Source organism: Pseudomonas sp. R2-37-08W (assembly GCF_003851705.1).
In the GTDB taxonomy this organism is placed as follows: domain Bacteria; phylum Pseudomonadota; class Gammaproteobacteria; order Pseudomonadales; family Pseudomonadaceae; genus Aquipseudomonas.
On sequence record NZ_CP027728.1, the window covers coordinates 2,976,778 to 3,899,523 of the forward strand.

813 protein-coding genes, 18 tRNA genes, 34 pseudogenes and 3 riboswitches (2 of these 868 cut by a window edge) are annotated in these 922,746 nt (G+C 60.5%); of the genes and pseudogenes, 437 read left to right on the plus strand and 428 right to left on the minus strand.

The features are described from left to right. Positions 1 to 621, plus strand: the 3' portion of a protein-coding gene (locus C4J93_RS13615) for a cupin (RefSeq protein WP_124429615.1). It extends 312 nt beyond the left edge of the window; 621 of the gene's 933 nt are visible here — the last part of the coding sequence; the start codon falls outside the window, past its left edge; its stop codon occupies positions 619 to 621. A gap of 29 nt (positions 622 to 650) precedes the next feature. Here the strand turns inward: C4J93_RS13615 and C4J93_RS13620 are convergent, their stop codons facing one another. After that, positions 651 to 911, minus strand: coding sequence for a metallothionein (locus C4J93_RS13620; protein ID WP_177413533.1), 261 nt, complete (start codon positions 909 to 911; stop codon positions 651 to 653). 193 nt (positions 912 to 1,104) lie between these two features. Here C4J93_RS13620 and C4J93_RS13625 point away from each other — a divergent pair, with 193 nt between their 5' ends. From C4J93_RS13625 to C4J93_RS13635, 3 genes are all read left to right on the plus strand, one after another. Further along, positions 1,105 to 1,335 (plus strand): DUF317 domain-containing protein, encoded by a 231-nt coding sequence (locus tag C4J93_RS13625; RefSeq protein WP_124404185.1) that lies wholly within the window; start codon positions 1,105 to 1,107, stop codon positions 1,333 to 1,335. Between the two features lie 206 nt (positions 1,336 to 1,541). Further along, the gene (locus C4J93_RS13630) at positions 1,542 to 2,159 is read left to right on the plus strand and encodes a dTMP kinase (RefSeq protein WP_124429616.1); all 618 of its coding nucleotides are present in this window, start codon (positions 1,542 to 1,544) and stop codon (positions 2,157 to 2,159) included. 145 nt (positions 2,160 to 2,304) lie between these two features. Next, complete coding sequence (locus tag C4J93_RS13635) at positions 2,305 to 3,516, plus strand: cytochrome c biogenesis protein DipZ (RefSeq protein ID WP_124429617.1); 1,212 nt, start codon at positions 2,305 to 2,307, stop codon at positions 3,514 to 3,516. A gap of 3 nt (positions 3,517 to 3,519) precedes the next feature. Here C4J93_RS13635 and C4J93_RS13640 read toward each other — a convergent pair whose 3' ends face one another. Together C4J93_RS13640 and C4J93_RS13645 are read right to left on the minus strand one after the other, a co-directional pair. Further along, entirely contained in the window at positions 3,520 to 4,863 is a 1,344-nt protein-coding gene (locus C4J93_RS13640; protein ID WP_124429618.1) for a HAMP domain-containing sensor histidine kinase, read from the minus strand. Next, positions 4,860 to 5,600 (minus strand): response regulator, encoded by a 741-nt coding sequence (locus C4J93_RS13645; RefSeq protein ID WP_124362883.1) that lies wholly within the window; start codon positions 5,598 to 5,600, stop codon positions 4,860 to 4,862. Before C4J93_RS13645 ends, C4J93_RS13640 begins: the two co-directional genes overlap by 4 nt. Positions 5,601 to 5,868: 268 nt before the next feature. Between C4J93_RS13645 and C4J93_RS13650 the strand changes: the two genes are divergently transcribed. The 4 genes from C4J93_RS13650 (at position 5,869) to C4J93_RS13665 (ending at position 9,641) form a co-directional block, all read left to right on the plus strand. Continuing rightward, positions 5,869 to 7,191 (plus strand): epoxide hydrolase family protein, encoded by a 1,323-nt coding sequence (locus C4J93_RS13650; RefSeq protein WP_256660067.1) that lies wholly within the window; start codon positions 5,869 to 5,871, stop codon positions 7,189 to 7,191. 62 nt (positions 7,192 to 7,253) lie between these two features. Then, entirely contained in the window at positions 7,254 to 8,327 is a 1,074-nt protein-coding gene (locus tag C4J93_RS13655) for an alpha/beta fold hydrolase (RefSeq protein ID WP_124429620.1), read from the plus strand. A gap of 14 nt (positions 8,328 to 8,341) precedes the next feature. Then, a complete protein-coding gene (locus C4J93_RS13660; protein WP_124429621.1) occupies positions 8,342 to 8,842 on the plus strand; it encodes a cytochrome P460 family protein in 501 nt (166 codons plus the stop codon). Positions 8,843 to 8,864: 22 nt separating this feature from the next. Further along, positions 8,865 to 9,641 carry an alpha/beta fold hydrolase gene (locus tag C4J93_RS13665; protein WP_124370722.1) on the plus strand — a complete coding sequence of 259 codons (777 nt, stop codon included), beginning with the start codon at positions 8,865 to 8,867 and terminating at the stop codon, positions 9,639 to 9,641. Positions 9,642 to 9,682: 41 nt separating this feature from the next. Here the strand turns inward: C4J93_RS13665 and C4J93_RS13670 are convergent, their stop codons facing one another. Continuing rightward, complete coding sequence (locus tag C4J93_RS13670) at positions 9,683 to 10,402, minus strand: helix-turn-helix transcriptional regulator (RefSeq protein WP_124370723.1); 720 nt, start codon at positions 10,400 to 10,402, stop codon at positions 9,683 to 9,685. 74 nt (positions 10,403 to 10,476) lie between these two features. Between C4J93_RS13670 and C4J93_RS13675 the strand changes: the two genes are divergently transcribed. After that, positions 10,477 to 11,652, plus strand: coding sequence for a cytochrome P450 (locus C4J93_RS13675; protein WP_164485256.1), 1,176 nt, complete (start codon positions 10,477 to 10,479; stop codon positions 11,650 to 11,652). Between the two features lie 43 nt (positions 11,653 to 11,695). Here C4J93_RS13675 and C4J93_RS13680 read toward each other — a convergent pair whose 3' ends face one another. Continuing rightward, positions 11,696 to 12,607 carry a LysR family transcriptional regulator gene (locus tag C4J93_RS13680; protein WP_124429622.1) on the minus strand — a complete coding sequence of 304 codons (912 nt, stop codon included), beginning with the start codon at positions 12,605 to 12,607 and terminating at the stop codon, positions 11,696 to 11,698. A 121-nt stretch (positions 12,608 to 12,728) separates the two neighbouring features. Here C4J93_RS13680 and C4J93_RS13685 point away from each other — a divergent pair, with 121 nt between their 5' ends. Both C4J93_RS13685 and C4J93_RS13690 read left to right on the plus strand, forming a co-directional pair. Further along, positions 12,729 to 13,469 (plus strand): SDR family NAD(P)-dependent oxidoreductase, encoded by a 741-nt coding sequence (locus C4J93_RS13685; RefSeq protein ID WP_124429623.1) that lies wholly within the window; start codon positions 12,729 to 12,731, stop codon positions 13,467 to 13,469. 19 nt (positions 13,470 to 13,488) lie between these two features. After that, the gene (locus tag C4J93_RS13690) at positions 13,489 to 13,704 is read left to right on the plus strand and encodes a 4-oxalocrotonate tautomerase family protein (RefSeq protein WP_124367070.1); all 216 of its coding nucleotides are present in this window, start codon (positions 13,489 to 13,491) and stop codon (positions 13,702 to 13,704) included. A 46-nt stretch (positions 13,705 to 13,750) separates the two neighbouring features. On the opposite strand, the gene phzG is transcribed toward C4J93_RS13690, so the two are convergent. Genes phzG through C4J93_RS13725 form a run of 7 tightly spaced genes read right to left on the minus strand, consistent with a single transcriptional unit; the run spans position 13,751 to position 20,034 of the window. Continuing rightward, complete coding sequence (gene phzG / locus C4J93_RS13695; RefSeq protein ID WP_124429624.1) at positions 13,751 to 14,419, minus strand: phenazine biosynthesis FMN-dependent oxidase PhzG; 669 nt, start codon at positions 14,417 to 14,419, stop codon at positions 13,751 to 13,753. Further along, positions 14,416 to 15,252: a PhzF family phenazine biosynthesis protein gene (locus C4J93_RS13700; RefSeq protein WP_124429625.1), complete on the minus strand. Its 837-nt coding sequence runs from the start codon at positions 15,250 to 15,252 to the stop codon at positions 14,416 to 14,418. The genes phzG and C4J93_RS13700 overlap by 4 nt, the downstream gene beginning before the upstream one ends. Positions 15,253 to 15,254: 2 nt before the next feature. Next, the gene (locus tag C4J93_RS13705) at positions 15,255 to 17,144 is read right to left on the minus strand and encodes an anthranilate synthase family protein (RefSeq protein WP_372238182.1); all 1,890 of its coding nucleotides are present in this window, start codon (positions 17,142 to 17,144) and stop codon (positions 15,255 to 15,257) included. 20 nt (positions 17,145 to 17,164) lie between these two features. Further along, complete coding sequence (locus C4J93_RS13710; RefSeq protein WP_124429627.1) at positions 17,165 to 17,788, minus strand: isochorismatase family protein; 624 nt, start codon at positions 17,786 to 17,788, stop codon at positions 17,165 to 17,167. Continuing rightward, positions 17,785 to 19,005, minus strand: coding sequence for a 3-deoxy-7-phosphoheptulonate synthase (locus tag C4J93_RS13715; protein ID WP_124429628.1), 1,221 nt, complete (start codon positions 19,003 to 19,005; stop codon positions 17,785 to 17,787). Before C4J93_RS13715 ends, C4J93_RS13710 begins: the two co-directional genes overlap by 4 nt. A gap of 23 nt (positions 19,006 to 19,028) precedes the next feature. After that, positions 19,029 to 19,517 (minus strand): PhzA/PhzB family protein, encoded by a 489-nt coding sequence (locus tag C4J93_RS13720; RefSeq protein ID WP_124370729.1) that lies wholly within the window; start codon positions 19,515 to 19,517, stop codon positions 19,029 to 19,031. Between the two features lie 25 nt (positions 19,518 to 19,542). After that, positions 19,543 to 20,034 (minus strand): PhzA/PhzB family protein, encoded by a 492-nt coding sequence (locus C4J93_RS13725; RefSeq protein ID WP_124429629.1) that lies wholly within the window; start codon positions 20,032 to 20,034, stop codon positions 19,543 to 19,545. A gap of 402 nt (positions 20,035 to 20,436) precedes the next feature. Here C4J93_RS13725 and C4J93_RS13730 point away from each other — a divergent pair, with 402 nt between their 5' ends. Continuing rightward, the gene (locus tag C4J93_RS13730; RefSeq protein ID WP_124430876.1) at positions 20,437 to 21,162 is read left to right on the plus strand and encodes an autoinducer binding domain-containing protein; all 726 of its coding nucleotides are present in this window, start codon (positions 20,437 to 20,439) and stop codon (positions 21,160 to 21,162) included. A 47-nt stretch (positions 21,163 to 21,209) separates the two neighbouring features. Here the strand turns inward: C4J93_RS13730 and C4J93_RS13735 are convergent, their stop codons facing one another. Further along, positions 21,210 to 21,800, minus strand: a complete 591-nt coding sequence (locus tag C4J93_RS13735; protein WP_124429630.1) for an acyl-homoserine-lactone synthase — start codon at positions 21,798 to 21,800, stop codon at positions 21,210 to 21,212. 265 nt (positions 21,801 to 22,065) lie between these two features. On the opposite strand from C4J93_RS13735, the gene C4J93_RS13740 reads away from it, so the two are divergent. The 8 genes and pseudogenes from C4J93_RS13740 to C4J93_RS13765 form a co-directional block, all read left to right on the plus strand. Beyond that, positions 22,066 to 24,249, plus strand: a complete 2,184-nt coding sequence (locus C4J93_RS13740) for a PAS domain S-box protein (RefSeq protein WP_124429631.1) — start codon at positions 22,066 to 22,068, stop codon at positions 24,247 to 24,249. Next, positions 24,246 to 24,611: a response regulator gene (locus C4J93_RS13745; protein ID WP_124429632.1), complete on the plus strand. Its 366-nt coding sequence runs from the start codon at positions 24,246 to 24,248 to the stop codon at positions 24,609 to 24,611. Before C4J93_RS13740 ends, C4J93_RS13745 begins: the two co-directional genes overlap by 4 nt. A gap of 117 nt (positions 24,612 to 24,728) precedes the next feature. Next, the gene (locus C4J93_RS27710; RefSeq protein WP_256660070.1) at positions 24,729 to 24,947 is read left to right on the plus strand and encodes a PAS domain-containing protein; all 219 of its coding nucleotides are present in this window, start codon (positions 24,729 to 24,731) and stop codon (positions 24,945 to 24,947) included. 53 nt (positions 24,948 to 25,000) lie between these two features. Beyond that, positions 25,001 to 25,447: pseudogene (locus C4J93_RS27715) on the plus strand (PAS domain-containing protein); the annotation flags it as partial. 159 nt (positions 25,448 to 25,606) lie between these two features. Beyond that, positions 25,607 to 26,083, plus strand: a pseudogene (locus C4J93_RS27720) (methyl-accepting chemotaxis protein); the annotation flags it as partial. A 78-nt stretch (positions 26,084 to 26,161) separates the two neighbouring features. Continuing rightward, positions 26,162 to 26,230: pseudogene (locus C4J93_RS27725) on the plus strand (methyl-accepting chemotaxis protein); the annotation flags it as partial. A gap of 171 nt (positions 26,231 to 26,401) precedes the next feature. Next, positions 26,402 to 27,568, plus strand: a complete 1,167-nt coding sequence (locus C4J93_RS13760; RefSeq protein ID WP_124368967.1) for a restriction endonuclease — start codon at positions 26,402 to 26,404, stop codon at positions 27,566 to 27,568. Positions 27,569 to 27,814: 246 nt separating this feature from the next. Then, positions 27,815 to 28,146 (plus strand): annotated as a pseudogene (locus tag C4J93_RS13765) (O-methyltransferase); the annotation flags it as partial. 55 nt (positions 28,147 to 28,201) lie between these two features. Here the strand turns inward: C4J93_RS13765 and C4J93_RS13770 are convergent. Continuing rightward, positions 28,202 to 28,582 (minus strand): aminodeoxychorismate/anthranilate synthase component II, encoded by a 381-nt coding sequence (locus tag C4J93_RS13770; protein ID WP_256660190.1) that lies wholly within the window; start codon positions 28,580 to 28,582, stop codon positions 28,202 to 28,204. Here C4J93_RS13770 and C4J93_RS27415 point away from each other — a divergent pair. Next, entirely contained in the window at positions 28,505 to 28,666 is a 162-nt protein-coding gene (locus tag C4J93_RS27415; RefSeq protein ID WP_256660198.1) for a hypothetical protein, read from the plus strand. The two genes, C4J93_RS13770 and C4J93_RS27415, sit on opposite strands and share 78 nt — an antisense overlap. Positions 28,667 to 28,683: 17 nt before the next feature. On the opposite strand, the pseudogene C4J93_RS27730 reads toward C4J93_RS27415, so the two are convergent. Both C4J93_RS27730 and C4J93_RS13780 read right to left on the minus strand, forming a co-directional pair. Further along, a pseudogene (locus C4J93_RS27730) lies at positions 28,684 to 28,830 on the minus strand (FAD-dependent monooxygenase); the annotation flags it as partial. 226 nt (positions 28,831 to 29,056) lie between these two features. After that, positions 29,057 to 29,434: a c-type cytochrome gene (locus tag C4J93_RS13780; protein ID WP_124430877.1), complete on the minus strand. Its 378-nt coding sequence runs from the start codon at positions 29,432 to 29,434 to the stop codon at positions 29,057 to 29,059. 559 nt (positions 29,435 to 29,993) lie between these two features. Here C4J93_RS13780 and C4J93_RS13785 point away from each other — a divergent pair. Beyond that, positions 29,994 to 30,326 (plus strand): hypothetical protein, encoded by a 333-nt coding sequence (locus C4J93_RS13785; protein ID WP_124429635.1) that lies wholly within the window; start codon positions 29,994 to 29,996, stop codon positions 30,324 to 30,326. Between the two features lie 47 nt (positions 30,327 to 30,373). After that, positions 30,374 to 30,730 (plus strand): annotated as a pseudogene (gene tnpB / locus C4J93_RS27420) (IS66 family insertion sequence element accessory protein TnpB). Positions 30,731 to 31,047: 317 nt separating this feature from the next. Here tnpB and deoC read toward each other — a convergent pair. Then, positions 31,048 to 31,731, minus strand: a complete 684-nt coding sequence (deoC, locus tag C4J93_RS13795) for a deoxyribose-phosphate aldolase (RefSeq protein ID WP_124429636.1) — start codon at positions 31,729 to 31,731, stop codon at positions 31,048 to 31,050. A 128-nt stretch (positions 31,732 to 31,859) separates the two neighbouring features. Here deoC and deoR point away from each other — a divergent pair, with 128 nt between their 5' ends. Then, the gene (gene deoR / locus C4J93_RS13800) at positions 31,860 to 32,618 is read left to right on the plus strand and encodes a DNA-binding transcriptional repressor DeoR (RefSeq protein ID WP_124429637.1); all 759 of its coding nucleotides are present in this window, start codon (positions 31,860 to 31,862) and stop codon (positions 32,616 to 32,618) included. Here deoR and C4J93_RS13805 read toward each other — a convergent pair. From C4J93_RS13805 to C4J93_RS27740, 5 genes and pseudogenes are all read right to left on the minus strand, one after another. Continuing rightward, on the minus strand, positions 32,615 to 33,661 hold the full coding sequence (locus tag C4J93_RS13805; RefSeq protein ID WP_124429638.1) for an aldose 1-epimerase family protein: 1,047 nt from the start codon (positions 33,659 to 33,661) through the stop codon (positions 32,615 to 32,617). The two genes, deoR and C4J93_RS13805, sit on opposite strands and share 4 nt — an antisense overlap. After that, positions 33,658 to 34,989 carry an L-fucose:H+ symporter permease gene (fucP, locus tag C4J93_RS13810; protein WP_124370750.1) on the minus strand — a complete coding sequence of 444 codons (1,332 nt, stop codon included), beginning with the start codon at positions 34,987 to 34,989 and terminating at the stop codon, positions 33,658 to 33,660. Before fucP ends, C4J93_RS13805 begins: the two co-directional genes overlap by 4 nt. A gap of 26 nt (positions 34,990 to 35,015) precedes the next feature. Further along, entirely contained in the window at positions 35,016 to 35,936 is a 921-nt protein-coding gene (gene rbsK, locus C4J93_RS13815) for a ribokinase (RefSeq protein WP_124429639.1), read from the minus strand. A gap of 191 nt (positions 35,937 to 36,127) precedes the next feature. After that, on the minus strand, positions 36,128 to 36,991 hold the full coding sequence (locus tag C4J93_RS27735) for a methyl-accepting chemotaxis protein (RefSeq protein ID WP_372238019.1): 864 nt from the start codon (positions 36,989 to 36,991) through the stop codon (positions 36,128 to 36,130). Positions 36,992 to 37,033: 42 nt separating this feature from the next. After that, positions 37,034 to 37,741, minus strand: a pseudogene (locus C4J93_RS27740) (MCP four helix bundle domain-containing protein); the annotation flags it as partial. A gap of 135 nt (positions 37,742 to 37,876) precedes the next feature. Between C4J93_RS27740 and C4J93_RS13825 the strand changes: the two are divergent. After that, the gene (locus tag C4J93_RS13825; protein WP_124409955.1) at positions 37,877 to 39,073 is read left to right on the plus strand and encodes a multidrug effflux MFS transporter; all 1,197 of its coding nucleotides are present in this window, start codon (positions 37,877 to 37,879) and stop codon (positions 39,071 to 39,073) included. A gap of 3 nt (positions 39,074 to 39,076) precedes the next feature. On the opposite strand, the gene xerC is transcribed toward C4J93_RS13825, so the two are convergent. Next, entirely contained in the window at positions 39,077 to 39,991 is a 915-nt protein-coding gene (gene xerC / locus C4J93_RS13830; protein WP_124429640.1) for a tyrosine recombinase XerC, read from the minus strand. Positions 39,992 to 40,099: 108 nt separating this feature from the next. Continuing rightward, on the minus strand, positions 40,100 to 40,912 hold the full coding sequence (locus C4J93_RS13835; RefSeq protein ID WP_124429641.1) for a M949_RS01915 family surface polysaccharide biosynthesis protein: 813 nt from the start codon (positions 40,910 to 40,912) through the stop codon (positions 40,100 to 40,102). A gap of 414 nt (positions 40,913 to 41,326) precedes the next feature. Here C4J93_RS13835 and arnC point away from each other — a divergent pair, with 414 nt between their 5' ends. The 12 genes from arnC (at position 41,327) to C4J93_RS13895 (ending at position 54,367) form a co-directional block, all read left to right on the plus strand. Continuing rightward, positions 41,327 to 42,358: an undecaprenyl-phosphate 4-deoxy-4-formamido-L-arabinose transferase gene (arnC, locus tag C4J93_RS13840; RefSeq protein WP_124429642.1), complete on the plus strand. Its 1,032-nt coding sequence runs from the start codon at positions 41,327 to 41,329 to the stop codon at positions 42,356 to 42,358. Next, positions 42,355 to 44,346 carry a bifunctional UDP-4-amino-4-deoxy-L-arabinose formyltransferase/UDP-glucuronic acid oxidase ArnA gene (gene arnA, locus C4J93_RS13845; RefSeq protein ID WP_124429643.1) on the plus strand — a complete coding sequence of 664 codons (1,992 nt, stop codon included), beginning with the start codon at positions 42,355 to 42,357 and terminating at the stop codon, positions 44,344 to 44,346. The genes arnC and arnA overlap by 4 nt, the downstream gene beginning before the upstream one ends. Beyond that, positions 44,346 to 45,230: a 4-deoxy-4-formamido-L-arabinose-phosphoundecaprenol deformylase gene (arnD, locus tag C4J93_RS13850; RefSeq protein ID WP_124429644.1), complete on the plus strand. Its 885-nt coding sequence runs from the start codon at positions 44,346 to 44,348 to the stop codon at positions 45,228 to 45,230. The genes arnA and arnD overlap by 1 nt, the downstream gene beginning before the upstream one ends. Next, positions 45,227 to 46,882, plus strand: a complete 1,656-nt coding sequence (gene arnT / locus C4J93_RS13855; protein ID WP_124429645.1) for a lipid IV(A) 4-amino-4-deoxy-L-arabinosyltransferase — start codon at positions 45,227 to 45,229, stop codon at positions 46,880 to 46,882. Before arnD ends, arnT (C4J93_RS13855) begins: the two co-directional genes overlap by 4 nt. Beyond that, positions 46,879 to 47,226, plus strand: a complete 348-nt coding sequence (gene arnE / locus C4J93_RS13860) for a 4-amino-4-deoxy-L-arabinose-phosphoundecaprenol flippase subunit ArnE (RefSeq protein WP_124404218.1) — start codon at positions 46,879 to 46,881, stop codon at positions 47,224 to 47,226. The genes arnT (C4J93_RS13855) and arnE overlap by 4 nt, the downstream gene beginning before the upstream one ends. Beyond that, positions 47,223 to 47,636, plus strand: coding sequence for a 4-amino-4-deoxy-L-arabinose-phosphoundecaprenol flippase subunit ArnF (gene arnF, locus C4J93_RS13865; RefSeq protein ID WP_124429646.1), 414 nt, complete (start codon positions 47,223 to 47,225; stop codon positions 47,634 to 47,636). Before arnE ends, arnF begins: the two co-directional genes overlap by 4 nt. After that, positions 47,633 to 49,012, plus strand: a complete 1,380-nt coding sequence (locus tag C4J93_RS13870; protein WP_124429647.1) for a UDP-glucose/GDP-mannose dehydrogenase family protein — start codon at positions 47,633 to 47,635, stop codon at positions 49,010 to 49,012. The genes arnF and C4J93_RS13870 overlap by 4 nt, the downstream gene beginning before the upstream one ends. A gap of 3 nt (positions 49,013 to 49,015) precedes the next feature. Next, positions 49,016 to 50,638: a glycosyltransferase family 39 protein gene (locus tag C4J93_RS13875; protein ID WP_124429648.1), complete on the plus strand. Its 1,623-nt coding sequence runs from the start codon at positions 49,016 to 49,018 to the stop codon at positions 50,636 to 50,638. A gap of 287 nt (positions 50,639 to 50,925) precedes the next feature. Beyond that, on the plus strand, positions 50,926 to 51,105 hold the full coding sequence (locus C4J93_RS13880; RefSeq protein WP_124370763.1) for a hypothetical protein: 180 nt from the start codon (positions 50,926 to 50,928) through the stop codon (positions 51,103 to 51,105). A 164-nt stretch (positions 51,106 to 51,269) separates the two neighbouring features. Next, positions 51,270 to 51,977 carry an HPP family protein gene (locus C4J93_RS13885; RefSeq protein ID WP_124429649.1) on the plus strand — a complete coding sequence of 236 codons (708 nt, stop codon included), beginning with the start codon at positions 51,270 to 51,272 and terminating at the stop codon, positions 51,975 to 51,977. 131 nt (positions 51,978 to 52,108) lie between these two features. Next, positions 52,109 to 53,212, plus strand: coding sequence for an enoyl-CoA hydratase/isomerase family protein (locus C4J93_RS13890; protein WP_124429650.1), 1,104 nt, complete (start codon positions 52,109 to 52,111; stop codon positions 53,210 to 53,212). 3 nt (positions 53,213 to 53,215) lie between these two features. After that, positions 53,216 to 54,367 (plus strand): acyl-CoA dehydrogenase family protein, encoded by a 1,152-nt coding sequence (locus tag C4J93_RS13895; protein WP_124429651.1) that lies wholly within the window; start codon positions 53,216 to 53,218, stop codon positions 54,365 to 54,367. A gap of 137 nt (positions 54,368 to 54,504) precedes the next feature. Here C4J93_RS13895 and C4J93_RS13900 read toward each other — a convergent pair whose 3' ends face one another. From C4J93_RS13900 to C4J93_RS13920, 5 genes are read right to left on the minus strand one after another with little or no spacing between them, the layout of a single operon-like run. Further along, entirely contained in the window at positions 54,505 to 55,278 is a 774-nt protein-coding gene (locus C4J93_RS13900) for an enoyl-CoA hydratase (RefSeq protein ID WP_124429652.1), read from the minus strand. 11 nt (positions 55,279 to 55,289) lie between these two features. Next, entirely contained in the window at positions 55,290 to 56,417 is a 1,128-nt protein-coding gene (locus tag C4J93_RS13905) for an acyl-CoA dehydrogenase (RefSeq protein ID WP_124429653.1), read from the minus strand. A 9-nt stretch (positions 56,418 to 56,426) separates the two neighbouring features. After that, positions 56,427 to 57,611, minus strand: coding sequence for an acetyl-CoA C-acyltransferase (locus C4J93_RS13910; protein WP_124409965.1), 1,185 nt, complete (start codon positions 57,609 to 57,611; stop codon positions 56,427 to 56,429). 12 nt (positions 57,612 to 57,623) lie between these two features. Further along, positions 57,624 to 58,391 carry an SDR family NAD(P)-dependent oxidoreductase gene (locus C4J93_RS13915; protein ID WP_124429654.1) on the minus strand — a complete coding sequence of 256 codons (768 nt, stop codon included), beginning with the start codon at positions 58,389 to 58,391 and terminating at the stop codon, positions 57,624 to 57,626. Between the two features lie 21 nt (positions 58,392 to 58,412). Continuing rightward, complete coding sequence (locus tag C4J93_RS13920; protein WP_124429655.1) at positions 58,413 to 60,062, minus strand: AMP-binding protein; 1,650 nt, start codon at positions 60,060 to 60,062, stop codon at positions 58,413 to 58,415. Between the two features lie 203 nt (positions 60,063 to 60,265). Here C4J93_RS13920 and C4J93_RS13925 point away from each other — a divergent pair, with 203 nt between their 5' ends. From C4J93_RS13925 to C4J93_RS13935, 3 genes are all read left to right on the plus strand, one after another. Beyond that, a complete protein-coding gene (locus C4J93_RS13925; protein ID WP_124429656.1) occupies positions 60,266 to 61,324 on the plus strand; it encodes a tetratricopeptide repeat protein in 1,059 nt (352 codons plus the stop codon). A gap of 144 nt (positions 61,325 to 61,468) precedes the next feature. Then, positions 61,469 to 62,965, plus strand: a complete 1,497-nt coding sequence (locus C4J93_RS13930; RefSeq protein ID WP_124367110.1) for an ATPase domain-containing protein — start codon at positions 61,469 to 61,471, stop codon at positions 62,963 to 62,965. Positions 62,966 to 62,967: 2 nt separating this feature from the next. Further along, a complete protein-coding gene (locus C4J93_RS13935) occupies positions 62,968 to 64,638 on the plus strand; it encodes an ATP-binding protein (RefSeq protein ID WP_124429657.1) in 1,671 nt (556 codons plus the stop codon). Between the two features lie 25 nt (positions 64,639 to 64,663). Here C4J93_RS13935 and C4J93_RS13940 read toward each other — a convergent pair whose 3' ends face one another. The 5 genes from C4J93_RS13940 to C4J93_RS13960 all read right to left on the minus strand — a co-directional run bounded on the left by C4J93_RS13940 (position 64,664) and on the right by C4J93_RS13960 (position 71,231). Continuing rightward, entirely contained in the window at positions 64,664 to 65,041 is a 378-nt protein-coding gene (locus tag C4J93_RS13940; protein ID WP_124367112.1) for a response regulator, read from the minus strand. Between the two features lie 78 nt (positions 65,042 to 65,119). After that, entirely contained in the window at positions 65,120 to 66,313 is a 1,194-nt protein-coding gene (locus C4J93_RS13945) for a hybrid sensor histidine kinase/response regulator (RefSeq protein ID WP_124409969.1), read from the minus strand. Continuing rightward, positions 66,307 to 66,906 (minus strand): chemotaxis protein CheB, encoded by a 600-nt coding sequence (locus C4J93_RS13950; RefSeq protein ID WP_124429658.1) that lies wholly within the window; start codon positions 66,904 to 66,906, stop codon positions 66,307 to 66,309. The genes C4J93_RS13945 and C4J93_RS13950 overlap by 7 nt, the downstream gene beginning before the upstream one ends. Next, the gene (locus C4J93_RS13955) at positions 66,903 to 67,733 is read right to left on the minus strand and encodes a protein-glutamate O-methyltransferase CheR (protein ID WP_372238144.1); all 831 of its coding nucleotides are present in this window, start codon (positions 67,731 to 67,733) and stop codon (positions 66,903 to 66,905) included. The genes C4J93_RS13950 and C4J93_RS13955 overlap by 4 nt, the downstream gene beginning before the upstream one ends. Further along, positions 67,734 to 71,231, minus strand: coding sequence for a response regulator (locus tag C4J93_RS13960; protein ID WP_124429660.1), 3,498 nt, complete (start codon positions 71,229 to 71,231; stop codon positions 67,734 to 67,736). A 236-nt stretch (positions 71,232 to 71,467) separates the two neighbouring features. Between C4J93_RS13960 and C4J93_RS13965 the strand changes: the two genes are divergently transcribed. Both C4J93_RS13965 and C4J93_RS13970 read left to right on the plus strand, forming a co-directional pair. Next, entirely contained in the window at positions 71,468 to 71,824 is a 357-nt protein-coding gene (locus C4J93_RS13965) for a response regulator (protein WP_124414759.1), read from the plus strand. A gap of 107 nt (positions 71,825 to 71,931) precedes the next feature. Beyond that, on the plus strand, positions 71,932 to 73,326 hold the full coding sequence (locus tag C4J93_RS13970; protein WP_124429661.1) for a DUF1254 domain-containing protein: 1,395 nt from the start codon (positions 71,932 to 71,934) through the stop codon (positions 73,324 to 73,326). Between the two features lie 54 nt (positions 73,327 to 73,380). On the opposite strand, the gene C4J93_RS13975 is transcribed toward C4J93_RS13970, so the two are convergent. The 5 genes from C4J93_RS13975 to C4J93_RS13995 form a co-directional block, all read right to left on the minus strand. Beyond that, on the minus strand, positions 73,381 to 74,052 hold the full coding sequence (locus C4J93_RS13975) for a DUF3313 domain-containing protein (RefSeq protein ID WP_124429662.1): 672 nt from the start codon (positions 74,050 to 74,052) through the stop codon (positions 73,381 to 73,383). Positions 74,053 to 74,419: 367 nt separating this feature from the next. Further along, on the minus strand, positions 74,420 to 74,914 hold the full coding sequence (locus C4J93_RS13980; protein ID WP_124429663.1) for a hypothetical protein: 495 nt from the start codon (positions 74,912 to 74,914) through the stop codon (positions 74,420 to 74,422). Positions 74,915 to 75,026: 112 nt separating this feature from the next. Continuing rightward, a complete protein-coding gene (idi, locus tag C4J93_RS13985; protein WP_124429664.1) occupies positions 75,027 to 75,569 on the minus strand; it encodes an isopentenyl-diphosphate Delta-isomerase in 543 nt (180 codons plus the stop codon). 40 nt (positions 75,570 to 75,609) lie between these two features. Further along, complete coding sequence (locus C4J93_RS13990; protein WP_124429665.1) at positions 75,610 to 76,407, minus strand: trans-aconitate 2-methyltransferase; 798 nt, start codon at positions 76,405 to 76,407, stop codon at positions 75,610 to 75,612. Next, positions 76,404 to 78,626: a cytochrome P450 gene (locus C4J93_RS13995; protein ID WP_124429666.1), complete on the minus strand. Its 2,223-nt coding sequence runs from the start codon at positions 78,624 to 78,626 to the stop codon at positions 76,404 to 76,406. The genes C4J93_RS13990 and C4J93_RS13995 overlap by 4 nt, the downstream gene beginning before the upstream one ends. Before the next feature lie 255 nt (positions 78,627 to 78,881). On the opposite strand from C4J93_RS13995, the gene C4J93_RS14000 reads away from it, so the two are divergent. Then, positions 78,882 to 79,574 carry an aspartate/glutamate racemase family protein gene (locus tag C4J93_RS14000; RefSeq protein ID WP_124429667.1) on the plus strand — a complete coding sequence of 231 codons (693 nt, stop codon included), beginning with the start codon at positions 78,882 to 78,884 and terminating at the stop codon, positions 79,572 to 79,574. Here C4J93_RS14000 and C4J93_RS14005 read toward each other — a convergent pair. The 3 genes from C4J93_RS14005 to C4J93_RS14020 form a co-directional block, all read right to left on the minus strand. After that, a complete protein-coding gene (locus C4J93_RS14005) occupies positions 79,571 to 80,083 on the minus strand; it encodes a GNAT family N-acetyltransferase (RefSeq protein WP_124362955.1) in 513 nt (170 codons plus the stop codon). The two genes, C4J93_RS14000 and C4J93_RS14005, sit on opposite strands and share 4 nt — an antisense overlap. Before the next feature lie 199 nt (positions 80,084 to 80,282). Beyond that, a complete protein-coding gene (locus C4J93_RS14015; RefSeq protein ID WP_124429669.1) occupies positions 80,283 to 81,425 on the minus strand; it encodes a glycerate kinase in 1,143 nt (380 codons plus the stop codon). A gap of 97 nt (positions 81,426 to 81,522) precedes the next feature. Next, entirely contained in the window at positions 81,523 to 82,623 is a 1,101-nt protein-coding gene (locus C4J93_RS14020) for a sugar diacid recognition domain-containing protein (protein ID WP_124429670.1), read from the minus strand. Positions 82,624 to 82,784: 161 nt separating this feature from the next. Here C4J93_RS14020 and C4J93_RS14025 point away from each other — a divergent pair, with 161 nt between their 5' ends. Continuing rightward, positions 82,785 to 84,095, plus strand: a complete 1,311-nt coding sequence (locus tag C4J93_RS14025) for an MFS transporter (RefSeq protein ID WP_124429671.1) — start codon at positions 82,785 to 82,787, stop codon at positions 84,093 to 84,095. A gap of 21 nt (positions 84,096 to 84,116) precedes the next feature. On the opposite strand, the pseudogene C4J93_RS14030 reads toward C4J93_RS14025, so the two are convergent. Continuing rightward, positions 84,117 to 84,820 (minus strand): annotated as a pseudogene (locus C4J93_RS14030) (SDR family oxidoreductase). A 99-nt stretch (positions 84,821 to 84,919) separates the two neighbouring features. Here C4J93_RS14030 and C4J93_RS14035 point away from each other — a divergent pair. The 3 genes from C4J93_RS14035 (at position 84,920) to rarD (ending at position 87,935) form a co-directional block, all read left to right on the plus strand. Then, on the plus strand, positions 84,920 to 85,822 hold the full coding sequence (locus C4J93_RS14035) for a LysR family transcriptional regulator (RefSeq protein WP_124429672.1): 903 nt from the start codon (positions 84,920 to 84,922) through the stop codon (positions 85,820 to 85,822). A gap of 81 nt (positions 85,823 to 85,903) precedes the next feature. Further along, positions 85,904 to 86,917, plus strand: a complete 1,014-nt coding sequence (locus tag C4J93_RS14040; RefSeq protein ID WP_124429673.1) for an aldo/keto reductase — start codon at positions 85,904 to 85,906, stop codon at positions 86,915 to 86,917. A gap of 136 nt (positions 86,918 to 87,053) precedes the next feature. Next, positions 87,054 to 87,935, plus strand: a complete 882-nt coding sequence (rarD, locus tag C4J93_RS14045) for an EamA family transporter RarD (protein WP_124429674.1) — start codon at positions 87,054 to 87,056, stop codon at positions 87,933 to 87,935. A 131-nt stretch (positions 87,936 to 88,066) separates the two neighbouring features. Here the strand turns inward: rarD and hppD are convergent, their stop codons facing one another. After that, positions 88,067 to 89,143 (minus strand): 4-hydroxyphenylpyruvate dioxygenase, encoded by a 1,077-nt coding sequence (gene hppD / locus C4J93_RS14050; protein WP_124370790.1) that lies wholly within the window; start codon positions 89,141 to 89,143, stop codon positions 88,067 to 88,069. Between the two features lie 376 nt (positions 89,144 to 89,519). Here hppD and C4J93_RS14055 point away from each other — a divergent pair, with 376 nt between their 5' ends. Together C4J93_RS14055 and C4J93_RS14060 are read left to right on the plus strand one after the other, a co-directional pair. After that, positions 89,520 to 91,061 (plus strand): EAL domain-containing protein, encoded by a 1,542-nt coding sequence (locus C4J93_RS14055; protein WP_124429675.1) that lies wholly within the window; start codon positions 89,520 to 89,522, stop codon positions 91,059 to 91,061. Between the two features lie 192 nt (positions 91,062 to 91,253). Next, a complete protein-coding gene (locus C4J93_RS14060) occupies positions 91,254 to 91,619 on the plus strand; it encodes a histone-like nucleoid-structuring protein, MvaT/MvaU family (RefSeq protein WP_124370792.1) in 366 nt (121 codons plus the stop codon). 100 nt (positions 91,620 to 91,719) lie between these two features. Here C4J93_RS14060 and C4J93_RS14065 read toward each other — a convergent pair whose 3' ends face one another. Then, positions 91,720 to 92,256: a DUF4946 domain-containing protein gene (locus C4J93_RS14065; protein ID WP_124372430.1), complete on the minus strand. Its 537-nt coding sequence runs from the start codon at positions 92,254 to 92,256 to the stop codon at positions 91,720 to 91,722. Between the two features lie 178 nt (positions 92,257 to 92,434). On the opposite strand from C4J93_RS14065, the gene gloA reads away from it, so the two are divergent. Next, the gene (gene gloA / locus C4J93_RS14070; RefSeq protein WP_124362964.1) at positions 92,435 to 92,956 is read left to right on the plus strand and encodes a lactoylglutathione lyase; all 522 of its coding nucleotides are present in this window, start codon (positions 92,435 to 92,437) and stop codon (positions 92,954 to 92,956) included. A gap of 49 nt (positions 92,957 to 93,005) precedes the next feature. Here the strand turns inward: gloA and ahpF are convergent, their stop codons facing one another. The 3 genes from ahpF to C4J93_RS14085 all read right to left on the minus strand — a co-directional run bounded on the left by ahpF (position 93,006) and on the right by C4J93_RS14085 (position 96,324). Continuing rightward, entirely contained in the window at positions 93,006 to 94,571 is a 1,566-nt protein-coding gene (ahpF, locus tag C4J93_RS14075) for an alkyl hydroperoxide reductase subunit F (protein WP_124429676.1), read from the minus strand. 123 nt (positions 94,572 to 94,694) lie between these two features. Further along, positions 94,695 to 95,258, minus strand: a complete 564-nt coding sequence (gene ahpC, locus C4J93_RS14080) for an alkyl hydroperoxide reductase subunit C (RefSeq protein ID WP_003191303.1) — start codon at positions 95,256 to 95,258, stop codon at positions 94,695 to 94,697. Between the two features lie 133 nt (positions 95,259 to 95,391). Further along, positions 95,392 to 96,324: a site-specific integrase gene (locus C4J93_RS14085; protein ID WP_124429677.1), complete on the minus strand. Its 933-nt coding sequence runs from the start codon at positions 96,322 to 96,324 to the stop codon at positions 95,392 to 95,394. A gap of 171 nt (positions 96,325 to 96,495) precedes the next feature. Between C4J93_RS14085 and C4J93_RS14090 the strand changes: the two genes are divergently transcribed. Then, positions 96,496 to 97,503 (plus strand): DNA-binding protein, encoded by a 1,008-nt coding sequence (locus C4J93_RS14090; RefSeq protein WP_124429678.1) that lies wholly within the window; start codon positions 96,496 to 96,498, stop codon positions 97,501 to 97,503. Here the strand turns inward: C4J93_RS14090 and gorA are convergent, their stop codons facing one another. Together gorA and galU are read right to left on the minus strand one after the other, a co-directional pair. Beyond that, positions 97,504 to 98,862, minus strand: a complete 1,359-nt coding sequence (gene gorA, locus C4J93_RS14095) for a glutathione-disulfide reductase (RefSeq protein ID WP_124429679.1) — start codon at positions 98,860 to 98,862, stop codon at positions 97,504 to 97,506. Positions 98,863 to 98,967: 105 nt separating this feature from the next. After that, positions 98,968 to 99,807 carry a UTP--glucose-1-phosphate uridylyltransferase GalU gene (gene galU / locus C4J93_RS14100; protein ID WP_043049885.1) on the minus strand — a complete coding sequence of 280 codons (840 nt, stop codon included), beginning with the start codon at positions 99,805 to 99,807 and terminating at the stop codon, positions 98,968 to 98,970. 299 nt (positions 99,808 to 100,106) lie between these two features. On the opposite strand from galU, the gene C4J93_RS14105 reads away from it, so the two are divergent. Both C4J93_RS14105 and C4J93_RS14110 read left to right on the plus strand, forming a co-directional pair. After that, positions 100,107 to 100,292 (plus strand): hypothetical protein, encoded by a 186-nt coding sequence (locus C4J93_RS14105; RefSeq protein WP_003173828.1) that lies wholly within the window; start codon positions 100,107 to 100,109, stop codon positions 100,290 to 100,292. A gap of 143 nt (positions 100,293 to 100,435) precedes the next feature. Further along, positions 100,436 to 100,717, plus strand: coding sequence for a hypothetical protein (locus C4J93_RS14110; RefSeq protein WP_124362970.1), 282 nt, complete (start codon positions 100,436 to 100,438; stop codon positions 100,715 to 100,717). 9 nt (positions 100,718 to 100,726) lie between these two features. On the opposite strand, the gene C4J93_RS14115 is transcribed toward C4J93_RS14110, so the two are convergent. The 4 genes from C4J93_RS14115 to C4J93_RS14130 all read right to left on the minus strand — a co-directional run bounded on the left by C4J93_RS14115 (position 100,727) and on the right by C4J93_RS14130 (position 103,126). After that, positions 100,727 to 100,957: a hypothetical protein gene (locus tag C4J93_RS14115; protein ID WP_124367139.1), complete on the minus strand. Its 231-nt coding sequence runs from the start codon at positions 100,955 to 100,957 to the stop codon at positions 100,727 to 100,729. A 75-nt stretch (positions 100,958 to 101,032) separates the two neighbouring features. Continuing rightward, complete coding sequence (locus tag C4J93_RS14120; RefSeq protein WP_124429680.1) at positions 101,033 to 101,944, minus strand: c-type cytochrome; 912 nt, start codon at positions 101,942 to 101,944, stop codon at positions 101,033 to 101,035. Then, positions 101,941 to 102,588, minus strand: a complete 648-nt coding sequence (locus C4J93_RS14125) for a c-type cytochrome (RefSeq protein WP_124429681.1) — start codon at positions 102,586 to 102,588, stop codon at positions 101,941 to 101,943. Before C4J93_RS14125 ends, C4J93_RS14120 begins: the two co-directional genes overlap by 4 nt. A gap of 187 nt (positions 102,589 to 102,775) precedes the next feature. Further along, on the minus strand, positions 102,776 to 103,126 hold the full coding sequence (locus C4J93_RS14130) for a hypothetical protein (protein ID WP_034119649.1): 351 nt from the start codon (positions 103,124 to 103,126) through the stop codon (positions 102,776 to 102,778). A 212-nt stretch (positions 103,127 to 103,338) separates the two neighbouring features. On the opposite strand from C4J93_RS14130, the gene C4J93_RS14135 reads away from it, so the two are divergent. The 10 genes and pseudogenes from C4J93_RS14135 to C4J93_RS14175 all read left to right on the plus strand — a co-directional run bounded on the left by C4J93_RS14135 (position 103,339) and on the right by C4J93_RS14175 (position 111,972). After that, the gene (locus C4J93_RS14135; protein ID WP_124362975.1) at positions 103,339 to 103,641 is read left to right on the plus strand and encodes a DUF1883 domain-containing protein; all 303 of its coding nucleotides are present in this window, start codon (positions 103,339 to 103,341) and stop codon (positions 103,639 to 103,641) included. Between the two features lie 25 nt (positions 103,642 to 103,666). Then, positions 103,667 to 103,834, plus strand: coding sequence for a hypothetical protein (locus C4J93_RS27155; protein ID WP_164485259.1), 168 nt, complete (start codon positions 103,667 to 103,669; stop codon positions 103,832 to 103,834). A 3-nt stretch (positions 103,835 to 103,837) separates the two neighbouring features. Beyond that, positions 103,838 to 104,502, plus strand: a pseudogene (gene alkB, locus C4J93_RS14140) (DNA oxidative demethylase AlkB). 133 nt (positions 104,503 to 104,635) lie between these two features. After that, complete coding sequence (locus C4J93_RS14145) at positions 104,636 to 105,694, plus strand: nitronate monooxygenase family protein (RefSeq protein ID WP_124429682.1); 1,059 nt, start codon at positions 104,636 to 104,638, stop codon at positions 105,692 to 105,694. A gap of 105 nt (positions 105,695 to 105,799) precedes the next feature. Next, positions 105,800 to 106,552 (plus strand): molybdate ABC transporter substrate-binding protein, encoded by a 753-nt coding sequence (modA, locus tag C4J93_RS14150; protein WP_124429683.1) that lies wholly within the window; start codon positions 105,800 to 105,802, stop codon positions 106,550 to 106,552. Beyond that, positions 106,553 to 107,233 (plus strand): molybdate ABC transporter permease subunit, encoded by a 681-nt coding sequence (modB, locus tag C4J93_RS14155; protein ID WP_124370801.1) that lies wholly within the window; start codon positions 106,553 to 106,555, stop codon positions 107,231 to 107,233. A gap of 5 nt (positions 107,234 to 107,238) precedes the next feature. After that, positions 107,239 to 108,318, plus strand: a complete 1,080-nt coding sequence (gene modC / locus C4J93_RS14160; protein WP_124429684.1) for a molybdenum ABC transporter ATP-binding protein — start codon at positions 107,239 to 107,241, stop codon at positions 108,316 to 108,318. A gap of 75 nt (positions 108,319 to 108,393) precedes the next feature. Beyond that, the gene (locus tag C4J93_RS14165; protein ID WP_124409996.1) at positions 108,394 to 109,443 is read left to right on the plus strand and encodes a DNA topoisomerase IB; all 1,050 of its coding nucleotides are present in this window, start codon (positions 108,394 to 108,396) and stop codon (positions 109,441 to 109,443) included. A gap of 125 nt (positions 109,444 to 109,568) precedes the next feature. Then, complete coding sequence (locus C4J93_RS14170; RefSeq protein ID WP_124429685.1) at positions 109,569 to 111,203, plus strand: ATP-binding cassette domain-containing protein; 1,635 nt, start codon at positions 109,569 to 109,571, stop codon at positions 111,201 to 111,203. 64 nt (positions 111,204 to 111,267) lie between these two features. Next, positions 111,268 to 111,972 carry a YoaK family protein gene (locus C4J93_RS14175; RefSeq protein ID WP_124429686.1) on the plus strand — a complete coding sequence of 235 codons (705 nt, stop codon included), beginning with the start codon at positions 111,268 to 111,270 and terminating at the stop codon, positions 111,970 to 111,972. Positions 111,973 to 112,093: 121 nt separating this feature from the next. Here the strand turns inward: C4J93_RS14175 and C4J93_RS14180 are convergent, their stop codons facing one another. From C4J93_RS14180 to C4J93_RS14195, 4 genes are all read right to left on the minus strand, one after another. Then, entirely contained in the window at positions 112,094 to 112,447 is a 354-nt protein-coding gene (locus C4J93_RS14180) for a hypothetical protein (protein ID WP_124362984.1), read from the minus strand. A 172-nt stretch (positions 112,448 to 112,619) separates the two neighbouring features. Next, positions 112,620 to 112,931, minus strand: coding sequence for an AzlD domain-containing protein (locus C4J93_RS14185; protein WP_124362985.1), 312 nt, complete (start codon positions 112,929 to 112,931; stop codon positions 112,620 to 112,622). Continuing rightward, a complete protein-coding gene (locus C4J93_RS14190) occupies positions 112,928 to 113,623 on the minus strand; it encodes an AzlC family ABC transporter permease (RefSeq protein ID WP_124429687.1) in 696 nt (231 codons plus the stop codon). The genes C4J93_RS14185 and C4J93_RS14190 overlap by 4 nt, the downstream gene beginning before the upstream one ends. A 71-nt stretch (positions 113,624 to 113,694) precedes the next feature. Next, entirely contained in the window at positions 113,695 to 113,910 is a 216-nt protein-coding gene (locus C4J93_RS14195; RefSeq protein ID WP_046068240.1) for a hypothetical protein, read from the minus strand. 171 nt (positions 113,911 to 114,081) lie between these two features. Between C4J93_RS14195 and C4J93_RS14200 the strand changes: the two genes are divergently transcribed. From C4J93_RS14200 to C4J93_RS14210, 3 genes are all read left to right on the plus strand, one after another. Then, a complete protein-coding gene (locus tag C4J93_RS14200) occupies positions 114,082 to 114,282 on the plus strand; it encodes a helix-turn-helix transcriptional regulator (protein ID WP_124429688.1) in 201 nt (66 codons plus the stop codon). A 19-nt stretch (positions 114,283 to 114,301) separates the two neighbouring features. Beyond that, positions 114,302 to 115,585, plus strand: coding sequence for an arsenic transporter (locus tag C4J93_RS14205; protein ID WP_124429689.1), 1,284 nt, complete (start codon positions 114,302 to 114,304; stop codon positions 115,583 to 115,585). Between the two features lie 66 nt (positions 115,586 to 115,651). Further along, positions 115,652 to 116,263: a LysE family transporter gene (locus C4J93_RS14210; RefSeq protein ID WP_124429690.1), complete on the plus strand. Its 612-nt coding sequence runs from the start codon at positions 115,652 to 115,654 to the stop codon at positions 116,261 to 116,263. 25 nt (positions 116,264 to 116,288) lie between these two features. Here C4J93_RS14210 and C4J93_RS14215 read toward each other — a convergent pair whose 3' ends face one another. After that, positions 116,289 to 116,981, minus strand: coding sequence for a tellurite resistance TerB family protein (locus C4J93_RS14215; protein WP_124429691.1), 693 nt, complete (start codon positions 116,979 to 116,981; stop codon positions 116,289 to 116,291). 125 nt (positions 116,982 to 117,106) lie between these two features. Between C4J93_RS14215 and C4J93_RS14220 the strand changes: the two genes are divergently transcribed. Then, entirely contained in the window at positions 117,107 to 117,634 is a 528-nt protein-coding gene (locus tag C4J93_RS14220) for a DinB family protein (RefSeq protein ID WP_124429692.1), read from the plus strand. 10 nt (positions 117,635 to 117,644) lie between these two features. On the opposite strand, the gene C4J93_RS14225 is transcribed toward C4J93_RS14220, so the two are convergent. After that, a complete protein-coding gene (locus tag C4J93_RS14225) occupies positions 117,645 to 118,121 on the minus strand; it encodes a hypothetical protein (RefSeq protein ID WP_124370811.1) in 477 nt (158 codons plus the stop codon). A 224-nt stretch (positions 118,122 to 118,345) separates the two neighbouring features. Between C4J93_RS14225 and C4J93_RS14230 the strand changes: the two genes are divergently transcribed. Together C4J93_RS14230 and C4J93_RS14240 are read left to right on the plus strand one after the other, a co-directional pair. Beyond that, positions 118,346 to 118,432 (plus strand) — tRNA-Leu (locus C4J93_RS14230). 336 nt (positions 118,433 to 118,768) lie between these two features. Beyond that, positions 118,769 to 119,170 carry a hypothetical protein gene (locus C4J93_RS14240; RefSeq protein WP_124370813.1) on the plus strand — a complete coding sequence of 134 codons (402 nt, stop codon included), beginning with the start codon at positions 118,769 to 118,771 and terminating at the stop codon, positions 119,168 to 119,170. Between the two features lie 26 nt (positions 119,171 to 119,196). On the opposite strand, the pseudogene C4J93_RS14245 reads toward C4J93_RS14240, so the two are convergent. Continuing rightward, positions 119,197 to 119,450 (minus strand): annotated as a pseudogene (locus tag C4J93_RS14245) (hypothetical protein). A 117-nt stretch (positions 119,451 to 119,567) separates the two neighbouring features. Between C4J93_RS14245 and C4J93_RS14250 the strand changes: the two are divergent. After that, the gene (locus tag C4J93_RS14250) at positions 119,568 to 120,014 is read left to right on the plus strand and encodes a lipoprotein (protein ID WP_124367156.1); all 447 of its coding nucleotides are present in this window, start codon (positions 119,568 to 119,570) and stop codon (positions 120,012 to 120,014) included. Between the two features lie 482 nt (positions 120,015 to 120,496). Here C4J93_RS14250 and C4J93_RS14255 read toward each other — a convergent pair whose 3' ends face one another. After that, the gene (locus C4J93_RS14255; protein WP_256660071.1) at positions 120,497 to 120,817 is read right to left on the minus strand and encodes a hypothetical protein; all 321 of its coding nucleotides are present in this window, start codon (positions 120,815 to 120,817) and stop codon (positions 120,497 to 120,499) included. 13 nt (positions 120,818 to 120,830) lie between these two features. Then, positions 120,831 to 121,106 carry a hypothetical protein gene (locus tag C4J93_RS14260; protein ID WP_124362997.1) on the minus strand — a complete coding sequence of 92 codons (276 nt, stop codon included), beginning with the start codon at positions 121,104 to 121,106 and terminating at the stop codon, positions 120,831 to 120,833. 43 nt (positions 121,107 to 121,149) lie between these two features. Here C4J93_RS14260 and C4J93_RS27575 point away from each other — a divergent pair. Beyond that, positions 121,150 to 121,305, plus strand: a pseudogene (locus C4J93_RS27575) (integrase); the annotation flags it as partial. A gap of 357 nt (positions 121,306 to 121,662) precedes the next feature. Further along, a complete protein-coding gene (locus C4J93_RS14270; protein WP_124429693.1) occupies positions 121,663 to 121,839 on the plus strand; it encodes a DUF3606 domain-containing protein in 177 nt (58 codons plus the stop codon). 98 nt (positions 121,840 to 121,937) lie between these two features. On the opposite strand, the gene C4J93_RS14275 is transcribed toward C4J93_RS14270, so the two are convergent. Then, positions 121,938 to 122,990, minus strand: coding sequence for a D-isomer specific 2-hydroxyacid dehydrogenase family protein (locus tag C4J93_RS14275; RefSeq protein WP_124370815.1), 1,053 nt, complete (start codon positions 122,988 to 122,990; stop codon positions 121,938 to 121,940). A gap of 80 nt (positions 122,991 to 123,070) precedes the next feature. Next, positions 123,071 to 123,529, minus strand: coding sequence for a helix-turn-helix domain-containing protein (locus C4J93_RS14280; RefSeq protein ID WP_124370816.1), 459 nt, complete (start codon positions 123,527 to 123,529; stop codon positions 123,071 to 123,073). A gap of 95 nt (positions 123,530 to 123,624) precedes the next feature. On the opposite strand from C4J93_RS14280, the gene C4J93_RS14285 reads away from it, so the two are divergent. After that, the gene (locus C4J93_RS14285) at positions 123,625 to 124,566 is read left to right on the plus strand and encodes an aromatic alcohol reductase (RefSeq protein WP_124370817.1); all 942 of its coding nucleotides are present in this window, start codon (positions 123,625 to 123,627) and stop codon (positions 124,564 to 124,566) included. Positions 124,567 to 124,643: 77 nt separating this feature from the next. Here the strand turns inward: C4J93_RS14285 and C4J93_RS14290 are convergent. Together C4J93_RS14290 and C4J93_RS14295 are read right to left on the minus strand one after the other, a co-directional pair. Continuing rightward, a pseudogene (locus C4J93_RS14290) lies at positions 124,644 to 125,159 on the minus strand (POTRA domain-containing protein); the annotation flags it as partial. Between the two features lie 161 nt (positions 125,160 to 125,320). After that, positions 125,321 to 125,779, minus strand: a complete 459-nt coding sequence (locus tag C4J93_RS14295; RefSeq protein WP_124363001.1) for an Hsp20 family protein — start codon at positions 125,777 to 125,779, stop codon at positions 125,321 to 125,323. A 229-nt stretch (positions 125,780 to 126,008) separates the two neighbouring features. On the opposite strand from C4J93_RS14295, the gene C4J93_RS14300 reads away from it, so the two are divergent. Continuing rightward, positions 126,009 to 126,437 (plus strand): hypothetical protein, encoded by a 429-nt coding sequence (locus C4J93_RS14300; RefSeq protein WP_124370818.1) that lies wholly within the window; start codon positions 126,009 to 126,011, stop codon positions 126,435 to 126,437. Between the two features lie 59 nt (positions 126,438 to 126,496). Here the strand turns inward: C4J93_RS14300 and treS (C4J93_RS14305) are convergent, their stop codons facing one another. Together treS (C4J93_RS14305) and C4J93_RS14310 are read right to left on the minus strand one after the other, a co-directional pair. After that, entirely contained in the window at positions 126,497 to 128,560 is a 2,064-nt protein-coding gene (treS, locus tag C4J93_RS14305; protein ID WP_124370819.1) for a maltose alpha-D-glucosyltransferase, read from the minus strand. Between the two features lie 291 nt (positions 128,561 to 128,851). Next, positions 128,852 to 129,622, minus strand: coding sequence for an AraC family transcriptional regulator (locus tag C4J93_RS14310; protein WP_124430878.1), 771 nt, complete (start codon positions 129,620 to 129,622; stop codon positions 128,852 to 128,854). 187 nt (positions 129,623 to 129,809) lie between these two features. On the opposite strand from C4J93_RS14310, the gene C4J93_RS14315 reads away from it, so the two are divergent. From C4J93_RS14315 to C4J93_RS14375, 12 genes are all read left to right on the plus strand, one after another. Further along, complete coding sequence (locus C4J93_RS14315; RefSeq protein ID WP_124429694.1) at positions 129,810 to 131,435, plus strand: APC family permease; 1,626 nt, start codon at positions 129,810 to 129,812, stop codon at positions 131,433 to 131,435. An 11-nt stretch (positions 131,436 to 131,446) separates the two neighbouring features. Continuing rightward, a complete protein-coding gene (locus tag C4J93_RS14320; RefSeq protein WP_124429695.1) occupies positions 131,447 to 132,373 on the plus strand; it encodes a 4-hydroxyproline epimerase in 927 nt (308 codons plus the stop codon). A gap of 37 nt (positions 132,374 to 132,410) precedes the next feature. Next, positions 132,411 to 133,358, plus strand: a complete 948-nt coding sequence (locus C4J93_RS14325; RefSeq protein ID WP_124410012.1) for a dihydrodipicolinate synthase family protein — start codon at positions 132,411 to 132,413, stop codon at positions 133,356 to 133,358. Between the two features lie 146 nt (positions 133,359 to 133,504). Next, positions 133,505 to 135,076, plus strand: coding sequence for an aldehyde dehydrogenase (NADP(+)) (locus C4J93_RS14335; RefSeq protein ID WP_124429696.1), 1,572 nt, complete (start codon positions 133,505 to 133,507; stop codon positions 135,074 to 135,076). A 3-nt stretch (positions 135,077 to 135,079) separates the two neighbouring features. Continuing rightward, entirely contained in the window at positions 135,080 to 136,339 is a 1,260-nt protein-coding gene (locus C4J93_RS14340; RefSeq protein WP_124429697.1) for an FAD-binding oxidoreductase, read from the plus strand. Between the two features lie 221 nt (positions 136,340 to 136,560). Further along, positions 136,561 to 139,188, plus strand: coding sequence for a LuxR C-terminal-related transcriptional regulator (locus C4J93_RS14345; RefSeq protein WP_256660072.1), 2,628 nt, complete (start codon positions 136,561 to 136,563; stop codon positions 139,186 to 139,188). Between the two features lie 167 nt (positions 139,189 to 139,355). Then, positions 139,356 to 141,434 (plus strand): hydantoinase/oxoprolinase family protein, encoded by a 2,079-nt coding sequence (locus tag C4J93_RS14350; RefSeq protein ID WP_256660073.1) that lies wholly within the window; start codon positions 139,356 to 139,358, stop codon positions 141,432 to 141,434. Positions 141,435 to 141,446: 12 nt separating this feature from the next. Next, a complete protein-coding gene (locus C4J93_RS14355) occupies positions 141,447 to 143,105 on the plus strand; it encodes a hydantoinase B/oxoprolinase family protein (RefSeq protein WP_124429699.1) in 1,659 nt (552 codons plus the stop codon). A gap of 208 nt (positions 143,106 to 143,313) precedes the next feature. Further along, positions 143,314 to 144,060, plus strand: a complete 747-nt coding sequence (locus C4J93_RS14360) for a hypothetical protein (RefSeq protein WP_256660074.1) — start codon at positions 143,314 to 143,316, stop codon at positions 144,058 to 144,060. 31 nt (positions 144,061 to 144,091) lie between these two features. Then, positions 144,092 to 144,913, plus strand: a complete 822-nt coding sequence (locus tag C4J93_RS14365; protein WP_124370828.1) for an aspartate/glutamate racemase family protein — start codon at positions 144,092 to 144,094, stop codon at positions 144,911 to 144,913. A 20-nt stretch (positions 144,914 to 144,933) separates the two neighbouring features. After that, positions 144,934 to 146,256 (plus strand): MFS transporter, encoded by a 1,323-nt coding sequence (locus C4J93_RS14370; protein ID WP_124429701.1) that lies wholly within the window; start codon positions 144,934 to 144,936, stop codon positions 146,254 to 146,256. 127 nt (positions 146,257 to 146,383) lie between these two features. Then, positions 146,384 to 148,318, plus strand: a complete 1,935-nt coding sequence (locus tag C4J93_RS14375) for an avidin/streptavidin family protein (RefSeq protein ID WP_124429702.1) — start codon at positions 146,384 to 146,386, stop codon at positions 148,316 to 148,318. Here the strand turns inward: C4J93_RS14375 and C4J93_RS14380 are convergent. Both C4J93_RS14380 and C4J93_RS14385 read right to left on the minus strand, forming a co-directional pair. Next, entirely contained in the window at positions 148,311 to 149,294 is a 984-nt protein-coding gene (locus tag C4J93_RS14380; RefSeq protein WP_124365160.1) for a GlxA family transcriptional regulator, read from the minus strand. The two genes, C4J93_RS14375 and C4J93_RS14380, sit on opposite strands and share 8 nt — an antisense overlap. A 362-nt stretch (positions 149,295 to 149,656) precedes the next feature. After that, positions 149,657 to 150,265, minus strand: a complete 609-nt coding sequence (locus C4J93_RS14385) for a LysE family translocator (RefSeq protein ID WP_124367178.1) — start codon at positions 150,263 to 150,265, stop codon at positions 149,657 to 149,659. Positions 150,266 to 150,480: 215 nt separating this feature from the next. Here C4J93_RS14385 and C4J93_RS14390 point away from each other — a divergent pair, with 215 nt between their 5' ends. Next, the gene (locus tag C4J93_RS14390) at positions 150,481 to 150,735 is read left to right on the plus strand and encodes a hypothetical protein (RefSeq protein ID WP_124430880.1); all 255 of its coding nucleotides are present in this window, start codon (positions 150,481 to 150,483) and stop codon (positions 150,733 to 150,735) included. A 503-nt stretch (positions 150,736 to 151,238) separates the two neighbouring features. On the opposite strand, the gene C4J93_RS14395 is transcribed toward C4J93_RS14390, so the two are convergent. The 3 genes from C4J93_RS14395 to C4J93_RS14405 all read right to left on the minus strand — a co-directional run bounded on the left by C4J93_RS14395 (position 151,239) and on the right by C4J93_RS14405 (position 152,695). Further along, on the minus strand, positions 151,239 to 151,436 hold the full coding sequence (locus C4J93_RS14395) for a hypothetical protein (protein WP_124363016.1): 198 nt from the start codon (positions 151,434 to 151,436) through the stop codon (positions 151,239 to 151,241). A 130-nt stretch (positions 151,437 to 151,566) separates the two neighbouring features. Then, entirely contained in the window at positions 151,567 to 152,076 is a 510-nt protein-coding gene (gene mug, locus C4J93_RS14400) for a G/U mismatch-specific DNA glycosylase (RefSeq protein WP_124370834.1), read from the minus strand. After that, positions 152,069 to 152,695, minus strand: a complete 627-nt coding sequence (locus C4J93_RS14405; RefSeq protein WP_124370835.1) for a TetR/AcrR family transcriptional regulator — start codon at positions 152,693 to 152,695, stop codon at positions 152,069 to 152,071. Before C4J93_RS14405 ends, mug begins: the two co-directional genes overlap by 8 nt. A 250-nt stretch (positions 152,696 to 152,945) precedes the next feature. Between C4J93_RS14405 and C4J93_RS14410 the strand changes: the two genes are divergently transcribed. Genes C4J93_RS14410 through C4J93_RS14430 form a run of 5 tightly spaced genes read left to right on the plus strand, consistent with a single transcriptional unit; the run spans position 152,946 to position 159,007 of the window. Further along, a complete protein-coding gene (locus C4J93_RS14410; protein ID WP_124367181.1) occupies positions 152,946 to 154,067 on the plus strand; it encodes an HlyD family secretion protein in 1,122 nt (373 codons plus the stop codon). Continuing rightward, positions 154,064 to 155,563: a DHA2 family efflux MFS transporter permease subunit gene (locus C4J93_RS14415; protein ID WP_124370836.1), complete on the plus strand. Its 1,500-nt coding sequence runs from the start codon at positions 154,064 to 154,066 to the stop codon at positions 155,561 to 155,563. The genes C4J93_RS14410 and C4J93_RS14415 overlap by 4 nt, the downstream gene beginning before the upstream one ends. An 18-nt stretch (positions 155,564 to 155,581) precedes the next feature. Continuing rightward, a complete protein-coding gene (locus tag C4J93_RS14420; protein ID WP_124367183.1) occupies positions 155,582 to 157,036 on the plus strand; it encodes an efflux transporter outer membrane subunit in 1,455 nt (484 codons plus the stop codon). Positions 157,037 to 157,066: 30 nt separating this feature from the next. Continuing rightward, positions 157,067 to 158,017 (plus strand): aldo/keto reductase, encoded by a 951-nt coding sequence (locus C4J93_RS14425; RefSeq protein ID WP_124367184.1) that lies wholly within the window; start codon positions 157,067 to 157,069, stop codon positions 158,015 to 158,017. A 51-nt stretch (positions 158,018 to 158,068) separates the two neighbouring features. Continuing rightward, positions 158,069 to 159,007, plus strand: coding sequence for a LysR family transcriptional regulator (locus C4J93_RS14430; protein ID WP_124370837.1), 939 nt, complete (start codon positions 158,069 to 158,071; stop codon positions 159,005 to 159,007). A gap of 38 nt (positions 159,008 to 159,045) precedes the next feature. Here C4J93_RS14430 and C4J93_RS14435 read toward each other — a convergent pair whose 3' ends face one another. Beyond that, positions 159,046 to 160,167: an SMP-30/gluconolactonase/LRE family protein gene (locus C4J93_RS14435; protein ID WP_124429703.1), complete on the minus strand. Its 1,122-nt coding sequence runs from the start codon at positions 160,165 to 160,167 to the stop codon at positions 159,046 to 159,048. Positions 160,168 to 160,891: 724 nt separating this feature from the next. Between C4J93_RS14435 and C4J93_RS14440 the strand changes: the two genes are divergently transcribed. Next, on the plus strand, positions 160,892 to 161,707 hold the full coding sequence (locus C4J93_RS14440) for a hypothetical protein (protein ID WP_124429704.1): 816 nt from the start codon (positions 160,892 to 160,894) through the stop codon (positions 161,705 to 161,707). A gap of 282 nt (positions 161,708 to 161,989) precedes the next feature. Here the strand turns inward: C4J93_RS14440 and C4J93_RS14445 are convergent. Together C4J93_RS14445 and C4J93_RS14450 are read right to left on the minus strand one after the other, a co-directional pair. Further along, positions 161,990 to 162,063: transfer RNA gene (locus tag C4J93_RS14445), tRNA-Cys, on the minus strand. A gap of 213 nt (positions 162,064 to 162,276) precedes the next feature. After that, positions 162,277 to 164,556: an acylase gene (locus C4J93_RS14450; RefSeq protein ID WP_124429705.1), complete on the minus strand. Its 2,280-nt coding sequence runs from the start codon at positions 164,554 to 164,556 to the stop codon at positions 162,277 to 162,279. Between the two features lie 237 nt (positions 164,557 to 164,793). On the opposite strand from C4J93_RS14450, the gene C4J93_RS14455 reads away from it, so the two are divergent. After that, positions 164,794 to 165,174 (plus strand): fe2+ zn2+ uptake regulation protein, encoded by a 381-nt coding sequence (locus tag C4J93_RS14455; protein ID WP_124363022.1) that lies wholly within the window; start codon positions 164,794 to 164,796, stop codon positions 165,172 to 165,174. A 12-nt stretch (positions 165,175 to 165,186) separates the two neighbouring features. On the opposite strand, the gene C4J93_RS14460 is transcribed toward C4J93_RS14455, so the two are convergent. After that, positions 165,187 to 165,381 (minus strand): hypothetical protein, encoded by a 195-nt coding sequence (locus tag C4J93_RS14460; protein WP_124363023.1) that lies wholly within the window; start codon positions 165,379 to 165,381, stop codon positions 165,187 to 165,189. Between the two features lie 173 nt (positions 165,382 to 165,554). On the opposite strand from C4J93_RS14460, the gene C4J93_RS27425 reads away from it, so the two are divergent. Continuing rightward, positions 165,555 to 165,689: a hypothetical protein gene (locus C4J93_RS27425; protein ID WP_256657411.1), complete on the plus strand. Its 135-nt coding sequence runs from the start codon at positions 165,555 to 165,557 to the stop codon at positions 165,687 to 165,689. A gap of 48 nt (positions 165,690 to 165,737) precedes the next feature. On the opposite strand, the gene C4J93_RS14465 is transcribed toward C4J93_RS27425, so the two are convergent. From C4J93_RS14465 to C4J93_RS14485, 5 genes are read right to left on the minus strand one after another with little or no spacing between them, the layout of a single operon-like run. Continuing rightward, positions 165,738 to 166,508: an ABC transporter permease gene (locus C4J93_RS14465; RefSeq protein ID WP_124429706.1), complete on the minus strand. Its 771-nt coding sequence runs from the start codon at positions 166,506 to 166,508 to the stop codon at positions 165,738 to 165,740. Continuing rightward, complete coding sequence (locus C4J93_RS14470; RefSeq protein ID WP_124429707.1) at positions 166,505 to 167,704, minus strand: ABC transporter substrate-binding protein; 1,200 nt, start codon at positions 167,702 to 167,704, stop codon at positions 166,505 to 166,507. Before C4J93_RS14470 ends, C4J93_RS14465 begins: the two co-directional genes overlap by 4 nt. Further along, the gene (locus tag C4J93_RS14475) at positions 167,691 to 168,494 is read right to left on the minus strand and encodes an ABC transporter ATP-binding protein (protein ID WP_124429708.1); all 804 of its coding nucleotides are present in this window, start codon (positions 168,492 to 168,494) and stop codon (positions 167,691 to 167,693) included. Before C4J93_RS14475 ends, C4J93_RS14470 begins: the two co-directional genes overlap by 14 nt. Continuing rightward, the gene (locus C4J93_RS14480) at positions 168,491 to 169,552 is read right to left on the minus strand and encodes an acyl-CoA dehydrogenase family protein (RefSeq protein WP_124429709.1); all 1,062 of its coding nucleotides are present in this window, start codon (positions 169,550 to 169,552) and stop codon (positions 168,491 to 168,493) included. The genes C4J93_RS14475 and C4J93_RS14480 overlap by 4 nt, the downstream gene beginning before the upstream one ends. Before the next feature lie 40 nt (positions 169,553 to 169,592). Continuing rightward, entirely contained in the window at positions 169,593 to 170,153 is a 561-nt protein-coding gene (locus C4J93_RS14485; RefSeq protein WP_124429710.1) for a carboxymuconolactone decarboxylase family protein, read from the minus strand. A 102-nt stretch (positions 170,154 to 170,255) separates the two neighbouring features. Here C4J93_RS14485 and C4J93_RS14490 point away from each other — a divergent pair, with 102 nt between their 5' ends. Next, positions 170,256 to 171,158: an AraC family transcriptional regulator gene (locus tag C4J93_RS14490; protein WP_124429711.1), complete on the plus strand. Its 903-nt coding sequence runs from the start codon at positions 170,256 to 170,258 to the stop codon at positions 171,156 to 171,158. Here the strand turns inward: C4J93_RS14490 and C4J93_RS14495 are convergent. Next, positions 171,155 to 172,066: a LysR family transcriptional regulator gene (locus C4J93_RS14495; RefSeq protein WP_124370848.1), complete on the minus strand. Its 912-nt coding sequence runs from the start codon at positions 172,064 to 172,066 to the stop codon at positions 171,155 to 171,157. The genes C4J93_RS14490 and C4J93_RS14495 overlap by 4 nt on opposite strands. A 112-nt stretch (positions 172,067 to 172,178) precedes the next feature. Between C4J93_RS14495 and C4J93_RS14500 the strand changes: the two genes are divergently transcribed. From C4J93_RS14500 to C4J93_RS14605, 22 genes and pseudogenes are all read left to right on the plus strand, one after another. Beyond that, positions 172,179 to 173,174, plus strand: a complete 996-nt coding sequence (locus tag C4J93_RS14500) for an aldo/keto reductase (protein ID WP_124429712.1) — start codon at positions 172,179 to 172,181, stop codon at positions 173,172 to 173,174. Positions 173,175 to 173,306: 132 nt separating this feature from the next. Then, complete coding sequence (locus C4J93_RS14505) at positions 173,307 to 175,301, plus strand: methyl-accepting chemotaxis protein (protein ID WP_124367195.1); 1,995 nt, start codon at positions 173,307 to 173,309, stop codon at positions 175,299 to 175,301. Positions 175,302 to 175,389: 88 nt separating this feature from the next. Continuing rightward, positions 175,390 to 175,854: an SRPBCC family protein gene (locus C4J93_RS14510; RefSeq protein WP_124429713.1), complete on the plus strand. Its 465-nt coding sequence runs from the start codon at positions 175,390 to 175,392 to the stop codon at positions 175,852 to 175,854. Between the two features lie 78 nt (positions 175,855 to 175,932). Next, positions 175,933 to 176,934 carry an alpha/beta fold hydrolase gene (locus C4J93_RS14515; protein ID WP_124429714.1) on the plus strand — a complete coding sequence of 334 codons (1,002 nt, stop codon included), beginning with the start codon at positions 175,933 to 175,935 and terminating at the stop codon, positions 176,932 to 176,934. A 20-nt stretch (positions 176,935 to 176,954) separates the two neighbouring features. Continuing rightward, on the plus strand, positions 176,955 to 177,908 hold the full coding sequence (locus tag C4J93_RS14520; RefSeq protein ID WP_124429715.1) for a D-2-hydroxyacid dehydrogenase family protein: 954 nt from the start codon (positions 176,955 to 176,957) through the stop codon (positions 177,906 to 177,908). Positions 177,909 to 178,375: 467 nt separating this feature from the next. Further along, positions 178,376 to 179,932 (plus strand): glycogen synthase GlgA, encoded by a 1,557-nt coding sequence (gene glgA / locus C4J93_RS14525; protein ID WP_124367199.1) that lies wholly within the window; start codon positions 178,376 to 178,378, stop codon positions 179,930 to 179,932. Positions 179,933 to 179,951: 19 nt separating this feature from the next. After that, complete coding sequence (treZ, locus tag C4J93_RS14530) at positions 179,952 to 181,697, plus strand: malto-oligosyltrehalose trehalohydrolase (RefSeq protein ID WP_124429716.1); 1,746 nt, start codon at positions 179,952 to 179,954, stop codon at positions 181,695 to 181,697. After that, positions 181,694 to 183,778 (plus strand): 4-alpha-glucanotransferase, encoded by a 2,085-nt coding sequence (gene malQ, locus C4J93_RS14535; protein WP_124429717.1) that lies wholly within the window; start codon positions 181,694 to 181,696, stop codon positions 183,776 to 183,778. Before treZ ends, malQ begins: the two co-directional genes overlap by 4 nt. Further along, positions 183,775 to 186,525, plus strand: a complete 2,751-nt coding sequence (locus C4J93_RS14540; RefSeq protein WP_124429718.1) for a malto-oligosyltrehalose synthase — start codon at positions 183,775 to 183,777, stop codon at positions 186,523 to 186,525. Before malQ ends, C4J93_RS14540 begins: the two co-directional genes overlap by 4 nt. Positions 186,526 to 186,548: 23 nt before the next feature. Further along, positions 186,549 to 186,818, plus strand: coding sequence for a DUF2934 domain-containing protein (locus tag C4J93_RS14545; protein WP_124363040.1), 270 nt, complete (start codon positions 186,549 to 186,551; stop codon positions 186,816 to 186,818). Between the two features lie 122 nt (positions 186,819 to 186,940). Continuing rightward, complete coding sequence (glgX, locus tag C4J93_RS14550; RefSeq protein WP_124363041.1) at positions 186,941 to 189,100, plus strand: glycogen debranching protein GlgX; 2,160 nt, start codon at positions 186,941 to 186,943, stop codon at positions 189,098 to 189,100. A gap of 1 nt (position 189,101) precedes the next feature. Further along, positions 189,102 to 190,100 carry an acyl-CoA dehydrogenase family protein gene (locus C4J93_RS14555; RefSeq protein ID WP_124429719.1) on the plus strand — a complete coding sequence of 333 codons (999 nt, stop codon included), beginning with the start codon at positions 189,102 to 189,104 and terminating at the stop codon, positions 190,098 to 190,100. Then, entirely contained in the window at positions 190,097 to 190,855 is a 759-nt protein-coding gene (locus C4J93_RS14560; RefSeq protein ID WP_124429720.1) for a PIG-L deacetylase family protein, read from the plus strand. Before C4J93_RS14555 ends, C4J93_RS14560 begins: the two co-directional genes overlap by 4 nt. Then, the gene (locus C4J93_RS14565; RefSeq protein WP_124429721.1) at positions 190,852 to 191,451 is read left to right on the plus strand and encodes an SAM-dependent methyltransferase; all 600 of its coding nucleotides are present in this window, start codon (positions 190,852 to 190,854) and stop codon (positions 191,449 to 191,451) included. Before C4J93_RS14560 ends, C4J93_RS14565 begins: the two co-directional genes overlap by 4 nt. Next, complete coding sequence (locus C4J93_RS14570; RefSeq protein WP_124429722.1) at positions 191,448 to 192,107, plus strand: glycosyltransferase family 2 protein; 660 nt, start codon at positions 191,448 to 191,450, stop codon at positions 192,105 to 192,107. The genes C4J93_RS14565 and C4J93_RS14570 overlap by 4 nt, the downstream gene beginning before the upstream one ends. Before the next feature lie 129 nt (positions 192,108 to 192,236). After that, positions 192,237 to 192,998: pseudogene (locus C4J93_RS14575) on the plus strand (PIG-L deacetylase family protein). 158 nt (positions 192,999 to 193,156) lie between these two features. Then, positions 193,157 to 195,313 carry a TonB-dependent siderophore receptor gene (locus C4J93_RS14580; RefSeq protein ID WP_124429723.1) on the plus strand — a complete coding sequence of 719 codons (2,157 nt, stop codon included), beginning with the start codon at positions 193,157 to 193,159 and terminating at the stop codon, positions 195,311 to 195,313. Positions 195,314 to 196,285: 972 nt separating this feature from the next. Further along, positions 196,286 to 196,978 (plus strand): methyl-accepting chemotaxis protein, encoded by a 693-nt coding sequence (locus C4J93_RS27745; RefSeq protein ID WP_256660191.1) that lies wholly within the window; start codon positions 196,286 to 196,288, stop codon positions 196,976 to 196,978. Positions 196,979 to 197,396: 418 nt separating this feature from the next. Then, positions 197,397 to 197,636 (plus strand): hypothetical protein, encoded by a 240-nt coding sequence (locus C4J93_RS14590; RefSeq protein WP_124363049.1) that lies wholly within the window; start codon positions 197,397 to 197,399, stop codon positions 197,634 to 197,636. A gap of 160 nt (positions 197,637 to 197,796) precedes the next feature. Continuing rightward, positions 197,797 to 198,941, plus strand: a pseudogene (locus C4J93_RS14595) (ATP-binding protein). Positions 198,942 to 198,974: 33 nt separating this feature from the next. Next, on the plus strand, positions 198,975 to 199,205 hold the full coding sequence (locus C4J93_RS14600) for a DUF6429 family protein (RefSeq protein WP_124429724.1): 231 nt from the start codon (positions 198,975 to 198,977) through the stop codon (positions 199,203 to 199,205). Positions 199,206 to 199,311: 106 nt separating this feature from the next. Then, entirely contained in the window at positions 199,312 to 199,932 is a 621-nt protein-coding gene (locus C4J93_RS14605) for a LysE family translocator (RefSeq protein ID WP_124429725.1), read from the plus strand. 36 nt (positions 199,933 to 199,968) lie between these two features. On the opposite strand, the gene C4J93_RS14610 is transcribed toward C4J93_RS14605, so the two are convergent. Next, on the minus strand, positions 199,969 to 201,183 hold the full coding sequence (locus C4J93_RS14610) for an aldose 1-epimerase family protein (protein ID WP_124429726.1): 1,215 nt from the start codon (positions 201,181 to 201,183) through the stop codon (positions 199,969 to 199,971). Between the two features lie 357 nt (positions 201,184 to 201,540). Here C4J93_RS14610 and C4J93_RS14615 point away from each other — a divergent pair, with 357 nt between their 5' ends. Continuing rightward, positions 201,541 to 201,843 (plus strand): hypothetical protein, encoded by a 303-nt coding sequence (locus C4J93_RS14615; protein WP_124429727.1) that lies wholly within the window; start codon positions 201,541 to 201,543, stop codon positions 201,841 to 201,843. 52 nt (positions 201,844 to 201,895) lie between these two features. Here the strand turns inward: C4J93_RS14615 and C4J93_RS14620 are convergent. Beyond that, positions 201,896 to 202,082, minus strand: a pseudogene (locus tag C4J93_RS14620) (transposase); the annotation flags it as partial. A 382-nt stretch (positions 202,083 to 202,464) separates the two neighbouring features. Here C4J93_RS14620 and C4J93_RS14625 point away from each other — a divergent pair. Both C4J93_RS14625 and C4J93_RS14630 read left to right on the plus strand, forming a co-directional pair. Further along, positions 202,465 to 203,034, plus strand: a complete 570-nt coding sequence (locus C4J93_RS14625) for a hypothetical protein (RefSeq protein ID WP_124429728.1) — start codon at positions 202,465 to 202,467, stop codon at positions 203,032 to 203,034. A gap of 83 nt (positions 203,035 to 203,117) precedes the next feature. Further along, positions 203,118 to 203,476: pseudogene (locus tag C4J93_RS14630) on the plus strand (helix-turn-helix domain-containing protein); the annotation flags it as partial. A 238-nt stretch (positions 203,477 to 203,714) separates the two neighbouring features. Here C4J93_RS14630 and C4J93_RS14640 read toward each other — a convergent pair. After that, positions 203,715 to 204,608 (minus strand): LysR substrate-binding domain-containing protein, encoded by an 894-nt coding sequence (locus C4J93_RS14640; RefSeq protein WP_124429729.1) that lies wholly within the window; start codon positions 204,606 to 204,608, stop codon positions 203,715 to 203,717. 94 nt (positions 204,609 to 204,702) lie between these two features. Between C4J93_RS14640 and C4J93_RS14645 the strand changes: the two genes are divergently transcribed. The 4 genes from C4J93_RS14645 (at position 204,703) to C4J93_RS14660 (ending at position 209,255) form a co-directional block, all read left to right on the plus strand. After that, positions 204,703 to 205,881, plus strand: coding sequence for an MFS transporter (locus C4J93_RS14645; protein ID WP_124429730.1), 1,179 nt, complete (start codon positions 204,703 to 204,705; stop codon positions 205,879 to 205,881). A gap of 44 nt (positions 205,882 to 205,925) precedes the next feature. Further along, positions 205,926 to 206,408, plus strand: a complete 483-nt coding sequence (locus C4J93_RS14650) for a VOC family protein (protein ID WP_124429731.1) — start codon at positions 205,926 to 205,928, stop codon at positions 206,406 to 206,408. Positions 206,409 to 206,715: 307 nt separating this feature from the next. Next, positions 206,716 to 208,092, plus strand: a complete 1,377-nt coding sequence (locus C4J93_RS14655) for a cystathionine beta-synthase (protein ID WP_124429732.1) — start codon at positions 206,716 to 206,718, stop codon at positions 208,090 to 208,092. Further along, the gene (locus C4J93_RS14660; RefSeq protein ID WP_124429733.1) at positions 208,089 to 209,255 is read left to right on the plus strand and encodes a cystathionine gamma-synthase; all 1,167 of its coding nucleotides are present in this window, start codon (positions 208,089 to 208,091) and stop codon (positions 209,253 to 209,255) included. The genes C4J93_RS14655 and C4J93_RS14660 overlap by 4 nt, the downstream gene beginning before the upstream one ends. A 312-nt stretch (positions 209,256 to 209,567) precedes the next feature. Here the strand turns inward: C4J93_RS14660 and C4J93_RS14670 are convergent, their stop codons facing one another. From C4J93_RS14670 to C4J93_RS14680, 3 genes are all read right to left on the minus strand, one after another. Next, the gene (locus tag C4J93_RS14670; RefSeq protein WP_124429735.1) at positions 209,568 to 211,769 is read right to left on the minus strand and encodes an OsmC domain/YcaO domain-containing protein; all 2,202 of its coding nucleotides are present in this window, start codon (positions 211,767 to 211,769) and stop codon (positions 209,568 to 209,570) included. Between the two features lie 145 nt (positions 211,770 to 211,914). Further along, entirely contained in the window at positions 211,915 to 215,418 is a 3,504-nt protein-coding gene (locus tag C4J93_RS14675; RefSeq protein WP_124429736.1) for an AAA domain-containing protein, read from the minus strand. Positions 215,419 to 215,576: 158 nt separating this feature from the next. Continuing rightward, positions 215,577 to 216,278: a glutathione S-transferase gene (locus C4J93_RS14680; RefSeq protein WP_124370886.1), complete on the minus strand. Its 702-nt coding sequence runs from the start codon at positions 216,276 to 216,278 to the stop codon at positions 215,577 to 215,579. Positions 216,279 to 216,419: 141 nt separating this feature from the next. Here C4J93_RS14680 and C4J93_RS14685 point away from each other — a divergent pair, with 141 nt between their 5' ends. Together C4J93_RS14685 and C4J93_RS14690 are read left to right on the plus strand one after the other, a co-directional pair. Further along, the gene (locus C4J93_RS14685) at positions 216,420 to 216,992 is read left to right on the plus strand and encodes a TetR/AcrR family transcriptional regulator (RefSeq protein ID WP_124429737.1); all 573 of its coding nucleotides are present in this window, start codon (positions 216,420 to 216,422) and stop codon (positions 216,990 to 216,992) included. 85 nt (positions 216,993 to 217,077) lie between these two features. Further along, positions 217,078 to 217,632 (plus strand): cysteine hydrolase family protein, encoded by a 555-nt coding sequence (locus C4J93_RS14690; RefSeq protein WP_124429738.1) that lies wholly within the window; start codon positions 217,078 to 217,080, stop codon positions 217,630 to 217,632. Between the two features lie 168 nt (positions 217,633 to 217,800). Here C4J93_RS14690 and C4J93_RS14695 read toward each other — a convergent pair whose 3' ends face one another. From C4J93_RS14695 to uvsE, 3 genes are read right to left on the minus strand one after another with little or no spacing between them, the layout of a single operon-like run. Next, entirely contained in the window at positions 217,801 to 218,577 is a 777-nt protein-coding gene (locus C4J93_RS14695; protein ID WP_124429739.1) for a nucleotidyltransferase domain-containing protein, read from the minus strand. Further along, positions 218,574 to 219,053, minus strand: coding sequence for an ATP-binding protein (locus C4J93_RS14700; protein ID WP_124429740.1), 480 nt, complete (start codon positions 219,051 to 219,053; stop codon positions 218,574 to 218,576). Before C4J93_RS14700 ends, C4J93_RS14695 begins: the two co-directional genes overlap by 4 nt. 39 nt (positions 219,054 to 219,092) lie before the next feature. After that, positions 219,093 to 220,121 (minus strand): UV DNA damage repair endonuclease UvsE, encoded by a 1,029-nt coding sequence (gene uvsE / locus C4J93_RS14705; protein WP_124429741.1) that lies wholly within the window; start codon positions 220,119 to 220,121, stop codon positions 219,093 to 219,095. Positions 220,122 to 220,325: 204 nt separating this feature from the next. Between uvsE and C4J93_RS14710 the strand changes: the two genes are divergently transcribed. Beyond that, positions 220,326 to 220,748 carry a DUF2231 domain-containing protein gene (locus C4J93_RS14710; RefSeq protein WP_124407424.1) on the plus strand — a complete coding sequence of 141 codons (423 nt, stop codon included), beginning with the start codon at positions 220,326 to 220,328 and terminating at the stop codon, positions 220,746 to 220,748. Continuing rightward, entirely contained in the window at positions 220,745 to 222,037 is a 1,293-nt protein-coding gene (locus C4J93_RS14715; protein WP_124404370.1) for a sorbosone dehydrogenase family protein, read from the plus strand. The genes C4J93_RS14710 and C4J93_RS14715 overlap by 4 nt, the downstream gene beginning before the upstream one ends. 42 nt (positions 222,038 to 222,079) lie before the next feature. On the opposite strand, the gene C4J93_RS14720 is transcribed toward C4J93_RS14715, so the two are convergent. Together C4J93_RS14720 and C4J93_RS14725 are read right to left on the minus strand one after the other, a co-directional pair. Beyond that, positions 222,080 to 223,483, minus strand: coding sequence for an MFS transporter (locus C4J93_RS14720; RefSeq protein WP_124367234.1), 1,404 nt, complete (start codon positions 223,481 to 223,483; stop codon positions 222,080 to 222,082). 142 nt (positions 223,484 to 223,625) lie between these two features. Next, on the minus strand, positions 223,626 to 224,156 hold the full coding sequence (locus tag C4J93_RS14725; protein ID WP_124429742.1) for a GNAT family N-acetyltransferase: 531 nt from the start codon (positions 224,154 to 224,156) through the stop codon (positions 223,626 to 223,628). Positions 224,157 to 224,473: 317 nt separating this feature from the next. On the opposite strand from C4J93_RS14725, the gene proP reads away from it, so the two are divergent. Then, positions 224,474 to 225,976, plus strand: coding sequence for a glycine betaine/L-proline transporter ProP (gene proP, locus C4J93_RS14730; protein ID WP_124429743.1), 1,503 nt, complete (start codon positions 224,474 to 224,476; stop codon positions 225,974 to 225,976). A gap of 51 nt (positions 225,977 to 226,027) precedes the next feature. Then, complete coding sequence (locus C4J93_RS14735) at positions 226,028 to 226,534, plus strand: GAF domain-containing protein (RefSeq protein WP_124410095.1); 507 nt, start codon at positions 226,028 to 226,030, stop codon at positions 226,532 to 226,534. Here C4J93_RS14735 and C4J93_RS14740 read toward each other — a convergent pair. Next, positions 226,509 to 227,432 (minus strand): AraC family transcriptional regulator, encoded by a 924-nt coding sequence (locus C4J93_RS14740; RefSeq protein ID WP_124429744.1) that lies wholly within the window; start codon positions 227,430 to 227,432, stop codon positions 226,509 to 226,511. The two genes, C4J93_RS14735 and C4J93_RS14740, sit on opposite strands and share 26 nt — an antisense overlap. A 174-nt stretch (positions 227,433 to 227,606) precedes the next feature. On the opposite strand from C4J93_RS14740, the gene C4J93_RS14745 reads away from it, so the two are divergent. Continuing rightward, positions 227,607 to 228,629 (plus strand): alpha/beta hydrolase, encoded by a 1,023-nt coding sequence (locus C4J93_RS14745; RefSeq protein ID WP_124370897.1) that lies wholly within the window; start codon positions 227,607 to 227,609, stop codon positions 228,627 to 228,629. Then, the gene (locus C4J93_RS14750; RefSeq protein WP_124429745.1) at positions 228,629 to 229,816 is read left to right on the plus strand and encodes an MFS transporter; all 1,188 of its coding nucleotides are present in this window, start codon (positions 228,629 to 228,631) and stop codon (positions 229,814 to 229,816) included. The genes C4J93_RS14745 and C4J93_RS14750 overlap by 1 nt, the downstream gene beginning before the upstream one ends. Here the strand turns inward: C4J93_RS14750 and C4J93_RS14755 are convergent. Then, the gene (locus tag C4J93_RS14755) at positions 229,809 to 230,630 is read right to left on the minus strand and encodes a helix-turn-helix domain-containing protein (protein WP_124363083.1); all 822 of its coding nucleotides are present in this window, start codon (positions 230,628 to 230,630) and stop codon (positions 229,809 to 229,811) included. The genes C4J93_RS14750 and C4J93_RS14755 overlap by 8 nt on opposite strands. A 97-nt stretch (positions 230,631 to 230,727) precedes the next feature. On the opposite strand from C4J93_RS14755, the gene C4J93_RS14760 reads away from it, so the two are divergent. After that, positions 230,728 to 231,939 carry an MFS transporter gene (locus tag C4J93_RS14760; RefSeq protein WP_124429746.1) on the plus strand — a complete coding sequence of 404 codons (1,212 nt, stop codon included), beginning with the start codon at positions 230,728 to 230,730 and terminating at the stop codon, positions 231,937 to 231,939. A gap of 151 nt (positions 231,940 to 232,090) precedes the next feature. Here C4J93_RS14760 and C4J93_RS14765 read toward each other — a convergent pair whose 3' ends face one another. Next, positions 232,091 to 232,399, minus strand: a complete 309-nt coding sequence (locus C4J93_RS14765; RefSeq protein WP_124429747.1) for a DUF2834 domain-containing protein — start codon at positions 232,397 to 232,399, stop codon at positions 232,091 to 232,093. A 121-nt stretch (positions 232,400 to 232,520) separates the two neighbouring features. On the opposite strand from C4J93_RS14765, the gene C4J93_RS14770 reads away from it, so the two are divergent. Together C4J93_RS14770 and C4J93_RS14775 are read left to right on the plus strand one after the other, a co-directional pair. Next, on the plus strand, positions 232,521 to 234,230 hold the full coding sequence (locus tag C4J93_RS14770) for an amidase (RefSeq protein WP_124429748.1): 1,710 nt from the start codon (positions 232,521 to 232,523) through the stop codon (positions 234,228 to 234,230). A 356-nt stretch (positions 234,231 to 234,586) separates the two neighbouring features. Then, on the plus strand, positions 234,587 to 235,018 hold the full coding sequence (locus tag C4J93_RS14775) for a nuclear transport factor 2 family protein (protein ID WP_124367244.1): 432 nt from the start codon (positions 234,587 to 234,589) through the stop codon (positions 235,016 to 235,018). 29 nt (positions 235,019 to 235,047) lie between these two features. On the opposite strand, the gene C4J93_RS14780 is transcribed toward C4J93_RS14775, so the two are convergent. Next, positions 235,048 to 236,373: a PLP-dependent aminotransferase family protein gene (locus C4J93_RS14780; protein ID WP_124429749.1), complete on the minus strand. Its 1,326-nt coding sequence runs from the start codon at positions 236,371 to 236,373 to the stop codon at positions 235,048 to 235,050. A gap of 90 nt (positions 236,374 to 236,463) precedes the next feature. Here C4J93_RS14780 and C4J93_RS14785 point away from each other — a divergent pair, with 90 nt between their 5' ends. Together C4J93_RS14785 and yghX are read left to right on the plus strand one after the other, a co-directional pair. Then, positions 236,464 to 237,354, plus strand: a complete 891-nt coding sequence (locus tag C4J93_RS14785; RefSeq protein ID WP_124429750.1) for a DMT family transporter — start codon at positions 236,464 to 236,466, stop codon at positions 237,352 to 237,354. 106 nt (positions 237,355 to 237,460) lie between these two features. Continuing rightward, positions 237,461 to 238,348, plus strand: a complete 888-nt coding sequence (gene yghX / locus C4J93_RS14790; protein WP_124429751.1) for a YghX family hydrolase — start codon at positions 237,461 to 237,463, stop codon at positions 238,346 to 238,348. 480 nt (positions 238,349 to 238,828) lie between these two features. Here yghX and C4J93_RS14795 read toward each other — a convergent pair whose 3' ends face one another. Continuing rightward, positions 238,829 to 239,701, minus strand: a complete 873-nt coding sequence (locus C4J93_RS14795) for a LysR family transcriptional regulator (RefSeq protein ID WP_124429752.1) — start codon at positions 239,699 to 239,701, stop codon at positions 238,829 to 238,831. Positions 239,702 to 239,833: 132 nt separating this feature from the next. Here C4J93_RS14795 and ampC point away from each other — a divergent pair, with 132 nt between their 5' ends. Then, a complete protein-coding gene (ampC, locus tag C4J93_RS14800) occupies positions 239,834 to 240,988 on the plus strand; it encodes a class C beta-lactamase (protein WP_124429753.1) in 1,155 nt (384 codons plus the stop codon). A gap of 130 nt (positions 240,989 to 241,118) precedes the next feature. Then, positions 241,119 to 242,942: a serine hydrolase gene (locus C4J93_RS14805; protein ID WP_124429754.1), complete on the plus strand. Its 1,824-nt coding sequence runs from the start codon at positions 241,119 to 241,121 to the stop codon at positions 242,940 to 242,942. A gap of 243 nt (positions 242,943 to 243,185) precedes the next feature. On the opposite strand, the gene C4J93_RS14810 is transcribed toward C4J93_RS14805, so the two are convergent. Beyond that, a complete protein-coding gene (locus tag C4J93_RS14810) occupies positions 243,186 to 244,463 on the minus strand; it encodes an ATP-binding protein (protein WP_124363093.1) in 1,278 nt (425 codons plus the stop codon). Then, positions 244,464 to 245,171 (minus strand): response regulator, encoded by a 708-nt coding sequence (locus C4J93_RS14815; RefSeq protein WP_124370910.1) that lies wholly within the window; start codon positions 245,169 to 245,171, stop codon positions 244,464 to 244,466. It abuts the gene before it with no gap. A 156-nt stretch (positions 245,172 to 245,327) separates the two neighbouring features. On the opposite strand from C4J93_RS14815, the gene C4J93_RS14820 reads away from it, so the two are divergent. Then, the gene (locus C4J93_RS14820; protein WP_124429755.1) at positions 245,328 to 246,530 is read left to right on the plus strand and encodes an MFS transporter; all 1,203 of its coding nucleotides are present in this window, start codon (positions 245,328 to 245,330) and stop codon (positions 246,528 to 246,530) included. On the opposite strand, the gene C4J93_RS14825 is transcribed toward C4J93_RS14820, so the two are convergent. Next, positions 246,486 to 247,088 (minus strand): tRNA-(ms[2]io[6]A)-hydroxylase, encoded by a 603-nt coding sequence (locus C4J93_RS14825; RefSeq protein WP_124429756.1) that lies wholly within the window; start codon positions 247,086 to 247,088, stop codon positions 246,486 to 246,488. The two genes, C4J93_RS14820 and C4J93_RS14825, sit on opposite strands and share 45 nt — an antisense overlap. 146 nt (positions 247,089 to 247,234) lie before the next feature. Between C4J93_RS14825 and C4J93_RS14830 the strand changes: the two genes are divergently transcribed. Beyond that, positions 247,235 to 248,098, plus strand: a complete 864-nt coding sequence (locus tag C4J93_RS14830; RefSeq protein WP_124429757.1) for a universal stress protein — start codon at positions 247,235 to 247,237, stop codon at positions 248,096 to 248,098. Positions 248,099 to 248,219: 121 nt separating this feature from the next. Here C4J93_RS14830 and C4J93_RS14835 read toward each other — a convergent pair whose 3' ends face one another. Next, positions 248,220 to 248,690: a DUF1289 domain-containing protein gene (locus C4J93_RS14835; RefSeq protein WP_124404392.1), complete on the minus strand. Its 471-nt coding sequence runs from the start codon at positions 248,688 to 248,690 to the stop codon at positions 248,220 to 248,222. 396 nt (positions 248,691 to 249,086) lie between these two features. Between C4J93_RS14835 and acnB the strand changes: the two genes are divergently transcribed. Together acnB and C4J93_RS14845 are read left to right on the plus strand one after the other, a co-directional pair. Then, positions 249,087 to 251,696, plus strand: coding sequence for a bifunctional aconitate hydratase 2/2-methylisocitrate dehydratase (gene acnB / locus C4J93_RS14840; protein ID WP_124430881.1), 2,610 nt, complete (start codon positions 249,087 to 249,089; stop codon positions 251,694 to 251,696). Positions 251,697 to 252,081: 385 nt separating this feature from the next. Then, positions 252,082 to 253,230 carry a DDE-type integrase/transposase/recombinase gene (locus C4J93_RS14845; RefSeq protein ID WP_124429758.1) on the plus strand — a complete coding sequence of 383 codons (1,149 nt, stop codon included), beginning with the start codon at positions 252,082 to 252,084 and terminating at the stop codon, positions 253,228 to 253,230. Between the two features lie 154 nt (positions 253,231 to 253,384). Here C4J93_RS14845 and C4J93_RS14850 read toward each other — a convergent pair whose 3' ends face one another. Next, positions 253,385 to 254,662, minus strand: a complete 1,278-nt coding sequence (locus C4J93_RS14850) for a serine/threonine transporter (protein WP_124363099.1) — start codon at positions 254,660 to 254,662, stop codon at positions 253,385 to 253,387. A gap of 407 nt (positions 254,663 to 255,069) precedes the next feature. On the opposite strand from C4J93_RS14850, the gene C4J93_RS14855 reads away from it, so the two are divergent. The 6 genes and pseudogenes from C4J93_RS14855 (at position 255,070) to C4J93_RS14880 (ending at position 260,655) form a co-directional block, all read left to right on the plus strand. After that, positions 255,070 to 255,594 carry a cysteine hydrolase family protein gene (locus tag C4J93_RS14855; RefSeq protein ID WP_124429759.1) on the plus strand — a complete coding sequence of 175 codons (525 nt, stop codon included), beginning with the start codon at positions 255,070 to 255,072 and terminating at the stop codon, positions 255,592 to 255,594. 95 nt (positions 255,595 to 255,689) lie between these two features. After that, positions 255,690 to 256,642: pseudogene (locus tag C4J93_RS14860) on the plus strand (2-hydroxyacid dehydrogenase). 170 nt (positions 256,643 to 256,812) lie between these two features. After that, positions 256,813 to 257,880 carry a phosphotransferase family protein gene (locus tag C4J93_RS14865; RefSeq protein ID WP_124410112.1) on the plus strand — a complete coding sequence of 356 codons (1,068 nt, stop codon included), beginning with the start codon at positions 256,813 to 256,815 and terminating at the stop codon, positions 257,878 to 257,880. A 22-nt stretch (positions 257,881 to 257,902) separates the two neighbouring features. Beyond that, positions 257,903 to 258,670 carry an SDR family oxidoreductase gene (locus C4J93_RS14870; protein WP_124363102.1) on the plus strand — a complete coding sequence of 256 codons (768 nt, stop codon included), beginning with the start codon at positions 257,903 to 257,905 and terminating at the stop codon, positions 258,668 to 258,670. 69 nt (positions 258,671 to 258,739) lie between these two features. After that, positions 258,740 to 260,172: pseudogene (locus C4J93_RS14875) on the plus strand (PLP-dependent aminotransferase family protein). A gap of 82 nt (positions 260,173 to 260,254) precedes the next feature. Beyond that, positions 260,255 to 260,655 (plus strand): annotated as a pseudogene (locus C4J93_RS14880) (cupin domain-containing protein). A 612-nt stretch (positions 260,656 to 261,267) separates the two neighbouring features. On the opposite strand, the gene pepN reads toward C4J93_RS14880, so the two are convergent. From pepN to C4J93_RS14910, 6 genes are read right to left on the minus strand one after another with little or no spacing between them, the layout of a single operon-like run. Next, positions 261,268 to 263,925, minus strand: a complete 2,658-nt coding sequence (gene pepN / locus C4J93_RS14885) for an aminopeptidase N (RefSeq protein WP_124429760.1) — start codon at positions 263,923 to 263,925, stop codon at positions 261,268 to 261,270. A 13-nt stretch (positions 263,926 to 263,938) separates the two neighbouring features. Next, positions 263,939 to 264,769: a DUF2797 domain-containing protein gene (locus C4J93_RS14890; protein ID WP_164485289.1), complete on the minus strand. Its 831-nt coding sequence runs from the start codon at positions 264,767 to 264,769 to the stop codon at positions 263,939 to 263,941. Continuing rightward, entirely contained in the window at positions 264,766 to 265,026 is a 261-nt protein-coding gene (locus C4J93_RS14895; protein WP_124429762.1) for a YeaC family protein, read from the minus strand. The genes C4J93_RS14890 and C4J93_RS14895 overlap by 4 nt, the downstream gene beginning before the upstream one ends. 14 nt (positions 265,027 to 265,040) lie before the next feature. Further along, positions 265,041 to 265,910: a rhomboid family intramembrane serine protease gene (locus tag C4J93_RS14900; RefSeq protein ID WP_124429763.1), complete on the minus strand. Its 870-nt coding sequence runs from the start codon at positions 265,908 to 265,910 to the stop codon at positions 265,041 to 265,043. Continuing rightward, positions 265,907 to 266,881: a metallophosphoesterase gene (locus C4J93_RS14905; RefSeq protein ID WP_372237504.1), complete on the minus strand. Its 975-nt coding sequence runs from the start codon at positions 266,879 to 266,881 to the stop codon at positions 265,907 to 265,909. The genes C4J93_RS14900 and C4J93_RS14905 overlap by 4 nt, the downstream gene beginning before the upstream one ends. Then, positions 266,878 to 267,768, minus strand: coding sequence for an NAD(+) kinase (locus C4J93_RS14910; protein ID WP_057725186.1), 891 nt, complete (start codon positions 267,766 to 267,768; stop codon positions 266,878 to 266,880). Before C4J93_RS14910 ends, C4J93_RS14905 begins: the two co-directional genes overlap by 4 nt. A 154-nt stretch (positions 267,769 to 267,922) precedes the next feature. On the opposite strand from C4J93_RS14910, the gene C4J93_RS14915 reads away from it, so the two are divergent. Further along, complete coding sequence (locus tag C4J93_RS14915; RefSeq protein WP_124429764.1) at positions 267,923 to 268,870, plus strand: DUF1853 family protein; 948 nt, start codon at positions 267,923 to 267,925, stop codon at positions 268,868 to 268,870. A 108-nt stretch (positions 268,871 to 268,978) separates the two neighbouring features. Here C4J93_RS14915 and C4J93_RS14920 read toward each other — a convergent pair whose 3' ends face one another. From C4J93_RS14920 to cobW, 4 genes are read right to left on the minus strand one after another with little or no spacing between them, the layout of a single operon-like run. Next, positions 268,979 to 269,581, minus strand: a complete 603-nt coding sequence (locus C4J93_RS14920) for a VWA domain-containing protein (protein ID WP_124429765.1) — start codon at positions 269,579 to 269,581, stop codon at positions 268,979 to 268,981. A 53-nt stretch (positions 269,582 to 269,634) separates the two neighbouring features. Then, complete coding sequence (locus tag C4J93_RS14925) at positions 269,635 to 270,633, minus strand: ATP-binding protein (protein WP_124429766.1); 999 nt, start codon at positions 270,631 to 270,633, stop codon at positions 269,635 to 269,637. Next, the gene (gene cobN / locus C4J93_RS14930) at positions 270,633 to 274,394 is read right to left on the minus strand and encodes a cobaltochelatase subunit CobN (protein WP_124429767.1); all 3,762 of its coding nucleotides are present in this window, start codon (positions 274,392 to 274,394) and stop codon (positions 270,633 to 270,635) included. Before cobN ends, C4J93_RS14925 begins: the two co-directional genes overlap by 1 nt. A 4-nt stretch (positions 274,395 to 274,398) precedes the next feature. Further along, complete coding sequence (gene cobW, locus C4J93_RS14935; RefSeq protein WP_124429768.1) at positions 274,399 to 275,460, minus strand: cobalamin biosynthesis protein CobW; 1,062 nt, start codon at positions 275,458 to 275,460, stop codon at positions 274,399 to 274,401. Between the two features lie 92 nt (positions 275,461 to 275,552). After that, positions 275,553 to 275,753: riboswitch (cobalamin riboswitch) on the minus strand. A 42-nt stretch (positions 275,754 to 275,795) separates the two neighbouring features. After that, positions 275,796 to 276,011, plus strand: a riboswitch (cobalamin riboswitch). Between the two features lie 96 nt (positions 276,012 to 276,107). Between cobW and C4J93_RS14940 the strand changes: the two genes are divergently transcribed. The 4 genes from C4J93_RS14940 to cobM all read left to right on the plus strand — a co-directional run bounded on the left by C4J93_RS14940 (position 276,108) and on the right by cobM (position 278,221). Then, a complete protein-coding gene (locus C4J93_RS14940) occupies positions 276,108 to 276,296 on the plus strand; it encodes a CbtB domain-containing protein (RefSeq protein WP_124363113.1) in 189 nt (62 codons plus the stop codon). Between the two features lie 11 nt (positions 276,297 to 276,307). Next, complete coding sequence (locus C4J93_RS14945) at positions 276,308 to 277,012, plus strand: CbtA family protein (RefSeq protein ID WP_124429769.1); 705 nt, start codon at positions 276,308 to 276,310, stop codon at positions 277,010 to 277,012. Beyond that, complete coding sequence (locus C4J93_RS14950) at positions 277,009 to 277,401, plus strand: cobalamin biosynthesis protein (RefSeq protein ID WP_124367271.1); 393 nt, start codon at positions 277,009 to 277,011, stop codon at positions 277,399 to 277,401. Before C4J93_RS14945 ends, C4J93_RS14950 begins: the two co-directional genes overlap by 4 nt. A gap of 70 nt (positions 277,402 to 277,471) precedes the next feature. Then, entirely contained in the window at positions 277,472 to 278,221 is a 750-nt protein-coding gene (gene cobM / locus C4J93_RS14955) for a precorrin-4 C(11)-methyltransferase (protein ID WP_124429770.1), read from the plus strand. 203 nt (positions 278,222 to 278,424) lie between these two features. Here the strand turns inward: cobM and nfuA are convergent, their stop codons facing one another. After that, positions 278,425 to 279,009: a Fe-S biogenesis protein NfuA gene (gene nfuA / locus C4J93_RS14960; protein ID WP_017136914.1), complete on the minus strand. Its 585-nt coding sequence runs from the start codon at positions 279,007 to 279,009 to the stop codon at positions 278,425 to 278,427. Positions 279,010 to 279,357: 348 nt separating this feature from the next. On the opposite strand from nfuA, the gene metH reads away from it, so the two are divergent. From metH to poxB, 5 genes are all read left to right on the plus strand, one after another. Then, complete coding sequence (gene metH / locus C4J93_RS14965) at positions 279,358 to 283,068, plus strand: methionine synthase (protein WP_124429771.1); 3,711 nt, start codon at positions 279,358 to 279,360, stop codon at positions 283,066 to 283,068. 131 nt (positions 283,069 to 283,199) lie between these two features. Then, the gene (locus tag C4J93_RS14970; protein WP_124367274.1) at positions 283,200 to 283,415 is read left to right on the plus strand and encodes a DUF2970 domain-containing protein; all 216 of its coding nucleotides are present in this window, start codon (positions 283,200 to 283,202) and stop codon (positions 283,413 to 283,415) included. 388 nt (positions 283,416 to 283,803) lie between these two features. Continuing rightward, the gene (locus C4J93_RS14975) at positions 283,804 to 285,462 is read left to right on the plus strand and encodes a nitrite/sulfite reductase (RefSeq protein WP_124429772.1); all 1,659 of its coding nucleotides are present in this window, start codon (positions 283,804 to 283,806) and stop codon (positions 285,460 to 285,462) included. Then, complete coding sequence (locus C4J93_RS14980) at positions 285,446 to 285,940, plus strand: DUF934 domain-containing protein (RefSeq protein ID WP_124429773.1); 495 nt, start codon at positions 285,446 to 285,448, stop codon at positions 285,938 to 285,940. Before C4J93_RS14975 ends, C4J93_RS14980 begins: the two co-directional genes overlap by 17 nt. Positions 285,941 to 286,819: 879 nt before the next feature. Continuing rightward, on the plus strand, positions 286,820 to 288,544 hold the full coding sequence (gene poxB / locus C4J93_RS14985; protein ID WP_124363125.1) for a ubiquinone-dependent pyruvate dehydrogenase: 1,725 nt from the start codon (positions 286,820 to 286,822) through the stop codon (positions 288,542 to 288,544). Between the two features lie 51 nt (positions 288,545 to 288,595). Here the strand turns inward: poxB and C4J93_RS14990 are convergent, their stop codons facing one another. Further along, positions 288,596 to 289,153 (minus strand): NADPH-dependent FMN reductase, encoded by a 558-nt coding sequence (locus tag C4J93_RS14990; protein WP_124363126.1) that lies wholly within the window; start codon positions 289,151 to 289,153, stop codon positions 288,596 to 288,598. Between the two features lie 226 nt (positions 289,154 to 289,379). Between C4J93_RS14990 and C4J93_RS14995 the strand changes: the two genes are divergently transcribed. Further along, the gene (locus tag C4J93_RS14995; protein WP_124429774.1) at positions 289,380 to 289,616 is read left to right on the plus strand and encodes a hypothetical protein; all 237 of its coding nucleotides are present in this window, start codon (positions 289,380 to 289,382) and stop codon (positions 289,614 to 289,616) included. Between the two features lie 48 nt (positions 289,617 to 289,664). Here C4J93_RS14995 and C4J93_RS15000 read toward each other — a convergent pair whose 3' ends face one another. Then, positions 289,665 to 290,003, minus strand: a complete 339-nt coding sequence (locus C4J93_RS15000) for a hypothetical protein (RefSeq protein ID WP_124429775.1) — start codon at positions 290,001 to 290,003, stop codon at positions 289,665 to 289,667. Positions 290,004 to 290,185: 182 nt separating this feature from the next. On the opposite strand from C4J93_RS15000, the gene C4J93_RS15005 reads away from it, so the two are divergent. Next, the gene (locus tag C4J93_RS15005; RefSeq protein ID WP_124429776.1) at positions 290,186 to 291,094 is read left to right on the plus strand and encodes a LysR substrate-binding domain-containing protein; all 909 of its coding nucleotides are present in this window, start codon (positions 290,186 to 290,188) and stop codon (positions 291,092 to 291,094) included. Between the two features lie 25 nt (positions 291,095 to 291,119). Here the strand turns inward: C4J93_RS15005 and C4J93_RS15010 are convergent, their stop codons facing one another. Together C4J93_RS15010 and C4J93_RS15015 are read right to left on the minus strand one after the other, a co-directional pair. Further along, complete coding sequence (locus tag C4J93_RS15010) at positions 291,120 to 291,701, minus strand: GNAT family N-acetyltransferase (RefSeq protein ID WP_124370938.1); 582 nt, start codon at positions 291,699 to 291,701, stop codon at positions 291,120 to 291,122. Positions 291,702 to 291,709: 8 nt separating this feature from the next. Further along, positions 291,710 to 293,965, minus strand: coding sequence for an Orn/Lys/Arg decarboxylase N-terminal domain-containing protein (locus tag C4J93_RS15015; RefSeq protein WP_124429777.1), 2,256 nt, complete (start codon positions 293,963 to 293,965; stop codon positions 291,710 to 291,712). Positions 293,966 to 294,566: 601 nt separating this feature from the next. Here C4J93_RS15015 and pnuC point away from each other — a divergent pair. Both pnuC and C4J93_RS15030 read left to right on the plus strand, forming a co-directional pair. Beyond that, positions 294,567 to 295,130, plus strand: a complete 564-nt coding sequence (gene pnuC, locus C4J93_RS15025; protein ID WP_124429779.1) for a nicotinamide riboside transporter PnuC — start codon at positions 294,567 to 294,569, stop codon at positions 295,128 to 295,130. Then, positions 295,127 to 295,663: an AAA family ATPase gene (locus C4J93_RS15030; RefSeq protein WP_124430882.1), complete on the plus strand. Its 537-nt coding sequence runs from the start codon at positions 295,127 to 295,129 to the stop codon at positions 295,661 to 295,663. The genes pnuC and C4J93_RS15030 overlap by 4 nt, the downstream gene beginning before the upstream one ends. Here C4J93_RS15030 and xth read toward each other — a convergent pair. Together xth and ggt are read right to left on the minus strand one after the other, a co-directional pair. Continuing rightward, on the minus strand, positions 295,660 to 296,454 hold the full coding sequence (gene xth / locus C4J93_RS15035; protein ID WP_124429780.1) for an exodeoxyribonuclease III: 795 nt from the start codon (positions 296,452 to 296,454) through the stop codon (positions 295,660 to 295,662). The genes C4J93_RS15030 and xth overlap by 4 nt on opposite strands. Before the next feature lie 76 nt (positions 296,455 to 296,530). Continuing rightward, entirely contained in the window at positions 296,531 to 298,255 is a 1,725-nt protein-coding gene (ggt, locus tag C4J93_RS15040) for a gamma-glutamyltransferase (protein ID WP_124429781.1), read from the minus strand. A gap of 191 nt (positions 298,256 to 298,446) precedes the next feature. Between ggt and C4J93_RS15045 the strand changes: the two genes are divergently transcribed. Then, positions 298,447 to 299,592 (plus strand): MalY/PatB family protein, encoded by a 1,146-nt coding sequence (locus C4J93_RS15045; RefSeq protein ID WP_124429782.1) that lies wholly within the window; start codon positions 298,447 to 298,449, stop codon positions 299,590 to 299,592. A gap of 295 nt (positions 299,593 to 299,887) precedes the next feature. Further along, a complete protein-coding gene (locus C4J93_RS15050) occupies positions 299,888 to 300,361 on the plus strand; it encodes a hypothetical protein (protein ID WP_124429783.1) in 474 nt (157 codons plus the stop codon). A gap of 20 nt (positions 300,362 to 300,381) precedes the next feature. Here C4J93_RS15050 and C4J93_RS15055 read toward each other — a convergent pair whose 3' ends face one another. Further along, the gene (locus C4J93_RS15055; RefSeq protein WP_003173733.1) at positions 300,382 to 300,597 is read right to left on the minus strand and encodes a molybdopterin-binding protein; all 216 of its coding nucleotides are present in this window, start codon (positions 300,595 to 300,597) and stop codon (positions 300,382 to 300,384) included. 315 nt (positions 300,598 to 300,912) lie between these two features. Between C4J93_RS15055 and C4J93_RS15060 the strand changes: the two genes are divergently transcribed. The 8 genes from C4J93_RS15060 (at position 300,913) to C4J93_RS15095 (ending at position 308,303) form a co-directional block, all read left to right on the plus strand. Continuing rightward, positions 300,913 to 301,869: an aliphatic sulfonate ABC transporter substrate-binding protein gene (locus C4J93_RS15060; protein ID WP_124429784.1), complete on the plus strand. Its 957-nt coding sequence runs from the start codon at positions 300,913 to 300,915 to the stop codon at positions 301,867 to 301,869. Positions 301,870 to 301,879: 10 nt separating this feature from the next. After that, positions 301,880 to 302,701, plus strand: coding sequence for an ABC transporter permease (locus C4J93_RS15065; protein WP_124429785.1), 822 nt, complete (start codon positions 301,880 to 301,882; stop codon positions 302,699 to 302,701). After that, a complete protein-coding gene (locus C4J93_RS15070; protein ID WP_124429786.1) occupies positions 302,698 to 303,414 on the plus strand; it encodes an ABC transporter ATP-binding protein in 717 nt (238 codons plus the stop codon). Before C4J93_RS15065 ends, C4J93_RS15070 begins: the two co-directional genes overlap by 4 nt. Positions 303,415 to 303,640: 226 nt before the next feature. After that, entirely contained in the window at positions 303,641 to 304,891 is a 1,251-nt protein-coding gene (locus tag C4J93_RS15075; RefSeq protein ID WP_124367292.1) for a ribonucleotide-diphosphate reductase subunit beta, read from the plus strand. 131 nt (positions 304,892 to 305,022) lie between these two features. Beyond that, positions 305,023 to 305,511 (plus strand): DUF1289 domain-containing protein, encoded by a 489-nt coding sequence (locus tag C4J93_RS15080; protein WP_124370948.1) that lies wholly within the window; start codon positions 305,023 to 305,025, stop codon positions 305,509 to 305,511. Positions 305,512 to 305,560: 49 nt separating this feature from the next. Next, positions 305,561 to 306,481, plus strand: a complete 921-nt coding sequence (locus C4J93_RS15085) for a class I SAM-dependent methyltransferase (RefSeq protein WP_124429787.1) — start codon at positions 305,561 to 305,563, stop codon at positions 306,479 to 306,481. A gap of 148 nt (positions 306,482 to 306,629) precedes the next feature. After that, on the plus strand, positions 306,630 to 307,346 hold the full coding sequence (gene pcsA / locus C4J93_RS15090; protein WP_124363153.1) for a phosphatidylcholine synthase: 717 nt from the start codon (positions 306,630 to 306,632) through the stop codon (positions 307,344 to 307,346). 177 nt (positions 307,347 to 307,523) lie between these two features. After that, the gene (locus C4J93_RS15095; protein WP_124429788.1) at positions 307,524 to 308,303 is read left to right on the plus strand and encodes a TSUP family transporter; all 780 of its coding nucleotides are present in this window, start codon (positions 307,524 to 307,526) and stop codon (positions 308,301 to 308,303) included. Here C4J93_RS15095 and nudC read toward each other — a convergent pair. Both nudC and C4J93_RS15105 read right to left on the minus strand, forming a co-directional pair. Further along, the gene (nudC, locus tag C4J93_RS15100) at positions 308,271 to 309,104 is read right to left on the minus strand and encodes an NAD(+) diphosphatase (protein ID WP_124429789.1); all 834 of its coding nucleotides are present in this window, start codon (positions 309,102 to 309,104) and stop codon (positions 308,271 to 308,273) included. The genes C4J93_RS15095 and nudC overlap by 33 nt on opposite strands. Positions 309,105 to 309,109: 5 nt before the next feature. Further along, positions 309,110 to 309,922, minus strand: a complete 813-nt coding sequence (locus C4J93_RS15105; protein WP_124429790.1) for a crotonase/enoyl-CoA hydratase family protein — start codon at positions 309,920 to 309,922, stop codon at positions 309,110 to 309,112. Positions 309,923 to 310,083: 161 nt separating this feature from the next. Between C4J93_RS15105 and C4J93_RS15110 the strand changes: the two genes are divergently transcribed. From C4J93_RS15110 to C4J93_RS15120, 3 genes are all read left to right on the plus strand, one after another. After that, a complete protein-coding gene (locus tag C4J93_RS15110; RefSeq protein ID WP_124429791.1) occupies positions 310,084 to 310,638 on the plus strand; it encodes a UPF0149 family protein in 555 nt (184 codons plus the stop codon). A 91-nt stretch (positions 310,639 to 310,729) separates the two neighbouring features. Further along, positions 310,730 to 311,986, plus strand: a complete 1,257-nt coding sequence (aroA, locus tag C4J93_RS15115) for a 3-phosphoshikimate 1-carboxyvinyltransferase (RefSeq protein ID WP_124429792.1) — start codon at positions 310,730 to 310,732, stop codon at positions 311,984 to 311,986. Between the two features lie 32 nt (positions 311,987 to 312,018). Next, positions 312,019 to 312,408 carry a hypothetical protein gene (locus C4J93_RS15120; RefSeq protein ID WP_124429793.1) on the plus strand — a complete coding sequence of 130 codons (390 nt, stop codon included), beginning with the start codon at positions 312,019 to 312,021 and terminating at the stop codon, positions 312,406 to 312,408. Between the two features lies 1 nt (position 312,409). Here the strand turns inward: C4J93_RS15120 and C4J93_RS15125 are convergent, their stop codons facing one another. Further along, the gene (locus tag C4J93_RS15125) at positions 312,410 to 313,009 is read right to left on the minus strand and encodes an NAD(P)H-dependent oxidoreductase (RefSeq protein WP_124429794.1); all 600 of its coding nucleotides are present in this window, start codon (positions 313,007 to 313,009) and stop codon (positions 312,410 to 312,412) included. A gap of 71 nt (positions 313,010 to 313,080) precedes the next feature. On the opposite strand from C4J93_RS15125, the gene C4J93_RS15130 reads away from it, so the two are divergent. Beyond that, positions 313,081 to 313,683, plus strand: coding sequence for a TetR/AcrR family transcriptional regulator (locus C4J93_RS15130; RefSeq protein WP_124410147.1), 603 nt, complete (start codon positions 313,081 to 313,083; stop codon positions 313,681 to 313,683). Positions 313,684 to 313,818: 135 nt separating this feature from the next. Here C4J93_RS15130 and C4J93_RS15135 read toward each other — a convergent pair whose 3' ends face one another. Continuing rightward, complete coding sequence (locus tag C4J93_RS15135; protein ID WP_124429795.1) at positions 313,819 to 314,490, minus strand: GNAT family N-acetyltransferase; 672 nt, start codon at positions 314,488 to 314,490, stop codon at positions 313,819 to 313,821. Positions 314,491 to 314,666: 176 nt separating this feature from the next. On the opposite strand from C4J93_RS15135, the gene C4J93_RS15140 reads away from it, so the two are divergent. Further along, entirely contained in the window at positions 314,667 to 315,518 is an 852-nt protein-coding gene (locus C4J93_RS15140) for a CAP domain-containing protein (RefSeq protein WP_124363163.1), read from the plus strand. Between the two features lie 172 nt (positions 315,519 to 315,690). Next, positions 315,691 to 317,895, plus strand: a complete 2,205-nt coding sequence (locus C4J93_RS15145) for a GAF domain-containing protein (RefSeq protein WP_124429796.1) — start codon at positions 315,691 to 315,693, stop codon at positions 317,893 to 317,895. On the opposite strand, the pseudogene C4J93_RS15150 reads toward C4J93_RS15145, so the two are convergent. From C4J93_RS15150 to C4J93_RS15165, 4 genes and pseudogenes are all read right to left on the minus strand, one after another. Then, positions 317,874 to 319,000 (minus strand): annotated as a pseudogene (locus C4J93_RS15150) (diguanylate cyclase). The gene C4J93_RS15145 and the pseudogene C4J93_RS15150 sit on opposite strands and share 22 nt — an antisense overlap. Positions 319,001 to 319,090: 90 nt before the next feature. After that, the gene (gene glgB, locus C4J93_RS15155) at positions 319,091 to 321,328 is read right to left on the minus strand and encodes a 1,4-alpha-glucan branching protein GlgB (protein ID WP_124429797.1); all 2,238 of its coding nucleotides are present in this window, start codon (positions 321,326 to 321,328) and stop codon (positions 319,091 to 319,093) included. Continuing rightward, positions 321,325 to 324,672: a maltose alpha-D-glucosyltransferase gene (gene treS / locus C4J93_RS15160; protein ID WP_124429798.1), complete on the minus strand. Its 3,348-nt coding sequence runs from the start codon at positions 324,670 to 324,672 to the stop codon at positions 321,325 to 321,327. Before treS (C4J93_RS15160) ends, glgB begins: the two co-directional genes overlap by 4 nt. Before the next feature lie 153 nt (positions 324,673 to 324,825). Continuing rightward, a complete protein-coding gene (locus tag C4J93_RS15165) occupies positions 324,826 to 326,814 on the minus strand; it encodes an alpha-1,4-glucan--maltose-1-phosphate maltosyltransferase (RefSeq protein WP_124429799.1) in 1,989 nt (662 codons plus the stop codon). 205 nt (positions 326,815 to 327,019) lie between these two features. Between C4J93_RS15165 and C4J93_RS27160 the strand changes: the two genes are divergently transcribed. Then, positions 327,020 to 327,196 carry a hypothetical protein gene (locus C4J93_RS27160; protein WP_164484545.1) on the plus strand — a complete coding sequence of 59 codons (177 nt, stop codon included), beginning with the start codon at positions 327,020 to 327,022 and terminating at the stop codon, positions 327,194 to 327,196. On the opposite strand, the gene C4J93_RS15170 is transcribed toward C4J93_RS27160, so the two are convergent. Then, on the minus strand, positions 327,174 to 327,665 hold the full coding sequence (locus C4J93_RS15170; RefSeq protein WP_124367308.1) for an MgtC/SapB family protein: 492 nt from the start codon (positions 327,663 to 327,665) through the stop codon (positions 327,174 to 327,176). The two genes, C4J93_RS27160 and C4J93_RS15170, sit on opposite strands and share 23 nt — an antisense overlap. A gap of 122 nt (positions 327,666 to 327,787) precedes the next feature. On the opposite strand from C4J93_RS15170, the gene C4J93_RS15175 reads away from it, so the two are divergent. After that, positions 327,788 to 328,027, plus strand: coding sequence for a DUF3203 family protein (locus C4J93_RS15175; protein ID WP_124429800.1), 240 nt, complete (start codon positions 327,788 to 327,790; stop codon positions 328,025 to 328,027). Positions 328,028 to 328,282: 255 nt separating this feature from the next. Beyond that, positions 328,283 to 329,692, plus strand: coding sequence for a GntR family transcriptional regulator MpaR (mapR, locus tag C4J93_RS15180; RefSeq protein ID WP_124370965.1), 1,410 nt, complete (start codon positions 328,283 to 328,285; stop codon positions 329,690 to 329,692). A 165-nt stretch (positions 329,693 to 329,857) separates the two neighbouring features. Here the strand turns inward: mapR and C4J93_RS15190 are convergent, their stop codons facing one another. Together C4J93_RS15190 and glsB are read right to left on the minus strand one after the other, a co-directional pair. Continuing rightward, positions 329,858 to 330,604 carry an SDR family oxidoreductase gene (locus C4J93_RS15190; protein ID WP_124429802.1) on the minus strand — a complete coding sequence of 249 codons (747 nt, stop codon included), beginning with the start codon at positions 330,602 to 330,604 and terminating at the stop codon, positions 329,858 to 329,860. 121 nt (positions 330,605 to 330,725) lie between these two features. Beyond that, the gene (gene glsB / locus C4J93_RS15195; protein WP_124365164.1) at positions 330,726 to 331,634 is read right to left on the minus strand and encodes a glutaminase B; all 909 of its coding nucleotides are present in this window, start codon (positions 331,632 to 331,634) and stop codon (positions 330,726 to 330,728) included. Positions 331,635 to 331,965: 331 nt separating this feature from the next. Between glsB and C4J93_RS15200 the strand changes: the two genes are divergently transcribed. After that, the gene (locus C4J93_RS15200; RefSeq protein ID WP_124365165.1) at positions 331,966 to 333,048 is read left to right on the plus strand and encodes an LLM class flavin-dependent oxidoreductase; all 1,083 of its coding nucleotides are present in this window, start codon (positions 331,966 to 331,968) and stop codon (positions 333,046 to 333,048) included. A gap of 54 nt (positions 333,049 to 333,102) precedes the next feature. Here C4J93_RS15200 and uvrA read toward each other — a convergent pair whose 3' ends face one another. The 7 genes from uvrA to C4J93_RS15240 all read right to left on the minus strand — a co-directional run bounded on the left by uvrA (position 333,103) and on the right by C4J93_RS15240 (position 344,811). After that, entirely contained in the window at positions 333,103 to 335,628 is a 2,526-nt protein-coding gene (gene uvrA / locus C4J93_RS15205; protein WP_124429803.1) for an excinuclease ABC subunit UvrA, read from the minus strand. Beyond that, on the minus strand, positions 335,625 to 337,337 hold the full coding sequence (locus tag C4J93_RS15210; RefSeq protein ID WP_124429804.1) for an ATP-binding protein: 1,713 nt from the start codon (positions 337,335 to 337,337) through the stop codon (positions 335,625 to 335,627). The genes uvrA and C4J93_RS15210 overlap by 4 nt, the downstream gene beginning before the upstream one ends. Positions 337,338 to 337,437: 100 nt before the next feature. Then, positions 337,438 to 340,509, minus strand: a complete 3,072-nt coding sequence (locus tag C4J93_RS15215; protein WP_124429805.1) for an error-prone DNA polymerase — start codon at positions 340,507 to 340,509, stop codon at positions 337,438 to 337,440. A gap of 271 nt (positions 340,510 to 340,780) precedes the next feature. After that, positions 340,781 to 342,196: a DNA polymerase Y family protein gene (locus C4J93_RS15225; protein WP_124429807.1), complete on the minus strand. Its 1,416-nt coding sequence runs from the start codon at positions 342,194 to 342,196 to the stop codon at positions 340,781 to 340,783. A gap of 7 nt (positions 342,197 to 342,203) precedes the next feature. Then, on the minus strand, positions 342,204 to 342,818 hold the full coding sequence (imuA, locus tag C4J93_RS15230) for a translesion DNA synthesis-associated protein ImuA (protein WP_124429808.1): 615 nt from the start codon (positions 342,816 to 342,818) through the stop codon (positions 342,204 to 342,206). Beyond that, on the minus strand, positions 342,818 to 343,435 hold the full coding sequence (gene lexA, locus C4J93_RS15235) for a transcriptional repressor LexA (RefSeq protein WP_124367318.1): 618 nt from the start codon (positions 343,433 to 343,435) through the stop codon (positions 342,818 to 342,820). The genes imuA and lexA overlap by 1 nt, the downstream gene beginning before the upstream one ends. A 788-nt stretch (positions 343,436 to 344,223) precedes the next feature. After that, a complete protein-coding gene (locus C4J93_RS15240) occupies positions 344,224 to 344,811 on the minus strand; it encodes an NUDIX domain-containing protein (RefSeq protein ID WP_124429809.1) in 588 nt (195 codons plus the stop codon). 182 nt (positions 344,812 to 344,993) lie between these two features. Between C4J93_RS15240 and C4J93_RS15245 the strand changes: the two genes are divergently transcribed. Continuing rightward, positions 344,994 to 345,920, plus strand: coding sequence for an alpha/beta hydrolase (locus C4J93_RS15245; protein WP_124363182.1), 927 nt, complete (start codon positions 344,994 to 344,996; stop codon positions 345,918 to 345,920). A gap of 195 nt (positions 345,921 to 346,115) precedes the next feature. Here C4J93_RS15245 and C4J93_RS15250 read toward each other — a convergent pair whose 3' ends face one another. The 4 genes from C4J93_RS15250 to C4J93_RS15265 all read right to left on the minus strand — a co-directional run bounded on the left by C4J93_RS15250 (position 346,116) and on the right by C4J93_RS15265 (position 348,719). Further along, on the minus strand, positions 346,116 to 347,273 hold the full coding sequence (locus C4J93_RS15250) for an alpha-hydroxy acid oxidase (protein WP_124367320.1): 1,158 nt from the start codon (positions 347,271 to 347,273) through the stop codon (positions 346,116 to 346,118). A gap of 68 nt (positions 347,274 to 347,341) precedes the next feature. After that, positions 347,342 to 348,079 carry a DUF72 domain-containing protein gene (locus C4J93_RS15255; protein ID WP_124370977.1) on the minus strand — a complete coding sequence of 246 codons (738 nt, stop codon included), beginning with the start codon at positions 348,077 to 348,079 and terminating at the stop codon, positions 347,342 to 347,344. Further along, complete coding sequence (locus C4J93_RS15260; protein WP_124429810.1) at positions 348,076 to 348,507, minus strand: DNA methylase; 432 nt, start codon at positions 348,505 to 348,507, stop codon at positions 348,076 to 348,078. Before C4J93_RS15260 ends, C4J93_RS15255 begins: the two co-directional genes overlap by 4 nt. Positions 348,508 to 348,509: 2 nt before the next feature. Continuing rightward, entirely contained in the window at positions 348,510 to 348,719 is a 210-nt protein-coding gene (locus tag C4J93_RS15265; protein ID WP_124363186.1) for a hypothetical protein, read from the minus strand. A gap of 197 nt (positions 348,720 to 348,916) precedes the next feature. Here C4J93_RS15265 and C4J93_RS15270 point away from each other — a divergent pair, with 197 nt between their 5' ends. Together C4J93_RS15270 and C4J93_RS15275 are read left to right on the plus strand one after the other, a co-directional pair. Beyond that, positions 348,917 to 349,420: a DUF4142 domain-containing protein gene (locus C4J93_RS15270; RefSeq protein ID WP_124429811.1), complete on the plus strand. Its 504-nt coding sequence runs from the start codon at positions 348,917 to 348,919 to the stop codon at positions 349,418 to 349,420. A 30-nt stretch (positions 349,421 to 349,450) separates the two neighbouring features. Further along, complete coding sequence (locus tag C4J93_RS15275; protein WP_124429812.1) at positions 349,451 to 350,011, plus strand: type 1 glutamine amidotransferase domain-containing protein; 561 nt, start codon at positions 349,451 to 349,453, stop codon at positions 350,009 to 350,011. Between the two features lie 62 nt (positions 350,012 to 350,073). Here the strand turns inward: C4J93_RS15275 and C4J93_RS15280 are convergent, their stop codons facing one another. Then, a complete protein-coding gene (locus tag C4J93_RS15280) occupies positions 350,074 to 350,280 on the minus strand; it encodes a hypothetical protein (RefSeq protein ID WP_124363189.1) in 207 nt (68 codons plus the stop codon). 278 nt (positions 350,281 to 350,558) lie between these two features. Here C4J93_RS15280 and C4J93_RS15285 point away from each other — a divergent pair, with 278 nt between their 5' ends. The 5 genes from C4J93_RS15285 (at position 350,559) to C4J93_RS15305 (ending at position 354,152) form a co-directional block, all read left to right on the plus strand. Beyond that, a complete protein-coding gene (locus C4J93_RS15285; protein WP_124429813.1) occupies positions 350,559 to 351,035 on the plus strand; it encodes a hemerythrin domain-containing protein in 477 nt (158 codons plus the stop codon). A 381-nt stretch (positions 351,036 to 351,416) separates the two neighbouring features. After that, the gene (locus tag C4J93_RS15290) at positions 351,417 to 352,025 is read left to right on the plus strand and encodes an SCO family protein (protein ID WP_124370982.1); all 609 of its coding nucleotides are present in this window, start codon (positions 351,417 to 351,419) and stop codon (positions 352,023 to 352,025) included. Continuing rightward, positions 352,025 to 352,507, plus strand: coding sequence for a copper chaperone PCu(A)C (locus C4J93_RS15295; protein WP_124363192.1), 483 nt, complete (start codon positions 352,025 to 352,027; stop codon positions 352,505 to 352,507). The genes C4J93_RS15290 and C4J93_RS15295 overlap by 1 nt, the downstream gene beginning before the upstream one ends. 242 nt (positions 352,508 to 352,749) lie before the next feature. Next, complete coding sequence (locus tag C4J93_RS15300) at positions 352,750 to 353,238, plus strand: HIT family protein (RefSeq protein ID WP_124370984.1); 489 nt, start codon at positions 352,750 to 352,752, stop codon at positions 353,236 to 353,238. Positions 353,239 to 353,330: 92 nt separating this feature from the next. Further along, positions 353,331 to 354,152 (plus strand): hypothetical protein, encoded by an 822-nt coding sequence (locus tag C4J93_RS15305; RefSeq protein ID WP_124429814.1) that lies wholly within the window; start codon positions 353,331 to 353,333, stop codon positions 354,150 to 354,152. Here the strand turns inward: C4J93_RS15305 and C4J93_RS15310 are convergent. Both C4J93_RS15310 and C4J93_RS15315 read right to left on the minus strand, forming a co-directional pair. Continuing rightward, entirely contained in the window at positions 354,131 to 354,583 is a 453-nt protein-coding gene (locus C4J93_RS15310; RefSeq protein ID WP_124370986.1) for a DUF488 family protein, read from the minus strand. The two genes, C4J93_RS15305 and C4J93_RS15310, sit on opposite strands and share 22 nt — an antisense overlap. A gap of 105 nt (positions 354,584 to 354,688) precedes the next feature. Further along, entirely contained in the window at positions 354,689 to 355,201 is a 513-nt protein-coding gene (locus tag C4J93_RS15315; protein WP_124429815.1) for a GNAT family N-acetyltransferase, read from the minus strand. A gap of 175 nt (positions 355,202 to 355,376) precedes the next feature. On the opposite strand from C4J93_RS15315, the gene C4J93_RS15320 reads away from it, so the two are divergent. After that, positions 355,377 to 355,712 carry a hypothetical protein gene (locus C4J93_RS15320; protein WP_124367328.1) on the plus strand — a complete coding sequence of 112 codons (336 nt, stop codon included), beginning with the start codon at positions 355,377 to 355,379 and terminating at the stop codon, positions 355,710 to 355,712. On the opposite strand, the gene C4J93_RS15325 is transcribed toward C4J93_RS15320, so the two are convergent. Next, positions 355,702 to 357,315, minus strand: a complete 1,614-nt coding sequence (locus C4J93_RS15325) for a hybrid sensor histidine kinase/response regulator (protein WP_124429816.1) — start codon at positions 357,313 to 357,315, stop codon at positions 355,702 to 355,704. The two genes, C4J93_RS15320 and C4J93_RS15325, sit on opposite strands and share 11 nt — an antisense overlap. An 84-nt stretch (positions 357,316 to 357,399) precedes the next feature. Here C4J93_RS15325 and C4J93_RS15330 point away from each other — a divergent pair, with 84 nt between their 5' ends. From C4J93_RS15330 to argE, 5 genes are all read left to right on the plus strand, one after another. Beyond that, positions 357,400 to 358,002, plus strand: coding sequence for a response regulator transcription factor (locus C4J93_RS15330; RefSeq protein WP_124370989.1), 603 nt, complete (start codon positions 357,400 to 357,402; stop codon positions 358,000 to 358,002). Between the two features lie 121 nt (positions 358,003 to 358,123). Continuing rightward, on the plus strand, positions 358,124 to 359,413 hold the full coding sequence (locus C4J93_RS15335; protein ID WP_124429817.1) for an NAD(P)/FAD-dependent oxidoreductase: 1,290 nt from the start codon (positions 358,124 to 358,126) through the stop codon (positions 359,411 to 359,413). 22 nt (positions 359,414 to 359,435) lie between these two features. Continuing rightward, a complete protein-coding gene (locus C4J93_RS15340) occupies positions 359,436 to 359,846 on the plus strand; it encodes a RidA family protein (RefSeq protein WP_124404468.1) in 411 nt (136 codons plus the stop codon). An 11-nt stretch (positions 359,847 to 359,857) separates the two neighbouring features. After that, complete coding sequence (locus C4J93_RS15345) at positions 359,858 to 360,535, plus strand: DUF1028 domain-containing protein (RefSeq protein ID WP_124429818.1); 678 nt, start codon at positions 359,858 to 359,860, stop codon at positions 360,533 to 360,535. Continuing rightward, the gene (gene argE / locus C4J93_RS15350; RefSeq protein WP_124429819.1) at positions 360,532 to 361,677 is read left to right on the plus strand and encodes an acetylornithine deacetylase; all 1,146 of its coding nucleotides are present in this window, start codon (positions 360,532 to 360,534) and stop codon (positions 361,675 to 361,677) included. Before C4J93_RS15345 ends, argE begins: the two co-directional genes overlap by 4 nt. A gap of 118 nt (positions 361,678 to 361,795) precedes the next feature. Here the strand turns inward: argE and C4J93_RS15355 are convergent, their stop codons facing one another. Next, the gene (locus tag C4J93_RS15355) at positions 361,796 to 362,707 is read right to left on the minus strand and encodes a LysR substrate-binding domain-containing protein (protein WP_124363197.1); all 912 of its coding nucleotides are present in this window, start codon (positions 362,705 to 362,707) and stop codon (positions 361,796 to 361,798) included. Between the two features lie 250 nt (positions 362,708 to 362,957). Between C4J93_RS15355 and C4J93_RS15360 the strand changes: the two genes are divergently transcribed. Continuing rightward, positions 362,958 to 364,373, plus strand: a complete 1,416-nt coding sequence (locus tag C4J93_RS15360) for a cytosine permease (RefSeq protein WP_124363198.1) — start codon at positions 362,958 to 362,960, stop codon at positions 364,371 to 364,373. 196 nt (positions 364,374 to 364,569) lie between these two features. On the opposite strand, the gene C4J93_RS15365 is transcribed toward C4J93_RS15360, so the two are convergent. Beyond that, the gene (locus C4J93_RS15365) at positions 364,570 to 365,775 is read right to left on the minus strand and encodes a YgcG family protein (protein ID WP_124429820.1); all 1,206 of its coding nucleotides are present in this window, start codon (positions 365,773 to 365,775) and stop codon (positions 364,570 to 364,572) included. A 131-nt stretch (positions 365,776 to 365,906) separates the two neighbouring features. Between C4J93_RS15365 and C4J93_RS15370 the strand changes: the two genes are divergently transcribed. Together C4J93_RS15370 and C4J93_RS15375 are read left to right on the plus strand one after the other, a co-directional pair. Further along, positions 365,907 to 366,722: an alpha/beta fold hydrolase gene (locus tag C4J93_RS15370; RefSeq protein ID WP_124429821.1), complete on the plus strand. Its 816-nt coding sequence runs from the start codon at positions 365,907 to 365,909 to the stop codon at positions 366,720 to 366,722. After that, the gene (locus tag C4J93_RS15375) at positions 366,682 to 367,872 is read left to right on the plus strand and encodes an ATP-binding protein (protein WP_372238145.1); all 1,191 of its coding nucleotides are present in this window, start codon (positions 366,682 to 366,684) and stop codon (positions 367,870 to 367,872) included. The genes C4J93_RS15370 and C4J93_RS15375 overlap by 41 nt, the downstream gene beginning before the upstream one ends. Here C4J93_RS15375 and dapF read toward each other — a convergent pair. Further along, positions 367,832 to 368,647 (minus strand): diaminopimelate epimerase, encoded by an 816-nt coding sequence (gene dapF / locus C4J93_RS15380; RefSeq protein WP_124429822.1) that lies wholly within the window; start codon positions 368,645 to 368,647, stop codon positions 367,832 to 367,834. The two genes, C4J93_RS15375 and dapF, sit on opposite strands and share 41 nt — an antisense overlap. 66 nt (positions 368,648 to 368,713) lie before the next feature. Here dapF and C4J93_RS15385 point away from each other — a divergent pair. Continuing rightward, positions 368,714 to 369,193: pseudogene (locus tag C4J93_RS15385) on the plus strand (AAA family ATPase); the annotation flags it as partial. A 128-nt stretch (positions 369,194 to 369,321) separates the two neighbouring features. Here the strand turns inward: C4J93_RS15385 and C4J93_RS15390 are convergent. Genes C4J93_RS15390 through C4J93_RS15400 form a run of 3 tightly spaced genes read right to left on the minus strand, consistent with a single transcriptional unit; the run spans position 369,322 to position 371,584 of the window. Then, entirely contained in the window at positions 369,322 to 369,738 is a 417-nt protein-coding gene (locus C4J93_RS15390) for an SRPBCC family protein (protein WP_124429823.1), read from the minus strand. Positions 369,739 to 369,764: 26 nt separating this feature from the next. Continuing rightward, positions 369,765 to 370,562 carry an SDR family NAD(P)-dependent oxidoreductase gene (locus tag C4J93_RS15395; RefSeq protein WP_124429824.1) on the minus strand — a complete coding sequence of 266 codons (798 nt, stop codon included), beginning with the start codon at positions 370,560 to 370,562 and terminating at the stop codon, positions 369,765 to 369,767. Positions 370,563 to 370,579: 17 nt separating this feature from the next. Beyond that, on the minus strand, positions 370,580 to 371,584 hold the full coding sequence (locus C4J93_RS15400) for an aldo/keto reductase (protein WP_124429825.1): 1,005 nt from the start codon (positions 371,582 to 371,584) through the stop codon (positions 370,580 to 370,582). A 112-nt stretch (positions 371,585 to 371,696) separates the two neighbouring features. Between C4J93_RS15400 and C4J93_RS15405 the strand changes: the two genes are divergently transcribed. Together C4J93_RS15405 and C4J93_RS15410 are read left to right on the plus strand one after the other, a co-directional pair. Further along, a complete protein-coding gene (locus C4J93_RS15405; RefSeq protein WP_124429826.1) occupies positions 371,697 to 372,590 on the plus strand; it encodes a LysR substrate-binding domain-containing protein in 894 nt (297 codons plus the stop codon). A gap of 192 nt (positions 372,591 to 372,782) precedes the next feature. After that, positions 372,783 to 374,945: a TonB-dependent siderophore receptor gene (locus C4J93_RS15410; RefSeq protein WP_124429827.1), complete on the plus strand. Its 2,163-nt coding sequence runs from the start codon at positions 372,783 to 372,785 to the stop codon at positions 374,943 to 374,945. Positions 374,946 to 374,948: 3 nt separating this feature from the next. Here C4J93_RS15410 and C4J93_RS15415 read toward each other — a convergent pair whose 3' ends face one another. The 5 genes and pseudogenes from C4J93_RS15415 to C4J93_RS15435 form a co-directional block, all read right to left on the minus strand. Beyond that, on the minus strand, positions 374,949 to 375,386 hold the full coding sequence (locus C4J93_RS15415; protein WP_124371005.1) for a carboxymuconolactone decarboxylase family protein: 438 nt from the start codon (positions 375,384 to 375,386) through the stop codon (positions 374,949 to 374,951). A 93-nt stretch (positions 375,387 to 375,479) separates the two neighbouring features. Further along, entirely contained in the window at positions 375,480 to 376,925 is a 1,446-nt protein-coding gene (locus tag C4J93_RS15420) for a mechanosensitive ion channel family protein (protein ID WP_124429828.1), read from the minus strand. A 119-nt stretch (positions 376,926 to 377,044) separates the two neighbouring features. Then, positions 377,045 to 377,140, minus strand: a pseudogene (locus tag C4J93_RS27750) (N-acetyltransferase); the annotation flags it as partial. Between the two features lie 66 nt (positions 377,141 to 377,206). Next, complete coding sequence (locus C4J93_RS15430) at positions 377,207 to 378,073, minus strand: pirin family protein (protein ID WP_124429829.1); 867 nt, start codon at positions 378,071 to 378,073, stop codon at positions 377,207 to 377,209. 76 nt (positions 378,074 to 378,149) lie between these two features. Further along, complete coding sequence (locus C4J93_RS15435; protein WP_124429830.1) at positions 378,150 to 379,355, minus strand: multidrug effflux MFS transporter; 1,206 nt, start codon at positions 379,353 to 379,355, stop codon at positions 378,150 to 378,152. A 100-nt stretch (positions 379,356 to 379,455) separates the two neighbouring features. On the opposite strand from C4J93_RS15435, the gene C4J93_RS15440 reads away from it, so the two are divergent. The 9 genes and pseudogenes from C4J93_RS15440 to C4J93_RS15490 all read left to right on the plus strand — a co-directional run bounded on the left by C4J93_RS15440 (position 379,456) and on the right by C4J93_RS15490 (position 392,799). After that, entirely contained in the window at positions 379,456 to 380,562 is a 1,107-nt protein-coding gene (locus C4J93_RS15440; protein WP_124429831.1) for an efflux RND transporter periplasmic adaptor subunit, read from the plus strand. Between the two features lie 2 nt (positions 380,563 to 380,564). After that, positions 380,565 to 383,639, plus strand: a complete 3,075-nt coding sequence (locus tag C4J93_RS15445; RefSeq protein ID WP_124429832.1) for an efflux RND transporter permease subunit — start codon at positions 380,565 to 380,567, stop codon at positions 383,637 to 383,639. Between the two features lie 110 nt (positions 383,640 to 383,749). Next, positions 383,750 to 388,456: pseudogene (locus tag C4J93_RS27435) on the plus strand (RHS repeat-associated core domain-containing protein). A 1-nt stretch (position 388,457) separates the two neighbouring features. Beyond that, positions 388,458 to 388,838 carry a hypothetical protein gene (locus C4J93_RS15455; RefSeq protein ID WP_124429833.1) on the plus strand — a complete coding sequence of 127 codons (381 nt, stop codon included), beginning with the start codon at positions 388,458 to 388,460 and terminating at the stop codon, positions 388,836 to 388,838. A 49-nt stretch (positions 388,839 to 388,887) separates the two neighbouring features. Next, positions 388,888 to 389,202 (plus strand): contact-dependent growth inhibition system immunity protein, encoded by a 315-nt coding sequence (locus C4J93_RS15460; RefSeq protein ID WP_124429834.1) that lies wholly within the window; start codon positions 388,888 to 388,890, stop codon positions 389,200 to 389,202. A gap of 171 nt (positions 389,203 to 389,373) precedes the next feature. Further along, positions 389,374 to 389,745 (plus strand): hypothetical protein, encoded by a 372-nt coding sequence (locus tag C4J93_RS15465; protein WP_256660078.1) that lies wholly within the window; start codon positions 389,374 to 389,376, stop codon positions 389,743 to 389,745. A 17-nt stretch (positions 389,746 to 389,762) separates the two neighbouring features. After that, a complete protein-coding gene (locus C4J93_RS15470; RefSeq protein WP_124429835.1) occupies positions 389,763 to 390,131 on the plus strand; it encodes a hypothetical protein in 369 nt (122 codons plus the stop codon). Beyond that, complete coding sequence (locus C4J93_RS15475) at positions 390,128 to 390,571, plus strand: hypothetical protein (protein WP_124429836.1); 444 nt, start codon at positions 390,128 to 390,130, stop codon at positions 390,569 to 390,571. The genes C4J93_RS15470 and C4J93_RS15475 overlap by 4 nt, the downstream gene beginning before the upstream one ends. 1,808 nt (positions 390,572 to 392,379) lie before the next feature. After that, the gene (locus C4J93_RS15490) at positions 392,380 to 392,799 is read left to right on the plus strand and encodes a hypothetical protein (protein WP_124429838.1); all 420 of its coding nucleotides are present in this window, start codon (positions 392,380 to 392,382) and stop codon (positions 392,797 to 392,799) included. Positions 392,800 to 392,865: 66 nt separating this feature from the next. Here C4J93_RS15490 and C4J93_RS15495 read toward each other — a convergent pair whose 3' ends face one another. From C4J93_RS15495 to C4J93_RS15515, 5 genes are all read right to left on the minus strand, one after another. Further along, on the minus strand, positions 392,866 to 394,095 hold the full coding sequence (locus tag C4J93_RS15495; protein ID WP_124429839.1) for a M20/M25/M40 family metallo-hydrolase: 1,230 nt from the start codon (positions 394,093 to 394,095) through the stop codon (positions 392,866 to 392,868). Positions 394,096 to 394,143: 48 nt separating this feature from the next. Further along, entirely contained in the window at positions 394,144 to 395,202 is a 1,059-nt protein-coding gene (locus C4J93_RS15500) for a diguanylate cyclase (protein ID WP_124429840.1), read from the minus strand. A gap of 80 nt (positions 395,203 to 395,282) precedes the next feature. Beyond that, the gene (locus C4J93_RS15505; protein WP_124407513.1) at positions 395,283 to 395,915 is read right to left on the minus strand and encodes a LysE family translocator; all 633 of its coding nucleotides are present in this window, start codon (positions 395,913 to 395,915) and stop codon (positions 395,283 to 395,285) included. Between the two features lie 53 nt (positions 395,916 to 395,968). Continuing rightward, entirely contained in the window at positions 395,969 to 396,838 is an 870-nt protein-coding gene (locus tag C4J93_RS15510; RefSeq protein ID WP_124429841.1) for a sugar phosphate isomerase/epimerase, read from the minus strand. A 27-nt stretch (positions 396,839 to 396,865) separates the two neighbouring features. After that, on the minus strand, positions 396,866 to 397,048 hold the full coding sequence (locus tag C4J93_RS15515; RefSeq protein ID WP_124414940.1) for a rubredoxin: 183 nt from the start codon (positions 397,046 to 397,048) through the stop codon (positions 396,866 to 396,868). 158 nt (positions 397,049 to 397,206) lie between these two features. Between C4J93_RS15515 and C4J93_RS15520 the strand changes: the two genes are divergently transcribed. Continuing rightward, positions 397,207 to 398,619, plus strand: coding sequence for a PLP-dependent aminotransferase family protein (locus tag C4J93_RS15520; protein ID WP_124429842.1), 1,413 nt, complete (start codon positions 397,207 to 397,209; stop codon positions 398,617 to 398,619). A gap of 12 nt (positions 398,620 to 398,631) precedes the next feature. On the opposite strand, the gene C4J93_RS15525 is transcribed toward C4J93_RS15520, so the two are convergent. Then, positions 398,632 to 399,102, minus strand: a complete 471-nt coding sequence (locus C4J93_RS15525; protein ID WP_124367355.1) for an Lrp/AsnC family transcriptional regulator — start codon at positions 399,100 to 399,102, stop codon at positions 398,632 to 398,634. Between the two features lie 123 nt (positions 399,103 to 399,225). On the opposite strand from C4J93_RS15525, the gene C4J93_RS15530 reads away from it, so the two are divergent. Continuing rightward, positions 399,226 to 400,467 carry a methionine gamma-lyase gene (locus tag C4J93_RS15530; protein ID WP_124429843.1) on the plus strand — a complete coding sequence of 414 codons (1,242 nt, stop codon included), beginning with the start codon at positions 399,226 to 399,228 and terminating at the stop codon, positions 400,465 to 400,467. 42 nt (positions 400,468 to 400,509) lie between these two features. Here the strand turns inward: C4J93_RS15530 and aqpZ are convergent, their stop codons facing one another. The 13 genes from aqpZ to C4J93_RS15595 all read right to left on the minus strand — a co-directional run bounded on the left by aqpZ (position 400,510) and on the right by C4J93_RS15595 (position 416,936). Beyond that, complete coding sequence (gene aqpZ, locus C4J93_RS15535; protein ID WP_124429844.1) at positions 400,510 to 401,214, minus strand: aquaporin Z; 705 nt, start codon at positions 401,212 to 401,214, stop codon at positions 400,510 to 400,512. A gap of 307 nt (positions 401,215 to 401,521) precedes the next feature. Next, positions 401,522 to 402,706: a sugar transporter gene (locus tag C4J93_RS15540; protein ID WP_124371024.1), complete on the minus strand. Its 1,185-nt coding sequence runs from the start codon at positions 402,704 to 402,706 to the stop codon at positions 401,522 to 401,524. A 121-nt stretch (positions 402,707 to 402,827) separates the two neighbouring features. Then, positions 402,828 to 403,181, minus strand: coding sequence for a type 1 fimbrial protein (locus tag C4J93_RS15545; RefSeq protein ID WP_124429845.1), 354 nt, complete (start codon positions 403,179 to 403,181; stop codon positions 402,828 to 402,830). A gap of 72 nt (positions 403,182 to 403,253) precedes the next feature. Beyond that, positions 403,254 to 403,655: a response regulator gene (locus C4J93_RS15550; RefSeq protein WP_124429846.1), complete on the minus strand. Its 402-nt coding sequence runs from the start codon at positions 403,653 to 403,655 to the stop codon at positions 403,254 to 403,256. Further along, the gene (locus C4J93_RS15555; protein ID WP_164485260.1) at positions 403,652 to 404,869 is read right to left on the minus strand and encodes an EAL domain-containing protein; all 1,218 of its coding nucleotides are present in this window, start codon (positions 404,867 to 404,869) and stop codon (positions 403,652 to 403,654) included. Before C4J93_RS15555 ends, C4J93_RS15550 begins: the two co-directional genes overlap by 4 nt. Before the next feature lie 9 nt (positions 404,870 to 404,878). After that, positions 404,879 to 405,979 (minus strand): fimbrial protein, encoded by a 1,101-nt coding sequence (locus C4J93_RS15560; protein WP_124404499.1) that lies wholly within the window; start codon positions 405,977 to 405,979, stop codon positions 404,879 to 404,881. Next, entirely contained in the window at positions 405,979 to 408,576 is a 2,598-nt protein-coding gene (locus C4J93_RS15565; protein ID WP_256660079.1) for a fimbria/pilus outer membrane usher protein, read from the minus strand. Before C4J93_RS15565 ends, C4J93_RS15560 begins: the two co-directional genes overlap by 1 nt. Positions 408,577 to 408,610: 34 nt before the next feature. Further along, entirely contained in the window at positions 408,611 to 409,351 is a 741-nt protein-coding gene (locus C4J93_RS15570) for a fimbria/pilus periplasmic chaperone (RefSeq protein ID WP_124404500.1), read from the minus strand. Between the two features lie 61 nt (positions 409,352 to 409,412). Next, positions 409,413 to 409,958 carry a fimbrial protein gene (locus C4J93_RS15575; RefSeq protein WP_124404501.1) on the minus strand — a complete coding sequence of 182 codons (546 nt, stop codon included), beginning with the start codon at positions 409,956 to 409,958 and terminating at the stop codon, positions 409,413 to 409,415. Positions 409,959 to 410,213: 255 nt separating this feature from the next. Further along, positions 410,214 to 413,849: a transporter substrate-binding domain-containing protein gene (locus tag C4J93_RS15580; RefSeq protein WP_124429847.1), complete on the minus strand. Its 3,636-nt coding sequence runs from the start codon at positions 413,847 to 413,849 to the stop codon at positions 410,214 to 410,216. Next, positions 413,849 to 414,475, minus strand: a complete 627-nt coding sequence (locus tag C4J93_RS15585) for a response regulator transcription factor (protein ID WP_124404503.1) — start codon at positions 414,473 to 414,475, stop codon at positions 413,849 to 413,851. Before C4J93_RS15585 ends, C4J93_RS15580 begins: the two co-directional genes overlap by 1 nt. Before the next feature lie 133 nt (positions 414,476 to 414,608). Beyond that, entirely contained in the window at positions 414,609 to 415,817 is a 1,209-nt protein-coding gene (locus C4J93_RS15590) for an EAL domain-containing protein (protein ID WP_256660081.1), read from the minus strand. A gap of 120 nt (positions 415,818 to 415,937) precedes the next feature. After that, entirely contained in the window at positions 415,938 to 416,936 is a 999-nt protein-coding gene (locus tag C4J93_RS15595; RefSeq protein ID WP_124429848.1) for a bile acid:sodium symporter family protein, read from the minus strand. 85 nt (positions 416,937 to 417,021) lie between these two features. On the opposite strand from C4J93_RS15595, the gene C4J93_RS15600 reads away from it, so the two are divergent. After that, entirely contained in the window at positions 417,022 to 417,810 is a 789-nt protein-coding gene (locus tag C4J93_RS15600; RefSeq protein WP_124367360.1) for a helix-turn-helix domain-containing protein, read from the plus strand. A gap of 109 nt (positions 417,811 to 417,919) precedes the next feature. After that, positions 417,920 to 418,351, plus strand: coding sequence for a hypothetical protein (locus C4J93_RS15605; protein ID WP_124429849.1), 432 nt, complete (start codon positions 417,920 to 417,922; stop codon positions 418,349 to 418,351). A 225-nt stretch (positions 418,352 to 418,576) separates the two neighbouring features. Here the strand turns inward: C4J93_RS15605 and C4J93_RS15610 are convergent, their stop codons facing one another. The 5 genes from C4J93_RS15610 to C4J93_RS15630 all read right to left on the minus strand — a co-directional run bounded on the left by C4J93_RS15610 (position 418,577) and on the right by C4J93_RS15630 (position 423,719). Then, entirely contained in the window at positions 418,577 to 419,821 is a 1,245-nt protein-coding gene (locus C4J93_RS15610) for a zinc-dependent alcohol dehydrogenase (protein ID WP_124429850.1), read from the minus strand. Positions 419,822 to 419,881: 60 nt separating this feature from the next. After that, entirely contained in the window at positions 419,882 to 421,021 is a 1,140-nt protein-coding gene (locus tag C4J93_RS15615) for a carboxylate-amine ligase (protein WP_124429851.1), read from the minus strand. Between the two features lie 6 nt (positions 421,022 to 421,027). Next, positions 421,028 to 421,972, minus strand: coding sequence for a class I SAM-dependent methyltransferase (locus tag C4J93_RS15620; RefSeq protein WP_124429852.1), 945 nt, complete (start codon positions 421,970 to 421,972; stop codon positions 421,028 to 421,030). 10 nt (positions 421,973 to 421,982) lie between these two features. Beyond that, entirely contained in the window at positions 421,983 to 423,362 is a 1,380-nt protein-coding gene (locus tag C4J93_RS15625; RefSeq protein WP_124429853.1) for an iron-containing redox enzyme family protein, read from the minus strand. 177 nt (positions 423,363 to 423,539) lie between these two features. After that, entirely contained in the window at positions 423,540 to 423,719 is a 180-nt protein-coding gene (locus tag C4J93_RS15630; protein WP_124430887.1) for a stability determinant, read from the minus strand. A gap of 194 nt (positions 423,720 to 423,913) precedes the next feature. Here C4J93_RS15630 and C4J93_RS27755 point away from each other — a divergent pair. Next, positions 423,914 to 424,009: pseudogene (locus C4J93_RS27755) on the plus strand (N-acetyltransferase); the annotation flags it as partial. A gap of 85 nt (positions 424,010 to 424,094) precedes the next feature. Here the strand turns inward: C4J93_RS27755 and C4J93_RS15635 are convergent. The 6 genes from C4J93_RS15635 to C4J93_RS15660 all read right to left on the minus strand — a co-directional run bounded on the left by C4J93_RS15635 (position 424,095) and on the right by C4J93_RS15660 (position 430,147). Beyond that, positions 424,095 to 425,837 (minus strand): ABC transporter substrate-binding protein, encoded by a 1,743-nt coding sequence (locus tag C4J93_RS15635; RefSeq protein ID WP_124429854.1) that lies wholly within the window; start codon positions 425,835 to 425,837, stop codon positions 424,095 to 424,097. 160 nt (positions 425,838 to 425,997) lie between these two features. Beyond that, positions 425,998 to 426,270 carry a DUF2160 domain-containing protein gene (locus tag C4J93_RS15640; protein WP_124363237.1) on the minus strand — a complete coding sequence of 91 codons (273 nt, stop codon included), beginning with the start codon at positions 426,268 to 426,270 and terminating at the stop codon, positions 425,998 to 426,000. An 11-nt stretch (positions 426,271 to 426,281) separates the two neighbouring features. After that, positions 426,282 to 427,082 carry a carbohydrate ABC transporter permease gene (locus C4J93_RS15645; RefSeq protein WP_003232361.1) on the minus strand — a complete coding sequence of 267 codons (801 nt, stop codon included), beginning with the start codon at positions 427,080 to 427,082 and terminating at the stop codon, positions 426,282 to 426,284. A gap of 10 nt (positions 427,083 to 427,092) precedes the next feature. Further along, complete coding sequence (locus C4J93_RS15650; RefSeq protein WP_124363238.1) at positions 427,093 to 427,959, minus strand: carbohydrate ABC transporter permease; 867 nt, start codon at positions 427,957 to 427,959, stop codon at positions 427,093 to 427,095. Continuing rightward, positions 427,956 to 429,053 (minus strand): ABC transporter ATP-binding protein, encoded by a 1,098-nt coding sequence (locus C4J93_RS15655; protein ID WP_124429855.1) that lies wholly within the window; start codon positions 429,051 to 429,053, stop codon positions 427,956 to 427,958. The genes C4J93_RS15650 and C4J93_RS15655 overlap by 4 nt, the downstream gene beginning before the upstream one ends. Then, entirely contained in the window at positions 429,053 to 430,147 is a 1,095-nt protein-coding gene (locus C4J93_RS15660; RefSeq protein ID WP_124404513.1) for an ABC transporter ATP-binding protein, read from the minus strand. Before C4J93_RS15660 ends, C4J93_RS15655 begins: the two co-directional genes overlap by 1 nt. A 337-nt stretch (positions 430,148 to 430,484) precedes the next feature. Here C4J93_RS15660 and C4J93_RS15665 point away from each other — a divergent pair, with 337 nt between their 5' ends. Continuing rightward, positions 430,485 to 432,302: a sigma-54-dependent Fis family transcriptional regulator gene (locus tag C4J93_RS15665; RefSeq protein WP_124429856.1), complete on the plus strand. Its 1,818-nt coding sequence runs from the start codon at positions 430,485 to 430,487 to the stop codon at positions 432,300 to 432,302. 29 nt (positions 432,303 to 432,331) lie between these two features. On the opposite strand, the gene C4J93_RS15670 is transcribed toward C4J93_RS15665, so the two are convergent. The 3 genes from C4J93_RS15670 to C4J93_RS15680 all read right to left on the minus strand — a co-directional run bounded on the left by C4J93_RS15670 (position 432,332) and on the right by C4J93_RS15680 (position 435,676). Beyond that, positions 432,332 to 434,449 (minus strand): TonB-dependent receptor domain-containing protein, encoded by a 2,118-nt coding sequence (locus C4J93_RS15670; RefSeq protein WP_124430888.1) that lies wholly within the window; start codon positions 434,447 to 434,449, stop codon positions 432,332 to 432,334. Between the two features lie 81 nt (positions 434,450 to 434,530). Beyond that, entirely contained in the window at positions 434,531 to 434,812 is a 282-nt protein-coding gene (locus tag C4J93_RS15675) for a hypothetical protein (RefSeq protein ID WP_124429857.1), read from the minus strand. Between the two features lie 123 nt (positions 434,813 to 434,935). Continuing rightward, the gene (locus C4J93_RS15680; protein ID WP_124371034.1) at positions 434,936 to 435,676 is read right to left on the minus strand and encodes a hypothetical protein; all 741 of its coding nucleotides are present in this window, start codon (positions 435,674 to 435,676) and stop codon (positions 434,936 to 434,938) included. Positions 435,677 to 435,891: 215 nt separating this feature from the next. Here C4J93_RS15680 and C4J93_RS27440 point away from each other — a divergent pair, with 215 nt between their 5' ends. Beyond that, positions 435,892 to 436,026, plus strand: a complete 135-nt coding sequence (locus C4J93_RS27440; RefSeq protein ID WP_256657416.1) for a hypothetical protein — start codon at positions 435,892 to 435,894, stop codon at positions 436,024 to 436,026. A gap of 8 nt (positions 436,027 to 436,034) precedes the next feature. On the opposite strand, the gene C4J93_RS15685 is transcribed toward C4J93_RS27440, so the two are convergent. Then, positions 436,035 to 436,955, minus strand: coding sequence for a LysR family transcriptional regulator (locus C4J93_RS15685; RefSeq protein WP_124429858.1), 921 nt, complete (start codon positions 436,953 to 436,955; stop codon positions 436,035 to 436,037). Positions 436,956 to 437,039: 84 nt separating this feature from the next. On the opposite strand from C4J93_RS15685, the gene C4J93_RS15690 reads away from it, so the two are divergent. From C4J93_RS15690 to C4J93_RS27445, 6 genes and pseudogenes are all read left to right on the plus strand, one after another. After that, positions 437,040 to 437,843 (plus strand): NAD(P)H-dependent oxidoreductase, encoded by an 804-nt coding sequence (locus C4J93_RS15690; protein WP_124429859.1) that lies wholly within the window; start codon positions 437,040 to 437,042, stop codon positions 437,841 to 437,843. Between the two features lie 795 nt (positions 437,844 to 438,638). Next, the gene (locus C4J93_RS15700; protein WP_124429860.1) at positions 438,639 to 440,354 is read left to right on the plus strand and encodes a carbamoyltransferase C-terminal domain-containing protein; all 1,716 of its coding nucleotides are present in this window, start codon (positions 438,639 to 438,641) and stop codon (positions 440,352 to 440,354) included. 75 nt (positions 440,355 to 440,429) lie between these two features. After that, positions 440,430 to 441,605: an MFS transporter gene (locus tag C4J93_RS15705; protein ID WP_124429861.1), complete on the plus strand. Its 1,176-nt coding sequence runs from the start codon at positions 440,430 to 440,432 to the stop codon at positions 441,603 to 441,605. Positions 441,606 to 441,782: 177 nt separating this feature from the next. Further along, positions 441,783 to 442,277 (plus strand): HAD family hydrolase, encoded by a 495-nt coding sequence (locus C4J93_RS15710; RefSeq protein WP_372238183.1) that lies wholly within the window; start codon positions 441,783 to 441,785, stop codon positions 442,275 to 442,277. Further along, entirely contained in the window at positions 442,277 to 442,906 is a 630-nt protein-coding gene (locus tag C4J93_RS15715; protein WP_124429862.1) for a YdcF family protein, read from the plus strand. Before C4J93_RS15710 ends, C4J93_RS15715 begins: the two co-directional genes overlap by 1 nt. 25 nt (positions 442,907 to 442,931) lie before the next feature. Next, positions 442,932 to 443,168, plus strand: a pseudogene (locus C4J93_RS27445) (hypothetical protein); the annotation flags it as partial. A gap of 412 nt (positions 443,169 to 443,580) precedes the next feature. Here the strand turns inward: C4J93_RS27445 and C4J93_RS15725 are convergent. Together C4J93_RS15725 and C4J93_RS15730 are read right to left on the minus strand one after the other, a co-directional pair. Continuing rightward, positions 443,581 to 444,234: a hypothetical protein gene (locus C4J93_RS15725; protein ID WP_124429863.1), complete on the minus strand. Its 654-nt coding sequence runs from the start codon at positions 444,232 to 444,234 to the stop codon at positions 443,581 to 443,583. Beyond that, entirely contained in the window at positions 444,231 to 444,539 is a 309-nt protein-coding gene (locus C4J93_RS15730; RefSeq protein ID WP_124429864.1) for a hypothetical protein, read from the minus strand. The genes C4J93_RS15725 and C4J93_RS15730 overlap by 4 nt, the downstream gene beginning before the upstream one ends. A 224-nt stretch (positions 444,540 to 444,763) precedes the next feature. On the opposite strand from C4J93_RS15730, the gene C4J93_RS15735 reads away from it, so the two are divergent. The 4 genes from C4J93_RS15735 to C4J93_RS15750 all read left to right on the plus strand — a co-directional run bounded on the left by C4J93_RS15735 (position 444,764) and on the right by C4J93_RS15750 (position 448,436). Then, positions 444,764 to 444,988 carry a hypothetical protein gene (locus tag C4J93_RS15735; protein ID WP_124429865.1) on the plus strand — a complete coding sequence of 75 codons (225 nt, stop codon included), beginning with the start codon at positions 444,764 to 444,766 and terminating at the stop codon, positions 444,986 to 444,988. A gap of 754 nt (positions 444,989 to 445,742) precedes the next feature. Beyond that, positions 445,743 to 446,204 (plus strand): toll/interleukin-1 receptor domain-containing protein, encoded by a 462-nt coding sequence (locus C4J93_RS15740; RefSeq protein WP_256660082.1) that lies wholly within the window; start codon positions 445,743 to 445,745, stop codon positions 446,202 to 446,204. Positions 446,205 to 446,524: 320 nt separating this feature from the next. After that, positions 446,525 to 447,634, plus strand: coding sequence for a hypothetical protein (locus C4J93_RS15745; protein WP_124429867.1), 1,110 nt, complete (start codon positions 446,525 to 446,527; stop codon positions 447,632 to 447,634). A 40-nt stretch (positions 447,635 to 447,674) separates the two neighbouring features. Continuing rightward, the gene (locus C4J93_RS15750) at positions 447,675 to 448,436 is read left to right on the plus strand and encodes a hypothetical protein (protein ID WP_124429868.1); all 762 of its coding nucleotides are present in this window, start codon (positions 447,675 to 447,677) and stop codon (positions 448,434 to 448,436) included. Positions 448,437 to 448,448: 12 nt separating this feature from the next. On the opposite strand, the gene umuC is transcribed toward C4J93_RS15750, so the two are convergent. Further along, complete coding sequence (gene umuC, locus C4J93_RS15755) at positions 448,449 to 449,720, minus strand: translesion error-prone DNA polymerase V subunit UmuC (RefSeq protein WP_124429869.1); 1,272 nt, start codon at positions 449,718 to 449,720, stop codon at positions 448,449 to 448,451. After that, positions 449,713 to 450,138, minus strand: a complete 426-nt coding sequence (locus C4J93_RS15760) for a LexA family transcriptional regulator (protein WP_122749465.1) — start codon at positions 450,136 to 450,138, stop codon at positions 449,713 to 449,715. The genes umuC and C4J93_RS15760 overlap by 8 nt, the downstream gene beginning before the upstream one ends. 351 nt (positions 450,139 to 450,489) lie before the next feature. On the opposite strand from C4J93_RS15760, the gene C4J93_RS15765 reads away from it, so the two are divergent. Then, a complete protein-coding gene (locus tag C4J93_RS15765) occupies positions 450,490 to 450,849 on the plus strand; it encodes a hypothetical protein (protein ID WP_177413536.1) in 360 nt (119 codons plus the stop codon). 92 nt (positions 450,850 to 450,941) lie between these two features. Here the strand turns inward: C4J93_RS15765 and C4J93_RS15770 are convergent. Further along, a tRNA-Ser gene (locus C4J93_RS15770) sits at positions 450,942 to 451,032 on the minus strand. 152 nt (positions 451,033 to 451,184) lie between these two features. Between C4J93_RS15770 and C4J93_RS15775 the strand changes: the two genes are divergently transcribed. Further along, the gene (locus tag C4J93_RS15775; protein ID WP_053256786.1) at positions 451,185 to 451,856 is read left to right on the plus strand and encodes a Bax inhibitor-1/YccA family protein; all 672 of its coding nucleotides are present in this window, start codon (positions 451,185 to 451,187) and stop codon (positions 451,854 to 451,856) included. 71 nt (positions 451,857 to 451,927) lie between these two features. Here the strand turns inward: C4J93_RS15775 and murB are convergent, their stop codons facing one another. The 8 genes from murB to C4J93_RS15815 form a co-directional block, all read right to left on the minus strand. Continuing rightward, positions 451,928 to 452,947, minus strand: coding sequence for a UDP-N-acetylmuramate dehydrogenase (gene murB, locus C4J93_RS15780; RefSeq protein WP_124429870.1), 1,020 nt, complete (start codon positions 452,945 to 452,947; stop codon positions 451,928 to 451,930). After that, positions 452,944 to 453,408 carry a low molecular weight protein-tyrosine-phosphatase gene (locus C4J93_RS15785; RefSeq protein ID WP_124429871.1) on the minus strand — a complete coding sequence of 155 codons (465 nt, stop codon included), beginning with the start codon at positions 453,406 to 453,408 and terminating at the stop codon, positions 452,944 to 452,946. The genes murB and C4J93_RS15785 overlap by 4 nt, the downstream gene beginning before the upstream one ends. After that, positions 453,408 to 454,172, minus strand: a complete 765-nt coding sequence (gene kdsB / locus C4J93_RS15790; protein ID WP_124429872.1) for a 3-deoxy-manno-octulosonate cytidylyltransferase — start codon at positions 454,170 to 454,172, stop codon at positions 453,408 to 453,410. Before kdsB ends, C4J93_RS15785 begins: the two co-directional genes overlap by 1 nt. Further along, the gene (locus tag C4J93_RS15795) at positions 454,169 to 454,354 is read right to left on the minus strand and encodes a Trm112 family protein (protein WP_003174668.1); all 186 of its coding nucleotides are present in this window, start codon (positions 454,352 to 454,354) and stop codon (positions 454,169 to 454,171) included. Before C4J93_RS15795 ends, kdsB begins: the two co-directional genes overlap by 4 nt. Before the next feature lie 24 nt (positions 454,355 to 454,378). Continuing rightward, positions 454,379 to 455,389: a tetraacyldisaccharide 4'-kinase gene (lpxK, locus tag C4J93_RS15800; RefSeq protein WP_124429873.1), complete on the minus strand. Its 1,011-nt coding sequence runs from the start codon at positions 455,387 to 455,389 to the stop codon at positions 454,379 to 454,381. Continuing rightward, positions 455,389 to 455,817 carry a biopolymer transporter ExbD gene (locus C4J93_RS15805; protein WP_124429874.1) on the minus strand — a complete coding sequence of 143 codons (429 nt, stop codon included), beginning with the start codon at positions 455,815 to 455,817 and terminating at the stop codon, positions 455,389 to 455,391. The genes lpxK and C4J93_RS15805 overlap by 1 nt, the downstream gene beginning before the upstream one ends. Further along, a complete protein-coding gene (locus C4J93_RS15810) occupies positions 455,814 to 456,449 on the minus strand; it encodes a MotA/TolQ/ExbB proton channel family protein (RefSeq protein WP_122676958.1) in 636 nt (211 codons plus the stop codon). The genes C4J93_RS15805 and C4J93_RS15810 overlap by 4 nt, the downstream gene beginning before the upstream one ends. A gap of 109 nt (positions 456,450 to 456,558) precedes the next feature. Beyond that, on the minus strand, positions 456,559 to 458,784 hold the full coding sequence (locus C4J93_RS15815; RefSeq protein WP_124429875.1) for a DNA internalization-related competence protein ComEC/Rec2: 2,226 nt from the start codon (positions 458,782 to 458,784) through the stop codon (positions 456,559 to 456,561). 135 nt (positions 458,785 to 458,919) lie between these two features. Here C4J93_RS15815 and C4J93_RS15820 point away from each other — a divergent pair, with 135 nt between their 5' ends. Further along, a complete protein-coding gene (locus C4J93_RS15820; protein WP_124363258.1) occupies positions 458,920 to 459,435 on the plus strand; it encodes a DUF2062 domain-containing protein in 516 nt (171 codons plus the stop codon). A gap of 3 nt (positions 459,436 to 459,438) precedes the next feature. Here the strand turns inward: C4J93_RS15820 and C4J93_RS15825 are convergent, their stop codons facing one another. Together C4J93_RS15825 and C4J93_RS15830 are read right to left on the minus strand one after the other, a co-directional pair. Then, a complete protein-coding gene (locus C4J93_RS15825; RefSeq protein ID WP_124429876.1) occupies positions 459,439 to 460,797 on the minus strand; it encodes a sensor histidine kinase in 1,359 nt (452 codons plus the stop codon). Next, a complete protein-coding gene (locus tag C4J93_RS15830) occupies positions 460,784 to 461,512 on the minus strand; it encodes a response regulator transcription factor (protein WP_124371046.1) in 729 nt (242 codons plus the stop codon). The genes C4J93_RS15825 and C4J93_RS15830 overlap by 14 nt, the downstream gene beginning before the upstream one ends. A 205-nt stretch (positions 461,513 to 461,717) precedes the next feature. Here C4J93_RS15830 and C4J93_RS15835 point away from each other — a divergent pair. The 4 genes and pseudogenes from C4J93_RS15835 to C4J93_RS15850 all read left to right on the plus strand — a co-directional run bounded on the left by C4J93_RS15835 (position 461,718) and on the right by C4J93_RS15850 (position 466,535). Next, a pseudogene (locus tag C4J93_RS15835) lies at positions 461,718 to 464,470 on the plus strand (response regulator). 162 nt (positions 464,471 to 464,632) lie between these two features. Then, positions 464,633 to 465,622, plus strand: a complete 990-nt coding sequence (locus C4J93_RS15840) for a 2-hydroxyacid dehydrogenase (protein WP_124429877.1) — start codon at positions 464,633 to 464,635, stop codon at positions 465,620 to 465,622. Positions 465,623 to 465,693: 71 nt separating this feature from the next. Further along, positions 465,694 to 466,134, plus strand: a complete 441-nt coding sequence (locus C4J93_RS15845) for a hypothetical protein (protein WP_124371049.1) — start codon at positions 465,694 to 465,696, stop codon at positions 466,132 to 466,134. Then, positions 466,131 to 466,535, plus strand: a complete 405-nt coding sequence (locus C4J93_RS15850) for an META domain-containing protein (RefSeq protein WP_124363263.1) — start codon at positions 466,131 to 466,133, stop codon at positions 466,533 to 466,535. The genes C4J93_RS15845 and C4J93_RS15850 overlap by 4 nt, the downstream gene beginning before the upstream one ends. Positions 466,536 to 466,674: 139 nt before the next feature. On the opposite strand, the gene C4J93_RS15855 is transcribed toward C4J93_RS15850, so the two are convergent. After that, complete coding sequence (locus tag C4J93_RS15855) at positions 466,675 to 467,136, minus strand: TlpA disulfide reductase family protein (protein WP_124363264.1); 462 nt, start codon at positions 467,134 to 467,136, stop codon at positions 466,675 to 466,677. A 115-nt stretch (positions 467,137 to 467,251) separates the two neighbouring features. On the opposite strand from C4J93_RS15855, the gene arsC reads away from it, so the two are divergent. From arsC to C4J93_RS15870, 3 genes are read left to right on the plus strand one after another with little or no spacing between them, the layout of a single operon-like run. Then, a complete protein-coding gene (arsC, locus tag C4J93_RS15860) occupies positions 467,252 to 467,605 on the plus strand; it encodes an arsenate reductase (glutaredoxin) (RefSeq protein WP_124429878.1) in 354 nt (117 codons plus the stop codon). Continuing rightward, entirely contained in the window at positions 467,602 to 468,216 is a 615-nt protein-coding gene (gene wrbA, locus C4J93_RS15865; protein WP_124429879.1) for an NAD(P)H:quinone oxidoreductase, read from the plus strand. The genes arsC and wrbA overlap by 4 nt, the downstream gene beginning before the upstream one ends. Further along, positions 468,200 to 468,607, plus strand: coding sequence for a DUF2069 domain-containing protein (locus tag C4J93_RS15870; protein WP_124367393.1), 408 nt, complete (start codon positions 468,200 to 468,202; stop codon positions 468,605 to 468,607). Before wrbA ends, C4J93_RS15870 begins: the two co-directional genes overlap by 17 nt. 62 nt (positions 468,608 to 468,669) lie before the next feature. Here C4J93_RS15870 and C4J93_RS15875 read toward each other — a convergent pair whose 3' ends face one another. Beyond that, on the minus strand, positions 468,670 to 469,341 hold the full coding sequence (locus tag C4J93_RS15875; protein WP_124363268.1) for a DNA-3-methyladenine glycosylase I: 672 nt from the start codon (positions 469,339 to 469,341) through the stop codon (positions 468,670 to 468,672). 67 nt (positions 469,342 to 469,408) lie between these two features. Beyond that, positions 469,409 to 470,233, minus strand: a complete 825-nt coding sequence (gene ttcA, locus C4J93_RS15880; protein WP_124363269.1) for a tRNA 2-thiocytidine(32) synthetase TtcA — start codon at positions 470,231 to 470,233, stop codon at positions 469,409 to 469,411. Positions 470,234 to 470,530: 297 nt separating this feature from the next. On the opposite strand from ttcA, the gene C4J93_RS15885 reads away from it, so the two are divergent. From C4J93_RS15885 to C4J93_RS15895, 3 genes are all read left to right on the plus strand, one after another. Next, positions 470,531 to 471,463: a transposase gene (locus C4J93_RS15885; RefSeq protein WP_124369104.1), complete on the plus strand. Its 933-nt coding sequence runs from the start codon at positions 470,531 to 470,533 to the stop codon at positions 471,461 to 471,463. 310 nt (positions 471,464 to 471,773) lie between these two features. After that, a complete protein-coding gene (locus C4J93_RS15890; RefSeq protein ID WP_124429880.1) occupies positions 471,774 to 472,376 on the plus strand; it encodes a Yip1 family protein in 603 nt (200 codons plus the stop codon). A 128-nt stretch (positions 472,377 to 472,504) separates the two neighbouring features. Further along, positions 472,505 to 472,999, plus strand: a complete 495-nt coding sequence (locus C4J93_RS15895; RefSeq protein ID WP_124429881.1) for a SprT family zinc-dependent metalloprotease — start codon at positions 472,505 to 472,507, stop codon at positions 472,997 to 472,999. 40 nt (positions 473,000 to 473,039) lie between these two features. On the opposite strand, the gene C4J93_RS15900 is transcribed toward C4J93_RS15895, so the two are convergent. Continuing rightward, positions 473,040 to 474,215, minus strand: coding sequence for a CaiB/BaiF CoA-transferase family protein (locus C4J93_RS15900; protein ID WP_124429882.1), 1,176 nt, complete (start codon positions 474,213 to 474,215; stop codon positions 473,040 to 473,042). Positions 474,216 to 474,374: 159 nt separating this feature from the next. Here C4J93_RS15900 and tusD point away from each other — a divergent pair, with 159 nt between their 5' ends. The 6 genes from tusD to C4J93_RS15930 all read left to right on the plus strand — a co-directional run bounded on the left by tusD (position 474,375) and on the right by C4J93_RS15930 (position 477,811). Beyond that, positions 474,375 to 474,767 carry a sulfurtransferase complex subunit TusD gene (gene tusD / locus C4J93_RS15905; RefSeq protein ID WP_124429883.1) on the plus strand — a complete coding sequence of 131 codons (393 nt, stop codon included), beginning with the start codon at positions 474,375 to 474,377 and terminating at the stop codon, positions 474,765 to 474,767. A 1-nt stretch (position 474,768) separates the two neighbouring features. Beyond that, positions 474,769 to 475,119 carry a sulfurtransferase complex subunit TusC gene (gene tusC, locus C4J93_RS15910; protein ID WP_124429884.1) on the plus strand — a complete coding sequence of 117 codons (351 nt, stop codon included), beginning with the start codon at positions 474,769 to 474,771 and terminating at the stop codon, positions 475,117 to 475,119. Further along, a complete protein-coding gene (tusB, locus tag C4J93_RS15915) occupies positions 475,119 to 475,397 on the plus strand; it encodes a sulfurtransferase complex subunit TusB (protein ID WP_124407547.1) in 279 nt (92 codons plus the stop codon). The genes tusC and tusB overlap by 1 nt, the downstream gene beginning before the upstream one ends. Continuing rightward, a complete protein-coding gene (locus tag C4J93_RS15920) occupies positions 475,394 to 475,729 on the plus strand; it encodes a TusE/DsrC/DsvC family sulfur relay protein (RefSeq protein ID WP_124429885.1) in 336 nt (111 codons plus the stop codon). The genes tusB and C4J93_RS15920 overlap by 4 nt, the downstream gene beginning before the upstream one ends. After that, the gene (locus C4J93_RS15925; RefSeq protein WP_124429886.1) at positions 475,726 to 476,727 is read left to right on the plus strand and encodes a glycosyl transferase family protein; all 1,002 of its coding nucleotides are present in this window, start codon (positions 475,726 to 475,728) and stop codon (positions 476,725 to 476,727) included. The genes C4J93_RS15920 and C4J93_RS15925 overlap by 4 nt, the downstream gene beginning before the upstream one ends. A gap of 88 nt (positions 476,728 to 476,815) precedes the next feature. After that, positions 476,816 to 477,811, plus strand: coding sequence for a glutathione S-transferase family protein (locus tag C4J93_RS15930; RefSeq protein WP_124429887.1), 996 nt, complete (start codon positions 476,816 to 476,818; stop codon positions 477,809 to 477,811). A 107-nt stretch (positions 477,812 to 477,918) separates the two neighbouring features. Here C4J93_RS15930 and cysG read toward each other — a convergent pair whose 3' ends face one another. Genes cysG through C4J93_RS15960 form a run of 6 tightly spaced genes read right to left on the minus strand, consistent with a single transcriptional unit; the run spans position 477,919 to position 485,421 of the window. Then, positions 477,919 to 479,313, minus strand: a complete 1,395-nt coding sequence (cysG, locus tag C4J93_RS15935; RefSeq protein ID WP_124429888.1) for a siroheme synthase CysG — start codon at positions 479,311 to 479,313, stop codon at positions 477,919 to 477,921. Further along, positions 479,314 to 480,594, minus strand: a complete 1,281-nt coding sequence (serS, locus tag C4J93_RS15940) for a serine--tRNA ligase (protein ID WP_124429889.1) — start codon at positions 480,592 to 480,594, stop codon at positions 479,314 to 479,316. It lies immediately after the preceding gene. A 15-nt stretch (positions 480,595 to 480,609) separates the two neighbouring features. Then, complete coding sequence (crcB, locus tag C4J93_RS15945; RefSeq protein WP_124363281.1) at positions 480,610 to 480,984, minus strand: fluoride efflux transporter CrcB; 375 nt, start codon at positions 480,982 to 480,984, stop codon at positions 480,610 to 480,612. Beyond that, complete coding sequence (locus tag C4J93_RS15950; protein WP_124367404.1) at positions 480,981 to 482,306, minus strand: replication-associated recombination protein A; 1,326 nt, start codon at positions 482,304 to 482,306, stop codon at positions 480,981 to 480,983. Before C4J93_RS15950 ends, crcB begins: the two co-directional genes overlap by 4 nt. Positions 482,307 to 482,334: 28 nt before the next feature. After that, entirely contained in the window at positions 482,335 to 482,958 is a 624-nt protein-coding gene (gene lolA / locus C4J93_RS15955) for an outer membrane lipoprotein chaperone LolA (protein ID WP_124363283.1), read from the minus strand. A gap of 54 nt (positions 482,959 to 483,012) precedes the next feature. Beyond that, positions 483,013 to 485,421: a DNA translocase FtsK gene (locus tag C4J93_RS15960; RefSeq protein ID WP_124363284.1), complete on the minus strand. Its 2,409-nt coding sequence runs from the start codon at positions 485,419 to 485,421 to the stop codon at positions 483,013 to 483,015. Positions 485,422 to 485,921: 500 nt separating this feature from the next. Here C4J93_RS15960 and aat point away from each other — a divergent pair, with 500 nt between their 5' ends. From aat to infA, 3 genes are all read left to right on the plus strand, one after another. After that, a complete protein-coding gene (gene aat, locus C4J93_RS15965; protein ID WP_124429890.1) occupies positions 485,922 to 486,602 on the plus strand; it encodes a leucyl/phenylalanyl-tRNA--protein transferase in 681 nt (226 codons plus the stop codon). A gap of 56 nt (positions 486,603 to 486,658) precedes the next feature. Beyond that, entirely contained in the window at positions 486,659 to 487,366 is a 708-nt protein-coding gene (locus tag C4J93_RS15970) for an arginyltransferase (protein ID WP_124363286.1), read from the plus strand. 100 nt (positions 487,367 to 487,466) lie between these two features. Beyond that, positions 487,467 to 487,685: a translation initiation factor IF-1 gene (gene infA, locus C4J93_RS15975; protein WP_002553999.1), complete on the plus strand. Its 219-nt coding sequence runs from the start codon at positions 487,467 to 487,469 to the stop codon at positions 487,683 to 487,685. Between the two features lie 241 nt (positions 487,686 to 487,926). On the opposite strand, the gene clpA is transcribed toward infA, so the two are convergent. Both clpA and clpS read right to left on the minus strand, forming a co-directional pair. Further along, positions 487,927 to 490,197 (minus strand): ATP-dependent Clp protease ATP-binding subunit ClpA, encoded by a 2,271-nt coding sequence (clpA, locus tag C4J93_RS15980; protein ID WP_124367408.1) that lies wholly within the window; start codon positions 490,195 to 490,197, stop codon positions 487,927 to 487,929. A gap of 29 nt (positions 490,198 to 490,226) precedes the next feature. Next, positions 490,227 to 490,595 carry an ATP-dependent Clp protease adapter ClpS gene (gene clpS, locus C4J93_RS15985; protein ID WP_124363288.1) on the minus strand — a complete coding sequence of 123 codons (369 nt, stop codon included), beginning with the start codon at positions 490,593 to 490,595 and terminating at the stop codon, positions 490,227 to 490,229. Positions 490,596 to 490,820: 225 nt separating this feature from the next. Between clpS and C4J93_RS15990 the strand changes: the two genes are divergently transcribed. Then, a complete protein-coding gene (locus C4J93_RS15990; RefSeq protein ID WP_124429891.1) occupies positions 490,821 to 491,090 on the plus strand; it encodes a cold shock domain-containing protein in 270 nt (89 codons plus the stop codon). Positions 491,091 to 491,153: 63 nt separating this feature from the next. Here C4J93_RS15990 and icd read toward each other — a convergent pair whose 3' ends face one another. Further along, a complete protein-coding gene (gene icd / locus C4J93_RS15995; protein WP_124367410.1) occupies positions 491,154 to 492,410 on the minus strand; it encodes an NADP-dependent isocitrate dehydrogenase in 1,257 nt (418 codons plus the stop codon). A 494-nt stretch (positions 492,411 to 492,904) separates the two neighbouring features. Here icd and C4J93_RS16000 point away from each other — a divergent pair, with 494 nt between their 5' ends. Continuing rightward, positions 492,905 to 495,130: an NADP-dependent isocitrate dehydrogenase gene (locus C4J93_RS16000; protein WP_124429892.1), complete on the plus strand. Its 2,226-nt coding sequence runs from the start codon at positions 492,905 to 492,907 to the stop codon at positions 495,128 to 495,130. A 57-nt stretch (positions 495,131 to 495,187) separates the two neighbouring features. Here C4J93_RS16000 and C4J93_RS16005 read toward each other — a convergent pair whose 3' ends face one another. Both C4J93_RS16005 and C4J93_RS16010 read right to left on the minus strand, forming a co-directional pair. Further along, positions 495,188 to 496,060, minus strand: coding sequence for a LysR family transcriptional regulator (locus C4J93_RS16005; protein WP_124429893.1), 873 nt, complete (start codon positions 496,058 to 496,060; stop codon positions 495,188 to 495,190). Between the two features lie 72 nt (positions 496,061 to 496,132). Continuing rightward, on the minus strand, positions 496,133 to 497,029 hold the full coding sequence (locus tag C4J93_RS16010; protein WP_164485261.1) for a DMT family transporter: 897 nt from the start codon (positions 497,027 to 497,029) through the stop codon (positions 496,133 to 496,135). Between the two features lie 269 nt (positions 497,030 to 497,298). Between C4J93_RS16010 and C4J93_RS16015 the strand changes: the two genes are divergently transcribed. The 23 genes from C4J93_RS16015 (at position 497,299) to C4J93_RS16125 (ending at position 521,658) form a co-directional block, all read left to right on the plus strand. Continuing rightward, on the plus strand, positions 497,299 to 497,745 hold the full coding sequence (locus tag C4J93_RS16015) for an NUDIX hydrolase (RefSeq protein WP_124363292.1): 447 nt from the start codon (positions 497,299 to 497,301) through the stop codon (positions 497,743 to 497,745). A 59-nt stretch (positions 497,746 to 497,804) separates the two neighbouring features. Continuing rightward, on the plus strand, positions 497,805 to 498,929 hold the full coding sequence (mnmA, locus tag C4J93_RS16020; protein WP_124367413.1) for a tRNA 2-thiouridine(34) synthase MnmA: 1,125 nt from the start codon (positions 497,805 to 497,807) through the stop codon (positions 498,927 to 498,929). Then, the gene (gene hflD, locus C4J93_RS16025; protein WP_017137510.1) at positions 498,926 to 499,549 is read left to right on the plus strand and encodes a high frequency lysogenization protein HflD; all 624 of its coding nucleotides are present in this window, start codon (positions 498,926 to 498,928) and stop codon (positions 499,547 to 499,549) included. The genes mnmA and hflD overlap by 4 nt, the downstream gene beginning before the upstream one ends. Positions 499,550 to 499,674: 125 nt before the next feature. Next, positions 499,675 to 501,045 (plus strand): adenylosuccinate lyase, encoded by a 1,371-nt coding sequence (gene purB, locus C4J93_RS16030; RefSeq protein WP_124363294.1) that lies wholly within the window; start codon positions 499,675 to 499,677, stop codon positions 501,043 to 501,045. Positions 501,046 to 501,129: 84 nt separating this feature from the next. Further along, positions 501,130 to 502,296 (plus strand): cupin domain-containing protein, encoded by a 1,167-nt coding sequence (locus C4J93_RS16035; RefSeq protein WP_124407556.1) that lies wholly within the window; start codon positions 501,130 to 501,132, stop codon positions 502,294 to 502,296. Then, positions 502,289 to 502,711, plus strand: coding sequence for a GNAT family N-acetyltransferase (locus tag C4J93_RS16040; protein WP_124410234.1), 423 nt, complete (start codon positions 502,289 to 502,291; stop codon positions 502,709 to 502,711). Before C4J93_RS16035 ends, C4J93_RS16040 begins: the two co-directional genes overlap by 8 nt. 217 nt (positions 502,712 to 502,928) lie before the next feature. After that, positions 502,929 to 503,666 carry a secretin N-terminal domain-containing protein gene (locus C4J93_RS16045; protein WP_124429895.1) on the plus strand — a complete coding sequence of 246 codons (738 nt, stop codon included), beginning with the start codon at positions 502,929 to 502,931 and terminating at the stop codon, positions 503,664 to 503,666. Positions 503,667 to 503,843: 177 nt separating this feature from the next. Beyond that, positions 503,844 to 505,169, plus strand: coding sequence for an isocitrate lyase (gene aceA / locus C4J93_RS16050; RefSeq protein WP_124367417.1), 1,326 nt, complete (start codon positions 503,844 to 503,846; stop codon positions 505,167 to 505,169). Between the two features lie 640 nt (positions 505,170 to 505,809). Further along, positions 505,810 to 506,223, plus strand: a complete 414-nt coding sequence (locus C4J93_RS16055; RefSeq protein WP_003192109.1) for an NADH-quinone oxidoreductase subunit A — start codon at positions 505,810 to 505,812, stop codon at positions 506,221 to 506,223. 10 nt (positions 506,224 to 506,233) lie between these two features. Beyond that, positions 506,234 to 506,908 carry an NADH-quinone oxidoreductase subunit B family protein gene (locus tag C4J93_RS16060; RefSeq protein WP_124367418.1) on the plus strand — a complete coding sequence of 225 codons (675 nt, stop codon included), beginning with the start codon at positions 506,234 to 506,236 and terminating at the stop codon, positions 506,906 to 506,908. A gap of 71 nt (positions 506,909 to 506,979) precedes the next feature. Then, positions 506,980 to 508,764: an NADH-quinone oxidoreductase subunit C/D gene (gene nuoC, locus C4J93_RS16065; protein WP_124367419.1), complete on the plus strand. Its 1,785-nt coding sequence runs from the start codon at positions 506,980 to 506,982 to the stop codon at positions 508,762 to 508,764. Between the two features lie 2 nt (positions 508,765 to 508,766). Continuing rightward, on the plus strand, positions 508,767 to 509,264 hold the full coding sequence (nuoE, locus tag C4J93_RS16070; RefSeq protein ID WP_003232080.1) for an NADH-quinone oxidoreductase subunit NuoE: 498 nt from the start codon (positions 508,767 to 508,769) through the stop codon (positions 509,262 to 509,264). Next, complete coding sequence (nuoF, locus tag C4J93_RS16075) at positions 509,261 to 510,619, plus strand: NADH-quinone oxidoreductase subunit NuoF (protein WP_057024316.1); 1,359 nt, start codon at positions 509,261 to 509,263, stop codon at positions 510,617 to 510,619. Before nuoE ends, nuoF begins: the two co-directional genes overlap by 4 nt. 136 nt (positions 510,620 to 510,755) lie before the next feature. Then, entirely contained in the window at positions 510,756 to 513,470 is a 2,715-nt protein-coding gene (gene nuoG, locus C4J93_RS16080; protein ID WP_124429896.1) for an NADH-quinone oxidoreductase subunit NuoG, read from the plus strand. Beyond that, positions 513,467 to 514,474: an NADH-quinone oxidoreductase subunit NuoH gene (nuoH, locus tag C4J93_RS16085; protein ID WP_003192116.1), complete on the plus strand. Its 1,008-nt coding sequence runs from the start codon at positions 513,467 to 513,469 to the stop codon at positions 514,472 to 514,474. The genes nuoG and nuoH overlap by 4 nt, the downstream gene beginning before the upstream one ends. 11 nt (positions 514,475 to 514,485) lie before the next feature. Further along, positions 514,486 to 515,034 carry an NADH-quinone oxidoreductase subunit NuoI gene (gene nuoI, locus C4J93_RS16090; protein WP_003174725.1) on the plus strand — a complete coding sequence of 183 codons (549 nt, stop codon included), beginning with the start codon at positions 514,486 to 514,488 and terminating at the stop codon, positions 515,032 to 515,034. Positions 515,035 to 515,043: 9 nt separating this feature from the next. Further along, entirely contained in the window at positions 515,044 to 515,547 is a 504-nt protein-coding gene (nuoJ, locus tag C4J93_RS16095) for an NADH-quinone oxidoreductase subunit J (RefSeq protein ID WP_065884950.1), read from the plus strand. Between the two features lie 2 nt (positions 515,548 to 515,549). Next, positions 515,550 to 515,858, plus strand: a complete 309-nt coding sequence (nuoK, locus tag C4J93_RS16100) for an NADH-quinone oxidoreductase subunit NuoK (protein WP_003174727.1) — start codon at positions 515,550 to 515,552, stop codon at positions 515,856 to 515,858. Continuing rightward, on the plus strand, positions 515,855 to 517,708 hold the full coding sequence (gene nuoL, locus C4J93_RS16105; protein ID WP_124404549.1) for an NADH-quinone oxidoreductase subunit L: 1,854 nt from the start codon (positions 515,855 to 515,857) through the stop codon (positions 517,706 to 517,708). The genes nuoK and nuoL overlap by 4 nt, the downstream gene beginning before the upstream one ends. A 55-nt stretch (positions 517,709 to 517,763) precedes the next feature. After that, entirely contained in the window at positions 517,764 to 519,296 is a 1,533-nt protein-coding gene (gene nuoM, locus C4J93_RS16110; protein WP_025858974.1) for an NADH-quinone oxidoreductase subunit M, read from the plus strand. 7 nt (positions 519,297 to 519,303) lie between these two features. Continuing rightward, positions 519,304 to 520,767 carry an NADH-quinone oxidoreductase subunit NuoN gene (gene nuoN, locus C4J93_RS16115; protein WP_124367423.1) on the plus strand — a complete coding sequence of 488 codons (1,464 nt, stop codon included), beginning with the start codon at positions 519,304 to 519,306 and terminating at the stop codon, positions 520,765 to 520,767. Positions 520,768 to 521,003: 236 nt separating this feature from the next. Continuing rightward, positions 521,004 to 521,354, plus strand: coding sequence for a toxin (locus C4J93_RS16120; RefSeq protein ID WP_124429897.1), 351 nt, complete (start codon positions 521,004 to 521,006; stop codon positions 521,352 to 521,354). Then, positions 521,344 to 521,658 carry a DNA-binding transcriptional regulator gene (locus C4J93_RS16125; protein WP_124429898.1) on the plus strand — a complete coding sequence of 105 codons (315 nt, stop codon included), beginning with the start codon at positions 521,344 to 521,346 and terminating at the stop codon, positions 521,656 to 521,658. Before C4J93_RS16120 ends, C4J93_RS16125 begins: the two co-directional genes overlap by 11 nt. Before the next feature lie 64 nt (positions 521,659 to 521,722). Here C4J93_RS16125 and C4J93_RS16130 read toward each other — a convergent pair whose 3' ends face one another. Further along, positions 521,723 to 522,475, minus strand: a complete 753-nt coding sequence (locus C4J93_RS16130; protein WP_124429899.1) for an outer membrane beta-barrel protein — start codon at positions 522,473 to 522,475, stop codon at positions 521,723 to 521,725. A 252-nt stretch (positions 522,476 to 522,727) separates the two neighbouring features. Between C4J93_RS16130 and C4J93_RS16135 the strand changes: the two genes are divergently transcribed. After that, on the plus strand, positions 522,728 to 522,964 hold the full coding sequence (locus tag C4J93_RS16135) for a DUF6555 family protein (RefSeq protein WP_124363304.1): 237 nt from the start codon (positions 522,728 to 522,730) through the stop codon (positions 522,962 to 522,964). A 42-nt stretch (positions 522,965 to 523,006) separates the two neighbouring features. Here C4J93_RS16135 and C4J93_RS16140 read toward each other — a convergent pair whose 3' ends face one another. After that, positions 523,007 to 523,204 carry a DUF6021 family protein gene (locus tag C4J93_RS16140; protein WP_124367427.1) on the minus strand — a complete coding sequence of 66 codons (198 nt, stop codon included), beginning with the start codon at positions 523,202 to 523,204 and terminating at the stop codon, positions 523,007 to 523,009. A gap of 14 nt (positions 523,205 to 523,218) precedes the next feature. Further along, positions 523,219 to 523,398 carry a hypothetical protein gene (locus C4J93_RS16145; protein ID WP_124429900.1) on the minus strand — a complete coding sequence of 60 codons (180 nt, stop codon included), beginning with the start codon at positions 523,396 to 523,398 and terminating at the stop codon, positions 523,219 to 523,221. 114 nt (positions 523,399 to 523,512) lie between these two features. On the opposite strand from C4J93_RS16145, the gene C4J93_RS16150 reads away from it, so the two are divergent. Beyond that, positions 523,513 to 524,022 carry a DUF3087 family protein gene (locus tag C4J93_RS16150; protein WP_124430889.1) on the plus strand — a complete coding sequence of 170 codons (510 nt, stop codon included), beginning with the start codon at positions 523,513 to 523,515 and terminating at the stop codon, positions 524,020 to 524,022. On the opposite strand, the gene C4J93_RS16155 is transcribed toward C4J93_RS16150, so the two are convergent. The 3 genes from C4J93_RS16155 to C4J93_RS16165 all read right to left on the minus strand — a co-directional run bounded on the left by C4J93_RS16155 (position 524,017) and on the right by C4J93_RS16165 (position 526,865). Next, entirely contained in the window at positions 524,017 to 525,390 is a 1,374-nt protein-coding gene (locus C4J93_RS16155; RefSeq protein WP_124429901.1) for an MFS transporter, read from the minus strand. The genes C4J93_RS16150 and C4J93_RS16155 overlap by 6 nt on opposite strands. Positions 525,391 to 525,507: 117 nt before the next feature. Beyond that, positions 525,508 to 525,897, minus strand: a complete 390-nt coding sequence (locus tag C4J93_RS16160; protein ID WP_124407561.1) for a hypothetical protein — start codon at positions 525,895 to 525,897, stop codon at positions 525,508 to 525,510. Between the two features lie 86 nt (positions 525,898 to 525,983). After that, the gene (locus C4J93_RS16165; protein ID WP_124429902.1) at positions 525,984 to 526,865 is read right to left on the minus strand and encodes a Dyp-type peroxidase; all 882 of its coding nucleotides are present in this window, start codon (positions 526,863 to 526,865) and stop codon (positions 525,984 to 525,986) included. A 138-nt stretch (positions 526,866 to 527,003) separates the two neighbouring features. Between C4J93_RS16165 and C4J93_RS16170 the strand changes: the two genes are divergently transcribed. Together C4J93_RS16170 and C4J93_RS16175 are read left to right on the plus strand one after the other, a co-directional pair. Further along, on the plus strand, positions 527,004 to 528,620 hold the full coding sequence (locus C4J93_RS16170; protein WP_124429903.1) for an NADP-dependent glyceraldehyde-3-phosphate dehydrogenase: 1,617 nt from the start codon (positions 527,004 to 527,006) through the stop codon (positions 528,618 to 528,620). A 153-nt stretch (positions 528,621 to 528,773) separates the two neighbouring features. Further along, the gene (locus C4J93_RS16175) at positions 528,774 to 529,835 is read left to right on the plus strand and encodes an FUSC family protein (RefSeq protein ID WP_124430890.1); all 1,062 of its coding nucleotides are present in this window, start codon (positions 528,774 to 528,776) and stop codon (positions 529,833 to 529,835) included. 166 nt (positions 529,836 to 530,001) lie between these two features. Here C4J93_RS16175 and C4J93_RS16180 read toward each other — a convergent pair whose 3' ends face one another. Continuing rightward, entirely contained in the window at positions 530,002 to 530,754 is a 753-nt protein-coding gene (locus tag C4J93_RS16180) for a TetR/AcrR family transcriptional regulator (RefSeq protein WP_124367434.1), read from the minus strand. A gap of 352 nt (positions 530,755 to 531,106) precedes the next feature. Here C4J93_RS16180 and C4J93_RS16185 point away from each other — a divergent pair, with 352 nt between their 5' ends. From C4J93_RS16185 to C4J93_RS16200, 4 genes are read left to right on the plus strand one after another with little or no spacing between them, the layout of a single operon-like run. Then, positions 531,107 to 531,814, plus strand: a complete 708-nt coding sequence (locus C4J93_RS16185) for an ABC transporter ATP-binding protein (RefSeq protein WP_124367435.1) — start codon at positions 531,107 to 531,109, stop codon at positions 531,812 to 531,814. Continuing rightward, positions 531,811 to 533,010, plus strand: coding sequence for an ABC transporter permease (locus C4J93_RS16190; RefSeq protein WP_124429904.1), 1,200 nt, complete (start codon positions 531,811 to 531,813; stop codon positions 533,008 to 533,010). The genes C4J93_RS16185 and C4J93_RS16190 overlap by 4 nt, the downstream gene beginning before the upstream one ends. Continuing rightward, positions 533,003 to 534,481 (plus strand): TolC family protein, encoded by a 1,479-nt coding sequence (locus C4J93_RS16195; protein ID WP_124429905.1) that lies wholly within the window; start codon positions 533,003 to 533,005, stop codon positions 534,479 to 534,481. The genes C4J93_RS16190 and C4J93_RS16195 overlap by 8 nt, the downstream gene beginning before the upstream one ends. Beyond that, complete coding sequence (locus tag C4J93_RS16200) at positions 534,471 to 535,715, plus strand: efflux RND transporter periplasmic adaptor subunit (protein ID WP_124429906.1); 1,245 nt, start codon at positions 534,471 to 534,473, stop codon at positions 535,713 to 535,715. The genes C4J93_RS16195 and C4J93_RS16200 overlap by 11 nt, the downstream gene beginning before the upstream one ends. A 103-nt stretch (positions 535,716 to 535,818) precedes the next feature. Here C4J93_RS16200 and C4J93_RS16205 read toward each other — a convergent pair whose 3' ends face one another. From C4J93_RS16205 to C4J93_RS16260, 12 genes are all read right to left on the minus strand, one after another. Further along, positions 535,819 to 537,213 (minus strand): FAD/NAD(P)-binding protein, encoded by a 1,395-nt coding sequence (locus C4J93_RS16205; protein ID WP_124429907.1) that lies wholly within the window; start codon positions 537,211 to 537,213, stop codon positions 535,819 to 535,821. 12 nt (positions 537,214 to 537,225) lie between these two features. Then, entirely contained in the window at positions 537,226 to 537,993 is a 768-nt protein-coding gene (locus C4J93_RS16210) for an ABC transporter ATP-binding protein (RefSeq protein ID WP_124429908.1), read from the minus strand. 3 nt (positions 537,994 to 537,996) lie between these two features. Next, entirely contained in the window at positions 537,997 to 539,337 is a 1,341-nt protein-coding gene (locus C4J93_RS16215) for an ABC transporter substrate-binding protein (RefSeq protein ID WP_124429909.1), read from the minus strand. Between the two features lie 21 nt (positions 539,338 to 539,358). Then, positions 539,359 to 540,408 (minus strand): branched-chain amino acid ABC transporter permease, encoded by a 1,050-nt coding sequence (locus C4J93_RS16220; protein ID WP_124429910.1) that lies wholly within the window; start codon positions 540,406 to 540,408, stop codon positions 539,359 to 539,361. A gap of 4 nt (positions 540,409 to 540,412) precedes the next feature. Beyond that, positions 540,413 to 541,294: a branched-chain amino acid ABC transporter permease gene (locus C4J93_RS16225; protein WP_124429911.1), complete on the minus strand. Its 882-nt coding sequence runs from the start codon at positions 541,292 to 541,294 to the stop codon at positions 540,413 to 540,415. Beyond that, positions 541,294 to 542,064: an ABC transporter ATP-binding protein gene (locus C4J93_RS16230; protein ID WP_124429912.1), complete on the minus strand. Its 771-nt coding sequence runs from the start codon at positions 542,062 to 542,064 to the stop codon at positions 541,294 to 541,296. Before C4J93_RS16230 ends, C4J93_RS16225 begins: the two co-directional genes overlap by 1 nt. Beyond that, on the minus strand, positions 542,061 to 542,909 hold the full coding sequence (locus tag C4J93_RS16235; RefSeq protein ID WP_124429913.1) for an AMP-binding protein: 849 nt from the start codon (positions 542,907 to 542,909) through the stop codon (positions 542,061 to 542,063). Before C4J93_RS16235 ends, C4J93_RS16230 begins: the two co-directional genes overlap by 4 nt. 112 nt (positions 542,910 to 543,021) lie before the next feature. Next, positions 543,022 to 544,455, minus strand: coding sequence for an LLM class flavin-dependent oxidoreductase (locus C4J93_RS16240; RefSeq protein WP_124429914.1), 1,434 nt, complete (start codon positions 544,453 to 544,455; stop codon positions 543,022 to 543,024). Next, a complete protein-coding gene (locus C4J93_RS16245) occupies positions 544,455 to 544,781 on the minus strand; it encodes an acyl-CoA dehydrogenase (protein ID WP_124367447.1) in 327 nt (108 codons plus the stop codon). The genes C4J93_RS16240 and C4J93_RS16245 overlap by 1 nt, the downstream gene beginning before the upstream one ends. Before the next feature lie 12 nt (positions 544,782 to 544,793). After that, positions 544,794 to 545,990: an SfnB family sulfur acquisition oxidoreductase gene (locus C4J93_RS16250; RefSeq protein ID WP_124429915.1), complete on the minus strand. Its 1,197-nt coding sequence runs from the start codon at positions 545,988 to 545,990 to the stop codon at positions 544,794 to 544,796. Positions 545,991 to 546,289: 299 nt separating this feature from the next. Next, a complete protein-coding gene (locus C4J93_RS16255) occupies positions 546,290 to 546,640 on the minus strand; it encodes a hypothetical protein (RefSeq protein WP_124429916.1) in 351 nt (116 codons plus the stop codon). A 186-nt stretch (positions 546,641 to 546,826) separates the two neighbouring features. Beyond that, positions 546,827 to 547,390: a helix-turn-helix domain-containing protein gene (locus C4J93_RS16260; RefSeq protein ID WP_124429917.1), complete on the minus strand. Its 564-nt coding sequence runs from the start codon at positions 547,388 to 547,390 to the stop codon at positions 546,827 to 546,829. Between the two features lie 92 nt (positions 547,391 to 547,482). Here C4J93_RS16260 and C4J93_RS16265 point away from each other — a divergent pair, with 92 nt between their 5' ends. The 8 genes from C4J93_RS16265 (at position 547,483) to C4J93_RS16300 (ending at position 555,601) form a co-directional block, all read left to right on the plus strand. After that, positions 547,483 to 548,412 (plus strand): DMT family transporter, encoded by a 930-nt coding sequence (locus tag C4J93_RS16265; protein ID WP_124429918.1) that lies wholly within the window; start codon positions 547,483 to 547,485, stop codon positions 548,410 to 548,412. 173 nt (positions 548,413 to 548,585) lie between these two features. Then, positions 548,586 to 551,510 (plus strand): monovalent cation/H+ antiporter subunit A, encoded by a 2,925-nt coding sequence (locus tag C4J93_RS16270; RefSeq protein ID WP_124429919.1) that lies wholly within the window; start codon positions 548,586 to 548,588, stop codon positions 551,508 to 551,510. Further along, positions 551,510 to 551,854: a Na+/H+ antiporter subunit C gene (locus tag C4J93_RS16275; RefSeq protein ID WP_124363330.1), complete on the plus strand. Its 345-nt coding sequence runs from the start codon at positions 551,510 to 551,512 to the stop codon at positions 551,852 to 551,854. Before C4J93_RS16270 ends, C4J93_RS16275 begins: the two co-directional genes overlap by 1 nt. After that, positions 551,851 to 553,533 (plus strand): monovalent cation/H+ antiporter subunit D, encoded by a 1,683-nt coding sequence (locus C4J93_RS16280; protein ID WP_124410251.1) that lies wholly within the window; start codon positions 551,851 to 551,853, stop codon positions 553,531 to 553,533. The genes C4J93_RS16275 and C4J93_RS16280 overlap by 4 nt, the downstream gene beginning before the upstream one ends. Then, complete coding sequence (locus C4J93_RS16285; RefSeq protein ID WP_124429920.1) at positions 553,530 to 554,018, plus strand: Na+/H+ antiporter subunit E; 489 nt, start codon at positions 553,530 to 553,532, stop codon at positions 554,016 to 554,018. Before C4J93_RS16280 ends, C4J93_RS16285 begins: the two co-directional genes overlap by 4 nt. Next, the gene (locus C4J93_RS16290) at positions 554,015 to 554,293 is read left to right on the plus strand and encodes a K+/H+ antiporter subunit F (protein ID WP_005789171.1); all 279 of its coding nucleotides are present in this window, start codon (positions 554,015 to 554,017) and stop codon (positions 554,291 to 554,293) included. The genes C4J93_RS16285 and C4J93_RS16290 overlap by 4 nt, the downstream gene beginning before the upstream one ends. Further along, positions 554,290 to 554,628, plus strand: a complete 339-nt coding sequence (locus tag C4J93_RS16295; protein WP_124367455.1) for a Na+/H+ antiporter subunit G — start codon at positions 554,290 to 554,292, stop codon at positions 554,626 to 554,628. Before C4J93_RS16290 ends, C4J93_RS16295 begins: the two co-directional genes overlap by 4 nt. Before the next feature lie 637 nt (positions 554,629 to 555,265). Next, positions 555,266 to 555,601: a DUF6124 family protein gene (locus C4J93_RS16300; RefSeq protein WP_124371107.1), complete on the plus strand. Its 336-nt coding sequence runs from the start codon at positions 555,266 to 555,268 to the stop codon at positions 555,599 to 555,601. Between the two features lie 241 nt (positions 555,602 to 555,842). Here C4J93_RS16300 and cysS read toward each other — a convergent pair whose 3' ends face one another. Further along, entirely contained in the window at positions 555,843 to 557,231 is a 1,389-nt protein-coding gene (cysS, locus tag C4J93_RS16305) for a cysteine--tRNA ligase (RefSeq protein WP_124429921.1), read from the minus strand. Between the two features lie 18 nt (positions 557,232 to 557,249). Then, positions 557,250 to 558,950 carry a glutamine--tRNA ligase/YqeY domain fusion protein gene (locus tag C4J93_RS16310; protein WP_124429922.1) on the minus strand — a complete coding sequence of 567 codons (1,701 nt, stop codon included), beginning with the start codon at positions 558,948 to 558,950 and terminating at the stop codon, positions 557,250 to 557,252. Between the two features lie 248 nt (positions 558,951 to 559,198). Here C4J93_RS16310 and C4J93_RS16315 point away from each other — a divergent pair, with 248 nt between their 5' ends. Both C4J93_RS16315 and lpxH read left to right on the plus strand, forming a co-directional pair. Beyond that, positions 559,199 to 559,705, plus strand: coding sequence for a peptidylprolyl isomerase (locus C4J93_RS16315; RefSeq protein ID WP_124429923.1), 507 nt, complete (start codon positions 559,199 to 559,201; stop codon positions 559,703 to 559,705). Next, positions 559,702 to 560,451 (plus strand): UDP-2,3-diacylglucosamine diphosphatase, encoded by a 750-nt coding sequence (lpxH, locus tag C4J93_RS16320; protein WP_124429924.1) that lies wholly within the window; start codon positions 559,702 to 559,704, stop codon positions 560,449 to 560,451. The genes C4J93_RS16315 and lpxH overlap by 4 nt, the downstream gene beginning before the upstream one ends. Before the next feature lie 155 nt (positions 560,452 to 560,606). Here lpxH and C4J93_RS16325 read toward each other — a convergent pair whose 3' ends face one another. From C4J93_RS16325 to C4J93_RS16355, 7 genes are all read right to left on the minus strand, one after another. Further along, positions 560,607 to 562,136 carry a DHA2 family efflux MFS transporter permease subunit gene (locus tag C4J93_RS16325; protein WP_124367467.1) on the minus strand — a complete coding sequence of 510 codons (1,530 nt, stop codon included), beginning with the start codon at positions 562,134 to 562,136 and terminating at the stop codon, positions 560,607 to 560,609. Then, a complete protein-coding gene (locus C4J93_RS16330) occupies positions 562,136 to 563,335 on the minus strand; it encodes an efflux RND transporter periplasmic adaptor subunit (protein ID WP_124429925.1) in 1,200 nt (399 codons plus the stop codon). The genes C4J93_RS16325 and C4J93_RS16330 overlap by 1 nt, the downstream gene beginning before the upstream one ends. 15 nt (positions 563,336 to 563,350) lie before the next feature. Further along, positions 563,351 to 564,802, minus strand: coding sequence for an efflux transporter outer membrane subunit (locus C4J93_RS16335; protein WP_124429926.1), 1,452 nt, complete (start codon positions 564,800 to 564,802; stop codon positions 563,351 to 563,353). Continuing rightward, on the minus strand, positions 564,802 to 565,272 hold the full coding sequence (locus C4J93_RS16340) for a MarR family winged helix-turn-helix transcriptional regulator (protein ID WP_124371113.1): 471 nt from the start codon (positions 565,270 to 565,272) through the stop codon (positions 564,802 to 564,804). The genes C4J93_RS16335 and C4J93_RS16340 overlap by 1 nt, the downstream gene beginning before the upstream one ends. Before the next feature lie 236 nt (positions 565,273 to 565,508). Next, positions 565,509 to 569,195, minus strand: a complete 3,687-nt coding sequence (locus tag C4J93_RS16345) for a translocation/assembly module TamB domain-containing protein (RefSeq protein WP_124429927.1) — start codon at positions 569,193 to 569,195, stop codon at positions 565,509 to 565,511. After that, complete coding sequence (locus tag C4J93_RS16350; RefSeq protein WP_124429928.1) at positions 569,195 to 570,922, minus strand: autotransporter assembly complex family protein; 1,728 nt, start codon at positions 570,920 to 570,922, stop codon at positions 569,195 to 569,197. The genes C4J93_RS16345 and C4J93_RS16350 overlap by 1 nt, the downstream gene beginning before the upstream one ends. Positions 570,923 to 570,986: 64 nt before the next feature. After that, the gene (locus C4J93_RS16355) at positions 570,987 to 571,637 is read right to left on the minus strand and encodes an N-acetyltransferase (protein WP_124429929.1); all 651 of its coding nucleotides are present in this window, start codon (positions 571,635 to 571,637) and stop codon (positions 570,987 to 570,989) included. A gap of 169 nt (positions 571,638 to 571,806) precedes the next feature. Between C4J93_RS16355 and xthA the strand changes: the two genes are divergently transcribed. Next, positions 571,807 to 572,619 carry an exodeoxyribonuclease III gene (gene xthA / locus C4J93_RS16360; RefSeq protein WP_124363347.1) on the plus strand — a complete coding sequence of 271 codons (813 nt, stop codon included), beginning with the start codon at positions 571,807 to 571,809 and terminating at the stop codon, positions 572,617 to 572,619. Between the two features lie 198 nt (positions 572,620 to 572,817). Then, complete coding sequence (locus C4J93_RS16365) at positions 572,818 to 574,149, plus strand: substrate-binding domain-containing protein (RefSeq protein WP_124429930.1); 1,332 nt, start codon at positions 572,818 to 572,820, stop codon at positions 574,147 to 574,149. Positions 574,150 to 574,270: 121 nt separating this feature from the next. Here C4J93_RS16365 and C4J93_RS16370 read toward each other — a convergent pair whose 3' ends face one another. Further along, the gene (locus tag C4J93_RS16370) at positions 574,271 to 575,500 is read right to left on the minus strand and encodes an acyl-CoA dehydrogenase (protein ID WP_124429931.1); all 1,230 of its coding nucleotides are present in this window, start codon (positions 575,498 to 575,500) and stop codon (positions 574,271 to 574,273) included. 151 nt (positions 575,501 to 575,651) lie between these two features. On the opposite strand from C4J93_RS16370, the gene C4J93_RS16375 reads away from it, so the two are divergent. The 3 genes from C4J93_RS16375 to C4J93_RS16385 all read left to right on the plus strand — a co-directional run bounded on the left by C4J93_RS16375 (position 575,652) and on the right by C4J93_RS16385 (position 578,009). Beyond that, positions 575,652 to 576,587, plus strand: a complete 936-nt coding sequence (locus tag C4J93_RS16375) for a LysR family transcriptional regulator (RefSeq protein WP_124404584.1) — start codon at positions 575,652 to 575,654, stop codon at positions 576,585 to 576,587. A gap of 113 nt (positions 576,588 to 576,700) precedes the next feature. Then, positions 576,701 to 577,093, plus strand: a complete 393-nt coding sequence (locus C4J93_RS16380) for a MerR family DNA-binding transcriptional regulator (RefSeq protein ID WP_124363351.1) — start codon at positions 576,701 to 576,703, stop codon at positions 577,091 to 577,093. Between the two features lie 16 nt (positions 577,094 to 577,109). Further along, positions 577,110 to 578,009: a hydroxymethylglutaryl-CoA lyase gene (locus C4J93_RS16385; RefSeq protein WP_124429932.1), complete on the plus strand. Its 900-nt coding sequence runs from the start codon at positions 577,110 to 577,112 to the stop codon at positions 578,007 to 578,009. Positions 578,010 to 578,478: 469 nt separating this feature from the next. Here C4J93_RS16385 and C4J93_RS27450 read toward each other — a convergent pair. Together C4J93_RS27450 and C4J93_RS27455 are read right to left on the minus strand one after the other, a co-directional pair. Then, positions 578,479 to 578,892 (minus strand): annotated as a pseudogene (locus tag C4J93_RS27450) (AMP-binding protein); the annotation flags it as partial. Then, complete coding sequence (locus C4J93_RS27455; protein ID WP_256660199.1) at positions 578,852 to 579,082, minus strand: hypothetical protein; 231 nt, start codon at positions 579,080 to 579,082, stop codon at positions 578,852 to 578,854. The gene C4J93_RS27455 and the pseudogene C4J93_RS27450, both read right to left, overlap by 41 nt. A gap of 150 nt (positions 579,083 to 579,232) precedes the next feature. Here C4J93_RS27455 and C4J93_RS16395 point away from each other — a divergent pair, with 150 nt between their 5' ends. Genes C4J93_RS16395 through C4J93_RS16410 form a run of 4 tightly spaced genes read left to right on the plus strand, consistent with a single transcriptional unit; the run spans position 579,233 to position 584,758 of the window. Then, entirely contained in the window at positions 579,233 to 580,396 is a 1,164-nt protein-coding gene (locus tag C4J93_RS16395; protein ID WP_124367478.1) for an isovaleryl-CoA dehydrogenase, read from the plus strand. Positions 580,397 to 580,407: 11 nt separating this feature from the next. Beyond that, the gene (locus C4J93_RS16400) at positions 580,408 to 582,015 is read left to right on the plus strand and encodes a carboxyl transferase domain-containing protein (RefSeq protein WP_124429933.1); all 1,608 of its coding nucleotides are present in this window, start codon (positions 580,408 to 580,410) and stop codon (positions 582,013 to 582,015) included. A gap of 14 nt (positions 582,016 to 582,029) precedes the next feature. Continuing rightward, on the plus strand, positions 582,030 to 582,836 hold the full coding sequence (locus C4J93_RS16405) for a gamma-carboxygeranoyl-CoA hydratase (protein WP_124367480.1): 807 nt from the start codon (positions 582,030 to 582,032) through the stop codon (positions 582,834 to 582,836). Beyond that, positions 582,833 to 584,758, plus strand: coding sequence for an acetyl/propionyl/methylcrotonyl-CoA carboxylase subunit alpha (locus C4J93_RS16410; protein ID WP_124429934.1), 1,926 nt, complete (start codon positions 582,833 to 582,835; stop codon positions 584,756 to 584,758). Before C4J93_RS16405 ends, C4J93_RS16410 begins: the two co-directional genes overlap by 4 nt. Here C4J93_RS16410 and C4J93_RS16415 read toward each other — a convergent pair. Next, positions 584,755 to 585,390 (minus strand): LexA family transcriptional regulator, encoded by a 636-nt coding sequence (locus C4J93_RS16415; protein ID WP_124430891.1) that lies wholly within the window; start codon positions 585,388 to 585,390, stop codon positions 584,755 to 584,757. The two genes, C4J93_RS16410 and C4J93_RS16415, sit on opposite strands and share 4 nt — an antisense overlap. A gap of 130 nt (positions 585,391 to 585,520) precedes the next feature. Here C4J93_RS16415 and C4J93_RS16420 point away from each other — a divergent pair, with 130 nt between their 5' ends. Next, on the plus strand, positions 585,521 to 585,871 hold the full coding sequence (locus tag C4J93_RS16420) for a DUF6124 family protein (RefSeq protein WP_124363358.1): 351 nt from the start codon (positions 585,521 to 585,523) through the stop codon (positions 585,869 to 585,871). Positions 585,872 to 586,335: 464 nt separating this feature from the next. Further along, positions 586,336 to 587,487: a M14-type cytosolic carboxypeptidase gene (locus C4J93_RS16425; protein ID WP_124371125.1), complete on the plus strand. Its 1,152-nt coding sequence runs from the start codon at positions 586,336 to 586,338 to the stop codon at positions 587,485 to 587,487. A 7-nt stretch (positions 587,488 to 587,494) separates the two neighbouring features. Here C4J93_RS16425 and C4J93_RS16430 read toward each other — a convergent pair whose 3' ends face one another. Next, positions 587,495 to 588,034 (minus strand): cytochrome b, encoded by a 540-nt coding sequence (locus tag C4J93_RS16430; protein WP_124404592.1) that lies wholly within the window; start codon positions 588,032 to 588,034, stop codon positions 587,495 to 587,497. Beyond that, positions 588,031 to 589,113 carry a catalase family peroxidase gene (locus C4J93_RS16435; protein WP_124429935.1) on the minus strand — a complete coding sequence of 361 codons (1,083 nt, stop codon included), beginning with the start codon at positions 589,111 to 589,113 and terminating at the stop codon, positions 588,031 to 588,033. Before C4J93_RS16435 ends, C4J93_RS16430 begins: the two co-directional genes overlap by 4 nt. A gap of 169 nt (positions 589,114 to 589,282) precedes the next feature. Here C4J93_RS16435 and C4J93_RS16440 point away from each other — a divergent pair, with 169 nt between their 5' ends. From C4J93_RS16440 to C4J93_RS16455, 4 genes are all read left to right on the plus strand, one after another. After that, a complete protein-coding gene (locus C4J93_RS16440; RefSeq protein ID WP_124367485.1) occupies positions 589,283 to 589,789 on the plus strand; it encodes an RNA polymerase sigma factor in 507 nt (168 codons plus the stop codon). Continuing rightward, the gene (locus C4J93_RS16445) at positions 589,786 to 590,523 is read left to right on the plus strand and encodes an anti-sigma factor (protein ID WP_124429936.1); all 738 of its coding nucleotides are present in this window, start codon (positions 589,786 to 589,788) and stop codon (positions 590,521 to 590,523) included. The genes C4J93_RS16440 and C4J93_RS16445 overlap by 4 nt, the downstream gene beginning before the upstream one ends. A gap of 98 nt (positions 590,524 to 590,621) precedes the next feature. Next, positions 590,622 to 591,716 (plus strand): cell division protein ZapE, encoded by a 1,095-nt coding sequence (zapE, locus tag C4J93_RS16450; RefSeq protein ID WP_124430892.1) that lies wholly within the window; start codon positions 590,622 to 590,624, stop codon positions 591,714 to 591,716. 40 nt (positions 591,717 to 591,756) lie between these two features. Further along, entirely contained in the window at positions 591,757 to 593,058 is a 1,302-nt protein-coding gene (locus C4J93_RS16455) for a protein kinase (protein WP_124430893.1), read from the plus strand. A 107-nt stretch (positions 593,059 to 593,165) separates the two neighbouring features. Here the strand turns inward: C4J93_RS16455 and C4J93_RS16460 are convergent, their stop codons facing one another. Continuing rightward, positions 593,166 to 593,873: a YebC/PmpR family DNA-binding transcriptional regulator gene (locus C4J93_RS16460; RefSeq protein WP_124429937.1), complete on the minus strand. Its 708-nt coding sequence runs from the start codon at positions 593,871 to 593,873 to the stop codon at positions 593,166 to 593,168. A 99-nt stretch (positions 593,874 to 593,972) separates the two neighbouring features. Further along, positions 593,973 to 594,830, minus strand: a complete 858-nt coding sequence (locus C4J93_RS16465; RefSeq protein WP_124429938.1) for a LysR substrate-binding domain-containing protein — start codon at positions 594,828 to 594,830, stop codon at positions 593,973 to 593,975. 111 nt (positions 594,831 to 594,941) lie between these two features. Here C4J93_RS16465 and C4J93_RS16470 point away from each other — a divergent pair, with 111 nt between their 5' ends. The 3 genes from C4J93_RS16470 to C4J93_RS16480 all read left to right on the plus strand — a co-directional run bounded on the left by C4J93_RS16470 (position 594,942) and on the right by C4J93_RS16480 (position 597,573). Next, positions 594,942 to 596,051 carry a 2-aminoethylphosphonate--pyruvate transaminase gene (locus C4J93_RS16470; protein WP_124429939.1) on the plus strand — a complete coding sequence of 370 codons (1,110 nt, stop codon included), beginning with the start codon at positions 594,942 to 594,944 and terminating at the stop codon, positions 596,049 to 596,051. Between the two features lie 28 nt (positions 596,052 to 596,079). Then, entirely contained in the window at positions 596,080 to 596,907 is an 828-nt protein-coding gene (gene phnX / locus C4J93_RS16475) for a phosphonoacetaldehyde hydrolase (RefSeq protein WP_124429940.1), read from the plus strand. A gap of 111 nt (positions 596,908 to 597,018) precedes the next feature. Continuing rightward, entirely contained in the window at positions 597,019 to 597,573 is a 555-nt protein-coding gene (locus C4J93_RS16480) for a cytochrome b (protein WP_124363371.1), read from the plus strand. A 1-nt stretch (position 597,574) separates the two neighbouring features. Here the strand turns inward: C4J93_RS16480 and C4J93_RS16485 are convergent, their stop codons facing one another. Together C4J93_RS16485 and C4J93_RS16490 are read right to left on the minus strand one after the other, a co-directional pair. Next, the gene (locus C4J93_RS16485) at positions 597,575 to 598,465 is read right to left on the minus strand and encodes a 1-aminocyclopropane-1-carboxylate deaminase/D-cysteine desulfhydrase (RefSeq protein ID WP_124429941.1); all 891 of its coding nucleotides are present in this window, start codon (positions 598,463 to 598,465) and stop codon (positions 597,575 to 597,577) included. Positions 598,466 to 598,533: 68 nt separating this feature from the next. Beyond that, entirely contained in the window at positions 598,534 to 600,573 is a 2,040-nt protein-coding gene (locus C4J93_RS16490; RefSeq protein ID WP_124429942.1) for an NADPH-dependent 2,4-dienoyl-CoA reductase, read from the minus strand. Between the two features lie 211 nt (positions 600,574 to 600,784). On the opposite strand from C4J93_RS16490, the gene C4J93_RS16495 reads away from it, so the two are divergent. The 3 genes from C4J93_RS16495 to C4J93_RS16505 all read left to right on the plus strand — a co-directional run bounded on the left by C4J93_RS16495 (position 600,785) and on the right by C4J93_RS16505 (position 604,293). Next, positions 600,785 to 601,915: a carbon-nitrogen hydrolase family protein gene (locus tag C4J93_RS16495; RefSeq protein WP_124429943.1), complete on the plus strand. Its 1,131-nt coding sequence runs from the start codon at positions 600,785 to 600,787 to the stop codon at positions 601,913 to 601,915. A gap of 4 nt (positions 601,916 to 601,919) precedes the next feature. Next, the gene (locus tag C4J93_RS16500; protein ID WP_124429944.1) at positions 601,920 to 602,954 is read left to right on the plus strand and encodes an AraC family transcriptional regulator; all 1,035 of its coding nucleotides are present in this window, start codon (positions 601,920 to 601,922) and stop codon (positions 602,952 to 602,954) included. A gap of 331 nt (positions 602,955 to 603,285) precedes the next feature. Beyond that, positions 603,286 to 604,293, plus strand: coding sequence for a pyruvate dehydrogenase (locus C4J93_RS16505; RefSeq protein ID WP_124429945.1), 1,008 nt, complete (start codon positions 603,286 to 603,288; stop codon positions 604,291 to 604,293). Between the two features lie 27 nt (positions 604,294 to 604,320). On the opposite strand, the gene C4J93_RS16510 is transcribed toward C4J93_RS16505, so the two are convergent. Next, positions 604,321 to 604,791, minus strand: coding sequence for a MarR family winged helix-turn-helix transcriptional regulator (locus C4J93_RS16510; protein WP_124429946.1), 471 nt, complete (start codon positions 604,789 to 604,791; stop codon positions 604,321 to 604,323). 145 nt (positions 604,792 to 604,936) lie between these two features. Between C4J93_RS16510 and aceE the strand changes: the two genes are divergently transcribed. Further along, entirely contained in the window at positions 604,937 to 607,597 is a 2,661-nt protein-coding gene (aceE, locus tag C4J93_RS16515) for a pyruvate dehydrogenase (acetyl-transferring), homodimeric type (RefSeq protein ID WP_124429947.1), read from the plus strand. Position 607,598: 1 nt separating this feature from the next. On the opposite strand, the pseudogene C4J93_RS16520 reads toward aceE, so the two are convergent. After that, positions 607,599 to 608,422 (minus strand): annotated as a pseudogene (locus C4J93_RS16520) (DUF2242 domain-containing protein). A 233-nt stretch (positions 608,423 to 608,655) separates the two neighbouring features. Here C4J93_RS16520 and nhaA point away from each other — a divergent pair. After that, positions 608,656 to 609,999, plus strand: a complete 1,344-nt coding sequence (gene nhaA, locus C4J93_RS16525) for a Na+/H+ antiporter NhaA (RefSeq protein WP_124429948.1) — start codon at positions 608,656 to 608,658, stop codon at positions 609,997 to 609,999. 81 nt (positions 610,000 to 610,080) lie between these two features. Here the strand turns inward: nhaA and C4J93_RS16530 are convergent, their stop codons facing one another. From C4J93_RS16530 to C4J93_RS16575, 10 genes are all read right to left on the minus strand, one after another. Continuing rightward, positions 610,081 to 611,955 carry a SurA N-terminal domain-containing protein gene (locus tag C4J93_RS16530; RefSeq protein ID WP_124429949.1) on the minus strand — a complete coding sequence of 625 codons (1,875 nt, stop codon included), beginning with the start codon at positions 611,953 to 611,955 and terminating at the stop codon, positions 610,081 to 610,083. Positions 611,956 to 612,186: 231 nt separating this feature from the next. Further along, positions 612,187 to 612,459: an HU family DNA-binding protein gene (locus C4J93_RS16535; RefSeq protein WP_003174819.1), complete on the minus strand. Its 273-nt coding sequence runs from the start codon at positions 612,457 to 612,459 to the stop codon at positions 612,187 to 612,189. A gap of 149 nt (positions 612,460 to 612,608) precedes the next feature. Further along, positions 612,609 to 615,005, minus strand: coding sequence for an endopeptidase La (gene lon / locus C4J93_RS16540; protein ID WP_124367501.1), 2,397 nt, complete (start codon positions 615,003 to 615,005; stop codon positions 612,609 to 612,611). A gap of 190 nt (positions 615,006 to 615,195) precedes the next feature. Next, positions 615,196 to 616,479, minus strand: coding sequence for an ATP-dependent Clp protease ATP-binding subunit ClpX (gene clpX, locus C4J93_RS16545; RefSeq protein WP_010209414.1), 1,284 nt, complete (start codon positions 616,477 to 616,479; stop codon positions 615,196 to 615,198). 112 nt (positions 616,480 to 616,591) lie between these two features. Continuing rightward, entirely contained in the window at positions 616,592 to 617,227 is a 636-nt protein-coding gene (clpP, locus tag C4J93_RS16550; RefSeq protein ID WP_003174822.1) for an ATP-dependent Clp endopeptidase proteolytic subunit ClpP, read from the minus strand. Positions 617,228 to 617,318: 91 nt separating this feature from the next. Further along, positions 617,319 to 618,629, minus strand: coding sequence for a trigger factor (tig, locus tag C4J93_RS16555; RefSeq protein ID WP_124363387.1), 1,311 nt, complete (start codon positions 618,627 to 618,629; stop codon positions 617,319 to 617,321). 400 nt (positions 618,630 to 619,029) lie between these two features. Continuing rightward, a tRNA-His gene (locus C4J93_RS16560) sits at positions 619,030 to 619,105 on the minus strand. 77 nt (positions 619,106 to 619,182) lie between these two features. Then, positions 619,183 to 619,267, minus strand: a tRNA-Leu gene (locus tag C4J93_RS16565). A gap of 55 nt (positions 619,268 to 619,322) precedes the next feature. Continuing rightward, positions 619,323 to 619,398 (minus strand) — tRNA-His (locus C4J93_RS16570). Positions 619,399 to 619,430: 32 nt separating this feature from the next. Continuing rightward, positions 619,431 to 619,507 (minus strand) — tRNA-Arg (locus tag C4J93_RS16575). A gap of 274 nt (positions 619,508 to 619,781) precedes the next feature. Between C4J93_RS16575 and folD the strand changes: the two genes are divergently transcribed. From folD to C4J93_RS27765, 4 genes and pseudogenes are all read left to right on the plus strand, one after another. Further along, positions 619,782 to 620,636, plus strand: coding sequence for a bifunctional methylenetetrahydrofolate dehydrogenase/methenyltetrahydrofolate cyclohydrolase FolD (gene folD / locus C4J93_RS16580; protein WP_124371143.1), 855 nt, complete (start codon positions 619,782 to 619,784; stop codon positions 620,634 to 620,636). A 117-nt stretch (positions 620,637 to 620,753) separates the two neighbouring features. Next, positions 620,754 to 622,085 carry an IS4 family transposase gene (locus C4J93_RS16585; protein ID WP_372238146.1) on the plus strand — a complete coding sequence of 444 codons (1,332 nt, stop codon included), beginning with the start codon at positions 620,754 to 620,756 and terminating at the stop codon, positions 622,083 to 622,085. Between the two features lie 638 nt (positions 622,086 to 622,723). Beyond that, the gene (locus C4J93_RS27760) at positions 622,724 to 623,146 is read left to right on the plus strand and encodes an acyltransferase family protein (RefSeq protein ID WP_372238184.1); all 423 of its coding nucleotides are present in this window, start codon (positions 622,724 to 622,726) and stop codon (positions 623,144 to 623,146) included. Further along, a pseudogene (locus tag C4J93_RS27765) lies at positions 623,107 to 624,714 on the plus strand (acyltransferase family protein); the annotation flags it as partial. The gene C4J93_RS27760 and the pseudogene C4J93_RS27765, both read left to right, overlap by 40 nt. 216 nt (positions 624,715 to 624,930) lie before the next feature. Here C4J93_RS27765 and C4J93_RS16605 read toward each other — a convergent pair. After that, complete coding sequence (locus tag C4J93_RS16605) at positions 624,931 to 625,980, minus strand: acyltransferase (RefSeq protein WP_124429952.1); 1,050 nt, start codon at positions 625,978 to 625,980, stop codon at positions 624,931 to 624,933. 596 nt (positions 625,981 to 626,576) lie between these two features. On the opposite strand from C4J93_RS16605, the gene pbpG reads away from it, so the two are divergent. Beyond that, positions 626,577 to 627,500 (plus strand): D-alanyl-D-alanine endopeptidase, encoded by a 924-nt coding sequence (pbpG, locus tag C4J93_RS16615; RefSeq protein WP_124363392.1) that lies wholly within the window; start codon positions 626,577 to 626,579, stop codon positions 627,498 to 627,500. Positions 627,501 to 627,611: 111 nt separating this feature from the next. Here the strand turns inward: pbpG and C4J93_RS16620 are convergent, their stop codons facing one another. Then, positions 627,612 to 628,274: a peptidase C39 family protein gene (locus tag C4J93_RS16620; RefSeq protein WP_124429954.1), complete on the minus strand. Its 663-nt coding sequence runs from the start codon at positions 628,272 to 628,274 to the stop codon at positions 627,612 to 627,614. Between the two features lie 213 nt (positions 628,275 to 628,487). On the opposite strand from C4J93_RS16620, the gene C4J93_RS27165 reads away from it, so the two are divergent. Next, positions 628,488 to 628,649, plus strand: coding sequence for a hypothetical protein (locus tag C4J93_RS27165; RefSeq protein ID WP_164485263.1), 162 nt, complete (start codon positions 628,488 to 628,490; stop codon positions 628,647 to 628,649). Here C4J93_RS27165 and C4J93_RS16625 read toward each other — a convergent pair. Further along, the gene (locus C4J93_RS16625; protein WP_124429955.1) at positions 628,646 to 629,056 is read right to left on the minus strand and encodes a hypothetical protein; all 411 of its coding nucleotides are present in this window, start codon (positions 629,054 to 629,056) and stop codon (positions 628,646 to 628,648) included. The genes C4J93_RS27165 and C4J93_RS16625 overlap by 4 nt on opposite strands. A gap of 204 nt (positions 629,057 to 629,260) precedes the next feature. Here C4J93_RS16625 and C4J93_RS16630 point away from each other — a divergent pair, with 204 nt between their 5' ends. The 4 genes from C4J93_RS16630 (at position 629,261) to C4J93_RS16645 (ending at position 635,720) form a co-directional block, all read left to right on the plus strand. Continuing rightward, positions 629,261 to 632,482 carry an efflux RND transporter permease subunit gene (locus tag C4J93_RS16630; protein WP_124429956.1) on the plus strand — a complete coding sequence of 1,074 codons (3,222 nt, stop codon included), beginning with the start codon at positions 629,261 to 629,263 and terminating at the stop codon, positions 632,480 to 632,482. Then, entirely contained in the window at positions 632,472 to 633,641 is a 1,170-nt protein-coding gene (locus C4J93_RS16635) for an efflux RND transporter periplasmic adaptor subunit (protein WP_124429957.1), read from the plus strand. The genes C4J93_RS16630 and C4J93_RS16635 overlap by 11 nt, the downstream gene beginning before the upstream one ends. Continuing rightward, a complete protein-coding gene (locus C4J93_RS16640) occupies positions 633,625 to 635,043 on the plus strand; it encodes an efflux transporter outer membrane subunit (protein WP_124429958.1) in 1,419 nt (472 codons plus the stop codon). The genes C4J93_RS16635 and C4J93_RS16640 overlap by 17 nt, the downstream gene beginning before the upstream one ends. Positions 635,044 to 635,261: 218 nt before the next feature. Then, positions 635,262 to 635,720, plus strand: a complete 459-nt coding sequence (locus C4J93_RS16645) for a transposase (RefSeq protein WP_124429959.1) — start codon at positions 635,262 to 635,264, stop codon at positions 635,718 to 635,720. A 120-nt stretch (positions 635,721 to 635,840) separates the two neighbouring features. Here C4J93_RS16645 and C4J93_RS16650 read toward each other — a convergent pair whose 3' ends face one another. Together C4J93_RS16650 and C4J93_RS16655 are read right to left on the minus strand one after the other, a co-directional pair. Then, positions 635,841 to 637,124 carry a Zn-dependent hydrolase gene (locus tag C4J93_RS16650; protein ID WP_124429960.1) on the minus strand — a complete coding sequence of 428 codons (1,284 nt, stop codon included), beginning with the start codon at positions 637,122 to 637,124 and terminating at the stop codon, positions 635,841 to 635,843. Between the two features lie 165 nt (positions 637,125 to 637,289). After that, on the minus strand, positions 637,290 to 638,777 hold the full coding sequence (locus tag C4J93_RS16655) for an NCS1 family nucleobase:cation symporter-1 (protein ID WP_124429961.1): 1,488 nt from the start codon (positions 638,775 to 638,777) through the stop codon (positions 637,290 to 637,292). A gap of 602 nt (positions 638,778 to 639,379) precedes the next feature. Between C4J93_RS16655 and hydA the strand changes: the two genes are divergently transcribed. The 3 genes from hydA to preA all read left to right on the plus strand — a co-directional run bounded on the left by hydA (position 639,380) and on the right by preA (position 643,608). Beyond that, positions 639,380 to 640,819: a dihydropyrimidinase gene (hydA, locus tag C4J93_RS16660; protein ID WP_124429962.1), complete on the plus strand. Its 1,440-nt coding sequence runs from the start codon at positions 639,380 to 639,382 to the stop codon at positions 640,817 to 640,819. Positions 640,820 to 640,966: 147 nt separating this feature from the next. Further along, on the plus strand, positions 640,967 to 642,334 hold the full coding sequence (locus C4J93_RS16665; protein ID WP_124429963.1) for an NAD(P)-dependent oxidoreductase: 1,368 nt from the start codon (positions 640,967 to 640,969) through the stop codon (positions 642,332 to 642,334). Continuing rightward, the gene (gene preA, locus C4J93_RS16670) at positions 642,334 to 643,608 is read left to right on the plus strand and encodes an NAD-dependent dihydropyrimidine dehydrogenase subunit PreA (protein WP_124429964.1); all 1,275 of its coding nucleotides are present in this window, start codon (positions 642,334 to 642,336) and stop codon (positions 643,606 to 643,608) included. The genes C4J93_RS16665 and preA overlap by 1 nt, the downstream gene beginning before the upstream one ends. A 105-nt stretch (positions 643,609 to 643,713) precedes the next feature. Here the strand turns inward: preA and C4J93_RS16675 are convergent, their stop codons facing one another. Then, positions 643,714 to 644,334: a TetR/AcrR family transcriptional regulator gene (locus tag C4J93_RS16675; RefSeq protein WP_124367514.1), complete on the minus strand. Its 621-nt coding sequence runs from the start codon at positions 644,332 to 644,334 to the stop codon at positions 643,714 to 643,716. Positions 644,335 to 644,450: 116 nt separating this feature from the next. Here C4J93_RS16675 and copC point away from each other — a divergent pair, with 116 nt between their 5' ends. The 9 genes from copC (at position 644,451) to C4J93_RS16720 (ending at position 653,124) form a co-directional block, all read left to right on the plus strand. After that, positions 644,451 to 644,816: a copper homeostasis periplasmic binding protein CopC gene (gene copC, locus C4J93_RS16680; RefSeq protein WP_124429965.1), complete on the plus strand. Its 366-nt coding sequence runs from the start codon at positions 644,451 to 644,453 to the stop codon at positions 644,814 to 644,816. 3 nt (positions 644,817 to 644,819) lie between these two features. Beyond that, positions 644,820 to 645,677 (plus strand): copper homeostasis membrane protein CopD, encoded by an 858-nt coding sequence (gene copD / locus C4J93_RS16685; RefSeq protein WP_124429966.1) that lies wholly within the window; start codon positions 644,820 to 644,822, stop codon positions 645,675 to 645,677. 272 nt (positions 645,678 to 645,949) lie between these two features. Beyond that, on the plus strand, positions 645,950 to 647,212 hold the full coding sequence (locus C4J93_RS16690) for an OprD family porin (protein WP_124429967.1): 1,263 nt from the start codon (positions 645,950 to 645,952) through the stop codon (positions 647,210 to 647,212). 226 nt (positions 647,213 to 647,438) lie between these two features. Continuing rightward, positions 647,439 to 648,254, plus strand: coding sequence for an NAD(P)-dependent oxidoreductase (locus C4J93_RS16695; RefSeq protein WP_124363408.1), 816 nt, complete (start codon positions 647,439 to 647,441; stop codon positions 648,252 to 648,254). Between the two features lie 30 nt (positions 648,255 to 648,284). Next, on the plus strand, positions 648,285 to 649,160 hold the full coding sequence (locus C4J93_RS16700; RefSeq protein WP_124429968.1) for an SMP-30/gluconolactonase/LRE family protein: 876 nt from the start codon (positions 648,285 to 648,287) through the stop codon (positions 649,158 to 649,160). Between the two features lie 51 nt (positions 649,161 to 649,211). Then, positions 649,212 to 650,174, plus strand: coding sequence for a TRAP transporter substrate-binding protein (locus C4J93_RS16705; RefSeq protein ID WP_124404625.1), 963 nt, complete (start codon positions 649,212 to 649,214; stop codon positions 650,172 to 650,174). Between the two features lie 75 nt (positions 650,175 to 650,249). Continuing rightward, entirely contained in the window at positions 650,250 to 650,777 is a 528-nt protein-coding gene (locus tag C4J93_RS16710) for a TRAP transporter small permease (RefSeq protein ID WP_124367519.1), read from the plus strand. A gap of 1 nt (position 650,778) precedes the next feature. Then, positions 650,779 to 652,059: a TRAP transporter large permease gene (locus C4J93_RS16715; RefSeq protein ID WP_124367520.1), complete on the plus strand. Its 1,281-nt coding sequence runs from the start codon at positions 650,779 to 650,781 to the stop codon at positions 652,057 to 652,059. Between the two features lie 147 nt (positions 652,060 to 652,206). Further along, complete coding sequence (locus tag C4J93_RS16720) at positions 652,207 to 653,124, plus strand: aldose 1-epimerase (protein ID WP_256660083.1); 918 nt, start codon at positions 652,207 to 652,209, stop codon at positions 653,122 to 653,124. Positions 653,125 to 653,175: 51 nt separating this feature from the next. On the opposite strand, the gene C4J93_RS16725 is transcribed toward C4J93_RS16720, so the two are convergent. The 5 genes and pseudogenes from C4J93_RS16725 to C4J93_RS16745 form a co-directional block, all read right to left on the minus strand. Then, a complete protein-coding gene (locus C4J93_RS16725; RefSeq protein WP_124429969.1) occupies positions 653,176 to 654,321 on the minus strand; it encodes an HlyD family secretion protein in 1,146 nt (381 codons plus the stop codon). Then, positions 654,318 to 655,964 carry an MFS transporter gene (locus C4J93_RS16730; protein ID WP_124371165.1) on the minus strand — a complete coding sequence of 549 codons (1,647 nt, stop codon included), beginning with the start codon at positions 655,962 to 655,964 and terminating at the stop codon, positions 654,318 to 654,320. The genes C4J93_RS16725 and C4J93_RS16730 overlap by 4 nt, the downstream gene beginning before the upstream one ends. 109 nt (positions 655,965 to 656,073) lie before the next feature. Next, positions 656,074 to 656,876 (minus strand): annotated as a pseudogene (locus C4J93_RS16735) (sulfite exporter TauE/SafE family protein). Beyond that, positions 656,877 to 658,121 (minus strand): FAD/NAD(P)-binding oxidoreductase, encoded by a 1,245-nt coding sequence (locus C4J93_RS16740; RefSeq protein WP_124429970.1) that lies wholly within the window; start codon positions 658,119 to 658,121, stop codon positions 656,877 to 656,879. A gap of 51 nt (positions 658,122 to 658,172) precedes the next feature. Next, positions 658,173 to 658,508, minus strand: a complete 336-nt coding sequence (locus C4J93_RS16745; RefSeq protein ID WP_005789341.1) for a helix-turn-helix transcriptional regulator — start codon at positions 658,506 to 658,508, stop codon at positions 658,173 to 658,175. Between the two features lie 93 nt (positions 658,509 to 658,601). Between C4J93_RS16745 and C4J93_RS16750 the strand changes: the two genes are divergently transcribed. Next, the gene (locus C4J93_RS16750) at positions 658,602 to 659,465 is read left to right on the plus strand and encodes an MBL fold metallo-hydrolase (RefSeq protein WP_124429971.1); all 864 of its coding nucleotides are present in this window, start codon (positions 658,602 to 658,604) and stop codon (positions 659,463 to 659,465) included. Positions 659,466 to 659,585: 120 nt separating this feature from the next. Here C4J93_RS16750 and bkdR read toward each other — a convergent pair whose 3' ends face one another. Beyond that, positions 659,586 to 660,074 carry a Bkd operon transcriptional regulator BkdR gene (gene bkdR, locus C4J93_RS16755; RefSeq protein WP_122489983.1) on the minus strand — a complete coding sequence of 163 codons (489 nt, stop codon included), beginning with the start codon at positions 660,072 to 660,074 and terminating at the stop codon, positions 659,586 to 659,588. A 194-nt stretch (positions 660,075 to 660,268) separates the two neighbouring features. Here bkdR and C4J93_RS16760 point away from each other — a divergent pair, with 194 nt between their 5' ends. The 5 genes from C4J93_RS16760 (at position 660,269) to C4J93_RS16780 (ending at position 666,430) form a co-directional block, all read left to right on the plus strand. Continuing rightward, the gene (locus C4J93_RS16760; protein WP_124429972.1) at positions 660,269 to 661,504 is read left to right on the plus strand and encodes a 3-methyl-2-oxobutanoate dehydrogenase (2-methylpropanoyl-transferring) subunit alpha; all 1,236 of its coding nucleotides are present in this window, start codon (positions 660,269 to 660,271) and stop codon (positions 661,502 to 661,504) included. Between the two features lies 1 nt (position 661,505). Then, a complete protein-coding gene (locus C4J93_RS16765) occupies positions 661,506 to 662,564 on the plus strand; it encodes an alpha-ketoacid dehydrogenase subunit beta (protein ID WP_124363420.1) in 1,059 nt (352 codons plus the stop codon). After that, complete coding sequence (locus C4J93_RS16770; RefSeq protein ID WP_124429973.1) at positions 662,565 to 663,824, plus strand: dihydrolipoamide acetyltransferase family protein; 1,260 nt, start codon at positions 662,565 to 662,567, stop codon at positions 663,822 to 663,824. 4 nt (positions 663,825 to 663,828) lie between these two features. Further along, complete coding sequence (gene lpdA / locus C4J93_RS16775; protein ID WP_124429974.1) at positions 663,829 to 665,208, plus strand: dihydrolipoyl dehydrogenase; 1,380 nt, start codon at positions 663,829 to 663,831, stop codon at positions 665,206 to 665,208. Between the two features lie 202 nt (positions 665,209 to 665,410). Next, positions 665,411 to 666,430, plus strand: coding sequence for a branched-chain amino acid aminotransferase (locus C4J93_RS16780; protein ID WP_124410306.1), 1,020 nt, complete (start codon positions 665,411 to 665,413; stop codon positions 666,428 to 666,430). Positions 666,431 to 666,559: 129 nt separating this feature from the next. Here C4J93_RS16780 and C4J93_RS16785 read toward each other — a convergent pair whose 3' ends face one another. Further along, entirely contained in the window at positions 666,560 to 667,450 is an 891-nt protein-coding gene (locus tag C4J93_RS16785; protein WP_124429975.1) for a GNAT family acetyltransferase, read from the minus strand. A 635-nt stretch (positions 667,451 to 668,085) separates the two neighbouring features. Here C4J93_RS16785 and C4J93_RS27770 point away from each other — a divergent pair. Further along, a pseudogene (locus tag C4J93_RS27770) lies at positions 668,086 to 668,181 on the plus strand (N-acetyltransferase); the annotation flags it as partial. A 52-nt stretch (positions 668,182 to 668,233) separates the two neighbouring features. Here the strand turns inward: C4J93_RS27770 and C4J93_RS16800 are convergent. The 4 genes from C4J93_RS16800 to C4J93_RS16815 all read right to left on the minus strand — a co-directional run bounded on the left by C4J93_RS16800 (position 668,234) and on the right by C4J93_RS16815 (position 672,332). After that, positions 668,234 to 669,067, minus strand: a complete 834-nt coding sequence (locus tag C4J93_RS16800) for a TIGR03915 family putative DNA repair protein (RefSeq protein ID WP_124429977.1) — start codon at positions 669,065 to 669,067, stop codon at positions 668,234 to 668,236. Beyond that, the gene (locus C4J93_RS16805; RefSeq protein WP_124371175.1) at positions 669,064 to 670,284 is read right to left on the minus strand and encodes a putative DNA modification/repair radical SAM protein; all 1,221 of its coding nucleotides are present in this window, start codon (positions 670,282 to 670,284) and stop codon (positions 669,064 to 669,066) included. Before C4J93_RS16805 ends, C4J93_RS16800 begins: the two co-directional genes overlap by 4 nt. 107 nt (positions 670,285 to 670,391) lie before the next feature. Then, complete coding sequence (locus tag C4J93_RS16810) at positions 670,392 to 671,729, minus strand: lysine N(6)-hydroxylase/L-ornithine N(5)-oxygenase family protein (RefSeq protein ID WP_124404637.1); 1,338 nt, start codon at positions 671,727 to 671,729, stop codon at positions 670,392 to 670,394. A gap of 120 nt (positions 671,730 to 671,849) precedes the next feature. After that, positions 671,850 to 672,332, minus strand: a complete 483-nt coding sequence (locus C4J93_RS16815) for a sigma-70 family RNA polymerase sigma factor (RefSeq protein ID WP_124363428.1) — start codon at positions 672,330 to 672,332, stop codon at positions 671,850 to 671,852. A gap of 256 nt (positions 672,333 to 672,588) precedes the next feature. Here C4J93_RS16815 and C4J93_RS16820 point away from each other — a divergent pair, with 256 nt between their 5' ends. From C4J93_RS16820 to C4J93_RS16885, 14 genes are all read left to right on the plus strand, one after another. Next, entirely contained in the window at positions 672,589 to 673,758 is a 1,170-nt protein-coding gene (locus tag C4J93_RS16820) for an efflux RND transporter periplasmic adaptor subunit (protein ID WP_124429978.1), read from the plus strand. Between the two features lies 1 nt (position 673,759). Further along, positions 673,760 to 675,733, plus strand: a complete 1,974-nt coding sequence (locus C4J93_RS16825; RefSeq protein WP_124429979.1) for a MacB family efflux pump subunit — start codon at positions 673,760 to 673,762, stop codon at positions 675,731 to 675,733. Beyond that, positions 675,726 to 677,138, plus strand: a complete 1,413-nt coding sequence (locus C4J93_RS16830) for an efflux transporter outer membrane subunit (protein WP_124429980.1) — start codon at positions 675,726 to 675,728, stop codon at positions 677,136 to 677,138. The genes C4J93_RS16825 and C4J93_RS16830 overlap by 8 nt, the downstream gene beginning before the upstream one ends. Positions 677,139 to 677,246: 108 nt before the next feature. Next, entirely contained in the window at positions 677,247 to 678,002 is a 756-nt protein-coding gene (locus C4J93_RS16835; protein WP_124429981.1) for an alpha/beta hydrolase, read from the plus strand. Positions 678,003 to 678,110: 108 nt separating this feature from the next. Beyond that, positions 678,111 to 678,878, plus strand: a complete 768-nt coding sequence (locus tag C4J93_RS16840; protein ID WP_124367538.1) for a FadR/GntR family transcriptional regulator — start codon at positions 678,111 to 678,113, stop codon at positions 678,876 to 678,878. Between the two features lie 228 nt (positions 678,879 to 679,106). Beyond that, a complete protein-coding gene (locus C4J93_RS16845) occupies positions 679,107 to 680,309 on the plus strand; it encodes an ABC transporter substrate-binding protein (RefSeq protein ID WP_124429982.1) in 1,203 nt (400 codons plus the stop codon). Positions 680,310 to 680,350: 41 nt separating this feature from the next. After that, complete coding sequence (locus C4J93_RS16850) at positions 680,351 to 681,211, plus strand: branched-chain amino acid ABC transporter permease (RefSeq protein WP_124367540.1); 861 nt, start codon at positions 680,351 to 680,353, stop codon at positions 681,209 to 681,211. Position 681,212: 1 nt separating this feature from the next. Then, complete coding sequence (locus C4J93_RS16855; protein WP_124429983.1) at positions 681,213 to 682,223, plus strand: branched-chain amino acid ABC transporter permease; 1,011 nt, start codon at positions 681,213 to 681,215, stop codon at positions 682,221 to 682,223. Then, entirely contained in the window at positions 682,220 to 682,969 is a 750-nt protein-coding gene (locus C4J93_RS16860) for an ABC transporter ATP-binding protein (protein ID WP_124367542.1), read from the plus strand. The genes C4J93_RS16855 and C4J93_RS16860 overlap by 4 nt, the downstream gene beginning before the upstream one ends. Then, a complete protein-coding gene (locus C4J93_RS16865) occupies positions 682,969 to 683,664 on the plus strand; it encodes an ABC transporter ATP-binding protein (protein ID WP_124367543.1) in 696 nt (231 codons plus the stop codon). Before C4J93_RS16860 ends, C4J93_RS16865 begins: the two co-directional genes overlap by 1 nt. A 13-nt stretch (positions 683,665 to 683,677) precedes the next feature. Beyond that, positions 683,678 to 684,946 carry a Zn-dependent hydrolase gene (locus tag C4J93_RS16870; RefSeq protein WP_124363439.1) on the plus strand — a complete coding sequence of 423 codons (1,269 nt, stop codon included), beginning with the start codon at positions 683,678 to 683,680 and terminating at the stop codon, positions 684,944 to 684,946. Beyond that, on the plus strand, positions 684,943 to 686,349 hold the full coding sequence (locus tag C4J93_RS16875; RefSeq protein ID WP_124429984.1) for an amidase: 1,407 nt from the start codon (positions 684,943 to 684,945) through the stop codon (positions 686,347 to 686,349). The genes C4J93_RS16870 and C4J93_RS16875 overlap by 4 nt, the downstream gene beginning before the upstream one ends. A 146-nt stretch (positions 686,350 to 686,495) precedes the next feature. Next, a complete protein-coding gene (locus tag C4J93_RS16880; protein ID WP_124367546.1) occupies positions 686,496 to 687,359 on the plus strand; it encodes a LysR family transcriptional regulator in 864 nt (287 codons plus the stop codon). A 108-nt stretch (positions 687,360 to 687,467) separates the two neighbouring features. Beyond that, complete coding sequence (locus C4J93_RS16885; RefSeq protein ID WP_124429985.1) at positions 687,468 to 688,421, plus strand: LacI family DNA-binding transcriptional regulator; 954 nt, start codon at positions 687,468 to 687,470, stop codon at positions 688,419 to 688,421. On the opposite strand, the gene C4J93_RS16890 is transcribed toward C4J93_RS16885, so the two are convergent. The 10 genes from C4J93_RS16890 to C4J93_RS16935 all read right to left on the minus strand — a co-directional run bounded on the left by C4J93_RS16890 (position 688,418) and on the right by C4J93_RS16935 (position 701,618). Continuing rightward, entirely contained in the window at positions 688,418 to 689,143 is a 726-nt protein-coding gene (locus C4J93_RS16890) for an SDR family oxidoreductase (RefSeq protein ID WP_124429986.1), read from the minus strand. The two genes, C4J93_RS16885 and C4J93_RS16890, sit on opposite strands and share 4 nt — an antisense overlap. Before the next feature lie 307 nt (positions 689,144 to 689,450). After that, positions 689,451 to 690,983 carry an FGGY-family carbohydrate kinase gene (locus tag C4J93_RS16895; RefSeq protein WP_124429987.1) on the minus strand — a complete coding sequence of 511 codons (1,533 nt, stop codon included), beginning with the start codon at positions 690,981 to 690,983 and terminating at the stop codon, positions 689,451 to 689,453. 2 nt (positions 690,984 to 690,985) lie between these two features. Continuing rightward, positions 690,986 to 692,065 (minus strand): alcohol dehydrogenase catalytic domain-containing protein, encoded by a 1,080-nt coding sequence (locus tag C4J93_RS16900; protein WP_124429988.1) that lies wholly within the window; start codon positions 692,063 to 692,065, stop codon positions 690,986 to 690,988. A gap of 26 nt (positions 692,066 to 692,091) precedes the next feature. Further along, complete coding sequence (locus tag C4J93_RS16905) at positions 692,092 to 693,084, minus strand: ABC transporter permease (protein ID WP_124363446.1); 993 nt, start codon at positions 693,082 to 693,084, stop codon at positions 692,092 to 692,094. Continuing rightward, a complete protein-coding gene (locus C4J93_RS16910; protein ID WP_124429989.1) occupies positions 693,050 to 694,558 on the minus strand; it encodes a sugar ABC transporter ATP-binding protein in 1,509 nt (502 codons plus the stop codon). Before C4J93_RS16910 ends, C4J93_RS16905 begins: the two co-directional genes overlap by 35 nt. Before the next feature lie 63 nt (positions 694,559 to 694,621). Then, positions 694,622 to 695,545 carry a substrate-binding domain-containing protein gene (locus C4J93_RS16915; protein ID WP_124367552.1) on the minus strand — a complete coding sequence of 308 codons (924 nt, stop codon included), beginning with the start codon at positions 695,543 to 695,545 and terminating at the stop codon, positions 694,622 to 694,624. Positions 695,546 to 695,839: 294 nt separating this feature from the next. Further along, positions 695,840 to 697,282, minus strand: a complete 1,443-nt coding sequence (locus tag C4J93_RS16920; RefSeq protein ID WP_124429990.1) for a hypothetical protein — start codon at positions 697,280 to 697,282, stop codon at positions 695,840 to 695,842. Positions 697,283 to 697,431: 149 nt separating this feature from the next. Further along, positions 697,432 to 698,496 (minus strand): lipocalin-like domain-containing protein, encoded by a 1,065-nt coding sequence (locus C4J93_RS16925; RefSeq protein ID WP_124429991.1) that lies wholly within the window; start codon positions 698,494 to 698,496, stop codon positions 697,432 to 697,434. Continuing rightward, positions 698,486 to 700,948, minus strand: coding sequence for an FtsX-like permease family protein (locus tag C4J93_RS16930; protein ID WP_124429992.1), 2,463 nt, complete (start codon positions 700,946 to 700,948; stop codon positions 698,486 to 698,488). The genes C4J93_RS16925 and C4J93_RS16930 overlap by 11 nt, the downstream gene beginning before the upstream one ends. 1 nt (position 700,949) lies before the next feature. Then, a complete protein-coding gene (locus C4J93_RS16935) occupies positions 700,950 to 701,618 on the minus strand; it encodes an ABC transporter ATP-binding protein (protein ID WP_124415084.1) in 669 nt (222 codons plus the stop codon). A 280-nt stretch (positions 701,619 to 701,898) separates the two neighbouring features. On the opposite strand from C4J93_RS16935, the gene C4J93_RS16940 reads away from it, so the two are divergent. The 3 genes from C4J93_RS16940 to C4J93_RS16950 all read left to right on the plus strand — a co-directional run bounded on the left by C4J93_RS16940 (position 701,899) and on the right by C4J93_RS16950 (position 705,959). Next, a complete protein-coding gene (locus tag C4J93_RS16940) occupies positions 701,899 to 702,576 on the plus strand; it encodes a histidine phosphatase family protein (RefSeq protein WP_177413551.1) in 678 nt (225 codons plus the stop codon). Between the two features lie 187 nt (positions 702,577 to 702,763). Further along, positions 702,764 to 704,419: a lipid IV(A) 4-amino-4-deoxy-L-arabinosyltransferase gene (arnT, locus tag C4J93_RS16945; protein ID WP_124429993.1), complete on the plus strand. Its 1,656-nt coding sequence runs from the start codon at positions 702,764 to 702,766 to the stop codon at positions 704,417 to 704,419. 22 nt (positions 704,420 to 704,441) lie between these two features. Continuing rightward, complete coding sequence (locus C4J93_RS16950) at positions 704,442 to 705,959, plus strand: glycosyltransferase family 39 protein (RefSeq protein ID WP_124429994.1); 1,518 nt, start codon at positions 704,442 to 704,444, stop codon at positions 705,957 to 705,959. Positions 705,960 to 706,008: 49 nt separating this feature from the next. Here the strand turns inward: C4J93_RS16950 and C4J93_RS16955 are convergent, their stop codons facing one another. Together C4J93_RS16955 and C4J93_RS16960 are read right to left on the minus strand one after the other, a co-directional pair. Continuing rightward, positions 706,009 to 706,722 (minus strand): AAA family ATPase, encoded by a 714-nt coding sequence (locus C4J93_RS16955; RefSeq protein WP_124429995.1) that lies wholly within the window; start codon positions 706,720 to 706,722, stop codon positions 706,009 to 706,011. Next, the gene (locus C4J93_RS16960) at positions 706,722 to 707,465 is read right to left on the minus strand and encodes an ABC transporter permease (protein WP_124429996.1); all 744 of its coding nucleotides are present in this window, start codon (positions 707,463 to 707,465) and stop codon (positions 706,722 to 706,724) included. Before C4J93_RS16960 ends, C4J93_RS16955 begins: the two co-directional genes overlap by 1 nt. 662 nt (positions 707,466 to 708,127) lie before the next feature. On the opposite strand from C4J93_RS16960, the gene C4J93_RS16965 reads away from it, so the two are divergent. Both C4J93_RS16965 and C4J93_RS16970 read left to right on the plus strand, forming a co-directional pair. After that, complete coding sequence (locus C4J93_RS16965; protein WP_124429997.1) at positions 708,128 to 708,433, plus strand: DUF6124 family protein; 306 nt, start codon at positions 708,128 to 708,130, stop codon at positions 708,431 to 708,433. A 702-nt stretch (positions 708,434 to 709,135) separates the two neighbouring features. Beyond that, positions 709,136 to 709,444: a DUF6124 family protein gene (locus C4J93_RS16970; RefSeq protein ID WP_124429998.1), complete on the plus strand. Its 309-nt coding sequence runs from the start codon at positions 709,136 to 709,138 to the stop codon at positions 709,442 to 709,444. Positions 709,445 to 709,595: 151 nt separating this feature from the next. On the opposite strand, the gene C4J93_RS16975 is transcribed toward C4J93_RS16970, so the two are convergent. Together C4J93_RS16975 and C4J93_RS16980 are read right to left on the minus strand one after the other, a co-directional pair. Continuing rightward, positions 709,596 to 710,465 carry a hypothetical protein gene (locus C4J93_RS16975; RefSeq protein WP_256660084.1) on the minus strand — a complete coding sequence of 290 codons (870 nt, stop codon included), beginning with the start codon at positions 710,463 to 710,465 and terminating at the stop codon, positions 709,596 to 709,598. A 123-nt stretch (positions 710,466 to 710,588) separates the two neighbouring features. Continuing rightward, positions 710,589 to 711,536 carry a type III secretion protein gene (locus tag C4J93_RS16980; RefSeq protein WP_218566842.1) on the minus strand — a complete coding sequence of 316 codons (948 nt, stop codon included), beginning with the start codon at positions 711,534 to 711,536 and terminating at the stop codon, positions 710,589 to 710,591. 299 nt (positions 711,537 to 711,835) lie between these two features. Between C4J93_RS16980 and C4J93_RS16985 the strand changes: the two genes are divergently transcribed. Next, complete coding sequence (locus C4J93_RS16985) at positions 711,836 to 712,063, plus strand: hypothetical protein (RefSeq protein ID WP_124429999.1); 228 nt, start codon at positions 711,836 to 711,838, stop codon at positions 712,061 to 712,063. Positions 712,064 to 712,091: 28 nt separating this feature from the next. Here the strand turns inward: C4J93_RS16985 and C4J93_RS16990 are convergent, their stop codons facing one another. The 8 genes and pseudogenes from C4J93_RS16990 to C4J93_RS27775 form a co-directional block, all read right to left on the minus strand. Next, complete coding sequence (locus C4J93_RS16990; protein ID WP_124430000.1) at positions 712,092 to 713,024, minus strand: pyridoxamine 5'-phosphate oxidase family protein; 933 nt, start codon at positions 713,022 to 713,024, stop codon at positions 712,092 to 712,094. Positions 713,025 to 713,104: 80 nt separating this feature from the next. Further along, a complete protein-coding gene (locus tag C4J93_RS16995; RefSeq protein WP_124430001.1) occupies positions 713,105 to 713,989 on the minus strand; it encodes a LysR substrate-binding domain-containing protein in 885 nt (294 codons plus the stop codon). Further along, positions 713,989 to 714,909 (minus strand): LysR family transcriptional regulator, encoded by a 921-nt coding sequence (locus C4J93_RS17000; RefSeq protein ID WP_124430002.1) that lies wholly within the window; start codon positions 714,907 to 714,909, stop codon positions 713,989 to 713,991. Before C4J93_RS17000 ends, C4J93_RS16995 begins: the two co-directional genes overlap by 1 nt. A 16-nt stretch (positions 714,910 to 714,925) precedes the next feature. After that, entirely contained in the window at positions 714,926 to 715,552 is a 627-nt protein-coding gene (locus C4J93_RS17005) for a glutathione S-transferase family protein (RefSeq protein WP_124430003.1), read from the minus strand. Positions 715,553 to 715,693: 141 nt separating this feature from the next. Continuing rightward, positions 715,694 to 716,941: an ATP-grasp domain-containing protein gene (locus C4J93_RS17010; protein WP_124430004.1), complete on the minus strand. Its 1,248-nt coding sequence runs from the start codon at positions 716,939 to 716,941 to the stop codon at positions 715,694 to 715,696. Then, a complete protein-coding gene (locus tag C4J93_RS17015) occupies positions 716,938 to 717,855 on the minus strand; it encodes a DMT family transporter (RefSeq protein ID WP_164485264.1) in 918 nt (305 codons plus the stop codon). Before C4J93_RS17015 ends, C4J93_RS17010 begins: the two co-directional genes overlap by 4 nt. A gap of 19 nt (positions 717,856 to 717,874) precedes the next feature. Continuing rightward, a complete protein-coding gene (locus C4J93_RS17020; protein WP_124430005.1) occupies positions 717,875 to 718,435 on the minus strand; it encodes a phosphoribosyltransferase family protein in 561 nt (186 codons plus the stop codon). Continuing rightward, a pseudogene (locus tag C4J93_RS27775) lies at positions 718,413 to 719,383 on the minus strand (cysteine synthase family protein). The gene C4J93_RS17020 and the pseudogene C4J93_RS27775 overlap by 23 nt, the downstream one beginning before the upstream one ends. A 490-nt stretch (positions 719,384 to 719,873) precedes the next feature. Here C4J93_RS27775 and C4J93_RS17035 point away from each other — a divergent pair. The 5 genes from C4J93_RS17035 to C4J93_RS17055 all read left to right on the plus strand — a co-directional run bounded on the left by C4J93_RS17035 (position 719,874) and on the right by C4J93_RS17055 (position 723,891). Continuing rightward, complete coding sequence (locus tag C4J93_RS17035) at positions 719,874 to 720,950, plus strand: aldo/keto reductase (RefSeq protein ID WP_124371208.1); 1,077 nt, start codon at positions 719,874 to 719,876, stop codon at positions 720,948 to 720,950. A 73-nt stretch (positions 720,951 to 721,023) separates the two neighbouring features. Next, the gene (locus tag C4J93_RS17040; protein ID WP_124363466.1) at positions 721,024 to 721,260 is read left to right on the plus strand and encodes a hypothetical protein; all 237 of its coding nucleotides are present in this window, start codon (positions 721,024 to 721,026) and stop codon (positions 721,258 to 721,260) included. Positions 721,261 to 721,299: 39 nt separating this feature from the next. After that, entirely contained in the window at positions 721,300 to 722,130 is an 831-nt protein-coding gene (locus C4J93_RS17045; protein WP_124430007.1) for a 5'-nucleotidase, lipoprotein e(P4) family, read from the plus strand. A gap of 544 nt (positions 722,131 to 722,674) precedes the next feature. Further along, positions 722,675 to 723,232, plus strand: a complete 558-nt coding sequence (locus C4J93_RS17050; RefSeq protein ID WP_124371210.1) for a helix-turn-helix transcriptional regulator — start codon at positions 722,675 to 722,677, stop codon at positions 723,230 to 723,232. A gap of 86 nt (positions 723,233 to 723,318) precedes the next feature. Further along, entirely contained in the window at positions 723,319 to 723,891 is a 573-nt protein-coding gene (locus C4J93_RS17055; protein WP_124367567.1) for an HD family hydrolase, read from the plus strand. A gap of 6 nt (positions 723,892 to 723,897) precedes the next feature. On the opposite strand, the gene C4J93_RS17060 is transcribed toward C4J93_RS17055, so the two are convergent. The 17 genes from C4J93_RS17060 to C4J93_RS17140 all read right to left on the minus strand — a co-directional run bounded on the left by C4J93_RS17060 (position 723,898) and on the right by C4J93_RS17140 (position 741,042). Beyond that, on the minus strand, positions 723,898 to 724,320 hold the full coding sequence (locus C4J93_RS17060) for a RidA family protein (protein WP_124430008.1): 423 nt from the start codon (positions 724,318 to 724,320) through the stop codon (positions 723,898 to 723,900). Positions 724,321 to 724,331: 11 nt separating this feature from the next. Further along, positions 724,332 to 725,915 carry an FAD-dependent oxidoreductase gene (locus C4J93_RS17065; protein WP_124430009.1) on the minus strand — a complete coding sequence of 528 codons (1,584 nt, stop codon included), beginning with the start codon at positions 725,913 to 725,915 and terminating at the stop codon, positions 724,332 to 724,334. A gap of 11 nt (positions 725,916 to 725,926) precedes the next feature. Beyond that, the gene (locus tag C4J93_RS17070; RefSeq protein WP_124430010.1) at positions 725,927 to 726,850 is read right to left on the minus strand and encodes an ABC transporter substrate-binding protein; all 924 of its coding nucleotides are present in this window, start codon (positions 726,848 to 726,850) and stop codon (positions 725,927 to 725,929) included. Between the two features lie 18 nt (positions 726,851 to 726,868). After that, positions 726,869 to 727,642 carry an amino acid ABC transporter ATP-binding protein gene (locus tag C4J93_RS17075; RefSeq protein WP_124430011.1) on the minus strand — a complete coding sequence of 258 codons (774 nt, stop codon included), beginning with the start codon at positions 727,640 to 727,642 and terminating at the stop codon, positions 726,869 to 726,871. Further along, positions 727,635 to 728,606: an amino acid ABC transporter permease gene (locus C4J93_RS17080; protein WP_124430012.1), complete on the minus strand. Its 972-nt coding sequence runs from the start codon at positions 728,604 to 728,606 to the stop codon at positions 727,635 to 727,637. Before C4J93_RS17080 ends, C4J93_RS17075 begins: the two co-directional genes overlap by 8 nt. Before the next feature lie 19 nt (positions 728,607 to 728,625). Further along, positions 728,626 to 731,019 carry a TonB-dependent siderophore receptor gene (locus C4J93_RS17085; RefSeq protein ID WP_124430013.1) on the minus strand — a complete coding sequence of 798 codons (2,394 nt, stop codon included), beginning with the start codon at positions 731,017 to 731,019 and terminating at the stop codon, positions 728,626 to 728,628. A 472-nt stretch (positions 731,020 to 731,491) separates the two neighbouring features. After that, entirely contained in the window at positions 731,492 to 733,618 is a 2,127-nt protein-coding gene (gene gspD / locus C4J93_RS17090; protein ID WP_124430899.1) for a type II secretion system secretin GspD, read from the minus strand. Positions 733,619 to 733,623: 5 nt separating this feature from the next. Beyond that, positions 733,624 to 734,124: a general secretion pathway protein GspN gene (locus C4J93_RS17095; RefSeq protein WP_124407661.1), complete on the minus strand. Its 501-nt coding sequence runs from the start codon at positions 734,122 to 734,124 to the stop codon at positions 733,624 to 733,626. Continuing rightward, positions 734,121 to 734,723 (minus strand): type II secretion system protein GspM, encoded by a 603-nt coding sequence (gene gspM, locus C4J93_RS17100; protein WP_124430014.1) that lies wholly within the window; start codon positions 734,721 to 734,723, stop codon positions 734,121 to 734,123. Before gspM ends, C4J93_RS17095 begins: the two co-directional genes overlap by 4 nt. Beyond that, complete coding sequence (locus tag C4J93_RS17105) at positions 734,698 to 735,690, minus strand: type II secretion system protein GspL (RefSeq protein ID WP_124430015.1); 993 nt, start codon at positions 735,688 to 735,690, stop codon at positions 734,698 to 734,700. The genes gspM and C4J93_RS17105 overlap by 26 nt, the downstream gene beginning before the upstream one ends. Beyond that, entirely contained in the window at positions 735,687 to 736,388 is a 702-nt protein-coding gene (locus tag C4J93_RS17110) for a general secretion pathway protein GspK (RefSeq protein ID WP_124367577.1), read from the minus strand. The genes C4J93_RS17105 and C4J93_RS17110 overlap by 4 nt, the downstream gene beginning before the upstream one ends. Further along, positions 736,385 to 736,993, minus strand: coding sequence for a prepilin-type N-terminal cleavage/methylation domain-containing protein (locus C4J93_RS17115; RefSeq protein WP_124367578.1), 609 nt, complete (start codon positions 736,991 to 736,993; stop codon positions 736,385 to 736,387). The genes C4J93_RS17110 and C4J93_RS17115 overlap by 4 nt, the downstream gene beginning before the upstream one ends. Next, a complete protein-coding gene (locus C4J93_RS17120) occupies positions 736,990 to 737,322 on the minus strand; it encodes a type II secretion system protein (protein ID WP_124363481.1) in 333 nt (110 codons plus the stop codon). The genes C4J93_RS17115 and C4J93_RS17120 overlap by 4 nt, the downstream gene beginning before the upstream one ends. Then, complete coding sequence (locus C4J93_RS17125) at positions 737,319 to 737,744, minus strand: GspH/FimT family pseudopilin (protein ID WP_124430016.1); 426 nt, start codon at positions 737,742 to 737,744, stop codon at positions 737,319 to 737,321. Before C4J93_RS17125 ends, C4J93_RS17120 begins: the two co-directional genes overlap by 4 nt. 7 nt (positions 737,745 to 737,751) lie before the next feature. After that, entirely contained in the window at positions 737,752 to 738,162 is a 411-nt protein-coding gene (gene gspG / locus C4J93_RS17130) for a type II secretion system major pseudopilin GspG (protein ID WP_124430017.1), read from the minus strand. Positions 738,163 to 738,181: 19 nt separating this feature from the next. Continuing rightward, positions 738,182 to 739,378 carry a type II secretion system inner membrane protein GspF gene (gene gspF, locus C4J93_RS17135; RefSeq protein ID WP_124430018.1) on the minus strand — a complete coding sequence of 399 codons (1,197 nt, stop codon included), beginning with the start codon at positions 739,376 to 739,378 and terminating at the stop codon, positions 738,182 to 738,184. Next, the gene (locus C4J93_RS17140) at positions 739,375 to 741,042 is read right to left on the minus strand and encodes a GspE/PulE family protein (RefSeq protein ID WP_124430019.1); all 1,668 of its coding nucleotides are present in this window, start codon (positions 741,040 to 741,042) and stop codon (positions 739,375 to 739,377) included. Before C4J93_RS17140 ends, gspF begins: the two co-directional genes overlap by 4 nt. Positions 741,043 to 741,704: 662 nt before the next feature. On the opposite strand from C4J93_RS17140, the gene C4J93_RS17145 reads away from it, so the two are divergent. From C4J93_RS17145 to C4J93_RS17185, 9 genes are all read left to right on the plus strand, one after another. Beyond that, positions 741,705 to 742,040 carry a hypothetical protein gene (locus C4J93_RS17145; RefSeq protein WP_124404685.1) on the plus strand — a complete coding sequence of 112 codons (336 nt, stop codon included), beginning with the start codon at positions 741,705 to 741,707 and terminating at the stop codon, positions 742,038 to 742,040. Positions 742,041 to 742,155: 115 nt separating this feature from the next. Continuing rightward, complete coding sequence (locus C4J93_RS17150; RefSeq protein WP_124430020.1) at positions 742,156 to 743,076, plus strand: hypothetical protein; 921 nt, start codon at positions 742,156 to 742,158, stop codon at positions 743,074 to 743,076. Between the two features lie 2 nt (positions 743,077 to 743,078). Beyond that, positions 743,079 to 746,654: a hypothetical protein gene (locus tag C4J93_RS17155; protein WP_124430021.1), complete on the plus strand. Its 3,576-nt coding sequence runs from the start codon at positions 743,079 to 743,081 to the stop codon at positions 746,652 to 746,654. Further along, a complete protein-coding gene (locus C4J93_RS17160) occupies positions 746,651 to 748,009 on the plus strand; it encodes a hypothetical protein (RefSeq protein ID WP_124430022.1) in 1,359 nt (452 codons plus the stop codon). Before C4J93_RS17155 ends, C4J93_RS17160 begins: the two co-directional genes overlap by 4 nt. A gap of 16 nt (positions 748,010 to 748,025) precedes the next feature. Beyond that, positions 748,026 to 758,432, plus strand: a complete 10,407-nt coding sequence (locus C4J93_RS17165) for a peptidoglycan-binding protein (protein WP_124430023.1) — start codon at positions 748,026 to 748,028, stop codon at positions 758,430 to 758,432. Positions 758,433 to 758,500: 68 nt separating this feature from the next. Then, on the plus strand, positions 758,501 to 758,893 hold the full coding sequence (locus C4J93_RS17170) for a hypothetical protein (RefSeq protein WP_256660085.1): 393 nt from the start codon (positions 758,501 to 758,503) through the stop codon (positions 758,891 to 758,893). Then, positions 758,869 to 759,882 carry a DegT/DnrJ/EryC1/StrS family aminotransferase gene (locus C4J93_RS17175; RefSeq protein ID WP_256660086.1) on the plus strand — a complete coding sequence of 338 codons (1,014 nt, stop codon included), beginning with the start codon at positions 758,869 to 758,871 and terminating at the stop codon, positions 759,880 to 759,882. The genes C4J93_RS17170 and C4J93_RS17175 overlap by 25 nt, the downstream gene beginning before the upstream one ends. Continuing rightward, complete coding sequence (locus tag C4J93_RS17180) at positions 759,879 to 761,102, plus strand: hypothetical protein (RefSeq protein ID WP_124430024.1); 1,224 nt, start codon at positions 759,879 to 759,881, stop codon at positions 761,100 to 761,102. The genes C4J93_RS17175 and C4J93_RS17180 overlap by 4 nt, the downstream gene beginning before the upstream one ends. A 1,070-nt stretch (positions 761,103 to 762,172) precedes the next feature. Next, complete coding sequence (locus C4J93_RS17185) at positions 762,173 to 764,413, plus strand: P-loop NTPase fold protein (protein ID WP_124430025.1); 2,241 nt, start codon at positions 762,173 to 762,175, stop codon at positions 764,411 to 764,413. A gap of 422 nt (positions 764,414 to 764,835) precedes the next feature. Here C4J93_RS17185 and C4J93_RS17190 read toward each other — a convergent pair whose 3' ends face one another. From C4J93_RS17190 to thrS, 11 genes are all read right to left on the minus strand, one after another. Next, positions 764,836 to 765,690 (minus strand): DUF3037 domain-containing protein, encoded by an 855-nt coding sequence (locus C4J93_RS17190; RefSeq protein WP_124430026.1) that lies wholly within the window; start codon positions 765,688 to 765,690, stop codon positions 764,836 to 764,838. Beyond that, entirely contained in the window at positions 765,687 to 766,484 is a 798-nt protein-coding gene (locus C4J93_RS17195) for a HipA family kinase (RefSeq protein WP_124430027.1), read from the minus strand. Before C4J93_RS17195 ends, C4J93_RS17190 begins: the two co-directional genes overlap by 4 nt. A gap of 1,543 nt (positions 766,485 to 768,027) precedes the next feature. Beyond that, positions 768,028 to 768,104 (minus strand) — tRNA-Pro (locus tag C4J93_RS17200). A 90-nt stretch (positions 768,105 to 768,194) separates the two neighbouring features. After that, positions 768,195 to 768,551, minus strand: a complete 357-nt coding sequence (locus tag C4J93_RS17205) for a MerR family transcriptional regulator (RefSeq protein ID WP_003219935.1) — start codon at positions 768,549 to 768,551, stop codon at positions 768,195 to 768,197. After that, positions 768,532 to 768,834 (minus strand): integration host factor subunit alpha, encoded by a 303-nt coding sequence (gene ihfA / locus C4J93_RS17210; protein WP_002553164.1) that lies wholly within the window; start codon positions 768,832 to 768,834, stop codon positions 768,532 to 768,534. The genes C4J93_RS17205 and ihfA overlap by 20 nt, the downstream gene beginning before the upstream one ends. A 3-nt stretch (positions 768,835 to 768,837) precedes the next feature. After that, positions 768,838 to 771,216, minus strand: coding sequence for a phenylalanine--tRNA ligase subunit beta (pheT, locus tag C4J93_RS17215; RefSeq protein WP_124430028.1), 2,379 nt, complete (start codon positions 771,214 to 771,216; stop codon positions 768,838 to 768,840). A gap of 26 nt (positions 771,217 to 771,242) precedes the next feature. Further along, complete coding sequence (pheS, locus tag C4J93_RS17220; protein WP_034099107.1) at positions 771,243 to 772,259, minus strand: phenylalanine--tRNA ligase subunit alpha; 1,017 nt, start codon at positions 772,257 to 772,259, stop codon at positions 771,243 to 771,245. A 109-nt stretch (positions 772,260 to 772,368) separates the two neighbouring features. Then, positions 772,369 to 772,725 carry a 50S ribosomal protein L20 gene (gene rplT / locus C4J93_RS17225; protein WP_005789679.1) on the minus strand — a complete coding sequence of 119 codons (357 nt, stop codon included), beginning with the start codon at positions 772,723 to 772,725 and terminating at the stop codon, positions 772,369 to 772,371. A gap of 29 nt (positions 772,726 to 772,754) precedes the next feature. Then, positions 772,755 to 772,949, minus strand: a complete 195-nt coding sequence (gene rpmI, locus C4J93_RS17230; protein ID WP_002553160.1) for a 50S ribosomal protein L35 — start codon at positions 772,947 to 772,949, stop codon at positions 772,755 to 772,757. A gap of 60 nt (positions 772,950 to 773,009) precedes the next feature. Then, on the minus strand, positions 773,010 to 773,561 hold the full coding sequence (gene infC / locus C4J93_RS17235; RefSeq protein ID WP_015884933.1) for a translation initiation factor IF-3: 552 nt from the start codon (positions 773,559 to 773,561) through the stop codon (positions 773,010 to 773,012). Further along, positions 773,561 to 775,483 carry a threonine--tRNA ligase gene (gene thrS / locus C4J93_RS17240; RefSeq protein ID WP_124371238.1) on the minus strand — a complete coding sequence of 641 codons (1,923 nt, stop codon included), beginning with the start codon at positions 775,481 to 775,483 and terminating at the stop codon, positions 773,561 to 773,563. The genes infC and thrS overlap by 1 nt, the downstream gene beginning before the upstream one ends. Before the next feature lie 365 nt (positions 775,484 to 775,848). On the opposite strand from thrS, the gene C4J93_RS17245 reads away from it, so the two are divergent. Together C4J93_RS17245 and C4J93_RS17250 are read left to right on the plus strand one after the other, a co-directional pair. Beyond that, the gene (locus C4J93_RS17245) at positions 775,849 to 776,163 is read left to right on the plus strand and encodes a hypothetical protein (RefSeq protein ID WP_015884935.1); all 315 of its coding nucleotides are present in this window, start codon (positions 775,849 to 775,851) and stop codon (positions 776,161 to 776,163) included. Between the two features lie 289 nt (positions 776,164 to 776,452). Then, positions 776,453 to 776,665: a cold-shock protein gene (locus tag C4J93_RS17250; RefSeq protein WP_003234260.1), complete on the plus strand. Its 213-nt coding sequence runs from the start codon at positions 776,453 to 776,455 to the stop codon at positions 776,663 to 776,665. A 72-nt stretch (positions 776,666 to 776,737) separates the two neighbouring features. On the opposite strand, the gene C4J93_RS17255 is transcribed toward C4J93_RS17250, so the two are convergent. Both C4J93_RS17255 and C4J93_RS17260 read right to left on the minus strand, forming a co-directional pair. Further along, positions 776,738 to 777,058 carry an I78 family peptidase inhibitor gene (locus tag C4J93_RS17255; protein ID WP_124371239.1) on the minus strand — a complete coding sequence of 107 codons (321 nt, stop codon included), beginning with the start codon at positions 777,056 to 777,058 and terminating at the stop codon, positions 776,738 to 776,740. Between the two features lie 144 nt (positions 777,059 to 777,202). Continuing rightward, positions 777,203 to 777,508 carry a hypothetical protein gene (locus C4J93_RS17260; protein ID WP_124363572.1) on the minus strand — a complete coding sequence of 102 codons (306 nt, stop codon included), beginning with the start codon at positions 777,506 to 777,508 and terminating at the stop codon, positions 777,203 to 777,205. Positions 777,509 to 777,664: 156 nt separating this feature from the next. On the opposite strand from C4J93_RS17260, the gene C4J93_RS17265 reads away from it, so the two are divergent. After that, on the plus strand, positions 777,665 to 777,871 hold the full coding sequence (locus C4J93_RS17265) for a hypothetical protein (RefSeq protein WP_124363573.1): 207 nt from the start codon (positions 777,665 to 777,667) through the stop codon (positions 777,869 to 777,871). Positions 777,872 to 777,904: 33 nt separating this feature from the next. Here C4J93_RS17265 and C4J93_RS17270 read toward each other — a convergent pair whose 3' ends face one another. The 7 genes from C4J93_RS17270 to C4J93_RS17300 are packed head-to-tail and all read right to left on the minus strand — an operon-like array spanning position 777,905 to position 784,874. After that, entirely contained in the window at positions 777,905 to 778,933 is a 1,029-nt protein-coding gene (locus tag C4J93_RS17270; protein WP_124367647.1) for a nucleoside hydrolase, read from the minus strand. A gap of 27 nt (positions 778,934 to 778,960) precedes the next feature. Next, positions 778,961 to 779,365, minus strand: coding sequence for a D-ribose pyranase (gene rbsD, locus C4J93_RS17275; RefSeq protein ID WP_124430029.1), 405 nt, complete (start codon positions 779,363 to 779,365; stop codon positions 778,961 to 778,963). Beyond that, positions 779,362 to 780,279, minus strand: coding sequence for a ribokinase (gene rbsK, locus C4J93_RS17280; protein WP_124367649.1), 918 nt, complete (start codon positions 780,277 to 780,279; stop codon positions 779,362 to 779,364). The genes rbsD and rbsK (C4J93_RS17280) overlap by 4 nt, the downstream gene beginning before the upstream one ends. 24 nt (positions 780,280 to 780,303) lie before the next feature. Beyond that, positions 780,304 to 781,326, minus strand: coding sequence for a LacI family DNA-binding transcriptional regulator (locus C4J93_RS17285; protein WP_124363577.1), 1,023 nt, complete (start codon positions 781,324 to 781,326; stop codon positions 780,304 to 780,306). A gap of 3 nt (positions 781,327 to 781,329) precedes the next feature. Then, positions 781,330 to 782,307 carry an ABC transporter permease gene (locus C4J93_RS17290; protein ID WP_003174987.1) on the minus strand — a complete coding sequence of 326 codons (978 nt, stop codon included), beginning with the start codon at positions 782,305 to 782,307 and terminating at the stop codon, positions 781,330 to 781,332. Beyond that, a complete protein-coding gene (locus tag C4J93_RS17295) occupies positions 782,304 to 783,857 on the minus strand; it encodes a sugar ABC transporter ATP-binding protein (RefSeq protein WP_124430030.1) in 1,554 nt (517 codons plus the stop codon). Before C4J93_RS17295 ends, C4J93_RS17290 begins: the two co-directional genes overlap by 4 nt. 57 nt (positions 783,858 to 783,914) lie before the next feature. After that, positions 783,915 to 784,874 (minus strand): sugar ABC transporter substrate-binding protein, encoded by a 960-nt coding sequence (locus C4J93_RS17300; RefSeq protein WP_124359095.1) that lies wholly within the window; start codon positions 784,872 to 784,874, stop codon positions 783,915 to 783,917. A 450-nt stretch (positions 784,875 to 785,324) separates the two neighbouring features. On the opposite strand from C4J93_RS17300, the gene C4J93_RS17305 reads away from it, so the two are divergent. The 3 genes from C4J93_RS17305 to C4J93_RS17315 all read left to right on the plus strand — a co-directional run bounded on the left by C4J93_RS17305 (position 785,325) and on the right by C4J93_RS17315 (position 787,524). Beyond that, complete coding sequence (locus C4J93_RS17305) at positions 785,325 to 786,413, plus strand: asparaginase (protein WP_124367653.1); 1,089 nt, start codon at positions 785,325 to 785,327, stop codon at positions 786,411 to 786,413. Between the two features lie 165 nt (positions 786,414 to 786,578). Then, complete coding sequence (locus tag C4J93_RS17310; RefSeq protein WP_124404699.1) at positions 786,579 to 786,830, plus strand: DUF1654 domain-containing protein; 252 nt, start codon at positions 786,579 to 786,581, stop codon at positions 786,828 to 786,830. A gap of 4 nt (positions 786,831 to 786,834) precedes the next feature. Further along, positions 786,835 to 787,524 carry an endonuclease gene (locus C4J93_RS17315; protein ID WP_124371242.1) on the plus strand — a complete coding sequence of 230 codons (690 nt, stop codon included), beginning with the start codon at positions 786,835 to 786,837 and terminating at the stop codon, positions 787,522 to 787,524. Positions 787,525 to 787,555: 31 nt separating this feature from the next. Here the strand turns inward: C4J93_RS17315 and C4J93_RS17320 are convergent, their stop codons facing one another. Next, the gene (locus tag C4J93_RS17320) at positions 787,556 to 787,921 is read right to left on the minus strand and encodes an SPOR domain-containing protein (protein ID WP_124430901.1); all 366 of its coding nucleotides are present in this window, start codon (positions 787,919 to 787,921) and stop codon (positions 787,556 to 787,558) included. Positions 787,922 to 788,181: 260 nt separating this feature from the next. Between C4J93_RS17320 and csrA the strand changes: the two genes are divergently transcribed. Both csrA and C4J93_RS17330 read left to right on the plus strand, forming a co-directional pair. After that, positions 788,182 to 788,376: a carbon storage regulator CsrA gene (csrA, locus tag C4J93_RS17325; RefSeq protein ID WP_003192511.1), complete on the plus strand. Its 195-nt coding sequence runs from the start codon at positions 788,182 to 788,184 to the stop codon at positions 788,374 to 788,376. Positions 788,377 to 788,583: 207 nt separating this feature from the next. After that, positions 788,584 to 788,847 carry a hypothetical protein gene (locus tag C4J93_RS17330; protein WP_124430031.1) on the plus strand — a complete coding sequence of 88 codons (264 nt, stop codon included), beginning with the start codon at positions 788,584 to 788,586 and terminating at the stop codon, positions 788,845 to 788,847. Here the strand turns inward: C4J93_RS17330 and C4J93_RS17335 are convergent. Next, positions 788,829 to 789,524 (minus strand): HAD family hydrolase, encoded by a 696-nt coding sequence (locus tag C4J93_RS17335; RefSeq protein ID WP_124430032.1) that lies wholly within the window; start codon positions 789,522 to 789,524, stop codon positions 788,829 to 788,831. The genes C4J93_RS17330 and C4J93_RS17335 overlap by 19 nt on opposite strands. A 202-nt stretch (positions 789,525 to 789,726) precedes the next feature. Between C4J93_RS17335 and C4J93_RS17340 the strand changes: the two genes are divergently transcribed. From C4J93_RS17340 to C4J93_RS17350, 3 genes are read left to right on the plus strand one after another with little or no spacing between them, the layout of a single operon-like run. Continuing rightward, positions 789,727 to 789,987: a DUF2790 domain-containing protein gene (locus C4J93_RS17340; protein ID WP_124430033.1), complete on the plus strand. Its 261-nt coding sequence runs from the start codon at positions 789,727 to 789,729 to the stop codon at positions 789,985 to 789,987. 42 nt (positions 789,988 to 790,029) lie between these two features. Beyond that, on the plus strand, positions 790,030 to 790,701 hold the full coding sequence (locus tag C4J93_RS17345; protein WP_124367657.1) for a heavy metal response regulator transcription factor: 672 nt from the start codon (positions 790,030 to 790,032) through the stop codon (positions 790,699 to 790,701). Then, a complete protein-coding gene (locus C4J93_RS17350) occupies positions 790,698 to 792,098 on the plus strand; it encodes a heavy metal sensor histidine kinase (protein ID WP_124430034.1) in 1,401 nt (466 codons plus the stop codon). Before C4J93_RS17345 ends, C4J93_RS17350 begins: the two co-directional genes overlap by 4 nt. Positions 792,099 to 792,110: 12 nt before the next feature. Here the strand turns inward: C4J93_RS17350 and C4J93_RS17355 are convergent, their stop codons facing one another. The 5 genes and pseudogenes from C4J93_RS17355 to C4J93_RS27170 all read right to left on the minus strand — a co-directional run bounded on the left by C4J93_RS17355 (position 792,111) and on the right by C4J93_RS27170 (position 795,575). Next, entirely contained in the window at positions 792,111 to 792,557 is a 447-nt protein-coding gene (locus C4J93_RS17355; protein WP_124371247.1) for an anti-virulence regulator CigR family protein, read from the minus strand. A 64-nt stretch (positions 792,558 to 792,621) separates the two neighbouring features. Continuing rightward, positions 792,622 to 793,250: pseudogene (gene pcp / locus C4J93_RS17360) on the minus strand (pyroglutamyl-peptidase I). Positions 793,251 to 793,257: 7 nt separating this feature from the next. Next, the gene (locus tag C4J93_RS17365; RefSeq protein WP_124430035.1) at positions 793,258 to 794,208 is read right to left on the minus strand and encodes a DUF979 domain-containing protein; all 951 of its coding nucleotides are present in this window, start codon (positions 794,206 to 794,208) and stop codon (positions 793,258 to 793,260) included. Then, on the minus strand, positions 794,205 to 794,921 hold the full coding sequence (locus tag C4J93_RS17370; protein ID WP_124430036.1) for a DUF969 domain-containing protein: 717 nt from the start codon (positions 794,919 to 794,921) through the stop codon (positions 794,205 to 794,207). The genes C4J93_RS17365 and C4J93_RS17370 overlap by 4 nt, the downstream gene beginning before the upstream one ends. Positions 794,922 to 795,475: 554 nt before the next feature. Continuing rightward, a tRNA-Val gene (locus C4J93_RS27170) sits at positions 795,476 to 795,575 on the minus strand. A 23-nt stretch (positions 795,576 to 795,598) separates the two neighbouring features. On the opposite strand from C4J93_RS27170, the gene C4J93_RS17375 reads away from it, so the two are divergent. The 4 genes from C4J93_RS17375 to C4J93_RS17390 all read left to right on the plus strand — a co-directional run bounded on the left by C4J93_RS17375 (position 795,599) and on the right by C4J93_RS17390 (position 799,468). After that, a complete protein-coding gene (locus tag C4J93_RS17375; protein WP_124430037.1) occupies positions 795,599 to 796,555 on the plus strand; it encodes a site-specific integrase in 957 nt (318 codons plus the stop codon). A gap of 961 nt (positions 796,556 to 797,516) precedes the next feature. Then, positions 797,517 to 797,726, plus strand: a complete 210-nt coding sequence (locus tag C4J93_RS17380) for a hypothetical protein (RefSeq protein ID WP_124430038.1) — start codon at positions 797,517 to 797,519, stop codon at positions 797,724 to 797,726. 217 nt (positions 797,727 to 797,943) lie between these two features. Next, complete coding sequence (locus tag C4J93_RS17385) at positions 797,944 to 798,426, plus strand: hypothetical protein (protein ID WP_124430039.1); 483 nt, start codon at positions 797,944 to 797,946, stop codon at positions 798,424 to 798,426. 445 nt (positions 798,427 to 798,871) lie between these two features. Beyond that, a complete protein-coding gene (locus C4J93_RS17390) occupies positions 798,872 to 799,468 on the plus strand; it encodes a hypothetical protein (protein ID WP_124430040.1) in 597 nt (198 codons plus the stop codon). A 741-nt stretch (positions 799,469 to 800,209) separates the two neighbouring features. Here C4J93_RS17390 and C4J93_RS27240 read toward each other — a convergent pair. Both C4J93_RS27240 and C4J93_RS17400 read right to left on the minus strand, forming a co-directional pair. After that, positions 800,210 to 800,581 (minus strand): hypothetical protein, encoded by a 372-nt coding sequence (locus C4J93_RS27240; protein WP_218566845.1) that lies wholly within the window; start codon positions 800,579 to 800,581, stop codon positions 800,210 to 800,212. Positions 800,582 to 800,976: 395 nt separating this feature from the next. Then, on the minus strand, positions 800,977 to 801,558 hold the full coding sequence (locus tag C4J93_RS17400) for a hypothetical protein (RefSeq protein ID WP_124430041.1): 582 nt from the start codon (positions 801,556 to 801,558) through the stop codon (positions 800,977 to 800,979). Positions 801,559 to 801,725: 167 nt separating this feature from the next. Between C4J93_RS17400 and C4J93_RS17405 the strand changes: the two genes are divergently transcribed. From C4J93_RS17405 to C4J93_RS17415, 3 genes are all read left to right on the plus strand, one after another. Beyond that, positions 801,726 to 801,947: a helix-turn-helix domain-containing protein gene (locus tag C4J93_RS17405; RefSeq protein WP_124430042.1), complete on the plus strand. Its 222-nt coding sequence runs from the start codon at positions 801,726 to 801,728 to the stop codon at positions 801,945 to 801,947. A gap of 32 nt (positions 801,948 to 801,979) precedes the next feature. Next, the gene (locus tag C4J93_RS17410; RefSeq protein WP_124430043.1) at positions 801,980 to 802,180 is read left to right on the plus strand and encodes a hypothetical protein; all 201 of its coding nucleotides are present in this window, start codon (positions 801,980 to 801,982) and stop codon (positions 802,178 to 802,180) included. A 93-nt stretch (positions 802,181 to 802,273) separates the two neighbouring features. Next, on the plus strand, positions 802,274 to 803,026 hold the full coding sequence (locus C4J93_RS17415; protein WP_256660087.1) for a recombinase family protein: 753 nt from the start codon (positions 802,274 to 802,276) through the stop codon (positions 803,024 to 803,026). 327 nt (positions 803,027 to 803,353) lie between these two features. Here the strand turns inward: C4J93_RS17415 and C4J93_RS17420 are convergent, their stop codons facing one another. Beyond that, positions 803,354 to 803,578 (minus strand): hypothetical protein, encoded by a 225-nt coding sequence (locus C4J93_RS17420; RefSeq protein ID WP_124430044.1) that lies wholly within the window; start codon positions 803,576 to 803,578, stop codon positions 803,354 to 803,356. A gap of 269 nt (positions 803,579 to 803,847) precedes the next feature. Here C4J93_RS17420 and C4J93_RS17425 point away from each other — a divergent pair, with 269 nt between their 5' ends. The 3 genes from C4J93_RS17425 to C4J93_RS17435 all read left to right on the plus strand — a co-directional run bounded on the left by C4J93_RS17425 (position 803,848) and on the right by C4J93_RS17435 (position 807,458). Next, positions 803,848 to 805,281 (plus strand): hypothetical protein, encoded by a 1,434-nt coding sequence (locus C4J93_RS17425; RefSeq protein WP_124430045.1) that lies wholly within the window; start codon positions 803,848 to 803,850, stop codon positions 805,279 to 805,281. A gap of 339 nt (positions 805,282 to 805,620) precedes the next feature. Further along, positions 805,621 to 806,535 (plus strand): hypothetical protein, encoded by a 915-nt coding sequence (locus C4J93_RS17430; protein WP_124430046.1) that lies wholly within the window; start codon positions 805,621 to 805,623, stop codon positions 806,533 to 806,535. Next, the gene (locus C4J93_RS17435; RefSeq protein WP_124430047.1) at positions 806,532 to 807,458 is read left to right on the plus strand and encodes a hypothetical protein; all 927 of its coding nucleotides are present in this window, start codon (positions 806,532 to 806,534) and stop codon (positions 807,456 to 807,458) included. The genes C4J93_RS17430 and C4J93_RS17435 overlap by 4 nt, the downstream gene beginning before the upstream one ends. A 655-nt stretch (positions 807,459 to 808,113) precedes the next feature. Here C4J93_RS17435 and C4J93_RS17440 read toward each other — a convergent pair. Beyond that, positions 808,114 to 808,190, minus strand: a tRNA-Val gene (locus tag C4J93_RS17440). Positions 808,191 to 808,355: 165 nt separating this feature from the next. On the opposite strand from C4J93_RS17440, the gene C4J93_RS17445 reads away from it, so the two are divergent. Beyond that, complete coding sequence (locus C4J93_RS17445) at positions 808,356 to 809,657, plus strand: FAD-binding oxidoreductase (protein WP_124430048.1); 1,302 nt, start codon at positions 808,356 to 808,358, stop codon at positions 809,655 to 809,657. A gap of 158 nt (positions 809,658 to 809,815) precedes the next feature. Here the strand turns inward: C4J93_RS17445 and C4J93_RS17450 are convergent. From C4J93_RS17450 to leuC, 19 genes are all read right to left on the minus strand, one after another. Then, positions 809,816 to 809,892, minus strand: a tRNA-Asp gene (locus C4J93_RS17450). A 106-nt stretch (positions 809,893 to 809,998) separates the two neighbouring features. Continuing rightward, positions 809,999 to 810,075 (minus strand) — tRNA-Asp (locus C4J93_RS17455). A 56-nt stretch (positions 810,076 to 810,131) separates the two neighbouring features. Continuing rightward, positions 810,132 to 810,207: transfer RNA gene (locus C4J93_RS17460), tRNA-Val, on the minus strand. 100 nt (positions 810,208 to 810,307) lie between these two features. Beyond that, positions 810,308 to 811,072 carry an SDR family oxidoreductase gene (locus C4J93_RS17465; protein WP_124410364.1) on the minus strand — a complete coding sequence of 255 codons (765 nt, stop codon included), beginning with the start codon at positions 811,070 to 811,072 and terminating at the stop codon, positions 810,308 to 810,310. A gap of 11 nt (positions 811,073 to 811,083) precedes the next feature. After that, the gene (locus C4J93_RS17470) at positions 811,084 to 812,295 is read right to left on the minus strand and encodes an O-succinylhomoserine sulfhydrylase (protein ID WP_124363593.1); all 1,212 of its coding nucleotides are present in this window, start codon (positions 812,293 to 812,295) and stop codon (positions 811,084 to 811,086) included. A 66-nt stretch (positions 812,296 to 812,361) separates the two neighbouring features. Beyond that, entirely contained in the window at positions 812,362 to 813,867 is a 1,506-nt protein-coding gene (purF, locus tag C4J93_RS17475) for an amidophosphoribosyltransferase (RefSeq protein WP_124363594.1), read from the minus strand. Between the two features lie 40 nt (positions 813,868 to 813,907). Continuing rightward, the gene (locus C4J93_RS17480; protein ID WP_003192538.1) at positions 813,908 to 814,465 is read right to left on the minus strand and encodes a CvpA family protein; all 558 of its coding nucleotides are present in this window, start codon (positions 814,463 to 814,465) and stop codon (positions 813,908 to 813,910) included. Between the two features lie 247 nt (positions 814,466 to 814,712). Next, a complete protein-coding gene (locus C4J93_RS17485; RefSeq protein ID WP_124430049.1) occupies positions 814,713 to 815,372 on the minus strand; it encodes an SPOR domain-containing protein in 660 nt (219 codons plus the stop codon). Further along, positions 815,356 to 816,663, minus strand: coding sequence for a bifunctional tetrahydrofolate synthase/dihydrofolate synthase (folC, locus tag C4J93_RS17490; protein ID WP_124430050.1), 1,308 nt, complete (start codon positions 816,661 to 816,663; stop codon positions 815,356 to 815,358). Before folC ends, C4J93_RS17485 begins: the two co-directional genes overlap by 17 nt. Beyond that, positions 816,660 to 817,580, minus strand: coding sequence for an acetyl-CoA carboxylase, carboxyltransferase subunit beta (accD, locus tag C4J93_RS17495; RefSeq protein ID WP_005789754.1), 921 nt, complete (start codon positions 817,578 to 817,580; stop codon positions 816,660 to 816,662). The genes folC and accD overlap by 4 nt, the downstream gene beginning before the upstream one ends. 245 nt (positions 817,581 to 817,825) lie before the next feature. Beyond that, positions 817,826 to 818,458: a phosphoribosylanthranilate isomerase gene (locus tag C4J93_RS17500; RefSeq protein WP_124430051.1), complete on the minus strand. Its 633-nt coding sequence runs from the start codon at positions 818,456 to 818,458 to the stop codon at positions 817,826 to 817,828. 64 nt (positions 818,459 to 818,522) lie between these two features. Further along, positions 818,523 to 819,347, minus strand: coding sequence for a tRNA pseudouridine(38-40) synthase TruA (gene truA, locus C4J93_RS17505; RefSeq protein ID WP_124416044.1), 825 nt, complete (start codon positions 819,345 to 819,347; stop codon positions 818,523 to 818,525). Between the two features lie 168 nt (positions 819,348 to 819,515). Next, positions 819,516 to 822,041: a FimV/HubP family polar landmark protein gene (locus tag C4J93_RS17510; RefSeq protein WP_124430052.1), complete on the minus strand. Its 2,526-nt coding sequence runs from the start codon at positions 822,039 to 822,041 to the stop codon at positions 819,516 to 819,518. A gap of 161 nt (positions 822,042 to 822,202) precedes the next feature. Further along, complete coding sequence (locus tag C4J93_RS17515) at positions 822,203 to 823,213, minus strand: aspartate-semialdehyde dehydrogenase (RefSeq protein ID WP_124407704.1); 1,011 nt, start codon at positions 823,211 to 823,213, stop codon at positions 822,203 to 822,205. A 256-nt stretch (positions 823,214 to 823,469) separates the two neighbouring features. After that, the gene (gene asd, locus C4J93_RS17520) at positions 823,470 to 824,582 is read right to left on the minus strand and encodes an aspartate-semialdehyde dehydrogenase (RefSeq protein ID WP_124363600.1); all 1,113 of its coding nucleotides are present in this window, start codon (positions 824,580 to 824,582) and stop codon (positions 823,470 to 823,472) included. A gap of 64 nt (positions 824,583 to 824,646) precedes the next feature. After that, positions 824,647 to 825,729: a 3-isopropylmalate dehydrogenase gene (gene leuB, locus C4J93_RS17525; protein WP_124430053.1), complete on the minus strand. Its 1,083-nt coding sequence runs from the start codon at positions 825,727 to 825,729 to the stop codon at positions 824,647 to 824,649. 53 nt (positions 825,730 to 825,782) lie between these two features. After that, complete coding sequence (locus C4J93_RS17530) at positions 825,783 to 826,547, minus strand: class I SAM-dependent methyltransferase (protein WP_124430054.1); 765 nt, start codon at positions 826,545 to 826,547, stop codon at positions 825,783 to 825,785. Between the two features lie 122 nt (positions 826,548 to 826,669). Further along, the gene (gene leuD, locus C4J93_RS17535; RefSeq protein WP_124371258.1) at positions 826,670 to 827,311 is read right to left on the minus strand and encodes a 3-isopropylmalate dehydratase small subunit; all 642 of its coding nucleotides are present in this window, start codon (positions 827,309 to 827,311) and stop codon (positions 826,670 to 826,672) included. Between the two features lie 11 nt (positions 827,312 to 827,322). After that, positions 827,323 to 828,741 (minus strand): 3-isopropylmalate dehydratase large subunit, encoded by a 1,419-nt coding sequence (leuC, locus tag C4J93_RS17540; RefSeq protein WP_124430055.1) that lies wholly within the window; start codon positions 828,739 to 828,741, stop codon positions 827,323 to 827,325. Between the two features lie 140 nt (positions 828,742 to 828,881). Between leuC and C4J93_RS17545 the strand changes: the two genes are divergently transcribed. Both C4J93_RS17545 and C4J93_RS17550 read left to right on the plus strand, forming a co-directional pair. Continuing rightward, positions 828,882 to 829,772, plus strand: a complete 891-nt coding sequence (locus tag C4J93_RS17545) for a LysR family transcriptional regulator (protein ID WP_124430056.1) — start codon at positions 828,882 to 828,884, stop codon at positions 829,770 to 829,772. Positions 829,773 to 829,837: 65 nt separating this feature from the next. Continuing rightward, complete coding sequence (locus C4J93_RS17550) at positions 829,838 to 833,116, plus strand: PAS domain S-box protein (RefSeq protein ID WP_124430057.1); 3,279 nt, start codon at positions 829,838 to 829,840, stop codon at positions 833,114 to 833,116. A gap of 65 nt (positions 833,117 to 833,181) precedes the next feature. On the opposite strand, the gene C4J93_RS17555 is transcribed toward C4J93_RS17550, so the two are convergent. From C4J93_RS17555 to uvrB, 12 genes are all read right to left on the minus strand, one after another. Next, entirely contained in the window at positions 833,182 to 834,138 is a 957-nt protein-coding gene (locus C4J93_RS17555) for a hypothetical protein (protein ID WP_164485266.1), read from the minus strand. A gap of 85 nt (positions 834,139 to 834,223) precedes the next feature. After that, positions 834,224 to 835,336 (minus strand): hypothetical protein, encoded by a 1,113-nt coding sequence (locus C4J93_RS17560; RefSeq protein WP_124430058.1) that lies wholly within the window; start codon positions 835,334 to 835,336, stop codon positions 834,224 to 834,226. A 384-nt stretch (positions 835,337 to 835,720) separates the two neighbouring features. Continuing rightward, a complete protein-coding gene (locus tag C4J93_RS17565) occupies positions 835,721 to 836,680 on the minus strand; it encodes a tRNA-dihydrouridine synthase (RefSeq protein WP_124430059.1) in 960 nt (319 codons plus the stop codon). 55 nt (positions 836,681 to 836,735) lie between these two features. Then, positions 836,736 to 837,170 carry a thioesterase family protein gene (locus C4J93_RS17570; RefSeq protein ID WP_124367683.1) on the minus strand — a complete coding sequence of 145 codons (435 nt, stop codon included), beginning with the start codon at positions 837,168 to 837,170 and terminating at the stop codon, positions 836,736 to 836,738. Between the two features lie 39 nt (positions 837,171 to 837,209). Next, positions 837,210 to 838,043: an alpha/beta hydrolase gene (locus C4J93_RS17575; RefSeq protein WP_124430060.1), complete on the minus strand. Its 834-nt coding sequence runs from the start codon at positions 838,041 to 838,043 to the stop codon at positions 837,210 to 837,212. A gap of 14 nt (positions 838,044 to 838,057) precedes the next feature. Further along, positions 838,058 to 838,597: a TetR/AcrR family transcriptional regulator gene (locus tag C4J93_RS17580; protein WP_124404730.1), complete on the minus strand. Its 540-nt coding sequence runs from the start codon at positions 838,595 to 838,597 to the stop codon at positions 838,058 to 838,060. Between the two features lie 181 nt (positions 838,598 to 838,778). Beyond that, positions 838,779 to 838,854: transfer RNA gene (locus tag C4J93_RS17585), tRNA-Glu, on the minus strand. A 78-nt stretch (positions 838,855 to 838,932) separates the two neighbouring features. Continuing rightward, a tRNA-Ala gene (locus C4J93_RS17590) sits at positions 838,933 to 839,008 on the minus strand. 49 nt (positions 839,009 to 839,057) lie between these two features. Further along, positions 839,058 to 839,133, minus strand: a tRNA-Glu gene (locus C4J93_RS17595). A 78-nt stretch (positions 839,134 to 839,211) separates the two neighbouring features. Continuing rightward, a tRNA-Ala gene (locus C4J93_RS17600) sits at positions 839,212 to 839,287 on the minus strand. Positions 839,288 to 839,434: 147 nt separating this feature from the next. Further along, positions 839,435 to 840,916, minus strand: a complete 1,482-nt coding sequence (gltX, locus tag C4J93_RS17605) for a glutamate--tRNA ligase (RefSeq protein WP_124430061.1) — start codon at positions 840,914 to 840,916, stop codon at positions 839,435 to 839,437. 227 nt (positions 840,917 to 841,143) lie between these two features. Then, positions 841,144 to 843,159, minus strand: coding sequence for an excinuclease ABC subunit UvrB (gene uvrB / locus C4J93_RS17610; RefSeq protein WP_124371268.1), 2,016 nt, complete (start codon positions 843,157 to 843,159; stop codon positions 841,144 to 841,146). A 342-nt stretch (positions 843,160 to 843,501) separates the two neighbouring features. Between uvrB and C4J93_RS17615 the strand changes: the two genes are divergently transcribed. Both C4J93_RS17615 and C4J93_RS17620 read left to right on the plus strand, forming a co-directional pair. Then, positions 843,502 to 844,698, plus strand: a complete 1,197-nt coding sequence (locus tag C4J93_RS17615; protein ID WP_124430062.1) for an amino acid aminotransferase — start codon at positions 843,502 to 843,504, stop codon at positions 844,696 to 844,698. Between the two features lie 101 nt (positions 844,699 to 844,799). After that, positions 844,800 to 845,009, plus strand: a complete 210-nt coding sequence (locus C4J93_RS17620) for a hypothetical protein (protein ID WP_124404733.1) — start codon at positions 844,800 to 844,802, stop codon at positions 845,007 to 845,009. A 184-nt stretch (positions 845,010 to 845,193) separates the two neighbouring features. On the opposite strand, the gene C4J93_RS17625 is transcribed toward C4J93_RS17620, so the two are convergent. Further along, on the minus strand, positions 845,194 to 846,066 hold the full coding sequence (locus C4J93_RS17625) for a LysR family transcriptional regulator (protein ID WP_124430063.1): 873 nt from the start codon (positions 846,064 to 846,066) through the stop codon (positions 845,194 to 845,196). A 105-nt stretch (positions 846,067 to 846,171) separates the two neighbouring features. On the opposite strand from C4J93_RS17625, the gene C4J93_RS17630 reads away from it, so the two are divergent. Continuing rightward, a complete protein-coding gene (locus C4J93_RS17630; protein ID WP_124430064.1) occupies positions 846,172 to 847,563 on the plus strand; it encodes an aldehyde dehydrogenase family protein in 1,392 nt (463 codons plus the stop codon). Positions 847,564 to 847,841: 278 nt separating this feature from the next. Here C4J93_RS17630 and C4J93_RS17635 read toward each other — a convergent pair whose 3' ends face one another. Further along, on the minus strand, positions 847,842 to 848,144 hold the full coding sequence (locus C4J93_RS17635; protein ID WP_124371273.1) for a protealysin inhibitor emfourin: 303 nt from the start codon (positions 848,142 to 848,144) through the stop codon (positions 847,842 to 847,844). 28 nt (positions 848,145 to 848,172) lie between these two features. Next, positions 848,173 to 849,234 (minus strand): M4 family metallopeptidase, encoded by a 1,062-nt coding sequence (locus tag C4J93_RS17640; RefSeq protein WP_124430065.1) that lies wholly within the window; start codon positions 849,232 to 849,234, stop codon positions 848,173 to 848,175. A gap of 135 nt (positions 849,235 to 849,369) precedes the next feature. On the opposite strand from C4J93_RS17640, the gene C4J93_RS17645 reads away from it, so the two are divergent. The 4 genes from C4J93_RS17645 to C4J93_RS17660 all read left to right on the plus strand — a co-directional run bounded on the left by C4J93_RS17645 (position 849,370) and on the right by C4J93_RS17660 (position 853,415). Then, entirely contained in the window at positions 849,370 to 850,296 is a 927-nt protein-coding gene (locus C4J93_RS17645) for a DNA/RNA non-specific endonuclease (protein WP_124371275.1), read from the plus strand. A gap of 37 nt (positions 850,297 to 850,333) precedes the next feature. Next, positions 850,334 to 850,528, plus strand: a riboswitch (cobalamin riboswitch). Positions 850,529 to 850,642: 114 nt separating this feature from the next. Then, positions 850,643 to 851,653 (plus strand): ABC transporter substrate-binding protein, encoded by a 1,011-nt coding sequence (locus C4J93_RS17650; protein WP_124430066.1) that lies wholly within the window; start codon positions 850,643 to 850,645, stop codon positions 851,651 to 851,653. Next, complete coding sequence (locus C4J93_RS17655) at positions 851,650 to 852,654, plus strand: iron ABC transporter permease (protein ID WP_124430067.1); 1,005 nt, start codon at positions 851,650 to 851,652, stop codon at positions 852,652 to 852,654. The genes C4J93_RS17650 and C4J93_RS17655 overlap by 4 nt, the downstream gene beginning before the upstream one ends. Continuing rightward, positions 852,651 to 853,415: an ABC transporter ATP-binding protein gene (locus C4J93_RS17660; protein WP_124430068.1), complete on the plus strand. Its 765-nt coding sequence runs from the start codon at positions 852,651 to 852,653 to the stop codon at positions 853,413 to 853,415. Before C4J93_RS17655 ends, C4J93_RS17660 begins: the two co-directional genes overlap by 4 nt. Here C4J93_RS17660 and C4J93_RS17665 read toward each other — a convergent pair. The 3 genes from C4J93_RS17665 to C4J93_RS17675 form a co-directional block, all read right to left on the minus strand. Further along, positions 853,407 to 857,246 carry a response regulator gene (locus C4J93_RS17665; RefSeq protein WP_256660194.1) on the minus strand — a complete coding sequence of 1,280 codons (3,840 nt, stop codon included), beginning with the start codon at positions 857,244 to 857,246 and terminating at the stop codon, positions 853,407 to 853,409. The genes C4J93_RS17660 and C4J93_RS17665 overlap by 9 nt on opposite strands. A gap of 93 nt (positions 857,247 to 857,339) precedes the next feature. After that, positions 857,340 to 858,305: an alpha/beta hydrolase fold domain-containing protein gene (locus tag C4J93_RS17670; RefSeq protein WP_124430070.1), complete on the minus strand. Its 966-nt coding sequence runs from the start codon at positions 858,303 to 858,305 to the stop codon at positions 857,340 to 857,342. Continuing rightward, positions 858,305 to 858,745: a TspO/MBR family protein gene (locus C4J93_RS17675; protein ID WP_124363626.1), complete on the minus strand. Its 441-nt coding sequence runs from the start codon at positions 858,743 to 858,745 to the stop codon at positions 858,305 to 858,307. The genes C4J93_RS17670 and C4J93_RS17675 overlap by 1 nt, the downstream gene beginning before the upstream one ends. 195 nt (positions 858,746 to 858,940) lie before the next feature. Between C4J93_RS17675 and chrA the strand changes: the two genes are divergently transcribed. Further along, complete coding sequence (gene chrA, locus C4J93_RS17680) at positions 858,941 to 860,140, plus strand: chromate efflux transporter (RefSeq protein WP_124430071.1); 1,200 nt, start codon at positions 858,941 to 858,943, stop codon at positions 860,138 to 860,140. Here chrA and C4J93_RS17685 read toward each other — a convergent pair. Then, a complete protein-coding gene (locus C4J93_RS17685) occupies positions 860,129 to 860,701 on the minus strand; it encodes a nucleotidyltransferase family protein (protein WP_124430072.1) in 573 nt (190 codons plus the stop codon). The genes chrA and C4J93_RS17685 overlap by 12 nt on opposite strands. 423 nt (positions 860,702 to 861,124) lie before the next feature. Between C4J93_RS17685 and C4J93_RS17690 the strand changes: the two genes are divergently transcribed. Together C4J93_RS17690 and C4J93_RS17695 are read left to right on the plus strand one after the other, a co-directional pair. Beyond that, the gene (locus C4J93_RS17690) at positions 861,125 to 861,337 is read left to right on the plus strand and encodes a DUF6124 family protein (RefSeq protein WP_256660088.1); all 213 of its coding nucleotides are present in this window, start codon (positions 861,125 to 861,127) and stop codon (positions 861,335 to 861,337) included. A gap of 638 nt (positions 861,338 to 861,975) precedes the next feature. Then, positions 861,976 to 863,289: a PD-(D/E)XK nuclease family protein gene (locus C4J93_RS17695; RefSeq protein WP_124430074.1), complete on the plus strand. Its 1,314-nt coding sequence runs from the start codon at positions 861,976 to 861,978 to the stop codon at positions 863,287 to 863,289. A 731-nt stretch (positions 863,290 to 864,020) separates the two neighbouring features. Here C4J93_RS17695 and C4J93_RS17700 read toward each other — a convergent pair. From C4J93_RS17700 to C4J93_RS17710, 3 genes are all read right to left on the minus strand, one after another. Further along, entirely contained in the window at positions 864,021 to 864,455 is a 435-nt protein-coding gene (locus C4J93_RS17700; RefSeq protein WP_124430075.1) for a hypothetical protein, read from the minus strand. Next, positions 864,448 to 864,849 (minus strand): hypothetical protein, encoded by a 402-nt coding sequence (locus tag C4J93_RS17705; RefSeq protein WP_124430076.1) that lies wholly within the window; start codon positions 864,847 to 864,849, stop codon positions 864,448 to 864,450. Before C4J93_RS17705 ends, C4J93_RS17700 begins: the two co-directional genes overlap by 8 nt. Positions 864,850 to 865,279: 430 nt before the next feature. Next, on the minus strand, positions 865,280 to 866,194 hold the full coding sequence (locus C4J93_RS17710) for a LysR family transcriptional regulator (protein WP_124430077.1): 915 nt from the start codon (positions 866,192 to 866,194) through the stop codon (positions 865,280 to 865,282). 140 nt (positions 866,195 to 866,334) lie between these two features. On the opposite strand from C4J93_RS17710, the gene C4J93_RS17715 reads away from it, so the two are divergent. The 8 genes from C4J93_RS17715 (at position 866,335) to C4J93_RS17750 (ending at position 873,252) form a co-directional block, all read left to right on the plus strand. Next, positions 866,335 to 866,730, plus strand: a complete 396-nt coding sequence (locus C4J93_RS17715; protein WP_124430078.1) for a RidA family protein — start codon at positions 866,335 to 866,337, stop codon at positions 866,728 to 866,730. A gap of 231 nt (positions 866,731 to 866,961) precedes the next feature. Next, the gene (locus C4J93_RS17720; RefSeq protein WP_124430079.1) at positions 866,962 to 867,885 is read left to right on the plus strand and encodes an alpha/beta fold hydrolase; all 924 of its coding nucleotides are present in this window, start codon (positions 866,962 to 866,964) and stop codon (positions 867,883 to 867,885) included. 187 nt (positions 867,886 to 868,072) lie between these two features. Continuing rightward, on the plus strand, positions 868,073 to 868,567 hold the full coding sequence (locus C4J93_RS17725; RefSeq protein ID WP_256660089.1) for a hypothetical protein: 495 nt from the start codon (positions 868,073 to 868,075) through the stop codon (positions 868,565 to 868,567). 284 nt (positions 868,568 to 868,851) lie between these two features. Continuing rightward, positions 868,852 to 869,472 (plus strand): hypothetical protein, encoded by a 621-nt coding sequence (locus C4J93_RS17730; protein WP_124430081.1) that lies wholly within the window; start codon positions 868,852 to 868,854, stop codon positions 869,470 to 869,472. Positions 869,473 to 869,636: 164 nt separating this feature from the next. Beyond that, positions 869,637 to 870,197: a hypothetical protein gene (locus C4J93_RS17735; RefSeq protein WP_124430082.1), complete on the plus strand. Its 561-nt coding sequence runs from the start codon at positions 869,637 to 869,639 to the stop codon at positions 870,195 to 870,197. A 233-nt stretch (positions 870,198 to 870,430) separates the two neighbouring features. Beyond that, positions 870,431 to 871,081: a hypothetical protein gene (locus C4J93_RS17740; protein ID WP_124430083.1), complete on the plus strand. Its 651-nt coding sequence runs from the start codon at positions 870,431 to 870,433 to the stop codon at positions 871,079 to 871,081. A 274-nt stretch (positions 871,082 to 871,355) separates the two neighbouring features. Continuing rightward, positions 871,356 to 872,678, plus strand: coding sequence for a hypothetical protein (locus C4J93_RS17745; protein WP_124430084.1), 1,323 nt, complete (start codon positions 871,356 to 871,358; stop codon positions 872,676 to 872,678). A gap of 274 nt (positions 872,679 to 872,952) precedes the next feature. Beyond that, positions 872,953 to 873,252: a hypothetical protein gene (locus tag C4J93_RS17750; protein ID WP_124371304.1), complete on the plus strand. Its 300-nt coding sequence runs from the start codon at positions 872,953 to 872,955 to the stop codon at positions 873,250 to 873,252. Between the two features lie 90 nt (positions 873,253 to 873,342). Here C4J93_RS17750 and C4J93_RS17755 read toward each other — a convergent pair whose 3' ends face one another. The 3 genes from C4J93_RS17755 to C4J93_RS17765 all read right to left on the minus strand — a co-directional run bounded on the left by C4J93_RS17755 (position 873,343) and on the right by C4J93_RS17765 (position 875,395). Beyond that, complete coding sequence (locus tag C4J93_RS17755; RefSeq protein WP_124430085.1) at positions 873,343 to 873,714, minus strand: hypothetical protein; 372 nt, start codon at positions 873,712 to 873,714, stop codon at positions 873,343 to 873,345. 529 nt (positions 873,715 to 874,243) lie between these two features. Beyond that, a complete protein-coding gene (locus C4J93_RS17760) occupies positions 874,244 to 874,699 on the minus strand; it encodes a thiol-disulfide oxidoreductase DCC family protein (RefSeq protein ID WP_124430086.1) in 456 nt (151 codons plus the stop codon). A gap of 24 nt (positions 874,700 to 874,723) precedes the next feature. Further along, positions 874,724 to 875,395 carry an aspartate/glutamate racemase family protein gene (locus C4J93_RS17765; RefSeq protein WP_124430087.1) on the minus strand — a complete coding sequence of 224 codons (672 nt, stop codon included), beginning with the start codon at positions 875,393 to 875,395 and terminating at the stop codon, positions 874,724 to 874,726. A gap of 388 nt (positions 875,396 to 875,783) precedes the next feature. Between C4J93_RS17765 and C4J93_RS17770 the strand changes: the two genes are divergently transcribed. Next, positions 875,784 to 876,593: a hypothetical protein gene (locus C4J93_RS17770; protein WP_256660090.1), complete on the plus strand. Its 810-nt coding sequence runs from the start codon at positions 875,784 to 875,786 to the stop codon at positions 876,591 to 876,593. 61 nt (positions 876,594 to 876,654) lie between these two features. Here C4J93_RS17770 and C4J93_RS17775 read toward each other — a convergent pair whose 3' ends face one another. The 3 genes from C4J93_RS17775 to C4J93_RS17785 all read right to left on the minus strand — a co-directional run bounded on the left by C4J93_RS17775 (position 876,655) and on the right by C4J93_RS17785 (position 879,343). Continuing rightward, positions 876,655 to 876,888, minus strand: coding sequence for a hypothetical protein (locus C4J93_RS17775; protein ID WP_124410399.1), 234 nt, complete (start codon positions 876,886 to 876,888; stop codon positions 876,655 to 876,657). A gap of 148 nt (positions 876,889 to 877,036) precedes the next feature. Next, a complete protein-coding gene (locus C4J93_RS17780) occupies positions 877,037 to 877,753 on the minus strand; it encodes a hypothetical protein (protein WP_124430088.1) in 717 nt (238 codons plus the stop codon). Between the two features lie 135 nt (positions 877,754 to 877,888). After that, positions 877,889 to 879,343, minus strand: a complete 1,455-nt coding sequence (locus C4J93_RS17785; protein WP_124430089.1) for an MFS transporter — start codon at positions 879,341 to 879,343, stop codon at positions 877,889 to 877,891. Between the two features lie 133 nt (positions 879,344 to 879,476). On the opposite strand from C4J93_RS17785, the gene C4J93_RS17790 reads away from it, so the two are divergent. Further along, positions 879,477 to 881,243, plus strand: a complete 1,767-nt coding sequence (locus tag C4J93_RS17790) for a S8/S53 family peptidase (protein WP_124430090.1) — start codon at positions 879,477 to 879,479, stop codon at positions 881,241 to 881,243. A gap of 79 nt (positions 881,244 to 881,322) precedes the next feature. Here C4J93_RS17790 and gabP read toward each other — a convergent pair whose 3' ends face one another. The 8 genes from gabP to C4J93_RS17830 form a co-directional block, all read right to left on the minus strand. Beyond that, positions 881,323 to 882,729: a GABA permease gene (gene gabP, locus C4J93_RS17795; protein ID WP_124430091.1), complete on the minus strand. Its 1,407-nt coding sequence runs from the start codon at positions 882,727 to 882,729 to the stop codon at positions 881,323 to 881,325. A 180-nt stretch (positions 882,730 to 882,909) separates the two neighbouring features. Continuing rightward, complete coding sequence (locus C4J93_RS17800; protein WP_124430092.1) at positions 882,910 to 885,504, minus strand: hypothetical protein; 2,595 nt, start codon at positions 885,502 to 885,504, stop codon at positions 882,910 to 882,912. A 44-nt stretch (positions 885,505 to 885,548) separates the two neighbouring features. Next, positions 885,549 to 885,899 (minus strand): type III secretion apparatus InvB, encoded by a 351-nt coding sequence (locus C4J93_RS17805; protein WP_177413538.1) that lies wholly within the window; start codon positions 885,897 to 885,899, stop codon positions 885,549 to 885,551. A gap of 211 nt (positions 885,900 to 886,110) precedes the next feature. Then, positions 886,111 to 887,844, minus strand: a complete 1,734-nt coding sequence (locus tag C4J93_RS17810) for an OPT family oligopeptide transporter (RefSeq protein WP_124430094.1) — start codon at positions 887,842 to 887,844, stop codon at positions 886,111 to 886,113. A gap of 84 nt (positions 887,845 to 887,928) precedes the next feature. Beyond that, the gene (locus tag C4J93_RS17815) at positions 887,929 to 888,555 is read right to left on the minus strand and encodes a glutathione S-transferase family protein (RefSeq protein WP_124430095.1); all 627 of its coding nucleotides are present in this window, start codon (positions 888,553 to 888,555) and stop codon (positions 887,929 to 887,931) included. Between the two features lie 68 nt (positions 888,556 to 888,623). After that, entirely contained in the window at positions 888,624 to 890,681 is a 2,058-nt protein-coding gene (locus tag C4J93_RS17820; RefSeq protein WP_124430096.1) for a methyl-accepting chemotaxis protein, read from the minus strand. 240 nt (positions 890,682 to 890,921) lie between these two features. Then, positions 890,922 to 891,617: a tRNA (adenine(22)-N(1))-methyltransferase TrmK gene (locus C4J93_RS17825; RefSeq protein ID WP_124430097.1), complete on the minus strand. Its 696-nt coding sequence runs from the start codon at positions 891,615 to 891,617 to the stop codon at positions 890,922 to 890,924. A gap of 13 nt (positions 891,618 to 891,630) precedes the next feature. Next, positions 891,631 to 892,341, minus strand: a complete 711-nt coding sequence (locus C4J93_RS17830; RefSeq protein ID WP_124367735.1) for a FadR/GntR family transcriptional regulator — start codon at positions 892,339 to 892,341, stop codon at positions 891,631 to 891,633. Between the two features lie 87 nt (positions 892,342 to 892,428). Here C4J93_RS17830 and C4J93_RS27780 point away from each other — a divergent pair, with 87 nt between their 5' ends. The 3 genes from C4J93_RS27780 (at position 892,429) to gudD (ending at position 895,384) form a co-directional block, all read left to right on the plus strand. Beyond that, positions 892,429 to 892,530 (plus strand): hypothetical protein, encoded by a 102-nt coding sequence (locus C4J93_RS27780; protein WP_372238147.1) that lies wholly within the window; start codon positions 892,429 to 892,431, stop codon positions 892,528 to 892,530. A 148-nt stretch (positions 892,531 to 892,678) separates the two neighbouring features. Further along, on the plus strand, positions 892,679 to 894,040 hold the full coding sequence (locus C4J93_RS17835) for an MFS transporter (RefSeq protein ID WP_124407757.1): 1,362 nt from the start codon (positions 892,679 to 892,681) through the stop codon (positions 894,038 to 894,040). Positions 894,041 to 894,058: 18 nt separating this feature from the next. Next, positions 894,059 to 895,384 carry a glucarate dehydratase gene (gene gudD / locus C4J93_RS17840; RefSeq protein WP_124430098.1) on the plus strand — a complete coding sequence of 442 codons (1,326 nt, stop codon included), beginning with the start codon at positions 894,059 to 894,061 and terminating at the stop codon, positions 895,382 to 895,384. 44 nt (positions 895,385 to 895,428) lie between these two features. On the opposite strand, the gene C4J93_RS17845 is transcribed toward gudD, so the two are convergent. Then, entirely contained in the window at positions 895,429 to 895,806 is a 378-nt protein-coding gene (locus C4J93_RS17845) for an addiction module antidote protein (protein ID WP_124430099.1), read from the minus strand. Between the two features lie 360 nt (positions 895,807 to 896,166). Here C4J93_RS17845 and C4J93_RS17850 point away from each other — a divergent pair. Continuing rightward, positions 896,167 to 896,361: pseudogene (locus C4J93_RS17850) on the plus strand (dienelactone hydrolase); the annotation flags it as partial. A gap of 130 nt (positions 896,362 to 896,491) precedes the next feature. After that, a complete protein-coding gene (locus C4J93_RS17855) occupies positions 896,492 to 896,662 on the plus strand; it encodes a DUF2986 domain-containing protein (RefSeq protein WP_124430100.1) in 171 nt (56 codons plus the stop codon). Here C4J93_RS17855 and C4J93_RS17860 read toward each other — a convergent pair. The 5 genes from C4J93_RS17860 to C4J93_RS17880 all read right to left on the minus strand — a co-directional run bounded on the left by C4J93_RS17860 (position 896,634) and on the right by C4J93_RS17880 (position 900,722). Continuing rightward, a complete protein-coding gene (locus tag C4J93_RS17860) occupies positions 896,634 to 897,629 on the minus strand; it encodes a GlxA family transcriptional regulator (RefSeq protein WP_124430101.1) in 996 nt (331 codons plus the stop codon). The two genes, C4J93_RS17855 and C4J93_RS17860, sit on opposite strands and share 29 nt — an antisense overlap. 4 nt (positions 897,630 to 897,633) lie before the next feature. Further along, entirely contained in the window at positions 897,634 to 898,176 is a 543-nt protein-coding gene (locus C4J93_RS17865) for a cysteine hydrolase family protein (RefSeq protein ID WP_124430102.1), read from the minus strand. 163 nt (positions 898,177 to 898,339) lie between these two features. Beyond that, positions 898,340 to 899,551, minus strand: coding sequence for a YeeE/YedE family protein (locus tag C4J93_RS17870; RefSeq protein ID WP_124371325.1), 1,212 nt, complete (start codon positions 899,549 to 899,551; stop codon positions 898,340 to 898,342). Positions 899,552 to 899,689: 138 nt separating this feature from the next. After that, positions 899,690 to 899,765 (minus strand) — tRNA-Asn (locus tag C4J93_RS17875). Between the two features lie 54 nt (positions 899,766 to 899,819). Further along, on the minus strand, positions 899,820 to 900,722 hold the full coding sequence (locus C4J93_RS17880) for a LysR family transcriptional regulator (protein WP_124430103.1): 903 nt from the start codon (positions 900,720 to 900,722) through the stop codon (positions 899,820 to 899,822). 99 nt (positions 900,723 to 900,821) lie between these two features. Here C4J93_RS17880 and lldD point away from each other — a divergent pair, with 99 nt between their 5' ends. Beyond that, positions 900,822 to 901,976: an FMN-dependent L-lactate dehydrogenase LldD gene (gene lldD / locus C4J93_RS17885; protein WP_124363668.1), complete on the plus strand. Its 1,155-nt coding sequence runs from the start codon at positions 900,822 to 900,824 to the stop codon at positions 901,974 to 901,976. Positions 901,977 to 902,262: 286 nt separating this feature from the next. Next, positions 902,263 to 903,189 carry a GGDEF domain-containing protein gene (locus tag C4J93_RS17890; protein ID WP_124363669.1) on the plus strand — a complete coding sequence of 309 codons (927 nt, stop codon included), beginning with the start codon at positions 902,263 to 902,265 and terminating at the stop codon, positions 903,187 to 903,189. 207 nt (positions 903,190 to 903,396) lie between these two features. On the opposite strand, the gene C4J93_RS17895 is transcribed toward C4J93_RS17890, so the two are convergent. The 6 genes from C4J93_RS17895 to C4J93_RS17920 all read right to left on the minus strand — a co-directional run bounded on the left by C4J93_RS17895 (position 903,397) and on the right by C4J93_RS17920 (position 913,233). Then, positions 903,397 to 904,170 carry a TenA family transcriptional regulator gene (locus tag C4J93_RS17895; RefSeq protein WP_372237506.1) on the minus strand — a complete coding sequence of 258 codons (774 nt, stop codon included), beginning with the start codon at positions 904,168 to 904,170 and terminating at the stop codon, positions 903,397 to 903,399. A gap of 76 nt (positions 904,171 to 904,246) precedes the next feature. Then, a complete protein-coding gene (locus C4J93_RS17900) occupies positions 904,247 to 906,709 on the minus strand; it encodes an EAL domain-containing protein (protein ID WP_124430104.1) in 2,463 nt (820 codons plus the stop codon). A 71-nt stretch (positions 906,710 to 906,780) separates the two neighbouring features. Further along, positions 906,781 to 908,598: an ABC transporter ATP-binding protein gene (locus C4J93_RS17905; RefSeq protein WP_124430105.1), complete on the minus strand. Its 1,818-nt coding sequence runs from the start codon at positions 908,596 to 908,598 to the stop codon at positions 906,781 to 906,783. Next, complete coding sequence (locus tag C4J93_RS17910; protein ID WP_177413553.1) at positions 908,591 to 909,193, minus strand: DsbA family protein; 603 nt, start codon at positions 909,191 to 909,193, stop codon at positions 908,591 to 908,593. The genes C4J93_RS17905 and C4J93_RS17910 overlap by 8 nt, the downstream gene beginning before the upstream one ends. Positions 909,194 to 909,229: 36 nt before the next feature. Then, positions 909,230 to 910,171: a rhodanese-related sulfurtransferase gene (locus C4J93_RS17915; protein WP_124367761.1), complete on the minus strand. Its 942-nt coding sequence runs from the start codon at positions 910,169 to 910,171 to the stop codon at positions 909,230 to 909,232. 155 nt (positions 910,172 to 910,326) lie between these two features. After that, positions 910,327 to 913,233 (minus strand): RHS repeat-associated core domain-containing protein, encoded by a 2,907-nt coding sequence (locus tag C4J93_RS17920; protein ID WP_124430107.1) that lies wholly within the window; start codon positions 913,231 to 913,233, stop codon positions 910,327 to 910,329. A gap of 193 nt (positions 913,234 to 913,426) precedes the next feature. On the opposite strand from C4J93_RS17920, the gene C4J93_RS17925 reads away from it, so the two are divergent. The 5 genes from C4J93_RS17925 to C4J93_RS17935 form a co-directional block, all read left to right on the plus strand. Continuing rightward, the gene (locus tag C4J93_RS17925) at positions 913,427 to 916,249 is read left to right on the plus strand and encodes a Tc toxin subunit A (protein WP_124430108.1); all 2,823 of its coding nucleotides are present in this window, start codon (positions 913,427 to 913,429) and stop codon (positions 916,247 to 916,249) included. Between the two features lie 50 nt (positions 916,250 to 916,299). Continuing rightward, positions 916,300 to 919,311 carry a neuraminidase-like domain-containing protein gene (locus tag C4J93_RS27470; RefSeq protein ID WP_256660091.1) on the plus strand — a complete coding sequence of 1,004 codons (3,012 nt, stop codon included), beginning with the start codon at positions 916,300 to 916,302 and terminating at the stop codon, positions 919,309 to 919,311. A gap of 63 nt (positions 919,312 to 919,374) precedes the next feature. Then, complete coding sequence (locus tag C4J93_RS27475) at positions 919,375 to 920,775, plus strand: hypothetical protein (protein WP_256660092.1); 1,401 nt, start codon at positions 919,375 to 919,377, stop codon at positions 920,773 to 920,775. Continuing rightward, positions 920,670 to 921,065 carry a hypothetical protein gene (locus C4J93_RS27480; RefSeq protein WP_256660195.1) on the plus strand — a complete coding sequence of 132 codons (396 nt, stop codon included), beginning with the start codon at positions 920,670 to 920,672 and terminating at the stop codon, positions 921,063 to 921,065. The genes C4J93_RS27475 and C4J93_RS27480 overlap by 106 nt, the downstream gene beginning before the upstream one ends. Beyond that, positions 921,062 to 922,746: the 5' end (the start) of a SpvB/TcaC N-terminal domain-containing protein gene (locus C4J93_RS17935; protein ID WP_124430109.1), read on the plus strand. 2,905 nt of this gene lie beyond the right edge of the window; 1,685 of the gene's 4,590 nt are visible here — the first part of the coding sequence; its start codon is at positions 921,062 to 921,064; its stop codon lies beyond the right edge, outside the window. Before C4J93_RS27480 ends, C4J93_RS17935 begins: the two co-directional genes overlap by 4 nt.

Genomic DNA, 922,746 nt, shown 5'->3' on the forward strand with positions numbered 1-922,746 from the left:
GGCCGCGTGGTGCAGGCCGAGCATGAGATTCAATGGTCCAGAGGCTGCTTTATCGCGCTGCCGGGTTTGCAGGCGGCGCACTTCAGTGCCAGCGCGGATGCACGCCTTTACTACGTGCACGATGAACCGTTGCTGCGCTACCTCGGGGTGGTACCCAGTGCAGATCGCTTCACACCGACGCTGTACCCCGCAGCGCTGGCCAACGCCAAGCTGCGCGAAGCGGCGGATGACCCGCGTGCCCAGGACCGCAGCCGCATCAGTATCCTGCTGGGCAATCGCAACTTTCCCCAAACGCGCACCGTTACCCACGTACTGTGGGCGATGTACGGCATTTTGCCGGCCGGATCGGTGCAAAAGCCCCACCGGCACCAGTCGATTGCCCTGGATTTCATCATTGACTGCCCGCGAGGCTGCTACTCCCTGGTCGGCACCGAGCTGGACACGGATGGGCAAATCCGCAATCCGGCAAGGGTCGACTGGTCGCCCGGCCTGGCGTTCGTGACGCCGCCTGGGTATTGGCATGCGCACTTCAATGAATCCGACACCGAGGCGTTCCTCATCCCGATCCAGGACGCGGGGCTGCAAACCTACCTGCGTGCGTTGGATATTCGGTTCAGTTGATAAAGCAACGCCCCATGCGGATCGCCCGATCAGGGTGAAATGGGATCGCTCGCCGGGAAGGTTTCTTCGATGGCCTCGTCAAGCTGGCTATCGCTGACAGCGCGGTCCTGCACCTTTACATGCGACTCGCAATGGCATTCGGCACTGGGGCATGCCTGGCCGCGTGGGTGCAGGTCGGCGCAGGCCTGGCTGCAAAAGGCTTTACCGTCGCGTTCATAGCGCGCGGCATCGGTTACCTGGCAACTGCAGCCTGGGCAGGCGCATGGCAAATCCGGGGTGGCGTGGTTCATGAGTCCTCCGATTGTCAGTGTGATTGAAGCGTTCACACCTGTTTTGATCAGCGTAAATTCAAGAGTTTAAAAAAACACAGGGCAGGGGTGATGAACGGCGGGTGTGCGTGTGTGAGACAAGAAAACGAACCCTGCGCTGCCTCGTGCGTCTATGGTGATAACAACGATCACACAGACGCGAGGAGGTTTACCCATGATTGATTACGCAGCGGGCGACACCGATTCAGAAGCGCGCAACCGTTCGATCGGTAATGCCATAGGCCTGGCCGCCGATGAAGTCGAGTTGTGGGTGGCTTCGGTGGAAGAAGACGGCAGCGGCATGGGCTATGTGCTGACGTTTTCCGCGGACACGCCCAGCGAAATCCTCGCCAAGGTCGAGGGGCTGGGCGCTGATCGCACGATCAATATCGGTCCGATTGATTGAATCCTGCAAGTTCAGGGGCCATTTACGGCTGCTGGTGACGAGGTAATGCGATTTCAGGTCACTGTAGGAGCGAGCTTGCTCGCGAAAAAATCAGGGCCCCCGCGTTTATCCAGAATGAACGCATTGCCTGGGCGTTTTTCGCGAGCAAGCTCGCTCCTACAAAAAGCTTTGACTGCCAACACGATGTCCACCATGGAGCAGGCCAAATGAGTCGCCCGCTGTTCATTTCGCTGGACGGGCCCAAGGGCACCGGCAAGACCACGCTGCTGGAGGCTGTTACCTCAGCATTGAGGGCAGACGGCAAAAAGGTGATCCGACTGTGCGAAAAAAAGAGCGATCCCCATCGGGGTGAAACCATGGCGCTGGTCAACCAGCTCGTCAGGCATCCCAGCCCGGCACTGGAGTTGGCGGTGTGTGAGCGATTTGCTGATAGCCGTGGCTGGATTTCCCGGCATGTACTGCCCAAACAGCCCTCTGACAGCATCATCCTGATTGACCGCTGGTACCCGTCTGATGCGGCGTTTCGGCGCCTGACTCCGTTCGCGCAGATTCTAAAGTTGAACATCGAGCGAGGCGTGCAAGTGCCAGACCTGCATGTCGGGGTAGTCACTGACGCTGAAACGTCATGGGCGAGGGCGGCAGCACGAACACGTGGGCTGGGCAGTACGGTGCTGCACTCCCTGGAAGAACAGGTGGCCTGCACGCTGGGGTTCGAGCAAGCGGTTGCCGATCACGGTTGGGTGCTATGCCGTAACGAAGGATGGATCGAGGACGCCACGGCGCAGGTGGTTGCTGAGATCTATGGCGTGCTGAGTGGGCGCTAGCAGTTCCGTATCGCAGTGTATCTACAGGCCATGCGGATACTTGCGGATTCAATAGACCGCTTTACCGACACATCCGCGATACCTGCAGGCGGTTCAATTGGCTCCAGCGAGGGACACCCCCTCGGCCAATTGAGCAGGTAGCGCCATGTTCTTGATCGCCTTTCTCGGCGGCATCGTCACGGTACTCAGCCCGTGCATTCTTCCCGTCGTGCCGTTTTTATTCGCCCGTGCTGACCGCTCGCCAGCGTCAGTGTTGTGGACCCTGCTTGGCCTGGCGCTGACCTTTGCCCTCGTGTCCAGCCTCGCCGTGATCAGCAGTGACTGGGTGGTAACAGCCAACGGTATTGGTCGCCAGCTCGCGCTGGTGGTGCTGGTAGTGTTCGCCCTGTCGTTGCTTTCCGCCAAGGTGGGTAATGGATTGATGCGGCCGTTGACGGCACTGGGTAATCGCCTCGATCCCGCCACGCGCAGATTGTCGGGGCCCGGCGCATCGCTGCTGATCGGGGTCGCAACCGGCTTGCTCTGGGCACCGTGCGCGGGGCCCATCCTCGGGATCATCCTGACCGGCGCAATGCTTCAAGGCCCGAGCGCGCACACCAGCCTGCTGCTGTTGGCCTACGGCTTGGGCAGTGCCGTCTCCTTGGGCGTGCTGATCTTCGCGGGCCGAGGCCTGGTGTCTCGGTTGAAGTTGTCGCTGCCCGTGATTGCCTGGCTGCGACGCGGCACAGGGCTGGCCGCGCTGGTGGTTGCGGGGCTGATCGCCAGTGGCTCACAAAGCCAACTGCTTGCCGGCACTTCATCCCAGGGCGCTGCCAGGCTGGAGCAGTCGCTGCTGAGCGGTGTGCCCAAAGTCGCTGATTACCTGGTGGACAACGTCAAGGCCGCGACCACACCTGACCTGAGTGCCAAGGGTGAAATGCCGTCCCTGTCGGGTGCCGTCCAGTGGCTGAATTCACCGGAGCTGAGCAAGGAGGCCTTGCGGGGCAAGGTGGTGCTGGTGGACTTCTGGACGTTCGACTGCATCAATTGCCAGCGCAGCATTCCCTATGTGAACGAATGGGCACGCAAATACGAGAAGGAGGGGCTGGTTGTCATCGGCGTGCACACCCCGGAGTATCCCTTTGAACGGGTGATAGACAACGTGCGCAAAAACGTAGAAAAGCTGGGCCTCAAGTACCCGATCGCGATCGACAACAACTATGCGATCTGGCGTGCATTCGACAATCAATACTGGCCCGCACACTACCTCGTCGACGCCGAAGGCAAGATCCGCTACACCCACTTCGGCGAAGGCAGCTATGACACTCAGGAAAAAGTGATCCAGCAGTTGCTGGCGGAGGCTAAGAACAAGGGTTGATGACTATTGGGGATGATCCATAGGCGTCTTTGCGGAAAGTTTCAGGGTTGGCGGCAGTGTCAACTGCGCACACAGGCCGCCGCCGTCCCGGTTAACCAAGCGCAGAGAGCCTTGCAGGCTAACTGCCAGTTGTTGCGAAATCGCCAGGCCCAGTCCTGTACCACCGGTTTCCCGGTTTCGCGAGTTCTCCACGCGATAAAACGGCTTCAACACGTCGGGCAATTGGTGGTCAGGTATGCCGGGGCCACGGTCCAGCACTTGAATCAGCAGCCCACCGTCCGGCTGGCGCTGCGCGATGATTTGCACCTCTGATCCGAACTTCAAAGCATTGTCCAAGAGGTTGACCAACACCCTGCGCAGCGCATGGGGGCGAGTATCGATGGCTGCGCCGCCGTCAGCCTTTAACGTCACTTGCTTGCCGGTATCGAGGTAGTCAAAGACCAGGCTTTCCAGAAAGGAATCGACATCCACGCGCCGGCTTGGCTCATTGGAACCCGCCATGCTCCGCGCGTAGGCCACACCTTCCTGGACCAGGTGCTGCATTTCCTCCAGGTCGTTGCAGAGCTTGTCCTTTTCCATCGAATCGTCCATGAACTCCGCGCGAAGCTTCATCCGTGTGATCGGGGTTTGCAGGTCGTGGGAAATCGCTGCCAATAGCTGCATGCGTTCCTTGACGTAAGTTGCGATGCGCTCCTGCAGGGTATTGAAGGCGACGGCCGCGTAGGCCACTTCGATTGGCCCTTCCTCCTTGAGCGGTTCGCCCTGGCCATTCGGATCGAGGCTGTCTACCGCTTGGGAAAGCCGCGTCAGTGGCCGTATGACCGTGCGTACGGCGAGCCAGGTACAGAGCAAGAGCAGCAACAGTTGCGCCACCAGCACTGCTGGCAGCCACGGTGATAGCGGCATCACCGCGGGTCGCACATCAATCGTCAGGGGGCTGCCGTCCTTGAGGCGCAAGTGGGCCTGATAATGAGGGCGCGCATCGGCAATATCGCTGAAACTCAGTGGGTAGTCCCGGCCCAGCGTGGCTTGCATGGAACGCACGGAGACAGGCGCCCTGGTCATGTCCATTGGCGTGCCCGGCTGGCCCTCATCCAGTTGGTATCGGTAGTTGGGGTGTTCCAGGCGCGGCAACCAGGCCTCACGCTCATTGGCCGGTAACCGCTCGAGTATCGCCAGTGAGGTGGTCAGGTCTTGTTCGAAATTGTCCAGCATCAACATCTTGGCACTTTGGTAGCGCTCATAGAACTGCAACCCGAATGACAATCCATGGGCCACCGCCAGGCTCACCAGGAAGATCAGTGTCAACCGCGAGGCCAACGTGCGCGGCCAGCGCGTCATGGTCATGGCTGTGCTCCTGACACTTGCACCGCGTAGGTAAAGACATAGCCCTCGCTGCGAACAGTCTTGATGTAGGCGGGATCGCGGGCGTCGTCCTGCAGCCGGTGGCGCAGCCGGCTGACGAGCAAGTCAATCGATCGGTCGAAGAGGTCGGCGTCCCGGCCCTGGGTGAGGTTGAGCAGTTGATCGCGGTTCAGCACGCGCTGGGGGTGATCGAGGAAGACCCGCAGCAAGCGATACTCGCCGCCACTTAACGTCACGATGGTGCCTTCGCTGTCCAGCAGGTGTCGAGCGGTGGTGTCCAGCCGCCATTTGCCGAATGCGAGCAGCCGGCCTGCTTCGGTGACAATCAGGTTGGGCGGCAACATGCGGGTGCGGCGGAGCACGGCATTGATTCGCGCCAGTAACTCCCGGGCGACAAATGGCTTGGCCAGGTAATCGTCGGCGCCCATCTCCAGGCCGATGATTCGATCCGTATCGTCATTGCGCGCGGTCAGCATCAGAATCGGTGTGGCCTTATGCTTGCCTGCGCGCAGTTCCCGACACAGCACCAGCCCATCGTCTCCGGGCATCATGATGTCCATCACAATCAAGTCGACCGGCGTGGACGCCAGAAAGGCCCGCATCTGGCGACCGTCCGCCACTACCGTCGTGCGCAGTCCGTTTTTCTGAAGATAGTTCCCCACCAGCTCTCTGATCTCGCGGTCATCGTCGACGATGAGGATGTGATCTACGTGCTCCACTTGACTCACCTTTATCCCTGTTTAACGGCGTTGAAGAAGGTGGCGTCGAGTATATCCAGGTGGCGGTTTGCAGCTGGTAAAACTTTTGCACCAGACTCGCCTGGGTGGGTTTGTATCGTTGTGTATCTGCGCCCCGGCCCGATACACAGTGATTCGTTCAAGGCGGTTGGTGACACATACGGGATACCTGCGGGGCGTTAAATGAACACATCGAGAAGGCGCAGTCCCTCTTCAATTGATGGCTCATCTAACGCTCGGAGATCTCGTTATGCCTTGGAAAAACCCCGTGAGGATGGGCGTGTTTGGTTTGGCCCTGGTCGCAGGCAGCGGCGGTGCCTGGGCCGCCGAAGCGTCAGTTGCCAGTTCGGCCGCGACCCAACCCGAATCAATTCGGCCTTACCGAATTCATGTCGATGAAGCTCAACTGACCGATCTGAAACAGCGCATCGCCGCGACCCGCTGGCCAGACAAAGAGACGGTCAATGACGTCTCCCAAGGCGTGCAGTTGGCCCAGGTTCAGGCGTTGGTGAAGTATTGGGGCAACGGCTATGACTGGCGCAAGGCCGAAGCGAAGCTCAATGCGCTGCCTGAATTCATCACCACCATCGACGGCGTGGATATTCAGTTCATCCATGTCCGCTCGCGCAACCCCAACGCGATGCCGCTGCTGCTGACACACGGATGGCCGGGCTCGCAGTTCGAGTTCCTGAAGACCATCGGCCCGCTGACCGACCCTGTGGCTTACGGCGGTAAGGTCGAAGATTCGTTCGACGTGATCATCCCCTCGATCCCCGGACACGGCTTTTCCGGCAAGCCCACTGAATTGGGCTGGGGGCCGGATCGCGTCGCGAAGGCGTGGGATGTGCTCATGAAGCGTCTCGGATACTCCCACTATGTTTCCCAGGGTGGTGATCACGGCTCGGTGATATCGGATGCGCTGGGTCGCCTGAATCCGCCGGGTCTGTTGGGCATTCACTTGAACATGCCGGCCACCATTCCGCCCGAGCTGGTCAAGCCGATCAACAGTGGTGACCCGGCACCTGTCGGGCTCAGCGAGCCTGAACGCAAGGCGTTTGAGTCCCTGAGTACCTTCTTCGGCCGCAACGCGGCATACGGCGCGATGATGGTGACCCGCCCGCAGACCATCGGCTACCTGCTGGCCGATTCGCCCACCGGTACGGCGGCGTGGATGTACGAAAAGTTCGCCGCCTGGACCGACAGCAACGGTCAGCCTGAGCGGGTACTTAGCCGCGACGAGATGCTGGACGATATCAGCCTGTACTGGCTGACGAACGTCGGCGCATCGTCATCGCGTTTCTACTGGGAAAACAACAACAACAATTTCAGCGCCGCCGCGCAGAACACCTCAAGCATCAAGGTGCCGGTGGCGATCACGGTCTTCCCCCACGAAATCTATCAAGCCCCCAAAAGCTGGGCGCAACGCGCTTACCCCTCACTGGCCTACTACAACCAGGTTAACAAGGGCGGCCACTTCGCTTCCTGGGAACAACCGCAACTATTCAGCGAAGAATTGCGTGAGGCCTTCCGGCCACTGCGCGCCAAGCTCGGCGTAACGAAGACCGCTCACTAACGCCTACCCAACCCTGTCAATACACCGGGCCGTTATGCGGCGGCTCGCTACGGAGAAACATCATGGAGATGACCTTGCTGAACAACCAGAATAAATCCGGCCGCCTGCAGGGTTTTGCCCCCTCGCTACTGGCAGCAGCGTTGCTGCAATTGGGCGCCGTGGCGGCAGGGTTTGCCCAGGCCAGCGCTGCTGACGTACCGGCCTCGACGGTGGCCGCTATTACGCCGGGCGCTCACACTTCGCTGGGTGACCTCAAGCATGTGAAAGCGGGTCTGCTGGACGTTTCCTACGCGGAACTCGGCCCCGCCGACGGCCCGGTGGTTATTTTGCTGCACGGCTGGCCCTACGATATCAACGCCTTCGCTGATGTCGCGCCTGCTTTGGCGGGCAAGGGCTATCGGGTGTTGATCCCGTCTGCCCGTGGGTATGGCGACACGCATTTTCTCTCGCCCAAGACCGTTCGCAATGGGCAACCCGCTGCACTGGCCACCGACCTGATCGACTTCATGGACGCGCTGAAGATCAACAAAGCCGTGCTGGGTGGATTCGACTGGGGCGCCCGCACTGCCGATATCGTTGCCGCACTGTGGCCGGAACGCGTGAAAGCCCTGGTGGCGGTCAGCGGTTACCTGATCGGCAGCCAGGAAGCGGGCAAAGCACCACTGCCACCCGCCGCCGAGTTGCAGTGGTGGTACCAGTTCTACTTCGCAACCGAGCGCGGGCGTCTGGGCTACGAGAAAAACACCCATGACTTCGCCAAGCTCATCTGGAAGCTGGCGTCGCCAAAGTGGAATTTCGACGACGCCACCTTTGACCGCAGCGCGGCATCCCTGCAAAACCCGGATCACGTGGCCGTGTCGATGTTCAACTACCGCTGGCGCCTGGACTTGATCAAAGGCGAGCCCAGGTACGATGCGATCGAGAAGAAGCTGGCGGCATTCCCTACCATCAGCGTGCCGACCATCACGATGGAAGGCGATGCGAACGGTGCGCCCCATCCACCGGCTGAAGCGTATGCAAAACGGTTCACCGGCAAGTATGAGTATCGCCTTATCAGCGGTGGAATAGGGCACAACCTGCCTCAGGAAGCGCCGCAGGCTTTCGCCCAGGCGGTGATTGACGCCGATCATCTCTGACAGGGAGCGTCACCATGAAACTCATGCATCTGTCCGGGGCTGTTGCAGCGCTTGCGCTCACCGTCGCTGGCGTCGCAGCGGGCGATTCCGCTGGCGATGACGCTTCGCCGATCTACGGCGTGAAGATTCCCGAAGGCTATCGCCAGTGGCCGCTGATTGCGCCAGCCCAGGAAGCCGCGCCCTTGGATGAACTGCGCGCCGTGGTCGGCAATAATCTGGCAATCAAGGCCTACCAGGACTCAGCGCTGCCGTTTCCCGATGGCACGGTGCTGGTGAAACTGGCGTGGAAGCACGTCCAGTCGCCGGAATTCGAGCCCGCCTCGATACCCGGTGCGGCCACCACGGTTCAAGTCATGGTGAAGGATTCGAAGCAGTACGCGGCGACCGGTGGGTGGGGCTTTGGGCGTTTTATCAACGGCAAAGCGGTCGACCAGGCTCAGCACGAGACGTGTTTTGCCTGTCATCAAGCGCGCGTCAAAAACCATGATTTCGTGTTCACCCGGTACGCCCCATAACCCCAAGTTCAAGGAGTTCTCCATGAAGAAAATCATTGCCTCGCTGGCAGTCGCTGCCTCTGTGTTGGTCGGTGCTGACGCGTTCGCGCGGACTGAGAAGCCAACAGTCGTGCTTGTTCACGGCGCCTTCGCCGACGCCTCGAGCTGGAACGGCGTGGTCAAGATCCTCGAAAAGGATGGCTACACCGTTGTCGCCGCGGCCAACCCGCTGCGCAGTGTGAAAAGTGATGCCGCATCCGTTGCGTCACTGATCGCGAGCATCAAGTCGCCCGTTGTGCTGGTGGGGCATTCCTACGGCGGTAACGTCATCAGCGAAGCGGCTAATGACCAGGCCAACGTCAAGGCGCTGGTCTACGTGAGTGCGTTCGCCCCGGACACCGGCGAAACCGTCGCCGGCCTGGCCGGCAAGTTTCCCGGCAGCACCTTGGGGCCAACCCTCGCGGCACCGGTGCCATTGAATGAGGGTGGCAAGGATTTGTACATCCAGCAGGACAAATTCCACGCGCAATTCGCCGCTGACGTGCCCGCGGCTGAGGCGGCAGTGATGGCCGCCACCCAGCGTCCGGTCACCGAAGCCGCGCTGAATGAGCCGTTTACCACGCCGGCGTGGAAGCACATTCCAAGCTGGGCTATCTACGGCGACAAGGACAAGAACATTCCGCCCCAGGCACTGGCCTTCATGGCCCAGCGAGCAGGGGCTAAAGCCGTGGAAGTGGTGAAGGGCGCCTCCCATGTGGTGATGGTTTCAAACCCGGCGCCCGTTGCTCGCTTGATCGAGAGGGCGGCGTCTGCGAAATGATGAGCAGCGCTGCAAGCTACGGTATTGCGGAGCGCCCAGAGTTACTCGCACCCTTTTGCCGAACTCAGCATGATCCCGAATCGGTCAGACAGCTCCTTTCGGCCCTTGGATGTCACGGCCAGCGCTCGACTATCGAGGTCCTGGATAACCCACTTGCGGCTCATGGCCGTCTGTAGAACAGCCGCTCCGAGTGCCCCGGCAAGATGTGGGCGGCGCATGCTCCAGTCCAGGCAAGAGCACGCGAAACGGCGTCGCTGGGCTCTTGCTTTTTCTATCCCGATACCGAGACCGCTCATGGCTTTTTCGCCGCTTGTCGTAAGCTGATACAGGCCTTCACCTGAAACCGGAACGGTTAACCAGCCTGACGCCATGAAATGGTCGTGCAGTTGTACCGCCAGTGTTCCTGCCATGTGGTCATAACAGGTGCGCGCGAACTGCAATCGGGTTGGGGTCGTGGACACATATTGTGTCGCTGTGTTTTGGCTGATCACCATGAGAGCTTCAATAGCCTGGGCCACTTGCGCGTCAGCCAGGCTGTAGTAGCGATGCCTGCCTTGGGTGTGCAGCTTTACCAACCCATCCTCTTTTAGCCTTGCCAAATGCGCGCTCGCCGTGGATGCACTCACGTCGGCGATGACGGCCATTTCGGTACTGGTACGGGCGTGGCCGTCCATCAACGAACACAGCATTTTCGTTCTCGCAGGTTCGGCTATCGCGCCGGCTACCCGAGAAATCGCGGTGTCATTGCTTTGAGCGTCCATATTTCGTTCCTGAGCGAAGCGTCGCCATGAAGGATGTTCGATAGTAGCTGTTCTTTGTGAACAGGATTTGTGGAATGACGCCTTTTGACGCAGCGACCCATGCTGATCCATACGCTTATTACTCGGGCCTCAGGCGACAAAAAGGCCTGTTATTCGATGCAGGTTTGCGTTTATGGATCGCTAGCAGCGCCAACGCTGTAGAAGCCATTCTGGGGCACCCCGACTGTCGGGTTCGCCCGCTGAACGAGCCGATACCGCCTGCCATTGCGCAGGGCGCGGCGGGCATGATTTTCGGTCGGTTGATGCGCATGAATGAGGGCCCGCGGCACCTGTGCCCCAGGATAGCTATCGAACCCGCCCTGGCCTCTGTAGAGGCGCAAAGCATCGCAGCCATCGCGTCACGCTTGATCGAGACGCTCGATAAGCCGCTCGAAGACCCGGATGAGTTGATGTTCACGTTACCGGTTTGCGTCGTTGCGGCCTTGTTAGGCCTCCCATCCAACCGGCTTCAGGAAGTAGCTCGACTGACACGGAGCTTTGTCGCCTGCTTTTCGCCCTTAAGCGATGAAACTCAACTCGGTGAATCCAATTCCGCAGCCGCTGGGCTAAGCCAGTTATTCAGCGCGCTGCTGAGTAAGGACGATCAACGCAGCCGCTTCTTGAGCCATATCTGGAGCGGCTGCGAAGCCACCACCTGGAGAGATGATGAGGCATTGATCGCTAACCTGATCGGCCTGTTGTCACAGACCTGCGAAGCCACTGCGGGCCTGATCGGCAATACCCTTGTAGCGCTCAATCGTAACCCTGGTCTGCTTGAAGACTTGCAAGCTGCGCCGATGCTCGTTGCAGACCTGGTGAAAGAGGTCGCGCGCTACGACTCGCCCGTGCAAAACACCCGGCGATTCGTTGCGAAACGATGCACTATCGAGGGCAGCCTCTTGGAGGCGGGTGATACGGTTCTAGTGTTACTCGCTTCAGCGAACAGGGATTCCTCTGCGAACCCGGACCCCGATAGCTTCTTGCTCAAACGAACTAATCGACGCCAATTCAGCTTCGGCTCTGGTAGACATGAATGCCCAGGCCAGCAACTTGCATTGACGATCGCCTCCGAGGCGATTTCGGCATGGCTACATCGCAAGCCAGCCTCGTCTGATCGTCATCATCAGTGGAGCTATTTACCCTCTCTTAATAGCCGCATTCCCAGGTTTTATCGTGATAGGGAACTCAGTAGTGATCGCAGTTATGTGTGAAGCATGGCTGCACGAAGAGTAACCGCCTTGCCTGACGTAATATTCAACGCGTCAGATGCTCCATCAAGTAGTCGATAAACACCCTGACACGCAGCGGCAGGTGCCTTTTTTGCGGAAATATCAGTAAAAATGGCCTGGTCGTACCGCCGTACTCGGTCAGCACCGCTTGCAGGGCGCCGCTGTCCAACTCGTCCTGAACCGTAAAACGGTACGCCTGCATCAGGCCCGCACCGCTTTTGGCCAGGGTTGCAGTAGCGAGGAAGTCGCTCTGGCAGGTGTAGTTGCCCGAGGTTTCCAATTCCACCTTCTGGCCGTTGATGTTAAATGCCCATAGCGACCTGCGCCCGCTGCTGGGCATTTCGAACTGGATGCATTCATGGCCGTTCAGGTCTGTCGGGGTCTGCGGTATACCGGCGCGTTTCAGGTAATCGGGAGTGGCAACCACCAACAGTTCCGTGTCTTCAAGACGCCTGGCGATCAAGCCGGAGTCGTCCGGTTGCCGTCCTCTGATGGCGAGGTCGAAACCTTCCTCTACGAAATCGATGTTGCGATTGCTCACATGAATGTCGATTTTTACGTGGGGATAACGCTGGCGGAAGCTCGGCAGCAGGGGCAGCAGCCGATAGTGCGCATAGGGAGTAGGGGCGCTGATGCGTATCCGCCCCGACGGTGCATCCTGGGCACCGGTGATCTCCCGTTCAGCCTCTATCAGTTGGGTCAATGCCTGCTGGCATTGCTCATAGTAGGCGCGGCCGCCTTCTGTCAGGCGCATTTGCCGCGTGGTGCGCACAAACAACACCACGCCCAGGCGCGCCTCCAGCCGGGCGATCGAGCGGCTCACTGCCGCCGGGCTCACGCCTGCCTTGGTGGATGCAGCCGTGAAGCTGCCACTTTCGGCGGTCAGGCAGAACAGCTCGATACTGCCCAGGTTGATGTCATCGAAATAGCGGCTCATGGCACTCTTATTCATTACATGGAGTATCAATTGAAATGCTTTCTACACCATTTTTCAACGCCAGGTTGTCATTTAGAGTGCAGCCTCATCCACATTAAATGCCTCAACAGGCGGAGCATCTATGAAAGCAGCACGAACTGTTATCGTCACGGGCGCGTCCAGCGGCCTGGGGTTTGCCATCGCCAAGGCCTACCTTGAGCGCGGTGACAACGTAGTCGGCAACGCCCGCACACACGCTCGGCTGCAGGAAGCCGAGGCTCGTCTGGGCAATCCTTCCAATTTCATCCTCGTGGCAGGCGATATCGCCAAGCCGGAAACCGCACAGACCTTGTTCGATCAGGCCGTGGCTGCTTTCGGCAAGGTCGACATCCTGATCAGCAATGCCGGCATCTTCATCCCCAAGCCGGTAGGTGAATACACCGAGGCCGATGTGGACGCCATGATCAACACTAACCTGAAGGGCTTTTTCTACCCAGCCCAACTGGCAGCCAGGCATATGGCCGCCAACCAAAGCGGTCACATCATTGCGATTACGGCATCCATAGCCATGCAGCCCAATATCAAGGTTCCGGCACTGTTGCCAGTGCTGATCAAGGGCGGCCTGAATCATGCCGTGCAGGGGCTCGCCCTTGAGCTGGCGGCGGCGCAGGTGAAGGTCAATGCGGTGGCGCCGGGCATTATCAACACGCCGATGCATGGCGACAGCGAGCAACTCCATGCTGCGCTCAAGGGCATGAGCCCGAGTGGCCGTATCGGCTCGCCTCAGGATGTGGTCGATGCGGTGCTGTATCTGACCGACTCCTCATTCGTCAGCGGCGCGATCCTGCCCGTGGATGGCGGCGCTACAGCCGGAACCTGGTGAACAATAGGAGAGCAGGCACATGCCGTACGTAAACATCAAAGTGACTCAGGAAGGCGTGACCGCTGAGCATAAGCGTCAACTTATCGAAGGTGTGACTGCGTTGTTGCACAGCGTGCTGAACAAGCCGCCGGCATCGACCTTCGTGGTGATTGACGAGGTGCCCACCGACAACTGGGGTGTTGCCGGCGAGACCATCACGGCGCTGCGAGTGAAGGAAAACGCCCTTAAGCCATAGCCTTCCCAGCAGCGCCTGCGTTCGGAGCGTGAGTTGGCCGCACGCGTCAGGGCTGCAAACGCCGCACCCTCCAGCCTGTATCGCTGCGGTCATAGCGCAACCGCTCATGCAGCCGCTCCTGCCCATTCCCCCAGAACTCCAGCGATTCAAGCCGCAACTCGAACACGCAATACCCCTCGGGACGTGGCAGTGGGCCTTGCGCCTCGGCCAGTTGCCTGGCGGCGTTGCGCATGGCTTGCACGTCCTCTAAATCTTCACTCTGGTGCGATACCGATGACATCGGGTGCGTCGCATACGGGCGCTTGAGCCACGCTTCATCGGCCTTGGCCTCCGGCAGGCGCACGGCCTGGCCGTTGAGGATGATCTGCTGGCTGGTCTCGCGCCAATACAGCACACCCGATGCCCACGGGTTGTCGGTCAGTTCACGGCCTTTCTGGCTGCCAGCATGGGTGCTGAACAACAGTCCGGCGTCGCTGATTTCACTGATGACCACGATCCGGGTGGAGGGCCGGCCCTGGCGGTCGGCGGTGGCCAGCGCCAGGGCCTTGGGTTCGCGGATGCCCACGCGGCGCGCACGTTCCAGCCAGTTGTGCAGCACGCTCATGGGGTCGGCGGGCAGCGTCTGATATTCGGGGAAGGGCGCATCCAGTGTGCCGGTGAGGGATTCCGACATGCCTTTACCCAGCAGCGGCTTGCCTTGCAGTGGAAGGTTCATAACACGATGCTCCCGCGTCCGAACGTGACGCCATGACCGGATACTTCGACTCGCGTCACTTGATCGGCGCGGCCCTCGGCTTTGGCGAACATCAGTGAAGGGCGGCCGATTTCCACGCCCTGCAAAATCTCCACGGGTTGGCCGAACGCTATCTGGCCGTGGCGCGCCAGGTGAATCGCCAACGGCCCGGCAGCGGAACCGGTGGCCGCATCCTCGACCACGCCGTAGGCCGGCGAGAACATCCGGCTGCGCCAATGCCGTCCCGCGCCGGCAAAACAGTTGATGGCCATGTCGTGGAAGCTGGACAGCGCGCGATGGTCGGGGTGCAGGGCCGACAAGGCTGCAATGCTCGGCAGGCCGACGAACACATGGCGCGGGCCGTTGTGATAGATCTCGATGGGAAAGGTCGACTCGCTGATGCCCAGGGCCTTGAGCAATTCAGCGTCGCGGCCCAGGGCCGTCCAGGTCGGGATCGGCTGGCCCATGCTAGCGGCGATCACGCTGCCGTTCTGGCGCTCGAGTTCAAAAGCGATGGTGCCCATTTGGGTTTCCAGGTACAGCCGGTGATTGTCGGTGTGCGCACCCAGGGCAATGGCCGTACCCAGCAACGGGTGGCCGGCGAAGGGCAGTTCGTTGACCGGGGTGAAAATCCGGATCAGCGCATCCCCACCGTTACGTGGCTTGAGCACGAAGGTGGTCTCCGACAGGTTCATTTCTCGGGCGATGCGTTGCATCTGCGGGGCCGGCAAGTCGTCGGCGTCAAAGAACACCGCGACCGGATTGCCTTCCAGCGGCACGCTGGCAAAGGCGTCGATGATGACGTAGTTGTGCATGGTTATCTCCCGGCGGCCGAAACGGTGCTGTCGACAGGTGCGTGGATGAGGGCGTGCCGCAGCAGGTCGGCGATGATGCGGGGGCCTTCCTGGGTCAGCAGCGACTCGGCATGAAACTGCATGGAGGCAAACGACGGCCCGCGCAGGGCATGGACCTCGCCGGTCTCGCTGTCACGACTGATCTCGACCGTGCCGATGCCGTCGATGTCCAGGCGGTCACTGGAACTTTGGGCCGCGAATGTGTTGTAGAAACCCACCCGTTCGGCGTTGCCGAACAGGTCGATCTGTTTTTGCACGCCCTGGTTGGGAATGGCCTTGCGTTGCAACTGCAGGCCCAGGCATAGGCTCAGCACCTGATGACTCAGGCACACCGCCAGGAACGGCCGCTGCTGGCTGAGCAAGGAACGGATGGCCATGTGCAAATGGTCGATTTTCGGCAGTTGGACATCGCTCGGGTTGCCAGGGCCAGGGCCCATGATCACCAGGTCGTAACCGTCGAAACTGTACTCGTCGCTGAAGCTGCACACCGTCACCACCAGGCCCAGCGCCCGCAGCTGTTTGGCGATCATCGAGGTGAAGGTGTCTTCGGCGTCCACGATCAGCACATGCCGCCCGTTGAAGTCGGCCTGAGTCTGTTGGCGCTGCTGGCTGTCCATCAACCAGAAATCCGAGACGTAGGCATTGCGGCTGGCCAATGCTGCGCGCACCTGCAGATGGCCACCGAAGCGCGAAGGTGCCTGGTTTTTCAGTGCGGCAATCAGGCCGGCGGCCTTGGCCCGGCTTTCGGCGGCTTCGGTCAGGGGTTCTGAGTGGCGCACGATGGTCGAACCCACGCTGATGCGTACCTGCCCGCTGTTATCGATGTCGGCGGTGCGAATCAGGATCGCCGAGTCCAGGGAGCGTCCGCCCTTACCATCGCTGCCGATCAGCGCGGCCATGCCGCTGTAGTACGCCCGGCCTTGCGGCTCATAGCGCTGGATCACCCGGCAGGCGCTTTCCAGCGGGCTGCCGGTAACCGTCGGGGCGAACAGGGTTTCGTGCAGGATCTCGCGCACATCGCGGCGGGTCTTGCCTTCGATGAAGTACTCGGTGTGGGCCAGGTGCGTCATTTCCTTGAGGTAAGGCCCGAGCACATGTCCGCCGTCTTCACAGATGCGCGCCATCATTTTCAGCTCTTCGTCGACCACCATGTACAGCTCATCGGCCTCCTTGCGGTCGGCCAGGAAGTCCATGACGTCGGTCAGGCTGGGGCCGGCGGGAGGGTAGCGATAGGTGCCGCTGATGGGGTTCATCACCGCGAGCCCGTCCTTGACGCTGATGTGGCGCTCGGGGGACGCGCCGACAAAGGTACGACTGCCGGTGTGGATGATGAATGTCCAATAGACGCCTTTTTCCCGCTCCAGCAGATGACGAAAGAACGACAGCGCACTGGCCGGGCCGTACTCACTGATCTCGGCCAGAAAGGTGCGCTTGATCACGAAGTTGGCGCCTTCCCCGGAGCCGATTTCGTTGGCGATCACTTGGCTGACGATCTCGGCATAGCTGGCGTCGCTGAGGTCGAAGCGTTCGTTGTTCAATTGAATCGGCACGTTGGGCAGCAACGCCAGCAACTGCTCGATGCCGATGGACTGCTGCTCGGTGATGTTCATCGCCAGCAGCGGTGACCCATCGTCCACCGCCTCGAAGCCGCGTTCGGCAATCTGGCGGTAGGGAATCAGCGTCAGTACATCCAGGCGCGGGGCACCGATCGAGGGCGCAGGCAAGTCGATATCGGCCAGTACCTGCGGCTGCGACATCTCGCCGATCAGCACGTTCAGCAGCCCGGGGCCGCTGGATTCCGGACGGTACAAGAGGGCAAACGGTTCGGGCACCGGTTGCAGGATGCGTTCCATGAGGCGGGCGGCGGCTTGGCTCATAGCACCACCTCGTCGGTGGTGATGACCATGGCGCAACGGCTGGCGGCGTATTCCATGGCCATCCAGTGATGCTCCTTGCTGAAGTCGGCGATCGCGTCGGCAACGAGGAAGGGTTGGATGTCGTTGGAGTAGGCATCCACGCTGGAAATCAGTACCCCGACATGCGCATACACCCCGCACAGGATCAACTGATCGCGCTCGCCAGCGTGCATGCGTTGCAGCAAGTCGGAATTGAAGAAGGCGCTGTAGCGCCACTTGGTCAGCAGCCAGTCACCCGGTTGGGGCGTGAGGGCGTCGACCACCTCGCGGTCGGCCGGGCTGGCCTGCATGCCTGGGCCCCAGAAATCCTTGAGCAGCCCGCGTTGCTCCGCGTTCATGCTGCCCGGTTGGGCGGTGTAGGCCACCGGCACGTCGTTGTCGGCGGCCCACTGGCGAATGCGCGCGGCATTGCTCACGACCTCTTCACGCAGGGCCTGGGGCAAGGGCCGCAGGAAGTAGCGCTGCATGTCATGCACCAACAGCACGGCGCGCTCGGGGTCGATACGCCACTGCGCGAGGTTGGAGGGCAGGTCGCGGGAGGTGGGCAGGGCGTAAGGAACGATCGATGGAATGCCGGTCATGGCGACAAACTCCAGTCAGAGGGAACCAGGGGTGGAGGAGGGCAGGTTTGCCAGGCCATCACCGCAGCAATGGCTTGCCTGGGGTTCAGGCGCGGGTCGCACAGGCTTGTGTAGTGGCTGGCAACCTGGCTCAGGCCGGCGGCATCGGAGGCGCACTCGCTGACGTCATCGGGGGTGGTTTCCAGGTGCAGGCCGGCGGCCACGCCACCAGCGGAGGTCACGGCATGTTTGAAGGCGGTGATTTCCTCGGTGATGGTCTGCACCATGCGGGTCTTGTTGCCGCAGGGCGCGACGATGGTGTTGCCGTGCATCGGGTCGCTGAGCCAGATGATCTGGTGGCCGGCACGGCGCACCGCTTCAACCAGCGGTGGCAGGCGGTCAGCAACCTTGTGGGCGCCCATGCGGGCGATCAGCGTCAGCCGGCCGGGTTCGTGCCTGGGGTCCAGGCGCTCGCACAGGCTCAGCAGCTGGTCCTGGGTGATGTCCGGGCCGACCTTGCAGGCCACCGGGTTGAGCACTTCACTGAGCAAAGCGACGTGAGCGCCGGTCAATTGGCGGGTACGCTCGCCAATCCACGGCCAGTGGGTTGAACCGAGAAATACCCGGCCCTGCTCGTCCTGGCGCACTTGCGGCAGTTCGTAGTCGAGCACCAGCATTTCGTGGCTGGTCCAGGCGGGAGAAGCGCTGAGCGGTTCCTTGCCGGCCGGGTCCTTCCACCCCAGGTGTTGCATGATGTCCTGCGCAGCGCGATAGCCGCGCACCAGGCGTTGCGCATCATGCTGGCGATGGCCGCTGACTGCTTCGCGACCGTTGACCATGTCACCGCGATACACCGGCAACTCGATATCGCCGATGCGTTCGCTGTGGTTGGAACGCGGCTTGGCAAACTGCCCGGCAATCCGCCCCACCCGCACCACCGGTTGCTGGGTTACCAGCCGGAACGCACCGGCCAGGATGTCCAGCACCGCGGCTTTGCGCGTCACATGGCTGGGCGCGCTTTCATCCATGTCCTCGGCGCAGTCGCCGCACTGGATGATCATCGCTTCGCCAGCCGCGACCCTGGCCAGGGTGGCACGCAGGACCAGAATGTCTTCGACGCGAATCAGTGACGCGCTGTCCCTGAGGTAGGCCTGCGCGTCATGTAATTGTGAGGGTTCGCTCCATTGAGGCTGCTGGAACGCTTCACAATTTAGAACCCGTTTCAGTAAGTCTTCCATGATGCGATCACTCTCCCAAAGGATTAAGTAGGGATGCCTTCACGCTTGATGTGCGGTACCGCAATACCCAGGGCGCGAAGTTGTTGAAAGACGTTCATGAATTCACGATTGCGTTTTACTTTGCCGTCCTCCAGTTCGAAGGAGTGCAGGAAGTGATTCTCGTAATAACCTTCCGGGTAACCGGGAAAGAGAATCTTGCCGTGACCATCGCACTCGACCCAAATATGGTTAGGGTCATCGGTTTCAAACACCTTGACGTTGTACCATTCCCAATCCGGGAAGCACTTGAGTGACCAAATAGCGTGTTCGGCCAACTTGGCTTTGCCACTGATTACAATCGGGGCGCCGGTATCCGTGGTCCATAAGCCGCCGGAACCGTCTTCAGTGAATAGTTCATGACGGCGCAGGCGATCCTGGCCTTTGGTGCGCATGTATTGCTCGACCGTGGCGCGGTTCTTGCGACGTAGTTCAGTGTCATTAGTTGTCAGTTGTTGTGCTGCGCTGGTAGACATGCTCAATCTCCAATGGATAAAGGGCTTATGAGGCGGGAATCCCTTCACGCTTGATGCTTGGAATCGGGATGCCCAAGGCGCGAAGTTGTTCGAAGGGGTTCATGAATTCACGGTTTTGCGTGATCTTGCCGTTGTCCAGCTCGAAGGAATGGATGTAATGGTTTTCGCAATACCCCTCCGGGTAACCGGGCACCAGGGACTTGCCACGGCCGTCGCTTTCCACCCAGAAGTGGTTGGGATTGTCGGTTTCAAACACTCGGACGTTGTGCCACTGCCAGTCTGGAAAGCACTTGTCCAGCCACACGCCGAGAGCGGCGAGTTTCGCGTGGCCTTTAAACACAAGGGGCTCACCGGTTTCGGTGTTCCAGGAGCCGCCGCTGCCATCCGGCGTGAACAGCTCATGTCGGCGCAGGCGATCTGTGCCATTAGTGCGCATGTACTGTTCAACCGTGGCGCGATTCTTTTGGCGAAGTTCGAGCTGATCATTAAAACCGCCAGTGGTAAGCGAAGCAGGCATGGGCAGCGTTCTCCTTAGTTGGATTAAGATTTAAAAATCAAGTAAATATTTAGTTAATTGCGCATGGCCGTATCTAACAGTTGTTTTAACTGTCGCACCTTCGCGGCTGTTCCGAGCGGTGTTGTTTATACACCCGCATTTCCTGGGCTTGGAACTACCAGATCTTGTAGTGGCTCAAGCCTGACTGGGGCGGTGCGGGCTGTCGGACAGGTTGTTGCATTATTATGAATGGGCAGGTTCATTCGTCGGCCGAGAAACAGTGGCCTATGGCTAGTTAGTTGGGTTAGTCATAAGAAATCTAGTGCTAGTGCGAAGCAGTCTATGGCGCTGGTATTTTGTGTTTGACATGAGTTCAGGTTGGTTTAGTCTCACATCTCCTTTGGAGCTTTATAGGTGTTCAAAATGGAATTAGGACAGCTGTTGGGATGGGATGCTTATTTTTACAGTATCTTTGCGCAAACCATGAACATGGAGGAATTCACGGCGGTTTCATTGAGGGTCTTGCGTGAACTGCGGTTTGATTTCTTTGCTTATGGCATGTGCAGTGTGACGCCGTTCATGCGGCCCAGAACCCATATGTACAGCAATTATCCCGAAGACTGGATACAGCGCTATCAGGCAGCTAACTACGCAACGATCGACCCTACGGTGAAACACAGCAAAGTCTCGTCGGCCCCCATTTTGTGGAGCAATGAGCTGTTCCGAGGCTGCCCGCAGCTGTGGTCTGAAGCCAACGATTCGAATCTGTGCCATGGCCTGGCACAGCCCTCGTTCAACACCCAGGGGCGTGTCGGGGTGTTGAGCCTGGCACGCAAGGACAATGTCATCAGTCTTCAGGAGTTCGAAGCATTGAAGCCGGTGACCAAAGCGTTTGCCGCGGCGGCCCTGGCGAAGATTTCCGAATTGGAAAGCGATGTTCGTGCGTTCAACACCGATGTGGAGTTCAGCGAGCGGGAATGTGATGTGTTGCGCTGGACCGCAGACGGCAAGACCTCGGAAGAAATTGGCGTGATCATGGGCGTGTGCACCGACACCGTGAATTACCATCACCGCAACATCCAACGCAAACTCGGTGCCAGCAACCGCGTGCAGGCCGTGTCTTACGCGGTCGCGCTGGGCTATATCTGAGGTTCATCGACTGCGCCGAGTCGTCCAGCAGGACGACTCGGCCGGTATCATGCGGTCTCTTCCAGAAACGCCCCGGACGTGAAGGCTGAAGGCATGCGCGCACCACGGTGGTGTGCACGGTGAGCCGAGAGTTTGATCGCGAGGATTTTTTCGTCCTGGTGCAGGGTGACCGGTCCCAGGCGCTCGTAGTTGACCCCATTGATCTTGTAATAGCGTTCCATCGTGCTGTTGACGATTCCGACGATGGCATCGGCGCCTGCCAAGCGAGCGGTCTTGAGGCTTTTCCAGAACAAAGGCATGGCCAATTGCGGTTCGCGGGTGGTGAAGCGGGTCATTTCCCAGATGGCGGTATGCTTGGGCGGTGTACCTGCGCAGGTATGGCTGAAGACACCCTCCAGCAGGTTGGGGAATATTGTGGGTATCAGGCGGGCGCAGCCTATAATGGAATGATGCTCGTTGAACGCCAGGAGGTAGCGGGCGTGCTCCGTGTCGTATTGATCCCACTCACAACCGGCCTGGTGCGGCTGAATGGGCAGTCGCCATCCAAGTTTTTCGACGAATTGTTCGTGCCGAAAGCGACCTAACATGAGTTTGAGCTCGTCACTCATTTCACTCAGCGTGTGCTCTTCCATGTGCATGGCAGGGTGTTCCTAGGGGAGGGGGGAAGTGCGGGTTTTTATAGAGGACTTGTAGAGGCTTGGCACCTACAAGATCTTGTAGTGCGTTCTATGCTCCATTTTTACTGAACTACCGAAACCCATAACGATCTAGCGTCCATTGCAGGCTCAGAAAAGATTTCCGGGTGAAATGAGATTTATCTGAAGTGGAACGCCGTCTCAGGCAGAGTGGGCCCCAAGACGGTGAAAACAGATGCGTTCCAATCAGGTGTTTGAGGAATGAACGATGTTGAATTTTGAAGAGCGCCCCAGGGAAGCGCGCGAGCCCAGCGAGTACGAGAGCCTGGTCGCGATGGGAACCCGCACGCTCGATGCCATTCCTGGGGCTATCTACCTATGTGACCGTGATGGGTGGCTCATCAGGTTCAACAGCGAAGCGGTCGAGCTGTGGGGAAGGACCCCAGCGTTGGGGCAGGGCGGCGACCGTTTTTGCGGTTCTTATCGGCTTTATTCCACAGATGGCACGCCGTTGGCCGTTGACGAATGCCCGATGGCCTCAACCCTCAACGCGGGCCAGTGCGCGCGTAACCAGGAAGTCTTGATCGAGCGCCCTGACGGATCGCGATTCGTGGCACTCATGAGTATCCGCACGCTGAGAGACCGGGAGGGACACATCCAGGGCGCAATCAACTGCTTTCAGGATGTCTCGACGCACCACGCCATCGCCGAGGAGCTGCGACGCAAAAGCTGCGACCTTGAGGACTTTTTCGAAAACAGCGCCGTGGGCCTGCATATTGTCAGCGGCCAAGGCATCATCCTGCGGGCCAACAAAGCCGAGTTGTCGCTGCTGGGCTATTCAGCGGACGAGTACATCGGCCGTCACATCACCGAATTCCATGTGGATGAGCCGGTTATCGGTGACATCCTCACCAAGCTTGGCAGCGGCGATTGCCTGAACAGCTATCCGGCGCGCCTTAAAGCCAAGAACGGCACCATCAAGCATGTCGCGATTACCTCCAATGGGCGCTTTGAAAACGGCAAATTCTTCAATACCCGTTGTTTCACTATCGACGTGACCCGCGTGCACGACGCCGAAACCGAGCGCCAGGAGAGCGATGACCGCTTGGCGGCGACTTACGAGGCGGCGACCATCGGCATTGCGGAAGCAGGGGAGGACGGTCGCCTGCTGCGGGTGAACGATGCCCTGTGCACCATGCTCGGTCGGTCTCGCGAGCAACTGCTGGCGATGACCTTCCTGGACTACACCCATCCAGACAGTGTCGAGCAGGACGCGGCGTTATACGCACGGCAGGTGGCGGGCGAACTGGACAATTACGTGTTACGCAAACGTGCCGTAAAGCTCGATGGCCAGCCGATCTATCTGGATATTCACAGCTCATCGGTAAGGGCTGCCGATGGCAGGTTCCGCTACGGCGTACGGGTCATCCAGGACGTGACGCTGGCCCGAGAGATGGAACACCGCGTGCGCGAAAGCGAGCGACACATGCGCAACCTGCTGGAGGCGCTGCCGGCGGCCGTCTACACCACCGACGCCGAAGGACGTATCAACTTCTATAACGGCGCGGCCGTCGAGTTGTCGGGGCGCACACCGCAACTGGGCGACCTGTGGTGCGTCACCTGGAAACTGTTCAACACCGATGGCACGTATCTGCCTCACGACCAATGCCCCATGGCCGTGGCGCTCAGGGAAAATCGGCCGGTACGGGGCGTCGAGGCCATTGCGGAACGCCCGGACGGCACGCGCGTGTCCTTTGCGCCTTATCCGACCCCTCTGCACGATGCCGACGGAAACCTGATCGGTGCGATCAACATGCTCGTGGACATTACTGAGCGAAAGCAGGCAGAAGACCGACAGAAAAACCTGATCGATGAACTCAATCACAGGGTCAAGAACACCCTGGCCACAGTCCAGTCCCTGGCGGCGCAAACCGCGCGCAGCGCGCAGGATGCCAACGAAGGTTATGTCCGCTTCGAAGCCAGGCTGCTCGCGTTGTCGCGTGCCCACGACCTGCTGACGAAGCGGCATTGGGGCCAAACGCCGCTGAGCGTGCTCGCCCATGAAGTGCTAATGCCGGTATTCGGCGATGAACCTGGGCGCATCATGATCGCCGGTGATGCCATTGATGTGGACACCCGCGTCGCCCTGAGCCTCACCATGACCCTCAATGAGCTGGCAATCAACGCCCTGAAATACGGTTCGATGTCGAACGAGACCGGGACACTTTACGTGAACTGGAGCGTTCAACCCCAGCCGGACGGCGCGCTACTCACCCTGGACTGGCGCGAGGAGGGCGGCCCTGCAGTGATCACGCCAGAACGCAAAGGGTTGGGTTCGCGTTTGATGCAGCGCTGCATCGAGCGTGATCTAGACGGTTCTTTTGAACTCGACTATGCCCATGAGGGCGTTCATTGCCGCTTCTCGTTTATGGTCGTTGAGAACACACCATGACCGTGTTCCCAGGGATCAGGGTGCTGCTGGTTGAAGACGAAGGCGCCATCGCGATGTTGATCGAGGAAATGCTCGAAGACATGGGATGCACGGTAGTCGCCTCCGTGGCCCGACTCGCGAAGGCACTCGAAAAGGCCAGTGTGCTCGACGTAGACCTGGCGATTCTGGACGTGAACCTGGCGGGAGAACGCGTGTTTCCGGTTGCCAGTGTTTTGCGTGCACGCCACATTCCGTTTTTATTCAGCACGGGGTATGGAGCCAGCGGTTTGCCGGAAGAGTTTGCTGACTGCCCGGTTTTGCATAAGCCGTTCGCGGAAAAGGATCTTCGGTTGAAGATCGTGCTGACGTTGAATGAGGCGTGATCAGAGCGCGGTTTATTGACGTCAAATCATAATTGTGTAGGACGCCATTCAGTTGCCCGATTGTCCGCCGATACCTATTCAAGTCGTATCCGTTGGCGGTAAACCGAGGGTCAGTCCATGTTCAATAAAACTATAAAAGATGAACTGGAGGCCAGGAAGGCTGAAGTAGTGGGTTACAAGGGATTGTTCGAAGCACTGGGCCGCTCTATGGCGGTGGTCGAGTTCGATCTGGACGGCAAAGTGCTGCGAGCCAACGATAACTTTCTCGTCACCATGGGCTATAGCGCTGACCAATTGCTTGGTAAGTCGCATCGAGACTTCTGCCCCCTGCGTTAACTCGCAGCGCGGATTACAGCCAGTTTTGGGCGCAACTGCGTGCCGGTACATTCGTGTCGGGGACTTTCCAGCGAATTAACGCGATGGGGCAGAATGTCTGGCTTGAAGCCAGTTACAACCCGGTGCTCGACGAGCGCGGCCAAGTGAACAGGATCGTCAAGTATGCATTGGACGTGACTGAAAAAGTCGCTCAAGAAGCGCTGGCGCAGGGCAAGCTGGCCGCGCTGGATCGCGCCATGGCTGTGATTGAGTTTGACCTCACGGGCAATATCCTCTCGGCCAACGACAACTTTCTACACACCATGGGCTACAGCCTGAACGAGCTCAAGGGTAAGCACCACCGGCTGTTTTGCGAGCCAAGCTTGGTCAATAGCAGCGAATACAGCGACTTCTGGCGTCGATTGAATGCCGGCGAGTTTTTCAGTGGCCAGTTCAAACGTATCGGCAAAAACGGACGGGTAGTCTGGCTGGAAGCGACCTATAACCCGGTGTATGACGCTGACGGCAAATTATCGAAGATCGTCAAGTTCGCCAGTGATATCACCGCGCGCATCGAGCGCTTTGAAGAGGACTCGCGCGGCGCTTCCCGGGCGTACCATATTTCCGCCGAGACCGAGAAAGTCGCCGAACAGGGCGCCCAAGTCATCCAGGAAACAGCCAGAGAGATGCGCCAGATAGCCGAAAACATTGGCGCGTCGGCGCGGCTGGTCGGTCAGCTGGGTGACCGTTCCGAACAGATCACGGCCATCGTCAATACCATTCGCGGTATCGCTGATCAGACCAACCTGCTGGCCCTCAACGCCGCCATTGAAGCAGCCCGAGCGGGCGATCAGGGCCGAGGCTTTGCGGTAGTGGCCGACGAAGTCCGACAGCTGGCGGGACGCACCAGTCGCTCGACTGCGGAAATTGCCGAAATGATCGGCAAGATCCTTTCCGAAACCCGTGATGCCGTCGCCAGCATGAACGCTACTCAAGAGGGCGCGCAACGCGGCGTAGGCCTGGCTGATCAGGCTGGCTCGGTGATATTGCAGATCCGCAGCGGCACCAGCGACGCCGTCGCGGCGGTGAGCATGTTCGCCTCCAAACTCGACGAGTCAGAAGTGATTCCCAAAACTGCTGTGAGTTGGGTTGGGTAAGAGGTTAGAGCAGGTGTGCACTTAAATTGTCAGGGTACGGGTCATGCCCATTCATGCGTGTAGACTCGCGCATGATTGCTTGAAGCCGCGCGAGCCGGGGATGCGGGTCGAGGTTTCGCTGTGGTGGCCGATGAAGTGCGCACCCTCAACGTAATGTGCTCGCAAAGGCACAACTTGGAAGTCATGAATGTCCTTGGAGGAGGGGAGTGCTAGGCGTTAGCCGGACGCAAGCGCGTGGACGTGCTAATGGCAGTCAGATATTGTCGCAAGCATGAGAACGCGCAGGTAGCGTGACGAATCATGAAAGGGATGAGTGCGATGATTTACCAATGCAATGGATGCAACAGAACTACCTTTGAGATCGCATGCCCGTGGTGCATGGGCTCTCAAGTTTCACCGTCATCAGAGATCACGTTGCGACACCTCACGCCACTGGATCCTTCGTTTTATCCCGACTTTCAATACAGATCCAAGGGCTTGATTCAGGACTTTTTCGGGAAGAAGAAGGAGCAAGCCCAGCTCAACGATCTTTTGAACAACGTCTTGAGGAAGTACGCGGAGCTGAAGCAGCCATACTTCACGAACTTCATTCACACGACTCGTGAAAGCGCAGGTAGCAGCGATGACGCGGGCGTACCTGGGCCACGATTGGATGGTGTGTATAGCGAGAGGGAATTGTTCAGGGAAGTCTTGATACGCAAAGGCTTTGACGAGCTTGAAGGGCTACCATCTCTCTTGGACAAGCTTTTGCAGACCACCGCCTTCAACTCTGCCTATCTGGGCTTCTCCAGAGAGTTGACCAGACACATTCGAACTGACCTTGCCGACACCTTACGTTCTTGGATTGAAGAGGCAGGGACGACGTTCAGGTCTGACTTGGCTTTGTTCTATTACTACCTATGGGAAAATGACGTTCCATTCCCCAATGTTCAATTCAACCCCCAATCATCGACCACATCCGGGGTTCCACTCCTGCCGCTGCAAGCCTTTCGAAATGGTCTGAGCCTCTGCGAGGAAATCTATTTCGATATCCTCGTCGAGCGGCTGGGATCGCAGCTCGAGCATTTCAATCCGAACCAGTTCATCACCATGTACTTGGTGGATGCCATGGACGGGTTTCAATTCGAAGCATTCCTGGTTGAGATCTTCCAAACGATCGGCTACGACGTCAAAGAGACCAAGAAGACGGCTGATCAAGGTGCCGATCTTTTTGTCAGTCGCTTCGGTAAAAACATGGTCATCCAGGCCAAGAACTACTCTGGCTCAGTCGGTAACGCGGCTGTGCAGCAAGCCATTTCCGCTAAGGCCTTTTACGGTTGCGACGAGGCCATGGTTGTCACCAATTCCTACTACACGAAGTCCGCCAAGGAGTTGGCCAGCACAGCAGGCGTTCGGCTGATCGATCGAGATGGGCTTCAAAGCTATCTGGATGACTACAATCAAAAGCTCATAGAGGTTTTCCAGGCCGAGGAAGAAAGTGCTTAAAAGTAGATGCCTTTCGGGGCAAAAACTTTAGCCCAGCGACGTCGGTGCGGTTTCGAGATCCGTGACAATAAAGACGATGCAGATCTCGACCATACCGTAATGCTTATTTTACAAGTGGGCGATGTCAGATGTTCATAAGACGCTCCCCAGCGCACTGCACTTGGCTCAATAGCTCAAAACGAATGCGATTGTTCATCGAGTTATGTTCATGGACGAGATTTTCCGCTCGTCTGGTCGATCCGAACTAGCGAATTCGAACCGTGAAGATTGAACTGGCGCGGCATCACTTTGTAGAAGGTGGCGTCAGTGGCCTGATTGAAATTCGCGAAGGCGATGCACTCGACAGCCTTGCCAGCAACCTGCCGCGGACGGTCGATCTGTTGCTGCTCGATGGCGCCAAGGCGTTGTATGGCGACGTATTGAGTCTGGTTGAAAAACACCTGCGCCCCGGTGCACTGGTGATCGCCGACAACACTGACTATTGCCCGGAATACCTGGCTCACGTGCGCTCGCCGCAGAACGGTTATCTCAGCGTGCCGTTCGGCGATGACATCGAAGTATCGATGCGTCTGGGCTGAGTCATCACCTCGCCGGGCCTCGGGCGGCGACCCGGCGTCGCCTCAGCGCGAACGATCAGATCGCTGCCCTGGCGGGGCGGACAGCCTCAACCAGTTGAAGGTAGTTGCCCAGCATCGCCAGGCCTTGCTGGGTCATCACTGACTCGGGATGAAACTGCACGCCATAGATCGGCAATTCCCGGTGCCTCAGCGCCATGATCTCTCCCGGGTTGCCGTCGTCATCCAGCGCATGTGCCGTTGCGATCAACGGGTCGGGCAGGGTGCCTGCCACCAACGAGTGATACCGGGCGACTTGCAATCCGTCGGGCAGGCCGTTGAACAAGTCGCGACTGTCGTGACGGATACGCGACACTTTCCCATGCAGGACCTGGCGGGCCCTGCGCACCTCACCGCCAAAAGCGGCGGTTATACACTGATGACCCAGGCAGATGCCCAGGATCGGCAAGCGGCCCGCAAAGTGCTGGTGACCGTGCGCCCGGTCATTGCCTGGAAGTCCAGCCCGCGTGTCGCACCGTCGTAATGGAATTGCAGTGCCGAATGCACCATTCCTTGAGCGTGAACCCTCGAACCAACACCGCTTTCGGTCAGAATCTTCACCGTGGCAGGGGTGATCTGGCCGGCGCGACTCCGCCCCTCGACGTAATCCCTTGAGCGACTTTCAACAATCACGTTGCTTATGTTCATCAGCGAGAGAAGTTGCCCCCAACATCAATCCCGCCGGGCCCGCTCCAACGATTGCAACCTTTGTCCGCATGGGTTTGTCCCTCTGCTCTGAGTTATAAGGCTTGAATATAATTCAGCAATAGCTATTGATCACGTCTAATACTTCATCAGCGCGTTATCGAGCGATTTGATTTCCAGTCACTGTTTAAGGGTTACCGGATTTATGTATCCGTCACACCTTTGACAATCATCGTTTCTTTGTAATGACATCACTAATGTATTGATGCAAGTCACGCAGATCATTCACGCTCCAGGCATGTGGCGGTATCTTCACGCCATTCTCTCGCAACGTTTTTGGAATCAGGCTTCCACTGGGGCGAAGTATTATTGAGGACACAATCACGCCCGGATAATCATTGAGACGCTTCTTGAACGCAGCCGTTGTAAGGTCTGGCGTTGGTGGATTGCTTTTATTGGCCAGCGGCCCTGTTCCCTTGATGTCGGGGCCGTGACACACGGCGCATCGCTGTACAAAAAGGGCTTTTCCGTTGGCGTTGTCGGCAAAGGAAAGTGATGTCTGAAGCAGCGATAAAAATCCTAGTAAACCGATAAGTGATCTTTTCATTTTTCTGTGGCCTTGTTGATCCATCAAGTCGCAAGCGACACCGCCATGCATCGCGCTATCTCTGTGGCCAGAAGTCGCAAATGTACCGATGTTGATTCATGAGGCCGATAAAATTCGTCGCGCGCTTCAGAAAAAGAAACGAGCGGCGCGTCGTTACGCATATGTTCGAACGTCATTCAAGGATTCGTCATGAACACTATGGACATAGCCCGTTGAGAGAGTAGGCGTCAACAACGAATTCGTCGAATCAGTCACTTAGGCAGCTCATGAACATTTATGACATGGCCTGTCGTTTAACATAATATACATTATGCGTAGTTTCGTTTGCTGGGCTAGGGCTGCGTCTGCGCTACGCGCTCTGTGACAGTCACATTGAACAGCTATATCTTCCTTGGAATCAGCTTAGCCAATTGCCTCTGCCACCATGAGTCACTCGTCTGCACCTGTAATTTCTGACAGTAGACAGGCGTTTCATTACGCATAGACTCATAAGGCACGTTGATGAAACGCGCGCCAGAGCAACGCTCTGGTTTCGATCACCCTTCATGGAGTACTTGATATGTTTCAGCCGCCTAAAGATTTTCTTTTCAAACAATGGGCTCAGCGCGGAGCGACCATCCGGGCTGATGGGTCACTCGTTGATCCTGTGACGCCTCCTCCAGAGGAAGCCGCCAACATCCCGGGATGGATAGTTGAACACTATGCGACCGATCGGGGAGCCTTATCATTCGTAAAACCTTCAAATTGGAATGCTGCTACTGATCCCCTGGAACAATGTGCTATTTTTTCCTTTAAGAGTGACGAAACATTGACACCTAGTCATATCGAAGAAGCTAAGGTGGCGATATATCATGACGGATCCATGATCCCCACATTCAACACAAACAATTGATCGTCGAAGCTGTGCTCCTGATTTTCTTTCAGGAGCCAGCCGTTATGATGCGCCCCGACACCAAAGTTGAAAAAGTGTACCTCTACCCCAAGCCCGTAGACCTCCGAAAATCCATCGACGGCCTGACCGCTCTGGTTGAGTTGGATATCAAAGTCGCGGTGTTCGATCCGGTGCTTTTCGTTTTTCTCAATAAAACCCGTAATCGGGTCAAGGTGTTGTATTGAGAGCGCAACGGCTTCTGTCTTTGGCTCAAGCGCTTGGAAGCTGAGCGCTTCAAAACCTCTCCCGACGCGACCGACGAGATCATTGTGCTGACGGTTCAGGAACTGAACTGGTTACTCGATGGTTTTGATCTGTGGCGCAACTGTCCTCATCAAGTTTTGACGCCGCGATTCGTCGCGTAGCTGGGTATAATCCAGGCATGGTCGACAAATTTGTCATTACAACAGTCCTTTCACTCATTTTTGTTCAGTTCTTAGACACCAAAGCCAGGAGCTTCGCAACGCTGGAGCCTTTGATTTACGTGGCTTGTTACCGATTACACGTGTCTACTGCAGCTTTGCAAGATAACGAACATGCTTGGAAGATAGCGACTAAGGATGAACAACCCCTAGTTCATTTAATGCGCTACCCTCCCCCATTAATAGCCAATTATTATAACTAAACTAAATGACTATTTAGTATAGTTATATCTACCGACCGCTAATCAGCAGAAAAACCTTCAATAACCACCCGCCGCCGTCATCGCTCCGCCCACGATCGCAATTCCTGAACTACTGCCCAAACGTGTCGCCCCGGCTTCAATCATCTTTAAAGCCGTCGGATAATCGCGCACACCGCCGGACGCCTTTACACCAACCCCTGCGCCCACGGTCTGGCGCATCAGTGCCACATCTTCGACTGTCGCGCCGCTTCGGCTGAAGCCGGTGGAGGTCTTGACGAACGCCACACCCAAGTCGCGGCAGATTTCGCAGGCCCGGACCTTCTGCTGGTCGTCGAGCAGACAGGTTTCCAGTATGACCTTCAACGGCACGGCGCCGCAGGCCTCGTGGACCAGGGCGATGTCTTCGCGCACGGCGTCCAGCAGCCCGTCTTTCAACCATCCGATATTGAGCACCATATCGATCTCCCCTGCCCCGGCGGCAATTGCCCGTTGGGCTTCGAAAGCCTTGGTGTCACTCAGACCGGCCCCCAATGGAAAGCCCACAACAGCACAAATCACTACGCTTTTATCGGTCAGGCATGACGCGGCGTAAGGTACTTGACCCGAGTTCAGGCACACGGAGTAAAAGCCGTGTTCGCGGGCCTCTTCGCACAAGGTTCGGATCTGTTCACGGGAGGCGTCGGGAGCCAGCAGGGTGTGATCGATGTACTTGGCCAATGCTGCGGGTGGAAGATTGTTCATTTAACGAGCCCTTGCCTGTATGTTGCCAATGATCGTGGCGCGCGTGTCACGGTGCGCATATAAAATAGTTACAATAATAACATTTAATGTTACTTATTTAACAACAACAATCAACCCCTGGAATACTCGTGGACAGTAGAAAAGCCGAGCGACTGAAGCTCATTCAACAAGCCTTGCAGGACCAGAACGCCATTCACTTGAAGGAAATGGCCGCGCTGCTGGAGGTTTCCGAAATGACCCTGCGCCGCGATCTCAACCACTTCAGCGATCATTTGCGCCTGCTGGGCGGCTACATCACGCGAGTCGGCAACGAGGCCGGCGATTATCGCGTGGCGGAGCAGGACACGCGTCACGTTGAGGAAAAACGCCGCATCGGAAAGCTCGCTGCCCAGTTGATCCAGGCCGGTGACACGGTATTTTTTGACTGCGGCACCACCTCGCCTTTTGTGGTTGATTTCATTCCCGATGCGCTGGAGTTCACGGCGGTGTGCAGTTCGCTGAACGTGCTGCTCAAACTGCAGAACAAGCCCAATTGCCACATCGTGTTGTGCGGTGGCACCTTTCACCGCAAGAACCAGGTTTTTGAAAGCCGCGCCGAAAGCAGCATCCTCGACAGCGTGCGCCTGACATGGGCCTTTGTGACCGCCGCCGGCGTCAGCCAGGAATTCGGCGTGACGTGCTTCAACTTCAACGAAGTCGAGGTCAAGCAAAAGGTCATACGCCAGGCCCAGCAGCGCGTGCTGCTCGCCGATTTCAGCAAGTTCGACACGGTGCGCACCGCTCATTTCGCCACCCTGGAAGACTTTCATTACGTGGTCAGCGACAAGAAAATCCCCCGTGGCTACAAGGAGGTCATCCAGGCCAACGGCGCGCAATTGCTGGTCTAACCCAACAGCTTCCGCCGCTCCTGCGCACTCAAGTAACCGGTGGTGACACTGAACGAAGCGCTGGCTCCAGCCGCCAGCACACGCACGTGACCTTTGGCTTTCTCGGCGTTATAGCCCTCGGGTTCACAGGTGGACGGCAGAACGAACGCCGCCACTTGCTGATCCGGCGTGTACAGGATCCAACGCGCGGCGTGCTCGAACTGTTCGGGACGGTAACGGGTGTAAAACGCCGCGCCATCGGGATGATCGAGTAGAAAATGCGCCTGGCCCGCGGCGTCAGTGGCAACACCATCAAAGAAAAACACGATCTCGGGGTCGTACAGTGACGGCTGTTCAAGGCAGGCCAACTGAGTCGGGTGCTCGGCCAGTCGGGCCATGTAGGCGCTCCAGGCTGGCGTCGGCTTGACGTGGTCCGGCACGCTGGTACGCAGGCGCAGGCGTTGCACGCCCAATGGTTCGACAAACCGCGCACCGGTCACAAACGCGTAGTTCATGTGGGCCATGTACATCAGGTCCATGGGCTTTCTGGCCAGGTTCGTCACGTCCATATCGATATCGAACAAGGCCGAATCGGCGCGCAATGTGACGCTGGGACAAGCCAGGTAACGATCGCCGAACCCCTTGGCGTACTGATACGAGCCGCCCAGGCGCACAAAGCCCTCGCCCACTTCCAGCCAGGCCGTGTCCAGGGGCGCGCAGGGCATTTCGCCGTGCAAGGCGTGCGTGTCGTCCGGTGTCGGGCAACCATTGCGCAGCAGGCCACTGTGAAACATGAAGCAGCCATACGTGTCGATGACCGTCGGGCTGGGCCGAGGTTGCTCGAACAGGTTGTTCATGGTCAGGTTGCAACCGTCGAACTCGGCTGACCAGATCATCTGTCCTTGATAAGGCAATACCACCAGCTTGCCACGGCTGTTCTCCAGACTCAGGGCCAACACACCGGACGCATAGGTCCAGGCACTGACCTTGAATGCAGGGGATTGCAGGAGGATCTTTTCCTGCTCGCCAAACACCGCTCGGTACAGTGGGATACGTGTATTCATGAGGCCACCGCCCCGGTGGCGCCCGCCGGTAAGGTGCCGGGTTGGCGCATGCACTTGAGCGCATACATCACGATCACGATAAAGCACAGTAACGGCACGCTGTAAGCCAGTTGCATGTTGCCGCCGCTGGCGTCGGACAGCAGGCCCTGGAAGATCGGGATCACCCCGCCGCCTACAATGCTCATCACCAGCAAAGAGCCACCGACACCGGTGTCTTCACCCAGGCCATCGATGGTCAGGCCGTAGATGGTCGGCCAGCAGGGGCCGAGGAAAATGCTCACGCCGACTGCTGCATACACCGCCGAAATGTTCGGCACCAGAATGGTATAGGCCAGCAGCACGATACACAGCACGCCGTAGATCGCCAGGACCTTGGCGGGGTGCAGCCGCCGCATCAACAGGTTGGCGATCAGCTTGCCGACAAAATACGCGGCAAAGGTGGTCAGCAAAAACCAGGAGGCGCTGCGCTCGTTCATACCGCCCATTTGCATGGCCAGGCGAATGGTGAAACTCCACACGCCGACCTGGGCGCCCACGTAAAGAAACTGCGCCAATACGCCAAAGGTAAAGCGTGGGTTGCGCCACAGCCGGCCCAGGCTCTGACGCAGACTGCCGGGCTTGCTGCCAGCGGGCTTATTGCCCTTGCAGGCGGGAAATCGCGTAATGGCGATCAGGATAAAGATCAGCACCAGCACGGCAATCATCCACTTGTAGGGCAAGAGCGTGGACTGGATCATTTGCAACTGTGCAACCGCCGCCTCGGAAGCGCTCATCTGCGTCAGTTGTTCCGTGGTGGCGTCCGTGTCCTTGAACATCACAAAGCTGCCTACGTACACCCCGGCCATTGCGCCGAATGGGTGGAAGGTTTGCGAAATGTTCAAGCGTCGGGTCCCGGTTTCCCGTGGCCCCATCAGTGTCGAATAGGTGTTGCACGCGGTTTCAAGGAACGACAGCCCGGCCGCTATCACAAACAGCGCCAACAGGAACATGCCGTACTTGGCCGTGGACGCCGCCGGAAAAAACAACAGGCAGCCGAACATATACAGCAGGAGGCCGATCAGGATCGTGCTCTTGTAGCTGAAGCGACGCACCACCATCGCGGCCGGGATCGCCACGAAAAAGTAGCCCAGGTAAAACGCCGACTGCACAAAGGCGGTCTGGAAATCACTGAGCAGAAACGCTTTCTTGAAATGGGCGATCAGCACGTCGTTCATGCTCGCCGCCGCCGCCCACAGCGCAAAGATGCTGCACAGCAGGATAAAGGCGAACCAGGGCGTGCGGTTCAGGTAGAAGCCATCGGGAGTCGGTTGCAGCGCAGGTTTGTTCATTATTGTTCTCCGGGCTGGGTGAGGTGTTACCGCTGTTGCTGGAAACGCGTGAACGTTTCGTGGTCGGGATAAGACGTTTGCGTACCCAGCGCCATGACCGAGCACGCGGAATACGCTACCGCCTGTTCAATGGCCTGGCGGATATGGCCGTCGCGGTTCCAGTGGTGAATGAAGCATCCGATAAAGGCATCGCCAGCCCCCGTGGTATCACGGGCCACCACCTGTACGCCGGGCACATGGAATTCGCCCTCTTCGCCCACGTACAACGCACCGTGCTCGCCAAGGGTGACGATCACGTGGCGAATACCGCTGGTGACCAGGCTGCGCGCGGCGGCCTGGGCCGAGGCCGGCGAGTTCACGACGTGACCGGTGATCAGCGCCAGTTCCGATTCGTTGGGGATCAGGAAGTCCAGCTGCGCCAAGTGCTCGGTGCTCAACCCGGGCAGCGCCGGTGCCGGGTTGAGCAGTACTGCGATAGCGTGTCGGTGAGCGAATTCGATGGCGTGGTAGACCGTCTCCACGTTGATTTCCAACTGCAGCACGATCAGCGTGCACTCACGCAGGTCCGCTGCAGCGGCATCGATGTCCGCCGGCGACAGATGCGCATTGGCTCCTTTGACGATCAATATGCTGTTGTGCGAGTCAGTTCGCACGAAGATCGGCGCGACGCCGCTGGAAACACCCGGCACGCGCTGCACGTAACGGGTGTCGATGCCAAAGCGTTGGAAGTTGGCCACGGTGTTGTCGGCAAACATATCGTCGCCGACCTTGCTCAGCATCAGGACATCAGCCCCCAACTTGGCGGCCGCGACGGCCTGGTTGGCCCCCTTGCCGCCGCAACCGAGGGCAAAACCCGGCGCTTCGAGGGTCTCGCCCTGGGCCGGCATGCGGTCGATGTAGGTAATCAGATCAACCATATTGCTGCCGATGACTGCGATCTTGCTCATTGCTATTCCACCTTGTTACGGCACGACGAGGCAAAGCGTGCCGCTCTTGTTTTGTTATTTAAATAACATTAGGTGTGAATATTCAATCTTTTTTTGTGGGATCGAATCAATTTTGCCGGATGGTTTTACCCGGTTCCCCTTTCTGCGGACAAAAAAAACCGGCCTCAGAGGCCGGCCGTTGATCAACAGGTCTACACGCTGAACCGATCCACCGACTGCGACAGTTTCCCGGCCAGGCCGGCCAGCTCATCGGTGGTCGCGGCTGTTTCACCAATGACGCGGCTATTGTTTTGCGACATACCGGCGATCATCTCCACCTGGTGGGCGATTTCGTTGCTGGCCAAGCTCTGCTCGCCGATGGTCCGGGAGATGTCGTTGACCAACTCCGTGGTGCTCAAGGTGGCCTGCAGAATCTCGCGAATGGCACGCTCCACATCGGCGGTCACGGCCATGCCTTTGTCCACCTGGGCGACGCCCTCCTCCATGCTGGTCACCGCTTCCCGGGTGCTTTGCTGGATACGCCCGACCATGCTGGCGATTTCCTGGGTGGAGGCGCTGGTGCGGCCGGCCAGGCTGCGTACTTCGTCGGCAACGACGGCAAAACCGCGCCCTTGTTCACCGGCGCGGGCGGCTTCGATGGCGGCGTTGAGGGCCAGCAGGTTGGTTTGGTCGGCGATGCCCTTGATCACTTGGATGATGCTGTAGATGGCCTCGGATTCCTTGTCCAGGGTGCGAATGACCAGAGCCGATTGCTGGGCGGAACGAGCAATGCCGTCCATGTCGCTGACCACTTGGTGAATCACCCGGCCGCCGTCCTTGGCCAGGGCTTCGGCCTGGTTGGCCATGTCCAGCGCGCGCCCGGCGTGGCGGGTGATTTCTTCGATGCTGGCGGTCATTTCGCTGGCGGCGGCGGCCATGGTGCTGGCGGCGGCGCTTTGTTGCTGGCTGCTGCCGGCGACTTCATGGCAGCCCTGGCTCAGTCGTTCGCTCACGCCATTGACGCCGTGGGCATTGCTGCGCACCACGTCGATCATGCCGCGCAGGTCGCGCTGCATGGTGGCCAGGCTGCGAATCAATGAACTGGCTTCGTCCTTGCGGCTGGGCTCGACAATCGGCTCGCTCAAGTTGCCGCTGGCGATACTCGCGGCGATGCGGCTGGCAGCCTGCAGAGGTCCCATGATGCTGAGGATTACCCAGCGTCCCTGGGCCAGCAGTAGCAACAGGCTGGCGATCAGTACCGCGCCCAGGATTAGATTGGCGTTATGGATGGTGCGTTGGGTAGCCTCGCCGGTGCGTTCGGTATGGCTTTCGATCAACTCACTGAAGGCGCCCATTTGATCTTCGAGCTGGCTGAAGGCTTTATTGAAAGTTTCAAGCTCCCCGCGAGCGCCTTCGGGGTTGCCCAAGGCCAGCGCGACGATACGCTCGGCGGCGCTGATGTAGGTGTCCAGGCTGGGCTTGATGTTGTCGAGGTTGGTTTTGAGCGTGGCTTCCAACGGCAACTTGAGGTTGTCCCCCAGTACCTTGCGAAAGTTCTCGGCGTGCTCCTTGAGCGAACTATTGACCTCTGCGGCGGTGGTGGTGCTTTTGCCCAGGCCCACCAGCATGGCGGACAACACATCGGCGCGCAGCGCGTCATGCATCATGTCGGCTTCCATGTGGTTGCGCAAAACGGTCATGCTGACCTCGTTTTCCTGCACGGCAGCGCTCATCTGTCGGTTTCCAAGGTAACCGGCCAGGCTCATGACCAGGGCGGTCAGCAACCCGGTCGCAATCAACAGCGTTAAGCGTAATTTGATCGTCATGCGGATATCCCCTTACCCAAGCGCCGATGCGTCGTTACTAGCGTTATCGGCATCACTGGCTGTTAGTGAAGCTCAAGTTTGCGGATCTGCGCGGATACCTTAAGCTGGGCGTCTTTTGCTTGCCCCGGGACACCCATGCCTCAACGTATTGCCCACCTCGCCTTGCTGCTGGGGTTGATCACCGCCATCGGCCCGTTCGCCATCGACAGCTACCTCCCCGCCCTGCCCACCCTGGGCGCCAGCCTGCAGGCGTCGCCCGCCGCCGTGCAGATGAGCCTCACGGTATTTTTCATGATCATCGGCGTCTGCCAGCTGTTCTACGGGCCGCTCAGCGATGTGTATGGGCGCAAGCCGCCGATCTACGCCGGCCTGGTGATTTTTGCCGTGGCCAGCGTCGGTTGCGCGTTGGCGCCGACCATTGAAGTGCTGATCGGGTTTCGCGCCCTGCAAGCATTTGGCGCGTGCGCCGGCATGGTCATCCCGCGGGCGATCGTGCGCGACCTCTATACCGGCCATCAAGCCGCGCGCTTGATGGCGTTGCTGATGCTGGTGATGAGTGTGTCGCCGATCCTCGCCCCCCTGGCCGGCAGTGTGGTGATTTCACTCTGGAGCTGGCGCGAGGTGTTCGCCGTGCTGGCGGTGGTGGCCGTGCTGTGCCTGGTGATGACCGTTGTACAACTGCCCGAAACCCACCCGGCCGAGCGGCGCCTGGGCAAAACCCTGGGCGGGGCGATCCGCAGCTACGGCGCGCTGCTGCGCGATCCGGTGTTTATCGGCCTGGCAGTGGTCAGTGGCTTTGGCCTGGCCACGTTCTTCGTGTTTATCGGCAGTGCGCCATTTGTGTATATCCAGTATTTCGGCTTGACGCCAACCCAGTTCAGCCTGTGCTTTGCCGTCAACGCCGCCTCGTTTTTCGCCATGAGCCAACTGACAGCCCGCCTGAGCGCGCGCTTTGGCCTGGCACCGCTGATTCGCTGGTCGGTAATTGCCGTGGCGGCCGTGATGGCGCTGCTGGCGGCCACCACGCTGTGGGGCGATAACCTGGCGTTGATGATGACCCTGCTGTTTGTCGGCTTCGGCTTTCTCGGCCTGTTGTTGCCGGCCGCCGGGGTGTTGTCGCTGGAGGATCACGGTGCGGTGGCAGGGTCGGCGTCGGCGTTGCTGGGCGCGATTCAGATGGTTACCGCCGCTGTGTCGATGACGCTGGTGGGGTTGTTCGCCGACCATACGCCCGCGCCAATGCTGGTGGGCATCGCGCTGTGCGCGGCCGCCGCCCTGCTCACGGTGATATGGACGCTGCGCCGCTTGCCGCCGCACCTGGCGAATGCTTGAACCTTACAAATCGAAGCGATCCACCGCGCGCCGCCGCTCATTGTCGTCACGCACGTCATAGCTGGCGGTGGTCTGGATGTTGGTGTGATGGGCCAGCTTCTGCGCGATCGACAGGTCATGCTCCTCGATCACCCGGGTAATGAACGAGCGGCGAAAATCATGGGGCATGATCTTCACGCCCACCTGGTCCCCGCGCTGGCGAGCGATGTAGTAAATCGCGTGCTTGGTGATGCGTTCACGGGTGATATGGCTGCCGCGACGGATTCGGTTGAACAGGAACGGGTCGTCCTGTTCGCCTTCCTTGAGTTGCCCGCGACGAAACTCCAGCCAGGCCTGCAGCTTGGCGAAGGCCCAGTCCGGCGCGTATTTGATCAGCTCTTTATTTCCCTTGCCGATCACGCGCAAGCTGCGCTGCTCAAAGTCGACCTGCGCCAGATCAAGGTTGACCGACTCCGACTTGCGCATGCCCGAGCCGTACAGGATGCCGATCACGGCGGCATCGCGCAGGCCTTGCGGGCGCGGGTCGGCGGCGCAGACCTCCATCATTTCGCGGATCAACGTGCGGCGCAGGTTACGGCCCTGCCCCAGGCGTGTACCGGACGCGGCCTTGACCGAGCGCATCTTCAACAAGTGTTCCTGGCTGATCAGGCTCATCCGCCATGCTTCGTTCATCACCCCGCGCACCGCATTCACATACAGCGATGAGGTGTTCGGCGCATAGCCGTCTTCGCGCAACGCGGCGACCAGGGCGATCACCTGTTCGGGCTGCAGCAGGTGCCAGTCGATGTCTTCAAGGTTGACCTCTTCAAAGCCCAGGCGGTCGGCGGCGTCCTGCAGCACGTAGCGCATGGTCAGCTGGCTGGAGGGCGCCAGGCGGGTGAGGTAGAGGGTCAGCGGGTTGCGGATGGACTCAGTCAAGATAGTTCAGCCTTTGGATTAAATATCACGAGCAATCTATTGATTAATCGCGATATTTATTGAATTGGCGAGGGCCGAGTCTAGCGCAGTCTTGGCACTGCCATCAAATCACGGCGCCACGTCATCCTCTTGCGTGGGCTGCTGGGGTTGGGTCTGGGACTGGCTCCAGTCGGCGTCCTGTTTTTTCATCAGCGCAAACCAGTGCTGACGCATGAACGCCAGGTAGCGGTCCGGTGCCTTGGCAAAATCCTTCTCGTCGCCGTAGCAGCCCGGCAGCGGCAGTTCGGTGCCCTGCTCTTTGTACTGGCTGACCAGCGCCTGCTGCGCGGCAACACTGCAATCGGTCGGCAACGGCATGCCGCGCAGGGCGCCGGCGTCTTCGTCCCACCAGGCTGCGCCGTAACGGTCGACGCCGCGCAGGCGATACTTCTCGGACTTGCCCGCGTGCATGATCAGCTTGAATTCATTGGGGCTCACGTCGCTGGTGCAGGTGCGCGAGTAGCCAACAGTCGCCTGGGTCGTGCCGTCACCCAGAAGGTCGGTGACTCGGGTGGCTGCCGTGTCAAAGTGCAGCCCGGCGTCGAATTCGCACTGGCGAACATCGTCGTAAAGCATCCACACGCGCTTGGGATGCTCGCCGGCCAGCAAGTACTGGGCCGCATAGACAAAGGCCGACTGGGTGCCATCGTCGTCCCGCTCGCTGACCTGCTCGGCCAGCACCAGCAGGTTCTTGCCCTGGCGGTCGTCCCAGGTATAGGCGGCGACCTGCTTGCCGTGTACTTCGACGCCTTCCGGCACCTGATCAACGCTGGCCAGGGCCACGCCCTCATCGGCCCGCACTGTCGTGACCCAGGCAACGCACACCAACAATCCGATCAACACCGGCCGCAACTGGCCGCGTAAAAGCTGCACGCTATTCATCCGAGTACCCTGGCAAGAGATGGCTTACTTTACCGGCACTTGAAGGGCAATGCAGAGAAGATTGTTGAATAGAGGCAGTGGAGCCATCACGTGCGCCGATCACGTGAACCAAATACGTGTCAGCCCGTTCCTATTCGGCTGAACATTCACAGGGTTTAACACCTTGGCCACATAGCTGAACACTGGCTGTCTACCTGTCAAATAAACGAGTTTTTCATCCGCCTTTCATATTCGTTGAACATTTTTGCGCTTAACCTTATAGGCATCACTTCAGAGCAATCCGGGGTTTATCGACTAACCTATTGATTACACTTTATCTTTAGCGCGGCTTTGTCATCTGCGGGCTGTAGTTTTGCCCAACAAACGCTGCAGTTTTCGCGCTCCAAGTTTGCTTCAGCCCGAGGTCATGAATCTTTGAAACCCTACCCTATTCAGTGCGTATCGATCGTTATCCCGGTTTATAACGAACAAGAGAGCCTGCCTGAGTTGCTGCGCCGCACCACCGCCGCTTGCCAACAACTGGCCTACGACTACGAAATCATTCTGGTGGATGACGGTAGCCGCGACAATTCGGCGCAATTGCTTGAAGACGCCGCCGCCGAAGATGGCAGCAAGGTAGTGGCGGTGATTCTCAACCGTAACTATGGCCAGCACGCCGCGATCATGGCGGGTTTCGAACAGTGCTGCGGCGAAGTGGTGATTACCCTCGACGCCGACCTGCAGAACCCACCGGAAGAAATCCCGCGCCTGGTGGAACAAGCCGCCCTGGGCTACGACGTGGTCGCCACGGTGCGCAACAACCGCCAGGATTCGGCCTTCCGCCGCTGGCCTTCGCGCCTGATCAACCTCGCCGTGCAGCGCTCCACCGGCGTGGCCATGACCGATTACGGCTGCATGCTGCGCGCCTACCGCCGCACCATCGTCGACGCGATGCTGGCCTGCCGCGAGCGCAGCACCTTTATCCCGATCCTGGCCAACGGCTTCGCCCGGCACACCACGGAAATCCTGGTGCACCACGCCGAGCGTGAACACGGCGAATCCAAATACAGCGCCATGCGCCTGATCAGCCTGATGTTCGACCTGCTCACCTGCATGACCACCACGCCGCTGCGCCTGCTGTCCATCGTCGGCTTCAGCCTGGCGGCGCTAGGCGTGCTGTTTGCCTTCGCGCTGATCGTCATGCGCCTGGCCTTCGGCGCCACTTGGGCGGGCGACGGCCTGTTCGTGCTGTTTGCGGTGCTGTTCGTGTTCACCGGTGGCCAGTTCATCGGCATGGGCCTGCTGGGTGAATACCTGGGGCGCATGTACAGCGATGTGCGCGCCCGCCCGCGCTTCTTTATTGAAAAAGTGCTGCGCAACCAACCGGCCGCACCGGCTCCCGTGGTCGTCGTCGATGGCCTGGTGTCTTCCCATACTTCTACTTCTTCCGATCAGGTTCAGTCATGAGTTCAAAAGCCGTTGTATTCGCCTACCACGACATTGGTTGTGCAGGTATTGAAGCCCTGCTGGCTGCGGGTTACGACATTGCCGCCGTGTTCACCCATGCCGACGACCCCAAGGAAAACAACTTCTACGGCTCCGTCGCCCAGCTGTGCGCCCGCAACGGTATCCCGGTGCACGCCCCGGAAGACGCCAACCATCCGCTGTGGGTCGAGCGCATCGCCAAGCTGAACCCGGATTTCATCTTCTCGTTCTACTACCGCAACCTGCTCAGCGAACCGCTGCTAGCCCTCGCCCGCCAAGGCGCATTCAACCTGCATGGTTCGCTGCTTCCCAAATACCGTGGCCGCGCGCCGGCCAACTGGGTGCTGGTCAACGGTGAAACCGAAACCGGCGTGACCCTGCACCGCATGGTCAAGCGTGCCGATGCCGGCGCGATCCTGGCCCAACACAAAGTCAGCATCGAGCGCAGCGACACCGGCCTGAGCCTGCACGCCAAGCTGCGAGAGGCCGCCAGCCACCTGCTGCGCGACGCCCTGCCGCAACTGGCCCAGGGCACACTGGCTGAAACCGCCCAGGACGAAAGCCAGGCGACCTGCTTCGGCCGCCGTACCGCCGCCGATGGCAAGATCGACTGGAACAAGCCCGCCGAACAATTGTTCAACCTGGTGCGTGCCGTGACTCAGCCTTACCCTGGCGCCTTCTGCGCCGTGGGCGAGCACAAGCTCATCGTTTGGCAGGCCGACGTGGCCAAAGGCAACGAAGGCCTGGCGCCGGGCCGCGTGATCAGCGTCAATCCGCTGCGCATCGCCTGCGGTGAAGACTCGCTGGTGATCAAGTTCGGCCAGCGCAACGACAACGGCCTGTACCTGGCTGGCCCGTCCCTGGCCGATGAACTGGGCCTGGTGGACGGCTCTGTGCTGCGCGGCGCCGAGTCGGGCCGCAAGCCACGCCGCACCCGCGTGCTGATACTGGGCGTGAACGGCTTTATCGGTAACCACCTGTCCGAGCGCCTGTTGCGTGACGACCGCTATGAAGTCTACGGCCTGGATATCGGCTCCGACGCCATCGAGCGCCTGCGCAGCCACCCCAACTTCCACTATGTGGAAGGCGACATCAGCATTCACACCGAGTGGATCGAGTACCACATCAAGAAGTGCGACGTGGTGCTGCCGCTGGTGGCCATCGCCACGCCGATCGAATACACCCGCAACCCGCTGCGCGTGTTCGAGCTGGACTTCGAAGAAAACCTCAAGCTGGTGCGCTACTGCGTCAAGTACAACAAGCGCGTGATCTTCCCCTCCACGTCCGAAGTCTATGGCATGTGCCAGGACCAGTACTTCGACGAAGACACCTCCAACCTGGTGGTGGGCCCGGTCAACAAGCAACGCTGGATCTACTCGGTCTCCAAGCAACTGCTCGACCGCGTGATCTGGGCCTACGGCGACAAGGGCCTCAAATTCACCCTGTTCCGTCCGTTCAACTGGATGGGCCCGCGCCTGGACCGCCTGGACTCGGCGCGTATCGGCAGTTCCCGCGCCATCACCCAGCTGATCCTGAACCTGGTGGAAGGCACGCCGATCCGCCTGTTCGACGGTGGCGAGCAGAAGCGTTGCTTCACCGACATTGCCGACGGCATCGAAGCCCTGGCGCGCATCATCGATAACGACAAGGGCGTCTGCGACGGCCAGATCATCAACATCGGCAACCCGGAAAACGAAGCCAGCATCCGTCAGTTGGGCGAAGAGCTGCTGCGTCAGTTCGAAGCGCACCCGCTGCGCGGCAACTTCCCGCCGTTCGCCGGTTTTCGCGACGTGGAAAGCAAGGCGTTCTACGGCACCGGTTACCAGGACGTGGCACACCGCAAGCCGAGCATCGAGAACGCCAAGCGCCTGCTGGACTGGGAGCCGACCGTGGCGATGAGCGAAACCATCGGCAACACGCTGGACTTCTTCCTGCGTGAAGCGATGCTTGAAATAGCGGACAAAAAGTAATGAAGGCAGGCCTGCGCATCGACGTCGACACCTACCGTGGCACCCGTGAAGGCGTGCCACGGCTGCTCGAGTCCCTGGACGAAGCCGGGATTAAAGCGACGTTCTTTTTCAGCGTCGGGCCGGACAACATGGGGCGCCACTTGTGGCGCCTGATCCGCCCGCAGTTCCTGTGGAAAATGCTGCGTTCCAATGCCGCCGGCCTGTATGGCTGGGACATCCTGCTGGCCGGCACCGCCTGGCCGGGCAAGCCGATTGGCCGTGACCTGGGGCACTTGATGCGCCAGGCCAAGGCCGCCGGGCATGAAGTCGGCCTGCACGCGTGGGACCACCACGGCTGGCAGGCGAATACCGGGCGTTGGAGCGACGCACAGCTGGTCGAGCAGATCCGGCGCGGTGTGGATACCTTGAGCGATATCTTGGGTGAGCGTATCGACTGTTCAGCGGCCGCCGGTTGGCGCGCCGACGAGCGTGTGGTGCAAGCCAAACAAGCCTTCAACTTTCGCTACAACAGTGATTGCCGGGGCACCAGCCTGTTTCGACCGACCTTGGCCGATGGCAGCGCGGGCGCCCCACAAATTCCGGTAGACCTGCCGACCTTCGACGAAGTCGTCGGGCCGGTAGTGGCTGCCAAGGACTTCAACACGTTCATCCTTGACCGGTTCAACGCGTCGAAGCTGAACGTCTACACCATTCACGCAGAAGTAGAAGGGATTCTGATGGCCCAGGATTTTCGCCAGATGCTCGCCCAGGCAGGGCAGCGCGGCATTGATTTCCAACCCCTGAGCGCGTTATTGCCCGCAGATGTGACCACCCTGCCCCAGCAACAGCTGGTGCGCGGCGCATTGAGCGGCCGCGAAGGTTGGCTCGGAGTGCAGCAGGCATGATCCGCCGCTGGGCATTGCCCTTGCTCCTGTTGGCGTTTGGCGTGTTTTACCTGTTACCACTGGCCACCCACGGCCTGTGGATTCCGGATGAAACCCGCTATGCGCAGATCAGCCAGGAAATGCTGCTGACCGGCAAGTGGGCCGCACCGCACTTCATGGGTATTCGCTACTTCGAGAAACCGGCGGCGGGCTACTGGATGATCGCGCTGGGCCAGGCGATCTTTGGCCAGAACCTGTTCGGCGTGCGCTTTGCGTCGGCCTTGAGCACCGGCTTGAGCATCCTGCTGGTTTACCTGATGTCGCGCCGGTTGTGGAACGACCCGCAGAAAAGCCTGATCAGCAGCGTGCTGTACATGAGTTTCGTCAGCGTGGCGATGCTCGGTGGCTACGCCAACCTGGACCCGCAGTTCACCTTCTGGGTCAACCTCACGGGCGTTGCCTTGTGGTTCTGCTTCGACAGCCGCAAGCAGCGCGCCAGGTTGTGGTCCTGGGCCGTGCTGGGCTTGGCCTGTGGCATGGGTTTCATGACCAAAGGCTTCCTGGCGTGGTTGCTGCCGGTGTTGATCGCCCTGCCCTACGCCCTCTGGCAGAAACGTTCGATGGAACTGTTCAAGTACGGCCCGGTGGCCGTGGCTGCGGCGATCCTGGTCAGCTTGCCATGGGCCCTGGCCGTGCACCTGCAAGAGCCGGATTACTGGCACTTCTTCTTCTGGCATGAGCATATCCAGCGCTTTGCCGGTGAAGACGCGCAGCACGCCGAGCCGTTCTGGTATTACCTGCCGTTGCTGGTGGCGTTCACGCTGCCCTGGGTTGCGCTGTTGCCGTCCAGTCTCAAACAGGCGTGGCTGGACCGGCGCCTGCCGAACACCGCGTTCCTGCTGCTGTGGCTGCTGATGCCCCTGGCCTTTTTCAGCCTGGCCAAAGGCAAACTGCCCGCCTACATCATGCCGTGCCTGCTGCCCCTGGCCTTGCTGATGGGGTCGACCTTGAGTGACAAACTCGCTCAAGGCCGTGGCCGCGTATTGCGCATCAACGGGTGGCTGAATCTGGTCATCGGCGTGCTCGCCCTGTTGGCAATCATCTGGTTCCAGTGGAAGAAACCGGTGTACGAACCCGGTGAAGAAACCCTCAGCCTGGTGCTGCTGTTTACCTGTCTGTTCGGCTGGATCCTGGCCAACCTGTTTCAGGCTGCCCGCCCGTTGACACTGTGGGCCGCGCCGCTGATCGGCAGTGCCTTGCTGGTTGCCCTGGTGCCCGCCGCGCTGCCCCATTCGGTGGTTTATAACAAGACCCCGGACCAGTTCATCATCGATCATGCCGAAGAACTCAAGCCCTCCATTGCGCTGTTGAGCAACGACCTGGGCGCCTCCGCTGCGCTGTCGTGGCGCCTGAAACGGCCCGACATCACACTCTATAACACCTCTGGCGAGGTGAAGTACGGCCTGGCTTATGCGGACACTGCCCAGCGTCTGGTCGACCGCAATCGAATCCAGGCCTGGATGGCCGAAACCCGCCGCAGCGGCGCTGTCGGCGTGGTGATGCGCGTCAACAGCCAGGGCGAAAAGGAAGAACTCGCCCTGCTGCCTGCGGACGGCAAGCGCTATGCGCAGGGCAATATCGTGATCCTGATTTTCCCGCAGGTCGCGCAATGATCACCCTGCTTCTATTACTCAGCGCCTGCCTGCTTACGTGCGCGGGCCAGGTCTCGCAGAAATTTGCCGTGGAAAGCTGGCGTGAATTGCCCGACGGTTGGGCGCTGAAGCTACGCTCACCCTGGTTGTGGTCGGCGCTGGTGTGCCTGGGCCTGGGTTTGCTGGTGTGGCTGCTGGTGTTGCAACGCTTGGAAGTCGGGATTGCCTACCCGATGCTCAGTCTGAATTTTGTAGTGGTCACGCTGATGGCGCGCTTTGTGTTTGCTGAACACATCGATGGCCGCCACTGGCTGGGCGTGGTGCTGATCATTGCAGGCGTTGTGCTGCTGGGGCGCCAGGTATGAGCCGGATGCGCGGTTTCGCCCTGGCCCTGGGCAGTGTCGGCCTGGTCAGCGCGGCCCAATTGGGCATGCGCTGGAGCATGACGCGCCTGCCGTTGCCGGAGGCGTGGCTGAGCGCCTTGAGCAGCGCCAGCCTCGACCTGAACGCCCTGGGCGTGGTGGTCCTGGCCATCATCGCCTATGCACTGTCGATGCTCTGCTGGCTCGGCGCGCTGAAGCACTTGCCCCTCGGGCGCGCTTACTCGCTGCTGAGCATCAGCTACGCGCTGGTGTACCTGCTGGCCGCCTGCCTGCCGGTATTCAACGAACACTTTTCGCTTGTAAAAACCCTGGGGGTGGCCTTGGTCATCCTCGGCGTACTGGTTATCAACTCTCGTCGTGCTAGCACCTCAAGTCCCAGGAATACCCCATGAAAATCAGTGTATTTGGTAGTGGTTACGTCGGCTTGGTACAGGCCACCGTATTAGCCGAAGTCGGTCACGATGTTATTTGCATGGACGTTGACCGGAGCAAGGTCGAGTCGCTGCAGAAGGGCCATGTGACGATCTTCGAGCCGGGCCTGGCGGCCATGGTCAAGGAAAACCTGGAAAGCGGACGCCTGCGTTTTACCTACGACGAAAAACTCGCCGTCGAGCATGGTGAGGTGCTGTTCATCGCGGTGGGCACGCCGTCGGATGAAGACGGTTCGGCCGACCTCAAATACGTGTTGTCAGTGGGTGATGCGGTGGCGCGCCATCGCGTGGCGCCGGTGATCCTGGTGGAAAAGTCCACCGTGCCAGTGGGGACCGGCGACACCCTGCGCGATCATATGCACAAAAAGCTGCACGCAGCGGGCCGTGAGCTGCAGTTCGATATCGTCTCCAACCCGGAGTTTCTCAAGGAAGGCTCTGCCGTGGCCGACTGCCGTCGCCCGGATCGCATCATCATTGGCTGCGAGCGCGAAGAAGTGCGGGAGATCATGCGTGACCTGTACGCGCCGTTCAACCGCAACCATGACCGCATCATCTTCATGGATGTGCGCAGCGCCGAACTGACCAAGTACGCCGCCAACTGCATGCTCGCCACCAAGATCAGCTTCATCAACCAGATCGCCGAGCTGGCCGAACACCTGGGCGCCGACATCGAAGCCGTGCGCCTGGGCATTGGCGCCGACTCGCGCATCGGCTACCACTTCATTTATCCCGGTTGCGGCTACGGCGGCTCCTGCTTCCCCAAAGACATGCGCGCCCTGATCCACAGCGCCAAGCAGGCCAACTGTTCCAGCGACCTGCTGGAAGCCGTGGAAGCGATCAACCAGCGCCAGAAAAGCAAGTTGTTCGAGCGCATCAACGCGTTCTTCAAAGGTGACCTGCGCGGCAAGACCTTCGCCCTGTGGGGCCTGGCCTTCAAGCCCAACACCGACGACATGCGTGACGCGCCGAGCCGCGTGCTGATGGAAGCCTTGTGGGCCGCCGGCGCCAATGTGCGTGCGTTCGACCCCGAAGCCATGCAGGAGACCCAGCGCATCTATGGTGACGACCCACGACTGATGCTGATGGGCACGCCGGAGTCCACCCTGGGCGGCGCCGATGCGCTGATCGTCTGCACCGAGTGGCAGCAATTCAAGGCACCGGATTTCGACCTGATCCACCAGCGCCTGAAAACCCCGGTGATCTTCGACGGCCGCAACCTGTACGACGGCGAGCGCCTGACGCGCAAAGGCTTCAAATACTTCCCGATTGGCCGTGGTGACTCGTGCGAGCTGCCGATCCCCCAGCAAAACTGGGTGCAACAGGCCAAGGCAGGCTGATCAGTGCACAAGGTTCACCCGTCCCTGCTCACGCCTACGCTCCGCCGACAGTCACTGGGTTTGGGGCTGTTGGCACTGCTGCTGTTCATCGCCGGCAGTTGGCACCAGGCGATTATCGGCTTCGACTCGCGCTTCGTGGTGTTTGCCCAGGAGATGCTGCGCCATGGGCCGAGCTTCTTTCCCACCACTTACGGCCAGCCGTATGCCGATTACCTGGCCACCTCGACCCTGCTGACCTGGCTGCTCTCCCTGCCTATCGGCCAGGTCACCAGCTTTACGGCCTGGCTGCCCAGCGCTGTGGCTTCGGCGTCCATCGTGGTGCTGGTCTATCGGCTCACCGCGCCGTACTCCCCGCGCTGGGGTCTGCTGAGCATCGCAATGTTGCTGCTCAGTAGCACCTTTATCAGCCAAACCCGCGCCGTCTCCCTGGACCAGATGCTCGCGGCCGTGACCCTGGCGGTGTTCTACCTTGGGTATGCCCATGAGCATTTTGCTGCGGCCAAACGCCTGCACTGGGTGTTTGCGCTGTTGATGCTGGGGTTTGCGATTCGTGGGCCAATCGGCCTGGTGATTCCTACCGGGGTGCTGTGCAGTTACTACCTGATCAACCGTCAATGGCGTCAGCTGTTCAGCTTCGGGCTGTTGGCGCTGGCCTTGCTGGCGGCGTGTATCGGCCTGCTGTTGCTGCTGGCCAAGCTCAGCGGTGGCGAAGACTTCATGCGTGAGGTGATTCGCATGCAGTTTCTGGGGCGCATGGATGGCAGCGAAGGCTCTGGCGGCGTGCTGTATTACTTCACCAGCTCCATCGGCAACTACGCCCTGGCCTATCCGGTGGCGCTGCTGGTGCTGCTGGCCGTGGTGAGCGGCGGCCGCCGAGCGCCAGACCCGGCGTTGAAGCTGGTGCTGTACTGCGCGGCGGCGGGTGTCTTGGTGATGCTTGGCTTGTCGGTGCCCCAGGCAAAAAAGGCGCGGTATATCCTGCCGATGCTGCCGATGGCGGCGATCATTGCCGCGTATCCGTTTCAGGTCGCCCAAGGCCGTCTGTTCAGCGGGTTGCGCGGCTTGATGCTGGTGCTGTGGACGCTGCTGCCGGCGCTGTTGGCGGTGGGCCTGATCGTTGCGCGACGGCGTTACCCGCAACTGCTGGCCGATCTCGGGCTGATGTTTGGCGTACTGGCGGTGCTGCAGGTATTGGCATTGCTGGCACTGTTCCAGGCTCGACTGCGCCCGGTCGGTCCGGCATTCGCCGCAGTCATGGCACTCTGGACGACTTACATCATGGTGGTCGAACCCTTGGAGCGCAGCCTTTACGACACCCGTACGTTCACCCTGGCGGCCAAGGAGCAGATCCTGCAACAACCGGCGCCATTGGTCTTGCATGCGTTGGGCAAAGACGCAAAAGCCATCAAATTCATGGTCAACTTCAATTGCGACAAGGTTCCGCTGTTTACCCAATTGCCCATCGAGCTCCAGCCTGTTCAGGCGCCCGCCTGGCTGGTGATGAGCCAGGCCGACTTTAACAGCCTGACTGACCCACGCTTGCGCGCGCTCACGCCGACGCTCACCGGGGCGTTCGATATGACCCCCTACGTGTTGTTGCACCTGGAGAAAAAAGCACCTCTCTGAGTGTGTTTGCAGCCGTCAGGTAAGAAAAACGCCCGCTTATAAACCCCCTGGGCGTTTTTCATCATAATCACCGAGAAACCCCCTACAGTGCTTTGCGTAACGGCCGCTGAACTTTGCCTTCCGGTGCCTGGAGCCCGACTGTAGACTCGTTTGCAAGGGCATTAACTATCTACCACCCGTATCAAGGGCTGCCTGTAACAGCCCTGGTCAGGGACCTGCATAACAACAAGGAGGGCAATGCCGTGCGAGAGGATAGGTTATCTGTAGCCGCGCCGAGACTGGATCGGTTGAGGGGTTTACGTGACGCGCTGGTAGCGTTGAAGGGGCCGCTGGCCGACGAACCAGGCCTGCAGGCGAACCTGCAAAAACGCCTGTTCAATGAAGAAGTCGACAGCCTTGTACTGGGCAAGATCTGCACGCCCGCCGCCCATAACACCGATCGGATTTTTTTTGACGAAGCCCCTTAAGTACATAATTTTTGCATTCAACCCTCATTAATATGCATTGGCGCCGCTGCAACCCAGTTGGCACACTGTTCGGGTTCCTTCCCCCAATGTTGGAACTTTCAAGGGCTTTTCCGGGAAACCAGGCAGGCCTTTTTTTTCGCCCTCAGTTTCAGGACCCCTTTTCAATGCTCGCTCGCTGGTTACCTGCTGCCATCAATACCCGTCCTTCCGAATGGAGTCGCGCCGCTATCGGCATGGCCTTGGGCACGCTGCTCAGTGTCTGGGTGTGTGCCCAGGTGTTCGGCATGGACGTCGCCCTGCACCTGCTTGGCCCGCTCGGGGCGTCGGCGGTATTGCTGTTTGCTGTGTCGTCGGGGGCGCTGGCGCAACCCTGGTCGATCATGGGCAGTTATCTGTGTGCTGGCGTGGTGGCATTGCTCGTGGCGCGGGTGTTGGGACGCACCCTGGGCAGCGCTTGCCTGGCGGCGGGCATGACGGTCGTGCTGATCTGCTGGCTGCGCTGCCTGCATCCCCCGGCCGGTGGCCTGGCCATGACGCTGGTACTGGCCGACCCTGCCTCCATCGCCCTCGGCTGGCACGAGCTGGCACCGGTCATGCTCGGCGCCGCTGCCCTGCTGGCGTGTGCGCTGGCCTACAACAATGCCACCCGCACGCGTTATCCCAAGGGACAAGCCGAGCCGGTACCTGTCATGCTCGGCAGCGCGCCGGTGACCGACCCGGCCATCACCGCCGCCGACCTCAAATTGGCATTGGCCGACATGGAGCAGTTCTTCGACGTCGAGCCCGCGGAGCTGGAGCAATTGATTCATGCCGCCGAAGGCCATGCGCGACGGCGCAGTATCGGCGAAGTCCTGGCCAGTCGCGTGGTTTGATGCAGTGTGCATAAATGCAACAACGACCTGCATGATTCCGGGTTGTAGGCGGCAAATTTGCGCTGGTACGATCACGCGATAGTTCGCCCGCGAACATCTTGATAAAGAACAATAAAAGCAGGGAGTTAGTGATGACTGCTCAGGTGTCCTCCGAAGCACGCCACACCGATATTCAGCAGGAAGCAGTACTGAGTGAAGTGCGTAACCATATCGGTTACCTCACCCTCAACCGCCCCGCCGGCTTGAATGCCATCACCCTGGACATGGTGCGTCTGCTGACGACGCAGCTGCAGGCCTGGGCCGATGATCCACTTGTCTACGCCGTGGTGCTGCGCGGTGCCGGCGACAAGGCCTTCTGTGCCGGCGGCGATATCCGTTCCCTGTACGACAGTTTCAAGCGCGGCGACACTCTGCATGAAGACTTCTTCGTCGAGGAATACGCGCTCGACCTGGCCATCCACCATTACCCCAAACCCGTGCTGGCCTTGATGGACGGCTTCGTGCTCGGCGGTGGCATGGGCCTGGTACAGGGCGCCGACCTGCGCGTCGTGACCGAGCGTAGCCGCCTGGCGATGCCGGAAGTGGCCATCGGCTATTTTCCGGATGTGGGTGGCAGCTACTTCCTGCCGCGTATCCCAGGCGAGCTGGGGATTTACCTCGGCGTCACCGGGGTGCAGATCCGCGCGGCGGACGCGCTGTACTGCGGCCTGGCCGATTGGTACCTCGACAGCGCCAAACTGACGGAGCTTGGGCTCGCGCTCGACAGCCTGCAATGGCGCGATTCGCCCCTCAAGGACCTGCAAGGCGTGCTCGCCAGGCTCGCTGTACAACAATTGCCGGATGCGCCGCTGGCGGCCTTGCGTCCGGCCATCGACCATTTCTTCGCCTTGCCGGATCTGCCGAGCATGGTCGAGCAGCTACAGCAAGTTACCGTCGCCGACAGCCACCACTGGGCGCTGACCACCGCCGCCCTGATGCAGACCCGCTCGCCCCTGGCCATGGCCGTCACCCTGCAGATGCTGCGCCGTGGGCGCCACCTGCCGCTGGAACAGTGCTTTGCCCTGGAGCTGCATCTGGACCGCCAGTGGTTCGCACGCGGCGATCTGATCGAAGGGGTTCGCGCCCTGATCATCGATAAAGACAAGAACCCGCAGTGGAACCCGCCCACCCTGCAAGGGCTGGACGCCGATCACGTCGACAGCTTCTTTCGCGACTTCAAGCAGATTGAGAAATAAGCCATGCAAGATCTTGAATATACAGAAGAACAAGTAATGATCCGCGACATGGCGCGTGACTTTGCCCGCGGCGAAATCGCACCCCACGCCCAGGCCTGGGAAAAGGCCGGCTGGATCGACGACGCGCTGGTGGCCAAGATGGGCGAGCTGGGCCTGCTCGGCATGGTGGTGCCGGAAGAATGGGGTGGCACCTACGTGGATTACGTCGCCTATGCCCTGGCCGTGGAGGAAATTTCCGCCGGGGATGGCGCCACGGGCGCACTGATGAGTATCCATAATTCAGTGGGTTGCGGCCCACTCCTCAACTACGGCACAGAGGCGCAGAAACATACCTGGCTGGCCGCGCTCGCCAGCGGCCAGGCCATTGGCTGTTTTTGCCTGACCGAACCCCAGGCCGGCTCCGAAGCCCACAACCTGCGCACCCGTGCCGAACTGCGCGATGGCCAGTGGGTGATCAACGGCGCCAAGCAGTTTGTCAGCAATGGCAAGCGCGCGAAGTTGGCGATTGTGTTCGCCGTGACCGACCCGGAGCTGGGCAAGAAAGGCCTTTCGGCGTTCCTGGTCCCCACGGATACGCCGGGCTTCGTGGTCGAGCGCACCGAACACAAGATGGGCATTCGGGCGTCGGACACCTGCGCCGTCACCTTCAACCAATGCACGGTGCCCGAAGCCAACCTGCTGGGCGAGCGCGGCAAAGGCCTGGCCATCGCCCTGTCCAACCTGGAGGGCGGCCGTATCGGCATCGCCGCCCAGGCCCTGGGCATCGCGCGGGCCGCTTTTGAGGCGGCGCTGGCCTATGCCCGTGACCGGGTGCAGTTCGACAAGGCGATCATCGAACACCAAAGCGTGGCCAACCTGCTGGCCGACATGCAAACCCAACTGAACGCCGCACGCCTGCTGATCCTGCACGCCGCACGCCTGCGCAGCGCCGGTAAGCCCTGCCTGTCGGAAGCGTCCCAGGCCAAGCTGTTCGCCTCGGAAATGGCCGAAAGAGTCTGCTCGAAGGCGATGCAGATTCATGGCGGGTATGGGTATCTGGAAGATTATCCGGTGGAGCGTTACTACCGGGATGCGCGGATCACGCAGATATATGAGGGCACCAGCGAGATTCAGCGGATGGTGATTGCCAGGGAGTTGAAGAACTATCAGCTCTGACTGATACACCATAGTAACTGTGGGAGGGGGCTTGCTCCCGATGGCGGTGGATCAGTCAATATTTTAGTTGACTGTCACACCGCCATCGGGAGCAAGCCCCCTCCCACATTGGATCTCCGGTGTGGCGAAGGTTTGGGCTACTTGTCTTTGAACTCCGGTGCGCGCTTGGCCACAAACGCCGCCATCCCTTCCTTCTGATCCTGGGTCGCGAACGCCGCATGGAACACGCGGCGCTCAAAACGCACGCCCTCGGACAGACTCACTTCAAACGCGCGGTTCACGCTTTCCTTGACCATCATGCTGATCGGCACCGATTTGCCGGCGATCAGCGTGGCCACTTTCAACGCTTCGTCCAGCAGCTCGTCAGCAGGCACGATGCGCGCAACGATGCCGCAACGTTCGGCTTCTACAGCATCGATAAAGCGCCCGGTCAGGCACATTTCCATGGCCTTCGCCTTGCCCACCGCACGGGTAAGCCGCTGAGTACCGCCCATGCCCGGCAGCACGCCCAGGTTGATCTCGGGCTGGCCGAACTTGGCGTTGTCACCGGCCAGGATGAAGTCGCACATCAGCGCCAGCTCGCAGCCACCACCGAGGGCGAAGCCGTTCACGGCGGCTATGATCGGCTTGCGGCGGTTGGCCACGCGGTCGCTGTCGCTGAACAGGTCGTCCAGGTAGATCTGCGGGTAGGTCAGCTCGGCCATTTCCTTGATGTCGGCGCCGGCGGCGAAGGCTTTCTTCGAGCCGGTCAGCACGATGCAGCCGATTTCCGGATTGGCTTCCAGGCCATCCAGCGCCTGGTTCAACTCGCTGACCAGTTGGGCGTTCAAGGCGTTCAGCGCCTGCGGGCGGTTAAGGGTAATCAGCCCGACGCGGCCTTGGACCTCGAGCAAAATGGTTTCATAACTCATGTATCGGCTCCTTAAAGATTGCGTGAGATGACCATGCGCTGGATATCGCTGGTGCCTTCGTAAATCTGGCAGACCCGCACATCGCGGTAGATCCGCTCCAGCGGGAAGTCGCTCAGGTAACCGTAACCGCCCAGGGTTTGCAAGGCAGCCGAACAGACTTTCTCGGCCATTTCCGAGGCGAACAGCTTGGCCATCGACGCCTCGACCAAGGCCGGTTTGCCGCTGTCGCGCAGGGCTGCCGCGTAATGGACCATCTGTCGGGCGACGGCAATTTGCGTAGCCATGTCCGCCAGGCGAAAGGCCACGGCCTGGTGTTCGATCAGCGCCTTGCCGAAGGTTTCACGCTCGCGGGCGTAGTCGCGGGCCGCTTCAAAGGCGGCGCGGGCCATACCTACCGATTGCGCGGCAATGCCCACGCGTCCGCCTTCGAGGTTGGCCAGGGCGATCCTGTAGCCCTCGCCCTCCTCGCCCAGACGGTTGGCGACCGGCACCTTCACGTCTTCAAACAGGATCTGGCAGGTATCCGATGCGTGCTGTCCCAGCTTGTCCTCGACCCGTGCCACGGTATAGCCCGGCGAGTCGGTGGGAACGATAAACGCACTGATGCCGCGCTTGCCCGCCGCCGGGTCAGTGACCGCAAACACAATCACCACGCCGGCGTTTTGCCCGGAAGTGATGAATTGTTTACAACCGTTGAGCACGTAATGATCACCGTCAAGGCGTGCGCGGGTTTTAAGGCTGCTGGCGTCGGAACCGGCCTGGGGTTCGGTCAGCGCAAAGGCGCCGAGCATGGCCCCGCTGGCCAGGGGCTTGAGGAACTGCTCTTTCTGCTGGTCATTGCCAAATTTGAGGATCGGCACGCAACCCACCGAGTTGTGCACGCTCATGATGGTCGAGCAGGCCCCGTCGCCGGCGGCGATTTCTTCCAGGGCCATGGCGTAGGCCAGGTAACCCGTGTCGCAGCCGCCCCATTGTTCCGGTACCAGCATGCCGAAAAAGCCTAGTTCGGCCATTTCACCGACGGCTTCCCTGGGAAAGCGATGCTCGCGGTCCCATTCGGCGGCGAACGGTTTCAGACGCTCCTGGGCAAACTGCCGGGCCGCGTCGCTGATTTGCAGTTGTTCGTCATTAGGCAGCATGGTCAGTCCTTAATACAGGCATTCAACGGCCATGGCCGTGGCTTCACCACCGCCGATGCAGATGGCGGCGACCCCGCGCTTGAGGCCTTTCTGGCGCAGGGCCGAGAGCAAGGTCACCAGGATGCGTGCGCCCGAGGCGCCGATCGGGTGGCCCAGGGCGCAGGCGCCGCCGTGCACGTTGACCTTGCTGTGGGGGATCTCCAGCTTGCTCATGGTGACCAGGCTGACCACTGCGAACGCTTCGTTGATCTCAAACAGGTCGACATCCGCCACGTTCCAGCCGGTTTTGCTCATCAACTTACGGATCGCCCCGACAGGTGCCACCGGAAACAGCCCCGGCTCATCGGCAAACGCCGCATGCCCATGAATCACCGCCAGCGGCTTGAGGCCGCGTTGCCGTGCATCGGACTCACGCATCAACAGCAGCGCCGCCGCGCCATCGGAGATCGAGCTGGAATTGGCTGCAGTCACCGTGCCGCCTTCGCGAAATGCCGGTTTCAGGCTGGCGATCTTGTCCAGCTTGGCCTTGGGCGGCTGTTCGTCATGCAGGATGGTTTTTTGCTCTTTGCCAACGGTGACCTGTACCGGGACTATTTCGGCGGCAAAACTGCCGTGGGTGATGGCTTCCTGCGCACGCGTCAGGGAGGCAATCGCAAAGGCGTCCTGGGCTTGCCGGGTAAAACCGTTGTGCTCGGCGCAATCTTCAGCAAAGGTGCCCATCAGGCGCCCCTTGTCGTAGGCGTCTTCCAGGCCGTCGAGGAACATGTGGTCGAGCACCTTGCCGTGGCCCATGCGATAGCCGCTGCGGGCGCGGTCGAGCAGGTACGGCGCGTTGGACATGCTCTCCATGCCGCCGGCAATCACCACGTCGACGCTGCCGGCGCGCAACGCGTCGTGGGCCAGGATCGTCGCCTGCATGCCGGAACCGCACATCTTGTTGAGCGTGGTGCAGCGGGTGGCTTTGTCCAGCCCGGCGCCCAGTGCTGCCTGGCGTGCCGGCGCCTGGCCGAGGCCGGCGGGCAGCACGCAGCCAAACAACACCTCATCGACGGCGTCGCTGGCGATACCCGCGCGCTCCACGGCCGCACGAATCGCGGCGGCGCCCAGTTGCGGTGCGGTCAGGCCCTTGAGGTCGCCCTGGAACCCGCCCATGGGCGTGCGCACGGCGCTGACAATAACGATAGGATCGTTCATGAAGAGACCTCCTTACTTGGCAGCCATACGCAAGGCACCGTCAAGACGGATCACCTCGCCATTGAGCATGCTGTTTTCAATGATATGCCGCACCAGGGCTGCATATTCGGCGGGTTTGCCCAGGCGCGGCGGGAACGGCACGCCGGAGGCAAGAGAATCGCGGACTTCCGGGGTCATGCCGGCCATCATCGGGGTTTCGAAAATGCCGGGAGCGATGGTCATCACCCGGATACCAAAACGCGCCAATTCCCGTGCGGCCGGCAGGGTGAGGCTGGCAATCGCGCCTTTGGAGGCAGCGTACGCGGCCTGGCCGATCTGCCCGTCGAACGCCGCCACCGAAGCAGTATTGATGATCACACCGCGTTCGCCATCGGCATCCGCTGGTGTTTCAGCGATCGCCGCCGCAGCCAGGCGCAGCAGGTTGAAGCTGCCGATCAGGTTGACGTTGATCACCTGGGCGAAGCTGGCCAGGGCATGCGGGCCGTTTTTGCCGAGGATTTTCTCACCGCGCACCACACCGGCGCAGTTGACCAGGCCATGCAACCCACCAAAGGCGGCAACGGCGGCCTGCACGGCCGCTTCGGCAGCGGCTTCCTGGCTGATATCCGCCACGACGCTGCGGGCGTTGTCGCCAAGCTGCCGGGCCTTGGCGGCGACAGCATCGGCGTTGAGGTCTACCAGCATGACCTTGGCACCCGCTGCGACCAGCATGTCGGCAGTGGCCGCACCGAGCCCCGAAGCGCCGCCGCTGACTACAAATACCTTGTTTTCAATCTGCATCATGGTTTCCTTTTCAACGGATCACGCCACGGCCGCCTGGGCCTTGGCGATTTCCTGATTACGCAAAATAAAACGTTGCAGCTTACCGCTGGGGGTCTTGGGCAAGTCGCTGACGAATTCGATTTCTCGCGGGTACGCATGGGCCGCCAGGCGCTGGCGCACATGCAGGCGCAATTCTTCGGCGAGTTCCGGAGTCGCGCGGTACTGTTCGTTGATCACCACGAAGGCTTTCACCAGTTCGGTGCGCTCCGGGCAGGGCTTGCCGACCACGGCGGCCTCGACCACGGCCGGGTGTTCGACCAGAGCGCTCTCTACGTCGAACGGCCCCACGCGATAGCCGGAGGTGGTAATCACGTCATCACTGCGCCCGACAAAACTGATGCTGCCATCCGGGTTGAGCTCCACGGTGTCGCCACTGAGGTAGTACTTGCCGACAAAGGCTTTGGTGTTGACGCCTTCATACCCGGCGAACCAGCACATCGGCGATTGCTCACGATCGATGGCGAGAATGCCGGGCTGACCGGCGGGCAGTTCCTGGTGATTGTCATCCAGTACCACGATGCGATGCCCGGGCGAGGCGAACCCGGCCGAGCCGACGTGTACCGGGTGCGCCAGGCCATGGTGATTGCACAGCACCATGCCCAGTTCGGTCTGCCCGTAGTGATCGTGGATGGTCACGCCAAGGTTGTCGGCGAACCAGCGGATCACCTCGGGGTTCAGGGGCTCGCCGGCGCTGCTGACGATGCGCAGCTTGCCCTTGATCGAACGGGCGAACGGCTCGCCGCCGGCAATCAACAGTCGATACGCGGTAGGCGAACCGGTGAGGTTGGTGATGCCGTATTTGTTGATGATCCGGCAGGTGCTTTCCACGCTGAAGGGGCCATCGTAGAAGGTGATCGGATGCCCCAGGGACAGCGGCCCGGTCACGCCGAAATAAATGCCGTAGGCCCAGCCCGGATCGGCCACGTTCCAGAACGCGTCTTCTGGGCGCAGGTCCACCGCGTCGCGGGTGTAGCTCTGGAACGCGACAATCGCCTTGAGCGGTACCGACAGGGCTTTGGACGGGCCGGTGGTACCCGAGGTGAACATCAGCAGGAAGGGCTCGTCGCCCCCCAGCAGCACGGGCTCGCAGACGTTCGAGTGGTTGGGCAGTTCGGCCCAGAAGCTGAAATCGCCGCGTACCAGGCCTTCGCCCTTGGCCCCGGTGACCGTCACGATGGTGGGGCAGCCGTCCACGTCGGTGAGCTTGGGCCGGTTCACGGCATCGGTGACGATCAGCGCGGCGCCGGAACTGTTCAGGCGATGCTCGATCGCCTTGGGCCCGAATGCGGTAAACAACGGTTGATAGACCGCGCCGATGCGCCAGGTGGCGAATACCACCACCAGCAGTTCGGCCGTGCGCGGCAACAAGCCGGCGACCTTGTCGCCGCGCTTGACGCCCTGGGCCAGCAGGAAATTGGCGAAGCGTGAGGCCTGGTCCTGCAGCTCGCTGAAGGTGACCGTGGCGCTGCGCCCGTCCTTGCCCTCCCAGAACAGCGCAATCCGCCCCGGCAGCGCGTGACGGTCACAGCATTCCACACAGGCGTTGAGCGCCTGCAGATTGCCGGCCAGGGCGGCGTCGACGGTGTGCTGGTAATCGAACTCGGTGGTGGCGGCCAGGTAATCACGCATCGCTTCAGTTCCTTGTGTGTTGTTGTTTTAAGGACACTTTCCAGGCGGTCAATCGCCCTCAAATAGTCGCTCTGCAGCGGCGCTACGAGCAATGGTCAAAGCCTCCAACATGGCTGACCGGTTTGGCCAATCGGGTTTGACACTCGCCCTGCACTGGCCGAAGCTTGCGGCTCTGTACCCGTACCCTGCCTTCGGACACCTGCATGTCAAAGTCACGCCGTTACGCCATCGTCGGCCTGTGCGCCCTGTTGTCGCTTCTGTTGATCGCCTGGTTCTTCTCCCGCGCAACGCCGGTGGCCGTGCCCCCGGCGATTGCCCATGGTTATGCCAAAGCCTTGAAGCAGGCGCGCAACGGTGAGCCGGGCGCGGCGCGGGTGTTGTATCAACAGCTGGGGCGGCCGGACCTTTCACCTGAGCGTCGCGCCGCGCTGCATGCCGAATTGCCCAACTACCCCAGCCCCCAGGCATTGAAGCTGGCAGATAAAGACTTGGCCAATGAATCGCCACGGGTGCGTGAAGCGGCAATTCACAGCATTGTCGGCCTGGTGCCTTCCGGCCAGCGCACCTTGCTGCTCGGCCCGGTGCTGGATGACCCCGAGCAGCAGGTGCGCTTTGCCGCCGCCAATGCCCTGCTCGGCCTGTCGCCGGACACCCTGGGCCTGTACTTCGGCCCGCTGCAGCAAGTGCTCGACGAATTCGCCAATACCCTCAAGGCCCAGCCCGAGACCGCCGAAGGCTGGATCCAATTGGCGCGCCTGTATATCCACAGCGCCCTGCTGCCGGAGGCGCAAAATGCCCTGCAGCAAGCCATGCGCCTGCAACCGGACAACCTGCAAGCGGTGGTGGCGCAGATCGAGCTGCTGGATAAACAGGGCAAAACCGACGAATCGCGCCAGTTGCTCGCGCAGCAATTGGCGGCGCACCCGGAATCGGCCTACCTGCAACACGCCCTGGGTATGTGGCTGCTGCACCATGGCGCGCGCCCGTATGCCCTGCTCGGCCTGTCCAAGGCGGTGGAGCTTGAGCCGGACAATCAGGACTACCGCTACGACCTGGCCACCACGCTGCACGACCAAGACGAACTCGAGGCCGCCCAGCGCCAGTTGGAAGACATCGTGCAGCGCCACCCGGCCAATCGAAAAGCGCGGGTGTTGCTGGTCAACTATTGGAAAGAGAGCGGCCAACTGCAGAACGTTCAAGTGCTGCTGGCACAGCTGGAGCAACAGAACCCGGATGACCCTGCGCTGCAGCAAGGTCTGTGACCGCGCTCAAAAAAATGCGTAGAAGATGCCGGCGCCGCGTACAAATAATCCAAAACGTTGAACCGCCACAGGTCGACACGGTCAAGTGAATATGGCGCGCCACAGCGGTGCGCACCCAACTTGTACGTGACCTGAGGGCACTTCTTGTCTACATCTAATTCGCTTTTAAGTGAAAAGGCAGCCACTGGTATCGAAGGTCTTGATGACATTCTTTCCGGGGGGCTATCGCGCAGCCACTTGTTCCTGCTGGAAGGCGAGCCGGGCACGGGTAAAACCACCGTCGCGCTGCACTTTCTGCAGGCGGGAGCGAAAGACGGTGAAAAATCGCTGTATATCACCCTGTCCGAAACCGAACATGAGCTGCGCCAAGGCGCCAAGTCCCATGGTTGGGACCTGGATGACAACATCCATATCTTCGAATTGACCCCGCCGGAAAGCCTGCTCAACGCCGAGCATCAGCAGAGCCTGCTGTACTCTTCGGACCTTGAGCTGGGCGAAGCCACGCGGCAGATTTTTGAGGTGGTGGAACGGGTCAAGCCGACCCGCGTAGTGGTCGACAGCCTGTCGGAGATCCGCCTGTTGGCGCAGAGCTCCCTGCGCTATCGCCGGCAGATCCTGGCGATCAAGCACTACTTTGTGCGGTATGACGCCACGGTACTGCTGCTCGATGACCTGACCACCGAATCCCTCGACAAAACCGTTCACAGTGTGGCCCACGGCGTGATTCGCCTGGAAGAACTGACACCCAGCTACGGTGCCGAAAGGCGCCGGGTACGGGTGGTGAAATACCGGGGCCAGAAATACCGTGGCGGTTTTCATGATTTCACCATCATGGGCGACGGTGTACATGTGTTCCCTCGCCTGGTGGCCGCCGAACATCGCGGTGGGTATACACGCCAGACCAAGAGCAGCGGCATCCCCGAACTCGATGCGCTGATGGGCGGCGGCGTCGAAACAGGTTCCAGCAGCCTGATCCTGGGCCCGGCCGGCACCGGCAAATCGCTGATTTCAATGGTCTTCGCCGCCGCCGCCGTACAGCGTGGCGAAAAGGCCGCGCTGTTTATCTTTGACGAAGAGATGGGTTTGCTGTTCGAGCGCATGCATAACATGGGTATCGATCTGGCTGCGATGCAGGCCACCGGTAACCTGTTGATCGAACAGGTTGACGCGGCCGAGCTGTCCCCTGGCGAATTTTCCCACCGTGTACGGCGTTGCGTGGACGAGGGTGGCATCAAGACCGTGGTGATCGACAGTATCAACGGCTACCAGGCGGCCATGCCGGAAGAGAACGCGCTGATCCTGCACATGCACGAACTGCTGCTGTACCTGAACCGACGGGGTGCCGCGACGTTCATGACCGTGGCCCAGCATGGCCTGGTCGGCGATATGCAGACCCCCGTGGATATCACCTACCTGGCCGACACCGTGATCCTGCTGCGTTACTTCGAGGCATTGGGCAAGGTCCGTCGGGCCATTTCGGTGATCAAGAAACGCACCGGTAGCCATGAGTCGACGATTCGTGAGTACCGCATCAGCGGTCGCGGCATGACCGTTGGCGAACCCTTGGATAATTTCCAGGGCGTTCTGCGCGGCATTCCGATCTACATGGGCGCCGGCTCGCCTCTACTCAAGGAAGAGTAAGTGTGACGCCCCTTTCCTCAATCTTTGAACGGGCCATTATTCTTGCGCCTGTGGGCCGCGACAGCTCGTTGGCGCTGATGATGCTCAAAGAGGCCGGCTACCATGGCTTGGTTGCCGGCAGCCTGGCCGACCTGTGCGAAGCACTGCACGAGGGTGCCGGCGTGCTGATCATTGCCGCCGAAGCCTTGCGCGGCGTGGACATGGAGCCGCTGCTGGAGTACCTGCACCAACAGCCGGCCTGGTCGGACCTACCCATTGTGCTGATGACTCATCACGGCGGCAGCGAGCAAAACGGCTCGTCGCACCTGAGCGGACTGTTGGGCAATGTCACCTTCCTCGAGCGCCCATTTCATCCCATCACCCTGATCAGCCTGGTCAGCACCGCGCTGCGTGGGCGGCGCCGGCAATACGAAGCCCGGGACCGCTTGGTCGACCTGAGCGCCAGTGAACTGCGCCTGCAACGCACCTTGGAAACCCTCGAACAGCAAGTGGAAGAACGTACCGCGCAATTGCGCAGCAATGAAGAAGCCCTGCGCCAGTCGCAGAAAATGGAAGCCGTCGGCCAATTGACCGGTGGCATCGCCCATGACTTCAACAACATGCTGACCGGCATCATCGGCAGCCTGGAACTGCTGCGCCGGCGTGTGGCGCGGGGCAAGCTGGACGATCTGGACAGTTTGATCGACCTGGGCGTCACCTCGGCCAACCGCGCCGCTGGCCTCACCCATCGCCTGCTGGCGTTTTCGCGCCGGCAGTCGCTGGACCCGAAACCGGTGGAGATCAATAAGCTGGTGACCTCCATGGGCGAACTGCTGGAACGCAGTATCAATGAAAGTATCTGCCTGCAAATGCGCCTGAGCGATACGTTATGGACGGCCGAAGCCGACCCGAATCAATTGGAAAGCGCCCTGCTCAACCTGGTGATCAACGCGCGTGACGCTATGCCCGGCGGCGGCAGCCTCACCGTGGAAACCACCAACCGTCACCTCGACAGTGTATTCACGGCCGCCTATGGCACCTTGAGCCCTGGTGACTACGTCGAGTTAAGCGTCAGTGACACCGGCTGCGGCATTCCAGAGAGTGTCATGGGCCGAGTGTTCGACCCCTTCTTCACCACCAAGCCGATCGGCCAGGGCACGGGCCTGGGGCTGTCGATGATCTATGGGTTTGCCCGTCAATCCCGGGGGCATGTCACGCTGCACAGCGAAGTGGACAAGGGCACCACCGTCAGTTTGTTCCTGCCGCGCTTTGTCGGGGAAATGGTTGAGGATGCCGCGGTGAATCCGGCCTTGTTGCCGTTCGCCAATGACGGAGAGACCGTCCTGATCGTCGAAGATGACCCGGCGGTGCGGGTGCTGGTGAGCGCGGTGCTCAAAGAGTTGGGATACGCCTTTGTCGAAGCCGGTGACGCCAGCACGGCGGTACCGATTATCGAATCCGATCAGCGTATCGACCTGTTGATCAGCGACGTTGGCCTGCCTGGCATGAACGGCCGGCAATTGGCGGAAATCGGTCGACAAATCCGCCCTGACCTCAAAGTGCTGTTCATCACCGGTTATGCCGAACATGCGGCGGTGCGTGGCGGGTTTCTGGACCCCGGCATGCAGCTGATTACCAAGCCGTTCACGTTCGACCTGCTGACCGAGAAGGTGCGCGAGATGATCAGGGACTAGGGCTGCACGGCAGCCCTGGAGGGCGTCAGGCCAACAGGCGCTGGATATGCTCGTGCAGCGTATCCAGGTCAAACGGCTTGGCCAGGATCGGCGCGTTGCGCGTGATCGGGCTGTCGCAGTCGAGAATTTCCTGCGGATAACCGCTGATAAAGATCACTTTCAACTCCGGGCGCACCTTGAGCGCCGGTTCGGCGATCTGCACGCCGGAAATGCCGCCGGGCAGGCGGTAGTCCGTGACCATCAGGTCCAGGTGCGGTTTGGTCGCGAGGATTTCAAACGCCTCTTTTCCATTGACCGCCTTCAACACCCGATAACCCAGGCCCGCCAGGTATTCACCCAGCACAAACATAATGGATTCGTCGTCTTCGACGATCAGTACGACATCTTGCGCATCTTCACTCATGGGAAGCCTTTGTTCGGTCAGTTGCTGGTGTTACGACCATGGGGTCACGTAGAGGTTGCGTCCAGGTGACGATTGATTTCATGCCGTCGCCTGAAGCGGCAGACACACCCGGAACAGCGCGCCCTCGCCTATCTGGCTTTCGACCTCGATGGTCCCGCCGTGGGCCGCGACAATCTGTTCGGAAATGAACAGCCCCAGGCCCAGGCCGGCCGCCGCATGGTTGACCGAAACCCGCTCGAACTGCTGAAAAATGCGCTTCTGGTTCTCTTCACTGATACCAATGCCGTGGTCACGCACTTCCACGCGCGCTTCGCCGTGTTCGCTGTAAACCCGCACTTCCACCGGGCTCTTGGCGCCGTAGCGCAGGGCGTTGGTCAACAGGTTGGTGACCACCTGCTCGATGCGGAACTCATCCCAATGGCCTTCCACCGGCTCGTCGGCGACCAGCTGCATTGACGATTCGGCGGCAGCAACCTGTGGCTCGAAGTTATGCACCAGGTTGCGCACCAGTTGCGCCAGGTCAAAGCGCGCCGGGCGTATCGACAGCTTGCCGGTGCGGATGCGCGATACGTCGAGCATGTCCTCGATCAGGCGGATCAGGCTTTTGATCTGGCGCTCATCGCGGTCGACCATCGCGTGCATCTTGTCCAGGGTGAACGCCGCAGCGTTGTCGCGCGCCAGGTGCATCTTGCGCAATTGGGTTTCCAGGATCAGCCCGTTGAGAGGCGTACGCACTTCGTGGGCGACGATTGACATGAAGTCATCGCGCATGCGCACGGCCTGCTCCAGCTCGGCCTGGGTGGCCTGCAGGCGCGTCAGCAGCAGTTCCTGCTCGCGGCGGCTGCGCTCCAGGGCTTCGACCTGCAGCTTCATCGCCTTGCTCTGACGGTACAGGTCAACGAATACATTGACCTTGCTCTTTACCGCGTGGATATCCAGCGGTTTGTGCAGGAAGTCCACCGCGCCGCTTTCATAGCCCTTGAAGGCGTAATTGAGTTCGCGGCCGGCGGCGCTGACGAATACGATCGGGATGTTCTTGGTCTTTTCGGTGCCGCGCATCAGTTCGGCCAGTTCGAAACCGTTCATGCCAGGCATCTGCACGTCGAGGATCGCCATGGCGAATTCATGTTCCAGCAACAGGGACAACGCCTCGTCGGCACTCAACGCCTTGAATACCTGGCGGTCTTCGCGCTTGATCAGCGCTTCGAGGGCCAGCAGGTTTTCCGGCAGATCGTCGACGATCAGCAGTTTGGCCTGGACAGTACTTAACATGGGGAAGGTTCCAGGGAAGCCAGCAATGAGCCAATCTGGCTCAAGGAAAGAATATGGTCGGGTGTGTGCAACGCCAGGGCCGCCAGGGGCATCACGGCAATCCGGGCTTCAGCGGGGTCCTGTACAACGGTGATGCCGCCCGATTGCTTGACGTGGGCCAGGCCGCGCGCGCCGTCCTGGTTCGCGCCGGTCAGCAGGATCGCCAGCAGGCCTCGCCCGTAGGTATCGGCGGCAGAGGCGAAGAGAAAATCGATGGCTGGCCGGGAATGGTGCACGCGGTCCTCCTGGCTCAGGGACAGGCTGCGGTCGTGTTCCACCGACAAATGATAGCCGGGGCCGGCGAAATACAAGGTGCCCGCCTCGATCGACTCTTTGTCCCGCGCCTCCTTGACCGGAATGCGCAAGCGCCGCGCAAAGACCTCCGCCAACTGGCTGCGACGCTCATCCGGCAGGTGCAGCACGGCAATGATCGGCAGGCCGAACGTAGCCGGCAACCCGCCAAAAATACTCAGCAACGCCTCCACGCCGCCGGCGGAGGCGCCGACGACGATGGCTTCAAGCCCGATAATCGGGGTGATTGCAGCGTCGCTCATAATTTGCGGTAGATCCGTTCCTGTTTGACCAAGGGTTCGAATTGCTTGCTGTAGGCGGAAAAATCCAGGGTTTCCTTGCTGCCCAGCACCAGAAAACCGCGATGGCACAGCGACTCATGAAACAGCCCAAACGCCCGGTCTTGCAAATTTTTATTGAAATAAATCAACACGTTGCGACATGAAATTAATTGAGTTTCTGAGAATACGCTGTCGGTCGCCAGGCTATGGTCGGCGAACGTGACGTTCTCGCGCAGCGTCTTGTCGAAGATCGCGTTATCGTAAGCTGCGGTGTAGTAGTCGGCAAATGAGCGTTGGCCGCCGGCCTGCTGATAATTAGCCGTGTAGGCGCGCACGTTCTCCAGGGAGAAGATGCCTTGCTTGGCTTTGTCCAGCGATGCCGGGTTGATGTCGGTGGCGTAGATGATGGTGCGCTCGAGCAAGCCTTCTTCGCGCAGCAGGATCGCCATGGAGTAAACCTCCTCGCCCGTGCTGCAGCCGGCGATCCAGATCTTGATCGACGGGTAGGTCTTGAGCAGCGGCACCACTTCCCGGCGAATCGCGAGAAAGTGCGAGGGGTCGCGAAACATCTCGCTCACCGGGATCGTCAGGAACTGCAGCAACTGCATGAACGCGGCCGGGTCGTGCAGCACCCGCTCCTGCAGCGCGGAAATGGTCGCACAGTCGAACTGGCGCAGGGCGTGGGCCACCCGCCGCTTGACCGACGCACCGGAGTAGTCGCGAAAGTCGTAGCTGTACTTGAGGTAAATCGCCTCGATCAACAGGCGCAGCTCAATGTCGCTGCTTTTGTCCAAAAAACTTCGCTCCACTTAAATGCGTTCCATCTTTGGTAGCCATACGCGAATCAACGAGAACAGCCGGTCCAGATCAATCGGTTTGGCCAGGTAGTCGTTGGAGCCTGCCGCCAGGCAACGCTCCTGGTCGTCCTTCATGGCCTTGGCCGTCACGGCGATGATCGGCAGCTTCTTCCAGCGTGGGTCCTGGCGGATCAGGGCGGTGGCTTCGTAACCGTCCATCTCCGGCATCATCACGTCCATCAGTACCAGATCGATATCCTCGACCTCATTGAGCTTGTCGATGGCTTCGCGGCCGTTGCGCCCGATCACCACCACGGCGCCTTTGTGCTCCAGGGCGCTGGTCAGGGCAAAGATATTGCGCACGTCGTCGTCCACCAGCAGGATCTTGCGCCCTTCGAACACCTTGTCGCGGCTGCGCGCGGTCTTGAGCATCTTCTGGCGGTCATGGGACAACTGGGATTCGACTTTGTGCAGAAAGAGTGTGACTTCATCGAGCAGGCGCTCCGGAGAACGGGCGCCCTTGATGATGATCGAGCGCGAATACTTGCGCAGTTCAGCCTCTTCGTCGCGGGTCAAGTTGCGCCCGGTGTAGACGATCACCGGCGGGAACGAGCAGATATCCTCGGTGGCCATGCGCTTGAGCAGCTCGTTGCCGAGCATGTCCGGCAGCTTGAGGTCGATGATCATGCAGTCGTAGACATTGGTGCGCAGCAGGTCCAGTGCCGCCTGGGCGTAGCCGACATCGGTGATTTCAATGTCATCGTCGCCGATCAGTCGGGCAATGCTGTCGCGCTGCAGGTCGTCATCCTCGACCAGCAGCACGCGCTTGACCTTTTGCGTCAGCTTGGCTTCCAGGCGCGCGAACACGTCCTTGAGCTCTTCACGGGTGGTGGGCTTCACCGCGTAACCGATGGCGCCCATGTGCATGGCGGCTTCGACGCGGTCTTCCACGGAAATCACATGCACCGGAATGTGCCGGGTATTGGCGTGCGCCTTGAGACGCTGCAGCACCGTCAGCCCGGAGTGGTCCGGCAGGCGCATGTCGAGCAGGATCGCGTCGGGGATGAACTCCTCGGCCAGGCTGTAGCCTTCGTCAGCACCGTGGGCCACCAGGCAGTTGTAGCCCAGCTCATGGGCCAGATCAAAGAGGATGCGCGCAAAATTCGGCTCATCTTCCACCACCAGGATGCAGCGGGTGGTGAAAGGCCCTTTGTCACGGTCATCGGCAAAGCGCGGGATCGGCTCGGCATCGGCTACCGGCAACGTCGCAACCTTTACGGGCGCGGGGGCCGGTACCGCTACGGCCTGGCGCGGGGCCTCGATCGGCGCGGCGTCTTCGGCGCGTTCAACATACTGTTCCGGCAATACCAGCGTGAAAATGCTGCCCTTGCCCGGCTCGCTGGCCACGCTGATGTAGCCGCCCAGCAAGTTAGCCAGGTCACGGGAAATGGACAGGCCCAGGCCGGTACCGCCGTAACGGCGATTGGTGGTGCCATCGGCCTGGCGGAAGGCTTCGAAGATGCTTTCCTGCTGATCCTGGGCGATACCGATGCCCGAGTCGCGCACGGTAAACGCAATGCCCTCTCCCGGAGCACGGGACACCGTCAGGCTGACATCGCCCTGCTCGGTGAACTTGATGGCGTTGGACAGCAGGTTCTTGAGGATCTGCTCCAGGCGCTGGCGATCGGTGAACAACAAGGACGGTGCGCCTTCCTGCAGGTCGATCTGGAAGCCCAGATTGCGATCCTTGGCCAGCGGCTCGAACATGCCGCGCAGGCCATCCACCAGGCGCTCGACGCTGGAATTTTCCGGGCGTACTTCCAACTTGCCGGCTTCTACCTTGGAAATATCCAGGATGTCGTTGATCAGGTTGAGCAGGTCATTGCCGGCTGAATAGATCGACTCGGCAAACTTGACCTGTTCGGCACTGAGGTTTTCCTGAGGGTTCTCGGCCAGCAACTTGGCCAGGATCAACGAACTGTTCAGCGGCGTGCGCAGCTCGTGGGACATGTTGGCGAGGAACTCGGACTTGTACTTGCTGGAGCGTTGCAGCTCATCGGCGCGGTCTTCGAGTTCCAGCTGCACCCGGTTGAGTTCGATGTTCTTGCGGTCCATGGCATCGCGCTGGTCGGCCAGGGTCTGGGTCTGTTCGGCCAGTTGTTCGTTGGTCTGCTCAAGCTCCGCTTGCTGGGTTTCCAGGTGCGCCTGGGACTCCTTGAGGATGCGTGACTGTTCTTCCAGCTCCTCGTTGGCGGTCTTGAGTTCTTCCTGCTGCACTTGCAACTCTTCGTTGAGCTGCTGGGTTTCAGCGAGTACTTCCTGCAGACGCTGGCGATAACGCGCGGCTTCGATGGACGTACCGATATTGCCCGCGATCAGCTCCAGCAATTCGACATCGCGTTCTTCCAGCGGGCGCAGGAAGCCCAGCTCGATCACGCCGTTGACGCGGTCGTCATCGCTGGTCGGCACCACCAGTACGCTGCGGGCCGCGCCCTCGCCCAGCCCCGAACTGACCTTGAAGTAGTCCACCGGTACGTCGTCCAGGCGGATCAGACGATCGAGCTGGGCGGCCTGCCCCACAATGCCTTCGTCGCTGTAGATCGCTTGTTCCAGCTGCGCCTGTTCGCGGGAGAAGCCGTAGGTGGCCACGCGTTTGAGCCCGCCGTGTTCTTCGCGTACGTACAACGCTCCAACGGCCGAGCCCATGTATTGGGCAAAAAACTGCAGGATATTGCGGCCCAACAGGTTCAGGGTCAGCTGGCCGAGCACCTGTTCGGCCAGTTCAGTTTGGCCGTTGCGCAGCCAGGCTTGCTGCTCCAGGCGCTTGGCGATCTTCTTTTGTGACGCGAGGCTTGCGCTGTAACTGTTTGAAAGTTCGAGCAAGTTTCTTCTGCCGATATACGCCAGGAACCCACTGAGCCCGAGTACGAACATCAGGTACAGGGTGACGCTGAGCACCGTGGTGCGGGTGACCTCTTCATTGCGGGTGATACGGAACTGCTGCTCCATCGCCACCGCGTCGTCGTATTCCTTGCGAATTTCATCGGTCAGGCGCTTGCCCCGGCCCGCCTTCACCGCACCGCGGAAGTCGCCGCTGTCGCGCTGCAATTCAATCATCGACTGCGCGTAGTTGTTCCACTCTGCCTGCAACGCTTCAAGACGCTTGAGGCGGTCGACCTGCTGCGGGTTGTCGGCCACCAATTCCTGCAGATTGCGCAGGTCGGCAATGATTCGCGGCTTGGCCACCTCGTAAGGGTCGAGGAAATGCTCGTCACCGGTAATCAGGAAGCCTCGCATGCCGGTTTCCAGGTCGACCGTCAGTTTGGACGACTCATTGAGGTTGTTGATGACCCGGTCGGTGTGCTCCACCCACTGGATCACCGACAGCAAGTAAGTGATCAGGAAAACGAAAAACACCGCACTGAGCACACCCACGCCCAATGGCAGGGCCACGTTGCGGCTCAGGAGTTTACGGAAGCTATTTTCATCAACTGACGACGCGGGAGTCATGGGCATGCCTTGGCCAAGTGCGGAAAAACCGGAAGTTTGCCCCAAAGTGACGATCAAGACCATTTTTCTGGAGTGATTTGGTAAAGATTCCTACGATAGAACAGGCTATTCTGCCTGGTCTTTTCTATCGTTTTTACCGCCCGACGGAACTTGTCGATAACCTGCGCTTACTCAAGTAACAGGTCGGTCAGAACGGCCGCTGGTAAAAACCTCGTCTTTTTTGGGAACGCCTTACTATGTCTAGCTCCACCATCCTTGTTGTCGAAGATGACGCTATCGTGCGCATGCTGATCGTCGATGTGCTTGAGGAGTTGGAGTTCACGGTACTCGAGGCCGCCGATGCCGAAGAGGCGCTGAAGATTGTCGAAGGCAAAGACACGGTCATCGACCTGATGATGACCGACGTCGGCCTGCCGGATATGGACGGTAAGCAACTGGCGACCAAGGTGCGCGAACTGCGCCCCGCCCTGCCCATCCTGTTCGCCAGCGGCTATGCCGAAAACATCGACGTGCCAGCCGGTATGCAGGTGATTGGCAAGCCATTCTCGATCGATCAACTGCGCGATAAAGTCAAATCGATGTTGCCCACATGATCTCTTGTCCTTTTGCAGGTTTTAACGTGACGTCCGGGAAATAAAACAGGAAACTCATCGCCTTCATTTCCCCGTCAGTCAAACGAACTCTGGAAGGACGCAACAACATGATTGGACAACCCGCGCGCCTGGTGTTGGCGAGCCTCTCGATACTCCTGAGCACCAGCGCCTGGGCCGACTTCACGGCGACGCCGACCGAAGCACGGGCCATTGCCAAGGAAGCCTATTTGTACGGCTATCCTGTGGTGCAGATGTACAAGACGCTCTACACCCAGGCCGTTGATAAAGGCGGTGTCAACTACAAGGCCGCGTTCAATCACATCGGCAATACCGCGCAGGTTTTCACCCCCAAGGACACCGCGTTCGTGACCCCGAACTCGGACACGCCCTACTCCTTCGTCTGGATGGATTTGCGCAAGGAACCCTTGGTGCTGACCCTGCCCAAGGTCGAAGACAACCGCTACTACTCGGTGCAGTTGATCGACCTCTATACCCACAACATCGCCTACCTGGGCACGCGCAGCACCGGCAACAACGGCGGTCACTACATGATCGCGGGGCCCGACTGGAAGGGTCAGCAGCCAGTCGACATCGACCGCGTGGTCTACAGCGAAAGCAATATCGCCTACGCGCTGTATCGCACCCAGCTGTTCGATGAAAAAGACTTGAGCAAGGTCAAGCAAATCCAGAGCGGCTACAAAGTGCAGCCGCTGAGCAGCTACGTGAAACAAGCGGCCCCGGCGAAAGTGGCGAAGATCGAGTGGCCCAAGCCAATGGCGAACATGAGCGACAGCCCGCAGTTGTTCCGCTACTTGAACTTCATGCTGGCCTTTGCGGCGCCGCAGGACAGTGAGAAGGACCTGCTGGCGCGTTTTGCCACCATCGGCATCGCCCCCGGCGCGCCCTTTAAGCTGAACCAGCTGACCGCCGAACAGCGTAAAGCGCTGGAAGATGGGATTGCCGACGGCAAGGCCGAGTTCGCCGCCTTCAAGAAAGACAAGGTCGACACTCACCAAGTCTCCAGCGGCGAGTTGTTCGGCAGCCGTGACCGCCTGAAAAACAATTACCTGTACCGTTACGCCGGCGCCAACCTGGGCATCTTCGGCAACTCTACCGACGAAGCTGTTTACTTCACCTACTTCGATGACAGCGAAGGCAAGCCGGCCAACGGCGCACGCCGCAGCTATACCGTGCACTTTGCCAAGGACCAACTGCCACCCGCCGATGCGTTCTGGTCGCTGACCATGTACGACGCCAAGACCAAGTTGCTGGTGCCCAACCACAAGAAACGTTACCTGATCAACTCACGCATGTTGCCTGAGCTGAAGCGGGACGCCGACGGAGGCCTGACCCTGGCGCTGCAGCATCATGAGCCACCGAAGGCCGAACAGAGCAACTGGCTGCCCGCCCCCACCGGGCCGTTCTTCGCGGTGCTGCGTGTTTACCTGCCCAAGCCTGAAATCAGTCAATGGACGTTGCCGCCGTTGACGCCGCTCAAGTAACACCACGCGCGGCGGGAGTCGACTCACAGTGGCCTCCCGTCGCGCGTTTATGCGTCATTGCTGTTTGAGCTTCAGAAAAGACTGATGCAGGTCGGATGCCCATCCATCGATGACACTTTTCACATCACCGGCCTTCATCACCTGAGTGTCGTTTGCCAAGGGCTCCCCTGTGCCTTTGCGCACCACCTGGGCAATCACTTTTCCGTTGGCGCCATCAAGGAACTGCGCCTCGGTGCCCAAGGTGGTTTCCTGGTCGCGGATCCCCGTGCCGGTACTCACCGCCGCCGCGACAAACGCAACCGGAATGAACTCGTAAGGCTTGAGACCTTCGGTTTTACTGCCGACGGCCGTAATCGCTGCGCGCACGACGATTACCCCGGGGCCTGGGCCATTTGCCAACGGCATTGAACGGGCCAGTTCACGCTTGAGGGCCTGGTTGTAATAGTCGTTGATGCCGCGCAGGGTGCTGTCTGGAATCCGGGGGGTGGCTTGAGGCTTGGGATAGAACTGCGTGGGTTCGATGTACACCGCGCTGTAGCGGTTCAGGTCCAGTGTGGGATCGACCCAGCGCATCACTTCGGCTCCGGAGGGCGACTTGGCTTCCTTGAGTCGGCTGTAGTCCGACAGAAAGCCCGAATATTCGTCCGGTTGCGTGACCTTGCTGGCGCAGCCCGCCATGCCGATCGAGGCGACGCACAGCATGCTGACCATTAGCCTGAGTTTCATCGTTGGAGCTCCCCATCGATAGATTGAGCTCTAGGTATAGCCAATCTTGGGAAAACGGGCTGCTTATTTTGGCCATGGGCCTTGGGGGGCGAAGCCACAGGTTGTCGGTGACGGCTCGGGAGCTGAAGCCTCTCCAACTGACGCCCCCGCGAGCTAAATGTGGGAGGGGGCTTGCCCTCGATGGCGATGGGTCAGTAGCAGATGCATTTACTGACCCACCCTCATCGGGGCATAGGTATCTACGCTCTGATCCAGCATTCTGGTCGGCTGTCAGGCCGCCATCGGGGGCAAGCCCCCTCCCACATTTAGTTCGCGGGGCATCAGTCAGGCAGTCGTGGGCTGCCTCGCCCCTCATGATCAGTATTGCTCAGCCGCGTTCGCGGGGGATCAGGCTCTGCAACTGCGCTGCCAGGAAATTGGCGTCGAAGGCGAAGGTATCCGGGTCTTTCAGGCCATTTGTCTTCTTCCAGAGCCAATCATTTTTATCCGCCGGCAGCACCAGCGACACGCTGCCGTGGCGGGCGGCGGTCAGGCCCATTACCGCAACAGAAATAAACCCGTCCGCGCCCATCACGTCCGGCACGAACTCCACGCTTTTACCCGTGATGAGCACATTCAACTTCTCGGTCTTGAAGGTCGATGCCTCCACTGGCACGCTCGGACTGCTAGCGACATAGGCTTCCCGACGCACCTCCAGCAAACCAGCGCGTTTGACCGGTTCCAGCCACTGTTCGATCTGCTCGAACAACTCGCCAAGCTTCTGCGCCCAACGCGCCGACTGCAGCTCGAATTGCTGTTTTTTCTGCGCTTCGCTCTCGGCGTAATGACGAAGCATCTCGCCCAGTTGCTGTACATCGTCCATTGCGGATTTCCTTGGGTGAGCCAGGTTGCGAAGCCTGATCATCGCAGATGCGCGTGCCAGGCGTACGGGTTAAAGGTGATTGCGCCTGGTTCGGCAATCGGCGGCAAGCAGGTCATGCCTGCGGTAACGGTGTATCGAACGAAGGATGCTCCAGTAGAAGGCGACGCCACTGCATTCGAAACCAGGGCGTAAATGACGCGTGCGGCTCAGCAAGCCGGGCTGATATTTCGGCACGGGTCAGCCAGCTGATTTCGCTGATTTCGTCAGGAACGGGTGAAACCACAGCGTCCGATCGAGCCACCAGCACATGACACAGTTCGTGCTCGGCGCCGATCGAGCCAAAGCGGGCATGGTACTCAAAGCTGTATAGCGCCCCACAGGCAGCCCGGATGCCCAGCTCTTCGCGCAAGCGCCGAGACGCGGCATCCAGAACAGTCTCGCCAGGCGCCGGATGGCTGCAGCAGGCATTCGACCAGAACCCAGACCAGAGCATTTTCCCTGGGGCGCGGCGTTGAAGCAGATGCCGCCCGCGCCGGTCGATCAAATGTACCGAAAACGCACGGTGAAGCTGCCCCGCGCCCAGGTGGGCATCGCGTTTGCCACACACGCCGATCGGTACATCGTGCGCGTCTACCAACACCACATCATTGTTCATGCATAGTTCCTTCGCTGACCGGCTCGGCGCCTTGATCCTGTTAGACAACCTGTCCCCACGCGCTGACCAGGGTCAACGCTGCGGCAGTGAACGCGGGATCGGCCCGTAGCCGGGTCATGCCGTCCAGGTCGCCCTGTTCGAGTAGCCCACGTTTGAGCAACGCTGGCCCGGCCTGTGCCGTGGTTGCGGCCCAAAAGGTGTCGGCGGGGCTGTTATCGCCGATACGGCCTTCAAGGGTGCGGTGCCCTACATTGGCAAGCCCCCGATCACGTAACCGATCCGGGAGCGTAGCGGCCCAAAGCATGTCGGAGCCAACGGTCTGCTCCAGCAGGGTAATCCCGGCCTGGGCCACTTTTCGGAACAACGGGTTCGCGGCGCTCAGGCTCGGCTGCAGGCTCACGTCCTCGATCACCAACCAGCCTCCCGGGCGCAGCCAGGTGATGGCTCGCGTCAATAGGTCCTCACGCTCGCCGAGGTGACACAGCAGCGCCCTGGCATGTACCACGTCAAAGGAGGCAACAGGAAAATCATCGGTCGCGGCATTGTGGGTAAGCACCCGGATACCGGGGATATCGGTAAGGAACCGGGTGTCGATATCCGTGGCGGTGACGCTTGCTTGGGGATATCGCTGGCTCAGCCAGCCGGCGAGCGATCCGGCCCCGGCGCCTAGATCGAGGATGGCAGGCTGGTCGGGAAGCACCAATTGATTAAAAACCTCTTGGCTCAACGGGTCAAAGACACGCTCCAGGGTGCGCAGCCGTGCCAGTTGGCCAGCGTGCTGGTCTGCGAGATAGCTGCTGGTGTAGCCGGGCTCGTCGAGGTTGACGGTAAGGGTCACAGTACGACCTCCAGTCGATCAGGGCAGCGATTGAGGAAACCGCGTTCAATGGGCTTGAACCCCGGAGCCCAGCGCACATTTGGAAAGGTCTGCAGCAGCAAGCGAGCGCCGAGCGTGATTTCCAACCGCGCCAGCATCGACCCCAGGCAGAAGTGGCGGCCTGCGCCGAAGGCGAAATGGCTGGTAGCCTGTTCGCTGCGCGACAGATCAAACGTGTCCGGGTCGCTGAAGTGGTCCGGATCACGGTTGGCCGAACCAATCAGGCAGGCCATTGTTGCGCCAGCCGGAATCGTGCCCGAAGGCAGTTGCAGCGGTTCACGGGCTTCGCGGAGCACGAGCTGCAACGGCGGGTTGCGCCGCAGGGTTTCGGCGAGGGCGTTATCCATCAGCTCTGGATCAGCGATCACCGCGTCTTTGACGCCCGGTTCGCTCAGCAGATTCACAATCAGGTTCGCCAGCGCGCCGTGGCTGGTTTCGCTACCCGCCGTCATCAGGATCGCGCAGTAAGCGCGCACGAACGTCTCGGACAATGGCTGGCCGTCAATCCGTGCCGCCAGGAGCTGCGAGATCAAGTCGTCCGTGGGTTCGGCGCGTCGAGCGTCAATGTGGGGCTGAATAAAGTCGTAGAAGCTGTCTCGGTTGGATAATCCACCGGTCAGCAGCGCCGGGTCCTGTCGATAGTTGCCCATATACGCGAAACCGATGGCGCACCACCGCTTCAGCCGCTCCACCTCTGCGCAGGTTTGCGCCGGCAGCCCCAGTGCATGCGCCATCACCCGTACCGGCAGCGCAGCGGTGAAATCGGCGATCAGGTCAACCTGGGGGCGACCGTGCATGTGCGCCAGCAAGTCTGTGGTCACCGCGATGATGGAAGCTTCAAGCGCCGCGGGGGCCTTGCCACGAAACGCAGGGCTGAGCAACGCGCGGTGCTGGGCGTGTTCACAGCCGTCCATCGTGACGATGGTGTGGCCCAGCAGCGGTCCGATCTGCCAACTGTAGTTATTGTTGCTTGCACCCGGATGAGTCAGGGCGGCTTTGACGTCCACATGTCGGCTGACCAGCCACACATCGGTGGGCTCGTCGTAAGCGATCGGCAGCGTGGTACGCAATTGCTCATACAACGGGTATGGGTCGATTTCGAACTGCCGGGATTTGAGCGTCGGAGGGATAAGTTTCAGGTCCACTTGCTGATTGTTCCGGGCCGCAGAGTCGGCGGCATGCAGCAGATAACGAGAGACGCTGCGGTGCCAGTCGCCTGCCGCCCGCACAACCTGACGCAGCCGGTCCGGGTCGGTCGCCGCGCTCGGCGGGTGGCGCGCCGGCTCGGCAGCGAGCGCCGTGAACTGCGCCACTGCCGTGTTTATCATCTGATGGGCGGATTCGATCGCGGCGGGCCAATCCATGCCAGCGCAGGCTGCGAGTACCGACACCAGGTTGAAGCGCTCACCACACACCACATCCTTGGCAATCGAGTGGATATCGTTGGTCCAGGCGATGATATCGGCAGCGTGCTCACGCATCGTGCTCCACGCTTGAACATCCTCTGGGGACGCATACGGATCGAGGGTTTCGGCCCCATCGATGAGATCAAAGAAGAACAGTGCGCCGAACGAATCCCGGCGCAACGGCAGATAGTCGGCCAATGTGAGCGCTGTGTCGGTTTCCCGCACGTGCACCAGCGTTGCCTGCGCACGCAAATGCTGGATCAGATGTCGCACCAGCCGGGCCCGCCAACGGTCGCCGCCCCAGCTCCGGGTCCGCGGCCAAAGATCATCAACCAGAACGGCGAGCATCGGGTCCTCGAACCGGCTGCTTTGGCCTGAGGAAGCAGCGCCGCTGCTTTCGGTCAGCGTCTGCACCGAGGCGATGAAACCTTCCAATGCTCCGTTTTCCGCCCAGGGCCCATCGTCGATACGGTCATCCAGCGTGAGCGCCCACAGGTACCAGCACACCAGGATCTCGGCCCGGTCCGTGGGCGCCCTTCCGCATAATGCCAGCCCCAGGTCGAGCAGCGCCGTGGTACTCAATCGATGCGCACCACGGCGGCCGATCAAGCCGTATCGCTGCGCCCAGGCGAGGGCATGCGCGCGCAACTGCTCGCTGTCGGAGCGTGGCGGCGGACCGGCGAAAGGAAACTGAATCTCGGGGATGATGAGGGGCGGCGGTGGGTGATCTCTGTGGCTGGGGCCGGGGTCGTCCTCGCAGTGTGGCGGTGCCATGATGAACTCCTCTTGAATGAACTTTCATTAAGAACGACCTTACAGAAAACCAACCCCATCAGGGTGTGAGGGGAGTCTGACTATTCATCTAGTAAAGGCAGCTCTGGAGCGTAGGAAAAGGTCTATCGCCATCGTGAGCAGTGACCGGTCATCAACATTGCATGAACTGCACTGGTGGATTGGCCGGCAACTGCACATGACTAATGCGCGTTCGGTGAGTATGGTGGAATCCACATTCCCTGCCCGGAGCATCGCATGCGCACCATCGGCCTTATCGGCGGCATGAGCTGGGAGTCCAGCGCCGAGTATTACCGCCTCATCAACCAGCAAGTACGCGACCGGCTCGGCCCGCTGCGTTCGGCGCAACTGTTGATGTACAGCGTGGACTTCGGCCCGGTGGAACAGGCCCAGCACGCCGGGCGCTGGGACGATACCGCGCTGATCCTGGAAGACGCCGCGCGCCGTTTGCAGGCCGGGGGCGCCGAGTGTGTGGTGCTGTGTACCAACACCATGCACCGGGTGGCGCCGCGTATCGAGGCGGCGGTGTCGATTCCCTTCCTGCATATCGCCGATGCGGCGGGCGCTGCCGCCGTACAGGCGGGCACCTTGACCGTGGGGTTGCTCGGCACTGCATTCACCATGGAACAGGACTTCCTCAAGTCCCGCCTGGCCGCACAGGGCCTGACCGTACTGGTACCGGATGCGGACGAACGCAAGGCGGTGCACCGGATCATCTATGAAGAGTTGTGTGTGGGGGTGATCAGCGCCGAATCACGCGCCGTCTACCAGCGGGTGATCGAGTCCCTGGCCGCGCGCGGTGCCCAGGCGGTGATTCTTGGCTGTACGGAAATCAGCCTGCTGATCAAGCCCGAGCACTGCGACCTGCCGCTGCTGGACACCACCGAGCTGCATGCGCGGGCTGCGGTGGCGTTTGCACTGGAGGACTAAACCGGCGTGCGCAGGCGCGCCATGCTCAAGGTGTCGACGAACACACCGTCACGCAGGGCGTAATCGCGCAAACAGCCTTCGACCTCGAAGCCGAATTTGCGGTACAGGTTGTGCGCCGCCTCGTTGTCGGCGTACACCGTGAGTTCTACGCGATGCAGGTTCATCCAGTTGTCAGCCACATCCAGCGCGGCCGTCAGCAACTTCGAACCCACGCCCTTACCCTGCCAGGCCGTCGCCACCCCCATGCCGAGCGACCCCACATGCGCCTGGCGCACGCGCAGGTACTGTTCCAACCCCAATTGACCAATCACTTCGCCGCCGTGCACCGCCACCAGTTGCAAACGGCGTTCGTTATCCATTACCAGGCGCTTGCGCCACGCTTCCACTGACTGAAAAGGCATTTGCAGCACCTGACGGCATACCGCCGGTTCGTTATAGAGCGCAGCGACACCCTCAAGATGGGCCTCGGTGAAACGCTGGATCACGATATGGGGCTCGGGGGTGTGCATCGTATTTCATCCTTTGAAAGACAAGTGGCCGTCTAGTGTAGGGCATAGGCATCGAAGCGACGTTGTAGCAGCCTACGGAAAACACGCTGACCTGTAGGAGCGAGCTTGCTCGCGAAAAACCCCGGGCCTCCGCGTTTATTCAGAATGAACGCGTTGCCTGGAGGTTTTTCGCGAGCAAGCTCGCTCCTACAAAAGGCATTTAAGCGACAGGTCGTGCCAAGCGCCACACCCTGGCAATATCCGAGGCCCGCTCACGCAACAAACGCGGCGCCTCGCTGCATGCCTGGGCAAGACTCATCGGCCCCGAGGGCAACGCAAACGCGGCGTCCACGCCGTGGGCGTACATCTGCTCGTAGCCATCGCCCAGGGTTCCGGCGATCACGATCACCGGGACATTGTGTTGCCGGGCAATACGCGCCACGCCAAACGGGGTTTTCCCGCGCAGGGTCTGGGCATCGAAGCGGCCTTCGCCGGTGATGACCAGGTCGGCGCCACGCACCACAGCGTCGAGGCCAACCAGCTCGGCCACCACTTCAACGCCGGCGCGGAACTGCGCGCCGAGGAATGCCTTGGCGGCGAACCCCAAGCCGCCAGCGGCGCCGCTGGCGGGTTCGTCACGCACGTCCTGGGCCAGCACCCTGGCGCAGTGGTCGGCAAAATGACCAAGGGCGGCGTCCAGCTGCTGCACCTGTTCGGGGTTGGCGCCTTTTTGCGGGCCGAAAATCGCCGAGGCGCCGTGGGGACCGCATAGCGGGTTGTTCACGTCCGCCGCGATTTCGAAGCAGACCCGCGCCAGGCGTGGGTCGAGGTTTTCCAGGTTAATACGCGCCAGGCCGCTCAACGCCAAGCCACCGGGTGCCAAGGGCTGGTTCTGGGCGTCGAGCAACTGCACGCCGAGCGCTTGCATCGCACCTGCGCCGCCATCGTTGGTGGCACTGCCACCGATCGCCAGGATAATGCGCCGGGCGCCCTGGTCGAGTGCGGCGCGGATCAGCTCGCCGGTGCCATACGTGCTGCTGGAGCAGGCGTCGCGCTGGCCCGGTGCGACCAACTGCAGGCCACTGGCCTCAGCCATTTCGATGATTGCGGTGTGGCTGTCGGCCAACCAGCCCCAATGCGCCTGCACCGTATCGCCCATTGGCCCGCGCACGGCCTGGCTGCGCAATTGGCCGTTACACGCGGCGAGCACTGCTTCGACCGTCCCCTCACCGCCGTCCGCCATCGGGCATTGCACCAGCTGTGCGTCAGGCCAGACCTGAGCCAACCCTTGCGCAATCGCCTGGGCGACCCCTTCGGCACTCAGGCTGTCCTTGAACGAGTCGGGGGCGATGATGATTTTCATGGGCGTTCTCCGGTTTTTATAACGCCCATGCTGCCAGTTGGCATCGCCAATGACGCCGGTCCGGTGCACAAGTGCAGCTGAGGTTTGTTGTTCATTTTTACAAAGCCTGGGGCAACAGTTGCACGCCCAGGTACAGCGCCAGCATGCCATCCAGGCTCAGCGGGTCGACACCGCTCAGTTCGGCAATCCGCTCCATGCGGTAGCGCAGGCTGTTGCGGTGAATCCCCAGGGCATCGGCACAGGCCTGGCTTTGCCCGTCGTGGTCGCACCATGCGCGTAGCGTGGCCAGCAGTTGACCATTGTTGTCCTTGGCGAGGACTTTGCGCAGCGGGTTGAGCAATTCATCCAGGGCATCGTCGTTACGATGGCGCCAGAGCATGACCGGCAGACGATAGCGGTTGAGGATCAACAGGCGCGAATGCGGCAGGATATCGCGACCGTAGGCCAGCAAATCGCTGACACGGCGATAGCACCTGCGCAACCCGGCCAAACCTTGCGCCTGCCCGCCTACGGCGACCCGCAAGACAGTCCAGCCCAGGCCGTCGAGCTTTTCCAGCAGGCGCGGGTTATCGATCTGCACTGACGCGGGTCGACACCACAACAGCGACAACGGCGCTGAACTGACGCACCAACTGTCCGGATAACGCGACGTCAGCCAGGCACTCAAGGCTTCGGCCGACTGCCCCGCGCCCAGTTCGAACAGGTAAGGCGTACGCGCCAGTTGCGGCTTGAGGCCCAGTTGTTGCGCTTCGTCGACCAGGCGCGGCGAGTCACCGGTATCGGCCAGCAGCAATGCCAGCAGGTCGTCACAGCGCTGGCGCCGCCACTGCTGCTCGGCCTGCTGGTGGCGCTGACTGACCAGCATCTCGGCGGTCATGCGCACCAGTTCGGCGTAGGTGCGCAGGCCTTGGGGTTCACCGGTGATACCCAGCACACCGATCAGGCGCTGATCATGCATCAGCGGCAAGTTGATGCCAGGCAGCACACCCTTGAGGTGCTTGGCGGTCTGCCCATCGATTTCCACCACGCGCCCGTTCGCCAGCACCAGTTGGGCGCCTTCGTGGCGGGTGTTGATGCGCTCCGGTTCGCCGCTGCCGAGGATCAGGCCCTGGTTGTCCATAACGTTGACGTTGTAGGGCAGGATCGCCATGGTGCGATCGACGATATCCTGTGCCAGCTCATGATCCAGCTCGAACATGGGGCTATTTTCCTTCCAAAGCGAATTGGTCACCGGCACAGCGCAAAGCGGGCCTGGCTGTGCGCAAGCACAAAGACAGTTGCCCATCGCGTCGCCGAGACTGTTTGGGCGATCAACGTTACCCTCGCATCGCTAAAAAACATAATAAAGAGAGACTCGCCATGTCACAGAGCGCCGCCGCAGCACTGGCCACCGATGACGATAAAAACGCCATCTACAAGCGCGTTACCCTGCGCCTGATCCCCTTCATCTTTATCTGCTACCTGTTCAACTACCTTGACCGGGTGAACGTTGGCTTTGCCAAGTTGCAGATGCTCGACGCGTTGAAATTCAGTGAAACCGTGTACGGCCTGGGTGCCGGAATCTTCTTTATCGGCTACGTGCTGTGTGGCGTGCCGAGCAACCTGGCGCTGACCCGGTTCGGGCCAAGGCGCTGGATAGCGCTGATGATGATCGTGTGGGGCACCTTGTCCACCTGCCTGTTGTTCGTGACCACGCCAACGCATTTCTACACCTTGCGTCTGTTCACCGGTGCCGCCGAGGCGGGGTTCTTTCCCGGTGTGGTGCTGTACCTCTCGCAGTGGTTCCCGACATTTCGCCGAGGCCGGATCATGGCGCTGTTCATGTCCGCGATTCCGGTCTCCGGCCTGCTCGGCAGCCCGTTCTCCGGCTGGATTCTCAACCACTTTGCGGCCGGTCAAGGCGGCCTCGCCGGTTGGCAGTGGATGTTCCTGTTGCAAGGCATTCCCACCGTGATCCTCGGCGCCCTCGCCTACTTCCTGCTCAGTGACAGCTTCGCCCACGCCAAGTGGCTCAAGCCCCACGAACGCGCGGTACTGGAAGCCGACCAGGCCACCGATCTTGCGAACAAACCGAAAACCACCACCGACTCCCTGGCCGAGGTGTTCAAGAACCCGGCAATCTGGGCGTTCGGCCTGATTTATTTCTGCATCCAGAGCGGCGTCTACGCGATCAACTTCTGGCTGCCGTCGATCATCAAGAACCTGGGGTTCAGCGATAACCTGGTGATCGGCTGGCTCAGTGCGATCCCGTACCTGCTGGCCGCAGTCTTCATGTTGCTGGTGGGCCGTTCCGCAGACTTGCGCAAGGAACGCCGCTGGCACTTGGTGGTACCGATGCTGATGGGCGCGATTGGCCTGGTGATCGCGGTGAATTTCGCTACCACCCCGGCTATCGCCATTCTCGGCCTGACCATCGCCACCATGGGCGCCCTCACCGGCCTGCCGATGTTCTGGCCGGTGCCCACCGCCATGCTCAGCGCGGGCGCGGCGGCGGGTGGGCTGGCATTGATCAACTCCATGGGCCAGATGGCCGGGTTTCTCAGCCCCTACATCGTCGGGTTCGTGAAGGATGCGACGGGGTCCACGGATGTGGCGCTGTACTTGCTGGCGGCGGTCATCGTGGCCGGCAGTGTATTGGCGTTGCGTATGACACGCACCTTGAAGGCATAAAGCGCCCCACACTGGACGCTGTTACAGCAAACCGCCGCCGTCGATATCGATCACGGCGCCGGTCATGAAGCCGTTTTCCATGGCCAGCACATACCCTGCCGCCACTTCCTGCGCCTGCCCGACGCGCCCAACCGGCAAGGCCCCACCGGCCTTGGCGAACATCGCCAGGCGCTGCTCTTCACCAAGCCCGGCGTACGCCGGCGTGTCGATCACGCCGGGCTGATCACGTTGACGCGGCGCGGCGCCAGTTCCTTGGCCAGCTGCTTGCCCAGCGCTTCGGTGGCGGCATTGATGCCGACCTTGATGAACTGTCCCGCAACCAATTTGCGCCCCAACTGGCCGGAGGTCAGGCTGATGCTGCCGTGCTCATGCAGAAACGGCAGTGCCTGTTGAATCGCACGCAACGCGCCCCAGAGTTTCACATTGAAGTTGGCCTGGGCTTCGTCCAGGTCGGTGTCGATCAGGGTTTTGGCGTTGACCGAAGGGCCTGATGTGTAAACCAGATGATCAAAGTGCCCCACTGTTTCGAACAGGCGTTGCAAGGATGCGCTGTCGCTGACATCCACCGGCTCGCTGCGCATGCCGTCGTGCTGCGCCGAGGTCAGGCGGCGCCCCGCCACCACTACCTGCGCACCCCGCTCGGCCGCCGCTTTGGCGACGGCTGCACCGATGCCGCTGCTGCCGCCGATCACGATAATGGTTTTGCCGCGAAGAGACGTTGTCATGGGAAATGTCCGGTTGAGGAAGTGAGCGTTCATCTTCCACGCTTGGTAATCGGAGAAAAATCCCGGTAAAACGACAAGATCTTTAAAGGAATTTTACAAATGAGCTCGATCCTGGACCTCGAAGTGTTCGTGCGCACCGCCGATGCGGGCAGCCTGTCTGCTGCGGCACGCGGGCTTGGCCTGACCCCGGCAGCGGCCAGTATTGCCCTCAAGCGCCTGGAAACCCGCCTGGGCCTGCGCTTGTTCGCCCGCTCCACCCGCAGCATGCGGCTGACCGAGGAAGGCCGGCGTTATCTGGACAGCGTGCGTGTTGCGCTGGCCGCATTGAATGAGGGTGAACAGGCGCTCAAGCAGCAAAGCCAGGGCCTGACCGGTTTACTGCAAGTGGCGGCACCCTCGGATTTGGGGCGCAATGTGGTGCTGGGCTGGCTGGACGCCTTCAAGGCCGAACACCCGAACATCCGCCTGCAACTGATGCTCAACGACAGCAACGCCGACCTGTTTCGCGAAACCGTCGACATCGCCCTGCGTTTTGGCGTGCCGCAGGATTCCAGCCTGGTCGCGTTGCCTATTGTCTGCGACCACCATCGCGTCGCCTGCGCCAGCCCCGCCTACCTGGCGCGCCACGGCACGCCGCAGCACCCCGCGCAGCTGTCACGGCACAGCGCGTTGCGCTACATGCGCCAAGGTCAAGTCAGCAAGACCTGGCGCTTTCGCCAGGGCACGCAAGTGGAAGAGGTCGAGGTCAGCGGCGACTTTCTCAGCGACGACGGCGAGGTCGTGCGCCGTTGGGCCCTGGCCGGGCACGGCATCGCCTATAAGGCCCGGCTCGATGTGGTGGGCGACCTTGCCGCCGGCCGGCTGGTGGCATTGTTTGATGGATGGCAAGGCGAACCTGCGCCCTTCAACCTGATGTGCCCCCATCGTCTGCAGGTATCGGAACGGGTGAAGGTGCTGCAGCGTTTTTTACAGGAGCGCTGCCAGGCGTTGCTGAGCGCATGAAGAAACACACACAGGGCTTGTTCCAGAGCGTTGGTGTCTGGTATTGCATTACCCACGTTTGCCTGCCATGAGGAGCTTTGCATGATTTACCGCACGTTGGGCCAGTCCGGGTTGAAGGTCAGCGCACTGACACTGGGCACCATGATGTTTGGCGAACAGACCAGCACCGAAGACTCGTTGCGCATCATCGACAAGGCCTGGGATCAAGGCATCAACTTTATCGACACCGCCGACGTCTACACTGGCGGGCGCTCCGAGGAGATCGTCGGCGAGGCCATCGCGCGCAACCGCCAGGACTGGGTGGTGGCGTCGAAGGTCGGTTTCGGCCCGGCGGATGGTATGCCCAACCGCAATGGGCTGAGCCGCAAACGCCTGTTCAATGCACTGGAGGCGAGCCTGGCGCGCTTGGACACCGATTACCTGGACATCTACTACCTGCACCGCGAGGATCACGACACGCCGCTGGAAGTCACGGTATCGGCGATCGGCGACCTGATTCGCCAGGGCAAAGTGCGCTACTGGGGGTTATCCAACTACCGCGGCTGGCGTATCGCCGAGGTCATCCGCGTGGCCGAACGCCTGGGCGTTGACAGGCCCATCATCAGCCAGCCGTTGTACAACATCGTCAATCGCCAGGCCGAGGTCGAGCAAATCACCGCCGCGGCTGCCTATGGACTGGGCGTGGTGCCCTACAGCCCGTTGGCGCGTGGCGTGCTCAGCGGCAAATACGCCCCCGACCTGGCGCCTGAACCGGGCAGCCGCGCGGCACGCCAGGACAAACGCATCCTGGAAACCGAATGGCGCGTGGAATCGCTGCGCATCGCCCAGCAAATCCAGCAATACACCCAGGGCCGTGGCGTGGGCATGGTTGAGTTCGCGATCGCCTGGGTGCTGAACAACACGGCTGTGAGTTCAGCGATTGTCGGCCCGCGCACCGAGGCGCAGTGGGATGCATATACCGGGGCATTGGCGGTAGAGATCACGGCGCAGGATGAGGCGTTTGTCGACTCACTGGTGACGCCGGGGCATTCGTCCACGCCGGGGTTCAATGACGTAGGGCATTTCGTGTCGGGCCGAGTGACGCAGTCTCGCTGACCACTGGAACGCGCTCAAACCGCGGGTTACACGAAAGTTCACGCAAGCCCGCTCCAAAACAGCGCAGCGCTTTAACGCTAAAAGCACCATAATCCTCTGCTGGAATTGGATCTGAATCGGCTTTCGCGAGGACAGCGTGTCTAAAGGTGTTGCGTTATCGGTATTGGCCTCGGTGTTGTTCGCCGTGATGTATTACTTCACGTCCCTGCTCACACCGTTGAGTGGCCTGGAAATTTTCGGTTGGCGCATGTTGCTGACCGTGCCCTGCATGACCATATTTATGGTAGTCAGCGGCGAATGGCGGCGGGTGTGGGAGTTACTGCGTCTGCTGGCGGCCAGGCCGCGCTTGATCGGCGGCGTGCTGGTGTCGTCCGCGTTGCTCGGCGTGCAGTTATGGCTGTTCATGTGGGCACCGCTTAATGGCCGCAGCCTGGATGTGTCGGTGGGTTATTTCCTGTTGCCGCTGACCATGGTGTTGACCGGGCGCCTGGTCTACGGCGAACAGTTATCGCGCTTGCAGCAGATCGCCGTGGTATTTGCCGCATTGGGTGTGCTCAACGAGCTGTACCAGGCCGGCGGTTTTTCCTGGGCGACCCTGGTAGTGATCATCGGTTACCCCGTGTATTTCGTGGTGCGTAAATACCTGACCACCGACCATCTGGGCGGCCTGTGGCTGGACATGGCGTTGATGCTACCGGTGGCCTGGTGGTTCGTGCAAAGCGGCGAACAGGGCTTTGCGGTACTGGATGCACAGCCCAAGCTCTACGCGTTGATTCCCATGCTGGGCGTGATCAGTGCTTCGGCGCTGGTGAGCTATATCATCGCCAGCCGTTTGCTGGCCTTTAGCCTGTTCGGCCTGCTCAGTTATGTGGAGCCGGTGTTGTTGCTGGCAGTCGCGCTACTGCTGGGTGAAGGCATCAAGGGCGGGCAATGGCTGACTTATATCCCGATCTGGCTGGCGGTGATGGTGCTGGTGTATGAAGGATTCAAGCACTTGGTGCGTCAGCGCAAGGCTTGACTCGGTCAAAAATGTGGGAGGGGGCTTGCCCCCGATAAGGCAGTGTCAGTCAGCGCATATGTGACTGAGCCACCGCCATCGGGGGCAAGCCCCCTCCCACATTTGATCGCTGTTGTGTCAGGGATTATTGCTTAGTCAGCGGTCAACACACCGCGACGTACCTGATCACGCTCGATGGACTCGAACAACGCCTTGAAGTTGCCCTCGCCGAAGCCATCGTCGCCTTTACGCTGAATGAATTCGAAGAACACCGGGCCCATCAGGGTTTCCGAGAAGATCTGCAGCAGCAGGCGCTTGTCGCCCTCGATCGAGGAGCCATCGAGCAAAATGCCGCGCGCCTGCAGTTGGTCCACCGGTTCGCCGTGGTTCGGCAGGCGGCCTTCGAGCATCTCGTAGTAGGTGTCCGGCGGCGCGGTCATGAAGCGCATGCCGATCTTCTTCAGCGCGTCCCAGGTCTTGACCAGGTCGTCGGTGAGGAACGCCACGTGCTGGATGCCCTCGCCGTTGAACTGCATCAGGAACTCTTCGATCTGGCCGGCGCCCTTGGAGGACTCTTCGTTCAACGGGATGCGGATCATGCCATCCGGCGCGCTCATGGCCTTGGAGGTCAGGCCGGTGTATTCGCCCTTGATATCGAAGTAGCGCGCTTCACGGAAGTTGAACAGCTTCTCGTAGAAGTTGGCCCAGTAAGCCATGCGGCCGCGGTAGACGTTGTGGGTCAGGTGATCAATGACCTTCAGGCCGGCGCCCTGAGGGTTACGGTCTACGCCTTCGAGGTAGACGAAGTCGATGTCATAGATCGAGCTGCCTTCGCCAAAACGGTCGATCAGGTACAGCGGCGCCCCGCCGATGCCTTTGATCGCTGGCAGGTTCAATTCCATCGGGCCGGTGTCGATATGAATCGGCTGGGCCCCGAGTTCCAGGGCGCGCTTGTAGGCTTCCTGCGAGTTCTTAACGCGAAACGCCATGCCGCACACCGACGGCCCATGCTCGGCGGCGAAGTACGAGGCAAGGCTGTTAGGCTCATTATTGAGGATCAGGTTGATCTCGCCCTGACGGAACAGGTGCACGTTCTTGGAACGGTGGGTTGCAACCTTGGTGAAGCCCATGATCTCGAAGATCGGCTCCAGGGTGCCCGGGGTCGGCGAGGCGAATTCAATGAACTCAAAGCCCATCAGGCCCATCGGGTTTTCGTATTGGTCGGTCATGTTCGGTGCCTCATCATGCTTGGGGTAAACAAATAGTTATTTGCGGGCAAGGATGAGGTCAGCGGGTGGCGCACAGGAAAGGCCTCGCACGCTGCGGGCGAGGAAGTCACCAAAGATGAGGGGCGAACCGAGTTGCTTCATGGTGTCATCAGTCTCTGACGGCGAGGCTTGCGTGAGCGCAAGTCCATATTCTTGTATGCGTAAATCGATTCTACACAGCGTAACAGTGTTTGTCCGTACTCTTATCAAATCTCCATTGCCTTGCTGTGCGCAAGGAGTTTATTGCGCAGATAAGGCGTTACGTTTTGCCGAGCACCGCGTGGCAATGCCATCTATCATCGGCATAGTCTCCCCTTTTCTGCATGGCTGCCCCTCTATGCCCCTGACCTCCCAAGGCCCACGAAGCCGAGTCGCCCGCTATTCGTTCAGCGCAGTCTGCGGCCTGCTTCCCGTTCTCCTTGGGGTGGTGATTCTTTATTGGCAGGCCGAGCGCACGCTTGAGCAAAGCACCGCTCAAACGGCGCAGGAAGCCGTGCGCCAGTTCGACTTGATGCTCGACAACACCGCCGCCGCCGCCCAAGTGCTGCTACCACTGGCCGGCTTGCCGTGTGATAAGGCGGCGAAGCTGGCACTGCGTGAGCAGGTCACTCGTCGGCCGTTCGTGCGTGCCACCACCCTGTCCTGGCAGCGAAACATTTATTGCAGTTCATTGTTTGGCAGCGGTTATGAGTCGCCGGTCAACCCGGATGACTACGTTGACGGCAGTTTGTGGTTGATGAACGGCAACCCCGTCACGCCGGATACCGCGCTGCTGGTTTACCGGTTGGTCGACGGAGATCGAGCCGCGTTCGCCTCGATTGACGGCTACCACCTCACCAATGCCCTGCGCCTGATCAGCCGCTACGCCTTCCTGGTGCTGAAGGTCGGCCCTCATTGGCTGGGCGCCGACGGTAAGGTCCATACCAGCACACCGCCTGCGTTTGCCGTAGCCCAGCACTTCTTGGCCTCCAACCGTTATCCCTACAGCGTTGACGTGGGCATGCCCGAGGGTGAGGTGTGGCGTTATATGCAGGCGCGCTACCCGGCAGTGTTCAGTCTGGTGGTGTTTTTTGGCGTGCTGGCCGGCATCCTGGCCCATTGGCTGCAGAAGCGCTCTTCGGCGCCTACCCACGAGTTGCAACGGGCCCTGGGCGCCAACGAGTTCATTCCCTATTTCCAGCCGGTGGTGCGCGGCGACACTCGCCAATGGGCCGGCTGCGAAGTGCTGATGCGCTGGAAGCACCCTAAAGAGGGCCTGGTACGGCCAGACCTGTTTATCCCCCTGGCTGAACACTGCGGACTGATCGTGCCCATGACCCGCGCCCTGCTCCGCCAGACCGCAGCGCAGTTGGCGCCGCATGCCGAGCACTTCAGCCCGGGCTTCCATATCGGCGTGAACATCACCGCACGCCATTGCCTGGACCTGGATCTGGTGGACGATTGCCGGGAATTCCTCGCAGCCTTCCCGCCCGGCCAGGTCACCCTGGTCCTGGAATTGACCGAGCGTGAGCTGATCGAACCCACCGACATCACGCGCCGCTTGTTCGACGCTCTGCACCAGTTGGGTGTGATGATCGCAATCGACGACTTCGGCACCGGGCATTCCAGCCTGGGCTACTTGCGCAACTTCAATGTGGATTACTTGAAGATCGATCAAAGCTTCGTCGCCATGATCGGAGCGGATGCGCTCTCCCGGCATATTCTCGACAGCATCATAGAACTGTCCGCCAAGCTCGACTTGGGTATCGTGGCTGAGGGTGTGGAAACCGCGCAACAGTGTGATTACCTCATTGCAAAAGGCGTGGACCTTTTGCAAGGTTACCTGTTCGGCCGTCCGGTACCCTGCGATGAATTCATTAAGGCGTTGACCCGCCATTGAACAGCCATCGACTTTAGATGAAACAATCTTATTTAGACAAAGACGTGATTTACTCGAAGTGGATTAACCACTACAATTTTTCGTGCCGGCGATACACTCATGCAGGTGTTTTCGTTGAGTTAGCTTAATCCTCTTGGCTTAAGGCTTTCTTCGCAGTAGCTATCAGCTAACTACACTATTGGAGTACAGATTTTGTCCAGACTCGCCGAATTTCGCGCAGCAGAAAAAGCCCTTCAAGAGCAGCTCGCCCAGCTGGAATCGCTGAAGAACGACGCCGGGCTGAAGAAAGAAATCGAATTCGAAGAAAAACTTAAAAAGCTGATGAGCAGTTATGACAAGAGCCTGCGCGATGTGATCGCCATCCTTGATCCAAACCCGGGCAAATCGGCTGCAGCAGCCGTTCGTGCGCCGAAACAGCGCCGCGCACGTGTGGTCAAGGTTTACCAGAACCCGCATACCGGCGAGCTGATCGAGACCAAAGGCGGCAACCACCGCGGCCTTAAAGCCTGGAAAGAAGAGCACGGCGCAGCCACTGTAGACTCTTGGCTTCGCGGTTGATTAACATGCACTAACAGAAAGCCCCGCTTACGCGGGGCTTTTCGTTTATAGGTTCACAAACGAAACTAACTTAAGTTCACATTCGTTCGCCTAGAACCATTCAAAGTTTGAGGCTATCACGCACCGAACTGACCTCATCTTTGCTGGCCTCGTACGCTTGCGCCTGGCCCGCATATGAAAATACGTAGGCTTTATCGGCATCCACTGCCCCCACTAGTGTTTGCGACAGCACATGTCGACCGTTCTCGGTAATCACACAGGTAGTTTCCAGCGCCTCAAGACGACTCAATGTAGCGGGGTGCATTTTGGTGCACACGCTTTGATAACCGCCCTGGGCAAAATCTTTCTGGATAGATTTACGCATTTCCAGCAAAACGCCTTGAAGATTGACATTATGCCCAGCCTCGATCGGCGTACCGGTCAACTCCATCACCATCAAGGTCTTGCCATTTTCATCATTTTTGATCGCGCGCTGTCGCGACACGGCCTGGGTCCTCCCGGCTGCGTTGCCGTCGGGTTCAACTTCCTCGACCTGCCAGCCGCTGGGCCAATGAATTTCCGGCTCGGCCGCCAGTACGAACGGGCTGCCCAACACTAAGCACAACGTAGCCAATAACGGTTTACGAAACTCGATCATTGCCAAAAGCATCCAAGGTTCCAGCACCAAAGTTTGCGGCCCGAGCCCCGCCCCTCGCAAGGGCCGCGTGAGCTTTTTCATTTGGCGCGATCGGCAGGCCTTGCGTATCATGGCTCGGCTGCACGGATGCTTGCCGCAAGCCAAGGGACCGCTTTGCCCCATTTTTTCTGGAGGGCCCATGAGCCTGCACGAACTGAACACCTTTCCCGGCGTCACCGCCCAACCTGATACCGCCACCACGAACTTCGTGTTCAACCACACCATGTTGCGGGTCAAGGACATCACCAAGTCGCTGGATTTCTACACCCGCGTCCTGGGGTTTTCCCTGGTTGAAAAACGCGATTTCCCGGAAGCCGAATTCAGCCTGTATTTCCTGGCCCTGGTGGACAAGGCACAGATCCCGGCTGACGCTGCCGAGCGCACCCAGTGGATGAAGTCGATCCCAGGCATTCTGGAACTGACCCACAACCACGGCACCGAAAACGACGCCGACTTCGCCTACCACAACGGCAACACCGACCCGCGTGGCTTTGGCCATATTTGCATCTCGGTGCCGGATATCGTTGCGGCATGCGAACGCTTCGAGGCCCTGGGCTGCGATTTCCAGAAGCGCCTGAGCGATGGCCGCATGAAAAGCCTGGCCTTCATCAAGGACCCGGACGCTTACTGGGTTGAGATCATTCAGCCAGCACCGCTGTAAAACAAAAACCCCATGATCGCTCATGGGGTTTTTTATTTGCGCGCTGTTTTTACGCCGGCGCGGACGTGCGGATCAGATGGTCGAACGCGCTAAGGGAAGCCTTGGCGCCCTCACCTACCGCGATGACGATCTGCTTATACGGTACAGTCGTCACATCACCGGCGGCGAATACGCCCGGCAATGAGGTCTCGCCACGCGCATCGACGATGATCTCGCCGCGTGGCGTCAGTTCCACGGTGCCTTTGAGCCAGTCGGTGTTAGGCAGCAAACCGATCTGCACGAAAATGCCTTCCAGGTCGATGGTCTTGAACTCGCCGCTGTCGCGGTCCTTGTAGGCAAGACCGGTGACTTTCTGGCCATCGCCTTTGACTTCACTGGTCAACGCGCTAGTGATCACATCAACGTTGGGCAGGCTGTGCAGCTTGCGCTGCAACACAGCGTCAGCGCGCAGCTTGTTGTCGAACTCGAGCAACGTGACGTGGCTGACGATGCCGGCCAGGTCGATGGCCGCTTCGACGCCGGAGTTACCGCCACCGATCACTGCCACGCGCTTGCCCTTGAACAGCGGGCCATCGCAGTGCGGGCAGAAGCACACGCCTTTGGCTTTGTATTCCTGCTCGCCCGGCACACCCATTTCCCGCCAGCGCGCACCGGTGGCCAGGATCACCGTCTTGGACTTGAGCGTCGCGCCGCTTTCGAAGCGAATTTCGTGCAACTCACCGGCATTCTTCGCAGGTACCAGGCTGCTGGCACGCTGCAGGTTCATGATGTCGACGTCGTACTGACGCACGTGGGCTTCCAGGGCGCTGGCCAGCTTCGGGCCTTCGGTTTCCTGGACCGAGATAAAGTTCTCGATGGACATGGTGTCCAGCACCTGGCCACCAAAACGCTCGGCGGCCACGCCGGTACGGATGCCTTTGCGTGCAGCGTAGATCGCGGCCGATGAGCCCGCCGGGCCACCGCCGACGACCAGTACATCAAAAGCATCCTTGGCACTGATTTTCTCAGCCGCTTTTTCGATGCCGCTGGTGTCGAGCTTGGCGAGAATTTCTTCCAGGCCCATGCGGCCCTGGCCGAAGTTCACACCGTTGAGGTAGACACTGGGCACTGCCATGATCTGACGCTCATCCACTTCGGCCTGGAACAGCGCGCCGTCGATGGCCACGTGGCGGATATTGGGATTAAGCACGGCCATCAGGTTCAGCGCCTGGACCACGTCCGGGCAGTTCTGGCACGACAGCGAGAAGTACGTCTCGAAGCTGAACTCGCCTTTCAGCGCGCGGATCTGTTCGATCACTTCGACACTGGCCTTCGACGGGTGGCCACCGACTTGCAGCAGGGCCAACACCAGTGAAGTAAATTCATGGCCCATGGGGATGCCGGCGAAACGCAGGCTGATATCGGCACCCGGGCGGTTGATGGAGAACGACGGCTTGCGCGCATCGTTGCCATCAGTGTTCAGGGTAATCAGCGTAGAGAGGCTGGCTACGTCCTGCAAAAGAGCGAGCATTTCCTGGGATTTCGCACCGTCGTCGAGGGAGGCGACGATCTCGATCGGCTGAGTGACCCGCTCCAGGTAAGATTTCAACTGAGCTTTAAGATTGGCGTCCAACATACGGGCGATTTCCTTTAATTCTGGGTATAAAAAAACGCCCGAGCGAATCTCGCCCGGGCGTTTTTGAGGGCGGTTGCAGCTTACTGGGTAGGTGCGGATACCCGCCCTTGGGACTTCACAGACTTAGATCTTGCCGACCAGGTCCAGGGACGGAGCCAGGGTGGCCTCGCCTTCTTTCCACTTGGCTGGGCACACTTCGCCTGGGTGGGCAGCGACATACTGAGCAGCCTTGATCTTGCGCAGCAGCTCGGAAGCGTCACGGCCAACACCGCCGTCGTTCAGTTCAACGATCTTGATCTGGCCTTCCGGATTGATCACGAAGGTACCGCGGTCTGCCAGGCCAGCTTCTTCGATCAGCACGTCGAAGTTGCGGGAGATGGTCAGGGTTGGGTCGCCGATCATGGTGTACTGGATCTTGCCGATGGCTGGGGAGGTGTTGTGCCAGGCAGCGTGGGCAAAGTGGGTGTCGGTGGACACGCTGTAGATTTCGACGCCCAGTTTCTGGAATTCGGCGTAGTTGTCAGCCAGGTCTTCCAGTTCAGTCGGGCAAACGAAGGTGAAGTCGGCTGGGTAGAAGAACACTACGGACCACTTGCCTTTCAGGTCAGCGTCGGTCACATCGACGAAGCTGCCGTTTTTGAAAGCGGTGGCTTTAAACGGTTTTACTTGGCTGTTGATGATAGGCATCGTTGACTCTCCGTCAGGGGTTAAGAAGTTGATGAGGTGAATCCTACCCACTCCGGCCGACGATGGCTCATTGGCAAACCTGATGCTGACGATTGGTTTTCCCTATCAGGCAGCTGTATTAATAGAAGAAATCTCATAGCAGTGGTTTAGTCGCCAGGGTCATGCCGAGAAAGGGCGTCGCTTCAACATAGCGCATGGCCGATTTCATGTCGCTCCAGCCGACGTAACTCATCAATGACTTCAAATCCCAGCCGCTGCGATGGGCCCAGGTAGCGAAGCCGCGTCGCAGGGAGTGACTGGTGTACTGCTCGGCGGGGATGCCTGCGCGCTCCAGGGCCTGACGCAATAAAGGGATCACGCTATTGGGGTGCAGCCCCTCCTCCCCCAGGTTGCCCCAGCGATCAATCCCGCGAAACACCGGGCCACGCACCAGTGCCGAGGCACTGAGCCATTCGCTATAGGCCTGCACCGGGCATAAGCGCAACAGCGCGGGGGTGTGGTAGGTCTTGCCGAGGTTATCGCGGTCACTTTTGCTGCGCGGCAAGTACAGGCTGATGCCGGCCCCAGGCACTGCCTGGACATGCTCGATGCTCAAGCGACACAACTCATCGCTGCGAAAGCCGCGCCAGAACCCCAACAGGATCAGCGCCGTGTCGCGTTTGGCACGCAGCAAGCCGGGCTGATCCTGGTTTTCAGCGGCTTGTCTGGCCTCTTTTTCAAGCGATGCAACCACCTGCTCCAGATGCGTGAGCTGCAATGGCTGCGCTTGCCGCTCCTGCGCCGGGTGCACGGCGCGGATGCCCTTGAGCACCTTGCGCACCACCGGCGCTTTGGTCGGGTCGGCAAACCCCTGGCTGGTATGCCACTGCGCCAAGGCCGAGAGCCGCAACTTCAAGGTGTTCACAGCCAGCACGCCCGCATGCGCCACCAGATAGCGCGCCACGCTGTCGCTGGTGGCCGGCAGGAACCCACCCCAACTGACTTCGAAATGCTCGATGGCCGCGCGGTAACTACGGCGGGTGTTATCGCGGGTAGCGGCATTGAGGTAACGGTCGAGATCACTCATGGCAGGGCCCATTCGTACTGCGAACGCCTGGATCGACGTTAGAAACGCTAATGACACGGGATAATACGCCAATATCCCATCTGTTAAATAATGAATTTAAAGAATATTTCGGTCGTGATACAGTATGTATATACATATCATGTACCACAGTACGAAATCGACGGAGACCCCATGGCACGCGGCGGCATAAACAAAGCAGTAGTTCAAACGGCACGCCTGGCAATCCTCGCCCGCGGTGAAAACCCCAGCATCGATGCTCTACGCATCGAGATGGGCAATACCGGCTCGAAAACCACGATCCATCGCTATTTAAAGGAGCTGGACGAAAGCGAAACCCGGCAAATCATCACCGAAGCGCCTATCGACGATGAGCTGGGTGAATTGGTGGCACGCCTCGCACAGCGCCTGAAGGAGAAGGCTCAGGAACCCATCGACCTCGCCCTTGCGCAGTTCGAACAGCAGAAAAGCGCCCTCCTCACTCAGCTTGAAGCCCTGCAGGAGTCCCATCACCAGTTGCAACAGCAGTTCGACATCCAGGCCGCCGCCCTCGTCGAGGAAAGCGCCGCCCTGCACACCGCCAGCACCAGCCTGCAAGCCGAGCAAACGCGTAACGCCGGGCTAAGCCAGGCGTGCAGCGATTACGAACTGAGGATCAAGGACAGGGACGAGCAGATTCGCTCCCTGGAAGACAAGCACCTCCACGCCCGCGATGCCCTTGAGCACTACCGCAATGCCGTCAAGGAGCAGCGTGAGCAGGAGCAGCGTCGCCATGAAGGCCAGTTGCAGCAGGTACAGGCCGAACTGCGCCAGGCCCAGCAGAGTGCACTGGCGCGTCAGGATGAAATCACCCAGTTGCATCGAGACAACGAGCGCTTGTTGATCGAGCATCGGGTGACTGCCAAGGAGCTGAGCGCACTGCAGGAGCAGGTGCGCAAAGACCAAGGCTTGCGCATCGAGTTGAACGAGAAGATCAGCCAGGTCGACAGCGAGCGCACGCTGCTTCAGGAGCGCTTGCGGGTTGCGCTGCTGGAAAGCCAGTCACGAAAGGACGCGCTGACTGAACATCAACAGGCCAACAAGGCGCTGGAACTGGACCTGATCAAGGCCCAGGCCAGCATTGAAGCGTTGCGCCTGGCCGCCGTCGTTGCAACGACGCCAGAGGCAACGCCCGAGACCTGATCAGCCCGCCACAGGCGTGCGCATGGTGACGAACTCTTCCGCCGCCGTCGGATGCACGCCAATGGTCTCGTCGAAATGCTGTTTGGTCGCGCCGGCCTTGAGCGCGATCGCCAGGCCCTGGACGATTTCGCCGGCATCGGGCCCGACCATGTGGCAGCCCAGCACTTTGTCGGTGTCGGCATCGACCACCAGCTTCATCAGGGTCTTTTCCTGGCAGTCCGTCAGGGTCAGCTTCATGGGCCGGAAACGGCTTTCGAAGATCTGCACCTTGTGGCCGTTCTTCTTCGCCTCTTCTTCCGTGAGGCCCACCGTACCGATGTTCGGCAGGCTGAACACGGCCGTCGGGATCATTGCGTAATCCACCGCGCGGTATTGCTCGGGCTTGAACAGGCGACGCGCCACCGCCATGCCTTCGGCCAGGGCCACCGGGGTCAACTGCACGCGGCCGATCACATCACCGATGGCCAGGATCGACGGCTCGGCGGTCTGATACAGCTCGTCCACGCTGACAAAGCCACGCTCATCGAGTGTGACACCGGTGTTCTCCAGGCCCAGGTTGTCCAGCATCGGCCGGCGGCCGGTGGCGTAGAACACGCAATCGGCTTCCAGCACGCGACCGTCTTTCAAGGCGGCCTTGAGACTGCCATCGGCTTGCTTGTCGATGCGCTCGATATCGGCATTGAATTGCAGGTCGAGGCCGCGCTTGGTCAGCTCTTCCTGCAAATGCTTGCGCACCGCGCCATCGAACCCGCGCAGGAACAGGTCGCCGCGGTACAGCAACGAGGTCCGTGCGCCCAAGCCATGGAAAATGCCTGCGAACTCAACGGCGATATAACCACCGCCCACCACCAGTACACGCTTTGGCAGTTCTTTCAGGAAGAATGCTTCGTTAGAACCGATGGCGTGCTCACGCCCTGGAATCTCAGGGATCTGCGGCCAGCCGCCGGTGGCGATCAGGATATGTTTGGCGCTGAAGCGCTCGCCGTTTATTTCCACCTGATGGGGATCAACCAGGCGCGCATGCCCTTCGTGCAGGGTTACACCGCTGTTGACCAGCAAATTGCGATAGATGCCGTTGAGACGGTTGATCTCGCGATCTTTGTTGGCGATCAGGGTCGCCCAGTCAAAGTTCGCCTCACCCAACGACCAGCCAAAACCGCTGGCCTGTTCGAAGTCTTCGGCAAAGTGCGCGCCGTACACCAACAACTTCTTTGGCACGCAGCCGACATTCACACAGGTACCGCCCAGGTAGCGGCTTTCCGCCACGGCCACCTTGGCGCCAAAGCCGGCGGCAAAGCGCGCCGCGCGAACACCGCCGGAACCGGCGCCAATTACATACAGGTCAAAATCGTAGGCCATTTCATTCTCCTCGGCAGGCCACCAGCATACCGACTTACATGGGGCTGAAAAACGAAAAAGCCACCCGGAGGTGGCTTTCTCTTGAAACCGGTTGGCTGACGTGAATCAGTAAGCCTTGCCAGTCTTGTAGAAGTGCTCGAAGCAGAAGTTGGTCGCTTCGATGTAGCCTTCAGCACCACCGCAGTCGAAACGCTGGCCTTTGAATTTGTAGGCGATGACGCAACCGTCTTTGGCTTGCTTCATCAGGGCGTCGGTGATTTGAATCTCGCCGCCTTTGCCCGGCTCGGTTTCTTCAATCAACTTGAAGATGTCCGGCGTCAGGATGTAGCGACCGATAATGGCCAGGTTCGATGGGGCATCTTCAGGGGCTGGCTTCTCGACCATGTCACGTACGCGGATCAGGCCATCACCAATGTCGTCACCGGCGATGACGCCGTACTTGTTGGTTTGCGATGGGTCCACTTCCATTACCGCGACGATGGTGCAGCGGTATTTCTGGTAGAGCTTGACCATCTGGGTCAGCACGCCGTCGCCTTCCAGGTTCACGCACAGGTCATCGGCCAGTACCACGGCGAACGGTTCATCACCGATCAGTGGACGACCGGTGAGGATGGCGTGGCCGAGGCCTTTCATCTGGGTCTGACGGGTGTAGGAGAACGAGCATTCGTCGAGCAGCTTGCGGATACCGACCAGGTATTTTTCCTTGTCGGTGCCCTTGATCTGGTTTTCCAGCTCATAGCTGATGTCGAAGTGGTCTTCCAGCGCGCGCTTGCCACGGCCGGTCACGATGGAGATTTCATTCAAGCCGGCATCCAGTGCCTCTTCGACGCCGTACTGAATCAGTGGCTTGTTCACCACCGGCAGCATCTCTTTGGGCATGGCTTTGGTCGCTGGCAGGAAGCGAGTGCCGTAACCGGCTGCTGGGAACAAGCATTTCTTGATCATATGAGTCCTTACAGAGGGCTGTGCGTACGGAATTCGGCGCAGTCTAATCAGGCCGCAGTCACCTTACAATGGGTCCTGCTGGCGCCGCGATGTCATCATAGAGAAAATATGTCGGCGTAAGTTCCGCTGATCTTTCAACAGGCAGACGGACCGGCGCCTGGGTGTTGATGTTTCCAGAGGCTGCACCCTTTGTAGCACGCTTTTCGGCACCGGGCACCGGGCTTGAATTACTTGGGCAAACCCCGCGTATTTGCGGCTATCATTGCACCCTTGAATCAGCTTACGAGATTGCTAATTAGATGTCAGAACCAAAAGGCGTAAACGGCTACCTGATCACCCAACGTGCGGACGGCTGGCACCTGATCAACTTCCATGGCGACAGCGTCGCAGGCGTTTTCGAGACCGAAAGCATGGCGATTGCGGTTGCCGAAGTGTTCGTCGATGAAGCAGGTCATGCGTCGAGCAAGCGGCCAAAAGGCAAATAAGCCGCGCTGCCTTGCATCAAAAGCCCCGCCAAGCGGGGCTTTTTTGTGTTTGGCTGTACCTAGATGGCAGTTCGCTATAATCTTTCGCCAACGCCCCACACTAGTGTCAGCGCTCCCTTCAACACCTTCGAAGACGATTCTCTATGAACAAAATCCTGGCACTCACCGCGGTATTGGCGCTGGCCGGCTGCACCACCACGTCGGACACTTATCTGAAAAATGGTGAACAAGGCTTGACCATCGACTGCTCGGGCGAAGCCAACTCATGGGCCAGTTGCTATGAGAAAGCTGACGCCTCGTGCGCAGGGACTGGCTACCGTATCGTCGGCACAGACGGCACCCCATCACTCAAGGAAAGCGAACAGACCCTGGGCAAGGACGTGGGCAATTTCAAAAGCCGCAGCGTAGTGGTGGTGTGCAAGTAAGCCGTAACGCTACAGGTGAACCTCGGCGAACTTGATCCCCAGGCTGCGCAGGATGTCGATCAAGTCATCCAGGCGCGGAAATGACTCGACCTCATCCTGATCATCCACCAGGAAGTAACTGCGGCCGTCATTCTTCTTGAAAAATACGATCCACTCGCCGAGGTCGGCAGGGTTCTGGATGACGTGGGTCGCCGTGATCTGACCTTCAGCATGGCGGGCTTTGACGTGTTCTCGCTTCATAATGGGCGTTCCAGGTAGGGCATGCCGCTCAGACCCAGGGTTTGAGCGGCATTTTTGTAGGCGGTGACCGACAGTTTACCGGATGCCTTGCCCGATCAACACGCCGTCTACCGTCTGGCCATAGAGATTGACCCCATCATTGGCGTGAAACTTGATGCGAGTCTTCTCTATCGATCCCTCGACCAGCCTCGGATCCTGGGGCCGCTCGTGGCTGTTGATGTACGCCGCGACATCCCATGCCTGCTGATCGCTCAAGCTGCCGATCTTGCCCAGCGGCATATTGTGCTTGATGAAGGACGCTGCCGTGTTGATCCGGTGCATACCGGCGCCCCAATTGTAGGAATCCTTACCCCATAACGGCGGCATGACATAACCCTCGCCCACCTTCTGCCCCTGCCCTTCAACGCCATGGCACACCGCGCATTGCCCGTTGTACACCTGCGCGCCCTGGGCCAGGTCGTAGCCTTTAGCCGGTTGCGCCACTTCGGGATAGCCGCGCCCAGGTAATTCAACCCCCAAGGGCGCTTTGCTGGAGAGCCAGTAGGCATACACCGACAGCGCGGTGATTTCGGGACTGTCCGCCGCCGGAGGGGTACCGCCGTTCATGCTGAACTGGAAGCAGCCCTGCAAGCGTTCGGCAAAGGTATTGACCTTGTCATTCTTCTTGCGATAAGCCGGGTACATCGGGTACGCACCCCACAATGGCGCCGAGTTGGCCATGCGGCCTTGATCGAGGTGGCAATTGCTGCAGTTGAGCCCGTTGCCTACGAATTGTGGTGCCAGGCGCTTGGTGTCGACGAACAAACCATACCCCTGCCTGACCAGCTTGCCGTAGGCATTGTCCGGCAGTTCGCTTTCCTGAGGAGGTTGAAAGGCAGGGGCATTGGGGTGCGTAGCGGCCCGCAATTGGGACTGGTCTTCCATGGCGATCGGCGTGGCATGGGCGGGCACTGCCATCAACATCCCCATCAACATGAGCGCCTTCATGGCTTGGCCTCCAGCTGTAATGAGGCGAAGTACTGGGCCACGTCCTGCACCTCATCCGGGGTCAGGGATTTGGCGATGTGCCCCATCAGGTCATTGGGATCGTCGCGCCGTGTGCCGTTCTGCCAGGCGCTCAATTGCGCGGCCAGGTACGCCGCCGGCTGGCCGGCCAACGGCGGGAATGCGTCCCCCACACCGACACCGGAAGGGCCATGACAACTGACGCACGCGGGAATCTGCCGCTCCCACGCCCCTTGCAGGGCCAGTTTCTGTATCGGGTTGGCAGGCATTTCGCTGCGGGGCATCCTGGCGGTCAAAGGGGCTGGCATCGCGGCCACAGCCTCGCTTAGCGCGGCGATTTCGGCGTCAGTGAGCGCCTTTGCCAACGGCTGCATCACCGGATTACTTCGCGCCCCACTGGCAAAGTCCGACAATTGCCTGCGCACGTATTGTGCGGGCAACCCCGCCAACCTGGGGAAACCTGCCGCCGCAAGCCCCAGCCCATCGGCGCCATGACACGCCACACAGGGCATCGCGCCGGGCTGCGAACCGCCCACGGTATAAGTTGTGTTGCCGTCGAGCGCGTAGGCATTACCCAACAGCAGCCATAACGCGCTTCCCACCATTGCTCGTTCCAGAGACATCATCACAGCTCCATCTTTATAGTTATAAGCTTAGGCATAAACTGCATAACCATACAGATGGTATGGGAATTGATCCGGCGTCACAACACCCTGAAACACGCAAAAAAAGCCCCACCCTGTAGGAGCGAAGATGCTCGTTCCTACAGGGTGGGGCTTTTATCGGGTTCAGTGCGTGGGGATACGCCGTGGCTTAACCGGAAATGCAATCTTCCCCGGCTTTCTTCACATCGCCCGGCCGGATCGGCACGTTGGACATGCTTTCGTAGAGTTTGATGCTGCTGCCGCTGGAGCGGTCTTCGATTTCGAAGATCGCCGACGGATCGGCCGAGAACTTCTGCGGCACGATCACTTGAAAACCATCTTTATGGGGTTCGATCTGCGGTGGACGACGTGTCGCCTCCAATTTGCGCACTACACACGCAGCATATTCCTGCGGCTTTTTCCCGGAAATGACCACCAACGTAGGTGGGGTCTGCTTGATATCTGCAACCGAAGCACAGCCACCTATCGCCAAGGCCAGCACCAACACACTCCACTTCATACTAAAACCTCCGATAAAGACCCTACGACAGCGGGCGCAGGAGATTTCTCCCGCCGATGTAGGATTTATCTCTGAAAACTCGGTAAATAACTGTTTTAAATTGTCGAAGTCGTCGACGACGACCCGATAATAAACGCGCTGGGGCTGATAAACTCCATCTTATCCTACGTATCGTTCTGATTTTTCAGAAAAAGCCCTTCTGGAGACACCCCATGAAATTTATCCATCAGCGTGAGCACCTCAACGAGGGAGACATTGTCGTCATCGAATGCTCGCAGACCTGTAATATTCGTCTCATGAGCGACGCGAATTTTCGCAGCTTCAAGAACGGCGGCCGCCATACCTACCACGGTGGGGCATTCGACACATTCCCGGCAAAAATCACTGCGCCCAGCACCGGTTTCTGGAACATCACCCTTGACGTGGTCACGCGCCGCGCCATCAGCGTTACCCGCAAGCCAGCGCTGTCCCACAAGATTCGCATCGTTCGTCGCACCGGCACCAAGCTGAGCTGACCCGAACACCGCAAGGAAAAAAGCTGTGACCACCACGACCAAATACGTCATCAAGTACAAGCTCAACGGCGAACGTCGCTTCGAATTTGTCCAGCTGACCAGCAACAGCGTCGAGGAAGCCAAGCAAGCCCTGGCGAAAATCCACGAGGCAAGCGACGAAATTACCGACATCAACGTGAGCAAGGCGCTGTAAGCCATGCCGGGCCCTACTGCTGACCTGTTCGCCGATGACGCCTTGCAACAACCCGCAAGGCGCGAACAGATTGGCGAAGCGTCTTACGTTCTGGGGGCTACGCCCTACCCTGGATTGAGCGTTTATTACCCGAGTTGCGGCGTGTCCTGGCCCAATCGCCGTTTCGGCAGATGGTTACGCCCGGCGGCTTTACCATGTCGGCCGCGCTGAGCAGTTGCGGCGAGCTGGGCTGGACCACCGACACGTCCGGCTATCGCTACAGCCCGCTCGATCCGCGTAGCCAGCAGCTTTGGCCGCCAATGCCCGACGCATTGCGCGAACTGGCGATATCGGCGGCAAACGCGGCGGGCTTCGCCGATTTCTCACCGGATGCCTGCCTGATCAACCGTTATGTGCCCGGCGCAAAAATGTCCCTGCACCAGGACAAGAACGAGCGGCGTTACGATGCACCGGTGGTCTCGGTGTCCCTCGGTCTGCCGGCGATTTTTCTGTTCGGTGGTCACCAGCGCAGCGACAAGGCGCAAAAGATTTCGCTGTTCCACGGTGATGTGGTGGTCTGGGGCGGCGTGGATCGCCTGCGCTACCACGGGGTGATGCCGGTCCGAGAAGGCGTGCACCCGATCATGGGGTCGCAACGCATCAACCTGACCTTTCGCACCGCCGGCTGATTTGACCGCAAGCTTCGCCCGTTAACCCGCTGCACAACGCACTACCCCCGTCCAGTGAATAAAACAGACTGGCCGCGCGCCAAGAGCCCTGTTAAAACAGCGAAAAGCCTTACTGAAGCTGGAGACGCATCCCATGAGCACCTGGCCAGACACGCGCATTATCGATCTGCTGGGCATCGAGCTGCCCATCATCCAGGCCCCGATGGCGGGAGCGACCACTACCGCCATGGTAATCGCCGCCTGTCAGGCCGGTGCGCTGGGGTCCATGCCTGCGGCGGCGCTGAGCATCGAGCAACTGCGCGAAGCATTGACCGTCATTCGCCAGGCCGGCACCCGCGCGCTCAATGTCAACTTTTTCTGCCATCAGGCGCCTGAGGCGGACGAAGCGCGCGACCAACGCTGGAAAGCGTTGCTTGCGCCCTACTACCGCGAACTGGGCGCCGATTTTGATGCGCCGACTCCGGTATCCAATCGTGCGCCCTTCAACGAAGCGGCGTGTGAAGTGGTTGAAACCTTCCGCCCTGAAGTCGTCAGTTTTCACTTCGGTCTGCCGGAAAAATCCTTGCTGGCCCGGGTAAAAGCCAGCGGGGCCAAGGTGTTGTCATCGGCTACAACGGTGGAGGAAGCGGTCTGGCTGGAAGAAAACGGTTGTGACGCCGTGATTGCAATGGGCATTGAAGCCGGTGGGCACCGCGGGATGTTTCTCAGTGATGATCTCAACAGCCAGATCGGCTTGATGGCGCTGCTGCCGCAAATCGTCGACGCCGTCAGCGTGCCGGTGATCGCGGCTGGTGGTATCGCCGACTCGCGCGCAATGGTCGCAGCCTTTGCCTTGGGCGCCTCAGCGGTGCAGGTCGGCACCGCGTATCTGTTCACCCCGGAAGCCAGCGTCAGCGCTGCCCATCACCATGCGTTGCGACATGCCCAGGCCAGCGAAACAGCCCTCACCAATCTGTTCACCGGGCGTCCGGCGCGGGGCATTGTCAATCGGGTGATGCGTGAGCTGGGCGCGATCAACCCCGCTGCGCCGGCGTTTCCACGGGCCGGTGGCGCGTTGATGCCGCTCAAGGCCAAGGACGAAGCCGGCTTCAGCAACCTGTGGGCGGGCCAAGCATTGCGTCTGGGTAATGAGCGCTCCACCTATGACCTGACCCGCCAACTGGCAGCGCAGACCTTGGCCAAACTGCAATAGCAACCTTGGCGCCTTAAGCAACGCGGCACTGTACCGGCAGCAGGCAACCGCTATATATTCTCCTACATAGCGGTACCCAGCCGTACATCCTCAAGGAGTTGTTTAATGTTGATCCGCGCCTCACGCCTGGCCCCCCTGCTTGCCGCCTTTGCCTTGGGTTCGGCGCATGCCGATGAGGTGCAAGTCGCCGTGGCCGCCAACTTTACCGCGCCGATCCAGGCCATTGCCGCCGACTTCGAAAAAGACACCGGTCACACGCTGATCGCGGCCTACGGGGCGACCGGGCAGTTCTATACCCAGATCAAGAACGGCGCGCCGTTCGAAGTGTTCCTCAGTGCCGACGACACTACCCCGCAAAAACTCGAGGCCGAAGGCGATACCGTCAAGGGTTCGCGCTTTACCTACGCGGTCGGCACCCTGGCCCTGTGGTCGGCCAAAGAAGGCTACGTGGATGCCAATGGCGACGTGCTCAAACAGAATGCATTCAAGCACCTGTCCATTGCCAACCCGAAAGCCGCGCCCTACGGCCTGGCAGCCACCCAGGTGCTGGCCAGGGAAGGCTTGACCGACAAGGTCAAGGACAAGCTCGTCGAAGGCCAGAACATCACCCAGGCCTATCAATTCGTCTCCACGGGTAACGCCGAGTTGGGCTTTGTGGCGTTGTCGCAGATCTATAAGGACGGCAAGGTGTCCAGCGGCTCGGCGTGGATCGTGCCGTCGTCCCTGCATGACCCGATCAAACAAGACGCCGTAATACTCAATAAAGGCAAGGACAGTGCTGCCGCCAAGGCACTGGTTGACTACCTGAAAGGGCCGAAGGCGGCTGCGGTGATCAAGTCCTACGGTTACGAGCTGTAAATGCCGCTGACGAGCGCCGATTTTTCCGCGATCTGGTTGACGGTCAAACTGGCGTCGCTGACCACTGTGATCCTGTTGGTGATCGGTACGCCGATCGCCCTGTGGCTGTCGCGCACCCGTTCCTGGTGGCGCGGCCCGGTGGGGGCCGTGGTTGCGTTGCCATTGGTGTTGCCGCCGACGGTCATCGGTTTTTACCTGCTGTTGTCCATGGGGCCCCATGGCTACTTCGGCCAGTTCACCCAGTGGCTCGGCCTGGGCACCCTGACTTTCAGCTTTGCCGGGCTGGTGATAGGGTCGGTGATTTACTCCATGCCCTTCGTCGTGCAACCGCTGCAGAACGCCTTCTCAGCCATCGGCACGCGCCCGCTGGAAGTGGCCGCGACCTTGCGCGCCGGTCCTTGGGACACTTTTTTCACAGTCATCCTGCCGCTGGCACGCCCGGGCTTCATTACGGCGTCGATTCTCGGCTTCGCCCACACCGTCGGCGAGTTCGGCGTGGTGCTGATGATCGGCGGCAATATTCCGGACAAGACCCGGGTGGTTTCGGTGCAGATCTACGACCACGTCGAAGCCATGGAATATGCCCAGGCCCATTGGCTGGCCGGCGCGATGGTGGTGTTCGCATTCCTCGTGCTGCTGGCGCTCTACTCCAGCCGTAAAACCAACATGGGCTGGAGTTGAGTGCGATGATTGAAGTACGTCTGCACTTGAAATACTCCGGCTTCGCACTGGACGTGGAGCTGCAACTGCCCGGCCGTGGCGTGACCGCCCTGTACGGCCCGTCGGGCTCCGGCAAAACCACCTGCCTGCGCTGTATCGCTGGCCTGGAGCGCGCCGAAGACGGATTTGTGCAGATCAACGATGAGGTCTGGCAAGACAGCCGTAACGGCCGGTTCGTGGCGCCGCATAAACGCGCCTTGGGTTATGTCTTCCAGGAGGCGAGCCTATTCCCCCATCTGTCGGTGCGGGCCAACCTGGCGTTCGGCCTCAAGCGCATCCCGCGTTTGCAGCGGCGTGTGGAGATGACCCACGCCACTGAGTTGCTGGGCATCGCGCACCTGCTTGAGCGTAATCCGCAGCATCTGTCCGGCGGTGAGCGCCAGCGCGTCGGCATCGCCCGTGCGTTGCTCACCAGCCCCCGATTGCTGCTGATGGATGAGCCCCTGGCGGCCCTCGACAGCCAGCGCAAAAATGAAATCCTGCCCTATCTCGAACGCCTGCACGACGAGCTGGATATCCCGGTGCTGTACGTCAGCCATGCCCAGGACGAAGTGGCGCGGCTGGCCGACCACCTTGTCCTGCTCGGCGACGGCAAGGTGGTGGCCAGCGGGCCCATCGGCGAAACCCTGGCGCGGCTCGATCTGCCCCTGGCACGGGGCGACGATGCCGGTGTGGTGGTCACGGGCAGCGTGATTGCCTACGACGATCACTATCAGTTGCTCACCCTGCAATTGCCCGATTGCCCGCTGCAGATGCGCGTGGCCCACACGCCGATGGCCGTGGGTAAACAGCTGCGGGTAAAAATTCAGGCGCGGGACGTCAGCCTCAGCCACCAGGCGCAGGCACACAGCAGCATCCTCAATCGCCTGCCGGTGACGGTCATCCAGGACGTCGCCGCGGATAACAGCGCTCATGTACTGGTACGCCTGGATGCCGGTGGCACGCCGTTGCTGGCGCGCATCACGCGGTTCTCGCGGGATCAGCTACAAGTGCAGCCGGGCCAGGCGCTGTGGGCGCAAATCAAGGCGGTGGCGGTGCTGGCCTAAACCATTTGGCACGACCGCAGGGCGACGCGGTCAATCAGACATACCGGCCTGATCCATTGCCAAGGAACCTGCACCATGCCCGACTCTTCGCCGCCCGTCGCTCTGCCTCGCGACCTGCATTACGTTGACGACACCCAACCCGGCATCCGCCGCAAAAAACTGCGCGGCAAGTTTCAGTATTTCGGCCCCGACGGCGAGCGCATCACCGATGCCGATGAGATCAAGCGCCTGAATGCCCTGGCGGTACCGCCCGCCTACACCGATGTGTGGATCTGCGCCGACCCGCAGGGGCATCTGCAAGCCACCGGCCGCGACGCCCGTGGCCGCAAGCAGTACCGTTACCACACGCGTTGGCGCGAAGTGCGCGACAGCGACAAGTACGCGCGGCTGCAGGCATTCGGCAACGCCCTGCCCAAGTTGCGCAAACAGCTGGAAGCCCAGATCGCCGAACCGGGTTTCACCCGCGAAAAGGTGCTGGCCACGGTGGTGATGCTGCTCGATGCCACGCTGATCCGTGTCGGCAATACCCAGTACGCCCGTGACAATAAATCCTACGGCCTGACCACCCTGCGCAACCGCCATGTGGACATCAAGGGCAGCGAGATAAAATTCCAGTTTCGCGGCAAAAGCGGCGTGGAGCATCAGATCAGCGTCAAGGACCGGCGCCTGGCCAGCGTGGTCAAGCGATGCATGGAGCTGCCGGGGCAGAACCTGTTCCAGTATCTGGACGAGGACGGTCAACGCCATACCGTCAGCTCCCAGGACGTCAATGCTTACCTGCATAGCCTGACCGGCGAAGATTTCACCGCCAAGGACTACCGCACCTGGGCCGGCACGGCCATGGCGCTGGCGGTGTTGCGCGAGTTGGCGTGGCAACCGGAGTCTGATGCCAAACGGCACGTGGTGACCATGGTCAAGGACGTTGCCCGGCAGTTGGGGAATACGCCGGCGGTGTGTCGCAAGTGCTATATCCACCCGGCGGTGCTGGAGCATTTCAGCCTGGGCGAGTTGTCGAAACTGCCCAAGCCACGGGTGCGCAAGGGGCTGAAAGCCGAAGAAGTCGCCCTGGCCATGTTCCTTGAGCAACTGGCCGCCGACTTGCCCGGCCAAGCCAAGGTGGGTTAGCCTCTGCCTCCCTTCTGAATCGCGGGACGATCGCCGACGTGAACAACTAAGCCTTCCAAAATGTATCTGCAACAAGCCCGCCTGGCGCGCTTGTTGGCCTGTTCGACATTTTCCTGGAGGTGCTGATGACTCACGTCAACCGGCTGCCCGTACTGGTCTCCCTGCAACACCTGTCTTTCCAGTTCGCCAATGGCGAAACCTTGCTGGAAGACCTCACCTTGTCCATCGACCACACGCCGACCGGCATCGTCGGTCGCAACGGGCGTGGCAAAAGTATCCTCGCGCAACTGATCGCCGGCATCCTGCAACCCTCCTCCGGTACGCTGAACGCACCGGCCCAGCTGGCTTACGTGCCCCAGACCGTGGTGGTGCGCCCGGGTGCGACTGTCGCCGATATCACCGGCACCGCTCAGTGCCTGGCCGCCCTTGCACGCATGGCCCAGGGCACAGGCGTGGCCGGTGATCTGGAACGGATCGATGATCGCTGGGACCTCGCCGAACGCCTGCGCGTGGCCCTGGATACGGCGGGGCTGCCCTCGCTCAGCGCGACTTCCCGGGCCGACCGGCTCAGTGGTGGCCAATTGGCCAAGGTGGCGCTGATCGGCGCATTGTTGGCGGCGCCGCCGTTACTGATCCTCGACGAACCCAGCAACCACCTCGACAGCCTCGGGCGCGTTTGGCTGCTGCAGCAATTGTCGCAATGGCGTGGTGGCCTGGTGGTGGTCAGCCATGATCGCCAATTGCTCAACGCCATGGGCCGGATCATCGAACTGTCGCCCCTGGGTGCGCAGATGTACGGCGGCAACTACGATGCCTATCTTCAGCAACGCGATATACAACGCCAGGCGGCTATCGCGGCATGGGAACACGCCCGCGAACAGCGCAGCCGCGAACGCCGACGCTTGCAAAAGGACCATGACAACCTGCAGCGCAACGCGGCGCGTGCACGCCAATATGCAGCGACCGCCAACGTCGACCGGTTTACCAAGGCACGATGGAAAAGCGCGGCCACGCAAATCGTCAGCACTCTGGGCAGCGCCCATCATGATCAAAAAAACACCCTCAATGCGCAGGTGCGCCAAGCTTACGAGCGCGTGGTGGACGAGACGCCGACCTTGTTGGCCTTGCCGGGTGCGGCGGTGCCCAACGGCCGCCAGGTTCTGAGCCTGCAACAGGCACAGTTGCCCTGGCTGGATCCGCAGGCACCTTCCACCTTTCTGACGCTTGACCTGACCGGCCCCATGCGGGTGGCTGTGCGCGGGCCGAACGGTTGCGGCAAATCCACCCTGCTCAAGCTGCTTGCCGGGCAATGGCAAGCGCTCAGTGGGACGTGCACGGTGGCGCTGCCCTGCGCGTATATCGACCAGCACCTGACGCTGCTGGATGACCAGCGCACTGTCGTCGAACAGCTCAACCTGCTCGATACGCCGCTGGTCGAAGCCGAACTGCGCACGCGGCTGGCCTTGCTGCAACTGGATGCCTCGCGGGTGACCCAGCCGGCAGGTCAACTCAGCGGTGGCGAGCGGTTGAAAGCGGCGATGGCGATCGCTTTGTGGCGCGACGTGCCGGCGCAACTGTTGCTGTTGGATGAGCCGACCAACCACCTCGACCTGGAGACGGTGATTGCGTTTGAACAGGCCTTGAAAGGTTTTACCGGGGCAATGCTGGTGGTGTCCCACGATGAGGCGTTCCTGCAGGCGACCGAGCCCAGCCATTACTTGAGCTGGCACAGCACGGGCTGGCGCCTGGAGTCGGTGTGAGGTGATTGCGCGCACACGCAAAGCGCCCTAGGGTAGTGGCCGAATAACTTCACTGGAAAGCCCTATGCTGCCTTCGCCCGCCAAGCCTTACACCAACGCCGCGCTCGCCCATCGACAGCGTTGGCGTGGGCGTGTGGGCTTGATGCTGGTGGCCGGTCTGTCGGTACTGGCGGGCATGACCGATGCCATTGGTTTCATGGCCAGCGGCGATTTTGTCTCGTTCATGAGCGGCAACACCACGCGCCTGGCGGTTGCGATCAGTGCGGGTGACCTTGGCCTTACCGGGCGGTTGCTGTTGCTGGTTGCCACCTTCATCGTCGGCAATGCCTTGGGCGTGGTTGTCAGCCGCGTAAGCAAGCGTCGCGCGCTGCCCTTGTTGCTGAGCATCGGCGCGCTGCTCTGCGGCGCGGCGCTGCTGCCATGGGCCGAGACCCTGCCCGCCCTGTTAGCGGCGATTATCGCCATGGGCATGCTCAACGCGGCCGTCGAGCAAGTGAACGGGGTGCCGGTAGGGCTCACCTATGTCACGGGGGCGCTGTCGCGTTTCGGTCGCGGGCTGGGCCGCTGGTTGTTGGGCGAGCGCCGCAATGGCTGGCGCATGCAGCTGATACCTTGGGCGGGGATGTTTATCGGCGCCGTGATCGGCGCGCTGCTGGAGCAGCAGATCGGCCTGAGCGCCCTGTGGGTCAGCGGTGCGTTGGCGGGATCATTGGGCCTGGCGACCCTGGCGATTCCGCGACGCTGGCAGTTAGGCTTCATGCCACGCTGAACAGTGGCCCCGGAAGGAGGTGCCCGCCCGACGTTTAAGCCTCGACATCCGTGTACCGGTAAAGAGCCATTACGTCGGGCGAGCGGTTGAATAATAGGCCAAATATGACCAAGGCAAGGTATTAAAGACAAGTGGCGAGTGCGGCCAAACGGCGTTTGGCGGGCATCGTGTCTTCTGCGGCGTAATACTTGACGGTAGAACCTGCGCCCGTGCTCAGCACATCCACAAAGTAGTCACCGCCAGTGGTGTACACCGTGAAACCTCCGGCCTCGGTGGCTTCCTTGAAACCGCCGGCATCGACGCCAAATACGCTTTCGTCCTGCCAGCCGTACTGGATGCATTGGGCGACCACCAGGGTAGCCTTGTCCGAGGCCATGGTCTTGTAAGGGCTGCCCGCGCGCGCCTCTTTCATCTTCGAACCCGCGCAACCGGCCAGTGCTGCCAGTACCAATGCGCCTATCACCGCTTTATGCATGCTCGTGCTTCCCTGGAAAAACCGTGACTCTACCATTGCGCCGCCGCCAACTGACGCGCCCATGAATTTTGTTTCACTGTGCAGGCAAAACCGGATGCTTATAGTGGCCAGGCTCATTTTCAAGAAGTCCTCCTTCTGCCCGCCCTCCCGCGGGCTTTTTTTCGCCTGCGGCTCACAACCACCAGCGCAACAGATAGAACAACACCATGCTCGACAACACCGTGATCAGCACGCTGCGCGTCCAAATCATCAGCGCCACGGCGCAGATCCCAGCCAGCAAATAGGGGTTGCTCGGGCTCAGGTTGAGCTGGTGGTCTTTGATGAAAATAATCGGCCCGCAAATCGCGGTGAGCATGCCCGGCACGGCGAACCCGAGGAACTCACGCGCCCCCCGATTGAGCCGCACCGGCAGGCGCGGTTCGATAAACAGGTAGCGATTGAAAAACACCACCAACCCCATCGCCACAATCATCAGATAGATCATCGCTGGCCTACTCCCAGGCGCTTGCAGGCGAACCCGGCGCTCATTCCCAACACCCCCGAGACCACCACCGCCGATTCCCAGTGCAGGTAACTCAGCCACACCGAGCACGACAGCGAGACGGCAACGCAGACCACCGTCGGCACGTCGCGCACTACCGGCGTGATCAGGGCGATAAAGGTTGCGGCAATCGAAAACTCCAGCCCCAACTGGTCCAGCCCGGGAATGCTTTTGCCCAGGACGATGCCGGCCAAAGTGAACAGGTTCCAGATGATATAGAACGTCAGGCCGACACCCAGGGCATACCAGCGATTGAAGGTCTGGCGGTCATAGTGGTTGACCAGGGCAAAGAACTCGTCGGTCAACAGAAAGCCCAGGCTCATGCGCCAGCGGGTGTTGAGCGAGGACAGCGTCGGGCGCATGTGCATGCCGTAGAGCAAGTGCTGGGAGGTCAGCAGCAAGGTGGTCAGCACGATGGAGATCAGGCTCGCGCCGCTTTTGACCATGCCGATCGCCACCAACTGAGCGGCACCGGCGAACACGATGGCGGACAACCCTTGGGCTTGCAGCGGGGTGAACTGCGCATCGATTGCCATTGAGCCGGCGAGCAAGCCCCAGGGGGCACAGGCCAGGGATAACGGAATAACAGCGATTGCGCCACGCGTGAACGCGTCATGAGGGAGGGCAGTAGGCATGGATGAGGCTCATCGACAGACAGTCGGCAAGCATGCCAGCGCGCCCAGGCACTTGTCTTGAACGATCTTGCTCAGGCGAGCTTTACCGACACCAGCTCCACCGAGTCGCGCGCTTCGCGCAGTTCGTAGGCGTCCTGGTTCAACCGGTGAATGGTGTTGAGCAGGCGCTGGCGCAGCACCTCATCGCCGAGTTTTTCGACGGCACGCATCAGGTCGAACGCAGCGGTTTCGTTATTTTCCGCAACGGAATCCAGGGTCTTGCGCAGGTTACGAGTGGCTCGGGTCACGCGATCTCTTCCTTCATCAGCAATGGGCGGCACTTTAGGACATTCGTGTTTCAGTTTAATTTCAATCACTTGTGGCTGATTAGGAGGCAGTTGATCCACGTCAAACGAAATCAGGATTTGGCTTACATTGAGGCTTATCCGCCTGTGCGAAGCCGCAGACAGGCAAACACCATGGATAGGCCGGCCCCTACCCTGTTTAAATGCCTGGCCAACGCCACCCGAGCACAGTTGATGCGATTGATCCTGCGCAAAGGCGAACTTTACGTGGGCGAACTGATCCATGCCTTGGATGACAGCCCGCCAGGGTTGCAAAACGACGCGCGGCGTCTGGATGCAATGGGCGACAGACCACAACAGGCCAGCACTTGCTGAGCCATCGGAGCGTTTATTCATGCTTGTCGCAATTGCTATTTTCATCATCACCATCGTGCTGGTCATCTGGCAGCCCAGGGGCCTGGGCGTCGGCTGGAGCGCCTCCCTGGGCGCGATCCTGGCCCTGGCCTGCGGGGTGATCAGCCTGGCGGATATTCCGGTGGTGTGGCACATCATCTGGAATGCCACCGGCACCTTTGTCGCGTTGATCATCATCAGCCTATTGCTGGATGAAGCCGGGTTCTTTGCCTGGACCGCGCTGCATGTGGCGCGCTGGGGGCGTGGCCGGGGCCGGCGATTGTTTGCCTATATGGTGCTGCTGGGCGCACTGGTGTCGGCGTTGTTCGCCAACGACGGCGCGGCGTTGATCCTCACCCCGATTGTGATGTCGATGCTGTTAGCCCTGCGCTTTTCGCCGGCGGCGACGCTGGCATTCGTCATGGGCGCGGGCTTTATCGCCGACACGGCAAGCCTGCCGCTGGTGGTGTCGAACCTGGTGAATATCGTCTCGGCGGACTATTTCAAGATCGGCTTCAATGAATACGCCGCCGTGATGGTGCCGGTGAACCTGGTCAGCGTCGCCGCGACCCTGGCGGTGCTGCTATGGTTTTTCCGTCGCGATATTCCGCAGTCTTACGACCCCGCCGACCTGGAACAACCCGCCAGTGCCATCCACGACCGTGCGACCTTTCGCGCCGGCTGGTGGGTGCTGGGTATTTTGCTGGTGGGCTGCTTCGCGCTGGAACCGCTGGGCATTCCCATCAGTGTAATTTCCGCGGTATGCGCCGTGCTGTTGCTGGTGATTGCCGCCAAGGGCCACACGATCTCCACGCGCAAGGTGCTGAAAGACGCACCGTGGCAGATCGTGGTCTTTTCCCTGGGGATGTACCTGGTGGTCTATGGCTTGCGTAACGCCGGCCTGACCGACTACCTGGCCACCTGGCTCGACACCTTCGCCAACTACGGCGTGTGGGGCGCGGCCATGGGCACCGGCGTGCTCACCGCGCTGTTGTCCTCGGCGATGAACAACCTGCCAACGGTGTTGATCGGCGCGCTGTCCATCGAGTCGAGCCATGCCGTGGGCGTGGTCAAGGACGCAATGATCTACGCCAACGTGATCGGCAGCGACCTGGGCCCGAAAATCACCCCTATCGGCAGCCTGGCGACCTTGCTGTGGCTACATATTCTGGCGCGCAAAGGCATCACCATCACCTGGGGCTACTACTTCAAGGTCGGGATTGTGCTGACCGTGCCGGTGCTGTTGATCACCCTTGCCGCCCTGGCCTTGCGCCTGAGTGTGTAAAGGACGCAGTGTTCATTCATCTCGACACTGACGTATGCTCTCGCACTTTCTCGAAAGGACGCGGGCATGCTGACGATCTTTTTCTATGCGCTGGTTTTCGGTTTTGTGTTTTGTCTGTCTCCCGGCGCGGTGCTCGCTGAAACCCTGCGCCGTGGCTTGCTCTACGGTTTCACACCGGCCCTGTTGGTGCAGATCGGCTCGTTGGTGGGCGATGCGGTCTGGGCGGTGATCGGGCTGACTGGCATCGCGCTGCTGATCCAGCATGACGCGGTGCGCGTGCCGCTGACGGTGGTCTGCTCGCTCTACCTGGCCTGGCTGGGCATCCGCAGCCTGGTGGATGCGTGGCAGCTACCGCAAGTCGAAAGTGCACCCGCCAGCTCCGGGAAAAACGCCCTGGCAGTGGGCGCAGCGATCTCCCTGGCCAATCCGAAGAACATCGTTTACTGGGGCGCCCTGGGCAGCGCGTTGTCGGGCATCGTCGGCACCACCCCGAGCCATGGGCAAACCCTGATGTTTTTTGCCGGCTTCATGCTGGCGTCGGTGCTGTCATGCTTTCTGACTGCCGCGCTGGTCAACGTGCTGCGCAAGAATGCTTCGCCAACTTGGCAACGCATCAGCTATGGCGCCTGCGGCCTGGTATTGATTTATCTGGCCATTCTCGCGGCGCAGGGTATTTAACAGGCCGGGGCGCGACGGTGAGGTTTCAGGCCTTGGTCTGGCGCTCCAGTTGCACTTGCAACTGCGCATCGATTTGCAACTGGGCGGCTAAATCGTCCAGGTAATTGCGCTCCGCGTCCTGCTGGTCATCCACCAACATGACGCTGGCCAGATACACCTCGGCCGCAAGCGCCGGGTCGCTGGCGAACTCGGCGAAATCCGCCGCATCCAGAGGCTTGGCGGCTTCAGCGTCGAGCCACTCCTGCAATTGCGGGTCGTCGGTATGCTTGCCCAGCTCATCGGAGATCAACTGCTGCTCGTTCGCATCAATCCGGCCATCGGCTTTGGCGGCAGCGATCAGTGCGCGCAACACGGCGTGGCTGTGCGCTTCGATTTGCGCGCCCGACAGCTGATCGGCCGTCCGGAAGGCCTGCTGCGGCTGGCTCGCCTGTTGGCTCTGCCAAGCCTGATACGCCTTGTAGGCCATCATCCCGAGAGAAGCCAACGCGGCATAGTTCATACCACCGGCGCGCCCTTGCGCCGGGCGCGTTGCCGCGCCACCGCCCAACATGCCCCCCAGCCCACCCAATAGTCCACCCAGGCCGCCGCCGGCCGAAGCATTGCCGGCGCTGGTGCCTTTGAGCAGCCCGCCAAGCAGACCGCCCAACCCGCCGCCCGAAGAAGCACCGCCCTGCCCCGCGCCGCGCAACAGTTGTTCCAGTAGATCGCTGGTATTCATGGTGTCGTCCTCCAGGGCGCATAGTGGCGTTAAATCAACCTTAGTCCGCCCCCGATGGAACACCATGACCGCCGGGCGGGCAAGCTTTATGATGGCGCCACTCCGCCATTCGAGAGGACGCATCGGTGAACCGCATTGAGCACATCAGGTTGATGGCCAACTACAACCAATGGATGAATCGCAAGGTCTACGAAGCCGCCGGCAAGCTGACAGACGCGGCATTGGTTGCGAACCGACAAGCGTTTTTCGGCTCGATCCTCGGCACTTTGAATCACCTGGTGCTGGGCGATACGGTCTGGCTCAAGCGCTTTGCCGAGCACCCGGCAGGCTTTTCCGCGTTGCTACCCCTGAGCGCCATCGCCACACCCGTCGACCTGAGGCAGTTGGCCTTTACAGACATACGCGAACTCTCGGCCCAGCGTGCCTGGCTGGATCAATTGATCCTCAATTGGGCCGACAGCCTGCGGGAAACCGACCTGGACCTGCGTTTGCGCTACCACACCATGCGCGGGGCAGCGGCGGAGAAGGTGTTCTTCGGCTTGGTAGCGCATTTTTTCAATCACCAGACACATCATCGTGGCCAAGTGACCACGCTGTTGAGCCAGGCCGGGGTGGATGTGGGCGATACTGATCTACTGGCGTTGTTTGACTGAGAGCGACTGATCATTTCACCTTGCTGCTCAGCGTCTCCACACTGCGCTTCAAATCATCCAGGCTGCGCTTTAAGCCCTCGATCTCGCTTTTCTGCCGATCGATAGTGCTCTTCTGCTCGTCCAATGCACGCTTGAGGCTGGCAAGCTGACTCTCATTGCTACCGGTGCTGGAGCCATCCTTGCGCTTGAATTCGTCGAAGGCGCGGTCCTGATCCTCTACTTTACTTTTGAGGCTTTTCAGTTCGCTGGCGGTAAGTTTTCGCGCCTCTTTAAGCTCCTCAATATCCCCGACTTTGATACTCGACGGATTCAACACTAACGCGGTACCCGGCCCCAATGTAGCAGCGGTCAGCGGGTCTTCCGACCGCGCTCTGCGGTCACCCCACTGCACCGCAGTCGCAGCCTGCGCCGGGGCGATTATCGCAGCGCTCAAAAAACCAACCATGCCTGCAGCCATCATCCAAGAATGCATACGGACCTTGCGCATCAACTGACTCCCTAACGAACTGCCGGGGTGGCATATCGCTATGACTGTCATTTGTAGAGCTTGTTCCTGGGTTGGGCCCATGCCATGGGAATAATCTGGAAGGCTGCGTAGATCACTGATCTGGCAGGTTTTTTCGGATAACTGTTTGTGCAGGAAAGCGTGCATCGAGGTTGCGCCGAAGCCGCTGGATCTATATATTCGCAACCCTGCTGCACCGCGCTACCGCCCGAATGGCGAAACTGGTAGACGCATGGGACTTAAAATCCCCCGCTCGTAAGGGCGTCCCGGTTCGATTCCGGGTTCGGGCACCATAGATATCAAGGGCTTGCCGGGGAAACCTGGGCAGGCCCTTATCTTTTCTGCTGCGCAACTTTAGAGTCCGCTCCGCAATTCCCTTCCTTCGGCGTCCCGCCGACCTATCTCCCTATTCATAATTTGCCTGCTACTTTGTTCACTCCACGGAGGAACACTGATGCCGAGCACCTCAGAGGCTGGTGTCAGGCGGATGCAGAAGTCGGCTTGGTCAGACAGCTCAAGTATTGAGGGCGGAGGGAATGGCCTATCCATGGGGCACCTTGAGCTTGTAATAGTCGCGACTTGCCGGTTATAAGTCGCCCGATAACGCTACAGAGTTCAAGGTGTAGGAAATGGATAACCTGATAAAGCTGCGTATCGGACTGACAATTGCGGCGGTTGTCGGGCTTGTACCAATCACCATCCTCTTCGCGGTCGGCGTAGTGGCGTTCTTTATTCCGCTCATTTTTGTCGCCAAAAGTCCTCCGCTTGGGGCGCTAGCACTTATAGGCGCAGCAATCGTCTCGGCATTCGCGATATGGTCGGCATGGAAGATCTATGCACTTTCAATGGCAGCGGCACCCGTTGTAAGCAACTCACACTTGCGGGCATCGGGAGCGGTGATTGCGATGATTTGGGGTATGGTCCTCGCGTACTGGACGCGCGATCTGCCCGAACTCACATACATATTTCTTATGCCGGGAATAGTCTCGAGCTCCATGCTCGCCCTTACATTGAAAAGAGCGAAGGCTTGAGGCGGGCGACGAGTTGGGTCAGCATTTTACCCTTCTGAATTTTCCAGCAGCACATCATTCAGCTTCTGCTCGCCCAGGCGCATCACGCTGAGACACTGCAGATCGTCGGACTTGGGCCGGGGCCGAACACCGTCACCTCTCCCTTGGCGCCGATCATGGTCAGCGCACCCACGGTGCATTCGGGATGCTCACCCGCATCGAGGTCGTCGGCGATCTTGCGCCGGGTCTTGGCAGCGTCGCGACAGTCTTCCCGCTTGAACTCCAGCAATTTGACGGTCATTCAGGCCACCATGAATTTGTTGATCTACAAGCTGCGCGCCAGCATGATCTAACATTCCGATCCGTAAAAACGTGACCAGACTGCCTGGCACTACACCAGTCAAAGGATACTGACCTAATGAAGTCAATGCTCACCGCTGCAGCGCTAATATCTGCGACGACTCTTATTGCAGCCTGTCAGAGTGGGCCATACACCCCGCCGGAGCCTAAAACTGAAGTACCGACTACCAAAATGAGCGTTGGCAACTTCATTTCACCGAAAGCGTGTACGAGTGGCACAAATACTCTGAATGGCAAATTGATTGGAGCCAGCCTATGTATCCGATCGCAGAAATATGAAGTCTTCGGCGGCCCAGATATCACCCTGAGCTTCAATCGTGAGCTCGTTACGGTGCTTACCCCTGAGGAAGCGGTCAAAGGGTTCAGAGCTACAAAATACGGCGTCACTGCTTCATTCAAGTGCGAAGAAATCCCGAAAAAAGACACCGATGAAGGGCGCTCTTATCATTGCTCCTACGATGCAAGCAATCTTCCTTTGATCAGGGCTGATATCACATTTCCATAGCCGAGCATGACACCCAATCTCGCGCCACGATTTAGCGCATTCGAAAACGTGGCGCGGATGAGCCGGGTCTACTCCGCTGAATTTGATTTTATGAGACTTCAACACCATGCACGGACGCTTGTATCTCATCGCGTTACTTCTCGCTGGCCCCGCACTGGCATCGGAGCCATCCCGCTACAGCTACGACGAAGCCCCCTACTGACGGCTACATGTACGCCGTTAGGTATAAACAGGCCAAGCTGGCTTGTGAATCGCTGCCTGATGGCCTTGAAGCGGACTATGCGAAAGCGATGCGCCTTACCAAAGAAGCTAACCCCGAATTTGAGCGAACTTTCGTCAAAGGCTTAGCGGCAGATCTTAGGTGGCGCAAACCAGCGACGCCCGAAGATCAGCAGTTGGAGTGCGATCAAAGTCAGCATGCACTGCGCGTGACGGTAAGCCTCGCCCGCCAGTGGTTTCCAGGGGCATGGTAGGCGCTTGTATTATTTGGTCCGCCGCTCGACACCATCATGCGCCTTGTCACAATGCAGGCAGTGCTCGCAGCTCAGCGTCCGACATAGCCAGACCTTCACCCGCTGCCAGTACGTGACCATGAAGATGTGCCGGGCACCGGCCAAAGCCAGGGATACGTGTAGCGTCGGACCGGCGGTGGTCGGGCCGAAGAAGATATTCTGGCTACTCACCGACACAACGAAACCGGTGATGGCGATCGTGGTGTAGATCAGCTTCCCAAGATCGCCACCCTCTGGTTCGCCTACGTCTGCATCTGAGGGGCGGAATTTATGGCTGTAGACGACAGCCATCCTGAAGCCTTCGTCATTTCCTTGGAAATAGACATCTTAGAGCAACCGCAAGAGCCGCCGCTAAGAAGGAGGCAGCAATTTTCGAAGAGGAATGAATCACATTGAGAAAATCACCGAAGGTCGCCGTCTCCGGATCAGCTTTCAGGAGAAATAATACGATGAAGCCAAGATAACAGCCTAGAGCACACCCTAAAAACGCCTTCATTTCAGATCGCGCGAAAGCGATGGAGCGTTGAGTTAACAAAGCACCACTGTGGGCGGCACTTCTTAGCGACTCGTTGAAATTCATAGGCTGGTTCCTTCCATTGATTGTTGGCGGACCAATAGTAAATCAGATGCGCGACTCGCGCGCTAAGGCAGGTACCGACAAGGCAGAGTCGAGCGGTGACATTTTGCAAGCTCGTGATCAGCTCGGGCACACCACCGTGGTCATGGCCGAGAACTACATTCGCAAAAGGATCGGCAAAAAGGTCACGCCGACGAGGTGAGTTCTGCACCGCAATCATTTTCTCCCCCTTGAAAACAAAGAACTGCAAGGGGTATTAAGAGAACGCATAGCGGTGCAGAATTGACGCTATGTCATTGTTTTAAACGATTACATTGCGGACTTAAAAACCCCGCTCGTAACGGCGTCCCGGTTCAATTCCGGGTTCGGGCACCATAGATATCAAGGGCTTGCCGGGGAAACCTGGGCAGGCCCTTATCTTTTCTGCTGCGCAATTACCCTTCTCCGGCGTTCTGCCGATCAATTGACTCCTACCAAAAATCAACCGAACTACGCACGCATCCCAAGGCTCTATCAGGCGACGCCTGGACATTTCCAGGCCAACCGCATGGAGCTGAACATGTCTGACGATCTGAAAAACCGTGGCCCGCAAGACCGTGCTCGAGTGAACACCTCCGAAGCTTGGGAGTTGAAACATTGGACGAAAGAATTTGGTGTGACCGAGCAACAGCTCAAGGAGGCAGTGAAAGCTCTTGGTCCAATGGTTGAGGACGTGCGTAAAAAGCTCGGCAAGTGAGAGTGGTGACGCCCATCTGCAGCATCAACTGAAGCCGCACCTGTTGCGGCTCCAGTCGTTGGCCTTTGCATGATGTGGCCTTCCTTGTGGCCTGTCGGTTAACCCGTGTTTGCAGCACTGAATGCGTGGATCTCCTCGACGATCTGGCGTGATGCCATTCTGATTGCCGTGGTGGTATTGCCGGCGATATGCGGCGTCAGTTGCGCGTTGGGAATACCGATCAAGGGCGAGTCGAACCGGTCTTTTTCCAGGGCAAAGGTATCGATGGCGACCGCCTTGATATGCCTGGGAAACTGACTCATGAAGGCCGCCAACTGATGTTCGTCGACGATTCCGCCGCGAGCGGTATTGATGAGGATTGAACCTTGGCGCATCTGCCGGAACTCGGCAGTGCCGAACAAGCCTCGGGTCAACGTGGTGAGCGGTACGTGGATCGAGACGATGTCCGCCTCGGCCAGTAACTGCGCAAGGCCTGCCCGTCGATCAAGCTCAAGACTGCGCGCCACCGCTTCGGTAAAACGCTCGGACCCGGTGGCGATCACCTTGATCCCCAGCGCCGCAGCCTTGCGCGCCACCTGCCGGGCAATGCTGCCGGTGCCCACCAGCCCAAGCGTAAGTTCGGCGTATTCGGGGGTGGGTGCCAAGGTGCCTTTTGCCCAGTGAGCGTTGTGCGTTTCGCCGTTGTAGTAATCCAGCTCGCGAGACAGAAACAGCGTCTGGGCCACGACGTATTCGGCAACGGCGGCCGCGTTGGAGCCCGGCGTGTTGAGTATCGCCACGCCGCACTGCTCGCACTCAAGCCGATCAATGTGATTGACTCCCGTACCGGCCTGGGCGATGGCGCGCAGTGGTGTGGCCAGCTCAGGCGAGGTGGCGGCGCGGATCAGACTGGCGCCGAAAGGGATGTTCAGGCGCGTCTTGAACACGTCGTAACCCCCGGCCCGACTCACGGCAGCAATAAACGCAGGCTCGTCATGGCAGTTGATCTCGGCGTATTGAATGCGCGTGTTGTAGTGCTGCCGGATGCGGTCTTTGTCCGCGAAATAGTGCAGGTTGAGGGTGACGGCCAGGCCCAGCTCAAGAAAGCGATCGACTTCCTCAAACAGTAGCGGCGGGCCGGGGGCATCCAGTATCAGGGTGGTAAATGCCATACAGTTGATCCTCTCGGAGGAGCGTGCCCTCTTCGGTCAAATCGAATGTCAACCTGAACATCTCCAAACTACTCATTCAATTACTCAGGCATGTTTGAATCGGCCGGAATCGGCGTGGGGATTTGCCATGAAGGTTTTTTACCGTCCTGACTGTCGTAAGTGCGCCGCGCCTCGCGGAAGTCGTCGACGTTTTCGACTACCCAGGTCCAAATAGGCGACATCCGGACCAACAGCCCCATGCCCAACGGCGTCAACTCGTACTCGACGCGGGGCGGAATTTCAGCGTATTCCCGTCGAAGCAACAGACCATCGCGCTCAAGGGAACGTAGCGTCTTCGTCAACATCCGCTGAGTCACGCCGACCATCTGCCTTTTTATCTCAGCGTGGCGCAACTTACCGTATACACCCAAGGCATGCAGGATGCCCAATGACCAGCGGCTGCCCGCGTGAGCGAGGACTTCCCGCCTGACGCCATCATCCTCTTCTCGAAGCGTCCGGCAGATAGCCTCGGCCTGCCTCAGCGCCTCCTGATCGGTCATTTCTTTCCCTGGTATCACACGTGTGCCTTCTTATAAGCGCTGCCGAATCGTGCAAGCATTTGCTCATCGTACAGGCAACAGTCTCAGGAGACATCATGACCGAAGTGACCCCGCTAGCCCCCCAATCTATTCTCGTTCTAGGCGCCGGTGAACTTGGCCTTCCAGTGTTGCGCAACCTCGCGCGGATGGCATCGCGCGCGCCTGGTTCCACCGTCAGCGTCCTGCTGAGGGAGTCGACCATCCACACTCAGGCGCCGGAGAAAAAGCGGGAAATCGATGAGCTTCGTCGCCTGGGCGTCCAAATGGTCGCTGCGGACCTGGTGAAGGATTCAATCGAGCAGCTTGCTGAAGTGTTCGCACGCTTCGACACGCTGATAGGCTGCGCAGGCATGGTCGCGGGCCGAGAAACGCCGATGAAATTGGCTAGCGCAGCACTCAAGTCCGGCGTGAAGCGCTACTTCCCCTGGCAGTTTGGCGTCGATTTCGAGGTGATTGGCCGAGGCAGCCCTCAAGACCTGTTCGACGCTCAGCTGGACGTACGCGAGCTGCTTCGCGCCCAAGACAAAACTGAATGGGGCATCATCTCGACGGGTATGTTCACCAGCTTCCTCTTCGAGCCTGTCTTTGAGGTAGTCGACTTCGAAAACGACACCGTAAACGCCCTGGGCAGCCTCGAAAACAGCGTGACGCTCACTACGCCCGATGACATCGGCATACTGACCGCAGAGATTGTTTTCTTCCAACCACGCTTGCGCAATCAAATCGTCTACCTAGCTGGCGACACCGTGACCTATGGGCAGGTTGCAAGCATCCTTGAGCGTGTGCTGGGACGTCCTTTCACACGCAACGTGTGGACTGTTCCGTATCTAATCCAGGAACTGGAGAAAGACCCCACTCACCACATCAAAAAATACCGCGCAGTGTTCGCACAAGGCAGAGGGGTGGCGTGGCCTAAAGCTGGCACGTTCAATGAGCAGCAGTCGATTCAGGTTACCACTGCGGAACAGTGGGCTCGGAAAAGCCTCGCTGGAAAGTGAGTGTGAGAAGCTAAAAACACTCCCACAATCACCAATGGTCCACCCGTTTCTGTACAAACTGGGTGCTACCTGTGGCCTACCGCAGGTTGACGCTCGGTGATGCCGCTGCCCTCGGCGCCCTTCAGGCTCTCAAGCTCGCCTTCGACAACCTGAATCCTGAGAGTGCCCTGGGAAAGGTCCTGCTGCAGCAGGTAGGCGCGACTGGTGACCAGGCCTTTGGCGAGGTACCGGTCGGTGATGACCTTCAACACTTCGTTGAGCTGCGGCACACCGAGGCATTGGCCGATGTAGGGTTTGATCAGACGCGTGCGCTCAGCCTCGGTCAGCGCATCGGCGCCGCCCAGTTCGAGGGTTCTGATCGGGAAGCAGCGGGTGTCGACGGGGGTGGCCGGTGCTGCTGTCGCAACGGACTTGCCCGGCAGGTCTTTGAGTTCGTCGATGCGCCGTTGCTGCTGTTCGAGCAAACGGTCTTGGCGGTCGCGAATCAGGTCGGTGATGCCCGGCGTGTTCTGCGCCGTGGCGGCTTGCACCCACCCGGTGGTGCTCAAGCAAACGATAACGGACAGGCCGCCCAGACGTATCAAACGCCACATGTCTAGATCCTTCTATGTGGCTCAATGCCACCAACGGGCGCGGATCTTAAAGTGGCATTTTGATGGCGTCAATTAAATGTAGAAATTTGTTTCGCTGGGCAGCCCTGCGCGATTCAAACAAAAAAGGCGCTCCGTAGAGCGCCTTCTTACCGCCGATTGCGTTACTGCAAACTCACCTGACGCAACTCAGGCTTTGCCTCGCTACCAATCGTGATGCGTTTGGGTTTGGCCTCTTCAGGCACCTCGCGCAGCAGGTCGATGCTCAGCAAGCCGTTGTTCAGGGATGCGCCACGCACTTCGATGTGGTCCGCCAGGCGGAACGACAGCCGGAACGCACGTTGGGCGATGCCCTGGTGCAGGTAAGCGACCTTCTCGTCGGTTTCGCGTTTTCCGCCGGAAACCGTCAGAACGCCTCGTTCGACCTGGATATCCAGATCCTCCTCGGTCAGGCCAGCCACTGCGATGACAATCCGGTAGGCGTCATCACCGTGCTTTTCCACGTTATGAGGTGGATAGGAATTCGGAGCCTCGCTGCGCAGCGCCGACTCGAACAGGTCATTGAAGCGGTCAAAGCCCACCGATTGACGGAACAGTGGGGCCAACGAAAGGGTAGTAGCCATTTTAAAATCTCCTGAGTTTCTCCAAGTGATTTAGTACGCGACCCGTCTTCGGCATCGCGTGATCAAAAATTTATGGACGCGCAGAAAGAATTCAAGGGGGCTGAAAAAAATTTTTATCTGGTGGATACCTCTATCGCGAGAACTGCGACGTCACCGCTTGTGCTCTAATCTTAAGCCCAGGCGTGCTTTAACCCGTGAGCGCCTGAGACAGCCCTTGAGGTATAAAAAAATGAAAATGACTCTCCCTGCCCTCGCATTGGGCATCCTGATTTCCCAAGGCGCCATGGCCGCCGGGGATGGCACTGCCGCCCTGGGCGGTGGTGTCGGCGGAGTGCTGGGCAATGTGGTGGGCCAGCAGCTCGGTGGTTCGACCGGCGCGGCCATCGGCGCCGGTGTAGGTGGCGCAGCCGGCGGTGCGGTAGGCGCGCAGAAAGGCAATCGCACGGAAGCAGCGCTTGGCGGCGGGGTCGGGGCTGCAGGGGGTTCGGTTATCGGTAACCACCTGGGCGGCAGTACCGGTTCGACCATCGGCGCAGGCCTGGGTGGCGCCGCCGGTGGCGCGGTGGGCAACAACCTGGCGGATGACGAGAGCAGCCATCGCTCCGACGGCCGCAAGCACAACGGCAACAAGCATAAACACAAGAACAAGCACCGTTGATCATCTGACGCTGCCCGGGCTGAACGACGTTAAGCGCCGTTCAGCCCGGCCTGTCAGCCTTACATCGGCGTACTGCTCACCACGCGCAACGCCAGCCCTTCATACGCATCCAGCGTAATCGTGAACGTCCCCTCTTCCGTCAGGTCCCCTTCCACCCGCTCATTGATGATGTCCACCACCGGCCCCGGTGCGATGTTGGGCAGGTGCAGGGATTCGGTGATCGGCGTGGCGCCGAAGTTCAGCGCAGTGATCTGCGTGCCCTTACCCGCCGGCAATTCGTGAACCATGATCAGCAGGCCTGGGTGCTCCACATCCGGGATCAGGATCTGGCGGCTGGCGGCGATGTCGTAGGCGCGGCGCACGCCGAGGATTTTCTGCAGTTGCGAGGCGAATGAGTCCGGGTCCTGCAACTGGCTGTTCAAGCTGCCATACAGGCTTCTGGAACGCGGCATCTGCCCGGCCGACAGCTCGGCGTCGGGGTTGAGGTCGACCAGGTCGTAGGCGCCACGATGAATCCAGCGCGTGTCACCATCGGCCATCAGGTGCGCGACTTCTTCGGCGGCCAACGGCAGCGCGCCCACCAGGTCCCAACCCGATAGCGCAAACACCCCAGGCTGCATGGCGTTGTACATCACCAGCAGCAAATGGATCTGGCGAATCTGCTGAATATCGGCTGCGGTGATGGCCTCCAGGTCACGAATGCCGAGAGCGGCGGTAATGATGCTGGCGGTGGTGCAGGACACGCCGTTGGTGACGAATTTGAGGTTATACGGCGCGTGTTCACCGGTCAGGCGTTCGTACATCTGCTCGCGGATATGCTCGCGCAGGATGTTGCCGGGGAAGGTCTGGCCCTGGAACATAAAGCTGTCATGGGCATGCAACGTCCAGAAGTGCACCAGCTCCAGGGTCAGTTCATCGTGGTTTTGCAGCGCGTGGATCAGCGAGCCAGGGTCGATGCCGAGGCTGTGCATCTGGCGCAGCATCAGGCGCAGGAATTCAGTGTCGCCCATCAGCAACGCGTGCTGGTAGGCCGGCCGGGTGATGAAGTCATAGGACAGGTCGGCGCCGCCATGGGACATGGACGCGATGTCGTCCACGGTGAGGTTGAGCTCCTGGAAACTGAAACCGCCGGCCTTGCGGATCGCCCCGCCGAGTAACTGGTTGCCGGTGATCGACAGCGGATGGCTTTCCGACCAGGCGCTGCCGTCGAGCTTGCGCTCCACGCCGAGGAAGCCGTTGGCGTCCAGGCGCAGGATTTTCGCGCCCATCACGTCGATAGCGTGCAGCGCGTCGCCGATGATCATCTGCTGGGCGGCGAAGGAGGGATCGAGCCAGTTCAGCGACGGCTGCCCTTCCTTGAAGTAATGCAGGTACACCCAGCGGCGCGGCTTGCCGTCGACGCCCACCACCACCGGCGTGGCGCTCCAGTCGGTTTCCTTGACGCCGGGCTCGAAGAAAATCACCCGCTGCAATTGGCCGACGATGTAGTGCTTGTCGCGCAGCGCATCCACCTGCGGTGGGCTCAGGTTCTGCGCGTCGCGGCCCTCGACGACATCCGGCAGCAACGGCCAGTCTTCTTCGCGGATTTCGACCATGTGATACAGGCCGGGGTAGTCTTCATAAGCCATTTCCGCCAGGCGAAAATCCGCGCCTTTGCCGGTATGCGAAGGGATCACGTCGTCGATGATCACCGCGTTGTGCGCGGCGGCCATGCGTGTCAGCGCCTGCAACTGCGCCTCGGTGCCCAGCTGCGGGTCGATTTCGAAGCTGATGCGGTCGAAATTGCCGTCGATGGTCGGCGTATGTTCGGTACCGGACAAGCCGCCGGATTTCTTCAACGGCCCGTTGTGAATGCCCTGGATGCCGATCTTCGACAGCACATGCCACAGGGTTTCGTCGCCCAGCGCTTCCAGCACCGTGCCGTCTTCGCGGGTCACGATCGATGCCGGATACGCCGTGAACCACACCGATGACAGGGCCGACGCGTCACGCGGCCGGGTTTGCGCAAAGGGCTGCTGCCACATCCGCCCCTGCCCCGAATAGAGTTTGGCCCGCTGGCGCGCCGCGTGCAGCATGGAGCCTTGCACCAGCCAATTCACATGATCGTTGTCCGCCGCCGTCATAAGCCTGATACCTGTGGTCGTGAAAGGTTACTCGTACGCATAGGAGCGACGCGCGGGGCGATTCGTTGCATTGAGATGCAGATTCAACTGTGGGAGGGGGCTTGCTGATCGTCCCCACGCTCTGCGTGGGAATGCCTCCTGGGACGCTCCGCGTCCCGCCGACCGCTGCACCTGGGAGCGACTGCGCATAGGTGACGCAGAGCGTCACGGGCTGCATCCCCACGCGGGAGCGTGGGAACGATCGTCAACTGACTGGCATTGGGGCTTGCCCCCTCCCACAGTGGATAGCAGCTATATCAAGTCTTGCGTCGCCTGCCGGTACTGCCTCGGCGTGAACCCCGTCGACGCCTTGAATTGCCGGGTAAACGCGCTGTGGTCGGTGTACCCGCACTGCAACGCCACGTCGGTGATTGGCAGCGTGGTATGCAGCAATCGGTGGGCATGCTCCAGCCGCACCTTCTGGATCATCTGCCGGGGCGTGAGGTGGAACACGCGCTTGCAGTAGCGCTCCAGCTGCGCCACGGAAATACCGGCGATTCGCGTCAGCTCGCCGAGGGTGACACGGCGGTTGAAGTGGGCGCGGATATGCGCGTCCACTGCCGCCAGGCGCTGGTAGGCCGGGTGGGTTTCGCTGGCCGATTGCAGGTCGACCGAGATGCCGGCCAGGCCGATGATCATGCCGCTATCGCTATACAGCGGCCATTTGTGCGTGAGGCACCAGCCGGGTTCGCGGCTGCCGTACAGGTGCAGCTCAAGCTGGTCTTGCAGGACGAAACCCTGTTGCAGCACCCGTCGGTCCTGCTCGGTATAGCCCGGCCCCAGTTGCGCGGGGAACACTTCGGCGCTGGTCTTGCCCAGCAGCGGTTGCAGGTGCCGCAGGCCGCAGCGCTGCACCAGGGTGCGGTTGGCGAGCACGTAGCGGGCGTCGATGTCCTTGATGAAAATCGCCGCGTTGGGGATCACGTCCAGCAACGGCAACAGCTGCGCGGCGCCCGTCAGCAGTTGCTCGATGCTGTGGGGGCGGCTGCCCTGCAAGAGACTCGCAAGCACGTTCTGCACCATGACATTCATCGCTCGTTTCTGACCCCGACGCCGAGCAGAGTGCCCCATGCCCGGGACGCTGTCGAGCGCCGGCGATTGTGCTGAATTCGTCATCCATCCCCACAAAAAACATCAATCGCCGTTGGTTTATCGGGCTCACGATAGGGCCCCTGCATGCCTATCCAATAACTCACAAGAAGGCGCCGCTATGTCAGGCCAAGGCAAGTTCAAGAAACAGCTGTCATTGATGGACCTCACCTTTATCGGGTTGGGTGCCATCTTCGGTTCGGGTTGGTTATTCGCCGCCAGTCATGTGTCTGCAATCGCCGGTCCCGCCGGGATTATCTCCTGGCTTATCGGCGGCTTCGCCGTGCTGCTGCTGGGCATTGTCTACTGCGAACTCGGCGCTGCCCTGCCCCGTGCCGGTGGCGTGGTGCGTTACCCGGTGTATTCCCATGGCCCGCTATTGGGTTACCTGATGGGGTTTATCACGCTGATCGCGTTTTCCAGCCTGGTGGCGATCGAGGTCGTCGCCTCGCGCCAATACGCTGGGGCGTGGTTTCCCGAGCTGACCAAGGCCGGCTCCAGCGACCCCACCACCCTCGGCTGGCTGGTGCAGTTCGCCTTACTGTGCCTGTTCTTCCTCCTCAACTACCGCAGCGTGAAGACCTTCGCCATCGCTAATAACCTGGTGAGCGTGTTCAAGTTCATCGTGCCGCTGCTGGTGATCGGCGTGCTGTTCACCTTTTTCAAGCCGGCGAATTTCCAGGTGCAGGGCTTTGCGCCATTCGGGCTGTCGGGCATCGAGATGGCGGTGTCGGCCGGCGGGGTGATCTTCGCCTACCTGGGGCTGACGCCGATCATTTCGGTGGCCAGCGAAGTGAAGAACCCGCAGCGTACGATTCCGATTGCATTGATCCTTTCGGTACTGCTGTCGACGGCAATCTACGTGTTGCTGCAAACCGCGTTCCTGGGTGGCGTGCCCACCGAGATGCTCGCCAACGGCTGGGCCGGGATCAGCAAGGAATTGGCGCTGCCCTACCGCGATATCGCCCTGGCACTCGGCGTGGGCTGGCTGGCCTACCTGGTGGTGGCCGATGCGGTGATCTCCCCCAGCGGCTGCGGCAATATCTACATGAACGCCACCCCGCGTGTGGTGTATGGCTGGGCGCAGACCGGCACATTTTTCAAGATTTTCACCCGCATCGATGAAAAATCCGGCATCCCGCGCCCGGCCCTGTGGCTGACCTTCGGCCTGTCGGTGTTCTGGACCCTGCCCTTCCCGTCCTGGGAGGCGCTGATCAACGTGGTCTCCGCTGCGCTGATCCTGAGTTACGCCGTAGCCCCGGTCACCGTTGCCGCGCTGCGCCGCAATGCACCGCAGTTGGCGCGGCCGTTCCGGGTCAAGGGCATGGCGGTGCTAGGACCACTGTCGTTCATCATCGCCGCGCTGATTGTGTACTGGTCGGGCTGGAGCACGGTGTCGTGGTTGCTCGGCCTGCAGATCCTGATGTTCGTGGTGTACCTGCTGTGCGCACGCTGGGTGCCCACCGCGCACCTGAACCTCAAGCAACAGGTGCGCTCGTCGGCCTGGCTGATCGGTTTCTATGCGGTGACTATCCTGCTCTCCAAGCTCGGCAGTTTCGGCGGCATCGGCCTTATCAGCCATCCGTTCGACACCGTCGTCGTGGCAGTCTGCGCCCTGGGCATTTACTACTGGGGCGCCGCCACCGGCGTACCGGCCCAACTGGTGCGCCTGGAAAGCGAAGACGATGAAAGCGAAGCCGTCAGTGACGATCGCTACAGCCCACCCCTTTCTGCAGCCACTCACTGATGGAGCTTTGCATGAAACGCCTGCACGTCATCGACTCCCACACCGGCGGCGAACCTACGCGCCTGATCATGAACGGCTTCCCGGCGCTGGCGGGGGCCACCGTCGCCGACCAGCTCGACGACCTGCGCAGCCACCACGACCAATGGCGCCGCGCCTGTCTGCTGGAACCGCGCGGCAACGATGTGTTGGTGGGCGCACTGTATTGCGCGCCGGTCACCCCAGGCGCCACCTGCGGCGTGATCTTTTTCAACAACGCCGGCTACCTCGGCATGTGCGGCCACGGCACCATTGGCCTGGTTGCCTCGCTGCACTACCTGGGGCTGATCGAGCCGGGCGTACACACCCTCGACACCCCGGTTGGCCCGGTGGCGGCTACGCTGCACGACGACGGCACGGTGACCCTGCGCAACGTGCCCGCCTATCGCTATCGCCGGCAGGTCGCGGTGGACGTACCCGGTCATGGCGCGGTGATGGGTGACATTGCCTGGGGCGGCAACTGGTTCTTCCTGGTGTCCGACCACGGCCAGGCGTTGCAGATGAGCAACGTCCACGCCCTCACCGACTACACCTGGGCCATGCTCAAGGCCCTTGAGGCCCAAGGTATCCATGGCGCAGACGGCGCGCTGATCGACCACATCGAACTGTTCGCCGATGACGCCCATGCCGACAGCCGCAACTTTGTGATGTGCCCCGGCAAGGCCTACGACCGCTCGCCTTGCGGCACCGGCACCAGCGCCAAGCTCGCCTGCCTGGCCGCCGACGGCACACTCGGCCCCGGCGCGCCGTGGGTTCAGGCCAGCATCACCGGCAGCCAGTTCCAGGCCCGCTATGAATGGGACGGCGAACGCATACGCCCGTTCATCACCGGCCGCGCCCACATGACCGCCGACAGTACCTTGCTGATCGACGAGCAAGACCCTTTTGCCTGGGGCATCTGAGCCCCTCTTCCTACTCGAGTACCAAGGAGTCAGCACCATGAGCGACAACATCTTCACCGGCTGCATGCCCGCCCTGATGACGCCCTGCACCCCGGCGCGCACACCCGACTTCGATGCCCTGGTGGCCAAGGGTCGCGAGCTGGTCGATATCGGCATGAGCGCCGTGGTGTATTGCGGCTCCATGGGCGACTGGCCGCTGCTCACCGAAGCCGAGCGCCAGGAAGGCGTGGCGCGCCTGGTGGCCGCCGGCGTACCGACGATCGTGGGCACCGGCGCGGTCAACAGCCGTGAGGCCGTGGCCCACGCCGCGCATGCCGCCAAGGTCGGCGCGCATGGCTTGATGGTGATTCCGCGCGTGCTGTCCCGTGGCGCCTCCGCCACCGCACAAAAGGCCCACTTCGCGGCGATCCTCAACGCGGCGCCGAACCTGCCGGCGGTGATCTACAACAGCCCGTATTACGGTTTCGCCACCCGCGCCGAGCTGTTCTTCGAACTGCGCCGCGAGCACCCGAACCTGATCGGCTTCAAGGAATTCGGCGGCGCTGCCGACCTGCGCTATGCAGCGGAAAACATCACCTCCCAGGACGATGACGTGACCCTGATGGTGGGCGTCGATACCCAGGTAGTGCACGGCTTCGTCAATTGCAACGCCACCGGCGCGATCACCGGCATCGGCAACGCATTGCCACGGGAAGTGCTGCAACTGGTGGCATTGAGCAAAAAGGCCGCCAAGGGCGATGCCAAGGCCCGTCGCCAGGCGCGGGAGCTGGAAGCGGCGCTGGCGGTGCTGTCGTCTTTCGATGAAGGCTGCGACCTGGTGCTGTATTACAAGCACTTGATGGTCCTCAACGGTGACCAGGGCTATGCCCTGCACTTCAACGCAACCGACGTACTCAGCGACGCGCAGCGCCGCTATGCCGAGCAGCAGTACGCGCTGTTCCGCCAGTGGTACGCCAACTGGTCGGCTGAGCAGAACGTCGATTGATCCTTGTGGCGCGGGAGCTTGCTCCCGCTGGCTGCATAGCAGCCTCCGGCCTTTATTGGGGGGCGCTGCGCACCCCAGCGCAAGCAAGCTTGCTCGCCACAAATGTCTCGCGCCTACTTACTCTTTGTGTTTTCCAGGATGATCCCATGACTCTGACGGGCAATATGCTGATCGGTCAGCAATCCCTTTCCGGCACGCGCGAAGCGATCCGGGCCGTTAACCCCGCCACCGACACGCCCCTGGAGCCCGCCTATGCCGGCGGCGACAGCCAGCATGTCGAACAGGCTTGCGCGCTGGCGTGGTCCGCTGCTGACGCTTACCGCGAAACTTCCCTGGCCGCCCGTGCCACGTTTCTCGAGACCATCGCCGACAACATCGAAGCCCTTGGCGATGCGCTGATCGACCGCGCCATTGCTGAAACCGGCCTGCCCCGTGCCCGAATTCTGGGCGAACGCGGCCGCACCTGCGGGCAGTTGCGCACCTTTGCCCGCACCGTGCGCCTGGGTGAATGGCTGGACGTGCGGGTGGACCCCGCGCAACCCGAGCGCCAGCCCTTGCCCCGCGCAGACCTGCGCCAACGCCATATTCCCCTGGGCCCGGTGGCGGTGTTTGGCGCCAGCAACTTCCCCCTGGCTTTCTCGGTGGCCGGCGGCGATACCGCATCGGCACTCGCTGCCGGTTGCCCGGTGATCGTCAAGGCCCACCCGGCCCACCCTGGCACCAGTGAGCTGGTGGGCCGCGCCATCGCCCAGGCGGTGCAACACTGCGACTTGCCACACGGGGTGTTTTCACTGCTCTACGACGCCGGGCATGAGGTGGGTACCGCGCTGGTGACCGACCCGCGTATCAAGGCGGTGGGCTTTACCGGTTCGCGCAGCGGCGGCATCGCGTTGTGCCGAGCGGCCCAGGCACGCCCCGAGCCGATCCCGGTGTATGCGGAAATGAGTTCGATCAACCCGGTGTACCTGTTTCCAGCCGCGCTGCAAGCCCGGGGCGCGGCGCTGGCCGAGGCTTTTGTCGCCTCACTGACCCAGGGCGCCGGCCAGTTCTGCACCAACCCAGGCTTGGTGATCGCCGTGCAGGGCGCCGCCCTGGAGCGCTTCATTCACAGCGCCAGCGACGCGCTCCAGCGCTGCCCGGCGCAGACCATGCTCACCCCCGGTATCTTCCACGCCTACGAACGCGGCGTAGCCAGTCTGACCCAGCATGCGCGAACGGCCGCACAGGGCTTAGCGGCGAGCGGACCGAACCAGGGCCAGGCCCAGTTGTTCGTGACCCAGGCCGAGGCATTCCTGAGCAATCCACACTTGCAAGCCGAAGTCTTCGGCGCGGCCTCGCTGGTGGTGGAATGCCGCGATGCCGAGCAGGTGCGCCAGGTGTCTGAACGCCTGGAAGGCCAACTCACCGCCACCCTGCATCTGGATGAACCTGACCTGCCACAGGCACAGGCGTTGTTGCCGGTGCTGGAGCGCAAGGCCGGTCGCCTGCTGGTCAACGGCTGGCCGACAGGCGTGGAAGTGTGCGACGCCATGGTGCATGGCGGGCCGTTTCCGGCCACCTCGGATGCGCGCAGCACCTCGGTGGGTACGGCGGCGATCCTGCGGTTCCTGCGCCCAGTGTGCTACCAGGACTTCCCGGACGCCTTGCTACCCACCGCGCTGCAGCAGGGCAACCCGTTGCGGTTGCGCCGCTTGCTCGACGGCCAGAGAGAGGCGTAGACGATGGCCAAGCCCAACTCAGCGGATATCGTCGTGGTCGGCGCCGGCATCATCGGCCTCGCCTGTGCCGTGCAATTGGCGCGACAAGGGCGCCAGGTGCGGGTGATCGACGCGCAGGCGCCCGGGCTGGGCGCCTCCTATGGCAATGCCGGGCACCTGGCGACCGAGCAGGTGTTTCCCATCGCCGACCTGTCGATCCTCAAGCGCTTGCCGGCCATGCTGCTGGACCCCACGGGCCCGCTGCGCCTGGACTGGACCTACCTGCCCCGCGCCCTGCCCTGGTTTATCCGCTTGCTGCTGAACCTGCGGCCGGCCCCCTACCGGCGCAGCGTGGCCGGTATTCGTGCTTTGAACGAAGCCAGTCTCGGCGCGTGGCAGCGCTTACTGCACACCATCGGGCAACCCCAGCTGTTACGCGAAGACGGTTCGCTGCTGGTGTATGAGCGCGCCGAATCCCGCGCAGCGCTGGATGCCTTGCAGCAACGCATGATCGCGCAAGGCGTGCCGGTGGCGTTCTGGTCGGCTGAAGCAGTGCACGCGGCGGCGCCGCAGTTGAGCGAGGCGATACAGGGCGGTCTGTTTTTCCCCGCTACGGGGCATTTTCTCGACCCGTACACGGTGGTTGGCGCCCTGGTAGACGCGGCCAAGGCCCTGGGCGTGGACTTCCTGCAGCAGCGCGTGCTGGACGCCCGCGTGGACGGCAGCGGCGTGTCACTGCTCACCGACCAAGGCGCAGTCACGGCGCGCCAGGTCCTGATCGCCTGCGGCGCCCACTCGGCGGCGCTGACCGCCGCACTCACCGGCAAACGCGTGCCGCTGGACACCGAGCGCGGCTATCACCTGATGCTGCCCCACGAACACGCGCGCTTGCCCTTCGCCGTCACCTCGCTGGAGCGCAAATTCATCATGACCCCCATGCCCGGCGGCCTGCGCCTGGCCGGCACCGTCGAATTCGCCGGCCTGCAACGCCCGGCGAACATGCAGCGGGCGTGGCAGTTGCATCGCTTGGCCAACGGACTGTTCCGCCAGCCGTTGAATGCTGACGAAGCCACGCCATGGATGGGTTTCCGGCCGTCGCTGCCCGACTCATTGCCGATCATTGATCGGGTGTGCGATGGCAAGGTGTTGCTTGCGTTCGGTCATCAGCATTTGGGGTTGACTCAGGCGGCGGTGACGGCAGAGCTGGTTGGGCGGTTGGCAGCAGCTGATGTGGAACAGCGCGACACATCCTTTATTGCGCCCTATCGCCTCGGGCGATTTTGATACGGCAGCAACTTACGAAAAACCAGGAGAATCCCTACAAAGAGCCGTTGAAGCCTCCGCCGCAGCTTAAAAACAAGGCTTAGCGGGCGGATGAAGGTCACACGCGCTCTGGCGTTGGCCCCATAAACGGCACGTTTAAACATCAAGCAATAATTCAACCCGTGCGCTGGAAACGTTGCTGATAAAACCATAGGCGGGCCCCTCTCCACGAGAACAACGCCGTGAAAACCCCGTCCTCTAACGACTCGATCAGCGCCTGGTGCTGGGTGGGCAAACTGACGCCGCCCCTGACGTTACTGACAACCTTGCCACGCACAGCCTTACTCGACACTTTGCGTATGCGCACCAAAGGCACGTTGGTGTTGGTGGTCGCACCGGCCGGATACGGCAAGACGACACTCTTGATGCAATGGCGACAAGCGTTGCTGGCGAGCACTCCACCGGCATCCGTAGCCTGGTTGTCATTGGACGAAGCCGACGCGGACCCTAATCGTTTCCTGTCTTATCTGATCCTTACCCTGGACCGCGCCGGGTTCGATCTGGGTCACTTACCACGCCTGGCGCACAACCAGTCACTGGATGCACAGCCCAAGCGCACGCTGACCGCCCTGCTTCACGCACTGGCCAGGGCGAACCGCCAGATCACATTGTTTGTCGATGACTATCACGCCGCCGCAAATCGTGACCTTGACCCCCTTGTGCAGGCCCTGCTCGAACAGGCCGCACCTTGGCTGGAATGGGTAGTGTCCGCGCGGATACGTCCGGATTGGCCCTTGGCACAGTGGAAGGCCCATGGCTGGGTGCATGAGGTGTCCGCCCAGGCACTGAAACTGACAATGGCCGAGACCGGCGAAATCCTGGGGGCCGAGGTTGCGCCTCGCGAACTTCAACATGTTCATGAAATAACCGAAGGGTGGCCGGTGGCTGTGCAACTGGCCCGTCTGTGGCGCGCCGAGGGTGATACATCCATGTATGGCCTGGCGGATTTTAACGGGCGCATTACCGACATGACCGACTACCTGACAGGGCAAGTGGTACAACGACTGTCGCCTGAATGTCAGGACCTCCTGCGTGACATGGCACTGCTGGAACGCTTCAATGCCGAACTGGCCAACGCTGTGCGCGGGCGCAGTGACAGCGCACGGTTATTGATGCAGATGGCCCATCTGGACGCCCTCCTCGTGCCACTGGACGCCAAGCGTCAGTGGTTTCGTCACCATCGCCTGCTGCGGGACTTTCTTAAGCAAAGCATCGATGCCGAGGCGGCACGCACTATCCATTACGCGGCGGCGCAATGGTTTGCTGAAGAACGTCACTGGGCAGCGGCAATCGCCCACGCATTGGGCGCATGCGACACGCGGCTGGCGGTCGACTTGCTGGTGCGTGCAGGGGGCTGGGAGGTGGTGCTGTACCACGGCATTCGCTACGCCCAAAGCCTGCTGCACTTGTTCGAAGAACATACCCGCAGGACAGAACCCGATCTGCTCCTGCTCCAGGCCTACTTGCACGCCAAACTCGGCGACTACGCCCTCGCTGCTCAATGGCTTGATGAAGCCCAACGTCGGATCAAGGACGCTCCGCGCCTGGCACGCGACTTTCACGTAATCCAGACACTGGCCAACGCCTACGTGGATCAATTTGAGCGCCATCCCTGCACAGACATCGTAGGCGACGGCTCGCTGGCACAGGCCACGCTCGCGTGTGTGCACGCGCTGCAAGCGTTAGTGGAGGGGCAGTTGCCGCAGGCGTTGGAGACCATCCGCGCGGCGCACCTGAAGATGCGCCTGGTCGCCAGCTTGCGCGGCGAACACTATTGCAGGGTGCATGAAGCACAGGTGCTGGCCATCGCGGGCGATGTGCGTGTGTCAGCCAGGACGGTCGATGAAACGTTGGCAATGGCCGACAGGGAGTTCGGCAGCGAAAGTTCTGTACGAGCGCTAGTGGGCTGCCTCAAGGCACAGCATCTGTACTGGCAGGGCTTATGGACCGAGGCAACGCCCTGGTTTCGCGATGGCTGGGTGTCGCTGGAGCACACGGATGGCTGGCTGGATATCGCAGCCGTCACTGCGGAAGTAGCATGGCGTATAGCGTTGAGAAACCTGGGCTTGCAACCGGCCTTGCTGGAGCTTGAGCACGCCAGTCAACTGGCGGCCTCGCGCAACTGGCAACGCCTGGCCCGGTTGGTGCGTACCTGGCGAGTCGATGCGCTGGTACAGAGTGGTTCATTGACCCAGGCGCGCCAAGAGGCGCTGGCGGCCCAATTGGAAAAGGCGGCAGCGAGCCCGGACGACTGGCGCAACCAGGAGGCCGCCACGCTGGCGTTGGCCAGGCTTAACTTCGCGACAGGCGCATCCGGCGTCGCGCTCAGTGGTTTACGATCCGGGGCCAAGGCTCTGCAGGACAAGGGTTTGCAATTGCCCGCCTGGCGCCTGCAACTACTGACCCTCGCAGGCTATGCAAAGGGCCACGCCGTTAGCCAGGATGCGGTCCTGGCGTCCATTCCAGCGTATGTGTTGCCAGGGCTGCTGTTGGAGGCCGGCCCATGCTTACTCACTGCACTTGAAGCAAGCCCCGCCATCCGTGCCAACCAGCAGGCAGTTATTACACGCATAAGGGGATGGCGCGCGCACCCTATTCGCCCACGCTCCTCATTCAGCGCCAAGGAAACCCAGATTCTAATCCTGCTTGCCGAAGGGCAATCGAACAAGGCAATCGCCCAGGCCATGGCTATTTCTGAAAACACCGTGAAATTCCACCTCAAACACGTATTCACCAAGTTAAATGTAGAGAGCCGCACAGCGGCTGTGGCTGCAGCGTTGCGCCTGGGCCTCGTTGCCGCACTTGATTGACCCACCAACCTACCCGGACGGGTAGGCCACCTGCCCTGTTCATCACGCCCTACCCGCCGCCCGTGTAGTCGCCTCCCCAGCCGCGCCCCTAGTCTTTTATCAACACCAGCGAGAGGCGTTCTCCTGGTTGCGAAAACAATAAAGACAACAGGAGGTTCCCTATGGGTATGAACGGCAAAACAGTGCGTGTGGCCACCGATGTCGGTGGAACATTTACTGACCTTGTGTATTTCGAAAGCGATTCGATCACTGGCGAACAGACAATTCGTACCGCCAAAGTCGATACCACCGCGCCGAACTTCGCCGACGGGGTGCTCAACGTGATTCGCAAAGCCAACGTCGACCTCGACACCGTGGATTTCCTGGCACACGGCACCACGGTTGTCATCAATGCCCTCACCGAGCGCCGGGGTGTCAAGACAGCCCTGATCACGACCCAGGGTTTCCGTGACGTACTGGAGATCGCCCGGGCCAATCGCCCCGACTATTTCAACCTCAAATGGGTCAAGCCGGCGCCTTTCGTGCCGCGCTATTTGCGTCGCGAGGTTGCCGGCCGCCTTGGCACCTCGGGCCGGGAACGCGAGCCGCTCGACCTCTCGCAACTGCCTGAAATCCTTGAAGCGTTTCGTGCCGACAAGGTGCAAGCCATTGCGATCTGCCTGCTGCACGCTTATGCCAACCCGGCGCATGAGCAGGCACTGTTGCGCGAAGTCCGCAGGCTTTGGCCGACCGTATCGGTCGTAGCGTCCCATCAGATCACCCGCGAATGGCGTGAGTATGAGCGCTCAAGTACCACCGCACTCTGTGCTTACATACAACCTATCGCTGCGCGTTATCTCGATGATCTCGCCGACGGATTGCGCGAGGGCGGGTATAAAGCACCCTTGTACATCATGCAGTCCAACTGCGGCGTCGATAGCGTGGAGCATGCACGGGAAACGCCGATCACCATGGTCGAGTCGGGCCCTGCAAGTGGATTTTGGGCTGCGGCCGAACTGGGAAAATTAATCGACGAGCCCAATATATTGGGCCTCGACATTGGCGGCACTACCGCTAAATGTGCGTTGATTCGCAACGGCCAGGTATCGATAAAAACCGACTACTGGATCGAGCGCAATCGAATCAATGCGGGCTATCCCATCATGGTGCCGGTAGTCGACCTGGTCGAGATCGGTAACGGTGGCGGGTCAATTGCCTGGGTCGACGATTTCGACAAGCTGCACGTCGGCCCCCTCTCTGCCGGCGCCGTACCGGGCCCGGCCGCTTATGGCAACGGTGGCACCATGATCACCACCACCGACGCCAACCTGGTGCTCGGGCGCATCAACCCGGATTACTTTTGTGGCGGCAGCATAGTTGCCGACCTGCCGGCTGTAACCCGCGGCCTGAATGACCTTGGGCAACGCTTGCAACTGCCGACCGCTGAAGTGGCCCGGGGCATCGTGCGCCTGGCCAACGATAATATGGTCAACGCCTTGAAGCTCGTGTCCTTGAGCCGTGGACATGACCCACGAGAATTGACGCTGATGGCGTTCGGCGGCGGCGGTGCCATGCACGCTGTCGCGCTTGCGCAAGAACTGGGCGTGGAGAAAGTTATCGTTCCACGCAGCGCGTCGGTCTTCTCCGCCTGGGGCATGACGCTCTCGGACCTGCGGCGGGACCTGTTTATCAACCGCTTCGTGGATACCACACAAGACGGCAGTCTTGCGCAGACACAGCAGTTCCTCGATGAGCTGACAGACCGCGCCCGCGAGCAGTTCGTCACTGAAGCGATCCATCCGCAACAGGTCGAACTCCAGGTTCTGTGCAAGCTGCGCTATCAGAACCAGGAACATTCCGTCGAGGTACCCCTCAACTCGCTTGAGTCCCTGCACACCGATTGGGCGGCGATCGAGCAACGCTTCCATGACCTTTACGAACAACACTACACCTATCGTCTGCAGGCACCTTTGGAAATCATCGGTTTTCACATCGTCGCCGTTGGCCAGATTGACAAGTTGACGCCCCATGCACTGCCGATTACCGGCCGCCGGGTCAGCGAAGCCTGCAAAGGCCAGCGCCTGGTGGATTACGCCCAGGAAGGCATTCATGAGGCCAGCCTTTACGACTACAGCCTGCTCGAACCCCTGATGACATTTTTCGGCCCGGCCATCGTCGAGGACGCGGGCACCACCGTAGTGGTTCACCCCGGCAACCGCGTGCACTTGGACCGCCTCGGCAACCTGCACATCATGATCAACGGCTAAGGGAGCACTGCCATGAGTAGTCTCGATATTTTCACTCGCGACATCATTCAAAACTCACTCCAGGCGATCGCGGACGAAATGTTCACCGTCATGCGCAAGGCCGCAATGAGCCCGGTGATCTACGAAGTGTTGGACATGGGCACCGGGATTACCGACGCCCAAGGCGAAATCGCCAGTTCCGGGGCGGGTATCCCGGCGTTTGTCGGCGTGCTGGACAAAGCAGTCAAGAAAATCCTGCTGCATCACCCTTTGCCTCAAGACATCGAAGACGGTGACGTTTTCATCAGCAACGACCCACATGACGGCGCGGTCACCCACCTCAATGACGTGGTGCTGGCGATGCCTGTGTTCACCGACGGTCAACTGGTCGCCTGGACCGCCAACATCGCGCACTGGAATGATGTCGGCGGCCGAGTCCCCGGATCACTGTCCACGGATGCCACGGATATTTTCCAGGAGGGTTTGCGCCTGGCATCGGTCAAGTTGATCAGCCGAGGGCAACCGATTCGCTCGGTGTTGCAGATCCTGCACGCCAACACGCGGATGCCGGACTTCATGGAAGGCGACCTGTGGGCGGGAGTGGCGGCGGTGCGCGGCGGGGCCACGCGATTGCGAGAGTTGGTGAGCAAGTACGGCAGCGCGCTGTTTCTACTGGCCATGCAAGACTTCATGGACCTTGGCGAAAAAGTTTCGCTCAGAGCCCTTGCCGCGTTGCCCGCCGGGCAATTGAACCTGGAAGAACTGCAAGACGACGGCAGTCTGTTCAAGGTGCGTATCGATATACGCAACACCGAATTGGTGATTGACCTTCGGGATAATCCCGACCAATGCCTGGGCCCGACCAACCTCAGCCGTGACGGTACTGTGGTCGCGGCACAGATGGCCTTCAAGGCGTTGACCGCCCCGCAAGGCATCACCAATGGCGGCACGTTTCGCCCGCTCCGGGTATTGACCCGCCCCGGGTCGCTGTTCGACGCGTTGCCGCCTGCCGCTGAGGGCTTCTATTTCGAAAACCTGATCCGCGTGCATGACTTGATCCTGTGTTGCCTGGCGCAACACTTCCCCGACCGGCTGCCCGCCGGAAACTTTGCCTCGGTGTGCGCCACGATCATTGGCGGCGTGCACCCGGACTCCGGCCGCACGTTCACCCTTGTCGAACCGGAAATCGGCGGGTGGGGCGCCGAACCAGGGCGCGACGGCAATAACGCTGTTTACTCCGGATTACATGGCGAAACTTACAACTGCCCGGTTGAAGTCTGTGAGGCCCGCTACGGGCTGTATGTCGAACGTATGACCCTCAATGATGAACCGGGCGGGCATGGGCAGTTTCGCGGCGGGCGCGGTGTGTGCATTGACTACCGCATTCGTGCCGACGGCAGCTTCCTGACCTGCGGCTATACGCGCTCGGTCATTCCGCCCTGGGGCCTGGAACAGGGGGCCGAAGGCACGCCCAATTACGTCGAAGTCGTCCGCACGAACGGTGACAGCGAACGCTATTGCATGGCCAGTGGCATCGCCCTGAGCGCCGGGGACCTGGTCAGGGTGCGCACTGGAGCCGGTGGTGGATACGGCCCTGCCAGCCAACGTGATCCGGACGCAGTACGCGACGACCTTAAAAACGGCTATGTCGACGCCGCCACGGCGCGGCAGGTGTACGGCCTGGTGACGTGATCCCTGGGAGAGACTGACCTCCCGCGCAGACCTCAAGAACAACAACAAAAAAGAGAGCAGCACTATGAAACCGCAATACTCATCGCGTTTATGGGTAGGGCCCACCCTTGCCTTGGTTTTAGCAATCAGCCCAGCAGCTCGGGGCGATCAGTTCATTGGATTTGCTCAACCAGGCCTACCCGGGACGTGGGCCCTGGAATCGTTTCCAGTGTTCAACCGCACCGCAAAAGGCGACGTTCGCGCCGGCAGCAATACCGTTCTGGCGTACTTTTCGGAAACCGGCGTTACGGGAACGCAGCGTGACCAATTGCAATTCTGGGTGGGCGCCGATACGGGGTATGCCAGCACCAATGGCACCCGCAACGATGATTCATGGAGCGTCGCATCACCGAACCTGGGCCTGGCTTATTACTACAACGTGCTTGAGCCCACCAGCGCTTATGGTTCGGATGACTACACCACCTTCTGGGTCAATCCGACGCTCTCCCTTGAGTTTCCCAACGGCAATGATCAAGGAACGGGTTATGGCGCTTTTGCCAACCGTTACGGCGCCAGCTTCAGCCTTCCCTTCTACGTTCGCATGGGCCGCTTTGCCGCCACGGTCACCCCCGCCGGTATCCACTACGCGGCACGCAATCGACACGCCACCGACCTCGGCGACGGCAACCCGAGCCAACTGCGCGGTGGCGTCAGTTACTGGCTGGCCAATATCGCCGCCGGGTATGCGGTGACGGACGACCTCTGGCTCGGGGTGCATCACGCCTACCACATCAACAACCGCTCGGCATCGGACTTCAAGGAGTCCCGGCAAGGCAAGATCGGTCCGGCGATGACCTACACAGGTTTCAGCAAACAGAAGTTCTACCTGTCCGCCAACCTGAATTTTGACTATTACCACAGCGATAACCTGCCCTATTCCAATAGTTTGACCATGGCTCTGGTGAAGTTTTTCTAGTGCCATCAGCCCACCGAGAGAGGAATACCCTATGGACAGTTCAAGTTCGAACAACCCCGCACAAGACGTACCCGTAACCGTACGCTGGCTCAACCCGATTGGCTGCTCGACGTTCGACACACCCATTGCGCAACTGCTGCATAGCATCAAACAACCCTCCACGCGGATCGAGGTGGTGTCGTTTGACATGAATCCCAGCCCGACACACCTGGAATATCGTGCCTATGAGGCACTCACCTATGAGCGCATCGTGCGCATTGCCCGTGACTGCGAGCCGTCGGGCGTGGATGCGCTGGTACTCGGCTGCTTCTACGATCCGGCACTGGAAGATGCCCGTGAAATATCAGGTGAAACCCTGGTAGTCGGGCCGTGCCAGGCGAGCCTGCAAGTCATGGAGCACCTGGCCAATCGGTTTTCGGTGATTGTCGGCCGGACCAAATGGATCGAACAGATGCGTACGCGAGTGAGCGGCTACGGCGCAGGCAATCGACTGGCGTCAATGCGATCGTTGGACATGGGTGTGGATGAATTCCAGCGTGACCCTGCCCTGACGCGACGCAAGATTATCGAGCAAGCCCATCGCGCGGTACAGGAAGACGGCGCCGAGGCCGTCATCCTCGGTTGCACCATCGAGTTCGGTTTTTTCGAGCAGGTACAACGGGAAGTGGGCGTACCGGTGATAGACCCCGTCGTCGCTGCCTTCAAGGTCGCGGAATCCATGGCAGGAATGAAGCGCCGGTTTGGATGGCGGCCCAGTCGGGTGGGCAGTTGTGAACCGCCGCCTGAAGCCGAAATCGCACGGTTCGGACTCTTTCAGGGCCCTGCCCCCATCGGCAACCGCGTTGAAGCCTGACACTAAAGAGGATCGTCACCATGAGTGAGATACCGTCGACGCTCGCCCCCAACGTGGGTGATGTGTTCAAAGACGTCCCCCTGACACGCACGCATCTGCGATGCTGCCTTGTCCTGTTCCTGGTATTTGCGATCGAAGCCTGGGAGATGATGATCATCGTCTACACCGCGCCGCTGATTGCAGAAGAGTTTTCCCTGGATGCGCTTGCCGTAGGCAACCTGATCGGCGCGATGTTCATCGGCATGCTGCTCGGCGCGCTGGCGTGGGGCAGGCTCGCTGAACGCATTGGCCGTAAACGCGCAATTATCTGGAGCCTGGCCTCGTATGGGGTGGTTTCGCTGGCCAGCGCATTTTCGCCAGACTACACGACGCTATACGCCTTGCGCCTGCTGTCGGGCGTTGCAGCGGTGGGCATGATGGTGGTGACCTTTGCGCATTTCCAGGAGCTGTTGCCGATACGCCATCGAGGTGCACTGACCGTGTATCTCGCGTCCGGCTGGCCCATCGGCATGCTGCTGGCCCTCGGCGCGACGGTCTGGTTGCTGCCCCAAGGATGGCGAGCGATCATCATCTTGAGCTCGCTCGGTGGGCTCTGGGCCATTGCGGTCGCGCGCTGGGTTCCGGAGTCGCCTTACTGGCTGGCCTCAGTGGGCCGACAACAGGATGCCCGGGCATCGATCAATGCCTTGAGCCGGGGCGCAGTGAAGCTCGATGATGAATGTGTATTGCAGGTTGACCGCAGTACCTCGGGCCTGCACCGGGAATTGTTCAAGGGCGGCTTGCTCGGCATCAGCCTGCTGCAGATCACCGTCAACTTCACCTTCTCCTGGGGCTACTGGGGCTTACAGACGTGGCTCCCGACGTTGCTGCAACAACGTGGCCTCAACCTGCCGCAAAGCTACGGTTTCATTGCGCTGTCAGCGCTATGCATGATCCCCGGATACATGGCTGCGTCGTACCTGACAGGACGTTTCGGGCGCAAGAAAATCATCGTGGGTTTTATCAGCGCCTCCGTGCTGGCCGGCTACGGTTTTGCCAATTCCACCAGCCTGGAAATGCTCTACCTGAGCAACTTCGCCTTGGCATTCTTCAGCCTGGGGGCATGGGGCGTATGGGGCACGTGGATCGGTGAGCTGTACCCGACATCGTTGCGTACAGTGGGCTATGGCTGGGCGATTTTTGCGCAACGTGTGGCGAACGTACTGGCGCCCTCGCTGATTGGTGCGCTGATCGCATACGGTTCGTCGTTCAACCAGACGACCACGATCATCAACGCGTTCCTGGTGGTCACGGTGGTTCTCACCGCGTCCATGCCCGAAACCGAGGGCAAGGCATTACGTTGAAGTCACCTGTTCAGCGCAGAATCCGACGCGTCGCAGGACTCTGCGCTGACTGTGCCCCAGTTCAAAACCAGGCTGAATGACAGCCGCCACACCAAACCATCATTTTCCCTATGGAAACGGAGTTCCCATGGACAATCAACACCCCCCAACCCGCCTGGTAGTGCCCATGCAGCGCGGGGTTTATCAGAATAACGGCGCTTCACCCTGGTTCTGCACCCTGAAACTTGGCACCCCGGCTCAACCGCTCAGGTTCGCGATTGACACGGGTACGAATATGAATTGGATTACCTCGACACTGTGCCCTGCCGACCAGTGCGTGCACTTTTCCGGTGGCCGTTTCGATTTCGCAGCGTCCAGCACCTTCGCCTTTACCGACTGCCTGCGACGCCCCTACAGCTTCGGACCCTGGGGCACGATGCAGGTCGAGGCCGCCAGCGACGTATTGGCCGTTCCCAGCGACGACCTCGTGGATATCCAGTTGTTCTTAACGGCCGCCTACGAGGGAGAGCAATTCAAACAGCTGGACTGGGACGGTGGCCTGGGCCTGCCGTGCAGCAGTGCCTACCTGGAAAACCGCAACTCGTTTGTACTTCAATCATTGATGCGTGAAGGTCAACTGGCCCCTACCTGTCCCTACGTGACGTTTGATTGGAACAGCCGGTCGCGCAACGGCACTTGCCAAATGGGCGCCGTCGATCCGTCAAAAACCCAAGGGCCCCATCTGTTTTTACCTTGGTCCGTCTATAACAAGTTGCCCGGAGTGGAATACATCTGGTCAACAGCGCTGGAATCCTATTCGGTCGGCTCGCACTTATTGGCGAGGGACATTCAATTCGCACTCGATTCCGGCTCTTCACAATTCAAGGGCGACGATTCACTTATGCGTCAGACATTGGCGCTTATTGCACAGGGGGAGCACCCAGATATCGTGCTCGGGTTCACCGATGGAGAAATAACCTTAGGCGCAGACCTTTATAACTGCCTGATCGAGGAAGGCCCGCAAAAAGGCCAAAGGCTGCCTCAGTTCGCACCGTTGGGCATGACTGACCTGGTGTTGGTCGGGTCGCTGGTGATGGAGCACTGCTACACCGTGTATGAGTATCAGGTGGTCAAATGTGATCGCGAGGTCTATTCGTTGGCGCCCGTAGGTGTTTGGTTGTTCAATCGGCCCGACGGCCCGCAGATCATTACGCGATCCTCTTCGAAACGCTTCGTACCTGGAGCGCGAGCGGTACTCAACCATAAAGTCACCCTCCCAGGCCCTATGGCTAAAACGACTTCGGTGGCGGGCATCTGGAAAAACGCCTATGGATCAGTCATGAGCCTGGAGGTATCGGGACAAAACATCCACGGGTCGTATCGTTCCTCAACCGGCTCGACGGGCGAGTACCGGATCACCGGATATTCGGCGGGGCCAGGCGCAACCCGTACCAAGAGTCAGCCAGTCGCATTAGCCATTGAATGGCACGATCTAGGTAATGAAAAGCCCGATCCCAGCTGGAACTGGACCTCGGGACTCAGTGGCCAATTGAGTGTCTCGCCCGAGGGTGATGTGCTGACCCTTTCCCACCTGTTGGTTGCCAGTGGCGATTTCCCTGAGCTTGCGAGCTGTGGTACCTATGTCGACAAGCTGATTTATCATCGGGTTGAACCGTCACTGCGTCATGCGCCGGTTGCCCCCTCAGAATGGCTGCCGGTTGAAAACGCCCTGGCAGGCAGATGGAACGCCGCTGATGGCGCATCGTTGGTACTGAGTGTGCGCAGTGATAGCCAGCAGCGCTTTGGAAGCGTTCACGGCCATTTCACCAGCGTCCACTCAAGCATAGCCACTGAAATTTCCGGCTTTACCGACATCCATGCGCTGGCCAGCAAACTCACCTTGCAGTCAGTCAGCATCACCGTCGCCAACACGCAAGACTCAACAGTTTCCAGTCTGAGCGGGATTCTGGATTTAAAGAGCGACGCGTTGCATCTGCAGGTTTTGGCCAGTTCATCAATCGCTCCCAACCATGCGTACCTGGCCACCAAACTCTCAGCCATGCAGTTCACTCGCGCTACTTGACCAACCTTTTTTCTTTCGATGGCCTGTAGCCGAAATACGCGCTGTAACACTTGCTGAAATGACTCGGCGACACGAACCCGCACGCCACCAGCACATCGACTTGCGACAGCTCGGTGTGCTGCAACAGGCGCCGCGCTTCGGTGACGCGCAATTCCATGTAATAGCGTTGCGGCGTGGTGCCCAGTTGTTCCTTGAACAGACGCTCCAGCTGGCGGCGCGAGCGGCCGGCGTAGACGGCGAGCTGGTCGAGTTCCAGGGGTTCTTCGAGGTTGGCGTCCATCAACTTGACCACTTCGCGCAGCGGTGCGCTGACGCAGACGTTTTCGGTCGGTTTGATACGCCGGTAGCGCGACTCTTCGAAGGCGAGAATGTCTTCGATGCCTTCGACCAGCGCCTTGCCGTGCAGGCTCTTGATCCAGTCCAGGGCCATATGGAAGGCGCCCGACGGGCTGGAAGCGGTCAGGCGATCACGGTCGATTACATAGGGCTCGCTGGTCACCTGCGCGGCCTTGGACACCTCCGCCAGCGCCGGGCGATGCTCCGGGTGGATGGCGCAGCGGTAGCCCTGCAACAACCCGGCACGGCCGAGGAACCACGAGCCGTTCCACAAACCGGCAAGCCCGATGCCGTGTTCGGCGGCGGCGCGCAGGATGTGAATGAAGTCTTCACTGGCCTTGAGTTCGGTGCGAAACCCGCCACAGATCACCAGCAGGTCCAACTCCGCCAGCACGGCCAGTTCCAGGCGCGCATCGGGGCGGATGACCAGCCCAAGGTCGCTGATGACTTCACGCTCGTCCCAACCGAACGTGCGCGTCGCGAACAGCTCGGGGCGCAGCAGGTTGGCGGTGACCAGGGTGTCGAGGGTTTGGGTGAAGGCAGGCAGGGAGAAGTGTTCGAGCAACAAAAAGCCGATGCGGGTGACCGCAGCCGGCTGCCGGGGGTTGTCATTGAGGTAGCGCAGGTTCTTGCCCTTCATGCCACCGCTGAACTGGCGTCTTTCCATCGAGGGTTGGCCCACTCTTCTTGTTGATGCAATGGGCGCTATCTTAGGGGCAAATGGGGTACCTGTCTCAATCCATGCCGCTGATCTTTAAAACCGTGGGGCTTTTAAACCCCCCGGTTCAGCCGCTGCGGCGCAATCTGATACGGTTTTTTGCGCGCCATCTGGGTCTGTATCGAAAACCGCCCGAGGCGGACAATGGCGCCACCCCGACATTTCTGTCGCCCCCCTTCCCTTCGGAGGCCTTATGACCAAGATGGCTATTTTCCTGTTCGGTTTTCTGGTGCTGACCATCGGCATCGGCTTGCTGGCGACCATCTCGCCGGTCTAGTGCGCTGTCACCCGACAACGAGCATCGGATACAACGACAGCACCAACAGACCCGCCATCGTCCAGTTGAACACCTTCAACCAGCGCGGTTCGCGCAATACGCTGCGCAAGCCGCTGCCGCAGCCGACCCACACGCACACACTGGGCAAGTTGACCACGGCAAACACCAGCGCAATCACCAGCACATTGGTCACATAACCCTCGGCCGGCGTGTAGGTAGTGATCGCGCCCAGCGCCATGATCCATGCCTTGGGGTTGACCCACTGGAAGGCCGCTGCGCCGAGAAAAGTCATCGGCTTGCCCTGTTCGTCAGTGCTGTCCGCCATGCCGCCAGCGTTGGCGATCTTCCAGGCCAGGTACAGCAGATAAGCAGCACCGACATAGCGCAACAGCGTGTACGCCCAGGGGAACAGCTTGAACACTTCGCCCAGGCCCAACCCCACGCAAATCACCAGCACCATGAAGCCAATACTGATACCCAGTGCATGAGGCATCGAACGCCGAAAGCCGAAATTCACGCCAGAGGCCAGCAACATGGTGTTATTGGGGCCCGGCGTGATCGAGGAGACGAAGGCGAACAGCACAAAGGCTGACAGAAGGCTGGTGGACATGAACATGGCGCGGCATCCAAGCGGAGTTGATGTCCTGCGACAGTAGAGGGTTGCGCAGTTTATCGCCCCATACAGCTGGTGTTGGATCGAGGAATACACTTTGATGACATGGGTTTCACAAAGCTTTCACAGACGCAGGCCTAAGGTTAACCCAGCTCCTACATGAACACCTTTTAGCCCGCTCCCCCATCGCGGGCTTTTCTTTGCCTACGAATAACGCGGTGGACACGGTGATAGAGAATCTGGACGGCCCCAGGACCGCGCAGCAGGAATTGTTCTACGACCTTGAAGATGCCAGCGCTGTCATCGGCTGGTCGGTGGTTGAACTGACGGCCCTGGCGGCCGCCGGCAACGCGTGTGATCAGGCGCCAATGCTTAAGGTATGCGCGTTGTTAGCCGTCCAGCAGCAACGTATTGAAGCCTACGCGCAGGAAGTCAAAGCGCAGCGGATCAGCAGAGCCGAAGCGGCTGGTTGAGGCCAGCCGGCAGGTTATGGGGAGTCAGCGGCTTTGCGCTGAGTGCTGCCCGTCGCCGGCGCGTTGTTTTTTTACACGCTTTCGCGCTCTGAGTTCGTATTGATGATGAAAGAACCAGGCCACCAAGAGTAGGCCTGTCACACCGAAAACCAGGGTTAACAGCTCTAATGCGGTACCTTCGTGTGAAAACATTTTTCGTTCCTCGTCCTGAAGCCGTGTGACTGGAAAACAGTCGCACCGAAATTGTTTGTAACAATACAAACATTTCCAGGGTAGTCGGCCAAGACGCTGATGACAACCCTGACGGGGCTATAACCCTTGATCTAGACGCGTCACCCGTCGAAAAACCATTCAGGAACCCCTGTGGCGAGGGAGCTTGCTCCCGCTGGACTGCGTAGCAGTCCCCTTCCAGGCCCCCGCCCGAGCCGAGCGAGCCCTCCCGTACGCACCACGAGCGCAAAAAAACCCGGCACCAGGCCGGGTTCGGAAAGTTGAATCAACCACTAGTTATCCGGATGCTCACTCGCCACCGAATCGGCCGCATCTACATCGGACATATCCTCCTCCAGAGGCGCCTCGTCGTCCGGCGGCAACGGAATGCCATCTTCGTCGCGCTTGGGATCGTGCCCGGTTTCGTTGTCCGTGCTGCGGGTCACTGCCTGCTGGGAAAGGTTTCCTGGGGCATTTTCATTGATGTGCATGCTGGCTCTCCGTTCAAAAACGCTCGGGATATCCGCGCTTGATATTCAGAGACGGCATGGCAGGCAGAGTGCCGGCTGTTAGACGAATGGTGGTCGGCTCAGCGTTTCCGGAGTCGGCGCAAACACGTCCTTAGTTGCATGCGACCTGCCTGAGCTGCTGGTAGGCCACCACCAGTTGCTCCAGGCTGAACGCCAGGTTTCGCCCACTGGGGTTGGGCAAGACCCACACGGCGGCATTGCCGAAAGTCCTGCTCTGCAGCCCCCACTCCACGTGGCGCTGCCCGGATAACGCCGCATACGCCGCCTTGCCGAGAAACGCCACATAGCGCGGTGCATAACGAGCGATCTTCTGTTCGAAAGCCACGGCCGCTGCGATGAACTCCTGCCTGGACAATTGATCGGCCCGTGCCGTTGGCCGTTCGACCACGGCGGTCAGTCCGCACTGGTACTGAAGCAGGGTGCGATCACTTTGCGCAGGCACTTGCCCAGGCGTAAACCCGGCCAGATGCAGCGTGCGCCAGAAACGATTGCCTCGGCCCGCAAAGTGATGCCCTTGAGCGGCAGCGGTCATGCCGGGGTTGATTCCGCAAAACACCACCGCCAACTGCTCGGCCAGTATGTCTTCTAGGCCTTCATTCACCGCAGATCACGCTTACCGCCTTGCGTACCAACTCGGTCAGCTCATTGCGGGGTTTACCCGCCCGTGCACGGATAGAGATGCTGTGCAGCAACGATGACGCCAGTACCGCCAGCGCTGCGGCGTCAACATCGCCTCTCAACTCTCCGGACTCAATGGCCGCTCGCAGGCGCACTTCCAGGTCGGCATCGAGGCGGCCGAGGCGGTCCGACAGCACCGCGCGAATTTCCGGGTCCTCGACCGCTTCGGTGGTCGCCGTGCCGATCGCGAAGCAGCCACGCGGCTGACCTTCGCCCGAAAAGTAGATCGACAACTGCCCCTCATAGAAACGCAGCAACGCCTCACGCAATGTCAGGCTGCTATCCGTCAGCGCCGCCTGCATCTCGGCGCCGGCAACGTCCCAATATTGCTCCAGCGCCCTGATGTACAGCGAATGCTTGCCACCGAAGGCCGCGTAAAGGCTCGGGCGATTCATGCCTGCCGCTGTGGCGATGCTGTCCAGAGACGCGCCGGAGTAGCCGGTACTCCAGAACACATCGAGCGCTTGTTGCAGCGCTGTCTGCGGGTCATATGCACGGGGTCGGCCGCGGCCTTTACCCTCTGTCGGTTTATTTTGTGCCATATCGTACAAAATCCTTGCAGGAAGGTGCATGTGGGGATATTTTTACACCATCGCACAAAAACAAGGAATCACAAATTCCTTGATCCATGTTTGTTCACGCGAAGCTCAAACCGGGTGTTGCAACGACGAAACAGAGGTGGCGGAGCAACCCTCCCAACCACCTGCGGGTTTGCTTTCCAACAGCAGTTATTCCTGTCGGTGCCAGGCGACGACGCCAGGCCCGGCTTCCCGGTTAAAGGTGCACTCGATCATGACTACGCAAATCGACCTCCCGGCTTCGCAGGCCTTTGAAACCCCATCGCCCATCAACACCTCCTTGAAGGAAAAGGTGCGGCCCTGGCTGATGGTCGGCGTGCCCGCGCTCTTCGCCGTCGTTGGCTACGCGTACTACGTGGCCGGCGTGCCTTTCATCACGACCAATAACGCCTACGCCCGGGTAGCCAAGGCCACGATCAACGCACGTATTTCCGGGCAGGTAGTGGAAATCATGGTTGACGACAATCAAAAGGTGGCCCAAGGCCAAGCGTTGTTTCGCATCGACCCCAAGCCGTTGCAGATCGCGATCGATCGTGCCGAAGCGCAACTGGGTGTCGCACGGCTGCGCATCGATGGCCTCAAGGCCAGCTATCGCCAGCAACAGGCGCAACTGCAGTCGGCGAAAGCGTCGGCGGGCTTCGACCGCAAGGAATTTGCCCGCAAGAAAGCGTTGGTGGCAACCGAGTTCGTGTCCCGTTCCCTTTATGAACGCTCGGAAACCGACCTCAAGGTGGCGCTGCAGCGCATCGCGTCCATCGAACAACAGATCGCCGCCACCGTTTCAGCGTTGAACGGCAACCCGAACATCGAAGCCGACACTCACCCCAGCGTCCGAGAGGCCAGGGCCATTCTGGACGAGGCGCAGCTCTACCTGTCGTATGCCACGGTTTACGCGCCGGCTGACGGTATCGTTGCCAAGGTCGATGACGTTCAGGTGGGCAACCACCTCGACAGCGGCGCGCCGGCCTTTGCGTTGATTGACGACCGCCAAACCTGGGTTGAGGCCAACTTCCGCGAAACCCAGCTGACGCACATGCGCCCCGGCCAGGAAGCGACCATCCGCATCGACACCTACCCGGACCGCGTGTTCAAGGCCCACGTCACCAGCATGAGCCCCGGCGCCGGTTCGGACTTCGCCCTGCTGCCGCCGGAAAATGCCACCGGCAACTGGGTGAAAGTGGTCCAGCGCGTCCCGGTTCGCCTTGAACTGGATGACGCAGACCCTGCCCTGCCGCTGTTTTCAGGCACCAGCGCTACGGTCACGGTGGATACCGGACATCGCACGCCATGGTGGCACCCGCTCAAATCGTTACTGTCGGCAGGTCACTTGCAATGAACGCCCATGCTCAGACAACCCCGCATGCAAGCAGTGCGCGCTCGCTCAGGTTGGCCGTTCTGCTCGCGACCTACATGCAGTCGGCGAACCTGCCGTTGCCGAACGCGGTACTGCGGTTGATTCAAGGCAGCCTGTCGATGACCGACGACCAGGCGGGCTGGATCTTCACCGCGTACCTGGCGGCGAGCGCGATCACCCTGCCGGTCGCGCAATGGCTTACCGCACGTTTTGGCTTGAAGCGGGTGTATCAAGCCGCGCTGGCCTTCTTTGTGCTCGGCTTGCTGCTGGCTACGGTTTCCAGCACTGCGCTGGCGTTCATCGGCGCACGAGTCATCCAGGGCCTGGCCAGTGGCGTGTTGGCGCCCCTGTCGATGGCAATTGCCATGGAGACGTTGGCCCCCGAAAAACGCCTGAAGTTCGGCGCAACCTGGACGGCCATCGTGCTGGTGGGCATCGTCAGCGGCCCGGCCATCGGTGGCTGGATTGCCGAGCATTACGACTGGCGCCCGATTTTCTACGTCAGCCTGCCGTTGTCGGCCTACATCTTCCTGGTCGTGGCATTGCTGCTGGCCGAGAAAAAAGCCACGAAGGCCCCGGCGTTCGACTTCTTTGGTTTTGGTACCTTCACCCTGGCATTGATCAGCCTGCAAATGCTGCTCGACCGTGGCGAGCGCATGGACTGGTTCGACTCGCCGGAAATCTGGGCCGAGGCGCTGGCCAGTGCGCTCGGCCTGTATGGGTTCCTGGCGCATGTATTGACCAGAAAGGCTCATTTCCTCAACAAGCGTCTACTGGGTGATCGCAATTTCGTGCTGTCGACGATCATTTTTTTCGCCGTGGGTTTTGTGCTGCTGTCGACCATGGCCCTGACGTCGCCGATGCTCAATGAGATTCTCGGCTACCCGCCTGACACCACCGGTGCGCTGACCCTGCCACGGGGCATCGCCCTGGTCGGCGGGTTCCTGTTGATGGGGCGTGTGCCTGAGCGCTTCGACCGTCGACTGTTCGTGGCGGCAGGCGCGGGAGCGGTGATTTATGCCAACTGGCTGATGCTCGGCTATTCGCCGTTGATGGACGGCTGGCCCGTTGCGGTAACCGGTGCGATACAGGGAATCGGCATCGGCATCCTGATGCCGGCGCTGACCAAGGTTGCGTTCAGCACCCTCGACCCCGCGTTGCGTGCCGAAGGCACCGGCCTGTTCAATCTGTCGCGGGTATACGGCAGCACTCTCGGCGTGGCGATCGTGCAGATTTTCTTCTTCAACACCACCCAGGCGATGCACTCGGCGCTGGCCAGCAACGTGACGGCCTATCGCGCTGCTGCCCATTTCGGCAGCGCGCCGCTGTCGCTGCAGGCGCTTGAAGGGCTCAACCACCTGATCACCCACCAGGCGGCGTTCATCGCTGTGGTCAACCAATTCAAGATCCTGATGGTGGCCATGCTGGTGGTGTGCCCGCTGATGCTCTTTCTTCGCAAACCTGCTGCGGCCAACTAGCTTCGTGGAGTGTGCCCAATGAAATCCATCCACCTGTTCCAACCGAAACTCGCGGCACTGTCGGCACTGGCTTTTCTCTCGGCCTGCAGCGTTGGCCCTGACTTCAAAGCACCTGAACCGAGCCCTTCGCAGCATTACGACCCGCAGGCCGAACAACGTCTGGGCGCTCAGCAACGCATTGCGCTCGGTCAAAAAGTCAGCGGGCAATGGTGGTCTGCCTTGCGCTCAGCCAAGCTGGACCAGGTAATGCGCCGTGCCATTGATGGCAACCTTGAACTGGTTGCTGCCGACGCAACCCTTCGCCAGGCGTCTCAAGCCGTGGCAGCGGCACAAGGTGCGCTGTACCCGCAAGCCGACTTCGGCGCCACGGCGGGTCGCCAGCGCGTGCACAACGCCCAGGCACCTTCGACCGCCAATATCTACGCGGTCGGGCCTAGGGTCGGTTTTGATCTGGATGTGTTCGGCGGCAATCAACGGCTGGTCGAACAGCGGCAAGCGTTTACCGAGCTGCAACGGCATCGTTTCGAAGCGGCGTACCTGACCCTGACCGGCGAAGTCGCCAGTCAGGCCTTGCGGGTGGCCTCGGCCAATGCGCAAATCCTGGCCGTGGAAAAACTGCTGGCCAATGACAGCAAAAACCTCGAACTGGTGCGCGCGGCCCGTCTCAACGGCAGTGCCACGCGAATCGACGTGTCGTTGGCCGAAACGCGTCTGGCCCAGGACCGCACCCTGCTGCCACCGCTGGCCCAGCAACGGCAGGCGGCCGGCCATGCGCTGTCGATCCTGGCCGGCAAGGGACCGGCTGACTGGATCGCGCCGGACTTCCATCTCGATGAATTCACCTTGCCATCAAACGTGCCGGTGAGCCTGCCCTCGGAAATGGCGCACAACCGCCCGGACGTACGCCAGGCCGAGGCCGGGCTGCACATTGCCAGCGCCGCTGTCGGCGTGGCCACCGCCAATTTGTATCCACGGGTGACGTTGTCCGCCTCGTTCGCCCAGGCGGCGTCAGGCAATGGCGCTGCTGCGCTCTGGGGTTTCGCGGCGGGCGTCGCCGGGCCGATCTTCAATGGCGGCAGCCTCAAGGCCGAGCAGCAGGCAGCGATTGAAGGCTACAACGCGGCGCTGGCCGGCTATCAGCAGACCGTCATCAGCTCGTTCGGCCAGGTCGCGGACACGCTGCAAGCGATCAACCATGACGCCGAAGAGTTGCGCGCCCAAGAAGAGGCCCTGCAAGCGGCGCAAACCAGCCTGGGGCTGAACCAGCAAGCCTACGCCCTGGGTGAAACCAGCATCCTCCAGGTATTGGAAGCCGAGCGCGCCTATCAACAGTCGTTGCTGGGCCATGTCCGCGCGAAGACCGCGCAGTACCTCGACATCGTGCAGCTGTTTGTCGCCCTCGGCGGCAACACCGTCGGCGTCGGTGAGCAACGGATTGCTCGCCACCAAGCCCCACAACGTGCCTATCAGTAGAGGCTGCGGCCTCGATATTGGAGTAATGACATGTCCTACGAAGCGTTTCACGATGAACTGCGCGCTACAACATTTGCGCTGAATCACGGCACGGGCAAAATGCCCGCCGTCGGTTTCGGCACCCTGTTCAAAGACCTCAGCGTCACCACCGAGGCGGTCACCCACGCGCTGGAAACCGGGTTCCGCCATTTTGATTGCGCCGAGCGGTATCGCAACGAAGAACGTGTAGGCGTTGCCTTCAAAGCCTTCATGGACACGGGCAAGGCGCGGCGCGAAGACCTGTTCATCACCACCAAGCTGTGGAACACCAACCACCGTCCCGAGCGCGTATTGCCTGCGTTCGAGGCCAGTTGCCGTCGGCTTCAGGTGGACTACATCGATTGCTATCTGATCCACACGCCCTTCGCATTCAAGGCAGGTGACGATCAGGACCCACGCGATGCGTTCGGTCATGTCCTCTACGACAACGACGTGAAGCTGATCGACACCTGGCGGGCGCTCGAGCAACTGGTGGATGAAGGCCGTTGCGGATCTATCGGCCTGTCCGATATCACGCTCCAAGCGCTGAAGGAGCTTGTCGCCCAGGCGCGGATCAAGCCTGCCGTGGTGCAGGTCGAATCCCACCCTTACCTGCCGGAATGGGAACTGCTGGAATTCTGCAAACAGCATGGAATCGTCGTCCTCGCCTTTGCCCCACTCGGGCATGGCATGGAGCCGAACGTGTTGGAAGACGAGGTGATTACCAGTATCGCCCGGCATTTGCATCGCACGCCGGCCCAAGTATTGCTGGCTTGGGCGGTACAGCGCGGCGCCGCGTTCCTGACCACCTCGGCGACACCGAGCCATATCCGCGAAAACTTCAACATCACCACCCTGCCCCATAGGGCCATGCAGGAAATTCGCGAAGAGATCACCACGCGCATACGCTTCAACTCGGTGGTCGAGACGGGGGTTCCGGGTTTCATCCCGCGCAAACACTAGTACGCGACAGGGACGGCGCTGGCCGTTCCTTTTTCCCTTGAGGTGATAATGATGGATGTTTTCCAGACCATGCGCTGTTTCCTGGCGGTCGCCCAAAGCGGCAGTTTTACTGCGGCGGCCCAGTTGCTGGACACCACCACGAACCACGTTTCCAAAGCGGTCACCCACCTCGAGGCCCGCCTGCAAACCCGCCTGATCAACCGCACGACCCGGCGCCTGGCGCTGACCGAGGCCGGCACACGTTACCTGCAACGCTGCGAGAAGATTCTGGACGAGCTGCGGGAGGCCGACGAGGAAGCCGGCACCGCACAGGTCACGCCCGTGGGCCGCTTGAAAATCCACGCCATGGCGGCCGTCGGCAATCACTACGTGATCGACGCCATCGCAAAATACCGAGAGACCTATCCCTCGGTACTGTTTGATTTGACGCTGAACAATCGGCTGCCGGATCTGCTGGAGGAAGGCTACGACATGTCGATCGTGCTGGCGCGGGACCTGCCGGATTCGGGCTTCGTTGCGCAGCGGCTGGGCACCACCTACAGCATCCTGTGCGCTTCGCCTGACTACCTGAACAAACGCGGAATGCCCGACACCCCGGGTTCGCTGGGTGAGCGTGATTGCTTGAGAATCGTCAACACGGTCATGCCGGCTGAACACTGGATTTTCGAAGGGCCTGAAGGCGTGGAAACCGTGACCACGCCGCTGTCGCCGTTCCACGTCAACACCGCCGATGCCATGACCGTCGCCATCACGCTTGGCATGGGCATTGGCATCCAGCCGATCGCGTCCGCCGTGGCCGGCCTCAAGGCAGGCACCCTGGTGCGGGTGCTGCCGAAATATCGTTTCGAAGAGTTGAACCTGTTTGCGATCTACCCTTCACGAAAATTCGTCGATGCCAAAATCAAAACCTGGGTGGCGTTCCTTCAAGACTACATGCCGGGATTGCTGGCGAACGATGACAAAATTGCGCGCTCGTCAGAACGGGCCTGAAGGCCGCGCATCCTCGGATGCGCGGCGGGATGTCGTCTTCACAACACAAACGTAGCCCCACGCGTATTCACAAACAGCGCGTAGATCGAATGACTACTGGCCATGAACAGCCGATTCCCTTCACGCCCCCCAAAGCACACATTCGGGCAGCGCTCTGGCAGCGAAATGTGCCCGATGGGCTTGCCCTGCGGATTGAACACGCGCACGCCATCGAGTTTTTCCAGGTCAGCCTTGGGATCCCCATTGCCGCCCCAGCCGCACCACAGGTTGCCGGCTTCGTCGCATTTGATGCCGTCGATTGCGGCATAGTCCAGCCCCTCGATGTGCTTGCGGCGTTCGCCCAGCGTGCCGTCGTCCTTCACGGCAATCGCCCAGATCAGGCGATTGGGCTTGGCGCGACCTTCGACGACGTACAGGGTTTTCTCATCGGGAGAAAAGCACAGGCCGTTGGGGCCATTGAGGTCGTCGATTACCCGCGTGACTGCTTGGCTCTCGCCGTCGATGCGGTACACGGCGTGGGGCTGGGTCGGGGTGATTTTGTGCCCTTCGTAGTTGTTGCCGGTCTGGAATGGCGGGTCGGTGAACCAGATCGATCCGTCACTTTTGCAGACAATGTCGTTGGGCGAATTGAAGCGCTTACCGTCGAAGCTGTCGGCCAGCACGGTGATCGTGCCATTGTATTCGGTGCGCGTGATGCGACGGCCTTCGCTGGTGGTGGTCGAGCCTTCGCAGACGATCAGACGCCCCTGGCGATCCCGGCACATGCCGTTGGAGAAATTCGAGTGTTCGCGGTACACGGTGAAGGTGTCGCTGATCTCGTCCCAGCGCATGATGCGATTATTGGGAATGTCGCTGACCAACAAATAGCGGCCATCACCGACCCACACCGGCCCTTCGGCCCAGCGCATACCGGTGGCGAGTTTTTCAACACTGGCGTTGAATACACGTAGCTCGAGAAAACTGTCGTCGAGGATGTGAACCAATGGATCAGGGTAACGCTGGCTCAAGGGTTCGGCGGCCTCGGAGAGCCGGGTCAGTGTGGTGCTGCCGAGGGTGGCGAGCGTGGCGGAAACAGCGAGGGATTTTTTCAGGAAGCTGCGGCGGGTATTGCCCTTTGCTTGGGTAAGGGTTTCAGGCGTGGCGGACAGGGTTGAGTCCATGAGTGGTCTCCGTCGTTTTATTTTTGTTGGAGACTAAGTAATACCTTGTGGTAGGACATCGTACAAGTGGTTGTTGCTTGAGCGCTGGCGTAGGCGGGGTTTACCTTGAGCTTAATGCGCAAGCGTTATATATCCTGCCCTCGCTGCGGATGGAGGGACACGCCTGACGCAATCACCGACCGCTGGCACTGGCCTCTTCTCACTATCAGACATTGGAAAGTGTATTAGGCACGTCAGCTGGTGGGAGACCGAAGGCATAGAAATCATTGGCTGGATCGTGCCAGCAACCTCTGCGCATCGACAGGCGGTCATCTTTCTACCGAAACGAGCAGAGCATAACGGTGCCGACGGGCAATGGCGAAAATTAGTAACTCGACCTATGCACTATGACTATGGTGATACCCGGTAGCGGCAACCAGGACCACTGCGCAAGCTATTGAAATTGAAGAGTTACAGGCTGGATGTGTGTTAGTTCCTGTAGGTTGTGAAATCTTTATTCATCCGATGTATCAAAAACAGCAACCCTTGGCTTAAAGAATTCTGGTTACCTGCCGCTATAGAGGCTGGTTCCGATAACGCTACTTGCAACGCCAATATCACAGCAATTCAATCGGCGCCTCCCTATAACTACACTGTCGAATTTGAAATCAAATAATCCGACATTTGTATAGGCACCCTAGCTGAAGACAGCTCTCGAGCTCTCCTCAGCGCATGGAGTATTACCATGGATATTTCGATCAAATCGTATCAAGCAAGTACACAGGCAAAGGCTCCTACACAAGAGAAGCTTCCTTCGTCCAACCCTGTAAATTTACCTTCAGGGGATGCCACCCTCAAGACGACCGAGACCGTCACAATCTCCGATTCTGCACGGGCACTGTACGCATTAAGTAACGCTGATGACAAACAAGCCTCTATGTCCAATAGGGATTTAAAAGGACAATATGCAAAGGGTCAGAGCGATATGTACAATTTCGGGCAGCGGATTGCTGGTGGGAATCTTAATAATAAGGATCTACTTCCCAAAACAGACGACCCTACCCGTTTGGCGTTAGGTCAACAGTCACTAGATTACGCAGTTGGGCTGTCTAAGCTCCCCCCAGAAAAACTTCCAAACCCATTTGAAGGTATGGCCCGAAACGGGCTAAGCAATATTGTTTATGATGATTCAGGAACCTATACGGATGCAGAACGATATGCCGCTTATGGGGAGCTTAGTAAGCAGGATGAAACATATTTTTCCAAGTTGTACGCCAATATAACGAACGGCGGTGACAACAGTGAAATCTTCAAAGGCATCATGGACTATTTCGATGATCTTCCAGAGGTCGAGAAAGCGGCATACCCTGATGGCTTTAGGGGCAGTATAAAAAGTCTTTACCAAGAGCAGTTAGGACAATCGGGGCCGCTCGCCCTGCTCAGGCAATCGACTGAAAACGACTCTGATAAATTGTCCCCGAGCTTCTTCAACAAGGAACAATCACCGGAGCAGATGTTACAAGCCGTCTTAGAAAAAGCGATTGCTCTTTCGACGGTCTGACCAGTCCAAAGCAACCAATGTGTCGCGGCACGGATCAATGACGGAGCGTTTTTACACACTCTAGGTCGAAGGCCGTCTTTCGTGAATGTCGGCTAATGGCCGCTTTTGGCCGAAAGCTACCTTCGCCACAGACCTCTCGATCACCGCCTCCACTCAGTTCGTGACGATGATCGTCGCAATCGCTAGCCCTTCTCCTGCCCAGCACTATCTTTCAGCGGATAGATAACCAAATCCCACCCAATAAAAAACCCCGCAGACGTTAATCTACGGGGTTTTCAAGAGTGGAGGCCGAGGTCGGAATCGAACCGGCGTAGGCGGATTTGCAATCCGCTGCATAACCATTTTGCTACTCGGCCTCAAACGATCAATGCCTGTGTTGCCGGCACTCATCGCATACAAACTTGAGTGGGCTCTGTGAAGCTCGCCTCTACTCTAACTCATTGAATACATTGAAGTTTTTAATGCTTCATTGCGTTCGATGGGCGCCATTATGTACTCATTTGCTTTTGCCTGCAACCCCTTGATTTCAAAAATATTTCGCATTGGCATCAAGGGGTTGCGTGCCTGCCCTACTCCTGGATGCGTTGCTCCTGGTAGTGCGGGTCGGCTTTGATTTGGGCGTCGGTGAATGGCAGTGGGCGCAGATTTTTCGCGGAGAATGATTGGGTCTGGTCCTTGGAATAGTTTGACTCAGGGTTGCTGGACTCGGAGAACGCCAGTACGCCTACCGCCTGGGGTCCTTTGTCGTCGAAGGTGACGATTTGCAAATAGCTGGTGCCGCTGACGACTTCGCGTTTGCCGTCGGCGCGGGGCACGGTTTGCATGGCGTTGTAGATGCCCAACTCTTGCGGGCCGCCGTGGATCGGGGTTTGGCCGGAGACCTGGATGTCACCCCAACGGCTCAGGCCGAGTTTGTCGACTGCGGTGCTTGAGGCCAGCATGGCTTCGCTCAGGGCTTTGGCCACGGGTGCGCGGTCGATGGCCAGGCCGCTGGGGCTGCTCAGCGGGTGAGCCGGGTCGAAGGCGACGCGCCAGGCATCGGGTATTTGCTGCAGGTGTTCCACCAGGTTGATGAAGTGCACCAGGCCCAGGCCGCTGTCGAGGTTGGCGCGTTGGTCCCAGGTTTTCAGGCTGGTGCACAGCGCCTGCAGCGCGGCAGCATCGGTGCCAAGCTGTTTGGCGCAGAACTGCAGCAGGTCGGGCATGACTTGCCCGGCGAGGTACACCTCGTTGTCCATGACCATGTTTTGCAGGGCGCTGACGGTGATGGGTTGTTTCTCCAGGGATTGCAGGCGTTGCAGGGCGAATCGGGCGCGGGGGCCGAGGCCGATGTTGTCCTGGCTGATCACCGGGGAGAAGCCGGTAAGCGGCGCCTTGGGGTTGGCCATCCACGCGGAGTCGTTGGAATGTTGCACGTAGTCCGTGCGTTGCAGTTGCGGCAACTGGGCAGCCGCGAAAATGCCGGCCTGGGCGGCCCGTGGGTCAATGTCCCAGGCGCAGGCGCTGCGGCTGCCGTCGAGCATGATCATTTGCAGGCCGGCGCGCGGGTCGCTGCATTGCGCCAGTTTGGCAGCGCTGACGTTGGGCACCACCGACAGGTTCATGTACAGGCTCTGGCCCTGATCATCGGCGGCCAGGGTGTTGACCCAGGGGATGCCTTGCAGGGTGTGCACCGAAGTTTGCAACTCCGCGAGGCTGCCGGCGCGGTTCATGGCGTACCACTGCTGCAGCACGCGGTCGTTGCCGAGGTTGGCGTCGCGCAGGCTGAAGGCGTAATGGTTGTCCCAATCCAGCTTGCCGGGCCACTGCACCACCGGGCCGAACTGTGAACTGTAGACCGTATGGGTGACGTCCTTGACGCTGCCATCGGCCTGCTTGATCTGCAGCGTCAGCGTGGTTTTATCCAGGGGCACGGACTTGCCATCGAGCAGGTAGCGCGTGGAGTCCTTGGGGTCGAGCGTCAGGCGATACAGGGTGAAATGCTTGGAGGTGTCCACCGTATGGGTCCAGGCCACGTGCTGGTTGAAGCCGATGTTCACCACCGGCAACCCAGGCAGCGCCGCGCCCATCACATCCAGTTGGCCGGGGATCGTCAGGTGCATCTCGTAAAAACGCATGCCGCCCACCCACGGGAAATGCGGGTTGGCCAGCAACATGCCACGCCCATTGAAGGAACGGTCGCGGCCCACCGCTACGGCATTACTGCCCCGGTCAAGGGTGAAGCGCTGTTGATTGGCAGCGGCCACTTCGAATGCCTTGGCGTCGGGCTGCACGGCGGCGGTGGCCTGGGGTGGCGTCGCGCCCACCAAGGCTTCGGCGAATTGGCCGACACCGCCTTCTACCAGCAGCCTACGGGTCAACTTGATCAGGTCTTCCTTGACCAGCGGCCGCACCCACGCCGCCTGACACTGCGCTGGCGCGCCCTGCTCTTTCAGATAACGGTTGTAGCCGGCCACATAGCCTTCGATGCGCTGGCGGATCTGCGGCGTTTGCGCCTTCCAGAACGCCTCCACCGCGTCCGGTGTGTTGAGCCAGGTAAAGAACACATCGCTGGCCAGGTTGTTGCGTTCTTCCAGGGTTGCCTGCTCGGGGCCGAAGAACCGGGCGCGCTGGCCATTCACCGTAATCACTTCATTGGCCAGCAGGCACAGGTTGTCCTGGGCATACGCATAGCCGATGCCGAAACCCAGGCCGCGCTCATCATTGGCGCGGATATGCGGCACGCCATAGGTGGTACGCCGAATCTCTGTGGACGCCTGCGCCACCGGCTCCCGCGCCGATGCCGCCAGGCTCATTCCCAGCAACAGCCCTGCCACGCATACCCTGGACAACCCGTTGAAAATAATCACGCCGACTCCACAGTCAAATTGAACACCCTCGGTAGGGACAACTCCCCCACCGTAAGGACGCAGCCAACCGAAAATAATTTAATGGCGTGGGCGGTTTATTCCAGGCGCTCGCACTGTGACAAACCCGATACCGACAAAATTTCTACATCCTGCACTTCATGATTTTGCGCGTTCGTTCGTCTTATTGAATAAGAGCACCATCATTTTCCTGATCAGGCTCTGATAAGGAGTTTTTGCATGTACAACCCGCAAGTGCCCACGGATGGACATTCATCGACCGCCGAGGCCAATGTCGGCAACACCCCCCTAGGGTTCGGCAAAACGCCCGAACAGCAGGGCAACCAGCGTATTCGCCATTTGCTCAAGTGTTTCGGTCTGCGCACCAGCCTGATCCGGCTGAAGGTCATCGACGCCCTGCTCACCGCTGCCGGCAACCAGCGCACCCTCGGCGTGCGCGGCGTGCACAGCCATCTGCTGGAGCTGGGCATCCCGTTATCGTTTCTCAGTGTGCGCGAGGTGCTCAAGCGCTTGTGCAGCGAGGGCGTGATCACCCTCAATGCCGACAAAAGCTACAGCCTCCACGAAGAGGCCGCCAAAGTGCTCGAGGGACGCGCCTGAATCACGCGCGCATCAGAAGTGTGGCTTGACCTTGCGACGCATGATGCCGTTGATCACGACCACCACCACGGCAATCGCAATGGCCAGGTACTGGAAGGTTTTCTCGCTGATGGCGCCAATGTTCTGCAGGTAGGACAGGCCGAACATCGAGGCCAGTACGGCCAGGGCAATCAGAATCGAGTATTTCAAGCGTTGTTTCTGGGTCATGACGAGTTCCTGAACCTTAAAGAATGTATCCAGTGTGTATCGCCGCAGATGCCAAGCACATACCCGAAAACGGGGATGGACGCTGGGCGGCAAGGTCTCATGTTACAGGCGATGAAAAGCTTTGGCTCGTTCCGCGCCCGATTGACCTTGTGAGCCCCTGGAGGATTGCCCCAATGCTGCGTCGAATCACCCTGCTGATTCCCTTGCTGATCATGTTGACCCTGAGCGGCTGCTTCTTTTTTCCACGAGGTGGCGGCGGCTGGCATGACCATCGCTACGGCGGTGGCCCAGGCTACGAGCACCGCTGAATGAACGAGCGTCTCGCTGCCGGCGAGACGCTCACCCTGGAAAAACCGCTACCCGCCATGCACCCAGCGCTGATGCAGCCACCGCGCCAACGCGTCCAGCGCAAACCCCAGCAGCCCGATCAGCAACACCATCGCCATCAGTTCCGAATACGCCAGCCGGTCACGGGTATCGAGGATGTAATACCCAAGCCCCGCACTGACCCCAAGCATCTCGCACGGCACCAGCACAATCCACAGAATGCCGATGGCCAGGCGCACGCCCGTCAACACATGCCCCACCACGCCCGGAATGACCACTCGTCGCAACGTTTCCCAGCGCGTCGCGCTCAAGCTCTTGCTCAATTGCAGCCAGCGCGGGTCGAGCTGGCGCACGCCCGCCGCCGTGTTGAGCATGATCGGCCACACGGCGGCGAACGCCAGCAGGAAATAGATCGGCTGGTCCCCTACCCCCATCAGCATCACCACGATCGGCATCCAGGACAGGGGCGAGATCATCCGCAAAAACTGAAAGGCCGGCGTGGTCGCCGCCTCCAGCTTGCGCGAACTGCCTACCAGCAGACCCAGCGGAACTCCAATCAGCAAGGCCAGGAACAGCCCGACGAAGATGCGCTTGAGGCTCACCGCGATGTGCACATACACCTCACCGCGCCCGAGCAATTCCCACAGGCTGCTGAACGTCGCCGCCAGGGAAAAGCGCGCCGACAGGCCGTCCGCCACGCCAAACAGTTTTACCCCCAGCCACCACAACACCAACAACCCGGCCAAACCGCCGAACCCGAGCAACCAGCCCGGCCACGCGCCGGTTTTTCCGTTGTTCAAACGCCAATCTCCTCATTCCGCGCGTAACCCTCAGGCAAGCCGAAGGTCTGCATGCCGCCGACGGCCTCGATGGCGTTGCGCACAAAGCGGTCGTCCACCAGGTCCTTGGCAACGAACGCCGGGTCGAGGTCGGCGAGGAATCGCTTGTCGCCTTCGATCAAGGTGTCTTTGAGGCGGCGCACCAGTTCTTCCGTGTAGCTGGGGAATGGGTAAGGTTGGAAGTCGATGCGGTGCTCGTCCCAGTTGGCGTGCTGGATCGCGCCATCGGCCAGGTACCCGGCGCGATCGGCGGCGGCAGGCGCGAGCACCTTGCTCAACACCGGTTCGGCATGCGGCGTGTAGCGGTTCGGGCCGTCCTTGGACAGCAGCTTCACCGCCTCTTCGCGATGGTCACGGGTCCAGATCTGGGCCTTGACGATGGCGCTCACCACTTTCTGCGACCATTCAGGACGGTTGGTCAGGTCATGTTCGTGCATGAACACCACGCAGCAGGCATGGTTGCGCCATATGTCGCCGGTAAAGCGCTGCACCCGGCCGACCTTGAGGTTCTCGGCCAGGGCGTTGAACGGCTCGGCGACGATGTAACCGTCGATGCGCTTGCTGGCCAATGCCGGCGGCATGTCCGACGGCGGCAGCACGATCAGGTTGACTTCATTGGCGCCAATCGCACCGCCCGCCGCGCGTGCCACCGGCGTCAGCCCGTTATCGCGGAACAACTGCTGTACCACCACGTTATGAATCGAATACCAGAACGGAATCGCCACCGACTTGCCGCCCAGCTGCTTCACGTCGGTGATCCCCGGCGCCACGGTCAGGCCCGAACCACCGACGTGGTTCCATGCCACCACTTTGGCCGGCACCTTGCTGCCGTAGCGCGCCCACACGGTCATCGGCGACAACAGGTGAATCACGTTGACCTGCCCCGAGATGAACGCTTCGATCACCTGGGCCCAGCTGCGCAGCAACACCGGGCGTTCGGCCTGGATGCCCTCGGCTTCGAACAGCCCATTATTGTGCGCGACCAACAGCGGCGTGGCGTCGGTGATCGGCAGGTAGCCGATGCGCACCGGCGCGTCGGGCTCACTGGCGGCGCGCGCCTGCAGGCTGCTCAGCAACGGCAAGGCACCGGCAGCGCTGAGCACCGCCGAGAGTTTGAGAAAGTCGCGACGCGAGTGGGTCAGGTCATCCAGACACATGGCTAAGCTCCAGCAGATCAAGGGGGTTGGGTTGAGGGCGGCTCGCCTGCCGTAGGGTTTTAAGAATGTCGATGCGCAGCGCGCCAATGGCTTCGACCTGGTCCTCACGCGGTTGCGGCAAGTCGATTTGCCACTCGCCCAACGTGCGCGCGGGGCGGTTCCCCAGCAGCAGGATGCGGTCAGACAACAGCAAGGCTTCGTCGATGTCGTGGGTGATCAGCACGGCCGCCGAGCCCTGTTCGCGATTGACCTTGAGCAACAGATGCTGCATGTCCGCGCGGGTCACTTCGTCGAGGGCGCCGAAGGGCTCGTCCAGCAGCAACACCTGTGGCTGGCGGGCCAGGCAGCGGGCCAATGCGGTGCGCTGGGCCATGCCGCCGGACAGCTGCGCGGGAAATTGGTGACGGGCGTGTTCCAGGCCGACAGCGGCGATCGCATGCTCCACACGCTGGCGGCGCTGTTCATTGCCCAGGTGCGGTTGCCGGGCGAAATCCAGGCCGAAGGCGACGTTCTTTTCCAGATTCAGCCACGGCAGCAGGCTCGGGTCCTGAAACGCCACCGCCACCCGAGGATGCGGGCCATTCAAAGGCTCCCCCAGCACGCGTACGCTGCCGCCCTGGGGCGCCTGCAAACCGGCCAGCACACGTAACAGACTGGACTTGCCCACGCCGCTGGGGCCGAGGATCGACACCACTTCGCCGGGCTGCAACTGCAGGTCGAAGCCTTCCAACACCGGGCCACTGGCATACCCCAGGCAAACGCCCTGCGCCGTCAATACCGCGAGGCTCATAGGTTGGCCTGGCGGTGCAGCTCGGTGCGCAGCTGCACCAGGCTGGGCGTGACGATGGGCACAAACGCCGATTCACGCCAGCGCCGGGCAAAGCCGCTGCCGTGGGCGGTAAGGTAGGCCTTGCCGCCGCTGGCCTGCAACTCCAGCTGCACAGCGCTGGCGGCGGTTTCCGCCAGGGCGATGCGCAGCTTGAACAACGGCACCGGTTCAGCGGCGAATCGCCCGGCCAGCAGGCCGTTCTTGAGTTCGTTGACCAGGTGATCGAGGGTCACGCGCAGCGCTTCGAGTTCTTCGCGCAACACGGTGCGCGAAGCGCCCAAATGATGAGCCACCTCCGCCAGGGAGCGGCGCGCCAGCCCGATCGACAGGCCGCATTGCAAACCCAGGAACGCCGGGCGCACGGCGGGCAGGAACTGGCGCGCGTCCTCATGCAATAACCAGTCGCGGCTCAGCTCCACGCCTTCCAGGCCGAGGGCAGCGGTATTGCTCGACTGCAGCCCGAGCAACTCCAGGTCGCGGGAGCGCTGCAAGCCGGCCACTGAATCCGGAATCGCCAGGATAAACGGCGCGCCGCCAGCCGCGTGTTCAACGGCCGCAGCGGCGACGAAGCCGCTCTTGCGCAGGTTGGTCACCCAATGCAGGCGACCGTTGAGGGTCCAGCCGTGGTCGTTGGGTTCGGCGCTGATCTGCAGCGTCTCGATGCCGGACAGGAACTTCATCGCATTCGACAGCCCGGTGGCACCGGCCAGCTTGCCGCTGAGCAAGTCCGGCAGCAGTTGCTCGCGCAGCGGCGCGTTGGGGCTCTGCAACAAGTATTCGATAAACGAGCGTTGGCCCCAGCACACGAACGCCGCCGCCAGGGAATGGCTGGCGATATTGGCGATGGCCTCCACGGCCCCGGCCACGTCGCCGCCCAGGCCACCCAGGGTTTTGGGCACGCCGACGCGCAACACATTGGCCTCTGCCAGCCGTGGCAGCACTTCCTGTGGATCGCAACTGCCCACGTCCAGGGCCTGCGCTTGAACATCGAGCCAACGGCTCAAGATTGGGTCAAGCATGTACGTTTCTCCTTGTTCCTACAGGTGGACCATCGCCGGTTCAGCTTGCCGGTTTTTCCCAACGGTACTGCGCCAGCTCCGGGTTCAGCGGCGTGCGCGCAAACACGTTAGCGAAGTTGCACAGCGTCGCCAGGCTGACGCCCAGGATCACTTCCAGCGCATGCCCGTCGGTGTAGCCGGCGGCGCGGAACGCGTCATAGCCCGCATCGCTGACATCACCACGGGTGGCGATCACTTCGCGGGTGAACGCGGCGAGTGTCTCATAGCGCGCATTGGGCAATTCGCCGCGCTGGCGCAGCGCGTCAATCACATCTTCAGGCAACTTGGCTTTGTTACGCGCGACGGCGGTGTGCCCGGCCACGCAAAAATCGCACCCATGCTGGGTGGCGGCGATCAGTTGCACCACTTCGCGGTCAGCCAGGCTCAGTTCCGACTTGGCATTCAGGCCAGAAACGGTGATGTAGGTTTCCAACGCGGCCGGAGCATTGGCCAGCACGGCGAGCAGATTGGGTATGAACCCTGAGCCTTTCAGCGCGTTTTCCAGAAAGGGCCTGGCGGCTTGCGGCGCGGTTTCAGGGGTGAGCAGCGGGACGCGGGACATGGAGTGGTCTCCTCATGGGTGAATGACTCCAGTCTGTTGGTTATAAAAAAACCGCTCAATAGGCTAAAGTAGCGATTACTTGCTCTAGAGTCTTTTCATTAGATGAATTCGTCCAGCGCACTCGTCGATTGGTTATTAGACAGCCTCGAACTCAACACTAGCCTGTTCCATGTCGGCCGCTATTGTGGCGACTGGCATGCGAGCACCCATGGGCTGGCCAGGGCGAGTTTTCATCTGATTGTGCAAGGCGAATGCTGGCTGCACATCCACGGCCAGCCGGCGCAGTACCTGAACAATGGCGATGCGGTATTCCTGCTGCGTGATCTGGAATATCGGCTGTCCGGTGCAGACACTGCGCAGGGCGCGCAGGAATGCCCGCGCCGCCCGATGCTGGCGCTCGACAACAACGCCACGGACGGTGTGGGTCTTGTCTGCGGCTTCTTTCATTTCCAGTCCGGGCTGTCGGCGATGATCGTCGACAACCTGCCCGCCTGGATTATCCTGCGCGCCGGCGACCCGTCGTTGACTGCCGCGCGCAATCTGTTCGAACTGATCCTGCAAGAGTGCGAGCGCCAGCCGGCCCCCTCCTCGGCCATGCTCGAACGGCTGTGCCATCTGTTGTTTTTGTATGTGCTGCGTCAACAAGTGCTGGATAACCGCGAATTGGGCGGTCTGGCGGCACTCGCTCGGCACCCGGCATTTTCCAATTTGTTGGAACAGCTGATTGCAGGCCCGGCCGAAAACTGGACGCTGGAGAGCATGGCCGCCTGCACCGGGCTGTCACGCTCGGCGTTTTTCAAGCGTTTCAATGAACTGTGCGGACAATCACCCGGCCAGGTGTTGTTGATGATGCGCATGCGCCACGCCTGCCAGTTGTTCAAGGCAGACCAGACCGTGGCCGATGCATCGCTGGCGGTGGGCTATCAATCGGTGGCGGCGTTTACCCGCGCCTTTCATAAAGTCACCGGGCAACAACCGGGCGCCTACCGCCGCGCGCAAAGCTAGCGCCGCAAGCCATTGCCCGGCGCGGCGCACAGCTGCACCAGCCAATCGACAAACACGCGCACCCGCAGGGACAGCTGACGATGCGGCGGGTACAGCGCAGTCAGCGCCATGGTCGGCACCGCCACTTGCGGCAATACCTCCACCAACGTGCCCTCGGCCAGTTGCTCCATGGCGTGATAATGCGGCGCCTGGATCAGCCCGTAGCCGGCTTCACAGGCGGCGAAATACCCATCGGAGCTGTTTACCGCGACCAGCTTCGCCAAGTTGACCGTGCGCAGTTCGGTGCCGAGCTGGAATTCAAGGCCAAAGCGCTTGCCGCTGGCGCTGGAGACGTACTCGATCATCTGATGCCGGGCCAGGTCGTCCAGGCTGGTGGGCACACCCATGCGCTGCAGGTACGCGGGGCTGGCCAGGGTCAACTGGTCCATCATCGCCAGCGGTCGCGCCACCAGCGATTCGTCCAACGCCAGGCCACCGCGCAGCACGCAATCGACCCCTTCGCGGATCAAGTCCACCGGGCGATCATTGAGTCCGATATCCAGCTCGATCTGCGGGTACAGCGCGGTGAACGTCGGCAGCGCCGGAATCACGATCAGACGGCCAATGCCCGACGGCATATCGATGCTCAGCCTGCCTCGCGGGTTTTGCCGGCGCGAGGAAAACACCGCCTCGGTTTCCTCCAGGTCCGTGAGCAACTGCACGCAGCGCTCGTAGTACGCCGCACCGTCGAGGGTCGGGTTGACCTGGCGCGTGGTGCGTTGCAGCAGTTGCACACCGAGGTGTGCCTCCAGTTGCTTGATCAGCACGGTCACCGAGGCGCGCGGCAGTTGCAGGCTGTCCGCCGCCTTGGCGAACCCGCCCAACTCCACAATCCGGGTGAAAACGCGCATGGCATTGAAACGGTCCACGGTGAGCCTCTGAGGATTATTAAGAATTTCCAAATAGTGATAGTGCTTTTAGCCGGTTTATCCAGGTTTTGTCGAGGGCGACAATAGGCGCCTTCATCCAAGGAGCTGAACCATGCGCACTCGTCAACTCGGTAAGAACGGCCCACACGTCTCCGCCATCGGCCTCGGCTGCATGGGCATGAGCGACTTCTATACCCCCGGCCTCGACACCACGCAAGCCATCGCCACCCTGCACCGCGCCCTTGAACTGGGGGTCAACTTCCTCGATACCGCCGACATGTACGGCCCCCACACCAACGAACAGTTGATCGGCAGGGCCATCGCCGGCAAGCGCGATCAGGTGTTCCTGGCCAGCAAGTTCGGCATCCTGCGCGATCCGGCGAACCCGGCGCTGCGCGGTGTGAATGGGCGCCCCGAGTACGTTCGCACGTCCATCGACGGCACGCTGCAACGCCTGGGCATTGAAACCCTGGACCTGTACTACCAGCACCGCATCGATCCCGAGGTGGCCATCGAAGAAACCGTCGGCGCCATGGCCGAGTTGGTGCAACAGGGCAAGGTGCGCTACCTGGGCCTGAGCGAAGCGTCTGCCGCCACGTTGGAACGGGCGCATAAGGTCCACCCCATCAGCGCCTTGCAAAGCGAATACTCACTGTGGAGCCGCGAGCAGGAAAACAACGGCTGCCTCGCCGCCTGCCAACGGCTGGGCATCGCCTTCGTGCCTTACAGCCCGTTGGGCCGGGGCTTTCTGACCGGCGCACTGAAAAGCCCGGAAGATTTCGGCGCTGACGACTACCGGCGATTCAACCCGCGTTTCCAGGGCGAGAATTTTTCGAAAAACCTGCAACTGGTCAAACAGGTGCAGGCGCTGGCGGCGGATAAAGGCATCACGGCGGGCCAACTGGCGCTGGCCTGGGTATTGGCGCAGGGCGACTACATCGTACCGATCCCAGGCACCAAGCAGCGCAAATACCTGGAAGAGAACGTGGCGGCCGTGTCGATCAGCCTGGCGCCGACTGAAGTGTCGGCGCTGGCAGCGATCTTCCCGGCGCACGCAACCGCCGGCATGCGTTACCCCGAGGACGTGATGGCGATGCTCAATATCTGACCTGGCGGCGCCGCTCGACGGCGTCGGCACTTTCTTACACACACCTACCTAAAGCTCCTACCGTCCAAGCCGATAGCCCTACGAAGCTCTAACAAAGCCGCGCCGACAATAACGCTTCGTAAGGACGATCCCATGCCCCCACTGCGCTCCATCCAAGCTCGCTATACCCTGTTCCTGGTGCTGTTCGTCCTGGTGTTATTGGTGTTGACTGTCGTGGGTATCGGCCAGTTGGTCGCACCCAAGCTGCAATACACCGAAGAACAGGTGGTACTCAATCGCATCGGCGAAGTGGCCGAACAGATCCAGGGCGAACTGAACAAGGTTCAGGCCCAGCAACGCACCATCACGCAAACGATTCCGCTGCTCGACAGCGACGCCATCGACAAGGTCCTGCCCGGCCTGGTGGATCAGTACGGCGAGCTGAAAGTATTCGGCGGCGGTATCTGGCCGCTGCCCAACCAGCGCACGCCTGGGCGTAACAAACACAGCACGTTCTGGCACCGTGACGCCTCGGGCAAGTTGGCGGTCAACACCTTCTGGAACAGTGACCCCGCGCCCAACTATTACGACCAGAGCTGGTACAAAGGCGGCCTCGCCTCGCCCCGTGGCCAATGCGCCTGGGCCGCCGCCTACAAGGATGACGCCAGCCAGGAGCCGCGCACCAACTGCGCCATGGCGATCCAGCGTGACGGCGCCGCCTATGGCGTGGCGACCATCGACGTGACCCTGGGCTTCTTCAATGACCTGGTGGCCAGCAAGGAAAAAGACATCGGCGGGCAAATGCTGATCGTCGAAGGCGACGGCAAGATCATCAGCAACAGCTCGCGCATCAGCAGCCCGGTGGTGTTGAAGAACATCAGCGAACTGACCGGCACCTCGGCCTTCGCCGCCCAGGTCAGCAAAGCCCTGGCCCATCGTGACCAGGCCTTGCAACGCAGCGAGTTCGACAACCAGGGCGTGGCCAGCACGTTCTACATGCGTCCGATCGAGGGCACCCCGTGGTTCCTGGCGACCGCCCTGCCCACCTCGCTGATCACCGCCCAGCGCAATGACGTGCTCGGCAGCCTGGCGTTGCTGCAGATCCCGATGGTGATCCTGCTGGTGCTGCTCGCGGCGTATGCCATTCGCCAGTTGGTACAGCGCATGAAAGCGCTCAAGGGCAATATCGACGCGCTGTCCGCCGGCGACGCCGACCTCACGCGACGCATCACCATCCGCGCCGAAGACGAACTGGGCGCCATCGGTCACTCGGTGAACCACTTTATCGTCTACCTGCAAAACATGATCGGCGAAGTGACCCAGGCCACCGGCGCCATGGCCTCGGGCCTTGCGCAGCTGCAGCAGACCTCGGCGCACACCAACCAGATCCTGGTGCGCCACGCTTCAGAAACCGACCAGACGGTGACCGCCATCACCGAAATGAGCTCCACCGCCGACACCGTCGCGCAAAACGCCGCTGAAACCGCAGCGTTCACCCAGCGCGCCAACGAACACGCCGACCGTTCACGGGTGGTGGTGGGCGAAGCGTCCACCAGTGTCAGCGCCTTGATCGGTGAGGTCGCCAGCGCGACCCACACCGTTGAGAACATGCGCCAGGACGCCGCACGTATCACCGAAACCCTCGGCGTGATCGGCGCCATCGCCGGCCAGACCAACCTGCTGGCGCTCAACGCCGCGATTGAAGCGGCGCGGGCCGGTGAACAAGGCCGCGGTTTTGCCGTAGTGGCCGATGAAGTACGCGCACTCGCCGCACGCACCCAGGCCAGCACCTCGCAGATCAACGAGATGCTGGCGCGCTTGACCACCGGCGTAAGCTCATCGGTCACCGCCATGGAAAACACCCAGGCCAGTTGCCAGTCGGCGGCGGATGCCACGGCGCGGGTGAACAGCGGGCTCGATGAAATGGCCGGTTCGGTCAGCCATATCAACAACCTCAGCACCCAGATCGCGACGGCCGCCGAGCAACAGAGCGCCGTGACCGAAGAGATCAACCGCAGCATGGTACAGATCCGACATATGGTAGAAGAGCTGGTCGAAAGCGGCCATGCCACTGAAACCAATACCCACAGCCTGCTGGAAGCGAATGGCCGGGTGATTGCCTTGATGGGGCGCTTCAAAGTGCGTTGATCCACGCCTGAATACTCCCGTGCAAAGCGCGGGAGTCGGACTATTCTCACAGCTCCTGGTTTAAAACCCGCCACACAGGAGGTGTGTCATGCACGCTATCGAGCATCCGCTCCGCGTGGAGCGAATCAGCCAGGAACGGTTCATCCACGCCCCGGTCGAGGCCGTCTACGACTACGTGACCCAACCGGACCGCTGGCACGAATGGCACCCCTCCTCCCTCAGCGCCGACACCGGCACCCACGGCTCCCTGCCGACCGGTGCGCGTTTTACCGAAATCATCGACCTGCTGGGCATCCGCGTGCCGCTGAGCTACCGCGTAAAAATCGCCTGCTGCCCCTTTGAGTTCATGACCATGTTCACCTCAGTGGTGGTCGACGGTTCCCTGCATTATTGCCTACAGACACAGCCTGGCGGCACGCTGTTTACGCGGGTACTGACCTATGAGACCGAACTGCAACTGGTGACCTTGCATGAGCGCATGATCGAGCTCTCGCGTATCGCGCTGGACCGGCTCAAGCATCGACTGGAAAACGCCAGCGGCTCGACGCAGTAACCCTGCAGCGGGTGTGTTAATCCCCCGTTAATCTCTCCCAAACAGCATCCGGAGCATCTTTTCCCGGAGTTGATGCCCATGCCTTCCATCCGTGACTTATGCGTCGCCGGCCTGCTTACCGCCAGCGCCGCGCCTGTGTTCGCCGCCACCTACGGCCCTGAACTCCAGGGCTTCCAGTACCCCTACCCGGTTGAACGCTTCAACTTCGAGTCCCAAGGTAAAAGCCTACAGATGGGCTATATGGACGTCCCGGCCAAAGGTAAAGCCAACGGCCGCAGCGTGGTGCTGATGCACGGCAAGAACTTCTGCGGCGCCACCTGGGAAGACTCGATCAAAGCCTTGAGCGACGCGGGTTACCGGGTGATCGCGCCGGACCAGATTGGCTTTTGCACCTCCAGCAAGCCCGAACATTACCAATACAGCTTCCAGCAACTGGCGCTCAACACCCACCAGTTACTGGAAAAGCTCGGCATTCAAAAAGCCACGCTGCTCGGCCACTCCACCGGCGGTATGCTCGCCACGCGTTATGCCTTGATGTACCCCGAACAAACCGAGCAACTGGCGCTGGTCAACCCGATCGGCCTGGAAGACTGGAAGGCCTTGGGCGTGCCCCACCAAAGCGTTGACCAGTGGTATCAGCGCGAACTGAAACTGAACGCCGACGGCGTGCGCAAGTACGAGCGCGACACCTATTACGTGGGCCGCTGGAAGCCCGAATACGAGCGCTGGGTGGATATGCTCGTCGGCCTGAATCAGGGGCCGGGGCATACCCTGGTGGCCTGGAACTCGGCATTGATTTACGACATGATCTTCACCCAACCGGTGTACTACGAGTTCAAGGACGTGCAAGCACCCACCCTGCTGCTGATCGGCACCAGCGACACCACCGCCATCGGCAAAGACCTGGCGCCACCGGACGTGAAGGCCAAGGTCGGCAACTACCAGGTGCTGGGCAAGCAGGTGGCCAAGCTGATTCCCCATGCGACCTTGGTGGAGTTCGACGGCTTGGGCCATGCGCCGCAGATGGAAGAACCGGCGCGGTTTCATCAAGCGCTGTTGCAGGGTTTGAAGGCCCTTTAACCTGAGTGAGGCACGCGTGCATGTCGCTACAGATCGCAGTCATTGATGATTGGCAGCAAGTGGCCAGCAGCGTGGTGGATTGGCCGGTGCTGGATCCCTTGGGCCAGGTGCATTTTCTTCATGACTACCCCGCCGATACCGCCACGATGGTCGAGCGTTTGCAGGCGTTCGACGTTATTTGCGTGATGCGCGAGCGCTCCCTCTTCGACCAGGCCTTACTGCAAGGGCTGCCCAGGCTCAAATTGCTGGTGACCGGTGGCATGCGCAACGCCGCCCTCGACATCGCCGCCGCCAAGGCATTGGGTATCCAGGTGTGCGGCACCGACAGCTATAAGCAGGCCGCGCCGGAGCTGACCTGGGCGCTGATCATGGCCTCGACACGCAACCTGCTGGCCGAGGCCAATTCCCTGCGCGCAGGCGGTTGGCAAGTCGGCCTGGGCGGCGATCTGTATGGCAAGACCCTGGGCATCCTCGGGCTGGGCAGCATCGGGCAGAAAGTCGCGCAGTTCGCCCAGGTCTTCGGCATGCGCGTGATTGCCTGGAGCGAAAACCTCACGCCGCAACGGGCGGCTGAGTCCGGCGTGACCTGGGTCAGCAAGCGCGAGCTGTTCGAACAGGCTGACATTCTGACCATTCACTTGGTACTCAGCGAACGCAGTCGCGGTCTGGTCGATGCGCAGGCGTTGAGCTGGATGAAACCCAGTGCCCGGCTGGTCAACACGGCACGCGGGCCGATTGTGGATGAACAGGCGCTGGTTGAGGCATTGAGCAGCGGGCGACTGGCCGGCGCGGCGCTGGACGTATATAGCCAAGAGCCACTACCGTTTGAACATCCCTTCCGCTCGCTGCCAAACGTGCTGGCAACGCCCCATGTCGGTTACGTGAGCGAACAGAACTACCATCAGTTCTATCAGCAGATGATCGAAGACATCCAGGCCTGGACGAACGGCGCGCCCATTCGGGTGCTCGGCTGACGCACCGTTTCAGTGCAGGCGCCCACTTGTGGCGAGGGAGCTTGCTCCCGCTGGGGCGCGCAGCGCCCCCAAAATCAGGGAGCGCTACGCACTCCAGCGGGAGCAAGCGCCCTCGCCACACTGTTTAAGCCTGCTTAACCTTATAAGTTTTTGTCCTACAATTTCCCCGAATAAACCCTGCAGGCGCTGGAATCTGTCCTAGACTGATGACCGATGGGTCCGTTCCAAAACAAAAACCCCGCAAAAAATCGAAACTTTCGAACTCTGCCGCAGGTCCAGTTTTAGGTAAGGCGAACATATCCGGTTCAGACCGCATGCCCGCCCATCCAAACTATTTCAGCTAACCGTGCAACTGGCATACGCCTTGCCAGTTTGTATTGCGCTTGTGCGCCTGGCCGCAGGATGCGGTCAATCGGAGCTGATGGCAGCGGGCCATTAGCCGACCAACGAAACAAGGGGAGTGCATTATGATCAGTGCCGCAGTAGTAACTCAGGGAGAGCGTTTTAGTCAGCCGGCAGGGGGGCCTACATCATTGGCCGACCTGCCCAACACTGTGCGGCCGATCGTGAGTAAGAACCCGAATCGAAAGAAAGTGCTGTTTGTCACCTCCGAGTTTGCCGACTTGGTGAAGACCGGTGGCCTGGGCGACGTCTCTGCCGCCCTGCCCCGCGCCATGGCGCACCTGCACGATGTGCGGGTGCTGATTCCCGGTTACCCGCAGGTGATGGAGAGCGACAACCCGATCCATATCGTCGGTGAGCTGGGCGGCCACGCGGCGCTGCCACCGTGCAAGATCGGGCGCATGGACCTCAAGGACGGCCTGGTCATCTATGTACTGATCTGCCCTGAGCTGTACGAGCGCGAAGGCACGCCCTACGGCGCCAACAATGGCCGCGACTGGCCGGACAACCATATCCGCTTCGCCCGCCTGGGCCTGGCCGCCGCCGACATGGCCGCCAACCTGGCGCAGATTCACTGGTGCCCGGACCTGGTGCACGCCCACGACTGGCCCGCTGGCCTGGCCCCGGCGTATATGCACTGGCGTGGTTCACGCACGCCCACCCTGTTCACCATTCATAACCTCGCCTACCAGGGCGTGGTGAGCCTGGGCTGCACCCCCGAACTGGGCATTCCACCGCACGCCCTGCAACAGGAAGGCATGGAGTTCTACGGCAAGATGTCGTTCCTCAAGGCCGGCATGGCTTATTCCAGCCACATCACCACGGTCAGCGCCACCTACGCCGAGGAAATCACCACGCCGGAATTCGGCTGTGGCCTCGATGGCTTCCTGGCCAGCAAGACTCAGCAAGGCCTGCTCAGCGGGATTCCCAACGGCATCGACGAAAGCTGGGAAACGTCGACCGACCCCCATCTGACCCATAACTTCAATATTGGTGACTGGGAAGGCAAGGCCATCAACGCCGCCCAAGTGCGCGAGCTGTTCGGCCTGCATGACTCCACCGGCCCGTTGTTCGCCGTGGTGTCGCGCCTGGTCTACCAGAAAGGCCTGGACCTCACCGAAGCGGTCGCCAGCTTCATCGTTGAAAACGGTGGCCAGATCGCGATCATCGGGCGTGGCGAGCCGGAAGAAGAACAGGCCATGCGTGAGCTGGCGCTGCGCTTCCCAGGCCAGGTTGGCGTACGCATCGGCTTCAACGAAACCGACGCCCGCCGCATGTTCGCCGGCAGCGACTTCCTGCTGATGCCATCGCGCTATGAGCCCTGTGGCCTGAGCCAGATGTATGCCCAGCGTTTCGGCTCGTTGCCGGTAGCGCGCAACACTGGCGGCCTGGCAGACACTATTGAAGACGGCGTCACCGGATTCCTGTTCAACGAATCCACCGTCGACAGCTACAAAGCAGCCCTGGAGCGCGCCTTTAAAGTGTTTTCTTTCCCAGGCCTGCTCAACGCCATGCGCAGCCGCGCCATGACCCAACCCTTTAACTGGTCACAGGCGGTGGAACCCTACGCCGAGCTGTACGAACAACTGGTGGTTAAAGCACTGGGGAAATCGACTAAATAATCAAGAGAGGTCTTCATAGATGCCGTTACGGACTCTGGAAACCTGGCCCCACGGCGCACTGATGCTGGACGCGCAACACACGCGTTTTGCCTTGTGGGCGCCAGACGCGTTTTATGTCAGCGTTGAATTGCAGGACGGGAAATCCATCGCCATGCTGCCCCAGGCAGATGGCTGGTTCGAAGTAGAAGTGGCCTGCCCTGCCGGAACGCTTTACCGCTTCAATATCGACGGCGAACGGGATGTTCCCGACCCTGCCTCCAGGGCCCAGGCGCTGGATGTGCACGGTTGGAGCCGCGTCGTCGACCCGCTCGCGTATGAGTGGCGGCACAGCCACTGGCAAGGCCGCCCCTGGCACGAAGCAGTCATCTACGAACTGCACGTCGGCGCAATGGGCGGTTACGCCGAAGTCGAGAAGCAGCTGCCGCGCCTGGCCGAGCTGGGTGTGACCGCCATCGAACTGATGCCCCTGGCGCAATTTCCCGGTGAACGCAACTGGGGCTACGACGGGGTACTGCCTTACGCACCCCACTCTACCTACGGCACACCCGAACAACTCAAGCACTTGATCGACAGTGCCCACGGGCATGGCCTGGCGGTGATCCTCGACGTGGTCTACAACCACTTCGGCCCGGATGGCAATTACCTGGGCCAGTACGCCAAGGGCTTCTTCCAGGAAGACGTGCACACCCCATGGGGCGCGGGGATTGATTTCGAGCGTCGTGAAGTGCGGGATTTCTTCCTCGATAACGCCTTGATGTGGCTGCTTGAATACCGCTTCGATGGCCTGCGCCTGGATGCCGTACACGCCATCGACAACCCCGAGTTCCTGCGGGAGCTGGCGCAACGGGTGCGCCAGCAGGTCGACACCGGCCGCCACGTGTGGCTGATGCTGGAGAACGAGCTGAACCAGGCCAGCCTGCTCGAACAGGATTTCGATGCGCAATGGAACGATGACTTCCATAACGTGCTGCACGTACTGCTCACCGGCGAAACCGATGCCTACTACAGCGATTTCGCCGAGCAGCCTACCGTCAAACTGGCACGCTGCCTGGGTGAAGGCTTTATCTACCAGGGCGAGCCCACCCGCCACGGCCATACACGCGGCGAACCCAGTGCGGAGCTGCCGCCGACCGCTTTCGTGGCGTTCCTGCAGAACCACGACCAGATTGGCAACCGCGCCCTGGGCGAACGCCTGCATCAACTGTGCTCGCCCCAGGCGTTGAAGGCGGCGACCGCGCTGTTGCTGCTGTCGCCGATGATCCCGCTGATGTTCATGGGCGATGAAGTCAATGCCGCGCAGCCGTTCCTGTTTTTCACCGACCATCACGGTGAACTGGCGCAGGCCGTGCGTGAGGGCCGACGTAACGAGTTCGCCGATTTCGCCGCGTTTCATGACCCCGAGCAGCGCGAACGCATCCCCGATCCCAACGCATTGACGACCTTCCTGCAATCGAAGCCGTCCCTGGTCGAAAACGAGCAGGCCCAGCTCTATCGCCACTTGCTGGGCCTGCGCCATCAATATGTGGTGCCCCATCTGCCCGGCAGCGTGGCCTTGGGTGCGCAGGTGCTGGCGGACAGCGCCGTGACTGCGCGCTGGCGCCTTGGCGATGGCAGCGTGTTGCAAATCGACCTGAACCTGAGCGCCGAGCCTATCGACCAGCCCGCCTCGCCACATGTGATCTTTCAAACGCCTGCCGAGCCCGTGGCGCACCTGCCGCCCCTCAGCGCACGCGTGTCCTTATTCCCCGTCGGAGAAGAGTTTTGAGCGAAGCGAACCTGGAACTACTCGCCAGCCGCGCGGGCCTGGCCGTCGATTGGATCGATGCCAACGGTCGCCCGCAACATGTGCAGCCCGACGCCCTGCGCGCCGTGCTCAAAGGGCTGGGGCACCCGGCCGATACCGAGGCCGAGATTGACGCCAGCCTGCGAGAACTGGAGCAGGCCCAGCAGGACAAGCATCTGCCGCCGCTGCTGACCGTCGACAGCGGTGAAGGCCTGGACCTGGCGCGTTTCTTTGCACCCGACACGCCGTGCCGCGTCCATCTGGAAAACGGTGAAACCCTGGAGCTGCGTCTGGACGGGGATGCCGTGCTGCCTGGCGTCATCGCAGTGGGCTACCATCAAGCGCATATCGACGACCAGACGTTTACCCTCGCGGTTGCACCCGCCCAATGCTATAGCGTGGCCGAAGCGGTCGACACCAACCCCGCCCGCGCCTGGGGCCTGAGCGCGCAGCTCTACTCGTTGCGCCGCCTGGGCGACGGTGGTTTCGGCGACACCCTGGCCCTGGAGCACCTGGTCCGCTCAGCCGCCGAGCGCGGGGCCGACGCCCTGGCGATCAGCCCGATGCATGCCATGTTCAGCGCCGACGCCGAGCGCTACAGCCCCTATTCGCCTTCCAGCCGGCTGTTTCTCAACAGCCTGTATGCCTCGCCGGCCTGCATTTTGGGCGAGCGTGAAGTGCGCAATGCCATCGAAACCGCAGGCCTGGCCGAGGAGCTGCATGAGCTGGAACAGCTCACGCTGATCGACTGGCCCGCCGCCGCCAAGGCCAAGCAACGTCTGCTGCGGGCCCTGTATGAAGATTTCCGCCACGGTCACCATCCGCAACACGCCGATTTCCAGAGCTTTCGCCAGACTGGCGGCGAAGCCCTGGAAAATCACTGCCGCTTCGAAGCCGTGCAAGCGTTGCGCGCCGCCGCCGGCGAAGAACTCGATTGGCGCCACTGGCCGCAAGACTGGCGTACACCGCAGAGCCCGGCGCTGGTGCAGTTCGCCGAGGAGCACCGCGATGAGATTGGCTATTTCGCTTTCACCCAATGGCTGATCGCGCGCAGCCTGCAACGTGCGCAACAGGCAGCGCGTGGCAGCGGCATGGGCATCGGCCTGATCGCCGACCTGGCGGTGGGCGCCGACGGCGCCGGCAGCCAGGCGTGGAGTCGCCAGGATGAATTGCTCGCCGACCTGACCGTCGGCGCGCCACCGGACATTCTCAACCGTGCAGGCCAGGGTTGGGGCATTTCCGCGTTTTCCCCCGAGGGACTTCAACGCAACGGTTTTCGCGCGTTCATTGAAATGCTGCGGGCCAATTTCGCCCATGCAGGCGGCCTGCGCATCGACCATGTGATGGGCCTGCAACGCCTGTGGGTCATCCCGAACGGCGCATCGCCGCGCGAAGGCGCCTACCTGTATTACCCGGTGGACGACATGCTGCGCCTGTTGGCCCTGGAATCCCATCGTCACCAGGCCATTGTGCTCGGTGAAGACTTGGGCACCGTGCCCGACGGCCTGCGCGAAAAACTCAGCAGCCGGGCGATCCTCGGCATGCGCGTGTTGTTGTTCGAGCAAAACCATGAGGGCCAGTTCAGGCCTATCCTCGACTGGCCCGACAACGCCCTGGCCACCACCAGCACCCACGACTTGCCGACCCTCAACGGCTGGTGGCACAGCCGCGACATCGAATGGAATATCCAGCTGGGCCTGATCGACGCGCCAACCGTAGACCAGTGGAGCGAACACCGCCTGCGCGAACGTCAGGCCCTGCGCCAGGCCTTGAGCCAGGACCCGCAGAACTTCGTCGATGAAATCCGCAACGACACCGACCATATGATCGATGCCAGCGTGCGCTACCTCGGCCACACCCGTGCGCCGCTGGTGTTGCTGCCGCTGGAGGATGCGCTGGGCATGGAGGAACAACCCAACCTGCCCGGCACCACCGACACCCACCCCAATTGGCGCCGCCGCCTGCCAGGCGAAGCGTCCAGCCTGCTCGATAATGCCGGCGCCGCGCGCCGCCTCGAGCTGCTGGCCGTAGCGCGCAACCAAGCTTATGAGCGTGACCGATGAAAGCACTGCCCTTGCGCGCTACCCAGCGCCTGCAATTTCATAAAGGCTTCACCCTGGATGACGCGGTGCCATTGGTGCCGTATTTCGCCCGACTGGGCATCAGCCACCTGTATGCCTCGCCCCTGCTCAAAGCACGTGCCGGTTCGATGCACGGCTACGACGTGGTCGACCCCACCCGTGTAAACCCGGAACTGGGCGGCGAGGCGGCGTTGCAGCGGCTGGTGGCCGCGTTGCGCGAACACGATATGGGCCTGATCCTCGACATCGTCTCCAACCATATGGCCGTCGGCGGCGCCGACAACCCCTGGTGGCTGGACCTGCTGGAATGGGGGCGCTTGAGCCCCTACAGCGAATTCTTCGATATTCAATGGCACTCCCCGGACCCGCTGCTCAAGGGCCAGTTGCTGATGCCGTTCCTTGGCAGCGATTATGGCGAAGCGTTGCAGAGCGGCAGCCTGGTGCTGAAGTTTGACGCGGCGCAGGGCGCGTTCTACGTCGAGCACTACGAACACCGTTTCCCGATCTGCCCGCGGGACTACGCCTTGGTGCTTGGCGGCGACGAGGGGCTTAAGCCCTTGGCCGATCGCTTCGCCACCCTGGCTTATCAGGATGACGCCTACGCCGAAGCCGGCCTGCTCAAACAGGCCTTGGCCGAGCGCGCCAGCGAACTGCTGCCCGCCATCGAACAGCGCCTCGCCGCGTTCGACGGGCGTACACCGGAAGGCTTTGCGCGCCTGCATCAACTGCTGGAACAACAAAGCTACCGCCTGGCCAGTTGGCGCACGGCGGCGGACGACATCAACTGGCGCCGTTTCTTCGATGTGAACGAGCTGGGCGGCCTGCGCGTGGAGCGCACGGCGGTGTTCGAGGCCACCCACGGCAAGATTTTCGAGTTGATCAGCGCAGGCTTGATCGATGGCCTGCGCATCGACCACATCGACGGGCTGGCCGACCCGCGCGGTTACTGCCGCAAGCTGCGGCGCCGGGTGGATGCGCTGTCACCGCAGCGGCATTTGCCGATCTTCGTGGAGAAGATCCTCGGTGAAGGCGAGACCCTGCGCGAAGACTGGCAAGTGGACGGCACCACCGGCTACGAATTCATGAACCAACTGTCGTTGCTGCAACACCATCCGGATGGTTTCGCGCCGCTGGCCGAATTGTGGTCACGCCACAGCGAACGGCCTTCGGCATTTATCGAAGAAGCCCGGCTGGCGCGCCAGCAGATTCTCAATGGCTCGTTGGGCGGCGATTTCGAAAGCGTGGCCCAGGCGCTGTTGCAGGTGGCGCGTGACGACGTAATGACCCGCGACCTGACCCTGGGCGCGATCCGTCGCGCCTTGCAGGAACTGATCGTGCACTTCCCGGTGTACCGCACCTATATCAGCGCACGCGGGCGCAGCGCGGCTGACGACAAGGTATTCCAGCAGGCCATGGACGGCGCGCGCAGCACCCTGAGCGAAGGTGACTGGCCGGTGCTCGATCATTTGGAAAAATGGCTGGGTGGGCAACCCTGGCGCAATCGCCCGCTGGGCCGCGAGCGCAAGATGCTCAAGCATGCCTGCGTGCGCTTCCAGCAACTGACCTCGCCCGCCGCCGCCAAGGCTGTGGAAGACACGGCGTTCTACCGTTCGGCGGTGCTGTTGTCGCGTAACGATGTGGGCTTCAGCACCGAGCAGTTCAGCGCGCCGTTGGCCGATTTTCACGCGGTCAACCAGCAGCGGCTGCGGTGCTTCCCGCACAACCTGCTGGCCACCGCCACCCACGACCATAAACGCGGCGAAGATACCCGCGCCCGTCTGGCGGTGCTGAGCGAGTGCGCTTCCTGGTATGCCGAGCAGGTCGAACACTGGCGCAGCCTGGCCGCACCGCTGCGCGACAGCGCCGACAGCCCTTCGGCAGGCGATGAACTGATTCTGTATCAGGTGCTGCTCGGCAGCTGGCCGCTGGAGCCGAACCCCGACCTTGAGGCCTATCAGCAACGCCTGTGGCAATGGCAACAAAAAGCCCTGCGCGAAGCCAAGCTGCAGAGCAGTTGGAGCGCGCCCAACGAGGCCTACGAACAGGGTGTCGAAGCGTTCCTCAAGCGCGTGCTGCTCAGTGAGGCCGGCGCCCCGCTGCGCAGCGCCCTTACTGCTGCAGCCGAGGCGATTGCACCCGCTGGTGCCCTGAACGGGCTGGCGCAGTCTTTGCTTCACCTGAGCGTGCCGGGCGTGCCGGACGTCTATCAAGGCGATGAGTTCTGGGACTTCAGCCTGGTAGACCCGGACAACCGCCGCCCGGTGGACTTCCAGGCGCGGCAACGCGCTTTGGAGGCGCCAGTGGACACCGCTGAACTGTTGGCCAACTGGCGCGACGGGCGTATCAAACAGGCGTTGATCGCGCAGGTACTGACCTTGCGCAAGGCTAACCTCGAGCTGTTCAGCGACGGTGCCTACACTGCCCTGGAGGTGGTTGGGCAACAGGCCGAGCACGTCGTCGCGTTCTGCCGCGAACACCAAGGCAACCATGTGCTGGTGGTGGTGCCACGCTGGTCCCGGCGCTTGCTCGAAAATGCGCTGCAGCCGTTGATTCCTGCGCAGGTTTGGGGCGATACGCGGGTGAAATTACCGTTCGCCGCCGCAACGCAAAACTGGAAGGGACTTTTTCAGACGAGCGTAGTCACACCAGACAAGGAGCTGTTGATCAGCGCTGCCCTGGGGGATTTCCCGGTCAATGTCTTTATCAATTCCGATAGTCAAGAAAGCTGAACATTTTCTCTGAGGAGTGTGTGATGAGTAATGAAGACAAACGCATCCGCGAACTGGCGCATCAGATCTGGGAGTCCGAAGGCAAGCCTCACGGTGAAGATGCCCGTCACTGGGAAATGGCGCGCAAGCTGGCCGAAGCCGAGGCGCTGACGCCAAGCAAGCCCAAGCCGGCCGCCAAGCCGAAGACTGCCCCAAAGGCAGCGGCCAAAGCCAAGCCGGCTGAGCCTGCCGCCGCCAAACCGGCGCCAAAGAAGCCCGCCGCGCCGAAAAAGCCCAAACCTCCCGCTCATTGATCGCCGCGCCCCCTGACTGCCTTGCTGTCGGGGGAGCTTTTATCTCTCTACGTCATACGCTGAATAACTGTCAGTACGGCCGCGTTCGGCCCGAAAAAAAGAACCCCTGCAGGAGCAACACCATGAGCAAGCCCGAAAAAGCCTCAACGACGCCGGACCACGAGCCGTCGCGGATTCGTGAAGGTTTGCCCTTCCCTCTTGGCGCCACCTGGGACGGCCTGGGCGTCAACTTCGCGCTGTTTTCGGCCAACGCCACCAAGGTCGAACTGTGCCTGTTCGATGATGCTGGCGAGGTGGAACTGGAGCGCATCGAACTGCCCGAATACACCGACGAGATCTTCCACGGCTACCTGCCCGACGCCCACCCCGGGCTGATCTACGGCTACCGTGTGTATGGTCCCTACGACCCGGCCAACGGCCATCGTTTCAACCACAACAAATTGCTGATCGACCCCTACGCCAAGCAACTGGTGGGCGAACTCAAATGGTCCGAAGCCCTGTTCGGCTACACCATCGGCCACCCCGACGACGACCTCAGCTTCGACGAGCGCGACAGTGCGCCCTTCGTACCTAAATGCAAAGTCATCGACCCGGCGCACACCTGGGGCAATGACCAGCCGGTGCGCGTGCCGTGGGACCGCACCATTATTTACGAGACCCACCTGCGCGGCATCAGCATGCGCCACCCTTCGGTCGGCGAATCCGTGCGCGGTACCTGCGCCGGGCTGATGGAAGATGACGTGCTCAAGCACATCCGCCAGTTGGGGGTTTCTTCGGTCGAACTGTTGCCGGTACACGCCTTCGTCAACGACCAGCATTTGCTGGAAAAAGGCATGACCAACTACTGGGGCTACAACAGCATCGCGTTTTTTGCGCCCGACCCGCGCTACCTGGCCAGCGGCAAGATCGCCGAGTTCAAGGAGATGGTCGCGCACCTGCATGAGCAGAAGCTCGAAGTGATCCTCGATGTGGTTTACAACCACACTGCCGAAGGCAACGAGCGCGGCCCTACCCTGTCGATGCGCGGCATCGACAATGCCTCGTACTACCGGTTGATGCCCGATGACAAGCGCTTCTACATCAATGATTCCGGCACCGGCAACACCCTGGACCTGAGTCACCCCTGCGTTCTGCAGATGGTCACCGACTCCTTGCGTTACTGGGCCACCGAGATGCACGTCGACGGCTTCCGCTTCGACCTTGCGACGATTCTGGGTCGCTACCGCGACGGCTTTGACGAACGTCACAGCTTCCTCGTGGCGTGCCGCCAGGACCCGATTCTGCGCCAGCTCAAATTGATCGCCGAACCCTGGGACTGCGGGCCCGGCGGCTATCAGGTGGGCAATTTCCCACCTGGCTGGGCAGAGTGGAACGACCGTTTCCGCGATACCGTGCGTGCATTCTGGAAAGGCGACGACGGCCAGCTGGCGGACTTCGCCGGGCGCATGACGGCCTCGGGCGAGATGTTCAACCACCGTGGGCGCCGGCCTTACAGCTCGGTGAATTTCATCACCGCCCACGACGGTTTTACCCTGCACGACCTGGTGTCGTACAACGACAAGCACAACGAAGCCAACGACGAAAACAACCAGGACGGCAGCAACAACAACCTGTCGTGGAACCATGGCGTCGAAGGCCCTACCGACGATCCGGAAATCAACGAACTGCGCCTGCGCCAGATGCGCAACTTCTTCGCCACCCTGCTGCTGGCCCAAGGCACGCCGATGATCGTGGCCGGTGATGAATTCGCCCGCACCCAGCACGGCAACAACAATGCCTACTGCCAGGACAGCGAAATCGGTTGGGTCAACTGGGACCTGGACGACGACGGCAAGGCGCTGCTCAAGTTCGTCAAACGCCTGATCAAGTTGCGCCTGGCGTACCCGATCCTGCGTCGCGGGCGCTTCCTGGTCGGCGACTACAACGAAGACATCGGCGTGAAAGACGTCACCTGGCTGGCGCCGGATGGCAATGAAATGACCACTGAGCAGTGGGAAGACAGCAACGGTCGTTGCCTGGGCATGCTGATGGATGGCCGCGCCCAGGAGACCGGGATTCGGCGTGCCGGGGCCGATGCGACCCTGTTGCTGGTGGTGAATGCCCATCACGATATGGTCAATTTCCGCCTGCCACCGGTACCCCAGGGCGAGTTCTGGAATTGCCTGCTCGATACCAACGACCCTGCGGTGCGTGGCCAGGAGCGCTTTGACTTTGAACACGAGTACGCCGCGACCGGCCGCTCGCTGCTACTGTTTGAGCTGCAACACGACGACGAGGTGTGAGATGGCGTTGCACGGATTCCTTTCCGGCTACCGGGGCTATGCGGACACGCAAGCCCTGGGTAAGGCCTTGAAGGACCTTCAGGAAGAAGGCCTGGACCAACTGCCGTTGCCCGGCAGCGGCCAGACGCTTTCACGCTATAGCGGGCTGGCGCAAGTCGCCGGCCATGACCTGCGCCTGTGCAAGCTGTTCGAAGGCCACACCGATGCGCTGGCGATCATTGCTGAACTCGACAGCCCGCTGCCGCCCTTGGGCAGCACCTGGGGGATGTGGGCCGCCGAGCCGCCGAGCGCCAAGGTGCGCGTGCGGCGCGACGGCCAGCGCTTGATCGTCGACGGGCGTAAAGCCTGGTGTTCCGGTGCGTCCGTGGTCTCCCACGGGTTGTTGACCGCGTGGGACGAGGAGCACCGTCAGCAACTGGTGGCCGTAGAAATGGATCAGCCGGGCGTTACGGTAACGGATGAAGGTTGGGATGCGGTGGGCATGGCCGCCACCGGCAGCGTCGAGATCGTCTTCAGCGAGGCCAGGGGCCTCGCAGTCGGCGGGCCGGGCGACTATCTGGCACGCCCGGGCTTCTGGCATGGCGGCATTGGCATTGCGGCGTGCTGGTATGGCGCGGCGCAGCGCCTGGCCGAAGTGCTGCGCGAGCAGTGCAGCAAGCACCCTGAGCCGCATGCCCTGGCCCACCTCGGCGCGGTGGACAGTGCATTGAACAGCGCAGCCTGCGTGCTGCGCGCCAGTGCCGAGCAGATTGACCGGGCACCGACCGCCGATGCCCGATTGCTGGCCCAGCAAGTGCGTGCGTGCGTCGAGGAAACCGTCGAGCAGGTGATCCAGCATGTCGGCCGTGGCGTAGGCGCGGGGCCTTACTGCAAGGACCCGCACTTCGCCCAATTGATGGCGGACTTGCCGGTGTACGTGCGCCAAAGCCACGCCGAACGCGACTTGGCCGCCCTGGGCATTCAGGTCGCCGGCGAACCTTCAGGGAGGTGGCAGTTATGAAACCCAACCCGATTGTCGGCCAAGGCACCTCCCTACATTACTGGCAAACCTCGTCGCGCCTGGCTGAACTGCCGCACATCAGCGTTGAGCAACTGGTACCCGAGGGGCATCGTGCGGTCATCATCGCCCCGCACCCGGACGATGAAGTGCTTGGCTGCGGCGGTTTGCTGCAAGGCCTGGCCGACCTGGGCCGGCCCATTCAGTTGATCTCGGTCACCGACGGCAGCGCCAGCCATCCAGGCTCGCAACGCTGGCCGGTGCGACGCCTGAGCGTGGTGCGCCCCCAGGAGTCGGCCCAGGCCCTGCATCGCCTGGGCTTGCCGATGCACAGTCTGAAGTGGCTGCGCGCCGGGTTCACCGACAGCAAAGTTGCCGAGCGCGAGGAAGAACTGGCCGTGTTTATCCAGCGCTACCTCAAACCCGGCGACGTGGTGTTCGCCACCTGGCGCGAAGACGGCCATTGCGACCATGAGGCTGTCGGCCGCGCCAGTGCGAAAGCCGCCCAGGCCGTGGGCGCCACCTTGTACGAACTGCCCGTGTGGACATGGCACTGGGCGACCGCCGAAGACGGCATGGTGCCGTGGGACCGTGCGCGCAAGATCCCTTTGACGCCCGAGCGGGTGGCGCGCAAACGCCATGCCATCCACGCCTTCGCCAGTCAGCTGGAGGGCGACCCCCAGATCGGCCTGCCCCCCGTGCTGGCGCCCTATGTGGTGGAGCGCTTGCTGCAACCTTTTGAAGTGGTGTTCGTTTGAGTGTGACAACCCCTTATTTCGACCAGATGTTCGCCGGTAACGACGACCCCTGGGCATTTCGCCAACGTTGGTACGAACGGCGCAAGCGCGCCATGACCCTGGCCATACTGACCCGAGCACGCTACACCTCAATATTCGAACCCGGCTGTGCGAACGGCGAGTTGAGCGCCGAGCTGGCGGCGCGCTGTGATCGCTTGCTGTGCTGTGACACGGCGAGCGCTGCGGTGACGCTGGCCAAGACGCGGCTCGCAGGGTTTTCCAACGTACAGGTGGAGCAATGCCGGTTGCCCGAACAGTGGCCATCGGGGCAATTCGAGCTGATCGTGTTAAGTGAGCTGTGTTACTACCTTGACGCCGCTGATCTTGAGCGCCTGATTGACCGCTGCCTCGACACCTTGACGGATGACGGCCAACTGCTGGCGTGCCATTGGCGTCCGCCCATTGAAGGCTGCCCGCAAACTGCTGAACAGGTCCACGCCTTGCTCCAGCAGCGGCTGGGCCTGCATTCGGTAGTGCGCCACCATGAAGAAGATTTCCTGCTCGACCTGTGGGGCCGCGACGGCGCCTCGGTCGCCAGCCTTGAAGGCCTGGGATGATCGGCATTCTGATTCCAGTGCACAACGAAGAAGCGTTGCTGGGCGAGTGCCTGAGGACTGCACAAGTAGCCGCCCGTCATTCGGATCTGCACGGCGAAGCGGTACAGATCCTGGTGGTGCTCGATAGCTGCAGCGACGGCAGTGAAGCCATTGCCCGCGCGCACGGGGTGCACAGCCTGGCGGTGCAGGCGCGTAATGTCGGGCATGCCCGTGGGGTTGGCGCGCAACACCTGCTGAGCCTGGGCGCGCGCTGGATCGCCTGCACCGACGCCGACAGCCTCGTTGCTCCGGACTGGCTGGTGGCGCAACTGGCCCTGGGCTGCGACGCCGTGTGCGGCACCGTGACCGTGGACGCCTGGAGTGCAGACTTCGACGCAGCGGCGCAGATTCGCTACCACCAGGCTTACCAGGCCCGCGACGGGCATCGGCATATCCACGGCGCCAACCTGGGGGTAAGCGCCAGCGCCTATCTGCAGGCAGGTGGTTTTGAACCCCTGGCGTGCCATGAAGATGTGCAGTTGGTGCGCAACCTGGAACGTTGCGGTGCGTCCATCGCCTGGAGCCACAGCCCGCAGGTGATCACCAGCGCACGCCTGGAGTGTCGCGCCCAAGGTGGTTTCGGTGACTATTTGAAGAGCCTGATGCAGGTTTCGTAAAAAGAACCACATTTCTTGTCTATGCTTATAACCCATCGCACAGCGCTCCAGGATCGGAGCGCCGCGAACTCACCGCAGCGGAGCCTGGGGTGAACACACACGTTTGAACCGACAAGGATGTGACACCCCATGAAAACCGCCTCGTTAAGCGAGGGCCGTCGCGGCCCCGCGCAAATCTGAAACAGCGCGCCGCAGTTGGCGCATATTCCCGCTATCTCGCTGACCAGCCTGGTACCGCCCGGCGCCCGGGTGGTGGTGATTGCCCCCCACCCCGGCGATGAAGTGCTCGCCTGCGGGGGCCTGCTGCAGCTGCTCAGTACCCGCGCGCACCCGTTGAAATTAATTTCCATCACCGATGGCAGCGCCAGCCACCCTGGCTCCCAGGTCTGGTCGGCCAACCGCCTGAGCGCGGTGCGCCCCCAGGAAAGCGCCGAGGCCCTGCGCCGCTTGGGCGTGCCACTGCACAGCCTGAAATGGATTCGTGGCGGCTTTCGCGATAACGCCCTGGCCAGCCATGAACAGCCGATCAGCCAGTTCATCGCCCGCTACCTGCAGCCAGGTGATGTGGTGTTCACCACCTGGCGCCATGATGGCAACGATGACCACGAAGCCGTCGGCCGTGCCAGCGCCAACGCGTGCACGCTGGTGGGCGCGCAACTCTATGAATTGCCGATGTGGGCCTGGCACTGGCCGGCACGCGAAGGCTCGGTGATCCCTTGGCAACGCGCGCGCAAGTTGTGCCTCGACACTTGGAGCGTGGCGCACAAGCTGCACGCCGTGCACGCCTACGCCAGCCAGCTGATGGGCGACCCCGCCATCGGCCTGGCGCCGATGCTTGCCCAGGTGTTGCTGGAGCGCATGCGCGAGCCCTACGAAATAGTGCTCACCTAGGCAAAGGTGGCAAACCGCCGGTGCCCGGCGTATGAAAATTTCGTTAACTGATTCATCTCGTAGGCTTTTTCCCACAAGCTCAATCTGCCACACTGATGCGAATAATTATCAACAGATTTATTATTCGCTAAGGATGGCGTTCCGGGAGAGCTACATTCATGTCTGTGCGACACCATGGCGGCAAAGGGTTTTCACCGAGTTCGATAGCAATGGCTATCTGCCTGACCACCACCCAGGCGACCTTCGCGGCCGAAGCTGACGCCCCGCCCACTACCATTGAGCTCGGCGCTACCGAGGTTTCGGGGCACCAGCTTGGCGAAACCACTGAAGGCAGTGAGTCGTACACCACCGGTTCGATGAAAACCGCAACCAAACTGCCCCTGACCCTGCGTGAAACCCCACAGGCCGTCACCGTGATTACCCGTCAACGCATGGATGACCAGGCGATGACCAGCATCAATGATGTGGTCAACGCCACGCCAGGACTGTTCCTCAACTACTCCAGCGGCCCCGGCCGGCAGGGCTACACCGCGCGTGGTTTCAACGTCGACAACCTCATGTACGACGGCATTCCCAGTGGTTATGACGGCGTTAACGTCGGTGCCCAGCCGAACCTGGCGATGTTCGATCGCGTCGAGGTGGTACGCGGTGCCACCGGCCTGGTGACCGGCGCCGGTAACCCCTCGGCGGCGATCAACCTGATTCGCAAGCGGCCCCTGGCCGAACAGAAAGTCACCTTGACCGGCGCCGCCGGCAGTTGGGACGACTACCGTGGCGAACTCGACGCTTCCAGCCCGCTCAATGACAGCGGCACCTGGCGTGGCCGGGTGGTCACCTCTTACCGCGACGCCAACAGTTTCATCGACAAGGCCGAGCAGGATCACGGTTTGTTCTACGCCGTGACCGAAGCCGACCTGAGCGAAGACACCCGCCTGACCCTTGGCTACTCCAACCAGAAAGACAAGACCAACTACTTCTGGGGCTCGTCGATGATCGGCCTGGATGGCCATCACCTCGACCTGTCGCGTTCGTACAATCCCGGCACCGACTGGGAGAATAAAGACCAGGAAATCGACACCGTCTTCGTCGAACTGCGCCAGCAGTTGGCCAATGATTGGGCACTGCAGGTCAACGCCAACTACGCCGTACAAGACGCATTGTTCTCCGGCTCCTACCAGTCGCGCTGGACCGACAATACCCTGGCCCGCACCGTGTACCAGTCCGCCGCCGATGAAAAGCAGGCCGGGTTCGACGCCTTTGCCAGCGGCCCGTTCCAGGCGTTCGGGCGCACCCATGAGCTGGTCGTGGGCGCCAGCAAGCGCATCTACGACCTGACCACCCGCAACTACAGCCCGTACGATCTGAATTGGCCGATCAACGCCGGCAAACCGAACTTTACCCACACCAACAACCAGCGCGATGTCACCACTCAGGACGGTGTGTACGTCACCACCCGCCTGAGCCTGGCCGACCCGCTCAAGCTGATCCTCGGCGGGCGCCTGGACTGGTACGACTACGACAACCGCGATGGCGACGGCGACTATAAAGTCACCCGTAACCTCACCCGCTACGCGGGCCTGATCTACGACCTGGACGACCAGCACTCGGTGTATGCCAGCTACAGCGACATCTTCACGCCGCAACGTGAAAAAAGCACCGGCGCCACCCCGCTCAAGCCCATCGTCGGCAAAAACTATGAAGTCGGCATCAAGGGCGAATACCTGGGCGGCGCGCTGAATGCCAGCGTGGCGCTGTTCCGGGTCGACCAGGAAAACCGCGCCGTGCAGATCGTCGTGCCGGACTGCCCACAGGCCTCCTGCTACCAGGCCTCGGGCGAGATTCGCAGCCAGGGTATCGACTTCGAACTGCAGGGCGCCTTGACCGAGAACTGGCAGGTCGGCGGTGGCTACACCTATGCGCGCACCCACACCCTCAAGGACGCCGCCAACCCGCAGAAGGTCAACAAGCAGTTCGACACCGATACCCCGGAGCACCTGTTCAAGGTCACCACCCGCTACAACTTCCAGGGCCCGCTGGAAAAACTCCGCGTGGGCGGTAACGTCTCCTGGCAGAGCCGCATGTACAACGACATCCAGCTGGCGGACGGCAGCACCTATCGGCTCAAACAAGGCGGCTACGCTGTCACCGACCTGATGGCCGGCTACCGGGTCAACCAGAATCTGGACCTGCAGCTCAACGCCAACAATATCTTTGATCGGCACTACTACCAGTCCATTTCCGAAGCCGTTACCTACGGCGGTGATTCCTACGGCAGCCCCCGCAACATGATGCTGACGGCCAAGTACAGCTTCTGATCGTCATCCGCGGCTGGCCGCTCGGGCGGCCGTGCTTAAAGTCCCCTCTCGACTGGCCGATAACCGTCTGTCGGATCTTGTCCGGCCCCCATCGCCACACCTGCTTTTCCTGCGGCCAGCGTGGCACGCCGCATGCTTGGTTCCTGGCCAAACCACATGGAGTACTCGTGAATGCTCAACCGCACACGCTTTATGGAGCACTACCGCAAGGCCGACCGCATCATGCTGGCGTTGATCTGGCTGATGTTCCTGTTCTCCTTGGGCCTGGCGTTCTGGCATGACACCTTCACCCAGGCGCTGATCGTCGGGGGCGGCACCGGCGTGGTGCTGACCGCGCTCTACCGCGCCATCGGCGGCACCCGCGTGATGCGGTGTGTGCTGGGTGCCGGCCTGATGGTGATGGCGGCCTTGCACATCAATCAGGCGCAGGGGGTGATCGAGGCGCACTTCGGTATTTTCGCGCTGCTGGCGGTGCTGACGTTCTACCGTGACTGGCTGCCGATCCTGGTGGCGGCGCTGACCATCGCCGTGCATCACCTGGTATTCCATGCCCTGCAACATCAGGGCCTGCCCGTGTTTGTGATGGCGCATCACGGCGGCTGGACGATGATTTTCGTGCACGCGTTCTACGTGGTGATGGAAACGGTCGCCCTGCTCTACCTCGCCGTGCACAGCCACGCCGAGGCGGTCGAAAGCCAGGAAATGCTCGAAAAAATGCTCGCTGTCACCTCGCAATTCGAAGCCGAAACCGCCAAGGGTGAAGACAAGGTGCGTGTGTCCCTCGCCAAGCGCTTCGACCACTTCCTGCAGCAACTCACCCACCTGATCGACGGCGTCGCACGCGACTCCCATGGCCTCGGCCAACTCGGCCAGGAACTGGCCACGGCCAGCGGCACCCTGGAAACGGGCGCGCGGCATCAACTGGCACAGATCAATGAGATGACCGGCTCGATGCAGCGCATGGAAGACTCCATGGGCCACATCACCCTGCACGTCGAACAAGCCGTGGAACACGCCGGCCAAGCCAGCCGGCAGATCGTGCGCGGCCAGGAAAGCGTTGGCCGCGCCCAGCATGAAATCACCCAACTGGCCTCGCGCATCAATGGCACGCAATCCACCGTACAGTCGTTGGCGGTGCAGGCCGAGCAAATCGGTTCGGTGCTGGAGGTGATCAGCAGCATCGCCAACCAGACCAACCTGCTCGCCCTCAATGCCGCCATCGAAGCCGCCCGCGCCGGCGAGCAAGGCCGTGGCTTTGCAGTGGTCGCCGACGAGGTGCGCAGTTTGGCCCAACGCACCGCCCTCTCCACCCAGGAAATCAAGACCATCATCGAAGGCCTGCAGCAAGGCAGCCGCCAGGCCGTCGAGGCCATGCACGACAGTCGCCAGGGTGTGGAGCGGTGCGTGGAAGACAGCCAGGTGGCAGTCGACATGCTGCGCGCCGTGGGCGAAGACATCGCGCATATCGACCAACTCAACGGCCGCATCGTCACCACCACCCGCGAGCAGACCTCGGCGAACCTGGAAATTGTCGAGCGCCTCCAGTCGGTGCAGCACATCGCGCAAAACACCGCCGACGACGTGGAAACCCTGGCCCGCAGCAGCGAACGCCTGCCACCAATTGCCGTGCGCCTGGATGCGCTGGGGCGCAGGTTTCACCCCTGATTCACGCCATCGGCTCAGCAGCCGAAGCTTCTCTAACTGCAGCCCCGCGCTCCAAATGTGGGAGGGGGCTTGCTCTAATGCCCGCCAGTTAAGGCGACACCGAACCTGTGGCGAGGGAGCTTGCTCCCGCTGGACTGCGCAGCAGTCCCATTGTTTGGGGCCGCTTCGCGCCCCAGCGGGAGCAAGCTCCCTCGCCACAAGTTAGTTCTCGCTCCTGCTACTTCTTAACTGACCGGCATTAGGGCAAGCCCCCGATGGCGGCCTGAAACTAGCGAACAACTGTACCTGCGCAACTGCAAGTCATCGCCTCCCGCTCGCGCACTACGAAACTCCTGAACCTTCCGCCGGTCGATGCTTTCAAGAGGCCGACAGTGCCTCGGGTGCTTTGTGTGTGTAGTGAATGCCTGCGGAGACGGCCATGAAAGAAGCCATTAGCGATTTGCCCGGCCCTATAAAACGACAGGCTGACCGAATTTTGCGTGAGATCGAACTGGCAGGGTCGATGATCCTGGCCGTCAAAAGCGGTGCCAAAGCCCAGGGGTTCGTGCTGGGCATTACCTGCTGTGAAGGGCTGACTTCGGAGCGCTGCGAGCAGTTGGCAAGCCATTTCGACAGCGTGGTGGAACAGAGGCTGAGGGCCCTGACATTGGGCCTGTAAGGTCAGGCGCATGACCGCTGTGCGCGCGTAGATTGGATCCACGGCAGCCCCGGCACCGGCCGCCCTTTAAAAGCGGCGAACAACCTCCTACACTGCCGGGAATTTCCCTTCATCTGCGCAGCCTCGCTCTTCTGCCCGACTCGCATCAGGATTTACAGACATGCGCCTGCCCGATTTCATCCTGGAAAACCTCGAGCCGATCCTGCAGGCCTGGGAAGATTTCGCCAGAACCATCGAGACACCGGGCGAGGAGCTCGACAGTGTCGGGCTGCGCGACCATGCCGAGCAGATGTTGCGGGCCATCGTCAGCGACCTGCGAACCAAGCAGACCCGCCAGGAACAAATAGCCAAGGCTCAGGGCCAGGCGCCGACGGACGATCAGGAAACCGCGGCGGAAACCCATGCCATGACGCGGCTGATGGCGGGTTTCACCATCGACCAGATGGTCTCGGAATACCGCGCCTTGCGCACCAGCGTGGTCAGCCAGTGGATGCGCCAGATCAAGGACGGCACCCCGATCAATGTCGACGACATGACCCGCTTCCACGAAGCCATTGATCAGGCCCTGGCCGAGTCCGTCGCCAGCTACTCCCGCGCGGTCGAGGCGTCACGCAATATGTTCCTGGGCATCCTTGGCCACGACTTGCGCACCCCACTCGGCGCGATCCTGCTGGGGTCCGACGTGCTACGCCGTTCACAGGACGCCGGCGCCCGCGCGACCAAAATCGCCAACCAGATCTACACCAGCGTACGCCGCGCGAGCCAGATCGTCGGCGACCTGCTCGACCTGACCCGCTGCCAGATGGGGCCGGGCATCCCGGTCAAAACCGCCGATATCGACCTTTCACCGCTGTGCCAACGCGTCATAGAAGAAATCCGCACCTTTCATCCTGAAGCTATCGTGATGTTCGACGCCAAAACCTCGGTTGCCGGGCAATTCGACGGCCCGCGCATGGAGCAGGTCTTCTCGAACATCGTCAGCAACGCGGTGCAGCATGGGGACACCACCCGGCCGATCCAAGTCGAGCTGGGCATACGCGAGGGCTTCGCGGTCTTCACCGTGCACAACAGCGGTGAAGCGATCCCCGAGGACGTGCTTCCGTTCATCTTCAACCCCATGGGCCGCTTCTCCCAGCGTACCGCGATCAATCACGGCCCCACGGAGGGGTTGGGTTTGGGCCTGTTCATTGCCTCGGAAATCGTGGCGTCTCATGGGGGGCGATTGAGGTGAGTTCTGATACGGAACAGGGAACGGTGTTTAGTGTGCGAGTGCCGATCGATAAACCAGAGAACAGCGTTGCCTGAGAAACGAGCCGATTCACGAGGGGTGTAACCACTATGGAATACGACGAAAAGCTGATAGAGGAAGCCGTGCTGGCCCTGCTGACAGTCTTCAGCACCGATGACGGAAACTCCTGGAAGGGGCACGATTTCCAGATAATGAACCGATTACATGAACAGGGTTTTATCGATAACCCGGTAAACAAGAACAAATCGGTCTGGTTAACGACACAAGGGCTGGAGCGCGGTCGGGAGCTGGCTGATCGGCTGTTTGGGACGAGGGCTTAGGTCAAGGACAACCTGTACCTGAGTCGACATAACGCGGCCGCGATTGCCGCACCGCCCCCACTCCCCTTATCCTCGACGCTCCCGTCCGACCCACTCCGGAGCCGCCATGGACCTCGCCACCCTCGCCCTCTTCCTGCCCGCCTGCTTCGCCCTGAACATGGCGCCCGGCCCCAACAACCTGCTGTCGGTGAGCAACGCCACCCGCTACGGCTACCGCATCTCCTGCCTCGCCGGTCTCGGCCGTTTGCTGGCCTTCGCCGGCATGATCGCCCTCGCCTCCGCCGGGTTGGCGGTGGTGCTGCAAACTTCTGAGTTGTTGTTTTACGGGATCAAGGTGCTTGGTGCGGCGTATCTGTTTTACTTGGCCTATCAGCTGTGGCGCGCAGACCCGCGGGCAGAAGCGGAAATAGTCGCCGGCAAGGTGGGCTTATGGGCCCTGGCACGGCAAGAGTTTCTGGTGGCGGCAGGCAACCCGAAAGCCATCCTGATCTTTACCGCCTTCCTGCCGCAGTTCGTGGTGCCCGGCCAACCTATTACCGCGCAATTCGCTTTGCTGGGCGCAATGTTCCTGGCCCTGGAATGGATAGCCATCAGCGCTTACGCCTATATGGGCCTGCATATGCGCCGCTGGTTTGCCGAGCCTAGGGGTAAGCGGATCTTCAATCGGTGCTGCGCGGGGTTGTTGTCGGCGGCCGCAACAGTGTTGTTGACGGCGCGCCGGGCGTAACTCCCGCGCCGGCCTGTGGAAGCAGCGCAGGCGCCCTTACTCCTTGGTCAAATCAACCAACGGCGTCTGCCGCACCTCAGTCTCGCGCCCGGCCTGAATCTCGCTGACCTGCTGCAAGGCCTTGTCTACAGCCGCCTTATCCGCCAACAAGCTGTAGCTGATGCGGAACTGCTTGTGCTCCTTGGGCCCAATGGTGGGTACCAGGTTCAGTGGCCGCTGATAACGGCGGTTGTAGGAAAAACTTGTCCCCGGCTCCAGCCCCGTGACATAGCCCTGCCCTTGAGTATCGGTGTTCTTCCACAGGGAAAACACCGGCAGCGTCTGCGTATTGAAACCGACCGACACGCCTAGGCTGCCAGCTTTGTTATGCAGCACGGTCAAGGTATCGCCCTTGGCATCGGCATAGGGCACCACGTTGTAGACCGTTTCATCGTAGTCCTTGGTGGGCGCGCGGTAGGTTTGCCAGTCGGCCAATTCGCCCTTGGCCTTGTCGTTGAACGGCGACACCTGCTTCACCGGTGCGGCGAAACGCGCGCCCTGCTCCAGGAACGGGGTGCTGAAGTTACTGTGATACAGCGCCTGGTATTCCTTCGGATAGTCGCCGTTGTTGGTCAGGGTGTCGTTGAGCGCAAACACGACACTGCCAGGCTCGGTGACCAGTTCGGTCGCCACGGAAAAATCGACCTTCTTGAACGCCTGCTCTTTCAGTTCGCCGCGCAGGGTGATGGCGTACGGCGGCTTTTCATCAATGTGCAGGGTGACTGTGTTCGCAGGGATATTCGCGGCCCTGCCATGCAGCGTCAGCAATTCACCGTTGTCGATGCCAGGGTGACCGACCCATTCATAGCCGCAACGGGTGACCAGCTCATTGAAACCTTCCAACCAGCCCAGCCCGCCGCGACCATTGAGCTCAATGAAGGCAGGATTGACCACTTCCTTGACCGGCGAATCCCACCCCATGCGCACATCGCCGACCGAAGCCTGCAACACGTTCATACCGCGAGTCGGCACCACCGAGAGCTTCATCGTGCCGTTATCGATGTCGACAATGCTCACCCCCTCCTGCCGACCGCCGTGCAAAGTGCGCAGGGTAACGCTGAAGGGTTTGTCGGTTTGCACACCGAGTTGCTGGCTGGTGACCTGCCAATTCTGCGCGGCTTTGTCGGTGTCGAGGAGCACATAGTCCCAGGCCATGGCGTGGGAGGCGGCAGAGAGTGCGGTGAGGGCGACAGCGAATTTAAGTGGGGTCATGGCGGTAGCCTTTTTTGGAGTTGTGGACGTTTTATAGACTCGATGAAACGTTTCAGCAAGTAAAAGGCGGTATTACGTGGGCAAGTGCAAAAAAGGGGTTGAGGCAAGTCGGAAAATGGAAACTCGGGGTCAGGCCACCATTTTTTAAATATGCGGGGTTGTTGTCGGCGGCGGCGACGGTGTTGTTGACTGCGCGTAGGGCTTGAACGGTAATTGGACTTGAGCAACCCGTGTTGGTTACAACCTTGACGTTGATCCTCCAATGCAAGGGCGCTTATAGTCCTCCAGTCGCCATGGAGCGACCGGGTTTGGCGACCTGACTATCGGTAAATCACTGTATTTATCGGAGCTTTAAACATGGAAAGATATATCCCCCTTACCGGAATCGATCTGGTTCCTGCGTCCCTTCTCATTGATTCAGAAGCACCGCTCGACGTGCTGCAAGCGATGGCTGACTATCGTATTCGCACCGTCACTCAAGTGTTGGAAAACATCGCCTTTCGGGGTGAGGTGGACGCTGATAGCGTCGTTCTTTCGGATTTTGCGCAGCTGCTGGCGATACCGTTGCGGGATGGGTGTGATTTGATGGAGGTAATTGGGCGGCGGTTGCGGGAGGAAGTTTCGGAGGTGGAAAAGAGTTCCGCTGTGACGTCTGGTTAGCAAGAACCTCTGCGCGCTGGAGCAATTAGGCCAGCGCGTGGCGAAGGCAACCCCGGTAAAGCGCTCGTCTTTCCAGTTGTGCGAACCAACCCTCCACAGCGTTCAGCCAGGATGCACTGGTCGGGGTAAAGTGCAATTTAAAGCGTGGATGCTTTCCAACCACTGCTTGATGGCAGCCGTTTTGTGAGCGGAACGTTGTCCAGAATGACATGCAAATCCAGCCCCGCTGCAGTTTTCCGGTGGCGTCCGTTCCGATGACTGGGCGCCGAGCAGAAGCGGTGACTGGATCTCATAGCCGTTCGGAACAGGAAGGTGTAGCAGTAAGCGTAGAGGGCACGGTGCGAGCTTCGATTTTGTTGATATATAACTTTTAGATAGTGTGATTATTTCTAATTGATATTGTGGACTGTCATTTTTCACAGGTTCCGAGTTTAGTTGTTCATGGGAGAGTAAAGCTCCATCGACTCTTTTGAATGAGTGATGAGAATGGGCAAGAAACTCGGTGTACTTGGGACTGTGTCTGAGTTTGTGGACGATCCTAACGACCAAATGAAATACTAATATGGAGCCTGTAAGGCTACGAACTGACAGTAAATATAAACTTAATAAGGGCTATATGCCATGAACAATAAATTTGCACTGGTGCATAAGTATGAAATCAAACAGATCGTAGCGGATACGGACACTCTAACTCTCCCTATAAGCTTCTTTGAAACGCCTGCCAACGGGAAAATAATTTTCGGCGGGTTTGAGTCCGGCGGGTGGGTTATAGTCGAATGTCCGCCTGAGTGCGAGGTCGGCTGGAAGCTTGAGAGTTATGGTAATGAAAAGACCCCATATGTAGATTTTTCGGGCCCAAATAACGAGCGCATAACTTGGAAGAGACCTGACGCCCATTGCTTCCTTCGACCAATGATCGAAGCCACATTTATGAATATTCCAGTAGGTGAATACCTTCGCATTTATACTGGCGGTAGTATTCATAATCTTGAACAGGGAAGCATGGTCAGCTGTAACGATAACTCAGTCAAGCTCAAGAGTACTTCTGGAAAAAATTCTGATGTTTATTATGACAATATTAATATTCTTGAGCGAGGTGATAAGGGCCCTCGGACTCCCATTGGCCCTGCGCAACAGCCAGATTTAGTGTTTGTTGATAATGCATGGAAAAGACGAACTTACAGAGGTTGATTCTCTAGTGTGCCGTTCTCGAATTAACATTTCTCTTATTTTGGCTAAACTTCCAGTGTCATCCAACGTTCGGAGAGGCGCAGGTGAACGCACTCAAAATTGTTCTCAGTCCAGAAGAGCGCGCCGAGCTGAGCCGGCGCGTACGTTCGGCCACCATCAGCCAGCGCAACGGTCGTCGGCACGAGTCATTTTGTTGGCGGCCCAAGGTTGTACGCGAGTAGAGACTGCCCGGCTGACCGGGTTCTCACTACCCGTTATCACGTGCTGGTGTCAGCGCTTCCAAGCTCAACGGCTGGACGGTTTGCTTGATAAGCCAGATCGGGGTCGTAAACCATTTTTGCCCCTTGAAGCGGTGCGCCGTGTTCTTGAGCAAGTCACTCAACCGCGCATCGGTGAACCTCGATGGAGCTGCCGAAGCATGGCCCGAAAAGCCTGGGTTGCTGTCAACGATGGAACGCTTCATCCCAAGAGATGCCAGCTCTTGGTACGTCAATCCAAACAGCGACTGGAATGGCTCGGGGGAAGGGCCAGTTATACGGAACACCATGATCGAACTCCTATTGGTTTGAAGTCCTATCAGACTGGAATTCGTAAAGTACTGGCTATCCGTTTCTTGCTGCTTTATTCAAGCTGCCACGATCGGCTACTTTGGGTCGAAACATTCCGGTCAAGCTCCCCCCTCACACCCAACCCCACCCCACCAAAAAATCCACAAACGCCCTAACCCTTCCCGGCATCGCCGCCCCACCCACAAACACCGCATGAATCGGCTCCACATCCCCCGGGTTATACGCTTCCAGCAACGGCACCAGCTCCCCCCGCTCCAGATCCTGCGCCACACTAAACGCCCCCACCCGTGCAATCCCCGCGCCCAGCTTCGCCAACTGCGCCAACGCCTCTCCACTGTTCCCCTCAATCGTCCCCGCCACTTTCAACGAAAAATCCCGCCCATCCACCCGAAACGGCCAATCCGGCGCCGCTCTGCGGAAGTTGAAGCGCAGGCAGTTGTGTTCAAGTAAATCCTGCGGCGTCACCGGGGTGCCGTGGCGGGCCAGGTAGTCCGGTGAGGCGACGATGACCTGGCCGGTGGAGCCGATGTGGCGGGCGGTCAGGGGGCTGTCGGTCAGGTGGCCGAAGCGGATGGCGACGTCTGCCTGGCCGGCGAGGATATCCACGAGTTCATCGCCGAGCATCAGGTCGACCACGATGGCGGGATAGCGGGCGCTGAAGGCGGCGATCAGCGGCACGACGGTCAGGCGGCCGTGGGCCAGGGCGGCGCTGACTCTGAGGCGTCCGCGGGGGGCGCCCTGGTCGGTGATGGCGTCTTCGACTTCGGCCATGTCGGCCAGGATGCGTCGGGCGCCGCGCAGGTAGGCTTCGCCTTCGGCGGTGAAGGTGATGGCGCGGGTGGTGCGCAGCAGTAGCCGGGTGCCGATGCGCCGTTCGGTGCGGGTGATGATGCGGCTGATGGACGACGGCGTCAGCCCCAGGGCGCGCGCGGCGCCCGACAGGCTGCCGTGCTCGGCGACCATGACGAACACTTCCATCTCTCCCGAGCGGCCACCGATGTCCATTTGTGCCTCCTGCGCAAAGGTGTAGTTCCCAACCAGGGGCTACTGCTGCAAAAGGCTGGATTGTAGCATTCGGCACACAGATGAGGAGTCACCCATGCGTATCAATCCACCCCTTGTAGCCTTGTCCATCGGTGCCTTTGGCATCGGGGTCACGGAGTTTGCCCCCATGGGCATGTTGCCCGGTATTGCCGCCGACCTTGGCGTATCCATCCCCGCCGCTGGGCTTTTAGTGAGTGCCTATGCCATAGGCGTGCTGATCGGCGCGCCGATCATGACGCTCGCGACGGCCAGGGTGCCGCGTCGGTATCTGTTGATCGGGCTGATGGCGATTTTCACCTTGGGTAATCTGCTGTCGGCGCTGGCGACCAATTACCAGACCTTGATGATCGCCAGGCTGGTGACGTCGCTGAACCACGGGGCGTTTTTCGGTATCGGTTCGATTGTGGCGGCCAGTGTGGTCGCGCCGGAGAAGCGCGCGGGGGCTGTGGCCGCGATGTTTTTGGGGCTGACATTGGCGACCATTGGCGGCGTGCCATTGGCCACCTGGTTTGGCGAGAACTTCGGCTGGCGCACGGCGTTCTGGGGCATCAGCGGGCTGGGCGCGGTGGTGATGGCCGCGCTGTGGTGGGCGCTGCCGAATGCACCCGCGCCGAAAGGCGGCAGCCTGATGGCGGAAATCCGCGTACTCGGTCGCGGGCCGGTGCTGGCAGCGTTGGCGCTGACCGTGGTGGGCTCGAGTGCGATGTTTACGGTGTTCACTTACATCGCGCCGATTTTGCGCGATGTCACCCATGCGTCGACCAACTTTGTCACCGGCATGCTCGTGCTGTTCGGTATCGGGCTGACCCTGGGCAACGTGTGGGGTGGCAAGTCGGCGGACCGTTCGGTAGACCGCACGTTGATTACCTCGCTGGTGGTGTTGATCGTCGTGCTGCTGGCCTTTTCGGTGCTGATGCAATGGCCGCTGCCCGCCGCGCTGTCGATCCTGCTGTGGGGCGCCGCGAGTTTTGCCCTGGTACCGCCGTTGCAGATGCGCGTGATGGAGGCCGCCAAAGATGCGCCTAACCTGGCCTCGGCAATGAACATCGGCGCGTTCAATTTCGGTAATGCCATCGGTGCGGTGCTGGGCGGTGCGGTCATCAATGCCGGGCTGGGCTACCCCGCCATTTCCCTGGCAGGTGCGTTGATGGCTGGCCTGGGTTTGTTGATGGTGCTCGGTTTGGGCTGGCGCTCGCGGCGTGCGGGTGCTTGTGGTAAAGACGCCCTGGCGTAGCGATCGTCTAGACTCCAGGCACCTTTCAACCTGAGGAGCCTGCGATGAACAACAAAAATACGATTTGCCTCTGGTACAACGGCGATGCGCTGGAGGCGGCGACCTTCTACGCCAAGACGTTTCCCGATAGCGAAGTCAACGCCGTGCACTACGCCCCTGGCGATTACCCGTCCGGCAAGCAGGGCGATGAACTGACGGTGGAGTTCACTGTGCTGGGCATCCCCTGCATCGGCCTGAACGGCGGTTCGATGTTCAAGCACAGTGAAGCGTTTTCCTTCCAGGTGGCGACCGATGACCAGGAGGAAACTGACCGGTTGTGGAACGCCATTGTCGGCAATGGCGGGCAGAAAAGCGCCTGTGGCTGGTGCAAGGATAAATGGGGGTTGTCGTGGCAGATCTCGCCACGGGTATTGGTGGATGCGGTGACCAGCAAGGATCACGCCGTCGCCAAGCGCGCGTTTGACGCGATGATGACCATGGGCAAAATTGACATTGCCACTATCGAAGCCGCCATCGCCGGGCGCTGATGGGGTGTGTGGATGTGGGAGCGCACGAGCTTCAGCGAGGCCGCGATAGCGGTGGGTCAGGTGGTTTATAGGCCAGCAGTACCGCCGCCTTCGTAGCCTCGCTGGGGCTCGACAACTCCCACATTTGATCTGTGTTGCCTGCAGGTGCTGTGCCCGCCACCCACCTCCCCCCTCACCCTCCATGCGCCAAAAAAAGTCATGCATCGGACCACCCGGTTGCAGCCCTGGCGAGACCGGCCTATGTTTCAAGCCATGCTGTGATTTGCTGTCCCCCCACCCTACGCCCATCCCGTAACCAGGTGACGACATGCCGAACCTCTCCCGCCCCGCCGTACTTGAACTGATCGGTAACACGCCGCTGGTCAAGGTCAGCCGTTTCGACACCGGCCCTTGCACGCTGTTTCTCAAGCTTGAATCGCAAAACCCCGGCGGTTCCATCAAGGACCGCATCGGCCTGGCGATGATCGATGCCGCCGAGCGCGACGGCCGCCTGCGTCCCGGCGGCACGATTATCGAGGCCACCGCCGGCAACACCGGCCTGGGCCTGGCACTGGTCGGCCGGGCCAAAGGCTACCGGGTGGTGCTGGTGGTGCCCGACAAGATGTCCACGGAAAAAGTGCTGCACCTCAAGGCCATGGGCGCTGAGGTGCATATCACTCGCTCCGATGTGGGCAAGGGCCATCCCGAGTATTACCAGGATGTGGCCGCGCGCCTGGCCAAGGACATTCCGGGTTCGTTCTTCGCCGACCAGTTCAACAACCCGGCCAATCCGCTGGCCCATGAAACCAGCACCGCGCCGGAGATCTGGGCGCAAACCCAGCATGATGTGGATGCGATTGTGGTAGGCGTCGGCTCGGCCGGCACCCTCACCGGCTTGACCCGTTTCTTCAAGCGCGTGCAGCCCGAGCTGGCCATGGTGTTGGCCGATCCTGTGGGTTCGGTGATGGCCGAGTACAGCCGCAGCGGTCGGCTTGAAACCCCTGGTTCCTGGGCCGTGGAAGGCATCGGCGAGGACTTCATCCCGTCGATTGCCGACCTGTCCAGCGTGCGCCAGGCCTACTCCATCAGCGATGCAGAAAGCTTCGACCACGCCCGCCAACTGCTCAAGGCCGAAGGCATTCTTGGCGGCTCGTCCACCGGCACCCTGCTCGCCGCCGCGCTGCGCTATTGCCGCGAGCAGACCGAGCCCAAACGCGTGGTCACCTTCGTGTGCGATACCGGCACGCGCTACCTGTCCAAGGTCTACAACGACCAATGGATGAACGACGCCGGTCTGTTGCAGTACAAGCACTACGGCGACCTGCGCGACCTGATCGCCCGTCGCTTCGAGGATGGCCGGGTAATCAGCGTGAGCCCCGACGATACCCTGCTCACCGCCTTCCAGCGCATGCGCCTGGCGGATGTCTCGCAACTGCCGGTGCTGGTGGACGGCACGCAACTGGCGGGCGTTATCGATGAGTCCGACCTGCTGCTGGGCCTGCATCAGGACGCCACGCATTTTTCCATGAGCGTGGCCAGCGCCATGACCCGCACCCTGCACACCTTGGCCCCCAGCGCCAGCCTGGCCGAACTGCAGGCGGAGCTGGATCGCGGCCTGGTCGCCATCATTGCCGACGCCTCGGGCTTCCATGGCCTGATCACCCGCGTCGACCTGCTCAACCACCTACGGAGATCCCTTGCATGAGCCAGCCCGATAAAGGCGCGTTCGCCACCCGTGTGATCCATGCCGGACAGTCCCCCGACCCGACCACGGGCGCGCTGATGCCGCCGATCTACGCCAACTCCACCTACCTGCAAGACAGCCCTGGCGTGCACAAGGGCTTCGACTACGGCCGCTCCCATAACCCCACGCGCTTTGCCCTGGAACGTTGCGTTGCCGACCTTGAAGGCGGCACTCAGGCCTTCGCGTTTGCCTCGGGGCTGGCGGCGATTTCCACGGTGCTCGAATTGCTCGATGCCGGCGCGCATATCGTTTCCGGCAATGACCTGTACGGCGGCACCTTCCGTCTGTTCGACAAGGTGCGTCAGCGCAGCGCCGGGCATACTTTCAGCTATGTGGACCTGAGTGATGTATCGGCGTTTGAAGCGGCGCTGCGGGACGACACGCGCATGGTCTGGGTCGAAACGCCCAGCAACCCGTTGCTGAGCCTGACCGACCTCAGCGCCATCGCCCGCCTCTGCCGCGCCCGCGGCATTCTCTGCGTGGCCGACAACACCTTCGCCAGCCCGTGGATCCAGCGCCCGCTGGAGCTGGGGTGCGACATCGTGGTGCACTCCACCACCAAGTACCTGAACGGCCACTCGGACGTGATCGGCGGCATCGCCATCGTCGGCGACAACCCTGAACTGGCTGAGCGCCTGGGTTTCCTGCAGAACTCGGTGGGCGCCATCGCCGGGCCCTTTGATGCGTTCCTGACCCTGCGCGGCGTGAAAACCCTGGCCCTGCGCATGGAGCGCCATTGCCGCAACGCGCTGGAACTGGCGACCTGGCTGGAGCAGCAACCGCAGGTGTCGCGGGTGTATTACCCGGGCCTTAAATCCCACCCGCAGCACGAACTGGCCCAACGGCAGATGCGCGGATTTGGCGGGATGATTTCAGTGGACTTGAACACTGACTTGCCGGGCGCCACGCGCTTCCTGGAAAGCGTGAAGATCTTCGCCCTGGCCGAGAGCCTGGGTGGCGTGGAGAGCCTGATCGAACACCCGGCGATCATGACCCACGCCAGCATCCCAGCAGCGACGCGGGCGCAGTTGGGGATTGGGGATGGGTTGGTGCGGTTGTCGGTGGGAGTTGAAGATATAGAGGATTTGCGCGCGGATCTGGCCCAAGCCCTGGCCCGCATCTAAAGTCAGAAATCGATCAAATGTGGGAGGGGGCTTGCTCCCGATAGCAGTCTGTCAGCCACTGGGTCAGGTGACTGAACCACCGCCATCGGGGGCAAGCCCTAATGCCAGTCAGTTAAGGACGAACACTGTACCTGTGGCGAGGGAGCTTGCTCCCGCTGGGCCGCGAAGCGGCCCCAAAAATGGGACTGCTGCGCAGTCCAGCGGGAGCAAGCTCCCTCGCCACAGGTTACTTTTTACCCTTTCTACTTCTTAACTGACTGGCATTAGGGCAAGCCCCCTCCCACATTTTGCCCCTCATGCATCAGATAGCCATCAATGTGCCGAGGTAGCGTTTGCCCTTGCCGCATGCAGTTTCTTGTAGCTGTCGATCAAGCGCAAATGCCGGTCCAGCCCTTCGAGCTTCATGCTGGTCGGCGTCAGCCCATAAAACCGCACACTGCCGTTGACCGAGCCAATCACCGCGTCCATGCGTTCGTTACCGAACATGCGGCGGAAGTTGGCTTCGTAGTCGGCCAGGTCCAAGTCATCGTCCAGTTCCATCTCCAGCACCGCATTCACCGCCTGGTAGAACAGCCCGCGTTCGACGGTGTTGTCGTTGTACTGCAGGAACATTTCCACGCATTCCTTGGCCTCCTCATGCTGCTGCAACGCGAGGAAGATCAGCAGCTTCAGCTCCAGGATGGTCAGTTGGCCCCAGGCGGTGTTGTCGTCGAACTCGATGCCGATCAGCGTGGTGATGTCGGTGTAGTCGTCCAGCTCACTTTCGATTAAACGTTCGACCAGCGCTTGCAACTGCGCTTCGTCCAGGCGGTGCAGATTGAGGATGTCTTCACGGAAAAACAGCGCTTTGTTGGTGTTGTCCCAGATCAGGTCGTCCACCGGGTAGATTTCCGAGTAGTCCGGCACCAGGATGCGGCAGGCGGTGGCGCCCAAGTGCTCATAAACCGCCATGTACGACTCTTTGCCCATGCCTTCCAGAATACCGAACAGCGTCGCGGCTTCCTGGGCGTTGGAGTCTTCGCCGTGGCCGGAGAAGTCCCATTCGACGAATTCATAATCGGACTGGGCGCTGAAGAAGCGCCACGACACCACACCGCTGGAGTCGATAAAGTGCTCGACGAAGTTGTTCGGCTCGGTCACCGCCTGGGCTTCGAAGGTCGGCTGCGGCAAGTCGTTCAAGCCTTCGAAACTGCGGCCTTGCAGCAGTTCGGTGAGGCTGCGCTCCAGCGCCACTTCCATGCTTGGGTGCGCGCCGAACGAGGCGAATACGCCGCCGGTGCGCGGGTTCATCAGGGTCACGCACATCACCGGGAATTCACCGCCCAGGGACGCGTCCTTGACCAGCACCGGGAAGCCCTGGGCCTCCAGGCCTTCGATACCGGCCAGAATGCCGGGGTATTTGGCCAGCACCTCAGCCGGTACATCCGGCAGCGCAAATTCGCCTTCGATGATCTCGCGCTTCACCGCCCGCTCGAAAATTTCCGACAGGCACTGCACCTGGGCTTCGGCCAGGGTGTTGCCGGCGCTCATGCCGTTGCTCAGGTAGAGGTTTTCGATCAGGTTGGAGGGGAAATACACCACCTCGCCATCGGACTGGCGCACGAACGGCAGCGAGACGATGCCCCGCGCTTCGTTGCCCGAGTTGGTGTCGAACAGGTGCGAACCGCGCAGCTCGCCGTCGCGGTTGTAGACCTTCAGGCAGTAGGCGTCGAGGATTTCACGCGGCAACTCATCGTCCGGGCCCGGCTGGAACCAGCGCTCATCCGGATAATGCACGAAGGGCGCGTTGGCCAGTTCCTCACCCCAGAACTGGTCGTTGTAGAAGAAGTTGCAGTTGAGCCGCTCGATGAACTCGCCCAACGCCGAGGCCAGCGCGCCTTCCTTGGTCGCGCCCTTGCCGTTGGTAAAACACATCGGCGAGTGGGCATCGCGGATATGCAGCGACCAGACGTTGGGCACGATATTGCGCCACGAGGCGATTTCGATCTTCATGCCCAGGCCCGCCAGGATCGCGGACATGTTGGCGATGGTCTGCTCCAGCGGCAGGTCTTTGCCGGCGATGTAGGTGCCCGCCTCCGACGTCGAGCTGGGCATCAACAGCGCCTGGGCGTCGGCGTCGAGGTTGTCGACTTCCTCGATCACGAACTCGGGCCCGGCCTGTACCACTTTTTTCACAGTGCACCGGTCGATGGAGCGCAGGATGCCCTGGCGGTCTTTGTCCGAGATGTCCGCCGGCAGCTCGACCTGGATCTTGAAGATCTGGTTGTAGCGGTTTTCCGGGTCGACGATGTTGTTCTGCGACAGGCGAATATTCTCCGTGGGAATATTGCGCGTGGCGCAGTACAACTTCACAAAGTACGCCGCACACAACGCCGACGAAGCCAGGAAGTAATCGAATGGCCCCGGCGCCGAACCGTCGCCTTTGTAGCGAATCGGCTGGTCGGCAATCACCGTGAAATCATCGAACTTGGCTTCAAGCCGAAGGTTGTCGAGAAAGTTGACCTTAATTTCCATGCGGGCACACCAGAATAACGGGCTAAACAAAATGGCCGCCATTATGAAGATTTTCGCCGGGAAGTCTCAGGGTTTTGCGTGTGGGCTGCTGATCGGTATCGCTATGCCAGCAGCGCTTGAGCCGCTGGCATAACGTGATGGCCGGTCAGAGTTCGCGCGAAATCAGGCGTTGCGCCAGGCTGGTTCGATTGATCGCCAACTCGCTGCTGACGTCCGGCCCGCGATAGACCATGGACGTTTCATGGCGCACATAATCGCCCGAGCGCGCCGCGCTCAGCCAATTGAACGAGCCCACGCACAACAGCGCTTCATCGGCCATCACTAGCTTGCTGTGCACCTTGTTGACCACACGCACCTGCACGGCATGGTGCTTCAAAGTGGCCAGCGCATCCTTGAATTCGGCGACTTTGCCGGAGTCACCGTCGGACTTGCTGCGGCCGATGCCAGTGTTGAAGTGCAAATCGGTATACACCGTGACCGGCACCCCGCGCTGCACGGTGCCGCACATGGCCTCAAGGGCGCCGCTTTCGCGCATCCCCCTCAGGCGCACCCAGGGCGTCACGATCTGCACCTGCTGCTGCGCCGTCTCCAGGGTCTGCAACAGGAACTGATCATGTTCGGCAAACTCATGCAGGTGGCTCAACCCGGTGCGCGCCGTCAGCAAATCCGCCCGAGGCTGGAAATCAAACGTGAGCGCATTGTCCGCGCTGTTCAACAAGTACTGCGCCAACCTGCCACGCGGCTTGCTGGCGGGGATCTGGCTGAACAGGTCCATATCGCCGAACACCAGAAAACTGTCTTTGGCGCGGGAAACCGCCACGTTCAACATGCTGTCCCTACGGTCGATAAACGCCCCGTCGGCATGCTTGGAATATACCGCAGAAAAAATCACCACCGGGCGTTCGGCGCCCTGGAAGGAGTGCACGGTGCCAACGGTCATTTCACCGTCGCCTTTGCCGGTACGGATACCCAGGGCGGTGCATGCCTCGGTAATGGCCTGGGTCTGCGCGCCAAAGGGGGTGATCACCCCGAGAATTTCCCAGAGCTCCTTGTTATAGCGCTGGGTCAGCTGCTGTTCATTGGCCTTGATCCATGCAGCGATGGTCTGTGCTTCCAGCAGGTTATGGCGGCTGCCGCCCTGCTTCTGCTGGCACAGCCCGTCGATATGCAGGTAACCCAGGCCCGGCAGGCCACCCTGCGGTTTGGCGCCGCGTCGCGGTTGCAGCTTGCCCTTGTAGCAGAGCGCATTGCAGTAATCGATGATCGAGTCATAGCAACGGCGGTGTTCATACAGATAAAGGCCGCGGGCCAGGTCGCGGTCGTAGTGATAGCGGCTGGTGGACTGCGCAATCGCCATGACGCTGCCACTGGCGGCACTGCGCCCGCTGTCACAGAAAGCCTCGTACTCATCGTCCACACGGCTGCGCGACAGCAGGCCGGCAGCGAGCAGGTTGCCGATATCCACCGACGGCGGCACCGACCATATCGGTTCGATTTGTTGCGTGTCGCCAATCACCAACGCTTGCCGCGCCAGGGCGAACGATGGCGCCGCCACTTCGGGCAGGACCTGGCCCGCCTCGTCTACGATCAGCAGGTCGATGAAATTCAACGCGTAATCGGCGACATAACCATTGCCGTCATGGCGGCTGCACGACAGCTCGGCCGGCAAGCGGTAGAACGTCGCCACCACGCAAGGCGTGAGCTTCATCCAGCGCCGCCAGTTTTTCTCCAGGGTCTTGCGGCCGTTTTTTTTGCGGTTTTTAAGAATCAGTGGCAGCTCATCGGCGACCTCCAACAGCCAGCGGCCCTCCCAATAATGCGTGGTCAGCAGGAACGTCTCGAAGCGCAGCGAGGTGTCCGCCCAACGGTCGCAGTCCTCCAGCGTTACCTCGGCGGCGGGCTTGCCGATGGCATCGGGTAACCGGGCAATCACCGCCTGCCAGTTCGACAGCTCGCGCTGTTCATCGCGCCGCAAGTGCTCCACACGCTCACGCTGGGTTTCAAGGATTTTCAGGCTTTGAGCGGTGTGCGCCACGGCGGCCGTCAGCAGGCGCTCTATCTCATGCACATCGTTGGCGCTCTGCAGCTGTGCATCAGTTTCATCGATGTGCAGTTTGGCCAAGCGCAGGCGTTTGGCGGCAATCGGGCCGAACCAGCCGAACAGCGTGTAGATCAATGACTCATGGGCCAGGTAATGCTTGAAATCTTTCAGGCGTGCCTTGGCGTTTGCCAACTGATCGGACTGCGCCCGACATTGCCCTTCAAGCGCCGCAATTGCCGTGTATGGATTATCGCCGAGCAAGGCCTTCATGGCGTCGCGCGCCGCGTTCAATCTTGCCCAGCCCTTCTCGATATCGCCCAGTTGCTGCTGGCGCAGTTGAATCAGGGCCTGCAGCTTGTCGACGGTGGCCTTGAGCGTGGGCGGCGCCTGCTCGGGAAAGGCGATGGCGGCACGCTCCAGATAAGCCTGCTGCGCTTTATCCAGATAGGCCTGCGTCTCCAGCTCCAGGTAAAAGCTTTTGGTCTGATAGGTGCGGGCCATCTCCGCTTCCGCAGCGGCCTTTGGAAAGTAAGCGCCAAAGCTGTTGATATCCGGAAGCCAGCGCCCAGCAAAGGGGCCGGTGCCTGCCGAGAAGTCTTTGCCAAATGCCTTGATGATGTTGGTGACCGCCTGATTGTTCGTAGAACTGGCGACAATCACCGGCGGCTCGCCGCCCTCGGCAGCGGCCTTGGCCCAAAGCGAGGCGACGACCGACAAGAGCAACGTGGTCTTACCCGTACCCGGCGGCCCGTTGACCGCCAGGATATCCCCGGCGTTACCCGCCAGCAGGTGTGCGAGGCTGTCGCGTTGGGCAGGCGCCAGCGCGTATTCGTCGCCGGCATGCCCTCCTCGCCCGGCGAACAGGCTGTTGGCGGCCAGGCACGGCTCATCGGGCATGCGCTCGCGTTGTGCGAACCGCTCGAACAACGGCGCATCCGGTTTGCCAAGGCGCAAATGATCGTACAGCGCCACGATATTGCGGCTGAAACCTTCGGCCTTCTGTTCCTTGAACACATAGCAATAGTTGACCGGATCAAAACCGTCGTCCACGCCGTTCCAGGCGTTGCAGACCGTCTGGAACATCGTCTTGCAATAGCGCAGGTAGGTGATCCACTGCTCGCGGTAGTGCTCCGGCTGCACCTCTGTGCCGGCGGGTGGCGGCTCGAACTGCGGCGCATCTTGTGCGGTTAGAAACGTATCCAGGTCATGCTGGGCGCCGATGGTGAAGTTGTCGCGATCCAACGGCTCCAGAATATCGCGCGGCACCAGCGTGGGCCCGGTCGGATAGATCAGCCCGTCGCGGGTGACCGACACACGGCAAATGATCGGCGTGATGAACGCCGGCAGCCCGTTGCGCGCCTGGCGGTGCTCCTGGCGTGAGGCGTACACGAACGGGCGTAGCGTGACCTCCACCTGGAGCAGTTGGGCCGGTTCGTCGGCGAATAGGCTGTCCACTTGCTCAACCGGCAAACAACCGGCGGCTAATGCAGCCAGGGGCACGGCAGCGTAGGTTTTGACGTGGTTCGGGGATAACGCACCATTGCCGTTTTCCGCGTCGGCCAGCGAGGTGCGCCAGTAGTTGGCGAGTTTCAGAGAATAATCGTTCATCGTCCTGATTCAGTGCAGACCGTGACTCACTGTTACGGTCGGTGGGTGGGGATGTGGACCGAGGGTAACGGTTCAGGGAGCAGGTGGGCAATCACCTGGGTATTTTAGCTGGACCCATGGCGTTGCCCGAGCTGCCGATCACGTGCACATACGGGCTTTCAGTTGGCTTGATCGCCCTCTTGCACCATCGCCTGCCAGATCTTGACGCTGGCGCGCTCGTTCATCCTGGCATGCCAAGCCAGCAGCGCCTGGCATTCCTCGGGCACGGGCAGCTTGACCAACGACGCGAAAATCAGCCCGCCCAGCAAGGCGATGTCGGCCATCGAAAACGCCTCGCCCGCCACATAGGGCCGGGTTTTGAGGATGGCGTCGAAGTGGCGCATACCTCTTACGGCTTTGTCGCCCATGCGCTGACCCCATTCAGCATTCTGATAGAGCTCGACTTCAGGCCCCAGCCCAGGAGTGGCGTGGTGAAAGTAAACGCTGACCGCATCCATCAATTCGATTTCCGCGCGCCTCGTCATCATATGAATCAGGCCTTGCTCGGTCGGCGTTTTGCCGGTGAGCAGCGGGTTGCCATCCAGCACATCCAGGTACTGGGTGATAGCCGTGCATTCGGCGATCAGGGTGCCGTCCTGCAACTCCAGCACGGGCAGTGTTCCGGAGTAATTCAGGGCCAGGAAAGCAGGTTGCTTGTGCTTGCCCTCCCAGAGGTTGATCGACACGAATTCAGTGCGAGGGAGCAGCTCCTTTTCTGCCAGGGCGATTCGAACACGTGCCGGGTAAGGCCCGTTATACCAGTCGTAGATTTTCATCATTGGGTGAGTGGAAGCATTGGAATGGGTTTGCTGAAAAGTCATGATTCTGTCCGCCTACCTGTCAAGTGGTAGGTGGAGATTGAGGCCTTCATTTGGGACTGTCAACCACTACCTGTCAGTTGGCAGGTAGATTTTTTCAGGTGTAGACTTCGCACTGTCACCCAACCACCGAGGACTCTATACGTGAGCGAAAACGCCCGAGAAGCCATTCTGGAAGCCGCCCGGATCGCGGCGCAGCATTTCGGCTACAGCGGCATCAACTTTCGCAGCATCGGCGAAACGGTGGGGATCAAGAACGCCAGTATCTACTACCACTTCCCCAGCAAGGCCGACCTCGGCGCGGCGGTCGCAAAACGCTATTGGGAAGACACCGCCAACGTGCTCGACGCCCTTCACCGCGAAACGCCTGACCCGCGCGACTGCCTGCGGCGCTACCCGAGCATTTTTCGAACATCACTTGAAAACGGCAATCGCCTGTGCCTGTCCAGCTTCATGGCGGCGGAATACCAGGACTTGCCCGAACCGGTCAAAAAAGAGGTGATTGCATTCGCTGATATCAACGTGGCGTGGCTGGCCGCACGGCTCGCTGAGCTCAAGCTGGGCGATGCAGACAGTTGCCAGCGCCGCGCCCGTGCAATTTACACCGCTGTCGCCGGCGCGCAATTGATTGCTCGCACGCGCGCGGATATCGGTTTGTATGATGAACTGGTGGTGAGTTATCAGGAGGCCGGGTTGCTGCCGGGTGTGACGGGTTGAGGGTCACGCGCATTGCGCTCAGCTCACTGTTCGCCGCCCTGCCCTGACTGCTATGTTTCGCGCCTCACACGCAAAAGGACAGCCCATGGAACCGTTAGCGATAAATGCGGCGCTGGTGATCATCGACATGCAAAAAGGCATGAGCGACCCCACTCTTGGTCGACGCAACAACCCAGACGCCGAACTACGCATGCAGCAGCTTCTTACCGCGTGGCGACAGGCGCAACGTCCAATTATTCATGTGCGACATATCTCTCGTTCCCCTGGCTCGGTGTTCTGGCCTGGTCAACCAGGCTGCGAATTCCAGGACGCGCTGCAGCCCCTCGCCCATGAACAAGTGATGGAAAAAAACGTTCCGGATGCGTTCACCGCTACTGGGCTTGAGCGCTGGCTGCATACGCGCTCGATCAGGCAAGTGGTGATCGTTGGCGTCATTACCAACAACTCCGTCGAGGCAACGGCCCGCTCGGCTGGCAATCTGGGCTTTGACGTGATCGTGGTCGCGGACGCCTGCTTCACCTTCGACCAGACTGATCTGTCGGGCCGGCTATGGCCGGCGGAAGATGTACATGCGTTGTCGTTGAGTAACCTGGCGATGGACTATGCGAGGGTAGTTGAGACCCAAGCGCTGCTGGGCTGAGCGCTTGTTCGGACGCGCATTTGATTGATTCCTTTCCGATCACAACGGTCACTGTGGCGAGGGAGCTTGCTCCCGCTGGACTGCGCAGCAGGCCCATCCTTTTAAAGCGAAGAGCGGGGCCGCTTCGCGCCCCAGCGGGAGCAAGCTCCCTCGCCACAGGTTATGGGTTTATTGCCGCTGCGAGGCCATCCAGTCAAGGAATGCATCAAGACGCAGCAGGAACGCTTCACCCTCAGCGCTTGGGTTTCTGGCCTCAAACAGGAAGTAGGCGATTTGGGTGATCATGGTCGGATAACGCTGCCGGAACAGCGCCACATGTTCCTCCAGTGTCTGCGGCCACATCGTGGCTTCTGCTGACCGCAGCGTATGTGTGGAGCGGATCAACTTGCGCGCGGCTTCGCGCTGCAAACGCAGGCGTTGCGGTGTGTTCGCGGCCTGCACGATGTCTGCGCGATAGCGGCTCAGCACTTCCACAAAATCATCGTTGAGTGCCAGGGCGATATCGCGGCTTGGCCGGAATGGCTCGAACCGCAACCCAAGGTCATCGCCCCACAGGCACCGGCAATGGTGCTTGAGCCAGAACCCCCAGCGATTATGGTTCTGCGGTGCCAATACCTGTGCGCGGTGGCCGATGTCGAAATCTACCTTCGTGACACACGGATGCCGCTGCTCCAGCGCCAGCCGCGCCCGTTCAAGCTGTTCAAGCACGGCTGCCTGAGGGGGATCACTCAATACCAGGGTCAGATCGAGATCAGACGCCTCGGCACTCGCATCACCCCGGGCGACACTGCCGTAAAGGTAGATGCCATCCAGGCCGAACGTTGGCTGTGAAAGCGTCGCCAGCACATCCGCCAGTAGAGGCTCGAATTCAGGCTGCACAGGCGCAGCACCCACGGTGACAACATAGCCGTTGGCGTCAACACCGACAGGCGATTCAGCACTCATAAGCTATGCACCTCGATCACCAGGCCTTCCTCTTCGCTCGGCACACGAAAGTGGCGGGTAATCAGGTCAAATTCGGCATCGGTGGCGGCGAAATCATGCTCGCCGCTGGCGTTGCGTGCGTGCAGTCGAGTCAGGCAGCTGGCGTCATCCAGCTCCAGGTAATGCAGGCAATGCGGTGCCTGGGCGGCCTGCGCCAAGGTGAGCAGCCATTCGCGATTGGCCAGGGTGGTGGCCGGAAAATCCAGCACCACATTGACGCCCGACTTCAGCAGATCGATCACCAGCGGCTCCACGACACCGCGGATCTGCCGGGCACAGGCCAGGTAATCGGCGATGGTCTTGATCTGACCGGGATACAGCGTGGCGAGCCAATGGTCTTCGCTGAGCAAGATGGCAGCGTGTTCGCTGGCAAGACTGCTGGCGAGCGTAGACTTGCCGGACGCAATCTTGCCGCAAAGCAGATGCAGGGTAGCCATGGGACGGTTCCTTTGTGGGGCCGCAAAGCATGCCATGTTTCAGGCGGATCGGTGCTGCCAATACGTATAGAACGCCAGGGCGGCGATGTTCTTGTCCTTGGCTTCGAGCATGATGTCGAAGCGATCCAGAAACTGCAGGGCATAGTCGTTGGTCCAGCGGTTCCACATCTGCGCGCTGTGGGCGTAGAGGTCGCGCTTGGACACCACTTTCAACAAGGCCGCCACTTCCAGTTTGTGCTCGGCATCAAAGCCCAGTGCCTGCAGGCTTTCCGGGGGCTGGGAGTAATGCATCGTGGGCCGCACGCCGCGCCAGCTGTCGATGACTTGGGCGACGCGTGGGGAGTCGGGGTCGATGTAGTGGTCTTCGTTGATCCAGCAATGGTGAATGTCCAGCACCACCGGTGCCAGGTCGGCGACCTGCAGGCAATGGTCCAGGCCGTAGGTTTTCTCGTCATTCTCGAAGGTGATGCAGTTGCGCGCCACTTCGGACAGGCGCGACCACACCGCCCGCGTGCCTTCGACACCCAGGCGCCCGGCGATGTGCACGTTGCACTTGAGGTCCTGGAAGCGCCGGCCGTAACCCATCATGCGGATCATGTCGGCGTGGTACTCGAATTCGGCCAGGCTGTTCTCCACCACGCCGGGGTTTTCCGAGGCCAGCACACAGTACTGGCCGGGATGAAACGACAGGCGGATATCCGACGCCCGCGCCAGCTCGCCGATGGCGGCAAACCCTTCCTGCAGTTGGCGCTGGATCGCCGGGTCCTGATACACAGCGGCAACGTCTGGGTGGCTGTAGAACGGCAACAGGTCACTGCTCAGGCGCAGCATGCGCAGGGTCGGCGGCAACTCGGCGACGTAGGCCAGCAGGCGCAATTGGGCGGCGAGGTTGTGGGTGACTACCTCGACCAGTTTATCCCGCGCCACCTTGGGCTCGACGCTGTTCATCCAGCGCAACGTGGTGGTACGCGGGTTGAACGGGCCTTCGATCAGCTTCAAGGCACTGGCCGAAGGCAGTCGTTCGGGGTGCTTGTACTGGCATGCAAAGCCGATGCGCGGGTGGGTCATGGGAACGCCTGTAATAAGCAATGATGGTTAGAGGCTTAGGTGAATCCGGCGGACAAGGGTTCGAAAAACATCCGGACACGAACCTTCGGTGAACTTTCTCACAAACAGCGCGCTCCTTTCCTATGCAAAGCCTATGTGCAAAGCCTATGCAAAGTCATCGCACGCCTAGCCAGGCGTGCCGAACGATAAGGAGCTGCATCCCCCATGACTACCCTTCCCGCCTATCGCTGCACGCCAGGCCCGCTGCATGCGACCTTGCTCGCCGGCAGCGTGCCGCTGTTCCTCGGCGCTACGCTCAGTGACATTGCCTACGGCCAGACCTACCAGATTCAGTGGGCCAATTTCGCCTCCTGGCTGATTGCCGGTGCGTTGGTGTTCAGTGGGTTCGCCCTGTTATTCGCCCTGGTCAATCTGCTGCGCGCCGAACGCAAGGCCGGGCGCCCTGCCGCCTACTTTCTGGTGTTGTTGGCCGCTTGGGTGTTGGGGCTGATTAACGCCTTCCAGCACGCCAAGGATGCCTACGCCATGATGCCGACCGGCCTGGTGCTGTCAGTGATCGTCACACTGCTGGCGATGGTAGCGACGTGGATCGGCCTGACTAACCTGCGTTCGGGAGCTGACCAATGAAAACCACCCACACCTTGACCCTGTTAAGCGCAGCGTTGCTGCTGGCCGCGTGCGGCGGCGAAGGCGACAAGACTCAGGTCCACGGCCCCGACCCCAAGTTACCGGCCCAACAAAGCAGCCTGCTGCCGAGCATGAAGATCGCCGAGCCCGTCGCCTGGGGCGACCAGAAACCCAAGGTACCCGAGGGCTACAGCATCACGGCGATCGCCACCGACCTCGCCATCCCGCGTCAGACCCTGGTACTGCCCAACGGCGATATCCTCGTCGCCGAAGGCCGTGGCGGCAGCGCGGCCAAGCTCAAGCCCAAGGATGTGATCGCCAGCCTGATCAAGGCCGAGGGCAATACCAAGGTCAAGAGCGGCAACCGCATCACGCTGTTGCGCGATGCCGATGGTGACGGCACTTATGAACTCAAGACCGTGTTCGCCGACAACCTCAACGCGCCCTATGGCCTGGCGTACGCCGATGGCAAAGTCTACGTGGCCAACCAGGACGCGCTGGTGCGCTTCGACTATGCCGACGGCCAGACCAAAGCCAGCGGCGCCCCGACCAAGGTCACCGACCTGCCGGCGCAGATCAATCACCACTGGACCAAATCCCTGGCGGTGAGCGAGGACGGTCGCCAGCTCTATGTCGGGATCGGCTCCAACAGCAACATCACCGAGCGCGGCATGGAAGTGGAAATCGACCGGGCGATGGTCTGGCAGATCGATGCCGCGACCGGTGCGCACAAGCCCTACGCCACCGGCCTGCGCAACCCCACGGCGCTGACTATCCAACCGGGTTCGGGGCAGCTGTGGACGGTGGTCAACGAGCGCGATGAACTGGGCCCGGACCTGGTGCCGGATTACCTCAGCTCGGTGCGTGAAGGCGCCTTCTACGGCTGGCCTTATAGCTACTGGGGCCAGAACGTCGACCCGCGTGCGCAACCGCAGAACCCGGCCAAAGTGGCTGCGGCGATCAAGCCCGATTACAGCCTCGGCTCGCACGTTGCGGCACTCGGTGTGGATTTCTCCATCCCGGCCATGGGCGAAAAATTCGCCGACGGCGTGTTCGTTGGCGAACACGGCAGTTGGAACCGCGATAATCCGGTGGGCTACAAGGTGATCTTCGTACCGTTCAGCAACGGCAAACCGGCTGGCGAGCCTGTGGACTTCGCCACCGGTTTTCGCGGGGAGGATGGCAAGACCCGTGGTCGCCCGGTCGGTGTGACGGTGGACCCGAAAGGTGCGCTGATCATTGCCGATGACTTGGCCAACACAGTGTGGCGGGTAACGCGTAATCGATGAACCGACACTGCCGGAGCGGCTTGCCCGCTCCGGCACTCTCACTCAGAGGTCGGTGATTTCCTTATGGCGCGGCACCAGCGTCTTCATCACGCTCCACGCCACCAAGTACGCCAGGGCACAGATCGCAAACATGATCATGTAGCCAGTGTGAATGTCGTTGATGGACTTGTAGTAGTCGAACACCCAGCCGCCGATCTTGGTCATTACCACCCCGCCCAAGCCTCCCGCCATGCCGCCGATACCGACCACCGAAGCGACGGTTTTCTGCGGGAACATGTCCGATACCGTGGTGAAGATATTGCACGACCACGCCTGGTGTGCCGAGGCGCCCACGCCGATCAGCAGTACCGGGACCCAGAAGCTGATGTAGCCCAACGGCTGCGCGAGCAGCACCACCAGCGGGAACAGCGCGATCACCAGCATGGCTTTCATGCGGCCATCGTAGGGCGCGTCGCCCCGTGCCATGAAATAACTAGGAAACCAGCCACCCCCGATACTGCCAACCATGGTCATGCTGTACAGCACGGCCAGCGGCATCACGATATCGGCGCCCTTCATGCCGTATTGCGCCGACAGGTAAGTCGGCAGCCAGAACAGGAAGAACCACCAGACGCCGTCCGTCATGAACTTGCCGAAAGCGAAGGCCCAGGTCTGGCGATAGGTCAGCAATTTGAACCACGAGACTTTTTTCGGTGTTGCGCCCGCAGCCAATGGTGTGAAGGGTTGTACGGTCTGGTCGCTGCGGATGTAGGCCAGTTCCTCGGCAGACAGGCGTTTTTGCTGCTCAGGTTTTTCGTACACGGCGGCCCACACGGCCACCCACACGAAGCCCAGCATGCCGATGACCATGAAGGCCGCTTCCCAGCCCCACATCCCGGCGATCAATGGCACACAGATGGGCGCCAAAATCGCGCCTACGTTGGCGCCCGAATTGAAGATCCCGGTGGCGAAGGAGCGCTCTTTCTTGGGGAAGTACTCGGCCGTGGCCTTGATCGCGATGGGAAAGTTGCCCGCCTCGCCAATCGCCAGCACCGCCCGTGACAGCATGAAACCGGCAATCGACACCGGAATCACCGCCAGGCCGACGGCAGTGCTGATCGCCGCAAGGCCCTCACCCATCTGCACCGAGAAGGCATGCATGATCGCGCCGGTGGACCAGATGCCAATCGCCACGACGTAGGCGGCCTTGGTGCCGATCTTGTCGACAAACCGCCCGGCAAACAGCATGGAAATCGCATAGACGAACTGGAACACCGCCGCGATGTTGGCGTAATCGGTGTTGCTCCAGCCAAATTGCGTGGACAACTGCGGCGCCAGCAGGCTGAGCACCTGGCGGTCGAGGTAGTTGACGGTAGTGGCGAAAAACAGCATCGCGCAGATCGTCCAGCGATAGCTGCCGACCGCCTGGCCGACACGATGGGCACTGATGGGCTCGTTCAGATTCATGGCATCACTTTTTATTTTTGTTAGGTAGGACATATGTAACGTCATATGTCGTCGTACAACTGTGGCTTTTATATCGGGCTGTCTGGGCAGTGTCAATCTGAAAGATTGCTGTGAACGAGGATTTACAGGGGTGTGAAAACTGTCAGGCTGAAGCAGTTGTAGGATGACAAACACGCATCACCCGGCTTGGTGCCTGGCCGGGCACATCATCGAGCAGGCCGAATGGCTGCATGCCGATCTTCTCCAGCACGCGAATCGACGCCGCGTGCTCCGGTCGTACCAGCCCGAAAACCTCCGGCAAGCCCAGTGTTTCGAATGCCAGCACCAAGGCATCGCGCCCCAACTCAGTGGCATAGCCCTGCCCCCAGGCTTCGACGGCGAAGCGATAGCCGAGGTTGATGCGCGGCACTGTCAGGTAGTTGAGCGGCGCAATGCCGCCGAAGCCGATGATGTGTTCGGGAGCCTCACGCCGTGCAACCGCCCACCAGCCGTAGCCCAAGGCAGACCATTGGTCGAGCCAGCGCTGCAGCAGGCGCTGCGCATCATCAACACTGGCCATGGGGCCGGCAGGGTTGAACAGGTTGGTCTGCGGGTCGCTGTAGATGGCGAATAATCGCCCCACGTCAGCAGGCTGTGGTTGGCGGTAGATGAGGCGTGAAGGGTTGTTTGGCATACAAATGACGTTCCTATTGGCGGCACAAAGCTGCGAGCTCAGTGTAACCAGCAAAGGCACACCTCTGTCATGCACAGCACTGGACAATGTGGGAGGGGGCTTGCTCCCGATTGCGGTGGGTCAGCGGCGAATTTGCTGACTGATACACCGCCATCGGGAGCACCCCCCCTCCCACAGGCCTCACACCAACGATATTTCGCCAATGCGAGAAAAAATCCCGCGATGGGTGAATTATTTAGTGTCCGCTTGTATCTGAAGTGACAGAGCGGTGCCATCGCGGCGATGGCGCCTCCCGTTCAGCTTCTAGAGTGGCCCGCATGAAATTACGTAAGAAACGCGTCAAACCCATCGGTTTGAACGACATCACCATTGTCGACGACAACAAGATGCGCAAGGCAATCACCGCCGCCGCACTGGGCAACGCCATGGAATGGTTCGACTTTGGCGTCTATGGGTTTGTCGCTTATGTGCTGGGCAAGGTGTTCTTCCCCGACGCGTCCCCCAGCGTACAAATGATCGCGGCACTGGCCACCTTCTCGGTGCCCTTCCTGATCCGCCCACTGGGCGGTCTGTTCTTCGGCGCTCTGGGTGACAAGTACGGAAGACAGAAAGTCCTCGCCGCCACCATCGTGATCATGTCCCTGAGCACCTTCGCCATCGGCTTGATTCCGGGGTACGCGTCCATTGGCATCTGGGCACCCATCCTGTTGCTGTTGTGCAAAATGGCCCAGGGTTTCTCGGTGGGCGGTGAGTACACCGGCGCGTCGATTTTCGTCGCTGAATACGCCCCGGACCGCAAGCGCGGGTTCCTCGGCAGTTGGTTGGACTTCGGCTCGATTGCCGGCTTCGTGCTGGGCGCCGGCGTGGTGGTGTTGATTTCCACCGTGCTCGGCGAGGCAGATTTCGAGGCCTGGGGCTGGCGCCTGCCGTTCTTCCTGGCCCTACCTTTGGGCATCATCGGCCTGTACCTGCGCCACGCGCTGGAAGAGACCCCGGCGTTCCAACAACACGTCGACAAACTCGAGCAGGGTGACCGCGAAGGTCTCAGCCACGGCCCCAAGGTCTCCTTCAAGGAGATCGCCACCAAGCATTGGCGCAGCCTGCTGACCTGCATTGGTATCGTCGCGGCCACCAACGTGACCTACTACATGCTGCTCACCTACATGCCCAGCTACCTGTCGCACAACCTGCATTACGCCGAAAACAGCGGTGTGCTGATCATCATCGCGATCATGGTCGGCATGTTGTTCGTGCAGCCGTTCATTGGCTTTGTCAGCGACAAGATCGGCCGCAAGCCCTTCATCATCGCCGGCAGCATCGGCCTGCTGTTCCTGTCGATCCCCGCGTTCATGCTGATTACCAGCGGCAAGACCGGGCTGATCTTCAGCGGCCTGCTGATTCTGGCAATTGTGCTTAACTTCTTTATCGGCGTGATGGCATCGACGCTGCCGGCGATGTTCCCGACTCACCTGCGCTACAGCGCGCTGGCGAGTGCCTTCAACGTCTCGGTATTGATCGCCGGTATCACGCCAACGGCAGTGGCCTGGCTGGTAGAAAGCACCAATGACTTGTACATGCCTGCTTACTACCTGATGGTATTCGCCATGGTTGGTCTGGTCACGGGCCTGACCATGAAGGAAACTGCCAATAAACCACTGCGAGGGGCGGCCCCGGCGGCCTCCGACATGGAAGAAGCCAAGGAATTGTTGCAGGAGCACCATGACAATATCGAGCAGAAGATCGAGGACATCGATGCTGAGATTGCGGCGCTCCAGGCCAAGCGCGAAAACTTGGTGCAGCAGCATCCAAGGATCAATTAAGACTTGGCTATGCGTGGTCGCTGTCTGCGGCCACGCCTTTGGAGCGTTCACATGATTCCAAGCGTAACCTCTGCCCAATCGCTACTGAGCGCCGACGAACGCGCGGCCATTGCAGAAATCGAAGCGACCACCAACATCCTTAAACTGGTCACCCGCCTGACCGGCATGCGCTTCGCCGGCATCGCCAAATTCACTGACCTGGAATGGATAGTCTGCTCGGCCTACGACCCCATGCAGATGGGCATCCACGTCGACGACGTGCTCGACCTGGAAACCACCCTGTGCAGTGAGTTCTGCGTCGATCCCCAAGCCTTGTTCGTCCCGCAGATCAGCCTCGACGGCCGCTTTGCCGCGCGCCCGGTGGTCAAGCAATTCGCCATCGAGAGCTATGCCGGCGCGCCGATCTTCCTGCCCGACGGGCGCCTGTTCGGTGCACTGTGCGCGCTGGATTCGCGCGCCATGCTGTTCGACGACCCCAACCTGCCGGAAACCCTGAGCCTGTTCGCACGACTGATCGGGTGCATCTTCTACGCTAACTTGACTCCGTCAGATCAGTAACACCTGCCCTGCCCCGCAGCGCGGCCATGTCGCGCTTGGGCGGTACGCCGAACAGGCGGCTGTACTCACGGCTGAACTGCGACGGGCTCTCATAACCGACTTTGAACGCGGCACTGGACACGTCCTGGTGCTCGTTCAACATCAAGCGCCTGGCCTCGTTCAAGCGCAGCCATTTCTGATACTGCAACGGACTCATCGAGGTCAGTTGGCGGAAGTGATGGTGAAAGGTTGCCGCGCTCATTTGCACGCGTGCGGCCAGTTCTTCCACGCGCAGCGCGCTGTCGAAATTCAATTTCAGCCAATCGATGGCCTTGGCGATCCGATACCCCTGCCCGTCCACTGAACAGATCTGGCGCAGTCGGCCGGCCTGGTCGCTCTTCAATAACCGGTAGTGGATCTCGCGCTGGATCAACGGCGCCAGCACCGGGATTGCGTCAGGTTCATCCAGCAATGCCACCAGGCGCGCGAATGCTGCCAGCATGCCGTCCGTCACCCGGCCGATGCCAACGCCTTTCATCATCGCGCGCTCACGGGTTGGCGGCAGGCCGCCCTGGGCGATCAGCTCGGCGAGCATGCGCAGGTCCAGCTTGAACATCAGCCCCAGGCACGGTTGCTCGGGGCTGGCGACCAGCACTTCGGAGTTGGCCGGAATATCCAGCGAGGTCACCAGAAATCGCGATGTGTCGTAGGGATAGCCCTCACCGCCGACCCATAACCGTTTCTCGCCCTGTACCACCAGCACGATGCTCGGTTCGACCATGCACACCACCGGCGCGGCCGGCTGTTCACGCCGATAGAACCCCAGGCCAGGGATCGGCACCGGGTAGTCGCCGGGCGCCGGGATGCGCGAGCCGATGGCTCGGATCAGCGCGTCCAGCGGCGATTGATGAATCGTCATAGGGCCCTTCCACTGCTTCACTGAATGTCTTGGCAGGACTTTACCCGCGCCAGCCCCAGGCGTCGCCGCCAAACCGTGAAACTCAGAGGATCAGGCAAGTAATCCACTCAAATGCACTACAGAAGCCGGGCCGCCATCGGGAAAATGCTCGGACACTTCGCAAGGAACATCCCTATGAAACGCCTCTTGCTCGCGCTGGGTTTGCTGGTGACCTCCCTTTCCTCATTAGGAGCCGATATGTCCAACGGTGCTGATAACTTCTACACCAGCGACACGGTGACGGCCGAGAACGTCACCTTCAACAATCAATACGGCATGCAGGTTGCGGGCACGTTGTTCACGCCTAAAAACCTCGCCGCCGGATCCAAAAGCGCCGCCATTGTGGTCGGTCACCCCATGGGCGCCGTCAGGCAACAAAGCGCCAACCTCTATGCCACCAAAATGGCCGAACAGGGCTTCGTCACGCTGTCCCTGGACCTGTCGTTCTGGGGCGAAAGCGCCGGCACGCCGCGCAACGCGGTGCTGCCCGACCTCTACACCGAAGACTTCAGCGCCGCCGTGGACTTCCTCGGCACCCGCCCCCAGGTCGATCGTGAACGCATCGGTGCCATCGGCGTGTGTGGCAGCGGTAGCTTCGTGATCAGCGCGGCGAAGATCGATCCGCGCATCAAGGCGATAGCGACCGTCAGCATGTACGACATGGGCGCCGCCAATCGCAACGGCCTCAAGCACGGCGTGACGCTGCAACAGCGCCAGCAGGTGTTGCGCCAGGCGGCCAACCAGCGCTACGTCGAGTTCCAGGGCGGCGAGACCGTCTACACCGGCGGCACGCCGCAGACCCTCACCGGCGACGCGGTGGGCGATGAGTTCTACGATTTCTACCGCACCCCGCGCGGCGAAGTCACCCCGCCAGGCGCCTCCAAGCTGACCACCACCCGGCCGACGTTGACCAGCAACGTGAAGTTCATGAACTTCTACCCGTTCAACGACATCGAGACGATCTCCCCACGCCCGCTGCTGCTGATTGCCGGGGCCGACGCGCACTCCCGTGAATTCAGCGAAGACGCCTTCCAGCGCGCCGCCGAGCCCAAGCAATTGCTGATCATCCCGAACGCGGGGCACGTCGATCTCTACGACCGGGTCAACCTGATCCCGTTCGCCAAACTCACCACCTTCTTCCAGAGCTATTTGAAGTGATGTCAGCTACATCCCAAACCCAACGCTGGGGCGCCGTGCTGGCGATGTCGCTGGCGGCGTTCGCGCTGGTTGCTTCCGAATTCATGCCGGTGAGCCTGCTGACACCCCTGGCCGCCGACCTGCACATCACCGAAGGCCAGGCCGGCCAGGGCATTTCGGTGTCCGGGGTGTTTGCCCTGCTCACCAGCCTGGTGATCGCCTCGATCGCCGCGCGGGTGGATCGCAAGCGCCTGCTGATGGCGCTGACACTGCTGATGATCGTCTCCGGCAGCGTGGTGGCGTTCGCCCCGAACTACCTGGTGTTCATGCTCGGTCGTGCATTGATCGGCGTGGCGATTGGCGGCTTCTGGTCACTGTCGGCGGCCACGGCGATGCGCCTGGTGCCGCAAGCCCAGGTGCCGCGTGCCCTGGCCATCGTCAACGGTGGCAATGCACTGGCGACGGTGATCGCGGCGCCACTGGGCAGCTTTCTGGGCGGCATCATCGGCTGGCGTGGCGCGTTTTTCTGTGTGGTGCCGGTGGCCGTGATTGCACTGGTGTGGCTGCTGGTGAGCCTGCCTGCGCTGAAGAACAAGGCCGAGGCGAAAGCCAGCAATGTCCTGAGCCTGATGAAAAACCCCACCGTAGCCCTGGGGATGGTGGCCGTCAGCGTGTTCTTCATGGGCCAGTTCATGCTGTTCACCTACCTGCGGCCGTTCCTGGAAAGCGTGACCCGAGTTGACGTCTCCACGCTGTCGTTGATGCTGCTGGTGCTCGGCCTGGCGGGCCTGGCCGGGACGTTCCTGATTGAACGCTTCCTGAAGCACCACCTGTACCCGACGCTGATTGCCATCCCACTGATAATGGCAGGCATCGCCCTTGCACTGGTGGCGTTCGGCAGTTCCACCCTCATGACCAGCGTGTTGCTGGGCAGCTGGGGCTTGGTTGCGACCGCCGCGCCGGTGGGCTGGTGGACGTGGTTATCGAGAACCACGCCTGACAACGCCGAGGCTGGCGGTGGCTTGATGGTCGCCATCATTCAGTTGGCGATTGCCGCAGGCGCCACGGTCGGCGGCGTGGCTTTCGACCTGAGCGGTTACCAGGCGACCTTCGAACTGAGCGCGGCCTTGCTGGTGGTCGCCACCGTGCTGGCCTACCTGGCGTCACGCCGCCTGCGGCCTGCCCGCGTTATCAGCAGCGCTAGCTGAAAAACTGACTCGGCGTCTTGCCGAACTGTTTCTTGAACATGCTGGTAAAGGCGCTGGGGCTTTCGTAGCCCAACTCAAGGGCCACATCGATAATTTTCTCGCCCACCGCGATGCGCTCCAGCGCCAACAGCAAACGGGCCTGTTGGCGCCACTGGCCGAAGGTCATGCCGGTTTCGCGGCGGAACAGGCGTTGAATGGTTTTTTGATCCAAGTCCAGGCGCTGGCTCCAATCGGCGACGGTGGACGCATCGCCCGGGTCTTGCTGCAGCGTCAGGCAGATGTGATTGATGCGCGGGTCGGCGGGCTGAGGAAGCGACAATGGCAGCGCGGGCAGGATAGCCAGCTCATCGAGGATCAGGCGCATGATCCTGGCGTCGCGCGAATCCTCGGCAAAGGGCGGTTTCAAGCTGACCGAGACTTTGATCAATTCACTCAGCAGCGGCGACACCGTCACCGTCTTCGGCTCGGTCGGCAGGTCCGGAAAGCTGTCCGGACGCACGAATACGCTGCGCATTTTCAAGGTGCCCACGCAACGCAGCGCATGCACCTGGCCACAGGGCATCCAGAACCCGCGATTGGGCGGCACCGTCCACTGGTTCAACGCCGAATACACCACCATCACGCCGCCAATGGCGTAGAGCAGTTGATGCTTGTTGTGGCTGTGCTCGGGAATCACCCAGTTTTCCGGGTAGTCAGTGGCCGAGCTGATGACGGCCCAATCGCCTTCATCGATCTCCTGGAGGAATTTGTCGAGGGATTTGATGATTTCGCCCTTTTTGCGATGAATTACGCCCGAATTGCGCGAGACAGGCATTTGCGTCGACTCTAGCATGGCTCCCGAAATAATTAGAAATGGGCCGCCCGCTCAAGTAGTGTCGGCCCCTGTTCGCTGCCTTGTATGGAATGCCTGCATGTCGACCCTCACCGCGACACCCGCCGCTGCCACCGCGACGCCTCAGGTCAGCCCTTTGGTCATGCGCGTGCTCGGCGCCTGCGCCCTGGCGCATCTGATCAACGACCTGATCCAGGCCGTGCTGCCGTCGATCTACCCAATGCTCAAGGCCAACTACGGCCTGACGTTTACCCAGGTCGGCCTGATCACCCTGACTTTCCAACTCACCGCATCGCTGCTGCAGCCCTGGATCGGCTACCACACCGACCGTCATCCCAAGCCATGGCTGCTGCCGGCGGGCATGGTCTGCACCTTGATCGGTATTCTGATGCTGGCGTTTGTCGGCAGCTTCCCGCTGATTTTGCTGGCGGCGGCGCTGGTCGGTGTCGGCTCGTCGACGTTCCACCCGGAAACGTCCCGCGTGGCACGCCTGGCCTCCGGCGGCCGCTATGGCCTGGCGCAATCGACGTTCCAGGTCGGCGGTAACACCGGCAGCGCCTTCGGTCCACTGCTGGCGGCGGCTATCATCATTCCTTACGGCCAGAGCCATATCGCCTGGTTCGGCCTGTTCGCAGTGTTCGCGATCCTGGTGCTGTACGGCTTGAGCCGCTGGTACCGCCACCACCTCAGCCTGTTCAAGCTCAAGCAAGGCAGCAAGCCGACCCACGGCCTGTCCAAAGGCCGGGTGACCTTTGCCCTGGTGGTGCTGGCGCTGCTGGTGTTCTCCAAATATTGGTACATGACCAGCCTGACCAGCTACTTCACGTTCTACCTGATCGAAAAATTCCAGCTGTCGGTCGCCAGCTCCCAGATGTACCTGTTCCTGTTCCTCGGCGCGGTGGCCGTGGGCACCTTCGCCGGCGGGCCAATCGGCGACAAGATCGGGCGCAAGACAGTCATCTGGTTTTCGATTCTTGGCGCCGCACCGTTCACCCTCGCCCTGCCCTATGTCGACCTGTTCTGGACTGCCGTACTCAGCGTGGTCATTGGTTTCATCATCGCCTCGGCGTTCTCGGCCATCGTGGTGTTCGCCCAGGAACTGGTGCCGGGCAATGTCGGCATGATCGCCGGGATCTTTTTCGGCCTGATGTTCGGCTTCAGCGGGATCGGCGCGGCACTGCTGGGCTTGCTCGCCGATAGCCACGGCATCGAATACGTCTACAAGATCTGCTCGTTCCTGCCGTTGGCGGGCATTTTGACGATATTGTTGCCGTCGACCAAAGGGGTGTGAGGCTGCCGCTGTCCAAGTGACCACGCTGAACAATGTGGGAGGGGGCTTGCCCCCGATGGCGGTATGTCAGTTATAGAGGATGTGACTGAACCACCGCCATCGGGGGCAAGTCGAATCGTCGCACCGCCCCTCCCACATTGGTATTTTGTCGTCAGGTGCGTCGCGTGAACCCATTGACGACGATATACAGCAGCGGCCCTACCGACACGAACACCGCCGTCAGCAGGAAATAGGGGATCAACGACGCCACAGAGCGCCCCCGCCCACGCGCATCCCGGTACATCCACACACACGCCAGTATTGCCATCAGGTACAGGTCAATCACCACCTGCGCCGTATCTGGCCGCGACATCAACTCCTGCCCAAACGCAATGAGCGATTGCTCGGCCGTCAACATGGTCGCCACGGTATACAGCGAAAACCCGAGCAAACCGGCCAGGGCGATATAGGGTCTGGCCATGTTCTCCTCCTTGGAGTGCAATGTGGATCATCAAGCCGCTTACCTTAGCAGCAAGCTGGCACTGGGAAATATCTGTACGTAGACTGCCGCCATACCCCCACTTGAAGGCGGCGAAAAAAACCTGATGCAAGTTACCGAAGTCTCCATTGCCCAATTGCGCGCTGCGCTTGAATCCGGCCAGACCAGCGCCGTTGAACTGGTGCAGGCCTACCTGGCGCGGATCGACGCCTATGACGGCCCGCAGACCGCCACCGCACTGAACGCCGTGGTGGTGCGCAACCCCGAGGCCTTGCAGGAAGCCGAGGCGTCCGATGCACGCCGGGCAAAAGGCCAGACGCTGGGGCCGCTGGATGGCATTCCCTATACCGCCAAGGACAGTTACCTGGTCAAAGGCCTCACCGCCGCGTCCGGCAGCCCGGCGTTCGCCAAGCTGGTCGCCCAGCGTGATGCCTTTACCATCGAGCGTTTGCGCGCTGGCGGGGCCATCTGCCTGGGCAAGACCAATATGCCGCCCATGGCCAACGGCGGCATGCAACGCGGCGTCTATGGCCGCGCTGAAAGCCCGTACAACGCCGATTACCTCACCGCACCGTTCGCCTCGGGTTCGTCCAACGGCGCCGGCACGGCCACGGCGGCAAGTTTTGCCGCGTTTGGCCTGGCCGAAGAAACCTGGTCGAGCGGTCGCGGCCCGGCCTCCAATAACGGCTTGTGTGCGTACACGCCTTCTCGTGGGGTGATTTCAGTACGCGGCAACTGGCCGCTGACCCCGACCATGGACGTGGTGGTGCCCTATGCGCGCACCATGGCTGACCTGCTGGAAGTACTCGACGTGGTGGTCGCCGAAGACCCGCACACCCGTGGCGACCTGTGGCGCCTGCAACCCTGGGTGCCGATCCCCAGCGTCAGTTCGGTGCGCCCGGCGTCCTACGCCGAACTGGCGGTGGGCAGCGCGGCCCTGGCCGGCAAACGCTTCGGCGTGCCGCGCATGTACATCAACGCCGACCCTGAGGCCGGCACCAGTGAGAAACCCGGGATCGGCGGACCGACCGGGCAGAAAATCCACACCCGCGCCTCAGTGATCGAGCTGTGGCAAGCCGCACGCCACGCCTTGGAAGCCGCAGGCGCCGAGGTCATCGAAGTGGATTTCCCACTGGTGTCCAATTGCGAAGGCGACCGCCCCGGCGCGCCCACAGTGTTCAACCGTGGCCTGGTGTCCCGGCAATTCCTCCACGATGAACTGTGGGAATTGTCGGCCTGGGCGTTCGATGACTTTTTGCGTGCCAACGGCGACCCGGCGTTGAACCGCCTGGCAGATGTCGATGGACCGAAGATCTTCCCCCACGACCCCGGCACCCTGCCCAACCGCGAAGACGACCTGGCCGCCGGCATGGACGAATACGTGCGCATGGCCCAGCGCGGCATCACGCCGTGGAACGAGATCAGCAGCTTGCCCGACGGCTTGCGCGGCCTCGAGCAAACCCGCCGGCTGGACCTGGAAGACTGGATGGACCACCTGGGGCTCGACGCGGTGCTGTTCCCCACCGTGGCCGACGTGGGCCCGGCCGATGCCGATGTCAACGAAGCCTCCGCCGATATCGCCTGGAGCAATGGCGTGTGGGTGGCCAACGGCAACCTCGCCATTCGCCACCTTGGCGTGCCTACGGTCACCGTGCCGATGGGCGTGATGGCCGATATCGGCATGCCGGTCGGGCTGACATTTGCCGGGCGGGCGTATGACGATTCGGCGCTGTTGCGCTTTGCGTCAGCGTACGAAGCCACCGGCAGCAAACGCATGATTCCACCGCGTACACCGCCGTTGTCAGCCGGCTGATCACCGCCCCATGTGGGTGTGGACTCGCCCTAATGCCGGTCAGTTAAGAAGTAGCAGGAGCGAGAACTAACTTGTGGCGAGGGAGCTTGCTCCCGCTGGGGCGCGAAGCGGCCCCAAACAATGGGACTGCTGCGCAGTCCAGCGGGAGCAAGCTCCCTCGCCACAGGTTCGGTGTCGCCTTAACTCACTGGCATTAGGGCTTGCCCCCTCCCACAGGTTCAGCCGAGTTCCACGTCGGTAGATAAGTAATTTCAGAATATTTCAAGAATCCCCTTTCCTTCCCCTGCCAATTTATTGCATGGTTGTACGACGACAGACCTCATCATGTCGCTCACCAACAATAATAAGGACTCCCCATGCAAAATCTCAAAGTGCTGATCGCTTTCCTGTGCCTGTTTTCCGGCTACGTCGCGGCCGCACCGGCGCCCGCCGAGAAGGAAGTAGCCCAGGCGGTCGACCAACTGACCCAGGCCATGTTGCACCTGGACCTCAAGCAACTGCATGCGCTGACCGCAGACACCCTCACCTACGGCCATTCCAGCGGCAAGGTGCAGAACAAGGCGCAGTTCATCGAAGACCTGGAAACTCACAAGAGCGCGTTCAAGACCCTGGAAATGCAAAACCAGAGCATCACCCTCAATGGCGATACCGCTCTGGTGCGCAACCACTTTCACGCCCTGGCGGTGAACAGTGGCGTCGAAGTGCCGACCGATATCGATAACTTCCAGGTCTGGCAGAAACAGAAAGGCCAATGGCTGCTGATCGGCCGCCAGGCCTACAAATACTGACCCTTGCCGGTGAGCCGCTCAGCCACGGCTCACCATTGCACTACTTTGCGCACCTTGAGCAACGCCTCACGCAGCGCCGTCATCGACACCGACCCCAACGCCAGGCGCAGCGCGTGGGGCACATGGGCCGAGACGGCAAACGGCTCGGCGGTGGAAACGCCAATACCCTCGCGCTGTAAGGTCATGGCCACCTGATCGGCGCGGGCATCTTCAGCCAGCGGCAGCCACAAAAAATACGATGAAGGATGGCTGACATAGCTCAGCCCCGTCAGCACTTGCGCGGCCAAAGCTTGCCGTGCCTGGGCATCTGCGCGTTTTTGCGCCTCCAACTGCGCGACGGTGCCATCTTCGATCCAGGCCACGGCGATCGCACTCATCACCCCCGGCACGTTCCAGGTGGTGGCCATGACGGTGCGCTCCAATACCTTGACCCAAGCCAGGGGCGCCGCGATAAAACCGACGCGCAAGCCGGTGGCGACACTTTTGGAAAACCCGCCCACGTAGACAGTGCATTCAGGCGCCAGGGTCGCCAGCGGCGGCGGTGCGTGTTCGGCCAGGAAGGCGTAGGCGGCGTCCTCGATGATCATCAAGTGGTGCTCTCGTGCAATCGCCACCAGGCGCTCGCGCTGCGCCAGGCTCATCACCCAGCCCAGCGGGTTATGCAGGGTCGGCATGCTGTAGACCGCGCGCACCGGCCGCTTGCGGCACAGGGCCTGCAGGTGATCCAGGTCCGGGCCGGTGGCGCTGGCCGGGATCGCGACGATCTCTAGGTGCAGGGTCTCGGCCAATACTTTGAAGCCCGAATAGGTCAATGCATCGACGGCGATCACATCGCCAGGTTTGAGCAGCGCCATCAGGGTTACCGCCAAGCCGTGCTGGGCACCGCTGACCAGCAATACCTGTTCGGCCTGCACCGCCAGCCCGCGCTGCAACAGGTGCTGCGCGACCGCCGCACGTTCATGCGGGCGGCCGGCATGGGGCTGGTAACGCAACAGCGCTTCCAGGTCGCCGGATAACGCCAACTGGCGCAGTGCGCCACGCAAAAGCTCGGCCTGGCCGGGCAATGACGGGTAGTTGAAATTCAAGTCGAGCATGCCCGCCGCGACGGGCATCTGCCCACTGCCCTGGCCCGGCGGTAACGCCAGTTCGCGTACAAAAGTGCCACGCCCGGTTTCACCACTGACCAGCCCCATCGCCTCCAGCTCGGCGTACACGCGGCTCGCGGTGGCCAGCGCCAGGCCATGCTCGGCGGCGAGTTGGCGGTGCGTGGGCAGGCGCGTGCCGGGCGGCATTTTGCCCGCACGAATGGCCTCGGCGAAGGTATCGACCAGCGACTTGTAGCGGGCGCGCGGCATTGGTGATGTATCCATGACAATTTTTTGATTGCCTCAATCTTCAGCCCTAGGATGCCGGGTACGCAACTTCCCTTTTTCGGACATACCCCCATGGAACGCACCTCGCCTTTCGGCACCCTGGACAGCAGCACCCAAGGCTGGATCAACGGTTTTATTGGCGTGGTGATCTTCAGCGGTTCGCTGCCGGCCACGCGCCTGGCGGTGATGGAATTCGATCCGGTGTTCTTGACCATGATCCGCGCGACGCTTGCGGCCATCCTGGGGCTGTGCCTGTTGTGGTGGTTCCGCGAAAAACGCCCCACCCGCCCGCAATGGGCGCCCTTGGCTATCGTCGCGTTCGGCGTGGTGATCGGTTTTCCGTTGCTCACGGCGCTGGCGCTGCAATACGTGACCTCCGCGCACTCCATTGTGTTTATCGGCCTGCTGCCGCTGGCGACGGCGATCTTCGGCGTGCTGCGCGGCGGCGAGCGGCCGCGACCGGTGTTCTGGTTGTTTTCGGGGCTGGGCAGTGCGCTGGTGATGGGTTACGCCTTCGCCCAGGGGCTGAGCGCCGCACCCGCCGGGGACCTGCTGATGCTATTGGCGGTGCTGGTCTGCGGCCTGGGCTATGCCGAAGGCGCCAAGCTGTCGCGCAGCCTGGGCGGCTGGCAGGTGATTTGCTGGGCCTTGGTAATTTCGCTGCCCGTCGTCGCGCCGTTGAGCTGGCTGCTGGCGCCCGCGTCGTTCACCGGCATCAGCCTGCCGGCCTGGCTGAGCCTGGGTTACGTCGCAGTGTTCAGCATGTTGATCGGCTTTGTGTTCTGGTATCGCGGCCTGGCCCAGGGTGGCATCGCTGCGGTCGGCCAGTTGCAGTTGCTGCAACCGTTCTTTGGTTTGGCGCTGGCGGCGGGCCTGCTGCATGAGCAGGTCAGCCTGGGCATGCTGCTGGTCACGGTGGCGGTGATCGGCTGCGTGGCCGGCGCGAAGCGCTTCGCGCGCTAGCGCAAGGGGCCAGGGGCTGCTAAACAGAAATGGCGTCCGCGCCCGTGGCCGCACGGGTTGATCCTGGTCTACATTTGACGGCAACCGCTAATCGAGGACTGCACCGATGACTCGTCTCACAGCCAAAGACTTCGCTCCCGAACTGCTGGAACTCTACGATGGCTACGCCCACGGCACGCTGAACCGCCGCGAATTTCTCGACCGCGCCGCGCTGTTTACCTTCGGTGGCCTGACCGCCTCGGCCCTGCTCGCCGCCCTGAGCCCCAACTACGCACTCGCCGAACAGGTGAAATTCACCGACCCCGCTATCGTTGCCGACTACGTCACCTACCCGTCACCCAAGGGTAACGGCACGGTGCGCGGCTACCTGGTGCGCCCGGCCAAGGCCGCCGGCAAACTGCCTGCGGTGGTGGTCGTGCATGAGAACCGCGGCCTCAACCCGTATATCGAAGACGTAGCGCGGCGCCTGGCCAAAGCCGGCTTTATCGCCCTGGCGCCCGATGGCCTGACCTCGGTGGGCGGCTACCCCGGCAATGATGAAAAAGGCGCGGCCCTGCAGCAGACCGTCGACCCCACCAAACTGATGAACGACTTTTTCGCGGCCATTGAGTGGCTGATGCACCACGACAGCAGCACCGGCAAAGTCGGCATCACCGGTTTCTGCTATGGCGGTGGCGTGACCAATGCGGCGGCGGTGGCCTACCCGGAACTGGCGGCGGCCGTATCGTTCTACGGGCGTCAACCCGAGGCCAAGGACGTACCGCGCATCAAGGCACCGATCATGCTGCATTACGGGGAGTTGGATACACGTATCAACGAAGGTTGGCCAGCGTACGAGCAGGCGCTGAAAGCCGCCGGCACGACGTATGAGGCATTTATCTACCCGGGAGCCAACCACGGCTTTCACAACGATTCGACGCCGCGTTATGACGAGGCAGCGGCAAACCTGGCGTGGGAGCGCACCCTGGGATGGTTCCGCAAATACCTTGCTTAGACACAATCCAACAACGGTAACCGCGATGCGAAGCGAGTCGCTCTTGATCTTGCTTTTGATCTAGGCGCCCCGTTAAACCACGCTGGCCGGAATCCGATAATGATTTGGGGGGTAAACCGGCAGGGATGCCGGTTTAGCCGCCCCGCGCCATGGATGGCGCGTGGCGGCGGCCCCCCAAATCAATGTCGGATTCCGGGCACACCGAGCCTGGGCGAGGTGCCGAGTGGTGGGGCAAGAGCGTTTTGCTTACTTTTGCGCTTTTCAAAAGTGAGACGCCGTAAGGGCGGAACCCTAAGCTGCCGTTACCGCAGCAACGGATATGTACTCGCCTTGATCCAACATCCTGGTCGGCTGTCAGGCCGCCATCGGGAGCAAGCCCCCTCCCACATTTAGGGCGCGGGGCGTCAGTTAGAGAGGCTTCGGCTTCTGAGCCGTCACAGGTTCAGGGCTACACCAAAGTTGTGTAGATACCTATGCACATCAGGCAGCACTCGCCTGCAACCACCCCTTGAACGCCAGCATCGCTGGCGTCTCGGCCCGCGACTGCAAGCGCGTCAGCCAGTAACTGCCGGTGGTTATCCCCACCGCGAACGGCTGGCGAATCACGTCACTCTCCAATTGCCGCGAAAACATCATCGCCGGCGCCAGTGCCACGCCGAGGCCCTGCAGCGCCGCTTCCATCATCGCCAACGACGAATCGAACACGATGCTGCGCGGTACCAGGGCGTCGGCCGGCAGCCCGGCGGCCTGGAACCACAGGCTCCATTCATCGGCGCGGTAAGAGCGCAGCAAGGTGTGTTTCAACAGGTCGGCCGGCGTGTGCAGCTGTTCGGCCAGGTGCGGCACGCAGAGCACGCTGAGCGGTGCTTCCAGCAGTTGGCAGGCCTCGGTGCCATGCCAGGCGCCGGCGCCAAAACGGATCGCGTAATCCAGACCTTCGGCGGCCACATCGACGCGGTTGTTGTGAGTGGACAGGCGCAGGTCGATAAACGGGTAGCGGCTCTGGAAGTCCGCCAAACGCGGCAGCAGCCAGCCCACGGCAAAGGTACCCACCGCGCCTACCGTCAACACTTCGCGGTAATGCCCGGCCTCGAACTGGCCGAGGGTCTGGGCAATCCGGTCGAACGACTCGCGCAGCACCGGCAGCAGGGTTTCGCCCTCTCGGGTGAGCATCAACCCGCGTGGCAGGCGTTTGAACAGTGTGACATTGAGTTGCGCCTCCAGGCTTTTTACCTGATGGCTGACCGCCGCCTGGGTCACACATAACTCAATGGCCGCGCGGGTGAAGCTCAGGTGCCGGGCGGAAGCCTCGAAGGCGCGCAGGGCATTAAGGGGAAGATGGGAGCGCAGCATGCTTGACCCTAGATTTACTAATGGCTCGTGCAAGATATCATCGTTTGTACCTCCCCTGGTTAAAGCCTAGATTGGCGGCGCCCGCGCAGGCCCTCAGCCTTAGTCAATCCGTTACAGGGAAGCGAAAATAACATGCAAGAAAAATCCTGTTTTAGCCTACGAAGCCTGCTGATTTCAGCGTCTCTGCTGGTTGCTGCTCCGTGCCTGGCTGCGACCGACCTGCGCGAAGTGGTGGACAGTCGCGTCAAACCGCTGATGCAGCAACAGGGCATCGTCGGGCTGTCGGTGGCCGTGGTGAAGAAGGGTCAGGCGCAATACTTTAACTACGGCGTGGCGTCCAGGGAAGGCAAGCAGCCCGTCACGCAAGACACCTTGTTCGAAGTCGGCTCAGTGTCCAAGACCTTCACTTCAACCCTCGGTGGCTATGCCCAGGCCAGCGGCAAGTTGAAGCTGTCGGACCGCGCCAGCCAGCACTGGGCCGAACTGGCCGGCAGCGCGTTCGATCACATCAGCCTGTTGCAACTGGCGACCTACACCGCAGGCGGCCTGCCGCTGCAATTCCCAGGTGCGGCCGACAGCGCCGCGACCATGCTCGATTACTACAGGCACTGGCAACCCACCGAGACCCCCGGTACGCGACGCCTCTACTCCAACCCGAGCATCGGACTGTTCGGCTACCTCGCGGCGAAAAGCCTGGGCCAGCCGTTCAATGTCGCCATGGAACAGACCTTGCTGCCGGCGCTGGGCTTGAAGAACACCTACCTCAACGTGCCCGCCGACAAGCTGGGCCGCTACGCCCAAGGCTACGATAAGCAGGACAAACCCGTGCGCGTGGGCCCAGGCGCACTCGACAGCGAAGCCTACGGCATCAAGACCAGCACCCAGGACCTGGCGCGCTACGTGATGCTCAACCTGCACCCCGAAACCTTGAGCGCGCCGCTGCAACAGGCGATCGCCACCACACACAGCGGTTACTACAGCGTCGACGGCATGACCCAGGGCCTGGGTTGGGAATACTACCCCTACCCCATCACCCAGCAGGCCTTGATAGAGGGCAACTCCACACCGATGGCGCTGGAATCGCATACCGTCAAGTGGCTGCAACCGGCGCAGGCCCGACCGGCCAATGTGCTCTACAACAAAACCGGCTCAACCAATGGTTTCGGCGCCTACGTGGCGTATGTACCGAGCAGGGATATTGGCGTGGTGATCCTGGCCAACAGGAACTACCCGAATGCCGAACGGGTGAAAGTGGCGCATGCGATCTTGAGTGCCCTGGATAACTGACTTGACACATAACCCTATGGTCGAGGCCGGCGTTAACAGTCTTTGACAGTTTCCCGACAAAGCACTCAAAGATTGCGTGCCGCCACGGCCCTAGCATTCGAGCATCCAAACCACCATCCGGGTGCTCTTCATGTTTCGCACGTTACGCGGTATCCCGCTGCTCGGTTGCCTGTTGGGCACGCTCGGTTGCCAGGGGCAACCGCCCGCCCCGCCGTCGATTCAAAAAGGCGATTACGGCGCGATCATCCGCTACCTGCAAAGCCGTATACCCCGTGAGATGGCCCGGGACAATGTGGCGGGCTTGTCGATTGCCCTGGTCAGTGGCCAGGAACTGATCTGGGCCCGTGGCTTCGGCCTGGCAGACAAGGCCCGAGGGGTGCCGGTCACCCCTAACACGGCATTTCGCGCCGGGGGCATCTCCACGTTGCTCACCGCCACGGCGGCCTTGCAACTGGTGGAACAACAGCGCCTGGGGCTGGATGCGCCGCTTCAGCAAACCTTGCGCGAGTTCCACGTACGCTCGCGGTTTCACAGCGATCAGGCCGAGGCGGACCATGCGATTACCTTGCGCCGCTTGCTCAGCCATCAATCCGGCTTGCCCAGCGAGCATTTGCGCGACCTGCGCAGTAACTACGCCATGGGCCAGATGCCGCAACGCGTTTCGGGCGTGTGGCTGAGCAGCCCACCGGGCTCCCAGGTGGCGTATTCCAATCTGGGCTACGCCCTGGTGGGGGCAGCCATCGAGCGCAGCACTGGTAAAAGCTTCGAGGCGCAACTGCAAGGCAGCCTGCTCAAACCCCTGGAGATGAACCAATCAAGTTTCGTCGGCACCGGCACCCAATTGAGCTACCGCGCTTTGGGCTACGAAGAGGGCAAGGCCAGCAACGACGCGCAGGTCCGTGACCTCGCCGCCGCCAGCCTGTGGGCCAGCCCCAAAGACCTCAGCCATTACGTACACATGCTGTTCGCCAACGGGGTCTACAAAGGCAACCGAATACTGCGCAGCGCTTCGATCGACGCGATGTTCACCCAGCAGAACACCGGCAATGCCCTGGACTTCGATTGCCAGATGGGCCTCGGCTGGTTTCTGGCGCCGTGCGGGGATGAACCGGTCGGCCCTGGCATACGGGCCTATCAGCACAGTGGCGGCGGCGATGATTTCGCCGCGCAGTTGAGCATCCTCCCGGATCAGCAACTGGCCGTGATCATCATGGCCAATGACAGCAATGCCGAACAGTTGGTGGTGTCGCTGTCCACCGACACCCTGCGCCTGATGCTCCAGGCGCAGACCGGCAAGGCGGTCTGTGCCGACGACTGCCAGGCCCCAAACCACGGCCTCAAGCTGCGCCAAGTGCCGGCCGCAATCGACCGCAAGCGCCTGGCCGGGTTCTACGCGACCTCATGGGGCGTGTTGCGTATCAAGGATGATCACGGGCGCTTATCCGGCGAACTGGGCGGGTGCGACTTCGAGCTGATGCGCGACGATCAAGGCTGGCTGCGCGCGCAGAAAAAGGTTTTCGGCTTCTGGTTGAAAGACCTTGGCGAACTCGGTCGTGTGCAACTAGACGTAGTCAGGGTACAGGGCCGGCAGATCCTCACCGCCCGCAGCCACGGCCAACGCCTTGCCGTGGGCGAACGCATCGAGCCGCCGCCGCTGCCCCTGGCGTGGGCAGACACCGTCGGCACGTACCAGGTGCTCAATACCCACGAGCCCGATGCGCCGTTGAGCGGCGTCAGCGTGCGCCTGGAGGAAGGCTTCCTGGTGATTCGCGGCCAACTGCATGATGAGCCCCTGACCGACTACATCCTGCTGCCCGTCGATAACGCCCACGCGGTTGTAGCCGGCAGCGGCTATGGCCTGGGCGATACCGTCAGCCGTCAGGTCAATGGCCTGAGCGCTTCGGGCTACGCCTTCAAACGTCTGCACTCGCCCCTCGACACGTTGAATTTTTAAAGGACGCAATCGGGGGCAAGCCCTGATTCCAGTCAGTTAAGAAGTAGCAGGAGCGAGAGCTGACTTGTGGCGAGGGAGCTTGCTCCCGCTGGGCCGCAAAGCGGCCCTAAAAATGGGACTGCTGCGCAGTCCAGCGGGAGCAAGCTCCCTCGCCACAGGTTACTTTTTACCCTTCCTACTTCTTAACTGACTGGCATGAGGGCAAGCCCCCTCCCACATTGGCTTGTCGTTGTTTACGGATACTTACTCGGCATACGCCCACGTCATCCGAAACGACGCGCCACCCCACTCCGAGTCCAGCACCTGCACCTGTCCGCCATGCCATTGGCTGACCCGCTGGACCAGCGCCAGGCCCAGGCCGAAGCCGCCGGTACGGCGGTCGCGGCTTGAGTCCAGGCGCATGAAGGGTTCAAAGATCTTGGCGCGGCCCTCCACCGGAATACCGGGACCATCGTCGCTGACCTGCAGTTCGTAACCGCTGCCGAACTTGATCAACGACACTTCAACCCGCCGGTCGGCATAGCGAATGGCGTTGCGCAGCAGGTTGATCACCGCGCGCGCCATGAATCGTGGCTCGATGCGAATCACATCGACCTCACAGGTACGCAGCGACAACTGCACACCTGCGGCCTCGGCCTCCAGCGCCACGCTGCCGATCACGCTGTCCAGCCAACTGTGGGCCTCGATGCTTTCGCGGGTAACCTGGGTCGCGCCGCGCTCCAGGCTGGCGTAGGTCAACAGCTCGGAGACCATTTCTTCCAGCTCGCCAAGGTCGGCGTACATATCGGCGATCAGTTCGCGGCTTTGGCGCGGATCGGCCTGCTGCTTGAGCTGGTCAAGCTCGAAGGACAAGCGCGCAATCGGCGTGCGCAGCTCGTGGGACACCGCGTTGGTCAGTTCGCGCTGGTTGGCGATCAGGCTTTCGATGCGCTCGGCCATCTGGTTGAAGTGCCCGGCCAGCGCACGCACGGTGGAGCGACGCGGCAACAGGATGCGCGAGCCGAGGTCGTTGTCGCCAAAGCGCTGCGCCGCCAGGCGGATGTGCTCCAGGTCGCGCCAGTGCGGGCGCACCCAGAAGTACAACACAATGGCCAGGCTCACGCCCAGAAGCCCGTAGGCCCACAGGTACAACCATTTCGGCTCTTCCGGCAATTGGATTTCGAGCAATTGCGGACCGTCGTCGATGGGCGCGAGGAACTTCATGAAGTCCTCGCGCACTACCACCTGGCCGGCCGCCAGCAGTGCCTGTTCCCGCGCGCTCAGGTGCTGGCTGTCGCGCTGCACCAGTTGCAGGCGCAGGCCGTAATGCGGTTGCAACTGATCCAGACGCGCCTGGCGCGCCTCGCCCTGCACCGGCCGCAGTTGTTCCACCAGGGCCCACGCCGGACCGCGCAGGGCCTCGCGATTATAGGTTTCATTGGACTCGGGCATGTACGCGTCCAGGCCATAGTTGACCAACCAGATCGCACCGGCCAAGCCAAGCGCGAGGATCAGGTACAAGCGCAGATACAGGCGCAGCATCTACAGCTCCCAGGCGAAAGGATTGAACAGGTAGCCCTTGCCCCAGATGGTCTTGATGCACACCGGCTCGCGCGGGTTGTCATTGAGCTTGCCGCGCAGTTTGCTGATGTACACATCGACGCTGCGGTTCAGGCCATCGAATGCAATTCCGCGCATGCGATTGAGGATGTCGTCGCGCGAAAGGATGGTTCCCGAGCTGCTCGCCAGCAGCCAGAGCAATTCGAACTCCATGGTGGTGAGGTCGATTTTTTCATCGCCCAGGCTGACCACCCGGCAACTGCGGTTGATCGACAACCGGCCGAATTCCAGGTAATCGCGTACCGTCGTCTCGGGCACTTGCCGACGTTGCAGCGCCCGCAGGCGCGCCAGCAATACCGGCGGCTTGATGGGTTTGATCACATAGTCATCGGCACCGGACTCCAGGCCCAGAATATGGTCCAGGTCATCTTCCTTGGCGGTGAGGATCACAATCGGTGTGTCGGACACTGCGCGGATCTCGCGACACACATGCAGGCCGCTCTGGCCCGGCAACATCAAGTCGAGCACGACCATTTTCGGTTTGAACGCCAGGAACGCCGCCAAGGCCAAATCGCCCCGGTGCACCGCCTGCACCTCGAAACCATGTTGCGACAGAAAATGCGCGATCAGCCCTGCCAGCTTCTCATCGTCCTCGACGAGCAGGACTTTGCCCAGACCCAGGTTTTCCATAAGTTCTCAGTGTAGGAACGCCGATTGAAAGGCTGGCAGTATAGGTGGCAAGCTGCCTAACGGGAGCCGCCGCACGCAGGGTGCCAGCAAGCTTCATGCTTTTAAGAGTTTTTAACAAATAGCCTGCACTCTTTTACGCCATTCACAGGGAGTTATATGCGCAAGGATTACCTGGCGTTCTTCGTTTCACTGTTCCTGTCGCGGCTGGCGGACCAGATCCTGCTGTTCATCGTGCCGCTGATCGTGTTCCAAACTACCCAGAGTGTGTCTTGGGCGGGCCTGGCGTTCTTTGTCGAGTCACTGCCGCGCTACCTGGCCTTTCCGGTGTGCGGGGCGTTGTGCGACAGGTTTTCACCCGTGCGCATCCTGCATGTCAGCCAAGTGTATCGGGCGTTGGCCTGTGTAGTGGCGGTGGCGCTGTACGGGCTGTTCGACGGCATTCATTGGCTGGTGATCCTGTCGGCATTGTGCGGGGTATTGACCACCCAGGGCATCATGGCGCGGGAAGTGCTGATGCCGCATATTTTCCAGCATTATACCTACACCAAGACCTTGTCTTATTCGCAGATCGCCGACCAGAGCGGCCTGGTACTCGGGCCGTTGGTGGCGGCGCTGATGCTGGAAATCTGGGCATGGCCTTGGGTGGTGCTGGGCATCGCCGCACTGTTTGTGCTGGCGGACCTGGCGATGCTGGCCTGGCAGCGCAACACCCGCGTGCACCTGCAGCTCCATGAGCCGCAGCCCCCGGGTCTCTGGCTGCAGCCGCTGCGCACCGCTTTGGGCCACATCCGCAACCGGGTGGAGTTGAAGCGCATCATTACCCTGGCCATTGGTGTGAACCTGATCGTCGGCGTGACGCTGGCCACGTCGGCGGCCCTGGTCACCGGGCAATACGCGGCGGACAAGGACGCCTACGCCCTGCTGCAAGCCGCTGGCGCGGTGGTCACCCTGGTAATTCTGTTTTACCTCGCGCGTTCGAGCCTGGCGCTGAAGGTGCTCGGCGGGCTGTCGTATTCTATGATTGCCGTGGGCGCGCTGATCACCGCCCTCAGCCCCGGCGTATGGGTGTACGCCGTGGGCTTCCTGCTGGTAAGCGGTTTCGACAAGATGTTCAACGTGTACATGCGCAGCACCCGTCAGCGGGTGATTCCGGTGCAGGATTTCGGCAAAACGGTGGGAGTGATCACCCTGTTCAACAACCTCGCCCAGCCCTTGGCGGGCTTGCTGATTGCGGTGCTGGCAGCGCCGCTTGGCACGCAAACGGTGATCCTGCTGCTGACCGGGATCAGCGCCTTGATCGGCGTGGCCGTGGCCTCAGGCTGGCACGCCACTGTGAAAGCGGAACTCGACGTCGGCTGACTCGATCAACGCCTGCTCGGCCGCCCTCACCCGCTCGATCACCTGGGCGATGTCCTTGGCGTCACCGTACTGGTAGGCCAGTTTCAAGTAAGCCTGAAAGTGCCGCGCTTCGCTTTTGAGCAAACCGAAGTAGAACTTGCCGAGTTCTTCGTCCAAATGCGGCACCAGCGCCTCGAAACGCTCGCAACTGCGCGCTTCGATAAAGGCCCCCACCACCAGGGTATCCACCAGTTTGACCGGCTCATGGTTGCGCACCACCTTGCGCAAACCCGAGGCGTAGCGGCCGGCGGACAATTGGCGCAGTTCAACCTTGCGCTTTTTCATCAGGCGCATGACCTGCTCGTGGTGCACCAGCTCTTCACGGGCCAGGCGCGACATCATATTGATCAGGTCGAGGTGGCCGTGATACTTGGCGATCAGGCTCAGGGCGGTGCTGGCGGCTTTGAATTCGCAGTTCTTGTGGTCGATCAACAGGGTGTCCTGGTCGGCCAGCGCGGCCTGGACCCAGGCGTCGGGGGTGCGGCAACCGAGGAATTCGTGGATTTCGGGCAGGATCATCGGGCTCACGGGCAAAGGATCACAAAAGGGCGCCGATTATACCGACCACGCCGCAGACCACCAGCCATGGGCCTTGATGTACATCAAGATGACGGCACGCGTGCAGCAACTATAGTTGTTGCAGGCCCACTCCTGGAGAACCGACCATGCAAGCCATCCGCAGCATCCTGGTGGTCATCGAGCCCGAGCATCCCGAAAGCCTGGCCCTCAAGCGCGCGAAGCTGATCGCCGGGGTCACCGACGCGCACCTGCATTTGCTGGTCTGTGACAGAAAGCATGAGTATTCGGCGCTGCTGAGCCTGCTCAAATCCGGCCTGCAGGAGGACGGGTACAGCGTCACGACCGAACAGGCGTGGAACGACAGCCTGCATGCAACCATCGTCGACGTGCAGCAGGCCGAGGGCTGCGGCCTGGTGATCAAGCAGCACTTTGCCGACAGCCCGCTGAAAAAGGCCCTGCTGACCCCGGCAGACTGGAAACTGTTGCGCTATTGCCCGACGCCCGTGCTGCTGGTCAAGACCGCCACGCCCTGGGCCGGCGGCGTGATTCTGGCGGCCGTCGACGTGGGCAATACCGACAGCGAACACCGCTCGCTGCACAATTCCATCATCGACCACGGCTTTGATATCGCCAGCCTGGCCAAGGCGCAGTTGCATGTGATCAGCGCGCATCCCTCGCCGATGCTGTCGGCGGCAGACCCGACGTTTCAACTCAGGGAAACCATCGAGGCGCGTTATCGCGAGCAGTGCCAGGCCTTCCAGGCCGAATTCGATGTGGATGACGCACACCTGCATATCAAGGAAGGCCCGGCGGATGTGCTGATTCCCCATATCGCCCACCAGTTGCAGGCGGCACTGACGATTATCGGCACCGTGGCGCGCACTGGAATTTCCGGGGCGTTGATCGGCAATACGGCAGAGGTGGTGCTGGATGCGGTGGAAAGCGATGTGCTGGTGCTCAAGCCGCAGACGCTGATGGACCATTTGGAAGAACTCGCCACCCAAGCCTGAGCTAATGAAGATCAAATGTGGGAGGGGGCTTGCCCCCGATGACTGAGTGTCAGTCACTGAATAAGCCAACTGATCCACCGCTATCGGGGGCAAGCCCCCTCCCACATTTTGATCTTTACCGTCAGGTAGATAGCGCATCTTTAAGGAATCCCGGTGCGATATAACGCTGGTAATGCGCCTCGGACAAGATAAAGAACTCCCGATCAATCGCATCGCGCAGGTCTGGCAAGGGCCAGTCGCGGAACTCCGGCAGCAGCACCATGCCATAGGCCTCCAGGTTATTGATCACCCGCGCCCCACGCGCAATCAACTGATAGGCCCAGCAATACTCGGACTGGTGCGGCACGAAGCGAATCTTGCGCTGCTCCAGTTGCCCGCGCAGGGTCTTGGGGTCGAAAACCTCGACTTTGCCGGCCATTACCTGCACCAGCAATTGCTCGAGCCTGAGCCAGACCGCACGCTTTTCTTCTTCGTTATAGCCGTTCCACTGGATCACTTCGTGGTGAAAGCGCTTGCAGCCGCGACACACGAGATCGCCGTAGACCGTGGAGCACAGGCCGACGCAGGGGGTCTTGATGGTTTGGTTGGACATGGGCGGAAACACGCAGATCAGCGAAACAATGCGCCATGTTAGCCCTTTGTCTAAGGTTGATCACCCTGCAAACTTGGTGACGCAACTTACCTTTAGATTTTTTTTGCCGTAGAATCACCCGGCCTTGTAAGGCGCCAATAATCCGCTGGAAGCTGTTTTCAAAGCGTCACGAGCACAGTCGTTCCTTCAGAACGGTGTTGGCGCAGGTTTGACCCCGGTAGGTCAACACTTGCGCCGACCCTCATCAGCTCCGTTCTGCAGGCGTAAAACTTTGAAAGCAGCTTCTGTAAGGACGGTCGGCAGCGCTGGCTTTGCGGCCCAAAAAGCCCCCGAGCGCACGCGTGCCGGTCACTCCAGGATGAGCGTCCCGTGGGACCACTGATGAGGGTAATAACTGTGCTTGAAGCCTACCGCAAACATATCGAAGAGCGTGCCGCCCTGGGTATCGTGCCCCAGCCGCTTAACGCCGAACAAACCGCAGGCCTGGTCGAGCTGCTGAAAAATCCTCCGGCTGGCGAAGAAGAATTCCTCGTTGACCTGATCACCAACCGCATTCCACCAGGCGTTGACGAAGCTGCCTACGTCAAGGCCGGCTTCCTGTCCGCCCTGGCCAAGGGCGAAGCCACCTCCCCCCTGATCGACAAGAAGCGCGCTGTTGAACTGCTTGGCACCATGCAAGGCGGCTACAACATCGTGACGTTGGTCGAGCTGCTGGACGACGCCACGCTGGCGCCTGTCGCGGCCGCCCAACTCAAGCACACCCTGCTGATGTTCGATGCATTCCACGACGTGGCGGAAAAAGCCCGCAATGGCAACGAGCACGCCAAAGGCGTGATCCAGTCCTGGGCCGACGGCGAATGGTTCCGCAACCGTCCGACCCTGGCCGACAAGATCAGCCTGCGCGTGTTCAAGGTCACCGGCGAAACCAACACCGACGACCTGTCCCCTGCCCCGGACGCCTGGTCGCGCCCTGACATCCCGCTGCACGCCCTGGCCATGCTGAAAATGGCGCGTGAAGGCATCGTGCCGGACGAGCAAGGCAAGACCGGCCCGATGAAGCAGATCGAAGAAATGCGCGGCCAAGGCTTCCCGATTGCCTACGTCGGTGACGTGGTCGGTACCGGTTCGTCGCGTAAATCGGCGACCAACTCCGTGCTGTGGTTCTTCGGCGACGACGTTCCCTTTGTTCCGAACAAGCGCGCCGGCGGTTTCTGCTTCGGCAGCAAAATCGCTCCGATCTTCTACAACACCATGGAAGATGCGGGCGCCCTGCCGATCGAGTTCGACGTATCCAACATGAACATGGGCGACGTGATCGACCTGTACCCCCATGCTGGCAAAGTCTGCAAACACGGCACCGATGAAGTCATCACCACCTTCGAAATGAAGACCCCGGTGCTGTTGGACGAAGTGCGCGCCGGCGGCCGTATCCCGCTGATCATCGGTCGCGGCCTGACCGACAAGGCCCGGGCCGAACTGGGCTTGGGCCCTACCGACCTGTTCAAGCTGCCTGAAGCGCCTGTCGACACCGGCAAGGGCTTCACCCTGGCGCAGAAAATGGTCGGCAAGGCGTGCGGCCTGCCGGAAGGCAAAGGCGTGCGCCCTGGCACCTACTGCGAACCGAAGATGACCACCGTCGGTTCCCAGGACACCACCGGTCCAATGACCCGTGATGAACTCAAAGACCTGGCGTGCCTGGGCTTCTCGACCGACCTGGTGATGCAGTCGTTCTGCCACACCGCGGCCTATCCAAAGCCGATCGACGTGACCACCCACCACACCCTGCCTGACTTCATCATGACCCGTGGCGGTGTATCGCTGCGTCCAGGCGACGGCATCATCCACAGCTGGCTGAACCGCATGCTGCTGCCGGACACCGTCGGTACCGGTGGTGACTCCCACACCCGCTTCCCGATGGGCATCTCGTTCCCGGCCGGCTCCGGTCTGGTCGCGTTCGCCGCTGCCACCGGCGTGATGCCGCTGGACATGCCGGAATCGATCCTGGTGCGCTTCAAAGGCAAGATGAAGCCTGGCATCACTCTGCGTGACCTGGTGCATGCCATTCCTTACTACGCGATCCAGGCTGGCCTGCTGACCGTAGAGAAGAAAGGCAAGAAAAACGCCTTCTCCGGCCGCATCCTGGAAATCGAAGGCCTGAACGACCTGACGCTGGAACAGGCTTTCGAGCTGTCCGACGCCTCGGCTGAACGTTCGGCTGCCGGTTGCACCATCAAGCTGTCCAAGGACTCCGTCACCGAGTACCTGAACTCCAACATCACCTTGCTGCGCTGGATGATCGGCGAAGGCTACGGCGATCCACGCACCCTGGAACGTCGCGCCCAAGCGATGGAAGCCTGGGTTGCCAACCCGGAGCTGATGGAAGCCGATGCCGACGCCGAATACGCCGAAATCATCGAGATCGACCTGTCGGAAATCAACGAGCCGATCCTCTGCGCACCGAACGACCCGGACGATGCCCGTCTGCTGTCGAGCGTTGCCGGTGAGAAGATCGACGAAGTGTTCATCGGTTCGTGCATGACCAACATCGGTCACTTCCGCGCTGCCGGTAAGCTGCTGGAGCAGGTCAAGGGCCAGTTGCCAACCCGTCTGTGGCTGTCGCCGCCGACCAAGATGGACGCCCACCAGCTGACCGAAGAAGGCTACTACGGCATCTACGGCAAGGCTGGCGCGCGCATGGAAATGCCGGGCTGCTCGCTGTGCATGGGTAACCAGGCGCGTGTAGAGCCGAATTCGACCGTGGTGTCGACCTCGACCCGTAACTTCCCGAACCGTTTGGGCGACGGCGCCAACGTCTACCTGGCCTCGGCCGAGCTGGCGGCAGTCGCCTCTACCCTGGGTCGCCTGCCGACCGTCGAAGAGTACATGGGCTACGCGGCGAAACTGGACACCATGGCCAGTGACGTCTACCGCTACCTGAACTTCGACCAGATCGCCGAGTTCCGCAAGATCGCGGCAAGCGCCAACATCCCGGTGATTCAAGCTTAACGGTGTGTTGATGTGACAGGCGCCGCGTATCGCAAGGTACGCGGCGTTTTTTATGCCTGGAATACAAACAAATGTGGGAGGGGGCTTGCTCCCGATAGCAGTGGTTCAGTCAATTCATAGGTGACTGATACACCGCCATCGGGGGCAAGCCCCCTCCCACATTTGGTTCTCTGGAGTCCTTGCGGGCTGTGTCAGACCTTAAGCCATCAGCGAGTCAACCAGAGCAGAGATACGCGGCATTTTCATGCCTGGAATACAATCCCAGCAACACCACCAAACACATGTGGGAGGGGGCTTGCCCCGGTACAAACCGGGGACATCGTTTACATTTCTAACCGGGGACATGGTTTACAGGTTAATACGCATGATCAGGAGGTAACTGATCATGCCCTGGAACCAAGAGTCTCCGATGAATCAACGAATCAGACTGGTCGCTGACTGGCTTTCTGGTAACTACACCAAAAGCCAGCTGGCGCGCCGCTTTAACGTAAGTCGGCCTACCGTCGACAAATGGATCGGCCGGCACAATGGCGATTTAAAGTCTTTAGCCGAACTGTCCCGACGCCCTCACAACAGCCCCAATAAAACCGACGATGAAATCCTGGCCCGTGTGGTGGCGATGAAGGAGGCGCACGATAAATGGGGTCCGAAGAAGCTTCTCGAGCTATTGCGACTTGAAGATCCCTCCATCGCCTGGCCTTCCCCAAGTACAGCAGGCCAATGGCTTGATCGACTTGGGCTCGTCCAAAAGCGGCGCTTCAAGCGCAGACACGGTACTTCCCCTGTAGCAATGCGCGAGGCCAACGAACCTAACCAGACATGGTGCGCCGACTACAAAGGGCAATTCAAAATGCATAACGCGCAGATGTGCTTCCCTTTGACCATCACAGACCACGCGTCCCGGATGATTTTGGCGTGCAGGGCTCATTCAAAGATCAAGACTGAACCTGTTAAACACGCCTTTGAGAGACTGTTTGAGGAGTACGGCATGCCCGAAGTTATTCGGTCGGACAACGGTGTTCCGTTTGCCTCTCCTGGCCTGGCAAGAATGTCCACGCTGGCAGTTTGGTGGATACGTCTGGGCATCTATCCGGAGCGCACCATGCCAGGAAGACCGGCCCAAAATGGTCGCCATGAGCGGATGCACCGTAGCTTGAAACTGGAGCTGCCCTTAGGAGAAAACTTAATCGAGCAGCAGCTTTTGCTGGAGCACTTCAGGCATGAGTTCAATTACGTGCGCCCTCATGAAGCGCTCGGTATGAAGCGTCCAGGGGACGTGTATGTGCCGTCTACCCGGATTTACCCAGGATGCTTGCCGGATGTGGAGTATCCGTCCGAAATGAAGGTTCGAAGCGTCAGACAGGACGGGTCGATCAAGTGGAACGGCAAGTTGGTATTTATCAGCGAGGCATTGTCTGGGGAACGGATAGGACTCAGAGAAGCTGAAGATGATGTTTGGGATCTGTACCTATGTGATTATCCCTTGGGGAGATTTGGACGCGGTATGACCCGCGTCCAGGCCTCAAATGTGTAAACGATGTCCCCGGTTTCAGATGTAAACGATGTCTACGGTTCTACACCCCGATAGCAGTGGTTCAGTCAATTCATAGGTGACTGATACACCGATATCGGGAGCAAGCCCCCTCCCACATTTGGTTCTGGGACAGCCTTGGAGATTGCGTCAGGCCTTAAGCCATCAGCGAATACACCAACGCAGTAATCGCCACCAACCCCACCGCCGTGACAAACACATTCGACGCTTGCCCTCGGTACTTGGCCATGGCCGGCACTTTGCGGATGGCGTACATCGGCATCAGGAACAGGATCGATGCAATGACCGGCCCACCCAGGGTCTCGATCATGCCGAGGATGCTCGGGTTAAGCGTGGCGACGACCCAGCACACCACCAGCATGAAGGCGGCGGTCATGCGGTCCAGAGACTTGGCTGCCGGACGGCGGCCGGTCTTCAGCACCAGGCCCTTGAGGCCTTCGCTGGCACCGATGTAGTGGCCCAGGAATGACTTGGCAATTGCCACGAATGCAATCAACGGCGCGGCGAAGGCAATGGTCGGGTTGTCAAAGTGGTTGGCCAGGTACGACAGGATCGACAGGTTCTGCGCTTTCGCCTCGGCCAACTGCGCCGGTGACAGGGTCAGTACGCAGCTGAACACGAAGAACAGCACCATCACCACCATCAACAGGTGCGCGCGGGACAGGATCTGCGAGCTGCGCTCGTCGGCGTGTGCCCCATACTGACGTTTCTGGTCTACCGCGAAGGCCGAGATGATCGGCGAGTGGTTGAACGAGAACACCATCACCGGAATCGCCAGCCACAAGGTGTTGAGCAAGGCCGACGGCGCCGGAATCTCACGGGCGGTACTCAGGATGCCGCCCGTCCAATGCGGCACCAGGTATACGGCGAGGAACAGCAAGGCAACGATAAACGGATACACCATCAGGCTCATGGCCTTGACGATCACCTTTTCGCCGCAACGCACCACCGCCAGCAAGCCCAGGATCAGCACAAACGCCAGGACTGCCCGAGGCGGCGGCATGATGTGCAGTTGGTGTTCCATGAAGCTGCTGACGGTGTTGGTCAGGGCCACGCTGTAGATCAGCAGGATCGGGAAGATCGCAAAGAAGTACAGCAAGGTGATCAATGCGCCGGCTTTAATGCCGAAGTGCTCTTCGACCACATCGGTAATGTCGGAGCCTTCCCGGCCGGAGAGTACGAAACGCGTCAGCCCACGGTGGGCAAAGAACGTCATTGGAAAGGCCAGCAGCGCCAGGATCACCAGCGGCCAGAAGCCCCCCAGGCCCGCGTTGATCGGCAAGAACAAAGTACCGGCGCCGATGGCGGTGCCGAACAGCCCAAGCATCCAGGTGGTGTCCTGGCGGCTCCAGCTTGTGAGCGTTGCAGGTGTCGTTGCATAGCGTTCGTCGACGCTATTGGCCTGATCATTCATCCGGTCGGATCTCCGCATTCACACGGCCGGGACGAGTCAGAAAAACCTGACAGGCAGCGCCCCGACCTCAACAGGGGCGCGATTGTCCGGGATTCTCGTGCATAAGCAAAGACTTAGCTGAGGAATGGTTCGGTGGTGCAGCTGTCCCAGCCTGGCATCAGGCGTCGCTGGCCGTGGAAGAAACCGGAAACATCCGTTGACAGTCTTTCACCCACACCAGCATGATCGGTACATGAGCCCTATTCAGTTGTTCCTTACCCGCACCACCACCACGACCGCTTATGGCGGGTCGTGCGGTTGCTGTGGGGGATTCATCTAGCAACACCCTGAAGTTACCCAAGGCCCCGCCAGCGATGGACGGGGCCTTTTTATTGCTCCGCCATCCGGCACTCACCAGGAGCAACACCATGGCAGCCGCCCTTTTGATTATCGACATGCAAACTGGCCTGTACGACGGACCGCACAAACCCTTCGAGCGTGAACGGGTGCTGCACACCATCAACCAGCTGATCCGGCGCGCCCGCACGGCCGGCGCCCCCATCTTCGTCGCACGTCATACCGGGCCCGCCGGCTCGCCCATCGCAGCGGGCAGCCCGCTGTGGCAGCTGTGGAGCGGCCTGGAGGTCGACGAATCCCGCGACTACCTGTTCGACAAAACCCGCCCAAGCTGCTTCCTGGGCACCGATCTGGCACAACAATTGAAGCAAGCGCAGGTCGACGAACTGGTGATTGTGGGCATGAAAACCCAGTTCTGTGTCGACACCACCTGCAGAGTGGCAGTAGAGCTGGGCTTCTCGGTGATGTTGCCGGAGGACGGCCATACGTGTATGGATACCCCGGCGTTGACGGCCAAGGCGATCATTGATCACCACAATGAGACGTTGGCCGGAGCGTTTGTGAAGCGCATGCAAGCCGCCGAGATTGGCTTTTGAAACTACTGTAGGAGCGCCAGCTCCTACAGCAACCTACGTTCCGTCTTACAAATCCCGCATACTCATGCGCTCAAGCACTTCAGGAAGAACCTTGCATGACTACCACTGTTCTGGTCCTGGTTGAGACCATCAACGAATACCTGCAAATCATCGAGAGCAATGATTTCCATGTGATCCTGGCGCCGACGCCTGTCGAACGAGCCCAGGCGATCAAGGCCCATGGCGGGCAGATCAAGGCCGTGCTCACCCGTGGCCCGCTTGGGCTGTATGCCGAGGAAATCGCCGCGCTGCCGCTGCTGGAGATCATCTGCGTGATCGGTGCCGGCTACGAACATGTAGACCTGCAGGCCGCCGCCAACCGTGGGATTGTGGTGACTAACGGCGCCGGGGTGAATGCGCCGTCGGTGGCCGACCATGCCATGGCCTTGCTGCTGTCGCTGGTGCGCGGTATCCCCAGACTGATGCCGCCGTGCGCCGCAGTGAATGGCCGAAGGTGATGCGCCCTTCCCTGGGCGGCAAGCAATTGGGGATTCTCGGGCTGGGCGCCGTGGGCCTGGAGATCGCCAAGCGCGCGTCCCTGGGGTTTGGCATGGAGGTCAGCTACCACAACCGCCAACCCCGCGATGACGTGGATTACACCTACTGCTCAACCGCCGTGGAATTGGCGCGCACCTCGGACTTCCTGATCCTGGCCACGCCCGGTGGCGCCAGCACTCGCCACCTGATCGATCGCCACGCCCTCGACGCCCTGGGGCCGAACGGTTATCTGGTCAATATCGGTCGTGGCAGCGTGGTGGTCACCGCCGACCTGGTGGCTGCGCTGGAACAGCGACGTATCGGCGGCGCCGCGCTGGACGTCTTCGACGACGAACCCAAGGTGCCCGATGCGCTCAAGCGCCTGAACAATACCGTGCTGACTTCCCATGTAGCCGGCCTGTCGCCCGAAGCCACCCACGACACTGTGCAACGGGTCGCCGACAACCTGGTGGAATATTTTGCCGGTCGCCCTGTACTGACCCCCGTGACACTCCCGTCGCGCAACCCGTAGCGAATACCCGCGCCGGGGCCGTGCCGCCCTGGTGATTTGCGTGGATCAGGCCCGCTGATCATTCCCCAACACGCTAACCTATTAAGCCGCCCCGACCTTGTCGCTGGGCGGTGACGCGCATTAGATTAGCCAATAGTCCAAGGCCTTTAAAATAAGCAGAAGGGATAAGCATGGCGCTTAACGACCAATCGACCCAGATTCGCCCAGGCGAAGAACTTGATGCCGGCCTGATCGATCCCTACCTCAAGGCCCATATTCCCGGCCTGCACGGCACGCTCAAGATCAGCCAGTTTCCCGGCGGCGCCTCCAACCTGACCTATCTGCTGGAATACCCGGACCGGGAATTTGTGTTGCGTCGCCCGCCATTCGGCCACAAGGCCAAGTCCGCCCACGACATGGGGCGTGAATACCGCATTCTCAACCAGCTCAAGGATGGCTTTCCGTATTGTCCCAAGGCCTACGTGCATTGCACCGATGAAACGGTGATCGGCGCCGAGTTCTATGTCATGGAACGGGTCAATGGGATTATTTTGCGCTCCGACCTGCCGGCCGAACTGGGCCTGGACGCGAGCCGAACCGAAGCGTTGTGCAAAAGCTTTATCGACAAATTCGTCGAACTGCATCAGGTCGACTACACCGCCTGCGGCCTGGCCGACCTGGGCAAGCCCCAAGGCTACGTGGAACGCCAGATCCGCGGCTGGAGCGAGCGCTACGAAAAAGCCCTGACCCCCGATGCCCCGCGCTGGGAAGCCGTGCGCGCCTGGCTCAACGATAAAATGCCGGCCGACCACCCGACCTCCAGCATCGTGCACAACGACTATCGCTTCGACAATGTGATTCTCGACCCGCGCAACCCGATGCAGATCATCGGCGTGCTCGACTGGGAGCTGACCACCCTCGGCGACCCGTTGATGGACCTGGGCAACACCCTCGCCTACTGGATCGAAGCCGCTGACCCCGCGCCCGTGCAGTTGATGCGTCGCCAGCCAAGCAATGCGCCTGGCATGCTCACCCGCCGCCAGTTCGTCGACTACTACGCCGAACGCTCGGGCATCCAGATCGACAATTTCGACTTCTACTACACCTACGGCCTGTTCCGCCTGGCCGGCATCGTGCAGCAGATCTACTACCGTTTCTTCCATGGCCAGACCCAGGACAAACGCTTTGCCCAGTTCATCCACATGAACAAGCTGCTGGAGCAGATGAGCCTGGCGGTCATCGGCAAATCCGCCCTCTGATAACAATCACAAGGAACCCTTCATGTCCAAGACCCACCTGTTCGACCTCGACGGCAAGATCGCTTTCGTTTCCGGCGCCAGCCGTGGCATCGGCGAGGCCATCGCCAAGCTGCTGGCCCAGCAAGGCGCCCATGTGATTGTCTCCAGCCGCAAACTCGAAGGCTGCCAGCACGTTGCCGACGCGATCATCGCCGACGGCGGCAAGGCCACTGCGGTGGCCTGCCATATCGGTGAAATGGAGCAGATCACCCAGGTGTTCGCCGGTATCCGTGAACAGTTCGGCCGCCTGGACATCCTGGTCAACAACGCCGCGACCAACCCACAGTTCTGCAACGTGCTGGACACGGACCTCGGCGCGTTCCAGAAGACCGTCGACGTGAACATTCGTGGCTACTTCTTCATGTCGGTGGAAGCCGGCAAACTGATGCGCGACAACGGCGGTGGCAGCATCATCAACGTCGCCTCGATCAACGGCATTTCCCCTGGCGTGTTCCAGGGCATTTATTCGGTGACCAAGGCCGCCGTGATCAACATGACCAAAGTGTTCGCCAAGGAATGCGCCGAATTCGGCATTCGTTGCAACGCGCTGCTGCCAGGCTTGACCGACACCAAGTTCGCCTCGGCGCTGGTCAAGAACGACGCGATCCTGAAGATGGCCCTGGCGCAGATCCCGCTCAAGCGCGTGGCCGACCCCAGCGAAATGGCTGGCGCGGTGCTGTTCCTGGCCAGCGATGCGTCGAGCTACACCACCGGCGTGTCGTTGAACGTGGACGGTGGTTTCCTGTCCTGAGGCCGCCGGGTTTCTTCCGATCGATTTGCGCGTAACCTTGGCGCAGATCGATCTGCCCCAGGATGAAACATGGAACTGCACCTCGTCATCAATGGCCGCAAGGACCTGGCGGCCCAGCTTTACCAGCAACTGCGTGAGGCCATCGCCACCGGGCGGCTGGCAGCCGGCGCGCAATTGCCGCCCAGCCGGCTGCTCGCCGAGCAATTGGGCGTATCGCGCAAAACGGTCTCGGATACCTACGCCACCTTGACGTATGAAGGCCTGCTGGTCGGCAGGATTGGCCGAGGCACTTTCGTCAACGCCTGGGCCCGCAGCCCGACCGTGTACAGACCGCCACCGACCTGGCTTGCGCCGCCAACCTGAACAAATGGGCGGCACTGCCCTCGCCTATGCACCACCCCGCCAGCGGCGACATCCTGCGCTACGAATTCATCGGCGGGGCAACCACGCGCAGTCAGTTCCCCCAGGAAGAATGGCGGCGCTGCACCCAGGATGCGTTACGCCGTATCGCCAAGAACAGCGGTTTCTATAGCCAACCGGAGGGCTTGCCGGCACTGCGCGAGGCCATCGCCGGGCATATCGCGTTTTCACGCGGGGTGAAATGCCGCGCCAGTGACATCGTAGTCACCAATGGCGCGCAACAGGCGCTCGACCTGATCGCCCGCGTGGTCCTGGAGCCAGGCAGCATCGTCGCCATGGAAGACCCTGGCTACAGCCCGGCGCGCCAGTTGTTCGTGGCGATGGGGGCGAAGGTCGCCAGCGTTCCGGTCGATGCACAGGGCGTTCAGGTTGACCAGATCCCCGAGGGCACGCGACTCGTCTACGTGACGCCGTCCCACCAGTTTCCCCTCGGCATGCCCATGAGCCTGGCGCGGCGCAAAGCCTTGCTGGACCGCGCGATCGAACTCGGCGCGATCATCATCGAAGACGACTACGACAGTGAGTTCCGCTACCAGGGACGCCCCACCGATTCCCTGCAAAGCCTGGACACGCGAGGCGTGGTGACCTACGTCGGGACCTTTTCGAAAACCCTGCTACCCGAGTTGCGCCTGGGCTACGCGGTGCTGCCGCCGGCGATCCATGGCGCGGTGCTCAAGGCCAAGCAATTGACCGACCAGCACAGCTCCACCCTGCCGCAATGGGCGCTGGCCAAGTTCATCAGCGAAGGCTATCTGCTCAAACATATCCGCCGCTGCCACAGCGTGTATGCGGGGCGGCGCGAACGGATCCTGCAGCGCCTGGCGGGCGACCTGTCGCCCTGGTTCGAGGCGGTGCCGACGGTGGCCGGGTTCCACCTGGCGGCACTGTGCAAGGTGCCGGTGGATATCCCGCTGTTGATGCAACTGGCGCGGGAGGCGGAGGTGGGTTTGTACCCCCTGGATGGTTTTTTCCACGACGTTGCGCCACGGCCGGGGCTGATTCTCGGCTTCGGTGCCATCGAAACCCTCGATATCGACCCGGCGCTGGATAGGGTGCGCGACATCCTGTTGCGGATTGGCTAGGGGGTTTTCCGGCGGATTGGTCATTGGTCGATCCTGCCCCGGGCGTAGGGTGAACAGGTCTCCAACCCCGTGGAACCCCATCATGAAACGACTGCTCGCCACCGCTGCGATACTTGCCTCGCTCACGGCCTATGGCCACGAGCCGGTGTACAACCAGGAAACCCTCAAGGTGCTGCAAGCGCACGCCTTGACCAACGTGCCCGGCAAAAAAACCATCATGCTCACCGTGGACTACGCCCCGGCCAGGCCACCGTGCCCCACAGCCATACCGGCACTGCCGTGGCGTATGTGCTGGAAGGTGCAATCACTTCACGGGTCAACGATGAGAAAGCCGTGACCTACAAGGCCGGCGAGTCGTTCTACGAGCCCGCCGGTTCACGGCACTTCGAATCGAGCAACGCCAGCCAGACCCAGCCTGCCAGGCTGCTGGTGGTGATGGTGCTGGACGACAAGGCCGAGGTGCTGACGCCGCTGGCCCGATAAGCTGCACCGGGATAAAAATGTGGGAGGGGGCTTGCCCCCGATGGCCATAGGTATCTACACAACTTTGGCGCGGTCCTAAACCTGTGACGGCTCAACAGCCGAAGCCTCTCTAACTGATACCCCGCGACCTAAATGTGGGAGGGGGCTTGCCCCCGATGGCGGCCTGACAGCCGACCAGGATGTTGGATCAGAGCGAGTACATATCCGTTGCTGCGGTAACGGCGGCTTAGGATTCCGCCCTTACGGCGGCTCACTTTTGAAAAGCGCAAAAGTAAGCAAAACGCTCTTGCCCCACCACTCGGCACCTCGCCTAGGCTCGGTGTGCCCGTAATCCGACATTGATTTGGGGGGCCGCCGCCACGCGCCATCCATGGCGCGGGGCGGCTAAACCGGCATCCCTGCCGGTTTACCCCCCAAATCACTGTCGAATTGCGGCCAGCGTGGTTTAACGGGGCGCCTAAGATCAAGATCAAGAGCAAGATCAAGAGCGACTCGCTTTGCATCGTGGTTACCGATGGCAGCGTGTCAGTCGCTGAATAAGCCAACTGATGCACCGCTATCGGGGGCAAGCCCCCTCCCACATTTCGAATGGTGAGATTCGGCCTTTGCGTGTCAGGCAAGGCTCTTGCTGACCACCTCGAACACATCGCTGGACAGCTCGCCCGAGCCCAGGATGCGCTCCAGTTCCGCCTTCATCAGCGCTTGCCGTGCGGCGTCGTATTTACGCCAGCGCGTCAGCGGTGCCAACTGGCGCGACGCAATCTGTGGGTTCAGCGTGTTGAGCTGGATCACCAGGTCCGCCAGGAAGCGGTAGCCCGAACCATCCGCCGCATGGAAGTTGATCAGGTTCTGCCCGGCAAAGGCGCCAATCAGGGCGCGCACTTTGTTCGGGTTCTTGATGGTGAACGCCGGGTGTTCCATCAACGCCTTGACCCGCGCCAGCCCGCCCGGCTGGGTGCTGCCGGCCTGTACGCTGAACCATTGGTCCATGACCAGCGGGTTGTCCTTGAAGTTCTCGGCAAACACCGCCAGCGCCTGGGCTTTTTCCGCTTCGAATGGCGAGTTCACCAACACGGCCAGGGCCGTCAGGCGCTCGGTCATGTTGTCGCTGGTGTCGAATTGGTCCAGGGTCGCCGCCAGCACTTCAGGCTTGCCGCTGAGCATCAAATAGGACAACGCGATGTTCTGCAGGGCGCGCCGGGCAAAGTGCTCGGCCTCTGCCACGTAGGGCGTTTTCCGAGACAGGTCACGGTTGGCCTGATAGCGCAGCCACAGCCCTTCGAACAGGTTGTCGGCCAGCTGCTTGCGGGCAAATTCGCGGGCAGCGTGGATCGCATCGACATCCGCCACTTCACTGATTTCGGCCAGGTAGGCTTCGCTCGGCAACGAAAGCATTTCAGCGACCATGGCCTGGTCCAGGCGTTCGTCGCTCAATACCGTGCGCAACGCGTCGATCAGGCGTTGATCGAGCTTCAGCGGCTGCCCCGCCTGATGCTGGCCGATCAGTTCCTGCAACACCTGCACCGACAACTGCTGGCCGGCGTCCCAGCGGTTGAAGCCGTCGCTGTCGTGCTGCATCAGGAACATCAGTTGGTCGCGGTCATACGGGAAGCTCAGTTTCACCGGTGCCGAGAAGCCACGCAGCAGTGAAGGCAAGGGTTTTTCCGCAACATCAACGAAGGTGAAGGTCTGCTCGGCTTCGGTCACCGAGATCACCCGGGAGGTAGCGCCTGCAGTGGCTTCACCTTCCAGGCGCAAGGCGATACCGGCGCCGTTGCCGTCCAGCAGGCCCAGCTCGACGGGGATCACGAACGGCAGTTTTTCCACCTTGTCCGGGGTCGGCGGGCAACTCTGGCGGAAGGTCAGGCTGTAGGTCCTGGCCGCCGCATCAAAGGACTCGCTCACCGCCAGACGTGGCGTGCCGGCCTGGCTGTACCAGCGCTTGAACTGGCTGAGGTCGACGCCGTTGGCATCTTCCATGGCCTTGATGAAGTCGTCACAGGTCACGGCTTGGCCATCGTGGCGCTCGAAATACAGGTCGCTGCCTTTGCGAAAGCCTTCGGCGCCGAGCAAGGTGTGGAGCATACCGACGACTTCCGAACCCTTTTCGTACACGGTCAGGGTGTAGAAATTGGAGATTTCGATAAAGCTGTCCGGGCGCACCGCGTGGGCCATGGGGCCGGCGTCTTCGGCGAACTGGTGGGTACGCAGGTATGCCACATCCTGGATGCGCTTGACCGTAGCCGAGTTCATGTCGGCGGAAAAGCCCGAGTCACGGAACACGGTGAAGCCTTCCTTGAGCGACAGCTGGAACCAGTCGCGGCAGGTCACGCGGTTGCCCGACCAGTTATGGAAGTATTCGTGGGCGACGATGGCTTCGACACGCTGGTGGGCAGCATCGGTGGCGGTTTCGGCGCGGGCCAGCACGGCGCTGGAGTTGAAGATATTGAGGCCCTTGTTCTCCATGGCGCCCATGTTGAAGTCGTTGACCGCCACGATCATGAAGATGTCGAGGTCGTACTCGCGGCCGTAGGTCTGTTCATCCCAGCGCATGGATTTCTTCAGGCTGGTCATGGCGTGCTGGCACTTGTCGATGTTCTCCGGCTCGACATAGATGCGCAGCGCAACTTCGCGCTGGGTCATGGTGGTGAAGCTGTCTTCGACACACCACAGGTCACCGGCCACCAGGGCAAACAGGTAGGCCGGCTTCTTGAACGGGTCTTCCCAGGTCGCCCAGTGCCGCCCGTCTTCGCCGGGGCCGCTGGCAATCGGGTTGCCGTTGGACAGCAGCACCGGGTACCGATGCTGCTCGGCGATCACCGTGGTGGTGAACACGCTCATCACGTCCGGACGGTCGAGGTAGTACGTGATCTTGCGGAAGCCTTCGGCCTCGCACTGGGTGCAGAACATGCTACCGGATTTGTACAGGCCTTCGAGGGCGGTGTTGGTTTCTGGGTGAATCTTGACCGTGGTGTCGAGGGTGAAGGTTTCGCTCTGTGGTTGCAGCGTCAGGTGGCTGTCGGTCAACTGGTAGTCAGCAGCCGTCAGCGCCTGATCGGCGAGGTTCACGCTCAGCAGCTCCAGTTGCTGGCCGTCCAGCACCAACGGCGGCAGTCCGGCGCCGCGCTCGGGGTTGCGGCGCATCACCAGCTGCGCGTGGACCAGGCTGTGGTCCTCGAACAACTCGAAGGTCAGGTGCGTCTCGTCGATCAGGTAGTCCGGCGCCTGATAGTCCTTCAGGTAAATCATCTTCGGTTGTTCGGTGCGCATGGGTGGCATCCTTCTACTGATGCACGGCGAGCTGGTAGGCCGTGTATTTACGAATATTGATCACGCCGGTGTCGAAAATCAGGTATTGGCCCTTGATCCCCAGCAGCGTGCCTTCGGCAATCGGATTCTTGTCCAGGTTGAAGCTGACGATCTTGGCCGGGTACTGCTGCACCGGGTAACGGATCTCGATCGGCTCGATGTCGGCAATGGTTTGGATGGCCTGTAGGCCAAAGCGTTCCTGCAACCCCAGCAAGCCTTCGGCGCAGGAGGCGAACAACTCATCGCGTACCTGCTTGAGGTCCACCGATTGCGCATCGCCCTTGAGCAGCGCGCGCCAGTTGGTTTTGTCGGCCACCTGGCTGCGAAACAGATCCTCGACAAAGCCCGATTGCTGGCGGGTGGCCACGCGCATGATCGGCAGCGCCTGGCTGGCACCCTGGTCGAGCCAGCGGGTCGGCAACTGCGTAGCGCGGGTGATGCCGACCTTGATCCCCGACGAGTTGGCCAGGTAGACCACGTGGTCGGTCATGCAGAAGGTTTCACCCCAACTCGGATCGCGGCAGGTGCCAGCGTCGTAATGGCAGCGCTCGGGACTCATGATGCACAGGTCACACTGGGCCAGCTTGGTCATGCATGGGTAGCAATAACCCTGGCTGAAGCTGTTTTTGGTCTTGCGCCCGCAATGGCTGCAATGAATGGCACCCAGGTATTCCAGGCGAATATGGGTGCCGATCAACGGGTTGACCGCAACCTCGGTGTCGCCAAGACGAAACGCGTATTGAACGGTCGGCTCACCGAGTTTCGCCGACATTTTGCTGACTGCACCGCGACCGATTTCAATCAATGGATCGCATCCGACTTGAACAGGATGTTCGGCACCGGTGCCGATTTCGACGCGCATTCCTGCGGGCCCATATAGCCGGTGCGCTGGTCTTCGGGCAGGTTCTGCAGCTCCCAGGCGATCACCGCTTGCAGCGACAGCTCGCGCTGTTCGGCGGTGAGCTTGCGGCCGTCGGACCACTTGCCGATTTCCACGGCGAGCTTGAGGCTCTCGTAGATTTCCGGGGTGATGTTTTCGATCATTTCAGCAAAAGAGGACATAAGGCTCTTCCTTATCAAATAGACGATTTGCGACGGTTGTACAGCCCGCCCAGCAAACCGGTCAGGCAACCGATAACCAAGCCGCCCACGTGGGCCGCGTTGGCGATTTCGCCGAAGCCGATCATCGAGACCAGCCCCGACAGGCAGAGCACCAGCCACACCAGCATCATCACCAGCACCCCACGGGGCAGGCGATATGCGGGGTTGGGCGAGAGTAGTTGAAAGATCCAGCAATGCCCCAGCAGGCCATACAACACGCCGGACAAACCGCCAAACAGGCCCGGGCCGCCGTATGCATACTGCGCGTAATTGGAGACCAGGCTGAACAACAGGGTCAGGCCCAGCAGGTTGATGCTGCCCTGGCGCGCTTCGATGCGCCGGCCCAGCTCCCAGTACCACATGCCATTCATGGCCAGGTGCAGGATGCCGAAGTGAATCAGCATTGGCGTGACCAGCCGCCACCACTGCCCGGACGCCAGGCTGTCGGCCAGCGGCGTGAACTGGATGTATTCGCCCAGCACCCGGAACGGCAGGAAGGTCAGCCAGGCCATGGTCTGCAGGTTTTCGCCAAGCAGCGTCACCGCACCCACGATGAGGCTGGCCAGCAGCACCAGCGCCGTGACCGGGCTATGGCGGACCTGCTGGACAAACCTTGGCCGCGCCACGGGCGCCTGTTCGGGAATGTCCAGTTGCTGGTCCGGATCACCGGCGGGAAAGCGTTGGTACAACACGCGCACATCGTCGCTGATGCTCTCGGGCACCCACAGCACTTGTTCGCCGGCTTCCTCGCTGACGCGATGAGGCACCTGCATGCGTTGCAGCAACTTGACGAAACCGCCCAGGTCGACGCTCAGGGGCAGGCGCAATACAGCCACGGTACTCATTGACTAACCTCAGGTCGCTCAACGTCGACCCAGACGAATTTATGCGGATCCAGTTGGGTTTCCTGGTCCAGGCGATACGCCACCAGCTTGCCGTACAGCACCGCGCTGTAGTCCAGGCAGGCCAGGTTCGGGCGGATCGGTGCCGGTTTGCCGCTGCGCCAGTAATGGCCGACGAACAACAGCGGCTCGTCGACGCCATAGCGCAGCAGGGAATTTTTTTCAGTGGAGGACAATGGCGTGCGCGCCACCGGCTCGGGCAGGGCATCGGGCTGGAACACGATGTCGCCGTAGGTTTTCGGGTCGTCTTCCCAGAATTTGGTACGAAAGAACGAGCGCGTCAGGCCATCGCCACCGGTCAGGGTGAGCCCGTGGGGCAAGCGCATGTCGGTGCCGCGCAACAGGCGATCGAATGCGTTGCAGGCGAAACTGCCAGGCACGGCGGCGGCCTGCAGGAAATGCTGATCGATGCAGCCGTCCGGGAACGTGGCGCGCAGCGGCTGGATGAACCCCTCATCCCAGCACGCATGCACCACCCGGAAACGCCCGGCGTCGACAAACAGCGGCATGTCGTAGAACCAGCCGAGGAAGTCGTGCCAGTCGGCCGGGTGCTGTTCGAACTGGGTCAGGGTTTCCTGGATCAGCCGCGCATGGCGCGGGGTGTGCTCGCGCACGAATTGCTTGCCGCTGCCCGGCGGTGCCGGCGTGGTCCAACCCAGCGCATTGAACTCATGGTTGCCCATGATGCACAGCGCCTGGCCGGCCTCGGTCATGTCGTGGACGATATGCAGCGCTTCGCGGATGCGCGGGCCACGGTCGATGATATCGCCGAGAAACACCGCCATGCGCGACGGGTGGCGCCAGGTGCCGCCCTGCTTGTGGTAACCCATCTGGTCGAGCAAGTGCTCCAGCGTGTGGGCGCAACCGTGCACGTCACCAATCAGGTCGTAGCTACGCGCGGGATCGAGCATCAGTCGCCTCCACCCCCCAAGCGGCTGCCCCAGCCCAGCTTGGTGCGGCACACTTCGTAGTAGTTGTGGTCCAGCGGGTGGATCAAGCGCAACTTCTGTGCCTTCTTGCTCACGGTGATGGTGTCGCCGGGAGCGCAGGTGAAATGGTTCTGCCCGTCGCAGGACACTTGTGGGTAGATTTGCATATCTTTGGACACCACGATCTTCAGCTCACTGTTGCCATCGACCACAATCGGCCGACTCGACAACATATGGGGGTACATCGGCACGATCACAATGGCATCGAGCTTGGGATGCATGATCGGGCCACCGGCCGACAATGCGTACGCGGTCGAGCCGGTCGGCGTGGCGACGATCAGGCCGTCGGCCTTCTGGCTGCACACGAACTGGCCGTCGATATACAGCTCGAACTCGATCATCCGCGTGGATTTGCCCGGATGCAGCACCACGTCATTGAGGGCATCGCCCTGGCCGATGGCTTCGCCGTGGCGGCGTACTTCGGCCTGCAGCAGGAAGCGGTTTTCCACCAGGTAATGGCCGTCGAGCACCTTGGCCACTTCGACTTCCAGCTCATCCGGACGGATATCGGTGAGAAATCCCAGGCTGCCACGGTTGATCCCCAGCACCGGCACGTTATGCCGCGCCAGCGCCCGGGCTGCGCCGAGCAGGCTGCCGTCGCCGCCGACCACGATGACCATGTCGCACACTTCGCCGAGCATCTTGCGCGAGGAAGTCTGCAGGCCGTGGCCCGGCAGGATTTCGCCGATGGTGTCTTCGAGGATCACATGCAGGTGGCGTTCCAGCAGGAATTTTTTCAGCCGGCGGACGGTGTCCAACACCTGGGTACTGCCCAGGCGACCGATAATGCCGATATTGCGAAATTGCTCCATGGGGCTCCTGCGGGCATAGGGTGCGGCAAAAAGAAAGGATTATGGGCGAAAGGCCGGCTCAGGCAAAATCCTTTGTCGCCGTCCGGCCTTGATGACAATGGTTCTCAGGCGGTTCTCAGCACCTGCACGCAACGTAAGAGGCTATGCTCGCACCATGACTCTGTTCCCCGACTTGCACGCCCTGCCCCGCCAACTGCGACACCCCGAAGTGCGCGACCTGGCGTGGGTGATGCTGGCGCCACCGATGCTCGCACACACGCCGTGGCCGCAACGCCATCCGCTGGCGGGCAGCGACTGGGTACAGGCGCCGCAGTTGCTCGAAGCCTGGTTGCGTGCGCTCGATCAGGACAGCAGCGCGCTACAGCAATGGCTGAGCCTGGCGCGCACCCGGCGCCTGGGGCTTTATTATGAGCGCCTGTGGCAGTTTGCCGTGCAACATGCGCCGGGCGTGGAGCTGCTGGCGGCCAACCTGCCGATCCGCCGCGCCGGGCACACCCTGGGTGAGCTGGACATGCTGCTGCGCGACCGCGATGGCGTGCATCACTTGGAACTGGCGATCAAGCTGTATCTGGGCCCGCAGGCTGGCAACGGCCGCGACACGGCGCAGTGGCTGGGGCCGGGCTGCCATGACCGGCTCGACCGCAAACTGGCGCACCTGGCCCAGCATCAATTACCGATCTCAGCACGCCCGGAGAGCCGCGAAGCCCTGGCGGCGCTGGATATCCAGCAGTTCGATGCGCACCTGTGGCTGGGTGGATATCTGCTGTATCCGTGGCCGGGCCAGGCTGAATCACCCCATGGCGCCCATCCGCAGCATTTGCGTGGGCGTTGGTTGCATCAGCGGGATTGGCCGGACTTTGTCAGCGCGCGCGCGGCAGGCCGCTGGCAACCCTTGCCTCGGCACGCCTGGCTGGCGCCGGCGCATTACCCGGCAAGCGAGGTGTGGAGCGAGGAACAGATGCAGGGCTGGCTGGCAGACCTGGACCCGATGGCGCCCGCGCAGTTGTTGGTGCGGTTGGTGGAGAATGGGGAGGATTGGGAGGAAGCCGAGCGGCTGTTTCTGGTGGCGGATCTTTGGCCGAATGTGCCGGGGGCATTCTGATAAATCTGTGCTGAATTGGAGACCTCTATCGGGAGCAAGCCCCCTCCCACAGGGGAATGCATTCCAAATGTGGGAGGGGGCTTGCTCCCGATTGCCTTGGCTCAGGCGCTATAACTCGTCGATATGCCGATACTCCAGCTGCAGCCCGGCAGCCAACTCCTGTGCCCGCCCCAGCCTGATCGGCCCGCGCTCGATGTCCACCAGTAAACCCGGACACGCCAACTGCGCCAACCCATCGATCGTCTTGAGCCGCCCATCCGTCATCACCAGCACCCGTTGCTGCTCCGCCGGGTAACGCTTACGCCGCGCCACCAACCAATGGGCCGCCTCGCTCAAGGCTGCCAGCAACGGCGTACCGCCACCGGCGCCTAGGTGTTCCAGCCAATCCGCCAAGCCTTTCGAGGCCTTCAAACCCTGCACCTGCCACTGCGGCGACTGCCCGCTGGCGGTCAACAACGCCAGGCGCGCCCGTTGCCGGTAGGCGTCATCAAACAGCTGCGCCAACAGGCCCTTGGCATCGCTCAATGCCCGGTGCCGTCGGGTGGAGGCCGAGGCGTCGACAATCACCAGCCACAGCTCATGGGCCGAACGGTTGCGCACCTGCCAGCGCAAATCTTCACGACGCTGCGGCCTGCCGCCGAGCAAGGTGCCCGGCCAATCGATCTGGCCCTGCCCTGCGCTGCGCGCCTTGCCCTGCTTGCCATTGTCCAATCGCCCCGCCTTGGGCCGGGCATCCGCCCCCGCGTCAGGTCGGGGGCGAATGCCTAGGGCTTTTTTGGCCAGGTGGGCACATCGCGACGGGAACCGGTGGCCAGGGCCGGCGCAGGCATGTCGCCCCATTGGCCTTGGCCCGGCGAGGTATCCGAGGGTTGCGGCGACTGCCCTGGATTTGGCGGGCTGGCCGGTGGCGACTGTTCCTGGCGCCGGTGACGCAAGGCAAATTCCGCAACCGCTTCAATGTCTTCTTCGGCAATCCTGTCAGCGCCCCGCCACGCGGCATGGGCGCGGGCGCCCCGCAGCCAGACCAGGTCGGCGCGCAAACCGTCGACGCCTGCGGCAAAGCAGCGTTCGGTAATCTGCGCCAAGGCGTGATCATCCAGCTCAATACCGTCCAGCCGCGCCCGCGCCTGGGTGCAACGCTCGCGCAGCGCCGCCTGCGGCGCATTCCACTGCTGACAGAACGCAACGGGATCACGGTCGAAATCCAGGCGACGACGAATAATCTGCCCACGCTCGGTGGGCAGCGTTTGCCCGCTCAATGCCACGTTGAAACCAAAGCGGTCGAGGAGCTGTGGACGCAACTCCCCCTCCTCCGGGTTCATCGTGCCGATCAGCACAAACCGCGCCGAGTGCCGATGGGAGATGCCATCACGCTCGATCAGGTTGGTGCCGCTGGCGGCCACGTCCAGCAGCAGATCGACCAAGTGATCGGGCAACAGGTTGACTTCATCGACATACAACACGCCGCCATCGGCCCTGGCCAGCACGCCGGGGGAAAACTGTGCGCGGCCCTCGCCGAGCGCGGCGTCCAGGTCCAGGGTGCCCACCAGGCGCTCCTCGGTAGCGCCCAGGGGCAAGGTGACAAACTGCCCACTGGCGAGCAGGTCCGCCAGGCCACGGGCCAGGGTGGACTTGGCCATGCCGCGCGGGCCTTCGATCAGCACGCCGCCGATTTGAGGATCGATCGCGGTCAGGCACAGCGCCAGTTTCAACGCGTCGGCACCGACCACGGCGGCCAGCGGGAAATGCGGAATATCGGTCATCAGTGGTCTTCTTCTATATCCAGCAACAGGTTTTCCAACGCTTCGCGGTAGGCGCCCGGCGCTTGCCACAGGCCGCGCTGCTGGGCTTCGAGCAGGCGCTCGGCCATGTCGCGCAGGGCGTCGGGGTTGTGTTGTTGCACAAAGGCGCGGGTGTCTGGGTCGAGCAGATAGGCGTCGGCGAGCAACGCGTATTGGTGGTCGTCGATCAGCGCCGTGGTGGCGTCGAAGGCGAACAAGTTGTCCACGGTCGCGGCCATTTCAAACGCGCCTTTGTAGCCGTGACGCTTCACGCCGTCGATCCACTTGGGGTTGGCCGCGCGGGAACGAATGACTCGGTTGAGCTCTTCCTTCAAGGTGCGGATCTTCGGCAGGTCCGGCTGGCTGTGGTCGCCATGGTAGCTGGCGGCCTTGGCGCCGCTCAGGGTTTCCACAGCGGCGAGCATGCCGCCCTGGAATTGATAGTAATCGTTGGAGTCGAGCACATCGTGTTCGCGGTTGTCCTGGTTCTGCAACACCGCCTGCACCTGGCCCAAGCGCTGGGCGAACTGCTCGCGGGCGGCGGTGCCTTCGTCAGCGCCGCCATAGGCGTAGCCGCCCCAGTTCAGGTAGACCTCGGCCAAGTCTTCGCGGCTTTGCCACAGGCGGCCGTCGATCGCGCCCTGCACGCCCGCGCCATAAGCCCCCGGCTTGGCCCCGAAAATGCGCCAACCGGCCTGTTTCGCCGCAGCCTCTTCATCCAGGCCCGATTCGCGCAAGGCCTGGCGCTCACTGCGCACCTTGGCGGCCAGCGGGTTCATGTCGTCCGGCTCGTCCAGGGCGGCGACCGCTTGCACCGCCGCATCGAACAGGCGGATCAGGTTGGCGAACGCGTCGCGGAAGAAGCCGGACACGCGCAACGTCACGTCGACGCGGGGACGATCCAACAGGCTGATCGGCAGGATCTCGAAGTCATCCACACGCTGGCTGCCGGTGGCCCACACCGGCCGCACGCCCATCAGCGCCATGGCCTGGGCGATATCGTCGCCGCCGGTGCGCATCGTGGCAGTGCCCCACACCGACAGGCCCAGCTGACGCAGATGGTCGCCGTGGTCTTGCAGATGCCGTTCGAGCAGCAGGTTGGCCGACTGGAACCCAATGCGCCAGGCCGTGGTGGTCGGCAGATTGCGCACGTCCACCGTGAAGAAATTGCGCCCCGTGGGCAGCACATCCAGGCGGCCGCGGCTCGGCGCGCCGCTGGGGCCGGCCGGCACGAAGCGACCGCTCAAGGCGTCCAGCAGGCCGCGCATTTCTGCCGGGCCGCAGGCATCCAGACGCGGCGCCACGACCGCGCGCAGGCTTTCGACAACGGCCTTTACGTCCTCCCAGCCAGGTTCCTCCAGCTCTTCCAGCGGCCCTTCCAGCGCCTGCTCGATCAAGCGCGCCGCGTACAGCTCCAGACGCTCGCGGGTGTCGCCGGCGGTGCGCCACAGCTGCGCGTCGAGGTCGCGCAACACCTCGGGCCGACGCCCGGTCCACGGCTCGGCGAGCGCGCAGTCCAGGGGGTCGAAGCCCAGCTCGAACGCCTTGGCCAGCACCCGCAACAGGCTCGATTGCGCGCCACGGCCATCGCCCCGGGGGATGCGCAACAAGGCCAGCAAGGTATCGATGCGCAAGCGCCCCGCCGGCGACTCGCCAAAGATATGCAGGCCGTCGCGAATCTGGGATTCCTTCAAGTCACACAGGTAGGTATCCAGGCGCGGCAACCAACTGTCGGCATCGGCATTGCCGTCCAGCTCAAGCTCCTCGTCGATATGGGTTTCGCGCACCAGCTTGAGAATGTCTTTCTGCAGTTCCAGCGCGCGTCGTGGGTCGAGCAACTGCGCTTCATAATATTCGTCGGCCAGCAGCTCCAGGTTGCGCAGCGGGCCGTAGGTTTCGGCGCGGGTCAGGGGCGGCATCAAATGGTCGATGATCACCGCCTGGGTGCGCCGCTTGGCCTGGGCGCCTTCGCCGGGATCGTTGACGATAAACGGGTAGATATTCGGCAGCGGGCCGAGCAGCACGTCCGGCCAGCAGTTCTCCGACAGGCCCACGCCCTTGCCCGGCAGCCATTCGAGGTTGCCGTGCTTGCCCACGTGAATCAGCGCATGGGCGCCGTAGGTATGGCGCAGCCAGAAATAGAACGCCAGGTAGCCGTGGGGCGGCACCAGGTCGGGGTCGTGATACACCGCACTCGGGTCAACCTGGTAACCGCGCGCCGGCTGGATACCGACGAAGGTTTGATCCAGGCGCAGGCCGGCGATCATCAAGCGACCGTCGCGGCACATCGGGTCCTGATGGGGCGCGCCCCAGCGCTCCAGCACCGCCTGGCGATTGGCTTCGGGCAGGCGCTGGAACATCGCCGCGTAGTCGTCCAGCGCAAGGCTCTGATGACACGGGCGCAGGTCGAGGCTGTCGAGGTCGTTGGTGACGCCGCCCAGCAACGCATGGATCAAGGCCGTGCCGCTGTCCGGCAAGGTGGCAGGCACCGGATACCCTTCGGCGTGCAGCGCGCGCAGGATATTCAGCGCCGCCGCCGGCGTATCCAGGCCCACGCCGTTGCCGATACGGCCGTCGCGGGTTGGGTAATTGGCCAGGATCAAGGCCACGCGCTTATGCTCATTCGGCACCCGCGCCAGCTCGACCCAGCGGCGCGCCAGTTCGGCGACAAAGTCCATGCGTTCGGGCGCGGCGCGGTAGCACACCACGTCCGACTGGCTGCGCTCACTGCGCCAGGCCAGGTCCTTGAAGCTGATCGGCCGGCTGATGATGCGCCCGTCCAACTCCGGCAAGGCGATGTGCATCGCCAGGTCGCGAGGGCCCAGGCCTTGTTCGCTGGCCTGCCAGCCGGGCTGGTTGTCCTGGGCGCAGATCGCCTGGATCACCGGGATATTGCGGCGAAACGGGCGCAGATGCGGCGCTTCGGGGCTCGATTGAGCAAAGCCGGTGGTGTTGAGGATCACCGCCGCCTGCACCTCATCCAGCAGGTCTTCGACCACCGCCAGGCAACCGGGCTCTTTCAAACTGGCGACTGCGATCGGTAAGGGGTTAAGGCCCGCCGCCTGCAGGCGCTGGCAGAACACATCGATAAACCCGGTATTGGCGGCCTGCAAGTGCGAGCGGTAGAACAGCACCGCCGCCACCGGAAAATCAGCGTGCCACTGCGCCTGCCAATCGGCCAGGTGGGCGTTGGCGGTATGCGGGTGGTAGATCGAGGTGCGCGGCAAGCTCTGCGGCTCAGCCCAGGCATAGTCGCGCCCCAGATAGCCGGCGGCCAGGCAGCGATAGAAGTCCAGCGCGTTACCCAGGCCACCCTGGCGCAGGAACTGCCACAGCCGGTCACGCTCGGGCGCCTCCACGGTGCTCAAGCCGCTGAGCTCCGGGTCTGGGCGATCATCCCCCGGTACCAGGATCAGCGTGACACCACGCTCGGCCAACGCCACCAGACGCTCGACGCCATAGCGCCAGTAACCGATGCCGCCATGCAGCGAAATCAGGATGACCTTGGCGTGGCGCAGCACGTCATCGACGTACAGGTCGACCGAGGCATGGTTCTGCACCTGCATCGGGTTAGCCAGGCGCAGGCTGGGGTAATCCTCGGGCAACTGCCGGGCCGCCTCGGCAAGCAGCGCCAGGCTGGAATCGCCGCTGCACAGGATCACCAACTCGGCAGGGGTTTGGCCAAGGTCGGCGATGTTGTCGTCCGCGACGAAGCCGCCGGGCTGGGTCCTGAGCAGGTGCATGGGGTCAGGCGCTGAGGGCGGCGCGCAGCTGCGCTTCAAGGCCTGCCGCGTCAAGCGCCTGGCCGATCAGCACCAGGCGCGTGGTACGTGCCTCATCGGCGCCCCAGGCACGGTCGAAATGCTTGTCGAAACGTGTGCCCACGCCCTGGATCAGCAGGCGCATCGGTTTGTTCGGAATGGCGGCGAAGCCCTTGACGCGCAGGATGCCGTGCTGCACCACCAATTGCGTCAGGGCGTCGAGCAGCAGGGCTTCGTCGGCTGGCGGCAGGTCGATGGAGATGGAGTCGAACGCGTCGTGGTCGTGATCGTCCTCACCGTCATGGTGATGGTCGTGATGGCTATGGCGCGCGTCGATATGTTCCTCGGAGCCGGCACCCAGACCGATCAACACGTCCAGTGGTACGCGACCGCTGCTGGCTTCGATGACTTTCACCGCCGGCGGCAACTCCTCGGCCACTTCCAGGCGCACGCGGGCCAGGTCTTCGGCGCTGATCAGGTCGGCCTTGTTGAGGATCACCAGGTCGGCACTGGCCAGTTGGTCGGCGAACAGCTCGTGCAGGGGCGACTCGTGGTCCAGGTTCGGGTCGAGCTTGCGCTGGGCGTCGACCTGGTCCGGGAACGCGGCGAAGGTGCCGGCGGCCACGGCCGGGCTGTCGACCACGGTGATCACCGCGTCCACGGTGCAGGCATTGCGGATTTCCGGCCATTGGAAGGCCTGGACCAGCGGCTTGGGCAGGGCCAGGCCCGAGGTTTCGATGAGGATATGGTCGAGGTCGCCACGCCGGGCCACCAGTTCGCGCATCACCGGGAAGAACTCTTCCTGCACGGTGCAGCACAGGCAGCCATTGGCCAGCTCATAGACGCGGCCGTTGGCTTCTTCTTCGGTGCAACCGATGGAGCACTGCTTGAGGATGTCCCCGTCAATGCCCAGCTCGCCGAATTCATTGACGATCACCGCAATGCGACGGCCCTGGGCATTGTCGAGCATATGGCGCAGCAGCGTGGTTTTGCCCGAGCCGAGGAAACCGGTAACGATGGTGACGGGGAGTTTGGCCAGTGTTTTCATCGGATGCCCTTTGGGGCGGGCATACGGGACGATAGGCCCTGCGACGGCGCGCAGCAGCGGATTTCGTCACCGGATCACCCCGCCCGGTTGAATTGAAAAATCGCGTGCGAGGCAGGTCTCCTGGCTTGGGGCTTGCGGGTCTTGCGACCGGCGCTGACTGCGCCTTCCCGCCGGATCGGCAGTGGCGTGGCAGTCAGTAGAACCCTTCACAGTTGCGGGGGCAGCCGCGGCTTGAACCGCGTTCCCTTCTTAGCTTCGGCCTGGGCCGAAGAACCTCGAAGGTGCAAGGCTACAGGGGCTCGCAGCATTTGACTACCGTCCCCGGCCCATGCTCTCCTACCCATCTTGTTTCGGGTGCCCTTCACAGGGTGAAACGGGAAACCGGTAAATCATGCCTGCATGACCAGTCCGGTGCTGCCCCCGCAACGGTAAGCGAGCGAAGCGTCAAATCCACTGTGCCGACAAGCATGGGAAGGTGATGCTTTCAGACTGACTCTTTCAAGAGCCATCCCTCGCAAGCCCGGAGACCGGCCCGAAAAATTCAGATAACAAACCCGCGGTGGGCGGGCGCTGTTCAGAACCCTGCGTGCCCGGCTCGCGGGGTTTTCATGCGCTCGTTTCACCCTGACACCCAGAAGGGACGCGCCATGTCGATCATCAGCAGCACCTCGCACACCGCCAGCAACTCCGCCACCCTGGGCCAACGCCTGACCGCCGCTATCGGGGCGTCGATCCTCGGCGCGTGCCTGGTGTATTTCGCGGGTTTCTCACACATCGAAGCCGTGCACAACGCTGCTCACGATACCCGCCACAGCGCCGCGTTCCCGTGCCACTGAGACCTGCCGACATGATCAAGCGTATTGCCCAAACCGCAGGTTTCACAGGCCTGCTGGCCGCCCTGCTGCTGACCCTGCTGCAAAGCTTCTGGGTCGCCCCGCTGATTCTGCAGGCGGAAACCTTTGAAAACGCCCCGGCAGCCACCGAACCAGCGCATGAACATGCCGCAGGCGCCGCCGCCCATACCCACGATGCCGAAGCCTGGGAGCCGGAAGACGGCTGGCAGCGCGTGCTGTCCACAACCGGTGGCAACCTGGTAGTTGCCGTCGGGTTCGCCCTGATGCTGGCCGGCCTCTACACGCTGCGCGCACCGACCCGCACGGCCCAAGGCCTGCTATGGGGGTTGGCCGGTTACGCGACCTTCGTGCTGGCGCCGACCCTGGGCCTGCCGCCAGAGCTGCCGGGCACCGCTGCCGCTGACCTGGCCCAACGCCAGATCTGGTGGATCGGTACTGCAGCCTCTACCGCCGCCGGTATTGCGCTGATCGTGTTCGGCCGCAACTGGCTGCTCAAAGTGCTGGGCGTGGCGATCCTGGCCGTGCCGCATGTAGTCGGGGCGCCGCAACCGCAAGTGCATTCGATGCTCGCGCCAGAAGCCCTGGAGGCCCAGTTCAGGATCGCGTCGCAGCTGACCAACGTGGCGTTCTGGCTGGCACTGGGCCTGATCAGCGCCTGGCTGTTCCGCCGCAACCGCGACGATCAATACTCGGCATGACCCTGGTGGTCGGCCTGGGCTGCCAGCGCGGTTGTGATCTTCACACCCTGCTGAGCCTCTTTGACACCGCCCTCACCGAGGGCGGGATTGAACGCCAAGGCATTACCGCACTGGCAAGTATCGACCTCAAGCGCGAGGAACCGGGGCTGCTCGCCCTGTCCCGATTGCTGGGCTTGCCGTTGCAGTGTTTCAGCGCTGAACAACTGGCCGTCTATGAAGATCGGCTGAGCCATAAATCGGCCGTTGCCTTTACGCATACCGGCTGCCATGGGGTCGCCGAAAGCGCTGCCCTGGCCCTCGCCGAACATCTTGCCAACGCCCCCGCACGCCTGCTGATCACCCGCAAAAAAACCGCCCAGGCCACCTTTGCATTGGCCTGCGCCGGTTAAAACCTCGATAATCGTCCCTTCCGATCATGAGCAGTCTTCATGCTCGCCCGTTTTTCGACAGGAATCTCCCATGACCGTCTACTTCATCGGCGCCGGCCCCGGCGATCCGGAACTGATTACCGTCAAAGGCCAGCGGCTGATTCGCAGTTGCCCGGTGATCATCTACGCGGGCTCGTTGGTGCCAACGGCGGTGCTGGAAGGTCATAACGCTGAACACGTGGTCAACAGCGCTGAACTGCACCTGGAGCAGATCATCGATTTGATCAAGGTCGCCCATGCAAATGGCCAGGATGTGGCACGCGTGCACTCCGGCGATCCGAGCCTGTACGGCGCGATTGGCGAGCAGATTCGTTACTTGCGCGAGCTGGGCATACCGTTCCAGATCATTCCTGGCGTCACCGCAGTAGCGGCGTGTGCAGCGCTGCTTGAGACCGAGCTGACCCTGCCGGACATCGCCCAAAGCGTAATCCTGACGCGCTACGCCGATAAAACCAGCATGCCGGCGGGCGAAGACTTCGACAGCATGGCGCGACACGGCACGACCATGGCGATTCACCTGGGGGTCAACCACCTGGAGAAGATCGTCGCCGAACTGTTGCCGCATTACGGCGCGGACTGCCCGATTGCCGTGGTGCATCGGGCGACATGGCCGGATCAGGATTGGGCAGTTGGCACGCTTGAGGATATTGCGGCCAAGGTTGAGGTAAAAGGTTTCCGGCGTACCGCGCTGATCCTGGTGGGCCGCGTGCTAACCAATGACAGCTTCAGCGAGTCATCGCTTTACCGTGCCGGCCATGCCCATCTCTATCGCCCCGGATAAACACCGCAAACACTGTGGGAGGGGGCTTGCTCCCGATAGCGCCGATTCAGTCAATGAGGTGTCAACTGACCCACCGCTATCGGGAGCAAGCCCCCTCCCACAGTTAATGTGCTGCGCCAGCAATGTCGCGCAACTCGTTGAAAAATGAAATAAAAAACGGCGCTCACGGGGCGCCGTTTTTATGTTCGCAGTGAACACCTTACTCAGTAGTAGGCGTTTTCTTTCTGCGTGTGGTCAGTCACGTCGCGTACGCCCTTGAGCTCTGGAATACGCTCCAGCAGGGTGCGCTCGATGCCTTCGCGCAGGGTCACATCCGCTTGGCCACAGCCCTGGCAGCCGCCGCCGAATTTCAATACGGCGATGCCGTCCTCAACCACATCGATCAAGCTGACCTGACCGCCGTGGCTGGCCAGCCCCGGGTTGATCTCGGTCTGCAGGTAATAGTTGATGCGCTCGTTGACCGGGCTGTCGGCGTTGACGTTCGGCACCTTGGCGTTCGGCGCCTTGATGGTCAACTGGCCGCCCATACGGTCGGTGGCGTAGTCGACTACGGCGTCGTCGAGGAAGGCTTCGCTGAAGTTGTCGATATACGCGGTGAAGCTTTTCAGCCCCAGAGCGGTGTCTTCAGGTTTCTCTTCCCCAGGCTTGCAGTAGGCAATGCACGTCTCGGCGTACTGGGTGCCGGGCTGGGTGATAAAGACGCGGATGCCGATGCCTGGGGTGTTCTGCTTGGACAGCAGGTCAGCCAGGTAATCGTGGGCGGCGTCGGTAATGGTTATGGCAGTCATGGAAACTCCTCACAGGCTTGCCGGCAGTTTACGCCAAATCATTACAGAGGTACAAAGTCCTAGTATTTTTGTCGGGAAATAATTACCCGATCCTCCACGCCTAGCCAACGCTTGAGCGAGCGATAGGTTTCCTTTCCTTCTCCAGCACCAGGACGGCGCTGACGATTACACCAAGCGTATAGGTACCCGGTCCGGGTTCAATGTATGCGCTCTATTAAGTGGCGGCGATCCCAACGGCCAGCGCCTTCGCCAACATGAGTGACATTCATGTTAATCCCGACACGCTTAAAATTCGCACAGGTTTGGTATGATCGATACCCTTCGTAATGCCTGACTTAGAGTAGTCCCATGTCCGATCGTAGCGCTCGTCTGCAAGCCCTTCACCACGCCCTCAAGGAACGCATCCTGATCCTTGACGGTGGCATGGGCACGATGATCCAGAGCTATAAGCTTGAGGAGCAGGACTACCGTGGCAAACGCTTCGCCGACTGGCCAAGCGACGTCAAGGGCAATAATGACTTGCTGGTGCTCACCCGCCCTGACGTGATTGGTGGAATTGAAAAGGCCTACCTGGATGCCGGTGCCGACATCCTTGAAACCAACACCTTCAACGCCACGCGCATTTCCATGGCCGACTACGGCATGGAAGAGCTGGCTTACGAGTTAAACGTGGAAGGCGCGCGCCTGGCCCGTAAAGTGGCCGACGCCAAGACCCTCGAGAACCCGGCCAAGCCGCGCTTCGTCGCCGGCGTTCTCGGCCCCACCAGCCGCACCTGCTCGCTGTCGCCGGACGTGAACAACCCCGGCTACCGCAACGTGACTTTCGATCAATTGGTGGAAAACTACACCGAGGCCACCAAGGGCCTGATCGAAGGCGGCGCCGACCTGATCCTGATCGAAACGATCTTCGACACCCTTAACGCCAAAGCGGCGATCTTCGCGGTGCAAGGCGTGTTCGAGGAACTCGGCGTAGAGCTGCCGATCATGATTTCCGGCACCATCACCGATGCCTCCGGGCGCACGTTGTCCGGCCAGACCACCGAAGCGTTCTGGAACTCCGTAGCCCACGCCAAACCCCTCTCGGTCGGTTTGAACTGCGCGCTCGGCGCCAGCGAACTGCGCCCGTACCTGGAAGAATTGTCGAACAAGGCCAATACCCACGTTTCCGCGCACCCCAACGCCGGCCTGCCCAACGAGTTCGGCGAGTACGACGAACTGCCCTCGGAAACGGCCAAGGTCATCGAAGAGTTCGCCCAGAGCGGCTTCCTCAATATCGTCGGTGGCTGCTGCGGCACCACGCCGGGGCATATCGAAGCCATCGCCAAGGCCGTGGCCGGTTATGCGCCGCGCTCGATCCCGGACATTCCCAAGGCCTGCCGCCTGTCCGGCCTGGAGCCGTTCACCATCGATCGCAGCTCGTTGTTCGTCAACGTCGGCGAGCGCACCAACATCACCGGTTCCGCCAAGTTCGCCCGGCTGATCCGTGAAGATAACTACACCGAAGCCCTGGAAGTCGCCCTGCAGCAGGTGGAAGCCGGCGCCCAGGTGATCGACATCAACATGGACGAGGGCATGCTCGATTCGAAGAAGGCCATGGTGACCTTCCTCAATCTGATCGCGGGCGAACCGGACATCTCCCGCGTGCCGATCATGATCGACTCCTCCAAGTGGGAAGTGATCGAAGCCGGCCTCAAGTGCATCCAGGGCAAGGGCATCGTCAACTCCATCAGCATGAAGGAAGGCGTGGAGCAGTTCATTCACCACGCCAAGCTGTGCAAGCGCTATGGCGCAGCCGTGGTGGTGATGGCGTTCGATGAAGCCGGCCAGGCCGACACCGAAGCGCGCAAGAAGGAAATCTGCAAGCGCTCCTATGACATCCTGGTCAATGAAGTGGGCTTCCCGCCGGAAGACATCATCTTCGATCCGAACATCTTCGCGGTCGCCACCGGCATCGAAGAGCACAACAACTACGCCGTCGACTTCATCAATGCCTGCGCCTACATCCGCGACGAGTTGCCCTACGCGCTGACCTCCGGTGGCGTGTCCAACGTGTCGTTTTCGTTCCGTGGCAACAATCCGGTGCGCGAGGCGATCCACTCGGTGTTCCTGCTGTATGCGATCCGCAACGGGCTGACCATGGGTATCGTCAACGCCGGCCAACTGGAGATCTACGACCAGATCCCGGCCGAGCTGCGCGATGCGGTGGAAGACGTGGTGCTCAACCGCACCCCAGACGGCACCGACGCCCTGCTCGCCATCGCCGACAAGTACAAGGGCGACGGCAGCGTCAAGGAAGCCGAGACCGAAGAGTGGCGTGGCTGGCCGGTGAACAAGCGCCTGGAACACGCGCTGGTCAAAGGCATTACCACGCACATTGTCGAAGACACTGAAGAATCGCGACTGTCGTTCGCACGCCCGATCGAAGTGATCGAAGGCCCGCTGATGTCCGGGATGAACATCGTCGGTGACCTGTTCGGCGCCGGCAAAATGTTCCTGCCCCAAGTGGTCAAATCCGCCCGTGTGATGAAGCAGGCCGTGGCCCATCTGATTCCCTTTATCGAGCTGGAAAAGGGCGACAAGCCGGAGGCCAAGGGCAAGATCCTGATGGCCACGGTCAAAGGCGACGTGCACGACATCGGCAAGAACATCGTCGGCGTGGTGCTGGGGTGCAACGGCTATGACATCGTCGACCTCGGCGTGATGGTCCCGGCGGAAAAGATCCTGCAGGTGGCCAAGGAACAGAAGTGCGACATCATCGGCCTGTCCGGCTTGATCACCCCGTCCCTGGACGAGATGGTGCATGTGGCCCGCGAGATGCAGCGCCAGGACTTCCACCTGCCGCTGATGATCGGTGGCGCAACCACCTCCAAGGCGCACACGGCGGTGAAGATCGAGCCCAAGTACAGCAATGACGCGGTGATCTACGTGACCGACGCCTCGCGTGCCGTGGGCGTGGCCACGCAGTTACTGTCCAAGGAATTGAAAGCCGGTTTCGTCGAGAAAACCCGCCTGGAATACATCGACGTACGCGAGCGCACCGCCAACCGCAGCGCCCGCACCGAACGCCTGAGCTACCCGGCGGCGATTGCCAAGAAGCCGCAGTTCGACTGGAGCACGTACGCCCCGGTCAAGCCGACCTTTACCGGCACCAGGGTGCTGGAGAATATCGACCTCAACGTGCTGGCCGAGTACATCGACTGGACGCCGTTCTTCATTTCCTGGGACCTGGCCGGCAAATTCCCACGCATCCTCACCGATGAAGTGGTGGGTGAAGCGGCCACTGCGCTGTATGCCGATGCCCGGGAAATGCTCAGGAAGTTGATCGACGAAAAACTCATCAGCGCCCGTGCGGTGTTCGGCTTCTGGCCGACCAACCAGGTGCAGGACGATGACCTGGAAGTTTATGGCGAAGACGGCCAGCCGATTGCGCGGCTGCACCACCTGCGCCAGCAGATCATCAAGACCGACGGCAAGCCGAATTTCTCCCTGGCCGACTTTGTCGCGCCCAAGGACAGCGGCGTGACCGACTACATCGGTGGCTTCATCACCACCGCCGGCATCGGCGCCGAAGAAGTCGCCAAGGCCTATCAGGACGCCGGCGACGACTACAACTCGATCATGGTCAAGGCCCTCGCCGACCGCCTGGCCGAAGCCTGCGCCGAGTGGCTGCACCAGCAAGTGCGTAAAGAACACTGGGGCTACGCCAAGGACGAACAGCTGGACAACGATGCGCTGATCAAGGAGCAATACAGCGGCATCCGCCCTGCCCCAGGTTACCCGGCGTGCCCGGACCACACCGAGAAGGCCCAGTTGTTCCAACTGCTCGACCCCGAGGCCCGGGAAATGCAGGCCGGCCGCAGCGGTGTGTTCCTTACCGAGCACTATGCGATGTTCCCGGCGGCAGCCGTCAGCGGCTGGTACTTCGCCCACCCGCAGGCGCAGTACTTTGCCGTCGGCAAGGTCGACAAGGACCAGGTGCTGAGCTACACCGCGCGCAAGGGCCAGGACCTGAGCGTGACCGAGCGCTGGCTGGCGCCGAACCTGGGCTACGACAGCTGATAACCGCCCGCCATGCAGGGGTCGCCTGGCCCCTGCATGGTCAGCCCGTTAGCTATTTCAACCGCCGCTGCGCGGGGGCTCGGCTATGCTTTGTCGTACCTCACTCAGTCGCACCTCATTGCGAGGAATCCATGGACGACCCACAGCACAAACCGCCTACGTTCTGGCAGATGCTCCACAGCGTCATGGCCGCCGCCTTTGGCGTGCAAAGCGGCAAGAACCGCGCCCGCGACTTCACTCACGGCAAGCCGAGCCACTTCGTGATAATGGGTATTGTATTCACGGCAGTGTTTGCGCTGACGCTGTTTGGCATTGTCAAGCTGGTGCTGCACCTGGCCGGGGTATGAAGCCGGCCGAGGCGGCAAGGACTGCAAGCTGAAGGGATGACTTACTGGTGGCTGACCCAGAACACAGCGGTGCCCACCACAAGGATAATCAGGAACAGAATCGCCCAGGCATCCACGGTGCTGTCGGGTTTACGTATTTTTGTCGAATTGCTCATCGCATCGCCTCTTGTCGGTTTTATAGGTGATTGCCCTAAGACTCGACACCAGTAAAGACCAGACTTGCCCCTATGACAAATGTGGATATCGCAATAACCCTTCCCATTAGTCATTTTGGTTATGTGCATATACTCAAACATCACTTTTGCGCATAAACGCAAACTGGTATCGTGCGCCGGCTCCGTTGGGAGTGCGCGGCCGTGCGCGCAGATTTGCCGAGAACAGGACCTATATGTACGTATACGACGAATACGATCAGCGCATCATCGAGGACCGCGTCAAGCAGTTCCGTGATCAGACCCGACGCTACTTAGCAGGTGAACTGAGCGAAGAAGAGTTCCGCCCTCTGCGCCTGCAAAATGGCCTTTATGTTCAGCGCTTTGCGCCGATGCTGCGGGTGGCTGTGCCCTATGGCCAGCTGACCTCGCGCCAGACGCGCATGATGGCCAAGATCGCCCGCGACTTCGACAAAGGCTACGCCCACATCAGTACCCGCCAGAACGTGCAGTTCAACTGGCCGGCCCTGGAGGACGTGCCGGACATCCTCGCTGAACTGGCGACCGTGCAGATGCACGCCATTCAGACCAGCGGTAACTGCCTGCGTAACGTGACCACCGACCAATTCGCCGGCGTCGCCTTCGATGAAGTGATCGATCCGCGTCCCTGGTGTGAAATCGTGCGTCAATGGACCACCTTCCATCCCGAATTTGCCTACCTGCCGCGCAAGTTCAAGATCGCCATCAATGGCTCGACGTCGGACCGCGCCGCCATCGAAGTCCACGACATCGGCCTGGAGCCGGTGCACAACGCCGCCGGCGAGCTGGGTTTCCGGGTGTTGGTGGGTGGCGGCCTGGGGCGTACCCCGGTGGTCGGCGCCTTCATCAACGAGTTCCTGCCGTGGCAGGACCTGCTGAGCTACCTCGACGCGATCCTGCGGGTTTACAACCGTTATGGTCGCCGCGACAACAAGTACAAGGCCCGGATCAAGATCCTGGTCAAGGCGCTGACCCCTGAGGTGTTCGCGCAGAAAGTCGACGCCGAAATGGAACACCTGCGCGGCGGCCAGACGACCTTGACCGAAGCCGAAGTGCAGCGCGTGGCCGAGCACTTCGTCGACCCCGAATACAAAACCCTGAGCAATCAGGACGCCGAGCTCGCGGCACTCGACCAGCAGCATCCGGGCTTCGCCCGCTGGCGCACGCGCAATACCCTGGCGCATAAACAACCGGGCTATGTGGCGGTGACCCTGTCGCTCAAACCCACCGGCGTGGCACCGGGCGACATCACCGACAAGCAGCTGGACGCCGTCGCCGACCTGGCCGACCGCTACAGCTTCGGCCAGCTGCGCACCTCCCACGAGCAGAACATCATTCTCGCGGACGTCGAGCAGAGCCAACTGTTCACCCTGTGGGGCGAACTGCGCGAAGGCGGTTTCGCTACGCCGAACATCGGCCTGTTGACCGATATCATCTGCTGCCCGGGCGGCGACTTCTGCTCCCTGGCCAACGCCAAGTCGATCCCGATCGCCGAATCGATCCAGCGCCGTTTCGACGACCTGGACTACCTGTTCGACATCGGCGAGCTGGACCTGAACATCTCCGGGTGCATGAACGCCTGCGGCCACCACCACGTCGGCCACATCGGCATCCTGGGCGTGGACAAGAAAGGAGAAGAATTCTATCAAGTGTCCCTGGGTGGCAGCGCCAGCCGCGAGGCGAGCCTGGGCAAAATCCTCGGCCCGTCCTTCGCCCAGGAAGCCATGCCCGAGGTGATCGGCAAGCTGATCGACGTGTACATCGAACAGCGCACCGAAGATGAGCGTTTCATCGACACCTACCAGCGCATTGGCATTGACCTGTTCAAGGAGCGCGTCTATGCAGCGAATCATTAAGCACAACGAAGTCGTCGACGAAACCTGGCACTTGCTGCCCAAGGACGCGAGCTTCGACGGCATTTCCAACTGCGACGACCTGATCGTCCCATTGGCCCTGTGGCGCGAACACGGCCACGCCCTCAAGGCCCGCGACGGCGGCCTGGGCGTGTGGCTGGACACCGATGAAGAAGCCGAGGAGATCGGTGATGACGTGGAGCATTTCCAGGTCATCGCCCTGAACTTCCCGGCCTTTACCGACGGACGCAACTACTCCAACGCCCGCCTGCTGCGTGAGCGCTATGGCTACAAGGGTGAACTGCGGGCGATTGGCGACGTGCTGCGCGACCAACTGTTCTACCTGCGCCGCTGCGGCTTCGATGCCTTCGCCTTGCGCGCCGACAAAGACCCGTACGAAGCGCTGGAAAGCCTTAAAGACTTTTCGGTGACGTACCAGGCTGCAACGGATGAGCCGCTGCCGCTATTCCGGCGCCGCTGAGTAAAAAAATGTGGGAGGGGGTTTGCTCCTGATTGCGGTGGGTCAGCCAGCTTAGGTGGGACTGACACACCGCCATCGGGAGCAAGCCCCCTCCCACATTTGGATCTGCGTACATCCGGCAGATTTTGCGGCGGGCGCACGACGTCGGAATAGATAGCACCACATATAGCCAGGCGAACACGGTTAAACATGTGGGAGGGGGCTTGCCCCCGATTGCGGTGGGTCAGCCAGCTTAGGTGGGACTGACACACCGTCATCGGGGGCAAGCCCCCTCCCACATTTGGATCTGCGTACATCCGGCAGATTTTGCGGCGGACGCACGACGTCGGAATAGATAGCACCACATATAGCCAGGCGAACACGGTTAAACATGTGGGAGGGGGCTTGCCCCCGATTGCGGTGGGTCAGCCAGCTTAGGTGGGACTGACACACCGTCATCGGGGGCAAGCCCCCTCCCACATTTGGATCTGCGTACATCCGGCAGATTTTGTATCTGGCGCATTACGCTGGAGTCGATGGGAACCCACAAATAGCCAGCCGAACACGGTTAAACATGTGGGAGGGGGCTTGCTCCCGATAGCGATGGATCAGCCAGCCTAGGTGGTACTGACACGCCGTCATCGGGGGCAAGCCCCCTCCCACATTTGGATCTGCGTACATCCGGCAGATTTTGCGGCGGGCGCACGACGTCGGAATAGATAGCAACCCACATATAGCCAGGCGAACACAGTTAAGTGACCAATGGTTTCTCAATCGACGCACCCGCCAATACCGCGCAGCCATGACGCAATCTTCACATTAGAGGCGGAGCATTCGCCGTGATCGAACTGTCCTCTACTGATCAGCAGTTATTCATCTCACTGACGATTGGAGTTCTTCATGGCGAAAATCAACCTGGCCCAGCAGTTGGCAACCACCCTTGAACAGGCGGGTATCAAGCGCATCTGGGGCCTGACCGGCGACAGCCTCAATGGCCTCACCGACGCCCTGCGCAGCATGGACAGCATCGAGTGGATGCATGTGCGCCACGAAGAGGTGGCCGCGTTCGCTGCCGGCGCCGAAGCCGCTGCCACCGGTGAGCTGACGGTGTGCGCCGGCAGTTGCGGGCCGGGCAACCTGCACTTGATCAATGGGTTGTTCGATTGCCATCGCAACCATGTACCGGTGCTGGCGATTGCCGCGCAAATTCCGTCCTCGGAGATCGGCCTGAACTACTTCCAGGAAACCCATCCCCAGGAGCTGTTCAAGGAGTGCAGCCATTTCATCGAACTGGTGAGCAACCCCGAGCAGATGCCCCAGGTGCTGCATCGCGCCATGCGTTCGGCGATCCTCAATCGGGGCGTGGCGGTGGTGGTGATCCCCGGGGATGTCTCGCTGCTGGAAGTGGAGGACAAGCTCAAGCCCTGGCCGGCGCTGCATGCACCGCGCACCTTGCCGGCAGAGGCCGATCTGCAGCGGCTGAGCGAGATCCTCCAGCGCAGTGAGAAAGTCACCCTGCTGTGCGGCAGCGGTTGCGCCGGCGCCCATGACCAAGTGGTCGCGCTGGCCGATGCCCTCGGCGCGCCGGTGGTGCACGCGCTGCGCGGCAAGGAGCATGTGGAGTGGGATAACCCGTTCGACGTCGGCATGACCGGCCTGATCGGGTTCAGCTCCGGTTACCACGCCATGCTTGATTGCGACACCCTGATCATGCTCGGCACCGACTTCCCCTACCGCCAGTTCTACCCGACCGACGCGACGATCGTTCAGGTCGACCGCGACCCTCAGGCCCTGGGACGACGTACGACCCTGGACCTGGGCATCGCCGCCGATGTCAGTGAAACCCTCGATGCGTTGCTGCCACGCCTGACCCGCAAGACGGATCGCAGCTTTCTCGAAACATCCCTGAAGCACTACGAAAAAGCCCGCCAGGGTCTGGATGACCTGGCGCAACCGTCCAAGGCAGATCGGCCGATCCACCCCCAATACGTGGCACGCCTGCTCAGCGAGCTTGCCGATGACGACGCGATCTTCACCGCCGATGTCGGCTCACCGACCGTATGGGCCGCGCGCTATTTGAAAATGAACGGCAAGCGCCGGCTGATCGGCTCGTTCAACCACGGCTCGATGGCCAACGCCATGCCCCAGGCCATCGGCGCACAGGCGGCATTCCCTGGGCGCCAGGTGATCTCGATGTCTGGCGACGGCGGTTTCACCATGTTGATGGGGGATTTCATTTCTCTGGCGCAATTGAACCTGCCAGTGAAACTGATCGTGTTCAATAACGCGTCACTGGGTTTCGTCGCGATGGAGATGAAGGCGGCAGGCTACCTGGACACCGGAACCGAGCTGAAAAACCCGGACTTCGCGGCCATGTCCAACGCCATGGGCATCCTGGGGATCCGTGTGGAGCAATCCGAAGACCTGGAGCCGGCCCTGCGCCGCGCCCTGGCCCACGACGGCCCGGTGCTGGTGGATGTGGTCACCGCGACTCAAGAGCTGGTGATGCCGCCAAGCATCAAGCTGGAACAGGCCAAGGGGTTCAGCCTGTATATGCTCAAGGCCGTGATGAGCGGGCGTGGCGATGAAGTGATCGAGCTGGCACGCACCAACTGGCTGCGATGATGCCCTGTGGGAGGGAGCCTGCTCCCTCCCACACCAGGACGCCTTGTCAATTCAGCCCTTTTGTTTTTCGACCCACTGGCCGAACGCATCGATAAACGCTTGCAGGAACGGCCTGGTCTTCTCCGACAGCTTGCCCGCCTCGTCGAACACACTGCCCGCGCCGCCCAGGTAGGCTTCCGGCGTTTGCATGCACCAAACATCCAGAAACACCAAAGACTGGCGCAGGTGATGGTTGGCACCAAAGCCACCCATGGCGCCCGGCGACACGCTGATGATCGCCCCCGGCTTCGCGCCCCAGACACTCTGCCCATAAGGGCGAGAGCCTACGTCGATGGCATTCTTCAACGGCGCGGGCACGGAACGGTTGTATTCCGGGGTCACGAACAGCACTGCGTCGGATGAACTCACCTGTTTGCGGAAAGTACTGTAGGCTTCGGGCGCTGCCGCACCTTCAATGTCCTCGTTGTAGAGCGGCAGATCGCCGATCTCGACAATATTCAACTTGAGGTTGGCGGGGGCCAGTTCGGCCAATGCCAGGGCGACCTTGCGGTTGATCGACTCTTTTCTCAGGCTGCCAACCAGGACGGCAATCGTGTAGACCTTGCTCATTGAGGTTTCCCGACGTGTGACTAAAGGAGCGAGTAGTTATAAAGGCTTCGCGGCGCGTGCACCAGAGTGTTTTGCGAATGCCCAAGAAGTCGCCACGCACGCGACAGCGTAGGAAACATCTGAAACTTTAAACGAATAGTATTTTTTTCTTATAGGTAAACTACCCCGCTCACTGACGGTCTACAGAACCGCAAATCGAGTGTTTATCTCCAGAGGTTCTAAACAGATGGCAGCAGTATTAGTCGGACAGTTTCATGCCAGAGACGCGGAAGGCCGCGTCTATTCAGTGCATGAGTTCCAGGAATCCAACCCGGCGCAAGGCGACCTGGCTGGCTCGGCGCCTACCACCTCCTACAAGCTGGCCATTGGCGACCGTGTAGAAAAACTGGAAGGTGATGAGTTCAAATTGATCCAGTCGGGCACGATTATCGTCCGCGAATCCAAAACCACCAGCGTGTCATAAGATTTCGTCCTGTCCACCTGCCCAGTCCCGGCGACTGGGCTGGGGTGCTTACGGGCTGCGGATTTCCGTTACTTCAATGCCCTGCTCGCCTTGCTTGAGCGTCACCACCAACTGCCCTCTCTCCCCTTCCACCGCATACATCGAACGCTTGTAGCCCGACCGATCGTAAGCGGGATACGCCTCCACCTGCCTGATCAACGTCATACCGAGCACCGCGCCCACTTGCTCGCCCACCTGTTCCTGGGAACGGATAAACGCTTCGAGTGCGAGGTTTTCCGGCGCGTATTCATCGTGATTATTGAAGAAGTAAGCCGCCAGGCACCCCACGGTCACCAGGACCAGGAATTGCTTGGCCGTTACCCCGAAAAGCGTCGAGGGTAGAGGCATTTGAGACCAGACCTGTTTTTGTTGTAAGTACCGGGTACCCGGCATTGGTCGTTGCTGATCAGACGCCTCATTCTAGTGAGGTCCTGGCTTAACGCCATAGGCAGGGGCGACCCGTGCAGTCTTTTTTGCGCACGGGGACCTGCGCCATTGAATCCCCAACCCACTGCACATAGACTCCGGCCATGCGTTTACGTCATATCGAAGTGATTCAGGCCATCTTGCAGACCGGACACCTCGGCACGGCCGCCGAGTGGTTGCAACTCCCCGTGGGCGAGGTAGACGCCACGCTCAAGGATGCCGAACTGCAATTGGGCTTCATGCTGTTTGCCAGTGTCCGCGGGCGCCTGCAAGCCACCCGTGAAACCCTGGAGCTGCAAGCGCAAATCGCCCCCCTGTACGACGCGCTTGAGCCGATACAGCGCCTGGCCAGCCGCTTGAAACACCATCACGCGCCGACCTTGCGTGTGCTGTGCACCCCGCCGCTGGCCAACCAATTACTGCCCCAGAGCATCGCCCTGCTGCGCCGACGGTTCCAGGATACGCCGTGCAACCTGTCGAGCCAGCCGACCCGGGAGATCGTCAGGCGCCTGTTGCTGCATGAGACCGATGTGGGCCTGAGCCTGCATGACCCGGAACACCCACACATTCAGAGTCGCGTGCTGGCCCAAGGCAAACTTCAATTGCTCGCCCCCCATGGCTGGCTGAAACCCAAGCAGAAGTACATTGCGCTGCAGGATCTGGCGGGACAGTCAATGATTGGCCTGGAAGGCCACGACCCGCTGAGTCGTCTGCTGGACGCCAAGCTGCAGGCCCTGCGCCCGCTGCCGGTGGTGCAGACGCGGGTACAGACGTACCAGATGATGCGCAGCATGGTCGAGGCGGGAGAAGGCCTGGCGGTGGTCGACCCGTTCACCGCCTTCGGTGCGCGGGACGCGGGGCTGGATGTGTGCCCGATATCACCCCCGATCAGCGTCAACCTGTATGCATTGGCCCTGCAGGACGGGGCCGCTTCACCGGCCCTGAATGCACTGATGGAGATCGTCACGCAAAAGGCCGAGAACCTGCTGTCCAACGATACCAAGCCCCTGTAGACGCAAGCTGACGTGCTACACCGTCTCAGATCGATTCGACTTCGCTCTTGAACAGCCGATACCAGAAAATCGCCACCTCGCGGGTTTGCGGGTCGATGCCGCGATAGCGCAGTTGATCGATGCCCCCCATCACGTACCCGCTACGTTCATACAGGCGACAGGCACCGAGGTTGTTGTTCTGGGTTTCGAGCATCATGCCCGGCAGGTTCTTCTTGCGTGCCCAGAACTGCGCCACGTCCAACAGCGCCTTGGCGACACCGTGACGCCGCGCAGGCAGCGCCACCGCCAACTCGTCGACATGGGCAAAGCCGTTCCAGTTGGTACTGATCACAACGTGGCCTACCGCGCGATCATCCAGATACGCCATGAAGACCGCGCTGTCGGCCGCATTGCGAAAGCTGGCGAATTCTTCAGGGTCGATGCCGTAACACTTGCGGTACGGCAGGATGCGCTCCACCGGCCATTGATCGACCCGCTTGCCCATCTGCGGCACACCGTAGGCACTGACCTCAAAACTGAAGTCATTGCCCCATACATAAGCGTCGAAGCCTTCGTCGGCGACTCGCACACTGAGCCCTGGATACTTCGGGTTCATGACAGCTTGCATAACGTTCCTTAACCTTTGATGCAATCGACGGTGTAACAACGACCACTGCCGTCATCTTCGTGTTGCAACCCATGCACATCGGCGACAAAACCGGGAAAACTGCTATCGAACGTCCGGGCAAACGCCAGATAGTCGATGATCGAACGGGTTGACTCGGTAAAGCGCTCGCCCGGCATGATCAGCGGAATACCCGGCGGATACGGCACCAGCATCACGGCTGCGATGCGTCCTGGCAAGGCATCGATGGATACCGCTTCCACTTCGCCCCTGACCAACTGGTCGTAGGCATCGGCCGGCTTCATCGCAATCTCCGGCAACACCGTATACATGCGCTTCAGATGCCTGGCCGTCGCGTTGCTGCGATAACAACTGTGCAACTGGTCGCACAGGTCGCGCAACCCCAAGCCCTGATAACGTATCGGCCCCTGGGCAAACACCGAGGGCAGGCAACTGGCCAGGCTGGTATTGGCATCATAGCTGCGTTTGAATTCCAGCAACTCGGTGAGCAAGGTACTCCATTTGCCTTTGGTGATGCCCATGGAAAACAGCACGAGGAAAGAATACAGCCCGGTTTTTTCCACCACCAGGCCGCGCTCCCAGAGAAACTTGCTGACCACGGCGGCGGGAATCCCGCGATCGCTCAAGGCGCCGCCGGCGGTGAGGCCGGGCATTACCAGGGTGACTTTGATCGGGTCCAGCAGCACATAATCTTCAGCCACGTCGCCAAAACCATGCCAGTCATCCTGAGGGTGCAGCAGCCAGTCCGCAGTGACGACCCGGTCGATACCGGCCACCGACGGCGGCTGCCAGATCGAAAACCACCAGTCATCAGCGGCGATATGCTGACGCAGGTTGGCCAGCGCACGACGGAAACTCAGGGCCTCATCGAACATTTCCTGCAACAGCGAGCGACCCGCCGGGCCTTCCATCATCGCCGACGCCACGTCCAGGGAGGCAATGATGCTGTATTGCGGCGAGGTGGAAATATGCATCATGAACGCTTCGTTGAAGCGGTCACGGTCCAGTTGCCGCGCTCCGCCGTCCTGCACGTGAATCATCGACGCCTGGCTGAAGGCCGCGAGCAGCTTGTGGGTGGAGTGCGTGGTAAACACCAGCGGGCTGTCCGGCGTGCGCGAGGTACCCATGCCGTAGCGCCCGGCGAAAAACTCGTGGAACGCCGCGTAGGCATACCAGGCCTCATCGAAGTGCAGCACCTCGACGCTGTTACCCAGTTGCTGCTTGATCAGCTCGGCGTTGTAGCACAGGCCGTCGTAGGTGGAGTTGGTGACCACCGCCAGCTTTACCTTCGCTGGGCGGCCATGGGTCAGCGGGCTGGCGTCGATCTTGGCGCGGATCGAGTCGGCGCTGAATTCGCTCAAGGGGATGGGGCCGATGATCCCCAGCTCGTTGCGCTCCGGGCACAGGTACAAGGGGATCGCGCCGGTCATGATGATCGAATGCAGTACCGACTTGTGGCAATTGCGGTCGACCAGGACCAGGTCATCGCGACCGACCATGGAGTGCCAGACGATCTTGTTGGCGGTGGAGGTGCCGTTGATCACGAAAAACGTGTGGTCAGCGCCAAAATTGCGCGCCGCGCGGGCTTCGGCTTCCGCCAGCGGCCCGGTGTGATCGAGCAGCGAACCCAGCTCGGGGACCGAGACAGACAAGTCCGAACGCAACGTGTTCTCCCCGAAGAACTGGTGAAACGCCTGCCCCACCGGGCTTTTGCGATACGCCACGCCACCGCCGTGGCCCGGGGTGTGCCAGGAGTAATTGGAGTCGGCGGTGTGTTGCACCAGGGCCTTGAAGAACGGCGGCAACAAACCATCGAGGTAGGCGCGCGCCGCACGCGCGACCTGGCGCGCGAGAAACGGTACGGTGTCTTCGAACAGATACAGGATGCCGCGCAACTGGTTGAGTTCGCTCATGGCATCCGCCGGGGCGTTTTCCAGGGTGACTTGCTCGCCCAGCGCGAAGATCGGCAGGTTGGGCGCCCTCACACGCGCCAGGCGGATCAGCTCGACCATGTTTTGCAGCAAATGGGTATTTTCCCCGGCGCCCTCGGCGGCGATCAGCATGCAGGCAAGGCCGTGGTGGGTGGCCGCCACCAATCGCCCTTCGGCGTAGTCCACGGCGGAAAAGATACTGAAGCCCTCCTGCTCCAACTCCCTGGCGATGCCTCGAACCCGATCACCGGCAACGGTGTCGGCCTTGATGTCGCGGTGCACGATAAGGACGGGAAACTTCAGGTCTTTGTACATGGGCGCTCCTACTCCTGAGGGCTTGCACTCAGGGTAGAAGCTGGAAGCGAAAGTGGCGAATGAAGATTTTCACAGACAATGAAGATCAATTGTCGCAGGTATCTACACAACTTTCGCGCGGCCCTAAACCTGTGACGGCTCAGCAGCAGAAGCCTCTCTAACTGCCGCCCCCCGCTCCAAATGTGGGAGGGGGCTTGCCCCCGATGGCGGCCTGACAGCCGACCAGGATGTTGGATCAGAGCGAGTACATATCCGTTGCTGCGGTAACGGCGGCTTAGGGTTCCGCCCTGACGGCGGATCACTTTGGAACCACTCGGCACCTCGCCCAGGCTCGGTGTGCCCGTAATCCGACAGTGATTTGGGGGGTCGCCTAGATCAAAAGCAAGATCAAGAGCGACTCGCTTCGCATCGTGGTTACCGTAGGCTGCTACAAAGTTGTGTAGATACCTATGCCCCGATGGCAGTGTGTCAGTCACCGCCACCAGCGACTGATCCCCAGCCTTCGGGAACCCGCCCATTGCCACATTTGCCCTCCGCTGTTTGAGGATGGATGACCTGTAGGTACAATCAGCGCCCTCTTCCACTCTCCCAAGGAATCGCCATGTCCGGGCTTGAACTGTTCGCCGCCGCCCTGGGGGTGATCGCTGTGTGGCTGACGGTCAAGCAGAACCCCTGGTGCTGGCCTATCGGCCTGGTGATGGTGTTGCTCTATACCTGGGTGTTCTTTGACGTGAAGCTGTATTCCGACATGTTGCTGCAGGGGGTCTACGCCGTGCTGCAAGTCTACGGCTGGTGGCAATGGACCCGTGCCGGCGCGGTCAAGCAAGGCCGTCAGGTCAGCAGCCTGAGCTGGCCGGCGATCTTGACCGCCCTGGTCGTCGGCGCGGTGTTCAGCCTGTTGCTCGGCGCCGCCATGGCCCACTGGACCGACGCAGCCCAACCCTGGCTCGACGCGGCCCTGACGGGTTTCAGCCTGGTAGCGCAGTTGTGGATGGCGCAAAAACGCGTGCAGTGCTGGCCGCTGTGGATCGTGGTGGATGTGATTTTCGTCGGGCTATTCCTCTACAAAGGCCTCTACCTCACCGCCGCGCTCTACGCGCTGTTCACCATTATCGCCGTGCAGGGCTGGCGTGAATGGCGCGCCGACCCGGCGTTGCACGCATGAAAGTGGTGGTACTGGCGGGCCCTGAATCCAGCGGCAAAAGTTGGCTGGCGGCTGAGCTGCACGCGCACTTCGGCGGGCTGATGGTGGGTGAATACGTGCGCTATTTCATCGACCACCACCAGCGCGATACCTGCCTGGCGGATATCCCGGCGATTGCCCAGGGCCAGTTGGCCTGGGAAGACGCCGCCCGCGCAGCACAGCCTGATTTGCTGATCCTCGACACCCACCTGCTGACCAACACACTCTGGAGCCAGACCCTGTTCGGCGACTGCCCCATCTGGCTCGACAGCGAACTGCTGGCCCGTCACTACGACCTGCATCTGCTGTTGTCGCCCGAAGACGTGGAATGGAGCGCCGACGGCCAGCGCTGCCAACCCGACCTGGCCGACCGCCGAGCGTTCTTCCAGGCCAGCCTGGACTGGCTGCATGCGCACCAACAGCCTGTGGTGGTGATCCGGGGAGACTGGCAAGCGCGCCGGAACGCAGCGTTTGCCGCGGTCGAGCGCTTGCTTGGGGCGACAACGATCGGTTAACGCTTTTTGCGCGTGCCGAGCTGAATCCAGGTCGGCGCGTGGTCGCTGGCATGCGCCTCGTTACGCACCCAGGCATCGACGCCCGCGTCCTTGAGATAGGGCTTGAGCGCCGGGTTGAGCAACAGGTGGTCGATGCGCAGGCCGGAATTTTTCTGCCAGTGCTGGCGGAAATAGTCCCAGAACGTATACACCCGCTCTTCGGGGTACAAATGACGCACTGAGTCGGTCCAGCCCTGGTCAAGCAGGCGTTGATAGCAGGCGCGGCTCCCGGGTTGCAACAGCGCGTCCTTGAGCCAGGAGCGTGGGTTGTAGATGTCCAGGTCGGTGGGCACCACATTGAAATCCCCGGCCAGCACCACCGGGTGATCACTGGTTTGCAACGCCTGGGCATAGTCGATCAGGCGTTCGAACCAGGCCAGCTTGTAGTCGAATTTAGGCCCCGGTTGCGGGTTGCCGTTGGGCAGGTACAAACAGCCGACCAACACGCCGTGCACGGCCGCCTCGATATAGCGGCTTTGCTGGTCGCCCTCGTCACCGGGCAGGCCCCGCCGGCTTTCCAGCGGTTGCGCGTCCTTGGCCAGAATCGCCACACCGTTCCACGAAGCCTGGCCCAGGCAGATCGCGCCGTAGCCGGCCGCTTCGAAATCAGCATAGGGAAACAGGCTTTCCGGCGCCTTGAGTTCTTGCAGGCAGACGATGTCCGGCTGCTCGCGGGCCAGCCATTGCAGCAGGTTGGGCAGACGGGCACGAATACCGTTGATGTTGAAGGTGGCGATTTTCAGCGCTTTCATGGGGTGGGGTCCTTTCGGGGCTCTTGGGATAGAGCCCCGAAATGCCGCAGATGTTCCATGCGCGAGCGAGTCGGCGTCAGTAACCCAACGACAGGCCGGTGTTGCGACGCGGGTCATTCGCGCCATAGAAACGGTTGTTGCCCACCGGCTTGCCACCCAGCGCCGGCGCGCCCACCAGGATCGCGGCCAGGTGGTTGGCGTCCTGGGGACCGGCGAATTTATGCCCCCAGCTCTCGAGGATCTTCTGGGTGTCCGGGCTGACCGCGAAGGTTTCAAGGTTGGTGGTCTGCGGCATCCACTGCTGGTGGAAGCGTGGCGCATCCACGGCCTCCTGGATGTTCATCTTGTAGTCGATGACATTGAGGATGGTCAGCAAGGTCGCGGTAATAATGCGGCTGCCGCCTGGCGTGCCCACCACCATCACCGTCTTGCCATCCTTGGTCACGATAGTCGGGCTCATCGACGACAGCGGCGCCTTGCCCGGCGCAATGGCGTTGGCTTCACCCTGGACCAGGCCGTACATGTTCGGCACGCCGACCTTGACGGTGAAGTCGTCCATTTCATCGTTGAGGATCACTCCGGTCTTGCTCGCCATCACGCCCGCGCCAAACCAGTCATTGAGGGTGTAGGTGACGGAAACGGCGTTGCCCCAAGTGTCGACGATGGAATAGTGGGTGGTGTTGTTGCCTTCATGGGGCGACACGCCCGGCTTGATCGCCTGGGAGTCCCCGGCCTTGTGTGGCTCGATCGCGTCGCGCAGTTTCGCCGCGTAATTTTTATCCAGCAGATGGGCGATCGGGTTCTTCACGAAATCCGGGTCGCCGAGGTAGCTGTTGCGGTCTACATAGGCGTGGCGCATCGCTTCGATCTGGTAGTGCAAGCCCTGGGCCGAGTGGTACCCCAGGTCCGCCATCGGATAGCCTTCGAGGATGTTCATGATCTGGCAGATCACCACGCCGCCGGAGCTTGGCGGCGGCGCCGAGACCACATGGTAGCCACGGTAATCGCACTCGATAGGCGCCAGTTCGCGGGTCTTGTAGGTGTCCAGGTCAGCCTGGGTGATCAGGCCCTTACCGGCCTGGCTGGAATCCACCACTGCCTTGGCGACCCAGCCTTTGTAGAAGCCATCGCTGCCCTTGGCGGAAATTTCCTTGAGGGTCCTGGCCAGGTCCTTCTGCACCAGTTTCTGGCCGACCTGCATCGGTTGGCCGTTATGCAGGAAGATCCCGCGCAGGTCCTGGTCTTTCTCGAATTCGCCGGTGGCGGTGTGCAGCAGGTCGACATCGCCCTGCTCCAGGGCAAAGCCGTTCTCCGCCAGTTTGATCGCCGGCGCGATCACCTGGGCGCGCTTGAGGGTGCCGTACTTGCTCAGCGCCAACTCCATGCCGGAGACAGTGCCAGGTACACCGACGGCCAGGTGGCCCTTGGCGCTCAGGCCTTCGACGACATTGCCGTCTTTGTCCAGGTACATATCGGCAGTGGCCGCCAGCGGGGCTTTTTCGCGAAAGTCGAGAAAGGTCTTGCGCCCGTCCGCCAGCTGCACGGTCATGAAACCGCCGCCGCCCAGGTTGCCCGCCGCCGGGTACACCACCGCCAGCGCATAGCCCACGGCCACCGCCGCATCCACCGCGTTACCGCCGGCCTTGAGCACCTCCACGCCGACCTGAGTGGCCAGATGCTGGGCGGTGACCACCATGCCATTTTCACCGGCCACCGGGGCCTGGGAAGCGGCGTGCACGCCACTGACCGTCAACACCAGGGCAGTGGCAATTAAGGTGCGGCTGAAGGGTTGGTATTTCATCCATGGCTACTCTATTTATTGAGATGCACCAAAATAGCCCTTCCCTTATTCAATCCCCAGCGCGATGGCGTTTTTGTTACAGAAGCTGTCGGTCATGGAACGGCTACCTGAAACAATCAGCACTGGCCTATAAATCTAATGGCGCTAGAATCAGCGCCACTCTTTATTCGCCGCCTCATACGAGCCCCTCCATGAGCTTTGATTTCGACACGATCCACCCACGCCTCGGCACCGGCAGCACCAAGTGGAACCGCTACCCGCAAGACGTCTTGCCAATGTGGATCGCCGACATGGACATCGCCGCCCCTCCTGCCATCCTTCAGGCATTGCATGCGCGCCTCGACCAGCAGGTGCTCGGCTACAGCGTCGCCGGCCCGGATGTGCGCGAGGCGATCATCGCCGACCTGTGGGCCAAGTACGCCTGGCGCGTGCAACCGGATGAACTGCTGTTCCTGCCGGGCGTCGAGCCGGGTTTCAATATGGCCTTGCACGCGTTTGTCCAGCCAGGCCAGCCGGTGGTGCTGCAAACCCCCAACTACCGGCCGATTCGCCTGGCGCCCGGCCACTGGAATCTGCCACGCATCGAAGTAGCGTTCGAGTGCATAGCGGGCGAATACCGCACGCCCCTGCCGGCGCTGCGCCAGGCACTGAGCGGCGCCGGTGCGCTGCTGTTGAGCAACCCGCACAACCCCATCGGCAAAGTCTTCCCCCATGCAGAACTGCTGGCCGTGGCCAACGCCTGCCTGGAAAGCGGTGCGCTGATCATCAGTGACGAGATCCACGCCGAGCTGTGCTTTGACGGCCATCGGCATATCCCGATTGCCAGCCTCAGCGAAGAGATTGCGCAGCGCACCATCACCCTGATGTCGGCGAGCAAGGCCTATAACGTGGCCGGCCTGAAGACCTGTTTCGCCGTGGTGCAGAATGCCGAAATCCGCGAGCGTTTCAACCAGGCCCGTTGCGGCATGGTCGACAGCGTCAGCCCCCTGGGCCTGGAAGCCACCCGCGCCGCCTACAGCGAGTGCGGCGCCTGGCTCGACGCGCTGAAGCACTACCTGCAAGCCAACCGTGATTACCTGCTCGATGCCGTGCACACCCGCCTGCCCGGCGTGGTGATGCATGCACCACAAGGCACCTTCCTCGCCTGGCTCGATTGCAGCGCCCTGGGCCTGGAAGACCCGCAGCAGTTCTTCCTGGAACAGGCCAAGGTCGGGTTGAGCGCCGGCATTGAGTTCGGCGATGACAGCCAGCAGTTCGTGCGCCTGAACTTCGGCTGCCCACGGTCGATGCTGGAAGAGGGTCTGCAACGTATGGAACGCAGCCTGAAAAACCGCTGAATGGGTTGGAACCGTAGAAGGCTTTTTCAGCACTCAAGGGAATCCCCTTGTGCGGCTGAACCTTCTCGGAGCTTTGCGCCCTATGCTGTCGACACGCCCTGCAACCAACGGCCCTGTGCAATTCACAGAATCATTCAAGCCGAACCCGTCACCGTGCGAACCTGCACCAACGGGCTCGGCTCTAAAGGCCGCTGCCTCCACCGCATCGCATCGATTGATGCGCTTTGTGGGGCTGAAACATCCTCTGGCTAACCCGCCCAGCACGCGTTCAGGCCTCAAGATTGTGGAGGTTGAAATGGGCCGGTCAGTCTCTTTGAATGGAGGCCACGACCCGCTCGCTACCCGCGGGTTGTCGGACTGCTCGGCGCTGGCAGTGCTCACCGGCTGGAATGGATCCACCTACCAGAATCGCACCTTGATGCATCTTACCGGCAGCAATCTGGAACTGGGCCTGAATCCGGGAAATAGCGATACTCGAGCATTGATGCACAGATTGCAGGCATCGCTGGACAAGAACAGTCATGTGATCCTGGTAGCCGGGGTGAATTCAAGTTCCCTGCAAGGCATGGCAACGACCATCGGGCAAACCCTGCACGGCGAGCAGCCGCTACGGGACCTGCTCATCGGCCGCTCAGACGCGGCAGTGACTCTGGCCAGTTCCACCGGCATCACAATCAATGCCGATGGCACCTTCAAATTGCTCGACGGACCCGGTAAAGGGGTACTCAGTCGCGAAGACGTCGCCAGCGTGTTTGATCGCGTCGACTGAAAGCGCCCGCCTGAGGCTTTTTAAAGCTTGGCGATGGACACTTCGGTGGATTTCACAAAGGCAATCACTTCACTGCCCACCTTCAACTCCAGGTCACGCACCGAGCGGGTGGTGATCACCGACGTGACGATGCCGGACGCGGTTTGCACGTCGATCTCCGACACCACTTCACCCAGCAGGATTTCCTTGATCACGCCCTTGAACTGGTTGCGCACATTGATCGCTTTAATGGTCATGTCGGCTTTCCTTTTGGCTGTTGAGTCAATCCGCACGAATGCGCAGGCACTCAAAATGCGCTTTCGGAAAGAACAATAAAAGGAATATATAACTATTTATTTATTCGATATTGATATATGCAAACTGTTGCCCAGCCAACAGCACTTCAACAATCTGCCTGCATCCGCCACAGCCTCCACTCGGCACACACGCGCAAACACGCGACAACGCAGATGGCACAGAGACTGCATATTCCTGAAAAGCATGATGGAGCATGCAAACTAATTTTCTGAATATAAGAAAACTCTAAACGCCCACCTGCCCGGAGCTGTTCCATGAAACCCTTCGCCCAACGCTTACTTGGCGCATGCGCCCTCGCCCTGTGCCTGCAACCAATGGCCCAGGCCGCCGACACCGATCCGGCAAAAGTCAATCTCGACTACGCCTACTACTCGCCCGTCAGCCTGGTGCTCAAGCATTTTGGTTGGCTTGAACAAGCCTTGCCGAATTCCAAGGTAGGCTGGGTATTGAGCCAGGGCAGTAACCGTTCGCTGGAATACCTCAACAGCGGCGGCGTGGATTTCGCCTCTTCCGCCAGTTTGTCCGCAGTGCTGAGCCGGGCCAACGGCAGCCCGATCAAATCGGTGTATGTGTACAGCCGCGCCGAGTGGACGGCCCTGGTGGTGCGCAAAGATTCGCCCTTCAACAGCGTCACCGACCTCAAGGGCAAGAAAATCGCCGCTACCAAAGGCACCGACCCCTACCTGTTCACCCTGCGCAGCCTGCAACAGGCCGGGCTGAACAAGGACGATGTGGAACTGGTGCACCTGCAGCATCCGGACGGCCGCACCGCCCTGGAAAAAGGTGACGTTGACGCCTGGGCCGGCCTCGACCCGCATATGGCCGCCAGCCAGATCCAGGCCGGTTCGCGCCTGCTGTATCGCAACAAGGACTTCAACAGCTACGGCGTGGTCAGCGTCACCGAGCAGTTCGCCAAGGCGCATCCGCAGACCATCACCACGGTACTGGGCGCCTATGAAAAGGCCCGGGATTGGGCGGTCAAGCACCCGGATGAGTTCGCCAAGCTGCTCGCCGATGAATCCGGCCTGCCGTTGGAAGTGGCCAAGCTGCAGCTGTCGCGTACCGACCTGAGCACGCCGTTCTTGAGCAGCAAGGATGTGCTCGCCTCCAAGGCCGCGGCGCCGATCCTGGTGTCCGAAGAGCTGGTGCGCAAAGGGGTGAACGTGGACCAGGTGATCGACCAGTTGCTCGACACCTCGCTCGGCCGCTAAGGAGCGCGTGATGACCAGCAAAACCCAAGCCCTGCCACTCGCCCCGCCACGGCAGATCAAGCGCAGCGCCTGGCCGCAACGGCTCAAGGGCCTGGTGTTGCCAGTACTGATTCTGCTGGTGCTGGAGGCGGTGGTGCGCGCGGGCTGGCTGCCCTCGTACCAGATGCCGGCGCCCAGCGAGATCGCCGTGACGCTGGCGGACCTCGCCGAAGGCTCCCTGTGGAAACACATCAGCGCCAGCCTGGTGCGGGTACTGCTGGGTTTTGCCATTGGTGCGAGCCTGGCCTTGGTATCCGCCGCCTGGGTGGGCTTGAGCCGCGAAGCCGAGGCCTATCTGGAGCCGACCTTCGCCGGGTTGCGCTCAATCCCGAGCCTGGCCTGGGTGCCATTGCTGCTGCTGTGGCTGGGCATCGACGAGACCTCCAAGATCGTGCTGATCGCGATTGGCGCGTTCTTCCCGGTGTACCTCAATGGCGTTGCGGCCATCCGCGATATCGATCGCAAGCTGGTGGAAGTCGGGCAAATGTATGGGTTCAATCGGCGCCGCCTGGTACGTCGCGTCCTATTACCGGCGGCCCTGCCCGGCCTGTTTACCGGGTTGCGCAGCGGCCTGAGCCTGGCCTGGATGTTTCTGGTGGCGGCCGAGTTGATCGCGGCCACCAAAGGGCTGGGTTACCTGCTCAGCGATGGGCGGGAAACCTCGCGGCCGGATATCGTGCTGGCGGCGATCATCGTGCTGGCGCTGCTCGGCAAGGTCAGCGATGGCCTGCTCGCAGCACTGGAAAAGCGCTGCCTGGCCTGGCGCGACACCTTCCAGGGAGCCGGACAATGAGTGTGCAACCGCTGCTGGACATTCACGTTGTGCGCAAAAGCTTCGACAGCGCCGCCGTCTTGAACGATGTGCGCCTGGCCCTGCAACCGCGCGAAGCCGTGAGCCTGCTGGGGCCCAGCGGCTGCGGCAAAAGCACCTTGTTGCGCATTGTCGCGGGACTGGACAACGACTATCAGGGCGAACTGCGCAGCCCCAACGGCGAGGTGGCCTTCGTGTTCCAGGAACCACGGTTGATGCCCTGGCTTACGGTGGAGCAAAACATCGGATTCAGCGCGGACAATCACTACGACAAGGCCTGGGTCACGCAGTTGATCGAAGAAGTCGGCCTCACGGGTTTTGCCCAGGCGCTGCCCAAGGCGTTGTCCGGCGGCATGGCGCAACGGGTCGCGATCGCACGGGGCCTGTATTCACGGCCGCAGGTGTTGCTGCTGGATGAACCGTTCAGCGCCGTGGATGCGTTCACGCGCATGAAGCTGCAGGACCTGCTGCTGCAACTGGCCGAACACCATGCCATCGCCTTGCTGCTGGTGACCCATGATGTGGACGAGGCGCTGTACCTCAGCGACCGGGTATTGGTGATGGGCAATCGGCCCAGCAGCATTCGCCAGGTGCTGGCGGTGGATTTGCCGCACCCGCGGGACCGGCGCGATCCGTCGCTGGCTCGGCTCAAGGCGCTGTGCCTGACCGAGCTGCAACACGCCCGCGTCATCTGAGTTTTCCCTTCCAGCGGTCAACGCCCAGGCTCCGACTTGCGCGTTGACCATCGCCGCCACACACCATATAGTGTGCCCACAAACAGAACGGACCACTATATAGTGTGCAGCCTCGGTAATTTCCGACCACACTATGCGCCGTATTTCAATGCCTTGAAGCCTGCAAACCGCATATTTTTTGGACGGTTCCACGCACCGTCAAAACAGATCAGGAAGGAGTATTTCGATGCTGAGTTGGGATGAAGTCGACAGCGAAGACAGCGTTGCCCCCGTGATCAAAGGCGCCAACGCCGGCCACGCCACCGAAGCCAACATGGACCGCCTCGACGGGGCCGGCGCTGCCGCCGCCATCGAAGCCCGCGCCGTCACCGCCAATGACTCCGCCGCCATCGTGCGCGCCAAGGCCGCCCTGGACAAACTCGACGTCGCCGAAGGCCTCGCCGAACTCGAAGGCGCCTCCGCCCGCGTCGCCGTTGACGAAAAACGCATGATCAACTGCCGCGCCGACCTCAACCAACTCGTGCCCTTCAAGTACGACTGGGCCTGGCAGAAATACCTCGACGGCTGCGCCAACCACTGGATGCCGCAAGAGGTCAACATGACCGCCGACATCGCCCTGTGGAAAGACCCCGAAGGCCTGACCGACGACGAGCGCCGCATCGTCATGCGCAACCTGGGCTTCTTCTCCACGGCGGATTCGTTGGTCGCCAACAATCTGGTGCTGGCCGTGTACCGCCTGATCACCAACCCGGAGTGCCGCCAGTACATCCTGCGCCAGGCCTTCGAAGAAGCGATCCATACCCACGCCTACCAGTACTGCATCGAATCGCTGGCCATGGATGAAGGCGAGATCTTCAACATGTACCACGAGATTCCATCGGTCGCCAAGAAAGCGGCCTGGGGCCTGAAGTACACCCGCTCGATCTCCGATCCCAAGTTCGAAACCGGCACCGTCGACACCGACAAGGAACTGCTGCGCAATCTGGTCGCCTACTACTGCGTGCTGGAAGGCATCTTCTTCTATTGCGGCTTCACCCAGATCCTCTCCATGGGCCGCCGCAACAAAATGACCGGCGTCGCCGAGCAGTTCCAGTACATCCTGCGCGATGAGTCGATGCACCTGAACTTCGGGATCGATGTGATCAACCAGATCAAAATCGAAAACCCGCATTTGTGGGATGCCGAGATGAAGGAAGAAGCGACCCAGATGATCCTGCAAGGGACCCAACTGGAGATCGAATATGCGCGCGATACCATGCCGCGCGGTGTGCTCGGCATGAATGCGGCGATGATGGAGGATTACCTCAAGTTCATCGCGAATCGTCGGCTGTCGCAGATTGGGTTGAAGGAAGAGTATCCAGGGACGACTAACCCTTTCCCGTGGATGAGCGAGATCATGGACTTGAAGAAAGAGAAGAATTTCTTTGAGACCCGTGTGATCGAGTATCAGACCGGCGGCGCGTTGAGCTGGGATTGATTTAACAGCACAGATCCAACATGTGGGAGGGGGCTTGCTCCCGATAGCGGTGTATCAGTCACAGCTGCTTTAACTGAACCACTGCTATCGGGAGCAAGCCCCCTCCCACCTTGGAAACGAAATTGCCCTTTATGCCCAACCAAACCATCAAGACGCCCTGTGTAGGCCTGTGTTCCACCGTCTACGGTGACCTGGTCTGCCGGGGCTGCAAGCGTTACCACCACGAAGTGATCCAGTGGAACGGCTATAACGCCGAGGAAAAACACGCGGTGTGGCTGCGCCTCGAGCAGTTGCTGGTGCAGGTCATGGCCAGCAAGCTGGAAGTGGTCGACCCGCAGCGTCTGCGCCAACAACTGGAAGACCGCAAGATTCGCTTCATGCCGCAACAGTCGCCGTATTGCTGGGCATACCAGCTGATTGCGCGGGGTGCGCGGGTGATGTCGAAGCTGGACGCCTATGGGTTGGCGTTGCTGCCGGAGTTTCGTGAACGTAGCCTCACGGACCTGCGCGATGCGATTGACCGGGAGTTTTTCCTGTTGTCCGAGGCGCATTACGAGCGCTATATCGCGCCGGTTTTTCTGCGCGATTCCTTTGGTCCAGCCCTGATCGCCACGCTCTGACGCGCAATTGTGTTTAAAATGCCGCCCGCTCAACGACTGACGCTCAACGATGACCCCAGACGCACTCGCTATCTTGCACGCCCATCTGCTCACCGCCCTGGCCAGCGCTCCGGCTGAAACCCGGCGCCTGTTTCACGGCCGTGGCCGCTGCTGGCCGGGCCTTGAGCAGGTGACGGTGGACTGGCTGCAAGGCGTGGTGCTGGTAGCGCTGTTCAAGGAAACCGAGCATCTGCAGGCCCTGAAGCAGCAGTTGTTGCAGATTGACTGGGCCGGCTTCGGCGCCCATACCGTGGCGCTGCAACACCGCTACCTGCCGCAAAGCACCACCGAGTGGCTGGTGGGCGAGGCCATCGACGAGCTGACCATCACCGAAGGCGGCCTGCGTTACCTGATCGACCTGGGTAAAAAGCAGAACAGCGGCCTGTTCCTCGACATGCGTTACGGGCGCAACTGGGTGCGCGAGCAGGCCAGGGGCCAGCGCGTGCTTAATCTGTTTGCCTACACCTGCGGATTCTCCGTGGCCGCTATCGAAGGCGGCGCCGACCATGTGGTGAACCTGGACATGGCCCGTGGCGCCCTGAGCCGTGGCCGCGACAACCATCGCCTGAATGGTCACGACTTGAGCAAGGTCAGTTTTCTGGGCCATGACCTGTTCAAGTCCTGGGCCAAAGTCACCAACAGCGGCCCCTATGACTTGGTGATCATCGACCCGCCCTCTTTTCAGAAAGGAAGCTTTCTGTTGACCAAGGATTACCAGCGCGTACTGCGCCGCCTGCCGGATTTGCTCACGGCCCAGGGCACGGTGCTGGCGTGCATGAACGATCCGGCCTTTGGCGAGGACTTCCTGATCGACGGCGTCACCCGCGAGGCACCGGGCCTGCGCTTTGTAGAACGCCTGGCAAACCCACCGGAATTCCCGGATATCGACCCGCAAAGCGGGTTGAAGGCCCTGGTGTTTCGCCAAGGCTGATGCCGAAAAGTCCTACGCTTGCTACGCTAGGGCATACGCCGGGCGGTGAACCTTATCCCTGCCTTCCCGGTCGATACCTGCATTCCCCGGCCAGACTCGACAGCGTTACGCTGTCGGCTGCCCCGTTTGACCCTTTGGAGAACCGCCCGTGATATCGACCCTGCATGTAGCCAGAATCAAAGCCTGGGGCGCCCACGGCTTTACCGCCACCGGTGTGGTACTGGCATTCCTGGCCACCCTGGCGCTGCTGGAAAACTCCCCCAAGGCCTGCTTGCTGTGGCTGGGCCTGGCACTGGTGGTGGATGGCGTCGACGGCTCCCTGGCGCGACGGGTCAATGTCAGCACGGTATTGCCCAGCTTTGACGGCTCGGTATTGGACCTGGTGATCGATTACCTCACCTACGTATTCATCCCCGCGCTGTTTATCTACCGCTATATCGACCTGCCGGACTTCACCCACCTGTTTGCGGTGTCGGTGATCCTAGTGTCGTCGCTGTTCTGCTTCTGCAACGTCAACATGAAGAGCAAGGACAACTATTTCGTCGGCTTCCCGGCGGCATGGAACGTGGTGGCCTTGTGTGTATACATCATCCAGCCCGACGCCTGGATCACCTTGCTCACCGTAATCGGCCTGGCGCTGCTGACCGTGACGCCGATGAAGTTCCTGCACCCGTTCCGGGTCAAGCGGTTCATGCCGATCAATATCGCGGTAACCACAATCTGGTTGCTGTGCAGCTTCCTGATGGTGGTGGATTATCCGAACACCAACCCGTGGACCTTCGGGTTATGGTCGCTGATGTCGGCGTACTTCCTGGGTATTTGCATTTGGCGCACCGCGCTGGAGTGGATGGGCACCCATAAATAGCCAGGCGAACACAGTAAAATGTGGGAGGGGGCTTGCTCCCGATGGCGGTGGTTCAGTCAGCTTATTTGTCACTGACAGACCGCCATCGGGAGCAAGCCCCCTCCCACATTTGGTTATGCGTACATCCGGCAGGTAAGATGGCGGGCCTGCGTGCCCACCCAACAATAAGCCCTGCCCATGCCCTTCGAACTCAGCGTTGACCTGACTACCCTCGCCATTCTCGCCGTCGTGGCTTTTATCGCCGGCTTTATCGACGCCATCGCCGGCGGAGGTGGCTTGCTTACCACCCCTGCCCTGTTGACCGCCGGCATGCCGCCGCACCTGGTGCTGGGCACCAATAAACTCAGTTCCACCTTTGGCTCGGCCACCGCCAGCTTCACGTTCTACCGCCGCAAGCTGTTCCACCCGCGCCAGTGGGTGCATGCCATCGTCGGTACCTTGATCGGCGCGCTGACCGGCGCTGTGGTCGCGCACTATTTGCCCGCCGAGACCCTGAACAAGATGCTGCCGGTGATCGTGTTCGCCTGCGGGGTGTACCTGCTGTTCGGCGGCACGCCCAAGGCACCGCTGGACGCCGAGGCGCCGATCAAAAAGAAATGGCAGGCTACCCAGGGCTTCGGCCTGGGCTTCTACGACGGCGTGGCCGGGCCCGGGACCGGTGCGTTCTGGACCGTGAGCACCATGCTGCTGCACCCGATCGACCTGGTGAAGGCCAGCGGCGTGGCGCGCAGCATGAACTTCGTCAGCAATGCGGCGGCGCTGACGGTGTTTATCATCAACGGCTCGGTGGACTGGATCGTCGGCCTGGCAATGGGTATCTCGGTGATGGGCGGCGCGTTCTTTGGCGCGCGCAGCGCAATCAGCGGCGGCGCCAAGTTCATTCGCCCGGTATTCATCACCGTGGTGCTCGGCCTGACGGTGCGCCTAGCCTGGCAGCATTGGTTCAGCGTGGCCTAAGCGACGGGCCACATACAGGTCGATCAGGTAACGCGCAATCGAGCGTGACGCCGGCAACGGCGGCAGGTCGTGGATGTTGAACCACTGCGCATCTTCGATCTCGTCGGCCTGGGGCACGATGTCGCCACCGGCATACTCGGCATGGAAACCCAGCATCATCGAATGCGGGAACGGCCAGCACTGGCTGCCCATGTACTGCAGGTTCTTCACCTCGAGCTGCACTTCCTCGCGCACTTCGCGGATCAGACAGTCTTCGGCCGACTCACCCGGCTCGGCAAAGCCGGCCAGGGTGCTGTAGACCCCAGTGACAAAGCGCGGCGAACGGGCCAGCAGAACCTCATCGCCCCGGGTCACCAGCACGATCATGCTCGGCGAAATCCGCGGATAGCTGCGCAGGTCGCAGGGTTGGCAGTACATCGCGCGCTCCCGTGGCACTTGCACCATGGCCTGGCCGCAACTGCCGCAGAACCGATGTTCGCGCGCCCAGGTGCCGACCTGCGCGGCATAGCCCAGCACTTTGTACAGGGTGTGATCGCCTTGCAGCATAAAGCCGCGCAGGCCTTGCCAGCTGCAACCCGGTACTTCGCCAGCGCTGTCGAGTTCCAGCAGGTACACCGGCTCGCCATCGAGGTGGCCGATGCCGTGTTCGGCAAACACCGACAGGTCCTGGCGCTTGAGCCACTCCCGAGGGAACAGAGGCCCATTGGCATCCTGCAAAAAGCCGTCGCGGCTGCGGGCGACGGCCCAGCCGCCGGCAGCGTCATTGTCCAGCAGCGTTGTGGTAATCCAGCCTGGGGTCATATCGATCAATCCAAGAATTCGGGTGCCTGCTTGCTCATATGGGCCGCGATGGCCACGCGCAGGTCATTGGATTGCAACATAGCCGAGTTCCAGGTGGCAACGTATTCCAGGCCATCATTGACAGTGTGGTCGCGCATATAGCTGATCATCGCCTTGGTACCGGCCACGGCAATCGGCGACTTGGCGGCGATTTCATGGGCAATGGTCATGACGCCGGCCAACAGGCTTTGCTGGTCGGCAAACACGCGATTGACCAGGCCGATGCTGCGCGCCTCCTCGGCACCGAACTGACGACCGGTGTAGGCCAGTTCGCGCAACATACCGTCGCCGACGATGCGGGGCAGGCGTTGCAAGGTGCCGACGTCGGCGGCCATGCCCATGTCGATTTCCTTGATCGAGAACTGCGCGTCCTCGGCGGCGTAGCGCATGTCGCAGGCGCTGATCAGGTCAATGGCACCGCCGATGCAGTAGCCGTGGATCGCGGCCAGTACCGGCTTGCGGCAGTTGTCGACCGCATTGAACGAGGCTTGCAGCCCGAGGATCTTGCGCCGCAGCAGACGCGCATTGCGGCCCACATCCTTGCCCAACTCATTGGCCACCGAGGCCAGCAGCATCAAGTCGATGCCCGAAGAAAAGTGCTTGCCGGCACCGCTGAGCACCACGGCGCGCACGGCATCGGTGTCGTCGACCCATTGGAAGATCTCGATGATTTCGCTCCAGAACGCCGCGTTCATCGCGTTGATCTTTTCCGGGCGATTGATCTGCACATGGGCAACGTTGCCGCTGAGTTCCACAACGAACGCTTGGTATTCGGACATGGCCGTGATCCCTGACTGGCGAGTGATAAGGCCCGAACTATAACAAGGGCAGGCAACGGCGCATCGGCCAAAAGCGGGACTGGCAAAAAACCTTGCCAGGCGCCATCCTTGGCGCTTTAAGCCGCCCCACTGCGGCGTTCGACGTTTGAAGGATATGCCCCATGCACGCCCAGCCGCTCACCCCCGCCGAGTTCGACCAGATCGAAGAAACCCTGCTCAAGTACGGCGACGACCATTCGGTGCTCAACGTCGCCGAACTCGACGGCTACTTCACCGCGCTGGTATCGAGCCCGACGCAGGTGGATATCGCCGAGTGGTTTCCGGCCATCTGGGGCGGGCAGAACCCGGACTGGGAAAGCCCCGAAGAGGCCGGGCAGTTCCTGGACCTGTGTGTACGCCACTTCAATACGCTGGCGGCGCAACTGGCTGGCAATTCCAAGGCGTTCAAGGCGCTGTTCGATGAAAAAGAGCACCACGGCCAGGCCGTGACCCTCGCCGAGGAATGGTGCTTCGGCTATATCCGTGGCGCGGCCATCGGCAACTGGCCGCCGCTGCCCGCCGAACTGGCCACTCAGTTCGAGAAAATCTCCTGGTGCGCCGAGCAGGATAATTTCGAATTGCCGGCGGACCTGGATGTGCAGGCCCATCAGCAGCGGGTCAGCGAAATCGAACCGGCGGCGCGGGCGCTGCACGATTACTGGCTGAGCAAGCGCTAAATCTCGACAAGCACCGCACCTTTGGCCGATTATTCGGGTCCGCCCCGTCGGCCACTCCATGCCACCTCGCCTTGATCAGGAGCCTTGCCCCTTGAGTTCGCAGAAAACCGTGACCGTTACCCCGCCCAACTTTCCTCTCAATGGCAAGGTCGCGCCCCCCGGCTCCAAATCCATTACCAACCGCGCCCTGCTGCTGGCGGCCCTGGCCAAGGGCACCAGCCGCTTGAGCGGCGCCCTGAAGAGCGACGACACCCGTCACATGTCGGTGGCCCTGCGGCAGATGGGCGTGACCATCGACGAGCCGGACGACACCACTTTCGTGGTCACAAGCCAGGGCAAACTACACTTGCCGGCGCAACCGCTGTTCCTCGGCAATGCCGGCACCGCCATGCGCTTTCTCACCGCTGCCGTGGCAACCGTGCACGGCACCGTAGTGCTGGACGGCGACGAGTACATGCAAAAGCGCCCGATCGGGCCGCTGCTGGCCACCCTCGGCCAGAACGGCATCCAGGTCGACAGCCCGACCGGTTGCCCACCGGTGACCGTGCACGGCGTGGGCAAGGTCCAGGCCAAGCGTTTCGAGATCGATGGCGGGCTGTCCAGCCAGTATGTCTCGGCGTTGCTGATGCTCGCGGCATGCGGTGAGTCGCCGATTGAAGTCGCCCTGACCGGCAAGGACATCGGCGCCCGTGGCTATGTGGACCTGACGCTGGACTGCATGCGTGCCTTCGGCGCCCAGGTGGAAGCCGTCGACGACACCACCTGGCGCGTGGCCCCGACCGGCTACACCGCCCATGATTACCTGATCGAACCCGACGCCTCCGCAGCCACCTACCTGTGGGCCGCAGAGGTGTTGACCGGCGGCCGTATCGACATCGGTGTCGCCGCCGAGGCGTTCACCCAGCCGGACGCCAAGGCCCAGGCGGTGATCGCCCAGTTCCCGAACATGCAGGCCACGGTGGTGGGCTCGCAGATGCAGGACGCCATCCCGACCCTGGCGGTGCTTGCCGCGTTCAACAATACCCCGGTGCGTTTCACGGAACTGGCCAACCTGCGCGTCAAGGAATGTGACCGCGTGCAGGCGCTGCACGACGGCCTCAACGCAATCCGGCCTGGCCTGGCGACCATCGAGGGCGACGACCTGCTGGTTGCGGCTGATCCGGCCCTGGCCGGCACGTCCTGCAACGCCTTGATCGATACCCACGCCGACCACCGCATCGCCATGTGCTTTGCCCTGGCCGGGCTGAAAGTCGCAGGCATTCGCATCCAGGACCCGGACTGCGTGGCCAAGACTTACCCTGGGTACTGGAAAGCCCTGGGCAGCCTTGGCGTAACGCTAAGCTACTAAGACAACAGCGCAGGTTCAGGGAGGGCACGCACATGACCATTCGCCAACCCTGCCCGCCCGGCGTCTGTGACTGCGAGCGCGAACGTTTGCTGGAGGCGCCCGAGCCCGACCTGCGCATTCTCAACCTGACACGCCAGGAAGAAAAACGCCTGCTCGAGCGCCTGGAGAATCTCAAGAGCCTGCAGGACCTCGAGCATCTGCAGCAGCGGATGTTCGAACAGTTGGGCATCCGCCTGCATATCGCGCCGGGCCACACTGAGGTCAAGAGCATGCGCGGCATCCAGATCGTCATCGACGAGCTGCCCGGCCTGTGCCGCAAGACTCGCCAGTCGATTCCGGCGGCGATCCGTCGCGGCCTGGAGAAGCAGCCGGAGATTGCCTACCGATTGCTGGATGCCCACGACCTGTTTCGCGACGCTTGAATCACCCCGCTACCGTCTCGCGCACAAACAGCGTCTGCCCTGTCTCCCTGGCCTTGCGCAGATGCGCCTCGGCACTGTCGCTTTCCGACTCCAGCAGCAACTGCGAGGTCAGCACCTGCGCTCCGCAGTAGTCGAAGATCCCGTAGTCGATCTGCGTGCGCATGGCCTGGGCATAACCGTGCCGGTCGAAGGCATCGGCATCGGCAGCCCCCAAGGCCAGCAGGTGCACCTGCAAGTGCCGCAACTTCTTGGTCACCGGTGTATCCGGGCCGTAATCGATCGCCCAGCCGTTGACGAAGACACGGTCGATCCAGCCCTTGAGCAACGCCGGCATGGACCACCAGTAGATCGGGAACACCACGACCAACGCGTCGGCGCGTTCGATGCGAGCCTGTTCGGCGAGGACATCCGCTGGCGGCGTGGCGCGGCTGCGGTGTACCTGGTGGTCGGCGGCCGTGTAGCGCGGATCGAAGCCTTCGGCCGCGAGGTCGGCGATTTCAAAGGTGTGCCCGGAGGCGCTCAAACCGGCACCCACGTGCGCGGCCACGCTGTGGGTCAGGGATTGGCTGTCGTGATGGGCCACAACGATGAGTGCATGCATGACATTGACTCCTTTTAGGCTTAAGCTACTTTTAGTAAGTTACGCCCTTAAGTTACTTTTGGTATATAAGCATGTCAAGCGAACAATCCCCTGCCCCGCGTCGGCGTCTTTCCCGCGAAGAACGCCTGCAACAGTTATTGGAAACCGCCTGGCAACTGGTGCGCGAGGAAGGCACCGACGCCCTGACCCTGGGGCGCCTGGCCGAGTTGGCCGGGGTGACCAAACCGGTTGTGTACGACCATTTCGTCACGCGCTCTGGCCTGTTGGCCGCGCTGTATGAGGATTTCGATGGGCGCCAGAACCAGGTGTTTGTCGACGCCATCGAGGCCAGCAGCGCGACACTTGAAGCGCGTGCGTGGGTGATTGCCTCGTCCTATGTGGATTGCGTGTTGCTGCAGGGTCGCGAGATTCCAGGGGTGACGGCGGCGCTCAGTGGCTCGCCGGAGCTGGAGGCGCTCAAGCGCAAGTACGAGGCCATCTTTCTCGATAAATGCCGCGATGCCCTGGCGCCCTTCGCGCCGGGTGGCACGCTTTCCCAGGCGGGCCTGCGCGCCATGCTGGGCGCGGCCGAAGCCTTGTCCCATGCCGCAGCCAGCGCGGAAATCAGCCGCGAAGAAGCGCAACAGGAACTGCTGGCGACCATCCTGGCGATGGTCAAGCGCGGCGCCGCCTGAGACCGCGACGGTCGTCAACTAAAAGCAGATCAATGTGGGAGGGGGCTTGCTCCCGATAGCGGTGGTTCAGTCGATTGATAGGTGACTGACACACTGCCATCGGGAGCAAGCCCCCTCCCACACTGTCACCGGTTCTCAACCCAAGCGTTCATCCACAAACCGCTGCACCTTGCGCGTCAATTGATCCAGGTGCCGGTCGCGCTGCTTTTCCGCGTCCACCATCGCGCGCTTCCCGTGCTTTTGCAGCAGGTAGGTATGGATCTGCCGCACTTCCAATGAGCTGTAGATAGCCGCCACGTCGAGCACGCCCATCAACCCATCGGTGCCGTAGTCCCGCGTATTCATCAGCACTTGGGTGCCACGCGCGCCACGCACCTGGAAGCCCATCGCTTCGAATGCGGCAACCTTCTCCACCGAGCACGCCAGCTCCCCATGGGGATAGCGCGCCAACACGTCACCCAGCATGGCCCGGGCCACGCCTTGGCGCCTGAACCCCGAGTGCACGGCCATAAAAGCCACGCCACAGGCTTGAGGGTCGTCCTTCACCGGTAGGTACAGGCAAAACCCAATGACAGTCTCCTCCTGCATCGCCACGACCAGCTCAACGCTGATGCCCTTCGATCCATCCAGCGCCTCCAGGTACAGGTGCACCTCGAACCCGATGGCGTACTGGTAAATGTTGTAGAGCAGGTTGCTGGGCGCCAGTGCCACGCTGCTGATGTCGGTGAGGTTGTCGACCACCAGCTGCAGGATCTGGCTGTTGACCGGTTCGGGGCACGGCGTGGTGTAGCGGGTAAGGCTGAACATGCAAATTCCTGGGGTTTCACGTCAAGGCAGTGGCGATTGTACCTGTTGCACGCCGTGAAGCCTCGGCCCTGATCCGCCGGCACTCAAGCATTGAACAAAAAAAGTTCGGACCAACGGGTGCATGCACGCACCTGGATCGCGCATCATGGGCACTTTCAAGCTCAAGGGTAACGTCCATGCGCGTTCTGTCATTGATGATGGGTCTTACGACGCTGGCCGCCAGTACGGTGTTCTGCGCCAGCGCGATGGCGAATGAAGAAAGTCAGTTGGTGCAACAGATCAACCAGTACCGCAGCCAGGTGCAGCGCTGCGGCGACCAGGGTTCCCAGGAATTGCCGCCGCTCAACAGTGACACACGGCTGGTGCTGCCGGCCACCAATGTCGGCGATTTGCAGCAGTCGCTGGCGCGGGCCGCGTACCCCATGGTCAACGTGCAGGCGATCAGCCTGTCCGGGCCCAGGGATGCCGAGGCCGCCATGAAAGCGGTGCGTGAAAGCTTCTGTCGCGTGGTACTCGACCCGCAATTCGTCGACATCGGCGTGAGCAACAGCGGCCAGGACTGGCGCATCGTGCTCGCCCGCCCGCTGCTGACCAGCGGCCTGGGCGACTGGCAGACCGAAGGCCGCAAACTGCTCGACCTGATCAACGCCGCCCGCGCCCAGCCGCGCCAGTGCGGCACCCAGGCGTTCACGGCGACTACGCCGCTGTCGTGGAACGACGATCTGGCCGGTGCCGCCAACAGCCATACCCGCAATATGGCCAACGGCAACTTTTTCGATCACCTCGACCACGACGGCCGTACCCCCGGCGACCGCGCCGAGCTGGCCGGGTATATCGCAAAAAACATCGGCGAAAACATCGCCGCCGGCCTCGATACCCCACGCAAGGTGCTCGACGGTTGGCTCGCCAGTCCCGGCCATTGCGCCAACCTGATGAACCCGCAATTTCGTGAATTGGGCGCGGCCTATGCGATGGACCCGAAAAGCGATGCGGGCATCTACTGGACGGGGCTGTTCGGCGCGCAATAACGTAGATCGGCGGCCCGGACCTGCGATGACTCGCCCCGCCAAATGGGCAATGAAATCAAAGGGCCACCTAGGAGATAATCGCGCTGAACTGATCCAGGTCATTCCGGTCTGTTGCTAGTCGGTCTGACCTCTTCAAAGCCTAACAGCGCGTAGCGAGCAAGGTGTGAACCCAATGATGAATTGGCTGCAAGGCAGCAGCGTAATGGCAGAGCGGGTTCGTCGGCATGATTGGGCCAGTACGCCCCTGGGGCCGGTTGAACACTGGCCGGACGTGTTGAAGACAACCGTTGCGCTGTGCTTCGCCTCCAGCTTTCCCCAAGCCATCGTCTGGGGGCCTCAATTGATCACCCTCCACAACGATGCATTCGTGCCGATCCTGGGCAACAAGCCCGACGCCCTGGGCCGTCCGTTCAACGAGGTGTGGCACGAGGCATGGGATGACATCCGCCCTATCGCCGACACCGCGTTCGCCGGGCAGGCCACCTATATCGAAAACTTTCCGCTGTTGATCCTGCGTGACGACACGCCTGAACAAGCGTATTTCACCTTTTGCTACAGCCCGATCCGTGATGCAAAAGGCGCGGTGGTGGGATTCCTGGATACCGTGACCGAAACCACCGCCACGGTCTTTCTCACCCGGCGCCTGGCCGTGCTGGACGCTATCGGCAACAGCGTCGCCACGGCCACCGCCCCCGAAGCAATCATGATGTCGACCACCCGCCTGCTGGCCGAACACCTGCAAGTGTCGATTTGCGCCTACGCCGACATGGACGACGATCAAGACGGCTTTACCATTCGCGGCGACTGGTCGGCGCAAGGCTCGCCGAGCATCATCGGCCATTACAGCCTGGCCGCGTTCGGCGAGCGCGCAGTGACCTGCCTGCGCGCCGGCGAGCCCCTGGTGATCGGCAATAACCTGCTCGAGTTGCCGGCCCATGAAGCCGCGAACTTCCAGGCACTCGGTGTAACGGCGACCATTTGTATGCCGTTGATCAAAGACGGCCGCCTCACCGCGCTGATGGCCGTGCACGACAAACAGCCCCGCCACTGGTCCTCCTATGACCTGGCGCTGTTGGGCGAAGTCACCGAACGTTCCTGGGCGCATATCGAGCGCGTACGCGCCGATGCTGTGGTGCGTGAGGGCCTGGCGGCCTATACCGAACTCAATGCAACCCTGGAACAGCGCGTCGAAGAACGCACCCGCGCCCTCGCCCAGGCCGAAGCCGCGTTGCGCCAGTCGCAAAAGCTCGAGGCCATCGGCCAACTCACTGGCGGCGTCGCCCATGATTTCAATAACCTGCTGACGATCATTCGCTCATCCGTGGACTTCCTGCGCCAGCCGGGGCTCTCGGAAGAACGCCGGCAACGCTATATGGGCGCGGTGTCCGATACCGTCGAGCGGGCCAGCAAGCTCACCAGCCAACTGCTCGCCTTCGCCCGCCGCCAGCCGTTGAATCCACAGGTGTTCGATGTCAGCCAACGGGTGCGCAACATTGGCGACATGCTTGAGAGCGTCACCGGCGCACGCATTCATGTGCAGGTGCAATTGCCCGACCAGCCCTGCTATGCGCGCATCGATTCCAGCCAGTTCGAAACCGCCCTGATCAACATCGCCCTCAATGCCCGCGACGCCATGGACGGCCAGGGCAGCCTGACCATCAAGGTTGCCGCCCAGCAGCCGCTGCCGCGCATCCGCGGGGATGCCGAGTCGCGCCTGCCCTACATCGCTATTTCCCTGGCCGACACGGGCGTGGGCATTGCCGGCGATACCGTCGAACGCATTTTCGAGCCGTTCTTCACCACCAAGGCCGTCGGCAAGGGCACCGGCCTGGGTTTGTCGCAAGTGTTCGGCTTTGCCAAGCAATCGGGCGGCAATATCGATGTGACCAGCACCCTGGGGCAAGGCACGGTGTTCACCCTGTACCTGCCCGAGGTGGAAGGCGAAGCCGCGCCCCGGCAGCACGCAGAGCAAGACCTTCCACCGCCGCTGGACCTGGCCCAACGGCATGTACTGATCGTGGAGGACAACCTGGAGGTGGGACGCTTCGCCAGCCAGATCCTCAAGGATCTGGGTTACCAGACCACCTGGGCCACCAACGCCGAACAGGCGCTGACGCTGGCCGGCAACGACGCCGGGGCCTTCGACGCGGTGTTCTCGGATGTGGTGATGCCTGGGATGACTGGCGTCGCCATGGCCAGGCTGATGCGCCAGCGCCGGGCGGACCTGCCGGTGGTGCTGGTCTCGGGTTACAGCGAAGAACTGGCGGACAGTGGCTATGAAGGCTTTGAATTCCTCGCCAAACCCTACTCCGCCGAACAGGTTGCGCGCGCGTTGGCCAAGGCCATGGCCAAGGATCAGCCCGCCACGGCCACCTGATTGCGGCCCAGCGCCTTGGCCCGGTATAGCGCCTTGTCAGCGCTGTCCATCAAGCCATACAAGTCCAGCGCCTGGGTATGGGTCGAAGCCAGGCCCAGGCTGGCACTCAAGCCCTGCACCGGGTCGGCCCGCAAATCGCCAATGGCCTGGACCAGTTGCTCGGCGATGCCGCGCGCGGTTTCCAGGGAGGTATTGGGCAGCAATATTGCGAACTCTTCGCCTCCCAGGCGGCCGTACACATCGACCTGGCGGAACGAGGTGCTGATCACGCTGCCAATCTGGCGCAACACTTGGTCGCCGGCTTGGTGCCCGTAGGTGTCATTGATGGTTTTGAAGTGATCCATGTCCAGCATCAGCACACACAGTGGCTGCTGCTCACGACGGCACTGGGCATAGAGCGCCTGGGCCTGTTCGAAAAAGGCCCGACGGTTCATCAACCCGGTCAGCTCATCGGTCTGGGAGGCGTGGGTTGAAATGGTGTGGGCGCGCTCCATTTGCCGGGTCAGGCGAAAGGCTTTTTCCAGGGCGTCGGACAGTTTGTGCGTGGCGGCCGCCACAAAGGACGAGAACACCAATACCGCCAGCGCCACGCCGACCTGCATCGGCGATGGCTGGAACAGCAACCACAGGGTACAAGGCAACAGCACCAGGCCCATGGACCCCAGCGACATGTAGCGATAGGCCGAATAGCAGGACACCGCGCCGACCGACATGCCCACGGCGAACAGCATGACCAGCACCTGGGACACGCGGTCATCCACCGGCATCACCGCCAGCGCCCCGCCCCCCAGATGCCCGCCGACAACATCAGTGTCACCCAGTAACGCCGCTCCCACCGCGCCGGCGTACGCTTGCTGTCGGGACAGCGGAACCATTCAAGGAACAATTGCAGGCGCAGCAGTGAGGAACCGGCCAGCAGCACCAGCCATACCAGGATCAGCTGCTGGTCGAAGCGCTCCCAGCACAGCCAGCACAGCATGAGAGCGGCCAGGTAGCTGCCAAACAGCGCCGGGAAGGACTGGCGAAACAGCTGGTGCAAACGGTCGGTGCGCACCTGCTGTTCGATAACACGGTCCGGGTCTTGCCCAAGCCCATGGCTATTCATGCGATTCGCCTGTCTGAGTGCTACGACAAAGGTGCCATTGTGGCACCCTGCCAGTAGCCCGGACAACCGCATCCGTCGCGCCAGGCGCGTTTAACTCTCCTGTGGTCGCAGAATCAACACACCCAAGGGTGGCAGGTTCAGCGACAGCGACACCGGCTGCCCGTGGCGGGGCTCATCCACGGTCTGTACCGCACCGCCATTACCGAAGTTGGACCCGGCATACATGTCGGCGTCACTGTTGATCACTTCGCTCCAGCGCCCGGCAACGGGTACGCCGACCGCATAGGCCTCACGGGGCACCGGGGTGAAGTTGGCGACGACCAGCACTGGTTTGCTGTCCTTGCTCCAGCGCAGCCAGGCATAGACGCTGTTGATCGCATCGTCGCCAATCAGCCACTGGAAGCCCTGGGGCGCGTCATCCTGCTCGTGCAGCGCCGGTTCCTCGCGGTACAGGCGGTTCAAGTCGCCCACCAGCTTTTGCACCCCACGGTGCTCGGGGTATTGCAACAGGTACCAGTCCAGTTGCTGGTCGTGGTTCCACTCGCGCCACTGGCCGAACTCGCAGCCCATGAACAGCAGCTTCTTGCCGGGGTGCATCCACATGAAACTCAGGTAGGCACGCAGGTTGGCGAACTTCTGCCAGCGGTCGCCGGGCATCTTGTCGATCAGCGAGTGCTTGCCGTGCACCACTTCGTCGTGGGAAATCGGCAGGATAAACCGCTCGGACCAGGCATACACCAGGCCGAAACTCAGCTCGTTGTGGTGATGGGCGCGGTACACCGGGTCTTGCTGGATGTAATGCAGCGAGTCGTGCATCCAGCCCATGTTCCATTTGTAGTTGAAGCCCAGGCCACCTTGCTGGGTGCTTTGGCTCACCCCCGGCCACGCGGTGGACTCCTCGGCGATCACCAGGGCGCCCGGCGCCTCCAGCGCCACCACGTCGTTCAAGTGGCGCAGGAAATCGATGGCTTCCAGGTTCTCGCGGCCACCGTGACGGTTGGGCACCCACTCACCGGCTTTGCGCGAATAGTCGCGATACAGCATCGACGCCACCGCATCCACGCGCAGGCCGTCGACGTGGAAGTGCTTGAGCCAATGCAATGCCGAGGCGAGCATGAAACCGTGCACCTCGGTGCGGCCCAGGTTGTAGATCAGCGTGTCCCAGTCCTGGTGGAAACCTTCCAGCGGGTTGGCGTATTCGTACAGCGCGGTGCCGTCGAACTGCGCCAGGCCGTGGGTGTCCGTCGGGAAATGCGCCGGCACCCAGTCAAGGATCACGCCGATGTCCGCCTGGTGGCAGGCGTTAACGAAATACGCGAAATCTTCCGGCGAGCCAAAGCGTGCGCTCGGCGCGAACTGGGACAAGGCCTGATAGCCCCACGAACCGCCGAAGGGATGCTCCATGATCGGCATCAGCTCGATATGGGTGAAGCCCAGTTGCTGCACATAGGGAATCAGCCGCTCGGACAGTTCGCGCCAACCGTACTGGCGTGACACTTCTCCGGCCTCGTCCAGCTCGCATTGCCAGGAACCTACGTGCAACTCGTAGATCGACAGCGGCGCGGTGGATTTCTGTTTGTCACCTCGGGCCTGCATCCACTCATGGTCCTGCCAGTCCACCTGCAACGGCGCGGCGACCTTCGAGGCGGTGTCCGGCGGCAGCTGGGTGGCCAGGGCCATCGGGTCGGCCTTGAGCGGCAAAATGCCGTGGGCACCGAGAATCTCGTACTTGTAGGCCGCCCCCGGTTGCAGACGCGGGATGAAAATCTCCCACACGCCCGACGGATGGCGCAAGCGCATCGGATGCCGGCGACCGTCCCAGATGTTGAAGTCGCCCACCACCGAGACCCGCCGGGCATTCGGCGCCCACACGGCGAAACGTACGCCCTGCACGCCGTCGACCGTGGTCACTTGAGCGCCCAGGCAACTGCCCAGGTCGCGGTGGTTGCCTTCGGCAAACAGGTACAGGTCCATTTCACCGAGCAGCAATTGGTTGAAGCTGTACGGGTCTTCAGTGATCTGCTCGCCACCGGCCCACTGGATCTTGAGCAGGTAAGCTTGGCGCGTGTTGAAGTGCCCGACGAACAGCCCCGGCACCTGGCTGGCGTCGAGGCTGCCGATAGGCTCGCCACTGTCACGTGCCAGTACCTGGACACTCAAGGCTTCGGGCAGGAACGCGCGGATAAATTGCCCGCCCTGCTCATCATCATGCGGCCCAAGGATCGAGAATGGATCGTGATGCTCGGCGCGTACCAGCGCCTCGACGTCCTTGGACGCCGGCATTGCAGTCAACTTGGGCTGCAGCGGTTCTCTTTGCGTAAAACTCATGACGTCTCCCCACCGCGTGCAGTTTTCGATTCAGGTGTAAGCCCGCTGAGCAAACCGTGCAACCCTTGCAAGGGCACCGGCAACCAGCTCGGGCGATTTTCCGCTTCGTAGGCCACTTCATACGCGGCCTTCTCCAGGCTGAACAACGTCAGCGCGGCGTCCTGGCCGTTGGCATCCTGCCAGTCATGCGCCAGTGTAGCCGTCGCCGTCTGATAAGCCTGGGTAAATGCCTGGCGGGCTTCACTCAGGTAACGCTCGGTCACGCGACGACGCGCGGCGTCGGCTTCCGGCGATTGATCAACCCCTTGCACGTTCAGGGCCATGGCCGCTGCGTAATCGAAGGAGCGCAACACCCCACTCACGTCCTTGTAGGGGCTGTGCTTACCGCGCCGTTCATGCAGCGGGCGCGCCGGTTCGCCTTCAAAGTCGATCAAATAGGCATCGCCCTTGACCACCAGTACCTGGCCCAGGTGCAAGTCACCGTGGACGCGAATCCGCAACCCGCCCAGCGTGGCTTTCGCCAGCGCCTGGACATGGCTGCCGATGGCTTTTTTCTGCGCCAGTAATTCACTGACCAGCGCCTGATCGGCGGGGTTCAACTGGCTTTGATTTACTTTGAGCAACTGCAGGGCCCGCTCGATCTGCGCCCCCACATCCTTGGCCCAGGCCTGGGTGTCCTTGACCGAAGTGACTTCGGGCTTGAAGTCCTTGTTCTGGGTAGGCGCGCCCAACACTACGTGCATCTCGCCCAGACGCTGGCCGAGCAGGCCGGCAAAGTCGGCCAGCTCGCCCAGGGCGTTGTAATGCTGCTCCTGTTCGGAAATCGCCTCGGCCAGTTCGTCGCGAATGGCGCGTTCGAGGTTGTTCTGGGTCCAGCTCCAGGCGTCGCCCTGGTTGCTCAGGTAACCCTGGGCGATCATCAGCAGGTTGTCCTGGCCCTCGGCGTCGCGCCGGCTCATCGAGCCCATCAACGGCGAAATGTTCGGGTATTCGGCTACGGTCAAGTAGGCGCTCATTTCCAGTTCCGGGTGCACCCCGGCACTGACTTTGCGGATCAGCTTGAGCACCAGGCTCTCGCCGACCACCACCGAACTGTTGGACTGCTCGGCAGACAAGTAGCGCACCGCTGATTCATCCGTCAGCTGCAAGGCAGCCAGGTGCGGCGTGGCTTCAAAGCGCAGGTCACCCTCGCTGCTATTGAGCACGGTACCGGCCTGCAGGCTTTGGATCACGCTGCGCACAAAATGCTCGAGGCTGAACGCGTCGGTGACCAGCCCTACCTGGCGGCTGCGCCGTACGCGGGCCATTGCCAATTGCTGCGGCAAGGCGCTGGTGAGCTGGTCTTCGCCAAGGAAGCCGAACGGCAGTTGATACCGGCTGGTCTGGCCCGCGCTGGTGACGTCGATCTCGCTGAGCAGCACCGGGTGCTGGGCGTCGCCGAAGCGCACGCCGTAGGCGATATGCACACCGTCGATGGTGGCGTCCTTACCGGCGAACCAGCGGCGCTTGGGCAGCCAGGCCGGCAGCGAGGTGTGCTCCAGGGTGGTGCGGCAGGGTTCTTCCAGTAACTCTTCCATACGTTTTTTCAACACCAATGTCGTGAAGTCAGGAATGCTCTGGGCTGGTTCCACATGCCAGCTCGGCATCTGGTTTTCCGCCGCCAGCACGAACCAATAAAAGCCATAGGGCGCCAGGGTCAGCAGGAAATTCAGTTGCCCGATGGGCGGGAATGCGTTACCGCCGAGCATTTCCACCGGCACCATCCCGGCAAACGCCGACAGGTCCAGCTCCGCCGCCTGGGCGCTGCGCGAGACGTTGGCCACGCACAGGATGATTTCAGTACGGCCGTCCTCCCCGGTGTATTCACGGGTATAGGCCAGGATGCGGCGATTGCTCGGCGACAGCATTTTCAGGCTGCCACGCCCAAACGCCTTGGATTGCTTGCGCACCGCCAGCATGCGCCGCGTCCAGTTCAGCAGTGAATGCGGGTCCTGGGCCTGGGTTTCGACGTTGACCGACTGATAGCCGTATTGCGCGTCCATGATCGGCGGCAGCACCAGGCTGGCCGGGTCGGCGCGGGAGAAACCGCCATTGCGGTCGATGGACCATTGCATCGGCGTGCGCACGCCATCGCGGTCGCCCAGGTAAATGTTGTCGCCCATGCCGATTTCGTCGCCGTAGTAGAGGGTTGGCGTGCCGGGCATCGACAGCAACAGGCTGTTGAGCAGTTCCACGCGGCGCCGGTCGCGTTCCACCAACGGCGCCAGGCGGCGGCGAATGCCCAAGTTGATGCGCGCGCGACGGTCCGCGGCATAGTAGTTCCACAGGTAGTCGCGCTCTTTGTCGGTGACCATCTCCAGGGTCAGTTCATCGTGGTTGCGCAGGAAGATCGCCCACTGGCAATTGGCCGGAATTTCCGGGGTCTGGCGCAGGATGTCGGTAATCGGAAAGCGATCTTCCTGTGCCAGGGCCATGTACATGCGCGGCATCAACGGGAAGTGGAAGGCCATATGGCATTCATCGCCGTCGTCGCCCTTCCTGTCACCGAAATAGAGTTGGGTGTCTTCGGGCCATTGGTTGGCTTCGGCCAGCAGCATGCGGTCTGGGTAATTCGCGTCGATTTCGGCGCGGATCTGTTTGAGCACACCGTGGGTTTCGGGGAGGTTCTCGTTGTTGGTGCCGTCCCGCTCGATCAGGTAGGGAATCGCATCCAGGCGCAGGCCGTCGATGCCCAGGTCGAGCCAATAGCGCATCACCGACAGCACGGCTTTCATCACCTGGGGGTTGTCGAAGTTAAGGTCGGGCTGGTGCGAATAGAAACGGTGCCAGAAGTACTGGCCGGCCACCGGGTCCCAAGTCCAGTTGGACTTCTCGGTGTCGAGGAAGATGATCCGCGTACCGTCGTATTTCTGGTCGTCATCCGACCACACGTAGAAGTCCCGCGCCGCCGAACCCGGTTTGGCCTTGCGGGCGCGCTGGAACCAGGGGTGCTGGTCGGACGTGTGGTTAATCACCAGTTCAGTGATCACGCGCAGCCCACGCTTGTGGGCCTCGGCTATGAAGCGCTTGGCGTCGGCCATGGTCCCGTAGTCGCTGTGTACGCCACGGTACTCGGCGATGTCGTAGCCGTCATCACGGCGTGGCGAAGGATAGAACGGCAGCAGCCAGATAGTGTTTACGCCGAGGTCGGCAATGTAGTCGAGCTTGGCGATCAGCCCGGGAAAATCGCCGATGCCGTCGTTGTTGGAGTCGAAATAGGATTTGACATGCACCTGGTAAATCACCGCGTCCTTGTACCAGAGCGGGTCCTTGATAAAGGTGGCAGCCTTGGGTTTTTTCGCCATTGGAAACTCCTGGAATACTCAAACTCTTACAGACTGAACGCGTTCAATGTGGGAGGGGGCTTGCTCCCGATGGCAGCGCTTCAGATAGATGTTCAGTGACTGACACACCACCATCGGGAGCAAGCCCCCTCCCACAGTTGATCTGCGCAAGATTCAGGAAGCAGTGATGCGCCAGATCCCGAACGGCATCTGCGGCTCCAGCCGAGTCCATTGGGTCTTGCCATACCAGGTCCAGCGATGGCCGTTCATCAAGTCTTCACCCTGGGTCTGGGCGTCGTCCGGCAAGCCCATCTCCCATAGCGGCAACTCGAAGTGCGCTTCCTGGGCGTTGTGCGGGTCGAGGTTGATGGCCACCAGCACGAAATTGCTGCCGTCCTCGCTGCGCTTGCCGAAGTACAGGATGTTGTCGTTCCAGGCGTTGTACAGCTTGAGCCCCAGGTGCGTCTGCAACGCCGGGTTTTGCCGGCGGATGCGGTTGAGCTGGGCGATCTCGGCAATGATGTTGCCAGGCGCAGTGAAGTCGCGCGGGCGGATCTCGTATTTCTCCGAGTCCAGGTATTCCTCTTTACCCGGCACCGGCGCGGACTCGCACAATTCGAACCCGGAATACATGCCCCACAGGCCCGAGCCCATGGTGGCCAGCGCGGCGCGGATCAGAAAGCCCGCGCGGCCGGACTCGTGCAGGAAGCCAGGGTTGATGTCCGGCGTATTGACGAAGAAATTCGGCCGGTAGCATTCGCGCCACGGCGACTGGTTCAACTGGGTGAAATACTCACTCAGTTCGGCCTTGGTATTGCGCCAGGTGAAATAGGTGTAGCTCTGGGAATAACCGACCTTACCCAGGCGCGCCATCATGGCCGGCGTGGTAAAGGCTTCAGCCAGGAAGATCACTTCCGGGTATTTGGCCCGCACGTCGCTGATCAACCATTGCCAGAACGGCAGCGGCTTGGTGTGCGGGTTGTCCACGCGGAAGGTCTTCACGCCCTCTTCCACCCAGCCCACCACGACGTCGCGCAGTTCGGTCCACAGGCCGGGAATCGCATCCGCCGCGTAAAAGTCGACGTTGACGATATCCTGATACTTTTTCGGCGGGTTTTCCGCGTATTTGATCGTGCCGTCCGGGCGCCAGTTGAACCAGCCCGGATGCTGCTTGAGCCACGGGTGGTCCTGGGAGCACTGGATGGCGAAGTCGAGGGCGATTTCCAGGCCGTGGTCGGCAGCGGCCTTGACCAGGCGACGGAAATCCTCGCGGCTGCCCAGTTGCGGGTGGATCGCCTCGTGCCCGCCCTCTTCGCTGCCGATTGCGTAGGGGCTGCCGGGATCATCGGGGCCGGCGTTCAGAGAGTTGTTCTTGCCCTTGCGATGGCTGCGGCCGATGGGATGGATCGGCGGGAAGTACAGCACGTCAAAGCCCATGTCATGGATCATCGACAAGCGTGAATGCACATCGTTGAAGGTGCCATGCCGGGCCGGATCATCGGTGATCGAGCGGGGAAACAGCTCGTACCAGCTGGCAAACTGGGCGCGCTCGCGCTCCACGTCGATCGGGTACACGCGACTGATGCTCAAATAGGCGCGGTGGTCGGCCTGGGTCATCAAGTGTGCACTGTCTTCGTGCAGGAACTGCGCGACCTGCTCGGTTTCCAGCAGGCCGGAGAGTTCGTGATGCAGCAGCATCAAGCGGTCGCGCAATTCGTTGTCACTGCGTTCGGCGGCCTGCAGCACCAAGCTGCGGCCTTCCTGCAGCTCCAGGCTGACCGGCACCCCGGCTTCGTGCTTTTTGCGCAATTCATAGCAGAAGCTGGCGAAGGTATCGATCCAGGCCTCGATGCAGTATTCATGGGGCCCCTGGGTGGTGACGGTGAATGCACCTTCCCAGCCATTGTTGCCCACATCGCTCATGACCACGCTGTGCCAGTTTTCCTGCCCGCGCGGGCGCCAGCGCACCAGCACCGCCAGCTTGTCATGACCATCGGCGAACACTTTACTGGTCACGTTGACGCGCTGGCCAACGACCGCCTTGACGGCAAACTCGCCACCATCGATCACCGGCATGGTGCTTTCAATCGCAATTCTGGGTAATAGCAGCGCCTGGGACAACGGCAATAAAGACTCTTCTGGAACCAGTGTTTCAGCAGTCATCGAGCATATTCCCCTTACGCCCTGTGGACGCTCTGTGCTTGATCCGAATTCTTGAGATGGCGGCGCGCTCGCTGAGCAGGCCCGTATTAGGTCCGAGCCTGGGCTTCGGGCAAAAGTTCAGGTGAATATGCCGCCACCCGGCGGGGAATCAATTCCTACCGACGGCTGTCCACCCATAGAGCAAAGCACAAAGGAGGCCACACCGATGAATATCCCCATCCCGGCTGAAACCCCGGACCCGAACATCGACAACCCGACGCTGCCCCCCACCGAGCCTGCACCGATTCCGGAAAAAGAACCGCCGGAGAACGAGCCGCCACCGGTGCAGGAACCGCCGACCACGATGCCGCCTGTGATCGTCAGTCCTTCTCGAAACGCTTGACGATTTTCGGCATCACGCTGAACACCGCCAGGGCCAGCAAGGTACTGAGTACCGCTGTCGATTCCCGGCCCAGACCGGCCGAGACCCCAATCGCAGCGGTCATCCACAACCCGGCGGCGGTGGTCAGGCCCTTGACGTGGCCGGCATCGTCATCCTTGCCCTTGATAATGGTGCCGGCGCCCAGGAAGCCAATCCCGGCAATCACGCCCTGCACCACCCGGCTCATGGCATCGGCCTGATTGCCGGACATCTGCGGCACCATCACAAACAGTGCTGCGCCCAACGCCACCAGCATATGGGTGCGCACCCCGGCGGCCTTGCCCTTGCTCTCCCGCTCAAACCCGAGGATGCCACCGAGTAGCGCGGCCATCAGCAGGCGCACGGTCATCTGGGTGAGCTGCCTGGCGTCGCCGATATCGGCAAATTCAGCCTGCAGTGTTTGCCACGCTTCATGCAACCAAGCGTCCATGAATGCCCTCCTGTGTTTTTTATAGGTAAAGGATGGACAGCGGCGACCGCCAGTCAGTTGCGCGGAACCCGCATACACCGCAACACCCTAACCTTCATCGCCCATGAACAAAGGAGACCGGCATGTCCCTACGTATCGAAGATCAGCTGTGCTATTTCACGCTCGGTGACAATGCTCAGGAACACAGCGTGCCTGCGACCCGAGTCAATATCGCGACCGACACCGAAAAATCCATGTCGTACGTAGAATTGGCGGCCGAGCGGATCTACATCACCGAAGCCGAGGCCGACGCCCTGACCGTTGCTGGAGCCCATGATGAGCGTCAGCATGTCAAGGCTGATGCACCTGGCTCGGTGATTTGACTGAGGTGATTTAACTGAGCTGTGCAGTACCTGTGGGAGGGGGCTTGCTCCCGATAGCGGAGGGTCAGTTACCTGATGTATCAACTGACCCAGCGCTATCGGGAGCAAGCCCCCTCCCACATTTTGAGTCGGTTTCGTCAGTGAGCACTCGGCAAGTCGAGCCATCTGATCCGCTTTTTGTCGCACTACTTGATTCTGTTATGCAAACAGAGGTGCGGGTATAGTCCCCGGGGGAAATCAGCACCCAAGGCCCCCATGAAACGCTACGAAAAATTCGCCGAAGACATCGCAGAACTGATCCGCTCCGGCGTGCTCGGCCCCGGCCAGCGCGTGCCTTCGGTGCGCTACGCCAGCCAGACTTACGGCGTCAGCCCGTCCACGGTGTTCCAGGCCTACTACCTGCTTGAGCGCCGAGGCCTGATCCGCGCGCGACCGCGCTCCGGTTACTTCGTCAATACCCATGCGCCCAGCCCGTTTTCCGAGCCGGTGGTGAGCGCGCAGGTGCACGAGAGCACCGAAGTCGATGTGAGTGAGCTGGTGTTTTCGGTGCTGGATTCGATCAAAGACCCGAACACCGTGCCCTTCGGCTCGGCCTTCCCCAGTCCGATGCTGTTCCCGTTGCCGCGCCTGGCCCGCTCCCTGGCCAGTGCCAGCCGTGCGATGGACCCGCGCCTGGTGGTCACCGACATGTCCCCCGGCAACCCGCAACTGCGCCGTCAGATTGCGCTGCGCTACATGGTCGGCGGGCTGATGCTGCCCATGGAAGAACTGCTGATCACCAACGGCGCCCTGGAAGCGCTGAACCTGTGCCTGCAGGCCGTCACCGAGCCGGGCGACCTGGTGGCGATTGAAGCCCCGGCGTTTTATGCCTGCCTGCAAGTGCTCGAGCGCCTGAAGCTCAAGGCTGTGGAAATTCCGGTGCACCCGCGCGACGGTATCGACCTTGACGCCCTGGCGCAGAGCCTTGCGCGTTACCCGATCAAAGCCTGCTGGAGCATGACCAGCTTCCAGAACCCCATGGGCGCCACGGTGCCGGAAGAAAAAAAGCGCGCCTTGGTCGAGCTACTGCGCAGCCACCAGGTGCCACTGATCGAAGATGACGTGTATGCCGAGCTGTATTACGGGCAGCATGCGCCGAAACCGGCCAAGGCTTTCGATACCGAGGGGCTGGTGTTGCACTGCGGCTCCTTTGCCAAGAGCCTGGCGCCGGGTTATCGCGTTGGCTGGGTGGCGGCTGGTCGCTTCGCGCAGAAGGTCGAGCGCTTGAAACTGATGACATCGCTGTGCCCGTCGATGCCGGCCCAGGCCGCGATTGCCGATTACCTGCAACACGGCGGCTACGACCGGCACCTACGCAAACTGCGCTATGCCCTGGAAGAACAGCAAAGCGCGATGCTCGCGGCGATCGGCCGTTACTTCCCGGCGCAGACCCGAGTCAGCCAACCGGCCGGCGGGTATTTCCTGTGGCTGGAACTGCCGGAGCACACCGATTCATTGAAGTTGTTTCAGATGGCCCTGGCACAAGGCATCAGCATCGCACCGGGGCCGATATTCTCGGCAACCCGGCGCTTTCGCAACTGCATCCGGTTGAACTACGGCAGCCCGTGGACCGAAGCGTCGGAGCAGGCGATGGAGACCCTGGGCCGGATCGTACGCTCGTTTTGAGTTGCACAATGGCGCTCCGGCCAGTCAAGGCTCTTTGTAGGAGCGAGCTTGCTCGCGAAGAACGTCTAGGCAACGCATTCATTCTGAATAACCGCGGGGGCCCTGAGTTCTTCGCGAGCAAGCTCGCTCCTACAGTCGGCATGCATCGGTTGGGGAAACGCGCGATCAGCGCCCGCCCCCCAGATCGATAAACGTACCGGTGGCATACGAGGCCTTGTCCGACAGCAACCAGATAATCGCCTCTGCCACTTCATCCGGGCGCCCGCCACGGACCATGGGGATGCCGGACTCCAGCTTGCTGACCCGGTCCGGGTCGCCACTGAGGGCGTGGAAGTCGGTGAAGATATAGCCGGGGCGCACCGCGTTGACACGAATGCCCTCGCCCGCGACTTCCTTGGACAGGCCGAGGGTGAAGGTGTCGAGTGCGCCCTTGGACGCGGCATAGTCGACGTATTCCCCCGGCGAGCCCAGGCGCGCCGCCACCGACGAGACGTTGACGATACTGCCGCCCTGCCCGCCATGCCTGGGCGACATGCGCAGCAGCGCATGCTTGGCGCAGAGGATCGGGCCCAGTACGTTGGTCTTGAGGACTTTCAGGATACGGAACTCAGACATCTCATCGACCCGCGACTTATGGCCGACGGTGCCCGCATTATTCACCAGCGCCGTGACGCGGCCCAGCTCGGTATCGACACGGTTGAACAGGGCGATCACTTCATCTTCGTTACTGACGTCCGCGCGTACCGCAATCGCCTGTGCGCCAAGGCCGCGCACCTGTTCCAGTACACGCTGGGCGGCGTTTTCGTCGGACTGGTAGTTGATGCAGATGCGATAGCCCTGGCGAGCGGCCAGCAAGGCTGTTTCGGCGCCAATCCCGCGACTGCCTCCGGTAATGATGACGACTCTGTCCATGTGCAGTCTCCTGACTCAACCTGATGTTTGGGGTTGGGTTGAAGAATACCCGTCACGCACGGCTTTTGTCAGGCGCGTGCGTGTGTTGGGATCGTTCCCACGAGAAGTGTGAAAAATGATATTAAAACACCGACCACCCAATCCGCTCACTCAACAACTCCAACGCCTTCATCCCCGCCAGTGAATTCCCCGCCGCGTTCAATTCCGGCGACCAGACACACACCGTAAACTGCCCCGGCACCACCGCGACAATCCCGCCGCCTACCCCGCTCTTGCCCGGTAGCCCGACCCGATAGGCAAAATTGCCGGCCTCGTCATACAGCCCACTGGTGGCCATGATCGAGTTCACCTGCTTGGTCTGGCGCGCGGTCAGAATCTGCTCACCACTGTGGGCGCTCACGCCCTCGTTGGCCAGGAAGCTGAACGCCCTGGCCAGGTCCAGGCAGCTCATTTGCAACGCGCAGTAATTGAAGTAGCTGTGCAGCACCGCGTCCACATCGTTGTGGAAGTTACCGAAAGCCTTCATCAGGTAAGCCATGGCCGCGTTGCGCGCACCGTGCTGCGCTTCCGAATCGGCGACAACGCTGTTGACCAGAATCTGCGGGTTACCCGACAGGCGTCGTACGAAATCGCGCATCGACAGAATCGGCACGGCGAAGCGTGATTGGTTGATGTCGCAGATCACCAGCGCGCCGGCGTTGATAAACGGATTGCGCGGGCGGCCGCGTTCGAATTCCAGCTGCACCATGGAGTTGAACGGTTGCCCCGACGGTTCGTGGCCCAGGCGCTCCCAGATGGTTTCGCCGCCGTGGTCGATGGCCTGCACCAGGCTGAACACCTTGGAAATGCTTTGCACCGAGAACAGCGTGTCGGCATCACCGGCGCAGTAGGCCGCGCCGTCGTTGCCGTAGACCGCGATGCCCAACTGGTTGGCGGGCACGTCGGCCAGGGCGGGGATGTAGTCGGCGACTTTGCCGAGGCCGATCAGGGGGCGCACTTCGTCGAGGATCGACTCCAGCAGCGCCTGCATGTCTTGTCCTGTCATCTTCTTTGGATCAGTGGTGAGCGAGGCGCGGAGGATACTTCAATGGGCGCGATAGCCCCACACAATCTCCACGACCCGCTCGGCAATCATCCGGTAAATCAGTATCAGCAACTTGCAGCGCCAAGTGAAAGCGTAAGCAAGACCGCCGAATAAATGCAATCTACTGATAATAATAAAAACTATAATTCCATAATTTAATAATTAGGTTAGAACTAATCGGCCTTTTACAGACGCGCCCGTGCGGCCTACTTTCACGCTACGGACCGACCCCCTGCCCGGTGGAGGCTTGTTTATCGACTTCAACAAGGACCTGACCATGAGCATCGAATTCATCGGCTACATCGGCGGCCACCACGCCTCCGAGATCCACCCGCGCAGCGGCCCGACGCTGCAGCCGGACTACGTTGAGCGTGTGGCACGCGCCCATGAAGAGGCCGGCTTCGACCGCGCCCTGGTGGCGTTCCACTCCACCAGCCCGGACAGCACGCTGATCGCCGCCCATGCCGCCAGCGTGACTCAGCGCTTGAAATTCCTGATCGCTCACCGCCCAGGCTTTGCCCAACCCACCTTGGCCGCGCGCCAGTTCGCCACGCTGGATGTGTTCAACGGCGGGCGTACCGCCGTGCATATCATCACCGGCGGCGACGATCGCGAACTGCGCGCCGATGGCAGCCATATCGGCAAGGACGAGCGCTACGCGCGCACCGACGAATATTTGAGCGTGGTGCGCCAGGAATGGACGAGCGACAAGCCCTTCGACTTCGCCGGCACCTACTATCAGGTCGAAGGCGCGCACTCCACGGTGAAGTCGCCGCAGCAGCCGCATATCCCGTTGTACTTCGGCGGTTCGTCGGCGGCGGCGATTGCGGTGGCGGGCAAGCATGCGGACGTGTATGCGCTGTGGGGCGAAACCTATGAGCAAGTGCGCGAGGTGGTGACCCAGGTGCGTGCCGAAGCGGCCCGGCATGGGCGTACGATTCGCTTCAGCTTGTCATTGCGCCCGATCCTGGCCGAGACCGAGGAACTGGCGTGGCAGCGGGCAGACACTATTTTGCAGCAAGCCACGGCGCTGGCCGAACAGAGCGGCTTTGTGCGGCGCGAACCGCCGAATGAGGGCTCGCGCCGGTTGCTGGCGGCGGCAGCGCAAGGCTCACGCCTGGATAAGCGCCTGTGGACCGGGATTGCCGCCTTGCTCGGCGCACAGGGCAATTCCACGGCGCTGGTGGGCACGGCCGAGCAAGTCGCGCAGGCGTTGCTCGACTACTACGATCTGGGTATCACCACGTTCCTGATTCGTGGGTTCGATCCGCTCAATGATGCGATCGACTATGGCAAGGCGCTGATACCGCTGACCCGCCAGTTGGTCGCTGAACGCGAGCGGGCCAGGCAAGTCGCTTGAGAGCAGCTGGGAGGACGTTCGTGCCTCCCGCATTTCTGGCGACTAACCTGGCGACTAACTCAATCTCAATTCCCGCGCCAGGAACGGCGCCGTGCGGCTGGTTTTGCTGCTGGCAACTTTTTGCGGCGTACCACTGGCAACTACCTTGCCGCCCGCGTCCCCGGCACCCGGGCCGATGTCGATCACCCAGTCACTCTGCGCCACCACGCGCATCTCATGCTCGACCACCACCACCGTATGCCCCGCCTCGACCAATTGGTTGAGCTGGCTGAGCAAGCGGTCGACATCCCTGGGATGCAGGCCAGTGGTGGGCTCGTCCAGCACGTACAGCGTGGCGCCCCGCGCATTGCGTTGCAGCTCGGTCGCCAGCTTGATGCGCTGCGCTTCACCGCCCGACAACTCAGTAGCCGGTTGGCCCAGGCGCAGATAGCCCAGTCCGATATCGCGCAGCACCTGCAGAGCGCGCAGCACACCCGGTTGTTCGGCAAATACGTCGACAGCCTGCTCCACCGTCAAGCCCAGCACTTGGGCGATGTTCAAGCCTTGCCATGTGATCGCCAGGGTCTCGGGGTTGTAGCGCGCACCGTGGCAGGTCGGGCACGGCGCATACACGCTGGGCATGAACAGCAATTCGACGCTGACAAAGCCCTCGCCTTCGCAGTTCGGGCAACGGCCCTTGGCCACGTTGAAGGAGAACTGCCCCGCGTCGTAACCGCGCTTCTTCGCGGCTGGCGTGGCGGCGAACAGTTTGCGCACGTTGTCGAACAGCCCGGTATAGGTCGCCAGGTTGGAGCGCGGTGTACGGCCGATGGGTTTCTGGTCCACCTGCACCAGACGGCGGATATGTTCCAACCCGGCGCTGATGCGGCCCTCGCTGGCGGAAGGCGCAGCGTCTTCCAGGCTGGGCTCTTCGACGTTTTCCAACACGCGCCCGAGGCCGCTGCTGACCAGTTCCAACAGCGCCTGGCTGACCAGGCTGGACTTGCCCGAACCGGAAATCCCGGTCACTGCCGTGAAGCAGCCCAGCGGAAAATCCACCGCAAGATTCTTCAAGTTGTTGCGCGTAACGCCTTGCAGCTTCAGCCAGCCGCTGGGTTGACGCCGCGCCGGGTTCGCAGGGCGCGGCTCGGCAAACAGGTATTCGCGGGTCTGCGACGCGGCAATCTGCGCCAACCCCGCCGGCGGGCCGCTGTACAGCACTTGCCCGCCGTGTTCGCCAGCGGCCGGGCCGACGTCGATCAGCCAGTCGGCGCGGCGCATGGTTTCCAGGTCATGCTCCACCACAAACAGCGAATTGCCGGCCGCTTTCAGCCGCGCCAGTGCGCTGAACAAAGCCTCGCCGTCAGCCGGATGCAAGCCTGCGGACGGTTCGTCGAGCACGTAGATCACGCCGAACAACTGCGAGCCCAGTTGCGTGGCCAGGCGCAAGCGCTGCAATTCTCCGGACGACAGCGTCGGCGTGCTGCGCTCCAGGGCCAGATAGCCCAGCCCCAGCTCGATCAACGTACTCACACGTTCGAGCAGGTCCTCGGCGATCCGTTGGGCGGCCAGGCGTTTTTCCACTGACAACTTCATCTTGTCCTGCCCCGCCGCCACCGGCCGCAGCAACTCGGCCAGGCGGGTCAGGGACAGTTGCGACAACTCACCGATATCCACCCCGGCAAACTTCACCGACAGCGCTGCCTTGGTCAGGCGCTTGCCCTCGCACAACGGGCAGGCGCTGCCTTGCATGAACTGCGACACGCGCTTTTTCATCAGCGCACTTTGGGTGTGGGCGAAGGTGTGCAGGATGTAGCGCCGCGCGCCGCTGAAGGTGCCCTGGTAACTGGGCTCCAGCTTGCGTTTCAAGGCATCGCGGGTCTGCGCCGGGGTGAAGCCGGCGTACACCGGTACGGTGGGGGTTTCTTCGGTGAACAGGATCCAGTCGCGCTGTTTTTTCGGCAGGTCGCGCCACGGAATATCCACGTCGTAGCCCAGGGTCACGAGAATGTCGCGCAGGTTCTGCCCCTGCCAGGCCAGCGGCCAGGCTGCCACCGCGCGCTGGCGAATGGTCAGCGACGGGTCGGGCACCATCAGCGCTTCGGTCACTTCATACACGCGGCCCAGGCCATGGCATTGCGGGCACGCGCCTTGGGGCAGGTTCGGCGAAAAGTCCTCGGCATACAGCATCGCCTGCCCCGGCGGGTAGCTGCCGGCACGGGAATACAGCATGCGGATCAGGCTCGACAAGGTGGTCACGCTGCCCACCGATGAGCGCGCACTCGGCGTGCCACGCTGCTGTTGCAGGGCCACGGCGGGTGGCAAGCCTTCGATGCTGTCGACATCCGGCACGCCGACCTGGTCGATCAAGCGCCGCGCATAGGGCGCCACCGACTCGAAATAGCGGCGCTGGGCCTCGGCGTAGACGGTGGAAAACGCCAGGGACGATTTGCCGGAACCGGACACGCCAGTGAACACCACCAGGGCATCCCGGGGGATATCCACATCGACGTTACGCAAGTTGTGTTCGCGGGCGCCGCGCACCCGCACGAAGCCGGTGTGCTGGGCGGTCGGTGCGGGGGTGTTGCGTTGTGAAGTCATGGACAACCTTGTCTGGCGGTGAGAACGCTGCGCACCCGTTGCGTGAGGGCATCGGGGCTGTAGGGCTTGCTCAGCAGGTGAATATCAGCGCTCAGCAGATGATTGGAGGAAAGAATGTCGCGGGTGTGGCCGGAGGTGAACAGCACCGGGATCGGCGGCACCTGCTCACGCGCCCAGTTGGCCAGGTCGATGCTCTTGATGCGGCCGGGCATCACCACATCGGTAAAAATCAATTCCGGCTGCAGGCCGGCCTGCAGCTTAGCCATGGCTTGGTCGCCGTCTTCGGCCGTCAGCACCGTGTAGCCCGATTGCTGGAGCAGCTCCACCACGGCCAGGCGCACGCCTTCATTGTCTTCCACCACCAGGATGGTTTCCTGGCCGGTGCAAGGGCTCTGCTGGCCAATGTCCGGCTCCAAATGCTCCGGTTCCAGGCTGCGCGGGAAATACATCTGCACCACCGAACCTTTGTTTTCCTCGCTGCTGATGTCGACATGCCCGCCGCTTTGCCGGACAAAGCCAAACACCATGCTCAGCCCCAGGCCAGTGCCCTGCCCTTCGCGCTTGGTGGTAAAAAACGGCTCGAACGCGCGCTTGAGCACGGTCGGCGGCATTCCAGTGCCAGTGTCGGTGACAGCCAGGCGCACATACTCGCCGGGCTTGATGCTTTTGCCCGCGCATTCGGCCGGGTTGAGAATGATGTTTTCGCCGGTGATACGAATCACGCCCTCGCCGTGCATGGCATCGCGGGCATTGATCGCCAGGTTGAGCAGCGCGTTTTCCAGCTGGTTGCGGTCGACGTTGATGCACCAGGAATCCTGCGGCAATTGCACGTCGATATGAATGGTTTCGCCCAGCGCGCGTTGCAGCAGTTCACCGAGACCGGCGTAGATACGTTGCGGGTTGTACACCGCCGGCGACAAGGGCTGACGCCGGGCAAACGCCAGCAGTTGCGAGGACAGGGTGGCGCCGCGTTCCACCGCGGCAATCGCGGCAGAAACACGCCGCTGCACCTGCGCGTTGTCCGGCTCATGCCGGGCCAGCAGGTGCAGGTTGCCGGCGATCACTTGCAGCAGGTTGTTGAAGTCGTGGGCCACGCCGCCGGTCAGGCCGCCAATCGCTTCCAGCTTCTGCGACTGGCGCAACTGCTCTTCGGCGGCGGAACGCGCCTGCACTTCGGCCGCTACGCGCTGCTCCAGATTGTGGGTCAGCTCCTGGCGCACGCGTTCGGACTGCACCAGTTCAGTGGTCTCAACCACAATCGCCAGCACCCCGGCCGGCTGATGGTCATCCCCGGCCACGGGGCTGTAATAGAGGTCCATCCACAAGGTTTCCGGCTTGCCGTTGCGCGACAACACCAGTTCCTTGTTGTTGAACGACAAGGTGCCGCCCGCCAGGCATGTATCCACTACATGCCGGTTGAACTCGGCCACTTCCGGCCACCCCAGTTCCACCGGCGTGCCCAGCAAGTACGGATGGCGTCCACCGGCGAACTTCGAGTAGCTGTCGTTGTAGATCATGTAACCCGCCCGGCCCCACAGCATCACCATGGGTACAGGTGAAGCGAGCATCATCTGCACGGTGCAGGCCAGGCTGGTGGACCAGCGGTCGATCGGGCCAAGGTCGGTCGTTGACCAGTCAAACGTTCGAATCCGCTGGGCCATTTCGCCGGCCCAGCCTTCACAGCCGTGGGGGTTGGATAAGAATTGCATGGTCGGGCTCTGGGCAGTGAGAGGACAGTCGCAAGTTTTGGAGCGCAGCGGCGATAGATGGTTTCATCTTGGCTAACTTAAGCCGAAGAAACCACTGGCCTCAGTGAAAATCCCGGCTGCGCACCACTATGCCTTCCAGCAGCGGCGTCAGGTCGGTCAGGCGCCCAGCGATCAAATGCCGCACCTCGCCCACCGCCTCCCAGCGCCCGTCCACCTTGAGCAGGCGCGACCCGACCAGGGCCTGGCGTTGACGTTCGGCCAGGTCGCGCCAGACCACCACATTGAGGTTGCCGAATTCATCTTCCAGGGTGACAAAGGTCACGCCGCTGGCGGTGCCCGGACGTTGGCGCCCGGTGACCAAGCCGGCGACGCTGACATTGCGCCCATGCTCCACGGTCAAAAGCTCCTGGGAACTGCGACAGCGGCGCCTGCGCAGTTCCGCGCGCAGCAGCGTCAGGGGATGCGGCCCAAGCGTGGTGCCGAGCGTGGCGTAATCGGCGTGCAAGTCCTCGCCGACCGTGGGCTGGGGCAACGCCACCGGCGCTTCATCGGGGCTCGGCAGGCCGGCAAACAGGCCCAGTTGCGTGTGCACGCCGGCCACTTCCCAGCGCGCCTGGTGGCGGTTACCGGCTAACGCGCGCAAGGCGCCGGCATCCGCCAGCAGCGCTTGGGCGCGCGCATCCAGGCCGGCGCGGGCGTCAAGGTCGGCGATGTCGCTGAAGGCGCGGCGCTGGCGCACGGCCTCGATGCGCCGGCCATCTTCTTCGCGAAACCCGCAGATCATGCGCAGGCCCATGCGGATCGCCGGCTGCTGGCCGTCGATGGGTTCCAGGCTGCAATCCCAGTCACTGGCCTGCACGTCCACCGGGCGGATCTGCAGGCGATGCCGGCGCGCGTCCTGCAGGATCTGGTCCGGGCTGTAGAAGCCCATCGGCCAGCTGTTGATCAGTGCGCAGGCAAAGGCCGCCGGCTCATGGCATTTGAGCCAGCTACTGGCGTAGGTCAGCAAGGCAAAACTGGCCGCGTGGGACTCGGGAAAACCATAGCTGCCAAAGCCTTTGATCTGCTCGAAAATCTGCGCGGCAAAGGCTTCGGTGTAGCCGTTTTTCAGCATGCCTTCGCGCAGGCGCTTTTGATGCGGTTCCAGGCCGCCGTGACGTTTCCAGGCGGCCATGGAGCGGCGCAACTGGTCGGCCTCGCCAGGGCTGTAGTCGGCGGCGACCATGGCGATCTGCATCACCTGCTCCTGGAACAAGGGGATGCCCAGGGTGCGCTTCAACACCACTTCCAATGCCGGCGACGGATAGGTTTCTTCCTCCTCTTTATTCCTGCGACGCAAATACGGGTGCACCATGCCGCCCTGGATGGGCCCCGGCCGCACGATGGCGACTTCGATCACCAGGTCATAGAAGGTTTGCGGCTTGAGCCTGGGCAGCATCGACATCTGCGCCCGCGATTCGATCTGGAATACGCCGATGGTGTCGGCCTTGCTGATCATCGCGTAGGTGGCCGCATCCTCCTTGGGCATGCCTGCCAGGCTCATGTCCAGGTTGCGATGGCGGCGCAGCAGATCGAAACAGCGGCGGATCGCGCTGAGCATGCCCAGGGCGAGGATATCGACCTTGAGCAGGCCGACGGCGTCGAGGTCGTCCTTGTCCCACTGAATGATGGTGCGCTCGGCCATGGCGGCGTTCTCCACCGGCACCAGGGTGTCCAGCGGGTGTTCGGAAATCACGAAGCCGCCGGGGTGCTGGGACAAATGCCGAGGAAAGCCGATCAACTGCTGGGTGAGGGTCAAGACGCGGCGCAGCAGTGGGCTGTCCGGGTCGAAGCCGCTTTCACGCAGGCGCTCCAACGGCGGCGCGTCGTCACTCCAACGTCCGCAGCATTCGGCCAATGCGTTGACCTGGTCCGCTGGCAGGCCGAGGGCCTTGGCCACATCCCGCACCGCGCCGGTCGCGTGGTAACTGCTGACCACCGCCGTCAACGCCGCACGCGTGCGGCCATAGCGCTGGAACACGTATTGCAGCACTTCTTCGCGGCGCTCGTGTTCAAAATCCACATCGATATCCGGCGGCTCGTTGCGTTCCCTGGACAGGAAACGTTCGAACAGCACGTTGCTCAGGCTCGGATTGATTTCGGTGATGCCCAGGGCAAAACACACCGCCGAGTTGGCCGCCGAGCCACGGCCCTGGCACAGGATCGAACGGCTGCGGGCAAAGCGCACAATGTCGTGCACCGTGAGGAAATAGCTTTCGTAGCCCAACTCGCTGATCAGCTCCAGCTCGGTGTTGATCTGCTTCAGGGTCTTGGCATCGATGCCGTCAGGCCAGCGCTGGGCGATGCCTTCTTTGGTGAGGGTGCGCAGCCAGGATTCGGCGTCATGGCCTGCGGGCACCAGCTCGCGTGGATAGTGGTAACGCAACTGGCCGAGGTCGAAGCTGCAGCGCCGTGCGATGACGAGGGTTTCATCGAGCAAGGCTTGCGGGTACAGCGCAGCCAGGGCGTCGAGGCTGCGCAGGTGCCGCTCGCCATTGGGATGCAAATGCAGGCCGGCTTCGGCCACCGGTACGTGATGGCGGATGGCGGTCATGGTGTCTTGCAGGGCGCGGCGCCCACGCGCATGCATGTGCACATCACCGCAGGCGACGGCCGGGATTTTCAGGCTGGCCGCCAGCTGCAGGCGTTGCTCCAGATGCCGTGCATCGTCCTGCCCGCAGTGCAAGTGCACCGCCAGCCACAAGCGCTCGGCGAAGGTACGGCGCAGCCACTGGATGCTGGCCTGGGTGTCGCTGTCCTGCGCCACCCACAACGCCAGCAGGCCGGGCAGCGGTTGCTCGAAGTCTTCCTGCAGCAGGCGATAGCTGCCCTTTTCGGCGCGGCGGCGGGCCAGGGTGATCAACCGGCACAGGTGCTGGTAACCGCTCAGGTTTTCCACCAGCAGCACCAGTTTCGGCCCGTTCTCGATGCGCACTTCGCTGCCGATAATCAGCGGCAACTCCAGCGCTTTCGCCGCCTGCCAGGCGCGCACGATACCCGACAGAGTGCATTCGTCGGTGATCGCCAGGGCGCTGTAGCCTTGGCGCTTAGCCCGCTCGAAGAGTTCCAGCGCGCTGGAGGCACCGCGCTGGAAGCTGAAGTTGGACAGGCAATGCAGCTCGGCGTAATTCATGCCTGCCCCGCCCCTGTAGGAGCGAGCTTGCTCGCGAAAAACCCAAGGGCACCGCATTCATTCTGGTGCCCCGCGTTATCGTTAACCACCTTCGCGAGCAAGCTTGCTCCTACAGGGGGTGGCGACCTATGGGCTTTTGCATCCGCTCCTGTAGGAGCGAGCTTGCTCGCGAAAAGCCCAAGGGCGCCGCATTCATTCTGGTGCCCCGCGTTATCGTTAACCGCCTTCGCGAGCAAGCTCGCTCCTACAGGGGGTGGCGACTTATAGGTTTTCATGCAAACCAGCCTTGCAGCCACAGGCCATCCTGTTGCCCCACCGTGCGGTAGGCCCAGCCTTGCTGACCGGCGCGGGTCTGGATGAGGTAATAGTCGCGGCGGATATCGGCGCCATCCCACCAGCCGGATTCGATGCGTTCCGGGCCCATCAGAATCTGTACGCCCTGCTCGGCCAGCAAGGTCGGTTGGTTCAACAACCAGCCAGGGCGCCGGACCTTGTTCAAGCTCGGGCATGGGTGGTTGTCGACGGCGGCTTGCCAGGCGCATTCAGGGCGATGGTCGGCGTGAAAACGTAGGCCCTGCACCGCCTCATCGCCCAGGCGCGCGCGCAGGCGTTCGCGCAACTGCTCCCAGGGCAGGGACTGTTGCGGGCGGTCGTCGAACAGGTCCTGGCGCTGCGGCACGAATACCGGCAAGTCCTGGGCCACCAGGCGAAACCCGCGCACCGGTGCAGTGACTTGCACCTGCTCCAATCGCCCCCGGGCCAGTTCGAACAGCATCGAAGGCTCGCGCTCGGCGCTCAGCAGGCCGACCTTGATCACACTGTCCGCTGCCTGGGCATGTTCCAGGTGCAGGTCGAAACGCTGCACGCCACTGTCACGCCCGCACAGGAAGGCGGACAGGTCGGCGGTCAGACGGCGCAAGGGAAACAGCAGTGCCTGGTGGGATTGCACATCGAAATTCAACTCGATGCGTACATCGAACTGGTCCGGCGGCTGATAGAAACCCAGGGCCAACGGCCGCTGCCCGCTCAGGGCGTCGAGGTGCTTGAGCAGGCTGGCGTCAAAGCGCCGCGCCAGGGTATGCCGGGGCAGCGCTTGCACTTGGGCCAACGTGCGCAGGCCCATGCGCGACAACGCGGTGGCGGCCTGCGGTTCAATCCCGGCGCGGTCGACCGGCAGCGGCGCCAGAGCCTGCATCAAGGCGCTGTCGTCGGCCACCGCCAGGCCATCGTAACGGTTGGCCAGCACCCGGGCCGCCGCCGGGTTGGGCGCGGCGACGATGCGGTGACGAAAGCCCAGCTCGGTCAACTCTTTGCGCAAGCGCGCCTCGAACTGCGGCCAGGGCCCGAACAGGCCCAGGCTCGACTCGATCTCGAACAGCAAGGCGCGTGGGTAATACACGCTGACCTGGGAACTGAAGCGGTAGGCCCAGGCGGCGAGAAACTGCTGCCAGCGCTCGATTTCCAGCGGGTCGTACTCGGCACAGGCGAAGGTCTTGGTCAGCGCATGCGCCGCCGTCAGCGACTGGCCGGGGCGCAACCCCAGGGCGCGGGCGGCGGCATTGACGGTTTGCAGCACGCGCCGCTGCGGCGTACCGGCCAGCAGTGCCAGCGGTTGGTCGGGCTCGGGATGGGCACGCAGCACCCCGTCCAGCGCCAATTGCGGGAAGACAATACAGACCCAGCGCATGGCAACCTCAATGCCCCGCCAGGGCAATCGGCGCCGGGTGGGCCAGGCCGCCCCGGCATTTGAGCACACGCACTTGCGCAGGCCTTGCCTCGACCGCCAGGCGCAAAGCGGCCGGCGATGGGTTGATCGCTTCACTCAAGGCGCGCCAGGCAAACGCCAGGGTTTGCCCGGTTTCCGCGGCCACCTGCAAACGGCGCAAGGCACGGTCATCGGCCTTGCACGGCCAGCACAACACCGCGCCACAACTGCCGGAGCGCAGGCATTGCTCCACCGCCCACAGCGCGTCACGCTCCTGGGCCTGGATCACCGCGAGCTGGCGCACATCCACCCCGGCGTTCTGCCAGGCATGGGGATACGGCGTGTAGGGCGGTGCCACCAGCACAATACGTTCGCCCATCGCCGACAAGCGCGCCAGGGTTGGCAGCACCAGTTGCAGTTCGCCCACACCGTCCTTGGCCATCAGGATTTCACTCAAGGCCGCCTCCGGCCAGCCGCCGCTGGGCAGCACCGCATCCAGCGCCGCAAGCCCGGTGGGATGCACACTGGCCGGTGGCGCGGCGGGCCGACCCTTCCAGACTCGCCCGCCATTGAACAGCGAGTCCAGGGCAACCACGGCGCCCATCAGCCTTGCCTCACCAGGCCGCAGAACACCCCTTCGATGGCCAGGTCCTGATCGACCCCGACCACGATGGGTTGATACGCCGGGTTGCGCGGCAGCAGGCGCACCTTGTCGCCATGGCGCTCGAAACGCTTGATGGTGACTTCACCGTCCAGGCGCGCCACCACAATTTGCCCGTTCAAGGCCTCGGCACTGCGCCGCACGCCCACCAGGTCACCATCGAGAATGCCGTCTTCGATCATCGAATCGCCCTGCACGCGCAGCAGGTAGTCCGGGGTCTTGGCGAAGGTGGCGGGGTCGAGCTGCAGGCGATTGTGCACTTCGGCATCCGCGCCGATGGGCAGGCCTGCGGCCACACGGCCGAGCACCGGGATGTCCAGCCATTCCGGGCGCGGCGGTTGGTTGAGCAGGCGAATCCCCCGGGCCTGGTTGGGGTTGACCTCGATAAAGCCGGCTTCGGTCAGGGCCACCACATGCTTGCGGGCGACGCTGCGCGAGGCAAAGCCGAACGCCTCGGCGATCTCGGCGAGGCTCGGGGGCTGACCTTGCTGCGCGATGCGCTCGCGGATGAAGGTCAGGATGGCGGTACGGCGGGGGGTCAGGGTCGTCATGGAGTACATTTGTACTCTTGTGGGAAATTTCTGACAATAGCCGTCAGTCGGCGGTGACCCACTGATACACCTCGGTCCAAATGTGGGAGGGGCGGTGCGACGATTCGACTTGCCCTCGATGACCATGGGTATCTACACAACTGTGTAACAGCTTACGGTAACCACGATGCGAAGCGAGTCGCTCTTGATCTGGCTCTTGATCTTAAGCGCCCCGTTAAACCACGCTGGCCGTAATCCGATAGTGATTTGGGGGTAAACCGGCAGGGATGCCGGTTTAGCCGCCCCGCGCCATGGATGGCGCGTGGCGGCGGCCCCCCAAATCACTGTCGGATTACGGGCACACCGAGCCTAGGCGAGGTGCCGAGTGGTGGGGCAAGAGCGTTTTGCTTACTTTTGCGCTTTTCAAAAGTGAGACGCCGTAAGGGCGGAACCCTAAGCCGCCGCTACCGCAGCAACGGATATGTACTCGCCTTGATCCAACATCCTGGTCGGCTGTCAGGCCGCCATCGGGGGCAAGCCCTAATGCCAGTCAGTTAAGGCTTTTTGTAGGAACGAGGCGGGCGGCTAGCCCTTGCTCGCGAAAAACTCACAGGCACCGCGTTCATTCAGAAAGCACGCGTTATCGTTGACGTTTTTCGCGAGCAAGCTCGCTCCTACAGACGGCGGTGTACGCTTAACTGACTGGCATTAGGGCAAGCCCCCTCCCACATTTGGATCGCGCGGCATCAGTCAGATAGCTATAGGCCGCCACGGGAGCAAGCCCCCTCCCCACCTTTTGATCTTCATGCTCGATCGAGCTACCACCGTTCTTTCAACATGCGCAGTTCCAAATGCTGCAGCAGCATGATGGTCTTGCCATCCACGATTTCCCCATTGGCCACCATCTCCAGCGCCTGCTCGAACCCCAGCTCCAGCACTTCGATATCCTCGCCCTCCTCCGCCAGGCCGCCGCCAGCCCCAACCCGGTCGCCCGGCTGGTATTCACCAATAAAAAAGTGAATCCGCTCGGTCACCGACCCCGGACTCATGAACGCCGCATAGATTTTCTCGACATGCCCCACGCGGTAGCCGGTCTCTTCCTCGGCCTCCAGGCGGATGCGCTCTTCGGGGCTGGCGTTGTCGAGCAACCCGGCCGCCGCTTCGATCAGGTAGCCGGCGTAATCGTTGACAAACGTGGGCATGCGGAACTGGCGGATCAGCAGCACCGTGCGCTGCTCGCGGTTGTACAACAGGATGGTCGCACCGTTGCCCCGGTCGTACACCTCGCGGGTCTGGGCTTGCCAACTGCCGTCACGGCGGCGCAGCTCGAAGCTGTATTTCTTCAGGAGGTACCAGTTGTCCGAAAGGGTTTCTTCGGCGGTGATGCGCACGGGGCTGTTGTCCATGGTCGGGCCTTTGCTCAAAGAAACGGAGCATCGCGTGCAGGTCATGCAGCGTCAAGTCGGTCGCCCCGCTGCATCGCTGCAACACTTTGCAAGCAATCCTGGGTCACGGCCGTCGCATTAATTTCTCCCCCTCCCGGCTCATCTGGTACAACCCGTGCTTCGCCCTTTGTAATGGAACCTTCATGTCATCTCGTTCTATGCCCCGCCGGGGCCTGCGCTGGCTGGCGCTGCTGTGCATGGCCGTGTTGATCGTCGGCCTGCCGGTGGGCTGCGCAGTGCTGCAACACAAGGAGCGCGAGCTGGTGTTTCGCATCGAGCCGGGCACCGCAGGCTGGTACACCGGGCTGCCCAATGCCGTACAGGAGTTCGATATCAAGCCCGCCGCTTTCAAAGCCGGCCAGAATATTCATGGCTGGTGGTACCCGGCCGCGCAGAAAGATGCGCCCGCCATTCTCTACCTGCACGGCGTACGCTGGAACCTCACCGGCCAGCTGTTTCGCATCGAACAATTGCATGCCATGGGCTTTTCGGTGTTGGCCATCGACTATCGCGGTTTTGGCAAAAGCCAGGGCGACCTGCCTTCGGAAACCACGGTATATGAAGACGCACGCATCGCCTGGGAGCGCTTCCAGACCTTGCAACCCGACCCCGGAAAACGCCTGCTCTACGGGCATTCCCTGGGTGGCGCAGTGGCCATCGACCTCGCCGCAGAGCTGAGTAAGCAGGTACCGCTGCCGGTGCGCGGGCTGGTGATCGAATCCACGTTCACTTCCCTGGGAGATGTTGCCACGGCGGTTGCCAATACCTCGTTGCCGGTACGCTGGTTGCTCTCGCAGAAATTCGATTCCATCGACAAGATGGCCGATATCCATATGCCCTTGCTGGTGGTGCATGGCCTCGATGACCGCTACGTGCCACCGCGTTTCAGCCAGCAATTATTTGAAGCCGCCCAGGAGCCCAAGCGGCTGTTACTGGTGCCGGGTGCCAGCCATAACAACAGCATGAGCCTGGCCGGGCGCGATTATGGCCAGGCACTGCACAAGCTGATGCAAACGAGCATGCCCTCACCGCTGGTCACGCACTCCACAGGCCGCGTGGGTGACTCATAAATGCGCTTTTCGGCACTGGGTTCGCTCAGGCCTGTCAAGCGCAAACCCTGGCCATATTGGCCCACATTGAAAGTTGATCAAATATTGACCGCAGGTTAAATCGCCAACGCTGCCGGGCCCTTGCAAAGTTATCCACAGAGATACCCACGGTTTTCGTGGACAACTCTTTTTACTTTTTCAGGTTTTTTTTGCGCATCACGCGCCGTCAGGAAACGTGCCAGGCAGCAAGATCTCGCGATTCACCTCGCGTATATCGTTATAGCCACACAGTGCCATCGTCACATCCAACTCACGGGCGATGATCTCGAGCGCTTTTGTCACACCCGCTTCGCCCATCGCCCCCAAGCCATACAGGTGCGGGCGCCCGATCATGGTGCCCTTGGCGCCCAGTGCCATAGCCTTGAGTACATCCTGGCCAGAGCGGATACCCCCGTCGAGCCACACTTCAATCCGCTTGCCCACCGCCTCGACAATCGCCGGCAGCTGGCTGATGCTCGACGGCGCGCCATCCAGCTGGCGGCCACCGTGGTTGCTGACCACCAACGCATCGGCACCGGTATTGGCCGCCAGGCGCGCGTCCTCCACATCGAGGATGCCCTTGATGATCAGCTTGCCGCCCCAGCACTTCTTGATCCACTCCACATCGTCCCAGCTCAGGCGCGGGTCGAACTGCTGGGCGGTCCACGCCGACAGCGAACTCATATCGGCCACCCCCGTCACATGCCCGACGATATTGCCGAAGCCCCGTCGCTGGGTGCCCAGCATGCCCATCACCCAGCGCGGCTTGGTCATCATGTTGAGGATGTTCGGCAGGGTCAGCCTGGGCGGCGCGGACAGGCCGTTGATCAGGTCCTTGTGGCGCTGCCCGAGGATCTGCAGGTCCAGCGTCAACACCAACGCATCAACGCCAGCCGCCTTGGCCCGCTCGATCAAACGCTCGATAAACCCACGGTCGCGCATCACATACAACTGGAACCAGAAGGGCTGGCCGACGTGCTCGGCGATGTCTTCCAGCGAACAGATGCTCATGGTCGACAAGGTATAGCGCAGGCCAAACGCCGCAGCGGCGCGGGCGGTGAGAATCTCACCATCGGCGTGCTGCATGCCCGCCAGGCCGGTGGGTGCCAGGGCTACCGGCATGGCCATGTCCTGGCCAATCATGCTGGCGCGAATCGAACGCTCATCGATATTGCGTGCCACGCGCTGACGGAACTTGATCCGGGCAAAGTCGCTTTCATTGGCTCGGTAGGTGCTCTCAGTCCAGGAGCCGGAATCGGCGTAGTCGTAGAACATCCGGGGGACACGTTTTTGCGCAAGCTTGCGTAAGTCTTCGATGGTTGTGATCAACGACATCGGGTCACCTCTCCCTGAACTGAGAACAAAGAGTACTCGGCCCTCGCCCAGCTAACCAGCCGCTGCGTTTATAAGCCTTGCCGAGTGTCGAGGTGCGGGTAGACGTCGAGCAGGTCGAGGGCATCGGCGACCGCATGGCCGCTGGCGGTATTGTCGAAAATGCACCAGGTGGGAATGCCCTCTTCAATCGACTGGCGCAGCAACCGCGCATACGCCTGCACCCGCTCGTGCCCATAGGCGCTGTGATAAATCCGCGGCGAGCCATGCAGACGCCAATAACCCACGCCGTGCCAGGCATCACCGGCAGCGATCACCGCAGGGTCGGCGCTGACCCAACCGATTTCGAGCGACTGCAACAAAGTTCCGGCCGCGAGCCAACTGGCATGGCGCGGTTCCAGCACCACGGTACCGGCAAACCGTTGGCGCAGCGCCTCGAAAAAAGCGCCGGCAACCAACGGCTCATACCTCAGGGACGGCGGCAGCTGCACCAACAGGCACCCCAGCTTCTCGTCCAGTTGCAGGCATTGCGCGAGAAACTCGTCCAAGGCGGTGCCACACTGCTGCAAGCGCAGTTCGTGGGTGATCCGCTTGGGCACCTTGACGGAAAAACGGAAACCCGCAGGCACCGACTCACGCCAACGCTCATAGGTTTTTGCCAGGTGGGGCCGATAAAACGAACTGTTGATTTCCACCGCGTTGAAACGCGAGGCATAGCGCTGTAAATGCGTGCCCTGCTCAGCGAACGCCGGCCAATGCTCGCGGGGCAAGCTCCAGCCGGCGCAGCCCACATACAGAGGTGCTGTCAAAACAACACCGTGGCGGCATCGCGCATGAAAATCTCGATGGTCTTGGGGCCGACACCCTCGAACTCACTCAGGCGTTTTTCGAACGCCTGGCGGTTATCGCTGGCCTCGAGCATGCGGGTGATCTTGCCGCTGTACTCGGCGTTGAGCTTCGCACTCAGGTCCAACAGGCGTTGCGCCGTGGTTTCGTCGTAGCGCACGTAATGCGCTCGCCCCAACATCGCCACCAGCTCCCGCGAGGTGCAGTGTTGCAATTTGCGCGGAGTGTCGCGGCCCTCCTCTTCAACGATCACCTTGTAGGCTTGCGCGGCAATGGGCGCCTGAATGCGCTTGCCCATCAGGAAACTGGCGATAAACCACTTGAACAGGCCGGTGTCTTCGCCGGGCTTGAGCGCGATGCCCAACTCGGCCGCGCTGATGGAACGGGCCATGCTCACTGCCCCTTGCTGAGCTTCTCGTTGATCGCATCCGTCTGGCGCTCGATGTCCTTGATCGAGGTCGGCGTCACGACTTTGTCGATGGTTTCGGTCTTGGGGTTCGGACGTTCCAGGGTTTGCCCCTTGGCGCCGTCGGCATGGCCTTTTTGCGCGTCTTCGGAACTGATGGGTGCAGGGGTTTTATCGGCGGGCGTGTGATCGGTCACAGTGCTATCTCCTGGCAATGGCAGGCCACCCACAGCGGCGGCCCTATGCAGCAGAACCTTGGAAATTTGGATTAGTTCAAGGAAATTGCCCGCTTGGCCGCTGGGTCAATTCACGCAAAAAAAATTTAAACCTTTTGCACAGGGCGCGGCTCAACACTGATGTAACGGCATCACGCCATTTCCCAAGGAGAGACACCATGACGACTCGACTGATGAAACAAATGGGCCTGACATTCGCGCTGGTTGCGGGCTCGATTTCCACCGCGATGGCCGCCACGTCCAACGACTTTGTCGACAATGCCGCCGAGGGTGGTATCACCGAAGTGGAAGCCGGCAAGCTGGCCCTGGAAAAAAGCAGCTCGGCAGACGTGAAAACTTTTGCCCAACACATGATTACTGACCACACCAAGGCCAATCAGGAACTGATGGCCCTGGCGAAAAAACTCGATATCGAAGTGCCGGATGACGCCGCCCTGACCGACAAGGCGAAGAAAGCCATCCTGGAAATGCGCGATGAATCGTTTGACAAGGCGTACGCCAACAACCAGGTCGACGCCCATCAAAAAACCGTCGCTCTGTTCAAGAAGGAAGCCGAATCCTCGGACAATGCCGAGTTGAAGGCCTTCGCCACCAAGACGCTGCCAACCCTGGAAGCACACCTGAAAATGGCCAAGGAGCTGCAAGCCAAACACGCCCATTAATCCATCCATGACCCAAGGAGACACTCGACCATGAGTTCGCAACTCAACGGCAAGCACATCCTCGTCATCACCTCCAACACCGGCATCGAGCGCGACGAACTGCTCAAGCCCCTGCAAACCCTGCGTAGCTACGGCGCGACGGTAACGCACGCTTCCAGCAAAGGCGGCACCACCCAGACCTTTGTCGGCGATACGGAAAAGGACCAGACCGTGGAATCCGACGCGCAATTGTCGGACGTGGTCGGCGGCAACTTCGATGCACTGGTCATTCCCGGCGGCACCGTGAATGCCGACACCCTGCGCCAGGACGCCGCCGCGCTGCGCTTGATCAATGAGTTCGCCCAGGCCGGCAAGACCATCGCAGCGATCTGCCACGGCCCGTGGGCGTTGATCGACGCCAGCGTGGTCAAAGGCAAGACCCTCACCGCGTATAAAAGCGTGCGTATCGACCTGGAAAACGCCGGTGCCGCTGGCGTGGTCGATGCCCAGGTGCAGGAATGCAAAGCCAATGGCTGGACCTTGATCACTTCGCGCACGCCGGACGATCTGCTGGCGTTCAATGAAGCGATTGCCAAGGCAGTCGCGGGCTGATCTTTAGGCCGCAACCAAAACAGGCGCCCCATGGGCGCCTGTTTTTTTATCGCTGAATGTTTTTAGTTTTTGCGCTCTTGCGCCATCTCACGCTTGGGCCCGAACATCGCCCAGGCGATCAGCCCCAGCAGCGGTACGAAGACCAGCACCACCACCCACAAGCCCTTGGTTTCCCAACCCCCGGTGCTGCGCAATACGATATTGATCGCCCACAATTCCAAGAGCAGCAGAATCACCGCCAGTACGATCCAGATATAGTTTATTTCCATGTTTCACCTCCTGAGGTCTAAGGCTTAGGTCAAGCAGAAGCGCCAAGGGTTCCATTGGATTTTTTCAACCGGAACCTGGGCTAACGCGGTAAATGTGCGTTGTGCAATCCCGGCAACGACCGATCATGCAAGCTGCACGACAGCGAAACGCTATCTTGACGCTATCTATATGATTTTTAAGACAATTTTTTTGCGTAAAAGTTGGTACGCGTCATGCAATCTTCTGACTCACGAGGCGTGCGTTTCGACATGCCCGACGACTACCCGTGAGGTTCCACATGAATGCCATCGACCTTCTCAAAGCCGACCATGAACGCGTCAAGACCCTGCTGACCCAACTGAGCGAATCCACCGAGCGCGGGGTGAAAAAACGCACCGAGTTGCTGGCCAAGCTGGAGATGGAAATTACCCTGCATACCAAGCTGGAAGAAGAAATCCTCTACCCGGCTTTCAGGGAAGCCGGCGGCAAGGAACAGGAGATCATGTACCACGAAGCCAAGGAGGAGCACCGCACTGTCGATTCACTGGTGCTGCCTGACCTGAAGCAGACCGATCCGTCTTCCACCGAGTTTTCCGGCCGCGTCAAAGTGGTCAAGGAGCTGCTGGAACACCATATCGAAGAAGAAGAAACCGAGATGTTTCCCCAGGCCAAGAAACTGCTGGGCAAGGCGAAGCTGGACGAGCTGGGCGCGCAAATGGAAGCGATGAAAGCAACTTACAAGAAGTCTTTGGCGAGTAAGCCATTGGCCGCGTGATCCCCTGTTTTCAAGCCCTTCCCTGATTTTGCGGTAGCGACAGGCCTGCTCACAGGCCCTGTCGCGTTCCATCGCAAATGAAAAATCATGAATATGAGCGCGACGGTAACGGCGCTGCACTCGAGCAGGCAAAGTAGTTCGGGATGTTACTGGAACACCGGTCAGCCAACCCTTTATCGGAAACCGAGACGCCCCTTTTCATGCGCCGCCGCTACCACCGAACCCGCAAAAGGACGCAGCGCAATGCTGCCCTGTGGCAGAACGTCGCAGATTACGCGGGGTGGCCAAGGTTGGTAGACTCTGCACCCTTCTCGTTACTCCTTTTCAAAGCCGGGTGGGCCGCTGCACAGCCATTCAGGCGCTTCACAGGACGCACAGTTGATGAGTACGTTATTCACCCGCCGCAAAGTGCTGACCGGCATGGGCTTGTTGGGCCTGGGCAGCCTGCTGGGCGGCTGTGACTACAGCCCCAAGCTGAATTTCAAGTACGGCAAGGACCTCAGTGACAAGATCATGGGGCGCACCTTCAAGCTCAAGAATACCGCCGGCGAAACCGTCACCCTCAGCTCGTACCGTGGCCTGATGCCCGTGGTGTTCTTCGGCTTTACCCAATGCCCGGCGGTCTGCCCGACCACCCTGGCACGCGCCGCCCAGGCCAAGAAGCTGATGGGCCGCGACGGTGAAATCATGCAGGTGGTGTTCATCACCCTGGACCCCGAGCGCGACACCCCCGAGATTCTCGACAAATACGTCAAGGCCTTCGATCCGAGTTTCGAAGCCCTCTACGGCACCCCGCAGGAAATCGCCGTGGCCGCCAAGGAATTCGGGATCTTTTATGAAAAGATCCCCGCCGGCGACACCTACACCCTGTCCCACACCGCCACCAGCTTCGTATTCGACACCCGTGGCAACCTGCGCCTTGGCTTGCAGGCGTCCCTTACCGCTAAAGAGTGCGCAGAAGACCTGCTCACCGTCATGGAGGTCTGCTAATGACTGCCGTTCAACACCTCAAGCGTCTCACCCTCGGCCTCACCCTGCTCGGCCTCGCCGCCCACGCCAGCGCCCAGGTGCAAGTGACCGACGCCTGGGTCCGCGCCACCGTGCCGGGCCAGCCCTCCAGCGGCGCGTTCATGACCGTCACCGCCGACAGCGACAGCCAGTTGCTGCGCGTGGCGTCGCCCGTGGCCAAGGACGTGCAGATCCATGAAATGAGCATGAAGGACGACGTAATGCGCATGGGCCCGGTGGACTCGGTGGCCCTGCCCGCCGGCAAGGCCGTAACCCTCGACCCGAATGGCTACCATGTCATGCTGATGGGCCTGACCGGCCAGATCAAGGAAGGCGACCAGGTGCCGCTGACCCTTACGGTAAAAGATGCCAAGGGCGCTGAGCAAAGCATTGAAGTGAAGGCTGCTGCGCGGGGTGTTGACGGGATGGACCATAGCCAGATGGACCACAGCAAGATGCATTGAGGCTCGAACCCGGTCAGAAATGTGGGAGGGGCGGTGCGACGATTCGACTTGCCCTCGATGGCGGTGGGTCAGTCACAGATGCAGTGACTGATACTTGCTCATCGGGGCAAGCCCCCTCCCACATTTGGATTGCGGCGTATCAGTTACATAGCCGTAGATGGTCAGGCTCCCACAGATTCGAAACCACGCCCATTATCGGGATCCTTGTTATCCTGCCGCTCCAGCCACATGGACGCGCGCCCATGCCAATCGACCCCGCCTTCATCCTGCACCAGACCGAACACTGGCTGCTCAACCATCATCAATCTTCAAAACTGCCGGGCTACCTGATGCTGGGCGCCAAGGCACCAATTGCCTCCCTCGCTGACATGCCCGACGCCGCACTGGCCGAACTGGGCGGTCTGCTTGCCCGAACCCAACGGATAATGGAAACGCAGCTGCAGCCCAAGTGGCTCTACATCAGCCGCTACGGGCATATGCCGGGATTTGCGCTGCACTTTCATTTCATCCCCGTCTATGACTGGGTAGAGCAAGCGTTCTGGCAGGACGAACGCTATCGCACGCTGCACAGCTTCGGCTCGCAAGCACAGGCCAAAACCTTGACCGATGGGGCTGAGCTGACGCTGTTTGTATGGCGTGAATTTGGCGAAAGCCTCACACCGCCGCTGACTCAAGGGCCTGGGGTGGAGCAGGTGATTGAGCGATTGCGCACTGATTTCGCGGGCCGATAGGGTTCGGTAAATATCCACGCGAGGTTACAAGTCTTCCTGGCAGCTTTCCAACGGTTGGATACAGTTCAGAAAAGACCTTTGGATATGGCCGCATGAAACGCAAGGTTCGAATTCTGATTCTGTGTAAGACCTACCCTTCACCCAGCGCGAAATACGCCGAAACGTCCTGCGTCGCAGGGATGGACGAGCACGGCAATCTCATCCGACTTTATCCGGTACCTTTTCGCCTGATCACCGGTGAACAACGGTTCGCCAAATGGCAATGGATCGAAGCCTATATTGAGCGAAGCCCGGCAGACCGCAGGCCGGAAAGCCATAAGATCGGCGTAGACAGTATCTGCGTGGGTAATATCTTGCCCGCTGGAGACTGGCACGAACGGCGGCGGCTCCTGGAAAAGCTGACGGTTTATGAAAGCTTCGACGCGCTGGAACGGGCAAGGATCGATCACAACATCACGCTAGGCCTGGTCAAACCTGCACGGATTGTCGCGTTGCGCATCCGAAAGTCAGCCTCCACAGACTGGACACTCGACGAGATAGAAAAGCTGCAGTCAATGCAACGCCAACACAGTCTGTTTGAAGAATGGGAACACACGGGCATAAAGCGCCTGGAAAAAGTGCCTTTTGACTTTCATTACGTCTACGAATGCATGGTTGATGGCGTATTGAAATCTCATACCCACAAAATCGTCGATTGGGAAGCCAGCCAGCTCTATAGAAACGTGCATCGCAAATATGGCGCTTCAGGATGGGAAGCTCCATTGCGTCACAAGCTGGAAACCGATCTACCCGCCAGGGACCTGATGTTTCTAATGGGCACGATCCATCGTTTTCCCGGCCAGTGGCTTATCGTCAGCTTGATCTACCCGCCAAAGCGAGGCAATGCGGGGCATCAGCAGATAGCGTTGTTCTGAGCGAGATGCTGAGTCTGCAGCGAGCCGGCTACTTCCTGGGCTGCTTCGGCGATCAGGCTGCGATGGCAGAAATTTGCGTCGGCTTCATAGCAGACCATGCAAATTCGTTGGACGGCGGCATTGGAAATCAGTGAATTCAATACATCGCCCTGCGTTCGGATGTAAGCCCGAAAATCCCGTGCATAGGTCGACCAATTGCCGTCCTCCTTGTACTGCTTGCGTATGGGTTTCGGGCACCCGAGTGGCCGGCTGTGTTCATAGGTAATTCCATGCACAGCCAGGCACTGGGCAAGAGCATTTTTAGAAAAACCTTTTTTACGCGACAACGGGTATTCACGTACATCAAGCACCTTGTCGATACCGGCGTGTTTGAGCTGTGCGATGAACGCGTCAATGGACAGCCCTTCGTAGCCAGCGGTGTAGAGATTCATGCGGATTCTCCTGGAGCCTCCCGGCGCAATCAAACAGTAAAAAGCGCCGGGACTATAACACCGGCACTGGTTTCAAGGCTCTGTGGCTGACCGGCGGGGAGGCAATTACGTAACAAAGCACTCGCTTTCGCTGCCCGCTACGCCGGAGTCAGCCGCAAGCTTTTTCACCATCGGCACACACGCCAACACCAGTCCCGCTGGAGAGCGATACACCGTCTGCTCATGCCCCACATACCCGCACGCTTTATAAAAGCTCACCGCGTTCAACGTCGAGTCAAGCACCACCTCTGCAACCGCCCGCTGCCGCGCAACGTCTTCCAGGTGGTCAAGCATCGCCTTGCCATAACCGCGCCCGGTGAATGCGGACCTTACGAACAACGCCCCGAGTTCATTGTTGGCCAGGTCAAGCATGCCCGTGACGACGGCTTCACCGTTCACCCACCCCAGGTAGAACAGTTTTCCCATCAGGATGCTGTAACCGTCGCTTGCGCGGCCTCGGGTCCAGAGCGCCATTTGCTCAGCGCTGTAGGCGCCAATGCACTGACTGCGAATGGCCTCGCGACGAATCTCAAACGCCCTGTCAGCGTCTTCTGGTGTGGCTCGTTTTATCTCCAGCACAGCGCTCCCCTTCTTCAGAATTCAAACTGCCATTAGCCCATTTGTGCTAATCGACCCACTCCTCCCCCAGCGCTATATTCCTCGCCACTTCCAACGCCCAACCAACACCACGTATTCAGCGCGTGAGGCGCCGTTGCGCATTGGAAAAACCATAACAACCCAAGGAAGAAGCACCATGAAACTCCATTCCCCCGTTACTCGTCTCGCCCTGCTTGGCGCACTGATCATCGGCGTCGCCGGTTGCAGCAATATCAAACCCACCGAAGACCATCTCAAGACGCTGTCGGAGACCAACTTGGGTGAACCCGTGAAGCGTATTGCCAATGTGCGCAGCGACTCCATGACAACCTATTACATCGCGAGCACCGCGTCCGGTGACTATAACTGCGTGCTCTCAACCGGCGTGGGTGGCGCACTGCATGCAGTCGGCAGCTTTGGCCTGATAAAGCCTGCCGCTTTCTGCCAACCCAAAGGGGCACGTGGCAACGCGCTGACCCCATTTATGCAGTAATTTGTTCCCGACTGAGCTCACGCAGGGTGCCACGCAATTGCGCAGGTCGCACCGGTTTGGACAGGATCGCGATCTGACGATCGTGCAACGCGGCCTGGATTTTCTCCACGTCGTGCCCGGTGAGGATCAGCGCCGGCACCGCCCAACCGCGTTGCCGGCGCAGATGGTCGATGCATTCGATGCCGGTAGCATGATTGCCCAGGTCGTAGTCGGCGACGATGATGTCGCAGTCGCTGACCAGGTCATGCCCTGATGACTCTGCCTGCACCTGGCAGCCCCAGCGCTCCAGCAAGGCCTGGGTAGCGAGCAGTACGTTGTGGTCATCTTCCACCAGACAGACTTTCAAACCCGTCAGCAGCCCGGCCTGGCGCGCCTCATCGCGCGGTGCCGGCTGACGTGGCGCGGAGACTGGCGTCAGGCCGTACAGGCTGACCGAAGTACCATGTCCCACCCGCGAGCGCAGACTTACCTGCAGGTCCATCAAGCGTCCCAGGCGCTTGACGATCGACAGCCCCAGGCCCACGCCTTCGACGTCTTTGTCGCGCACGTGGCGCACCCGATAAAATTCTTCGAAGACCTTTGACAGATGCTCCTCGGCAATTCCCCGCCCACGGTCATGAATCTCCACCGCCAAGCCACCGCCACGCCTGCGCACGCCGATCAACACCGGCCGTTGCGCACCGTATTTGAAGCAATTGGACAGCACGTTTTGCACCATGGTCGCCAACAACGCCGGATCCACCTGCACCCAGTGCGCGCACGGGCGCAACTGCAAGTGCACCCCGGCCCAGCGCGCCGCTTCGGCGTTCTGGCGCACCAAGTCAGCAAGGAACTCCCCCAGATCGATCACCTGGTACTTGGGCAGCAGCCGACCGTTATCGAGGGTGTAGAGGTCAAGGATCGAGCGGAACAGCTGCGACACGTTGAGCAACGAACGGTCGATATTGTCCACCAATCGCCGCTCTTCATCGCCCAGCCGGGCTTCGCGCAGGCAGGCGGTGAACAGGCCGATGGAGTGGATCGGCTGACGCAGGTCATGACTGGCCTGGGCCAGGAAGCGGGACTTTTCCAGGTTGGCGGCGATGGCTTCTTCGGAGGCCTTGCGCGTGCGCTCCAGCAGTATGTGCGCGTAGACCGGGATCACCGTGCTGGTGATCATCAGCATCAGCACCATGAACGGCTGCGCCTGCCACCACGGCGTAAGCCGGTACACCACCAGCAGCGCCAGCAACGCCAGCCCGGTGGCAATCGCCAGGTAACGCGAGCCGTAACGCATGCCATTGCCCAAGTTGACCCACACCATCACCGCATACAGCGGCAACGCCGCTTCACCACCCACTACCAGGCCGAATGAGGTGCCAGTGTAATCATGCAGCATGCCGAAAATCCGCCGCGCCGGGTAATGCCCGGGCCAGCGCGCAATCACCTGGCGCAGAGCGATGGACGCGAGCAGGAACACGAAAATGTACAGAATCACCGGCAGATAGGTGTCCAGCGAATGCCCGGGCAAAAAACCCAGCACGCCGATATACACAATGGCGATCGCGGCCACCATGATGCGCAGGTTGGCCTGGTCGAGTTCGGAGTTGGTCTCAAGACTCATAGTCATATCCTTGACATGCCCTTTGCGGGCGCGGTGGTAAAGTAACATGCCTCAGCACAGCCATGCCCCAGGAAGGAGCCCATCATGACCGGCCGGATCATCATCGCCGACGACCATCCGATGTTTCGCGAAGGCATGGCGCGTACCGTACAGCGCCTGCTACCCGAGGCCGTGGTACAGGAAGCCGGCACCCTGGATGACGTGCATGGATTACTGCTTGACCCCAACGACATCGACACACTGATCCTCGACCTGCGCTTCCCCGGGCTGACTTGCATGAGCCAGCTCGCCGACCTGCGCCGACAACTGCGGCGCACTACGCTGGTGGTCGTGTCGATGGTGGATGACCCGGCGCTGATCGAACAGGTGATGAACCTGGGCGTCGACGGTTTTATCGGCAAGAACATCGCCCCCAACGAGATCGGCCAGGCGCTGTTGGCGATCCGTGAAGGTGAAGTTTTGGTCAAGTTCGCCCCCTCGGGCCTGTTGCCCCTCGACATTCACACGCTTACCGCCCGCCAGCGAGAAGTGCTGCGCCTGATCGCCGAGGGCAAGACCAACAAGGAAATCGCCAAGGCCCTGGCGATCTCGCCGTTTACCGTGCGCATTCATGTGTCGTCGTTGCTGCGCAGTTTGAAGGTGCCGTCGCGGGCCGCGGCGGCGGTAAAGTATTACGGCGAACTCTGACGCTGCATCCGATATTTATGCTCACTCCCAAGCTTAATAATATTTTATTAAAAACCACCCTCCCCCTAGCCTTGAAGCCATGCCCACGTTGAATCCAACTGCATGACGCAAGGACAGACACATGACTCAAGCAATAACAAAAACCGACACCCTGGTGGTCGGCGCCGGCCAGGCCGGCGTGGCCATGAGCGAGCATTTGAGCAAGCACGGCGTGCCGCACCTGGTGCTGGAGCGCAGTCGTATCGCCGAGCGCTGGCGCACCGGGCGCTGGGATTCACTGGTGGCCAACGGGCCGGCCTGGCATGACCGTTTTCCCGGCCTGGAATTCGATGATGTGGCCCCCGATGGCTTTGCGCCGAAGGAGCGCGTGGCGGATTACTTTGAAGCCTATGCGCGCAAGTTCAATGCGCCGATTCGTACGGGCGTGGAGGTGACGTCGGTGGTGCGCAATGAAGGCCGTCCAGGCTTTACCGTACACACCAGCCAAGGCGTGATCGAAGCCAACCGTGTGGTGGCCGCCACCGGGCCGTTTCAGAAGCCGGTGATTCCGGCGATTGCGCCGACAGATACCGCGCTGCATCAGCTGCATTCCGCCGATTATCGCAACCCGGCGCAACTGCCGGCGGGCGCCGTGCTGGTGGTGGGTGCGGGCTCTTCCGGCGTACAAATTGCCGATGAACTGCAACGTTCCGGTCGTCAGGTGTACCTGTCGGTCGGCGCCCATGACCGTCCGCCTCGCGCTTATCGCAACCGGGATTTCTGCTGGTGGCTGGGGGTGCTGGGCGAGTGGGACCAGGCCGCGATGAAACCCGGCCGCGAGCACGTGACCATCGCGGTGAGCGGCGCCCACGGCGGCAAGACCATCGACTTTCGGGAACTGGCCCAGCAAGGCATGACCCTGGTCGGCCTCACTCAAGCGTTTAACGGCAGCGTCGCCACGTTCCAACCGAACCTGGTAGAGAATCTGGCCCGTGGCGATGAGAACTACCTGGCCCTGCTGGATGCGGCCGATGCCTACATCGAGCGCAACGGCCTCGACCTGCCGCTTGAGCCCGACGCCCGCCGCGTATTCCCGGATGCCGACTGCATCAAGCATCCGATCCTGGAACTAGACCTTGCCCAATCCGGCATCACTTCGATCATCTGGGCCACCGGGTTTGCCGTGGACTACAGCTGGCTCAAGGTCGACGCATTCGACGCAGCCGGCAAGCCCCGGCACCAGCGCGGCGTAGCCAGCGAAGCCGGGATTTATTTCCTGGGGTTGCCGTGGCAGTCGCGCCGTGGCTCGTCGTTTATCTGGGGCGTATGGCACGACGCCAAGTACGTGGCCGACCATATCGCCATCCAGCTTCAATACCTTGAGTACCGCGAAGCCGCCCCGGTGGCTCGCCCCTCCCCTGTCAGCGCCTGATCCCTTTGCCGGAGTTTTTTTGATGCCTACTCATACTCGCATCCGCATGTTCAACACCCAGGAAACCTACCCCAACCAAAGCCTGGACAACGACCTGTGCCAAGCCGTACGTGCCGGTAATACCGTGTATGTGCGCGGCCAGGTGGGTACCGATTTCGACGGCAACCTGATCGGCCTGGGCGACCCGCGTGCCCAGGCCGAACAAGCCATGCGCAACGTCAAGCAACTGCTTGAGGAAGCGGGCTCCGATCTGTCGCATATCGTCAAGACCACCACCTACCTGATCGACCCGCGCTACCGCGAACCGGTGTATCAGGAAGTCGGCAAGTGGCTCAAGGGCGTGTTCCCGATCTCCACCGGGCTGGTGGTTTCAGCGCTGGGCCAGCCGCAGTGGCTGATGGAAATCGATGTGATCGCGGTTATTCCAGAGTAAGGAGACTAGCCATGACCTTTTCAATCGTGGGTCGCTGCGCGGAGACCGGCCAGCTGGGCATCGCCATCAGCTCCTCGAGCATCGCCGTGGGCGCGCGTTGCCCATGGCTGCGGCCGGGTGTAGGTGCGGTCGCCACCCAGAACATCACGCTGCCGGCCCTTGGCCCGGAAGTGCTCGACTGCCTGGAGCAAGGCCTCACGCCGGCGGATGCCGTCGACACAGCCCTGACGCGCAACGGCTACAGCCAATACCGCCAGTTGACCGCAATCGATCACTTGGGCCGCAGCGTGCATTTCAGCGGCAGCGAAACCCTCGGCACCCACAATGCCGTGTCGGGAGAGCAATGCGTGGCGGCGGGGAATATGCTCGCTGACCGAGGGGTGATCGAGGCGATGGTCAACGCCTTCGAACACGGCGAAGGCCAGTTGGCGGACCGTTTGCTCGCGGCAATGCATGCCGCCATTGGCGCCGGTGGCGAAGCCGGCCCGGTGCATTCCGCCGCGCTGGTGGTGGTGGGTGAGCTGACCTGGCCGATCATCAACCTGCGCGTGGACTGGGCCGCTGAAGCCCCCATCAGTCAATTGCAAACACTGTGGGACGCCTACCGTCCACAAGTGCAGGACTACATCGACCGCGCCCTCGCCCCGGATCGCTCCCCAGGCTATGGCGTGGCCGGAGACGAGCGATGAGTCGCAGCCGCGAGTTGTTGCAGACGCTGGTGGGGTTCGATACCACCAGCCGCGAGTCCAATCTGCAGGTGATCGAGTTCGTGCGCGACTACCTGGAGGGGTTCGGCATGTCCAGCGATCTGATCTACAACGCGTCGCGCAGCAAGGCTAACCTGTTCGCCAGCATCGGCCCGATGGAATTACCCGGCATCGTGTTGTCGGGGCATACTGATGTGGTGCCGGTGGATGGACAGCCCTGGACGCTGCCGCCGTTTCAACTGACCGAGCGTGACGGCAAGCTGTACGGGCGTGGCACCGCCGACATGAAAGGCTATATCGCCTGCGTGCTCGCGTTGGTGCCGGAGTTGGTCAAGGCGCGGTTGCGCCTGCCGGTACACATCGCCCTGTCGTATGACGAAGAAGTCGGCTGCCTCGGGGTACGCTCGCTGCTCGACGTGTTGGCGCAACGTCCGGTGAAGCCGATGCTGTGCATTATTGGCGAGCCGACTGAGCTCAAACCCGTGCTGGGCCACAAGAGCAAGTTGGCGATGCGCTGCGATGTGCATGGCGAGGCCTGTCATTCGGCGTATGCACCGTCCGGGGTGAATGCGATCGAGCATGCCGCCGAGTTGATCGGCGAACTGGGGCGCATTGGCCAACGCTTGCGTGCGCACCAGGACCCTCGCTTCGATCCGCCGTTCAGCACCGTGCAAACCGGCGTGATCAGCGGCGGCAAGGCCCTGAATATCGTGCCCGCCGACTGCCGGTTTGATTTCGAAGTACGCGCCCTGCCCTCGACGGATCCCGGTGAAGTGGCGCACGAACTGCACACCTACGCCATGCAGCAAGTACTGCCGCGCATGCAGGCCGTGAGCAAGCAGAGTTCGATTCGGTTCACCGAGTTGTCGGCTTACCCGGGTTTGGTCACCGATGAGCACAGCCAGGCCGCGCAATTGATTGCGTCGTTTTGCGGCTCCAGTGCGTTTGGCACCGTGGCGTTTGGCACTGAGGGTGGACTGTTTGATGCGGTGGGCATACCCACCGTGGTGTGCGGGCCTGGCAGCATGGACCAGGGGCACAAGCCGGATGAGTTTGTGAGCGTGGAGCAGCTCAGCGGCTGCGACGCAATGCTGAGGCGGATGCTGGACTCGCTACGCATCTGAATACACCACACATCAAATGTGGGGGGGGCTTGCCCCCGATTGCGGTGTATCAGTCAACTCATCTGTAGCTGACCCACAGTAATCGGGGGCAAGCCCCCTCCCACATTTTGTTCTGTGGTCAGCCGAGCAATCGCGCCAGCTCTTCACGGCAGTAATCGACGAACAACTGCACCGGCTTGGTCAGCGGCGCGCGCTTGAGCCACACCGCCGACAACCCCGAGCCAGTGACGGTTTCCGCCAGCGGGATACACACCACCTTCTGCCCATCATAGGTGTACTCGCTGAACGGCTTGGTCACCAGGATCGAAAACCCGAACCCGCGCCCCACCATGCCTCGCACCATCTCGATCGACGGCGAGCTGAACACGATATTCGGCGTCAACCCACGCTCGTCAAAGATGCTCACGAAGTAGGTCCGGCTCGGCAGCACATCCAGCAGAATCATCGGCTCCAGCACCAGGTCGACCAACGACACCTTGGCCTGGCGTGCAAAACGGTGATCGGCCGGCAGCAACGCGTATGGCTGCTGCGGCGGCATCAAGGGCGTGGTTTCGATGGCGCCGCCCAGGTCGTGCTCGAACAGCATCGCCACATCGATGGTGCCCGCCGTCAGCGCCTGCACCAGCTCCTGCTGCTCGCCGTCACGCAGGCGGATTTCCACCCCCGGCCAGCGTGTCTTGAACCCGGCGATCAGGCGCGGCAGGTACAACGGCGCCACGGTTTCAAAGCAGCCGATATCGATCTGCCCGGCCACCACATCATTGTCGGCCAAGGCGTTCTGTTCGAACTCATGGGCCACCCGCAGCAGCTCCAGCGCCTTGCGATAAAACCGCGCGCCGCTGGGGGTCAGCGACACACCCTGGGCGTGATGGCGGATAAACAACTGCACACCAAAACTGTCTTCCAACTGCTTGATGGCGGTGGACACCGACGGCTGGGCGATATACAGCTTGCGCGACGCCTCGGCGACGCTGCCGCATTCGGCGGTGGTGACGAAATATCTGAGTTGGCGCAGGTTGTAGGCAGCCATCGGGGCCTCCGAAAACGGGGGTTTTCGCCCCAAAAACGTGCAAGAAAAACCGGCTTTTTTCATCGATTCAAGCCCATGCAACATACCGGAGCAAAAACCGCCGCGAGATACTTTTTTTAAGGTCTATAGCAACAAACTTACTAATTTACCTCCCCGTGCCCATTGCAGATGATCACTCCAACAACAAAGCGCCGCCGTTGCTGCGCACAGCGAAGTACGTCCACGTACTCACCTTGCCTTGGAGCTCGTCATGGTTACCACTGCAACATCCTCCGCCCCGCTTATCGAAAAACACACGATTGGATACGTGCCCCCGGAAGACCGCCATGGAAAGGTAAGAGACCTGTTCACCCTGTGGTTCGGCGGCAACATCGCGCCGCTGCCGATCGTCACCGGCGCATTGGGGGTGCAGTTGTTCCACCTCAACCTGGTATGGGGCATCGTCGCCATCCTGGTCGGCCATCTGGTCGGCGGTGTGTTGATGGCACTGCACTCGGCCCAGGGCCCGCAAATGGGCATTCCGCAAATGATCCAGAGCCGTGCCCAGTTCGGCTCCCTCGGCGCGCTGCTGGTGGTGGTGATTGCCGGCGTGATGTATATCGGCTTCTTCGCTTCCAACATCGTGCTGGCCGGCAAATCCCTGCATGGCGTGGTCGATGCGGTACCGGTGCCCGTTGGCATCGTGATCGGCGCCATTGGTTCGGGCATCATCGGCATCATCGGTTATCGCTTCATTCATGTGCTCAACCGCATCGGCACCTGGGTACTCGGCGCCGGCATCGTGCTGGGCTTCGGCTACATCTTCACCCATGTGCAGACCACGGACTTCCTGACCCGCGGCAGCTTCAACATTTCCGGTTGGCTGGCCACCGTTTCCCTCGCCGCGCTGTGGCAGATCGCCTTTGCGCCGTACGTTTCGGATTATTCCCGCTACCTGCCGGCCGATGTGCCCGTCGCGTCCACCTTCTGGACCACCTACCTGGGCTCCGCGCTCGGGTCTAGCCTGGCCTTCATCTTCGGCGCCGTCGCCGTGCTCGCCACCCCCGTGGGCATGGACACCATGGACGCCGTCAAACTCGCCACCGGCGCCATCGGCCCGCTGATGCTGGTGCTGTTCCTGCTCAGCGTGATCAGCCACAACGCCCTCAACCTTTACGGCGCGGTGTTGTCGATCATCACCCTGGTGCAGACCTTCGCCTACCGCTGGATCCCCACGGCGAAAAGCCGCGCGGTGATCTCGGTGGTGGTGCTGGCCGCCTGCGCGATTGCGGCAGTATTCGCCTCCAAGGACTTCATCGGCCACTTCGTCGACATGGTGCTGGTGCTGCTGGTGGTCCTGGTGCCGTGGACGGCGATCAACCTGATCGACTTCTACGCGATCCACAAAGGCCAATATGACATCGCCTCGATCTTTCGCGTGGATGGCGGGATCTACGGCAAGTACAACCCACAGGCGCTGCTGGCGTATGCGGTGGGGATCGCGGTGCAGATTCCGTTCATGAACACGCCGCTGTACGTCGGGCCGATTTCCGAACACATCAACGGCGCGGATCTGTCCTGGGTAGTGGGGTTGGTGGTGACGTCGCCGTTGTACTTCTGGTTGGCGAGTCGGGACAGTGCGTATAAGCGCCGGATGGAGGGGGGCAAGTTGGCGGCTGGGGTCTGATACGAACGCCTGGTTGCGCCCCTGGCTAAGGCCCGTATGTCGAACTCGATCAAAAACTGTGGGAGGGGGCTTGCTCCCGATAGCGGCGGATCAGTCACTGGTGGAGTGAATGACCTACCGCTATCGGGAGCAAGCCCCCTCCCACATTGAATCTTCATACATCAGGCAGACCTGACCGCCATCTCAGCGGCGTAGGCTACCAACTCCCCGACGCCCCACCGCCGCCACTGGAACCACCACCACCGGACGAGCTGCTACTGGAATTGGAACTGGAACTTGAACCGCTGGAACTCGAACCCGACCCACCGCCAGACCCCGATCCCTCGCCGACCTTGCCGAAAATAATCAGCGCCACGAACGAAGCGATAGGAAACGCCAGCAGCCAACCGTCGCGACCGTCATCCAGCATCCACCCGGCCACCCCATAGACCGCGACCGCCGCCAGCAGCCGCACGACAAAGCCTGTGCGGCTGGTCCTCCAGGTGTGCCTCATGATCATCAACAGCAGCAGATACAACCCCAGCACCACCAACACAGCGAGCGGCCACGCCAGCCAATGGATAAAACTGACGTTCACATACCGATCCGCCACCCCCAACGCGGCGCTGTAGACCAGCAGCCCGACCACGCCGTAAAACAGCGGCCGTAGCTGCCACAACGCGCCGAAGGTGGCGCCGCCAATCAACAGGGTCAGCGGTATTACAAACAGAAACATCGGCCATTCCCGACCACCGCCCAGCAGCGCCAGCAATAACGTGGCCGCCACGGCGACGATCAAGGCCTTGCGCCAATGCACCTTGCCGGCGGCGAGCAGCACCCCAATGAGGCCGCCCAGCACAAACGCCGCCAGTACCGCGATGATTTGTGGATTGATCCCAGGCCCGGCCACTTTGGGCAGGTCGCCGCCGTCCACCAGCACGGTCAGGGCGTCCACACCCTGTTGAACGCCGCCGGCAAAGTCGCCCTGGCGAAATGCCGGGGTGATGCGCTCTTCGATGATGCGATGGGCTAGCAGGTCGGTGACCGTACCTTCCAGGCCATAGCCCACTTCAATGCGCACCGTACGGTCCTCCTTGGCCACCACCAGCAGGATGCCGTCATCGACGTCCTTGCGCCCCAGCTTCCAGGCGCGGAACAGTTGGTTGGCGTAGTCTTCGATGCCGGTGTCGCCGGTGCTGGGCACCAGCAATACGGCAACCTGTGCGCCCTTGCGCTGCTCAAGGTCGGCCAGTTGCTGCTTGAGGCGCAGGACGCTGCCCGAGTCGAGGGTATTGGTCAGGTCTATGACCCGTTGATCGAGCGCAACGCCAATGGGCGATGTGTCGGCTTGGGCGGTCATCAACAAACTGGCAAACATCAGGACCAGCACGCTCAAGACGGATTGCCGCAGAATCACCATCATCTACTGTTACCTGAAGTTTCTTCCTGAAGGCGCCGACTGTACCTTATCTACGCGCAAACGCGTGACCCAGGCCCTGCGACTCTCTAAACTGCCGCCACGTTGTATAGCAACAAGCCCTCTACGAGAACGCCATGGACCTACGTCACCGCAACAACGTTAATGTGATGGGCCGCGGCGCGGCGACCCTGGTGTTTTCCCACGGCTTCGGCTGCAACCAGGCGATGTGGAATTACCTGGCACCGCATTTTCTCGAACGCTTTCGTGTTGTGCTGTATGACTTGGTCGGCGCCGGCCTGTCGGACCTTGGCGCCTTCGACAAAGCCAAGTACGGCACCCTGGAAGGTTACGCCCACGACCTCGACGAGTTGATCGACGCCTACGCCGAAGGCCCGGTGATTCTGGTGGGGCACTCGGTCAGCGCCATGATCGGCACCCTCGCTGACCGTCTCGCGCCGGGGCGGGTCGCGGCGCACGTGATGATTGGCCCATCGCCGCGCTATATCGACGCCGACGGCTATGTCGGCGGTTTCAAGCGCGACGACATCGAAGACCTGCTCGACACCCTCGACAGCAACTACCTCGGCTGGTCCAGCAGCATGGCCCCAGTGATCATGGGTGCCCCTGGGCAACCCGAGCTGAGCACCGCACTGACCGAGAGTTTCTGCCGCACCGAACCCGACATCGCCAAGCAATTTGCCCGGGTGACCTTTCTCTCGGACAACCGCGACGATGTGATCGGCCTGACCACGCCGGTATTGATCCTGCAGTCGAGCGACGACTTGATCGCCCCCGTGGCCGTCGGCGAATACCTGCACGCTGTGCTGCCCAACAGCACCTATCACCTGGTAGACAACATCGGCCATTGCCCGCACATGAGTGCGCCCCAGGCATGCGCGGCGGCGATGGATGAGTTCCTGGCGCCGTGGGCCAGCGTCAGTGCCGGCTGAGTCGCTGTTCGACAACGCCGCCTGCGCCCTGGCGGTGACCCAGCAAGACGGCACGATTCTGCACGCCAACCAGCGCTTGGGTGAGTGGCTCGGGCTCAGCGCGGCCCAGCTGCTCGGCCAACGTTTTCAAGACCTGCTGACCATGGGCGGGCGGATTTTCTACCAGACCCACCTGGCGCCGATGCTGCGCATGCATGGCAGCGTCAACGAGGTGAAGCTCGACATTCGCCATCGTGACGGGCACAAGGTCACCGTGCTGCTCAATGCCAGCCAACGCCAGCAGGCCGAGGACGTGGTGTATGACCTGGCGCTGTTCGGCACCACCGACCGCGACAAGTACGAGCGCGAGCTGCTCAACGCACGCAAGCTGGCCGAAGCGCTGCTTCAGGAAAAAACCGCCGCCGAACAGGCACTGCACCAGGCCCAGGCCGAATTGAGCCAAGCCTATGCCATTGCCCAGCAACGTGCGTTGTTCGCCGAGCAGATGGTGGCGATTGTCAGCCACGACTTGAAAAACCCCCTCGCCGCGATCCGCATGGCGTCGGACTTTCTTCGCCGCGGCGAACGCACACCCAAGGAACACCAGTTGCTCGGGCATATCGGCCAATCGTCCGAACGCGCCCAACGTATGATCGCCGACCTGCTGGACTTCACCCAGGCCCGAGTCGGCCAGGGCATCACTATCAGGGCGCAGCCACTGGACTTGCACAGGGTGATTCATCACGCCGTGGACGAACTGCGCGTAGCCTTCCCCAGGGCCACGCTGGTGCATCGGGCCGAGGGCCATGGCGACGCGTGCCTGGATGCCGACCGTGTGCAGCAGATGGTCGGCAACCTCGTCGCCAACAGCGTGGCCTATGGTGACCTGCACCAGCCGATCACCGTCACCTCGCGCCTGGGCGCCAGGGGCGGTGAGGTTGCGGTGCACAACTACGGCGCGGCGATTCCCCAAGCGTTGCTGGCCGGGCTGTTCGAACCCATGACCCGAGGCACCCACCAGGGCAGCGATGTGCGCAGCGTGGGTTTGGGCCTGTACATCGTGCGCGAACTGGCCAGGGTGCATGGCGGCGATGTGGCGGTGAACTCCTGCGCGACGCGCGGCACCACGTTCAGCGTGACGTTCCAGGCAGGTACGCCGCACCCTGCATGATCGGCTCGACGCTGCCCGTCAACACCACCCCACCCTGCCCGTCCCATTGCACCGTCAGGGTTCCGCCATCGCATTCGACCTCCACTTTGTCATCCAGCAGCCCACGTCGAACGCCATTGACCACCGCCGCGCAGCAACATGATCCGGAACCCAGCGGCACGCCGCCGCCACGTTCCCAGATTCGCAGGCGGATACGGTTACGCTCGAGCACCTGCACGAAATGCACATTGGTCCTGGCCGGGAACAGCGGGTGATATTCCAGGACCGGGCCCAGCGCTTCGACATCCACCGCAGCGATGTCTTCCACGAAGAACGTACAGTGCGGATTGCCCATGCCGCAGGCGGCCGGCTCGCCGTCGATGGGCAGCACGCGGGTGTCCATCGCCCGCGCCAGCGGCACCGCCTCCCACGCCAACGAGGGTTCGCCCATGTCCACCGACACCCGCTGCCCGTCCACGCGTACGCAGGTGAGCAATCCACGGTCGGTCCGCAGCACCACGGCATGGGTGCCGGCCTCATGCATCAAGCGGTCGGCCACGCCTCGTGTGGCGCTGCCACAGGTTTGCAGCCGCGTGCCGTCGCAGTTCCAGAACTGAATGCGGGCAGCGGCGTCGTCACAGTCGAGCATGACCGCGAGTTGATTGAAACCGATGCCGGTGTGCCGGTCGCCCAGGCGTCGGGCGATCTGCGCCGTGATAGGGTTATCCTGGCCACGGCGGTCGATGATGATGAAGTCGTCGCCGTGGGCGTGCATCTTGACGAAGGGCAAGGTCATGAACGGTCCTGTAGTCGAACGAAACAGCCCCACTCTAACACCCCCGTAGCAGCGAGGAGATGGACCATGCTTATCGTATTCAGCGGCCTGCCCGGCACCGGCAAGACCACGATTGCCCGGGAGCTGGCCCGGCAGATGGGTGCGGTTTACCTGCGCATCGACGTGATCGAACAAGCACTGCGGGAGGCTGGCGCGCTGGCGGGCGATGTGGGTGCCAGCGGTTATGGCGTGGCGAATGCGTTGGCACTGAGTAATGTGCGCCTGGGGCAACGAGTGATCGCTGACTGTGTGAACCCGGTGAGGGAGAGCCGCGAGGCCTGGCGAGGCGTGGCGCGGGCGGCGGGCGTTGAGCTGGTCGATATTCAGGTGATTTGTTCTGATCAGCAGGAGCATCGGCGCAGGGTCGAGAGCCGTGAAAGCGATATTCCAGGGTTGCTGCCGCCGACTTGGCAGTCGGTGCTGGTACATGAATACGAAGCCTGGGATGAGCCGCCGTTCCTGCTCGATACGGCGCGGCTCACACCCGCACAGGCCATCGCGTCGGCCCACGCACTGCTTGATCGTCCCCACGCTCCGCGTGGGCATGCAGCCCGTGACGCTCTGCGTCACCTGCGCAAGGGGACGCGGAGCGTCCCAGGAGGCATTCCCACGCGGGAGCGTGGGAACGAGCCCTGTCAGTCGGGGAAGTTGGCGCGCAAAGCCTCCAGGCCATCGCTGTACACGCCGGCAAACAGCTCCTCCACCGCTGCATCCGTGGTACCCTCAGCCGGCGTGAACACGCCGGACCAGGTTACTTTGGCAGACGATTCGGTCAGCGCTTCGACCTGCACGGTCGACAAGTAGGCACTCACCGGAAACGGCGACTGCTCAATGGTGTAGCTGTAGGTGCGCGCCACGTTGTCGAAGGTCTGCAACCGCTCGACAATCTGGCCGCCATCGGCAGTATGCAGGTGACGCACGCGGCCACCGTCGCTCGGCTCGCTTTTGGCGATGAAGGGCAGCCAGTCAGGCAGGCTGTTGAAGCCACCGATGAGTTTCCAGACCTGGTCAGCCGACGCAGGGATTTCGATCACAGAAGACGCTGTTGCCACAATAAATACTCCAGACCGTTAAAAAATCAGATCGCCATGCTGTCGACAACCCCACCGTCGACCCGCAACGCGGCGCCGGTAGTGGCAGACGACAGCGGTGAAGCAATGTACGCCACCAGGTTGGCCACTTCATCCACATTCGCCGCGCGCTGGATGATCGAAGTCGGCCGCGCGTTGCGCACGAACACATCGGCCTCTTCCCGCGCGGTGCGCCCGGATTGCTGCGTGGCGTCCTTGAGCATGTGCTCAAGGCCATCGGTGAACGTCGGCCCCGGCAGGATCGCGTTGACCGTCACACCGGTACCTGCCAGGCGCTTGGCCAGGCCATGGGACACCGCCAGATTGGCGCTTTTGGTCACGCCATAATTGATCATGTCTGCCGGGGTCGCCACGCCGGATTCAGACGACACAAAGATCACCCGCCCCCAGCCCTGCTCGACCATGCCCGGTACGTAATGCCGCGCCAGGCGCACGCCGGAGATCACGTTGACTTCATAGAAGCGCGTCCATTCACTGTCCGGCGCTTCGAAGAAATCCACATCATTGAAGATGCCCAGGTTGTTGACCAGGATATCCGCGCGGGGTTCGGCGGCGAACAGTGTCTCGGCGCCTTCGACCGTGCCCAGGTCGGCCACGCACCCGCGCAGTTCGGCGCCTGGCACCGCCTGGCGGATGCTCGCCAGTGCCGCGTCGACTTTGCCGCTGTCACGCCCGATCACCACCACGGTGGCACCGGATTGCGCCAGGGCCTGACTGATGCCCAGGCCGATCCCGGCCGTGCTGCCGCTGACGATGGCTACTTTGCCGCTCACATCGATTTTCATGGTTGGAACTCCTGAAGTTAAAGCGGCAGAGGCGCGCGAAGCGAGATCAACTGCGCATCGCGCAACGCCTGCCAGAAGGCTGCTGGAATCTGCTCTGACAACGCCGCGAAGTCTTCGGCAATACGCCCCGGACGACTGGCACCGGGAATCACCGCGGCCACGGCCGGGTGAGCCAGGGAAAACTGTAGCGCAGCGGCCTTGACGCTGACGCCAAACGCTTGGGCAATCGCCTTGATCTGCTCGACTTTGCCGATGATCGCCGGGCTGGCCTGCTGGTATTCAAAGTGCGCACCGCCGGCAAGGATGCCGGAGCTGTAGGGGCCACCGACCACGATCTCAACGTGCTGTGCGAGGGCCGCGTCCATCAGGCGCTGCAAGGCACGGTCGTGGTCGAGCAGGGTGTAGCGACCGGCCAGCAGAAAGCCGTCGGGTTGGGCTTCGGCCAGGTCCAGCGTCAGCTCGCACGGCTCGACGCGGTTCACACCCAGGCCCCAGGCCTTGATTACGCCTTCTTCGCGCAAGCGCGTCAGCACCTTGAACGCGCCGGTACGCGCCTGGTTGAAGTACTCCAGCCACTGATCGCCGTAGAAATCCTGGGCAATGTCGTGAATCCACACGATGTCCAGGCGGTCGGTGCGCAGGCGCTCAAGGCTGTCTTCAATCGAGCGCAAGGTGGCGTCGGCGCTGTAGTCATTGAGCATTTTGTTCGGACGGCCGTGCTCGAACACACCGCTTTTCTCGCCCAGGTCACGGGCGCTTTCTTCGACCTCGTCGAGAATCACCCGGCCGACCTTGGTGCTGAGCACATAGTCGTCGCGGTTGTAGTGGGACAAGGCCTGGCCCAGGCGAATTTCCGACAACCCCGAACCGTAGAACGGCGCGGTATCGAAATAACGCACGCCGTGATTCCAGGCGGCCTCGACGGTGGCCTGGGCTTCGTCTTCGGGAATCGCGCGGAACATATTGCCCAGCGGTGCGGTGCCAAAGCCCAGTACGCCGGGCAGTTTGTCTTTCAAGCTCATGGTGGTTCCTCAATCGGTTCAGGGTCGCGATGACCGTTGAGCAGATCCTAGATTGCCTGGATCGGACCGTCCAAGACATACTACGACCAACTTGAGTCCCGATAGGTCTTATATGATTGATCTACGCCAACTGCGCTACTTTGAAGTGGTCGCTGAAGAACAACACGTCGGCCGTGCCGCCGAGCGCCTGCACATCTCCCAGTCACCCTTGAGCCGGCAGATCGCCCAGCTTGAAGAGCGCCTGGGCCTGACGCTGTTCGAACGCAGCCAGCAACGTATCCGCCTGACCCGCGACGGCCAGACCTTCCTCGCCGAAACCAAGGCGCTGCTGACCCACGCCAACCGGCTGGAGTCCCTGGGCAAGCGCCTGGGCCGGGGTGAAGAAGGCGGTTTGTGCATCGGCTATATCGAGAACGCCATGCACGCAGGCGTCCTGCCCAATGCCCTGCGCGTGCTGCGCGATGACCGGCCTAACGTGCATATCAAGCTGTATAACCTGCCCTCCCTTGAACAGTTGGAAGGCCTACGCCAGCGCAGCCTGGACATTGCCCTGGTGGGCGAACCACCAGCGGCCGACGATCCGGACCTGACTGCCCGCCAGGTGCTCGATGAACCCATGCTGCTGGCCTTGCCCGAACATCACCCGCTGACGCAGCAACACGAGCTGCTGCCCGAGCACCTGGCCGACCAACAGTGGATCGGCGTGCAGCGCAAACCTGGCGCCAGCCCGGCTGACGACTTTGTCGCCGCGTGCATCCGTGCCGGTTTCACCCCACAGATTCCCATGGAAGCCAGCGAGCCCTTCACCGCACTGGGCCTGGTGGCCTCCGGACTGGGCGTGGCCATGGTCCAAAAAGGCCTGAGCCGCAACGCACCGCCAGGCGTGGTGTTGCGCGAACTGCCCTGGCTGAACTACACCACCCCGCTGTGGGCGGCCTGGCACCGGATCAACCTGCGGCCGTTGGTGGAGACGTTTCGCAAAGTGCTGACCGAACCCCAAGGCTGACGCAATCCAAACTGTGGGAGGGGGCTTGCTCCCGATAGCGGTGGGTCAGTCAGCTCATCTATGGCTGATATACCGCAATCGGGAGCAAGCCCCCTCCCACAGTTTGACCGAGTCCATACTGGCATCTTGTAAAGTCCCGCACTTCCCCCTAGCTTATGCGCCCCCCCGCCCAGCGCTTTAAGGCCTTGCCCCATGGTTTTGCGTTTTCGTCCCGTCGTCACTTCACGTTTCGCCCTTGGCCTGTTGTTCAGTGGAGGCATCGGTCACAGCCTGGCGGCGCAGGTTGAGCTGCCGGCGGTGCAGATCCAGGGCCAGGATGAGTCCGGCTATCGCACGCAAACCGCCGCGGTCGGTGGCTTCGATGAGGCGCCCCTGCTCGATACGCCCGCCTCGATCAGCGTGATCAACGCCGCGCTGATCAAGGACCAGCAGGCCCGCCTGCTCAGTGAGGTGCTGCGCAATGACGCCTCGGTGGGCGACAGCTACGCGCCGATCGGCTACTACGAAAACTTCGTGGTGCGCGGCTTCTCGCTGAATGCGGCGAGCAGTTACAAGATCAATGGGCGCACCATCACCGGCGAGCAGAACGTCGCCCTGGAAAACAAGCAACAGGTGGAAGTGCTCAAGGGCCTGGCCGGGTTGCAAAGCGGAATTTCCGAGCCCAGCGGGGTGATCAACTACGTGACCAAGCGCCCTGAGGACGTGCGTTCGGTGACGGTGTCCAGCGATGATCGCGGCAGCGGTTATGTGGCCACCGATGTCGGCGGCTGGTTCGGCAGTGAGCAGCAGTTCGGCCTGCGCGCCAACGTCGCCCACGAGGATCTGAATTCGTACGTGGAGCATGCCAACGGCCAGCGCGATTTTGTGTCCCTGGCCTTCGACTGGAATATCAGCCCGGATGCCGTGCTGCAACTGGATGCCGAATACCAGAACAAACAGCAGCGCTCGGTACCGGGATATCAATTGTTGGGCGGCACTGAAGTGCCTCACGACGCTTCACCGAAAAAGCTGCTGGGGCATCAGACCGGGGGCAAGCAGGTGGGCATCGACTCACTGAACCTCAACGGCAAATTCGAATATCGTTTCAGTGATCAGTGGAAAGGCAACATCAGCGCGGCGCGCAGCAAGGTGGTGATTGACGATTACAGCTCATTTGCGTGGGGCTGCTACGGCTCGGCCAGCTGCAGCTCGGCAAGCGTGCCGAACTACTTCAGCCCCGAGGGCAATTACGACGTCTACGACTACCGCAGCCCTGACGACACGCGGCGTGACGACGAAGTCCAGGCCGCCATGACCGGCCAGTTCGACACCGCAGGCCTGGCCCATGAGCTGACCTTCGGCACCAGCGCGTTTCGCCGGGTGATCGACAAGCGCAAGTCGGTCAATGAGCTCATTGGCACCGCCAATATCGACGCAGATGCGCCGAGCTTCCCGCCGACTGACAAACCGTTGAACGACAGCCACCGCAACCTCGACAGCCGCCAATACGGCCTGTTCGTCACCGACCGCATTCGCTTCAACGAGCAATGGCAAACCATCCTCGGCGGCCGCGAAGTACGCCTGGACGAAACAGCCTTCGACGGCGTCACCGGCAATAAGGCCCGCCACACCCAACAATATGTGTTCCTGCCGCAGGCTTCGTTGATCTACAAACCGATTGAAAACATCTCGCTGTACACCAGCTATAGCAAAGGGCTGTCCCTGGGCGGCACCGCGCCTTGGTTTGCGGACAACGCCGATGAAACCCTGGCGCCCACCACCTCGCGGCAGATCGAAGCCGGGGTGAAATACGACTGGCGCCGCATCAGCTTCGCCGCCGCTGTGTTCCAGACACGCCAGGCCTATCAGTACGCGAAGCCCGCAGACGTCGGGTTCACCTACGTGCAACAAGGCGAGCAGAAAAACACCGGGATCGAACTGTCGGCCAACGGCTGGGCCACCGAGCGCCTGCAGGTTTCCACCAGCGTCGCGGCGATCCGGGCGCGGGTGAACGGCAGCGGCACGCCGGCATACGAAGAGCACCAGGCGATCAACGTGCCCAAACTGCGCGCCAGTGTATATGCCGACTATGCGCTGCCGTGGGTCAATGGCCTGGCGGTGCTTGGTGGTGTGCAATACAGCGCCAAAAAGTACGCCAACCGCACCGGCACTGTGGAGGTGGGGGATTACGCGGTGGTCAATATCGGCAGCCGCTATACCACCCGGGTCGATGGCTATGAAACGGTGTTTCGCCTGAGCGTCGACAACCTGTTCGACAAACGCTACTGGCGCGACGCGGGCGAATACATGGGCGATGACTACCTGTTCCAGGGCGCGCCGCTGACGGCGCGCCTGAGTGCTTCGGTGAATTTCTAAGGTTTACTTGGGCATCTTGCGAAAGCCCACAGCCAGGCGATTCCAGCTGTTGATGGTGGCGATCGCCACGCTCAGGTCAACCTGTTCCTGCGGGCTGAACTCAGCGGCCAGTGTGTTGAAGTCTGCGTCCGGGGCGTGGGTCTGGCTGAGCAGGGTCAGGCTTTCGGCCCAGGCCAGGGCGGCGCGTTCACGCGGGGTAAAGAATGGGGTTTCACGCCAGGCCGACAGCGTGTACAGGCGGCGCTCGGTTTCGCCGCCCTTGCGTGCATCGGCAGTGTGCATGTCGAGGCAGAATGCGCAGCCGTTGATCTGCGAGACGCGCAGGCGCACCAGTTCCAGCAGCGGCAGTTCGATGGACAGTTTGCCGACCGCCGCCTCGAGGGCAAGCATGGCTTTCATGGCGTCGGGGGAAGCGGTGTAGAAATCGGTACGGGTTTGCATGGTGGAACTCCAGAACGGTGGGATTGGTGAGCAGGTTAGTCACCTGGGCGTTCTGGAGAAATAGCCAATCCGGGCGAAGAACAGGTGACCAATCTACAGGCCACGGTTCTTCAACCACTGCAGGAAACCCTTCTTCACCGGCACCATCGGCGCGTCCTCGGTCAGCGCCTGGGCGGCATGCACGCGGAAATCCAACAGCGCCTTCATGGCTTCGCCGATGTCATGCCGCGCATCCAGGCAAGGCTTGAGGTATTCGTTTTCGATGCGGTACAGGGTGCAATAGGTCTTGGCGGTGAAGTCCGCCAGGGTGGCCTGGTCGGACAGGATGCCGGACTCGCCAATCACCTCCCCCGGCCCCATGCGCCCGGCTTCGAACTTATGGCCACCCTTGAGCAACATCACCGAAACCACGCCGGATTCAATGATGAACAAATGGTCGCTGACCTCCCCCGCCGGCAGGATCATGTCGCCGGCGCGGTAGGTGTGCAGGGTCATGTTCTGGCTGAAGGTGTCTTTTTCCTCCTGGCGCAGCGTGGAAAAGATCGACGAACGCTCAAGCAAGGCCCGCGCACCGGAAACCGTGGCGGGCGTGCTGCCTTCGGTGGCAGACAACAGGCCCACGCCCGCCGCCTGCAAGTGCCGGAACGCCAGGTCGTAAAGCTGGTTGCGCACTTCGCGCTTGAGGCCCATGGCCGGCACAAAGCCGCTGATTTCGTACTCAACGCCGCCACTAGCCGACACCTTGAACGCCACACTGGGCGCCGGCTTGGCCAACAGCGCCCGGCAGCCCTGCATCGCCCGCTCGAGGGCCTCGATCACCGTTTGTGGGCGCGCATGGGGGCTCACTTGCAGGCTGACCGCCAGGCCGAACATGTCTGCCGGGCGCGAGAAGTTGATGATCTTGGCCTTGGCCGCCAAGGAATTGGGGATGACCGCCAGGCTGCCCTGGGACGTCTGCAACCGCGTGGCACGCCAATCGATATCGGTGACGCGGCCTTCGGTGCCGTCGATGGAGATCCAGTCGTCGATCTGGTAAGGCTTGGTGGTGTTGAGGACGATCCCGGAAAACACGTCGCTCAGGGTGCTTTGCAGCGCCAGGCCGACGATGATCGCCACGGCGCCCGAGGTGGCGAGCACGCCCTTGACCGGCAGGTCGAGCACGTAAGCCATGGCGGCGATGATCGCGATCAGGAAAATCACGGCGCCCATCAGGTCCTGCAACAACCGTCCGGTATGGCCGACCCGCTGCATCATCACCGCGCCGAGCAATACCGTGAGGGTACGCGCGGCGAACAGCCACCAGCCGATCTGCAACGCGGTGGCCGCCAGGTGCAAGGTGGTGTCATCGGCGTAGGGCGCCGCTTGCATGGGGTTCATGCCGTCGTTGAACAACACCGCGCTGAACACCGCGAAGATCACCAGCCGCGCCGCGAGTTTCCAGTTGGCGAGCGTGGGCGAGATCAGACGCCACACGGCAATGTCGATAAGGATCAGCGCCACGGCGCACAACATCGGGTGATCAGCGATAAATGAGGGCATCCAGGCGACTCCAGGGCGAATGCCGAGAAGATCGCATGAAATGGCGATGGCGGGTATAGCGCAGAAAAAAATGTGGGAGGGAGCAAGCCCTGATGCCAGTCAGTCAAGGCGACACCGAACCTGTGGCGAGGGAGCTTGCTCCCGCTGGACTGCGCAGCAGTCCCATTGTTTGGGGCCGCTTCGCGCCCCAGCGGGAGCAAGCTCCCTCGCCACAAGTTAGTTCTCGCTCCTGCTACTTCTTAACTGACTTGCATTAGGGCAAGCCCCCCTCCCACGGGCTTTCAGGCCTGCATCCGCCCGAACTTGCCCGACTGGAAGTCGGCAAAGGCCTGGTGGATTTCCTGCTCGGTGTTCATCACGAACGGACCGTGACCGACGATGGGCTCGTCGATCGGCTCACCGCTGAGCAACAGCACCTTGGCGTCGTCATTGGACTCCAGGGTGAGCCGGTCACCGTCGCGCTCGAACAACGCCAGTTGCCCTTGACGCGCGACTTCCTCGCCGTTGATCAACACCGTTCCACTCAAGATCACCAGCGCGGTGTTACGCCCGGCGTGCAGGTCCAGCGTAACGGCCTTGCCGGCCTTCAAGCGCAAGTCCCACAGGTCAATCGGCGTGAAGGTACGCGCAGGCCCCTGAGTGCCGGCGAACTCACCGGCGATCAAGCGCAGTTGCCCCGCGTCGCCCGGCAGCCCCAACACCGGAATGTCGCCATCGACGATGGTCTGGTAACCGGCATCGGCCATTTTGTCCTTGGCGGGCAGGTTGACCCACAGTTGCACCATCTCCAACGCCCCGCCTGCGCGCGCAAAGGCTTCGGAGTGGAACTCTTCATGGAGAATGCCTTTGGCGGCTGTCATCCATTGCACGTCACCCGGGCCGATTTTGCCGCCGGCACCGGTGGAGTCGCGGTGCTCGACTTCGCCGTCATAGACGATGGTCACTGTTTCAAAGCCGCGATGGGGGTGCTGGCCGACGCCGCGACGGGTTTCGGTAGGCGTGAAATCGGCCGGGCCGGCGTGGTCCAGCAGCAGAAATGGGCTGATGTGTTTGCCCAAGGTGTCGTAGGAAAACAGGGTGCGCACCGGAAAGCCGTCGCCGACCCAATGGGCGCGGGGGCTGGTGTAGATACCGATCAGTTTTTTCATGGTGTACCTCCAAAGTGCATACACCATAAGTCTCCCAACCGTTGAACACTAGGCGGCGAACGCGGCTTTGAGCGTTCTATGTATAGGACAATACCTTGGGCGTGCGCTGACGCAACAGGTGGAACGCGACGAAGGCCGCGACGGCAAAAACGGCTTGAATAACGATCATCGGCGTTGCGCTGCCGTCACGCAAATGGCTCAACAACACGCCGCTGCAGGTGGCGCCGAACATCTGCGCAAACCCCATCAACCCAGCGGCCAGCCCTGCGCGATGGGCGTTGGGCATCACCCCGCCCGTGACCGCACCGGGTAGCACCAGCCCACCCCCGAGCGTGGCCAGGGCAATGGGCAGGTCCAGGCCGACCACCGAGAGCCCGAACAGCGCATAAATCACCAGTGCCAACACCCCGCCGGCGGCCACCAGCGTCACGCCCATCGTCACAATCCGCTGCGGCCCCAGGCGCAAAATGTTGCGCCGGGCATAGGTGGAACCGACGATCAGCATCGACACGATCAGGCCAAAATTGATGCCGTACTCCAAGCTGCTCAACCCCAGCAGGTTGATGAATACCGCCGACGAACCGGCAATCACCGCAAACATCGCGCCGTAGGTACAGGCCAGCGCCACGGCATAGGCGCGGTACTGGCGGCCCTTGAGCAAATCCAGGTATTGCCCGCCGAGGGTGCGCCAATGTGCGGCCTTGGGATCGAGGTGAGGGTTACTCTCGCGAAAGAACGCCACCGCCAGCAGCCACACCACGCTGCCGATGATCACAGCGAGCACGATGGGCGCGTGCCAACCGAACAGTTTGATCAGCAAGCCGCCCGCCATCGGCGCCACAACAATGGCATAGAGCATGCCGATCATGGTCAGCGCCAGGGCCGGACCCGCCTCGGTTTTCCACACATCGCGTACCACGGTGCGCGCCAGCACCAACGCGGCGCATGCCCCCAGGCCCTGCAGCACGCGGGCGGCGATAAATTGCTGAATGTCCGTCACCAGCAGCATCGACAGCGTCGCCAGCACGTACAGCGTGAGGCCACCGATCAATACCGGGCGGCGGCCGATACGGTCCGACAGCGGCCCGAACAGCAACTGCCCCAGGCCGAACGCGGCCACAAATGCCGACAGTGCCATCAACGCCGAGCCTGGCGGCGCCGCCAATGCCTGCTCGATGGCGCCCAGGCCCGGGATGATCAATTGCGTTGAGACTTCACCCAGCGCTGTCAGCGCAACCAGTAAGAACAACAAGCGGCGCGAAGGTGCCGGGGCGTTTGCCATGGGGAATGTCCGGGGGCTGGATTAATTTATATTTCGACCATAATATGAGCGAAAAATTATGTCCATAATTTTTTGCCCTGTGGTCATCCTGGAGTCCATCATGCCGCCCCTCCCTCTTCGCCTCTTAACGCCCCTGGCCCTGTTGATGGTCCTCAGTGGCTGCAACAGCAAGGCCGACAGTGCCGCTCAAACCTCCCCGCCGCGTCCGGTACTGGCCGTCAAGGTCGAGGCTGGCGGCACCCAGCAAAGCGCGTACACCGGTGTGGTTGCCGCCCGTACCGAAAGCAACCTGGGCTTTCGGGTCAGCGGCAAGGTGATCGAACGCAAGGTCGATCCCGGCCAGCACGTCGCTCGGGGCGACACCCTGCTGGTGCTGGATATCGGCGATTTCGAACTGGCGTTGCGCTCGGCAAAAAACCGCGTCAACGCCGCCCAGGCGCAACTGCGCCAGCGCCGCGACGACGAAAACCGCTACCAGCGTCTGGCCAGTACCGGCGCGGTGTCGCGGCAGATTTTCGACCAGTCGGCGACCAACCTGCGCGTCGCCGAAGCGGAACTGGCGGCGGCGCAATCGGATGCCAGCCAGATCGAAAACCGGCGTACTTATTCAGTGCTCAAGGCCGATGGCGACGGCATCATCACCGACGTCCTGGCGGATCGCGGCCAGGTGGTGGCCGAAGGGCAGATCGTCGCGCGCCTGGCCCATGACGGTGCCCGCGAAGCCATCGTCAACCTGCCCGAACAGCAGCGCGCCCAGGCCGCGCAAAACGCCCTGGCCTTCCCCTTCGGCGCCGCGGACCAGGCCGTCACCGCCACCCTGCGCGAGCTGTCCGCCAGCGCCGACCCCACCACCCGCACCTACCGCGCGCGCTATGTGCTGCATGGCCCGCTCGAACGTTTCGCCCTCGGTTCCACCATCACCGTGCGCCTGCAAGGCAACGGCCAGGCCCAACAAACCCGCGTGCCTATCGGTGCGTTGCAGGATGCGGGGCAAGGCACCGGCGTATGGCTGATCGGTGAAGACAACCGGATCAGCTTCGCCCCGGTGAAAGTCGCCAGTCTCGGCCAGGAAGAGGCCCTGCTCGACAGCGGCGTCAGGCCCGGCCAAACCATCGTCGCCCTCGGCGCGCACCTGTTGCACAGCGATGACAAAGTACGCCTGCTGCCCGCCCAGGCGCTGGCCCTCAACCGCAAACAGGACCAATGAGCATGCGTGGAATCAACCTTTCGGAACTGGCGGTCAAGCACCGCGCCGTCACGCTGTTCCTGATCATCGCGATTATTGCTGCCGGGATCTTCTCGTTCGGCAAACTGGGGCGCGCCGAAGACCCCTCGTTTACGGTCAAGGTCATGACCATCACCGCCGCCTGGCCCGGCGCCACTGCTGAAGAAATGCAGGAGCAAGTGGCCGACCGCCTGGAAAAGCGCCTGCAGGAACTGGACTACTACGACCGCGTCGAGACCATCGCCCAACCGGGTTTCGTTTCGATGCGCATGACCTTCCTTGAATCCACGCGCCCGAGCGAGATACAGGAGCTGTTCTACCAGACCCGTAAAAAGCTCAGCGACGAAGCCGCAAAACTGCCCAAGGGCGTGATCGGGCCGTTTTTCAACGATGAGTATTCGGATGTCTACTTTGCGCTGTATGCCCTGGAGGCCGAACACCTGCCCCATCGCCAGCAGGTGCAAATGGCCGAAACGCTGCGCCAGGGCCTGCTCAACCTGCCGGGGGTGAAGAAGGTCAATATCCTCGGCGAACAGGCCCAGCGCGTGTTTGTCGAGTTTTCCTACGAGCGCCTGGCGACCCTGGGCATCAAGCCCGAACAGATCTTCGCCGCCCTCGCCGCACAAAACGCCGTGGCGCCCTCGGGCTTCGTCGAAACCGCCGGCGCCCGCGCCTACATCCGTATCGATGGCGCCTTCGACAGCCTGGCGCTGATCGAGAACGTGCCGGTGCAAGCCAATGGCCGCGTGCTGCGCATCGCCGATGTGGCCACCGTCAGGCGTGGCTATGAAGACCCGCCCAGCTACCGCATCCGCCATCAGGGCGACCCGGCGCTGATGCTCGGGGTCATCATGCAGAAGCATTGGAACGGCCTGGAACTGGACAAAAGCCTGCAGGCCGAGGAAGCCCGAATCCAGGCCGACCTGCCCTTGGGCGTAAATTTTGCCAAGGTGTCCGACCAGGCGAAAAACATCAGCCTGGCGGTGAACGAGTTCATGCTCAAGTTCTTCGTCGCCCTGGCGGTGGTGATGCTGATCAGCCTGTTGGCCCTGGGCTTTCGCGTGGGGTTGGTGGTGGCGGCGGCCGTGCCGCTGACGCTGTCGATCGTGTTCGTGATCATGCTCGTCACCGGCCGTGAATTCGACCGCGTCACCCTCGGCGCCCTGATCATTTCCCTGGGCCTGTTGGTGGACGACGCCATCATCGCCATCGAGATGATGGTGGTGAAACTCGAAGAAGGCTTTGACCGCATCCATGCGGCCACGTATGCCTGGAGCTCCACGGCAGCACCTATGCTGACCGGCACGCTGGTAACGATCATCGGCTTCTTACCCGTGGGGTTCGCGCGATCCGGTGCCGGCGAGTACGCCGGGAATATCTTCTGGATCGTAGGCTTTGCCTTGATTTCATCCTGGTTGGTGGCGGTGGTGTTCACGCCGTATCTGGGCGTGAAGCTGTTGCCGCAGATCAAGCCGGTGCCCGGCGGGCATGATGCGATTTACGCCGGGCGCTATTACCAGAAACTGCGCGGCCTGGTGGAGGCCTGTGTGCGAGGGCGCTGGCTGGTGACCGGGCTGGTGGTGACGGCGTTTGTGCTGTGCGGCCTGGGGATGGCGGTGGTGAAGAAACAGTTCTTCCCCGACTCCGACCGTTCCGAGCTGATTCTGGAGGTGTACATGCCGCCCGGCAGTGCGTTCAAAAGCACCGAAGCGGTGGCGGCGCAGGTGGAAAAAGCCCTGTTGCAGGAACCGCAGACGAGCCTGGTCGATACCTATGTAGGCGGCGGCGCACCGCGTTTTTTCCTGTCGTTGAACCCTGAGCTGCCGGACCCGGCGTTCGCCAAGCTGATCGTGCAAACCCCGGATTCCCACGCCCGCGATGCCTTGAAAGTGCGCATGCGCGAGCGCATCGCTGCCGGCGAGTTTCCAGCGGCGCGGGTGCGCGTCACGCAATTGGTGTTCGGCCCGCCGGTGCCATTCCCCGTGGTGTTCCGTGTGTCCGGTCCGGACCTGGACACGCTGCGTGGGCTGTCCGAACAGGTGCGCCAAGTGGTGGCCGGCAACAAACTGACCCGCGACGCCTTCCTCGAATGGGGCGAGCGCGCCAGCGGTTACCGCCTGGTGCTGGACCAGGATCGCCTGCGCCTGCTGGGTTTCACCCCCGACGAGGTCAAGTCGCAGCTCAACGCCCTGCTCAGCGGCAACCCGATCACCGAAGTGCGTGAAGGCAACCGCACCGTGTCCGTGGTGGCCCGCGCCCAGGGCAGCCAACGCGAAGACCTCGGCAACCTCAACAACATGACCCTGGCCAACAGCGCCGGCACGTCGGTGCCGCTGGCCCAGGTCGGGCATTTCCAGGCGGTGATGGAAGAACCGATCCTCAAGCGCCGCAACCGCGCCACCACCGTGGAAGTGCGCGCCGACATCATCGACGGCGTACAACCGCCCGATGTGGAAATGGCCGTGTACAAAGACCTGCAGCCGCTGATCGCCAAGCTGCCCACTGGCTACCGGATCGACATCGGCGGCCCGGTGGAAGAAAGCGCCAAGGCCAACGTCGCCCTGGCGGCGCTGTTCCCGATCATGATCCTGCTGACGCTCACGGTGATCATGTTCCAGGTGCGCTCCTTCGGCGTGATGCTGATGGTCTTCGCCACCGCGCCGCTGGGCCTGATTGGCGCGGTGCCGACCTTGCTGCTGTTCAACCAGCCGTTCGGGTTCAACGCGATCCTCGGGCTGATCGGCATCGGCGGCATTCTGATGCGCAACACGCTGATCTTCACCGACCAGATTCGCCAGAACCAGGACCACGGCATGCCGATCCGCGAGGCCATCGTCGAGGCAACCGTGCGCCGAGCGCGGCCAGTGATCCTCACCGCACTGGCGGCGGCGCTGGCGTTCATTCCGCTGACGCTGTCGGTGTTCTGGTCATCCCTGGCCTACGTGCTGATCGGCGGGGTGCTGGTGGGCACGGTGTTGACGCTGCTGTTCCTGCCGGCGCTGTGCAGCCTGGTGCTGCGCGACAGGGTTGCTGAAACTTCCCACGTAACCGCCGGATAAGCTCTACTCCCCTGCCCTGAAAACCTCTGCAAAGTCCCTCGCCTGATCAAACAGTGCGAGGGAGTGCAGATGGTTTTTCCAGTGAGAGCCCTGATCGATGGGGCTCACCCATGATCGAAGCAACCGGCCGAGCCATTGGCTTTCTGGTGCTGGCCGCGATGGATTCAAAGACGCGGGACGTCGAATCCGTGCTCAGCGATTTCCGCGGCTGCCTCAACCACTACGACACCTGGGCGCAGAACTTCTTCAGCTCTGCGGCACTGGATGTGGAGCAGGTGTTCAAGGTTGGGAACGAGGTGGCGCTGGTCGCCCCGATCAACCGTTCGATCTTCCCCAGCAGCACCGTCGCTACATGCCAGGCCAACGGCACGTTGACACTGGTGCATATGTTCCAGAGCTCGCGGTTCGTGCCGATCGGCAACACGCCGGTGATGTTGCAGCGCATCGACCCAAACGGCGGCCCGCTGGGCGAGCCGATCCATAAAACCATCGGCCCAAGCGGCATCCTCGAAGTCACCGAGTGTGACCGCAACCAGCGGTACCGGATCAGTTTCTACCCCGACGTTTCCTCGGCGCATTTCAAGGCGCTGTATGCCTCTTATCAGTCGGTCATCACGCCACTGGAAAGCTGGCTGCGCAGCGAGTGGGGCACCACCTTTGAACCGCTATGGAAGGGTTATTCCGAAGCGAATTTTCTCCAGCGTTACCTTTCGCTGCACCGCGCTTATGCCCAAGGCTTTGGCGAAGTTCTTTACTCGGTTTGGGACAACATCACGCAGTTACTCCAGTGGTTGTCCGACCCGCTGGCCAACGCTGAAAAGCTGCTGCATTACCTTTCCCAGGACGAGCTTGAAAAACTGTTGGCGTTAAGTGCCGAGACCCTCGCCAAGGGTTTGCTGGTGCTCAGCGATGAGCCTTTGCTGTTCGCTCACCTGGCGGCCCTGGTCAGCTGGATGCGCATGCTGCCACCGCCGTATATGAACGAAATGCTCGGGGCGATTGGCGCCGAGATCGTCATCACCCTGTTATTGGGACTGGCGTCGGCCGGCATGGGTTTTGTGGTGCGCATCAGCACCAAAGTACTGGCCGGCATCAAGTCACGCCGGGTGCGCAGGTGGCTGGAGCAGATAGCCGCGCAGTTCGGCACAGCTCGCTTGGAGGGGCACACCGAAGCGCTTAAGCCGGTGTTGCTGGGCAGTGCCCCAATACCGATCAAGGCGGTGCCGGTGGCGCCTTTGAAGGCTGGCGACACGCTGGTTTCGAACGCGGTGCCGGCGGTGCGCAGCAAGACGCAGCGTACGGCGTTGGTGCGGCAGGAGGCGGTGGATGATGTGCCCGCCCCGTCTAAAAATCCGGCTGGGGAGGCTGCTGACTCTGCGGATAAAACCGTCACCCACGGCTGCCCGGTATCGATGGTTACCGGCGAGGAACTGCTGACGCTCACCGATGGCGCGCTGGATGGGGTCTTGCCGTTCGAGTGGACGCGCTTGTATCGCAGCAGTGCGGTGGAAGTGGATTGTGGGCTGGGATTTGGTTGGAGTCATGCGCTGGCGCAGCGGCTTGTGGTGGCGGGCGATTCGGCGGTGTGGACCGACCATGAGAATCGCTCGACCACCCTGCCCTTGCCGACGGTGGCTCGGCCGGCGATTACCAACAGCCTGGCGGAAGCGGCGATTTATTTGGGCTCGGTTCCTGATGAACTGGTGTTGGCCCAGGGTTCGCGCTTCTACCATTTTCGCGACGGTGTACTGACGACAATCAGCGATGCGTATGACAACCGGTTGTTGGTTGTTCGGGATCGGTTGGGACGGATTGAGCGACTGGATAACGGCGTGGGCCGCTCTTTGCTCTTGCGCTATGAGCTGGATCGCATTGTCGCGGTGGACTACCAGGTTCATCGCGCCACGGGGCATGAACCCTTCGTCTGGGTGACCGAGCAGAACGTCGTTTCCTACGCCTATGACGATAATGGACGACTGGTTTCAGCGACCAACGCTGTCGGTGAAAGCGAGGTTTATCGGTACGACGAGCAGCACGTCATTCTTGAGCGCCAACTGGCCGGTGGGGCGAGTTTCTTCTGAGAATGGGAACGCGCTGGCAAGGCAGCGCGCTGTGTCCGGCATTGGGCCAGTTTTTCGCAGATGGACACGCGGTATGCCTGGGGCGATGACGGTCGCGTCACCGTGCATAACGCCGACGGCAGCCAGGAAGTTTACGTACATGACCAGCGGGCGCGGCTGATACAGCGCATCGATCCCGACGGCGCCCAGCATTTCAAATCCTACGATGACAAGGGCCGCCTGACCGTCGAGCAGGACCCGCTGGGTGCGGTGACGGCCTATCAATACGACGACGCCGGACGCTTGGTCGCGCTGTTTCCGGGGGATGATGAGGCGACGTCCTACGAGCATGACAACGGTTTCGTACGGGTTGTAAGACGTGGTGAGGCGGTCTGGAAATACGAGCGTAATGACCAGGGCGATGTCATTCGCCAGATCGATCCGGATGGCAACGCGACTGACTACAGCTACGACAAACAGGGGCAATTGACCGGGGTTTGGTACCCCGACAACAGCTGCCATCGCTTGGTGTGGAACGAACGCGGGCAGCTCGTTGAAGAGCAGTTACCGAATGGCGGGATCAAGCGCTATCGCTATGACGACCTGGGCCGGCAGGTTGCGCGTGAGGATGAAAATGGCGCGCTGACCCAGTATCAGTGGGACGCCATAGGCCGCCTGCTAAAGCTGACCCAGCCCGGCGGTACTTGCCGGGAATTCAGCTACAACCCCTACGGAAAAATCACCGCCGAACGCGACGAACTCGGCCACGTCACCCGCTACGAATACGCCGACGGCCTGCACCTGATCAGCCGCCGCATCAATGCCGACGGCACCCAGGTCAACTACCGCTACGACAACGCCCGCTTGCTGCTCACCGCCATCGAAAACGAAGTCGGCGAAACCTACCAGCTCGACTACCACCCCAACGGCCTGATCCAACAGGAAACCGGCTTCGACGGCCAACGCACCGCGTACGCCTACGACCTCAACGGCAACCTGCTGGAGAAAACCGAATACGGCGACGACGGCAGTCAGCTGATTACCTGCTACGAGCGCGACCACGCCGGCCGCCTTGTAAGAAAAATCCTGCCCGACGGCAGCGTTGTTGACTATGCCTACGACCGCCAAGGCAACCTCGTCAGCGTCGACGACGGCCACTGGTTCCTTGCCTACGAGTACGACCGCCAAAACCGCCTATCCGCCGAACACCAAGGCTGGGGCACGCTGCGCTACGGCTACGACGCCTGCGGCCAACTTCAGCATTTACGCCTACCGGACAACAACCGCCTCACCTTCAACCACGACAAAGGCGGCCATCTTGCCACCGTCGAACTGAACGGTGCGCTGCTCACTTCCCACCTGTTCAAAGCCGGCCGCGAACACCAACGCCAACAAGGCCAACTGCTCAGCCATTACCACTATGACGAGCAAAACCGGCTACATACCCACGCCGTCACCCAACAGCAAAACCACCTCTACCAACGCCACTACGACTACGACAAAACCGGCAACCTCACCCGCCTGCACGACACCCGCAAAGGCGAACACCTTTACCGCTACGACCCACTCCACCGCCTGACCCGCGCCGATCACTCGCAAGACGTCCAGGAACGCTTCGGCCACAACCCGGCCGGCAACCTGCTCATGCAAGACAGGCCAGGGCCGGACATCGTCGCGGGTAATCGGTTGGTGATCCAAGGCGATCACCACTATGACTATGACGCCTTCGGCAACCTGATACGCGAGCGACGTGGCAAGGGTCACTCACTCGTCACCGAATACCGCTACGACTGCCAGCACCGGCTGATCGGCATCACAAAGCCCAATGGCCAAACTGCCAGTTATCGCTACGATCCGTTTGGGCGGCGCATCAGCAAAACCGTCGATGGAAAAACCACCGAGTTCTTCTGGCAAGGCGACAAGCTGATCGCCGAACACCATGCGGATCGTCATCGCAGCTATCTCTACGAACCCGACAGCTTCCGCCCATTGGCACTGCTGGAAGGCTTCGGCCCAGCAGAGACCAAGCCCTACCACTACCAACTCGACCACCTCGGCACGCCGCAAGAACTCACCAACCCCGACGGCGAAATCGTCTGGTCCGCCCATTACCGCGCCTACGGCGAAATCAGCCGTCTCGACGTAGGCAAAATCGACAATCCGCTGCGCTTTCAAGGCCAATACTTCGATCAGGAAAGCGGCCTGCACTACAACCGCCATCGCTACTACAATCCGGATATTGGTCGTTACCTGACGCCTGATCCGGTGAAACTGGCGGGTGGGATCAACGCGTACCAGTACGTGCTTAATCCTACAAGGTGGGTAGACCCTTTAGGCCTAAACACTTGTCCAGGCGAAAAAAAATGTCAGCAGAGCAGTTATGACGATCCTGAGGCATTGCCAAAGGTCAATGAAAACAGCCCGCTCACACCTACAAGCCCAAGTGCGCCACCTGAGATGGGCTACCACAGGGAGATCTATGCGAGCAAACCCGTAAAGCCGGAAGAAGCCGTTCAGAAATGGGAAGAGTTTTTGGGTCCGCCCCCTCATACGAACATCAACCCACGAACGGGCGGACCTGATCGCGACAGAATTGTTTCCGGCGATGCAAAAAGAAGCATCCGTTACGGCCCTCATGAAATGAACAGCAAGCCGAGCAAGCATCATTACCATGAGGAAACATGGACGCTTGAGTTAAAAACCAACATGATGAATGTAGACAATACTGTTGTACGAGTCCCATTAACGGAGAAGTGAAATGAAAATACGAACTATCGACGTTTTTTCCGAACAAGATACTTTATATGTGGAATTCAGCTCGCCTTTTGGAAATGGTACGGCTTTCTGGCGCGGCGCCAAACCAAGTATCGGTGAAGACTTGGATGTGGAATTCGAATTAGACGAAATATTTTTCTGGAAGAAAAATATTGATCTTTCTTCTGACACGACCCCGAAAATCACCGCAAACGATGGTACATACACCATAACTGGCGAGCTTATTAACGACACAGACAACCATGCAATACTAAAGTTAGGGGATTCAGTAATCCTTATAGAACTGAATCAACCAATCTCGCACAACGTCGGCTTCGTTGATATCAGAACTACTGCCGTTCACTTTTATCCGACTAACATTTAGGCCAACAAACAAATCTGCCCCTTTTCCCGCACGCAGCGTTTCCAAGCCCATGAACCAAGACTATCCTGAATTACAACAATTCCTTGCTGGATATTTCAATCAAGACTGGATTGATGATCACGACAGCGCAAACGACGTAATTAATTTCTTTAGATCCGAATCTTCCGACGAAACACTGACCACAGTACAACTCGAACTGGCTAAATTAATTTCCACCCCCAAAACCGAACAAGAACTTCAACATTATCTGCTTTTCGATATCGGATGCTACTACTATTATCCTAACGAATGGAACGATGGCAGAACTTGGTTAAAGCACGTTGCTTCAGCGTTAAAAAATGCTCAGATTTTAAATAGTAGATAACACAAAATCCGAATCGGATTTTTCTACCAAAACAAATAATTTTCTATTACTGGTTATGAGGTTGCCATGCAGCCCACGCGAGCAAGCTCGCTCACCACAGGTCAAGCAGCATCCGTAAATACCCTAACTGTAGCCATCTTTTTAAAAACACGAACTCCGGAGACTAACCAAATGATCTCGTTAGACTTCCTGCAAGGCACAATCACTTACGATGAGTTGTCTATGGTGCAGAATTGCGCGATTGAGCATCAAGCCCAACACCTGAAGGAGGACATGCTGCAGGTAGAGTACCCAGACGGGTTCCTCATTGACGTAGGCTGGTATCCCTCGTTCGACCCTAAAGGCCAATTTCAAATCAGGGCTGTTAAGAATCATGAATGGGACCTTCCAACTTTAACGCTTACTGCACAATCAATTGACGCGTTAAGAGAAGCGCTGGTGCTCGCACAGGTTTCGATTAATACAGAACCTCAAACAGCAGCAACCTCCATGATGCTTGATAACACTCAATCAATTGCCCTTCCCACTCCACCCATCCAGTAGGATCCGCTGGGATTAACTTGCGTATCCGGGCGGTGCCCAGGACAAAACGACAGAGCGTTAGCAAAAAAAATGAGCAAAAGCCTCCAGAAGCTAGCGACTCCATCCGGTCGTCAACATATGAACAGGCAGCAAATAAAGCATTGGATTGGCTGCTTGAAAATAATTTCCGCGCAGAAAATCCAACTCCGGGAAGATTCGGTCCACACAAAGGGGAACCAATTGGAATGCAGACGGCTGACGGCAAAACTGGCTACCGCGTCGAGCATGACGACAAAAGCGGCGCTGATATAAATGTTTGGTCTGCGAAGAAAAAGGGACCACACTATCTCTTCGAGGCTAGTCCGAAAACCGTATTAAAACTGACTAAAAGGTTTGCAAAAAAATGAGCTATTTTGATGATGAGCTAATTACGGAGCTGAGATCTCACAATATTGCCTTTAATATTCTCCCTGAAAATGATCACGCTTCCATTGTTAGAGAAATCAATGAAACTATACCTTTTTCAGGAAGCAAGATTGCATGGAGCAAATTAAATAAAAGCATTAATTTTGGTGGCGACCTTCCGGACTTTTCAACTTCAAAAATGGCCAAGGAAATCAAAAAATTCGCCGACGATAAAATAATTTTTTTGGGTGATTCGGCTTGTGACGAAGCTTACTGCATAAACCTAGAACAACTAGAAGATGCACTCAGAATTTTCTCAGAAATACCACAACACACATATATACTTCAAAAACAGCTAGACTGGATTGCTTGCATTTCATTTGAAGGCGATATCGACTTTGCACTATTGAAACCCTCCGCACCACAAACTTCCGCGCTTTGAGAAATAGACGTTGAAAGCCATATAGAGAAATTAACGGACTATAACAAAACTTATCTTTTCGGCACAAATTCTACTTTAGACGCAGGTGTCCGCAAACAGAACCATCTAATTAAAGGTGACAGGTTTATTTAATAGTTTACCGACTATCGTCAAACCCAAATAAATCGCCCCCTTTTATCCGAAAATCAGTACAGGGACATCCTCGGCGCCACTCCAGTAAAAACTGATGAAACTTACGTAGCTACTCAATACCTAATCCCCGCAATACTGGATAAAAATGGAAGACCTAAAACAGCTTATACAAAATTATGACTCTGAAAAAGAGCACCCAAGATGTCAATAATTCGCGGCCTGCTATTTACTTATGACATCGAGAACACAGATGACCTGAAAAAAAGAAAAGCTCATAGCGTCAAAAGACGCAAACAACGAAAAATAACTTATTAAACTTTTTAACGAACTGACCAAACCGGAATTTCTGACATATACCAAACCTGAGCAAGAGGCCATATACTTCTAAAGCTGGTCCCCGTTACCCGATTTAAGATTGGTACCCTGTAATGAACTACTTGGAACAAGAAATAGACGAAGCCTGCATAACGTTGGCTATAAACGCCAAAAAGCTTGGGCTGAACGAACTCATAACGTTGGTAAATGGTCTCACGAAACATTTTTTCAGATTTCAAAGCAACGTTCTCGACCCAGTCGAAATGAACGAGAAAGGCACCGAACACAACCCCAACTTTTGGAAGGAAATACAGCATCGCATTGACAAAAAAAATTTGATTCTTTTAGTGCTTGACTCAGAATATAGAGGCTGGGAAATCGACTGTGCGAAAAATATTACATCTATTTTAGGTGAGACCTCGGGATACCCTTTCTGGATAACGAATAGAAAGCTTACGTTCCTAGTACACATGGATGATCATGACTGTGTCATTTGGGTTTGAATGGCGCTCACCAGAATTTTATACATACACCTTGGAAGAACAGGACTGGTATATCGAAACCATCAGATATTACCTATCAACCGAAGAAACTTTCGACTCAGTCTTTTATCTTTTTGACACATATTTTGAAGATGACATTAACGACAATAGAGCATTTGTGAAGACCTTACTCGAATGTCTGACTCGTTATCGAACTGAGGCGACGACCTAGTAGAACCACCACACCCTCTCAAAACCATAATTCCCTGTGGCGAGCAAGCTTCCCCGCATTCCCTTTCGAACAAGGACCATGCTGAAAGACCCGTTTTTAAATGAGCCGTTCGCCCCAAGCCTAATGTGGTTTATCGGGGTATTTGATATTTACGACCGCGAGCAAGAGGTCGGTATAGAGATTAGTAAATATGACCCAAAACAACAAGTCAGACAGAGAAGAACCAATAAAACGTTACGCGTTGAATTTAAGCTACCTATCGTATAGGCACAAATACGCGCTAACTGAAAGCTTAAAAAACAAGCTGAATCAAGAGATCTACAACTTCCATAACTTATTTGAGATGAGCGAAGATAACACTGGATCTTGACCAAGAGCATAATGGTATGAACTTGATAATCCAAAGGATTTTCTAAGAGAGATTTATCTTTTAGCTAAAGATGCGTGGAAAGACGACCTTCAAAAAGCAAGCCGCGAAGACCAGTCAACCTGGTAGAAACACCGCTACTTTTTCGGAAGAATCAACTCCCTCGGGCGGGCGAGGTCGCTCGCCCGCTGCAAAAACCCCATCAGCAAAAGACCTCTGCTTGTAGTAATAAGCGTGCATTAAATAAATCCGCAAACTTATTTCAACTAGGAAATTGAAAATGTTATTTCACCCAGACTCCGACACTATCCCCTTCGACGCCAGCCTTTACTATTTTGTGGGAATTTTTGATATTTATGACAGGGAGGAAACCAAAGGGGAAGAGCTCGCTTGCTTCAACCCTAATGACCGTAAAGATAGAGAAACCCTCATAGCAAAGTACTGCCTAGATCCATACAAAAAACTATCCTATCGACACAGGTATAAATTAATAGAAAACTTATCTATCGCATTAAACACCCAAAATTTCAACTTCCACTCTTATTTTGAGAATGACCCAGATAAGTGTTCTACTATGGCTTGGGACGAAACGGAAATAGCCGATCCACGTGATTTCTTCGCCGACATATATCGCCTAGCCAACGAGGCCTGGAAAGACGACCTCGAAAAAGCCAGCCGCGAAGACCAATCAACCTGGTAGCCCCCTGAAATACCCTCCCCCTTGTGGCGAGCAAGCAAGCTCCCTCGTCACAAGTACACGACCCGCTCAGCGCTTGGAAAGCTCCATAATCATCCGACTTAACAAATACACCCGAGGCACCACGCTCTCCACCTCGGCATATTCCTCCGGCGTGTGAATATTCCCGCCCACTATGCCAAACCCGTCCAGCGTCGGCGTCCCTACCCCGGCCGACAAGCTCGCATCCGCCGCGCCGCCGCTGCCTTCGATGGTCAGGGTCTTGCCCAGTTCGCCGTAGATGCCTTGGGCAATCGCGACCAGTTTGTCTGACTCCGCGGTTTGCGGCATCGGTGGCAAGCCGCGTTGCAGGCTGGTCTTCACTTCGGTTTCGGGGATCAGTTTGTTCGCGGAGACCCGTGCCAGGTCCTTCTCGATGCGGTCGAACTCTTCCGGCAGCGCGGCGCGTACGTCGGCCTTGGCGGTGGCTTGGTCGGGGATGACGTTGGTGCGGTCGCCGGCCTTGAGTACGGTGAAGTTGATGGTGGTTTTTTTCTCGGCGTCGCCCAGCTTGCCCAGTTGCAGGATCTGGTGTGCGGCTTCCATGGCGGCGTTGCGCCCCAGTTCAGGCGCGACGCCGGCGTGGGCGGCTTTGCCTTTGACTTCAACCACGGCGGTGGCGCTGCCTTTGCGCCAGACCACCAGGCCGTCGGCTGGGCGGCCGGGTTCCAGGTTGAGGGTTACGTCGTGGCTCTTGGCGGTGGTGCGGATCAGTTCGGAGGCGGCGTCGGAGCCGGTTTCTTCGCTGGCGTCGAGCAGGAAGGTGATTTGTGCATAGTCCTTGAAGCCTTGGTTTTTCAGGACTTTCAACGCGTAGATGCCGGCGACGATGCCACCTTTGTCGTCCATCACGCCGGGGCCATAGGCGCGGCCGTCCTTGATGTGGAACGGGCGTTCGGCGGCCGAGCCTTCCTTGAACACGGTGTCCATGTGCGCCATCAGCAGAATTTTGGCCTTGCCGGTGCCCTTGAGGGTGGCGATCACATGGCTGTTGTTGGCGGCTTTGTCCGGCACCAGCTCGATGCTGAAACCCAGCTGTTTCAATTCATCCACGGCGATGTCGCGCACTTGGGTCAGGCCGAGCTCGTAGCCGGAGCCGGAGTCGATATTCACCAGGCGCTCCAGCAGTTTCAGGGCCTCGGCCTTGTACTGTTCAGCGTCCGCCTGGATCGGCTTGTGGGGTTCCGCGCTGTAAGCCGGTACGGCGAAGGACAAGGCCAGGGTGGCGGCCAGCAGGGTGCGGGGGAAGGTGAAGAGCATGGACCGATCCTTGTTTTTTGTTGAGGGGTACCGCCACACCCTACCCCACTAAACGGACCGCAACCAAGCCCCCTGCAGCGAGCTGACCCGGTTGCGCCCGCTGCTTTTGGCCTCGTACAAAGCCTGGTCGGCATCGTTGAGCCAACTGGTGGCGTCGGCGTGGCTCGGCAGGTATGGCGCCAGGCCGATACTCAAGCTGGCGCGCAAGGTCGGGTCCTGGGCGTAGGCCAAGGCGTTGAAACGATCACGCAGCGCGTCCATCACTTCAGTGGCACGGTTGAGCGGCATGTCCGGCAGGATCACGCAAAACTCATCGCCGCCGTAGCGTCCGGCAAGGTCGGTGGCGCGCAGGTTCTGGCGCAATACCCGGCTCAACTGGCGCAGGACAATATCGCCGGTGACATGGCCATAGGTGTCGTTGATGATTTTGAAGTGGTCGATATCGATCAGCGCGATGGCCGCACCGGCCGGGCCGCGACGGCAACGTTGGAACTCGATTTCCAGGTGATCCTTCCAGGCGCCGTGGTTGAGCAGGCCCGTCAGGCTGTCGGTGCGGCTCAGGGCCAGCAGCTCGCGCTTGTGCCGCGCCAGGGTCACGGCCTGGCGGTAGCAGATCCAGCCCAGGGCCAGGGGATACAACGTCAGGATCGGCAGGCAGGCATACAGCTGGGCCTGGGTGGTGACGCCGATGAATGCGGGCGCGACTATCAGCAGCGCCGTGGCGATGCCCAGCGCCTGGGCCACCCACCCCGCCAGCAGGAAGCGCGGCCCGCCGATGGCGACGTTGTTCATGCTCATCATCGATAAGGTGGTGACGCTGGGCAGCGGGTTGAAGTGCATCGCGCCGACCCAAAAGCCGCCGCAGAAGGAATCGAATAGCAGGTTGCGGCGTTCACTGCGCAGGGTATGAGCGGCACGCAAAGACGCTTGGAACGCCAGGTGCGGCCAGATAAACGCGTTGATCAGCATCCAGGCCCACACCCATGGGGACGGGTTCAGCGGATACATGCCGAACGCCACACAAACAAAGCCGAGCGCCAGCCCCAGGAGGCGCGATTTGTACAAGCGCGAAGCGAGCGGAAGTCCATTTCCTCCGACGGCTGCCATGATGGGGGTTATTCCTGGGTGAGTCCCTGGAGTCTATCAGGGCGACGGCAAATCGCCACTACTGCTTACAGGCTGATACTTCAGTGGGAAAACCCGCGTGCCAGCATCAATGCCACGCCGAGCAACATCACCGCCGTGATCCGCTGCAACATCACGCGCCGCTTGGGGTTTTCCAGCAGATGTTTGATGCGCTGGCCGAAATAGCAGTACAGGCAACCACTGGCAAATTGCAGCAACAGGAAGGTCAAGCCGAGGATCGCGATATCCGCCGCCGAGCTGTGCTCCCCGGCCCCGGCGAACTGCGGGAAGACGGCGCTGAACATGATGATGGTCTTGGGGTTGGAAAAGCCGGTCAGCAAGCCCTTGCCGAACAGGCTGCGCGAGCCCTCCACGGCGCCGGCCTTGTCGATCGACACGCCGCTGCTGGTCCACTGCTTGTAGGCCAGGTAAAGAATGTAGGCCACGCCGACAAACTGGATGGCCTGGGTAATCGCGAGGTTGCCCTTGATCAGCTCGGAAAAGCCCACGGCAAAGATCAGGATCGAAATCAGGTACGACACACTGGCGCCGATCTGCGCCGGGATCGAACTGCGCAGGCCGTCCTTCAGGCCCAGGCTCAATAACAACAGGGTCATGGGGCCGGGACTGAAGGTCATGGTCGCGCAAAACAGCAGGAAGTAGAGAAACGAAGACAGCGTTAACGCACTTGTCATGGTCAGGGACCTTGAATGGGGCGCACGCCGCACGCGTGCGCCCATGGTTTACATCAGGCGACCGCGATTTCGGTCGTCAGGGATTCGCGGTACATCAAGGCCAGGTCAGCCAGGGCGGCCTTGGCGGTCTGGTTGCGGGTTTCGAATGCCACCAGGCCTTTCCAGTTGGTTTCGACGATGGCCTGCATGACGTCGGCGTAGTCGCAGTTGCCGTCGTGAATGCCGAAGTGCTGGTCTTGCACGCCGTTGTTGTTACTGAAGGAAATGCCCTTGATCAAATGGTGATACTTGCGCACTACCGCCGCCGGCAGGCCGTTCTCGATATTGGCGTGGCCGGCATCGAGGAAGAAGTACACGTTGTCATGGGCTTGCAGGCGCTCGAACACAAAAGCGTATTCCGCCTCATGGGTGAAGATGTAGTGGAACGGGCGATAGTTGACGTAGTTGGACAGGTTTTCCAGGTAGATGTCCGTACCCTGGGTCGCGGCGTAAGCGGCCAGTTCCTGGACTGACTTGAGGTAATGTTCCAGGGCAACTTTCTTGGCCTTGAGCACCATTTTCGGTTCGACGATGCAGCCACCGTGAATGATCAATGGCGCGCCCAGGCGGCTGGCGATATCGATTTCTTGCTTGACGTAGGCCACCGCCGCCACGCGGAACGCCTCGACGTCACTGGCCAGCGGCGCCTTGAAGTTGCCGTGGAAGACCGGCTTGACGCCGCTGGCGGCGATTTGCGCGCGCAGGCTTTCGATGCGCGCCTCGGTCCAGTCATCGACCATTTCGCCGAACAGGCTGCCGTCGACATACCAGTGGGTGCACTGCCCTTCGATGGCGGCTTGCAGGCCCTGTTCAGCGTCCAGGTACTTCTGGTGGGCCACACCGGTACAGAACGGCACGGCAGAGTTGATCAGTTTGCTTTCCATGGAGCGATTCCTTTCGTTGATGGAGGGTCAGGCGTGTGAAGGGTCAGCGAGTTCGATGGCCATGAAATCGGCCTTGGTCACGCCGCAATCCGGGCATGTCCAGTCTTCAGGCACCTCTTCCCAAGGGGTGCCTGCGGGTATTCCATCCTCCGGAATGCCCAAGGCTTCTACGTACATAAAACCGCAGGGTGTACACATATAAGTTTTCATGAGAATGCAAAATCCATTGCTCGGGAGTAGGAAATTCCGCCAATTCCTGGCGAGATGGCGCGCAGTCTAGGGGAATGGCATTGCGCCAGGCAGGTAAAGTGATGCCTAATCCGGCCTAACTTCACCGGTAAAAGTACCGGCAAACAAAAGGACGCTTCATGTTGGTATCCGCCATCGCCTTTGTGGAAGGCACACCCAAGGTCCAGCAGATCGTGGAGGCCTTCAGCCAGGCCATCGAGGCCGGTGAATGGGCGCCCGGCAGCAAGTTGCCGTCGGTGCGGGCGTTGACTGAAATCCTCGGTGTCAGCAAATTCACCCTCAATGAGGCCCTGGACCGCCTGCGCGGGCGCAACCTGCTCACCTCCAGCCAGGGCCGTGGCTATTTCGTGGCGATGGACACTGCGCGCCCGGCGTCGGTGACCTGGGTCGACCTGCTGCCCCAGGACCTGCTCAGCGTGTTGCGCCGCCCGCTGGCCACCGCCACTGGCGAGCTACGCCCCGGCGGCGGGCACTTGCCGGAAGACTGGTTGAACGGCGAAGCGATCCGCCAGGCCATGCGCAGCGTGGTGCGCGCGCCGTCGCTGCGCATCGCCGGGCTCGGCACGCCGGCCGGGCTGTTGCCGTTGCGCCAGGCGCTGCAACAGAAACTGCACGGCGAAGGCCTGTCGGTGCCGGTGGAACAGATCATTACCACGCCCAACACCGTGCAAGGCCTGGACATGCTCATGCGCTTGCTGGTGCGTCCCGGCGACACGGTGCTGCTGGACGCGCCGTGCTACTTCAACTTCCACGCCAACCTGGCCCTGCATGGGGTCAAGGTGGTGACTCTGGAACGTCGCCCCGACGGCTTCGACTTCACCGCCCTGGAACACCTGCTGGCCGAACACCGGCCCAGCCTGTACCTGACCACCAGCGTCTTGCATAACCCCACCGGCCATTCCTTCAGCCCCAGTCAGGCGTTTCGCCTGCTGCAACTGACCCAGCAATACCACTGCCATATCGTCGAGGATGACCTCTACGGCGACCTGCACCCCAACCCGCCACCACGCCTGGCCGCCGTCGCCGGGCTGGATCAGGTCACCTACCTGTCGGGATTCTCCAAGATCCTCAGCGCCAACACGCGCGTCAGCTACGTGGTGGCCGCGCCACAGCTGGCCGCCAACCTGACCAATATGAAGTTGATGAGCGGCGGCGTGACCTCGGAGCTGTTCGAGCAGATCGTGTACCGCATGCTCAGTGAGGGCAGCTATGCCAAGCACCGCAAGCGCATGGTCCAGCGTCTGATGGAAGCCGGTGGGCGCGTCGAACAGTGGCTCAAGCGCTGCGGTTGCGAACTGCCGATGGCGTTTGAAGGCGGCATGTTTATCTGGGCGCGCCTGCCGACCGGCGTCAACGGCGAGCTGCTAGCCCAGGAAGCCCTGAAGCGCAGCATGGTGCTGGCGCCCGGCACACTGTTCGGCTACGACCCGGCGCATCGCGACCTGATGCGGTTCAATGTGGCTCACAGTGATGAGCCGCGGGTGCAGCGGGTATTCGAGGCGTTGTTGGTGCAGGCGGTACGGGCAGCTTGAGTGGCGTTGCCGTCACCCCGGCAACGGCATCACCCGCAACGGCCGCACCGATTTGTAGGAAAAGCTCGAATAGATTTCTTTCACACAGGGCAGGGTCTGCAGAACTTCCCTGGCGAATTCGCCAAACGACTCCAGGTCCTTGGCCACCACTTCCAGCAGGAAGTCATAGCGCCCCGACACGTTATGGCAGGCCACAATCTCCGGAATCGCCAACAGCCGCTGCTCGAACGCCCGGGCGATTTCCTGAGTGTGGCTTTCCATCATGATGCTGACGAAGGCGGTCACCCCATAGCCCAGGGCCTTGGGGGACAGGATCGCCTGGTAACCGCTGATCACCCCGCTCTCTTCCAGGTTGCGCACCCGTCGCCAGCACGGCGATGTGGTCAGGGCAACGCGCTCGGCCAGTTCGGCCACGGTCAGGCGAGCGTTGCCCTGCAACGCGTTTAAAAGGGCTTTATCGGTGCGGTCCAGACTGACAGGCATAACGTGCCTCTATTCATTGTTTTTATCGGGTTTTCATCCAGGAACGCCGGCGTTTCGAGCCATTTTTGCAACGTTCAACTGTGGTTATGAGCATAGCATTGTAGGAAATAAGGAGCGCCCGACATGAAAAATAAACACCTAGGGTTCGGTTTTTCTACCCGCGCCATTCATCACGGTTACGATCCCAAGGACCATCACGGCGCCCTGGTACCGCCGATCTACCTGTCGGCCACTTTCGCTTTTCCGACCGCCGAGTACGGCGCGGCCTGCTTTGCCGGGGAGGCCTCCGGTCACTTCTATACGCGCATTTCCAACCCGACCCTGGCCCTGCTGGAGTCGCGCATGGCCGCCCTGGAAAACGGCGAGGCCGCAGTGGCGTTCAGTTCCGGGATGGGCGCGATTGCCGCGACGTTCTGGACCCTGCTGCGCCCAGGCGACGAGATAATCGTCAGTCAGACGCTGTACGGCTGCACCTTCGCCCTGCTGCATGGCATCGGCGAATTCGGCATCAAGGTGCGCCATGTCGACCTCACCGACCTGGCCGCCCTGCAAACGGCACTCGGCCCCGCGACCCGCATGATCTACTGCGAGACCCCGGCCAATCCCACCCTGCGCCTGGTGGACATCGCCGCCGTGGCCCGGCTCGCCCACCAGCAATCGAATGTCACCGTGGTGGTCGATAACACCTATTGCACGCCCTACCTGCAACGGCCCCTGGAGCTGGGTGCCGATGTGGTGGTGCACTCGGCCACCAAGTACCTCAGCGGGCATGGCGATATCACCGCTGGCATTGCGGTGAGCAGTCACGCGATAGCGCAACGCATCCGCCTGCAAGGGCTCAAGGACTTGACCGGCGCGGTGATGTCCCCGCAGGACGCCGCCTTGCTGATGCGCGGCCTCAAGACCCTCGCGCTGCGCATGGACCGCCATTGCAGCAACGCCCAGGCGGTGGCCGAAGCCCTACAGGCGCATCCCGCCGTGCAGTGGGTGACCTACCCTGGGCTGGCGTCTTTCCCACAATACGAACTGGCTGCGCGGCAAATGAAGCAATCCGGCGGCATGATTGCCTTCGAGCTCAAAGGCGGAATCGACACCGGGCGGCGCTTCATGAACGCGCTCAAGCTGTTTACCCGCGCGGTCAGCCTGGGCGACGCCGAATCACTGGCCCAGCACCCGGCCAGCATGACCCACTCCACCTACACCCCGGAGGAACGCGCGCAACACGGCATCAGCGAAGGCCTGGTGCGCTTGTCGGTGGGGCTTGAGGACGTCGCCGACCTGTTGGCGGATGTGCAACAGGCACTGGGCAAGTGTGCCCGTGCGGTTGCGCGTCCAACGTTGCTGGCCGCGCACGCGGTGAAGTAACCGTCGGGCTGTGGTAACGGGCTATAAGGAGCCCCAGGCACATCAAGCCGGATCGCGTTCATCCAACGCACGCGCCGCCAACGCACCCATCACCCCGCCTGCGATTGGCGCCAGCCAGAACAACCAGAGCTGTGACAGGTATTGCGCCCCGGCAAACAACGCCGGCCCCGTGCTTCGCGCGGGGTTGACCGACGTGTTGGTCACCGGGATCAGCGCCAGGTGAATCAGGGTCAGCGCCAGGCCGATGGCGATGGGTGCAAAGCCGGCAACCGCGCCCGGCGCCGTGACGCGCATGATGATCAACACAAAAAAGAACGTAGCGATCAGCTCGGCCAATGCAGCGGACTTCATGTCGAAGTGGCCGGGACTCAGCGGGCCATAACCGTTGGCGGCAAAACCGCCGAGTTCGAAACCGGGCTGGCCGTTGGCGATCAAGTACAGTGCTGCGGCCGCCAGAATTGCGCCAATCACCTGCGCCGCGATGTAAGGCAACACATCAGCACCACACACCCGACGCCCCGCCCATAAGCCAATGGTCACCGCCGGGTTGAAATGCCCGCCGGAAATACCGCCCACTGCATAGGCCATGGTCAACACGGTAAGACCGAATGCCAGAGACACCCCTGCAAAACCAATACCCAACTCTGGAAACGCCGCCGCCAGGATGGCACTGCCACATCCGCCGAAGGTCAGCCAGAAAGTACCCAGAAGCTCTGCGATCAAACGCTTTTGCACAATTGACTCCATTGCAGTTCATGCCGTCACACGGGGGGTGGGCGGTCCCGCGCGACGGTAGCAATGGACATTGATGAGCCCTATAGGACTTGTCCGGTTTTGTGTGGGAGGGGGCTTACCCTAATGCCAGTCAGTTAAGCGTACACCACCGTCTGTAGGAGCGAGCTTGCTCGCGAAAAACTCACAGGCACCGCGTTTATTCAGGAAGCACGCGTTATCGTTGACGTTTTTCGCGAGCAAGGGCTAGCCGCCCGCCTCGCTCCTACAAAAAGCCTTGACTGACTGGCATTAGCCCAGGGCCGCCCTCTATTTTTCCCGTTCAGCTCTGCACCACACCCGTCCCAAACCGCCGAATCGCCAGGCAATACCCCACCAACCCCAGCGCCGCCAGCAACCCGCCCGCCGCGCCGATCCAGGCGAAGCCGAAGTGGCTGCCGACCCAGCTGCCCATCAGCGCGCCGCCGCCGATGCCGATGTTGTAGATGCCGGAAAACATCGCCATCGCCACGTCCGTGGCGTCCGGCGCGAGCACCAGTACCTTGGACTGCATCGCCAGGCCGAAGCCCATGATCGCCATGCCCCAGAACACGCTCAGCACCACCAGGTAGGATTGGGCGCCGCTCAACGGCAGCATCAGCGCCAGGCAGGCCGCGAGCAGGAACACGCAGCTGATCACGAACACGTGCGGATTGAACCGATGCACCAGGCTGAACAGCAGCGAGCCGATGATACCGGCACCGCCGAACACCAGCAGGATCAGGGTGACCGCACTGCCGCCCAGGCCGGCGACACCTTCGACGAAGGGTTCGATGTAGCTGTAGGCGGTGAATTGTGCGGTGACGGTCATCGCGGTCAGCACGTAGAGCGCCACCAGTGCCGGGCGTTTGAACAGCAACGGCAGGCTGCGCAGGGAGCCGGAGTTCTGGCTCGGCAGCGGCGGCAAGGTGCGCGCCAGCCAGAACACCAGTGCGGCCGCAAACGCGGCGATCACCAGGAAGGTGGTGCGCCAGCCCATGGCCTCGCCGAGCAGGCGGCCAAGGGGAATGCCCAGCACCATCGCCAGGGAGGTGCCGGTGGCGAGCAGGCCAAGGGCTTGCACCTGCTTGCCCACCGGTGCCAGGCGTACCGCCAGGGAGGCGGTGATCGACCAGAACAACGCATGGGCCAGGGCGATACCGATGCGGCTGACCATCAGCAGGCCGAAGCTGGTCGCCACGCTGGACAGGATATGACTGGCGATAAACAAGCCAAACAACACGATCAGCAACTTGCGCCGTTCGACGTTACGCGTGAGCAGCATCACCGGCAACGATGTCAGCGACACAATCCACGCGTAAATAGTGAGCATCAGGCCGACGCTGGCCACGGGCATATCAAAGCTGGCGCCGATAGCGCTGAGCAGGCCGACCGGCACGAATTCGGTGGTATTGAACACAAACGCGGCCAGCGCCAGGGCGATGACCGGTTGCCAATTGGCTTGAGGGGTTGCGGCTGAAAGGCTCATTGACGGGCGAGGTACTCTGACAGTGATCAAACGGCCGCGCAGGACACGCGGGGCCGTTGAGCATTCTATAGGTTTCCTGCGGTGCTGTTGGCGCCGATCCGGCCCGGTTATCGTGCGAAAGTCAGGGCGACGTCAGGGTGACCACATAAGCGCCGGTCTGAATCGGCTTGCCGAACGCGTCGACCAGCAGATACTGCTGCTCGTAATATTGCCCGGTCCGAGCCTGCGACACCCGCCGCGCGCTGGCTCCGTCGACGCCGGCCACCGTGACGACTTTGCGCACGTCGATGTGCGTGCGCTGCCCGGCAGAGGAGCATCCGGTCAACTCCATCGAAGCGCCACTGCGCGCATTTGTCGCGCAGGGTGCCTCGACAATGCTGCCGCTGAATTGGATCACGCCCTGGGGTGCCGCCATGCATGCCCCCGTCCACAGGGCAACGAATCCTGTGACCACTGTTAAACGTTTTACATTCATGCCGACGCTCCTTCTGGGTTATTAAGAAGGTAGTCGTCATTCTTGGCACGGACTTGAGGTGTTTTTGCGCTGTTAAGCAACCACTGACAGACGCGATGGATCAACCTTGCTCAGTAACGCTCTGACTGGCCCACCTTCAGGCCATGGAGCCGGGCTGAAAACGACGTGCCTCAAAGCCTCGGCGCTCAACATCGCCAGGCGACACGCCGGCACGTCGTAGACCAGCACTTGCACCCTTGAGGCAAGGTCGCGCAAAAAGTCGCGCAGGTCGAAGCGCTCCCTGATCACCAACTGGGCATTGACCAACAGCAGATCGAAGCCTCGCTCGCCATACCCGAGTAGATCCAGCATTTGTTCCCGGCTCGATACTGGCGCAATGGCGTAATAGCCTTGGTGATTGATATCCCGCTCCAGACGCAGCCGACGTATGTGCTGAGCGTCGGCGATCATGATGCGCAGCGCTTTATTGATCACAGGTCGCCACCGTTGAACTGACTGGAACGTGCGTTGCGCTGTAACCAGCGCAGCAAGTCATCCCCTTTCATAGGTCGGGCGAACCAATACCCCTGGCCCAAGGTGCAGCCCAATTGGAGCAGCGCCTGGTGTTGTTCAAGCGTTTCGATACCTTCTACCACCACTGACATGCCCAACGTTTTTCCCAAGGCCAGGGTGCTGCCGATGACCGCCCGGCAGCGCGGTTCTTGCAGTAGGCCACGCACAAACTCGGCGTCGAGCTTGATCTCGTTGAAAGGCAACTGGCAAAGACGCTGCAACGAGGAAAATCCGGCACCGAAGTCATCGATGGACAATCGACAACCCATCATGCGCAGGCGCACCAGATTTTCCAGAGAAACCGCAGGCACTTCCAGCAGGCCGCTTTCAGTGAGTTCGAACGTAATGCCAAAACCCAATGCCTGGAAGTCGGCCAGGACATCTTTGATCACAACGATTAAACCCGCATCGGCTAATTGGCCGGCTTGCAGGTTAAACGCCAGGCCCAAATTCACCCCCATCCCCTTGACCTGTCGCTGCAGCGTCAATGCCTGCCGCATCAAGGCCAATAGTAAGGCGTCCATCAGGCCCGCGCGCTCGATCGCCGGCAGAAATACCGCAGGCGATAGAACGCCTTTGAAGGGATGGTTCCACCGCGCAAGCACTTCCACACCTTGAAGCGCGCCGGTCTGCAAGTCGAATTTGGGCTGGTAATAGGCCTCCAGTTGCTGATCGGCCATGGCGTGACGCATCTGTTGTTCATCAGCTGTATCCAGACCCGTCGCGGGTTCGCCTGGAACTGGGCCTTGTCTCAACGCGAGCTCAAGCAACGGTTGCAGCGTCTCCTTCAGCAGCGGCTTACCGACATCGCCCAACATGTTCACGCCCAACAGCGCGCCCATTTGCCGCACCGCAAGGCGCACATCGCCAGGTAAGCCACTGCTGACGATAATCGCGCCCACCTGCCCGGCGGCACTGATGCGCTGGATGAACTCCAACCCATCCATGCCATCCATTTGCAGATCGCACACCACGACGTCCACATAGCCTGCACATTGAAGGACGGCCAGGGCCTCGCTACCGCTGGAGGCTTGCAGCACCTCCTGACACCCCAACTGCTTGAGCAGGCTGACGGCCATGGAACGTTGGAAAAGGTGATCTTCAAGCACCAATACCCGAATAGGCAGAAAGGTCATGGCAAGCGCTCAGTAATAATCGATGGTGAACGTGGCGGTGGCGTTTGCCGGGCCGGCGCTGATGCTGTCTTCGGTCTGGATGTAGCGCGCCTTGAGCGGGATGGAATAACTGGCACCTTCCTCGGCTCGGGGAGTAATGCCACTGGCGCGCAAGGTGGCCAACGGCAAAGGGGTGCCATGACTGTCGGCGATCTGTACGCCCACGCCAGTTGCAGCCGGCGCATCGCCCCCCGCACTGGCGTTAAGTTTGAAGATGCCCAGCACCGGGTTGATGGCTGCCACAGTCGGGTCTATGCGCACGCGCAAAGTGTTGTTCTTGCGCGATTCCAGGTTGTTCGAGGTACCGTCGCTCAGCCAGCGCGGACCAGTGCCCTGGTAATAGCCGTTGAAGGCCGGACAGTTGTTCAGCGCGATGGAAAAATCCTTCCACGGAGTAAAAGTGTTCCTGCCGCTGAACTCGTTGGTCAAATGCGTCCCCATCGGCACACTGACGTCCGGTGTCGAACAAGTGCGCGAGACGATATTGATGTTGCCGGAAAAGTTGACCTGTTGAAACTCGACGGTATTGCTGGTGATGAAGCTTTGCGCCATGGTTGGCAATAATGCGCCTTGGATCGTGCCCGCGCTTACCTCTCCGATCTTGATGAACGACATGTCAAACACCAACGTGGGACCGATATTCCAGTTACATCCGGCGGTCCCATTGCCACAGTTGGTGCCGAACCCGGAAAACGGTAACGTGCTGCCGGAATACCACAATGCAACGCCAATGCCCTTGACCCCGGTCTCATAGACTTTCCCCCCGTGAGGCGTGCCGGTCCAGTTGGCCAGGGGCAGCGGCGTGGAGGCCAACGAACGCCTGGTCTCAATACTGTAATTGCCTGCCGAGCATCCCACCGTCAACCCACTGACAGGGGTGAAGGTTTGCCGATAAATCTCCGCCCCCAGCGGCACATCGCGTCCCACGGTCAGATTCCCGCCCAACAGCGGTTGGGTACGCACCATCTTCATTGAGCCGGCGTTGATATTGCAGTCAGCGAACGCTGCCCCCGCCGCCAGCCACAACCCTGCCACCAGCGCACCTGTTTTCAACCGTTGCATGGCTTTCATCACAATGTCTCCTGTGCGCTGTTCACAGAAGCAACGCGTTTATCGAATTGAACCATCGAGCACACAACGTCCACTTGGCGCAGTTGTTTGCCATCACTTTTCCCTGGCGGCAACGCCAATGCACATTGCTGCCCGGCTTGCGGCCCCCAACTGATCAACAGCCGGCGCGCGTCGTCCTTGACCCGTGCGTAGAGCTGGCCGCCCTGCCCGACCACGCCGACCGATACGCCACGATCATCATCAACCGTGGCGCCAAACGGCAGCGCACCGCCATCGGCCAAGGTCACGTTGAGCAACACGGCCTGGCCGTTACTGGTGCCGTACTTGAGCGCCACCACCGCCCCGGCGCGTGGCGCGACCTGCTGGCTGGTTTCGGTCAGTTCCACATCCAGCGAGGTGCCCAGTGGGTCGATCGCCACCTCGTTCAACTCATAAGGACGCAAATAAGGCACCACGGCATTACCGCGAGCGTCGAGCTTCAAGCCAGGAAATCCGACGACTTTGGCACCCTCGGCCCCCGGCGCACTGACGACCGCCAGGGTTTCGCCGCGATAAGGCGTGAAGGTTACGCCCGCAGGATGGGCGACCACGCTGCCGCTGGCATTCACGGACAGGCTGTCATAGCCTTCGCCGCGACTGACTGTGGCACCGACGATTGCCTTTGGCCCGATGTACTGGCCATTGACCGAGGTGCTATTGGCCCCAGTGGCGCCCTCATGACCACCGGTCAGGCTGTATTGATACTGACGGTCTTCACCGGCGGTACCACTGAGGGTCGCTTGCTGACTGTATTGACCTTGGGTATCGCGCATGACTCGCGCCGATAGCTGTGGCTGGTTGGACGACTTGCCAAACTCCAGCGGCATACTCACCGTAAACAACACGCTGGTGTCCATTTCGCCCAGCCCCACACGGCTGCGATTGGCGCTGACGCCATAACTGACCTGGCGCACCTGTTTGTTGTAGCTGAACTGGTACTGCACGTCCCGCCCGGATTGGTTCCAGTAGTTTTGGGCGAAGCCGCTGAAGGCTACTTGCCCCCAATCGCCAAGGCTCTGGTTGGCAGTCAGCGACAAGCGACTGCGCGGCCGCCCATACGACGCCGTGTCGAGCCCGTTGCGTTCGGCATCGAGCAGTTGCATGGCGTTACTGAAATCCAGATAGTCCTGTGTGGAAAAGCGAGTAGCGGCTACAGCAAAGTTGCTGCCGGTGCTGAGAATGTTTTTGCTGTAGCTCACGCGGGCGCTCTGACCGTTGGCCTGGCCACTCTTGAGCCGGGTCTGTGCCTGGGTCAGGTCAACGGCCACGGCACCCAGCGGGGTGCTGAAAGCCAGGCCGCCCAGCACGGAACGGTAATCGTCACTGCTCTGGACACCGCCATAACCCGTAAAAATATTGGTCAGGCCCAACTGATAGGTGCCTTGCACAAGCTTGGCCTGGCGGTCGAGGTAGTTACTGCGGGTCTCACCCGCCGTCACGCTGAAACGCGATGTGCCCGGACGCAAGAGTTGCGCAGTCGCCGCGTAAGGCACGACAAAGCGCTGCTCGCTGCCGTCCGCTTCGTACACGGTGACCTCAAGGTCACCGCCGTAACCGGTGGAATACAGGTCGTCAATCACGAACGCGCCCGGAGCTACCGTGGTTTCGTATAACAGATTGCCAGCCTGACGCACCGCGACCCTGGCCCCGGTCCGGGCGATGCCGCGGATAACCGGCGCGTAACCGCGTTGGGATTCCGGCAACATACGGTCGTCGGTACCCAGTTGCACACCACGGTAGGCCAACGTGTCAAAGATCTCGCCGCTGGTGTTCGCTTCCCCCACGGTCAATTGGCTTTTCAAGCGGGTCACATCGCGCTGGGCGTAGGTGTTGAGCGTCTGGTAAACCTGGCCCGTATCCTTCTGCCAGTTCATCGAGCCGTTATGGCGCAGGCGCCAGTCACCCAGGTTCAAACCCGCGTTGAGGCCCAGGTAGGCCGAGTCGTAATTGCCGAAATCGGTTTTATTGTGATTGGCATTGAAGGTGTAACTCAGGGTTGCAGCAGTCACGCCGCGATCCCACAGTTCGGGGCTCACATAGCCCCGGGCGTCACGACGCAGGGCGATCTGCGGGAGGCTGATATCCAACTGCTGGTTGGCAGGGGAAAACGTCGCCGTCGCCCCTTCGATCAACTGCCCAAGCGCAAGACACGTAGCGCCGCTTTCCAGTTCGGACGTGGCCTGTACCGATAATTTGTGCATGTCCACACCGATCAGCTCAAGCAAGCCGCGGGTGATGCACACCACAGGCTGGCTGCCGTCCGACTCGGCATTGATGCGAATGTCCTGGCGACTGACCAAGGTGCCGTTGACCGCCACGTCCGCACGATACTGACCCGGCAACACCGGATTACCTTTTTCGTATTGGGTCAGGTCAAGGCTACGCGAGTCTTCCGGCAGGAAGGCATCGTTGAATTGCACCTCTTCGGCCCATGCCAATGGCGCCGTCAAGACACCGGGCAGCAAAGCCAGGGCCTTGAACATCAGCGCTGTTACAGAATTCAAGGCAAAGCGAGGGCAAGCCTGGCAGCCGTGGCCCAGACGTTGGAAAGTCGTCATAAATTACTCGTGCGCAGGCGCGTTCGCGTGAAAGTCAGGGCGTGAGCGGTTGCTTGATCGGCATCAGCGCGCCGTAATCATTGATGGCGTTGAACTCCACCTGAGCAGAGGCGGCCGGCGGCGACTGGAGCGCTGGCAGGGCGAACACTTTAGTTTCACCGGGGCCGACCATGCCGTTTTCACTCTCGTAACGCTGGTTGCCGCTCGCCAATGCCAGCTCAACCTGGGAAACGTGGTAGGCCGTCGGGTTGAACGCTTGCAACGCATACCCCTGGCCTTGCTTGATCACCGTCCACTGCAGCAGGGTCGGGGCATCGACCGGCGCACCGGGCAAGCCGTCGGGACGGTAAAAAATCTTGATGCGCGAGCGAAACGCCATTTGCAGCACATTGAGATCCGATGCACCTGCTGCCTTGGGCGGGATTTCGAGTACGTTGAGCCAGAACACCGACTCCCGGTTACCCGGCAGCGGTGCGCCGGTAAACATCAGGCGCAGGCTTTGCCCTTTGCTCGGATCGATTCGCGATACGGGGGGCGAGAGCACAAACGGTGCCTTCGAACTGGTCGGGCTGGACCGCAGATCACCGGTATCAACCCAGGCTTGTACGAGCGCCGGTTTCATACCGTTGTTATTGAGCTTGACGGTGATTTCCTTCTGGCTCGCCGGGTACACCAAGCGGGTCCCGGTAATCACCACACCGGCCATTGCCTGGGAACAGGCCAATGCCGCCAGCACCAGCGAAACACCACAACGTAGGTTTTTAAAACAGAACATAACTCACCTCATCAGCCGAATATCGGCGCGCCTGAACTCGGCGCGCAGATAGGCGAACGGCTTACTGATAGTCGACGTTGTAGGTCACGGAACTGATCACGGTACCTGGCGTGGTAGCGCCGGTGGCCAGGTATTGCACGGCATATGGCATGTTGGCTGCGCCCGTACCGTCAATAGTGTTGCGCGTAGTCTGGGTGAGCTGGTTGGTGTTGCCGGCCTGAATAACCGCGCCGCCCTGGGCATCGACCAATTGCAGTTGTACGTTGGTTGCAGTGCCGGTCATGTTGTTCAGATTGCCGGTCACCGGGTCCACAGTGGCGCCGGAGTTGAAGAAAGCAGCGGCGGTAGCGGCGGTGCCCACGCAGTTGCTCAGTTGGATATTGAAACCCGTACGACCTTCGGCCTGGCCCGCCGCCGTCAACAGCCCGGTAGAAATGGTCGGCAGTGTCACGGTGGCCACGGCCGGGGTAACCACGCCGTCCACAGCAATGGTGCAGGTCTGGTTGACCAGTTCACCGTTGAAGTTAATGGTGCCGTCAGCAGCGCTGGCGAACTGGGCAGCAGCTGCGCTGAACAGGGCGACGAGGGTAAGTGCTTGAACTTTCATGGTACTGCTCCAAAGGGAAGGTTATGAACACCGTCGCCAAGTCTGGTTGGACTGCCAGGCGCCTTAGCGACTGTGCAACACACTCAACGGCTGTCTTGTGCGACAGGTGCATCTTCCGCGTATCAGCACACCCTACCTGTAGTACCGATCCCTTGGACACGTAGGAAATTTCCCACGCAAAAAAACCACCCCAAGCTGGTTCGTCCATAAAAAAACCGCATCGAGGGATGCGGTCTTTTCGGCCTGGCACGTTCTTCAGCCCAGATAGGCATCCAGGCGTTGCTCCAGCCCTTCCATGGCTTGCTGCAAAGCATCCACTGCCTCGGTCAGCACTGCGGAATTCAGGCCTTTGCAGGCTATTTCCAATACCTCGCAGCAGTCGACCAACCAGTGCGCCTGGATAATCTTCGCACCGCCCTTGACGCGATGTGCCAGATCGCTCAAACCGATCAGGTCATGCTGGGTAAACAACTGGATCAACCGGGTCATATCCTGGGCATTGCTGGTCGCCAGATCCTGCAGCAGGCTGCGCACGCCAGCAGCGTCACCCCGGCTGAGTTGTTCAAGACTGGTCACGTCTATACCCTCGATGGTTGCAGTGGCGCCCTGCTCTGCCAGTACCGCAGCGGCGGGCACCCGTGATGCCAACCGTGCGTTGAGGTCATTGAGGCTGATGGGCTTGAACAGGCAGTCATCCATCCCGGCCTCCAGGCAACGGTCTTTCTCCTCAGGTTGAGCGTTGGCGGTCAACCCGAGAATCATCGCCGGGGCAAGCCCCCTGCTACGCTCTTCATCACGAATGGCGCGGGCCAGTTCATAGCCATTCATGATCGGCATGCTGCAATCGGTAATCACCACATCAAAATGCTGGTGACGCCAGGCCCGCAGCCCATGGGCGCCGTCTTCAGCATCGCTCACGCGATGCCCGAGGTAGCTCAATTGCTGGGATAACAACAACCGATTGGCCGGGTAATCGTCGATCACCAACACGCTCAGCGCCTGGGTCGGCGCCGATGACAATGTGCGAGGAGGCGAAGGTTCATCGACCGGCACCAGCGTTGGCAGACCGACACGCACCTCTACCTGGGTACCCTGCGTCAGCTCACTGCTCAAGGTCAGGCTGCCCCCCATCATCTCGCAGAGCGTACGGCTGATCACCAAACCCAGTCCCGAACCACTGCGAGCTGACTGTCCTTGGTCCGAGGCCTGGCTGAATGGGTGGAACAAGCGCTGCTGGTCTTCGATGGAAATGCCGCTGCCGGTGTCCTCTACACGCAGGCACAGTGCGAGACGCTCGTCGTTGAGGCTTGGCTCGGCGCTGACCTGTAAACGCACATGGCCTTGCGCGGTAAACTTGATCGCGTTGCTCAGCAGGTTCGAAACGATCTGCTTGAACCGCAGCGGGTCTACCAGTACCTGGCGGTTAAGTCTGGCGTCCAGATCAAGAATCAGGCGCAGTTGCTTTTGCCGCGCCAGCCCTTCGAAGATGCGCGCTACCGACTCCACCAACTCCAGCAGGTTGGCTCGCTGCGGGGCCAGGGACAGGCGGCCTGATTCGATGCGGGCGATATCGAGGATATCTCCGATCAGATCCAGTAGACCCCGAGCGGCGCCAGAGGCGACCTCAATGGAGACACGGTCCATATAGCCCTGATCGGCTTTTTTTTGTGCCAGTTCCAACATGCCGATGACGGCGTTCATCGGCGTGCGGATTTCATGGCTCATGGTCGCCAGGAACGTGGTCTTGGCACGATTGGCATCGTCTGCATGCTCCTTCGCTTCCCGCAGGGCTTGCAGCAGGTGCTGGCGCTCGCTGATATCGATCCAGCCACCGATCATGCCGCTGACCTCGCCATTGCTGCCCCGGTACGGCAGCATCCAGTGGTAGATCGTCAGCATTTGATCGGGCCCCATGGTCAGGCTACGGTCCTGTACGCGGGGCATGCCATCTTCCATGGCTTGCAGATATTCTTCATGGTAGGCCGCCGCCTCTTTTGGGTCATTGAGGACGCCGTCCACCACCGTCTTACCAATGACAGCCTCGCGATCCACGCCAAAGACGCTCAGATAACCGCTGTTACACAGCACCAACCGCGCGTGCCGATCACGCACATAAATAGGATGGGGCGTGCCATCGATCAGTACACGCATGAATTCCAACTGGTCATTGAGCGCTATTTCAGCCTGCCTGCGCGTGTGTATCAGCCGCCGCAAGTAAGCAATCCAAACCACGGCCGCGAGCAACAGCAACGCCGCCAGGGCGAACGCCTGAAGAATCACGGTACGGTTGCGCAGCCAATAACTGTCATCTACCGCGATTTCGCTGCGCCAGCGGTTTGTGACCTCATCGAGCTCTTCAGGCGGGATGCTGAGCAGGGCTTTCTCCAGGATCGAATACAATTCCAAGGCGCCGCGCGGGGTGGCGAACGCCGTGCGAGCCAGTTGCGTACCCACGGTGCTGGTAATGCGAAGTCGATCGCGGTATTGGCGGGAAATCATGTATCGAGCAATGATCAGCGAATTAATCGCAGCCTCCGCTTGTCCATTGGCCACCAGCGCCATCGCGTCCTGGGCGTTGCGTGCATCCACTATCTGCACCTTGGGGTATTGCTCGATGAGCAGGTCGCGCACGGGGTTGCCGTGGATCACCGCCAGCCGTTTGCCCGCCATGTCATCCAGGGTGCCCGGGCTGGAAGAATCAATGGCACTGACCAGCACGTAGGGGGTGTTCAAGTACGGCCGGGTAAAACGCAGCAAACCCTCGCGCTCGGTACTCGGCGTCAAGGTGATCAGCAGGTCGGCCTCGTTATCACGAACGCTGTCGAGCATATTTGCCACCGAATACGCGCGCCGTACTTCGAACTTCAAGCCGGTACGCAGCGATACCTTGGCCAGGACGTCCGCGCTGATTCCGCGGAACTCGCCCTGTTCATTGAAAAACGACAGCGGTAGATAACTGTCGTCCACCACGACACGCAATACCGGGTGCGCGCCCATCCAGCGTTGTTCGCCAGCACTGAAATGCAAGACAGCACGCCCGGGCATGCTGGCACCACCGGCACTCCAGCGGCGCAGAATATTCATACGCTCACTGATCGGAATCGCCGCCAATGCGGTATTGAGGATGCGTAGCAGGCGTGTGCCCGTCTGCGGTACGGCAAACGCAAAGTTGCTGGCTTCGATCTGGGAAAAATCCGCCAGTTGCACGTTATTGAGGTAGTTTTTGCTGATCAGGAAATTTGCGCTGATGGCATCGCCCAAATACACGTCGGCGTTCCCGAAGGCCACTGCACCAATTGCGCTCAGGGTCGAAGGAAACAACTGCAAGGTGGCCTTGGGGTAAAACGCTTTGACGGCCTCGGGTGACAGGTAGTGATACAACATCGCGATTTTCTTGCCGGCCAGGTCTGGCATCAGTGCGCTGCTGTCGCCCAGTCGGGTGACCAGGGTCGGCATGTCCTCGGCATAGGCCGTCGACAACAGCAGCCCGGCATCGGCGGCTTCATATCCATTGGCGACCCCTAGGAAGTCTACTTCGCCACGCTTGAGCGCCTCGATCACCTCGGCGCGGGAGGCGAATCGGCGCACCTGCACCCGAACACGCAACAGCTCGCTCAGCAACTGCGCGTAGTCAGCCGTCATGCCTTCATAATCGCGGTCATTGCTGGCCATGCCCAGGGGTGCATAGTCCGGCGCCGAATCCCCCAGGATCAGCACATCCTTGCCACGCAACCAGCTCCAGTCAGCCTCGGCGAGCGCTGCACTGTAGCCATCGACATGGGAACGTCCCAGCACCTGGAAAGTATCTGCCTGCAAGTCCGCCAACACCGTGCCGTTCAGGGTCATGCCCAACGCCGCTGCCGCGATCCATGTACGCAAGTCAGTGCTCATCAAACCAGATTATTGCGTTTGGCAAAATCAGCGAGGTATACCACTGATTTAACGTTGAGCTTTTCGATCAAACGCGTTTTGTAAGTGCTGATGGTCTTGTTACTGAGCAGCATCGAATCGCCGATTTCTTTGTTGCTCAGGCCCTGGGACAAGCGTTGCAGGATCGTCAGCTCACGATCGGAAAGGCTTTGGATCAACTCCAGATCGGTGACCTCGCTATCGCTGCGACGCACTGAGCTGCCTGCCAGGTTCGGGAAGAAGGTATAGCCCCCCATCACTGCTTTGATGGCCTTGTTCAATTCATCCAGATCGTTGGTCTTGGAGAGATAGCCGGCGGCACCCGCCTTCATGCAGCGCATCGAATAGAACAGCGGCGACTGCGAGGTCAGTACCAGGATCTTGCACTTGAGGCCCAGCGCGCAGATACGCGCGATCACCTCCAGCCCATCCAGCTTCGGCATGGCAATATCCAGCACGATCAGATCCGGCTCGAATTCACGCGCCATCTGCACCGCGTCCGCCCCATTGTCCGCTTCGGCCACAACGTCAAAATGCTCCTGCTTCAACAGCATTTTGACCGATGAGCGAATGAACGGATGATCGTCCACAACTAGCGCTTTAAACATAACTACCTCTGGAAGACACACCGGCGAAGCCGATGACACCTATGTCCGTCGCGTAAACTGTGGGACCGCTGTTCGGTGATACGCCGTTCAAACTACACGAGCGTGGTTCAAGTGTAGGAAGTATCTCGGGATATCAGGAGAAATCGCTTTGCGTACGCTGGCTGGCAAAGTGCGCTTCAAGCCACGGCAGCAGTCGATACCCTGCCATCGGCCGCGCCAGGTAAAACCCCTGACCGATCTCGCAGCCCAGGGCCAGCACACCTTCATGACTGCGTTGGGTGCCGATTCCCTCGATCACCAGGCTCATGTCCAGCGAACGAGCGAGTGCCAGGGTGCTGGCAACCATGGCTCGACTGTGAGGTTCGTCGACATGACGAACGAACGCACCGTCGAGCTTGAGTTGATTGAAAGGAAGCTGGCAAAGCAGTTTGAGCGATGAAAAGCCCGTGCCGAAGTCATCGATGGACAGGCTGCAGCCCAACAGGCGCAGGCGCAACAAGTTTTCCTGAAGGCGCGGTGAGAGGTCCAGCAAGCCGTTTTCCGCCAACTCGAACAGCAACGTGGTGCCGGGAAACCCGTGGCGGAGCAAAGCCTGCTGGATATGCAGCAGCAATTGGTCGTCGAGCAATTGCGAGGCATGCAGGTTGAAGGCCAGTTCGAGCTGGATCTGTTGACGGCGCAGCATGCCGAGAAGGTTAAGACCTTGCTCCAGAAGTTGCTTGAACATCGGGTCGATCAGGTCGTAAGCCAGCACAGCCGCCAGAAACTGCGCGGGCAGCAACACACCCCTGGTGGGGTGCTCCCAGCGCACCAACGCTTCCACGCCGGCCAGTTGCCCGGTACCTAGCATGAATTTGGGCTGGTACCAGGCGCGAAACTCCCCCAGCGCCAGGCCCTGATGGATCTCCTGCTCACTGGGCAACGCCCTGGGTACTGGTAGGCGCACCGGCGGCAGGCGCCGTCGCCAAGAACGGTGCAGTAAATGGCGCAGGGCACGCAATTGAAGGGGCTGGCTCAACACGCCAAGCATCTGCAGGCCCGAGAGAGAACGCATTTGGGCGAGTGCGCGTCGCAGCTCCGGGCGCAGCTCGCTGCATAAAGCTACCGCCTGTACCAGCCCTGCCTGCCTGGCGCAACGCAGGAACTCCAGGCAGTCCAGGCTCCTGTCGGCCAGATCACAGAGCACAACATCAACGCCCCCGCACGCGTGCAGCTGCGCCATGGCGTGTTTGGCATTACTGGCCTGGCGTATCTCCTGCAAGCCCAGCCGATCAAGCATCTTGATCAGCACGCTGCGTTGAAATCGTTGGCTTTCCAGAACCAGTACGCGGGGATGGACCATTTTTAATCAACCACCTGGCAGAAGCGAAGGCGGTCATAGTGGCGGGAAGCCATTTGAATCAGTAAGGGAAGCGTCCCACCAGCTTGTAGGAAATTTCCCAGCGCTATACGTAAAGCTGACTCACGGATCCACCTGCCTCATCAACTCAGGAATGCTTTCCGGTCGATTTGCATAGCGCTGGGCCAACGCCGCGCACACCATCAGCTGGATCTGGTGAAACAGCATCAGCGGCAGGATCAGCACGCCCATGGTCGCCCCGGCGAACAGCACCTGGGCCATGGGCACGCCGGTGGCCAGGCTTTTCTTCGAACCGCAGAACAGGATGGTGATGCGGTCTTCCTGGTTAAAGCCGAACGCCTTGCCCAGCAGCGCGGAGGCCACCAGCACCAGGGCCAGCAACACGCAGCACGCCACCACCAGCCCACCCAGTTCCCACAGCGGAATCTGGTGCCAGATGCCTTCGTTGACCGCTTCGCTGAAGGCGCCGTACACCACCAGCAAGATCGAGCCTTGGTCGACGAATTTGAGCCAGGCTTTATTGCGGCCCACCCAGTCGCCGATCCAGCGCCGAGCGATTTGGCCGGCGACGAACGGCAGCAGCAACTGCACGCTGATCTTCAGGATCGCATCGACGGTGGAGCCGCCATCGCCGTGCACATCAAGCAGCAGGGTCACCAACAACGGCGTCAGGAAGATCCCGAACAGGCTCGAGGCCGCCGCGCTGCAGATCGCCGCCGGGATGTTGCCGCGCGCCAGGGAGGTGAAGGCAATCGCCGACTGCACCGTGGCCGGCAGCGCGCAGAGATAAAGCATACCCATGTACAGCTCGTTGCCGATCAGCGGTGACAGCAGCGGCTTGAGCGCCAGGCCGAGCAGCGGAAACAGCACGAAGGTCAGGCTGAACACCAGCAGGTGCAGACGCCAGTGCCCGGCCCCGGCGACGATGGCCTGGCGTGACAGCTTGGCACCGTGCAGGAAAAACAGCAGCGCGATGGCGAAGTTGGTGACCCAGCCAAAGGCCACGGCGGTCTGGCCGCTGGCCGGCAGCAAGGAGGCGAGGATCACCGTGGCGATCAGCGTCAGGGTGAAGTTGTCGGGCAGGAAACGTGGACGGGTCATAAGCAAATCTTCCAGGGGTTGCCAAGAGCATCTTGGCGACTCTAACGTAACGACCTGTTACCGACTAACGCCAATGAGCCAGCAAATGCCGCCTAAAGGACACGAAAAAACCGTCCGCCGCAGCGTACCCGGGCTGTCCAGCCTGCCACGACCGGTGTATGGGCGCACCGAATCCTTGCCCAACCGCGCGCTGACGCGGCGGCACAGCCATCCATGGGTGCAGTTGTCGTATGCGATTTCCGGGGTGCTGGAGATCCAGACCAGCGCCGGCCGCTTCGTTGCGCCACCGCAGCGTGCGGTGTGGATTCCGGCGGGCATGCCCCATCGCGTTTATAGCTCGCCCCATACGGAAATGCGCAGCCTTTACCTCGATTGCCGCGTGACCGCCTGGGCGGCCGAGCGCTGCCAGGTGCTGGCGGTGAGCAATTTGTTGCGCGAATTGATCCGCAGCTTCAGCGAACTGCCCGTGGAATATGCCGAGGATGGCCCCGACGGCCGCCTGGCCCAAGTGGTGTTGGACCAACTCGCTGCAGCGCCTCATGTGGATTTGATGCTGCCCTTGCCCCATGACCCGCGCCTGCGCCAGATTTACCGCAGCCTGAACCTGCATCCGGAACAGCAGACCACCCTGGGTGAGTGGAGCCGCAAGCTGGGGGTGAGCGAAAAGACCCTCAGCCGTTTGTTTGTGCGCGACACAGGGCTGACGTTTCGCGCGTGGCGCCAACGCCTGCGACTGTTGAGCGCCCTGCCCGCCCTGGAGCAAGGTGAGCGGGTGACAGATGTGGCGCTGGGCTGTGGTTATGAATCGACGTCGGCGTTTATCAACGCGTTTCGCCAGCAGTTCGAGGCCACGCCCGGTGAATTTTTTCGCTGAGCGTTGTCCAGTTAACCAAGCGCCGCGTTCAAATAATCCCCAAACACGCGCTCGGCTGGTATTGTGCCGCGCTTTGAAAGACCGCTACCGACTTGCGAGGAAATGGACGTTGAACACTGACGAAAAAATGACCGGGGACCTGTTCGAGGTTGATAAGCGCCTGTCACTCAAGCCCGTGGTGGACTTCAACGCCTACCTGCGCAGCGCTTTCGGCGACGGCCCGTGCACCTGCATCCGCTGCAGCGCCAGCGGCGGCGATGAGACCGGTTATGCGTTCCAGCACACCTTCAATTTCGACGGCAAGCCCACACACCGCCGTTTCGCCTCCACGGCGGGCAGTGATGTGGTGATGGTGCTGAAGAAAGCCTGGTTGTCCTACACCAAGGCGGAGTTGCCGCTCAGCGGCGTGCTGGTGCTGGAGACGGTGAAGGAATTTGTCGAGCCGCAGTTGCACAAGCGCGTGGCGCCACTGCTATTGGCCAGCGGGTTGGTGAAGGATGTCGCAGACCAATTGCACATTCAGCCACAAGCATTGACTTGAACGCACTTCAAATGTGAGAGGGAGTAAGCCCTAATGCCAATCAGTTAAGCGAACGGGGTTCCCTGTAGGAGCGAGCTTGCTCGCGAAAAACGTCAACGATAACGCGTGCTTTCTGAATGAACGCGGTGCCTGTGAGTTTTTCGCGAGCAAGCTCGCTCCTACAAAAAGCCTTAACTGACTGGCATTAGGGCAAGCCCCCTCCCACATTGGTTTTGTATTAGCAAATTAAAAACCGGGAACGCCTTGCATGCGGATCTCGGGAGACAGTTCTTCCAGCGGCTCGGTCAACGGCCGATCACTGATCCCCGGCAGCAGGATCACCTTTCGGCACTCTTCCTCGGCTTTATCAAACAGTTCATAGCCCCGCGCGGCCTGTTCCAGAGACAGTCGATGGGTAACGATTGCCTCGGGATTCAAGTGTCCGAGTTCAATATGCTCCAGCAGCTCCGGCAGGAAGCGCTGCACGTGGGTCTGGCCCATCTTGAAGGTCAGGCCCTTGTCGAACGCGTCGCCAAACATGAAGCCGTGGATAAAGCCGGCATACACCCCGGCCACGCTGACCACACCGCCCCGGCGCACGGCGGCGATGCACTGGCGCAGGGCCTTGCCGCTGCTGCCTTCGATCTTCAAGGTGGTGAGGATCGTTTCGGTGGTGCTGCCCTTGGCTTCGAAACCCACCGCATCCACTACGCCATCGACACCGCGCATGCCGGCGGTCTGGCGGATGATGGTGTCTGCGGGGTCGTCATCCTCTTCGAAGTTGATTGGAATCACGCCGTACATCTTTTGCGCGTAGGCCAATCGATAGGGATGGTCGTCGACCATGAAAATCTGTTCGGCGCCGAGCATCTGCGCGCACGCTGCGCTGAGCAAGCCCACCGGGCCAGCACCATAGATCGCCACGCTGGAGCCTTTGCCGATACCGGCGTTGGTCACCGCCTGCCAGGCGGTGGGCAGGATGTCGGAAAGGAACAACACCTTTTCATCCGCCAGCACACCTGGCACCTTGAACGGCCCGGCGTTGGCCTTGGGTACGCGCACCAGCTCGGCCTGGCCACCGGGAATGCCGCCATACAGGCGGCTATAGCCGAACAGCGCGGCCCCCGGCGGGATCGCCTTTTTATTCAGGATCGCACCGCGTCCGTCGTTGGTGGTTTCGCAGGCTGCGTATTGCTGCAGCTGGCAGAAAAAACAGTCGCCACAGGCAATCACGAAGGGGATCACCACGCGGTCGCCGCGCTGCACCGCCGTCACGGCCGGGCCGGTTTCCTCGACGATGCCCATGAACTCGTGCCCGAAGATATCGCCATGCTCCACGGTGGGGATTTTGCCTCGGTACAGGTGCAAATCCGAACCGCAGATCGCGGTGGCGGTGACGCGCAAAATGATGTCGTCGGGTTGTTCAATAATGGGGTCAGGTACCGTATCGACCTGGACTTTGTGGGCGCCTTGGTAGGTCATCGCGCGCATGCTCTGCACTCCTGTGGTTGGGCTTATTAGTTAAGGGCGCATGCAGTGCCCAGTGTTCCCTCAACCTGCTGCGGCAACCGATAAATGGTCGCCGCGGCTCTGGGCCAGGAGTCCATCCACCACGCGGCACAAGCCGCCCGACGCATCGGCACCCGCGCTGCGCGCCTGCGCGTACCAATGCAACTGCTCGGTTGCACTGTTACCACGCCGCAGCAACCTGTGCAGGCTGTCGAACAGCTGGCCTTCGCCCAGGGCGTCGGCCGTGTCGGCGAACCTCTGGCAAGCGCGTTGCAACCACTGGTGCGCGCTGCAAAGGGCGCCTGAGGCGTCCAGCGCAAAGGTCCCGGCTGCGCCAAAGCGCTTGGCTTGCCAGCGGTTTTCCTTGAGCAGCCAACGGGCTTCGGGGGTGAAGCCCGCACCGGGCTGCCGCATCGCGCAGGCATGGCTGACCATCACCCGAAATAACGTCGCCAGGGCCAGGCCATCTTCCAGCCGTGGGCATGCATCGGTCATGCGCAGTTCAAGGGTGGGATAGCGCGCCGCCGGGCGAATGCCCCACCAGCCGTTGCCATCGGCTTCGATCGCGCCCATGCGCTGCAACATTGCCAGGTAGCGCTGGTACTCGTCCCAGTCGGCAAAATGCTCCGGCACACCCATGCGCGGCCACTCATCGCAAGCGGCCTGGCGGTAGCTCATGAAGCCAGTGGGCGCACCGTTCCAGAAGGGTGAGGAGCAGCTGAACAACAGCAGTAACGGCAACCAGGGCGACACCTCGTTCATCACCGCGATGCGATCGACCCGTGCCGGTACCTCGACGTGCACGTGCAAGCCACACAACACACTGCGTCGCGCCACGTACTGCACGTCCTCGAATAACTGCCGGAAATGCCCGTGCTCGGTGGGCCGTTGCTCACGCCAATCGGCCAAGGGATGGCTGCCGGCGCACACCACGCCCAGGCCGAAGTCAGCCAAGGCCCGCGCCAGGTTGCGGCGTACCGTTGCCAGGTAGTGGGCCGCCTCTTCGCCGGAGTGAAACACCGGTGAGGCGGCCTCTATCTGGCCCTGGAACATTTCATGGGTAAAGCCCTCACCGATGGCTTCTCGGCAGGCCGCGATTACGGTTGCCGGGGGTGCGGCGAGCATCTGGCGCGTGTGCAGGTCAGTGATGAAATACTCCTCTTCGATACCGAAGGTGAGCATGAGCGTTCAGCGCAGGCGTGTGACGGTGAGTGCAACCACAGCGATCCGCTCGACGCGTTCATAACCGGGTTTATCGAGTTCTTCGCCGAAGACGTCGGGGTCCAGTTCACGGTAGGTCCAGCCATACGCATCGCTGGTCAGCAGCGGCTTGACCGCTTCCAGAAACGCATCGCCGCCCGCCACCATCGCCACGCCGGTATACAACACCAGGCTACCGCCAATGGCGAGGCGTGGGAGCGATTCGCTGACGATGCGCACCGACAGCTGTTCGCCCAACGCGCCACCACCGTGGCGATAGGCGCGCTGGCGGTCGTCATTCATGTACGGCGGGTTGGCGACGATCAGGTCGAATTCGCCGTCGACGCTGGTCAGCACATCACTCTGGTACACACTGACATTCGCCAGACCGGCCAGCTCGGCGTTCACTGCGGTCAGGCGCAAGGCACGGGGATTGATATCCACCGCCAGCACCTCGGCGTCGTGCCGCGCATGGGCGATGACCAGCGCACCGACACCCGCCCCGCAACCGATGTCCACCGCACGCTTGAGCGGTTCGAAACGCTGCTGCAGATGGGCCTCGATAACCTGCGCAAATCGATAGCTGTCGGGGCCGAAGAACACCGCATCCGCCTCGACGGTGGGATACGGCGAATGGGCAAATAACAGGTCATCCAGGCTCGACCAGCGCACGCTGCTGCGCCACAGCGCATCATGTTTTTCGATCACCTCGGCCTGCTGCAACTCGTCACGAAACGCCTCGGGCAACAGCTCGTTGTCAAACGGCATCGACCAGCCGAATACGTCACGCAGGTTCATCGCCAGGGGCGTGCCCAGGCGCCGGTACACGCGCTCGTGGGTCAGCGGCGTCGGCGTGATAAAACGGTAACCGCTCTCCTTCAAACCTCGGCCGAGGTTGAGCAGGGCGCGGTCAGCCAGTTGTTGTGCAGACATGGATGTTTCCTTAGCGCAGGCGTGCGCGCAGTTGGATAAAGCGGCGGGTGGCGTACAACCCTGCGGGACTGCAGTGGCGTCGCGCTGACATCCACGGGATCAGCGCGGTGAGCTGCTGGTCATCGGGCAAGTTCCATAACGAATCCACCAGGGCCTGGGTGTCAGGATCCGCAGGGCGATGCTGCTCGCGGGCGAAACGGCTGCCACGGCCCGGACGAACCGGCGGCACGCGCTGGCTGCTGATCCAGTCCCCGGCGATCCAGTCATGCAGCACCTGTTTTTCATACCCGCTGAACACGCCGAACATCGCCGCCCCTGCCCCCTCGATCAACTGCCAGAAACGGCTCTCGGCGGGGTCCTGGTTGCGCTTGATCCAGCCCTTGTCTTCCATCGCCCGGAGAAAGTCTCCGATCTGGCCGGGCTTGGCCAGCCATTGGTTGACGGTCTTGCCTTCGAAGCGGCAGTAGTCCGAATGCATGTGCTGGCCAAAGGTGCGCTTGCGTTCGAGCATGGCAATCACTTCTTCCTGCAGATCGAAATCTTCGATCACAGCCGTGGTGCCTGGGCCGAGATCGTTGAGGCGATACCCGGCCGCTACGCGACGGTAGAACGCCTCCCTGCCCTCGCCCAGCGGCAGCAGGTTCAACACCGATTGCGCGGCTTTGCTGGCGTGGCCGCTGCTGGCGTTGTCGATGGTCACGTGGAGGGTGAAGTAATAGGGGTCGATGCCCAGCTCACTGAGTTCGTATGACGTAATCAGCAGGTGCAGTGGCAACTGTTCGTAACCCAGGTTGTAACCGATGACTTCCGGCAGGAACTCGTCGGCGCACAGGCCCAGGGCCAGTTGCAGGGCGCCTTGCAGGTAGTGGCCATCTTCAAGCCCGGCCTCGCTGTCGGCATCGTGCTCACTGAGCAGCTTGCGATAGATCACCACGTGGTTTTGCGCGGCTTCGCCGTCGCCCAACTCTTCGAGGTAAGTGGTCAGCAGGCCGTCGAAACGCTGGTCCTGCCAATAGCGCAGCAGGCCGTAGAGCCAGGCGCCGTCGACCTGTTTGGTCGGAGCAACGCGCTGCAGCACATACAACGCGTGCGCCTTGTTCTGGAAATAGCGACGCGGCCGGCCCTGCTGGCGTTGCTCCAGGTACTCGGCATACGCCTGGGCCACGACGGCGCAACGCTGTTCGACCCAGGCCAGCAACTGCTCGGGCGCTTCAGGCAGGTCGCAGGCGGTGCTTTCCACGTGCGTCAGCTGATCCTGCAGGTAGTCACGCGCCAATGCCGCCGCGCCTGGAGCTTCGCCATACAGCTGTTGATACACCCGTTGATGCCGGCCAGGGGCCGAGTCGGTGAGAGAGGCCGGTTGGCCCGACAGCGCAGTGAGGAGTGTCATGGTGGCAGTTTCCGCAAAGTCCGTTACAACGGGCCACCCTGCAAGGCGGCCCCGCAAAAGCGCTTCAAAACACACGCTTATGGGATGCAGAGCATCGGAATGTGCGAAAAATTCAAATGAGGTTGTAAAAAGGGGGATAAGCGGTCGCGATTTCCTTCAAGCAGCAGGCGTTGGCAGCTAATCATGCTCAGCTTGTTGAATAATCGCCTCTACCCTTGCCATGACCTCATCATGCGCCACACCGGGGCCAGGATTGGTCAGGCTTTTTTCGACTTTTTTCCGAAACCAGAGATCATGGCTACTCGCCTGCTCTTCGGTTTCAAACTCCGAAACAATTGGGGAAGGTGGAACTGCCATCAGGTCACCTCCTGGATGAATGCTCAGCAGTTTAGCCGCAACCCTGGAAGCTGTCTTGAACCACCAGATGAAATGCAGCCAGCTCACCCGCAAGACGAAAAATGGCACACACGGCTCCGTTCTGCCCCACGTGATGTGGGAGGAGGCAAGCCCTAATGCCGGTCAGTTAAGAAGTAGCAGGAGCGAGAACTAACTTGTGGCGAGGGAGCTTGCTCCCGCTGGGGCGCGAAGCGGCCCCAAACAATGGGACTGCTGCGCAGTCCAGCGGGAGCAAGCTCCCTCGCCACAGGTTCGGTGTCGCCTTAACTGACTGGCATTAGGGCAAGCCCCCTCCCACATTTGGTACTCAGCGCATCCAGGGTTTTCGAAGCCCTGTTACTTACGCGCCGCCTCCCACTGCTTGAGCAGGTCGTTGTAGTTCACGGTCTCGCCTTTAGGCTTCTCGTTCGCCAGTTTCGGCTTCGGCGCGCCAGGCTGGTCGAACCAGTATTGCGCGTCACGCTCGGGGTTCATTTTCGGGCCGCACACCGGTTGCACCTTGGAGCGCTCCAGGCGCGTCATGATCGCGTCCTGTTCCTTGGCCAGGTTGTCCAGGGCCTGTTGCGGGGTTTTCTCGCCGCTGGCGGCGGCGGCGATGTTGCTCCACCACAGTTGCGCCAGGCGTGGGTAGTCCGGCACGTTGGTGCCGGTCGGCGACCACTCGGTGCGGGCCGGGCTGCGGTAGAACTCCACCAGGCCGCCGAGTTTGGGGGCCATGTCGGTCATGGCCTGGGAGTTGATATCGGACTCACGAATCGGCGTCAGGCCGACGATGGTTTTCTTCAGCGACACGGTTTTCGAGGTCACGAACTGCGCGTAGAGCCAGGCCGCGAGTTTCTGCTTCTCCGGCGTGGACTTGAGGAAGGTCCAGGATCCTACGTCCTGATAGCCCTTTTTCATGCCCTTTTCCCAGTAAGGTCCGACCGGTGACGGCGCCATGCGCCATTTAGGCGTACCGTCGGCATTCACCACCGGCAGGCCCGGCTTGACCATGTCGGCGGTAAACGCGGTGTACCAGAAGATCTGCTGGGCGATGTTGCCCTGGGACGGCACCGGGCCGGATTCGGAGAAGGTCATGCCCGCCGCTTCCGGTGGCGCGTAGGCCTTCATCCAGTCCACGTATTTCTGCGTGGCAAATACCGCGGCCGGGCCGTTGGTGTCGCCGCCACGGGTGACGCTGGAGCCCACCGGGTGGCAGTCCTCCACGCGAATGCCCCACTCGTCCACCGGCAAGCCGTTGGGCAAGCCCTTGTCGCCGCCACCGGCCATGGAGAACCAGGCATCGGTGAAGCGCCAGCCCAGGGATGGGTCTTTCTTGCCGTAGTCCATGTGCCCGTAAATGCGCTTGCCGTCGATTTCCTTGACGTCTTCGCTGAAGAATTTGGCGATGTCTTCATAGGCCGACCAGTTCACCGGCACGCCGAGGTCATAGCCGTACTTTTCCTTGAACTTGGCTTTCAGCTCCGGGCGCTCGAACCAGTCGGCGCGGAACCAATAAAGGTTGGCGAACTGCTGGTCGGGCAACTGGTAGATTTTGCCGTCCGGGGCGGTGGTGAAGGACAGGCCGATAAAGTCCTTGAGGTCCAGGGTTGGCGAGGTGAAGTCCTTGCCTTCGTTGGCCATCAGGTCGGTGATGGACTCGGTCTTGCCGTAGCGAAAGTGCGTACCGATCAGGTCCGAGTCGTTGACCCAGCCGTCATAGATATTCTTGTCGGACTGCATCTGGGTTTGCAGCTTTTCCACCACGTCGCCTTCCTGCAGCAAGTCGTGGGTCAGCTTGATCCCGGTGATTTCGCTGAAGGCCTTGGCCAGCACCTTGGATTCATACTCGTGGGTGGTGAGGGTTTCCGACACCACGTTGATCTTCATCCCACGGAACGGCTCCGAGGCCTTGATAAACCACTTCAATTCCTCCAATTGCTGTTCGGCCGTGAGGGTGGACGGTTTGAACTCGCTGCCGATCCATTTTTTCGCGGCATCTTCATACGCATCGGCCCAGGCCGCAGCGCTCAAACCACTGAGGGCCAGTACGGCGGCCAATGAAATGCTATGTCGCAGCTTATTGTTTTTATTCAACATAGAGACCTCCTGGTTAATTTCAGACGGGACTCGCAGACACCCCTCTCTTGTAGGAGCGAGCTTGCTCGCGAAAAACTCAAAGACTCTGCGGGCTACCGGGAACACCGCGTTATCGTTGACGATTTTCGCGAGCAAGCCCGCTCCTACAGGGTGTGCACACCTAGCCCCAGCGCATCACACTCAACAGCCACACCAGGGACAGCGCAGTCGCCACCCAGATGCTCCAGCCGGTGGCGCCGATTACCAGCAAATGCAGGTAGGCGCTGCCGAGAAGACCGATAAACAAGCGATCACCACGGGTGGTGCTGATCGGCAGAAAACCACGCCGAGGGATACTCGGCGCGCGCAACTCCCAGGTGGTCATGCCCGCCAGAATCAGCGCGATACCGCCAAAGAACAGTGCAGTCGGGGTGGTCCAGGCCATCCATTCCATCATCGATTCCTCTAGACCCGGCCCAGGGCAAAGCCCTTGGCCACGTGGTTACGAACAAACCAGATCACCAGCATGCCCGGCAGGATGGTCAACACCCCCGCCGCCGCCAGCACGCCCCAGTCGATACCCGAGGCCGACACCGTGCGGGTCATCACCGCTGCGATGGGCTTGGCATTGACCGAGGTCAAGGTGCGCGCCAGCAACAGTTCGACCCAGGAAAACATGAAGCAGAAAAACGCCGTAACGCCGATACCGGAGCCGATCAACGGGATAAAAATCTTCACGAAGAACTTGGGGAACGAGTAGCCGTCGATGTAGGCGGTTTCGTCGATTTCCTTGGGCACTCCGGACATGAAACCTTCCAGGATCCACACCGCCAGCGGCACGTTGAACAAACAATGCGCGAGTGCCACCGCGATATGCGTGTCAAACAGGCCGATGGACGAATACAGCTGGAAAAACGGCAGCAGAAACACCGCCGGTGGCGCCATGCGGTTGGTCAGCAGCCAGAAGAACAGGTGCTTGTCGCCCAGGAAACGGTAGCGCGAAAACGCGTAGGCCGCCGGCAATGCCACGCTCAGGGAGATCACCGTGTTCAAGCTCACGTAGTACAGCGAGTTGAGGTAGCCGGTGTACCAGCTGGGGTCGGTGAAGATCACCTTGTAGTTGGCCAGGGTGAAATCCTGCGGAAACAGGGTCAGTCCGCCGAGGATTTCGGTGTTGCTCTTGAACGACATGTTCAGCAGCCAGTAGATCGGCACCAGCAGGAACAGGATGTAGATCAAAAGCGGTATAAGCTTGCGCTTGCTCATGTTGGCGGCCTCAGCGGTTGGCGTCGGAGTGGGTCATGGCGGTGTAGAACAGCCAGGACACCAACAGGATGATCAGGAAGTACACCAGCGAAAACGCCGCCGCCGGGCCGAGATCGAATTGGCCTACGGCCATCTGGGTCAAGGTCTGACTCAGAAAGGTGGTGGCATTGCCCGGCCCGCCACCGGTGAGTACGAACGGCTCGGTGTAGATCATGAAACTGTCCATGAAGCGCAGCATCACCGCGATCAACAGCACGCTTTTCATCTTGGGCAACTGGATGTGTCGGAAAACCGCCCAGGCCGACGCCCGATCAATGCGCGCAGCCTGGTAGTACACGTCCGGGATCGCCCGCAGCCCCGAATAGCACAGCAACGCCACCAATGAAGTCCAGTGCCACACGTCCATCACCAGCACGGTGACCCAGGCATCCATGGTGTTCGCCGCATAGTTATAGCTGATACCCATGGCGTTGAGGCTGTAACCGAGCAGGCCGATATCGGCGCGACCGAAAATCTGCCAGATGGTGCCGACCACGTTCCACGGAATCAGCAAGGGAATCGCCAGCACGATCAACACCAGCGACGACCAGCGCCCCTTGGTCGGCATGGTCAGGGCGATGGCGATGCCCAGCGGGATTTCGATCAGCAGCACACAGGCCGAATAGATGAACTGGCGCAGCAGCGAGTCATGCAGGCGCGGGTCGAGCAGCACCTGTTTGTACCAGTCGGCGCCGACGAAATAGCGGCTGGACTGGTCGAAAATATCCTGCACCGAGTAGTTGACCACGGTCATCATCGGGATCACGGCACTGAACGCCACCAGCAGGAACACCGGCAACACCAGCCACCAGGCCTTGTTGTTCTGCACCTTGTTCATGGCAGCTCCTCCAGCAGGTAATCGTCGGCATAGAGCATCAGCCATTGCGCCGGGAAGCTGATGCAGGCGCGGCCTTCGGGCACCGCTTTGTCTTCGGCCAGGCGCACTTTGAGGGTGGCGCCGTCGAGGTTGAGGGTCATGATTTTGTAGGTACCAAGGTCTTCCAGGTGTGTGACTTCGGCCTGCAAGGCGTCAGGGTTATGTTCGTCCCACACATGGATGAATTCCGGGCGAATACCCACTTGGAGCTTTTTGTAGTCGGTGGCAGCGAGGCGCTGCTGCAACGCTTCGGACAACGGCAACGACGTGTTGGCAAACCGCACTCCGCCGGCCTCGGCCTGCACCTTGATCAGATTCATCCCAGGGCTGCCGATGAAATAACCGACAAAGGTGTGGCTTGGCCGCTCGAACAACTCGCGCGGCGTGCCGAACTGCACGATCTGGCCGCCGTACATCACGGCTATCTTATCGGCGAAGGTGGATGCCTCGAGCTGGTCGTGGGTGACGTAGACCATGGTGATGTTGAACTGCTCGTGAATCTGCTTGAGCTTGCGCCGCAGTTTCCACTTCAGGTGCGGGTCGATCACCGTCAGCGGTTCATCGAACAGGATCGCCGACACGTCGTCGCGCACCAGGCCACGGCCCATGGAGACTTTCTGTTTTTCGTCGGCGGTGAGGTTGCGGGCTTTTTTGCTCAGCAGGTTTTGCAGGTCGAGGACCTCGGCAATTTCCTGCACCTTGCTGTGAATTTTCGCCTCGGCCATGCCTTGGTTGCGCAAGGGAAACGCCAGGTTATCGAACACTGTCATGGTGTCGTACACCACCGGGAACTGAAACACCTGGGCGATATTGCGCTTTTCCGGGGTGAGGTCGTTGACCACTTGGGTGTCGAACAACACCTGGCCCTCGGACGGGCTGAGCAGGCCGGAAATGATGTTGAGCAAGGTCGACTTGCCGCAGCCCGACGGCCCGAGCAAGGCGTAGGCTCCGCCCTGCTCCCACACATGGTTCATTTCCCGGATGGCGTAATCCTCAGGGCCGCTCGGGGTCGCGCTATAGCTGTGCGCCAGGTTCTGCAAATGGATCTCGGCCATCAGGCAACCCTCGCGACACGGCGCCCGGGGGCCTGGACCAAACGTCCCTGGCCATCGAACACAAACAGTTTATGGGTGGGGATGTACACGCGGATCGGCGCATCGACGTCGTACTCGTGCACCCCCGGCAGGTGCAACACCAGCAGGAAGTGTTCGCTGCGCACATGCAGGAAGGTTTCCGAACCGCTGATCTCGGCGACTTCCACGGTCACCGCCAGCTCCAGGTCATCGTCGTTGCTCGGCACCAGGCTGATATGGCTGGGGCGCACGCCAAAGCGGAACTCACCTTCGCCGATGGGGCGCAGGTCGACATTGAGCGGGAAATGCACGAAGTTGGCGAAACTCACTTCGTTGCCACTGATGCGCCCCGGCATCAGGTTGATCGGCGGCTCGGAAAACAACTCGGCCGCCAATACGCTTTGTGGCTGGTGATAGACCTCGGCGGCCTTGCCGCTCTGGATCACCCGGCCTTCGTGCAGGATGGTGGTAGTACCGCCCAGCGCCAGCGCTTCGTTCGGCTCAGTGGTGGCGTAGATGGCGATGGTGTGGCGCGCCTTGAACAGTTCGCGCATTTCCTGGCGCAGTTCTTCGCGCAACTTGTAATCCAGGTTGACCAACGGTTCATCGAACAGGATCAGCTCGGCGTCCTTCACCAACGCCCGCGCCATGGCCGTACGCTGCTGCTGGCCACCGGACAGTTCCAGCGGGTGGCGCTGCAGGAATTTCTCGATGCGCAGCATCCGCGCCGTTTCCAGCACCTTGCTCTGGATCAGCTCGTTGGACACACCGGCCTGGCGCAAAGGCGAGGCGATGTTCTCGAACACGGTCATGGTCGGGTAGTTGATGAACTGCTGATACACCATCGACACGTTGCGCAGGCGCACCGGTTTTTGCGTGACATCCACACCGTTCATCAGGATGCGACCGCTGTCGGGCTTATCCAGGCCGGCCATCAGACGCATCAAACTGGTCTTGCCGGACAGGGTGCGACCGAGCAATACGTTGAAGGAGCCCGCCTCGAAGCGCAGGTTGACGTCGTCGATCCAGGTTTGACCTTCGACAACGCGGGAGACATGTTCCAGGGTCAATGACATGACACGACCTTTTTATTATTGGAATGAATCTGGCCAGTTATCAGAGCGAGTTTCGTGCCAGAAATGGCAGGTGGTTGATGCATAAGGAAATGGGTCAATCTGGATGTTCAGGAATGAACACCCTGGCTGAACAAATGAACACTGAGGGGGTTGACAATGAACAGTTCTGAACAACACTGATCAGACTGTGGGAGGGGGCTTGCTCCCGATAGCGGTATATCAGTAAAAGAAATGCTGACTGACACACCGCTATCGGGAGCAAGCCCCCTCCCACATGGGTCTGGTTACATCCGTTAGATTGTGCACACTCAATAACAATAAAAATGAAGGTCAATACATGGCCGAACCACTGACTCACGACACCATCATCCAGGACTCCTGGCGCCGTTGCCGCGCGTTCGGCCTGGATCACCAGAGCGTCCCCAGCTTCGACCAACTGCCCGCCGAGGGCATTCGGCAGTTGTTGGAAAGTCAGCATTCACTGGTGCAGACCACCCATCAGGAAGTGCTGCCCTACTACGAGAACATCCTGAGCAATTCCAACTGCCTGATCATGCTGGCCGACAACCAGGGCCAGGTCCTGACGTCGTGGGGCACCCAGCGCTTTATCGAGCCCGGGCTGGCCCGTGGTTTCAGCGCGGGCGCCAGCTGGATGGAACACGCCAGCGGCACCAACGCCATCGGCACCGCGTTGGCCTGTGCCCAGGCCGTGCATATCGAGCACGACGAACACTTCCTCAAGGCCAACCGCTTCATGACCGGTTCGGCGGCGCCGATTTTCGACGCGCAACGCGAGATCATCGCGGTGCTGGATGTCTCCAGCGACAGCTACCTGCCACCCTCCCACACCCTGGGCATGGTCAAGATGATGAGCCAGACCGTGGAAAACCGACTGATCCTCAACCTGTTTCGCGGCGAGCATTTCCAGCTGACGTTCAACACCGGCCTGAGCAACCTCGACAGCCAGTGGGCGGGCCTGCTGATCTTTGATGAAAGCGGCCAAGTGCTGTCGGCCAACCGGCGCGCGGACAACCTGCTGGGGATCAGCTTGTCGAGGGTGATGATCGACAGCTTGTTCAAGGTGTCGCTGCTGGAGTTGTTGAATCAGCCGGAGGGGCTGGCGTTTTCCCTGCAAGCAGCGGGACGCAATCGCTTCCAATGCCTGCTCAAGCGCCCCAGGCAGACGCCGGTACAGGCGCGGGTGTTCAATGAACCGGCGCCTGCGAAGCCGAGCGCCGTGAGCCTCACCACCCTGCATTTTGGCGACGCACGCGTGGAGAAAGCCGTGCGCCAGGCCGAGCGCCTGCTGGAGAAGGACATTCCGTTGTTGATCCACGGCGAGACCGGCGTGGGCAAAGAGGTATTCGTCAAAGCCTTGCACCAGGCCAGTTCCCGTAGCCGCCAGGCATTGATCGCGGTGAACTGTGCGGCGATTCCGGCTGAGCTGGTGGAATCGGAACTGTTCGGCTATGAAAAAGGCGCGTTCACCGGCGCCAATCAAAAGGGCAGCATCGGCCTGATCCGCAAGGCCGACAAGGGCACGCTGTTTCTCGATGAGATCGGCGATATGCCTCTTCCCACCCAGGCGCGGCTGTTGCGGGTACTGCAGGAGCGTTGCGTGCAACCGGTGGGCAGCAGTGAGGTGTTCCCGGTGGACTTGCGCATCATCTCGGCGACCAACCGCGCGCTACGGGAGCTGGTGCAAGCCGGGCGTTTTCGGGAGGATTTGTATTACCGCATTGGTGGCCTGACCCTGGAACTGCCGCCGTTGCGCGAGCGCAGCGACAAGCAGGCGTTGTTCCAGCAACTGTGGCAGCGACACCGCGACCCCACGCAGTGGGCCGGCCTGAGTGCCGAGGTGCTGAAGCTGTTCGAACAGCATCCATGGCCGGGCAATCTGCGCCAGGTCAGCAGTGTGCTGCAGGTGGCATTGGCGATGGCTGAGGAACAGCCGATCCGCCCGGAGCATCTGCCCGATGACTTTTTTGTGGATTTGCAGGGGCCGATACCGCAGCCCGCCAGCGAGCGACTGGATGACAGCATCGACCTGACGCAACGCTTGAAGGCGGCAGGCGGCAACATATCCCACCTCGCCCGCGAACTCGGAGTGAGCCGCAATACCCTGTACAAGCGCCTGCGCCAGAACGAAGGCTGAGCGGGCGCGTCAGTCAGCCAGATGCCGCTTCAGCGCCAACGCCACGACACGCCGGTGTAGAGGCCCCGGCCATCGGCCGGTGTGGAGCGCGCGACATCCAGGCCTTTGTCGTCATAGCCCGGGGTAACGGTGTTGGCATAACGCCGATTGGTAAGATTGCGCAGATCGACCCAGGCCTGCCAATCCTGCTTGGGCGCGTCAAAGCCAAACGTGGCGCCCAGGGTGGTGTAGGCCGCGGCGTAGTAAGAGTTGGCGTAGTCCACCGCCACCCGCGAGGCATGCTCGGTGTTGAGGCTGGTGTAGAAACCGCTCGGATGGCTGTAGCGCAACTGCGCCTGATAATAATGCTTGGGAATGCCGGGCAAGGTGTTGTCACCGAAACGCTCGTCATCGCGGTAGTGGAAATCGCTGAAGGTGTAGGCTTGGCGCAGCGCAAGCTGGCCGTTGCGATCGCCCTCCCACAGCGGGCTGAGCAGGCTCAGTTCCACGCCCTGATGCACGGTGGGGCTGGCGTTGGCTTCGGCGACGATGGCATTGCTGGTTGCGGTCTGGGCCTGGGTTTCCACGGTCAACAGCTCGTGGCGAACTTCCGAGCGGTAGAGCGCCAGGTCCCACTGACCAAGCCAGGCCTCGCCGCGGCCACCGACTTCCAGTGTCGTCGCCGTCTGGTTGCGCAACTTCACGCCTTCGCGCTGCAAGCCGGTGGCCGCGCCACTGCCGGTACCGAAATACTTGTTGGAACCCCAGATCATCGACCAGGCGTGCGGCGGCTCTACCGAGCGGCTCAGGTTGGTGTACACCTGCAATTGCGGGGTGAAGTCATAGCGCAGGCCAATGCGTGGCGCGTAGTCCCAATCGTGCTGGCTGGTCGGGGCTTGACCGTCTGGATAGGTGACCTGGGTTTCGCGGCGGGTATAGATCGCGGCCAGGCCGCTGGTCAGCCATAGGTCAGGCACCAGCTCCAGTTCGTTGCCGATATGCAGCACGGTGTCGGAACCCAGGTAGGTGTAGTCACGGGTCTTGGTGCCCGGAGCGTAGCCGGCCGTGTTGCCCGCCGGGATACGCACATACTCCGAGGCGCCGTTGTTCGGCATCGCCTGGGTGGTGCGCAGGTCGAGCGTGGTGTGGCTGTCGTGGCCGAACAGGCTGTCCTGGCGAATGTAATTGAGGGTGCCGCTGATGTCGGTGTAGGCGACTTTCAGGCGGTTGGTGCCTTCGCGCAGGTCCATCGGGTAGTCGTGATAAGCCAGCCCGACTTCGACGCGCGAAGAGTCATCCAATTGCAAGGTGGTCTTGTTCGCAATCCAGGTGGAACCCGGTTGCAAGCGCTTGGAATCGCGGGCGGCGTTGAGGCTGTTGGCGGCACGCGGGTCATGGCTGATCTGGTAACGCGTGAGCTTGCCCGGCGTGTCGTTGGTGGTTTCGCGGTAGCGAAAATAGAAGCGCGTTTCCAGGTCCGGGTTGAAGCGATAGCCAAAGTTGGCCGCGACGCCCTTGCCGGTGCCAGCGCTCTGGTGCTGGTAACCGTCGGACTCCGAATCGGTGAGGCTGATGTAGTAATCGGCATCCCCGAGCACCTGGCCGGAACTGATCTCGCGCTGGGCGTAACCACGGCTGCCCGCTTCATAGCGCAGTTGCAGTTTGGGCGCGTCAAGACCGGTGCGGCTGACATAGTTGACCGCGCCGCCCAGGGCCAACGCGCCCCGGTCGAAGCCATTGGCGCCGCGCAGCACTTCTACCCGGCTTTGCCAAAGCGGGTCCTTGAGCTCATAGGGCGTACCGCCGGGGCCGGTGAGCGGCAGGCCGTCGAACATTTCGTACAGCCCGGAAGCATGGGCACCGGGGCTGCGGTTCAGGCCCGAACCGCGAATGGACAGCTTGACCCCTTCATTGTTCGCCGCCTTGGCGTACACCCCGGCCTGGTACTTGAAAACATCCTCATTGGAGCTCACCCGGCCCTGTTGCACGCTGTCCATGTCGATAAAGTTTGTGCCGCCGGGCACGCTTTTGAGCTGTGCCTGGGCGATTTCTCCAGCGCTGGCTTCAGACGCAGTGACTTCGACCGGCGCCAATTGCAGGTCTTCGGCCTGTACCTGCGAACTGAGGGTCAGGGCGGCGAACAGTAGCGCAGGTTGTCGCAACAGCATGGGCAGGTCCTTGGAATACGGGGGCGTGGACGGCAGCGCCGGCACGCGAACAGTCATGGGAAGACGCCCACACCCGTCAGGTCACGGGCGCTCCTGATTGCCCGGCAACTCCAGCGTCTGCATCAAGTCGTCAGCATCCGAGCCGATGGGGAATCTGAAACCATACATTTCATCGGTGGCCAGGATCTCGGCAAGCGTGTCGCGCAGCTGCATCTCCGTAGGCGAGCCGCGCAGCAGTTTGTGCGCGGCTAATAACACCTGCGAAGCGACTCCTTGAGCGCTCGCGGCATCGATCACAGCAAACAGGATAAATCGCAGGCGGATTTCGCGATCAGTAGGCCAAACCGTTTTTCGCTTACCCAAGGTAGGCACTCATGTTTAAGAAAAGTCCGAGGCTAGGGCTGACCGGGGCGTGGTTCAAGCCGTCCAGGGCATGATAGGCAGTTTCCTACAGAGGAAAGGGAAACACCGCACCCAATGGCCCTGTCACTGCACAGGCAGGAAATTCATCAGCAACAGACTTTGCGCATAATTGAGGCCGATGCGTCGGTAGCGCTCATCGAGTATCTGGGTCAGCAGATCCAAGCGCGCGACGATCTTGCCGAATTCGACGGCGAAACTGAGGTTGCTGCCCTCCTCCGATATTTCATTGGAAAACAGCAGCAACACGCCATTGGCGTCCTGGCGCTGGCCGAGCAACCAGGTGGCTTTCTCGATATTCCGTGCGGCGTTGCTGACAAACTGCGGGTTGATCGAGTCGGTCACATAAAATTGCGTGCGCCCACCGTGTGCGGTCACCAGCATGCTGCCGATCGCGTAGATGAACGCCCCCACCCGATCACCCCGAAACTCCGGGCTCAGGGAGTAACTCAAGGCCGCCAGATCACGACGTTCCCCCAGCGCAGGCAATGGCTGACGGTTTTCGATAGCCTGGCGAATAGTGCGCGCAGCAGTTACCGCATCCGGATAACCGGACTGGCGCCACTGGCTGGGGTTGCGCAGGTAAAGCTTGCTCATCAGCAGATAAAGGCTTTGCAGGTTGTCGCGCATGCCCAGGGTGGCCATGCGATCAACGCTGGTTTGAAAAAACTCATCGGGCTTGCCATCGCTGAACTGCCTGGCAATGTCGCGCCCCTGTTGCTGGCTGCAACCGACGGCACACAGCGCCAGTATCGCAACCAGCCACCGCGGCCATCGGGTGATAAAAACAGTTAGCGTTCGATGCATCGGTACCGGATCTGTGGCTGTTGGCCACCCGCAGGATATGGGTGGCTGGGACAGAGGTAGATCAGGAGAATGGAAAAAAGTGCAGCCCTGGGGGCCAGATAAGCATCGGACTACAGCCCCGGCCTTCAACTATTAAACGTGTAGAAAATTTGAATTAGCGAGTTGCCCCCTCAGTCAAGAATTATGAACGCAGTAAATCTGACGAGGTAACAGCAATGACTATCCAGGCAGAGACACTCGTAGAACTGACCGAAGCGCTGAAAAAGCGCGGCCTGAATCTGGTTTCAGATGTGCACTTCACCCGCGCGCCCTATCGGCATAATCACCGCTGGATCTGCACGGTCGAGTAACGACCCCATCAAACCTCTGGGTCGGGAGCCGCTTGCAACGTCGAGGCAATCAGATCGCGCAGCCACCGATGGGCGGGATCGCGGTGCAGCTGCTCGGGCCATAACATGAGCATTTCAAAACCCGGAATGGCCAGTGGAGGTGCTTGCACGTGCAGTGCTGGCTCATCCCGCACCAGCCTTTCCGGCACCACCGCAACCAGGTCGCTGTGCGCCAAGGCTGAGACGAGCGAGTTGAAATTGGACACTGACAATACAACGCGTCGCTCCAGCCCTTTAGCGGCCAGCGCCTGGTCGGTACTCCCAACGAACCCGCCGCCATTGGGTGACATCACGGCATGTTCAAGGCCGCAGAACGCTTTGAGCGATAGCTTCGTCGCCAAAGCGGGATGACCGCGCCGCCCGGCCAGCACATAGCGTTCGTGAACCAGAGACCGCTGACGCAGTTTTGGCGGAGCATCATCGCGCGTGTGCAAGGCCAGATCGAGCTGACCGCTTTCCAGATCGTTAGCGAGGCTGACGGGATGTTTGTTCAGCAATGCCAAGCGGGTATTCGGAGCCAGGCGCCTGAGCAGGGCCAGTGACGGCCAGACCAAAGCCGTCGCGGCGTAATCACTGGCCGCCACCTTCCATGTCTGATCAGACAGTGCGGGCTCAAACGTGCCGCCAGGACTCAGCGCGCCTTCCAACGCGACCAACGCGTCACGCAGCGGCCCGCGCAATTCACGGGCACGCTCGGTAGGCGACATCCCTCGGGGGCCGGGCAGCAACAATGGATCGTCGAGAAGTTCTCGCAGCCGCCCCAGTTGCAGGCTGACGGTCGATTGCGCGAGATTGAGCAAGCGCGCTGCCCGTGTCACGTTTTGCTCAGACAACAGCGCATCCAGCGTGACCAGCAAATTGAGATCCAGACGTCGCAAGGTATTGTGCATGTAAATACCATATGGTTCGGAAATTCATTTCTATCATACCGCGTGGGTCGCTACGGTGAGGTATACATCCACTCGGAGCCCACCATGAAGCTGCTACTGATCTACGCCCATCCTGAACCTCGCTCGCTCAATGGCGCTCTCAGGGATTTCGCGATCGCCCACCTGGAAGCCGCAGGCCATGAGGTCAAGGTCTCCGATCTATACGCCATGCGTTGGAAAGCGCCCATCGATACGGACGACGCCCCCGGCTATGACGACGCAACCCCCTTCAATCCGGCCATGGAATCGCAACGTGTATTTGCCGCCGGCACCCAACCGGCAGACATCGAGCAAGAGCAGGCCAAACTGCGATGGGCGGACGCCGTGATCTTTCAATTTCCACTGTGGTGGTTCTCGATGCCCGCGATCCTCAAGGGCTGGGTCGAACGCGTCTACGCCTACGGATTTGCCTACGGTGTCGGCGAACACAGCGAAAGCCACTGGGGCGACCGCTACGGCGAAGGCAGCATGACTGGAAAGCGCGCGATGCTGGTGGTCAGCATGGGCGGTTGGGAGTCCCACTACAGTGGTCGAGGGGTGAACGGTGCGCTGGATGACCTGCTATTCCCTATCCAGCATGGGGTGCTCTTCTATCCTGGATTCACCGTTGTGCCGCCCTTCCCCATCTATAAAACCAGCAAAATGGACGCCGCCCGGTTCGAACAGCTATGCACAGCCTATGCTGCTCGGTTGGACAACCTGTTCATTGATCAGCCGTTGGCATTTCGTCGCCAGAATGCCGGGGACTATGACATTCCGGCATTGACACTCAAACCCCATCTTGCGCCCGGCCGTCATGATTTGGGCATTCATATCGATATCGATGGGGGCGTCACGTCAGGAAACTAGCGTCTTTCGGGCCTACCCCGGTCCGCCCATACACTGCGCAGTACTGCAGAGTAATGCTCCGGCGTGTTTGACAAGGCTTCGCCACTCATCACTCGAGATGAGGTCGGCTCGCTCCATGGCGTCAGCCCGCCGCAGCAATTCGAAGTATTTAACTTCCGCATCCATTCGATTTCCGCCCAGTGCAGAAAGCTCGCGCCATGCTGTCAGGGTCAGTCTTCGCTGCGCCTCTCTCATGGGAGCCTCTATCTCGATTGCTGGTGAATTCAGCATAGTCGCGGTGGCGAGTCTCAGATCTGGCTTTAGACCAATGGAGCCGCTAAGCAGGCGGTGGAGGTCGTGCCCGACGGCAACTACCTTCGAAGCGGTAGGTAGGTCGACTCATGGCTTTGCACAGCGAAAAGCAAGACTTGAATGAGGTTGGTAATAACGTACGTGGTGCTCTTTTTCCTAATAGGTGAAAACGCTGGGCACATTAAGCAGGGCTTGGCGGGATTGAGTCCGAGCGTTTCGCGTTGGCAAAGCTCATATTCAGCATGTACAGCTACAAGAATTTAACTGCGTTCTCGGACAATCAATACTTATAACCAAAATCCATGCAAAATTTTTCTTTACGAAAAATCATCACATGGGTGTCACAATCCACTGCTACGCTGTTTGTGTCAGAGGGCAGGATCGCCCACTTGGGAGCTATTAAACGGCCCACTGGACGCCAGGGAATATTCTGAGGACAGAATTATGGGCGGTACTGATGCAGTGATCTCTGATAATCACTGAACTGCAAAACATGGAGTTGTTATGATAGTTTTAGGAATTACTAACAATGATTTATCAGGTGCTTGCTTGGTCCGCGACGACCGAATCCTCTCGGCGGTGAGTGAAGAACGTTTTACCCGCATCAAAGATGACAAAGTCTGGCCTGCGCAATCTATTTCATTTGTACTAGGTGAGGCGGGTGTAAGTTTAGAGGACGTAGACTATGTCGCCTATGGCTGGAACGCAGGCTTCACAGCTGAAAAGCACTTACCATTATATTTCGATCGCATTGTAGATGAAGTCAAGAACAACCCTGATGGGCTACCTCTTTTTCGAAAACGTATTACTGACGAAATCACCAACGACAAAGAAAAAAGAGCTGAATTCGATAAGTTTATCGCAGATAACGCGCTGTCCGCATACTACATAGACCACCATGAATGTCACGCTTTGGGTGCTTATGTATGCTCCCCCTTTGATGAAGCTTTAACCTTAACATGTGATGGGCGAGGTGATTTTCAATCACTGACGCTAACGCATTACACACCCGACGAAACTACGGTATTACAGCGTGAAACAAGCGTTGATAGCTTGGGGTACTTCTACGGACGCATCACCCATCTGCTAGGTTACAAACCTAATCGTCATGAAGGCAAGATCACAGGCTTAGCTGCATTCGGCGATCCTGAGAAACTGCTTAGCGTAATGCAACAAATGATTAATGTTGAGGACGGGCGAATTAGAGCCAAATGCGGAGATCTTTTCCTGCCTTCATATAATGGTTATAGCGATACATTACAAAGTTTACTGGCCAAGGAAAAACCGGAAGATATCGCAGCCGCCGTTCAACGCCATGTCGAAGACATGCTAGTTAAAGTCGTAACTTACCATCTAGAAAAGATAGGGAGTAGTAACCTTTGCTTGGCGGGTGGTGTATTTGGCAACGTGAAGCTTAACCAGCGGTTACGAGAAATCCCTAACGTGCGTAACGTTTATGTGCTGCCATGCATGGGAGACGGCGGCCTGGCATTGGCTGCTGCAGTGGGGGCTGCTTACTTAGAAAAGGGTACACGATTCAAAAACCCGGTGATGACGCTGGGCCCAGCGGCACGTAGTGTTTCACAAAACATAAACCTGATAAATCGTGACTACCCTGAATTGGGTTATCACAATCCGACTAATATCATTGAAACGCTCGTAGATGCTTTAATGGAAAACCAAGTTCTAGGAATGTTCAAAGGAAAAATGGAATTTGGTCCGAGGTCGTTATGCAACAGGAGTATCGTTTACCATGCCAAAGATGCTGATGTGAACGACTGGCTCAACAAACGGATGCACCGAACTGAGTTTATGCCGTTTGGCCCAGTGACAGCTGTCGAGCAGGCCGCCGAATGCTATATCGACTGGTCCGAAGAGCATATTGCCGCTGATACCATGACGATGACATATGATTGCCATCCGCAGTTTATCGAGGCCAGCCCTGCTGTCGTGCATATTGACGGTACTGCTAGACCACAGGTAATTCGTCCTGAAGCGGATGGCTTTATGCACAAGCTTCTAAATGCCTGGCACTCCCGAACAGGGCAATCTGCTTTGATAAACACTTCCTTCAATCGTCATGAAGAGCCGATTGTATGCTCTTCACAAGATGCCTTGGCTGCCCTTAAAGACGGCATGGTCGATTTGGTAGTTATGAGCGAGTCGTTAATCATATGGCGTAAAAACAAGAACAGTTTCGCATTACAGCGCTTTGAGTAAAACCGATGCGCTTAGGGGCTTCCTGAAGCCCCTTTTTTTCAAGATTGGTGTTCAACTGTTTTATTTGGTGACCCGATGTACATGATATTTTTTGGTTTTTTTGCAGCCGAGGGCATTATCTATCCATTCTGGCCAACTTGGCTAGATACTTTAGGATTTGGTACCAGTCAGATAGGTTTGCTGATCGCGGCAGCTTATTGGCCTCAAATTGTAACAGGGGTATTAATTACTTACGTCGCGGACTGGCGCGTAGATCAAATTTACTTGGCCGCACTATTAAGTTTTTCAGCAGCCATTAGTACTCTGCTGTTTTATTTTCTACCTCCCTCTCTATTCACTTTTATCGCGCTGAGCATTTCGTTTGGCGGACTATGGATGGTCGTGCTGCCTCTGTCCGAGTCGTATCTGCTCAAACGAGACAAACAGTCCATTCAAAATTACGGTTGGGTAAGAGCGGTTGGCTCTTCAGCCTTTATTTTAACGTCGACACTTGGTGGTGTTTTTTTTACTATTTATGGACTTTCCTGGGTGCCTGTCATCGTTGCCGCAAGCATGATTTTTACAGCGCTAAGTTGCTTATGGTTGAGATATCGAATTCCAAATATAAACTTCTCTGGCAATACTCAGATCGTTAAAAAACCAGATTGGAGACGGCTATTCGAAAACAAAATACTGCTACTTGCAATCGCCTCTGCCAGTATAATTCAATTAAGCCACACACTATATTTTGCCACAGCCTCAATAAATTGGGGAATCAAAGGTTACTCATCAACTACAATCGGATTATTTTGGTCAGTCGCTGTAATTGCTGAAATCACATACTTTGCGTTCTCAAATAAAATTTTAAACTTTTTCTCTCCGCTATCCATTGTAGTTCTGTCCAGTATATGTGCATCCCTTCGCTGGGCGTTTTTCTCTAATAGCGATACCCTATCACTAATCATTATAGGGCAATGCATGCACGCGCTGAGTTTTGCTGCTTATCACACGGCGATTATGCGCTTTATCCGAGATCACGCTCCGCAAGACGTACAGACTTTAACGCAGGGAGTCTATTATTCTTTCGCAGTAGCAATACCGATGGGGGTGGCCACGCCTTTTTCCGGCTACCTTTACGAGATAATACCCAATGGCTCTTTTTATGTAATGGCCATTATAGCCTTAATCGGCGCGCTGCTAGCTTTAATCGCTCATCAAAAAATGCGGAACTCTAAACATGATGACACACACATTTACAGCGGTCTGTTTTGATATGGACGGTGTTCTTATTCAGTCACGGCAAGTTATTGAGCATGCCTGGACGAGCGTGGCACGGGAATACGGAGTTGAAATCAGCCAAGATTTTATCCATGAACACATCCATGGCCGACCAGGGAGTATACGCTTCACGCGCTCTTTCCTAACTTTAATCAGCTCACTCGCAGCATTATCAAAAAACAAGTAGATGCTGCTGAAGAGGTAGCGGTCTGTTTGTTGGTACCTGGGGTGAGAGAGCTAATTTCTCAATTGCGGGAACGCTCAGTTCCGTTGGCATTGGTGACTAGTAGTTGGCCCGCTCGTATCGCCTACGTGCTCGAACAACATGGCTTGGAAACTAGCTTTGACTGTAGAGTCTCACGCGAGGACGTCAGCAATGGAAAGCCAGCTCCTGATTGTTATCAGCTAGCGGCTCGAAAACTAAACACCCCCATAAATGAGTGCTTGGTCTTCGAAGACTCCGTAAGCGGTGTGCAGTCGGCGGTAAGCAGTGGCGCATGGTGTATCGGTATCGGCAATGACGTTTCGCTAAGCAACTACGGCGCTAAGGCTGTGTATACTGACTTTACCACGCTGCCAACAATCGAACGTTTGACACCAACCTCCCTTTTTAATGACAAATTCTTGATTCTCGGCAACCATAGCTCTAGGAGATTACCTTCTTAATGACATCAACACTAAAGTACGCCGCTATTCTTTGGGAGTTCTTATCTGAAGGACGTCAGCATGAGAACTGTGATTTGTTAGTAGTCTGTGGATCGTACGATCTTCGTGTCTGCGATTACGCTTGCGAATTGCTTCGCAAGGGAGTAGCTGGACATTTATTGTTCACAGGCAATACCGGCAACTGGACTAGACATTTATGGGATAAGACTGAAGCCGAAATTTTTGCTCAGCGCGCGCTAGATCTCGGAGTTTTACATGAGCAATTCAGCTTAGAAAAACGAGCCACTAACTTTGCTGAAAATATTGCCTTTACCAAAGAAATGTTTCCACAAATAAAGAGCGCTACTTTTCTTACCAAGCCAAACTCAATCCGCCGAGTAAGGTTGACTTTACCTGTCCAGTGGGCGGGCCTTGACGCTTGGGTTGATGCGCCGAGGTATTGTTTCCCTGAGCAAACTTCCAATCAGGTGGGGGTGCTCGGATTAATCGATGAAATGGTGGGGGATATACAGCGTATTATGCTGTATCCAAAAAAGGGATTTCAGATCGAAGAAGAATTACCGGAAAAAATCCTAGCGGCCTGGAAGTACTTAATTGAGCAGGGATTTAAAAACCACCTTATTGGTTAGTATGGCGGAATAGAAGAGATAGGCCATGGCAGCAGAACCGCAGAAAGATCGCTTGGCCAAGTCTGCCAGGACGCGCGTGGCGAATGCCGAAGAGGAATTGAGGCTCGGGGTTAGCCCAGGCACCCGGCAGGCCCTGGCCGCCCTGATGGAATGGTCAGGCATTACTGAGCAGCTCGAGGCGATGACGCTGATGATTCATCACCTTCATGCACTGGGCTCAGCTAAGTGCCTGCCACTCTTGAATCCGCCGCGCCACGAAATTGCGCCGACCCCAGAAACGCAAAAGCCCCGCAGTGCGGGGCTTTCGTGTGAATCTTGGCGGGAAACCAGGGATTCGAACCCTGGAGACGCTATTAACGTTCGCCGGTTTTCAAGACCGCTATTCAAAAGTAGGCGGTGCGCAGCTTTGCGGACCGTTGGCGTTCCGTTACTCATGGCAACAGATCAAGCTACAGGCCGCATTCTATAGGAGGTGATTGTTGAGTTTGGGAACTGTTATGCACTCCCCCCGGCTTCCTGCCGAATGAACGCAAACCAAAGAAATGTCTAAGGCTTACCAAATACATCGTGACTGGTTTCAGTCCCAGAGTTTGTAAAAGCGTTGGGCCGTTAGTAGCCTCTCATCCGATGTCGAGCGAGATAATTAAGGACATCGACAAGAAAATAAATATCCATCATATACATACGGACATGGCCATCACGCGGACAGCGGGACCAGATAAATTTAGCTGGCATACCTGCTGCGCTAAACCCCTGGCTACATTCATTCCTGCTTGATAATCGTGAATACCATCTGTCGCCGTAACAACTTTTTCAACAATACTCAATATTGAAGACAGTACAGTTCGCTGCACCAAACTTATAGCTTCTCCCTCTCCGATCTGTCTTGACACTCTACCGATAACACGGAACCGTCCATCTGTTAATTTGGCCTTTATAGATAGCGCATCTGCATCGGCCAGGTCTACATCCAAAACACCAATTTGCTTACCCGTAGTAGGACAAGACATTAACATCTCAAGCTGACCAGATTTAAGATAATCCCCCTCGAGTTCGGCGAGAACATTTGCAATCAACTCCTCATATTTTTTAATATCATCCTTAAGCTTTTTATTTCCAAAAACCTTTTGATTTATTTTCTCACCAAAATTTTGGAGCACCTGACAAATTAATGGCGCGGAAATTTTCAACGCCTCAAGTATGGAATAAAAATCAACAGGCTTAAGAACAACGTCGAGCTGAACAAAACTTGAAGAACTTGAAGACTCACTTACCTTAAAATCATGATTTATCAGTTCTCGCTCATTTAACTCATCGATGAGAGTCATATGCAACCCCCCATCGTATAACGCCGGGCTGTCTTTGTAGTTGAAGTGGACTCCTTGGCGAGTTCTCCACCTCCGGAGACAGGAGATATCAACTCATTTAGAAATTTAAACCCAAGACTTATATTCAGTTTGCCTGAGGTCTTTTTCCCTTCCTGCGCCTCCGACTCCATAGCGACACCTTTGAAAAGATAGGCAGCACAATTCAATACCATCTTTTCATTTAAATAAACAGGTTCCATATATGAATTCACGACAACCTCTAATTCTTGAGTTTTTGGCAAAAGACATTTTTCACGCAGCGCCAAGTGAACATTATCAGTTCTACGAACTTACGCCAGCAATATGCCACCTCCTAGACCGAAAGTCGTATGCCGCCTCAGACGCGGTCCAGTTCCATGGCTTCAGCAAGAGCTACTGAAAGGCCCAGGCTGTCAATTTCGGCACCCACTGCATTACGAGCACGCTGTGCACCGGCAGCATTTTTGACTAAGCGCAATCCTTCATGCCGCTGCTATGCTTAGGATTTTAAATGAGGCAGCGACCATGGCACGTGAATTCATTCGCGGATGTGCTTGAAAGAATGTACGAAAATCAGCTTGCGCTTGAAGCAGCACTTATGGAACTCACGCTTCAAAGCGAAACGCGAGGATCACCTGAGGTCGGCGAAAATGTACGTGGCGCGTTGTTCGCTATCGGCGAAAACGCAGGTCATATCAAGCAAGGCATAGCGAAGCTACGAACCCAAGACTTTTGATGATGCATACCCCGATTGTGTAGGGGTATATGGTGGATTTTGGGGAATAGGCCCGTGGTTACGGGCTGCGACGCTCGCCCAAGGCAGGTTGCATAAATGCATAATGGGCATTGGATGGCATAGATTGGCGTATGGTTTGCCCCATTTTTGCCCCATCTTAAATTTAATCATTCACTCTCCACGACAGTCGGGTGATGATTGGTCGTCTTGATTTTTAACCACTTTGGCGGGGACAGATCATGAGGCGCCGAAGCCCTACCTTTGCAGCGGTTTCGAAGCAATCCAATCCCCCCTTCGGCCTGACCAGGCAAGCCTAGTTATAGCCAATATAAATCTCTACGGCAGATCTCCTCTCGGTAAACCGCTCACTCACGCAGAGATTTTGGATCTTTTTTAGAGGGTGTGGTAGCACCTCAAAAAATTGATCTTCTCTTTATGCATGGCACTAGGCTATCGTTTGGTCGGACGTACATTCGTATGTCGCTAAGGGACTGAACAATGAAAGGATTACGACATGTCTAGATGCACAGCACCAGTTCGCGGCCATAGCTCAGCAGCAGCGGCGGCTGCGTGTCCTGCATGCCGCTACCATAATAGCTCCCGCTATAACAGTTATGATTCGTCCTATCCCTCATCGGGCGGCAGTACCCGTAATTACGCCAATGCTGGTGGCGGTGGCACTACGCCTGGTAGCGGTTCTAGGCCGCGCTGGTCGAAAGCGGGTTCATCCGTTTCGTACACTCACGCTCAAGTGATGTCACTCACTCCGATCCGCGAAACTGTTGAGACGAGATCTGTGGCTCAGCCCGATCTTCGTGATGTTTTCCTATGCCACGCCTGGGACGACCGACAGGGTGCGGCTAAAGAACTTCACGAGTTGCTCGTGGCAGCGGGTGTCAAAGTCTGGTTCAGCGAAAAGGACCTTGGCCTCGGCGTTCCAATGATGCGTGCGATTGATAGGGGTTTAGCGAACTCGAGAATTGGACTCGTGCTAGTCACCCCTGCGCTTTTAACCCGTCTCCCCAAAGAGAGCGTCGCAGATAAAGAGCTTTCGACACTTTTGGCCGGTAACCAGCTCGTTCCCATTGTACACAACACTACATATGAAGCTCTTCGGAATGTCAGCCCTATGCTTGCCTCCAGAACCGGTTTAGACACCACTGAAGATTCAATGGCAGTAGTCGCGGCGAAAATCGCAGAATTGGTCTCGCTCTGACTCTATTGCACACTGGGCTTGCGACCATAAAAAGACCATTTGCATGTTGATCACCAATTTCTAGTCAACATACATATTTTATCATCGACTACGTATGATAGAAGCAGCCGGTTTACATTTTATACAACTCTATTAAGGCACAGCCATTAACGATGAATATAAATACAGCCATCTCATGCTCTACGTGTGGCGCAGAGACGCATTGCCGTATAGGCATGTCAAACAGAACTTTTCAACCCTTATCCTTTCTATGTGAAGGATGTGGCACAGCTATAGAAATAGATATTAAAGATATGAGAGGGGGCGGCTTACGGAACGCGGTGGAAATCAAATTTGATCGAGAGACCCTCGAACAACAAGATCGCTACTTCATTGATCTACACCTAGACTTTCCGGTGTGGAGTACTTCTTATGTAATGGGTCAAACACCGTACTTGGTCGCAAGCGGAATGGTGGACAAGGATAAAATAGTTATAAAAGGCGTGCCTGCCGTTGAAATATTTCGCATTCGGCTAGACATCCTCAATCATTTTGGAGAACGCTTCAACGAGGTAAAGCAGCTACTTAAACTTTACCCAAGGAACAACAAAGAACTATTCAGAAAAAAAGCCATTGAATTTTTGAAAGAGGATCGTCCCACATCCACCGCCCCCGAGGACATCAACCTTCTACTTTACACAGTGCTCTCACGGGTTTCGTTAGCTTTTTTAGAGCAGGATACAGTTGAAGAAATAACCAGTACCTTCCCACAAATCATCATGCATCTCTCACAGACTCAGCGCAGTCAACTAGATGAATTCTATAACCACATCAAAGAAACGGGGTTTCTTAATAGCCTCCAACGAGACTGCTTAAGTCTATACGGACGAATTTTTGAGATTGAGCTGTATTTGAGGCCAGCTATATTCCTAGACTTCTGCACTGGGCAAGAAGAAAAAAAAAGCTCTGCCAAAGTATCAAAGCTCGGCTTTGAAAACTGCAAAGACATGTACAAAGACCTATCTGAAATAGTTGGCAGACAACTGGCTTTAGTCGCAGGAATAAACAATTTAATTCATCGTAGCAACCATAACTCTTTCTTACCAAGTAAAGACGGCGCCGCACTATCCAGCCTCGACAAATTTGCAAACAAGACGTTATCAGAAAAATTAAAATACCTTGATGATTGCTGGTACAAAATTGACGACGAGCTATTAAATACCGGCGTGCGCAATTCCATTGCGCACTACACATTTGAATACAATGAGGAAGCGCAAATAATTACTTGCTTTCCAAACAAAGAAGGTCTACGCCAAGAAACGAAACTAGAAATAACGTTCTTAAGCTTCATGCGAATGATACTAGTTCAATTCAGAGAAATGCATTACTTACACCACCTCATAAAATCGCTTTACTACTATGAGTATTTGATTCTTAACAAAAAACCATAGAACCCACTTATTAAGAACACACAAAATCCGCAGGCAAAAAATGGACCTTGTAAACGACATCTTAACCACAATGCATTCATTCGACTTTTCGCCACTTGAATCATTAATTGATCTAAACGACCTCCGAAATATCGCAGCCATACTGGGAGTAGCAATTGGACTAACAACAGCAAGCAAAAAATGGGGAAACAAAGCTGTTTACTTTGCAACAGTAGGCGCTTCCTCAAACAGTCCTATAAGCATCACTTCACTTTCAATAACAAACCTTAAAGACAAGCCATTAATAATATACGAAATCAATGTTTTATTTAAAAAATCAAACAGCTATTTTTGCCTTCAAAAATTTGATCCCCCCTTGGTTATCAAAGGGTTAGAAGCTACATCGTTAGAGCCAACTAAGTATTCAAAACTAGAAATCGCACCGAACCCTTTTCTTGAGCTACACTTAAAAATAGAATTTTTCCTTATAACGGACAGCTCTGCCATAAAATGCAAACCGGCTAAATCACCCGATTCCATCGTCTTTAAAAAGATGAAAAAATACAAACAAATAACAGTGTCGAGAAATAAATTCAACAAAAAAATCTACAGTAAAAACACTGAACTAGCTCTTGTCTACATGTATGACGGCGCACAACGTACAAGCTTCCTCCTAAAGACAGGCTTTATCTGCGACGATTGGCCATTTCGTACAAATATGCTCCCGGAAGGATCAATGCGGGACCGTGAATCCATAGCAGAAGCAATCAAAGTAATAGCAGAGCAAAACAAGGTGGACATCAATATAGCTGAAGTACTTTAGCTTGGGCCTTATTCAACCAATCTTCCATAGCTGATCAAGTTTAGTGGTATAGCTTTGGCTCATCATCTCACGGCGCATCCCCCAATCGGGATCCAACGGAACGTTGGCGGAGCGCAGTGCCCCTCTACCCCATCGTTGATTAATTTGGTCCAGCACCGTCATTACCTTGGTTGCCTCAGTCGGCTGCGATATAGCAAACAGATCATCTGTGTACTCACCTGGGTGGCAGAGGTCAAGCAATATTACCTCTGCCTTACTGTACTTGAAGCCTGCTCGAAATATGCGGTCGAGCGCGCCTACCGCGGCGCGAGTAAGAAGCCGGACGTCGTTAGTGGGATAAGGCATATCCACCACTATTCCGTTGGCGTACTTCGCCTCCTCTGGGTTGAACATCCCGGTGCGAATGCACACCCTTACTTTTTTGCACAACGAGTTCTGGGCGCGAAGCTTTTCAGAAGCTCGCATCATGTAGGTGGCCACCGCCTCTTTGATAGGCGGCAGTTCCGTCAACCGCTGGCCGTACATGCGACTGCAGCAGATCTCCTGCTTTGGCGGATCTGGCTCATCCAGCTCCAGGCAAGGTGTACCGCCCAGCTCCCTGGCCGTCTTCTCAATCACAACGCTGAACTTCTTGCGGAGCGTCCAGGGATCCGCCTTAGCCAGGTCCATTGCAGACTTTATGCCCATCGCATCAAGGTGAAGTTTCATCTTGCGGCCAACGCCCCACACCTCCGCCACGTCCGTATTACGCAGCACCCAGTCCCGCTTAACCGGGTCGGTGATATTGACCACACCCCCGGTCTGCGATTGCAGACGCTTCGCGGTGTGGTTTGCCAGCTTCGCCAGCGTCTTTGTATGAGCAATACCCACACCAACAGGTATGCCGGTGCAGCGCAGTACCTGGGCGCGGATCTGTCGGCCTAACGCATCCAACCCACTGATACCGGTCAAATCGGCGAAAGCCTCATCAATGCTGTAAACCTCAACTGCCGGCACCAACGCCTCGATCAGGCTCATCACGCGCTCGCTCATGTCGCCGTACAGTGCATAGTTGGAGGAGAACGGCACAATGCCGTGTTGCTTGAGCTTGTGCTTGATCTGGAAATACGGCTCGCCCATCTTGATGAACGGCTTCGCGTCGTAACTGCGCGCGATGACACAGCCGTCATTATTGCTAAGGACCACGATGGGTACCTTTGCCAAGTCCGGCCGGAAAACCCGCTCGCAACTGGCATAGAAGCTGTTGCAGTCAACAAGCGCAAAGGTCGGTTGCGGCTTAGACATGGCTGCGCACTGTGCTGGTGATCACACCCCAGATTGACAGCTCATCCCCTTCGAGAACGTATCGCGCCGGGTATTTGGGATTTTCTGACAGAAGGACGACCTCCCGGCCGCGCTTACATAGGCGCTTGCAGACGGGCTCATTGTTCAGCAGAGCAACCACCACATGCCCGTGCGCCGGCTCGATGGCACGATCCACCACCGCGAGATCGCCTTCAAAAATACCAATCCCCTGCATGCTTTCTCCGGTGATGGCTACCAGGTACACATGCGGTGCGCGGATATTCAGGACCTCATCCAATGAGATGTGCTGCTCAATATGATCCGCTGCCGGCGAAGGGAAGCCAGCCGGAACCTGAAACGAACACATAGGCAGCTTCACGCCTGCCTCAGCGATAGGACCTAAAATGGTGAAGCTCATGATGCGGCCTTTTACAGACACTGTACGAATGTACAGTTAACTTTGTAGGACGCTTGCGGTCAATTTTTCTGTAGGGGATATCGACAGACGGAGAAGGGCGTATGTGCGGACGATTTGTGCAGTATGAAGGGATGGCAATCTTCATTACTGAGCCCCCAGATGAGATGGGCTGCATATCGATGCAGTCAAATGGGGTATGGGACCGCACGACCGGAGCTAAGGGAAGCAATGGATCTGGCGTATCTGACAGGCCAGCGGCCAGCTGACGTGATCGTAATGCGTAGCGACGACATCGATGGCGATTACTTCTTGGTCACCTAAGGTAAAACAGGACAAAAGCTCAGAATCTTGATGCAAACGGACGCCGGGGAAAACAGCCTCGGGAAATTAGTTCGAGAAATAACAGAAAGAAACGCTCACCACTCATCCAAATACCTGCTGATCAACAAGTACGGGAAGAGGATGACGAAGGGCATGTTGCGCTTACGATGGGACAAGGCAAGGGAACAGGCACAGCAGAACGCACTAGATCAGGGGGGCTCAATGCTCGCAGCAAAAATTGGAGGGTTTCAGTTTCGTGACATTCGGCCCAAGGCCGCATCGGAAATTGTCGATATTGGCGACGCAAGTCTACTGCTGGGACATAGCCGACAGGAGATCACCAAGCGGGTTTACAGGCGGATCGGCGCCACCGCTAAACCCTCCAAATAGACAAAGTTTCGGAACCCCTCTCAGAAACCGCCTCTGCCTATCCAAACCCCGAAAACGCAAAAGCCCCGCAGTGCGGGCTTTCGTGTGAATCTTGGCGGGAAACCAGGGATTCGAACCCTGGGAACGCTATTAACGTTCGCCGGTTTTCAAGACCGGTGCATTCAACCACTCTGCCAATTTCCCTTGTGCGTTACAGGATCATAGTAGCTCATCCTGCGTCAGCGGGCGCAATAATACCCGAATGAAACACACTGTCAAACTCTCTGCATAGCTTGTTACAGAGCGTCTGTTATGATCTTTGCGACTGAACGTTTCAAAACTGAAGGAGAGTCGCCATGCGCGAACAGAATTACGCAGTGAATGGCAACGCGCAGGCTGAGCAGCTTGAAGTCAGCCGCGTCTTGCGCAATACGTACGGCCTGCTCGCCCTTACCCTCGCATTCAGCGGCGTGATGGCTTACGTGGCCCAGCAGATGCGCGTCGGTTATCCCAATATCTTTGTCGTGTTGATCGGCTTCTATGGTCTGTTCTTCCTGACCAACAAGCTGCGTGACTCGGCCTGGGGACTGGTATCGGCCTTTGCCTTGACCGGTTTCATGGGCTTTATCCTTGGCCCGATCCTTAACCGTTACCTCGGCATGGCCGGCGGCGCGGAAGTGGTCAGTTCGGCATTTGCCATGACCGCGCTGGTGTTTGGTGGCCTGTCGGCGTACGTGCTGATCAGCCGTAAGGACATGAGTTTCCTGGGCGGCTTCATCACCGCTGGCTTCTTCGTGTTGCTGGCGGCGGTGGTAGCCGGCATGTTCTTCCAGATCAGCGGCCTGCAACTGGCGATCAGCGCAGGTTTCGTGCTGTTTTCCTCGGTGTGCATCCTGTTCCAGACCAGCGCCATCATCCATGGTGGCGAGCGTAACTACATCATGGCGACCATCAGCCTGTATGTGTCGATCTACAACCTGTTTATCAGCCTGTTGCAGATCTTCGGCATCATGAGCCGTGACGACTGATTGTTAATGCTATAAAAAATGCCCCGTATCGCGAGATACGGGGCATTTTCATTTCCGAGGCCCAAGGACGATCAGTACTGGTTAGGTTCCATCTCCAGTTCCACCCCGAAGCGCTGGACAATATCCTGCTGGATACGCAGCGCCAGGTTGGCAATCTCACGCCCGGTGGCAGAGCCATAATTCACCAGTACCAGCGCCTGCAATGCATGCACGCCAGCGTCGCCCTCACGAAAGCCCTTCCAGCCCGCCTTGTCGATCAGCCAACCGGCGGCGAGCTTCGTTTGCCCGTCTGCCTGAGGGTAGGCCACCAGGTCCGGATACTGGCTTTTCAGCTCAGCAGCCAAGGCCTGGGGCACCAGCGGGTTCTTGAAGAAACTGCCGGCATTGCCAAGCTGCGCCGGGTCGGGCAATTTTTCGCGGCGAATGCTGCAAATCGCACGGCTTACATCCGCTGGCGTGGCGTTGGTAATCCCCTGCCCGGCCAGACGCTGCTGCACCGGGCCGTAGTCGAGTTTCAGGTGACTGGCGCGGCTCAGGGCAAAGCGTACCCGCAGGATCAACCAGCGGCCGACTTCATGCTTGAACAGGCTGTCGCGGTAGGCAAACCGGCACTCCTGCAGGCTGAAATCCCGCAGTTCACCGGTCTCACGATCCAGCGCCGTGAGTCCGGCAAACACATCTTTGACCTCCACGCCGTAAGCACCGATGTTTTGCATTGGCGCCGCACCGACCGTGCCGGGGATCAGGCTGAGGTTTTCCAGGCCGCAGAAGCCCTGCTCCAGGGTCCATAACACAAAGGGGTGCCAGGCTTCGCCCGCTTCGGCTTCGACCACCACCTGCACGCCATCATCGTGCAGCACGCGAATGCCTTGGGTGGCCATACGCAACACCAGGGCAGGCACGTCCTGGGTCAGCAGCAGGTTGCTGCCGCCCCCGATAACCAGCAGCGGCACACTGTGCGCCTCGGCGTAGGCCAAGGCTTCCCGCACGTCGGCATCACTGCGGGCCTCGGCAAATAGCTGGGCGCGCACGTCGATGCCAAAGCTGTTGAACGGCTTGAGGGAGACCTGCGCCAGTACTTGCAAGGTCATAACCGCCCCTTCAATTCAATCACCAATAAATCACAGGCGCGCTCGATCAGGTCCAGGACCCGCTCAAAACCTTGTTCGCCTTCATAATAAGGATCTGGCACCTCGTCCACTTCACCGCCGAAGCGGCGCAGGAATATATCCAACTGCGCCTTACCCTGTGCAGGCTGCATGGCTTTGAGATGGCGCAGGTTGCTGTGGTCCATGGTCAGGATCAGGTCATAGCGCGCAAAGTCGGCGCGGCAGACCTGCTGGGCACGCTGGGATGACAAGTCATAGCCCCGCGCCAGCGCCGCACGTTGGCTGCGCTGGTCCGGTGGGTTGCCGATATGCCATTGCCCAGTCCCCGCTGACGCCACCTCAACCTGGCCGGACAAACCTGCTTCGCGCAACTTATGGCGCAAAACGCCTTCGGCGGTGGGCGAACGGCAGATATTGCCCAGGCAGACAAACAGGACCTCCATCAAGCCCCCAGCAGGCGACGGACGCGCTCGAGGTCTTCCTGGGTATCGACGCCTGCAGGCGGCGCTTCCAGCGCATCGCCCACGTGGATGCGCACGCCGTGCCACAGGGCCCGCAGCTGCTCCAGGGACTCGGTGTTCTCCAACCAGCACGGGCCCCAGCTGACGAAGTCATGCAGGAAACCGGCGCGATAGGCATAAATGCCGATATGGCGGCGGTACGGCACGCCTTGCGGCAGTGCGTCGGGGTTGTTGGCGAAGGCATCCCGCGCCCAGGGCAGGATCGAGCGGCTGAATGTCAGGGCCAGGCCGTTGATATCGCTGACGACCTTCACCACGTTCGGGTTGAACAAGGTTTCGCTGTCTTCGATCGGTTCGGCCAGAGTGGCCATGCGCGCTTCGCCATGGGCCGCCAGATTGGCGGCGACCTGGTCGATGACGCTTGGCGGGATCAACGGCTCGTCGCCTTGCACGTTCACCACGATGGCGTCCGGTGCCAGGCCCAGTTGCGTGGCCACTTCGGCCAGGCGGTCGGTGCCGGAATTATGATCTTCGCGGGTCAGCACCGCCTCGGCGCCGAAACCTTTGCAGGCTTCGATGATGCGCGGATCATCGGTCGCCACCACCACCCGTTCAGCGCTGCTTTTACAGGCCTGTTCCCATACCAGCTGGATCATCGGCTTGGCACCGATCATTTGCAGCGGCTTGCCCGGCAGGCGGGTCGACGCATAGCGCGAGGGAATCACCACGGTAAAGGCGGTAGTCATTTATCCAGGCGCTCATCGGTCGTCAGGGTGCGGGCTTCGCTTTCCAGCATCACCGGAATGCCGTCACGGATAGGGTAAGCCAGGCCGGCACCTTTGCTGATCAGCTCGGTTTTGTCGGCGCTGAGCTTGAGCGGGCCTTTGCAGATCGGGCAAGCAAGGATGTCGAGCAGTTTGGTGTCCATGGGTAGTTCCTGGAAGTAAGCGGTTTAAGGCAAAAGACGGTTGGGCAGCAAGCGCATCAACTGCGTATCGAACCAGGCGATGAATGCTGGCGACGGCAGCGCATCCACCGCAAGGTACCACCAGCCGGGCCGGGCGAAGGCGCGGCACTTCACCGCGTCTTTTTCGGTCATGACCAGCGGCAATGGCGGCGTGAAATCCAGCACCTCGGCGCTATAGGGCGCGTGGTCGGCAAACGCATGGGGGATCGGCTGCCAGTGTAGCGTTTCAAGGGTATTGAAGAAACGTTGCGGATTGCCGATACCGGCAACCGCGTGTACCGGTTGGCCTACCGGAAAGTAGCTGACCGGCTGCCGCTCGCCGCTGTGCAGGTTGACCAGCGCCGAGGGTTGCAGGCGGAAGGCAAAGCCGTCTTCGCGGTCCGAGGCGGCGCCGTTATAGAGCAGCGCATCAACGCTCTGCAGGCGCTCAACCGGCTCACGCAACGGCCCGGCCGGCAGGCAATGGCGATTGCCCAGGCCACGGGCGGCATCGATCAATACCAGCTCGAGATCACGGGCCAGACGATAGTGCTGCAGGCCGTCGTCGGAAAGGATCAGGTCCAGGGTTTCGCTGGCCAACAGCGCTTTCACCGCACGACTGCGATCCGGATCGATCATCAACGGTACCCCGCAGCGCTGCACGATCAGCAACGGTTCGTCGCCGGCCACTTCGGCACTGTGGTTGGCCTCGACCCGCCAGGGCAACTGTGGCGGCTTGGCGCCATACCCACGACTGACCACGCCTACGCGCAACCCACTGCGCCGACAGTGCTCGATCATCCACAGGATCAGCGGCGTCTTGCCAGTCCCGCCTACGGTGATATTACCCACGACCACAACGGGCACCGGCGACTGGTAGACAGCGCCCTCACCCGCCAGGAAGCGCGCGCGCTTGCGCTGCACCACCCGGCGATACAGGCACTCCAGCGGCTTTAACAGCACGAGGGCCGGATGCCCGTCGTACCAGGCCTTGAGCAAACGATCGGACATGGCCATCAGGGTGCGCTCGCCGCCTCGACGGTGGTCATGCGCAGATGACTGAAACCGAGCTTGCCGGCAGCGTCCATCGCGGTAATCACTGCCTGGTGCTGGGTTTTGCCGTCGGCGCTGATCGACAGTGGCATGCTGGTGTCGCCCCCGGACTCCTTCTGCAGGGCCTCCATCAAGCTGGCCAGGTCATTTTTCTCCAGCAACTGGTTATTTACCGAAAACACGCCATCGGCGCTGATGGCGATATCCAGTTGCTTGACCTGCTGGTCTTCGGCCGGGGAGCCGCTCACGGCTTCGGGCAAGTCGACGCGCAGCTGGGTTTCCCGGGTGAACGTGGTGGTAACGACGAAGAACAGCAGCAGGATAAACACCACGTCAATCAGCGACGCGAGGTTGATATCGACATTTTCCCGTTGCTTGCGGCGAAATTTCACGCTTTGCCCTCGACCAGGTCCACATCACGGTCGCCCTGCACCACCTCCACCAGCTTGATGGCTTCCTGTTCCATGCCGACCACCAGTTCATCGATGCGCCGTTGCAGGAAGCGGTGGAAGAACACCGACGGGATACCCACCATCAGGCCCGCAGCCGTGGTGATCAGCGCTTTGGAAATACCGCCGGCCAGCACCGCGGCGTTGGTGGTCATGCCCGAGCCCATGAACGAGCTGAAAATGTCGATCATGCCCAGCACCGTGCCCAGCAAACCGAGCAGCGGCGCCATGGCGGCGATGGTGCCGAGGGCGTTGATGTAGCGCTCCAGCTCATGGATCACTCGCGCTGCGGCTTCCTCGATGCACTCTTTCATGATCTCGCGACCATGCTTGGAGTTGGCCAGGCCGGCGGCAAGGATTTCACCCAGTGGCGAATTGGCGCGCAGTTCCTTGAGCTTCTGCTTGTCGAGCTGCTTGTTCTTGATCCAGCCCCAGACTTGCCCCAGCAGGTGCTCGGGGGTAACGCGACTGGCACGCAGGGTCCACAGGCGTTCGGCGACGATGCCGAGTGCGGCAATGGAACTCATGATGATCGGCAACATCATCCAGCCGCCGGATTTGACCAATTCCCACACAGTGAATGCCCCCTCGAAAAAGTGCGCCACTTTATCATATAGGTTCAGCAGCGGGGTTCGTTGGCCGCAGACCGGACTGTCGCAGCCCGCGGTGTTTGGTAACGCCGGATTACGGTAACGGTTCGCGCCAGAACCGGCGTTGACTGCGCGCAACAACGGCGGGTTGGAACGCGCCCAACTGAAGACGCACGGCACCTTGCTCGGCGCTGTCGTATAGCCGGCTGCCCAGGGCCCGATAGCGTTCTACCACTTGCGAATGAGGATGACCAAAGGCATTGCCCCGGCCTCTGGAGATCAGCACCGATCCGGGCGCAAGCCGTTGCACAAAAGGCCTGGATGACGAGCTGCGGCTACCATGATGGGGCGCTTGCAGCCAATCGGTGGGCACCGCCAATGGTGTGTCAAGCAGTGCGCGCTCCGCCGCACGGTCGATATCCCCGGTGAGCAGCAGCCGCTCACCGCTGGCCTGCACCTGCAATACACAGGATTTGGCGTTGCCACCGAGGGCGTCAGACCACTGCCATAACACGAAGGACACACCATCCCACTCCCATCGTTCGCCACTGACACAAGGCTCGGTCCCCAGAAACGCCGGCAACCCTTCGGTTTCACCGCCAACCACACGCCGGATGGGCAGCCCACGGGCGATAGCTGCAGCGCCACCGGCATGATCGGCGTCGGCATGGCTCAGTAGCAGCATGTCCAACCGCTCTACTCCGAACTTTTTCAACGACGGCAGAACCACGCGCGCGCCCAGGTCGGCCGCCCCCGCACGCGGCCCCGCGTCGTAAAGCAAGGCGTGGTTGCGGGTGCGCAAGATCACAGCCTGCCCCTGGCCGACATCCAGTTGCACCACCGTCACCTGCCCATGGGGTACCGATTCCTTGGGTGGAAACACGGCCAACAGCAGCATCGGCCAGCCCAGCAACCGAAATGGCACGCCCTTGGGCAGCAGCAATAACACCGCGCCCGCCAGGCTGACCAGCCAATAAACCAGCGGCACCTCGGCCGGCGTCCAGGCCGGCAACTGCACGGCCAGCAGGGTCAGCCCCTTGAACCATCCCTCCAGCGCTCCGCCGGCCAACCACAGCAAACCGTCACCGGCCAACGGCAGCCACAGCAGCGCCGTGCCCAGCAACGCCAATGGCAACACCACCAGACTGATCCACGGCACAGCGAATAAATTGGCCACAGGCGCGGTGAGGCTGATGGGTAAACCCAGCACCAACAGGACCGGAAACAAACCGATGGCAATCAACCACTGTGGACGCGTCCAGGCCTGCCAGACACTCCAGGGCCCGAGCCGCCCGCCGAACGTCAGCACCAGGATCGCAACCGCCGCAAAGGACAACCAGAAACCCGGCTGCAAACTGGCCAGGGGCTCAAGCAGCAGCACAGCGTTGAAGGCCAGCAGCAACGGCCACCACGCGCCCAAATGCCGAAAGCGCAGCCGCCATAGCAATACCAGGCCCACCATCACGCAGGCCCGCTGCACCGGCACGCCGAAACCCGCCAGCAGGCCATAACCCAGCGCTGCCATAAAGGCCAGGCCGCAGGCCCACGGCAGCCATGGCAGGTTGCGTGGCCAGCAACCGTAACGCGCCATCCCGGCCACCAGTGCGTAGATCAGCCCGGCCAGCAAACCAATGTGTTGGCCGGAAATGACCAACAGGTGCACGGTGCCGGTGTCTTGCAACACCTGCCATTGCTCCGTGCGCAGCCCGGAACCATCACCCAGCACCAACGCCGCCACGGCGGCTTCATGGGTTTGCGCATCCGCAGCCATCAGGCGCTGGCGCAGGCTATCGCGCAGGGCGTTGCGGGCCGGCGTCAGGCGCTGACCGTCTTTTACCGAGCCCGTGGCGCCGATGCGTTGCGCCAGCAGCCAGGCCTCGTGATCGAAACCGTGAAAATTGAGCAGGCCGGACGGCCGCTTGAGGGTGACAGCCAGGCGCCAGCGTTCTCCACTGCGCACCGGTGGCCCGCCGTGCCAGGACACCCGGATGCGCTTGGGTAGCCGGGCTTTGCGCGACCGGCTGTCGGCCAGGTCAAAACGCACGCTGGTGTCGGTCTGCTGAGGCAAGCCGACCACACGCCCTTCCACCCATCGCGTTTCGCCGTCCAGTGTTGGTCGCAATCGATCATCCAGTGCCCACTGCGCGCTGATGCACGCCCAGCTCAAGCCCAGCAGGAAAAACGCCAGCGGATAGGTACGAAACGGCACTAACATCAATGCCAGCACCAGCATGGCCAACAGCCATCCGATGGGCGGCAACACCGGTAGAAAACGCAGGGTCAGCAGCCCCAGCGCAAGCGCGAACATCCCTGTCCTCATGAGTCATTCCTTTAAATGATTCACTCAGTCTTAGCCGGGGTTCCCAACGGCGCCTTTGATGTTTTGTCACAAAGTCTGAATTTTCTGTTTATAGAATGCGCGCATACTTGCCCCTCGAACTGACCTGGACCCCTTATGCCCCGGCGCTTATTCAAACGGTACATGCCCGACCCCAGCAGTATCAGGGAACACAAGTCATTACAGTTTCTTGGCACCTTGCTGCATGACCCGAACCTCTGGCACCTCAACCGGCACTCGGTGGCCCGTGCCATGGCCGTGGGTCTGTTTGCCGCGTTTATCCCCATTCCCTTGCAAATGCTGCTGGCCGCGATCCTGGCGATCGTGGTGCGCGGCAATATGCCGATTGCCGTCAGCCTGGTGTGGCTGACCAACCCGATCACGATGCCGGTGGTGTTTGTTTGCACCTATATGACCGGTGCCTGGTTGATGAATGTGCCGCCACGCAGCCTCCCCGATAACCTCACCTGGGAATGGATCAGCGGCGAATTGAGCACGATGTGGCAACCTTTCCTGCTGGGCTCGGTGGTATCCGGATTGGTGTTGGGCGCATTGGCCTATTGCCTGACCATGGGCTATTGGCGCTGGTGGGTCGCGCACCAGTGGAAGAAACGCAAACTGCGCCGCCGCTGATGGCTAACGGGCAGGCAGGCGCAGGTGTACACGCAGGCCCTGTCCGGTATTTTCCGCCCAGATACGCCCGCCCTGGCGCTGCACCGCGTTGCGCGCAATGCTCAAGCCCAGGCCGAAGCCGCCGTCACCGGACCGGGAACCGTCCAACCGGATGAAGGGCGCGAAGATACGCTCCAGGTCGGCTTCATCGATGCCGCCCCCCTGATCCTCCAGCCAGACATGCCAGTGCTCGCCTTCGCGCGCGCCGTCCAATGTCACCCGGCCTTGGCCTGGGGAGTGGCGTATTGCGTTACGCAGGATGTTTTCCAGAGCCTGGGCCAGTGCATTGAGATTGCCTCGCACCCAGCACTCAGCTGGCAACAGGCATGGCAAGCGCGATGCCGGCCAATCGCTTTCGAAACAAGCGTTTTCCCGCAGCATGTCCCACAGCGCCGGCAGCTGGATGTCCTCCTGGGGCAGTGGCGCCCGGTCGCTGTCGAGCCAGGCCAGTTGCAGGCTGTCTTCCACCAGGCGCTGCATGGCGTCGATTTCCCGGCTCAGGCGTTCACGCAACCGCGCCAGGTCCTGTTCGCTGTCGCAGGCCACACGCAAGCGGCTCAGGGGCGTGCGCAACTCATGGGACATGTCCCGCAGCAGCTGTTGCTGCAACTGCACCGTGCCCTGCAAGCGTTCGGACATATGGTCGAAGGCGCGTCCCAATTCACCCAACTCGTCCTGGCGGCTGGTCGCGTCGCCGGACATCCGTGCCGTCAATTGGTCCGCACGCCAGGCATTGGCCTGCGCACGCAATTGATTGAGGGGCATGATCAGCAATCGATACAGGCCGATACATAGCAATAAGGTAAACAACCCGGGAATCAGGCCGTTGGTGATGACCCGCCAGAACAGTTGATAACGCCCCGGCATAAAGCGCTTGGGCAACTCGATCACCAGTGACCCCGCATCGGGGTCGACCGGGAAAGCGATTTTCAACCAGGGCAAGCCTTTGGCATGCCGGCTCACCGGCCAGTCCAGTCCGCGCAAGAAGGTCAGGCGCTGGCTTTGCTTGTCGCTCAACGGTGCGCTGCCAAGTGATTGCAAGTCATTGCCGATGACGCCCAGCCACGTGGTTTCACGCTCAGCCATATGCTGCAACCACGCATCCACACCGGCACTGCCCTGGGTACTCCAGGCCAACTCGGCGCCGGCTGCATAGCCGCGAAGCGTGTCGCGGGCTTCGTCAGTGAGGTAGGCACTTTGCTGCTCCATGTAGCGGCCCCAGGACCAGCTGAGCCAGATCATCAGCAAACAAAACGCGATCAGAAGGCACGCCAGCTTCCAGAACAACGAATGCCTGCCCGGCAACCGCTCAAAGCCCTTCATCGTGACCGCTCAACACATAGCCTTTGCCCCACACCGTGCGCACTTCGCGCTCGGTGTAGCCGATCGCTTTGAGCTTGCGGCGAATCTGGCTCACATGCATGTCGAGACTGCGATCGTGTGGGGCATAACCGCGCTGCAGCACGTGCTGATAAAGGAAGGCTTTGCTGAGTACCTCTTCGGCGTTGCGGTGCAAGGTTTCCAGCAGGCGGTACTCACTGCGTGTCAGGCCGGCCCAATGCGTGTGATAGACGACATCGCACAGCCCCTCGTCAAACCGCAGGACCTGCGCATCATCGCGCAGGGGCGCAAGGCCCGGCGGCGGGCGACGGTCCAGGGCCACCCGGCGCAGGATGGCTTCGATGCGCACCCGCAGTTCGATCATGCTGAACGGCTTGGGCAGGTAATCGTCGGCGCCCAGGCGGAAGCCGCTGACACGGTCGGCTTCGGCGCCCAGGGCCGACATCAGGATCACCGGTATGGCATGACTCTGGCGCAGATGCGTAAGGACTGACAGCCCGTCCAGCCCTGGCAGCAGAACGTCCATCAGCACCAGGTCGAACGCTTGGTCGCGGGCCAGCTGCAGGCCTTGCTGGCCATTGCGGCACCAGGTGACCTCGAAGCCACAGCGGCCCAGATGTTCATGGACGTAGGCGCCCAGCACGGGGTCATCTTCGATGGTCAGGATACTGGGTAGGCCAACGGCTGCGGGATTCATTAGCGTCTGCAAGTCATTCTCAATGACTGATTATTCAAGATTAAAGTGTTACAGGCAATCGCAGGCCGCTACCGAATGGCCCGAAGATTGCCGTGTGTCATTAATTTACGAGATTCCTCGCGGCGCAAATGGCTACACTGCGCAGGTAGCGCGGGCCGGACGCCCGTGTGGAAGATTGATATCAATGTGGTAGCAGGAGAGTGGCGTGCTTAGAAGAATGGGGATAAAAGGCCGCGTACTGTTGCTGACGTTATTGCCGACCAGCCTGATGGCGCTGCTGTTGGGGGCTATTTCACCTGGATGCAGCTCTCCGAACTGCAGACTCAGTTGCTGCAACGCGGTGAGATGATCGCCGAGCAGTTGGCGCCGCTGGTTGCGCCCGCCCTGAGCAGCAAGAACACTGACCTGCTGGAACGCATCGCGACCCAATCCCTAGAACAACCGGACGTGCGCGCGGTGTCGTTCCTGGCACCGGACCGCTCCTCCCTGGCCCATGCCGGCCCGACCATGCTCAATCAACCGCCCACCGGCAACAGTTCGCACCTGCTGCAGCGTACCGGCAACGATGCGACCCGTTACCTGATGCCGGTGTTTGGCCGTCATCGCAACCTTGCCGGCGAGCTGATTCCGGATGAGTCCGACCGCCTGTTGGGCTGGGTCGAGGTGGAACTGTCCCACAACGGCATGTTGCTGCGCGGCTATCGCAGCCTGTTCGCCAGCCTGCTGCTGATCGCCATCGGCTTGATCTGCACCGCGGCACTGGCCCTGCGCATCAGCCGCACCATCAATTCGCCGATCGGCCTGATCAAGCAAGCCGTGGCCCAGCTTAAAGACGGCAACCTGGAAACCCGCCTGCCGCCCTTGGGCAGCCAGGAGCTGGATCAGTTGGCGTCGGGCATCAACCGCATGGCCGAAACCCTGCAAAACGCCCAGGAAGAACTGCAACACAGCATCGACCAGGCCACCGAAGACGTGCGCCAGAACCTGGAAACCATCGAGATCCAGAACATCGAGCTGGACCTGGCCCGCAAGGAAGCCCTGGAAGCCAGCCGGATCAAATCGGAGTTCCTGGCCAATATGAGCCATGAAATCCGCACGCCGCTCAACGGCATCCTAGGGTTCACCCACCTGCTGCAAAAAAGCGAGCTGTCGCCACGTCAGCTGGATTACCTGGGCACCATCGAAAAATCCGCCGACAACCTGTTGGGCATCATCAACGAGATCCTCGACTTCTCCAAGATCGAGGCCGGCAAGCTGGTGCTCGACAGCGTGCCCTTCAACCTGCGCGACCTGCTGCAGGACACCCTGACCATCCTCGCCCCGGCCGCCCACGCCAAACAGCTCGAACTGGTCAGCCTGGTCTACCGCGACACGCCGCTGGCGCTGGTGGGCGACCCACTGCGCCTCAAGCAGATCCTGACCAACCTGATCAGCAACGCGATCAAGTTCACCCGCGAAGGCACTATCGTAGCCCGGGCGATGATCGAAGATGAGCAGGAAGACAGCGTACAACTGCGCATCAGCGTGCAGGACACCGGCATCGGCCTGTCCAACCAGGATGTGCGCGCACTGTTCCAGGCCTTCAGCCAGGCGGACAATTCGCTGTCGCGCCAGCCAGGAGGCACCGGCTTGGGCCTGGTGATTTCCAAGCGCCTGATCGAACAGATGGGCGGCGAAATCGGCGTCGACAGCACACCGGGCGAAGGCTCGGAGTTCTGGATCAGCCTGAACTTGCCCAAAACCCGCGACGACATCGAAGACCTGCCCAGCGCGCCGCTGCTCGGTCGCCGCGTGGCCGTGCTGGAGAACCACGAACTGGCGCGCCAGGCCTTGCAACACCAGTTGGAAGACTGCGGCCTGGAAGTCACGCTGTTTAATACCCTGGAGAGCCTCACCAACGGCATTACCAGCGCCCATCAGACCGAACAGGCGATCAACTTGGCGGTGCTCGGCGTCACCGCCAATGACATCCCGCCCGAGCGCCTCAACCAGCACTTGTGGGACCTCGAACACCTGGGCTGCAAGGTGCTGGTGCTATGCCCGACCACCGAGCAAATGTTGTTCAACCAATCGGTGCCCAACCCCAACAGCCAGTTGCAGGCCAAGCCAGCCTGTACGCGCAAGCTGCGCCGCTCCCTGGCCGACCTGATCAGCCCGCGCCCCTCGCGCAGCGAGCCGGGTGAGCCGTTGTCCAGCCGTGCGCCGCGGGTGCTGTGCGTGGACGATAACCCGGCGAACCTGTTGCTGGTGCAAACCCTGCTCGAAGACATGGGTGCCAAGGTCCATGCCGTGGAAAGCGGCTTTGCGGCCATTGACGCCGTGAAGCAGGAAACGTTCGACCTGGTGCTGATGGACGTGCAGATGCCCGGCATGGACGGGCGCCAGAGTACCGAAGCGATTCGCCAATGGGAAAGCGAACGCCATGGCACGCCGCTGCCGGTGGTCGCCCTCACCGCCCATGCCATGGCCAACGAAAAACGTGCCCTTCTGCAAAGCGGCATGGACGATTACCTGACCAAACCCATCAGCGAGCGGCAGCTGGCCCAGGTGGTGCTGAAATGGACCGGCCTGGCCCTGCGCAACCAGGGGCCCGAGCGCCTCCCCGAAGGCCTTGGCCCAGGCGTGCAACTGCTGGTGCTGGACCATGAGGAAGGCCTGCGCCTGGCGGCTAACAAGGCGGACCTGGCGGCCGACATGCTCGCCATGCTGCTGGCCTCCCTGGAAGCTGATCGCCTGGCGATTACGGTCGCCCGCGAAGCCAATGACAACCACGCCCTGATCGAGCGCGTCCACCGCCTGCATGGCGCCACCCGCTACTGTGGCGTGCCGCAATTGCGCGCAGCCTGCCAACGCGCCGAAACCCTGCTCAAGCAGGACGACGCCAAGGCCATGGCCGCGTTGGATGAACTGGACATGGCGATTGCGCGGCTGGCCAGTGAAGCGCGGGTCAGCGCCTGACTCTATTTCATGGACGACGCCAATCAAAAATGTGGGAGGGGGCTTGCCCCCGATGGCGATGTGTCAGTCGAAATATCTGTCACTGATACACCGCTATCGGGAGCAAGCCCCCTCCCACATTGGGTCAGTATTTCCAAGGTATAAATTGCAGGGAGCTTTTCAATGCGCGTGATTCTTTTCAGCAGCCAGGCCTACGACCGCGAGAGTTTTCTCGGTGAGCCACGCCCTCAGGGCATCGAGCTGCAATTCCAACCCGCCCGCCTCAACCTCGACACCGTCGCCCTGGCCGAACGGCACGAGGTGGTCTGCGCGTTTATCAACGATGACCTCAGCGCCCCGGTGCTCGAGCAGCTGGCCAGTGGCGGTACGCGCCTGATTGCGTTGCGCTCGGCCGGCTACAACCATGTCGACCTGCACGCCGCCAAGCGCCTGGGCCTGAGCGTGGTGCGCGTACCGGCCTACTCGCCCCACGCCGTGGCCGAACATGCCGTGGCCCTGATCCTCGCCCTGAACCGTCGCCTGCACCGCGCCTACAACCGCACCCGCGATGGCGATTTCAGCCTGCACGGGCTCACCGGTTTCGATCTGGTCGGCAAAACCGTCGGCGTGGTCGGCACCGGGCAGATCGGCGCCACCTTCGCCAGGATCATGGCCGGTTTTGGCTGCCAGTTGCTGGCCTACGACCCCTTCCCCAACCCTCAGGTGCAAGCCATGGGCGCGCGCTACGTGAGCCTGCCCGAATTGCTCGCCGAGGCGCAGATCATCAGCCTGCATTGCCCGCTGACCGCCGAGAGTAAACACCTGATCGACACCCGCGCCCTGGCACACATGCAACCGGGTGCCATGCTGATCAATACCAGTCGCGGCGGCCTGGTCGACACGCCGGCACTGGTCGAGGCGCTCAAGAACGGCCAACTCGGTTACCTGGGGCTGGATGTCTATGAGGAAGAGGCGCAGCTGTTTTTCGAGGACCGCTCGGACCTGCCCCTGCAAGACGACGTGCTCGCCCGCCTGTTGACCTTTCCCAATGTGATCATCACCGCCCACCAGGCCTTCCTGACCCGCGAGGCGCTGGCGGCGATTGCCGGCACGACGCTGGCCAATATTGCGGCGTGGGCCGATGGCCGCGCGCAGAACCTCGTCGAGGGATGATCAGCGGTCACATACCGGGCTCATGATGAGCCGGCACCCGTGATAGGATGCCGCGCCTATTTGGAGGATCCATGGCCGAACACGATTTCCGCTTCAGCTTGCTGAGCCCGCAACACACCCTGATCGAATGCCGCGCCCTGGTGCCGGGCCGTTATCAAGTCACCGGCAACGGTGGTTCGATCAAGCATGGCGACGTGCTGATCGTCACCCTGCGCGGCAGCAAAACCCTGTCGATGCGCCTGACCGTGGAAGGTGACGCGCGCTACTCCATCCGCCCGGCGGGCCAATGGGTCGCCATGGCCCTGGGGCCGAAATTCGGCGAGTTGGAGATTCACACCTGGAAGGTCAATTGCGACAGCTGCGACAGCGTGCTGGAGTTTGAATTCGCGGTGGAAACCAAGCTGACCAAAGAACCGCTGCAGCCGGCCGCCAACGCACGTATCAAAGAACTCGGCTGGGCCAGCGAAGGCGACCAGCACCGCTGCCCGAAATGCCAGCGGGCCGCACAATGAAGGGCCTGCTGCTGCTCGCCGCCGTGGGCGCGGCCCTGAGTGGCTGCGCCGGCGATGCGGCCAAGCTCAAGCAGGATCACAGCTATGTGGTGGAGTGGATAGGTGAGCGGCCCTTGATGGACTACGCGCACCTGACCGTGACCCTCGGTGCCGATGGCCGCGCCTATGGCAATGGCGGCTGCAACCACTGGTTTGCGCCGTACACCCTCGAAGGCGACAAGCTCAGCTTCGGCCCGATCGGCAGCACCCGCAAAATGTGCGCCGAGGCGTTGATGGAACAGGAGCACCGCTTCTTCCAGGCCCTGCAAGGCGTACAGCGCTGGGACATCTCGCCGATCGAACAGACCCGCTTCTGGCCGGCCCAAGGCAAGCCGATCCGCCTGTGGCTTGAAGAAGGCTGAGTCTCCAAGCTGTGAATTGATGGGGATCCCAATGTGGGAGGGGGCTTGCCCCCGATAGCGGTGTATCAGCCAGCAATTATTAAGCTGACCCACCGCAATCGGGGTCAAGCCCCCTCCCACATTTGTTTGCGTTGTTGCTTTAACCGCGCAGAGCCTTGAGCTTGGCCAACACCCCTTGCGCCGTCTGCTCACCCATCAGTTGTTCGCGCACCTTGCCTTTGTCATCGATGATATAGGTCACCGGCAGCGCCTCGCTGCGTGGAATATCGAAGATCCCTTCCGGGTTCTGCGCCAGCACGGTGAACTTGATACCCAACTTGTCGCTGGCGGCTTTGAGCTCCTCACCCTGCACATTGTCGAAATTGACCCCGAACACGCCCACGTTCTGCGCCTTGAGTTGCTCGGCCAGGGCATTGAGCTCGGGGATTTCCGTGCGGCACGGGCCACACCATTCAGCCCAGTAGTTGACCACCAGCCACTGCTTGTCCAGGCGTTCGGCCGGTATCTTCTGGCCATACTGATCAACGCCGTAATCGTTACCGCAGCCACTGAGCAGCAGGGTTGTGATGATCGCCAATGCACCGATCAGTCGCCTTGTCATGGGGTAATCCTTCGTAAAAATGAACGTTGGCTGCGGCCTATCGCCTCTTACGGTTTAAGGACGGCCCGCAGCGCAGGTAGAATACCCGCCACCTTACGCAAGATGCGACCCGCACATGACCGATCTGACGCTTTATCACAACCCGCGCTGCTCGAAATCCCGCGGTGCGCTGGAACTGCTGGAAGCCCGCGGCCTCACGCCTACCGTGGTGCGCTACCTGGAAACCCCACTGAACGCGGCGCAAATACAGGCGCTGCTGATCAAACTTGGCCTAAGCGCCCGCCAATTGTTGCGCAGCGGCGAAGAGGAATACAAAAGCCTTAACCTGGCCGACGCCAGCCTCAGCGAAGCGCAGTTGATCGGCGCCATCGCCGAACACCCCAAGCTGATGGAACGTCCCATCCTGGAAACCGCCGATAAAGCCATCATTGGCCGTCCGCCGGAAAACGTACTGGAGCTGCTGCCGTGACTACCCCCTATGTGCTGGTGTTGTATTACAGCCGCAATGGCTCGGTCAGCGAAATGGCCCGGCAGATTGCCCGGGGTACCGAGCAAGGCGGCATGGAAGCCCGGCTGCGCACCGTGCCGGCGATCTCTACCGAGTGCGAAGCCGTGGCGCCGAGTATCCCGGACGAAGGCGCGCTGTATGCCAGCCTGGATGATCTGAAAAACTGCTCGGGCCTGGCCCTCGGCAGCCCGACGCGCTTTGGCAACATGGCCGCGCCACTCAAGTACTTCCTCGATGGCACCAGCAACCTGTGGCTCACCGGCGCTCTGGTCGGCAAACCCGCTGGCGTATTCACCTCCACCGCCAGCCTGCACGGCGGCCAGGAGACCACGCTGATGTCGATGCTGCTGCCGCTGTTGCACCACGGCATGCTGATCACCGGCCTGCCCTACAGCGAGCAGGCGCTGCTCGACACCCAGGGCGGCGGTACGCCGTATGGGGCCAGCCACCATGCCGGGCCTGATGGCAAGCGCATGCTCGACCCCCATGAAATCACCCTGTGCCGCGCCCTGGGCCTGCGCCTGGCAAAAACCGCCACACTGCTGGAGAACGGCCGTGGCCAGGCAGCCTAAGGTCCTGCCGCCCCAGGCGTGGCTGGAGCCGCGAGTCAAGCTCGCGCGCGCACTGAGCCTTCTGGCGTTTTTTGGCCTGGTAGGCTTGCTGTGCGTGTACTACCTGTTCGTCGCCGACCTGCACGGCGCGCGTCCGTGGGTGATCCTGCTGATCGAGCTGGTGCCGCTGCTGGTGCTGGCGCCTGGCATGATCCTGGGCAGCGCACGCGGGCATTCGTGGATGTGCTTTGTGGTGAACCTGTATTTCATCAAGGGCGCGCTGGCGGCGTATGACCCGAACCGCCAAGGGTTCGGGGTGCTTGAGATGGTGGCAAGCCTGGCGCTGTTTTGTACGGCGTTGCTGTATGTGCGCTGGCGCCACCAGTTGAATCGGCGGTTGGCGCCAGCCTGATACAGCAAGGCCTGGGACGCAGAGCGTCCTGGGTAGCGTTCCCACGCAGAGCGTGGGAACGATCAATGGTTGACGGTGTAAGCCAGCATCATCGACAACTGGCACATCGGCCGCCCACTTTCGGCATGCCACTGGTTGAAGGCGCCCTGCACCGTCGCCAGGTCGCGCAGGCTGGTGGGCACCTTGTCAACGATCTTCTGCGCATTCAACGCCGCCACCACGTCATAGCTCGGCACAAAAGTGTCCTTGCCCACCATGCGCAAAAAGCGCGGTGCCGACAGGCCGCCCAACTGGTGGCCGTGCTTGCTCAGGTACTTCCATAGCCCAACGATATCGGTGACTGGCCACTCGGCGATAAACGCGCCGAAGCTGCCCTTCTCCTGGGTGATATCCAGGATCATCTGCGCATTGCGCGGCACGCTCTTGAGCTTGCCCAGGTGACGGATAATGCGAGCGTCCTGCATCAGGCGCTCCAAATGCTCGGCGCCCATCAGCACGACTTTTTCCGGGTCGAAGCCGAAGAACACCTGTTCGAACGCCGGCCATTTGGCGTCCACCACGCTGTGCTTCAAGCCGGCACGGAACACGCGCAGCGCCAGGGTCGACAGGTAGCGGTCGGCGCTGATCCTGCGCAATTGCGCCGGGGTCTTGGGTACCGGCAGATGGGCTTCCAACTGGGCCGCTGAACCAAAACGGTTCAGACAATATTCGTGCAGCCACTTGTAATCGCGCATGCCCTCTCCTGGCAGGTGAAATGAAAACGGCGCCCGTGAGCGCCGTCTTTCAGAGCGTTGTAGAGCGTCAGAGGTTCACTACATTGACGAAACGCGACGCCGCGGTTTCATCGATTTTCAGGCTGGTGAAGTCGAACAGGTTGCGGTCGGCCAATTGCGACGGGATCACATTCTGCAGGCTGCGGAAGATGCTCTCGGTGCGGCCCGGCGTCTTGCGTTCCCACTCCAGCAGCATGTCCTTGACCACCTGGCGCTGCAGGTTTTCCTGGGACCCGCACAGGTTGCACGGAATGATCGGAAATTGCTTGAAGTCGGCATACGCCTGGATGTCTTTCTCGTTGCAATACGCCAGCGGGCGGATCACCACGTTGCGCCCGTCATCGGCACGCAGCTTGGGCGGCATGGCCTTGAGCGAGCCGTTGAAGAACATGTTGAGGAAGAAGGTTTCGACGATATCGTCGCGATGATGCCCCAGGGCCATCTTGGTCGCGCCGATCTCATCGGCAAAGGTATAGAGCGTGCCCCGCCGCAGGCGCGAGCACAGCGAGCAGGTCGTCTTGCCTTCGGGGATCAACTGCTTGACCACCGAATAAGTGTCTTTCTCGACGATGTGGTACTCGACGCCCAGTTCCTTGAGATAGGCCGGCAGCACGTGCTCGGGAAAACCTGGCTGTTTCTGGTCCATGTTGACGGCGACGATCTCGAACTTGATCGGCGCGACCTTCTGCAGGTGCAGCAGCACATCGAGCAGGGTATAGCTGTCTTTGCCGCCGGAAAGGCAGACCATGACCTTGTCGCCCTCCTCGATCATGTTGAAATCGGCGACCGCTTCACCGGCCAGGCGACGCAGGCGTTTTTGCAGTTTGTTCTGGTTGACCGTAAGAGTGCCCATGGCGCTTGGATCCGCTGCAAGTGTGTGACGAAAAGCGGGGTATTTTAGCGACCTGAGCGCCCTCGATTCAATGTGGGAGCAAGCCCCTTGTGTCTTGAGTCAGGATTAGACTGAGGGTGAGAGCGGTGAGTAGCAAGCTGAATGCCCCGAGTGCTTAAAGCATGTGTGGGAGCCCACGCTGCTACTCACCTCTCCGCTCTGGACATGAGCCCGAACAGTTGAACGAGCCCACCTCGAACAGTTACAAGCGTGGGCCAAGCCAGAGCGCTCTCACTCTAAGTGTAAGAGGATTTGGCCATGTTTTCCTGTTCTGCAGGCATTGATGTTTCCAAAGACAGTCTTGAGGTTCGGATTCATTCACTTGAGGCTGGGGTAAGCTGTTCCAACACTGAAAGAGAGTTACCGGCGTTGATCGGTTGGCTAATGCTTTACCAGGTTAATCGCGTGTTGGTGGAAGCCACGGGCGGCTACGAGCGCAAAGTCGTCAAAGCGGCCCAGGCTGCCGGCCTTGAGGTTATGTGCGTTAACCCCCGTCGCGCCAAAGAGTTTTCCAGAGCGATGGGTCAAAAAGCCAAAACCGACCCGATAGACGCAAAGTCTCTGGCGCACTATGCAGCCATTCTAGACTCGCCAAGTGCCCGAATCACAAGCCCGGAACACGACAAGCTGCGCGCGTTGGTCCAGCAGCGGGAACATTTTGTTCAGCAAAGAGATGACGACAGACGACGCCTGAAAACTGCTTCCTGCGATGCGGTAAAGCCTGCATTGCAGAGCCATATCGACTATTTGAACACGGCAGTGGAGGCGATAGATCAACTAATTCGTCAAAGTGCGAACGAGCTAGATAGCGAAAAGGTGGCTCGACTGTGTTCAGTCAAAGGCATCGGGTTGGTTACTGCCACCAGTCTTATGGCTTACCTGCCCGAGCTGGGAGAAATTGGCGGACGCCCTATCGCAGCATTAGCGGGACTCGCTCCGTACAACAACGACAGCGGAAGGCATAAAGGTGCACGTCATATCAGTGGCGGAAGGTTTTCAGCTCGTCGCTCACTTTACATGGCCTGTTGGGTGGTCATCCGGGACCAGCCAGAATTCGGGACTCGATATAAGGCGCTACGTGATAAAGGGAAATGCGCCAAAGTCGCGTTGATCGCCTGTATGCGCGTTTTGTTGGTACGCCTGAACGCGATGCTGCGCGACCGTACTGAATGGATAGAGCGCACCGCTTAGCGCGGTAGCAGCTATTTCGTTCAACATCGCACGGCCAAAGGCTGTGGGAGCTTTGCTGCCTATGAGAAATGACTTCTGAATTGAATCCATTAAGACAGTTGCTCCCACCTTGAATGCATTGCCCGCTACAGACCGTGCCGCGATTAGCACCTATGTTTACAGCGCGATTTACTCTAAAGGCCCTACAGTTTTCCTGGACATCACTTCCTATACTGCGACTAGAGGTCGCACAACTATCCGGACCTTGCAGGCCATTTGGCCGGTAGCGCTCCGCTGGGGGGCGATGGTAATAACGACAGGAGTGACTGGCATGATCCATCACGTCGTGGGGCTGTTTACCCATCCCGATCAGGAATGGCGGGAAATTCGTGGCGATAAAGAAGAAAGCATCAGCCACATGTACCTCACCCATACCCTGGTTCTCGCGGCGATTCCCGCCGTTTCTGCATTTATCGGCACCACCCAGGTCGGCTGGGTCATCGGCAGCCGCGCACCGGTCATGCTGACCCAGGAAAGCGCGCTGTGGATGACCCTGATGTCCTACGCTGCAATGCTCGGCGGCGTGGCGGTGATGGGCGCGTTCATTCACTGGATGGCCCGCACCTACGACGCCAACCCCAGCATGGCGCGCTGCGTGGCTTTTGCCACCTACACAGCGACGCCTCTGTTTATCGGCGGGCTGGCGGCGCTTTATCCGCACATGTGGCTGGGCATGGCCGTGGGCACGGCGGCGATCTGCTACACGGTATACCTGCTGTATGTGGGGCTGCCGACCTTCATGAGTATCGACCCGGACGAAGGCTTCCTGTTTTCCAGCTCGGTACTGGCTGTAGGACTGGTGGTACTGGTGGCGATCATGGCGTTTACCGTGATCGTCTGGGGCCTGGGCGTTGGGCCGATCTACACCAGTTAAGCCTTTTTTACCGCAGGCAAAGCCACCGCAAGGTGGCTTTGTGCGTTATGCATGACCATTCGGCGCCTGACAGATTCGGAAACACCCTGCTTTGCGGCATACTGGACGTCTCTGGAGATATGTACAGCATGCCCGAGCAACTCAATACCCGCGTCGAAGATTGTTTCCTGCAAGCCGAATCCTTTTTCAAACGAAGCTTCAAACGCCCCAAGGTCAGCCTCAAGCTGCGGGGCCAGAAAGCCGGTGTCGCGCATTTGCACGAAAACCTGCTGCGCTTCAACCCTCAGCTTTACCGTGAAAACAGCCAACATTTCCTCAAACAGACCGTGGCCCACGAAGTGGCGCACCTGATCGCCCACCAGCTTTTTGGCGAGCGCATCCAGCCCCATGGTGAGGAATGGCAGTTGATCATGCGTGGGGTTTACGAACTACCGCCGGACCGTTGCCACACCTATGAAGTCAAGCGGCGTCAGGTAACGCGCTTTATCTACCGGTGCCCGTGTGCCGACAGCGACTTCCCGTTTTCGCCGCAGCGGCATGGGTTGGTAGGCCAGGGGCGACGGTATTTGTGTCGGCGGTGTCGGCAGACCTTGGTGTTCACTGGGGAAACTCGGGTGGAATGAGGGCCTCATCGGGGGCAAGCCCCCGATGGCATCAGAACACTCACCCAACAACCTTTGCCTGGCGCAAATCCGCAATCCGCTGAGCACTGAAGCCCAATTCCCCCAGCACTTCATCACTGTGCGCACCGACAGCCGCGCCAATATGCCGTGGCGCCGGCAACCCCTCGGAAAACTTCAGTGGGCAGGCGATCTGCGCCTGGGTCGAGCCATCGCCCCTGGGTACCTGGCTGATCAGCCCGCGCGCCTGCAGCTGCGGATGCGCTACCGCTTCACTCAAGTTCAACACCGGTTCCACGCACGCATCCACTCCAGCAAACAACGCACACACTTCATCAAAGCTGCGCTTTTCGAACTCCACCTGCAGCGCCCGCTTAAGGGCCGGTTGTTGCTCAGGCTTGAGGCTGTGCAGCGCCAGCTCCGGTCGCCCCAGCGCTTCGCACAATTGCTGCATGAAGGCCGGTTCCAGGCTGCCCACCGACATCCAGCGCCCATCACGGGTGCGGTAATAATCGTAAAAACTGCCGCCATTGAGCACATGGTTTTCCCACGCCGGTTCCACCCCGCAGGCCAGGTAACCCGCACCGGCCATGGCGTTCAGGCTGAACGCGCAGTCGGTCATGCTCACATCCAGGTACTGGCCGACGCCGCTCTGCTGCCGTGCGATGACCGCCGCGAGCAAGCCCACCACCGCATGCAACGACCCTCCGCCGATATCCGCCAGTTGCACGCCCAACGGCAACGGCCCACTGTCGCGCCGCCCGCTGTGGCTGGCCACGCCGGCCACGGCCAGGTAGTTGATATCGTGGCCGGCGCGATGCCTGTAAGGGCCGGTCTGGCCGTAGCCGGTGATCGACACGTAGATCAGCCCCGGGTTGATCGCGTTCAAGGCCGCATACCCCAGGCCCAGGCGCTCCATCACGCCGGGGCGGAATTGTTCGATGAGGATATCGGTGCCCTTGACCAGCTCGAACACGATCTGCAGCGCCTCGGCCCGCTTGAGGTCCAGCGCCAGGCTGCGCTTGTTGCGATTGAGGTAGGCATGGCTCGCCGAGGTGCCCTGATCATGGGGCGGCAGGACGCGCAACAAATCCATGCGCGTCGGCGATTCGATGCGCAGCACCTCGGCGCCCATGTCCGCCAGCATCAGTGAGGCGAATGGGCCTGGCAACAGGGTGGAAAAATCCAGCACTTTGAGGGACGCCAAGGGGCCTGACATACAAACTCCGTTTCCGATTCGACGGTTCACAGCGTAGTCAGCCTTGAGCGTCGACGGCAATCGTCAGAACGATCAACCCTCCTGACCGTTTTGATCACGGCGGGCTTTTTCGTCGCCACGGCTTTATCATTGGCCCACGTTTTGTTGGCAGAGTGTTCCATGAAGTTCGCGATTGCAGTGTTCAGCGCCGCCCACGCGCCCTCCTCGCGCCGCGCCCTGTTGTTTGCCCAGGCGGCCTTGGCCGGCGGGCATGAGATTGTGCGGCTGTTTTTTTACCAGGATGGCGTGTACAGCGCGTCCAATAACATCGTCGCGCCTCAGGACGAGCAAGACATCGCGCGCCAATGGCGCGAGTTCGTCCGCGCCCACCAGCTCGACGGCGTCGTGTGCATCGCCGCAGCCCTGCGCCGTGGCGTGCTCAACGCCGAGGAAGCCACGCGCTATCAACGCAGCGCGGTGAACCTGGAGGCGCCCTGGGCGCTGTCGGGCCTGGGGCAACTGCATGACGCGATCCAGGACGCCGACCGCCTGATCTGTTTTGGAGGTTCATGACATGGCCAAGTCATTGCTGGTGATCAGCCGCCAGGCACCGTGGTCCGGTCCCAGTGCGCGAGAAGCGCTGGATATCGTGCTGGCCGGTGGCGCGTTCGATCTGCCGATCGGCCTGCTGTTTCTGGACGACGGCGTGTTCCAGCTCGCACCGCATCAGGACGCCAAGGCCGTGCAACAAAAGGATTTGAGCGCCAACCTGCAAGCCCTGGGCCTGTTCGGCATCGATGACGTGTTCGCCTGCAGCCACAGCCTGGCCGAACGCGGGCTGGGTGTGCCGGCCAGCGCGCAGCCTTTGGACCCTGCCGCCATTTCCCAACTGATTGACCGTTACGACCAGGTGATTACCCTCTGATGTCGACTCTACACGTGGTATCCCACTCCCCCTTTACCGACAGCCGTCTCGACAGCTGCCTGCGCGTCTGTGCCAGCGCGGATGCGATCCTGCTGTGCGGCGACGGCGCCTACGGCCTGCGCAACCCGGCCCTGCACACCAAAGGCGTGAAGGTGTTCGTGCTGGCTGAAGACATGCAGGCGCGTAACCTGCCTTTGCCGGACTGGGCCGACAGCGTGGACTATCCGGGCTTCGTGCAGCTGTCGATCGACTATGACAAGGTTAATACCTGGTTATGAATACGCTGACCGTAGGCACGCGCACCCTCGAACTGGACAAGGACGGCTATCTGGTCGACCTCGACGCGTGGTCTGCCGAGATTGCCAACGCCCTGGCCGCCGCAGAATCGCTGGAACTGACCCCGGACCACTGGGAAGTCCTCGAACTGCTGCGCGGCTTTTACGCGCAATATCAGCTGTCGCCGGCCACGCGCCCGCTGATCAAGTACGTCGCCTTGAACCTCGGCCCGGAAAAGGGCAACAGCCTGCACCTCAACAAACTGTTCAACGGCACTCCCGCCAAACTTGCCGCCAAGCTGGCGGGCCTGCCCAGGCCGACGAATTGCTTATGACCGACTTTGCCCCACTGACCCTCTTAACGCCTGAAGAGCACCCTTTTGCGCAGTTCGTGCGCATCCTCGGCAAGGGCAAGCGCGGCGCGCGCAACCTCACCCGTGAGGAAGCGCGGGAAGCCATGGGCATGCTGCTCGACGAAAAAGTCGAAGACACCCAACTGGGCGCCTTTCTCATGCTGTTGCGTCATAAGGAAGAAAGCCCGGAAGAGCTCGCCGGCTTCACCGAAGCGGTGCGCGAGCGCTTGAACCCGCCCGCCTTGAAGGTGGATATCGACTGGCCGACCTACGCCGGCAAAAAGCGCCACTTGCCGTGGTTCCTGCTGGCGGCCAAATGCCTGGCGCAAAACGGCGTGCGCATCCTCATGCACGGCGGCGGCGCGCATACGGCGGGCCGCCTGTACACCGAGCAATTGCTGGAGCAGTTGCAGATACCGCTGTGCCGCAATTGGCAGCAGGTCGAGGCGGCGTATGAACAAGGCAACCTGGCGTTTATTCCGCTGGGCGACTGGGCGCCTCAGTTGCAGCGCATGATCGACCTGCGCAACACCCTGGGCCTGCGCTCGCCGATCCATTCCCTGGCACGCTTGCTCAACCCGCTGAACGCCCGTTGCGGCCTGCAAAGCATCTTCCATCCGGGTTACCAGGGCGTGCACCGCGATGCCAGTGGCTTGCTGGGCGACAACGTGATTGTGGTCAAGGGCGATGGCGGCGAAGTGGAAATCAACCCCGACACCCTCAGCCATTTGTACGGAACCACCGGCGGCCAGAGCTGGGACGAAGAATGGCCCGCCCTCTCCGCCCAACGCCACGTCAAACCGGCGAGCCTTGCGCCTGAGCATCTCAAAGCCCTGTGGCGTGGCGAGGTCGAGGACAGCTACCCGCAACTGGCGTTGATCGCAACCATGGCCTTGGCCTTGCGCGGCCTCGGAAATACCCGCGAGCAGGCTTTCGAACTGGCTCGGCAATATTGGGATGCGCGCGACAAATCGATTTAATCGATCATTCACGTCGGGTCTTTGCGTTTTTAGTTCGAACTCATCCCTTTAGACTGGGCTCCAACGCTTATTAGCCAAGGAGCCAGTCATGGGTTTGCTGATCGAAGGACACTGGAAAGACCAATGGTACGAAAGTAGCGCAGACGGCGCGTTCCAGCGCGAACAGGCGCAACGCCGCCACTGGGTGACCGCCGACGGCCAGCCCGGCCCGAGTGGCGAAGGCGGCTTCAAGGCCGAGGCGGGTCGCTATCACCTCTACGTCTCTCTGGCCTGCCCCTGGGCCCACCGCACCTTGATCCTGCGCAAGCTCAAGGGCCTGGAAAGCCTGATCGACGTCTCGGTAGTCAGTTGGTTGATGCTGGAAAATGGCTGGACCTTTGACAAAGCCCACGGCTCCAGCGGCGACGCGCTCGACGGTTTCGACTTCATGCACCAGCGCTACACCGCTGATACCGCTGACTACACCGGGCGTGTCACGGTGCCGGTGTTATGGGACAAGCAGCTCAAACGCATCGTCAGCAATGAGTCGGCGGAGATCATCCGCATGTTCAATAGCGCATTTGATGAGCTGACCGGTAATACCCTGGATTTCTATCCCGACGCACTGCGCCCGACCATCGATGCGCTGAACGAACGCATCTACCCGGCCGTGAACAACGGCGTGTACCGCGCCGGGTTCGCCACCTCGCAGCAGGCCTATGAAGGTGCGTTCGATGACGTGTTTGCCGAGCTGGACCATTTGGAGCAGCACCTGGGCGAGCACCGCTACCTGGCCGGCGAGTACCTGACCGAGGCGGACGTGCGGCTGTTCACCACGCTGATTCGTTTTGATGCGGTGTATTACAGCCACTTCAAATGCAACCTGCGACGAATTGCCGATTATCCGAACTTGTCCAATTGGTTGCGGGAGATGTATCAGTGGCCGGGGGTGGCCGAGACGGTGAATTTTGAGCACATCAAGGGGCATTACTACGCCAGCCACCGCACCATCAACCCGACGGGGATTGTGCCGAAGGGGCCGCTGCATCGGTTTGATGTTGGGCATGATCGGAAGCGGTTGAGTAGCAAAGGCGTCTGGAGCTGATTCAGGAAATGGGGTGGGTTTGAAGGCCTCATCGGGGGCAAGCCCCCTCCCACATTGGAATGCATTTCAAAATGTGGGAGGGGGCTTGCCCCCGATGCTTTTGAGGTTCAGACCTGAGACTGAGCACCCTCAAACCACTTCAGCTTCTCGCGCAACACCACCACCTCACCCACGATCACCAGCGTCGGCGCATGCACTTCATGCTCCGCCACCATGCGCGGCAAGTCGGCCAGGGTGCCGGTGAATACGCGCTGGTTGGCGGTGGTGCCCTGCTGAATCAACGCTGCTGGGGTATCCGCCGCGCGCCCGTGCTTGATCAATTGCTCGCAGATGATCGGCAAGCCAATCAAACCCATGTAGAACACCAGAGTCTGTGACGGCCCGACCAGGTCCTGCCAGGGCAGGTCCGAGGTGCCATTCTTCAGGTGCCCGGTGATAAAGCGCACCGACTGCGCGTAGTCACGGTGCGTCAACGGAATGCCCGCATACGCCGCGCAACCACTGGCCGCCGTGATCCCCGGAACCACCTGGAACGGGATGCCATGGGCCGCCAATTCCTCGATCTCTTCACCGCCACGCCCGAAAATGAACGGATCGCCGCCCTTGAGGCGCAGCACGCGCTTGCCTTGCTTGGCCAGGTCCACCAGTTGTCGGTTGATCTGATCCTGCGGCACGGCATGATCGGCGCGACGCTTGCCGACGTACACGCGCTCGGCATCCCGGCGGCACAGTTCCAGGATCGCTGGAGCCACCAACCGGTCATACAACACCACGTCGGCTTGCTGCATCAGGCGCAAGGCGCGGAAGGTCAACAGGTCTGGGTCGCCCGGGCCTGCACCCACCAGGTAAACCTCACCCGGCGCGTAAGGCGGCGCGCCATTGACCTTTTCGATCAGCAGGCGCTCAGCCTCATCGCCCTGCCCGGCCAGTTGCCGGTCGGCAATCGGGCCCTGGAACACTTCTTCCCAGAACGCCCGCCGCTGCTGCACATCCGGGTACAAGCCTTTGACCTGGGCACGAAAACGCGCCGCCAACCCGGCCAACTGGCCATAGGTGGACGGAATCCAGGTTTCCAGCTTGGCCCGGATCAAGCGCGCCAGTACCGGCGCATCGCCGCCGCTGGACACCGCGATCACCAATGGCGAACGGTCGACGATCGCCGGGAAGATCACGCTGCACAGGGCCGGCGCATCCACCACATTGACCGGTACACAGCGCCGCTTGGCATCACTGGACACTTGCGCGTTCAGTGGCTCGTCGTCGGTGGCCGCGATGATCAGCACGCAACCGTCGAGGTCCGTCTCCTGATAACCGCGCAACATCAGGTCCCCGCCACTGCCCAGCACCAGTTCACGCAACTGGTCTTCGATCTGGGGAGCAACCACCCGCAGCAACGCCCCGGCATCGGCCAGCAGCCGGGATTTGCGCAAGGCAATCTCCCCGCCGCCGACGACCAGCACACGACTGCCGCGCAGGTTATGAAACAGCGGCAGAAATTCCATTTAGCCGATGACCTCGACGCCCGCCATGTAGGGCTTGAGCACCTCAGGCACACGAATCGAACCGTCGGCCTGCTGGTAGTTTTCCAGCACTGCCACCAGCGTACGGCCTACCGCCAGGCCCGAACCGTTGAGGGTGTGCACCAGTTCCGGCTTGCCGGTTTCCGGGTTGCGGAAACGCGCCTGCATGCGTCGGGCCTGGAAATCGCCGCAGTTGGAGCACGACGAAATCTCGCGGTACTTGTCCTGGCTCGGCACCCACACTTCGAGGTCGTAGGTCTTCACGGCGCTGAAACCCATGTCGCCGGTGCACAACGCCAGCACGCGATACGGCAGCTCCAGCAACTGCAGGACGCGCTCGGCGTTGGCCGTCAGGCCTTCCAACGCTTCCATGGATTTGGACGGCTCGACCACCTGGACCATCTCGACCTTGTCGAACTGGTGCTGGCGGATCATGCCACGGGTGTCGCGCCCCGACGCGCCGGCTTCACTGCGGAAGCACGGGCTATGGGCGACAAACTTGAGCGGCAGTTGCTTGGCATCGAGGATTTCGCCAGCGACGATATTGGTCAGCGACACTTCCGCAGTCGGGATCAGATACAAGTCGGCTTCACCGTCGCGGCTGATCTTGAACAGGTCTTCCTCGAATTTCGGCAACTGGCTGGTGCCCATCAACGCCGGCGCTTGAACCAGGTACGGGGTGTAGGCCTCTTCGTAACCGTGCTCGGCGGTGTGCAGGTTGATCATGAACTGCGCCAGGGCACGATGCATGCGCGCAATCGGGCCACGCAACAGGGCGAAACGCGCGCCGGACATTTTCGCAGCGGTTTCGAAATCCAGGCCGCCGGTCAATTCGCCCAGGGCAACGTGGTCCTTGATATCGAAATCGAAAGCTTTGGGCTTGCCCCAGCGGCGCACTTCAACGTTGCCGTCTTCGTCCGCGCCAATCGGCACGGATTCGTGGGGCAGGTTGGGGATGCCCAGCAGGATCGAATCCAGCTCGGACTGGATCTTGTCCAGCTCGGCTTTGCCGTCGGACAGCTCGGTACCCATGCGCTCGACGTCCGCCATCAACGGCGCGATGTCTTCGCCGCGCTGCTTGGCCTGACCGATGGACTTGGAACGCGCATTCCGCTCAGCCTGCAGTGCTTCGGTGCGGGTCTGGACGGTCTTGCGCTGTTCTTCCAGCGCTTCGATGCGCGCAACATCCAAGGCAAAGCCACGGGATGCCAGGCGGTCCGCTACGTCCTGAAGGTTGCTACGTAACAGTTTGGAATCGAGCATGTCGGTCTCTCGTTATCAAAGTTTGGTCAAGGACAGGCCGGCCCAGGTGGCGAGCAGCCCGCCGAATACGCTGATAGCTGCATAGCCAATCGCCAGCAGCACTTGCCCGCTTTCCAGCAGGCGTACGGTATCCAGTGAAAATGATGAAAAGGTCGTCAGGCCGCCAAGGAAGCCAACCATCAGGCCGGCGCGCACCTCAATCGGTACTTCGGGACGCACCAGGAACAGGCCGTATAAAACACCGATCAACAGGCAGCCCACGATATTAACGGCCAGCGTCGCGGTATAGAAGTGCTTGGGCCAATTCGCGTTGATCCAGTTACCCGTCGCAAAGCGCAGCAGTGTACCCGCGATACCGCCCGCCGAGACGGCGACCACTAAAGGAATCATGATTTTCTCCGCTGCCTGGGACTTAAACGATCGAGTGCGGCCAGGTGATTGAGCTTCTCACCGATCTTCAGCTCCAGGCCACGGGGCACCGGCTGATAGAGCGGCAACGGTTCCAGCTCATCGGGAAAGTAGTCCTCACCGGCCGCGTAAGCGTCCGGCTCATCATGGGCATAGCGGTACTCATCACCGTAACCCAGTTGTTTCATCAATTTGGTCGGTGCGTTGCGCAAGTGCATCGGCACTTCGAGCGAACCGTGTTCGGCCGCCGCGCGCATCGCCGACTTGAAGCCCATGTACACCGCATTGCTTTTGGGCGCGCACGCCAGGTAGGTAATGGCCTGGGCCACCGCCAGCTCGCCTTCCGGGCTGCCGAGGCGCTCCTGCACGTCCCAGGCGGCCAGGCACAGGCTCAGGGCGCGCGGGTCGGCATTACCGATGTCCTCGCTGGCCATGCGCACCACGCGGCGTGCCAGGTACAACGGGTCGCAACCGCCGTCGATCATGCGCGCAAACCAGTACAGCGCGCCGTCCGGGTTGGAACCGCGTACGGATTTGTGCAGCGCCGAGATCTGGTCGTAGAACGCTTCGCCGCCCTTATCGAAACGCCGACGTGTGTCACCCAGCAGGCTTTGCAGCAGGTCGACGCCAATCTCGCCGCCATCTTCGGCAAGGTCCGAGGCGTTCTCCAGCAGGTTGAGAAACCGCCGGCCATCACCATCGGCGGCGGTGAGCAGGATCTTGAAGCCCTCTTCACTGACGCTCAGCTGGCGCTTGCCAAGCCCCTTGTCTTCGCTCAAGGCGCGCTGCAACAGCTTCTGCATGGCCGCCTCGTCCAGGCTCTTGAGCACGTAGACGCGCGCCCGCGAGAGCAGCGCGTTATTCAATTCGAACGAAGGGTTCTCGGTGGTGGCGCCGATAAAGATCAGCGTGCCGTCTTCGACGTACGGCAGGAACGCATCCTGCTGGGACTTGTTGAAGCGATGCACTTCGTCGACGAACAGGATGGTGCGCTTGCCGTATTGCCCAGCCTGCTGCTTGGCGATTTCCACCGCCTGACGGATCTCCTTGACCCCGGCCAGCACGGCAGAGACCGTTTCGAAGTGCGCATCCGAGACCTTCGCCAGCAGCCGCGCCAGGGTGGTTTTACCCACCCCCGGCGGCCCCCAGAAAATCATCGAGTGCAGCGCACCCTGCTCCAGGGCTTCACGCAGGGGCTTGCCGCGAGCGAGCAGGTGTTCCTGACCGACGTACTCGTCCAGGTTGGTCGAGCGCAGGCGCGCGGCCAGAGGCTGGGCAATCGGGTCACTTCGAAACAGATCCATGGGCAGCGTTTGAAACCTCTGGGGGAGTTTATTCCTGGATCACGTCGGCACCCTTGGGGATGTCGAACTTGAACTTGGACGCGGGCACCGGCTGGTTGGCCTTGACCCCGGAGAACAGGATATCGGTGCGCTGGCCGACGCTGTCGATCAGGCGCATGTTATTGATCACGCCGTTGCCGAACGACAGTTGCAGGCTGTCAAACAGCGTGTCCTTGGATTTGGGCTTGAGGGTGAATTCGATCACGTTGCTGGTTTGCTTGGAGGTGATATCGAAACTGTCGTTGATCTTCGATACATCGCCCGACAGCAGCAGCGCTGGCGTCTGGTTCAGCCGTGGGTCGAGCTTCTTGATGGTCGCCTGCTCCAGGTCCGGGTCCCACAGCGTGACTTTCTGGCCGTCGGAAACGATGGTCTGTTCGGCCTTGCCTTCGGTATGCCAGTAGAACAGGCCGGGACGCTGCACAGCCATTTCACCCGCGGTTTCCTGCAACTGGGTGCCACCCGCGTCCAGAGTCAGCTGGGAAAAGCGCGCGGTCAGGGTCTGGGATTTGTCCAGCAGGTTCTTCAGGCTGGCCACCGAAGCCGGGTCAGCGTGAGCCGAAGCGGCGGTCAGGGCCAGTACCGGCAACAACAGCATGCGGATAATGCGCATGGGAATCCTCATTGAGTAATCAGGGCGCGCCGCGTGCTGCCACGCGGCGCGGGATCAGTCGCGCATCTGCCCGGGGGCGATGATTTCACGCGAGCCGTTGGTGTTCATTGCAGTGACGACGCCAGCGTTTTCCATGGCTTCGATCATGCGGGCTGCGCGGTTGTAGCCAATCTTCAGCTTGCGTTGCACCGCAGAAATCGAGGCGCGACGGCTTTCCAGCACAAACGCCACGGCCTCGTCGTACAGCGCGTCGGTTTCGGCGTCATCGTCGCCACCGCCGCTGCCGCCGTCGAAGCCGCTACCGGCCTCTTCAACGCCGGCAAGGATCTCGTCGTTATATTCAGGTGCGCCACGCAGTTTCCAGGCTTCCACCACGCGATGCACTTCATCGTCGGACACGAAGGCACCGTGCACACGAATCGGCAGGCTGGTGCCGGGCGGCATGTAGAGCATGTCACCGTGGCCGAGCAGTTGCTCGGCGCCGCCCTGGTCGATGATGGTCCGCGAGTCGATCTTGCTCGACACCTGGAACGCCATGCGCGTGGGGATGTTGGCCTTGATCAGGCCGGTGATCACATCCACCGACGGCCGCTGGGTCGCAAGGATCAAGTGGATCCCGGCCGCACGGGCCTTCTGGGCAATACGCGCGATCAGCTCTTCGACCTTCTTGCCGACGATCATCATCATGTCGGCGAATTCGTCGACCACCACCACGATGGTCGGCAACTTGGTCAGCAGCGGCGCTTCGTCGTGAATGTTCTCGCGCTTGTACAGCGGGTCGGTCAGCGGTGTGCCGGCGTCCTGGGCTTCCTTGACCTTGGCATTGAAGCCAGACAGGTTACGCACGCCCATCTTCGCCATCAGCTTGTAGCGACGCTCCATCTCGGCGACGCTCCAGCGCAGGGCGTTGGCGGCGTCCTTCATGTCGGTGACCACCGGGCACAGCAGGTGCGGAATGCCTTCGTAGATGGACAATTCCAACATCTTCGGGTCGATCATGATCAGCTTGGCGTCGTCCGGGCCGGATTTGAACAGGATCGACAGGATCATTGCGTTCACGCCCACCGACTTACCGGAACCGGTGGTACCGGCCACCAGCAGGTGCGGCATTTTCGCAAGGTCGGTGATCACCGGCTTGCCGCCGATGTCATGGCCGAGGGCCAAGGTGACCGGCGATTTGAAATTGTCATATTCCGGGGTCGACAGCACCTCGGAGAACCGCACGATCTGGCGGTCTTCGTTGGGAATCTCGATACCCACGGTGGTTTTGCCGGGAATCACTTCCACCACGCGCACACTGGTCACGGCCAGGGAACGGGCCAGGTCTTTGGCCAGGTTGGAAATACGGCTGACCTTGACGCCCGCCGCCGGCTGGATTTCGTAACGGGTAATCACCGGGCCTGGGTGAATCGAGTCTACCGACACTTCGACGCCGAATTCCTTGAGCTTGATTTCCAGCAGGTGGCCGACGGCCGCCAGGGATTCGGGCGAGTAGTTGAGCTGTTTCTTTTCCGCCGGGTCGAGAATAGAGATCGGCGGCAAGGTGCCTTCGACGGCGCTGTCGATGAACAGCGGGGCCTGCTTTTCTTTCTGCACGCGATGGCTTGGCTCGGGCGCCTTGGGCGGCGCGGGAGCGATCACCGGCGGCACCTGCTTCTCGCGGTCCGACATGTGCTTGCTCAGGGCCTGCTCGCGCTCGATCAGGCGCTCCTTGACCTTGGCCTGCTCGCGGCGGTCCGGCGTGCTGGGAGCCACCACTTCGTTGACGCGGGTGTCCACTTCGCGCAGCTGCGCAACCATTTGCTTGCGCTCGACACGCGCCGCCCACCAGCGGTTGGCGGCACCCTGGAACAACTCGAACAGATCGAGGGTGATCTTGCCGGTCACGTCCATCACTTTGAACCAAGACAGGTCGGTGAACACCGTAAGGCCGAACAGAAACAGCGCGATGAACATCAGGGTGCTGCCCTGGATATTCAGGGTACGGCGCGCCAGGTCGCCCAAGCTTTCGCCTAGCGCCCCGCCCGCACCCGCCGGCAAACCGGTGGGCGCGTGGAAATGGATATGCGCCAGGGCGGCGCCGGACAACACCAGGAACACCAGCCCGATCAGGCGCCAGGAGAACAGCCAGCCGCTCCACTGCCACGGCTCATGCCGCTGGCGGAAGATCTGCCAAGTCTTGATCGCCAGCAGCAGCGGGAAGATGTACGCGAAATAACCGAGAATCATGAACAGGATATCGGCGCTGTAGGAACCCACGGGGCCACCGAAATTCTGCACGTCGTCGATTTTGCTGTTATGGCTCCAGCCAGGATCGTCCTTGCCATAGGTGAGCAAGGCCATCATCAGGAACAGGCACAGCGCGCCGATAGCGATCAGCGCACCTTCCTTGAGTCGGTAATGCAGGTGCTGACGCCAGGCCGGCACGACTGCTGCTTTGGGTGTTGCGGCGGATTTCTTCAAAACGGGTCTTTTCCTGCGCCTTTTAGCGCGTCCATCTGTTGAATGACTGCACACGACTGCCCTGTCCCGAGCAGCTGAAAAATGACGAATGTTGCTGAATCTACTTTTAACACTGCGTAACGCATCGGCGAAATGGCGATAACGCCACGATCGCTGCATTGTACGGGTTTGCGTGCGCGATGCCACGCACTTGCCCGTCACCCTGCAGCGTGAACCCTCCAGGTGTCGCAGCCTGTTCAATTTGAGCATGCATTGTCTTTGCTGACAAAGGCTTATGCGCTGTATTTAGCAAACCAGGCAAGCTTGGCAAATGGCCTGCACTGACCAGACCCGATTACGACCGCGCCTTATGCACGGAGTTGCAGAAACACCCTTACACGCTAATCCGCGCCGAAAACCTATTCGGGCTGGCCCCGTGGCGCTGTGTCGACAATAATCACCGCCTGGGGCAGGCGCCCAGCAGCCTGCCACTCCCCTCCCCTTCCGTAAGCCTGGATGCCATGCTGACCTGGTTACAACGCGACACCCTCACATTCCCGCCACTGGCCAAGGCCATGCGCGAACCCAACGGCCTGCTTGCCGCCGGCGGCGACCTCTCAGCCGAACGGTTGATCCAGGCCTATCGTCACGGCTGCTTCCCCTGGTTCTCCGAAGGCCAACCGATTCTCTGGTGGTCGCCGGACCCACGCACCGTGATATTCCCCGACGAGCTGCACGTCTCGCGCAGCCTCGGCAAATTATTGCGCCAACAGCGCTATCGCGTGACCTTCGACCAGGACTTCGCTGCGGTTATTCAAGGCTGTGCGGCGCCACGCGCCTATGCCGATGGCACCTGGATCACGCAAGGCATCCAGAGCGCCTACCTGGAGCTGCATCAGCGTGGTTACGCCCACTCGGTGGAGGTGTGGGACCAGGGGGAGCTGGTCGGAGGCCTGTACGGCCTGGCGATGGGCCAGTTGTTTTTTGGCGAATCCATGTTCAGCCGCGCCGACAACGCCTCCAAATTCGGCTTCGCCACGCTGACCCGGCAATTGCAGGCCTGGGGCTTTGTGCTGATTGACTGCCAGATGCCCAACGACCACCTGCACAGCCTGGGCGCACGCGCCATACCGCGCAGTGAGTTCGCGCAGTGGCTGCGCAATCATCTGGACGTACCCAGCGCTGGGCCGTGGGTTTCTTAGGCGCCATTCGCGTACCTGGCTTACACTTATTTCAAAGCTTATCCCGAGGGTTGATCATGACCGAGCTGGCGCGCTTGAAGTTCTATGCCACTCAAGCCCACTCTTGCAGCTATCTGCCCGACGAGCAGGCCACTACGCTGTTCCTCGATCCCAGCCAACCGATGGACGTGCATGTGTACGCCGACCTGTCGGAGATGGGCTTTCGGCGCAGCGGCGATCACCTGTACCGGCCTCACTGCCAAAATTGCAACGCTTGCGTGCCGGCGCGGATTCCGGTGGCGCAATTTGTGCCGGATCGCAACCAGAAGCGCATTCTCAAGCGCAACGCCGACCTGACGGTAAACGCGGTCAAACCGCAGTACAGCGAAGAATATTTCGATCTTTATCAACGCTATATCGAACAGCGCCACGCCGACGGCGATATGTTCCCGCCCAGCCGCGATCAGTTTTCCACCTTCCTGGTGCGCGACCTGCCTTTTTCGCGCTTCTACGAATTCCGCCTCGACGGACGGCTACTGGCGGTGGCGGTCACCGACCTGCTGCCCAACGGCCTGTCGGCGGTGTACACCTTCTATGAGCCCGCCGAAGAGCGCCGGAGCCTGGGACGCTTTGCCATTCTCTGGCAGATAGGTGAAGCACTGCGCCTGGAACTGGAGGCGGTGTACCTTGGATACTGGATCAAGAACTGCAAAAAGATGAACTACAAGACCCAATATCGGCCCATTGAACTGCTGATTAATCAAAGATGGGTAACGCTTAACTAGAACCCCTTGGCTTGAACACCCTTTTTCGGGCACAATGCACGCCGCTTTTGCCTGGCGCAGTTGCACCGGGCCATTCACTGGATACCGAGGGCTTTACTGCATGTCGAAAGAAGACAGCTTCGAAATGGAAGGCACTGTCGTCGACACCCTGCCCAACACCATGTTTCGTGTGGAGTTGGAAAATGGGCACGTCGTAACCGCGCATATCTCCGGCAAGATGCGCAAGAACTACATTCGTATTCTTACCGGTGACAAAGTGCGCGTCGAGCTGACGCCCTATGACTTGAGCAAAGGGCGCATCACTTACCGCGCTCGCTAAGCAAGTCAATACAAAACGCCCGGTTCTGCCGGGCGTTTTTGTGTGCGTGGGTTTTTTGGGCCATCAATGACCAAATGTGGGAGGGGGCTTGCCCCCGATAGCGGTGGTTCAGCCAGTAGATGGGTGACTGATATACCGCTATCGGGAGCAAGCCCCCTCCCACATTGGAAACACATCGTTTTGGTAATGGCATTCCAGCAAAAAGGCGCCTTTCGGCGCCTTTGTGTTATTGCAGGAACGGTCAGGCCATTTCAGCGGTGGTTTCGAAGTCGAAGGTCAGTTCGCCGTCCTTCAGATCGATATGCACCACGCCACCATGGTCGGAAAGCTCGCCGAACAGGATCTCTTCGGCCAACGGCCGCTTGATCTTGTCCTGGATCAGACGCGCCATCGGGCGAGCGCCCATTGCCGCGTCGTAGCCGCCTTCCGCAATCCAGCTGCGCGCTGCCTCCGTCACATCCAGTTGCACGCGCTTGTCTTCCAACTGCGCCTGAAGCTCGGTGAGGAACTTGTCCACCACGCTTTTGATGACCTCATGGCTGAGGCGACCAAATTGGATAATGGTGTCCAGACGGTTACGGAACTCCGGCGTGAAGCTCTTCTTGATCACTTCCATCGCATCGGAGGAGTGATCCTGATGCGTAAAGCCGATCGACGCCCGCGCAGCGGTTTCAGCGCCGGCGTTGGTGGTCATGATCACGATCACGTTGCGGAAATCCGCCTTGCGCCCGTTGTTGTCGGTCAGGGTGCCGTGGTCCATCACCTGCAACAGCAGGTTGAAGACTTCCGGATGCGCCTTCTCGATTTCATCGAGCAGCAATACGCAATGCGGCTGCTTGGTGATCGCCTCGGTCAACAGGCCGCCCTGGTCGAAGCCGACATAACCCGGTGGCGCACCGATCAGGCGCGAGACGGTGTGTCGCTCCATGTATTCGGACATGTCGAAGCGCACCAGCTCGATCCCCATGGCTTTGGCCAATTGGCGCGCCGCCTCGGTTTTGCCGACACCGGTGGGGCCGGCGAACAGGAACGAACCCACGGGTTTGTCTGGCGACTTGAGGCCCGCTCGCGACAGCTTGATCGCGGTGGACAACGCATCGATGGCCGCGTCCTGGCCAAACACGGTCAGCTTGAGGTCACGTTCCAGGTTACGCAGCAGCTCTTTATCGGAGCTGTTGACGTGTTTAGGCGGAATACGCGCGATCTTCGCCACGATGTCCTCGACCTGAGGCACGTCGATGCGCTTCACACGTTTCTCGACCGGCTGCAGGCGCTGGTAGGCCCCCGCCTCGTCGATCACATCGATCGCCTTGTCCGGCATGTGCCGGTCATTGATGTAGCGCGACGCCAGCTCAGCCGCCGCACGCAAGGCCTCATCGGTGTACTCGATGCCATGATGCGCTTCAAACCGGCCCTTGAGCCCGCGCAGGATGCCGATGGTGTCTTCAACCGAAGGCTCGGACACGTCGACTTTCTGGAAACGACGCGCCAGGGCACGGTCTTTTTCGAAGATCCCGCGGAATTCCTGGAACGTGGTCGAGCCAATGCAGCGGATATCACCCGACGACAGCAGCGGCTTGAGCAGGTTGGACGCGTCCATCACCCCGCCCGACGCGGCGCCGGCACCAATGATGGTGTGGATTTCGTCGATGAACAGAATCGCCTGCGGGCGTTTTTTCAGCTCGCCGAGCAGCGCCTTGAAGCGCTTCTCGAAATCGCCACGGTACTTGGTCCCGGCGAGCAACGCGCCCAGGTCCAGGGAGTAGACGACGCTGTTGGCCAGCAGGTCCGGCACCTGATTGTCGACGATACGCTTGGCCAGGCCCTCGGCGATCGCGGTTTTCCCCACGCCCGCTTCACCCACCAGCAACGGGTTGTTCTTGCGACGGCGCGCGAGGATCTGCGCTACACGTTCAACCTCGAGCTCACGCCCCACCAGCGGATCGATCCGCCCCTGGCGCGCCAACTCATTGAGATTGCTGGCATAGGCATCCAGCGGATTGCTTGAAGAGGAAGACTCACCGCCCTCGTCGTCCTGCATATCCTGCTCACCCTCGGAATGATCGCCGTGCCCCGGCACCTTGGAGATACCGTGGGCGATGTAGTTAACGACATCAATACGGGCAACGCTCTGCTGCTTGAGCAGAAATACGGCCTGGCTTTCCTGTTCGCTGAAAATAGCCACCAGCACATTGGCGCCCGTGACTTCCCGCTTACCGGAGCTCTGTACGTGGAATACAGCACGCTGCAATACCCGCTGGAAGCCCAGGGTCGGCTGGGTCTCACGGTCCTCGTCATGCACGGGGATCAGTGGCGTGGTGGAGTCGATAAACTCCTGCAGGTCATGCTTGAGTTTGTCGAGGTTGGCGCCGCACGCACGTAGAACGGTGGCGGCAGCTTCGTTATCCAAAAGTGCCAGCAGCAGGTGCTCGACGGTCATGAATTCATGACGCTTCGAACGAGCCTCCTTGAAGGCAAGATTGAGGGTGACTTCGAGCTCGCGGTTTAACATAGCTTCACCTCATACCCAAGTGGTCGGCGTTAACCGTCCTTCTCGATTTCACAGAGTAGCGGATGCTGGCTGTCCCTGGCGTACTGGTTGACCTGCATGGCCTTTGTCTCGGCGATGTCGCGGGTAAACACTCCACATACTGCCCGTCCTTCTGTGTGAACGGCCAGCATTACCTTGGTCGCCAACTCGCGGTTCAGGTTAAAAAACACCTCGAGCACTTCGACCACGAAATCCATCGGTGTGTAGTCATCATTGAACAAAACCACCTTGTACATCGGCGGCGCCTGTAAAGCAGGCTTGGCCTCCTGAACAGCAATGCCTGCAGAACCGTCGTCGTCATGTTCCTGATCCGGGCGATCCTGATTGAATGTTAGTCGAATCTGGCTATTTGCATGCATGGAAAGAAAGGTTCGTCAGTGGTTCAAATACAGTGGTGGGGGCGAGCTGTCAGATTTTCAATCTCTGACCCTTCGGTCGCCTTGACTATCGGCAAATCGGTGTTACAACCAATAGAGCCCACAGTGGGTAAAAAAGGTCCGCGCAGTCAACCTTATTTATTCGGGTTAGGACGGATAGACGGGATGATACTCCAGTGATGGGGTCTGGTGCAGAGGGATAAGGGAATGGCTAGTGGAGAGGTCAAGTGGTTCAACAACGCCAAGGGGTTTGGATTCATTAGAGTAGAAGGCTACGAAGAAGATATTTTCGTGCATTACTCGCAGATAAAAATGGATGGTTATAAAACGCTGAAAGCGAACGAGCCTGTACAGTTCGAAAAAATTGTTGAAGGACGGAAAGGAAAGCAAGCCGAGGGCGTTTTTGCGTCCATGAGCCCTGCAACCGAAGCGTCTGTGGCACTGGCCACTCAAGCAGAAAAAAAAGAAACTGCCTGATTCCCCGTCGGGCAAAGAAACCGGCCACTCCAGTCATCGGATGGCCGGTTTTCATGCACCTGCTTACATATGCTTGATCAACGCCTCACCAAAGCCTGACGACGACACCAATGTCGCCCCTTCCATCAGGCGTTCAAAGTCATAGGTCACGGTCTTGGCCGAAATCGCACCGTTGGTGCCCTTGATGATCAAATCAGCCGCCTCTACCCAGCCCATATGCCGCAGCATCATTTCCGCCGACAGAATCAATGAGCCCGGGTTGACCTGATCCTTGCCCGCGTACTTCGGTGCCGTGCCGTGGGTGGCTTCGAACATGGCCACGGTATCGGACAGGTTGGCCCCCGGCGCGATACCGATGCCGCCCACTTCTGCCGCCAGGGCGTCAGACAGGTAATCGCCGTTCAGGTTAAGTGTCGCAATCACGTCATATTCAGCCGGACGCAGCAGGATTTGCTGGAGCATGGCATCGGCAATCGCATCCTTGACCACTACGTTCTTGCCGGTCTTCGGGTTCTTGAACTGCATCCACGGCCCGCCATCGAGCAGGGTCGCGCCGAACTCCTCGGCCGCCACTTCGTAGGCCCATTCCTTGAAGGCACCTTCGGTGAACTTCATGATGTTGCCTTTATGCACGATGGTCAGCGAGTCGCGGTCGTTATCCACCACATATTGCAGGGCCTTGCGCGCCAGGCGCTTGGTGCCTTCCAGCGATACCGGCTTGATACCAATGCCGCAATCCTGGTCGAAGCGGATCTTGGTAACGCCCATCTCCTCCTTGAGGAACTTGATCACCTTGATCGCCTCAGGCGAACCGGCCTTCCACTCGATGCCGGCGTAAATGTCCTCGGAGTTCTCACGGAAGATGGTCATGTCCACATCCCCCGGCTTCTTGACCGGGCTGGGCACGCCTTCGAACCAGCGCACCGGGCGCAGGCATACATAGAGGTCGAGTTGCTGGCGCAGGGCCACGTTCAGCGAACGGATGCCGCCGCCGACCGGGGTGGTCAGCGGGCCCTTGATGGACACCACGTAATCCTTGACCGCATCCAGGGTTTCCTGAGGCAGCCAGGTGTCCTGGTCGTAGACTTGGGTGGCCTTCTCGCCGGCATACACCTCCATCCACGAGATTTTGCGCTTGCCGCCGTAGGCCTTTTCAACAGCTGCGTCGACCACCTTGATCATCACCGGGCTGATGTCGACGCCAATACCGTCACCTTCGATATAGGGGATGATCGGTTGGTCAGGAACATTGAGAGAATGGTCTGCATTGACGGTGATTTTGTCGCCGACTGCCGGAACCTGAATCTTCTTGTATCCCATGCTGAACTCCATCTATGGATTGAACATCTGGCTGCGTTCGAGCCTACTCCAGATAAATGGCGACTGAAACCTTGCGCCATGCTCATTTGCATCGAAAACAGCATAAATTGTCGCCTACAAGCCTGAAAGCAAAGGCAAAATCGCCAATCTTGAGCACAGCGTGCGACTTTAGCCGCACAGGCGCTGCCTGCGACCTTTAGACCAATGGACGACCGACCTTTTGTATGAAGGCTCAGCGTAAGCATAGCGACCTATGTATAATGCCGCCGCTGACCAAAGAGTCACGACGGTTGACCGCTCTAGACAGTAGCCTTCAGCCAGAAAGCAGGACTATTACAATAGTCCAAACGCTTGACGCTCGACTGATGCAACCCAACATCACCGCGAAGAAACCTCGACATTTCGCTCATGGATGACTTTGAACGAACGCGCTCCACCCGGCGCATCTCGAGTTTCTGCGCACGCTTTCAGCAAAGAAGAGAGTTAATCCGAATATGCCCACCCGCTCGAAGATCATCTACACCTTCACCGACGAAGCCCCAGCCCTCGCCACCTATTCACTGCTGCCTATCGTAGAGGCCTTCACCGCTTCCGCTGATATTGCCGTGGAAACCCGCGATATTTCCCTCGCCGGGCGCATCCTCGCAAGCTTCCCCGAGCAACTGGGCGACAAGGCTATCCCGGACCACCTCGCCGAACTGGGCGACCTGGCCGTTACGCCTGAAGCCAACATCATCAAGCTGCCTAACATCAGCGCCTCGACCCCGCAGCTGCAAGCCGCGATCAAGGAACTGCAGGCCCAGGGCTACGCCCTGCCGGACTACCCGGAAACCGTAACCACCGACGCGGAAAAAGAAACCCGTGCCCGTTACGACAAGGTCAAGGGCAGCGCCGTGAACCCGGTCCTGCGCGAAGGCAACTCCGACCGCCGCGCACCGCTGTCGGTCAAGAACTACGCACGCAAGCACCCCCACAAGATGGGCGCCTGGTCTGCCGATTCCAAATCGCACATTGCCCACATGAGCAATGGCGACTTCTACGGCAGCGAAAAAGCCGTACAGATCGAAACCGCTGACGCTGTCAAAATCGAGCTGATCGCTCAAGACGGCACCGCCACCGTCCTGAAAGAAAAGACCTCGGTACAGGCTGGCGAGATCATCGATACCGCCGTACTGAGCAAGAAAGCCCTGCGCGCGTTCATCGCCGCCGAGATCGAAGACGCCAAGAAACAAGGCGTGCTGCTGTCGGTTCACTTGAAAGCGACCATGATGAAGGTCTCCGACCCGATCATGTTCGGCCAGATCGTTGCCGAATTCTATAAAGACGCCCTGACCAAGCACGCGACCGTGCTGGAACAGATCGGCTTCAACCTGAACAACGGCATCGGCGACCTGTACGCTCGCATCAAGGCCCTGCCTGCCGAGCAACAAGCGCAGATCGAAGCGGACATCCAGGCGGTCTATGCCGCTCGCCCTTCGCTGGCGATGGTCAACTCCGACAAAGGCATCACCAACCTGCACGTGCCGAGCGACGTGATCGTCGACGCCTCGATGCCAGCCATGATCCGTGACTCCGGAAAAATGTGGGGCACCGACGGCCAACTGCACGACACCAAGGCCGTGATCCCGGATCGCTGCTACGCCACCATCTACCAGGCGGTCATCGAAGACTGCAAGGCCAATGGCGCCTTCGACCCCACCACCATGGGCAGCGTGCCAAACGTTGGCCTGATGGCGAAGAAAGCCGAAGAGTACGGCTCCCACGACAAGACCTTCCAGATCAAGGCTGACGGCGTAGTCCGCGTCACCGACAGCAAGGGCAACCTGCTGATGGAACAGAACGTCGAAGCCGGCGATATCTTCCGTATGTGCCAGACCAAAGACGCGCCGATCCAGGATTGGGTCAAGCTCGCCGTCAACCGTGCCCGCGCCAGCAACACCCCGGCCATCTTCTGGCTGGACCCGCAGCGCGCTCACGATGGCGTGGTGGTCGAGAAAGTTCAGGCTTACCTGAAAGACCACAACACCGAAGGCCTGGACATCCGCATCATGGCCCCGGTCGACGCGATGAAATTCACCCTGGAGCGCACCCGCAAGGGCCTGGACACCATCTCGGTGACCGGTAACGTACTGCGCGACTATCTGACCGACCTGTTCCCGATCATGGAACTGGGCACCAGCGCCAAGATGCTGTCGATCGTGCCGCTGATGAACGGTGGCGGCCTGTTCGAAACCGGCGCCGGCGGTTCGGCACCGAAACACGTGCAACAGCTGCTGGAAGAAAACTTCCTGCGCTGGGATTCCCTGGGCGAGTTCCTGGCCCTGGCCGCGTCCCTCGAGCACCTGGGCGTGACGTACAACAACCCGAAAGCCCTGGTACTGTCCAAGACCCTGGACCAGGCCACCGGCCAGTTCCTCGACAACAACAAGTCGCCCTCGCGCAAAGTCGGCAACATCGACAACCGCGGCAGCCACTTCTACCTGGCGCTGTACTGGGCCCAGGCCCTGGCCGCCCAGACCGAAGACACCGCACTGCAAGCACAGTTCGGCGAACTGGCCAAGACCCTGGCCGCGAACGAAGCAACCATCGTTGCCGAGCTCAACGCCGTACAGGGCAAGCCAGTGGACATCGGCGGCTACTACGCGCCGAACCCGGAGCTGACCAGCAAGGCCATGCGCCCAAGCAACACGCTGAATGCGGCGATTGCCAAGTTGAAGTAAGGTTGTAAAGCGATACCACAAACCCCGGCCGAGTGCCGGGGTTTGTGTTTTCAGGGCTTATGCAACGCCATATTCCTCGCGCCACGCAACCTCGATAATCGCCAGCAACTGCGGCGCGTACCAAGGCTCCCAGCCCAGCCTCTGCTTGAGTTCGACGCCAAACCCCGGCAGCGCGGGCAAATGCGCGAGCGCTTCGACGTTTTTCAAGCCAGGCACTTGGGCAAACCAGGGTAAAAGCGTCACGCCGACGCCCGCCTGGATCGCTGAACGCAACGACATCAAGTCTTCAGACTCATACACACAGCGCCATCTGATCCCACTCTCCTCCAAGCGCCGAATCGCCAGGCTCCTGAAGATGCAGGGCGCCTTAAACAAGGCCAGCGAAATTTCCTGGCCTTCCATGGGGGCTACCGCACGCTCGCCACCCAGCCACGCCAACGAAAGTGCATGCAAAGGCACGCCGGCAACTTTTGGCAACTCATCGATCATCAGGCCAATATCGATTCTTCCTTCACTGAACGCCTCCGAGAGCAGCATGGAACGCGCGACCTTGACCACAATTCGCACTGAAGGCAACTCAAGCGCCACAGCAGGAATAACGCGCTGCAGGATTTCCTCGCTGAAATATTCGGGCATACCCAGCGTCACGGACTCTTGAGTGCGGCTGACATCAAACAGGCTCCCCACCTTGTCGTTAACGCTGACCATCTGCTGGGCATAGCCGGTCAGGCGCTCCCCTTCAAGGGTGAGCAACACCTGACGGTTGTCGCGGGCAAAAAGCTCGACACCCAGCAAATCCTCAAGTCGTCGAACCTGCTGGCTGATTGCCGGCTGGGTCAGGCTCAACGCCTGCGCGGCCCGTGTGAAACTGCCCAGCTCCGCGACTTTGAGGAAACTGCGCAGCGACTGGATATCAAGATTGACTCTCATGACACACCCATGTGCGTGAGTAAATATTCCGCGCCATTAGTGCAAGGCGCCTGCTATGGCTGTCAAGGCCGCCTACCTGGCACGCGCATGATTCATCCAATAAACCCCCATTCCTGAAACAACAAACCCCACAATCGCAATCACACCCGGCACCTCACCCAACACCAACGACGCCATAATCTGCGTGACCGCTGGAATCACATGAAACAAGTTCGTCGCTTTGCTCGCCTCCCCGCGCCGAATCATCAAATAGAGCAGCGTCAGCGCACCCACGGAGTTCATCAGCGTGATCCAGGCTACCGATGCTGCGAACGGAGCCAACTCAGTCACCTGCATGGTTTCGGTGGTATATGCCAACAGCAACATGACCAGTGACGCGGTAACCATCTGTATGAAACAACCCACCCATAGATTCACCCCGCCAAGAAAACGCTTCTGATAGAGCGTGCCAAGCGTGATACCCAATAGCGCTAAGCCCACCGCGCCGTAACCGCCAACTGACGCCTCGGAGCCAAAAAAACTGCTGGCCACGACGATGGCCACGCCGCCAACACCCAGGATCGAACCCGGCAGATCGCGCCAACTCAATTGTTCACCCAAGCAGAAATAGGCACCGATCACGACGAACACCGGCATCAGCCCGACGATCAACGCCGCCTGCCCAGCTGGGACGCCCTGACTTATCCCGGTGTAGAGACCGCCGAATTGCAGGGCTTGCAAAAGCAGGCCGACTGCCGCCGCATGAAGGTAAGGCGTAAGCCGCCGGGGCCACTGCGCCTTGATGACGAGCGCCACCCCCAGGAACACGAGGGCAGCCAAGGCAAATCGATAGAACGTCATGGTGAAGGGCTCGCCATAACGCACACCGAACGCACCGCCGATGTAGCCGGAACTCCACAGCAGAATGAAGGTTATGGGCAGCGGCGATGTGAGGCGCACTTGGTAGCGTTTATGAGCAACCGGGTTCATGACACTCTCCAAACTGATAGTCCTGGAGAGATAAGCTGCGCCATGTGCTGAAATCGGTAAAATCATAAAATGTCAGATGTATCATGCAGATTGCTTATGCATCAGCTCTGAAGAAACCGAATCCAAATGTGGGAGGGGGCTTGCCCCCGATCGCGGCGTGTCAGCCGCCAATGTACTGGCTGACATACCGCTAGCGGGAGCAAGCCCCCTCCCACACTGACCGCAATTCTGCTTGAAGAGCGCGTTGTATCCTGAATCGAGAGGCTTTCATGACCTGGCTCCCCCACATCACTGTCGCCACGATCGTCGAAGACAATGGCCGTTTCCTGATGGTCGAGGAACTCAAGGGCGGTCGCGCTGTGCTCAACCAGCCGGCCGGCCATCTCGACCCGAACGAAACCCTGACCGAAGCCGCTGTGCGCGAAACTCTCGAAGAGACCGGCTGGGACGTCGAAGCCACCGGCATCGTCGGCATCTACCTGTACACAGCCCCGAGCAATGGCGTGACCTATCAACGGGTCTGCTTCATCGCCAAGGCCCTGAAACACCACCCGGAGTACCAACTCGACGAAGGCATCCTGCGCGCCCGCTGGCTGACCCGTGACGAACTGATGGAACTGCGCGACGACTGGCGCAGCGAGCTGATCATCCGCTGTATCGATGATTATCTGGCCGGCCAGCGTCACAGCCTGGAATTGATCCGTCCTTCTCTTTAGCCTTGCGGGCCCAGGCCTGCTAGAATCGCGTCCTTTTTCAAGACACCCGTTGAAACCCTATGCGTGATCCAGCCCCTTCTGACACACAAAAGAAGCGCGTCATCGTCGGTATGTCCGGCGGCGTGGATTCTTCCGTTTCCGCCGTTCTGCTCATGGAGCAGGGTTATGAGGTGGAAGGCCTGTTCATGAAGAACTGGGAAGAAGACGATGGAACGGAATACTGCACCGCCATGGACGACCTCGCGGACGCCCAGGCCGTGTGCGACAAGATCGGTATCAAGCTGCACACCGCCAACTTCGCCGCCGAGTACTGGGACAATGTGTTCGAGCACTTCCTCGCCGAATACAAGGCCGGGCGCACGCCGAACCCGGATATCCTGTGCAACCGCGAGATCAAGTTCAAGGCGTTCCTCGACTACGCGATGATGCTCGGCGCCGACCTGATTGCCACCGGCCACTATGTGCGCCGCCGCGATATCGATGGCCGCACCGAACTGCTCAAGGGCCTGGACCCGAACAAGGACCAGAGCTACTTCCTGCACGCCGTGGGCGGTGAACAGATCGCCAAGACCCTGTTCCCGGTGGGCGAGCTGGAAAAGCCCGAAGTGCGCAGGATCGCCGAACAACACGGCCTGGCCACCGCCAAGAAGAAGGATTCCACCGGAATCTGCTTTATCGGCGAGCGCCGCTTCAGCGATTTCCTCAAGCAATACCTGCCGGCACAACCGGGCGAGATCAAGACCACCGACGGTGAAGTGATCGGCCGTCACCACGGCCTGATGTACCACACCATTGGTCAGCGCCAGGGCCTGGGCATCGGCGGCTTGAAAGATGCCGGCGAAGAGCCGTGGTACGTGCTGGTCAAGGATCTGGAAAACAATGTGCTGATCGTCGGCCAAGGCAATGAGCATCCCTTGCTGTTCTCCGGCGCCCTGCTCGCTTCAGAAATCTATTGGGTCAACCCCATCGACCTGAGCACCCCGCGCCGCCTGACCGCCAAAGTGCGCTATCGCCAGAGCGACCAGCCCTGCACCCTGGAAAAAACCGCTACCGGCTACCGTGCCACCTTCGATGACCCGCAGCGCGCAGTCACCCCTGGCCAATCCGTGGTGTTCTATGACGGCGACATCTGCCTGGGCGGCGGCGTGATTGAAGTTGCGCAAGCCTGGAGCAACCCGGCATGAGCCCGACCCAGGAGCAGTTGACCGCACTGGGCGGGGTTTTCCTTGCGGCGGTGCTGGTGGACAAGATCGCCAAGACCGGCCAGGTCACCGAGGCGGGCCTGACCTGCATGCTCGGCAGCCTGCTGATCCGCGACCCCAAGGACACCCTGGAAGTCTACGGTGGCGACGACCTGGCGCTGCGTGAAGGTTACCGCGCCCTGATCGGCGCCCTGGAACGCGACCCCAGCACCCTGCAGCGCGAACCCTTGCGCTACGCCCTGTCGATGCTCGGCCTGGAGCGTCAACTGGCCAAGCGCGACGACCTGCTGGAAACCATTGGCAAGCGCCTGCCGCAGATCCAGTCCCAGGTGGAGCACTTCGGCCCGGCCCACGAGAACGTGATCGCCGCCTGTGGCGCGCTGTACCAGGACACTCTGAGCACCCTGCGCCAGCGCATTCAGGTGCACGGCGACATGCGCAACCTGCAGCAACCGAACAACGCCTCGAAAATCCGCGCCCTGCTCCTGGCGGGTATTCGTTCGGCGCGGTTGTGGCGCCAGTTGGGTGGCCATCGCTGGCAACTGGTAATCAGCCGGCGCAAATTGCTCAAAGAGCTTTACCCGTTGATGCGCAACGAATAAGTCGCACCAGCAGACCTTTTTCAAGCTGTTACGCGTAATACGCCGGTCAGTTGGCGACGGACCGGCGAATATTTTCATGTATGATACGCGCCCCATTTCGTTGCCCGACTGTCCGAGAACACCCCATGCAGCTTTCTTCGCTCACTGCGGTTTCCCCTGTTGACGGCCGCTACGCCGGCAAGACCCAGGCCCTGCGCCCTATTTTCAGCGAGTACGGCCTGATCCGTGCCCGTGTCCTGGTTGAAGTGCGCTGGCTCCAGCGCCTGGCCGCTCACCCTGCCATCAGCGAAGTGCCGGCGTTTTCCGCCGAAGCCAACGCTGTCTTGAACACCCTGGCGGAAAACTTCTCCCTGGAACACGCCGAGCGTGTGAAAGAGATCGAGCGCACCACCAACCACGACGTCAAAGCCATTGAGTACCTGCTCAAGGAGCAGGCGGCCAAGCTGCCGGAACTGGCCCAAGTCAGCGAGTTCATCCACTTTGCCTGCACCAGCGAGGACATCAACAACCTGTCCCACGCCCTGATGCTGCGCGAAGGCCGTGATGAGGTGATGCTGCCGCTGATGCGCCAGACCGCCGAGGCCATCCGCGAGCTGGCGATCCGTTTCGCCGCCGTGCCGATGCTCTCGCGCACCCACGGCCAGCCGGCCTCGCCGACCACCCTGGGCAAAGAACTGGCCAACGTGGTGTACCGCCTGGAGCGCCAGATCGCTCAAGTCGCCGCCGTGCCATTGCTTGGCAAGATCAACGGTGCCGTGGGCAACTACAACGCCCACCTGTCGGCCTACCCCGAGATCGACTGGGAAGCCAACGCCCGCGCCTTCATCGAAGACGAGCTGGGCCTGGGCTTCAACCCCTACACCACGCAAATCGAACCCCACGACTACATTGCCGAGCTGTTCGACGCAATCGCGCGCTTCAACACCATCCTGATCGACTTCGATCGCGATATCTGGGGCTACATCTCCCTGGGCTACTTCAAGCAGCGCACCATTGCCGGTGAAATCGGTTCGTCGACCATGCCGCACAAGGTCAACCCGATCGACTTCGAAAATTCCGAAGGCAACCTGGGCATCGCCAACGCCCTGTTCCAGCACCTGGCCAGCAAGCTGCCGATCTCGCGCTGGCAGCGCGACCTGACCGACTCCACCGTACTGCGCAACCTCGGCGTGGGCTTTGCCCACAGCGTGATCGCGTACGAAGCCAGCCTCAAAGGCATCAGCAAGCTGGAACTCAACGAGCAGAAAATCGCCGCTGACCTGGACGCCTGCTGGGAAGTGCTGGCCGAGCCGATCCAGACCGTAATGCGCCGCTATAACATCGAAAACCCCTACGAGAAGCTCAAAGAGTTGACGCGCGGCAAGGGGATTACCTCCGACGCGCTGCAAACTTTCATCGATGGCCTGGACATGCCAGCCGCTGCCAAGGCCGAGCTGAAACTGCTCACCCCGGCCAACTACATCGGTAACGCCGTAGAGCAAGCCAAACGCATCTGACCATCGCACGACCCTTTGAGACGCCCGGCCGCGCCGGGCGTTTTTATTCCTGTCTTAAAAGTGATTTTTTTCAATAGGTTACACATGAATCCTGATATCCCTCTTCAACTTCTGGGCGGCATCACGGCACGGGAATTCCTGCGCGACTACTGGCAGAAAAAACCGCTGTTGATCCGCCAGGCCATCCCTGATTTCGAAAGCCCGATCGACGCCGACGAACTGGCCGGCCTGGCGCTGGAAGAGGAAGTCGAATCGCGCCTGGTGATCGAACACGGCGAGCGTCCGTGGGAACTGCGTCGCGGCCCGTTCGCCGAAGATGCCTTCAGCACCCTGCCCGAGCGTGAGTGGACCCTGCTGGTGCAGGCGGTCGACCAGTTCGTGCCGGAAGTTGCCGAATTGCTCGAGCATTTCCGCTTCCTGCCAAGCTGGCGCATCGACGATGTGATGATCAGCTTCGCCGCGCCGGGTGGCAGCGTCGGTCCGCACTTCGACAACTACGATGTGTTCCTGCTGCAAGCCCAGGGCAAGCGCAATTGGAAGATCGGCCAGATGTGCAGCTCTGAAAGCGCGCTGCTGCAGCACGCCGACCTGCGCATCCTCGCCGAATTCGAAGAAAGTGCCGAATGGGTGCTCGAGCCGGGCGACATGCTGTACCTGCCGCCGCGCCTGGCGCACTTCGGCATCGCCGAAGACGACTGCATGACTTACTCGGTGGGCTTTCGCGCCCCAAGCGCCGCCGAAGTGCTGACCCACTTCACCGACTTCCTCAGCCAGTACCTGACCGACGAAGAGCGCTACACTGACGCCGACGCCCAGCCGGTCAGCGACCCGCACCAGATCCAGAGCGATGCCCTGGACCGCCTCAAGAGCCTGTTGGCCGAGCACATGAGCGACGAGCGCATGCTGCTGACCTGGTTCGGCCAGTTCATGACCGAACCGCGCTACCCGGAGCTGGTGGCGGGTGAAGAGTTGGGTGAGGACGATTTCATCAGCAGCCTGCAAGACGGCGCGATCCTGGTACGCAACCCGAGCGCGCGCCTGGCCTGGTCGGAAGTGGACGACGATGTGCTGCTGTTCGCCAGCGGCCAGAGCCGTTACCTGCCGGGCAAACTGCGCGAACTGTTGAAACTGGTGTGCTCGGCAGACGCCCTGCACAACGAAAATCTGGGCGTTTGGCTGGCGGACGAAGACGGTCGCGACCTGCTGTGCGAACTGGTCAAGCAAGGCAGCCTGGGGTTTGCGGATGAATAAGATTCACGTAAGTGTCGCGGACTGGCGAAAGGATATCGACGAGATTCGGCGCATTCGTGAAGCGGTATTCATCGCTGAACAATCGGTCCCACCGGAGCTGGAGTGGGACGCGGACGACGCCGGCGCAATGCATTTCCTGGCATTCGAAGGCGACTTTCCGATTGGCACCGCTCGCTTGCTGCCCAGTGGCGAAATCGGACGCGTATCGGTGCTCAAGGACTGGCGCGGGCTTAAAGTCGGCGACAAGCTGATGGAAGCGGTGATCGGCCAAGCCGAGAAGCGTGGCCAGACCCGGCAATTCCTCAGTGCGCAGGTGTACGCGGCGCCGTTTTATGAGCGACTGGGCTTCAAGATCATCAGCGATGAATTCCTTGAAGTCGGGATTCCGCATGTTGATATGGTGCGCGAGGGCTGAGCCGAGACCGCAGCGCTGCCATCGGGGCAAGCCCCCTCCCACACTTGATTGGGTTCACAGGTCAAAATGTGGGAGGGGGCTTGCCCCCGATGGCTATTTCAGCAACACCCCAAATGCCCTGCCTTGCCAGGGCATTTTGCCGTCTAGTATTCAACTTGCGACCCGCCAGGCCGACAAACTGGCACTATCCAGCCTTTGACTCGCAGAGATAACGGACATGTCCCTACGCACCCTGCTCACCGCCCTCCTCCTGGCCGCCAGCGCATCGGCCATGGCCGACACCGAAGTGGTCAACCTGAGCAACCGCACCAGCGCCGACCTGCTGCCCGTGGCGCAGAACTTCATCGGCAAGGACGGCACCGTGAGTGCCTACGGCAATCAACTGATCATTAACGCCGACCCCGGCAAAATCCAGGACCTGCGCACCCTGCTCTCTCAACTCGACACCCCCGCCAAGCGCCTGCTGATCACCGTCGACACCAACGAAAACAATCAGCAGAACAGCGGCGACAGCCAGACCCGCATCATCAGCTACGGCACTACCAGCCGCGACGGCGGCATCCAGCAGATCCAGGCCAGCGAAGGCGTACCCGCGCTGATCCAGGTCGGTCAAAGCGTACCGCTGACCACCACCCAGCAGGACAGCTACGGGCGCCTGCAGAACCAGACCCAGTATCGCAACGTCACCCAGGGTTTCTACGTGACCGCCAGCGTCACCGGCGAGACCGTTCACCTCGCCATCAGTACCAACCGTGACCGCATGAGCCAGGAACGTCCCGATGTAGTGAACGTGCAAAGTACCGACACAAGCGTCAGTGGGCGCCTGGGCGAGTGGATCTCCCTGGCCGGCGTCAACCGCGAAACCCAAGCCGACAAATCCTCTACAACCCGCAGCTACTCTACTCAGGGCCGCGATGACCTGACTTTGCGGGTCAAGGTCGACACGCTGAACTGAAGCACCAAAAACTGACCGCCGAGTCGTCCCGGAACAAATATGTAGTGCCTGAAAAAAAGCACTACAAAACATTTGACGCCCTCAAAAAGGCTGTGCATGATGGCCTCGCTCCCGCTTATCAGGGGCCCTGGCAAGGGCCTTCGAACCCTACAAGACGCGACGACGAGGTTTATCTACATGGCACTGACACGTGAACAGCAAATTGCAGCCCTTGAGAAAGACTGGGCTGAAAACCCACGCTGGAAAGGCGTGACCCGCGCTTATTCCGCTGCTGACGTCGTCCGCCTGCGTGGCTCGGTCCAACCCGAGCACACCTTTGCAAAACTCGGCGCCGAGAAGCTGTGGAACCTGGTCACCCAAGGCGCCAAGCCGTCCTTCCGTCCCGACAAAGATTTCGTCAACTGCATGGGCGCCCTCACTGGCGGCCAGGCAGTGCAACAGGTAAAAGCCGGTATCCAGGCGATCTACCTGTCCGGCTGGCAAGTGGCAGCGGATAACAACTCCGCTGAATCCATGTACCCCGACCAATCGCTGTACCCGGTGGACTCGGTGCCAACCGTGGTCAAGCGCATCAACAACGCATTCCGTCGCGCCGACCAGATCCAGTGGAAAGCCGGTAAAGGCCCGGGCGACCAAGGCTACATCGACTACTTCGCGCCGATCGTGGCTGACGCTGAAGCCGGTTTCGGTGGCGTACTGAACGCCTACGAACTGATGAAGAGCATGATCGAGGCGGGCGCTGCCGGCGTGCACTTCGAAGACCAGCTGGCTTCGGTGAAAAAATGCGGCCACATGGGCGGCAAAGTATTGGTTCCGACCCAGGAAGCTGTACAGAAGCTGACCGCCGCCCGCCTGGCCGCTGACGTTGCCGGTACGCCGACCATCATCCTGGCGCGCACCGATGCCAACGCCGCCGACCTGCTGACCTCGGACTGCGACCCGTACGACCAACCGTTCGTCACCGGCGAACGCACCCAGGAAGGCTTCTACAAAGTACGCGCCGGTCTCGACCAGGCGATCGCTCGCGGCTTGGCCTACGCACCGTACGCCGACCTGATCTGGTGCGAAACCGCCAAGCCGGACCTGGACGAAGCCCGCCGCTTCGCCGAAGCGATCAAGAAGGAATACCCGGACCAGTTGCTGTCCTACAACTGCTCGCCTTCCTTCAACTGGAAGAAGAACCTGGACGACGCGACCATCGCCAAGTTCCAGCGCGAACTGTCGGCCATGGGCTACAAGCACCAGTTCATCACCCTGGCCGGCATTCACAACATGTGGCACAGCATGTTCAACCTGGCGCACGACTACGCCCGCAACGACATGACCGCCTACGTGAAGCTGCAAGAGCAGGAGTTCGCTGACGCCGCCAAAGGCTACACCTTCGTGGCGCACCAGCAGGAAGTGGGCACCGGTTACTTCGACGACATGACCACCGTGATCCAGGGCGGCACCTCGTCCGTGACCGCGCTGACCGGTTCGACCGAAGAAGAGCAGTTCCACTGAGTGACTGAGTACCCGGCCATTGCGGCCCCAGGGAAGACCTAACCGCAGTGCCGCACAACATCACGCCCCGACTGGTTCGGGGCGTTTTTTTGTTTCAGCCACACCCAAAATCAACTGTGGGAGGGGGCTTGCTCCCGATTGCTGAGTGCCAGTCAGCACATCTGTTGCTGATCCACCGCCATCGGGGGCAAGCCCCCTCCCACATTGGAATGCGATCAGCCTGAGGATTTGTGCAAAACCTTGATCCAGAGCGGTATTCGCTGCAGATAAATCGGTTACAAAATCCGCTCCATCAACCGGCGACAATCACACAAGTAACGGCAACTTCCCCCGCCACACGAGAAACATTCGCTTAAACCCTGCGCAAACAATATTCATTATCATTTAAACCATGAAAACTTTCTTACCGGTCAAACAAAACGCAATTGTTCAAAAGCCCGCTAATGCCCATGCTGCAAGGGCTACAGCCCCACAACGGTGCACTATGTGCTTATTCCATCGAATAATTTCGCCACAGGAATTTTACTTGCCCGGTGTTTAGCCATAAAATCACCGCGATTGATTGCAGTGCGACATATCGTCACTGCATCGTTACTTTTTCGAGCTCAGAGACCTTTGCTCTCTGTTAAGGATTTCCAGCATGACCGACGCGACAGGACTCATGGCCCACAACTGGGGCTTTGCCATTTTCCTCCTCGGTGTTGTAGGCCTTTGCGCTTTCATGCTCGGCGTCTCCAGCCTCCTCGGGTCAAAAGCCTGGGGCCGCAGCAAAAACGAACCGTTCGAGTCGGGCATGCTACCTACAGGTGGCGCCCGCTTGCGGCTCTCAGCCAAATTCTATCTGGTCGCGATGCTCTTCGTGATCTTCGATATCGAAGCCCTCTTTCTCTTTGCCTGGTCTGTGTCCGTCCGCGAAAGCGGCTGGACCGGATTCGTCGAAGCTCTCGTTTTCATAGCAATTCTGTTGGCAGGTCTTGTCTACCTGTTCCGAGTGGGCGCCCTTGACTGGGCTCCGGAAGCTCGTCGCAAGCGGCAAGCGAAGCTGAAACAATGAGGCTTTGGCGATGCAATACAATCTCACCAGGATCAACCCGGACGCTCCTAACGAGCAGTACCCCATCGGCGAACGCGAAACCGTTTCCGACCCGTTAGAAGACCAAGTCCACAAAAACATCTACATGGGCAAGCTGGAAGACGTGCTGAATGGCGCGGTCAACTGGGGGCGCAAAAACTCCCTGTGGCCGTACAACTTCGGTCTTTCGTGCTGCTACGTGGAAATGACCACCGCCTTCACGGCGCCCCACGACATCGCGCGCTTTGGCGCCGAAGTCATCCGGGCATCACCGCGCCAGGCGGATTTCATGGTTATCGCCGGTACGCCGTTCCTGAAAATGGCCCCCATTATCCAGCGCCTGTATGAACAGATGCTGGAACCCAAATGGGTCATTTCCATGGGCGCCTGTGCCAATTCCGGCGGTATGTACGACATCTATTCCGTAGTGCAGGGGGTCGACAAGTTCCTCCCCGTGGATGTCTACGTGCCCGGCTGCCCGCCCCGTCCCGAAGCTTTCCTGCAAGGCTTGATGCTGTTGCAGGAATCGATTGGCAAGGAGCGTCGCCCGCTTTCCTGGGTCGTCGGTGATCAAGGCGTGTACCGCGCCGAGATGCCGTCCCAAAAGGAACAGCGCCGCGAACAGCGAATCGCAGTCACCAATCTGCGCAGCCCCGACGAAGTCTGATCCAGCCCGCTTCTTTTATAGAACGAAAACCTGGCTTCATTCTTTACGTTGACCGAAAGCGATAAAAAACCATGACTACAGGCAGTGCTCTGTACATCCCGCCTTATAAGGCAAACGACCAGGACGTGGTCGTCGAACTGAACAACCGTTTTGGCGCCGAGGCGTTCACCGCCCAGGAGACCCGCACCGGCATGCCCGTGCTGTGGGTTGCCCGCGCCAGGCTCATCGAAGTCCTGACCTTCCTGCGCAACCTGCCCAAGCCCTACGTCATGCTCTATGACCTGCATGGCGTGGACGAGCGTCTGCGCACCAAGCGCCAGGGATTGCCGAGCGGCGCCGATTTCACCGTGTTCTACCACTTGATGTCGCTGGAACGTAACAGCGACGTGATGCTCAAGGTCGCCCTGAGCGAGAGCGACCTGAGCGTACCGACCGTCACCGGAATCTGGCCGAACGCCAACTGGTACGAGCGTGAAGTCTGGGACATGTTCGGCATCGACTTCCCGGGGCACCCGCACCTGACCCGCATCATGATGCCACCGACCTGGGTAGGTCACCCGCTGCGCAAGGACTTCCCGGCGCGCGCCACCGAGTTCGACCCTTTCAGCCTCACCCTGGCCAAGCAACAGCTTGAGGAAGAAGCTGCGCGCTTCAACCCGGAAGACTGGGGCATGAAGCGCTCCGGCACCAACGAGGACTACATGTTCCTCAACCTGGGCCCGAACCACCCTTCGGCCCACGGTGCCTTCCGTATCATCCTGCAACTGGACGGCGAAGAAATCGTCGACTGCGTCCCGGACATCGGCTACCACCACCGTGGTGCCGAGAAGATGGGCGAGCGCCAGTCGTGGCACAGCTACATTCCGTACACCGACCGCATCGACTACCTCGGCGGCGTGATGAACAACCTGCCGTACGTGCTCTCGGTCGAAAAGCTGGCCGGCATCAAGGTACCGGACCGCGTCGACACCATCCGCATCATGATGGCCGAGTTCTTCCGGATCACCAGCCACCTGCTGTTCCTGGGTACCTACATCCAGGACGTGGGCGCCATGACGCCAGTGTTCTTCACCTTTACCGACCGCCAGAAAGCCTACACCGTGATCGAAGCGATCACCGGTTTCCGGCTGCACCCTGCCTGGTACCGCATCGGCGGCGTTGCGCACGACCTCCCGCGCGGCTGGGAACGCCTGGTCAAGGAATTCATCGACTGGATGCCCAAGCGCCTGGACGAATACCAGAAAGCCGCCTTGGACAACAGCATTCTCAAGGGTCGTACCATCGGCGTCGCCCAGTACAACACCAAGGAAGCGCTGGAATGGGGCGTCACGGGCCCAAGCCTGCGCGCGACCGGCCTGGACTTCGACCTGCGCAAGGCGCGCCCTTACTCCGGCTACGAAAACTTTGAGTTTGAAGTGCCGCTGGCAGCCAACGGCGATGCCTACGACCGTTGCATCGTGCGCGTCGAAGAAATGCGCCAGAGCCTGAAGATCATCGAGCAGTGCATGCGCAACATGCCGGCCGGCCCGTACAAGGCGGATCACCCGCTGACCACGCCGCCGCCCAAAGAGCGCACGCTGCAGCACATCGAAACCCTGATCACGCACTTCCTGCAAGTTTCGTGGGGCCCGGTAATGCCGGCCAACGAGTCCTTCCAGATGATTGAAGCGACCAAGGGCATCAACAGTTATTACCTGACGAGCGATGGCGGCACCATGAGCTACCGCACCCGGATTCGCACCCCAAGCTTCCCGCACTTGCAGCAGATCCCTTCGGTGATCAAAGGCGAGATGGTCGCGGACTTGATTGCGTACCTGGGTAGTATCGATTTCGTTATGGCCGACGTGGACCGCTAAGCATGAACAGCACGCTTATCCAGACAGACCGTTTCACCTTGAGTGAAACCGAGCGCTCGGCCATCGAGCACGAGCTGCATCACTACGAAGACCCGCGCGCGGCGTCGATCGAAGCCTTGAAGATCGTCCAGAAGGAACGTGGCTGGGTGCCGGACGGCGCCCTCTACGCCATCGGCGAGATCCTCGGCATCCCGGCCAGCGACGTTGAAGGCGTGGCGACGTTCTACAGCCAGATCTTCCGCCAGCCGGTCGGCCGCCACATCATTCGCGTGTGCGACAGCATGGTGTGCTACATCGGTGGCCACGAGTCCGTGGTCAGTGAAATCCAGGCCAAGCTGGGCATCGGCCTCGGCCAGACCACCGCCGACGGCCGCTTCACGCTGCTGCCGGTGTGCTGCCTGGGCAACTGCGACAAGGCGCCGGCGTTGATGATCGACGACGACACATTCGGTGACGTGCAGCCTGCTGGCGTGACCCAATTGCTCGAGGGCTACCCATGACCCTGACTTCCTTCGGCCCGGCCAACCTGATCAAGCGTTCGGCCGAGACCCACCCGCTGACCTGGCGCCTGCGTGACGACGGCGAACCCGTGTGGCTCGACGAGTACCAGGCCAAGAACGGCTATGCAGCCGCGCGCAAAGCCTTCGCCGACATGGCCCAGGACGACATCGTCCAGACCGTGAAAGACGCCGGTCTCAAAGGCCGTGGCGGCGCAGGTTTCCCCACGGGCGTGAAGTGGGGCCTGATGCCCAAAGACGAATCCATCAACATCCGCTACCTGCTGTGCAACGCGGATGAAATGGAGCCCAACACCTGGAAAGACCGCATGCTGATGGAGCAACTGCCCCATCTGCTGATCGAAGGCATGCTGATCAGTGCCCGCGCGCTGAAAACTTACCGTGGCTATATCTTCCTGCGCGGTGAATACACCACTGCCGCCAAGCACCTCAACCGTGCCGTGGCCGAAGCCAAGGCGGCGGGCCTGCTGGGCAAGAACATCCTCGGTTCGGGTTTTGACTTCGAGCTGTTCGTGCACACCGGCGCCGGGCGTTATATCTGCGGTGAAGAAACCGCGCTGATCAACTCCCTCGAAGGCCGCCGCGCCAACCCGCGCTCCAAGCCGCCCTTCCCTGCCGCCGTGGGCGTGTGGGGCAAGCCAACCTGCGTGAACAACGTCGAGACCCTGTGCAACGTCCCGGCGATCATCGCCGACGGCGTGGACTGGTACAAATCGTTGGCCCGTGAAGGCAGCGAAGACATGGGCACCAAGCTCATGGGCTTTTCCGGCAAGGTCAAGAACCCTGGCCTGTGGGAGCTGCCGTTCGGCGTGACCGCGCGCGAGCTGTTCGAGGACTACGCCGGCGGCATGCGCGATGGCTACACCTTGAAAGCCTGGCAGCCAGGCGGCGCCGGCACCGGTTTCCTGCTGCCCGAGCACCTCGACGCACAGATGTATGCCGGCGGCATCGGCAAGGTGGGCACCCGCATGGGGACCGGCCTGGCGATGGCGGTGGACAACACGGTGAACATGGTCTCGTTGCTGCGCAACATGGAGCAGTTCTTTGCCCGTGAATCCTGCGGCTTCTGCACCCCGTGCCGTGACGGTCTGCCGTGGAGCGTCAAGCTGCTGATGGCCCTGGAAAACGGTGAAGGCCGCGAGGGTGACATCGAAACGCTGCTCGGGCTGGTCGGTTTCCTCGGCCCAGGCAAGACCTTCTGTGCTCACGCACCGGGCGCCGTGGAGCCGTTGGGCAGCGCAATCAAATACTTCCGCCCTGAATTCGAGGCCGGCATCGCGCCAACCCGCGCGGGCGAACTCACTCAGGTGGTATCACCGACCATGGTCGGTGCGTAACGCTTAAAGAAGCGAAGGGTTCGTGCCCTTCGCTTTTCTCATGTGCGGACGCCTTGATGGCTGTGTAGATGCACATGAATAACAAGATTCCATTAGCCACGCCCGCTGACAATGGGCCAACGAAGAACTTTGAACCATGGCCACTATCCACGTAGACGGCAAAGCGCTCGAAGTCGATGGGGCAGACAACCTGTTACAGGCATGTCTGTCACTCGGCCTCGACATCCCGTATTTCTGCTGGCACCCCGCGCTCGGTAGCGTCGGTGCCTGTCGCCAGTGCGCGGTCAAGCAGTACACCGACGAAAACGACACCCGTGGTCGTATCGTCATGTCCTGCATGACCCCAGCTACCGACAACACCTGGATTTCCATCGACGATGATGAATCCAAGGCGTTCCGCGCCAGTGTCGTCGAATGGCTGATGACCAACCACCCCCACGACTGCCCAGTCTGTGAGGAAGGCGGTCACTGCCACCTGCAAGACATGACGGTGATGACCGGCCACAACGAGCGCCGCTATCGCTTCACCAAGCGTACCCACCAGAACCAGGACCTCGGCCCGTTCATCTCCCACGAGATGAACCGCTGCATCGCCTGCTACCGTTGCGTGCGTTTCTATAAGGACTACGCCGGCGGCACCGACCTCGGCGTATTCGGCGCCCATGACAACGTGTACTTCGGTCGCGTTGAAGACGGCGTGCTCGAAAGCGAATTCTCCGGCAACCTCACCGAGGTCTGCCCGACCGGTGTGTTCACCGACAAGACCCACTCCGAGCGCTACAACCGCAAGTGGGACATGCAATTCGCCCCGAGCATCTGCCATGGCTGCTCCAGCGGTTGCAACATCTCGCCGGGCGAGCGCTACGGTGAACTGCGTCGTATCGAAAACCGCTTCAACGGTTCGGTCAACCAGTACTTCCTGTGCGACCGTGGCCGCTTTGGCTACGGCTACGTCAACCGCGAAGACCGCCCGCGCCAGCCACTGCTGGCCGATGGCGCCAAGCTGAGCCTGGACGCGGCGCTGGATAAAGCCGCCGACCTGCTGCGTGGCCGTAACATCGTCGGTATCGGTTCGCCGCGCGCCAGCCTCGAAAGCAACTTCGCGTTGCGCGAGCTGGTCGGTGCCGAGCATTTCTACAGCGGTATCGAAGCCGCCGAGCTGGAGCACATCCGCCTGGTCCTGCAGGTGCTGAACGACAGCCCGCTGCCGGTGCCGAACATGCGCGACATCGAAGATCACGATGCGATTTTCGTGCTCGGTGAAGACCTGACCCAGACCGCCGCGCGTATCGCGCTGTCGCTGCGCCAGTCGGTCAAAGGCAAGGCCGAAGCCATGGCCGACGCCATGCGCGTGCAGCCTTGGCTCGACGCTGCAGTGAAAAACATCGGCCAGCACGCGCTGAACCCGCTGTTTATCGCCTCCCTGGCTGAAACCAAGCTCGACGACATCGCCGAAGAATGCGTCCACGCCGCACCGGACGACCTGGCGCGCATCGGTTTCGCCGTGGCCCACGCCCTTGACGCCAGCGCGCCTGCCGTCGACGGCCTGGACGCTGAAGCCGTGGCACTGGCCCAGCGCATCGCCGACGCCCTGCTGGCCGCCAAACGCCCATTGATCATCGCCGGTACCTCGCTGGGTTCCAAAGCGCTGATCGAAGCCGCCGCCAACATCGCCAAGGCCTTGAAGCTGCGCGACAAGAACGGCTCCATCAGCCTGGTGGTACCGGAAGCCAACAGCCTCGGCCTGGCCATGCTCGGTGGCGAGTCGCTGGACGCCGCCCTGCAAGCAGTGACCGACGGCAACGCCGACGCCATCGTGGTGCTGGAAAACGACCTGTACACCCGCACCGACGCGGCCAAGGTTGACGCTGCACTCAACGCCGCCAAGGTGCTGATCGTGGCCGATCACCAGAAGACCGCCACCAGCGAGCGTGCCGACCTGGTGCTGCCAGCTGCCACCTTCGCTGAAGGCGACGGTACCCTGGTCAGCCAGGAAGGCCGCGCCCAGCGCTTCTTCCAGGTGTTCGATCCGAAGTACATGGACGCCAGCATCCTGGTTCACGAAGGCTGGCGCTGGCTGCATGCCCTGCGCGCGACCCTGCTGAACCAGCCGATCGACTGGACCCAGCTCGACCACGTCACCGCCGCTACCGCTGCTAGCGCACCGCAGCTGGCGCGGATTGTCGATGCCGCGCCGTCCGCCTCGTTCCGCATCAAGGGCCTGAAGCTGGCCCGTGAACCGCTGCGTTATTCCGGTCGTACCGCCATGCGCGCTGACATCAGCGTGCATGAACCGCGTACCCCGCAAGACATCGACACCGCGTTCGCCTTCTCCATGGAAGGCTATTCGGGTTCGGCCGAACCGCGTCAGCAGGTGCCGTTCGCCTGGTCGCCGGGCTGGAACTCGCCGCAGGCCTGGAACAAGTTCCAGGACGAAGTCGGTGGGCATATCCGCGCTGGCGACCCAGGCACCCGCCTGATCGAAAGCACCAGTGACTCGCTGAACTGGTTCGCTGCGGTACCGCGCCCGTTCAACCCGGCCCCGGGCACCTGGCAGGTGGTGCCGTTCTTCCACCTGTTCGGCAGCGAAGAGACCTCTTCCAAGGCCGCGCCGGTTCAAGAACGCATTCCAACCGCCTACGTGGCCCTGGCCAAATCCGAAGCCGACCGTCTGGGCGTCAACGACGGTGCCCTGCTCAGCCTGAACGTGGCCGGCCAGACCTTGCGTCTGCCGCTGCGCATCAACGATGAGCTGGGTGCCGGCCTGGTTGCACTGCCTAAAGGCATCGCCGGTATTCCTCCAGCGATCTTTGGCCAAACCGTTGACGGTCTGCAGGAGGCAGCGCAATGACCTGGTTCACCCCTGAAGTGATCGACGTGATCATCTCGGTCGTCAAGGCCATCGTGATCCTGCTGGCCGTGGTCGTCGCGGGCGCCCTGCTCAGCTTCGTCGAACGTCGCCTGCTGGGCTGGTGGCAGGACCGTTACGGTCCGAACCGCGTTGGCCCGTTCGGCATGTTCCAGATCGCCGCCGACATGCTGAAGATGTTCTTCAAGGAAGACTGGACCCCGCCGTTTGCCGACAAGGTGATCTTCACCCTGGCGCCGGTGGTGGCCATGAGCGCCTTGCTGATCGCCTTTGCGATCATCCCGATCACCCCGACCTGGGGCGTGGCGGACCTGAACATCGGCTTGCTGTTCTTCTTCGCCATGGCTGGCCTGTCGGTGTACGCGGTGCTGTTCGCCGGTTGGGCCAGTAACAACAAGTTCGCCCTGCTGGGCAGCTTGCGTGCCTCGGCGCAGACCGTCTCCTATGAAGTATTCATGGGTTTGGCACTGATGGGCATCGTGGTGCAGGTTGGCTCGTTCAACATGCGCGATATCGTCGAGTACCAGGCGCAGAACCTGTGGTTCATCATTCCGCAGTTCTTTGGCTTCTGCACCTTCTTCATCGCCGGCGTGGCTGTGACTCACCGTCACCCCTTCGACCAGCCGGAAGCGGAGCAGGAACTGGCCGACGGTTACCACATTGAATATGCCGGCATGAAATGGGGCATGTTCTTCGTCGGTGAGTACATCGGCATCATCTTGATCTCGGCCCTGCTGGTCACGCTGTTCTTCGGCGGCTGGCACGGTCCGTTCGGCATCCTGCCGCAGTTGGCCTTCTTCTGGTTCTTCTTGAAGACCGCGTTCTTCATCATGCTGTTCATCCTGCTGCGCGCCTCGATTCCGCGCCCGCGCTATGACCAGGTGATGGATTTCAGCTGGAGATTCTGCCTGCCGCTGACCCTGATCAATTTGCTGGTGACGGCCGCCGTCGTGTTGTTGAACACGCCAGCAGCCGCGGTTCAGTGAGGATTTGACCCATGTTCAAATATATTGGCGACATCGTTAAGGGTACCGGTACCCAATTGCGAAGCCTGGTGATGGTGTTCGGTCACGGCTTTCGCAAACGCGACACCCTGCAATACCCGGAAGAAGCGGTATACCTGCCGCCGCGCTATCGCGGCCGCATCGTGCTCACCCGCGACCCCGATGGCGAAGAGCGTTGCGTAGCCTGCAACCTGTGCGCCGTGGCGTGCCCGGTGGGTTGTATCTCCCTGCAGAAAGCTGAAACCGAAGACGGTCGCTGGTACCCGGACTTCTTCCGCATCAACTTCTCGCGCTGCATTTTCTGCGGCCTCTGCGAGGAAGCTTGCCCGACCACCGCGATCCAGCTCACACCGGATTTCGAGATGGCCGAGTTCAAACGTCAGGACCTGGTGTACGAGAAAGAAGATCTTTTGATTTCCGGTCCCGGTAAAAACCCTGATTACAACTTCTATCGTGTTGCAGGTATGGCCGTTGCCGGTAAGCCCAAGGGCGCCGCACAAAACGAAGCCGAGCCGATCAACGTGAAGAGCTTGCTGCCTTAAGGAAGAAAGATGGAATTCGCTTTCTATTTCGCATCGGGTATTGCAGTGGTGTCCACGCTTCGCGTGATCACCAACACCAACCCCGTGCACGCCCTGCTCTACCTGATCATTTCGCTGATCGCCGTGGCCATGACCTTTTTCGCCCTCGGCGCACCGTTCGCCGGTGTGCTGGAAGTGATCGCCTACGCCGGCGCCATCATGGTGCTGTTCGTGTTTGTGGTGATGATGCTCAACCTCGGGCCGGCCTCGGTCGCCCAGGAACGCGTCTGGCTCAAGCCCGGCATCTGGCTCGGCCCGGTTGTGCTGGCGGCGCTGCTGCTGGGTGAACTGCTGTATGTGCTGTTCGCTCACCAGAGCGGCCAGGCCATCGGCCACACCACCGTAGACGCGAAAGCCGTGGGCGTCAGCCTGTTCGGCCCGTACCTGCTGGTAGTCGAACTGGCGTCGATGCTGCTGCTCGCCGCAGCCATCACTGCCTTCCACTTGGGCCGCAACGAAGCCAAGGAGCAATGACGATGCCTGCTATCCCTTTGGAGCATGGTCTGGCGGTCGCCGGCATCCTGTTCTGCCTTGGCCTGGTCGGCCTGATGGTTCGCCGTAACATTCTGTTCGTGTTGATGAGCCTGGAAATCATGATGAACGCTGCGGCACTGGCATTTATCGTGGCAGGCGCACGTTGGGGCCAGCCTGATGGACAAGTCATGTTCATCCTGGTGATCAGCCTGGCAGCCGCCGAGGCCAGTATCGGCCTGGCGATTCTGCTGCAACTGTATCGTCGCTTCCACACGCTTGATATCGACGCTGCCAGTGAGATGCGCGGATGAACATGATCTTTCTGACTTTCGTATTTCCCCTGATCGGTTTCCTGCTGCTGTCGTTCTCTCGCGGACGCTGGTCGGAAAACCTCTCGGCCCTGATCGGCGTCGGCTCGATTGGCCTGTCGGCCATCGTGGCCGCCTACGTCATCTGGCAATTCAACGTGGCGCCGCCGGAAGGCGGTCACTACACCCTGGTGCTGTGGCAGTGGATGTCGGTGGAAGGCTTCAAGCCCAACTTCGCCCTCTACGTCGACGGCCTGTCGATCACCATGCTCGGCGTGGTGGTGGGTGTAGGCTTTCTGATCCACCTGTTCGCGTCCTGGTACATGCGCGGTGAAGCGGGCTACTCGCGCTTCTTCTCGTACACCAACCTGTTCATCGCCAGCATGCTGTTCCTGGTGCTCGGCGATAACCTGTTGTTCCTTTACTTCGGTTGGGAAGGCGTGGGCCTGTGCTCGTACCTGTTGATCGGCTTCTACTACAGCAACCGCAACAACGGTAACGCGGCACTCAAGGCCTTCATCGTCACCCGCATCGGCGACGTGTTCATGGCGATTGGCCTGTTCATCCTGTTCCAACAGGTGGGCACGCTGAACATCCAGGAACTGCTGGTGCTGGCGCCGCAGAAATTCCAGGTCGGCGATTTCTGGATCACCCTGGCCACCCTGATGCTGCTGGGCGGCGCCGTGGGTAAATCCGCGCAACTGCCACTGCAAACCTGGTTGGCGGACGCGATGGCTGGTCCTACCCCGGTATCGGCATTGATCCACGCCGCAACCATGGTGACCGCCGGTGTCTACCTGATCGCGCGTACCCACGGCCTGTTCACCCTGGCGCCGGACATCCTGCATCTGGTAGGCATCGTCGGCGGCGTGACCCTGGTACTGGCCGGCTTCGCCGCGCTGGTGCAGACCGACATCAAGCGTATCCTCGCCTACTCGACCATGAGCCAGATCGGCTACATGTTCCTGGCCCTGGGCGTTGGCGCCTGGGACGCGGCGATCTTCCACCTGATGACCCACGCCTTCTTCAAGGCCCTGCTGTTCCTTGCTTCCGGTGCGGTGATCGTGGCCTGCCACCACGAGCAAAACATCTTCAAGATGGGTGGCCTGTGGAAGAAACTGCCGTTGGCCTACGCCAGCTTCATCGTCGGTGGTGCCGCGCTCGCCGCCCTGCCGCTGGTGACCGCCGGTTTCTACTCCAAAGACGAAATCCTCTGGGAAGCCTTTGCCAGCGGTAACCAGAACCTGCTGTACGCAGGCCTGGTGGGTGCGTTCATGACTTCGCTGTACACCTTCCGCCTGATCTTCATCACCTTCCACGGTGAAGCCAAGACCGAAGCGCACGCAGGCCACGGCATCTCCCACTGGTTGCCACTGTCGGTGCTGATCATCCTGTCGACCTTCATCGGCGCCCTGATCACTCCGCCACTGGCCGGTGTACTGCCGGAAAGCGTCGGCCATGCCGGCGGCGAAGCCAAGCACAGCCTGGAAATCGCCTCCGGCGCCATTGCCATCGCCGGTATCCTGCTGGCGGCCCTGTTGTTCCTCGGCAAGCGTCGCTTCGTCAGCGCCGTGGCCAACAGCGGTATCGGCCGCTTCCTGTCGGCCTGGTGGTTCGCTGCCTGGGGCTTCGATTGGATCTACGACAAACTGTTCGTCAAACCTTACCTTGCGATCAGCCACGTGCTGCGCAAAGACCCGCTCGACCAGACCATCGGTTTGATCCCGCGCGCCGCCAAGGCCGGTCACACCGCCCTGAGCCGCAGCGAGACCGGCCAGTTGCGTTGGTATGCGGCGTCCATGGCAGTGGGTGCCGTGCTGGTGATCGGCGCCATCGTCGTGGTAGCGGTCTGACTATGTTTAAGTGCACTGCGTACTTTGCGAACTTGCGAAAGGAAACGAGCCCGTCATGATTCTGCCCTGGCTAATCCTGATCCCCTTTATCGGCGGCCTGCTCTGCTGGATGGGTGAACGCTTCGGCGCCACCCTCCCCCGCTGGATTGCGTTGCTGACCATGTCCCTGGAACTCGCGCTCGGCCTCTGGCTGTGGGCCCACGGCGACTATTCATTCGCCCCCGCTCCGGGTGTCGACCCGACCTTCGCGCTTGAATTCAAGCACGTATGGATCCAGCGCTTCGGCATCAACGTGCACCTGGCCCTCGACGGCCTGTCGCTGTTGATGATCCTGCTGACCGGCCTGCTGGGTATCCTCTCGGTACTCTGCTCCTGGAAAGAAATCCAGCGTCACGTGGGCTTCTTCCACCTGAACCTGATGTGGATCCTGGGCGGCGTGGTCGGCGTGTTCCTGGCGCTGGACCTGTTCATGTTCTTCTTCTTCTGGGAAATGATGCTGGTGCCGATGTACTTCCTCATCGCGCTCTGGGGTCACAGTTCTTCGGACGGCAAGAAAACCCGGATCTACGCGGCGACCAAGTTCTTCATCTTCACCCAGGCTTCCGGCCTGATCATGTTGGTGGCGATCCTGGGCCTGGTACTGGTCAACTTCAACAACACCGGCGTGATTACCTTCAACTACGCCGACCTGTTGAAAACCAAGATGTCCCTGACCACCGAGTACGTGCTGATGCTGGGCTTCTTCATCGCCTTCGCGGTGAAGCTGCCGGTGGTGCCGTTCCACTCCTGGCTGCCTGACGCCCACGCCCAGGCGCCGACCGCCGGCTCCGTGGACCTGGCCGGTATCCTGCTGAAAACCGCTGCCTACGGCCTGCTGCGTTTCGCCCTGCCGCTGTTCCCGAATGCCTCGGCCGAGTTCGCGCCGATCGCCATGACCCTGGGTCTGATCGGGATCTTCTACGGTGCGTTCCTGGCCTTCGCGCAAACCGACATCAAGCGCCTGATCGCCTTCTCGTCCGTTTCCCACATGGGTTTCGTACTGATCGGCATCTACTCCGGCAGCCAGCTGGCGCTGCAGGGCGCGGTAATCCAGATGTTGGCCCACGGTGTCTCGGCCGCTGCCCTCTTTATCCTGAGTGGCCAGCTGTATGAGCGCCTGCACACCCGTGACATGCGTGAAATGGGTGGGGTGTGGTCGCGCATCGCGTACTTGCCGGCAATCAGCCTGTTCTTCGCCGCCGCATCGCTGGGCTTGCCGGGTACCGGCAACTTCATCGGCGAGTTCCTGATCCTGATGGGTGCCTTCGTGCAGACGCCGTGGATCAGCGCCATTGCTACCTCCGGCCTGGTGTTCGGTTCGGTCTACTCGCTGATCATGATCCACCGCGCCTACTTCGGCCCGGCCAAGTCCGACACCGTCCTGCAAGGGATGGATGCGCGCGAACTGATCATGGTGCTCGGCCTGGCGGTACTGCTGATCTACATCGGCGTATACCCACAGCCGTTCCTGGACACTTCTGCCGCAACGATGCATGGCGTGCAGCAGTGGTTCGGCACCGCCTTCTCTCAACTCGCTTCGGCCCGGTAAGAGCGCTATGGAATTCACGATCCAACACTTTATCGCGCTTGCGCCGCTGCTGATCACCAGCCTCACCATCGTGGTGGTGATGCTGGCGATCGCCTGGCGCCGCAATCATTCGCAAACGTTCCTGCTGTCCTGTGCCGGTTTGAACCTGGCCCTGCTGTCGATCATCCCGGCACTCAAGGTCGCGCCACTGGCGGTGACCCCGCTGATGATGGTCGATGACTTCGCGCTGCTGTATATCGCGCTGATCCTCGTCGCCACCCTCGCCTGCGTCACCCTCGCCCACGCCTACCTCGGCGAAGGCGGCACCGGCTACCCAGGCAACAAGGAAGAGCTGTACCTGCTGATCCTGCTGGCTGCGGCCGGCGGTATCGTGCTGGTCAGCGCGCAGCACCTGGCCGGTTTGTTCATCGGCCTGGAACTGCTGTCGATCCCGACCTACGGCCTGGTGGCGTATGCCTTCTTCAACAAGCGCTCCCTGGAAGCCGGCATCAAATACATGGTGCTGTCGGCCGCCGGTTCCGCGTTCCTGTTGTTCGGCATGGCCCTGCTCTACGCCGAAGCCGGCAGCTTGAGCTTCACCGGTATCGGCCACGCCCTGGCCGCCACCAACAGCCCTGCGCCGATTGCCCAACTTGGCCTGGCGATGATGCTGATCGGCCTGGCGTTCAAGCTCTCCTTGGTGCCGTTCCACCTGTGGACCCCGGACGTGTACGAAGGCGCCCCGGCGCCTGTGGCCGCGTTCCTGGCCACTGCGTCGAAAGTGGCCGTGTTTGCGGTGATGGTGCGTCTGTTCCAGATCTCGCCTGCCGCCAATACCGGCGTGCTGAGCAATGTACTGACTGTGATCGCCATCGCGTCGATCCTGTTCGGCAACCTGCTGGCGCTGACCCAGAACAACCTCAAGCGTCTGCTCGGTTACTCGTCCATCGCTCACTTCGGCTACCTGCTGATCGCCCTGGTGGCGAGCAAAGGCCTGGCCGTGGAGGCCATCGGCGTGTACCTGGTCACCTACGTGATCACCAGCCTTGGCGCATTCGGTGTGATTACGCTGATGTCCTCGCCGTACAAAGGCCGTGACGCCGACGCCCTGTACGAATACCGCGGCCTGTTCTGGCGCCGTCCGTACCTGACCGCCGTACTCACCGTGATGATGCTGTCCCTGGCGGGTATCCCGCTGACTGCCGGCTTTATCGGCAAGTTCTACATCGTCGCCACCGGCGTCGAGGCCCACCAGTGGTGGCTGGTCGCGTCCCTGGTCCTGGGCAGCGCCATCGGCGTGTTCTACTACCTGCGCGTGATGGTCACCCTGTACCTGATCGAGCCGAATCTGCGCCGGGTGGATGCCGAGCTGCATTGGGAACAGAAGGCTGGCGGCGTGATGCTGCTGGCCATCGCCCTGCTCGCCTTCTTCCTGGGCGTGTACCCGCAACCGTTGCTGACGTTGGTGCAGCATGCGGTGCTGGGGGTTTGATCGCTTAAGTTGATGCAGTAAACAGAACGGCGCCTTCGGGCGCCGTTTTGCGTTTCCAAGGCTTGGTTTTCCCCTTCCCTGCTCGCTGACTTTTCCTCCTTGACCTGCCGCTTCGTCTGGCATCTGCCCGCCGGAAGTGGCCTTAAGGTGGTTGCGTTTTAAGAAAGTTCCCACAGCAAGGTCACTTGACCGGTCGCGAGTGGGCCACCAAACTATACGCAGGCTACGTACAGAACATGGATGCTCTATTTATCGAACTGCCGGCATTCGAACGGCATCGCAGGGACTATCTGAGTGACGAGCTTTTCCACGGTTTTCAACAGGAGCTGATGAAAAATCCGGAAGCGGGAGACGTGATCGAAGGAACGGGAGGGTTACGTAAGGTTCGCTTCGTCGATGAGCGACGAAACAAAGGCAAGCGTGGTGGCCTGCGGGTCATTTACTACTGGTGGTCAGGCGGCACGCAATTCTGGTTATTCACCTTGTATGGCAAACACGAACAGAGCGACCTGACGCCCCAACACAAGAAAGCCCTTAAACACATGCTGGACAGGGAAATCAAAGCGAGAGCACACAATGAAACGTGAAATCTTTTCCGAACTGGTCGAAGGCTTTGACGCCCTGGCCGACGAACGCCAGGGCAAAATCACCCTGCGCACCCATAAAGTCCACCTTAACAAACTGGCGCCGCTCACTGCCGATGAGGTAATCGCCGTACGCCAGCAACTCAACCTGTCCCGCGCGGTATTCGCCATGTACCTGCGTACCAACACCCGCACCCTAGAGAACTGGGAACAAGGCCGGGCCAAGCCCAATGCACAGGCTGTCACGTTGATACGACTGGTGGCGCGTTTTCCTGAAACCGTTGCGCAACTTGCCGCGCTGGGCTGACCTGTAAAACTCCTCAAAAAAAACGCCCCGACAGTTCGGGGCGTTTTTTTACAGGGCTACAGCGTCAGAACGCGATACCAACCTTGAAGCCGTATTCATCACGCTTGAGCTTGGTGTTGTCAGCGACATAGGAGTCGTCATCGAGCTTATATTCGGTACGGGTGTAGTAAAGGCCCGCCATCACCGGCAGATCGCCCTTCTGGTTCATCAGCAGGCTGACTTCGGCGTATGGGTTGGTGCGGTCCTTGAGGTCGACGCTGTCGCTGCCGACGCCATCCACCTTGAGTTTGGCGCGGCCATCGATGGTATGACGGGCGCCGGCTTCAACGCGCAGGGTCATGTCATCGAACTGGTGGTTGTAGCCCAGGGCCGCCTTGGCGAACGGCGACTTGTTGGTGAGCTTCAGGTCGTAGCCATTGGTGTCCGGTTCATAACGGGTCCATGTGTAGCCACCGCCGACGATCACGTCGACGAAGTTGCGCGCATCCAGCGCGGCACGCCAGCCGAGGTCGAGGTCGGCCTGGCCTTCCTTGAGCTTGTTGTCGCTTTTCTCACCGTACTTGGCTTCGATACCGGCCTGGTAGATAAAGCCGGATTCAGCGGTGAGCTTGTTGCCGAAGTTATAGAACAGGCCCGCTTCGGGCATGTGCTCCTTGTCGCTGTCGCTACCGCCTTCAAGTTTGAAGTCGTTATAGCTGCCGAGAATCCCGAAGGTGGAAATCGGGTCGGTGGACGGCGCAGCGAACACCACGGTTGGCGCCGCCACCAAGGCCAGCAACGAGGTGTTCTTGAGAAATTTTCCGAATAGTTTGGACATCGTTTACATCTCCATTTTTGAGTGGGCAAAGTATTCAGGAATCGGTTCGAACCTCGGCGTTTACAAAAAGTTCGAACGGATTTGCACCAAAATGGACAAAAAACGGTTCAGCGAAGGCTCTAGGTCAATACTCTTCGCTATCGGGCCGGCCCCGGTGTTCAAGTCCCCGCGCAAGTGCCGCTGCGAATTGTGATTTTGAATGAACCTTTCCGCGCGCCTACCTATCCATCTATAACAAGACAGGGAGGCAACATGAGTACCGCTAAGATCTACACCATCCACTATCAACTGCACGGTAAACCCAAGTCTTTCGTGGTACGCGCCGAGGTGATGAACAGCACCGAAGCCTGGCATTGGGCGGCCGTCGATGCCGACATCGCGCACGTCAGCCGCATCGGCCGCGTGGGGCACGAACAGGTGAAGAAAACCACCCGGCCCTGGGCTGAAAAGTACGGCATCACTGACGTGAGCTGGAACCCTCCAAAATAAACCCATCCAAATAAACAAGCCCCGCAAATTGCGGGGCTTGGTTCACTTCTTCAAGTCGCCCAGCGGATCGTAGGGCGGCTTTTTTTCCGGCTGCTCTTTTTGCTTGTCCAGCGGCGCGATGGCCGGGCCGACGGGGTCGACCTGCGGGTCAGCCAGGTCAGGCGAGTCAGGGTCGAAACCCAACTCATCGTTACCGCTGGCGTGTTCGTCGGAACGCGGGCCGTTCGGGGGATTACTCATGAAGACCTCCTTGCTTACAACGGGCGGGCTTTGTCGTGAAGGTTTTCCAGGTCGTGTTCGACCCGCTCCACGTCGTCGTTGTCTTGACGTTCCGCCGGGTCATTGGGGCGCAGTGCATCGTTATCGCGCTCCTCTTCACCGGGCGTGCGATTGGGATCGGGTGTGCCAGGCGGCGGTTGCTTGTGTTCGGACATGATGGCTTACCTCATGGGGACTTCACGGATTTAGAGGAACCCCTCGTGGCCATCGTTCAACTTGATTGCTTCAAGCATGAGAAGATGCCCTCCCGTGCTGGAGACCTGACCCGAATGTTCGAACTCAAACCCTGTGACCCTGCTGTCTACCGACAGCAGACCCGCCGCAGCACGCTGATCGTCGCTGTGGTGTTCCTGGCCCTGGCGATGTTGCTGTCGAGCCTGGCGGTGATGCTGTTCGGTGAACCGGGCGGTGATAACTTACGCTTCAATGTCGGCGGGGTGTTTGCCGGGGTATTGATCACCGTCGCCCTGGTGCGCGGCCCGTTCTGGAACCAGGCGTGGTTGGCGCCGGCGGTATACGGCTGGCAGCTCAAGCGTAGCCTGATGAGCGTGACCAATGTGATGCACAAGGTCAGCGAACGAGTCCAGGCCAATGACCCCAGCGCGATCAAGCTGCTGCGCTTCTACCACCTGGGCCTGACGCAGATGCATGCCCTGGATGCCAACTCCAGCGCGCAGGCGCAACTGGCCGATGAGATCGAAGCGCATGCGGCGAAAATGCAGGCACTGGGCATCGATACCGAACAAACCCGCCTCGATCCGGCGTGGCTACAGCTATAAGGGCTGATCCGTACGTTTATAGGGCAATAAACGCAGGCCGCTGGCCACGGCCCCGGCCAGCGCGAACACGCACCCCAGCCACAGTGCGTATTGCGGGCCACTGTCCACGAACAGATGAAAACACAAGGCTACCAACGATGCGCCCAACGTCTGCCCCAGCAGCCGCGAGATTGCCACGATGCCACTGGCCCCGCCGCTGCGAGCCAACGGCGCGCTGGTCATCAAGGCCTTGAGGTTGGGCGACTGGAAAAAGCCGAAACCGGCGCCGCAGAGGGCCATGCGCCAGCCGATCTCAAAGGCCGAGGCGTCAGTGCCCAAGGTGGCCAGCGCGGCCATGCCCACGCTGAGCATCAACAAGCCAATGCCGCACAGCAGGCCCAGTGACACACGATCGGCCAGGCGCCCTGCGATCAAGGCCATGACCGCCACCACGGCCGGCCACGGTGTCATCAGAAAACCAGTTTCCACTTGGCTGTGGCCCAGCGTCGATTGCAACAGAAACGGCAGCGCCACAAACGCCAGCCCCTGGGCACTGAAGGCACAGATCGCGGTCAGCGAAGACAATGCAAACACCGGGCGCTTGAACAAATCCACCGCCAGCATCGGCGCCGGATGCCCGGCCTCACGGCGCAGCAGCAATGCACCTAACACCAGCGCCAGCGCGATCAGCCCCAGGGTCAGCGTGCCCTGTGCGCCATGCACGGCAGCGCCCAAACCCAAGACCAGCAAGGCGAACAAGCCTGCGCACAACAGCGCCGCCAAGCGGTCGAAAGCGTGCCCCGTGATCGGCAGCACGGGTAACGAACGCAGGCCCAGGCCGAGGGCCAGCAGCCCCAACGGCACATTGATCAGGTACAGCCAGTGCCAGGTGGCGACCGAAAGGATCGCCGATGCGGCGGTGGGGCCCAAGGTGAACGCCAGCCCCACCACCAGCGAGTTATAGCCCAGGCCACGCCCGAGCATGTTTGCGGGGTAGATATGCCGCAGCAACGCGGTGTTGACGCTCATCAGCGCCGCCGCCCCCAGGCCCTGCGCCACCCGCGCGGCGGTCAGGGTCAGCAGCGAATCGGCCAGCCCGCACAACAACGATGAAACAATGAACAGCAGCAACCCGCCCAGGTACACGCGGCGATGCCCCAATACATCGCTCAGCGCCGCGAACGGCAGCACCGTCGCGACAATCGCCAACTGGTAGGCGTTGACCACCCAGATCACCGAAGCCGAGTCAGTGCCAATACCCTCCGCCAGCGTCGGCAAGGCGGTATTGACGATGGCGGTGTCGAGGGTCGCCATGCCGATCCCCAAGGACAGGGCAATCACGGCCGGCAAGCGTTTGTTGAGGGGCAGCCCATCGGCAACAGAAGACATGAACGATCCGCACGGGTGGCAAGGGCGGTTAGATTACGGCCAGTGCAGATTTTTTTCAGCGGTCATTGGCGTGGCTGTCAATTTTTTCATGTTCGCCGAGGCCAGGCCTGGCCCGGATCAATAGGTGATCTGGACGGTGGTAACGGACGGGCTCATGCAGCGATTACAGGCTAACTGATCAGCCGCCATCTGCGGATTCCAAGGGCCAATCACGCCGTCGCGCTTGCCGTTGTCATCCACTGAATCCAGCGCCTTCAGGACGTTGTCACGTTTGAGTACTTCGCGGGCCAGTTGGGTTTCATTGTCTTTTTGCGCGTCGCCCGTCAGCGAACGTCCCGCCACTTCACGGATTTTGTCCGTGGTTGCATTCGCAGTCGTCGGGTGTTTGAACGCCTGGAAGTTGTCACCAAACGCCTTGGCCAGATCCGAATCCGACATCTTCGAATACTGGTTGGGGGACGGACGTGCCGGCGCGGCGTGCGACACGGAAATGCTTGAGATCAGCATGGTTAAGTGCTCCTGGAAGTTTGCCGAGGTCGCTGTTCTGTGGCCAGCGACCATCGGTCAGTTCCAAGGCTTCAGGGGGCAAGCTGTCACCTGTGGATCGGCGTAGCCGGGGTAATCGCGCTCAGGTCCAAATGCCCCTGTTTCAACGGCGGGCACCAGTAGTAGCCACCGGTCAACGGTGTGCTGATGCGATACAAGCCATCGACAATCCCGTCTTCCAGGCCACTCATGCGGCGCAGTTGCGCTTCGAATGCATCGAAGGAATGCCCGAACGCGAGAAACATCAGCCCCGCCTGGCCGTTCTCGGCCCATGGCATCGACCGACGCACCACGAAGGCCTCCGGGGTGAAGCTTTCCTGGGCGGTGCGCTTGGTGTGGGCAAATTCGGGGGCGTCGTCGAGCTCTTCGTTGTCGCCATGGCGGCGGCCGATGATGTGGTCGCGCTCCTGGGCCGGTAGCGCGGCGAAACCGTCGAGGTCGTGCTGCCATTGCTGGATAGCGGCGAAGCTGGCGCCGCTGTCCGTCAGGGCCGCTTCAACGGCCGCGTCGTCGTGAGGGTTCTCAGTGCCGTCTTCGTAGTCGGTCAGGTCGAAACCGGTCTTGTAGCGAAAGCCTTCGGTCATTTGTACCAGGCGCAACGCCGGCGCCATGGCTTTTTCGAACGCGCGGGCGCGCAGCAACAATTCTCCCCGGTCCACGCCATGCAGCCATACCCACAGGGCCTGCTGGGTGGAGGGGTTATGCGCGCCCGGGCCGCTGAGGGCCGGGAAGTTACGCAAGCCTTCGATGCGTGTACCCAATGCGTGTACCAGCGGCTCACCGAAACCGACCACCGCCGCGGAATCCGTCAACTGCACCAGTGCGTCCAGCGCAGCGGGCAAGGCCTGCGGTGACTCAATGGCAAAAAACAGATGGCGTGCCTGCAACGGCACCGGTGCGGCAAGAATGCCCGGCTGGTACTGACTCATGTGAACTCCTTCAAGAAAGCCGCGCAGTTTATCCCGAAGCACCCGGAATGCGCAGGGGAAAGCGCGCAAGCCTTGCCACAGAGCCTCGGTATGGGTGACTCTCTAGTCATGTTTTGCAACTATTCCAGGGGTAGCGCCATGACCACCAGTAACCTGCTCGCCCAGTTGTTTCCCGCCTCCACCGCCGACATTCCCGAGGCGTTTCGCCTGGGCGCGCCGTTTGAACAGCGTGATTACCTGGTCGACGGCCAGTTGCGGGTGTGGAATGGCCCGTTGGCCCGCATCCAAAGCCCGGTGCAACTTGGCGATGAACGCGTGCACATCGGCAGCACCCCGCTGCTGGATGCCGAGACCGCCCTTACCGCCCTCGACGCTGCCGTGCGCGCATATGACCGGGGCCAGGGTGAATGGCCGACCCTGCGCGTGGCCGAGCGCATCCAGCATGTGGAAGCCTTTTTGCGGCGCATGCGCGAACAGCGCGACGCGGTGGTCAAGCTGCTGATGTGGGAGATCGGCAAGAACCTCAAGGACTCGCAGAAAGAGTTCGACCGCACCTGTGACTACATCACCGACACCATCAACGCCCTCAAGGAACTCGACCGGCGCAGCAGCCGCTTCGAACTGGAACAGGACACCCTGGGGCAAATCCGCCGCGTACCGCTGGGCGTGGCGCTGTGCATGGGGCCTTATAACTACCCGCTCAACGAGACCTTCACCACGCTGATCCCGGCGCTGATCATGGGCAATACCGTGGTGTTCAAGCCGGCCAAGCTCGGCGTGCTGTTGATACGCCCGTTGCTGGAAGCGTTCCGCGACAGCTTCCCGGCCGGGGTGATCAACGTGATCTACGGCAGCGGCCGCGAAACCGTCAGCGCGCTGATGGCCAGCGGCAAGATCGATATCTTTGCCTTCATCGGCACCAATAAGGCCGCCAGCGACCTGAAAAAACTGCATCCAAAACCCCACCGCCTGCGCGCCGCATTGGGCCTGGATGCGAAAAACCCCGGCATCGTGCTGCCCGAGGTCGACCTTGATAACGCGGTCAGCGAAGCGCTCACCGGCTCGCTGTCGTTCAACGGCCAACGCTGCACCGCGTTGAAAATCCTGTTTGTGCACGCGGATGTGGTCGATAGCTTTATCGAGAAGTTCAACGCCAAGCTAGCGACGCTCAAGCCCGGTATGCCTTGGGACGATGGCGTAGCGCTGACGCCGCTGCCAGAAGTGGGCAAGGTGGATTATCTCAACGAACTGGTGGCCGATGCGGAGCGGCACGGCGCCAAGGTTGTCAACGCCGAAGGTGGCAGCAGCCGCGGGTCGTTCTTCTACCCGGCGGTGCTATACCCGGTGAGCCCGCAGATGCGCGTGTACCACGAAGAACAATTCGGCCCCGTCGTGCCGATCGTGCCCTACCGTGACCTGGATACCGTGATCGACTACGTGCTGGACTCGGATTTCGGCCAGCAGCTGAGCATTTTCGGTACCAACCCCGTCGAAGTCGGACGCCTGGTGGATACCTTCGCCAACCAGGTCGGCCGGATCAATATCAACGCTCAGTGCCAACGCGGGCCGGACACCTTCCCCTTCAACGGGCGCAAGAACTCGGCCGAGGGCACGTTGTCGGTACATGACGCATTGCGCGTGTTCTCGATCCGCACCTTGGTCGCGACCAAGTTCCAGGAGAGCAACAAGGCGTTGCTCAGCGATATCCTGCGCAACCGTGACTCGAGCTTTATCAGCACCGACTACATTTTCTAAGCACAACGCCGATCTGAATGTGGGAGGGGGCTTGCCCCCGATGGCGGTGGATCAGTAAAGAGTCTGTTAGCTGACACACCGTCATCGGGGGCAAGCCCCCTCCCACATTGTTTGACCGAGTTTACCCTGATGGATGAGGCCCCTTTACTACCGATGAACCTGCCTATGCTCGCCCGGCGCCTGCTGCGCCCTGTGCTCGACCCGTACCGCCGCTATCGCCATGCCAAGCTGATCCACGCGGTACGCGTGTCCATCGGCTTGCTGGCGACGATCCTGCTGACCACCGGCATCAACCTGCCCCATGGTGAGTGGGCGTCGGTGACCATGCTGATTGTGATCGGCGGGTTGCAGCACCACGGCAATATCGGCAAGAAAGCCGTGGAACGCGCCTACGGCACGTTGATTGGGGCCAGCGTCGGCTTGTTGGTGGTGGTGCAACATGCCTGGCTGGGTATGCCGCTGCTCACCTACTTATTGATGTCGGCGGTGTGTGGGTTCTTTTCCTACCACGCCATCGGCAAGGGCGGCTATATCGCGCTGCTGTCGGCGATCACGGTGTTTATCGTGGCCGGGCACGGCGACAACCCGATCTCGGATGGTTTGTGGCGCACCGTCGACATCCTGATCGGCATCGCGCTGGCCCTGGCGTTTTCCTTCGCCCTGCCGCTGTACGCGGTGTACTCGTGGCGCTACAACCTGGCCAGTGCCTTGCGCGATTGTGCAGCGATCTACAGCCGGATCATCAATGGCCAATCGGTTACCGATGACGAACACCTCAAACTCCTCAACCGCTTGAACGCGGCCATGCTGCAACTGCGCTCGCTGATGCCGTCGGTGTCCAAGGAAGTGCGAATTTCCATGACCGAGCTGGATAAACTCCAGCGGCACCTGCGCATGTGCATCAGCACCCTGGAGATTCTTGGCAATACCCGACCGGACCCGCGTGATGAGCAAGCTACCGCACGGATGCGCGTGGTGCTCAAGGCCGAGCATCGGCAGATTCGGGTGCAGTTGGTGGGAATGGCACGGGCGTTGAAATCGGGAGTTACGGAGCGTCTGCAACGCCCCCATACCGCCAGCGGCACCCAAACCACACTGGATGCACCCGTATACAGTGCGCTGGATGGTTATCGATTGTTGACCGTACAACTGGCGGATAACGTGGATCAGATGCGCCAGCGGCTGGCGAAAAGTGCCCCTCGCTGGAAAATCTAGAGAAGGCCGTTGGGTAAATTTGCTCGCATTAACGTATTCACACTTTCTCTTACATATTTTTCACGTTTTATTCACAAGCCGAGACGTAGTGTGAAGCCTCATCCGTTACAAACGTTGCATATCAAGCCCGCCGCCCCAGCGGGCTTTTTTTTGCCCTGGATTTGACCTAGCGCGCAACCTTGCCGGCAGGCGTTGTTGCCTGCTCACGAATTGCCCGCTGGGTCTCCAGCACTTTGGCCAAGGCCGTTTCGGCCTCAGCGCTCTGCTGCGGCACACGAATGGCCGCCGACACCAGCGTAATCAGCTTAGCCATCACTTCGGCATCCGTCGCCGGGCGCCCGAGACTCATGGAGTTCATCAGCAGGCGCAATTCAGTGCCGGCCATCACCCCGGAAATCGCCTTGAGCGCAAATTGCAGGCGCACGCCCAGTTCATTGCGTGGCAAATCCGGCAATGCCAGGGCGAACGCCTCGAAGAAACGCTGGAACACCGGCTGGTAATGCACCTTGAGGTATTCCTGGATAAACGGCGAGGTGTCGCTGTACACCCGACCGAGAAAACGGATGAAGGAACGCCCTTCCCCACTGGCTGGATCGCTGCGTTCCAGGCCCATGGCCGGGGCGAACAGCACGCCGAGCAGCGTGTCGCAGTCCAGCGGGCCATCGGATTCGGCCTCGCAACGCGCCAGCAATTCCAGGCGCTGCTCGTTGAGCGGCTCCAGGCGCTGCATCAGCAGGGTTTTCATCAGGGAGTCCTTGTCCCCGAAGTGATAGTTCACCGCAGCCAGGTTGACCTGGGCGCGCTCGGTAATCTGCCGTAATAAAACCGCGTCATATCCGTACTTAATAAAGAGCGCCTCTGTCGCATCCAGCAGTCGAGTCTTGGTAATGTTTGGAGCGCTGAGCTTCTTCGCGGCCATAAGGGTTCCACGGGGGAAATATTGTTTTAAAAAATAATTTGATTTTTTATACCGGGGCCTTCGTTCGAAAGCAAGTAATGACACGGTGCCATATGAGCAAAAGCCTTGCATGCGAGAATATTCATGGCCGCCAACGGATTTTCAACCCTTCGCGAGGCCTGCGCAGACGTCGTCTCAACGCAACAAACCGCTCTACATCCACAGCTGGCGAAGCGGATTGAACGCGGTTACTATTCAAACAATTTTTTAAAAACAAGAAATTAAACTAGTCGGTGACGGCATCGGCAGCCCCGCAAACTTGTTACAACGATTTGCAGGGCCACCCAAGACCGTCGAGACTGCAGGCGTAGTCATGATGACCGAGACCCCCGCGCACCCCAGCTTGATTTCCCTGCAAGGCATCGGCAAAAGCTATCAGCTTGCCGGGCAACAGCTGTCGATTCTGAATGACGTGTGCCTGTCCATCGCCAGCGGTGACAGCTGCGGCATCCTCGGCGCATCCGGCTCCGGCAAAAGCACCCTGCTCAATATCCTCGGCCTGTTGGACTTGCCCAACTGTGGCCAGTACCACTTCGCCGGCCATGACATTTTCAACGCCACGGCGGATGAACTGGCGGCGATCCGTAACCAGCAGATCGGTTTCGTATTCCAGAGCTTCAACCTGCTGCCGCGCCTCAGCGCCCTCGACAACGTCGCACTCCCCCTCAGTTATCGTGGCGTATCTCGCCATGAATCGGTGGAGCAGGCCTTGCGCATGCTCGAGCAAGTCGGCCTGGCCGAGCGCGCCCACCATCGTCCCGCCGACCTCTCCGGTGGTCAACGCCAGCGCGTCGCCATCGCGCGGGCGCTGGTCGGCAAGCCCTCGGTCATCCTCGCCGACGAACCCACCGGCAACCTCGACAGCAGCACCGCCCAAGACATCATGGACCTGCTCCTCACCCTCAATCGCGAGCAACAGGTAACGCTGATCATCGTCACCCACGACGCGCAGATCGCCGAGCGGCTGGAGCGCAAGATCCGGGTGCGCAACGGCGTGGTGCACGAGGACCAGCGCCGATGAGCCTGCGGGTCGAGCAGAGCCTGAGCCAACTGCTGCATGAAGCGTTCATCAGCCTGCGCACCCTGGGCAAACGCTCGGTGCTGGCCCTGCTGGGTATCGTGATCGGCAGTTCATCGGTGGTGGCGTTGATCAATATCGGCCATAACGCCGCGACCGACGCCGCGATGATTTTCAAGGACATGGGCACCGACACCCTGGTCGTCCAGTTCCCGCCCAAAGGCACCAGCAACGTAGCGATGCGCAGCCAGATTGACCTGGAACCGGTGCGCCAGGCTGTGCCGGGCATCGCCCATATCGGCGCGCTCAGCCTGTTCAGCGGGCCCATCGTGTTCCATGGCCGCAGCGCCAATGCCAACTTCGTCGGCAGCACCGCGGATGTGCAGGCCGCCATGCGCCTGGCGCTGCGCGAGGGGCGTTTCCTGTCCGCCTTCGATGCCAATGAAACCTATGGGGTGATCGGTGACCAGGTCGCCCAGGCGCTCGGCGCACCCGGTGAGCCGCTCAAACTGGGCGACCGCGTGCGCATCAACGACTACCTGTTCCTGATCATCGGCATCCTGCACAACCAGCCCCGCGCGATGCTGATGCCGGTACAAGCCAATGAATCGCTGTTCATTCCCGTCGAGGGCATGCGGCGTATCCTCGCCAGCCCGCAGATCAACAATGTGATCATCCGCGCCCAGCCTGGACAAGACATGGAACGTGTGGCGCGGGAAGCCGCCGCCGCGCTGCAACCGCAATTGACCGAGCACACGGTCGACATCACCGTGCCCCAGCAAATGATCGATGGCATGACCCGCCAAAGCCGCACCTTCGCCTATCTGCTGTTGGCCCTCGGCGCGATTTCGCTGGTGGGCGGCGGTGTCGGGGTGATGAATGTGATGCTGATGAACGTATCTGAGCGGCGCCGTGAGATCGGCATACGCATGGCCCTGGGCGCGCGCCAGCGGGATATCCGTAACCTGTTCCTGCTCGAAGCCGTCAGCTTGACCGCCGTTGGCGCGTTGTGCGGCGCGGTACTGGGCATGACCGCCGCCTGGTTCTACGCGTGGCTGTCGGGCTGGGCATTTTCCCTGGCGGTGGCCGCCCTGCCCCTGGGCGTCGGCAGTACGTTGCTGGTGGGTCTGTTCTTTGGCATCTACCCGGCGGTCTCGGCCTCACGGTTGCAACCGGTGGAGGCCTTGCGCGATGAATAAAGGGCTATTGCTGCTGGCGCTGGTCAGCCTGCCCGGCATGGCGGCCGACGTGGTCGTCAAACCCTCGGCGCCCAGCAGCACCCGCAGCGGCTATGACCGCGGCATATCGCTGAACGCCCAGGTGACGACCTTGACTCTGGGCGACGCCGTGTACCTGGGCCTGCGCAAAAACCCGGCGATCCGCAGCGCTTACCTGCAGCGGGTTGCGCAGAAGTTCGACCTGCGGGTCGCCGAAGACGTGTTCAACCCCAAGCTCACTCTCAACAGTTATTACCGTGGCACACGCGGTTCCCAGGACAGCGCGCGCAACGCCAACCTCGCACCGTCCACCAGCCTGCTCGGCGAATACGGCACCCGTTTGAGCATGGCCTGGACCCAGCAATTGAACAACGCCGACCGTGCCGGTCGTTACCGCAGCGACGGCCTTGACCTGGCCGTCATCCAGCCGCTGATGCGCGGCGCCGGCTGGGACGCCACCACGGCGCCGCTACGCCTGTCGCGCTTGGCGGAGCAGGCCAACCGTCTCAATCTCAAAGCCACCGTGGCGCAAACCATCAGCCAGATCATCGCGACCTACCGCGAGCTGCTGCGGGCCCAGGAACAACAGGTGATCGTCCAGGATGCGCTCAAGCGTTCCAACACCCTGCTGGAGGTGAACAAGGCATTGATCAGCGCCGGGCGCATGGCCGAGTTCGAGATCGTGCAGACCGAAGCCGACATCGCCACCCAGCAATTGGGCGTCGAAGAAGCGCAGAACCAACTCGATACCAGTCGCCTGGCCCTGCTGCGCCTGCTGGCCCTGGACCTGTCCACGCCGATTCGCGCCACCGAAGCCCTGGAGGCCAGGCCCATGGAAATCGACAGGCGCCAGGCGTTCAACCTCGCGCAAACCCAGCAACCGGAATACCTCGCCGCCCTGCTGGGCAGCCAGCAAGCCGACCTGAACCTGGTGATCGCCAAGGACTCCGGGCGTTGGCAAGTTGACCTGGTGGCCGGTGCGAACCAGGTGCGCGACGCCTACGATAACGATAACGGTCGTACCAATAACCGCACTTGGGACAGCTACGCCGGGGTACAGGTGCAGATCCCCATCGGTGACATCAGCACGCGCCAGGCAGAAGTACGCGCGCGGGTGAATGTCGAGGACCAGGAAATCCGCATCACCGACGCCCGCCAGGAACTGGAACGCAACGTCAACGACGTGGTGCGCGACCTCGGCACCCGCTGGCGCCAATATGAAATCTCCCAGCGCGCCGTGGAGCTGTCGCGGCGCAAGATCGAGATCGAACGGGAAAAACTCAGCGCCGGGCGCTCCACCAACTTTCAGGTGCTGAGCTTCGAGACTGACCTGCGCAACGCCGAAAACGCGCGCCTCAATGCGCTGATCGCTTATTTGAACGCTCAGACCCAGCTTGACTTGACGCTGGGCATGACCCTGGAAAGCTGGGAAATCGCCCTCAATGACTACTAATCGCAAACGCCTGCTGGGTGCTGGGTTGATCGTGCTGCTGGCAGCGGTGGGGCTGACCTTGCGCAGCCCGGCCGAAGGGCCGGCCACCCGTGAGCAATGGCTGGCAGTGAAGCCCGACCCGCTGGTGCACCAGATCGGCCTGGTGGGCAAGATCGAGCCCGACACCACCGTTACGCTCACCGCGCCGTTCGACGGCAATGTCTTGGCCAACCTGGTCGAGCAAGGCCAACGCGTCGAGGCCGGCCAAGTGCTGTTGCGCATGGACCCGGCCACCCTCGAAGTGCAAATGCGCGAAGCCCTCTCCGCCCAGCTCAAGGCCCGGCGCACCGTGCAGGAAATGCAGGACTGGGACAGCAGCGCCGCCGTCAGCCGTGCCCGGCGCAGCCTGCGCACCGCAGAAATGACCGCCGGCAATACCCAGCGCAAACTCACTGAAAGCGAAAACCTGTTCAAGCGCGGCATCATCCCGCGCAACGAGCTCGACGACCTCAAGCAACAGACCCAGCAGCAACAGCTGGACCTGACAGCGGCGCGCAGTGAACTGCAGCAAGCACTGGAGCAAGGCAAGGGCGTATACCGGCAGATCGCCGATATGGAGCTGACCAACGCCACGGTCAAATATGACGCCCTGCACACCCTGCTTGAAGGCAAGGAGGTCAAAGCGCCCTTCTCTGGCATCGTGGTGCCCGCGCCCGGCAACAGCACCACGTCCCAGGGCGGCAGCACTAACACCGCACCGGTACAAGCCGGCAGCAAGGTCAGCCAGGGCCAGGTGCTGTTCGGCCTGGCCAATATTGAACGCTTGAAAATCGTCGCCAAGGTCTCTGAACTGGACATCAACCAACTGCATCAAGGGCAAGCGGTGGAAGTCATGGGCGATGGGTTTGACGGTGAGCGCCTGACGGGTTCGGTAAGCGTGGTCAGTGGCCTGGCGATCGCCAACGACAGCCAGGGCAGCGCGCAGTTTGCGGTGACCTTGTCGATCCCCAGGCTCACGCCGCAGCAATTGCAGCGAGTGCGGCTGGGGATGAGCGCCCGGTTGACCATTGTGACTTACAACAATGCGCAGGCGATTGTGGTGCCGAGCGAGGCGATCCAGGCGGACATGACCGTGGAATACCGCGAGGCGATGGATAAACCGGTGGAGCGGGTGAAGGTGACGACCGGGCAATCGACGCCCCAGGGCGTTGAAGTGTTTGGCCTGAAGCCTGGACTGGTAAAGACCTCAAGATAAACGCAGATCCAAATGTGGGAGGGGGCTTGCTCCCGATAGCGGTGAATCAGTCACACATGCTTTAACTGACCCTCCGCCATCGGGAGCAAGCCCCCTCCCACATTTAAATTTGTGTGAGCCTGGCGGCCAGCGCTTTGGCCTGAATCGCCACATCGGTCACCGCCGTACTCTCCCACCACATCCCGCGCAACGGCGGGCCCATGGCGAACAGCCGCTCACTCACCTGGCCCTGGGCATCCAGTACCGCGCCAGAAGTGTCCGCCGCAATCCCCAGCGCCAACGGCCCCGGCTGGATCAACCCGCGCTTGAGCAGTTGTTGCGGCAACGGCCGGGCCACGCGGCGCCAGTCGTATTCGATGCCGCTGGAGTTGATCAGCGCCGCTCCGTGTACCTGGGTGAGCGCCTGCTCACCGCGATGGCGCAGGCGAATCGCCACACCGCTGGCCGAAGGCACCAGCCCCTTGAACGACGCCGCGTGAATCTGCAGGCGTCCTTCTGCATGCAAGCGTTCCACCAACTGCGCACTCAACGGCGGCGAACGGTGGTGATGGCTTTCCCACCACGGCCGCACATGCCGCACGAACTGGCGTTTCTCGCGGTCGCTGGCCTGGCTCCACAGCCTTGCGATGTGCACCCGCACCGTGTCCAGCGGCGCCTGCCAATCGACGTCCTGCTCAAGCGCGATGTGGCATTGCCGCCGCACCTCACGCACCAGTTGCCGAGGGCTGCGCAGCCCGTAATCAGCGCCAAGAAAGTCGTCCCAGCCCGGCGGCTGGCGGCGCACATGGGGCAACAGACCATGGCGCGAGAACACCTCGATCGGCCCACGGTGCCCGGCGTGTTCCAGGGACACCACGGCATCCACCATGGTCAGCCCGGAGCCGATGATCAGCACGGTCGCATGCGGGTCGAGCTGGGTCATGGCCTGTACGTCCCACGGGTCCAGCGCCGCAGCGTTCAGTCCGCTGGATTCGGTCTGCGGCGTGCGGGCCGCCGGGAACATGCCGGTGGCCAATACCGCAAAGGTGCCACGCAGGCGTTCGCCGTTATCCAGGGACACCAAGGTGCCGGCAGCCTCAACCTGTAAGTCGACCACCTCTGCACGGACATGCTCGACCGTGGAAGCCGACAGCGCCTTGGCCTCAGCCAGGCGCTGCTGCGCGTACAGACCAAAAATCCCGCGTGGCGGGAACAGTTCGCTGATGGGCACAGGCTGTTGGGCCGATTCCGGCCACCCCCCGACGCCAATGTAGGCGGTGAGCCATTGGGTCAGGTCATCGGCATTGTCCGGGTCGACACTCATGCGCGCCGCATTGCCGTTCAAGGTGTGGCCCAGCTCGACCGCACTGTAGGCCTCGCCCCGCCCCAGTTCCGCGCGCGGCTCAATCACCAGGATGCGCCGCCGGCCTGGCAGGCGCAGCAACTGCACCGCCAGCATCGTGCCGCTCAGGCCGCCGCCGACGATCAGTACATCAGCGTTGCGGATCGATTCACTCATGCACGTTCGCCCTTAGCGTTTACCCAGATAAATGTCATGCAAATCACCCCGTGCCAACAGCTCGGCGGCACTGCCACTCAGCACCACTCGCCCAGTATCCAGCACGTAGCCCTGGGACGCATAGGTGAGCGCGACGTTGATATTCTGCTCGGCGATCAGAAAGCTCACCTGCTCGTCGCGGTTGAGCTGGGCAATGATCGCGAAGATCTCCTGCACGATCATCGGTGCCAACCCCATCGATGGCTCGTCGAGCAGCACCAACGCAGGACGGGTCATCAACGCCCGGCCAATGGCGACCATCTGCTGCTCGCCCCCGGAGGTCAGCCCGGCGCGGGTGTGGCGCTTGGTCTTGAGCCTGGGGAACCAGGTGTAGATGCGCTCCAGGTCGCTGGCCAGCTCCTTGCGACTCAAGCGCCGCACGAAGCCGCCGCTGCGCAGGTTGTCTTCCACCGTGAGCTGGCCGAACACATGACGGCCTTCCAGCACATGCACCATGCCCTGGCGCACGCGCTGGCTGGGGTCCACACCCGCCAAGTCGCGGCCGGCGTATTCGATGCGGCCACGGCTGACTTCGGCGCGCTCGGCCCGCACCAACCCGGAAATGGCCTTGAGGGTGGTGCTCTTGCCGGCGCCATTGGCGCCGAGCAACGCAACGATGGCGCCCTTGGGCACACTCAGCGACACCCCGGCCACCGCCAGGATCGCACCGTCATAGATCACCTCGATGTCGTCGACCGTCAGCAACGCCGGGCGCCCTGGCTCGATGGCAGGCTGGTTCATGGTTTATTCATCCCCGGTGCAGGTGCGTGGCGTCAGATGTTTTTCCTTGGCGAACGCAGCGGATTTTTCATCGATCAGCGGACGCAACAGCGCACGGTCAGCGGCGATCCAGTCGCTGATCAGCGCCCAGTTGGCACCGTCCCACTGCTGCACCCGCGCCGAGCCGCCGCCCTCGTGGTCGCGGCAGGACAGCTTGAGGTTCTGCATCAGGCCCAGGTAGCCCATGTCTTTGAGGCGCGCATCGTCGATATTCAGGTGTTCCAGGCCCCAGCGACCCTCTTCGCCATTGAGCGGGCGCTTGCCGAAGCGGGCCTGGCCCGTGCGGATCGCCTCCACCGCCACGGCGGCATTCACCAGGCCTGAGTTGTAGTACACGCTGCCGAAGTTTTTCAGGTCCTTGAGGTCGCTGTGGCCCTTGTCGAGGACGTATTGCTTGAGGCGTTTGTGGATCTCGAAGTCGCTGCCTGCCGGGTACGGCGTGAGCGCCAGGTAGCCTTTGGCGGCAACACCGGCGGGCAGCACGTCTTCGCTGGAACTGGCCCAGATATCGCCGATGATATGGTCGACCGGGAAGCCGAAGCGCGCCGCCGTCTTCACCGCCACCGGGGTCGACACGCCCCAGGTGCGCAGGAATACCCAGTCCGGATCGGCCTGGCGGACCTGACGCCACTGCGCCGACTGCTCGTTGCCGGGGTCGGCCACCGGGATCTGGATATTTTCAAAGCCGTACTTTTCGGCAAGCAGCTTCAATGGGCCGAGGGTTTCGCGACCGTAGGCCGAGTCGTGATAGACCGTGGCGATCTTCTTGCCCTTGAGTTTGTCGAAGCCGCCTTCGCGCTCGGCGATGTAGTTCACCAGGGTCGAGGCCTCGCTGTAGAAGGTCAGCATCACCGGAAAGTTGTAGGGAAACACCGTGCCGTCGGTGGCTTCGGTGCGCCCGTAACCCAAGGTGATCAGCGGGATCTTGTCCACTTCCGCCCGTTCGCTGAGGGCGTAGGCCGCCGGCGCGCCGTTGGGCTGGTACACCGCGACCGGCGCGCCGTCCAGGCCATTCTTGAAGCGCTCGTAGCACTCGATGCCCTTCTCCGCCGTCCATTCGGTCTCGCACTCCTGCCACACCAGCTTCACGCCGTTGATGCCGCCTTCGACTTCATTGATATAGCGCAGGTAGTCGATCATCCCGGCCCACACCTGCACGCCGCTGGAGGCATAGGCGCCGACCCGGTAGGTGGCCAGGGGAATGAATTGCTGGTCGGGCGAAGCCCAGGCCTGGGGCACGGCGCCAGCCAAGGCCGCCAGCGCGAATGCGGTGCCGACCAGGGAACGTTTCAGGGATGCACGCATGGAGATTCTCTTGAGGGAGGGTTAGAAGCGCAGCGGCCAGTGCCGCAGACGCTCACGCAGGTTGTGCAACAGGCGAATCAGGCCCTCGGGTTCCTTGATCAGGAACACGATGATCAACACGCCAAAGATGATTTTCTGCAGGTTCTGCAACTGCCCCGCATCCACCGCGCCGCCGAACAGCGCCTGCCCGACGTGGCTGAGCAGGATCGGCAGCAAGCTGATAAAGGCCGCGCCGACGAAGTTGCCTGCGATGCTGCCCATGCCACCGATAATGATGATGAACAGGATCTGGAACGAACGGTTGATATCAAAACTGCTGGCGCTGGCCGTGCCCAGGTAGGCGAAGGCCCACAGCGCACCGGCTACGCCTAAGTAAAACGAGCTGACCGCAAACGCCAGGCGCTTGTAGCGCACCACCGGGATGCCGACCACGGCAGCGGCGGTGTCCATGTCGCGGATCGCCATCCAATTGCGCCCTACCTGGCTGCGCACCAGGTTGACGGCGGTCCAGGTCAACAGCAGCACCGTGACCAGGGTCAGCCAGTAGCGGCCCAACGGGGTATTGAGGTCGTGGCCGAACAGCGTCAGCTGCGGGGCGGAAATCGTCCCGGAGGAGCCATAGTTGTAGAACCAGGGGAATTTGACGAATAGCCATTCAAGGAAAAACTGCGCCGCCAGCGTCGTCACCATCAGGTAGAAACCCTTGATCCGCGAGCTGGGCAAGCCGAACAACAGGCCCACCAGCGCGCTGATAATCCCGCCGCCGAGCAACGCCAGCGGCAAGCCCAACTCCGGCAGGCGCAGTAAAAAACCATAGGTGGCGAAAGCCCCGACCGCCATGAAGCCCGCCGCGCCGACCGATGTCTGCCCGGTGTAACCGGTGAGCAGGTTCAGGCCCAACCCGGCCAGCGACAGCACCAGGAAGGGCACCAGAATCGCATTGAGCCAATAATCATCGCCCCACAGCGGTACCGCGATAAACGCCAGCGCCAGCCAGGCGAACAGGCCCCAGGGCAAGCGACGCGGCACCAGCAGCAGCGGCGCGGTGGGTTGTGCAACAGAGGTCGACATGGCTTCAGACTCGCTCGATAGCGCGCTCGCCAAACAGGCCGGCGGGACGGATATACAGGAAGGCCAGGGCCACGACATAAGCGAACCACGGCGTGATGCCGCCGCCGATCCACGGGCCGATATACACCTCGGCGAGGTTCTCCGCCGCGCCGACAATCAGCCCGCCGACAATCGCCCCGCCAATCGAGGTGAAGCCGCCGATGATCAACACTGGCAAGGCCTTGAGCACCACCAGCGACAAGGAGAACTGCACGCCCTGGCGCGCGCCCCACAACAGCCCGGCCACCAGCCCGACAATGCCGGCCACTGCCCAGACGATCTGCCAGATGCGGTTGAGGTTAATGCCAATGGACAGCGCCGCCGTGGTGTCATCCGCCACCGCGCGCAACGACACACCGATACGGGTCTTGTTGAACAGCAGCGCGAGCAGCGTCACCAGCACCACGGCAGTGGCCGCAGCGATCAGGTCGAACTGGCTGAGCATCAGCGGGCCGACGAACAGCGGCACATCATCGATGCCCAGGTCCAGCGCGCGCACCTGCGAGCCCATCAAGCCTTGCGCCAGGCCCTCGATGATGAACGAAAGGCCGAGGGTGGCCATGAACAGGGTGATCTGCGAACGGTTCACCAGCGGCCGCAGCACCAGGCGTTCGATGAGCAAGGCGCCGACGATCATCACGATCACCGCCAGCAGCAACGCCAAGGCAAACGGCACGCCCTGGTCATGCAGGCTGACGAATGTCAGCGCGGCAAACAGCAGCATCGCGCCCTGGGCAAAGTTGAACACGCCACTGGCCTTGTAGATCAACACAAAACCGATGGCGACCAGCGAATACAAGGTGCCGGCGAGCAGGCCGCCGAGCAGGGTTTCAAAGAAGAAGGTCATCAATGTGTCACTCCCAGGTAGGCCGCAATCACCTCGGGGTTGGCCTGCACCTCGGCGGGTGTGCCGTCGCCGACCTTGCGCCCGTAGTCGAGCACCACTACATGGTCGGACAGGCCCATCACCACGCCCATGTCGTGCTCGATCAACACCACGGTGGTGCCCAGGTCGCGGTTCACGTCGGCGACGAAGCGCGCCATTTCCTGTTTTTCCTCGGCGTTCATCCCGGCCAGGGGCTCATCCAGCAACAACAGACTGGGCCCGGCGATCAACGCCCGGCCCAGTTCTACGCGCTTTTGCAAGCCATAGGACAGGTTGCCCACCAGCACCTCGCGATGGGCTTGCAACTCCAGGAAGTCCAGGATGCCCTGGGCGCGCTCACGGAACGCTTCGGCTTCGCGCCGCGCGCGGGGCAAGCCGAGGGCCTGCTCGATGAAGGTGCTGCGCATATGCCGCGACAGGCCGGTGAGCAGGTTGTCCAGCACGCTCATTTTCTTGAACAGCGCATTGTTCTGGAACGTACGGCCGATGCCTCTGCGCGCAGCGCCCAGCGGGTCGATGCGATGCAAGCGTTGCGCCTCGAACAGGATCTCGCCGGCATCGAAGCGGTACACACCATTGAGCACGTTAAGCAGCGAGCTTTTGCCGGCGCCGTTAGGGCCGATCAGCGCGCAGATCTCACCGCGCCGCACCTCGAAAGACAACGCGTTGATGGCCTTGACGCCTTTGAACGACAGCGAAATATCACGCACCTGGAGAATGGCCTGGCTCATGCAATGTCCCGTTTGAATTCGGCCAGCCAAGTAGGCTCGGCAGTGGCTTTAAGCGGTTGCCAGATATAGCCCAGGCGCTGGAAGCCCAGCAGCGTGCGCACACGATTCTTCAGCAACCGGCGCAGGCCGCTTTGCGGATGGGCGATGGCCCAGTCACACAGGCGTCGACGCCAGGTGCCGCGTGGGGCAAGGCGGTTTTCGATGTCGTCGGCCAGGTGCTGCAAGCGTTCGGGCGACAGCAGCAGACCGGTGGGGGCGACTTCGCTGCGGTCGCGCCGCGCCGAGGCCAGGGTCTCCGGGAAGGCCAGGCCGTGGCCGCTGTTCAGCCATTGTTCCAACACCACGGCGAGGCCACCTTGCCAGTGGGTGCCCTCCTCGCTCCACAGCAGGGTTTCGCCGGAGGGGTGCCACCAGCGGCTGATGCGTTGCGCGGGATCTACGGGGCCAAGCAGCTGGGCGAAGTCCAACCGTTGGGTGAACTCCCAATCGGGTTGGCGACCCTGCACGTAGGCGTGGCTGGGGCGAATGCGCCACAGCTGCTGCTGCAAGGCCTGGGGCTCCAGGCTGTCGGCCAGGGTCAGCACCTGCCCGCCCACCGACTGGGCGGCCAGCGCCAGCAACAATAGGTTCGGCTCAAATGCGCCGCTGAGTGCCAGCCGCGACTGTTCGCTGAAGCCCTGCTGGCGCAAGCCGTCAGCCACGCGTTCGACGTCGCGCAACGCGTCGATCCAGCGCCAGGCATGCCATTGGCCCTGGCGCTTGTGGCGCAGGGCGATGTGCAACGGCGTGAGTTGCGCCCAGTGGTGCAGGCGTTCCAGGGCGGCTTTGGGTTCGGGCACGCTCATAGGGGTGATGCTCCTATCAGGGGTGGGCGTGCGGTGGTCCGCTGGCTGGGTTCTATCAAACAAAGAAGAACAAAATGTGGGAGGGGGCTTGCTCCCGATGGCGGTGGTTCAGTTAAACCACCTTTGACTGGCCCACTGCTATCGGGAGCAAGCCCCCTCCCACATTGGTTTTGTGTAGGGTAGAGAGGTCACGGTAGCCGGCGCCGGGGTGATTGGCGCCCAACCTCGGCCCCTCGCCAAACAACTTCTCGCGCAAGGTGCCCTGGGCGTATTCGGTCTTGTACACACCGCGCTTCTGCAACTCCGGCACCAACAAATCCACCGCGTCGATGAAGGTTTCGTGGGTCAGCGCATAGGCCAGGTTGAAGCCGTCCACATCGGTCTCTTCCACCCATTCCTGGAGCAGGTCCGCCACCGTCTGCGGCCCGCCGACAAACAGCGGGCCAAAGCCGCCGATGCCGACCCAGTCGGCCAGTTCATTCGGCGTCCAGACCTTGTTCGGGTCCGCCGTGGAGAAGGCTTCCACCGCCGACTGGATGGCGTTGGTATGCACATGCTTGAGCGGTTCGTCGGGCCTGAACCGGCTGAAATCGATACCGGTCCAGCCGGAGATCAGCGCCATCGCGCCTTCGTAGCTGACATAGGACTTGTAGTCATCGAACTTGGCCTTGGCCTGCGCGTCAGTCTCGCCGACGATCACCGTCTGCAAGTTGAAGATCAGGATTTTGCGCGGATCACGCCCTGCCTCGGTCGCGCGCCGGCGAATATCGGCCACGGTCTTTTTCAGCAGCACCTTGGACGGCGCGGCCACGAACACGCACTCGGCCTGTTCGGCGGCAAACTGCTTGCCACGGCTGGATGCCCCGGCCTGGTACAGCACTGGCGTGCGTTGCGGCGACGGCTCGCACAGGTGAATGCCGGGTACCTGGAAGTGTTTGCCGACGTGGCGGATTTCGTGGATCTTGCTGGGGTCGCTGAAAATCCGGCGTTCGCGGTCACGCAGCACTGCGCCCTCTTCCCAGCTGCCTTCCCAGAGTTTGTAGCAAACTTCCAAGTACTCCTCGGCATAGTCGTAGCGCGCATCGTGTTCGGTCTGGGCTTTCTGGCCGAGGTTCTTGGCGCCGCTTTCCAGGTAGGAGGTAACGATGTTCCAACCGATGCGGCCCTTGGTCAGGTGATCGAGGGTGGAAAGCCTGCGGGCGAACGGATACGGATGCTCGAACGACAATGACGCCGTCAGGCCGAAACCCAAGTGCTCGGTGACCAGCGCCATCGGTGCGATCAGCGATAACGGGTCGTTGACCGGCACCTGCGTCGCCTGGCGGATCGCCGCGTCGCCGTTGCCGTTGTACACATCATAGATGCCCAGCACGTCGGCGATAAACAGGCCGTCGAACTTGCCGCGCTCAAGGATCTTCGCCAGGTCGGTCCAGTATTCCAGGTCCTTGTATTGCCACGAGCGGTCACGCGGGTGCGCCCACAGGCCGGGGGATTGGTGGCCGACACAGTTCATGTCGAAGGCATTCAAGCGGATTTCACGGGACATCAAAGCACTCCGTTGAGGTGGTAGTTGCCGACAATCTGGTATTTCCAACGCAGCGGGTCATCGAGTGTGGGTGGCAGCGCGGTGCGTTGGCCGGTCAGTTCGAATTCGGCATTACTGGCGACGATGAGGGCTTCGGCAGCCGCGATTTGCGCTTCGGCCAAGGCGACCGGGCTCGGATGGGTTTCGGCGCGTTCAAACAAAGCGGCGGCCACGTCGACGCGGATCTGCAAATCACCGAAGCGGCTGATCACGTAAGGGTCATCACTTTTTGCGACAAAACGTCGGGTACTTTCCAGCAGTTGGCGCGCCTGATTCAGTGCGGTCATGGGTAAGGTTCCTCAGTTCCAGGCGTGGCGCGCAGGCTTCACGCCGTTGAGCACGAAGTTGCCGATCAGGTGGTATTTCCAGCGGGCCGGGTCGTGCAGGGTGTGGGTGCGCGCATTGCGCCAGAAGCGGTCGAGGTTGTGCTTGCCGGTCACCGAGCGGGTGCCGGCCAGTTCGAACAGCTTGCTGCTGGCGAGCAAGGCGGTTTCCGCCGACAGCACTTTGGCTTGGGCGACGACCAACGAGGCGTGGGCCACGCTGTCTTCGCTCGGCTCGGCCAGCGCCTGGTCCACCGCCTTGCCGGCTTTGGCGAGAATGGCTTCGGTGCCGTGCACGCGCCACTCCAGGTCGCCGATCGCGGCGATAGTGAACGGGTCTTGCCAGCCGTGTTCCTGCTGGCTGTCGATCCACGGCCGCGCCTGGCGTGCAAAGATCTTGGCGTGTTCGAGGGCACCGAGGGCGATGCCGGTGTCGACGGCAGCCTGGATGATCTGGGAGATCGGGCCGTTGGCGGTGGGTTGATCAAACGCCAGGTGTGCGGGGATGACCGCACTCGAGGGCACGCTCACACCGTCGAGGGTTACGCCACCACTGGCGGTCGTGCGTTGGCCGAAGCCATCCCAGCTGTCGATCACCGTGAGGCCGGGCGCATCGCGTTCGATGAAGGCAATCAGCGCCTGCCCGTGCTCGTTGTTGCCGACGGTCGGTACGATGTGCGCAAACAGCGCGCCGGTGCAATAGAACTTCTCGCCGTCAATGCGGGCGGTGTCGCCGTCGACGCGAATCTGCGTGTCGAAGGTCCCGGCGTTTTTGCTCTTGGCTTCGGAAAACGCATTGCCGAAGCGATAGCCCGCCAGCACCTTGCCGAAGTAGTAGCGCTTTTGCTCCTCAGTGGCGGTTTGCAGAAGGATATCCACCACGCCCAGGTGGTTCTGCGGGATCTGCCCCAGGGACGGGTCGGCGGCGGAGATCAACTTGATCACTTCGGCCACCGTCATATAGGACACCCCGGCGCCGCCATAGGCTTTGGGAATGGTGATGCCCCACAGGCCGCTGGCGGAAAACTCGTCGAGTTCGGCAACGGGCAGGCGGCGGTCACGGTCACGCGCGCTGGCGTCGACGGCCAAACGTTCGGCCAGGCGCGTGGCGATCTCGATGGCCTCCGCGTCCGAGCGAATGATGTGGGCAGGGTGTTGAGGGTGGGCTGACATGGGCCGACTCCAGGCTCCGAGGGGATAACGGAGTGATTGCAGGAGTCGTGCCTGAACGTAATATTGAATAAATTCAAACAGTTACAATCTTACAAAAATAAGACCACGCACAATAAATCAGCAAACTGTTTGTTCTCTGTTGTTCAGCGAACAGTGTGAGTTAATCCAGAAATCTGGCGACCGCTATAGGATAGGCATCCCAAAACAGGGAATAACGGGCGGACGCACGAGCAGGAAGACCCCAGCATGGGGGAAATGCCAAAACTACAGCAGGAGTCTTGCCTAAAACCAAACGACTTTCACTCGCTCGGATAGCCTATTACTTTGTAATGAACTTTTGTGGAGTGAAATAATGGTTCGCCATCTAACTCCACAACATATAACGCAGTGACTTCAGGACAGCGAAAAACCTGCGGATACATTTTGGCAGTGTACTGTTTGACTTCTGTCACATCAATAGAACTAAAAAGCACGCCATCCCCATAGACTTTCCACTTAATAGTTTGCCCAGACGCCATATCCTTGTAGGGGTTTATAATCAAAACCCCCTTACCATCCACTATATCTTGAAAATGAATAACACCATTATGCAGCGGCTCGATAGAAGGTGCTGGAACCATTTTATCCGATTCAGTATGTATGCTGTTCATTAGACTATCTCCGTATGCTTAGTTATGTAGTAACTCTAAGAATGCTCGGCAGAGACAAAACATGTAGTTTTGTAAAAAAACACCGAATCTATATGAGGACTACCCAGTCAACATAAGCTTTTGCTACCGTCTTGACACCTGTGAACATTGACAGTTGACAGTGCAGTAACCGTCTTAAAGTTAAATCTAAAGCACCACGTTGCGTACGAAACGAGCTGCCATGACGCCATCATTGCGATAAGCGTGGGCCTGGCGGCTGGCAAACATGTAGAACTCACCAGCCACGACATGTGTCTCCTGGCCGTCCAATAGCAAGGTCAGGCAGCCTTCGAATACAAACAGCTGCACGCTCCAGCCTTCCGGGTCCGGTTCGGGGCTGTAGCGGTCTCCCGGCTCCAGACGCATCTCCCACAACTCTACTTCGCGCCGGGCAGTGGCCTTGGCGAGCAGCACGGCCTTGCTGCCGGGGATCTCACCCGCCCAGGCCAGTTCGTTGATGCGGCTGTGGTCGGGCGCATCCGGGGCCTGGATCAGGTCGCTGAACGCCACATCCAACGCTTCGGCCACGCGGTCGAGGGTGGAGAGGCTGACGTTCTTCTCCCCCGCCTCGATCGCCACCAGCATGCGCCGGCTGACCCCGGACTTTTCCGAAAGCGCGGTCTGGCTCAGGTCGGCGGCGTGGCGCAGGCGACGCACGTTCTGGCTGACGTGTTGCAGGACCGAAGCCCGGTGTGGATTTTCTTTGTGCACTATATTGCTCAATGGGAGGGTGTGCGCAGTATACTGCCCAGGGTGCGGCGCATTGTGCGGTCCGTGCCTTTCCCTTGCAAGACCGAGCCGCCATGACTGCCCCGAACTCTCCTTCGCGTTTCAATCGCTTCAGCAAAGCCGAATGCATCCTGGTGGTGATCACCATGATCTGGGGCGGCACCTTCTTGCTGGTGCAGCATGCCATGACCGTCAGCGGGCCGATGTTTTTCGTCGGCCTGCGCTTTGCGGCGGCAGCCATTGTGGTCGGCTGTTTTTCCCTGCGCACGTTGCGCGATCTGACCCTGTTCGAGTTGAAGGCCGGCGTGTTCATCGGCGTGGCGATCCTGTTCGGCTACGGCTTGCAGACCATCGGCCTGCAAACGATCCTGAGCAGTCAGTCGGCGTTCATCACCGCGCTCTATGTTCCGTTCGTACCGTTGTTGCAGTGGCTGGTGCTGGGCCGACGTCCAGGGTTGATGCCGAGCATCGGCATCATGCTGGCGTTTGCCGGGTTGATGCTGTTGACCGGCCCGGCCGGAGCATCGCTGAATTTCAGCTCCGGTGAAATCGCCACGCTGATCGGCGCCGTGGCGATTGCCGCCGAAATCATTCTGATCAGCGCTTATGCCGGGCAAGTGGATGTGCGTCGGGTGACCGTGGTGCAACTGGCCACGGCGTCGCTGTTGTCGTTCCTGATGGTGGTGCCGATGGGCGAGGCATTGCCGGGCTTTTCATGGTTGTTGCTGTTCAGTGCGGTGGGCCTGGGCTTGACCAGCGCGGTGATCCAGGTGGCGATGAACTGGGCGCAGCAGAGTGTTTCGCCGACCCGGGCTACCCTGATTTATGCCGGCGAGCCGGTGTGGGCGGGCGTGGTCGGACGGCTTGCCGGCGAGCGATTCCCGCCGATTGCGATGGTAGGGGCGGCGTTGATTGTGCTGGCGGTGATTGTGAGTGAAATGAAAACCAAGGGGCAGAAGGCTTTCGAAGCACAGGATGAGATGGAACAGGAGCGCCAGGGCTAAGGTCGGATGATTGATCGTTCCCACGCTCCGCGTGGTAACGCCGACCTGGACGCTCCGCGTCCACGTTGTAGCTGTATTCTATTGCTCTTGTAGGATCCTGCCACATCTTGCCGTTTGGTGATCAAGAAAGCGGCACGTATGATGCATCCCAAACTCCCGCAGATTAGAAGCCTATGTCCCTGATAGTTCTACTGCTTCTGCCATTCGTTGGCAGCTGTCTGGCGGCCTTGCTGCCGCACAACGCGCGTAACACCGAGTCCTTGCTGGCCGGCCTGGTGGCCTTGGTCGGCACCGTACAAGTCGCCCTGCTTTACCCCCAGATCGCCCACGGTGGCGTGATCCGTGAAGAATTCATGTGGTTGCCCAGCCTCGGGCTGAACTTCGTGCTGCGCCTGGATGGCTTCGCCTGGCTGTTCTCGATGCTGGTGCTGGGCATCGGTGCGCTGGTGTCGCTGTATGCGCGTTACTACATGTCGCCGGACGACCCGGTGCCGCGTTTCTTCGCGTTTTTCCTGGCGTTCATGGGCGCCATGCTCGGCCTGGTGATTTCCGGCAACCTGATCCAGATCGTGTTCTTCTGGGAACTGACCAGCCTGTTCTCGTTCCTGTTGATCGGCTATTGGCACCACCGCGCCGATGCGCGCCGTGGGGCCTATATGGCGCTGATGGTCACCGGCGCGGGCGGCTTGTGCCTGTTGGCGGGCGTGATGTTGCTGGGGCATATCGTCGGCAGCTATGACCTGGACCAGGTGCTGGCGGCGGGCGAGCAGATTCGCGCGCACTCGTTGTACCCGGCGATGCTCGCCCTGGTGCTGATCGGCGCCTTGAGCAAAAGCGCGCAGTTCCCCTTCCACTTCTGGCTGCCCCACGCCATGGCGGCGCCAACGCCGGTGTCGGCCTATCTGCATTCGGCCACGATGGTGAAGGCCGGCGTGTTCCTGCTGGCCCGCCTGTGGCCGTCGCTGTCGGGCAGCGAAGAATGGTTCTGGATCGTCGGCGGCGCCGGCGCCATCACCCTCCTCCTCGGCGCTTACTGCGCCATGTTTCAAAACGATCTCAAGGGCCTGCTGGCCTATTCCACCATCAGTCACCTGGGGCTGATCACCCTGCTGCTGGGCCTCAATAGCCCGCTGGCGGCTGTCGCGGCAGTGTTCCACATCCTCAACCACGCCACGTTCAAGGCCTCGCTGTTCATGGCGGCGGGCATCATCGACCACGAAAGCGGCACGCGGGATATCCGCAAGCTCAGTGGGTTGGTGCGCCTGATCCCGTTCACCGCGACCCTGGCGATGGTGGCCAGTGCCTCGATGGCCGGCGTGCCATTGCTCAATGGCTTCTTGTCCAAAGAGATGTTCTTCGCCGAAACGGTGTTTATCTCGGCGACAAAATGGGTGGAAATCACGCTGCCGTTGATCGCGACCATCGCCGGCACCTTCAGCGTGGCCTATGCGTTGCGGTTTACCGTAGATGTGTTCTTCGGTCCGCCTGCCACCGACTTGCCCCACACGCCCCACGAACCCCCGCGCTGGATGCGCGCGCCGGTTGAACTGTTGGTGTTCACCTGCCTGCTGGTGGGGATTTTCCCGGCCCAGATGGTCGGCTCGATCCTCGCCGCCGCCGCGTTGCCCGTGGTGGGCGGCGTGCTGCCCGAGTACAGCCTGGCGATCTGGCACGGCTGGAACGCGCCGTTGATCATGAGCCTGGTGGCCATGTGCGGCGGTGTGGTGCTGTACCTGATGCTGCGCAAACAACTCAAGCGTGGCCGCTTCGCCTACCCGCCCCTGGTCGGCTATTTCAACGGCAAGCGCGGCTTCGAGCGCTGCCTGGTGCTGATGATGCGCGGCGTGCGTCGCCTGGAAAAACGCATCAGCACCAAGCGCCTGCAAACCCAACTGTTCCTGCTGGTGATCGTGGCGGTGATCGGCGCCATGATCCCCATGCTCAACAGCGGCCTGAGCTGGGGCGACCGGCCGAAAATCCCCGGTTCCATCGTGTTCGTCACCCTGTGGTTGCTGGCGATTGCCTGCGCGCTGGGCGCCGCCTGGCAGGCCAAGTACCACCGGCTGGCGGCCCTGACCATGGTCAGCGTATGCGGCCTGATGACCTGCATTACCTTCGTGTGGTTCTCGGCGCCGGACCTGGCGCTGACCCAACTGGTGGTGGAAGTGGTGACCACCGTGCTGATCCTGCTCGGCCTGCGCTGGCTGCCACGGCGTATCGAAGAAGTCTCGCCGCTGCCCAGCTCGCTGCGCAAGGCGCGTATCCGGCGCCTGCGCGACTTTCTGCTGTCTACCGTGGTGGGCGGCGGCATGGCGCTGCTGTCTTACGCGATGCTGACCCGCCAGACGCCCAACGATATCTCCTCGTTCTACCTCAGCCGCGCGCTGCCCGAGGGCGGCGGCAGCAATGTGGTGAACGTGATGCTGGTGGACTTCCGCGGCTTCGACACCCTTGGCGAGATCACCGTGCTCGGCGCAGTGGCGCTGACCGTGTACGCGCTGCTGCGGCGCTTCCGCCCGTCGAAAGAAAGCATGGAGCTGCCGCCTCAACAGCGCCAGCTCGCGCCCGATGTCGCCACCGACCTGGTCAACCCGCGCCAGGCCAGCGACACCGCCCTGGGCTTCATGATGGTGCCGGCGGTGCTGGTACGCCTGCTGTTGCCGATCGCGCTGGTGGTGTCGTTCTACCTGTTCATGCGCGGCCATAACCAACCGGGCGGCGGCTTTGTCGCGGGGTTGGTGATGTCGGTGGCGTTCATCCTGCAATACATGGTGGCCGGTACGCAGTGGGTCGAGGCGCAGATGAGCCTGCGGCCGATGCGCTGGATGGGCTTCGGCCTGCTGTCGGCGACCCTCACCGGGCTTGGTGCGTTGTTCGCCGGGTACCCGTTCCTCACCACCCACACCTGGCACCTGAGCGTGCCGGTGCTGGGCGATATCCATGTCGCCAGCGCATTGTTTTTCGACGTCGGCGTATACGCCATGGTCGTCGGCTCGACCCTGCTGATGCTCACCGCCCTCGGTCACCAATCGGTGCGCGCGCACAAACCGAGCAACCAGCTCAAAGCCGTCGCCAACCCACAAGGAGCTGCCGCCTGATGGAAGAAGTCATTGCAATTGCTATTGGGGTGCTGGCAGCCTCCGGCGTCTGGCTGATCCTGCGGCCACGGACATTCCAGGTGGTGATGGGCCTGTGCTTGTTGTCCTACGGCGTCAACCTGTTCATTTTCAGCATGGGCAGCCTGTTTATCGGCAAGGAGCCGATCATCAAGGATGGCGTGCCCCAGGACCTGCTCAACTACACCGACCCCCTGCCCCAGGCACTGGTGCTCACGGCGATCGTGATCAGCTTCGCCATGACCGCGTTGTTCCTGGTGGTGCTGCTGGCCTCCCGGGGCCTGACCGGTACCGACCATGTGGATGGCCGGGAGCCCAAGGCATGAATTGGGTCAATCAACTGATCGTTGCGCCGATCCTGCTGCCCTTGCTGACCGCCGCGCTGATGCTGATGCTCGGCGAGAAACGCCGCCCGCTGAAGGCAAAAATCAACCTGGTCTCGAGCATGCTGGGGCTGGGCATCGCCGTGCTGCTGTTGTACTGGACGCAAAAAGGCGGCCCCGGCTCGATCGGCGTATACCTGCCGGGCAACTGGCAAGTGCCGTTCGGCATCGTGCTGGTGGTGGACCAACTGTCGGCGCTGATGCTGGTGCTGACCGGGATCATCGGCGTGAGCGCGCTGCTGTTCGCCATGGCCCGCTGGGACCGTGCCGGCACCAGTTTCCATGCGCTGTTCCAAGTGCAGATGATGGGCCTGTACGGCGCCTTCCTCACCGCTGATCTGTTCAATCTGTTCGTGTTTTTCGAGGTGCTGCTGGCGGCGTCCTACGGCTTGATGCTGCACGGTTCGGGCCGCGCGCGGGTGTCGTCGGGGCTGCATTACATCGCAATCAACCTGCTGGCGTCGTCGCTGTTCCTGATCGGCGCGGCGATGATCTACGGGGTCACCGGCACGCTGAACTTCGCTGACCTGGCGCTGAAAATCCCGCTGGTGCCGGAGGCCGATCGCGGCCTGTTGCACGCCGGTGCGGCGATCCTGGCCACCGCATTCCTGGCCAAGGCCGGTATGTGGCCGCTGAACTTCTGGCTGGCCCCGGCCTACTCCTCGGCCAGCGCGCCGGTGGCGGCGATGTTCGCGATCATGACCAAAGTGGGCGTGTATACCGTGCTGCGCTTGTGGACGCTGCTGTTCTCCGGCCAGGCCGGCGCTTCAGCGTTGTTTGGCGGTGACTGGCTGGTGTACGGCGGCATGGCTACGATTGTCTGCGCGGCGCTGGCAATGCTCGCGGCGCAGCGCCTGGAACGCATGGCGAGCCTGAGTATTCTGGTCTCGGCCGGCATCCTGCTGTCGGCGGTGGGCTTTGCCCAGCCGAGCCTGACGGCGGGGGCGCTGTTTTATCTGGTCAGCTCCACCCTGGCGCTGAGCGCGCTGTTCCTGCTGGCTGAATTGATCGAACGCTCGCGCTCGGCCAATGACCTGCCGCTGGATGAAGAGATCGATGCACTGCCCAAGGCCATGGAATCCCTGCATCCACGGCCCGGCGTCAACCTCGACGATGAACAGAAAGCCGTGGTCGGCCAGGTGATTCCCTGGACCATGGCGTTCCTGGGGTTGAGCTTTGTCGCTTGCGCGCTGCTGATCATCGGCATGCCGCCGCTGTCCGGGTTTATCGGCAAGCTCAGTTTGTTAAGCGCGCTGGTCAACCCGCTGGGCCTGGGCAATGCGCTGGATGAACCCATTCGCCCGGCGGCCTGGGGCCTGGTGGCGCTGTTGATCCTGTCTGGCCTGGCCTCGCTGATCGCCTTCGCACGGCTCGGCATCCAGCGCTTCTGGACACCCGAAGAGCGCCCATCGCCCCTGCTGCGCCGTTACGAATGTATACCGATCTTCCTGCTGCTGGGCCTGAGCATTGCGCTGACCTTCAAGGCCGAGCCCCTGATGCGCTACACCCTGGCCACCGCCAACAGCCTGAATAACCCTGAGCATTACGTAATGGCAGTGATGGCGACGCGTCCGGTCCTCAGCCCTGAAGCCAAGGCCGCGGCCCTGGAGGTGCAGCCATGAAACGCCTGTTTCCCGCGCCGTGGCTGTCGCTGGCGTTATTGGGCTTATGGCTGGTGCTGAACCTGTCCATCAGCCCCGGCAACCTGCTGCTCGGTGCGCTGCTGGGCGTGCTTGCGCCGTTGATGATGGCGCCACTGCGCCCGCAACCGATCAGCCTGCGCCGTCCCGGCGTGATCCTGCGCCTGTTCCTGCTGGTGGGCCGCGACGTAATTGTCTCCAACCTGCAAGTGGCCTGGGGCGTACTGACGTGCGGTTCACGCCCGCCGCGTTCGCGCTTTATCAAGATCCCCCTGGACCTGCGCAGCCCCAACGGCCTCGCGGCGCTGTCGATGATCACCACGGTGATCCCCGGCACAATCTGGTCCGAACTGGCGCTGGACCGCAGCATCCTGCTCCTGCACGTGTTCGACCTGGATGAGGAGGCGTCGTTTATCGCGCACTTCAAAGCCACCTATGAGCGGCCCCTGATGGAGATCTTCGAATGAGCGCCCTGCTCTCCAATGCGATCCTGTTCAGCCTGTTCCTGTTCAGCCTGGCGATGGTGCTGACCTTGATCCGCCTGTTCAAAGGCCCCTCGGCCCAGGACCGGGTACTGGCGCTGGACTATCTGTACATCCTGGCGATGCTGATGATGCTGGTGCTGGGCATTCGCTATGCCAGTGACACCTACTTTGAAGCGGCGCTGTTGATCGCGCTGTTCGGCTTCGTGGGCTCGTTCGCCCTGGCCAAATTCCTGCTGCGTGGGGAGGTGATTGAATGATGCCGTTATGGATGGAAATCGTCGTGGCCGTGCTGCTGGTGCTCAGTAGCGTGTTCGCGTTGATCGGAGCGATTGGCTTGCTGAGGATGAAAGACTTCTTCCAGCGCATGCACCCGCCAGCCCTGGCCTCAACCATTGGGGCGTGGTGCGTGGCGTTGGCCTCGATCATCTACTTTTCCGTGCTCAAGTCCGGGCCGGTGTTGCACGGCTGGTTGATCCCTATTCTGTTGTCGATCACCGTGCCGGTAACCACCTTGCTGCTGGCCCGCACCGCGCTGTTCCGCAAGCGCATGGCCGGTGATGACGTACCCGCCGAAGTCAGCAGCCGCCGCTGATTTAAAATGTGGGAGGGGGCTTGCTCCCGATAGCGGAGTGTCAGTCACAGATGTCTGACTGAACCACCGCTATCGGGAGCAAGCCCCCTCCCACATTTGATCGCTACTGGCAGGTAGAAAGCAGCCCGGCTGTAGATCTCATGGATACCACCAATCCCCTGTGGGAGATGTCGAGCTTTAGCGAGGCTTCGAAGACGGCGGCATTGTTGGCAGATGGGTTGGCTGACACACCACAATCAGTGAGCGCTCCCACGCGGAGCGTCACTAGTGACGCTCCGCGTGGTAATGCCGCCTGGCACGCTCCGCGTCCCGTCGAACAGCTCAGATCAAGCATGAGGCTCAGACGGAAATTTCCGACAGCGTTTTAGGGTTGTCGCTCGGAAGATGGCTGCCTAATCTTTGGTGGTCGCTGCAAATTCAGCGACCGGGTTTCGCAGCCCGGTTAAACTCTAGACGCACAGCGTCCACCTCAGATAGCGGGCGCTTTTTTTATGCCTGATGTTATGGCGGCTGTGCGCGGGATACCTTCGGGTATGCCGGGTGCCTAGAGTCCCGGTCTGCGAACCTGCGTACAGCTGCCACCCGGGTATCGTTTCGCAGCGATGGGTGGTGGCTCCAATACTCTAGGAGCTCCGCCATGATTAAAGACAGTCCGAATCCGCCGCTTGATTCATCCCAGTTTCAAGTTTCTGCTCATCAAGCGATTAACCATTATTTGAACCCATCTTCGAAACCAGAGCCGTCAGGTAACGGAACAGGTCTATTTGCTGTGCGCGAAGGATTAGATGCAGAAACCTTATTGATCAACGCTTCAGAGGACCTGGCGTCAGTTCAAGCGCTGGCAAATCATCTAGCTTTTGAGATCGACGGTAATCCGCGCAGCGTGGCTCTGGGAATTTGTCGAATGCTGGAAGGGATTCAGTTGATGGTGGAGAAAACACTAAACCTCAATGAAAGTAGACTTCAGAGATAAATCTGAGATCGAAGATTGGGCTAATCCATGGGAGGGGGCTTGCCCCGGATGGCGCTGGATCAGTGATCGCTCCCACGCTCTGCGTGGGAGCTCTGCCTGGGACGCTCCGCGTCCCGCCACCGACACGAGTCTCACGTCCTGCGCACTTGTGACGCAGAGCGTCACGGGATGCATTCCCACGCGGAGCATGGGAACGATCGCCCCGAACCAGTCGGGGCGTTTTTCGTTCAGCGTTTACCGATCAGGCCTGATCAGCCAACCGCCAAGTAGTCCCGCCCTTCCCGTCTTCCAACACCACACCCATCGCGGTCAGTTGGTCGCGGATACGGTCGGATTCCGCCCAGTCTTTATTGGTACGAGCCGCCAGACGCGCCTGGATCAACGCATCCACCTGCGCCGCATCCACACGCCCTTCGGCGCCGGCTTGCAGGAAGTCATCGGCCTCCATCTGCAACACGCCCAGCACGCTCGCCAGTTCTTTCAGACGAGCCGCCAGACCCGCCGCCGCGTCGACATCAGTCTCACGCAAACGGTTGATCTCACGCACCATCTCGAACAGCACCGCACAGGCTTCCGGCGTGCCGAAGTCGTCGTTCATCACTTCGGTAAACCGTGCCACAAACGCTTCGCCGCCGGCAGGGGGCACGGCAGGCAAGCCTTTCAACGCATGGTAGAACCGCTCCAAGGCGCCCTTGGCGTCCTTGAGGTTGTCTTCCGAGTAGTTGATGGCGCTGCGGTAGTGGCTGGACACCAGCAAATAACGCACAACCTCCGGGTGGTACTTTGCCAGCACGTCGCGGATGGTGAAGAAGTTGTTCAAGGACTTGGACATCTTCTCGCCATTGATGCGGATCATGCCGCAGTGCATCCAGGCGTTGGCGTAGGTCTTGCCGGTGGCCGCTTCGCTCTGGGCGATTTCGTTCTCGTGGTGCGGGAACTCCAGGTCGCTGCCGCCGCCATGAATGTCGAAGGTCTCGCCCAGGCAGCAGGTGGACATCACCGAGCATTCGATGTGCCAGCCCGGACGTCCGGCGCCCCACGGCGACTCCCAGCTCGGCTCGCCGGGCTTGGTGGCTTTCCACAGCACGAAGTCGAGCGGGTCCTGCTTGGCCTCGTCGACTTCGATGCGCGCGCCGATGCGCAGGTCTTCGATTTTCTTGCGCGACAGCTTGCCGTAGCCCATGAACTTGGCGACGCGGTAGTACACGTCGCCGTTGCCCGGGGCGTAGGCGTAACCCTTGTCGATCAGGGTCTGGATCATCGCGTGCATGCCAGGGATGTGGTCCGTGGCGCGCGGTTCCATGTCCGGCTTGAGGATATTGAGGCGCGCCTCGTCCTCATGCATGGCGGCGATCATGCGCTCGGTCAGCGCGTCGAACGCCTCGCCGTTTTCATTGGCGCGGTTGATGATCTTGTCGTCGATGTCGGTGATGTTGCGCACATAGGTCAAGTCGTAGCCGCTGAAACGCAACCAGCGGGTCACCAGGTCGAAGGCAACCATGCTGCGGCCATGGCCGATATGGCAGTAGTCGTACACGGTCATGCCGCACACGTACATGCGCACCTTGTTGCCATCCAGCGGCTTGAAGACTTCTTTGGTCTTGCTGAGTGTGTTGTAGATCGTTAGCACAACGGCTTCCTTAGAGAATCACTGGCCCCACGAATCACGCAAGGTCACGGTACGGTTGAATACCGGATGACCAGGTTTGGAGTCCTTGATATCCGCGCAGAAGTAACCTTCGCGCTCGAACTGGAACCGATCTTCCGGCTGTGCGTCGCCAAGCGATGGCTCGGCACGACAACCCGTGAGAACTTGCAGAGAATCTGGGTTGATGTTGTCGAGGAAGCTTGCGCTGTCTTCGGCTTTCTCAGGGTTCGGCGAGCGGAACAGCCGATCGTACAGGCGCACTTCGCACTCGATGCTGGCAGCGGCCGGGACCCAGTGGACCACGCCCTTGACCTTGCGGCCTTCGGGGTTCTTGCCCAGGGTGTCCGGGTCGTACGAGCAGCGCAGTTCGACGATGTTGCCATCGGCGTCCTTGATGGCCTCATCGGCACGGATCACGTAGCTGCCGCGCAGGCGCACTTCGCCGTTGGGTTCCAGGCGTTTGTAGCCCTTTGGCGGCTCTTCCATGAAGTCATCGCGGTCGATGTAGATTTCACGGGCGAATGGCAACTTGCGCACGCCCAGCTCTTCTTTCTGCGGATGACGCGGCAGTTCGAGGTTTTCGACCTGGTCTTGCGGGTAGTTGGTAATCACGACCTTCAACGGACGCAACACGCACATGGCACGCGGGGCATTGGCGTCGAGGTCCTGGCGGATGCTGAACTCGAGCATGCCGAAGTCGACCACGCCGTCGGAACGGTTGGTGCCGACCATCTCGCAGAAATTGCGGATCGACGCCGGGGTGTAGCCGCGACGGCGAAAGCCAGACAACGTCGACATGCGCGGGTCGTCCCAGCCAAATACGTGCTTTTCATCCACCAGTTGCTTGAGCTTGCGCTTGCTGGTGATGGTGTAGTTCAGGTTCAGGCGGCTGAACTCGTACTGGCGCGGCTGTGCCGGCACCGGAAGGTTGCTCAGGAACCACTCGTACAGCGGACGGTGGCTTTCGAACTCCAGGGTGCAGATGGAGTGAGTGATGCCTTCGATGGCGTCCGACTGACCGTGGGTGAAGTCATAGTTGGGGTAGATGCACCACTTGTCACCGGTCTGGTGGTGGTGGGCATGGCGGATGCGGTACATGATCGGGTCGCGCAGGTTCATGTTCGGCGAGGCCATGTCGATCTTGGCGCGCAGCACGCGGGCGCCGTCCGGGAACTCACCGGCGCGCATGCGGGCAAACCAGTCGAGGTTCTCTTCTACCGAACGGTCGCGGAACGGGCTGTTCTTGCCCGGCTCGGTCAGGGTGCCGCGGTATTCCTTGGCCTGTTCCGGGCTCAGGTCGTCGACGTAGGCCTTGCCGGCCTTGATCAGCTCGATGGCCCAGTCGTGCAACTGGTCGAAATATTGCGAGGCATAGCGCACTTCACCGGACCATTCGAAACCGAGCCACTTCACGTCGCTTTCGATGGCGTCGATGTATTCCTGGTCTTCCTTGGCCGGGTTGGTGTCGTCGAAACGCAGGTGGGTGACGCCGCCGAATTCCTGGGCCAGGCCGAAGTTCACACAGATCGACTTGGCGTGACCGATGTGCAGGTAGCCGTTGGGCTCTGGCGGGAAACGGGTGACGATCTGCGTGTGCTTGCCCGAATCCAGGTCCGCCTGGATGATCGGGCGCAGGAAATTGACCGGGACGGCAGGTCCGGCCTTGGAATTCGAGGTAGGGTCGACAGTGGGCTTGCTCATAGGATCCTTGAACAGACAGGTTCGTGGCCGGGTGAGGCCAGATAAAACAAAGGGCTTATCATAGCCGAACCTGTCAACCGCCTGACAGAGCGCGGTCAAAAACTGCTGCTTTAATTGTCTTGGCGGTAAAAAACCACCTCGAAATTCCTGCAGGGCACGCTAAACTGCGCGACTTGGCCGCCGTTTAGCCAGGCAGGTAAAGCGTTTATTCGCCCAACCCCACGAATTCCCTGAAAAGAGTAGTGAACATGACTCAAGTCAAACTGACCACCAACCACGGTGACATCGTCATCGAGCTGAACGCCGAGAAAGCGCCGATCACCGTCGCCAACTTCATCGAGTACGTCAAAGCCGGCCACTACGAAAACACCGTTTTCCACCGTGTCATCGGCAACTTCATGATCCAGGGCGGCGGTTTCGAGCCCGGCATGAAAGAGAAGAAAGACAAGCGTCCAAGCATCCAGAACGAAGCGGACAACGGCCTTTCCAACGACAAGTACACCGTCGCCATGGCCCGTACCATGGAGCCGCATTCGGCCTCCGCGCAGTTCTTCATCAACGTGGCCGACAACGCCTTCCTCAACCACAGCGGCAAGAACGTGCAGGGTTGGGGTTACGCGGTGTTCGGTAAAGTCACCGCAGGCACCGACGTTGTCGACAAGATCAAAGGCGTGTCCACCACGTCCAAGGCCGGCCACCAGGACGTTCCAGCCGAAGACGTGATCCTCGAGAAAGCCGAGATCATCGAAGCGTGATATTGCTGATTTCAGATTTGCATCTGGAAGAGGAGCGCCCGGACATCACCCGGGCGTTTCTGGATCTGCTCCACGGCCGCGCCCGTGGCGCCCAGGCGTTGTACATTCTGGGCGACTTCTTCGAAGCCTGGATTGGCGACGATGGGATTACACCGTTCCAGCGCTCGATCTGCGCCGCACTGCGCGAACTGAGCGACAGCGGCACCCCGATTTTCATCATGCACGGCAACCGCGATTTCCTGATCGGCAAGGCGTTCTGCAAAGCGGCAGGCGCAACGCTGCTCAAGGACCCGAGTGTCGTGCAGCTCGCCGGCGAACCCGTGCTGCTGATGCACGGCGACAGCCTCTGCACCCGCGACCTCGGCTATATGAAGCTGCGGCGCATCCTGCGCAACCCGATGGTGCTGTTCATCCTGCGCCACCTGCCCCTGCGCACCCGCCACCGGCTGGCACGCAAGCTGCGCAGTGAAAGCCGGGCGCAAACGCGCATGAAGGCCAACGACATTGTCGATGTGACCCCCGAGGAAGTGCCACGGGTCATGCAACACTTTGGCGTACGCACCCTCGTTCACGGCCACACCCACCGCCCCGCCATTCATAAGCTGCAGATTGGTGACCAGGCGGCCAGGCGCATTGTGCTGGGGGATTGGGACAAGCAAGGGTGGGCGCTGCAGGTGGATGAGCAGGGCTTTCAACTGGCGGCGTTTGACTTCGTCAACCCGCAGTTGGCATTGCCCGGCGCCTAAACTTCAAACACCACCTATTGAATGTAAACAGAGATCAAAATGTGGGAGGGGGCTTGCTCCCGATAGCAGCGGGTCAGTCAGCCAATCTGTAACTGACCCACCGCTATCGGGAGCAAGCCCCCTCCCACATTGGATTGCATTCCAACCTCCGCGGGTCAGTGCCCGGACGCCTCCGGCCCGGCCTTGGCGCCAAACGGCGGTTTGGCCAGCCACACCAACAGCATCAACCCCACGAAGACCCACCCCATCAACGTGAAGTAATCCACGGTAGACATCATGTACGCCTGGCTGGTGAGAATCTGGTCCAGTTGCGCATAGGCCTTGTGCCCTGCCCCACCCAGCGCCTGCACGGCATCGCGCGTGGTCGAGTCATAGACGGTCATGTTCTCGCTCATGTAGGCATGGTGCTGGTCGGCGCGGCGAATCCAGATCCAGGTGGTGAGCGACGCCGCGAAGCTGCCGCCCAGGGTCCGCAGGAAGGTCGCCAGACCGGCGCCGTCGGCAATCTGCTGCGGCGGCAGGTCGGACATCAGGATGCTCAAGGTCGGCATGAAGAACAGCGCCACGCCGATACCCATGAACAACTGCACCAGGGCGATGTGCTGGAAATCCACCTCGTTGGTGAAGCTCGCACGCATGAAACAGCTCAAGCCCATCGCCAGGAATGACAGCCCCGCCAGCAGGCGCAGGTCGAACTTGTGCGCGTACTTGCCCACGAACGGCGACATCAGCACCGGCAGAATACCGATCGGCGCCACCGCCAAGCCGGCCCAGGTGGCGGTGTAGCCCATCTGGGTCTGCAGCCATTGCGGCAGGATCAGGTTGATGCCGAAGAAACCCGCATAGCCGCCGACCAACACAATGGTGCCGATACGGAAGTTGCGGTAGGCAAACAAGCGCAGGTTGACCACCGGGTGCTTGTCGGTCATTTCCCAGATGACGAATACCGCCAGGGCGATCACCGAAATGGCCGCACCGATGATGATGAAGTTGGACTCGAACCAATCCAGGTCATTGCCCTTGTCGAGGATGATCTGCAAGGCGCCGACGCCGACGATCAGGCTGAGCAGCCCGACGTAATCCATCGGTTGGTGGCTGGTCTGCACCGGGCGTTTCTTGAGCTGCGCACGCACCACCATCACCGCAAAGATGCCGATGGGCACGTTGATGAAGAAGATCCATGGCCAACTGTAGCTGTCGGTGATCCAGCCGCCGAGGATCGGCCCGGCAATCGGCGCCACCACCGTGACCATCGCCAACAGGGCCAGGGCCATGCCGCGCTTGGCCGGCGGGTACACCGCAATCAGCAAGGTTTGCGTCATCGGGTACAGCGGCCCGGCAACCAGGCCCTGCAGCACGCGAAAGCCGATCAACTCGGGCATCGAGGTGGAAATACCGCACAGGAACGACGCCAGCACGAACAGCAGGGTCGCCCACAGAAACAGCTTCACCTCGCCGAAGCGCCGGCTCAACCAACCGGTGAGCGGCAAGGCAATGGCGTTGCTCACCGCAAACGAGGTAATGACCCAGGTGCCCTGCTCCGAACTCACGCCCAGGTTGCCGGAAATGGTCGGCAACGCCACGTTGGCGATGGTGGTGTCGAGCACCTGCATGAAGGTCGCCAGCGACAGCCCGATGGTGGCCATCACCAGGCTGGGCGGCGTGAACGAGGCGTTATTGCTCATCAGCGTTGCGCAGCCTTGGGAGCGGCGACGCTGTTGTCATGGATCAACTGGTTGATCATGGCATCGGCTTCGGCCAATTGGCGGTCATACACGTTGGTGGTGAACGACGCCTTCTGCGGCGCCTGTTGCGCCAGCACCGGGCCGCTCTGGTCGTGCAGGTCTACATTGACCACAGTGCTCAAGCCGACCCGCAACGGGTGCTTGGCCAGCTCTTCGGCGTTGATATGGATGCGCACCGGCACCCGCTGCACGATCTTGATCCAGTTGCCGGTGGCGTTCTGCGCGGGCAGCAAGGCAAACGCGCTGCCAGTGCCGGCGCCCAGGCTGTCGACGGTGCCGCTGTACTTCACATCGCTGCCGTAAATGTCCGATTCGATATCCACCGGCTGGCCGATGCGCATATCACGCAGCTGGGTTTCCTTGAAGTTGGCATCGATCCACAGCTGGTCCAGCGGAATCACCGCCATCAGCGCGGTACCCGGTTGCACGCGCTGGCCCAGTTGCACGGTGCGCTTGGCCACATAGCCTGTGACCGGTGCGATCAAGGTGCTGCGCGCATTGGCCAGGTACGCCTGGCGCAGTTGCGCGGCGGCGGCCTGCACATCCGGGTGGGACGAAATCACCGTGTCATCCACCAGGGCATTGCTGGTTTTGAGTTGCTGCTCAAGGTTGGTCAAGGCGTTTTTGGCGGCGGTCAGGCTGTCACGGGCGTGGGACAATTCTTCCTGGGAGATCGCCCCGCCCTGGGCCAGGGTCTTACGCCGGTTGTAGTTGTCCTGGGCGGTCTGCACGTCAGCTTTCTGCGCGTTGACCTGGGCTTTCATCCCATCGACATTGCTGTACAAGCCGCGGACCTGGCGCACGGTGCGGGCCAGGTTGGCCTGGGCACTTTGCAGGCCGACGGCGGCGTCGTTGGGGTCGAAGTTGACCAGCACCTGGCCTTCATGGACCAGGTCGCCATCATCGGCACCAATGCTGATCACGGTGCCGGTGACCAGCGGGGTGATTTCCACCACGTTGCCATTCACATAGGCGTCATCGGTGCTTTCGTTGAAGCGCCCGTAGAACTCGTACCAGGCCCAGACGCCAATGACACCGAGGATGACGATCAGCGCCAGGCCGATCAGCATGACTTTGCGTTTGCGCGGGTTGTTGTCTTTGGTTTGTTCGGGTGCGGTGTTGCTGTCGGCAGTGGCCATGACAAATACCTCAAATTATTCCGTGCGGTTGGCTGGGGTGGTCGCGGCCACGTTGCTGGCGTTGAACCCGCCACCCAGGGCCTGCATCAATTGAATCGACAGATCGATCTGCGCAGCATTCAAGGTCGCCAACTGACGCTGGGCCTGCAGCAATTGCTGCTCGATGCTGAGCACATCCAGATAGTTACCGATGCCGGAGCTGTAGCGTTGCACCCCGGTGTCATAAGACTGCTGGGCGATATCCGCGGCGTGTTGCTGCGCCTGGATCTGCCGCCCGGTATCGCGCAGTTGCGACAGGGTGGTGCCGATGTCGCCCAAGGCTTGCACCAAGGTTTTGTTGTACTGGGCCACGGCCAGGTCGTAATCGGCGTCGCGGGCGTCGAGGTCGGCGCGCAGGCGGCCACCGTCGAAGATCGGCAGCGATATCGTCGGCGCGATATTGAAGAAGCGACTGGCCGAACCGAACATGGCGTCGCCCAACAACGATTCGGCGCCGGCGCTCGCGCTCAGGTTGAGGTTGGGGTAGAAACGGGTCTTGCTGGCGGTGATGTCCTTGCTCGCAGCTTCCACCCGCCAGCGCGCGGCGACCAGGTCCGGGCGCCGGCCGAGCAGCTCGGCGGGCAACACCGATGGCACCGCGACCGCCGTAGGTTTCAGTACATTCGGGCGCGCCAGTTCGTTGCCACGGTCCGGGCCTTTGCCGAGCAGCACAGCCAGGGCGATCTTGGCGCTTTGCAGTTGTTTTTCCGCATCGATCAACTGCGACTGGGAGCTGGCTTCCAGGCTTTCGGTTTGCTGGTATTGGTATTCGCTGTCGATGCCGGAACTCAGGCGGCGCTTGCTCAGGTCGAGCATCTGGCGGGTGCGCTTGAGGTCGTCGGCAGCCAGGTCACGCACGATATGCGCCTGGCCCAGATCGCTGTAGGCCTTGGCCACGTTGGCGGCCAGGGTCAGGCGCGCGGCCTGCTGGTCGACTTCGGCGGCGCGGGCCTGGCCCAGGGCGGCTTCCCAGGCGGCGCGCTGGCCGCCCCACAGGTCGAAGTTGTAATTGAAGCTGGCGCCGATGTTGCGCACCGTCGAATAGGCATCGCCCTCCCCGCGCGGGTCCTGGTCCTTGGCCAGCCGCGAACGACTGACACCGGCGCTGGCATCCACGGTGGGCATGCGCGCGGCGTTGGCGGCATAGGCCGCAGCTTCGGCCTGGTGCGCACGGGCACTGGCGACCTGCATATCGGGGCTGTGTTGCAGGGCTTCCTGGATCAGGCCGTCGAGCTGTGGGTCGCCGAGGCTTTTCCACCAGTCGGCGGCCGGCCAGGCGGCGCTGGACAGGCTGACACCGCTCAGGGATTTGCCGGTTTGCAAGCTATTGGCGTCGAGGCGTTTGCCTTGGGTATCAAGGCCGCTGTAGTTGGCACAACCGGCCAACGTCATCGCCATCAGCACCAGGCTGAATGCGCGTGTGTTCATCATTGTCCTACCCGCTGAAGGGTGATGGGATCACCCGCAGCTATCAGAATTTTCTTGAGGATCCGCTCCAAGGTTTCCAGCTCGCCCGCCTCAAGCACACCGGCCAGTTGGTTAAGGGCCTGGGCACCGATCTGCGGCAGCATGTCTGCCAGGCGCTGGCCGTCGGCGGTGAGCACCAACTGCACCTGGCGGCGGTCCAGGTCGGAACGCTTGCGGCTGAGCAGCTTTTTCTGCTCCAGCCGGTCGAGCATGCGCGTCATCGAGCCGCTGTCCAGGGACAGGTTGCGACATAGCTCAGCCGGTGTGTCGACACCGAACTGGGCCATGATGATCAACACCTTGAACTGCGCGGCGGTAATGCCATGGGGTTCCATATGGGTGTCGATGATGCGGTCCTTGAGGATCGCAGCGCGGCCCAGCAACAGCCCGAGATGGCAGTTGTGGAAGTTTTCAGGGGTGAAATGCGGCATCGGAAGTCACCTTATTACTGCCTAGGCAGTGAATGTGTGACGAGATATTACTGCTTAGGCAGCGAATGTCAAATGGAATAGTTAGGTTGCTTGGTAATCACATGAAAACTTGAGTGAAATACATACCAATGTGGGAGGGGGCTTGCTCCCGATAGCGGTGGGTCAGGTACAGATTAGCTGACTGACACACTGCTATCGGGAGCAAGCCCCCTCCCACATTTTTGACCGCGCGCTGTTTAGAAATCGCGCTTGTAGAAGATGTCCAGCGAACTGGCGACGCCGGTGGCCACTTCCAGGTACACCTTCTTGCTCAGCAGGTAGCGCAACGCGATGGTATTGGCCGGTTCGAACACCCCAACCCCGTAACGCAGGCTGAGTTTTTCGTTGATTTTGCCGCTGGCCACCACCGCCGTGCTGTTGCCGCTGCCTTGGGTATCCAGGTCGAAATCCTGGATACCCAACTTGGTGGCGATGTCCGAGGTCACCCCGGCGCTGCCCATCAGGCCCAGGCCCAAGGCGGCTTCGGCGAGCATGTTGTTGTCTTCACCGTTGTTGGTGCGCGAACGCCCCAGCACCAGGTAGGACAACGCGTCTTCCTGGGCCATGGCGGGCTCGGAGAAGATCTGCGTGGTCGGCTGCTCGGCGCTGCCGCTCAAACGAATGCCGGCGGTAACCGTGCGGGAGGACTCGGTGGTCACGCGCACCGCCTCGATATCCAGGAACGGCTGATCCAACGGCCCGGCGAACAACAGGCGCGCACGGCGCACATTCAGGCGCTGGCCGTAGGCCCGGTAACGGCCATCGTTGAGCCACAGTTCGCCACGGGTGTCCATGTTGTCGCCGATATGCACATGGCCTTGCACTTTGGCGGTGAGGCCAAAGCCGGCGAAGTTGAGTTGGTCTTCGCCCACTTCCACGTCGATATCCATGGCCATCACCATCGGCGGTTTGCCTTCTTCGGTCTGGCTGCCGACGATCACCGTGTCATCGGACACCTTGACCGTCGACGGCGGCAGCTCGCGCACGGTGATATCGCCGCGCGGGATGTGCACCTTGCCGGCAATCGCCAGCTTGTCGTCCTTGAGGCTGATCTTCAGGTCGGGCGCCACTTCCAATACGGCATAGGGCTCGACCGTCACCGGCAGTTGCGAACCCTTGAGGCTCAGGTCCACCACCAGGGCGCGGCCCCAGTCGATCTGGCCCTTGAGACTGCCCTGCCCGGCCTTGCCACTGTGCCAGGCGCCATCGAGCTGCACGCTTTCGCCGGCAATCAGCGCTTGCACGTTCAGGCCTTCCAGACTCACCGGCAGCTCGGGCCCGGAGATTTCGCCATCGACCAGATTGACGCTGCCGTTGACCTGGGGTGCGAGCAGGCCGCCGGAAATCCGCCCGTTGCCATTGAGCTTGCCGCTGAGTTTTTCCACCATCGGCACGAACGGTCGCGCCACCGCCAGGTCCAGCCCGGTGAGACTGAAATTGCCGGTGATCGGCTTGCTGGCCGGCAACGGATTGATCTGCGCCTGCAACAGCAACTCGCCGAGCTTGCCGCCACGGAAGTTCAACTGAGTGTCGATGCGCTTGGGGTTGAGGGTGGTTTCCAGCTTGAGGGTGTCGTACGGGAAATCCAGCCACTGGTGCTTGTCCTTGACGCGCAGGGTGCCGCCACCGGCGTCCACCGACACCACGCCTTTGGGGCCGCTGGCCGGCAGATCGAGTTGCACGTCGGCATTGAGCCTGCCCTGCCAGGCGAAGTCCTTGGGCAAAAAGCCCGCGAGGCTGTCGAGGGGGAATTGCTTGAGGTGGTAACGCAGCTTCGGCTCGGGCATCAGGCGCTGGTCTTCGCCGCACAGGCTGGCGCCACCGGACACCCAGCAATGGGCGGCAAAGGTCAGCTTGCCATCGGCCAGGCGCTCGACTTTCGCCGGGGCTTGCAGCCGCCAGTCCTGGCCACCCGCTTGCACGTCACCACTGGCAAGGCGCCCGCGCCAGTTGCCTTTATCGAGGTTGCCGTCCAGGGCAAGGGCCAGCTTGAGCAAAGGACCGGCCAGATCCAGTTGGACCTTCTGGCTCTTGATATCACCCTGGGCGCTGGCGGTGAGCGTACCGACCTGGGTCTCGCCGCTCTGAATGCCGCTGCCCTTGAGGTCGATCCTGGCGCGCTGGGCGCTGTCCAGTGTCGCGTCGAGGCTGAGGTTTTGCAGGCGATTGTCGGCCAATGCCAGTTGCTGGCCCTTGAGGTTGAGCTTGCCTTGCGGCGCTTTCAGAGTGCCGGTGACATCGACGCGGCCGTTAATCTGCCCACGCAGTTGCGGCCAGAGCTGGGCCAGGCGGGCCAGCTTGATGTCGATCTGCCCGGCCAGGCGTTGCTGCAGGCTGCCGCTGCCGTTGATGCGGTTGTCGCCCAGGCGGATGTCCAGGTTGGCGAGGGTCCATTGTTCCCCCGCGCCTTCGGCCTTGGCGGCCAGCACGGCGGTTTGCCCGCGCAGACGGCCCTTGAGGTCAAGGTCGGCGTTGAGCTTGAGTTGCTCGTTTCTGAATTCGCCTTTGCTGCGCAGCGGCCCGGCCAGGGTGCCGGGCAACTCAGCGACCCAATACGCCGGGTTCAACGCGGTCAAATCCAACGCGGTGTCCCAGGCGATGCCGTCCGCGAACTGTACGTTCAAACGGCCTTCGGCCTTGCCCTGGCCGGCCGTCAGCTTCAGCTCGGGCAGGAAGATTTGCTTGAGGTCACCACTGAACGGTGTAACCACGTTGAACTTGCCCGCCGGGCCGTCGAGATCGGCCTTGAGGTTGCCCAGGTAGTTGCCGTCTTTATAGGAAACTTCACCGTTGAAGGTGCGCAAGGTGACCTGCGGTTCGTCGATCAGCGGATACAGGCGATGCCAGGGAAAATCCAGCCAGGCGATGTTGGCATCGGCACTGAAGCCTTGTTGCCAGTCCAGGTTGGCGCTGAGCTTGAGGCTTTGCTGGTCGCCGGCTGTCAGGTCCAGGCCGGCGATGTGCGCGCCCTTGGCGTCGACCTTGCCTTGCAGCAGCAGGTCCACCGGGCCTTTTTCCGCCGGTAGCAGCGCTTTGCCAAGCAATTGGTAACCGTTTTTCAGGTCGCCCTTGGCGCTCAGGTCCAATTGATTGAGTTGCAAGGTGTCGGGCAGATCGGCGCTGGGTTTGAAGGCGTCTGCGGTGATGCGCAATTGCGCCGGCAGATTGTCCACCAGCGGCTGCAACTCGCCACTGAGCTTGGCCGGCAGATAGCCGCTGCTGTCGGCGTCGAGCTTGAGTGTCTTGAGCAAGTCGCCATCGACCTTGAGGGCCACCGTCCACGGTGCGCCGCCCGGCGCGTAAGGCAGGCTGAGATGACCGCTGGCCGTCAAAGGCCAGTCGCCGACAGGTTGCAGCAGGCCGGCGAGGTCCAGCACCAGGCCGTCCCGTTGCAGGTGCACGGCGTCGATCTGCATACCTGAGGAGGTCCAGTGCGCCGCCAGTTGCAGGCCCTTGAGTTCTTCGCTGCCGTTGAACAACAGGCTACCGACGCGAACGTCGCCCAACTGGATGGCCAGCGGCAGTTTCAGGTCGGGCAAAGCGATGGGCCCGCTGCTGCTCGCTTCGGCGCTGGGGGGAAATTGCAGGCTGACCCGCTCCACATCCAGGCGATCGATACACAGGGTCATACGCAACAGGCACCCCGGCGACCACTCAAACTTGGGCGCATCAAGCTCGACGCGGCTGCTGTCTTGCTGCCATAGCAGGTGATCGGCGCTCCACTGTCCGCCCAGACGCCCCTGGAAGTTTTCCAGGCTCAAACCCGGCACCTGGCCCAGTGCCCAGCGGCTGCCCGCCTGGGTTCCGAGTACCGACCACAGCGCCAATACCGCCACGGCGAGGATGGCCATCAGGACCAGCCCCGCTATTTTCAAACCACGCATCACAGCTCAGGCCCCATGGAAAAGTGCAATCGAATGCCGCCCGGGTCTTCCAGGGCATGGGCCAGGTCGAGGCGGATCGGGCCAACCGGCGAGACCCAGCGCACGCCCACACCTACACCGGTTTTCAGGCTGGGCATTTCCAGGGTATTGAACGAGTTGCCCTGGTCGATAAAGGTCGCGATCCGCCATTTTTCGGCGATGGAATATTGATACTCGGCACTCAGCGCCACCATATAGCGGCCGCCGATGCGGTCCCCGCGATCGTTCTCCGGTGACAGGGTCTGGTATTCATAGCCGCGCACGCTCTGGTCGCCACCGGCAAAGAAGCGCAGCGACGGCGGCACCGACTTGTAGCCGTTGGTGGCGCTGCCGCCCACTTGTGCGCGGCCCAGGAACCGGTGGTTATCCCACAAGGTGGTCAAGCCCTTGATCGTGGCCGTGCCGTACAGCAGATTGGTGTCGGAACCGAGCCCTTCCTTGGCGACCTTGCTGTCGAACATCAGGCGATAACCGTTGTGCGGATCGATGCGGTTGTCGCTGCGCAGGTAGGAGTAGCTGATCCCCGGCATCACCAGGTTGCTCAGGCCCGAGTCATTGCCCAGGCGGTATTCTTCACGCTGGTACTTGAGCGAGATAACCCGTGTCCAGCCGCTGGGCAATTTACTGTGCCATTCGGGCCCGACGGTGAGCAGCTTGCTCAGGGTGTCGGTGTTGGCCAGCTCTTCATTCTGGTAACCGCCGGCGAAGCGCAGTTTGTCGGTGAGCGGTGGGTCGAGCGGAACGTCATACCACAGGCCGACGTTCTGGCGTGGCGCCGAAAGCTCGGCCTCCCAGCCATAACTGTGGCCCTGGGGATTGACCCAGTGGCGCGTCCAGTTGGCCTTGCCGCGCGGGCCGACGTCCGTCGAGAAACCCAGGCCCAGGCCCATCGTGCGTGGCTTGCGCGTGTCCAGTTGCACGGCCACCGGAATCACGTCGTTGGTCGAGGCCGTGGGGCTGGCGTCCACGCGCACGCTGTCGAAGAAGCCACTGCCTTGCAGGTTCTGGTTGAGTTCGGCGATCAGTTCGGAGTCGTAAGGGGTGCCACTTTCAAAGGGCACCATGCGTTGCAGCAGTTCTTCATCGAAGGGGGTGTCGCCGCTAAAGCTGACCTTGCCCATGCTGTAGCGCGGGCCGCTGTCGTAAACCAGCTCGATATCGGCGACGCCCGCCTGGGGATCGACGGAGAGCGTCTGACGCGTAAAGCGCCCGCTGAAAAAGCCGTAGCGCGAGGCCTGGTTCTGGATCAGACGCTTGGCATCATCGTAATGACCGTGGTTGAGCACCGCGCCGGGCTTGAGATCGTCACTGGCGGGCACACGAAACGCCTTGAGGCTCGCCGCCGGGCCGTCGACCCGCAGGGTGACGTTGCGCAAATGCACGGGCTCGCCGGGGTCGATGGTGAGGATCAGGCGCGGGTTCTTGCCGCCCTGCACATCGCTGGCGATCTGTGGCTGATAGAAGCCCAGGGCCTGGGCCGCTTTGCGCGCCTGCTCCTCGGCGCCACGGCTGAACCGCAGCAGCGCTTCTTCATCACGATCGCCCACCCCGCCGATGTAGCCTTCGATGTTGGCTTTCAGCGCGTCGTTAGAGGGCTTGATCCGCACGTCCAATTCGCTTTGCGCCCATGCGCCGCAGCTTGTGAACAGCAGGATCAAGCCGCTGGTAAATCTTCCTGGAAACTTCATAGGCGCGGATGCTACACGAGCGAGAGAGGAACTTTGAACCCGGATTTGTCTGAATAATTCTGTCTCAAGTCGCTGCAGCACTTAACGGCTGGGGGTTGGGATGGAAAAACACATGCTCCAGCACAGGTCCTACGGCAATTTCACCGATTTCCTCATAGCCCTGGCGCTTATAGAACTCCAGGTAACGGGAATTGCCCGTGTCGAGCACCACGCCCGATGAATGCGGGTCTTCGGCGCACCAATTGTGAACCGCTTCAAGCAATTGTTCGCCGTAGTGGTGGCCCTGCAACTGCGGGTGAATGCCCAGCAATGGCAACACATGCACCGACTCGCTGGGCAGGCATGCCATGACGGCCTGATGGTATTCAAGATAACGCCGCGTGCCGCGTACCCCGGTGCTCAGCCACATGCGGATTTGCCAGGCCCAGCTCTCGGTGATGCCCAGGCGCCGTTGCGGCGGGGCGATCAGGGCAACGCCGACCAGACGGTCGTTGACGAACAGGCCAATGGCCGGAAGCTTCTGGAAGAAATGTTGCTTGACCAGCTCCCGCACGGTGGCGCGCACCCGCTGTTCATAACCGGGGCGCTCGGCTTCGAAGATGTAGGCGAAGGTCGGTTCGTGACGGTAGGCCTGGTACAGCAGGGAACGCGCTTCGCGGGAATAGCCGCTATTGAGCACACGAATTTCGGCAGCGGCCATCGAAGTGTCAGGCATAACAGTCAATCTCCTGGACGCCACTCAAAGAGGTGGCGTTCTTATGGGTACGAACCTGTGCAGCGCCAGTCGTTCCCAGACATTAGCAGCGCATGCGTCCTACCGCCACGCTGGCCCCCGTCCGACTTGTCGGCTAGCATCGCCCTTTTGCCAGACCGGACTGCCGACCATGAAAATCGTCTCCTTCAATATCAACGGGCTGCGTGCCCGCCCTCATCAGCTGGCGGCGCTGATCGAAAAGCATCAACCGGATGTCATCGGCCTGCAGGAAACCAAGGTCCACGATGACCAGTTCCCGCTGGCCGAAGTCCAGGCGCTGGGCTATCACGTTTATTACCATGGCCAGAAAGGCCACTACGGCGTGGCCCTGCTCTCGCGCAAAGAGGCGTTGAGCCTGCACAAAGGCTTTGCCAGCGATGAAGAAGACGCCCAGCGCCGTTTCATCTGGGGCACCTTCGCCGACGAGAACGGCCACCCGGTCACTGTCATGAACGGCTACTTCCCCCAAGGCGAAAGCCGCGACCACCCCACCAAATTCCCGGCCAAGCAGCGCTTCTACGAAGACCTGCAACAGCTGTTGGAAAGCCAGTTCAGCAACGATCAGGCCCTGGTGGTGATGGGCGACGTGAATATTTCCCCGCAGGACTGCGACATCGGCATCGGCGCCGACAATGCCAAACGCTGGCTGAAAACCGGCAAGTGCAGCTTCCTGCCGGAAGAGCGCGAATGGATGGCCCGCCTGAAAAACTGGGGCCTGGTGGACAGCTTCCGGCACTTGAACCCTGAGGTGACCGACCGCTTCAGCTGGTTCGATTACCGCAGCCGTGGCTTTGAGGATGAGCCCAAGCGTGGGCTGCGCATCGACGTGATCATGGCGTCCACCGGCCTGGTGCCTCGGCTCAAGGACGCGGGAGTGGATTACGATTTGCGCGCGTTGGAAAAACCGTCGGACCATGCGCCGATCTGGTTGGAGTTGAGCTGATTCCGCTGACTCTACCCGGTCAATGTGGGAGGGGGCTTGCTCCCGATAGCAGTGTGTCAGTCAGCTGATCTGTAGCTGATACACCGCCATCGGGAGCAAGCCTCCTCCCACATTTTGACTTGTGGCGTGACGGTCACATTCCTGCAATCCAACTGACTTAATCTCGCGGCACTCCCTTTGGCTGACGAAGGTGTCGGCATGATGCTGCGCGTTCTATTACTGCTGGCCCTTTTCCCTTTCTTCGCGGTGTCCGCCCCGCTGCCCCTGCCTGATCAAGGCCCGGCATTGCGTATCCAGGGCTCCAACACCATTGGCGCGGGTTTGGTCCCGGCATTGGTCAGGGGCTTGATGGAGCAGCAGGGTTTGCAAGGTGTGCACAGCGAACCCGCCGAGAGCGCCAATGAACAGCGTGTGATCGGCAAGACCCGTGAGGGCAAAACCGTGAGGGTCGACGTCGCCGCCCATGGTTCCAGCACCGGGTTTGCCGCGCTGAAAACCCACAGCGCCGACCTCGCCGCCTCGTCCCGCCCGATCAAAGACAGCGAACGGGTAGACCTCGCGCCCCTCGGCGACCTGAAAAGCCCCGGCGCCGAACACGTGATCGCTATTGACGGCTTGGCGATCATCCTTAACCCGCGCAATCCGCTGAACACCCTCAACACCGAGCAACTGGCGCAGATTTTCAATGGCGAAATCAGCTCCTGGGAAACACTCGGCGGCAGTGGCGCAACCATTCATCTGTACGCGCGGGACGATCAGTCCGGCACCTATGACACCTTCAAGGAGTTGGTGCTGAACCGACGCGGCAAACCGCTGGCCGCGTCAGCCCAGCGTTTCGAGTCCAGCGAAGCGCTGTCCGATGCGGTCAGCCAAGACCCCCAAGGCATCGGTTTTATCGGCCTACCCTACGTACACCAAGCCAAGGCCGTGGCGATTGTCGATGGCGACTCGCAACCGATGCCGGCGCTGAACAGCTTGATCGCCACCGAGGATTACCCGCTGTCACGGCGGTTGTACTTTTATCTGCCGCCGGCGACGCGTAATCCTTGGGCCAAGGCTTTGGTGGACTTTGCTCAAAGCGATCAGGGCCAGGCGATCGTGGCGGCCAACGGCTTTGTCGCCCAGCACGTGCAGGCGATTGGCGTAGCCCCACGCGCCTCGATGCCCGAGGCGTATCAGGCCATTGCGCGCAGCGCCCAGCGCTTGACGGTGAATTTTCGTTTCGAGGAAGGCAGCGCCAGCCTGGACAACAAGGCGCGCCAGGATGTGCAGCGGGTGGTGGCGTATCTGCAAAGCCACGACAAACTGCACAAGCAGGTGACGCTGGTGGGCTTCGGCGATGCCAAGAATGATCCGCAGCGGGCGGCCTTGCTGTCCAAGTTGCGGGCCATGGCGGTGCGCAGGGAACTGGTGAAAAGCGGCGTGGTGCTGCGCGATATTCGAGGGTTTGGCGCGCAGATGCCGGTGGCGGCAAATACCGAGGATGAGGGGCGGATCAAGAATCGGCGGGTGGAGGTTTGGGTGTACTGAATCTTGGGGTTTGTGGTGCTTGGACTGGCCTCATCGGGAGCAAGCCCCCTCCCACATTTTGACTGTATTCACAAATCTAAGTGTGGGAGGGGGCTTGCTCCCGATGGCAGGCGACGCGGTGCTACTGCCCGCCGCGCATCAACTCCTTGGGCACATACTTGCCAATCTCGAACTTGCCGATCGCCGCACGGTGCACTTCGTCCGGGCCGTCGGCCAGGCGCAGGGTGCGTTGCATGGCGTACATATAGGCCAACGGGAAGTCGTTGGATACGCCGGCGCCGCCGTGAATCTGGATTGCACGATCGATCACCTTCAGCGCCACGTTCGGCGCGACCACCTTGATCTGGGCGATTTCGCTTTTGGCGACTTTATTCCCCACGGTGTCCATCATGTACGCCGCTTTCAAGGTCAGCAGCCGCGCCATATCGATCTCCATGCGCGAGTCGGCGATCTTGTCGATGTTGCCCCCCAGGCGCGCCAGCGGCTTGCCGAACGCGCTGCGACTGACCGAGCGCTTGCACATCAATTCCAACGCGCGCTCGGCCATGCCGATCGAACGCATGCAGTGGTGGATACGGCCAGGGCCAAGGCGACCCTGGGCGATCTCAAACCCACGGCCTTCACCCAGCAGTACGTTTTCGTACGGCACGCGCACGTTGTCGAACAGCACTTCGGCGTGGCCGTGGGGCGCGTCGTCGTAGCCGAATACCGGCAGCGGGCGCAGGATTTTTACGCCGGGGGTGTCCACCGGCACCAGAATCATCGAATGCTGTTGGTGGCGTGGCGCATCCGCGTTGCTCAGGCCCATGAAGATCAGGATCTTGCAGCGCGGGTCGCAGGCGCCGGAGGTCCACCACTTCTTGCCGTTGATCACCCATTCATCGCCCTGGCGTTCGGCGCGGGCGGCCATGTTGGTGGCGTCCGAGGAGGCCACGTCCGGTTCGGTCATGGCGAAGGCGGAACGAATCTCACCGCGCAGCAGCGGTTCAAGCCAGCGTTGTTTCTGCTCTTCATTGGCGTAGCGCACCAGCACTTCCATGTTGCCGGTGTCGGGGGCGGAACAGTTGAACGGTTCCGGACCCAACAGCGAGCGGCCCATGATTTCGGCCAGCGGTGCATATTCGAGGTTGCTCAGGCCGGCGCCCAGCTCGGATTCCGGCAGGAACAGATTCCACAACCCTTCGGCTTTGGCCCGGGCTTTGAGTTCTTCCATGATCGCGGTGGGCTGCCAGCGGTCACCTTCGCTGACCTGGCGTTCGAACACCGGCTCGGCCGGGTAGACGTAAGCGTCCATGAATGCGCTGACGCGTTCACGCAGTTCCTGAACCTTGGGCGAATAGGCGAAATCCATGAGCAGCTCCCTTCTCTGAGAGGTTGTTTAAGTCATGCAATCGATGCTAGAACAGCGCTGATAATTTACCTAGCCTATTCTCGGCGTGTATTAACATTCATCACCGATATATGATCGGCGTATGAATACCTAACAATAAGAGTGCAACGACATGAATCTGAGCAAGGTCGACCTCAACCTCTTTATCGTCTTCGACGCGATCTATACCGAAGCCAACCTGACCCGCGCCGGGCAGATTGTCGGCATCACCCAGCCGGCAGTGTCCAATGCGCTGGCACGCCTGCGCGAGACCTTCAACGACCCGCTGTTCGTGCGCACCGCCCAGGGCATGGTGCCCACACCGATGGCACAGAACATCATCGGCCCGGTGCGTAATGCGTTGTCGTTGCTGCGGGTTTCAGTGCAGGAAAGCCGGATTTTCAATCCGCAACAGGCGGCCAAGACCTACCGCATCAGCATGACCGACCTGACCGAAGCGGTCATTCTGCCAGCGCTGTTCCAGCGCCTGCGTCGCCTGGCGCCGACGGTGGTGATCGAGAGCTTTTTGTCCAAACGCCGCGAAACCACCAAGGAGCTGGCCGCCGGGCGCCTGGACTTTGCCGTGGATGCGCCGCTCAACACCGACCCGCAGGTGCGCCACGTCAAGCTGATGGAAGACCGCTACGTGTGCGCCATGCGCAAGGGCCATCCGATGGCAGGCAAGGACAAATTCAGCCTGGATGACTACCTGTCCCTGACCCATATCCATATTTCCAGCCGCCGCAACGGGCTGGGCCATGTCGACCTGGCCCTGGGCAAGATGGGCATCCAGCGCAAGATCGCCCTGCGCTCCCAGCACTACCTGATGGCGTCGCAGGTATTGCAGCAGACCGACATGGTCATGACCGTACCCGAACGCTTCGCCCGCCGCCATGAACTGCACTGGTTCAACTTGCCGGTCAATGATGTGCCAGCGGTGGAAACCCACCTGTATTGGCACGAAAGCACCGACCAGGACCCGGCCAACCGCTGGATGCGCGAGCAGATGATCGAGTTGTGCCAGCAGGTAACTGCCCACGAAAAAAAGCTGGATAAACAACAAGCCTGAGGTGAAGGAGTTCCCCTGTGGGAGGGGGCTTGCCCCCGATGGGCGCGCAGCAGTCCTTGACGTTTACGTCAACCTGCAATTAGCTTAGCGTCAAGACCTTCCTGAGCACCGCCATGAGCACCACCTACAGCATCTCCGACCTTGCCCGCGAGCTCGATATCACCACCCGCGCCATTCGCTTCTATGAGGAACAAGGCCTGCTGGCCCCGGAACGTCGGGGCCAGGAACGTATTTACTCGGCGCGGGACAAGGTCAGCCTCAAGCTGATTCTGCGCGGCAAGCGCATCGGTTTCTCCCTGGCCGAATGCCGCGAGCTGATCGAACTCTATGACCCCACCAGCGGCAACCACATCCAACTCAACAGCATGCTCGCAAAAATTGCTGAACGCCGCGAGCAGCTCGAGCAACAGTTGCTGGATATCGAACAGATGAAGCTGGAACTGGACACCGCCGAAGAGCGCTGCACCCAGGCACTGGCAACTACCATGAGCCAGGCCGGCCATTGATCAGAAGGTAACCATCATGTCCCTCCCCTCACACGTACGCTTGGTGGAAGTCGGCCCGCGCGACGGTTTGCAGAACGAAGCCCAGCCGATCAGCGTGGCCGACAAGGTGCGGTTGGTGGACGCCTTGAGCGGCGCTGGCTTGAGCTATATCGAGGTCGGCAGTTTCGTGTCGCCCAAATGGGTGCCGCAGATGGCCGGCTCCGCCGAGGTGTTCGCGCAGATCCAGCGCAAGCCTGGCGTGACCTACGGTGCGCTGGCGCCGAACCTGCGCGGCTTTGAAGATGCGCTGGCGGCTGGGGTCAAGGAAGTCGCGGTATTTGCGGCGGCGTCCGAAGCGTTTTCCCAACGCAATATCAACTGCTCCATCAGCGAGAGCCTGGAGCGGTTTGCACCGATCATGGCGGCGGCCCGGCAGCATGGGGTCAGCGTGCGCGGGTATGTGTCGTGTGTGTTGGGTTGCCCCTATGAAGGCGAAATCGCCGCGCAACAGGTCGCGGCGGTCGCCCGCGAACTGTATGCCATGGGCTGCTATGAAGTGTCCCTGGGCGACACCATCGGCACCGGCACGGCCGGCGCGACCCGGCGGCTGTTCGAGGTGGTCGGTGCACAGGTGCCGCGCGACAAGCTCGCAGGGCATTTCCATGACACCTACGGCCAGGCGATCGCCAATATCTACGCCAGCCTGCTGGAAGGTATCCAGGTATTCGACAGCTCTATCGCGGGCCTCGGCGGCTGCCCTTATGCCAAGGGCGCGAGCGGTAACGTCGCCACCGAGGATGTGGTGTACCTGCTCAATGGGCTGGGGATCGACACGGGTATCGACCTGGAGCGCTTGATTGACGCCGGCCAGCAGATCAGCCAGGTGCTGGGACGGGCGAGCGGCTCACGGGTGGCGAAGGCGCGTAACGCCGGTTGAGTAGCACGGATGTGACAATGTGTTACCGCACGCTGACACAGCGGGTAACGAGGGAACAAAATTCGTCGCATCTTTTGAAAGATATAGCCTGCTGAAAAATCAAGGCATTGATTTTAAAGGACTTTAAAAAGTTGGCACGGCTTCTGCTATCTCTACTGCATAACAAAAATAAAAAGCGCCAAACCTAATAAAAATAAGACGAAACGACTCTGACATAACAAAAACAACACGGCAGAGACGCAGCTAACAGATTTTTTTGGAGAAGATGTGCTTCGCAGGGTACGGCATGCCGAAACCCGCAACCGGTCAGAGAAAAATAAAACTACCTCAGGTAGCTACCCACTGGTTGGATCGTTTACGAAGAAGCAGATCAGCGTTCAAAAAAATACGTTTGCTCTTGACCCCGGATGGGGGTCGCCAAAACAGCGGTAAAGGGTAACGGTTGCCAAAAACAACAATAGACCGCCCCTCAATAATAAAAAAAGAGCACGCAACGACAAATTAAAGGGGACCTTCGGGTCCCCTTTGTGCTTTCTGGCTGATCATTCCCATGCTCTGCGTGGGAATGTCTCCTGTGACGCTCCGCGTCGCGCCAGCCGCTGCACGTTTCGGCTACTGCGCTAAGGTGACGCAGAGCGTCAGGGGCTGCATTCCCACGCAGAGCGTGGGAACGATCTATCGGGCAGGTCGACCCGGCCATGATCCCGGTACGCAAGCTGGATAAGTCGAATTCGCCAAGGCGCGGGTGATCGAGCAGCGCAATGAACATGGTCGGCACGCCGTACAAGCCCGTGGCGCGTTCTTCGGCGACGGCGGTAAGCGTGAGCAGTGGGTCGAAGCCGTCATTGGGGTAGATCATGGTAGTGCCGTGGGTGATGCAGCCGAACGCACGGGCATGCACTTCCACGGTCTCGGCCAGTTGCCGCCAGGTGTAGCGGCAGTGCTGATGACGCACCACCAGCTTCACCCTCGGGATAACGCGCGACAGTCCGATCAAAGGCCTGGCCAATGGTCTCGGCCAGCAAGGTCTTGTCCTGGGAGCCACGGCTGTAGCTCAGGTTCGGTTGATCCATAACGGCCCCTGTTGTCTTTTTTGTAGGTTGACGTAAACGTAAACTACGATTGACAGCGCCTCAACGCAAGCTTACGTTAACGTAAAGGTGAGCGCCCTCCTCCGCGGCTCGCCGACACAACAACAAAAGCTCACATTAAGGTGCCTGTCCATGAGTTACCCGTCCCTGAACTTCGCCCTCGGTGAGACCATCGACATGCTGCGCGACCAGGTGCAGGCCTTTGTGGCCAAGGAAATTGCTCCCCGCGCTGCCCAGATCGACATCGACAACCTGTTCCCCGCCGACCTGTGGCGCAAGTTCGGCGATATGGGCCTGCTGGGCATCACCGTGCCGGAAGAGTACGGCGGTGCCGGCCTGGGTTACCTGGCGCACGTGGTAAGCATGGAAGAAATCAGCCGTGGCTCGGCCTCGGTAGCGTTGTCCTACGGCGCTCACTCCAACCTGTGCGTCAACCAGATCAACCGCAACGGCAGCCACGAACAAAAACTCAAGTACCTGCCCAAGCTGATCAGCGGCGAGCACATCGGCGCGCTGGCCATGAGCGAGCCGAACGCCGGCTCCGACGTGGTCTCGATGAAACTGCGCGCCGACAAGCAGGGTGACGCTTACGTGCTCAACGGCAGCAAGACCTGGATCACCAACGGTCCCGACGCCCACACCTACGTGATCTACGCCAAGACCGACCTGGAAAAAGGTGCCCACGGCATCACCGCCTTCATCGTCGAGCGTGACTGGAAAGGCTTCAGCCGCAGCAACAAGTTCGACAAGCTGGGCATGCGCGGCTCCAACACCTGCGAGCTGTTTTTCGATGACGTGCACGTCCCCGAGGAAAATATCCTCGGCGTGCTCAACGGCGGCGTCAAAGTGCTGATGAGCGGCCTCGATTACGAGCGCGTGGTGCTCTCCGGCGGCCCCACCGGCATCATGCAGGCCTGCATGGACCTGATCGTGCCCTACATCCACGACCGCAAGCAGTTCGGCCAGAGCATCGGCGAATTCCAGCTGATCCAGGGCAAGGTCGCCGATATGTACACCCAGCTCAACGCCAGCCGCGCCTACCTCTACGCGGTGGCCCAGGCCTGCGAGCGCGGCGAGACCACACGCAAGGATGCGGCCGGGGTGATCCTCTACAGCGCCGAGCGCGCCACGCAAATGGCCCTCGATGCGATCCAGATCCTCGGCGGCAACGGCTACATCAATGAATTCCCCGCCGGGCGCCTGCTGCGGGACGCCAAGCTGTACGAAATCGGCGCCGGCACCAGTGAAATTCGACGGATGTTGATCGGTCGCGAACTGTTCAACGAAACCCGCTGAGGAGCGCGCCCATGGCCACCCTGCACACCCAGCTCAACCCACGCTCGGCGGAATTTATCGCCAACAGCGCGGCGATGCGCCAACAGGTCGACGCGCTGCACAGCCTGCTCGCCCAGGTCCAACAAGGCGGCGGCGCCAAGGCCCAGGAACGCCACACCTCACGCGGCAAGCTGCTGCCGCGCGAGCGCATCGATCGCTTGCTCGACCCGGGCTCGCCGTTCCTCGAATTGAGCCAGTTGGCCGCCCATCAGGTGTATGGCGAAGACGTGCCGGCCGCCGGTGTGATTGCCGGCATCGGCCGCGTGGAAGGCGTCGAATGCATGATCGTCGCCAATGATGCCACCGTCAAAGGCGGCTCCTATTACCCGCTGACCGTCAAAAAACACTTGCGCGCCCAGACCATCGCCGAGCAGAACCGCCTGCCGTGCATTTACCTGGTGGACTCCGGCGGAGCCAACCTGCCGCGCCAGGACGAAGTGTTCCCGGACCGCGAGCACTTCGGGCGGATCTTCTTCAACCAGGCCAATATGAGCGCCCAGGGCATCCCGCAGATTGCCGTGGTGATGGGCTCGTGCACGGCCGGTGGCGCGTATGTGCCGGCCATGGCCGACGAAGCGATCATGGTGCGCCAGCAAGCGACTATCTTCCTCGCCGGCCCGCCGCTGGTGAAGGCCGCCACCGGCGAAGTGGTCAGCGCCGAAGACCTCGGCGGTGCCGATGTGCACTGCCGGATTTCCGGCGTGGCCGACCACTATGCCGACAACGATGAACACGCCCTGGCCCTGGCCCGTCGCAGCGTGGCCAACCTCAATTGGCGCAAGCTGGGCGAGTTGCGCCAACGTCCGCCAGTGGCGCCGCTGTACAGCAGCGAAGAGCTTTACGGCGTGATCCCGGCCGATGCCAAGCAGCCGTTCGACGTGCGCGAAGTGATCGCCCGGCTGGTGGACGGTTCGGTATTCGATGAGTTCAAGGCGCTGTTCGGCGCCACCCTGGTCTGTGGCTTTGCGCACCTGCACGGCTATCCGGTGGCGATCCTGGCCAACAACGGGATCCTGTTCGCCGAAGCCGCGCAGAAAGGCGCGCACTTTATCGAGCTGGCCTGCCAGCGCGGGATTCCGCTGCTGTTCCTGCAGAACATCACCGGCTTCATGGTCGGCCAGAAGTACGAAGCCGGCGGTATCGCCAAGCATGGCGCCAAGTTGGTCACGGCGGTGGCGTGCGCCAAGGTGCCGAAGTTCACGGTGATCATCGGCGGCAGTTTCGGCGCCGGTAACTACGGCATGTGCGGTCGTGCCTATGACCCGCGTTTCCTGTGGATGTGGCCCAACGCACGCATCGGCGTGATGGGCGCCGAACAGGCGGCGGGCGTGCTGGTGCAGGTCAAGCGCGAGCAGGCAGAGCGCGCAGGCTTGGCATTCAGTGCCAGCGATGAAGCGGCGATCAAGCAGCCGATCCTCGACCAGTATGAAACTCAGGGCCACCCCTACTATTCCAGCGCACGCTTGTGGGATGACGGCGTCATCGATCCGCTGCAGACCCGCGACGTGCTGGCCCTGGCGCTGGCCGCCGCGCTGAATGCCCCTATCGAGCCGAGCCGCTTCGGCGTGTTCCGCATGTAATCGGAGCTGTACCCATGAGCGAATTCAACACCCTCGAACTGATCACCGACAGCCGTGGCTTCGCCACGCTGTGGCTCAGTCGTGAAGCCAAGAACAACGCGTTCAACGCCCAGATGATCCGCGAGCTGATCATCGCCCTCGACCAGGTCCAGGCCGACCCTGCCCTGCGCTTTCTGGTCCTGCGCGGGCGCGGCAAACACTTCAGCGCCGGCGCCGACCTGGCCTGGATGCAGCAGTCGGCCGAACTGGATTACCACACCAACCTGGACGACGCCCGTGAGCTGGCCGAGCTGATGTACAACCTGGCCAAGCTGAAAATCCCTACGCTGGCGGTGGTGCAGGGCGCGGCCTACGGCGGCGCGCTGGGCTTGATTAGTTGCTGCGACATGGCAATTGGCGCCGATGACGCGCAGTTCTGTCTGTCGGAAGTGCGTATCGGCCTGGCGCCGGCGGTGATCAGCCCGTTCGTGGTGCAGGCCATCGGTGAACGTGCGGCCCGCCGCTATGCCTTGACGGCCGAGCGGTTTGGCGGCCAGCGCGCGCGCGACATCGGCCTGTTGGCGGAAAGCTACCCGGCCGACACGTTGGACCAGCGGGTGGATGAGTGGGTCGCCAACCTGCTGCAAAACAGCCCGGCGGCGATGCGCGCCAGCAAAGACTTGTTGCGTGAGGTGGGCAATGGCGCCCTCACCCCGGCGCTGCGCCGCTACTGTGAAAACGCCATCGCGCGTATCCGGGTAAGTGTCGAGGGCCAGGAAGGCTTGCGCGCATTTCTGCAAAAACGCACGCCGAGCTGGCAATCCCGGGAGCCGCGCCCATGAGCACACTCACTACCGTGCTGGTGGCCAACCGGGGCGAAATCGCTTGCCGGGTCATGCGCACCGCCAAGGCGATGGGGCTGACCACCGTGGCCGTGCACAGCGCAATCGACCGCGACGCCCGGCACAGCCGCGAAGCGGATATTCGCGTCGACCTGGGCGGCAGCAAGGCCACTGACAGTTACCTGCAGATCGACAAACTGATCGCCGCCGCCCACGCCAGCGGTGCCCAGGCAATTCATCCGGGCTACGGCTTCCTCTCGGAAAACGCCGGGTTCGCCCGGGCCATCGAGGCAGCGGGCTTGATCTTCCTCGGCCCGCCCGCCTCGGCGATCGACGCCATGGGCAGCAAGTCGGCGGCCAAGGCGCTGATGGAAACCGCTGGCGTGCCGCTGGTGCCGGGTTATCACGGTGAGGCCCAGGACCTGGAGACCTTCCGCGAGGCCTGTGCGCGCATCGGTTACCCCGTGCTGCTCAAGGCCACGGCCGGCGGTGGCGGCAAGGGGATGAAGGTGGTCGAGGATGTCAGCCAGTTGGCGCAAGCCCTGGCCTCCGCCCAGCGCGAGGCCCTGTCGTCATTCGGCAATGGGCAGATGCTGGTCGAGAAATACCTGCTGCAACCGCGCCATGTGGAAATCCAGGTGTTTGCCGATCAACACGGCAACTGCCTGTACCTCAATGAGCGCGATTGCTCGATCCAGCGGCGTCATCAAAAGGTCGTGGAAGAAGCCCCCGCGCCGGGGCTCGGCAGCGAACAACGCAAGGCCATGGGCGAAGCGGCGGTGCGCGCGGCGCAGGCGATCGGCTATGTGGGCGCGGGGACGGTGGAGTTTCTGCTGGATGCCCGCGGCGAGTTTTTCTTCATGGAGATGAATACCCGCCTGCAAGTGGAGCACCCGGTCACCGAGGCGATTACTGGCCTGGACCTGGTGGCCTGGCAGATTCGCGTGGCCCAGGGCGAGGTGCTGCCGATCACTCAAGCGCAGGTACCGCTGATGGGGCATGCGATCGAGGTGCGGCTGTATGCCGAAGACCCGGCCAATGACTTCCTGCCAGCAACCGGACGATTGGCGGTATACCGCGAGCCCAATCCCGGTCCGGGTCGGCGCGTGGACAGCGGCGTCGAGCAAGGCGACAGCGTTTCGCCCTTCTACGACCCGATGCTCGGCAAGTTGATTGCCTGGGGCGAGGACCGTGAGCAGGCGCGGCTGCGCTTGCTGAGCATGCTCGACGAATGTGCGGTGGGCGGGCTCAAGACCAACTTGGGATTTCTGCGGCGCATCATTGGTCACCCGGCCTTTGCCGCGGCTGAGCTGGATACCGGATTCATTCCGCGCTATCAGCAAGAGCTGCTGCCGGCGGCGGGCGCGCTGGACGATGAGTTCTGGCAGGCAGCGGGATCGGCCTTTATGCAGAGCCTGCCGGCCGGTGACGGGCCGTGGGCAGACACCCGGGGCTTTCGTGCGGGGTTGCCGGCGCAGGTCACACTGCATTTGAGCTGTAACGGGCAGGATCGCTTGGTCACACTGGCCGGGCAATCGTCGCAGCTCACCGGCGAGCAACTGGTGATCGAACACCAGGGCGTGCGCCGCTCCCACCTGGCCGTGCGCGATGAAGGCACGGTGTATCTGCGCTGGGACGGCGAGATGCAGGCGGTCAGCCTGTTCGACCCGATTGCGGCGGCCGAGGCCAGCCACTCCCCTCAAGGCGGCCTCACCGCGCCCATGAACGGCAGCATCGTGCGCGTGCTGGTGGAGGTCGGCCAACGCGTCGAAGCCGGCGCGCAACTGGTGGTACTGGAAGCGATGAAGATGGAACACAGCATCCGCGCGCCTGAGGCGGGCGTGATCAAGGCGTTGTTTTGCCAGGAGGGCGAGATGGTCGCCGAAGGCAGTGCGCTGGTGGAACTGGACACGGCGGACTAGAACTTCGCCGTGGCTTGCACGACGACGCCAAGGATGCGGCACTCGTCGGTGAACAGCAGCTTGGGATAGGTGGGATTGAGCAGCGCCAGGTAAAGCTGGCCGCTGTCTGCCTGCAACTGGCGAAAGGTCGCCTGAGGGTTGTCGAGCCATTGCGCAACCACCAGTTTACCGGGCTCGGCCTCGATGGCCGGGTCGACCAGGATCAGCATGCCTGCGCTGATGCTCAGGCCACTGGGCGCGGTCATGGCGTCGCCGACCACCGGCAGCCAGAAGGCGTCGCCGTGGGCATGGTAATCCGTCAATTCGAAACGTGCCGGCCCATAGCTGGCGCGTGCTTCGCGCAGCTCGCACACGCCGTTCCAATCGCTGACCGGGTAGCGAAAGTACGGGTTGTGGTGATGCTTCAGTGCCGCCTTGGTGTCCGCCCTCTCGCGAATCTCCAGCGCGACCTCCAGATAGCCCAGCCCCAGTTCCGCCAGTACCCGGTTCATGTCCGCCAGGCTCGGCACGCGGCGCTTGTTGAGCCAGTGGCCGACGCCGCCCTGGGACATGCCCAGGCGCTCCGCCAGTTCATCCTGCGTGACCTTGCGGTCTTTCATGTTGGCTCGCACCAACGCTATCCAGTTATCCATGGCGCTGACAATACGTTGCGTATTTTCCAGGGCAATAAACAGTTTGTAGTAATCCATAAAACGACATAAATACGATACGTACTATCATCGACATAAAGGTTTTCGACACCCACCCGGAGCACCGCCCCTTATGACGACGAGCCCGTATCATCTGCCTGAAACACCCGAACACACTGACCTGCATGACATGCGCTGCAGCGGCGCCGCCCAGCGCGCGCTGGACTATTATTTGAAAGAAGATATGTCTGCGCGAGACGTGGACGAGGCCTTTTTCACCATCAAGCCAGGCATCAGCCAGGAAGAAGCGCTGGTGCATGCCTCGGACCTGCTGCGCAGTGCTGCGGCAACGGCCTACGAATCGGCGAGCAGCCATCAAGGCAATCATCGTGACCTGGCGTTTTCGGTGGTTTACTTGATCGATATGGCGAAAGCGATGGTGGAGCGGTCGTTGCGAGCGACTGAGGCGCAGGCGAACATTTAAAGGACGTGCACGAAAAAATTTCTATCGAGCGGATAAAAACATTTGACTTGCAAATGATAATGATTATTATTGGATCCAGCTGATCGCGAGATCAGTCGATAGACCAAGAGACCTTAGGTCGGACTCTTGGAATATCTCCTCATCAGGCTAATCACGGTTTTTGACCCGGCTCTTTGGCCGGGTCTTTTTTTTGCCAGTTTTTCCTGGCGTGGCTTCAGGCTAATGAAGACTGTGTGCTGCTTGATGGCGCGCATGGTAGCAAAAGCCCATCGCGAAAAGAAAGGCGCAGCACCGCTCTAGCCCGGATCTTTGCGATTTAGCGCTTGAGAATCAATCTCACAAACCCTAAGCTGCGGCGGCGTCACGGATGACGCCCCCTCCCCCGTGCAACAATTTTGCTTCCAGAATGTGCCTACCGCCTGTGTAAGATAGCCGCCACATCCTCATATTCAGGCAACCAGACTATGACCGTGGCCTTGACCTCCATCAAGATCAGCACTGCTTTCGACAGCGGCAATATCCAGGTCCTGGATGCCAGCGATGCCTACCAGCTATTGCTGGCCATCAAGCCCGACACTCGTAGCCAGCACTACCAGTGGTTCCACTTCAAGGCCGAAGGCATGCACGTGGGCCACACCCACACGTTTCGCCTGAGCAACGCGGGCCGCTCGTCTTACAAGCATGCCTGGAGCGGCTATAACGCCGTAGCGTCGTATGATCATGTCAATTGGTTCCGCGTGCCGTCGCGCTTTGACGGCGAAATCCTGCATATCAGCCTCCAGACCCGGGAAAAACACGCGTGGTTCGCCTACTTCGAACCTTATAGCCGCGAACGCCACGACTGGTTGATCGAGCAGGCCCTGAAGTACGCTGGCGTCAAGCTATTGGCCACCGGCAAGAGTGTCGAGGGGCGCGATATCCAACTGCTGCGCCGTGGCAAAGGCGGCGAAGGTCGCCGCAAGGTCTGGATCATCGCCCAGCAACATCCCGGCGAACACATGGCCGAATGGTTCATGGAAGGCGTCATCGAACGCCTGCAACAGGACGGTGACGCCGAGCTGAAAAAGCTGCTGGCGGTGGCCGACCTGTACCTGGTGCCGAACATGAATCCCGATGGCGCGTTCCATGGTCACCTGCGTACCAACGCCATGGGCCAGGACCTCAACCGCGCCTGGCAGAGCGCCAGCCAGGAGCTCAGCCCGGAAGTGCTGTTCGTGCAACAGCAGATGGAAAAACACGGTGTCGACCTGTTCCTCGATATCCATGGCGACGAAGAAATCCCCTACGTCTTCACCGCCGGCTGCGAAGGCAATCCCGGTTATAGCCCGCGTATCGAAGCCTTGGAAAACCGTTTCCGCAGCCACCTGAGCCACCTGACCCGTGACTTTCAGACCACCCACGGCTACACCCGCGATCTACCCGGCGAAGCCAATATGACCCTGGCCTGCAATGCGGTGGGTGAGAAATACGACTGCCTGTCACTGACCCTGGAGATGCCCTTCAAGGACAATGACGACGCACCCAACCCGAAAACCGGTTGGTCCGGCGATCGCTCCAAGCAGCTGGGCAAGGATGTGTTGAGCAGCGTGGCCGATATCATCGGCCACGTGCGTTAACGCTCGGTCAGTGTTTGGTGCCGGTCATGCTTTGCAGCACGCCGTCACGGCGGATCAACCCGTGAAACAGTGCGGCCGCCAAATGCACCAGCACCGTCAGGAACAACAGGTAGGCGAGATAACCGTGGGCCTTGCGCAATAGCGCAAACAACGGCGCATTCGCCGAGACCAGTGCCGGCAGTTGCACGGCACTGCTGAGCATCACCGGGTCGCCGGCGGCCGAAATCATTGCCCAGCCCAGCAACGGCAACACCAGCATCAACCCGTACAAAACCACGTGAGAAGCCTTGGCCGCCAACACTTGCCACAGCGGCAAGTCCGCCGGCAGCGGCGGTTGGCGCGTGGAAAAACGCACCACCAGCCGCACGATGACCAGCGCCAGAATGGCGATCCCCAGCGGCTTGTGCAGGTGAATCAACCACTCGTGGCGCTCGGAAACCGACGCCGCCAGCCCCGCGCCAATAAACAGCATGGCGATGATCATCAGCGCCATCAGCCAGTGCAGCAAACGCGCCAACGGGGCGAAAAACCTTGGTTGAACATTCATGGCTTCGACTCCTGGGAGGCACTGTGCAACGGGCCGACTTCACCGGCACGCCGCAGGTAGGAACTGGCATAGGCGGCTGAACGTGCAGCCAGCAGCGGGTCATTGGAGGCCTCGATACCGCTGGGCAGGATCAGCGGGTCGAAGTTGATATCGCGGCAATCGCCGTCGGCTTGTGGCTGGCTGCTCTGCAACACCAGAGTGCCGGCATTGAGCACTTTGTGTTCACCGGTCCAGGTCTTGCTGGCGTCATCCAGCGGGTCGCCGGGGTTGGCCAGCGTCATGTTCAATTGCCACTGCAGCGGCCCGGCAGCCAGGCGCTGCACCAGGTCTTTTTCCAGGAAGTCGCCGCCCTCGGGCGCAGTATCTCCGGCGGCGTCGCGGCTCTGTGGCACCACGGCCCAGCGCACGGCCTGGCGCTTGCCGTCGGCGCTCACCAGGTAAAACGCGTTGATGCCGTTATAGGTTTCGGTCGCATAACTGGCCGATGGCTTGGCGGTTTTAACCCACGCCAGGAACGCTGCGGTCTCCGGGTGTGCGGCAAAAAACGCCGGCATGCTCGAAGGGTTCGGCTTGCCGGTGGCGGGGTCCGGCGCGCCGGCCTTGAGCAATTGGTAGAACGCCTCGGGCGTGCCCACCGGGAACACAGGCATGCTGTTCATCCCGGTGCGCCACTGCTGGCCGTTGGCCTGGCTGAATTGCACGGCAAAACTGCGGATCGGCACGCTGCTGTCCGGTGCATAAGGGTTGCCGCTGGGCAAGGCAAACCGCCCGATCACCGGGGTTTTCGCCTCGTTGAACAGCTGGGCGCTGGAGTAGGCGCGCACCTCGGGGCTGCTCTGGAAGTACCCGGCCACGCACACGCCCTTGGCATGGTTACGCCGAAACCCCGGGTGCACACCGTTATTGGTTTCCAGGGCATTGACCAAGGTTTTTGGCCGCAGGCGTTGTGGGTCGAGGGTGCCGTTGACGTAGGCAAATGCCCCGGCAACAACAGCAACCACGGCGCCAATACCCGCGAGCCGCGCGATCAGGCTCGCAGTGCTCAACGCAGGACGAGGCGGTGAAGAGTGATCTACCATGCATGAACTCCAGGGCCAGAGGCCTTAGGGGGTAAAACATAAGGTCGGAACACTAAAGACGCACGCCGACAGGCTCTATTCCCTGGCCGCGTTTATTTTTCAGCCCCATGGAATAACCTTGAGCGCCGGACGTCTCCCTAGTCCCAGCGTAGCGACCAGCCAGCCCCCCATGCATGAACTCGACGAACAGTTACGTGAACTCATCCCCAGGCTGCGGCGCTTTGCCGTGTCCCTGACCCGTAACGCCAGCAGCGCCGACGACCTGGTGCAGGCCACCCTGGAACGGGCGATCATCGCGTGGGCCGACAAACGCATCGAAGGCGACCTGCGTGCGTGGCTGTTTTCGATCCTCTACCGGCAGTTCCTCGATGCTCACCGGCGCAGCCGACGCTACGCACGCATGCTCGAATTCTTCACCGGCCGCGACGATGCGCAGCCCTCGGTGGAGCGTACGGTGATGGCCCAATTCACCCTGCAAGCCTTCGACCAGCTCACTACCGAGCAACGCGCCCTGCTGCTGTGGGTGTCGGTCGAAGGCTTGAGCTACAAGGAAGTCGCCGAAATACTCGACGTGCCCATCGGTACGGTGATGTCGCGCCTGTCCCGCGCCCGCCAGGCCCTGCGTCAACTCAGCGATGGCGAAATTGCCAGCCCTTCCCTGCGGATACTCAAATGATCAGCCTGCCCCCCAGCGAACGCGACTTACACGCCTATGTTGATCACCAATTGCTCGACAGTGATCGCCGGGCACTTGAAACCTGGCTGGCGAGCCACCCCGACGTGGCTGCCCAGGTGCATGCCTGGCAACAGGATGCGCAATTGTTGCGCGCCTCTTTAAGCGGTGCCCTGCAACAGCCGGGCAACCCGGCACTGGACCCGGCACTGATTCGCCAGCGCATCAAGCGTCAGTCCCGCCGCCACCTCGCCACGGCGGCGCTGCTGCTGATTGCCGTCAGCCTCGGCGGGATCGGCGGCTGGCACGCCCGCGATGTCGCCCAGCCAGCGCTGCTGCCGATGGCCGATGCCATGCAGGCTTATCGCTTGTTTGCCCAGGACGGCATCATGCCCGCCGACTACAACGCCCAGGACCGCACCATGATGCAAGCCTGGCTCGACCGCTATTTCAACCAGGCCCATCGCTTGCCCGACTTGAGCCAGGCGGGGTTCACCCCGGTCAGCGGGCGCCTGCTCACCACCGACCAAGGCGCGGCAGCCATGGTGTTGTACGAAGACGCCCAAGGACGGCGCATCAGCTTCTACATTCGTCCGCCAGGCCCGAACAACGGCTTCCTGCCCCGTGGCAGTCGCAGCGCCGACGGCTTGCAGGCCGACTACTGGTCGGGCGGCGGGTACAACTATGCGATGGTCAGCCCGGTGGATCAGGCCGCTGCGCCGCAAATCAGGTTCTAGACGCCCACGTCCGGGCGGCTATGCACCGCCTTCTCTATTGGTCAAATCGCATCAGGCGCCCTAAAGTAAGCGACCAACGCAATAACGAGTGAGCTGTGTTGACCGTGCTTTCCCTGATCCGCCGCCTGCTGGGCAACACCCATCGCGTTTCGCACGCCTCGCCTGTTGCGGCGTTTTTCCACGACAAGGCCCGGCAACAGGGCTACACCCTCAGTGCCGGCCAGGTGCAGGCAATTGCAGCCATGGCCCGCGAGACCCAGCACCTGCTCGCTGGCCGGCCCACGCGCAGCCTGTACCTGCACGGCCCGGTAGGGCGCGGCAAAAGCTGGCTGCTCGACGGTTTTTTTCAGGCGCTGCCAATTACCGCCAAGCAGCGCGTGCACTTCCACGACTTTTTTGCCGAACTGCACCGGGGCATGTTCCGGCACCGCGAGCAGAACGACGCGCTGGCCGTCACCCTCGACGAACTGCTGGCGGGCTGCCGCGTGCTGTGTTTCGACGAGTTCCATGTGCACGATATCGGCGATGCCATGCTTATCAGCCGCTTGTTCCAGGCCTTGTTCCGGCGCGGTGTGCTGGTACTGGTGACCTCCAACTATGCGCCCGAGGGCCTGCTGCCCAATCCGCTGTACCACCAGCGCTTCAAGCCGGTGATCGATCTGATCGCTGCGCGCATGGACGTGCTGGAAGTCAGCGCTCCGGAGGATTTTCGCCGCCTGCCCCAAGCGCATGCCGAGCAGCGCTTCAGCACTGGCCAGTACGTCTGGCCCGGCAGCGTGGCGCAACGTGCGGCGCTTGGCCTGCCCGCCGCCGATAGCCCGGCGCTGCCCTTGGCCGTCGGCAACCGGCAATTGCTGTGCCGCCGCTGTGAAGCACGCAGCATCGCCTTCACCTTCAACGACCTGTGCGAACAGCTCACCGCCGTGATGGATTACCTGTTGCTGTGCCAGGATTACGACCACTGGGTCATCGACGGTCTGCCCCACCTCGCCGACTGCCCGATTGCCGTGCAGCAACGCTTCATCAACCTGATTGACGTGCTCTACGACCGCGACAAACAGCTGATCCTGATCGGTGAACAACCCCTGGAGCACGCCTTGAGTGGCGAGGCCATCGACCTTGCCCGTACCGCCAGCCGCCTGGGGCAATTGCACGTGAGCAGCGTGCAACCGGCGCCCGACCCGGTATCATGAGCGCCTTTTCACGCCCCCTTGCCGAGTGACCGCGCCGTTGATCAATACCCTCGCCCAACTCAAGGCCGGCCAATTGGCCGGTGCGACACGCCTGGACCTGGCCTGCGGGCTGACCGAATTTCCCCGGGAAATCTTCGAACTGGCCGACTCGCTGGAAATCCTCAACCTCACGGGCAACGCCTTGAGCAGCCTGCCCGACGACCTGCACCGCCTCAAACACCTGCGCGTGCTGTTCTGCTCGGATAACGCCTTCACCGAACTGCCGGCATGCCTGGGCCAGTGCGCCGCGCTGAGCATGATCGGCTTCAAGGCCAACCAGATCCGCCACGTGCCCGCCGCCGCCCTGCCGCCGCAGTTGCGCTGGCTGATCCTCACCGACAACTGCATCAGCCAACTGCCCGACGAACTCGGCCAGCGCCCGCTGCTGCAAAAGCTGATGCTGGCCGGCAACCAACTGACGCACTTGCCGCCCAGCCTGGCCCAGTGCGAAAATCTCGAGCTGATCCGCATCGCGTCGAACCGCCTGACGCACCTGCCGCACTGGCTACTGACGCTGCCGAGCCTGACGTGGCTGGCCTATGCCGGCAACCCGGTGGAAATGGCCGTGGACGTGGCCGGTGACGACGAGACAGCGGATATTCCCTGGGCCGAACTGGAACTGGGTGACGTACTCGGCGAAGGCGCCTCGGGGATTATTCGCAAGGCCTTGTGGAAGCCCCGCGCGTTACCCGTCGCGGTCAAACTGTATAAAGGCACGATCACCAGCGACGGTTCGCCGCTGCACGAAATGCAAGCGTGCATAGCCGCCGGGCTGCACCCCAACCTGATCAGGGTGCAGGGGCGCATCGTCGACCACCCCGGCGATCAGGCCGCGTTGGTGATGGACCTGATCGACCCGAGCTACCGCAACCTCGCGGCGTTGCCGAGCCTGGCGTCCTGCACGCGGGATATCTACGAACCGAGCCTGCGCCTGAGCCTCGACGTGGCGTTGCGCATGGCCCGCGGCATCGCCTCGGTGGCGGCGCACCTGCACCGGCACGGCATTACCCATGGCGACCTGTACGGCCACAATATTTTGTGGAACAGCGCGGGCGAGTGTTTATTGGGGGATTTCGGCGCGGCGTCGTTTCATGCCATGGCGGACACCCTGGAAACCAGGGCGTTGCAACGCATTGAAGTGCGCGCATTCGGGGTGTTGTTGGGAGAGTTGCTGGAGCGGGTTGATACGAAGGTCCCCGGCGAACTGGAAGACCTGCACAAACGCTGCTGCCGGCCCGATGTGCTGGCGCGCCCAAGCTTCGAAGATATCGAAGCCGTACTGCAATCCATCCAACACCACTAACCAATGTGGGAGGGGGCTTGCCCCCGATAGCAGTGGGTCAGACACAGATAGTGTGGCTGATACACCGCGATCGGGAGCAAGCCCCCTCCCACATTTTTTACCGTGTTTTAACCCGCCAGACCGACGAACATATCCTGCACATCATCGTGGTTGTCCAGGCCTTCCAGGAAGGCTTCGACTTCCGCCATCTGCTCCTCGCTCAAGCCGGTCACCGGGTTCTTCGAGATGTAGCCCAACTTGGCCGACAACACGGTGAACCCCTGCTCCGGCAAGGCTTTCTGCACCGCATCCAGGTCGGTGGTTTCGGTGATGAACAGGCTGGTGCCGGCTTCTTCGCCCTCTTCGAAATCCTGGGCGCCGGCTTCGATGGCGGCCATTTCCGGGTCAACGTCCGGGGTGTCCGGCGAGGCTTCGATCAGGCCGACGTGGTTGAAGTCCCAGGCCACCGAGCCGGAAGCGCCCAGTTGCCCCTTGCGGAATGCCACGCGGATTTCCGCCACGGTGCGGTTGATGTTGTCGGTGACGCACTCGACGATCAACGGCACCTGGTGGGGGGCAAAACCTTCGTAGGTCACACGGTGGTACTGCACGGTTTCACCGAGCAGACCGGCGCCCTTCTTGATTGCGCGGTCCAGGGTTTCCTTGGGCATCGAGGCCTTCTTGGCCTGCTCCACCACCAGCCGCAAGTGGGCGTTGGTCGAGGTGTCCGCACCGTTGCGGGCGGCGATGGTGATTTCTTTCACCAGCTTGCCGAAAATCTTGCCCTTGGCATTGGCTGCCGCTTCTTTATGTTTGACTTTCCACTGTGCGCCCATGACTCACTCTCTACTATCCATGGCGCCGAAACGTCTACTGGCCGGCGCTTTGGGGGCAGAGTTTATAGCGCAGCCACGCATCGTTCCACCAAAAAACCCTCAAGGCGCCAACTCGAAAAACGCCTGGATCAAGCGCAACGACCGACGCCGCTCCAGGCAGCCGAGACTGTGCCGGTTCAGCAGGCCATCGCCGAGGATCGGCACGGCGTGTACGCGCGGGTCCTGGCTGACCTCTATCGACGACACCACCCCCATGCCCAACTCGGCGGCAACCGCTTCGGTCACCGCTTCCCGGCTGTCAAGTTCCAGCAGCACCCTGGGCCGCACCTGGGCGCCCAGGCACGCGTCGTCAAAGGTACGCCGGGTGATGGAGCTGGGCTCGCGCAGCACCATGATCACCTCGTTCAACTGGGCCAGTTCGATGCCCTCGGGCTGCACCGCCCACGGATGCGCGGCCGGCACCAGCGCGCAGATACGCGACTCGCCCAAGGGTTGCAGGTGCAGGCCATTGCGCGGTTCCACTTCGGTCAGCACCGCCACGTCTGCATGCTCCGACAACAAGGCCGCGAGGGTTTCCTGGGCATTGCCCAGGCGCAGGTTCACCGTGATCCCCGGGTAGCAGGCCCGCAACCGAGCGATCATCGGCATCACCAGATGCGGGCCGTCCGCCGCCACTTCCAGGCGCCCGGTGAGCAATTGGCGATTGGCTTCAAGCATGGCCTGCGCCTCGTCGACCAGTCCGAAGATCGCGCGGGTAATCGCCGCCAGGCGCGCGCCCTCTTCGGTCAACTCCACTCGCCGCGCGGTGCGGCGCAGCAAGGGAATCTGGTAGTGCTCTTCCAGGGCCTTGATATGCCCGGTCACCGCCGGCTGGCTGATGAACAGCCGGGCCGCCGCCCGGGTAAAACTGCCCTCGCGGGCCACGGCATCGAATGCGCGCAGTTGAAACAGGTTCATAGCTATCGGCCTCACTGATAGCTCGCATAACAACAAACAATTTGATTGATGACAAGCCAAACTGCAATTTAGGCGCCGTAGAGTCGACCCGTTGTTTTACGAGGAGCCAAGATGCGCACTGCCACGCCAATCCTGCTGACCCCCGGCCCCCTGACCACGTCAAACCGCACCCGTCAGGCGATGATGGTGGACTGGGGTTCATGGGATGAGCGTTTCAACCAACTCACCGCCAGCGTGTGCGAGCAATTGCTGGCGATCATCCAGGGTGCCGAACGTCATCATTGCGTGCCGTTGCAAGGCAGCGGCACCTTCGCCGTCGAAGCCGCCATCGGCACCCTGGTGCCGCGCAACGGCAAGGTGCTGGTGCTGGTCAATGGCGCCTACGGCAAGCGCCTGGCGAAGATCTGTGAAGTGCTTGGCCGTGCATTCAGCACCTTTGAAACCCAGGAGGACGAACCCACCGCCGCCGCCGATGTGGACCGCCTGCTGCACGCCGACACCGCCATCACCCATGTCGCGCTGATCCACTGCGAAACCAGCACCGGCATCCTCAACCCGCTGGCGCAGATCGCCGAGGTGGTCAAACGCTACGGCAGGCGCCTGATCATCGACGCCATGAGCTCCTTCGGCGCGCTGCCGATCGACGCCCGCGAAGTGCCGTTCGACGCGCTGATCGCTGCCTCCGGCAAATGCCTGGAAGGCGTGCCGGGCATGGGGTTTGTCTTCGTCGAAAAAACCGCGTTGGCCGCCAGCCGAGGCAACTGTCACTCCCTGGCGATGGACCTGTTCGACCAGCATCACTACATGGCCCAAACCGGCCAGTGGCGCTTCACCCCGCCCACCCACGTGGTCGCTGCCCTGCACGAAGCGCTGCTGCAATACCACGAAGAAGGCGGCCTGCCCGCCCGCTATCAACGCTACGCCGATAACTGCCAGACACTGCTGGACGGCATGGCCGAACTGCACCTGCGCAGCTTCCTGCCAGCGGCGATCCAGGCACCGATCATCGTCACCTTCCACGCACCGAAGGACCCGCGCTACCAGTTCAGGGAGTTCTACGAACGGGTCAAGGCCAAGGGTTTCCTCCTGTATCCGGGCAAATTGACCCAGGTCGAGACCTTCCGCGTGGGCTGCATCGGCCAGGTCGATGCCGCAGGCATGCAGGCCGCCGTCAACGCCATTGCCCAAGTGCTGCAAGACATGGACGTGCTGGACATCTGATTTCCCCTTTACCGACAGGATCTGCACCATGAACTATCAAAACCCCACCACCCTCCAGGCCGTCATCCTCGACTGGGCCGGCACCGTGGTCGACTTCGGCTCGTTTGCGCCCACGCAGATTTTCGTCGAGGCCTTCGCCGAGTTCGGCGTACAGGTTTCCATCGAAGAAGCCCGTGGCCCGATGGGCATGGGCAAGTGGGACCACATCCGCACGCTGTGCAACCAGCCGCAGGTTGCCGAGCGCTACCGCCAGGCGTTCGGTCGCACGCCCACCGACGACGACGTAACGGCGATCTACCAGCGTTTCATGCCGTTGCAGATCGAGAAAATCGCCGAGCACTCGGCGCTAATCCCCGGCGCCCTCGACACCCTCGCCGGGTTGCGCGCACAAGGCATCAAGATAGGATCCTGCTCCGGCTACCCCAGGCAAGTGATGGACAAAGTGGTCGCCCTGGCCGCCAGCAACGGCTATGTCGCCGACCATGTGGTGGCCACCGACGAAGTCCCCAACGGCCGCCCGTGGCCGGCCCAGGCCCTGGCCAATGTGATCGCGCTGGGCATTGACGATGTGGCGGCGTGCGTGAAGGTTGACGACACCGTGCCGGGCATACTGGAAGGCCGCCGCGCAGGCATGTGGACCGTGGCGCTGACCTGCTCCGGCAACGCCCTGGGCCTGACCTACGAGCAATTTCGGGGCTTGGACAGTGCCACATTGGCCAGCGAGCGTCAGCGTATCGAAGCGCTGTTCGAAGGCTCACGCCCGCACTACCGAGTGGACACCATTGCCGAGCTGCCGCAGGTGATCGCCGATATCAACGCGCGCCTGGCGCGTGGGGAAATGCCGCAAAGCGACTGATAGAGGTCAAGGCAACCGCATTCGCAACGGGCGAAGCGCTTGAAACAGGCATACAGTTAACCTACTCCGTCAAAGAACGGAGGCATGCCCTGACAAGTGAGGAACCCAGCAATGCCGTGGAAAAATTCCGATACGCGCTACAGCACCATGTCGATTGCCTTGCACTGGTTGATGGTGGTGCTGCTGGCGGTGGTTTACGCCTGCATTGAACTGCGCGGGCAGTTCCCCAAAGGCAGCGGCGCACGCACGCTGATTGTGGAAATGCACTTCATGCTTGGCCTCACCGTGTTCGTGCTGGTGTGGTTGCGCCTGTTCGCGCGCAGCCTGGGCGTTGCACCGAAAATACTGCCGCAGCCGCCGCAATGGCAGAGCCTGCTGGCAACCCTGATGCACGCTGCGCTGTACGCCCTGATGATCGGCATGCCGATTGCCGGTTGGCTGATCGTCAGTGCCGAGGGGCATTCGGTGATGTTCTATGGGATGGAATTACCGCCGCTGATTGGCGAGAACAAGGCATTGGCCAAGCAGATCGAAGGCTGGCATGTGTGGTTCGGCAAGGCCGGATATTGGCTGATCGGGCTGCATGCGTTGGCGGGGATCTTTCATCATTATGTGCTGCGCGATAACACGGCACTGCGCATGATGCCGGGCCGCAGCGTTCGCTGAGCTAGGCGTTGAAGCCTCGGCGGCCTTGCAAGCCGCCGGTGTGAACGAAGATCAACCGAGTGCCGGCCGCAAAACGTCCGGCCTCGATCTGCTGCTTCAGCGCCAGCAGCGCCTTGCCGGTGTAGAGCGGTTCCAGGGGTATGCCACACGCCTGTTGCGTGCTGTCGATGAATTCGAGCAATAGCGGGTCGACGCTGGCAAAGCCGCCACGGCTGGCGTCAAGCAAGTGGTAGCCGTGCTGTACGATGGCATTGACGTTCTGCGCCACGCCGTGATCAGCCGGCACCGCCATCGCTCCGTACACGGCATGCGCGCCCACCTCGGCCAACGCCAGGCCGGCCAGGGTGGTGCCAGTGCCGGCCGCCAGCCACCAGGCGTCGTAGTCGTCCCAGCCCAGCTTCGCCAATTGCGCCCGCGCCTGTTCGAGCAATACCGTGCAACCCAACGCTCCGGTCAATCCGCCACCGCCTTCGGGCACCGGGTACAAATGCGGATACTGCTCATGCCAAGGCAACCAGAACCCCGGCGCATGCCGCTCGCGATAACCGCCATAGCCCAGCCAATGCAGGTGCATGCCGAAGGCTTTCAGGTCGAGCACGGTGGGGGTGTCTTGGGCATGGCCGCGCAGCAGGCCGACGGTGGCGAAGCCAAAGCGCTTGCCCGCCGCCGCCAGTGCGTGCAGATGGTTGGAGTAAGCCCCGCCGAGGCTGATGATACCGCTGGCGCAGGCCTGTTGCGCCTGGGCCAGGTGGCCGCTGAGCTTGAACCATTTGTTGCCGCTGATCAGCGGGTCGATACGGTCCAGGCGCAGTACGGCCAATTCGACGCCCTGCAGCCAGTCCAGTTGCACGGGTTCAAGAGGAGCATGGGGGAGCCAGTCGAAAGGACCCATGAGGGCGCATCTGCCTGAAAAAAGAGCGGCATTCTACCACCACTCCTGTTCTTCACCGCTCCTGTGCTTCAAAGCTCAGCGGCGAGACGCGAGCCCTGGTTGATGGCGCGCTTGGCGTCCAGTTCGGCCGCCACATCGGCACCACCAATCAGGTGCACGTGCTGCCCGGCGGCGACCAGGCCGTCGTGCAGTTCGCGCAGCGGGTCCTGGCCGGCGCAGATGACGATGTTGTCCACCGCCAGCACCTGGGGCTCGCCCTCGGCGCCGATGCGGATGTGCAGGCCGTCATCATCGATCTTCAGGTATTCGACGCTGTTGAGCATCTGCACCTGTTTGTTTTTCAAGCCGGTGCGGTGGATCCAGCCGGTGGTCTTGCCCAGGCCGTCGCCGACCTTGGACGCCTTGCGTTGCAGCAGGAATACCTCACGCGCCGGTGCATGCCGCTCGGGCTTGATCCCGGCGACACCGCCACGGGCCTCAAGCAGGGTGTCGATGCCCCACTCCTTCCAGAACGCTTGACGGTCCAGGCTGGTAGACACGCCCTGATGCACCAGGAATTCCGACACGTCGAACCCGATGCCGCCGGCGCCAATCACAGCCACACGCTTGCCCACCGGCTTGCGCTCAAGGATCACATCCAGGTAACTCAGCACCTTGGCGTGCTCCACACCGGGGATCGCCGGGGTACGCGGCGCGATACCGGTGGCCAGGATCACCTCGTCATAACCGCCCGCCACCAATTGCGCCACGTCGACACGGGTGTCGAGGCACAGCTCGACATGGGTGGTCTGCAATTTGCGCTTGAAGTAACGCAGGGTTTCAAAGAACTCTTCCTTGCCCGGCACACGCTTGGCGATGTTGAACTGGCCGCCGATCTCGCTGGCGGAATCGAACAGCGTCACCTGGTGGCCGCGCTCGGCGGCCACCGTCGCCGCCGCCAGGCCTGCGGGGCCGGCGCCGACTACCGCGATTTTCTTGATCTGCTTGACCGGCAGGTAATTAAGCTCGGTTTCATAGCACGCCCGCGGGTTGACCAGGCAAGTGGTCAGCTTGCCGCCGAAGGTGTGGTCCAGGCACGCCTGGTTGCAGCCGATGCAGGTGTTGATCTCGTCGGCGCGCCCGGCCGCGGCCTTGTTGACGAACTCCGGGTCGGCGAGGAACGGCCGCGCCATGGAGACCATGTCGGCATCGCCTTCGGCGAGGATCTGCTCGGCGACTTCGGGGGTGTTGATGCGGTTGGTGGTGATCAACGGGATCTGTACCGCCCCGCGCAATTTGGCGGTGACCTTGCTGAACGCCCCGCGCGGCACCTTGGTGGCGATGGTCGGAATGCGCGCTTCATGCCAGCCGATGCCGGTGTTGATCAGGGTCGCGCCGGCCTGCTCGATGGCCTTGGCCAGCTGCACGACTTCGTCCCAGACGCTGCCGCCCTCGACTAGGTCGAGCATCGACAGGCGAAAGATAATGATGAAATTCGGGCCTACCGCTTCACGCACCCGACGCACGATTTCCACGGCCAGGCGCATGCGGTTTTCAAAGCTGCCGCCCCAACGGTCGGTGCGGTGGTTGGTGTGGGCGGCGAGAAACTGGTTAATGAAGTAGCCTTCGGAACCCATGATTTCCACGCCGTCGTACTCGGCGACCTGGGCCAGCAGCGAGCAGGTGACGAAATCCTGGATCTGCTTCTCGATGCCCTCCTCGTCCAGCTCCTTGGGCTTGAACGGGTTGATCGGCGCCTGGATCGCGCTCGGCGCCACTTGCTTGGGGCTGTAGGCATAACGTCCGGCGTGCAAGATCTGCATGCAGATCTTGCCACCGGCGTCGTGCACGGCCTGGGTGACGATCTTGTGTTTTTGCGCCTCTTCGTCGGTGGTCAGCTTGGCCGCACCGGCATACACGCCGCCTTCATCGTTCGGGCCGATGCCGCCAGTCACCATCAGGCCGACGCCGCCACGGGCACGCTCGGCGAAGTAAGCCGCCATGCGTTCGAAACCGCCGGGCTTTTCTTCCAGGCCAGTGTGCATGGAGCCCATCAGAGTGCGGTTGCGCAGGGTGGTAAAACCCAGGTCCAACGGGGCCAGCAAATGCGGGTAGGCAGCAGCGGTCATGGTACAGCTCCACAACGGATCATCACGGGACGTGGAGAGCTCGAATGGCACCCCATCGGTTTATGTCCCACAGACTAAGAGGCGATCACCTACCGCTCAATGACTGAAACTGACAAGTTATTGATCCAAATGCACAGCACCCCTTGGCAAGCCAGGCCATGGGCCCTACCCTAGTCGCGAACCCTGCCCCCGGTGTGTTGTCTGTTGCCCCATGCGTAAATTACTCGTGTTCACCGTCTCCATGGCCCTGGTTGCCGCCCTTGCCGCGTATCTGGTCTGGACCCAGGAGCGCCCCGTGGGGCATTACCTGTCAGACCTGCGCATCACTCTTGCCGTCAACGAAGGCCAGCCGGCCGAGCGTGGCAACCTGCTGGGCATCCAGCCGGAGCTGTTCCCTGCCGACTACCAGAGCCTGGAACGCCTGCACTTGAAGCTCTCGGCCTATCTGCAAAAGGCCCGTGAGCTGGGCTTGATCAACGACAAGACCATCGTGGTGCTGCCCGAGCACATCGGCACCTGGCTGATGCTGAGCGGCGAGAAAAACGAGCTGTACCAGGCGCCTCATCTCAGGGACGCGATGAACTGGTTGTCCGTCAGCAACCCGGTGCAGTTCATGCGCGCCTGGATCAGCGCCACCGGCGAGAACCGCATGGACGATGCGTATTTGCGCATGAAAGCGCCGGGCATGGCGCGCGATTACCAAGTGCTGTTTGGCGGCTTGGCCAAGGAGTTCGGCGTGACCCTGGTGGCCGGCTCCATCGCCCTGCCCAACCCGAGTGTGAGCCTGGGGCAACTGCAGGTCGGGCACGGCGCGCTGTACAACGTCAGCCTGGTGTTTGCCGCCGATGGTTTGCCCCTGGGCCAGCCGCAACGTCAGCTGTATCCGATCTACGACGAACGCGGCTTTATCGAGCCGGGCGATGAAAACATCGTCAGCGTGGTCGACACCCCGGCCGGGCGCCTGGGCATCCTGATCGGCAGCGACAGCTGGTACCCGGATAACTACCGCAAGCTCAACGAGCAAGGCGCCCAACTGATCGCAGTGCCGGCCTACGTGACCGGCCGCGACACATGGGACCGCCCGTGGCGCGGCTTCAAGAGCGTGTCGACGCCGTCGGAAGTCAGCCTCAAGCCCGAAGAAACCAGCGAGGGCGAAGCCTGGCGCCGCCTGACGTTGATCAGCCAGCCACCGATCAGCCAAGCCACGGCGGGCATGAGCGTGTTTTTGCGTGGGCAGTTCTGGGACCTGGGCAGCGCCGGGCAAAGCTTCCTCAGCCGCAACGGGCAACTATTCGCCGATGGCGATGCCCGTGGTGCGCGCCTGCTGAATATCTGGCTGTAACCGCGTGAAGCCGGTGCGCCTGGGGGATTTGTCGGTGGGCTTCGTGCACACCCTGGCCGATGCCGTGCACAGCCACGGCTTGGACCCGCAACCGCTGCTGCTGCAATACGGCCTGGACCCCGCCCGCCTGGCCGAAGCGGGCGCGCGGTTGTCGATCCCGCGCTATATGCGCCTGGGCCATGCGGCCATCCAACTGACCGGCGATGCGGGGCTGGGCCTGCGCATGGGCCAGCTCAGCCGCCTGAGCCAGGCCGGGCTCGCCGGTGTCACCGCGGCCCAGGCGCCGAATGTGCGCGAAGCCGCGCGTACGCTGACGCGTTTCGAACCTTTGTATGGCTCCAACTACCGTGGGCAATCGAGTTTTCATGAGGACGCCGAAGGCGCCTGGCTGCGGTTCTATTCGATCAGCCCCTACAACGCCTACAACCGCTTTGTAGTGGACTCGATCATCGCCGGCTGGCTGCATCAACTGTCGAGCCTGGCGCAACAAAGGGTGCAGGCCCAGCGCATCGAAATCGAGTTCGACGCTCCCGAGTACAGTGAGCGGTATGACGTGCTGGGGTCCGCACCGGTGCAGTTCGGTGCCGAGAACAATCAACTGCGCCTCAGCCAACCTACCCTCGCCCTGCGCAACCCGCACCACTGCCCGAGTACCTGGCAGCTGTTGCTGCAACTGTGTGAACGGGAACTGGAGCAGCTGACGCGCACCCGCAGCCTGCGCGAGCGCATTACCCGGTTGCTCGGGCCGATGCTCAATGGCGGCCGGGAACCCGACCTGGAAGAAGTGGCGGCACGCTTGAAGCTGCCCACCTGGACACTGCGCCGCAAACTGGCCGACGAGGGCACCCAGTTCCGCGCGATTCTCAACGACACCCGCCGCGACCTGGCCATGACCTACATTCGCGATACGGAACTGGCTTTCGGCGAGATCGCCTACTTGCTCGGTTTCGCCTCAGCCCAAGCCTTCCAACGCGCCTTCAGGCGATGGAACAACCAGACCCCAGGGGAATTTCGCCGCAGTCAGCGGCATTCCGCCTGAAGTCGGGCTTACAGCTCGGTGGCATCGTCGACCGGGTCCAGCGGGTCGAATTCGAATGCCTGGTACTCCAATAGTTCTTCCTGGTAATCGTCCATGGGGACTCCTTGTTGAGTTAAAAGCGGCCGCACGGTTAATGACCTGCACGATCAGCCTAAAGTGCCGTCATGACGAAAAAATGTCTGCGCCATGACGTTCCTGCACTCGAAGATTAAACGCGTCGGCGGCGGACAGATTTAGCAGGTCAGCGCTGACGCGCAATTGCAATCATTGCAATTGCAATTACAAGTCGAATTCCATTAGGGTAGGCCCTCTGTTGTCAGGAGCCACGCCCATGCCCGCCTCTATCGCGAATGCAGCGCAATTGTGCATCGACGCACTCACCCCCTGCGCGCACGCGCGCAACTCGCCGCTCTACACGGTCATGACCATGGCCAACACCTTGGAATCGAGCCGCCAAGCCTGGGTGATTCGCGGGCAGTCACGCAGTCGGCGCGTGGGCAACTGGCCCACCTGGTTTGCGCGCAACACCGGCGAAAAACCGCTGCTCTACCTGCACAGCGTGACGTCATCCGCGCAGCTGTGCGCATTGTCAGACCAGACCGCCCAGCGCGGCATCTTGTGCAACGACAGCGAAACCCAGCCATCACCTTGGCCGAAGGGCGCGCAGCCGTCGTTGCCATTGTGGCTGTCGGCCAATCCACGCTGCACGCCCTACGACCCCGCCTCGGGCGAAGAAGCACAGGCGATCGTGCTGGCGGGGTTGCGCACGTTATATGTCGATGGCACGCCAGGCTTTTATTACCTGGCGCTGCATGATCAGCAAATCGCCATCGCACCACAGACGCTGGACCGTGAAGGCACGGTCAAGGGCATGTACTCCGTCCGCCTACCGGGCGCAGTGGCGGCCGTGCGCTTGCTCGGCGCCGGCCGGGCACTGGATGAGGTGATACACGCGGCGCAGTTGCTGGAAGATGAATGGGGCATCGCGGCGCACGTCTGGAGTTGCCCCAGTTACACCCGGTTGGCCCGCGAAGCGGCGGCCGCTGAGCGCTGGAACCGCCTGCATCCGCATGCGCCCAGGCGTAGCTGCCATCTGCGCGACTGCCTGGCGGGGAGCCGGGCCCCGGTGGTTGCCGTCACCGGCTACCCGCAGGCGGTTGTCGATCAGTTGGCGGCGCATGTGGATACGCGCTTCGTGGCGCTGGGCGCAGGCTCGGTGCAGGCAGCCGCACCGAACCGGTATTGGATTGCGGTGTTGGCGCTCAAAGCCTTGGCCGATGAGGGGCATCTGGACACACAAAGTGTGGAAAACGCCCTGCAGCGCTATCACTTGAAATGACGGGAATGCAGCCTCTTTCTCACTTCATCAGGTTTTGCGCCGGCCACGGATTTGCACAGCCGCCCCCATCGCCAATCCCGCCGTACGCTCCAGCGCATCGGCAAAGGCCTGGCGATGCTCAGGCGCGATCTGCGACAGGAACAGCTCGTCCACAGTGCTCTCGTAGATTTTCCACATTTTTTTGCGCAGGATGCGGCCCGCCTCGGTGATCGTGGCAAACGCCGCCCGGCCATCACCGTCGGAACGCGAGCGCACCACCAGGCCGTCTTTCTCCAGGCGATCAACCAGACGCGTGAGGTTGTAACGCTCGATGGCCAGTACATCGGCCAGTTCATGCATACGGCGAGTGCCCTCAGGACCGCTCTCCAGTCCCCACAACGCGTCGTACCAAGCGTACGGCGGCAGTTGCGCCTCGGCCAACCGGCGCTCGATCTCACGGATGACCGTCCTGTGGGCCCTGACAAAACGGAACCATACATCAGGCTCTTTCGACGACATGCAACACCATCCGGGGAATTTCAAGAAGGTTGCAATAGTAGCTCATCCCGGGCTAAATTCGGGCATGTCGTTGCAATTGCAACTATAACTGCGCCACGCCCACAAGGCGTTCGCCGCCTGGAATCCGCTTACCCTGGAGCCTCATATGAACCCGAATAACGCCGCGTCCCTGGACAACGATCCGCAGGAAACCCGCGAGTGGCTGGACTCCATCGAATCGGTGCTGTCGGCCGAAGGTCGCCCCCGCGCCCACTACCTGATCGATCAGTTGCTGGATTTCGACGTCGCGCGCCACGGCGATTTTTACGGACGGGTGACCACCCCTTACGTGAATACCATTGCCGTTGATCGCCAGGTGCCCTACCCCGGCAATCTGGACATCGAACGCCGGACCAACGCATTTATCCGCTGGAATGCCATGGCGATGGTATTGCGTGCAGGCAAACACTCCGGCGTGGGTGGGCATATTGCGACCTATGCGTCAGCCGCAGTGCTGTACGACGTAGGCTTCGACCATTTTTTCCGTGGCCGAACCGACACGTTCGACGGCGACCTGGTGTACATCCAGGGCCATTCCTCCCCTGGCATCTATGGCCGCGCATATCTGGAAGGCCGTATCAACGAAGCCCAACTGGATAACTTTCGCCGCGAGGCCGGCGGCGAAGGCCTGTCGTCATACCCTCACCCACGGCTGATGCCGGACTTCTGGCAATTCCCTACGGTGTCCATGGGGCTCGGGCCGATCACTGCCGCGTACCAGGCGCGTTTTATGCGTTACCTGGAGTTTCGCGACCTCAAGCCACACCAGGGGCGCAAGGTCTGGGCGTTCCTGGGCGATGGCGAAATGGACCAGCCGGAATCCCTGGCCGCCATTTCCGTCGCGGGCCGTGAAAAACTCGACAACCTGATCTTTGTGGTCAACTGCAACCTGCAGCGCCTGGATGGCCCGGTGCGCGGTAATGCCAAGGTGATCCAGGAGTTCGAGAGCCTGTACCGCGCCGCCGGTTGGAATGTGATCAAGGTAATCTGGGGCGGTGGCTGGGATGCGCTGCTGGAAAAGGACCACAGCGGCCTGCTGCGCCAACGCATGATGGAATGCGTGGACGGCGACTATCAGAATTACAAATCCCAGAATGGCGCCTACGTACGCGAACACTTCTTCGGTAAATATCCGGAGTTGCTGGCACTGGTTGCAGATATGTCCGACGACGATATCTGGAAACTCTCACGGGGCGGGCATGACCCGGACAAGGTCTACAACGCCTACGCCGCCGCCGTGCGGCACAAGGGCCAGCCTACAGTGATCCTGGCCAAGACCGTAAAAGGCTTCGGCATGGGCGAAGCCGGCGAAGGCCAGAACATCAACCATCAATTGAAGAAGATGGGGGCCGACGCGGTGAAAGCCTTCCGCGACCGCTTCGGGCTGGAAGTAGCCGATGACCAACTTGACGAAATCCCCTACCTCAAACCCGCCGCCGACAGTGCCGAAGCCCGCTACTTTGCCGCCCGACGCCAGGCCTTGGGCGGCTATGTGCCCGCTCGGCATAGCAGCGTCGCGCCGTTGACGATCCCGCCGCTGTCCGCATTCTCCACTCAACTCAAGGACACCGGCGAGCGCGCGATTTCCACCACCATGGCGTTCGTGCGCATCCTCGGCACGCTGCTCAAGGACCCACATTTGAGCAAGCTGATTGTCCCCATCGTGCCGGATGAGTCGCGCACCTTCGGCATGGAAAGCCTGTTCCGACAGATCGGCATCCACTCCGCCGTCGGCCAGTTGTACACCCCGCAGGACGCTGGGCAACTGAGCTACTACAAGGAGAGCAAGGACGGACAGATCATGCAGGAAGGCCTGAATGAATCGGGTGCCATCTCCTCATGGATCGCGGCAAGTACGTCCTACAGCAACCACGGCCTGATGACCGTGCCTTTCTATATTTTCTATTCGATGTTCGGCTTCCAACGCGTCGGCGACCTGGCCTGGGCGGCCGGTGATGCGCGGGCCCGCGGTTTTCTGCTGGGGGCCACGGCCGGGCGCACTACCCTGATGGGCGAAGGCTTGCAACATGACGACGGGCACAGCCATATCCTGGCGTCAGTGATTCCGTGCTGCGTGGCCTATGATCCGACCTTTGCCTACGAGCTGGCGGTGATCATTCGCGAGGGCATGCGCCGTATGTATGTCGAGCAGGAGGACATTTACTACTACATCACCCTGCTCAATGAAAACTATCCGCACCCGGCGATCCCCGAAGGCGTGGAGGATGGCATTCTCAAAGGTATGTACCCGTTGAGCACACACCCCGACGCACAGGTGCAATTGATGGGCAGTGGTTCGATTTTGCGCGAAGTGATCGCCGCAGCGGCCCTGCTTGAGCAGGACTTTGCCGTACACAGTGATGTATGGAGCGCCACCAGCCTGACTGAGCTGCGCCGTGACGGGCACGCAACAGAGCGCTGGAACCTGCTGCATCCGGAGGGTGAGCCACGCCTGAGCTACGTGGAGCAGTGCCTCGTCGGTAAAGCCGGGCCAATGGTGGTGGCAACGGACTACATGAAATTATTCGCAGACCAGATCCGCCCTTTCGTACACGGCCGCCGCTTTGTGGCGTTGGGAACCGATGGTTTCGGGCAGTCGGATACGCGGGAAGCGCTGCGCGAGTTTTTTGAAGTGGATCGACACTTCATCGTGCTGGCGGCCCTGAAGGCACTGGCAGATGACGGCGCAATAGGCCGTGACAAAGTCGTGGAGGCCATCAGCCGCTACGGGATCAATGCCGACAAGGCAGACCCCGTAGCGGTGTGAGTCACTGCGCAGGCGTTGGCAGGGGTGGAATCGCCTCCGTCGGCGCTGGCAGGTTCGGGTTGGTCGGCGCCGGCGCGGGTTCTGCTGCCGGGGCCGGAGTGGTGTCCGGTACGGGCTCCGGCGCTACGCTTGGCGCGATCGGCGCGGCCTCGGCTGGCGGTGCGAGCGGTTGCGCAGCGGCAGGCGTTGCAGGTGTCTCCTGGGGCGCCTCGACCTTCTCGGCGGCCGGTGCGGCCTTGGGTTCAGGCATGCCAAGCTCATCCTTGGGCTTTTCGGGGATGTGCGCAGCCTGCTTCACTTCCTGGGGCAGGAACACATCCACCAACGCAAAGTAACGCTCATAGAACTTGGGCGCCGAAACGGTCTCGCTCGCCACCTTGACCATCGAGTCATCGGTGGAGCCGATCGGCATCGACACCGAACCCAGTACCCCTACCCGAGACTCGCGGAGTTGTTGACCTTCTTCAGCGCATAGCGATCCTGCAAAGCGTTGGCAAACATCGTCGAATGATTGCTGCCTTTGCCATCCGCGGCACACACCACGTTGAAGCTGATCTGCAGGTGGCTTTCGCCGGTCTGCTGGAAACTCTTGTTACCGGCCACCAGCTTCGGGTCGCTGCTGGTGATGATATAGCCCTGGCTCAGCAGGGCGCGGCGCGCGGCTTCACAGGCCGCTACATCGCTCACCGGGTAGTCGCGGGAAAACGTACCGGAATCGTCGAAATTCTCATGTTCGTAAATAGCGGTCTTGGGCGACGAGCAACCCGCCGCGCCCGCCAGCACCAGCGCCAACCCTAGGTTTCGCAAGTGAAATGATGTCGACATCGAAAATCCTGAGAAAAACAGTCCGGGCGGTATTGTGCAACAGAACGAGGCGTTGGCGCGCGCATTCCTGTCGGTAAAACGTCACAGGCTTTTGGGACCGGTGCCGCTGACTATGACAAGTTTGTTTACAACTTATTCCCCAACTTCCTATTATCGCCCTGGGTGCGCTGCTGCATACGGCACAGCGCAGGTTAAAGGATAAGCGTTGGTCGGGCCGCCAATGGAGATTTGTCGTGCCTGATAAACACCCCGCCATCCCTCGCCCTCAGCGTTTGACCGAGGGCGCACTGTCGGCCCTCGAGCGCTTTTCACGGATTGAAGCCGTCAGCGGCATCGTTTTGCTGCTGGCTGCCATCGTCGCATTGATCTGGGCCAACAGCCCGGCGGCCGACACCTATGAGCACTTCTGGAACACACCGGTCACCCTTGGGTTGGGCGACTACAGTGTGTCGCGCTCCCTGCATTTTCTGGTCAACGACGGCCTGATGACCATCTTCTTCTTGGTGGTGGGCGCCGAGATCCGTCAGGAAATCAAGGACGGCGCGCTCGCCAACCTCAAGCTGGCCACGCTGCCATTGGGCGCTGCGCTGGGCGGCGTACTGATGCCGGCGCTCATTTACACCCTGCTCAACCACGGCACCGCCGCCGCCAGTGGCTGGGCCGTGCCAACTGCGACGGACATCGCCTTTGCCGTCGGCGTGCTGGCACTGTTGGGTAAGTCGATCCCCAGCGGCGTGCGTATTTTGCTGCTGGCCCTGGCGATTATCGATGACATCGTGGCGATCCTGATCATTGCCGTTTTCTTCACCGCCAGCCTCGATTACATGGGGCTGGTGATTGCCGTCGCCGGGCTGGCGCTGGTGCTGGTTTTCCAGCGCATGGGCATCGGCAAGGCCGCGATCTACCTGTTGCCTGGGGCGATTGTGTGGTTCGGCCTGCTCAAGACCGGCATTCACCCAACGCTCGCCGGCGTGATCCTGGGGCTGATGACCCCGGTTAACTCCAAGCCCACCACCGAGCGCCCGCTGGACACCATAGGCCGCACGCTCAACGAATTGATGGAGCGTTTCTCCCAGTCGCCTGAAGGCCCAGGACACGTTACCCAGCCGCTTAAGCAATTGCGCGAAGCACAGCGGGAAATATTACCGCCAGTGCAGCGGGTCCAATCGGCGCTGCACCCGTGGGTGGCGTTCGGCGTGATGCCGTTGTTTGCCCTGGCCAACGCGGGTGTCAGCCTGAGCGGCTTCAACCTGGACGATCCCCTGCCCCAGGGTGTGTTCATGGGCGTCATCTTCGCCCTGGTGCTGGGCAAACCCATCGGCGTGATGCTGGCAAGCTTCACGCTGGTCAAGCTCAACCTCTGCAAGCTGCCGGACGGCGTTACCTGGACGGGTGTGGGCCTGGTGGGTCTGCTGGCGGGGATTGGTTTCACCATGTCGATCTTCATCTCCTCCCTGGCGTTCTCCGACCCGGCTTTGCTGGCGGCGGCCAAGCTGAGCGTATTGACGGCCTCGACCCTGGCGGCGGTCGTCGGCCTGAGCTGGGGCAAGCTCAAGTTCTCAGGCAAGCGGACTTGAGAAAGAAGGCTCAAAGGCTTTAACGCACGCAAAAAAAGACCCCGGCCTTTTCAGGACGGGGTCTTTTCATTCAAGCCGGCATCAGAACTTCTTGATATCTGCCTGGGTTTCCAGCTGCTTGCGGTAGGCCGCAAAATCCTGCTGGCCAATACGCGAAGCGAGGGCGCGGCGGTATTGCGCCTTTTCTTCGTCCGTAGGCGCAGCAGCTTCATTGACACCGTTCAAGCGCACGATCACCTGGCTGCCATCGCGCAGGCTGACGGTGGTGAAGCTCGGCTTGTCCTTGCCCGCAGGCTTGGGCATGCGGAACAGCGCTTGCAGCACCGCAGGGTCGACAGCTTCCTGGCCACGGGTAGCGGCTTCAGTCACCTTCCAGGCCTGGCCGTCAATCGGCTGGCTCAGGGCGATCTTGCCATCACGCAGGCCGGCGATCAGTTCGTCGGCATGGGCTTTGGCGGCAGCGCTCGCACGCTCCTTGGTCATCTGTGCGCGAATCGCCGTGGCAACCTTTTCCAGTGGAATCTGGGCAGGCTTGAGGTGCTCTTTGGCGCGCAGCACGATGATGGTTTCCGGGTCGAGCTCAATGGCGCTGCTGTTGGCACCCTCATCCAGCACTTCCGGGCTGAACGCTGCGGTGACCACGGCACGGTTGGCCGCGACGCCTTCGCCACCTTCACGGCCGAACGGCGCGGAAGTGTGTACGGTCAGCTTAAGATCGGACGCCGGCTGGGCCAGGTCGGACGCTTCGAATGCCGCATCTTCCAATTGCTTGGTCGCTTCGACAAACCGCTGTTCAACCTGCTGGGTCTTGAGCTCGCGGGTCAGCTTGTCTTTCAGGCTGGCGAACGATGGCACCTCGGGTGCTTCAACGCCCAGCAGCTTGATCAAGTGCCAACCGAAGGACGTACGCACCGGCACCGACACCTGGTCCTGCTTCAGGCCGTACAGCGCCGTCTCGAAGTCTGGATCGTAGACGCCAGGACCGGCAAACCCGAGATCGCCGCCATTGCTGGCCGAACCCGGATCCTGGGAAAACTCCTTGGCCAGGGCTTCAAACTGCTCGCCCTTGGCCAGGCGCGCCTGGATGTCTTCGATCTTGGCCTTGGCTTGCGCCTCGGTGACCTTGTCGTTGACCTCGATCAGAATGTGCGCAGCACGACGCTGTTCAGCGAGATTGGCGGTTTCTTTCTCGTAGGCAGCCTGCAGTTCATCGTCCTTGACGGTGACCTGGTCGAAGAACGACGACTTCTTCAGCTCCAGGTAGTCGATGACCACTTGGTCCGGGGTCATGAACTCCTTGGCGTGCTGGTCGTAGTAGGCCTTGACTTCGTCATCGGTGAGTTTCACCGCTGCCGGGTCAGCTTTAACGTTGACGGTGGCGAAATCGCGGGTCTGTTTTTCCAGACGGGCAAATGCCAGCACCTCGGCATCGGTCACGAAACCACTGCCAGCGATGCCTGCGCGAACCTGGCCGATCAGCATTTCCTGAGTCAGCATCTGACGGAATTGCAGGCGGGTATAGCCCAGTTGGCGAACCACCTGGTCAAAGCGTTCGGCGCTGAACTTGCCGTCCACCTGGAACTCCGGCGTCTGCAGGATTACCTGGTCCAAGGCCGCTTCCGAGAAACCGAACTTGGCATCAGCAGCGCCTTGCAGCAGCAGCTTGCGATCGATCAGGCCCTTGAGGGCCGCGTCGCGCAGCAGTTTTTCGTCCAACAGGGAAGCATCGAAATCCTTGCCCAGTTGTTGCATCAGCTGGCGCCGTTGCATATCGACGGCCTGGCTCAATTCGGTCTGGGTGATTTCCTCACCGTTGACCTTGGCCACGTCCTGCTTGTTATTACCCGAAGCCTGGAAAATAGCCTCGATACCGGTGAACGCCATCAATGCGACGATGATCCCGATAATGGTCTTGGCAATCCAGCCTTGTGAATTGTCCCTGATATTTTGCAGCATGCGTCCCCCAGAAACGGTTGAACATCAAAAATAGGCAACCGTGGAGCGTGGGTAGAATCCGGATAGAAGAAAGGCGCATCCGAGGATGCGCCTTCTCGTAACTGGCGGAGCGGACGGGGGTTTGAACTCTGACCCCCGGCGTGGCGACCCAATGGATACGTGGGTCAGCTACCGCTCCGCTGCCAGGCCAGACCTGCGTCCGACCCGGGTAAGCAAAGGCTTGATCGAAGCTTAGTTAACGGCTTCTTTCAGGGCTTTACCGGCTTTGAAACCTGGTTTCTTGGCAGCAGCGATTTGCAGTGCTTTGCCGGTCTGTGGGTTACGGCCAGTGCGAGCTGGGCGGTCAGTCACAGAGAAAGTACCGAAGCCTACCAGTACCACGGAGTCGCCGGCCTTCAGAGCGCCAGTGACGGATTCGATTACTGCGTCCAGCGCACGGCCGGCAGCAGCTTTCGGGATATCAGCGGATGCAGCGATAGCATCAATCAGTTCCGACTTGTTCACTCTAAGTCCCCTTATATATCTATGAGTATGATTCTAAGTTTTTTGGTAAAAAGCAAAAACCAGTGCTGAATGGCCTACAGACACTTAAGAGCCGCTTTATAACAAGGGCTCTAAAAAGCTGTCAAGGAAGCCCCCCAGGCTTCAACACCTTAATGCGTGCTAATTCTTTCCTTGGAATCCGACTCGCGCTTTTCGTCCTTCGCGACAATCTCCGGAGCCACATCCGGCAAGGGCTCCGGCGCGTATTGCAGCGCAATTTGCAGGACTTCGTCAATCCATTTAACCGGTTTAATCTGAAGATCCTGCTTGATATTGTCAGGAATTTCCTTCAAGTCGCGAACATTCTCTTCAGGAATGATCACGGTCTTGATTCCACCCCGGTGTGCAGCGAGTAATTTCTCTTTCAGCCCACCGATGGCCAATACCTGGCCGCGCAGGGTAATTTCCCCGGTCATCGCCACATCGGCGCGCACCGGAATACCGGTCAATGCCGACACCAGCGCCGTGCACATGCCTACACCGGCGCTCGGGCCGTCCTTCGGCGTCGCGCCTTCCGGCATGTGGATATGGGTGTCGTGCTTCTCGTGGAAGTCCAGGGGAATACCCAGGCTCCTGGCGCGACTGCGCACCACGGTCTGCGCGGCGGTGATCGATTCGACCATCACATCGCCGAGAGAGCCGGTCTTGATCAACTGGCCCTTGCCCGGGATCACGGCAGCTTCGATGGTCAGCAACTCGCCGCCCACCTGGGTCCATGCCAGGCCAGTCACCTGCCCTACCTGGTCCTGCTGCTCGGCCAGGCCGTAGCGGAATTTACGCACACCCAGGAAATGCTCCAGCGCGTCGGCCGTTACCTTCACCGAGAAGCGTTTTTCCAAGGAATGTTCCTTGACCGCCTTGCGGCAGATTTTCGCGATCTGACGCTCAAGGCCCCGTACACCGGCCTCGCGGGTGTAATAGCGCACGATGTCACGGATCGCTTCGACGTCAAACTCGATCTCGCCTTTCTTCAGGCCGTTGGCCGCAGTCTGCTTGGGCGCGAGGTATTTGACGGCGATGTTGATCTTCTCGTCTTCGGTGTAACCCGGCAGACGAATCACCTCCATCCGGTCCAGCAATGCTGGTGGAATGTTCATGGAGTTGGAGGTGCACAGGAACATTACGTCAGACAGGTCGTAGTCGACTTCCAGGTAATGGTCGTTGAAGTTGTGGTTCTGCTCGGGATCGAGCACCTCAAGCAACGCCGACGCCGGATCGCCACGCATGTCGCTGCCCATTTTGTCGATTTCATCGAGCAGGAACAGCGGGTTGCGCACGCCCACTTTTGTCATCTTTTGAATCAATCTTCCTGGCATCGAACCGATGTAAGTCCGGCGATGGCCACGGATTTCCGCTTCGTCACGCACGCCGCCGAGGGCCATGCGCACGAACTTGCGGTTGGTCGCACTGGCAATCGACTCGGCCAACGAGGTTTTACCCACCCCAGGCGGACCGACCAGGCACAACACCGGGCCGCGAATTTTCTTCACGCGCTTTTGCACGGCGAGGTATTCAAGGATACGTTCCTTGACCTCTTCAAGGCCGTAGTGGTCGGCATCGAGGATTTCTTCGGCGCGGGTCAGGTCCAGGCGTACCTTGGTCTGAGCCTTCCACGGCACCTGCACCAGCCAATCGATGTAGGAACGAACCACAGTGGCTTCGGCCGACATCGGCGACATTTGTTTGAGCTTGTTCAGCTCGGCCGTAGCCTTGGTCAGCGCGTCTTTCGGCAGGCCGGCGGCATCGATACGCTTTTTCAGCTCTTCGATTTCGTTGTGGCCTTCCTCGCCGTCGCCGAGTTCTTTCTGAATGGCCTTCATCTGCTCATTCAGGTAGTACTCGCGCTGGCTGCGCTCCATTTGTTTCTTCACGCGGCCGCGGATGCGCTTCTCAACCTGCAGCAGGTCGATTTCGCCATCCAGCAGCGCCAGCACATGCTCGACACGGGCCGACAGATCGATGATTTCGAGAATATCCTGCTTCTGCTCGATCTTCAGCGCCATGTGCGCAGCCATGGTGTCGACCAGGCGACTTGGCTCATCGATGCTGTTGAGCGACGAGAGGACTTCAGCCGGGACTTTCTTGCCCAACTGCACATACTGCTCGAACTGCGAAAGCAGGCTGCGCACAAATACTTCGGATTCACGTTCAGGGGCTTCGACTTCGTCGATCAGCGCCACTTCGGCGCGCAGGTGACCATCCACCTCCATGAAACGCTCTACCGCGCCGCGCTGCTCGCCTTCCACGAGTACCTTGACGGTACCGTCAGGCAGCTTGAGCAATTGCAGGACAGTCGCAACGGTGCCGACCCGATACAGGGCGTCTTCGCCTGGATCATCATCAGCAGGATTCTTCTGGGCCAACAGCAGGATCTGCTTGTCGCCCGTCATCGCGGCCTCGAGGGCTTCGATAGACTTCTCGCGCCCCACGAACAGCGGGATAACCATGTGCGGATAGACGACGACATCACGCAACGGCAGGAGAGGCAATTCGATGGTTGTCTTCATGATTTCGCCTCTATGACAGTTGAAAAATAAGCTTGAAACCAAGATGGGGGTTGCATGCAAAAAAAACAAGCGCAATGCCAGCACTTAAACGCATGAATAAACGCGATTTAATCTGCCACCCCGCAAAAACACCCGAAAAAAACAAGGGGCCCCGAAAGGCCCCTTGCTTGTACCGCCACTGCAAAGACGCTTACGCGTCAGGTGCAGCCTTGGCAGCCGGCTCACTGTTTTCGTAGATATACAGTGGCTTGGACTTGCCTTCGATAACGCTTTCGTCGATCACCACCTTGCTCACCTCGGACTGCGAGGGGATTTCGTACATGGTGTCGAGCAACACGCCTTCGAGGATCGAACGCAGACCACGTGCACCGGTCTTGCGCTCCAATGCCCGCTTGGCCACTGATTTGAGCGCGTCGGTACGGAACTCGAGGTCCACACCTTCCATCTCGAACAGCTTGGCGTATTGCTTGGTCAGGGCGTTTTTCGGCTCGGTGAGGATCTGAATCAAAGCCGCCTCATCCAGCTCGTCCAACGTCGCCAGGACCGGCAGACGACCGACGAATTCCGGGATCAGGCCGAACTTGACCAGATCGTCAGGTTCGACTTCACGCAGGGACTCGCCTACCTTCTTGCCTTCTTCCTTGCTACGCACTTCCGCGCTGAAACCGATGCCGCCACGGGTGGAACGCTGCTGAATAACCTTTTCCAGCCCGGAGAACGCACCGCCACAGATAAACAGGATGTTACGCGTATCGACCTGCAGGAATTCCTGCTGCGGGTGCTTGCGGCCGCCCTGGGGCGGTACCGAAGCGACCGTGCCTTCGATCAGCTTCAACAGTGCTTGCTGCACGCCTTCACCGGAAACATCCCGAGTGATGGACGGGTTGTCCGACTTGCGCGAGATCTTGTCGATTTCGTCGATGTAGACAATACCCATCTGGGCCTTCTCTACGTCGTAGTCGCACTTCTGCAGCAGTTTCTGAATGATGTTCTCGACATCTTCACCCACATAGCCAGCCTCGGTGAGGGTGGTGGCGTCGGCGATGGTGAACGGAACGTTCAGCAGGCGAGCGAGGGTTTCCGCAAGCAGGGTTTTACCCGAGCCTGTAGGGCCGATCAGCAGGATGTTACTCTTGCCGAGTTCGACTTCGTCGCCTTTCTTGTCACGCTGGTTCAAGCGCTTGTAGTGGTTGTACACCGCTACGGCCAGAACCTTCTTTGCACGCTCCTGACCAATTACGTACTGGTCAAGGATGCCGCTGATTTCTTTAGGCGATGGGAGTTTGTGCGCACTGCTCTCGGCCTGGGCTTCCTGCACCTCCTCGCGGATGATGTCATTGCACAGGTCGACGCATTCGTCGCAGATAAACACCGAGGGGCCGGCAATCAATTTGCGTACTTCATGCTGGCTTTTGCCACAGAAGGAGCAATAGAGCAGCTTGCCGTTGTCCTCGCCGTTGCGGGTGTCAGTCATTCGTTCGATCCAAATCCGATAGGCTTGCAACACAAGATGAAGGCTTATGCGGGCTTTTTCAAGCCCGCCAGTGGTCGGACATGCCGACCAGCCCTATTTTGAGCGGCTTATATTAAGCGGGGCGCTTTTCGATCACTGCGTCGATCAACCCGTACTCACGGGCGGCTTCAGCGCTCATGAAGTTGTCACGGTTGGTATCACGCTCGATTTCTTCAAGTGTGTGCCCGCTGTGCTTGGCCATCAGCGTGTTGAGGCGCTCACGAATGAAGAGGATTTCCTTGGCATGGATTTCGATGTCCGATGCCTGGCCCTGGAAACCACCCAGTGGCTGGTGAATCATCACGCGTGAGTTCGGCAGGCAGTAACGCTTGCCCTCGGCGCCGGCGGTCAGCAGGAATGCACCCATGCTGCAGGCCTGGCCAATGCAGGTAGTCGACACGTTCGGCTTGATGAACTGCATGGTGTCGTAGATCGACATGCCCGCAGTCACCGAACCGCCCGGCGAGTTGATGTAGAGATGGATGTCCTTGTCCGGGTTTTCCGCTTCAAGGAACAGCAGTTGCGCACAGATCAGGTTGGCCATGTAGTCCTCTACCGGGCCAACCAGAAAGATCACTCGCTCCTTGAGCAGGCGCGAGTAGATGTCGTAGGCGCGTTCACCACGAGCGGACTGCTCGACAACCATCGGGACCAGGCCGCCAGCGGCCTGGATATCAGAGTTCTGCTGAATATAGGAATTACGGAACATGCTCTGCAGTTACTCCCAAATAGTCATGTCTTGAAAACGCATAAGCCAGCGCGAGGCTGGCTTATGGTTGAATTTCCAACGAGTTGGACAATCAGTCGGCTTGTGCTGCTTCCGCCGGTTTGACTGCTTCTTCGTAAGAGACCGCTTTATCGGTCACCTTAGCCTTCTGCAGAACAGTATCCACAACTTGTTCTTCCAGCACAACCGAACGTACTTCGTTCAGCTGCTGGTCGTTCTTGTAGTACCAGGACACGACCTGCTCAGGTTCCTGGTAGGCCGACGCCATTTCCTGGATCATTTCGCGAACACGGTCTTCGTCTGGCTTGAGGTCGAACTGCTTGACCACTTCAGCCACGATCAGGCCCAGCACGACGCGGCGCTTGGCTTGCTCTTCGAACAGCTCGGCCGGCAGTTGGTCAGGCTTGATGTTGCCACCAAACTGCTGAACCGCTTGTACGCGCAGGCGATCCACTTCGTTGGACAGCAGAGCCTTAGGCACTTCGATCGGGTTGGCGGCCAGCAGACCGTCCATGACCTGGTTCTTGACCTTGGACTTGATCGCCTGACGCAGCTCACGCTCCATGTTCTTGCGAACTTCGGTGCGGAAGCCTTCGATACCGGTTTCCTTGATGCCGAATTGCGCGAAGAACTCTTCGTTCAGCTCTGGCAGCTTAGGCTCGGAAACGCTGTTGACGGTCACGGTGAACTCGGCGGCTTTGCCGGCCAGGTCCAGGTTCTGGTAGTCAGCAGGGAATTCCAGGTTCAGAACGCGTTCTTCGCCGGCTTTGGCGCCAACCAGGCCGTCTTCGAAGCCAGGGATCATGCGGTTGGAACCCAGCACCAGCTGAGTGCCCTTGGCGGAGCCACCAGCGAATACTTCGCCGTCGACCTTGCCAACGAAATCGATGTTCAGTTGGTCTTCGTTCTGGGCGGCACGCTCGACCACTTCGAAACGGGTGTTCTGCTTGCGCAGGATTTCGAGCATGTTGTCCAGGTCCGAATCAGCCACTTCGGCGCTCAGGCGCTCGATAGCGATACCGTCGAAGCCCGCTACTTCGAATTCCGGGAACACTTCGAATACGGCTACGTATTCCAGGTCCTTGCCAGCTTCCAGGGACTTGGGCTCGATCGAAGGCGAGCCAGCCGGGTTCAGCTTTTGCTCGACAACGGCTTCGTAGAAGGAAGCCTGGATCACGTCACCTACAGCTTCCTGGCGCGCATCGGCACCAAAACGACGCTTGATTTCGCTCATTGGCACTTTGCCTGGACGGAAACCAGCGATCTTGGCCTTCTGGGCAGTCTGCTGCAGACGCTTGTTGACCGCAGTCTCGATACGCTCTGCCGGCACGGTGATGCTCAGGCGGCGCTCGAGAGCAGTAGTATTTTCAACAGAAACTTGCATGGATATTCCTCGTTGCACAGACATTAGCCGGCCATTTCCGACCCCAATCAAGGGCATGCATTCTAGTGGGTCAAACTCAAGAAGTCACCCTACTGAAAATACACCCGGAAACCGCCGGCAATTTATCGGTACGAAGGCACTGAAGTACCCCGCCCCGGTGACAAATACAGCCAATTGCGCCAGGGCTCTGCGCCGCCCTTCTATATATAGAAGAAGCTGCCATTCATCTCCCTGACGGCCCACGCCGCGAGCGGAGCGGACAGGCAACGCGGCATCATCGAGACACACAAATACGACGAGACGCGCTGCCGATGCGGCCCAGTACCTGCGACCGCCGAGATAATCAAACCGCCAAAACCAAAAAAGGCGCCAGACTGTTAAATCTGGCGCCTTTCGAATATGGGGTGGACGAAGGGGATCGAACCCTCGACAACGGGAGTCACAATCCCGTGCTCTACCAACTGAGCTACGCCCACCATATTGCGTTAACAAAGAAACCAAACCACTTCTTTGTTAAACCCTGCCCTGCCTGACGGCCTAGCAACGTTTTATTTGGTGCGGATGAAGAGACTCGAACTCTTACGCCTCGCGGCGCTGGAACCTAAATCCAGTGTGTCTACCAATTCCACCACATCCGCGCTTGAAGCTCTTAAAGCAAAGGCGCCAGACGATTAATCTGGCGCCTTTCAAATATGGGGTGGACGAAGGGGATCGAACCCTCGACAACGGGAGTCACAATCCCGTGCTCTACCAACTGAGCTACGCCCACCATCTAACGCTACTTGTGCCAAAGCTGCCTAATGGCGCACCCGGCAGGACTCGAACCTGCGACCATCCGCTTAGAAGGCGGATGCTCTATCCAGCTGAGCTACGGGCGCCTGATTAATCTGTACTCTTGGAGGATTACAAACTAAGTGTTTCCAGCCTTGCAGCACAACAATTCTGCTCGACCTTCTAACCAGTGCTAGGCTGTGCCCGACAAGTGCGACGAATAGTATAGAGGGTCCCGAAACCCGTCAAATCTTTTTTGAAAAAAACTGATTTTATTTAAGGGGTTAGGGCAATTTGCAGACCAAGCGCCTTTGCCCTCGCGCCCTGGCGTGCGAGAATGCGCGCACTTTTCTTCCCCCTCTCGATGGTTAATCACGCGTAATGACTGCACAACTTATCGACGGCAAATCAATCGCCGCCAGCCTGCGCCAGCAGATCGCCAAACGCGTCACCGAGCGTCGCCAGCAAGGCCTGCGCACGCCTGGCCTCGCGGTGATCCTGGTCGGCAGCGATCCTGCCTCTCAGGTTTATGTCTCGCACAAGCGTAAAGACTGTGAAGAGGTCGGCTTTATCTCCAAAGCCTATGACTTGCCTTCGGAGACCACTCAACAGGCCCTGACCGACCTGATTGACAGCCTCAACGATGACCCGAACATGGACGGCATCCTGCTCCAGTTGCCGCTGCCCGAGCATCTGGACGCCTCCAAACTGCTGGAACGCATCCGCCCGGACAAAGACGTCGATGGCTTCCACCCTTATAACGTCGGCCGCCTGGCCCAGCGCATCCCACTGCTGCGCCCCTGCACGCCCAAAGGCATCATGACTCTGCTGGAAAGCACCGGGGTCGATCTGTATGGGCTCGACGCGGTTGTGGTTGGCGCATCGAATATCGTCGGCCGCCCCATGGCGATGGAATTATTGCTGGCCGGCTGCACCGTGACCGTTACCCACCGCTTCACCAAGGACCTCGCCGGCCATGTGGGCCGCGCTGATCTGGTGGTGGTCGCCGCAGGCAAGCCGGGCCTGGTCAAGGGTGAGTGGATCAAGGAAGGCGCAATCGTCATCGACGTCGGCATCAACCGTCAGGATGACGGCAAGCTGGTGGGCGACGTAGTTTACGAGACCGCCCTGCCCCGCGCCGGCTGGATCACCCCGGTTCCCGGCGGGGTAGGCCCGATGACCCGGGCGTGCCTGCTGGAAAACACGCTGTATGCAGCAGAAACCCTGCATAGCTGATAACCAGACGTACTGAAAAAGCCCTGCCTTCGTGGTAATGCTGTTCACTTAAGCATTTGAGTCCAAGCCGGGCTTTCTAGAGAATCCGATGTCAGACCCCTGGCATCGGATTTTTTTATGCCCATTCAGCAGCAGTTGCTCGACCTCGGCGATCTCTTCAATTTTTCTGACCTGAGCACCTTCACTCAGAACATCCCTATCGAGTGGGTAGCGAGTGCGCTGAACCTCTCGGCGCAAGCTACGATACGACGGCGCCGTTTGCCGAGCGATCAAGTTCTTTGGCTAGTTTTGGGCATGGCTCTGTTCCGCGATGAGCCTGTTCATGAGGTCGCCAGGCGTTTGAATATCTGCGCGCAAGGCTTGGCTTCTGATCAGTTGCTGGCCCGAAGCGGGGTAACTGAAGCTCGCAAAAGGCTGGGCGCTGACCCAGTTGAATCGCTGTTCCGTCAGACCGGTAAACATTGGGGCAACGAGCGCTACGAGGGAGATGACTGGAACGGTCTACAGGTCTTCGCGGTGGACGGTGCACTACTGCGAACTGCTGACTCACCTGAGCTCAGAGAACATTTTGGCTCCGGTAATACCGGCACCGACCGTCAGACCCCGTTTCCGATGCTGCGGCTCGTTGCGCTGATGAATGTCCGTTCGCATGTCATCCTCGATGCGCAGCTCAGCCCTTATCGGGGCAGTGAAATGCGGTTGGCCGGAACGTTTCTGGGGCAAATTCCGGACAATTCGATCACCTTGTTCGACAAAGGCTTCTGGGGCGCGGATCTACTGCTAAGCGTGGTGGGCGGCGGCGCGAACCGACACTGGCTGACACCTGCTCGCAAGAATTTGGTCATGGAGGAAGTAGAGCGCTACGGCGAGCACGACCGTCTCGTCCGGATGAAGGTTTCCCCTCAGGCACGTAAACGAAATCCTGAGTTGCCCCTGAGTTGGGAAGTGCGTGAAGTTAGCTATGAAAGCCATGGAAAAGTCAGATCGCTGCTTACCTCTTTGCCTGTCGAGGACTACGACACCGCAGCTGTGGCTGAGCTGTACCTGGAGCGATGGGAGATTGAGCTGGGCTTCAGGGATATCAAAAGCTCGATGCAACAGAACGCGGTAACGCTGCGCAGTAAGAAAGTCGAGCTGATTTATCAGGAGGTCTGGGGGCTTTTGCTGGCTTATAACATTATTCGTCGAGAGGCCAGCCAAGCCGCTGTAGCGTTCGGCCGCGCACCTTCGGATATACGGTTCAAGCCTGCCTGCCAGTACATAGCGGTGCAGTTGATAGTGATGGCAGCCGCTAATCCGGTATCGGCAACAGGAAGGAGGCTAAGCGAGCTGAGGGGAGGAGTAGGAGGAATGTTTCTGGATCACCGCCCAAGGCCGGGAAGGCCAAGGACGGTGAAGATTTCCAAAACCCGGTACCCAGTGGACCGTAAGGCTGCTCCGCTTAAGTGAACAGCATTACTGCCTTCGTGGGGCTTTTTTATTGCTCGAAGAAAGCCCGTTTTATTCATAGCTTTCAAGTAGTTTCGTCGAGCAAACCACACCTCCAGTGCATTGACTTGCTGGAGGTTAATACTCATGACGAATACTCGAGGCCATTGCCTACAGCGTAGATATTGGCCAAGCGTGGGCTGTTCATAGGCACCGATGAGCGGAGACCACTATGCGCGCGCGGAAGGCCATCCAAGCGCAGCGGCATCCCGCTTCATTGCAGCGTTATGCAGCAATATCGACGGATAGAGTCGTACACCGACGAATAGCGTCTGCATAAAACAAAAGCATAAAGGATGATTAAGGCCAAGCAAATTGGGGTGAGACTATTCCGGTACCAGGGAGATATTGCAATCTCCAGCACCCTGCCAACGATTACCTAATCACAAGCCTGACATGTTCGTTATTCTCTTGTAGAATCCTCCGTTGATCGCCAGTGCTCGACACACTCAAGAAAAAAGCTACAGAAAGCAGTTAAGCTTTCAGAGCAAAAGCAAAGCCAGACAGTAGTAAAAAAAGGACGTGCTTTATCCATGGAGAAGGAAATGAACTTATCGAAGTACGTTGCAGGCATTGATGGCTTGCGCGCTATCGCCGTGATGGCTGTTTTATTGTTTCACACTGGGCTATCAACCTTCGGCGGTGGCTATGTCGGAGTGGATGTCTTCTTTGTAATCAGTGGATATTTGATCACAAATCTGATTACTGACGAAGTAAAACAGACAGGAATGTTTTCTTTTAAGATGTTCTACACCCGGCGTATTCGGCGTCTATTCCCCGCGCTATTCGCTACAATTTTACTAACATTCGTATTCGCCATACTAATATTTACCCCACAGCACTTTCAGCGGTTTGGCGGGGAAGTCATAAGCTCAATACTGTCAGTCTCTAACTTTTTTTCTGGAGTGAAAGTGGCTATTTCAATACCGCTTCGGAATTCAAGCCATTACTTCATACTTGGTCTCTTAGTGTCGAAGAGCAGTTCTATTTGCTTTGGCCGGCCGCTCTGGTTTTTCTATTAACTAGAAAATCTAGAAGCGCTGCGATAATCGCTATCGTGGTGAGCGGCATCACCAGCCTTATTCTAAATATAGTGGTTACCGACGGTGGCATTGCTTCTGCGGGCTGGTGGCAGAACCTAATGGGTGAGAAAGCCAGCGACACTGTCTCTCTGATATACTTTTTCACACCGTTCAGGGTTTTTGAATTTGCTATCGGTGCTGCATTGGTGTGGATCCCGAAGGCTAAAGAACAGACGCTTAAGCTTGACCTCTTAATGGTCATCGGTCTATCGCTTATATTTTTTGCTGTTTTCTCTTATACGGAAAAAACACTATTTCCGTCCTACAATGCGCTGGCTCCATGTATTGGCGCAGCCTTAGTGATCTATTCAGTAAATGCAAAGTACGCCGGCTGGGTTGTACGCAACAGAATCATGGTTAAGATTGGCCTTATGAGTTACTCAGTTTATCTAGTGCACTGGCCGATCATCGTATTCTACAAATATTATACAAAAATAAACCTTGATCTCATAGCGCAGTTAGTCATAGTAACCGTGTCACTAGCCTTAGGATTTATCTTCCAGCGTTATATCGAAACTCCTTTCCGCAAAAGTGCAAATGCGAAAAGCATAGCGCCAAAACTCGGCTTTATACCGGCCTGCGGCGCTCTTGCCGCTTTCATAAGCATCACCGCCGTAACTGCTTTAACGGGCCATGGTTGGCAGTGGCGCCTTAGCCCTCTTCCGGCAGGTGTTGCCGAACAGTTGGCAAACTCCAAACAGTTCCATATGGACCAATACGGCGGCGCGGACTACCCATGGAAGGGGTGGATAAGCGGGGGGCAGAACGGTATGGCCGACATGGTTGTGATTGGCGACAGCCATGCGCGACATTACGCGACGGGCCTTGACCTTGAAATCGCCAAGCCCCTCAATAAAAGCATCTACATCAGCGTTTATGGGTGCATGATGTTGCCAGGCATGACAAAAATCGTTCCAGGTGAAGACCACGACAAAGGCTGTCAAAGCGCACTGGATAACGCGCTGGACGTGATAGACAAAAGCCGTAATACAATCGTCGTCATTAGCCAGTTTTGGATGGAGCAATTAGTGAGCGCTGCGCCGATAAATACCAAACAGAAAATATTGAATGGCACAGAAGATGACGGCTACCGATTTGTAACGGAGAAATTGGCAGAGCTAAAAACCCGAATTGGTAACAGACAGCTTGTGATTGTAGGCAACGTACCAGGCGCTGGCAAATCTGACGTAATCGGGTGCTTCAGTCGTCCTAGATTTTTTTCTTCTGACTGCGAACAACATCTGGGGGTTAAGGAGGATGGTACTCCCACCATAAGCGGTAATTCTGCGCTTGAAAGATTTGCCGCTTCAACACCGAACGTTACCTTTTTAAACCCGTTCAGTGCCTTTTGCGAAGATCATTTTTGCAAGGCATATGGCGATGAAAAAGTTTACTACAGTGATTCATTTCACCTATCAAAGGCGGGATCAGTGGTTGCGATCCATGCGTTCAAAGATAAACTTGTCTCAGCTTTAAACTACCGCGACTCCCTCAGAGGCAATAACTAGCAGAAGCACGGAAAACCCTGGACCGTCCGACCAGTTGTCGCGGACTAGCACCGATAATGTGAATGTGGGCGCCTCGGCATCGCCATTGTAGCCCCTGTGCGGACCAGGGCCAACCCGCGTGGAGATGCCGTGCATCATCTCGCAACCCAGGCACTCGAAGAAAAGATCGATCTCCTTAGCCTTTATTCATTTTTCTCTGAGGGCGATGTGAGAGTTCTACACTCCGACAACGCGACTTATGAATTTAATTCTTCTGAGCAACAATATAGCCAGATATGACGCGACGAAAACAATTCCAGAGAGCACGGGTATATTGGTGTAAGGGGTACTGAACAACATCGGCAGCAGTGACTCAAGGGCGCTACCGCACACATCTAAAAAAATCACATGAATCAAATAAATACCAAAACTACATGCACTGACAGAAGAAACGAGACGATTAATGTTTTTTGCTGGATCAAGAACATATATGCCGGATAAAAACTTGATACAAACAAACCAAGACGCTGATGCAACGACAACCAGCGGAGAGAGATAACTATAAAAATCACCGACAAAAATACCGTCATTGTTTGCCGTCAAATAAGAAGTCATGCATGCAATTATCGAAAAACAAATGAGCATTGATAACACGGCAATAACTGCATGATAAGACTTGTAATCTTTTTTTCCAAGTAGATAGCCAAGAACAAAATACCCAATATAGCCAGAAACATAAGAAAAATCGAACTGCCATTTTACGCCAAAATACTTATCAACTAGCGGAGATACCGTCATAGACAAAAACCAAAGCGCACAGTAATACACCAGAACGCCATCAGTACCTGAGGCGATAACAACTCTAAGCAAAGGCAAAAACATATAGCACCCGATTATTGCATACAGATACCACAGATGATAACTAACAGGGGTAAAGATAAATTTACCGAAATTACCGAAATCGCTAAACTGGGAGCCTTGGTAGTATACTTTCCAGAACACATATATTACTGACCAGAAAACCAGAGGCCATAGGACCCTATTAATTCGCTTGGCAAAAAAAACGGAAACAGATTCACTCTTGCGTAAAAGCAAAAAACCAGAAGACATGAAAAACAATGGTACGCATGAGCGAACAAACGAGTCGTAAATATTTGCGATATTCCATTCACTCTGCGATATCTCACCGAGCTGATAGAGATAGGGTGCAGCAACATGCAATACCACGACCATAGCTATCGCTGCAGCTTTTACATAATGCACCCACAGACACTGATCGTTTTTCAATTTCAACCACGCTATTGACTATTTACGGCCATGTGAAGACCGTGAGCTTGCCTTAAAAGTCGCCTGAATCCAAGATTTCAGATGAGGTGAAAAGTCATTGCTCCTGTCCGCGTGAGCAGTCAAGGGATGCATAACCCTGTACTTACTTAGTTCTTCGGCACCGCTTCAGCAATCCACAAAGTTGGCAGAGATGCGGCCATGGCCGTAGCGCTCAATCGACGGACGGTTACTCTTCAGTGATGGCTGTGGGTAGTGGCGTTTCAATCTTCTGCATTTCGAGTCGCACGTCGATCCAGCTATTCAGCGGCGCGCCTCGGCACTGCCTTCATCACGGGACAACTTGGACACAGAATCCCAGTACTGCTGACGACCTATGCGAAAGAGCTTTCATCAACGATGGTCTGGTTGACTGCTGGAAAGCTTGAGCAAAGCCTTGATTGGTAAAAGCACGGTACAACCCTAACCAATCATCGGCTTACAGCCTTTATTTAAAGGCTCTCTATCGCTTTCTGATCCATACTCCTAAAATGTAACGCCATTTGTCACCAAACCCGTTCCCAAACGGTATTTCCTTACTTTTTAGCGAGTTCATCCGCGTGAAAATTCGTCTTTCCATTGTCAGCCTATTTTTTGCACTGACGGGCACCTTCGCAAACGCCGCCGAAACCACCTTGGCCCCGCGTGACGCCTCCAAACTGCAAATCGCCTCCGGCAGCGCCATGCTTGTGGATCTGCAGACCAACAAGGTCATCTATTCCAGCAACCCCGATGTGGTGGTCCCCATCGCTTCCGTCAGCAAGCTGATGACCGGCCTGATCGTGCTGGAAGCCAAGCAGGACATGGATGAATACATCGACATCAACATCACCGACACACCAGAGATGAAGGGCGTGTTCTCCCGGGTGAAGATCGGTAGCCAAATGCCGCGCAAGGAAATGCTGCTGATCGCGCTGATGTCCTCGGAAAACCGCGCCGCCGCGAGCCTGGCCCACCATTACCCGGGCGGTTACGCGGCGTTCATTGCCGCGATGAACGCCAAGGCCAAGGCGCTGGGCATGACTAGCACCCATTACGTGGAACCTACGGGCCTGTCGATCCATAACGTGTCGACCGCCCGCGACCTGAGCAAGCTGCTGGCCTATGCACGCAAGTTTCCGATGTTGAGCCAGCTGAGTACCACCAAGGAAAAAACCGTGGCGTTCCGCAAGCCCAACTACACACTGGGCTTCTCCAACACCGACCACCTGATCAACCGGGCCAACTGGGACATCAAGCTGACCAAGACCGGTTTTACCAACCAGGCCGGGCATTGCCTGGTGCTGGTGACCAGCATGGGTAACCGCCCGGTATCGCTGGTGATCCTGGATGCTTTCGGCAAATTCACCCACTTCGCCGATGCCAGCCGTATTCGCAGCTGGGTCGAAACCGGCAAGGGCGGCGCGGTGCCGGATGTGGCGTTGCGCTACAAGGCTGACAAGAACCTGAAGAACCGTGCGGGTGTGACAGAAGTCCGCCGTTAAAGAACACCGCAGAACCCATGTGGGAGGGGGCTTGCTCCCGATAGCAGTGTGTCATTCACAGTAGTCAGTGACTGATCCACCGCTATCGGGGGCAAGCCCCCTCCCACATTTCTATCTGTGTTCCGTCAGCACCTTGAGTGCTTGGGCCGCCGACTGCTCTTGCCCGGCCTGAGCGGTCGCATTCGCCGCCTCGCGCCAACGCTGCGCATCCACATTCGCCGGCAACTGGCTCGGACGCTGGGTAAGAATCGCCCAATTCCCTGCGCTCTTCCACGCCGACTCAAAGTCGCTGAAGCCCATCATCAATCGCCGCTCCCTGCCGGAACGCAACAGCACCGTGCTCTTCTGCTGGTTGAATCCCACCACCACGACATAGCGCGGGTCGGACCAGAAGCTTGAGTTGATCCGCGCCATCACCGGGTAACCCGCCGCCACCTGCGCCAGCACCGCGGTCAACTTGGCATCCAGTGGATACACCATCAGCCCGTACTCGCGCGCCAGCTTTTGCATGTTGCGCTCAAGGTCGGCCTCGGCGCCTGGCAAGTGCAGCGGCTTATCAAGTAGCCCCGGTGTCATGACAATGCCTTGTTGCGACAGCATGCTGGCCAGAGCCGTAGGACCGCTCTGATAAGCCTCGCTGCGAAAGGTCGGTACGCCGTTGAGTTCAACCCGCTCCGGCAAGCCGGGGAGTTTCGAAGGGTGGCTGGAACAGGCTACCAGCCCCAGGGCGCAGGCCAGCAGGATGGATGCTTTAAGGTTCGACCGTAAGCGCAATTTTTTACTCTCTTGATCAACTGCCGGTGAGGGCCCCGATCATAGGGCGCTCTTGGACGGGGGTATAGCCTTCAGTGTCGGTAAAACGCCGGCGATAGAGCAAACGAGTTGGACAGACACGACCATTGGTCAATAGCAGGCAACCCCGGGGTAGCTAGACTGTCCATTGGAAAGACTGTGTATAGACCCCGGATGGGGCGAAGGGAGGCCTGAATGAGCCTTGCAACGACGATTTTCATGCTGATCTGCGGTTGGCTGGCGGTGGCCGCCGCCATGTTGTGGGGGGTCATGCGCGTAACCCGCCGCCATCATCACCCCCACGTCAAGCCCACTGCGCCCGCCAAGCCGAGCAAGGCGACGGCGCATCACGCTTAGCCAGGCATGCACGCGAAGTCTTGCGTGGCGGCAACCTCTTTGCCATGCCCATCCTTGAGCGCTGCGCGCACCGTGGTCCCGAGGCTCGACTCCTCCAGAGTGTAATGCTCACCCGCCTTGAAATGCCTGTACTCGACCCGGCCCTGGCAGTCCTGCTGGTTATCGTCGCCGGGCTCTTCTTCAAACAGCGTCACGTCCAGGCGATGGTCCCCAGGGCTCACTTCAAAGTAGCGCCCGTCATCCACGCGCTGACCGTCGACGCGCTCGGCCAACAGGTCATTCGGTGCTTCTTCTTTCAAGCCGATCCAGGCTTCGCTCGGGTCGGCCTGGGGTATCGGGCCGGCACACGCCGACAACACCAAAGCGGCAGCCAGGGCGGGAATCAACAACAGGGTTTTCGGTGACATGGCAGGGCTCCAAAGCACATCAGTAAAAAAGCGTATCCGATGGCTGACAAGCTTGAAGAGCTGCTGTTTGTAGAACAAATGAATACACATGAAAGGATCTTCAGCCGTTACCTAAATCTTCCTTCACCTGGCTGAAAGGTGCGTGTTAGGTGGGTCGGGCAAGACTGCCGGGGTTTGCAATCCTGCTCTTTCGGAGATCCACGCATGCTCGGGCTGGTAAAGACCGCACTGCACAAGCCGTACACCTTCATCGTGTTGGCCATTTTCATCTGCATCATCGGGCCGATGGCGGCCCTGCGTACGCCCACGGATGTGTTCCCCGATATCGGCATCCCGGTGGTCGCCGTGGTCTGGCAGTACAACGGCCTGTCGCCGGACGCCATGGCCGGGCGGGTGATCTACACCTACGAACGCTCCTTGAGCACCACCGTCAACGACATCGAACACATCGAGTCCCAATCCCTGCCCGGCATGGGCATCGTCAAAATCTTCTTCCAACCCGGCGTGGATATCCGCACCGCCAACGCCCAGGTCACGGCGGTGTCACAGACCGTGCTCAAGCAGATGCCGCCGGGCATTACGCCGCCGCTGATCCTCAACTACAGCGCCTCCACCGTACCGATCCTGCAAATGGCGTTCTCCAGCCCGAGCTTGTCGGAAGCCAGGATCCGCGACCTGGTGCAGAACAATATCCGCCTGCCGCTGAGCGCCCTGCCCGGCCTGGCGATGCCCACGCCCATGGGCGGCAAGCAGCGCCAGATCACCCTCGACCTCGACCCCCAGGCCCTGGCCGCCAAAGGTTTGTCGGCCCAGGACGTCGGCAATGCCCTGGCGCTGCAGAACCAGATCATCCCGGTGGGCACCGCCAAGCTCGGCCGCAACGAATACACGATTCTGCTGAACAACAGCCCCAAGGCCATCGATGAGCTCAATGACTTGCCGATCAAGAATGTCGACGGCGCAATCATCACCATCGGCCAGGTCGCTCACGTGCGGGATGGCTCGCCACCGCAGACCAATATCGTGCGCGTCGACGGCCACCGCGCCGTGCTGATGCCGGCGTTGAAGAACGGCAGTATTTCCACTCTGTCGATCATCGACGGCATCCGCCAGATGCTGCCGCGCATCAACGAAACCCTGCCGCCGTCGCTGAAAACCTCACTGTTGGGCGATGCCTCGGTGTTCGTCAAGCAGTCGGTAGGCAGCGTGGCCCAGGAAGGCATCATCGCCGCCCTGCTGACCAGTGCGATGATCCTGCTATTTCTCGGCAGCTGGCGCTCGACGCTGATCATCGCCGCGTCGATTCCCCTGGCGGTGTTGTCGGCCATCGCGCTGTTGGCGGTCAGCGGGCAAACCCTCAATGTGATGACCCTGGGCGGCCTGGCCCTGGCGGTGGGCATTCTGGTGGACGACGCCACGGTGACCATTGAGAACATCAACTGGCACCTGGAACAAGGCAAGGCGGTGAAGACGGCGATCCTCGACGGTGCCGCGCAAATCGTCGGCCCGGCGTTCGTCTCGCTGCTGTGCATCTGCATCGTGTTTGTGCCGATGTTCTTGCTGCAAGGCATCGCCGGGTATCTGTTCCGGCCGATGGCGCTGGCGGTGATCTTTGCCATGGCCAGTTCATTCATTCTCTCGCGCACCCTGGTGCCGACATTGGCGATGTACCTGCTCAAGCCGCACACGCCGGAGCAAGGTGCAGGGCATCATCCGGAAGACGAATTCATCAATCACCATGAAGGTGATCAGCACAAGAAACCGCGCAATCGAGTGCTGCAAGCGGTGCTGAATTTCCAGCAGGGGTTCGAGCGGCATTTCTCGAACATCCGTGACACCTACCACGGCCTGCTGATACTCGCGCTGGGCGCGCGCAAACGCTTTATCGTCGGTTTTCTCGCCTGTGTGCTGGCCTCGTTCGTGTTGCTGCCGAGCCTGGGCCAGGATTTTTTCCCGGCGACCGATGCCGGTGCGCTGGCACTGCATGTGCGCCTGCCGCTGGGTACGCGCATCGAGGAAAGCGCCGCTGCGTTCGACCGAATCGAAGCGCGGATTCGCGAGGTGATCCCCGCCCAAGAGCTGGACACCATCGTCGACAACATCGGCATCCCCCTTAGCGGCATCGACATGGCCTACAGCAGCAGCGGCACCATCGGCCCGCAGGACGGCGATATTCAGGTCACCCTGAAAAAGCACCACGCACCCACCGCCGACTATGTCAAAAGACTGCGTGAAGCCCTGCCGCAAAGCTTCCCAGGCAGCCACTTTGCGTTTCTGCCGGCGGACATCAGCAGCCAGATCCTCAACTTCGGCGCGCCGGCACCGCTGGACGTCAAAATCTCCGGGCGCAGCGATGCCGAAAACCGCGCCTATGCCGTGGAGCTTGAACGCCGCCTGCAACACGTGCCCGGCATCGCCGACCTGCGTATCCAGCAATCCACCGGCTACCCTTCGCTGCAGGTGAATGTGGACCGCCTGCGCGCCAATGGCCTGGGCATCACCGAGAAAGACGTGACCAACAGCATGGTCGCCTCCCTCGCCGGCAGTTCCCAGGTGGCGCCGACGTTCTGGCTGAACCCGGCCAATGGCGTGTCCTACTCGATCGTCGCCGCAACGCCGCAATACCGCCTCGACAGCCTGCCTGCGCTGGAGGCGCTGCCGGTGACCGGTGCCGACGGCCAGTCGCAAATCCTCGGCGGCGTGGCGAGTATCTCGCGGGTACAAAGCCCGGCGGTGGTCACGCATTACAACATCGAACCTACCCTGGACCTGTACGCCAACGTGCAAGGCCGCGACCTCGGCAGCGTCGCCCGTGATGTGCAAAAAGTGCTGGATGACACCGCGTCCATGCGCCCCAAAGGCGCGACGATCAGCCTGCACGGGCAGATCGATGCGCTGCATGAGGCGTTCAGCGGGTTGAGCTTCGGCCTGCTCGGCGCGGTGGTGCTGATCTACTTGCTGATCGTGGTCAATTTCCAGTCCTGGGCCGACCCTTTCGTGATCATCACCGCGTTGCCTGCAGCACTGGCGGGGATCGTGTGGATGCTGTTCCTCAGCGGCACCTCGTTATCGGTGCCGGCCCTCACCGGCGCGATCCTGTGCATGGGCGTGGCCACCGCCAACTCGATCCTGGTGGTGAGCTTCTGCCGCGAACGCCTGGCCGAACACGGCGATGCCTTGAAAGCCGCCATGGAAGCCGGTTACACGCGCTTTCGCCCGGTGTGCATGACAGCCCTGGCGATGATCATCGGCATGCTGCCCCTGGCGCTCTCCGAGGAGCAGAACGCGCCGTTGGGCCGCGCCGTGATCGGCGGCTTGATCTTCGCCACCATCGCCACCTTGTTGTTTGTTCCCGTGGTTTTCAGCCTGGTCCACGGCCGTCACCCTACTCGCGCAACTGCTGGAGAAATGCCCCATGTCGTCTGATCACAAACCCTCGCGCAAGCGTCTGATGCTCCTGGGTGTCGGCGGCCTGACCCTGGCTGCCCTGCTGGTCGCCAACGGCTTGCACGCGCGTGCGCTGCATGAACAGTCGGTCAGCGCCTGGACGGAAACCGCGGCCATCCCGCAGGTGCTGGTGTTCCAGCCCAAACAGAATGCCGCGGGCGATACCCTGCGCTTGCCGGCGCACCTGGAGGCCTGGAGCAAAGCGCCGATCCATGCGCGGGTCAGCGGCTATCTGAAAGACTGGAAGGTCGACATCGGCAGCCAGGTCAAGGCCGGGCAGGTCCTCGCGCAAATCGACAGCCCGGACCTGGACCAACAACTGGCGCAAACCCACGCCCACCTGGTTCAGGAACAGGCGAATGCGCGCCTTGCCGCCACCACCGCAACTCGCTGGCAAAACCTGTTGGCCAGTCATTCGGTATCGCGCCAGGAAGCCGATGAAAAAACCTCGAACGCCGCCGCCGCCAAAGCCAATGCCCAGGCTGCCGCCGCCGACTATGCGCGGCTGTGTGCGCTGGAAAGCTACAAGACGATCCGTGCGCCATTCGCCGGCACCATCACCGCGCGCAATACCGATATCGGCCAACTGATCAAGGCCGATACCGACAGTGATCCGGAACTGTTCAGCATCGCCGACACCCACCAACTGCGCCTGTACGTGCCGGTGCCACAAAACTACGCGGCGGTGATCCGTCCTGGTCTGGAAGCCGAGCTGAGCGTGCCCGAGCATCCGGGCGAACACTTAAAGGCGCACCTGATCGGCGACTCCACCGCCATCGACCGACGCTCCGGCACCCTGCTCGCGCAGTTCGTCGCCGACAACCCGAACGGTGAGCTGTTGCCCGGCGACTATGCCGAAGCCACCCTGCCGATTCCGGCGGACACCCACGGCGTGAGCATCCCGGCCAGTGCGTTGATCTTCCGTGCCCAGGGCACCCAGGTCGCGGTGCTGGACCCGCACAACCATGTGCACCTGCAAGACATTCATATCGGCCTGGACCTGGGCGAACGCCTGGTGATCGACCAGGGCCTGAAACCCGCCGACCGCATCATCGACAACCCGCCCGACGCCCTGCGCGAAGGCGACCCGGTACAACTGGCCGACGCCACAGGGGGTGCCCATGCGCCCAAGGCTTAAACCTTTTGCGGCCTGCCTATTGCTGGCGTTGCAAGGCTGCTCCCTGGCGCCCAGCTACCAGGTGCCGTCGGTTGACCTGCCAGCGAATTATCGCGAACACACCAGCGATGGCCCGTGGCACAGCGCGCAGCCGTCCGATCAATTGATGCCGCAGTGGTGGAAACTGTACAACGATCCAACCCTCGATGAGCTGCAACAGCGACTGCTCAAGGCCAACCCGGACCTGGCCGCGGCGCTGGCGCATTTCGATGCGTCCCAGGCGTATGCCAGTCAATTGCATGCCGGGCTTTTCCCACAGATCAGCGCCAGCGCGCAGCCGTTGCGCCAGCGGCAATCGGATTCCAGACCGTTGCGCGGTAGTACGCAGCCGTCGGTGTACAACAGCGACACCGCAGGGTTTTCGTTGAGTTACGACCTGGACCTGTGGGGCAAAATCCGCAATCAGGTCGCGGCCGGCGACGCCCAGGCTCAAGCGTCCGGCGATGACCTGGCGGCAGCGCGGTTGAGCCTGCAACGCCAGTTGGCGACGCTGTATGTGCAGCTCAATGGGCTGGATGCGCAGAGCCGGATTCTCGCCCACTCGCTGGAGGATTTCAGCCAGGCGCTGCAACTCACCCGCAGCCGTTATGAGGGCCAGATCGCGTCGGAACTGGACCTGACCCGTGCGCAGAGTCAACTGGCCGAGGCCAAGGCGCAGCTGGATGACGTGCGCGGGCAGCGCAACCTGACCGAGCATGCCATCGGTGAACTGGTCGGCGTGGCGGCCAGCGATTTCTCCCTGCCGCCGAGCCCGCAATTGATTGCCTTGCCAGGCATTCCCTCACAGCTGCCGAGCCATCTGCTGCAACGTCGCCCGGATATCGCGGCGGCGGAACGGCGAGTGTTTGCGGCCAATGCCAACATTGGCGTGGCCAAAGCGGCCTGGTATCCGGACTTCAGCCTGACCGGATTGATCGGCGGCCAGACCCAGGGCGTGGGCAACCTGCTTGCGGCGGGTAATCGCTATTGGGCGCTGGGGCCGTTGATGAACCTGCCAATCTTTGATGGCGGGCGCTTGAGTGCCAACGAACGCCAGGCCAAGGCCGAGTTCGAAGAAGCGTCGGCGCAGTACCGCAGCCAGGTGCTGAAGGCCGTGCGCGAGGTCGAAGATAACCTGGCGCAACTGCGGGATTTGCAGCAGGAGGCGCAGGATGAACAAGCGGCGGCGGATGCGGCGCAGCACACACAAGTATTGGCGATGAACAGCTATCAGGCCGGAGCCGTGAGTTATCTGGACGTGGTCACCGCGCAAACGGCGGCGTTGCAGGCACAGAGGACGTTGCAGGCGGTGCAGACGCGGCAGTTGCAGGCGAGTGTGGGGTTGGTTACGGCGTTGGGGGGTGGCTGGAAACCGGGTGGCTGACATGGTGTTGCAGCGTCAGCTCCGGCCTCATCGGGGGCAAGCCCCCTCCCACATTGGTTTTGCGCCAGACACACAATGTATGAACACTGCCGGCCCCCTGTGGGAGGGGGCTTGCCCCCGATAGCGCCCTTCCAGACACATCCTGCCAAAAGCCTGCACGACACCTTCACCCCACCCCTTCTAGCCTCTCAGCATCCACTTAGCAGAGAGGCCAAGGAATGCCTGATCTACCCGCTTCACATCGACTGCGCATCGGTCGGTACAGCGAACCGAACCGCATCTACTTGATCACCACCAATACCCATGAACGCATTCGCCTGTTCGACGACTTTCACCTCGGCCGCCTGGTCGTCTGGCAGTTTCGGGTCGCCCAATACCAAGGGCTGGCGAACTCCCTGGCATGGGTGATCATGCCTGACCATTTCCACTGGATTATCGAGTTGAAAAAAGGCTCGCTGGCAAATCTGATGTGCCAGGTAAAATCCAAAAGTACACGAACCGTCAACGGCGCGACTGGCCGCAAGGGCCGGCTCTGGCAGGAAAGCTTCCACGACCGGGCACTGCGCAAAGAAGATGACCTTGTAAAAATAGCCAGGTATGTAGTGGCCAACCCATTGCGAGCGGGTCTGGTCGAGCGAATTGGCGACTACCCATTGTGGGATGCCATCTGGGTCTGAAGCACACCGTTCAAATGTGGGAGGGGGCTTGCTCCCGATGGCGGTGTATCAGCCAAAAACTTATCGACTGACCCACCGCCATCGGGAGCAAGCCCCCTCCCACATTTTTTTAACCGCATTTCAGGCCGCAAGCGTGCCGCTGGCAATGGCCGCCGAAGCAGCCAACATGGCGCGCAACAGCACCGCACACCCCGCTGCCAGATCATCCGGCGCGGCATTCTCGATTTCGTTATGGCTGATACCGCCTTCACACGGCACGAAGATCATTCCCGCCGGGCCCAGTTCGGCGAGGAAAATCGCGTCGTGCCCGGCCCCGCTGACGATGTCCATGTTCGACAAGCCCAAGCCATTCGCCGCATCGCGCACGGCGTCTACGCAGCCTTTGTCGAAGTACAGCGGCGGGAAGTCGGCGGTGGGTTCCAACTCGAAACTCAACCCATGTTTGGCGCAGGTCTCATCAATCACCGTGCGCACCTGGGCAATCATCGAATCCAGCCGCGCCGGCTCCAAGTGACGAAAATCCAGGGTCATGCGCACTTCACCGGGAATGACATTGCGCGAACCGGGATACGCCTGCAGGCAACCCACGGTCCCACAGGCGTGCGGCTGATGCCCCAGCGCTGCCGCATTCACCGCAGCCACCACCGCTGCCGCGCCGACCAAAGCGTCCTTGCGCAAGTGCATCGGCGTAGGCCCCGCGTGTGCTTCGACGCCGCGCAGTTTCAGGTCGAACCATTTCTGCCCGAGTGCGCCGAGCACCACGCCGATGGTCTTTTTCTCATCCTCCAGGATCGGCCCCTGTTCGATATGCGCTTCGAAGTACGCCCCAACTTTGTGCCCGCTGACCGGCCGCGTGCCGGCATAGCCGATCGCATTCAACGCATCGCCCACGCTGACGCCGTCTGCATCGACCTTGGCCAAGGTCTCGGCCAGGGTGGATTTTTCGGCAAACACCCCGGAGCCCATCATGCAGGGTGGAAAGCGCGAGCCTTCTTCGTTGGTCCACACCACCACCTCCAGCGGCGCCTCGGTTTCGAGCTTGAGGTCGTTGAGGGTACGCAGGACTTCCACTCCGGCCAGCACGCCGAAGCAACCGTCGAACTTGCCGCCCGTGGGCTGGGTGTCGATGTGGCTGCCGGTCATCACTGGCGGCAGGTCAGGATTGCGCCCGGGGCGCCGGGCGAAAATATTGCCGATGCCGTCGACGGTCACCGTGCACCCGGCCTGCTCGCACCATTGCACGAACAGGTCGCGGGCCTTGCGGTCGAGGTCGGTGAGGGCCAGCCGGCACACCCCACCTTTTGGGGTGGCGCCGAGTTTGGCCAGGTCCATCAGCGACTGCCACAAGCGGTCGCGGTTGATGTGCTGATGGGACGATTGCAGGACGTCGAGGGCAGCGTTCATGGGGATCTCCTCAGGCTTTAAGCTCTTATGAATTGACGCGATTCCAACAGTCAAAAAGTGGCCAAATGTGGGAGGGGGCTTGCCCCCGATAGCGGTGGTTCAGTTACAGGTGAGTTGATTGACACACTGCAATCGGGGGCAAGCCCCCTCCCACATTGACTGTGTTCACAAGGATGATTTGGCGGGCATCCGGGTGATTGCGCGCCGGGCATTCAGGCCGTAATACAACACCCCGCCCAATGCCGAACCGGTAAACCAGCCGTAGCTGTAGAACCAACTGAATGCATCGCTGCCCAGGGACAGCAAGGTCAGCACCACCGGCACGCCAAAGGCGACGAAGCCGCTCCAGTTCCACGCCGGGTACACGTCGTCGCGGTACAAACCGGCCAGGTCCAGCTGCTGTCTGCGGGTGATGAAGTAGTCCACCACCATGATCCCGGCGATCGGCCCCAACAGGCTGGAGTAGCCGAGCAGCCAGTTGGAATACACCGTCTCCAGGCTGACATCGGACACGATCAGCCCGAGTTTTTTCAGCAGCTCATGGGCCATCAACGCCAGCCCCACCACCCCGGTAAGAATCACCGCCGTGGTGCGGTTGATCAACTTGGGCGCGATGTTCTGGAAGTCGTTGGTCGGCGAGACAATGTTCGCCGCCGTGTTGGTGGACAAGGTGGCGATGATGATCAGCGCCATGGCGATCGCGACCCACACCGGGCTCTGGATATGGCCGATCAGGGTGACCGGGTCGGACACGCTGACCCCCACCAGTTTCACCGAGGCCGCCGTCATGATCACGCCAAGCGCAGCGAACAGGAACATGGTCAGCGGCAGGCCGAAAACCTGCCCGAGGATCTGGTCCTTCTGGCTTTTGGCATAGCGGCTGAAGTCCGGGATATTCAGCGACAAGGTGGCCCAGAACCCGACCATGGCAGTCAGGCCCGCCATGAAATAACCGGTGAGGCTCGCGCCTTCGGGGCGCTTGGGCGGAATCGCCATCAGCTCACTGAGGGACACATTCGGCATCGCCCACACCAGCAAACCAATGCCCACAGCGACCAGCAGCGGCGCCGAGAGGGTTTCCAGGCGCTTGATCGACTCGGCGCCGCGCAGCACCACCCACAAATTCAGGCACCAGAAAATCATGAAACCGATCACCTCACCGGTGCCGCCAAGGGATTTCCAGCCCTCGAAAATCGAGCCCAGGAACAAGTGAATCGCCAGGCCGCCAAACATCGTCTGGATGCCAAACCAGCCGCACGCCACCAGCGCACGAATCAGGCATGGCACGTTGGAGCCGAGAATGCCGAACGATGAGCGCAACAGCACCGGAAACGGGATGCCGTATTTCGTACCGGGAAATGCATTGAGCGTGAGGGGGATAAGCACCACGATGTTGGCCAGCAAAATCGCCATCAGCGCCTCGCCCACCGACAACCCGAAATACGCGGTGAGCACACCGCCCAACGTGTAGGTAGGCACACAAATCGACATGCCGACCCACAGCGCAGTGATGTGCCATTTGTTCCAGGTGCGTTCGTGCACCTTGGTCGGTGCCATGTCGTGGTTGTAGCGAGGGCTGTCGAGGACGTCGGGGCCGGCGTCGAGTTCGTACAGGCCGTTACGTTCGATGACTTGCGATCTGTTCTGTTGCATGGCCGCTCCACGGTTTTTTTAAAATTATTCTTGCTCACCTGCACGGTTAGGGCAGGTGGCCGGAGTACCTCGTCGACAACATGACATCTCGGGCCCGGCCAGCCGCCACTGCACTCAATAACCGTGCCGATAACTGCTTCCCGACCCACACTGCATCTATAACTGGCTGATGTTTATCAGCTTTATCCGGTTGACCGATTGCGTCTTCGGAACTTGCCCTGGAACTCAGGGTGGATCGCAAGGAAGTTGTCCGAACCTTCAGGACTCAATCTGGTGCAACACAATTATTTTTATTTATCGGCGCCGTCAAGCGCCATCGTTCAACCGGCTGATTTGCAATAAGAAATGTTGTTCAAATCGACAACCTGTCAAGTGCGTCAAAATGGTGTTTGGGTGCTTCATTTTGGTGAATTTTAATTTTTATCTTTTTAAATCAAATAGTTATATTAGTTATAAGCTTAATAAAAATATTCTTGCTCAATCGAAAAACTCGGGCTAGTTTCTATTCCTGTCACCGATGACAGGAATCAATCCACTCTCGGCGAGCCGTATTACAACACTTAGAACTGGCACAAGCCGGTCAAGCCTGTGAGGAACTCGACATGTCGCTGTTGATCCGTGGCGCTACCGTTGTTACCCATGATGAAAGTTACCGCGCCGATGTGTTATGCGCAGGCGGTCTGATTCGTGCTATCGGCACGGACCTGGATATTCCCGCCGGCACTGAAACACTCGATGGCAGCGGCCAGTACTTGATGCCCGGTGGCATCGATCCCCATACCCATATGCAACTTCCGTTCATGGGCACCGTGGCCAGTGAAGACTTTTTCAGTGGCACGGCGGCGGGGCTGGCCGGTGGCACCACGTCGATCATCGACTTCGTGATCCCCAACCCGCAGCAGTCGTTGATGGAGGCGTTCCACCAGTGGCGCGGCTGGGCCGAAAAGTCGGCGTCCGACTACGGCTTTCATGTGGCGATCACCTGGTGGAGCGAACAGGTCCGCGAGGAAATGGCCGAGCTGGTCAGCCATCACGGCATCAACAGCTTCAAGCATTTCATGGCCTACAAGAACGCGATCATGGCGGCCGACGACACCCTGGTGGCCAGTTTCGAACGCTGCCTCGAACTGGGCGCGGTGCCCACGGTGCATGCGGAAAACGGCGAGCTGGTCTATCACCTGCAACGCAAGCTGATGGCCCAGGGCATCACCGGGCCGGAAGCGCATCCGCTGTCGCGCCCTTCCCAGGTGGAAGGCGAAGCGGCCAGCCGTGCGATCCGCATCGCCGAGACCATCGGCACGCCGTTGTACCTGGTGCACGTTTCCACCCAGGAGGCGCTGGACGAAATCACCTATGCCCGGGGCAAGGGCCAGGCGGTGTACGGTGAAGTGCTCGCCGGCCACCTGCTGCTGGACGACAGCGTCTATCAACACCCCGACTGGCAGACCGCCGCCGGCTACGTGATGAGCCCACCGTTCCGCCCGCGCGGGCACCAGGAAGCGCTGTGGCACGGCTTGCAATCCGGCAACCTGCACACCACCGCCACCGACCACTGCTGCTTCTGCGCCGAGCAAAAGGCCGCCGGGCGTGACGACTTCAGCAAGATCCCCAACGGCACCGCCGGTATCGAAGACCGTATGGCGCTGTTGTGGCACGAGGGCGTCAACACCGGGCGCCTGTCGATGCAGGAGTTCGTCGCGCTGACCTCCACCAACACCGCAAAGATCTTCAACCTCTACCCGCGCAAAGGCGCGATCCGCGTCGGCGCCGATGCCGACCTGGTGCTGTGGGACCCGGAAGGCACGCGCACCATTTCCGCCAAGACCCACCATCAGCAAGTCGATTTCAACATCTTCGAAGGCAAGACCGTACGCGGCGTGCCGAGCCACACCATCAGCCAGGGCAAGCTGGTCTGGGCCGATGGCGACCTGCGCGCCGAGCGTGGGGCCGGGCGGTATGTGCAACGGCCGGCGTATCCGGCGGTGTTCGAACAGTTGCGCAAGCGGGCGGAGCATTCCAGGCCCACTGCGGTGAAACGCTGAGTCCGCTATCGGGGGCAAGCCCCCTCCCACATTTGATCGGGTTCACATAGATCCAGTGTGGGAGGGGGCTTGCCCCCGATGAGGCCAGTACAGGCACCAAAAATGCCCACTTAGAGGCAATCCAAAAAAAACCGTGAGGCCACCACCGTGATCCAGACCCTGACCCACCTCCCCCATCCCCATGACGACGGGCCCACCCTCGCCAGCCATTTCACCGACCTGGCGCCGCCCCTCAACGCCCGCCAGGCCCAGCTTGAAGCCTCGCGCTGCCTGTATTGCTACGACGCCCCGTGCGTGAACGCGTGCCCCAGCGAAATCGACATCCCCTCATTCATCCGCAATATCCACACCGACAACGTCCAGGGCGCAGCGCAGAAAATCCTCTCGGCCAACATCCTCGGCGGCAGTTGCGCTCGAGTCTGTCCCACGGAAATCCTCTGCCAGCAAGCGTGCGTGCGTAACAACGCCGAAGAATGCGCCCCGGTGCTGATCGGCCTGTTGCAACGCTATGCCATCGACAACGCGCACTTCAGCCAGCACCCGTTCCAACGTGCCGCGCCCACCGGCAAACGCATCGCGGTGGTCGGCGCCGGGCCGGCGGGCCTGGCGTGCGCCCACCGTGCGGCCCTGCACGGGCATGACGTGGTGGTCTTCGAAGCCCGGGAAAAAGCCGGCGGCTTGAATGAATACGGAATCGCCAAGTACAAACTGGTGGACGACTTCGCCCAGAAGGAACTGGATTTCCTCCTGCAGATCGGCGGCATCGAGATCCGTCACGGCCAGCACCTGGGCGACAACCTCACCCTGAGCGAACTGCACGCGCAATTTGACGCGGTGTTCCTCGGCCTCGGCCTGGCGGCCAGCAAACGCCTCGGCCTGCCCGACGAAGACGCCCCCGGCCTGCTCGCCGCCACCGACTACATCCGCGAACTGCGCCAGGCCGATGACCTCACCCAGCTACCGCTGGCCGACCGCTGCATCGTACTCGGCGCCGGCAACACCGCCATCGACATGGCCGTGCAAATGGCGCGCCTCGGTGCGCGTGATGTGAACCTGGTGTACCGCCGTGGCCTGGATGACATGGGCGCGACCCACCATGAGCAAGACATCGCCAAGGCCAACCAGGTTCGCCTGCTGACCTGGGCCCAGCCCGAGCAGGTGCTGCTCGATGACCAGGGGCATGTACGCGGCATGCGCTTCGCTCGTACGCGCATGGAGAACGGTCGCCTGCACCCCACCGGAGAAACCTTCGAATTGGCCGCAGACGCGATCTTCAAGGCCATCGGCCAGGGTTTTGACAACGACGCGCTGCACGACCCGCTGGCCCAGCAGCTGCATCGCGTGGGCGAACGCATCTTCGTCGACGAGCACCTGCGCACCAGCATTCCCGGGGTGTATGCCGGCGGCGACTGCGTCAGCCTCGGCCAGGACCTCACCGTGCAGGCAGTGCAACACGGCAAGCTGGCCGCCGAGGCCATGCACGCTCAACTTATGCTCAACGTGGAGGCCGCGTAATGGCTGATCTGTCGATTGTGTTCGCCGGCATCAAAGCGCCCAACCCGTTCTGGCTGGCCTCCGCACCGCCCACCGACAAGGCCTACAACGTGGTGCGCGCGTTCGAGGCCGGCTGGGGCGGCGTGGTGTGGAAAACCCTGGGGGAAGACCCGGCGGCGGTCAACGTGTCGTCGCGCTATTCGGCTCACTACGGGGCGAATCGCGAAGTGCTGGGTATCAATAATATCGAGCTGATCACCGACCGCTCCCTGGAGATCAACCTGCGCGAAATCACCCAGGTGAAAAAGGACTGGCCGGACCGCGCATTGATTGTGTCGCTGATGGTGCCCTGTGTTGAAGAATCCTGGAAAAACATCCTGCCGCAGGTGGAAGCCACCGGCTGCGACGGTATCGAGCTGAATTTCGGCTGCCCCCACGGCATGCCCGAACGCGGCATGGGCGCGGCGGTCGGCCAGGTGCCGGAGTACGTGGAGCAGGTGACGCGCTGGTGCAAGACCTACTGCTCGTTGCCGGTGATCGTCAAGCTCACGCCCAACATCACCGACATCCGCGTGGCCGCGCGGGCGGCCTATCGCGGCGGCGCGGATGCGGTGTCGTTGATCAACACTATCAACTCGATTACCAGCGTCGACCTGGAGCGCATGGTCGCCCTGCCCATGGTCGGCAGCCAGAGTACCCATGGCGGCTACTGCGGCTCGGCGGTCAAACCGATTGCGCTGAACATGGTCGCCGAAATCGCCCGCGACCCGCAGACCCAGGGCTTGCCGATCTGCGGTATCGGCGGCATCGGCAACTGGCGCGATGCCGCTGAATTCATCGCCCTGGGCTGCGGCGCGGTGCAGGTGTGCACGGCGGCGATGCTGCATGGGTTCCGCATCGTCGAAGAGATGAAGGACGGGCTGTCGCGCTGGATGGACACTCAGGGTTACCAGAGCTTGCAGGAATTTTCCGGGCGCGCGGTGGGCAATACCACGGACTGGAAGTACCTGGACATCAACTACCAGGTGATCGCCAAGATCGACCAGGCAGCGTGCATCGGCTGTGGGCGTTGCCATATCGCCTGTGAGGACACCTCGCACCAGGCCATCGCCAGCTTGAAGCAGGTGGATGGTACGCACAAATATGAGGTGATCGATGACGAGTGCGTGGGCTGCAATTTGTGCCAGATCACTTGCCCGGTGGCCGATTGTATCGAGATGGTGCCGATTGACACGGGCAAGCCGTTTTTGAATTGGACCCAGGATCCGAGGAATCCCTACAGGGAGGCTGTGTAAGTCCTTCAGACCGCTATCGGGAGCAAGCCCCCTCCCACATTGGAATGCATTCCAAATGTGGGAGGGGGCTTGCTCCCGATGGGGCCCTAAACCTCACCATACTATTCAGGGCTCCAGCCCAATCCCGCGCAAGATCACCCCGGTCACCGTCTGTATCGCCCGCTCAAACTGCATATCTGACAACGGCTGATGATCATTCAAAATGTTCACCTGATGATCGAAGTCGGCATAGTGCTGGGTCGATGCCCAGATCATGTACAGCAGGCTCGACGGCTCTACCGGCAGGATGCGTTTGTCTTCCACCCAATGGCGAATTTTCGCTTCCTTCATCTTGGCCCAGTCGTACAGGCTTTCATCCAGCGCCTCACCCAGGGTGGGCGCACCGTGGATGATTTCATTGGCCCAGACTTTCGAACCATACGGCCGCGTGCGCGAGCGTTGCATCTTGGCGCGAATGTAGCTGCTGAGCACCACCCGTGGGTCATCGAAAGTTTCGAAGCTCAGGGCGTCCTGTTTCCACAGGTCCAGCAGGTCGAACAGCACAGCGCTGTACAGATCGCTCTTGGTGGTGAAGTAGTAATGCAGGTTCGAGCGCGGTAGTTGCGCCTCTTTGGCGATGTCGGCCATGGCGGTGCTGCCATAGCCTTTTTCAGCGAAGACTTTCTCTGCGGCCAGCAGGATTTTCTCGACGTTGATCCGCCGAATTCCGATCTTGTGATTGCCCATAAGGGCTCCCTGACAACAACACGACCTAGAGACTACCATCCGCTCTAGATCGGGGCGACACGCCGAACCGAAACTTCGTACACTGCTCGCTTCCATCCTCTGATTGGTATTGAACAATGTTGATCAAGAAGTCCCTGACCATCGTCGCCCTGCTCGCCTCCCTGCTGGGCGCGTCTGCAGCCTTTGCCCACGCGCACCTGAAAGGCGCCACGCCAGCGGCAGACAGCAATGTTGCCGCACCGACAGACCTGCGCCTGACCTTCAGCGAAGGCGTCGAAGCGACGTTCACCAAGGTGTCCCTGAGCAAGGACGGCACGGAAATCGCGATCAAGGGCCTTGAAACCCCGGACACCGACAAAAAAACCCTGGTGGTCACCCCTGCCGCTCCGCTGGCGGCCGGTACTTACAAGGTCGAGTGGCACGCCGTGTCCGTCGACACCCACAAGAGCGAAGGCACTTACAGCTTCAAGGTTGGCCAATAATCCATGGCGACCCTGCTGGTGCTGTGCCGTTTTGTGCATTTCATCGTGGTGCTGCTGCTGTTCGGGGTCTGTGTGTTCAGGCCTCTGTTGCTCGGTACGGCTGCGCAACCGGCACTCGACCAGCGCCTGCTGCGCTTGACCCGAGGCCTGGCCTGGCTGGGGCTGGGCTCCGGGGTCGCGTGGCTGTTGCTGATCACTGCGAGCATGGCCGGCGGGTGGGACGCCGCGCTGCAACCGGCCAAGGTGATGTTGGTATTGGGCAGCACCTTTTTCGGGCAGGTATGGGTCTGGCACCTGCTGCTCAACCTGTTGCTGGTGATCGTATTGATCAAGCCGTGGCCGGCCCTGCGCCTGCCGCTGGTCGCGCTGTTGCTGGCGACCCTGGCTCCGGTGGGCCATGGCGCCATGCTCGATGGCCTCAGCGGGCGACTGCTGATCCTCAACCAAGTGGTGCACTTGGCGTGCGTCGGTGCCTGGCTGGGCGGCTTGCTGCTGCTGGTGTTGATCCTCAGACAGCCACAGCCGCTGACCCTGCGGCCGATCCTGCGGCGCTTTAGTGGGGTGGGTTATGGCCTGGTTGCCGGCCTGCTGGTGACCGGTTTGGTCAACGTGCGCGTGCTCACCGGGCAACTGTGGCCTACCCCGCCGTTTGAAGGGTTTGCCTTGATTCTGCTGATCAAGGTGCTGCTTGTAGCGGGCATGTTGGTGCTGGCCTTGCTGAACCGATTGCGCGTGGAACAGTGTGAACAGCGGGTGGGCAGCTTGAAGGCCAGTGTGATGACGGAATGGTTACTAGGTGTTGCAGCGGTGGCTGCTGTATCACTGTTGGGCACCCTGCCGCCAATGGTCATGGCCGGCTGAAACCCCGCCATTCTCATCTTTTTCACCAACCAAATGTGGGAGGGGGCTTGCCCCCGATGCGGTGTGCCAGTCACTAAACATGTGACTGAATCATCGCTATCGGGGGCAAGCCCCCTCCCACATTTTGAACCGTGTCCACATTTAGATAGGCCGAGCAAGTCATCCTATAACTTCTGCTTGACACTCCTTTAAAACCCCGTAAATATCCGCCCAGCGTTGTACGACAACGTATGACGAATAATAAAAACAACAAAAGAAAAGGGAGCCTCATTGTGAGTCAATTCGCCCGTCATTTGTCCTCGCGTCTCGGTTTGATCAGCCTCGGCAGCCTCGCATTTACCTTACCCCTCACGGCCCACGCCGATGGGTTCGTCGACGATGCCAAGGCCACGCTCAACCTGCGCAACGCCTACTTCAACCGTAACTTCACCAACCCCGCCAATCCCCAGGGCAAGGCCGAAGAGTGGACGCAGAACTTCATTCTGGATGCCAAGTCTGGCTACACCCGTGGCACCGTGGGTTTCGGCATTGACGTACTGGGCCTGTACTCGCAAAAGCTCGATGGCGGCAAAGGCACCGCTGGCACCCAATTGCTGCCGGTGCATGACGATGGGCGCCCTGCCGATAATTTCGGACGCCTGGGCGTAGCGCTGAAAACCAAGTTATCGAAGACAGAGTTGAAGGTCGGCGAATGGATGCCGGTGCTGCCGATCCTGCGCTCCGATGATGGCCGCTCCCTGCCCCAGACCTTTCGCGGCGGCCAGGTAACGTCCAACGAGATCGCCGGCCTGACCCTCTACGGCGGCCAGTTTCGCGGCAACAGCCCGCGCAACGACGCGAGCATGGAAGACATGTTCATGAACGGCAAAGCCGCGTTCACCTCCGACCGGTTCAACTTCGGCGGCGGCGAATACACGTTCAATGACAAACGCACCCAGGTCGGCCTGTGGTACGCCGAACTCACTGATATCTACCAGCAACAGTACCTCAACCTCACCCACAGCCAGCCGGTGGGCGACTGGACCCTGGGCGCCAACCTCGGCTTCTTCAATGGCAAGGAAGACGGCAGCGCCCTGGCCGGCGACCTCGACAACAAGACCGTGTTCGCCCTGCTGTCGGCCAAGTACAACGGCAACACCTTCTACGTGGGCCTGCAGAAACTCACTGGCGACAGTGTGTGGATGCGCGTCAACGGCACCAGCGGCGGCACGCTGGCCAACGACAGCTATAACTCCAGCTATGACAACGCCAAGGAAAAATCCTGGCAGCTGCGCCATGACTTCAATTTCGTGGTGCTTGGCATTCCTGGCTTGACCATGATGAACCGCTACATCAGCGGCAGTAACGTGCACACCGGGGCAATCACCGACGGCAAGGAATGGGGCCGCGAATCGGAACTCGCCTACACCGTGCAGAGCGGTGCACTGAAGGACCTGAACGTCAGGTGGCGTAACTCGACCATGCGTCGGGATTTCAGCAATAACGAGTTCGATGAGAACCGGATCTTTGTCAGCTATCCAATCTCACTGCTTTAAAAGTTGTTGGTGATCTAAAAACCACTGCAAAACCAATGTGGGAGGGGGCTTGCCCCCGATGAGGGAGTGTCTGTGAATACATTTCTGACTGGGCCACCGCTATCGGGAGCAAGCCCCCTTCCACATTTGAATCTCACTCACCTGCAAGAACGTTGACAACCTGGGGATCCCTAACAATACTTCGGTCTAGTCATACGACAACCTACAACAAAAAATTGGACTACCCATGACCACCACTACCCCCGTTCCCTTCAACCGCATCCTGCTCACCGGTGCCGCCGGCGGCCTGGGTAAAGTGCTGCGCGAGCGCATGCGTCCCTACGCCCAGGTGCTGCGCCTGTCAGACATCGCTGATATGGCCCCCGCCGCCGCCCATGAAGAAGTACAAACCTGCGATCTTTCCGACAAACAAGCCGTGCACCATCTGGTGGAAGGCGTCGATGCGATCCTGCACTTTGGCGGCGTGTCGGTGGAGCGCCCTTTCGAAGAAGTGCTCGGCGCCAATATCAGCGGCGTTTTCCACATCTACGAAGCCGCGCGCCGTCATGGTGTGAAGCGCGTGATCTTCGCCAGCTCCAACCATGTGATCGGCTTCTACCCACAGGACGAAAAGCTCGACGCCCACTCACCGCGCCGTCCGGACAGCTACTACGGCCTATCCAAGTCCTATGGCGAAGACATGGCGAGTTTCTACTTCGACCGCTACGGCATCGAGACCGTGAGCATCCGTATCGGCTCTTCGTTCCCGGAACCGCAGAACCGCCGGATGATGCACACCTGGTTGAGCTTCGACGACCTGACCCAACTGCTCGAACGCGCGCTGTACACGCCGAACGTCGGCCATACCGTGGTCTATGGCATGTCGAATAACCAGGATACCTGGTGGGACAACCGCTACGCCGCGCACCTGGGTTTTGCGCCCAAGGACAGCTCCGAAGTGTTCCGCGCCCAGGTCGAGGCCCAGCCGCCGGTGGCTGACAACGACCCGGCCAAGCTCTATCAGGGCGGCGCGTTCTGCGCTGCTGGGCCGTTCGGTGACTGAGTTCACAGCAACCCAAGGGAATGAGTGGCCATGAGTGCAGAATTGATTGTCGACGCCCGCAATGCCGTGGGCGAATGCCCGGTGTGGGTGCCCGAAGAAAACGCCCTGTACTGGGTGGATATTCCCAACGGTCGCCTGCAACGCTGGGACGCGACCACAGGCCAGGTGGCAGCCTGGCAGGCCCCGCAGGTGCTCGCCTGTATTGCTCGCACCGATAAAGGCAACTGGGTCGCCGGCATGCAGAGCGGTTTTTTCCAACTGACCCCGCGCAGCGATGGCAGCCTTGAGACCATGCCGCTGGCCGGCGTCGAGCACCCACGCCCGGACATGCGCCTGAACGACGGTCGTTGCGATCGCCAGGGCCGCTTCTGGGCCGGTAGCATGGTGCTGGACATGAGCCTGAACGCCGCCGAGGGCATCCTTTATCGCTACGCCTCAGGCACCGCGCCCCACGCACAGCTGGACGGTTTCATCACGCTCAACGGCCTGGCGTTCAGCCCCGATGGCCGCACGATGTACGCCTCCGATTCACACCCGTTGGTGCAGCAGATCTGGGCCTTCGACTACGACATCGAGACCGGCACCCCGTCCAACCGCCGCGTGTTCGTCGACATGCATCACCACCTCGGTCGGCCCGATGGCGCAGCAGTAGACGCCGACGGCTGCTACTGGATCTGCGCCAACGACGCCGGGTTGGTCCACCGCTTCACCCCGGACGGCCGCCTCGACCAGTCACTGCCCGTCCCGGTAAAAAAACCCACCATGTGCGCCTTTGGCGGCAGTCGCCTGGACACCCTGTACGTCACCTCCATCCGTGACGACGCGAGTGATCAATCGCTGTCCGGCGGCGTGTTTGCCCTCAACCCTGGCGTGCAGGGACTGCCCGAACCCAGCTTCATCCTCTAGCTGCATCGCTGTGCCTTGAATACAACAATAACAAGACAGGAATGACCGCCCATGGACTTCAAACGCACCTTGCTCGCCGCCACACTCGTCGCCCTCAGCAGCGCCGCTCACGCGCTGGAAATCAAGTTCGCCGACATCCACCCCGCCGGCTACCCTACCGTTGTTGCCGAAGAAAACATGGGCAAGGCGCTGACCAAGGAAAGTAACGGCGAACTGACCTTCAAGTACTTCCCCGGCGGCGTGCTGGGCTCGGAAAAGGAAGTGGTCGAACAGGCCCAGGTCGGCGCCGTGCAGATGACCCGCGTCAGCCTTGGCATCGTCGGCCCGGTGGTGCCGGACGTCAACGTGTTCAACCTGCCCTTCGTGTTCCGCGACCAGGCGCACATGCGCAAGGTCATCGACGGCGAGATTGGTGACGAGATTCTGGCCAAGATCACCGATTCCGAGTTCGGCCTGGTCGCCCTGGCCTGGATGGACGGCGGCACGCGCAATCTCTACACCAAGAAGCCGGTGCGCAAGATCGAAGACCTCAAGGGCATGAAAATTCGCGTCCAGGGCAACCCGCTGTTCATCGACGCCTTCAATGCGATGGGCGCCAACGGCATTGCCATGGACACCGGCGAGATCTTCAGCGCATTGCAGACCGGTGTGATCGACGGCGCGGAAAACAACCCGCCGACGCTGCTCGAGCACAACCATTTCCAGAACGCCAAGTACTACACCCTCACCGAGCATTTGATTTTGCCCGAGCCCATCGTGATGTCGAAGATCACCTGGAACAAGCTCAGCCCCGCGCAGCAGGACATGGTCAAGAAAGCCGCCAAGGCCGCCCAGGCTGACGAGCGCGTGCTGTGGGATGCCAAGTCCGCCAGCAGTGAGGAAAAACTCAAGAAGGCCGGGGTCGAGTTCATCACCGTCGACAAGAAACCCTTCTATGACGCCACCGCACAGGTTCGCGCCAAGTACGGCGCGCCTTACGCCGACATCATCAAGCGTATCGACGCCGTTCAATAACGCCCTCCTTCCTGACAAGGCCCGGCGCGGTCCGCTGCTCTCTTGCAGCGGCCGCGCCCGGTTACGGTGAACGCCATGAAGAATCTACTGCTGCGCATCAACGACCGCATCTACATGACCTGCATCTGGGTCGCCGGCCTCTCGGTGCTCGGGGTCGCACTGATCATTCCGTGGGGCATTTTCGCCCGCTATATCCTCGGCACCGGCTCAAGCTGGCCGGAGCCCACCGCCATCCTGCTGATGCTGGTCTTTACCTTTATCGGCGCTGCCGCCAGCTACCGCGCCGGTGCGCATATGTCGGTGGCCATGGTCACAGACCGCCTGCCGCCCGCCCAACGCCGCATCGTCGGCATTGTTTCGCAACTGCTCATGGGCACCATCTGCCTGTTCATGACGATCTGGGGCGCCAAGCTGTGCCTGTCCACCTGGAACCAGTTCATGAGCGCCATCCCGACGCTGCGGGTCGGCATCACTTACATGCCAATCCCGATTGGCGGCTTGCTGACCTTGATATTCGTGGTGGAAAAACTGCTGCTGGGCGACCAGAGCAACCGGCGCGTGGTGCGCTTCGACCTGGTTGAAGAAAGCGAAGGGGCCGCCTGATATGGACGCGTTTATTCTGTTGGGCAGCTTTATCGCCTTGATCCTGATCGGCATGCCGGTGGCCTATGCCCTGGGCTTGTCGGCACTGATCGGCGCATGGTGGATCGACATTCCGTTCCAGGCCCTGATGATTCAGGTGGCGGGCGGGGTCAACAAGTTTTCGCTGATGGCGATTCCGTTCTTCGTCCTGGCCGGCGCGATCATGGCCGAGGGCGGCATGTCGCGGCGGCTGGTGGCGTTTGCCGGGGTGCTGGTGGGCTTCGTGCGCGGCGGGCTGTCGCTGGTCAACATCATGGCCTCGACGTTTTTCGGCGCGATCTCCGGCTCGTCGGTGGCCGACACCGCGTCGGTCGGCTCGGTGCTGATTCCGGAGATGGAACGCCGCGGCTATCCGCGCGAGTTTGCCACTGCGGTGACGGTCAGCGGCTCGGTGCAGGCGCTGCTGACGCCGCCCAGCCATAACTCGGTGCTTTACTCCCTGGCGGCAGGCGGCACCGTTTCGATCGCCTCGCTGTTCATGGCCGGTGTGGTGCCAGGCCTGTTGATGAGCGCGTGCCTGATGGTGCTGTGCCTGATCTTCGCGAGAAAGCGCGATTACCCCAAAGGCGAAGTCATCCCCTTGAAGCAGGCGTTGAAGATCGCCGCCGACGCGCTCTGGGGCCTGATGGCCATGGTGATCATCCTTGGCGGCATCCTGTCGGGTATCTTCACCGCCACCGAGTCTGCCGCGATTGCAGTGCTGTGGGCGTTCTTCGTGACCATGTTCATCTACCGCGACTACAAATGGAGTGAGCTGCCCAAGCTGATGCACCGCACGGTGCGCACCATTTCCATCGTGATGATCCTGATCGCCTTCGCCGCCAGCTTCGGCTACATCATGACCCTGATGCAGATCCCGGCGAAGATCACCACGCTGTTCCTGACCCTGTCGGACAACCGCTACGTGATCCTGATGTGCATCAACGTGATGTTGCTGTTGCTCGGCACGGTGATGGACATGGCGCCGCTGATCCTGATCCTCACGCCGATCCTGTTGCCGGTGATCCTCGGCATCGGCGTCGACCCGGTGCACTTTGGCATGATCATGCTGGTGAACCTGGGGATCGGCCTGATCACCCCGCCGGTGGGCGCGGTGCTGTTCGTAGGCGCGGCGGTGGGCAAGGTCAGCATTGAGAAGACCGTGAAGGCGCTGCTGCCGTTTTATGCAGTGCTGTTCCTGGTGTTGATAGCGGTGACCTACATTCCGGCATTGTCGCTGTGGTTGCCGAGCGTGGTGCTGTAACCCAGCGATTAAATGTGGGAGGGGGCTTGCTCCCGATAGCAGTGGGTCAGTCTGAGCATCTTTGACTGAAACACCGCTATCGGGAGCAAGCCCCCTCCCACCTTTCGGGCAGCGCTGTTTTTACTATTTCCATACGGCAGGTCGATCGTGTCTTTGAACTTCGTTGAGCTTACGGATCAATTCACCCATCTGGTACTCGCCCCCGCCCTCGGCGGCAGCCTCGTCAACTGGACGGTGCGCTCCACCGGCCAACCGCTGTTGCGGCACAGTGATGAGCAGGCAATCAATACCGGGCTGCCGGGCAAGCTGGGCTGCTATCCGTTGGTGCCCTGGTCCAACCGCATTGCCCACGGCGGTTTCGCCAACCCCGACGGCTGGCTCGCGCTCAAGCCCAACAGCCTCACCGATCCGCTGCCGATTCACGGCTCGGCCTGGCAGCAAGCGTGGCAGGTGGTCAGCCAGTCGGCGGATGAGGTACTGCTGGAAGTGCTCTGTGACACACCGTTCGCCTATCGCGCCGAGCAGCGCATCCGCTTGAGCGGTGGGGTGCTGAGGATCGAGTTGCGCGTCACGCATCTGGCCGAAACAGCCGCATGGCATGGCGTGGGCTTGCACCCGTACTTCCCGCGTCGGCCGGGTACGCGGTTGCAGGCCAAGGCGGCGCAGGTGTGGATGAGTGACGCGGCCAAGCTGCCGACGGGGTTGGCGCCGGTGCCGCAGGAGTGGGATTTCCGGCAACCCCAAACGCTGCCGGAAGGCCTGGTGGACAATGGATTCTGCGAGTGGGATGGGTACTGCTTGATCGAACAACCGGAGCTTGGATATACCCTCGAATGCCAGGCCGCCGGCGCCGATTACTTCCTGCTGTACTGCCCGCCGGGGCTGGGGTTTTTCTGCATCGAGCCGGTAAGCCATCCGGTGAATGCCCATCACTTGCCGGGTAGGCCGGGCCTGAAACTGCTGGAGCAAGGCCAGTCAACCCAACTCAATTTCAACCTGAAATACAGTCCAAATGTGGGAGGGGGCTTGCCCCCGATAGCGGTCGGTCAGTTAAAAAATTGCTGACTGATACACCGCAATCGGGGGCAAGCCCCCTCCCACATTGACCGAGTTCCTTCAGGGCGGGCTGTTTTTAAGCCGCCCCGCCGTGTCGATACTCACCACCACCGACAACCCCGGCCGCAACCGCTCGCTCTCGGCCTGGTCGGGGTCGACCGTGATCCGCACCGGCACACGCTGGGCGATTTTCACGAAGTTGCCGGTGGCGTTGTCCGCCTGCAACAGGCTGAACTCCGACCCGGTCGCCGGGGAAATATGCTGCACCGTGCCGTGAAACTTGCGGTGGTTCAGCGCGTCCACGGTGAAGGTCACCGGCTGGCCGACCTGCACATTGTCCATCTGGGTTTCTTTCATATTGGCGATCACCCACAACTGCTTGGGCACCAGCGCCATCAATTGCGCGCCGGAGTTGACGTAGGCCCCCAGGCGCACGCCAATCTGCCCCAGTTGGCCGTCCCGTGGCGCGGTGATGCGGGTGTTGGACAGGTCGATCCGCGCCAATTCCACTGCCGCCTCCGCGCTGGCCACTGCCGCTTCCAGGGAGCCGCGATTGACGATCACCGTCTGCAGGTCCTGCCGGGCGATTTCCAGGCTGGCCTGGGCCTGGGCCACGGCGGCGACGGTCTGCGCATTCGCGGCACGGGTCACGTCCAGTTCGCGCTTGGACACCGAGCCGTCGCTGATCAATTCTTCATTGCGACGCAGGTCTGCGGTGCTTTTGCGCGCCTGGGCCTGGCTGTCGACCAGCGCGGCCTGGCGCAATTTGATGGTCGCTTCGGCGCTGTTGCGTTGCTGCACCACATTGGCCAACGACGCTTTCTGCACCGCCAGTTGCGCCAGGGCCTGGTCCAGGCGTTGCTTGTAGATACGGTCGTCGAGGCGCACCAGCAGGTCGCCCGCTTTCACATACTGAAAGTCCTGCACCGGCACTTCGAATACATAGCCGCTGAGCTGTGGGCCGATAATCGTCACCTGCCCGCGCACCAAGGCATTCTCAGTGGTTTCCACCGCGCTGCTGAACGGCGGCAGTTGCCAGGCATACAGCACGATCAGCACGCCGACGATGGCAATCGCGGCAAAGCCCAGGGACGAAAGGATGCGCACCCGCAACGAGCGCGGTTCGGTCACCGCAGCGCCCGGCGGCGTGGTGCCCTCGGGGGTGGAGGCGATCGCATTGGTAGTGGTGGTCGTGGGTTCGGTCATGAAGAGGCGCCGACAGGTTGAACGGGAGGGGTTGCCGCTTTGGTGGTGCTCATCAGCCACAGGCTGCGGATAAAGATCCAGATCATGGTCAGGATCGCGATGATCGCGATCAGCATGAACACATCGTTGTAAGCCATCACGTTCGCTTCACGGGTGGCCGCCGTGGCCAGGCTGCGGATGCCCATGAGGTTGCGTAACTCCGGGTCGGCGACGATACCGCCATAAGCCGAGCCACCACTTTGCACCCGCGCGGCTACACGGGGGTCAAGCAGGGTCAGGTGCTCGGTGATCAGGCTTGAATGATATTTCTCGCGCACGATCTGGAAGGTGCCGAGCAACGCCGCGCCGATCAGGCCGCCGAGGTTCTGGCAAATCCCGAACATCACCGAGAAACTCACCAGGTTGCGCGGGTTGGTCAACACGTTCTTGGTGCCCAGCACCATGGTCGGCCCGAGAAAGAAGGTACCGCCAAAGCCTAGCAGGAACTGGCTGATATACAGGTTCTGCGGCCGTGTCAGGTTGCTGGAAAAACTGTCCATCACCGACCCGGTCGCCATCAGCGCCAGGGAAATCACCAGCGGCATCAGCAAGTGCGCCGGGTTGATCGTCAAGGCGCTGACCACCAGCCCGGCAATCGCCCCGGCCAGCATCACCACGTACAGCGTATGCATCTGCTGGTAACTCATGTTCAGCATCTGCATGAAACCTACCGCGCCGGTGGATTGTTCGGACAGCACCATGCGAATCAGGATCACCGCCAATGCCAGGCGAATCATGGTGCCGCTGCCCAGCCAGCGGGTCATCAGCAGCGGGTTGGCGCGGTTATGCTCGATGGCCAGCCCGGCCATGATCAGCACCAGCGAACAGGCCGAGGCGATGCCGATCCACGGTGCTTCCAGCCACCAGTCGATACGGCCCAGGGACAGTACCGCGCAGAGCAAGGCGACGCCGGTGGCCAGGATCGCGAAGGTGAGGAAATCGAGTTTTTCAAAGGTCTTGAAGCGGTCGCCGGGCGGCAGCTTGAGCAGGAACACACAGCCCAGGCAGATCAACGCCAGGCCCAGCTCGAACAGGTACAAGCCACGCCATTCGGCGATCTGCAGCAAGTCCTCGGAGAACAGCCGCGCCAGGGGCAACGCCAGCTGCGCCGTGCCCAGCCCCAGCACCAGGGCTTTCAAGCGCCATTTGGCCGGGAACGCCTGGATCATGTAGTACAAGCCCAACGAACTCAGCGCGGCCCCCACCATGCCATGGGCCGCGCGCACGGCGATGGCCGAATTGAGGTCGTTGACGAATAAATGGCCGAAGGTCACCAGCGCATACAGCACCAGGAACACTTCGGTAAACGCGCGCAGGCCGAACTGCTGGCGAAACTTCACCAGCAGCAGGTTCATGCACACGTTGGTCATCACATAGGCGGCGGGCAGCCAGGCCATTTCCGCCGTGGTCGCGCCCAGGGCGCCTTGCAGGTATTGCAGGTTGGCGATGACCAGCGCGTTACCCAACCCGCCGGTGATTGCCACCAGTACGCCGACCAGCGCAAACAGCCAGCGCTTGTGAGTGGGGTGCAACGGCGTCGACGGCGAGCCGGGCAGGCTCGGCCGTTCGTGGGGTTGCCAGGCGTGTGGGGTGTATTTATCCATTCGGTGACCTTGATGAACCGACGCGCAAGGCCGGTGAAACCATGACTCAGAGAACAGTAAACCTGAGCGGGGTTCATTTTGTCACTTTTGAGCGCATAACAGAGGGCCCCTAAAAAGCCTTGAGCAGCATGCCGGCAGCCACCACCACACACAGGCTGGCGAAGCCCACCTGCAGCGCACGCGCAGGCATCACCGAGCACAAGCGGCGCCCGGCCAACATGCCGACGATACTCGCGCCGATAAACACCCAGCCCACCGGCTCGATGCTCACCCCGGCGTGAAAGGCCCCCACCACGCCGATCAACGACAGCAGACTGACGACCATCAACGAGGTGGCGACAATCCCGCGCATCTGCACATCGGTGAGTTGCTTGAACGCCGGCACGATCAGGAAACCGCCGCCCACACCGAGCAGCCCCGACACGGCGCCCGTCACCGCCCCCAGCGCCGCCAGGGTCGCGCTGCACTTGGCGGTCCAGGCCAGGCGGCCGGTCTGCTGGTTGAGCATGCAATTCTTCTGGCCCCAGGAGGCGGCGCCGTGGTCACTCGGCCCGGCCTCGACCTTTTCGCGCCGCAACATGCGCCAGGCCACCAGCACCATCAATGCGCTGAACAGGCCCATCAGCACCGGTTCCGACAGTTGATGGGCGACGAATACCCCAGCGGCGAAAACAGCGCGCCCAGCAACGCGATCAATAGCGCCGCACGGTAACGCACCAGGCCGTGGCGCAGGCCGTCAATCGCGCCCACCGCCGCCGCCGCGCCCACCGCGAGCAATGACACCGGCGCGGCCTGGGTCATCGTCAGCCCCAGTCCCAACACCAATGCCGGCACCCCGAGGATGCCGCCGCCCGCACCGGTCAGGCCCATGACCAGGCCCATCAATACACCCAACACACTCGCCAGCAGCATTCAGTCCACCTTGCTCAGGCGGGTCAGCCACTCGCGGCCCTTGAGCATGCCGTTCCAGTAGAACCACGGCAGCAGCGTGGCCTTGAGGAACCACATCGAGCGGCGCGCCTGGGTCGGGTCGAGAGGAAAAGTCGGCAGGAGCTTGCCGCCATAACCGAACTCGGCCAGCACCACCTTACCCTTCTCCACCGTCAACGGGCAGGAGCCATAGCCATCGTACTTGAGCGGCAGCGACGCCTGCTTGCGCAGGGCCAGCAGGTTCTCGGCAACCACCACGATTTGCTTGCGCACCGCCGCAGCGGTCTTGGCGTTGGTAGTGCCGCACACATCGCCAAGGCCGAAGATATGTGGGTAACGCAGGTGCTGCAGGCTGTGGGGGTTCACTTCGCACCAGCCGCCGGCGTCGGCCAGCGGGCTCTGGCGGATAAAATCCGGGGAGACTTGCGGCGGCACCACATGCAGCAGGTCGAAGGCTTTTTCGACGACACTGACGTTGCCTTCCGCGTCCTTGACTTCAAACCAGGCCTTGCGTGCCGGGCCATCGACCTTGATCAGGTTGGCATTGAACGCCAGGCGTGCGTTGTATTTCTCGACGTATTTCATCAACGGCGGCACAAAGGTCGGCACGCCGAACAGCGCGGCACCGGCCAGGTTGAATTCCACCTCGATGTTTTTCAGGACGCCCTGCCTGAGCCAATGATCGCAGGACAGGTACATGGCCTTTTGCGGGGCACCGGCGCATTTGATCGGCATGGCCGGCTGGGTGAAAAGCGCCTTGCCACCGTTGAGTTGCTGCACCAGTTGCCAGGTATAGGCGGCATGCTCGTAGCTGTAGTTGGAGGTGACGCCATGGCGGCCGAGGGTATCTTGCAGGCCTTCGATCTTTTCCCAGGCCAGGCGCAGGCCGGGGCAGACGATCAGGTGGTTCCAGCTGACGCGCTGGCCGTTGTCGAGCACCAGGCTCTGCTCGTCAGGCAGCAACTGGCTGACCGCGGCCTGGATCCAGGTGACGCCGTTGGGCAGTACGTCGGCCAGCGGGCGCCGGGTCTTTTGCAGGTTATAGGCGCCGCCGCCGACCAGGGTCCAGGCGGGTTGATAGCAATGGAAGTCGTTGGGTTCGATCAGGGTGATGTTCAGGTGCGGGTCGCGCTTGAGCAGGCTGGCCAGCAGGCCGATGCCTGCCGAGCCGCCGCCGATGACTACGATATCGCCACTGATGGTATGTCCCCAGTGTTGTTCGGTCATTGTCTGCTGCCTTTTTGAGTCAGTGCACACAAGGGTCGCTGCCGGATGGCGTCACGCCCAGCTTTTTATGACCGCGCCGCAGTACAGGCCGGACAGGGTCTTCATCACTTGAATCACTTCGTGGCTGGCCAATCCGTAGAAGATGTATTTGCCTTCCCGACGGGTGGCAACCAACCCTTCGTCCCGCAGGATGCCCAACTGTTGTGACAGCGTGGGCTGGCGTACGCCGGTCAGCGCTTCCAGCTCGCCGACGTTGCGCTCGCCCTGGGTCAACTGGCACAGGATCAACAGGCGGTCTTCGTTGGCCAGCGCCTTGAGCAAGGAACAGGCCTTGGACGCCGATGCACGCAACTGGGCGACTTCGCCCTCACTCAACGTAGATTCCATTTGCCTCGGCTCCTTTATCTCACTTAAGCTCAAAACATTATGTGTAAACGTAAACTGATTGTAACTACTTTTTCCGCATCGGGGACAGCCGCCATGCCAGCGTTGATTCAAGCCTTTCTGGACGAGGCATCGTCGACCTATACCTACGTCGTCTATGAGGCGGACGGCGGTGCCTGCGCCATCGTCGACTCGGTGCTCAACTACGACCCGGCTTCCGGGCGCACCGAGACCACCCAGGCCGACCAGGTGATTGCCTTTGTCCAGGTGCATGGCCTCAAGGTGCAATGGCTGCTGGAAACCCATGCCCATGCCGACCACCTGTCCGCCGCGCCTTACCTGCGACGCGCCCTGGGCGGCAAGATTGCCATCGGCCAGTCCATCAGCCAGGTGCAGGGCGTGTTCAAGCACCTGTTCAACCTGGAACCGGAGTTTCGCGTCGATGGCTCGCAGTTCGACCACTTGTTTGCGCCGGATGAGATCTTTCACATTGGCGGCCTGCAGGCCCAGGCGCTGCATGTGCCCGGGCATACCCCGGCGGATATGGCTTACCTGATCGACGGGCGCTTGATCCTGGTGGGCGACACCCTGTTCATGCCCGACGTCGGCACCGCACGCTGCGACTTCCCCGGCGGCGATGCGCGGCAGTTGTACGCGTCGATGCGCAAGTTGCTGGCCTTTCCTTCGGATACCAAACTGTATGTGTGCCACGACTACCCACCCGAGGGCCGTGAGGCCAAGTGCCTGACCACGGTGGCGGAACAACGGGCGGGGAACATCCATGTGCATGACGGGGTGGACGAAGCGGCATTTGTAGCGATGCGCACCGCCCGTGATGCCGGGCTGGGAATGCCGACGCTGTTGTTGCCGGCGATCCAGGTGAACGTGCGGGCGGGGAATATGCCGCCGGCGGAAGAAAACGGCGTGACGTACCTGAAGATCCCCCTCAACCAGCTTTGAAATGCGGTTAAAAATGTGGGAGGGGGCTTGCTCCCGATGGCGGTGAGTCAGCTACAGATAAGTTGACTGTCACACCGCTATCGGGAGCAAGCCCCCTCCCACATTTTGTTCCGTATTGAGTCAGGTACCGAGGCTGATGCCGTTGGCCGGCAGCGGCAGTGCGGTTTTGTAGCGCACTTGCTTCAAGGCAAAACTGGAACGGATGTTCGCCACACCCGGCACCTTGGTCAGAAAGTCCATCATGAAGCGCTCCAGGGCCTGGATCGTCGGCACCAGCACCCGGATCAGATAATCCGGGTCGCCGGCCATCAGGTAACACTCCATCACTTCCGGCCGGTCGGAGATCGCCCCTTCGAACTGCTGCAACGCCAGTTCATTCTGCTTTTCCAGGCTGACATGGATGAAAACATTCACATGCAGGCCCAGCAGGTCGGCATCCAGCAGCGTCACCTGCTCGCGAATCAAGCCCAACTCCTCCATCGCCTTGACCCGGTTGAAGCACGGCGTGGGCGACAGGTTGACCGAGCGGGCCAGGTCGGCGTTGGTGATGCGCGCGTTCTCCTGCAGGGCGTTGAGAATGCCGATATCGGTACGGTCCAGTTTGCGCATGAGACAAAATCACCTGTTTATTATGTTTATGCAGATTTTTTATCCGCAAATGATCCTGAGCGCAACGAAACACAGATAAATATTCTTCTACGCCACGCCTATGATTGTTGTAGGACAAGATTTCTTCTACCCGAAGACTGACTGTCAGCTAGCGCGCCCACTACAAGAAATTCACAAGATCGAGCGTAGAAGCCATGACCCAGCCGTACGAACCGCTGCGCCTGCACGTCCCTGAACCCTCGGGCCGTCCAGGCTGCAAGACCGACTTCACCTACCTGCGCCTGACCGACGCCGGCCTGGTGCGCAAACCCGCCATCGATGTAGAGCCGGCCGACACCGCCGACCTGGCCAAGGGCCTGATCCGCGTGCTCGACGACCAGGGCCAGGCCTTGGGCCCGTGGGCCGAGGGTGTCAGCGCCGACATCATGCGCAAAGGCATGCGCGCGATGCTCAAGACGCGCATCTTCGACAACCGCATGGTGGTCGCCCAGCGCCAGAAAAAAATGTCGTTCTACATGCAGAGCCTAGGCGAAGAAGCCATTGGCAGCGCCCAGGCCCTGGCCTTGAACATCGACGACATGTGCTTCCCCACCTACCGCCAGCAAAGCATTCTGATGGCCCGCGACGTGCCGCTGGTCGACCTGATCTGCCAATTGCTGTCCAACGAGCGCGACCCGCTCAAGGGCCGCCAGTTGCCGATCATGTACTCGGTCAGGGACGCCGGCTTCTTCACCATTTCCGGCAACCTCGCCACCCAGTTCGTACAGGGCGTGGGCTGGGGCATGGCCTCGGCGATCAAGGGCGATACCAAGATCGCCTCGGCCTGGATCGGCGACGGCGCCACCGCAGAATCGGACTTCCACACCGCCCTCACCTTCGCCCACGTCTACCGCGCCCCGGTGATCCTCAACGTGGTGAATAACCAATGGGCCATCTCGACCTTTCAGGCCATCGCCGGTGGTGAAGCCACTACCTTCGCCGGACGCGGCGTGGGTTGCGGCATCGCTTCCCTGCGGGTCGACGGCAACGACTTCATCGCGGTGTACGCCGCGTCTGCCTGGGCCGCCGAGCGTGCGCGCCGTAACCTGGGCCCGACCCTGATCGAGTGGGTCACTTACCGCGCCGGCCCGCACTCGACCTCTGATGACCCGTCCAAGTACCGCCCCGCCGATGACTGGAGCCACTTCCCCCTGGGCGACCCGATTGCCCGTCTCAAACAGCACCTGATCAGGATTGGCCAGTGGTCCGAGGAGGAACACGCGGCGGTCAGTGCCGAACTTGAAGCCGAAGTGATCGCCGCGCAAAAACAAGCCGAACAGTACGGCACCCTCGCCGGCGGCCAGATTCCAAGCGCCGCGACCATGTTCGAAGACGTCTATAAAGAAATGCCGGAGCACTTGAAGCGCCAGCGTCAAGAGCTGGGGGTCTGACATGAACGATCACAACAACAGCATCGAACTGGAAACCGCCATGACCACCACCACCATGACCATGATCCAGGCCCTGCGCTCGGCCATGGATGTGATGCTTGAACGTGACGACAACGTGGTGGTGTTCGGCCAGGACGTCGGTTACTTCGGCGGCGTGTTCCGTTGCACCGAGGGCCTGCAGACCAAGTACGGCAGCTCCCGGGTATTCGACGCGCCGATTTCCGAAAGTGGCATCATCGGCGTGGCGGTGGGCATGGGCGCCTACGGCCTGCGCCCGGTCGCGGAAATCCAGTTCGCCGACTACGTCTACCCCGCCACCGACCAGATCATCTCCGAGGCTGCGCGCCTGCGTTATCGCTCGGCCGGCCAGTTCACCGCGCCCTTGACCATGCGCATGCCGTGCGGCGGCGGCATCTACGGCGGCCAGACCCACAGCCAGAGTATCGAAGCGGTGTTCACCCAGGTCTGCGGCCTGCGCACGGTGATGCCGTCCAACCCTTACGACGCCAAGGGCCTGCTGATCGCCTCCATCGAAAACGATGACCCGGTGATCTTCCTTGAACCCAAGCGCCTGTATAACGGCCCGTTCGATGGCCACCACGACCGCCCGGTGACGCCGTGGTCGAAACACCCGCAAGCGCAAGTGCCGGACGGTTACTACACCGTGCCGCTGGACGTGGCCGCCATCGTGCGTCCGGGTTCGGCCGTGACCGTGCTGACCTACGGCACCACCGTGTACGTGTCGCAAGTCGCCGCCGAAGAAACCGGCATCGACGCCGAAGTCATCGACCTGCGCAGCCTCTGGCCGCTGGACCTGGAAACCATCGTCAACTCGGTGAAAAAGACCGGCCGTTGCGTCGTGGTGCACGAAGCCACGCGCACCTGCGGATTTGGCGCCGAACTGGTGGCGCTGGTGCAGGAACATTGCTTCCACCACCTGGAAGCGCCGATCGAGCGCGTCACCGGCTGGGACACCCCCTATCCGCACGCGCAGGAGTGGGCGTATTTCCCAGGCCCGTCCCGAGTGGGCGCGGCGTTGAAACGGGTCATGGAGGTCTGAATGGGCACGCACGTAATCAAGATGCCGGACATTGGCGAAGGCATCGCGGAAGTTGAACTGTCGCAGTGGCATGTCAAGGTCGGCGACATGGTCGTCGAAGACCAGGTGCTGGCGGATGTGATGACCGACAAGGCGATGGTGGATATTCCCTCGCCAGTCCACGGCAAGGTGATTTCCCTCGGCGGCGAGCCGGGTGAAGTCATGGCGGTGGGCAGTATTTTGATCAGCATTGAAGTGGAAGGCGCCGGCAACGCCAAGGAAGCGCCAGCCGTGGCCGCACCGGTAGAAAAAGCCGCGCCTGTGGTGGAGAGCAAACCGGCACCGGTTGAAGCCAAGCCCGCGCCTGTCGCCACCAAGCCTCAAGCCCCCGTGGCCCGCGATGCGGCTGACCGCCCGCTGGCTTCTCCCGCCGTGCGCAAGCGTGCGCTGGATGCGGGTATTGCGTTGCGCCTGGTACAGGGCACAGGCCCGGCCGGGCGGATTCTGCATGAAGACCTCGACGCCTACCTTCAGCAAGGCACGAGCAACACCGCGACAGCGGCTAACCCCTACGCCGAACGCAACGACGAGCACCAGATTCCGGTGATCGGCATGCGCCGCAAGATCGCCCAGCGCATGCAGGACGCCACCCGCCGCGCCGCGCATTTCAGCTATGTGGAAGAAATCGACGTCACGGCGCTGGACGAGCTGCGCGTGCACCTCAATGAAAAACACGGCGCCACCCGCGGCAAGCTGACCCTGTTGCCGTTCATCGTGCGCGCCATGGTGGTGGCACTGCGCGATTTCCCCCAGATCAACGCGCGCTACGACGACGAAGCCCAGGTCATCACCCGCCTCGGCGCGGTGCATGTGGGCGTCGCCACCCAGAGCGACGTCGGCCTGATGGTGCCGGTGGTGCGCCACGCCGAAGCCCGCAGCCTGTGGGGCAATGCCGAAGAAATCGCACGCCTGGCCACAGCTGCACGCAATGGCAAGGCCAGCCGTGACGAGCTGTCGGGCTCGACTATCACCCTGACCAGCCTCGGTGCGCTGGGCGGGATTGTCAGCACGCCGGTACTGAACCTGCCGGAAGTCGCCATCGTCGGTGTCAACCGCATCGTCGAGCGGCCCATGGTGATCAAGGGCCAGATCGTGGTGCGCAAGATGATGAACCTCTCCAGCTCGTTCGATCACCGCGTGGTCGATGGCATGGACGCGGCGCAATTCATCCAGGCCATTCGCAGCCTGCTCGAACAACCCGCCAGCCTGTTCCTGGAGTAAGGGCATGACTCAGACATTACACACCACCCTGCTGATTATCGGCGGCGGCCCGGGCGGTTATGTGGCCGCGATTCGCGCTGGCCAACTGGGCATCCCGACCATTCTGGTGGAAGGCCAGGCGTTGGGCGGTACCTGCCTGAACATCGGCTGCATTCCGTCCAAAGCCTTGATCCACGTGGCCGAACAGTTCCAGCAAAGCGTACACCACAGCCAGGGCTCGCCCCTGGGCATCGAAATGGATGTGCCCACCCTGGACATCCGCAAAAGCGTGGAATGGAAAGACGGTATCGTCGACCGCCTGACCACCGGCGTCGCCGCGCTGCTGAAAAAACACAAGGTGCAGGTGATCCATGGCTGGGCCAAGGTGGTGGACGGCAAGACTGTCGACGTGGGCGACCAGCGCATTCAGTGCGAGCACCTGCTGCTGGCCACCGGTTCGAAAAGCGTCGAGCTGCCGATGCTGCCGCTGGGCGGGCCGGTCATTTCGTCCACCGAAGCCCTGGCACCGACCCGCATACCGAAGCGGCTGATCGTGGTGGGCGGCGGTTATATCGGCCTGGAGCTGGGGATTGCCTACCGCAAGCTCGGGGCCGAGGTCAGTGTGGTCGAGGCCCAGGAGCGCATCCTGCCGGCCTATGACGCCGAGCTGACCCAACCGGTCGGCGAGTCGCTCAAACGACTGGGCATCAAGCTGTACCTCCAGCACGCCGTCACTGGGTTTACCGACAACCGCCTGCAGGTGCGCGACCCTAATGGCGACACGCTGGCGCTGGAGACCGACCAGGTGCTGGTGGCCGTGGGTCGCAAACCCAACACCCAGGGCTGGAACCTCGAAGCGCTGAACCTGGCGATGAACGGCGCGGCGATCAAGATCGACAGCCGTTGCCAGACCAGCATGCGCAACGTCTGGGCCATCGGCGACCTGAGCGGCGAGCCAATGCTGGCGCACCGCGCCATGGCCCAGGGCGAAATGGTTGCCGAACTGATCAGTGGCAAATCCCGCGAATTCAACCCGGCGGCGATCCCGGCCGTATGCTTTACCGACCCGGAACTGGTGGTGGTCGGCAAGACGCCTGACGAAGCCAAGGCGGCCGGCGTGGAGTGCATCGTGTCGAGCTTCCCCTTCGCCGCCAACGGCCGGGCCATGACCCTGGAGTCGAACACCGGTTTCGTGCGGGTGGTGGCGCGGCGTGACAATCACCTGATTGTCGGCTGGCAGGCGGTGGGCGCTGGCGTGTCCGAGCTGTCCACGGCGTTTGGCCTGAGCCTGGAAATGGGCGCGCGCCTGGAAGATGTGGCCGGCACCATCCATGCCCATCCGACGCTGGGTGAAGCCGTACAGGAAGCGGCGCTGCGCGCCTTGGGCCATGCGTTGCATCTGTAGAACCGTGGCGAGGCCATCGGGGGCAAGCCCCCTCCCACATTTGGAATGCGTTCCCCTGTGGGAGGGGGCTTGCCCCCGATAGCAATGGATCAGCCAACAGAGATGTCGAATGGTCCATCCGCCCGCTCCCACACCAGCCAAGAATGAAGTATTGTTGCGCCCATCCAGAAAAAAATCCGACTTGACCAAGATAGAGGGTGTCATGGGTAACGAGAGCATCAATTGGGACACGCTGGGTTTTGACTACATCAAGACCGACAAGCGGTTTCTCCAGGTCTGGAAAAACGGCGAATGGCAAGACGGCACCCTGACCGACGACAATGTGCTGCACATCAGCGAGGGCTCCACCGCCCTGCACTACGGCCAACAGTGCTTTGAAGGCCTCAAGGCCTACCGTTGCAAGGACGGCTCGATCAACCTGTTCCGTCCGGACCAGAACGCCGCGCGCATGCAGCGCAGCTGTGCCCGCCTGCTGATGCCGCATGTGACGACCGATGCGTTCATCGATGCCTGCAAACAAGTGGTCAAGGCCAACGAGCGCTTCATCCCGCCTTACGGCAGCGGCGGCGCGCTGTACCTGCGCCCGTTCGTGATCGGCACCGGTGACAACATCGGTGTGCGCACCGCGCCGGAGTTCATCTTCTCGGTGTTCTGCATCCCGGTCGGCGCCTATTTCAAAGGCGGCCTGGTGCCCCACAACTTCCAGATCTCCACCTTCGACCGCGCCGCGCCACAGGGCACCGGTGCCGCGAAAGTCGGCGGTAACTATGCTGCCAGCCTGATGCCAGGTTCGGAAGCGAAAAAATCCGGCTTCGCCGACGCGATCTACCTGGACCCGATGACCCATTCGAAAATCGAAGAAGTCGGCTCGGCCAACTTTTTCGGCATCACCCATGACAACCAGTTCATCACGCCGAAGTCGCCTTCGGTACTGCCGGGCATCACCCGCCTGTCGCTGATCGAACTGGCCCAGAGCCGCCTGGGCCTTACCGTGGTCGAGGGCGAGGTGTTCATCGACAAGCTGGACCAATTCAAGGAAGCCGGCGCCTGCGGCACCGCTGCGGTGATCTCACCCATCGGCGGCATCCAGTACAACGGTAAACTGCACGTATTCCACAGCGAGACCGAAGTGGGCCCGGTTACCCAGAAGCTCTACAAAGAGCTGACGGGCGTGCAGACCGGTGACGTTGAAGCGCCAGCGGGTTGGATCGTCAAGGTCTAAAGCAGCACCGCAAATCAAAAATGTGGGAGGGGGCTTGCCCCCGAAGGCGGTGTATCAGTCAACATCTTCGGTGACTGACACATTGCTATCGGGAGCAAGCCCCCTCCCACATTTTGATTCCCGGTATTTTCAAGATTGGGGGATGTTACTGGCAATCTTCTTGCCCATGCTGATCCTCTGTTCCACCCCATACCCCAACGCCTCGTAAAACCCCGCCACCGCATCATTGCCGCTGGTGATCTGCAGGTTGATCTTCATGCAACCCAGCGCCGTCAACGCCTGTTCCGCGTGACGCACCAGCGATGATCCCAGGCCGTGGCGACGATAGTCGGCGTGCACCGCCACCGAGTACAGCCAGCCACGATGGCCGTCGTACCCGGCGAGGATCGTGCCGATCACGGTTTTTTTATCGGTGGCGACAAAAAACAACCCGTCATTGACCGCCAGTTTCTTATCGATCGCCAGGGTCGGCAGGTTATGCGCGGTGTCATAGCCGAACGCTTCCTGCCATAACGCAACCACCTGGGCACGGTGCAGGCGGTCGCGATACGGGCCGATGGGGTGCCGAGACAGCAGCGCCTTTTCCATGACCAGCGTGCGCTCGTTGCCGTGGTAGACATCGCGCACGGTATGAAAACCCAGCTTGCTATAGAACGGCTCGGCGGTCAGCGAAGACGGCACGCTCAACACGCTCACCCCGGCTTCACGGGCGCGCAGTTCGATCTCGATCATCAGCAGCCGGCCAATGCCCTGCCCTTGCAGCACCGGATTGACGAACACCGAGCGCACTACGTTGGCATCCAGGGCCGCCGTGGCGACGATCACCTGCGCTCTTACCGCCACCAGTACCACACGACGCTTGAGCAGTTCCAAAACCGCCTCGGGTGTAAAATTGCTCGCCACGCGGGCGATCACATCCGCCGGGTAATCCCGTGCATTGCTGCCGTGCAAGGCGGCGAGGATGACTTGGCTGATGCCCTCGGCATCTGAGGCTTGGGCAGTACGAACGACGGTAGACATGCTTGCTCCTGGCTGACGGCGCTATAACGAGCACCACAATACCAATGTGGGAGGGGCGGTGCCCTAACGCCAGTCAGTTAAGGCGACACCGAACCTGTGGCGAGGGAGCTTGCTCCCGTGGCAGCCTGGCGGCCTATAGCTATCTGACTGATGCCGCGCGATCCAAATGTGGGAGGGGGCTTGCTCCCGATGGCGGCCTCAGGGCCGACCGAGATGCTGGATCAGAGCGAGTACATATCCGTTGCTGCGGTAACGGCGGCTTAGGGTTCCGCCCTGACGGCGGGTCACTTTGGAAAAGAGCCCCAAAGTAACCAAAGGGCTCTTGCCCCACCACTCGGCACCTCGCCCCGGCTCGGTGTGCCCGTAATCCGACAGTGATTTGGGGGTCGCCGCCACGCGCCATCCATGGCGCGGGGCGGCTAAACCGGCATCCCTGCCGGTTTACCCCCCAAATCACTATCGGATTCCGGCCAGCGTGGTTTAACGGGGCGCCTAGATCAAAAGCAAGATCAAGAGCGACTCGCTTCGCATCGTGGTTACCGTAGGCTGTGCTACAAAATCGTGTAGATACCTATGGCCATCGGGGACAAGCTCTAATGCCAGTCAGTTAAGAAGTAGCAGGAGCGAGAACTAACTTGTGGCGAGGGAGCTTGCTCCCGCTGGGGCGCGAAGCGGCCCCAAACAATGGGACTGCTGCGCAGTCCAGCGGGAGCAAGCTCCCTCGCCACAGGTTCGGTGTCGCCTTAACTGACTGGCATCAGGGCAAGCCCCCTCCCACATTTTCTAACCGTGCCCACTTGAAATACGTTTGCCGGGCTTGGCGCCAACCAGCTTGGCCTGTCCATCCTTCTGCTTGCCCGTGCGCGCCTCGCTGATAAGCCCTGGAATCAACTTGCCCTCCGGCAGGTTCTTCCAGAAGCGGCTCGGCAAGTGCCCTTCCATCACCTTGGGGTTCAACCGCGCCGGGTTGAAGATGTGGCTGTAATAGGTCAACCACATGGCGCTGTGCGGGTCCTCGACATTCTGCGCCAGTTGCTGCCAAGCCTCGGGGCACTGGCGTTGGTGAATCAATTGCTCGCCGTCGTAATACACGCCGTCCAGGGGCGTTGCGATCATCCAGCGATGCCGGCCCATGCGCCCGACAAAATGCTGGCTGGCGCTGTGCAGAATATCGTGAGCCGGTTCGTGCCAGGCCACGTACTCCGGCAGCTCCGGCCCTGCCCCCGGCGGCAGTGCGATAAACCGTACAAACGCGTGCAAGTGGTGGGCTTCACGGCTGACCTGCTTGATGCGTCGCTGCAACTCGCTGCCCAACTTGTCACCGGCCAGCATCGCCGTGCGATCGCCATGGCTGACCCGCCACAACACCTCGTACAGCAAACTCCAGCGCTGGTCGCCGTGGTAGCAGGCGGCCGATTCCAGCAAGTGCAGCAACGCCTTGGGAATGCGCGCCTGGAACGGGCCAGGCCCAGGCGGAATCGGCTCGTCGGTGGCAAACAGATCCGCCACCTCGGCTTCGCCCCAACTCACCTGGCTGGGGTCGACCTGATGGCTGAGCAGCCAACGCGCCTGTTCGCGCCAGGTGCTGAACAGGTTGTCGCATTCCAGGCTGATCATCCCCACAACCCCATCTGTTGCGGTTGCGGGCGATCACGCAGCTGCTCGCGCAGCAAAACGCTGGTGGTGTCCGCTTGTTGGGGGTGGTAATCGCTGGTGATGAAAAACGGCTTGGCCTTGGCCAGTACGCAGCGCATGCGCGCCAGGTCTTCGAAGCGGATCTTGCGTTCGCGGCGCAGGTCGACCAGGCGCTGGGTGGTGCGCAGGCCAATGCCGGGGATGCGCGCGATCAAGGTCGGTTCGGCGCGGTTCAGGTCCAGGGGGAACACCTCGCGATGTTCCAAGGCCCAGGCCAGCTTAGGGTCAATATCCAGGGCCAGGTGGCCGGGGCCTTCGAACAGCTCGTTCGCGCTGAAACCGTAGCTGCGCAACAGGAAATCGGCCTGGTACAAACGATGCTCGCGCATCAGTGGCGGCGCGGCCAGGGGCACGCTTTTCGGGCTGTTGGGGATGGGACTGAAGGCCGAGTAATACACGCGGCGCAGCTTGTAATTGCCATACAGGGCTTCGGCACCGTGCAGGATGGTGCTGTCGTCGGTGTCGTCGGCGCCGACGATCATCTGGGTGCTCTGCCCGGCCGGGGCGAAGCGCGGCGCGCGGGGTTCGTTGAGCACGGTCTGCTCACCGGTGTAGATGGTCTGCATGGCCTGCTTGATCGAGACGATCTGCTTTTCCGGCGCCAGGGTTTGCAGGCTGGCATCGGTGGGCAGTTCGATATTCACGCTCAGGCGGTCGGCATAACGCCCGGCCTCGGCGATCAGCGCCGGGTCGGCTTCGGGAATGGTCTTGAGGTGGATATAGCCGCGAAAGTCGTGCTCTTCGCGCAACAGCCTGGCGACCCGCACCAATTGCTCCATGGTGTAGTCGGCCGAACGGATGATGCCGGAACTGAGAAACAGGCCGCTGACGCAATTGCGCTTGTAGAAGTCCAGGGTCAGGGTGACCACCTCCTCCGGGCTGAACCGCGCACGGGGCACATCGCTGGAACGGCGGTTGACGCAATACTGGCAGTCGTAGAGACAGAAGTTGGTGAGCAACACCTTGAGCAGCGAGACGCAACGGCCGTCGGGCGTATAGCTGTGGCAAATCCCCATGCCATCGGTGGAACCCAGCCCCGCCTTGCCTTCGGAGCTGCGCTTGGGTGCGCCACTGCTGGCGCATGACGCATCGTACTTGGCGGCGTCGGCGAGGATGCTGAGTTTTTCGATCAACTGCATGGAGAGCTACCGATACTGGTTTTTTGTACAGTATCAGGGGGTAGATGTAAGCTGCAAGCTTTTAGCTTCAAGCTTCAAGCTTCAAGCTTGCGGCTTGCGGCTGGAACTCAGCTCGCCGTTGCCAACAACAGGTCCTGCACCGAACGCGCTGAATCATGGCTGCGGTCATTGGCATACAACGACGCCGCAATCTCATCCGCGCGAATCGGCAGCACCGACAGCAACGTATCGCTCAAGCCATGGCTGGCCTGGCTGAACCCCTGGATGTAGATACCCGCCTTGCAGCGCTCATCGGTGACGATACGGTAGTCGCGGGCCACTTCGAAGTCGCCCATGTAGGCGTGCAGCGGCGCGAGCAGTTCGCGGTGCATCTGGCGCTCGTAACCGGTGGCGAGGATCACCGCGTCGTAGTGGCCGACGCTGGTTTCGCCGCTGGCGTTGTTGCGCAGCACCAGTTCGATGCCGAGCGGGCCGGGGGTGGCCTTTTCGACGACGGTCATGGTGCGGAACGCCTGGCGTGCGATGCCGGAGACTTTCTGCCGATAGAAAATGCCGTAGATGCGTTCGATCAGGTCCAGGTCCACCACCGAGTAGTTGGTGTTCTGGTACTCGGCAACCAGCCGCTCACGCTCGGCGCCGACTTGCTGGAACACCAGGTCGGTAAAGGCCGGCGAGAACACTTCATTGACGAACGGGCTGTCGTCGGCGGGTTTGAGCGCCGAGCCGCGCAGGATCAAGTCGACCTGCACCGAGGGGAAGCTGTCGTTGAGGTCGATAAAGGCTTCGGCCGCGCTCTGGCCGCCGCCGATCACCGCGATGCGCATGGCCTTGCCGTCGACACAGGGCTGGCTGGCCATGCGCTCCAGGTACTGGGAATGGTGGAACACCCGGCTGTCGCCCTTGAGCGCCTTGAACGCTTCGGGAATACGCGGCGTGCCACCGGCGCTGACCACCACCGCGCGCGTGGTGCGCACATGCTGTTCACCCTGGGCGTCACGGGAGATCACGCGCAGCGCTTCCACCTGCTGCTGGTGCAGGATCGGCTCGATGGCCAGCACTTCTTCGCCGTAGCGGGCCTGGGCCTGGAATTGCCCGGCGACCCAGCGCAGGTAGTCGTTGTACTCCATGCGGCACGGGTAGAACGTGCCCAGGTTGATAAAGTCCACCAGGCGGTCGTGGGCCTTCAGGTAATTGACGAAGGAATACGGGCTGGTGGGGTTGCGCAGGGTCACCAGGTCCTTGAGGAAGGAAATCTGCAGTTCGCTCTGGGTCACCAGGGTATTGCCGTGCCAGCGGTAGTCGGCTTGTTTGTCGAGGAACAGCACGTCCAGTTTGCCCTGGGCCTTTTCACGCTCCTGCAGGGCGATGGCCAGCGCCAGGTTCGATGGGCCGAAGCCGATACCGATCAGGTCGTGAACCGCGGGCGAAGCAATTGCCTGTGTCATTCCAGTGTCCTCTGGATAAGCCCCTTGGCGGTTGGGGCGGGAATACCTTCATGGCCTGCACAACAGGCCGTGTGTTGATAGGAAACGAGGACAGTGAAATAAAATTTAACTAATGCCGCTTCAGTGGGCTTCCCACTCACGCATGCGTGACCGGCAGTGCTTCATGGCATTGACGATGTGCTTTTCCACCAAGCTGCGGGAAATGCTCAGGCGCTCGGCGATTTGCAGATGGGACAGGCCGTCGAGTTTGCGCAGCAGGAAACTGTCGCGGCAGGCCGCCGGCAACTCGGCCAGGGCGCGCTCGAGCAGCTCCAGACGCTGGCCCTGGTCGTGGCTGGCGTGGGGTGAACACGGGGCGAAGCGTTCTTCGCTGTCCAGCACCTCCAGCGGCTCGACCTGGCGCAGGGCGTTGCGCCGATGGCCGTCGATCACCAGGTTCAACGCGGTGCGATACAGGAACGCGCGCGGCTGTTCGATCGGGGTGTCACTGGAACGCTCCAGCACCCGCACATACGCGTCATGCACCACATCCTCGGCCACCTGACGGTTGCCCAGCTTGGCGTTGAGGAAACACACCAGCTCACGATAGTAGTTTTCCAACATGACTCCTGGCCCCATGGCCGTGGTGCTAACGATGCCAGTCCGAGTAGGAACAGGCCCATCGATGATGGCAGTTTGAGTAGGTGCAATTTATAGTAATTCTCATCTACTTTTAAAGAAGTCTCGCATCAACGGCCGATTTTTTTCGCTGCGCGAGCTGTAACCGCGCGTGTAACCGCCTAAATCCTGCGGCATTTTCTTCGTTTAACTGTCAGCTCTGCGCGACTGCGCCCCGATCTTTCCTGGCTGGAACCTACGCATGAAACGCCCTCGACCTGCCCGACGCGCCCTGCTTGTGGTGGCGTGCCTGATTCCCATCGTTGCGTTTGCCACCTGGCAAGGCCTGGCGCCGGGTCGCGACTCCCTGGCCACCGTCACCGTCACCCGTGGCGATATCGAAAACAGCGTCACGGCCCTGGGCACCCTGCAACCGCGGCGTTATGTGGATGTGGGCGCCCAGGCTTCCGGGCAGATCCAGAAAATCCACGTCGAAGCCGGCGACCAGGTCACGGAGGGCCAATTGCTGGTAGAGATCGACCCCTCGACGCAAAAGGCCAAGCTCGATGCCAGCCGCTACGCCATCGAAAACCTTGCGGCGCAGTTGCAGGAGCAGAAGGCCCAGCATGCATTGGCGCGCCAGAAGTACCAGCGCCAGCAACGCCTGAGCGCCGGCAACGCCACGCGCGAAGAGGATGTACAAACCGCCAGGGCCGAACTGAGCGCGACCCAGGCGCGGGTCCAGATGTTCCAGGCCCAGATCCGCCAGGCGCGGGCCAGCCTGCGCAGCGACGAAGCGGAACTGGGTTACACGCGTATCTATGCGCCGATGGCCGGTACTGTGGTCGCGGTGGATGCGCGGGTCGGCCAGACGCTCAACGCGCAACAACAAACCCCGCTGATTCTGCGCATCGCCAGGTTGTCGCCAATGACCGTATGGGCCGAAGTCTCCGAGGCGGATATCGGCCATGTCAAACCCGGTATGAGCGCGTACTTCACCACCTTGAGCGGCGGCAGCCGGCGTTGGACCAGCACCGTGCGCCAGATCCTGCCGATTCCGCCCAAACCCTTGAACGAAACCCAGGGCAGCGGCAGCCCGAGCAGCGCCAGCAAAAGCGGCAGCGGCCGCGTGGTGCTGTACACGGTGCTGCTGGACGTGGACAACGCCGATAACGCGCTGATGGCGGAAATGACCACCCAAGTGTTTTTCGTCGCAAACCAAGTCAAGGACGCCCTCACCGTACCGGTCGCCGCGCTGCAAGGCACGCCCAACGCGGACACGCAAATCGTCCGGGTGGTGGCGAAGAACGGCGGCATCGAGCAGCGCACGGTGCGCCTGGGTGTCAGCGACCGCCTGCGCGTTCAGGTGCTCGACGGCCTCAGCGAGGGCGATCACCTGTTGATCGGCCCGGCCGACAGCAGCGGGGGTTGAATTGACCACGCCCCTGATCGAACTCAAGCACATCCGAAAATCCTACGGCGGCGGCGACAGCCCGCAGGTCGACGTGCTGCGCGGCATCGACCTGGCGATCCATGCCGGGGAGTTCGTCGCCATCGTCGGCGCGTCCGGCTCCGGCAAGTCCACATTGATGAACATCCTCGGTTGCCTCGACCGCCCGAGCGACGGTGACTACCTGTTCGCCGGTGAAAACGTTGCCCACCTGGGCAGCGACGAACTGGCCTGGCTGCGCCGCGAAGCCTTCGGTTTCGTGTTCCAGGGCTACCACTTGATCCCGTCGGCATCGGCCCAGGAAAACGTCGAGATGCCGGCGATCTATGCCGGCATCAGTGCCAGCGAACGGCACGCCCGCGCCACCGCCCTGCTCACCCGCCTGGGCCTGGCCGACCGCACCGGCAACCGTCCGCACCAGCTCTCCGGCGGCCAGCAGCAGCGGGTGTCCATCGCACGGGCGCTGATGAACGGCGGGCATATCATCCTCGCCGACGAACCCACCGGCGCCCTCGACAGCCACAGCGGCGCCGAAGTGATGAGCCTGCTCGACGAACTGGCGAGCCAGGGCCATGTGGTCATCCTGATCACCCATGACCGCGAAGTGGCCGCACGGGCCAACCGCATCATCGAGATTCGCGACGGCCTGATCATCAGCGACTCGGCTGGCGCCCAGGCCTGCGTGCCTGCCGAAGCGGACAGCACAGCGCTGCAAGCCGTGGACCTGCGCCAGCGCCTGGTCGACGGCGCCGAACACAACGGCGCCTGGAAGGCCGAACTGCTCGACGCATTGCAAGCGGCCTGGCGCGTGATGTGGATCAACCGTTTTCGCACCGCGCTGACCCTGCTCGGGATCATTATCGGCGTGGCCTCGGTGGTGGTCATGCTGGCCGTGGGGGAAGGCAGCAAGCGCCAGGTCATGGCGCAGATGGGCGCGTTCGGCTCGAACATCCTGTATGTCAGTGGTTCGTCACCCAACCCGCGCACGCCCCTGGGCATCATCACCCCCCAGGATGTGGCCGCCCTGGCCACCCTGCCCCAGGTAAAACGGATCATGCCGGTCAACGGCGCCGAAGCCGGCGTGCGTTTCGGCAACATCGACTACATCGCCTATGTCGGCGGCAACGACACCCAGTTTCCGAGCATCTTCAACTGGCCGGTGGTCGAGGGCAGCTACTTTACCGAAGCCGACGAACGCAACGCCGCCACCGTCGCGGTGATCGGCGCCCGGGTGCGTGACAAGCTGTTCAAAGGCCTGGTCAACCCCATCGGCCAGTACATCCTGATCGAAAACGTGCCGTTCCAGGTGGTGGGCGTGCTCCAGGAAAAAGGCTCCAGCTCGGGCAACAAAGACAGTGATGACCGCATTGCCATCCCCTACTCCGCCGCCAGCATCCGCCTGTTCGGCAGCTATAACCCGGAGTACGTGGTGATCGCGGCCGCCGACGCCACACGGGTGAACGCCGCCGAGCAGGCCATCGACCAGTTGCTCAAGCGCCTGCACCAGGGCAAGGACGATTATCACCTGACCAACAACGCCGCGATGATCCAGGCCGAGGCGCGCACGGCCAACACACTGTCGTTGATGCTCGGCTCGATTGCGGCGATTTCCCTGTTGGTGGGCGGCATCGGCGTAATGAACATCATGCTGATGACCGTGCGTGAACGTACCCGCGAAATCGGCATCCGCATGGCCACCGGTGCCCGTCAGCGCGACATCCTGCGCCAGTTTCTCACCGAGGCAGTGATGCTCTCGGTGGTCGGCGGGCTGTTGGGTATCGCCTTGGCGTTGCTGGTGGGTGGCGTGCTGGTACTGGCCGAGGTGGCGGTGCAGTTTTCCCTGATGGCGGTGCTCGGCGCCTTTGGCTGCGCGCTGGTCACCGGTGTCGTATTCGGCTTTATGCCGGCCCGTAAAGCTGCCCGGCTCGATCCGGTTAAGGCGTTGACCAGTGAATAAACGACCCCTCGCACCGCCGCTGGCGCTGCTCAGCCTGTGCCTGTTGCTCAATGCCTGTGCGGGTAATGCGCCCGCCGTCGACAGCGGCATCGCGCCGCCCGCCGCCTGGCAATACGCCGAGCGCGCGGCCAACCAAGCCAGCAACCAGCGCTGGTGGACGCAATTTGGCAGCCACTCGCTCAACCGCCTGATCGACCAGGCCCGCCGTGACAGTTTCGACGTTGCCGCCGCCATGGCCCGCGTGCGCCAGGCGCAGGCGACGGCGGTGATTGCCGGCGCGCCGCTGCTGCCCGAGGTCAAGTTCAACCTCACCGCCACCCGTGAGAAACTGCTGCGCGGCAGCGGCAACTCGGACCTGAACGCCACCGAGAGCAACAGAACCGTCAGCAGCTATGACGCCAACCTCACGGCAAGCTACGAACTCGACTTCTGGGGCGGCCGCGCCGCAGCACGGGACAGCGCACTGCAGAGCCTGCAGGCCAGCCAGTTCGACCAGGCCAACGTCGAGCTGACCCTGCTCAGCAACGTGGCCGACCGCTACGCGCAAACCCTGGCCGCGCGCCAGCGCGTGCAGATCGCCGAGCTGAACCTGGCGAATGCGCGCAATGTGCTGAAGCTGGTGCAAACCCGCTACGACGCCGGTTCCGCCACGGCCCTGGAGCTGGCGCAACAGAAAAGCCTGGTGGCCAGCCAGCAACGGCAACTGCCGCTGATCGAGCAGTTGGCCGAAGACTCGCGGATCACCCTTGCCGCGTTGCTCGGCCAGCCCGTGCAGGCGCTGACGCTGGGCAATGAGGCGTTCCAGGCACTGACCTGGCCAAGCATCGGGCCCGGCGTGCCGAGCCAGTTATTGAGCCGGCGCCCCGACCTGGCCCAGGCCGAGGCACAGCTGGCGGCGGCGAGCGCCGATGTGCGCGTGGCCCGTGCGGCGATGTTGCCTGCCGTCACCCTGGGCGCGACCCTGGGTTCAGGCGCGTACAAGGCCGACGACATCCTGCGCAGCCCGTTCTACACCCTGACCTCGGGCCTGGTGGCGCCGATCTTCAACAACGGTCGTTTAAGCGCGGAACGCGACAAGGCCCGTGCGCGCCAGGATGAGCTGCTGCATACCTACCGAGGGGCGATCATCAACGGCTTTGCCGACGTGGAAAAAGCCCTCAGCAGCATCACCCGCCTGGACCAGCAGCGCCAATGGCAAGCCGAGGAGCTGCAACAGGCACAGACCGCGTTCCAGATCGCAGAAAGCCGTTACCAGGCCGGTGCCGAGGATTTGCTCACGGTGCTGGAAACCCAACGCACCTTGTACGCGGCCCAGGACTTGAACGTGCAACTGCGACTGTCACGCTTGCAGGCCAGCATCGCGTTGTATAAAGCGCTGGGCGGTGGCTGGAGCAGCGGCAACTGAAAAACGAAACTCCAGTTTCGTACACAAACCGTTTAATCGCCTTACATTATTAGACCCAAGGTCCTTGGTAAAAAAGCCGCCTTCACACGGCTCTTCCAGGACCTTTTAATGAAACCCAGCGTTGTTGGAAAATGCCTGGTTTGCCTCGGCGCCTGGCTGATCGCCCACCTGGCCCTGGCCGACCCCTTGATCACGCCCACCGCCATTGACTGGTTACTGGATTGCCCCTTCCCGGCGTTTGAACGGCTCGACCCCGAAGTTCTCGCGCGCACCCAATGCGGCCAGGTGACGGTGCCCCGCGACCATGCCGCACCCGGCCGCGGGCGCCTGCGCCTGAGCGTGACACGCATCGGCGCACGCGACCCGCTCAACCGTGAGGGCGTGGTATTTATCCAGTCCGGCGACCCGCGTGCAGCTAAAAACGCCACCTTTGCCCTGCATCTCGTCGGCCGCTGGGAGTCTTATGCCACCCAGGCTTACCGCACATTGGTCGACCGCTACGACGTAATCGAACTGAGCCCCCGCGACCTGCAACAGGACGCCGCCGTCGAACAGGCGGCGCGGGATATGGAGTATGTCCGTGTGCAACTGGGCGAGGCCCAACTCAACTACGTCGGCAATGCCGACGCGGCGAGGCTCGGCAACCGCTATGCCACGCTGTTTCCCGAACGCATCACGCGCATGGTGCTGGTCAACGCCGGGCGCGGCGAGCCGGTGGCTTCCGGCGTCGAGCTGCTGCTGCTCAAGGAACCCGCCCAGGCCAGCGGTGACGGCTGTGTCAGCCGCTGGCTCGGTGATTTTCTGGTTTTCGGCAAACAGCCACCGGCGAACACACGCTGCCTCGACCGTGGCGGCTGGGACTGACCCTTGCGTTTACGACCTATCGACACCAGAAACGACACCCTGCGTTGACGCTGCGGCCCGATCGTTATTAAGTGCTATTTATCCGCATTAATACGATAAATCGAAACCATGCTGAGCCGTCCGCTACGCCGCAAACGCCAGAAGCTGTCCGATGTGATCGTCGAGTCGGTCAAGCGCTCCATCGTCACCGACGCCTTGAAGCCCGGCGACCGCTTGCCCACCGAACGCGAGCTGATGGAAAGCTTCCAGTGCTCCAAGGGCTCGGCCCGCGAAGCGCTCAAGGCGCTGGAAGTCGAAGGCCTGGTGAGCACGCGCACCGGCCCCAGTGGCGGCGCCTACCTGAACCAGGCCGGCACCGAACCCGCCAGCCGCGCGCTGCGCAACTACCTGCACTTCCAGCACCTGGACGGCGAGCAGGTGTACCAACTGCGCAAGGTCATCGAAGTGGAGCTGGCGCTGTCGGTGCTCGGGCGCTTGAGCGAGAGCGACTACCAGGCCTTGCAGGACAACGTGGACTTTTGCAGCGCCCCCGAAGACAGCGAAGCCGGCCAGCGCGAACAGCGTCTGGCGGAACTGGAATTTCACAACCTGCTGGCCAAGGCCTGCCCCAACCCGCTGCTCGGTTTCATGGCGCAGTTTCTCAACGATCTGCTGCGCGACCTGGTGGTGCTGAAAAAAGCCTACAAGCCCAAGCGCAAGCAGTTCGATGCGGCCAACCTCGACTACCACAAGCAATTGCTGATCGCCTTTCGCGCCGGGGATGAAAGCGCGGTGCGCAGCTTGATGCATGAACACATGTGCGATGCCGAACACCACATGACTGCGCTGGAAGGCCAGGTCAGCCCGCACTTCCTGCTGGAGTTCGATCACTCCTAAACCACCACAAAACCCATGTGGGAGGGGGCTTGCTCCCGATAGCGGTGGATCAGCCACCCGATGCAGTGACTGACACTCAGTCATCGGGAGCAAGCCCCCTCCCACATGGGTTATGCATTCCAATCGATAGACCCGCGTCACCTCAATAAAAAACGCCTGCCCACAGGCCCTTGCTCCATCGTATCGCCCTTGCCGCTCCTGCCAATAACTAAACCAGGGAGTCACCCCATGCAGCGTCGTACGTTATTGAAAGCCAGTCTCACCTTCGCCTCCGCCCTCAGCCTCCCGCTGAGCGTGCGTGCGGCATTCGCCGCCGAGCCCTTTACCTTTTACGGCCTCAAGTCCATGTCTGGCGCCTTTGCCAGCTATGGCAAGTTTGCCGACATGGGTTCGCGCTTGGCGGTGGAGCAGCACCCGCAAGTGCTCGGCCGCCCGTTGCACTACAAGGTCATCGATACCGAAGGCAATGCCGGCAAGGCGGTGCGCAAGGTGCAGGAGGCGATCCAGCAGGACGGCGCGCGGTTCTTCCAGGGCTGCACGCTGTCCTCGTCGGCCCTGGCAGTGGCCAAGGAAGTCGACAAGGTCGGCGGCGTGTTCATGACCCCGGTGGGCGCCGACGAGGTCACCGGCAAGGACTGCAACAAGGCCACGTTTCGCTGGTCGGTGCCCACCTACGGCGCCATCCGCGAAACCATGCTGCCGCTGATCAAGCTGCTGCCGGACGCCAAGCGCTGGTACACCATCACCCCGCAATACGTGTTCGGTGAAGCCTTGCTCGAAGGCGCGAAAAACGTGCTCAAGGAACACGGCCTGGAACACGTCGGCAACAGCTACCACTCCTTGCAGGAGCAGGAATTCTCCGGCTACCTGACCAACGCCATCTCCATCAGGCCCGATGTACTGGTGCTGCTCAACTTCGGCAGCCAGTCATCCAACACCCTGCGCCAGGCGGTGAATTTCGGCATCAAGGAACGCATGAAGGTGCTGCTGGTGTGGTCCGCCGGCCTCGACCAGTTCCAGGAACTGGGCAGCGATATTCTCGAAGGCGTGTACCTCGGTGCGCAGTACTGGCACCAGGTCGATACGCCGCTCAACCGCGAGCTGGTCAAGCTGACCCAGGCCAAATACGGCATCAACCCCACCTACCCGCTCGCCGCCGACTACATCAGCACCAAGGTGATGCTCGAGACCATCGTCGCCACCGGCAGCTTCGACGGGCCGACCGTGGCCAAGGCCCTGCAGGGCCTGAGTTATGAAGGCCCGACCGGCAAGGAATCGATCCGCGCCGGCGACCATCAGGTGATCAAGGACTACTACCTGCTGATCGGCAAGGCCGCCGCCGATATGACCGACAAGGACGACCTGGCCAAGGTGCTCAGCGCCGGCCAGTCCTTCCCGCCGGTGGAAGCCACGGGCTGCACGCTCGTCTGAGTTTCTGACTATCGCACCGGCATCCTGCTGAGGGCTTGCGCATGCTTAATCTTTACCTGTTCCAGATACTCAACGGCCTCGGGTTGGGAATGATCTACTTCCTGATTGCGGTCGGGCTGACGATCATTTTCGGCCTGCTCAACTTCGTCAATTTCGCCCACGGCGCGTTCTTCCTGCTGGGCGCCTATATCTGCTACACCGCCGTCAGCCTCACCGGCAGCTTCTGGCTGGCGCTGCTGATTGCGCCGCTGGTGGTGGCCGCGCTGGCGTGGGTGATCGAGCGCCTGCTGATCCAGCGTATCTACCACTTGCCGCACATGTTCCAGATCCTGGTAACGCTGGGCATCGCGTTGATCATCCAGGAAGCCAGCGTGATGATCTGGGGTCCGGTGGGCAAGAGTGTCGCGGTGCCGGAACTGTTGCGCGGCGTGCTGGTGGTGGGCGATTTCGTCTACCCCTACTACCGCCTGTTCCTCATCGTGTTTTCCGCGGTGGTGGGCCTGGCCCTGTGGCTGCTGCTGGAACGCACGCGCTTCGGTGCACTGGTACGCGCCGGCAGCGAGAGCACCGAAACCGTATCGCTGCTGGGCACCAATATCTTCCGTTTGTTCTCCATGACCTTCGCCCTTGGTGTTGGCCTGGCCGGCATGGCCGGTGTGCTGTTCGCGCCGTTGCGCGGTGCGCAGCCGTTCGTGGGCCCGGAGATTCTCGGCATCGCCTTCGTGGTGGTGGTGATCGGCGGCATGGGTTCGTTCAGCGGTGCGCTGGTCGGCGGTTTGCTGGTGGGCGTGGTGCAAAGCCTGATGACCACACTCTGGCCCCAGGGCGCGAGCCTGATGATCTACGGCGCAATGGCCGTGGTGATTCTGGTACGCCCCTACGGCCTGTTCGGGAGAGCCTGACATGAGCGAGAAAAATCCCCTGCCGTTTGCCAAGACGCAATCGCGCGCCATGTTGCTGTGGGTCGTGGCGGTGCTGATCGGCCTGCCGTTGATATTGCCTTCGGCGACCCTGGCCAGCGAAATCCTGATCTTTGCCATGGCCGCCCTGGCCTGCAACCTGTTGCTGGGCTACACCGGGCTGTTGTCGTTCGGCCAAGGTATTTTCTTTGGCGCCGGTGCATATTGCGCGGCGTTGCTGATGATCCACCTGCAATGGGGCCTGTTCACGGCGTTGCTGGGTGCTGCCGTCGTCGGCGGCTTCCTGGCGTTGCTGGTGGGCGCCCTGGCGATCCGTCGCACTGGCATCTACTTCGTGATGCTCACGTTGGCGTTCAGCCAGATGGCTTACTTTGTCGCCTACACCCTGAGTGACTGGACCGGCGGCGACAACGGCCTGCTCAGCGTGCCGCGCCCCGAGATTCGTATCGGTGACACGGTGCTGCTGTCGCTGGCCGACGCCCGCGCCTTCTACGGCTTTGTCGCCGTGCTGTTCCTGCTGATCTTTATCGGCGCGCGCCGGGTGATCGCCTCGCCGTTCGGCAGCACCTTGATGGCGATCCGCGAAAACGAAACCCGCGCCTCGGCGATCGGCTACGACACGCGGCACTTCAAGATCCTGGTGTTTGTGTTGTCGGGCGCGGTCACCGGCATCGCCGGGGCGTTGTACGCGATGCTGCTGCACTTTGTGCCGCTGTCGAACATCGACCTGATGATGTCCGAGAACATCCTGATCATGACCATCGTCGGCGGCACCGGCTCGCTGTTCGGCTCGTTGCTGGGTGCCGGTTCCATCGTGCTGCTGGGGGATTTCCTCTCCGACCTGTGGCCCCGCTGGTTGATGCTGCTGGGGGTGATCCTGATCGTGGTGGTGGTCTTCATGCGCGGCGGTCTGTGGGGCGGCCTGGTGTCGCTGTTCGAGAAGGTGCGCGGCAGCCGCAAAACCGCTGTCGTCGCCAAGGAGGAAGGGCTATGAGCATCCTGCTGCAAACCCAAGACCTGGAACTGGCCTACGGCGCGTTCCATGCGGTCAATGGCGTCAACCTCAAGGTCGAGGCCGGCACTATCCACACCATCATCGGCCCCAACGGCGCGGGCAAGACCAGCCTGTTTCACTGCCTCACCGGGGAGCGCCAAGCCACTGCCGGCGCGATCCATTTCGACGGCAGGAACCTGATGCGCAAACCCGCCCATGCCCGCGTCGGCCTGGGCATGGCGCGCTCGTTCCAGCTCACCAGCCTGTTCCAGAACCTCAGCGTGCGCGAAAACCTGCGCCTGGCCGCCCAGGGCCGGGACGGTGCGCGCGCCCTGAATTTCTGGCGCCGCGTGGACAGCAAGCGCGAACACCTGGAGATGGCCGACCAGGTGCTGGAACGCCTGCAACTCACCGCCCGCGCCGACACCCTGGCCGGCGAGTTGTCCCACGGCCAGCAGCGGGTCCTGGAAGTGGGCATGTCGATCTGTTCCAGGCCCAAACTGCTGATGCTCGACGAGCCCACCTCGGGCATGGGCATCGATGACATTCCGATCATGACCCAACTGATCAGCGATCTGGGCCGCGACCACACGGTGCTGCTGATCGAACACAACATGAGCATCGTCATGTCCATCAGCCAACGCATCACCGTGATGAGCCACGGGCAGATCCTGGTGGAAGGCACGCCGGAATTCGTGCGCGCCGATGAACGTGTGCGCAGTGCTTATCTGGGAGAGGCCGCCTGATGCTGATCGTCGAGAATATCCATTCCTACTACGACAAGAGCCACGTGCTCGAAGGCGTGTCATTGACCGTCAACCCCGGCGAACTGGTGACGCTGCTCGGGCGCAACGGCGCCGGCAAGACCACGACCTTGCGCAGCATCCTGGGCATCATCTGCCCGCGCCAGGGCCAGATCCATTTCAACGGGCAGGCGCTGGTGGGCCAGAAGATATTTCAAATCGCCCGCCAGGGCCTGGCGCTGGTGCCGGAGAACCGTGGGATTTTCCGCCTGCTCAGCGTCGAGGAAAACCTGCGCATCGCCGCCCGCAAGACCAGCCGCTGGCAGCTGGAGGATGTGTACGGCATGTTCCCGCGCCTCAAGGAACGGCGCAAGAACGCCGGCCATGCACTCTCCGGCGGCGAGCAACAGATGCTCGCCATCGCCCGCGCGCTGCTCAACGATCCCAAGCTGCTGATCCTCGATGAACCTACCGAAGGCCTGGCCCCGGTGATCGTCGACGAACTGGTGAAGATCCTGCGCAAGGTCAAGGACGACGGCCTGCCCGTGCTGCTGGTGGAACAGAACCTGATGGTCTGCGACAAGCTCGCCGACCGCCATTACGTACTCGAACAGGGCCGCGTGGTGTACGAAGGCAGCGCCGCAGATTTTCGCGCCGACCCGACCATCAAGAATCGCTACCTGGCCCTGAGTGCCTGACTGGAGAATGCCCATGAACAGCTTTGCGCAACCGCTAACCAGCAACGCCCCGCTGATCGATCGCGACCGCCTGTGGCAGTCCTTGATGGACCTGGCCCGGCTTGGCGCCACGGCCAAAGGCGGCGTGTGCCGCCTGGCCCTGACCGACCTTGACCGCCAGGCCCGTGACCTGTTCGTGCAGTGGTGCGAGGCTGCCGGCTGCAGCGTGACTGTGGACGCCATCGGCAATATTTTTGCCCGCCGCGCCGGGCGCAACCCCGCCCTGCCCCCGGTGATGACCGGCAGCCACATCGACACCCAGCCCACCGGCGGCAAGTTCGATGGCTGCTACGGGGTGATGGCCGGCCTGGAAGTGATCCGCACCCTGAACGATCTGCAGATCGAAACCGAAGCGCCCATCGAAGTGGTGGTGTGGACCAACGAAGAAGGCTCGCGCTTCCCGCCGTGCATGATGGGCTCCGGGGTATTCGCCGGTAAGTTCGACCTGCAGGACACCCTCGACAAACAGGACGAACATGGCCTGTCGGTGGGCGCCGAATTGCAGCGCATCGGTTATGCCGGTTCCCGCCCTGTACTGGGCCATCCGGTGGGCGCGTATTTCGAGGCGCATATCGAACAGGGCCCGGTGCTGGAGGACCAGGCCACCACCATCGGCGTGGTGATGGGCTGCCTGGGCCAGAAATGGTTCGACCTGACCCTTACCGGCGTCGAAGCCCATGCCGGGCCGACGCCGATGCACCTGCGCAAGGACGCCCTGGTGGGCGCCGCCGAGGTGGTCAGCGCGGTCAACCGCATCGCCCATCAGCAGCAGCCTCACGCCTGCGGCACCGTCGGTTGCCTGAGCCTGCACCCCGGCTCACGCAATGTGATTCCCGGCCAGGTGCACATGACCCTCGACCTGCGCCACCTGCATGCGGACAAGTTGCACGCCATGGTCGACGAAGTGCGCGGCGTGATCGAAGCCAGCGCCGCCCGGCACGGCTTGACGTTCGAACTGACCCCCACCGCCGACTTCCCGCCCCTGGACTTCAACCCCACCTGCGTGAATGCCGTACGCGACGGCGCGAAGGCCCTGGGCTTGAGCCATATGGATATCGTCAGCGGCGCCGGGCACGACGCGATCTTCGTCGCCGAACTGGGCCCGGCCGGGATGATCTTTGTGCCGTGTGAAGGCGGCATCAGCCACAACGAAATCGAAAACGCCGCGCCGGATGACCTGGCGGCGGGTTGCGCGGTACTGCTGCGCGCCATGGTCAATGCCGCACAGGGAGCCCAGCCATGAGCGAGATCGGCCAACTGACGGCGGTGCAACTGCTGCAGCATTTTCGCGACAAGACCTTGTCGCCGGTGGAGGTCACCGAGGACGCGCTGTTGCGTATCGAGCGCTATAACCCGGTGGTGAATGCCTACTGCCATGTGGACCCGCAAGGTGCATTGAATGCGGCACGCGCCGCCGAGCAACGCTGGCTCAAAGGCCAGCCCTGCGGCGCGCTGGATGGCGTGCCGGCCTCGATCAAGGATTTGACCTTGACGATGGGCATGCCCACCCGCAAGGGTTCGCGCACCACGTCCGCCGAAGGGCCGTGGGACATCGATGCACCCTTCACCGCCTTCATGCGCAAGGCCGGCGCGGTGCTGCTGGGCAAGACCACCACCCCGGAGTTCGGCTGGAAAGGCGTCACCGACAACCCGCTGTACGGCATCACGCGCAACCCCTGGGACACCCGCACCACGGCGGGCGGTTCGTCCGGTGGCGCCGGGGCGGCAGCGGCGCTGAACCTCGGCGTGCTGCACCAGGGCAGCGACGCGGGCGGCTCGATCCGGATTCCCTGTGCGTTCACCGGCACCTTCGGCATCAAGCCGACCTTTGGTTATGTGCCGCAATGGCCGGCAAGCTCGATGACGATCCTGTCGCACCTGGGCCCGATGACGCGCACCGTGGAAGACAGCGTCTTGATGCTGCAGGCCGTGGCGCAGCCGGACGCGCGGGACGGGCTGATCGGTGCGCCAAGGACCACGCCGTGGCTGACGCCAGGTAACGACCTGAAGGGATTGCGCATCGCCTACAGCCCGACCTTTGGTTACGTGGATGTGGACCCGCAGGTGGCCAGGGTGGTCGCCGCAGCGGTCGATGGCCTGGTGCAGTTGGGCGCCCATGTCGAACAGATCGACCCCGGTTTCAGCGACCCGTTGGAGGTGTTCAGCACCTTGTGGGCCGCCGGCGCTGCGCGCTTGACTCGCAGCATGAGCGACGCGCAGAAGCAGCTGCTCGATCCCGGCCTGTTGCGCATTGCGCAACGAGGCGAACGCTTGAGCCTGGATGATTTCAATGCGGCCCTGGAAGCCCGTGCGGCGCTGGTCGCGCGGATGGCGGCGTTCCATGAGCACTACGACGTACTGGTGTCACCGATGATGCCGATCACCGCGTTCGAGGCCGGGCACACCGTCCCACCGGGTTCGGGCCTGGAGGAATGGACGCAGTGGACGCCGTTCACCTACCCCTTCAACCTCACCCAGCAACCGGCCGCGTCGGTGCCGTGCGGGCTGGCGGCGAATGGGCTGCCGGTGGGGCTGCATGTGGTGGGCGCGCGGTTTGCCGATGAGCAGGTGTTGAGAGTGTGCCAGGCGTACGCCAAGGCATTCCCCACCCAACACCTGCAAGCCCCGCTCACCGGAACACTGTAGATCCAAATGTGGGAGGGGGCTTGCCCCCGATAGCAGTGGTTCAGTCAATTAATCTGTCACTGACCCACCGCCATCGGGGGCAAGCCCCCTCCCACAGTTTTGACCGCATTCCACTACAATGCCCTCCATTCATTCCCGGGGGCTTCATGGACATCGAACTGGCACGCACCTTCCTCGAAATCACCCGCTGCGGCAGCCTGGCCGCGGCGGCGGAGAAACTGCACGTCACCCAGACCGCCATCACCGCACGGGTGAAAAACCTGGAAAACCAGTTGGGCAGTACGCTGTTCGTGCGCAATCGCGCCGGGGCCAGGCTGACCGCCGATGGCGAGGCCTTCGTGGTGTACGCCAACCAGTTGCTGCAAACCTGGGAAGCGGCACGCCGTGACCTGCCGTTGCCCGATGGCTATCGCAATGTGCTGCATATCGGCGGCGAAGTCAGCCTGTGCAACCCGTTGATGCTCGGCTGGGCCAAGGCGCTGCGCGAGCGAATACCGGGGCACGCGCTGCGCACTGAAGTGCGTGAAGGCGAGTACCTGTTGCGCCAGTTGGAACTGGGCGTGCTCGACGCCGCGCTGGTGTTCCAGCCGCAGTACTGGCCGGGCTTGCAGGTGGAGCAGGTGCTGGAAGAAAAACTGATCCTGGTGCAACTGGCGAGCAAGCCCGAGCCCTACGTGTATATCGATTGGGGCCCAGGCTTTCGCCAGCAGCACGACGCCGCCCTGCCCGACCGGGCGCGCGCGGCGGTGAGTTTCAACCTGGGGCCGCTGGCGTTGCAGTACATCCTCGAGAACGGCGGCGCCGGGTACTTCCGCACGCGGGTGGTGCAGAGTTACCTGGACAGCGGCGTGATGCAGCGCGTGGCCAAGGCGCCGGAGTTCAGTTTCCCGACTTACCTGGTGTATTCGAGGGCACGGGACTCGGCGGTGCTGCAGCAGGCGTTGACGCTGTTGCGCGAGGTGGTCAAGGCCGAAGGTGATTGGTCGCAACGCTGGGACCCGCTGATTTGAATCACCCTGCACCTGCGCCCATGCTAGCCTGCGGGTGTTTCCTCTCGCAGCCTTACCGATGAACAAAAAAAGTCCGTCACCATCAGCGACATCGCCAAACGGGTGGGCATGACCACCATCACCGTGTCCCGGGCGCTGAGCAAACCTGACCTGGTCAAACCCGCCACCCTGGCGCGCATTCTGGAAGTGGCGCGCGAGCTCGACTACGTGCCCAACGCCTTCGCGCGGGGGCTCAAGCGCAGTGAGAGCCTGATCATCGGCGTGATCACCGCGTCGGTGGACAACCCGTTCTACAGCGAGATGATCAAGGCGATTTCCCGCGAAGCAAAAAAACACGGCTACACCATCATGCTGGTGGACACCGATGAGCTGGAAGAACTGGAAAGCAAGGCCGTCGATACCCTGCTGGGGTATCGCGTGGCAGGGATCATCCTGTCGCCGGTCTCCGATGAGCCGAGCTACCAGCCCGACTATCTCGAGCGCCTGGGCAACGGCAAGACGCCGGTGGTGCTGCTTGACCGCACGCTGCATGACAGCCCATTCAGCCGCGTGGTGCTCGACAACTACCACAGCGGCATCCAGGCCGCGCAGTACCTGCTGCGCCAGACCCCGAACCTTGAGCGCCTGCTGGTGCTGACCGGCCCCGAGCACTCGCGCATCACCGTGGAACGCCTCAAGGGCCTGCGCGAAGTGCTCGCCGAACATCCTCAGGTACACGTCGAAGTGCAGGCCGGGGACTACACGTTGATGCCGGCTTACCTGCACACCCTCGACTACCTCGCCGCGCACTCGGCGCCGGACGCGATCATGGGTTTCAACCAGTTGATCACCCTCGGCGCCCTGCGCGCGTTGCGCATGCACAACATCGCCCATGACAGCCTGACCATCTGCGGCATCGACCGCCTGCCCTTCGCCGACATTTTCGGCGTGCCCATCGCCTGTGTGGCCCACGACGCATCCCTGGCTGGCAGCAGCGCGGTGCGCCTGCTGCTTGATCGCCTGCAAGACCCGCACAAACCACGGGACAAGGTGGTTATTGCCGGGCAGCTGGAGAACGGCTAGCGGCTGGTATAGCCGCCATCGATGGGCAGGCTCACGCCGCTGATCATGCTGGCGGCATCGCTGAGCAGGAACAGCACGGGCAACGCCACTTCCATGGTTTGCGCAAAACGGCCGAGGGGAATCGCGGCCAGCGCCGGATCGCGCTTGGCCGGGTCCGACCAGGCCATGGTCGCCATCGGCGTGAGCGTGACGGTGGGGTTGACGCTGTTGACGCGAATGCCGAAGCGGCCCCATTCAGCGCATTGCACGCGGGTGATCGCATCCAGCGCGGCCTTGGAGGCGCAGTAGCCGAGGTGATCATCCAAGGCCACCAGCGAGGCCTGGCTGGACACGTTGACGATACTGCCGGCGATGCTCGCCCCGATCATCCTCGCCGCGACACGGCTGGCCACCTGCGCAGCGGCGCGGGCGTTGACGTTCATCACCTGGTCGAAGGCCTCGGCACTGATGGAAACGGCGGGCTCCAGGCGTGAAATGCCGGCGCAGTTGACCAGACCGTGCAGGGGCGGCAAGTCTTGCAATGCTTTATCGAGGGCCGCGCTGTCGGCGATATCCAGGCTCAGGGTATGGCAGCCTAATTCGGCCAAAGCTTGAGCATCGCGGCCCAGGGCGAATACTTCAGCGCCGCTGAGGATGAGCTGCCGGGCGATCTCGCGACCGATGCCACTGCTGGCGCCGGTGACGAGGATGCGGTGACGGGTGAAGTCAAAGCTGGCCTGCATAAATAAATTCCCAAAATAATGAAGATCCCCTGTGGGAGGGGGCTTGCTCCCGATGAGGGCGTGTCAGTTAATGCAGCTGTGACTGACCCACCGCCATCGGGGGCAAGCCCCCTCCCACATTTGGATGGTGTTGAAGCAGGTGGGGCCGAGGTGCCTGAAGTCGAAGCTGCATAGTGAAATTCCCGAAACAATGAAGATCCCCTGTGGGAGGGGGCTTGCTCCCGATGAGGGCGTGTCAGTTAATGCAGCTGTGACTGACCCACCGCTATCGGGAGCAAGCCCCTCCACATTTTTGGGCGGTGTTGGGTCAGGTAGCTTGCAGGCTGTGCATGATCGGTTTCAGGGCCGGGTAGAGTTTCAGATATTCGGAAAACGCCTGATCGTAAATCACGACGTTCTCGCGCTTGGGCTGTGCGCGCAGCGTCAACTGCACCCAGCCCTTATCCATCTGCCCATCACTGACCATCCCCACCGTATGCGCCGCCAACAATGCAGCCCCGAGCGCTGCTTCGACTTCCTGGACAAGGGTGTACACCGGGTAGCGCGTCACATCCGCGATGATCTGCATCCACAGATCCGAATGGCTCGCACCGCCCACCACGATCAAACGCGGGTCAAGGGAATGCGCGCCCTGGGTGCCGGCTTCGATGTTGTGGCGCAGGGCAAAACTCACCCCTTCGAGCACGGCGCGGTACAGGTGCAGGCGCGTGTGATACAGGTTCAACCCGACAAAACTGCCACTGGCGCGGTCATCCCATACCGGGCTGCGCTCCCCCATCAGGTACGGCAGGAACAACAAGCCCTCGCTGCCCGCCGGGATCGTCATCGCGCCCTGTTCGAGCAGCGCCAGGCTGTCCTGGCCGGTGGCCTGGGCCTGTTGCTCCTCGGCCTGGCAGAACTGCTCGCGAAACCAGCTGACCGACGCCCCGGCGGTGATCGCGCCGCCGAAGATGTACAGGTCGCGATGGCCGTTATAGACGTGAGGCATGCTCACCAACCCGTGGTGCGCGTCGACCTGCTGGTTGAGGTAGCCCCAGCACATGCTGGTGCCGATCATCGCCACATGGTTGCCCGGTTGGGTGACGCCTGCGGCCAGGGTCGCCATGGCCGCATCCACGCCACCGGCGAGCACCGGCGTGCCTGCCTGCAAGCCCAGGCGAACGGCCCAGTCTTCAAGCAGACCGCCCACCACTTCACCGGAATACACCAACCGCTCGGGCATCATCGAGTGCGGGATGCCAAGCGCATCGAGCATCTCGCCCGACCAGCCGCGCGCAGCCACATCGTAGACACCACCGATATTGCCGGCGCTGCTGTGGTCCACCGCCAGCGCGCCGGTCAGGCACCAGTTGATGTAGCTGTTGGGCGGCAGCAGGTAGCGCGTGTTGGCCCACACCTTAGGCCGATACTGCTTGAGCCAGAGCATCTTGGTGAAGCCGTAGTAACTGTCCACCGAATTCCCGGTGATCGCGAACAGCCGCTCCAGGTCCATATGTTCACGCACCCACTGCACCTGCTCGCCAGCGCGCCGATCCATCCAGATCAGGCACGGGTGCAACGGGGTGATCTGCGCATCCACCGCAATCCCGGAACCGCCATACAGACTGCTGATGCACAGCGCCTTGACCTGCGCCTGCTCCACACCGGCCTTGACCATGCACTGCGCCACGCACGCCTCGACCGCCGCCAACCAGACCTGCGGCCATTGTTCGGCCCAGCGCACTTTCGGGGTATCCACGCGATACCCCTGGCTGTGCTGGGCGATGAGCGTGCCGTGGGCATCCACCAGCAGCGCCTTGGTGCTCTGGGTTCCGATGTCGACCCCGATCACGTAGTCCATGGTCAGAGCACCGGCTTCAACAAGACCTTGATCGACTTCGTGGAATTGGCCAGCTCGAAGGCTTCGGCAAAGTCATCCAGCGGGAAGTCATGGGTCACGATGCCCTGGGAGGTGACCAGGCCGCGCTCGAACAGGTCGATGGCGATCGGGTAGCAATACGGGCCGAGGTGGGCGCCGCGCACGTCCAGCTCCTTGCGGTCGCCGATGATCGACCAGTCCACGCTGGTCTCGGCGCCGAACACGCTGAACTCGACGAAACGCCCGAGCTTGCGGATCAGGTCCAGGCCCTGGGTGACGCCGGCCGGTACGCCGGTGGTCTCGATGTACACGTCGCAGCCGTATTTATCAGTAAGGCCGTTGATGATCTCGCGGGCGTTGTCGCGGGACGGATTGATCACCACATCGGCACCGAACTTCTTCGCCAATTCCAGGCGCTCGTCGACCATGTCGATCACCACCAGTTTCTTCGGCGTCTTCAGCGCCGCCACCTGCACCATGCACAGGCCCAGGGTACCGGCGCCGGCAATCACCACCACATCATCGAGCTGGATATCGCCACGGTTGACCGTGTGGATCGAGCAGGCCATCGGCTCGACCAGCGCCGAGTCTTCCAGGGACACCGACTCGGGAATCCGGTGCACGATGGCGGTCTTGGGAATGCGCATGTACTGCGCCATGCCGCCCTCGGCGACTTCACGCTGGAAGCCGAAGATGTTGTGCACTTCGCACATCCAGTATTTGCCCGACTTGCAGAAACGGCACTTGGCGCACGGCACGATCTGCTCGGCGATCACCTTGTCACCCACCGCCACTTCGAAGTGTTCCTCGGCGCCCTCGCCCGCCTCCACCACATAGCCAAAAAACTCGTGGCCCGGCACCACCGGCGCCTTGACCCAGGGGTTGTCGCCGCCCCAGAACATCGCCGCGCCGGAATGGCACTTGCAGTCGCTGGCGCAGATACCGCACGCGGCGATACGGATCACCAGTTCATTGGCGCGCGCCTGGGGTTTGCCGATGCGCTCCAGGCGGTAGTCTTTGGGGCCGTGGCAGACGACGGCTTGCATATCAGTGTGCTTGTCCATGGTGTTCGTCCTGTGTTGATCAGTGTTTATCGATGGCGCTGACGGCTGATAAAGATCGCCAGCAAAATGATTGCGCCCTTGATCACGCTCTGCACGTAAGGCGAGACGCCAAGCATGTTCAGGCCGTTGTTCAAAACGCCGAGCAGCATCGCGCCCAGCAACGTGCCGACGATCACCCCACGCCCTCCGGCAATTGATGCACCGCCCAGTACCACGGCGGCAATCGCGTCCAGCTCGAACGACACGCCGGCATTCGGCTGGCCGCTCATCAAGCGCGACGTCAGCACCAGCCCGGCAATCGCGGCGGTGAGGCCGCTGATGCCGTACACCAGCAACTTGAAGCGCGCCGCCCGCACCCCGGACAAGCGCACCGCCTCTTCATTGCCGCCGATGGCGTAGATGTAGCGACCGATGCGTGTGTGCTGCAGCAGCACATAAGCCGCCAGGTAGGTGAGCAGCATGATCAGGATCGGCACCTGGATGCCCCACACGCTGGCGCGGCCGAAGAAGGCGAACCACTCCGGCAGCCCGGAAATCGGGTAGCCGTCGGTGTACATCAGCCCGAACCCACGGGCGATGCCCATGGTCGCCAGGGTCACGATGATCGGCGGCATATGCAGGTAGGCCACGAACAGGCCGTTGCCGATGCCGAACGCCACACCCACCAGCATCCCGGCGCCGATGGCCAGGCCCGGCGGCACACCCGCGACCATCAAGCCGGCCGTGAGCGTGCCGGACAACGCCATCACCGGCCCCACCGACAGATCGATGCCGCCGGTGAGAATCACGCAGGTCATGCCCACCGCGATAATCGCGTTGATCGACACCTGGCGGGCGATGTTCGACAGGTTGCTGGCGGTGAGAAAGGTGTCGCTGGCCAGGATCATCACCAGGGTCACCACCACCAGCCCGACGAAGGGATAAAACGCCGGCGAGCGCAGCAGCCGCGCCAGGTTCAGGCGCAACCGGCCGCTGCCTGCAAGGTTAATGGACGTATTCACTGGAGCCCCCTGTTGCATGGCGCATGACCTCTTGAGGATTGACGGCGGACGCTTCCAGCACCTTGACGATCGCGCCCTTGTGGAACACCGCGACGCGGTCGCACATGCCGATGACTTCCGGCAGTTCGGAGGAAATCATGATGATCGCGTAGCCCTGTTCGGTCAGGCTGCGCATCAGCGCGTAGATCTGCGCCTTGGCCCCCACATCGATGCCACGGGTGGGTTCGTCGAACACCAGCACGTCGCAGTGGTGGTTGATCCAGCGGGCGATCACGACTTTCTGCTGGTTGCCGCCGCTGAGGTTGAACACTCGGCTTTCCGCGCTGGGCGCCTTGATCGACAGCTGGCGCATCAGGGCTTCGACGCTGGCGCATTCCCTGGCCTTGTCGATCAGGCCCGTGGCGTTCTGGTATTTGGGCAGGTTATTCAGCGAGATATTTTCGCGAATGCTGAAGTCGGTGATCAGCCCTTCGCTCTTGCGGCTCTCCGGCAGCAGGCCGATGCCATGGGCAAGTGCCTGGGCCGGGTCGTCGAGGCTGACCTTTGCGCCGCGCAGCCATACGTCTTTGCTCACCGAGGGCAGCGCGCCCATCATGCCCAGGGCCAGCTCGGTGCGGCCGGAACCGACGAGGCCGGCAAAGCCGAGGATCTCACCCTTGTGCAGGTTGAAGCGGTTGTGCGGGCCATTACGCACCAGCTGAATGTCCTTGACCTCCAGCAGCAACGGCCCGCGTGCAGTGGTGGGCTTGGGCGGGAAACTGCAGGCCAGGCGGCGGCCGACCATCATTTCGACCAAGCGGTCGATGTCGCTGTCGGCCACATCGGTGACGCCGACGTTAGCGCCGTCGCGCAGCACGCTGATGCGGTCGCACACCTGGAAAATCTCCTCCAGATGGTGCGAGATAAAGATCACCGCCACGCCCTGGCGCTTGAGCTCGCGCATGATCTCGAACAGCAGCTCGGCTTCGCTGGGGGTCAGCGTCGCGGTGGGTTCATCGAGCACCAGCAAGCGCGCGTCCAGGGCCAGGGCCTTGGCGATTTCGACGAACTGCTGCTCGGCCACGCTCAGGTGCTTGACCGCGCAATCAAGGTTGATCGACACACTCAGGCGCTTGAACAGCGCTTCGCAGGCCTCACGCATGTCGCGCTTGCGCAACAGGCCGAAGCGGTTGCTCAGCTCATGGCCGAGGAAGATGTTTTCCACCGCCGTGAGGTAGGGAATCAGGCTGAATTCCTGGAACACGATGCCGATGCCGGCGGCAATCGCGTCCCGGTAGGTCGCGAATTGCCGGGCCTGGCCGTCGATCAGGATCTGCCCATCGTCCTGATGCTCGACGCCGCCGAGGATTTTCATCAGGGTGGATTTGCCCGCGCCATTTTCCCCGAGCAACGCGTGGATTTCGCCGCGCTCCACTTGCAGGTTGATGGACGTGAGGGCTTGTACCCCCGGGTAACGCTTACAGATGTTTTCCAGCTTCAGAAGACTGCTCATACCGCCGACCTCGCATTCAGAAGGACAACCCGAGCCCCACGGCGAGCGTGGGGCGCGGGCGATTTACCAGCTGAAGTCCTTGGCCTTGGCCTGGTCGATCAAGGTGATGTCCACCGGCAGCGTGGCGGGCACTTGCGCGCCCCACTTCCGGGCCAGGGCAATGCCCAGGGCCAGGCGGATCTGGTCGCGGGGGTACTGGGCCGAGGTGGCGATGAACTTGCTGCCGGGTTTCTGGATCGCCTTGATCGCTTCCGGCGCGCCGTCGACGCTGACCAGTTTCACATCCAGGCCGCTGGCTTCGATGGCCGACAGCGCACCGAGGGAGCCATTGTCGTTCACGCTGAAAATGCCCTTGAGGGTGGGCTGGGCCTGCAACATGTTTTCGGTGACGGTCAGCGCCTGGTCACGTTCCTGCTTGCCATTCTGGATGCTGACGATCTTGATCTGCGGGTGCTTGGCCACCGCCTCCTTGCAACCGCGCACACGTTCCAGGATCGGCACCACGGCGATGCCGTCGAGGATGGCGATGTTGCCTTTGTCGCCGATGTTCTTGGCCAGGTATTCGCAGGCCTGGAAACCGGCGTCGTAGTTTTTCGAGCCGACGAAGGAATCCAGCGGGCCATCGGCCTGGGCGTCCACCGCCACCACGACCACACCGGCGGCATGGGCGGACTTGACCGCCGATTGCACGCCCACCGAGTCGGTCGGGTTGATCAGCAGGATATCGATGCCTTTTTGCAGCATGTCTTCGACATCGCTGACTTGCTTGGACACGTCATGGCGGGCGTCGGTGATGATCAGCTTCGCACCGATGCTCGCGCCGGCTTCTTCCAGGGCGTTTTTCATGGTGACGAAATAAGGATTGTTGATTTCCTGGAACGAAGCGCCGATGCGGATCGGTTTGGCGGCCTCGGCAAAAACGGCGGAAACGCTGCCCAGGGTGATGCTGGCAGCCAGTAAACACAGGGTTTTCGGGAGCATTTTCATGGCATGGGTCTCTGTTTTGTTTTTATTTTTAGAGCAAATGTTATCGTTAACATTTTGCGAGAAGCTAGCAAGTAAATGAGGCCTGCGCAAGCCTCCGCTGGTCGGTCGCGGTCAAATGTGGGAGGGGGCTTGCTCCCGATAGCAGTGGTTCAGTCAGTTCATCTGTCACTGACTCACCGCCATCGGGAGCAAGCCCCCTCCCACATTTGAAGCGTGCTGCCTGCGAATCATGAGTGCGCCGCAAAAAAAAGGGGCAACCTCTGGAGGCTGCCCCTTCTGTTTCACATCACGCTGTCAAGGGATGATGGTCTGGGTGCAGATATGCCCCAGGCTGACGTATGGCTTGCTATCACCGCCGACGCCCACGCCGGGGAACTCGGCCAGTTCGATGCGCCAGCCACCCTCGTTGTAGGTGGTTCTCCACCGGTACGGCACACCGGTGCTGCTGTCGTTGATCACCGTGGTGTAATCACCGAAGCAGGTGCCGATATTGGCCGTGGCCGTGGACGCACCGGCGCTGTTGGTGGTCGCCGGGTAGTCAACCCAGTGGAAGTTCAGGTCAACGAAGTGGTTGTCCACGCGCAGCACCGGGGTGACGCCCAGCAACGGCGCGCCGGTGGAGTCAGACCACTGGGTCGACCAATTCAACTGCCGCGCGGTTTGGGTGGCCAGCGGAGCCTCGCTGACCGGCACCCGCACGATGTTGTCACCCTTCACATCAAACGTCTTCAGACTAGGCGTGGAACCCAGGCTCAACTGGTAATACTTGCTCGGGTCCTGCGCCACCGCCGGGTTGGCCCGCACACGCACCTTCACCGTGGTGCCCGGCGCGACGCTCGGGTAGGTCGAGGTGGAACCCGCCGGCACGGTGATCCAATTGGCACCATCGAAGCGATCGAAGATCCACTGCTCACGGCTGCCGCTCTCGTCGCCCGCCAGGTACATGCTCACGCTTTGGCCACGGACCGCCTTGAAGTCGAAATAATCGACGTCGCCGGCATTGTCGAGGTTACCGCTGAGCTTGTTCATCGAGTCCGGCAAGACGAACGCGGTTTGCGCGCCGTCATTGGGCTCAAACGCGTCGACGTTGCTGTCCACCGCCACGCCGAAACTGAACTGCGCGTTATCTGCGACATTGGCCACCATGTACCAGTAATAATCACCGGCCGGCAGTACACCGTTGAGGTATTCATCGGCATTGCCCGCGGCATCCGAAGTCCCTACCACACTCAGATTGCCCTGGCCGTCGTCCTGAAACAGGGTCAGCGCCATATCCGCGCCTGCGCTCTGGTTGACCAGTTGCACCTGCACCCGCGCGTTCTGCGGCAGGTTGAAGTGGTAGGCAAATTCGTTACCGGCCTGCACTCCATCGACGGTGTAGAGCGTGTTGATATCCAGGGTTGGGAACAGCGGCTCAAACGCTGCAACCGCCGCGTTTTTCAGCTCGCTTTGCGCCGGTTTCTTCAGCTCACCGACCACGCTGTCGAACGGCGCGGACTTGGGGGCTTTGGTCACTGCCTTGGATTGGCCGGATTTGGCCACCGACAGTTTCTTTTTGAGTTGCGGCGAGACCTGCGAGGCGTCCAGCTTGCCGCCGGACTTGAGCGCTTTGTTCGCGGCCTGCTTGACCGCTTCGGCACTGAGTGTCCGAGGCGTTTGATCAGCGAGGGAGAAGGCCGAAACGAAGCAGGAGGCCATCACGGCCGCACTTAGCATAAGGGCTTTTTTCGATTTCATTTTTTTATCCATCCATAGTTAAAAAATTGAAGCTCAGGTGAGCGGTGACATCCGGTCACCTGGGATGGACTGTAGGACAACACTGTTTATATGTACAGTATTTTCTGAATTTTTTGTCGGTCATGTCGGAGCAAGCCCGATGAAAAATCCTAGTACCCGGTCATCTCCAAATACCCCACCCCACCGTCAAACTTCACCGGCCCTTCCCAATAGGGAATTCCCAGGTTCATCCACGCCTTCGGGTTGACGGCTTCGGTAGTGATATCCAGGTGTTTGCCGGGAATTTTCAGCGACCAGCGCGTGGGGATATTGCGCCCCTCGATCTGGGTGGTGGTCAGCGGCGCCAGTTGGATATCGGCGTTGTGCAAGGTTTCGGTGCGGCCTTGTGCGTCGATCCAGGTGCCGGTGAGGTAGCCGCCACCGTCCTTCTGCCGCACGCGAAACAGCATCAGGTGTTCGCCTCGGTCCAGGTGCAGGGAGAACCAGTCCCAACCGGTCTGGTTCGCGGCCAGTGGCTGGCTGCTCCATTCGCGGTCGAGCCAGGCGGGGCCGCTGACCTGGTAGGTCTGGCCGTCGATGCTGAGGCTGCCGTTGGCGCTGAAGAACGGCTGGCTGTAGTAGTAGGACGCCTGGCCCTGGTCGGATTTGCGGCTGTAGCCGTTGTCGCCTTGCAGCACCAGCGGGCGGCTGGAGGTCAGCTGCAGGTCGTAGGCGAACTGCGCGCCATGGGCCTTGAGTTGCATGGCGGCCAACGGGTTGGCGGCGCCAGGGCGGGTGGCGAAGGTCCAGTCGTCGATCCAGGCGCTGAAGGGCTGCGCCTGCGCCCCGGCCTGGCCGACGCCACCCCGGGCGAAGCGCTCGGCGGCGTAGTGCCGGGTGGCGGAGGTGACGGCGGCATGGCCGAGCCAGATCGTGGGGTCGCGCCAGCCCGCTTGCGGCGGCCCGGCTTTCACGGCATTGCGAAACAACGTCCATTGCACGCCGAAGGCATTGCCCTGGGCGTCCTTGAGGTTGGCGGTGACGTACCACCATTCAATGCGAAAGCCCGGATGGGGGCCGTGGTCCTCGGGGAAGCTGAAGACTTTGCCGGGTACCACTTGGACAAAGTCTGCCGCATCGCTGCCCAGGCCGGCGAAGCTCTCTTGCGGCGCGGGCGCCTGGTCGCAGGCGCTCAGCAGTAGCAACACCACCCACCCCAACGCTTTAATCTTCATGGGCAAAGGTCCTCAACAAATCCGCCGGGCGGCTGCGATACAGCTGCCACAACGGCCAGGCCGATGCGAGCAAGGTGGCAAGCATCGCCAGCCCCATCAACTGCGCCAGCTGCCATGGGAACACCTGCAATGGCAGGCGCCAGCCAAAGGCTTGGACGTTGATCACCGCATCCAGGCACCATGCCAGCAACAACCCCAACGGCAACGCCAGCACCAGGGTGAGTACCGCCAGCAGCCAGGTCTGGCCGAGGTTGAGCAACATCAGTTGGCGGCGCGTCACCCCCAGGGCCCACAGCGGGGCGAGTTGGCCGAGGCGGCTCTGACTCTGGGTCAGCAGGCTGATGAACAACGCCACACCGGCCACGCCGAGGGTCAGGCTGTTCAACGCGGCGGTGGCGGCGAAGGTGCGTTCGAAGACCTGGCTGGACCAGCCCTTGAGTTGCTGTTGATCGACGATGCGGCTGTCTTCCAGGGCGAATTCATGCTGCACTTCACGTATCAGCGGCTGCACGTCCTGGGGCGCCACGCGCAGGTTGAAACGCACCGGTGACAGGCTCGGCCAATGCGCCAACAGGTGCTTGGCGTTGACCAGCAGATGGCCCTTGGGGTTGCCGTAATCGGCGTAGATCCCGACGATTGTCGGCGCCCATGGGCCCTGGGGCGTGGGGACTTGTACCGTGTCGCCCAGCCGGACGTTCAAGCGCCGCGCCAATTGCTCGCTGAGCATCACGCTGTCGTCCTGCAGCAAGCGGTCCCAGGGCGTGCTCGCCGCCTCCAGCAACGGCCAGTGCTGGCGATAGGTGGGGTCGTCGACCACGCCAAACACCTCCGCCGGCCAGCCTTGCAGCTGCACCGCGACCTGCCAGCTGGGCAGCACCGCACGCACCAGCGGTTGTTGCACCAGCCACGCCTGCAGGTGCTGCGCCTGGGCCGGATTTTGCGGGTTGAGGTACAGCTCGGCGGTAAGGCGCTGTTCCAGCCAATTGTTGAACGTGGCGCGAAAACCCGAGGTCATCGAGCCTGCACCGATATTCGCCGCCAGGGCCAACAGCAGCGCCATCAGTGCCAGGCTCAAGGCCGGCAATTGCTGGCGGCAATCGGCCAGGAACCATTGGCCCAGCACCGAACGGCTGCGCCCCAGCACGCCCTTCAACAGCGCATTGAGCAGAACCGGCAAACCGAGTGCGGCTCCCAGCAGCAAGGCCGCCATCAGTACGAACCCGGCGGCCAGGCTGTTGCCCCACACCAGCGCCAGCAAGGCGATGAGCAGGGCCGCAGCCGCCACCCAGCCCTGGCGTCGCAACCAACGCCCGTGGGCCTCATGCCAGGCCTGGGCGTTGGCCAGCGCCAGCAGCGGCAAGCGTGCCGCACGCCACAGGCTGCTGGCCCCGGCGAGCAACGCACCGAGCAGGCTCAAGCCCAGGCCGGCCAGCCACCACCATGGGCTCAAGCTCAGTTGGCCGGCGACTTCGGCACCGTACAGGCCGCGCAAGCTGGCCGCGACATCCGGCAGCAACAGGCTGGCGAGCAGGTAACCGCTGGCCACACCGAGCACGCCGCCGAGCAGCGCCATAAACCCCAGTTCCACCCCCAGGCTCAGGATCAGCATGCGTGCGCTGACCCCGCAGGCGCGCAGGGTGCGCAGCAGGCCCCGGCGTTGCTCCAGGGCCAGGCCGATGGCCGCGTGCACGATGAACAGCCCCACCACAAAGGACAGAAAGCCCAAGGCGTCGAGGTTCAGGTGAAAGCTTTCGGTGAGGCGCGAGAGGTTATTGTCGTCGCCCTGTTTGAGTTGCAGCCCGGCGGGCGGCGTGGGATGACCGGCGGCGAAGCGGTTGTCCAGGAGCAGGCGCGACAGCCGTCCATGCATGTCGAGCAAGGGCTGGGCAAAGCCGATGTCGGTGAGCAACATGCCGGGGGCCATGTCCGGCTGCACCTGCAACGGCGGCAGGCGTTGCCCGTTAGCCGTCAGTGGTTGTTCGCCTGGGCGCAAGCCAAGGGCCTGCAAGGTTTGCGCGGCAATCCAGGTGCGCCCCGGCGCCTCGAAAAATGCGAGCATCTGTGCCTGGCTCAAGCGTTGCCCCGCCACGCTGCCGCTGCCGGGCAACGATACCGGCTCGATGCCCATCAACTGCAGGCGCTGTTCTTCATGCCCTTTGAGCACTATTCGCCCCTGCACCACCGGTGACACCGGCCAGCCAGCGCGGCGCAGCTCGGCGAACAACGCCTGCGGGAAGCCGGCACCGTCCGGCGCGCTCAAGCTGGCTTGCGGTGCGCCGCCGATCAACTGGCTGGCGCGCGCATAGCCATCGCGCGCCTGGCTGTTGAGGGCCTGCACCCCGGTCAATAACGCGGTGGCCAGCCACAGGCCGGTCAGCACGCTGAAAAACTGCACGGGGTGGCGCCGCCAATGGCTCAACAGCGCCCGCAGCGCCCAATGGAACACCGCCATCTCAGCGCGGGTCCATCGGCACGACGCGGCCGTGGTGCAGCACCACTTGCTGATCCAGCCGAGCGGCGAGACGCGGGCTGTGAGTGACCATCAACAGGCTGGTGGGGCTGTCGCGCAGCAGGTCGAGCAGCAGTTGCAGCACCTCGTCGCTGGTAGTTTCGTCGAGGTTGCCAGTGGGCTCGTCGGCCAAGAGCAGGCCGGGGCGCGACGCCAGTGCGCGCCCCACAGCCACCCGCTGTTGCTGGCCGCCGGAGAGCTGCTCCGGGTAACGCTTGAGCAGGTCGCCCAGCCCCAGACGCTCGACTAACTGCGCCTGCCATTGCGGATCGAAACGCCCGGCCAGGCGCGCCTGGAACGCCAGGTTGTCCTCGACGCGCAAACTGCCGATCAGATTGAACTGCTGGAACACCAGGCCGATTTCGGTGCGCCGCCAATGAGCCAGTTGCCCTTCGTTGAGGCGATCGAGGCGCTGGCCGCCGATCAGGATGCTGCCGCCATCCACGCGGTCGAGCCCGGCCACCAGGTGCAGCAAGGTGCTTTTGCCACTGCCCGACTCGCCCATCAGCGCCAGGCTGCTGCGCGCCCCCAGGTGCAGATCGACGCCTGCCAGAACGGCTAGCGGGCCTTGAGGGGTCGCGTAATGTTTAACAACACCTTCTACCTGCAACATCACCGACACTCGGGTTAAGGACTGCAAACGAGAATAACGGCTGCCGCGCGTTTCTACGCAATTTTTTCACATTGATTTCACCGCGCGCCCACCCCCGACACTTTAAATTCCCACCCACGCCTCATTAACCGGACACTTCAAAGTTGCCCAAAGCAGTGTTTCTTAATATCCATATGTTCAGCTAAAAGACAGCAGCCCTATGACAGGCTTTTGCTCCACTAAGGGCATCTGCCGTATTAGTTGCGTCTGTCTTTTAACAACAAAACATTCATTCGTGTCCATGGTGAACAACGTGGCAGACATCACCCTGACCAAACCCCCACGGGCCAGGTTAAAGCGCCTGAAGAAATTCCGCGTGCCAGTAGCAAGTATCATTGTGTTCGCACTGCTCTTGACCGGTTTTGTATTCTGGCCACGGTCACCGGAAGATCTGGGCATCGGCAACCGCCTGGTCACCTCCGGGGTGCTGGCCAGTTGGCGCAACGGCGATCTGGTCGTGCTGGTGCGCCACGAAGAGCGCTGCGACCGCTCGCACAATCCCTGCTACGGGCCCGCCGACGGCCTGACCGTCAACGGCACGCAACGTGCGGCCGACCTGGGCATAGCCTTTGAAACACTGGGTATGGAGCGCACCGACGTGCTCAGCAGCCCCACCACGCGTACTGCGCAGACGTCGCTGTTCATGTTCGGCAAGACCGAGCTGTCCCCTGGCCCCCTCGCCATCTGCGGTGATGCCATGGGCGAAGAAATCCTCAGCCATAAACAGGCGGACCGCAACCTGATGCTGATCACCCATAGCGCCTGCATGAGTGATTTCCAAGCCGCGCTCGGCTACCCCCATGCGCAAGCCGCCGAGTATGGCAGCGCACTCTTCGTACAGGTATTGCCCAACGGCACACTCAAAGCAATCGGCACGATGAAAATTCAGGAATGGGCTGCCGCGCTGAAGCAACTTTAAATACACTTTTTTACATATTACCCAGTAGTGCGTTCAGCAAGATGACAGCCTGCGTCTGGCATTTTAAGTGCGCCTGTTAGTTCAGGACGCCCTAACTTCCCAATGAATTAGTGACCCTCTTAATGCCTGACGTCTTTAACTGTTCAAACTTCGCACGCACGACTGAACGCCATGGCGTGACACGGTCATGAGCCGATTGCAGCCCTTGCCGGTGTTCTTGCTTGGCCTGGTCATTTTCTTCGTGCTGCCGTTGGGTTTGCACGGCTTATGGATCCCGGATGAAACCCGCTACGCCCAGGTCAGCCAGGAAATGCTGATGAGCGGCAACTGGGTGGCGCCGCACTTCATGGGGGTGCGTTATTTCGAGAAGCCAGCCGCGGGTTATTGGCTGATCGCCCTGGGCCAGGCGGTGTTTGGCGAGAACCTGTTCGGCGTGCGTATCGCCTCGGTCCTGACCACGGCGCTGAGTGTGCTGCTGGCTTACCTGATTGCACGCCGCCTATGGAACGAGCCGCGTAAAAGCTTCGCCTGCGCCCTGCTGTACATGAGCTTCGGCCTGGTGGCCGGGCAAGCGGGCTATTCCAACCTCGATCCGCAATTCACCTTCTGGGTCAACCTGAGCCTGGTCGCGCTCTGGTTTGCGCTCGACAGCGCCACGCCACGCGGCCGCCTGGGTGCCTGGGCCTTACTGGGGCTGGCCTGCGGCGTGGGCTTCATGACCAAGGGCTTTCTGGCGTGGCTGCTGCCGGTGCTGATCGCCGTGCCGTACCTGATGTGGCAGCGACGCGTCGGCGAGTTGCTGCGGTACGGGCCTTTGGCGATCCTGGTCGCGGTGCTGGTCTGCTTGCCGTGGGTGTTGGCGGTCCATGGGCAGGAACCGGATTACTGGCGCTTCTTCTTCTGGCATGAACACATCCGCCGCTTCGCCTCGGACACGGCGCAGCATGCGCGGCCGTTCTGGTTTTTCCTGCCGATCATGGTGGTGGCATGCCTGCCCTGGTCAGCCCTGTTGCCCGTCACCCTGCTCAAGGCCTGGAAAGACAAGCGCCAGCCCGCCATTGCCTTTCTCGCCTTGTGGCTGTTGCTGCCCCTGGGTTTTTTCAGCCTGAGCAGCGGCAAGCTGCCGGCCTACATCATGCCGTGCCTGTTACCTTTGGCGCTGCTGATGGGCCATGCCTTGATCGACCTGATCAACCAACACAAGCCCCGTGCGATCTTCATCAACGGCGCGCTCAACTTCATCCTCGGCATGGCGGCCATGGTCACGCTGATTTACCTGCAGATCGCCAACCCGATCTACAGCAACAGCCACGCCGAGATGTTCAGCCTGTCCCTGACCTTTATCGTGCTGCTCGGCTGGATCCTGGCCAACCTGCTGCAAGCGATGCGCCCGTTGACCTTATGGGCGACGCCGGCCCTGGGTATCGGCCTGCTGGTGGCGCTGCTGCCGGCGGGCATGCCGCACACCATCGCGGCGAACGAAATGCCCGACCAGTTCGTGCTTGAACATCTGGATGAACTGCAACACACCCATGCTTTGCTGAGCAATGAACTGGGCTCGGCGTCTGCCCTGGCGTGGCGCCTGCGCCGGCCGGACGTGGCGTTCTACAACACCGCGGGCGAACTGCGCTACGGCCTGGACTACCCGGATTCGCAGGCGCGCAAGGTCACCCTGGACAGCGTTCAGTCCTGGCTGACCGAGGCCCGCCGCCAAGGTTCGGTCGGCGTGCTGATGCGCGTCATGAGCACCAGCGAACACCTTGAGGAAGGCCAACTGCCGCCCGGTGGCAAGCGCTACCGCAAGGGCGACCTGGTGCTGACGATTTACCCCCAACAACCTTGATAGCCTTTACAGGAACAGCCCAATGCGCTTGTGGAAAACTGAACGCGGCGCCCTGGCTTTATTGCTGGGTGTCTCGGCCTTGCTCCTGCTGCTGGGCCTGGGCAGTCGCGAATTGTGGGGGCCGGAGACGCGCTGGGCGAACATCGCCCTGCAGATGCTGCAAAGCGGTGACTACTTCGATCCGTACCTGAAGGGCACGCCCTATTACGACAAACCCCTGCCCTCCTACTGGCTGATCACCGGCTTCGCCAACCTGATGGGTGGCCTTGGCCCGTGGTCACTGCGCCTGTCCTCGGTGATCGCGGCCTGGCTGAGCATCTGGCTGGTGTACTTGATCGGCGAACAGCTGTTTCGCAAAGGCACCGGGCTGATCGCCGGCTGGATGCTCGCCACCACCTTCTACTTCCTGTTCTGGGCCCGCGTGGCCACGGCCGATGTGTTGACCGTGTGCGGCGTACTGGCGGCGGTCTGGTGGTACTGGCGCGGGCCGGACGACACCCGGCTGGGGCGTTACACCGTATTCTTCCTGCTGCTGGCGGCCACATCGCTGTTCAAGGGCCTGATCGGGTTTGTGCTGCCGGGGCTCGCGCTGTTGCCGCACCTGCTCAGCGAACACCGCTACAAACGCCACCTCAACCTGCGGCTGCTACTGGCCCTGCTCATCGCCGGCGCGTTCTACGCCATTCCCTTCGTACTGTCCCACCTCTACGGCGCCCCTACCTACGGCGAGAGCGGCCTGGAACTGGTGTTTCGCGAAAACGTGGTGCGCTTCTTCGACCCCTTCGACCATATGGGCCCGATCTACACCTACCTGATCTACCTGCCGGTCTATACCTTGCCGTGGGCGCCGTGCTGGATGCTCGGCGCATGGCTCGCCCTGCGTCACTGGCACAGCACGCCGCCCAACGTGCGCTGGCTGGTGTGGAGCCTGGGCCTGTTGTTCGTGTTCTTCACCGCCAGCGGCAGCCGACGCAGTTACTACGTACTGCCCCTGGTGCCCTTCGCACAGTTACTCGCCGCCTGGTGGCTGAGCGAACACCTGCGCCAACACCCGGCCCGTTGGCCGCGCTGGCAAACAGGCTTCGGCGTCGCCGCAGGCTTGATGGTGTTGGTGCTGGGCGTGATCTACTCCTGGACCACGCGCAACGGCGGCGTGACCCGCTTCGCCGAGGACGTCCAAGCCCAGGCGGTGAAGAGCGCACCCTGGAACCAATGGCAACTGGTGCTGGTGGAAGCCGACAACAAACTGCCGATGTACCTGCAGAACGGCGGCAAACCGTTCTACTACGTGAACGAAACCCAGGACTTCCCGCGCCAGGGCGATAGCGCCGCGTTCATGGCCTGGCTGGAAAAAACCAGCGGCCAGGACTTTGATCCACAACACACGATTATCGTCGCGCAGTATTCCAGGGAAGATCCCGAGCCGTTGGCGTTTCTGGGGGTTGATCACCAGGTGGTCACGACGCAGCCGGATAATGGGGAGCGGTTGTTTCAGAAGCGGTCGGGGGGGAGTGTGGCGTTTATTCCCGAAGGGCGTTGAGAAGTGAGGTATGCAGACCTTATTTGTCTGCGCCCACCCAAGGCCCTTTTCAATCTTTCGTCATACCGGCTGCATGAATAAACGCCTCATCCAGACTGCTGGCTTCATACGTGCGCATAAAGCCCGCCGCATCGGTGAAGCGATTGAAACGCCGTTGACTAAGCATGTAGAAATCATCGCAGTGAGTGACAACCTCATCAACGTTATGCGACGAGACAAGCACTGCGACACCTTCCGCCGCCGCCCCTTCGAGACACTTCCAGATGTGATACCGAAACTCGGGATCGACCCCTGCAGTCGGCTCATCAAGAATCACCAGGTCCGCACCGACACAGAGCAAAGACAATGTAAAAAACCAGCGCTTTTCTCCATAGCTGCAAAGAGATGATTTTTTCTTCCAGATTTCACAATAACGGTCGGCGATCCCAGGGCTCCACTTTTCAATTTTTTCCAGGGCGTGGCGCTGCGTGACGGGTGCATCGGCGCAAAAAAGCATCATCATCTTGAACACATCGAACATACGGAATACAGGTGGGGTTGCAATGACTTGGGAGAGGTACAGCACTTTGGAAAAGGAATGATGCATTTCGCCACCGTCCATTTTCTTCAGACGACAAACCACATCAAAAAACGTTGTTTTCCCGGAGCCGTTAGGCCCTAGCAGCCCTGAAATTGAACCGGCTACAACTTTCAATGAGGCATTCTTGAACAGCACATGCTGTGCGTAGCTGATATCCAATGAATTCACGACCAACTGTTTCATCAGTAGCGACTCCAAACCGGATTAATCAGTAAGTACCGGAACGTTATAAAGCCTGTCGATACGAATAAAAGAACAACTACCCATACCACGGTTAATGACTGAGCCACGCCATCCGCCATAATTCGATTGGCCCACGACATTGGATTTAAAACACTGATTATCTCGATGATGAGCGCCGTTGAATTCAGGCTGGCAATACCCAGCGCCAACATGGAAAACGACACTATGGAAAACAACGTATTGGTGTTTTGAAAGCCAACCGGAATCAGCGTCAGCAACAGCGCAGGTATCGAAAAAAGCAGAAAGCACATGTAAAAGCGCGCAACAATAACAGCCAATTCCGAAAGCGCCATCATGCCGAAATAGCTACGCGTCAATCCGTAAAAAACAGTGCAGTACACAACTGACATAAAGGAGTAGGCAAGAAACTGTCCTACAAGAAACGTTAATTTTGTATTCCGCGCATAGACAAATGATCGCAAAAAGCCACTTTCTCTGCGCCCGACTATATAAAAGGCCAAGCCAAACAGCGCTACGCTTGAGGCGACGAAGGCGTAGAACCACGAGGTAACAGATAAATAATCTTGCGATAGGTCTCCAGGCGCCCTCGCGTACATTATTAGATAAAAGGTGGCTGCTGGGGACACCACGATCCAAAAAAGTGCGATGGGCTCTTTGAGTTGTTCCTTGATAAAAAGCGTCGCGAGAAGGAGTGGTTTTAACAAGGGATAAAAAATATACATATATCACCTCAAGGGAAAGGTTACCCTTACATTCCAAATATCACTTTTCGAAAGCGCTTCTGACAATTTAGTTAACCTTGAAAAATGTGCAATATTTTAATAGTTTGAATGTAGGAAATTTACCACTTCAAACCAGGAACTATCCCTCAACCAATTCAGAGCACTGATAGTTGCAAAAAAACAAGTTCACGGATCAGGCGACATCAACGATGCACTGTTTATTTTAAAATTAAGGCCTTGCGGAATATTCCTATCAGTAGGCTCTACCTACGAGAGTCGTGTAGGACAAGAGGTGTTACTTCACAAATGAGGAACATAATCCGACAAGCGGTAATGTCGTTCACCCGCTGAAACATTTTCAAAGGGCCAGCAAGCCACATCTCTTTAAATTGCAGGACGTTTCCGAGACAATCCCCGCCGCCTTGTGCCAGTTGGAATCGGTGGCTAGTCTGCGGCCTGTCACTGCTCATCAGTGATCGGGTTTAGTCGCTCGAATCTTCCAACACGGCATGGCCCTCCATGAGTTTTATGGTGGCTGTGCGTAGGGCACCTCCGGGTGCGCCGGATATTTCGTGTTGGGCCGGTCGACTAACCTGCGTACAGCCGCCACCCTCGTTTAGTCGCGACGGGTGTCGACTCCTCATCCAACACGGAGTTACACCATGAACAAAGTCCTCCCCGATCCACCCCTCGATCCCGCCAAAGACCGTGCCGCGTTCAACCGGGCCATCGACCATTACCTGCCCACCCAAGGATTCCACAGCGTCAACGAAGATTTGAGCTTCGAAGATGCGCTGCTCTACACCGCCAGCTTGCTCGACAGCGCTTCGGCGACGGCGTTGGATTGCGGGGAGTTGCTGAGCAGCCCTGAGCGGGCGAAGATCCTGGCGGTGTGGCATTTGCTGGAGATTGCCAAAACAACCGTGGACCGCTCCATCGAGTGTATGAGGCCTTCGAAAACGGCCTGATATGCAATATTTTCGTCGGCTGTCAGGCCGCCATCGGGGGCAAGCCCCAATGCCAGTCAGTTAAGGCTTTTTTGTAGGAGCGAGCTTGCTCACTAAGAACTCAGGGCCCCCGCGTTTATTCAGAATGAACGCGTTGCCTGGCCGTTTTTCGCGAGCAAGCTCGCTCCTACAGTGGCATTGGGGCAAGTCCCCACAGTTGGATCGTGGAGTCTCAGTTGGATACCCGGCGGTTATCAAGCCCACCCGCCAAGGCGATCGTTCCCATGCTCCGCGTGGGAAAGCAGCCGTGACGCTCTGCGTCACCTGTGTCCAGTAGCGGTTGGCGGGACGCGAAGCGTCCCAGGAAGCGTTACCACGCAGAGCGTGGGAACGATCCCCTGTCGTTCACCCGCTGAAACATTTTCAAAGGGCCAGCAAGCCACATCTCTTTAAATTGCAGGACGTTTCCGAGACAATCCTCGCCGCCTTGTGCCGGTTGGAATCGGTGGCTAGTCTGCGGCCTGTCACTGCTCATCAGTGATCGGGTTTAGTCGCTCGGTATGTCACAAGGCGCATGGTCACATGGAGTTTTATGGTGGCTGTGCGCAGGGCGCCTTCGGGCGCGCCGGATTTCCTTGTGGCCGGTCGACTAACCTGCGTACAGCCGCCACCTTCGTTTAGTCGCGAGAGGCGTCGGCTCCAATACTCACAAGGAGCTACACCATGAACAAAGTCCTCCCCGATCCACCCCTCGATCCCGCCAAAGACCGCGCTGCGTTCAACCGGGCCATCGACCATTACCTGCCCACCCAAGGATTCCACAGCGTCAACGAAGACCTGAGCTTCGAAGACGCGCTGCTCTACACCGCCAGCTTGCTCGACAGCGCTTCGGCAACGGCGTTGGATTGCGGGGAGTTGCTGAGCAGCCCTGAGCGGGCGAAGATCCTGGCGGTGTGGCATTTGCTGGAGATTGCCAAAACAACCGTGGACCGCTCTATCGAGTGCATGAGGCCGTTGAAGACAACCTCATAAAATGTGGCGAGGGAGCGTGCTCCCTCGCCACAGCTCAGCGCTGTTTCTTGATTGACTGGCTTTGCTGCCGCGAGAAAAAAGGGTCGCGCAGGTGAATCTGTATACCGCGTTGGGCGATGCGTGGGGCGAGCCACCGAGCCTGGCGGACGCGCTAGAGCAACTTCAGGCCGATATAGGAATAGCCGTTCCAGTCGCGTCCATTCAGTTGCTGTTTGTCCCCATAACTATCCAAAAAGCCGTCGACCACTGCCATTGAATGACGCAAGTCGGCTATCGTGCCGCTGGCTCCGTTGAGGAAGTCTTGGACGGTTGCGGGGGCAACGAAGTTCTTTAAGCCCAGGCGACGCAACGCCTGCCCCGGATACTCGCCATCATTCAAACTGCGCATCGCGGCGGCAAAGCTCAGATTGGCCGTGCCGTCATTATTTTCGAGATACGCGCGCTTGGCGCTGACGGCATATAAGAACTGCGCATTGATCAGTACATCATTGGGTCGGTCGGCGCCGAAGTTCGCGCCGGCCCGGGCCTGGTGCAACTCATCACGGGTGATGTCCAGCTTGAATCCATCACGCATGACGATACGGTAGCCGGCGTCGGTGGCGTGGACGGAGGTGTAAATACCGTGAGGGTTGTGACCGAATCTCATCATGGCGGCTTTAATGGCGGATATCGTCACGCAGTTGCCTTCCTGCAACTGATAAAAGTTCTTGAAAATATCAGCAGGTTTGACGCCCCTATTCGTCGATGTTCCCTTCAGGAAGTCGTGGCGATTATCGATGGGCCGTTCATTCACCGAGTCGTTATCATAAGGTAGATTATCCATCGGGTCAGGCGAGGGTTTCACGTCGACTTGCGTTTTAAATCGCGCTGACAGCAGTACTAATAAACGCCCCAACTCCGTGACTAGCCCATTTAACTGTTCAGCCGCTCCGGCGCGTGCAACTTCAATCGAGGAACCTGGAGAAATGACGGCGGCACTTGCCTCGGCAAAACCAGGCGCAGCATAACTAACGCTAGGCACTAACATCTTCAGTCACTCACATAATTGACTTAAAAAAAGGCGCACGAAACTTGAGCGCCATAATCACCATGGCCCACTGTTCCAATGACAATAAGCAGATTTAGTACGCTGTACTTATCCCACTCAATCGCGAAGCGTTACAACCTTCAACGACGGCGAAACGGGCTGGTTGTATAACTGCCCCTCCATGACCCCATCAAAGAGCGCACCATTCTTGTGTCGCTCGCCCTTGTCCAATGGCACCCCGATGCGCGCGCCCAGTGCACTGGCATCGATGATCTGCATATGTTCTTTGAGGCCCAGGTACGACAACGCCATACCGCCGCCGATACCCTGTCCGGCTGCCGCCAGCACCCCCGGATAAGTGCGGTGGGCGTGGTAAGCGCTGTCCTTGCCATAAATGCTGTAGAACGGGTCCGTTGCATTGTTGCGCGCCTGCTCCAGGTGCTGACGCTTGCTCATTACCCCAAACAGAAATTGCGCATCCTTGACCATGCCTTCATCGCCGCCACTGAATTTCGCCGCCTTGGCCGCCAGTTGCAGCTCTTCAGCGGTGATATGCAGCTTGAAGCCGTCTTTCATCGTGACGTTATAGCCATCCCCACTCTTGACGACTTGCGTGAACACCCCGGTTGGACTCTGCCCGAGGGTGGCCATGGCCACCTTGATCGCCGCCACGTGTTCTTCTCTGCCCGTGGTACCCAGGTAGGGAAAGTTCTCATAGGTGGCGCGCAGCCCGTTGCGGATATCGTCGGGTTTTTGCCCTGGGGCTTTTTCAGACAAAAACGTGTTCGACGGTTCGCTGTTTTTATCGGAAAACATTTCAATAAGTTCAGTATCGAAAGCGTTTCGGCTACTGGCCAGATCTGACCGATTCATGAACGGTGCCAGTTGTTCTTTCCATCGGCTTCTACTGGGCTGCGCGGCATCGGGGATCGGCGCGTTATCGACCGGCGGCCTGGGAATAAACGGTTTGGGTATTACGGTCACGGGTGGCTGTGGGGTGGGAGGCAAACTTCCCTCGTTCATCCACGTTTTAAGTGTTGTTACCAGCGTCGTGAGTAAGTTCAACAGCTCAGCTGTTGCTCGATCATTACCGCTCGACTGGACAGTTCGACCCAGTGCAGGGTGTGCCGGCACTTGTCCGAAACGATTGAATCGATCGGAAGTTGAAGGGCCCTGTGTGTTTTCAACTTGCGCAGACGTTGCATAGGCGCAATAAGCCTGTCGAGTGTCAGACGTGTTAAGCGTGACCATCTTGTATAGCCTCATTTAGCAAAGGATGGGAATCGCACCAGGCAACTCACACTGCGATTCAGGAAACATTACTTGCCAACCGACACCGTCGGTCATTGATGCAACAAGTCCCCATGCGTGGCAAGCCAGTGGGAAAGGTTCCTGATATCAGAGGCGTAACAGGTAACAACGTCCTTCTATTTCAGCTGATTTCTATCGGACAATTCCTCAACGGCGACGTTTTCATCCGAACAATCCTCAGCGTAATTCCAGCTGCCGCAAGCGATTTGATGGTGGTGCATCAGCCACAAATGAGCCAGCTGAACCGCCGCTATCGGGAGCAAGCCCCCTCCCACATTTGACCTCCAGCGCCGGGCAGACCGCGCCTGGCTACCAGCTTCCCATCGCCAGGCTATAGGGCGAAAACTCGACGAACTGCCAGCGCAAGGCCAATGCTGCCGGACGGCGGACCACCTGTTCCACAGTCACCGTCCATAACCGCTGCGCCCCTTCGAACTCGGCCACTTGCGGCCCGCTGAGGATCAGCGAAGTACGCCCGGCCACTTGCAGCACGTCACCCGATTCAAAATCGATGAACAACAACCCCGCCACCGGGTTGGCTTGCAGGTTGCCGAGGGTGTTGAAGAACAGGTTGCCGGCAAAATCCGGAATGGTCAGCACATTGCCCTCGACCCGCACAAAACCGGTGCTGCCGCCGCGATGGGAAACATCCACCAAGCGCTCGCCGTGCAGGTCGACATAACTGGCGACGAAGAAGGTGTCGGCATTGCGGATCATTGTGTGTGCAGCGCCATCCAGGCTGTCGCTGCGCTCAGCCACGCTGCCAGGTTTGCGCGCAATGGTATCGACAGGTCGCAGTTGGATGTATTTGGGACAATTGCCGAAGCTCTGCACCACGTCCACCGCAAAGCCGTCGTGATCCAGCGCGCCGATGCGCCCGTTCATGCGATTGCGACGGCGGGTGTTCAAGTCGATACCGAGCACGCCGACGGACGCGCCGACCGCTAGGCCCGCCCCGGCGGGATCGCTTCTGCAGGGCAGGCTGTCGATTTGCAACCGCTGCGGATCAGGCGAATGGGCGAAGCCTGGCGCGCCTTCGAGCATCGTTGCCCATGGAATGCCGTGTTCATCCACCACGCCCAGCATCAGGTAAGGCAACAAGGGAAAGAAATCGCGATGCTGCTCCGGCAGATGATCGCGTATGACCTTGGGGCCGATCACGGCCATGCGTTCGGCCACGCCGGCACTTTCCTGCAGTTGCCTTTCGCCGCTATGCCAGGGGGATGCGTCGATCGCGTTCATGGCGTTCACCTCTCGTTGTGATAGCTGGATGCTGCGCCTGACCTGTCGCCGAGAGAATGACCACCCCAGGCAATCCACTGTTACGCCAACTGAAACGCCGGGTGCTCGCGCAAGGCCGCCACACAGTCATCGACAAAACTGCGCACGCGCATGGACGCATGGCGACCTTCGCGATACACCACCTGCACCGGTACCGCAGGCAATTCAAAGCCAGGCAATACGCGACGCAGCCGGCCGCTCAGCAAGTGCTCGTGCACCGGGTAGCTCAGGCAACGCAGCAGCCCTGCCCCCGTCAAGGCCGCATTGATGGAACCCTGCACCGTGGCGCAGCGCAGCCGTGCGCGGGCCTTGAGCTGATAGTGCGCGAAGTCCCACTGCACCGGGTCGGCATTGGCGATCAAATGATGTTGCTTGAGGGCGGCGGGATGCTGCGGTTCTCCGTGGGCGGCCAGGTAGCCGGGGCTGGCGCAGAGGATATGCCGTACGTGCCCCACCGGCCGTGCGATCAATGACGAGCTGGGCAACTCGCCGACCAGCACCGCCACGTCCAGCCCTTCTTCGTGCAGGTTCGGGTAGTAGTCGTGATAGTGAGCGACCACACGTACCTGCGGGTAACGGTCCATATACGCGGCCAGTACCGGCGCCATCACATAGCGGCTGAACAGCAACGGCAAGAATACCCGCAGATTGCCCTGGGCCTGGCTGTGCAAACCTTTGGCCGAGGCTTCAGCCGCCTTCACCGCCGCCAGCAGCCGTACACAGTCGGCCATATAGGCGTCGCCCGCGTCGGTCAGGCTGACCCCACGGGTACTGCGCTGCAACAACGTTACGCGCAAACGCGCTTCCAGACGTGCAATCGCCCGCACCAGGGTCGGGCCGGAGGCCTGCGCCACGCGCGCCGCCGCCGCCAGGCTCGGTTGCCCGGCCAGCGCCGCGAACAACTGCATATCGCGATAACGTTCCATCAGTCGCGCGGCTTAATCAGCGGTTTCAGGGCCACGTCATGCCCCAGCCGATCGGCAAGGAAATCGACGAAGGTGTGGACCTTGGCCGGCACTCGCCCGTTGTTCTGGAATACCACCTGCACCGGCAGCGCTGCCGGCTCGAAATCCTGCAGCACAAGCTCCAGCTCACCCGCCGCCACCGCCGCCGCCACCTGATACGACAGCACCCGCGTCATGCCCCAGCCCAGGCGCGCCAGGTTGATCGCGGCGTTGTTCGCAGTGACCACCAGGCGCGGTTCGATAGCTACCGTCAGCGCCTGGCCGGCGTCGACAAACGCCCATTCATCCAGGCGTTGGCTGGCGGATGAGGCCACGATCTTCGCTTCACGCAAGTGTTCAGGCCGCTGGGGGCGCCCATGCCGGTCGAGGTAAGCGGGCGACGCGCACACCACCCGGCGCACTTCACCGACCTTGATCGCCTGCTGCCCCGGCTCGTGCAGATGACCGATGCGCACGGCCACGTCGACGCCTTCGTCGCTCATATTGACCACACGGTCGACCAGCAGCGCATTGATGTTCACCTGGGGAAAGCGGTCGAGATAATCGCCCAGCGTCGGCGCCACGAACAGCTCGCCGAACAGCACCGGGGCGGTCACATTCAGTTGCCCGCAGGGGATCGAATAACTGCCCGCTGCCGCTTCCTCGGCCTCGTCCAGCTCGGCGAGGATGCGCCGACAGTCTTCCAGGTAACGCTGCCCGGCTTCGGTCAGGTGCAGGCTGCGGGTGGTGCGCGCCAGCAGCTGGGTGCCGATGCGTTGTTCCATGGCGGCAATCGCCCGGGTCACGCTGGGCGGCGAGGTGTTCAGACGCCTTGCGGCGGCGGCAAAGCCGCCCTCGTCGGCCACCGCGAGGAACACCTGCATTTCATGAAAACGGTCCATCGACGCCCCTTGCTGGTTACTCTGATTGCAGACCCGCCGCCGTGCGCGGCATGCCGACGAAACCCGGCAGCGCTTCAATGCTGGCCAGCCAGGCGCGCACCTGAGGATAGTCGGCCAGCGACACATTGCCTTCCGGCGCATGGGCCGTGTAGGTGTAGAACGCGATATCGGCAATGCTCGGCGAATCGCCAGCCAGGAAGCGGCTCTCACCCAGTTGCTGCTCCATCACGTTCAGCAGCGCATGGGCGCGGTTGATGGCGACGTCCGCATCCACGTCGGCGCCAAACACCGTGGCCAACCGCGCAGTGGCAGGCCCGGCATGCAACTGACCGGCCGCCGCCGAGAGCCAACGCTGCACCTGTGCCTGCCCGACCGGATCAGCGGGCAACCACTGGCCGTTGCCATAGGTGGCAGCCAGGTAGACCAGGATGGCATTGGAGTCCGCCAGTATCGTCCCGCCATCGTCGATCACCGGCACTTGGCCGAAGCGGTTAAGGGTGGCGATGAATTCGGGCGATTTATGCGCGCCTTGCTTGAGGTCCACCAGGATAAATTCCATAGGCAGTCCCAGCAGGGACAGCATCAGCTCGGCCCGATGGGAGTGGCCGGACAAGGGGAAACCATACAGTTTGATTGCGGGCATGACGGACTCCAGGGCGTTGTCGACCGGATATTGTGTCGATGGCTGCAATCTTCTTATGTACCAACCGTCAGCGGAATTACCAGATTGTACAATCCAGCATTTCAGATAATGAAACAATAACGCGATTCCGCGCTGACGCTGCTAGCCGGCAGTCAGATAAGCTCCCTGGAATTCGAGTGCGCGAATCCCGCGGTAATCCGCCTCGATCACCACTGGGTCGGTATGAACCAGATACACCGTGCCCGGCTGACTGAATACATCCTGGGTCACGCCTATCGGCTGGCCGCTTTCAACGTAAAACACTGCCTCGAAAAACGACTCGAGCTTGAGCAGTTGCTGCAAAAAACCATCCTTTTCGAAGCGGCCTTCTGAGCGGTTGATCAAGCAAACGTTGTAGGCATGTTGCAGGCGCCGATAATCAACCTTCCGTGCCAACCGCTGCCGAAAGACCTCCGGCTGCAGGAGGGATAAAACCACAGCGTCGATCTGTCCAAGGCCAGTGGTTTTCCTTGAGACGTCTGGTCGAAGAATGCCGTCGGTGCGGGCGGCAATTTCCACTAATTTCGGCCCGTCTTCAGTAAACATGACCTCCGCATGGCTAGGACCGTTTTGAATGCCGAGACACCGCACCACTGTTCGCGTGTAGTCGACAAGCACCGGATAAATCGGCGAATCGGCCCCCATCAGTTCATCGATGTCGTAGAGAATGCCGCCGGTTGGCGTTCGCTGCTTTTGGTAACGTACGACTTCAGTAACAAGCTGTTGTCCGTTGAGGGAGACCATATTCACCACATACTCCAGCCCCGCCAGATATTCCTGAATAAGAACTTGGGTGTTAGGAATATCCAACTTATTGGTCGTCCCCAACAGACGCTCCACAGCAGCCTTGCAGGCGTGCCTATCTTCACAGATAAACACACCATCGGCGCCTGCGCTTTCGAGGGGTTTGATGACCACCGGATAACGTCCGTGCTCATCGATCCAATGTTGAGCAGCCTCCCAACAACCAGCCATGAACTGCCGTGCAGCCGGAATCTGCGCCTGGGTTATGCACTGGATCATTTCGTACTTGTTTCGACGCGCGTTGGTTTTGTCGAAATGATTGCGATAAGGCAGTTGCAATCGCTCATTCAGATAGTCAGCCAGGAGCACACCCGTTTCTGCGCCTGCAAGAATGAACTGCGGTTTGAAGCGTTGGACTTCCGCCAAAGTCGTTGCAAAATCACGATTGACGATCATCTGCTCATAGAGCGCGCAGTCAAAACCCTTGTAATAGTAACTGTCCAGCGTTTCTGATGAAGCCACATGCACCAGTACACAGCCTTCGTCCTTCAATCGCTTCGCCAAGAACTTCCCGGATGAAAACCCATCGACCATGACGACTCTCATACAACCTCCCTTTTCAATGCATGCAACGCCCTGCCCAACAGCAAAAAAACAATCACAGTAACCGCTGCAACGCTGGCAAAGGAGAATTCAACTCTTGCATCCATGTACTGGAGCAACAAGACAAATACAGGAAGCGTCAGCAATACCAGGGAAACGTGAATAGGCGTGAGGTAATAGATAGTTTTCTGGATCAGGTAAATAGGCAGCAAATGCCCTAACACCACCAGCACAGCCATAGGCGAAATCAACTCACGATCGAGTAAAAAACTGCCCCCCGTGGCAGGAATTGCAACGGCACAAACGCCAACCATTGCGATATTCCTAATACCCAGAATCTCGTAGACAGACCATTGGCGAGCGAACATTTCCTTGGAGAAAACCGTGTACATGACCGTGCCCAACGCGCACGCCAATACGCTAGCAATACCCAGGACTCGCTGCCCGCCGGTGGTGGTGACTACACCACTGTCCCCCATAAAGGAATTAAACAACATGATCGCTACCGAGATGAGTACCAGCCATGAAACCAGCGCATCCGCGAGAGCAACCTTGACGCTACGTTTGTTAAGCAACGAAATAACCAACGTGAGTGCAGGACCACAGGCTACCGAGGCAACCCCAACTACTGCAGGTTCGAGATAACGCAGCGCGTAGAAAAGCCCTCCCCAATTGAGTAGAACCGCAAGATTGACCATCACAACCAATGGCCATTGGGCTATTAATTTGGAGCACAGCGAACGCATATTTCGAAAGAACGCCCAAGCACCAAAAAAACAGGCTGATGTGATAAAACAATAAAAGATAACGTTCAGCGTACTGATCGATTGGGTGATCAATGCGACGTAGACGTCGAACGCTGCACTGATCAAGCAAAATACCAAGCCGATGATCAATCCGGTTCGTTGCATTAACATTTAGCGCGCTCGATGGTTTTCATTCAATACTCACCCCATTCTCGCTAACCGCCACTTTCATAATTGTTTTAACGGCAAGTCCCGTCGCTCTCCTTACATTATCAGCCCCACCGTTTCCAACCTTCTCTACGGCGCATACGATATCTACCAACTCACCCCCAGCTGCTTTTACAGCTTCGACCAATGCAATGACCGCACCACCAGAACTTAATGTGTCATCAATAATGATGACTCGATCACCTGCCTCAACTCCATTAAGATAGAGCTGCCCGTGAAAGTATTCAGACTCAATAGCAACTACCTGCTCATTGAAACCGCCAAGACTATAGGAATACCACCTCGCTACGGCTAAGGGAATGCCTGTTAACAGAGCGACGGTGGTTGCCAATGCCACACCCTTATCCTCCTCTGTGACAATTTTCGAAATATCATGACTCATTACCTTGATTACTTTATGAGCAACCTCCATTAGAACTTCTGGTCGCAATGCAGGTATCTGATCAGTAAACTCATTCACGGTGGTGAGTGATTTCCCTGACCATACGACGTTGGCTTTTCTATAAATCTCTTCCAGCAACATGATTCACCTCACTGTACTCAGGATAAAGCCCATCCCAACGGCTCGCATACTTCCACGAACTATCAAAAAACACGGTAACTATGGTTTTGTTTTTGAGCGTTCGAACCAGCTCATCACACATCAACAGGTTAGCGCCACAGGTTGGTCCGATGGGAATCTTTTCTGCCCTAATGAAGTGTTTCATCCGAGACCACGCGTCAGAGCCATCAATCAGTCTTACCTCATCAACTAAATCGGGATCTGTATTAGGCGACATTACCCCCGCGCCCAACCCCATTAAATTGTGGGGACGATGATTGAACGGCAGCTTATTTCTCTGCGAGAACAAAGGCGCCGAACTACTAACTTCCAACGCTATCGTTTTAATTTCGCCGTACGCTTGCTTTAATACCTCAGCAATACCAGAGAATGTGCCCCTGTGCCGATTGAACATACAAAAAGATCGGGCACGATCTTATGCACACCCAACTGCCTAACTATTTCACTGCCACATATCCTCCAACCGTCTTTATTCAGCAAACAATTCGACTGATCCAGATAATAGCTATTCTCAGACGAGTTTTCCGACAAGTATTTTTTCGCGTGGAACACTGAACCCGACAAAAACAATTCTTTTGGAGTTTCCACTATTTCAGCATTATAAGAGCGTATTTGCGTTTTTCGCTCTTCAGTCATACCCTCAGGCATAAATATCTTTACCTTATAGCCTTTCACTCTGCCGATCCAAGCCAGTGCAGCGCCTCCATTTCCAGTAGAGCAATCAACCAGCGTCATACCCGGCGTAATAAGTCGAGTCTCTTCCAGCCGGCTCAAAATATTTAAATACGTTCGATCCTTATGGCTTCCGGAAGGGTTCAGAAACTCGCATTTGGAAAAGACCCTATTCCCATTTTGGGAAAGCGACGCCAATTCGACTAGCGGCGTGTTGCCAATATCCTTCAGCTCCATCTCCAAACCCCTGAACACGTTGCGGTAGCCTCAAACGCTAGCAAATCATTTGAAGAAATAATAGCTAGCAAAACGGATAGGTAGGCACAGGTAAAACACCCATCTATTCGCCCGAAGAAATATATGTAAGAACTTTCCGCCAGTACGCCCAAAAACTCCGTTTGGGGTTAATTATTAATACACACCAAGGAACTTTCCTACAGTACTTTTAACTTACAAGCGCACTCCTCAAACCGCTCCTGCAAAATCCGATGACTGCCCGAGAACCACCGCCGGTACGTCAACAGCACTACCCCTACCGTGCCCAACACTGACGCCGCCACAAAAAACCAATCACGGGTCGAACCGCGCCAGTCCTCATGCCGGGGAGGCGGTGGGATTCCTGATTGCCTCACCAACAACCTGTGGCGCGAAGTTTTCATGAAAAAATTCAAACTATCGCCACCCTCATCGTTCACACCTTCACGTGCAACGCAAAGTAGGAGGCAACATGCAATACCGACAACTGGGTCATTCCGGCCTGCTGGTCTCGGAAATCATCCTGGGCACCGTGCCTTTTGGCGGTCGCGCCGAGTTCGAGAAATGCGGTGCGGTGGACGTGCCCCAGGCCAGGCGTATGTTCGATATCGCGTTCGACGCCGGGGTGAATATGATCGACACCGCCGACCTTTACTCCCATGGCCTCGCCGAGGAAGTGGTCGGTAAAGCCCTGGGCGACAAGCGCAACGACATCCTGCTGGCAACCAAGGGCCGCAGCCCGGTGGACCAGAACCCGAACAATTCCGGCTCATCGCGCTATCACCTGATCCGCGCCTGTGAAGCCAGCTTGAAGCGCCTGGGCACCGACCATATCGATTTGTACCAACTGCACAACTGGGACGGCCTGACGCCCATCGAGGAGACGCTCGAGGCGCTGCGCCTGTTGGTCGGTTCGGGCAAGATCCGCTACTTCGGCACCAGCAACTTCACCGCCTGGCAAATGATGAAAACCCTGGGCAAGGCCGAGTTGCATGGCATGCTCAAGCCGATCACCCAGCAGATCTACTACACCCCCGAATCCCGCGAGGCCGAGTACGAGCTGCTGCCGCTGGCACTGGACCAGCAGGTCGGTACGCTGGTATGGGGGCCGATGGGTGAAGGCCTGCTGACCGGTTCGACCCGGCGCGGACATAAACCACCGGCCAACACCCGCCAGGGCAGCGACTGGCCGGAACCCTACGTGCACGACCAGGAACGCGCGCTGGACATCATCGAAACCCTGGCTGCCGTGGGCGATGAACACGGGGTCTCGGTGGCGCGCACTTGCCTGGCGTGGCTCAAGGATCGCCCGGGGATCACCTCGCTGATCGTCGGCGCCCGCACCGAGGCGCATCTGCGCGACAACCTTGCCGCCACCGAGCTGAAGCTGACCGAGGAGCAATCCTCACGCATCGAGGCCGTGACGCGTCGCCAGCCGCTGTATCCGTACTGGCATCGGTTTACCGCAGGGATCGATCGCTTCGATCCGGCGGAGCAGCCGTTCCTTGCCGAGCATCAAAAAACCATGGATGCGCGCAAGGACAAATAACCCTTCGGCGACACACAGCCGTTCAACAGGTGGGAGGGGCCTGTGCCCTCTCACCTTGATCAAGGAGATCGCTTTGATCGCGCAAATCATGATCGCCGCCCTCGGCGTCGTCGCTATCTGGTTCAGCCAAAGCAAACGCCTGCATGTACGCCGCTACGCCTGCCTGTTCGGCATGGCCGGCCAGCCATTCTGGTTCTGGTCGTCGATCAATGCCGAGCAATGGGGCATCGTGCTGCTCAGCTGTTTCTATACGGTGGCGTGGGCCAAGGGCATCAAGACCCATTGGATTGATCGCAAGGCCGATGGGTAGCGTTTATGATTGAGCCTACCCACCGCTGAGAGCCTTTCAATGCGCAACCTGATTTTCGCCAGCGCCTGCCTTTTATCCATTGCCCTCACCGGCTGCCAGCAAACCCCACCGGCCAACGACCAGCTCGACGCCGTGCTCTGGACCCAGACCTCCATCGAGCACGAGTTGATCTACCGCCAGATGTTCGCCAACGCTACCCGCCAACTCGATGCAGCCCTGGCCGATCCCACCTGGGACGCCCTGCCCTTGCCTGCCCGGGATTTGAAAGGATTGCCCCCGGCCGTGGTGGTCGATATCGACGAAACCCTGCTGGACAACGTGCCGCTCAATGCCCGTGACATTATCCATAACCAGGTCTATTCCTATGACCGCTGGAACACCTGGGTCGATCAAGCCAAGGCCCAGGCGCTGCCCGGTTCGGTGGCGTTCCTGCAGGCGGCCCGGCAAAAAGGCATCGAGGTCTATTACCTCACCAACCGCGAACACAGCCAGGTCGCGGCCACAGTCAGAAACCTGCGCTTGCGTGGTTTTCCGATCGAGCGCGACGAACAGATCCTGGCCGCCAGCACCCCCATCGGCCATTGCGAAAGCGCCGGCTACGGCAAGACCTGCCGCCGCCAATGGGTCGCCAGCCACGCGCGCGTGCTGCTGATGGCCGGCGATTCCCTGGGGGATTTCGTACAGGCCGAGCACAACACCCTGGCGGCCCAGCGCAAGGCAGTGGCGCCCTATGTGAACTGGCTGGGGCAGCGCTGGTTTCTGCTGCCCAATCCGACTTACGGCAACTGGTACAGCGCGCCGTATGGGGATAATGAAACGTTGCCATTCGAGCAAAAGCGCAGGCTCAAACAGCAGGCGTTGCAGTTGTAGCCCGCCGGCTTGTCCATAGGTATCTACACAACTTTGGCACGGCCCTAAACCTGTAGCGGCTCGGGAGCCGAAGCCTCTCTAACTGATACCCCGCGACCTAAATGTGGGAGGGGGCTTGCTCCCGATGGCGGCCTGACAGCCGACCAAGATGCTGGATCAGAGCGAGTACATATCCGTTGCTGCGGTAACGGCTGCTATGGGTTCCGCCCTTACGGCGTCTCACTTTTGAAAAGCGCAAAAGTAAGCAAAACGCTCTTGCCCCACCACTCGGCACCTCGCCCAGGCTCGGTGTGCCCGTAATCCGACAGTGATTTGGGGGGCCGCCGCCACGCGCCATCCATGGCGCGGGGCGGCTAAACCGGCATCCCTGCCGGTTTACCCCCCAAATCAATATCGAATTCCGGCCAGCGTGGTTTAACGGGGCGCCTAGATCAAAAGCAAGATCACAAGCAAGAGCGGCTCGCTTCGCATCGTGGTTACCGTAGGCTGCTAAAAAGTTGTGTAGATTACCTATGTCACTATGTCATTGACGAGGAAACGCGAAATGCCCGCCCTGATACTCCAGCCCGCCATTCCGGGCATTGCGCTGCGCCGATGGCGCCTGTTACACCGCGTCAAGCAAACCCATGCCGCACAGATGTTCAACGTAAACCAATCGACGCTGTCCCGCTGGGAGAATGGCCTGCAAGCCATGGACGCTGCCGCGCACCAACAGCTGGAACGGTTGCTGTCCGCTCGGCTTGACACCGCAGCTGATCAGGCCCTGGCTGGGCTGGTCAGAGACAGCTCGCGCGCCGTACACCTGGTGTGCGACCTGACGCACCGCCTCCTGGCCTGTTCGCCCTCCCGCGCCGCCCAGTTCAGCCGCCCATTGGTCGACTTGATGGGCCAATCGCTGTGGCGTTATGCGACAGCGGAAATCCGCCAGGTCGAAGCCGCGTTGGATCACACCGGCTGGCGCGAGAACCAAGCGCCGCCGGCGCTTCAATTCAGCACCGGCAGCAACGACTCCAGCCTCGTGCCGATCCGCCCGAGCCTGTGTCGCTGGACACGCCTGATCCTCAGCGATGGCAGCGCCGCGCGTCTGGTCGAGACGCTCTGACCGGCCTCGTGCATTTTTTATGCGTGGACGCACCGCGCCAGCGCACCTAGGCTTACCTGCATCATCAACCTGATGGAGGCAGCGTCATGGACTTCGAAAAAATCAAAGGCCGCCTCGACTTTCTGCGCGAAGCCGAGAAACTCAAGGACGTGCTCAGAAGCGCCCACACCGCTTCGGGACGCACGGAAAGTACCGCCGAACACAGTTGGCGCCTGTGCCTGATGGCGATGGTGTTCGCCGATCAACTGCCCGGCCTGGACCTGCTTAAAATCCTCAAGATGTGCGTGATCCATGACTTGGGCGAAGCCATTAACGGTGACATTCCAGCAGTCAGCCAGGCGGCGTTTCCCAACAAGGGCGAGCAGGAGCGGCGCGACCTGCTGCAGTTGACCCAAGCCCTGGATGGGCCCCTGAAAAGCCAGATTCTGACGCTGTGGGATGACTACGAGAACGCACTGTCGCCGGAAGCCAAAGCCGTCAAGGCGATGGACAAGCTGGAGACCTTGCTGCAGCACACCCAGGGCCTCAACCCGCCGGATTTCGATTACGCTTTCAACCTGGCATACGGCAAGAAACATACGGATGCCGAGCCCTTATTCGAGGCGCTGCGTGCGCTGATCGACCGCGCTACTCAGGAACGCCTCGACGCCGCGCAGTGACTGACATCACCCGGCCCTGGCCGCCACCGCCTCCACTTCCACCAACGCCCCCGGCAGGGGCAGCGCCACCACCTGCAACGCGGTGCGCGCCGGTTTGTTCGGTTGTTCGGGGGTGCCGAAGAACTGCGTGTAACCGCGCTGCAGCCCGGCGAAATCCAGCTTGCCGTCGGTTTGCGCAGCGCCGACCAGAAACACCCGCAACTGCACGATATCGCCCAGGTCCAGGTCCTGCTGCTGAAGGATTTTGCGCAGTTTGTTGAACACCGAAACCGTTTGCACTTCGGTGTTGCCGTAAACCCCGGGGACGTTCGGGTCGGCCAGGTCCGGCAAGGTGCCGCTGACGAAGATCAGGCTGGCCGAGGCCGGTACGGTCACGGTTTGCGAGATGGGGAAATCGCCGACGCTGGTGCGTTGGATACTGTCGCTCATGGTGTTGCTCCTCAAGAGGCGGCCACGGCCGCGATCTGTCGTTGTTGGGTGACGCGCTCGGCCAGTTGCGCAACCACATGCCGCGCCGAATTGGCCGCCGATTCCTGCCAGATGCCCACGCCGCTTTGCACCAGACCGTCGCCGGCGAAGTACACGCGGCCGTGGGCCTGTTCGAGCAGCGCGCTGGCATCGGCCGGGAAGTGTTCGCGTTGCAGCCACGGGCCTTCGCTGTAGGGGATCTGCTCCCAGGACACCGCCAACGGATGGCGCAGGTGCCTGGAGTAACCGGGATGCAGCAGTTCCACGGCGTGCCGGGAAGCGGCGTATTGCGCGTCGAACGACTGCGCGCCGAACACGTCGGCGCCCTCCCCGGTGACGTAACCGGCCACCAGCACGCCTTCGCGGGTATTGAGGTCGTTGCTCGGGTACCACAGCAAGCGCGCCGGGTGCTCAACCCAGGACAGGCCGCCATAAGTGCGGTAATCGGTTTCCCAGAAGCGCGGCGATTGCCACGCCACTTTGGTTGCCTGGTCGCTGCGGGTGCTGAGCAAGGCCGCCTTGATCGGGTCGCTGAAGTCGGTGTCGAGTTTGGCCAGCAACGGCAGCGGCAAGGTAGAGACCAGGTAATCAGCGCGCACCACCTGTTCACGGCCGCTGTGCTGGTCGTGATAGGTCACCGCGACGCCGTCGTCCAACTGGCGAATCTGCCGTACCTGTGCGCCCAGTTGCACCTGCTCGCGCACGCGCTGGTAGAACGCCTCGGTGATCCGGTCCATGCCGCCCACCGGCTGGAACATGGTCGCCGAAAACTCCGGGAATTCGGTGTGCAGCAGCGCGCCCCACAGCTCTGGATGCAGCAGGCGCTCAAGGTCGAGCGGCCGCGCGCTGGCCGGCAGTGCACCGGGGTGCGCAGGCGATTCCAGGTGGCCGGAACGCAAGCTGCCCTCGTACGCCAGCGCTTGGGAAAGGTCGCCATACACCTGCAGGAACGCGAGCAGTCGCGTGCGTTCATCAAGGGTCAAGACGTCGTCAAGCGCATCACGCTGCACCGCCTTGGCGAGCAAGCCGGACAGATGCCCGCGTGCATCGTTGACCGCCCGGCCGACGGTGAACGCCGGTTGCTGCAGGTCGGGCCGCACCTGGGCGCCATGGCTGCTGTTGACCAGCACTTCCAGGGGCACGCCCAATTCGCTGCAATAGTCGAGGATCGTGCGATGCTGGCTGGGAATACGCGCAGGGCCGGCGTTGAAATACTGGCCCGGATCGAACGCCACCGTCTGCGAGCGGCCATCGGTGTAGTCCACGCGGTCACCGTTGCGCAGGGTCCAGGTGCGTCCGCCCACGCGGTCGCGCGCCTCCAGCACCTGCACGGCGAACCCGGCCCGGCTCAGTTCCAGCGCGGTCACCAGCCCGGCAATTCCGGCGCCCAGCACCAGCACGCGGGTGCCCTGCCCCACGCCGTCCTTGAGTTTCAGCGGTTGCGGGCGCCGGTGTGAAGACGGCCCCAGGCCCAATGCGGCCAGCGCATCCTTGACCGCCTTTTCGCCGCCGACTGCAGCAATGCCGGACAGCGCTTCACGTCGTGTCAGTGTCATGTTCGCGACTCCTAATCCGGCAGGCCCGGTGGGTTGATCAGCGATGCATCGACGCGCTCCACATCCAGCCCCCAGCGCTGCAGCACCTGCGCGTATTGCCCTCCGGCAATCGCACCTTCCAGGGCGGTGTGGATCGGCTTGACCAGGCCGTTGTCCTTGCGCGTAGTCACGGCGATATCCGCCTGCAACGGCCAGCCGCCGTTGACGGTGCCGACGCGCTTGATGCCGCCGGTGATCGCCGCCGAATAGGCGTACACCGAGTTAGGCCCGAACAACGCATCGCTGCGCCCCGACTGCACCGCCAGCTGCGCGGCGGCCTGGTCGTCGAAGTACTGCAACAGCGCAGGCTTGAGGCCGGCCTTTTCATTGGCCTCGTTCCACGCCAGCAAGACTTTTTCCTGATTGGTCCCGGAGCCGACGATGATCTTCAGCCCGGCAATGTCGGCGGCCTGTTTGATCTCGCTGATCGGGCTGGTGCTCTTGACGTAAAACCCGAGCACATCCTGTCGATAGGTGGCGAAGTCAAAGCGCTTCTTGCGCGCCTCGGTCACGGTGACGTTGCTGATCACCGCGTCGTACTTGCCCGAACTGACGCCCAGGGGCCAGTCCTCCCAACTGGTCTGCACAACGTTCAGTTCCAGGCCGAGGCTGTCGGCGACCAACTGCGCGGTGTCGGCTTCACTGCCAATGGTGGTCTTGTCATCGCTGGCCAGCAGCGCCAATGGCGGCCCGGCCACACCGGACACGGCCACGGTGAACTTGCCCGCCTGGGCGAACTTGAAGCCCGGCGGGATTTGCGCGATGGCCGCCTCGTTACGTGGCGCATGAATGCGCGGGCGGTCGGGGCTGAGGTCGACCTGCTGCACAGCGAGCGCGTGTTGTGCGGTGCCGACGGCAAGCGCCAGCACGGCCACGCGCAGGGGATGGTTAAACATGGGCAGTCACTCCTTGAACTAAAGCACCTTGCCGAGAAAGGCCTGGGTGCGGGGATGTCGGGGTTGGCGCAAGATCTGTTCGGGCGGGCCTTCTTCGATCAACTGGCCGTCGCAGAGAAACACCACATGGTCGGCTACCTCGCGGGCAAAGCCGATTTCGTGGGTGACGATCACCAGGGTCACGCCCAATCGGGTCAGGCCCTTGATCACGTCGAGCACTTCGCCCACCAGCTCCGGGTCAAGGGCCGAGGTGGGCTCGTCGAACAACAACACCTTGGGGTCCAGCGCCAGGGCACGCGCAATGGCGACGCGCTGTTGCTGGCCGCCGGAGAGCTGGCGCGGGTAGGCCTCGAGCTTGTCCGCCAGGCCGACCTTGGCCAGCAGCTCGGCGGCTTTGCCCTGGGCTTCGGCCCTGCTCCAGCGTTTGTGGGCCAACGGCGCTTCGGCAACGTTTTCCCAGGCGGTGAGGTGCGGGAACAGGTTGAAGTTCTGGAACACGAAGCCCACGTCGATGCGCCGCTTGAGAATCTCGCGCTCCTTGAGCTCGTAGAGCAGGTCACCCTTGCGCCGATAGCCGACGTACTCGCCGTCGATGGTGATATGCCCGCTGTCGATCTTTTCCAGGTGATTGATGGTGCGCAGCAAGGTGGATTTGCCCGAGCCGGACGGCCCGAGGATCACCGTGACTTTGCCCGGATCGATCGTCAGGTCGATGTTATCGAGCACCTGCTGGTTGCCGAACCGCTTGCCCACGCCCTGGATCTGGATGCGCCCTGCGCGTGCTTCAGCCATGGGATTTCTCCTTGAGCCAAAGGCGCAGGCGTTGCAGCGGTGTCGGCGGCAGCACGCGCGCGGTGCCACGGGCGAAATGGCGCTCGACGTAATATTGGGCGCTGGTCAGCACCGTGGTGATGATCAGGTACCACACCGTGGCCACGATCAGCAGCGGGATCACCGCCTGGGTGCGGTTGTAGATGACCTGCACGGTGTAGAACAGCTCCGGCAGGGCCAGCACGTAGACAATGGACGTGCCCTTGACCAGGCCGATGATCTCGTTGAAACCCGACGGCAGAATCGAGCGCAAGGCCTGGGGCAAGATGATCCGGAAAATCCGCCGCGAGGCCGGCAGCCCCAATGCCGCCGCCGCTTCATGCTGGCCGGCATCCACCCCGATCAAGCCGCCGCGGATGATCTCCGCCGCGTACGCCGCCTGCATCAGGCTCAGGCCCAGCACCGCCACGGTGAACTGGCTGAGCACATCCACGGTGGACCATTGCGCGAACACCTGCTCGGTGAACGGCACGCCGATCACGATGTGGTCGTACAGGTAGGCAAAGTTGTAGAGGATGATCAGCACCAGCAGCGCCGGCATCGAGCGGAAGAACCAGATATAACCCCAGGCCAACGCCGCCAGCAGCGGCGAGCCCGACAATCGCGCCAGGGCCAGCGCGGTGCCGAGAATGACGCTGAACAGCGTGCTCAGCAGCGTCAGCAACAGGGTCTGCCCCAGGCCGCGCAGCACCGACGGCGAGAAGAACCACTGGCCGAACACGCCCCACTCCCAACGCGGGTTGGTGGCCAGGGAGTGCACGATGGCGAGCAGCACCAGCGCGGCAAAGATCGACCCGGCCCAGCGCCACGGATGCCGGGCCGGCACCACCTGCAGGGCCTTGATCGGCGTGGAGGCACGGCGCGTGCGGATCGGGTAATGGTTGACCTCATCGATCAGGTCGTAGGGTTTGGCGACAATGGGCATGGTCTATTCCTCGCAGGCCTCAGAAGGCATAAGTCAGCCGGGTGTAGTAGTACCCGCCGGTAAAACCATAGGGCGAATAGGTGCCGTAGCTGGCGAGCATGGTGCTGCTCGGCACGCCTTGTTTCTTGGGGTAAATGTCGAAGAGGTTCTTGGCGCCGATGGCCAGGTTGAGGTCTTTGGTGAGGTTGTAGCCAAGGTCGAGGTCGGTGATCCATTTGGCGCTGTAGACGCGGTCCAGGTCGCGATTGGCCGAGACGTTGACTTCCTTGTAGGCGCCGTAGCGCGTCAGGGCCAGGTTGAGGTTCACGCGCCCGATGCTCCAGTCACCGCCGAGGATCAGCTTGGTGTTGGGTTGCACGTCGGTGATCAGGTTGCGCGCCTCGCGGTCCATCAGCTCGTAGGACGTGCCGAGGATAGTGGTCGACTCTTTGTAATTGAGGATCTTGGTCTGGTTCCAGTTGAACGCGGCTGTCCACTTCACGGCACCGAACGCGCCCAGGTCGTGGTTGTAGCTGCTGACCAGGTCCAGGCCCTTGGTGCGGGTGTCGGCACCGTTGATGAAGTACTGGCCGCCGGAGGTGGAGTTGACGCCGTTGTTCTGCAACACCTGGGTAACTTCCGGCCCGAGCAAGGTGCCCGTGAGGGTGATGCGGTCGCGCAGGTTGATTACGTAGGCATCGGCGGTGAAGCTCAGGCGGTCGGTGGGGGTGAGGGTGAAACCGAGGCTGAAGTTGGTGGAGCGTTCGGGCTTAAGGTCCTCGGCGCCCAACGCCTTGGCCGCCGCCGAACCGACCGGCAGTACGCCGTAGTTGATCGACTGGTACACCCCGTCCACCACGCCATAGGTGGTCGAGCGCGCACTGAACAGGCTGTTGGCCAGGGACGGCGCACGGAAGCCATTGCTCACGGTGGCGCGTACGGCCAATTGCGGCGTGAAGTCATAACGCGTGGTCAGTTTGCCGCTGCGAGTAGCGCCCACGCCCTGGTTGTAATGCTCATAGCGCACGGCGGTGCCCACGTACCACTCCGGCAGCGGGTTGAAGCCCGCATCCACGTAACCGGCGACGCTGTTGCGCGAGGCGGTGCTTTCTTCGTCCGGGGAAATGCCGTTGGTGACCTGGGCCCCGGACGACGCGCAATTGCCCGGTGCCACGCAGTAGCCGCCGTTGGCATAGGACGCGTAGTCACCGGCCTGCACCTCATAGGTGTCGCGTCGGTGCTCGAGGCCATAGGACAGGTCCAACGGCTTTTGCAGGCCGATATCGAAGCCGCGCTTGAAGTCCAGGTTGGTGGTCAGCTCGGTGGAAATCCAGGTGCCGGAGGTGAAGCTGTTCGGCGTGGCCTCGCCCAGGGACGGGTTCTGGTTATGGGTGGTGCCCTGCTCCGCTTCGTTGCGCCCGTAGGTGGTGGACAGGTCCCAGTCCCACTCGCCCACGGTGCCTTTGCCACCGAAGGCGGCCTGGAAATCGTCTTCGTCGATGTACCAGGTGGGCGTGTAGCCGGCCGGATAACCGTTGGGCCCGGTGGTAATCGTGTTGGTGATGGTCGGCAGGCGAAAGTTCTGGCCCTGCTCGGCCTTGCGCCGTGAGTAAGTGGTGAAGGAGTACAGGCTGAGGCTGTCGTCGATCGGCAGTTCGGCGTTGTAGCCCAGGGTCAGCAGGTTGGTCTTGGGCGTGCCGTAGCCGCCGTAGGTGGACTTGCCGGCCAAACCGTAGGCTTGTTCGGAGGTGTAGCCGTTGGCGCTGGCCTTGTTGTCGTCATTCTGGCTGCGCGCATCCAGGGCCAGTTGCACGATGCCACCGTCGCCGATTTCAAAGCCTTTGTTGAGGCTCTGCTGCACGGTCTGCTTCTTGCCGTCATAGCCAAGGCCGGCGTTGGTCACCGAGGTGCCGCTGGTGTCGGCCTTGAGGATCACATTGATCACCCCGGCGATGGCGTCGGAACCGTACTGGGCGGCGGCGCCGTCGCGCAGCACTTCCACATGGTCGATGGCGCTGATGGGGATCAGGTCCAGGTCAGCCGGTGCGGCGCCGGTGTTGATGCCATTGATGTTCAGGGTCGCGCTGGTATGACGCCGCTTGCCATTGACCAGTACCAGCACCTCGGCGGCGCTCAAGCCACGCAAGTTGGGCGCGCGGGCAATGCCGCTGGCGTCCCAGCCGGTTTTTTCCGGTAGTGTCAGCGATGGAATCACCGCACTGAGCGCTTCCATCAAACCCGGTTTACCGGTGCTTTGCAGTTGTTTGGCGCTGACCACATCGATAGGCACCGGGCTGCTGGTGACCGTGCGTTGCTCGGCGCCACGGTTACCGGTGACGACCACGGTGGACAGGGTGCTGTCGCCATCGGCCTGGGCCGCGGCGGCCAGCAGGGACAAGGTCAAGGCTGCGGTGGGGGGTAGAACATGCTTCATCGCTGATCCCGGTTTTTCAAATCGCAGGGTCGGGCAGGCACGCGCCAGACGCGGCATGGCCGGTGTTCAAGGTGTGGGTGCGGTTTGAATTAGGTGTGGGGCGAGCGAGGGGCTTGAAGGGGCAACATACGTTGAACTCCGTTCCAACGATTCCGCTGCCGGGGATTACCCGGTCAGGTGCGCAGAATCTGAATCACGCTGGGTACCATCCGGGGTCTGGGGTAGGCTGTTGAGTCCAAACATAACGGAATGAATTTCAAAAATATAATGCTATTTGGGCATAAGCTAATATTTGTTAATTTCATTATTTATAAATATCTTTATTCATATAAATAATGTCTCAAAGTCAATGAAATCCAAATGTGGGAGGGGGCTTGCTCCCGATAGCGGAGTGTCAGTCACTACCTCGACAACTGACCCGCCGCTATCGGGAGCAAGCCCCCTCCCACATGGGTACTGCATGTATTCATGCTTACCGAGCAGGCCGCAACAGCTGCATCTGCTGGCGATAATCATCCGTCACCTGCCGTGCCTGGCTGCTGCTGGTAATCACCCGTGGGGTAATCAGCACGATCAACTCCGTGCGGTCCTTGGATTTACTGGTGTTGCCGAACAACCAGCGCAGGCCGGGGATCTTGCCCAGGTACGGCACGGCGCTGACGCTCTCGGCGTTGTCCTGTTTGATCAACCCACCCAACAACACCGTCTGCCCGCTTTGCACGGCGACCTGGGTCGACACCGAGCGCGTGGAAATCCGTGGATTGACCGGCGTTTCACTGCTGCTACCGGGGTTCTGTGCATCGCTGACCTGCTGCTGGATATCCATGTACACCAGGCCGCCCGGATTGATGCGCGGCACCACGTCGAGGATCACGCCGGTCTGCACGTATTCGACGCTGCTCAAGGTGGTATCGGCGTCACCTGTGTTGACGGTGGTCTGGCTGATGGGAATGTTGTCCCCCACCTGAATCTGCGCCGGCTGGTTGTTCATCACCACCAGCGACGGCGCCGACAGCACCTGGGTGCGGCCGTTGGTTTCCAGGGCGTGCAGGGCCACTTGCAGGTTGGAGCTGACGAAGGAATAGAACAACGAATCCGCCGCCCCCAGCCCTGCCCCACCACCGCCCAACGCGCCCTGGCTGCCGGAGGCGTTGGCCACCGTGGTGCTGGTGGAATTGCCGGCCAGGCGGCCGAGGTACCACTGCACGCCAAGGTCGAGTTCGCCGGTCAGTTTGACTTCGAGAATGCGCGTCTCGATCTGCACTTGGAGCGGTGGGTTGTCGAGGCGCTTGATCGCCGCTTCGATTTCTTTCCATTGCGCCGGACGCGTGCGCACCAGCAGTTGGTTGCTGCTTTTTTGCGCGGTGATACGGGTGCCCGTTTCGAGGTCGCTGATGGGCGCTGCCGGGGTCTCCTCGCTGCTCTCCTGCGTAGGTTCCTCGGCGGCGGGCGCGGGGGTGTTGGCCTGCAGCCCTGCGCTGGTGGACGAGGACAGCGTGGTGGTGCGCAACCCCGGCGCGACCTTGGCCGGGGTGTCATCCTTGATCGCGCCATTGCCGTAGATCTGCCGCAGGTACCTGGCCAGGTCCGCGGCCTTCATGTTGCGCACGTCGTACACGTACATCTGCGGTTCATTGCCGCCGCCCTCGTCGATGGTGCGAATCCAGTCACCCACTTCGCTGAGGTACTGGGGCTGGGAAGAAATCGCCACCACCGAGTTGGTGCGCTCCACCGGCAAGAACCGCAGCATGCCCGCCAGGGGCGTGCCGCTGTCGGCGCCGAACATGGCTTGCAGCTCGGGCATCAGCTCGGCCACCGAGGCGCGTTGCAGGCCGAACACACCCACCGACATGCCCTTGAGCCAGTCCACATCGAAGGTGTCGATGGTGTCCTGATAGTTGGCCAGTTCTTCCGGGGTGCCGGCCAGGCTCAGCACATTGCGCGCCGGGTCCACCAGCAGGAAGGCGTTCTCCCGGGCGAAGGGCTTGAGCAGTTTCTGCATCTCGGTGGCGGAGATATAGCGCAGCGAAAACAGGCGTGCCGAGAGGCCGCTGGCGGGCTGCGCCACGCGCATCTGCGGCACCAGCTTGCCGGCCACCGCCTGATTGGCCGGCAGGATTACATAGCGGTTGCCCTGGCGGATCATGGCGTTATCGGTCCAGGACAACAGGGTTTCGAGGATCGACAGCGCCTGCTGCTTATCCACCGGCCTGGAGGTGGAGAAGCTGACGGTGCCCTTTACGCCCTGGGCGATGCTGTAGTTTTCGTGCAGCAGGTCGCCCATTACGCTGTTGATCACCGCTTCGATGGGCTGGTCCTGAAAGTTGAATACGATGTCGCCGCCCGCCTCCTTCACCGCAGGCGTTGATGCAGGCGCGCGCAGGAACTGCTGGTTGCCGCGAATCAACTGGCGCGGCGCGGGTGACTTCGCCTCGGGCTGAGGGCTTTGCAGCACGGGCGCTTCGCTGGGCGGGCGTTGCGAGCCGGTGCCCTGCAGGGCTTCGTGGAGCAGTTCTTTATCCGGGTCGAGGCGGTCGGGCAACGCGCCGCAGCCGCCGAGGGCGACGGTGGTGGCCAGGCAAAACAACGGGGTGCGCATATCAATCAAGGGAGGGGCTCGCGAGAAGGAGAAATCGAGGGCAACCGCTTGCCGTACAGGCTCAGGGTCTGGGTGCGTCCGTCCAGGGCGAAGCGCGCCGATTGCGGGGTGAGGTGTTCCAGGCGCCAGCCGTTGGGCAGGCTCTGGCCCAGGCGCACCGTCAGGGGTGGGCCGTCGGCTTGTTTAAGCATGGCCATTTGCAGGTTGCCGGTGATCATGATGCCGCTGAGGCTCAGGTTGGACAGGCTGGTGACCCGCGCCTTGCCCGCCACACGGTCAGGGCTGCGATCCGGGCTGAACAGCGGCGCTTGCCAGGTACCGGCGAGGTCAGCCAGGGCCACCGTCGGCGGCGCCTGCAGGTTGACGGCGGGCTGCGCCGGCGCAGGTTCCTCGGGCAACCACTGCGGTTCATCGCCGATGCTGCTGAGGATCACCGCCATCAACAGTCCCAGTAACCCGGCCAGGCCGAGCAAGCCCCACTCCAAGGGGCGCAGTGTGCCGTTCATGGTGCCACCCGCGCCGGTTGCAGGTAGCCGCGCACCAGCAGGTTGACCACCAACTTGCCCGCGCCGCCACGGGAGGGCGCTTCGCGACTGCTACGGATGCGCAGCTCATCGACGAACAGATACGGCGGCTGATACTCCAGCGCATGCAGAATCGCGGTCAACGGTTCGATGGCGCACTCAAGGGTCAGGCTGACCTTGACCTGGCGATACGGCTCGCCGGCGTCCTGCCCGGCAGTGATGGGTTTGCGCTGGGTCAGGCTGCAACCGCCGCCACGGCTGGCCTGGCTGGCGATGAGGTCGGCGAGGCGCTGCATCAGGTCGGCGGCGACCACGTCGGGGTCATCCCCCGGCAACAGGCTGGCGCTGCTGGCCGGGTCCTGGCGTGCCTGCTCAAGCTGCTGGCGCAGTGCATCGCCCTGGCGCAACAGGCTGGCATAGCGTTGCTGTTGTTCGCGCAACTGTTCGGCGTGGGCGCCCATGCTGCGCAGCGGCCCGGCGAACCAACTGTCGATCAACAGCCAGTAGGCCGCGCCCAGCACGACAGCCAGCACCAGCAAGGCGGCCCCGCGACGTTCACGGGGTGTGAGGGGTCGGCGCATCGGCAGCCTCCTGGCGCAAGTGGGCACGCAGGGCAAACTGATCCTTGCCGGTGCGCGCATCGGGTTGAATCACCCCTTCGAACTGGGCGTTTTCCAAACGGTGGCAGCCTTTGATCCGGGTGATCAGGCCGCTGGCCTTGGCGCTTTGACCGGCGATGGAAATCTCACCGTCCTTGACGTCCAATTGCTCGAGCCAGGTGTCGGCCGGCAGGCAGCGGGTCAAGTCATTCAGCAGCCCGGCCAAGGGCGGCTGCGCCAGTTTGCGGCGCGTGAGGTACTGCGCCGCGCCCTGGGTGTTGAGCAGTTGCTGGCGCAGGGCATGCACCTGGGCCACCTGGGCTTTTTGTTGCTGGACGCTGTGCTGCATGGCATCGAGCACGCGCTGGCGGTCGTTGAGCCACAGCAGCATCGCCGCGATCAGCAAGGCGCCGCACAGCCACGGCAGGCTGCGTTGCAAGCCTGGGCCCTGTGCGCGTTGACGCGGGCGCAGGCTGGCGGGCAACAGGTCGATGCCCATGCCTGCCACATCCACCCGATGAGGCCGCAGGCCCAGGGTGGCGCAGTCGGCGAGAATCTGGTCCAGGCGTTCGCGCAGGATCGCTACCAGCGTCACCTCAAGGTGCGTAGCGGTGCGCTGTTCCTGGCGCACGACGAAGTACAACTGCTCGGCATCGAACGGTGTGTAGCGGTCCAGTTCATACCCCACCACATTGGCCAGGTTGCGCGCCGCGGCCAGGGGCAGGTGCACGGTTTGCCGCAGCACGTCGTCAGGGCCGAGCATCAGCACTTGGCGCGCTTGGCCCAGTTCGAGCGGCGCGCCCAGCGGCCAGTGATGGATGCGCTCCGGCGGCTCCTTGAGTGCCAGCCAGCCCGGCACACAGCCGCGCAACTCCGTGAGCCACAGGCGCCAGGCCTGTTGGGCCAGGCTGCCGCGCCAATGGCGGGCGATAGGTTCGAGTCGATTCATTCTTGCCACCGCAGCACCCGATAGGGCTGTGCGCTGTCCTCCGCTGGGCTCAGTGAAACGGTAATGCGCACGCGCGCCTGGTAACCGCCGGGGCGCTCGGCGCGGCTGTCGATTTCCACCACTTGGCCGGGGTCGGCGCCCTCGGCATTGCGGCTTGGCAGGTTGAGCGCCTTGCGCATCAAGGGGCTGGCGAACGCCGGATCGGGTCGATCCAGGTCGCTCCACAAGGTGATTTCGGGCAGCAATTGGCTGTAGAGCGCCTGGGTCATGCCAGGCAGCTGACGCACTTCTTCGAGCACCCGAAACGGCGCCAGGCCATGTGTACGCCGGGCCTCGAGCGCCTTGACCCATTGCTGCGCCTGGGCCGGCGTGGCCCCGCAGGCCAGGGCCAGGCGCGTGAGGTCATCGGCCGTGGCGTTGACCAGGTACAACTTGCCGCGCTCGCTGCGCAGGCTGACCTGCAGCCGCGCATCGTCAAAGCCCAGCGCGATAGCGCGCCCATCGGCCACCCAGTGCGGCTGCGCCATCACCATGGCGATGCCGGCCTGGGCCGCCAATTGCGTCTGGGTATGCTGTTTGAGCCACAGTGCCTGGCGACTTTGCAACTGCACCCAACCGGCCAGGCCGCCGAGCAACACGCTGAGCAATGCCAGCACCCAGAGCACCAGCAGCAACGCCGCACCGCGCTGGCGCTTCATTCTTCCAGGCTCCCACTGGACAGGTTCAGGCGCAGCGCAATCACTTGGGTGACCCACGGCACCGGGCCGTTGACGTTGGCCACGATGCGCACCGCATACGGCAAGCGCCTCGGCCAGGGCCAGTCAGCGACCCAACCGGTCGGCTGGCCCAGGGGCGACAGGCCGCGGTAGCTGAACTGCAACTGCTCGACGTGGTTGAGCAGCACCTGCGGTTCGACGCGGGCGGGGTTTATGTGGGATTCCAACTGTGCGAACTGCACCTGCAAGGCCTGGTCGACCCGCTGCAAGGTAAAGCGCTGGATACCGCCGCCGAGCACACCGGGCAAGGTTGACACAAACTGCAGGCGCTCGGCCGTGCCGCTGAAAAAGCCCTCGGCCTGGCTGTCGTCTTCCGTCACATCCAGGGGCAGCGCCTCGCTGATGGCGGTGCGCAGGAACTGCTGGGCGGCACGCATTTCGTCCAGGCTGACGGTGTAGCGCTGGGCCTTGGTCACCGCACGATTGGCGCCCAGCAAGGCACCGCCGACCAGCACCAGCAGCACTGCGAGCAAGCTGAGTACCACGAGGATTTCCAGCAAAGTGAAGCCCTGCTCGCGGCGCTTCACAGGCGCGCCTTCAAGGTACTGAAATGCGCCTGGTGCGGGCCTTCGCTGACGGTCAGGTCGAGGCGATACAGCTGCGGCTGTTGGCGGCTGAGGGTCAATTGCCAGTGGATGCCATCCAGTTCGCCCTGGCGCACACCGCTGTCGAGGCGGCCGGCGGTTTCCTGATCAAGCACCGTGAGCGCCGCATGGGCCAGCCGATCACTGCGCGCCACCTGCGCCAGGGAACGCGCGCTCTGGCCGAAGGCGACCAGCAACACGCTGCTGCACACCGCCAGCAGGGTCAGGGCGGCGAGCATTTCGAGCAGGGTGAAACCGGCCTGGCGCTTCATGGCAACGCCTTGGACTGCACGCTGCCGGTCAGCCAGCCGATATCGATACGCCAACGCCGGCTGCCGTTGGCCAACACCAGGTTGCCGCCGGTGGAACTGCCGTCAGGGTAGAACTCAACCGCCGAGCCGGCCTGCTCGGCGGTGTGCACGCTCAGCTGCAGCGCTTGCGGCCAGTGCAGCGGTGGCCGGCCAGGCGCGCTGAACGCACGGTTGGGCAGATCGAATTCGGTACGCGCCGCCTGGCCGCTGATAATCGCCCCGGCGCGTGTAGCGCGCAACGCCTCGACCATCTGCCCGACCACCCGACGCTCCTTGGCCGCTTGCAGGCCCTGGCGCAGCCCGACGCTGAGCAAGCCGGCAGCAAGGCTGATCAGCAGGATCACCACCAGCATTTCCAGCAGGGTAAATCCACGCTGGGCCATGGGCCGGTTATTCCCAATTACCCAGGTCGGCACTGTAGCCCTCGCCGCCGGGTTGGCCGTCCTGGCCGTAGAAGATCAAGTCAAAGGCGCCATGCTCACCGGGAAAGCGATAGCCGAACGCGTGGCCGAACGGGTCTTTCAATTCCGACGGCTTGGCGTAGGGCCCGGCCCAACTGGTGGCGGTCGCAGGCTTCTCCACCAGTTGTCGCAAGCTAGCGGGCGGCGAGCCGACGTCCAGCGCGTAGCTGTCGATCTTCATGCTCAAGCCGGCGAGTTGGGCCTTGCCCGCGCCGTACTTGCCCTTGTCCACATTGCCGCCGACCTGGCGTACCACGATGGTCGCGACAATGCCCAGCAGCACGATCACGGCGAGCATTTCCAGCAGGGTAAAACCGCTTTGGCGGCGTCGGGCATTCATCGTTATAGCTCCTTGAAGTTCATATATGGCTGGTGAGGCTCATCAGCGGCAGCATGATCGCGAGCATGATCACCGCCACCAGCACCGCCATGACCACGGTCAGGGTGGGCACCAGTGCGGCGAGCAATCGGTCGATGCCGCGCTTGGCCTCGACGTCGAAAATATCGGCAACCTTGAGCAGCATGCTGTCCAGTTCACCGGCCTGTTCACCGACCTCGATCATTTGCAGCGCCAGTTCGGGCAGCAAGGGTTGGCCGCCAAACGCCTGGCCGAGGCTGCCACCGGCTTTCACCGATTCGGCGGCCATCGCCACCTGCGCCTGCAGCGCACGGTTGCTGCAGACCTGCCGGGCAATCACCAGCGCCGGCAGCAGCGCCACGCCATTGCTGAGCAAGGTGCCCAGGGTGCGCGTCAGCCGTGCCGCTTCGACCCGTTGCAGCAGCGGGCCGAGCACGCGCAGGCCGAGCACGCGGCGATCACAGCGCTCGCGGCGGCGCGGGTCGCGCAGGCCGATGACCAGCGCCCACAGCAGGGCAATCAACCCGGCCAGCACCAGCAGTCCATAGGCGCCGAGAAACTCGCCGAGCCCCAGGATCACTTCGGTGATCAGCGGGATCGGCACGCCCAGGTCCTGGAAAATCGGCACGAATTGCGGCACCACGTACGCCAGCAACAGCGCCAGCGAACCCAACACGCCCACCACCAGGAACGCCGGGTAGATCAGCGCGTTGATCACCTCGCCACGCAGGCGCTGGCTGCGCTCCAGGTAGTCGCTGAGCTGGCGCAGGGTGCGTTCCAGCGCGCCGCCCGCCTCACCGGCGCGCACCATGCTCAGGTACAGCGGCGAGAAGCTGCCGCCCTCCTGTTCCAGCGCGGCCGATAACGGTTGGCCGGCCTTGACCTCATCGCGGATGCGTTCGATCAAACCGCGCACCTGGGGCGAGCCGGGCTGCTTGAGCAGCAGGCCGAGGCAGCGTTCCAGGGGCTGGCCGGCGCCGAGCAAGGTCGCCAGTTGTTGCGTGAAGCTGACCAGGCCCGCGCCTTTCAATGCTCCGCGCGCCGGGCTCAACAGGGGCCGACCCGCTGTTTCGATCTGCAACAGCAGCAGGCCGCGCTTGTGCAACGCGGCGACGGCAGCGGCCTGGTCCTTGGCTTGCAGGGTGCCGTTGTGGGCGACACCCTGGCTGTCGAGCGCACGAAACTTGAACAGCGTCACGCGGGTTCCCCACGGGTGACGCGCAGCACTTCTTCCAGGCTCGTGACGCCGTCCAGCGCCTGGCGCAAGCCCTCTTCATACAAGGTGCGCAAGCCGGCGCGGCGGGCGGCCTGCTCGAGGGTGGCGGCGTCGGCGTGGCGCATCAACAGGTCGCGCACCTCATCGTTCATCACCAGCAACTCGGTGAGGGCGCTGCGGCCATGGTAGTCGCCGTGGTAGAGCAGGATCGGGCGCTGGTCGGTCAGACGGTCCAGGCCGTGCTCTTCGATCAACGCGGCTGGCGCTTCGAACGCGACGCGGGTGGCCGGGTCCAGGCGGCGCACCAGGCGCTGGGCGAGGATGCCGCTGACGGTCGAGGCGATCAGGTAGCTTTCGACGCCCATGTCCAGCAGCCGCGTGATGCTGGCAGCGGCGCTGTTGGTGTGCAGGGTCGACAGCACCAGATGGCCGGTGAGTGCGGACTGGATGGCGATGCGGCAGGTTTCCAGGTCACGGATTTCGCCGATCATGATCACGTCCGGGTCCTGACGCACGATGGAGCGCAGCACGCCGGCAAAGTCCAGGCCGATGGCCGGTTTTACCTGGATCTGGTTGATGCCTTCGAGCTGGTATTCGACCGGGTCTTCCACGCTGATGATCTTGCGCTCAGGGGTGTTGAGGCGCGACAACGCGGTGTAGAGGGTGGTGGTCTTGCCGGAACCGGTCGGCCCGGTCACCAGCAGAATGCCGTGGGGCCGCTCCAGCAGTTCAAGAAAAGTGGCCAGGCGCTGACCATCGAAGCCCAGGCTGGGGAAATCGAATTGCACGGTCTGCCGGTCGAGCAAGCGCATCACCACCGATTCGCCGAAAGCGGTGGGCACCGTGGACACGCGCAAATCCAGTTCCTTGCCCTGAATGCGCAGCATGATGCGACCGTCCTGGGGCAGGCGGCGCTCGGCAATGTCCAGGCGCGCCATGATCTTCACCCGGGAAATCACCGCTGCCGAGGAGCTGGCCGGCGGCGCCTCGGCGTCGTGCAGCACGCCGTCGATGCGGTAGCGCACCTTGAGCTGGTGTTCGAAAGGTTCGATATGGATATCCGAGGCGCGCTGCTCCACGGCGCGCTGCAGGATCAGGTTGACCAGGCGAATCACTGGCGCTTCGGAGGCCATGTCCTTGAGGTGCTCGATATCTTCCAGCGCACCACCCTGCTCGCCCAGGTTCTCCACCAGCGTGCCCATGGCGGATCGGCCCTGGCCGTAGTAGCGCTCGATCAGGCTGTCGACCTCGGTGCGCGGGCCGATGGCCAGCCAGATCGGCACCTGGCAGGCATAGGCCAGGGCCTGAAACGGATACAGCTGGGCCGGGTTGGCCGCGAGTACGCGCAACCCGCCATCGGCCCAACCGATGGGCACCAGCTGGTAGTGACGCATGAAGCGCTCGGTCAGCGCGGGCATAGGGTCGAGCAACGGCGGCGCCGCCTCGGCGTGCACCAGCGGCGCATCGAGCAAGGCGGCCCAGGCGCGGGCCAGTTCGATTTCGCTGACCAACCCCAGGCGCGTGAGCAGACCGAGCAGGTCGCTACCCTCGGTGGATAAGCGTCTGGCGCGGTCCAGGTCGACGGTCTTCAGCCCTGCATGCGCCATCAACCATGCGCACACCTGCTCGGTGTGCGGGACAGGCATCTGGCAGGCATTGATGGGGGCTGACGACATAATGAAGTGATATCTGATAGGGCGAGAAGTATGGCTATTTGGAACTACCGAACAATGCCATTAGTTCGCCATAGCCCTGCCGGGAGTTAGCCGGGGGTATCGACTGGAAGTTATAGCGCTAGTTCCTGTGCGAGGGAAATATAAATACAAAACATTGCTGAATGCACTGATTTAGAGCGTTAACAGCCAATTGCCACTAGTTGCAAATAGCCATACGCCTTAATTATTCACACACTTTCCCTTAAATAACCGGCGAGGAAAAACAGGCAAGCGTTTTACTGCGGCACCACGCGCGAAGGTGTTTCGCCGGGAAGGAATTTTTACCCTCTCTTCCATAGCCAATACCGCTTTTTCCCATGGGCGGGCCCAGGGAGCTGATCGAACGACTATTTCGGCCTAACGATGCTTATAAAACGCTATTAGAGGCATTTAGCCATACCCTGCCCCGTTCCAAAAAGCCATCTGATTACAGTCAGTTGGACGCTAAGCAAGCCACGCACTCGTCGCAAAACTGTCGAAAAAATGCACCAAATTCTGTTTACGCCCTTCCTTTACAGGCGAAGAAGCACGCCTAGACTCTCACTCGATTCAGCTCCCTGGATCATGACCAACACTGGAAAAGGATATTCAAAATGAACGCCTTCACTTCGGTAAATACCGTCACCACGCCCCTCACCATCAACTGCAACTCCGTGACCACGTATAACGGCGATCCCAACGAAACCACCAAGGTCACGTTCAACTACCAGAACAACCTGCTGTGGGCTACCCAAGTCAATAACACTGCCTCAACGCAAATTCTCTCCGCCGACGCCCCTGCCGGACCGGTGATCCTGCGCGCGGGTGCCAAGGTGACGCTGCAAAACGTCGGCGCGGGGTTCAGCATCCTGTTCACTGGCGTCATCGTCGACAGCGGTTCCGAGACGCCTTTCACCAGCACCAACATCGGTACATTCAGCCTTTCCTGATCCATACGGGTTCTTTAGCCAGACCCAATCCTTGAAGCCGGCGGACGCGCACGTACGCCGGTTTCATTAACGCAGTACGGGACATGGACGGTACCCTCGCGTGACGAAGCATCGGATGCTTTATACCCGGGTTTGCTGGTTAACACTGGGCGCGATTCTGGCAACCATCCTGTGGGTAATGGCGACCGGCAGACATGCGCCGACGGCTTTGCCTGACGGGTTCAGCCACACTTTTTCCAGCGTCGAGTACGCCTCCCTGACCTCGGGCTGCGCCGACCTCGTTCCCGCTCCTTCCGCCTCTTCGGCGACCCCGGCACCCTGCCTGCCAGGGCCGATACTGCTGCCCGGCATGAACGTCAGCCGTCAGGTGGGTCCGGTGCTGTTCGTTCTGGTCGTCGACAGTCGCGAGGCCCGGGTGAACGCCGAACTGTCCATGGGCGGCGCTGGCCTGACCGGGTTGAGCATGACGGCCGACACACCCACTGCCACCTTTGACCTGGCCAGCGATGGGCAACGCATACGTGGCAGCCTGGGCGCATTTTTCTGTGCCCCTCCGAACACTTCGCATGTGCTCGCCGACTTCAATATCGAAGGCACGCACGAGGACAACAAGGACAGCGCGCAAGCCTATCGCGGCGACCTTATCCGCTGGCAAAGCCCAACCACCAGCGTGATTGCCCAGTACCGCCAACCCTTGTTGCCGGACCTGCAAGTGACCGTGGAACTGCTTGATCCCTACAAACCCGACAGCAGCAACGCGTTGACGGCCCAAGTGAGTTTCTACTACGCCACGAACCTGATCGACCGCTACACCGTCATGGCCACCGCCACCCCCGTGACCCTGCGCAAATCCAGCGTCGGGCCGGTGCATATCCAGGGTGGGGCCTTGTCGTTTCGTCCCGCCACCCAGGAACAGCGGGGGCAGCTCAGCCTCGATGGCACTTTCCAGTCCGGCCATAACCTGCCCAACCACTACGCCGGCAGCATCGCCGACTGGTCGTGGATTCGTGGCCGTGCCGACAATTGCAGGGGATAGACATGACCAGCCGCGCCACCACCCCATCCGACTATCAGCAAATTGCCAACAGCGCGGCCTATGCGCTGCCCGATGACAGTGGTTATGGCTGGCGCGGCTACGTGATGCCCCAAGGCACCCTACCAGCCGATTTGCCGGCCAGCCTGAGCCCTGCCGATGCGTTCGATAAGCAGGCCGGCCATTACCTGTTCGCCCCCAGCGAGCCGGTCAGCCTAAGCAGCGACCCGTCGGCGTTTGTCACCGCCCTCTATAACTTTCTGTTTGCCGTCGAGCAGCGCAACTTCGTCGGCAGGGCGCTGCTCTGGTTGCCGGGCAGCAACCTGCCGGCGCCCAAACGCTTCAACGACTATGGGCTGCGCATCACTCTGGGGACGTCCTGCCAAGTGCAGAACAACCTCAACATAAAGCTCGGCGATCGCCTGACCTTCTTCATCAACTTCGGCACCTTCGTCAAATACGATGCCGACCTCAACGCGTTGCGCCTGAAGTCCAGTACCGGCATCAGCATGGGCTTCAACGACAAACTGCAGGCAGACAGCGGCCTGCAACTGACTCCCCCGCTGCAGCCATTGGCCTATATACCGCTGGACGGTGGCCAGGCCGCCAGCCTGGTGTATGCCTTGACCTACAACCCCGTGGCTGCGCTGCGGTATTTCCAGACCGGCTTTGCCTATGTGGTCAACACCGGGAACGGCAACACCCTGCTCAACTACCCGGTGTTCAACCCGATCGGCATGCCGGCCACGTTGAACATGGGCGGTGTCCTCGACCCGCTGGACCGGCTGAACCAGCACATCAGTGCGACGCAACTGGCCGCCGGGTTGATCCGAACCGGCCTGGCCTTCGCCGCCGCCGGCAGCACCTCGCTGCCCAGTCAATGGCGCAGCACTGCCGGCAACCCCATCAATCTGGTTCCGCTCAACGGCCTCGATGCCAATGGCTGGCCCCTGCCCCACGCGGCCAGCCTGGTGTTCTGTGATGATGGCGCGAGCTACAGCCTCACCCTGAGCGGTGACTATGGCTTGAGTGTGCCGACCCTTCCCGCCGCCGTCGGGCAATCGCTGTTGTGCGGCATCTTCGGTACCGAATGGCTGAGCTTTTCCAACTACAATCCTGCGGCCAGCCCCACCGAAAATGACCGCATACGCCTGCTCGCCGCTCAATCGGCGTATGCACCCGTCTTCCCGTTCCCGACCAGCAGCCTGGTGTCCCCCACCAGCGGCGCGGTCACCGCCCTGCTGACCGGCGACTACCGGACCTCCTGGAGCAGCCTGATTGCCGGCGCCTCTATCCCGGCCTACAGCGCACAGCCCGACGGCAGCCCACTGTATGGCCAGGCCGCGGCCGCTGGCGACACCGTGATGCTGGCCCCCGCCGCGCCACGCACACCGCTCCCGCAAACCCCCGGCTTCGCCTTCCCCCTGGTGCCGTATGCCGGCATGCCCAATACACCGGGCGTCAACCTGACCCAGTTCGAGAGCGAGATTCTTGCCGCCTCGCGCAAAAGCCTGATCAGCGCCGCCACCCTGCCGGGCAGGCGGGCCGCACGGCTCAAACGCCTGCAACGCGGCCCGGCTGGCGCGGCCGAAAAACCCGACCGGGCGACCACACCGCAAGGCTTGCTGGTGGACCTGGACCCGGACGGTATCGGCTACCGCAAAGTGCTGCTGGCACGCTCGAAATCTGCCGAGAGCATGCTGGATTTTGCCTTCGAACAGCCCACCGAGGCGCTGCACGAAGCGCTGCAAACCAATCAGTTATTTCTCGTCGGCGTCAACCCGCAACCGTTTTTCACCCAGGGCGCAACGTTCAGCAACCACCTGGAGATCGCCGGCTGGCACTTCATCGCCAATATCGGTGCCGGCGTGCAAACCACCAGCTACCGCAACGTGCTGATCATGAAATATTGCAGTGGCAGCCTGAAAGAGCGCATCGACAATCCCAACCGCTGGACCCTGCCCGAGACGTTCTCGAAAACCGCAGACCTGGTGCCGGGGCTTGAGACCCTGGCCTACACCGGTTTGTCCCAGTGGCTGCAGGACTTCATCAGCGCCGCCGAGCTCAAGGCCGCCGCCACACCGGACAGCCTCTATGCGGACTTCGTCGCCCAGGTCAACGACCCCGAATGGAAAGGCTTTATGGTGCTCAACGCCGACCTGCCCTTGGACAGCCTCCCCGAGCAATTGGCCGGGATCGCCGCCGGCATCGATTACAGCCGCTTTCTCGCCCACCACTTCGGCGCCAGCGTCAGTCGCATCAGCCATCAGGACGACACCTTGGATATCCAGGGCATTTCCAATCTCTTCGGACTGATCGACTATCAGAACCCGGCTTATGAACAGGCCCGGGCCAACGGCGCGGACGCCGACATGCCCATCGCCCTGGCCACGACCGAAGGTTATGCCTTCAGCGTCCTCCAGCTCCAGGCACTGTTCCGTCAGTCCAGGCTGGTGACCTTCAACAGTCGTATCCAACTGAGCCTGGACCGCCTGTTCGGTTCAGCGATCCAGGCCACACGACGCGCTGAAACTCCGAGTGCCGTAAATGCCATGGTCCTCGACGGCAGCGCCCTGCAACAAAACGACACCACCACCTATGTTTTCGAACAAAGCCAGAGCTACCTGTTCAACCTGGACAGCAACGTGCTGCCGGCCGCATCCGTCAATCGCATCCAGTTCAACACCCTGGGCAGCCCGGACAGCGGCGTCACCACCGCCAGTCGTTTCCTGTTGTGGGGCAAGCTGGACTTCGCCCTGCTCGAGACCTCCGCCGGGCCATTCGACCTGTTGTCCTTTGGCAGCGAAGACGGCAGTCCGCGCAACGAGGGCCTGGCTTATACCAACCTGCAGATCGGCATGAGTTTTCCCAGCGCCACACCCAACGCCGTGAGCTTCAGCTTCAATCCCGGCAACCTGGGATTCGATCCGGTCACCAGCCAGGTTCGCGGCAAAAGCCTCTACAAAGGTTTGACCCTGCAGCTCAAGCAATTCATCCAGGCGCCGGAACAGAAGAAACCCGCGGACTACGGTTTTCTCCCGGTCCTGCCGGAGAACCTGTCGCTCAAGCCTATGTCCGGAGCCTGGTCGGGCATTGTCTACAAAGTCACCATGGGATCGCCCGGCGCCCTGGTCTCGGGCGCTGGTTTCGAGTCCGACCTGCTGGTTGCCTGGTCGCCCGACAGCCAGAGCACCGACGCCAACCCCATGCTCTTCGTTGGCTTGAGCCTGCCGGGCGCCGCGCCATCCGCCAGCGTGTTTTCCCTGCAGGGAATCATCAAGGTGTCCACCGGACCGATCAAACTGCTCTACCAGACCATCCCGGGGCAGCCCGATCCGCAGGCGAAATTCTTCAACCTGCAACTGACCGATATCGGCATCAAGATCCTCGGCATCGCCAAGTTGCCCCCGGGGGCGACCCTGCAGTTTTTCCTGTTTGGCGACCCTCAGTCCTCCGGCAGCCTGGGCTGGTATGCCGCCTACGTCAAAGATCCGGACAGCGACACCGAACGCCTGCTGGCCCTGACGCCGGATACGTCCACGCATCCGGCACTGACCGGGCCATCGGAGATCGCCTCATGACGCGCGTCCTGTACTGGAACATCGAGAGCTTCGGCTATAACAAGATCCGCCCCTTGAGCACCAAGCGGAACCGCGCCGGAGCGTTTATTCCCGACCTGAACGCTGCGGACCGACTGGCGCTGATCCTGGCCCATATCACCGCCTTCAACCCGGACATCTTTGTGGTGGTAGAGACCGCCAGCGGCCCGAGCCACGGCCCGGGCTCACTGATTTCCCCAACCGGCGGCTGGCAAGGTTGCGTGGAGCTGTTGTTGCGCATCCGCAACCTGACCGGGCTTACCTGGAACCTGGTGCCGCCCCTGGTGGTCGGCCAGGCCGGGCGAGCCGAGGGCGTCGCGGTGTTCTACAAACCGGTGATCCCGGCGGGCCCCGGCGTGGCGGCCGGCAGACGCTTGTTCACCGGCCCCAACGCCTGGTCACCGGCGGGCAATGGCATCAGCTTCAACCCCACCGTTTTGCCCGCGCCCGCCGCCGGCAACTACCCGCCGCTACAGACCAACGCTTGTTTTACCGTCGCCGGTCGCGCCATTCCCCCTGCCGCCCTGAACCCCGGCAACCTGTCCGAAAGCCGGTGCGCGGCGCGGGTCGATTTCGTCGATAACCTCGGCGCGCCCCTCAACTATGGCGGCCTGCGCGAACCCTATATGGTGACGTTCTGTGAAACCGTCGACGGCCCGCCCGTGGTGGTGCAGCGCAACCTCACGCTGTTTGCCATCCATTCGCCGCCGCAGTACGTGGCGGCCAATGCCTACCTCAACGGTCTGGCCAACGTGCGTGACATCAGCGCCGCCCTGGGCGCATTGGAAACCCGGGTCATCACCGGTGATTTCAATGTCAACCTGCTGAGCCAGACCGGCAATGATCCACTGCGCTACGCGCCGCTCACAGGCCTGGGGTACGCCCTGCAACTGCAGCCACCGGCCGCGGCCCCGCCTCCAGCCCTGGATGCCTACATGGGCTATTTCGCCACCCACCTAAAGAGCAAGAAATCGACGATCTTCTGGTCGACCAACGTGGGCGCCGTGCCTTATCCGGGTTACCGCTACATCGGCTCGTCGAGCAGCAGCAACCTGTATTCGATCGACAACATCCTGGTACGTGGCGGCGCGGCCGGGAACTTCACCATCGCCAACACCGTGGTCGGCACGCCGCTGAATGTGGTCAACCCCGCGCCTGGCGGTGCGCCCGTGGGCATGGTGGCCATCGCCAGCGATTTCCAGGCGCCTCCGCTCGGCTGGCCGCCATCACCGGCGCCGGCATTCGCCGCTGGCGACCGGCAACGTTTCCGTGGCTGGCGAAACATGGGGCACATCCGCTCCACCAGCGATCACCTGGCCCTGTTCGTGACGGTCTGATTCAAGGAGAAGACAGATGGCCAACAACCCACTGAGCAACCTCGCTGCGGCACTGACTCGCGATGCCGGCGCCCCGATCCTCCTCACCCGTGACTACCTGATCGCAGGCCTGGCGGATGCCGGCGTCAGCGTTTCCGACAATCTGGACAGCGACCTCAACGCGGCCTTCCAATCGTCTGTCGCCGGGTTGTCGATCAGCCTGACCGCGCAAAGCGTGCAACCGCTGAACCCGACCAGCCAGACGTTCAAGGCCACGGGCGTCAGCGCGCGGTTTCTGCAACAGGATGTGCAGCAGGGGCTGGTGCTGACCTTCGGCCTGAGCGGCATCGACGGCGCGCAGGCCCTGAGCCTGGAGATCGTCACCACGCCGGCCAGTTGGAGCTGGGCCGATCTGTCGAGTTTTGCCACCGGGATTCCCTTCAAGTGGGCCGTGATCAGCAACGCGGTGTTCACCTTCAATGACAACCTGGGTCCTTGCCAGGGTTTTGCCGCCAACCTGACGCCGCCCGCCCAGCTCAGCAATGCGGTCGCGGTGGTGCAGGGCCTGGGCTTTCCAACCCTGGCCCTGCCCTTCAGCGGCAGCATGGATTTCGCCAAGGTCGACGGGATCGATATCTTCATGCCGACCACGACCCTGCAGGCGCCTTTCCTCGGCGCGGACAGCGGCTTGAAACTGATGTACCTGAGTGTCGATGCACCGGTTTTCGGGTTGATCATCGGCCCACCGGAACTGCAGGACGGCGACGACCCGGCGCAAGCCTTCTACGACCAGCAGGTCAGCCTGTATCTGGGCCTCGACCTGAGTCTGACGGACCAGCGCGGTCAATCCATCGACTACCAGATGCGCGCCCTGGCCCAGATCAACAATGGCAACGCGTTCAATTTCTACCTCGGTCACAGCGACGACGGCAGCGCCCTGTTGACCCCGGCCACGGTCATCGGCCTGCTGGACAACAAAGGCAGTTTCTTCACGGGAACGCCACCGGTCTTGCAGCAGTTTCTCTCCGGGATCGGCCTGCGTAGCCTCAGCCTCAGCGGCACCACCAGCCCCAGCCTGGCCCTGAGCAGCGCCAGCGTGACCTTGGGCGCAGACCCGACGGTGATCAATGTCGAGCACCCTTGGGTCCCCTTGCAGGACCCGACCAACCAGTTGGTTTTCGGCGTCACCGATTTCGAGTTGGTATGGGGCATCAACTATCTTCCCCAGGGCAGTGCCTATAGTTTTCTGTTCCAGACCCAGTTCCTGTTGTTGCCCGAGGTGTTCAAGGGCAAGACCACCGGCGAAAACGGCCTGTTCTTCGTCCAATTCAATTCCGACCTCCAGTTGCTTGCACGTTTCGACGGTACCGCCAATCTCAACGACCTGATTGCCGCGCTCACCCTGGGTTTGATCCGCATTCCCAAAAGCTTCGTCGATGCCTCGCTGTCCGACGTAGGCCTGAGCCTCGACGTGGGCGCCAAGAGCTACGCCTTCAACGCCGGCTTCGAACTGGACCTGAACCTGTTCACGCTCGACGGCCTGCCGATACTCTCGGTCACCGACGGTCAGCTTTATATCAAGGCCACCACCCCCACCAGTGCCAGCGGTGTCGCCAATACCGCGCCGGTCACCACTTACCAGGCAGGCATCGGCGGACTGGTCGGCATCGGGCCGTATTTCGCCAACGCCAGCATCGACTATGACGGCACCGAGTCCCCAGCCACCTGGACAGTCGCCGCACGGCTGGCGCAACCGGTGGATGTGCAACAGCTGGTCAGCCAATTCCTCAGCTTCGGTGGCGCCTTCACATTCCCCGATTTCCTGCCCGGCACCCTGCTGGTCGACACGCTTGAGGTGGACGCCACTCTTGCCACCGGTGCGACGCCGATCGACCGCTACACCGTCGCCGGTAGCCTGCGCTGGACCTTCAACCTGGGCCAGGCCTTCAGCGTCGACACCCTGGCCACCCTGAGCCTGAGCTACGACGCCAGCAAACCCGCCCAGCAGCAGTACAGTGGCAGCGCCACTACGCTGTGGGATTTCAGCTTCCTCAACGACAGCGTGCTGCTGAGCTATAGCTTTGCGCCCGACAATCAGGGCAGCAATGCCCAATTGAGCCTGTCCTGGGAAGGCTTGACGGCGATTTATCAGGTCGACAAGAAAACCCTGACCTTCACCCTGAAAAACTGGAGCCTGGGGCGTCTGATCCAGAAACTCATGCAGTCCCTGGGCGACCCCTACTTCACGCTCGACTCACCCTGGGACGTGCTCAACCAGGTCTCCCTCGACGGCCTGTCGCTGGTCATCAGCCTGGAAACCAGCAACGGCAGCACGCCGACCATCGCCGCCAAATACACCCTGGCGAGCAAGATCGACCTGGGCTTCATGAGCATCGACGGCCTGGTATTCGAGCGCAAGAAGGTCGACGGCGTTGACAAAATCACCCTGGGCATCGACGGCTCCTCGGTGTTCAAAGGCAACAATCCCGAGGAACAACAGGACTGGAGCAACCTGCTGGATCCCCAGAAAGGCCAGCCCGTGGACAAGCTGCCTTCGGTTCCGGGCCAAGGTACGGACTATTTCAGCCTACCGTTGCTGGTACTTGGCCAACGCGTGGCCATCAGTGGCTACGACAGCTTCGCTAATACCAAAGCGGTGATCGACGCCTTGAAAGCGGTGCCTTCAACGACCGGTTCCAGCAACCCGCTGAACCCTGGCGACAGCGGTACCAAGGGCACGCCGTACTACAACCGCAACAGCGACTGGCTGATCGCCGGGCAACTGTTGCTGCTCAAGACCGGCAAGGACTGGACCGTCGACCTGATGCTGGTATTCAACGACCCCAACCTCTACGGCCTGCGCCTGGCCCTTGCCGGAGAGAAGGCCAAGGCGCTGGGTAATCTGGTGCTCGACATCCTCTACAAGAAAATCACCGACGATGTGGGCGTCTACCAGATCGAATGGACCTTTCCCGACAGCATCCGCAACCTGAACTTCGGTGCGGTATCAATCGTGCTGCCGGAGATCGGGGTGAAGATCTATACCAATGGCGATTTTTTCATCGACATCGGCTTCCCCTACAATCTCGACTTCAGCCGCTCGTTCTCGATTAGCGCGATCGTCTACGGCGTGCCAGTGCTGGGTGCGGGTGGTTTCTACCTGGGCAAGCTCTCGTCGGTCACCGCGACCCAGGTACCGAAGACCACCCAGGGCACTTTCGACCCGGTGATTGTTTTCGGCCTGGGCCTGCAACTGGGCCTGGGCTACAACTTCGTCAAAGGGCCGCTCAAGGCCGGCTTCGCGCTGACGGTATTCGGCATCCTGGAGGGCACTATTGCCGCCTTTCACGCTTATCGCCCGTCCACCGCGCTGGTCACGGCCAACAGCAGTGTGCAGGACGACTACTACTTCAAGATCCAGGGCACAGTCGGGGTCATCGGCCTGCTCTACGGCAGCATCGACTTCGCGATTATTTCGGCGGCGGTCAACGTGCGCATCACCCTGTCGCTTTCGCTGACGTACGAGAGCTACATGCCAATTCCTATCGCGGCCCGAGCCACAGTGGAAGTCAGCGTCAAGGTCAAGATCGACCTGGGGTTGTTCAGTTTCAGCATCAGCTTTTCATTCCATGCCGACGTCTCGGCGCGCTTTGAGATCAATGCCCTCAACAGCGGCCCGGCCCCCTGGGCCGAGCCGACCGCGCTGCTGGCTCGCCAGGCTCGGCATCTGCAGCTCGCCGGCCAGCGACGGGCCGTCACACCCAAGGCAATGTCGGTGCCGCGCAGTGCAACCAAGCCGGCATTGAACCTGTACGCGACGCCGCAATTCACCGTGATGTGCAACGAAGGCGTGAACAGCTACAGCGGCCAGCAAGGTGCTTTCGTGTTCCTGTTGACCATGGACGCACCGTCCCCGACTCAACAGACACGGCAGGCGGTTGGCTCCAGCAGTTTCGAGCGCCTGTGCGCCGATTACCTGCCGTGGCTGATCGGCACCCTGGGCTCAGCCAGAAGCGAGCAGGACACCCTGGCCGACATCCTCGGCACGTTGGTGGACAAGGCCCTGCTGGAGGTGGATATCGAACGCATTGCCGACCTGGCCAACCCGCCGTTCGGCATCAGCGAGTTGTTGACGTTCCTGTCGTCCTTCGACGTCAGCATCACCTTGCCCGACGCTGCCAACCAGGCGCAGATCAAGCAGGTGCTGGAGGCCGGCTCGGTGCTGTTCCCGGTCTTCGACGGCCTGTCCCTGGACGTCCCCCTGGCAAACGCCGGCAGCGCGACCCTGGACTTTCTCCAGTACGTGGGCACCAACAGCACCTATCGCAGCAACGTCGCGCAGTTATTCAAGGAACTGGCGGCCGTTGTCACGGCCAAGGATGAGCGCAGCGCGCCGCCGCTGCGCGCTGCAGACGATGACAACGAATCGATGGCCGCCGTGATTTTTACCGATGCCTTCATGGTTATTGGCCGGCAACTATTGCAGGTCGCCCTCAATGCCTTTGACGACTACGCCTATGCCACGGCCAACGGCAACTCCATCGAGCAGATCCTGCAATGGACCAATGAAGCACGTGGCAACAGCCTGACCCTCGACGATATTGTCCGGCCCAATGCCGAAGTCGCCTTGACCGATGGGCTGACTCTGCACATCCCCCTGCCCGCCTATGCCTTGCAAAGCAGCGACACCTTGGCAAGCGTCGCACGGGCCTGGTCCGACAGCGCCGTGCCAGCCCGTTGGACGACCACTGCGGCGGGTTTGATCCTGGCCAACGGCAACTCGACGGTGATTGCCGCCGGTCAACTCATCAGCCTGATGGTGGGCAACGACATTCACCAATACACCACGGGCCCCGGAGAAACGTTCAACAGCCTGGCCAGGGCCCTGGGAATCGACCTGCCCGCACTGGCCCGGGACAGCGCGCTGTACATCATGGCCGACCTGCTGTTGCCGGGCCAACCGTTGCTGCTGCCGAGCCTGGCGTACCAGACCGCCGCCGGCGACAGCCTGAACAGCAGCGGCGCACGCTTTGGCGTGAGTGCCATGGCCCTGTTCAGCGATCCGCTGTCCGGCAACGTCAGTGTCGGACCGCTATTTGCCACGCAACAGATCACCCTGACAGCCCTCAATAGCCTCTTTACCCAAGACCTGTGGGCCGTGGTGGTGGGCACCGATCAACTGGCCCAATTGGCCGGCATGCTTTCGCGCTTTTTGGCCTATGGCCTGCGCCTGCCGTCGAACCCGGCGGGCATGGGCGGCCTGAGCCTGGGCGCGCAATTTCTCTACCCAAACAATCAGAGCGCCTATGGTCTCTATCAACTGACCGGCCAGCAGTTCCCCACGCCAACCGACCAGATGCCCGGGACTGACTTCCCCATCAGCCTGAGCCGGGACGCCAGCAGCCATGGTGTCGACTTGTCGTTCGTAACGATCGCCGGCGGCAGCAGCGGCTCAATGAACCTGAACGAGGCCTACAGCAACCTTTGCGTGGTGCTGGCCTACGCGCAACGAGGCAAGTTCCAGCCGGCACCGAGCATCAGCCCGCTGCCGACCGTTGCCCGCAGCCCGAAAGACTATGCGGTTAAAAGCATCTCCCTGTGGTCGACCGCTGACCTGCAGCAGTTGCGTGACCTCTGCCAGCCGAACCTGCGTGCCTCAACCGAAGAGGCGCCCAGCGTGCAACCGATACTCTGGTCCCTGCCGGATGGCCTGGTCCGACTGAGCAACCAGCGGGTGGGCTGTCTCGCCTCACAGCTGCCTGATCTCTCGCAGCAACTGCCCTACCTGCCGGCCTTCACCCCCTGGGAAGTTTCAACCGACCCCGCGACCCTCGAAACCACTCGCCGCGAAATAGCCTCCTACAGCTACGCGACCCGGGTTGACTTCACCATCAAGCGGCTGCCCCAGGCCCAGCCCGGCGTCATTGCCAGCGATGGCAGCAGCCTGGCGTATACCTACCAACTGCTCGGCCCTTCGGCCACCGATGCGCAATTACTGGAGCGCCTGTTGAGCGCGGTGAGCGAGCTGGGTACGTCAATCATCAGCGGCCAGTTCCTGCTGATGCCCCAGGGCAATGCCAAGGCCAGCAACCTGCTGAGTCAGGCACAGAGCGACTTCCTCGCGTTCCTGACGCAGACCAACCTGTCGACCGAAACCAACCCGCCACCCGACTTGATGACCCCGCGCACGGCCGACGACGCGGGGCCGCGCGGCATCCTCAATCCTCCCCAGGAAGTGGTAAAACTGCTCTGGGAACTGTCTACCGTCCGTTCGGGCGGCTACTACTTGAGCTATTACGACGTGATCGCCGCCAGCGGCTTGCCCGATGGGATTTTCGACGACAGTGGCACGGCGACCCTGACCCTGGTAATGACCTATCCACGGGGTGCCCTGCTAGGCCGCCTGTGCAACTTCATCAATGCCTTTGTCACCACCGATACGGTGATCCAGGAAGGCAGCCACATGGCCCTGCGCTCGGCCAGCACCGCCGGCGTCAGCCAGCCGACCCGCGCCAGTGACAGCCTGGAAAGCCTGGCGACGTTCTACGGTATCGGCTCCGGACGCATTGCCGAACTCAATCCGGGCGCGACACTGACCACCAACGCACAAGTACCCATAGACGGCATCATTCACCTGGTGACACCGGCCGATTCCAGCGCAGGCAATGGCGTGCCCGCGGCAATCCTCGACAATCTGGCCCGCTACTACTCGGTGGGGGCACTGCAACCGGTCAGCGCCGCGCAGATCGCGGCTCTCAACCCCGGCGTCAGCGCCGCCAGCAGCGTGGCGCTGTTCATCCCGGCACTGGTCTATGTCGTTGACGGCAGCCTTGCACCGGGCAACAGCCTGCGGTCCCTGGCCGACTACTACGGGCTCGATCTCGATGCATTGGCGGTCGGCGCCGAGCGGGTAGTCGGGCTGCTGGTCAGCGGCAGTGCGTTGACGCTGGATACCCGGACCTTCGATTTGCAAGCGGTGTTCAACCAAGGCAATGCCGCTTTCAGTGTCCTGCGTGACAACCCGCCTCCGGTGGATTCCCCGAGTGTGGACCCGGACGGTTATGCCAGTGCCTACCTGTACAACCTTTACTCGGTGCTGAGTGCAGGCATCGACGGCTCGCCCTGGTACAACGCCAGCGACCTGGCCCTGCCCTTCGGGCCACAGCGGCCGGACATCGGGGCGGATGAACTCGAGGCGCAAATCCATCGTCGAGCCATGCGCAACCCGCAGAGCCGCCGCGAGGCCCTCAACGCCCTGGCCGAGGACAGCCAGTACTTCTATCAGCAAACCCTTGGCCTGGCCCGCCGCGCCACCAGCAATGCCGCCCCGCAGCCGGTGGACCCAGGCCTGCCGTCCGCCTCCGACAACCCCTATCGAGGTGTGGGCAGCTTCGCCCAGGTGAACCTCTGCTGGCTGGACATCTTTGGCAATATCACCGTGACGCCCTTCCAGCAGCCACCGGCCGGCTACAGTGGCAGCCTCAACCATCCCCCGCTGCCGTTGCGCTACAACGATCGCCTGATCGCCCTGTCGGCCTGGCCCAACACCCGCGCCTTCTACACCTATGAAGCCGCTGCCGGCGGCGTGCAACTGGTTATCCACCTGAGCCTCGACACCTCCAGCTACGACCCGGCCGGCGGCGGCGACATCAAGGTCCAGGCCGGTAAGGATCTGGAAATGTTCAGCCTGATCTACTACCAACTGAACCAGTCCTACCAAGACTTGAACCTGCCCTGGTGCAACGGCCGCGCGGTCAGCGTGGAACTGGTCAACAGCCTGTTCGCCCAACCGCTGAGCCAGCTCGACGTCAGCCAGTCGCAGCCGTTGCTGGACTACATCAACGGGGTGATTCTGTACCTCGGGCAATTGATCCAGGGCGCCACTGCAGCACCACCGGCTGCCGTGCGCCTGTGCCTGGCAGTGGATATCGACAGCCTCGCGCCCGGCTCGATCCTGCCCCTGAGCCTGACCCTCAGCCTGCGGAGGGTCTCGACCCTGGTAGCGCCGGATGTCGCCGGCCTGGCAGGCGGCGTGGCGGTGACCAGTACGCTGCTGCCGGTCCCCGATCCAGTGACGGCCAGCACCAGCGGATATAGCGTGTTCGCCGCAGCCTTCGAGGCGCTGTTCCTGCGCCCCGGCGCCTGGCTGACACGGGTCGGCAGCGGCACCGCAGACCCCGGCAGCACGCCGGACGGACGCAGCCAGACGCTGTGGGCCGTCCGTTTCGCCGAGCAGGACGGCGCGGCAGGTATTCGCTACCGCATCGATCCGGTCCCAGGCTACTTCGCAGCCCGGCCGATCGCTAACAGCCTGACCTCCGACAGCGTGCAGATCTACCCCACCTACCGGCCGGACCAGCCGTTCCCTGGCGATGACCTGGCGACACTCAACCTCACGGGCGTCGATCAGAACCTCTGGTTCGAAACAGCCCTCAAGGCCATCGACGGCTTCCTGTCACCGACCTATGCCCCCTCAGTGTTCCTGCTCGACATCCTGCTCGGCAGCAAGGACCCGCTCAAGGACGGTTATCTCGGCAAAATCCTCAGCGCCAAGCAGGTGCTGGCTGACGATATCGCGTCCACCCTGGAACCGGTGCTATCGGCAGGTCCGCAAGACGGGGCAACCCGGGCCGCCGCGGCTGAAAAACTGCGCCAGAGTTTGCTCAACCAGCTGTACTCGGCGTACAGCACCACCGCTATCGTCGGCTTCTGCGTGCAAGGCAGCGCCACCGACCAAACGTTGTCGCTGTACGGCCAGCCGACCGTATCCAGTCAGCCACCGCCCGGCACAGGGAACGACAACTACGCCTTCGGCAGCGGGCGCATTCGCTTGCAGGCTTCGGTTGGCGAAAGCGCCCTTGCGTTTGTGTTCAATTCCCGCAACGAGGCAGCAAGGAGCTATGTACCACTGGAGCTGGCGTTGCAGGTCAGTCACCTGGAACACGACGTGCGCAGCGTCCCGGGGATCAGCGGCTACACCCAGTCGAACTGGATCTCATTGATCGGCGGGCCGTTGCTGATCCCCTTGGCCGGAGGGCAGACCATGAACCTGCCGGTGCTGCTGCGAGCCTTGCCTGAACCCCCGACGGTCCAGCGCCAGACAGCGACAGCCTGGGCACAGCCGGCGCAAAGTGCTTCGGACCTGAGCAAGTGGACTTATGCCTTTGACTCCCTAGTCCGGGGTGCCGCCCAGGACAGCCTCAACGTCGCCATAGCCCTGAACACCCCGACAACCAACGGCGCGCTACGCAGCACCGGTAAAAGCCTGGTCGCCGCATTGGCCCAGTTCGTCACTGTTTACCCGAGCATCGAAGTGGCCATGCAGCAGAACCTCACCGCGATCAATGTCAGCCAGCCGACCGAGCTGCAAATCGCTGCGGCCCAGCATGCGGTGGCGGCCTTCGTGTACATCGTCAAGGAGGTCACCGATGCCTACCATGCCTGGGCCAGTCCGATCCGCAGTAAAACCGCGTTTGTGCCCCCCCAGGCGCTGACCTGCGCCTTCAGCCAGGTGCTCACTTGGGTGATGGTCGACGGGCAAGAGGCGGCCCAGACCCTGCTGCTGGACATGACCATCAACGATGTGGCGGCCAGCTACGATCCAGGTATCGGCCGAATCAGCGCCACCCTGGCGCAATGGGGCGAGGTCAGCCTGCCGGCGCCACGGGTGGAAATAGATCCGACGCAGTACGAGGCGGTGAGTGTCATCGATCCGGACATCCCCGGGGCGGTCGCCTACCGTTATCGCCTCAAGAATGTGGGGCCGGCAGAATGGCTCGATTATGCGCAAGCGCTGCTGGTCAACGAGCGCTGTACCAGCCTGCCGGCCCTCAACGTGTTCGATCATCAGGACGCGTGGGCTTCGCTGTCGGTGGAGCGCAACCGCATCCTATTCCCCGCCGCGCAGATCGGCACCTTGCACACCAACCCGGTGTTCCGCTTCTCCACACCGGTCGTGCGTTTTGTCGACAGCATCAGCCCCCACATCATCCAGGACAGCTTTTCCCTGGACAGCCTGCCAGTGGCGAAGGCGAGTCTGGAGGATTACTTGAATGTGTTTTTTGCCGCCCTGGGTTCAGGCAGCAACGGCACCACGGTCCAGATGGGCATGGAGGGGCGCTACAGCTACGACATCGCCGGGCAGGGAGTCGTCGCGCGCACCGTGCTGCCGGCCGCGCTGATGTTGCCGGTGAGCACTTCGCTGAATACCCCGCCCGCCTTCATCAGCACATTCAGCCAGGCCATCGATCGCTGGCGCCTGGCCGAAAAAGTCACTATCCAGGGCAACGCCCGGGTCGACCTGACCCTGCGCGCATTCAGCGCCGACGATCCGACCCAACTGGCACAGGGAGCATTGCCCTCAGACAACCAGCCGCCGTTGCTGAGCATCGAAAATCTTTGGATATCGGCCAACAAGGTTCCCCCGGGACAAGGAGGTCTATGAGGCGAAAACGCACTGAGTACGTGGAAGACATTGACAGGCTTAAACTCAAACATATTGGAGTACACCTTATGAACGGACACACCAATCCCTCCTTTGCCGAAGCTACGCCATTGGGCGCGTCTGACGTGCAATTCATCAATGACCTGCATGAGCTACTGGAGCGCCATGGCAACCTGGATCGCTTCGGACTCTGCCTGCTGCATGATCACTTCGCGGTGGCCGAGGACGAGATTCTCCTTGAGTGCAACGATCACGATGCCCGCACCTTGCACCTGGATGTGGTCAAGCGTGCGACCCTGGCGCAAAGCAAGTTCACCAGTTGGCGCATTGGCGGGTCCCGGGCCGAAGCCTTGACCGCGTGCGCCATGGACAAGTGCAAGGTTGAAGCGCTGACCGCTTGCGCCATGGACAAGTGCAAGGTTGAGGCCCTGACCGCGTGCGCCATGGACAAATGCAAGTAGCGCCCAGCACTGCCGATGGTCAGTGGCGGGCACGGGAAGCCGACAGGCTCCCGTGCTCGTCCTGGCTCGCACAGTTTTACGCCCGCCGTCACGCAGCCCTGGTAGGCAGCGGCACCGCAGCGCTGGAACTGGCGCTACGGCAATTGGGTGTCACGACCGAGTGGCGGGTGGCGGTTCCGGCGGCTACCTGTCATCAGGTGGTAGCGGCTGTTCTCAATACCGGCGCGGTCCCGGTCATCATTGAAAACGGTGCTGAGTTACTGCTCAGCAGCGCCGCCCTGGAATCTCATAAAAACAGCCTGGATGCAGTGATCGCCGTTCATCAATACGGTTTGCCTTGCGATATTCCAGCCCTGCGCCGACAACTGGGCCCGCAGATGCCAATCATCGAAGACAGCGCTGGCGCCTGGGACCTCAATCAACCTGGCGCGTCACGGGTGGTGACCTCCCTGGGACGCGGAAAGCCGCTGGATATCGGCGGTGGCGGCGCAGTGTTCAGCGACACTGCGGTGGATGCCGATATCGATGTCTGGTCGCCAGGCCAACGTTCGCGACCACGCCCGGCGTCGAGCTCGCCCTTGTCGGTCCATGCCCTGCCCGCCCTGATGCAGGCCGTCGCAACGGCCCAGGCGCGAACCCAAAGGCTGCGGCTGCAGGTGCCCGGGTTAATGGTGCGGTTGCGTCAATATGGTCTGGATCCCTGGATCACCCAAGACCCATCGGCACCCAGCTGGCAGTTCATTCCGATCCGCACCCGCGACGCCCGGGTCTTCGAACACCTTCGCTACAGCCCTCATGCCGATCTCCTCGGCGTCTGTGCCCCAGCCCCGCGCCCACTGAGGGAATTACCCATGCTTGGCACTCGTGCAGACGTGGCCCAGGGTCCACGGCCCACCTTGGACCTGCACCGCAGCTGGATACTGCTCGACCCCCTGGCTGCCCTTGAGCATCCGCAGCAGCTGGCGGCCTGGGCCGCAGACCTGCCATGAGTCCGCGCACCCATGACCTGGCCCAGCCTTTCACTATCGGCCCAAGGGTGCAGCACCTTGCGGACTACGCCGACAGTGGCCAGGCGTTAATCGAAGAACAACTGCTGGGGGTGGCCGACGCCCGGGTCCTGTTCGCCAACTATGCAGCGATTCGGGCCGACTTCGGCACGCTTTGGGGATCGTCTACGGACACCTCCTCGCACATCGAGATCGACCAGTGGCTGCTGGACAACGCAGCCTTTATCTCCAGCAGCCAAGCTGCAGCGCAAGGCATCAACACCCCGATCGCCCTCGACGGCCGCCGCACGCCGGCTTGGCGCCCGCCCCGCTATGGCAGGGCCGCGGTGCTTTGTTCACCCTGCAGCGATCAGGTGCTATTCGACGTCAAAGGACTCGGTGTCCCCCCGGACGAAGCCCCTGTGCTTCCCCATTCCAACGGTTTACTGACCCTGGCCGAAGCCATGCATGAAGTGCTGATGGAGCACCTGGTGTTGGCGGCCATGACTCATGCAAAAGAGGCGATCACTGCGCTACCGACCTATGCCGTTATTGAACTGGGCTTCGACGCCTTGTGGCATGACGGTCGACCATCTGAACCCGCCGTCCTGTTATTGCGCCGCCCCTGCACCCGCCCGCGCTGCCAGTGGCAACGTTACTGGCAAGGGGCCGAGTTGGCGGGCGCCTTGATGCAGGCCGAACTGCGTCTCAGGCGTTATGGCCTGACAGCCAGCAGCTGTGGCGCTGTGCGTTTTCACGTCAGCCATGAGAATGGGACACTGCAGGTGCAGCGCGACGGCGCAACACTTAAGGTCAGCAACCAGGTGACCGAGCGATTGGAACAGCTGCTGGCGAACAACCAAGGCAAGCCGCTGGTGATCGACGGCGTCAATGTACAACTGGCCGGGAAGTCCAGCGTCGAGCCCCTGCAGTTGCAGATCATGGACTTTGGCCGCTATCGTTTTGCCGAGCGCTTTGACCATCACCTGTACGCCTGGATCGACGCTGACTACCAGAACCTCAATGGGCTTTACATGGCACCCGACCACCTGCAATACATTCAACCAGACCCGCTACTGAGCCTGGCAAAGGCCGTCGAAGGAACTGCTTTCACCGCCCTTCAACAACAACTTCGAGACTTCCGCCAAAAGCCCGGGGCCGATGAGCTATGCCAGGCCGTACGCGCCGTTCTGGAAGAAGCCTGCCGTCCTTTGCGTTCCTGAACTGACAGCAGAAGGAGGTAAGGCGGTACATTCCAGGTCTGCTGACCGGGCAAACAGGTCGTTTTCTGCGGAGCAATGATGATGGTCACGAACTTGGCCCTGGAGGCCATCTAACGTGAAGAAATCGACTTATTAATCGTGACGGGAAGTCCTATCTGGAAAACAGACAAAGCTCCAGCAATCGAGTCGCTGGTTCATGAGGCGCACGCGATGAAGATCGTCGTGGCAGGCATCTGTGACGGCACCAGCGTATTGGATTAGGCTGGCATACTGTATTACTTACATCACACCTCTAACTGCGCTGAAGATCTGAAATATGAGCATTCTTGCGGGTCGGATTATTACCAAGACGTGGCATATGCCGTTACAGTCTACCAAGCCATTGTGCGGCAAAAGCCAAGACGATCTGACGCAGATATTGCGGATTACCTATTACCGACACCGTCAGCGCCTACAGCAAAGATTCGAAGCCCGACTGCGGCGATTCTAAGCGTGTTCGATTGCGGGCAGAATTACGAGGCCCTTTAGGGCCCCACCAGCGGTGACTATGCTCATCCTATCGCAAACCAATCACGCTCAGGACGGTGACAGATGACAAAATGCTTGCTCCCTGCGTTACTCTGAGAAAGAGGTGATGGCTATGTCTATAAGCTCGGCGACAACTGGCAGCTGCGCACTAGAGTCTACAAGACCACCCACGATATTTTTTCGCAAGTGCTACACAGACGGCGCTAATAGGCGTTCACTGCTAGATATTGGTGGCGGGCCAGAGCATGAAAACTTTCGGCAACGTTGGAGGATCTGAATCGTCCCGACATGAGGTAGTTTCGGAATGGTATGGGATTGATGGGTTTGATCCGATAGCCTTTGACTGCGAGTGAGCTAATCAATTACTAGAAAAGTAGGTGAAGGCCCGATCAACAAGAGAATGCAGGAAGGACGTTCCATTTTCCAAAATCAAACGATGTGAATCTGCTGCGTAGTTCAGCGCTTCAGATCCCTCTAATCCACCCTCGTCAAAATGCCTATGCACAAACTCGGAAAACCGAGGAACCTTAAAGGGAATTGAGATGTTGAAAAGGATCAAAGCATTCTTCATCAGCGAGAAAGCATCTGTCGACGTGCCTCCGCCCGCGCCCGCGTCTGTGGAAAATCAATATTCCTCTGACCAGCCGATTGCCACCCGCGCCGACGACCGTTTCAATCGGGCGCCTTTTGCCACCCGCATGGCCGATACGATTGCAACACGAATAGATCCGGCAAGCATCGTCATAGGGCTCTATGGACCGTGGGGAGACGGTAAAACATCCGTACTGGAAATGATGGAAGAGGCACTAAAAGCCTATCCAGATGTCATCTCCGTGAAATTCAATCCTTGGCATTTTCAATCTGAAGACCAGCTTCTCCGCGGCTTTTTCGCAACGCTCGCCGGGGCACTGAATCAATCACTTCCTAACTTTAAAGAGCGGGCTGGCGACGTGCTACAGCAATACGGCTCTTTGCTGTCACTCGGCTCGTTGACAGTTGCCGGAGTGCTCCAAATCAACCCAGGAGATGCTGCAAAGGGTCTGGGAGAATCGCTATCAGCTGTCAAATTAGAAGAGCTGAAGCAAAGAATAGAATCGATTCTCGAAAAATGTGGCAAACGCTTGGTCATATTTATCGATGATATTGATCGTCTGGATCGCAATGAAACCCACGCCATATTCAAGCTGGTGAAATTGTCAGCAAGCTTTCTTCATACCTCATACATACTAGCATTTGATGATGTTGTTGTATCCGCCGCATTAGGCGAACGCTATGGTCAAGGCGGCGAGCGCGCGGGACGCGCATTTCTTGAGAAAATCATTCAAGTACCGCTCCACCTACCCCCTGCTGATGAAATAAGCCTGCGCCAAATGACATTTGAAGGAGTACAGGCAGCTTTGAATCAGGCTGAAATCCCACTCACCCAATCAATGGCCGATACATTTGGACGGCATTTTGTTGATGGCCTTGAACCGCGCCTCACCACACCGCGTCTTGCAAAACTATATGCCAACGCTTTGACATTTGCGCTCCCGTTGCTCAAGGGTGAAGTTGACATTGTAGATCTCATGCTAATTGAAGGTATACGTATCTTTTACCCCAACCTGTATACCGAAATTCGCCGCAATCCAGATTTGTTCTTGAAGCAAGCTGAGAACCAGAATGCTTTCACGCAACAGCCTCAAGAAATTCCTCTGGATGCCTTAATTATCCGTGGTATGCCTGAGACCACTCAACAAGAACGCCTGCGAATCAGAAGAGGTTTACTTGAGCCACTCTTCCCCCGCATAGGCCGCATGGGTTACGGCGGTGAATGGGATCAAATATGGGCGCGAAAACAAAAGGCCTGCTCAAGTGAATATTTCGCTCGCTACTTCACGTATGGCATTCCTCATGGCGACGTGGGAGACGCTGCGATTAATTCACTGCTGGGAAACCTCACGCATGCCAATGAGGCAGAACGAACCGCGCTCCTAAAAGAGTTTTCATTGCGTGGAGCCTTTCCAAAACTTATCCAAAAGCTTCGTGCCCACGCTGAAGAGACTTCAGAAGAGCAGGCCTATGCACTAATGCTAACGCTCTCAACCAACGCGACAATGCTGCCCCGAGAGCGCGGGCCGATGGTTATAGGCGGCACCTTCATGCAGGGAGGCATGCTAGTCTCTCAACTATTGAGGCGCATACCTGATCCTGGCGCCCGACAACGTGCTGCAGAAGAAGTAATTGACTCGGCTAATCCGCTTGGATTCGGAATGGAATGCTGTCGATGGATTCATCATCATGAGGGACGTCACGAAGGCGAACGCATTTTTTCTGATGCCATTGAAGAGATTCTAAACCAACGCCTGGCTCAAAGAGTTTGCGGTGCTGACACCGAGCTCCCACTTTTTGCTTCAGACCCTAAAGACATGCCGAGTCTATACTGGCTTTGGAATAAGCATCTTGGAAATGCCTCTGTACGGGAAGCACTCAGCGCTCACTTTGAAACAGACCCTAGTGGTGTAGATACTTTTCTGGAGTGTTTCGTCGGAGAGGGGTGGTTTGTAGAGTCAGGACTGCCTGTCAGGTCCGATTTTGAAAGACGCAGCTACGACTCTGTTGCGGATCTAGTAACACCTGAGCTGATCGCAGAGAACCTGCGAACCCGTTACGGCAATGCACTACGTGATCCGGTGTATCACCCGGAGGAACATTTATCGCCTGCTTTGAAAACAGCACATCAATTCATGTACATCCACCAGCAGGTTCTGAAGGACCCTGAGCAACACGATCCTGTCCCGTAACCAAGCGCATTGTAGGCTGGGATCTTGACGCTCTAACTTGACTAATTGGACCAAGGGATCTCGTTACCTTCGCATTCAAGAAAGCGAAAATTCATCGTTCACCGCGCAGTTGAGCCAGATGGATGGCGCCGAAATAGGCTAGTTGTGGCGCTGGCCATCGATACTAGAAATCGATTGAAGGACGCAGGATTTAACCTGAGCGATCCAATCGTGGCTAACACGATCGATCCTGACACCCCTTCAGCTAAAAATGCAGCTTCGGTAAACACTGCCGTAATTGGTAAACTCTAGGCAAAGAAAAGCCCGCTATAGGGCGGGCTGAAAGGTATCACTAGGCGCTGGAGTGACCATAATCGCCTACCTGTGAAAAGGTTGTAAAAGTCAGATACAAGAAGCCCGGCGCTAGGCCGGGCATTTATTGATCAGTGCAGTGAGTTTGTATGAGTTTCCATTTTTTTCTGAATTTCTTCGGCAAGCTTAGGCGCCTCTTGCTCTAAGTAGATTTCACTTGCAACAGGAATTTTTCTTAAAATACTCAATGCCTTGCTGAAAGCTGGTTGCAGCTCTATTTCAGTAGGGGGGCTGACTAACAAATAAACCTTAAACTCATCTGCTGAGTCTTGAATGCTAGAAAGTTGTCCAAGCCAACGATGAGCTTTATCCTTGAAATAGTCACCATCCGTAAGGTCAAAAGAAATTGGCTCAATACAGTGCCAGATTCCATTCTTCCACGAGTGCTGGAACTCTATTTCGTCATCCTTAACTGATATCCGCTTAGGTTGAAATTCTTCTGACAGCTTGAATTTTTCAAGTGTTTTCTTGAAATCCTTCCAAATATCCTGTTCCGTTCGCCTATCTCGACTCACCTTAACATCGTAATGACTAACATATCGCTCAAACAACAATTCCAGCTCTGCTTCTAAATTTGAAGTCAGCCCAGCAGAAACTGGTGACCACTGCATTGAGCTGTCGTCTCTAGGTAAAACCTTGTGCAACAAAGTCTGCAAAGACTTTATTTCAGAAAATTGCAGCTCTGTATTTAAAGACTGATTTGTTCTGCAAAACTCTGCCTGAACAAATTTCATCATCTTTCGAAAATGTGAGCTATTTAAATTTGGGAAGACAGCCGAAACTCGTGCATAGGTGTTCCTGCATTGCGCGGAAATCCATTTTTCTTTTTCGCAATATATTACAACACCAACATTTACAAATTCTCCGGTTAGAGTGTCATGTACATACCGCAAAACCGAAAATTCATAATTTTGGAAGTTGATCATGAAAGCACCCTCACAACTTCATTAAACGCCTCATCGCCATTGTCTCTGAGGTCTCGAATGTAGGAGACAATCTCTAAGGCAATAACGTTCCCTTCTCCAGCCAGCCACTCATCCGGGAGCGCTGCCATGTATGAATCCAGCCTAGCATCATCAATCATCAGCAGGCAGCTTTTCATCCTTTCAAAATCAATCTTTTGTTTCCGAACGTGGATCCAAAAAACGTGCCTATCGACGTTGCTGAGCGCTTCGCCGCCACCTACAGCCCAAGGACTTTTCCAGAAGAGAATGGAGCCCATCAAGAAGGCTAGCTCGTGATCAATTATTGAGACAAAATCCCCTTGCGTCAGGCAATTTGGATTTTGTGGGCCGCGATCATAATTGGCAGTAAATGTATCAAACACGAAAATTTCCGCAGCCCTTTGGATCATAGGGCCATGAACAGGATGAGCAGGTGAGACGATCTGGTAACCTGACGCGAGCTTCGTAGACCCAAACGCGTACTTAGAGCTTGCGGCAATGAAAGCACTATGCTCGGGGAAGGCAGGGCCCGCAGTAAATTGAGGCGGTACTTCAACCAGCAGAGGCTCGGGAATGTGAAGCCCCAAATCTGCAGCAAAAAATGCTGACAGCGCCTCTCGAATCAGCGCTCCAACGCCGCTTTCGCAGCCGGAACTGAACTTCACTATAGCTTCAGCGCGCTCGCCAGCCAAATCCGAGCATGTAATGAAACATGCACGATTTCTGCCGTTACCTGCAGGCTTGTCAAACCGGATGGCGTATACTTTTCGGAACATTCCCAATCCTTAGGCGTCGAGCTTGATCTAAGATATGTCGCAGCACAAGCTCGAAAGTCGCGCGATCATACGCAAAGAGGAGGCATAAAGCCACCAAACGGCAGTATCCAACCTTACCGCTTGTCAGCACCCTCCTATATTTCCTTATCATCGCACAACCTTTATGACCCCCCAGATTCACTCATCCGCATACTCCACTACAGCCTGGTAGCTCGATGCAATCTCAGCATCTTGCTGGCTCATTTCTTGGTGCCCCCCCCCCCCCCGCACAGAACGCACTCCGCCTACACCACAAGACAGCCGACAATTTGAGCAGAGGTCACGACGCATTCGCGGGTCGAGGTTGGTGAGCCCATGAACACTTCCATACAAATATGCCGCGTCTCTGGCCAGAGCGATTGGATGCGCAAAATCTAAAACCGTTACTTAGCCACTACGAGCTGAGACCATCAACCGCTGAAAATTAGCAGACATCAAATCACAAAAACAATTTGCTATTTTATGGCCACTCCTTCGCAACCTCATGGCGAAGCAAGAGCACCTCAATTTTTTGCGAAAGCCAGTAATACGGCTGGCCTTGCTCGCCCTGGAGAAAGTGAATGTCACGCAAACCCATCAAACCGTTACCAATACGGTGTTTGCAGAGTTTGAACGACGAGTGGGTATGCAGGTGAGACGTGGAGGCTAGGAAGCAGTTGTAGCAGCACGGGATGGTTTTACTTCTCCGTGGATCCATCCCGTTGGAGCCTGGCCTTGGACGCGTGGTTAGCGTTCCAAGGTCTTTTTAATTCCGGTATCACAGTGCTAGTAAGGAAACGTTTGTTTGCCCTACCCTAGCGTTCCTATTGAAGGATCAGCCGCCGAGGCGACCTCCACGCCTACAGCTAGAGAGCTTCATGTGTGAGCGTGTGGATGTCACATGAAGCATTGATCATGTTGCCACTCATACTTCGATAGCATCCAAACTAACTGAAAGGGTACCGCCTGTTATTTTTCAAGCAGGCGTAAGGACTGAAATATGCCAAGAAAGATTGAAAAACGCCCCAATACCGTGGCCTGTGGTAATCCAGAATGCTCTCGGAGCAACCTCGATTTCGACGCTTACCAGTCCCGGCATCCTGGCGACCACGTGGAGCAGGAACGCATTCATTGGCAGGCATACCCCGTAATAGGCGGTAGCGCAGTTCTCTGCACCTGTGGGCACTTCACCGTTTTCTACAACCCTGCCGAACAAGAACCACGTCCCAGCCGATAGGTGAAGCTAGGCAACGCTAATGAGCTGCTCGACAAATGCTGGACGAATCATCAGCGCTGATTGAGCGCTTGGTACGTTCAAATTTGAAGGTGCCAAACAAAGCGCAAATTTTGCGAATTACATCACCGAGGCGTTGTACCAAACACCGTGCAAGGTAGTGCCAAAACCGACGCCTCCTTACACAATCCTTGAAGAGGAAGCAGGCGTGAAAAAACGACAAGTCACGCAAAAGTCACGCACATGAAAAAGGCCAATGCTGTGAACATTGGCCTAACTCATTGAATAATATGGTCGGGACGGAGTGATTCGAACACTCGACCCCTAGCACCCCATGCTAGTGCGCTACCGGACTGCGCTACGCCCCGACTAGGCGTGTTACTGGGTTTGCTTCTTAACGAAGCGAACCGGAATATACCGCAAGCTTTTGAAATGTGGAAGTATTTTTAAAGCCTGAATCACTTCTTCAGCACCACCAGCACATCTTCGAGTTCGGAGATCATCTGGCGGATCATTTGCTTGTATTGGGTGGTGTCGTCTTTGGCTTCATCACCGGACATGCGCTGGCGTGCGCCGCTGATGGTGAACCCCTGGTCGTACAGCAACGCGCGGATCTGCCGGATCATCAGCACATCCTGGCGCTGATAATACCGGCGGTTCCCAGTGCGTTTGACGGGGTTGAGTTGAGGAAACTCCTGCTCCCAGTAGCGCAGCACGTGCGGTTTTACCGCACACAGCTCGCTGACTTCACCGATGGTGAAGTAGCGTTTGCCCGGGATGACGGGTAGTTCGTCGTTATGACTTGGTTCCAGCATAAGCCTCAACTCGGGCCTTCAACTTCTGCCCTGGACGAAAGGTGACCACACGGCGAGCCGTGATCGGGATTTCTTCTCCCGTTTTTGGATTGCGGCCAGGCCGCTGGCGTTTGTCCCGCAGGTCAAAATTGCCGAAACCGGACAATTTGACCTGTTCGTTGTCTTCCAGAGCGTGCCTGATCTCTTCAAAAAACAGCTCGACCAATTCCTTGGCCTCGCGCTTGTTCAGACCCAACTCTTCGTACAGACGTTCCGCCATCTCAGCTTTCGTCAAAGCCCCCATACGTCACTTCCTTAACGTGGCGTTCAACCTTTGTTCGAGCGAGGTGAGGATATTTTGTGTCGTGGTATTCACCTCATCGTCATTAAGAGTGCGCGATGGATGCTGCCAGGTCAAGCCAACCGCAAGGCTTTTTCTATGCGGATCAATGCCTTTACCCTGATAGACGTCAAATAGCCTGAGGTCTGTCAGCCATTCCCCTGCATTTTCTCGGATTACATCCAGAACGGCAGTGGCAGCGACTTCACGGTCGGCGATCAGGGCCAGGTCGCGGCGTACTTCAGGGAAGCGCGAAAGCTCGCTGAATTTGGGCATCTTACCCGACGCAACTTCAGCCAGGACCAGCTCGAAAACGAAGACTGGACGGTCCAGGCCCAGGGTTTTCGACAGCTCCGGGTGAATGGCACCGACAAAGCCGACCAAACGACCTTCGCGCTCGATACGCGCCGTCTGGCCTGGGTGCAGCGCAGGGTGTTTGCCCGGCAGGAACGTGAAGGCGTCCAGCGCACCGGCAAAGCCCAGCACCGCTTCCACGTCAGCCTTGACGTCAAAGAAGTCCACGGCATCGCGGCCTTGTGCCCAGCCTTCCGGCAGGCGGCTACCGCAGACAACACCCGCCAGCATCGGCTCTTGCTTCAAGCCATCGAGCTGACCGACAAAGCGCAGGCCGCTTTCGAACATGCGCACGCGATCTTGCTGGCGGTTCAGGTTGTGGGACAGCGCCTTGATCAAGCCTGGCCACAGCGACGAACGCATGGCCGCCATATCGTTGGAAATGGGGTTGGCCAGCAACAGCGGCTCGACACCTGGGTTGAACAGCTCGAACTGCTTTGGATCGATGAAGCTGTAAGTCACCGCTTCCTGATACCCACGGGCAACCAGCAGGCGACGCAGTTCCGGCAGATGTGCACGGGCTTCAGCTTTCGGCTGCGGGGCCAGACGCGCTTGCGGGTAACGAACCGGCAGGCGGTTGTAGCCGTACAGGCGGGCCAGTTCTTCGATCAGGTCAACTTCCAGGCTGATATCGAAGCGATGGCTTGGCACTTCAACGTGCCACTGCCCTTCCCCACCCGCAGAAATGGCGAGGCCGAGGGCCGATAGCAGTTGCTCAATCTCGGCTGGCTCGATCACCAGGCCGAGCATTTGCTCGACGCTTTTGGCGCGCAGCGTGATTGGCGCAACGGACGGCAGGTACTGTTCGCTGACAGTCTCGGTGATCGGGCCGGCTTCGCCACCGGTGATTTCCAGCAGCAGGCCAGTGGCACGCTCCATCGCTTCACGGGCCAGCTTCCAGTCCACGCCACGCTCATAGCGGTGCGACGCATCGGTGTGCAGGCCGTATGAACGGGCCTTGCCGGCGATGGCGATCTGGTCGAAGAACGCGCTTTCAAGGAATACGTCGCGAGTGGTCGCCGATACGCCGCTGTGCTCGCCACCCATCACGCCGGCAATTGCCAGGGCACGGGAGTGATCGGCGATGACCAGCGTGTCCGCGCGCAGGCTGACTTCCTGACCGTCGAGCAGTACCAGCTTCTCGCCTTCCTCTGCCATACGCACGCGGATGCCGCCATTGATTTCGGCGAGGTCGAACGCGTGCAGCGGTTGGCCCAGCTCCAACATCACGTAGTTGGTGATATCGACGGCCGCATCGATGCTGCGTACGTCAGCGCGGCGCAGGCGTTCGACCATCCACAGCGGAGTCGGCCTGGACAGGTCGACGTTACGGATCACGCGCCCCAGGTAACGTGGGCAGGCGTTTGGCGCCAGCACTTCAATCGAGCGCACTTCGTCGTGCACGGCTGGCACGCTGGCAACCACCGGGCGGGTAACAGGCACGTTGTACAGCGCGCCCACTTCACGGGCCAGACCGGCCAGGGACAGGCAATCGCCACGGTTCGGGGTCAGGTCGACCTCGATGCTGGCGTCTTCCAGCTCCAGGTAAACACGGATGTCCTGGCCCACTGGCGCGTCGGCCGGCAATTCCATCAAGCCGTCGTTGCCCTCGCCTACCTGCAGCTCGGCCTGGGAGCACAGCATGCCGTTGGACTCGACGCCGCGCAGCTTGGCCTTCTTGATCTTGAAGTCGCCCGGCAGTTCGGCACCGATCATGGCGAACGGAATCTTCAGGCCCGGGCGCACATTGGGCGCTCCGCACACGACCTGGAAGGTTTCGGCGCCATTGCTGACTTGGCACACCCGCAATTTGTCGGCATCCGGGTGCTGCTCGGTGCTCAGCACCTCGCCCACCACCACGCCGCTGAATACACCGGCGGCCGGGGTAACGCTATCGACCTCAAGACCGGCCATCGACAGACGCGCAACCAGCGCGTCGCGATCTACCTGCGGGCTTACCCAGCCACGCAGCCATTGTTCACTGAATTTCATCCTGCTCTCCTAAAGATTCGTTACGACTAGCGAAATTGCGCGAGGAACCGCAAGTCGTTGTCGAAGAACAGACGCAAGTCGTTCACGCCGTAACGCAGCATGGCCAGACGCTCAACGCCCATGCCGAAGGCAAAGCCCGAAAACTCTTCCGGATCGATCCCGGACATGCGCAGCACGTTAGGGTGGACCATGCCGCAGCCCATCACTTCCAGCCAGCCGGTCTGCTTGCACACGCGACAGCCTTTACCGCTGCACATCACGCATTCCATATCGACTTCAGCGGACGGCTCGGTGAACGGGAAGAAGGACGGACGGAAACGCACCGCCAGTTCTTTTTCGAAGAACACCCGAAGAAACTCTTCGATGGTGCCTTTGAGGTCGGCGAAATTGATATCGCGATCAACCAGCAGGCCTTCGACCTGGTGGAACATCGGCGAGTGGGTAATATCGGAGTCGCTCCGGTACACACGGCCTGGGCAGACGATGCGGATCGGCGGCTTGTTCGCTTCCATGGTGCGGACCTGTACCGGCGAGGTATGGGTGCGCAGCAACATGTTTGCGTTGAAATAAAAGGTGTCGTGCATCGACCGGGCCGGGTGATGGCCTGGGATGTTGAGCGCCTCGAAGTTGTGATAATCGTCTTCGACCTCAGGGCCTTCGGCAATGCCGTAGCCAATGTGGGTGAAGAACTGTTCGATACGTTCCAGAGTCCGGGTGATCGGGTGCAAACCGCCCGAGGCCTGGCCACGGCCAGGCAAGGTCACGTCAATGGACTCGGCGGCGAGCTTGGCCGCAAGATCGGCCTCCTCGAGCGACGCCTTGCGCGCATTGAGAACCTCGGTGACGCGCTCCTTGGCAACGTTGATCAGCGCACCGACCTGCGGGCGCTCTTCAGCCGGCAAATTCCCCAGGGTCTTCATCACCTGAGTCAATTCACCCTTTTTACCAAGGTAGTGAACCCGGATTTGCTCCAGGGCATTGATATCTTCAGCGCTTTGCACAGCCTCAAGAGCTTGAGCGACGAGCGCGTCCAGGTTTTCCATGTACAGACTCCAGATACAAAATAGGGGAAGAGCTTGAAGGCTCTTCCCCTATTTATGACGTTTACCACCTTGGGCTACAGGAGTAACCCAGGGTGACTGTCGGGGGTACTTAAGCCAAGGAGGCTTTAGCTTTCTCGACAATCGCAGCAAACACCGCTTTTTCGTTCACGGCCAGTTCAGCCAGAACCTTACGGTCGATTTCGATGGACGCTTTTTTCAGGCCAGCGATGAAACGGCTGTAGGACAGACCGTTAACACGTGCACCAGCATTGATACGAGCGATCCACAGGGCGCGGAACTGACGTTTTTTCTGACGACGGTCACGGTAGGCATATTGGCCTGCCTTGATTACCGCTTGTTTGGCAACACGGAATACGCGTGAACGCGCGCCGTAGTAGCCTTTAGCAAGTTTCAGAATTTTTTTGTGACGCTTACGGGCAATGACGCCACGCTTTACACGAGCCATGAGTTACTTCCTCTATTCTTGATCCAAAATTAACGAAGGCGCAGCATGCGCTCGACTTTTGCCACGTCAGACGGATGCAGCAAGCTGCTACCGCGCAGTTGACGCTTACGCTTGGTCGACATTTTGGTCAGAATGTGGCTCTTGAAAGCGTGCTTGTGCTTGATACCGTTAGCAGTTTTCAGAAACCGCTTAGCAGCACCACTTTTAGTCTTCATCTTTGGCATGTTCGGATACTCCGCATTCAGTTGATAAACATAATCAGAAGGCCTGCCGTGCCCTGTTGATTACTTCTTCTTTTTCGGGGCGATGACCATGATCAGCTGGCGTCCTTCCATCTTAGGATGCTGTTCGACCGAACCGTACTCGAGCAGGTCAGCTTCAACCCGCTTGAGGAGTTCCATCCCCAGCTCCTGGTGGGCCATCTCACGGCCGCGGAATCGCAAGGATACCTTGGCCCTGTCCCCATCACTCAGGAAACGTACCAGGTTGCGCAGTTTTACCTGGTAATCCCCTTCCTCCGTCCCTGGACGAAACTTGATTTCTTTTACTTGAATCTGCTTCTGGTTCTTCTTCGCTGCGGCAACCTGTTTCTTCTTCTCGAAGATCGACTTGCCGTAGTCCATCACCCGGCAAACGGGTGGGATTGCATCGGCGGAAATTTCCACCAGGTCCAGCTTGGACTCTTCTGCAATACGAAGCGCTTCATCAATCGAGACGATGCCAATCTGCTCGCCATCAGCGCCAATTAACCGAACCTCGCGTGCCGAGATATTCTCGTTGATCGGGGCTTTCGGTGCAGCTCGTTTATCTTGTCTCATTTCACGCTTAATAATAATTACTCCGAATCTGGGCGACCACGCCGGGAAACCGCTTGCGCGAGGAACTCAGCGAACTGGGCGACGGGCATCGAGCCCAGGTCAGCACCTTCACGAGTACGCACAGCGACAGTCTGCATCTCGACTTCCCGATCTCCGATAACCAAAAGATAGGGAACCTTGAGCAAAGTATGCTCGCGGATTTTAAAGCCGATCTTTTCATTTCTCAAGTCGGACTTGGCACGAAATCCGCTTTCGTTGAGTGTTTTTTCAACTTCAGCGGCAAAATCTGCCTGTTTATCAGTGATATTCATGATCACTGCCTGAGTCGGAGCCAGCCACGCCGGGAATGCACCCTCGTAGTGCTCGATCAGGATCCCGACGAACCGTTCGAACGAACCGAGGATCGCCCGGTGCAGCATAACCGGGTGTTTACGGCTGTTGTCTTCGGAGACGTATTCGGCTCCCAGACGGATCGGCAGGTTAAAATCGAGCTGCAGGGTACCACACTGCCAGACGCGGCCAAGGCAATCTTTCAGCGAGAACTCGATCTTGGGACCGTAGAACGCGCCCTCCCCCGGCTGCAGGTCGTACGCAAGGCCCGCGCTGTCGAGCGCTGCGGCCAGTGCAGCTTCGGCGCGATCCCAGAGCTCGTCGGAGCCGACGCGCTTTTCCGGACGAGTGGACAGTTTCATCTCGACCTCGGTGAAACCGAAATCGCGGTAAACGTCCATGGTCAACTTGATGAACGCGGCGGATTCAGCCTGCATCTGCTCTTCGGTGCAGAAGATATGGGCGTCATCCTGGGTGAAGCCGCGCACACGCATGATGCCGTGCAACGCACCCGATGGCTCGTTGCGGTGGCAGGCACCAAATTCGGCCAGGCGCATCGGCAACTCGCGGTAGCTCTTCAAGCCCTGGTTGAACACCTGCACGTGGCAAGGGCAGTTCATCGGCTTGATGGCGTAGTCGCGGTTTTCCGACTGGGTGGTGAACATATTGTCGGCGTAGTTGGCCCAGTGCCCGGATTTCTCCCACAGGCTGCGATCAACCACCTGCGGGGTCTTGATCTCGAGGTAACCGTTTTCACGCTGAACCTTGCGCATGTACTGCTCGAGCACCTGGTAGAGCGTCCAGCCGTTCGGATGCCAGAACACCATGCCCGGCGCTTCTTCCTGAAGATGGAACAGGTTCAGGCGCTTGCCGATCTTGCGATGGTCGCGCTTCTCGGCTTCTTCGATACGCTGGATATAGGCAGCCAGCTGCTTCTTGTCAGCCCAGGCGGTACCGTAGATCCGTTGCAGCTGCTCGTTCTTCGCGTCGCCGCGCCAGTAGGCGCCGGACAATTTGGTCAGCTTGAACGATTTGAGGAAACGCGTGTTCGGCACGTGCGGGCCACGGCACATGTCGACGTATTCTTCGTGGTAGTACAGGCCCATGGCCTGCTCGTCCGGCATGTCTTCCACCAGGCGCAGCTTGTAGTCTTCGCCACGGGCAGTGAACACATCAATCACTTCGGCACGCGGGGTGACTTTCTTGATGACGTCGTAATCTTTTTCGATCAGCGCGTGCATGCGCTGCTCGATCGCAGCCAGGTCGTCCGGTGTAAAAGGACGCTCATAAGCGATGTCGTAATAGAAGCCTTCGTCGATGACCGGGCCGATCACCATTTTGGCGGTGGGATACAGCTGCTTGACCGCGTGGCCAATCAGGTGCGCGCAAGAGTGGCGAATAATCTCCAGCCCCTCTTGATCCTTGGGCGTGATGATCTGCAGGCTGGCATCGGCAGTGATCAGGTCGCTGGCGTCAACCAGCTTGCCGTCGACCTTGCCGGCCACGGTGGCCTTGGCCAGGCCGGCACCAATGGATGCGGCGACTTCGGCTACGGAAACCGAATGATCGAACGAACGTTGACTGCCGTCGGGTAGAGTAATAGTTGGCATGGCGCCTCCTCTCCTAGTGGTGACCCCTACCAAAGGTCACGTGGGTTGGGATGAGCCAGTACAAGATCCAACACCAGGCCGCTCAATACTGAACGCCTGCCTTACAGCGGCAGGAGCCTTTCGGCCAACCGATAATCGAACCAGAGTGACTGGAGTGAACAAAAAAGAGCTGGCAAGGCGGCATAGAGCGCACCTGGAAAAAGCCAAGCCCAGGATGCTAGCACAGATGAACGGTCATCGCGCCGACACGAACTGCGGTAGAAGTAAATTCCATGCCTTATGGCCGCAAAAGTGAACTTGAGCTGTACGCCACGCCTCAAACACCCCGAGAATCGCCGTTCGTCCTCGACCCAAAGGAGCATCCCATGATGCGTTTTACCTCGACACTCGCCCTCGCCGCTTCCCTGACCCTGCTTTCCCTCGGCGCGCAAGCAGCGGCACCTTCGAACTGGCCAGCTGGCGCCCGTGACAGCTTCGTCAGCGACTGCAGCGCTGCCGCCAGCCAGAACGTGGACGCCAAAACCGCCAAAGCCCATTGCGAATGTGGCGCCGACAAGATCAACGCCGAATTGAGCACTGCGGAAATCAAAGAATTGATGACCAACCAGAACGCCAGCCCGGAGCTTAAAAACAAAGCGGTCGCGGCTATTTCGTCCTGCAAAGTGGTTAAGAAAAAGTAAGAACGCTCACCGATCGGGCGTCTTTTTTGCCAGAAAAACAGCCTGAAAACGGCTGTTTCTCACAAATTACGTAGCTTTTACGGCTTTTTTTAACAGCTGATATTTCGCTCCAAAGCCCCGTAGAACGGGGCTTTCAGCCAAAACAGGCACGCAACGCAACGCGATTGATTAGCAAACAATGCCTTGGGGGGGCTCCCAAGCCGAACATTTCGACTATGATAGCCCTGTGTGCCCAGTTGGCCTGAGCAGCACAGCACTACTGAAAATATATGTTTCTTGGAGATACACCATGTCTAATCGCCAAACCGGCACCGTTAAATGGTTCAACGATGAAAAAGGCTTCGGCTTCATCACTCCTCAAGGTGGCGGTGACGACCTGTTCGTACACTTCAAAGCTATCGAAAGCGACGGTTTCAAAAGCCTGAAAGAAGGCCAAACCGTTTCCTTCGTGGCTGAGAAAGGCCAAAAGGGTATGCAAGCTGCACAAGTTCGCGGCGAGTAATTCTCCGCTGAGCTAAAAAAACCCCGTCCATGTGACGGGGTTTTTTATGGATGCTGCAAAAGCCAGTGGCTATCAGCCGCAATTGACCCGCATGATCACCAGGTTATCGTCGGTGTTCAGGTTCAGGCGGTCGGAGCGATACTCCAGCGTGATCATGTCGTTGGGTTTGAGGATGCGTGCGTTCTGCGCACCGGCACGCGTACGCGCCTGCTCCAGCAGTTGAGGCGAGGCTTTCTGGCCGATCGTGAACTCGGCAGCCTTCGACTCACAGCGGCTATGACCAGCATCGGTCACGGTGGCATCTTTGCCTGGCTCAGAGGCACCCGGGGTGCTGCAACCCGCCAACGCGAGCGCTGCCAACAAAGTACCGAATGATGCGAGCTTCCAAGGCATGAAGCCTCCTATGATTAAAAATGGACAGAGATCGTGCGACAGCGAGTGAGCAGATTGGTTTCAAGACGTTAACGTCTGACGCGCAAGTCTGCCTGAGTCACGCCCGGCAAGCGCCCCGTCAATCGTGACTAGATATGAATATGTTCAGTAGATATCAATGTAGTCAGATGACGGCGTTGGCCAATTCTGCTTGAGCGCGTTGAAAATCTGCATCACCCAGACTTCGTCGTTCGCGGCCACGTTACCCACATAACCGGAACCCTTTGCCCAGGTCTCCAGGCGAAACAGCAAACCACCTATATCAGCGCCCCCGACCACGCCTGAAGAAATGTAGGCAATACCCGCCTTGCTGACCCGCAGCTGGGTGTGCTCATCGTCACTGGCGCTGGCCAGCAGTTGGCGCACAGCGACCAGCGTAAGACTCTCGGGGTTATTCAAATCGATCTGCACGCAGTGTTCCCCGGCCAATAAACAGGCGGACAGTGTCGCACACCCCCTTCCTCATGCCTAAGTAGCAGTGCCAACTTGCGCGCAAAATGGTTAACTGCGCCCGCTGCAGCCACACGCCAGCGCATTGCCCAGTACCTACAGCCCGCGAGATTTCCCATGACCACCGTAACGCTCCAAGCCGATATCAAAGCCAAATGGCCCCAAGGGCAAAGCTCCTACAGCCCCGGGAGTCCGGAGGAATTGGCGATCATCGGTATCGACCTGCTGGTCAAGGAGCTCGGCACCAAGGGCGCGCAAGCATTCATCAGCCAGGTATTCGAGAAATACCCGGCCGACCACATGGGCGCACCCGAGCGCGAATAAGAACCGGCCGGCGAACGCCGACCGGTAAGGGATTTACTTCAAACGCGCCAGGCGTTCGGTCAACAGATCGAAGAAGCCCTGGGCGTCGCCGTTTTCGACCCAGAACGCATTCTTGTCCTGCTTCAGGCCGTCGTACCAATCGACAATGGTCTGGCCGAAGGTCGGGCCTTCCCGGCTGTCGACAACCACATTGACCTGGCGACCGCTGAACAGCGATGGCTTGAGGAGGTAGGCGACCACCGTGGCGTCATGCACCGGCCCGCCAGGAATGCCGTAGTGCTCCATATCGCCTTTGACGTATTCATTAAGAATATTGCTCACGACCTTGCTTGCGTTGTTGTTCAGGTCGGCAATCTTCTTCAGGCGAGCCTCGCTGGTCAGCACCTTATGGGTCACGTCCAACGGCAGATAAGTCAACTTCACGCCGCTTTTAAGCACGATCTCAGCGGCCACCGGGTCGGCGAACAGGTTGAACTCGGCCACCGGCGTGATATTGCCGCCATTGAAGTGCGCACCGCCCATCACCACCACTTCCTTGATGCCCTGGGTGATTTCTGGTGCCTGGGTCAATGCCAGGGCCAGGTTGGTCTGCGGGCCGAGCATGGCAATAGTGATGCTATGGGGCTTGGCGGCCGTCAGGGTCTTGATCAGGTAATCCACGGCGTTGCCGTCAGCCAGGCCTTGTTTCGGCTCGTGCACGGTGACACCGGAAATCCCTTCCTTGCCATGGATATTCTCGGCATAGATCGGCTTGCGCAGCAGCGGTGCCGGAGCCCCCGCGTATACCGGGATGTCCTCGCGCCCTGCCCACTCGCGCGCTAGGCGCGCATTGCGCGAGGTTTTGTCCAGGCGCACGTTGCCGGCCACGGTCGTCAGCGCGCGGATGCTCAGCTCTTCCGGCGACGCCATGGCGAACAGCAGGGCAACCACGTCATCGGCACCTGGGTCGGTATCGATGATCAGATCGATTTTTTCTGCCGCCTGGGCGCTTGCAGCTGTGAGTGCGGACAAAAGCAGAACACTCCGAAACAGGTTTTTCAGGGATGGAAGACCACGTTGCATAAAACACTCCTTGTCGTAGGGGGGACTCTAGAAGGTTACGCCGGAGACCAGCGCGATATTGCAGTACGGTTGACATTCGCCGGTGCGCACCACGGCGCGCGCCTTGCCACTCAGTTGCTTGAACGCGTCATGGCTTAGCAGGCGTCGTTCGCCCAGCGCAGCCTGTTCGGTCAGCGCATTGAGCTCGGTCAGCGCCGGCGGCTGCTTGAGCAGGATTTCTTCAGCCAGCACGTGGCTTTCCACCTGCATTTCGCTGAGCACAACGCGCAGGGTGCTGATGAAATCCGGGATGCCCTGGGTCAGCGCCAGATCGATCAACTCGACGCCAGGTGGCACCGGCAGGCCAGCATCACCGATGACCAGGATGTCGCCGTGCCCCAGTGACGCGATCACGCGCGACAGGGCGATATTGAGCAGAGGGGTCTTTTTCATGAGGGCACAAAACCTTGTACGTCGTGCAGGGTAGGAATAGAAGGTTGGGCGCCGGCACGGGTCACCGACAACGCTGCCGCGACCTGGCCAAACCGGATCGCCTCGGCTTCGCTCTTGCCTGCGGCCAATGCCGCAGCAAAGCCACCTACAAAGGTATCGCCGGCAGCCGTGGTGTCCACCGCCGTGACCTTGGGCGCGACCAAATGTTCGAAGCTGTTGCCATCGGCAAACAGTGCGCCCTGGGCGCCCAGGGTGATGATGACTTTGGCGGCGCCAGCCTTGATCAACGCGGTAGCGGCAAGCTTGGCGCTGTCGAGCGAATCGACCGTCACGCCGCTCAAGGCGCTGGCTTCACTTTCGTTGGGAATCAGGTAGTCAATCGAGGCATACCACGCAGCCGGCAAGGGCCCACTGGCCGGCGCCGGATTGAGGATCACCGTCTTGCCCAGCTCGCGGCCGCGCTTGAGCGTATGCCCGACGGTTTCCATCGGTACTTCAAGCTGGCAGATGATCACGTCGGCGGCCTGCAACACCGCGTCGCAGGCCGTCATCGAGTCGGGCGTCAACTGACCGTTACTGCCCGCCACAATTACAATCGCGTTCTGGCTGCTGTCATCCACCACGATCAGCGCGACACCACTGGAGCCTTCCACGGTGCTGACGGCCTGACAATCGATGCCTTCGATCACCAGCGCATCACGCAGTTGGCCGCCGTAGGCATCGGTGCCGACGCAACCGATCATCGCCACATCCGCCCCCAGGCGCGCCAAGGCCACGGCCTGGTTGGCGCCCTTGCCACCGGGCACAGTGGAAAACGTCTGGCCGATCAGTGTTTCACCGGCACGCGGCAAACGACTGGCGCGGGTGACCAGGTCCATGTTCAAGCTGCCTACTACCACTACTTTTGCTGGCATACATCAGTACTCATCAATTCTGGTTCAGCGGTATTGGGCGAACACACCGGCCAACGGCGCCGTCGACTCACGCAAGACAATACTCGGCGTCACGATACGTTGATCGATCGGGCGTTGGGGTGTCGCTATACGTCGCAATAATAATTCAGCCGCTGTCTCGCCCAGTTGCAGGATCGACTGCCCGACCGTGGTCAGCGCCGGATAAACATACCGGCCCATTTGAATGTCATCGAAACCAATCACCGACAGCTCGCCCGGCACACGGATATTCTGCTCTGCCGCGGCGCGCAGCACGCCGAAGCCGATCATATCGTTGCAGGCAAAAATCGCACTGGGGGGTTGCTGTGCAAGCAGTTGCACAGCGGCGGCATAACCACCGGTGCTGGTGAAATCACTTTCCCGGATGCGCTCAGCCGCTATTTCAACCCCGGCTTCGCGCAGCGCACGCCTATACCCTGCCAGACGCATTTGCGCCACGCGAGTATGGGCCGGGCCGGCGATGCAGGCGATGTCGCGATGGCCCAATTCAAGCAAGTGCCGGGTCGCCAGGTAAGCCCCCTCTTCATGATCGATGCGCACCAGGTCGACGTCGATACCGTCCAGTGCCCGGTCGACTATCACCATGGGCGTGCGCACCGCACTCAAGCCAGCGGCGAGGCCACTGTCATCGCCGCCCACCGAGGTTACGATCAAGCCGTCGACGCGTTTCTCCAGCAGCACGCGCAAATAGCTGCGCTGCTTTTCGGCATTGTCGTCGGAGTTGCAGAGGATCACGCAGTAGCCGTTGCGCTCGCAGTAGTCCTCAATGCCCCGGGCCAGTTCAGCGAAATACGGGTTGAGGCTGTTGGGTACCAGCAGCCCGATCGTCGCCGTGGTCTTGGCCTTGAGTGAGCGCGCGACCGCACTCGGCACGTAGTCCAACTGCTTGATCGCCGCCTCGACCTTGATGCGCACCGGCTCGCTGACCGGGCGCGTTTTGTTCACCACATGGGACACCGTGGTGTAGGAAATCCCCGCCAGCGCTGCCACATCCTTGATCGTTGCCATGGTTCAGCCCCGCCGACTGGCGCGCTGGCTGCGGTAAGTATCAAGGACCACGGCGATCACGATCACCGCACCGGTAATGATGCGTTTGGTCGGTTCTGTCGCGCCGATCTGTGCCAGACCCGCCGCCAATACCGAAATAATCAGCACACCAAAGAAGGTGCTGATGACCGAACCGCGTCCGCCCATCAGGCTGGTACCGCCGATCACCACAGCAGCGATCACTTGCAGTTCCAGGCCCGAGCCGGCATTCGGATCCGCCGCTTCCAGACGCGAAATCTGAAACAGCGCGGCCACGCCGGCCAACAGACCCATCAGGCTGAACACCAGAATCTTGTAGGGCTTGGGATTGATGCCGGCCAGGCGCACCGCTTCTTCATTGGTGCCGATACCGATCAGGTAGCGACCAAACACGGTGCGGGTCAGCACCAACTGGGCGGCGATGATCACCAGCAACGCAATGATGAACGACGGCGAGATCCCGAACGCAATCGGGTTGGACAGCCAGGCAAACGAGTCACCGATATAAGCGGTGCGCGAGCCGGTCATCTGGTACGCCACGCCCCGGGCCATCTCCAGCACGCCGAGGGACACGATAAAGGAAGGGATCCGCCAGGCCACGGTGATGGAACCGGTGAGTGTGCCGGCCAATGCGGCGCAGCCCATGCCCAGCACGGCGGCCGGCAATACGCTCCAGCCCCAGCTCAGAATCGCCACGCTGACCGCCGACGCCGCCAACGCCAGTACCGAGCCCACCGACAGGTCGATGCCACCGATGATCAGGATGAAGGTCATGCCCACCGCCAGTACCATCAGGTCTGGAATCTGGTTGGCCAGGGTGCTGAATGTGTCGTAGGACAGGAAGTGATCGCTGAGCACCGAGAACAGCGCAATCATTGCCAGCAACGCACCTGCCAGCCCCAGGTAGGTGCCCAGGCCGTAGAAGTTGCCGCCAGTCTTACCGGGGGAAGTGGTTGTTTTCATGGGGTATTCCTAGGCGCTGCATCGTTGAGCAGCGCATCACGTTTCTGATAGCCGGCAAAGGCGGCGGCGAGCAATTCGTCCTGGGTCCAGCTATCGCGTTCGAAAGTCTCGATCAGGCGCCCGGCGGACAATACGCCGATGCGGTCACAGATCAGCATCAGCTCGCGCAGGTCACTGGAGACCACGACCAGCGCTTTGCCCTGGCGCGTCAACTCGCCGAGCAAGGCGTAAATGTCGAACTTGGCACCCACGTCGATACCTCGGGTGGGCTCATCGAACAGCATCACCGAACAATCACGCTCCAGCCAGCGGCCAATCACCACCTTCTGCTGGTTACCGCCCGACAGTTCGGAAACCAACTGCGCCGGGCTGGAACTGCGGATACGCATGGCGTCGATCTGGCGCTTGGCCAGGGCGGTTTCATCGCGGCTGTTCACCAGCCCGCCAGCGGAGATTTCCGGCATGTTGCCCAAGGCAATGTTGGCGCTGATCGACTGGGTCAGCAGCAGGCCTTCACCCTTGCGGTCTTCGGTGATCAGGGCAATGCCATGACCGACCGCATCGACCGGGGAGCGAATGCTCACTACATTGGCCTGCGGCCCCAGCGCCACGGTGCCGCTGTCGGCCGGGTCGGCGCCGAAAATCAGGCGCAGCAACTCGGTACGACCGGCGCCGATCAGGCCGGAAATACCGTAGATTTCACCGGCGCGCACTTGGAACGACACGTCACGGACCTTGTCCGAGCGCGTCAGGCCTGTGACCGTCAGGGCCGGTCCGCCAATGGTGCGCGGGCCCAGGTCGATATGCTCGCCCAACTCGCGCCCCACCATCAGCGTCACCAATTGTTCGCTGTTGTAATTGGCCATGGGCTCGACACACACCAGCTTGCCATCGCGCAATACTGCAATGCGCTGGGCCACACGGGCCAACTCTTCCAGCCGGTGCGAAATATAAATAATCGCCACGCCTCGGGCCTGCAGGCGGGTGATTTGTTCGAACAGCATCTCGACTTCACGGGCAGTGAGCATCGCCGTAGGTTCGTCGAGAATCAGTACGTGGCAGTCGCCGATCAGGTTGCGGGCAATCTCGACCATTTGTTGATGGCCAATGCCCAGGCTGCCGACCAGCGTGTCCGGGTCGATGGCGTCCAGGCCAACCTGGGCCATGGCTTCGGTCGCGGCTTTGCGCAGCTGTTTGCGGCTGATCCAGCCACCACGGCTGGGCAGGTTATGCAGGAACAGGTTTTCAGCCACCGTCAGCGTTGGCAGCAGGTTGAGTTCCTGCATGACCATGCGCACACCCAGCGTTTCGGCCTGGGTGCGGCTGCCGGGTTGATAGGCCTGGCCATTGAACTGCATGTTCCCGGTGGTTGGCGTGACGAGCCCGCCGATGATCTTCGACAAGGTGCTTTTGCCAGCGCCGTTTTCACCGGTCAGCGCCAGCACTTCACCGCGATTGAGCGTGAGCGTGATGTCGGACAGAACCGGTTGGGCATAGGTCTTACCGATACCGCTGACCGAGAGGACAGCGTTCGGGGCGGAAGATGACATAGGAAAATCTCCAGGCGCCCGCTCAGGACGAGCGGGCGCTGTTGGCTACTGCCGGGATTACTTCTTGAGGACGAGTTCGACCGGGGTTTCGATCACGCCGTCGGTGGCGTCGACCTTCTCGCCCTTGACCAGCTTGAGCGCGTTCTGGATGCCGAACACGGCTTGCTGGGCAGCCGCTTGGTCGGCGGTTGCGAGCACGCGACCGTCCTGCAGCATCGGCTTGATGGCTTCGATGTTGTCATAGCCCACCACCAGCACTTTACCGGCCTTGCCTGCCGCACGTACGGCGGAGACTGCGCCCAGGGCCATGTTGTCGTTACCGGCCAGCAGTGCCTTGAGGTCCGGGTATTCGCTCAGCATCGCCGATGCGACTTTCTGGCCCTGGTCGATTTCCCAGTTACCGGATTGGGTGGAGACGATCTTCATGCCTGCAGCATCCATCGCATCCTTGAAGCCTGCGGTGCGCTGCTGGGCGTTGGTGGTGGTCGGTACGCCTTCGATGATACCGACCTTGTCGCCTGCGGCCAGTTGCTTGGCCAGGTAATCACCCACCAGCTTGGAGCCTTTGCGGTTGTCCGGGCCGACGAAGGGAATATCGAGTTTTTTGCTTTTCAGCACGTCCGGGTCCAGACGGTTGTCGATGTTGACCACCTTGATGCCGGCATCCGAGGCTTTCTTCAGCACGGTGACCAGCGCTTTGGAGTCGGCGGGTGCAATGACGATGGCGTTGACCTTGGCCAGAATCATCTGGTTGACGATATCGATCTGCGCGCTGGTGTCGGTTTCGTTCTTGATGCCGTTGGTGATCATGTCGAAGTCGGCAGCGTGGGATTTCTGGTAATCCTTGGCGCCCTCTTGCATGGTCACGAAAAATTCGTTGGCAAGGGACTTCATCACCAGGCCAACCTTGGGTTTGGCGGCGGCGTCGTCAGCGAAAGCAGAAGAGAGAGGCAGGGCAGCGGATGCGGCGGCAAGCACAGCGACAGCAAGAAGACGTCCTGCAAATGGCAGCTTCATGGGTGTACTCCGATCTTATGATTATTGTGAGCAACGCTCGCGCCGAAGAAACATCTCGCAAACGTTTGCGTTGTCAGAACTATGAGAACCTTGTCGAGATTTGTCAACGGCAGTCGTTCACCTTTCATCCTGAACCCACCCTGCCCTTTTCCCGTTGGTTGAAACGACAGGCGCAACGACGATCTCATACATCACCTGCGCCAACCCGAGCTGGCTTTCGGACAACCGAACAGCGAAGCGCCTTCCGTTCAGAAAGCCGGACGGCGTCGCGTCAACCCAGACTGAAAATCCCATTTAAATTGTTTTAAATCAATAGCTTATTTTATCGCTCCGAGCATGATTGGCTTGGTACAAATCCTGCTCTTTCTCAGCACCTCGAGGCGTTCAGAGTCGCCCGGGTGTTCTGGATGAACCTGCTACCGCACTCATCAAAAACCAGAGAGAAAAATAATGAAATCTGCATTGAAGACCTTTGTTCCTGGGGCGCTGGCCCTCCTGCTGTTGTTCCCCGTCGCCGCTCAGGCAAAAGAAGTCGACACCAAGACCAAGCTTTCCAACGTGGTGATCCTCGCCACTGGCGGCACCATTGCCGGGGCTGGCGCCAGTGCGGCCAACAGCGCCACTTACCAGGCCGCCAAAGTCGGCATCGAACAATTGATCGCGGGTGTTCCTGAGCTTAGCCAGATCGCCAACGTACGCGGCGAACAAGTGATGCAAATTGCTTCGGAAAGCATCAACAACGACAACCTGCTGCAACTGGGTCGCCGCGTCGCCGAATTGGCCGACGACAAGGACGTGGATGGCATCGTGATCACCCACGGTACCGACACCCTTGAAGAAACCGCCTACTTCCTCAACCTGGTTGAAAAAACCGACAAGCCTATCGTCGTAGTCGGTTCCATGCGCCCTGGTACCGCCATGTCGGCAGACGGCATGCTCAACCTGTACAACGCCGTTGCCGTCGCAGGCAGCAAGGACGCACGGGGCAAAGGCGTGCTGGTGACCATGAACGACGAGATCCAGTCGGGTCGCGACGTGAGCAAGATGATCAATATCAAGACCGAGGCTTTCAAGAGCCCATGGGGTCCGCTGGGCATGGTCGTTGAAGGCAAATCCTACTGGTTCCGCCTGCCGGCCAAGCGTCACACCATGGATTCGGAATTCGACATCAAGACCATCAAGAGCCTGCCCGACGTCGAAATTGCCTACGGCTACGGCAACGTGAGCGACACTGCCTACAAGGCCCTGGCCCAAGCCGGCGCCAAGGCGATCATCCATGCCGGCACCGGCAATGGTTCGGTCTCGTCCAAGGTCGTTCCCGCGCTGGTGGAATTGCGCAAGCAAGGCGTGCAGATCATTCGCTCTTCCCACGTCAACGCCGGCGGCATGGTGCTGCGTAACGCCGAGCAACCAGACGACAAATACGACTGGGTCGCCGCCCTTGACCTGAACCCGCAGAAAGCGCGCATCCTCGCGATGGTCGCCCTGACCAAGACCCAGGACAGCAAAGAGCTGCAACGGATGTTCTGGGAGTATTGATTCCAGGCTTTATCTGTAGGAGCGAGTTCGCTCCTACAGTTCCTCGCAAAAAATCACAGCAAATTTCCAAATTCGCTGTCAGACGGAGTTCTTTGAATTTAAGCAGTTGCGAAATTACCTACAGTTAAATACTGTATGTGCGTACAGCTTACTAAGGAATACTCCGTGGCAAAGCCCTCCTCCGCAGCACCCGCACCGCCAGATGCCTACCAGCGCCTGGCTATTCGCGTTCAAAAAATCATCAATTCGACCAACGCGCAGAAGGCCAAGGCGGCGTTGATCTTCCGCCTGCCGGATGAGCCCGAAGACGAATGGGCGCGCTTGCTTGAAGAGATTGCGGAAAACGACAACGTCACCCTCGCCTACAGGGATGACGGCGGCGTGCAGATTTTCTGGGTTGTGCCGAAGGAAGATTGATTGAATGAGTGTCCGTTTTTTTGCTGTGTGCTGCCTGTTGTTTGCTGTCACCGCCAACGCCCAAGCCCCCCGCACTTTCAGTGAAGCTAAAAAAATCGCCTGGAAGCTCTACGCTCCGCAGTCCACCGAGTTCTATTGCGGCTGCAAATACACTGGTAACCGTATAGACCTGAAAGCCTGTGGTTACATCCCGCGCAAGAACGCCAACCGCGCCGCACGCATCGAGTGGGAACACATCGTGCCCGCCTGGCAGATCGGCCATCAACGTCAGTGCTGGCAAAATGGCGGGCGTAAAAACTGCACGCGTCACGACGACGTATTCAAGCGCGCCGAAGCGGACCTGCATAACCTGGTGCCGAGCATCGGCGAGGTGAATGGCGACCGCAACAACTTCAGCTTCGGCTGGCTGCCGGTGCAAAGCGGGCAATACGGTTCATGCCTGACGCAAGTGGACTTCAAGGCCAAGAAGGTCATGCCGCGTCCGTCCATCCGCGGAATGATCGCGCGCACCTATTTTTATATGAGCAAGCAATACGGCCTGCGCCTGTCGAAACAGGATCGCCAGCTGTATGAAGCCTGGAACAAGACCTATCCGGTGCAAGCCTGGGAGCGCCAGCGCAACCAGACGGTGGGCTGTGTGATGGGCCGTGGCAATGAGTTCGTCGGCCCGGTGAACCTGAAGGCCTGTGGCTGAAGGTGGGCGCAAAACCCGCCCACCCGGCTTGTTACTGGGTGACCTTGTGTTCGATGACCTCTGACACAGTGTCGTTTTTCTTGGCCCGCGCCATCTTTTCGTTGAGCAGGGTCTGCTTCGCCTCAGCCTCGGCCTTGCTCGCAAACGGGCCCAGCAGGACCTGATCCTTGCCGTCGACCTTGACGATATAAAAACTGAAACCATGCTCCAGCAACCAGGCGGTCAAGTCCGTGATCGCCTGCAGCTTGTGATCCGGCGGGCCCACCCATACATCCCATTCTTGAGCGGCAATCGCACCGGTTTGTGGCTGGCTTTGGGTCACGACAGGCGTGGCCTTGGGCGCATCGGCAGGTTTACCTTCGCCGCATCCGGCCAACGCCAACACCGCAATTGCCATCGCTACTTTACGCACTGCCCTGCTCCTTTGAAGATAAAGAGGCGACTTTACCATTCACTGTCTATTCTGGCCGTCATAAACATTGGCTTAAACAATGCGAATGATGTATCGCGACCTGTATGATGCCGCCATGGGAATTAATGTCGCCTCTATGCGTCCTAAAAGAGGCAGTCACAGGGAAGCGCTTCGCAGTAAGCTACGCACATCCGACACCTGCCCTGTCTGAACATGTGTCCTTAAAAGTAATCAAGGAGAAGTCCATGCTTATACTCACCCGCAAAGTTGGTGAAAGCATAAACATCGGTGATGACATTACGATCACCATCCTGGGCGTTAGCGGCCAGCAAGTACGAATCGGTATCAACGCCCCCAAGGATGTTGCCGTGCACCGCGAGGAAATTTATCAGCGCATCCAGGCCGGCCTCACTGCGCCGGACAAAAACCAGACGCCTTGAAGCACCTCCAGTAGCCAGCCTTTAGCTTCACCGTAACGGCTGGCGAAAACCTGATTGACCCGTCCGCTTTTTTTCATCCGAGCTGTGCGCCTCGTACACAGGCCTGCGCTGCAAGATGAAACTGCCATGATCCCCCGGAACTTGTTGCATCATTTGCAGCCAAATCCCACGTCATCCTGCGGTCCGAGTGCATTCAGGAGCACGTCGATGAGGCCAACCGTCACACAGCCCATGGTTTCCCTTTCCTGGACGATCGCCCTGCTGATAGGGCTGGTCTTTCTGGCGCTCGGGTATGGCCTGCGATTGGAAGTCGAGGCGGCTGTCGACACCGCAGACCACTCTTGGCTGGACCTCGCCTTACTCTTGTGTGCCTACCTGTTTGCGTTCTGTCTCAAGCCGATTCAGAAGACTATTTTGCGTAAGCTGTGCCAGCGCGAGGCGCATCGCGCCCATCAAAAAACCGCACGCTGACTGTCTATCTTTTCTCGCAGCGTCAGCAGGCCATCCGCTTCTCGCACGACTTGCAACCCCTCATATCCCTCGATACAGGCATGTTCAGTCGCCATGGGCGCCAGGTGCGTCGAGGTCACGACCATCACGTCCGCTCCCGCCGCTTCTGCTGCTCGAATGCCTACTGTCGCATCCTCGAACACCAGGCAATCCTGCACCGGCACGCCCAGGCGCTGGGCGCCAAGCACGTAACACGCAGGATCCGGCTTGCCGCTGGCGACATCTTCGGCCGTCACCATTACCGCCGGCATGGAAATACCGGCCGCTTGCATTCGGCGCAACGCCAGTGCCTTGGGCGCAGACGTGACCAGCGCCCACTGATCGGCCGGCAAGCGGTTCAGGAACACGACCGCACCGGCAAGCGCCACGACACCCTCGACGTCGTTCAATTCAGCCTCGGTAATCCACGCCGCCTCCGCCTCTGGGTCCACACCCGGCAACGCCTGGCGCGTGATCGTATCAATCGCGCGGGCGCCATGAATGGTCGTCAGGAAAGCCTGCACATCCAGCCCATGGCGTTCAGCCCAGCGGCTCCATACACGCTCGGCAGCGGCGATGGAGTTGAGCAGGGTGCCGTCCATATCGAACAGGAAGGCACGGTAACGCTGACTGAATACGGCTGGATTTCGACTGGACACTACGCGGCTTCTCCATGGGCTCAAGCAATGATCGACCCCACGCAATCTACGGTTCACCTCGGCACTTGTAAACGCTGCGAGGCGCCAGCGTTAAACCTTGAATGACGAACTTGTCATCATCCTGTTGGTTAGCTGTTCGGGTCGCCTGGTTACTGTGAACTCACTGCCAACCCCGGCAGCCACTTTAAACAGAGATCTCGCCATGAAACGCTTTGCCCTCGCCTTTGCTGCCTTACTCGCCACCGGCTCGGTATTCGCTGCCGACACCGCTCCAGCCGCTCCCGTGATCCATGATCAGACCGGCTTCTTCGTCCACCTGGATGTCGCCAAGGTTTTGTCCAGTACCGAAACCTACGGCCAATGCGGTATCGTCCCGGCACAACTGCGCTACCTGGACCATCAGGCCCGTGAGCATGTGCTGGACTACCGCGTGCAGGGCACCGGTTGCGCCAGTGACAATTGATCAGGCTAAACTTGCGCAACCCATCGAACCAGGGCATTTCCCATGAACATCCTTGTAGTCGAAGACGAACCCAAGGCCGGCAATTACCTGCTCAATGGCCTGCAGGAGCTGGGTTACAGCGTGAGCCTGGCCCGCGATGGCGTGGATGGTTTGCACCAGGCCCTGGAAACGCCGTTCGACGTGATCGTGCTCGACGTGATGATGCCGAAGATGGATGGCTGGGAAGTACTGCGCCGCTTGCGCAAGGAAGCCGACACGCCGGTACTGTTTCTCACCGCCCGCGATGACATCGCCGACCGCATCAAAGGCCTGGAGCTGGGCGCCGACGACTACCTGATCAAGCCCTTCTCCTTCGCCGAGCTGGTCGCGCGCCTGCGCACCCTGACCCGACGCGGCCCGACGCGAGAGGAAGAACACCTGCACATCGCCGACCTGCAAATCGATGTGCTCAAGCGCCGCGTCACCCGCGCCGGCACGCGCATCACCCTGACCAATAAAGAGTTCGCCCTGCTGCATCTGTTCGCCACTCACCAGGACCAGGTGCTGTCACGCTCGCTGATTGCCTCGCGGGTATGGGACATGAATTTTGACAGTGACACCAATGTGGTCGACGTGGCCGTGCGGCGCCTGCGCTTGAAAATCGACGACCCATTCCAACTCAAGTTGATCCACAGCGTGCGTGGCATCGGCTACCGCTTCGATACCCAGCCATGAGCCGCGCTCGCCATTATTCGCTGACGCTGCGCCTGGCGCTGATCTTCGCCTTGCTCGCCTTCGCCTTGCTGGCCACCTTGGGCGTAGCACTTTACCGTGAGCTGGAGCGCGAGTTGGTGCGCCGCGACGACACCGCGCTGATATCCCGAGTGGATCAACTGCGCAACCTGCTCAACGACAGCAATACCCTGGGCCTGATCCAGACAAAGCCCGAGCTGTTCCAGAATATGCTGGGCAACCGCGAATCCGTATTGAGTATCGGCGCGCCCGGTCAACGGCCGTTACTGCTGGTGAACCCGGCGAATATCGAGCTGCCGTCGATCAAACCGGTGCCCAGAGATCACGTACTGGCACTGAGCGATGTGCAGCATCTGCCGGGGCTTAACGGCATTCCTTTTTCAACCGTGGCCGCAACCATCGACTCCGGCGATCTGGGCAGCCTGCAAGTCACCAGCGGCCGCCTGATGACCGAGCGCACCGCCGTACTCGCCAGCTATCGGTTGAGCGTTTACATCCTGGCGAGCATCGCCGCGATCATCCTGGCGTTGGCCGGTTACCTGCTGGTGCATCGCGGCTTGCTGCCCTTGCGCCGCCTCGCCCGCCACGCGCAAGGGATCGGCGTCGGCAACCTGGCCGAGCGCCTCGACGGCCAGGGCGCACCCAAAGAATTGCTGCCGATGATCGAGTCGTTCAACACCATGCTTGAACGCTTGTCCAAGGGCTTTGTGCAATTGGGCCAGGTGTCCACCGACATGGCTCATGAACTGCGCACGCCGATCAACAACCTGCTCGGCGAAACCCAGGTTGCCCTGCAACAGCAGCGCAGTATCGAAAGCTACCAGCAGCTGTTGGCCTCCAATGTCGAAGAACTCGAACGCTTGGCGCGGATGCTCGACAATATGCTGTTTCTGGCGCGCACCGACCCTGCCAGCGCGTTGCGCCAACGCCAGGCGCTGGATGCTGCGGATGAAGTGGAACGCATCGCGGATTATTTCGAAGGGTTGGCCGCTGACGCGGGCATGCACATCGTGGTCGAGGGCGAAGGCGTGATATGGGCGGAGCCGATGCTCCTGCGGCGCGCCCTGGCCAACCTGTGCGCCAACGCCATCAAGTATGGTTCGCCGGGTTCAAAGCTGAGCATCCAGGCCATTGCAAATGACGAGGGCGTCAACCTGAGGGTCAGTAACCACGGTGAAACCATTCCCGCCGAGCACCTACCGCGGTTGTTCGAACGGTTTTACCGGGTGGATGAATCCCGCGAGCGGTCCTCCCAGTCCAATGGGCTGGGGCTGTCGATCGTGGCAACCATCATGCAATTGCACAACGGGCGGTATGGCGTCAGCAGTGAAGACGGCGTCACGCGTTTCGAGTTGTTTTTCCCCGCTCGGGAAGCGTGAGGTACCGCCGGGTCAATCAAAAGCCCCGTTGAGCACTTCGTAGATGATACCGGTGGCGATGGTTACCAGAATCAAGTCAGTGCCAGCTTGCTGCCATTCATACCCGTCGTAGTGAGGCAGGCGCCCCGCCAGGCGACCATCGAGTTTCTTGGCGATACCGGGAGGCAGCGGTTTGCCGCGCGCCAGATTTTTCTGAATACCCGGAGGCAACGCAGGCCCAGGGCTCCAGTAATCGCGGTTACCGCCCACCAGGCTCAGCACACTGCCCCGATCAACGCTGGGGCCGTGATTACCCGCCGAACCTTTGCCACCAGGCTTGCCGTGGCCCTGCCCCGCCTGGTTATTCCCTTTGTTATTGCCCTGGCCTTTGCCATTGCCGGGATCAGCCAAGGCGATACTGCTGCCTGCAAACAATGCGAGCGACAACACTACGGACACACACTTCGGGCACTTGATCATGATGTAGTTCTTCCAGGGGGATACCTGATCAACTGTAGTCGAGGTTTAGCCACCGAGTATTGCATCAGCTCACCCGACCACCTGTTTCCACAATATCCACCTGAGTCTGCCAGGCCGCCGAGACCGCCAGGCGCAAGCCTTCCACTAACACCGGCAGCGCCATTGACGGCTGAGTGGACCCAGGCAAGCACGGCACATGGATAAACCCACTGCGCACTGCGGAACCCGCCAGCGCATGCTGCAATCGATAAAACACCTGATTACACACGAACGTGCCCGCCGTCTGCGAAACCGAGGCAGCAATACCCGCTTCCCGCACCGCCCTGACCATACGCTTGATCGGCAATGTCGAGAAGTAAGCGGCCGGCCCCCCTCTACCACCGCCGTGTCAATCGGCTGGGCGCCCAGGTTGTCCGGGATGCGTGCGTCATTGACGTTGATCGCGACCCGCTCGATAGAGATGTCGCTGCGCCCAGGGCCCAAACCCGTGGCGATGACCATTACCGGATGTAATTCGTCGATCAACGCCATCAAGGTGTCGGCAGCAGTGGCAAAGGCACAGGGCAATTGGCGTGCGACGATCCGCACGTCATCGCTCAGTTGCATTCCCTCCAACTGGCGCACCGCTTCCCAGGATGGGTTGACGTCGTCGTGATCGAAAGGCTCGAAGCCTGTCAGCAATAAGGTATTCATCCTGGCCTCACATCAACAGATAAAGCAGCACGATATTGACCACCAGCATCATCAAGGCGGTGGGCAACTGGGCCTTGATCACCGCGTTCTTGTCCGGCAGCTCAAGCAGCGCGGCCGGCACGATATTGAAGTTGGCCGCCATCGGCGTCATCAGCGTACCGCAGTAGCCGGAAAACATGCCGATCGCCGCCATTACCGCCGGGTTGCCGCCATAGATACCCACCAGCACCGGCACGCCGACGCCACCGGTCATCACCGGAAAGGCGGCAAAGCCGTTGCCCATGATCACGGTAAACAAGGCCATGCCCAGCACATACACCATGACCGCCACCAACTTGAAGTCCAGGTTGATGTACGTGGTGGTGACGTGGGCGACCGCCGTGCCCACCCCGGCTTCATTGAACAACAGCCCGAGCATTGCCAGCATCTGCGGCAGCACCATGGCCCAGCCAAGGGCTTCGGTCAGGCGACGCGATTCGCGCAAGGCTTGCACCGGCGTATCGCGGGTCAACCAGCAGGCCAGTCCCAGGGCGATCAGGCAGCCGATGCCGAGCGAGACGAAGGTGGTGTTCTTCGGATCGAGTAACGGCACGCCGCCAATTTCGGTGTGCTTGAGCAATACCGAGCCAATCACCGTGGTCAGCGGAATCGCCAGCGCCGGGATAAACAGCTTGTGACCCAGGCGACCGGCACTGGCACGGGAAGCCTTGACGTGCAATTCGGCGTGCTGGCCACGGCCAACGCCGCCCAGGCCCGCAATCAACGCCATCACCACAACGCCGACACCGATGACCACCGAGGGCAGCCGCTCCCCCACAAGGAACGGAATGGCAAACAGCAGCCAGAACAGCGCGCTGGACCAACGCTTGGGGTGGGTGCGATCCAACACGATCATGCCGGCAGTGATCAGCAACAGCACCCCGGCCAGCCAGTACAGGTATTGAATGGAAATAATCATTGGGCAGCCTCCACCGACGGGGCGGCGGCGGTCATCTCACGGGTCAACCTGCGATCGAACCGATGCAGGCGAATGGCGTGAATGATAAAGGCACAGATCGCCGTCGGGATGCCCCACACCGCAATATGCAGCGGCTCTACATCAATCCCCGAGCCGAGCAGGAAGGTGTGCATCAAGGCGATCGCACCAAAGGCGACGAAGATGTCCTCACCAAAAAACAGCCCCACGTTGTCGGTGGCGGCGCACATGGCCAATACCTTGTGACGCAGCTTGTCCGGCAGCTTGCCATAGCGTTTTTCCGCCGCACCTTCGGCCATCGGTGCCAGCAATGGCCGTACCATCTGCGGATGCCCGCCCAGGCTGGTCAGCCCCATGGCTGCGGTAGATTCACGCACGAACAGATAGATGATCAGCAAACGCCCGACCGTCGCGCGCTCGAAGCGAGCGATCCAGTTCTGCGCATGCAGACGCAGGCCATGACGCTCCAACAGGCCAATCACCGCCAGCGGTAATAACAGGATCAATTGCAACGCACGGGTTTGAAGGAAGCCATCACCCATGGTTGCGAGAATTTTTTCCAGCGGGAACTGGGCGGCGAGCCCGGTAGCGATAGCGGCGGCGGTCACCACCAGCAACGGATTGAAGCGCAATACAAAGCCGACCACGATGACAAGTACGCCGATCAACGGCCATAAGTTCACAACAGTTTGCATGGCGGAGAGGTCCTTTAGTGCGCGCTGCGGCGCCATTACAGCAGGATGTGAGCAAAGGGCTCACAGCATGAAAGTGGCGTGCAGTCGGCTCGGTTTTTTTATTGTTGACCCGGAAGGTCGAGCAGTGGCGGCAACTTTGCTGCCTTGAGGTGGGAGGTGTCCAACAAGAAAAACTGTTGCTGCAGACCAATAAATTTTGTCGAGATTGGCAGCGCTGGCCCCGGCAACTGGAGGGATTCGGGATTGGCCCTATACTCAGCCTTGATGGTCCTGCGGATCATCCACGGTGCGATTGCCGACAATGAGGGCTCCAGCTATGTATGCCGGTCACATGAGCAGTATGGCGACAGCAATTGGCGAAATACGTTGCCAGATGGTGGTCCAGATCATTTGCCTGCTGTCGGTGGCTACGCTTTTCTGTTGATCGAGACGCGTAGTCCTCAAGTGCGCCGCCAGGTGTCACTTTGGAGAGGTATTGTCCGAATTCCGGGCAACAAAAAAGGGCTCACCTTTCGGTGAGCCCTTCTAGACCGCCCAGCAGAGCGGATTTTGTTTGGTAGGCGCGATTGGACTCGAACCAACGACCCCCACCATGTCAAGGTCTGCTGGGAGCGAGCTCCCAGCCCTGCTGCTCTTGGATTTCACAGAACGCCCATTCACATTATGAGGCGTCAACAATGGCTACTTTCCGCTCCCTTCCATCCGGCAACTGGAACGCTCAGGTACGCGTAAAAGGTAAATCTCCCCAGTCGAAAACCTTCAGCACGAAGGCCGAAGCAGAGTCATGGGCAAACCAGCTCGAAGTCGTGACAATGGAGCACAAGCACCACACCATCTATACGTTGGGCATGATCTACTGCGAAACGATGCTCAAGGGTAAAGGTAGCTACAACCACGCACTGAAGATCGTGGAGCATCTGGGCAGGCACTTCACTCAGCCCATTAACGAAATCACGCCACAGATGGTCAATGACTTCAAGATTATGCGATTGAAGAAGGTGAAGCCGTCCACGTGCAGGACGCAGCTCGCATTTATGTCCCGATTCTATAGGTTCGCCAAGCGCGGCCTGCTGATCGACATTCATAATCCTGTAAGTGATATCGCACTCCCAAAGCCAGACCGGTCTTCGGACAAGGTGATTAGGGCAAGTGAGCTTGAGCGTTTGCTGGAAAAGCTCTCTCCCACCATGAAACTCATCGTAGAACTAGCATACGAAACTGCGATGAGACGCTCTGAAATCCTGAAGCTAACGAAAGACTGCCTGCACCTCAGTGACCGCATTGCCGATGTGATTGACGGGAAGAACGGTACACGGTCTGTCCCCCTCACCCGCCGAGCTGTTGAAATTCTCCACCTCGCCCAACTTTGGGCCACTGTGGGAGGTCACCCGAACGGTCAAGTGTTCACCGTCACACCGCACGCCGTAACTCAGGCTGTGCGCTTAGCGCGCGTAAAGGCAGGTTTAGATAGTAGCGTCAGGCTGCATCAACTCAGGCACACCAGAATCACGAACGTCGCGAAAAAGGGATTCAACAACGCTCAGATCATGATCGTATCTGGGCACCGTGATACACGGTCGGTTGCGCGATACTCCCATCTAAACGTGAGGGACGTATTGCACCTGATCGACTAATCAAACCGGGCGGCCAGCCATGTTGAATTACCAGCTGGCTGCCCCTCCCCATATACATGGCTCGGCAGATACAAGACAAAGTGCTGGGCCACTAAACCACGAAAGCCTTCCACAGCTTCCGCAACACAGTGATATGCGGATGAGGCAGGTATGAGTGAGAGACTCCTTGGTCAAATGCATCGCTAGACATTAGGACTCTGCCGCCATCTTCGGTGTTTACGGTAGCCGAATTCATATTAAAGCGATGTTCGAAGCAATCAAAAACCTCAACTTCGACCTAGCAAAAATAGCTGAAGAAAAAGTTGACAAATCCGTCCAACATATTGACAAAAATGCGCTTACTAGTATATAATATGCACACATAGGTAGAAAACTATGACCACTCTTAGCGACTTGCTTTTCTTCTACCGTCAGTGACGTGTTAGTTACCTTCCCACTTAATTATTAGGCCACTCCTTCAGTGGGTGGCCTTTTTATTGCGCAACGCTCAACACACACCAACTTTTTATTACCAACTCTAAACGGAGCGATTTTTTATGCCTGTAGAAAAACAATGCATTGTCTGTAACAAATCACTAGCCGGTAAACGTAGTCACGCGCTCACTTGCTCATCTACCTGTCGCGGAATTCGCTGGAGGGCAAACAAAACACCATTGGTGTCTCTGAAGCTAGCACTCCGCGCCACTCACTTTGAAGCAATCAAAGACGCTGCTGAGGCATCTGGCGTATCTATTAACAAGTACGTGCATGGCCGTCTAACTAAAGACTTGGAGCTTTCACAATGAAGGTATTCCTCAATGAACAAGCTGTTTTCCAACTGGAAGCGCTAATGCGTCGAGCTGGGCATAAGAATCATCAGCACTGTCTACAGGTTTTGATCAGTACCGTCACCAATAACCTGAGACGTGCAGACGAGAGGAAAGCTGCACGTACATGATAAAACCAACCCAAAGGATAAATAATGAATACTTATAATGGTAAAGTTTTTACCACACCGATGCTTGAACGTCACTTAGCAGTCAAGCAAATTCAGCAATACCATCATCTCCAACAGTCGGTATTATCAACTAGTGACAAGCAAGAATTCAGACGTGCCACTAACATTATTGACAAGCTTTCGACAGAGTATGGCGCCTCATTACTTCATGAAGCTCGCGCGCAACTCAAATGAGTAACAGTCTAGATCACGTCCACCTGGGACTCGTAAGAGCATTTGAACGGCGTGCGAAAGAAAGTGCCCGGCAAAAAACCACACATGTTGTACAGAGGTTTGATAGTGATGCAGTCAGCATAAGCGCCAGCAGCAATACCACTAAACTCAGTAATGAAGAGTATAAAGCCACCCTAGTGCATAAAATGAATGCACTAATTCACAAGAGGAATATGAAATGAACGACAAGGCCAAGATAGTGATAAAAGGAGTTCCACCTGCATGGAGTGATGCTGAATTCGAAACACGAGTTGATGGGTGGGTGAAGGTTTACCAAGGCACTACCCAGTGCATGGAGTTTGTACGGGCTCCACTTTCTCATGACTTTCTAGATTTGGTAGCTTCGAAAGTAGCAGAGGGTTACAAAGTAGCTCGTAATCAATGCATTACACATGAATCACTTAACCATTCGTGCTGGATGATAAAGCCAGAAGAGAAGCAGAAGATTGATATTGATGAAATTCGAGTGCTATCCAAAGCTGAGTATGTTGAATTCCTAAAAGGTGAGCATATCCGATATCAAGACCTTCTACGTCAACAACTTATCCAAGCAGCGGAAGCGAAAGAACAGAAGAAGCTCGATGATGCTCGCAATAAGCGACTGTTAGAAATCGATAAAGAGGTAAGCGACACCTATTCCCCACTTGTTATTCCGGGTTAATCCAGTGATCCAATGACAGATGCGACAAGCGATACCTGTCAAAAGCTCCCACAACGGCTTTATAGGGCGTTCCCGATGCAACCCTGTCCATCATGGCCCCGACAGCTACCAAGGCTGTACGGGGCTTTACGTGCCTTCTGGGAAAGTATGAGGTCGGCACGAGCAACATCTCGTTCTTAGTTGGTTGCTCATTGCTTAACGACTAAGCAACAAACGCGCAGGTCGAGAAAGCAAACAAGAAATCTCTTAACAAATGCGAATCATTCGCGTATAAAGCCACCCTTACAGATAGCACGCAAAAGTATCAAATCAAGCCTCATGCACTCGTCTGGCTCATCCCAGATCAGGATCGCATGGGTTTTTTGTACGTCTGTGATTGATCCAACCCCACTGGCAGCTACCGAGAGAAATTGCCTATGAAGTGAACTTAAAAAGGAGAAAAACAATGCCTCATTATGCTTTGAACCTATCAAAATTCGTCTGCCAAGAGCCGAGCAGCAAGCCCTTAACCGCTGCAAACGATCCATGCATAACTCCCGTCAGCTCCCCTAGAAAACGAGGGCGGCCTCCAACCGTCACCGTGAATCCGGTGTTCGGTGTGCTTCCCCAGTTGCTGGCAGAAAAAAAACGACCGCTCTGGCTAGATGATCTTCTATTCGGCGGTACGCTAACCGCTGTTGGCCAGTCCCAAAACGTCTCCAACGTGTCGATTGACGATGTTCGGAATGCTCTGTGGCTTCCTTCCTTCGAAACAGCACGCTTACAGACTCAGGGTTATGAAAAACGCCAAGCACAAAGGGTGATGCAGGCGGCAAGGTTCGTTGCGAATGGAATCGTTAATCATCTGGAGCGTACCTACCCCGGCGAACTGGTTCGTCTTATTGAAAATGCCAAGCTCGAAGTGAAACATTCCTACTACAGCATAAGGGAAGAGACTTATCAGCCACTCAAGCCTGTGCCGGTTGAGATACTGGAGCTGTACCATAAAGGAGACTACTACGAGTACGGGCGAGCTCTACGCGAATTCCGACTGTTGAATTAACGTCGGAAAAGAAGAGAGCATAGCGAGCGGTCGGGTTAACTAGAAGCACATACCAGTGACCCGAATCGCACTTTTGGTCATATTTGATCAAATTTTAATTAACGTCGGAAAGAAGAGAGCAAAGCGAACGATGCTTTGTTTTCAGGGAGGTCATCCCTGACGTTGTGTTCTTGAGAAAGCTAAGAGAAAGATGGGATAAAAACCATCAAAACAAAAAGAAGGATGACCATGTCGATACCACGACATAGATGTATATCTCTTAGTATACGATCACTATCGTAGTTACGATAGAAGTAAAATTCTGAGTAGACTCAGGAGAAAATCAAGAGCCGAGAGGGCTTGCGCTCACCCTCTCCTCTGAAAGCATTCGCCTTCGGCTCACTTGCTGACACTATTGTATTGGAGACTCAAAAACACTATACGCAATTTCTGATTTGCAATCAGACATGTGTGCAATCTCCTCTGTGTACACAGAACAATTAAATATCACTGTGCATTGCACAGAAGAAGATCAAGAGCTGAGAGGGCTACGCTCATCCTCTCCTCTGAAAGCATTCGCCTTCGGCTCACCTGCTGACACTGGTTGTATTGACGATCTACAAACCTCTAGAGCTCACCTCTAATTGTCAACCAGAATATGTAAGCAATCTCCTCTGTGTGTATACAGAACAATTAGATGTTGCTGTGCGTCGCACAGAAGACGAAACTACGGATTCCTAGCTTTTAAGCAAGCCTGAATAGCTAGGTATTGAGCTCCAATTTACTACCGCAATGTTTGCACTTAATAGCCTCCTCCCTTACAGGCTCAGCACAAAACTGGCATTTCTTCATGCCTCCGAAGTTTCCAGTATCAGCAGCCATTTGCTCTTTGTTTTTAGCCATTATTGCCCAAAAAAAACCAACAGCCGGACAGAGGAAAGCAACAACCCACATTGCAAGGGGCTTAGCGTCCATATTATTTCCTAGAGAAAAGGAAGCTAACATCATCAGCGGTACCGCAGGGGCAACCATAGAGAAAAATAGAAGTAAACCAGAACGTCCTTTTTTGTTTGCAATAAACGAGATAAGAACGCAAAGAATGATAAATACAATAAGCCAGTGTACAGGTTCCATTTGAGCTTTCCTAAATTAAAAATAATGTACATATCGCACTACACCTTGATGAGACTGAGAACCCCTAGCTATGTTAAAGGTTTCTTTTCACTTTGTAGGTGCACTGTCAACTTTTGTTTGCCTGTGTAGGGTTGTAGGGAGCGTCCCGCACATCACCATCTAAGATTGAATCCATGCTTGCCATCAAGTATCCAGATGCTGGGCAACGGTAAACAACGTGATCGTCCAAGGCTTTATCAGGTGCTTTATCAGGGGGAATAACTAAGCCCATACGCCGTTATCCTTGAGACAGAGCGGCTATGCACCTGATTGTACGCAGCCTTTAGCCACTCCTGACTAAGTAACGGTCATATCCTCTACGAAATCGTAGAGTTTAGACAACTCAGCACAGGCTTTTAAAGTTTTGAAGCATTTTCGTTTACTTTCCTATGCTCATCTCTCAAAGCTTCTACAGCAACAGGTTCATTTATCACTGATATGGAGCTGGTATCAATATTATCGCTATACTTTCTCAAGATAATTTGTACTTTCTTACCTTCCCAATATGATTTTTCATTCTGGAACTTGGCACCAACCTTCGTCTTCATCATCTCCGTCTTTTGACTTTGTGGACGCCCGTATTTTTGAGTGAGCAAAGCGACCACCGCATCGTAATCATCTATCTTCGTTTTGAGTACAATTTCTCGGATCAAGGAGTCATGCGTCAACACGCCAGCCGTATAGCCATGCAAACCTAGAGAAGGCACGGCAAACAGAGGGTAGTAACCTTGAAATGGTCGTTGATAACAGATTTCGGCAGGAACACTGTAGTCCGATGGGCACTGCTTCATCTGATAAATCAGTTTCTCATCAAACTTAATGCCTAAAAAGGTAGCTGGTTCTTGAACCCATGCCGTATGTTCGGCACTTTTCTTGGCCCCATATGCAGAAGTAGCCAAACAAAGAATTGCCAATGCCGTAGGAAGCTTTGCGTTCATTACAGCGCTCCCTGAGGCTGGCTTAAGACAACGAACAACCCAGAACTCTCGCCGAGCAAGACCACGACCCCCCTTCGCAAGCTTCCATAAAATTACTCCTATGTATCATCTGGTGTGTCACCACTTGGTGTGTTCCCGATTAGAGCACAGACGCCCATCATTCGGGAATGCAGAAAAACCAAAATCTCAGAAAGACCTTCGGGCAACGTGTGCGTGATCTACGCAACAGTCAGGGCTTCAGCCAAGAAGCATTTGCTGATAAGTGTGGCTTTGTACGGACGTACATGTCGCGCATAGAGACAGGCACAGCGAACCCCAGCCTTGAGGCCACCAAAGTGCTCGCAGACGGTCTGGGTCTATCCCTTTCAGAGCTCTTACAAGGGCTTTGAAGCTCTTCACACATCGTTCACGGATGACAGACATGCAAGACAACATAGCTACGGCAGACGTACTAACCCTTCTATGGGAAGGGCAACTGGCTTGTGCGGCAGCCATTGAAGAATTGGCATTGTGGGCTAGGACGACAGGTTCACCTGAGACTCATGAAAAAGTACTCAACGCACTCGAAACTCTAGATGCGAACGCATTAGCCATTACCGCTGGTATTCTCAAGCTTCGGTAATAGAAAGTAGTCGAACAAAAAATATTACAAACCTAGAACGACCATTCTAGATTCGTTATAATTGCTCTCATACAGAATTCAGAGGGCGCGAACATGACCAACACCACCACCCACACAATCGACGTAGTGAGCTACTGTCGCGTCTCCAGTCAAGGACAAGGTGAAAGTGGTCTGGGTCTTGAAGCTCAACGCGAGTACATCGCTCGTGCGGCCCAACAGAATGGTTGGAACATCGTCGCTGAGTTCGTGGATGTTGTGTCGGGTAAGTTGGCTATCGAGGACCGTCCAGAAGGCAAGAAGGCGCTGTCGGCGTGCAAGAAGGTGAAAGCACAACTGGTAGTCGCCAAGCTGGATCGCCTATCCCGCTCGGTTCATCACATCGCCCGCCTGATGGAGCAGATAGAGTTTAAAGTGGCAACCATGTCCCACGCCAAGACATTTGAACTTCACTTGTTTGCAGCACTGGCTGAACAGGAAAGAACTTTCATTGCCACTCGTACAAAGGAAGCTCTAGCAGCCCTACAGGCTCGTGCTGATGGTGGTGACGTACAGTCTGTTGAAAAGATTGCACGCCGTACTGCGGCACTGGAGAAAGGTCGTACCGCTCCCAATCGGGCGAAGGCTGGTGAGGCAATTCGAGAGCGTGTGTACCGCTGGCAAGAATCCGTGCGTGATCCAATTGATCTGTGCATCCATAAAGGTGGTCGCACACTTAAACAGGTTGCTGATTGCCTAAATAGTAAGGGTGTCACCACAAGCCGGGGCGGTGAATGGTCATCAATCCAAGTAAGTCGAGTAATGAAGAGTCTTGGGCTTCAGTTCCCTTTAAAACAAATCGATCTCTAAGCCTAAGGAAGCAATGATAGATCCTGATTGTGGCATGGTTCTGTGTTTGCATAGGATACCCCACGAAGGTTGGCAGGACGCTTTCACCGGATTTGGTGATTTAAGCGGCCCACACCTCACCTCAGAGGTACGAGCCGTTAAATCTAGTCGAACATTACCCATGGATTCCAGCACCATCAGCATACAGATTCAACCCAAAAATCGAGATTCAAAATACAGGGAGGTTGGGATTTAAAGCAACAATTGGTGTTGTTTATAATGAATACGTGCATTAATTCCAAAGATTCCCATCTTCACGACAGTCGTCTATCTTTTGGACACGCGTTATTAAAGTGTGACGCCTAGTTTTTCCATCGCTGTCCGATGATGCCTATCTGCTCTTGCTAACATTTCGCTCGCTACTGGATCGTCTTTATACTTTACAACTTCACATTTAAGTTCGTTATGAATAATGTCAGTGACATGATCGGCATAATCGAAACTTATAAGTCTTTCGAATTTTTTGTAATCCGAAAAAATCACCGCCAGCTGCCGATAAGTTTCTTCAAGCATTCTTTCATTAGCAACTAGGCGTCATAAAGCTCATGAAGAATGGGAAGAGCGTCTATTTCATAGCGAATCTCAAACGCGCCCTGCGCTCTATTATAGGGAGCAAAGGTTTTTTGACAGCAACGGTGGCGGGATCGAACCGAGAATGCATGACATTGATCAAAAAACCAACACATCTCTGGCTCAGAAACGATTCATCACAAGATCATGGTGGATTTTTTGTCGCGTTCAGGATATATCAAGGATGAAATAATAATCAACAGGAGGTTGCGATGGCCAAGATAACCAGCTTAGAAACTATATCTAGCGAGTTCGGCATTGATCCAAAGGAGCTTGAAAAGCTAGACATCATCGACACCCAACTTACCGTCGATACAAATTTATTCATTGACCCTTTACTCCTACCAGAGAGCAAACATGAAGAAATAAATACGGGGGCCGCCACAGCATATGAACAAAGATTCGAATTTATAATAAAGTTACTTGCTGCTTCTAAAGAAAAAGGCGATATCACTTGGCGAAAAGCAGAAAAACTTTTCAACTTTTCCGAAGTTAGCTGGACCTGCCTGGGTTATAGCGCATCTGTAAGAGGATCTGGATTTGGACCAGAACTCACTTCTAGCACGCTAGAAACCGCAGCTCAGATAGTAGCCTTAGGAATTACAGACATTGATTTTTTCATGGGACTGTCACTATTCGAAGAGGGGATTGGTCCTGACAGAATAAGCGACATGACCACTAACATAATACTTCCCAACCTAATAGACTTCACTATCAGACAAAACGATCAGCTAAAATTGCCAACAAAGCCATTCAAAATCAAAGATGAAATATTCTTCCTTCCTGAAAACCCCCACTCCAAAGATCCTTTGATATTCGTACCCAGAGATATTGTCAGAGACCTACCAATAGCCAGTGACTGGAGTGATATTTCTCGCATCGCGAGAGAAACCGAAGAGTATCGCGAAAAGGTTAGTGGTGGAGTTGGTAAAGTCTGGGCCACAATGTCGAAAAAAAGAAAGCAGGCTCTCAGGGATAGCGCACTTCAAAGTAAAGAGGCATTCGAGCAAATACTGGACCTACTTAAAGAAGTTCCCAAAACACCTTATAACTTTGAAGGCGACCGCAATGGAGAGGCATTCTGGACCCGCCTGAAAAACATTGCTGACCACTATCCGCTAACAATAGGCGAATCAACCAAGAACATAACCAATATAGAAGAGGCAAAGAAGCTGGTCGACACAATCATCTTACAATTTCAAGATCTTGTTGAGAACAAAGGAATTTGGAAAGAGCTTTGGTCTGACGAGAAGAAACCTCGCCGTGAAAAAGCCGCACAGAGGCTGTTTTTTGTTATCGCTTACTCATACTGCAAAGCTAATAATTTAGATGTAACACCAGAAGCGGATACCGGAAATGGTCCTGTCGATTTTAAGTTCTCGCTCGGCTTCAACACTAGGATTGTGGTAGAAATCAAACTTTCTACAAATGACTTGGTGAATGGTTATACAAAACAGCTCGAAATTTATAAAAAGGCCGAAGATACCCAATTAGGTATATACCTAGTCATTGACGTTGGAAGCATTGGACAAAAATATAATGAAGTACAACGCATGGCACGTGAGGCAATTGATGCAGGCAAAAAAACGTCAACCATATATTTAGTGGATGGTAATAGAAGGGAATCCGCGAGCAAGCGCAAATAGATAGCTATCAGTAATAGTTATGCCAGTAAGCCTGAGATTTCCAATTTTAGTTTTACTGGCGACTATCGCCTCCCTCAAAGAAAAATTACTGGCGAAAACTCCAGTAATACTATGCTACGAATTACGCATAAAGAATATGCATTCCTCTCGCAGTTGCTCAACATACATTCTATTTATTGGTGCTACTTTTGTCACCTCTAAACGAATTATCCGCCCAGAGAAGGATGCTGGCTGACCTCTATACGAAACCCTAACGGCTCAAAAACCACCCTCAAGAAGGTGCGAATTGTAAAATGAGGTGGTGGCTATGGTGAAAATCGCCTTAAATAGCGATTCCGAATGGAAAAATCGCATCAAAATGATGGCAGAAGGACACCGCCACCAGCTAGGATAGATCTGGCGACGCCGACACGCAAGGATCAGGGTGAACAAATGCTTAACACGGATAAAGAGCTTTCAACCTCCCAAAACCGGGGTTTGGTTAGTGATACATATTTTAGGTCTGTTATTGAAAAAGTAACGGAACTACCGCCAATACTACCTTTAGTTCATACATGTGACTGCCATACACTACGAGAAATAATTAGCTCAAAGATAATAAAGCCCACTCTCTGCCCAGTTTTCAATGAGAAATTAGTATACTATTTTTATGGACGACCCTCTTATCGCTTAAGTGACAAAGGGTTAACATTTAACACGTCAAGCGTATACCCTGCATGCCTCATTATTCAACCTGAGGAAGTAAAGAGTATCACCAGAATATTTCCATTTGACAGCGGAGCATACGCAGCAGGACTCTACAGCAACCATCTGCATAAAAATTCCAAGCAAGAAGACTACCTCCTCGGCTCAAACTATCCATTCGTTCAAAAATTCGTTAAGTTCTTCTACGACAACAATCAAAATTATTTTGACGGAAAATCGACACTTGAGAAAAGCACACTTCAGCCGTGCGCATACGAGCTGGAGAGCATTTATTCCCTTATAAATGTTACACACGGAGAACTCTTTGATAGCCGCTGCTACACTATAGAATTACAATCTAGCGTTTCCATTGAGATAAATAGTACCGCCCTCAAAGCAATCGTCATTCCTGACTCTATTGCAAACGACACCGCGCTGGCAGCTTATTTATACGAAAATGAAATAGAAGCGATAACATATTCGACATCTCGAGTAGCCCCAAGCCATCTGACGCCCTTAGTAATATCCAAGGTAAGAGAATTCTACATCGACCGAGGTGTAATTCAATGAGCACTACTTTCATTTTGCTTGGCTTCTCCACGCCAGTCGATAGCGGACCGTCATTTTCAACGCCAGTTTTCAAAAGAAACCATACTCTATACCTTCAAGTGATTAACGAAGACGAATATATTAGCGATTTTGAAGAAATCAAAAACATCAACTTTGACACATTTGAAAACTTGAATAACAACGAATATAAAGTTGGTGACAAGGCCGTATATGCTATAAAAGACATCAGAAAACGACTGATCAAGCATAGCAAACACGACATGGATGAGTACCTGAGAACCAATATCAGAGCAATTGTCGCCTATCCTTATTTCTACAAATCCGTCTGTGAATTTAGTGACTTAAAATTAGACCTACCAGAATTCTTAGGATGCAAAAACAATAAGGATTTCCTTCTCTGGCAAGTTTTATCTAACACCGCAAAAGAATTTACTCTCCCTATCGCCAATAAAAATCGCTTGAGTCTTGCTCACAAGACAAAGGTTCATAATTCTTCTCCGCCCGAGCACCCTGCAAATCAGAGCGCTCTCGTACGGAAAGGCAAACATGAAGACTTCCGAGAGAATTATTTTGAGCGCTTCATTTCGTTCGCTCAAAATAAACATCAAAGATTGGCAAAAGAAAAAACCGTATTAGAATCTCTTGTTCTTAGTGAATATATTTCCCATATCTTACCTGAAGCGGCTGAGAACTTAGAGAACGTGAGAGCTTCATTAGTGAAAATCCTTGAATACTCCAAGCAAGATTCAAGCTCCTCGCCTCTACAAAAAGTAAACATAATGCAAATAAAGAAAAAACCAAAATACGCTAAAAACTACAAACTTATTCCTCGACATGTGATTGACGAAAATACAGACGGCTTATCTTTAATTATTTACGTAACGGCAGCCATTAGTCACTTCCAAATAAAACAAGAGTCGTAAATAGAATATCAATGACCTTAACTAATTGCACACGCTAGAGATGACTGATGCGTTGATTCTTCAAGCACTGAGTACATCTCTAGCAAAGTACATGCACCTATACTCGCCTCGGCTTTGATATGAAAAAACCGCACTAGAACGAGACCACCTTAACGACCTATCGAATTTAGAAACCATTTGCTTGCAGGAGCGGAAGAACAGCGACCAAAAACATCATTGTAGGTACGAATTCCCAAGCACTATTGGATAGCTTTCGTCGCGAACCTCAGGAAGCTATGCAACTCCTACCGGAGGACACGCAGCTGGTTGCAAGCTTTTATCAATACGTTGATAGCTTTGTACAGGATGTAACTTCAGGCGAATCATCTACGAAGGCACAAATGATCCAGAAGCTCTCACGGAGGCTGCTAATGCCCTTAAATTGGCGCTAGACGCCGCACAGCAATTATTTAAGAACTATGCGAAAAATTCCCCCTTCTTCCACACCATCATTCCAAACAAAATCCCATACAATTACGAGCTGCTATTGGCATTCACATTGCTCACTGTGAACGAACCGGATATTTTGTGAACGTTCTGCTTGAATTCCAGACAACAAAAAAGGGGTCACCGTTTCCGATGACCCTCTAGACCGCCCAGCAGAGCGGATTTTGTTTGGTAGGCGCGATTGGACTCGAACCAACGACCCCCACCATGTCAAGGTGGTGCTCTAACCAACTGAGCTACGTGCCTGCTGTGAGGCGGCATTCTACGGAATTCCTTAGGGGTGTCAACATCTTTTTTGCAGCTAAGCCTATGAATATGCGAATTTTTTATTCGCGGGCGACGCGCCCGTGATTTACGGGTGGCTGGCAGGCAATTTTCAACTCAGGTAGGATCGCCGCACTCGTAAAAAATATAAAACAGAGGTTCCAGGATGGCGAACACCCCCTACCCCAGTCCTATTACGCCGCCTCCGCGAACGCGGTTCCGCCGCGCCCGGTGCTGCAAGGTGAGATCGAAACCGATGTCTGTGTGATCGGCGCCGGTTACACCGGCCTGTCCAGCGCGCTGTTTCTGCTTGAGAACGGCTTTCGCGTGACGGTGCTGGAAGCCGCCAAGGTAGGTTTTGGTGCGTCCGGCCGTAATGGCGGGCAGATCGTCAATAGCTACAGCCGCGACATTGATGTCATCGAACGCAGCGTCGGGCCCAAGCAGGCGCAGTTGCTGGGTGAGATGGCATTCGAGGGCGGCAGGATCATTCGTGAGCGCGTGGCCAAGTATCAAATCCAGTGCGACTTGAAGGACGGCGGTGTGTTCGCCGCCCTCAACAGCAAGCACATGGACCACCTGGAATCGCAGAAGCGCCTGTGGGAGCGCTACGGCCATACCCAACTGGAACTGCTGGACGAGCGCCGTATCCGCGAAGTAGTGGCTTGTGACAACTATGTAGGCGGCCTGCTGGACATGAGCGGCGGGCATATTCACCCGCTCAACCTGGCCTTGGGTGAGGCGGCGGCCGTCGAGTCCCTGGGCGGCACGATCTATGAGCAATCGGCAGCGGTGCGCATTGAGCGTGGCGCCAATCCGGTGGTGCATACCGCCGAAGGTAAAGTCAGGGCCAAGTTCATCATCGTCGCGGGGAATGCCTACCTGGGTAACCTGGTGCCGGAGCTGGCAGCGAAATCGATGCCGTGCGGCACCCAAGTGATCACCACCGCACCCTTGGGCGATGAATTGGCCAGGACGTTGCTGCCGCAGGACTACTGTGTCGAAGACTGTAACTACCTGCTCGATTATTACCGCCTCACCAGCGACAAGCGCCTGATCTTCGGCGGTGGCGTGGTGTATGGCGCGCGGGACCCGGCAAATATCGAAGCGATCATCCGGCCGAAAATGCTCAAGGCTTTCCCGCAGCTCAAGGACGTAAAGATCGACTACGCATGGACCGGCAATTTCCTGCTGACCCTGTCGCGCTTGCCTCAGGTTGGCCGCATCGGCGACAACATCTATTACTCTCAGGGCTGTAGCGGCCACGGCGTTACCTATACGCATCTGGCGGGCAAGGTATTGGCCGAAGCCCTGAGAGGCCAGGCTGAACGCTTCGACGCGTTTGCCGACCTGCCCCACTACCCGTTCCCGGGTGGCCAGCTTTTGCGCACGCCTTTTGCCGCAATGGGCGCGTGGTATTACGGGCTACGGGACAAGCTGGGCTTTTGACGTACAACGGGGAGCCGGTTCGCCGGCTCCTTGCCTGGAAAGCCAAATCGCAGACACAAAAAACCCCGGTCTTTCGACCAGGGTCTTTGCTATCGGATCAAAGTCAGCCAATGGCTTTCTTTGTGCTTCAAGGCGTTCAGTGGGCCTTGAGGCAGATATGGCGCAGCGGACGGGACTCGAACCCGCGACCCCCGGCGTGACAGGCCGGTATTCTAACCGACTGAACTACCGCTGCGTATCGCTTGGCTGACTGAGGCTAAACCCCTCAATCACCTTTAAACATCTGATTGGTCAGCCTTGGCTGTTCAATCTCAAGCCCGACACATCGGACCTGGAAAATATGGCGCAGCGGACGGGACTCGAACCCGCGACCCCCGGCGTGACAGGCCGGTATTCTAACCGACTGAACTACCGCTGCGCGTCGGTGCAACCTTTAACGTTGCGTCTTGCCACAAGGGCAAAACTCTCAAGAAGTGGTGGGTGATGACGGGATCGAACCGCCGACCCTCTGCTTGTAAGGCAGATGCTCTCCCAGCTGAGCTAATCACCCTTTGCTTCGTTGAGGCCGCGAAATTTACGCAGGTAGCGGACCTAAGTCAATAGCCCGCTTGAAGTTTTTCTGAAAAAGACAAAAAAGCTTCAAGACCGCCCTACTCGCTGTAAATCATCTTCTTGCTCATGCCACCGTCCACCACGAACTCCTGCCCGGTGACAAACCCGGCCTGGCGCGACAGTAACCACGCCACCATGGCTGCTACGTCCTCCACCGTGCCTACCCGGCCCGCCGGATGCTGAGCGTGATCGGCATCGGTGAGCGGCTCGGCACGCCGCGCAGCAGGATCACGCGCATCGATCCAGCCAGGGCTGACCGCATTGACCCGCACTTCCGGGCCCAAGCTCATCGCCAGCGCGTGAGTCAGCGCCAGCAGGCCACCCTTGCTTGCCGCGTACGCTTCGGTGTCCGGCTCCGATTGGCGGGCCCGCGTCGAGGCCAGGTTGACGATAGCGCCACCGTGGGCGCGCAGGTACGGCGCGCAATGCTTGGCCAGCAGCATCGGCCCACTGAGGTTCACCGCCAGTACGCGGTTCCAGTACGCCAGGTCGAGGCTTTCCAAGGTGATATTGCGCGGATCGGCCACCGCCGCATTGCACACCAACGCATCCAGGCGCCCAAACTGCCCCAATACCTCAGCCACACCTTGGGCCACTTGCTTCTCGTCGGCCACGTCCATGCTGATAAACCAGGCATTCTCGCCCAGCACCTTGGACACCTTGGAGCCGCGCTCGCGGTCCAGGTCGGTCAACACCACCTGCCAGCCTTCGCTGATCAGCCACGCCGCGATCCCGAGGCCAATGCCCCGCGCTGCGCCGGTCACCAGTGCCACGCGCCCGTTACTGGCCGCTGCGGCCTCCATGGACCACTCGATCACAAGGCCGCCAGCCCGCGGGCCAGGTCGGCCTGCAAGTCAGCCACGTCTTCAAGCCCGACTGCGATGCGAATCAGACTGTCACGGATGCCTGCAGCTTCACGCTCCTGCGGCGCCAGGCGCCCATGGGAGGTGGTGCTCGGGTGCGTGATGGTGGTTTTGCTGTCACCCAGGTTAGCGGTGATCGAGATCAGGCGCGTGGCATCGATAAAGCGCCAGGCGCCCTCTTTGCCACCCTTCACTTCGAAACTCACTACCGCGCCGAACCCGCGCTGCTGGCGCTGCGCCAATGCGTGCTGCGGGTGGCTCTTGAGGCCGGCGTAATGCACTTTCTCGATCCCGTCCTGCTGCTCCAGCCACTCGGCCAGCGCCTGGGCATTGGCGCAATGGGCCTTCATGCGCAGGCTGAGGGTTTCCAGGCCTTTGAGGAAAATCCACGCGTTGAACGGGCTCAGGGTCGGCCCGGCGGTGCGCAGGAAGCCCACCACTTCCTTCATCTGCTCGCTGCGACCGGCCACCACACCGCCCATGCAACGGCCCTGGCCGTCGATGAACTTGGTGGCCGAATGCACCACGATGTCCGCGCCCAACTTCAACGGCTGTTGCAGAGCCGGGGTGCAGAAGCAGTTGTCGACAACCAGCATCGCGCCCTTGGCGTGCGCCACTTCGGCCAGCGCGGCGATATCCACCAGTTCAGCCAGCGGGTTGGAAGGCGACTCAACGAACAGCAGCTTGGTATTGGCCTTGATCGCCGCCTCCCAGCCAGACAGATCCGCCAGGGGCACGTAGTCCACTTCGATACCGAAGCGCTTGAAATACTTCTCGAACAGGCTGATGGTCGAACCGAACACGCTGCGCGATACCAGCACGTGGTCGCCAGCGCTGCACAGGCTCATTACCACTGCCAGGATCGCCGCCATGCCGGTCGCCGTGGCCACCGCTTGCTCAGCACCCTCCAGGGCGGCGATACGCTCTTCGAACGCACGCACGGTCGGGTTGGTATAGCGCGAGTAGACGTTGCCCGGCACTTCACCGGCAAAACGCGCAGCAGCGTCGGCCGCCGTGCGGAACACATAACTGGAGGTGAAGAACATCGGATCACCGTGCTCCCCTTCCGGGGTACGGTGCTGGCCGGCGCGCACAGCCAGGGTATCGAAAGCTACGCCATCGAGGTCGCTGTCCAAACGACCGGCATCCCATTCCTGACTCATGCTGCGACTCCTTACTCGAATTCTTTATTTAAGATACAAAACCGGCCCCTCAGGGCCGGTGTTCACTCAGTTGTTGTACAGATCGATGATCGCGCTGACCGCCTGGGTCTTGATCTTCGACGAGTCGTTGCGCGCCTGCTCGATCTTGTTCAGGTAGGCCTCATCGACGTCGCCGGTCACGTACTTGCCGTCGAACACGGCGCAGTCGAACTGGTCGATCTTGATCTTGCCGCCGCCGACCGCTTCGATCAGGTCAGGCAGGTCCTGGTAGATCAACCAGTCGGCGCCGATCAGGTCGGCCACGTCCTGGGTCGAACGATTGTGGGCGATCAGTTCGTGGGCGCTCGGCATGTCGATACCGTACACGTTCGGGTAGCGCACGGCAGGCGCGGCGGAACAGAAGTACACGTTCTTCGCACCGGCTTCACGGGCCATCTGGATGATCTGCTTGCACGTAGTGCCGCGCACGATGGAGTCATCCACCAGCATCACGTTCTTGCCACGGAATTCCAGCTCGATGGCATTGAGCTTCTGGCGCACCGACTTCTTGCGCGCCGCCTGGCCGGGCATGATGAAGGTACGGCCGATGTAGCGGTTCTTGACGAAGCCTTCGCGGAACTTGACGCCCAGGTGGTTGGCCAGTTCCAGCGCGGCGGTACGGCTGGTGTCCGGGATCGGGATGACCACGTCGATGTCGTGCTCGGGACGCTCGCGCAGGATCTTCTCGGCGAGCTTCTCGCCCATGCGCAGGCGCGCCTTGTACACCGAAACGCCGTCGATGATCGAATCCGGACGCGCCAGGTAGACGTGTTCGAAGATGCAGGGGGTAAGTTTCGGCGCAACGGCGCACTGACGGGTGTGCAGCTTGCCGTCTTCGGTGATGTACACCGCTTCGCCCGGTGCCAAGTCACGGATCAAGGTGAAGCCCAGTACATCCAGGGACACGCTCTCGGAGGCGATCATGTACTCGACGCCTTCGTCGGTGTGACGCTGGCCAAACACGATCGGGCGGATGCCGTGCGGGTCACGGAACCCGACGATGCCATAACCGGTGATCATCGCCACGACGGCATAGCCGCCCACGCAACGGTTATGCACGTCGATCACGGCGGCAAACACGTCTTCTTCGGTCGGCTGCAGCTTGCCGCGCTGGGCCAGCTCATGGGCGAACACGTTGAGCAGCACTTCCGAGTCGGAACTGGTGTTGACGTGGCGCAGGTCAGATTCGTAGATCTCCTTGGCCAGTTGCTCAACGTTGGTCAGGTTTCCGTTGTGCGCCAGGGTAATGCCGTAAGGCGAGTTGACGTAGAACGGCTGAGCTTCGGCCGACGTCGAGCTACCGGCGGTTGGGTAACGCACATGGCCAATGCCCATGTGACCGACCAGGCGCTGCATGTGACGCTGATGGAACACGTCGCGCACCAGGCCATTGTCCTTGCGCAGGAATAACCGGCCGTCGTGGCTGGTCACAATACCGGCAGCGTCCTGGCCGCGGTGCTGGAGGACGGTTAGCGCGTCATACAGCGCCTGATTGACGTTCGACTTACCGACGATACCGACGATGCCACACATGCGACGCAACCCCTACTTAATGGATCTTGACTGAACACTCTTACTGAGGCGTTTTGGCCGGCAAGAGGTGTTCCTTGAACGGAAGATCAGCGGGTACGCTGATTCCGCTGGCCAGCCACTGACTGCTCCACCCCAATATGAGGTTCTTGGACCAGTCTGCAACCAATAGAAATTTTGGCACGAGCACCGACTCCTGCCACCACGAATCCTGCTGTACCGGCCCCAGGCTCAACAGCCCGACCGCCACGACCACCAGCAACGCGCCACGCGCGGCGCCGAAGGCCATGCCGAGAAATCGATCGGTCCCGGAAAGGCCGGTGACACGTATCAACTCGCCAATAAGATAATTGACCATTGCCCCCACCAGCAGCGTGGCGATGAACATGATGGCGCAGCCCGCGATGACGCGAGCCGAGGGTGTCTCTATGTACCCGGCCAGATAGACCGACAGTGAACCACCGAACATCCAGGCTACGACTCCTGCGATGATCCAGGTCAGCAACGACAGTGCTTCTTTTACGAAGCCGCGGCTCAGACTGATCAAAGCGGAGATGGCGACGATTGCAACGATCGCCCAATCAACCCAGGTAAATGGCACAGTGCAGCCTACGTACGGATAAGGCGGCGCATTTTAGCAGAGCGCCGGGCTATCGGTAAGCGGTGATTGCGGGTGCCTTGCAAATCAATAGATTGGGCGGTGCGAACACTATTTCAAGACCGCTGAAAACCAATGTGGGAGGGGGCTCGCCCCCGATGGCGGTGGTTCAGTGCCAGATGTACTGGCTGACCCACCGCTATCGGGGGCAAGCCCCTCCCACACTCGACTGCATTTTCAAGTTTCGGAATCAGCCGCGCTCAGGCTGGAAGCGGGTTACGAAACCTTTCAGGTTCTGCTGACGGTCCAGCAGATCCCGCAGGCGGTCGGCTTCGGCGCGCTCGATCAGCGGCCCGATAAACACGCGGTTCTTGCCGTCGGCGCTACGGATGTAGGCGTTGTAACCCTGGGCGCGCAGCTTTTTCTGCAAGGCGTCGGCGCCTTCGCGGTTGCCCAGGCTGGCCACTTGGATCGACCAGCTGATCGGCAGACCATTCGGGTCGATACGGCTCTGCCCCACGTCCGGCTTGCCCGGCGCGGCAGGCTGTGGCGCTACCGGTTTGGGCGCAGGCGCTGGCGTCGCCGGCTTGGCGGCAACAGCCGCAGCGGGTGCCGGCTTGACCACCGGCACGCTTGGCTGCACCGGCATGGACGGCGCCTGTTGCGCGGCGACCTCTTCGTCGCTCGGCACCGGCTCTTCTTCAGGCAGCGCCTGGGGCTCAGGCACCACCACCGGTTCAACCTGGACCTGAGGCACCACCGGTGCCTGGGGCGCAGCGGGCGCGTCAACCACCACCTGGCGCTGCTCGTCCTGACGGGAAAACAGCATCGGCAAGAAAATCACCGCCAACGCCACCAACACCAGGGCTCCGACCATTCGCTGCTTGTATGCGCTATCCAGTAATGCCATGTGCAGCTTCCTCCGTGGAGCGCCGGGCCAGCCATTCGAGCGCCTCGGCAACACAATAAAATGATCCGAACAACAGAATCTCGTCCTCGGCCGTCGCTACCGCACACTGCGCCTCGAGGGCCGCGGTGATGCTTGCATACGACGTCACCGACGCACCAAGGTTCTGCAAGGCAGTTTCCAGCTCAACTGCCGGACGGCTACGTGGCGTATCCAGCGGCGCAACGGCCCAGGACTGAACCCCGCTCAGCAGCGGCGCAAGCACGCCGTCGAGATCCTTGTCGGCCAGCAGGCCAAACACCGCCAGGCGGCGGCCGGACGGCGGCGTGCGCGCCAAGCGCTGCGCCAGATAGTCAGCGGCGTGAGGGTTATGGCCCACATCCAGCAGCAGGTTCAGGCGCTTGCCCTGCCACTCCACGGCACGTCGATCCAGGCGACCTACTATGCGCGTTGCCAGCAGGGTTGCGGCTATTTGCCCGGCACTCCACGGCAGATCCAGTAACAGATAGGCTTGCAGCGCCAGCGCGGCATTTTCCATGGGCAGGTTCAGCAGCGGCAAATCGCGCAACGTTACCGGCTGGCCCCGCGCATCGCGCCCGGACCATTGCCAATGCTGATCGCCGATCTCCAGATTGAAGTCGCGCCCCCGTAGGAAGAACGGGCAGTCGAGCTCACGCACCTTGTCCAGCAAGGGTTGCGGAGGGTCAAGATCGCCGCACAAGGCAGGTTTGCCCTGGCGAAAGATCCCGGCCTTTTCGTATGCCACGGATTCGCGGGTGTCACCCAGGTAATCGACATGGTCGACGCCGATGCTGGTGACCAGCGCCATGTCCGCATCCACCACGTTGACCGTGTCCAGACGCCCGCCAAGGCCCACTTCCAAGACGACGACATCGAGTTGCGCACGCTCGAACAGCCACAACGCCGCCAGGGTGCCCATCTCGAAATAAGTCAGGGAAATCTCGCCACGCCCTGCATCGAGGGCGGCGAAGGCTTCGCAGAGCTGCTCGTCGGTCGCTTCGCGGCCATTGAGCTGCACCCGCTCGTTGTAACGCAGCAGGTGCGGCGAGCTGTAGACGCCGACGTTCAGCCCTTGGGCTTGCAGCAGCGCCGCGACAAAGGCACAGGTGGAGCCTTTGCCGTTGGTGCCGGTGACCGTGATCACACGCGGTGCCGGCCGCCCCAACCCAAGGCGGGCCGCTACCTGTTGCGAGCGCTCCAGGCCCATGTCGATGGCGGACGGATGCAACTGCTCAAGGTAGGCGAGCCATTCGCCGAGGGTACGTTGGGTCATAGGTTTGCTGGCACCGGTGGCACGACGATCGGCTCGACCTTGGGCGCGACGTAGACAGGCGTCGGCAGGCCCATCATTTGCGCCAGCAGGTTACCCAGGCGTGGGCGCAGCTCACCGCGCGGGATGATCAGGTCGATGGCGCCGTGTTCCAGCAGGAACTCGCTGCGCTGGAAACCTTCCGGCAGTTTCTCACGCACGGTCTGCTCGATGACGCGTGGGCCGGCAAAGCCGATCAGGGCTTTTGGCTCACCGACGATCACATCGCCGAGCATCGCCAGGCTGGCGGAAACACCGCCGTAGACCGGGTCGGTCAGTACCGAGATGAACGGAATGCCTTCTTCGCGCAGACGCGCCAGTACCGCCGAGGTCTTGGCCATTTGCATCAGGGAAATCAGCGCTTCCTGCATACGCGCGCCACCGGAGGCGGCGAAGCAGATCATCGGGCAGCGGTTTTCCAGGGCATAGTTGGCGGCGCGCACGAAACGCTCGCCGACGATGGCACCCATGGAGCCGCCCATGAAGGAGAACTCGAACGCCGAAACCACCACAGGCATGCCCAGCAGCTTGCCGCTGACGGAGATCAGCGCGTCTTTCTCGCCGGTCTGCTTCTGCGCACCGACCAGACGGTCTTTGTACTTCTTGCTGTCGCGGAACTTGAGGCGGTCGACCGGCTCCAGGTCAGCGCCCAGCTCGTTGCGGCCGTCGGCGTCGAGGAAGATGTCGATACGGGCGCGTGCGCCAATACGCATGTGGTGGTTGCACTTGGGGCAAACGTCCAAGGTCTTTTCCAGCTCCGGGCGGTACAGCACCGCGTCGCAGGATGGGCACTTGTGCCACAGACCTTCAGGAACCGAGCTTTTCTTCACCTCGGAACGCATGATCGAAGGGATCAGTTTGTCTACTAACCAGTTGCTCATGCTTTCTTTCTCCAGTACCGGTGGCTTGAACACAGCCCCGCGTATGCCCTTGAGCTAAATTCATATGTGGCGATGAGGCCGGCGGGACGGGGTCAGAGGTTCGACCAGCCATTTCCCGCCTGCATCCTCAGCCTTCCAGACAACCTGCCAGCGCAGGGTTGCCACTTCGTTTCCGGGCCTCCCGCAGGCGGCGCCGGTGCTGTTTTACACAGTGGTAGTTATGGACGGCGGCAGACTGCCAGCCGTCACATCGCACCGCTGCTGTTGCGCACGGCCTGCAGGAATGCGCGAATCTTGTGGTGATCCTTGATGCCCTTGCCCTGCTCCACCCCGCCGCTGACATCTACCGCATACGGCCGGACCTGCTCGATGGCCGCGCCGACATTCATCGGGTTGAGCCCACCGGCGAGGATGAGCGGCTTGCTCAAGCCCGCCGGGATCAGCGACCAGTCGAAGGCTTCTCCGGTACCGCCGGGAACACCTTCGACGTAGGTGTCCAGCAGAATCCCGCGCGCGCCCGCATAGGCGGCACAGGCGGCGGCGATGTCATCGCCGGCCTTGACGCGCAACGCCTTGATATAGGGGCGCTGATAACTGTCGCATTCGTCCGGGGTTTCGTCGCCATGAAACTGCAGCATGTCCAGCGGCACGGCATCCAGGGTTTCATTGAGTTCACAACGGCTGGCGTTAACGAACAAACCCACGGTGGTCACGAACGGTGGCAGTGCGGCGATGATGGCCCGCGCCTGCAACACATTCACCGCCCGCGGGCTCTTGGCATAAAACACCAGGCCAATGGCATCCGCCCCCGCCTCGACCGCCGCCAACGCGTCTTCGATGCGGGTAATCCCGCAAATCTTGCTGCGAACGGCTGACATATCGTAGAAACCTCAGGGATTGAACCGAGAAAGTCCCGGATGGTAACAAAAGCTTTTCCAGGCGTCAGCCGCCAAGTTCACTGAAACCTGTGAGGAAGTGTGGCCCGATAAAACGCTGCGGCAGCTCGAACTCGTCGCGGTACTCCACATCCACCAGATACAGGCCGAACGGATGCGCCGTAACCCCACCGGTACGGCGGATGCGGCTTTGCAGCACTTCCCTGGCCCATTCCACCGGGCGCTCACCGGTGCCGATGGTCATCAGTACGCCTGCAATGTTGCGCACCATATGATGCAGGAACGCCCCGGCACGGATATCCAGCACGATCATCTTGCCATGCCGGGTCACGCGCAGATGGTGGACTTCCTTGATCGGCGACTTGGCCTGGCATTGGCCGGCACGGAACGCGCTGAAATCATGTACACCCACCAGATGCTGCGCAGCCTCGGCCATGCGCTCGGCATCCAGCGGGCGGTGGTTCCAGGTGATTTCCTGATTCAGGTGCGCCGGGCGGATCTGATCGTTGTAGATCACGTAGCGGTAGCGTCGGGCGATGGCCTTGAAGCGCGCATGAAAATGCGCCGGCATCACCTTGGCCCAGGTGACGCTGACGTCATGGGGCAGATTGATATTGGCGCCCATCACCCACGCCTTCATCGAGCGTTCGGCCTGGGTGTCGAAGTGCACCACCTGGCCGCAGGCATGCACGCCGGCGTCGGTACGCCCGGCACACATCAGCGATACCGGCGAGTCAGCGACTTTCGACAAAGCGTTTTCCAGGGTTTCCTGCACCGTCAGCACACCGGAGGCCTGGCGCTGCCAGCCGCGATAGCGCGAGCCTTTGTATTCCACGCCGAGGGCGATGCGATGAAAGCCTGCGGCCGCCATTTCGGCGGCCGCGTTATCTATATTTGCCAAGAACTGAGAGCCTGATGAGTTGCGCGAAGACGGGGATTATAAAGGCGCCGGCTGCGCGACGGGCGCTTTTGTTGGGGGGACGCCGCGCCAATGGTGGCAGGGAGCAAGCCCTTCCCCCCATTGGGCGCATATCAGCCGTCAGATTCGGCCGAGCATTTCCTTGGCTTCGCCGCGCTGGGTCTCATTGCCCTCGGTCAGCACTTCGGAAAGGATGTCCTTGGCGCCATCGGCGTCGCCCATGTCGATATAAGCCTGGGCCAGGTCCAGCTTGGTGGCGACTTCATCGGAGCCCGACAGGAAATCGAACTCGGGCTCGTCGTCACCGAGCGCTGCATCTTCAGCTGTGAATGACGGCTCGATGGAGGGATGCTCCAGGCTCTGGGACAGACGGTCCAATTCAGCATTGACGTCGTCCAGCTCCGAAGCGAAGGCATCCGGCTTGGCCGTCGATTCGGGCTCGTCCGCCAGGGAGAGGTCGAAATCTTCCGGCAAGTCGAAGTCGTCCAGTGCTGCCGGGGTCAAGGTCGGCGGCTCGGCGGCCGGTACGTCCTTCATCTGTTCTTCGAGCCCGGACAGGAAGTCGTCATCGGACTGCGCGGACGCTGGCGCATCCAATTGCAGATCCAGGTCGAAGTCCGACAGGTCATCTGCGCTGGCGTTGGCTGCGGTCTGCTGCTCAAGAAGCGCCTCGAATGACTGATCGTCCTTGACCTCCGCCGGCGATGCCGCCTCCAGGTCGTCCAGGCTCAGGTCGAAATCGGTATCCAGAGGCTCTGGCTGCGGCGCAGCCGGCTTGTCTTCCAGCAGGTCCTTGACGTACTGGGCGTCCAGGGCGGCGGCGGCCACTGCTGCGCTCACACCTGCTGCCAACACCGCCATGGCCGGGAAGCGACCTTTGAGCTGCTCGACCTGGGCGTGGTTTTCACCCGTGGCCACCAGCTGACGCTCCTGGCTGACAAACCCGTTCTTGTCATTCTGCAGGCCGTAGACTTCCATCAGCTTCAAACGCAGGTCACTGCGCTTGGGCTCCTGCTTGATCGCTTGCTCAAGCACATCCGCCGCCTGGTTCAGGTGGCCCCGGTCGATATGGGACTGGGCTTGGGAGAGCGCGTCGCTGGAAGTCGGGGCGACGGCAGCCGCCAGCGGTGCCAGCACGGAGGCGACGGTGGGCACAGCAGGCTCAGCCACCGGAGCGGGCGCAGGCGCAGGTGCCCGCGTGACGCTCGGCGGCGGCACTTCCAGGCCTTCGAAACTGTCGGGCGGCAGGTCGCGATCGATATTCGACGTGAACTCCGGCTCTTCAGCCAGCGCACGCGCCATGCGCAGGTGCTTTTCTTCTTCAAGACGGGCGTTGCGATGGCGCACCCACAGCAGCAGGAGCAGCAAGGCCAGAATCACGGCCGCGCCACCGAGCACACCGAGCACCACAGGGTTGGTCAGGAGCTCATTGAATTTGCCTTCGGTGGTTGCAGGCGCGGCAACCGGTTTGGTCGGCTCGGGAGCAGGGGTCGCTACCGGGGCTGCCGGGGCTGGCGCCGGTTCATCGGCCAACTGCGCAGGCGCTGCCGCCGCTGCTACCGCTGCGGGCACAGCCGCATCGCCCTTCTCGGCCTGCAGACGGGCCAACTGATCATTCTTCAGTTGAATCAGCTTTTGCAGCTTGTCCAACTGGCTTTGCAGATCTGCCGCGCGGCTTTTGAGCTCTTCATTGTCACGACGGGTGGTATCCAACTGTTCTTGGGTCATCGCCAGCTTGTCGCTCAACGCGCGGCTATCACCGGCCTTGCCTGCAGCACCTTTTTTGGCGGACTCGGCCGACACCAGGCTCAAGTTGTCCTTGGCGCTGGTGCTCGACGGTGCATTGCCAGTCTCGGTGCGCTTGGTAGCATCCAGCTGGGCCTTACCCGCCACTTGCTGGGCGGCGGTGCGCCGGCCCTGACGCCAGGCAGCGTTCTGCGCCGTCACTTCGGCGATCGCTTGCGGTTGCCCCAGCGCGGTGCTTTGCACAGTGTCCGGCAGGCGCAGCACCTGACCGGTTTTCAGGCGGTTGATGTTGCCGTTAATAAACGCATCCGGGTTGAGCGCCTGAATGGCCAGCATCGTTTGCTGCACAGAGCCACCATTGCGGTTTTTCTCGGCAATTTCCCACAAAGTATCGCGAGCAGTGGTGGTATGTTGCGCTGGCTTGCTGACGGCGGTCGCGGTACTGGCCGGCGCACTCAAGCGCGGCGCTGGCGCACTGGCAGCCGGTGTGGATTGGTCGAATTTGGCGGGATCGAGCAGCACGCTGTAGTCACGCATGAGTCGGCCGTTCGGCCACTGCACCTGCAACAGGAAGCGCACATAGGAATCAGGCAACGGTTTGCTGGAGGTGACACGCACCACGCTGCGGCCGTTGGGATTGACCACCGGAGTGAAGGTGAGGTCGTCGAGAAAGGCCTGGCGATCGACACCGGCATCGACGAACGCCTGGGACGAGGCCAGGCTCGGGGTGATCTCGGACGCCGTAAGGCCGCCGACGTCGAGCAACTCGATTTCCACCGACAGCGGCTGGTTCAACTTCGACTTGAGGGTCATCTCCCCGAGTTGCAGCGCCTGCGCCATACCGGAGGACAGCGCCGAGGCGGCCGCTATTGCTAACACCAGTTTGCGAACTTGAACCATAGCCTCATCCTTTGTCTGAACACTCCCCGGCTTTCGAGAAGGTTGGTAACCGCTGCCATAAGGCATGGCGAGCCGATAGGTCACCGACGCGCTTGTGTTCCGCTTTTGGCCAAGCATAGCGCTTGGTGAGAATCAATCTACAAATTGGCGCCAAGTATCTTTTACGCAAGGTCTTTTATCAACAACCGCGCCAGCTGCACGGCATTGAGCGCAGCGCCTTTGCGTACGTTATCTGACGTCAGCCACACATTTAGTTCCGCCGGGTCGTCCACACCTGCGCGGACCCGTCCTACATAAACAACGTCCTGCCCCACCGCATCGCCTACTGCCGTTGGGTAATCGCCCGCCTCGACCAGCTCGATACCCGGCGCCGCATCGAGTACACGGTTCACCTCAGCTAGATCGGCCGGCGCCCCCAACTGCAGCGACACAGTCAGGCTATCGCCAAAAAACACCGGGGCTTGAACGCAGGTTGCGGAAATCTTCAGCAAAGGAGTTTCCAGCACGGCCCGCAGTTCATGTACGAGACGTTTCTCCAGGGCTGTGTGACCTTGGGCGTCTGGCGTGCCGACTTGTGCCAGCAGGTTGAAGGCCACTTGCCGGTCAAAGAAGGTCGGCTCCAACGGGCGTACATTCAACAGCTCGGCCGTCTGGCGGGCCAACTCGCTGACGGCCTCGCGGCCCAGGGCCGACACGGCCAGGTTGGCGGTGACGCTCACGCGCTGGATATCCAGCAGACCGCGCAACGGCGCCAGCAGCACCGCCAGGTTGGTGGCGGACGGGCTCGGGCTAGCGATTTGAAAGGGTTTTTTCAAGCCCTTGAGCACATGAGCGTTGGCTTCCGGCACCACGGGCGGCGCCTGTTCGGCAGGCAATGCGCCAGACAGGTCGATCACCGAGCAACCGGCGGCGATGGCACGTGGGGCGAAGCTCAGGGTCACCGCCGGGCCGGCCGCGAAAAAGGCCAACTGCGCCTTGCTGAAGTCGAATTCATCGACTTCCTTGACCCGCACGTTCTTGCCCCGGAACGGTACCGATGCACCGGCGGAGTTGTTGCCGGCCAGCAAATACAGGGTGCCTACCGGGAAGTCCAGCTCTTCGAGAATCTGCACCAGGGTTTCGCCAACGGTACCGGTGGCGCCGATCACGGCGATTTCAAAGGTCTGGGTCATGGGGCTGCCTCGGGCATTGCGGGGGGAGCGGCACTTTACCGGGTGGTTGGGGGTGAGGCAATTAGCCTGGGGGTTTGTGGTGTGGCTGAGGGCCCCATCGGGAGCAAGCCCCCTCCCACACTTGAATGTGTTCACAGGTCAACATGTGGGAGGGGCGGTGCGACGATTCGACTTGCCCCCGATAGCGTCCGAAAGAACAATAAAAAAACCCCGCGCCTGTCACCAGAACGCGGGGCTCTTCAAAGCCTGCAAGCGATCAACGCTCCAGCAGAATCCGCAGCATGCGACGCAGCGGCTCAGCCGCGCCCCACAACAGCTGGTCGCCCACGGTGAACGCGCCGAGGAACTGGCTGCCCATGTTCAGCTTGCGCAGGCGGCCCACCGGTACATTCAGGGTGCCGGTGACCTTGGTTGGGCTCAGCTCCTGCATGCTGATCTCACGGTTGTTCGGCACCAGCTTGACCCAGGGGTTGTGCTGGCTGATCAGCCCTTCGATATCGGCGATCGGCACGTCTTTGTTCAGTTTGATGGTCAACGCCTGGCTATGGCAACGCATGGCGCCAATGCGTACGCAGATGCCGTCCACCGGAATCGGGTTCTTGAAGCGCCCGAGGATCTTGTTGGTCTCGGCCTGGGCCTTCCACTCTTCGCGGCTCTGGCCGTTCGGCAGTTCCTTGTCGATCCACGGGATCAGGCTACCGGCCAACGGCACGCCGAAGTTTTCGGTCGGATAGGCGTCGCTGCGCATGGCTTCGGCCACGCGGCGGTCGATATCGAGGATCGCACTGGCCGGGTCGGCCAATTGATCGGCCACCGCCGCGTGGGTTGCGCCCATCTGCTTGATCAGCTCGCGCATGTTCTGCGCACCGGCGCCGGAGGCCGCCTGGTAGGTCATGGCGCTCATCCACTCGACCAGGCCGGCTTCGAACAAGCCACCCAGGCCCATCAGCATCAGGCTGACGGTGCAATTGCCGCCGACGTAGTTCCGAGTGCCGGCATCCAGTTGCTGGTCGATAACCTTGCGGTTGACCGGGTCGAGGATGATCACTGCATCGTCCTGCATGCGCAGGCTCGACGCGGCGTCGATCCAGTAGCCCTGCCAGCCGGCTTCGCGTAGCTTGGGGAAGACTTCGCTGGTGTAGTCGCCGCCCTGGCACGTCAGGATCACATCGAGGGTCTTCAGCTCTTCAATGCTATAGGCGTCTTTGAGCGGGGCAATATCCTTGCCCACGGACGGCCCTTGGCCACCTACGTTCGAAGTGGTGAAAAACACCGGCTCGATAAGATCGAAATCCTGCTCTTCCAGCATCCGCTGCATGAGCACGGAACCGACCATACCGCGCCAACCGATCAGACCTACACGTTTCATCGCAACTACACCTTGTTAAAAAGTGGGCCGCCTTGCAGCGATAACTGCAAGCGGGCCCGAGAGATTACAGATTCCGCAGCGCGGCGACTACAGCGTCGCCCATTTCTTGCGTGCCAACCTTGGTGCAACCCTGCGACCAGATGTCGCCGGTGCGCAAACCCTGGTCGAGCACCAGGCTCACGGCTTTCTCGATCGCGTCGGCCGCGTCAACCAGGTTGAAGCTGTAACGCAGCATCATCGACACCGACAAAATGGTCGCCAGCGGGTTGGCGATACCTTGGCCGGCAATGTCCGGCGCTGAGCCGTGGCAAGGCTCGTACATGCCTTTGTTGTTGGTATCCAGGGACGCCGACGGCAGCATGCCGATGGAACCGGTGAGCATCGAGGCCTGGTCGGACAGGATGTCGCCGAACAGGTTGTCGGTGACGATCACGTCGAACTGCTTCGGCGCACGTACCAGTTGCATGGCGGCGTTGTCGACGTACATGTGGCTCAGTTCGACGTCCGGGTAGTCCTTGGCGACTTCTTCAACGATTTCCCGCCACAGTTGGCTGGAGGCCAATACGTTGGCCTTGTCCACCGAGCAGACCTTCTTGCCGCGCACGCGGGCCAAGTCGAAACCGACGCGGGCGATACGGCGAATTTCGCTCTCGCTGTACGGCAGGGTGTCATAGGCCTGGCGCTCGCCGTTCGCAAGTTCGCGCACCCCGCGTGGCGAGCCGAAATAGATACCGCCAGTCAGCTCACGCACGATCAGGATGTCCAGGCCGGCGACCACTTCCGGCTTGAGGCTCGACGCCTCGGCCAACTGCGGGTAAAGAATCGCCGGGCGCAGGTTACCGAACAGGCCCAGTTGCGCGCGGATTTTCAACAGGCCGCGCTCAGGGCGGATATCACGCTCGATCTTGTCCCACTTCGGCCCACCCACGGCGCCCAGCAGCACGGCGTCGGCGGCGCGGGCGCGCTCCAGGGTCTCGTCGGCCAGGGGCACGCCGTGCTTATCGATGGCCGCGCCGCCGATCACGTCGTGGCTCAGCTCGAAGCCCAGGCTGTACTTGCTGTTGGCGAGTTCCAGGACCTTGACCGCTTCGGCCATGATTTCCGGACCGATACCGTCGCCAGGGAGAATCAGAATCTGCTTGCTCATGGGTTCCTCATTTCATCGAGCGACCTGCCCTTGGGCAGGTCGGGAAAAATCAATCAGCGTTCGGCCCACACCACCAGCACGTCGGTGCTGAAAGTGCCGTCGGCTTGAATTTCGTAATAATCGCGCACTTCCTGGCCCATCGCCTGTTGCAACTCCAGGATCGCCGCGCGCAAGGCCGGCGGGGTGCGCATGCGCTCGACCCACGAGGTGTATTCCAGACGCAGGCGTTGGCGGCTGCTGTTGCGTACATGCAAACCGGCTTCGCTGAGCTGGCGCATCCACTCGGCGGCAGAATAATCGCGCACATGGCTGGTGTCGCGCAGCACTTCAACGGTTTGCAGGTAAGTGTCCAGCAGCGGGCTGCCCGGTGACAACACATCCACGAACGCTGCTACGCCACCGGGTTTGAGCACCCGACGCACTTCGCGCAGGGCCAGGCCGAGGTCGCTCCAATGGTGGGCGGAGTAGCGGCTGAACACGAAGTCGAATTCGCCATCGGCAAACGGCAGGCGTTCAGCCGCGCCGTTAACCGTGCTGATATTGGTCAAACCGCGATCTTGCGCAGCGGCGGCGACCACATCAAGCATCTGCTGGGACAGGTCGTAGGCCACCACTTCCTTGACCAGCGGGGCCACCTGGAAACTCACATGCCCGGCACCGCAGCCCAAGTCCAGCAGTCGCGCCGCGCCCTGCCCGGCCAGTTCGGCCTGGAGCAGTGCGAATTCGGTGCCTTGGGCGTGCACGGCACTGCTCAGGTAGGCAGAGGCTTGCTCGCCGAATTGTTTTTGCACAACTTGGGTATGGGCGGTGCTGGTCATGGGCTTTCCTTGGGTTTTGTGGTGTTGACACTGGCCTCATCGGGGGCAAGCCCCCTCCCACATTTGGAATGCGTACACCTGTGGGAGGGGGCTTGCCCCCGATAGCGGCGATCCTGCCTACATCAATCGCGAAACAACCAGGGCTGGCTAGCCCGATGCTTTGCTTCAAACGCTGCAATCGCGTCGCCGTCCTGCAAAGTCAGGCCGATATCATCCAGGCCATTGATCAGGCAGTGCTTGCGGAAGGCATCCACCTCGAAGTGGTACACCTTGCCGTCCGGGCGGGTCACGGTCTGCGCGGCCAGGTCCACGGTCAGTTGGTAGCCCACATTGGCTTCCACTTGCTGGAACAGCTCATCCACTTCGGCGTCGCTCAAGATGATCGGCAGCAAGCCGTTCTTGAAGCTGTTGTTGAAGAAGATGTCGGCGTAGCTCGGCGCGATGATGCTGCGAAAGCCATATTCTTCCAGGGCCCACGGCGCGTGTTCACGGCTGGAGCCGCAACCGAAGTTTTCCCGGGCCAGCAACACGCTGGCGCCCTGGTATCGCTCGGCGTTGAGCACGAAATCCTTGTTCAGCGGGCGCTTGGAGTTGTCCTGGTAGGCGTAGCCCACGTCCAGGTAGCGCCATTCGTCGAACAGGTTGGGGCCAAACCCGGTGCGCTTGATCGACTTCAAGAACTGCTTGGGGATGATCTGGTCGGTGTCCACGTTGGCACGGTCCAACGGCGCTACCAGACCGGTATGCTGGGTAAAAGCTCTCATCGGGTTTTCCTTTAGATCAATTCGCGAACGTCGATGAAACGACCGTTGACGGCAGCGGCGGCAGCCATGGCCGGGCTGACCAGGTGAGTACGGCCACCGGCGCCCTGACGCCCTTCGAAGTTACGGTTGGAGGTCGATGCGCAATGCTCGCCGGATTCCAACCGGTCCGGGTTCATCGCCAGGCACATGGAGCAGCCCGGCTCACGCCATTCGAAACCGGCTTCGAGGAAGATCTTGTCCAGGCCCTCGGCTTCGGCCTGGGCTTTGACCAGCCCCGAGCCTGGCACCACGATGGCTTGCTTGATGGTCGAGGCCACTTTGCGGCCTTTGGCGATCACGGCGGCAGCGCGCAGGTCTTCGATCCGCGAGTTGGTGCAGGAGCCGATGAACACGCGATCCAGCTGGATATCGGTAATCGCCTGGTTGGCCTTCAGGCCCATGTACTTGAGGGCGCGCTCGATGGAGCCGCGCTTGACCAGGTCGGGTTCCTGGGCCGGGTCCGGCACGTTCTGGTCGACGGCCAGCACCATTTCCGGTGATGTGCCCCAGCTGACTTGCGGTTTGATCTGGGTTGCGTCGAGCTCGACCACGGTGTCGAACACCGCATCGGCGTCGGACACCAGGTCTTTCCAGGCGTGCATCGCTGCGTCCCAATCGGCGCCTTTCGGTGCGAATGGGCGACCCTTGACGTATTCGATGGTTTTTTCGTCCGCCGCCACCATGCCCACGCGGGCACCGGCTTCGATGGACATGTTGCAGATGGTCATGCGGCCTTCGATGGACAGGTCACGAATGGCGCTGCCGGCGAACTCGATGGCATGCCCGTTACCGCCGGCGGTGCCGATCTTGCCGATCACCGCCAGCACGACGTCCTTGGCGGTCACGCCGAACGGCAACTGGCCTTCGACGCGTACCAGCATGTTCTTCATTTTCTTGGCCACCAGGCACTGGGTGGCGAACACATGCTCCACCTCGGACGTGCCGATGCCATGGGCCAGGGCACCAAAGGCACCGTGGGTCGAGGTGTGCGAGTCACCGCACACCACCGTCATGCCCGGCAAGGTCGCGCCCTGCTCCGGGCCGATCACGTGGACGATACCTTGACGCACGTCATTCATCTTGAATTCGGTGATGCCATATTCGTCGCAATAGTCGTCGAGGGTCTGCACCTGCAAGCGCGACACAGTATCGACAATGGCGTCGATCCCGCCCTTGCGCTCCGGGGTGGTCGGCACGTTGTGGTCCGGCGTGGCGATGATGGAGTCGACGCGCCATGGCTTGCGCCCGGCCAGCCGCAGGCCTTCGAACGCTTGGGGCGAGGTCACTTCATGGATGATGTGACGGTCGATGTAGATCAGCGACGACCCATCATCGCGCCGTTTCACTTCATGGGAATCCCAAAGCTTGTCGTAAAGCGTTTTGCCGGCCATCAGTCGGTCCTCATCAGCGGTGTTTCTATGCGCCGGGCTTTTCTATAACCCTTTGGCTTGTGAGGCTGATGGTATGGCGCTAGATTAAATAACTCAAATTCATATTTTTCATGCTTTGGATTACCAACTGGAATACCACCATGGACCTGGCCAACCTCAACGCCTTTATCGCTATCGCCGAGACCGGCAGCTTCTCCGGCGCCGGTGAGCGCCTGTACCTGACCCAACCGGCCATCAGCAAACGCATCGCCGGCCTGGAGCAACAATTGAAAGTGCGCCTGTTCGATCGCCTGGGCCGTGAAGTGGGCCTGACCGAAGCCGGGCGAGCTTTGCTGCCGCGTGCTTATCAGATCCTGAATGTGCTGGACGACACCCGCCGCGCCCTGACCAACCTCACTGGAGAAGTCAGCGGGCGCCTCACGCTGGCGACCAGCCACCATATCGGCCTGCATCGCCTACCGCCGGTCCTGCGTACCTTCACTCGGCAGTACCCGAACGTGGCGCTGGATATTCAATTCCTCGATTCAGAAGTGGCCTACGAAGAAATCCTCCACGGTCGCGCCGAAGTGGCAGTGATCACCCTGGCGCCCGAGCCGCACAACCTGGTGCGCGCGACGCCGGTATGGGACGACCCGCTGGATTTCGTGGTGGCCCCCGAACACAGCCTGATCAGCAAAGGCTCCGTCAGCCTGGCCGATATCGCCGGGCACCCTGCGGTGTTTCCCGGAGGGAACACCTTTACCCACCATATTGTCAGCCGTCTATTCGAGGCCCAGGGGCTGACGCCGAACATCGCCATGAGCACCAACTACCTGGAGACGATCAAAATGATGGTGTCCATCGGCCTGGCCTGGAGCGTGTTGCCACGCACCATGCTCGACGCCCAGGTGGCAAGTATCGCTTTGCCGGGCATACAGCTCAGTCGCCAGCTAGGCTATATCGTGCACACCGAAAGGACGCTGTCGAACGCTGCGCGGGCTTTCATGAGCCTATTGGATGCACAGGTCGATCTGCCAGGGATACCGGCATGACATTGTGCGGCCTCGGGTTTCAGGTAAACCGCGCTGTCTTCCATCGAGCCAAGGCCCTTTGAATAATGCCCAACCCCGTTGATTCCGTGCCACCGCTGCCCCGCATCCACGCCCTGGACCCTCAAGAGGCGGAACAACGCTGGGACAGCGCCCCGCAACTGCTGTCGGCGCTCAATGCCGCGCGGCTGGGCGCGTGGTGCTGGGAAATCGAAACGGGGAACATCAGCTGGTCGCGAGGCACTCAGGCATTGTTTGGCTACGACCCGCGCCAGCCGCTGCCCAACGACCTCAATTACCTCGACCTGCTGGCGCAGGAAGACCGTGCTCGCGTAGTGCGCGCGTTTCATGCGGTGCTGGCCGGCGAACCGGTCGAACAGGCCATGCATCACCGCATCCAGTGGCCCGATGGCAGCCAGCACTGGCTGGAAATCAATGGCAGCCTGGTGCCGGACAAAAACGGCAGGCGCCGGATGATCGGGGTGATCCGCGAGATCACTCACCAGCGCGAGCGGGAACAGGCGCTCAGCCACTCTGAAAAGCGCTTCGCCACGCTCTTCCACCTGTGCCCGAACATGGTGCTGCTGACGCGTCAGGCCGACGGCCTGATCAGCGAGGCCAACCAGCATTTCGAGATGCTGTTCGGCTGGCCGGTGGCTCAAGCCATCGGCCGCACCACTCTGGAGCTGGGCCTGTGGCGTCATCCGGAGCAGCGTGCACACCTGGTCAAGGCCACCCAGCGCAAAGGTGAATCCATCACCATGGAAGTGCAGTTCTGCGCCAGCAACGGGCAGATCCACGATGGCACGCTCAGCGCGCAAAAGGTCGAACTGGACGGCGAGGCCTATCTGATCAGCACTTTCCTCGACACCACCGAGCGCAAAAACGCCGAGCAAGCGCTGAAAGACAGTCAGGAACGCCTGGATCTGGCGCTGGACTCGGCACAGTTGGGCACCTGGGACTGGCACATTCCCACCGGCATGCTCTACGGCTCGGCCCGCGCCGCCCAACTCCACGGCCTGCCGTGCGAACCCTTCCACGAATCCTTCGATGCATTTTTTGAAGGCATGTCCGATGCGGACCGCGAGGGCATGCGCCATGCCTACCGCAACCTGCGTGAAGGCCCGGGCGACAATTACCAGCTGACCTATCGCGTGCCGGTCGAGGACGGCAGCTCGCGCTATCTGGAAAGCCGCGCACGCCTGTATCGCGATGAATCCGGCAAGCCCCTGCGCATGGCCGGGACCTTGCTCGATATCACCGATCAGGTGGAGCGCGAACAACGCCTGAGCGCTTCCGAGGAGAAATTCGCCAGCCTGTTCCAGGCCAGCCCCGATCCAATCTGCGTCACCTGCCTGGATAGCGGCGCGTTTATCGAGATCAACCCGGCGTTCACCCAGACCTTTGGCTGGACCGCCGCCGAAGTGTTCGACAAAAGCGCCGAGCAGATCGGCTTGTGGGATGAGTCGAGCAAGCGCCTGCAACGCATCGAGCGGGTGATTCGCGAGCAGTCATTGAGCAATGTGGCCATCGTGGTGCATGCCAAGAACGGCCAGAGCCTGACCTGCGTGATTTCCAGCCGCCTGGTCAAGGTCAATGAGCAGCCGTGTATCGTCACCACCCTGCGCGACATCACCCAGCAGCAACGCTCGGAGGCGGCCCTCAAGGCCAGTGAAGAGAAGTTCGCCAAGGCCTTCCATTCCAGCCCCGACGCCATATCGATCACCGAGCGCGACACCGGTCGATATGTGGAGGTCAATGACGGGTTTTGCCGCCTGACCGGCTATCGCGCCGAAGAAGCCATCGGCCTCACCCTGTACCAGATTGGCATCTGGGCCGATGAAAACCAGCGTACCGCGCTGTTGGCCGAGCTGCAGATCAAGGGGCGCATCCATCATCTGGAAATGCTTTGGCACAACAAACTGGGCGACGTGCTGGCGGTGGAGGTGTCGGTCGAGCCGATTACCCTGAATGAAACGCCGTGCCTGCTACTGACCGCACGTGACGTGAGCCTGCTGAAAAACGCCCAGGCCCAGATCCGCCACCTGGCCTATCACGACCCGCTGACCAATCTGCCCAACCGTGCGCTGCTGATGGACCGCCTGAGCCAGCAGATCGCCCTGCTCAAGCGCCATAACCTGAGGGGCGCCTTGCTGTTTCTCGACCTCGACCATTTCAAGCATATCAACGACTCCCTCGGCCACCCGGTGGGCGACACCGTACTGAAAATCGTCACCGCACGCCTGGAAGCCAGCGTGCGCATGGAAGATACGGTGGCGCGCCTGGGCGGTGATGAGTTCGTGGTGCTGCTCAGCGGCCTGGAGGGCTCACGCACGCAAGTCAGCGGCCAGGTGCAGGAACTGGCCGATACCCTGCGCGAATTGCTCTCTGAGCCGATGTTTCTCGACGGCCACCGCCTGCAAGTAACGCCAAGCATCGGCGTGGCGTTGATCCCCGACCATGGCACCACGCCCGCCGATTTGCTCAAGCGCGCCGACATCGCCCTGTACCGCGCCAAGGATTCCGGGCGCAACACCATTCAGATGTTCCACAACAGCATGCAGAAAACCGCCAGCGAGCGCCTGCGCATGGAAACCGACCTGCGCCTGGCCTTGTCACGCGGCGAATTCAGTGTGCATTACCAGCCCCAGGTGGATGCGCGCGGCAACAAGATTGTCGGCGCCGAGGCTCTGGTGCGCTGGCAGCATCCCCAACTGGGTGCGCAGTCGCCGGCCGAATTTATCAAGGTGCTGGAAGACAGCGGCTTGATCCTGGAAGTGGGCACCTGGATCCTCGACGAAGCGTGCAGCGCATTTGCGCAGTTGATTGCCGACGGCCTGGTGGACCCGCTGAATTTCAGCCTGTGCGTGAATATCAGCCCCCGGCAGTTTCGCCAGAACGACTTTGTGGAACGGGTCGAACGCAGCCTCACGCTGCACCAACTGCCCTACAGTTTGCTGAAGCTGGAAATCACTGAAGGCATCGTGATCCAGAACCTGGACGATACGGTGTTGAAAATGCGTCGCCTGAAAAAACTCGGCATCAGCTTTGCGATGGATGACTTTGGTACGGGCTACTCATCCCTGACCTACCTCAAGCGCCTGCCGGTGGATGCGTTGAAAATCGACCAGTCGTTCGTGCGCGACGCGACGCACGATCCCAATGACGCTGAAATCATCCGCGCCATTGTCGCCATGGCCCGCAGCTTGAATCTGGAGGTGATCGCCGAAGGCGTGGAAACTACGGAGCAACTGGCGTTCCTGCAAAAGCTCGGCTGTCATTTGTACCAGGGGTATTTGCATAGTCGGCCATTGCCGATAGAGGGGTTCAGGCAGTTGTTGAAATAGATGTTTTTGAAACCCAGCATTGAAACAAATGCAGCCTGGGTTATCCCTGCCCAGGTGCATCACGGTCACATCAGTGCGACGGCATGACCATGCGTCGGGACTCGTCCCTGTTTCCCCCATAACTCCTCGCGGCCGTTGATGACGGCCACCGAATGCCCGGTCCGGTTGCACATGCCTATCTGCCCTTGGGCAAGCTCACGTACCGACACTCTTTTCATGTGGCCTTTCAACCCAAGGCGTAGAAAGCCTTCTCCCGGACCGCTCTCATCCTCTCCATCGTTCAGACTGCGGATCGCGGCCTGAAAACTGCGACCGGCCGTACGATCGTTGTTTTCCATCTGCGCACGCTTGGCGCTGACGGCGAACAGAAACTGCGCATCCTTCAGCATGCCGGTGTCGGGCCCGCTGAACTTGGCGCCCCGGGCGCCCTCCGCCAGCTCGCGGTCGGTCAATGTGAGCCGAAAGCCATCACGCATGAACACCTGATAACCGTCGTTCGTCCTGGTCACCTCCTTGAAAATATCCGTGGGGCTTTGACCGAATCGATACATCGCAGCCTTGATCGCCGACACTGTTACACAATTGCCATCCGGGCCTTGGCGGAAGCCACTCCAGATATTGTCCGGCTTCGCACCGCCGCGCTTGGTCGACAAACCCGGAATGTTCGCTGCGGCATCAGGCTTGGGTAATACCGGTTGGGGCGTTACCTGCGGAACAATAGGCGGGGGTAAAGGATTAGTGTCAGGAACATGCTTGTCTTTTTTATCAGCTACGAGAGCGAGCAGCTGAGTAAAGAATGAATTAAAGAAAGCCATGACTGCATTGACCAATGGCAAGTCAATCCCGACATTTGGCAAACTTTGCGATCTATCACCATATGCCATGACAGGCATTGTGCTGACCGACTCGCGACCGACATTGGGTCTGATCGTAGTCTCATTACTTGCAGTGAGTGCATCGATTGACAGGGACGGCCTTACATCAATGACCCGAGCAATATTATTAATTGGAAAGAGTGACATAGAGTTCTCCACACAGGCATCTCCTCGAAACTAACTTTCGAAAAGATGCCTGCACTTGTAAAGGATTGAAACGCGACAGCTATCGTTAGAACCTGGAACTTAGCCGATGATTAAAGCGTCCATGCCTGCCAGCGTCGACAGGACCTGGACTGGTCAGATCCGGGGCAGGAGTGTCGGGCAAAGGCGTCGGTTTTGTATCCGGCAACACCTGGGGTTGAGGCTTGATATCCATCGGCACGTTCGGCCTCGGGATATTGCCCGGAAGCACCGCTGGCTGGGGCTGGGCGTCTGGCAGTATGGGTGGCTGAGGCCGCGTATCCGTGGAAACCCTCGGTGTCGGCAGTCGGTCCGGCGACACCTTTCCATCCGGGCAGTGGCAATGATTAAGGACCACATTCACCTGAACGTTTGTCTTGGGGTCATTGTTCACGCTTATCTCGGGCTTGGGCACCGTTGGCGGAAATGGCGAGGGGCGCGGCTTATTTCCGTCGGGCACGATGACCGAAACATCAGCAGGTTGCGGCAGCACTCGCACCGTGGCGGCGTCCGGTTTTACCAGCTCCTTGCGGCCATCCGGCACCACCGGCAGCGTGCCTGCGTCCGGCTTGACCAGCTCCTTGCGGGCATCCGGCAGCACCGGCAACTTGCCTGCGTCCGGCTTGACCAACTCCTTGCGGGCATCCGGCAGCACCGGCAACTTGCCTGCGTCCGGCTTGACCAGCTCCTTGGGGGCATCCGGCAGCACCGGCAACTTGCCTGCATCCGGCTTGATCAGCTCCTTGGGGGCATCCGGCAGCACCGGCAACTTGCCTGCATCCGGCTTGACCAGCTCCTTGCGGGTGTCCGGCAGCACCGGCAACTTGCCTGCATCCGGCTTGACGAGCTCCTTGCGGGTGTCCGGCGCAACCGGTTGTTTGTCCGGATCGGGCTTAATCGTAGTCTTGCCTGAAAATATGTCGCGCATGGTCCTGAAGATACCTTCCAGCATATCGAACAGTTGCCGCAAAGCAGTCTCGGGGGTCAGCGCCGTATTGCGCAAACTTTGAGTATCGTCAAGACGCAATGACGTCTGCAGCACTGTTGCGCCAGGGGTCTGAGCGTTCGGCCTTACAATAAGCTTATTGTTCGAAACTGTTGGCTGATCAAGGCCAGATGTATCGCCCCTTACCAAAGGCGGAGTGTGAATCGACATAGACATTCGCGAGTTCCTTTATTCCATACAACCTGACCGGTTAATGGCCAGAGGGAGTGATAGTTTTAAGACTGAATAACCACAGCGCTGTTTCGCAGTCCCCCCATTCGTGGGGAGTTAGGCTATCGAGTTCCGAAATTCGCAGTTCATATAAGGAAACCAAAGCGCATTATCAGACTTTGCCTCATGGACAATTTACGCCAAGCCTTGATTCATGGCTTATTTGAGGTTCAAGTGTGGTCACACGCGCTAATACTCGGTAGGCAAGTCACTCATCGATAACATTTCGCGCATCTACCCGTCGGTGGTTTGTGTTAATTCGCCGACAAAAAAAGGCGCCTGCAGTGGCGCCTTCTTTAGATGGATATAAGCAGTGGTCGTTGACTGGCGTCAGGCAGCCAGTGGATGAGGCATCCCCAGCAGGCGACTGACCTGCTCCAGGTCGGTCTCGCGGCGCATCGCCGTAAACAGCTCCACCGCCTCAGGGTAGTTGCGCGTCAGCATCGCCAGCCATTGCTTCAAGCGGCCGGGCGCTTGGCGCTCAGTCAATTGCGCCACCGATTGGGTCCAGAACTCCTGGAGCATCGGCTGCATTTCGGCCCAGGTCATTTCCACCACCTCTTGCCCTGCGCGCGCCGCCGCGATCTGCCGCGCCAGGTCAGGGCGCGCCACCAGGCCACGGCCCAGCATGATGTCTTCGGCGCCGCTGACTTCGCGGCAACGCTGCCAATCTTCGACGCTCCAGATGTCACCATTGGCAAACACCGGCACCTTGACCACGTCCTGCACCCGCGGGATCCACTCCCAATGGGCCGGCGGCTTGTAGCCATCGGTTTTAGTACGTGCATGCACCACGATATGCGCGGCGCCGCCTTCGGCCAGCGCCGTGGCGCAGACCAGCGCACCATCCGGGCTGTCGAAGCCCAGGCGCATTTTAGCGGTGACCGGGATATGGGCCGGCACCGCACGGCGCACATGCTCGACGATCCGATTGAGCAGCTCCGGCTCCTTGAGCAGCACGGCACCGCCTCGGGACTTGTTAACGGTCTTGGCCGGGCAGCCGAAGTTCAAGTCGATCACCTGCGACCCCAACTCGCAGGCCAGGGCGGCGTTTTCCGCCAGGCATACCGGGTCAGACCCCAGCAACTGCACGCGCAGCGGCACGCCCGCCGCAGTCTGGGCGCCATGCAGCAGTTCCGGGGCGAGCTTGTGGAAATAGGCAGGGGTGAGCAGGCGGTCGTTGACGCGGATGAATTCGGTCACGCACCAGTCGATACCGCCCACGCGGGTCAGCACGTCCCGCAGGATGTTGTCGACCAACCCCTCCATGGGCGCCAAAGCAATTTGCATGGAAAACACTCAACAAAAATCGTGACGCAGTTTACTGGGTTTCCCCCAACAACCGTTAACCCCCTGTCAGCGCAGGCCCGTAGCCCTCGATAAACTCGACGGGCATGCGTTTGGGCCTGCCGCTGGACAACTCGATGCACACGAAGGTGGTTTGCGCGCGCAGCAAGGTGGCGCCGTCACGCGGGCGTATCAGCTGGAAACGGCGCGTCATCTTCAGACGCTGGTCCCAATCGACGATCCACGTGGCCAGTTGCAGTTCATCGCCTTCGTAGCCGGCCGCCAGGTAGTCGATCTCATGACGCACCACGGCCATGGCGCGGTCCAGACGCCGATACTCGGTGAGGTCCAGCCCCAGGCGCTGGGAATGGCGCCAGGCGCAACGCTCCAGCCAGGACACGTACACCGCGTTATTGGCGTGCCCCAGGCCGTCGATGTCCTCAGGGGCGACCTGCAGATCGATGATAAACGGCGTTGCCAAATCCCAGCCCATGCCTTGCTCCAGTCGATTGATGTCGGCGGGCGCAGTGTATCAGGCGGTTTGGCGCGCCTGTAAATGGCAGCTTGCCAATAGGGCAAGTACGCCTTCGATCACGCGCGGGTCGGCCAGGACCTTCTGATGCCCGCCCTGCTCCAGGCGCAGCAGGCAGCTGTCGAACCAGGCTTCGTGGATGGCTTGAGAGGCCTTGACCGGGACGAACGTATCGTCTTCGGCATGCACGATCAGGCCGGGAAGGTTCATGTGGTAATGGGCGACATCCAAGTGCTTGAGCGGCATACCGAAAGACAGCTCCACCGCGTGGATAAACGCTGAACGCGCGCGCGGCGGCAAACCCACCATTCGCGTGAAACCGCGCAGCGCATCGAGGAACCGCGACGGCGCAGCGATGCTCACCAACGCCTGCGTGCGCAGTCCCAGTTGCACCGCAAGCATCGCGCTGGCGCCGCCCATCGAGTGGCCGACCACCGCATGCAGCGCAGGCAACTCAGCCGCCGCCTCGAGCATGGCACGGGCGAACAACAGCACGTTTGCTTCGCGCCCCGGCGAATGCCCATGGGCCGGGCCGTCCAGCGCAATCACCGAATAGCCGTTCTCTACCAATGCCGTAATCAGGCTGGCGAACTGGGTAGGCCGCCCTTCCCAACCGTGCATCAGCAACACCGCCGGCCCCTGCCCCCAGCGCAGCGCCGACAAGCCGAAACGCAAGGTGATGCGCTCCGATTGCGCCAGCAACGGCAGCTCCCACGCTCGCGGCGGCAGCTCACGGGGCGTCATGAAGGTGCGACGCATCCTGTTGGCCGCCACTTGCGGTGCAAGTCGGCCGACAGTGCCGTTGAAGCCCCGAACCCAGGTCAAGTCGCCCATGCGGTGAACCCTCTTCAGCGTACCGCCGACTTGGCGGCGCGCAATACACGATCGGACAGCTCGCCGGGGCCGAGGGCCCGCGCCAGTGTCAGGCCGCCGATCATCAACGCCATGTCGGCCAGCGCCTTGTCGGTGTCTTCCGGGCTGGCCGCCAGTTGGGCCGCCATCAGTTCGCAGTGTTCGCTCAAGGCCTGGCGGAATTCGTCCGGCAAACGGCCCATCTCGCCGACGGTCGCCGGCAGCGGGCACGCCTGGGCGGTGGAATCGCGGTGTTTGCGCGACAAGTAAAACGCCGCCACCAGGCTTCGGCGCTCTTCGCCGGTGAGTGTTGAGTCGATGTCTTCGATCGCCGCGCGGCGCCTGGCCAGCAACTGGGTGAACGCCTCCAGCATCAGCGCGTCCTTGCTTTCAAAGTGCGCGTAAAAACCACCGACCGTCAGCCCCGCCGCGCCCATGACTTCGCCGACGCTCGGCTCAGCCGGGCCACGCTGGACCAATGCCGCGCTGGCAGCCTGCAATATGCGTTCGCGAGTTTGCGCTTTCTTGTCGCTCATCAAAGCCTCCGTCTGTCATGGGTTGAATATTATTACCATAATAATATTGCGCAAGCGAGAAGCGTGACCACTGGTCAGAACGCAAAAAGGAAGTAAGGAGAGAGTTGGCCAAACGCCAGACAAACAAAAGGGCCATTCAATAATTGAATGACCCTTAAAAATCCCGCAAAGCGGGTAATCGTGGCGTCCCCTAGGGGACTCGAACCCCTGTTACCGCCGTGAAAGGGCGGTGTCCTAGGCCACTAGACGAAGGGGACACAAACCTTCTGTACAGTGATCGGTGCTTGGACCGATCGATTCAAGGACGGTGTGGCCGCAACCTTGAACCTGTAAATTGGTGGAGCTAAACGGGATCGAACCGTTGACCTCTTGCATGCCATGCAAGCGCTCTCCCAGCTGAGCTATAGCCCCGATTTTTCGCCTGGCGGCGCAGCAGACCTTTCGAACTGCTTGTTGAAACTGGCGTCCCCTAGGGGACTCGAACCCCTGTTACCGCCGTGAAAGGGCGGTGTCCTAGGCCACTAGACGAAGGGGACAAAACCTTCTGTACAACTGATCGGCGCTGAGTGCCGATCGATTCAAGGACGGTGTGGCCATACCTTGAACCTGTAAATTGGTGGAGCTAAACGGGATCGAACCGTTGACCTCTTGCATGCCATGCAAGCGCTCTCCCAGCTGAGCTATAGCCCCTCATCGGTGAGGACGGGGCGAATCTTAATGGCGGTTTCGAAACGTGTCAAATTTATTTTCAACAATTTTCAAAATTTTTTGCCGGGATAACAATCACTTACCGACGAAACCCCGGAAAACCGGGGTTTCGTCCCTGCAGCCGCCTGCTTAAGCGATAGCGCCCAGCAGTTTTTCCCACTCTTTGTTTTCTTTCTTTGAAACACCACCAAGCAAATCAAGGGCTTGGCGCAGACGGAAACGCGTGAGGTCCGGGCCGAGGATTTCCATCGCGTCGAGCACCGACACCGAACTGGCCTGCCCGGTAATCGCGGCAAACATCAGCGGCATGGCATCGCGCAACTTCAGTTCCAGGGACTCGACCACCGCCTGGATCGTCGCCGTGATCGCATCCTTCTCCCACTGGCGCAGGCTTTCGAGCTTCCACAGGATCAACTGCATCAGCTGGCGTACCTGGTCACCCGAGAGCTTTTTCGATTCGAACAGCTTGACGTCCGGGTTCACGCCACCGGCGAAGAAGAAGCTGGCCAACGGCGCGACCTGGCTGAACGTCTCCACCCTGCCCTGCACCAGCGGCGCGATCTTCATCATGTACTCGGGGTTGAGCGCCCATTGCTGCACACGGCTGGCGAACTCTTCCACCGGCAGGTCACGCAGCCACTGGCCGTTGAGCCACGACAGCTTCTCGATATCGAAAATCGGCCCGCCCAGGGAGACGCGGGACAGGTCGAAATTATCGACCATTTCCTGCAGCGAGAACTTCTCGCGCTCATCCGGCATGGACCAGCCCATGCGCCCCAGATAGTTGAGCATCGCCTCGGGCATGAAGCCCATGCGCTCGTAGAAGGTCACCGACGTAGGGTTCTTGCGCTTGGACAGCTTGCTCTTGTCGGGGTTACGCAGCAGCGGCATGTAGCACAACTGCGGCTGTTCCCAGCCGAAGTATTCGTAAAGCAGGATCAGCTTCGGCGCCGACGGCAGCCATTCTTCGCCGCGCAGCACGTGGGTGATGCCCATCAGGTGATCGTCGACCACGTTGGCGAGGAAGTACGTCGGCAGGCCGTCGGTCTTCAACAGCACCTGCATGTCCATGCGATCCCACGGGATTTCGACGTCACCGCGCAGCATGTCAGGCACCACGCATACGCCTTCGCTCGGCACTTTCATGCGGATCACATGGGGCTCGCCGGCGGCCAGGCGCGCGGCCACTTCTTCTTTCGATAGCAGCAATGCGCGGCCGTCGTAGCGCGGCGTCTCGCCACGGGCCTGTTGCTCGGCGCGCATCTGGTCGAGTTCTTCGGCGGTGCAGAAGCAGGGGAACGCATGGCCCATGTCCACCAGCTGCTGGGTGTACTTTTTATAGATGTCGCTGCGCTCGCTCTGGCGATACGGGCCGTGAGGGCCGCCGACGTCCGGGCCTTCGGCCCAGGTGATACCCAGCCAGCGCAGCGCATCGAAAATCTGCTGCTCCGACTCGCGGGTAGAGCGCAGTTGATCGGTGTCTTCGATCCGCAGGATGAATTCACCGCCGTGCTGCTTGGCAAAGCAGTAGTTGAACAGGGCGATGTAAGCAGTGCCGACGTGGGGATCCCCAGTAGGCGATGGCGCAATGCGCGTGCGGACGGTGGTCATGGCAGGTCTCGAATGGGCGATATAACTGAAAATTGAAACAAGAGGCGAATGGTAACAGCCTGGGTGATTTCTGGAAAACCGAGGCGCGGCTATCGGGGGCAAGCCCCCTCCCACAATTGACTGCGTTCACAAATTAAAAGTGTGCCATCTCCCACATCTCGATTTGTGAACACCGTTAAATGTGGGAGGGGGCTTGCCCCCGATGAGGCCGGTGAAGTCACCGCCAATCAAACCGCCAGCAAGCGCTCGCGCAACTTGCCAATCTCATCGCGCGTCTGCGCCGCGGCCTCGAACTCAAGATCCCGCGCCAACTGGTACATCTTCTCTTCCAGCTGGCGAATCCGCTTGGTGATCTCACTCGGCGAGCGCAGTTCGTTCTCGTACTTGGCGCTCTCTTCGGCGGCCTTGGCCATGCCCTTGCGCTTCTTGCTGCGCGAGCCGGGCACGGTGGCGCCTTCCATGATGTCGGCGACATCCTTGAACACGCCTTTGGGCGTGATGCCATGCTCCAGGTTGAACGCGATCTGCTTCTCACGACGGCGATCGGTCTCGCCAATCGCCCGCTCCATGGACCCGGTGATGCGGTCCGCATACAGGATCGCCCGGCCATTGAGGTTACGTGCCGCACGGCCGATGGTCTGGATCAGCGAGCGCTCGGAGCGCAGGAAACCTTCCTTGTCCGCATCCAGGATCGCCACCAGCGACACCTCCGGCATGTCCAGGCCTTCGCGCAGCAGGTTGATGCCCACCAGCACATCAAAGGTACCCAGGCGCAGGTCACGAATGATTTCCACACGCTCCACGGTGTCGATGTCCGAGTGCAGGTAGCGCACGCGCACGCCGTGGTCGGCCAGGTAATCGGTCAAGTCTTCGGACATGCGTTTGGTCAACGTGGTGACCAGCACGCGCTCTTCCAGGGCCACGCGTTTGTTGATTTCCGACAACAGGTCGTCGACCTGGGTCAGCGCCGGGCGGATTTCGATTTGCGGGTCCACCAGGCCAGTCGGGCGCACCAGCTGCTCGATCACCCGGCCGGCATGTTCGGCCTCATAGTTGCCGGGCGTGGCGGAGACAAAGATAGTCTGCGGACTGATGGCTTCCCATTCGTCAAAGCGCATCGGCCGGTTATCCAGCGCCGACGGCAGACGGAAGCCGTATTCCACCAGGGTTTCCTTACGGGAGCGGTCGCCCTTATACATCGCGCCCACTTGCGGCACGCTGACGTGGGACTCGTCGATCACCAGCAAGGCGTCCGGCGGCAGGTAATCATAGAGGGTCGGCGGCGGCGCACCGGACTCGCGGCCCGACAGGTAGCGCGAGTAGTTTTCGATGCCGTTGCAGTAGCCCAGCTCCAGGATCATCTCCAGGTCGAAGCGGGTGCGCTGCTCCAGGCGCTGGGCCTCCACCAGCTTGTTGTTGGCGCGCAGGTATTCCAGGCGCTCGGCCAACTCGACCTTGATGCCCTCGATGGCGCCCATCAGGGTTTCACGCGGGGTCACGTAGTGGCTTTTCGGGTAGAAGGTGAAGCGCGGCAGTTTGCGGATCACCTCGCCGGTCAACGGGTCGAAGGCCGACAGGCTTTCAACTTCATCGTCGAACAGCTCGATACGGATCGCTTCCAGGTCGGATTCTGCCGGGTAGATATCGATCACATCGCCGCGCACGCGGAATGTGGCGCGGGCAAAGTCCATGTCGTTGCGGGTGTACTGCAGGCTCGTCAGGCGCCGCAGCAGTTCGCGCTGGTCGAGTTTGTCGCCACGGTCGACGTGCAGCACCATTTTCAAATAGGTTTCCGGACTGCCCAGGCCGTAAATGCACGACACCGTGGTGACGATGATCGCGTCCTTGCGTTCCAGCAGGGCCTTGGTCGCCGACAGCCGCATTTGCTCGATATGGTCGTTGATCGACGCATCCTTCTCGATAAACGTATCGGAGGACGGCACATACGCCTCCGGTTGATAGTAGTCATAGTAGGAAACGAAATATTCGACCGCGTTGTTCGGGAAGAACGCTTTGAACTCACCGTACAACTGCGCGGCGAGGGTCTTGTTCGGCGCCAGCACCAAGGTCGGGCGCTGCACCTGCGCGATCACATTGGCGATGCTGAAAGTCTTGCCTGAACCGGTCACCCCGAGCAACGTCTGATGCGCCAGGCCGGCCTCGATACCTTCGACCATCTGGCGAATGGCTTCCGGCTGATCGCCGGCGGGTTCAAAACGGGTGACGAGCTGGAAATCCGACATAACGTACCTCGTGTGGTCACCCCAGACTCAACACCGCCAGGGACGAAATAGCTCAGCAACCCGCGAATAGTCATCGCAGGCTGCAGGAAAAAACCATGATAGCCGTAGTAGTGGTGACGAATGTGACGGGTTTCAAGGCAATCGCCCTACCTTCGTCCGGGATCAATATTGCAATAAGACTAACGGTCGGCAAATAAACCGAAAAACTTGGCCGAAAAGCCATTTCGGCTGTCGCCCTCAGCAGTGATGGCCTCTATACTAGCTCCCCGTTTGTGCACCGCTCTAGTGCATCCGGCTGGAGCGCGACACGTCCCTCCCTTCCCCCATAGAGCTGCCGCAAAAATGAGCCTGTTCTCCGCTGTCGAAATGGCACCACGCGATCCAATCCTGGGCCTCAACGAAGCATTCAACGCTGATACACGAACCACCAAGGTCAACCTTGGCGTGGGCGTTTACTGCGACGAGGAGGGGAAGATTCCACTCTTGCGTGCCGTTGCCGAAGCGGAAGCCATTCGTGTGGCGCAACACGCTGCCCGTGGCTACTTGCCGATCGACGGGATCGCCGCCTACGACAAGGCCGTGCAAACCCTGCTGTTCGGCGCTGAGTCGCCGCTGCTCGAAGCCAGCCGCGTGGTTACCGTGCAGGCCGTCGGCGGTACCGGCGCGTTGAAAATCGGCGCTGACTTCCTCAAGCAGCTGCTGCCCGACGCCGTCGTCGCCATCAGCGACCCGAGCTGGGAAAACCACCGCGCGCTGTTCGAAACCGCCGGTTTCCCGGTGCAGAACTACCGCTATTACGACGCCGCCACCCACGACGTCAACCGTACCGGCCTGCTCGACGACCTCAACGCCCTGCCGCCGCAGTCCATCGTGGTGTTGCACGCCTGCTGCCATAACCCGACCGGCGTCGACCTGAGCCCGGCCGACTGGCAGAACGTGCTGGACGTGATCAAGGCCCGCAACCTGGTGCCGTTCCTCGACATGGCCTACCAGGGCTTTGGCGACGGCATCCACGAAGACGCCGCCGCCGTGCGCCTGTTCGCCGAATCGGGCCTGACCTTCTTTGTGTCCAGCTCGTTTTCCAAGTCATTCTCCCTGTACGGCGAACGCGTGGGCGCCTTGTCCATCGTCAGCGAATCCAAGGAAGAAAGCGCGCGCATCCTGTCCCAGGTCAAGCGTGTGATCCGTACCAACTATTCCAACCCGCCAACCCACGGCGCGGCGATCGTTGCAGCGGTACTGAACAACCCTGAGCTGCGCGCCCAGTGGGAAGCCGAACTTGCCGAAATGCGCCTGCGCATCCGTGGCATGCGCGAGCAGATGGTGGCCGAACTGGCCAAGGCGGCTCCCGGCCACGACTTCAGCTTCGTTGGCCGCCAACGCGGGATGTTTTCCTACTCCGGCCTGAGCGTTGAGCAAGTCACCCGCTTGCGCAGCGAGTTCGGCATCTATGCCTTGGATACCGGGCGTATCTGCGTGGCGGCGTTGAACCAGTCCAACATTGGTGCTGTGACCAACGCGATTGTTCAGGTGCTGTAAATCTGCCAGCTTTATACGAAGGGGGAAGCCAATGGCTTCCCCCTTTTTGCTGGCGAACCCACTAGACTGGACGCCAACTGCCCTTTTGCTGCGAGAACCCTATGAGAGACGACGACCTGGACCTGCGCGCCGACCGCGACGAACTGGACCACTTCACCCCACGCGCGCCCCAAGCCAAGCGCCAGAAAAGCCTGGTGCTGCAAGTGGCGCTGGGTGTGTTCCTCGGTGGCCTGGCGTTGTGGCTGGTGCAATTGGGCGCCACGGCGATCATGGCCAAGCTGGCCATGGGCACCTTTCAGTTCGGCGGCTGATGAAGGTCAAACTGTGGGAGGGGCGGTGCGACGACTCGACTTGCTCCCGATGTTGTAGGAGCGAGCTTGCTCGCGAAAAACTCACAGCCACCGCGTTTATCCAGGAATTACGCGTTATCGTTGACGTTTTTCGCGAGCAAGCTCGCTCCTACAAGATTAGGGCCTGCCCGCTCCCACATTGGATTCAGGCTGCTACTAACCCGCGTTCCTCCAACAGCTTTACGAAGCTGTTCAAACTCTGCGACACCGTGCCCCTGCGCCAGATCAGCCAGGTGTTCAGCACGCGGTAGCTGTCGGCCAGTGGCCACACGCTCACCGCCGCAAACCCCGGCATGCTTTCCAGCATGCTGCGCGGCATCAACGCCAGCCCTGCCCCGGCGCTGACGCACGCCAGCATGCCGTGGTAAGACTCGATCTCGAAGATCTTGCCCGGCACCGCGCCATCCTGGGAGAACCAACGCTCGAAGTGATGCCGGTAGGAGCAGTTCGAGCGGAAGGTGTAGATATTCTCGCCATTCACCTCCCGCCCCCGCGTAATGGGCGCATGGTGCAGCGGTGCGATCACCACCATTTCTTCCTCGAACACCGCGACGCCCTCCAGGGTGGAGTGCAGCACCGGGCCATCGACAAAGGCCGCCGTCAGCCGCCCGGACAGCACGCCTTCGATCATCGTGCCCGACGGCCCCGTGCTCAGGTCCAGCTCGACCTTGGTGTGTTTCTGGTTATACGCCGCCAGCAACGCGGGAATACGCACCGCCGCCGTACTTTCCAGCGAGCCCAGGGCAAACGCGCCCTGGGGCTCCTCCCCCGCCACCGTTGCGCGGGCTTCCTGTACCAGATCGAGAATACGCCGTGCATAGCCAAGGAAATTCCACCCGGCCGGAGACAGGCGCAGGCGGCTCTTCTCGCGGATGAACAACTCAACGCCCAGATCCTGCTCCAGTTGCTTGATGCGGGTGGTCAGGTTTGACGGTACCCGATGGATCAACTGCGCGGCGGCGCTGATGCTGCCTTGCTCGGCAACGGCCTTGAAGATTTCCAACTGCACCAGATCCAAATCATTCTCCAATCGTGAACGTATTGCTTAATATTATTCAGTTTCCAGAAAAGGTACAGCACCGTACGCTGGGCTCCATTCCAATCATCCCAGCAGGACGGTGCCATGAACGCGATTTCTCATCAGACCCACGCCGTGTCGATCAACCCGGTCAACGGCGAAACCGTTGCCAGCTACGCGTACGAAAGCCAATTGCAGTTGGACGCCGCGCTTAACCGTTCCACTGCAGCCTTCCGCACCTGGCGCCGCCAACCCGTGGGCCAGCGCGCCGAATTACTGTTGGCCCTGGCCAGCGCCCTGCGTGACCAGGCCGAAGCCATGGCACAGATGATCACCCTGGAAATGGGCAAACCCATCGCCCAGGCCCGCGCCGAAATCGAGAAATGCGCCCAGCTCAGCGAGTGGTACGCGCAGCACGGCCCCGCCATGCTCGCGCCGGAGCCGACCCTGGTCGACAACGGCACCGCCCACATCGAATACCGCCCGCTGGGCCCGATCCTCGCCGTGATGCCGTGGAACTTCCCGGTGTGGCAAGTGCTGCGCGGCGCCATCCCGACCATGCTGGCCGGCAACACCTACGTGCTCAAGCATGCGCCGAACGTGATGGGCAGCGCCTACCTGATCCAGCAGGCGTTCCAAAAGGCCGGCTTCGCTGAAGGCCTGTTCGAGGTCATCAACGTCACGACCGAGGGTGTGTCCAGCGCCATCGCCGACCCACGCATTGCCGCCGTCACCCTCACCGGCAGCGTGCGCGCCGGTATCGCCATCGGCTCCCAGGCCGGTGCGGCACTGAAGAAATGCGTGCTGGAACTGGGCGGTTCCGACCCGTTCATCGTGCTCAACGACGCCGACCTTGACGCTGCCGTACAGGCCGCGCTGATCGGTCGCTTCCAGAACAGTGGCCAAGTCTGCGCCGCCGCCAAGCGCCTGATCATCGAAGACGGCGTGGTCGAAGCCTTTACCGCCAAGTTCCTCGAAGCCAGCCGCAACCTGGTGATGGGCGACCCGACCTCGCCGGCCACCTACATCGGCCCCATGGCGCGCTTCGACCTGCGCGATGAACTGCACGGCCAGGTCCAGGCCACCGTCGAAGAAGGCGCGACCCTGTTGCTGGGCGGCAACAAAGTTGCCGGCGCCGGCAACTATTACGAGCCCACCGTACTGGCTGACGTCACCGACCAGATGACCTCGTTCAAACAGGAGCTGTTCGGCCCCGTCGCGTCGATCATCACCGCACGCGACGCCGACCATGCAGTGGCACTGGCCAACGACAGCGAATTCGGCCTGACCGCGAGTATCTTCACCCGCGACTCGGCGAAGGCACGGGACATCGCCAACCAACTGGAAACCGGTGGGATCTTCGTCAACGCGTTCAGCGTCTCCGACCCTCGGGTGGCCTTTGGTGGCGTGAAGAAAAGCGGGTTCGGGCGCGAACTGTCGCATTTTGGCGTGCGCGAATTCTGTAATGCGCAGACGGTGTGGTTCGACCGTAAATAAACAGCCCTGGCTTCAACACACATCAAATGTGGGAGGGGGCAAGCCCTAATGCCAGTCAGTTAAGGCGACACCGAACCTGTGGCGAGGGAGCTTGCTCCCGCTGGACTGCGCAGCAGTCCCATTGTTTGGGGCCGCTTCGCGCCCCAGCGGGAGCAAGCTCCCTCGCCACAAGTTAGTTCTCGCTCCTGCTACTTCTTAACTGACTGGCATTAGGGCAAGCCCCCTCCCCCACATTTGGATCCAGGCAGCCCTGAAGGGCCGTATCAGACTTTAAGCAATCAGCGAATATGCCGTCGCACGCACTGCACCAACCCGTCCAGCGCCTGCGACTTCACTGGCGCCAATACGCACACCGTGTGTTCACGCTCACCTTCACTCACGGTGAGCGTGTAATGCACCTGCCCCGGGTTGTCGGAGGAAGGTTGGGTGCTTTGCGGCAACTGGAAAAACTCCGATTTCTCGATCAGTTGCCGCAATTCCCGCTGGTCCTGCTCAGGTAACTTGTCCAGCTCGACACTGCGCGGCTGGGCCAGGCCCGGAAAAAACGCCGGGCCGCCGTTTTCCTTGATCGAGATGCGCATGGCTGTTCCTCACCGCTCTGGCGGATTGTCAGACGTTAATGCCCACTGCTTTCCAACCTTCCTTGACGGCCTTCTGCTCATCCTTGTTCGCGCCGTAGAGACGCCCGGCCACATCGTAAGTGATACGTGCAAAACGCAGAAACCCTGAGTTGGGCCGCAACCGCGCATCGCGCAGCGCGTCGTACCAGATGCGCCCGGCACGTTCCCAGGCGAAGCCGCCGATCCGGGTGGCAACCTGATAGAACGCATGGTTGGGAATGCCGGAATTGATATGCACGCCGCCATTGTCGTCATAGGTGTGCACGAAATCATCCATGTGCCCCGGCTGCGGGTCCTTGCCCAGCAATTTGTCGTCAAACGCGGTGCCGGGCGCCTTCATTGAGCGCAGGGCGGTGCCTTTGATTTTTTTGGTGAACAGCCCCTTGCCGATCAGCCAATCGGCGTCTTCGGCCTTCTGCTGCAGCGCGTACTGCTTGATCAATGAGCCGAACACGTCCGACAGCGACTCGTTCAACGCACCGGACTGGTTGAAGTACATCAGTTTGGCTTCATCCTCGGTGACCCCATGGGCCAATTCATGGCCGATCACGTCGAGTGCCACGGTGAAGCGGTTGAACAGCTGCTGGTCGCCATCGCCAAAGACCATCTGGGTCGAATTCCAGAACGCATTGTTGTAGTCCTGGCCGAAGTGCACGGTGGCATCCAGCGCCATGCCGGCATCGTCGATGGAATTGCGGTCGAAGACCTGCTCGAAAAAGTCGAAGGTCGCGCCCAGGCCGTCATAGGCCTCGTCCACCGCCGCATCACCGCTGGCGGGTTGCCCTTCGCTGCGGATCAACTTGCCCGGCAGGCTGTCGGTGTTGTCGGCGCTGTAGATCGAGCGCTGTTTCTCGGCACCCGCCACCAGCGCCATGCGGGCGGGGCCTCTGGCGGGTACGGCGACCATGCGCAACGAGCGGAACGTGCTGTCCTTGGCGCGCGTGCGCAGCGCCACCTCGCGTTGGGCTTTATCGCCGTGGCGTGCAATCTGGTCGAGCATGTACGGCGGGATCAGGCAGAAAATCGGGTTGCGCGATTGGCGAACACACATAAGCTGGCTCCTTTTTGGCGTGTGGTGAACGTCCGGTTAACGACTTCAGGATAGACCGGAGTCTGCCGCCTGGGCCAAATTGTCATGAAATCATGTTGCAGTCGTGTTTATCCGATCCTCATCAGGAAGCCTTCCATGCCCGCACGTAACGTCAAAATCGACCTGGCCTACCGCCCAAGGCTTGCCGACCTTCGCCCCTTGGTCACGCCCACACCCTCCCTGCTGGAAGCCAGGGCCGCCGCGCCACGCGTCAGCGCAGCCAAGGACCTGCAAGACCGGCGCGGCTACGCCGAGGATTTTCTCGGCAGCTTCGCGGTGCCCTGGCCCACGCTGGACCCGACCCAGGCAAGCGACGCCCAGCCCCGCCTGGACTACATGCACTTTTCCATCAGCATGTCGCGTTCCCGACGGCTGGCGCTGTATGTCGGTGTCAACATCGACGGCGCCAAGCACGTCGATATCGTGCGCAGCAACGACACCTGGGCCTACGACGGCCGCCTGCCCATCGACGCCCAAGTGGGCGAAGACCTCTACGCCGGCAACGGCCTTGACCGTGGCCATCTGGTGCGGCGCCAGGACCCCAACTGGGGCGCCGACGCAAACACCGCCAACGGCGACACCTTCCATTTCACCAACTGCTCGCCGCAGATGAGCGGCTTCAACCAGAAGACCTGGCTGGAACTGGAGGACTACATTCTCGACAACACCCAGCGCTGGAAAGCCCGTGCCAGCGTATTTACCGGCCCGGTATTCGCCGACGACGACCGCCTGTACCGGGGCGTGAAAATCCCCAAGGCATTCTGGAAAGTCGTGGCCTACCTCGGCGACGACGGCAAGCCTTCCGCCAGCGCCTATATGATCGACCAGAGCCGCGAGCTGGGCCAATTGGACCTGGTATTCGGCCCGCTCAGAACCTACCAGCGTAGTGTGATCCAGATCGAGCAGTTGACTGGCATCCGCTTCGGCAACCTGGCCGACTACGACGGTTTCAGCAACGAAGAGCGCGCCACGGGAACGCGGATCGAAGCGCTGATCCGGGGGCCTGGGGACATTCGCCTGTAACCGGCGTCACTTCCACCTCCCTCTCGTGGGCCGAATCAACTACCATAGCGCCGCCGGTTCCCCCACGGGACTAATAGGGAATTCGAAACGCCGCCCGCGACGTCAATCGAAACTGCCCCCGCAACTGTAGGTGCCGAGCCTGCTCCCCACTGCCACTGGACGTTGTCCGGGAAGGCCGGAGCCGGGCGACGACGCATCAGTCAGGAGACCTGCCGGCCCAGTGACTCACTAACCGGCGGGGTGTCCGGGAAGGCCATCCTTGCCCTGCCCGGCCGGCAGCGTTCGTGGGTGTATTTCCGTTCCGTACCTGCCCTGCTTCACCGACGGTTCAAACGGAGATTGCCCCATGCTGCCACGCGTTACGGCCCTGATCATCGGCCTGGGTTGCTGCGCCCTGGCCCACGCCGCGCCTACCCACTACCCGCTGATCCTGGAAAACTGCGGCAGCCCCGTCACGTTCCAGCAGGCGCCCGCGCGTAGCGTGACCATCGGCCAGGCCGCCACCGAGATGCTGTATGCGTTGGGCGTGGCCGATAAAGTGGTCGGCACCTCGCTGTGGTTCAACACCGTATTGGCGCAGTACCAGGCGCAGGACGCGCGCATCGAGCGCCTGGCCAATAACGAACCGAGCTTCGAAGCAGTGATCGCCAAGCGCCCGCAACTGGTGGCCGCCGAGCTGGAATGGGTGGTCGGGCCCCAAGGCGTGGTGGGCACCCGCGAGCAGTTTCAGGAACTGAACATCCCGACCTACTTGCTGCCCTCCGACTGCGAAGACAAAGACAACCGGGTGGGCGCCGATGGCACGCGACTGCAGCCGTTTCGCATCGAGACGATCTACAAGAGCCTCAGCCAATTGGCCGAGATCTTCGACGTACAGGCGCGCGGCCAGCAACTGACCGATGAACTCAAGGCACGCCTGGCCACGTCCATCGCCACCGTGCAGCGCAAAGGCTTGAAGCAAGCCAGCGCACTGGTATGGTTCTCCAGCGCCGAAATGGCCAGCGACCCCTACGTGGCCGGCCATAAAGGTGTACCCGAATTCATGCTGCACACCCTCGGCCTGCGCAACGTGGTGCAGTCCGATGAAGAATGGCCCGCCGTCGGCTGGGAAACCCTCGCCAAGGCCAACCCCACGTTCCTGGTGATCGCGCGAATGGACCGACGCCGCTATCCCGCCGACGACCATGAAAAGAAGCTGGCCTTCCTGCGCAGCGACCCCGTGACCCGCAACATGGACGCGGTGAAACACAACCGCATCATCATCCTCGACGCCCTGGCGCTGCAGGCCAGCCTGCGCACATTCGACGGCCTTGACCAACTGGCCGCGGCCATCGACGGCTACGACCTGGCGCAATGATACGGACCCTGCTCGCCCTCACACTGCTGCTGATCGCCCTGCTCGCCGGCGTGGCCATCGGCGAAACCGCCATCTCGCCGCAGGTGGTGCTCCAGGTGCTCGCCAACAAACTCTGGGCGGCCGGCTACGCACTCGACCCCATCGATGAAGGCGTGGTGTGGAACTACCGCCTGACCCGCGCCCTGGTGGCCGGCGCCTGCGGTGCGGGCCTGGCAACGTGCGGGGTGATCCTGCAATCGTTGCTGCGCAACCCGCTGGCCGATCCGTATCTGTTGGGCATCAGCGCCGGCGCCTCGACCGGTGCGGTGCTGATCGCGTTGATCGGGGTGGGCGGCGGTTTGATTTCGCTGTCGGCCGGCGCATTCGTCGGCGCCATGGCCGCGTTCGCCCTGGTGATCCTGCTGGCGCGGGCCAGCGGCTCATCCAGCGGCACCGGGCAGATCATCCTCGCCGGCATCGCCGGCTCCCAGCTGTTCAATGCGCTCACCGCGTTCCTGATCACCAAATCCGCCAGCTCCGAACAGGCGCGGGGCATCATGTTCTGGCTGCTCGGCAACCTCAGCGGCGTGCGTTGGCCATCGGTGTGGCTGGCGGTGCCGGTGGCGGTCGTGGGGCTGATGGTGTGCCTGTGGCACCGTCGCGCACTGGATGCGTTTACCTTTGGCACGGATTCGGCGGCCGCCCTCGGCATCCCGGTGCGCCGCGTGCAATTCGTGCTGGTGGGCTGCGCGGCAGTGGTGACGGCGGTGATGGTATCGATTGTCGGCTCCATCGGATTTGTCGGGCTGGTGATCCCCCATGCCATGCGCTTGATGCTGGGTACCGGACACTCCCGTCTGCTGCCCGCCAGCGCCCTGGGCGGCGCGTTGTTCCTGATCGCCGCCGATGTGCTGTCGCGCACCCTGATCAAAGGCCAGGTGATTCCGGTGGGGGTGGTCACCGCGCTGGTCGGCGCGCCGGTGTTTGCGCTGATCCTGATCGGTCGGAGGAATGCGCGATGAGTGTGTTGAGCTGCAGTGGGCTGGGCTTCAAGGTGCGCGAGGCCGAGTTGCTGTGCGACGTCCACCTTGAGGTTGCGGCGGGTGAAACCCTGGGCATCGTCGGGCCGAACGGGTCGGGCAAATCGACCTTGCTCAAGTTGCTCGCGGGGTTGCGTACGCCGGCCAGCGGTGAGGTGCGTCTGGGCGACAAGCGTTTAGGCGATTTGTCGCGCCGCGCCATCGCGCAGCACGTGGCCGTGGTGGAACAACAGGCCGATACCGACGACGCCATCCGCGTGTTCGATGCGGTCGCCCTGGGCCGCACGCCATGGCTGTCGGCACTGAGCCCCTGGTCGAGCGAGGATGCCGCCATCGTGCGCCAGGCCTTGCACGACGTCGACGCCACACACCTGAGCCATCGCGCCTGGCGCAGCCTCTCCGGCGGCGAACGCCAACGCGTGCATATCGCCCGCGCACTGGCGCAGCGCCCGCAGATTCTGCTGCTGGACGAGCCGACCAACCACTTGGACATCCAGCACCAACTGACGATTCTCAAAGGCGTGCAGGCGCTTCCCGTCACCACCTTGATTGCCCTGCACGACCTCAACCAGGCGCTGACCTGTGATCGCCTGGCCGTGCTCGACCGTGGCCGGCTGGTGGCGCTGGGTAAACCGCTGGAGGTACTGACTCCCCAACGGTTGCAGGCCACCTTCGGCGTGCAGGCGCATTACCTGACCGACCCGTTCGACGGCGCACAGATTCTGCGCCTGCGCTCAGCCTGAGCCCGCAGGTGTCGAACAGGCCCTGCGCAGGATCAGCAACAGTTGATGAATGGAATACGGCTTGTGCAGCAGGTCGAAACCGTGGGTGCCTTGCTGCGCCAGCACATGGCTGTAGCCACTGGTGAGCACGATGGGCAACGCGGGCCACAGCCGTTGGATTTCCTTGGCCAGCTCGAGCCCGTTCATGCCGGGCATCATCACATCGGAAAACACCACGTCGAACGCGTCGGCCTCATCGGACAACAATTTGAGGGCCTGCTCGGCATTCATCGCCCAGGTCGCCTGAAAGCCCAGTTCCTCCAGGGCCTGGGTGGCAAAGGTGCCGACTTCGACGTTGTCTTCCACCACCAGCACGTGGGTGCCACGGCCCTCGGTCATCGGCGCCGCCTCGAGCTCCACCTCCGGTTCCCGCGGCCGCGCAATGACTTTGGGCAGGTACAACGTAAACGTCGAACCTCGACCGAATTCGGTGCTGACCCGCACTTCGCCGCCCGACTGTTTGGCAAAGCCGAACACCTGGCTAAGGCCAAGCCCGGTGCCCTGCCCGACGTTCTTGGTGGTGAAAAACGGCTCGAATATGCGCTCCAGATGCTCAGGGCGTATGCCGCTGCCGGTGTCGCTCACCGCGATCGCGACAAACTCCCCCGGCACCGCAGGCTGGCCGCGCAGTGCCGGGAGGGTGTCGACCGAGGCTACCGCGATGGTCAGGGTACCCACGCCTTTCATCGCATCACGGGCATTGACCGCCACATTGACCAGCGCCGAATCGAATTGGCTGGAGTCGGCATAGACGAAACAATCGTAGGGCGCAAGCTCAGTGATGATGCGGATATGGGCACCACACAGCGATTCAATCATTTCCACCAGCGAGGTCACGCTGTGGCTGACGTCGAACGCCTGCGGCTTCAAGGCCTGGCGACGGGCGAACGCGAGTAACTGCCCGGTGAGACGCGCCGCGCGGTTGACCGTGTCGGAAATCGCCGCCAGGTAACGGCTGCGCCGCGCTTCGGGCAGTTCCGGGCGCTCCAGCAGGTCGAGCGAAGAGCGAATCACCGTCAGCAGGTTATTGAAATCATGGGCCACGCCGCCGGTGAGTTGGCCCAGGGCTTCGAGTTTTTGCGCCTGGCGCAGTTGCTCTTCGGCCTTGCTGCGCTCTTCCATGGCCTCGGTGATGCGCTGTTCGAGGGTTTCATTGAGCGCCAGCATGCCCAGCTCGACCCGCTTCTGATCGGTGATGTCCTGCACCAAACCGAACATTTTCAGGGTGCGCCCGTAGGCATCGAGTTGCGGCATACTGCGCACCAGGATCCAACGCACCTGCTGGTCATCGACGCGGCGGATGCGGCACTGGAAATCCCAACTGCTGCCCTGGACCACCGCGCGCGTGAACGCCGCCTCGACCGCGTCGCGGTCTGCGGGCAGCACATGTTCCAGGAAGGTCTGCATGCCCCAGTGCGGCACCCGCTCGTGGTAACCGAAAATCTGGTCATGCCGCTCGGCGCGCACCGAACTGTCGGTGACGATATCCAGCTCCCATTCGCCGATCTGCCCGGCGTCGATCGCCAGGCGCAGCCGCGCTTCGCTTTCGCGCAATGTCGCCACGCGGCGGTTGCGGGCGCGCTCCAGATGCGAGGTGACGCGGGAGACCAGTTCGCGCGCCGAAAACGGTTTGATCAGGTAATCATCGGCGCCGGCAGCCAGGCCCTCGGCGCGGGCTTCCTCACCCGCGCGGGCCGACAGCAGAATCACCGGCGTCGCCTGCAAGCGCGGGTCTTCACGCACGGCGCGCAACAGGCCAAAGCCATCGAGGACCGGCATCATCACGTCGGTAAGAATCAGTTGCGGCGGGTTTTCGCGGGCCGCCTGCAGCGCGGCCTGCCCATCTGTCACGGTTTCTACATCCAGGCCGGCGGCGTACAGCAGGCGCGCGACGTAAGCGCGCATATCGGCATTATCGTCCGCCAGCAGCACGTGGCCCTGGAATGACTCGGCCTCGGGCTCAGGGTGTGTCTGGGCCACGTCAACCAGCGCTGGCGCATCCGGCAACCAGCCAAGCGCCTCCTCGACGTAGGCACACACATTGGTGGTAGAACCGTGCTGCAACGCCTCGGTGTGCAGCGGCTTGGGGACATGCCGGTTGCCCAGCGGCAGCCTGATACTGAACGTGGTGCCGACCCCCACCTCACTGCTCACTTCCAGCGTACCACCCTGCAGCCTGACCAGTTCATCCACCAGCGCCAGGCCGATACCCGAGCCTTCAAACGAGCGGCCGACGGGGTTTTCGATCTGGTGGAAGCGCTCGAACAAACGCGGCAGCTCATGGGCCGCGATGCCGGTGCCGGTGTCACTCACACAGACCTGCGCAGCGCTGCCATCGGCGGTAGGAGTAACGCTGACGCGGATGTGCCCGGCCAGGGTGAATTTGAAGGCGTTGGAGATCAGGTTCAGTACCACCTTTTCCCACATGTCGCGGTCGACGTAAGCCGCCTCGGGCAAGGGTGTGGTGTCGATGATCAACGCCAGGCCGGCGCGCTCGCAGGCCGATCGGAAGTTGGAAGCCAGGTCAGCGGTGAGGGCCGGCAAGTCCACGGGTGCATAGGTCGCCTGGGCGCGGCCGGCCTCGATGCGGGAAAACTCCAGCAGCGAGTTGACCAGTTTGAGCAAGCGCTGGCCGTTGCGGTAGGCCAGCGTGACCCGCTCACGCTCATCCTCAGGCAGCGTATCGCCCAGGGCCAGCGACTCTTCCAGCGGCCCGAGCATCAAGGTCAGGGGCGTGCGGAATTCATGGCTGATGTTGGTGAAAAAGGTGGTCTTGGCGTGGTCGATAGCCGCCAGGGCGTCGGCGCGCTGGCGCTCATACTCGCGCGCACGCACGGTGGCCAATGCCGCCGAGAGCGCTGCGCCCAGCAGTTCGTAGAGCCCCCGGTAAATGTCGTTCATCGGCAAGCGGGGTGACGCGCCGGCCACCAGAATCAACGGGGTCTGCGCGTCGTCCGGCACCACCAGCGGCAACACGAAGGCGGTCAGGGGCGGCTCCGGGTAGGGCCCGCAGGCCACGCCGGCAAACAGCGCTTCGATGTTGTCCACCTGCAGCGTGCGCTTTTGCTCGCACGCGGCGCCCAACGGCCAGGGCGTGGTGTCGGCCGCATCGATCCAGGCCGGTGATGCGGCGGTGTTGGCGGCGATACCGCTGTGTTGTGCCAGGCGGTAACCCTTGCCTTGGGCGTCCCACTCATAAAACAGCAGGAACGGAATATCGAAGTTGAACCCCGCCAGCGTCTGCACCGTCAACGCGATCAGTTTGGGCAAGTCATCGGCGACCGCCAGCTGCCCGGTCAGATCGCGCAACGCACGGGTGCGCCGCTCGGCGAGGATGGTCACCGTGGTTTCCGTCACCGGGTGAAACAGCCCGCCGATGCCGCCGGTTTCATCACGAATGGGAGAAATGGAAAAGGTGAAGAAGGTCTCTTCCAGGTAACCATTGCGCGTGAGGAACATGCGCTGGTTTTCCAGAAAGCTGGTTTGCCCCTCCAACGCCTCGGTGAAGGGCCCGCCGATGGCCGGCCACGCACTGGCCCAGGTCACGTGGTAACCCTCGCCCAAGGCGCGTGGATGCGACTCGCCGCACAGCACCTTGTAGCCGTCGTTATAGATCTGGGTGTTCTCGGGGCCCCAGATGATATTGATCGGGAAATTGGACGCCAGGCACAGGCTGACGGTGGTGCGCAGGCTCTGTGGCCAGGCTTCGATCGGCCCCAGCGGGGTTGCCGACCAATCTTTGGACTGGATCAGGGAGGCCAGTTCGCCACCGCCCGACAAGAAGGAATGCATAATCACGGGTTTGGACCACCAACAGATTTAGGCGATTGCAAAGGCATGTATCTGTCACTGTGACCACCGCCGAATAAAAACCTCCCATTGAACTCATTCAGTGCCAGGGTCGACGGCGTTGCAGGGCGTCGAGAGTTGCGGGGTGTGCAGACGCGCCGTTATCCAGCCACGGCTGTACACCAACACCCTGTCTGCCATCGCCACGGGAAAATGAATAAACCCATGGGCCGACTCCGGCAACAGGTGCGCCTCCACCTGATTCCAGCGCTCGGCGATCAGCAGCGTGTCGTCCTTGAGCGGGTCCAGTTCGCCCACGAACATCAACGCTGGCGGCATGTCGGCGAAGTCGCCATACAAGGGTGACAAGGGCGGCTGTCGACGCTCGTCGTCGGTGAGCCCCGGCGTGAGCAAGCGCAGCGCCGTGACCATTCCCGGCCCATCGAGCAACAGCGTTTGCGGCCCGGCGTTGCGCACACTCGGCGTGCCGGTCAAGTCATACACCCCGTAGTACAACACCGCGCCATGGACACGTTGGAGCAACAGCGGCCATTGCTTCAACGCCAGCAACGTCGCCGCCGCCAGGTGCCCGCCGGCCGATTCGCCGACAAAAAACACCGGCAGGCCGGCAAACTCCGCACATTCCGCCAACAGCCAGCGCGCAGCGGCCAGGCAGTCTTCCAGCAACCCTTCCACCGGTGTGTTAACCGCCAGCCGATAGTCCACCGACACCACCGCCACGTCGCACGCGCGCACCATGCCGAGGTTGAGGTCGTCATTCATCTGCGCATTGCCGATCACCCAGCCGCCGCCGTGGATATCCAGTACCACGCCTTTGGGCGCACCGGCGGGCCGCAGGATACGCACGGGCACGGCGCCGATGAGCCGGATTTCCACCACAGGCGGTTTCTGGAACCTTTGCCGGGTGCGCAGCAGTGCCTGGATCACACGCGGCGTGACGCGGTTGCGGATCTTGAAGCGCGGCAACCACGCAAGCGTGCGATTGAAGCGGCGCATCTGGGCCAGTTCGGGCTCGCTGGCGGGCCAGTGTTGGTAAGCCATCAACGGTTATTCCGCAGGATCGAGAAGTTCAACGCCGCCGCTACGCACAGCCAGGCCAGGTAGGGAAACAGGATCAGGCCGGTAATCAGGTCCAGACGCACTGCCAGCACCACCATCGCCGCCACGGTCAGCCACAACAGCACAATAATCACCATCCCGGCGAGCAAGCGATGCGCGCCGAAGAACACCGGCGTCCACAGCGTATTCAGCGCAATCTGCGCGGCCCACAGCGCCAACACCATCTCGCTGCCTGGGATCAGGCTCAAGCGGTAACCAGCCCAGGCCAGCAGCAGGTAGATAATCGTCCACGCCACCGGGAACAACCAGTTAGGCGGGGTGAAGCTGGGCTTGACCAGGGATTCGTACCAGGCGCCGGGTTTGAAAATCACACCGGTACTGGCGGCGGCGGCGCAAGCGAGCAGGAAGATGAAGAAGGTCATGGTCGGTCCTTGAGGTTAAAGGGTGGAAGGCAAGGCTATGCTTTAAATGACTCAAATCGGCGCCGATAAATTCAATGTGCACGGCAAAAATGACAGGCAGGCCGTCTCTTCTGCGCGTCATGAAAAATCGGTAAAGTGCCCCACCAGCCCACATCGATTTGCCGGGTTCTGCACACGCCACGAGGGAGCCACACCTTGCCCGCCACCCTTGCCGATCACCGCAGCAGCCTGGGGTCAGTGTTCCTGATCTTCCTGCGCCTGGGCCTGACCTCCTTCGGCGGGCCGATTGCGCACCTGGGTTATTTCCGCGAGGAATTCGTCACCCGCAGACGCTGGCTCAGTGAACACAGCTATGCCGAACTGGTCGCCCTGTGCCAGTTCCTGCCCGGCCCGGCCAGCAGCCAGGTCGGCATCGCGTTGGGCCTGTCACGCGCAGGTTACGCGGGTGCCGCGGCGGCCTGGGCCGGGTTCACCTTGCCGTCGGCCATCGCCCTGATCCTGTTCGCCCTGGGCCTTTCTCACTATGGCAGCGCCCTGCCCGCCGGCGCGTTGCATGGCCTCAAGATCGTCGCCGTGGCGGTGGTGGCCCAAGCCGTGTGGGGCATGGCGCGCACCCTGTGTCGGGGCTGGGTGCGGATAATATTGATGCTGAGCGCCGCCGGTTGGGTACTGCTGCAATCGTCCGCCTGGAGCCCGGTGGCAGTGATCGTCGTGGCTGGGGTGGTCGGCCTGCTGCTGTTCAAGCCCGCGCCCCGTGCCGAGCCCGACGCACTGCCCATCGCCATCAGCCGCCGTGCCGCAACGCTGTGGCTGGCGCTGTTCCTGCTGTTGCTGGTGGGCTTGCCGCTGCTTGCCGACTGGGCGAGCGATCCCACGCTGGCGCTGGTGGACGCCTTCTACCGCACCGGCTCACTGGTGTTTGGCGGCGGCCACGTGGTACTGCCGTTGCTGCAAGCCCAGGTAGTGCCCAGCCACTGGGTGAGTAACGACATTTTCCTCGCCGGCTACGGCGCCGCCCAAGCCGTGCCCGGCCCGCTGTTCACCTTCGCGGCCTTTCTCGGCGCCTCGATGACCCACGCCCCTACCGGCTGGCTGGGCGGCCTGATCGGCCTGCTGGCGATCTTCGCGCCGTCATTTTTGCTGATCTTCGGCGCGCTGCCCTTCTGGGCCAGCCTGCGCCACAGCCCCCGCACCCAGGCCGCGCTGGCCGGTGTGAACGCAGCGGTGGTGGGTTTGCTACTGGCGGCGTTGTACCGGCCCGTATGGACCAGCGCGATTTTCAGCGTGTATGACCTGGCCCTGGCATTGCTCGCCTTGGCGGCACTGATGCTGATGAAGTTGCCGCCGTGGCTGGTAGTGATCGGTTGCAGTCTGCTCGGCGGGTTATTCGGCTGACCCCGGCGGCACAATCCTGAGCCAAGGCCAGCGTTCCTGATAACTCCTGGCCTTGCGCAAAAACAGCTCGGGCTCTGCATGCAGCGGGTTGATGCGCAGCACGCCCTGCTCCACATCCGCCAAGCCATACGGCGCATACACCTCGCCCGTGGCAATGTCCAAGGCAATGCACGTACCCGCCACCAGGTAACGGTCCACCCCTTGCCTGGCCGAGTGCAACTGAGGGTACGGCCGGCCAAACCGCTGCCCATACCAGAGATGAACCCGCGCCTGGTTCTTCACCTCCACGTTAACGCCCAGGTCCCGGAACAACGACTCGGCACTGCGGATCACTACATCCTCAGCCTCGTAGGACACGTCCGGGTCGAAGTAGAAAACGTCATAGTCCTTCACCCCCGCATCAACCGGCCGACTCGCCTGATGATTCCACACCGCCTGGAACAGACAGCCCGCCGTGAGCATGCACTGCTCCACCCCCAGCGACGGCAAACGCGCGGTGATTTCAGCGTTGACGGGGTTGGCCATGGCCAGTTTGAGCAAGGTGTCGACGGTCAATGTCATGGGGTCCCTGGGTGGTCAATTCGGTGTGCAGAGACTCTACAACAGCGTGGTGAAGGATTTGATGAGGCGCTGAATATTCTTGTGGGTTCAAAGGGGTACAGCGTTCGCTACCGTGCGGCACCTTGCTCCATTGCCTACGCTTGCGTCAGAATCCGCCGGCTTGTGCGCTGGGGTGGCCGTATTTAAGGTGGCTCGGTCGCTGAATTTCTCGGCGATCGGGTTTAGTAGCCTGACGGTTTATCCAAACAAAGTGCATAAGCTGCATCAATCAGACATTCCTGTCTGTACTTGATGGCGGCTGTGTGCAGGGCACCTTCGGGTGCGCCGGCTTTCGTTTGGATTCCCCGGTCTACTAACCTGCGCACAGCTGCCACCCTTCTGTTTAGTAGCTAAAAGATGGTAGCCACACTCAGGAATTCAAACATGCTATTCACTGTCGCACCCGATACCAGCAACGAAACCCTCATCACCAACAGCTACGAAACCTTCACCAGCGTCAGCACCCTGCTGCTCGACCTGTCCGAAAACCTCCACGGCAAACACCGCGACGTCGCGCTGGCGATTCATCAATTGAGTGAACTGGGCGTACTGCTCACCGGCAGACTGCTTGACCGTGAGGCGCCGTGTAGGGGTTGATTGACAGCATTTAACTCAAAAATCCCGACTAGTCGCTGAGTCGTTGCAGGCCGTATGTAACAGCTTGGCGATTTGCTTTTTGAGGTTTGGTGGAGTGCCAGCGGCAATACAAAATGAGGGTCTCCGCTGCCAGCGGTAGGCGTTTAGTAAGCATGCCGTTAGCAGATTCTAAAAGACGTACGGGCCGATCAAATAGCTTATGGTTGGATCGAATGAGGGGCTGGCGGCTTTCGGCCAAAAACGGACCATCAGCCCAAGTGGATTCTGGCAAAAATAGAGTTATGGTTTGCCTACGAAGCGAGCGACGATTCAGAGTCCTACTTTTTAGGTTAAATTGGCTTTAACACACGAACGGCAGGAGCTGGAAGCAGCATGAAGGACTCATATAAACAGATCGTAGCCCTGAGTAAAGACCCAAATCGTTCAATGCGTTCTCTGCGCAGACTAAAGCCTGCCCCTTAGTCGAAGGTTAGGGTTGGCTGTCGATTTCGGTCAGTCGCGACAGGCGCAATTGGCGTCTATCTGGCACTAAAACAGTTCGAATCTAATACACATCGTCCGAGGCACGGATGAAGCGCTGGCACTGAAATCAGATAGAATCTTCCAAAATTAAAGCTGCATTTATTGAGATACGGATAATGAAATCTGACGAACTTTATAGTTTCTTAAGTGACCCAAAGTTACTGGAGCTTATCGAGCTTAACAAGACAGCCGATAACGTATTTGATGTTGTAAATTTAAATGAGAACCAAAATTCGAGCGTATTGGCTTGGTGCATGAACCCCAACGAAGGGCATGCTCAAGGCGATGCCGTTATCAAAGATTTTCTGGAGGCTGCATTTGAGGCAAGTGACAACTGCAAGTTTGACAATAAGAAATTCTTTGAGAAGTGGACGTTAGGCAGAATACGCACAACAAGTTTCGGTGCTGCTTTTGTAACGCGAGAATTTAAAATAAAGATCAATGATGGCTCTAGCAATGGCAGGCTGGATTTGTTTTTAGTAGATCCAAGGAACAAAATCCTCATAGCAATTGAAAATAAAATAAAGGCTGCGTTAGACGCTGGGCAGCTAGAGAAATATGTAAATTCAGTAAAATCAGAATTAGCCGCTCGTAGGGTTTTTGCAGACTACGACCTCGCTTTTGTAGTCATTGATAAAGATCTTGAGTCGTACTCTGAAGCCCATTTATCCTCCCTTGGCAATCGCTGGTGCTTCCTTGATTATCAGTGGCTTGAACCTTCAGCAAATCGAGCCCGACACAGCCTAAATCGAGGAAATCAATCCGCGCAGCTCTTAGCCACCTATTGTCAAAGTGTAACCAATTGGGAAAGCCCAGCGAGCAAGGCGCAGTCAGATTTGATGGCAGACATTGCACTTTCTTACCCAGTAGTTATCGAAAGCATGCGTGAGCTTAAACGCGTTACAATGGAGACTTGGGAACCCTCCACTCTCCAAGGGACGGCCGGAGAACTGATGATATTTCTCTCTCAGCACAAACCGGTTTGCGAGAAGCTAATCAAAATTAGAGGAGTAACAAGCCTAGCGCAGAAGCTTGCCAAAGCTGAGCCTATTTTAGCAGCGGAGTTTATACAAGAAGGGAGTTACTGGGTCGCTCTGACATCTTCCAAAATCGGAAGCTTCCAGCGTAATGAGGGCTGGCCAATATACCTCGACGTATATCGAGTCGCTAGAGTATCAACTCCATCAGCTCCAAAGTTTACGATAAAATTGGTGTGGCTAAAAAATGAATTCAACCCTCTTTCGTGTGACGAGGCTGAATTGCGAGCTAGTTTTGAAACCTCATTCAGTGGCCTTAGCAAGCGACAGACATCTGATCGAAGAAGAATTCTCATCGCTGAGCACGTTACGCCAACTGAAGCGATTGATATTGCAGTCCAAACAATTGCTAAAATTGATGAAGTTCTAAATAAATTCTTGAGTAATAGATAGTTTTTAATTCACTCTCAAGCAACACAAAGCTGATAGGCGTTTCTGACCTGTTGGCTTAGTGATGCCTTTGGGAGCCGTCCGGAAGCTAGCTCAACACATGGAGCACAATCGATGGCCGCAGCAGTTCGCCAACCCCTGCGAACTCTACCCATGAGACGTACGTCGCGAAGGGCAGCTTTGGGTCGTTGTAGCCGACCCCGAAATACCGAAACCAACCCAAAGCGGTCGGTGTCGTAAACCGATGGGTGCGAATAACGGCGGTTATGTTGAGTCCGGTCTGTAATCACTAGGGAGGCTTTGATTAATTCGGCTTTTCGCATCCCGGATACCCTGGAAGCCTTGATTTATAAGAGGTCAATATCTGGATTTCGAATTAATCAGCGGTTCCCTAGACAGTGCCCACCGCAGCTTGCTAAACCGGCAGCGCCAGATGCTGTGTGAGCGAAGCGAACGATTTGAATACTTTTAGGCTTTACGCTGAAGCTTTTGGGAAGACACGCCTGGCACAAAATAATTATCAAATGCGCTGATACCAATCTTGTGAAGCGAAGACTCATCAAGCTTCATCAGTTTTTCGGCAGCTTCAGTTTCCCCATAAGCAAGGAGCTGAGGGACTCAATTGGTCGAAAGGTGACTTTAGATTCCATGTCTTTGTACTTGCCTAACGTTTGGGCAAGGGGGGCGGGCTTTAGCCCGTCCCAGTGAACGAAGCGAGCGATTTCAACCAATTGTTAGGAATTTTCTTTGATTCTCTTTCCTTTTACTATTCCACCAAAATAAAATCCAACAATAGTTAAAACCAACGCCTTAAGGTGCTCGGGTATATTGCCGTCTGCATTTATTATAGTCAAATATACTGACGCTCCAACAAGAACCAGCGCTATTAATCCAGAAATATTAAATATTTGGTTTATCCAATCTATGCGATCACGATCCTTATTGCACGCGCTCTCTAGCTGTTGAATTAATTGGCTTTCTGAATCGGCATAGCCTTTGTGCTGCTTGGTGACAACAACCCAAAGCTTCATCGCAACGTTATTATCGGAAAACTCGACTTGGGCCACGTTTCCGCCGAGATACGAATCTTGGCTTAGTATCTTGTGCGCACTACTTCTAGGTTTAGCTATCTTTATATATTCTATAATTTCGCTGCGATCCTTACTCATCGTCTGCAACCTTTATATTTGACCGCTGGAGATATTCATCAACTCTGTCACCAATATCAACAATTCGTGCGAAATTAGCGTCTGAAGCTCTAACTCGTAGATCATTCATTGATTTTGGCATAGGTAAGGTCGCGCGGTGCCCGTCAACTGATACTAACATATGTTTCTCTACAAAAGATGACCCGTACTTAACTACGTATTCAACTGCTACTGCTTTCGGATCGGGGTGAGACTTAGCCCAAGGTTCGTCAAAGTCTCTGTAAGTTTCGTAATCAGCCCTTTCAATGTGAAGGTTTAGGTCGTTTTTATAAGTAAATGAACCAGACTCATCATCGATAACCCAATCATCCTGCGGAGAGGTTGCAAGTATTTTTTTTACATCATCAAGTTTCATAGATTTTCCTTCCTAATGCTCAAAGAGATGGCAGAACGTTTTGGTGGCCTAACGTTTCGCTAGGGGGCGGGCTTCAGCTCAATGTCATCAACTTAAGCCGCCGACCCACATCAAGGCAAGCATCTAGGGTGCGTGACCAACCAGATGGCCGGTTTTCACCGTACGCCTGCGGCTAAATCAGGGAGGCGAGCGCCGTTGATGCGGGCTGGATTGTCGTCAGTTCGTGCTGTTGGACGGTTTTGCGTTTCCAGGCGAGCGGGTGCCGGCTGGTTTGGCCTGGCATTTTGAATGGGTCGGAGAGGGTGCTGGTGGTGCTCAGCGCGTGGGCTTACCTGTCACGATTGACTGGAGATGGCCGAAGCCAGCCATTCATAACCGTCCGCTTTGGGCCGTTTACAGTGTCTAATCCTTAAATAGGTTCACACCTGTTTCACTCAACCACCGGCGCATGCTCGGCCATCAACTCTATCACCCAGTCGATAAACACCCGCACCTTGGCGCTGACATGCCGATTCGGCGGGAATGCCAGGTACATCGGCATGGGCGCTATGTGCCAGTCCTCGAACAGCGGCAGCAATTCGCCGCTGGCCAGGTGTGGTTTGGCCATGTACTGCGGTAGCCAAAGCATGCCCAGACCCGCCAGGCCGGCGGCCAGGTATGCATTGCCGTCGTCGACCGTCAGTTGCGGGCGACCCTGGACCTCGATGCGTTCTTCACCACGCTGCATCGCGTAGGGCAAGGATTTGCCTGTGCGAAACCAGAGGAAGCCAACGGTACTGTGCCTGCCCTCCTCCAGCTCCTGGGGGTGCGCTGGCGTACCGAAGCGCTGCAGATAGCCGGGCGCGGCATAAATGCCGATGTGCAGATCGCCCACATGCCTTGCCATCAGCGACTGATCGACGATTTCGCCGCCGCGCACCACGCAGTCGACGTTTTCGCCAATGATGTCGACAATCCGGTCGCTCACGCCCAGGGTCAGCTGGATTTCCGGGTAGCGGGCAAAGAACCCCGGCAAGGCAGGTATCAGCAGCATTCGCGCAAACGGGCTGGGCACATCCACCCGCAGCCGCCCGCGCGGTGTCATCGATGCGCTGGACAGGCTGGTCTCGGCGTCGTCCATATCGACCAGTAGCCGGATGACGCGCTCGTAGTAGACCGCGCCATCGGCGGTGACGTTGACCTTGCGTGTGGTGCGGTTGAGCAAGCGCACACGCAGCCTCGCTTCCAGTTGCTGGACGAGCTGCGTCACGGTGGTCTTGCTCATGTGCAGGGTGGCTGCCGCCTTGGTGAAGCTGCCGGTTTCCACCACTCGGGCAAAGGCCTGCATTGCATCGAAACGGTCCATTTCACGCCTCACTGGGGTCTGGATAGTTTGGATTCTACAAACAGTCATGACCAGCGTTGCGCGTTTATTCAGGTCGCCCGTCTTTTTACACTGGCTCCATCGTAAACAGCGGGCCATGTCGGCCCCGAAGGAGAGATGCAATGACCAGCAAACGTGATGTGGTTTTCCCGCCTGACCGCCATGCATTGTACGAGCTCCACCGCTACTCACCGGCGATTCGCTCCAACGGTTTTCTGTTCGTATCCGGTCAGGTCGGCAGCCGCAAGGATGGCTCGGCCGAGCCGGACCTCGCGACACAGGTTCGCCTGGCCTTCGCCAACCTCAACGCGATCCTGACCGAGGCCGGCAGTAGTTTCGAGGATGTGGTCGACACGACCATCTTCATGGTCGACCCCGAGTCGACATTCGAAACTATCTGGGAAGTGGTGGCCGAGTACTGGGGCGAAGCGCCCTACCCGACGGCGACCGCTATTGGCGTGACTTGGTTGGCCGGTTTTGATTTCGAGATCAAGGTGATTGCCAAATTACCCCAATGAACTCGGTTCAGTCCTTTTCCGACTGTCAAAGGGGGCCATTTTGTTTTTTCTGGGGGGACACTAAGGTTTGCAGGCGGCGCTAGTTTTCTAGTGCCTGTGTGCACCGTATAGTGGAAATATTGCCTCGGTCAAAGGAATGGCTATGAACCCGTTAACCTGCCTGTTTGTCGGTGTAATTGGCGCCCATGAAATCGTGAAGATCACCTCGCATTGCGCGAAAAGGAGAACGCCATGCGTGCAGAAATGACTCTTGCCGGGATCGGCACCACGTTGGCGCTGTTGTCTGCATCGCCGGCCCAGCCCGCGCCCCTGCCGCTGGAAACTGTCAACCAGGGTGTTATCTCGGTGCGGGTACAAGGCTCGGGGACAGATATCATCCTGATTCCAGGATTTGCCTCGTCCCGCGACGTATGGGCTGATTTGGCCTCCAGACTACGACAGAGCCATCGGCTCCATCTTGTACAGGTAGCTGGCTTTGCCGGCTCGCCTGCCGTGTCCGACCCAGAAGGGAAAGTAGTCGCGCCGACGGTCGAGGCAATCGCTGAATACATCCGCAGCCAGCGCCTCGAGGCGCCGGTCATCATCGGTCATTCGTTGGGTGGTGAGGTGGCACTGATGCTGGGTGCTCGTCATCCCGATCAAGTGGGACGCCTGATGATTGTCGATGCGATGCCCTTTTATACATTGCTGTTCGATCCCTTCGCGACCCGTGAAACGGCGACCCCGCAGGCGGCTGCGATGCGCGATGCAATGTTGACCGCAACCCCTGAGCAGGCGCAAACCCTGCAGCAGGCCTCCATCGCCCGTCTGGCCAAAACTGAAGCGGTCAGGCCAGCCTTGGTCGCTGCGGGGATAAACTCGGACCGAAGGACTATGGCCAATGCCATGTATGAGCTGATGGTCACTGACCTGCGACCTGAGCTTGGACGCATCAAGGTGCCTGTCGAGGTCGTCTATGCCTATGACCCGCTTTACGGCATAGAGGCGTCCCACGTTGATGCAATGTTCCGTAACGCCTATGTCTCGACCCCAACTATCAGCTTCAGGCGTATTGACGGCAGTTTTCACTTCATCATGCTGGATCAGCCAGAACTTTTCGCCGCTGCTGTCATCGAGTTCCTGAGTCCAGGAACGGCCGCGGGATTGCTAGATTGATGAATTGCCACTAAAGGGTGCAGGGCTCGTTGCCGTACTTGCAGGAAAGCACGCCGAAAAAACGGGTGACCATTTGTTATCACCCTGACTATTATTGAAGTTCATTATTTGCCTACCAAGTAAATCAGCCGAGTCTCCCAGTTGAGAGGGATCGACAGGCTGCGGGCTAATTCGCCAAGGAATTTACGTGTTCAAGATTTTCGCTTTAGCGCTTACCCTTACGTGCCTGTCCGGCTGTGGTCAACAACCCCTTGTCCATGCCGTAAAACCCCTCTCTACCCTTCAGGTACAGGAACACGCCCTGATGATCGGTAAGTGGTACGGCGAAGCGACCACCCTCGACGGTAAACGTACGCAGCAACTGAATGAACGTCGCGCCGATGGCACCTTCAATGTGAAGTTCCGCGTGACCGACAAATCCGGCCAATGGTTTGAGCAAAAGGAATTTGGCCGATGGGGAGTGTCCGGCAAGATCTACTTCACTATCACTACCGGGAAACAAGTGGGGGAGCAGATCACTTCCGCCAAACCAGGAAACCCTTACCTTAATGACGCGTATGAAATCATCGAGCTAACCGCTACTACTTACCGCAGCAAGGCGCGAGACGGCGGCGACGACTTCACCCAAAAAAGAGTGGACGACGGGTTTCAGTTTCCGGCGATTCCGGTGGTCAAGCATTGATGATTGCTCCCGTGTGAAACCGGTGTGAAACCGGGGTCAGGCCACCATTATTGAAAACGTGGTCTGCCCCCTGCTCTTTCCTTAGTTCTAAGACCGCAACGCTCGGGGATTTGAAGCGTACTAATGAGTGCAGCAATCGGTCAGAAATAGGTAAGTGTCCAGTCAAGTCATCTACCGATCCAGCTATCAGCACGAGGATGACTGCTTGCCGCCCATGCCGTAAGGTTCGCTACCAAAATCGCCACAGCCTTCCAGTGGTGGTAATACAGCAAGGAGAGCGAACAATGAACACCTTCAAATCATCAGTTCAAAACGTAGCTGCGGCCATAGGCCTCATCGCAGCAGTGACACTCGGTGGATGCGTGATGATCCCTTACGATACGCCGGAATCAAAAGCCCAAATCCAGCGCGATCTGAAAATTGCACCATCGGATATTCAAGCCGTGTCGGAAACGAACTGGTGCTTGTTCCCATATGGAAGCGAAGGCAGCTGCAGGGCCACTCAAGGCCTGGGAGTGTTGACCAGCAAAGGCCTGATCCTCAGCCTCTACAACAACCACACCTACACTGAAACCGCACGCATCCTCCCAGAACAAGTGCAGTGCGTGAAGACAGTTAGTGGTCGCACTGGAGTCGAACCGTTCGTTGTATTCACCAAAGACCGAGCGATCATTCTCGCCGTCATTACGCCGGATGGGCAAATGAATGTGCCTGTGAAAGTCAGTTTCTTTGATTATCTGACGAAGCCAGGGCAGCACGTCTTCACTGGGACGGATGGCGGATATGTGCGCAAGTCGGGTCGACAGCAAACCGTAGGCGGAATGGTGTCAGGCACTGCCGTCCCGTGGCATACAACACTCGACGTAACCGAGGTTTTTAACCCTTGCCCGCAGGTTACAGATTAACGAGGGGCCACCGGGGTCAGACCACCATTATTGAAAACGTGGTCTGCCCCCCTACTGTGCCACTACTCTGCCGACCCTACTCTGCCATCCGGCGTGTAGGTAAGATGCTATACGGCATCAAGTGACAAGAATGTCGGCTAATTGATAGTTAGGAAAAACTGAGTATGCGTCGCTTAATAGCCAACGGCTTTGTGTTTGTCAGCATTGCGATACTCTGTTCCGGCTGCACATCTTATTCGTCCCAGCCGACGATCAACGAAACCGCTGAACCCGAAACAAAAGAAATCATCTCCAGCTTTAGTTACGCAATAAACTCCCCATGGAAAGACAGTCGCTTCGGCAAGGACGCATACGCAGCGACACTCAAAGTTATTCCCGATGCACAGGATACGCGCTCCAGCCTTGCCGCTACGCCCCTGCCGGCATTAGAAATAAAGATCTCGGAGTTCTCATCTGGCGGCGCTTGCGGACAAGATTACTTGACGGGCCTGAGTCTGGGTTTGATCCCCAGTTGGTGTACGCGGACGAACCTTTTCAAGTTTGATTTTATATTGAATAAGGATCAGCGCTTTTGCAGGCAGAAAACCTACTCGATAAACTCCACGTCGCTTTCACATCTCACGATGATTCCGTTTGCACTATTCAATACGGACAATCAGCCATTGACGCTCTATCAGGCGGCGCTTAAAGATTTTCTTCGGATAGGCCAATGTGCAACGCGTTGAGAGGCACGTTAACAGGCTTGTTTTGCGCCTACGAGGGGCTCTTCAAGCGTTGGGATGTTCGAAGTTTATGTCAGGTGAGCGGCAGCTTTTGGTCGATTTATGCCGTTCGTGACAAGCAGCAACCGTCCAAAATCGATCATTCAGAAGTGTCTATGGAACCCGGGGCGATTCATTATTGTCGAGCATCTGTGTACTATAGATGCACCAATTTGACAGGTATTTGAGAACTGCAAATGAACGTTAAGAACTTAAAGCCAGAGTACATTCCCCACTACATCAATGATGGAGGGACGTATAGCTGGGTGAATCATCAGGCAAAAATTTTGCCATCAACTTATTTGGAATATGCAAGACAGGACTTTGACGAGCAGGATGGGGAGCGGGCTTTAATTAACGCTGTTGGAAACGCCAAAAGAGCTTTCCATCTGCAGACAGAAACACTGTGCGATGCCCTAGGGTGGAAAGTTGCCTACAAAAATAGGAAGCTAGGATTTGATAAGCGACTAGAGTACCTTTCGAAATGCGGGGTATTGTCACCTCGCATTTTGTCCAGATTAAATAAGACACGAAACCGTGTCGAGCACGAATATATTGTACCTACTACGGAGCAGGTGGAAGACTATCTTGATATTGTGGAGCTATTCATCTTCGCGGTCGGGCAAATCCTCGATAGATTTCCCTATGAGATCGATTTTTCCCTGATGCAAGATGAGTATTATGATTCGACGCTGGAGTTACCAGATAATTTTACCTTTAAAATGAACAGCGGTAGCCTTGACTCTTTTACGATTAGCCAAAAAGGCGAGAGCCTTACGAAAGCAATGACTGATGATGACTATTTTCCTTGGTTGAAAGCTATATTTACGCAATATTTTCTTGTTTAGAGTTAACAAGTTTTAGGGCAATGGCTTAGCGTAGGCTATACGCTGGCCCTTCCTTAAAACTAATCACCACTGGCTTTGCAGCCTCTTCGGCGGAAGGAGTAGTTTGATTAAAGACCTCCACAATGATAGCTATTGGCTGGAGGCGGCCCTCGTCTGAACATTTGTTTTTGGCCGATAGCTGCCATTCCCCTTTTCAGATGTGCACTGCCACATTGGAATGAGGGGCCAGACCACTTAACATCCGCTCACCTAGCATTTCACCAAGGTCAGCTATATGGACATTTTAAACAACAGGGAAATCGCAATCGCACTGTGGCTGATTTTCGCCGCAACGTATATTTTCTCTGCCAAAAGGATGAGAGAGGTCCGATCAGCCTTCAAAAGGCTAACATTTGTATTTCAATCACGCCCCGTGATGATAGCTTTCTCGTTGGCAGTCGTGTACACCGTCGGCATGGTCTATCTCTTGTTAGATTGGGAGCTATGGAATATTGATCAGTTGAAAAATACGGTATTTTGGTTTTTTTCCGTGGGGTTGCTGTCGATTTACAATTTGGACAAAATAAAAATCGACCCGCGTTTCTTTAAAAACTCTGTAATCGGCAATCTGAGGCTGCTCGCCATCTTGCAGTTCGTGATCGGGATCTACAGTTTGCCACTTCTGGCCGAATTGTTTTTAGTCCCATTTATGGTGGTGGTGGGTATGATGATCGCTATCGCAGAGTCAGATATTAAGTACCTGCAAGTCACAAAGCTCCTCAACGGCATTGTCATTTCCTTCGGACTTTTCACACTGGCCTACACGGCTTACATGCTCGCTACTGATTTCAAAGAACTTAGTCAGGAAAAAACATTTTATGACTTTATTGCTCCCGCCCTGCTAACAGTAATGTATTTGCCTTTCGTGTTTGCGATGATGACATATTCGACCTATGAGACCGTTTTCGTGCGACTTCAATTCACTGTGCAAGACAGAAAGCTACGTCTTCTCGCAAAGTTGTATGCGGCATTGTTATTTAATTTCAGGCTTGACGATATCCGGCGATGGGCAGATCACATCGCCAGAGTTGAGGTGATTTCGCACAAACAGCTATTAAGTACCTTTGTCCATTTGCGCAAGCTAAAAAAGCTGGAAAAGATGAAACCGGAAGTTGTCAATTCACAAGGATGGGCACCATACCTCGCAAAGGACTTCCTTTTGAGTGAGGGGGTTTCGACAGGACATTATAATCTCATCTTTGCCGATCAATGGTGTGCCTCTTCGAAAATGTACGACATCGGAGATGACCTACTTTGCGATAATTTCGCATATTACGTAGAGGGTGTCGAAGGTGTCGCAAAGGTATTAAAAATCAAGCTGAACGTGAACGACAATAGGCGCGCGCACCAAGCAAATGAGAGGCTTCTCGTATTATCGGGAATTTTAGTCCGAGAAAGCCTCGGGATTGATATTTCTGACTCCGTCAAGGATGCGCTGCGCTTTGGTGCACAATACCGCGAGCCCCATGGTGATAAACAAATAATCGTTAAGAAGGCAAGCTGGGGAGGACATAAGCTCGGTGGATATGACCTTAAAATCGAGGTCGTCGCCACCTGATATATCGACCAAGCAATAGACTGGCTGATTTAGTTGTTGCAGAACCCTCGCTGAAGTCTTACGCACGGCTACCGTGATGACCGCTTTTGGCCGTTAGCTGTCAGTCGCTCCATAGTCCCCACACCACCGCGAACCATACCGCAACTGCTGATCGCCCCACCTTGTTCCAGCGCGTGACTCACCACCATTGGCGGCAATTGCACTCCCGAAACCGGGAACGACCCACTGCGCCGGTAAGTCTACCCGTCTCTACCCATCGTTAAGGTACAGCGCAATGGACAAGACAATCACCTTGGATCAACTGGCTACCACTGACCTTAGATCCATCAATGAGATATGGCTCGGCGGGGCTCACAGGCCGCTATGTCTATGGCGGGGTGAGCAAGTCTTCACCCATGAAATGCTCAGCGAAGGCACTCACGATCAGAATGTCCGGCGCCTGTGCTTGCAGTTGGTCAACGCTGACGATCAAGGTGAAGTTGCCAGCGTTGAGTCGATCGCCCGCCAACGGCTGGAAGAAATGGGGAAGAACGGCGAGTTCTATCCGGCTGAGGAAGCGGACACTCATCAATAGTCGCTCCGCAACGCTGAAAAAAATTCGACTACATGAGGAGCCTCAGCACATCACATGAGCCTCGGACTCTCGATACCTTTGTCCACGGCCCTACCCCTTTACCCCATGCCGCTTGGCCAGCCTCAGACGCCAATTCCCACCGTGTTGGAGATCGCATTCCTCCTCGGAATCGAATCCTACGCAGCGGTGCAGTAATGGCAGATCCACACCGGCATCGCTCAGCGCGATGCCTGTCAGTTCACGCATTCGCTGGTCTTCTCCCTTGGCCAGGGCTTGCTCCTTGTTTGATTGGGTATCAAAAACCCAGATCACTCGCAGGCTTTGGGGGAAAGCGGCGTAGTTCACTTCATGGGTCAGCCATTCAAAGCCGGGGATTTCAGCCTTGGCGGTTTCACAGGCTTCGGTCAGGGTCGCAATCAGGCGACGTTCGATACCTGCGCTGTCGCGTCTGGTGGAGGGCATTGCGGGCTCCGGTGGGAAAGCGAAAGATGAACCAATAAAAAATATCACAGAGTGGCTTTATGCGATCTAGTCTCTATCAAGCAAAACAGCAGCTCATAGGGACAGTAAACAGTATTCATCGCTTAGCTCATCGAGGGATCGAACATGTTGAAGTCACTCAATATCATGGCAACTGCATTGGTGTTGGCCGGAATAATCTCCACCAGTACTTACGCAGCCGACACACCAAAAGCTGAAGCGGCGGCGCGCGGTCAGAGTATCGGCACCGCAACAGTTGCAGCGAATGCTCCAATGCCATGCCCACCTGCAAACCGAGGGGCCAGCGCGACGGGAACCGCGCCTGGCACCGATCATGCCGCCTGCACAACCGCCAAAAATAATGCGAGGGAGGCATTGCGCGCCCAAGTGCCTCAAACCTGCGCGGCTTACATTTCGTCAACCAAACCCTGCAAGGTCGTTAACTAGCGCACCCTGGGTTCAACTTGAAAAGTCCGCCGCAGAACCTGCGGCGGCCACCAGAATCGTAGGTTTAGCAGGCGCCCCCCTTCAAAAAACGTTGTTCATGATCGGGGTCGGGCAACAGGCAGGTGTCATATTTTCCGAAGAGTCGATAGCGGTTTAAAGCAATGCGATCGTAGGCCCAATCCCGAATTGGACGTGGGATGCCACGCAACAGCCCCAGTGGGCGCCAGCCGGCAGGCAGTTGGGCAATGATTTCGAAAACCGCATCTGAGCGCACCCAGTAACGCCGGTCACGAATTACCGCCATGGTATCGAACTGATCCAACGGCAGCCCCGCCCAGGCGAGCAGCGCCTGGCCCTCTGGCGACTGTACAGCCGCCAATCGCACGCGCCGTTGACGATCATGGCGAATCAGGAACCGAGCCCAGCCATTGCACAGTTTGCACACGCCGTCGAAGAGCACCACGGTCTCGCCTGGGTTGAGGAAAGGCGCGGGAGAGGGGCGGGTTCGGGAGGCGGGCATAAGCATGGGTCCAATCGGGCCGGGTTATCCCGGATCATACCCGCGTCTGGCACTATTCAGTACCGCGTCCAGTGCAGCCTGTAGCCCCTTTACTGCAGGGGTCAGTGGCGCTGGGCCCGCCGTCACCAACGAAGCTGCGCCGCTCATGGACGCTTGCCCCAACGCCACAATCGATGCGCCTGCCGCATAGGCGCGGTCAGCAGCCTGCGCGATGGTGGCCAGGTAACCGTCGATGTCGCCAGCCTTGAACAGCGCCCAGGCGTCAGGCACCCACTGCACCTCGACCGATGCCGTGGTGTGCTGCGCAGCTTGGGAAAACAGACGGGAGGTGGGGTCAAGGGTGGTGTTGACTGCGCACAACACCACAACCTTCCCGCCGCCATGAACGGCCGCCAATGCCAGGGCTTCGTCCGCTCTCAAAATCGGCACCTGGGCGTGTGCGCTGATCGTTTCAATCGCCGGGCCGAGCGTCGAACACGTGAGCACGACGGCGTCGCAGTGCTGGGCAAGTGAAGCAAGCGCCAGGCTCGTTTCATGGGCTATGTCAGCGGTCAGTTTGCCAGCGTGTTCGGCCGCCGCCAGCAGGTCGGCCCGAACTTCGTGGTGCAGTATATTCGGGCCGATACCCAGTGTTTTCGCGGCAGCGTCAAACACCGCAATATTGCTCTGGGCGGTATGAAGGCAGGTAATCCGCATGGCTCAGGCTCTCGGTAACACAAAAGGTCAGTGGTTCTCACGGGTATTGTCCAAGAAATCCTACAATTTCTTGGGCCGCGATAGTGTGAGTGAGCGACATCACTTGGATTCCGTAAAACGAAGGTTGAAGGCCTCACGAGTGTACGCCCGCGTCACAATCGCACAACTGGAGCACGTCTCACCTGAGTTCAAGCATTGGCGGGGCAGCAGGATGTCCATGCGCCGCTGTCAGGCCGCCATCGGGGGCAAGCCCCCTCCCACACTTAGGTCGCGGGGTATCAGTTAGAGAGGCTTCGGCTCCTGGGCCGTAACAGGTTCAGTGCCACGCCGAAGTTGTGTAGATACCTATGCTAGCTTGGGCGCAGCATACGGCTGGATCGGAATCCCCATGGACCGCCACCCAATCAACACCGCCTCGCCCAGACTGGGAAATGGGCGTTTTATTATGATTTTTACTGAGATCTTAGAGCAGCCAATGACCGCCGAAATCGAAAAGTACCTGCAGATCAACGCCGAGATCGAGCGAACCTATAAACAAACAGTGCGCAGCAACCGCAAGCAAAGTCAGGCTGGCAAGGACGCTCGGCTCGACAGAGGTTACTTCTGGTTCGCCCTGGTCGGTCCGTCGATTCTGTCGATACCGCTGACCATCATTGGCAAGTGGACTCAAGCCTACTGGCTGTACAACGTAAGTTGGGGGTTGATCGCGATATCTTACCTGGCGATGTTTTTCTACCCACTGGTGGGGGTTTTGCTCTACCGCCACTCGCTGATAAAAATCTTCACCGCGCCGTTCGCCAATCTGCTGGAGTGGAACGTCAAAACCCTTATGCAAGTGGAGGCACGTTATTTACCGGAACTGGCAGCCCTCTCGCGCGAGACGCTGAAACTCGGTGCGCTGGAACTTAAAAGCGAACGCGACAGCCTGGAAAGACGCACGCACATGGTGACGGGCGCGCTGGAGAAGGTCGGTATTCTCCCGGGTTTGCTGGCGCTCGCCGTAGCCCTTTCAAGCCTGGACACTATGCTGGCCAGCGTCGGCATTACTGCGCATACGGAATGGTTATTGGCGATAGCAGCGACAAATACTTTTTTCTTCGTATTGTGCTGCTATGTGCAATTCATGATCGTGCGCTACGAGCGCATGATCGCCCTCACCGAGCTGGCCGTGGACTGTAAGGATTGGCAAGCAAAGTGAGCGTTGCCTTGAACCGGGCCCTGCTGGCGAAAACACAACTGGCATCAGGACCGACTTACCCTCAGCCCTTCAACTCACTGGCCCGATTGCTCGCCGCATCATCGTAAGCCACATATAACGACTCGGCGATTTGGCTCTTGATCGCCTTGCTGGATTCCAGGCCCAACACAAAACCCTCGGCTTTGCCGCCCGCACGGTTGAGTTCTTCGTGGGTGGAAGCGCCGGTGATGGCGTCGAGGAGTTTTGCAGCAACGGGGCCGACGCCTTTGGGCAGGGAGATTTGGTCGATGGACATGGCGGTACCTTTAAAAAATGAACGGTAGCGCATAGATCACTGCCGGGATGGGCATGGTAGACCAGCTGGCAAGGAAAGGGGCTACTTTGCGCCGAAAGTGGCTAAATACCTGCCCCTCTCGCTCAGCCTCACACAACTCATTGCGCCGTTAGTACGCCTGCCCCGCACGCCGCGCATACATCGCCCGCTCCGTCTCCGCCGTGGCTCGCTCACCTTTGTAGGTCAGTTGAATGATAAAGAACCGTTCCCTGCCACCCTTCACATCCGAGGGGTCATAGGTTCTGAACAACGGCGCCAGATCAATGGTCTTGGCGAAATTTTCGTTGGTCAGGCTGTAGTAGCCCATGCCGCTGCCGGACCAGGGCGAGCCGGCGTCTGTCATGTCGATGGCGGCGTTGCGGAAGGTCACCGCGGCCGTTTTCAAATCAGCGGAGCCATTGAGCAGTTCGGTGAGCCGCTTGATATTCGCGTCGCTCAGCTGACCGGCCTTGTCGATGACTTTCAGGCGGCCATCGGCTTCGACGGTAAAACCATAATCGGTTCTGGCCAGGTCGGGCGCGGTGCTCTTAAGGGTGGATGCGAACGCGGTGAAGGCGCTTTTGAGCACCGCCTGGGCACTATGGAAGCGGTCGACGAAGCGAGGAAATTCCGGTGATTCGGAGCGGCCGACCCACACGTCGGTCACCTGCGGTGGCTCGCTCGCGGTTTGGGCGGCTTCGCTGGGATGATAGACCGCAGCCGGCCCGGCATTTGCCAAGGATTGCTTGGCTGCCTCCGGCAATGCCTGGGGCGTCAGTTTCTGCTCGGAAGGCGCAAGTCGGATATTGGCAGGGGCTATAGTGGCAGCGCTGATGGAGAGTGTCATTTCAATCGGTCCATGATCGGCGGGTTCATGGAGGTTATCGACGTGAAAGGCTCGATCTTTAGGCCCGCTGGGGACGTAAACAACCGTCGTTGAACCTCGAGCACCAACGGCCTGGGCGCGCTCACCTGCCTGCCTTCATTCAGCCGCCTGCGACAACGGCCGCGCCACCTGCTCCAGCGCCTTGCGCTCCGCCGCCACGCCCCAGATCGCCTGCACCAGGGCAGCCACGCACATCAACGCCGCGCCGATCAAATACCCCACGAACAGACTCCCGCGCTGTTGCGTCTGTATCAACTGCCCGAACAAGGTCGGCCCGATGATCCCGCCCAGCCCCGTGCCGAACGCATAGAACACTGCAATCGCCAGCGCGCGTATCTCCAGCGGAAAGGTCTCCGCCACGGTCAGGTACGCCGAACTCGCCGCCGCCGAGGCGAAGAAGAAAATCACCATCCACGCCACGGCTTGCTCGGTCACGTCGAACCAGCCTTGCTGGAACGCATAGCCACTGAGCGCCAGCAGCACGCCGGAGGTGGCGTAGGTGAAGCTGATCATCACGCGCCGGCCGATCACGTCAAACAACCGCCCCAGCAGCAGCGGCCCGCAGAAGTTGCCGAGGGCGAGCGGCAAGACGTACCAGCCGACGCGCTCGGCGGGCACGTCGTAGAAGTCGGTGAGCACCAGCGCGTAGGTGAAGAAGATCGCGTTGTAGAAGAAGGCCTGGGCGGTGAGCAATGTCATGCCGACCAGGGCGCGACGGCGAAAGCTGACGAACAGGGTGTGGAAAATCTCCGCCAGCGGTGTGTGGTCGCGCGCGTGCAGCCGCAACGCTGGGCCGCTCACCGGCGCCAGTGCGTGGCCTTGTTCGCGCAGGCGCGCTTCGATGCCGTCGACGATGCGCCGCGCTTCGTCGTGTTGGCCATGGATCAACAACCAGCGCGGGCTTTCCGGCAGCCACAGGCGCATCACCAGGATGATCAGGCCCAGCGCGGCACCGATGCCGAAGCACAGGCGCCAGCCGAGGTCGCCACCCACGACCTGCGGGTCGAGCAACACGATGGCGCCACCGGCCCCTAGGGCTGCGCCTAGCCAGAAGGTGCCGTTGATGGTCAGGTCGACCCAGCCGCGATAGCGCGCCGGGGTGAATTCCTGGATGGTCGAGTTGATTGCGGTGTATTCGCCGCCGATGCCCATGCCGGTCAGGAAGCGGAACAGCAGGAAGGTTTCCAGGTTGAAGGAGAACGCCGTGGCTGCGGTGGCGCCCACGTAGAGCCACAGGGTGATGAAGAACAGTTTGCGTCGCCCCAGACGGTCGGTGAGCCAGCCGAACAGCAGCGCACCCAGCACGGCACCGGCGATGTAGACGCCACCGGCAAGGCCAATGTCGAGGTTGCTGAAGTTCAGGCCGGTGCTGCTTTTCAGCGCGCCGGACACCGAGCCGGCCAAGGTCACTTCCAGGCCGTCGAGCAACCAGGTGATCCCGAGGGCGAACACCAGCAAGGTGTGGAAGCGGCCCCAGGGCAAGCGGTCCAGGCGCGCGGGCAGGTCGGTCTCGAACAGCGTGGCAGGGGTGTTTGAGTGTGGCTGGGTCATTGTCACATCCGTCCATGTGCACTGCCTCGTCCAGTTAGGAGTGAGGCTTGGGCGAGGGAGTTCAACGTGGTCGCGCTGAACGAACGGCGAGTGGGTGGAGTCGCAGTATCAGGCCCCGGCAAGGAACCCACTGATGCCTCTGAATAACGCTGCCCTCGCGATGCTGCTCACCCTGGCCGCCAGCACGGCGGCCATGGCCCAGGAGCCGCTGCGACTGGAAAACCTGAAACGCTGCGGCGACCTGCTGCAAAGCCCGGAGCAGGATTGGTGCCTGAGTGTGCACGGGCTGGGTGAAGCAACGCCGCAGGTGAAACTGGCGGGCAAGGCGCTGCCGGCGCAGACGCTCCAGCGCGACGGCGACCAGTTGCGCCTGCGCCTGGACAGCACGCACTACCAGAGCGGTCCGCTGTGGCTCGAAGACGGCCCGCGCGCCAGCAACGCGGCCTGGCTGACCCTGCGCAATAGCCATGTCGTCGCCGCCGGGCCCAGCGAAGTGGCGAAGAACATGGACGGCCTGACCACCTATGTCGACCTCGTCAGCGTGCTGATCGAGGAAGACCATGATGGCCGCCAGGAAGCCGAGCGCATCGCGCGCAAATACGGCGCGAGCGTGGTCGGCAGCATCGCGCCGCTGAACCTGTTCCAACTGCGCCTGCCGGCCACCGACCTGCTGCAGCGCGACGCCTTGGTGCTACGCCTGGGCAGCGAGACCAGCGTGGATGCGGTGGTGATCGAAGAATCCGCCGCCGAAGAAACCGAGCACGCCGCCACGCGCCACGAAAAACCGAAGAAGCCATCGCCCGACTCCGATGAATGGGCAGCCAACCGCTTTCTCGATGCGGTGGCCTATTATCAGCGGCGCATCCCGGGCCAACACACACCTATCACGCCGCAACCGGTGCGCATCGGCCTGATCGAGCGCGGCGTGGATTTCGACACTGCGGATTTCGCTGACTACCTCGGCGCCTGCGCCCCCAGGCGCACCTGCGTCTACGCCCGCGATACGGGTGCGGCGAGCGGCCATGGCACCACCGTCGCCGGCATCCTCGCGGCAGGCTGGGACAACGGCGGCAACACCGGTTTTTTACGTGGGCTGGACAAGGCCAGCGGTGGCTTTGACGTGATTGTCGAGCGCAACTCCGATGCCGGCATCACGGCCAACATCGCCGCCTCGGTCAACCTCGTGGAGGACGGGGTGCGCGTGCTCAACTGGAGCTGGGGCATTCATCGCGTCGGAACCAAGGACGTCAATGGCAATGACGTCGACTCGCTGGTGCGCTCGGGAATTGCCATGAGTGGCTACGAAGAATTGCTCGAAGAGTTCTTCCTGTGGCTGCGCAAGGAGCACCCCGATGTGATTGTGGTGAACTCCGCCGGTAACGGTTCGGCATTCTCTGGCAGCGACGAGTACCGCCTGCCCTCCTCCTTCATCACCGAGCAGTTGCTGGTGGTGGGCGGACACCAGCGTAACGTGCGTGGCGGCGTTGCCGTCGATGACCCAGCCTATGCCCTTACACGCAGCTCCTCGAACGTGGACATGCGCGTCGACATCACCGCTGCCGCCTGCGCCCACGCGTCCACGCCCGACGCCGGCCAGGAAGGCGCCGTGCATTGCGGCACCTCCTACGCCACGCCGATGGTCGCAGGCTTGCTGGCGGCGATGCTGTCGATCAACCCGCAACTGCAACCCGAACAGCTGCGCATGCTGTTGCGCCGCAGCGCCATGGCGATCGGCGAGAACCACGACTTCGAACGCAGCGACGCCCAGGACCTCACCGCGCCGATCCTTCCGTCGGAGCGCAACTACCTGCTCAACGATAAGGATGTCGGGCGCTCGGCTCGGTTGGATATGCAGAAGGCGCTGGACCTGGCGGTGCAAAGCCGGACGCGGGTGCGCTGAACCGCACCTGATCGTTCCCACGCTCTGCGTGGGAATGCCTCCTGGGACGCTCCGCGTCCCGCCTACTGCGCACAGATGATCAGGAATGCTCCAGCGCCACCGGTTTGACCGCCTGCCCCTGCTGACGCGAAGTGACCAGGCCGATAAAGGAGATTACCAGGGCCAGGCCAATCGTCGAGGACACTTCGGTGCGATGTTCCGGCGTCACCATCATCACGGCCAGCGCCGCGCAGATGAACACGATGACCAGATAAGTCAGCCAGGGAAACAGCCACATGCGAAAGGTCAGCTCGACGTTCTGCTTGAGGAGCAGCCGACGCATGCGCAGTTGCGAGATGGCGATGACCAGATACACCAGCAACGCGATGGCACCGGAACTGGCCAGCAGAAACTGGAACAGCCCGGCGGGCATGAAGTAACTCAGCAGCGTCACTCCCGCACCCAGGATGGTGCTGGCGATCACCGCCGCCCTGGGCACGCCCGCCGCTGAAGTGCGTTTAAGGGCGCGTGGCGCATCGCCGCGTTTACCCAGGGAGAACAGCATGCGCGAGGAGATGTAGATCGAGGAGTTCATGCAACTGGCCACGGCGATCAATACCACCAGGTCGACCATGAACTTGGCGTTGGGAATGTTCATCAACTCCAGCGCGCGTTGGTAAGAGCCCACGGACGCCAGCAGGGGATCGTTCCACGGCACCACGGAAATAACGATCGAGATCGACAACAGGTAAAACACGCCGATGCGCCAGATCACCGAGCGGGTCGCCTTGGCGATGTTCTGCGCCGGGTTGCTCGATTCGGCCGCGGCGATGGTCACCGCCTCGGTACCGATGAAACTGAACATGATGGTGATGAATGCCCCCACCACGGCCGACAGGCCATTGGGTGCAAAGCCGCCGTGCTCTTGCATCAAGCGGCTCAAGCCGCTGGCTTCACGATCCGGAATCCAGCCCATCAGCACGCTGAACCCCAGGCCGATGAAACCGATGATGGCGATGACCTTGGCCATCGCGAACCAGAACTCGAACTCGCCATATTTGGCAACGCTGAACAGGTTGGTGATCACCAGCAAAATGATCGACAACAACGCAAACAACCATGCATCGACCTGAGGAAACCACTGATTGAGCACATGCCCGGCAGCCAGCGCCTCGATCGGAATCACCAACACCCAGAACCACCAATACAACCAGCCGATGGTGAAGCCTGCCCAACGGCCAATGGCCTGGTCGGCATAGGTGGAAAACGAGCCGGTGTCGGGGCGCGCCACCGCCATCTCCCCGAGCATGCGCATCACCAGCACCACCAGCAGGCCGGAGCACAGATAAGCCAGCAACACCGCCGGCCCCGCCGCCGCGATGGCATGCCCGGAACCGACAAACAACCCCGCGCCGATGATGCCTGCGATGGACAACATGGTGACGTGACGCGGCTTGAAACCCTGCGCCAGCTGAGCGTTGGAATCGTTGGAGTTGAGACTATTCATTGTTGTTGTGGTTCTCGGGCGACCAATACCCCTCACCTTAAGTGCGCAGGACAAAGCCAAAGTAGCCTGAGCGCGGCATCATCGTGTCTGATCTCGACATCGGCCAATCGACTGCAACGTTTGAGGGCACAGCATGTGCACCGGGCAATCAATGGGGGCGCATGAGTGCCCGACAGCCCATCACGCTGCTGTACTGGACTTGAATAGCTCGCTCATGAGGCCAGTTGCCGCCCCATGCCCGAAGACATCAGCGGAATCACGCTGGGAAGGATCCAGTGTGCCTTCGGCTCTGATGCTTTGCCCGGTATAAACCAACGTTCCTTCCAGCACTTCGACCGCGCTGTGATAACCCAAGCCGACCAAAAATGCACCCGCCCCTGCCGCACGCGCATAGCGCTGGTCCTGCTCGGCCGGCGCCAAGACCGACATAGGCATGATGGTTCCACCGTCTTGAGCGCGCGGACCATCGGGCAGCGCACCCACGTATTGATCGTGTGCGCTTACGCCGCGCAGCATGTCCCAAGCCTGTAAAATCTCGGACGGCGACGCTGACATATGCCCGACAAGCGGCTCGGTCGTTTCTTTGACACGGGCCGTCCCAATGTCAAAAACCGCCCAGCGATTGTCAGGAATACGTTCAGATGCAGGGACATTGAGTGCCTTATCCGCTTCCAGCCCGCTGTTATGTACGCCTGCTCGAAAAGGCATGTCGGCCGGCGAATTGAACGAACGGACCTTTCGTTCAGCGCGTTTATCCGGGCCGACAACCGCAGAGCCGCCTTGCTCACGCAAGCGCTGGATGGCGACAGTATCCGGCACCTCCAGCCCCTGGGCTTTGAGCAGATGGTTGAGAGCTGTCATCAGCCCCTCGTCTGCATTGGCGGGGGTGGTGTAAAACCCGCCGATATCGCCCATCAGTGCGATAACTACCGCTCTATCGGTGGCGCTCGCAGCCACGCTGCCCGTTGCCGCCTGCGCGCCTGCGGCTCGCGCCAATGCTGCAAGCAAGTCATCCGTCGTTTTTCCAGCCAGCAGCCGCCCTTCCCCCAACAAATGAGCACCCATCATTTTCTGATGTTCTGCGCTCAGGTTCGAGACCACGCGATGCAACACCTTGGCTGCCGCCGCAAGCTCTCCGGTCAGGATGTCACTGGGCTTGTAAAGCACGCTTCTCGCCGCGACGGTCTGTGCGAAGGCCAACTCTTTGGTGGTCGCCCGGGAAGCCTGTCGCGCCGGGTCGCCATGGGTGATTTGCAGGTGAGCGGCGTCCTTGGCCTTAAGCACATCATTAAAGGCAGCGGCATCTTTCGCGGCATTTTCCAGGGCGTGATAATTCATGAAAAGCTTATCGCCAATATGCTCGAACCCGGGTCTACCCGAAAAATCCTCAAGCAATTTATGCTGGACCTTCGGATGCGTCAGCGCGTATGAAATTTCATCCATCGAGTGCCCACCATCCACGTAAATGAACAGCAAGGCCTGGATGGCCAAATAGGTTTCAAGGTCGTCAGGGTGTGTATCGGCATGCACGGCTTTGCAAGCACGTACCGCCCCCTGTTCAATCACGATTGAACCCGACGGCCCGTTGACGTAAGTCCCTGTGCCTTTTTCAAAAAGCGTCTTCATATAAGAACCGGGTTGGGATGCATCAGGATGTTCAGGATCCTGCATCTCAAGCCTGTCGGGGCAACGGGTGCTGGCGCTGGCTAACAACTGGTTCTTGTAGTCATTTTCATACGTAATATTAAAAGGTTCGTTCAGGCGCAAATCCCTGGGCGCCGCGTCGATGTTTCGCAAAATACCGACGTTATAACTGTCTGCCTGCCTGAACAGGTTGCCTTCTCGGGCATTGAGTTCTATACGGCCTTTGCCCGGTGCCCTGATGGGATCAAACACACCGTCCCAATGACCTGCCGGGAGTTTTGCCTCGGCATCCGGTTCATTTTTCAGCGCGTAGCTCAAATATCGGTGTTTGTAGATATCAAACAAGGCCGCTCTGGCCTCGGGTGAAATATTCAAGGTTTCCAAGGTTTTCTCGGCACGCGTGTAGAAACCCTGAAGCTGATCCAAACCGACGATGCGGGTGTCGAAACTCTGATTTTTCCAAGCGGCCTCATATTTCTCGAACAACGGTGCGCTGACATAGTTGTCCTTGATGTAATTCACCTGGTTGTTTGAGATAGCGCAGAAGGTTTTATAAATGTCCGGCGAGCGGAAGTAATCCTGCAACGCATGTTTGGCATAGTAGCTCTCGAATGCACGCCGTACCGGGTCGTTGACCATTTTCAGCTTCATCGCACCGTCAGCAGCTTGCGCTGAGCCGTTGACGACCAGCTTGACCAGCTCTGCTTTACGCTGATCAGGATCGTGGATACTGCGCAGTCGAGTGAGAATTTTCTGAGTTTGGGTTTCAGTCGGCCCCGCCATCCTGAACCTGTTCAACCCCAGGCTCAGCGCACCATCCTTGATTAGCGCCTTGCCCGGCAAGATACGGTCCTGAGAGTATTTTTCAACGATATCACTGGTGATAACGGCGTTATAAATGGCGCCATTTCTGATTTGCGCGGGCTGCGCGTCGCCGTAGAGAAAACTGACCGGGCGCGCCTGCCCCTCAGCGTTGAGCGTGACTGTGGGCACTGCGTTCGACTGCAGTTCAATTGGCTTGTTTTTCAGGTAATCGAAGTTCTTCACGAACTCGACATTCTTCAAGTTGCTGTCAGGGTCAGACGCTAGCTCGGCCGACGCTCTTAAAACGGTAGTATTGTTAATCGGCACAGTGTTCACTCCCATTGGATAAGATAACTAACGTCGGACGATGCTTACTTGAAAATGCCGTGCAGCGATATCATCAGCCTGAAAAACCCATCCAACGCCCCCTGCAGATGTGTGGCTGAACCACTACACATATCATCCAGCAAAGCCTTGACTTCGTAACCACGTAGACCTTTACCCAACACGGCCTGGCCCGTGACTACCGATGGCAATGGGTATTGCAGTGCAAGCAGCAGTTTTTCTGCATGAGTATTCAGCGTGGCGCCGTTCAAGGTATTTAACTCACTCCACATCCACACCCTGTGATGATCAGCAGTCAGCATGATCGGGCTGATAGTTTTAAAGTTAAGTACAATCGACGAGTGACGATCAAAGTGCCCTATTTGTTCTTGGGGCACGCCAAAATCCAATAAAGTCTCGCGTAGTATTTTCGATATATCAGAATTCACAGCCTATGCCCTCAAGCGTCAGCCACTGTGCCTCAAGCGGTTATAATCGACCTTCCTGAATTATCCAGATGCCCCCTTTCAATGCATGTAAGAGGGGCGGACTATGAGTGGCGAACGTCCACGAACAGTTCCACCTGGCAAATCACGCACCGTTCGTGCGTCAACCCGCCTGCATCATCATCTGCCACAAGGAAGCCCCCACGCCGGTGATGCTCTCGCCGGCGATAAGCCCGGCCGCTGCGGTAATCGCAAAACGCTCGGTAAGGCTTGGCCAGCGGCAGCTGATCGCCCAGGTCACCACCGCCCCCAACGCCATCATCAGCGACACGGAGGCCGGCAATACAAACGCCAGTCCCAATGCCGCAGCGCTGGGCAGATAGCGGGCACGATCGACAGGCAACATGCTGTCGAGCACACCCAGCACTGCACCGATCAAGGCCGCGATGGCAATCGCCCAGCGAATGCTCGGCGACAGTGAGTTCAGCCCGTGGGTCAGGGTTTGCGCCACGGCTTTCCAGGTGGCCACGGCCGGCGCCGGCCATTGCTCGGTGAGCAGCATGCTCTGGGGGTCGGGGATCAGTGCCAGGTAGGCAAATACGCCGACGATGCTGCCGACGAAAATCCCCAGGATTTGCGCGATAACCTGCTTGTGTGGCGTGGCGCCAATCGCCTTGCCCACCTTGAAGTCGTTCATCAAGTCCGTGCATTGCCCGGCCGAACCGCCGGCCGTGTTGGCGCTCATCAGGTTGATCGGCACCTGCCCCGGCGCGGCGATGCCGAAGCTCAGTTGGGACAGCTGCCCGATTGCGCCAATCGGCGGTATACCAGTGGCCCCCACCACCCGCGCCGCCACGGCAGCCAGGCAGATTGCCAGGGGAATGGTCAACAGCGCCATCCACAGGTTGATACCGAACAACAGCGCCTGCAGGCTCACCACCAAGCCGATCGCCAGGATGAAGCCGGCGGCCGGGCCCGGCTTGGGCAGCGTCCACGGGGTGCCGCCGCCAGCCCGGGTGGAGCGGTGCAGCGCCCACAACCGAATCGCCAATGACGCCAGGGTGGAACACACCATCAGGCTCACCCCCGGCCACAGCAGCCATTCCACCAGCGCGGCGAATTGGGGGCCGCTGCTGCCAGCCGGAATGTTCACCAGCCCTTGCGCCAACAGCCATGGCCCCAGCCCGCCCCAGGCCAGCACGGCGCCGAGCAGCAAGGTCAGGCCGACGCGAATGCCGATGATGCCGCCGAACCCCAGTAACAGCAGCGAGGGGTCTGCGGTGAACGTCAGTCGCTCAAGCTGTGCGGTCGGCGACCAGCGCGGCAGCGCCCACAGGAAGGTATCCACCCACTTGACCAGCCCCGACAACATGGCGGCGCTGAGCAGCACTTTCAAGCGTGTCGCGGCTTCGCGCCCGTGGTTGTAGATATGCAGCAAGGTCTCCAGGGTGGCCATGCCTTCGGGAAACTTCAGCGCCTTGTCATTGAGCAATGAGGGCCGCAGGTACCACGCGATCCAGATCCCCAGGAAGCTCACCGAAAACACCCAGGCGATCATCGGGATCGCCTCCAGCTGGTTACCCGTGAGCAAGGTATAGGCCGGGATGGGCGCGACCAGCCCGCCGGAAATGATCGACGCGGCGGCCGAGGCGACGGTCTGGTTGATATTGCTTTCGTGCAGCGTCCACGGCACCGCCGCAGCAGAGCGTTTGGCCAGGCCCTGCCAGACCGCATAGCCAATCAGCAACGCGATGATCGACATGTTGAACGACCAGCCGATCTTCAGGCCCGCGTACACATTGGACGGGGTCAGCAGGATGCCGAGCAGGACCCCGGTGATGACTGCCCGCAGGCTGAGTTCGCGTTCTACGGGGAGGGTTGACGAGATGGGATGCATGCAGATTCCTTTCGACCAGAAGACAGCGCCACTGGTTAAGTGAGCGCTGCCTGGCGCAAAGGTTCAGCGGTCCTTCATGCGCCTCTATTTGGCGAACGCATACTCGCCGCCCTGCTCCACTGCCTTGCGATAAGCCGGTCGTTGCTGGAGCTTGTCTACCCATGCCGCCAGGTTCGGGTACGCCTGCAGCTTGCCCTGCGCCTTGGCAATCTCGCCGATAAAGCTCATCTGGATGTCCGCACCGGTCAGCTCGTTACCCACCAGGTACGGGGTTTGCCCGAGCACGTCATTCAGGTAGCCGAGGTAGTTGGCCAGCTCTGATTCAATGCGCGGATGCAGCGGTGCGCCGGCTTCACCCAGGCGCCCGACGTAGAGGTTGAGCATCAACGGCAGCATGGCCGAGCCCTCGGCGAAATGCAGCCACTGCACGTATTGGTCGTAGCTGGCGCTGGCCGGATCGGGTTGAAATTGACCGTTGCCGTGGCGGCGGATCAGGTAGTCGATGATGGCGGCCGATTCAATCAGTACACGGGAACCGTCCTCGATCACCGGCGATTTGCCCAGCGGGTGAATGGCCTTGAGCTCGGGAGGCGCGAGGTTGGTTTTCGGGTCGCGCTGGTAGCGCTTGATCTCGTAGGGCAGGCCCAGCTCTTCGAGCAACCAGAGGATGCGCTGGGAGCGCGAATTGTTGAGGTGGTGAACGGTAATCATAGGGGGGCAGCTCCGTTAGGGTTAAGGAGAAGACTACACGACGGCGGCAGAGTGCCCTGAATGGGCGCTCAGTCCAATCGAAACCGCGCCGTGTTAGCACTCAACGCCCGGCTGCCCTTGCTCAGGCTGTCGGCGGCCTGATTGACCGCCCGTGCGCCGTCGAGCAAGCGCCCGGCCGCCTGGTCCACCTGCTGGATATTGCCGCTCACCTCGTCGGCCGTCGTGGCCTGTTCTTCCACGGCGGCGGCGATTTGCGCCAGGGTGTCAGTGACGTTCTGCACGGCACCGGCGATTTCGCCGAGGCGCGTGCCCAGGCCGGTGACGGATTCGGCGTCACTGAGCGCCTGGTTGCAGGCGGCGCCCATCAGGCTGACGGCCTGGCTGACCGTGGCGCGCAGGCTGTCCACGGTGCTGGCGATCTGTGCGGTGGACGCCTGGGTGCGTTGCGACAGGCTGCGCACCTCATCGGCGACCACGGCAAATCCGCGGCCTTGCTCGCCGGCGCGGGCGGCTTCGATGGCGGCATTGAGGGCCAGCAGGTTGGTCTGCTCGGCGATGCCACGAATGGTGTCGACCACCGATTGAATCTGCTGGCCCTGTTGGCTGACTTGTTCCAGCGCGTTGGCGGTGTCGGTCAGGCGCTGGTTGAGTTGCTGGATGCTGGCCGTGGTGCGCTGGCTGTCGCGGCTGCTGTCCTCGGCGATACGCCGGGTCTGCTGGGCGCTGTCGGCAGCCTGCTCGCAACTTTTGGCGACCCCCAGGGAGGTGGCGGCCAATTGGGTGGCGGCTGCGGCAATCTGGCTGATCTGGTGTTGCTGGTCTTCGACTTCGGTGAGGGTGCTGCCCGATTGCGCGTTGAGAGTGAGCACGGTGGCGCCCAGCTGCTGGGTTTCATGATTGACGCCGAGCAGGCTGGCGCGCAGTTGCACCACGGCGACGTTGAGCGCCGTGCTGATGGCGGCCAGTTCGTCGCGCCCCTCCACCGCCACTTCGACGCGCAGGTTGCCGTCGCGCAAGGACTCGGCCAGCGTCGTGATGCCGCTGGCGCTGCGGCGGATCGACGCTTGCAGGCAGACGAACAGGTACAACGCCGCCAGCGCCAGCAGGCTGAACGTCGCCGCCACGGGGATGAAGTGCTGCAGCGAGCGCTCACGGTAGTAACTCAAGCGCGCGTCGAGCGAATGCAGCGACTGGCTGCGCAACGCGCCCAAGGCCGCGAGCATGGCGTCAACGCTTTGGTCGAACGCGGCGGTGTCGAGCTTGATGGTGCCGCCGAAGACGCCCTCGTCCAGGGTCTTCAGCTCGCTGTCCAGGCGTTGCAGGCTGGTTGCGTATTGCACCGTCCAAGGCTCGAGGCCTGGGTATTGCCTGGCTTTGAGCGCGCCTGCTGCCTTGACCAACTGGTCGCGCGCATCTCCGATGCGGCCGCGCAGGTCGCGCATCTGCAAACGGCTTTGCAGGGTGAACTGGCCCGAGGCGATCGAGGATTGGCCGACGCTGGCCGTGCGCCCGATACGCTCGATCAGGTCCGGGGTGTGCTGGCTGGAAATCTGCATCAATAGGTAGGTTTCCAGCCATGGATCGAGGATCAGGCCGGCATCCAGGGTGATCTGTTCGCGCAGCGATTGCATAGCGGTCAGGGCGGCGGTGAAGCGGTCATAGCCATCCGGCCACCAGCCGACGGTGCGCAGGGCCTGGGTGTCCATGCCCTTGACCGCTGCCTGCAAGGTGTCGAAGCGCGCCAGGGTATCAGCGCTGGCGTTATGGGTTCTGAGCGCGTCGCCCAGGGTTTGCAGGCCTTGTTGGATCACTGGGCTGCCAGCGTCGACCTTGTCCATTGCGGCCTGGGCGGCAGGGGTTGGCGTATGCAGGATGTCCAGGGCTTTCCAGCGGGCGGCCAGGTTGCGTTGGGCGGTCAGTTGCACATCGAGCGAGTCCAGCGCCAACAGTTGGCGCACACCGGACTGTTCGCTGGAGATCACCGCGAGCTTGTCGCGGTAATCCTGGCCGATCATCCACAGGCTCCCGGCCAGCGGCAGCATGAACAGGAAGAACAGCACCTGGAACTTGCGCGCGAAACCGAACCGTCCAAGCAGGCGGATACCCGGTGATAAAAGTCTTTGCATGCCCTGCAACTCCCCTGAACAAACTCAAGCTTCACAGCGTGTGAAATAACTAACGGCAAAATGCCATGTCATTGATTAGCAAGATATGGGCCGCAGGTTGAAACCTTGGCGATAGGCGTGATGGCACCGTGAAACCGGCCGGCGGTGCGCGAAAATGGGGCAAAAGCACTCAGTGGCGGGCACGCTCTGTAACCGCCGGGGACAAAAGTTTCGGGGGCGCTACGCTGTTCGCGGCGGCGTTCAGCCCAGCACATGGGTAATCCATTGGATTTGCTGGGCAATTTCTTGCCGTTTTGCTTGCGGCACCGACTGCCTGGCCTTCTCGAAACCGGCAAGCGTCTTGTGTTTCTCGCGCAGCAGGCGTTGCCATTTCGCCACGAACATCGGGGTGCGCGCCTGCAGGTGCAGCGGCCCGAAGTACAGCTGCTCATCGGTGTAGTTCACCAGCCCGCTGCGTTCGGCGACGATGATTTCGTAGTAGAAGCGGTTCTCATGCAGCAGCTCCTCGTGCAGGATTCGGTAGCCGTTGTCCATCAACCAGTGGCGCAACGGTTGCTCGCCGCCATTGGGTTGCAGGATCAGGCGTTCCTGGCCGCTCAACCGCGCTTTACCGCTGTCGAGGATGTCGCGGATCGTCTCGCCGCCCATGCCGCACAGGCTGACAGCGGTGATGGCGTCGTCCGGCTCGATGGCTGCCAGACCATCGGCCCGGCGTACGCGGATGCACTGCTCCAGGTCGTTGGCGCACACGGTGCGCTGGGCCGCGCGAAAGGGCGTGGCCGCGACCTCTCCCGCCACGGCCCCGGTAATGACGCCACGACGCATCAGCGCCACCGGCAGGTAAGCATGGTCCGAGCCGATATCAGCCAGGCGCGCGCCGACCGGCACCCATGCCGCCACGCGCTCCAGGCGCATGGACAATGTGTGTTCGTTCAACAGGGATTCCTTGTCATTCGCCGGAAAATCGATCCCGGCTATTGGTCAAATGCAGCACCATCGCCGCCCGCGCGGCATCCGGGTCCTGGCGCTTGAGCGCATTGAAGATCGCCTCATGCTCCAGATTCGCCAATTGCCCCAGCTTGGCAAAATCCGCGCCGCCGCGCTCGGCGCCCAGCACCAGGGCGCGGGGGATCATCGCGGTGCCCAGGTGCTGCATGATTTCGCTGAAAAACGTGTTGCCGGTGGCCTCGGCGATCAGTTGGTGAAAGCGCTTGTCTTCTTCCACGCAGCTGTCGTTGTTGGCCAGGGAGGCCTGGTAGTCGTCCAGCGCCTGACGCATGTGCGCCAGTTGCTCGTCAGTACGGCGCAGCGCGGCCAGCGCCACGGCTTGCACTTCCAGGCCCAGGCGCAACTCCAGCATGTTGCGCACGCTGGCGACCGTGTCCACATGCAGGCGCAAGCCTTGCTGGGGGTGTTGTGCCAGCACGAAGGTGCCGATGCCGTGGCGCGTCTCCACCAGGCCAGAGGCTTGCAGCTTGGAGATGGCTTCGCGCACCACCGTACGGCTGACCCCGTGCTCAAGCACGATGGTGGATTCGGACGGCAGTTTTTCACCGGGTTTGAGCTGCCCGAGCAGGATGCGCTGGGTCAGTGCGTCGACCACGCCCTGGGCCAGGTTGGTGGAGCGTTTGCGCACAGCGGGGGCGTTTTCAATGGGCATTGCCAGGTTCCACGGGGTTGGGCTGGTGGGAGCTTAACACTGGGTTCAGGCGCGGCGTTGGGTTGATTCGTGAAACGATTGACTTGTATGACAACCAATCTTAAACACTTCAGTGCCATTCCTGTATTGGGGATTTTTTGCCGGGGGTACCGGCGGCTACAAGGCTTAAAAAACCCATTAAAAACCTGATAAATAACCAAAAGAAAGCCTGCTCGCCGCTTTTATAAGAATAAATACAGATCCCAACGCATTGCGGTTTTCAAAAAACAACTTGTATGATGTCTGGCAACAAGACACGCAAACCCGCATAAAAACAAATCAGGGGGAGTTTTGAATTGTGAACAATTCAAGCCATGCATCTGCCACACCAGAAACTGATTCGGTGCTCGCTCGCGCCGTGAGCAAAGTGAAGGGCCATGTGCTCCCACTGTTCGTGATCATGTTCATCCTCAACTACATCGACCGGGTCAACATCGGCTTCGTGCGCACGCATATGGAGCACGACTTGGGCATCGGCGCGGCGGCCTATGGCTTCGGTGCCGGGCTGTTCTTCATCGGCTACGCGATCTTCGAAGTGCCGTCGAACATGCTGCTGCAAAAAGTCGGCGCGCGCATCTGGCTGACCCGCATCATGTTCACCTGGGGCATCGTCGCCACGATGATGGCGTTCATCCAGAACGAAACCCACTTCTACATCCTGCGCTTTTTGCTGGGCGTGGCTGAAGCGGGCTTCTTCCCAGGCGTGATTTACTACTTCACCCGCTGGTTGCCAGGCGTGGAGCGCGGCAAAGCCATTGCGATTTTCCTCAGTGGCTCGGCGGTTGCTTCACTGATCTCCGGCCCGCTGTCGGGTGCGCTGTTGCAGATTGAAGGCTTGGGCTTTCACGGCTGGCAATGGATGTTCGCCATCGAAGGCCTGGCCTCGGTGGCGCTGGGCTTCTTCGTCTGGTTCTGGCTGGACTCCAAGCCCCATGACGCCAAGTGGCTGAGCCGCGAAGAACAGGACGCGCTGGTGGGCGCCATCGATCAGGAACAGCGTGATCGCGAAGCCCTGACCACGGTCAAACCGACCATCGGCAAACTGCTCAAGGACCGTCAGATCATGCTGTTCTGCGCCTTGTATTTCTGCATCCAACTGACGATCTATGCGGCGACGTTCTGGCTGCCGAGCATCATCAAGAAAATGGGTGACCTGAGCGATGTGCAGGTCGGGTTCTTCAACTCGATTCCCTGGCTGATCTCGATCATCGCCATGTACGCCTTCGCATCGCTGTCGGGCAAATTCAAATTTCAGCAGGCCTGGGTCGCGGCAGCCTTGTTGATCGCGGCAGCCGGGATGTTCATGTCCACCACTGGCGGGCCGATCTTCGCCTTCGTGGCCATCTGCTTTGCGGCCATCGGTTTCAAATCCGCTTCTTCGCTGTTCTGGCCGATCCCACAGGGCTACCTCGACGTGCGCATTGCCGCCGCGGTGATCGCGCTGATCAACTCCATCGGCAACCTGGGTGGCTTTGTCGCACCGACCACCTTCGGCTTCCTGGAACAAACCACCGGCTCGATCCAGGGCGGGCTTTACGGCCTGGCCGGCACCTCTGTGCTCGCGGCCATCCTGGTGTTTTTCGCCAAGACGTCACCGTCTGCCGGCTTGATGTCGCCCAGCGTTGCGCCCACCGGCGCCGCCGTCAGCAAATCTATTTGAGCGTATAAGGACTTTGCCATGAACACGCCTGTTGTCACCCATTTCCAAGTCATCCCGGTCGCCGGCCACGACAGCATGCTGCTGAACCTCAGCGGCGCCCACGGACCTTATTTCACCCGCAATATCGTCATTCTCAAGGACAGTTGCGGCAACACCGGCGTAGGCGAAGTGCCCGGTGGCGAGCGCATCCGCGAAACCCTGGAAGACGCGCGCGGCCTGGTGATCGGCCAGCCCATCGGGCAGTACCAGCGCATCCTCAATCAAATGCGCACCACCTTTGCCTCACGGGACGCGGCCGGTCGTGGGCTGCAAACCTTTGATCTGCGTATCACCATTCACGCCGTTACCGCGATGGAGGCAGCCCTGCTCGACTTGCTCGGGCAATTCCTCGAAGTCCCGGTGGCGGCCCTGCTCGGAGAGGGACAGCAACGCGATGCGGTGAAAATGCTCGGTTATCTGTTCTACGTCGGTGACCGCAGCGCAACGGACCTGGCCTATCGCAACGAGGCCGACGCCGACGACGACTGGTTCCGCCTGCGCCACGAGAAAGCCCTGACCGCCGACGCCGTGGTACGCCTGGCCGAAGCCGCCAAAGCCAGATACGGCTTCAACGACTTCAAGCTCAAGGGCGGCGTGCTGAGTGGCGATGCAGAAATCGAAGCCGTTACGGCCCTGGCCGAACGCTTCCCCGATGCGCGCATCACCCTCGACCCGAACGGCGCCTGGTCACTCAAGGAAGCGATCCGCCTGTGCCGTGACCAGCATCACGTACTCGCCTATGCCGAAGACCCCTGCGGTGCGGAAAACGGTTACTCGGGCCGCGAAGTCATGGCCGAATTCCGCCGCGCCACGGGTCTGAAAACCGCCACCAACATGATCGCCACCGACTGGCGTGAAATGGGCCATGCGATCCAGCTGCAATCGGTGGACATTCCCCTCGCCGACCCGCACTTCTGGACGATGCAGGGCTCGGTGCGGGTGGCACAACTGTGCAACGAGTGGGGCCTGACCTGGGGTTCGCACTCCAACAACCATTTCGATATTTCCCTGGCCATGTTCACCCAGGTGGCCGCCGCCGCACCCGGCGAGATCACCGCCATCGACACCCACTGGATCTGGCAGGACGGCCAGCGCCTGACCAAGGCGCCCCTGCAGATTGAGGGCGGCTACGTAAAAGTGCCGGCCAAGGCGGGCCTTGGGGTGGATATCGACATGGATGCCGTGGCCAAGGCCCATGAGTTATACAAAGGCATGGGGCTGGGCGCGCGGGACGACAGCGTGGCGATGCAGTACCTGATTCCAGGTTGGAGCTTCAACAACAAGCGACCTTGCCTGGTGCGGTGAGACCTCGAGGCAAAGCCGGCCACTGTCTTCAGTGTCATGGTCGATTATTGGCCGGCCGTCGCCGGCTTTGCCCCAGGCGCTTGCTTGCTCGCAATCGGCTGCACCGTCAGCTCCACCCCCAATGCCACCATCAACTTCTGAATCGTCTCATAGCGCGTTTTGGAGCCACCTTTGAGGGTTTTATAAAGACTTTCCCGATTAACTCCCGCCGCCTCGGCCACCTTGTTCACGCCCTGGGCCTTGGCCACCTCGGCAAGGGCCTTCATGAGGATGTGTGGGTCCTGAGACTTCATGCTCTGCGCCAGATAAGCGCTGATAGCCTGCGGATTGTCGAGGAAGCGTGAAGCTTCGTAGACGCGGGTACCGGATGTATCCAGATCGAGGATCGACATGTCCTCGGGTTTGAATTTCGATTTGCTCATTTCATCCACCTCTCAGGGCATCGAGGATCTCTACTGGCTACTCCCTGTGATGCCAGTGAATTTTTAATTGCGATGAAAGCCGCAAGCAAAACCCTAGTCCAGCACCCGCCCGAGCGGCCGATCGATACTATTAGCACCTGTTTCCCCCGCTGACACAGCACACATCCAATGTGGGAGGGGGCTTGCCCCCGATAGCGGTCTATCAGTTAAAAAATGGCTGACTGGCACACCGCAATCGGGGGCAAGCCCCCTCCCACATTTGGATCGGCGTAGGCCAACCCATGTAAAAAGTCACCTGGCTCGCATTATTCTGTCCTGACGCTCGCAGCCCGAACCGGAGGCTTTCCATGAGTTCACCCAACATCGCAATACGTGGAAATCAGCGATGCAAGCCACTTCAGCTTTATGGCGCAGTGCAAACCCGGCGCAGCGGCAATGCTCGACGAGGATGCGCCCGGCGACGGCATCATTTGCCAGGATGGCGCGGGCGGGCGGCCTCGGGCGGCGATCCAGCAGCAGGTGGTCACGCTGATCAGCAAGTTCCTCGCACATTAATCTGTGGCGAAGGCGCTTGCTCCATCGCCGCAGGTACAGCGCATCCTTGACGGGTGCCTTTCAATCCAGGACCACGGCCACAGTTTTCAAACTGGTATCATCCGCGCCCTCCCCCATCAGGCCAACACACATGAACCGCCAGAAAAAACTCAAGCAGCTCTTCAAGGCCAAGGCCAAAAAGGCCAGTGCCAAACTTGCGCCGAAGAGCAAAGATACATACGTCAGCAAGGCGGACCGTTTAAAGCTGGCGGCCGAGACCGGCCAGGAGCCGGTTACGCCCCTTGAGACGCTGGCTGAATAAGGCGCATCGCTGAAGGCGTGCCCGTTTCATATTTGCCCCAGATACGCCGCAGGTGGCGCGCCGAACCAAAGCCTGCGCGCTCGGCGACGGTTTCGATGTCCAGGCTCGACTCCACCAGCAGCTCGCGAGCCACGGCCAGGCGCAGACGGTGCAGGTAATCCAGCGGGCTGATGCCGACATGCTCGTGGAACAGGCGCGCCAGATGGCGGCTGCCGGTGCAGGCCAGGTCCGCCATGCGGGTGACGGTCCAGGCGTCGCAGGGGGCGGCGGCAATGGCGTCTTGTACGCGATGGACGGCCGGGTGCAGGTGATTGCGTCCGGCTATCCACGGCGATAACTGCGGGTCAGCGCCGCTGCGACGCAGGTACACCACCATGTCCCGCGCGACGGCGCACGCCAGCCTTGGCCCGGCACGCTCGGCGATCAAGTGCAGCATCAAATCGATACCGGCGGTGATCCCGGCGCTGCAACTGACCCGACCATCGGTGACGTACAGCCGGTTTTCCAGGACCCGGGCCTTGGGCGCGAGGGCCTGGAGGGTGGCGCACAGCGTGTGGTGCGTGGTGCATTGGCGCCCGTCGAGCAGGCCGGCACGGGCGGCAGTCAGCGCACCGGCGCACACGCATATCAAACGTTCGGCAGAGGGCGCGAACACCGTCTGCAGCCACTGCACCAGGCTGTCGCTGGCGGATTCGAAGGCCTGCTGGCGTGCTTTGTCCACCTTCATGCTGGAGCCGACCAACACCACCAGGGTGCCCGGCGCCAAGCGGGTCGGCAAGGGTGCCAGACCGGTTAACGGCAAACCGATGGAGCTGTTCAGGGATGCCACCGGGCTGACGTACTGCAGCTCGAATTCCACGGCCGCCGGGTCGTCGGCCTGCGCGGCCAGGCGCAGCACTTCGGCAGGCCCCGCCAGGTCGAGCATCAGCACATTGGGCAACAGCACGAACAGCACCGGCACGCTCATGGATTCACCCCGCCAATGCCTGGGCGACGGTGACGATGCGCGCAAACCGATCCTCCAGCACCAGTTCCGTACGCTCGCGAATCTCCGTCGGGGTGTACACCCGGCCGCTGCGTGCGTGGGTCATCGGGAAGGTCAGCGTAGCCTCACTGACGAAGTCGACGTTAAAACCGCTGTCCGAGGCCTGCCGCGTGGTGGTTTCACAGCACTGTTCGGTACGAATGCCGCTGATGATCAAGGTGGTGACGCCCATCTGCGTGAGGCGCGCGGCCAGCGACGTACCGGCAAAGGCGCTGTGGTAGTGCTTATGAATGACCAGCTGCGGATCGATCGATAACTCGCTCAATGTCTTGACGTTACCCGATGCCATCGAAAAGTGCCCCTGGTCTTCCACATGAAAGACTTGTACCACCGGGATGCCCTGCTGAACACAGCCGTCGATGAGGGCCTGCTGGTTTGCGAGGTAATCCGGCAGGTCGTTTTCGGACCAGTAGGGTGAATGACGGAAAGAATGCTGGGCATCAATCACGATCAGGGCTTTGCGGTTCATGGCGGGTCCTTTTGGCTTATGTATGGAGGCAGTGCTGCAAGCCATGGTAAAGACCCTGCCGGATGCACAACAGGCGCAAGGCGGACCGATTCAGGACGGATTCGGACATGCCAGTGGATGCCATGGCCGGCAGCTGCCAGCCAGGCGACTATGAACCGCTCGTTCAGCAACCACTCAAGGCGACCTGTGGCCGTTCGCCGGCGAAGAAAAACGGTCGCAGGCGTACGCCCACGCTATTGCCGATAAACGCGGCCACCAGCCACAGCCAACCATGCAGGCTCCCCGAGGCAATGCCGCTGAAGTAGGCGCCAATGTTGCAGCCGTACGCCAGGCGCGAACCATACCCGAGCAGCAAGCCGCCGATGACCGCCGCGATCAACGAGCGCGCCGGGATCTTCAAGCTCGGCGCGAAACGCCCGGCTAGGCCGGCGGCCAACAGCGCGCCAAGAATAATGCCGATGTCCATGACGCTGGTGATGTCTTCCCAAACCGGTGCGGCCAGGGCCTTGGCATTGCCCGGCACCTGCCAGAACGCCCAACTGGCCACGTCCACCCCCAGCCCGCTCGCCACCTTGGCGCCCCACAGCGCGAACGCTGAAGTAATGCCCCATGGCCGCCCGGCCAAAGCCAGCGTGGCGTAGTTGAGCAAGGCCAAGCCAATCGCCCCCCACACCAACGGCCACGGCCCGCGCAGGAAACGGCGCAGCCCCTGATGTTCGCTGGTCACGCCGGCTTCAAGCTGACCGTGGCGGCCCTTCTCCAGGCGCACGGTCACCAGCGCAATGAGCGCGAATACAGCCAGGCTCAGGAGCAACGCCGGCAATACGCCGAAACTTTTGACGATTGAAACGGGCGGGAACGACGGCAAGGCAAACCACCAGTCAACGTGGTGCGTAGCGATCAACGATCCGCAGATAAAGAACAACAGAGTCACCAGCATGCGCGCATTACCGCCACCCACGGTGAACAGGGTGCCCGACGCGCAACCGCCGCCCAACTGCATGCCGATGCCGAAGATAAACGCGCCGAATACCACCGACACTCCGGCCGGCGCCACCAGCCCGACCACCGGCTGGCCGAACAAGCTGCCCGCGCCCAGCGCCGGGAAGAACAACAACACCGCTACCGCCAGCATCACCATCTGCGCGCGCAAGCCGGCGCCGCGTCGATCATTGATAAACACGCGCCAGGCCGAGGTAAAACCAAAGGCGGCGTGGTACAGCGTCAAGCCCAATGCGGCGCCGACGACCAGCAACAACACCTGGCGCACACCCACTGTGTTTTGCAGGAAGACGGCGCCCGCCATCAGGACGATAAAGGCCACCAATGGCGCGAACGGCTTGCGCGCCGGGGTCAGGGAAAGGGAAGTGCTCATGGGGATCTCAATGTGTTTGAAGCTGGCCAGTATAGACCCAGAGCGATGGCGGACAGGCGCGGTCGTTCAGGTACGCGCTGTTGCCGGGTCAAATTTCAAGCAAAAAAAAGCCTGCATCTCTGCAGGCTTTTCTCTATCTGGCTCCACGACCTGGACTCGAACCAGGGACCCAATGATTAACAGTCATTTGCTCTACCAACTGAGCTATCGCGGAATGCGCCGTATGTTACTGATTAAAAAGAAGAAGTCAAGCCTCCTCTGACGTGTGTCACGCCGTGGTGGGATGACCGGCCGAAACCGCCTGCTCCCTGGCCAGTTCCAGCCATGCGCGCGCGGCGGGTGGCAAGTGGGCACTGGCGCGCCAGGCCAGGGCGATATGCCAGTCGGTGTGGGGCTCGTCCAAGGGGATCAATGCGATGCCGGCGTGTTGGTGTGTGTGCGCCAGCATCCGTGGCAGGAAGGCGACGCCCAGGCCGGCGGTGACCAGGTCGACGATAAAGTCGATCTGCCCACTACGAGCCGTCACCTTTGGCACCACGCCCTTGCGTTCGCAGGCGGCGAGGATTTTCGCGTTGAGGGCGAAACCGGCTTCGAACAGGATGAACGGCGAGTCTGCCAGGTCGGTGAAGTCGATGCGTTCGCGGCGCGCCAATGGGTGGCTGACAGGCAATACGGCGATCAGCGGTTCGTTGCGTACAGGCTGGTAGTCGAAGCCTTCATCCACCGGCAGCAGCAGGGCCGCGAGGTCAACCTCCCCGGCTTCCAGGCATTCGCGCAGTTTTTTGCTGCCGTATTCGGTGAGTTCGATGTCGATGTCGGGGTAGCGCGTGCGGTAGGTAGCGAACATTGTCGCAAACAGTACGCCGCAACCTACCGGTGGCAGACCGATGCGCAGCACGCCGCGCTTGAGACCGCGCAGGTCGTTGATCTCCACCACCAGGTCATTATGTTCGGCAAGCAGCACCAGGGCGCGGCGGTAGGTAATTTCGCCGGCGGCGGTGAGTTCGTTCTTGTGGCCGAGACGATTGAGCAGCGGTGTGCCCAACTCCTCTTCGAGGGTCTTGACCGCCTTGCTGACCGTGGACTGGGTCAGGGATACCACCTCGGCCGCCTGGGAAAAACCGCCCTGGCGCACCACTTCGACAAACGCTCGCAGGGTTCGCAGGTTCATCTGTATTCCTTTTGCGACTGGATTGCAGCGATAAAAGTTGTTTTTATCATGCCAGAACTTTGCTTATCGTGGGCCACTTTGCCGAGTGGAGCCCAAGCCATGATTATTTCGTCCGCCTCCGATTACCGTGCTGCCGCCAAGCGCAAGTTACCGCGTTTTCTGTTCGACTATATCGATGGCGGCGCCTACGCCGAACACACCCTGCGCGCCAATAGTTCGGACTTGGCAGAGATCAGCCTGCGCCAGCGCATCTTGCGCAATGTCGACAACCTGAGTTTGAAGACCTCGCTATTTGGCCAGGAGCTGGCCATGCCGGTCATCCTCAGCCCGGTCGGCTTGACGGGCATGTATGCGCGACGTGGGGAAGTGCAAGCAGCCAAGGCGGCGGCGAACGCCGGTGTGCCCTTCTGCCTGTCGACGGTGTCGGTGTGCCCGATCGAGGAAGTCGCCTCGCAAAGCCCGCAGTCGATCTGGTTCCAGCTGTATGTGCTCAAGGATCGCGGCTTCATGCGCAATGCCCTGGAGCGGGCGCAGGCAGCAGGCGTGACGACGCTGGTGTTCACCGTGGATATGCCGACCCCTGGCGCGCGTTACCGTGATGCGCACTCGGGCATGTCCGGGCCGTATGCGGCGCAACGGCGGATATTGCAGGCCGTGACCAAGCCGCAATGGGCGTTCGATGTGGGCTTGATGGGCCGCCCCCACGACCTCGGCAATATTTCCAGGTACCTGGGCAAACCCACGCACCTGGAAGACTACATCGGCTGGCTGGCCACCAACTTCGACCCGTCAATCAGTTGGAAAGACCTGGAGTGGATCCGCGACTTCTGGAAGGGCCCGATGATCATCAAAGGCATCCTGGACCCGCAGGACGCCAAGGATGCCGTAAGTTTCGGCGCCGACGGCATCGTGGTCTCCAACCATGGCGGCCGCCAGCTCGATGGCGTGCTGTCGACCGCCAAAGCGTTGCCGCCGATTGCCGAGGCCGTTGGCGATGACCTCACCGTGCTGGTGGATTCCGGCATTCGTTCCGGGCTCGACGTAGTGCGCATGCTCGCGCTCGGCGCCAAAGCCTGCCTGCTGGGGCGCTCTGCAGTGTATGCGCTGGCCGCCGATGGTCAGCATGGCGTGGAAAACCTGCTGGAGATTTTCGCCAAGGAAATGCGCGTCGCCATGACGCTGACAGGGGTCACTTCCATCGCGCAGATTGACCGTTCTACGTTGGTAACCCCCTCTTCAAACATTCAATATTAGTCAGAGAAATGGCGCGACTGTTTGTCGACGGTTTTCATGAAAAACCAGTTCATTGATTTATATAGGTATTTATTAATTCAAACGATTGGCACGAATCTGGCTCTAACCCACTCACGCAGGTCAAGCGATGACAAGACGTGTGGCAGTGCCCTGGGCTTATAACCCGGCGTAAAGCGGTCTAAACTGTTTCCAATGTTTTACGGAACTGAAGGAACAGTAAGACGCTTGGCACTTGCCACTCTCATCCCGCCTGTAAGACAGTCATGTGCTTAGAGGCCGCCTACGTATGAAAACACCGACCCAGACCAACGCAATTGACTTTGACAGTGCCAAATTGCAACGCCTGGGGTTTGGTCAGCCGTCCCTTCGCCCCCATCGCCCCGCCACCCTCGGTCAGCTTCGCCAGCAACTGAACCAGCAATTGCAGACCAGCCTGGAACCGGAACGCATCCTCGGCTTGTTCTTCCGTGAAGTGCAACGCCTGGTGCCACTGGATGCCCTGCAATACCGCTACGCGATCAGCGACCTGCGCCTGGAGTTCGGCCATCGCGGCCATCATTCGGTGAGCTACACCTTGAGCCATGAGGGCGAACACTTGGGCGAACTGGTGTTCCGTCGCAACCAACGCTTCCTCGAAGAGGAACTGGGCCAGCTCGAGTCCCTGCTCGCAACGTTGCTTTACCCAATGCGCAACGCCCTGCTCTACCGCGCCGCCACCCGCAGTGCCCTGCGCGATCCTTTGACCGAAACCGGCAACCGCGTGGCCATGGACCAGACCCTGCAACGGGAAATTGACATGGCTCGGCGCCATATGCACCCGCTGTCCCTGTTGATGCTGGACATCGATCACTTCAAGAAGATCAATGACACCCATGGTCATGCCGCTGGCGACAGCGTATTGCGCGCCGTGGCCGCAGCGATCAAAAGCCAGTTGCGCAACGTGGACATGGTGTTTCGATTCGGCGGGGAAGAATTTCTGATCCTGCTCTCCAACACCGGGCGCGATGCGGCGCGAATGGTCGGCGAGCGCTTGCGCCAGGCGGCACAAGCCCATGATTACTGGGTGGAGGGTACGCGGGTCGACTTGACGGTGAGCCTTGGCTGTTCGACGTTATTGGCGGCCGAGTCGGCGGAAAGCCTGCTGCGCCGGGCCGACAATGCCTTGTACGTGGCCAAGCGCGAAGGCCGCAACCGCTTGGCAATGGCGGGGTAAAACCCCGCCATCACAATGCCAGTCAGTTAACAGATGGCGCAGGTAATCGGTAACTTGTGGCGAGGGAGCTTGCTCCCGCTGGACTGCGTAGCAGTCCCTTCTTTTTGAACAAACAACAGGGCCGCTGCGCGCCCCAGCGGGAGCAAGCTCCCTCGCCACAGTACCGCGATCCTTCTTAAGTGAGTGGCATCAGCCATCACGGGTGCATCACGCCTCGCTGGCGACGCGCGCCTGGCGCTCACGAACGAGTACGGGCGCCTTTTCTTTCTCTTGTTCCAGGCGCATGCAGCTTTCCAGGAACAGGTACATATAGTCGTAGCTCTTGCACACCGCCTGGCGCAACTCCACCTGCAGGGCCTTGCTCGGGTTCGTGCCGGCCAGGGTGCAGATGATTTCCAGGGCTTCCCAAGGGTGCGCGTCATCATACTGGGCGTGCATCTTCAGCCACTTCATCGCGCGTTTGCGTTCTTCCTCCGGGAAGGCGGCAGCATACACGCCGGTGGAACAGACCACGGCGGACCACTCCCCAGTGGCGCCCTCGATGGCATAGTTGGTGGCGGCAATCGCAACGATCAACGAATCCGCCGAACTGGTGTGCCAGCACCAATGACTCAATGCGTGCAACTCCGGTGGCACGTCCTGTGCCTGCAGCTCTTCAAGACTGACGCCATGGGCACGCGCCCAATGCACCCAATAATCGGCGTGGTTCAATTCCACGCGGATATTGCGCATCAGCCAGCGTCGCGCCATGTCCTCCCCCGGATGGCGGGCAAACTTGGTCTTGGTGAGGTTCTGTGCCATGTACAAGGCGAACTGCTCCACCACGGGCCAGCCACCGATCAGGTAGTGGCGCATGGTCTTGGCGCTGAGCGTGTTATCGCGCATGCGTTGGTACAGTTCGTGTTCGACAACCCGACGCTTGCTCTCGCTACAGTCCAGGATCAATTGCTGCGCCCAGGCGGGGTAACTCGAGGCTTCCATAAGCGGGCCGGTTCTGTTGAAGGTGTCGATCACTGTAGGGCTCCTTTTTAAGTGTGATGTACAGACCAGCAAAGTTTCAGCGGAATGTGCCGGGCGCCTTGAATAACAGGGGCTGCGGCCGCGCAGGTCGGCATTGCAGGCTATCGAAGGTAAACAATTGCGGACGTTCGATCAGATAGCCCTGAGCGTAGTCCACGCCTATCTCAAGTAATGCCTGTTCGATCTGCGACGTTTCAACAAACTCGGCGATAGTGCGCTTACCCATCACATGGCCGATATGATTGATCACTTCGACCATGGCGCGGTTAATCGGGTCGTCCAGCATATCCTTTACGAAACTTCCATCGATCTTCAGGAAGTCTACAGGTAAATGTTTGAGATAGGCGAACGAGGACATTCCGGCACAAAAGTCATCCAGGGAAAAGTGGCAACCTAACGCTTTGAGTTCATTAATAAAACGAATGGCACTGCCTAAATTGGCGATAGCGCTTGTCTCGGTTATTTCAAAACAAATCGTTTCCGGAGGGATGTTGTAAGTGCCGAATTTCTCACGTAAAAAACCAAGAAAATCGTCATCGCCAATGGTTATTCCTGACAGATTAATCGCACACATAGCCATAGGTCGGCCCGGACGCTCGTGCATGCAACGCGCGATGATCTTGAAGACGTTCTCCACCACCCACCGGTCCAGTGAAGTCATCAAGCCGTAACGCTCGGCCGCCGGAATAAAACTGTCGGGCAGAATGATTCGCCCCGCCTCGTCGTGCAGCCGCAGGAGAATTTCGATGTGCCCATTGCCCGCTTCGGTATGGCCCAGAGGCGAGATTTCCTGGGAGTACAGGCAAAAACGATTCTCTTCCAACGCCATGTGCAAGCGCTGTACCCAGGCCATTTCACCAAAGCGCAGGGACAGCTCCGAGTCATCGGCGTGATACACCTGCACTCGGTTACGCCCCTTTTCCTTGGCCATGTAGCACGCCATATCGGCGGCGCGCAGGGACGTCTCCAGGGTGGTCGGGGTGTGTGAGATATGCACCAGACCGATGCTGACGGTGGTCATGAACGGCCGGCCCTTCCACACGAAATGCAGGTTCTGCACGGTGTGGCGCAGGCTCTCGGCGATCTTCTCGGCCACCGGCGCCGGGCAGTTCTCCAGGAGGATGCCAAACTCATCGCCGCCCAGCCGCGCCAGGGTATCGCCTTCGCGCAAGTCCGATTGCAGCAGCGCGCAAATGTGCCGCAGCAACTCGTCACCCGCAGCGTGGCCACAGGTGTCATTGACCAGCTTGAACTGGTCCAGGTCGAGAAACATCAAGGCATGGCGGCCGTTTTGCTGGCGTGTCACCTGCTGCAGTACCTGCTCCAGGCGGTATTCGAATTCACGCCGGTTGGCCAGGCCGGTCAAGGCATCGTGGGTAGCCTGCCAGGAAAGATTGGCGATGTACTGGCGCTCCTGGGTCATGTCATGCAGCACCAACACCGCGCCACTGACCTTGCCGGCGCTGCGAATCGGCGCGCCCACCAGGGTCACGGAAACGGTGCTGCCGTCCAGGCGCTGGATCAACTTGGAATGTTCACTGCCGCCACTGAGTTCGCCCTTGATGATGTGCTCGATCAGGGTGAAGCCGTCCGGCTCCGCGTTCTCATCCAGCAACTTGAACAACGCCGCCAGCGGCAGGCCTTGGGCCTGGGCCGACTGCCAGTGGGTCAGCGCTTCGGCGGCGGGGTTCATGTAGGCAATCGCACCGTCCACGTCGGTGGTGATGACACCGTCGCCAATCGACTCCAGGGTAATCTGCGCCCGCTCCTTCTCCGCCTGCAGGGCATCGGCAAACGCGTGACGCTGGGCCAGCAACTTGTGCGTGCGCAGCAACGCCAGCACGATCAGCCCCAGGGCCGTGGCCAGGTTGGTGATCAACAACAGGCGCAGGATCATCCGCGACCCTTCACCCAGGGCATCACTGAATGCCTTGGCCGCCGGTGTCACACCTTCGTTGATGGCCGTGATGCGCGCCTTCCACAGGCGCACATCGTCAGCATTGACCCGATCGGCAGTAACGGCGCCATGCATTGCCTGGGCGAGATCGTCCAGCTGCAACAAGTAGCCGTCGCCCACCGTCCAGAGCTCGATGGCTTTTTCCAGGTAACTGAAATGGCGGAAGTTGAGGTACAGCCAGATCAGGCTGGAGACGTCGTCCGGGTGGTTGCCACCCTTGATGATGCCCTGGCGTGCGGCGGGGATATCCGGGGTGGGACGGTCCAGCGCAACGCGCAATTCATGCCCGCCCTGGGGCACGGCAATCGCTTGCTGATATTTGAGGTAAGTGGCGGCTTCGCGGTTATCGGCGTAAAGGGTCAGGTAGTAGATGGCGTCCTTCTGGCCCTTGGACCACAGACTTTCGCCAGCCACATAGCCACGCACCGCCGAGAGCACGTAGAGACTGACGCAGCCTAACAATGCCTGGAACAGCACGACGGCAATGAAGGGCCAGACAATGCCCAGCAACCGTGGCGTTCCGAGAGTCCGCTTTTGCTTCATGAAGTCCCTTGCACATGCACAGCTCAATACGCACGCGAAAATCCGCTCCCGATCGCACAACCTAAGCCAAATCACCGCACTTGTTGCAAGTGTCCATACAATTTGGCGTACAGCCCCCCGTCGGCAATCAATTGCTGATGGTCGCCATCCTCGGCGATACGCCCGCCATCGAACACCAACACCCGATCCGCCTGTTTCACCGCTGAAAGGCGGTGGGCGATGATCAGTGTAGTACGCCCGCTGAGAAACCGCGCCAGTGCCTGGTGCAGGTTGTACTCGGTGGCCGCGTCCAGCGCCGAGGTGGCTTCATCCAGGATCACCACCTTGGGCTCGGCCAGCACCATGCGCGCGATGGCCAGGCGTTGCCGCTGGCCGCCGGAAAAGCGCACGCCAGAGCGACCTACTACGCTGTCCAGGCCTAACGGCAATGCCTTGACGGTCGCCTCCAACTGGGCGATTTCCAGTGCCTGCCAGCATGCCTGATCCGTACGCTCGCGGCCCATTGTCAGGTTGGCGCGTACGGTATCGTTGAACAGTGCCGGGTGTTGCAGCACCACCGCGACGTTTTCGCGAATGGTCGCCAGCCCGATGTCCTGCTGGGTCGCGCCGCCAAAACGGATGCTGCCGGCCTGGGGTGTGTAAAGGCCCAGCAACAGTTGCACCAGGGTACTTTTGCCGCCGCCGCTGGCGCCGACAATCGCCACCTTCTCCCCCGGTGCGATGGCCAGGTTCAATTGGTCGAGCACCAGGTCATCGCCGTAGCCGAAGTCCAGGCCGCGCACGTCGATGCCAACGGTTGCACGCCCGGTGAACGGATCGGCCCCCCCGGCATACTGCGGCTCGTCGGCGCGGGCCAGCAGCTCGTTGATGCGGGTCAACGCGCCGCCTGCCGCGTAGTAAGCATATTGCAGGTTCAGCAATTGCTCCACCGGGCCGATCATGAACCACAGGTAGCTGAACACCGCCAGCATCTGGCCGATGGACAGGTCGGAAAACAGCACGGTGAGCATCGCCGCTGCGCGAAAAATGTCGATACCGAACTGGAACAGCAAGCCACTGGCACGGCTGGACGCGTCGGTCTTCCATTGCGAGTGAATGGCGTAGTCGCGCACTTCCTGGGCACGTTGGCCCAGGCGCCCGAGGAAAAAGCCCTGGCGGTTACCGGCGCGCACTTCCTGGATGGCGTCCAGGGTTTCGGTCAGCGCCTGGGTGAAGCGCGAGGTGCTGTCGTTTTCCAGTTTCTTCAAGTGTTTGACGCGCTTGCCCAACTGCACCGTGGCGTAGATCACCAGCGGGTTGAACAGCAGGATCAGCAGCGCCAGTTGCCAGTGCATCCACACCAGGATGGCCGAGGTGCCAACCAGGGTCAGCATCGCCACCAGAAAGCGGCTGAGGGTTTCGCCGACGAATTTGTCCAGTGTGTCCAGGTCGGTGACCAAGTGGGTGGTCACCGTGCCGCTGCCCAGGCTTTCGTATTCGCCGAGGGAGATGCGCTTGAGCCGCTCGATCAGCCGCACGCGGATGCGGTAGACGATGTCCTTGGCCAGTCGCGCAAACAGCCGCGCCTGCACCACGTTGAACACCAGTGCGCCGCAGCGCAGGACCAGGGTCACCCCCAGCATCAGGCCGATATAGCCGGCGGCCTGCTGCCAGCCCAGCGGCAAGGCGTGGTTCATCACCTTGAGCGCGGCATCGCCACGGCCCAACAGCACTTCGTCGACCAACAGCGGTAACAGCAGCGGGATAGGTACGCTGCACAAGGTCGCGAGCACGGCGACGCTGTTGGCGATCCACAGGGATTTCCTGTGGCGCAGGGCCAGGCGGCGAATTTCCGCCCAGGTCAGGCGGTCGGTGCGCTTGGGTTCAGGCGTGTCGGGCTGATCATGCACAGGTGGCGCGCTCCAGCCATCGCCCCAGCAATGGCGACAATTCGGACAAGGGCTGGTAGCCATTGGTCAGCAACGCCAACTGGCCATTGCGCTCGGCCAGCAAGGTCGGGAAGCCCGCGATGCCCAGGTCCTGTACCCAGGTGAAATCGGCGGCCGTGGCCGCGTGCTGTTCGGCGCGGTCGAACTCGCCGGCAAACTCGATACGCGGAATACCGGCCTGCTCGGCCAGTTCCACCAGCACATGGGCAGAGGTGACGTCACGGCCTTCTACATAAAATGCGTGCTGGATCAGCCCAAGCAGCGTCCAGGCGCAATCGGGCGCCAGGCTGCGCGCCGTGACGATGGCGCGGCACGCAGGCTCGGTGTCATAGACAAATCCATCGGGCAGCGCGCCTTCGCGCTTGAACGGCTGGCCGGTGGCGTCAGTCACCGCCTGCCAGTGCTCGAGGATATAGCGCCGGGTGTTCGGCTCCAGCGCCGCGCCGCTGCCGGTGCGCAAGCCGCCCACCACCAAGTGCAACTCCACACCGCCCGCCCGGGCCTGCTCAACCAGCGCCTGCGCCACCGGGGCAAAGCCCCAGCACCAGGAACACATCGGGTCCATCACATAGAGCAGGCGCGCGGGCATGGTTCAAGCCTCGGAAGGGGTTTGCTTGTAGTTGAAGCCAATCGGGTGCGGCATATTGCGAGCCTTGGCCAGTTCGATCTGCTTTTGCCGGTCGATGGCGCTGCGACGGGTTTTCTCCGGCAGCTTATCCCAGCAATGCGGGCAACTGATGCCGGCCACGTAGTGCTCGGACGCGCGGTCTTCGACGCTGACCGGTGTGCGGCAGGCATGACATTGATCGTAGTCGCCTTCGCTCAAGTCGTGGCGCACCGTCACACGATTGTCGAAAACAAAGCAGTCGCCCTGCCACTTGGTCTCTTCCTGCGGCACCTCTTCGAGGTATTTGAGGATGCCGCCCTTGAGATGATAGACCTCGTCAAAGCCCTCGCTGAGCATATAGCTCGAGGCTTTCTCGCAGCGAATGCCACCGGTGCAGAACATGGCGACCTTCTTGTGCCTGGCCGGGTCGAAGTTGGCTTTGATGTAGTCGGGGAATTCGCGAAAGCTGGTGGTTTTCGGGTCGATTGCGCCTTCAAAGGTGCCAATCGACACTTCGTAGTCGTTGCGGGTGTCGATCAACAGCACTTCGGGGTCGCTGATCAGCGCGTTCCAGTCCTTTGGGTCGACGTAGGTGCCGACCTGTTTATTCGGGTCGACACCGTCGACGCCAAGGGTCACGATTTCTTTCTTGAGCTTGACCTTGGTGCGGTAGAACGGCTGCTCGTCGCAGTACGACTCTTTGTGGTCGATGTCGTCCATGCGTGGGTCGTTCTTCAGCCAGGCCATCAGGCCATCGATGCCTTCGCGGCTGCCGGAAACGGTGCCGTTGATGCCTTCTTCGGCGATCAGCAACGTGCCCTTGATGCCGTTGTCGACCATCGCCTGCAACAGTGGCTCGCGCAGGGCAACGTAATCTTCAAGGGTGACGAACTTGTACAGTGCCGCCACGACGATAGGTTGGGTCATGGGTGTTCTCTCCAGGTGGCTACCCTCGTAAGGGGTGAACCGGATAAAAAAACGCGCCGGCCAGGCGGCGCGGCGCGCATTCTAGCAAAACCACGCCGCCGCCGCATCGACACACAGCCGCTGATATTGCCTCAACATCCTGGCGGCGATCGACTTCAGCGGTGTGGGTTGCGTACGCCCTCCACTCGGTACTTCTGGCCGCCGAGGTGCTTGAACATCAAACGATAGGCACTGCGACCACGAGAAGCGGCGTAACCGTGCAAGTCAGCAGACCACAGTTGATCTCTGTGGAGATGCCAATGAACCGCGCCAAAACGCCCTTCCTGCAAGTGACTGAGGGTAAGGGCGATACTGCGGTCCTCGCGGCTCGACGAACTGATGTCTCCAAGCACCTCGGTATCGATCTGCATCCGTGGAGCAGCGCCTCTTATCGCCTTCGGCACCCTCATCGGCAGTTGGGCCTGCGCTTGCCGACCACCGCGTGCGCGACTGGAACCGGCAACCTGTGTCGTCGCCCCCACCTCGAACGTGCTTGCCCCCGCCTGCTGACCGCTCGCGGCAGCGGACTCACGCACTGGTCTTCGCAGCAGTGCCGCGCCATAGCCCATGCGTTTCAACTCAGGCATCGGGTTACGACTGTCCATCAGTACGCCCTCGACGCCCCCCGATTCACCCACAGGCCCCGCATAGCCATAGATGGCCCCTTCCGATGCATGGAGGTAAAGGGACATGCCTCCCTCGGCAGGACGGCGCGCATAGGCAAAATTCACCAGCCGCTCCGTTTCTTCGTGACTCAACCGCGCCTGCTGCGCCAACTTGATCGCCAGCTCTGAAATATCCCTGGCGAATTGTTCTTCCACTTGTTCGGCGGCCCTTGCCACGGCCTGCGGTTGCATTTGCAGATAGGCATTCAGGCGACTGGTACCAAACAGTACACCGCCCACCAGAGCCCCGATGGAAGCCCCCACCGTCGCATTCCCAAGCAACGCCCCCACGCCCAGGCCCAGCAAGACCAAAAGCAGGAGGATTACAGTACCGCCCTGTATTTGGGTATTTTCCACATCGGCCGGCAGCAGCCCCATTGAATCAACGAGTGTGATCGGGTTGTTGAACGCCATGAGATAGGGATTCAACTCTGCCCCGTCCCCCAGGGGGTCGGGATTTATCCAGCGCTGTAACCAAGGGGCGTAGTAGCGGAAACCATAGTAATACAAGCCGCTGCTGTCACGCTCTTTGCCTGAATATCGGCGCGTCTTGCAGCGACCCTCCACCTCGCTGCGCGATGCCCACCACGCCGTCCCTCCATAGGGAAAATAACTCTCCTGGCTCAATAACTCTGCCTGTTCGCCCAACTCCAGCCCATGACTCGATTGCTGATCCGTCAGGCAAAAGCGCAGGGTTGCATCGGCTGCTCCCTCATCGAGCCCCAGCTCCCATTGCAAGACCTCAACCGTGCACCGCTCCACTTCAAGACGCACAACATTCAGCCGGCGCAACGGTCGATGGCGAATTTCCAGGCCTGGCAGGTAATACACACGCGCCGTCTGCCGACTGCCGGCGACCTGCTGGTGCGTGAGCTTGAGCGCGCGCTGGCCGTCGCCTGCGTACACATAGGCCTCCTCATCCGGGTCCCCCTCCTCTCGCAGAATCGTCGTGACCTTGGTCAACTGATTACGCACGTTCCACGCCATCGGCAGTCCACGCCCCAGCTGTTGCTGATTGCCATTGGCATCAAAACCCTGCGCCCACTCGTCAACCGGATGCTCGCCCGACAACGCACGATTACTGCCAGTTGCGACCTGCATGTCGCGGGTATAGCCGACACCACTGGACGGCACATGGCGCAGGCGGGTCAGGTTGCCCCCCTCGTCATAGGCATAGTGCTGGGTATAGTTGCGCCATAAACCGGCGTCGGTCGAACCGAACGAAATACGCACGGGCAGTGCCGGGCCGATGGCGGCGACAGTACTTTCCCGGCCTGTGGCCTGGGTCAGTTGGTACAGCGAGTTGTACTCATAGCGACAGGAGGCATCTACCTGCGTGTTGTGGCTCCATCTGGTCGGTTGTGCCTGATCCTGCAGGCTTGAAACATTTCCCACGGGATCATAGTCGTAGCTCAAATCCTGTAGCGGCGCCGCCCGCTCGTTCTTGCGGTACGCCATCAGCCGGCGCATACGGCCATCCTCGGCCCGATAGGTGGCCAGGCTACTCACGCCATTGCCCAGCAGGGCCGTCTCCACCTGGCCGGCGGCAGTGTAGACGTAGCCCTCTACCACGGTCTTGCGCGTACCACTCTTCAAGGTGAGGTGAATATTTTTCGCCTGCCCGTCCAGCCCATAGGCGAACTGTCGGGCATTGCCCTTGGCGTCGAGCTGTTCCACCGTGGCGCCCAGGGCGTCGAACGCCCAGCGTGTGGTGTAAAGCTCAGGTTGCAGTTGCTGGTCCTGATCGGCCGGGGCAAGCGGCCAGTCAACAGTGCCCGGGGCCTCGCGAAACCGCCGGGTTTGGCGCAGCACCTGCCCGGTCATCCCATAGGCGTCGAACACCTGCGTGCCCGCCGGGTCGGCATGGCGTACCAGGCGGCCACTGCGGTTAAGTGCGCGGTGCTCAGGCGTTGGCGCGGCATACACCAGGCGTTCGACACACCGGAGTCGCGCTTCGTCGGCAGTTTGTTCGAACACCGCCACCGGACGCTGCAAGGTGTCGTAGTCGTGGCGCTGATAGGCACCGCGGCCGTCCCAGGCATGCAACAGCTGTCCCGAGGGCGCGGCCAGCATCAGCCGCATGCCAGCGTCCACATCGTTGCTGCGGATCAAGGTACCAGACAGGCTGTACACCGAGGCCTGATTCGCCGCGGTCAACGGTTCGCGCGATTTAAGGGTAGAAAGGCGCGGGTCCCACTGCTCAAGCAAAAGGCCGCTGGCCCCATAGACTTGACGCCTGACACGGGCCGTCGGCGCAGCCTGGGAGGTAGCGCACAGATAAGCGACGCTGCGCACGGTCAATCCACGGGGGTCGAAGGCCGCAAGCGAGGGCGTGTTTCGATGAAGTGAAGCAGACATGATCACATGACCTGAATTGCACAATGGTCAGCAAAGCCTAGGGTCCATGTCTGCACATAGGTGGTATCGGTGTATGGATGCCTCAACCGGCGGGGGCCGACGCAGCCTGTAAATAGCTATGCCTGGCCCCGTTAACCTGCGTGATAGCGTTTTTGATTGCCCGCCGGACCCATCGGCGGGCGTGAAGGAACGTATGAATATGCAAGCCGACAGCAGCTCCTTGCTCGCTCAACTGATTGATCACGCACACCCTCCCGCCCCCGGTCGGGACGATTTCAACACCGCGCTGCAGCGCCTCGACATTCATTCGGTATTCGACATTGTGCGTCTCAGCGAAAAGGCCTTCGCAGAGCAACTGGCCACCTGCAACGATGACGATGCCCACGCGGTATACCGCAAGGCCAAGAGCGCTGCAGCGCAACTGGAAAGGTTGTTTCGCGAACAGCAGGTCTCGTCGCAGCGCCCTACCCTGCGCGCTAAACGCGATGTCGCCGCCGATACCGATGCCACCTACCAGGCCTTGTTCAACGAAAATCGCGAACAGTTCTGCGCCAACGCGTCCATTGCCGCGGTCGATTCGCCGGCTGCCTACCTGCGCGCGCTTTATCTGTTCGCCCTGCGACTGGAACAGAATGCCAAGGGGGCCGACGTGCTCAAGCTGTCCGCCCGGCGTGCAGACCTCAAGGACCTGTTGATCGACCAACACAGCGTTACGGGCCAGGTGCCCATGTTGTCGATCATCAATCAGACCTTGCTCAGCAATATCGCCGACGCCGACGACGCCTACTCGCTGCTGAGCAACACCTGGTACCCGTTTTCACTGCCGTATCATTTCCACCACCAGCAATGCCGGCTGGGCTTGTCGGGCGACAAGCCGATGTTGGGTGAGTTGAACTATCGCATCAGTCGCCAGTTGCCCCTGGCGGGAGCAACCAGCACTTACGGGCAAGTCGTTACCCGCAACAATGAGGTGCAATGCCTGTTATCCGGGCTGAGCCCTGAACAACAGGCCCTGCTGAAAAAAGACTGGGTAACGGCGCAGGGCGCGCCAACCTTCTATCGCACGTACTTCAACTGGACGGCTGAAAAGGGGCCGGAAGACGTCACTGATTTCCTGCAGCATACGCAACTGGATGCCGAACAACTTCAAGCGCTGCTGGCGCAACAGACACAAGCACCGCGCCAATCGCCAAACTGCAAACAGCCCACCGGCCTCACTTACGGTGCCTGTTACATCAACGGCGCGCTTGCATCTGCCCCCACACTCGCGATCAGCCTGAACAAAGACGCCCCCGCCAAGCTGGTCAACGTGAGCTTTGAACGCTTCGACAGGCTGCAACGGATGATTCGCCTGCAGCGCTGGCTCGGCCTGCCTTTCGCGCAACTGGACACGTTGCTGGTCAGCGCGATGCGCTGCGAAGGCGCCAGCAACCGCGCGCTGCTGATCACTCATAACACCCTTCGGGCGCTGGGGGTCTTTTGCTATCTGAGCAAGCGCTACAGCCTGCAAGCCGAAGAGTTTGCCGCCTGGCTCCATCAGTTGCCCGTTCACGGTTCGGGTGAGCGCGTGTCGTTGTTCGATCAGGTGTTCAACCGCGCGGGTTCGGCCCTGCCTGCGCTGTGTCTGGACGAGCAGGCATTCGACGCAACCACCCGGCAACAACTTTGCGCCGCGCTGGGCCTGCAAGACACCCAGGACTCGCTGCAACTGCTGATCGCCGATGAGCCCGAAACCCGCACGGTCGAGACCGTCAGCGCACTCTATCGGCAAGCGCGAATCGCTCGGCTGTTCGGCTTGTCGGTCATGGAATGCCAGCAACTGCTGCAGTTGCCCGGCACGACGCCCTTTCTTACGCAACTGCGTCACCCAACGCTGAGACGCAAGCCGAAGGGCGTGGCTGACTTTCTCGATATGCTCATGCACCTGGAATGGGCCAGCCGTTGGCTCAAGGAGAATGGCAACAGCCTGTCACTGTTGAGGCACCAGCTATTGCTCGATCAGCAGGTCCAGGACCCGGCCATCAACCTGCTGTTGAAAGAGTTCGCGGCCTATGATCAGGCTTCTCTCTCCAAACAGCTGAACCTGCTTGAACTTCCCCAGCAACCCGCTGATGAAGCAGTTCGCTTGCCCGCCGTGGACTGGGAAGCCCTGGCCCAGCAAGTACTGCAACGGATGCGCTCAAACACGAGCATTGAGGTGGCGGTCGAGCAAGCGCTGTCCGCCATTGCCATCAGCACGGACGCTAATCGCACAACCTACTATATCGAGAGAGCCAAACCCAAGCTTCGTACCCTGATGGAGACGGTGCGTAATGAGTTCTGGGCGCTGTATCTACGCCTCAAAGAGATCATCCGCGCCGTACCCCAGCTGCCAGGCGATGCCAACGGTCATCAAAAATATGACAACCATTTCCTGCGCTTGCACGCGCCCGCTGCCCCACCCCTGCAAACCCTCGGCTATCTGATATTGCTGCTCCCCCACGCCGTCGATGTTCTGCAATTGCCGCTCAGCCGCCAGGCGCTTGATCAGTTTCTGATAAACCCACACTGGCTGGACAGTGGCTATCAAGCGTCTTCGGTCCTTGAACTGACCCCGCACACCCTTTACCTCATTCAGCAGTTCAACCATTGCATTGAGCGTTTTGGCCTGACGGAAGGGCAAATTCTCGATTACTTCGGACAGGCCAACGCGCAGCCCAATCGCGCGGCACAACACAACACTGAAGAAACCAGCGAGCATCTCGCCCGACTTTTTGGCTGGAGTGCCAGCGAAATAACCGTCTTCAGCAGCCAACTGAACCCTCCACGCATTACCTCCATGGATCGCCTGGACTGGCTGCTGCGCTGCCGCCAAGCCAGCACTGCAACCGGCCTGTCGGCCACCCTGCTGATTGCAGCCAGCCAACTTGAAACCAACTCGACGTTCGCTCAATGGAAGGCCGTCGGTGAGGCGCTCACGAGTGCCCATACCTCTCCCGTCAACACGCCTTTTCCTACCGACCTGCTCAAGGACTGATCATGTCTCACTCGCTTGACCAACAGCTTAATGAAAGCCTGCGCGACGCCATGCTCGCGTACTACCTCACCCATAAAGTGCCTGATGCGCTCAAGGCAACCATCGGCAATGCCGATGACCTTTATGCGTATTGGCTACTCGACGTACAAGTCAGCCAAGCCGTGCCGACCAGCCCGGTAGCCTGTGCCATTTCCAGCTTGCAGCAATACATCAGCCGTATTGAACTGGGCCTGGAGCCGGGCTATGCCCATCAGGGCATGACCGCGCAACAAAACAAGATCTGGCGCGAACAGTTGCACACCTACCCGCTGTGGAGTGCCAGTCAGCAATTGCACTACCACCCGGCCAACTATCTGGACCCGACGTTACGACGGAACAGGACCGACAATTTTCACCAGTTGCAAAACGACCTCAGCCAATACCGAATTCAAGCGGACACCGTCACCACGGCGGTTCAGCAGTATCTGGCCAGGTTCGAGGAAACCGCCAACATACGCACACTCAACGGCTATATAGACGCCGACTTGAACAACCTGCACAGCGGCACCTATTACTTCGTCGGTAAATCCACCTCCGAGAACACCTATTACTGGCGCTCGCTGGACCTGTCCAGGCGCTCCGGCGCGGTGCTCTTGCAGGACGCCTGGTCAGACTGGAAAAAAATCAACCTGTCGGTCTCCGACGCCACCGCCGAGCAAAGTATCCGGCCGGTGTACTTCAATAGCCGGCTATTTTTCATCTGGGCCGAGTGCATCAAACCCACCCCGTCCAGTTCGTTCAAGCCGGCGCGATCGGATTCGGAGGAAAAGGAAGATCTGGCCGATTGGATCAACACCCATTACGTCAAATTCCGGCTCAATTTTTCGTATAAGAAGCATGACGGCAGTTGGAGCGTGCCTCAGTCGTGCATTGAGCAATATTGCGCCACCGAAGACGTTAACGCATCCAGTTCGGAGCTGCTCAAAGGCATTACGCAAACGGTGGCAATCGTCGACAGCAAGAGCACGCCTGTGCTTTTTTTAAGTGTGCTCGCTACCAGCCGTAAAGATCCCAAACAGCAGGATAATTTCATTGGCAGGTTTTTCCAGGCCGTCCATATCGACCAGTCCTTCACTATCACCACCGTCGCCGATGGCGGCAGCCCCGGACGCTATAGCGTGCTGCCCGGCTCAGCGCTGGCCGAAGAAATAAACCGGCTGATGGAACCCTTCGACCCGTCCCAGAAGACCGAAGTACAGGCCATACTCAAGGGCGAGCTGCAGAGCACTAACGGGTATTACAGCGAATTGCTGCCTGACAGCGCCCGGCAGTTTCTCACGCTCTTCGCTCACAAGAACCAGGGCAACTTGCAGTTTAAAATAGCGCCCAAAGCCGACTACGAAATTACTATCGCGTCGCAAATGATTTTCGAAGAAAACGACCATTGGAATTTCGAAAAAAAACAGACAAACATAAAAAACACCGATACCACTGACGTTTCTTTCGATTCAAACACTCAGGAACTTGTGTTCTCTTCTACTCTCAGTGGCCGTTTCCAGCACCAGTACGCCGTCATCTTGGATAAACAGCAGGATGTCACTATCAAGCTGATGACCCATGATGCGCTGGATGACCCCAAAGCCACTCAACTTAAATTGAGCAAGGGCTCTATGATCAGCGGTGCCTCCACAAAGCAGAGAACTGAGTACTGCGCACTGTATTTAAAAAATTCGACCACCCATGAGGAATTCCCTAACGCTGTAAGTGATGCTGACGGCGCACTGTTTACCCATCGAACAGACGCGCAAAACAACCTTTTGCTGGACGGTAACTATGTCGACAAAAACGCTTTCGTAAATTTATACACACACAAACAGTTCCATATCAACCTCGACCGTTATCACGTCTATACCAGTCCAGAGGATAATAAAAACAAGCTGCATTCGGAAAACACACTGATAGTCCGAAAGGCAAACGTGACCACGCCCAACTTACGCGCCTATAAACACGTCATCATGAGTGCGAACTTCAAAGACTACCCATTCACCGAAAACATCACTGCCAACTCTCATCGCATCATCAGTTTCCAGGACACCGCTCACGAAAGCCTCACCGGGTCCAGTCCCGAATTGCCTGACGGGCATCGGGTCACGACGCGCATTCCGGTGACGCAGGCGCAGATGAAGTCCGGTTTCACCCTGCTACATGGGGTGGTGACGCTTGAGCCTGGCGAAGGCGGCGCGAAAATCCTCGGCTATGCGTTGAATACGGCAACCCTGACGCTGACCACACCTGTTTCTGACCCCACGCTCAACCCGCAACTGGCGCCGACGATCAAAAGACTCGAATCGGGCGAACTCGGCACCGCTGAATTCATCGACTTTTCCAACAATTCGGCAAGCCTGCCTGCCGGCATGCCCGCCACCCTGCGCATGAATACCTGTATTGCCGCCAAGCTGGTCCAGGCGGCCAATGTCAGCCTTGACTATTTGTTCTCGTTAACGCCAGAAACCTGGAAAGAGCCGCCACTTACACCTGGCGGCACAGCAGAAGGCATCGACTTCACGGGTGCTAACGGCAAGTACTTCTGGGAGCTGTTCCTGTACGCGCCCTGGCTGATAGCCCATCGCCTGAATCAGGAGCAACGCTATGCCGAAGCGCAAGCCTGGCTCGGCTATCTGTTCGACCCTGGGCGTGCCGCCGAGGCGTCCAGCAAACGGCCTGCCTTTTGGGGTTTGCGCGAACTGGCCCGTGAAGAACGGCTGCCCGGCTACACCAGCCACGATCCCCACGAACTGGCGATACGCTCACCCGTGCATTTTCGCAAGGCGATCTACCTGTTTTACCTGGACATCCTGCTCAATCGCGGCGATGCAGACTATCGCCAGCTCACCCCGGACAGCCTGACCCAAGCCAAACTCTGGTACACCCGAGCCCAGCATTTCCTTGGCCCACGCCCCAGGGTCAGCATCACTGAACCGTGGGCGCAAATCACCCTTGGCGCGCTGGCCACGCAGGGCTCTGAGGCCCTGGCCAAACTTGAGCAAACCAACCCGACCATCGACGTCAACCTGGCGGTCTAAGGCGATGCACTGCCTTGGCTCACGGACACCGATAATCTGCGCCTGCCTTTCAACGCCGAACTGGTGGCGCGCTGGGACAAGCTCGAAAGCCGTCTGCATAATCTGCGGCACAATCTGGACATCACCGGTAAACCCTTGCACCTGCCGCTCTACGGGGCGCCGCTGTCGCCTCTCAAACTGCTGGCCGCCCAAGGCCAAGGGGCTTTCGGCGAAAGTGGTGCCGCGCCGTTCGTCGACGCGCACGTCGGCCATTATCGCTTCCAGGTCATGTCGGGCCACGCGCTCACGGCCGCCGAAGCGGTGATTCAATTCGGCAGTACGGTGCTGACCCTGATTGAACGCAAGGAACAGGCGGAATATCTGGAGCTACAGCAACAACAGGCGTGGGACCTGGCCAATATCGTCGTGACCCAGCAAACCCAGGCGTTGCAGATCGACGCAAGGAACCGCCAGGCACTCGACGCCAGCCGACGCATGATCGAGTCGCGGATGCACTACTACGCACACCAGCTCACCGAAGGCATCAGCGCCGGCGAATCCCAGGCAGGCTTGCTCTACCTGATCAGCACCGGGTTCGACACCGCCGCTTGCGCCGCCGCCGCAGCGGCCGGCGTCGCGATGGTGGCACCCAATATCTTCGGTACCAGTGTCGGCGGCTCGCGTTGGGAAGGCCCGTTCTATGCCGCCCAAGCCATCGCCCAAGGCGTTGCCACGGCGCTGCGCGGCACCGCCGCAGACTTGGATCGTTCCGAGCAATTCAACCGCCGGGCGCAAGAGTGGGCCCATGCCCAGGAGCAGGCCCGACTCGAACTGGCCCAGGTCGATGCCCAATTACAGGCCTATGCCGAGCAGGAAAAAGCCACGCGCCTGCAATTGCGCCTGGCCCAGACCTCCCTGGCCCAAGCCTGGTCGAACTATCAATTGTTGGCCAAGCGCTTTTCCAAGGCACAGCTGTATGACTGGCTCAACGCTCAGTTGAGCACGTTCTATTACCAAGTCTATGACCTTAGCCTTTCCCTGTGCCGCAGCGCCCAGGCGTGCTGGCAGTACGAGATAGCGGACTATGCGCGCACGTTTATCCAGCCGGGCGCCTGGAACAACAACTACCGAGGCTATCTGGCGGGTGAAGCCCTGAAGCTGTCGCTGTTGAACATGAACGCGGCCTATTTGAACCATAACGTGCGGGATCTGGAGATCGTCAAGACCATTTCCCTGCGCCACCGCCTGCACGAGTGCGAGCTCTCCCCCCCGCAACCGACACCTCCCAGACGCCGCCTCCCACGACTGAAGAGAAGTGGACTGCTCATAAACGACAACTGGTCACTAAAGGCACGCTGTGCTTCAAATTACCTGCGGCACTGTTCGAAGAGGATTACCCCGGGCACATCCTGCGACGGATCAAGGGCATCAGCGTATCGTTGCCCGCGACCCTGGGCCCCTATGAAGACATCAAGGCGATACTGACCCAGACCCGCAACCAAATCGAACTGCCCACCGGCGAGCAGCGCACGGACCGGCGTGCCCATCAGCAAATCGCACTGTCCACCGGGCTGGATGACAACGGCCTGTTCACCCTCACGTTCGACAGCAACGAGCGTTACTTGCCGTTCGAATACACCGGGGCCATCTCCGACTGGACCCTGGAATTCCCCAACCCGAGCGGGCAAAAAGCCGTCCTGGAATCCATCAACGATATTGTCATTCACCTGCGCTACACCGCCAGGGCAGCCGCTGCCAGTGGGGGTCAGGCATGAGCGACGACACTTCCATGCTGCAGGTCAATACCCCGGCCCTGCCCAAAGGCGGTGCGGCCATCCAGGGTACCGGCAAGGGCTGGGGCGATATCGGCTCCAGCGGTACGGCAAGCTTTGAAATTGCCTTACCGATTTCGCCCGGGCGTGGCTATGCGCCGGCCATGTCGCTGACCTACCACAGCGGAGCCGGTAACAGCCCCTTCGGCCTCGGCTGGGAGGTGCCCCAGCCTGCCGTCAGCCGGCGCACCTCCCATGGCGTGCCTGGCTACACGATGCACGATGTGCTGGTGGGCCCCGACGCGCAAATCTGGCTACCGGAACGCGACGCCGAGGGCGCGATCATCAGCAGCAGCCACGCGGCATTCAATGGTTTGCCACTGCCCATCGCGTATACGGTCACCCGCCATTTCCCCAGGGTCGAGGGCCGCTTCGACCGTATCGAACATTGGCAATCGGCAACCGACACGGCCGGCTTCTGGTTGATACAGGGTGCCAATGGCAGCCAGCACTTTTACGGCAAAACCGCGCTGGCCCGGATTGCCGATCCAGACCAGCCGCACCATGTGGCGCAGTGGTTGTTGCAGGAAAGCCTGAACGCTCACGGCGAGCACATTTATTATCACTACACGAAAGAAACCGACACCGCGCGCTACCCCAGGGACTGCCGCGCCCGGCATTACCTGCAAAGCGTCTGCTACGGCAACTTCACCGCCAGGGAGCAGGAGCAGCTTTACCTCTGGCAGACCGACGATAAACCGGACGTGGGCTGGCACTTTCAATTGCTCTTCGATTATGGCGAACGCGCCCTCGAACTGGATAAGCGCCCGACGTATCTGAAAATCCAGGACTGGCCGGCACGGCCCGACCCTTGCTCGGATTTTGCCTTCGGCTTCGAGTTACGCACCCTGCGCCGCTGCAGCCAGATCCTGATGTTTCACCACTTCCCCAAAGAAACGCAAATGGGTGCCGACCCGGTGCTGGTCCAGCGCCTGCTGCTGGAATACCGCATCTCTTCGCAAGTCAGCTTGTTGAGCGCGGTGCATGAGCAAGCCTTCGACAGCGCGGGCAACAGCGTGAGCCGCCCGCCGCTGGAGTGCCTTTATGAGTCGAGCCAGCTCAAGGTTGACCCTGGCCGCTACCAGGCATTCGCTGCATTGCCCAGGCCGCATGGCGGCGCTCGTTATCAACTGGTGGATCTGTATGGCGAAGGCCTGCCCGGTGTGTTGTACCGCGCAGACAAATGTTGGTATTACCATGAACCGCTCAGGCCGCAACACCCGCGCACCAGCAACGAGGTGACCTACGGCGTGGCCGTGGAGTTGACGCGGCTGCCGGTGGCCGACAGCACCCGGCCCATCCACCAGGCGCTGGCCGATGTGACCGGCGACGGGCGTTTGGACTGGCTGGTGGCGGGGCCCGGGATGAACGGTTTTTTCAGCCTGGACGAGCAGCGCAACTGGTCAGCCTATACGCCGTTCGATGCATTCCCGTCGGAGTTCTTCCACCCGCAGGGCACGCTCGCTGACTTGATGGGGGCAGGCCGTCATGATTTTGCGATGATCGGCCCGCGTAGCGTGCGCCTGTATGAACATCGCCGGGCATCCGGCTTCGCACCCGCCACCGAGGTGCCGCATGGGCCCGACGATGGCTTGCCGGTCATTTCCTCCTCGCCCAACGAACT

Coding starts and splice junctions, on each gene's coding strand:
- C4J93_RS16635 (WP_124429957.1), top strand. CDS start 632,472: ATGTCGTCTGATCACAAACCCTCGCGCAAGCGTCTGATGCTCCTGGGT.
- C4J93_RS14715 (WP_124404370.1), top strand. CDS start 220,745: ATGAAAACCACCCACACCTTGACCCTGTTAAGCGCAGCGTTGCTGCTG.
- C4J93_RS17355 (WP_124371247.1), bottom strand. CDS start 792,557: ATGATCAAGTGCCCGAAGTGTGTGTCCGTAGTGTTGTCGCTCGCATTG.
- folD (WP_124371143.1), top strand. CDS start 619,782: ATGACTGCACAACTTATCGACGGCAAATCAATCGCCGCCAGCCTGCGC.
- C4J93_RS14975 (WP_124429772.1), top strand. CDS start 283,804: ATGTACGTATACGACGAATACGATCAGCGCATCATCGAGGACCGCGTC.
- C4J93_RS16010 (WP_164485261.1), bottom strand. CDS start 497,029: ATGAACCCGGTTGCTCATAAACGCTACCAAGTGCGCCTCACATCGCCG.
- C4J93_RS16055 (WP_003192109.1), top strand. CDS start 505,810: ATGACCGACGCGACAGGACTCATGGCCCACAACTGGGGCTTTGCCATT.
- C4J93_RS16630 (WP_124429956.1), top strand. CDS start 629,261: ATGCTCGGGCTGGTAAAGACCGCACTGCACAAGCCGTACACCTTCATC.
- C4J93_RS17710 (WP_124430077.1), bottom strand. CDS start 866,194: ATGGACCGTTTCGATGCAATGCAGGCCTTTGCCCGAGTGGTGGAAACC.
- C4J93_RS15970 (WP_124363286.1), top strand. CDS start 486,659: ATGACCGAGCTGGCGCGCTTGAAGTTCTATGCCACTCAAGCCCACTCT.
- C4J93_RS14355 (WP_124429699.1), top strand. CDS start 141,447: ATGAGTAGTCTCGATATTTTCACTCGCGACATCATTCAAAACTCACTC.
- C4J93_RS14315 (WP_124429694.1), top strand. CDS start 129,810: ATGTCAGGCCAAGGCAAGTTCAAGAAACAGCTGTCATTGATGGACCTC.
- C4J93_RS13910 (WP_124409965.1), bottom strand. CDS start 57,611: ATGAACGATCCTATCGTTATTGTCAGCGCCGTGCGCACGCCCATGGGC.
- C4J93_RS16480 (WP_124363371.1), top strand. CDS start 597,019: ATGCCGTGGAAAAATTCCGATACGCGCTACAGCACCATGTCGATTGCC.
- C4J93_RS14845 (WP_124429758.1), top strand. CDS start 252,082: ATGCCCTGGAACCAAGAGTCTCCGATGAATCAACGAATCAGACTGGTC.
- C4J93_RS14105 (WP_003173828.1), top strand. CDS start 100,107: ATGTCAGAACCAAAAGGCGTAAACGGCTACCTGATCACCCAACGTGCG.
- C4J93_RS16990 (WP_124430000.1), bottom strand. CDS start 713,024: ATGAACGCGATCGACGCATCCCCCTGGCATAGCGGCGAAAGGCAACTG.
- C4J93_RS16220 (WP_124429910.1), bottom strand. CDS start 540,408: ATGTCGACCTCTGTTGCACAACCCACCGCGCCGCTGCTGCTGGTGCCG.
- gspM (WP_124430014.1), bottom strand. CDS start 734,723: ATGCGCCGACCCCTCACACCCCGTGAACGTCGCGGGGCCGCCTTGCTG.
- C4J93_RS14515 (WP_124429714.1), top strand. CDS start 175,933: ATGCCTTCCATCCGTGACTTATGCGTCGCCGGCCTGCTTACCGCCAGC.
- C4J93_RS15370 (WP_124429821.1), top strand. CDS start 365,907: ATGGACCTACGTCACCGCAACAACGTTAATGTGATGGGCCGCGGCGCG.
- C4J93_RS16925 (WP_124429991.1), bottom strand. CDS start 698,496: ATGAAGATTAAAGCGTTGGGGTGGGTGGTGTTGCTACTGCTGAGCGCC.
- C4J93_RS16125 (WP_124429898.1), top strand. CDS start 521,344: ATGAAACGTGAAATCTTTTCCGAACTGGTCGAAGGCTTTGACGCCCTG.
- arsC (WP_124429878.1), top strand. CDS start 467,252: ATGACCGATCTGACGCTTTATCACAACCCGCGCTGCTCGAAATCCCGC.
- lon (WP_124367501.1), bottom strand. CDS start 615,005: ATGAAGACAACCATCGAATTGCCTCTCCTGCCGTTGCGTGATGTCGTC.
- C4J93_RS16380 (WP_124363351.1), top strand. CDS start 576,701: ATGAGCACCACCTACAGCATCTCCGACCTTGCCCGCGAGCTCGATATC.
- xthA (WP_124363347.1), top strand. CDS start 571,807: ATGAAAATCGTCTCCTTCAATATCAACGGGCTGCGTGCCCGCCCTCAT.
- C4J93_RS16300 (WP_124371107.1), top strand. CDS start 555,266: ATGATTAAAGACAGTCCGAATCCGCCGCTTGATTCATCCCAGTTTCAA.
- C4J93_RS15280 (WP_124363189.1), bottom strand. CDS start 350,280: ATGGAAATAAACTATATCTGGATCGTACTGGCGGTGATTCTGCTGCTC.
- C4J93_RS17465 (WP_124410364.1), bottom strand. CDS start 811,072: ATGGAGGCCGCAGCGGCCAGTAACGGGCGCGTGGCACTGGTGACCGGC.
- thrS (WP_124371238.1), bottom strand. CDS start 775,483: ATGCCAACTATTACTCTACCCGACGGCAGTCAACGTTCGTTCGATCAT.
- C4J93_RS14170 (WP_124429685.1), top strand. CDS start 109,569: ATGACTCACGTCAACCGGCTGCCCGTACTGGTCTCCCTGCAACACCTG.
- C4J93_RS14540 (WP_124429718.1), top strand. CDS start 183,775: ATGAAAGCACTGCCCTTGCGCGCTACCCAGCGCCTGCAATTTCATAAA.
- C4J93_RS16035 (WP_124407556.1), top strand. CDS start 501,130: ATGAATCCTGATATCCCTCTTCAACTTCTGGGCGGCATCACGGCACGG.
- C4J93_RS17060 (WP_124430008.1), bottom strand. CDS start 724,320: ATGAGCGACAGTATCCAACGCACCAGCGTCGGCGATTTCCCCATCTCG.
- C4J93_RS16920 (WP_124429990.1), bottom strand. CDS start 697,282: ATGAAATCGAAAAAAGCCCTTATGCTAAGTGCGGCCGTGATGGCCTCC.
- C4J93_RS16770 (WP_124429973.1), top strand. CDS start 662,565: ATGGGCACGCACGTAATCAAGATGCCGGACATTGGCGAAGGCATCGCG.
- C4J93_RS17255 (WP_124371239.1), bottom strand. CDS start 777,058: ATGCCTTGGAAGCTCGCATCATTCGGTACTTTGTTGGCAGCGCTCGCG.
- treZ (WP_124429716.1), top strand. CDS start 179,952: ATGCCGTTACGGACTCTGGAAACCTGGCCCCACGGCGCACTGATGCTG.
- C4J93_RS15705 (WP_124429861.1), top strand. CDS start 440,430: ATGTACATGATATTTTTTGGTTTTTTTGCAGCCGAGGGCATTATCTAT.
- C4J93_RS16375 (WP_124404584.1), top strand. CDS start 575,652: ATGAATCTGAGCAAGGTCGACCTCAACCTCTTTATCGTCTTCGACGCG.
- C4J93_RS15055 (WP_003173733.1), bottom strand. CDS start 300,597: ATGACCATTAAAGCGATCAATGTGCGCAACCAGTTCAAGGGCGTGATC.
- C4J93_RS16000 (WP_124429892.1), top strand. CDS start 492,905: ATGCCCACCCGCTCGAAGATCATCTACACCTTCACCGACGAAGCCCCA.
- C4J93_RS13685 (WP_124429623.1), top strand. CDS start 12,729: ATGAAAGCAGCACGAACTGTTATCGTCACGGGCGCGTCCAGCGGCCTG.
- C4J93_RS14670 (WP_124429735.1), bottom strand. CDS start 211,769: ATGGAAATTAAGGTCAACTTTCTCGACAACCTTCGGCTTGAAGCCAAG.
- C4J93_RS15225 (WP_124429807.1), bottom strand. CDS start 342,196: ATGCGCTGGGTCTGTATTGTCTTCCCGCAATTGGCGCTGGACGGGGTG.
- C4J93_RS16490 (WP_124429942.1), bottom strand. CDS start 600,573: ATGACCGCTGCTGCCTACCCGCATTTGCTGGCCCCGTTGGACCTGGGT.
- C4J93_RS14350 (WP_256660073.1), top strand. CDS start 139,356: ATGAACGGCAAAACAGTGCGTGTGGCCACCGATGTCGGTGGAACATTT.
- C4J93_RS14415 (WP_124370836.1), top strand. CDS start 154,064: ATGAACGCCCATGCTCAGACAACCCCGCATGCAAGCAGTGCGCGCTCG.
- C4J93_RS13665 (WP_124370722.1), top strand. CDS start 8,865: ATGAAGAAAATCATTGCCTCGCTGGCAGTCGCTGCCTCTGTGTTGGTC.
- C4J93_RS14720 (WP_124367234.1), bottom strand. CDS start 223,483: ATGAATCTGAACGAGCCCATCAGTGCCCATCGTGTCGGCCAGGCGGTC.
- C4J93_RS15650 (WP_124363238.1), bottom strand. CDS start 427,959: ATGAACAAGGTGCAGAACAACAAGGCCTGGTGGCTGGTGTTGCCGGTG.
- C4J93_RS16005 (WP_124429893.1), bottom strand. CDS start 496,060: ATGAGAGTCAATCTTGATATCCAGTCGCTGCGCAGTTTCCTCAAAGTC.
- C4J93_RS16860 (WP_124367542.1), top strand. CDS start 682,220: ATGAGCATCCTGCTGCAAACCCAAGACCTGGAACTGGCCTACGGCGCG.
- C4J93_RS16315 (WP_124429923.1), top strand. CDS start 559,199: ATGACTCAAGTCAAACTGACCACCAACCACGGTGACATCGTCATCGAG.
- C4J93_RS14110 (WP_124362970.1), top strand. CDS start 100,436: ATGAACAAAATCCTGGCACTCACCGCGGTATTGGCGCTGGCCGGCTGC.
- clpP (WP_003174822.1), bottom strand. CDS start 617,227: ATGTTCCGTAATTCCTATATTCAGCAGAACTCTGATATCCAGGCCGCT.
- C4J93_RS16950 (WP_124429994.1), top strand. CDS start 704,442: ATGCGCTTGTGGAAAACTGAACGCGGCGCCCTGGCTTTATTGCTGGGT.
- imuA (WP_124429808.1), bottom strand. CDS start 342,818: ATGGGCGCCGTGGTTGCCCTGGACTCGCTGTTCAATGGCGGGCGAGTC.
- C4J93_RS13805 (WP_124429638.1), bottom strand. CDS start 33,661: ATGAATACACGTATCCCACTGTACCGAGCGGTGTTTGGCGAGCAGGAA.
- modB (WP_124370801.1), top strand. CDS start 106,553: ATGCCGCTGACGAGCGCCGATTTTTCCGCGATCTGGTTGACGGTCAAA.
- cobN (WP_124429767.1), bottom strand. CDS start 274,394: ATGCACCTGCTCAGGACCCAGCCCGGCGGCTTCGTCGCGGACGACAAC.
- C4J93_RS16695 (WP_124363408.1), top strand. CDS start 647,439: ATGACCACCACTACCCCCGTTCCCTTCAACCGCATCCTGCTCACCGGT.
- preA (WP_124429964.1), top strand. CDS start 642,334: ATGGCTGATCTGTCGATTGTGTTCGCCGGCATCAAAGCGCCCAACCCG.
- lpxK (WP_124429873.1), bottom strand. CDS start 455,389: ATGGCCATGTCCGATCGTTTGCTCAAGGCCTGGTACGACGGGCATCCG.
- C4J93_RS17125 (WP_124430016.1), bottom strand. CDS start 737,744: ATGGCCCAGCGTGGATTTACCCTGCTGGAAATGCTGGTGGTGATCCTG.
- purF (WP_124363594.1), bottom strand. CDS start 813,867: ATGTGTGGCATCGTCGGTATCGTCGGTAAGTCGAACGTCAATCAGGCG.
- C4J93_RS15475 (WP_124429836.1), top strand. CDS start 390,128: ATGAGCTATTTTGATGATGAGCTAATTACGGAGCTGAGATCTCACAAT.
- C4J93_RS15170 (WP_124367308.1), bottom strand. CDS start 327,665: ATGGACGCTTGGTTGCATGAAGCGTGGCAAACACTGCAGGCTGAATTT.
- C4J93_RS17070 (WP_124430010.1), bottom strand. CDS start 726,850: ATGTTTAACCATCCCCTGCGCGTGGCCGTGCTGGCGCTTGCCGTCGGC.
- C4J93_RS15165 (WP_124429799.1), bottom strand. CDS start 326,814: ATGACTGCTGAAACACTGGTTCCAGAAGAGTCTTTATTGCCGTTGTCC.
- nuoJ (WP_065884950.1), top strand. CDS start 515,044: ATGGAATTCGCTTTCTATTTCGCATCGGGTATTGCAGTGGTGTCCACG.
- C4J93_RS14435 (WP_124429703.1), bottom strand. CDS start 160,167: ATGGACTCAACCCTGTCCGCCACGCCTGAAACCCTTACCCAAGCAAAG.
- C4J93_RS15145 (WP_124429796.1), top strand. CDS start 315,691: ATGATGAATTGGCTGCAAGGCAGCAGCGTAATGGCAGAGCGGGTTCGT.
- C4J93_RS17560 (WP_124430058.1), bottom strand. CDS start 835,336: ATGTCTATGTCGATTCACACTCCGCCTTTGGTAAGGGGCGATACATCT.
- C4J93_RS14125 (WP_124429681.1), bottom strand. CDS start 102,588: ATGATGTCTCTGGAACGAGCAATGGTGGGAAGCGCGTTATGGCTGCTG.
- C4J93_RS16180 (WP_124367434.1), bottom strand. CDS start 530,754: ATGGCCGCGAAGAAGCTCAGCGCTCCAAACATTACCAAGACTCGACTG.
- C4J93_RS17745 (WP_124430084.1), top strand. CDS start 871,356: ATGGACATTTTAAACAACAGGGAAATCGCAATCGCACTGTGGCTGATT.
- C4J93_RS17665 (WP_256660194.1), bottom strand. CDS start 857,246: ATGCATTCCTTCTTGTCGGGCGGTGGCGAACTGGCCTCCCTGATCCAG.
- C4J93_RS15760 (WP_122749465.1), bottom strand. CDS start 450,138: ATGAGCTTCACCATTTTAGGTCCTATCGCTGAGGCAGGCGTGAAGCTG.
- C4J93_RS14700 (WP_124429740.1), bottom strand. CDS start 219,053: ATGGCTACCCTGCATCTGCTTTGCGGCAAGATTGCGTCCGGCAAGTCT.
- C4J93_RS15395 (WP_124429824.1), bottom strand. CDS start 370,562: ATGAAAATCGATGTGAGCGGCAAAGTAGCCATCGTCAGCGGCAGCACG.
- C4J93_RS17050 (WP_124371210.1), top strand. CDS start 722,675: ATGCCCGCCCTGATACTCCAGCCCGCCATTCCGGGCATTGCGCTGCGC.
- C4J93_RS16765 (WP_124363420.1), top strand. CDS start 661,506: ATGAACGATCACAACAACAGCATCGAACTGGAAACCGCCATGACCACC.
- C4J93_RS14280 (WP_124370816.1), bottom strand. CDS start 123,529: ATGACCGATCAGGAGGCGCTGAGGCAGGCCGAGGCTATCTGCCGGACG.
- C4J93_RS16385 (WP_124429932.1), top strand. CDS start 577,110: ATGTCCCTCCCCTCACACGTACGCTTGGTGGAAGTCGGCCCGCGCGAC.
- C4J93_RS16445 (WP_124429936.1), top strand. CDS start 589,786: ATGATCAGCCTGCCCCCCAGCGAACGCGACTTACACGCCTATGTTGAT.
- C4J93_RS14300 (WP_124370818.1), top strand. CDS start 126,009: ATGAAAATGACTCTCCCTGCCCTCGCATTGGGCATCCTGATTTCCCAA.
- C4J93_RS14645 (WP_124429730.1), top strand. CDS start 204,703: ATGCGTATCAATCCACCCCTTGTAGCCTTGTCCATCGGTGCCTTTGGC.
- bkdR (WP_122489983.1), bottom strand. CDS start 660,074: ATGCGCAAACTGGACCGTACCGATATCGGCATTCTCAACGCCCTGCAG.
- C4J93_RS17925 (WP_124430108.1), top strand. CDS start 913,427: ATGAATATGCAAGCCGACAGCAGCTCCTTGCTCGCTCAACTGATTGAT.
- C4J93_RS17250 (WP_003234260.1), top strand. CDS start 776,453: ATGTCTAATCGCCAAACCGGCACCGTTAAATGGTTCAACGATGAAAAA.
- C4J93_RS14835 (WP_124404392.1), bottom strand. CDS start 248,690: ATGTCCAACCAAACCATCAAGACCCCCTGCGTCGGCCTGTGCTCCACG.
- C4J93_RS14420 (WP_124367183.1), top strand. CDS start 155,582: ATGAAATCCATCCACCTGTTCCAACCGAAACTCGCGGCACTGTCGGCA.
- C4J93_RS15875 (WP_124363268.1), bottom strand. CDS start 469,341: ATGCGCGATTACAAGTGGCTGCACGAATATTGTCTGAACCGTTTTGGT.
- C4J93_RS15510 (WP_124429841.1), bottom strand. CDS start 396,838: ATGGAAAGCAAACTGATCAACTCTGCCGTGCCGTTCTGTACCGGTGTG.
- C4J93_RS13975 (WP_124429662.1), bottom strand. CDS start 74,052: ATGAAACTCAGGCTAATGGTCAGCATGCTGTGCGTCGCCTCGATCGGC.
- nfuA (WP_017136914.1), bottom strand. CDS start 279,009: ATGACTGCCATAACCATTACCGACGCCGCCCACGATTACCTGGCTGAC.
- C4J93_RS16640 (WP_124429958.1), top strand. CDS start 633,625: ATGCGCCCAAGGCTTAAACCTTTTGCGGCCTGCCTATTGCTGGCGTTG.
- C4J93_RS16800 (WP_124429977.1), bottom strand. CDS start 669,067: ATGATCAGCCTGGAATGCGACAACCTGTTCAGCACCTGGCGCGAACAG.
- C4J93_RS14205 (WP_124429689.1), top strand. CDS start 114,302: ATGCTTGTCGCAATTGCTATTTTCATCATCACCATCGTGCTGGTCATC.
- C4J93_RS15490 (WP_124429838.1), top strand. CDS start 392,380: ATGTTATTTCACCCAGACTCCGACACTATCCCCTTCGACGCCAGCCTT.
- C4J93_RS15950 (WP_124367404.1), bottom strand. CDS start 482,306: ATGGATCTGTTTCGAAGTGACCCGATTGCCCAGCCTCTGGCCGCGCGC.
- C4J93_RS17075 (WP_124430011.1), bottom strand. CDS start 727,642: ATGGCTGAAGCACGCGCAGGGCGCATCCAGATCCAGGGCGTGGGCAAG.
- C4J93_RS14475 (WP_124429708.1), bottom strand. CDS start 168,494: ATGAGCCTCGCGGTATTGACGGCGCAGGGCGTTTGCCTGGGGTATGCC.
- C4J93_RS17350 (WP_124430034.1), top strand. CDS start 790,698: ATGAGCCGCGCTCGCCATTATTCGCTGACGCTGCGCCTGGCGCTGATC.
- C4J93_RS16355 (WP_124429929.1), bottom strand. CDS start 571,637: ATGCCTGACACTTCGATGGCCGCTGCCGAAATTCGTGTGCTCAATAGC.
- C4J93_RS15175 (WP_124429800.1), top strand. CDS start 327,788: ATGTCCCTACGTATCGAAGATCAGCTGTGCTATTTCACGCTCGGTGAC.
- C4J93_RS15815 (WP_124429875.1), bottom strand. CDS start 458,784: ATGAGGACAGGGATGTTCGCGCTTGCGCTGGGGCTGCTGACCCTGCGT.
- C4J93_RS16960 (WP_124429996.1), bottom strand. CDS start 707,465: ATGTATATTTTTTATCCCTTGTTAAAACCACTCCTTCTCGCGACGCTT.
- arnD (WP_124429644.1), top strand. CDS start 44,346: ATGAAGGCAGGCCTGCGCATCGACGTCGACACCTACCGTGGCACCCGT.
- C4J93_RS17410 (WP_124430043.1), top strand. CDS start 801,980: ATGCAAGACAACATAGCTACGGCAGACGTACTAACCCTTCTATGGGAA.
- C4J93_RS15625 (WP_124429853.1), bottom strand. CDS start 423,362: ATGACACTCCTCACTGCGCTGTCGGGCCAACCGGCCTCTCTCACCGAC.
- C4J93_RS17295 (WP_124430030.1), bottom strand. CDS start 783,857: ATGTCATCTTCCGCCCCGAACGCTGTCCTCTCGGTCAGCGGTATCGGT.
- C4J93_RS14815 (WP_124370910.1), bottom strand. CDS start 245,171: ATGGAAAACCTGGGTCTGGGCAAAGTCCTGCTCGTCGAGGACGATGAG.
- C4J93_RS16820 (WP_124429978.1), top strand. CDS start 672,589: ATGAAACGCCCTCGACCTGCCCGACGCGCCCTGCTTGTGGTGGCGTGC.
- C4J93_RS14740 (WP_124429744.1), bottom strand. CDS start 227,432: ATGACGATTCATCAATCGCCGCTGGACGCGCTGATCCGAGCCATCGGC.
- mapR (WP_124370965.1), top strand. CDS start 328,283: ATGAAACGCTACGAAAAATTCGCCGAAGACATCGCAGAACTGATCCGC.
- C4J93_RS14365 (WP_124370828.1), top strand. CDS start 144,092: ATGGACAGTTCAAGTTCGAACAACCCCGCACAAGACGTACCCGTAACC.
- C4J93_RS14165 (WP_124409996.1), top strand. CDS start 108,394: ATGCCCGACTCTTCGCCGCCCGTCGCTCTGCCTCGCGACCTGCATTAC.
- C4J93_RS14650 (WP_124429731.1), top strand. CDS start 205,926: ATGAACAACAAAAATACGATTTGCCTCTGGTACAACGGCGATGCGCTG.
- phnX (WP_124429940.1), top strand. CDS start 596,080: ATGAACTATCAAAACCCCACCACCCTCCAGGCCGTCATCCTCGACTGG.
- C4J93_RS13960 (WP_124429660.1), bottom strand. CDS start 71,231: ATGACTCCCGCGTCGTCAGTTGATGAAAATAGCTTCCGTAAACTCCTG.
- C4J93_RS17110 (WP_124367577.1), bottom strand. CDS start 736,388: ATGAAGCGCCAGCGCGGTGCGGCGTTGCTGCTGGTGCTCTGGGTGCTG.
- C4J93_RS15420 (WP_124429828.1), bottom strand. CDS start 376,925: ATGCCCTCATTTATCGCTGATCACCCGATGTTGTGCGCCGTGGCGCTG.
- C4J93_RS14455 (WP_124363022.1), top strand. CDS start 164,794: ATGTACAACCCGCAAGTGCCCACGGATGGACATTCATCGACCGCCGAG.
- C4J93_RS16060 (WP_124367418.1), top strand. CDS start 506,234: ATGCAATACAATCTCACCAGGATCAACCCGGACGCTCCTAACGAGCAG.
- C4J93_RS13980 (WP_124429663.1), bottom strand. CDS start 74,914: ATGGACGATGTACAGCAACTGGGCGAGATGCTTCGTCATTACGCCGAG.
- C4J93_RS14015 (WP_124429669.1), bottom strand. CDS start 81,425: ATGAAAATCATCATCGCCCCCGACTCGTTCAAGGACAGCCTGAGTGCC.
- C4J93_RS13735 (WP_124429630.1), bottom strand. CDS start 21,800: ATGCACATGGAAGAGCACACGCTGAGTGAAATGAGTGACGAGCTCAAA.
- C4J93_RS17370 (WP_124430036.1), bottom strand. CDS start 794,921: ATGCAAACTGTTGTGAACTTATGGCCGTTGATCGGCGTACTTGTCATC.
- C4J93_RS16290 (WP_005789171.1), top strand. CDS start 554,015: ATGAGCGCCCTGCTCTCCAATGCGATCCTGTTCAGCCTGTTCCTGTTC.
- C4J93_RS13680 (WP_124429622.1), bottom strand. CDS start 12,607: ATGAGCCGCTATTTCGATGACATCAACCTGGGCAGTATCGAGCTGTTC.
- C4J93_RS16285 (WP_124429920.1), top strand. CDS start 553,530: ATGAAACGCCTGTTTCCCGCGCCGTGGCTGTCGCTGGCGTTATTGGGC.
- C4J93_RS13890 (WP_124429650.1), top strand. CDS start 52,109: ATGACTGCTCAGGTGTCCTCCGAAGCACGCCACACCGATATTCAGCAG.
- C4J93_RS15540 (WP_124371024.1), bottom strand. CDS start 402,706: ATGAGCCTTTCAGCCGCAACCCCTCAAGCCAATTGGCAACCGGTCATC.
- C4J93_RS16915 (WP_124367552.1), bottom strand. CDS start 695,545: ATGAAAATGCTCCCGAAAACCCTGTGTTTACTGGCTGCCAGCATCACC.
- C4J93_RS17390 (WP_124430040.1), top strand. CDS start 798,872: ATGCCTCATTATGCTTTGAACCTATCAAAATTCGTCTGCCAAGAGCCG.
- C4J93_RS17820 (WP_124430096.1), bottom strand. CDS start 890,681: ATGCAAAGACTTTTATCACCGGGTATCCGCCTGCTTGGACGGTTCGGT.
- C4J93_RS13710 (WP_124429627.1), bottom strand. CDS start 17,788: ATGACCGGCATTCCATCGATCGTTCCTTACGCCCTGCCCACCTCCCGC.
- C4J93_RS17620 (WP_124404733.1), top strand. CDS start 844,800: ATGAGAGACGACGACCTGGACCTGCGCGCCGACCGCGACGAACTGGAC.
- C4J93_RS15455 (WP_124429833.1), top strand. CDS start 388,458: ATGAAAATACGAACTATCGACGTTTTTTCCGAACAAGATACTTTATAT.
- C4J93_RS16900 (WP_124429988.1), bottom strand. CDS start 692,065: ATGGACAAGCACACTGATATGCAAGCCGTCGTCTGCCACGGCCCCAAA.
- C4J93_RS14020 (WP_124429670.1), bottom strand. CDS start 82,623: ATGTTCGAGCTGGATCATGAGCTGGCACAGGATATCGTCGATCGCACC.
- C4J93_RS17685 (WP_124430072.1), bottom strand. CDS start 860,701: ATGACATTGACCGTCGACACCTTGCTCAAACTGGCCATGGCCAACCCC.
- C4J93_RS15845 (WP_124371049.1), top strand. CDS start 465,694: ATGGCCGAACACGATTTCCGCTTCAGCTTGCTGAGCCCGCAACACACC.
- C4J93_RS14580 (WP_124429723.1), top strand. CDS start 193,157: ATGTCTGTGCGACACCATGGCGGCAAAGGGTTTTCACCGAGTTCGATA.
- gloA (WP_124362964.1), top strand. CDS start 92,435: ATGAGCCTGCACGAACTGAACACCTTTCCCGGCGTCACCGCCCAACCT.
- C4J93_RS14250 (WP_124367156.1), top strand. CDS start 119,568: ATGAAGTCAATGCTCACCGCTGCAGCGCTAATATCTGCGACGACTCTT.
- C4J93_RS16460 (WP_124429937.1), bottom strand. CDS start 593,873: ATGGGCGCACAGTGGAAAGTCAAACATAAAGAAGCGGCAGCCAATGCC.
- C4J93_RS14945 (WP_124429769.1), top strand. CDS start 276,308: ATGATCAAGCGTATTGCCCAAACCGCAGGTTTCACAGGCCTGCTGGCC.
- C4J93_RS14145 (WP_124429682.1), top strand. CDS start 104,636: ATGAGCACCTGGCCAGACACGCGCATTATCGATCTGCTGGGCATCGAG.
- C4J93_RS15515 (WP_124414940.1), bottom strand. CDS start 397,048: ATGAAAACTTATATGTGTACACCCTGCGGTTTTATGTACGTAGAAGCC.
- C4J93_RS16340 (WP_124371113.1), bottom strand. CDS start 565,272: ATGCCGCATTTCACCCCTGAAAACTTCCACAACTGCCATCTCGGGCTG.
- C4J93_RS16225 (WP_124429911.1), bottom strand. CDS start 541,294: ATGACCTTCTTCTTTGAAACCCTGCTCGGCGGCCTGCTCGCCGGCACC.
- C4J93_RS16435 (WP_124429935.1), bottom strand. CDS start 589,113: ATGGTAGATCACTCTTCACCGCCTCGTCCTGCGTTGAGCACTGCGAGC.
- C4J93_RS17300 (WP_124359095.1), bottom strand. CDS start 784,874: ATGAAGCTGCCATTTGCAGGACGTCTTCTTGCTGTCGCTGTGCTTGCC.
- C4J93_RS15530 (WP_124429843.1), top strand. CDS start 399,226: ATGAAAAATAAACACCTAGGGTTCGGTTTTTCTACCCGCGCCATTCAT.
- C4J93_RS16845 (WP_124429982.1), top strand. CDS start 679,107: ATGCAGCGTCGTACGTTATTGAAAGCCAGTCTCACCTTCGCCTCCGCC.
- C4J93_RS15060 (WP_124429784.1), top strand. CDS start 300,913: ATGAAACCCTTCGCCCAACGCTTACTTGGCGCATGCGCCCTCGCCCTG.
- C4J93_RS15545 (WP_124429845.1), bottom strand. CDS start 403,181: ATGAATGTAAAACGTTTAACAGTGGTCACAGGATTCGTTGCCCTGTGG.
- C4J93_RS15680 (WP_124371034.1), bottom strand. CDS start 435,676: ATGCATCGAACGCTAACTGTTTTTATCACCCGATGGCCGCGGTGGCTG.
- C4J93_RS16190 (WP_124429904.1), top strand. CDS start 531,811: ATGAGCCTGCGGGTCGAGCAGAGCCTGAGCCAACTGCTGCATGAAGCG.
- C4J93_RS17405 (WP_124430042.1), top strand. CDS start 801,726: ATGCAGAAAAACCAAAATCTCAGAAAGACCTTCGGGCAACGTGTGCGT.
- C4J93_RS14210 (WP_124429690.1), top strand. CDS start 115,652: ATGCTGACGATCTTTTTCTATGCGCTGGTTTTCGGTTTTGTGTTTTGT.
- C4J93_RS16295 (WP_124367455.1), top strand. CDS start 554,290: ATGATGCCGTTATGGATGGAAATCGTCGTGGCCGTGCTGCTGGTGCTC.
- nuoH (WP_003192116.1), top strand. CDS start 513,467: ATGACCTGGTTCACCCCTGAAGTGATCGACGTGATCATCTCGGTCGTC.
- C4J93_RS15360 (WP_124363198.1), top strand. CDS start 362,958: ATGGTTACCACTGCAACATCCTCCGCCCCGCTTATCGAAAAACACACG.
- C4J93_RS15620 (WP_124429852.1), bottom strand. CDS start 421,972: ATGTCTGCACAACAACTGGCTGACCGCGCCCTGCTCAACCTCGGCCGA.
- C4J93_RS27780 (WP_372238147.1), top strand. CDS start 892,429: ATGACAACCAATCTTAAACACTTCAGTGCCATTCCTGTATTGGGGATT.
- poxB (WP_124363125.1), top strand. CDS start 286,820: ATGGCGAAAATCAACCTGGCCCAGCAGTTGGCAACCACCCTTGAACAG.
- C4J93_RS27415 (WP_256660198.1), top strand. CDS start 28,505: ATGCAGGACCTGGCGGGCCCTGCGCACCTCACCGCCAAAAGCGGCGGT.
- C4J93_RS13700 (WP_124429625.1), bottom strand. CDS start 15,252: ATGCACAACTACGTCATCATCGACGCCTTTGCCAGCGTGCCGCTGGAA.
- C4J93_RS17415 (WP_256660087.1), top strand. CDS start 802,274: ATGACCAACACCACCACCCACACAATCGACGTAGTGAGCTACTGTCGC.
- C4J93_RS17775 (WP_124410399.1), bottom strand. CDS start 876,888: ATGTCCATCGACCAAATCTCCCTGCCCAAAGGCGTCGGCCCCGTTGCT.
- C4J93_RS15300 (WP_124370984.1), top strand. CDS start 352,750: ATGCCAATCGACCCCGCCTTCATCCTGCACCAGACCGAACACTGGCTG.
- ihfA (WP_002553164.1), bottom strand. CDS start 768,834: ATGGGGGCTTTGACGAAAGCTGAGATGGCGGAACGTCTGTACGAAGAG.
- C4J93_RS17700 (WP_124430075.1), bottom strand. CDS start 864,455: ATGAGTAAGGATCGCAGCGAAATTATAGAATATATAAAGATAGCTAAA.
- C4J93_RS16265 (WP_124429918.1), top strand. CDS start 547,483: ATGACTGCCCCGAACTCTCCTTCGCGTTTCAATCGCTTCAGCAAAGCC.
- C4J93_RS17860 (WP_124430101.1), bottom strand. CDS start 897,629: ATGAGCGTGCCGGTGCTGTTCGTGCTGTTGCCCAATGTGCTGATGCTC.
- C4J93_RS17565 (WP_124430059.1), bottom strand. CDS start 836,680: ATGCAAATTGCTTTGGCGCCCATGGAGGGGTTGGTCGACAACATCCTG.
- kdsB (WP_124429872.1), bottom strand. CDS start 454,172: ATGACTACCGCCTTTACCGTGGTGATTCCCTCGCGCTATGCGTCGACC.
- C4J93_RS17340 (WP_124430033.1), top strand. CDS start 789,727: ATGAAACGCTTTGCCCTCGCCTTTGCTGCCTTACTCGCCACCGGCTCG.
- C4J93_RS14320 (WP_124429695.1), top strand. CDS start 131,447: ATGAAACGCCTGCACGTCATCGACTCCCACACCGGCGGCGAACCTACG.
- leuB (WP_124430053.1), bottom strand. CDS start 825,729: ATGAGCAAGCAGATTCTGATTCTCCCTGGCGACGGTATCGGTCCGGAA.
- C4J93_RS13780 (WP_124430877.1), bottom strand. CDS start 29,434: ATGAAAAGATCACTTATCGGTTTACTAGGATTTTTATCGCTGCTTCAG.
- C4J93_RS14000 (WP_124429667.1), top strand. CDS start 78,882: ATGCGCACCATCGGCCTTATCGGCGGCATGAGCTGGGAGTCCAGCGCC.
- C4J93_RS17020 (WP_124430005.1), bottom strand. CDS start 718,435: ATGTTGCTGGAAGAGATTTATAGAAAAGCCAACGTCGTATGGTCAGGG.
- C4J93_RS16895 (WP_124429987.1), bottom strand. CDS start 690,983: ATGGACTACGTGATCGGGGTCGACATCGGAACCCAGAGCACCAAGGCG.
- C4J93_RS16815 (WP_124363428.1), bottom strand. CDS start 672,332: ATGTTGGAAAACTACTATCGTGAGCTGGTGTGTTTCCTCAACGCCAAG.
- C4J93_RS14555 (WP_124429719.1), top strand. CDS start 189,102: ATGGCGTTGCACGGATTCCTTTCCGGCTACCGGGGCTATGCGGACACG.
- C4J93_RS27735 (WP_372238019.1), bottom strand. CDS start 36,991: ATGCAGCGCGACCTGCGCGGCATGATCGACGTGGTGCGCAGCAATGCC.
- C4J93_RS15105 (WP_124429790.1), bottom strand. CDS start 309,922: ATGTCCGAATACCAAGCGTTCGTTGTGGAACTCAGCGGCAACGTTGCC.
- serS (WP_124429889.1), bottom strand. CDS start 480,594: ATGCTCGATTCCAAACTGTTACGTAGCAACCTTCAGGACGTAGCGGAC.
- C4J93_RS14225 (WP_124370811.1), bottom strand. CDS start 118,121: ATGCGCAAGGTCCGTATGCATTCTTGGATGATGGCTGCAGGCATGGTT.
- C4J93_RS14025 (WP_124429671.1), top strand. CDS start 82,785: ATGTCACAGAGCGCCGCCGCAGCACTGGCCACCGATGACGATAAAAAC.
- C4J93_RS17165 (WP_124430023.1), top strand. CDS start 748,026: ATGGCCAACAACCCACTGAGCAACCTCGCTGCGGCACTGACTCGCGAT.
- C4J93_RS15930 (WP_124429887.1), top strand. CDS start 476,816: ATGGGTTTGCTGATCGAAGGACACTGGAAAGACCAATGGTACGAAAGT.
- C4J93_RS14605 (WP_124429725.1), top strand. CDS start 199,312: ATGGACCTCGCCACCCTCGCCCTCTTCCTGCCCGCCTGCTTCGCCCTG.
- C4J93_RS13870 (WP_124429647.1), top strand. CDS start 47,633: ATGAAAATCAGTGTATTTGGTAGTGGTTACGTCGGCTTGGTACAGGCC.
- C4J93_RS15345 (WP_124429818.1), top strand. CDS start 359,858: ATGACCTTTTCAATCGTGGGTCGCTGCGCGGAGACCGGCCAGCTGGGC.
- C4J93_RS15585 (WP_124404503.1), bottom strand. CDS start 414,475: ATGTTTAAAGCGCTAGTTGTGGACGATCATCCGTTCATTCGCTCATCG.
- C4J93_RS17195 (WP_124430027.1), bottom strand. CDS start 766,484: ATGTTCCGAAAAGTATACGCCATCCGGTTTGACAAGCCTGCAGGTAAC.
- C4J93_RS14440 (WP_124429704.1), top strand. CDS start 160,892: ATGGATATTTCGATCAAATCGTATCAAGCAAGTACACAGGCAAAGGCT.
- dapF (WP_124429822.1), bottom strand. CDS start 368,647: ATGACCTTGCCCTTCGTCAAGATGCACGCCCACGGCGACGACTTCATC.
- C4J93_RS14850 (WP_124363099.1), bottom strand. CDS start 254,662: ATGAATGATCAGGCCAATAGCGTCGACGAACGCTATGCAACGACACCT.
- C4J93_RS17385 (WP_124430039.1), top strand. CDS start 797,944: ATGAACGACAAGGCCAAGATAGTGATAAAAGGAGTTCCACCTGCATGG.
- C4J93_RS16255 (WP_124429916.1), bottom strand. CDS start 546,640: ATGAACAGCATACATACTGAATCGGATAAAATGGTTCCAGCACCTTCT.
- C4J93_RS17730 (WP_124430081.1), top strand. CDS start 868,852: ATGAACACCTTCAAATCATCAGTTCAAAACGTAGCTGCGGCCATAGGC.
- C4J93_RS14615 (WP_124429727.1), top strand. CDS start 201,541: ATGGAAAGATATATCCCCCTTACCGGAATCGATCTGGTTCCTGCGTCC.
- C4J93_RS16835 (WP_124429981.1), top strand. CDS start 677,247: ATGAAACCCAGCGTTGTTGGAAAATGCCTGGTTTGCCTCGGCGCCTGG.
- glgX (WP_124363041.1), top strand. CDS start 186,941: ATGAGCAAGCCCGAAAAAGCCTCAACGACGCCGGACCACGAGCCGTCG.
- C4J93_RS15830 (WP_124371046.1), bottom strand. CDS start 461,512: ATGAATCCCGCAGCCGTTGGCCTACCCAGTATCCTGACCATCGAAGAT.
- C4J93_RS16135 (WP_124363304.1), top strand. CDS start 522,728: ATGAGTACCGCTAAGATCTACACCATCCACTATCAACTGCACGGTAAA.
- C4J93_RS17570 (WP_124367683.1), bottom strand. CDS start 837,170: ATGGGCTGGGATTTGGCAACGCCGTTTATCATCGATCTGCAGGTCGCC.
- glgA (WP_124367199.1), top strand. CDS start 178,376: ATGATCAGTGCCGCAGTAGTAACTCAGGGAGAGCGTTTTAGTCAGCCG.
- C4J93_RS16215 (WP_124429909.1), bottom strand. CDS start 539,337: ATGCGTGCATCCCTGAAACGTTCCCTGGTCGGCACCGCATTCGCGCTG.
- C4J93_RS15895 (WP_124429881.1), top strand. CDS start 472,505: ATGCCCGAGCAACTCAATACCCGCGTCGAAGATTGTTTCCTGCAAGCC.
- treS (WP_124370819.1), bottom strand. CDS start 128,560: ATGACGGCGGCGGACAACGATCATGTGAATTGGCTGGTGCAAGGCTCC.
- C4J93_RS14200 (WP_124429688.1), top strand. CDS start 114,082: ATGGATAGGCCGGCCCCTACCCTGTTTAAATGCCTGGCCAACGCCACC.
- C4J93_RS16510 (WP_124429946.1), bottom strand. CDS start 604,791: ATGTCGTCGAAAGAGCCTGATGTATGGTTCCGTTTTGTCAGGGCCCAC.
- C4J93_RS16245 (WP_124367447.1), bottom strand. CDS start 544,781: ATGACCGCACTGAATCAGGCGCGCCAACTGCTGGAAAGTACCCGACGT.
- C4J93_RS17760 (WP_124430086.1), bottom strand. CDS start 874,699: ATGCCCGCCTCCCGAACCCGCCCCTCTCCCGCGCCTTTCCTCAACCCA.
- C4J93_RS17630 (WP_124430064.1), top strand. CDS start 846,172: ATGAACGCGATTTCTCATCAGACCCACGCCGTGTCGATCAACCCGGTC.
- C4J93_RS17345 (WP_124367657.1), top strand. CDS start 790,030: ATGAACATCCTTGTAGTCGAAGACGAACCCAAGGCCGGCAATTACCTG.
- C4J93_RS17655 (WP_124430067.1), top strand. CDS start 851,650: ATGATACGGACCCTGCTCGCCCTCACACTGCTGCTGATCGCCCTGCTC.
- aat (WP_124429890.1), top strand. CDS start 485,922: ATGCTGACCTGGTTACAACGCGACACCCTCACATTCCCGCCACTGGCC.
- C4J93_RS14500 (WP_124429712.1), top strand. CDS start 172,179: ATGCGCACTCGTCAACTCGGTAAGAACGGCCCACACGTCTCCGCCATC.
- C4J93_RS14895 (WP_124429762.1), bottom strand. CDS start 265,026: ATGTCCTCTTTTGCTGAAATGATCGAAAACATCACCCCGGAAATCTAC.
- C4J93_RS15305 (WP_124429814.1), top strand. CDS start 353,331: ATGAAACGCAAGGTTCGAATTCTGATTCTGTGTAAGACCTACCCTTCA.
- C4J93_RS16890 (WP_124429986.1), bottom strand. CDS start 689,143: ATGCAGGCCAGCTTTGACTTCACCCGTCACCGCATCCTCGTCACCGGC.
- C4J93_RS16240 (WP_124429914.1), bottom strand. CDS start 544,455: ATGTCCCGTGAAATCCGCTTGAATGCCTTCGACATGAACTGTGTCGGC.
- C4J93_RS16470 (WP_124429939.1), top strand. CDS start 594,942: ATGCGCACTGCCACGCCAATCCTGCTGACCCCCGGCCCCCTGACCACG.
- C4J93_RS15735 (WP_124429865.1), top strand. CDS start 444,764: ATGAGGCAGCGACCATGGCACGTGAATTCATTCGCGGATGTGCTTGAA.
- C4J93_RS17650 (WP_124430066.1), top strand. CDS start 850,643: ATGCTGCCACGCGTTACGGCCCTGATCATCGGCCTGGGTTGCTGCGCC.
- C4J93_RS15840 (WP_124429877.1), top strand. CDS start 464,633: ATGCGCGTGATTCTTTTCAGCAGCCAGGCCTACGACCGCGAGAGTTTT.
- C4J93_RS14640 (WP_124429729.1), bottom strand. CDS start 204,608: ATGGACATCGGTGGCCGCTCGGGAGAGATGGAAGTGTTCGTCATGGTC.
- C4J93_RS14780 (WP_124429749.1), bottom strand. CDS start 236,373: ATGCCGCGCGCCCGCTACAAGTCGCTGGTCGATACCTTCGCCGAGGCC.
- C4J93_RS15275 (WP_124429812.1), top strand. CDS start 349,451: ATGAGTTCGCAACTCAACGGCAAGCACATCCTCGTCATCACCTCCAAC.
- C4J93_RS14490 (WP_124429711.1), top strand. CDS start 170,256: ATGAATTCGTCCAGCGCACTCGTCGATTGGTTATTAGACAGCCTCGAA.
- C4J93_RS14480 (WP_124429709.1), bottom strand. CDS start 169,552: ATGCTTGACCCAATCTTGAGCCGTTGGCTCGATGTTCAAGCGCAGGCC.
- C4J93_RS14690 (WP_124429738.1), top strand. CDS start 217,078: ATGGAACCGTTAGCGATAAATGCGGCGCTGGTGATCATCGACATGCAA.
- C4J93_RS15085 (WP_124429787.1), top strand. CDS start 305,561: ATGACCCCAGACGCACTCGCTATCTTGCACGCCCATCTGCTCACCGCC.
- C4J93_RS17900 (WP_124430104.1), bottom strand. CDS start 906,709: ATGAAGCAAAAGCGGACTCTCGGAACGCCACGGTTGCTGGGCATTGTC.
- C4J93_RS14830 (WP_124429757.1), top strand. CDS start 247,235: ATGCAAGCCATCCGCAGCATCCTGGTGGTCATCGAGCCCGAGCATCCC.
- C4J93_RS16440 (WP_124367485.1), top strand. CDS start 589,283: ATGCATGAACTCGACGAACAGTTACGTGAACTCATCCCCAGGCTGCGG.
- C4J93_RS27240 (WP_218566845.1), bottom strand. CDS start 800,581: ATGGAACCTGTACACTGGCTTATTGTATTTATCATTCTTTGCGTTCTT.
- gorA (WP_124429679.1), bottom strand. CDS start 98,862: ATGGCCTACGATTTTGACCTGTATGTAATTGGCGCCGGTTCCGGCGGT.
- C4J93_RS17550 (WP_124430057.1), top strand. CDS start 829,838: ATGCCCAACCCCGTTGATTCCGTGCCACCGCTGCCCCGCATCCACGCC.
- C4J93_RS13715 (WP_124429628.1), bottom strand. CDS start 19,005: ATGGAAGACTTACTGAAACGGGTTCTAAATTGTGAAGCGTTCCAGCAG.
- rbsK (WP_124429639.1), bottom strand. CDS start 35,936: ATGAGCAAGATCGCAGTCATCGGCAGCAATATGGTTGATCTGATTACC.
- C4J93_RS16675 (WP_124367514.1), bottom strand. CDS start 644,334: ATGGGCAATCACAAGATCGGAATTCGGCGGATCAACGTCGAGAAAATC.
- C4J93_RS16625 (WP_124429955.1), bottom strand. CDS start 629,056: ATGTCACCGAAAACCCTGTTGTTGATTCCCGCCCTGGCTGCCGCTTTG.
- C4J93_RS14055 (WP_124429675.1), top strand. CDS start 89,520: ATGCCCCTGACCTCCCAAGGCCCACGAAGCCGAGTCGCCCGCTATTCG.
- C4J93_RS17185 (WP_124430025.1), top strand. CDS start 762,173: ATGTTGAAAAGGATCAAAGCATTCTTCATCAGCGAGAAAGCATCTGTC.
- C4J93_RS17330 (WP_124430031.1), top strand. CDS start 788,584: ATGAGGCCAACCGTCACACAGCCCATGGTTTCCCTTTCCTGGACGATC.
- C4J93_RS14295 (WP_124363001.1), bottom strand. CDS start 125,779: ATGGCTACTACCCTTTCGTTGGCCCCACTGTTCCGTCAATCGGTGGGC.
- C4J93_RS16645 (WP_124429959.1), top strand. CDS start 635,262: ATGCCTGATCTACCCGCTTCACATCGACTGCGCATCGGTCGGTACAGC.
- tusC (WP_124429884.1), top strand. CDS start 474,769: ATGGCCAAGTCATTGCTGGTGATCAGCCGCCAGGCACCGTGGTCCGGT.
- C4J93_RS15615 (WP_124429851.1), bottom strand. CDS start 421,021: ATGCTCACCTTCGGTATCGAAGAGGAGTATTTCATCACTGACCTGCAC.
- C4J93_RS16940 (WP_177413551.1), top strand. CDS start 701,899: ATGGTGAACAACGTGGCAGACATCACCCTGACCAAACCCCCACGGGCC.
- C4J93_RS14950 (WP_124367271.1), top strand. CDS start 277,009: ATGACCCTGGTGGTCGGCCTGGGCTGCCAGCGCGGTTGTGATCTTCAC.
- C4J93_RS17470 (WP_124363593.1), bottom strand. CDS start 812,295: ATGAGTCAGGAATGGGATGCCGGTCGTTTGGACAGCGACCTCGATGGC.
- C4J93_RS15890 (WP_124429880.1), top strand. CDS start 471,774: ATGATCCATCACGTCGTGGGGCTGTTTACCCATCCCGATCAGGAATGG.
- C4J93_RS17555 (WP_164485266.1), bottom strand. CDS start 834,138: ATGTCACTCTTTCCAATTAATAATATTGCTCGGGTCATTGATGTAAGG.
- cysG (WP_124429888.1), bottom strand. CDS start 479,313: ATGGAATTTCTGCCGCTGTTTCATAACCTGCGCGGCAGTCGTGTGCTG.
- C4J93_RS17055 (WP_124367567.1), top strand. CDS start 723,319: ATGGACTTCGAAAAAATCAAAGGCCGCCTCGACTTTCTGCGCGAAGCC.
- C4J93_RS14610 (WP_124429726.1), bottom strand. CDS start 201,183: ATGACCCCACTTAAATTCGCTGTCGCCCTCACCGCACTCTCTGCCGCC.
- C4J93_RS13920 (WP_124429655.1), bottom strand. CDS start 60,062: ATGCGTGATTACCTGGCCGCCACCACCGAGTTCGATTACCAGCACACC.
- C4J93_RS16275 (WP_124363330.1), top strand. CDS start 551,510: ATGGAAGAAGTCATTGCAATTGCTATTGGGGTGCTGGCAGCCTCCGGC.
- leuD (WP_124371258.1), bottom strand. CDS start 827,311: ATGAGAGCTTTTACCCAGCATACCGGTCTGGTAGCGCCGTTGGACCGT.
- C4J93_RS15375 (WP_372238145.1), top strand. CDS start 366,682: ATGAGTTCCTGGCGCCGTGGGCCAGCGTCAGTGCCGGCTGAGTCGCTG.
- C4J93_RS15130 (WP_124410147.1), top strand. CDS start 313,081: ATGTCAAGCGAACAATCCCCTGCCCCGCGTCGGCGTCTTTCCCGCGAA.
- C4J93_RS15655 (WP_124429855.1), bottom strand. CDS start 429,053: ATGGCCGAGATCCATTTGCAGAACCTGGCGCACAGCTATAGCGCGACC.
- C4J93_RS14855 (WP_124429759.1), top strand. CDS start 255,070: ATGGCAGCCGCCCTTTTGATTATCGACATGCAAACTGGCCTGTACGAC.
- crcB (WP_124363281.1), bottom strand. CDS start 480,984: ATGATTCCTTTAGTGGTCGCCGTCTCGGCGGGCGGTATCGCGGGTACA.
- C4J93_RS14065 (WP_124372430.1), bottom strand. CDS start 92,256: ATGATCGAGTTTCGTAAACCGTTATTGGCTACGTTGTGCTTAGTGTTG.
- C4J93_RS16700 (WP_124429968.1), top strand. CDS start 648,285: ATGAGTGCAGAATTGATTGTCGACGCCCGCAATGCCGTGGGCGAATGC.
- C4J93_RS15685 (WP_124429858.1), bottom strand. CDS start 436,955: ATGCACAATACCTTGCGACGTCTGGATCTCAATTTGCTGGTCACGCTG.
- ggt (WP_124429781.1), bottom strand. CDS start 298,255: ATGAAATACCAACCCTTCAGCCGCACCTTAATTGCCACTGCCCTGGTG.
- C4J93_RS14785 (WP_124429750.1), top strand. CDS start 236,464: ATGGAACGCACCTCGCCTTTCGGCACCCTGGACAGCAGCACCCAAGGC.
- C4J93_RS17500 (WP_124430051.1), bottom strand. CDS start 818,458: ATGTCAGCCGTTCGCAGCAAGATTTGCGGGATTACCCGCATCGAAGAC.
- tig (WP_124363387.1), bottom strand. CDS start 618,629: ATGCAAGTTTCTGTTGAAAATACTACTGCTCTCGAGCGCCGCCTGAGC.
- C4J93_RS15610 (WP_124429850.1), bottom strand. CDS start 419,821: ATGCGCGCGATGACCTACCAAGGCGCCCACAAAGTCCAGGTCGATACG.
- C4J93_RS16155 (WP_124429901.1), bottom strand. CDS start 525,390: ATGTCTTCTGTTGCCGATGGGCTGCCCCTCAACAAACGCTTGCCGGCC.
- C4J93_RS15600 (WP_124367360.1), top strand. CDS start 417,022: ATGCCGCCTAAAGGACACGAAAAAACCGTCCGCCGCAGCGTACCCGGG.
- C4J93_RS15670 (WP_124430888.1), bottom strand. CDS start 434,449: ATGCTGTTGCGACAACCTGCGCTACTGTTCGCCGCCCTGACCCTCAGT.
- C4J93_RS15355 (WP_124363197.1), bottom strand. CDS start 362,707: ATGGCTGCCTACAACCTGCGCCAACTCAGATATTTCGTCACCACCGCC.
- C4J93_RS17915 (WP_124367761.1), bottom strand. CDS start 910,171: ATGACCCAACCTATCGTCGTGGCGGCACTGTACAAGTTCGTCACCCTT.
- C4J93_RS16495 (WP_124429943.1), top strand. CDS start 600,785: ATGCGTAAATTACTCGTGTTCACCGTCTCCATGGCCCTGGTTGCCGCC.
- C4J93_RS15990 (WP_124429891.1), top strand. CDS start 490,821: ATGGCTAGTGGAGAGGTCAAGTGGTTCAACAACGCCAAGGGGTTTGGA.
- C4J93_RS14425 (WP_124367184.1), top strand. CDS start 157,067: ATGTCCTACGAAGCGTTTCACGATGAACTGCGCGCTACAACATTTGCG.
- C4J93_RS16965 (WP_124429997.1), top strand. CDS start 708,128: ATGAACAAAGTCCTCCCCGATCCACCCCTCGATCCCGCCAAAGACCGT.
- C4J93_RS16150 (WP_124430889.1), top strand. CDS start 523,513: ATGTTCGAACTCAAACCCTGTGACCCTGCTGTCTACCGACAGCAGACC.
- C4J93_RS14485 (WP_124429710.1), bottom strand. CDS start 170,153: ATGTCCCGCGTCCCGCTGCTCACCCCTGAAACCGCGCCGCAAGCCGCC.
- C4J93_RS15820 (WP_124363258.1), top strand. CDS start 458,920: ATGCCCCGGCGCTTATTCAAACGGTACATGCCCGACCCCAGCAGTATC.
- C4J93_RS13965 (WP_124414759.1), top strand. CDS start 71,468: ATGTCTAGCTCCACCATCCTTGTTGTCGAAGATGACGCTATCGTGCGC.
- C4J93_RS13675 (WP_164485256.1), top strand. CDS start 10,477: ATGACGCCTTTTGACGCAGCGACCCATGCTGATCCATACGCTTATTAC.
- xth (WP_124429780.1), bottom strand. CDS start 296,454: ATGAAAGCGCTGAAAATCGCCACCTTCAACATCAACGGTATTCGTGCC.
- C4J93_RS13885 (WP_124429649.1), top strand. CDS start 51,270: ATGCTCGCTCGCTGGTTACCTGCTGCCATCAATACCCGTCCTTCCGAA.
- C4J93_RS16165 (WP_124429902.1), bottom strand. CDS start 526,865: ATGAGTCAGTACCAGCCGGGCATTCTTGCCGCACCGGTGCCGTTGCAG.
- C4J93_RS15570 (WP_124404500.1), bottom strand. CDS start 409,351: ATGTTCTGTTTTAAAAACCTACGTTGTGGTGTTTCGCTGGTGCTGGCG.
- C4J93_RS14310 (WP_124430878.1), bottom strand. CDS start 129,622: ATGGTGCAGAACGTGCTTGCGAGTCTCTTGCAGGGCAGCCGCCCCCAC.
- C4J93_RS16415 (WP_124430891.1), bottom strand. CDS start 585,390: ATGGATAACTGGATAGCGTTGGTGCGAGCCAACATGAAAGACCGCAAG.
- C4J93_RS15080 (WP_124370948.1), top strand. CDS start 305,023: ATGCCCAACCAAACCATCAAGACGCCCTGTGTAGGCCTGTGTTCCACC.
- C4J93_RS13835 (WP_124429641.1), bottom strand. CDS start 40,912: ATGAATAGCGTGCAGCTTTTACGCGGCCAGTTGCGGCCGGTGTTGATC.
- C4J93_RS13995 (WP_124429666.1), bottom strand. CDS start 78,626: ATGGCACCGCCACACTGCGAGGACGACCCCGGCCCCAGCCACAGAGAT.
- C4J93_RS14130 (WP_034119649.1), bottom strand. CDS start 103,126: ATGAAGTGGAGTGTGTTGGTGCTGGCCTTGGCGATAGGTGGCTGTGCT.
- C4J93_RS15795 (WP_003174668.1), bottom strand. CDS start 454,354: ATGGACACCAAACTGCTCGACATCCTTGCTTGCCCGATCTGCAAAGGC.
- C4J93_RS27440 (WP_256657416.1), top strand. CDS start 435,892: ATGACTATCCAGGCAGAGACACTCGTAGAACTGACCGAAGCGCTGAAA.
- C4J93_RS17830 (WP_124367735.1), bottom strand. CDS start 892,341: ATGCCCATTGAAAACGCCCCCGCTGTGCGCAAACGCTCCACCAACCTG.
- C4J93_RS14870 (WP_124363102.1), top strand. CDS start 257,903: ATGTCCAAGACCCACCTGTTCGACCTCGACGGCAAGATCGCTTTCGTT.
- C4J93_RS15140 (WP_124363163.1), top strand. CDS start 314,667: ATGCGCGTTCTGTCATTGATGATGGGTCTTACGACGCTGGCCGCCAGT.
- C4J93_RS13690 (WP_124367070.1), top strand. CDS start 13,489: ATGCCGTACGTAAACATCAAAGTGACTCAGGAAGGCGTGACCGCTGAG.
- C4J93_RS14370 (WP_124429701.1), top strand. CDS start 144,934: ATGAGTGAGATACCGTCGACGCTCGCCCCCAACGTGGGTGATGTGTTC.
- C4J93_RS17715 (WP_124430078.1), top strand. CDS start 866,335: ATGACCAGCAAACGTGATGTGGTTTTCCCGCCTGACCGCCATGCATTG.
- clpA (WP_124367408.1), bottom strand. CDS start 490,197: ATGTTAAACCGCGAGCTCGAAGTCACCCTCAATCTTGCCTTCAAGGAG.
- nuoL (WP_124404549.1), top strand. CDS start 515,855: ATGAACATGATCTTTCTGACTTTCGTATTTCCCCTGATCGGTTTCCTG.
- arnA (WP_124429643.1), top strand. CDS start 42,355: ATGAGTTCAAAAGCCGTTGTATTCGCCTACCACGACATTGGTTGTGCA.
- C4J93_RS13660 (WP_124429621.1), top strand. CDS start 8,342: ATGAAACTCATGCATCTGTCCGGGGCTGTTGCAGCGCTTGCGCTCACC.
- tusD (WP_124429883.1), top strand. CDS start 474,375: ATGAAGTTCGCGATTGCAGTGTTCAGCGCCGCCCACGCGCCCTCCTCG.
- C4J93_RS16760 (WP_124429972.1), top strand. CDS start 660,269: ATGACCCAGCCGTACGAACCGCTGCGCCTGCACGTCCCTGAACCCTCG.
- C4J93_RS17285 (WP_124363577.1), bottom strand. CDS start 781,326: ATGGCAACGATCAAGGATGTGGCAGCGCTGGCGGGGATTTCCTACACC.
- C4J93_RS16865 (WP_124367543.1), top strand. CDS start 682,969: ATGCTGATCGTCGAGAATATCCATTCCTACTACGACAAGAGCCACGTG.
- C4J93_RS15045 (WP_124429782.1), top strand. CDS start 298,447: ATGAGCTTTGATTTCGACACGATCCACCCACGCCTCGGCACCGGCAGC.
- C4J93_RS14725 (WP_124429742.1), bottom strand. CDS start 224,156: ATGCCAAACAACCCTTCACGCCTCATCTACCGCCAACCACAGCCTGCT.
- C4J93_RS15740 (WP_256660082.1), top strand. CDS start 445,743: ATGTCACTCACTCCGATCCGCGAAACTGTTGAGACGAGATCTGTGGCT.
- lolA (WP_124363283.1), bottom strand. CDS start 482,958: ATGCGCATTATCCGCATGCTGTTGTTGCCGGTACTGGCCCTGACCGCC.
- C4J93_RS15015 (WP_124429777.1), bottom strand. CDS start 293,965: ATGTACAAAGACCTGAAGTTTCCCGTCCTTATCGTGCACCGCGACATC.
- C4J93_RS13625 (WP_124404185.1), top strand. CDS start 1,105: ATGATTGATTACGCAGCGGGCGACACCGATTCAGAAGCGCGCAACCGT.
- folC (WP_124430050.1), bottom strand. CDS start 816,663: ATGACCCAACGTACCCTCGGCGAATGGCTCGCCTACCTTGAGCAGTTG.
- C4J93_RS27470 (WP_256660091.1), top strand. CDS start 916,300: ATGCTCGCGTACTACCTCACCCATAAAGTGCCTGATGCGCTCAAGGCA.
- mnmA (WP_124367413.1), top strand. CDS start 497,805: ATGCGTGATCCAGCCCCTTCTGACACACAAAAGAAGCGCGTCATCGTC.
- C4J93_RS17720 (WP_124430079.1), top strand. CDS start 866,962: ATGCGTGCAGAAATGACTCTTGCCGGGATCGGCACCACGTTGGCGCTG.
- C4J93_RS16745 (WP_005789341.1), bottom strand. CDS start 658,508: ATGGAATCTACGTTGAGTGAGGGCGAAGTCGCCCAGTTGCGTGCATCG.
- C4J93_RS15715 (WP_124429862.1), top strand. CDS start 442,277: ATGACATCAACACTAAAGTACGCCGCTATTCTTTGGGAGTTCTTATCT.
- C4J93_RS15410 (WP_124429827.1), top strand. CDS start 372,783: ATGGTTTTGCGTTTTCGTCCCGTCGTCACTTCACGTTTCGCCCTTGGC.
- modC (WP_124429684.1), top strand. CDS start 107,239: ATGATTGAAGTACGTCTGCACTTGAAATACTCCGGCTTCGCACTGGAC.
- C4J93_RS17615 (WP_124430062.1), top strand. CDS start 843,502: ATGAGCCTGTTCTCCGCTGTCGAAATGGCACCACGCGATCCAATCCTG.
- C4J93_RS16270 (WP_124429919.1), top strand. CDS start 548,586: ATGTCCCTGATAGTTCTACTGCTTCTGCCATTCGTTGGCAGCTGTCTG.
- C4J93_RS14810 (WP_124363093.1), bottom strand. CDS start 244,463: ATGCTGCGCCTGTATCTGCGCTTGTACCTGATCCTCGCGCTTGGCTTG.
- C4J93_RS17045 (WP_124430007.1), top strand. CDS start 721,300: ATGCGCAACCTGATTTTCGCCAGCGCCTGCCTTTTATCCATTGCCCTC.
- C4J93_RS13640 (WP_124429618.1), bottom strand. CDS start 4,863: ATGACCATGACGCGCTGGCCGCGCACGTTGGCCTCGCGGTTGACACTG.
- C4J93_RS17530 (WP_124430054.1), bottom strand. CDS start 826,547: ATGACCAGCACCGCCCATACCCAAGTTGTGCAAAAACAATTCGGCGAG.
- tusB (WP_124407547.1), top strand. CDS start 475,119: ATGTCGACTCTACACGTGGTATCCCACTCCCCCTTTACCGACAGCCGT.
- C4J93_RS15555 (WP_164485260.1), bottom strand. CDS start 404,869: ATGACCTTTCTGCCTATTCGGGTATTGGTGCTTGAAGATCACCTTTTC.
- C4J93_RS15645 (WP_003232361.1), bottom strand. CDS start 427,082: ATGAGCAAGCGCAAGCTTATACCGCTTTTGATCTACATCCTGTTCCTG.
- C4J93_RS17750 (WP_124371304.1), top strand. CDS start 872,953: ATGGACAAGACAATCACCTTGGATCAACTGGCTACCACTGACCTTAGA.
- aceE (WP_124429947.1), top strand. CDS start 604,937: ATGAACCCGAATAACGCCGCGTCCCTGGACAACGATCCGCAGGAAACC.
- C4J93_RS15415 (WP_124371005.1), bottom strand. CDS start 375,386: ATGCAAACCCGTACCGATTTCTACACCGCTTCCCCCGACGCCATGAAA.
- C4J93_RS14755 (WP_124363083.1), bottom strand. CDS start 230,630: ATGCCTGTCTCGCGCAATTCGGGCGTAATTCATCGCAAAAAGGGCGAA.
- C4J93_RS16345 (WP_124429927.1), bottom strand. CDS start 569,195: ATGCGTGGTTTGAAAATAGCGGGGCTGGTCCTGATGGCCATCCTCGCC.
- C4J93_RS17430 (WP_124430046.1), top strand. CDS start 805,621: ATGGAAAAATCGCATCAAAATGATGGCAGAAGGACACCGCCACCAGCT.
- C4J93_RS17065 (WP_124430009.1), bottom strand. CDS start 725,915: ATGACACTGACACGACGTGAAGCGCTGTCCGGCATTGCTGCAGTCGGC.
- C4J93_RS14680 (WP_124370886.1), bottom strand. CDS start 216,278: ATGACTTTTCAGCAAACCCATTCCAATGCTTCCACTCACCCAATGATG.
- C4J93_RS17180 (WP_124430024.1), top strand. CDS start 759,879: ATGAGTCCGCGCACCCATGACCTGGCCCAGCCTTTCACTATCGGCCCA.
- C4J93_RS15250 (WP_124367320.1), bottom strand. CDS start 347,273: ATGTCGTTGATCACAACCATCGAAGACTTACGCAAGCTTGCGCAAAAA.
- leuC (WP_124430055.1), bottom strand. CDS start 828,741: ATGGCCGGCAAAACGCTTTACGACAAGCTTTGGGATTCCCATGAAGTG.
- C4J93_RS17765 (WP_124430087.1), bottom strand. CDS start 875,395: ATGCGGATTACCTGCCTTCATACCGCCCAGAGCAATATTGCGGTGTTT.
- C4J93_RS14660 (WP_124429733.1), top strand. CDS start 208,089: ATGAGCCAGCCCGATAAAGGCGCGTTCGCCACCCGTGTGATCCATGCC.
- C4J93_RS15075 (WP_124367292.1), top strand. CDS start 303,641: ATGCTGAGTTGGGATGAAGTCGACAGCGAAGACAGCGTTGCCCCCGTG.
- C4J93_RS16585 (WP_372238146.1), top strand. CDS start 620,754: ATGCCCATTCAGCAGCAGTTGCTCGACCTCGGCGATCTCTTCAATTTT.
- C4J93_RS17740 (WP_124430083.1), top strand. CDS start 870,431: ATGAACGTTAAGAACTTAAAGCCAGAGTACATTCCCCACTACATCAAT.
- C4J93_RS17780 (WP_124430088.1), bottom strand. CDS start 877,753: ATGACACTCTCCATCAGCGCTGCCACTATAGCCCCTGCCAATATCCGA.
- clpX (WP_010209414.1), bottom strand. CDS start 616,479: ATGACTGACACCCGCAACGGCGAGGACAACGGCAAGCTGCTCTATTGC.
- C4J93_RS15440 (WP_124429831.1), top strand. CDS start 379,456: ATGCCGCCCCTCCCTCTTCGCCTCTTAACGCCCCTGGCCCTGTTGATG.
- C4J93_RS16145 (WP_124429900.1), bottom strand. CDS start 523,398: ATGTCCGAACACAAGCAACCGCCGCCTGGCACACCCGATCCCAATCGC.
- C4J93_RS15210 (WP_124429804.1), bottom strand. CDS start 337,337: ATGCAATTCTTATCCAACCCCCACGGCTGTGAAGGCTGGGCCGGCGAA.
- gudD (WP_124430098.1), top strand. CDS start 894,059: ATGAACACGCCTGTTGTCACCCATTTCCAAGTCATCCCGGTCGCCGGC.
- C4J93_RS15135 (WP_124429795.1), bottom strand. CDS start 314,490: ATGTTCAGCCTTACCCGCTACACCACGCCGTGCCCCGAACCGGTCAAC.
- C4J93_RS16485 (WP_124429941.1), bottom strand. CDS start 598,465: ATGGGTCCTTTCGACTGGCTCCCCCATGCTCCTCTTGAACCCGTGCAA.
- C4J93_RS17815 (WP_124430095.1), bottom strand. CDS start 888,555: ATGATTACCGTTCACCACCTCAACAATTCGCGCTCCCAGCGCATCCTC.
- C4J93_RS17865 (WP_124430102.1), bottom strand. CDS start 898,176: ATGAACCGCAAAGCCCTGATCGTGATTGATGCCCAGCATTCTTTCCGT.
- C4J93_RS17095 (WP_124407661.1), bottom strand. CDS start 734,124: ATGAACGGCACACTGCGCCCCTTGGAGTGGGGCTTGCTCGGCCTGGCC.
- C4J93_RS16885 (WP_124429985.1), top strand. CDS start 687,468: ATGACCACCATCACCGTGTCCCGGGCGCTGAGCAAACCTGACCTGGTC.
- pheS (WP_034099107.1), bottom strand. CDS start 772,259: ATGGAAAACCTGGACGCGCTCGTCGCTCAAGCTCTTGAGGCTGTGCAA.
- proP (WP_124429743.1), top strand. CDS start 224,474: ATGAAATTACGTAAGAAACGCGTCAAACCCATCGGTTTGAACGACATC.
- C4J93_RS17145 (WP_124404685.1), top strand. CDS start 741,705: ATGAACGCCTTCACTTCGGTAAATACCGTCACCACGCCCCTCACCATC.
- C4J93_RS16810 (WP_124404637.1), bottom strand. CDS start 671,729: ATGACACAGGCAATTGCTTCGCCCGCGGTTCACGACCTGATCGGTATC.
- C4J93_RS15630 (WP_124430887.1), bottom strand. CDS start 423,719: ATGGCAGTTCCACCTTCCCCAATTGTTTCGGAGTTTGAAACCGAAGAG.
- C4J93_RS15095 (WP_124429788.1), top strand. CDS start 307,524: ATGCCCTTCGAACTCAGCGTTGACCTGACTACCCTCGCCATTCTCGCC.
- C4J93_RS16410 (WP_124429934.1), top strand. CDS start 582,833: ATGAGCACACTCACTACCGTGCTGGTGGCCAACCGGGGCGAAATCGCT.
- gabP (WP_124430091.1), bottom strand. CDS start 882,729: ATGAATAGTCTCAACTCCAACGATTCCAACGCTCAGCTGGCGCAGGGT.
- C4J93_RS15400 (WP_124429825.1), bottom strand. CDS start 371,584: ATGAGCTTGAAAGACAAACTGCCCGGCGTACTGGGCTTTGGCACCGCA.
- C4J93_RS16880 (WP_124367546.1), top strand. CDS start 686,496: ATGGACATCGAACTGGCACGCACCTTCCTCGAAATCACCCGCTGCGGC.
- C4J93_RS16160 (WP_124407561.1), bottom strand. CDS start 525,897: ATGCTGATCTCAAGCATTTCCGTGTCGCACGCCGCGCCGGCACGTCCG.
- C4J93_RS15580 (WP_124429847.1), bottom strand. CDS start 413,849: ATGAGCACTGACTTGCGTACATGGATCGCGGCAGCGGCGTTGGGCATG.
- C4J93_RS13650 (WP_256660067.1), top strand. CDS start 5,869: ATGCCTTGGAAAAACCCCGTGAGGATGGGCGTGTTTGGTTTGGCCCTG.
- C4J93_RS16185 (WP_124367435.1), top strand. CDS start 531,107: ATGATGACCGAGACCCCCGCGCACCCCAGCTTGATTTCCCTGCAAGGC.
- C4J93_RS13740 (WP_124429631.1), top strand. CDS start 22,066: ATGTTGAATTTTGAAGAGCGCCCCAGGGAAGCGCGCGAGCCCAGCGAG.
- C4J93_RS13620 (WP_177413533.1), bottom strand. CDS start 911: ATGAACCACGCCACCCCGGATTTGCCATGCGCCTGCCCAGGCTGCAGT.
- C4J93_RS14215 (WP_124429691.1), bottom strand. CDS start 116,981: ATGAATACCAGCGATCTACTGGAACAACTGTTGCGCGGCGCGGGGCAG.
- C4J93_RS16995 (WP_124430001.1), bottom strand. CDS start 713,989: ATGGAACGTTATCGCGATATGCAGTTGTTCGCGGCGCTGGCCGGGCAA.
- C4J93_RS14570 (WP_124429722.1), top strand. CDS start 191,448: ATGATCGGCATTCTGATTCCAGTGCACAACGAAGAAGCGTTGCTGGGC.
- C4J93_RS14190 (WP_124429687.1), bottom strand. CDS start 113,623: ATGCCTACTGCCCTCCCTCATGACGCGTTCACGCGTGGCGCAATCGCT.
- C4J93_RS14775 (WP_124367244.1), top strand. CDS start 234,587: ATGCAAAATCTCAAAGTGCTGATCGCTTTCCTGTGCCTGTTTTCCGGC.
- C4J93_RS16420 (WP_124363358.1), top strand. CDS start 585,521: ATGACGACGAGCCCGTATCATCTGCCTGAAACACCCGAACACACTGAC.
- C4J93_RS17770 (WP_256660090.1), top strand. CDS start 875,784: ATGGACCGCCACCCAATCAACACCGCCTCGCCCAGACTGGGAAATGGG.
- yghX (WP_124429751.1), top strand. CDS start 237,461: ATGACTCGTCTCACAGCCAAAGACTTCGCTCCCGAACTGCTGGAACTC.
- C4J93_RS17420 (WP_124430044.1), bottom strand. CDS start 803,578: ATGCTTGAAGAAACTTATCGGCAGCTGGCGGTGATTTTTTCGGATTAC.
- C4J93_RS15465 (WP_256660078.1), top strand. CDS start 389,374: ATGATCTCGTTAGACTTCCTGCAAGGCACAATCACTTACGATGAGTTG.
- C4J93_RS17510 (WP_124430052.1), bottom strand. CDS start 822,041: ATGGTTCAAGTTCGCAAACTGGTGTTAGCAATAGCGGCCGCCTCGGCG.
- C4J93_RS17485 (WP_124430049.1), bottom strand. CDS start 815,372: ATGGCATTACTGGATAGCGCATACAAGCAGCGAATGGTCGGAGCCCTG.
- C4J93_RS13630 (WP_124429616.1), top strand. CDS start 1,542: ATGAGTCGCCCGCTGTTCATTTCGCTGGACGGGCCCAAGGGCACCGGC.
- C4J93_RS27710 (WP_256660070.1), top strand. CDS start 24,729: ATGTTCAATAAAACTATAAAAGATGAACTGGAGGCCAGGAAGGCTGAA.
- C4J93_RS15700 (WP_124429860.1), top strand. CDS start 438,639: ATGATAGTTTTAGGAATTACTAACAATGATTTATCAGGTGCTTGCTTG.
- C4J93_RS16400 (WP_124429933.1), top strand. CDS start 580,408: ATGGCCACCCTGCACACCCAGCTCAACCCACGCTCGGCGGAATTTATC.
- C4J93_RS16910 (WP_124429989.1), bottom strand. CDS start 694,558: ATGAGCAGTCTTCTGAAGCTGGAAAACATCTGTAAGCGTTACCCGGGG.
- C4J93_RS14410 (WP_124367181.1), top strand. CDS start 152,946: ATGACTACGCAAATCGACCTCCCGGCTTCGCAGGCCTTTGAAACCCCA.
- C4J93_RS15520 (WP_124429842.1), top strand. CDS start 397,207: ATGTTGGTATCCGCCATCGCCTTTGTGGAAGGCACACCCAAGGTCCAG.
- C4J93_RS16045 (WP_124429895.1), top strand. CDS start 502,929: ATGTCCCTACGCACCCTGCTCACCGCCCTCCTCCTGGCCGCCAGCGCA.
- arnF (WP_124429646.1), top strand. CDS start 47,223: ATGAGCCGGATGCGCGGTTTCGCCCTGGCCCTGGGCAGTGTCGGCCTG.
- C4J93_RS14865 (WP_124410112.1), top strand. CDS start 256,813: ATGGCGCTTAACGACCAATCGACCCAGATTCGCCCAGGCGAAGAACTT.
- C4J93_RS15590 (WP_256660081.1), bottom strand. CDS start 415,817: ATGGTCCATCCCCGCGTACTGGTTCTGGAAAGCCAACGATTTCAACGC.
- C4J93_RS14910 (WP_057725186.1), bottom strand. CDS start 267,768: ATGGAGCAATTTCGCAATATCGGCATTATCGGTCGCCTGGGCAGTACC.
- C4J93_RS15560 (WP_124404499.1), bottom strand. CDS start 405,979: ATGAAAGCCATGCAACGGTTGAAAACAGGTGCGCTGGTGGCAGGGTTG.
- C4J93_RS15215 (WP_124429805.1), bottom strand. CDS start 340,509: ATGAATTACGCCGAGCTGCATTGCCTGTCCAACTTCAGCTTCCAGCGC.
- C4J93_RS15750 (WP_124429868.1), top strand. CDS start 447,675: ATGGACCTTGTAAACGACATCTTAACCACAATGCATTCATTCGACTTT.
- icd (WP_124367410.1), bottom strand. CDS start 492,410: ATGGGATACAAGAAGATTCAGGTTCCGGCAGTCGGCGACAAAATCACC.
- C4J93_RS14255 (WP_256660071.1), bottom strand. CDS start 120,817: ATGGCTGTCGTCTACAGCCATAAATTCCGCCCCTCAGATGCAGACGTA.
- rplT (WP_005789679.1), bottom strand. CDS start 772,725: ATGGCTCGTGTAAAGCGTGGCGTCATTGCCCGTAAGCGTCACAAAAAA.
- uvrA (WP_124429803.1), bottom strand. CDS start 335,628: ATGACTTCACAACGCAACACCCCCGCACCGACCGCCCAGCACACCGGC.
- C4J93_RS17645 (WP_124371275.1), top strand. CDS start 849,370: ATGCCCGCACGTAACGTCAAAATCGACCTGGCCTACCGCCCAAGGCTT.
- C4J93_RS17640 (WP_124430065.1), bottom strand. CDS start 849,234: ATGTGTGTTCGCCAATCGCGCAACCCGATTTTCTGCCTGATCCCGCCG.
- C4J93_RS27160 (WP_164484545.1), top strand. CDS start 327,020: ATGAATATCCCCATCCCGGCTGAAACCCCGGACCCGAACATCGACAAC.
- C4J93_RS14765 (WP_124429747.1), bottom strand. CDS start 232,399: ATGGCCAGACCCTATATCGCCCTGGCCGGTTTGCTCGGGTTTTCGCTG.
- C4J93_RS14005 (WP_124362955.1), bottom strand. CDS start 80,083: ATGCACACCCCCGAGCCCCATATCGTGATCCAGCGTTTCACCGAGGCC.
- C4J93_RS16715 (WP_124367520.1), top strand. CDS start 650,779: ATGGACGCGTTTATTCTGTTGGGCAGCTTTATCGCCTTGATCCTGATC.
- infA (WP_002553999.1), top strand. CDS start 487,467: ATGTCGAAAGAAGACAGCTTCGAAATGGAAGGCACTGTCGTCGACACC.
- C4J93_RS17910 (WP_177413553.1), bottom strand. CDS start 909,193: ATGTGTTCCTGGTGCTGGGGCTTTGCCCCGGTGGCGCAGGCGCTGGTT.
- C4J93_RS17755 (WP_124430085.1), bottom strand. CDS start 873,714: ATGCCCTCCACCAGACGCGACAGCGCAGGTATCGAACGTCGCCTGATT.
- C4J93_RS14940 (WP_124363113.1), top strand. CDS start 276,108: ATGTCGATCATCAGCAGCACCTCGCACACCGCCAGCAACTCCGCCACC.
- C4J93_RS14590 (WP_124363049.1), top strand. CDS start 197,397: ATGAAAGAAGCCATTAGCGATTTGCCCGGCCCTATAAAACGACAGGCT.
- C4J93_RS27745 (WP_256660191.1), top strand. CDS start 196,286: ATGGGCCACATCACCCTGCACGTCGAACAAGCCGTGGAACACGCCGGC.
- C4J93_RS13635 (WP_124429617.1), top strand. CDS start 2,305: ATGTTCTTGATCGCCTTTCTCGGCGGCATCGTCACGGTACTCAGCCCG.
- C4J93_RS14735 (WP_124410095.1), top strand. CDS start 226,028: ATGATTCCAAGCGTAACCTCTGCCCAATCGCTACTGAGCGCCGACGAA.
- C4J93_RS14990 (WP_124363126.1), bottom strand. CDS start 289,153: ATGAGCAAGGTCTACACGATTGCCGTCCTGGTTGGCAGCCTGAGAAAA.
- C4J93_RS15330 (WP_124370989.1), top strand. CDS start 357,400: ATGACCGGCCGGATCATCATCGCCGACGACCATCCGATGTTTCGCGAA.
- C4J93_RS16710 (WP_124367519.1), top strand. CDS start 650,250: ATGAAGAATCTACTGCTGCGCATCAACGACCGCATCTACATGACCTGC.
- C4J93_RS13825 (WP_124409955.1), top strand. CDS start 37,877: ATGCCTCAACGTATTGCCCACCTCGCCTTGCTGCTGGGGTTGATCACC.
- C4J93_RS17005 (WP_124430003.1), bottom strand. CDS start 715,552: ATGCCCGCAATCAAACTGTATGGTTTCCCCTTGTCCGGCCACTCCCAT.
- C4J93_RS15435 (WP_124429830.1), bottom strand. CDS start 379,355: ATGGCAAACGCCCCGGCACCTTCGCGCCGCTTGTTGTTCTTACTGGTT.
- C4J93_RS15310 (WP_124370986.1), bottom strand. CDS start 354,583: ATGAATCTCTACACCGCTGGCTACGAAGGGCTGTCCATTGACGCGTTC.
- C4J93_RS13945 (WP_124409969.1), bottom strand. CDS start 66,313: ATGTTAAGTACTGTCCAGGCCAAACTGCTGATCGTCGACGATCTGCCG.
- C4J93_RS15460 (WP_124429834.1), top strand. CDS start 388,888: ATGAACCAAGACTATCCTGAATTACAACAATTCCTTGCTGGATATTTC.
- C4J93_RS15000 (WP_124429775.1), bottom strand. CDS start 290,003: ATGCCTCTACCCTCGACGCTTTTCGGGGTAACGGCCAAGCAATTCCTG.
- C4J93_RS15110 (WP_124429791.1), top strand. CDS start 310,084: ATGCACGCCCAGCCGCTCACCCCCGCCGAGTTCGACCAGATCGAAGAA.
- C4J93_RS15725 (WP_124429863.1), bottom strand. CDS start 444,234: ATGACTCTCATCGATGAGTTAAATGAGCGAGAACTGATAAATCATGAT.
- nuoG (WP_124429896.1), top strand. CDS start 510,756: ATGGCCACTATCCACGTAGACGGCAAAGCGCTCGAAGTCGATGGGGCA.
- C4J93_RS14120 (WP_124429680.1), bottom strand. CDS start 101,944: ATGAAGGCGCTCATGTTGATGGGGATGTTGATGGCAGTGCCCGCCCAT.
- C4J93_RS17010 (WP_124430004.1), bottom strand. CDS start 716,941: ATGAGAGTCGTCATGGTCGATGGGTTTTCATCCGGGAAGTTCTTGGCG.
- C4J93_RS14505 (WP_124367195.1), top strand. CDS start 173,307: ATGCCCCCACTGCGCTCCATCCAAGCTCGCTATACCCTGTTCCTGGTG.
- C4J93_RS14710 (WP_124407424.1), top strand. CDS start 220,326: ATGACTACCCTTCCCGCCTATCGCTGCACGCCAGGCCCGCTGCATGCG.
- C4J93_RS14760 (WP_124429746.1), top strand. CDS start 230,728: ATGTCGACCCTCACCGCGACACCCGCCGCTGCCACCGCGACGCCTCAG.
- C4J93_RS15065 (WP_124429785.1), top strand. CDS start 301,880: ATGACCAGCAAAACCCAAGCCCTGCCACTCGCCCCGCCACGGCAGATC.
- C4J93_RS16195 (WP_124429905.1), top strand. CDS start 533,003: ATGAATAAAGGGCTATTGCTGCTGGCGCTGGTCAGCCTGCCCGGCATG.
- C4J93_RS14900 (WP_124429763.1), bottom strand. CDS start 265,910: ATGAGTACCGTGGCTGTATTGCGCCTGCCCCTGAGCGTCGACCTGGGC.
- C4J93_RS17580 (WP_124404730.1), bottom strand. CDS start 838,597: ATGAGCGACAAGAAAGCGCAAACTCGCGAACGCATATTGCAGGCTGCC.
- C4J93_RS17265 (WP_124363573.1), top strand. CDS start 777,665: ATGACCACCGTAACGCTCCAAGCCGATATCAAAGCCAAATGGCCCCAA.
- C4J93_RS17015 (WP_164485264.1), bottom strand. CDS start 717,855: ATGTTAATGCAACGAACCGGATTGATCATCGGCTTGGTATTTTGCTTG.
- C4J93_RS17315 (WP_124371242.1), top strand. CDS start 786,835: ATGAGTGTCCGTTTTTTTGCTGTGTGCTGCCTGTTGTTTGCTGTCACC.
- C4J93_RS17000 (WP_124430002.1), bottom strand. CDS start 714,909: ATGGACCGTTTTCATGAAATGCAGGTGTTCCTCGCGGTGGCCGACGAG.
- C4J93_RS16505 (WP_124429945.1), top strand. CDS start 603,286: ATGCCCGCCTCTATCGCGAATGCAGCGCAATTGTGCATCGACGCACTC.
- C4J93_RS15070 (WP_124429786.1), top strand. CDS start 302,698: ATGAGTGTGCAACCGCTGCTGGACATTCACGTTGTGCGCAAAAGCTTC.
- C4J93_RS14560 (WP_124429720.1), top strand. CDS start 190,097: ATGAAACCCAACCCGATTGTCGGCCAAGGCACCTCCCTACATTACTGG.
- C4J93_RS16850 (WP_124367540.1), top strand. CDS start 680,351: ATGCTTAATCTTTACCTGTTCCAGATACTCAACGGCCTCGGGTTGGGA.
- C4J93_RS15445 (WP_124429832.1), top strand. CDS start 380,565: ATGCGTGGAATCAACCTTTCGGAACTGGCGGTCAAGCACCGCGCCGTC.
- C4J93_RS15775 (WP_053256786.1), top strand. CDS start 451,185: ATGCGCGAACAGAATTACGCAGTGAATGGCAACGCGCAGGCTGAGCAG.
- C4J93_RS14395 (WP_124363016.1), bottom strand. CDS start 151,436: ATGCACATCAATGAAAATGCCCCAGGAAACCTTTCCCAGCAGGCAGTG.
- gltX (WP_124430061.1), bottom strand. CDS start 840,916: ATGACCACCGTCCGCACGCGCATTGCGCCATCGCCTACTGGGGATCCC.
- C4J93_RS16015 (WP_124363292.1), top strand. CDS start 497,299: ATGACCTGGCTCCCCCACATCACTGTCGCCACGATCGTCGAAGACAAT.
- C4J93_RS15335 (WP_124429817.1), top strand. CDS start 358,124: ATGACTCAAGCAATAACAAAAACCGACACCCTGGTGGTCGGCGCCGGC.
- pheT (WP_124430028.1), bottom strand. CDS start 771,216: ATGAAATTCAGTGAACAATGGCTGCGTGGCTGGGTAAGCCCGCAGGTA.
- C4J93_RS14175 (WP_124429686.1), top strand. CDS start 111,268: ATGCTGCCTTCGCCCGCCAAGCCTTACACCAACGCCGCGCTCGCCCAT.
- nuoE (WP_003232080.1), top strand. CDS start 508,767: ATGAACAGCACGCTTATCCAGACAGACCGTTTCACCTTGAGTGAAACC.
- nuoM (WP_025858974.1), top strand. CDS start 517,764: ATGATTCTGCCCTGGCTAATCCTGATCCCCTTTATCGGCGGCCTGCTC.
- C4J93_RS17380 (WP_124430038.1), top strand. CDS start 797,517: ATGAATACTTATAATGGTAAAGTTTTTACCACACCGATGCTTGAACGT.
- C4J93_RS17845 (WP_124430099.1), bottom strand. CDS start 895,806: ATGAGCAAATCGAAATTCAAACCCGAGGACATGTCGATCCTCGATCTG.
- C4J93_RS27165 (WP_164485263.1), top strand. CDS start 628,488: ATGAGCCTTGCAACGACGATTTTCATGCTGATCTGCGGTTGGCTGGCG.
- C4J93_RS17690 (WP_256660088.1), top strand. CDS start 861,125: ATGCTATTCACTGTCGCACCCGATACCAGCAACGAAACCCTCATCACC.
- fucP (WP_124370750.1), bottom strand. CDS start 34,989: ATGAACAAACCTGCGCTGCAACCGACTCCCGATGGCTTCTACCTGAAC.
- C4J93_RS17400 (WP_124430041.1), bottom strand. CDS start 801,558: ATGAACGCAAAGCTTCCTACGGCATTGGCAATTCTTTGTTTGGCTACT.
- idi (WP_124429664.1), bottom strand. CDS start 75,569: ATGAACAATGATGTGGTGTTGGTAGACGCGCACGATGTACCGATCGGC.
- C4J93_RS16730 (WP_124371165.1), bottom strand. CDS start 655,964: ATGGATAAATACACCCCACACGCCTGGCAACCCCACGAACGGCCGAGC.
- C4J93_RS14600 (WP_124429724.1), top strand. CDS start 198,975: ATGGAATACGACGAAAAGCTGATAGAGGAAGCCGTGCTGGCCCTGCTG.
- rpmI (WP_002553160.1), bottom strand. CDS start 772,949: ATGCCAAAGATGAAGACTAAAAGTGGTGCTGCTAAGCGGTTTCTGAAA.
- C4J93_RS15290 (WP_124370982.1), top strand. CDS start 351,417: ATGAGTACGTTATTCACCCGCCGCAAAGTGCTGACCGGCATGGGCTTG.
- C4J93_RS14090 (WP_124429678.1), top strand. CDS start 96,496: ATGGCACGCGGCGGCATAAACAAAGCAGTAGTTCAAACGGCACGCCTG.
- C4J93_RS16935 (WP_124415084.1), bottom strand. CDS start 701,618: ATGTTGCAGGTAGAAGGTGTTGTTAAACATTACGCGACCCCTCAAGGC.
- C4J93_RS17785 (WP_124430089.1), bottom strand. CDS start 879,343: ATGACCCAGCCACACTCAAACACCCCTGCCACGCTGTTCGAGACCGAC.
- rbsD (WP_124430029.1), bottom strand. CDS start 779,365: ATGAAAAAGACCCCTCTGCTCAATATCGCCCTGTCGCGCGTGATCGCG.
- uvsE (WP_124429741.1), bottom strand. CDS start 220,121: ATGACCCACCCGCGCATCGGCTTTGCATGCCAGTACAAGCACCCCGAA.
- clpS (WP_124363288.1), bottom strand. CDS start 490,595: ATGCATGCAAATAGCCAGATTCGACTAACATTCAATCAGGATCGCCCG.
- C4J93_RS16970 (WP_124429998.1), top strand. CDS start 709,136: ATGAACAAAGTCCTCCCCGATCCACCCCTCGATCCCGCCAAAGACCGC.
- C4J93_RS14135 (WP_124362975.1), top strand. CDS start 103,339: ATGAAATTTATCCATCAGCGTGAGCACCTCAACGAGGGAGACATTGTC.
- C4J93_RS13925 (WP_124429656.1), top strand. CDS start 60,266: ATGTCAAAGTCACGCCGTTACGCCATCGTCGGCCTGTGCGCCCTGTTG.
- C4J93_RS14825 (WP_124429756.1), bottom strand. CDS start 247,088: ATGATCCTGCCCGAAATCCACGAATTCCTCGGTTGCCGCACCCCCGAC.
- C4J93_RS17790 (WP_124430090.1), top strand. CDS start 879,477: ATGCCTCTGAATAACGCTGCCCTCGCGATGCTGCTCACCCTGGCCGCC.
- asd (WP_124363600.1), bottom strand. CDS start 824,582: ATGAAACGTGTAGGTCTGATCGGTTGGCGCGGTATGGTCGGTTCCGTG.
- hflD (WP_017137510.1), top strand. CDS start 498,926: ATGAGCCCGACCCAGGAGCAGTTGACCGCACTGGGCGGGGTTTTCCTT.
- C4J93_RS16370 (WP_124429931.1), bottom strand. CDS start 575,500: ATGGATTTCGCCTATTCGCCCAAGGTTCAGGAACTGCGTGAACGCGTC.
- C4J93_RS14510 (WP_124429713.1), top strand. CDS start 175,390: ATGCACGCTATCGAGCATCCGCTCCGCGTGGAGCGAATCAGCCAGGAA.
- C4J93_RS14325 (WP_124410012.1), top strand. CDS start 132,411: ATGAGCGACAACATCTTCACCGGCTGCATGCCCGCCCTGATGACGCCC.
- C4J93_RS15285 (WP_124429813.1), top strand. CDS start 350,559: ATGAATGCCATCGACCTTCTCAAAGCCGACCATGAACGCGTCAAGACC.
- C4J93_RS16955 (WP_124429995.1), bottom strand. CDS start 706,722: ATGAAACAGTTGGTCGTGAATTCATTGGATATCAGCTACGCACAGCAT.
- C4J93_RS16330 (WP_124429925.1), bottom strand. CDS start 563,335: ATGGCCACTGCCGACAGCAACACCGCACCCGAACAAACCAAAGACAAC.
- C4J93_RS16780 (WP_124410306.1), top strand. CDS start 665,411: ATGGGTAACGAGAGCATCAATTGGGACACGCTGGGTTTTGACTACATC.
- C4J93_RS16805 (WP_124371175.1), bottom strand. CDS start 670,284: ATGCAGTTGATCGAAAAACTCAGCATCCTCGCCGACGCCGCCAAGTAC.
- C4J93_RS27760 (WP_372238184.1), top strand. CDS start 622,724: ATGGCTGTTTTATTGTTTCACACTGGGCTATCAACCTTCGGCGGTGGC.
- C4J93_RS16855 (WP_124429983.1), top strand. CDS start 681,213: ATGAGCGAGAAAAATCCCCTGCCGTTTGCCAAGACGCAATCGCGCGCC.
- lpdA (WP_124429974.1), top strand. CDS start 663,829: ATGACTCAGACATTACACACCACCCTGCTGATTATCGGCGGCGGCCCG.
- pnuC (WP_124429779.1), top strand. CDS start 294,567: ATGTCCGGGCTTGAACTGTTCGCCGCCGCCCTGGGGGTGATCGCTGTG.
- C4J93_RS17675 (WP_124363626.1), bottom strand. CDS start 858,745: ATGACCTTCTTCATCTTCCTGCTCGCTTGCGCCGCCGCCGCCAGTACC.
- C4J93_RS16530 (WP_124429949.1), bottom strand. CDS start 611,955: ATGCTGCAAAATATCAGGGACAATTCACAAGGCTGGATTGCCAAGACC.
- C4J93_RS17920 (WP_124430107.1), bottom strand. CDS start 913,233: ATGTCTGCTTCACTTCATCGAAACACGCCCTCGCTTGCGGCCTTCGAC.
- C4J93_RS15030 (WP_124430882.1), top strand. CDS start 295,127: ATGAAAGTGGTGGTACTGGCGGGCCCTGAATCCAGCGGCAAAAGTTGG.
- cobW (WP_124429768.1), bottom strand. CDS start 275,460: ATGAAAACACTGGCCAAACTCCCCGTCACCATCGTTACCGGTTTCCTC.
- C4J93_RS17425 (WP_124430045.1), top strand. CDS start 803,848: ATGGCCAAGATAACCAGCTTAGAAACTATATCTAGCGAGTTCGGCATT.
- C4J93_RS16120 (WP_124429897.1), top strand. CDS start 521,004: ATGGATGCTCTATTTATCGAACTGCCGGCATTCGAACGGCATCGCAGG.
- pepN (WP_124429760.1), bottom strand. CDS start 263,925: ATGCGCACCGAACAACCGAAGATGATTTACCTGAAGGACTATCAGGCG.
- glsB (WP_124365164.1), bottom strand. CDS start 331,634: ATGCAGGCGCTGCTGGAGTCGATCCTCGACGAAGTGCGCCCCCTGATC.
- C4J93_RS15850 (WP_124363263.1), top strand. CDS start 466,131: ATGAAGGGCCTGCTGCTGCTCGCCGCCGTGGGCGCGGCCCTGAGTGGC.
- C4J93_RS14795 (WP_124429752.1), bottom strand. CDS start 239,701: ATGCTGCGCTCCCATCTTCCCCTTAATGCCCTGCGCGCCTTCGAGGCT.
- C4J93_RS17270 (WP_124367647.1), bottom strand. CDS start 778,933: ATGCAACGTGGTCTTCCATCCCTGAAAAACCTGTTTCGGAGTGTTCTG.
- arnE (WP_124404218.1), top strand. CDS start 46,879: ATGATCACCCTGCTTCTATTACTCAGCGCCTGCCTGCTTACGTGCGCG.
- C4J93_RS17190 (WP_124430026.1), bottom strand. CDS start 765,690: ATGATCAACTTCCAAAATTATGAATTTTCGGTTTTGCGGTATGTACAT.
- aqpZ (WP_124429844.1), bottom strand. CDS start 401,214: ATGGAGTCAATTGTGCAAAAGCGTTTGATCGCAGAGCTTCTGGGTACT.
- C4J93_RS17695 (WP_124430074.1), top strand. CDS start 861,976: ATGAAATCTGACGAACTTTATAGTTTCTTAAGTGACCCAAAGTTACTG.
- C4J93_RS15340 (WP_124404468.1), top strand. CDS start 359,436: ATGCCTACTCATACTCGCATCCGCATGTTCAACACCCAGGAAACCTAC.
- lldD (WP_124363668.1), top strand. CDS start 900,822: ATGATTATTTCGTCCGCCTCCGATTACCGTGCTGCCGCCAAGCGCAAG.
- C4J93_RS13900 (WP_124429652.1), bottom strand. CDS start 55,278: ATGAGTTATGAAACCATTTTGCTCGAGGTCCAAGGCCGCGTCGGGCTG.
- ampC (WP_124429753.1), top strand. CDS start 239,834: ATGCAAGAAAAATCCTGTTTTAGCCTACGAAGCCTGCTGATTTCAGCG.
- C4J93_RS17320 (WP_124430901.1), bottom strand. CDS start 787,921: ATGGCAATTGCGGTGTTGGCGTTGGCCGGATGCGGCGAAGGTAAACCT.
- C4J93_RS14115 (WP_124367139.1), bottom strand. CDS start 100,957: ATGAAGCGAGAACACGTCAAAGCCCGCCATGCTGAAGGTCAGATCACG.
- C4J93_RS17150 (WP_124430020.1), top strand. CDS start 742,156: ATGCTTTATACCCGGGTTTGCTGGTTAACACTGGGCGCGATTCTGGCA.
- C4J93_RS16725 (WP_124429969.1), bottom strand. CDS start 654,321: ATGACCGAACCCACGACCACCACTACCAATGCGATCGCCTCCACCCCC.
- C4J93_RS15575 (WP_124404501.1), bottom strand. CDS start 409,958: ATGAAAGTTCAAGCACTTACCCTCGTCGCCCTGTTCAGCGCAGCTGCT.
- C4J93_RS13705 (WP_372238182.1), bottom strand. CDS start 17,144: ATGGAACGCATCCTGCAACCGGTGCCCGAACCGTTTGCCCTCTTGTAC.
- uvrB (WP_124371268.1), bottom strand. CDS start 843,159: ATGTCGGATTTCCAGCTCGTCACCCGTTTTGAACCCGCCGGCGATCAG.
- C4J93_RS14085 (WP_124429677.1), bottom strand. CDS start 96,324: ATGAGTGATCTCGACCGTTACCTCAATGCCGCTACCCGCGATAACACC.
- C4J93_RS14545 (WP_124363040.1), top strand. CDS start 186,549: ATGAGTAATGAAGACAAACGCATCCGCGAACTGGCGCATCAGATCTGG.
- C4J93_RS16930 (WP_124429992.1), bottom strand. CDS start 700,948: ATGGCGGTGTTCCATTGGGCGCTGCGGGCGCTGTTGAGCCATTGGCGG.
- murB (WP_124429870.1), bottom strand. CDS start 452,947: ATGACCTTGCAAGTACTGGCGCAGGTCTCCCTCAAGCCGTTCAACAGC.
- nuoI (WP_003174725.1), top strand. CDS start 514,486: ATGTTCAAATATATTGGCGACATCGTTAAGGGTACCGGTACCCAATTG.
- C4J93_RS16235 (WP_124429913.1), bottom strand. CDS start 542,909: ATGAGCGTGCCCGAACCCAAAGCCGCCCTGGAACGCCTGCACCACTGG.
- C4J93_RS17635 (WP_124371273.1), bottom strand. CDS start 848,144: ATGCGCATCTCGATCAAGGAAAACGGCGGCCCGGCGTTTTTTCCGGGC.
- C4J93_RS13730 (WP_124430876.1), top strand. CDS start 20,437: ATGGAATTAGGACAGCTGTTGGGATGGGATGCTTATTTTTACAGTATC.
- C4J93_RS15430 (WP_124429829.1), bottom strand. CDS start 378,073: ATGAAAAAACTGATCGGTATCTACACCAGCCCCCGCGCCCATTGGGTC.
- C4J93_RS16425 (WP_124371125.1), top strand. CDS start 586,336: ATGACCGTGGCCTTGACCTCCATCAAGATCAGCACTGCTTTCGACAGC.
- C4J93_RS15050 (WP_124429783.1), top strand. CDS start 299,888: ATGGGCCGGTCAGTCTCTTTGAATGGAGGCCACGACCCGCTCGCTACC.
- C4J93_RS14375 (WP_124429702.1), top strand. CDS start 146,384: ATGGACAATCAACACCCCCCAACCCGCCTGGTAGTGCCCATGCAGCGC.
- C4J93_RS17155 (WP_124430021.1), top strand. CDS start 743,079: ATGACCAGCCGCGCCACCACCCCATCCGACTATCAGCAAATTGCCAAC.
- C4J93_RS16040 (WP_124410234.1), top strand. CDS start 502,289: ATGAATAAGATTCACGTAAGTGTCGCGGACTGGCGAAAGGATATCGAC.
- C4J93_RS27455 (WP_256660199.1), bottom strand. CDS start 579,082: ATGGATCAACCGAACCTGAGCTACAGCCGTGGCTCCCAGGACAAGACC.
- C4J93_RS17670 (WP_124430070.1), bottom strand. CDS start 858,305: ATGGCTTACCAACACTGGCCCGCCAGCGAGCCCGAACTGGCCCAGATG.
- galU (WP_043049885.1), bottom strand. CDS start 99,807: ATGATCAAGAAATGCTTGTTCCCAGCAGCCGGTTACGGCACTCGCTTC.
- C4J93_RS13915 (WP_124429654.1), bottom strand. CDS start 58,391: ATGCAGATTGAAAACAAGGTATTTGTAGTCAGCGGCGGCGCTTCGGGG.
- C4J93_RS16905 (WP_124363446.1), bottom strand. CDS start 693,084: ATGCAACAGGGGGCTCCAGTGAATACGTCCATTAACCTTGCAGGCAGC.
- C4J93_RS15525 (WP_124367355.1), bottom strand. CDS start 399,102: ATGCCTGTCAGTCTGGACCGCACCGATAAAGCCCTTTTAAACGCGTTG.
- C4J93_RS15855 (WP_124363264.1), bottom strand. CDS start 467,136: ATGACAAGGCGACTGATCGGTGCATTGGCGATCATCACAACCCTGCTG.
- aceA (WP_124367417.1), top strand. CDS start 503,844: ATGGCACTGACACGTGAACAGCAAATTGCAGCCCTTGAGAAAGACTGG.
- C4J93_RS15260 (WP_124429810.1), bottom strand. CDS start 348,507: ATGGCCCGTTCCATCAGCGCGGCCGAGTTGGGCATCGCGCTCAAGCCC.
- C4J93_RS13720 (WP_124370729.1), bottom strand. CDS start 19,517: ATGTCTACCAGCGCAGCACAACAACTGACAACTAATGACACTGAACTA.
- C4J93_RS13725 (WP_124429629.1), bottom strand. CDS start 20,034: ATGCCTGCTTCGCTTACCACTGGCGGTTTTAATGATCAGCTCGAACTT.
- C4J93_RS15665 (WP_124429856.1), top strand. CDS start 430,485: ATGGCCGAACCACTGACTCACGACACCATCATCCAGGACTCCTGGCGC.
- purB (WP_124363294.1), top strand. CDS start 499,675: ATGCAGCTTTCTTCGCTCACTGCGGTTTCCCCTGTTGACGGCCGCTAC.
- C4J93_RS14520 (WP_124429715.1), top strand. CDS start 176,955: ATGTCGCTACAGATCGCAGTCATTGATGATTGGCAGCAAGTGGCCAGC.
- C4J93_RS14430 (WP_124370837.1), top strand. CDS start 158,069: ATGGATGTTTTCCAGACCATGCGCTGTTTCCTGGCGGTCGCCCAAAGC.
- nuoF (WP_057024316.1), top strand. CDS start 509,261: ATGACCCTGACTTCCTTCGGCCCGGCCAACCTGATCAAGCGTTCGGCC.
- C4J93_RS16130 (WP_124429899.1), bottom strand. CDS start 522,475: ATGTCCAAACTATTCGGAAAATTTCTCAAGAACACCTCGTTGCTGGCC.
- C4J93_RS14270 (WP_124429693.1), top strand. CDS start 121,663: ATGTCTGACGATCTGAAAAACCGTGGCCCGCAAGACCGTGCTCGAGTG.
- C4J93_RS16405 (WP_124367480.1), top strand. CDS start 582,030: ATGAGCGAATTCAACACCCTCGAACTGATCACCGACAGCCGTGGCTTC.
- C4J93_RS14750 (WP_124429745.1), top strand. CDS start 228,629: ATGTCAGCTACATCCCAAACCCAACGCTGGGGCGCCGTGCTGGCGATG.
- C4J93_RS14925 (WP_124429766.1), bottom strand. CDS start 270,633: ATGACCGATATTCCGCATTTCCCGCTGGCCGCCGTGGTCGGTGCCGAC.
- C4J93_RS17245 (WP_015884935.1), top strand. CDS start 775,849: ATGATGCGTTTTACCTCGACACTCGCCCTCGCCGCTTCCCTGACCCTG.
- C4J93_RS17120 (WP_124363481.1), bottom strand. CDS start 737,322: ATGAAGCGCCAGGCCGGTTTCACCCTGCTCGAAATGCTCGCCGCCCTG.
- C4J93_RS16875 (WP_124429984.1), top strand. CDS start 684,943: ATGAGCGAGATCGGCCAACTGACGGCGGTGCAACTGCTGCAGCATTTT.
- C4J93_RS15785 (WP_124429871.1), bottom strand. CDS start 453,408: ATGGAGGTCCTGTTTGTCTGCCTGGGCAATATCTGCCGTTCGCCCACC.
- copD (WP_124429966.1), top strand. CDS start 644,820: ATGGCGACCCTGCTGGTGCTGTGCCGTTTTGTGCATTTCATCGTGGTG.
- nuoN (WP_124367423.1), top strand. CDS start 519,304: ATGGAATTCACGATCCAACACTTTATCGCGCTTGCGCCGCTGCTGATC.
- C4J93_RS13785 (WP_124429635.1), top strand. CDS start 29,994: ATGTTTCAGCCGCCTAAAGATTTTCTTTTCAAACAATGGGCTCAGCGC.
- C4J93_RS14625 (WP_124429728.1), top strand. CDS start 202,465: ATGAACAATAAATTTGCACTGGTGCATAAGTATGAAATCAAACAGATC.
- C4J93_RS13970 (WP_124429661.1), top strand. CDS start 71,932: ATGATTGGACAACCCGCGCGCCTGGTGTTGGCGAGCCTCTCGATACTC.
- C4J93_RS14745 (WP_124370897.1), top strand. CDS start 227,607: ATGAAACGCCTCTTGCTCGCGCTGGGTTTGCTGGTGACCTCCCTTTCC.
- umuC (WP_124429869.1), bottom strand. CDS start 449,720: ATGTCTAAGCCGCAACCGACCTTTGCGCTTGTTGACTGCAACAGCTTC.
- C4J93_RS14995 (WP_124429774.1), top strand. CDS start 289,380: ATGGCAGCAGTATTAGTCGGACAGTTTCATGCCAGAGACGCGGAAGGC.
- C4J93_RS16740 (WP_124429970.1), bottom strand. CDS start 658,121: ATGACCGAACAACACTGGGGACATACCATCAGTGGCGATATCGTAGTC.
- C4J93_RS14655 (WP_124429732.1), top strand. CDS start 206,716: ATGCCGAACCTCTCCCGCCCCGCCGTACTTGAACTGATCGGTAACACG.
- C4J93_RS16840 (WP_124367538.1), top strand. CDS start 678,111: ATGCTGAGCCGTCCGCTACGCCGCAAACGCCAGAAGCTGTCCGATGTG.
- nuoC (WP_124367419.1), top strand. CDS start 506,980: ATGACTACAGGCAGTGCTCTGTACATCCCGCCTTATAAGGCAAACGAC.
- C4J93_RS14035 (WP_124429672.1), top strand. CDS start 84,920: ATGAGCTCGATCCTGGACCTCGAAGTGTTCGTGCGCACCGCCGATGCG.
- C4J93_RS15690 (WP_124429859.1), top strand. CDS start 437,040: ATGAAGCTGCTACTGATCTACGCCCATCCTGAACCTCGCTCGCTCAAT.
- C4J93_RS14915 (WP_124429764.1), top strand. CDS start 267,923: ATGACTCTGTTCCCCGACTTGCACGCCCTGCCCCGCCAACTGCGACAC.
- C4J93_RS16250 (WP_124429915.1), bottom strand. CDS start 545,990: ATGTCAGCCCACCCTCAACACCCTGCCCACATCATTCGCTCGGACGCG.
- rbsK (WP_124367649.1), bottom strand. CDS start 780,279: ATGCCAGCAAAAGTAGTGGTAGTAGGCAGCTTGAACATGGACCTGGTC.
- C4J93_RS17435 (WP_124430047.1), top strand. CDS start 806,532: ATGAGCACTACTTTCATTTTGCTTGGCTTCTCCACGCCAGTCGATAGC.
- C4J93_RS14805 (WP_124429754.1), top strand. CDS start 241,119: ATGTTTCGCACGTTACGCGGTATCCCGCTGCTCGGTTGCCTGTTGGGC.
- C4J93_RS17705 (WP_124430076.1), bottom strand. CDS start 864,849: ATGAAACTTGATGATGTAAAAAAAATACTTGCAACCTCTCCGCAGGAT.
- C4J93_RS15325 (WP_124429816.1), bottom strand. CDS start 357,315: ATGAGTCTTGAGACCAACTCCGAACTCGACCAGGCCAACCTGCGCATC.
- nudC (WP_124429789.1), bottom strand. CDS start 309,104: ATGACCCCAGGCTGGATTACCACAACGCTGCTGGACAATGACGCTGCC.
- C4J93_RS17575 (WP_124430060.1), bottom strand. CDS start 838,043: ATGGGCGACTTGACCTGGGTTCGGGGCTTCAACGGCACTGTCGGCCGA.
- C4J93_RS16170 (WP_124429903.1), top strand. CDS start 527,004: ATGACCACCAGTAACCTGCTCGCCCAGTTGTTTCCCGCCTCCACCGCC.
- C4J93_RS14340 (WP_124429697.1), top strand. CDS start 135,080: ATGGCCAAGCCCAACTCAGCGGATATCGTCGTGGTCGGCGCCGGCATC.
- C4J93_RS15365 (WP_124429820.1), bottom strand. CDS start 365,775: ATGATGGTGATTCTGCGGCAATCCGTCTTGAGCGTGCTGGTCCTGATG.
- argE (WP_124429819.1), top strand. CDS start 360,532: ATGAGTCGCAGCCGCGAGTTGTTGCAGACGCTGGTGGGGTTCGATACC.
- ahpC (WP_003191303.1), bottom strand. CDS start 95,258: ATGCCTATCATCAACAGCCAAGTAAAACCGTTTAAAGCCACCGCTTTC.
- C4J93_RS17305 (WP_124367653.1), top strand. CDS start 785,325: ATGAAATCTGCATTGAAGACCTTTGTTCCTGGGGCGCTGGCCCTCCTG.
- C4J93_RS14675 (WP_124429736.1), bottom strand. CDS start 215,418: ATGAACGATTATTCTCTGAAACTCGCCAACTACTGGCGCACCTCGCTG.
- C4J93_RS13950 (WP_124429658.1), bottom strand. CDS start 66,906: ATGAGCGACGCTGCAATCACCCCGATTATCGGGCTTGAAGCCATCGTC.
- C4J93_RS16230 (WP_124429912.1), bottom strand. CDS start 542,064: ATGAGCCAGGCCATTCTCCAGGTGCGTGATATTTCGCTGTCGTTCAAA.
- C4J93_RS16335 (WP_124429926.1), bottom strand. CDS start 564,802: ATGAACACACGCGCATTCAGCCTGGTGCTGATGGCGATGACGTTGGCC.
- C4J93_RS14380 (WP_124365160.1), bottom strand. CDS start 149,294: ATGAAGGGCAAGAACCTGCGCTACCTCAATGACAACCCCCGGCAGCCG.
- C4J93_RS16365 (WP_124429930.1), top strand. CDS start 572,818: ATGATGCTGCGCGTTCTATTACTGCTGGCCCTTTTCCCTTTCTTCGCG.
- treS (WP_124429798.1), bottom strand. CDS start 324,672: ATGGCGAAAAAACCCAAGGCTGCCACCTTTATCAAGGACCCGCTCTGG.
- C4J93_RS17105 (WP_124430015.1), bottom strand. CDS start 735,690: ATGAATCGACTCGAACCTATCGCCCGCCATTGGCGCGGCAGCCTGGCC.
- C4J93_RS17035 (WP_124371208.1), top strand. CDS start 719,874: ATGCAATACCGACAACTGGGTCATTCCGGCCTGCTGGTCTCGGAAATC.
- C4J93_RS14040 (WP_124429673.1), top strand. CDS start 85,904: ATGATTTACCGCACGTTGGGCCAGTCCGGGTTGAAGGTCAGCGCACTG.
- arnT (WP_124429993.1), top strand. CDS start 702,764: ATGAGCCGATTGCAGCCCTTGCCGGTGTTCTTGCTTGGCCTGGTCATT.
- C4J93_RS15200 (WP_124365165.1), top strand. CDS start 331,966: ATGAGCATCGAATTCATCGGCTACATCGGCGGCCACCACGCCTCCGAG.
- C4J93_RS15505 (WP_124407513.1), bottom strand. CDS start 395,915: ATGACAAGTGCGTTAACGCTGTCTTCGTTTCTCTACTTCCTGCTGTTT.
- C4J93_RS17890 (WP_124363669.1), top strand. CDS start 902,263: ATGAAAACACCGACCCAGACCAACGCAATTGACTTTGACAGTGCCAAA.
- C4J93_RS14970 (WP_124367274.1), top strand. CDS start 283,200: ATGGACGACCCACAGCACAAACCGCCTACGTTCTGGCAGATGCTCCAC.
- C4J93_RS14460 (WP_124363023.1), bottom strand. CDS start 165,381: ATGACCCAGAAACAACGCTTGAAATACTCGATTCTGATTGCCCTGGCC.
- C4J93_RS17660 (WP_124430068.1), top strand. CDS start 852,651: ATGAGTGTGTTGAGCTGCAGTGGGCTGGGCTTCAAGGTGCGCGAGGCC.
- C4J93_RS15565 (WP_256660079.1), bottom strand. CDS start 408,576: ATGACGACTTTCCAACGTCTGGGCCACGGCTGCCAGGCTTGCCCTCGC.
- C4J93_RS16210 (WP_124429908.1), bottom strand. CDS start 537,993: ATGAACCAGCCTGCCATCGAGCCAGGGCGCCCGGCGTTGCTGACGGTC.
- copC (WP_124429965.1), top strand. CDS start 644,451: ATGTTGATCAAGAAGTCCCTGACCATCGTCGCCCTGCTCGCCTCCCTG.
- C4J93_RS15190 (WP_124429802.1), bottom strand. CDS start 330,604: ATGGACAGAGTCGTCATCATTACCGGAGGCAGTCGCGGGATTGGCGCC.
- C4J93_RS15010 (WP_124370938.1), bottom strand. CDS start 291,701: ATGCAAGCTGTCATGAACCCGAAGTATCCAGGGCTCAGTGTGCGAGTC.
- C4J93_RS15005 (WP_124429776.1), top strand. CDS start 290,186: ATGCGTTTACGTCATATCGAAGTGATTCAGGCCATCTTGCAGACCGGA.
- C4J93_RS14695 (WP_124429739.1), bottom strand. CDS start 218,577: ATGAGTGCTGAATCGCCTGTCGGTGTTGACGCCAACGGCTATGTTGTC.
- C4J93_RS15270 (WP_124429811.1), top strand. CDS start 348,917: ATGACGACTCGACTGATGAAACAAATGGGCCTGACATTCGCGCTGGTT.
- C4J93_RS16280 (WP_124410251.1), top strand. CDS start 551,851: ATGAATTGGGTCAATCAACTGATCGTTGCGCCGATCCTGCTGCCCTTG.
- C4J93_RS14185 (WP_124362985.1), bottom strand. CDS start 112,931: ATGATCTATCTGATGATTGTGGCGATGGGGTTGGTGGTGTTTTTCAAT.
- C4J93_RS17855 (WP_124430100.1), top strand. CDS start 896,492: ATGAACCGCCAGAAAAAACTCAAGCAGCTCTTCAAGGCCAAGGCCAAA.
- C4J93_RS15125 (WP_124429794.1), bottom strand. CDS start 313,009: ATGCATGCACTCATCGTTGTGGCCCATCACGACAGCCAATCCCTGACC.
- C4J93_RS14180 (WP_124362984.1), bottom strand. CDS start 112,447: ATGCATAAAGCGGTGATAGGCGCATTGGTACTGGCAGCACTGGCCGGT.
- hydA (WP_124429962.1), top strand. CDS start 639,380: ATGTCGCTGTTGATCCGTGGCGCTACCGTTGTTACCCATGATGAAAGT.
- nuoK (WP_003174727.1), top strand. CDS start 515,550: ATGCCTGCTATCCCTTTGGAGCATGGTCTGGCGGTCGCCGGCATCCTG.
- C4J93_RS17160 (WP_124430022.1), top strand. CDS start 746,651: ATGACGCGCGTCCTGTACTGGAACATCGAGAGCTTCGGCTATAACAAG.
- C4J93_RS14405 (WP_124370835.1), bottom strand. CDS start 152,695: ATGGCACAAAATAAACCGACAGAGGGTAAAGGCCGCGGCCGACCCCGT.
- gspD (WP_124430899.1), bottom strand. CDS start 733,618: ATGCGCACCCCGTTGTTTTGCCTGGCCACCACCGTCGCCCTCGGCGGC.
- C4J93_RS17375 (WP_124430037.1), top strand. CDS start 795,599: ATGGCTACTTTCCGCTCCCTTCCATCCGGCAACTGGAACGCTCAGGTA.
- C4J93_RS15920 (WP_124429885.1), top strand. CDS start 475,394: ATGAATACGCTGACCGTAGGCACGCGCACCCTCGAACTGGACAAGGAC.
- C4J93_RS17140 (WP_124430019.1), bottom strand. CDS start 741,042: ATGCCTGTCCCGCACACCGAGCAGGTGTGCGCATGGTTGATGGCGCAT.
- C4J93_RS14385 (WP_124367178.1), bottom strand. CDS start 150,265: ATGTTCATGTCCACCAGCCTTCTGTCAGCCTTTGTGCTGTTCGCCTTC.
- C4J93_RS17080 (WP_124430012.1), bottom strand. CDS start 728,606: ATGCCCATTGTCGCCAAACCCTACGACCTGATCGATGAGGTCAACCAT.
- C4J93_RS15900 (WP_124429882.1), bottom strand. CDS start 474,215: ATGTCAGGCCCCTTGGCGTCCCTCAAAGTGCTGGATTTTTCCACCCTG.
- metH (WP_124429771.1), top strand. CDS start 279,358: ATGTCCGATCGTAGCGCTCGTCTGCAAGCCCTTCACCACGCCCTCAAG.
- C4J93_RS15500 (WP_124429840.1), bottom strand. CDS start 395,202: ATGGCAGCCGTCGGAGGAAATGGACTTCCGCTCGCTTCGCGCTTGTAC.
- C4J93_RS14820 (WP_124429755.1), top strand. CDS start 245,328: ATGCGCAAGGATTACCTGGCGTTCTTCGTTTCACTGTTCCTGTCGCGG.
- C4J93_RS16205 (WP_124429907.1), bottom strand. CDS start 537,213: ATGAGTGAATCGATCCGCAACGCTGATGTACTGATCGTCGGCGGCGGC.
- C4J93_RS17515 (WP_124407704.1), bottom strand. CDS start 823,213: ATGACCCAGACCTTTGAAATCGCCGTGATCGGCGCCACCGGTACCGTT.
- C4J93_RS16465 (WP_124429938.1), bottom strand. CDS start 594,830: ATGAACCTGTTTCAACTGCGCGCATTCGATGCCGTGGCCCGCGAGGGC.
- C4J93_RS13905 (WP_124429653.1), bottom strand. CDS start 56,417: ATGCTGCCTAATGACGAACAACTGCAAATCAGCGACGCGGCCCGGCAG.
- C4J93_RS14470 (WP_124429707.1), bottom strand. CDS start 167,704: ATGTGTCTGGATGACCTGACCCACTCGCGTCGCGACTTTCTCAAACTC.
- C4J93_RS16310 (WP_124429922.1), bottom strand. CDS start 558,950: ATGAGCAAGCCCACTGTCGACCCTACCTCGAATTCCAAGGCCGGACCT.
- csrA (WP_003192511.1), top strand. CDS start 788,182: ATGCTTATACTCACCCGCAAAGTTGGTGAAAGCATAAACATCGGTGAT.
- phzG (WP_124429624.1), bottom strand. CDS start 14,419: ATGAACCTTCCACTGCAAGGCAAGCCGCTGCTGGGTAAAGGCATGTCG.
- arnT (WP_124429645.1), top strand. CDS start 45,227: ATGATCCGCCGCTGGGCATTGCCCTTGCTCCTGTTGGCGTTTGGCGTG.
- C4J93_RS15925 (WP_124429886.1), top strand. CDS start 475,726: ATGACCGACTTTGCCCCACTGACCCTCTTAACGCCTGAAGAGCACCCT.
- C4J93_RS15245 (WP_124363182.1), top strand. CDS start 344,994: ATGTCATCTCGTTCTATGCCCCGCCGGGGCCTGCGCTGGCTGGCGCTG.
- ttcA (WP_124363269.1), bottom strand. CDS start 470,233: ATGGGCACTCTTACGGTCAACCAGAACAAACTGCAAAAACGCCTGCGT.
- C4J93_RS15120 (WP_124429793.1), top strand. CDS start 312,019: ATGACCATTCGCCAACCCTGCCCGCCCGGCGTCTGTGACTGCGAGCGC.
- cobM (WP_124429770.1), top strand. CDS start 277,472: ATGACCGTCTACTTCATCGGCGCCGGCCCCGGCGATCCGGAACTGATT.
- C4J93_RS16870 (WP_124363439.1), top strand. CDS start 683,678: ATGAACAGCTTTGCGCAACCGCTAACCAGCAACGCCCCGCTGATCGAT.
- C4J93_RS17545 (WP_124430056.1), top strand. CDS start 828,882: ATGGACCTGGCCAACCTCAACGCCTTTATCGCTATCGCCGAGACCGGC.
- lexA (WP_124367318.1), bottom strand. CDS start 343,435: ATGTACTCCATGACGACCCTGACCCCCCGCCGTACCGCCATCCTGACC.
- C4J93_RS16350 (WP_124429928.1), bottom strand. CDS start 570,922: ATGAAGTTTCCAGGAAGATTTACCAGCGGCTTGATCCTGCTGTTCACA.
- C4J93_RS16985 (WP_124429999.1), top strand. CDS start 711,836: ATGCGTGGCAAGCCAGTGGGAAAGGTTCCTGATATCAGAGGCGTAACA.
- C4J93_RS16200 (WP_124429906.1), top strand. CDS start 534,471: ATGACTACTAATCGCAAACGCCTGCTGGGTGCTGGGTTGATCGTGCTG.
- C4J93_RS16785 (WP_124429975.1), bottom strand. CDS start 667,450: ATGTCTACCGTCGTTCGTACTGCCCAAGCCTCAGATGCCGAGGGCATC.
- truA (WP_124416044.1), bottom strand. CDS start 819,347: ATGGCGGCCGCAGGCTTTCATCGCATCGCCCTCGGCGTGGAATACAAA.
- C4J93_RS17880 (WP_124430103.1), bottom strand. CDS start 900,722: ATGAACCTGCGAACCCTGCGAGCGTTTGTCGAAGTGGTGCGCCAGGGC.
- C4J93_RS15640 (WP_124363237.1), bottom strand. CDS start 426,270: ATGGAATGGATGGCCTGGACCACCCCGACTGCACTGTTCTTTGGCGGT.
- C4J93_RS14335 (WP_124429696.1), top strand. CDS start 133,505: ATGACTCTGACGGGCAATATGCTGATCGGTCAGCAATCCCTTTCCGGC.
- C4J93_RS15405 (WP_124429826.1), top strand. CDS start 371,697: ATGATTGATCTACGCCAACTGCGCTACTTTGAAGTGGTCGCTGAAGAA.
- C4J93_RS14980 (WP_124429773.1), top strand. CDS start 285,446: ATGCAGCGAATCATTAAGCACAACGAAGTCGTCGACGAAACCTGGCAC.
- C4J93_RS13895 (WP_124429651.1), top strand. CDS start 53,216: ATGCAAGATCTTGAATATACAGAAGAACAAGTAATGATCCGCGACATG.
- C4J93_RS27425 (WP_256657411.1), top strand. CDS start 165,555: ATGCTGCGTCGAATCACCCTGCTGATTCCCTTGCTGATCATGTTGACC.
- C4J93_RS15240 (WP_124429809.1), bottom strand. CDS start 344,811: ATGGACAACAGCCCCGTGCGCATCACCGCCGAAGAAACCCTTTCGGAC.
- C4J93_RS17810 (WP_124430094.1), bottom strand. CDS start 887,844: ATGCATCCCATCTCGTCAACCCTCCCCGTAGAACGCGAACTCAGCCTG.
- C4J93_RS16750 (WP_124429971.1), top strand. CDS start 658,602: ATGCCAGCGTTGATTCAAGCCTTTCTGGACGAGGCATCGTCGACCTAT.
- C4J93_RS15295 (WP_124363192.1), top strand. CDS start 352,025: ATGACTGCCGTTCAACACCTCAAGCGTCTCACCCTCGGCCTCACCCTG.
- deoC (WP_124429636.1), bottom strand. CDS start 31,731: ATGAACAATCTTCCACCCGCAGCATTGGCCAAGTACATCGATCACACC.
- C4J93_RS14260 (WP_124362997.1), bottom strand. CDS start 121,106: ATGAATTTCAACGAGTCGCTAAGAAGTGCCGCCCACAGTGGTGCTTTG.
- ahpF (WP_124429676.1), bottom strand. CDS start 94,571: ATGTTGGACGCCAATCTTAAAGCTCAGTTGAAATCTTACCTGGAGCGG.
- C4J93_RS16655 (WP_124429961.1), bottom strand. CDS start 638,777: ATGCAACAGAACAGATCGCAAGTCATCGAACGTAACGGCCTGTACGAA.
- C4J93_RS13940 (WP_124367112.1), bottom strand. CDS start 65,041: ATGAGTGAAGATGCGCAAGATGTCGTACTGATCGTCGAAGACGACGAA.
- C4J93_RS16395 (WP_124367478.1), top strand. CDS start 579,233: ATGAGTTACCCGTCCCTGAACTTCGCCCTCGGTGAGACCATCGACATG.
- glgB (WP_124429797.1), bottom strand. CDS start 321,328: ATGAGTTTTACGCAAAGAGAACCGCTGCAGCCCAAGTTGACTGCAATG.
- C4J93_RS16705 (WP_124404625.1), top strand. CDS start 649,212: ATGGACTTCAAACGCACCTTGCTCGCCGCCACACTCGTCGCCCTCAGC.
- C4J93_RS17895 (WP_372237506.1), bottom strand. CDS start 904,170: ATGGAAGCCTCGAGTTACCCCGCCTGGGCGCAGCAATTGATCCTGGAC.
- gspG (WP_124430017.1), bottom strand. CDS start 738,162: ATGAATGCCCGACGCCGCCAAAGCGGTTTTACCCTGCTGGAAATGCTC.
- C4J93_RS17085 (WP_124430013.1), bottom strand. CDS start 731,019: ATGAAGCATGTTCTACCCCCCACCGCAGCCTTGACCTTGTCCCTGCTG.
- C4J93_RS16430 (WP_124404592.1), bottom strand. CDS start 588,034: ATGAATGTTCAACCAAGGTTTTTCGCCCCGTTGGCGCGTTTGCTGCAC.
- accD (WP_005789754.1), bottom strand. CDS start 817,580: ATGAGCAACTGGTTAGTAGACAAACTGATCCCTTCGATCATGCGTTCC.
- C4J93_RS17870 (WP_124371325.1), bottom strand. CDS start 899,551: ATGAGCACTTCCCTTTCCCTGACCCCGGCGCGCAAGCCGTTCGCGCCA.
- C4J93_RS16175 (WP_124430890.1), top strand. CDS start 528,774: ATGAACCTGCCTATGCTCGCCCGGCGCCTGCTGCGCCCTGTGCTCGAC.
- C4J93_RS17735 (WP_124430082.1), top strand. CDS start 869,637: ATGCGTCGCTTAATAGCCAACGGCTTTGTGTTTGTCAGCATTGCGATA.
- C4J93_RS15765 (WP_177413536.1), top strand. CDS start 450,490: ATGCAAACGGACGCCGGGGAAAACAGCCTCGGGAAATTAGTTCGAGAA.
- C4J93_RS13655 (WP_124429620.1), top strand. CDS start 7,254: ATGGAGATGACCTTGCTGAACAACCAGAATAAATCCGGCCGCCTGCAG.
- modA (WP_124429683.1), top strand. CDS start 105,800: ATGTTGATCCGCGCCTCACGCCTGGCCCCCCTGCTTGCCGCCTTTGCC.
- C4J93_RS15495 (WP_124429839.1), bottom strand. CDS start 394,095: ATGCTCTTCACCTTCCCCCGCACCCTGCTGGCCGCCACCCTGGCCTTG.
- C4J93_RS13670 (WP_124370723.1), bottom strand. CDS start 10,402: ATGGACGCTCAAAGCAATGACACCGCGATTTCTCGGGTAGCCGGCGCG.
- C4J93_RS16650 (WP_124429960.1), bottom strand. CDS start 637,124: ATGAACGCTGCCCTCGACGTCCTGCAATCGTCCCATCAGCACATCAAC.
- C4J93_RS15660 (WP_124404513.1), bottom strand. CDS start 430,147: ATGTCATTGACCCTGGAACATGTCTCCCGCGTTGTCGAAGGTCAAACC.
- C4J93_RS13760 (WP_124368967.1), top strand. CDS start 26,402: ATGATTTACCAATGCAATGGATGCAACAGAACTACCTTTGAGATCGCA.
- C4J93_RS17205 (WP_003219935.1), bottom strand. CDS start 768,551: ATGCTGGAACCAAGTCATAACGACGAACTACCCGTCATCCCGGGCAAA.
- C4J93_RS15635 (WP_124429854.1), bottom strand. CDS start 425,837: ATGTTGAATAAAAACAATAAGCTGCGACATAGCATTTCATTGGCCGCC.
- C4J93_RS14275 (WP_124370815.1), bottom strand. CDS start 122,990: ATGGCATTTACCACCCTGATACTGGATGCCCCCGGCCCGCCGCTACTG.
- C4J93_RS15885 (WP_124369104.1), top strand. CDS start 470,531: ATGTTTTCCTGTTCTGCAGGCATTGATGTTTCCAAAGACAGTCTTGAG.
- C4J93_RS16140 (WP_124367427.1), bottom strand. CDS start 523,204: ATGAGTAATCCCCCGAACGGCCCGCGTTCCGACGAACACGCCAGCGGT.
- C4J93_RS15825 (WP_124429876.1), bottom strand. CDS start 460,797: ATGAAGGGCTTTGAGCGGTTGCCGGGCAGGCATTCGTTGTTCTGGAAG.
- C4J93_RS15320 (WP_124367328.1), top strand. CDS start 355,377: ATGAAACTCCATTCCCCCGTTACTCGTCTCGCCCTGCTTGGCGCACTG.
- C4J93_RS17290 (WP_003174987.1), bottom strand. CDS start 782,307: ATGAAAACAACCACTTCCCCCGGTAAGACTGGCGGCAACTTCTACGGC.
- C4J93_RS17365 (WP_124430035.1), bottom strand. CDS start 794,208: ATGATTATTTCCATTCAATACCTGTACTGGCTGGCCGGGGTGCTGTTG.
- C4J93_RS17170 (WP_256660085.1), top strand. CDS start 758,501: ATGAACGGACACACCAATCCCTCCTTTGCCGAAGCTACGCCATTGGGC.
- hppD (WP_124370790.1), bottom strand. CDS start 89,143: ATGACCGACCAATACGAAAACCCGATGGGCCTGATGGGCTTTGAGTTC.
- C4J93_RS13745 (WP_124429632.1), top strand. CDS start 24,246: ATGACCGTGTTCCCAGGGATCAGGGTGCTGCTGGTTGAAGACGAAGGC.
- C4J93_RS16325 (WP_124367467.1), bottom strand. CDS start 562,136: ATGAGCAATAACGCCTCGTTCACGCCGCCCAGCCTGGTGATGGCCACC.
- C4J93_RS15595 (WP_124429848.1), bottom strand. CDS start 416,936: ATGACCCGTCCACGTTTCCTGCCCGACAACTTCACCCTGACGCTGATC.
- C4J93_RS14240 (WP_124370813.1), top strand. CDS start 118,769: ATGGATAACCTGATAAAGCTGCGTATCGGACTGACAATTGCGGCGGTT.
- C4J93_RS14285 (WP_124370817.1), top strand. CDS start 123,625: ATGACCGAAGTGACCCCGCTAGCCCCCCAATCTATTCTCGTTCTAGGC.